The sequence below is a fragment of the Salinibacterium sp. VpJ6 genome, from assembly GCF_059767345.1.
In genome coordinates this window covers 1129789-1833351 of sequence record NZ_JBSOQL010000001.1, presented here as the reverse complement: position 1 = coordinate 1833351, position 703563 = coordinate 1129789, and the positions used below count along the sequence as shown (strand labels likewise).

Annotated in this window: 680 protein-coding genes, 10 tRNA genes and 2 pseudogenes (1 of these 692 only partly in view); 357 read left to right on the top strand and 335 right to left on the bottom strand. The window is 62.1% G+C overall.

Translation table 11 applies throughout. The features are described from left to right. Positions 1 to 345: 345 nt before the first annotated feature. On the bottom strand, positions 346 to 1911 hold the full coding sequence (locus ACWTV1_RS09060; protein ID WP_498505008.1) for a carbohydrate-binding domain-containing protein: 1566 nt from the start codon (positions 1909 to 1911) through the stop codon (positions 346 to 348). Between the two features lie 199 nt (positions 1912 to 2110). After that, on the bottom strand, positions 2111 to 2872 hold the full coding sequence (locus ACWTV1_RS09055) for an SDR family NAD(P)-dependent oxidoreductase (RefSeq protein WP_498505007.1): 762 nt from the start codon (positions 2870 to 2872) through the stop codon (positions 2111 to 2113). Positions 2873 to 2966: 94 nt separating this feature from the next. Between ACWTV1_RS09055 and ACWTV1_RS09050 the strand changes: the two genes are divergently transcribed. Continuing rightward, complete coding sequence (locus ACWTV1_RS09050; RefSeq protein WP_498505006.1) at positions 2967 to 3572, top strand: TetR family transcriptional regulator; 606 nt, start codon at positions 2967 to 2969, stop codon at positions 3570 to 3572. A 20-nt stretch (positions 3573 to 3592) separates the two neighbouring features. Here ACWTV1_RS09050 and ACWTV1_RS09045 read toward each other — a convergent pair whose 3' ends face one another. Together ACWTV1_RS09045 and ACWTV1_RS09040 are read right to left on the bottom strand one after the other, a co-directional pair. Beyond that, positions 3593 to 4435 (bottom strand): patatin-like phospholipase family protein, encoded by an 843-nt coding sequence (locus ACWTV1_RS09045; RefSeq protein WP_498505005.1) that lies wholly within the window; start codon positions 4433 to 4435, stop codon positions 3593 to 3595. A gap of 14 nt (positions 4436 to 4449) precedes the next feature. Next, positions 4450 to 5376 (bottom strand): alpha/beta hydrolase, encoded by a 927-nt coding sequence (locus ACWTV1_RS09040; protein ID WP_498505004.1) that lies wholly within the window; start codon positions 5374 to 5376, stop codon positions 4450 to 4452. Between the two features lie 346 nt (positions 5377 to 5722). On the opposite strand from ACWTV1_RS09040, the gene ACWTV1_RS09035 reads away from it, so the two are divergent. Next, positions 5723 to 6538, top strand: a complete 816-nt coding sequence (locus ACWTV1_RS09035) for a dienelactone hydrolase family protein (RefSeq protein ID WP_498505003.1) — start codon at positions 5723 to 5725, stop codon at positions 6536 to 6538. Between the two features lie 20 nt (positions 6539 to 6558). Here ACWTV1_RS09035 and ACWTV1_RS09030 read toward each other — a convergent pair whose 3' ends face one another. Beyond that, positions 6559 to 6951: an HsmA family protein gene (locus ACWTV1_RS09030; protein WP_498505002.1), complete on the bottom strand. Its 393-nt coding sequence runs from the start codon at positions 6949 to 6951 to the stop codon at positions 6559 to 6561. Positions 6952 to 7614: 663 nt separating this feature from the next. Here ACWTV1_RS09030 and ACWTV1_RS09025 point away from each other — a divergent pair. The 7 genes from ACWTV1_RS09025 to ACWTV1_RS08995 all read left to right on the top strand — a co-directional run bounded on the left by ACWTV1_RS09025 (position 7615) and on the right by ACWTV1_RS08995 (position 13916). Beyond that, a complete protein-coding gene (locus tag ACWTV1_RS09025) occupies positions 7615 to 7896 on the top strand; it encodes a metal-sensitive transcriptional regulator (RefSeq protein WP_498505001.1) in 282 nt (93 codons plus the stop codon). Further along, a complete protein-coding gene (locus ACWTV1_RS09020; RefSeq protein ID WP_498505000.1) occupies positions 7893 to 8276 on the top strand; it encodes a heavy-metal-associated domain-containing protein in 384 nt (127 codons plus the stop codon). Before ACWTV1_RS09025 ends, ACWTV1_RS09020 begins: the two co-directional genes overlap by 4 nt. Before the next feature lie 42 nt (positions 8277 to 8318). Beyond that, on the top strand, positions 8319 to 10433 hold the full coding sequence (locus ACWTV1_RS09015) for a heavy metal translocating P-type ATPase (protein ID WP_498504999.1): 2115 nt from the start codon (positions 8319 to 8321) through the stop codon (positions 10431 to 10433). A 36-nt stretch (positions 10434 to 10469) separates the two neighbouring features. Then, positions 10470 to 10961, top strand: a complete 492-nt coding sequence (locus ACWTV1_RS09010; protein WP_498504998.1) for a DUF6153 family protein — start codon at positions 10470 to 10472, stop codon at positions 10959 to 10961. Positions 10962 to 11051: 90 nt separating this feature from the next. Continuing rightward, a complete protein-coding gene (locus ACWTV1_RS09005; protein ID WP_498504997.1) occupies positions 11052 to 11642 on the top strand; it encodes a DUF305 domain-containing protein in 591 nt (196 codons plus the stop codon). Between the two features lie 69 nt (positions 11643 to 11711). After that, positions 11712 to 12578 carry a beta propeller repeat protein gene (locus ACWTV1_RS09000; protein ID WP_498504996.1) on the top strand — a complete coding sequence of 289 codons (867 nt, stop codon included), beginning with the start codon at positions 11712 to 11714 and terminating at the stop codon, positions 12576 to 12578. Positions 12579 to 12635: 57 nt separating this feature from the next. Then, positions 12636 to 13916, top strand: a complete 1281-nt coding sequence (locus ACWTV1_RS08995; protein ID WP_498504995.1) for an APC family permease — start codon at positions 12636 to 12638, stop codon at positions 13914 to 13916. A gap of 76 nt (positions 13917 to 13992) precedes the next feature. Here ACWTV1_RS08995 and ACWTV1_RS08990 read toward each other — a convergent pair whose 3' ends face one another. The 9 genes from ACWTV1_RS08990 to ACWTV1_RS08950 all read right to left on the bottom strand — a co-directional run bounded on the left by ACWTV1_RS08990 (position 13993) and on the right by ACWTV1_RS08950 (position 22280). Then, the gene (locus tag ACWTV1_RS08990) at positions 13993 to 15240 is read right to left on the bottom strand and encodes an MFS transporter (protein ID WP_498504994.1); all 1248 of its coding nucleotides are present in this window, start codon (positions 15238 to 15240) and stop codon (positions 13993 to 13995) included. Next, positions 15237 to 15581: an ArsR/SmtB family transcription factor gene (locus ACWTV1_RS08985; RefSeq protein ID WP_498504993.1), complete on the bottom strand. Its 345-nt coding sequence runs from the start codon at positions 15579 to 15581 to the stop codon at positions 15237 to 15239. The genes ACWTV1_RS08990 and ACWTV1_RS08985 overlap by 4 nt, the downstream gene beginning before the upstream one ends. Before the next feature lie 318 nt (positions 15582 to 15899). Then, positions 15900 to 15975: transfer RNA gene (locus ACWTV1_RS08980), tRNA-Arg, on the bottom strand. 86 nt (positions 15976 to 16061) lie between these two features. After that, positions 16062 to 16811, bottom strand: a complete 750-nt coding sequence (locus tag ACWTV1_RS08975; protein ID WP_498504992.1) for an SDR family NAD(P)-dependent oxidoreductase — start codon at positions 16809 to 16811, stop codon at positions 16062 to 16064. Next, positions 16808 to 17656, bottom strand: a complete 849-nt coding sequence (locus ACWTV1_RS08970) for a fumarylacetoacetate hydrolase family protein (RefSeq protein ID WP_498504991.1) — start codon at positions 17654 to 17656, stop codon at positions 16808 to 16810. The genes ACWTV1_RS08975 and ACWTV1_RS08970 overlap by 4 nt, the downstream gene beginning before the upstream one ends. Beyond that, positions 17653 to 18759 carry a Gfo/Idh/MocA family protein gene (locus ACWTV1_RS08965; RefSeq protein ID WP_498504990.1) on the bottom strand — a complete coding sequence of 369 codons (1107 nt, stop codon included), beginning with the start codon at positions 18757 to 18759 and terminating at the stop codon, positions 17653 to 17655. Before ACWTV1_RS08965 ends, ACWTV1_RS08970 begins: the two co-directional genes overlap by 4 nt. A 432-nt stretch (positions 18760 to 19191) precedes the next feature. After that, entirely contained in the window at positions 19192 to 20220 is a 1029-nt protein-coding gene (locus tag ACWTV1_RS08960; protein ID WP_100387588.1) for an isopenicillin N synthase family dioxygenase, read from the bottom strand. 90 nt (positions 20221 to 20310) lie between these two features. After that, positions 20311 to 21765 (bottom strand): glyceraldehyde-3-phosphate dehydrogenase, encoded by a 1455-nt coding sequence (locus ACWTV1_RS08955; protein ID WP_498504989.1) that lies wholly within the window; start codon positions 21763 to 21765, stop codon positions 20311 to 20313. Positions 21766 to 21926: 161 nt separating this feature from the next. After that, the gene (locus ACWTV1_RS08950; RefSeq protein WP_498504988.1) at positions 21927 to 22280 is read right to left on the bottom strand and encodes a DUF1801 domain-containing protein; all 354 of its coding nucleotides are present in this window, start codon (positions 22278 to 22280) and stop codon (positions 21927 to 21929) included. 98 nt (positions 22281 to 22378) lie between these two features. Between ACWTV1_RS08950 and dgoD the strand changes: the two genes are divergently transcribed. After that, positions 22379 to 23524 carry a galactonate dehydratase gene (dgoD, locus tag ACWTV1_RS08945; protein WP_498504987.1) on the top strand — a complete coding sequence of 382 codons (1146 nt, stop codon included), beginning with the start codon at positions 22379 to 22381 and terminating at the stop codon, positions 23522 to 23524. Between the two features lie 106 nt (positions 23525 to 23630). Here the strand turns inward: dgoD and ACWTV1_RS08940 are convergent, their stop codons facing one another. The 12 genes from ACWTV1_RS08940 to ACWTV1_RS08885 all read right to left on the bottom strand — a co-directional run bounded on the left by ACWTV1_RS08940 (position 23631) and on the right by ACWTV1_RS08885 (position 34059). Continuing rightward, complete coding sequence (locus ACWTV1_RS08940; RefSeq protein WP_498504986.1) at positions 23631 to 24368, bottom strand: SDR family oxidoreductase; 738 nt, start codon at positions 24366 to 24368, stop codon at positions 23631 to 23633. Between the two features lie 31 nt (positions 24369 to 24399). After that, on the bottom strand, positions 24400 to 25149 hold the full coding sequence (locus tag ACWTV1_RS08935) for a FadR/GntR family transcriptional regulator (RefSeq protein WP_498504985.1): 750 nt from the start codon (positions 25147 to 25149) through the stop codon (positions 24400 to 24402). A gap of 156 nt (positions 25150 to 25305) precedes the next feature. Beyond that, a complete protein-coding gene (locus ACWTV1_RS08930) occupies positions 25306 to 26058 on the bottom strand; it encodes a hypothetical protein (RefSeq protein WP_498504984.1) in 753 nt (250 codons plus the stop codon). 188 nt (positions 26059 to 26246) lie between these two features. Continuing rightward, positions 26247 to 26777, bottom strand: a complete 531-nt coding sequence (locus ACWTV1_RS08925; protein WP_498504983.1) for a redoxin domain-containing protein — start codon at positions 26775 to 26777, stop codon at positions 26247 to 26249. Between the two features lie 44 nt (positions 26778 to 26821). Beyond that, positions 26822 to 27361 (bottom strand): YaeQ family protein, encoded by a 540-nt coding sequence (locus ACWTV1_RS08920; RefSeq protein WP_498504982.1) that lies wholly within the window; start codon positions 27359 to 27361, stop codon positions 26822 to 26824. 143 nt (positions 27362 to 27504) lie between these two features. Further along, a tRNA-Ser gene (locus ACWTV1_RS08915) sits at positions 27505 to 27593 on the bottom strand. Positions 27594 to 27724: 131 nt separating this feature from the next. Further along, positions 27725 to 28426, bottom strand: coding sequence for a glycosyltransferase family 2 protein (locus tag ACWTV1_RS08910; protein ID WP_498504981.1), 702 nt, complete (start codon positions 28424 to 28426; stop codon positions 27725 to 27727). Beyond that, positions 28423 to 29793, bottom strand: coding sequence for a PIG-L family deacetylase (locus ACWTV1_RS08905; RefSeq protein ID WP_498504980.1), 1371 nt, complete (start codon positions 29791 to 29793; stop codon positions 28423 to 28425). The genes ACWTV1_RS08910 and ACWTV1_RS08905 overlap by 4 nt, the downstream gene beginning before the upstream one ends. Further along, a complete protein-coding gene (locus ACWTV1_RS08900) occupies positions 29790 to 30782 on the bottom strand; it encodes an acyl-CoA dehydrogenase family protein (protein ID WP_498504979.1) in 993 nt (330 codons plus the stop codon). Before ACWTV1_RS08900 ends, ACWTV1_RS08905 begins: the two co-directional genes overlap by 4 nt. A 183-nt stretch (positions 30783 to 30965) precedes the next feature. Then, positions 30966 to 32255 (bottom strand): LCP family protein, encoded by a 1290-nt coding sequence (locus tag ACWTV1_RS08895; protein WP_498504978.1) that lies wholly within the window; start codon positions 32253 to 32255, stop codon positions 30966 to 30968. A gap of 45 nt (positions 32256 to 32300) precedes the next feature. Beyond that, positions 32301 to 32385 (bottom strand) — tRNA-Ser (locus ACWTV1_RS08890). An 87-nt stretch (positions 32386 to 32472) separates the two neighbouring features. Continuing rightward, positions 32473 to 34059, bottom strand: coding sequence for a PucR family transcriptional regulator (locus ACWTV1_RS08885; protein WP_498504977.1), 1587 nt, complete (start codon positions 34057 to 34059; stop codon positions 32473 to 32475). Positions 34060 to 34190: 131 nt separating this feature from the next. Between ACWTV1_RS08885 and ACWTV1_RS08880 the strand changes: the two genes are divergently transcribed. After that, positions 34191 to 35510, top strand: coding sequence for an aspartate aminotransferase family protein (locus tag ACWTV1_RS08880; RefSeq protein ID WP_498504976.1), 1320 nt, complete (start codon positions 34191 to 34193; stop codon positions 35508 to 35510). Positions 35511 to 35589: 79 nt separating this feature from the next. Here the strand turns inward: ACWTV1_RS08880 and ACWTV1_RS08875 are convergent, their stop codons facing one another. Beyond that, the gene (locus ACWTV1_RS08875) at positions 35590 to 36432 is read right to left on the bottom strand and encodes an HAD family hydrolase (protein ID WP_498504975.1); all 843 of its coding nucleotides are present in this window, start codon (positions 36430 to 36432) and stop codon (positions 35590 to 35592) included. Next, entirely contained in the window at positions 36429 to 37694 is a 1266-nt protein-coding gene (gene serS, locus ACWTV1_RS08870) for a serine--tRNA ligase (protein WP_498504974.1), read from the bottom strand. The genes ACWTV1_RS08875 and serS overlap by 4 nt, the downstream gene beginning before the upstream one ends. A gap of 67 nt (positions 37695 to 37761) precedes the next feature. Between serS and ACWTV1_RS08865 the strand changes: the two genes are divergently transcribed. Beyond that, positions 37762 to 38721 (top strand): diacylglycerol/lipid kinase family protein, encoded by a 960-nt coding sequence (locus ACWTV1_RS08865; RefSeq protein ID WP_498504973.1) that lies wholly within the window; start codon positions 37762 to 37764, stop codon positions 38719 to 38721. A 68-nt stretch (positions 38722 to 38789) separates the two neighbouring features. Here ACWTV1_RS08865 and pheA read toward each other — a convergent pair whose 3' ends face one another. Beyond that, positions 38790 to 39761 (bottom strand): prephenate dehydratase, encoded by a 972-nt coding sequence (gene pheA, locus ACWTV1_RS08860; RefSeq protein WP_498504972.1) that lies wholly within the window; start codon positions 39759 to 39761, stop codon positions 38790 to 38792. 25 nt (positions 39762 to 39786) lie between these two features. Next, entirely contained in the window at positions 39787 to 40599 is an 813-nt protein-coding gene (locus ACWTV1_RS08855; protein ID WP_498504971.1) for a M15 family metallopeptidase, read from the bottom strand. A gap of 76 nt (positions 40600 to 40675) precedes the next feature. Here ACWTV1_RS08855 and ACWTV1_RS08850 point away from each other — a divergent pair, with 76 nt between their 5' ends. After that, on the top strand, positions 40676 to 40960 hold the full coding sequence (locus tag ACWTV1_RS08850; protein ID WP_100387607.1) for a GNAT family N-acetyltransferase: 285 nt from the start codon (positions 40676 to 40678) through the stop codon (positions 40958 to 40960). Positions 40961 to 40981: 21 nt separating this feature from the next. On the opposite strand, the gene ACWTV1_RS08845 is transcribed toward ACWTV1_RS08850, so the two are convergent. The 5 genes from ACWTV1_RS08845 to ACWTV1_RS08825 are packed head-to-tail and all read right to left on the bottom strand — an operon-like array spanning position 40982 to position 45302. Further along, complete coding sequence (locus ACWTV1_RS08845; RefSeq protein ID WP_498504970.1) at positions 40982 to 41737, bottom strand: heme ABC transporter ATP-binding protein; 756 nt, start codon at positions 41735 to 41737, stop codon at positions 40982 to 40984. Beyond that, a complete protein-coding gene (locus ACWTV1_RS08840; protein WP_498504969.1) occupies positions 41734 to 42792 on the bottom strand; it encodes a FecCD family ABC transporter permease in 1059 nt (352 codons plus the stop codon). The genes ACWTV1_RS08845 and ACWTV1_RS08840 overlap by 4 nt, the downstream gene beginning before the upstream one ends. Beyond that, positions 42771 to 43820, bottom strand: coding sequence for a lipoate-protein ligase LplAB (gene lplAB / locus ACWTV1_RS08835; protein ID WP_100387610.1), 1050 nt, complete (start codon positions 43818 to 43820; stop codon positions 42771 to 42773). The genes ACWTV1_RS08840 and lplAB overlap by 22 nt, the downstream gene beginning before the upstream one ends. A 33-nt stretch (positions 43821 to 43853) precedes the next feature. Beyond that, the gene (locus tag ACWTV1_RS08830) at positions 43854 to 44315 is read right to left on the bottom strand and encodes an HIT family protein (RefSeq protein ID WP_498504968.1); all 462 of its coding nucleotides are present in this window, start codon (positions 44313 to 44315) and stop codon (positions 43854 to 43856) included. Next, entirely contained in the window at positions 44316 to 45302 is a 987-nt protein-coding gene (locus ACWTV1_RS08825) for an alpha/beta fold hydrolase (RefSeq protein ID WP_498504967.1), read from the bottom strand. A 124-nt stretch (positions 45303 to 45426) separates the two neighbouring features. Here ACWTV1_RS08825 and ACWTV1_RS08820 point away from each other — a divergent pair, with 124 nt between their 5' ends. Together ACWTV1_RS08820 and ACWTV1_RS08815 are read left to right on the top strand one after the other, a co-directional pair. Further along, on the top strand, positions 45427 to 45843 hold the full coding sequence (locus tag ACWTV1_RS08820; RefSeq protein ID WP_498504966.1) for a MarR family winged helix-turn-helix transcriptional regulator: 417 nt from the start codon (positions 45427 to 45429) through the stop codon (positions 45841 to 45843). Next, on the top strand, positions 45840 to 47177 hold the full coding sequence (locus ACWTV1_RS08815; RefSeq protein WP_498504965.1) for an MFS transporter: 1338 nt from the start codon (positions 45840 to 45842) through the stop codon (positions 47175 to 47177). The genes ACWTV1_RS08820 and ACWTV1_RS08815 overlap by 4 nt, the downstream gene beginning before the upstream one ends. A 61-nt stretch (positions 47178 to 47238) precedes the next feature. Here the strand turns inward: ACWTV1_RS08815 and ACWTV1_RS08810 are convergent, their stop codons facing one another. The 3 genes from ACWTV1_RS08810 to ACWTV1_RS08800 are packed head-to-tail and all read right to left on the bottom strand — an operon-like array spanning position 47239 to position 50677. Continuing rightward, positions 47239 to 48087, bottom strand: a complete 849-nt coding sequence (locus ACWTV1_RS08810; protein WP_498504964.1) for a transglutaminase family protein — start codon at positions 48085 to 48087, stop codon at positions 47239 to 47241. After that, complete coding sequence (locus ACWTV1_RS08805; protein WP_498504963.1) at positions 48084 to 49016, bottom strand: alpha-E domain-containing protein; 933 nt, start codon at positions 49014 to 49016, stop codon at positions 48084 to 48086. Before ACWTV1_RS08805 ends, ACWTV1_RS08810 begins: the two co-directional genes overlap by 4 nt. Continuing rightward, the gene (locus ACWTV1_RS08800) at positions 49010 to 50677 is read right to left on the bottom strand and encodes a circularly permuted type 2 ATP-grasp protein (protein ID WP_498504962.1); all 1668 of its coding nucleotides are present in this window, start codon (positions 50675 to 50677) and stop codon (positions 49010 to 49012) included. Before ACWTV1_RS08800 ends, ACWTV1_RS08805 begins: the two co-directional genes overlap by 7 nt. 85 nt (positions 50678 to 50762) lie before the next feature. Between ACWTV1_RS08800 and ACWTV1_RS08795 the strand changes: the two genes are divergently transcribed. Then, entirely contained in the window at positions 50763 to 51407 is a 645-nt protein-coding gene (locus tag ACWTV1_RS08795) for an alpha/beta hydrolase (protein WP_498504961.1), read from the top strand. A 42-nt stretch (positions 51408 to 51449) separates the two neighbouring features. Here ACWTV1_RS08795 and ACWTV1_RS08790 read toward each other — a convergent pair whose 3' ends face one another. The 3 genes from ACWTV1_RS08790 to ACWTV1_RS08780 all read right to left on the bottom strand — a co-directional run bounded on the left by ACWTV1_RS08790 (position 51450) and on the right by ACWTV1_RS08780 (position 54005). Beyond that, entirely contained in the window at positions 51450 to 52148 is a 699-nt protein-coding gene (locus ACWTV1_RS08790) for a potassium channel family protein (RefSeq protein WP_498504960.1), read from the bottom strand. Beyond that, a complete protein-coding gene (locus ACWTV1_RS08785; RefSeq protein WP_498504959.1) occupies positions 52141 to 53499 on the bottom strand; it encodes a TrkH family potassium uptake protein in 1359 nt (452 codons plus the stop codon). Before ACWTV1_RS08785 ends, ACWTV1_RS08790 begins: the two co-directional genes overlap by 8 nt. 65 nt (positions 53500 to 53564) lie before the next feature. Beyond that, positions 53565 to 54005: a nitroreductase family deazaflavin-dependent oxidoreductase gene (locus ACWTV1_RS08780; protein ID WP_498504958.1), complete on the bottom strand. Its 441-nt coding sequence runs from the start codon at positions 54003 to 54005 to the stop codon at positions 53565 to 53567. A 58-nt stretch (positions 54006 to 54063) separates the two neighbouring features. Here ACWTV1_RS08780 and ACWTV1_RS08775 point away from each other — a divergent pair, with 58 nt between their 5' ends. After that, a complete protein-coding gene (locus ACWTV1_RS08775) occupies positions 54064 to 54591 on the top strand; it encodes a hypothetical protein (protein ID WP_498504957.1) in 528 nt (175 codons plus the stop codon). 44 nt (positions 54592 to 54635) lie between these two features. Here ACWTV1_RS08775 and ACWTV1_RS08770 read toward each other — a convergent pair whose 3' ends face one another. Further along, positions 54636 to 57206, bottom strand: coding sequence for a LuxR C-terminal-related transcriptional regulator (locus tag ACWTV1_RS08770; RefSeq protein WP_498504956.1), 2571 nt, complete (start codon positions 57204 to 57206; stop codon positions 54636 to 54638). A 131-nt stretch (positions 57207 to 57337) separates the two neighbouring features. On the opposite strand from ACWTV1_RS08770, the gene ACWTV1_RS08765 reads away from it, so the two are divergent. Further along, positions 57338 to 58255: an NAD(P)-dependent oxidoreductase gene (locus tag ACWTV1_RS08765; protein ID WP_498504955.1), complete on the top strand. Its 918-nt coding sequence runs from the start codon at positions 57338 to 57340 to the stop codon at positions 58253 to 58255. A gap of 23 nt (positions 58256 to 58278) precedes the next feature. Here the strand turns inward: ACWTV1_RS08765 and ACWTV1_RS08760 are convergent, their stop codons facing one another. Continuing rightward, positions 58279 to 59307 (bottom strand): LacI family DNA-binding transcriptional regulator, encoded by a 1029-nt coding sequence (locus ACWTV1_RS08760; RefSeq protein ID WP_498505053.1) that lies wholly within the window; start codon positions 59305 to 59307, stop codon positions 58279 to 58281. A gap of 281 nt (positions 59308 to 59588) precedes the next feature. Between ACWTV1_RS08760 and ACWTV1_RS08755 the strand changes: the two genes are divergently transcribed. From ACWTV1_RS08755 to ACWTV1_RS08710, 10 genes are all read left to right on the top strand, one after another. Then, positions 59589 to 61178 (top strand): sugar ABC transporter ATP-binding protein, encoded by a 1590-nt coding sequence (locus ACWTV1_RS08755; RefSeq protein ID WP_498504954.1) that lies wholly within the window; start codon positions 59589 to 59591, stop codon positions 61176 to 61178. Beyond that, on the top strand, positions 61175 to 62200 hold the full coding sequence (locus ACWTV1_RS08750) for an ABC transporter permease (protein ID WP_498504953.1): 1026 nt from the start codon (positions 61175 to 61177) through the stop codon (positions 62198 to 62200). The genes ACWTV1_RS08755 and ACWTV1_RS08750 overlap by 4 nt, the downstream gene beginning before the upstream one ends. After that, positions 62193 to 63239: an ABC transporter permease gene (locus tag ACWTV1_RS08745; protein ID WP_498504952.1), complete on the top strand. Its 1047-nt coding sequence runs from the start codon at positions 62193 to 62195 to the stop codon at positions 63237 to 63239. Before ACWTV1_RS08750 ends, ACWTV1_RS08745 begins: the two co-directional genes overlap by 8 nt. 30 nt (positions 63240 to 63269) lie before the next feature. Then, positions 63270 to 64322: a rhamnose ABC transporter substrate-binding protein gene (gene rhaS, locus ACWTV1_RS08740; RefSeq protein WP_498504951.1), complete on the top strand. Its 1053-nt coding sequence runs from the start codon at positions 63270 to 63272 to the stop codon at positions 64320 to 64322. A gap of 92 nt (positions 64323 to 64414) precedes the next feature. Continuing rightward, positions 64415 to 65878 (top strand): arabinose isomerase, encoded by a 1464-nt coding sequence (locus ACWTV1_RS08735; RefSeq protein ID WP_498504950.1) that lies wholly within the window; start codon positions 64415 to 64417, stop codon positions 65876 to 65878. A 10-nt stretch (positions 65879 to 65888) separates the two neighbouring features. Beyond that, entirely contained in the window at positions 65889 to 66242 is a 354-nt protein-coding gene (locus ACWTV1_RS08730) for an L-rhamnose mutarotase (protein ID WP_498504949.1), read from the top strand. Positions 66243 to 66386: 144 nt separating this feature from the next. After that, a complete protein-coding gene (rhaI, locus tag ACWTV1_RS08725) occupies positions 66387 to 67553 on the top strand; it encodes an L-rhamnose isomerase (RefSeq protein WP_498504948.1) in 1167 nt (388 codons plus the stop codon). A 135-nt stretch (positions 67554 to 67688) separates the two neighbouring features. Then, positions 67689 to 68450 carry a DeoR/GlpR family DNA-binding transcription regulator gene (locus ACWTV1_RS08720; protein WP_498504947.1) on the top strand — a complete coding sequence of 254 codons (762 nt, stop codon included), beginning with the start codon at positions 67689 to 67691 and terminating at the stop codon, positions 68448 to 68450. Between the two features lie 81 nt (positions 68451 to 68531). Continuing rightward, complete coding sequence (locus ACWTV1_RS08715; RefSeq protein WP_498504946.1) at positions 68532 to 70583, top strand: bifunctional aldolase/short-chain dehydrogenase; 2052 nt, start codon at positions 68532 to 68534, stop codon at positions 70581 to 70583. Further along, a complete protein-coding gene (locus tag ACWTV1_RS08710; RefSeq protein ID WP_498504945.1) occupies positions 70580 to 71977 on the top strand; it encodes a rhamnulokinase in 1398 nt (465 codons plus the stop codon). Before ACWTV1_RS08715 ends, ACWTV1_RS08710 begins: the two co-directional genes overlap by 4 nt. Before the next feature lie 85 nt (positions 71978 to 72062). Here the strand turns inward: ACWTV1_RS08710 and ACWTV1_RS08705 are convergent, their stop codons facing one another. Beyond that, on the bottom strand, positions 72063 to 73055 hold the full coding sequence (locus ACWTV1_RS08705; protein ID WP_498504944.1) for a Gfo/Idh/MocA family protein: 993 nt from the start codon (positions 73053 to 73055) through the stop codon (positions 72063 to 72065). A 119-nt stretch (positions 73056 to 73174) separates the two neighbouring features. On the opposite strand from ACWTV1_RS08705, the gene ACWTV1_RS08700 reads away from it, so the two are divergent. The 3 genes from ACWTV1_RS08700 to ACWTV1_RS08690 all read left to right on the top strand — a co-directional run bounded on the left by ACWTV1_RS08700 (position 73175) and on the right by ACWTV1_RS08690 (position 76525). Then, positions 73175 to 73819, top strand: coding sequence for a GntR family transcriptional regulator (locus ACWTV1_RS08700; RefSeq protein ID WP_498504943.1), 645 nt, complete (start codon positions 73175 to 73177; stop codon positions 73817 to 73819). Positions 73820 to 73827: 8 nt separating this feature from the next. Continuing rightward, positions 73828 to 75186, top strand: a complete 1359-nt coding sequence (locus ACWTV1_RS08695; protein WP_498504942.1) for an alpha-hydroxy acid oxidase — start codon at positions 73828 to 73830, stop codon at positions 75184 to 75186. A gap of 112 nt (positions 75187 to 75298) precedes the next feature. Then, on the top strand, positions 75299 to 76525 hold the full coding sequence (locus ACWTV1_RS08690) for an MFS transporter (protein ID WP_498504941.1): 1227 nt from the start codon (positions 75299 to 75301) through the stop codon (positions 76523 to 76525). A gap of 94 nt (positions 76526 to 76619) precedes the next feature. Here the strand turns inward: ACWTV1_RS08690 and ACWTV1_RS08685 are convergent, their stop codons facing one another. The 4 genes from ACWTV1_RS08685 to ACWTV1_RS08670 all read right to left on the bottom strand — a co-directional run bounded on the left by ACWTV1_RS08685 (position 76620) and on the right by ACWTV1_RS08670 (position 79080). Then, positions 76620 to 77468: an endo alpha-1,4 polygalactosaminidase gene (locus ACWTV1_RS08685; protein ID WP_498504940.1), complete on the bottom strand. Its 849-nt coding sequence runs from the start codon at positions 77466 to 77468 to the stop codon at positions 76620 to 76622. Positions 77469 to 77478: 10 nt separating this feature from the next. Then, on the bottom strand, positions 77479 to 77736 hold the full coding sequence (locus tag ACWTV1_RS08680) for a hypothetical protein (protein ID WP_498504939.1): 258 nt from the start codon (positions 77734 to 77736) through the stop codon (positions 77479 to 77481). Between the two features lie 142 nt (positions 77737 to 77878). Next, positions 77879 to 78715: a M56 family metallopeptidase gene (locus ACWTV1_RS08675; protein ID WP_498504938.1), complete on the bottom strand. Its 837-nt coding sequence runs from the start codon at positions 78713 to 78715 to the stop codon at positions 77879 to 77881. A 2-nt stretch (positions 78716 to 78717) separates the two neighbouring features. Continuing rightward, positions 78718 to 79080, bottom strand: coding sequence for a BlaI/MecI/CopY family transcriptional regulator (locus tag ACWTV1_RS08670; RefSeq protein ID WP_498504937.1), 363 nt, complete (start codon positions 79078 to 79080; stop codon positions 78718 to 78720). Between the two features lie 113 nt (positions 79081 to 79193). On the opposite strand from ACWTV1_RS08670, the gene ACWTV1_RS08665 reads away from it, so the two are divergent. From ACWTV1_RS08665 to ACWTV1_RS08645, 5 genes are all read left to right on the top strand, one after another. Beyond that, on the top strand, positions 79194 to 80783 hold the full coding sequence (locus ACWTV1_RS08665; protein ID WP_498504936.1) for a cytochrome ubiquinol oxidase subunit I: 1590 nt from the start codon (positions 79194 to 79196) through the stop codon (positions 80781 to 80783). Between the two features lie 18 nt (positions 80784 to 80801). After that, positions 80802 to 81866, top strand: a complete 1065-nt coding sequence (cydB, locus tag ACWTV1_RS08660; RefSeq protein ID WP_498504935.1) for a cytochrome d ubiquinol oxidase subunit II — start codon at positions 80802 to 80804, stop codon at positions 81864 to 81866. A gap of 15 nt (positions 81867 to 81881) precedes the next feature. Continuing rightward, on the top strand, positions 81882 to 85256 hold the full coding sequence (gene cydD, locus ACWTV1_RS08655) for a thiol reductant ABC exporter subunit CydD (RefSeq protein ID WP_498504934.1): 3375 nt from the start codon (positions 81882 to 81884) through the stop codon (positions 85254 to 85256). A gap of 85 nt (positions 85257 to 85341) precedes the next feature. Further along, positions 85342 to 85536: a hypothetical protein gene (locus ACWTV1_RS08650; protein ID WP_100387658.1), complete on the top strand. Its 195-nt coding sequence runs from the start codon at positions 85342 to 85344 to the stop codon at positions 85534 to 85536. A 3-nt stretch (positions 85537 to 85539) separates the two neighbouring features. Then, positions 85540 to 86037 carry a hypothetical protein gene (locus ACWTV1_RS08645; protein WP_498504933.1) on the top strand — a complete coding sequence of 166 codons (498 nt, stop codon included), beginning with the start codon at positions 85540 to 85542 and terminating at the stop codon, positions 86035 to 86037. Here ACWTV1_RS08645 and ACWTV1_RS08640 read toward each other — a convergent pair. The 5 genes from ACWTV1_RS08640 to ACWTV1_RS08620 form a co-directional block, all read right to left on the bottom strand. Then, on the bottom strand, positions 86034 to 87137 hold the full coding sequence (locus tag ACWTV1_RS08640) for an acyl-CoA dehydrogenase family protein (RefSeq protein ID WP_498504932.1): 1104 nt from the start codon (positions 87135 to 87137) through the stop codon (positions 86034 to 86036). The two genes, ACWTV1_RS08645 and ACWTV1_RS08640, sit on opposite strands and share 4 nt — an antisense overlap. Positions 87138 to 87146: 9 nt before the next feature. Beyond that, the gene (locus ACWTV1_RS08635; RefSeq protein ID WP_498505052.1) at positions 87147 to 87389 is read right to left on the bottom strand and encodes a HigA family addiction module antitoxin; all 243 of its coding nucleotides are present in this window, start codon (positions 87387 to 87389) and stop codon (positions 87147 to 87149) included. A gap of 35 nt (positions 87390 to 87424) precedes the next feature. Then, the gene (locus ACWTV1_RS08630; protein ID WP_498504931.1) at positions 87425 to 87835 is read right to left on the bottom strand and encodes an antitoxin HicB; all 411 of its coding nucleotides are present in this window, start codon (positions 87833 to 87835) and stop codon (positions 87425 to 87427) included. Positions 87836 to 87844: 9 nt separating this feature from the next. After that, entirely contained in the window at positions 87845 to 88054 is a 210-nt protein-coding gene (locus tag ACWTV1_RS08625) for a type II toxin-antitoxin system HicA family toxin (RefSeq protein WP_498504930.1), read from the bottom strand. 144 nt (positions 88055 to 88198) lie between these two features. Next, positions 88199 to 88588 (bottom strand): VOC family protein, encoded by a 390-nt coding sequence (locus ACWTV1_RS08620; protein ID WP_498504929.1) that lies wholly within the window; start codon positions 88586 to 88588, stop codon positions 88199 to 88201. 154 nt (positions 88589 to 88742) lie between these two features. Between ACWTV1_RS08620 and ACWTV1_RS08615 the strand changes: the two genes are divergently transcribed. Further along, on the top strand, positions 88743 to 90014 hold the full coding sequence (locus ACWTV1_RS08615; protein WP_498504928.1) for an MFS transporter: 1272 nt from the start codon (positions 88743 to 88745) through the stop codon (positions 90012 to 90014). Positions 90015 to 90064: 50 nt separating this feature from the next. After that, complete coding sequence (locus ACWTV1_RS08610) at positions 90065 to 90505, top strand: nitroreductase family deazaflavin-dependent oxidoreductase (protein ID WP_498504927.1); 441 nt, start codon at positions 90065 to 90067, stop codon at positions 90503 to 90505. Between the two features lie 185 nt (positions 90506 to 90690). Here ACWTV1_RS08610 and ddaH read toward each other — a convergent pair whose 3' ends face one another. Then, positions 90691 to 91527, bottom strand: coding sequence for a dimethylargininase (ddaH, locus tag ACWTV1_RS08605; RefSeq protein ID WP_498504926.1), 837 nt, complete (start codon positions 91525 to 91527; stop codon positions 90691 to 90693). 103 nt (positions 91528 to 91630) lie between these two features. Here ddaH and ACWTV1_RS08600 point away from each other — a divergent pair, with 103 nt between their 5' ends. The 12 genes from ACWTV1_RS08600 (at position 91631) to ACWTV1_RS08545 (ending at position 103819) form a co-directional block, all read left to right on the top strand. Then, on the top strand, positions 91631 to 92068 hold the full coding sequence (locus ACWTV1_RS08600; RefSeq protein ID WP_100387666.1) for an Lrp/AsnC family transcriptional regulator: 438 nt from the start codon (positions 91631 to 91633) through the stop codon (positions 92066 to 92068). A 179-nt stretch (positions 92069 to 92247) separates the two neighbouring features. Next, positions 92248 to 93492 (top strand): ABC transporter ATP-binding protein, encoded by a 1245-nt coding sequence (locus tag ACWTV1_RS08595; protein WP_498504925.1) that lies wholly within the window; start codon positions 92248 to 92250, stop codon positions 93490 to 93492. A 12-nt stretch (positions 93493 to 93504) separates the two neighbouring features. Then, entirely contained in the window at positions 93505 to 94686 is a 1182-nt protein-coding gene (locus tag ACWTV1_RS08590) for a polyamine ABC transporter substrate-binding protein (protein ID WP_498504924.1), read from the top strand. A gap of 23 nt (positions 94687 to 94709) precedes the next feature. Beyond that, positions 94710 to 95660, top strand: coding sequence for an ABC transporter permease (locus tag ACWTV1_RS08585; protein WP_498504923.1), 951 nt, complete (start codon positions 94710 to 94712; stop codon positions 95658 to 95660). Next, positions 95657 to 96499: an ABC transporter permease gene (locus tag ACWTV1_RS08580; protein WP_100387669.1), complete on the top strand. Its 843-nt coding sequence runs from the start codon at positions 95657 to 95659 to the stop codon at positions 96497 to 96499. The genes ACWTV1_RS08585 and ACWTV1_RS08580 overlap by 4 nt, the downstream gene beginning before the upstream one ends. Positions 96500 to 96585: 86 nt before the next feature. Then, the gene (locus tag ACWTV1_RS08575) at positions 96586 to 98247 is read left to right on the top strand and encodes an amidohydrolase (protein ID WP_498504922.1); all 1662 of its coding nucleotides are present in this window, start codon (positions 96586 to 96588) and stop codon (positions 98245 to 98247) included. 34 nt (positions 98248 to 98281) lie between these two features. Beyond that, positions 98282 to 99709, top strand: coding sequence for an NAD(P)/FAD-dependent oxidoreductase (locus ACWTV1_RS08570; RefSeq protein WP_498504921.1), 1428 nt, complete (start codon positions 98282 to 98284; stop codon positions 99707 to 99709). A gap of 106 nt (positions 99710 to 99815) precedes the next feature. After that, positions 99816 to 100472 (top strand): TetR/AcrR family transcriptional regulator, encoded by a 657-nt coding sequence (locus tag ACWTV1_RS08565; RefSeq protein WP_498504920.1) that lies wholly within the window; start codon positions 99816 to 99818, stop codon positions 100470 to 100472. After that, entirely contained in the window at positions 100472 to 101179 is a 708-nt protein-coding gene (locus ACWTV1_RS08560; RefSeq protein WP_498504919.1) for a hypothetical protein, read from the top strand. The genes ACWTV1_RS08565 and ACWTV1_RS08560 overlap by 1 nt, the downstream gene beginning before the upstream one ends. Next, complete coding sequence (locus ACWTV1_RS08555; RefSeq protein ID WP_498504918.1) at positions 101176 to 103035, top strand: YhgE/Pip family protein; 1860 nt, start codon at positions 101176 to 101178, stop codon at positions 103033 to 103035. The genes ACWTV1_RS08560 and ACWTV1_RS08555 overlap by 4 nt, the downstream gene beginning before the upstream one ends. Before the next feature lie 4 nt (positions 103036 to 103039). Beyond that, positions 103040 to 103396, top strand: a complete 357-nt coding sequence (locus ACWTV1_RS08550; RefSeq protein WP_498504917.1) for a cupin domain-containing protein — start codon at positions 103040 to 103042, stop codon at positions 103394 to 103396. A gap of 54 nt (positions 103397 to 103450) precedes the next feature. Then, complete coding sequence (locus tag ACWTV1_RS08545; protein WP_498504916.1) at positions 103451 to 103819, top strand: hypothetical protein; 369 nt, start codon at positions 103451 to 103453, stop codon at positions 103817 to 103819. A 35-nt stretch (positions 103820 to 103854) separates the two neighbouring features. Here ACWTV1_RS08545 and ACWTV1_RS08540 read toward each other — a convergent pair whose 3' ends face one another. The 5 genes from ACWTV1_RS08540 to ACWTV1_RS08520 all read right to left on the bottom strand — a co-directional run bounded on the left by ACWTV1_RS08540 (position 103855) and on the right by ACWTV1_RS08520 (position 107992). After that, complete coding sequence (locus ACWTV1_RS08540) at positions 103855 to 105042, bottom strand: MFS transporter (protein ID WP_498504915.1); 1188 nt, start codon at positions 105040 to 105042, stop codon at positions 103855 to 103857. 34 nt (positions 105043 to 105076) lie between these two features. Next, complete coding sequence (locus tag ACWTV1_RS08535) at positions 105077 to 105586, bottom strand: hypothetical protein (RefSeq protein ID WP_498504914.1); 510 nt, start codon at positions 105584 to 105586, stop codon at positions 105077 to 105079. 151 nt (positions 105587 to 105737) lie between these two features. Further along, entirely contained in the window at positions 105738 to 106211 is a 474-nt protein-coding gene (locus ACWTV1_RS08530) for a hypothetical protein (RefSeq protein ID WP_498504913.1), read from the bottom strand. Positions 106212 to 106507: 296 nt separating this feature from the next. After that, a complete protein-coding gene (locus ACWTV1_RS08525; RefSeq protein ID WP_498504912.1) occupies positions 106508 to 106711 on the bottom strand; it encodes a hypothetical protein in 204 nt (67 codons plus the stop codon). Between the two features lie 42 nt (positions 106712 to 106753). Next, positions 106754 to 107992, bottom strand: a complete 1239-nt coding sequence (locus ACWTV1_RS08520; protein ID WP_498504911.1) for a Fic family protein — start codon at positions 107990 to 107992, stop codon at positions 106754 to 106756. Positions 107993 to 108150: 158 nt separating this feature from the next. Between ACWTV1_RS08520 and ACWTV1_RS08515 the strand changes: the two genes are divergently transcribed. Further along, entirely contained in the window at positions 108151 to 109062 is a 912-nt protein-coding gene (locus ACWTV1_RS08515) for an ABC transporter ATP-binding protein (RefSeq protein ID WP_498504910.1), read from the top strand. Then, positions 109059 to 109955, top strand: coding sequence for an ABC transporter permease (locus ACWTV1_RS08510; RefSeq protein WP_498504909.1), 897 nt, complete (start codon positions 109059 to 109061; stop codon positions 109953 to 109955). Before ACWTV1_RS08515 ends, ACWTV1_RS08510 begins: the two co-directional genes overlap by 4 nt. A gap of 85 nt (positions 109956 to 110040) precedes the next feature. Here the strand turns inward: ACWTV1_RS08510 and ACWTV1_RS08505 are convergent, their stop codons facing one another. Beyond that, positions 110041 to 111147 (bottom strand): hypothetical protein, encoded by a 1107-nt coding sequence (locus tag ACWTV1_RS08505; RefSeq protein ID WP_498504908.1) that lies wholly within the window; start codon positions 111145 to 111147, stop codon positions 110041 to 110043. A 105-nt stretch (positions 111148 to 111252) separates the two neighbouring features. Between ACWTV1_RS08505 and ACWTV1_RS08500 the strand changes: the two genes are divergently transcribed. Next, positions 111253 to 112227 (top strand): 1-phosphofructokinase family hexose kinase, encoded by a 975-nt coding sequence (locus ACWTV1_RS08500; protein ID WP_498504907.1) that lies wholly within the window; start codon positions 111253 to 111255, stop codon positions 112225 to 112227. Positions 112228 to 112275: 48 nt separating this feature from the next. Then, positions 112276 to 112671 (top strand): GntR family transcriptional regulator, encoded by a 396-nt coding sequence (locus ACWTV1_RS08495; RefSeq protein ID WP_498504906.1) that lies wholly within the window; start codon positions 112276 to 112278, stop codon positions 112669 to 112671. Positions 112672 to 112718: 47 nt separating this feature from the next. Here the strand turns inward: ACWTV1_RS08495 and ACWTV1_RS08490 are convergent, their stop codons facing one another. Further along, positions 112719 to 113339, bottom strand: coding sequence for a response regulator transcription factor (locus ACWTV1_RS08490; RefSeq protein WP_498504905.1), 621 nt, complete (start codon positions 113337 to 113339; stop codon positions 112719 to 112721). After that, positions 113336 to 114583, bottom strand: coding sequence for a sensor histidine kinase (locus ACWTV1_RS08485; protein WP_498504904.1), 1248 nt, complete (start codon positions 114581 to 114583; stop codon positions 113336 to 113338). The genes ACWTV1_RS08490 and ACWTV1_RS08485 overlap by 4 nt, the downstream gene beginning before the upstream one ends. A gap of 163 nt (positions 114584 to 114746) precedes the next feature. Between ACWTV1_RS08485 and ACWTV1_RS08480 the strand changes: the two genes are divergently transcribed. Next, positions 114747 to 115820, top strand: coding sequence for an ABC transporter permease (locus ACWTV1_RS08480; protein WP_498505051.1), 1074 nt, complete (start codon positions 114747 to 114749; stop codon positions 115818 to 115820). Then, the gene (locus tag ACWTV1_RS08475; protein WP_498504903.1) at positions 115817 to 116533 is read left to right on the top strand and encodes an ABC transporter ATP-binding protein; all 717 of its coding nucleotides are present in this window, start codon (positions 115817 to 115819) and stop codon (positions 116531 to 116533) included. The genes ACWTV1_RS08480 and ACWTV1_RS08475 overlap by 4 nt, the downstream gene beginning before the upstream one ends. Before the next feature lie 50 nt (positions 116534 to 116583). On the opposite strand, the gene ACWTV1_RS08470 is transcribed toward ACWTV1_RS08475, so the two are convergent. Together ACWTV1_RS08470 and ACWTV1_RS08465 are read right to left on the bottom strand one after the other, a co-directional pair. Then, positions 116584 to 117396: an aldo/keto reductase gene (locus ACWTV1_RS08470; protein WP_498504902.1), complete on the bottom strand. Its 813-nt coding sequence runs from the start codon at positions 117394 to 117396 to the stop codon at positions 116584 to 116586. Between the two features lie 90 nt (positions 117397 to 117486). Next, positions 117487 to 120957 (bottom strand): bifunctional proline dehydrogenase/L-glutamate gamma-semialdehyde dehydrogenase, encoded by a 3471-nt coding sequence (locus tag ACWTV1_RS08465; protein ID WP_498504901.1) that lies wholly within the window; start codon positions 120955 to 120957, stop codon positions 117487 to 117489. Between the two features lie 127 nt (positions 120958 to 121084). Between ACWTV1_RS08465 and ACWTV1_RS08460 the strand changes: the two genes are divergently transcribed. Then, on the top strand, positions 121085 to 121978 hold the full coding sequence (locus ACWTV1_RS08460; RefSeq protein WP_100387690.1) for a LysR substrate-binding domain-containing protein: 894 nt from the start codon (positions 121085 to 121087) through the stop codon (positions 121976 to 121978). Positions 121979 to 121981: 3 nt separating this feature from the next. Here the strand turns inward: ACWTV1_RS08460 and ACWTV1_RS08455 are convergent, their stop codons facing one another. The 7 genes from ACWTV1_RS08455 to ACWTV1_RS08425 all read right to left on the bottom strand — a co-directional run bounded on the left by ACWTV1_RS08455 (position 121982) and on the right by ACWTV1_RS08425 (position 129662). After that, complete coding sequence (locus tag ACWTV1_RS08455) at positions 121982 to 122974, bottom strand: LacI family DNA-binding transcriptional regulator (RefSeq protein ID WP_498505050.1); 993 nt, start codon at positions 122972 to 122974, stop codon at positions 121982 to 121984. 67 nt (positions 122975 to 123041) lie between these two features. Then, positions 123042 to 124466, bottom strand: coding sequence for a GH1 family beta-glucosidase (locus ACWTV1_RS08450; protein WP_498504900.1), 1425 nt, complete (start codon positions 124464 to 124466; stop codon positions 123042 to 123044). Continuing rightward, a complete protein-coding gene (locus ACWTV1_RS08445) occupies positions 124466 to 125377 on the bottom strand; it encodes a carbohydrate ABC transporter permease (protein ID WP_100387692.1) in 912 nt (303 codons plus the stop codon). Before ACWTV1_RS08445 ends, ACWTV1_RS08450 begins: the two co-directional genes overlap by 1 nt. Then, positions 125374 to 126495, bottom strand: coding sequence for a carbohydrate ABC transporter permease (locus ACWTV1_RS08440; RefSeq protein WP_498504899.1), 1122 nt, complete (start codon positions 126493 to 126495; stop codon positions 125374 to 125376). The genes ACWTV1_RS08445 and ACWTV1_RS08440 overlap by 4 nt, the downstream gene beginning before the upstream one ends. Before the next feature lie 72 nt (positions 126496 to 126567). Further along, positions 126568 to 127881, bottom strand: coding sequence for an ABC transporter substrate-binding protein (locus tag ACWTV1_RS08435; protein WP_498504898.1), 1314 nt, complete (start codon positions 127879 to 127881; stop codon positions 126568 to 126570). A gap of 256 nt (positions 127882 to 128137) precedes the next feature. Further along, positions 128138 to 128686, bottom strand: coding sequence for a thioesterase family protein (locus tag ACWTV1_RS08430; RefSeq protein WP_498504897.1), 549 nt, complete (start codon positions 128684 to 128686; stop codon positions 128138 to 128140). A 67-nt stretch (positions 128687 to 128753) separates the two neighbouring features. Continuing rightward, complete coding sequence (locus ACWTV1_RS08425; RefSeq protein ID WP_498504896.1) at positions 128754 to 129662, bottom strand: endonuclease/exonuclease/phosphatase family protein; 909 nt, start codon at positions 129660 to 129662, stop codon at positions 128754 to 128756. A gap of 123 nt (positions 129663 to 129785) precedes the next feature. Between ACWTV1_RS08425 and ACWTV1_RS08420 the strand changes: the two genes are divergently transcribed. From ACWTV1_RS08420 to ACWTV1_RS08395, 6 genes are all read left to right on the top strand, one after another. Then, on the top strand, positions 129786 to 133292 hold the full coding sequence (locus ACWTV1_RS08420; RefSeq protein ID WP_498504895.1) for a TM0106 family RecB-like putative nuclease: 3507 nt from the start codon (positions 129786 to 129788) through the stop codon (positions 133290 to 133292). A 199-nt stretch (positions 133293 to 133491) separates the two neighbouring features. Further along, positions 133492 to 134130, top strand: a complete 639-nt coding sequence (locus tag ACWTV1_RS08415; protein ID WP_498504894.1) for an N-6 DNA methylase — start codon at positions 133492 to 133494, stop codon at positions 134128 to 134130. Continuing rightward, positions 134127 to 136358, top strand: coding sequence for a GmrSD restriction endonuclease domain-containing protein (locus ACWTV1_RS08410; protein ID WP_498504893.1), 2232 nt, complete (start codon positions 134127 to 134129; stop codon positions 136356 to 136358). Before ACWTV1_RS08415 ends, ACWTV1_RS08410 begins: the two co-directional genes overlap by 4 nt. Beyond that, positions 136355 to 137998, top strand: a complete 1644-nt coding sequence (locus ACWTV1_RS08405) for an Eco57I restriction-modification methylase domain-containing protein (RefSeq protein WP_498504892.1) — start codon at positions 136355 to 136357, stop codon at positions 137996 to 137998. Before ACWTV1_RS08410 ends, ACWTV1_RS08405 begins: the two co-directional genes overlap by 4 nt. A gap of 43 nt (positions 137999 to 138041) precedes the next feature. Further along, entirely contained in the window at positions 138042 to 138314 is a 273-nt protein-coding gene (locus ACWTV1_RS08400; RefSeq protein WP_498504891.1) for a hypothetical protein, read from the top strand. Positions 138315 to 138483: 169 nt separating this feature from the next. Continuing rightward, complete coding sequence (locus ACWTV1_RS08395) at positions 138484 to 141039, top strand: GIY-YIG nuclease family protein (protein WP_498504890.1); 2556 nt, start codon at positions 138484 to 138486, stop codon at positions 141037 to 141039. A gap of 70 nt (positions 141040 to 141109) precedes the next feature. On the opposite strand, the gene ACWTV1_RS08390 is transcribed toward ACWTV1_RS08395, so the two are convergent. Then, on the bottom strand, positions 141110 to 141502 hold the full coding sequence (locus tag ACWTV1_RS08390) for a hypothetical protein (protein ID WP_498504889.1): 393 nt from the start codon (positions 141500 to 141502) through the stop codon (positions 141110 to 141112). A 216-nt stretch (positions 141503 to 141718) separates the two neighbouring features. Continuing rightward, complete coding sequence (locus ACWTV1_RS08385; protein ID WP_498504888.1) at positions 141719 to 142654, bottom strand: DNA-3-methyladenine glycosylase family protein; 936 nt, start codon at positions 142652 to 142654, stop codon at positions 141719 to 141721. A gap of 42 nt (positions 142655 to 142696) precedes the next feature. Between ACWTV1_RS08385 and ACWTV1_RS08380 the strand changes: the two genes are divergently transcribed. From ACWTV1_RS08380 to ACWTV1_RS08360, 5 genes are all read left to right on the top strand, one after another. Next, on the top strand, positions 142697 to 143122 hold the full coding sequence (locus ACWTV1_RS08380) for a hypothetical protein (protein ID WP_498504887.1): 426 nt from the start codon (positions 142697 to 142699) through the stop codon (positions 143120 to 143122). 9 nt (positions 143123 to 143131) lie between these two features. Next, entirely contained in the window at positions 143132 to 144019 is an 888-nt protein-coding gene (trhO, locus tag ACWTV1_RS08375) for an oxygen-dependent tRNA uridine(34) hydroxylase TrhO (RefSeq protein ID WP_498504886.1), read from the top strand. Positions 144020 to 144086: 67 nt separating this feature from the next. Next, complete coding sequence (locus tag ACWTV1_RS08370; RefSeq protein WP_100387716.1) at positions 144087 to 145112, top strand: 6-phosphofructokinase; 1026 nt, start codon at positions 144087 to 144089, stop codon at positions 145110 to 145112. 59 nt (positions 145113 to 145171) lie between these two features. Then, positions 145172 to 146161 carry an MDR family oxidoreductase gene (locus ACWTV1_RS08365; RefSeq protein WP_498504885.1) on the top strand — a complete coding sequence of 330 codons (990 nt, stop codon included), beginning with the start codon at positions 145172 to 145174 and terminating at the stop codon, positions 146159 to 146161. A 28-nt stretch (positions 146162 to 146189) separates the two neighbouring features. After that, a complete protein-coding gene (locus ACWTV1_RS08360; RefSeq protein WP_498504884.1) occupies positions 146190 to 146597 on the top strand; it encodes a DUF1304 domain-containing protein in 408 nt (135 codons plus the stop codon). A 60-nt stretch (positions 146598 to 146657) separates the two neighbouring features. Here ACWTV1_RS08360 and ACWTV1_RS08355 read toward each other — a convergent pair whose 3' ends face one another. The 11 genes from ACWTV1_RS08355 to hemE all read right to left on the bottom strand — a co-directional run bounded on the left by ACWTV1_RS08355 (position 146658) and on the right by hemE (position 156244). Next, positions 146658 to 147410 (bottom strand): uroporphyrinogen-III synthase, encoded by a 753-nt coding sequence (locus ACWTV1_RS08355; protein WP_498504882.1) that lies wholly within the window; start codon positions 147408 to 147410, stop codon positions 146658 to 146660. Between the two features lie 42 nt (positions 147411 to 147452). Continuing rightward, the gene (locus ACWTV1_RS08350; protein WP_498477777.1) at positions 147453 to 147680 is read right to left on the bottom strand and encodes a DUF3618 domain-containing protein; all 228 of its coding nucleotides are present in this window, start codon (positions 147678 to 147680) and stop codon (positions 147453 to 147455) included. A gap of 11 nt (positions 147681 to 147691) precedes the next feature. Further along, positions 147692 to 148120: a phage holin family protein gene (locus ACWTV1_RS08345; RefSeq protein ID WP_498504881.1), complete on the bottom strand. Its 429-nt coding sequence runs from the start codon at positions 148118 to 148120 to the stop codon at positions 147692 to 147694. An 8-nt stretch (positions 148121 to 148128) separates the two neighbouring features. Next, positions 148129 to 148503: a YtxH domain-containing protein gene (locus ACWTV1_RS08340; RefSeq protein ID WP_498504880.1), complete on the bottom strand. Its 375-nt coding sequence runs from the start codon at positions 148501 to 148503 to the stop codon at positions 148129 to 148131. Positions 148504 to 148678: 175 nt separating this feature from the next. Beyond that, on the bottom strand, positions 148679 to 150064 hold the full coding sequence (hemL, locus tag ACWTV1_RS08335; RefSeq protein ID WP_498504879.1) for a glutamate-1-semialdehyde 2,1-aminomutase: 1386 nt from the start codon (positions 150062 to 150064) through the stop codon (positions 148679 to 148681). Further along, on the bottom strand, positions 150061 to 151056 hold the full coding sequence (hemB, locus tag ACWTV1_RS08330) for a porphobilinogen synthase (protein ID WP_498504878.1): 996 nt from the start codon (positions 151054 to 151056) through the stop codon (positions 150061 to 150063). Before hemB ends, hemL begins: the two co-directional genes overlap by 4 nt. Next, positions 151053 to 151967 (bottom strand): hydroxymethylbilane synthase, encoded by a 915-nt coding sequence (hemC, locus tag ACWTV1_RS08325; RefSeq protein ID WP_498504877.1) that lies wholly within the window; start codon positions 151965 to 151967, stop codon positions 151053 to 151055. The genes hemB and hemC overlap by 4 nt, the downstream gene beginning before the upstream one ends. After that, a complete protein-coding gene (locus ACWTV1_RS08320) occupies positions 151964 to 153133 on the bottom strand; it encodes a ferrochelatase (RefSeq protein WP_498504876.1) in 1170 nt (389 codons plus the stop codon). The genes hemC and ACWTV1_RS08320 overlap by 4 nt, the downstream gene beginning before the upstream one ends. Continuing rightward, positions 153130 to 153810, bottom strand: a complete 681-nt coding sequence (gene hemQ, locus ACWTV1_RS08315) for a hydrogen peroxide-dependent heme synthase (RefSeq protein WP_498504875.1) — start codon at positions 153808 to 153810, stop codon at positions 153130 to 153132. The genes ACWTV1_RS08320 and hemQ overlap by 4 nt, the downstream gene beginning before the upstream one ends. 57 nt (positions 153811 to 153867) lie before the next feature. Further along, positions 153868 to 155181 (bottom strand): protoporphyrinogen/coproporphyrinogen oxidase, encoded by a 1314-nt coding sequence (locus tag ACWTV1_RS08310; RefSeq protein WP_498504874.1) that lies wholly within the window; start codon positions 155179 to 155181, stop codon positions 153868 to 153870. A 4-nt stretch (positions 155182 to 155185) separates the two neighbouring features. After that, the gene (gene hemE / locus ACWTV1_RS08305; protein WP_498504873.1) at positions 155186 to 156244 is read right to left on the bottom strand and encodes a uroporphyrinogen decarboxylase; all 1059 of its coding nucleotides are present in this window, start codon (positions 156242 to 156244) and stop codon (positions 155186 to 155188) included. Positions 156245 to 156261: 17 nt separating this feature from the next. Here hemE and ACWTV1_RS08300 point away from each other — a divergent pair, with 17 nt between their 5' ends. The 6 genes from ACWTV1_RS08300 (at position 156262) to ACWTV1_RS08275 (ending at position 160969) form a co-directional block, all read left to right on the top strand. Continuing rightward, positions 156262 to 157497 carry a glutamyl-tRNA reductase gene (locus ACWTV1_RS08300; protein ID WP_498504872.1) on the top strand — a complete coding sequence of 412 codons (1236 nt, stop codon included), beginning with the start codon at positions 156262 to 156264 and terminating at the stop codon, positions 157495 to 157497. Between the two features lie 38 nt (positions 157498 to 157535). Further along, positions 157536 to 158234 carry a GNAT family N-acetyltransferase gene (locus ACWTV1_RS08295; RefSeq protein ID WP_498504871.1) on the top strand — a complete coding sequence of 233 codons (699 nt, stop codon included), beginning with the start codon at positions 157536 to 157538 and terminating at the stop codon, positions 158232 to 158234. Positions 158235 to 158516: 282 nt separating this feature from the next. Continuing rightward, a complete protein-coding gene (locus ACWTV1_RS08290) occupies positions 158517 to 159080 on the top strand; it encodes a GTP-binding protein (protein WP_498504870.1) in 564 nt (187 codons plus the stop codon). Next, positions 159080 to 159496, top strand: coding sequence for a roadblock/LC7 domain-containing protein (locus tag ACWTV1_RS08285; RefSeq protein ID WP_100387729.1), 417 nt, complete (start codon positions 159080 to 159082; stop codon positions 159494 to 159496). Before ACWTV1_RS08290 ends, ACWTV1_RS08285 begins: the two co-directional genes overlap by 1 nt. Before the next feature lie 52 nt (positions 159497 to 159548). After that, positions 159549 to 159908, top strand: coding sequence for a hypothetical protein (locus tag ACWTV1_RS08280; RefSeq protein WP_498504869.1), 360 nt, complete (start codon positions 159549 to 159551; stop codon positions 159906 to 159908). 68 nt (positions 159909 to 159976) lie between these two features. After that, positions 159977 to 160969, top strand: coding sequence for a DUF2510 domain-containing protein (locus ACWTV1_RS08275; protein WP_498504868.1), 993 nt, complete (start codon positions 159977 to 159979; stop codon positions 160967 to 160969). Positions 160970 to 161053: 84 nt separating this feature from the next. Here ACWTV1_RS08275 and ACWTV1_RS08270 read toward each other — a convergent pair whose 3' ends face one another. Both ACWTV1_RS08270 and ACWTV1_RS08265 read right to left on the bottom strand, forming a co-directional pair. After that, positions 161054 to 161968 carry a serine hydrolase gene (locus ACWTV1_RS08270; RefSeq protein WP_498504867.1) on the bottom strand — a complete coding sequence of 305 codons (915 nt, stop codon included), beginning with the start codon at positions 161966 to 161968 and terminating at the stop codon, positions 161054 to 161056. After that, entirely contained in the window at positions 161962 to 163929 is a 1968-nt protein-coding gene (locus ACWTV1_RS08265; RefSeq protein WP_498504866.1) for a M13 family metallopeptidase, read from the bottom strand. The genes ACWTV1_RS08270 and ACWTV1_RS08265 overlap by 7 nt, the downstream gene beginning before the upstream one ends. A 75-nt stretch (positions 163930 to 164004) precedes the next feature. Here ACWTV1_RS08265 and ACWTV1_RS08260 point away from each other — a divergent pair, with 75 nt between their 5' ends. The 3 genes from ACWTV1_RS08260 to ACWTV1_RS08250 are packed head-to-tail and all read left to right on the top strand — an operon-like array spanning position 164005 to position 166878. Then, positions 164005 to 165423, top strand: coding sequence for an MFS transporter (locus ACWTV1_RS08260; protein WP_498504865.1), 1419 nt, complete (start codon positions 164005 to 164007; stop codon positions 165421 to 165423). 47 nt (positions 165424 to 165470) lie between these two features. Continuing rightward, positions 165471 to 166166 (top strand): endonuclease NucS, encoded by a 696-nt coding sequence (gene nucS / locus ACWTV1_RS08255; protein ID WP_100387736.1) that lies wholly within the window; start codon positions 165471 to 165473, stop codon positions 166164 to 166166. Positions 166167 to 166215: 49 nt separating this feature from the next. After that, positions 166216 to 166878: an HAD hydrolase-like protein gene (locus tag ACWTV1_RS08250; RefSeq protein WP_498504864.1), complete on the top strand. Its 663-nt coding sequence runs from the start codon at positions 166216 to 166218 to the stop codon at positions 166876 to 166878. A 114-nt stretch (positions 166879 to 166992) separates the two neighbouring features. On the opposite strand, the gene ACWTV1_RS08245 is transcribed toward ACWTV1_RS08250, so the two are convergent. From ACWTV1_RS08245 to ACWTV1_RS08225, 5 genes are all read right to left on the bottom strand, one after another. Then, entirely contained in the window at positions 166993 to 168240 is a 1248-nt protein-coding gene (locus tag ACWTV1_RS08245; protein WP_498504863.1) for an ABC transporter substrate-binding protein, read from the bottom strand. A gap of 138 nt (positions 168241 to 168378) precedes the next feature. Further along, on the bottom strand, positions 168379 to 169203 hold the full coding sequence (locus ACWTV1_RS08240) for a carbohydrate ABC transporter permease (protein WP_498504862.1): 825 nt from the start codon (positions 169201 to 169203) through the stop codon (positions 168379 to 168381). A gap of 62 nt (positions 169204 to 169265) precedes the next feature. Then, entirely contained in the window at positions 169266 to 170231 is a 966-nt protein-coding gene (locus ACWTV1_RS08235; RefSeq protein WP_498504861.1) for a carbohydrate ABC transporter permease, read from the bottom strand. 126 nt (positions 170232 to 170357) lie between these two features. Further along, entirely contained in the window at positions 170358 to 171347 is a 990-nt protein-coding gene (locus ACWTV1_RS08230; protein ID WP_498504860.1) for a Gfo/Idh/MocA family protein, read from the bottom strand. After that, complete coding sequence (locus ACWTV1_RS08225) at positions 171344 to 172363, bottom strand: Gfo/Idh/MocA family protein (RefSeq protein WP_498504859.1); 1020 nt, start codon at positions 172361 to 172363, stop codon at positions 171344 to 171346. The genes ACWTV1_RS08230 and ACWTV1_RS08225 overlap by 4 nt, the downstream gene beginning before the upstream one ends. Positions 172364 to 172505: 142 nt before the next feature. On the opposite strand from ACWTV1_RS08225, the gene ACWTV1_RS08220 reads away from it, so the two are divergent. Both ACWTV1_RS08220 and ACWTV1_RS08215 read left to right on the top strand, forming a co-directional pair. Next, positions 172506 to 173378, top strand: a complete 873-nt coding sequence (locus tag ACWTV1_RS08220) for a Gfo/Idh/MocA family protein (RefSeq protein ID WP_498504858.1) — start codon at positions 172506 to 172508, stop codon at positions 173376 to 173378. Next, positions 173378 to 174055, top strand: coding sequence for an SGNH/GDSL hydrolase family protein (locus ACWTV1_RS08215; protein ID WP_498504857.1), 678 nt, complete (start codon positions 173378 to 173380; stop codon positions 174053 to 174055). The genes ACWTV1_RS08220 and ACWTV1_RS08215 overlap by 1 nt, the downstream gene beginning before the upstream one ends. An 85-nt stretch (positions 174056 to 174140) precedes the next feature. Here the strand turns inward: ACWTV1_RS08215 and ACWTV1_RS08210 are convergent, their stop codons facing one another. Both ACWTV1_RS08210 and ACWTV1_RS08205 read right to left on the bottom strand, forming a co-directional pair. Further along, a complete protein-coding gene (locus ACWTV1_RS08210) occupies positions 174141 to 175742 on the bottom strand; it encodes a gluconokinase, GntK/IdnK-type (RefSeq protein WP_498504856.1) in 1602 nt (533 codons plus the stop codon). Beyond that, positions 175739 to 177088, bottom strand: coding sequence for an enolase C-terminal domain-like protein (locus tag ACWTV1_RS08205; protein ID WP_498504855.1), 1350 nt, complete (start codon positions 177086 to 177088; stop codon positions 175739 to 175741). The genes ACWTV1_RS08210 and ACWTV1_RS08205 overlap by 4 nt, the downstream gene beginning before the upstream one ends. 160 nt (positions 177089 to 177248) lie before the next feature. Between ACWTV1_RS08205 and ACWTV1_RS08200 the strand changes: the two genes are divergently transcribed. After that, positions 177249 to 178232: a LacI family DNA-binding transcriptional regulator gene (locus ACWTV1_RS08200; protein WP_498504854.1), complete on the top strand. Its 984-nt coding sequence runs from the start codon at positions 177249 to 177251 to the stop codon at positions 178230 to 178232. Between the two features lie 12 nt (positions 178233 to 178244). Here the strand turns inward: ACWTV1_RS08200 and manD are convergent, their stop codons facing one another. From manD to ACWTV1_RS08170, 6 genes are all read right to left on the bottom strand, one after another. Then, positions 178245 to 179483 carry a D-mannonate dehydratase ManD gene (manD, locus tag ACWTV1_RS08195; RefSeq protein ID WP_498504853.1) on the bottom strand — a complete coding sequence of 413 codons (1239 nt, stop codon included), beginning with the start codon at positions 179481 to 179483 and terminating at the stop codon, positions 178245 to 178247. Positions 179484 to 179492: 9 nt separating this feature from the next. Beyond that, complete coding sequence (locus tag ACWTV1_RS08190; protein WP_498504852.1) at positions 179493 to 180947, bottom strand: mannitol dehydrogenase family protein; 1455 nt, start codon at positions 180945 to 180947, stop codon at positions 179493 to 179495. Between the two features lie 3 nt (positions 180948 to 180950). Next, a complete protein-coding gene (locus ACWTV1_RS08185) occupies positions 180951 to 181955 on the bottom strand; it encodes a hydroxyacid dehydrogenase (protein WP_498504851.1) in 1005 nt (334 codons plus the stop codon). After that, positions 181952 to 183010, bottom strand: a complete 1059-nt coding sequence (locus tag ACWTV1_RS08180) for an N-acetylglucosamine-6-phosphate deacetylase (protein WP_498504850.1) — start codon at positions 183008 to 183010, stop codon at positions 181952 to 181954. The genes ACWTV1_RS08185 and ACWTV1_RS08180 overlap by 4 nt, the downstream gene beginning before the upstream one ends. Next, the gene (locus tag ACWTV1_RS08175) at positions 183007 to 183795 is read right to left on the bottom strand and encodes a 6-phosphogluconolactonase (RefSeq protein ID WP_498504849.1); all 789 of its coding nucleotides are present in this window, start codon (positions 183793 to 183795) and stop codon (positions 183007 to 183009) included. Before ACWTV1_RS08175 ends, ACWTV1_RS08180 begins: the two co-directional genes overlap by 4 nt. 222 nt (positions 183796 to 184017) lie before the next feature. After that, entirely contained in the window at positions 184018 to 184479 is a 462-nt protein-coding gene (locus ACWTV1_RS08170; RefSeq protein WP_498504848.1) for a hypothetical protein, read from the bottom strand. A 212-nt stretch (positions 184480 to 184691) separates the two neighbouring features. Between ACWTV1_RS08170 and ACWTV1_RS08165 the strand changes: the two genes are divergently transcribed. Continuing rightward, a complete protein-coding gene (locus tag ACWTV1_RS08165) occupies positions 184692 to 184991 on the top strand; it encodes a hypothetical protein (RefSeq protein WP_498504847.1) in 300 nt (99 codons plus the stop codon). 82 nt (positions 184992 to 185073) lie between these two features. Next, the gene (locus tag ACWTV1_RS08160) at positions 185074 to 185592 is read left to right on the top strand and encodes a hypothetical protein (RefSeq protein WP_498504846.1); all 519 of its coding nucleotides are present in this window, start codon (positions 185074 to 185076) and stop codon (positions 185590 to 185592) included. A gap of 30 nt (positions 185593 to 185622) precedes the next feature. On the opposite strand, the gene ACWTV1_RS08155 is transcribed toward ACWTV1_RS08160, so the two are convergent. From ACWTV1_RS08155 to ACWTV1_RS08120, 8 genes are all read right to left on the bottom strand, one after another. Next, positions 185623 to 186732, bottom strand: a complete 1110-nt coding sequence (locus ACWTV1_RS08155; protein WP_498504845.1) for an FtsX-like permease family protein — start codon at positions 186730 to 186732, stop codon at positions 185623 to 185625. Next, on the bottom strand, positions 186729 to 187373 hold the full coding sequence (locus tag ACWTV1_RS08150; protein WP_498504844.1) for an ABC transporter ATP-binding protein: 645 nt from the start codon (positions 187371 to 187373) through the stop codon (positions 186729 to 186731). The genes ACWTV1_RS08155 and ACWTV1_RS08150 overlap by 4 nt, the downstream gene beginning before the upstream one ends. Positions 187374 to 187377: 4 nt before the next feature. Next, complete coding sequence (locus ACWTV1_RS08145; RefSeq protein ID WP_498504843.1) at positions 187378 to 188472, bottom strand: peptidoglycan-binding protein; 1095 nt, start codon at positions 188470 to 188472, stop codon at positions 187378 to 187380. A gap of 70 nt (positions 188473 to 188542) precedes the next feature. Beyond that, positions 188543 to 189073 carry a hypothetical protein gene (locus tag ACWTV1_RS08140; RefSeq protein ID WP_498504842.1) on the bottom strand — a complete coding sequence of 177 codons (531 nt, stop codon included), beginning with the start codon at positions 189071 to 189073 and terminating at the stop codon, positions 188543 to 188545. Between the two features lie 284 nt (positions 189074 to 189357). Further along, positions 189358 to 190563, bottom strand: coding sequence for an NAD(P)/FAD-dependent oxidoreductase (locus ACWTV1_RS08135; RefSeq protein ID WP_498504841.1), 1206 nt, complete (start codon positions 190561 to 190563; stop codon positions 189358 to 189360). Next, positions 190560 to 191090: an isoprenylcysteine carboxyl methyltransferase family protein gene (locus ACWTV1_RS08130; RefSeq protein ID WP_498504840.1), complete on the bottom strand. Its 531-nt coding sequence runs from the start codon at positions 191088 to 191090 to the stop codon at positions 190560 to 190562. Before ACWTV1_RS08130 ends, ACWTV1_RS08135 begins: the two co-directional genes overlap by 4 nt. Positions 191091 to 191092: 2 nt before the next feature. After that, positions 191093 to 192148: a type III polyketide synthase gene (locus tag ACWTV1_RS08125; protein WP_498504839.1), complete on the bottom strand. Its 1056-nt coding sequence runs from the start codon at positions 192146 to 192148 to the stop codon at positions 191093 to 191095. A 29-nt stretch (positions 192149 to 192177) separates the two neighbouring features. Then, the gene (locus ACWTV1_RS08120; RefSeq protein WP_498504838.1) at positions 192178 to 192675 is read right to left on the bottom strand and encodes a DoxX family protein; all 498 of its coding nucleotides are present in this window, start codon (positions 192673 to 192675) and stop codon (positions 192178 to 192180) included. A gap of 108 nt (positions 192676 to 192783) precedes the next feature. On the opposite strand from ACWTV1_RS08120, the gene ACWTV1_RS08115 reads away from it, so the two are divergent. Both ACWTV1_RS08115 and pdxY read left to right on the top strand, forming a co-directional pair. Continuing rightward, positions 192784 to 193224, top strand: coding sequence for a DUF2834 domain-containing protein (locus ACWTV1_RS08115; RefSeq protein WP_498504837.1), 441 nt, complete (start codon positions 192784 to 192786; stop codon positions 193222 to 193224). A 48-nt stretch (positions 193225 to 193272) separates the two neighbouring features. Beyond that, positions 193273 to 194124 (top strand): pyridoxal kinase PdxY, encoded by an 852-nt coding sequence (pdxY, locus tag ACWTV1_RS08110; RefSeq protein WP_498504836.1) that lies wholly within the window; start codon positions 193273 to 193275, stop codon positions 194122 to 194124. A gap of 325 nt (positions 194125 to 194449) precedes the next feature. Here the strand turns inward: pdxY and ACWTV1_RS08105 are convergent, their stop codons facing one another. The 3 genes from ACWTV1_RS08105 to ACWTV1_RS08095 all read right to left on the bottom strand — a co-directional run bounded on the left by ACWTV1_RS08105 (position 194450) and on the right by ACWTV1_RS08095 (position 197069). Next, a complete protein-coding gene (locus ACWTV1_RS08105; RefSeq protein WP_498504835.1) occupies positions 194450 to 195949 on the bottom strand; it encodes a hypothetical protein in 1500 nt (499 codons plus the stop codon). Beyond that, positions 195946 to 196656 (bottom strand): ABC transporter ATP-binding protein, encoded by a 711-nt coding sequence (locus tag ACWTV1_RS08100; RefSeq protein ID WP_498504834.1) that lies wholly within the window; start codon positions 196654 to 196656, stop codon positions 195946 to 195948. The genes ACWTV1_RS08105 and ACWTV1_RS08100 overlap by 4 nt, the downstream gene beginning before the upstream one ends. 107 nt (positions 196657 to 196763) lie before the next feature. After that, complete coding sequence (locus ACWTV1_RS08095; RefSeq protein WP_498504833.1) at positions 196764 to 197069, bottom strand: hypothetical protein; 306 nt, start codon at positions 197067 to 197069, stop codon at positions 196764 to 196766. Positions 197070 to 197238: 169 nt separating this feature from the next. Between ACWTV1_RS08095 and mobF the strand changes: the two genes are divergently transcribed. Next, positions 197239 to 200694 (top strand): MobF family relaxase, encoded by a 3456-nt coding sequence (gene mobF, locus ACWTV1_RS08090; protein ID WP_498505049.1) that lies wholly within the window; start codon positions 197239 to 197241, stop codon positions 200692 to 200694. A gap of 9 nt (positions 200695 to 200703) precedes the next feature. Here mobF and ACWTV1_RS08085 read toward each other — a convergent pair whose 3' ends face one another. The 3 genes from ACWTV1_RS08085 to ACWTV1_RS08075 are packed head-to-tail and all read right to left on the bottom strand — an operon-like array spanning position 200704 to position 201709. Beyond that, entirely contained in the window at positions 200704 to 201000 is a 297-nt protein-coding gene (locus ACWTV1_RS08085; RefSeq protein WP_498504832.1) for a hypothetical protein, read from the bottom strand. A gap of 17 nt (positions 201001 to 201017) precedes the next feature. Beyond that, positions 201018 to 201386, bottom strand: coding sequence for a hypothetical protein (locus ACWTV1_RS08080; RefSeq protein WP_498504831.1), 369 nt, complete (start codon positions 201384 to 201386; stop codon positions 201018 to 201020). A 50-nt stretch (positions 201387 to 201436) separates the two neighbouring features. Then, on the bottom strand, positions 201437 to 201709 hold the full coding sequence (locus ACWTV1_RS08075) for a hypothetical protein (RefSeq protein ID WP_498504830.1): 273 nt from the start codon (positions 201707 to 201709) through the stop codon (positions 201437 to 201439). Positions 201710 to 201750: 41 nt separating this feature from the next. Between ACWTV1_RS08075 and ACWTV1_RS08070 the strand changes: the two genes are divergently transcribed. After that, positions 201751 to 201927 carry a hypothetical protein gene (locus ACWTV1_RS08070; protein ID WP_498504829.1) on the top strand — a complete coding sequence of 59 codons (177 nt, stop codon included), beginning with the start codon at positions 201751 to 201753 and terminating at the stop codon, positions 201925 to 201927. Positions 201928 to 202040: 113 nt separating this feature from the next. On the opposite strand, the gene ACWTV1_RS08065 is transcribed toward ACWTV1_RS08070, so the two are convergent. Beyond that, positions 202041 to 202265 carry a helix-turn-helix domain-containing protein gene (locus tag ACWTV1_RS08065; RefSeq protein WP_454294185.1) on the bottom strand — a complete coding sequence of 75 codons (225 nt, stop codon included), beginning with the start codon at positions 202263 to 202265 and terminating at the stop codon, positions 202041 to 202043. A 98-nt stretch (positions 202266 to 202363) separates the two neighbouring features. Between ACWTV1_RS08065 and ACWTV1_RS08060 the strand changes: the two genes are divergently transcribed. After that, entirely contained in the window at positions 202364 to 203017 is a 654-nt protein-coding gene (locus ACWTV1_RS08060; protein WP_498504828.1) for a helix-turn-helix domain-containing protein, read from the top strand. Continuing rightward, on the top strand, positions 203014 to 204276 hold the full coding sequence (locus ACWTV1_RS08055) for a tyrosine-type recombinase/integrase (protein ID WP_498504827.1): 1263 nt from the start codon (positions 203014 to 203016) through the stop codon (positions 204274 to 204276). Before ACWTV1_RS08060 ends, ACWTV1_RS08055 begins: the two co-directional genes overlap by 4 nt. 34 nt (positions 204277 to 204310) lie before the next feature. Here ACWTV1_RS08055 and ACWTV1_RS08050 read toward each other — a convergent pair whose 3' ends face one another. Both ACWTV1_RS08050 and ACWTV1_RS08045 read right to left on the bottom strand, forming a co-directional pair. Further along, a complete protein-coding gene (locus ACWTV1_RS08050) occupies positions 204311 to 204481 on the bottom strand; it encodes a hypothetical protein (RefSeq protein WP_498504826.1) in 171 nt (56 codons plus the stop codon). Positions 204482 to 204675: 194 nt separating this feature from the next. Continuing rightward, positions 204676 to 204759, bottom strand: a tRNA-Leu gene (locus ACWTV1_RS08045). Between the two features lie 211 nt (positions 204760 to 204970). Between ACWTV1_RS08045 and ACWTV1_RS08040 the strand changes: the two genes are divergently transcribed. The 8 genes from ACWTV1_RS08040 (at position 204971) to pknB (ending at position 214613) form a co-directional block, all read left to right on the top strand. Next, on the top strand, positions 204971 to 205687 hold the full coding sequence (locus ACWTV1_RS08040) for a M23 family metallopeptidase (RefSeq protein ID WP_229820412.1): 717 nt from the start codon (positions 204971 to 204973) through the stop codon (positions 205685 to 205687). Positions 205688 to 205767: 80 nt separating this feature from the next. Continuing rightward, complete coding sequence (locus tag ACWTV1_RS08035) at positions 205768 to 206484, top strand: FHA domain-containing protein (RefSeq protein ID WP_100387760.1); 717 nt, start codon at positions 205768 to 205770, stop codon at positions 206482 to 206484. Continuing rightward, on the top strand, positions 206481 to 207005 hold the full coding sequence (locus ACWTV1_RS08030; RefSeq protein ID WP_498504825.1) for an FHA domain-containing protein FhaB/FipA: 525 nt from the start codon (positions 206481 to 206483) through the stop codon (positions 207003 to 207005). Before ACWTV1_RS08035 ends, ACWTV1_RS08030 begins: the two co-directional genes overlap by 4 nt. A gap of 4 nt (positions 207006 to 207009) precedes the next feature. After that, positions 207010 to 208254: a PP2C family protein-serine/threonine phosphatase gene (locus ACWTV1_RS08025; RefSeq protein WP_498504824.1), complete on the top strand. Its 1245-nt coding sequence runs from the start codon at positions 207010 to 207012 to the stop codon at positions 208252 to 208254. Then, the gene (locus tag ACWTV1_RS08020) at positions 208238 to 209683 is read left to right on the top strand and encodes an FtsW/RodA/SpoVE family cell cycle protein (protein ID WP_100387763.1); all 1446 of its coding nucleotides are present in this window, start codon (positions 208238 to 208240) and stop codon (positions 209681 to 209683) included. The genes ACWTV1_RS08025 and ACWTV1_RS08020 overlap by 17 nt, the downstream gene beginning before the upstream one ends. Beyond that, positions 209680 to 211134 carry a peptidoglycan D,D-transpeptidase FtsI family protein gene (locus ACWTV1_RS08015; protein ID WP_498504823.1) on the top strand — a complete coding sequence of 485 codons (1455 nt, stop codon included), beginning with the start codon at positions 209680 to 209682 and terminating at the stop codon, positions 211132 to 211134. The genes ACWTV1_RS08020 and ACWTV1_RS08015 overlap by 4 nt, the downstream gene beginning before the upstream one ends. Next, the gene (locus ACWTV1_RS08010; protein ID WP_498504822.1) at positions 211131 to 212819 is read left to right on the top strand and encodes a protein kinase domain-containing protein; all 1689 of its coding nucleotides are present in this window, start codon (positions 211131 to 211133) and stop codon (positions 212817 to 212819) included. Before ACWTV1_RS08015 ends, ACWTV1_RS08010 begins: the two co-directional genes overlap by 4 nt. Positions 212820 to 212888: 69 nt before the next feature. Beyond that, entirely contained in the window at positions 212889 to 214613 is a 1725-nt protein-coding gene (gene pknB / locus ACWTV1_RS08005; RefSeq protein ID WP_498504821.1) for a Stk1 family PASTA domain-containing Ser/Thr kinase, read from the top strand. Between the two features lie 64 nt (positions 214614 to 214677). Here pknB and ACWTV1_RS08000 read toward each other — a convergent pair whose 3' ends face one another. The 3 genes from ACWTV1_RS08000 to ACWTV1_RS07990 are packed head-to-tail and all read right to left on the bottom strand — an operon-like array spanning position 214678 to position 216241. After that, a complete protein-coding gene (locus tag ACWTV1_RS08000) occupies positions 214678 to 215313 on the bottom strand; it encodes an anthranilate synthase component II (protein WP_498504820.1) in 636 nt (211 codons plus the stop codon). Continuing rightward, positions 215310 to 215468: a hypothetical protein gene (locus ACWTV1_RS07995; RefSeq protein ID WP_169925787.1), complete on the bottom strand. Its 159-nt coding sequence runs from the start codon at positions 215466 to 215468 to the stop codon at positions 215310 to 215312. The genes ACWTV1_RS08000 and ACWTV1_RS07995 overlap by 4 nt, the downstream gene beginning before the upstream one ends. Further along, on the bottom strand, positions 215468 to 216241 hold the full coding sequence (locus ACWTV1_RS07990; RefSeq protein ID WP_498504819.1) for a class E sortase: 774 nt from the start codon (positions 216239 to 216241) through the stop codon (positions 215468 to 215470). The genes ACWTV1_RS07995 and ACWTV1_RS07990 overlap by 1 nt, the downstream gene beginning before the upstream one ends. 81 nt (positions 216242 to 216322) lie before the next feature. Here ACWTV1_RS07990 and ACWTV1_RS07985 point away from each other — a divergent pair, with 81 nt between their 5' ends. Continuing rightward, on the top strand, positions 216323 to 216553 hold the full coding sequence (locus ACWTV1_RS07985) for a cell division protein CrgA (protein WP_100387768.1): 231 nt from the start codon (positions 216323 to 216325) through the stop codon (positions 216551 to 216553). A gap of 59 nt (positions 216554 to 216612) precedes the next feature. On the opposite strand, the gene ACWTV1_RS07980 is transcribed toward ACWTV1_RS07985, so the two are convergent. Both ACWTV1_RS07980 and ACWTV1_RS07975 read right to left on the bottom strand, forming a co-directional pair. Then, positions 216613 to 217260: a rhomboid family intramembrane serine protease gene (locus ACWTV1_RS07980; RefSeq protein WP_498504818.1), complete on the bottom strand. Its 648-nt coding sequence runs from the start codon at positions 217258 to 217260 to the stop codon at positions 216613 to 216615. A gap of 191 nt (positions 217261 to 217451) precedes the next feature. Further along, positions 217452 to 217991 carry a peptidylprolyl isomerase gene (locus tag ACWTV1_RS07975; protein WP_100387770.1) on the bottom strand — a complete coding sequence of 180 codons (540 nt, stop codon included), beginning with the start codon at positions 217989 to 217991 and terminating at the stop codon, positions 217452 to 217454. 133 nt (positions 217992 to 218124) lie between these two features. On the opposite strand from ACWTV1_RS07975, the gene ACWTV1_RS07970 reads away from it, so the two are divergent. Next, complete coding sequence (locus ACWTV1_RS07970; protein WP_341618635.1) at positions 218125 to 218670, top strand: hypothetical protein; 546 nt, start codon at positions 218125 to 218127, stop codon at positions 218668 to 218670. Between the two features lie 106 nt (positions 218671 to 218776). Here ACWTV1_RS07970 and ACWTV1_RS07965 read toward each other — a convergent pair whose 3' ends face one another. The 13 genes and pseudogenes from ACWTV1_RS07965 to dnaA all read right to left on the bottom strand — a co-directional run bounded on the left by ACWTV1_RS07965 (position 218777) and on the right by dnaA (position 231052). Next, the gene (locus tag ACWTV1_RS07965; RefSeq protein WP_498504817.1) at positions 218777 to 218971 is read right to left on the bottom strand and encodes an SDR family oxidoreductase; all 195 of its coding nucleotides are present in this window, start codon (positions 218969 to 218971) and stop codon (positions 218777 to 218779) included. A gap of 71 nt (positions 218972 to 219042) precedes the next feature. Then, positions 219043 to 219453: pseudogene (locus tag ACWTV1_RS07960) on the bottom strand (SDR family oxidoreductase); the annotation flags it as partial. A 122-nt stretch (positions 219454 to 219575) separates the two neighbouring features. Further along, positions 219576 to 219947, bottom strand: a complete 372-nt coding sequence (locus tag ACWTV1_RS07955; RefSeq protein ID WP_498504816.1) for a hypothetical protein — start codon at positions 219945 to 219947, stop codon at positions 219576 to 219578. A gap of 225 nt (positions 219948 to 220172) precedes the next feature. Further along, positions 220173 to 220245 (bottom strand) — tRNA-Ala (locus ACWTV1_RS07950). Positions 220246 to 220274: 29 nt separating this feature from the next. After that, positions 220275 to 220348, bottom strand: a tRNA-Ile gene (locus ACWTV1_RS07945). Between the two features lie 48 nt (positions 220349 to 220396). Further along, the gene (locus ACWTV1_RS07940) at positions 220397 to 220804 is read right to left on the bottom strand and encodes a DUF3566 domain-containing protein (RefSeq protein ID WP_100387774.1); all 408 of its coding nucleotides are present in this window, start codon (positions 220802 to 220804) and stop codon (positions 220397 to 220399) included. Then, positions 220797 to 223373 (bottom strand): DNA gyrase subunit A, encoded by a 2577-nt coding sequence (gene gyrA, locus ACWTV1_RS07935; RefSeq protein WP_498504815.1) that lies wholly within the window; start codon positions 223371 to 223373, stop codon positions 220797 to 220799. The genes ACWTV1_RS07940 and gyrA overlap by 8 nt, the downstream gene beginning before the upstream one ends. Before the next feature lie 59 nt (positions 223374 to 223432). Beyond that, positions 223433 to 225427, bottom strand: a complete 1995-nt coding sequence (gene gyrB / locus ACWTV1_RS07930) for a DNA topoisomerase (ATP-hydrolyzing) subunit B (protein ID WP_498504814.1) — start codon at positions 225425 to 225427, stop codon at positions 223433 to 223435. Between the two features lie 166 nt (positions 225428 to 225593). Then, a complete protein-coding gene (locus ACWTV1_RS07925; RefSeq protein WP_100387777.1) occupies positions 225594 to 226094 on the bottom strand; it encodes a DciA family protein in 501 nt (166 codons plus the stop codon). Then, positions 226087 to 227250, bottom strand: coding sequence for a DNA replication/repair protein RecF (gene recF / locus ACWTV1_RS07920; protein WP_498504813.1), 1164 nt, complete (start codon positions 227248 to 227250; stop codon positions 226087 to 226089). The genes ACWTV1_RS07925 and recF overlap by 8 nt, the downstream gene beginning before the upstream one ends. Positions 227251 to 227261: 11 nt before the next feature. Beyond that, complete coding sequence (gene gnd, locus ACWTV1_RS07915; protein ID WP_498504812.1) at positions 227262 to 228158, bottom strand: phosphogluconate dehydrogenase (NAD(+)-dependent, decarboxylating); 897 nt, start codon at positions 228156 to 228158, stop codon at positions 227262 to 227264. 3 nt (positions 228159 to 228161) lie between these two features. Next, positions 228162 to 229307 (bottom strand): DNA polymerase III subunit beta, encoded by a 1146-nt coding sequence (gene dnaN, locus ACWTV1_RS07910; protein ID WP_100387780.1) that lies wholly within the window; start codon positions 229305 to 229307, stop codon positions 228162 to 228164. A gap of 326 nt (positions 229308 to 229633) precedes the next feature. After that, complete coding sequence (gene dnaA, locus ACWTV1_RS07905) at positions 229634 to 231052, bottom strand: chromosomal replication initiator protein DnaA (protein ID WP_498504811.1); 1419 nt, start codon at positions 231050 to 231052, stop codon at positions 229634 to 229636. Positions 231053 to 231339: 287 nt separating this feature from the next. On the opposite strand from dnaA, the gene rpmH reads away from it, so the two are divergent. From rpmH to ACWTV1_RS07865, 8 genes are all read left to right on the top strand, one after another. Continuing rightward, on the top strand, positions 231340 to 231477 hold the full coding sequence (gene rpmH, locus ACWTV1_RS07900) for a 50S ribosomal protein L34 (protein ID WP_022895130.1): 138 nt from the start codon (positions 231340 to 231342) through the stop codon (positions 231475 to 231477). Positions 231478 to 231486: 9 nt separating this feature from the next. Continuing rightward, positions 231487 to 231828 carry a ribonuclease P protein component gene (gene rnpA / locus ACWTV1_RS07895; protein ID WP_498504810.1) on the top strand — a complete coding sequence of 114 codons (342 nt, stop codon included), beginning with the start codon at positions 231487 to 231489 and terminating at the stop codon, positions 231826 to 231828. Beyond that, entirely contained in the window at positions 231825 to 232136 is a 312-nt protein-coding gene (yidD, locus tag ACWTV1_RS07890) for a membrane protein insertion efficiency factor YidD (RefSeq protein WP_100387782.1), read from the top strand. The genes rnpA and yidD overlap by 4 nt, the downstream gene beginning before the upstream one ends. A gap of 7 nt (positions 232137 to 232143) precedes the next feature. Next, positions 232144 to 233121: a membrane protein insertase YidC gene (yidC, locus tag ACWTV1_RS07885; protein ID WP_498504809.1), complete on the top strand. Its 978-nt coding sequence runs from the start codon at positions 232144 to 232146 to the stop codon at positions 233119 to 233121. Continuing rightward, positions 233118 to 233648 carry a Jag family protein gene (locus ACWTV1_RS07880; protein WP_498504808.1) on the top strand — a complete coding sequence of 177 codons (531 nt, stop codon included), beginning with the start codon at positions 233118 to 233120 and terminating at the stop codon, positions 233646 to 233648. The genes yidC and ACWTV1_RS07880 overlap by 4 nt, the downstream gene beginning before the upstream one ends. A 14-nt stretch (positions 233649 to 233662) precedes the next feature. Continuing rightward, a complete protein-coding gene (gene rsmG / locus ACWTV1_RS07875) occupies positions 233663 to 234298 on the top strand; it encodes a 16S rRNA (guanine(527)-N(7))-methyltransferase RsmG (protein ID WP_498504807.1) in 636 nt (211 codons plus the stop codon). 66 nt (positions 234299 to 234364) lie between these two features. Beyond that, a complete protein-coding gene (locus ACWTV1_RS07870) occupies positions 234365 to 235282 on the top strand; it encodes a ParA family protein (protein WP_498504806.1) in 918 nt (305 codons plus the stop codon). Beyond that, positions 235282 to 236232, top strand: a complete 951-nt coding sequence (locus ACWTV1_RS07865; protein WP_498504805.1) for a ParB/RepB/Spo0J family partition protein — start codon at positions 235282 to 235284, stop codon at positions 236230 to 236232. The genes ACWTV1_RS07870 and ACWTV1_RS07865 overlap by 1 nt, the downstream gene beginning before the upstream one ends. Before the next feature lie 792 nt (positions 236233 to 237024). On the opposite strand, the gene ACWTV1_RS07860 is transcribed toward ACWTV1_RS07865, so the two are convergent. Together ACWTV1_RS07860 and ACWTV1_RS07855 are read right to left on the bottom strand one after the other, a co-directional pair. After that, positions 237025 to 237975 (bottom strand): D-alanine--D-alanine ligase family protein, encoded by a 951-nt coding sequence (locus ACWTV1_RS07860; protein ID WP_498504804.1) that lies wholly within the window; start codon positions 237973 to 237975, stop codon positions 237025 to 237027. 7 nt (positions 237976 to 237982) lie between these two features. Beyond that, positions 237983 to 239287 carry an aminotransferase-like domain-containing protein gene (locus ACWTV1_RS07855; protein WP_100387789.1) on the bottom strand — a complete coding sequence of 435 codons (1305 nt, stop codon included), beginning with the start codon at positions 239285 to 239287 and terminating at the stop codon, positions 237983 to 237985. 234 nt (positions 239288 to 239521) lie between these two features. Here ACWTV1_RS07855 and ACWTV1_RS07850 point away from each other — a divergent pair, with 234 nt between their 5' ends. After that, positions 239522 to 240466, top strand: coding sequence for an oxidoreductase (locus ACWTV1_RS07850; RefSeq protein WP_498504803.1), 945 nt, complete (start codon positions 239522 to 239524; stop codon positions 240464 to 240466). Between the two features lie 33 nt (positions 240467 to 240499). Here the strand turns inward: ACWTV1_RS07850 and trxA (ACWTV1_RS07845) are convergent, their stop codons facing one another. The 4 genes from trxA (ACWTV1_RS07845) to ACWTV1_RS07830 all read right to left on the bottom strand — a co-directional run bounded on the left by trxA (ACWTV1_RS07845) (position 240500) and on the right by ACWTV1_RS07830 (position 245397). Further along, a complete protein-coding gene (gene trxA, locus ACWTV1_RS07845; RefSeq protein WP_100387791.1) occupies positions 240500 to 240826 on the bottom strand; it encodes a thioredoxin in 327 nt (108 codons plus the stop codon). Positions 240827 to 240853: 27 nt separating this feature from the next. Further along, positions 240854 to 241840, bottom strand: a complete 987-nt coding sequence (trxB, locus tag ACWTV1_RS07840) for a thioredoxin-disulfide reductase (protein WP_100387792.1) — start codon at positions 241838 to 241840, stop codon at positions 240854 to 240856. 193 nt (positions 241841 to 242033) lie between these two features. Continuing rightward, positions 242034 to 243728: a murein biosynthesis integral membrane protein MurJ gene (gene murJ / locus ACWTV1_RS07835; RefSeq protein WP_498504802.1), complete on the bottom strand. Its 1695-nt coding sequence runs from the start codon at positions 243726 to 243728 to the stop codon at positions 242034 to 242036. Then, entirely contained in the window at positions 243721 to 245397 is a 1677-nt protein-coding gene (locus ACWTV1_RS07830) for a DUF6049 family protein (protein WP_498504801.1), read from the bottom strand. Before ACWTV1_RS07830 ends, murJ begins: the two co-directional genes overlap by 8 nt. A gap of 124 nt (positions 245398 to 245521) precedes the next feature. Here ACWTV1_RS07830 and ACWTV1_RS07825 point away from each other — a divergent pair, with 124 nt between their 5' ends. From ACWTV1_RS07825 to ACWTV1_RS07770, 12 genes are all read left to right on the top strand, one after another. Then, positions 245522 to 246949: a CCA tRNA nucleotidyltransferase gene (locus tag ACWTV1_RS07825; RefSeq protein WP_498504800.1), complete on the top strand. Its 1428-nt coding sequence runs from the start codon at positions 245522 to 245524 to the stop codon at positions 246947 to 246949. 169 nt (positions 246950 to 247118) lie between these two features. Further along, positions 247119 to 247541: a 30S ribosomal protein S6 gene (rpsF, locus tag ACWTV1_RS07820; protein WP_498505048.1), complete on the top strand. Its 423-nt coding sequence runs from the start codon at positions 247119 to 247121 to the stop codon at positions 247539 to 247541. 2 nt (positions 247542 to 247543) lie between these two features. Then, entirely contained in the window at positions 247544 to 248053 is a 510-nt protein-coding gene (locus ACWTV1_RS07815) for a single-stranded DNA-binding protein (protein WP_100387797.1), read from the top strand. Positions 248054 to 248095: 42 nt separating this feature from the next. Beyond that, positions 248096 to 248359, top strand: a complete 264-nt coding sequence (gene rpsR, locus ACWTV1_RS07810; RefSeq protein WP_009773575.1) for a 30S ribosomal protein S18 — start codon at positions 248096 to 248098, stop codon at positions 248357 to 248359. Positions 248360 to 248371: 12 nt separating this feature from the next. Further along, on the top strand, positions 248372 to 248824 hold the full coding sequence (rplI, locus tag ACWTV1_RS07805) for a 50S ribosomal protein L9 (protein ID WP_100387798.1): 453 nt from the start codon (positions 248372 to 248374) through the stop codon (positions 248822 to 248824). Positions 248825 to 249220: 396 nt separating this feature from the next. Continuing rightward, positions 249221 to 250609: a replicative DNA helicase gene (dnaB, locus tag ACWTV1_RS07800; protein ID WP_100387799.1), complete on the top strand. Its 1389-nt coding sequence runs from the start codon at positions 249221 to 249223 to the stop codon at positions 250607 to 250609. 72 nt (positions 250610 to 250681) lie between these two features. Continuing rightward, a complete protein-coding gene (locus ACWTV1_RS07795; RefSeq protein ID WP_498504799.1) occupies positions 250682 to 251329 on the top strand; it encodes a DUF308 domain-containing protein in 648 nt (215 codons plus the stop codon). Then, the gene (locus ACWTV1_RS07790) at positions 251326 to 251571 is read left to right on the top strand and encodes an FXYD domain-containing ion transport regulator (RefSeq protein ID WP_100387801.1); all 246 of its coding nucleotides are present in this window, start codon (positions 251326 to 251328) and stop codon (positions 251569 to 251571) included. The genes ACWTV1_RS07795 and ACWTV1_RS07790 overlap by 4 nt, the downstream gene beginning before the upstream one ends. A gap of 202 nt (positions 251572 to 251773) precedes the next feature. Then, the gene (locus ACWTV1_RS07785; RefSeq protein ID WP_498504798.1) at positions 251774 to 252757 is read left to right on the top strand and encodes a siderophore ABC transporter substrate-binding protein; all 984 of its coding nucleotides are present in this window, start codon (positions 251774 to 251776) and stop codon (positions 252755 to 252757) included. Positions 252758 to 252849: 92 nt separating this feature from the next. Then, on the top strand, positions 252850 to 253836 hold the full coding sequence (locus tag ACWTV1_RS07780) for an ABC transporter permease (RefSeq protein ID WP_498504797.1): 987 nt from the start codon (positions 252850 to 252852) through the stop codon (positions 253834 to 253836). Next, entirely contained in the window at positions 253829 to 254881 is a 1053-nt protein-coding gene (locus tag ACWTV1_RS07775) for an iron chelate uptake ABC transporter family permease subunit (protein ID WP_498504796.1), read from the top strand. The genes ACWTV1_RS07780 and ACWTV1_RS07775 overlap by 8 nt, the downstream gene beginning before the upstream one ends. Further along, positions 254878 to 255633 carry an iron ABC transporter ATP-binding protein gene (locus tag ACWTV1_RS07770; RefSeq protein ID WP_100387805.1) on the top strand — a complete coding sequence of 252 codons (756 nt, stop codon included), beginning with the start codon at positions 254878 to 254880 and terminating at the stop codon, positions 255631 to 255633. Before ACWTV1_RS07775 ends, ACWTV1_RS07770 begins: the two co-directional genes overlap by 4 nt. Before the next feature lie 286 nt (positions 255634 to 255919). Here ACWTV1_RS07770 and purB read toward each other — a convergent pair whose 3' ends face one another. Then, positions 255920 to 257311 carry an adenylosuccinate lyase gene (purB, locus tag ACWTV1_RS07765; RefSeq protein WP_498504795.1) on the bottom strand — a complete coding sequence of 464 codons (1392 nt, stop codon included), beginning with the start codon at positions 257309 to 257311 and terminating at the stop codon, positions 255920 to 255922. Between the two features lie 8 nt (positions 257312 to 257319). Further along, positions 257320 to 257850 (bottom strand): low molecular weight protein-tyrosine-phosphatase, encoded by a 531-nt coding sequence (locus ACWTV1_RS07760; protein ID WP_498504794.1) that lies wholly within the window; start codon positions 257848 to 257850, stop codon positions 257320 to 257322. Positions 257851 to 257975: 125 nt separating this feature from the next. On the opposite strand from ACWTV1_RS07760, the gene ACWTV1_RS07755 reads away from it, so the two are divergent. Both ACWTV1_RS07755 and ACWTV1_RS07750 read left to right on the top strand, forming a co-directional pair. Continuing rightward, positions 257976 to 258236, top strand: coding sequence for a hypothetical protein (locus ACWTV1_RS07755; RefSeq protein WP_498504793.1), 261 nt, complete (start codon positions 257976 to 257978; stop codon positions 258234 to 258236). Beyond that, on the top strand, positions 258226 to 259653 hold the full coding sequence (locus tag ACWTV1_RS07750) for a hypothetical protein (RefSeq protein ID WP_498504792.1): 1428 nt from the start codon (positions 258226 to 258228) through the stop codon (positions 259651 to 259653). Before ACWTV1_RS07755 ends, ACWTV1_RS07750 begins: the two co-directional genes overlap by 11 nt. Here the strand turns inward: ACWTV1_RS07750 and ACWTV1_RS07745 are convergent. After that, positions 259650 to 260045: a phage holin family protein gene (locus ACWTV1_RS07745; protein ID WP_100387813.1), complete on the bottom strand. Its 396-nt coding sequence runs from the start codon at positions 260043 to 260045 to the stop codon at positions 259650 to 259652. The two genes, ACWTV1_RS07750 and ACWTV1_RS07745, sit on opposite strands and share 4 nt — an antisense overlap. 62 nt (positions 260046 to 260107) lie before the next feature. Between ACWTV1_RS07745 and hisC the strand changes: the two genes are divergently transcribed. The 5 genes from hisC to ACWTV1_RS07720 all read left to right on the top strand — a co-directional run bounded on the left by hisC (position 260108) and on the right by ACWTV1_RS07720 (position 265908). Further along, positions 260108 to 261178, top strand: a complete 1071-nt coding sequence (gene hisC, locus ACWTV1_RS07740) for a histidinol-phosphate transaminase (RefSeq protein WP_498504791.1) — start codon at positions 260108 to 260110, stop codon at positions 261176 to 261178. Positions 261179 to 261202: 24 nt separating this feature from the next. Further along, the gene (locus ACWTV1_RS07735; RefSeq protein ID WP_498504790.1) at positions 261203 to 262318 is read left to right on the top strand and encodes a thiamine pyrophosphate-dependent dehydrogenase E1 component subunit alpha; all 1116 of its coding nucleotides are present in this window, start codon (positions 261203 to 261205) and stop codon (positions 262316 to 262318) included. After that, positions 262318 to 263295, top strand: a complete 978-nt coding sequence (locus tag ACWTV1_RS07730; RefSeq protein ID WP_498504789.1) for an alpha-ketoacid dehydrogenase subunit beta — start codon at positions 262318 to 262320, stop codon at positions 263293 to 263295. Before ACWTV1_RS07735 ends, ACWTV1_RS07730 begins: the two co-directional genes overlap by 1 nt. Positions 263296 to 263309: 14 nt before the next feature. Next, complete coding sequence (locus ACWTV1_RS07725) at positions 263310 to 264698, top strand: dihydrolipoamide acetyltransferase family protein (protein WP_498504788.1); 1389 nt, start codon at positions 263310 to 263312, stop codon at positions 264696 to 264698. Between the two features lie 70 nt (positions 264699 to 264768). Continuing rightward, complete coding sequence (locus tag ACWTV1_RS07720; RefSeq protein ID WP_498504787.1) at positions 264769 to 265908, top strand: AI-2E family transporter; 1140 nt, start codon at positions 264769 to 264771, stop codon at positions 265906 to 265908. A gap of 4 nt (positions 265909 to 265912) precedes the next feature. On the opposite strand, the gene ACWTV1_RS07715 is transcribed toward ACWTV1_RS07720, so the two are convergent. After that, positions 265913 to 267163: an FAD-binding protein gene (locus tag ACWTV1_RS07715; RefSeq protein WP_498504786.1), complete on the bottom strand. Its 1251-nt coding sequence runs from the start codon at positions 267161 to 267163 to the stop codon at positions 265913 to 265915. A gap of 43 nt (positions 267164 to 267206) precedes the next feature. Next, positions 267207 to 267623: a DUF6326 family protein gene (locus tag ACWTV1_RS07710; RefSeq protein ID WP_498504785.1), complete on the bottom strand. Its 417-nt coding sequence runs from the start codon at positions 267621 to 267623 to the stop codon at positions 267207 to 267209. 82 nt (positions 267624 to 267705) lie between these two features. Here ACWTV1_RS07710 and ACWTV1_RS07705 point away from each other — a divergent pair, with 82 nt between their 5' ends. The 10 genes from ACWTV1_RS07705 to ACWTV1_RS07660 all read left to right on the top strand — a co-directional run bounded on the left by ACWTV1_RS07705 (position 267706) and on the right by ACWTV1_RS07660 (position 274976). Beyond that, complete coding sequence (locus ACWTV1_RS07705) at positions 267706 to 268362, top strand: TetR/AcrR family transcriptional regulator C-terminal domain-containing protein (RefSeq protein WP_498504784.1); 657 nt, start codon at positions 267706 to 267708, stop codon at positions 268360 to 268362. Positions 268363 to 268462: 100 nt separating this feature from the next. Next, on the top strand, positions 268463 to 269530 hold the full coding sequence (locus ACWTV1_RS07700; protein ID WP_498504783.1) for a metal ABC transporter solute-binding protein, Zn/Mn family: 1068 nt from the start codon (positions 268463 to 268465) through the stop codon (positions 269528 to 269530). 16 nt (positions 269531 to 269546) lie between these two features. Continuing rightward, entirely contained in the window at positions 269547 to 270356 is an 810-nt protein-coding gene (locus tag ACWTV1_RS07695; protein WP_498504782.1) for a metal ABC transporter ATP-binding protein, read from the top strand. Next, a complete protein-coding gene (locus tag ACWTV1_RS07690; protein ID WP_498504781.1) occupies positions 270353 to 271264 on the top strand; it encodes a metal ABC transporter permease in 912 nt (303 codons plus the stop codon). The genes ACWTV1_RS07695 and ACWTV1_RS07690 overlap by 4 nt, the downstream gene beginning before the upstream one ends. Before the next feature lie 10 nt (positions 271265 to 271274). After that, positions 271275 to 271658 carry a Fur family transcriptional regulator gene (locus tag ACWTV1_RS07685; protein ID WP_498504780.1) on the top strand — a complete coding sequence of 128 codons (384 nt, stop codon included), beginning with the start codon at positions 271275 to 271277 and terminating at the stop codon, positions 271656 to 271658. A gap of 160 nt (positions 271659 to 271818) precedes the next feature. Next, entirely contained in the window at positions 271819 to 272055 is a 237-nt protein-coding gene (gene rpmB / locus ACWTV1_RS07680; RefSeq protein WP_022885355.1) for a 50S ribosomal protein L28, read from the top strand. Next, complete coding sequence (rpmG, locus tag ACWTV1_RS07675) at positions 272055 to 272222, top strand: 50S ribosomal protein L33 (RefSeq protein WP_009773536.1); 168 nt, start codon at positions 272055 to 272057, stop codon at positions 272220 to 272222. The genes rpmB and rpmG overlap by 1 nt, the downstream gene beginning before the upstream one ends. Positions 272223 to 272224: 2 nt before the next feature. After that, on the top strand, positions 272225 to 272530 hold the full coding sequence (gene rpsN / locus ACWTV1_RS07670) for a 30S ribosomal protein S14 (RefSeq protein ID WP_341618723.1): 306 nt from the start codon (positions 272225 to 272227) through the stop codon (positions 272528 to 272530). Positions 272531 to 272602: 72 nt separating this feature from the next. After that, positions 272603 to 272893 carry an HU family DNA-binding protein gene (locus ACWTV1_RS07665; RefSeq protein ID WP_100387826.1) on the top strand — a complete coding sequence of 97 codons (291 nt, stop codon included), beginning with the start codon at positions 272603 to 272605 and terminating at the stop codon, positions 272891 to 272893. A 121-nt stretch (positions 272894 to 273014) separates the two neighbouring features. Then, positions 273015 to 274976 carry a bifunctional copper resistance protein CopD/cytochrome c oxidase assembly protein gene (locus ACWTV1_RS07660; protein WP_498504779.1) on the top strand — a complete coding sequence of 654 codons (1962 nt, stop codon included), beginning with the start codon at positions 273015 to 273017 and terminating at the stop codon, positions 274974 to 274976. A 37-nt stretch (positions 274977 to 275013) separates the two neighbouring features. Here the strand turns inward: ACWTV1_RS07660 and ACWTV1_RS07655 are convergent, their stop codons facing one another. After that, complete coding sequence (locus ACWTV1_RS07655) at positions 275014 to 276060, bottom strand: hypothetical protein (RefSeq protein ID WP_498504778.1); 1047 nt, start codon at positions 276058 to 276060, stop codon at positions 275014 to 275016. 95 nt (positions 276061 to 276155) lie between these two features. On the opposite strand from ACWTV1_RS07655, the gene ACWTV1_RS07650 reads away from it, so the two are divergent. Further along, positions 276156 to 277454 carry an ATP-dependent DNA helicase gene (locus ACWTV1_RS07650; RefSeq protein WP_341618728.1) on the top strand — a complete coding sequence of 433 codons (1299 nt, stop codon included), beginning with the start codon at positions 276156 to 276158 and terminating at the stop codon, positions 277452 to 277454. A gap of 103 nt (positions 277455 to 277557) precedes the next feature. Here the strand turns inward: ACWTV1_RS07650 and ACWTV1_RS07645 are convergent, their stop codons facing one another. The 7 genes from ACWTV1_RS07645 to ACWTV1_RS07615 all read right to left on the bottom strand — a co-directional run bounded on the left by ACWTV1_RS07645 (position 277558) and on the right by ACWTV1_RS07615 (position 284520). Next, positions 277558 to 278451, bottom strand: coding sequence for a carbohydrate ABC transporter permease (locus ACWTV1_RS07645; protein ID WP_498504777.1), 894 nt, complete (start codon positions 278449 to 278451; stop codon positions 277558 to 277560). Then, the gene (locus tag ACWTV1_RS07640) at positions 278448 to 279329 is read right to left on the bottom strand and encodes a carbohydrate ABC transporter permease (protein ID WP_498504776.1); all 882 of its coding nucleotides are present in this window, start codon (positions 279327 to 279329) and stop codon (positions 278448 to 278450) included. Before ACWTV1_RS07640 ends, ACWTV1_RS07645 begins: the two co-directional genes overlap by 4 nt. 83 nt (positions 279330 to 279412) lie before the next feature. Next, the gene (locus tag ACWTV1_RS07635) at positions 279413 to 280681 is read right to left on the bottom strand and encodes an ABC transporter substrate-binding protein (RefSeq protein WP_498504775.1); all 1269 of its coding nucleotides are present in this window, start codon (positions 280679 to 280681) and stop codon (positions 279413 to 279415) included. Between the two features lie 2 nt (positions 280682 to 280683). After that, positions 280684 to 282105 (bottom strand): protein O-GlcNAcase, encoded by a 1422-nt coding sequence (locus ACWTV1_RS07630; RefSeq protein ID WP_498504774.1) that lies wholly within the window; start codon positions 282103 to 282105, stop codon positions 280684 to 280686. Beyond that, complete coding sequence (locus ACWTV1_RS07625; RefSeq protein ID WP_498504773.1) at positions 282102 to 282860, bottom strand: sugar isomerase domain-containing protein; 759 nt, start codon at positions 282858 to 282860, stop codon at positions 282102 to 282104. Before ACWTV1_RS07625 ends, ACWTV1_RS07630 begins: the two co-directional genes overlap by 4 nt. Beyond that, positions 282857 to 283780 (bottom strand): N-acetylglucosamine kinase, encoded by a 924-nt coding sequence (locus tag ACWTV1_RS07620; RefSeq protein ID WP_498504772.1) that lies wholly within the window; start codon positions 283778 to 283780, stop codon positions 282857 to 282859. The genes ACWTV1_RS07625 and ACWTV1_RS07620 overlap by 4 nt, the downstream gene beginning before the upstream one ends. Beyond that, positions 283780 to 284520, bottom strand: coding sequence for a GntR family transcriptional regulator (locus tag ACWTV1_RS07615; RefSeq protein ID WP_498504771.1), 741 nt, complete (start codon positions 284518 to 284520; stop codon positions 283780 to 283782). The genes ACWTV1_RS07620 and ACWTV1_RS07615 overlap by 1 nt, the downstream gene beginning before the upstream one ends. Before the next feature lie 210 nt (positions 284521 to 284730). On the opposite strand from ACWTV1_RS07615, the gene ACWTV1_RS07610 reads away from it, so the two are divergent. The 3 genes from ACWTV1_RS07610 to ACWTV1_RS07600 are packed head-to-tail and all read left to right on the top strand — an operon-like array spanning position 284731 to position 287300. Then, positions 284731 to 285324, top strand: coding sequence for a GNAT family N-acetyltransferase (locus ACWTV1_RS07610; protein ID WP_498504770.1), 594 nt, complete (start codon positions 284731 to 284733; stop codon positions 285322 to 285324). Then, positions 285321 to 286337, top strand: a complete 1017-nt coding sequence (locus ACWTV1_RS07605) for a Gfo/Idh/MocA family protein (RefSeq protein ID WP_498504769.1) — start codon at positions 285321 to 285323, stop codon at positions 286335 to 286337. Before ACWTV1_RS07610 ends, ACWTV1_RS07605 begins: the two co-directional genes overlap by 4 nt. A gap of 51 nt (positions 286338 to 286388) precedes the next feature. Next, positions 286389 to 287300 (top strand): TerC family protein, encoded by a 912-nt coding sequence (locus ACWTV1_RS07600; protein WP_498504768.1) that lies wholly within the window; start codon positions 286389 to 286391, stop codon positions 287298 to 287300. 51 nt (positions 287301 to 287351) lie between these two features. Here ACWTV1_RS07600 and ACWTV1_RS07595 read toward each other — a convergent pair whose 3' ends face one another. After that, positions 287352 to 287999 (bottom strand): biliverdin-producing heme oxygenase, encoded by a 648-nt coding sequence (locus ACWTV1_RS07595; protein ID WP_100387841.1) that lies wholly within the window; start codon positions 287997 to 287999, stop codon positions 287352 to 287354. A gap of 135 nt (positions 288000 to 288134) precedes the next feature. On the opposite strand from ACWTV1_RS07595, the gene ACWTV1_RS07590 reads away from it, so the two are divergent. Next, positions 288135 to 289622, top strand: coding sequence for an MFS transporter (locus tag ACWTV1_RS07590; RefSeq protein WP_498505047.1), 1488 nt, complete (start codon positions 288135 to 288137; stop codon positions 289620 to 289622). 25 nt (positions 289623 to 289647) lie between these two features. Here the strand turns inward: ACWTV1_RS07590 and ACWTV1_RS07585 are convergent, their stop codons facing one another. Together ACWTV1_RS07585 and ACWTV1_RS07580 are read right to left on the bottom strand one after the other, a co-directional pair. Then, entirely contained in the window at positions 289648 to 290055 is a 408-nt protein-coding gene (locus tag ACWTV1_RS07585) for a DUF4383 domain-containing protein (protein ID WP_100387845.1), read from the bottom strand. A 139-nt stretch (positions 290056 to 290194) separates the two neighbouring features. Beyond that, positions 290195 to 290497: a DUF2470 domain-containing protein gene (locus tag ACWTV1_RS07580; RefSeq protein ID WP_100387846.1), complete on the bottom strand. Its 303-nt coding sequence runs from the start codon at positions 290495 to 290497 to the stop codon at positions 290195 to 290197. Between the two features lie 70 nt (positions 290498 to 290567). Here ACWTV1_RS07580 and ACWTV1_RS07575 point away from each other — a divergent pair, with 70 nt between their 5' ends. After that, complete coding sequence (locus ACWTV1_RS07575; protein ID WP_498504767.1) at positions 290568 to 292604, top strand: heavy metal translocating P-type ATPase; 2037 nt, start codon at positions 290568 to 290570, stop codon at positions 292602 to 292604. A 780-nt stretch (positions 292605 to 293384) separates the two neighbouring features. On the opposite strand, the gene ACWTV1_RS07570 is transcribed toward ACWTV1_RS07575, so the two are convergent. The 5 genes from ACWTV1_RS07570 to ACWTV1_RS07550 all read right to left on the bottom strand — a co-directional run bounded on the left by ACWTV1_RS07570 (position 293385) and on the right by ACWTV1_RS07550 (position 296780). Continuing rightward, positions 293385 to 293651 carry a hypothetical protein gene (locus tag ACWTV1_RS07570; RefSeq protein WP_498504766.1) on the bottom strand — a complete coding sequence of 89 codons (267 nt, stop codon included), beginning with the start codon at positions 293649 to 293651 and terminating at the stop codon, positions 293385 to 293387. Between the two features lie 152 nt (positions 293652 to 293803). Continuing rightward, the gene (locus ACWTV1_RS07565) at positions 293804 to 294244 is read right to left on the bottom strand and encodes a helix-turn-helix domain-containing protein (RefSeq protein WP_498504765.1); all 441 of its coding nucleotides are present in this window, start codon (positions 294242 to 294244) and stop codon (positions 293804 to 293806) included. A gap of 274 nt (positions 294245 to 294518) precedes the next feature. Continuing rightward, complete coding sequence (locus ACWTV1_RS07560) at positions 294519 to 294671, bottom strand: hypothetical protein (protein ID WP_498504764.1); 153 nt, start codon at positions 294669 to 294671, stop codon at positions 294519 to 294521. 304 nt (positions 294672 to 294975) lie between these two features. Beyond that, the gene (locus tag ACWTV1_RS07555) at positions 294976 to 295725 is read right to left on the bottom strand and encodes an SDR family oxidoreductase (RefSeq protein WP_498505046.1); all 750 of its coding nucleotides are present in this window, start codon (positions 295723 to 295725) and stop codon (positions 294976 to 294978) included. A gap of 32 nt (positions 295726 to 295757) precedes the next feature. Continuing rightward, positions 295758 to 296780, bottom strand: a complete 1023-nt coding sequence (locus ACWTV1_RS07550) for a zinc-dependent alcohol dehydrogenase (protein ID WP_498504763.1) — start codon at positions 296778 to 296780, stop codon at positions 295758 to 295760. Between the two features lie 160 nt (positions 296781 to 296940). Between ACWTV1_RS07550 and ACWTV1_RS07545 the strand changes: the two genes are divergently transcribed. The 17 genes from ACWTV1_RS07545 (at position 296941) to ACWTV1_RS07465 (ending at position 312336) form a co-directional block, all read left to right on the top strand. Further along, on the top strand, positions 296941 to 298188 hold the full coding sequence (locus ACWTV1_RS07545; protein WP_498504762.1) for a CaiB/BaiF CoA transferase family protein: 1248 nt from the start codon (positions 296941 to 296943) through the stop codon (positions 298186 to 298188). Beyond that, the gene (locus ACWTV1_RS07540; RefSeq protein ID WP_498504761.1) at positions 298185 to 299318 is read left to right on the top strand and encodes a type 2 periplasmic-binding domain-containing protein; all 1134 of its coding nucleotides are present in this window, start codon (positions 298185 to 298187) and stop codon (positions 299316 to 299318) included. Before ACWTV1_RS07545 ends, ACWTV1_RS07540 begins: the two co-directional genes overlap by 4 nt. Continuing rightward, the gene (locus tag ACWTV1_RS07535; protein WP_498504760.1) at positions 299303 to 299773 is read left to right on the top strand and encodes a MaoC family dehydratase; all 471 of its coding nucleotides are present in this window, start codon (positions 299303 to 299305) and stop codon (positions 299771 to 299773) included. The genes ACWTV1_RS07540 and ACWTV1_RS07535 overlap by 16 nt, the downstream gene beginning before the upstream one ends. A 22-nt stretch (positions 299774 to 299795) precedes the next feature. Further along, positions 299796 to 300809, top strand: coding sequence for a LacI family DNA-binding transcriptional regulator (locus ACWTV1_RS07530; RefSeq protein WP_498504759.1), 1014 nt, complete (start codon positions 299796 to 299798; stop codon positions 300807 to 300809). A 21-nt stretch (positions 300810 to 300830) separates the two neighbouring features. Next, complete coding sequence (locus ACWTV1_RS07525; protein ID WP_498504758.1) at positions 300831 to 301802, top strand: aldo/keto reductase; 972 nt, start codon at positions 300831 to 300833, stop codon at positions 301800 to 301802. Positions 301803 to 301968: 166 nt separating this feature from the next. Further along, positions 301969 to 303138 (top strand): mandelate racemase/muconate lactonizing enzyme family protein, encoded by a 1170-nt coding sequence (locus ACWTV1_RS07520; RefSeq protein WP_498504757.1) that lies wholly within the window; start codon positions 301969 to 301971, stop codon positions 303136 to 303138. Positions 303139 to 303172: 34 nt separating this feature from the next. Continuing rightward, positions 303173 to 303829 (top strand): RraA family protein, encoded by a 657-nt coding sequence (locus ACWTV1_RS07515; RefSeq protein WP_498504756.1) that lies wholly within the window; start codon positions 303173 to 303175, stop codon positions 303827 to 303829. Positions 303830 to 303857: 28 nt separating this feature from the next. Continuing rightward, positions 303858 to 304724, top strand: a complete 867-nt coding sequence (locus ACWTV1_RS07510; RefSeq protein ID WP_498504755.1) for an amidohydrolase family protein — start codon at positions 303858 to 303860, stop codon at positions 304722 to 304724. 162 nt (positions 304725 to 304886) lie between these two features. Further along, a complete protein-coding gene (locus ACWTV1_RS07505) occupies positions 304887 to 306212 on the top strand; it encodes an ABC transporter substrate-binding protein (protein ID WP_498504754.1) in 1326 nt (441 codons plus the stop codon). A gap of 92 nt (positions 306213 to 306304) precedes the next feature. Beyond that, positions 306305 to 307285: a carbohydrate ABC transporter permease gene (locus ACWTV1_RS07500; protein WP_498504753.1), complete on the top strand. Its 981-nt coding sequence runs from the start codon at positions 306305 to 306307 to the stop codon at positions 307283 to 307285. Continuing rightward, positions 307282 to 308211 (top strand): carbohydrate ABC transporter permease, encoded by a 930-nt coding sequence (locus ACWTV1_RS07495; RefSeq protein WP_498504752.1) that lies wholly within the window; start codon positions 307282 to 307284, stop codon positions 308209 to 308211. The genes ACWTV1_RS07500 and ACWTV1_RS07495 overlap by 4 nt, the downstream gene beginning before the upstream one ends. A 2-nt stretch (positions 308212 to 308213) precedes the next feature. Beyond that, entirely contained in the window at positions 308214 to 308537 is a 324-nt protein-coding gene (locus ACWTV1_RS07490) for an L-rhamnose mutarotase (RefSeq protein WP_100387864.1), read from the top strand. 95 nt (positions 308538 to 308632) lie between these two features. Then, positions 308633 to 309943, top strand: a complete 1311-nt coding sequence (locus tag ACWTV1_RS07485) for an L-fuconate dehydratase (protein WP_498504751.1) — start codon at positions 308633 to 308635, stop codon at positions 309941 to 309943. Positions 309944 to 310075: 132 nt separating this feature from the next. Then, positions 310076 to 310336: a hypothetical protein gene (locus ACWTV1_RS07480; RefSeq protein ID WP_498504750.1), complete on the top strand. Its 261-nt coding sequence runs from the start codon at positions 310076 to 310078 to the stop codon at positions 310334 to 310336. 4 nt (positions 310337 to 310340) lie between these two features. Continuing rightward, positions 310341 to 310784 carry an FAD synthase family protein gene (locus ACWTV1_RS07475; protein WP_498504749.1) on the top strand — a complete coding sequence of 148 codons (444 nt, stop codon included), beginning with the start codon at positions 310341 to 310343 and terminating at the stop codon, positions 310782 to 310784. An 83-nt stretch (positions 310785 to 310867) separates the two neighbouring features. Continuing rightward, complete coding sequence (locus tag ACWTV1_RS07470; protein WP_498504748.1) at positions 310868 to 311512, top strand: peroxiredoxin-like family protein; 645 nt, start codon at positions 310868 to 310870, stop codon at positions 311510 to 311512. A gap of 59 nt (positions 311513 to 311571) precedes the next feature. Further along, positions 311572 to 312336: an SGNH/GDSL hydrolase family protein gene (locus ACWTV1_RS07465; RefSeq protein ID WP_498504747.1), complete on the top strand. Its 765-nt coding sequence runs from the start codon at positions 311572 to 311574 to the stop codon at positions 312334 to 312336. A 46-nt stretch (positions 312337 to 312382) separates the two neighbouring features. Here the strand turns inward: ACWTV1_RS07465 and ACWTV1_RS07460 are convergent, their stop codons facing one another. Together ACWTV1_RS07460 and ACWTV1_RS07455 are read right to left on the bottom strand one after the other, a co-directional pair. Then, a complete protein-coding gene (locus ACWTV1_RS07460; protein WP_498504746.1) occupies positions 312383 to 313000 on the bottom strand; it encodes a bifunctional 4-hydroxy-2-oxoglutarate aldolase/2-dehydro-3-deoxy-phosphogluconate aldolase in 618 nt (205 codons plus the stop codon). A 58-nt stretch (positions 313001 to 313058) separates the two neighbouring features. Continuing rightward, a complete protein-coding gene (locus ACWTV1_RS07455; RefSeq protein WP_498504745.1) occupies positions 313059 to 313967 on the bottom strand; it encodes a sugar kinase in 909 nt (302 codons plus the stop codon). 89 nt (positions 313968 to 314056) lie between these two features. Between ACWTV1_RS07455 and ACWTV1_RS07450 the strand changes: the two genes are divergently transcribed. From ACWTV1_RS07450 to ACWTV1_RS07435, 4 genes are all read left to right on the top strand, one after another. Further along, on the top strand, positions 314057 to 314794 hold the full coding sequence (locus tag ACWTV1_RS07450; RefSeq protein WP_498504744.1) for an IclR family transcriptional regulator: 738 nt from the start codon (positions 314057 to 314059) through the stop codon (positions 314792 to 314794). 159 nt (positions 314795 to 314953) lie between these two features. After that, on the top strand, positions 314954 to 315595 hold the full coding sequence (locus tag ACWTV1_RS07445; RefSeq protein ID WP_498504743.1) for a nucleotidyltransferase domain-containing protein: 642 nt from the start codon (positions 314954 to 314956) through the stop codon (positions 315593 to 315595). 19 nt (positions 315596 to 315614) lie between these two features. Further along, positions 315615 to 316031 carry a hypothetical protein gene (locus tag ACWTV1_RS07440; RefSeq protein WP_498504742.1) on the top strand — a complete coding sequence of 139 codons (417 nt, stop codon included), beginning with the start codon at positions 315615 to 315617 and terminating at the stop codon, positions 316029 to 316031. Positions 316032 to 316083: 52 nt separating this feature from the next. Beyond that, positions 316084 to 316269 (top strand): hypothetical protein, encoded by a 186-nt coding sequence (locus tag ACWTV1_RS07435; protein WP_498504741.1) that lies wholly within the window; start codon positions 316084 to 316086, stop codon positions 316267 to 316269. Here ACWTV1_RS07435 and ACWTV1_RS07430 read toward each other — a convergent pair. The 3 genes from ACWTV1_RS07430 to ACWTV1_RS07420 are packed head-to-tail and all read right to left on the bottom strand — an operon-like array spanning position 316266 to position 318938. Then, the gene (locus tag ACWTV1_RS07430; protein WP_498504740.1) at positions 316266 to 317033 is read right to left on the bottom strand and encodes a DNA alkylation repair protein; all 768 of its coding nucleotides are present in this window, start codon (positions 317031 to 317033) and stop codon (positions 316266 to 316268) included. The genes ACWTV1_RS07435 and ACWTV1_RS07430 overlap by 4 nt on opposite strands. 44 nt (positions 317034 to 317077) lie before the next feature. Beyond that, on the bottom strand, positions 317078 to 318106 hold the full coding sequence (gene mgrA, locus ACWTV1_RS07425; RefSeq protein ID WP_341618820.1) for an L-glyceraldehyde 3-phosphate reductase: 1029 nt from the start codon (positions 318104 to 318106) through the stop codon (positions 317078 to 317080). Positions 318107 to 318164: 58 nt separating this feature from the next. Continuing rightward, the gene (locus tag ACWTV1_RS07420) at positions 318165 to 318938 is read right to left on the bottom strand and encodes a lysophospholipid acyltransferase family protein (RefSeq protein ID WP_498504739.1); all 774 of its coding nucleotides are present in this window, start codon (positions 318936 to 318938) and stop codon (positions 318165 to 318167) included. 178 nt (positions 318939 to 319116) lie between these two features. Here ACWTV1_RS07420 and ACWTV1_RS07415 point away from each other — a divergent pair, with 178 nt between their 5' ends. The 5 genes from ACWTV1_RS07415 to ACWTV1_RS07395 all read left to right on the top strand — a co-directional run bounded on the left by ACWTV1_RS07415 (position 319117) and on the right by ACWTV1_RS07395 (position 324283). Beyond that, a complete protein-coding gene (locus tag ACWTV1_RS07415; protein WP_498504738.1) occupies positions 319117 to 319749 on the top strand; it encodes a hypothetical protein in 633 nt (210 codons plus the stop codon). 213 nt (positions 319750 to 319962) lie between these two features. Then, positions 319963 to 321066 carry an ABC transporter substrate-binding protein gene (locus tag ACWTV1_RS07410; RefSeq protein WP_498504737.1) on the top strand — a complete coding sequence of 368 codons (1104 nt, stop codon included), beginning with the start codon at positions 319963 to 319965 and terminating at the stop codon, positions 321064 to 321066. Positions 321067 to 321139: 73 nt separating this feature from the next. Further along, complete coding sequence (locus ACWTV1_RS07405; RefSeq protein ID WP_498504736.1) at positions 321140 to 321940, top strand: ABC transporter ATP-binding protein; 801 nt, start codon at positions 321140 to 321142, stop codon at positions 321938 to 321940. Between the two features lie 22 nt (positions 321941 to 321962). Next, positions 321963 to 322820 carry an ABC transporter permease gene (locus tag ACWTV1_RS07400; protein ID WP_498504735.1) on the top strand — a complete coding sequence of 286 codons (858 nt, stop codon included), beginning with the start codon at positions 321963 to 321965 and terminating at the stop codon, positions 322818 to 322820. Positions 322821 to 322903: 83 nt separating this feature from the next. Next, positions 322904 to 324283 carry an NtaA/DmoA family FMN-dependent monooxygenase gene (locus ACWTV1_RS07395; RefSeq protein WP_341618845.1) on the top strand — a complete coding sequence of 460 codons (1380 nt, stop codon included), beginning with the start codon at positions 322904 to 322906 and terminating at the stop codon, positions 324281 to 324283. Here ACWTV1_RS07395 and ACWTV1_RS07390 read toward each other — a convergent pair. Next, entirely contained in the window at positions 324280 to 324879 is a 600-nt protein-coding gene (locus tag ACWTV1_RS07390) for a PadR family transcriptional regulator (protein WP_100387907.1), read from the bottom strand. The genes ACWTV1_RS07395 and ACWTV1_RS07390 overlap by 4 nt on opposite strands. A gap of 141 nt (positions 324880 to 325020) precedes the next feature. Here ACWTV1_RS07390 and ACWTV1_RS07385 point away from each other — a divergent pair, with 141 nt between their 5' ends. The 3 genes from ACWTV1_RS07385 to dcd all read left to right on the top strand — a co-directional run bounded on the left by ACWTV1_RS07385 (position 325021) and on the right by dcd (position 326623). Next, positions 325021 to 325515, top strand: a complete 495-nt coding sequence (locus tag ACWTV1_RS07385; RefSeq protein WP_341618847.1) for a flavin reductase family protein — start codon at positions 325021 to 325023, stop codon at positions 325513 to 325515. 28 nt (positions 325516 to 325543) lie between these two features. After that, a complete protein-coding gene (locus ACWTV1_RS07380) occupies positions 325544 to 325951 on the top strand; it encodes a riboflavin kinase (protein ID WP_498504734.1) in 408 nt (135 codons plus the stop codon). A gap of 66 nt (positions 325952 to 326017) precedes the next feature. After that, positions 326018 to 326623: a dCTP deaminase gene (gene dcd / locus ACWTV1_RS07375; RefSeq protein WP_100387910.1), complete on the top strand. Its 606-nt coding sequence runs from the start codon at positions 326018 to 326020 to the stop codon at positions 326621 to 326623. On the opposite strand, the gene idi is transcribed toward dcd, so the two are convergent. Further along, positions 326620 to 327153, bottom strand: a complete 534-nt coding sequence (idi, locus tag ACWTV1_RS07370) for an isopentenyl-diphosphate Delta-isomerase (protein ID WP_498504733.1) — start codon at positions 327151 to 327153, stop codon at positions 326620 to 326622. The two genes, dcd and idi, sit on opposite strands and share 4 nt — an antisense overlap. A gap of 106 nt (positions 327154 to 327259) precedes the next feature. Between idi and ACWTV1_RS07365 the strand changes: the two genes are divergently transcribed. The 5 genes from ACWTV1_RS07365 to ACWTV1_RS07345 are packed head-to-tail and all read left to right on the top strand — an operon-like array spanning position 327260 to position 331238. Then, positions 327260 to 328126, top strand: coding sequence for a phytoene/squalene synthase family protein (locus ACWTV1_RS07365; protein ID WP_498504732.1), 867 nt, complete (start codon positions 327260 to 327262; stop codon positions 328124 to 328126). Next, a complete protein-coding gene (gene crtI / locus ACWTV1_RS07360) occupies positions 328123 to 329706 on the top strand; it encodes a phytoene desaturase family protein (RefSeq protein ID WP_498504731.1) in 1584 nt (527 codons plus the stop codon). The genes ACWTV1_RS07365 and crtI overlap by 4 nt, the downstream gene beginning before the upstream one ends. Then, entirely contained in the window at positions 329703 to 330035 is a 333-nt protein-coding gene (locus ACWTV1_RS07355; RefSeq protein WP_498504730.1) for a lycopene cyclase domain-containing protein, read from the top strand. Before crtI ends, ACWTV1_RS07355 begins: the two co-directional genes overlap by 4 nt. Continuing rightward, the gene (locus ACWTV1_RS07350) at positions 330032 to 330388 is read left to right on the top strand and encodes a lycopene cyclase domain-containing protein (protein WP_498504729.1); all 357 of its coding nucleotides are present in this window, start codon (positions 330032 to 330034) and stop codon (positions 330386 to 330388) included. The genes ACWTV1_RS07355 and ACWTV1_RS07350 overlap by 4 nt, the downstream gene beginning before the upstream one ends. Beyond that, complete coding sequence (locus ACWTV1_RS07345; RefSeq protein ID WP_498504728.1) at positions 330381 to 331238, top strand: prenyltransferase; 858 nt, start codon at positions 330381 to 330383, stop codon at positions 331236 to 331238. The genes ACWTV1_RS07350 and ACWTV1_RS07345 overlap by 8 nt, the downstream gene beginning before the upstream one ends. 77 nt (positions 331239 to 331315) lie before the next feature. On the opposite strand, the gene ACWTV1_RS07340 is transcribed toward ACWTV1_RS07345, so the two are convergent. The 3 genes from ACWTV1_RS07340 to ACWTV1_RS07330 all read right to left on the bottom strand — a co-directional run bounded on the left by ACWTV1_RS07340 (position 331316) and on the right by ACWTV1_RS07330 (position 334186). Next, a complete protein-coding gene (locus tag ACWTV1_RS07340) occupies positions 331316 to 331786 on the bottom strand; it encodes a MarR family winged helix-turn-helix transcriptional regulator (protein WP_498504727.1) in 471 nt (156 codons plus the stop codon). Between the two features lie 83 nt (positions 331787 to 331869). Next, positions 331870 to 332670: an isocitrate lyase/PEP mutase family protein gene (locus ACWTV1_RS07335; RefSeq protein WP_498504726.1), complete on the bottom strand. Its 801-nt coding sequence runs from the start codon at positions 332668 to 332670 to the stop codon at positions 331870 to 331872. Positions 332671 to 332728: 58 nt separating this feature from the next. Beyond that, entirely contained in the window at positions 332729 to 334186 is a 1458-nt protein-coding gene (locus ACWTV1_RS07330) for an MFS transporter (protein ID WP_498504725.1), read from the bottom strand. A 242-nt stretch (positions 334187 to 334428) separates the two neighbouring features. Between ACWTV1_RS07330 and dnaK the strand changes: the two genes are divergently transcribed. The 12 genes from dnaK to ACWTV1_RS07270 all read left to right on the top strand — a co-directional run bounded on the left by dnaK (position 334429) and on the right by ACWTV1_RS07270 (position 346864). Further along, positions 334429 to 336297, top strand: coding sequence for a molecular chaperone DnaK (gene dnaK, locus ACWTV1_RS07325; RefSeq protein ID WP_498504724.1), 1869 nt, complete (start codon positions 334429 to 334431; stop codon positions 336295 to 336297). Next, entirely contained in the window at positions 336298 to 336954 is a 657-nt protein-coding gene (locus ACWTV1_RS07320) for a nucleotide exchange factor GrpE (protein ID WP_229820402.1), read from the top strand. Positions 336955 to 336971: 17 nt separating this feature from the next. Continuing rightward, positions 336972 to 337958: a DnaJ C-terminal domain-containing protein gene (locus ACWTV1_RS07315; protein ID WP_498504723.1), complete on the top strand. Its 987-nt coding sequence runs from the start codon at positions 336972 to 336974 to the stop codon at positions 337956 to 337958. Positions 337959 to 337963: 5 nt separating this feature from the next. After that, a complete protein-coding gene (locus tag ACWTV1_RS07310) occupies positions 337964 to 338398 on the top strand; it encodes a heat shock protein transcriptional repressor HspR (protein WP_100387923.1) in 435 nt (144 codons plus the stop codon). A 49-nt stretch (positions 338399 to 338447) separates the two neighbouring features. Then, positions 338448 to 339230: a YqjF family protein gene (locus tag ACWTV1_RS07305; protein WP_498504722.1), complete on the top strand. Its 783-nt coding sequence runs from the start codon at positions 338448 to 338450 to the stop codon at positions 339228 to 339230. A 241-nt stretch (positions 339231 to 339471) separates the two neighbouring features. Continuing rightward, a complete protein-coding gene (locus ACWTV1_RS07300; protein ID WP_498477548.1) occupies positions 339472 to 340317 on the top strand; it encodes a nitrilase-related carbon-nitrogen hydrolase in 846 nt (281 codons plus the stop codon). Between the two features lie 72 nt (positions 340318 to 340389). Further along, a complete protein-coding gene (gene hydA / locus ACWTV1_RS07295) occupies positions 340390 to 341853 on the top strand; it encodes a dihydropyrimidinase (RefSeq protein ID WP_100387926.1) in 1464 nt (487 codons plus the stop codon). Between the two features lie 82 nt (positions 341854 to 341935). Beyond that, positions 341936 to 342952, top strand: coding sequence for a TIGR03842 family LLM class F420-dependent oxidoreductase (locus tag ACWTV1_RS07290; protein ID WP_498504721.1), 1017 nt, complete (start codon positions 341936 to 341938; stop codon positions 342950 to 342952). Between the two features lie 4 nt (positions 342953 to 342956). After that, on the top strand, positions 342957 to 343910 hold the full coding sequence (locus ACWTV1_RS07285) for an ABC transporter permease (RefSeq protein WP_498504720.1): 954 nt from the start codon (positions 342957 to 342959) through the stop codon (positions 343908 to 343910). Then, complete coding sequence (locus ACWTV1_RS07280; protein WP_498504719.1) at positions 343907 to 344800, top strand: ABC transporter ATP-binding protein; 894 nt, start codon at positions 343907 to 343909, stop codon at positions 344798 to 344800. Before ACWTV1_RS07285 ends, ACWTV1_RS07280 begins: the two co-directional genes overlap by 4 nt. After that, positions 344797 to 345645: an ABC transporter permease gene (locus tag ACWTV1_RS07275; RefSeq protein ID WP_498504718.1), complete on the top strand. Its 849-nt coding sequence runs from the start codon at positions 344797 to 344799 to the stop codon at positions 345643 to 345645. Before ACWTV1_RS07280 ends, ACWTV1_RS07275 begins: the two co-directional genes overlap by 4 nt. 67 nt (positions 345646 to 345712) lie before the next feature. Next, positions 345713 to 346864: an ABC transporter substrate-binding protein gene (locus ACWTV1_RS07270; protein ID WP_498504717.1), complete on the top strand. Its 1152-nt coding sequence runs from the start codon at positions 345713 to 345715 to the stop codon at positions 346862 to 346864. 84 nt (positions 346865 to 346948) lie between these two features. Here ACWTV1_RS07270 and ACWTV1_RS07265 read toward each other — a convergent pair whose 3' ends face one another. The 4 genes from ACWTV1_RS07265 to ACWTV1_RS07250 form a co-directional block, all read right to left on the bottom strand. Continuing rightward, a complete protein-coding gene (locus ACWTV1_RS07265; protein WP_498504716.1) occupies positions 346949 to 347761 on the bottom strand; it encodes an ABC transporter permease in 813 nt (270 codons plus the stop codon). Positions 347762 to 347768: 7 nt separating this feature from the next. Then, positions 347769 to 348596, bottom strand: coding sequence for an ABC transporter permease (locus tag ACWTV1_RS07260; protein ID WP_498504715.1), 828 nt, complete (start codon positions 348594 to 348596; stop codon positions 347769 to 347771). A 100-nt stretch (positions 348597 to 348696) separates the two neighbouring features. Continuing rightward, positions 348697 to 349881: an extracellular solute-binding protein gene (locus tag ACWTV1_RS07255; protein WP_498504714.1), complete on the bottom strand. Its 1185-nt coding sequence runs from the start codon at positions 349879 to 349881 to the stop codon at positions 348697 to 348699. Positions 349882 to 349994: 113 nt separating this feature from the next. Then, complete coding sequence (locus tag ACWTV1_RS07250) at positions 349995 to 351053, bottom strand: ABC transporter ATP-binding protein (protein ID WP_100387946.1); 1059 nt, start codon at positions 351051 to 351053, stop codon at positions 349995 to 349997. Positions 351054 to 351184: 131 nt separating this feature from the next. On the opposite strand from ACWTV1_RS07250, the gene ACWTV1_RS07245 reads away from it, so the two are divergent. After that, a complete protein-coding gene (locus ACWTV1_RS07245; protein WP_498504713.1) occupies positions 351185 to 351988 on the top strand; it encodes a FadR/GntR family transcriptional regulator in 804 nt (267 codons plus the stop codon). A gap of 97 nt (positions 351989 to 352085) precedes the next feature. Next, positions 352086 to 352790, top strand: a complete 705-nt coding sequence (locus tag ACWTV1_RS07240) for a cache domain-containing protein (protein WP_498504712.1) — start codon at positions 352086 to 352088, stop codon at positions 352788 to 352790. Between the two features lie 167 nt (positions 352791 to 352957). On the opposite strand, the gene ACWTV1_RS07235 is transcribed toward ACWTV1_RS07240, so the two are convergent. Continuing rightward, positions 352958 to 353539, bottom strand: coding sequence for an NADPH-dependent FMN reductase (locus ACWTV1_RS07235; RefSeq protein ID WP_498504711.1), 582 nt, complete (start codon positions 353537 to 353539; stop codon positions 352958 to 352960). A 105-nt stretch (positions 353540 to 353644) separates the two neighbouring features. Between ACWTV1_RS07235 and ACWTV1_RS07230 the strand changes: the two genes are divergently transcribed. Beyond that, complete coding sequence (locus tag ACWTV1_RS07230) at positions 353645 to 354136, top strand: MarR family winged helix-turn-helix transcriptional regulator (RefSeq protein ID WP_498504710.1); 492 nt, start codon at positions 353645 to 353647, stop codon at positions 354134 to 354136. 32 nt (positions 354137 to 354168) lie between these two features. Here ACWTV1_RS07230 and ACWTV1_RS07225 read toward each other — a convergent pair whose 3' ends face one another. The 5 genes from ACWTV1_RS07225 to ACWTV1_RS07205 form a co-directional block, all read right to left on the bottom strand. After that, complete coding sequence (locus ACWTV1_RS07225; protein WP_498504709.1) at positions 354169 to 354417, bottom strand: hypothetical protein; 249 nt, start codon at positions 354415 to 354417, stop codon at positions 354169 to 354171. Continuing rightward, complete coding sequence (locus tag ACWTV1_RS07220; protein ID WP_498504708.1) at positions 354414 to 355004, bottom strand: GNAT family N-acetyltransferase; 591 nt, start codon at positions 355002 to 355004, stop codon at positions 354414 to 354416. Before ACWTV1_RS07220 ends, ACWTV1_RS07225 begins: the two co-directional genes overlap by 4 nt. A 59-nt stretch (positions 355005 to 355063) precedes the next feature. Further along, positions 355064 to 356164, bottom strand: a complete 1101-nt coding sequence (locus ACWTV1_RS07215; RefSeq protein ID WP_498504707.1) for a CU044_5270 family protein — start codon at positions 356162 to 356164, stop codon at positions 355064 to 355066. Then, positions 356130 to 356711 carry an RNA polymerase sigma factor gene (locus ACWTV1_RS07210; RefSeq protein WP_498504706.1) on the bottom strand — a complete coding sequence of 194 codons (582 nt, stop codon included), beginning with the start codon at positions 356709 to 356711 and terminating at the stop codon, positions 356130 to 356132. Before ACWTV1_RS07210 ends, ACWTV1_RS07215 begins: the two co-directional genes overlap by 35 nt. Before the next feature lie 351 nt (positions 356712 to 357062). Further along, a complete protein-coding gene (locus ACWTV1_RS07205; protein WP_498504705.1) occupies positions 357063 to 357818 on the bottom strand; it encodes a hypothetical protein in 756 nt (251 codons plus the stop codon). A gap of 70 nt (positions 357819 to 357888) precedes the next feature. Between ACWTV1_RS07205 and ACWTV1_RS07200 the strand changes: the two genes are divergently transcribed. Then, positions 357889 to 358701 (top strand): shikimate 5-dehydrogenase, encoded by an 813-nt coding sequence (locus ACWTV1_RS07200; RefSeq protein ID WP_498504704.1) that lies wholly within the window; start codon positions 357889 to 357891, stop codon positions 358699 to 358701. Between the two features lie 29 nt (positions 358702 to 358730). On the opposite strand, the gene ACWTV1_RS07195 is transcribed toward ACWTV1_RS07200, so the two are convergent. Next, the gene (locus ACWTV1_RS07195; protein ID WP_498504703.1) at positions 358731 to 359294 is read right to left on the bottom strand and encodes a GrpB family protein; all 564 of its coding nucleotides are present in this window, start codon (positions 359292 to 359294) and stop codon (positions 358731 to 358733) included. Between the two features lie 110 nt (positions 359295 to 359404). On the opposite strand from ACWTV1_RS07195, the gene ACWTV1_RS07190 reads away from it, so the two are divergent. Together ACWTV1_RS07190 and ACWTV1_RS07185 are read left to right on the top strand one after the other, a co-directional pair. Further along, a complete protein-coding gene (locus ACWTV1_RS07190) occupies positions 359405 to 360385 on the top strand; it encodes a hypothetical protein (RefSeq protein ID WP_498504702.1) in 981 nt (326 codons plus the stop codon). Then, positions 360382 to 360735, top strand: coding sequence for a GntR family transcriptional regulator (locus ACWTV1_RS07185; RefSeq protein WP_498504701.1), 354 nt, complete (start codon positions 360382 to 360384; stop codon positions 360733 to 360735). The genes ACWTV1_RS07190 and ACWTV1_RS07185 overlap by 4 nt, the downstream gene beginning before the upstream one ends. 5 nt (positions 360736 to 360740) lie before the next feature. Here the strand turns inward: ACWTV1_RS07185 and ACWTV1_RS07180 are convergent, their stop codons facing one another. Next, positions 360741 to 361109 carry a nuclear transport factor 2 family protein gene (locus ACWTV1_RS07180; protein ID WP_498504700.1) on the bottom strand — a complete coding sequence of 123 codons (369 nt, stop codon included), beginning with the start codon at positions 361107 to 361109 and terminating at the stop codon, positions 360741 to 360743. A 180-nt stretch (positions 361110 to 361289) separates the two neighbouring features. Between ACWTV1_RS07180 and ACWTV1_RS07175 the strand changes: the two genes are divergently transcribed. Continuing rightward, the gene (locus ACWTV1_RS07175; RefSeq protein ID WP_498504699.1) at positions 361290 to 361535 is read left to right on the top strand and encodes a hypothetical protein; all 246 of its coding nucleotides are present in this window, start codon (positions 361290 to 361292) and stop codon (positions 361533 to 361535) included. Between the two features lie 92 nt (positions 361536 to 361627). Here ACWTV1_RS07175 and ACWTV1_RS07170 read toward each other — a convergent pair whose 3' ends face one another. Next, entirely contained in the window at positions 361628 to 362251 is a 624-nt protein-coding gene (locus tag ACWTV1_RS07170) for a class I SAM-dependent methyltransferase (protein ID WP_498505045.1), read from the bottom strand. 126 nt (positions 362252 to 362377) lie between these two features. On the opposite strand from ACWTV1_RS07170, the gene ACWTV1_RS07165 reads away from it, so the two are divergent. Both ACWTV1_RS07165 and ACWTV1_RS07160 read left to right on the top strand, forming a co-directional pair. Continuing rightward, positions 362378 to 362641: a ribbon-helix-helix domain-containing protein gene (locus ACWTV1_RS07165; RefSeq protein WP_498504698.1), complete on the top strand. Its 264-nt coding sequence runs from the start codon at positions 362378 to 362380 to the stop codon at positions 362639 to 362641. Further along, positions 362638 to 362877, top strand: coding sequence for a toxin (locus ACWTV1_RS07160; protein WP_498504697.1), 240 nt, complete (start codon positions 362638 to 362640; stop codon positions 362875 to 362877). Before ACWTV1_RS07165 ends, ACWTV1_RS07160 begins: the two co-directional genes overlap by 4 nt. Positions 362878 to 362911: 34 nt before the next feature. On the opposite strand, the gene ACWTV1_RS07155 is transcribed toward ACWTV1_RS07160, so the two are convergent. Further along, on the bottom strand, positions 362912 to 363460 hold the full coding sequence (locus tag ACWTV1_RS07155; protein ID WP_498504696.1) for a GNAT family N-acetyltransferase: 549 nt from the start codon (positions 363458 to 363460) through the stop codon (positions 362912 to 362914). 77 nt (positions 363461 to 363537) lie between these two features. Between ACWTV1_RS07155 and ACWTV1_RS07150 the strand changes: the two genes are divergently transcribed. Next, entirely contained in the window at positions 363538 to 363999 is a 462-nt protein-coding gene (locus ACWTV1_RS07150) for a DUF6176 family protein (RefSeq protein WP_498504695.1), read from the top strand. A gap of 56 nt (positions 364000 to 364055) precedes the next feature. Here ACWTV1_RS07150 and ACWTV1_RS07145 read toward each other — a convergent pair whose 3' ends face one another. From ACWTV1_RS07145 to gabT, 5 genes are all read right to left on the bottom strand, one after another. After that, complete coding sequence (locus ACWTV1_RS07145; RefSeq protein ID WP_498504694.1) at positions 364056 to 364781, bottom strand: hypothetical protein; 726 nt, start codon at positions 364779 to 364781, stop codon at positions 364056 to 364058. 144 nt (positions 364782 to 364925) lie between these two features. Then, positions 364926 to 366062: a class I SAM-dependent methyltransferase gene (locus ACWTV1_RS07140; protein ID WP_498504693.1), complete on the bottom strand. Its 1137-nt coding sequence runs from the start codon at positions 366060 to 366062 to the stop codon at positions 364926 to 364928. Then, a complete protein-coding gene (locus ACWTV1_RS07135; protein WP_341618951.1) occupies positions 366055 to 366183 on the bottom strand; it encodes a hypothetical protein in 129 nt (42 codons plus the stop codon). Before ACWTV1_RS07135 ends, ACWTV1_RS07140 begins: the two co-directional genes overlap by 8 nt. An 89-nt stretch (positions 366184 to 366272) precedes the next feature. After that, complete coding sequence (locus ACWTV1_RS07130; protein WP_498504692.1) at positions 366273 to 367739, bottom strand: NAD-dependent succinate-semialdehyde dehydrogenase; 1467 nt, start codon at positions 367737 to 367739, stop codon at positions 366273 to 366275. A 119-nt stretch (positions 367740 to 367858) separates the two neighbouring features. After that, positions 367859 to 369220 (bottom strand): 4-aminobutyrate--2-oxoglutarate transaminase, encoded by a 1362-nt coding sequence (gabT, locus tag ACWTV1_RS07125; RefSeq protein ID WP_498504691.1) that lies wholly within the window; start codon positions 369218 to 369220, stop codon positions 367859 to 367861. A 162-nt stretch (positions 369221 to 369382) separates the two neighbouring features. Here gabT and ACWTV1_RS07120 point away from each other — a divergent pair, with 162 nt between their 5' ends. Next, positions 369383 to 370942, top strand: a complete 1560-nt coding sequence (locus ACWTV1_RS07120) for a PucR family transcriptional regulator (RefSeq protein WP_498504690.1) — start codon at positions 369383 to 369385, stop codon at positions 370940 to 370942. A 141-nt stretch (positions 370943 to 371083) separates the two neighbouring features. Further along, on the top strand, positions 371084 to 372448 hold the full coding sequence (locus ACWTV1_RS07115) for an NAD-dependent succinate-semialdehyde dehydrogenase (protein WP_498504689.1): 1365 nt from the start codon (positions 371084 to 371086) through the stop codon (positions 372446 to 372448). Positions 372449 to 372515: 67 nt separating this feature from the next. On the opposite strand, the gene ACWTV1_RS07110 is transcribed toward ACWTV1_RS07115, so the two are convergent. From ACWTV1_RS07110 to ACWTV1_RS07100, 3 genes are all read right to left on the bottom strand, one after another. Continuing rightward, entirely contained in the window at positions 372516 to 374183 is a 1668-nt protein-coding gene (locus ACWTV1_RS07110; RefSeq protein ID WP_498504688.1) for a hypothetical protein, read from the bottom strand. Between the two features lie 72 nt (positions 374184 to 374255). After that, entirely contained in the window at positions 374256 to 377060 is a 2805-nt protein-coding gene (locus ACWTV1_RS07105; protein ID WP_498504687.1) for a hypothetical protein, read from the bottom strand. Beyond that, positions 377057 to 378916: an HSP90 family protein gene (locus ACWTV1_RS07100; protein ID WP_498504686.1), complete on the bottom strand. Its 1860-nt coding sequence runs from the start codon at positions 378914 to 378916 to the stop codon at positions 377057 to 377059. The genes ACWTV1_RS07105 and ACWTV1_RS07100 overlap by 4 nt, the downstream gene beginning before the upstream one ends. A gap of 118 nt (positions 378917 to 379034) precedes the next feature. On the opposite strand from ACWTV1_RS07100, the gene ACWTV1_RS07095 reads away from it, so the two are divergent. Further along, positions 379035 to 381200 carry an ATP-dependent Clp protease ATP-binding subunit gene (locus tag ACWTV1_RS07095; protein ID WP_498504685.1) on the top strand — a complete coding sequence of 722 codons (2166 nt, stop codon included), beginning with the start codon at positions 379035 to 379037 and terminating at the stop codon, positions 381198 to 381200. A 64-nt stretch (positions 381201 to 381264) separates the two neighbouring features. Here ACWTV1_RS07095 and ACWTV1_RS07090 read toward each other — a convergent pair whose 3' ends face one another. Next, a complete protein-coding gene (locus ACWTV1_RS07090; protein ID WP_498504684.1) occupies positions 381265 to 382101 on the bottom strand; it encodes an exodeoxyribonuclease III in 837 nt (278 codons plus the stop codon). A gap of 71 nt (positions 382102 to 382172) precedes the next feature. On the opposite strand from ACWTV1_RS07090, the gene ACWTV1_RS07085 reads away from it, so the two are divergent. From ACWTV1_RS07085 to ACWTV1_RS07075, 3 genes are read left to right on the top strand one after another with little or no spacing between them, the layout of a single operon-like run. Continuing rightward, the gene (locus ACWTV1_RS07085) at positions 382173 to 382337 is read left to right on the top strand and encodes a hypothetical protein (RefSeq protein ID WP_157847468.1); all 165 of its coding nucleotides are present in this window, start codon (positions 382173 to 382175) and stop codon (positions 382335 to 382337) included. A 30-nt stretch (positions 382338 to 382367) separates the two neighbouring features. Next, positions 382368 to 382919: an orotate phosphoribosyltransferase gene (pyrE, locus tag ACWTV1_RS07080; protein WP_100387965.1), complete on the top strand. Its 552-nt coding sequence runs from the start codon at positions 382368 to 382370 to the stop codon at positions 382917 to 382919. Continuing rightward, positions 382916 to 384481 carry a septum formation family protein gene (locus ACWTV1_RS07075; protein WP_498504683.1) on the top strand — a complete coding sequence of 522 codons (1566 nt, stop codon included), beginning with the start codon at positions 382916 to 382918 and terminating at the stop codon, positions 384479 to 384481. The genes pyrE and ACWTV1_RS07075 overlap by 4 nt, the downstream gene beginning before the upstream one ends. Here ACWTV1_RS07075 and ACWTV1_RS07070 read toward each other — a convergent pair. Continuing rightward, the gene (locus ACWTV1_RS07070; protein WP_100387966.1) at positions 384478 to 385251 is read right to left on the bottom strand and encodes an HAD-IIA family hydrolase; all 774 of its coding nucleotides are present in this window, start codon (positions 385249 to 385251) and stop codon (positions 384478 to 384480) included. The two genes, ACWTV1_RS07075 and ACWTV1_RS07070, sit on opposite strands and share 4 nt — an antisense overlap. Beyond that, positions 385248 to 386108 carry a DNA-methyltransferase gene (locus tag ACWTV1_RS07065; RefSeq protein ID WP_498504682.1) on the bottom strand — a complete coding sequence of 287 codons (861 nt, stop codon included), beginning with the start codon at positions 386106 to 386108 and terminating at the stop codon, positions 385248 to 385250. Before ACWTV1_RS07065 ends, ACWTV1_RS07070 begins: the two co-directional genes overlap by 4 nt. Positions 386109 to 386352: 244 nt before the next feature. On the opposite strand from ACWTV1_RS07065, the gene ACWTV1_RS07060 reads away from it, so the two are divergent. The 4 genes from ACWTV1_RS07060 (at position 386353) to ACWTV1_RS07045 (ending at position 407012) form a co-directional block, all read left to right on the top strand. Then, a complete protein-coding gene (locus tag ACWTV1_RS07060; RefSeq protein WP_498504681.1) occupies positions 386353 to 404580 on the top strand; it encodes a CLIPPER-2 domain-containing protein in 18228 nt (6075 codons plus the stop codon). After that, positions 404577 to 405029, top strand: a complete 453-nt coding sequence (locus ACWTV1_RS07055) for a hypothetical protein (protein ID WP_100387968.1) — start codon at positions 404577 to 404579, stop codon at positions 405027 to 405029. Before ACWTV1_RS07060 ends, ACWTV1_RS07055 begins: the two co-directional genes overlap by 4 nt. Before the next feature lie 90 nt (positions 405030 to 405119). Further along, positions 405120 to 405758, top strand: coding sequence for a TrmH family RNA methyltransferase (locus tag ACWTV1_RS07050; RefSeq protein WP_100387969.1), 639 nt, complete (start codon positions 405120 to 405122; stop codon positions 405756 to 405758). Between the two features lie 6 nt (positions 405759 to 405764). Continuing rightward, positions 405765 to 407012, top strand: coding sequence for an NAD(P)/FAD-dependent oxidoreductase (locus ACWTV1_RS07045; protein ID WP_498504680.1), 1248 nt, complete (start codon positions 405765 to 405767; stop codon positions 407010 to 407012). On the opposite strand, the gene ACWTV1_RS07040 is transcribed toward ACWTV1_RS07045, so the two are convergent. Next, on the bottom strand, positions 407009 to 407452 hold the full coding sequence (locus ACWTV1_RS07040) for a protealysin inhibitor emfourin (RefSeq protein WP_498504679.1): 444 nt from the start codon (positions 407450 to 407452) through the stop codon (positions 407009 to 407011). The genes ACWTV1_RS07045 and ACWTV1_RS07040 overlap by 4 nt on opposite strands. 45 nt (positions 407453 to 407497) lie before the next feature. Next, positions 407498 to 408604: a M4 family metallopeptidase gene (locus ACWTV1_RS07035; protein WP_498504678.1), complete on the bottom strand. Its 1107-nt coding sequence runs from the start codon at positions 408602 to 408604 to the stop codon at positions 407498 to 407500. Between the two features lie 169 nt (positions 408605 to 408773). On the opposite strand from ACWTV1_RS07035, the gene ACWTV1_RS07030 reads away from it, so the two are divergent. The 3 genes from ACWTV1_RS07030 (at position 408774) to ACWTV1_RS07020 (ending at position 411938) form a co-directional block, all read left to right on the top strand. Further along, positions 408774 to 410060: an adenylosuccinate synthase gene (locus ACWTV1_RS07030; protein WP_498504677.1), complete on the top strand. Its 1287-nt coding sequence runs from the start codon at positions 408774 to 408776 to the stop codon at positions 410058 to 410060. Positions 410061 to 410286: 226 nt separating this feature from the next. Then, complete coding sequence (locus tag ACWTV1_RS07025) at positions 410287 to 410982, top strand: GNAT family N-acetyltransferase (protein WP_498504676.1); 696 nt, start codon at positions 410287 to 410289, stop codon at positions 410980 to 410982. Then, a complete protein-coding gene (locus ACWTV1_RS07020) occupies positions 410979 to 411938 on the top strand; it encodes a DMT family transporter (RefSeq protein ID WP_498504675.1) in 960 nt (319 codons plus the stop codon). Before ACWTV1_RS07025 ends, ACWTV1_RS07020 begins: the two co-directional genes overlap by 4 nt. Here the strand turns inward: ACWTV1_RS07020 and pgm are convergent. Then, the gene (pgm, locus tag ACWTV1_RS07015) at positions 411928 to 413571 is read right to left on the bottom strand and encodes a phosphoglucomutase (alpha-D-glucose-1,6-bisphosphate-dependent) (RefSeq protein ID WP_498504674.1); all 1644 of its coding nucleotides are present in this window, start codon (positions 413569 to 413571) and stop codon (positions 411928 to 411930) included. The genes ACWTV1_RS07020 and pgm overlap by 11 nt on opposite strands. 82 nt (positions 413572 to 413653) lie before the next feature. Here pgm and ACWTV1_RS07010 point away from each other — a divergent pair, with 82 nt between their 5' ends. Then, complete coding sequence (locus tag ACWTV1_RS07010; protein WP_498504673.1) at positions 413654 to 413998, top strand: chorismate mutase; 345 nt, start codon at positions 413654 to 413656, stop codon at positions 413996 to 413998. A 23-nt stretch (positions 413999 to 414021) separates the two neighbouring features. Here ACWTV1_RS07010 and ACWTV1_RS07005 read toward each other — a convergent pair whose 3' ends face one another. From ACWTV1_RS07005 to ACWTV1_RS06980, 6 genes are read right to left on the bottom strand one after another with little or no spacing between them, the layout of a single operon-like run. Beyond that, the gene (locus ACWTV1_RS07005; RefSeq protein ID WP_498504672.1) at positions 414022 to 414882 is read right to left on the bottom strand and encodes a MurR/RpiR family transcriptional regulator; all 861 of its coding nucleotides are present in this window, start codon (positions 414880 to 414882) and stop codon (positions 414022 to 414024) included. Then, positions 414879 to 415676 (bottom strand): phosphonate ABC transporter, permease protein PhnE, encoded by a 798-nt coding sequence (phnE, locus tag ACWTV1_RS07000; protein WP_498504671.1) that lies wholly within the window; start codon positions 415674 to 415676, stop codon positions 414879 to 414881. The genes ACWTV1_RS07005 and phnE (ACWTV1_RS07000) overlap by 4 nt, the downstream gene beginning before the upstream one ends. Next, a complete protein-coding gene (gene phnE / locus ACWTV1_RS06995; protein WP_498504670.1) occupies positions 415673 to 416539 on the bottom strand; it encodes a phosphonate ABC transporter, permease protein PhnE in 867 nt (288 codons plus the stop codon). The genes phnE (ACWTV1_RS07000) and phnE (ACWTV1_RS06995) overlap by 4 nt, the downstream gene beginning before the upstream one ends. Then, the gene (gene phnC, locus ACWTV1_RS06990) at positions 416536 to 417360 is read right to left on the bottom strand and encodes a phosphonate ABC transporter ATP-binding protein (protein ID WP_498504669.1); all 825 of its coding nucleotides are present in this window, start codon (positions 417358 to 417360) and stop codon (positions 416536 to 416538) included. The genes phnE (ACWTV1_RS06995) and phnC overlap by 4 nt, the downstream gene beginning before the upstream one ends. Then, complete coding sequence (phnD, locus tag ACWTV1_RS06985) at positions 417361 to 418347, bottom strand: phosphate/phosphite/phosphonate ABC transporter substrate-binding protein (protein WP_498504668.1); 987 nt, start codon at positions 418345 to 418347, stop codon at positions 417361 to 417363. A 20-nt stretch (positions 418348 to 418367) separates the two neighbouring features. Next, a complete protein-coding gene (locus ACWTV1_RS06980; RefSeq protein ID WP_498504667.1) occupies positions 418368 to 419105 on the bottom strand; it encodes an HAD family hydrolase in 738 nt (245 codons plus the stop codon). Between the two features lie 101 nt (positions 419106 to 419206). On the opposite strand from ACWTV1_RS06980, the gene ACWTV1_RS06975 reads away from it, so the two are divergent. Beyond that, a complete protein-coding gene (locus tag ACWTV1_RS06975; protein WP_498504666.1) occupies positions 419207 to 419998 on the top strand; it encodes an amino acid deaminase in 792 nt (263 codons plus the stop codon). A gap of 14 nt (positions 419999 to 420012) precedes the next feature. Here the strand turns inward: ACWTV1_RS06975 and ACWTV1_RS06970 are convergent, their stop codons facing one another. Genes ACWTV1_RS06970 through ACWTV1_RS06960 form a run of 3 tightly spaced genes read right to left on the bottom strand, consistent with a single transcriptional unit; the run spans position 420013 to position 422809 of the window. After that, on the bottom strand, positions 420013 to 420798 hold the full coding sequence (locus ACWTV1_RS06970) for a glucosamine-6-phosphate deaminase (protein ID WP_498504665.1): 786 nt from the start codon (positions 420796 to 420798) through the stop codon (positions 420013 to 420015). A 56-nt stretch (positions 420799 to 420854) separates the two neighbouring features. Further along, positions 420855 to 421625, bottom strand: coding sequence for an SDR family NAD(P)-dependent oxidoreductase (locus tag ACWTV1_RS06965; RefSeq protein ID WP_498504664.1), 771 nt, complete (start codon positions 421623 to 421625; stop codon positions 420855 to 420857). Beyond that, entirely contained in the window at positions 421622 to 422809 is a 1188-nt protein-coding gene (locus ACWTV1_RS06960; RefSeq protein ID WP_498504663.1) for an ROK family transcriptional regulator, read from the bottom strand. Before ACWTV1_RS06960 ends, ACWTV1_RS06965 begins: the two co-directional genes overlap by 4 nt. A 176-nt stretch (positions 422810 to 422985) precedes the next feature. Here ACWTV1_RS06960 and ACWTV1_RS06955 point away from each other — a divergent pair, with 176 nt between their 5' ends. The 8 genes from ACWTV1_RS06955 to ACWTV1_RS06920 all read left to right on the top strand — a co-directional run bounded on the left by ACWTV1_RS06955 (position 422986) and on the right by ACWTV1_RS06920 (position 430082). After that, entirely contained in the window at positions 422986 to 423759 is a 774-nt protein-coding gene (locus ACWTV1_RS06955) for an amino acid ABC transporter ATP-binding protein (RefSeq protein ID WP_498504662.1), read from the top strand. 65 nt (positions 423760 to 423824) lie between these two features. Then, complete coding sequence (locus ACWTV1_RS06950) at positions 423825 to 424778, top strand: glutamate ABC transporter substrate-binding protein (RefSeq protein ID WP_498504661.1); 954 nt, start codon at positions 423825 to 423827, stop codon at positions 424776 to 424778. 30 nt (positions 424779 to 424808) lie between these two features. Beyond that, positions 424809 to 425453, top strand: coding sequence for an amino acid ABC transporter permease (locus ACWTV1_RS06945; protein ID WP_498504660.1), 645 nt, complete (start codon positions 424809 to 424811; stop codon positions 425451 to 425453). Further along, on the top strand, positions 425450 to 426346 hold the full coding sequence (locus ACWTV1_RS06940; RefSeq protein WP_498504659.1) for an amino acid ABC transporter permease: 897 nt from the start codon (positions 425450 to 425452) through the stop codon (positions 426344 to 426346). The genes ACWTV1_RS06945 and ACWTV1_RS06940 overlap by 4 nt, the downstream gene beginning before the upstream one ends. Beyond that, complete coding sequence (locus ACWTV1_RS06935; RefSeq protein WP_498504658.1) at positions 426339 to 427331, top strand: asparaginase; 993 nt, start codon at positions 426339 to 426341, stop codon at positions 427329 to 427331. Before ACWTV1_RS06940 ends, ACWTV1_RS06935 begins: the two co-directional genes overlap by 8 nt. 2 nt (positions 427332 to 427333) lie before the next feature. Next, positions 427334 to 428077: a copper homeostasis protein CutC gene (locus tag ACWTV1_RS06930; protein ID WP_498504657.1), complete on the top strand. Its 744-nt coding sequence runs from the start codon at positions 427334 to 427336 to the stop codon at positions 428075 to 428077. Further along, on the top strand, positions 428074 to 429039 hold the full coding sequence (locus ACWTV1_RS06925) for an ROK family protein (protein WP_498504656.1): 966 nt from the start codon (positions 428074 to 428076) through the stop codon (positions 429037 to 429039). The genes ACWTV1_RS06930 and ACWTV1_RS06925 overlap by 4 nt, the downstream gene beginning before the upstream one ends. Before the next feature lie 50 nt (positions 429040 to 429089). Then, positions 429090 to 430082, top strand: coding sequence for a Gfo/Idh/MocA family protein (locus ACWTV1_RS06920; RefSeq protein WP_498504655.1), 993 nt, complete (start codon positions 429090 to 429092; stop codon positions 430080 to 430082). 99 nt (positions 430083 to 430181) lie between these two features. Here ACWTV1_RS06920 and ACWTV1_RS06915 read toward each other — a convergent pair whose 3' ends face one another. The 4 genes from ACWTV1_RS06915 to ACWTV1_RS06900 all read right to left on the bottom strand — a co-directional run bounded on the left by ACWTV1_RS06915 (position 430182) and on the right by ACWTV1_RS06900 (position 434425). Next, positions 430182 to 431018, bottom strand: coding sequence for a peroxiredoxin family protein (locus ACWTV1_RS06915; RefSeq protein WP_498504654.1), 837 nt, complete (start codon positions 431016 to 431018; stop codon positions 430182 to 430184). A gap of 1 nt (position 431019) precedes the next feature. Further along, on the bottom strand, positions 431020 to 433329 hold the full coding sequence (gene purL, locus ACWTV1_RS06910; RefSeq protein WP_498505044.1) for a phosphoribosylformylglycinamidine synthase subunit PurL: 2310 nt from the start codon (positions 433327 to 433329) through the stop codon (positions 431020 to 431022). A gap of 89 nt (positions 433330 to 433418) precedes the next feature. Next, on the bottom strand, positions 433419 to 433814 hold the full coding sequence (locus ACWTV1_RS06905; protein ID WP_498504653.1) for a DUF3592 domain-containing protein: 396 nt from the start codon (positions 433812 to 433814) through the stop codon (positions 433419 to 433421). A gap of 110 nt (positions 433815 to 433924) precedes the next feature. Beyond that, positions 433925 to 434425 carry a GNAT family N-acetyltransferase gene (locus ACWTV1_RS06900; RefSeq protein WP_498504652.1) on the bottom strand — a complete coding sequence of 167 codons (501 nt, stop codon included), beginning with the start codon at positions 434423 to 434425 and terminating at the stop codon, positions 433925 to 433927. A 171-nt stretch (positions 434426 to 434596) separates the two neighbouring features. Between ACWTV1_RS06900 and ACWTV1_RS06895 the strand changes: the two genes are divergently transcribed. Continuing rightward, positions 434597 to 435439, top strand: coding sequence for a phosphotransferase family protein (locus ACWTV1_RS06895; protein WP_498504651.1), 843 nt, complete (start codon positions 434597 to 434599; stop codon positions 435437 to 435439). A gap of 150 nt (positions 435440 to 435589) precedes the next feature. Further along, positions 435590 to 436654, top strand: a complete 1065-nt coding sequence (locus tag ACWTV1_RS06890) for an Abi family protein (protein WP_498504650.1) — start codon at positions 435590 to 435592, stop codon at positions 436652 to 436654. A gap of 57 nt (positions 436655 to 436711) precedes the next feature. Here the strand turns inward: ACWTV1_RS06890 and ACWTV1_RS06885 are convergent, their stop codons facing one another. The 4 genes from ACWTV1_RS06885 to ACWTV1_RS06870 form a co-directional block, all read right to left on the bottom strand. Next, on the bottom strand, positions 436712 to 437113 hold the full coding sequence (locus ACWTV1_RS06885) for a hypothetical protein (protein WP_498504649.1): 402 nt from the start codon (positions 437111 to 437113) through the stop codon (positions 436712 to 436714). A gap of 16 nt (positions 437114 to 437129) precedes the next feature. Further along, a complete protein-coding gene (locus ACWTV1_RS06880) occupies positions 437130 to 437648 on the bottom strand; it encodes a ClbS/DfsB family four-helix bundle protein (RefSeq protein WP_498504648.1) in 519 nt (172 codons plus the stop codon). 66 nt (positions 437649 to 437714) lie between these two features. Then, positions 437715 to 438020 carry a transcriptional regulator gene (locus ACWTV1_RS06875; protein WP_498504647.1) on the bottom strand — a complete coding sequence of 102 codons (306 nt, stop codon included), beginning with the start codon at positions 438018 to 438020 and terminating at the stop codon, positions 437715 to 437717. After that, positions 438010 to 438477, bottom strand: coding sequence for a hypothetical protein (locus tag ACWTV1_RS06870; RefSeq protein WP_498504646.1), 468 nt, complete (start codon positions 438475 to 438477; stop codon positions 438010 to 438012). Before ACWTV1_RS06870 ends, ACWTV1_RS06875 begins: the two co-directional genes overlap by 11 nt. A 155-nt stretch (positions 438478 to 438632) precedes the next feature. Here ACWTV1_RS06870 and ACWTV1_RS06865 point away from each other — a divergent pair, with 155 nt between their 5' ends. The 3 genes from ACWTV1_RS06865 to ACWTV1_RS06855 are packed head-to-tail and all read left to right on the top strand — an operon-like array spanning position 438633 to position 439829. After that, entirely contained in the window at positions 438633 to 438965 is a 333-nt protein-coding gene (locus tag ACWTV1_RS06865; protein WP_498504645.1) for a PadR family transcriptional regulator, read from the top strand. Then, positions 438958 to 439590: an HAAS signaling domain-containing protein gene (locus ACWTV1_RS06860; protein ID WP_498504644.1), complete on the top strand. Its 633-nt coding sequence runs from the start codon at positions 438958 to 438960 to the stop codon at positions 439588 to 439590. Before ACWTV1_RS06865 ends, ACWTV1_RS06860 begins: the two co-directional genes overlap by 8 nt. Next, positions 439521 to 439829: a PLDc N-terminal domain-containing protein gene (locus ACWTV1_RS06855; RefSeq protein ID WP_498504643.1), complete on the top strand. Its 309-nt coding sequence runs from the start codon at positions 439521 to 439523 to the stop codon at positions 439827 to 439829. The genes ACWTV1_RS06860 and ACWTV1_RS06855 overlap by 70 nt, the downstream gene beginning before the upstream one ends. A 90-nt stretch (positions 439830 to 439919) precedes the next feature. Here the strand turns inward: ACWTV1_RS06855 and ACWTV1_RS06850 are convergent, their stop codons facing one another. Both ACWTV1_RS06850 and ACWTV1_RS06845 read right to left on the bottom strand, forming a co-directional pair. Continuing rightward, positions 439920 to 440756 carry an ABC transporter ATP-binding protein gene (locus ACWTV1_RS06850; RefSeq protein ID WP_498504642.1) on the bottom strand — a complete coding sequence of 279 codons (837 nt, stop codon included), beginning with the start codon at positions 440754 to 440756 and terminating at the stop codon, positions 439920 to 439922. A 32-nt stretch (positions 440757 to 440788) separates the two neighbouring features. Then, positions 440789 to 441460 (bottom strand): FadR/GntR family transcriptional regulator, encoded by a 672-nt coding sequence (locus ACWTV1_RS06845; RefSeq protein WP_498504641.1) that lies wholly within the window; start codon positions 441458 to 441460, stop codon positions 440789 to 440791. A gap of 144 nt (positions 441461 to 441604) precedes the next feature. On the opposite strand from ACWTV1_RS06845, the gene ACWTV1_RS06840 reads away from it, so the two are divergent. Beyond that, positions 441605 to 442003 (top strand): SdpI family protein, encoded by a 399-nt coding sequence (locus tag ACWTV1_RS06840; protein WP_498504640.1) that lies wholly within the window; start codon positions 441605 to 441607, stop codon positions 442001 to 442003. A 141-nt stretch (positions 442004 to 442144) separates the two neighbouring features. After that, a pseudogene (locus ACWTV1_RS06835) lies at positions 442145 to 442831 on the top strand (alpha/beta fold hydrolase); the annotation flags it as partial. Between the two features lie 60 nt (positions 442832 to 442891). Here ACWTV1_RS06835 and ACWTV1_RS06830 read toward each other — a convergent pair. Further along, on the bottom strand, positions 442892 to 444100 hold the full coding sequence (locus ACWTV1_RS06830; protein WP_498505043.1) for an MFS transporter: 1209 nt from the start codon (positions 444098 to 444100) through the stop codon (positions 442892 to 442894). 47 nt (positions 444101 to 444147) lie between these two features. Continuing rightward, a complete protein-coding gene (locus ACWTV1_RS06825; protein ID WP_498504639.1) occupies positions 444148 to 444744 on the bottom strand; it encodes a helix-turn-helix domain-containing protein in 597 nt (198 codons plus the stop codon). A gap of 393 nt (positions 444745 to 445137) precedes the next feature. On the opposite strand from ACWTV1_RS06825, the gene ACWTV1_RS06820 reads away from it, so the two are divergent. Further along, positions 445138 to 445587: a Fur family transcriptional regulator gene (locus ACWTV1_RS06820; RefSeq protein WP_498504638.1), complete on the top strand. Its 450-nt coding sequence runs from the start codon at positions 445138 to 445140 to the stop codon at positions 445585 to 445587. A gap of 77 nt (positions 445588 to 445664) precedes the next feature. Then, positions 445665 to 447164 carry a catalase gene (locus ACWTV1_RS06815; RefSeq protein ID WP_498504637.1) on the top strand — a complete coding sequence of 500 codons (1500 nt, stop codon included), beginning with the start codon at positions 445665 to 445667 and terminating at the stop codon, positions 447162 to 447164. Between the two features lie 122 nt (positions 447165 to 447286). Here the strand turns inward: ACWTV1_RS06815 and ACWTV1_RS06810 are convergent, their stop codons facing one another. From ACWTV1_RS06810 to ACWTV1_RS06800, 3 genes are all read right to left on the bottom strand, one after another. Then, the gene (locus ACWTV1_RS06810; RefSeq protein ID WP_498504636.1) at positions 447287 to 448027 is read right to left on the bottom strand and encodes a sulfite exporter TauE/SafE family protein; all 741 of its coding nucleotides are present in this window, start codon (positions 448025 to 448027) and stop codon (positions 447287 to 447289) included. A gap of 122 nt (positions 448028 to 448149) precedes the next feature. Beyond that, positions 448150 to 448614: a GNAT family N-acetyltransferase gene (locus ACWTV1_RS06805; RefSeq protein WP_498504635.1), complete on the bottom strand. Its 465-nt coding sequence runs from the start codon at positions 448612 to 448614 to the stop codon at positions 448150 to 448152. A gap of 54 nt (positions 448615 to 448668) precedes the next feature. Then, positions 448669 to 449628 carry a tail fiber protein gene (locus ACWTV1_RS06800; protein ID WP_498504634.1) on the bottom strand — a complete coding sequence of 320 codons (960 nt, stop codon included), beginning with the start codon at positions 449626 to 449628 and terminating at the stop codon, positions 448669 to 448671. 116 nt (positions 449629 to 449744) lie between these two features. Between ACWTV1_RS06800 and ACWTV1_RS06795 the strand changes: the two genes are divergently transcribed. Beyond that, positions 449745 to 451973: a beta-glucosidase family protein gene (locus ACWTV1_RS06795; protein ID WP_498504633.1), complete on the top strand. Its 2229-nt coding sequence runs from the start codon at positions 449745 to 449747 to the stop codon at positions 451971 to 451973. On the opposite strand, the gene ACWTV1_RS06790 is transcribed toward ACWTV1_RS06795, so the two are convergent. Both ACWTV1_RS06790 and ACWTV1_RS06785 read right to left on the bottom strand, forming a co-directional pair. Continuing rightward, the gene (locus ACWTV1_RS06790; RefSeq protein ID WP_498504632.1) at positions 451960 to 453423 is read right to left on the bottom strand and encodes an MGDG synthase family glycosyltransferase; all 1464 of its coding nucleotides are present in this window, start codon (positions 453421 to 453423) and stop codon (positions 451960 to 451962) included. The genes ACWTV1_RS06795 and ACWTV1_RS06790 overlap by 14 nt on opposite strands. 70 nt (positions 453424 to 453493) lie before the next feature. Continuing rightward, the gene (locus ACWTV1_RS06785; RefSeq protein WP_498504631.1) at positions 453494 to 454876 is read right to left on the bottom strand and encodes a DUF2254 domain-containing protein; all 1383 of its coding nucleotides are present in this window, start codon (positions 454874 to 454876) and stop codon (positions 453494 to 453496) included. Between the two features lie 96 nt (positions 454877 to 454972). Here ACWTV1_RS06785 and ACWTV1_RS06780 point away from each other — a divergent pair, with 96 nt between their 5' ends. After that, positions 454973 to 456208: a mechanosensitive ion channel family protein gene (locus ACWTV1_RS06780; protein WP_498504630.1), complete on the top strand. Its 1236-nt coding sequence runs from the start codon at positions 454973 to 454975 to the stop codon at positions 456206 to 456208. 12 nt (positions 456209 to 456220) lie between these two features. Continuing rightward, a complete protein-coding gene (locus ACWTV1_RS06775; protein WP_498504629.1) occupies positions 456221 to 457063 on the top strand; it encodes a CPBP family glutamic-type intramembrane protease in 843 nt (280 codons plus the stop codon). A gap of 68 nt (positions 457064 to 457131) precedes the next feature. Here ACWTV1_RS06775 and ACWTV1_RS06770 read toward each other — a convergent pair whose 3' ends face one another. Genes ACWTV1_RS06770 through purS form a run of 3 tightly spaced genes read right to left on the bottom strand, consistent with a single transcriptional unit; the run spans position 457132 to position 458585 of the window. Beyond that, positions 457132 to 457596, bottom strand: a complete 465-nt coding sequence (locus tag ACWTV1_RS06770; protein WP_197130063.1) for a DUF3817 domain-containing protein — start codon at positions 457594 to 457596, stop codon at positions 457132 to 457134. A gap of 18 nt (positions 457597 to 457614) precedes the next feature. Next, positions 457615 to 458313 carry a phosphoribosylformylglycinamidine synthase subunit PurQ gene (purQ, locus tag ACWTV1_RS06765; protein ID WP_498504628.1) on the bottom strand — a complete coding sequence of 233 codons (699 nt, stop codon included), beginning with the start codon at positions 458311 to 458313 and terminating at the stop codon, positions 457615 to 457617. After that, positions 458313 to 458585 carry a phosphoribosylformylglycinamidine synthase subunit PurS gene (gene purS, locus ACWTV1_RS06760; protein ID WP_341619016.1) on the bottom strand — a complete coding sequence of 91 codons (273 nt, stop codon included), beginning with the start codon at positions 458583 to 458585 and terminating at the stop codon, positions 458313 to 458315. Before purS ends, purQ begins: the two co-directional genes overlap by 1 nt. A 74-nt stretch (positions 458586 to 458659) precedes the next feature. On the opposite strand from purS, the gene ACWTV1_RS06755 reads away from it, so the two are divergent. Together ACWTV1_RS06755 and ACWTV1_RS06750 are read left to right on the top strand one after the other, a co-directional pair. Beyond that, positions 458660 to 459913: an MFS transporter gene (locus tag ACWTV1_RS06755; protein WP_498504627.1), complete on the top strand. Its 1254-nt coding sequence runs from the start codon at positions 458660 to 458662 to the stop codon at positions 459911 to 459913. A gap of 119 nt (positions 459914 to 460032) precedes the next feature. Beyond that, a complete protein-coding gene (locus ACWTV1_RS06750) occupies positions 460033 to 461043 on the top strand; it encodes a serine hydrolase domain-containing protein (protein ID WP_498504626.1) in 1011 nt (336 codons plus the stop codon). 60 nt (positions 461044 to 461103) lie between these two features. Here ACWTV1_RS06750 and ACWTV1_RS06745 read toward each other — a convergent pair whose 3' ends face one another. From ACWTV1_RS06745 to ACWTV1_RS06725, 5 genes are all read right to left on the bottom strand, one after another. Then, positions 461104 to 461964: a VOC family protein gene (locus ACWTV1_RS06745; protein WP_498504625.1), complete on the bottom strand. Its 861-nt coding sequence runs from the start codon at positions 461962 to 461964 to the stop codon at positions 461104 to 461106. A 99-nt stretch (positions 461965 to 462063) separates the two neighbouring features. Beyond that, positions 462064 to 463266: a pyridoxal phosphate-dependent aminotransferase gene (locus ACWTV1_RS06740; RefSeq protein ID WP_498504624.1), complete on the bottom strand. Its 1203-nt coding sequence runs from the start codon at positions 463264 to 463266 to the stop codon at positions 462064 to 462066. 23 nt (positions 463267 to 463289) lie between these two features. Beyond that, entirely contained in the window at positions 463290 to 463829 is a 540-nt protein-coding gene (locus ACWTV1_RS06735; RefSeq protein WP_498504623.1) for an Lrp/AsnC family transcriptional regulator, read from the bottom strand. Next, on the bottom strand, positions 463822 to 465171 hold the full coding sequence (locus tag ACWTV1_RS06730; protein ID WP_498504622.1) for a M20/M25/M40 family metallo-hydrolase: 1350 nt from the start codon (positions 465169 to 465171) through the stop codon (positions 463822 to 463824). The genes ACWTV1_RS06735 and ACWTV1_RS06730 overlap by 8 nt, the downstream gene beginning before the upstream one ends. Position 465172: 1 nt before the next feature. Continuing rightward, positions 465173 to 466420: a M24 family metallopeptidase gene (locus ACWTV1_RS06725; RefSeq protein WP_498504621.1), complete on the bottom strand. Its 1248-nt coding sequence runs from the start codon at positions 466418 to 466420 to the stop codon at positions 465173 to 465175. A 166-nt stretch (positions 466421 to 466586) separates the two neighbouring features. Between ACWTV1_RS06725 and ACWTV1_RS06720 the strand changes: the two genes are divergently transcribed. Continuing rightward, complete coding sequence (locus tag ACWTV1_RS06720; RefSeq protein WP_498504620.1) at positions 466587 to 468200, top strand: peptide ABC transporter substrate-binding protein; 1614 nt, start codon at positions 466587 to 466589, stop codon at positions 468198 to 468200. 159 nt (positions 468201 to 468359) lie between these two features. On the opposite strand, the gene ACWTV1_RS06715 is transcribed toward ACWTV1_RS06720, so the two are convergent. Together ACWTV1_RS06715 and ACWTV1_RS06710 are read right to left on the bottom strand one after the other, a co-directional pair. Next, complete coding sequence (locus ACWTV1_RS06715; RefSeq protein ID WP_498504619.1) at positions 468360 to 469436, bottom strand: alkene reductase; 1077 nt, start codon at positions 469434 to 469436, stop codon at positions 468360 to 468362. Positions 469437 to 469511: 75 nt separating this feature from the next. Further along, positions 469512 to 470003: a GNAT family N-acetyltransferase gene (locus tag ACWTV1_RS06710; protein WP_498504618.1), complete on the bottom strand. Its 492-nt coding sequence runs from the start codon at positions 470001 to 470003 to the stop codon at positions 469512 to 469514. 290 nt (positions 470004 to 470293) lie between these two features. Here ACWTV1_RS06710 and ACWTV1_RS06705 point away from each other — a divergent pair, with 290 nt between their 5' ends. The 3 genes from ACWTV1_RS06705 to ACWTV1_RS06695 all read left to right on the top strand — a co-directional run bounded on the left by ACWTV1_RS06705 (position 470294) and on the right by ACWTV1_RS06695 (position 472995). Continuing rightward, on the top strand, positions 470294 to 471946 hold the full coding sequence (locus ACWTV1_RS06705; RefSeq protein WP_498504617.1) for a molybdopterin-dependent oxidoreductase: 1653 nt from the start codon (positions 470294 to 470296) through the stop codon (positions 471944 to 471946). A 41-nt stretch (positions 471947 to 471987) separates the two neighbouring features. Further along, positions 471988 to 472602, top strand: coding sequence for a DUF4166 domain-containing protein (locus tag ACWTV1_RS06700; protein ID WP_498504616.1), 615 nt, complete (start codon positions 471988 to 471990; stop codon positions 472600 to 472602). Positions 472603 to 472668: 66 nt separating this feature from the next. Then, complete coding sequence (locus tag ACWTV1_RS06695) at positions 472669 to 472995, top strand: hypothetical protein (protein WP_498504615.1); 327 nt, start codon at positions 472669 to 472671, stop codon at positions 472993 to 472995. Positions 472996 to 473022: 27 nt separating this feature from the next. Here ACWTV1_RS06695 and ACWTV1_RS06690 read toward each other — a convergent pair whose 3' ends face one another. The 3 genes from ACWTV1_RS06690 to ACWTV1_RS06680 all read right to left on the bottom strand — a co-directional run bounded on the left by ACWTV1_RS06690 (position 473023) and on the right by ACWTV1_RS06680 (position 476026). Beyond that, positions 473023 to 473919 carry an Abi family protein gene (locus tag ACWTV1_RS06690; protein WP_498504614.1) on the bottom strand — a complete coding sequence of 299 codons (897 nt, stop codon included), beginning with the start codon at positions 473917 to 473919 and terminating at the stop codon, positions 473023 to 473025. Between the two features lie 179 nt (positions 473920 to 474098). Further along, the gene (locus tag ACWTV1_RS06685) at positions 474099 to 474698 is read right to left on the bottom strand and encodes a response regulator transcription factor (protein ID WP_498505042.1); all 600 of its coding nucleotides are present in this window, start codon (positions 474696 to 474698) and stop codon (positions 474099 to 474101) included. 89 nt (positions 474699 to 474787) lie between these two features. Further along, positions 474788 to 476026 (bottom strand): sensor histidine kinase, encoded by a 1239-nt coding sequence (locus ACWTV1_RS06680; protein ID WP_498504613.1) that lies wholly within the window; start codon positions 476024 to 476026, stop codon positions 474788 to 474790. A gap of 178 nt (positions 476027 to 476204) precedes the next feature. On the opposite strand from ACWTV1_RS06680, the gene ACWTV1_RS06675 reads away from it, so the two are divergent. Next, on the top strand, positions 476205 to 476678 hold the full coding sequence (locus ACWTV1_RS06675) for a small multi-drug export protein (RefSeq protein WP_100388026.1): 474 nt from the start codon (positions 476205 to 476207) through the stop codon (positions 476676 to 476678). Between the two features lie 100 nt (positions 476679 to 476778). On the opposite strand, the gene ACWTV1_RS06670 is transcribed toward ACWTV1_RS06675, so the two are convergent. Then, positions 476779 to 477273 carry a GNAT family N-acetyltransferase gene (locus tag ACWTV1_RS06670; RefSeq protein ID WP_498504612.1) on the bottom strand — a complete coding sequence of 165 codons (495 nt, stop codon included), beginning with the start codon at positions 477271 to 477273 and terminating at the stop codon, positions 476779 to 476781. 88 nt (positions 477274 to 477361) lie between these two features. On the opposite strand from ACWTV1_RS06670, the gene ACWTV1_RS06665 reads away from it, so the two are divergent. Together ACWTV1_RS06665 and ACWTV1_RS06660 are read left to right on the top strand one after the other, a co-directional pair. Further along, positions 477362 to 477724 carry a PadR family transcriptional regulator gene (locus ACWTV1_RS06665; RefSeq protein WP_498504611.1) on the top strand — a complete coding sequence of 121 codons (363 nt, stop codon included), beginning with the start codon at positions 477362 to 477364 and terminating at the stop codon, positions 477722 to 477724. After that, positions 477721 to 478578, top strand: coding sequence for an HAAS signaling domain-containing protein (locus tag ACWTV1_RS06660; RefSeq protein ID WP_498504610.1), 858 nt, complete (start codon positions 477721 to 477723; stop codon positions 478576 to 478578). The genes ACWTV1_RS06665 and ACWTV1_RS06660 overlap by 4 nt, the downstream gene beginning before the upstream one ends. Here the strand turns inward: ACWTV1_RS06660 and ACWTV1_RS06655 are convergent. Continuing rightward, the gene (locus ACWTV1_RS06655; protein WP_498504609.1) at positions 478550 to 478915 is read right to left on the bottom strand and encodes a hypothetical protein; all 366 of its coding nucleotides are present in this window, start codon (positions 478913 to 478915) and stop codon (positions 478550 to 478552) included. The genes ACWTV1_RS06660 and ACWTV1_RS06655 overlap by 29 nt on opposite strands. 107 nt (positions 478916 to 479022) lie before the next feature. Between ACWTV1_RS06655 and ACWTV1_RS06650 the strand changes: the two genes are divergently transcribed. Then, the gene (locus tag ACWTV1_RS06650; RefSeq protein WP_498504608.1) at positions 479023 to 479508 is read left to right on the top strand and encodes a GNAT family N-acetyltransferase; all 486 of its coding nucleotides are present in this window, start codon (positions 479023 to 479025) and stop codon (positions 479506 to 479508) included. Here the strand turns inward: ACWTV1_RS06650 and ACWTV1_RS06645 are convergent. Further along, entirely contained in the window at positions 479498 to 480370 is an 873-nt protein-coding gene (locus ACWTV1_RS06645) for a phosphoribosylaminoimidazolesuccinocarboxamide synthase (RefSeq protein ID WP_498504607.1), read from the bottom strand. The two genes, ACWTV1_RS06650 and ACWTV1_RS06645, sit on opposite strands and share 11 nt — an antisense overlap. Then, positions 480367 to 481617: a phosphoribosylamine--glycine ligase gene (gene purD, locus ACWTV1_RS06640; protein WP_498504606.1), complete on the bottom strand. Its 1251-nt coding sequence runs from the start codon at positions 481615 to 481617 to the stop codon at positions 480367 to 480369. The genes ACWTV1_RS06645 and purD overlap by 4 nt, the downstream gene beginning before the upstream one ends. Before the next feature lie 67 nt (positions 481618 to 481684). Between purD and ACWTV1_RS06635 the strand changes: the two genes are divergently transcribed. The 3 genes from ACWTV1_RS06635 (at position 481685) to ACWTV1_RS06625 (ending at position 483051) form a co-directional block, all read left to right on the top strand. Further along, positions 481685 to 482056, top strand: coding sequence for a sterol carrier family protein (locus tag ACWTV1_RS06635; protein WP_498504605.1), 372 nt, complete (start codon positions 481685 to 481687; stop codon positions 482054 to 482056). After that, positions 482053 to 482415, top strand: coding sequence for a hypothetical protein (locus ACWTV1_RS06630; RefSeq protein WP_498504604.1), 363 nt, complete (start codon positions 482053 to 482055; stop codon positions 482413 to 482415). Before ACWTV1_RS06635 ends, ACWTV1_RS06630 begins: the two co-directional genes overlap by 4 nt. A gap of 84 nt (positions 482416 to 482499) precedes the next feature. Further along, complete coding sequence (locus ACWTV1_RS06625) at positions 482500 to 483051, top strand: hypothetical protein (RefSeq protein ID WP_498504603.1); 552 nt, start codon at positions 482500 to 482502, stop codon at positions 483049 to 483051. Here the strand turns inward: ACWTV1_RS06625 and purF are convergent. Next, positions 483048 to 484505: an amidophosphoribosyltransferase gene (gene purF / locus ACWTV1_RS06620; protein ID WP_498504602.1), complete on the bottom strand. Its 1458-nt coding sequence runs from the start codon at positions 484503 to 484505 to the stop codon at positions 483048 to 483050. The genes ACWTV1_RS06625 and purF overlap by 4 nt on opposite strands. Positions 484506 to 484621: 116 nt before the next feature. On the opposite strand from purF, the gene purM reads away from it, so the two are divergent. Both purM and ACWTV1_RS06610 read left to right on the top strand, forming a co-directional pair. Then, the gene (purM, locus tag ACWTV1_RS06615) at positions 484622 to 485728 is read left to right on the top strand and encodes a phosphoribosylformylglycinamidine cyclo-ligase (RefSeq protein WP_498504601.1); all 1107 of its coding nucleotides are present in this window, start codon (positions 484622 to 484624) and stop codon (positions 485726 to 485728) included. Next, on the top strand, positions 485718 to 487079 hold the full coding sequence (locus tag ACWTV1_RS06610) for an aminotransferase class V-fold PLP-dependent enzyme (RefSeq protein ID WP_498504600.1): 1362 nt from the start codon (positions 485718 to 485720) through the stop codon (positions 487077 to 487079). Before purM ends, ACWTV1_RS06610 begins: the two co-directional genes overlap by 11 nt. Positions 487080 to 487232: 153 nt before the next feature. On the opposite strand, the gene ACWTV1_RS06605 is transcribed toward ACWTV1_RS06610, so the two are convergent. After that, positions 487233 to 487469, bottom strand: coding sequence for a DUF3073 domain-containing protein (locus ACWTV1_RS06605; protein ID WP_498504599.1), 237 nt, complete (start codon positions 487467 to 487469; stop codon positions 487233 to 487235). Positions 487470 to 487624: 155 nt separating this feature from the next. Between ACWTV1_RS06605 and ACWTV1_RS06600 the strand changes: the two genes are divergently transcribed. Both ACWTV1_RS06600 and ACWTV1_RS06595 read left to right on the top strand, forming a co-directional pair. Further along, positions 487625 to 488746, top strand: a complete 1122-nt coding sequence (locus ACWTV1_RS06600; RefSeq protein WP_100388038.1) for an NAD(P)-binding domain-containing protein — start codon at positions 487625 to 487627, stop codon at positions 488744 to 488746. A gap of 110 nt (positions 488747 to 488856) precedes the next feature. Then, on the top strand, positions 488857 to 490017 hold the full coding sequence (locus tag ACWTV1_RS06595; RefSeq protein WP_498504598.1) for an AAA family ATPase: 1161 nt from the start codon (positions 488857 to 488859) through the stop codon (positions 490015 to 490017). Between the two features lie 24 nt (positions 490018 to 490041). Here the strand turns inward: ACWTV1_RS06595 and ACWTV1_RS06590 are convergent, their stop codons facing one another. Further along, the gene (locus ACWTV1_RS06590; RefSeq protein WP_498504597.1) at positions 490042 to 490935 is read right to left on the bottom strand and encodes a LysR family transcriptional regulator; all 894 of its coding nucleotides are present in this window, start codon (positions 490933 to 490935) and stop codon (positions 490042 to 490044) included. A gap of 127 nt (positions 490936 to 491062) precedes the next feature. Between ACWTV1_RS06590 and ACWTV1_RS06585 the strand changes: the two genes are divergently transcribed. Genes ACWTV1_RS06585 through ACWTV1_RS06575 form a run of 3 tightly spaced genes read left to right on the top strand, consistent with a single transcriptional unit; the run spans position 491063 to position 493486 of the window. Beyond that, positions 491063 to 491974, top strand: coding sequence for a pseudouridine-5'-phosphate glycosidase (locus ACWTV1_RS06585; protein ID WP_100388041.1), 912 nt, complete (start codon positions 491063 to 491065; stop codon positions 491972 to 491974). Between the two features lie 13 nt (positions 491975 to 491987). Further along, a complete protein-coding gene (locus ACWTV1_RS06580; protein ID WP_498504596.1) occupies positions 491988 to 492872 on the top strand; it encodes a carbohydrate kinase family protein in 885 nt (294 codons plus the stop codon). Further along, positions 492869 to 493486, top strand: coding sequence for a phosphoribosylanthranilate isomerase (locus ACWTV1_RS06575; RefSeq protein WP_498504595.1), 618 nt, complete (start codon positions 492869 to 492871; stop codon positions 493484 to 493486). The genes ACWTV1_RS06580 and ACWTV1_RS06575 overlap by 4 nt, the downstream gene beginning before the upstream one ends. A 62-nt stretch (positions 493487 to 493548) precedes the next feature. Here the strand turns inward: ACWTV1_RS06575 and ACWTV1_RS06570 are convergent, their stop codons facing one another. Together ACWTV1_RS06570 and ACWTV1_RS06565 are read right to left on the bottom strand one after the other, a co-directional pair. After that, entirely contained in the window at positions 493549 to 493926 is a 378-nt protein-coding gene (locus ACWTV1_RS06570) for a fluoride efflux transporter FluC (RefSeq protein ID WP_498504594.1), read from the bottom strand. Further along, the gene (locus ACWTV1_RS06565) at positions 493923 to 494318 is read right to left on the bottom strand and encodes a fluoride efflux transporter FluC (protein WP_498504593.1); all 396 of its coding nucleotides are present in this window, start codon (positions 494316 to 494318) and stop codon (positions 493923 to 493925) included. The genes ACWTV1_RS06570 and ACWTV1_RS06565 overlap by 4 nt, the downstream gene beginning before the upstream one ends. Positions 494319 to 494443: 125 nt before the next feature. Here ACWTV1_RS06565 and ACWTV1_RS06560 point away from each other — a divergent pair, with 125 nt between their 5' ends. Further along, on the top strand, positions 494444 to 495085 hold the full coding sequence (locus tag ACWTV1_RS06560) for a hypothetical protein (protein WP_498504592.1): 642 nt from the start codon (positions 494444 to 494446) through the stop codon (positions 495083 to 495085). Between the two features lie 80 nt (positions 495086 to 495165). Here ACWTV1_RS06560 and yczE read toward each other — a convergent pair whose 3' ends face one another. Continuing rightward, complete coding sequence (gene yczE / locus ACWTV1_RS06555; RefSeq protein ID WP_498504591.1) at positions 495166 to 495816, bottom strand: membrane protein YczE; 651 nt, start codon at positions 495814 to 495816, stop codon at positions 495166 to 495168. Positions 495817 to 495877: 61 nt separating this feature from the next. Between yczE and yczR the strand changes: the two genes are divergently transcribed. The 5 genes from yczR (at position 495878) to ACWTV1_RS06530 (ending at position 505501) form a co-directional block, all read left to right on the top strand. After that, the gene (yczR, locus tag ACWTV1_RS06550) at positions 495878 to 497299 is read left to right on the top strand and encodes a MocR-like transcription factor YczR (RefSeq protein ID WP_498504590.1); all 1422 of its coding nucleotides are present in this window, start codon (positions 495878 to 495880) and stop codon (positions 497297 to 497299) included. A 169-nt stretch (positions 497300 to 497468) separates the two neighbouring features. Next, a complete protein-coding gene (locus tag ACWTV1_RS06545) occupies positions 497469 to 500624 on the top strand; it encodes an efflux RND transporter permease subunit (RefSeq protein WP_498504589.1) in 3156 nt (1051 codons plus the stop codon). A gap of 97 nt (positions 500625 to 500721) precedes the next feature. Next, positions 500722 to 501870 (top strand): hypothetical protein, encoded by a 1149-nt coding sequence (locus ACWTV1_RS06540; RefSeq protein ID WP_498504588.1) that lies wholly within the window; start codon positions 500722 to 500724, stop codon positions 501868 to 501870. A gap of 323 nt (positions 501871 to 502193) precedes the next feature. Further along, the gene (locus tag ACWTV1_RS06535) at positions 502194 to 504461 is read left to right on the top strand and encodes a DEAD/DEAH box helicase (RefSeq protein WP_498504587.1); all 2268 of its coding nucleotides are present in this window, start codon (positions 502194 to 502196) and stop codon (positions 504459 to 504461) included. A gap of 413 nt (positions 504462 to 504874) precedes the next feature. After that, positions 504875 to 505501 carry a hypothetical protein gene (locus ACWTV1_RS06530; RefSeq protein ID WP_498504586.1) on the top strand — a complete coding sequence of 209 codons (627 nt, stop codon included), beginning with the start codon at positions 504875 to 504877 and terminating at the stop codon, positions 505499 to 505501. Positions 505502 to 505532: 31 nt separating this feature from the next. Here the strand turns inward: ACWTV1_RS06530 and ACWTV1_RS06525 are convergent, their stop codons facing one another. Continuing rightward, entirely contained in the window at positions 505533 to 506081 is a 549-nt protein-coding gene (locus ACWTV1_RS06525) for an NUDIX hydrolase (RefSeq protein ID WP_498504585.1), read from the bottom strand. A gap of 64 nt (positions 506082 to 506145) precedes the next feature. Here ACWTV1_RS06525 and kynA point away from each other — a divergent pair, with 64 nt between their 5' ends. The 9 genes from kynA (at position 506146) to ACWTV1_RS06480 (ending at position 518523) form a co-directional block, all read left to right on the top strand. Continuing rightward, positions 506146 to 507003 carry a tryptophan 2,3-dioxygenase gene (gene kynA / locus ACWTV1_RS06520; RefSeq protein ID WP_498504584.1) on the top strand — a complete coding sequence of 286 codons (858 nt, stop codon included), beginning with the start codon at positions 506146 to 506148 and terminating at the stop codon, positions 507001 to 507003. Further along, the gene (locus ACWTV1_RS06515) at positions 507000 to 508202 is read left to right on the top strand and encodes an amidohydrolase family protein (protein WP_498504583.1); all 1203 of its coding nucleotides are present in this window, start codon (positions 507000 to 507002) and stop codon (positions 508200 to 508202) included. Before kynA ends, ACWTV1_RS06515 begins: the two co-directional genes overlap by 4 nt. Beyond that, the gene (locus ACWTV1_RS06510; RefSeq protein WP_498504582.1) at positions 508199 to 509434 is read left to right on the top strand and encodes a kynureninase; all 1236 of its coding nucleotides are present in this window, start codon (positions 508199 to 508201) and stop codon (positions 509432 to 509434) included. Before ACWTV1_RS06515 ends, ACWTV1_RS06510 begins: the two co-directional genes overlap by 4 nt. A 6-nt stretch (positions 509435 to 509440) precedes the next feature. Beyond that, the gene (locus ACWTV1_RS06505) at positions 509441 to 510259 is read left to right on the top strand and encodes a PaaX family transcriptional regulator (protein ID WP_498504581.1); all 819 of its coding nucleotides are present in this window, start codon (positions 509441 to 509443) and stop codon (positions 510257 to 510259) included. 224 nt (positions 510260 to 510483) lie between these two features. After that, positions 510484 to 514674 carry an ExeM/NucH family extracellular endonuclease gene (locus ACWTV1_RS06500; RefSeq protein ID WP_498504580.1) on the top strand — a complete coding sequence of 1397 codons (4191 nt, stop codon included), beginning with the start codon at positions 510484 to 510486 and terminating at the stop codon, positions 514672 to 514674. A 179-nt stretch (positions 514675 to 514853) separates the two neighbouring features. Beyond that, complete coding sequence (gene cysK / locus ACWTV1_RS06495) at positions 514854 to 515792, top strand: cysteine synthase A (RefSeq protein WP_498504579.1); 939 nt, start codon at positions 514854 to 514856, stop codon at positions 515790 to 515792. Positions 515793 to 515862: 70 nt separating this feature from the next. Then, entirely contained in the window at positions 515863 to 516432 is a 570-nt protein-coding gene (cysE, locus tag ACWTV1_RS06490) for a serine O-acetyltransferase (RefSeq protein WP_498504578.1), read from the top strand. Between the two features lie 79 nt (positions 516433 to 516511). Continuing rightward, positions 516512 to 517468, top strand: a complete 957-nt coding sequence (locus tag ACWTV1_RS06485; protein ID WP_498504577.1) for an ABC transporter ATP-binding protein — start codon at positions 516512 to 516514, stop codon at positions 517466 to 517468. Beyond that, positions 517465 to 518523, top strand: a complete 1059-nt coding sequence (locus ACWTV1_RS06480; RefSeq protein ID WP_498504576.1) for an ABC transporter permease — start codon at positions 517465 to 517467, stop codon at positions 518521 to 518523. Before ACWTV1_RS06485 ends, ACWTV1_RS06480 begins: the two co-directional genes overlap by 4 nt. A gap of 20 nt (positions 518524 to 518543) precedes the next feature. Here ACWTV1_RS06480 and ACWTV1_RS06475 read toward each other — a convergent pair whose 3' ends face one another. Next, on the bottom strand, positions 518544 to 519257 hold the full coding sequence (locus ACWTV1_RS06475; protein ID WP_498504575.1) for a DUF981 domain-containing protein: 714 nt from the start codon (positions 519255 to 519257) through the stop codon (positions 518544 to 518546). Between the two features lie 261 nt (positions 519258 to 519518). On the opposite strand from ACWTV1_RS06475, the gene ACWTV1_RS06470 reads away from it, so the two are divergent. The 3 genes from ACWTV1_RS06470 (at position 519519) to ACWTV1_RS06460 (ending at position 523096) form a co-directional block, all read left to right on the top strand. Beyond that, complete coding sequence (locus tag ACWTV1_RS06470; RefSeq protein WP_498504574.1) at positions 519519 to 520850, top strand: ABC transporter substrate-binding protein; 1332 nt, start codon at positions 519519 to 519521, stop codon at positions 520848 to 520850. Between the two features lie 147 nt (positions 520851 to 520997). Continuing rightward, positions 520998 to 522131 carry a carbohydrate ABC transporter permease gene (locus ACWTV1_RS06465; RefSeq protein WP_498504573.1) on the top strand — a complete coding sequence of 378 codons (1134 nt, stop codon included), beginning with the start codon at positions 520998 to 521000 and terminating at the stop codon, positions 522129 to 522131. Further along, positions 522128 to 523096, top strand: coding sequence for a carbohydrate ABC transporter permease (locus ACWTV1_RS06460; RefSeq protein ID WP_498504572.1), 969 nt, complete (start codon positions 522128 to 522130; stop codon positions 523094 to 523096). The genes ACWTV1_RS06465 and ACWTV1_RS06460 overlap by 4 nt, the downstream gene beginning before the upstream one ends. 40 nt (positions 523097 to 523136) lie before the next feature. Here the strand turns inward: ACWTV1_RS06460 and ACWTV1_RS06455 are convergent, their stop codons facing one another. Beyond that, a complete protein-coding gene (locus tag ACWTV1_RS06455) occupies positions 523137 to 524015 on the bottom strand; it encodes an EamA family transporter (RefSeq protein ID WP_498504571.1) in 879 nt (292 codons plus the stop codon). Positions 524016 to 524077: 62 nt separating this feature from the next. Between ACWTV1_RS06455 and recQ the strand changes: the two genes are divergently transcribed. The 7 genes from recQ to ACWTV1_RS06420 all read left to right on the top strand — a co-directional run bounded on the left by recQ (position 524078) and on the right by ACWTV1_RS06420 (position 532453). Further along, positions 524078 to 526126, top strand: coding sequence for a DNA helicase RecQ (recQ, locus tag ACWTV1_RS06450; RefSeq protein WP_498504570.1), 2049 nt, complete (start codon positions 524078 to 524080; stop codon positions 526124 to 526126). A 38-nt stretch (positions 526127 to 526164) separates the two neighbouring features. Beyond that, positions 526165 to 527118 (top strand): siderophore-interacting protein, encoded by a 954-nt coding sequence (locus tag ACWTV1_RS06445; protein ID WP_498504569.1) that lies wholly within the window; start codon positions 526165 to 526167, stop codon positions 527116 to 527118. Between the two features lie 21 nt (positions 527119 to 527139). Next, on the top strand, positions 527140 to 528177 hold the full coding sequence (locus ACWTV1_RS06440; protein WP_498504568.1) for a FecCD family ABC transporter permease: 1038 nt from the start codon (positions 527140 to 527142) through the stop codon (positions 528175 to 528177). Then, complete coding sequence (locus tag ACWTV1_RS06435) at positions 528174 to 529166, top strand: FecCD family ABC transporter permease (RefSeq protein ID WP_498504567.1); 993 nt, start codon at positions 528174 to 528176, stop codon at positions 529164 to 529166. Before ACWTV1_RS06440 ends, ACWTV1_RS06435 begins: the two co-directional genes overlap by 4 nt. A gap of 44 nt (positions 529167 to 529210) precedes the next feature. Then, on the top strand, positions 529211 to 529996 hold the full coding sequence (locus ACWTV1_RS06430; RefSeq protein WP_498505041.1) for an ABC transporter ATP-binding protein: 786 nt from the start codon (positions 529211 to 529213) through the stop codon (positions 529994 to 529996). A 96-nt stretch (positions 529997 to 530092) separates the two neighbouring features. Continuing rightward, complete coding sequence (locus ACWTV1_RS06425; protein ID WP_498504566.1) at positions 530093 to 531103, top strand: iron-siderophore ABC transporter substrate-binding protein; 1011 nt, start codon at positions 530093 to 530095, stop codon at positions 531101 to 531103. Positions 531104 to 531385: 282 nt separating this feature from the next. Further along, the gene (locus ACWTV1_RS06420) at positions 531386 to 532453 is read left to right on the top strand and encodes an ABC transporter substrate-binding protein (RefSeq protein WP_498504565.1); all 1068 of its coding nucleotides are present in this window, start codon (positions 531386 to 531388) and stop codon (positions 532451 to 532453) included. 80 nt (positions 532454 to 532533) lie between these two features. On the opposite strand, the gene trxA (ACWTV1_RS06415) is transcribed toward ACWTV1_RS06420, so the two are convergent. Beyond that, on the bottom strand, positions 532534 to 532935 hold the full coding sequence (trxA, locus tag ACWTV1_RS06415; RefSeq protein WP_100388069.1) for a thioredoxin: 402 nt from the start codon (positions 532933 to 532935) through the stop codon (positions 532534 to 532536). A 198-nt stretch (positions 532936 to 533133) separates the two neighbouring features. Between trxA (ACWTV1_RS06415) and ACWTV1_RS06410 the strand changes: the two genes are divergently transcribed. Then, positions 533134 to 535248, top strand: a complete 2115-nt coding sequence (locus tag ACWTV1_RS06410) for an acyl-CoA dehydrogenase family protein (RefSeq protein WP_498505040.1) — start codon at positions 533134 to 533136, stop codon at positions 535246 to 535248. 162 nt (positions 535249 to 535410) lie between these two features. On the opposite strand, the gene ACWTV1_RS06405 is transcribed toward ACWTV1_RS06410, so the two are convergent. The 3 genes from ACWTV1_RS06405 to ACWTV1_RS06395 form a co-directional block, all read right to left on the bottom strand. Beyond that, positions 535411 to 536205 (bottom strand): TspO-related membrane protein, encoded by a 795-nt coding sequence (locus tag ACWTV1_RS06405; protein ID WP_498504564.1) that lies wholly within the window; start codon positions 536203 to 536205, stop codon positions 535411 to 535413. 153 nt (positions 536206 to 536358) lie between these two features. Beyond that, positions 536359 to 536493: a hypothetical protein gene (locus ACWTV1_RS06400; RefSeq protein WP_268249126.1), complete on the bottom strand. Its 135-nt coding sequence runs from the start codon at positions 536491 to 536493 to the stop codon at positions 536359 to 536361. A 28-nt stretch (positions 536494 to 536521) separates the two neighbouring features. Further along, positions 536522 to 537556, bottom strand: a complete 1035-nt coding sequence (locus tag ACWTV1_RS06395) for a formylglycine-generating enzyme family protein (RefSeq protein ID WP_498505039.1) — start codon at positions 537554 to 537556, stop codon at positions 536522 to 536524. A 96-nt stretch (positions 537557 to 537652) separates the two neighbouring features. Here ACWTV1_RS06395 and ypfJ point away from each other — a divergent pair, with 96 nt between their 5' ends. Then, positions 537653 to 538519 (top strand): KPN_02809 family neutral zinc metallopeptidase, encoded by an 867-nt coding sequence (gene ypfJ / locus ACWTV1_RS06390; RefSeq protein WP_498504563.1) that lies wholly within the window; start codon positions 537653 to 537655, stop codon positions 538517 to 538519. An 81-nt stretch (positions 538520 to 538600) separates the two neighbouring features. Here ypfJ and ACWTV1_RS06385 read toward each other — a convergent pair whose 3' ends face one another. The 5 genes from ACWTV1_RS06385 to ACWTV1_RS06365 all read right to left on the bottom strand — a co-directional run bounded on the left by ACWTV1_RS06385 (position 538601) and on the right by ACWTV1_RS06365 (position 540250). Then, positions 538601 to 538993 carry a hypothetical protein gene (locus tag ACWTV1_RS06385; protein WP_498504562.1) on the bottom strand — a complete coding sequence of 131 codons (393 nt, stop codon included), beginning with the start codon at positions 538991 to 538993 and terminating at the stop codon, positions 538601 to 538603. Between the two features lie 111 nt (positions 538994 to 539104). After that, positions 539105 to 539545 (bottom strand): hypothetical protein, encoded by a 441-nt coding sequence (locus ACWTV1_RS06380; RefSeq protein ID WP_498504561.1) that lies wholly within the window; start codon positions 539543 to 539545, stop codon positions 539105 to 539107. Between the two features lie 379 nt (positions 539546 to 539924). After that, a tRNA-Phe gene (locus ACWTV1_RS06375) sits at positions 539925 to 539997 on the bottom strand. 79 nt (positions 539998 to 540076) lie between these two features. After that, a tRNA-Asp gene (locus tag ACWTV1_RS06370) sits at positions 540077 to 540150 on the bottom strand. Positions 540151 to 540174: 24 nt separating this feature from the next. Next, positions 540175 to 540250, bottom strand: a tRNA-Glu gene (locus ACWTV1_RS06365). A gap of 189 nt (positions 540251 to 540439) precedes the next feature. Between ACWTV1_RS06365 and ACWTV1_RS06360 the strand changes: the two genes are divergently transcribed. The 3 genes from ACWTV1_RS06360 to ACWTV1_RS06350 all read left to right on the top strand — a co-directional run bounded on the left by ACWTV1_RS06360 (position 540440) and on the right by ACWTV1_RS06350 (position 544170). After that, on the top strand, positions 540440 to 541714 hold the full coding sequence (locus tag ACWTV1_RS06360; RefSeq protein WP_498504560.1) for a peptidoglycan DD-metalloendopeptidase family protein: 1275 nt from the start codon (positions 540440 to 540442) through the stop codon (positions 541712 to 541714). A gap of 266 nt (positions 541715 to 541980) precedes the next feature. Continuing rightward, entirely contained in the window at positions 541981 to 543300 is a 1320-nt protein-coding gene (locus ACWTV1_RS06355) for a M23 family metallopeptidase (RefSeq protein ID WP_498504559.1), read from the top strand. A gap of 51 nt (positions 543301 to 543351) precedes the next feature. Then, positions 543352 to 544170: an SDR family NAD(P)-dependent oxidoreductase gene (locus tag ACWTV1_RS06350; protein ID WP_498504558.1), complete on the top strand. Its 819-nt coding sequence runs from the start codon at positions 543352 to 543354 to the stop codon at positions 544168 to 544170. A gap of 136 nt (positions 544171 to 544306) precedes the next feature. Here the strand turns inward: ACWTV1_RS06350 and ACWTV1_RS06345 are convergent, their stop codons facing one another. Then, complete coding sequence (locus ACWTV1_RS06345) at positions 544307 to 544798, bottom strand: inorganic diphosphatase (RefSeq protein WP_100388079.1); 492 nt, start codon at positions 544796 to 544798, stop codon at positions 544307 to 544309. A gap of 48 nt (positions 544799 to 544846) precedes the next feature. On the opposite strand from ACWTV1_RS06345, the gene tilS reads away from it, so the two are divergent. The 3 genes from tilS to ACWTV1_RS06330 are packed head-to-tail and all read left to right on the top strand — an operon-like array spanning position 544847 to position 547875. Next, the gene (gene tilS, locus ACWTV1_RS06340; protein ID WP_498504557.1) at positions 544847 to 545890 is read left to right on the top strand and encodes a tRNA lysidine(34) synthetase TilS; all 1044 of its coding nucleotides are present in this window, start codon (positions 544847 to 544849) and stop codon (positions 545888 to 545890) included. After that, positions 545880 to 546431: a hypoxanthine phosphoribosyltransferase gene (hpt, locus tag ACWTV1_RS06335; protein ID WP_498504556.1), complete on the top strand. Its 552-nt coding sequence runs from the start codon at positions 545880 to 545882 to the stop codon at positions 546429 to 546431. Before tilS ends, hpt begins: the two co-directional genes overlap by 11 nt. 10 nt (positions 546432 to 546441) lie before the next feature. Continuing rightward, on the top strand, positions 546442 to 547875 hold the full coding sequence (locus ACWTV1_RS06330; protein WP_498504555.1) for a serine hydrolase domain-containing protein: 1434 nt from the start codon (positions 546442 to 546444) through the stop codon (positions 547873 to 547875). Positions 547876 to 547901: 26 nt separating this feature from the next. Here ACWTV1_RS06330 and ACWTV1_RS06325 read toward each other — a convergent pair whose 3' ends face one another. From ACWTV1_RS06325 to ACWTV1_RS06315, 3 genes are all read right to left on the bottom strand, one after another. Further along, the gene (locus ACWTV1_RS06325; RefSeq protein WP_498505038.1) at positions 547902 to 548699 is read right to left on the bottom strand and encodes an alpha/beta hydrolase family protein; all 798 of its coding nucleotides are present in this window, start codon (positions 548697 to 548699) and stop codon (positions 547902 to 547904) included. 894 nt (positions 548700 to 549593) lie between these two features. Beyond that, entirely contained in the window at positions 549594 to 550778 is a 1185-nt protein-coding gene (locus ACWTV1_RS06320) for an MFS transporter (RefSeq protein WP_498504554.1), read from the bottom strand. Next, complete coding sequence (locus ACWTV1_RS06315; RefSeq protein ID WP_498504553.1) at positions 550775 to 552256, bottom strand: tetratricopeptide repeat protein; 1482 nt, start codon at positions 552254 to 552256, stop codon at positions 550775 to 550777. The genes ACWTV1_RS06320 and ACWTV1_RS06315 overlap by 4 nt, the downstream gene beginning before the upstream one ends. A 495-nt stretch (positions 552257 to 552751) precedes the next feature. On the opposite strand from ACWTV1_RS06315, the gene ftsH reads away from it, so the two are divergent. The 13 genes from ftsH to ACWTV1_RS06250 all read left to right on the top strand — a co-directional run bounded on the left by ftsH (position 552752) and on the right by ACWTV1_RS06250 (position 563455). Continuing rightward, entirely contained in the window at positions 552752 to 554755 is a 2004-nt protein-coding gene (gene ftsH / locus ACWTV1_RS06310; protein ID WP_498504552.1) for an ATP-dependent zinc metalloprotease FtsH, read from the top strand. Between the two features lie 7 nt (positions 554756 to 554762). Beyond that, positions 554763 to 555347 (top strand): GTP cyclohydrolase I FolE, encoded by a 585-nt coding sequence (folE, locus tag ACWTV1_RS06305; RefSeq protein WP_498504551.1) that lies wholly within the window; start codon positions 554763 to 554765, stop codon positions 555345 to 555347. Positions 555348 to 555375: 28 nt separating this feature from the next. Beyond that, positions 555376 to 556167: a dihydropteroate synthase gene (folP, locus tag ACWTV1_RS06300; protein ID WP_498505037.1), complete on the top strand. Its 792-nt coding sequence runs from the start codon at positions 555376 to 555378 to the stop codon at positions 556165 to 556167. Further along, a complete protein-coding gene (folB, locus tag ACWTV1_RS06295) occupies positions 556164 to 556583 on the top strand; it encodes a dihydroneopterin aldolase (protein WP_498504550.1) in 420 nt (139 codons plus the stop codon). The genes folP and folB overlap by 4 nt, the downstream gene beginning before the upstream one ends. Then, positions 556580 to 557110 (top strand): 2-amino-4-hydroxy-6-hydroxymethyldihydropteridine diphosphokinase, encoded by a 531-nt coding sequence (gene folK / locus ACWTV1_RS06290; protein ID WP_498504549.1) that lies wholly within the window; start codon positions 556580 to 556582, stop codon positions 557108 to 557110. The genes folB and folK overlap by 4 nt, the downstream gene beginning before the upstream one ends. Continuing rightward, the gene (locus ACWTV1_RS06285) at positions 557104 to 557592 is read left to right on the top strand and encodes a DUF3180 domain-containing protein (RefSeq protein WP_341619102.1); all 489 of its coding nucleotides are present in this window, start codon (positions 557104 to 557106) and stop codon (positions 557590 to 557592) included. The genes folK and ACWTV1_RS06285 overlap by 7 nt, the downstream gene beginning before the upstream one ends. Then, entirely contained in the window at positions 557589 to 558074 is a 486-nt protein-coding gene (locus ACWTV1_RS06280) for a PH domain-containing protein (RefSeq protein ID WP_498504548.1), read from the top strand. Before ACWTV1_RS06285 ends, ACWTV1_RS06280 begins: the two co-directional genes overlap by 4 nt. Next, positions 558071 to 559798 carry a PH domain-containing protein gene (locus ACWTV1_RS06275; RefSeq protein WP_498504547.1) on the top strand — a complete coding sequence of 576 codons (1728 nt, stop codon included), beginning with the start codon at positions 558071 to 558073 and terminating at the stop codon, positions 559796 to 559798. Before ACWTV1_RS06280 ends, ACWTV1_RS06275 begins: the two co-directional genes overlap by 4 nt. Next, positions 559798 to 560547 (top strand): DUF2520 domain-containing protein, encoded by a 750-nt coding sequence (locus tag ACWTV1_RS06270; protein WP_498504546.1) that lies wholly within the window; start codon positions 559798 to 559800, stop codon positions 560545 to 560547. The genes ACWTV1_RS06275 and ACWTV1_RS06270 overlap by 1 nt, the downstream gene beginning before the upstream one ends. Further along, on the top strand, positions 560544 to 561407 hold the full coding sequence (panC, locus tag ACWTV1_RS06265) for a pantoate--beta-alanine ligase (RefSeq protein WP_498504545.1): 864 nt from the start codon (positions 560544 to 560546) through the stop codon (positions 561405 to 561407). Before ACWTV1_RS06270 ends, panC begins: the two co-directional genes overlap by 4 nt. Before the next feature lie 58 nt (positions 561408 to 561465). Continuing rightward, positions 561466 to 562965, top strand: a complete 1500-nt coding sequence (lysS, locus tag ACWTV1_RS06260) for a lysine--tRNA ligase (protein ID WP_498504544.1) — start codon at positions 561466 to 561468, stop codon at positions 562963 to 562965. An 8-nt stretch (positions 562966 to 562973) separates the two neighbouring features. Continuing rightward, complete coding sequence (locus tag ACWTV1_RS06255) at positions 562974 to 563150, top strand: hypothetical protein (RefSeq protein ID WP_341619107.1); 177 nt, start codon at positions 562974 to 562976, stop codon at positions 563148 to 563150. Between the two features lie 98 nt (positions 563151 to 563248). After that, a complete protein-coding gene (locus ACWTV1_RS06250) occupies positions 563249 to 563455 on the top strand; it encodes a hypothetical protein (protein WP_498504543.1) in 207 nt (68 codons plus the stop codon). On the opposite strand, the gene ACWTV1_RS06245 is transcribed toward ACWTV1_RS06250, so the two are convergent. The 7 genes from ACWTV1_RS06245 to ACWTV1_RS06215 form a co-directional block, all read right to left on the bottom strand. After that, positions 563452 to 563925, bottom strand: a complete 474-nt coding sequence (locus tag ACWTV1_RS06245; RefSeq protein WP_498504542.1) for a GyrI-like domain-containing protein — start codon at positions 563923 to 563925, stop codon at positions 563452 to 563454. The genes ACWTV1_RS06250 and ACWTV1_RS06245 overlap by 4 nt on opposite strands. Positions 563926 to 563986: 61 nt before the next feature. Beyond that, positions 563987 to 564943, bottom strand: coding sequence for a pirin family protein (locus ACWTV1_RS06240; protein ID WP_498504541.1), 957 nt, complete (start codon positions 564941 to 564943; stop codon positions 563987 to 563989). Positions 564944 to 564967: 24 nt separating this feature from the next. Continuing rightward, complete coding sequence (locus tag ACWTV1_RS06235) at positions 564968 to 566137, bottom strand: peptidase C39 family protein (RefSeq protein WP_498504540.1); 1170 nt, start codon at positions 566135 to 566137, stop codon at positions 564968 to 564970. A gap of 41 nt (positions 566138 to 566178) precedes the next feature. Then, entirely contained in the window at positions 566179 to 567864 is a 1686-nt protein-coding gene (locus tag ACWTV1_RS06230; protein WP_498504539.1) for an ATP-binding cassette domain-containing protein, read from the bottom strand. Continuing rightward, on the bottom strand, positions 567861 to 568718 hold the full coding sequence (locus ACWTV1_RS06225; RefSeq protein WP_498504538.1) for an ABC transporter permease: 858 nt from the start codon (positions 568716 to 568718) through the stop codon (positions 567861 to 567863). Before ACWTV1_RS06225 ends, ACWTV1_RS06230 begins: the two co-directional genes overlap by 4 nt. Beyond that, positions 568715 to 569704 (bottom strand): ABC transporter permease, encoded by a 990-nt coding sequence (locus ACWTV1_RS06220; protein ID WP_341619119.1) that lies wholly within the window; start codon positions 569702 to 569704, stop codon positions 568715 to 568717. Before ACWTV1_RS06220 ends, ACWTV1_RS06225 begins: the two co-directional genes overlap by 4 nt. Before the next feature lie 3 nt (positions 569705 to 569707). Further along, positions 569708 to 572380 carry an ABC transporter substrate-binding protein gene (locus ACWTV1_RS06215; protein WP_498504537.1) on the bottom strand — a complete coding sequence of 891 codons (2673 nt, stop codon included), beginning with the start codon at positions 572378 to 572380 and terminating at the stop codon, positions 569708 to 569710. Between the two features lie 123 nt (positions 572381 to 572503). Here ACWTV1_RS06215 and ACWTV1_RS06210 point away from each other — a divergent pair, with 123 nt between their 5' ends. Continuing rightward, positions 572504 to 573577: a hypothetical protein gene (locus ACWTV1_RS06210; protein WP_498504536.1), complete on the top strand. Its 1074-nt coding sequence runs from the start codon at positions 572504 to 572506 to the stop codon at positions 573575 to 573577. Between the two features lie 12 nt (positions 573578 to 573589). On the opposite strand, the gene ACWTV1_RS06205 is transcribed toward ACWTV1_RS06210, so the two are convergent. Together ACWTV1_RS06205 and ACWTV1_RS06200 are read right to left on the bottom strand one after the other, a co-directional pair. Continuing rightward, positions 573590 to 573823, bottom strand: coding sequence for a helix-turn-helix domain-containing protein (locus ACWTV1_RS06205; RefSeq protein WP_498504535.1), 234 nt, complete (start codon positions 573821 to 573823; stop codon positions 573590 to 573592). After that, positions 573823 to 574440, bottom strand: a complete 618-nt coding sequence (locus ACWTV1_RS06200; RefSeq protein ID WP_498504534.1) for a hypothetical protein — start codon at positions 574438 to 574440, stop codon at positions 573823 to 573825. Before ACWTV1_RS06200 ends, ACWTV1_RS06205 begins: the two co-directional genes overlap by 1 nt. 143 nt (positions 574441 to 574583) lie before the next feature. Here ACWTV1_RS06200 and ACWTV1_RS06195 point away from each other — a divergent pair, with 143 nt between their 5' ends. The 7 genes from ACWTV1_RS06195 (at position 574584) to ACWTV1_RS06165 (ending at position 581103) form a co-directional block, all read left to right on the top strand. After that, on the top strand, positions 574584 to 574868 hold the full coding sequence (locus ACWTV1_RS06195; RefSeq protein ID WP_498504533.1) for a hypothetical protein: 285 nt from the start codon (positions 574584 to 574586) through the stop codon (positions 574866 to 574868). Positions 574869 to 574871: 3 nt separating this feature from the next. Continuing rightward, complete coding sequence (locus tag ACWTV1_RS06190) at positions 574872 to 575441, top strand: hypothetical protein (protein ID WP_498504532.1); 570 nt, start codon at positions 574872 to 574874, stop codon at positions 575439 to 575441. Positions 575442 to 575605: 164 nt separating this feature from the next. After that, positions 575606 to 578083 (top strand): ATP-dependent Clp protease ATP-binding subunit, encoded by a 2478-nt coding sequence (locus ACWTV1_RS06185; protein WP_100388107.1) that lies wholly within the window; start codon positions 575606 to 575608, stop codon positions 578081 to 578083. Between the two features lie 112 nt (positions 578084 to 578195). After that, complete coding sequence (locus tag ACWTV1_RS06180) at positions 578196 to 578699, top strand: amino-acid N-acetyltransferase (protein WP_100388108.1); 504 nt, start codon at positions 578196 to 578198, stop codon at positions 578697 to 578699. 26 nt (positions 578700 to 578725) lie between these two features. Further along, the gene (locus tag ACWTV1_RS06175; protein WP_498504531.1) at positions 578726 to 579343 is read left to right on the top strand and encodes a hypothetical protein; all 618 of its coding nucleotides are present in this window, start codon (positions 578726 to 578728) and stop codon (positions 579341 to 579343) included. Between the two features lie 12 nt (positions 579344 to 579355). Next, entirely contained in the window at positions 579356 to 579781 is a 426-nt protein-coding gene (locus ACWTV1_RS06170; RefSeq protein ID WP_498504530.1) for an SseB family protein, read from the top strand. 206 nt (positions 579782 to 579987) lie between these two features. After that, positions 579988 to 581103 (top strand): DUF2510 domain-containing protein, encoded by a 1116-nt coding sequence (locus ACWTV1_RS06165; protein WP_498504529.1) that lies wholly within the window; start codon positions 579988 to 579990, stop codon positions 581101 to 581103. Positions 581104 to 581196: 93 nt separating this feature from the next. On the opposite strand, the gene radA is transcribed toward ACWTV1_RS06165, so the two are convergent. From radA to ACWTV1_RS06145, 4 genes are all read right to left on the bottom strand, one after another. After that, positions 581197 to 582552, bottom strand: coding sequence for a DNA repair protein RadA (gene radA / locus ACWTV1_RS06160; RefSeq protein ID WP_100388112.1), 1356 nt, complete (start codon positions 582550 to 582552; stop codon positions 581197 to 581199). Between the two features lie 31 nt (positions 582553 to 582583). Beyond that, positions 582584 to 582916, bottom strand: a complete 333-nt coding sequence (locus ACWTV1_RS06155) for a metal-sensitive transcriptional regulator (protein ID WP_498504528.1) — start codon at positions 582914 to 582916, stop codon at positions 582584 to 582586. A gap of 2 nt (positions 582917 to 582918) precedes the next feature. Next, positions 582919 to 583221 (bottom strand): rhodanese-like domain-containing protein, encoded by a 303-nt coding sequence (locus ACWTV1_RS06150; RefSeq protein WP_498504527.1) that lies wholly within the window; start codon positions 583219 to 583221, stop codon positions 582919 to 582921. Positions 583222 to 583290: 69 nt separating this feature from the next. Continuing rightward, on the bottom strand, positions 583291 to 584946 hold the full coding sequence (locus tag ACWTV1_RS06145; protein WP_498504526.1) for an FAD-dependent oxidoreductase: 1656 nt from the start codon (positions 584944 to 584946) through the stop codon (positions 583291 to 583293). Positions 584947 to 585085: 139 nt separating this feature from the next. Between ACWTV1_RS06145 and ACWTV1_RS06140 the strand changes: the two genes are divergently transcribed. Both ACWTV1_RS06140 and ACWTV1_RS06135 read left to right on the top strand, forming a co-directional pair. Next, positions 585086 to 585643: a hypothetical protein gene (locus ACWTV1_RS06140; protein ID WP_498504525.1), complete on the top strand. Its 558-nt coding sequence runs from the start codon at positions 585086 to 585088 to the stop codon at positions 585641 to 585643. A 60-nt stretch (positions 585644 to 585703) separates the two neighbouring features. Beyond that, positions 585704 to 585793, top strand: a tRNA-Ser gene (locus ACWTV1_RS06135). Between the two features lie 107 nt (positions 585794 to 585900). Here ACWTV1_RS06135 and ACWTV1_RS06130 read toward each other — a convergent pair. From ACWTV1_RS06130 to ACWTV1_RS06030, 21 genes are all read right to left on the bottom strand, one after another. After that, positions 585901 to 586137 carry a hypothetical protein gene (locus tag ACWTV1_RS06130; protein ID WP_498504524.1) on the bottom strand — a complete coding sequence of 79 codons (237 nt, stop codon included), beginning with the start codon at positions 586135 to 586137 and terminating at the stop codon, positions 585901 to 585903. After that, complete coding sequence (locus ACWTV1_RS06125) at positions 586134 to 587132, bottom strand: TerC family protein (RefSeq protein WP_498504523.1); 999 nt, start codon at positions 587130 to 587132, stop codon at positions 586134 to 586136. Before ACWTV1_RS06125 ends, ACWTV1_RS06130 begins: the two co-directional genes overlap by 4 nt. 373 nt (positions 587133 to 587505) lie before the next feature. Then, the gene (locus tag ACWTV1_RS06120; protein WP_498504522.1) at positions 587506 to 590379 is read right to left on the bottom strand and encodes an FAD-binding and (Fe-S)-binding domain-containing protein; all 2874 of its coding nucleotides are present in this window, start codon (positions 590377 to 590379) and stop codon (positions 587506 to 587508) included. 45 nt (positions 590380 to 590424) lie between these two features. Next, a complete protein-coding gene (locus ACWTV1_RS06115) occupies positions 590425 to 591309 on the bottom strand; it encodes a fumarylacetoacetate hydrolase family protein (RefSeq protein WP_498504521.1) in 885 nt (294 codons plus the stop codon). Continuing rightward, positions 591306 to 591698 (bottom strand): RidA family protein, encoded by a 393-nt coding sequence (locus ACWTV1_RS06110; protein ID WP_498504520.1) that lies wholly within the window; start codon positions 591696 to 591698, stop codon positions 591306 to 591308. The genes ACWTV1_RS06115 and ACWTV1_RS06110 overlap by 4 nt, the downstream gene beginning before the upstream one ends. Before the next feature lie 30 nt (positions 591699 to 591728). After that, positions 591729 to 592406 carry an MBL fold metallo-hydrolase gene (locus tag ACWTV1_RS06105; protein WP_498504519.1) on the bottom strand — a complete coding sequence of 226 codons (678 nt, stop codon included), beginning with the start codon at positions 592404 to 592406 and terminating at the stop codon, positions 591729 to 591731. 50 nt (positions 592407 to 592456) lie between these two features. After that, entirely contained in the window at positions 592457 to 593935 is a 1479-nt protein-coding gene (locus tag ACWTV1_RS06100) for a M81 family metallopeptidase (protein ID WP_498504518.1), read from the bottom strand. Then, complete coding sequence (locus tag ACWTV1_RS06095) at positions 593935 to 595248, bottom strand: aspartate aminotransferase family protein (RefSeq protein WP_498504517.1); 1314 nt, start codon at positions 595246 to 595248, stop codon at positions 593935 to 593937. Before ACWTV1_RS06095 ends, ACWTV1_RS06100 begins: the two co-directional genes overlap by 1 nt. 136 nt (positions 595249 to 595384) lie before the next feature. After that, entirely contained in the window at positions 595385 to 596380 is a 996-nt protein-coding gene (locus tag ACWTV1_RS06090; RefSeq protein WP_498504516.1) for a Gfo/Idh/MocA family protein, read from the bottom strand. Further along, positions 596377 to 597456 carry a pyridoxal-phosphate dependent enzyme gene (locus ACWTV1_RS06085; RefSeq protein WP_498504515.1) on the bottom strand — a complete coding sequence of 360 codons (1080 nt, stop codon included), beginning with the start codon at positions 597454 to 597456 and terminating at the stop codon, positions 596377 to 596379. The genes ACWTV1_RS06090 and ACWTV1_RS06085 overlap by 4 nt, the downstream gene beginning before the upstream one ends. Beyond that, a complete protein-coding gene (locus ACWTV1_RS06080; RefSeq protein WP_498504514.1) occupies positions 597440 to 598405 on the bottom strand; it encodes a dihydrodipicolinate synthase family protein in 966 nt (321 codons plus the stop codon). Before ACWTV1_RS06080 ends, ACWTV1_RS06085 begins: the two co-directional genes overlap by 17 nt. 22 nt (positions 598406 to 598427) lie before the next feature. Continuing rightward, the gene (locus ACWTV1_RS06075) at positions 598428 to 599192 is read right to left on the bottom strand and encodes an SDR family NAD(P)-dependent oxidoreductase (RefSeq protein ID WP_498504513.1); all 765 of its coding nucleotides are present in this window, start codon (positions 599190 to 599192) and stop codon (positions 598428 to 598430) included. After that, entirely contained in the window at positions 599189 to 600217 is a 1029-nt protein-coding gene (locus ACWTV1_RS06070) for a succinylglutamate desuccinylase/aspartoacylase family protein (RefSeq protein WP_498504512.1), read from the bottom strand. The genes ACWTV1_RS06075 and ACWTV1_RS06070 overlap by 4 nt, the downstream gene beginning before the upstream one ends. Next, positions 600214 to 601224 carry an ABC transporter ATP-binding protein gene (locus tag ACWTV1_RS06065; RefSeq protein WP_498504511.1) on the bottom strand — a complete coding sequence of 337 codons (1011 nt, stop codon included), beginning with the start codon at positions 601222 to 601224 and terminating at the stop codon, positions 600214 to 600216. The genes ACWTV1_RS06070 and ACWTV1_RS06065 overlap by 4 nt, the downstream gene beginning before the upstream one ends. Continuing rightward, on the bottom strand, positions 601221 to 602222 hold the full coding sequence (locus ACWTV1_RS06060; protein ID WP_498504510.1) for an ABC transporter ATP-binding protein: 1002 nt from the start codon (positions 602220 to 602222) through the stop codon (positions 601221 to 601223). The genes ACWTV1_RS06065 and ACWTV1_RS06060 overlap by 4 nt, the downstream gene beginning before the upstream one ends. Then, positions 602219 to 603118, bottom strand: coding sequence for an oligopeptide ABC transporter permease (gene opp4C / locus ACWTV1_RS06055; protein WP_498504509.1), 900 nt, complete (start codon positions 603116 to 603118; stop codon positions 602219 to 602221). The genes ACWTV1_RS06060 and opp4C overlap by 4 nt, the downstream gene beginning before the upstream one ends. Then, positions 603115 to 604086, bottom strand: a complete 972-nt coding sequence (locus ACWTV1_RS06050; RefSeq protein WP_498504508.1) for an ABC transporter permease — start codon at positions 604084 to 604086, stop codon at positions 603115 to 603117. The genes opp4C and ACWTV1_RS06050 overlap by 4 nt, the downstream gene beginning before the upstream one ends. A 1-nt stretch (position 604087) precedes the next feature. Next, positions 604088 to 605509, bottom strand: a complete 1422-nt coding sequence (locus ACWTV1_RS06045; RefSeq protein WP_498504507.1) for an ABC transporter substrate-binding protein — start codon at positions 605507 to 605509, stop codon at positions 604088 to 604090. 326 nt (positions 605510 to 605835) lie between these two features. Beyond that, entirely contained in the window at positions 605836 to 606618 is a 783-nt protein-coding gene (locus ACWTV1_RS06040; protein ID WP_498504506.1) for an SDR family oxidoreductase, read from the bottom strand. Between the two features lie 106 nt (positions 606619 to 606724). After that, the gene (locus tag ACWTV1_RS06035; protein ID WP_498504505.1) at positions 606725 to 607498 is read right to left on the bottom strand and encodes an IclR family transcriptional regulator; all 774 of its coding nucleotides are present in this window, start codon (positions 607496 to 607498) and stop codon (positions 606725 to 606727) included. A 143-nt stretch (positions 607499 to 607641) separates the two neighbouring features. Further along, positions 607642 to 611439, bottom strand: a complete 3798-nt coding sequence (locus ACWTV1_RS06030; RefSeq protein WP_498504504.1) for a sialidase family protein — start codon at positions 611437 to 611439, stop codon at positions 607642 to 607644. 231 nt (positions 611440 to 611670) lie between these two features. On the opposite strand from ACWTV1_RS06030, the gene ACWTV1_RS06025 reads away from it, so the two are divergent. Together ACWTV1_RS06025 and ACWTV1_RS06020 are read left to right on the top strand one after the other, a co-directional pair. Next, on the top strand, positions 611671 to 612567 hold the full coding sequence (locus tag ACWTV1_RS06025) for a 3-hydroxyacyl-CoA dehydrogenase family protein (RefSeq protein ID WP_498504503.1): 897 nt from the start codon (positions 611671 to 611673) through the stop codon (positions 612565 to 612567). An 80-nt stretch (positions 612568 to 612647) separates the two neighbouring features. After that, positions 612648 to 613616 carry an alpha/beta hydrolase gene (locus ACWTV1_RS06020; RefSeq protein WP_498504502.1) on the top strand — a complete coding sequence of 323 codons (969 nt, stop codon included), beginning with the start codon at positions 612648 to 612650 and terminating at the stop codon, positions 613614 to 613616. A 19-nt stretch (positions 613617 to 613635) separates the two neighbouring features. On the opposite strand, the gene ACWTV1_RS06015 is transcribed toward ACWTV1_RS06020, so the two are convergent. After that, complete coding sequence (locus ACWTV1_RS06015; protein WP_498504501.1) at positions 613636 to 614238, bottom strand: TetR/AcrR family transcriptional regulator; 603 nt, start codon at positions 614236 to 614238, stop codon at positions 613636 to 613638. Between the two features lie 56 nt (positions 614239 to 614294). On the opposite strand from ACWTV1_RS06015, the gene ACWTV1_RS06010 reads away from it, so the two are divergent. Genes ACWTV1_RS06010 through ACWTV1_RS06000 form a run of 3 tightly spaced genes read left to right on the top strand, consistent with a single transcriptional unit; the run spans position 614295 to position 618471 of the window. Then, positions 614295 to 615656 carry a flavin monoamine oxidase family protein gene (locus ACWTV1_RS06010; protein ID WP_498504500.1) on the top strand — a complete coding sequence of 454 codons (1362 nt, stop codon included), beginning with the start codon at positions 614295 to 614297 and terminating at the stop codon, positions 615654 to 615656. A gap of 2 nt (positions 615657 to 615658) precedes the next feature. Next, the gene (locus ACWTV1_RS06005) at positions 615659 to 616759 is read left to right on the top strand and encodes an agmatine deiminase family protein (RefSeq protein ID WP_498504499.1); all 1101 of its coding nucleotides are present in this window, start codon (positions 615659 to 615661) and stop codon (positions 616757 to 616759) included. Then, entirely contained in the window at positions 616759 to 618471 is a 1713-nt protein-coding gene (locus ACWTV1_RS06000) for an amidase (protein ID WP_498504498.1), read from the top strand. The genes ACWTV1_RS06005 and ACWTV1_RS06000 overlap by 1 nt, the downstream gene beginning before the upstream one ends. Positions 618472 to 618495: 24 nt before the next feature. On the opposite strand, the gene ACWTV1_RS05995 is transcribed toward ACWTV1_RS06000, so the two are convergent. Next, positions 618496 to 619005 carry a GNAT family N-acetyltransferase gene (locus ACWTV1_RS05995; protein ID WP_498504497.1) on the bottom strand — a complete coding sequence of 170 codons (510 nt, stop codon included), beginning with the start codon at positions 619003 to 619005 and terminating at the stop codon, positions 618496 to 618498. Between the two features lie 53 nt (positions 619006 to 619058). Here ACWTV1_RS05995 and ACWTV1_RS05990 point away from each other — a divergent pair, with 53 nt between their 5' ends. Further along, on the top strand, positions 619059 to 619541 hold the full coding sequence (locus tag ACWTV1_RS05990) for a MogA/MoaB family molybdenum cofactor biosynthesis protein (RefSeq protein ID WP_498504496.1): 483 nt from the start codon (positions 619059 to 619061) through the stop codon (positions 619539 to 619541). 53 nt (positions 619542 to 619594) lie between these two features. Here ACWTV1_RS05990 and moaC read toward each other — a convergent pair whose 3' ends face one another. Continuing rightward, complete coding sequence (gene moaC / locus ACWTV1_RS05985; protein ID WP_100388123.1) at positions 619595 to 620074, bottom strand: cyclic pyranopterin monophosphate synthase MoaC; 480 nt, start codon at positions 620072 to 620074, stop codon at positions 619595 to 619597. Continuing rightward, positions 620071 to 621327: a molybdopterin molybdotransferase MoeA gene (locus ACWTV1_RS05980; RefSeq protein WP_498504495.1), complete on the bottom strand. Its 1257-nt coding sequence runs from the start codon at positions 621325 to 621327 to the stop codon at positions 620071 to 620073. Before ACWTV1_RS05980 ends, moaC begins: the two co-directional genes overlap by 4 nt. Positions 621328 to 621424: 97 nt before the next feature. On the opposite strand from ACWTV1_RS05980, the gene ACWTV1_RS05975 reads away from it, so the two are divergent. The 7 genes from ACWTV1_RS05975 to ACWTV1_RS05945 all read left to right on the top strand — a co-directional run bounded on the left by ACWTV1_RS05975 (position 621425) and on the right by ACWTV1_RS05945 (position 627033). Beyond that, a complete protein-coding gene (locus ACWTV1_RS05975; RefSeq protein WP_498504494.1) occupies positions 621425 to 621838 on the top strand; it encodes a TOBE domain-containing protein in 414 nt (137 codons plus the stop codon). An 86-nt stretch (positions 621839 to 621924) separates the two neighbouring features. Further along, positions 621925 to 622701, top strand: coding sequence for a molybdate ABC transporter substrate-binding protein (gene modA, locus ACWTV1_RS05970; protein WP_498504493.1), 777 nt, complete (start codon positions 621925 to 621927; stop codon positions 622699 to 622701). Next, entirely contained in the window at positions 622698 to 623615 is a 918-nt protein-coding gene (locus ACWTV1_RS05965; RefSeq protein WP_498504492.1) for an ABC transporter permease, read from the top strand. Before modA ends, ACWTV1_RS05965 begins: the two co-directional genes overlap by 4 nt. Positions 623616 to 623637: 22 nt before the next feature. Beyond that, a complete protein-coding gene (locus tag ACWTV1_RS05960; RefSeq protein WP_498504491.1) occupies positions 623638 to 624789 on the top strand; it encodes an ABC transporter ATP-binding protein in 1152 nt (383 codons plus the stop codon). Between the two features lie 77 nt (positions 624790 to 624866). Beyond that, on the top strand, positions 624867 to 625694 hold the full coding sequence (locus ACWTV1_RS05955) for an MOSC domain-containing protein (RefSeq protein WP_498504490.1): 828 nt from the start codon (positions 624867 to 624869) through the stop codon (positions 625692 to 625694). 9 nt (positions 625695 to 625703) lie between these two features. Beyond that, positions 625704 to 626786 carry a GTP 3',8-cyclase MoaA gene (gene moaA / locus ACWTV1_RS05950; RefSeq protein WP_498504489.1) on the top strand — a complete coding sequence of 361 codons (1083 nt, stop codon included), beginning with the start codon at positions 625704 to 625706 and terminating at the stop codon, positions 626784 to 626786. 1 nt (position 626787) lies between these two features. After that, positions 626788 to 627033 (top strand): MoaD/ThiS family protein, encoded by a 246-nt coding sequence (locus ACWTV1_RS05945; protein ID WP_498504488.1) that lies wholly within the window; start codon positions 626788 to 626790, stop codon positions 627031 to 627033. A 4-nt stretch (positions 627034 to 627037) separates the two neighbouring features. Here the strand turns inward: ACWTV1_RS05945 and ACWTV1_RS05940 are convergent, their stop codons facing one another. After that, complete coding sequence (locus ACWTV1_RS05940; RefSeq protein ID WP_498504487.1) at positions 627038 to 627463, bottom strand: molybdenum cofactor biosynthesis protein MoaE; 426 nt, start codon at positions 627461 to 627463, stop codon at positions 627038 to 627040. A 2-nt stretch (positions 627464 to 627465) separates the two neighbouring features. Continuing rightward, positions 627466 to 628662 carry a ThiF family adenylyltransferase gene (locus tag ACWTV1_RS05935; protein ID WP_498504486.1) on the bottom strand — a complete coding sequence of 399 codons (1197 nt, stop codon included), beginning with the start codon at positions 628660 to 628662 and terminating at the stop codon, positions 627466 to 627468. Positions 628663 to 628838: 176 nt separating this feature from the next. On the opposite strand from ACWTV1_RS05935, the gene ACWTV1_RS05930 reads away from it, so the two are divergent. From ACWTV1_RS05930 to ACWTV1_RS05915, 4 genes are all read left to right on the top strand, one after another. Then, entirely contained in the window at positions 628839 to 629210 is a 372-nt protein-coding gene (locus ACWTV1_RS05930) for a PH domain-containing protein (protein WP_498504485.1), read from the top strand. A gap of 31 nt (positions 629211 to 629241) precedes the next feature. Beyond that, positions 629242 to 629868 carry a GyrI-like domain-containing protein gene (locus ACWTV1_RS05925; protein WP_498504484.1) on the top strand — a complete coding sequence of 209 codons (627 nt, stop codon included), beginning with the start codon at positions 629242 to 629244 and terminating at the stop codon, positions 629866 to 629868. 80 nt (positions 629869 to 629948) lie between these two features. Then, entirely contained in the window at positions 629949 to 630449 is a 501-nt protein-coding gene (locus tag ACWTV1_RS05920; protein ID WP_498504483.1) for a DUF6328 family protein, read from the top strand. Then, positions 630442 to 631449, top strand: a complete 1008-nt coding sequence (locus tag ACWTV1_RS05915; RefSeq protein ID WP_498504482.1) for a YihY/virulence factor BrkB family protein — start codon at positions 630442 to 630444, stop codon at positions 631447 to 631449. Before ACWTV1_RS05920 ends, ACWTV1_RS05915 begins: the two co-directional genes overlap by 8 nt. Positions 631450 to 631513: 64 nt before the next feature. On the opposite strand, the gene ACWTV1_RS05910 is transcribed toward ACWTV1_RS05915, so the two are convergent. The 9 genes from ACWTV1_RS05910 to ACWTV1_RS05870 form a co-directional block, all read right to left on the bottom strand. After that, the gene (locus ACWTV1_RS05910) at positions 631514 to 633793 is read right to left on the bottom strand and encodes a heavy metal translocating P-type ATPase (RefSeq protein WP_498504481.1); all 2280 of its coding nucleotides are present in this window, start codon (positions 633791 to 633793) and stop codon (positions 631514 to 631516) included. Then, a complete protein-coding gene (locus tag ACWTV1_RS05905) occupies positions 633793 to 634017 on the bottom strand; it encodes a heavy-metal-associated domain-containing protein (protein WP_498504480.1) in 225 nt (74 codons plus the stop codon). Before ACWTV1_RS05905 ends, ACWTV1_RS05910 begins: the two co-directional genes overlap by 1 nt. A gap of 86 nt (positions 634018 to 634103) precedes the next feature. Further along, a complete protein-coding gene (locus ACWTV1_RS05900) occupies positions 634104 to 634385 on the bottom strand; it encodes a metal-sensitive transcriptional regulator (RefSeq protein WP_341619151.1) in 282 nt (93 codons plus the stop codon). Positions 634386 to 634503: 118 nt separating this feature from the next. Next, positions 634504 to 634878 (bottom strand): hypothetical protein, encoded by a 375-nt coding sequence (locus ACWTV1_RS05895; RefSeq protein WP_498504479.1) that lies wholly within the window; start codon positions 634876 to 634878, stop codon positions 634504 to 634506. Between the two features lie 136 nt (positions 634879 to 635014). Next, entirely contained in the window at positions 635015 to 635710 is a 696-nt protein-coding gene (locus tag ACWTV1_RS05890; protein WP_498504478.1) for a hypothetical protein, read from the bottom strand. Positions 635711 to 635772: 62 nt separating this feature from the next. Further along, complete coding sequence (locus tag ACWTV1_RS05885; protein WP_498504477.1) at positions 635773 to 636348, bottom strand: hypothetical protein; 576 nt, start codon at positions 636346 to 636348, stop codon at positions 635773 to 635775. 64 nt (positions 636349 to 636412) lie between these two features. Continuing rightward, on the bottom strand, positions 636413 to 637333 hold the full coding sequence (locus tag ACWTV1_RS05880) for a nucleotidyl transferase AbiEii/AbiGii toxin family protein (protein WP_498504476.1): 921 nt from the start codon (positions 637331 to 637333) through the stop codon (positions 636413 to 636415). Continuing rightward, a complete protein-coding gene (locus ACWTV1_RS05875; protein ID WP_498504475.1) occupies positions 637323 to 638120 on the bottom strand; it encodes a type IV toxin-antitoxin system AbiEi family antitoxin domain-containing protein in 798 nt (265 codons plus the stop codon). The genes ACWTV1_RS05880 and ACWTV1_RS05875 overlap by 11 nt, the downstream gene beginning before the upstream one ends. 73 nt (positions 638121 to 638193) lie before the next feature. Continuing rightward, a complete protein-coding gene (locus ACWTV1_RS05870) occupies positions 638194 to 640344 on the bottom strand; it encodes a RecQ family ATP-dependent DNA helicase (RefSeq protein WP_498504474.1) in 2151 nt (716 codons plus the stop codon). A 113-nt stretch (positions 640345 to 640457) separates the two neighbouring features. Between ACWTV1_RS05870 and ACWTV1_RS05865 the strand changes: the two genes are divergently transcribed. The 3 genes from ACWTV1_RS05865 to ACWTV1_RS05855 all read left to right on the top strand — a co-directional run bounded on the left by ACWTV1_RS05865 (position 640458) and on the right by ACWTV1_RS05855 (position 643483). Next, positions 640458 to 641348, top strand: a complete 891-nt coding sequence (locus ACWTV1_RS05865; protein ID WP_498504473.1) for an HNH endonuclease — start codon at positions 640458 to 640460, stop codon at positions 641346 to 641348. Between the two features lie 689 nt (positions 641349 to 642037). Next, complete coding sequence (locus ACWTV1_RS05860) at positions 642038 to 642358, top strand: hypothetical protein (protein ID WP_498504472.1); 321 nt, start codon at positions 642038 to 642040, stop codon at positions 642356 to 642358. Beyond that, the gene (locus tag ACWTV1_RS05855; protein WP_498504471.1) at positions 642359 to 643483 is read left to right on the top strand and encodes an ImmA/IrrE family metallo-endopeptidase; all 1125 of its coding nucleotides are present in this window, start codon (positions 642359 to 642361) and stop codon (positions 643481 to 643483) included. It abuts the gene before it with no gap. Here ACWTV1_RS05855 and ACWTV1_RS05850 read toward each other — a convergent pair. Next, positions 643462 to 644397: an alpha-glutamyl/putrescinyl thymine pyrophosphorylase clade 3 protein gene (locus tag ACWTV1_RS05850; RefSeq protein ID WP_498504470.1), complete on the bottom strand. Its 936-nt coding sequence runs from the start codon at positions 644395 to 644397 to the stop codon at positions 643462 to 643464. The two genes, ACWTV1_RS05855 and ACWTV1_RS05850, sit on opposite strands and share 22 nt — an antisense overlap. After that, on the bottom strand, positions 644394 to 645347 hold the full coding sequence (locus ACWTV1_RS05845; RefSeq protein ID WP_498504469.1) for a thymidylate synthase: 954 nt from the start codon (positions 645345 to 645347) through the stop codon (positions 644394 to 644396). Before ACWTV1_RS05845 ends, ACWTV1_RS05850 begins: the two co-directional genes overlap by 4 nt. Before the next feature lie 111 nt (positions 645348 to 645458). Here ACWTV1_RS05845 and ACWTV1_RS05840 point away from each other — a divergent pair, with 111 nt between their 5' ends. Beyond that, positions 645459 to 645866: a (deoxy)nucleoside triphosphate pyrophosphohydrolase gene (locus tag ACWTV1_RS05840; RefSeq protein WP_498504468.1), complete on the top strand. Its 408-nt coding sequence runs from the start codon at positions 645459 to 645461 to the stop codon at positions 645864 to 645866. Positions 645867 to 646439: 573 nt separating this feature from the next. Here the strand turns inward: ACWTV1_RS05840 and ACWTV1_RS05835 are convergent. Further along, on the bottom strand, positions 646440 to 647288 hold the full coding sequence (locus ACWTV1_RS05835) for a DNA-formamidopyrimidine glycosylase family protein (RefSeq protein ID WP_498504467.1): 849 nt from the start codon (positions 647286 to 647288) through the stop codon (positions 646440 to 646442). Next, positions 647281 to 652107 carry an Lhr family ATP-dependent helicase gene (locus ACWTV1_RS05830; protein WP_498504466.1) on the bottom strand — a complete coding sequence of 1609 codons (4827 nt, stop codon included), beginning with the start codon at positions 652105 to 652107 and terminating at the stop codon, positions 647281 to 647283. The genes ACWTV1_RS05835 and ACWTV1_RS05830 overlap by 8 nt, the downstream gene beginning before the upstream one ends. 261 nt (positions 652108 to 652368) lie before the next feature. Here ACWTV1_RS05830 and ACWTV1_RS05825 point away from each other — a divergent pair, with 261 nt between their 5' ends. Then, positions 652369 to 653064: a hypothetical protein gene (locus tag ACWTV1_RS05825; RefSeq protein WP_498504465.1), complete on the top strand. Its 696-nt coding sequence runs from the start codon at positions 652369 to 652371 to the stop codon at positions 653062 to 653064. A 109-nt stretch (positions 653065 to 653173) separates the two neighbouring features. Here ACWTV1_RS05825 and ACWTV1_RS05820 read toward each other — a convergent pair whose 3' ends face one another. After that, the gene (locus ACWTV1_RS05820) at positions 653174 to 653806 is read right to left on the bottom strand and encodes an alpha/beta hydrolase (protein ID WP_498504464.1); all 633 of its coding nucleotides are present in this window, start codon (positions 653804 to 653806) and stop codon (positions 653174 to 653176) included. A gap of 23 nt (positions 653807 to 653829) precedes the next feature. Then, positions 653830 to 654702, bottom strand: a complete 873-nt coding sequence (locus tag ACWTV1_RS05815; RefSeq protein ID WP_498504463.1) for a hypothetical protein — start codon at positions 654700 to 654702, stop codon at positions 653830 to 653832. Positions 654703 to 654908: 206 nt separating this feature from the next. Between ACWTV1_RS05815 and ACWTV1_RS05810 the strand changes: the two genes are divergently transcribed. Next, positions 654909 to 655448: an NUDIX hydrolase family protein gene (locus ACWTV1_RS05810; protein WP_341619163.1), complete on the top strand. Its 540-nt coding sequence runs from the start codon at positions 654909 to 654911 to the stop codon at positions 655446 to 655448. 807 nt (positions 655449 to 656255) lie between these two features. Here the strand turns inward: ACWTV1_RS05810 and ACWTV1_RS05805 are convergent. The 4 genes from ACWTV1_RS05805 to ACWTV1_RS05790 all read right to left on the bottom strand — a co-directional run bounded on the left by ACWTV1_RS05805 (position 656256) and on the right by ACWTV1_RS05790 (position 660525). After that, complete coding sequence (locus tag ACWTV1_RS05805) at positions 656256 to 657947, bottom strand: DEAD/DEAH box helicase (protein WP_498504462.1); 1692 nt, start codon at positions 657945 to 657947, stop codon at positions 656256 to 656258. A gap of 295 nt (positions 657948 to 658242) precedes the next feature. Further along, positions 658243 to 658845, bottom strand: coding sequence for a DUF1684 domain-containing protein (locus ACWTV1_RS05800; RefSeq protein ID WP_498504461.1), 603 nt, complete (start codon positions 658843 to 658845; stop codon positions 658243 to 658245). A gap of 121 nt (positions 658846 to 658966) precedes the next feature. Next, a complete protein-coding gene (locus tag ACWTV1_RS05795; RefSeq protein WP_498504460.1) occupies positions 658967 to 659962 on the bottom strand; it encodes a DNA topoisomerase IB in 996 nt (331 codons plus the stop codon). Positions 659963 to 660024: 62 nt separating this feature from the next. After that, a complete protein-coding gene (locus ACWTV1_RS05790; RefSeq protein WP_498504459.1) occupies positions 660025 to 660525 on the bottom strand; it encodes a hypothetical protein in 501 nt (166 codons plus the stop codon). A 72-nt stretch (positions 660526 to 660597) separates the two neighbouring features. Here ACWTV1_RS05790 and ACWTV1_RS05785 point away from each other — a divergent pair, with 72 nt between their 5' ends. Next, positions 660598 to 661140, top strand: a complete 543-nt coding sequence (locus ACWTV1_RS05785; RefSeq protein WP_498504458.1) for a 2-phosphosulfolactate phosphatase — start codon at positions 660598 to 660600, stop codon at positions 661138 to 661140. A gap of 64 nt (positions 661141 to 661204) precedes the next feature. After that, a complete protein-coding gene (locus tag ACWTV1_RS05780) occupies positions 661205 to 661528 on the top strand; it encodes a DUF427 domain-containing protein (protein ID WP_498505036.1) in 324 nt (107 codons plus the stop codon). Between the two features lie 24 nt (positions 661529 to 661552). Here ACWTV1_RS05780 and ACWTV1_RS05775 read toward each other — a convergent pair whose 3' ends face one another. From ACWTV1_RS05775 to ACWTV1_RS05740, 8 genes are all read right to left on the bottom strand, one after another. Then, positions 661553 to 662227 carry a CGNR zinc finger domain-containing protein gene (locus ACWTV1_RS05775; protein ID WP_498504457.1) on the bottom strand — a complete coding sequence of 225 codons (675 nt, stop codon included), beginning with the start codon at positions 662225 to 662227 and terminating at the stop codon, positions 661553 to 661555. A gap of 118 nt (positions 662228 to 662345) precedes the next feature. Further along, complete coding sequence (locus ACWTV1_RS05770) at positions 662346 to 662813, bottom strand: SprT-like domain-containing protein (protein ID WP_341619172.1); 468 nt, start codon at positions 662811 to 662813, stop codon at positions 662346 to 662348. 24 nt (positions 662814 to 662837) lie between these two features. Then, positions 662838 to 663530, bottom strand: a complete 693-nt coding sequence (locus ACWTV1_RS05765) for a signal peptidase I (RefSeq protein ID WP_498504456.1) — start codon at positions 663528 to 663530, stop codon at positions 662838 to 662840. Beyond that, entirely contained in the window at positions 663523 to 664380 is an 858-nt protein-coding gene (locus ACWTV1_RS05760; RefSeq protein WP_498504455.1) for a hypothetical protein, read from the bottom strand. The genes ACWTV1_RS05765 and ACWTV1_RS05760 overlap by 8 nt, the downstream gene beginning before the upstream one ends. After that, a complete protein-coding gene (locus tag ACWTV1_RS05755; RefSeq protein WP_498504454.1) occupies positions 664371 to 665324 on the bottom strand; it encodes a hypothetical protein in 954 nt (317 codons plus the stop codon). The genes ACWTV1_RS05760 and ACWTV1_RS05755 overlap by 10 nt, the downstream gene beginning before the upstream one ends. Beyond that, positions 665321 to 665902: a TasA family protein gene (locus ACWTV1_RS05750; RefSeq protein WP_498504453.1), complete on the bottom strand. Its 582-nt coding sequence runs from the start codon at positions 665900 to 665902 to the stop codon at positions 665321 to 665323. The genes ACWTV1_RS05755 and ACWTV1_RS05750 overlap by 4 nt, the downstream gene beginning before the upstream one ends. 95 nt (positions 665903 to 665997) lie before the next feature. Further along, positions 665998 to 666549 carry an alternate-type signal peptide domain-containing protein gene (locus ACWTV1_RS05745; protein WP_498504452.1) on the bottom strand — a complete coding sequence of 184 codons (552 nt, stop codon included), beginning with the start codon at positions 666547 to 666549 and terminating at the stop codon, positions 665998 to 666000. A gap of 346 nt (positions 666550 to 666895) precedes the next feature. Further along, on the bottom strand, positions 666896 to 667762 hold the full coding sequence (locus tag ACWTV1_RS05740; protein ID WP_498504451.1) for a spermidine synthase: 867 nt from the start codon (positions 667760 to 667762) through the stop codon (positions 666896 to 666898). 79 nt (positions 667763 to 667841) lie between these two features. Between ACWTV1_RS05740 and speB the strand changes: the two genes are divergently transcribed. The 3 genes from speB to ACWTV1_RS05725 all read left to right on the top strand — a co-directional run bounded on the left by speB (position 667842) and on the right by ACWTV1_RS05725 (position 676517). After that, positions 667842 to 668855, top strand: a complete 1014-nt coding sequence (gene speB, locus ACWTV1_RS05735) for an agmatinase (protein ID WP_498504450.1) — start codon at positions 667842 to 667844, stop codon at positions 668853 to 668855. A 211-nt stretch (positions 668856 to 669066) separates the two neighbouring features. Continuing rightward, complete coding sequence (gene rpoB, locus ACWTV1_RS05730; protein WP_498504449.1) at positions 669067 to 672591, top strand: DNA-directed RNA polymerase subunit beta; 3525 nt, start codon at positions 669067 to 669069, stop codon at positions 672589 to 672591. Positions 672592 to 672635: 44 nt separating this feature from the next. Then, positions 672636 to 676517, top strand: coding sequence for a DNA-directed RNA polymerase subunit beta' (locus tag ACWTV1_RS05725; RefSeq protein WP_498504448.1), 3882 nt, complete (start codon positions 672636 to 672638; stop codon positions 676515 to 676517). 139 nt (positions 676518 to 676656) lie between these two features. On the opposite strand, the gene ACWTV1_RS05720 is transcribed toward ACWTV1_RS05725, so the two are convergent. The 3 genes from ACWTV1_RS05720 to ACWTV1_RS05710 are packed head-to-tail and all read right to left on the bottom strand — an operon-like array spanning position 676657 to position 679483. Then, positions 676657 to 677655 (bottom strand): DUF8320 family protein, encoded by a 999-nt coding sequence (locus ACWTV1_RS05720; RefSeq protein WP_498504447.1) that lies wholly within the window; start codon positions 677653 to 677655, stop codon positions 676657 to 676659. Next, complete coding sequence (locus ACWTV1_RS05715) at positions 677652 to 678869, bottom strand: sensor histidine kinase (RefSeq protein ID WP_498504446.1); 1218 nt, start codon at positions 678867 to 678869, stop codon at positions 677652 to 677654. Before ACWTV1_RS05715 ends, ACWTV1_RS05720 begins: the two co-directional genes overlap by 4 nt. Further along, on the bottom strand, positions 678866 to 679483 hold the full coding sequence (locus ACWTV1_RS05710) for a response regulator (protein ID WP_498504445.1): 618 nt from the start codon (positions 679481 to 679483) through the stop codon (positions 678866 to 678868). Before ACWTV1_RS05710 ends, ACWTV1_RS05715 begins: the two co-directional genes overlap by 4 nt. 229 nt (positions 679484 to 679712) lie before the next feature. Between ACWTV1_RS05710 and ACWTV1_RS05705 the strand changes: the two genes are divergently transcribed. The 17 genes from ACWTV1_RS05705 to tuf all read left to right on the top strand — a co-directional run bounded on the left by ACWTV1_RS05705 (position 679713) and on the right by tuf (position 699078). Next, positions 679713 to 680159 carry a hypothetical protein gene (locus ACWTV1_RS05705; protein ID WP_498504444.1) on the top strand — a complete coding sequence of 149 codons (447 nt, stop codon included), beginning with the start codon at positions 679713 to 679715 and terminating at the stop codon, positions 680157 to 680159. A 92-nt stretch (positions 680160 to 680251) separates the two neighbouring features. Next, the gene (locus tag ACWTV1_RS05700; protein WP_498504443.1) at positions 680252 to 681925 is read left to right on the top strand and encodes a GspE/PulE family protein; all 1674 of its coding nucleotides are present in this window, start codon (positions 680252 to 680254) and stop codon (positions 681923 to 681925) included. Between the two features lie 21 nt (positions 681926 to 681946). Then, positions 681947 to 684019 carry a type IV pilus twitching motility protein PilT gene (locus ACWTV1_RS05695; protein ID WP_498504442.1) on the top strand — a complete coding sequence of 691 codons (2073 nt, stop codon included), beginning with the start codon at positions 681947 to 681949 and terminating at the stop codon, positions 684017 to 684019. Next, positions 684019 to 685260 carry a type II secretion system F family protein gene (locus tag ACWTV1_RS05690; protein WP_498504441.1) on the top strand — a complete coding sequence of 414 codons (1242 nt, stop codon included), beginning with the start codon at positions 684019 to 684021 and terminating at the stop codon, positions 685258 to 685260. Before ACWTV1_RS05695 ends, ACWTV1_RS05690 begins: the two co-directional genes overlap by 1 nt. 360 nt (positions 685261 to 685620) lie before the next feature. Then, positions 685621 to 686049, top strand: a complete 429-nt coding sequence (locus tag ACWTV1_RS05685) for a prepilin-type N-terminal cleavage/methylation domain-containing protein (protein WP_498504440.1) — start codon at positions 685621 to 685623, stop codon at positions 686047 to 686049. A gap of 140 nt (positions 686050 to 686189) precedes the next feature. Next, positions 686190 to 687569: a type IV pilus modification PilV family protein gene (locus ACWTV1_RS05680; protein WP_498504439.1), complete on the top strand. Its 1380-nt coding sequence runs from the start codon at positions 686190 to 686192 to the stop codon at positions 687567 to 687569. Beyond that, positions 687569 to 688276, top strand: a complete 708-nt coding sequence (locus ACWTV1_RS05675) for a PilW family protein (RefSeq protein ID WP_498504438.1) — start codon at positions 687569 to 687571, stop codon at positions 688274 to 688276. Before ACWTV1_RS05680 ends, ACWTV1_RS05675 begins: the two co-directional genes overlap by 1 nt. Next, positions 688273 to 690024 (top strand): hypothetical protein, encoded by a 1752-nt coding sequence (locus ACWTV1_RS05670; RefSeq protein WP_498504437.1) that lies wholly within the window; start codon positions 688273 to 688275, stop codon positions 690022 to 690024. Before ACWTV1_RS05675 ends, ACWTV1_RS05670 begins: the two co-directional genes overlap by 4 nt. After that, the gene (locus tag ACWTV1_RS05665) at positions 690021 to 690824 is read left to right on the top strand and encodes a prepilin peptidase (RefSeq protein ID WP_498504436.1); all 804 of its coding nucleotides are present in this window, start codon (positions 690021 to 690023) and stop codon (positions 690822 to 690824) included. Before ACWTV1_RS05670 ends, ACWTV1_RS05665 begins: the two co-directional genes overlap by 4 nt. A 19-nt stretch (positions 690825 to 690843) precedes the next feature. Next, the gene (gene pilM / locus ACWTV1_RS05660) at positions 690844 to 691884 is read left to right on the top strand and encodes a type IV pilus assembly protein PilM (protein ID WP_100388178.1); all 1041 of its coding nucleotides are present in this window, start codon (positions 690844 to 690846) and stop codon (positions 691882 to 691884) included. After that, positions 691881 to 692672: a fimbrial assembly protein gene (locus tag ACWTV1_RS05655; RefSeq protein WP_498504435.1), complete on the top strand. Its 792-nt coding sequence runs from the start codon at positions 691881 to 691883 to the stop codon at positions 692670 to 692672. Before pilM ends, ACWTV1_RS05655 begins: the two co-directional genes overlap by 4 nt. After that, a complete protein-coding gene (locus ACWTV1_RS05650) occupies positions 692669 to 693367 on the top strand; it encodes a hypothetical protein (protein WP_498504434.1) in 699 nt (232 codons plus the stop codon). The genes ACWTV1_RS05655 and ACWTV1_RS05650 overlap by 4 nt, the downstream gene beginning before the upstream one ends. A 117-nt stretch (positions 693368 to 693484) precedes the next feature. Continuing rightward, a complete protein-coding gene (locus ACWTV1_RS05645) occupies positions 693485 to 694375 on the top strand; it encodes a hypothetical protein (protein WP_498504433.1) in 891 nt (296 codons plus the stop codon). Between the two features lie 351 nt (positions 694376 to 694726). Beyond that, the gene (rpsL, locus tag ACWTV1_RS05640; protein WP_097060154.1) at positions 694727 to 695101 is read left to right on the top strand and encodes a 30S ribosomal protein S12; all 375 of its coding nucleotides are present in this window, start codon (positions 694727 to 694729) and stop codon (positions 695099 to 695101) included. Continuing rightward, positions 695101 to 695571, top strand: coding sequence for a 30S ribosomal protein S7 (gene rpsG / locus ACWTV1_RS05635; RefSeq protein ID WP_100388182.1), 471 nt, complete (start codon positions 695101 to 695103; stop codon positions 695569 to 695571). Before rpsL ends, rpsG begins: the two co-directional genes overlap by 1 nt. An 89-nt stretch (positions 695572 to 695660) precedes the next feature. Then, positions 695661 to 697775: an elongation factor G gene (gene fusA / locus ACWTV1_RS05630; RefSeq protein WP_498504432.1), complete on the top strand. Its 2115-nt coding sequence runs from the start codon at positions 695661 to 695663 to the stop codon at positions 697773 to 697775. Between the two features lie 109 nt (positions 697776 to 697884). Next, positions 697885 to 699078, top strand: a complete 1194-nt coding sequence (gene tuf / locus ACWTV1_RS05625) for an elongation factor Tu (RefSeq protein ID WP_498504431.1) — start codon at positions 697885 to 697887, stop codon at positions 699076 to 699078. A 110-nt stretch (positions 699079 to 699188) separates the two neighbouring features. Here tuf and ACWTV1_RS05620 read toward each other — a convergent pair whose 3' ends face one another. Next, positions 699189 to 699986, bottom strand: coding sequence for an IclR family transcriptional regulator (locus ACWTV1_RS05620; protein ID WP_498505035.1), 798 nt, complete (start codon positions 699984 to 699986; stop codon positions 699189 to 699191). A 49-nt stretch (positions 699987 to 700035) separates the two neighbouring features. Here ACWTV1_RS05620 and hutH point away from each other — a divergent pair, with 49 nt between their 5' ends. The 3 genes in view from hutH to ACWTV1_RS05605 are tightly spaced (at most 8 nt apart) and all read left to right on the top strand, a layout consistent with a single transcriptional unit that may run on beyond the window. Continuing rightward, positions 700036 to 701580, top strand: a complete 1545-nt coding sequence (gene hutH / locus ACWTV1_RS05615) for a histidine ammonia-lyase (RefSeq protein WP_498504430.1) — start codon at positions 700036 to 700038, stop codon at positions 701578 to 701580. An 8-nt stretch (positions 701581 to 701588) separates the two neighbouring features. Further along, a complete protein-coding gene (gene hutU / locus ACWTV1_RS05610; RefSeq protein WP_498504429.1) occupies positions 701589 to 703253 on the top strand; it encodes a urocanate hydratase in 1665 nt (554 codons plus the stop codon). After that, positions 703240 to 703563 carry the 5' portion of an arginase family protein gene (locus tag ACWTV1_RS05605; RefSeq protein WP_498504428.1) on the top strand. It continues 534 nt past the right edge of the window, so the window shows 324 of its 858 coding nt (coding positions 1-324); its start codon is at positions 703240 to 703242; its stop codon lies off the right edge, out of view. The genes hutU and ACWTV1_RS05605 overlap by 14 nt, the downstream gene beginning before the upstream one ends.

Below are 703563 nucleotides of genomic sequence, written 5' to 3'. Positions count from 1 at the left end.
AGCCCGAAACAACCAACCGACACACGCATGAAGCGGATACTCATCCTAAGATCTGAAGTCGGATCCTAATGAAAGGAATTCCGCTGTTTGACTCGACCACAACTCGAAAGTTGTGGAGGATGGTGGCCCCCACTTGAGGCCGGAAACCTAGCAGCAGAACTGCCCGGGACTTCCGCACCTTTGGGGTGACAAGAGGAAACACTACGTGCATTCCTGCCCCCTCACCAACACCAACCACATCCCGGGCGTGTCGCGCTAAGGAACACCAAGAAGAGCCTCCCGCGGGCAGAGGAAAGGGAGCGAAACTCGCGTAGACGGGTCCGCTCCGCTCCACTAGATCGGTCGCTATGGGCGGGGCGCTCCGCCGCCCATTCCGCCAGGGCCGCTCATGCTGCCCACGGCTTCGACTCCGGCCGTTGCGGTTCCCGTTGTTTGACCACCCACGGTGACCGTGTAGGTGGAGCCCTCTGTGACATCCGCCGAGGAAAGAACCACCGACTGGAAGGTTTTGACCGAAGTGAACTCGGCGATGACCGCTCCGCTCTCGTCGAGCAGCTGCACGCTCTCGCCCACACCGTAGGACTGATCGAGAGCTGCGCTCAACCACCCCTGCACGGAGTCCGCGTCAGGCGACGTGGCCATTCCGGTCATGCCGACGGCAAGCACGGTTCCGCCGTTGACGACAACGGAACCATTAGCGTCGAGCGCTCCCTCGCGGTCTTCAGGTGAACCGAACACCGTGCTGATTCCGCCAGTGATCATGATCGAACCGTTGGAGTCCATCCCGTCCCCCTCGGAGTTGACAGTGATTTCGCCACCGGTAACCGCAATCATCGCGCCATCGTCTGCTTCTTCGATGCCACCGACGTCTGTCGTCGTGCTCGTACCACTCGTGGCGTTGATGCCGTCATCGCTTGCGGCAACGTTGAGCGTGCCGCCCTCAACGGTGATGTAGTACGCCTCGATGCCCTCATACGAATTGCTGACCGTCGTTGTCCCTTCAGCAACCACAATGTGAACTTCGGCCTTGAGCCCATCGTCGGTTGCACTGAGCGTCGTCTCGCCACCCGTCATGACAATGTCGGTCTGTGCCTGCACACCGTCGTCACCGGCAACGAGATCGATCGTGCCGCCGGCAATGTGAACGTAGCCACTGGTTTCGTCTTCGTCTTCGTCCGACTTCACGGCATCGCCACCGGCATCAACCGACACCGTGCCGTCCTTGATCGTGAGAGAGTCTTTGCCGCGAAGGCCATCGTCAGCCGCAATCACAGTGATATCACCCGACAGGATCGTCAGGTCATCGTGGCTCGTGATCCCATCGTTTTGGGTGCTCGTCACAGTGAGGGATCCATCCCCAGAAATCGTGAAATCCGCATCACTGAAGAGAGCTGCATTCGCCTCTTCATCGGCACCCGTCGACGAGACACTATTGCTGCCGCTGAGCGACACCACAACATCCTCGGCGTTGAGTACAGCGATCGCAGCGCTCGACGCGTTGGAAATGTTGGCGCCGTCAAGGACGAGAGCAACGACATCCTCATCAGCGGTATCGACAACTACCTGGCCGTCGAGCTCACCGGAGAGCACATAGGTGCCCGCCGCCGTGATCGTCACAGTGTTTCCGGTGACCGAGACGCCCTCACCAGCTGCCGAAGCGGAGGACCCGGTGAGCGTGACGGCGACGGCGCCATCCAAACTCCACTCGTCATCGTTTACCGTGGTCGCGTTTGCGTTAGCCGCGAGAACCTCAGCGGCTACAACGCCAGTGGTGAGTTCGATGCTCGAGGTGGTGCTGCTTTCACTTTCAACGCTCGGGGTCGAGACAGTCGTCGAGCATCCGGCAAGAAGAAGCCCCCCAATGACAATCGTGCTTGCAAGGGCGGTGAGGGTGAATTTTCTGCTCTTCATGGTCAAACTCCTTGGGGATGTCGGCGCAACGTTCGCGCCCCTTTCTTTGGTGATATGGACATCCCACCGGTGTTCTCTATGACCTTTCTATGAACGGATCGTGAGCGAACCGTGGATCTGACTCCGGATAGCCAGCGCTCACCCTCCGGCGAGGGCATCTTGGCCCTCGCCGGATTCGCTCACCCCGCGAAAGAACGAGCTAAACAGTCGACCAACCACCATCAGGCATCAGTACGGCTCCGTTCACGTTCGCAGAATCTTCACTGAGGAGCCAGCATATGGATGCCGCGAGCTCTTCTGGCTTGGCTGGTGCGGGAACAGTGGTCTGCATGATCGGGCCGAGGCGCTCTCCAGCCCATGCGGACTGGAACGGAGCTTCAATGTTGGTCATCACAGCGCCCGGTGCGACGGCATTGCAACGGACACCCTTCGGACCATAGAAAAGGGCCGTGCTCTTGGTGAGCCCGATTACGCCGTGCTTACTGACGGAGTACGTCGTTCCTGACGCTCCCGACTTAATGCTCGCTTCGCTCGCAAGGTTGACGATGCGCCCGAATTCGGCGTCGATCATTGTGGGCAGCACGGCGCGGATCAATCGCATCTGTGCGGTGAGATTGACGCCCATAACCCGGTCCCACATTTCGTCAGTGATCTCGGCCGTCGGAAGAAAGGCATCCATTATTCCGGCGTTGTTGACGAGACCGTCTACCCGATCTCCTGCCGCCGCAACAATTTTGTCGACATCTGCCTGCGCGCTGACGTCGCCGGAGACAGTAACGAGCCGGTCGGTCGCGGACTCGGTTGCTAGCTCGTCGAGTCGCGGCTGGGAGATGTCACTCGCGATCACGCGAGCACCCTCCCTCAGCAGTCGGACCGCTGTTGCCTTACCGATTCCGCTTCCGGCGCCGGTGACGATTATCGTGCGTCCATCAAAACGTCCTGCATCAACTGAATTGGTCATGCCCAGCACTCCTTTGTGTGAAATATCCGCAGTCGCGGCCTAAAAGAATATTACACTCAGTGCCATAAATAAGCCTGTGGGTTATCCTGAGCGAATGACCGCCGTCGAAAGTGAGCATCCGCGTCGCGGGAGACCGCCCCGCGCAGACCCCACCGAAATTGGGTTGGTTGCTCTGCATCTCTTTACAGACAGGGGCCTCGACAGCGTCACAATGGACGAAGTCGCAGTCGCCGCTGGCATCAGCCGTCGAACACTTTTTCGCGTGTTCCCCACTAAGGCATCGATAGTCTGGGGCGGCATGACCGAATTCTCCCGCGAGCTTCAAGCGCGCGTCGAAGCGGCGAGCGGAGACAATGCAGTGGCGATCCTCCACCGCGCGTGGGTCGAGGCTCTTCATATGCTCGACTCAAGTGTCGAGATCACACGACTGCGGATGGTATTGATTGCGTCATCGGAGGATGTGCGCGGCTGGGGCTACGCTCAGCTCGCCGAAGCAAACGAAGTGCTTGAACGGCAGGTCGCCCGCATAGAAGGAATCGAGGAGGGCACCCTCCGTGCTCGGCTTATCTCGACGGCCCTCGTTGCCGCCGGATTTTCCGCCCTCGCTTGGTGGGCGCAGACTAACGACCCGCGCACCCCCGCCGAGGTCATCGATCAGAGCTTTAGCGAACTCGACACCATCTTCGGCACCTCAGACTGAGGTAGGTCAACTGAGGCAGGTCAACTGATCGCTGCGCGAATCCGAGCAGCTTCCCGTCGGCCCTGTTCCCTGCCCGCGACAGCGACAGCAGGAACCACTGAATTGTCGAGACTATTACGCCCCTGCGCCGCCTTCGCTTCAGGAGACATCTCAACAACCTCGACCTTTCGCGGAGCCAACGCCTTCACCTGCTCGGCAATTCGATTGGCTCGACGGAACGCGATCGTGAGAGGAACCAACGCAATCACGGGGCCATCACCTGGCGCCAGATCGAGGTTCGCCGGTGATCGAACTCCGCCGTCGATGTAGACACGGCCATCCAGCTCGACCGCTGGCCACACCATCGGCACAGCACAACTTGCCTCCACGGCATCGACGAGGGCGATTCCGTCAGCTTGCGTGATGATGCGCTCGACCCCGGTCAGGGCATCCACAACCACAATGTGAAGATCGGCATCAGGCCAGGAATGGCTGGGCAGGCGTTTCTCAATGACCGCGTGACGTTTCGCCTCCAGACCGACAGCGGCATGCAGCGCGAATTTGCCCACTCGCCGTGACGATTGGTGTTGATTACCCGGTAGCAGCTGCGCCAGCACAAACTTCACTGTGCTGCCAACGGAAAGCGAATTCGAGATCTCAAATGGCACTCCGGCCAGCTGATTCTCATACAGCCTCTCGATAGGGACGCCGCTTGTGACTTGGGCCGCAACTGCCGCGCCCGCACTCGTTCCGAACGACGCTCGAGCGGCGGTAACGTCGACCCCTTCATCGGCAAGCCCGGCGATTACGCCGGTCTCCCAAGCGATGCCTGCAACCCCGCCGCCGCCAAGCACGAGAGTGAATGGGGCAGTACTTTTAGTCATCGTCGTTCCTTAACCTAGGAAAGAAGCGCGAGTCGCAGCGCCCGGGCTTGTTCTTGCCAAAACTTAACCGAGACATCCTTCTTCGAGTAGAGGGCATCGAACCCATGAAATGCTCCCTCGACGACCTGCAGCTCGCACGGGACGCCCACTTCTCGCAGCCGTCGAGCGTATTCCACATCTTCGTCCTGAAAAAGGTCAAGACTGCCGACACCGATCCAAGTTGGCGGGAGCCCCGCGAGGTCCTCGCTTCTAGCCGGAGCGGCGTAGGGCGATACACCAGAACTGCCAGGCTCCTGCCCTAGGTATGTTGTCCATCCGTAGCGATTGCTCTTCACCGTCCACACCCGCACTTTGCTCGTGTCGTGGTCCGTTCTCACCACGGTACGGTCATCCAACATCGGGTACACCAGCAACTGGAAGGCTGGTTGAACTTCGCCCCGATCATGGGCAAGCAGGGCGAGTCCCGCTGCGATGCCGCCCCCGGCGCTGGCTCCGCCAATAGCGATCTTTGCGGGATTGATCTGGAGTTCTTCTGCGCGAGCCACAAGCCCTTTCAATCCAGCGTAGGCATCCTCGACCGAGGCCGGAGCGGGCTGTTCAGCGCCGAGTCGGTACCTCACTGCCGCAACTACGATGCCTAGTTCTCTGACGAATGCGATGTTCGCTGCGTCATCCTGCTCTGGATTTCCGATGATGTGCCCGCCTCCGTGAATCCAAATCATTGCGGGCACGGCGCTCTCCAGGCGGTCTGGGCTGAAGACTCGCAGCGTCACTTCTGGAGCACCCTCTGGTCCCGGGACCGAAATCTCGCGCACAGTAACCCCCGGCTCGGGAGTAACAGGTTTGGGGCGGGCTCCGCGAAGGATGCGAGACGTTAGAGGGCCAAAAGAAATATTGGGGGTGAAGCGCGCTGCAGAGAGATCAGGGTGGATGCCGGACATATGGTTACTCCTCGTTGAGTCTGCGGGGCCGTCCCACTGGTTTGGTCACCGTTGGTCGCCTTTCGTGCACTCAGTGCCAAAACTAAGATAGGGCATGCTGTGCTGTCTGGCGAGAACCATCTACCTCTCGGCTAGCGATCACCCCAGCGGGGCGGGTGCCGCTAATCACTCTTATGCCCGCGTACCGACCTCTCCACCCTCGGGAAGATCTACGACCACGCGGAACAGGTTGAATGAAGCCCCTCTCGCTGATCATTGCTGAGTAGTCGTTGATACGCCCCCCTTTTAATCCGTCCGGGTCGTGACCATCGACTCAGAACGCGATGCGCTGCGAGATGATGGGTGTATGACAGCCGCTAGCGCTTTCTCCGCCCCGGTCGGCGACCTGAGCGGGTGGGTTCGCGCCCCCTTCACCGCCGCCGGCATGACCTATGACTGCTTCGAAAAGGGTTCGGGGCCAGGGGTGGTGCTCATACCGGAGATCCCCGGGATCACACCGGAGGTGCTTGGCCTGGCTGAGCACCTCGTCGTCGCCGGCTTCACCGTCGTCGTGCCCTCACCATTCGGCCAGCCTGGCAAGGCGAAGTCCGTGGGCTACATGACGCGGATCGTGCTGCGGCTGTGCGTGGCAGCAGAGTTCCGAGCCTTTGCGACGAATTCCTCCCGCCCCATCACTGACTACTTCCGGGCGGTTGCATCCGACCTAGCTGCCCGCACCCCCGGGCGAGGCGTTGGCGTCATCGGGCAGTGCTTTACCGGCGGCTTCGCGTTGGCCGCCGCAATCGACGACTCTGTGGCGGCATCCGTTCTCAGTCAGCCCGCAGTCCCTTTTCCCGTGGGCCGCGCTCGTCAGCTCGACGCCGGAGTCTCGCCCGATGAGTTCGATCGCATCGCTGCCCGAGCGGATGCCGGCGAAGTCTGCGCCCTCGGGCTACGTTTCAGCGAAGACAGCGCCGCCCCGCGCGCCCGCTTCGACACCATCAAAGCCCGTCTCGGCGACGCGTTCGAGATCATCCAGTTGGATTCATCGCCCGGAAACTCTGACGGCTACGCCGCTACAGCGCACTCAGTGCTGACAGGCGAAGTTCGGGAGAATCCGGCCAACTCCGCTGCGGTTGCGCGCGACCGAGTGGTCACGTTCTTGCGGGAGCGAATCGGCTGAGCGGCGTCTGCTGATCTGATCTAGCCGAGGCTCGATCCCAGGGCGCCAACGATGTACGGCACGAGCCAGATTCCCCACACGATGACAGAGAATCGGTGAAAGCTGGTCTTCTCGGCTTCACGATTACCCACCAGCACGACAATCGCCCAAGCGAGGTGCACGGCCATGAGAACGATCGCGATAACTCCCGTGATGCCCATCAGCTGGTTCAACGCGCTCTGCTCGATGCCGGCTGCACGATTCTCGGTCGCGATCAGGTTCATCAGGAACGTGCCCGTGGCATCCGCCGCCAATCCCAGCCCGAAGAGCACGGCATGCCACGGCTTGAGCACCTTCTGCACTCGCTCGCTCCACACCCCGACGGTGTAGAACACGAGGGCCAGAGTGATGAGGATGATCGCAGGCAGCAGCATCTCTCTAGTGTGGCCTGTTCACGGCTCGCGGGCAAAAGTGGTTCTTAACGACGAAAGCCCCACACGAATGTGAGGCTTTCAGCTGGTGCGCCCGGAGGGATTTGAACCCCCGGCCTATTGATCCGTAGTCGAAAACCATTCCCGCAGAACTATGCGGAAGTGCTCAAAATCGCTGCAGAACACTGGTGACTGGGCGCGACTCCGATGCCCCACGTTGACTGGGCTGCTCCCCAAGTGTGGGTGAAATGTGGGCACGACTAATCTGACCATTGCTCGACAAAGTTCTAAATTCCCAGTGTACTGGTGAAATCGCAAAAGCGACTTCAGATCGGGTTCTTGAAGTCAGGGCCCACTCTGTCGCGCGACGGGCCGGGTCCACAAAAATCTGATCCAAGAATCTCGGCAGCCTAGCGAGCTGATCGCCGAGAATGGCCAGGCGACAATTGCCACCTATCCCAGTGGGGCAATGCCGATCGCGCTTGAGGACTTCAGCAGTAACGGCGCCTAACCTCCCACGGCCTGAGCAACGAAGCCAACGGGATGATCGGAATTATCAACGCTAGCTGGTTGAACCGAGGCTGCTCCGCGTCCGAACCAAGTTGCCAAGTGTGGTCACGAGCCGAACACTGTACATTTTATACTCTAGGGGGGTATGGTATGTGCATGAATGGATATGCCCAGAATAAAGATGATGTTCTCAAACGGCTCCGTCGCGTCGAGGGACAGGTTCGGGGCATAGAACGGATGGTGGAGTCCGACAAATATTGCATCGACGTGCTGACTCAGGTGTCTGCGGCCACGAAAGCGCTGGAGTCAGTCGCGCTGTCGTTGCTTGCAGACCACTTAGGCCACTGTGTTGCCGAAGCCGCCGGTGAAGGTGGATCTGTCGCCGCCCAGAAAATCCGCGAAGCCAACGAAGCGATAGCTCGTCTCGTTCGTTCATGACAACACTTCAACAAGGAGAGAACATGACCTCAATCGATCGCGTAGACCTTGGCCTAAAGGACGGGTCTGGGTGCAGCTGCTGCGCCGCATCCGCGGCCCCAGCGCGTGAACCCGCTTCCGGGGCATACGAAACAGAGATTCTAGTTCAGGGGATGACTTGCTCGCATTGCGTCGCAAACGTGACCGAGCAACTTGGTTCGCTCGAAGGAGTGCTCGCAGTGACGGTCGCTCTAGTCTCGGATGGGGTATCGACAGCTAGTGTCTCGAGCTCTATTGCCCTTGATCCTGCGCACGTTCGTTCTGCAGTCGAAGAAGCCGGCTACTCGCTAGCAACCACCCAGAAAGAACCTTCGCCGGGTCTCAAACACGAATCGAATTAACTCGCCGAGTCTGAGTAAAACGACAAAAGTAGGGATTGGCCAATGAGCGCTCACAACCACAGTGGCAGTACCGCGAACGCAGCACCCGACGACGCTCATTCGCAGCACAATGAACCGGGTGCTGCAGAAAGCGGGATGCCCGATTCACAGCAACCGCACGGTGGGCACCCCCAGCATGGTGGTGGAGGCCATGGCGATCACGTTGCCGGCTTCCGGCGGATGTTCTGGATCATGTTGGTCGTTGCGGTACCGGTGGTCGCGTTCTCGCCGATGTTCGCGATGCTTCTCGGCTACGAGCTGCCCGCTGCATGGATGGTCTGGATCTCTCCTGTGCTCGGCACTGTCATGTATATCTGGGGCGGTGCTCCGTTCCTTACGGGCGCGGTGAGCGAGGTGCGCAGCAAGCAACCCGGGATGATGCTCCTCATCGGTTTGGCAATCACGGTGGCCTTTGTGGCGTCGTGGGGTGCAACATTGGGCGTGCTGGATCATAGGCTCGATTTCTGGTGGGAACTGGCACTGCTGATCGTGATAATGCTGCTAGGCCACTGGATCGAGATGCGGTCGCTAGCGCAGACAACGTCAGCGTTGGATTCCCTCGCTGCGCTCATTCCTGATGAAGCCGAGCGTGTTGACGGTGACCGGACGGTAACCGTTTCGCCATCAGAGTTGCGTGTGGGTGACGTTGTTGTGGTTCGACCTGGTGGTCGTGTTCCTGCTGACGGACGGGTTGTTCAGGGCTCGGCGAGCATGGACGAGTCAATGATTACCGGGGAATCCCGGGCGGTCCGTCGCAGCGAAGGTGACTCCGTCGTTGCGGGCACTGTCGCGACCGACTCCGGGATGCGCGTCGAGATCACCGCCGTTGGTGACGACACCACGCTTGCTGGAATTCAGAAACTCGTCACCGAGGCGCAAAGCTCATCTTCGCGTGCGCAGCGTCTCGCCGATCGTGCTGCCGGATGGCTATTTTGGTTCGCACTCGGCGCGGGAGCGATTACTGCTCTGGTCTGGACTCTGCTCGGGATGCCGGATGCGGCGGTTGTTCGCACAATCACAGTGCTCGTCATCGCGTGCCCGCATGCTCTCGGTCTTGCTATCCCGTTGGTGGTGTCGATATCGACCGAACGAGCCGCTAAAGCCGGCGTGCTGATCAAGGATCGTTTGGCGCTGGAAAGCATGCGCACAGTTGATACGGTTCTCTTCGACAAGACCGGAACGCTCACCAAGGGAACCCCCGCTGTTACCGCTATCGAACCAACCGAAGGCTTCGAAGCGGACGAACTGCTCGCATTGGCGGCCGCCGCAGAAGCTGACTCCGAGCATCCTCTCGCCCGCGCAATCGTCGCGGCAGCACGCGAGCGTGAACTGTCAGTGCCGAAATCGAGCGATTTTGAGTCGTCGCCTGCAGTTGGTGTCCGGACTCGCGTCGCTGACCGCACAGTTCAGGTTGGCGGTCCGTACCTTCTCGAACAGGAGGGTGGCGCTGAGCTTCCAGCAACTGCGGAATGGGCAGAACAGGGCGCAATCATTCTCCACATCCTGATCGACGGCAGAGTGGCCGGCGCCTTAAAGCTTGCTGATGAAGTGCGGGCCGAATCCCGGGATGCGATTGCCGCACTCCACGACCGTGGCGTTCAGGTAGTGATGATCACCGGCGATGCGGAGGCTGTTGCCGCATCCGTCGCAGAAGAACTCGGAATTGACCGCTACTTCGCCGGGGTGCGCCCGGAAGATAAAGCCCTCAATGTCAAAGAGCTACAGGCGGAGGGACGCAAAGTTGCGATGGTCGGAGATGGCGTCAACGATGCTCCCGCCCTTGCGCAGGCGGATGTGGGAATCGCGATCGGTGCGGGCACGGATGTTGCTATCGCCTCGGCGGGGGTAATCCTCGCCAGCGACGATCCGCGCTCGGTGGTGTCGGTCATTGAACTGTCTCGAGCGTCGTACCGAAAGATGAAACAGAATCTCTGGTGGGCCGCCGGCTACAACCTTCTTTCCGTCCCGCTTGCCGCCGGCGTACTGGCGCCGATCGGATTCGTGCTGCCCATGTCGGTCGGGGCTGTTCTCATGTCGATATCAACTATTGTTGTGGCATTGAACGCACAGTTGTTGCGCCGGTTGGACCTCAATCCCGAAAAGTTCACCGGCCGCTAGCGGCCGGCACAACGTCGCTCTAGACGAGGAAGCACTATGACACGGATCACAGCAACGCGATACTCTCGCGCTACTGCGTCTGCGTCTGTGCCTCGATCGTCTAGAGGCACTGCTGAGCCTCACCTTGCCGGCACGGTCTGGAAAGCGACTGTTCTGGTTGTTCTCGCCGTGGCACTGATTGTCGGAATATTGGCGATGCACTCGTTCGCTTCGACGGCGTCTCACTCCGAGATGGGAATGCCAACCGAGAGCTCGACCGCGGCGGTTGGCTCGCCTCATGACACTGCGGGTGTGTTCGCCGCTTCGAGCCCGGATTGCGTTGGCTGTGGCGAAGATGCATCGATGACCATCATGTGGTGTGTTCTTGCGTTACTTACCGCGACGCTTCTGTTGGTCGCATCCAAACTGGCGAAGGGATGGGTAGGAGTTGCCTGGCGTCATCTCTTAACTGCCAGACCAATCCTGACGGTTGTCGGTTTCGTCCCGCTGCCCCCCTCTCTCACCGTTCTCTGTATTAGTCGCACCTGATTAGGGTTCTGTCGGCTCAGCCTCGACATGCCAGACGCATGCCCATTCCGGCCATGCGCTAATTACTGACTAATCAGGAGAACCACAATAATGAAGATCCGTTGTGCGGCGACAGCCGCTATGACCGTCACCGCACTACTAGCGCTCACCGGTTGCACCACTGCCATGACCGATTCGGCACAGAGCCCCGACTCGTCGGCCACCGAGTCGGTCACGGTCGCCGACGCGAACAGCTCCGACGTCATGTTCACCACAATGATGATTCCGCACCATGAACAAGCCGTTGAGATGGCCGACATGGTGCTTATGAAGGAGGGAATCGACCAGCGAGTCCTCACCCTGGCACGGGACGTTAAGGCTGCTCAGGCTCCCGAGATTGCTCTCATGAATAGTTGGCTTAACGACTGGGGTGTAGAGGTTGATTCCGGTATGGCTGGGATGGATCAGGGCGACGGCATGATGTCTGATTCTGATATGACTGATTTGGAATCTGCCAACGGCGTCGAAGCGTCACGCCTGTTCCTTGAGCAAATGATCCTTCACCACGAAGGTGCAATCGATATGGCCCTGTTAGAAGTTGAAGCCGGCCAAAACTCGGCCGCGGTAGAACTGGCACAACAGGTCATTGATGCGCAAACCGGCGAGATTACCGTCATGCGCGACATCCTCAGCTCCTTGTAATCACTGCGGGGCTCGCCGTTCACCGACGGCGAGCCCCGCCCCCACTTTCTCTCACGAAGGACTTTCTCAATGTTTTCCTATTCCCGTCGGCTGCTTGCTGGCACAATTCTCGGCGTCACCGTTTCCCTTGCTGTTGTAGCCTGCTCACCGGCACCTGGCAGCCCTTCCTCTGCGCCGCCAACCATCCAACACATTCATGACATCGTGTTCAGCAGCAACGGCGACCTATTGATCGGGTCACATGATGGCGTTTACGCCGTTGAGCTCGACACCGGCGACACTTCACTTGTGGGCGACGTCGCTTTTGACTCGATGGGGTTGGCCGCTCAGGGCGAGACCATTTTTGTCTCCGGTCATCCCGGAGCGGACAACCACGATTCTTTCGTCGCGCCCCACATCGGGCTCGTCAAGCACACCGTAGAGGTCGGCTGGGAGCAACTATCACTGGCTGGAACGACCGACTTTCACAACCTCGGTACCACGCCCGCTGACCCTGATTTCATCGTTGGGCTCCCCTCTGATCGACCCGTGCTCTTGCGAAGCAACGATGGCGGACGTACCTTCGCTGACGAATCCGAACTGTCTGCGCGCGACATCAGCATCGATAGCGACGACGCAAATGTACTGACCGCGACCACCGCCGACGGCCTCGTGGTTAGCCGCGATGGGGGCGATACTTTCTCACCCCTAGCCGGGCCGACCCTCGTAGTGATTTCGCCGGACCCCACCCGGGAAGGTGGGATAGTTGGCGTCGCACCCGACGGCGAACTCTGGATTGGGTCCACTGCGCCTGACGCCGAGTGGACGTCGGCCGGCATCGTCGAGGGTGGCGCCGCAGCAATTGTGGTGAACGACGATGGGGCAATTGCGGTTGCAGGCGAAAGCAGCGTCGCCATCTCTAGAGACGGAGGGGAGACATGGACTACCGTCATTTGAGCAGAATAGTCGTCACCCTGCAGGTCCGGACCGAGCCGCTAATCGAAAAGACAACGCATGTCTGAGCGCACCAACAAAATCACTTTATTGGGCTCCGTATCGCTGGGCACCGGTGTGATGATCGGCGCAGGGATTTTCGCCCTTGTCGGCCAAGTTGCTGAGTTCGCAGGGGACTTTTTCCCCCTCGCTTTTCTTCTTGGCGCGATCGTGGCCGCCGTGAGTTCCTACTCCTACATTCGTTATTCCAGCGTGAATCCTTCGTCGGGCGGCATCGCAATGCTGCTGAAGGATGCGTACGGGCCGGGTGTTGCTGCCGGTTCGTTCTCCCTCTTCATGTATGTATCGATGGTCGTAGCTGAAAGCCTGCTCGCGAGAACATTTGGCACCTACCTGTTGCGACCCTTCGGGCTGCAAGACTCGGTAATTCTTGTGCCAATGCTGGGGGTGGCGGCGATCGTCGCTGCCGCGATTGTGAACCTCATCGGCAACACCCTCGTGGAACGTTCGGCAACTGTCACCGCGGTGTTGAAGATTGTCGGAATTGCGGTGCTCGCGATAGCAGGGCTGATTGGGGTGGCGTCTGCCGGTGACGGTTTCTTGTCAAAGTCGTCTGGCGACTCGATCAATATCATGGGGATATTGGCGGGCACAACGCTGTGTGTGCTCGCCTATAAAGGGTTCACAACCATAACCAACCAGGGCGACGACATACGTAATCCCAAACGCAACATTGCGCGTTCAATTCTCATCTCCCTTGCTATCTGTACCGTTCTCTATCTGCTAATTACTGTCACGGTGAGTTCGAGCATCGGTGCGAGCGGCGCAGTAGATGCCCGTAACTATGCTTTGGCTCAAGCCGCCGAACCGTTCTTCGGCACATGGGGCGTTGGAATCACCGTTGTGATCGCGGTCGTCGCCACCCTGTCGGGGCTGCTCGCCAGCCTCTACTCAGTGTCGCGGCTCTATGCAATGCTGCAGAAAATTCGGCAGGCACCCTCTCTGCCGAAATCAGTTCCGCAGCAACCGATGGTCATCACCGCCGGGCTCGCAATTCTGGTGACAGTGTTTCTCGATCTCAGCCAGATCGCGTCAATGGGCGTCTTTCTTTACTTAACAATGGACATGGCAGTGCAGTGGGGTGTCATTCGTCACCTGAAGGAAAAAATTGAAGCCCGCATTTGGCTTCCGGTGCTGACTATCGTGCTTGATCTGGCCATCCTCGTGCCGTTTGCCATCCTCAAGATTCAAAGTGACCTTTTTACGGTGATCGTTGCGGCGATTGTCGCAGCAGCAATCATCGTGGCCCAGGTCATCACAGTGCGCACTCGCCCTAACTGAAAACCTGACGCACCCAGTAGCTCTTCAAAGTGCGCGCAAAGCATGGGTCCGCACTGTAAATCAACGCTCAGCTGGATCATTCCACTAAACACGGCGATTCTTCCCAGTAGCTGTCGCCAGCTTGCGCACGTCGGCGAACGCCGAACGCCGTGATCGAGGCCAAGATCGCCACAAGAGTAAGCGTCGCAGTGGCGACAGGAAGACTCGCTGCGCCGATCCATCCCGCCACGGGGTAAGTCACGAGGAAGCACGCGTGCGAGAGCGCAAACTGCGCGGTGTAGACAAGATTGCGGTTCTCAGGGTTGGAAGCCTCCGCCAGCAAACGCGATGAGGGCGTGTTGATTAGGGAGGTACCCATGCCGAGAATCAGCCAAGTTCCCAAAAGCGCCCACCAACCGGTTGATGTGGTGACGGCGACAATCGTGACAGCGTTCGCAGCGAGAAGCCCACCAACGACAACGGATAACCCGATGAGCATTGTGCGCGTAACGCCGATTCGATCAACGAGCCGCGGGACGCTCACCGCCACAAGTAGTGAACCAATCCCGTAGGCGCCGAGAGTGACCGCCAGCGCAGCGTCATCAAGGGCGTAGATACTCTTGGCATAGACGACTGAGTTCACGAGAACGATCGCAGTGCCCGCCGCGACAACTACGTTCGTGACCATTAGAAACCGCAAGCTCGGAGTCCGAATGAACACCAGCACGCCAGTGGGGAGTCGCTGCCAGAAAGTGCCACCGTCTCGATTTTTCGCACGTGCCGGCAGCGTCGTTCCCAACACGAGAACTGCAGAGCCGGCGAAACCGATCGCTGTGCCGACGAATAAGTTGTTGTAGCTGATTACAGTGAGCAGTACAGCAGCGATGGTGGGGCTTAACAACGCTTCAAGATCGTAGGCCAACCTCGATAGAGCCAGAGCTCGCGTGTAGTCGCGGGCTTGAGGCAACACGGCGGGGATCAACGATTGGAATGCGGGGGTGAATGTTGCTGATGCCGACTGCAACACGAATACCAAGAGGTAGATCTGCCATGTTTCCGTGACGAACGGCAACATCAACGCGATTGCAAGCCGGACCGCATCGGCACCGACCAACACTGCCTTCTTCGGCAGCCGATGCACCAACGCCGCAACCAAAGGTGCGACGCCGACGTAAGCGACCATCTTGATCGTGAGAGCAGTGCCCAAAACCAAGCCGGCAGCATCCCCTGCAAGATCGAAAGCCAATAGGCCCAAGGCGACCGTGAGCATCCCGGTGCCGAGCAACGCAATTACCTGCGCGCTGAACAACGCGCGGTAGGTCCTGTTGCGAAGCACCTCGATCATGCGTGGTGTGCCGGTAACTCGTCAATGGAGTGCTCCGCCTGCAGTATCGCCTCGATCACCAACCGCTTCGCGTGCTCGTCAGTCAATCGATAAAACATGCGATTGGCATCCTTGCGCACCAGCACCAGTTTGCCCCAGCGCAATTTCGCCAAATGCTGAGATACTGCGGCAGGACTGCGATCGACGATCTCGGCAAGATGATTCACCGACAACTCACCATCCTGTAACGCGAGCACGATCCGAATTCGGGTGGCGTCCGCAAGTAGCTGAAATACTTCCACCGCGATCTCGACATACTCGCTATCTGGCTGGACTCTCTCCACCTTAGTATCTTCATGCATACATAGATACTAAGCATGCCAGCAACCGTTGTCTAACCCAAAGTGGCACTTCGACCCATGATTCGGGCCTACTGCGCCGACAGGCGACGCACGAGTACACGAGAGCCGCTAAGCCCCAGCCCCTCGATTAGAGATCAATAGGTCACTCCCACGCGGTGGCCCGAAACCCAGGCAAACACTGGGCCGGGAAGAGTGGCATAGTCCACATTTCGGTCAAAATCCGGCCCAAAACTTTGTGAAGTGTGGGCAAAATGTGGGCAAAAGAAAAACAGGCCCGACCGCACTCCACAAGAAAGTGCTGGTCAGACCTGTTTTATTTGGTGCGCCCGGAGGGATTTGAACCCCCGGCCTATTGATCCGTAGTCAATTGCTCTATCCGCTGAGCTACGGGCGCATCTCGATGACTTTCGCCAACCAGAAAACTATACCAGCGGTTTCGGCCTCTCAATGACACTTTTGTCAGATGGATGCCGCGAGCGCCTATTTTCTGACGCGAAGGTGCGCCACACCGCCATCAACTTCGAGCGCGGTGCCCGTAGTTGAGCCCGAGAGTGGGCTCGCCAAATACGCGACGGCGCCGGCGACTTCTTCGGGCGTGACCATGCGTCCAGTTGCCTGACGGGCATCCAGAGCGGAACGTTCCTTGACCGGATCGTCGAAGCCCTGCAGCATCCGCTCCACGAACGGGGTGGCAACTGTGCCGGGGCTGACCGCGTTGACGCGCACACCATCCGCCACATGGTCGGTGGCCATCGCGTAGGTCAGGGCGAGAACGGCACCCTTCGAGGCGCCATACAGCGCGCGCTGCGGAAGGCCGTTGAGGGCGGCGATGGAGCAGAGGTTCACGATCGCGGCGTGCTCAGACTTGCGCAGCCAGGGCATGGCTGCCGCCGACACCCGTGCCATTCCGATGACGTTGATGTTGAGAACGCGCGCCCATTCGGCGTCGTCGTTCTCTTCGACGGTTCCGACAGCGCTGATGCCGGCGTTATTCACGACGATGTCGATGCCGCCTAGTTTCTCGGCGGCCGCAGCAACAGCGGCGTCGACGGAGGCACGATCTGACACGTCGGCCGTGAATCCGTGGAGCCGAGCATCCAACCCCTCGGTGTTGAGGTCGAGCACCGCAACCGTGGCACCGCGCTCTTCTAGCGCGAGGGCCGAGGCGAGGCCGATGCCGGAAGCGCCACCCGTGACGACGGCGACGAGACCGTCGAACTCGGCACTCATGCCTGCACCAGAGTCTGGCGAGCGCGACCGAGGCCGTCGATCTCGAGTTCAACGACATCGCCGGCACGCAAGTACGGCTGGCCCTCGATGCCCATGGCGACGCCTGCCGGGGTTCCCGTGTTGATGACGTCGCCGGGCTGCAGCACCATGAACTGGCTCAGGTACCAAATGATGTGGTTCACGCCGAAGGCCATGTTCGCGGTCGTGCCATTTTGGCGCTCCACACCGTTCACCCATAGGCGCAAACCCAAGGCTTGAGGGTCGGCGACTTCGTCGGCGGTCAGCAGTTCAGGCCCGAACGGATTGAAGGTCTCGCAGCTCTTGCCCTTGTCCCAGGTTCCGCCACGTTCGAGTTGGAAGGCGCGCTCGGAAACGTCGTGCGACACGGCGTAACCGGCAATGACGGCAGCCGCGTCATCCGGAGATTCAAGGTAGCGAGCGGTCGCGCCGATCACGACACCAAGCTCGACCTCCCAGTCGGTCTTCTCGCTCGTACGCGGGATGAACACGTCGTCGAAGGGGCCAACCATCGTGCTCGGGTCCTTCATGAAAATGACGGGCTCGTCGGGCAGAGTTGCGCCGGTCTCTTCGGCGTGGTCGCTGTAGTTGAGGCCGACACACACGATCTTGCCGGGGCGAGCGATGGGAGCTCCTACGCGGACACCCTCGGTAGCCGCGGCGGGAAGAGTGCCCGCGGCGAGCGCAGCCTTCGCGGCGGCAACACCATCCGCGGCGAAGAATGCTCCATTGATGTCGGCAGCGATCGAACGCAGATCGAAAGCTTCCCCGTTGTGCAAAGCGACGGGGATTTCTGAGCCAACCGGCCCGAGTCGCGCGAATCTCACTGAGTGTTCTCCTTCGTTGCCAGCGCGATACCTTCGCGCTCTTGTGATTCATAACCGGCCTCGACGACCGCCATGGTGTGCATGACGTCGTCGACCGAGGTCGGAAGTTCAGAAACTGAGCCCTCGAGGAAACGCTGCAGCGCGCTCATCGAACCGATGAAGGCATCCGGGAACCAGCTGCCCTCAAACGGTACCGGCTGCCAGCCCAGCTCGGGCTTGTCGGTATAGGCGATAGCGAGAGCGTCGGGGCCTCCGCGCGGATAGTCGAGCATGAGGCCCAACTGCGCGCGAATGGCGCCCTTGGTGCCCTCCCACTTCACGAACGCCTCCTCGAACTCGCCACCGAATCCGTGGTCGTGGTTCGTGCTGATCGTGACCCGCAGCGGCCGATCACGGTACCGCATGATGATCGTCGAGCGAGTGTTCGAGACCTGAGGCTTAGCCGGATGCCGCACCGTCGCCACGCTCACACCGTCGGGGTCGCCCAAGAACGAACGCACCAGATCCATGTAGTGCACGCTGTGCATGTTGAGTTCGAGACGCTCGATGCCGAGCACGTGCGGGAAGATCTCCCACGGCGTCTCGGTCGCAATGCGGATTTCCATGTCATAGAGCTCGCCAATCGCGCCCTCGGCGATGAGCGTGCGAGCGGCCGCGATGTACGGCGCGAACCGCAGTTGCGTATTCACTGCAGCAACAAGGTTCTTGCGGTGACAGATCTCGAGAAGCACGCGCGCCTCGGCCAGGTTCTGCCCCAGCGGCTTCTGGATGAGCACCGCTGCACCATCGGGCAGCTGGTCGAGCACTGCCGGGTACTGCTCGGGCATGAGCGCGAGGTCGTAGACGGCATTTTTCGGAGCCGCCGCTACGGCATCCGACAACGACGTGTACACATTCGGGATGCCGAACTCATCGGCCAGCGCCTGCGCCTTGGCCGCCGTGCGGTTCACGATCCCCCACACCTCGAACCCGGCCTTGCGGTAGGCCGGCAGGTGAGCGTCTTTGACGATTCCGCCGGCGCCAATCATGACGATGGGCCGCGGATGTTGCGGCAGCGCCAGCGTGTAGGCCTCGGCTGGCTCACGTTCTGGAAAGTGCGACACGGGGTGCTCCGGCTCTCATAGACGGTAAAACTCGTGATCAAACGATATATCAAACGCGTGGAGGCGGCAATGCGGCGGGCGGGAACTCCGCGGGGTGGCGGCACTGGCAAATATCGCCCGACCTTCGGAAATTCAGGAAATTCGAGCGCGCGATCGCTTTATTGGCCCATTGGGAGCTACGAGAAGACGAATCTCCTGAATTTCCAACGTTGGCTAGCGCGGAGAGCGCGAGGGGGCGCGCGGAAGGTGAGGGTAGCTGTGCGCCAGCGCGCCGTCCCAATGCGTCGCGCCGTGCACGGCAGCACGTACCGCAGCCCACGCCAGCACGTACCGCGCACCACGCTCGCGCCACAACGACAAGTGCGGCCCACCCGCAAGGGTGAGCCGCACCTGAGTTGTGTCAGCAAATAGCGCTGGCGCTAGCGAGCGGCCTTAGATAGCACCCCGCGGGCCCTGGATCAGATCATCGTGATGAATTTGGGCAACGTTGGGGTGCGCCCGCATTCGGTAGCGGAGGGCATTGTCTCCGTAGGTTTCGAGGATCGGGCTGTTCGTGGGGTCGAGCGAGAGTCCGCGCGCTTGAGCGGCGAGCTCGGGTGGCAGCTGCAACTGCGGCATCACGGTGTCGAGAGCCGGGTTGAAGAAGAACGGGATCGAGATGCGATCATCGCCGATCAGAGGGGAGATGACGCGGTGCAGAGTCGCCTTGAGGTAACCCTCCGTCGCGAGTTCGAGCATCTCGCCGATGTTGACGACGAACGCACCCGGCTTGGGCGGGACATCCACCCACTCGCCCTGGAAGTCGACCTGCAGGCCGCCCTTGCCCGGCTCCACCATGAGCAGTGTGAGAACGCCGCCATCGCGGTGGGCACCGACGCCCTGCTTGGGCTCCGGGTTGGACTCACCGGGGTACCGCACGATCTTGAGCTGCGGGAACGGCTTCTCCGCAAAGGCGTGATCGAACACGTCCTCCGGGGCGCCGAGGGCTTGGGCCCACGCGCGCAGCAGGCGCAGCGAGACAGCGCTGAGTTTGTCGTTCCACTCGTTGACCAACTCGCGAAGCTGGGGAACGGCATCCGGCCACAGGTTCGGGCCCTCGAGGCGCCAGTAGTCAGCGAGCCCGGCAGCGTTGTCGACCACGTCACGCTCGGGGCCCACGTCGATCTGTTCACGCCAGTCGGTCTTGCCCTCGGTTAGCTCGCCGCCCACTCGCGTGTAGCCACGGAACTGCGGGCTGTTGACGTTTTCGACGGCCAACTTCTGCTCAGCGGGCAAGGCAAAGAACTCGCGTGATGCCGCAAGCAGGTCATCCATCAACGATTCTTCAACACCGTGACCGACAAGGTAGAAGAACCCCACATCATGGGTCGCACACAGCAAATCATCCCGGAATTTGGCGGCCGATTCGGGGCCGCCATCAAGTAGCGAGAGATCAATGACTGGGAGTGCGGAATCGTTCATGCCACGATATTTACACGCGAAGTTTGAGAAGTTCCCATTGTTACGCTCACAGCGTGAGGCAGGGGCGTCACACGATCACAGTTCGGAAAATTATGCTCCGACTGCGGCGCGTTCGGGAATAACTTGCGGGTGCGTTTGCGCCATATGTTCGATCACGCGCACCACCTGGCTCGTGTACCCGAACTCGTTGTCGTACCAGACGTACAGCACGAGATGCTTGCCTGAACTGATGGTCGCGAGCCCGTCAACGATGCCCGCGCGGTGCGAACCGATGAAGTCGCTCGACACGACCTCGGGCGAATCGATGAAGTCGATCTGCTGCTGGAGTGTCGAATCCAGCGAGAGCCCCCGCAAGTAGCGGTTCACCTCTTCGCGGGTCGTTTCGGTAGCAAGGTTGAGGTTCAAAATCGCCATCGACACGTTGGGAGTCGGAACTCGGATGGCGCTGCCGGTGAGTAATCCCGCCAGTTCCGGCACAGCCTTCGCGACTGCCTTCGCGGCACCCGTTTCGGTGATGACCATGTTCATCGGGGCCGAGCGGCCGCGGCGGTCACCGGAGTGGAAGTTATCCGTGAGGTTCTGGTCGTTCGTGTACGAGTGCACGGTTTCAACGTGCCCATGCTCGATGCCGTAACTGTCGTTGATGGCTTTCAGCACCGGCGAGATTGCGTTCGTCGTGCACGAGGCAGCAGACAGAATTGTGTCGCCGTCTTCGATCGTGTCGTGGTTGAGGCCGTAGACGATGTTCTTGATCTCGCCCTTGCCGGGGGCGGTGAGCAGAACACGCTTCACGCCCTGAGCGGCGAGGTGCTGGCTGAGGCCTTCCGGGTCACGCCAGCGGCCGGTGTTGTCGACGACGATGGCATCCGAAATTCCGTACTCGGTGTAGTCGACCGTGGCGGGGTCGTTCGAGTAGATGACTTGGATGAGCGTGCCGTTCGCCAGGATCGTGTTGGCGTCGGTGTCGACCGAGATCGTGCCCTCGAACGGACCGTGGATGCTGTCGCGACGCAGCAGGCTGGCGCGCTTAACGAGGTCGTTGTCTGATCCGCGGCGCACGACGATGGCGCGCAGGCGAAGCCCATCCCCGTTGCCGGCGTGCGCGATGAGGATGCGGGCCAGCAGTCGACCGATGCGCCCGAAACCGTAGAGCACGACATCCACGCCCGCCGGCTTGTCTTCGGCACCGTTCTTGAGCACGGGCGCGAGTTCGGTCGTCAGGAACTCACCGAGATCGCCGCCCACTTCGCGGTAGCGGTTGACGAGCTTGGCAAGGTCGATGGATGCCGAATTGAGGGCCATCCCCGACAACGCCACCATGATCGGCATTGTCTCTTCGATCGGAAGCTCAGCCTCGTTAATCTGGCGAGCAAAACGGTGAGCCTTGAGCACCTCAACCGGAGACTGGTTGATGAGACGACGGCCGTGAATCGAGGTAACGACGCCGTGGTTGCGATACAGCCCACCGATGAGGGGAATCATTGCCTCGGCCAGCTCTTGGCGGGCATTCCATCGGTCAAATTCGTCGCTGTGTTCGCGCTGCATCAGGTTCCTTCCGACTGCACTGTCGCGGGGCGAGTGGGCGCGTTTGTGACGCGCGGCCCCGCCTCCATTGTTTCAGAGAGCGTGCACCAGTACGCGGGTGGGTCCCTGCAATTCGGGCAACTGTTGAGCCAGCGCCAAAGGGAGCAGTTTTTAACGCTCAGTTAGTTGAGTTCCGCAGCCGCACGCACGAGATTTCGGAAGGCGTCGGGATCAATAGTGTCGCCCTTGTGCAGGTCAATCGCCCGGCGCACTGCGGCGTCGAGGCTGCCGTTGAAAAGGCCAGCCGGGTCGTCGAGCGATGCCCCCTTGGCGAAGGTGAGCTTCACCTTGTCTTTATAGGTCTCCCCCGTGCAGATCAGTCCGTTGAGGCTCCATGCTGCAACGCCAGCCGGATTCGAGGGCTTTCTCCATTTCACTTCTTCGATGACCTCGGGCAGCGCCTCGACGATGAGAGCACGGAGCTGGTCGAGCAGTTCACTTCGCCAGTCGCTGGGGTGGGTAGTCGCGTCGCTCATAGCGCTCACTGTACTCGCAGCCGGCCGCGATCCGCGAGGCATTCCTGCCCTCGTCATCAAATAGTACGATAATAGGATTTAGTGACCGAGGGGGCATCGTGAAGATCGCACGCATCGAAACATTCCTCGTGCCGCCGCGCTGGCTCTTTGTGCGCGTCGAGACGGACAACGGCATCGTCGGCTGGGGTGAACCCGTCGTCGAAGGCCAGGCCGACATCGTGCGCGCCACTGTCGAACAGCACGCCGAATACCTCGTGGGGCTCGACGCCACTCGCATCGAAGACCACTGGCAAGTGCTCACCCGCGGAGGCTTCTATCGCGGCGGCCCTGTCGCCTCTAGTGCGATCGCCGGCATCGACCAGGCGCTGTGGGACATTGCGGGCAAGGCGCACGGCGTTCCCATTCACGACCTTCTCGGCGGCGCCGTTCGCGACCGCATCCGCATGTATGGCTGGGTCGGCGGCGACGAGCCCTCCGAACTGCGCGACAACATTGCCCAGCAAGTCGAGTCGGGCCTGACCGCGATCAAGATGAATGCAAGCGGACGGATGTCGCCCCTCAGCACCGTGAGTGCCGTCACCGAGGTCGTCGACCGGGCTGCGCTCGCCCGCGAGGTCCTTGGCCCCGACCGGGATTTCGCTATCGACTTTCACGGACGAATGACCGCGGCGAACAGCCGCCGTATCCTCCCCCTGCTCGAACCGCACGCTCCCCTGTTCGTGGAAGAACCTGTCGTGCCCGAGAAGTCGCACGTGCTCGAGGGCAGCGTCGCTTCGACGTCGATTCCGATCGCCACCGGCGAGCGCCTCTTCTCGCGCAACGAGTTCCTGGGCCCGCTGCAGGCCGGCATCGCCGTCGTGCAGCCCGACCTCTCCCACGCGGGCGGAATCTCCGAAGTACGCCGTATCGCCGCCCTCGCCGACATGTTCGACGCTCAGCTCGCGCCGCACTGCCCGCTCGGACCGATCGCGTTGGCGTCGAGTTTGCAAGTCGGGTTCAATACTCCGAACTTCTTGATTCAGGAACAGAGCATCGGCATCCACTACAACGTCGGATCAGACGTGCTCGAATATTTGATGGATACGAGCGTCTTCGACTTCACGAGCGGCTTCATCGAGCGGCCGACTGCCCCGGGGCTCGGTATCGACATCGATGAGGCCGCTGTGCGTGCCGCCGACAAGGTCGGGCACCAGTGGCGCTCCCCCGTGTGGCGCAACGCTGACGGTGCGCTCGCCGAGTGGTAACGCGTTCGCGGCACCAGCTCTAGCCACGGCGCAGGGCCAGCTCTCCGCCGAAGCCGCAGCCCAGCCGCAGCGCGAGGCAGCGAGGCAGCGAGGCAGCGAACGGGCGCTAGCCCCCGAGCGTTGTTGTCATACCGCCGTCGACGACGAGCGAGGCGCCGGTGATGTACGAGGCACCGTCACCGGCCAAGAACTGGATGACCGAGGCAACTTCTTCAGGCTTACCCAGTCGCCGCAGAGTGGCCTGGCGTCGCGCCAACTCTTGCGCTTCAGGCCCTTGGTGATCCCACTGCCGCGTCTCGATCGATCCCGGAAGAACGACGTTCACGCGCACGTGCGGGGCATAGTCGAGCGACAGCTGACGGGTGAGCGAAATGAGTCCGCCCTTTGCGGCACCATAGGCAGGCTGCTCGGCCCACGACAGCACCCCATGCACGCTCGACACATTCACCATGCTGCCGCGGGCGGCGGTGAGGGTGTCATGGAAGGTGCGCATCGCCCGGTACACGGATGACAGAGTCACCGAAAGCTGCTGGTTCCAGTTGTCCTCGCTCTGTTCGTGCGCGATGCCGGTCACTTGAAAGAACGCGTTATTCACGATGACCGCGGGCGGGCGATTCGCGGAGCGCAGCTCGAGCGAGAGCTGCTGCCACTGCTCGGAGTCGGCGACGTCAAGGCGATGGGCGGTCGCTGCTCCGCCGGCCGCAACTACCTCGGCGGCAACCGCGGCAGCGGCATCCACGTCAATATCGGTGACAACCACATCGTCACCGGAGGCAGCGAAGAGGCGCGCAGCAGCAGCGCCGATTCCGTTGCCGGCGCCCGTAATGAGCACGGTGCGGGTCATGCCTGCAGCCTTCCGCTCGCGAGGGCCCCCATTAGAGCGCCGGCTTTCGGTTCGAGACGAGTTCTGCCCCGGCCGCATCTTTGCTCACGATGGTTTCGGAGTCCCGGTTCGACTGATCCATGAGAATCTTCATCGCGGTTCCGGCTGCCTCGGCATCGCGGGCCACGATTGCGGTGACGACAGCCCGATGCTCATCTAAGAATTGCGTGGTGGTTTCGTGGGCGAAGGCGAGCTCATCGCGAGCATGCAGCGCGGGCTCGAGAATCACTTCGAAGCGTGCCAAAAGTTCGTTGCCGGATGCTCCCAAGATCGCCCGGTGAAAGGCAAGATCCGCCTTCACATGCGACTCGACCTCGGTGTTCTCGAAGGTCGCGGCAAGGTCGACCATTGCCGCTTCGATCTCGGCGCATTGCTCGTCACTGCGGCGTACGGCAGCGAGGCGGGCCGCAGCCGGTTCGAGCACTTGCCGCACTTCGCTCAGTTCGAGCACGAGAAGCGGATCGGGAACGCCCTCAGAACGCCACGTCATGACGTCGCTATCGAGCAATTGCCAGCGCTCACGCGGGGTCACATAAGTGCCGAGGCGCGGCCGCGCATCCACGAGTCCCTTAGTTGTGAGTACCTTGATCGCTTCGCGGACGACGGTGCGACTGACCTGAAACTCGGCCAGCAGCGCATCCGGATCAATGATGTCTCCTGAGGCGAGTTCGCCCCGCATAATGCGGCGCCCGAGCACGTCAACAACGTGTCCGTGCAAACCGCGGCGAGAGAAAGTAGTCATCCCCGCGATAATACTGTGCGCGCCCGGGGAGTGCGCTGCCGCACGGGCCGGCTCTGCCCGGCGACCGGCAACGCGACTACGCCATCACGCCGATCGGCGCGACCTTCCACTCGGGGAAGATGATGCTCGCATCGCCAGCGATGAGGTCAAGACGGTTTATGACGACCTCGCCAAGCAAGTCGCGGAAGTCGTTGCTGCCGGGAACGTCGCCGTGGTCGAGCACATCGGCACCGAGACCCTCCCGCTTGCCGTGAACGCCACCCATGCAGCATCGCCATCAGGATCGGAGATGGATGCCGGAGCGAGCTGGGCGCCCAACCACGAGTCGATGCCTGAGGCCGATAGATCGGCGAAGTCGCTCGCACGCGGGCCAAAGGTTGCTCGCGCCAGCAAATGGGAGTGCGTCTGATCGTTGTTCGCGACCCCCGTGGAGATGACCTCGGGTTTCGTCGGCCCCTTGGGCGGAGCAGGCTTCGTGACGGGCTTGGCAGCGGCGGGAGCATCCGCCCGCGGAGCAGTGCCCGAGCCGGCACCGGGGTTCGCGTAGCTCTGGTCGCGGTCAGCGGGAGGGTTCGCGGTGGCCGGCGAACGGGGATCGCTTGTGGCCGGAGGGTTTGCCGTTCCCGGGGTGCGGTTTGTGGGCGGCGCCGTCGTCGCCGTGCCACTCGGGGTGGGCTTGGGCGTCGTGGGTACGGGAGTGTTCGGCACGGACGAGCCACCAGGCTTGATCGGTGCACCGAGCCCGTCGGAGGATGCCGTCTCGATCGAAGGGCCAAAAGCGGCGCTGCTTGCGGCCGCGGCGCCGACTGCTGCGAGCGCGGCCACCCCGCTCGTAATGATCATGCGGCGGGCGAGAAGTGTCTCTCCCTCACCGCCAGTCTGTGCGTCGGGGGTTACGGGAGGGTTCACGCGAAGGTCCTTCGTCGGGCTCACGGACGCCGGTCGCCGACTAGGTTTCGACAGCCATACACGCACTACTGAATAACGATTCGTGCCCGATACCATGGCGGGTTGCAGCCCCTGTCTACCCCCATCAGGGGGGGCACGAGGGTGATTCAGATTTTCGCGAGCGCGTTACGTCCGGATGCTGCCCGCGCCTAGGGCGCGACCGTCCCGCGGGCGGGATAGTCGGTCTCGGTCACGTATTCGAGACCGTGGATGATGGCCTTCACCGGCATCCGCCCGAAGGGCATGCTCGAGACAGTACTCCAGAACACCGTGCCGTCGGAATCCAAGATGACCATGCTCGGTTCGCTGAAGAACTCGGGTTCACCCTTCTTGAAACCGCTCGAGATGAAGAGGCCCCACTCGCGGGCTTGCTCGTGACTCAGGCCGTAGGCGATCGGAAGCCGCGAAAGCTCCCAGTCGTCGATTGAGATCGTGGCGCGCTTGAGAGTGTCCATGCTGATGGCGACGATGCGACCTACCCCGGCGTCACGGAGAGCATCCATCTCGTCATCGAGCTCGCGCAGTTGCTTGCGGCATACCGGACAGTGCAGCCCGCGGTAGAAGACCATAAGCGTGAAGCGACCATCCGCGCCCGTGCCGAGCTCGAGATCATCGAGCGTTCCGCCGCTGGCAAGCGGCAACGAAAGGACGGGAGGCTGGGTTCTCGGCAGGATAGTCATCGTGTAGTTCAACGCGACCAGGGACCGCATTCATTCCGCGCGGGCTAATCGACCTCGTGAGTGTGCAGTTCTGAGGTGAGCGTCGTGCCGTTGAGCTCGAGGTATAACTGGCCCTCGGTCACCGACAGCGTCATAGTGTTGCGGCGCTCGACGGCGGCGACAGCGTCGTCGACGAAGCCTGCATCGAAACTCCGGAAGACGATATCGCTGGAGTTGTGGATGCGCTTTCCCGCCCAGGCAGCGGAAACCTTCGCAGGGTCGCGGTGCGTGTAGACCGCAACACGGCCCGCGAGCTTGCTGCCGAAGTGCAGGCGAGCCGCATCCGGAGCGCCCACTTCGATCCACGCCGTGATGGTTCCCGTCATGTCGCGCACGAGAACGGCCGGTTCATCGGTTGACGAAATGCCTTCGCTGAACGCAATGCCTTCCTCGAACTCGAGGCAATAGGCGAGCAAACGCGTGACCATGTACGGCACCGTCTCGGAGGGGTGCAGCGCGACGCGCAGGGTGAAATCGTCGTAGACCCCGCGATCCACGTCGGCCAGTTGAACTGCGAAAGTGTGAATCGTTGCGCCTGCTGCCATAGCGACTGAGCCTAGCCGCTGGATGCCGCGGGCAGTGACCGTCAGGTATAGCTGTTAGCCACACCCCGATCGCGGCCTCTCGGCAGCGGAATGCGCCGTGGCTTAAACAGAAAAACCCCCGACGGATCGGGGGTTTTCTTCTGCGGAGACGAGGGGATTTGAACCCCTGGTACCCGTTAGGGTACTCCACCTTAGCAGGGTGGTGCACTAGGCCGGACTATGCGACGTCTCCAGACGTACTCCGCAATCATAACTGGTCGTAGGCAATACGACGAACCGAGGTTACCATCCGCAGCGAGTGCTAGTTCAGCTGGTGCATGTCTCGCTCTGTCCCGGCCTCACTACGAACAGCGGAGCAGCCGCTTACAGCCGTTCGCGCAAGTGTGATGCGTACCCTCCCGGGGTGCGTCCATACTCTCTGCCCGAAGTGAGAACGCAGCACTCGTCAGTCGCTACAGACATGACTCCTAAGGCCGTGAGCGCTTCGACTAGGCGCACATCTTCATGCTCGGCAATCGGGTCAAAGCCGCCCGCTTCTCGATACCGATCCGCGCGAAAACCCAGATTCGCCCCGTGCACGTGACCGTTCGCTTCGCCGGGAGGATGCGTCGCGATCCAGCGCTCCCGTTTGATCTCGCTGAGATCGTTGAAGTCGGGCCGCACGGTGCCGATCATGAGTTCAGCACCGCTCTCGGCGATCTGCCATTGCGCGCTCAACCAGTTGGTCGGCACTTGCGAGTCCGCGTCGGTGTTAGCGATCCACACTTCTGAATCTGGGGCGCTGCTGGTGGACAGCACATGACGGATGCCGTGCCGACGAGCGGCACCAACAGCCCCGTAGTCCACGGTGAGCACTTCGATCTCACCCCACTGCGCAGCGATGAGCGCTGAGTCATCGGTGCAATCATCCAGCACGAGAATGATGCGAACCAGCGGCTTGTCGGGGTACGCGAGGTCGTGCAGGGTGGCGCGCGCCGATGTTAGCGAGGCTAGGGCAGCTTCGAGAAGCTGGTCTTCGTCTTTGGCGGGAACTACGACACCGATCTCGGCAATACGGTGCCTCACAACAGCCCCGTTTGCCGAGCGACTGAGCGCGCCGGGCGCGGGCTAAAGACCTCGAGCAGGAAGTCTTCTTCATCGTGCTGAACCAACCGCTCGAGAGAATCGAGTGCGTCCAGACGTTGATGCACCTGATCTCCGCTGAGAGGATATTCCTTCACCTCATGGCGCCAGTGGCAGGCCACGAGCGTCCCATCGGGCGTCAAACTTGCGGCTGCACGAGCGAGGAGTCGATCGAGAGGATCCGAGTCGAAGTAATACCCCACCTCGGACATCACGATGAGATCGTACGTTCCGTCTGGCCACTCTTCAGCGGTCTCCACATGGCGAAACGAGACGTGCGGATGCTCCGCTAATCGTTCACGCGCGATCTCTAAGGGCGCGAGTGCTATCTCGGTTGCCAGGAGAGCATCACATCGCGGTGCGAGCTGCGCGCTCAATACCCCTATTGAGCATCCCAACTCCAGCGCGTTCGTGAAGCGCTCTCGCGGCAAGCTCGCCAGGGTGAGAGCACGCTTCCGTTGCTCGTACCACCGAGATTCAAAGCCCCACGGATCGGTTTTTCCGGCGTAGAACTCGTCAAAGAATTCTCGCGTGAGCGTTCCCTCGTTACGCGGATCGCGCTCAGTGATCACATATGCCTCCATTGGCCGATTGAAATGTTCTACAAATTCAGGACGAAGTATCGCCTCGTCACCCTCGAGTTCTGAGAGTGGAGTGATCTGGCTCTCGTGGGCCGCTATCGCGCGGCGCTTAATGTCTTGCTCATCGGCGCTGAGATTCGTCGTGCGCAATTGAGACCAGGGTGTGCGAGAGTCGTCTGGCGTTGACCAGTGCCACATCCAGATCGGATATTCGACAAGGGGCAGACCATACTTGTGGGCAATAGCGGCGCAAGTCTCTCCAACCACTCTGTGATCACCGTGGCCATCTCCACGCCACGTTGCCGCGATAAGAGTTCTGCCCCGACCGGCAACGACCTCTTCTTCGACGCCCGCGCGCAGAGCGTCAATCTCATGTTTGAGTGCGCCATCCCGAAGTCGCAATCGCACGATCGAGGCTTCGGGGGCAATCAATTCGATTGCCCGCTCAATTTCGGATTCTCGCCGCGAACGTAGTTCGATCTCGCTTCTCGTCGGCGATGCCGGATGCGATCCCTCACCATCCGTCGCAAGAATGAGCTGGACCCGTCCTCCCGCAGCGAAAACTCGCCGCATGAGTCCAGCGACCCCCAACGTTTCGTCATCCGGATGCGCAGAGACGACAATGAGCCGATCGATACCGTCTACGTCGAACTCGTCGACATCGTTCCAGCGGGAGCTAGAGATCCACTGCGCTTCGGAAGTCCCCGGATCACGGTGGTCGAACGTCACCACTCGAAGGACCGATCAGCGAGCACCTTGCTGCCGAGTCGCGCGTAATCCCGCTCGGCATGATGTTGGCGCACATACAACAGAAGGTCCGCTACTCGACGGGCATGTTCCTCATCGAGCGCGAGAGGCGCGGGGCCCAAGGCGTGACCGACGCGGTCGATCACCTCGTCTACGTCGCGAGCGACTCGTGAGCGGGTTCGAGTACTCACAATGGTTGCGGCGCTGCGGCTGAGCTCTTCGTTATCGACAGCGTCAGCAGCCTCCGCCAAAGCGATCCGTGACGAATAGAGAGCTAGGTCAAGAGCCCCGAGGTGCATCTGAGCGATCTGGTCAGGATCGCGAACCCTGCTTACCGCGAAAGCGTGTCGAGCGACTCCGACAGCTCCTCCCCACCAACAGGCCGCGACGCCCATGGCTCCCCACAAGAAACCTGGGCGTTCTAAATACCATCCGTCTTCGCCCACTGGAATTGCGGCGGCGCCAGAGAAAGCGACGTTGCCGCTCTCGACAGCCGCGAGCCCGCGAGCATGCCAAGCGCGTTCCTCAACGACAACCCCAACTTGTCGCAAGGGAACAGCGAAAAGTCGCCGCGTAGAAGGCCCGGTAAACGCCGTCACGAGCGCATGAGTCAGGGAACCCGCCAAGGAGCACCACGCTTTGGTGCCATCCAGCACCCAGCGCCCGTCAACATGCGCGGCTGTGACGCTGAGGTTTGGCGCTTCAGCAGCGAAGACTCCCCACGTGCTTTCTTCGTTCACGCCGATGTCGCTCGTATCGGTGACACCGGCCTGCTTGAGGATGGCGAGCGCGTCGAGATGCGGCTCCACTGCTCGCGCGACCGTGAGATCGACCGCCCCGATCGTAGCGAGCGCGCTCCACAGCGCGCTCGTGGAACCATCTCCCGGAAACGGCAGTTGACGCCCCAAGGACCGCGCAAAGTCGAGGGCGGCATCGACTTTGCTCTCGCACTTCTCACCCTCTTCGCTCACCCAGTTCAGTAAATCCCGGTGGGTTTCATTGACCGTAGGTGAAATAGATAGCGTTTTCTTCACCCGCAGATCTCATCCTTGTGATCGGTGCCGTAAACGGCAGCGCCATAGCGAACTTCTAGCGAGATTCACTCATCACTGCAGTTGTATCAAATTGATCTGAGAACTGCGAAGGGACGACTCTTAGTAGCTGTTGGTGACCGAGCAGGTGTAGTCAGCAGCGTTCTGGCCGCGGATGTCGAGCACGGGAAGATCTTCCTCAACCGGTGCCGCTGTGGCGCCATCAGTGGCTTCTGGCGTGGCCTCAGCAACAGGAGCGTTGGGGTCGGCGATCGATCCAACTCCGTCTCCTGCTTCTTCGAGGCTGAACGGCTGGTCGGCGGCGATGAGTTCCATCATCTGGTTGCCGAGGTACTCATTGGGCTGAACCTTGCCCGAGTAGATTCCCGTGCCACCGGTGCCACCGGGGTACTGCACGAACTGAACGCGCTCGAGAGGGATGTCTTTCAACGCAAGAGCGATCGACACCATGGTCGGAACATCCGCGAGGCTGTTCGAGAGCTGCATGTTGGTGATGGCAGCATCTGCGAGGTTATACAGCTTCTTGTAATCACTGAGCGTGTCTGAGCTCTTGAGCGTGCGCACAAGCGACGAAAGGTAAACCTGCTGCGAGCTAATGCGGGTCAAGTCACTCCCGTCGCCGACACCGTGACGCGATCGCAGGAACGCGAGTGCACTCCAGCCCTGAAGGTTGTAAGTTCCGGCCTCCGGGAGGTTGATACCGGTGTAGTCGTCCACCAAGGGACCGTCGATACAGACATCGACACCGCCGATGGCGTTCGTCATCTCGATTACGCCGTCGAAGGTGATGATTCCGGCGAACTGGATGTCGAGACCGGTGAACTCAGAAAGTGTGAGAACCACGCAGGGAAGGCCACCATACGAGAGCGCTGTATTGAGCGGCTCTGTGGAGTAGTACTTGTTGTAATCCCCGTTGAGGCTGGGGCACTCGGGGATACCCATAACCATGTCGCGGGGAAAGCTGATGGCCACTGCCGACTGGCGGTCTTCGGCAACGTGCAAGATCATGTTGACATCGTTGAGCTCGCCAGAGGCGTCTTCAACGGTGCCGCCGATGCCGCCCTGGCCGGCGCGAGTATCGCTACCGGCAATAAGAATGTTGAAACCGCCCTCGAAGCTACCGATCTGCGGCGGCGGGCCTTCGGTTTCGCCGATAAGCGCGACCGTGTCGCGCTTGCCATAGATGCTGTCGAAAGCGACGGCGCCAACAGCGGCACCACTTACCAAAAGGACGGCGAGCGAAGCAGCAACGATCTTCGCAATCGATCCCCACGGTCCGGGTTTCTTCAACCGACCGTGACGTGCCACACCTTGAACATCAGGCTTTTTCTTGGGGTCAGCGCGTTCGACAGAGCGCGAACGCAGCTCTGAGCGCGGACGAAGTTCACTCATCGCACTCCCCTTTCTTTCACCGGAATCATGACGCAGCACGCAGAGCGGAGGGCGTGGGATTCGAACCCACGAGACATTTCTGCCCACCAGTTTTCAAGACTGGCTCCATCGGCCGCTCGGACAGCCCTCCTTGCGTGACGCAAGTTCAGAGTGTATCTGATGCCCGCAGGGCGTACCTGAAAGGCAGGCGAAAAGGCTCGAAATGGGGGTAGACCCGCTAAACGCTGAGCCTCAGGGCCGCCCAGAGCTCGAGACGGCCCTCGAAAGTCTCGAGGTCGAGGTTCAGGATGCTGCCCGCCTGATCCACGCGCGACCGCACCGTGTGACGGTGAATGCCAAGACTCGCGGCGGTCGCGCCCCACGAGCAATCGTGCGCAAACCAGGAGCGCAGCGTCTCCACGAGGGATGCCGAATGCTTGGCATCGAAATCGGAGAGCGGCGTGAGGACACGATGTGCCACTCGCTCAGCACCCGCCGCGTGCAGCACCCCGAGCATCCCGGAATCAGCGATCTTGGCGAACTCGGTAACGCCGGGCCGCTCGCCTCGCGCCTGCAGAGCGCTGGTTGCTTGGCCCACCGCGGTGGCCAGTTCGGTGTAGTCCGAAGCGAGAGCACTGCCCGCCACGAGTTGATGGTCGTCGACAAGTTGTTCGAGCTCGTGGCGTGCCGAAGGAGAAGTGCCCGAGTCGCTTGCGGTCTCGACCAGTACGACGATCACGTCACCACGCACGGCGAAGAACGCGCGCCCCTCGGCGTCGAGGGCCAGCACATCGAGGGCGTCAAGAACGAAGTGGCTTTGCGTGTGGCGAGCGAGCGCGAAGACGCTCACGGGCTCGGTGGGCAGATCGCCCCACACTTTCGTCGCGATCGAGCGGGCCGCAACGACTTTGCCCTCGAGCAGCAGTTCTAACAGCGACGATCTCAAGTGACTCCGGGTGGCGTCGAGCGCCCGGTTTTGTTCCAGCGCCAGTGTCGCCATGGCGATGACGCTCGTAACGAGTTCGTTTTCGGCACGGTCAAGAGGGACACCGCGCCCCAGAGCGAGAGCGCCGCGCAGAGCACCACTCTGGCCGAGCGTCTGAATCGTGACTTGGCCCGCTTCGAGAGTGAGAGCCGTGGATGACCGGCTCCCCTTTCGCAGCGCTCGCGACACCTCATCCCGCACCGGTGCGGCAAAACGATCCCCCGAGCGTCGAAGCCCCGGAACCGGAACCGGATGCCCGGTCACGTCGAACAGGCCGACCCAACACGAGAGTTGACGCTCGAGCTCGATGAGAGTTGACCGCAGCCCGGTGGGTTTAAGGGCCGCATAGGAGATTGCTTTGTGCGCCGCAATCGACCACTCCATGCGGCGACTTCGTTCAGCCGCAATCTGGTCGGCAACCTCGCGGATGACGGCGATGAACGGAACCCGGTCGGGCACATCGATAAGCGGCAGGCCGGCGCGCGCGCACTCCGCCGCCAACCCCGTCGGCATCCCCTGATGAAGAAAGTGCGTGGCGAAGCCGAGGCCCACGATGCCGGCGTCAACAAGGCGGCGCACATAAGAGTTGTAGTCGTAGGCCTCCGTGGCGGCGGCGAAACCGAACTGCGCGCCATCCGTGAGGAGTACGTTGCCGGCGCTCAAGAAAGGAGTGGGGTCATCGAGATCTGAGCTGTGAACCCACGAGATCGGGGCCGCCAGGCGGTCAGCGAGAGCGGTGCCCGCGGTGACGTCAACGTCGTCGGTGAGATCCGCCGAGGCGGCAACGAGACTCAACCGCAGGGTGCGCTTGGTGAGGAGCCATTCAATCGTTGGAAGCATCCGGATATCCCCTCATTGCCCTGCCCTCACATTATGTCGAATAATTGGCAGAGCGCTATACAAATTGGCACCCCCGCGCGATTCGCCGCGGACGATAGTGGAGACATTCGTTCCGTCTTGAAAGGTGCCTCATGAACTCCGCGCCCGCATCACCCCAGCCCAGCAGCGCCGACACCGTCGCGCTCGACCGAGCCCACGTGTTCCACTCCTGGTCTGCGCAGGGCGCGCTGAAGCCCCTCGTGCTCGAAGGCGGCCTCGGCAGCACCGTCTGGGACAACGAAGGTAACGAATACCTCGACTTCTCCAGTCAGCTCGTCAACATCAACATCGGCCACCAGCACCCCGCCGTCATTGCGGGCATCAAGGCCCAGGCCGACATCATGGCCACCGTTGCTCCCGCGCACGCCATCAACATCCGCGGTGAAGCAGCCCGCAAAATTACCGACCACTCACCCGAAGGCATGAACAAGGTCTTCTTCACCAACGGTGGAGCGGATGCCAACGAAAACGCCATGCGAATGGCTCGCCTGCACACCGGCCGCGACAAGATCATCTCGCGCTACCGCTCGTACCACGGCAACACCGGTTCGGCCGTCGTCGCGACCGGCGACTGGCGCCGCATCCCCAACGAATACGCTCGCGCTCACGTGCACGTGTTCGGGCCCTATGAGTACCGCTCCGAATTCTGGTCGGACTCCCCCGAACAAGAAGCCGAGCGTGCGCTGCACTACCTTGAGCGCACCATCCAGGCAGAAGGCGCCGAGTCCATCGCCGCCATCCTGCTGGAGAGCATCCCCGGCACCGCTGGCGTGCTGACCCCGCCGCCCGGCTACATGGCTGGCGTGCGCGCCATCGCCGACAAGTACGGCATCCTGCTGATCCTCGACGAGGTCATGGTGGGCTTCGGCCGCACCGGCCACTGGTTCGCGTTCGAAGCCTTCGACGTGAAGCCTGACCTCATCACCTTCGCCAAGGGCGTCAACTCGGGTTACATTCCCGTGGGCGGCGTCATCATCTCTGACGAGATTGCGGCCACCTTTGACGAGCGCGTCTTCCCTGGTGGCCTCACGTACTCTGGCCACCCGCTCGCTGCGGCCTCCATCGTTGCCTCCATCACGGCAATGGAAGAGGAAGGCATCGTGGAGAACGCCGCCATGATCGGGCGCGACCACATCGCTCCCGGCCTCGCCGCCCTCGCCGACAAGCACGAGTGCATCGGTGACGTCCGCGGAAGCGGAGTCTTCTGGGCGCTCGAACTCGTCGCGAACCGCGAGACCCGCGAACCCCTGAGCGCTGCCGACATGGGCAAGGTCAAGGGTGCTCTCGTGAAGCGTGGACTACTGCCGTTCATCGCCGACAACCGCATCCACGTTGTGCCGCCCGCCGTAGTGACCGCCGAAGAAGTCGCTCGCGCGATGGCAATCTACGACGAAGCCCTCAGCGAGCTTTAGAGAATTTCACGACACCACTAACGAAGGGGTGCGACAGAGCTTATAGCTCAGTCGCACCCCTTCGTCGTGCGAAATCAGTTCAGCGCTGTGACGCAGGAAGTGCGTCCAAGAACATCGTGAGCGCCAGCGCGGCACCGTCGTTGACGTCGCTTTCAGTGACCTGATTGGCCACCGCGAGCACGTCTTCCGGAGCCTGCCCCATGGCAACGCCACGGCCGTGCGACGCTGCCCACTCGAGCATGTCGATGTCGTTGCGGCCATCACCCATGGCGAACACGCGCGAGCGCGGGATGCCGAGGCGCGAACGCACGTTCTCGAGCGCCGTGGACTTGTTGACGCCATCGGGCGCGATGTCGAGCCACGCCGTCCAACCGACGTTGTAGCTGACCTTGTGGAGCCCCATCTTCTCGACCACCGAGAGGAAGTCGTCAACCTGGTGCTGAGGTGAGATGACGACGACGCGAGTGGCCTGCACCTTGATGAGTTCGTCAAACGACACGTCTTCGCTGACTGCGCCAAGGGCGCCATCCGGAAACTTGCCATCGACGAAGAACTTGCCGGTGGCATCTTCGACCGCATAGTTGGCCGACCCCAAGTGCTGCTTGATGCTGGTGAGCACCTCTTTAGGGTTGAACATCTCAACGAACTCGCGGGCGTAGCCGCCGTCGGCCAGCGGATCGCGCTTGAGCGTAATCGCGCCGTTCGAGCACACCACGTACTCGGGCTTGAGCCCCAATTTGCGCAGAATCGGCAGAGTCATCGCGACCGAGCGACCGGTCGCCAACATGACCTCGTGACCGGCATCACGCACCTTGGCGACAGCCTCAATCACGACGTCGTTCATCTCGCCCGACTCGAGCAGCACAGTGCCATCGATGTCGAGTGCGATCATCCAGCGGTCATCCTGTGCTGCGATTGTCACGCGAGTGGCTCCAAAATTTCGAGGCCGCCGAGGTAGGGGCGAAGTGCTTCTGGCACTACGACTGACCCGTCGGGCTGTTGGTGGGTTTCGAGGATGGCAACCAACCAGCGGGTGGTGGCCAAAGTTCCGTTGAGGGTAGCGACGGGGGCCGTCTTGCCCGACTCGGTGCGGTAACGGATGTCGAGGCGACGCGCCTGATACGTCGTGCAGTTAGAGGTCGAGGTGAGCTCGCGGTACGTGCCCTGGGTCGGAACCCACGCCTCAATGTCGTACTTGCGGGCCGCGCTAGAGCCGAGGTCGCCACCGGCAACGTCAATCACGCGGTAGCTGAGCTCGCAGGCTTGCAGCATCGACTCTTGGAACGACAGCAGACGCTCGTGCTCTTCTTGAGCGTTCTCGGGCAGCACGTAGCTGAACATCTCAAGCTTGTTGAACTGGTGCACGCGCAGGATGCCGCGGTTGTCCTTGCCCGCAGAGCCAGCTTCGCGGCGGTAGCAGGTTGACCAACCGGCGTAGCGCAACGGTCCCTTCGAGAGATCGAGGATCTCATCGGAGTGGTACCCGGCGAGCGCAACTTCACTCGTACCCGTGAGATAGAGGTCGTCGGCAGGCAAGTGGTAAATCTCGTCAGCGTGCTCGCCCAAGAACCCGGTGCCGGCCATCATTTCGGGGCGCACGAGGGTGGGAGTGATGAGCGGGATGAAGTCGCCAGCGATAGCGCGATCAAGCGCCATGTTCATGAGACCCAGTTCGAGTCGCGCACCGACGCCCTTGAGGAAGTAGAAGCGGCTGCCCGCCACCTTCACTCCGCGCGGGATGTCGATCGCACCAAGAATCTCGCCAAGGTCGGCGTGGTCACGGGGCTCAAAGTCGAACGATGCGGGCGTGCCCACTTCGCGAACGAGCTCCCAGTCATCCTCACCACCGACAGGCACGCCGTCGACGGCGATGTTGCCAAGCGACCCGACAATGCGCGTGAACTCCACTTCAGCTTCGGTCGATGCCTGCTGAGCCTGCTTCACCTGAGCCGACAGCTCTTGGGCTTGCGCCACCAGAGCCTTCTTCTCATCGGCGGGCGCCTGAGCAACCTTCTTGCCGAAACTGTTCTGCTCGGCACGCAGCGCCTCGAACTCGCCAATGCGGGCACGGCGGTTCTGATCGGCGGCGATAGCGTCGTCAACTAGCTGAACGGATGCCCCGCGAGCGAGTTGCGATTGCCGCACGGCTTCAGGGTTTTCTCGGAGAATTTGGGGGTCAATCACCACTACAGCCTACCGATTCATGGCGTAGCGTTTATGTGTGCCCTCCCCTCGAAATACAAAACCTAAAATGGCGGTTGTTTACAACCCCATCAAGGTAGATCTTGCCAAGCTCAAGAAGCTCGTAAACGCAGCCGCGAAAGCCGCTGACTGGGCTACCCCACTCTGGTTTTCTACGACCGAAGTGGATGCCGGGCAAGAAGTCACGGGCAGTGCAATTCGTCGCGGCGCTACCGTGGTTATCGCGGCAGGCGGCGATGGCACCGTACGTGCTGTAGCAGAGGCGCTTCGCGGCAGCGGAGTCGCGATGGCTGTCGTTCCGGCCGGCACCGGCAACCTGCTCGCCCGCAACTTGGATCTCCCCGCGGGCAACTTGCACGAGAGCGTCGACATCGCCTTCAACGGCTACGACCGCCCGATTGACCTCGGCATGGTCAATATCGTTCGCGACAACGACGACCACGAAGAGCACGCCTTTCTCGTGATGGCCGGCCTCGGGCTCGACGCCAAGATGATTAAGAACACGAGCACCACGCTCAAGAAGGCTGTGGGCTGGCTTGCCTATGTCGACGGCATCGCCCGCTCGATCCCCGAACTGCGCCCAGTGAAACTGCGTTACAGCGTGGATGGTGCCCCCAACCGTTCGCTCAGCGCGCACACCGTGATCATCGGCAACTGCGGCTCACTGCCGGGCGGACTGCTGCTCATGCCTGACGCTCAACCGGATGACGGCATCCTCGATATGGCAGCGCTCGTGCCGCGCGGACGTTTCGGCTGGCTCAACATCTGGAACAAGATCGCGTGGGAGAACGGCGTACTGCGCAAAAGCGTGATCGGCCGTCGCATCATCGACCTCTCGAAAGACGTGCGTGACGTGCGCTACGCGAAGGGTAGCGACCTCAACATGATCGTCGACAACCCCGAAGAGTTTCAGCTCGACGGCGATGAGTTCGGTCTCGCCAAATCGGTACACACCTGGGTCGACCCGCTCGCGCTCGTTGTGCGCGTGCCCAAGTCACGCTCGAAGTAGCCCGCGGGGTAACGCGCCAGCCCAGCACGCTCGGGCCCGGCACGCTCAGCAGAGCTAGCTCTGCACAGCTAGCTCGCGCTCGGCTCGTCGGCAGTCGGCTCGCCCGTAATGATCGCGCGCAGCCAATCGCGGGCCTCCACGAAGACGTCGTTGCCATAGCGCGGCGTCACCGTGGTGGCGAGCTTGTCTGCCCGCGGGTAGCTGCCCAAGAAGATGACCTTGGGGCTAAAACGCTTGAGGCCCAAGAGGGCATCAGCTACACGCTCATCGAGGATGTGGCCCTCAAGGTCGATGACGAAACGGTAGCGCCCAAGCTCATCACCGATCGGGCGCGACTCGATCAAGCTCAAGTTCACGCCGCGAGTAGCGAACTGCTCGAGCATGTCGAGGAGTCGACCGGGCTTGTCATCGGGAAGCTCCACGATGAGGCTCGTCTTGTCGGCTCCCGTTGGCTTCGGCAAGTCGGCAAGCGCGCTCACGAGAACGAAGCGGGTGACCGCGTTCTGGTTGTTGCCGATCTCTGTTGCCAAGACATCGAGTTCGTAGTGCTCGGTGATGCCGGGCGGGGCGACAGCGGCATCCGCTAGTTCGCTTTCAAGGAGCGTTGCCGCGGCGGCCACGTTGGAGCTGGCCGGCATGTGGCCATGGCTGGGCAGAGTGGCGTCGAGCCAGCGTCGCGTTTGAGCGTAAGCCACCGGATGCGCGTTGACGACCTTCACGTCGGCGAGCGTGGTGCCTGGCCGCGCGACGAGCACGAAGTTCACCGAGACAAGGTATTCGCCCAGAATGCGGAGGTTGGGCACGTTGGCGAGTGCATCTTGCGTGGCGCTGACGCCACCCTCTACCGAGTTCTCGATGGCGATCATCGCGGCAACACTGCGGCCGCTCGTAACATCGTCGAGGGCTTCGCCGACGTTGTTGACGCTCTTCCATTGTGCTCCGACTGCTTCGGGAACCTGCTTGAGCGCAGCCTCCGTAAACGTGCCGGCGGGACCCAGATAGCTGTAGCTCACAGTGGCAGGGCTAGGCGTCGAAGTCATGTGACGAGTTTAGGGGTGCGGGAGCCTAGCCGTAGGTCGGTGCGGCGGGCAGACCAAAGAACTCTTCGAGAGTTTGGATGCCCGTGCTGTGCAGTTCTGCGGCAAGTTCCTTGCCCACATAACGCAAGTGCCACGGTTCGTACTCGTAACCGGTGATGTCGGTTTTTCCCTCGGGGTACCGCACAGTGAAGCCGTACTTCCAGCCGTTCTCATCGAGCCATCGGCCCTGCGGGGTATCTCCGAAGCACTGGGTGAGCGTGCAGTTGGCGGGCAACGCACTGATATCAATTGAGAGTCCCGTTTGGTGCTCGCTGTGGCCGGGTCGCGCGCTCGTGAGGTCAGCCGCCTCTTGACCTAGTTGCGACACCCAGCCGGCGTACACGCTCTCTTGAGACCAGTAGCTTCGATACGAACTCTGCGATTGCATTTGCAGCCCGGTGTCAGTTTGGTAGGCCGCAAACATCTCTACGACAGCCGCAGCCGCTTCCGGCCGCAAGTACGGTTCGTACACATAGGGCACATCGACGAAAACGAGTTCAGGTTCGTACGTTTGCGGGTTGAGCGGGCGGAGCTTATTGGCGACGACCCACAGGCTGCTCGCGTCATCAGTCGAGTACTGCGTCTTATCGAACGTGGGAGTCGGGGTCGGGGTCGGAGTGGGCGTCGGTGTCGGCGTGGGGCTCGGTGTTCGCGTTGCAGTGGCTACGGGTTCGGGCGTGGGCGCCAGAGCCACGAAGGAAATCACCACGGCAGCAATAATCAGCACGAGTCCCGTGACAGCAATGATGATCAGACGGCGGTTCGATCCACCGGATGCGGCGGCAGCAGATTCAGACACCCGTCGATACTATTCCCCTGCTTTGGCGCGCCGCAGAACACATCCCCAATCGAGCACCCGCGAGTAGGGTTGAACTATGGCCAGCGAAGTTATCCACGACCCCGCGATGCACCGCTACGAGCTGCTTGTCGACGGGATTCAAGCTGGCCTCGCCGACTACCAACTGCGCGACGATCAGATCGTGTTCGTCCACACCGAGATCGATCCCAAATACCGAGGTCAGGGTCGCGGTACTGAACTCGCTCGCGGCGCCCTCAATCTGGTGCGCGCCGAAAGCGAAACCCGCGTCGTGGCTAAGTGCGAATTCATCGACAAGTTCATCACCGACCATCCCGAATACCGCGACCTCCTCAGCCGCTAGCGGCCGCCTCAAGCGCGGAAGTCAGCGGCGAGGGACGACGACCGGATGCCCGCCCACGTCGTGCAGGTCGACCGCGAGGCCATAGACCCGCTCGACTCGCTCGGCGGTGAGCACCTCGCGGGGAGTGCCGATGGCGTCGAGCGTGCCGTGCGCGATAAGTGCGAGGCGGTCGGAGTAGGCGCCGGCCAAGCTCAAGTCGTGGAGCACCACGACGACAGCCCGGCCATCCTGAGCCATCGTGCGGGCGACGCGCATGACGTCTTCTTGGTGACGCAGGTCAAGGGCAGCGGTCGGCTCATCCAGAAACACGACGGGCGTGTGCTGAGCAAGCACGCGCGCGAGGGAGACGCGCGCTTTTTCGCCACCCGACAGCGTCGTGTAGCGACGGTCGCCCAGATGAGCGACATCCGTTACTTCTAGGGCTTCATTGACCACAGCAACATCGTCGCGACTCTCGACTTCGCGCGCCCAGGGGCTGCGACCCATCGCTACAACCTCGGAGACGCGGAAGGGAAAGCTCACGCTGTTCTCTTGAGTGAGCACGGCACGCAGTCGGGCAAGCTCGCCGTGGCGGATGCCGCCCACGTCTCGACCGTCGATGGTCACAGTGCCGCTGTCAGGCTTTCGATCGCCGCTCAACACCGCGAGCAGAGTGGATTTTCCGGCACCGTTCGGGCCAACGAGGGCGAGCACTTCGCCGGGCGCCACGTCGAGGCTGACGTCGTCGATAACGGCGCGGCCGCCAAGCCGCACACCGATATTGCGTGCGCTGATCATGCCCAGCCTCCGCTCTGGCGACGCTGACGGAAGAGCAGGTAGAAGAAGAACGGGCCACCGACGAGTGAGGTGAGCAAGCCAATCGGCAGGTCGCCACCCGCTACGACGGAGCGGGCGAGCAGGTCGGAGAGCACGAGCAGCACGCCACCGCCGATGGCACTCGCGACGATGAGCGCGCGGTGCGCTGGGCCGATCACCATGCGCATTGCGTGCGGCACCACGAGACCGACGAAGGCGATGATGCCGACGAACGCCACGGCCACACCGGTGAGCAGCGCAACGATCACGATCGAGACAATGCGGAGGCGTTCAACGTTGACGCCGAGGTGGCGGGCGTTGCGCTCCCCCAGCGCCAAAAGGTCGAAGGGGCGAGCGAGCACGATGGCGGCAGTGAGGCCCACGGCGGTGACGAGCGCGACGATGAGCACTTCGCTCCACCGCGATCCGTTTAACGAACCGAGCTGCCAGAACACAATCTGCTCACGGCTGCCGGAGTCGGCAATGAACAGCAGGAACGCCAATCCCGCGCCAGCGAAGGCATTGACCGCGATACCAGTGAGCAAGAGGGTGACGACTTCGGTGCGGCCATTGGCCCGCGAGACGAAGTAGACGAGCAGCGTGGCGAGCAAGCCGCCGACGAAAGCGAAGAGGGCAATGGCACCATCGCCGAGAGCGGCAACGCCCATGACGATCGCGATGGCTGCACCGAGAGCGGCACCGGATGACACTCCGACCACGCCCGGTTCAGCCAGCGGGTTACCGAAAATGGCCTGCATGACAGCGCCGGCCACGGCGAGGGCAGCGCCCACCACCAGAGCCATCGCTATGCGCGGAAAGCGCACGACCCAGAGCGTGGATTCCACGATGGAGTCGCTCGGAGCCCACTCATTCTGGATGCCGAGCGCCCGCAAGAGAGAACCGCCCACTTCGGCGGGGCTCACGGGCAGTTGCCCGAGCACGGCAGACGCCACGACACCACCGAGCAGCAGAGCGGCCAGGGTGAGCGTGAGGGTCAAGCCGCGGAGGGTGTGGTTCACGGAACGCGCTGCAACCACTCTTCGGTGCCGAACTTCTCGGCAACGAGTTCTTCAGCGCGCGCAATCTCGTCGCTCGTCAGTTCACTCTCGGCAAGGCCGTGGAGCCCACGGAAGGTCGCAACCATGGTGTCGATGATGTCGGCACGTTCCATTCCGGTCTGGCTGCGCAGCGGGTCAACCCGCTTGGCCGCGGACTTGGTGCCCTTGTCGCTCATTTTCTCGCGACCGATGCGCAAGACCTGAACCATCTTTTCGCCATCCATGTCGTAGCTCATGGTGACGTGGTGCAGCACGGCGCCGGCGCCGAGACGCTTCTGAGCGGCTCCGCCGATCTTGCCAGTGGGGCTCGCAATGTCATTGAGCGGCTGGTAGCTCGCTTCGATGCCGAGCGACTTGAGAGCGATGATGACCCACTCGTCGAGGAAGGCGTAGGAGTCCGCGAACGTCATCCCCTGCACGAGCTCAACCGGAACGTAGATCGAGTAGGTGATCACGGTGCCGGCTTCCATGAACATGGCGCCTCCACCGGAGATACGACGCACGACCTCGAAGCCGTACTTCTTGGCGTTCTCAAGGTCGACTTCGTTGCGCAGCGACTGGAAGCTGCCGATTACGACGGCGGGCTTGTTCCACTCCCAGATGCGCAAAGTGGGCTTACGACGACCGGAGGCAACCTCTTCGGAGAGCACCTGATCCATCGCCATTTGCATGCGGGGTTCCAGCGGCGGGCCAGTGACAATCTGCCAGTCGTAGTCTTTCCAGGTCGTGGCACGCTGCAGGGCGCGACGGATGGCCGTGGCCACCGATTCGGCAGAGAAGCCGAGCATCACAGTGCCCTCGGGCAGCGATTGCTGAATCGCGCTCGTGATGGTCTTCGCGTCGGAGTTGGCGGGCAGACCTTCGATGGCGGCGTTGATGTCTTCGAGGGCCTCGTCCGGCTCTAGGAAGAAGTCACCCGCGAGACGAAAGTTGGTGATGGCGTCATCGACAACATCGAGATCGACCACTACGAGTTTTCCGCCGGGCACCTTGAATTCGCCGTGCATCGCTCACCCCTGTCTAGTTGTACTGAATCCAGCCTACTGGGCAGCGTCAGGCTGCGGAATTGACCAGTCGAGCGGGGGAACAAACTTCCCATGCCCGTGGTTGATCATCCGTGCTCGCAAACGCTGAAAAGCCTCATCGAGCGCCTCGGTGCCGGGATCGCGATTGATGCCGGTGTGGCTGTACTCGTAGACGGTCCACGACGGCCAGACGTGCAAGTGCGCGTGCGGCACCCGGTAGCCCTCGAACATGACGCCGACGCGATCGGCATCCCACTCGTCGCGCTGGGCGAGGCCGATAAGGCGCCCGACGCGGAAGATATGCATCGCAAGCTCTTCGTTGAGGTCGCTCCACCGATCAACCTCAATGCGCGGAATCACGAGCACGTGACCCGGCTTGCGGGGCTCGATCGTGAGAATGGCAAAGACACGGTCATCCGCCCAAATGAAGCGCCCGGGCGAGCGACCGTTCAGAATCTCGGTGAAAATCGACGCCATCTATTCGGATGGGGCAGGTTCGGACGGTGCTGTGTCGGACGGCGCTGCGGCTGACTGTGTTGCGTCGGGCTGGGTCGCCTCGTTCTTGGCCGAGGGCGGCAACGGGGCATCCGGATGCACCGGCTTGAGCCGCGCATCGAGCCACGCCACCAGGTCGGCGATCACTTCGTCTTTATTGGTCTCGTTGAAGATCTCGTGACGTGCACCCGGGTACACGATCGCTTCGATATCGGTGAGTTTGGAACGCACGACGTAATCGGCGGCGAGCGCCTCGATGCTTGCTTCTCCGCCAAGCGAATCTTCGTCGCCGATCATGATGAGCAGCGGGATGTCGCGGGCGAAGTGCTTGGCCGGGCGGCCCATGAGACGCATTCCATCGACGGGGCCAAAGAGCTTGAGGGCATCTGCGTAGAAGGCCAGCGGGTCGTTCACAAAGTCTTCAGCAACCTGCGGATCGCGGCTGAGCCACTCGTAACCGGTGGTGCCGAGGCTCTTGTGCTTGGCGTTGAGGTTGCCGCTGTTCATGTGGGCGAAGGTGCGGTGCGCGGTGCCCGTGAGGATCGCGACTTCGTACTCTGTGGAGTGCTCGTTGAGCACGTCTTGCACCATGAGCGAGCCCCACGAGTGCCCGAGCAGAGCAAGCGGAAGCGTGGGGTGATCGCGGCGGATGATGGCCGAGAGTTCACGGATGTTTTCGGTGGCGGCACGCAGCCCGCCCTTGCCGAGTTTGCCCAGCTTGCTGGCGTCTCCCGCGTACTGGTCGAGACCGGTGGCACCGTGGCCGCGGTGGTCGTCGGCGTAGACCGTGTAACCGGCGGCGACGAGAGCTTGGGCAACGTGCTCATAGCGGCGGGCGTGATCGCCGAGGCCGTGGGTGAGCTGCACAACGGCATGGGCTTTCGGCGATTCCCACACGTAGTAGTGAATCGTGACTCCGTGCGCGTCAACGTAGGAGTGGTCAGTTCGTGGCGCCGTAAATGTGGGCATGAGGGCCTCCTTGCTACTGCCATTCTACGGCGGTGAACGTGAGAGCAGAATGGGTGAGTTTCGTCCGCAGCACCCTCCCGTTTGCGAAACCAGTTAGCAAGACTAATTTGCTAGACTAACTAATATGCCTGACAAATTGGACGACGAACTCCGCATCGCTTTCATGCGTATCGCCCGTCGCATCCGGCAGCAACGCCACGACGACACCCTCAGCGACAGCCAGCTCTCCGTTCTCTATGTGCTCAGCCAGCATGGCGGCAGCACGCTCGCGGCCCTCGCCGAGCACGAGCGCGTCACCCCGCCCTCGATGAATCGCACCGTCAACTGCCTGAGCGAAGAGGGCCTCGTCACGCGCTCCAGTTCCCCCGACGACGGCCGCAAAGTACTCATTGAAGCGACGGATGCGGGAGTTGAGCTGATTGCCAAAACTCGCCAGCGCCGCGCCGAATGGTTCGCCGCCGAACTCTCGGCCCTCTCTGCTGACGAGCACGCCGCCCTCCACGCGGCCATTCCGGTGCTGTTGAAGTTGGCCAATTCGTGAGCGCAATGTTCCGCTCGCTTCGCTTCTTCAACTACCGGCTCTGGACCATTGGTGCGATCGTCTCCAACACCGGCGCGTGGATGCAGCGCACCGCCCAGGACTGGATCGTTCTTACCGAACTGACCGACCACGACGCCGCGGCTCTCGGGTTCACAATGGCGCTGCAGTTCGGCCCCCTGCTGCTGCTCATGCCCATCGCGGGAATCATCGCCGACCGCTTCGACCGCCGCGTCGTGTTGCTCTGGACGCAGTTCAGTCAGTTCATTCTTGCGCTCGGCCTCGGCATCCTCGTGGTCTCGGGCTACGTCGAGCTCTGGCACGTTTACGTCTTTGCGCTACTTCTTGGTGTGGCCACCGCGATCGATGCGCCCGTTCGTCAAGCCTTCGTTTCGGAGCTCGTGAGTGACAAAGACCTGCCCAACGCGGTCGCGCTCAACTCCATGTCATTCCAGAGCGCCCGCCTCATCGGCCCCGCGATTGCCGGCGTACTCGTTGCCGCGATCGGCTCCGGTCCGGTATTCCTCGTGAACGCGGCCTCGTTCGCGGGCGTGCTCGCGTCGCTGTGGTTCATCCGTCGCAACCAGCTCTACCCCGTGGCCAAGCTCGGGCGAGCGAAGGGCCAGATTCGGGACGGGCTGCGCTACGTGCGCAACCGGCCAGACATCCTGATCGTGCTCGTCATGGTCTTCTTGGTCGGAACCTTTGGCTTCAACTTCCCCGTCTTCATCTCCACCATGGCGACCACCGAATTCGGCAAGGGCGCAGCGGAGTTTGGCCTGCTCTCGTCGATGATGGCCGTAGGCGCGATCGTCGGCTCGTTGTTGGCCGCTCGCCGCGAGCGCGCACGCTTGGGCGTCGTGGTGGTCGGCTCTGCCTTCTTTGGCATCGCATGCATGATCGCCGCTCTCGCCCCCAGCTACTGGACCTTCGGCGCCGCCCTCACTATCGTCGGCGTCTCCTCGCTGACGATGATGACAACCGCCAACGCCTACGTTCAGACCTCCACGACACCGATCATGCGTGGCCGCGTCATGGCTCTCTACCTCGCGATCTTCGCCGGCGGCACCCCGATCGGCGCCCCCATCGTCGGCTGGGCCGCCAACGAGCTCGGCGCCCGCTGGGCCCTCGGCATCGGCTCCCTCTCGGGACTTCTCGCCGCGGCCGCCGCGATCATCTGGCTTGTCTACAGTCGCGGGATGCGCGTGGGCCGCGTGCCCGAAAGTCGCTTCCGCCTGCGGTTGCGCTTCCCACCCGAGCCCACCCCCGATGAAGAACGCGAACTCGCGACACAAGAGATCGCGATCGTCGAGACCACCACTCGCCGCACGAGCTAAACGCAGCGTGGGGCGGATGCTCGCAGCATCCGCCCCACCTGTCGTTGACGTCTCTGGCGGCCTACGCCTCGCGGGTGATCTCCACGCTCACGAACAGCTTCGAGCCGAACGGCCCCGCGTACACACCGCGGAGGGGCGGCACGTCGTTGTAGTCGCGACCGCGACCCACGAGCACGTGCCGGTCTCCGATGTCGATGAGGTTGGTCGGGTCGTAGCCGCGCCACTGCCCGGCACAGAACCACTCGATCCACGCATGGGACTCTCCCGTGACCTTCTCGCCGATAGCGGCATCCGGTTTCGGGTGAAGGTAACCAGACACATAGCGAGCGGGGATGCCGACCGAACGCAAAGCGCCGAGCGCGAGGTGAGCGATGTCCTGGCAGACACCCTTGCCACCGGTCCACGCTTCGGTCGCAGTCGTTGCCACTCCCGTGACGCCGCTCATGTACTCGATGGCGTTACCGATGGCCTTCGAGATTTCGAGCGCACTCTCGCACGCGTCATCCGACTTCGCCGCAATGTCTTTCGCGAGTGCAACGACCTCAGCCGGCGGCTCGGTGCGGCGGGTCTGGCTGAGGTTCTCGACGGCATCCATCGACAACTCGGCGGCCGCTTCAAGCTCGACCCACGACATGCACTCCGAGTCGTGCTCGCGCTCGTGAACCTCAACAAGGCTCGTGGCGGTCAACGACAACTCCTTGTGGCCCGTCAGCACCTCAAACGAGGCAACGCGCGAACCCCAATAGTCGACATAGTTGCTCTGGCTAGAGAGCGGCAAGATGTCGAGGTTCGAGAACAACACGAGCTGGCTCTCGACACTGGCGGGCAGCATCCGAGCCTCGTTGTACGACGCGGTAACTTCGCCGCCGTAGCTGAAACCCGTGGAATGGACGATCCTGAGTCGCTTCATGAGATCTCTCCAACCCACTCGGGAGCGGCATTCGTGGGGAAGTAACGGTGACGCACTGCCTCCGAAGCCGCACTCGTTGCCGCCTGCACTCGATCCATATGGTGAGGCAGGTCATCCAAAATCTCGGCGATCGGCCGATACTCCAACTCGCTGCGAATCTTTCCAAGCAAACGCTGCGCATCATCGTTCACACCGACGCGGTTAATGCGGTGGGGCTCGAGCTCACGCATGCAGTCCTCAGCCCGCGAAACGGAGAAGAGGATGCTGCGCGGGAACAAGCGATCCAGCAGCAAGAACTCGGCGGCGTTGCTCGCGCTCGGCACACCGCGATAGGTGCGCAAGTAAGGCTCGTAAGCGCCACACGACCGCAGAATCGTGGTCCACGACGGACCACTGGCTTCCGTGAGGCTTCGCGTGGCCAAGAGTCGCGCAGTCATGTCCGCACGCTCGAGACTGCGACCGAGGGTGAAGAACTGCCACGCTTCGTCCCGACTCGTCGCGGACTCGACAATGCCCACGGCCAGAGCGGAGCGCTCACGAACCCAGGAGAAGAAGTCCGAAACCTTGTCTCCCGAAATTCGGCGCGGCATCCGGGTCTGGGTGGTGTTGAGGCACTCCCACAGCTCAGTGGACACGATCTCGCGAGCACGACGCGCGTTCTCGCGAGCAGCGCCCAAGGAATAGGCGATCGAGGCCGGCTCAGTGCGGTCAACCGCGAGGATCGACAACACGTCACCGCGAGTGAGAGTAACGTCGGCCGGAGCCTCGCTACCCATCACGCTCAAGAGCGCACGGCAGGCGTCATCCTCTTCAATCCACGGATCTTCGAGGAGCAACTGAAGGTGAACGTCGAGGATACGGGCGGTACCGTCAGCACGCTCAATGTAGCGACCGATCCAGAACAGCGATTCTGCGATGCGACTCAGCATGATTGACCTCCCTCGGTGTCGACACTCTGCTGTTGCTGCTCTTCTTGACGCTGTCTCTGCGTGAGCGTTCGAGTGGTGTCATGATCTTCGGCATGATCCTCGTGAATCCCCGCCTCGAGCAGCATCTCGGGCGTGATGACGGTGATTGCTTCTGTATCGGCCTGGCGTTCGACGAGACCCTGAACGGTGCTGTCTGACTCCGCCACCTTCTCGCGACCAACAACCCACGTGTCTTTCGAGCCACCACCCTGCGAGCTGTTGACGACGAGCTGACCTTCAGGCAGCGCAACGCGAGTGAGACCACCCGGCAGCACCCAGACATCATTTCCGTCGTTGACAGCAAAGGGGCGAAGGTCGGCGTGACGCGGCCGCATGCCGTCGTCGATCACCGTGGGGATCGTCGAAAGCTGCACCACAGGCTGAGCAATCCACCCGCGCGGATCCTTCAAGAGCTGCTTGCGCAGCGTCTCCAACTCCGGCTTCGTTGCGGCCGGGCCAATCACGAGGCCCTTACCACCGGAGCCATCTACGGGCTTCACCACGAGCTCGTCGAGCCGGTCGAGCACTTCTTCCAGCGCTCCCGGATCTTCGAGACGCCAGGTATCGACGTTGGGGATAATCGCCTTCTCGCCGAGGTAGTAATCGATGAGATCAGGCAAGTACGTGTACACGAGCTTGTCGTCGGCGACACCGTTTCCGACCGCGTTGGCGATCGTCACGTTTCCGAGGCGAGCCGCAAGCATCATGCCCGGGCTGCCCAACATGGAGTCGGCACGGAACTGCAGCGGGTCGAGGAACTCGTCGTCAACCCGGCGGTAGATCACGTCGACCCGAGTGGGGCCGGCCGTGGTGCGCATCCAGACCCGACCGCCAGAGCAGAACAGGTCTCGACCCTCCACGAGCTCGACGCCCATGAGGCGAGCGAGCAGCGTGTGCTCGAAGTACGCCGAGTTGTAGACACCCGGAGTGAGCACAACGACGTTGGGTTCATCCACGCCGCCCGGCGCACTGGCACGCAGAGCCTGCAGCAGCTTGTGGGGGTAGTCACCGACGGGGCGAACCCGCATCGAGACGAACAACTCAGGAAGCGTTTGGGCCATGACCCGACGGTTCGAGATCACGTAGCTCACACCACTGGGCACGCGCACGTTGTCTTCGAGAACGCGCCACGCACCAACTTCGTCGCGGATGAGGTCGATACCGCTGACCTGAATACGCACGCCATTGGCTGGGTCGATGCCGGCCGCTTGACGGTGGAAGTGGCTGGATGAGGTAATCATCCGAGCCGGAATCACCCCATCTTTGATGGCGTTCTGAGGCCCGTAAATGTCGGCCAGGAATGCCTCGAGCGCTCGAACGCGCTGCTTGATTCCCGACTCAACCTGTTTCCACTCAGAGAGGTCGATAACTCTGGGAACTGCATCCAGAGGAAAGGGTCTCTCTTCGCCAGCGAAGTCGAAAGTAACGCCCTGGGCGAGGTAACTGTCGGCGAGTGCTTCAGTACGTCCGCGCAGCTCTTCCTGCGTCATTTGCGCCAGCGCGTCATGGATCTCGCGGTAGGGGCGACGTATCTCGCTATCGGCAGAGAACATCTCATCCCACGCGGCTGGTCCGGTGCGTTTGGAGGCGCTTGATGTGTATCCGTCAAACAAATCTGCCATGTACAGACACTATGCGGGTTAATCGATTTCCGCGCGAAAGTGCGTTGATTCAGCCATATTGACGCGGACAATTTACAGTTAAGTAATGGCTGCCAACCTCCCCACAATTCTCGTTCTCCCCGGTGGAGGGTATTCGCGCCTCGCACCCCACGAAGGCGAGCCCGTTGCTGCCTGGTTGCGTTCGATCGGCTGGAATGCTCGCGTCGTCGAGTACCCCGTTGCCACGAAGCATCCCGCTCCATTGCTGGCAATTCAGTCCGAAATTGCGAAGGAACGTGCGCTAGGGGCACCGCTCGTGGGCGTTTTGGGCTTCTCCGCTGGCGGCCATTTGGCTGGCCACGCGGCTGTAGCGCCCGTTGCTGACGACAACGAACGCCCCGACTTCGCCGTGCTCGGCTACCCCGTTGTCACGATGACGGGCGAGACGCACGCCGGCTCTCGCGAGAACCTCATCGGACTGGATGCCAACTCCTTCCTGCGCGAAGACACCTCACTCGACCTGCTGGTCACGCCCGCCACGCCTCCCATGTTTATCTGGCACACGGCTGCTGACGAGCCCGTTCCGGTCGAAGCGCACTCGTACCCGCTGGCCATGGCACTGGCGGCAGCCGGCGTCCGCCACGAATTGCACGTCTTCTCCGACGGCAAGCATGGCCTCGGTCTCGCCGAGGGCACGCCCGCCGAAGCGTGGCAGGCACTGTGCGAGATCTGGTTGAGTTCGCTGCTCTAACGAGAACTCGCTGCTCTAACGGCGCAAACGCTGCGTCGCGCTCTAGCGGCGCAAGCTGAAGGCTTCAGCCTTGTTGGTCGGGCCCGAAACGAGAATGGTGTCGTCGGCGGCGATGACAGTTTTCTCATCGGTGTAGGTCCAGGCTCCGCCGAGCGGACGAACGGCCGTAACCGTGACTCCCGCGGTTGATCGCACTCGAGACTCCCCCAGCGTCTTGCCGATAATCGCGGCCGGTGGGGCCATCTTGACGAGCGAGAAGTTGTCGCCGATCTCGAGGTAGTCCTGCATCGATCCCCGCACGAGGTGAGCGACGCGACGCCCCATCTCCTTTTCCGGGTAGATCACGTGGCTGACACCGAGCTGTTCCAAGATCGTGCCGTGCGCATCGCTGACGGCCTTCGCCCACACGTGCGCGACATTGAATCGCAACAGCAGCGACGTGGTCAGGATGCTCGCCTGAATGTCACTGCCGATCGCCACCACGACGCGGTCGAACTCGGGCACAGCCAACTGCTGCAGCACCTCCTCGCGCGTGGAGTCAGCCGAGACCACATGGGTCAACTGGCCATTCATCTCCTGCACGATCGACTCATCCAGATCGACGCCGAGCACTTCGGTGCCGTTGGCCATGAGTTCCAGCGCCAGAGCGCGACCGAAACGGCCCAATCCGATGACCGCCACCGAATCTGCGGCGGCCACGGACGAGGCATCCGAACCAGAGAACATGCGCAATTTAGCCAATGATCGGCCTTTCTTTGGGAAGTTCATACAGGACAGCGCGCTCACGCAGAGCGAGCGCGGTAGCAAAACCAATAGGGCCGAGGCGGCCCACAAACATAAGGACAGCCAAGATGAGTTGCGCGGCCACCGGCAGCTCGGGCGTGATGCCCTCCGAGAGGCCGACGGTGCCGAACGCCGACACCGTTTCGAACAGCACGGGGCCTAGCGGCAACCCCGAGAGCAACATGATGGTGATGGTGGATGTCGCGACAACGCCGACCGAGAGCAAGACCACCGCGATCGCCTGGCGGTGCACCGCGCGCGACAGTCGCTTGCCGAAAACATTCACGACGCCGTCTCCGCGCACCTCCGCGAGGAGGATGAAGAACAGCACCGCGAAGGTCGTGATCTTGATGCCACCGGCGGTGCCGGCGGGGCCACCACCGATGAACATGAGTGCGGTCATCCCGAACTGGCTTGCTTCGCTCATAGCGCCGATGTCGATGCTGTTGAAGCCAGCCGTGCGGGTTTGCACCGATTGGAAGAAGCCAGCCAGAAGCTTGGTCTGCCAGTCGAGCGGGCCGAGGGTGGCGGGGTTGTTCCATTCGATCAGTGTGATGTAGGCGGTGCCGGCGACGAGCAACAGCGGGGTCGCCGCGATGACGATGCGGGTGTTCATGCTCCACTTCAGGCGGTTGCCGCCGTGCCGCAAGAGCTGCACGATCACGGGGAAGCCGAGGCCGCCCAGGATGATCTCGGCGCACAGCGTGAGCGACACCACCGGGTCATCAACGAATGAGATCATGCTGTCGCTGAACAGCGCGAAACCGGCGTTATTAAACGACGACACCGCGTGGAAGATCGCGAACCACGCCGCCTCCCCCACGGTGTAGCCGTAACGCAGCAGAAACCAGAAGAAGAGAATGAGCGCGCCGACACCCTCGATGATGAGCGAGATCTTGAGCACGCCAAGAATCAGCGATCGCACATCACCAAAGCCGACGCTCTTGGTCTCGGCGGCGGCCGTAATGCGTGAGCGCAGAGAGAGGCGGCGGACCACGGCGATGCCGATGATGGAGGCGAAGGTCATGACACCAAAGCCACCCACCTGAATGAGCACCATGATCACGACCTGACCGAAACCAGTCCAGTAGGTCGGCGTATCGACAATTACATGGCCAGTTACACACATCGCCGAGACCGCTGTGAAGAACGCCTCGACGAGCGTTGCGCCACCCGGCCCGGTACGCGAAATGGGTAGCGCCAGCAGGGCTGTGCCCGCTGCGATACCTATCAGAAACCCGAGGAGAGTCAGCTGTGCTGGATGAACCAGTTTTCGCTTGCTTCCCGTCCCGCGAAGGATGTTGTGCACCGGGATACAGTACGCCTGTTTCGAGCCGAACGTAACGCCCCTAGTGTTGAATCGTGCTGCGGGATCTAGTCCGTGAGCGGCTCCAACACGAAGACCGGAATCTCGCGTTCAGTTTTGGCCTGGTAGTCCGCGTAGTCGGGGTAGGCCGCGACCGAACGCTCCCACCAGAGAGCCTTCTCGTCACCGGTCACTTCACGCGCCATGAAATCGCCCTTGAAGCCCACATCGTGAAGCTCCACCTGTGGGTTGGCCACGATGTTGTGGTACCAGACCGGATGCTTCGGAGCACCGCCCAGCGAGGCAACCACGGCATAGTGGCCGTCGTGCTCCACTCGCATGAGAGCGGTCTTGCGCAGCTTGCCAGACTTGGCGCCGACCGTGGTCAACACGATGATTGGCATCCCTCGCATGAGGTTACCCTCGTGGCCATTACTAGCTTCGAAAACTTCGGCCTGATTGCGGGCCCACTCTGAGGTGCTTGGTTCGTATTCTCCTGTTAGCGGCATGCTTCCACGTTACCGCCCGGAAGCTCAGGAAATACTCAGAGATAGGTAGTTTCTACTCATGCGCTTACCTACGCTCGAGGGCTTTACTGGTCGCATGATCACTTCACAGCGCGCGCTGAAAAGCGCAACCGCCATCGCTATTGCGGCCGGCCTCACCGTTTCCCTTTCCGGTTGCTTCGGCAACCCCCTCGAGAGCCTCACCGACAACCTCATCGAGAACACCGTAGAGAACGCGATTGAGGGCACGACCGGCGTCGATGTAGATGTTGACGGCGACGGTACGGGAGGCTCGCTGCCCAAGTCGTGGCCTGCAGAGGTTCCTGCCCCCGACGGCGACATTTTGTTCTCGCTCGGAATGGACGATGGCTACAGCGCAACGATTCAGGTGGACTCTGACGCGGCAGCCGAGGCAGGCTACGAGGCACTCATCTCCAGCGGTTTCGAAATGATCTCCGAACTTTCGCTCGGCGACAACGGTTACCTCTACGGTCTTGAGAGCGACAGCTGGATCATTCAGTACTCATGGGCCACGACCGAAGAAGACGGCACGCTCGTGAACATGATCGTGTCCGCCGTCGAACAGTAAAAAATTGGGGCTAGTGGCGGTGCGGCTCTGAGCGAGCGCCGCCACTACAGCTCAGAAAGAAACTCTTCGAGTTCCACCCGACCCTTGACGCCCAGCTTGCGATAGATACGCGCTAGATGATTGTCGACGGTGCGAACCGATAGCCCCAGATGTTCGCCGATCTCGCGACTGCGTTTACGGCCAGCGGCGGCTCGAGCGATTGTCCACTCCCGCTCGGTGAGCTCATCCGCGATGGCGTCGCCCGGCACGCGATCCATGTCGGCAGCGAGGCGGCGGGCGAGCAACCTTGCCTTACGCTCCAACTCGCTGCGGTGGGCCTTGGCTGCGGTACGCGCGCCTTCCAGAAGGCCATCGACCGCGAGCGCAGCCACTCCCGAGGCCGCAAGACTGGGGGCGAGTTCGCAGAGGCGTGCGACATCCGCTTCGGCTGCGGCGTGAGCCCATTCGTGGATGCGGGCAATCAGCGGAGACGGCGAGAGTTGCGTCAGCAGTTCCAACTGTTCGAGCGCGGCTGCCGGATGCCCGACCCGAATCGCCACGGTCAGGGTGAGGGCGCTCAGCAGGAAGTGGCCCAGGATGATGCCTTCAGCAACGGCGGCAACGATGACCGCCGCCGCTTCTTCGGTACGCCCCTCAGCGGCAAGCAACCAGGCCTCACACTCGGCGCGCTGCAGAATGACTTTGGCGTCGCCCGCATGTTCGGGGGAAACCTCGGAGAGTAGTTCGCGCGCCGTTTCAGGCTCGCCCAGTTGCGCGTCGACGGTGGCATGGAGGGCGACGGCGGTGCCGAGCAGGCCGGTGAAGTCGCGCCATTTCAACTGCTCGACCGCGAGCGTCGCGAGAGCCTGAGCATCACACAGTCGCCCTTCGTGCAGGCGAACGATGGCCAGCGCATACGACCACACTCCCGCCGAGTCAGCGAAGCGGTCGAGACGGCGTTGGGCAGCAAAGTCGCGAGCGCGCACGATCTCGGCATCAGCAACGAGGGCTAAGAACTCGGAGAGATCGAGAAGCGAACCTGCAAAAGGCGCTTCGAAGCGATAGGCCTCCGCCAAGGGACGGGTCTGCAGAATCGCCGCAAACGCGTCGGCGGGGTTGCCCGCCATCGTCGCGATCATCGCCGCGGTGAGTCCCGCGTTCACAGCACCGAGTCCGCCGTCGGGCGATACCGGATCCGCTACTTCGGAGAGGGCCCCCGCATCTCCGGTCATGAGTTGCCACTTAGCGAGCTCTGGGCGCAGCACCGCTTGGGCACCGGCATCCATTCTCGACAATTCACACGTCACGCGATCGACGGCATCCGAAGGGCGAGAGAGCCGATAAACCATGTGCTGGCCCCAGCGGGCAAGAGCGATGGCACGCTGTTCTTGATCCTGCGACAGTGCGATGGCGGACTCGAAAACCACCGACGACCGCTCTGACTCGGCCAGCGCCGAGAGGGCACTCGCCAACACGAGCTCGGGCGCGAAACGGCGTTCAGCGAGCTGGGCACGTTCAGCGAGAGAAGCTGCGACCGCATGGTCCCCGGCGGCATGCGCGTAGCTCGCCGCCCAGTCCAAGTCGTCATTACTGATGACGGCATCGGTGGTGGTGAGCAATACGGTTGCGGTGAAGCGCAGCTGCTGATCGCCCATCGGCATCAGTCGCCCGGCGATCTCCTTCACCAATTCGGCACGCTCGGCCTGCGCCAGATCGATCGTGAGGGCCTCGGCAAACAACGGATGGGCCAAGCGCACGAGCGGGGTGGTTTCGTCGCCGGCGTCTTCGGCGATGCCCTCACTCGTGAGGTAGGCCAGGGCATCACCCTCGTCGACAGCGATAGCCGAACGCGGGATGGGTTGAGCGATCGCAATCAGTTGCGCCAGGCGACGCTGAGCCGCAGAAAGCTGCTCCACGCGGTCGGCAATCGTGGCGCGCACGTGCTTGGGCAGAGTCGCCACCGACACCTCAACACCAAAATCACCGCTGCGGATGCCGCCCGCCCTGCCCGCAGCAAAGATCAGTTCCCGCAGCATGAGTGGGTTGCCGCGGCTCGCCTCGAACAGGGCGCGAAGACTCTCGGGGCGCAGCGTGCCGCCCAAATACTGTTGGAGGATCGACTGGCTGTGTTCGAGACTCAACCCTTCAAGCTCCACGATGTCGATCAAGTTTTCATGCAGCAGACGCGCGATGGGGCCGTCGACCTCATGCGAGTCGCAAGCGGTGAGCAGCATCGTGACACCGAAGACGCGCACAAGTTGGTACAGCACGCTGGCGGAGACGGCATCCAATAGCGGCGCGTCATCAATAACGAGAACGAACTTCTGCGGGTTCCCCCCCACCACTCCGACAAGCGCTTGAACGCGGTCACTCACGCTCTCAATGTCATTCTTGCCGGCACTGGCCAGCACTGGGGCGAGGGCTCCGAGCGGAACATCAACCAGCTCAGCGAGGCCGATAACGGGGATGACGGTGCGTCCATCGGCGCGGAGCGCGTGCGAGATGTGGGCGCCCAATGTTGTCCTGCCGACGCCGCTCGGACCGCGCAACATGACCGACCGCGGACGAGGGCCGCGAAGGGCCGTGAGCACAGCATCCCTCTCGCTTTCGCGGGGTACGACCGGCCAGCGCGCCATGAAGCCCCTCCCTCCGAGCAATAGTCAACGTCGCCGACAGCCTAGTGGCCGGGTGTTGCGAGGTGAATAACGATTGTGTGAGGCATGCTGGAGAGGCCGTTGCCCGCCGCCGAGTTCAGGAGCCCTGCGCCATGATCACGATTGCCCTTCCCGACCAGCAGATCTTCGACCGACTCGCGCCGCAGTTGCCCGACGCCAACGTGATTGTGTGGTGCCCCGCTGACGGCGCGCCCCCCGTGCACATCGACCTCGCGCTTGTCGGCTACTTAGGCGCATCCGGTGGTCTCGGCGCGTTCGCCGGAATGGATGTCGCGGCCATCCAGTCCCAGTCGCTCGGTTACGACGGCATCGAGAATCGGCTGCCCGCCGGCATCACCTACTGCAACGCTGTTGGAGTGCACGAAGCCTCCACCGCTGAACTCGCTGTGGGCATGATCATCTCTGAACAGCGCGGCTTCCCCTCGCACTTCGCGAACCAGCAGACCGGCACGTGGGACCAGCACGAGCAGCCCGGGGTTGCCGGCAAGACCGTTGTGATCGTGGGTGCCGGCGGAGTCGGAAACCAGATCGCCGACAAGCTCGCCCCCTTCGACGCCAACGTCGTGCGCGTCGCCCGCAGCAACCGCAGCGACGAACGCGGAGCCGTTCAATCAATGGATGCGCTTCCCTCGCTGTTGGCGAAAGCCAACATCGTCGCGATCGCCGTTCCCCTCAGCGACGCCACGATGAACCTCGTCGACGCCGCCTTCCTGGAGGCGATGAAACCCGGCGCGCTGCTCGTGAATGTATCTCGCGGCAAGATCGTGGACACCGACGCTCTTGTGGCGGCGGCATCCGCTGGCCACGTTCGAGCGGCGCTCGACGTCACCGAACCCGAACCGCTGCCGAGCGATCACCCGCTCTGGTCGACTCCCGGCGTGACGATCACCCCGCACATCGGTGGCGCGACATCAGCGATGCACGCTCGAGTGGATGCCCTCATGCGCGAGCAGGCACGTCGCCTCGTCGCCGGCGAGCCCCTGGCCCACGTGGTGGTTGACGGCAGTTAGCGCTCAACCCGGATTCGCATCAGTTAAGCCGTGCGCGGTGCCGTCGATTCACGAATGACCAACTTGGGCGCGAAGACCACCTGACGCCGGTCAGCATCAGGGTTTGCTGCTTCGTTGAGAAGAATTTCGACGGCGGTTTGACCCATTTGAGCACTCGGTTGACTGATGGATGAGAGCGGAACGACGGCGGCGCTGGCGAAGTCGATGTCGTCATAGCCCATGAGTGCGATGTCTTCTGGCACTCGGATCGATGGGGTCGAACTACCGTTCATGAGGAGTGCTTGCAGCACTCCCATGGCGACGAGGTCGTTGGCGGCAAAAATGGCATCGGGGCGCTCTTCTGGGGCGCGAGCAACGATTTCTGCTCCTACCGCACGGCCTGCGATCACGCTGAGCGCATCGATTTCGATGACTTCGATCGTTGCGTCAGGAACGCTGTCGACAGCCCGACTGGCGCCCGTGAGTCGGTCGGAAACTTGGCGGATTGCCATGGGCCCTCCGACAAAAGCGATGCGACGGCGGCCCGTTTCAAGGAGGTGGGTTGCTGCCAGTTTGCCACCCACGATGTCGTCGACGGAGACCGAGCTAAATGTCGAGTTGGGGCTCTCGCGGTCAACGAGTACTGCCGGGATTCCGCGTTTTCGCATAGATTCGAGCCGGTCGGTGATGTCACCGTATGGCGAAATAAGCATCCCGTAGACACGCTGCTGTTCAAACAGATCAAGGTACTTCGCTTCGCGCTCGATGCTTTCGTCACTGTTTCCGAGAGTGACAGTCAGTCCGCCCTCGGCGGCTTTATCTTCCGCACCGCGAGCAATATCTGTGAAGAACGGGTTGCGCACGTCGAGCACGACGAGACCGATGGTTTGGCTGTGACCGACCCGCAGTTGGCGGGCGGCATCGTTGCGGATGAACCCGAGTGCTTCAATCGCGTTCTGCACGCGTTCAACCGTCGATGGCGAGACTTTGTGGGGGTGGTTGAGCACGTTTGAGACGGTGCCGACGGATACGCCAGCGCTCTTTGCGACATCATGCACGCTCGGCGTTGACATAGACACAACCAGAGTTTCTCGGCCCGACGTTGGGCAGCGGATGAGGACAAGACGAATTCTCGGCTCAATACGAGTCTAGGGACAAAAGTGTAACGATTCATTCATCGAGGGCAAGTTTAGCGGGCAGAGTGCCGCTGTGGGACTTGACGGACCCCAATACATCGTCGTATCGTTCACGCACGGTCGATTTTATCGATTCAATTGGCGGTTGTAGTTTCCAGCCAGGCGATTCGACCACCGTCACCCACAGCAATGACTCAACGCGGAGGCACCACAGTTCAATGGCGACTGCAGCAGAAATGGCACCGGCATCACACGCCGCCCGCACCCCCGCGCTCAGCCTCAGGGGCGCATCCAAAACTTTCGGCCCCGTGATCGCGCTTGCGGATGGCACCATCGAGATCCTTCCGGGTGAGATCCATGCTCTCGTCGGAGAGAACGGCGCAGGCAAGTCCACCCTCGTAAAGATCCTCGCCGGAGTTCACTCCCCCGATGGCGGCGAATTTCTGGTCGAAGGAAAGCCGGCGCACTTTCGCAACGTCAGTGAAAGTAAAGCGGCCGGCATATCGGTCATCTACCAAGAACCGACGCTATTCCCCGACCTCACCGTCGCCGAGAATATCTTCATCGGCCGCCAGCCCAAGGGTCGCGCTGGACTCATAAGCCGTGGAGAGATGCGTCGACGTGCGGCCGAACTCTTCACCACTCTCGGAGTTCCTATTGATCCCGATCGCATCGCTGATGGACTTTCTATCGCCGATCAGCAGATCATCGAGATTGCCAAAGCAATCTCGCTCGACGCCAACGTTCTCGTCATGGACGAGCCAACAGCGGCACTCTCCGGTGTCGAGGTAGAACGCCTCTTTACTGTCGCTCGCGCGCTGCGGGAAAAGGGCGCGGGCATCCTGTTCATCTCGCACCGCTTTGAAGAGGTCTTCGGGCTCAGCGACCGCATCACAGTCATGCGAGACGGCCGCTACATCCAAGTTCACAACACCGCCGAAGTTACCGTTCCGGCAATCGTCAAGGAGATGGTCGGGCGCGAGCTTGGTGAGCTATTCCCCAAGCAAGACGCCGCGATCGGAGACATAGTGCTCAAGGTTGACGGCCTCAACAGTGTCGGCACGTTCACCGGAATCGACTTCGAGATTCGCGCCGGTGAAATCGTCGCCCTCTCGGGTCTCGTCGGTGCCGGGCGCACTGAAGTTGCCCGCGCCGTATTCGGGATTGACCCGTATGACACGGGAAGCGTGAGCATCAGCGGCGCGGCACTGAAAGCACATAGCCCAAGGGATGCGATCGCCGCAGGAATCGGATTCGTTCCCGAGGATCGCCGTAAGCAGGGTTTGGTGCTCGAGCTCTCGGTTGCACGAAATGTCACCCTGACCCTCCGCCACTCACTCGCACGCTTCGGGATCATCTCCGGTCGACGCGAACGCGCCGCCGCCGAAGATTGGTCGCAGCGACTTCAGGTGAAAACCGGTTCGCAGGATCTACCCGTTTCTACCCTCTCGGGAGGAAACCAACAGAAGGTCGTGCTCGCTAAGTGGCTTGCTACCGACCCGAAACTCCTCATCGTCGATGAACCCACTCGAGGAATCGACGTCGGAACCAAGGCAGAAGTGCACCGTCTCATCTCTGATCTTGCGGGCCGCGGTATTGCGATCCTTATGATCTCCTCCGGACTGCCAGAAGTGCTCGGGATGGCTGACCGCGTTCTCGTCATGCACGAAGGCCGCATCACGGCAGAACTCAGTCGCGCTGACGCGACAGCAGAACGGGTCATGCAGGCTGCCACGGGCAGTCGCGAAGCACTGCACCTGGAACAGACCGACGAAGAACTGAGCACTGAATTGGAGGCGGGCGAGTGAGCACCGTGACCCACGCACCGGCCATGCCGCGAAGCAACGCCCTCAAGCGTTTCTTCACCGCCCGGGAGATCCCCGTCGCCGGCGCCCTTATTGCGCTCATTGTGGTGACCTACATCATCAACCCGCGCTTTCTCTCGCCGCAGAGCACCAAGGACTTGATGCTCAACGCGACGATCATGGTGATCCTGGCTGTCGCTCAGGCACTCGTCATCATCACCCGCAACGTTGACCTTTCCGTCGGTGCCATCTTGGGTCTCGTCGCCTTCGGCACAGGAACCGTCTTCGATATGTTCCCGACCATTCCCCTTGTACTGGTGTTCGTGATCGGCATGATCTTCGGTGGACTCCTCGGGTCAATCAACGGCATGTTGGTTACCTCAGCCAAAGTGCCTGCACTGGTGATCACCCTCGGCACCCTCTACATTTTCCGAGGAGTGCTGTCGAGCTGGGCCGGGTCGAAACAGTTCTTCTCCGGTGACAATCCCAAAGCGTTCGGCAACCTCTCGGTCGACACTCTTGTCGGCATCCCGATCATCACGATCATCGCGGTCGTCATTACGGTGGCCGTTGCGATGTTCATGAGCTCGGTCCGAAGCGGTCGTGACCTGTACGCAATCGGCTCAGACCCGGATGCGGCCCGCCTGTTCGGCATCCCCGTCGGCGGTCGAGTGCTGAGCGCGTTCATCGCGTGTGGTGCACTCACTGGCCTCGCCGGTGTTCTGTATGCCTCTCGCTACAACTCGGTCGGAGCGCTCACCGGTTCCGGAATCGAATTGGATGTCGTAGCCGCGGTCGTCGTCGGCGGCGTCGCGATCTTCGGTGGTTCGGGAACTGTCGCCGGTGCTGCGATCGGCGCCGTGCTGCTCTCCACCATTACTGGTGCGCTCACGGCCACCCGAGTCGACAAGTTTTGGCAGCAGGCGATCGTGGGTGTGCTCATCCTCGCCGCCATCATCATCGATCGAGTCGTATCGCTGCGAAGAGCCCGCAAGCTGCGAGTGAATGAGGCAAAAGATGTCTAAGACCATGGCCACTACTTCACGGGGCCAGTTGAGCCGCCGCCTCACCGGCCATGACGCCGTAATCTTCTACATCCTGATCACGGTCGTCATCATCTCGATGGCCACGGTGAACTACTTTGCCTCGACCCTCACCGTGGGCTTCTTGCTCGTTCAAGTGCTTCCGATCCTGCTCATCGCAATGCCGATGGCGTTGGTTATCGTCTCCGGTGAGATCGACCTTTCTGTTGCCTCAACGGCCGGCCTTACGAGCGCCACGATGGGCGTGCTGTGGCGCGATAGCGGACTAGATATCGGAACCGTCATGGCGCTCTCGCTGCTGGTCGGCGTGCTGTGCGGAGCCTTCAATGGCTTCCTCATCACCACACTCGGCTTGCCATCCCTGGCCGTCACGATCGGAACTCTCGCCCTCTACCGCGGTCTCGCGCTCGTCGTCATCGGCGACCAGAAGGTCGCGAGCTTTCCCAAGGAACTGAACGCATTCGTGCTTTCAAAGATAGCCAACACCGGCATCCCGGTCATGATGATCTTCGCGTTGATCGTGATCGCGTTCTTCGCAGTACTACTGCACTTCACCCCCTTCGGACGTGGCCTCTACGCCCTCGGGTACAGCCCGCAGGCGGCCACTTTTGTGGGAGTGCGAGTCGGTCACGCCAAGTTCTGGATTTTCGTTGCAACCGGCGTTGTCTCATCGATGGTTGGCGTCTTCCTCACCCTGCGACTGGCAAGCGCCGGTCCAGATAACGGAACCGGCCTTGAGCTCAGCGTCATCGCCGCTGTTCTGCTCGGTGGTGTCTCGATATTCGGCGGCAGGGGAAACATCCCCGGCGTCGTTGGCGGTGTCCTGCTCATCGGCACACTCACCTATGCACTTCGGCTCGCCAAAGTGCCGGAGACGGCACTGATCATTGTCACCGGCGGATTGCTCGTGCTCTCCGTCGTGGCCCCCAGCGTTATCGCCTGGGGCAAGGAACGCATCCGGTTGAACCGGCTGCGCCGAGAAGTCCAGGGGCAGAACGCCCCCGGAATAACCCGCGCCTAAGCACCAGGCGTCTTTACGAAAGGAAGAACAATGAAGTTGTTTTCCACGCGCAGCCGAGGCGGCCGTATCGGCTCTATCGCTGCAATCGCAACGGTTGTGGCCCTTGCCGCGACCGGTTGCGCTGCAACTAACGACGGCGACAGTGGCAACGGCGGCGGCGAAAGCGCCGGAACCATTGCGTTCTTGCCCAAGCAGCTCAATAACCCCTACACCGACGTCGTTCTCGGCGGCGGCGAAGAGGGCGCAGCGGCAATCGGCTACGAATCAGAGGTTCTCGGCCCCCTCGAAGCCAGCGCTAGCGCACAGATCCCATTCATCGAGCAGGCGACCCAGCAGGGTACGAACGTCATCGTGATCGCGGCGAACGACCCCGACGCTGTTGGCCCCGCTCTGCAGACGGCGCGTGAAGCCGGCGCGAAGATTGTCGCGTTCGACTCCGACACCAACCCCGACTACCGCGACATCTTCATCAGCCAGGTTGTTGCCAAAGACGTCGCACTGATTCAGCTCGAGATCATCTCCGAGCAAATCGGTGGTTCAGGTGAGATCGCGATTCTGTCGGCAACGGCAACCGCGACGAACCAGAACGAATGGATCGAGTTCATGGAAGAAGAGCTTGCCTCGAACCCTGACTACTCGGACATCACGCTCGTCGCCAAGGTCTACGGCGATGACGACGCTGACAAGTCGTTCCAGGAAACTCAGGGACTGCTCTCGTCGTACCCTGACCTCGCGGGCATCATCTCGCCCACCACGGTCGGTATCGCCGCAGCAGCGAAGTACCTCTCGACCTCGGACTACAAGGGCAAAGTTGCTCTGACCGGTCTGGGACTCCCCAACGAAATGCGTGAATTCGTCAAGGACGAGACCGTTCAGGAGTTCGCTCTCTGGGACCCGGCCCAGCTCGGCTACGTTGCAGCATTCGCTGGCAAGGCTCTCGTTGATGGAACCATCACTGGCGCCGAGGGCGACACCTTCGACGCGGGCGACATGGGCGAGATCACTGTCGGCGCGAACGGCGTTGCCATCGTTGGACCGCCTACGCGCTTCAACGCAGACAACATCGACGAATACGACTTCTAACTAGTCGCTCAGATACCCGGGCCTGCTCACGAGCCGGCCCGGGTATCCACCCCTCACCAACAACCACCAGCCTCAGATTTTCGGAGCCAATGATGTCCCTTACCCCAGCTTCAGAGCTGCTTCCACCCAAGACTCGGCGCGCCACCCGCATCGGTCTCGTCGCCGGCGGGCTCGCTGCTTACTGGCCTCAATTTCCCGCGCTCCTCCCCCAGCTTCAGGAGTCGAGCAGATACGTCACCGACCGGTTCACCGCCCTCGACGCTGAAGTCATTGATGTTGGATTCATTTCGGATGCCCAAGAGGCCACCGTCGCGGCAGAGAAGCTGCGTCGTGCCGACTGCGATCTCATCGTCATCTTCCTGACCACCTATCTCACTGCATCCATGGTTCTTCCAATTGCGCAGCGCGCGAAGACTCCGGTGCTCGTCATCGATCTCCAGCCCACCGAAGCGATGGACCACGCCAACTTCGACACCGGAAAGTGGCTCGCGTACTGCGGCCAGTGCCCCGTGCCCGAGGTCGCGAACGTTTTCAAGCGCGCTGGCATCGAGTTCCGCAGCGTTTCAGGCCACCTAAAGGATGAACGGGCTTGGGCTCGCATAAACCGTTGGGTGAACGCGGCCAAGGTGCGCGCAACTCTTCGCCACGCACGCCACGGCCTCATGGGCCACGTCTACCCGGGAATGCTCGATGTCTCGACCGACCTCACCCTCGTCTCCAGCCAATTTGGCTCACACGTAGAAGTGCTCGAATTCGATGACCTTCGGGTTCGCGTTGACGAAGTAACCGATGCCCAAGTCACCGAGCGCATGAACCTTGCCCGCAAGCTGTTCACTCTCGATGAGTCGGTACGCGAGGAAGATTTCGCCTGGGGCGCCAAAGTGAGCGTCGGACTCGATCGACTGGTCGGCGACTTTGACCTCGACTCTGCCGCGTACTACCACCGCGGCCTCAACGGTGAACTGCACGAGCGCCTGGGCGCTGGCATGATTCTTGGCTCATCGTTGCTGACCGCTCGCGGCATCCCTTTCGTTGGTGAATACGAGTTACGCACTAGCTTGGCGATGCTTGCCGCCCACACCATCGGCGCTGGGGGCTCGTTCACAGAGATTCAGGCGCTCAACTTCTTTGACGACGTGGTGGAGATGGGTCACGACGGCCCAGCGCACCTCGCCGTTTCAGAGCGCGATCCGCTGCTCCGTGGCCTTGGCGTTTACCACGGCAAACGAGGCTACGGAGTGTCCGTTGAGTTTGACGTGCAGCAGGGTCCTGTCACCACATTTGGAATCGGACAGGATCGCGACGGCAGCTACACGTTCATCACTAGCGAGGGAATCGTAACTCCTGGGCCGCTCTTGGAGATCGGCAACACTACGTCGCGCGTCAGTTTCGGCGGCGACCCTGGTGAGTGGGTCGATGAGTGGTCGCAGACCGGCATCGGTCACCACTGGGCTCTCTGCGTCGGCCATGTTGCTGGCGACATTCACGCCGCCGCGAGCTTGCTCGGGATCGAGCACCGTCACGTCGATATGGCCGACCTTCCGAAGTGGCGTTAGGGGTGTATCCGTGAAGCGCTATTGCTTTCAACTGCAAGTGAAGCCCGACCACATCGAGGAATACAAAGTCGCGCACGCCGCTGTTTGGCCGGAGATGCTTGAGGCACTCGCGGCAACGGGGTGGCACAACTATTCACTTTTTCTTCGTGCCGACGGCCTGCTGATCGGGTACGTCGAATCTGACGACCTTGCCGCTGCACAGCGCGCAATGGCCGCCACCGAAGTGAATTCTCGATGGCAGGCAATCATGGGCGACCACTTTGTCGACCTCGATGTTCCGCCGGACGAGGGGTTCATTCCCCTGGAAGAAGTATTCAACCTCGAGGACCAACTTGCTGCGAGCAGGAGGCGGTCAGATGGATAGATTGCCTCCTCTAGAATCTCGGTCTACACTCGAATTGAATCGATTCACTTTGTCGCTTCCCCGAAACCTTCGCGAGCACATCCTCGCCCCGATATCTCTCGGCTTCACAACCAGCCGTACCTCCACCAGAAAGTAAGAATTCCCATGGCGCAATTCAGCTCAATCGCAGCCCGCCTCGAAGAACAGGCCATCGAACTTCCCTCCTGGGCCTTCGGCAACTCCGGCACGCGCTTCAAGGTATTCGGCACCCCCGGAACGCCTCGCACTCCGGAAGAGAAAATTGCAGATGCTGCCCAGGTCAACAAGTACACGGCACTCTCGCCGACAGTTGCCCTGCACATCCCGTGGGACAAGGTTGACGATTACAGCGCCTTGCGCGCCTTCGCCAACGACCACGGCGTGGACCTCGGCACGGTGAACTCGAACACCTTCCAAGACGACGACTACAAGTTCGGTTCGCTCACTCACGTCGATCCCACGATTCGCCAGAAGGCGATCGACCACCACTTCGAGTGCATCGATGTGATGGATCAGACAGGTTCGCGCGACCTCAAGATCTGGCTCGCTGACGGTTCCAACTACCCCGGCCAGGCCGACATCCGTGGTCGTCAAGACCGCCTCGCCGACTCCCTGCAGAAGATCTACGACCGCCTCGGCGAAGAGCAACGCATGGTGCTCGAGTACAAGTTCTTCGAGCCCGCTTTTTACCACACTGACGTTCCCGACTGGGGAACCAGCTACGCGCAAGTATCGGCCCTCGGCGAGCGTGCCCTCGTGTGCCTCGACACGGGCCACCACGCCCCCGGCACCAACATCGAGTTCATCGTGATGCAGTTGCTACGCCTCGGCAAGCTCGGTTCCTTCGACTTCAACTCGCGCTTCTACGCCGATGACGACCTCATCGTGGGTGCCGCCGACCCGTTCCAGCTGTTCCGCATCCTCTACGAGGTTGTTCGCGGCGGCGGCTACGGTGCCGACAGCGGCGTGGCCTTCATGCTCGATCAGTGCCACAACGTTGAAGACAAGGTTCCCGGTCAGATGCGTTCGGTGCTCAACGTGCAGGAGATGACCGCTCGTGCACTGCTCGTCGATTCGGATGCTCTCACCGCTGCGCAAGACGCCGGTGATGTTCTCGGTGCCAACGGCATTCTGATGGATGCCTTCTACACCGACGTGCGCGCTGACCTTGCTGCTTGGCGCGAGTCGCGCGACTTGCCCGCCGACCCGATGGCGGCGTACGCAGCCTCCGGTTACCAGCAGAAGATCGCCGAAGAGCGCGTCGGTGGCGTTCAGGCTGGATGGGGAGCCTGAGCGAAGAAGCATCGCTTCGACGCTCCAGGCTCCGAGTGCGCCACAGCGCACTGTCTACTAGAGCCGCAAGACTGGCCCTCGGTGTGAAATTTCGTGGGTTGTAACATGAAATCTCACACACCACCGAGGAGCACGATGGCGACGATTGGCACTCTGGGCGCACAACAGCGACGAGCGATGTTGCAGGAGCGCCTCAATCGCGACGGCGCTCTGCGCCTCGACGACATCGCTGCCGAGCTCGCCGTCTCGGCGATGACCGTGCGCCGCGATCTCGATGAGATGGAAGCCGAAGGGCTGCTGCGGCGGGTACGCGGCGGGGCGATCTCGATCTCGGGGCCGCGCCCCTTCGACGAACGCCGTGCCGTGCGTGCCCGCGCCAAGCAAGTGATCGCCACGAAAGCGTTGGCGCTCATTCCGCAATCGGGAGCGATCGCGCTCGATGCTTCCACCACGACCGGGACGATCGCCACGACGATTGGCCAGCGCGACGGGCTTTCTGTCGTCACCAACTCGTTCGAGAACTTCATCTGCCTGCGCTCAATTCTGGGAGTGACCGGGGTGCTCACAGGCGGCGAGTCCGAGCCGAAGACCGAGAGTCTGGTGGGGCTTCTCGCCTGCCAGGGGGCGGCATCCGTGCTGTATTCGCGCTTCTTCTCCTCGGCGAGCGCCGTCGACCCGTCTCTCGGCAGTTCTGAGGTGTCGCTCGATGAGAGTCAGGTCAAGCAGGCCTTTGCCGGCGCCGCTCGCGAGACGATTCTCTGCGTCGATTCGTCGAAGCTGGACGACCAGTCGATCGCGGTGAGCTTCAACCTGCGCGATGTGAGCTTGCTCATCACCGAACTCGACCCGCGGGATTCCCGGCTGGATGCTTACCGGGAGCACGTCGAGCTTCTCTAACATGCACGCCCCTTGCACCTTCTGGTAATTTATTGTTAGATTTCACAAATACTTACAAACCTGACGATACGGGATACCTCCATGACGAACCCCACTGCCGCTGAACTCATCGCTCGGTCGAACCGCCTCGGTTCTGACCCGCGCGTCACCAACTACGCCGGCGGCAACACGTCGGCCAAGGGCACCGAAACGGATCCGGTTACCGGCGAGCCCATCGAGCTCATGTGGGTAAAGGGCTCCGGCGGAGACCTCGGCACGCTCACTGAGTCCGGCCTCGCCGTACTGCGCCTCGACCGCCTGCGCGCCATGACCAACGTCTACCCCGGTGTTGAGCGCGAAGATGAAATGGTTGCAGCGTTCGACTTCACGCTGCACGGTAAGGGTGGCGCCGCGCCATCCATCGACACCGCCATGCACGGCCTCGTGGATGCTGCGCACGTCGACCACTTGCACCCCGACTCGGGAATTGCTTTTGCCACCGCCAAGGACGGCAAGAAGCTCACCAAGAAGGCATTCGGCGACAAGGTTGTGTGGGTTGACTGGCGTCGCCCCGGCTTCCAGCTCGGACTCGACATCGCTGAGATCAAGGCGAAGAACCCGAAGGCGATCGGCTGCATCCTCGGTGGCCACGGCATCACCGCCTGGGGCGACACGAGCGACGAAGCAGAAGCCAACAGCCTCTGGATCATCACGACCGCCGAAGAGTACATCGCCGCGAAGGGCAAAAAGGCGCCGTTCGGTCGTACCGTTGCCAAGAACGCCGCACTTCCCGAGGCCGAGCGCCGCGAGAAGGCCGCCGCGCTTGCGGCAACCATTCGCGGCATCGCGAGCCACGATCGCCCCATGGTCGGTCACTTCACCGACTCTGACGTCGTTCTCGACTTCCTCGCTTCAGCGAACGCCCCCAAGCTCGCCGCTCTCGGCACGAGCTGCCCCGACCACTTCTTGCGCACCAAGGTGAAGCCGCTGCTGCTCGACCTGCCCGCAAACGCGTCGATCGAGAAGAGCATCGAGCGTCTGAAGGAGCTCCATGAGGAGTACCGCAAGGACTACACCGCGTACTACGACAAGTTCGCCACCGACGACTCCCCCGAGATCCGCGGCGCTGACCCGCTCATCGTTCTCGTTCCCGGCGTCGGAATGTTCAGCTACGGCGCCAACAAGCAGACCGCCCGCGTTGCCGGCGAGTTCTACGTGAACGCCATTAACGTCATGCGTGGCGCCGAAGCGATCTCGAGCTACGCTCCCATCAGCGACGCCGAGAAGTTCAACATCGAATACTGGGCACTCGAAGAAGCCAAGCTGCAGCGGATGCCCAAGCCCAAGTCGCACGCCACGCGCGTTGCTCTCGTGACCGGCGCAGCATCCGGTATTGGCAAGGCCATCGCTACTCGACTCGCTGCGGATGGGGCGTGCGTGATCATTGCTGACCTCGACCTTGAGAAAGCTCAGGCCGCCGCCGCCGAAATCGGCGCTGCGTATTCCAACCCGGCTGATGTGGCGATCGGCCTCAAGGTCAACGTGACCGACGCCGCAGCGATCGAGCGCATGGTGCAGGATGCCGTACTCGCCTTCGGGGGCATCGACATCGTGGTGAACAATGCGGGCGTTTCACTCTCGAAGCCGCTGTTGGAGACCACCGAGAAGGATTGGGACTTCCAGCACGACATCATGGCTAAGGGTTCGTTCCTCGTCTCGAAGGCGACCGCGCCGGTATTGATCGATCAGGGAATGGGTGGCGACGTCATCTACATCTCGTCGAAGAACTCGGTCTTCGCTGGCCCGAACAACATTGCCTACTCGGCCACTAAGGCCGACCAGGCTCATCAGGTGCGACTGCTCGCAGTCGAGCTGGGCGAGCACGGCGTGAAGGTCAACGGCATCAACCCCGACGGCGTCGTACGCGGTTCCGGAATCTTCGCTGCAGGCTGGGGCGCCAACCGCGCCAAGACCTACGGCGTTGAAGAAGAAGACCTCGGCAAGTTCTACGCTCAGCGCACGATCCTCAAGCGTGAGGTTCTGCCGGAGAACGTTGCCAACGCGGTATCGGTGCTCACGGGCCCCGACCTCAGCCACACCACTGGTCTCCACATCCCCGTTGATGCTGGTGTTGCGGCGGCCTTCCTCCGATGAACGCACAAGTTGTCGCCGCGGTCGATCTGGGTGCGACCAGTGGCCGAGTCATGCTCGGCCACGTGGGTCATAACGAGCTCTCGGTTCGCCCGGTGGCACGTTTTCCCAACGGGCCAGTTCGCCGCGCTGATGGCTTGCACTGGGACATTGATGCGCTCTACTCGAGTGTTCTCGCTGGCTTGGCGGCTGCTGTTCGTGAAGAGCCGCAGCTGTCGAGCATCGGCGTGGATTCGTGGGCGGTTGACTACGCACTGATGGCGGGCGGGCAGATGGTTGCTCCTCCGTTCCACTACCGCGATGATCGTACGGCGGCGGGCGTGGAGCGCGTGCACGCGATCGCCGATCACGCTGAGTTGTATGCGTCGAACGGTTTGCAATTTCTGCCCTTCAATACGCTGTACCAGTTCGCAGCCGAGCAGAACCTTGCCGACGCCGATGGTTTCTTGCTGGTGCCCGACCTCATCAACTACTGGTTGACGGGGCGACAGGTTGCCGAACAGACCAACGCATCGACAACCGGGCTACTGAATCTGGCCACCGGTCAGTGGGATGACGCCCTCATCGAGAAGCTCGGATTCTCCCGCAGCCTCTTCCCTGAGCTGGTCACTCCCGGCACAACGCTGGGGCCGGTGCGCGACGAACTTGGCATCCGTGCCGACGTGGTCGCTGTTGGATCGCACGACACGGCATCCGCAGTCGTCGCGGTTCCGGCAACGAACGACGACTTCGCCTATATCTCGTGTGGCACGTGGGGTCTCGTGGGCGTTGAACTGGGCTCCCCCGTTCTCACCGAAGCGAGCCGCGCCGCGAACTTCACCAACGAGGGCGGCGTCGACGGGCGAGTGCGCTACCTGCACAATGTCATGGGCCTATGGCTGCTGAGCGAGTGCGTACGCGAATGGCAGAAGGAAGACTCCAGCGTCGACCTTCTCGAACTGTTGACTGCGGCATCCGCTCTCACAGTTCGGGTGCCAACGTTTGACGCAAACGACCCGCGCTTTCTTGCACCAGACGGCATGCCTGACCGCATCGCTGCCTGGTGCACCGAGCACGATTTGCCGGCTCCGCAATCACGCGTGGAGTTTGTGCGCAGCATCATCGAAAGCCTCAGCGTTGCTTTCGTGGATGCCGTTCACACGGCCTCTGAGCTGTCGGGAAAGTCGGTGTCGGTCATCCATATCGTCGGCGGTGGTTCGCAGAATGAGTTGCTCTGCCAGCAAGTGGCCGACCGCAGCGGAATGCCGGTGCTCGCCGGCCCCGTGGAAGCCACGGCGATCGGCAATGTGCTCGTTCAGGCACGCGCTCAGGGCTTCGTGGAGGGTTCGCTGGAGAGCTTGCGCAGCCTTGTGGCTGCCGCGTTCTCGCCGAAGCGCTACTTGCCGCGTTCGCAGTAGCATCCGATTTCAGGTAACGACGAAGCGCCGACCACCGATCAATTCGGTAGTCGGCGCTTCGTCGTTTGGCTGACGTCAGCTCGCGTTAGCCCTCGTCAAGCATCGGGTAGGTGAGCCCGATCTGACGGCGGATCTCGTCGAGAGTGTGCATGATCTCAATGCTTTCGGCGGGCGACAGAATGTCGTTGGCGATCTCGCCTGCGGTGACGAGGCGCTCGAGTTCGGCGGCCTGAAACTGCATGCCGCGACCGGTGGTGGTGCCGTCGAATTCTTCGATGACGGTGCCGTCACCGTCGAAGCGGGTGAAGGTGGTTGGCGCATAGAACGTCTCAGCGATTTCGATGCGACCTTCGGTGCCGACAATTACGGCGCGCGTGGGGCCGGCGAGGTCGAGTGTCGTCTGCAGCACCGCTTGAGCTTCGGTGCCGTAGCTGAAGATCATCGAGGTCTGGCGGTCGACATCCGTGCCGGTCTTGGTGGCGACGGCCACGATACCTGTCGGTACGCCCAGGATGTCGTGCGCAAACGACACCGGGTAGATGCCGAGGTCGAGCAGTGCACCACCTCCGAGGAGGGGGTTGTTGATGCGGTGCAGCGGGTCGCTTGGCAGGTTCTGGTTGTGGTCGGCGATCACGCTGCGGATCGTGCCGAGCGCTCCCTGCGCAATGAGCTCACGGATGCGCACCATGTGGGGCAGGTATCGCGTCCACATGGCTTCAAGAACAACGAGGTTGAGTTCGGATGCTCGCGCGACAACCTTTTCGGCCTGCGCCGCGTTCATCGTAAACACCTTCTCTACGAGCACATGCTTGCCGGCGTTGAGCGCGAGCAGCGCGTGCTCTTCGTGGAAGGGGTGCGGAGAAGCGACGTAGATCGCGTCGACGTTCGGGTCAGCAACGAGGTCTTCGTAGCTGCCGTGCGCGGTCGGGATGCCGTACTCGGCAGCGAACGTGGTGGCTGATTCCGCGGTGCGGGATCCGACCGCAACGACGTTGTGACCGTGCTCGATGAGGTCACTGGTTTGCAGGCCAGCGATCCACCCGGTGCCCAGAATTCCCCAGGCCACTTGCTTCGCCATGCCATCCCCTTTGTTGCGCACGAAAACATACGTCGCCAATGTAACAGGTGCCTATTTTGCTTTGTCTTACATTCTGTTAGATTGTTTGACAATCGGAATCAACGAAGAGGGAGCGCACCGTGATTGAGAACGCTGCAGTGCTCCCTGAGACCGTTGCGCAGAAGCTTCGCGCCGACATCATTTCCCAGAAGGATGCTCCAGGCTCCGCCATTACCGAGTCGGCCGTTGCCCTGCGCTTCGGCGTTGCCCGCCCTACCGCGCGCATCGCCATCGATCGCCTCGTCGCCGACGGCATCCTGCGCCGTGAAGCCCACCGGGCCGCGCGCGTGCCCGAGCTCAGCTATGACGACGTGCTCGACCTCTTCGACACTCGCTCCATCGTGGAGACCGCCGCGATGGCGGCGCTAGCCGAGGCCGGCGCGATTCCGGCGGAGGCGCTGGCAGCCCACCGGGCGCTCACGGCTACCGATGATTTCGCGCACCACGACATCCAGTTCCACCGTGCGCTCGTCGCCGGTCAGCCCAGCTCACGCCTCACTCGCCTGCACGAACTGCTCATGGGCGAAGTCGAGCTGTGCATTGGGCAGGTTCAGTCCGCCCAACTCATCACCGCCCACGAGGTGGCCGAACAACACCAGGGCATCCTCGATGCCATCACCGCCGGGGATGCCGCCACCGCAGAGCGCCTCACCCGCGACCACATTGTGGGGGCGCGCGATCGCCTCCTCACCCACCTCGACACCGATCTCGACACCGACAACTAAGGCACCTCATGGTTAAGCGTCAATTTCCGAACCCCGTAGAGCTCGCGAAGCTCATGAAGTTCAAGGCCCCCGAGCTCAACGGCAAGAAGCGCCGTCTCGACAGCGCCCTCACGATCTACGACCTCAAAGACATCGCCAAGCGTCGCACGCCCAAGGCTGCCTACGACTACACGGATGGCTCGGCCGAAGGCGAAATCTCGTTGAGCCGTGCGCGCCAGGCCTTCGAAGACATCGAGTTTCACCCCTCGATCCTTCGCGATGCCTCGAACGTCTCCACCACCACCCAGATTCTGGGCGGCACCTCCGCGATGCCCTTCGGTATCGCCCCCACGGGATTCACGCGCCTCATGCAAACCGAGGGCGAGATCGCGGGCGCGGGCGCCGCAGCGGCAGCAGGCATCCCGTTCACGCTGTCGACGCTCGGCACGACATCCATTGAAGATGTGAAGGCCGCAAACCCGAACGGTCGCAACTGGTTCCAGCTGTACGTGATGCGCGAGCGCGAGATCTCGTACGGTCTTGTCGAACGCGCGGCCGCCGCTGGCTACGACACCCTCATGTTCACCGTCGACACCCCGGTTGCCGGGGCGCGACTGCGGGATAAGCGCAATGGCTTCTCGATTCCGCCGCAGCTGACGGCCGGCACGATACTCAACGCGATCCCCCGCCCGTGGTGGTGGTTCGACTTCCTCACGACTCCCCCGCTCGAGTTTGCGTCGCTCGCAACCACCGGCGGCACCGTGGGCGAACTGCTCGACTCCGCCATGGACCCGTCAATCAACTACGACGACCTCAAGATCATCCGCGCCATGTGGCCAGGCAAGATCGTGATCAAGGGAGTGCAGAACCTTGAAGACTCGAAGCGCCTTGCCGACCTTGGTGTTGACGGCATCCTGCTCTCGAACCACGGTGGCCGCCAGCTCGACCGCGCGCCTATCCCCTTCCACTTGCTGCCCGAGGTCGCCCGCGAAGTCGGTAACGACGTTGAGGTGATGGTCGACACCGGCATCATGAACGGTGCGGATGTCGTGGCTTCGATGGCGCTCGGTGCCAAGTTCACACTCATCGGCCGTGCCTACCTGTACGGCCTTATGGCCGGAGGTCGCGAGGGCGTCGACCGCACTATCGAGATCCTGTCGGACCAGATCGTGCGCACCATGAAGCTGCTCGAAGTCACCAGCATCGAAGAGCTTGAACCCAAGCACGTCACTCAGTTGCAGCGACTGGCACCCCGTGCCGTCGCGCCGAGCGCCGCCGCTGCGGTTCCTGCCAAGCGTGCTGCGCCGCGCAAGGCTGCCACGTCGGCTCCGGCTGCCGCCAAGGCCGCACCCGCGAAGGCTGCCACCAAGACTGCTGCAAAGAAGTAAGACCACTCGCGCCGCAGGTTGTGGTGGGCTGCCGCGCGAGTTCTCTACCCCGCCGGGTTTCGGCTTCTGACCTCGGTCAGTTGAGACCCGGTGGGGCGTAGGGTTAAGCATCGTGACTCAGAACTCTGTCGATGCCCCTCCTCCCGTTTGGCGGGCACCCGGAATGCCAGCCCTGTTGGTGCTCACGGCCGCAGGTTTCGGAGGCTTTGTTGCGCTGATTCCGGTTGTTCCGCTGTGGGCGGTTCAAGGTGGGGCAACCGAAGCTGGCTCGGGGTTGGTGAACGGACTCCTGCTGATCGTGACGGTCATGACGCAACCGTTTGTTCCGCGCCTGCTCGACCATTTCGGCACCGGCCGCGTGCTGGCGGTGGGGCTTGCCCTTCTCGGCGCCCCCGCGCTCTTGCTGTTCATCTCGGATCAACTCGCGTGGATTCTCGCGATCTCGGCGGTGCGCGGAATTGGCTTCGGCATCCTGACCGTCACCGGTTCCACGGTGGTGGCGAACCTCGTCGATCGCACCCAGCATGGTGCCGCCGTCGGAATCTACGGCGCTGCGATTGCTGTTCCGCAGATCATCCTCGTACCAACCGCATCCTTCCTCGCCGACACCGTCGGGTTCTGGGCAGTCTTCGTGATTGGCGCCCTTCCCCTGCTCGGCATTAGTTCTGCCCCGCGCCTTGCGCGAGTGCTTCGCGAGCAGGCCGCCGCTCGCGACCTTCTCCCCTCCACCGACGCGACACCGATCGTCTCCGTGGATGGCGGAAAGTCAGAACGCCGCTCGCTTGCGATCAGCCTTCTGCGACCGATGATGCTGCTCAGCGGCGTCACCCTCGCCGGTGGTGCCCTGCTTACCTTCGCCCCGCAAATGAGTTCCTCGCCCGGCGCTACTGCCGCGGCTCTCGCGCTCCTCACCCTGAGCGCAGCTATCACTCGCTGGTCCATCGGCGGGCTCTCCGACCGTTTCGGTGCCGAGCGATTCCTCTGGCCCCTCGTCGTGATCTCGGTGGTCGGACTGGTGGCGATTGCCGCCGCCGTTCAGAATCCCGACGCCACCGGCATCCTGCCGTTCCTAGTCGGCATGACGCTCCTCGGCATCGCCTACGGCGGTCTGCAAAACCTGACGCTCGTGATCTCCTTGGCGGCCGTACGGCGCAAGCAGTACGGCACGGCCAGCGCCGCCTGGAACATTGGTTTCGACCTCGGCACCGCTCTCGGTTCGGTTCTCATCGGAACCCTCGCGACCGAGTTCTCGTTCCCGCCCGCCGTCTTGGTCGCCGCCGCGATCTCACTGCTCACGCTGCCGCTCGCGTTCCTGCGCGGGCCGAAGGTCACCGACTAACTAACTCACACGCGCGGGATGGTCGGCCGGCAAGTTCGCTGCCGGGCACGTTAGCCGACTGCTGGTGGCCCGAGGCGACCCCGCCCGAGCACGATCAGCAGTGCTCGAAGGTGTACTCTGCTGCGCCGGGCGGCGTGAGATCGCGGTCCCGCAGCATCGTGATGGGCGGTGTCGCAGCATCCGCACACACCTCCGCGAACGGGCGTCGCAGCTCATCGGTGTACTCGACGTCGATAACGGCATCACCATAAAAGTCGGTGAAGTCCCCGCACTCTGAGTACTGGTCGCACTCCTCCACGATCGCGAAGTCGAACCCGATGGCGAATGCCGCCTCCCCCAGCAACTCCGCCGAATTCTTCTGGGCTACCGCGAGTCCGCTACTGTGGCCGAGCTGCACGAACAGCGTCGCCATTGCTACCGCCTGCTCGCGCTCAAGAATCCCCTCGGAGCGCGTGTAGCTGTCGAGGTTATCGAGCTCGACCGCCACGAACCCCTTGCCTGCGCAGTCCTCGATCAGCGGCGCGAATCGCTCGGCGATCGCCTCACGATTGCTTGCGGTCCGGATGTCGAGAAGCGTCTCGTCTGGCCAGTTCGCATCGATAACCGGATCACCTTCGGCATCGCGCAGCAGCAGCTCGCTCGGCCACGACTCCCCCGGTTGCGATTGAAAGCCGTTGAGGTAGCAAATGGAATAGGCGCGGGCGAGTGGTTCTTCGCTGGCGTCGCGCACGACGATGGTGACGGAGGCGTCGGGCTTGTACGCTCCGCCGAGCTGGTAATCCGCGACGGCGCCGGCGGCGAAGAGACTCGGGGAGGCGGTAGCGGTGGAAGGGGCGCTGGGCTCAGTTGTTGGCGGGGCAGCAGCCGAGCATCCGGCCAGCACAGTAAGCGCGACCGCGACACACAGCGCCGCCCACGGGGCTCGTCGTGGGCGTGCTGTCATGCAGTCGAGCCTAGGCTGCTCCGGCCCGGCGCGAGATGTAGGTCGCGCGCATGTGGGAGCGATGCGGTGGCAGCTCGGCCCGAATGAGCGCGAAGCTCGCAACGATCGCCATCAGAGCCGAAATACCCAACACCACGGCGGGAAGCGGCGGGATGCCCGCGGCTAAGTCAAGGCCGGTGCCGGCCACGATCAGCCAGACGGTGGCTGCCGCGGCGGCGGTAAGACTCGCCAGAAGAACGACTACCCACCCGAATATTTTCCTGTTCATGATTGCCCCCGTGCTTTCAGTTCTGCTGGTTAGTGCGACTGTGTAGCGTGAGAAAAAGTCTGAGACTTTCTCTCTCCTTAAACGCTAGACCCCAAATGGGGGCCAATCTAGTCGTCATTAAGGCGGACTAGTTCAGTGAGGTCTAGGCGAGACGAAGCAGCCGAGCACGCAGTTCTTTTGGCGTGGATTCGGGCATGGCGGCGGAGAGTTCGCTGCGCTGCGGGAGGGCTCCGCCTTCAGCCACCACGGTGATGGCGCGCGCGAGGCTGCCGCGGCTGACGTCTTTCAGGGCGTTGTCATCCGCGTGCATTTCGAGCAGGAGGGCGACTTCGCGGGAAGCGTTGCGGGCTGTGGGCAGCCACGGCAACGAGGCTTTCCACGCGGTGAAGAAGATCAGCACGATGTCGTGACGCAGGCGCACGTGGGCGCGTTCGTGTTCGACAACCGCACGTAATTCCTCTTCGTCGAGCAACGCAATGAGTCCAGCGCTCAGCACTGTGACGGAGGTCAGGGCGCCCGGCAGGCAGTAGGCAACGGGTGCGGGGGTATCGATGAGGCGCGTGCCGGGGCGGTCGGTCATCGGCTCGCTCAGCAGGGTGATTAGTTGCGAGTGCCGGGCACGCTCGCGCTCGGCATAGACGAATGTGACCAGCAGGTTCAGCAGCAAGTGCACGGTGAGGAACAATGCTCCCGAAAGTGCGAGCAACGACCACACCGAGGAGCCCTCGGGGAGTTCATTGTGGGTGACGAAACGCCACATGCCCGTGGCGGCATCCGAAATATCACTGGCGAAGGTGGCGGCCCCGAGTAGTACGAGAGAACCGATCATGCTGAAGCCACCTACGAGTGCGACAAGTTGCCAGACGAGCAGCCCGAGAGTCGGGCGCTTGTACGCCCAACGCGCCCCCGGAAGGATCGCCGGCACGGGCCAGGCCAAGAGAATGGCAATGACCCCGAGGGTGATCGCGGCGGCGACCACGGTTAGCGTCCGGCGAGAATGCGGCGGAGAGTCTCAGCTTCTTCGTTTGAGACCTGGCCGACGAACCGTTCGAGCACCGCGGTGCGGTCGTTCGCCCCACCCAACACTTCGTGCATGAGGTCGGCCATATGTTCAGCGCGAACCGAGGCGGCACGATAACGGTGCGGGCGCACATCACGTTCGCGCACCACGTAGTTCTTCTTCTCGAGGCGAGAAAGAACGGTGAGCACGGTCGTAGCGGCGAGTTCGCGGCCCGACGCCTCGGGGGAGGCAAGAGCGGCCTGCAGATCGTACGCAGAGAGACTTTCAGCGCTCGCCCACAGCAGGTCCATGACACTGCGTTCGAGTTCACCCAGGGAGTTCATACGAGCAATTCTACCCTAAGTAGAAATAATTTCTACGAGGGTGTAGAAATGTATACACAGCGGTTCTACAGGATGTAGAACTAACGCGAACACCCGCCACGGAAAGGCCAGGAGTGGATCCCCTAGAAATCGCCAGATGGCAATTTGGAATCACCACCGTCTATCACTTCATCATGGTTCCGCTCACGCTCGGCCTCGGCCCGGTCGTGGCGCTCATGCAAACCCAGTGGGTTCGCACGGGCGACGTGAAGTGGCTGCGCATGACCAAGTTCTGGGGCAAGTTGTACCTCATCAACTTCATCATGGGTGTGGCAACGGGCCTCGTGCAGGAATTCCAATTCGGAATGGCCTGGAGCGAATACTCCCGCTACGTCGGTGACGTCTTCGGCGCCCCGCTGGCCATGGAAGGCCTCCTCGCCTTCTTCTTCGAATCCGTCTTCCTCGGCCTCTGGATCTTTGGCTGGGATCGCCTCGGCAAGAAGCTCCACCTCGCCACCCTCTGGATCGCCGTTGCCGGCTCCGTCGTCTCCGCCTTCTTCATCATCGTCGCCAATTCCTGGATGCAGCACCCCGTCGGCGTTGAACTCATCGACGGTCGCCCCGTCATGACTGACATCTGGGCCGTGCTCACCAACAACACCGCCCTCTCCGCTTACTCCCACACGATCATGGGCGCCATCGCTGTCGGCGCCGGCTTCGTCGTCGGCATCTCCTGGTACCAACTCTGGCAGCGCCGTCGCGATGGAATCGACACCGTGGACACCGCGGGCCGTGTCGTCGTCGGCGAGAATGCCAGCATCCCCGGCCGCGACCGCAAGGACCACTCTGTCTGGATCACGAGCATCCGCATCGGTGCTGTAGTCGCCATCATTGGATTCGGCGGCGTAGCGATCACGGGCGACCTCCAGGCCAAGCTCATGTTCGAGCAACAGCCTTTGAAAATGGCAGCGGCGGAGGCTGCGTGCTACGACGGCACGAGCTTCTCGGTGCTCTCGATTGGCCCCCTCGGAGGCCAAGACTGTGAAGATGTCGTGGGACTTATCGAGATCCCCGGCTTGCTCTCCTTCCTCGCTCACGGCGATTTCGATACTGAAATTCAGGGCGTGAACACCCTCATCCCTCAGTATCAGGAGCTGTACGGCACCAACCTTCCCGATGACCCGCTGTACGGCGAGCGCGCAGGCCAGGAGATCGATTACCTGCCGCTCATGGAGGTCACCTACTGGGGCTTCCGCTTGATGATCGGCTTCGGAATGCTCGCTGCCGCCTTCGCCGCCCTGACCCTGTGGATGGTCCGCAAGGGCACGGTTCCGAAGTCCAAGTTCCTCATGGGTACGGCTCTGCTCAGTATTGCCGCCCCCTTCGGCGCCAATATCGCCGGCTGGGTCTTCACTGAAATGGGTCGCCAACCCTTCGTCGTTGTTCCCAACCCCAACCCCAGCGGCGTTGACGGTGTCTTCATGTTCACCGCCGCCGCAGTCTCCCCCGGCGTGAGTGGAGAAGAGATGATCTTCTCGCTCGCCTCGCTGGCTCTCGTCTACGGCTTCCTGCTTGTCTTCGAGATCAAGCTGCTCGTCAAGTACGTGCGCGGTGGCGTTGCCTCGGCAATGCCCGAGCTGGGGCATCCAGAAGACGACGGCAGCGACCCTGACGATCCCAACAAACCAGACAAGCGCGACGACGTTCTCGCGTTCGCCTACTAAGCAGAAGGGCAGCTACTCATGGAACTTCTTCCCACTATCTGGTTTATCGCGATCGCGGCATTGTGGATCGGCTACCTCCTTCTCGAAGGCTTCGACCTGGGTGTCGGGATGCTGCTGCTCTTCAGCACCCGTAAAGATCGTGAGCGTCGCCTGATGCTCAATGCCATCGGCCCAGTCTGGGACGGCAACGAGGTCTGGCTGATCACGGCCGGAGCTGCCACCTTCGCCGCATTCCCGTTTTGGTATGCATCGCTCTTCTCGGCGCTCTACATTCCGCTGACGATCGTGCTCGTGAGCCTCATCTTCCGCGCGGTTGCCATTGAGTACCGCGGCAAGGGCTCCACTGACAAGTGGCGTATGTGGTGGGATCGCGCTCTCGGGCTCGGCTCGCTCGGTTCCGCTTTCGGTATCGGCGCAGCCCTCGCGCTGACCACCACCGGTCTCCCGATTGACGCAAACGGTGACCGCGTCGGCGGCGCCTTCGCCTGGTTCACGCCCTACGCGATCCTCGGTGGCCTCGCGGTTGTCGGCTTCTCGCTGGTTCATGCCTCCGTCTTCCTCGGCCTCAAGACCGATGGTGACGTGCGCGTTCGGGCCCGCAACTTCGTCGTGCGCTGGAGCCCCGTAGCCCTGCTGCCGATCGTCGCCTGGGTACTCGTTATCCAGTTCCAGAACGGAACCCTCATCACGTGGGCGCTTGTTGCAGTCGCGGTGGTTGCGGTGGTCTTCGGCTGGATCAGTGCTCGTGCCGGGCGTGAAGGCTGGGCCTTTGTGGGGATCGCAGCCTTCTTGGTCGCGGGAGCGTCATCCATCTTCGCCGCCGTCTACCCCGTCGTACTGCCCTCGACGCTTGACCCCGCGTTCAACCTCACGATCTCCAACGCGGCGAGCGGGGAATATACCCTCAGCGTTATGAGCATCGTGACCGCGTTTGGGCTGCCGCTGGTGTTCGTGTACCAGGGCTGGACCTACTGGGTTTTCCGCAACCGCCTGAGCGAGCACCACATCCCCGAAGCTCACCTCGTGAAGCCTGCTGTCGCCCCCGCGTCTTCAGCAAGTACCTCATCGTCTTCAGCTAGCTAGGGCACGATGGAGGGCATGAGAGCCAAACTCCAGGAACGACTTGCGGCAGGCTTCGGCCCGGGCGGTGTGCACACACTGTTCGGGTTGGGGCTGCTGGCTTCCCTCAAGGGGTTGGCCCTCGTTCTGATGGCCGAGGCTGTCGCTCGCGGCGTCGTCGGCGTTATCGAAGCGGATGCCGCAGCCTGGCAGTTCGCCATCGTTCTAGGCATCGCGGCTGGTCTCCTCCGCGCGGCTACCGCCTGGGCAACGGAGAGTTTCGCGACGCGCGCCGCGTTAGGCGCCAAGGAGTCTCTGCGCCACGAACTCGCGGAGCGAGTGCTCACTGGCTCCGACGCCCGCTCGGGAGCAAGTACCGCGATTGCGACCGTCGGTCTTGATGAGCTCGACAACTACTTCCGCGTGGTGCTGCCTGCGATTGTGACGACCGCGACGGTTCCGTTGCTAATTGGCGCCCGCATCCTGTCGGTCGACTGGGTGAGCGCGCTCATCATTGTGCTGACCGTTCCCCTCGTGCCGGTGTTCATGATTCTTGTTGGCGGTCACACGCGCGAGCGTGCCGAAGCCGCCAGCGCGAGCCTCGAACGACTCTCCGATCACCTCGTTGAGTTGGCCCGTGGCCTTCCCGTGCTGGTGGGGCTTGGCCGCGTTGCGGAGCAGTCGAAAGCGCTGCGCGCGATCTCCGCCGAAAACCGCACCAAGACGATGGAGACTCTGCGCACCGCATTCCTCTCCGCTCTTGTTCTCGAACTTATCGCCACCATTTCGGTTGCGGTGGTCGCTGTCTTCGTCGGCGTTCGACTCGTGGATGGTCAGCTCTCCCTCACCGTCGGCCTCATCGCTCTCGTGCTCGCGCCCGAGTGTTTCGCGCCCTTCCGCGAGTTGGGTGCCGCGTTCCACTCCTCTGAGAACGGCCTCACCGCTCTGCGCCGTGCCCGCACGATCATTGATGCACCGCGCGCTCGGGAGCACCGCCAGAGTGCGGGTGGCTTCCGCGTCGTCGACCTGACCATTTCTTACGAGGGTCGTGCACGGCCCGCGGTCGACAAACTCAACTTCCGCGCAACGCCCGGCACCATCACTGCTCTGGATGGGCCAAGCGGCAGCGGAAAATCCAGTGTTCTTGAGGTGCTCGCGGGCAATCGCGAGCCCAGCGGCGGCAGCGTGTGGGGCATCGACGTCTCCCGCGTGGCCTGGGTTCCGCAGCATCCGCACACCGTTGCTGACACCGTGATCGATGAACTTCGCCTCTACAGCAGCGACGAAAAAGCCATCAAGTCGGTGCTGCTTGACCTCGGCCTCACTGCCGTCGCCGAGGCTGATCCGCGCCAGGTGAGCCCGGGCGAGCTGCGCCGCATCGCCGTCGCACGTGGACTGCTGCGCGTCGAAGCGGGCGCAACCCTGTTGCTGCTCGATGAGCCGACCGCACACTTGGACCCGGCATCCGCTGCTCGCGTTGAAGCCGCGATTGCTGACCTGCGTGGTCGCCCCGTCACGGTTCTTGTTGCCTCGCATGAAACGGGAATCGCGGCGCTGGCCGATCAGGTTGTGGCCGTGGGTGCATCGGGCGGCACCCGTGCCGTCGAGGCGCGCGTTGACCCGATGACGGTTGACGGTGACGTGGATGTTGACGCTCTCGACGCGCCTCGCACTACCCGCGCGACTCTCGCCAGCCTGCTCGAGTTTGTGCGCCCCGCCCTCGGAACCCTTGTCGGAGCGATTGCTCTCGGCACCGGCGCGAGCCTCTTCGCGCTCTCCCTCACGGCTCTCTCGGGCTGGCTGATCGTGCGGGCGAGCGAGCAACCACCGATCATGTTCCTGCTCGTCGCCATTGTGGGCGTGCGGTTCTTCGGCATCGGTCGCGCCGCCCTGCGCTACGCCGAACGCCTCGCCACCCACCGTGCGGTGCTCGGCTCGGTGATCGAGTTGCGCGTCGCCCTGTGGAATGGTCTTGGCGCTCGGGCGCTCGGTTCGCGCGCCCTCGCCAATGGCGGGGTCGCCCTCGACTACCTCGTTGCTGCTTCCGACCGGGTGCGCGATCTCGTGCCCCGCGTCGTGCTGCCGCCCGCCGTTGCTCTGGGCACGTCGCTCGCTGCGCTCATCGCGGTCGGGTTGCTGCACGCGCCCGCTGTCCCCGTGTTGCTCGCGGGTCTCGCGGTCGGGCTCATTGCGGCGCCCATCATCGCCGTGATCATCGACCGCTCCGCCGCTAACGGCATCGCCGAAGTGCAGTCCCGCGTCGTGCGCGCCTTCGCTGCCATGACCGGTGCGGCCAGCGACCTGCGCGCCAACGGTGTTGGGGAGCGGATGCTCGCCCGCCTCGATCACATCGACGCCGAAGCCGGTGCCCTCTCCCGCCGCAGCGCCCGCGCCCTCGGAATCGGCAACGCCGTCGTCGTACTCGCCTGCTCGGTGACCGCCGTCGCCATGCTGCCCGTCGCCGCTCCCGCCGTCGTCGCTGGCACCCTGCCTATTGGCATTGTCGCGGTACTCGTTCTCATCCCCATCGGCCTCGTTGACTCGCTCATCGCCTTCGTCGACTCCGTGCAGCAATGGCCGGCGCTGAGTGCTGCGCTTGCGAAGGTGCGTGGGGTTACCGCGGGGGTTGAGCGTGCGGATGCTGCTGGCGGTGCTGTTCCCGGCGGCGCTGCTGCGGGAACGCGCCGCAGCAAGAGCACGCAGGCCGGAGCCGCGAGCGCAGATCAGCCCCTCGGTGACGTGACCGTTCTCGAACTGAGCGAGCTCGGCATCCGCTGGCCTTCGAGCCCGACGCTGGCATTCTCGGGCGCCACCGCTCGGGTTGAGCGTGGCGAGTGGCTTGTCGTGGAAGGACCTTCGGGCGCGGGTAAGTCGACGTTGTTGGCGGCGCTGCTCGGGTATCTTCCGGCGGCCGCTGGCTCGTGGAGCCTTAACGGTGTGGATGCCCGCGAGCTGTCGCCCGAGCAATTGCGTGCGGCGGTGACGTGGTGCCCGCAGGAGTCGCACCTCTTCGATTCGACGATCCGCGCGAACCTGCTGTTGGGCCGCGCGCACGCTGATCAGCCGACCGAGCAGGAGCTCGTCGCGGTGCTGCGCCAGGTAGGTCTTGGCCCGCTCTTCGATTCGCTCGACCGCGGCCTCGACACTCGGGTGGGTTCGGCCGGCGAAAGCCTGTCTGGTGGCGAGCGCCAGCGCCTCGCGGTTGCCCGAACTCTTCTCACGCGGGCGGATGTTGTGCTGCTCGATGAGCCGACCGCCCACTTGGATGCCGCGAGCGCCGAACAACTCATCACCGACCTGCGCACGGCTCTCGCCGACAAGATAGTGGTGCTCGTCAGCCATCACGACGATGAGCGTCGCGACGACGACGTGAGCCTGCGGCTCGGGGCGCGCGAGCAGGTCGCTGCGGTCTAGCTCGGTTACGCGCACACGTGGTGAGCGGCTGCGATAGTTACCATTGAGGCAACGTCGTTTTTCAGAACGGCTGCCGGAGGATGCGATGACGAACAATACGAGAAGCACGGCAGCCCTCTTCTGGAGCGGCGTGATTGTCGCTGCTGGCTCGCTGATCCTTCTTCTCCTGCGAGCGCTCACGGACAGCCTGACGACGTTGGGGGTTCTTGCTCATCTCGCTACCTTCACCGTGGGGTTAGTACTCATCTGGCAGCATCGACGCGCGACGAAGAAGTCTTAGATCGTGCATCCGCAGCGAAGCATCAAAGACATCGCCGCCGTCCTCGGCTGCGTCGCGGTGGCATTGGCTCTGGGCACTGTGCTCGTAGTGCTGGGAACTCCCTACTACGGCTCGGCAGGCACGGAGCTGCTGCACGCTTTCGCCCGCGCAACTGCACTGGGCCTCCCGGTAGCGGCCCTGTTCGGCGTGCCAACGTGGTTGTGGCTGAGCGCACGAGTTCCCGCTCGAGCGCTCCCCATCGCACTATTCATCGCGCTGAGTCCACTCTTCGGGATCGTGCCTGGTCTCGCAGTCTTTGTTACGGGGCCCATCACCCACCTAGACACTCCCGTGTTCCTGGGCATGTTCATGATCGCAGCTGGAGCGTGGACCGCCCCTATCGCGACCGCGCTCTACTACTTGGTTCTGGGCAAGCGACCGCGTATCGCAATCTCGCTCGGCGGCATCGCTGTTGTTCTCGCGCTGCTGGGCTGGGTGAGCATCGCAATCAACGGCGGCTAGCTCCCGAACAGATCGCTCGCGACCGTCTTGTACACCGACTCCGGGTTCGAGGGGTGGTAGATGCCGGCGAGCACATCGCGTTGCAGTCGCGCGAGTTCGCTTGTGCTCCGGAAGGCTCCTCCCCCGGCTGAGCGCATGACCTGGTCGACAACGTGGCGTGCGGTTTCGATGCTGCGGTGCTTCACACCGGTCAGCTTGCGGAACCAGCCCGCCCCGTGATCCACGAGCCCATCAACGTCATCGACGATGCTGTGCAGTTGGGGTTCGATCGCATCGAGCGCAAGGGCGGCATCCGCCATGCGCCAGCGCAGATCCGGATGCTCGGAGTACGTCTCTCCGCTCATGGCCGAGCTGCGCTGCTGCAGTGCTTCGACCCCGAGTTCGAGGGCGCGGTCGGCGAGGCCCGCATAGACGGAGGCGATGAGCGGCAAAAAGTTGGCGAAGACAGCGAAGATGAATGGATCGGCGTTGGGGCCGACAGGCAGCACACGGGCGACGCGGTTCGCGGGGACAAAGGCGCCATCCAGCACCGTCGTGTGGCTTTGGGTGGCGCGCATGCCGAGGGTGTCCCAGTCACCGAGCGACCGCCAGCCGGGCTCATCGCGAGAGATGAAACCATGCACGAGGGTTTCGGTGCCATCGTCGGCCGTGTGCTTGCCGAAGAGACCCAGCTGGGTCCACGCCGGAGACAGCGAGGTGAAGATCTTGGTGCCCGTAAACGCGTAACCGCCCTCGACGGTTTCGGCGGTGGTGAGCGAGTCCCACATGACGAGATCATTGCCGGGTTCGCTCAAGCCGAAGGCAAAGATTTCGCCGGCTTCGGCATCCGCCAACAGCCAGTCGAGGCTCGAGTCGCCGCGCTCGCGCAGAGCCCACGCAACACCGATCCAGACGAGGTGCATGTTGATGGCGAGCGCCGTGGCCGGAGCGTACGCAGCGAGCAGGCGCTGATCATCCGACAGCTCACGCAAACTGCGCGGCTTCAAGTAGCCAACGGCACGCAACTCTTGCAGGTCTTCGGTGAAGAAGATGTTCTCGCGGTCGTAACGTGCGGCCCGCGACCGGATGCGATCAAGCAGCGCTGGGGTGAGTACCGTCATGGGTCAACGCTACTGTGCCGCGCTTGACGCCGCGCTGCAGTTATAGTCAGCTTGAAGCCCAAGCCAAAGTTCAGCGCTAGTGCCGAGGAGCATTCCCAAGCGTGCAGCCAGCTCAGCACTGACCGTCTCCTTCCCGTCACGGAGAAGCGCGAGCGTGCTCTCCGTCACGCCGAGGCGTCGCGCGGCTTCAGCAAGGCTGATGTCCCCGAGATAGTCCTCAAGCAGGATGCCCGGGTGCGGAGAGTTATGCATACTCACGATCCTGCTCCGTTTCTGTTGTCGCTCTTCTAAGCGCTCTTTGCCAGCGCTTCAGCGTCGCTCTTGCTGAGTTGCTGCACGCGTTGGGGCGAAAGACCCAGCACGATTCCCGCGTCTTTGTACGTGAGTCCGTCCGCGCGGAGACTTGCAACAGCTCTCCTTGCGAAAGCAGCGGCTTCAGCGCTTTCTTTGCGGGCTGCAGCTTCGAGCTCTTTAGCGCGCAGCCAAGCGTCACGCGCGGCGCCGGGGATTTCTACATCGAGATCGATCTCGAAAGAATTAGGTTCCACATCGAGCCAGAGCCCGATGATCTCGCGGGCGACTTCTTCAATCTCTGCGGCCTTGCGCGCCTGACCTACGGCGTCGAGCTCAGGAATGCTCACGAGCCACCAACGACCATCTTTACGCGCTGTGACACCGTATGTTTTCTGGTCTGACATGACTCTCCCCTATCGCCAGTTCTGCGGGGTCTCCGGCAAATTCTTCATCAATTGCCCAACGACTCCGGCGCTCACTTCTCCATGACGCGGAATCACTGCTTTTACCGACCCATCAGGCAGTCCCCACAGTTCGTGGCTGCCTTTTGCGTCGCGAAGGAATACCCAGCCGTTTGCTTTCACTACCTTGATTACATCGCGGTACTTTTGCGGCTTCGGCATTAGTTTACTCTAGCCCCTCTTGATTTTTCCATCAAGCCCCGCTAGACAGCCCATCCATATGTTCGCCACTTCACACGTCGGGGCCGACGAGTCTGTCCCACACAGCGTTGTTCGCCGCAACGGTCGACGCGACAAAACCAGAAATCACGCCTTAATAATCGAAAGCACGTTGCCAGCGGGATCCTTGAACCACGCGATCTCGGGGCCGTGCCCGCGCATGATGCCCTTTGCGTCCGTGCCGAGGTCGCCCGTGAGGTCGCCGTCGTCGTAAATCTTGGTCACCACGCCACGCTCGTTGAGCGCATCGACGGCGGCTTCGACATCCTCCACCGCAAAGTTCAGGATGGTGAAGCTCGCCGGTTCGTGGGTCTCCTTGGGGTAGATGGTCACTTCGGCGCCGCCGGGAAGCGTGAGGCGCAGGGTGCCCATGCCACCATCGGTGACCGTGAGGCCCAGAGTCTCGGAGTAGAAGGTTCGAGCCGCGTCGAGGTCGTTGACGCTGAAGCCAGAAAAAGCCGTGGTGGGTGAAAACATGATGCTCCTTTTTTCTCCGGGAGACGACTCGAGGTGAACTGAGGCTAGCGCGCTTCCAACGCGAGCAGGGCTAGTACGATTTTGGCTATGCGTTGCGGCAGAAGTCGCAACGCCAAGCGCTGGCCCGACGGTGGGTACGAAGGGTTGAGTGGTTGTGGTTTCCTCTGACGTGAACGTGGTGCAGACGGGCCGACGCTCCCCCGCACAGCGCTCCCCCACGAAGTGGCTGCCGTGGGTGAGCCTAGTCGCCGCAGCGGGCGTCATCTCCGTGATGACGGCGCCGGGCCAGACCGCCGGAATCTCCGTCTACACCGACCCCCTCATCGCAGAACTCGACATCTCTCGCACCGGCATTTCCGTCAGCTACTTCTTCGGCACTATCGTCGGTGCCGCCGCCCAACCCTTCATCGGCCGCGCCCTCGACCGCTTCGGCGCCCGCTACGTCACCATCGTCATCGGCGCCCTATTCGCGAGCGTGCTTCTCGCCCTGAGTTTCGTTGACGGCATCGCTGGTCTCACCGCCGGCTTCGTCGGGGTGCGGATGCTCGGCCAGGGTGCCCTCAGCCTCGCCGCCACCACGGCGGTCGCCCGCGCCATCACCCATCGCCGCGGTCTGGCGCTGGGCATCACGGCCGCCATCGGATCCGCCGGAATCTCCCTCGCCCCCGTCGGCCTCGAACGACTTATCTCGGCTGTCGGCATCCATGCTGCCTGGCGGTGGGAAGCCGCGATCGTGCTCGCCGTCGTCGTACCGCTCGCGTTCATCCTGCCGAAGCGCAGCCGGGCCGCCGCCCAGACCGAAGATCTCTCAATGGCGCAGATCGTCATCCAAAAGGAATCGTGGATGCTCGGCGAAGCAGCCCGCACCGGCATGTTCTGGGTCATCGCGGCCTCTCTCGCCGCCTCCGGCATGCTGAGCACCGGCCTCGCCTTCCACCAGATCGCGATCCTCGGCGAGCGCGGGCTCACCCCGTTCGAAGCGGCCGCCAACTTTCTCCCGCAAACCGTCACGGGCATTGCGGCAACCCTCATCGTCGGCGCTTTCGTCGACCGCGTAAGCCCCAAGCTGTTCGTCATCTTCTCGATGCTCACGCTCGCCGGTTCGCTAATGCTGCTCTCCGTCGTCGGCCCCGACGGCACCGCCGTTCTCTACGGTCTCGTGCTCGGTGCGGCCGGCGGAAGCCTGCGCGGGATGGAAGCCGCCGCCTACGTGCGCTACTACGGCACCGCCCACATCGGCTCCATTCGCGGCGTCACGACCGCGATCGCCCTGGGCTCAACGGCTCTCGGCCCGATCGCCCTCTCTCTGGCCGTCGACGTGAGCGGCAACTTCACCGAGCCGGCCGTGTGGTTCTCGAGCATCCCGATTGCGGTCGCTGTGCTTGCGATCTTCGTGCGCCCGCCGCAGCGCCGCGCGGCTGTCTGAACGTCTGAACGCTCTCAACCCTCACCCAACAGAAGCGCGAGAATAGACCTATGAGCACTAGCAACCGTCTCAGCGACCTCGGCATGAAACTCATGAACGGCGTGCACCGCGCGATCCTTGCCGTATCGGGCGGTCGCCTCGGCTGGACTCTGGGCGGCATGCCCTCACTTGAGCTTCACACCACGGGACGGGTGTCGGGCATCCGCCGCTCAACGATGCTGACGGCGCCCGTGCACGGCAAGGGCCGTTGGGTGATCGTGGCGTCGAAGGGCGGCGACGACCGCGACCCGCTTTGGTACCGCAATCTGCAGGCGAATCCGAATGCCGAAATCACCGTTCGCGGACGGACCGTTCCCGTGCGCACTCACACCGCCAGCCCCGCCGAGAAGGCAGAACTGTGGCCGCAGATCGTCGCCGCCAACGCGCGCTACGCGGAGTACCAGACCAAGACCACGCGCGACATCCCCGTCGTGATTTGCGAGGAGCGCTAACCGCGCGAACACTGCACCTCAGCGAAAACACGAATGGCCCGCGCTCGTGGCGCAGGCCATCCGTTCTGTTCAGTGCGCCATGCGCATCTTCTCCGGGGAGCAGCGAAATCTAGGTATCGCGCCGCTCATCGGTGAAATCGAGGCACCCCACGACGCGTAGCGACGAAGCCGAGGTACCGTGCCGGCTAGCGGCGAAGTTCCAACGTGCAGCACTTCACGCCGCCACCACCGAGCAGCAGCTCGGAGAGGTCGACGCCGATGGGGTTGTAGCCGCGTTCCTTGAGCTGACGCTCGAAGTCTTTCGCGCGGGCTGCGATAACGACGTTGTAGCCGTCGCTGTAGGAGTTGAGTCCGAGCACTGCCGCATCCTCTTCACTAGCGAGAATGGCGTCGGGATACAGCGCACGGAGTTTCTCAAGCGAGGGCTCATCGAAGGCGCTCTCGAGGTAGGCGATGTTGGTTTCGTCGAGCTTCGCGATGGCGGTGTCGACGTGGTAGAAACTCGGGTTAATGAGGTTGAGGGAGACAACGTTGCGGCCCGAGAGTTCAGCTAACTCGCGGTGGCTTTCGACTGAAGTACGGAAGCCCATGCCTGCAAGGATGTTGTCGCCGACAAGGAGGAAGTCGCCCTCACCCTCATTAACGTTCTGGGGGGAGGCCACGTCGAAGCCGTTGGCGCCGAACCAGTCCATGTAGGCGGGGCCTTCCGCTTTGCGCTCGTCGTAGGTGAAGAGGGCGCCGTAGGCCTTGCCGTCAATCACGAAACCACCGTTGGCGGCGTAGACCATGTCGGGCAGGCCGTCGATGGGGTCGATGAGCTCGACGGTGAAACCGAGGTCAATGTAGGTGTCGTACAGCGCCTGCCACTGCTTCACAGCGAGGCTAGTGTCGGTGGGGTCGTTGGGGTTCATCCACGGGTTGATGCTGTACGTGACCGTAAAGAAGTCAGGACGGCACATCAGCACGGTCTTCGCGGTGGCCTGGCGTGCAGGCGTGGTCGATTCGGTGTCAGTGATCGTCATAGCCCCAGTGTTTCACGCACCTATCCGCAATGTCTCCGCAATCTGCGCACTATTTACGCGCATACCCTAGCCAGCGCACAACAAACCGCCGTACGCTGGATAAATGGACAAGCTGGACGCAGGAATCATCGACATGCTCCGCCTCAATGCCCGCGCAGGCTATGGAGATATCGGAGAAGCGGTGGGGCTTTCGGCCTCCGCAGTTAAACGGCGCGTCGATCGTCTCGTCGCCAACGGCACCATCCGCGGCTTCACAGTGCAGGTCGATCCGGCCATCGACGGCATGGGCACCGAGGCGTATGTCGAGCTCTTTTGCCGCGGCAACGTGGCTCCGCACGAACTCAAGCGCATCTTGAGTGCCATTCCCGAAGTGGTGGATGCCGGAACAGTCAGCGGGTCTGCTGACGCTGTCGTTCACATGCGTTCCCGCGACATCCACTCGCTTGAAGTCGCGCTCGAGCGGCTGCGCACCGCCACCAACATCGACAACACGCGCAGTTCCATTGTGCTGTCTCGCCTCATTCACCGCCGCTACGAGTGACCAGCCCGTGTGACGCTATTGCGATTTCTTAGATTTGCACCGTGAAATCATCAAAAAACAACGAAATCCGTTCCGTAACACGATCTTAACCATGCAAACCGTTGCGCTTCGCTCTGTTTTCCGATTGACTACGTGTCACTCGCGAATCAGTTTTCGCGAACTCGGAGGTGCGCAAGAACGTGACGGTTTCAGCCCAGAACACCATGCCCGCAGGCTCAGCCGCGGACCGTGCGAACGCAGACGCGGCGAACACAAGCGAACCTGAAGGTTCCGTTGTCATTGAGGGCGTGACCAAGAAGTTCGGTGGCGCCGTTGCTGTCGACAACATCAGCTTGCACGTGCGCCCCGGTGAGTTCCTCTCTTTGCTCGGCCCCTCGGGCTGCGGCAAGACAACCACGCTGCGCATGCTCGCCGGCTTCGAAGAGCCCACGTCGGGCAGCATCCGCATTTCTGGGCAGGATGTCGTGGGCATTCCGCCCCACAAGCGCAATGTCAACACGGTTTTCCAGGCCTACGCTCTCTTCCCGCACATGAGTGTCGCCGAGAACGTGGCCTATGGTCTTCGCCAAAAGGGCACGCCTAAGTCGGAGATTCGCGAGCGGGTTAGTGAATCGCTCGATCTCGTGCAGATGCGCTCGTTCGCCGACCGCAAGCCCACGCAGTTGTCGGGTGGCCAGCAGCAGCGCATCGCGCTCGCCCGGGCCCTCATCAACCGCCCTGCCGTTCTTCTTCTTGACGAGCCGCTGGGTGCGCTTGACCGCCAACTGCGCGAGGAAATGCAGATCGAGCTCAAGCTTCTGCAGTCACGCCTCGGCATAACCTTCATCTTCGTGACGCACGATCAGGGTGAGGCGCTCTCGATGAGCGACCGCATCGCCATCATGCGCAAGGGCCGCATTGAGCAGCTGGATGACGCTGACTCGATCTACGACTCCCCCGCGAGCGCCTACGTCGCCGGCTTCATTGGCCAGCAAAACTTCTTGCCGGGCATGATGACGAGTGACCTGAACGTGATGGAATCACCGTTCGGTGTTCTGCGTTCGGTGATCCCGCATCCAGAACTCGAAGCTGGCGTGGATGCTCAAGCCGCTGTTCGCCCGGAGGCCGTCACGGTCACGGCGACCGCTGGCACCAGCGCAGCCACCGCCCCCACCGCAGAGAACCGGATCGCGGGCGAAGTGCTCGGAGTTTCTCACCAGGGTGAGACGCTGCAGTTCTTGGTCTCGATCGGCGATGGTCACACTCTTCTGTCGCGGGTTCCGCGCCCGAACGCACCGCGGCTCGCGGTCGGCGACGCTGTCGTCTGCACCTGGGACGCGTCGTCTGTTCACCTCTTCCCCAGCGAGCAAGCAACCCAGGCTCAGGCCGATATCGCTCGCGCCGTTTCTAACCCCGCACCACCGACCAGCTCGATCTCGCTTTAAGGGAGCAACCTGATGTCACACGACAATTCCATTCGAATTCTTGCCTCAACCTCGGCAACGAAGATCATGAAGAGCGAACTCAACCGTCGACGCTTTCTCGCGCTGTCGGGTGCGGCCGCGAGCGCTGCAGCTCTCGCTGCGTGCAGCACAGATGCTGGCTCGAGCTCGGCACCCCAGGCGACGGGTGGCGATCTGGAAAGTTCGCTCTCGGTCTACAGCTGGGGCGACTATGACGACCCCGATCTGGTCACTGAGTTCAGCGACGAACTCGGCCCCACGGTCACCTTCGATGCCTTCAACTCCAACGAAGAACTCATCTCCAAACTCGTCGCTGCGCGCGGCACGAGTGGCTACGACATCGTCGTGCCCACCGGCCCGTTCATCCCGCAGATGATCGAGAACGGCCTGCTCAGCAAGCTGAACCTCGACCTCATCCCCAACATCGCCGACATGGACCCTGCGTTCTTGGCTCGCGACTGGGACCCGAAGAACGAGTACTCGATCTGCAAGGCGTGGGGCACCACCGGTTTCGTCTACGACAAGACCAAAATTACGCGTGAACTCACCAGCTGGGCAGACTTCATCGACGCGGCACAGAACGAAGCCAGCGGCAAGACGTCCGTTCTCGATGACCCTGCTCCCCTGCTCGGCATCTACTACTGGGCTAACGGCATCGACTGGAACACCACCGACGAGGCTGACCTTGCCGCGGCCGAAGAGTTCCTCACCACACAGCTCGCGCCGCATATCTCCGCTTTCGACTCCTACCCCGGTGGCGCCGCCATTCCGCAGGCTCAGCACATGCTCATGCAGTCCTGGAACGGTGACGCTCGCATCGGCATCATGGAGAGCTCCGAGCCCGACCGCTGGCAGTGGGTGCTCGGTTCGCCCGACACCGAACTCTGGATGGACAACTGGGCGATCGCCGAAGGCGCACCCAACCCTGAAGCCGCTCACGCTTTCATCAACTACGTGCTCACCCCTGAGGCTTCACTGCGCGAACTCGACTACATCGGCTACCACACCGGTGGCGCCGGCATCGAAGAAACTGCCCGCGATGAAGGACTCGAAATGCTCGACCTCGTCTTCTTTGATGCTGACCAGGTCAGCACCATGCACACTCAAACCATCGGCGAGGCACAGCAGCGCATCGTAGAAATCTGGGACAAGACGAAGGCCTCGGCCGGCGCCTAACCCGCGACCATCCGGAATCAACTATGACCACTACCCTCGAGAGCCACACGGCCCCGCCGCGAAAGGCGCCTTCACATCGCCCTCGCTGGTTGAAGCTGCCCAGCTTTGCCCTCGCCATCCCGGCCTGGGCTTGGCTGTTCGCTTTCTTTGTCGCGCCCGTTGCGCTCGTGGTGTGGTTTAGCTTCGGATACAAACCGGGCATCTTCGGAACCCACGCCAACGACGTGCTGTCTTTTGACCGCTACGCCGAAGCGTTGTCTCCGACTTTCTTCGCGACATTCCAGAACACGCTATGGGTGGGGGTGGTCGGCACGCTTATCTGCCTGGCCATCTCCATTCCCTTCGCCTACTGGCTTGCGTTCAAAGCCCCCATTGCTCGCCGCGGCATCCTGCTCGCGATGGTCATGATCCCGTTTTGGACGAACTTTCTGGTGCGCACCATCGGCTGGCAGATCATCCTGGCGCCGAGCGGCATTCTTTCGGATGCCCTTCAATCGATCGGCCTACTGAACGAGCCACTCGAGATTTTGTACACCCGCACCGCCGTTCTCATCGGTGTGGTGTACAACTACTTGCCGCTCATGATTCTGCCGATGTTCGTTGCTTTCGACCGCGTCGCGCTGCCCATGCGTGAAGCAAGCAAAGACCTCGGCGCAGGCCGCTGGTCGACGCTTTTCAACGTGACGCTCCCGCTGGCTAAGCCCGGCATCGTCGTGGGCATCCTGCTCGTGTACATCCCCCTCATGGGCGACTACATCACGGCAACCGTGCTCGGTGGCGCCAAGGGGAACATGGCTGGTCAGATGGTCGCCAACCAGTTCCAGACCGCCCAAAACTGGGCACTGGGATCGGCGATGGCTGTTGTTCTCGTGCTGACAATTCTCACCACTGTGGCAATTGCCGCCCTCATCTCCTGGCTCGCGGCATGGCCGTTGCGCGCCAATCAGAAACTCGTGTTGGGAGACAAGTCATGAAGCGACTAGCCCTGACAGACCTTTCGCTCAAGGTGTGGGCAGTGATCGTGTTCGCGTTCCTTTTTGCGCCGATCGCCGTCATCATCATCTACTCGTTCAACGAGGGCCGCTTGCTGGTCGCGTGGAACGAATTCGGCTTCGGCTCGTTCGCTGCCATCGTCACCAAGCCAGCGATTACGGATGCCGTGATGGTGTCGATCCAGACCGGTTTCGTTGCCGCTCTCATCGCTACCGCTCTCGGCACGATGGCGGGCGTTGCGCTCGCCCGTCGCGCCGGTAAGTGGGCAGCACCGTTCTTGCTGCTTCTCGTGCTCGTCACGGTGACCCCCGAGATCGTGGATGCCGTTTCGCTCTTGCCGTGGATGGTGTTCCTCGGTCAAGACCTGGGCCTCAGCATCTTCGACAATGGCCTCGTTCGCCTCGTCGTCGGCCACTCACTCTTCGCGACCGCTGTCGTGGCGTACATCGTGCGCTCGCGCCTCGTGGGCATCGACGAAAGCTTGGAGGAGGCCGCGGCCGACCTTTACGCTCCGCCGTTCAAGCGTTTCACGCAGATCACTCTCCCGCTCGTGATGCCCGCCGTTCTCGCGGGTGGGCTGCTCTCGTTCACTCTCAGCCTCGACAACACGATCGTGTCGGCCTTCGTACAGGTTTCCGGTTCAACACCGTGGCCCGTTTACGTGCTGAGTGCCGTGCGCACGGGCCTGCGCCCAGAAATCGCTGCCGTCTCGACGATCATGCTGCTGCTGACGCTGCTGGCTCTCGGGCTCGTGGCTTACGTCTTGCGTCGTGCCGGCGATTCCGCCACCGACATCGCCAAGACCGTGGGCGGCGGCTAGGCCACTTTCGCGCTGACCACGGTCACGCTTCCCGCCAGCATCCGCCCCGCTGTACCCCTCGCACCAACCAGAAAGTGCACAAAACTATGACGTTCGCTGACCTCGTTTTCACCGGCGGCCCCATCTTCACGGCGACCGGCGAAGAACCCCAGCGCGGAAGTGTCGCTGTGCGTGAGGGCCGCATCATCGCGCTCAGCAGCGTCGACGCCGACATCCACCCCTTCATCGGCCCCGACACCGAGGTCATCGACCTCGATGGAAAATTGCTGATCCCCGGATTTCAGGATGCCCACGTGCACGCCGTGTGGGGCGGGCTCGACCTCATCCGCTGCGATCTCTCCGAGGACTCGACGCGCGATGAGTATGTAGCGCGGCTGTCGAACTATGCCGCAGCGAACCCCGAGCTCGAGTGGATTTTGGGCGGTGGCTGGAACATGTCGGCCTTCCCCGGTGGCACGCCAACGGCATCCGATCTCGATCTGGCTGTTGCCGACCGCCCCGCGTTCATCCCGAACCGCGACGGCCATGGCGCCTGGGTGAACTCGCGGGCGCTCGAGCTTGCCGGCATCACCGCCGAGACTCCCGACCCTGCCGATGGCCGCATCGAGCGCGACGCCGACGGCAACCCCACCGGCACGCTGCACGAGGGCGCGATGTCGCTTGTGAATGCGCTGCTGCCCGAAACATCGCCCGAAGATTATGCTCGCGCGCTTCTGATTGGCCAAGAGTATTTGCACTCGCTCGGCATTACCGCGTGGCAAGACGCCATCTTGGGTGGTTACGGGGATGCTGGCGATGCTACTCCCGCCTACATGGCTGCGGCCGAGTCGGGCGACCTCACCGCTCGCGTGGTCGGAGCCCTCTGGTGGGACCGCACGCGTGGCCCGGAACAGATTCCCGAACTGGTGATGCGCCGCGAGAAGAACGCTGCCGGGCGCTTCGCCGCGACGAGCGTGAAGATCATGCAAGACGGCGTTGCCGAGAATTTCACGGCCGCCATGCTGGAGCCCTACCTCGACGGCTGTGGCCACCACACCGACAACTCGGGCATCTCCTTCGTCGATGCCGCCCAGCTGATCTCGAACGTCACCGAACTCGATGCGCTCGGCTTCCAAGTGCACTTTCACGCCATCGGCGACCGCGCGGTTCGCGAGTGCCTCGACGCGGTAGAAGCTGCGCGAGCGATCAACGGGCCCAACGACAACCGTCACCACATTGCGCACCTTCAGGTCGTGCATCCGGATGACGTTCACCGCTTCGCCGAGTTGGGCGTCACCGCCAACCTGCAGTCGTACTGGGCTGCACTTGAGCCCCAGATGGTCGATCTGACCCTGCCGTTCTTGGGTGACCCGCGCAGCTCGTGGCAGTACCCGTGGGCCGACCTGCACCGGGCCGGAACGCACTTGGCCTCGGGCAGCGACTGGTCGGTATCGAGCCCCGACCCGATGGCGGCCATCCACGTTGCCGTGAACCGCATCGCAGCTCCCGGCCACGAAGAGGGCGAGTACGACGCCTTCTTGCCTGAGCAGAGCATCGACCTGCTGACCGCCATGACCGCGTACACCGCAGGCAGCGCGTTCACTAATCACTTGGATGAGACGGGAACGATCGAGGTCGGCAAGCTTGCCGATCTGGTTGTTCTCGATCGCAACCCCTTCGCGGGAGCAAAGGCCGACATCGGCCGCACCCGCACCGAGCAGACGTTCGTCGAAGGCGAGCGCGTGTACCGCGCGCCCGCACAACCATAAAGCTCGCCGCCCCGGCGAGAGAGGAAAGTGCCCCATGGGCAAAGTAGTGTTCGAAAGAAATGTGCCAGCGGCATCCGTGATTAGCCACTCCCTTGAGGGTTCGATTCACAAGCCGTTCTGGATTGATGATGTCGCCGGCGCGCGCACGTTCAGTGCGCTGCAGGGTGACGTTAAAGCCGACCTCGCCATTGTGGGAGGAGGATATCTCGGCCTCTGGACTGCGGTGCTCGCCAAGCAGCGCAACCCTGATGCTCGCGTTGTGCTGCTCGAAGCCCGCGAACTCGGCTGGGCCGCCTCGGGCCGCAACGGTGGTTTCTGCGAAGCCAGCCTCACCCACGGCGAAGAGAACGGTCTGAGCCGCTGGCCGACCGAGTACAACCAGCTCGAACGCCTCGGCTTGCAGAACCTCGATGAGATCGAGGAGACCGTCAAGACCCTCAACCTCGATGTCGACTTCGAGCGCACCGGTTCCCTCGACCTCGCTATTGAAGAGCACGAGATCGAGTGGCTGAAAGATACCGAGACCGACGACGACACCGTCTTTCTTGACGAGGCCGCCGTTCGTGCCGAAGTGAACTCGCCCACCTACCTCGCTGCCATCTGGAACAAGCGCATCAACGCGATCATTCACCCCGCCAAGCTCGTTCATGAGCTCGCGCGGGTCGCGAGCGAACTCGGCGTAGAGATCTTTGAGAACTCGCCCGTTCGTGAGGTGGAGACATCCGGTGCGCCCACGGATGCCGCAGTTGTGCACAGCAAGCATGGTCGCGTTCACGCCGCCAAGGTTGCGCTCGCGACTAACGCTTTCCCGTCGTTGCTGAAGCGCACGCGCCTGCACACGGTGCCCGTCTATGACTATGTGCTCATGACGGAACCCTTGAGCCCCGAGCAGCTTGCCTCGATCGGGTGGTCGAACCGCCAGGGTCTTGCGGATATGGCGAACCAGTTCCACTACTACCGTTTGAGTGCTGACAACCGCATTCTGTTCGGTGGGTATGACGCGATTTACCACTACGGCCGCAAGGTTCGCGATGAGTATGAGAACCGTCCCGAGAGCTTTGAGAAGCTCGCGAGTCACTTCTTCACGACGTTCCCGCAGCTGGAGGGCCTCAAGTTCAGCCACCGCTGGGCAGGCGCGATTGACGCGTCGACTCAGTTCAGTGCGTTCTTCGGTCTGGCTCGCAAGGGCCGCGTCGCGTACTCGGCCGGTTTCACCGGACTGGGTGTTGGCGCGACGCGCTTTGCCGCGCAGGTCATGCTCGACAAGCTCGACGGCCTCACGACGGAGCGCACCGAGCTGGAGATGGTGAAGAAGCTGCCGCTGCCGTTCCCGCCTGAGCCGATCGCTTCGATGGGTATCAATGCCACGCGCTGGTCGCTCGATCGCGCCGACCACAACAAGGGTCGCCGCAACGTGATTCTGAAGACGCTGGATGCTCTAGGCCTTGGCTTCGATTCGTAAGCGTTTCAGTTCGTAGCTTCTGACGCTGTAGCGGGGGTGCCGTTCGGCACCTGAAAGTCACCTGTAATAACTTGCACAGCATTGTGCAAGTTATTACAGTGAGGGCATGACCACCCCCGCTCCTCGTCGCCCACGCCAGGATGCCGTCGACAACCGCGCCGGTATTTTGAGTGCCGCGACCGTCGCGATTGCGCACGACCCTCAAGCCTCGATCGACACCATCGCCCGCAGCGCTGGCCTCTCGCGCCGCGCTCTCTACGGCCACTTCGCCGACCGCAACGCCCTGGTCACCGAGATCATCGACGCGGGCGCCGAACGCTTCAACCGCATCGCCCTCAGCGTCACCGACGCGGATGCTCAGCTCGCCCTTGCACGACTAACCTCGTTGCTCTGGCAGGAGGCCGCCCACGTTCAGGTCGCGGCATCCAGCGCCCTCGACGACGCTCACCTCGCCTCCACCGGCAAGGCCCTCGCGCCGCTGCGGGCCGCTGTCGCCGCGATTCTGCAGCGCGGGCAAGACGACAACACTCTGCGCACCGATGTGGATGTTGCCACGCTCGCTCGCCTCGTCGAAGAGGCCGCCCGTGCCGCCATCACTCGCGTTGATGCCGCCCTGCCCGAAGCGCGTTCGCTCGCCGTGCGCGCCACGCTCAGCATGGCTGGCCTCTCGTGGCGTGAAACCGTCGCGCTGCTCGAGCAGCATCCCGAGATCCTCGGCGACCCTGCCGCGGATGCCGCACCAGCAACCGACGTCGAACGCTGATGCGGGTCGAACTCAGCGGCGTCACTCAGGGTCGCAACGCCGAAGACTTGCCCGCGACATCCACGAGCTTCGCCAGCGGCAGCGTGACTCTCGCTGTCGCTGAAACCGAGCAGCGCCCTACCGTTCTTGGCCTTATCGCGTCTGGTCGCATGCGCCCCTCGACCGGTACCGTCACGATCGACGGGCGGCAGGATGCCCGAGCGCTCCGTCGTCGCGTTGCTCTTGTTGATGCCCCCGGCGTCTCTGACCCGGATGCCGGAGTACCGCTCGTGGGCGTCGTCGCCGAAGAGCTGATGTTCGCTGGCCAGCGCGCCGACCCGCTCGCCGCGCGCCGCTGGCTGGACGAGCGGGGCCTCCGCCCCCTCGCCTCCACCGCTATTGCGGACATCGAGCCCAAGACGCGCTTGCGGGTGCTGTGTGAGCTTGCTGTGCTGCGCCCGCACGTCGAAGGGCTGGTCGTGACGGCACCCGATCGTCACGGCGGCCAACCGCTTGACTGGTGGACACTGTTCGGCGAGTTCGCCGACCGTGGCCTTGCTGTGCTGGCTGTTGCCGGTCGCGCTTCGGAGTGGGCGATCACGCACGCCGATGTGATCCTGCGAGCTGAAGCCGCCGAGCAAACCCTGCGCAACAGCCTCGGAGCATTTGATGAACGTACCGCCGCCTGGGCCCAAAGTGGCGGCGGCGTAGGAGTAGAAAACGCATGAAGGTTCCCTCCATGATCGCCGCTGAACTGCGGCGACTCACCTCGTCACGCATGGCCATGCTGGCCTTGCTCGCGCTCATGCTCGTGCCGGTGCTCTACGGCGGCGTGTACCTGTGGGCGAATCAAGACCCGTACGGCAGCTTCGCGGAGGTTCCCGTCGGGCTTGTCGTCACTGACGATGGGGTGCCCGCCGATGGCGATACCGAAGCCGTGAACTACGGCCACGAAGTCGCCAATGATCTCCTCAAGGGCAACGACTTTGAGTGGCACGTGCTCACTCCCGGCGAAGCTGAAACGGCTCTCGCCGAGGGCAGCGTCGACTTCACCGTCACGATCCCCCACGACTTCTCGGATGCCCTCACTTCTATCGCGGGCACCGACCCGCATCAGGCCGAAATCCACCTCGAAACCAACGACGCCAATAACTACCTCGCGTCCACGATTGGCAAGCAGGCTGTGGAACAGATTCGACGCTCGGTAGCGGAACTCGTGGGAGAAGAAGCGGCCGGCACTTTGCTGACGGCTATCTCTGACATCCGCTCTGAACTGTCGGATGCCGCGGATGGCGCTTCGCAGTTGCTCGACGGCTCGCGCGACGCCGTTTCGGGTGCCGACGAACTATCGGATGGCGCGAGCACGCTGGCCTCGGGATTGACCGAACTCAGCACCGCGACCAGCAGCCTCGCCAGCGGAGCCGACCAGCTTTCTGCCGGAGCAGCCCAGGTCGCTGCCGGCAACACCGAGCTTGCCGGTTACGCCGATCGTGCGGGCACAGCCGCCCAAACCATTGCGGATGCTCTGCCCACCGCTCGCGCCGACCTCGTCACCGCGCTCACCGAGCAGGGCCTCGACGCCACTCAGATCGACGAGGTGCTCTCTGCCCTCGACCCCCTCAGTGATCGCATCGCGGAGGGCAACGGCACCGTGCAGTCCGCGGTGTCTCAGGTCGATGAACTCGCCGCGGGCGCGAACACGCTCGCGAGTAGCGCGGCTGAGCTCGCCTCGGGGGCGCAGCAGATTGCCACAGCGACCGGCAGCGCGACATCCGGAGCATCGCAACTCAGCGCTGGCGTCAGCACTCTCGAAAGCGGACTCTCCACACTCTCCGACGGCACCGCCGAATTGCGCGACGGCCTCGCGAGCGGCGTGGAGGCACTGCCCGATTCCAGCGCCGACCTTCGCGCCCTGCAAGCCGAAGCCATCGCTGATCCGGTCGCCGTCGAGTCAAGTTCGGTGACCGCCGCGGGCAACTACGGCGCCGGACTCGCACCGTTCTTCAGCGCTCTCGCCGGCTGGATTGGAATCTACGCGCTGTTTCTCATCGTGAAGCCCGTCTCCAAGCGCGCCGTGACGGCCCTGCGGTCGCCGATCCGGGTCACCTTGGCGGGGTGGCTCACGCCCGCCATCCTGGGCGCGCTTCAAATGATCGCCCTGTTCGGCATTCTCGCGATCGCGCTCGGCTTCAGCTTCACGCACCCCGTCGGCACCCTCGGCGTGATGGTGGCAGCGAGCTTCACCTACGCGGCGATCATCCTTGCCCTCAACATCTGGTTCGGCTCCGTCGGCCAGTTCTTGGGCCTCGTGCTCATGGTGCTGCAACTCGTGACCGCCGGCGGCACCTTCCCGTGGCAAACGCTGCCCGCACCGCTGGCCGCCCTGCACCACATTCTGCCGATGGGCTACGTCGTGGATGCCATGCGCCAACTCATGTACGGCGGCGACCTTGCGCGGGTCGGCACCGACGCTCTCGTGCTCGGCGCCTGGCTCGGTGGTGCCCTCATCTTCGCCGCGATCGGAGTGACCCGCATGACCCACCGCCGCACCCTGCGCGATCTGCAGCCCAGTCTCATAGGCTGAGCCCATGACTGAACCCGCAGCGCTTCTCACCCCCGGCACGCCCCTCGCGGCGAGCGCCGTCCCCGTCACCCACGAAGCACTCGAGGCAACTGATGTGGTGGAGGGCACTCCCACCGCGGGCTACGCCGTGCTCGACACCCTCGGCGACAGCGAGATCGGCATCTGGGAAATGGCTACGGGCACTGCAACAGACACCGAGGTCGATGAGGTCTTTGTTGTCATTAGCGGGCGCGCCAGCATCCATTACGCTGCGGATGATCGCACCGTCGTTGTCGGCCCCGGCGATGTTGTGCGGCTCACCGACGGCATGCAGACCACCTGGACCATCACCGAAACGCTGCGCAAGATCTACATCAGCTAGCGCGTAGGCCCGACTGAGGCTGCTGCAGTCGCCCGGGTCGCGTACCGTAGAAGCATGATTACGAAACGGGAAGCTGCGCTTCGCCTCGACATCCCTCTGGAGATGGCCACGAGGCACGGCATTCCGTCGCGGATGTCGGATGCCGAGTTCGAAGAACTTGAAACAAACCCGCCAGCGTGGCTGGTTCAGTCGCGCGCCAACCGCACCGGCAAGCGCCCCGTGTGGATGCAGCTGACCTGCACGGTGTGCGGCTTCACGGAGGCGGCTCGCCCCAAGAAGTGGTGGCCCGCGTTCACGTATCTCTCGTGCGACTGGCACTCCCCCACCGAACTCCCCGAGCCTGCTGAGGGTGTGTACCGCTCAGAAGTCGACGGCATCGGTAGCCGTTTCGTGGGCATCGTCGACGAGGCCGTTAAGCCCTGAGCTGACTCTCCGGCGGCGTTCGCACGGGCGCTGAGCTACTTCTTCGGCAGCGGTTTCGCTGCGCCGGCGAGCACGAGTGCCACCAGAATCGGAAGCCCAATCGCGAGCAAAGCGCCCCTGATTCCGACGGCGTCGCCGAGGAACCCCAGCAGTGGCGGTCCGGCAAGGAAAGCCACGTAGCCGATAGTGGCAACGACAGACACTCTGGCTGCAGCGTGCTTCGGGTCATCGGCTGCCGCCGACATCCCCATCGGGAAGGCGAGCGCAGCCCCAACTCCCCAGAGTGCGACACCGATCAGGGCGAGCCAGAGGGTGGGGGCGACCACGAAAACGGTGAGGCCGATGGCGGCTGCGGCCATACTTCCCCGCAGCACCACGACACGACCGAATGCATCAATCGCTCGGCCGCCGAAGAGGCGCATAGCGGTCATCGCCAGCACGAAGGTGGCGAACATGAAGGCACCGTTGGCTTCGGTGACCTCGAGTCCGTCGACCGCAGCCTTGGCGATCCAGTCATTCCCGGCGCCTTCGGTGAGCGTCGCCCCGAGCACCACAACACCAATGAGCAGGGTGCGGCGGTCACTCCACACGCTGCGTGCCTTGGGCGAAGCAACGTCGCCTGTGGGCTGAGTCGGCTCCGGGATGCGCGGCACAAAGTAACGCGGAAGCCATTGCGTCGCCACCGCAACAACAGCAGCGATGACGAAGAGGTGAGCCGGTAGGCCGATACCGATGTTGGCGAGGCCCGCGCCGATAATGGCGCCGAGGAATGCTCCTCCGCTGAAAGCGGCGTGCAACTGCGGCATGATCGTGCGCCCGACCCGGTGTTCAACGTCGGCGCCCTCGATGTTGATGGCGACATCCCAGAGCCCAATTCCGATGCCGAAGACGAAGAGCGATACGGCGGTGCCCATGGTGGTTGCAGCGGAAAGCGAGAGCGCGACGCCTGCCGCGGCGAGCGCCGCGATGAGGCCGGCGACTCGTACCGTGTTGGCGGCGCCGATTCGTTGGGTGATGTAGCCGGCGGTCGGAAGCGCAATGAGGGATCCCACCGCGAGGCACAGCAGAAGGCCACCCATCTGCCCCGGTGTGAGGCCCAGCGTCTCGGTGACTGCCGGAATGCGGGCCGCCCAACTGGCGAACACCAACCCGTTGATTCCAAAGACGACGAAGGTCGCAATCGTGGCGGCGCGAAGGCGGGCCGGAGTGGCAGTGGCGGTCATGGGATCAATACTCCCAGCTAACCGCGCACTCGGCTTACGGCGACTGCATCGGCGAAATGTCGACCTCTACTGCGCCGAAGGGGAAGGGGAAGAAAAATGTTCCACTGCCATTCCAGTCGGTTATCGGAATTAGCGAGAACCAGACGTAACTGATGACCAAGGATGCGACGACCAGAATCACGATGCCGGCGGCGGCACGGTCGAGATAGCGCATCGCCTCCGCCACGGTGCTCGCCCGGCGCTGCACGGCGCGGATCGCAAGAATCGCGATGACAGCGATCGCAATGTAGATGACGCCACTCGGCCCGAGCGTGAGGGAGATGCACTGCGGCACACTCTGGGTGACGCTGCCATCCGCATCGATAAAGTCACCGTCGCCACTGAATCCGCCCGGGCAATACGACCTACCGGCCATGAGAAAGGCGCCGTAGCCGAACGCCGCGAGCGCTGCCGTGATGATCAGTCGCTGGATGCGCGCCACGATCTCTTTGGCCTGGGTCAGGCCCGTGGAATTCGCCGTCTCGGTCATCGACTCCTGGGACATGGGAATCTCCTCGCGTTAATTCGTGGTCCCCCTAGGCTACGGCGAAAGTCGAGAAAATATCGAGCGCGTCGACCAACTAACCCCTTGCTCGCGCAGCGCGGAGGTCCATTCGGGGCGAGCACGACGTCACGATGAGGAGAAAGATCCAGGCCTACCGTGCCAAGGGCAAGAAGAGGAGCGTGCCCCCGCCATCCCAGCCAGTGCTCGGAAGCGGCGAGAACCAGGCATAACTGATGATCACGGCGGCCACGGCCAGAATGACAAGGCCGGCGGCGGCACGGTCGATATAGCGCAGAACCTCTGCAGCCGTGCCCGCCCGGCGCTGCACTGTACGGATCGCAAGAATCGTGGTGACAGCGATCACGACGTAGATGATGCCGCTGGGCGCCTGAGTCAAAGAGATGCATTGCGGCACGTTGACGGTGACGTTGCGGTCCGCGTCGATAAAGCCGCCTCCGCTAGTGAGCACGCCCGCACAAATTCCCTTGCCCGCTAGAAGAAACGCGCCGTAGCCGACCGTCGCGAGCGCCGCCGTGACAATCAGCCGTTGGGTGCCCGCCACGATCACCTTGGCCCGCGACAGATCGTCCGACTCCACCACCTTGGTCATCGAGTCTTGTGACATGAGAAAATCCTCGCGATCGTGCGTAAGCCCCTTCCCCACCCATAGGCTAGGCCGGAAGTCGAGAAAATGTCGAGCGACTAATGGGCAAACGACAATTAATCGCCGCAAACGTGGACAGCCCTAGTGAAGTCGGACATGTACTGAGTAGGAGCAACCCTACGAAGCGGAGAACGTGATGGACCGAATAACAGAACTGCTCGACGCGAGCGCGGGGCCCGTGTCAACCCGGAGGCACAGGTGATGGCTCGCGTCAGAGCCCCATGGAGGTGGACGGGCTCAAGGCGTTGACCGTTTCGCTACTCGGTGTATTCGATCGCCGCGAGAAGCTGGATGTTTTGCGAAAAGATGCCAGCCCACAGGCTGGTCGAACGCTGCGTCAGGGCCGTGACGCGAGCGTCGGGATGCTCGGCCAGCTTCTCCCGCAGCGCCGCCGCCGCGGCCTCCATGTCAGTGCCGGGGACGGTGACGGTGATTAACTGGCGACCCACATAATCAGACATACGCTCAGGTTACGCGCGCGGCCACCTCGGCGCTAGCGACGCTCACACCCCGCGACGAATCCGGGCTGCATAGGAATCAAGCACGCCAAGAATTCCGGGGTGTTCCCACACTCGGTTGCGTGAGAATCCAGTTCGTTCGATAACCACTCCGCGGTCGACGAGCACGTCGAGGGCGCGAACCACGGTTGCGTCGGTGAGCGCCAGCGCCTCGACGAGGTACCGAGTGTTGACAACGGGTTGCCCTATGAGCCACGGCAACACTCTCCAGGCGGCTGAGTCAGAACGGATGCCGCTTAGCGCCTCACGAGATCGCTGCAGCTCGGCCGCGAGGCTGTCCACCAGTTCGCGACCGGTCACGGCCGCGTAGCGGCAGGCGTCTGCGAAGCGTCGCACGATCGGCCCGGCGTCGCCCGCACGGTATGCGGTCAGCGCCGAGAAATAGGCCTCGGTGTCCACGAGCAAACCTGCTGAGAGCGGCACTGTCGTGTGGGTTGTCAGCCCCTTGTTCCGCAACATCGCCTGAGCGATTGCTCTACCAGTGCGGCCGTTGCCGTCGACGAACGGATGAATGGTCTCGAATTGAGCGTGCGCTACGGCAACCTGCACGAGCGCCGGTAAGTCGACTCGGCGCATAAACAGAACGACGTCGCTGACCGCACTCGCAACATGCTGATGCTGGGGCGCAATGAAGGTCGCCCCTCGCGGCCCGGCGTTATCGCGATTCCCGATCCAGACGAGCTCCTGCCGATAGCGTCCCGCTTCGTGCTCGACGCCGGGTTGACGGCTGAGCAACTCGTAGTGCATCGCGAGGATACTGGGTTGGTCGGGAGTATCGGAGAGCCGAAGCGCCGCTTCCATAGCGCGAACGTTTCCCACCACAGTGAGTGCGTTGTGCTTGCGGCCTTCGTCAAGCTCGGCAAGCGCAAGTTGCTTTGCGGATGTCGTCAGTTGTTCTATCTGGCTGCTTAACGCAGACTCCGTTCGCAAAAGTATGGCCGACATGGGGGCAAGCGTGGGATCCGCTGACCCGAAAAGGGTGAGCGAGTGAAGGTCGAACTCTCGGAGCGCGAGAGCGGCCCCCTCAACGTTCGCCATCATTTCACCGCTGAGCTGGGGTGCCCAGTGCGCAATAGCGGGGGTTAGCGCTGCCGCGTATTCGCCCGTTTGGCTCTCTACTTCGGCTTTGGAATACATCTGCGGATACCGAGGAACCCACTGGCGTGTTTCATGGCTCACCGGCGAGACGGCTAGTTCCGCAGCACTTACATCTCCTGATTCCATCGCTCGACTGTACCAGCACTTAAGGCATTAAATGCTGGTAAGCGTGATGCTAACCGATACTTAGTTCGCAATGAGGTCCCGGCAAAGATCATCCTTTAGCGCTGAAGGTCATCCTTGTGGGGGACGCGTCTTCTCCCTCCCGCCCTTAAACTTGAAACATGATCGAAATTCAAGGATTAACCAAGAGGTACGGCGCCAAAACTGCCGTCGATAACATCACCGCGACCATCCGTCCCGGTCTCGTCACCGGCTTTCTGGGCCCCAACGGTGCCGGCAAGTCCACCACCATGCGCACAATCATCGGGCTCGATCGTCCCGACTCCGGCTCTGTGACCGTCAACGGCAAGCAGTACGCCCAGCACCACAACCCCATGCAGGAAGTGGGTGCTCTGCTCGATGCGAAAGCAATCCATACCGGTCGCACCGCCTACAACCATTTGCTCGCGATGGGCGCGACCCACGGCATCGGCAAAGCTCGCGTCAATGAAGTCATCGCCATGACTGGCCTCGAGTCCGTCGCGAAGAAACGCGTTGGCGGATTCTCGCTCGGAATGGGGCAGCGTCTCGGAATTGCTGCCGCCCTGCTCGGTGACCCACAAACACTGATTCTCGACGAGCCCGTCAACGGCCTCGACCCCGAAGGTGTCATGTGGGTACGCAAGCTCACCCGGCAGCTCGCCTCCGAAGGCCGCACAATCTTCCTCTCCTCACACCTGATGAGCGAGATGGCGCAAACCGCTGATCACCTGATCGTGCTGGGCCGCGGCCGCATCATTGCGGATGCCCCAGTGAGCGAGATTCTCGCTATCGCCACCGGCACCGCCGTGCGCGTGCGCACGCCGCACGCTGCCGAGCTCGCCAACCGACTCTCGAGCAGCGACGCCACCATCACCAGCATCGAAGGCGGCGTTCTGAACATCGCAGGGCTGGCATCCGCTCAGATCGGTGAAGCAGCAGCACAGTCCGGGATCGTCTTGCACGAACTCACCCCCCTGTCGGCTTCGCTCGAAGACGCCTACCTAGAACTCACGCAAGACGACGTCGAATACCACTCGGAGGTTTCCCGATGACCACGACTACCCACGAAGCCCCCCAGCCCTCGGGCGCTCAGAACGCACGAGTTCAGGGTGCAACTCGTCTGAACTTCGCCCGCGTTGTACGTTCCGAATGGATCAAGCTGCGCACTCTGCGCTCAACTCTGTGGTTGTTCGCTATTTTCGTATTGCTTACGGTGGCCTTCGGCTTGCTCATGGCAGTCACGTTCGACACCTCCGGTGGCCCGGCACTTGACACAGAGACCCAGAAGTCGTTCACCGTCATCGTGGCAACCCTTGGTGTGAGCTTCACGCAACTTGTCGCCGCTGTGCTCGGTGTGCTCATCATCAGCGGTGAATACACGACCGGCATGATCCGTTCTACGTTCGCCGCAGTGCCAAAGCGATTGCCTGCCTTCTTTGCCAAAGCGTTCGTGCTGGCACTGGCGACTTTCGTGGTGAGCCTTGGATCGATTGTGGCCACTGCGCTGATCACTGCACCTATTCTGGCCAGCCAAGGCGTTGAAGGTCAGCTCCTCGATGGCGAAGTCATGCGCGCCCTCGTTGGCGGAGCTGGCTACCTCACCCTTGTCGCCCTGCTTGCCTTTGGCTTCGGTGCGATCCTTCGCAACAGCGCGGGCGGCATCGCAACAGTCTTAGGACTGATCCTCGTCGTGCCAACCGTGCTCGGGATCCTCGCCGCCATTACCCAGGCCGTGTGGGTTCAGAACCTGTCAGCGTTCTTGCCGTCGAATGCGGGAGCACTCATGTACGCCATCGGTGATGGATCGTTTATGGGCGGCCCGCCGGTCCCCACGGGCTCTGACATCATCACCCTTGATGCCACGCAGGGCTTCCTGGTGCTGGTCGCCTGGGTGGTTGTGTTGTTCATCGCCGCCGCCGCCCTCATCAAGCGTCGCGACGCCTAAGGTTCTTTCACGAACTCACCACAAACGCCCTCTCCTCTACGTAGTTCACGCGGCAGGAGAGGGCGTTTATCGTGCGATCGCCCGATTATCGGTGCGCGGTGGCAGCCCATCGCCGCGTGCGTTCATCCAGTGTCCAACTCGTTTCCGAAAACTCTCCCAGCACCACATTGGTCAGCCAATACGTCGCGTCGGGGTCCCAGCCAGCGATCACGCTCGCGGTGTCGCTGTCGATTGGAATGGCTGTGCCTGCTGCAGAGAGATAAGCCGCGACCGACAGGTGCACCGCGTCAAAGTCACGAGCAACCAACGACCAGTCCGGCATCGTCCACGCCCCCGTACGACCCGTCGTCAGAAACCAGTCATAACGACGCCCAGCGCTGACATCCAAAGGATACGAGCGACACAACTCGGCCCATGACTCGGCGCCACTGATCTCAAACACCCGAGCGGAGCGCGCAAAGTGCACTCGCTGCACATCGGCTGGTTCGTCCCCCATGCGATCCTCGACCAGCCACACACCGACCGGCCCCACCTCAGGCAGTGCGCGGGTTGACATCGCCGGTTCAAGGGGCGGTCGGGACCACCATGTTCCCGACAGATTCCCTGCCGAATCAGCCGAGTAGTACTCGATAAAGCGCTCCTCTTCTTCGTCAGCCGCTGTGCGCCATTGGTCGAAGATCCGCGCTAGCCCCCTGGGGGCTGCTCGCTGGAGAAAAGTATCGCGAAACTGCACCGCCCACTGCTCGGCCGCGAGGGGTTCGCTCCACCATGCGGCCGCCGGCAGGGCAACCACGTGCTCAGCGATGCGTTCGAGCGCGGGCTTGAGCCGAGCATCCGACAACAACTCGTCGGTGCCATCGGGCTCCTGCCAGTAGCGCGCGTTGTCAACGGAGGCACCCAAAGCTTCGAGAAGATCGGCAGAAGTGAGCGCGGGCAGAGAAGCCAGCGGGATCGCTTCAAGCGCCTCGACGACCTCCTCGACGGTGGGCTCCGGAAGCGGATCGGGGATGCCCCAACCGAAGATGGTGCCCTCCTGGCCACGGACTTTTTCGAGCTGATGGGTGGCCCATCCGAGCAGGTAATTGAACACCGCAACCTCAGGGCGCTCACTGTGCGGATCGTGGCACGCCGCGGCCAGGCAGAGACGGCGACCGCGCGGTCCCGCGAGCAGGGTGTGAGCATCCACAGGCATGGGATCAGGGTAAGCGGCACCCGCCCCGAAGTGAAGAGTCGCGAGTGGTTCAACCGAGAGCTAGCCCCGGCGCTGCGGCAGTCGCAACGCAATACAGTGGGAAGCATGGCATCCGCTACTTTTCCGCTGCCCACGAGGGCACGGCCGATCGTGACGCTCACGGTGAATCCCGCGCTCGACATCAGTACGTCGACAGCGCAAGTCATTAAGGATCACAAGATGCGCTGCGGTCCCAGCCGGATCGACCCGGGAGGCGGTGGAGTGAATGTGGCGCGCACCATCCAGAGTCTCGGCGGGGATGCGCTCGCCATCTACGCTGCGGGTGGCCTGACCGGCGCGACCTACCGACAGCTGCTTGAGGCCGAGAACGTGCCGAGTGTGGTCGTGCCGATTGACGGAACCACCCGCGAGAGTTTCACGGTGGATGAAGGCGGCTCGGGCGAACAGTTTCGCTTCGTGCTGCAGGGCCCCGAGTTCGCCGAGGCCGAGTGGCGCAGTTGCCTCGCGGCGCTCGAGGCCGCCATCGTTCCCGGCGGTTACGTCGTCGCCAGCGGCAGCCTGCCACCCGGCGTGCCCACCGACTTTTATGCCCAAGTTGCACGCCTGGCGCACCAACGCGGAGCGCGCTCGATCATCGACACCTCGGGCGAAGCACTGACCGCGGCTCTCGCCGAGGGCGTCTATCTCGTGAAACCCAGCCTGCGCGAACTCAGCGAGCTCGTCGGCCGAGAGCTCTCCACCGAGCAGGCCGAAGTGGATGCTGCCGCCGAACTTGTCGCGCGCGGCTCCGCCCAACTCGTGGCCCTCACTTTGGGCGACCAGGGTGCCGTGCTCGCCTCGCCTGCTGGCGTCATCCGTTTGCCGGTACCTCACGTGCAAGTGCAGAGCGCGGTGGGAGCGGGCGATGCTTTCCTCGGAGCGTTCGTGTGGCGGCTGTCGCAGGGCCGCGATCCCGAGGCCGCGTTCCGCTCCGCCGTGTGCGCCGGCAGCGCCACCGCGGCGAAACCGGCCACGGAGATGTGCGCGATTGCCGAAGTGGAAGCGCTCGAAAAACTGCTGCCCGAGGCGACTCGCTATTAGTTGTGAACAGGCTTGGATGCCACCAATCACCGTGTGAGAGAATCAACCATGGCTGAATCATGGCGTCGCACGCCGACCGAAAGTCCCGTTACTTTCGAGATCGACACGTCTGCGTCGATCCCACCATTTGAGCAGATTAAGGCTCAAGCCATCGCCCAAATCGCCAACGGTGAACTGCTCGCTGGCACCAAACTGGCCACGGTGCGCCAACTCGCGAGCGACCTCGGCATCGCCCCCAACACGGTCGCCCGCGCCTACCGCGAGCTCGAAGCCGATGGCTTTCTGCACTCGCGCGGCCGCAACGGCACCGTCGTCAAAGCCCAGCCCGGCGATGCCGCCGCCCTACTTCAACTCGAGGCCAAGGCGTACGCCAGTCGCGCTACCGAACTCGGCATCAGCGACGACGAAGCCCTGCGCTTCATCACCGTCGCGCTCAAGAAGTAGCAGCGAGACGGCGGCCACATCCGCACCGCTGCAGCACAGCGCACGAACTACCGCAGCACTCCCAGCTCGCGTGCCTTCGACACCGCAGCCGTGCGCGATGACACGTTCAGCTTCGAGAAGATGTGCACAAGGTGCGACTTCACGGTGGTCTGCGAAACGAACATCTCTCCCGCGATCGCCGCGTTCGACATCCCGGCAGCAACCCGCTCCAGCACTTCGATCTCGCGCTTGCTGAGGCTCACTTGCGGCGCCCGCATTCGATCAAGCAGCCGCCCCGCAATGACGGGCGCCAGGGCACTCTCCCCCGCGGCCGCAGCGCGCACCGCCGCGATCAACTCATGCGGCGGAGCATCCTTGAGCAAGTAGCCACTCGCGCCAGCTTCGACCGCGCCCAGAATGTCACCATCGGTGTCGTAGTTGGTCAGCACCAAAACGTAAGGTGCAGCATCCAGAGCACGGATGCGGCGCGTGACATCGGCCCCGGTCTCCTGCGCCCCAAACTGCAGATCCATCAGCACCACACTCGGGTTCACCGACTGCACGAGCGCGAACGCCTCATCCGGATTCGCTGCTTCGCCCACCACCGTCAGGTCGTCTTCGTGCTCCAGCAGTGCCCGCAAGCCCGCGCGCACCACGGGATGATCATCGGCAATCGCTACCCGAATCATGCGTGCTCCCCCAACTCAGTCGCGCCCGCAGCAGAACCAGCAACCGCACGCGGAGCCACTGTCAGGTCAACCGTCACCGTGGTGCCCTCGCCCGCCTGCGACTCGACCGTCAGCGTTCCATCAAGCTGCTCGACCCGCTCGCGTGTGGCCGTGAGCCCGAACGAATCTGAGAAACCTCGCGCCGATGCATCCTCGACCACGGCAGGGTCAAAGCCACGACCGTTATCGGCGATCGTCAGCCGCACGTGCGAACGATCGCGCTCAATCGAGATAGTCGCCTGCGTTGCTTCGGAGTGCTGCACAACGTTCGCCATTGCTCCCTGCGCGATTCGCAACAGCGCGGTCTGCACGGGCATCGGCAGGTCGAGAGCATCCGCCACGCGAACGCGCACTTCGCGATCGGGGCTCTGCCACTGAGTGTCTGCAAGGCGGCGCAACGCTGCACCAATCCCCTGGTCCACGAGGGCTGCCGGGGCGAGTTCGCGGATGAAGTTGCGAGTGTCGGCCAAGTTGGCGGCGGCAGTCTCGCGAGCCAGACGCACATGCTCGAGGCCAGCGGCATCCGGGTCAGCGCGCTCAGCAGCGTGCAGCAGCATCTGGATGCTCGACAGCCCTTGAGCGACGGTGTCGTGAATTTCGCGCGCGAGTCGGGCGCGTTCGGCAAGCACCCCGGATTCACGTTCAGTCTGCGCCAGCTGGTCGCGCGTCTCAAGGAGTTGCTTCACCAACAGTTCGCGTTCCGCCGCCTCGGCCGCGAGTGATTTGTAGCCGAGACCGATCACGATGGCGACGCCGGCACCGACCAACGGGCCGACTACTCCGCCGACCGTCCACTCGCTGTGGAGACCGAGGGCTGCAATGGCCAGCAACGTCGACCCCAGCACGGCGAGGGTGCGCCAGCCGCGAGGCAACAGGTGCAGATAGAGAAAGAACAGCGGGAACACGAGGTAGGCGGCATCCGGGCTCAACCACACCAGCGCCAGCCACTCGGCTGACAGCACGAGCGCCCACACGTAGGCGGTGGCTGACTGAGCACTCGCTCCCGAACTCATGGCATGCCGGGCCAAATAGCCGCCAAAACCATAGGTGACGAGAAGCACCGCGGAGAGCGCGATCACCGCCGCCGTAAAGGGGTTGCCATCCACAAGAGCCCGCACGACAACCAACACCGTGAGAGCAACAAAGAGAATGTGCAAACTGGTGCGCAACCCCACAAAGACAGGGGTCAACGCAGTGTGGCTCATTCTTCGACCCTACTGCCACGCACGACCCCTTCTATCCACCGAAAGGATGATTGTGGGCTCCGCACTTAGCGTTCGCAAGTGCACCCTCTCGGCCGATGCCCTGCCGCCCGCTGCGGAGGATGCTGGTTACTGTCGCCATTCGTCGACGCCGAAAGGACTCCCCATGTTTGTTGCGTGGCGCGATCTACGCTTTGCCCGCGGACGATTTGTGCTCATTGGCACCGTCGTTGCCCTCATCACTTTGCTCGTCGGATTTCTCAGCGGCCTCACTGGCGGGCTCGCTGCCCAGAACATTTCGGGCGTTCTCTCGCTCCCCGCCGACCAACTCGTGTTTGCAACCCCGAGCAGCAAGGGAGCGGATGAGGCGAGCTTCTCCGACTCGAACGTCACCGAAAAGCAAGCGACGACCTGGGCTGACGCCGACGGCGTGGTCTCGGCCAACCCCATTGGAGTCTCGCAAACCAAGGCGGAATCCCCCGAGTCCAGCACCGCCATCGCCATCTTCGGCGTCGTCGCCGACTTCGACGACACTGCTCCGAGCGGCGACGGTAAGGTCGGACTCTCCGAGGATGCCGCCACCGGCCTCGACGTCACCACCGGCGACACCATCACGATCGCCGGCACCGATTACACGGTCGAGAAGGTCAGCGGCAACTGGTGGTACAACCACACGCCCGTCGTGCAGATGACGCTCGACGACTGGCAGGGTTACTCCGCTACGACCGGCAATCCGGATGCCTACGCCACCGCCCTTGCGGTCACCGGCGATGCCGACTGGGATGCCATCAATGCCGACGCCGACACCCTCAGCAACTCCGTTCTGCTGTCGCTGACCGCTGTCAGTTCGTTCCGCTCGGAGATCGGTTCACTGCTGCTCATGGTCGCGATGCTGTTCGGCATTTCCGCCCTCGTGATAGGTGCGTTCTTCACTGTGTGGACGATGCAGCGCAAGGCAGACATTGCGATGCTGAAGGCGCTCGGAGCATCCACTTCCTCCCTCGTTCGCGATGCTCTGGGTCAGGCCCTCATCGTGCTGCTGATTGGTGTCGGGATCGGCATCGGGGTAACTGCGTTACTCGGCGCTCTCATGGGTGACGCGCTGCCGTTCATCCTGAGCCCGTTCACCACCCTGCTGCCGGGAGTCGTGATGATCGTGCTCGGCCTCGCCGGCGCCGCCTTCGCCCTGCGTTCCGTCACCACCGCCGATCCACTCACTGCCCTAGGGAGCACCCGATGATCACTCTCGACAACGTCACTCTCACCTTTCCCGACGGCGAAGGCCGCGTCACCGCCGTCGACCACGTCACGCTCAGCGCGCGCCCCGGCACGGTCACCGGCATTACGGGGCCGAGTGGTTCGGGCAAGTCGAGCCTGCTCGCGGTAGCCGCCACCCTCATCCGCCCCGACTCGGGCCGCGTCATGATCGATGACGTGGATGCCGCCCAGCTGTCTGCGCCAGAAGCGACGGAGCTGCGCCGCGACAGCATCGGCATCGTGTTTCAGCAGTCGAACCTGCTGCCCTCGCTGACCGCGCTGGAACAGCTCGCCGTTATGAACGAGCTCGGTGCCCCGCACAGCCGTGGCAAGCGAGCCGCGGTTGCCGCTCACGCTCGTGAACTGCTGGATGCCGTGGGCCTGGCCGATCAGGCTCACAAGCGACCGCATCAGCTGTCGGGCGGTCAGCGCCAACGCATCAACATCGCTCGCGCCCTCATGAACGACCCGAAGGTGCTGCTTGTTGATGAACCGACGAGTGCCCTCGACCAAGAGCGCGGCGCGAGCATCATCGAGCTCATCCTGCGACTCACCGACGAACGCAACACTTCAACGCTGCTCGTGACCCACGACCTCGTTCACCTTCCCCGCATGCACGCGGTTGTGAACATGGTGGATGGCGCTCTCGAGTCGGTGCGCGGCGAAGTACGCGGCGAGGCGCCCGTCGCCCTCTAACGAACCGGCCCAGCGAATCGCTCCAGCGGACCGCCTCGCTAGCTAGCTCGCTAGTGACCGATCTGGTCGGAGTCAGCGCCTGACCCCGGCACGTCGATCGCCGCGATAGCTTCGAGGTCGCGCGAGTCGAGTTCGAAGTCGAAGATCGCAATGTTGTCGGCCAGCCTCTCGGGGTTGGCCGACTTCGGGATCGCGACGATGCCGTTTTGCAGGTGCCAGCGCAACGCGACCTGAGCGGCCGAACGCTCGTGCTTTTCCGCAATCTCGAGCAGCACCGGCTGGTCGAGGATGTCTTTGATGGGGCTCCACGCTTCCGTGACGATTCCGCGGGAGTCGTGGTACGCCCGCTCCGCGAGGCGAGCGTTGGTCGGCGAGAGGTCGACCTGATTGACGGCCGGAACGGTGGCGCCAGCATCCAGCAGCACATCGAGGTGGGCTGGCTTGAAGTTGGAAACACCGATGGAGCGAGTGAAGCCCTCGGCCTGAAGCTTCTCGAAGGTGCGCCAGGTCGAGAGAAAATCGCCGCGGTCAGGCAGCGGCCAGTGAATCAGCAGCAGGTCAACGAACTCGAGATCGAGGCGTTCGAGGCTGCCCCGCAAGCCCTCGATTGCGCGGTCGTCACCCTGGTATTGCCCATCAAGCTTGGTCGTGACGAACAGTTCATCGCGATCAATACCGCTGCGCCGGATGCCCTCGCCCACGCCCGCTTCGTTGCCGTACTTGGCTGCCGTGTCGATGTGGCGGTACCCGAGCTCGATGGCGGTCGGCACAACAACAGCGACTTCAGCATCGCCGAGCGGCCACGTGCCGAGACCGAGTTGGGGGATGCTGTTGCCGTCGTTGAGCGCAATCGAAGGGATCATCTTCTTAGGCTAAGCGACGGATATGACAGTGCGCGAGGACTCGCTGAAGCGAATCCCCGCGCACCATCGTGAGCTGGTTATTGAAAGCCCTTAGACCTCGAGGGCAGCCATCGCCGGGTCGGGGTTTCCGAAACGGTGGGCCGTGATCGAGAGCGACTGCTCCTGCACGAAGATCAGCAGTTCGACGCGACCGGAGGTCGTGACTTCTCCCGACCACACAGCGACGTCGGGGTTACCCTCAACGGCTTCAGCGAGATCGACAGCGGAACCGCCGATGAGGCGAACCCGGCTGGTCTTCAACCCACCCTGGGCCGCACGCTCGTTCCAGCGAGCATCCGACTCCACAAGAACCTCTCCGACCGAGACTCCCGTGTTTGCCGACTCGAACGATTCGGTGAGCAACGACGGCAGCGGGATGGCGGAGCTGATGTGAATTGTCGCACCAATGCGCGCGGCACCGGCGATCATCCGTACAAGGTGTCCCATCGGTTCGCCTTCGGAGAGGCGAACGGTGACGGGCACCGGACGGTAACGGAAGACGTTGCGCTCGACGCCGAGGTTGGAGACGTCGCGGCTAACGCCAAACTCTGTCTCCCACGCGCGCTGGTCGCTTTCGGCGGCACGACGTACACGGTCGAACTCGTCGAACTCCATGCCCGACTGCGCCTTCTTGATAACCGCAGATACCTGGTCGCTGAGACCGCGAACCTGAATGTCTCGAGCAGCGGGCTGCTCGACGGCCTTCCACTGTCCAAGTGTCATCAGGTAATTGGGTCCACCAGCCTTGGCGTGGCAGCCAACGGCCGAACGCTTCCACCCGCCGAAGGGCTGTCGACGAACAATGGCGCCCGTGATTCCACGGTTGACGTAGGCGTTGCCGGCCTGAACTTCGTCAAGCCAACGCGCTACCTCGGTGGGATCAAGCGAGTGGATGCCCGCAGTCAGACCGTAGTCCACGGCGTTCTGCATCTCGATCGCCTCGGTGAGGTTCTTGGCGCGCATGATGCCAAGCACCGGACCAAAGTATTCGGTCATGTGGAACTCGCTGCCGGGAACAACGCCGGTGCGAACGCCGGGGGTCCACTGCTTGCCCTCGTCATCGAGCTGACGTGGCTTCACGAGCCAGCTCTCACCGGGAGCGAGCGTGGTGAGTGCGCCGAGCAGCTTGCCCTGAGCGGGCTCAACGATCGGGCCCATGGTGGTGAGCGGGTCCTGCGGGAGGCCAACGCGCAGCGTGCGCACCGAGTCAATAAGTTGGCGTTCGAAGCGTTCGCTCTTACCAACGGAACCGACCAGAATCACAAGGGATGCAGCCGAGCACTTCTGCCCAGCGTGACCAAAGGCGCTCTTGGTGACGTCAGCAACCGCGAGGTCGAGGTCTGCGCTCGGGGTCACGATGATCGCGTTCTTGCCGCTGGTCTCCGCGAGAATCGGCAGGTCGTTGCGCCAGGAACGGAACATCGCTGCCGTCTCCCACGCACCGGTCAGGATTACGCGGTCAACAGCGGGGTCAGCGATCATGACGCGACCGAGTTCACGGTCCTTCAGGTCAACGAACGTGAGCACGTCGCGGGGCACTCCGGCCTCCCAGAGCGCCTCAATCATCACTGCGGCGCTGCGCTGCGAAAGCTTCGCAGGCTTGATGATGACGCCGCTGCCGGAGGCGAGAGCGGAAAGCACGCTACCGGCCGGAATGGCGACCGGGAAGTTCCACGGCGGGGTAACGACGATAAGCCCTGACGGCACGAAGGTGGCGTCTTCGATCTTTTCGAGGTCAAGCGAGCGCTCTGCGTAGTAGTGGGCAAAGTCGATTGCCTCGCTGACTTCAACGTCACCTTCAGCAATGGTTTTGCCAGCCTCGTTGGCCATGACCTCGATGAGGCGGGCACGCGAGTTCTCGAGAGCGTCACCGGCACGGTGCAGGATTGCGGCACGCTCACCAGCGGGCATCGCACCCCAGCGGCGTCCGGCAGCCGTGGTGGATTCGAGGATGCTCTTCATCTGTTCGGTGGTGCTGACGGCACCAGCGGTGACAGTCTCGACACCGAGCTGCGACTCTCCGCTGCGGGCCAAGATAGCGCGACCCCACGTGCGGTTCTCGCCAATGGCGGGGTCAGTGTCGGCGACGTTGTTGAACGGGCGGTCGCCGATTATCGCAGCAGGCGTGGAGCGGTCCTGAACACGGTTGGTGGTCTGAGCCGGCACATCGAGGTTCGCGAGCGATGCCAAGAAACGGTCTTGCTCGCGCACGAAAATGTGTTCGTTGCTGGAGAGTTCGAACAGCCCAGACATGAAGTTCTCGGTGCTGGCGTTCTCCTCGAGGCGACGCACGAGGTAGCTGATGGCCGAGTCGAACTCGGTCGGCTGAACGACGGGCGTGTACAGCAGCAGGCTGCCGACATCCTTTCGCACCGCTTCGGCCTGGCCCGTAGCCATTCCGAGCAGCATTTCGAACTCGATGCCCTCGGTGACGCCGCGCTCTTGAGCGAGGTGCCAAGCGAAAGCGATGTCGAACAGGTTGTGGCCGGCAACACCAATGCGAACAGCATCGATGTGCTCGGGAGTGAATGCCCAGTCGAGCACGCGCTTGTAGTGAGTGTCGCTGTCTTGCTTGGTTCCCCAGGTAGCCATTGGCCAGTGGTGGGTCACTGCGTCAACGTGTTCCATCGCGAGGTTGGCGCCCTTAACAACGCGCACCTTGATACCGGCGCCGCCGCGAGCGCGACGCGCGGTCGACCAACGGGTCAGCTCTTGAAGCGCAGTGAGGGCATCTGGCAGGTAGGCCTGAAGCACGATGCCAGCTTCAAGTTCGAGCAGTTCTGGCTGGTCGAGAAGCTTCTCGAAGACCGCGATCGTGAGGTCGAGGTCTTTGAACTCTTCCATGTCGAGGTTGATGAACTTCTTCTTCGGCGAGCGCAGCGCGAGCAGGTAGAGCGGCGTGAGGCGGTCGACAACACGGTCGACGGTCTCGTCGAAGGCCCACATGGAAAGTTGGGACACGACCGACGACACCTTGATGGAGACGTAGTCAACGTCATCCCGGTTCAAGAGCGCACGAGTTCCGGCGAGGCGGTTGTCGGCCTCGTCGTCACCGAGAACAGCTTCACCGAGGAGGTTGAGGTTGAGGTTCACGCCTTCGCGACGCAAGTGCACGAGGGCCTTGTCGAGCTTCGCGGGGGTGGCATCGATGATGAGGTGGCCGACCATCTGGCGAAGTACGCGGCGTGCGATCGGAACGATGATCCACGGCAGCAGTGGCGCGAAGCCGCCACCGACCATGATCGCGAAGCGGAGGTACCACGGCAGGAACGCCGGGATGATGTGAGTGAGGCGCTCGAGGTTGCGACCGGCAACGCGCACGTCTTCGGGGCGCACGACCGTGTCGATGAACCCGAGCGTGAACTCGAGACCGTTCGGATCCTTCAGCACGCCTGCGAGGCGCGTGGCACTCGCATCGGCGGGAATCTCTTCACTTTCGGCCAGCCACCGGCGCACGGTACTGATCGTTTGATCCGCGATGTGCTGGTGTGAAGCACTGAGGTTGTCGGCAGTCGTTGACATGCTCACGAGAATAGGCCTCCGAACGGGGGTTGGGCTGGAACTCTCAGTGTGCGGCCTGAAAGGCCTTTAGCAAAAGCGACGGAATTCGCACGATATCACTTAGAATAAGTTAACTATTGGAGGAGAAATGCTCGACGTTCGCAGGCTGCGACTTTTGCGAGAACTCAAGCTTCGCGGCACCATCGCTGCCGTCGCCAGCGCACTCAGCTACACCCCCTCCGCCGTGTCTCAACAACTGGCCCTTCTTGAGGAAGAAGCGCGGGTTCCGCTGCTCGTCAAAGCGGGTCGCCGGGTGCAACTGACGCCCGAAGCCGAACTGCTCGTGGAGCACACCGTCGCCCTTCTCGAACGCCTCGAACTGATGGAAGCAGAGATTCATTCCTCCCTAACCGAGGTACGAGGAACCGTTCGTCTCGCCGTCTTCCAATCGGCCGCGCTCGGCATCATCCCCCAAGCGCTCAGCGTTATCGCCCGGGACTACCCTCAACTACGCATCAAGATGACGCAGCGCGAGCCCGAAAGCGCCCTCTTCGAAACTTGGACCCGCGAGTTCGACCTCGTGATTGCCGAACAGTACCCGGGTCACGCCGCGCCGCGGCATCCCGACCTCGACATGATCCCGCTCTACGCCGACGAACTCTCTCTTGCCGTTCCCATCGCCAGCGGCATCACCACCCTCGCCGAAGCCGCCGGCAGCTCATGGGTGATGGAACCTCGCGGCACCGCCTCCCGCCACTGGGCAGAACAGCAGTGCCGGCGCGCGGGCATCGAGCCCGACGTACGCTTCGAAACCGCCGACCTACAGGCGCACATCCGCCTGGTTGAATCAGGTCACGCCACCGCGATCTTGCCAGGGCTCGTGTGGGGCAGCCGCACCCCCACCGTCGAACTGCGGCCAATGCCGGGCCTGCCGCGACGTTCGGTTTTCACCTCAGTACGAGAGTCGAGCGTGAGCCGGCCGTCGATCATCGCCTGCCGCGAGGTGCTCGAACAGGTCGTGCAGTCGTTCGCTCCCGAGTAGCCGCTACGCCGAATCGCGGATGACGAGCTCAGTATTCAGTGTCGTCACCGTCTCGACCGCGCGGTTTTCGATCAGCGCCACGATCTTTTCGGCCATGCAGCGGCCCATTTCGATGGAGGGCTGGCGCACAGTCGTGAGCGGCGGAGTCGCGGTGCTCCCGTAGTTGTCATCGTCGAAGCCGACCACAGCAATGTCTCCCGGCACCGACAAGCCAGCTTCACGGATGGCCGAGTACGCGCCAATCGCCATCTGGTCGTTGGCGGCGAAGATGCCATCGATGGGTTCGCCGCGCGCAAGGAGGCGGCGCATTGCCTCAGCGCCCGAGGGCGGCGAGAAGTCGCCGGTCTCCACGAGGTCGCTCGTGAGCCCGTGTTTCGACAGCGTGGTGTGAAAAGCCGACAGGCGATCGACACCCGGAGGCATGTCCTGCGGTCCCGCGATCGTGGCGAGACGCGTGCGACCGGATGCCACCAAATGCTCAACGGCAGAGCAGGCTCCCGTGAAGTTGTCGACATCCACGTAGTAGTTGTCGCCGTCGACGTCGCTGAGCGGGCGCCCACCGAACACGACGGGAAGGGTGCGGCTGAGCTCGGAGTAGGAGTGATCGCCGGTGTGGTGCGAGACCACGAGCGCGCCATCCACGTTGCCACCGAGGAGGTAACGGCGGGTTTTGTGCGAGGCCGAACCCGACTCGATGATCATGTTGAGGGTGTAATCGGTGTCTTCGAGATACTGCGCAACGCCCTGCACAACCGCAGCGAAGAAGGGGTCGTCGAAGACCTTGGCTGCCGATTCCGGAACCACCATCGCGATGGCTTGCGTGCGGCGGCTCACGAGCGAACGGGCAGCGCGATTAGGCACATAGTTCAGGTGCTCAATCGCGGCTTGAACGACTGCCGCAACATCCGGACTCACCTTGGGCGACTGATTGACCACGCGCGAAACGGTGGCGCGCGAAACGCCCGCCTCTGCCGCCACCATCTCTAGTGTCGGCATCGAACCGCTGCGCAATTTTTCAGCCACGAGCTCGCTCTCTACCTAATCGTTTCTCTAAGAGTAGCGATCAGACCGCGGCTTTCGTGGCCGCGATGAGCGCGGCGTACTCCTTGGCGCTCTGCTTCGGGATGCGTTCCTGCGTCTCGTAATCGACGTACACGATGCCGAAACGCTTGTTGTAACCCCAAGCCCACTCAAAATTATCGAGCAGCGACCACACGAAGTACCCGCGCACATCGGCACCGTCAGCAATGGCATCCGCCACCGCCTGAATGTGTTGCGCAATGTAGCTGGCACGCTTCGGGTCGTTGATGGAGTTGCCCTCGCGAGTGTCGTCATACGAGGCACCGTTCTCGGTGACGTACAGCGGCGGCAGCGTGGGGTATTCCTTTCCGAGACGAACAAGGAGGTGGTGCAAACCGCTCGGGTTGACTTCCCAATCCATCGCGGTGCGAGGGAGGTCACGCGGGGGCATCGTCACAAACTCACTACCGACGAACATGGAGCGACCGGGCTTAGTGGTGGGTCGAAGTCCGGGTGCTGCATCAGCGGGAGAGGGATGACCGCTCACATTGTCGTCGTGATAGTGATTGACGCCCAAGAAATCGATGGGCGCCGAGATGATGTCCAAATCTCCGGGGCGGACGTACTGCTCGAAGTCGTAGTCGCGCATGTCTTCGATCACATCGGCCGGGTAGGCGCCCAGCACGAGTGGCTCAAGGAACATGCGGTTCCAGATGCCATCGATGCGGCGAGCGGCGTCTAGATCAACGGGATCGCTCGGGTCATTCGGAACAGCGTTCGTGAGGTTCAGCGTGATGCCGAGCTCGATCTCGCGGCCCTGCTCGGTAGCGAGCTCGCGCAAGCGGTTCGCTGCCAAGCCGTGCGCGAGGTGCTGGTGGTGCAACGCCGCGAGACCTTGGTTCGGGTCGGTGAGACCGGGAGCGTGCTCGCCCGCGATGTACCCGATGAGTGACGAGCAGAGCGGCTCGTTGAAGGTAGTCCAGTGGCTGACGCGATCGCCCAACACCGAATAGACGGCCTCGGCGTAATCGGCGAAACGGTACGCGGTTTCGCGGTTAGCCCATCCGCCCTTCTCCTGAAGAGCCTGCGGCAGATCCCAGTGGTAGAGAGTGAGCCACGGCAGGATGCCGGCCTCGAGCAGCGAGTCAACAAGACGGCTGTAGAAGTCGAGCCCTTCGGCGTTCGGGGTGCGGTCTCCGGGAACGACGCGTGCCCAGCTCGTGGAAAAGCGGTACGAGTCGAGGCCCAGCTCTTTCATGAGCTGAACGTCGTCGGTCATGCGGTGGTAGTGGTCAACCGCAACTTCGGGGGTGTCACCGTTGGCGACGGCGAGAGGCTGGCGAGCGTAGTGATCCCAGATCGAGTCTTCCTTGCCGCCCTCGTGAGCTGCTCCCTCAATTTGGGCAGCCGCGGTAGCGGAACCCCATAGGAAGCCCTTTGGCCAGGTGGTGGTGCTGAGTGAATTCATTAGCCTTTTACTGCTCCTGCCATGATGCCCGAGACGAGTTGACGTCCCGCGAGAATGAAGACGATCAGCAGTGGCAGTGTTGCCAGTACTGCGCCCGAAAGAACGACTGAGTAGTCGACGTATTTAGCGCTCTGCAGTTGACTGAGCGCGACTTGCAAGGTGGGGTTCTGCGGCGCAACAAGCAGCGGCCACAGGTAGTCGGTCCACGCGGTCATGAACGTGAAGAGACCAAGGATCGCCATGGCTGGGCGCGCTGCCGGGATGCCGACATTCCAGAAGGTGCGGAACATGTTCGCCCCGTCGACACGGGCCGCTTCAATCAGCTCGTCGGGAATGACATCCACCAAGTATTGCCGCATGAAGAACACCCCAAAGGCGGTGACCAGCGTCGGCACGACGACGGCACCGAGGGTGCCTGTCCAGCCGAGCTCTTTCATGAGCATGAACTGCGGGATGATGCCCAGCTGGGTGGGAACGGCGAGCGTCGCGATCACAAAGATCATGAGCCCTTCGCGGCCCTTGAAGCGCAGCTTGGCGAAGGCGTAGCCGGCGAGCGTCGAGAAGAACACGACCGAGGTGGTGATAATCGTCGACACGATAATGCTGTTGAGCAGCGACTGCCAGAACGGAACCGTCGAAAGCACTTCGCTGACGTTGATCCAGAACCGACCACCCGGCAGCAGCGGCGGCCAGGTTTCGGTGATGGCGGTGTTATCGCTCGAGCCGACGACATACGACCACCAGAGTGGGTACGAGCCGCCGAGGAAGAGGGCGAGCAGGATTCCGTAAACGAAGAAGCCGGGGCGCTCGGCCAGACCACGGGCACGGCCACGACCGCGGCGGTTCTCCTTGGCTTGCGTGCGCGCATCCGTCACTTTCTCGGGGGCACGCGGGGGGCTCGTGGTGCTCATGAGCTCTTCTCCTCATCTACGACGGTGGCCGCCGGTGCGCCGGTGGTGCTGGCGCTGGCTGCGGTGGTGGCGCTGGCTGCGGTGGTGGTGCGGTATCGCGCAAGTTTCTTCGCTCGGCGCTTGGAGATGACTTTCACTTCGGTCGAGGCGATCTTGCGAGAGATCGCAAAGTTCAGCAGGCCGATGCCCACGATGATGATGAACAGCAGCCACGCGATGGCAGAGGCCTTACCGAAGTCGCCGCGGTTGAACGCCATGTCCCACAGGTAGAGCACCGTGGTTTGGTATTCGCGGTGGGCGCCACCCAGGTTCGCACTGGTCGGGTTGAAGAGCTTCGGCTCTGTGAAGATCTGCAGGCCACCGATGGTGGCGGTAATGATCACGAAGATCATGGTGGGGCGGATGCTCGGCAACGTCATCGAGAAGAAGCGACGCACAGCGCCCGCTCCGTCCAGGGCTGCCGATTCGTAAATGTCTCGGGGAACGGCCTGCATAGCGGCGAGAAGGATGAGGGCGTTGTAGCCGGTCCAGCGCCAGTTGACCATCGACGCAATCGCGAAGTGGCTTGCGAACACTTCGCTCTTCCACATCACGGGCTCAAGGTTGAACGAGGTCAGGATGTTGTTGATGAGGCCGTACTTCTCGCCGAAAGCACTCGAGAAGATGATCGCAACCGCTACCGGGGTAACGATGTACGGGATGAGGATGCTCATGCGCCAGAACGTCTTCGCGCGCAGGTTCTGGTCGAGCACTGCCGCGATGAAAACGGCGGCAACGAGCTGCGGGATGGCGCTCAGCAGGAAGATGCTCATCGTGTTGAAGAGCGAGTTCCAGAAGTAGGGGTCGTTCAGTTCGGCGACGTAGTTGTCGAGGCCGATCCATTCGCCGGGGCCGCTGAGGATGTCCCAGTCGTTGAGCGAAACAACGAAAGTGTAGATAAGCGGGAAGAGCCCGATGAGTGCGAAGAGCACAAAGAAGGGGGCGATGTAGAGGTAGGGGGATGCTTTCACATCGAGACGACTAAGACGCTGCCGTCTGGTGAGCTTGGCCTTGTTGGGCTCAGAGCGTTTCTTCGCCGGACCAGTATCTGGTCGGGGAGGGCTCGTCATGGTCGTCATGGAGAAAGTCGCTTTCAAGAAATGAGGCCCCCGGCAGAGGGGACGCCGGGGGCCTCAGATGTTTCTAGGTGGTTAGTTGAGGTCGAGGTTCTTCAGAACCTCAAGCGCGTTGTTCCACGCCGTGTCACCGTCAACGCCCGAGTCGAGTTCCTTGGTGGCAGGACCGAAGACCTGCTCCTGAACAACGGCGTCGTTCGGGCCCTTGAACTGAGCCTTGACACCCTCCGCACGCGATCCGAGGATCGTGCCGATGGGGGCGTCGTTGAAGAACGTGCTGAGCTCGCTGCCGCCGGTTACACCGTCGTCAGTCTGTGCAGCGATAACGCTCGGGAAGGTTCCTGCAGCCTGGAAGGCGGCAACTTCGGACTCGGCCGAGGTGAGGTACGCGGCGAGCTTTGCTGCCTCTTCCGGGTGCTCCGACTGGGTCGGAACGGTCAGGAATGCGCCGCCCCAGTTAGCAGCTCCACCGGGGAAGACATCTGCGAAGTCCCAGCCGCTGCTGGCGTCTCCGCCTGCTGCTTCAACCTGTCCCTTGACGACTCCAAGCATCCAGCCGGGGCACATGAACGTTGCGAAGGAGCCATCAACGAAGGCCTTTCCCCCGCCCCAGTCCCAGGCGCTCTGCTGAGCCGAGAGACCGGATGCTGCGCCATCGGCGAGCTTGTCCCACTGCGACTTGAGGTCGGCGTTGCCTTCGATGTCGAGCTCTCCATCTGCGGTGTAGTAGCCCTCGTCAAGCTGGTTGACCATGGCGTTCCAGACGAATCCAGAGTGGTCATAGAAAGCCTTGCCGGTTGCTGCGTTGTAGTCCTTGCCAACCTGGAAGAAGTCATCCCACGTTGCGCTGTCGCCACCAAAGAGCTCGGCTACGGCGTCGCGGTCGGAGGGCATGCCAGCGGCTTCGAGGAGGTCTCCGTTGTAGCAGAGGCCTTCCGGTCCGATGTCGGTTCCGTAACCGATGATGTGGCCGTCAGCGTCGGTGCCCTGAGCGAGCTTCCAGTCGACCCAGCGATCCTTGATGTCATCGGCGCCGTAGTCGCGAAGGTCATGGAAAGTATCCGAGACCTGCATGACCTGGCCGAGCCATCCTTCTTCAACGGCCTGAACGTCGGCGAGACCGGCGCCTGCTGCCTGCTTGGTCTTCCAGTCGGTCAACGCGTTTCCACCGGTGTCGATGTTCGTTGCCTTGATGGTGATGTTGGGGTTCTCGGCTTCGTATGCTGCGTACAGCTCGTCGAGGCCCATCGTGCCGAAGGTGGTCACGGTGAGGGTGATGTCGCCATCGCTGCCTCCACCGTCAGTTGCCGAGCAACCGGTGGCGAGAAGGGCAATGGATGCTGCGCCTGCGACGGCTGCAACCATCTTGGTGCGTCGTAGAGATTTCACGGTCACTTCCTTGTGAATGAGGGATGTTGGTGTCCGAAAGAGGTCCCCCATCAGGAATGAGAGCGCTCTCACGATTGCAGACTGATCCTATGAGAGCGCTCTCTCGAAAGTCAAGAGAGCGCTCTCACAAATTCTGAATTGTGACCTTCACCGCAAGCGCTTACCGTTTTCGCGGCGCTCGAAAACCGCAGCAACCCCGGCGTTCTGGCCGCCTGTGCGGCTCAGTGCGGGGGTTGTTGAGAAAAACTGGAGGCGCTTACTCCCAGGTGCTGGGCGCTTCGGCGCGACTGACGGGCAGCGCAACATGGTCGGCCCACTCTTGAACCCAGTCGGGCATGACGGGCGCGGCAGCATCCCATCCGATGGTTTCAAGAAGCTCGGCGACGGGCACAGTGCCGCCGGAGCTCTTGAGAAAACGCGCACGGGTCATGGCCTGGGCGTAAATCTGGCCGTCGACAACGAAACGTTGCTCGACGAAAACGGCCTTCTCGTCGTAGCCAACAACGCGGCTCTCAAGTTGGAACTTCTTCCACAGGTCGAGCGACTTGCGAAAGCTGATGGTCTCGTTAGCCATGACGGGGTAAAAGCCTTTAGCCCGCAACTTCTGCCAGCCGCCCGCGCGAATGAGAAGGTCCATGCGACCGATATCCATGATGGAGAAGTAGCGACCGTTGTTCATGTGACGCAGCAGGTCAACGTCGGTAGGCAGCACACGCATCGTCATGCTCCCCATATCGGTGATGCCGAGGCCCGATCGACGCGTGCTGAGGAAGCGATGAAGGATAGTGCGGAAGATCAGATTCACTCGCTCAGATTAGGTGAATCGTGGTCGCGTCCGTGAATCGTTTGTAGGGATGCTCTAGCGAATTGAACTACGAGGCCCCGGCAAACCGCACCACGGCTTGCACGGGGGCGTGATCCGATGGCCAGCCGCCTTCGTAGCGCGTGACGTTGATTCCAACACTCTCTGCGATGACTCCGGGCGTTGCCAGAATCCAGTCGATTCGCTTGCGATTGCGTTTGGGTGGGCCGTAATTGGGGAACGTGCCCCACACCTGAGTGAGGCGTTCTTCTGCCGTGTTCCAGGTGTCGAGCAGCAGCCCATTACCTGTGAGCTCGGCATAAGGATGAGTGTCAGCATCGGTGTTGAAATCGCCCGTCATGATGGTCGGATGCGGTGTGGCCTGCACGATGTTTCGCAACGCGTCGGCAGAGCGAAGACGTGAGGTGCGCGAGCGATGGTCGAGGTGCGTGTTCACGGCCTGAAAGTGGATGCCGGTGGCGAGGTCTCGAAAGGTCGCCTCGACGACAACGCGCGGGGTGCGATTGCCCCACGACACCGACCCGGCGACCGTCGGAGTATCGGAGAGCGCGGACTGTCGCCACTCCACCATCTCTAGCCGGCGAGAGTCGTAAAAGATGGGGCAGCCTTCGCCGCCCGTATTCTTCTCGCGACCATGCCCGAGTGCACGATAGTGCTCCCCCAGCGCCCGAAGTACGAACCCTTTCTGCGTGAAGAGAGCTTCTTGCACCCCGATGAGCGCCGGCTGTTCGGCCGCGAGCAAACGCTCCATCAGTGGCTGGCGGTGTTGCCACAGGTCAGGATTGCGCGGCAGCAGCTTGGGCAGACGTCGGCGGATGTTGTAGCTCATCACGTGAAGCCCGGGCGCATCGACCGGGCCAATCAGTGAACTGCCGTGCGCAGGGAACGCCAGTTGCGGCTCACGCTCCGGGGCGAGCGCAGAAAAATGCTTTGACCGTGGGGCGGTGATTCCCGTCATTGCTACACCCTAAGGGGTGGTGTGCGGCGATGTGCTGTTCGCCTCAGCGCGGTGCCCCGATATGTGCATCAACGGCACGTGGTCAGCCGGGATGTCCTCACCCGGCCATATTCTGATCGACACATGTACCTACTCACCGACACCGCTCTCGTTACGAGCGCCAGCGATCTGACCCAAGCCTCGAATTGCGAGTTTGGGTTTCTGCGCGTGCTCGACAAGCGGTTGGGGTTCTCGACCGATCCGCTGCCCGACGACGATGCCATGCTCATGCGGGCGGCCGAGCTCGGTAACGCGCACGAGGCTCGACTGCGGGATCGCTATCGCGACGAGTTCGGTGATGCGATGGTCGAGTTCGATAAGCCTCCGGGGCGGGATGCCGCTGTGCTGCGCGACTACGCGGCACGCACGCGCGATGCGCTCCTGGTGGGCGCACCCGTCGTTTTTCAGGGCGTCTTCTTTGACGAAACCGACCCCGAGTTGCCGTTCATCGGCTACGCGGACTTTCTGGTCAAGCAGCCCGACGGTAGCTATCGGGTGGTTGACTCGAAGCTCTCGCGCCACGTGCGCGTCACCGCCCTGCTGCAACTGGCGGCGTACCACGAGCAACTTCAGAAGCTTGGGGTTCCCGCCGACGGCACCGTCGAGCTGATTCTCGGCAATGACGCCTCCGAGCTCGCTGCCGTGGCGGACATCGCCCCCGTGTTTCGGCGCCGCCGCGCCCGGATGCACGCGATTATCGCCGAGCACCGCGCCGAAGGTAAGCCGGTCGAGTGGCACGACGAGCGTTACGCGCGGGATGGCCGCTGCAAGTTCTGCAAGGAACCTTCCCAGCATGCCGATGACCTCTTCACTGTCGCAGGGCTGCGCGCCGGGCAGCGTACGAAATTCATGGCGGCGGGCATCCGCACCCTCACAGATTTGGCCGAAACTTCCGAGCGACCCGACGACCTGGCTATCCCGAAAGCGAGCTTCGCCAAGCTTCACCTTCAAGCCAAGCTGCAGCACACCGTTGATCCGACTGACGCGCACGCGGTGCCGCCGGTCGTGGTCGTTGACCCGCTGCCGATCGCTAGCCTGCCGGCGCCCAACCCCGGTGATCTGTTCTTCGACTTCGAGGGTGACCCGATGTACTCCGAGCCGGGAATCGGTGGGGTTCCGCGCTGGGGGCTCGACTACCTCTTCGGGTGGGTCGACGCCGAGGGCGACTTCGATTGCCTCTGGGCCCACTCGCACGCGGAAGAGAAGACGGCGCTGCGGTCATTTCTGGACTTCGTTACGAAGCGGCGGCAGCAGCATCCGGGTCTCCACATTTATCACTACGCCGCCTATGAGAAGACGCATCTGCTGAGCATCGCCGCCCGGCACGGTGAGGGTGAGGATGTCGTCGACCAGTTGCTGCGCGATGGCGTGCTCGTGGACCTGTACCCGATCGTGCGGGGCGCGCTGCGCATCGGAACGCCGTCGTACTCGATCAAGAAACTTGAGCCGCTCTATATGGGTGAAGCCGAGCGCGCCGGGGTGACGAACGCCGCCGACTCCATCGGTGAGTACGTGGAGTCGAGTGTGGCGGCCGCGAACGGCAACGTGCAGCGCGCAACCGAGATTCGCGATGCGATCGCCCGCTACAACGAGTACGACTGCGTTTCGACACTCAAGCTGCGCGATTGGCTGCGGGCACTGCCCGAGGTGCAGGGCGTAACGGTGGAGCCGGTGGACGAGGAATTCGAGGGCAAAACCTTTGAGCCGAGCGCGCTCGATCTCCAGCTGCAGGCGCTGGGCGATACTGCCGAAGAGGCGGGCGATGACACTGCTGCGAGCGCCTATCGCATGGCCGCAGCCGCCATCGATTACCACCGGCGCGAGGTCAAGAGCTTTTGGTGGGAGCACTACGACCGCCTCGAACAGCCCTCGGATCTGTGGGAAGACACCCGCGGGGTGTTCGTTGTCGACGGTGCGCGATTGACTCGCGACTGGCATAAAGAAGGAAAGCAGCGCAACGAACGCCGTCACCTCTACCTGAGCGGACAGTGGGCGCCGGGCAGCAGTGCACCGCGCTCAGGCGGTGAAGTGTTTGTCGTCTACGGCGACCCGCTGCCGTATCTTCCGCCGGGCCATCGCGCCGGTGCCCGCCTCGCCCGCAACGCTAGCTTCTCTGATCCTGCTGAGGATGAGAGCGGCATTTTCGTCATCGAAACGCGGCCGAATGAGATCCCGCCGTGGGCTGAAATGCCCACCCACACCACGCCCGGAAAGCCACCGCCCGCGAACAGCATCGTTGCCGCGATCGAGGCGTGGGGCGCCACCGTCGTCGATGCCGCTCCCGAATGGCCCGACGACGCGATGTCCGATCTTCTGCTGCGCAAAGCGCCCGCTGAGGTGGCTGCCCTTGAGCCCATGACGAGTGCGGATGATGGCGTGCGCGCCGTCATCGCCTCGCTGCTGTCACGGGAGAGTGGCTACCTCGCGGTGCAGGGCCCACCCGGCACCGGCAAGACGTATCTCGCTGCGCACGTTATTCAACGGCTGGTCGAGAAGCATCACTGGAAGGTCGGCATCACGGCGCAGTCACACAAGGTTGTGGAGAACGTTCTCGACGCAGTGGTTCTCGATGCGAGCCTCGACCGGGACCTTGTCGCGAAGGCGGTGCCGGGCGAATTCGGCGCTGGCTATTACGCCGATGGCCCGTTCAGCGAGTTGCCCCCAAACGGTCACGCGGGCTTTGCGCGCGAGCATGACTCGGAGGGCTACGTCATCGGCGGCACCGCCTGGGACATGACCAATCGCAAGCGGGTGCAGGCCGACCAGCTCGATCTGCTCGTCATCGATGAGGCCGGGCAGTTCTCCCTCGCGAACACAATCGGTGTTGCGGCGAGCGCGAAACGCATTCTGCTGCTGGGCGACCCGCAGCAACTCCCCCAGGTGAGCCAGGGCATCCACCCGGCACCGGTCGATGGTTCGGCGCTCGGTCACGTGATCGGCGAGCTCGCCGTGCTTCCGGATGACTTCGGCTACTTCCTCGAAGAGAGCCGCCGCATGGATGAGGCCGTCACGCGCCCCGTCTCACTGCTCTCCTACGACGGCCTGCTGCGGTCGCATGCGTCAACCGAGGGGCGGATGCTCGAGGGCTTCGCCCCCGGCCTGCACTCGGTTCCGACCACTCATGTCGACAACTCGACGTTCTCCGCAGAAGAAGCCGACCGCGTGATTGAGCTAGTGCGTGAGCATCTCGGAGCACTGTGGACTTCGGAAGCCGGCGGCAAGGCGAAGCCGCTCGACGAGGACGGCATCATTGTGGTGACGCCGTACAACGCTCAAGTGGAACTGATCCGTGGCCGTCTCGACACTGCCGGCTATTCGCGTGTCGTCGTCGGCACCGTCGACAAGTTTCAGGGCCGCGAAGCCGTGATCTCGATCGTTAGCCTCGCGGCCTCCAGCGCCGATGACGTGCCCCGCGGCCTCGACTTCCTGCTCTCCCGCAACCGCCTCAACGTCTCCATCTCGCGCGCCCAGTGGGCGGCGTACCTCGTCTACTCGCCGGCGCTGCTTGATTCGCTGCCGCAGTCGGCCGAAGGGGTCGCGACGCTGAGTCGGTTTATCTCGTTGGTTGAGGGTGCGGTGGCTGCGGCGTGAGTTGACCACCGCTACCGGTGGCTCACGCGCCACACCTCGAATGAGGGCCAGCTATCTTCGCTTTTCGCCACTAACCTGAGAGTAGGCGCCAACAGGGCCGTTAACTCGCCCCTCTACCGGGCAACTTGACTGCAAACCTCCAGCATGATCGGCCGCGCGGCTGCGATCTATTGATGCACACATGACGAGAGGAATAACCATGGCGACAGAGCCCGTTCAGGCACGGCTTGTGAAGTCCAAACAGCGCGTTGCCGACCACGGCGAGGTCTTCACCCCCAGCTGGATGGTCGAAGACATGCTTAACCTCGTAGGGGACGAGGCTGAACGCATCGATTCACGGTTTCTGGAACCGGCGTGCGGGTCGGGAAACTTCCTGGTGCCGGTACTGCGGCGCAAGCTCGCGGCAGTTGAAACCCGCTACGGCAAGAGTGTCTTCGAGAAGAAACAACATGCGCTTCTGGCTCTTATGTGCGTTTATGGGATTGAACTCCTCGCTGACAATACAGGCGAATGTAGAGAAAATCTTCTAGAACTTTTCGCGAAGTATCTCGATCTGCGCCCGACTGATGCCTGCTATCAAGCGGCCACGAGAGTGCTCGAAGCCAACATCGTGCAGGGAGACGCTCTCACCATGACTGCCACCGGCGGGCTGCCGATTATTTTCCCCGAGTGGGGCTACCTCGGAAAAGGCAAGTTCCAGCGAAGAGACTTCCGCTATGACAACCTCACTGAACGCGCTTCCTATCAGGGCACTCTTTGGGATCACCTCGACGAACACGAAATTTTCACCCCGACGCAAAGCTATCCGCCAATGACGGCAGAGGAGATCGCGACATGAAGCCGGATAAAGAGTCACCCCAAAAGGTTTTCTTTCAGCCAGCGCGGATGGTCGTCCCCTTATTTCAGCGGCCATATGTTTGGTCGCGGGAGCTTCAGTGGGAGCCCCTCTGGCAGGACATCGAGCGGCTAACTCAACTCCTCGCGAAGGACTCAACCGCTACTCATTTCCTTGGAGCCTTCGTAATTCAGCAACTCCCTACAGAGCTCGGACACATGCCTAGCTGGAGTGTGATAGACGGCCAACAAAGATTGACAACCTTGCAGATCCTGCTTGACGCGCTTCACGCGCAACTGGTTGCGCGGCACCAGACGATGCTTGCGGGGCAGGTCGAACCGCTGATTGAGAACCCACCCGCATTCCGGAAGACGCCCGAGGACAGATACAAGGTTTGGCCGACCAACCACGACCGTGCTGGCTTCGCTTCAGTGATGTCGGCGATTGCACCTGCCGACTATTCCAGTCTCGAGAAGTCAAGGCTTTCTGCCGCACATGAGTACTTTGCGAAGGAGATTGATGCTTGGCTCGGTGCGAGCGCGGACCTAGCTGCGAGTTCACACTTACTAGTCACCGCGGTGACTTCTCAGCTTGAGCTTGTAAGCATCCGCCTCGACCCGAACGAGGACGCGCAAGCAATCTTCGAAACCCTTAATGCGCGCGGCGTTCCACTGAGCGCAGCCGACCTAATTAAGAACTTTGTCTTCCAGAACTACTCGGGCACGGATGAGCAGATAGAAACTGCGTATCACGAGAATTGGGCTGAAATGGAAACCCCATGGTGGGTAACGATGGTCACAGCTGGGCGCATTTCCCACCCACGCTCATCGTGGTTTCTCTGGCACTGGCTCAGGGCGAGAAAACTCGAAGACTTCCCAATTCGTGAACTTTTTAGTCAGTTCAAAGAATATGCCAAGTTGGACGGCCACAGCCTTCAGGCGCTGTTGCCAGAGATCAAGTCCGCGGCGGACAGTTACAGGATGGTGATTGAGGGTTCCCAGCAACCAGTCGGCCCGCTTACCAGGGCTCAATGGTTCAGCTATCGCGTAGGGACTCTCGATTCCGAGGTTGTACGCCCTTTGCTTATTTGGCTTGACGAAGCTCCGCAATCTGATGTGGCAGAAACAGAGAGAATTCGAATATTTAGACTCTTGGAAAGCTGGTTCGTGCGGCGCGCCGTCGTCAAAGCTCCCTCTCAGGGCACCAATAACTTCATCATCTCGCTCATGGTGCATCTCAGCAAGCAGCCGCATGCGCACCTGGCTGACGAGGTTGAGAACTATCTCGCATCATCGAGTACGGCGGCAGGTTACTGGCCCGCTGATACCGAGGTGAAAGAGGCGTTGAAGGGGACGGCGGCCTACAACAGGTATCTCCGCGCGAGACTACGCATGATAATTGAAGGGCTTGAGGATCACCGTCGGGGCTACCCGGACGGAAAGGCGATGGCCATGGGGCCGGTAGCCAGGGGCATCGGAACTATCGAGCATCTATTGCCGCAGAAGTGGCGCGCAAAATGGCAGACCGCATGGCCATCGGACGAAGACGATGAAAGGTCGGCATCAAGAGATCGAGTGCTTCATGAGCTTGGAAACCTTACCTTGGTGACTCAAAAGCTGAACTCGAAGGTATCGAACGGTTCATGGGCGACTAAAGTGGCCCACTTTCAGGAGGTTAATGATGTGGTGCTAACGAACGACGTCATTCAGTCCGCGCTAACAGACTGGGATGAGACCCAGATTGCTAAACGCACTGGCGCCCTCATCGAATCAATTCTGAAGATTTGGCCAGTTCCAGAAGGGCATGTCGGTCTGCTTGCACGGATTTCTGAACCTACCCGATCGGATGATGTCGATCTGGCATTGCTTGTTTCTGAAGGGCTACTTGAGGCTGGCGCAACCCTCGTTGCAAGACCAGAAGTTCTGAAAGGTGCGACTGCAGCTTTGGGGTTGGACGGCCGGATCTTCATCCGGGATGCCGTCTATGACACCCCGACAGCAGCCGGAAACGCGGCAAACGCTGAAGGCCTCTACAAAGGCGCCATCAATGGCTGGCGATTCTGGAAGCTAAAAAGCTCTGGAAAGTCCCTTTGGGATATCCGAAATGAATATCGCGTCAGCCTTGGTGACGAATCGAGTGATGAAGGGTTGGGCGAGTACACGCAGGGTTCCGAGCAGGTCGAGGCTGAGCTCGCCGCTGCTGAGAGTGTTGGCGGGCAGGACGACGAATGACGAAGGCGACCTTCGCGCTCCGAGGACGCAACCCAGACGTGCTCACGTGCATCGCAAATCTGTCGAACGATGCCGTGTTCACACCGCCAGAGTTCGCAAACAGGATGCTCGACACGCTCAGCGACGCGTGGTCCGCTGACAATAATGGCGCGAATATCTGGGCCGACCCTGATGTCACCTTCCTCGACCCATTCACGAAGTCGGGAGTGTTTCTACGTGAAATTGTGAAGCGTCTGGTCGAAGGTCTCGCAGTCGCCATTCCCGATTCGGCCAAACGCGTGGACCACATCCTCACTAAGCAGGTGTACGGAATAGGGACTGAACGACTGACCGCACTGCTCGCCCGCCGGAGCGTGTATTGCTCAAAGTACGCAAATGGCCCGCACTCCGTAGCGAAGTCCTTCGACACGGAGAGCGGCAACATCTGGTTCGAACGCACAGAGCACTCTTGGGCGGGCGGCACCGAACGCATCCTCGGCACGGATGCCGACGGCAACACGATCGAGCGAACCGCTAATGGGCGCTGCAAGTACTGCGGGGCTAGCCAGAAGGAGTACGAGCGTGCCGAGTCACTCGAGTCCTACGCCTACGCGTTCATCCACACCGACAACATTAAGTCTCGCATCGCCGAGCTGTTTGGAGACAACATGCACTTCGACGTCATCATCGGGAACCCACCGTATCAACTCAACGATGGGGGTGGTGCAGGTAACAGCGCCTCACCGATCTATCAGAAATTCGTTGAGCAGGCGCAAGCGCTGGAACCCAGCTTCCTGACGATGGTGGTACCAGCTAAGTGGTACTCGGGAGGGAAGGGGCTCGACAAGTTTCGCGACCGAATGCTACGCGACAAGAGAATACGGTACCTGGCCGACTTTCCTGATTCACGAGATGCCTTCGCAGGTGTCGATGTGGCTGGCGGCGTGTGCTACTTCCTTTGGAATAGGGACGATGAGGGGTCGTGCGTGGTTGAAACGTTCACAAACGGAAGTGTGTTCACTGCAATAAGAGAACTTGACGAGTTCGAGACCCTCGTGAGAGACAATCGGGCGCTCAGCATCGTTCACAAAGTTCGAGCTAAGACACCCATGATGATGTCAGCGGTTGTGTCCAGCAGAAAGCCCTTTGGGCTGGAGTCGACTGAGGAGGGGGACCCGACCGGCGACCTTTATCTCTATGCGAGTGGCGGAGATAGCAGAATCGCCAAGCAAGATGTGCCGAAAGGACATGACTTGATTGACGCGTGGAAGGTCCTTCTCTCAAAGACGTCGAGCGAACATGCCGGCCAGACAGACAAGAGCGGTCGCAAACGGCTGCTCTCTCGCATTGAGGTGATGCCACCTAAGAGCGTTGCCACCGAGTCGTACCTCATCGTCGGCAAGTTTGAGAATGAAAAGGAAGCAGAAAACGCGGCCGCGTATCTGAAAACGAAGTTCTTGCGGTTTCTGGTCTCAACAATTTTGCTCACGCAAAACATAAGCAAGGGAATGTTTGAGTTTGCGCCAGCGATCGATTTCTCTCACAGGTGGACAGACGAACTTCTGTACACCGAGTTCGGTCTTGATGCAGACGAGATCAAACTTATCGAAGAGACGATTCGACCAATGGAGGTAATCAGCCCGCCGGATAATGCAGAGTGATTCAAGTAATGACAGAAAATTTTTTATTGAAAGGGAAGTACTGATGAGCAAGTTAGTCTACGGCGTAAATGGTCAGGTTCGTTTTGACAACGAACAGGAGAAGCAGCAGGCATTCGAGTATTTGAGGACATCAACGAACGTAACCCGCCTCCACGAGGATAACCAAGAGCAAGGTGCCTGGGGCCCCGAGGAGCGGATCGGTTTCCGGACACTCGCTGGTGTCCCACAGCCACTGCTCAATAACATGACGGCAGGAAACGGTGCTTATGAGGGTCGGATCAACTGCAAAGAGCTTGTTGAAGAGATCTGGGGCTAACGAGGCACGAACATGGCTATCCAAACACGGTTTCTGAGTAGAGCGACTATCGCCGAGCCCGGTGTGAAAAGCATCGAGACTTGTCTCGTCGCCAGACTCTTCAAGCTGGAGGCGGAGACTGCTCGGCGTGCGGCGTATCGACGCACTTGGATCGTCGACGGAGGCGCGGATGGCTAAGTCCCACGATGAGTTGATGCCGGAGCGGCCCAAGGGGCAGCCTCGCATCTACGCATATGCCATTCACGACGAGGCTCACAAGGGCTGGCTGAAGATTGGCCAGACGACGCAGGACGTGAAGACGCGGGTCGCACAGCAGCTGAAGACCGCGGCAGTGACGAATTTTACGATCGAGCTCGACGAGTCGGGGATGCGGGACGACGGCTCCGTCATCCGCGACTTCGATGTGCGGGCTCGACTCAAGGCGAAGGGATTTCAGAACCCGACGCTCGAGTGGATGGCCTGCAACGTCGACGACGTAAAGACGGCGATTACGGAACTGCGTCTTTGGGACGAACTCACCGGGACCCACCACGAGACGTTCGAGATGCGACCGGAGCAGAAGCGGGCGGTGATCAAGACGTTTGACTACTTCCACTCGGTTTGGAAAGAGGACATGCATGCTGTGCCGCGCTTCCTGTGGAACGCCAAGATGCGGTTTGGTAAGACGTTTGCGTCCTATCAGCTTGCGAAGAAACTCGGTGCGAAGCGGGTGCTCGTTGTCACCTTCAAACCCGCGGTCGAAGATGCCTGGGCCACAGATTTGCTATCGCACAAAGGTTTCGACGGGTGGCAATACCTTTCTCGATCATCCGGAGTTGACCCCAGCACTGTTGCTAAGAATCGTCCGCTCGTTTACTTCGGTTCTTTCCAGGACCTGCTTGGCCGCGACAAAGCGACCGGCCTCGTAAAGCCAAGGAACGAGTGGATTCACGCCATCAACTGGGATCTTGTCATCTTTGATGAGTACCACTTCGGCGCGTGGCGTGACAGCGCAAAGGAACTCTTCGAGGGAGAGGATACGACCGAGGCGAAGAAAGAGTTGGAAGGCGAATATGGCGCGGGTCTAGAGACCTTTGGAGAAGAACTCGACGAGCTGCGGAATCACGAGACTGACTTCTTGCCTATCACCACTCGGGCCTACCTCTATTTATCAGGGACTCCGTTTAAAGCGTTGGCTATTGGTGAATTCATCGAAGAACAGATCTTCAACTGGACCTACACGGACGAGCAGCGGGCGAAATCCGACTACGAGGACAATCATCCAGGTGCGTGGAACCCGTATGCAGCGTTACCCGAGATGCGGCTTCTGACCTACCAAATGCCGGACGAGCTTCTCACGGTTGCTACTGCAGGCGAGTTCGATGAGTTTGACCTCAACACCTTTTTTTCCGCGACTGGTGTCGGTTCGAACGCGTCATTTGCGCACAAGGGTGACGTGCAGAAGTGGCTCGACATCATACGTGGGCAACATTTGCCGACATCTGTCGACTCGCTGAAAGGCGGGACTCGCCCGCCGTTCCCGTATTCGGATGTTCGGTTGTTGCCGTATCTTCAACACTCGTTCTGGTTCCTACCTAACGTCGCCGCATGTCATGCCATGAAGAACCTCATGGCGGAGAAACAAAACGTCTATTGGCACGACTACAAGGTACTCAACGTGGCCGGCCCAGGAGCTGGGATCGGGCTAGCTGCACTTCCTCCAGTTCGCGACGACATTGGTAGTGGATTCGACTCGAAGACGATCACACTGTCCTGCGGCAAACTCACTACCGGGGTTACCGTGCCACAATGGTCGGCGATTCTCATGCTGCGCAATCTCAAGTCGCCAGAATCGTACTTTCAGTCGGCATTTCGTGTGCAGTCGCCCTGGTCGATCAAGAACCCGAATGGCAACGATCCGAATGAGGAGGAGATACTCAAGCCCGTCTGTTTTGTCTTTGACTTTGCGCCAACGCGTGCACTCCAGCAAATCGCCGAATATGCAATTGGATTGTCGCCGGAAGAATCGAACCCAGAGCACGCCGTCGAGGAACTTGTCTCGTTCTTGCCAGTGCTTGCCTACGACGGCGCAAACATGACACAAGTGGATGCGGGTGGAATATTGGACATGGCGATGGCTGGAACCTCAGCAACGCTGCTCGCTCGCAAGTGGGAGTCGGCGATCCTCGTCAACGTCGACAACGACACTCTGAGGAAGATCATGGGTAACGGGGCGGCGATGGATGCCGTGATGAACATTGAGGGCTTCCGCGCACTCGGAAACAACATCTTCGAATCCGTTGTCAACAAGAGTGAAGCTGTCAAGAATACGAGGAAGACGAAGGGTGACTTTCTCAGCGACAAGCAGAAGAAGGAATTGACGGCGGAGGAGAAGGACTACAAGTCAAAGCGTAAGCTGATCCAGGAGAAGCTGATCAAGTTCGCGACCCGGATCCCCGCGTTCATGTATTTGACCGACTATCGGGAGAACACGCTCAAAGACGTCATCACAAAGATCGAGCCGGGTCTATTTAAAACCGTGACTGGTCTCACCGTCGAGGATTTCAATTTGTTGGTATCACTCGGCGTTTTCAACGCATCGCACATGAATGCTGCGGTTTTTGCCTTCCGGCGGTACGAAGACGCTTCACTCTCGTACACAGGAATCGAGTCGCACGAGGGGCTGCGGAGTTACGGTCTATACGACACAGTGGTTGCGGTTAGATCGACTGACGGAGGACCCTGAGCTCGCGTGCATGCGACTAGTCCCCGATAGAACAGGCCCTAGATGAGGGACTGGCCCATTCTGTGCACATCTAGCGAGGCTCCAAAACATCGTGTGCACGCGTGCGCCCCTCGTGCCCCCGGTGGCCCTGAATCGTCATCCGCAGCCCAAACGCTGTCTTACGAAATCCAGATGCCGTGATGGGTCGCACAACCCGCTGACGGTGGCCGCGCCAAGGCTCGAGCAGTTCGAGCATCCGCTCATCGTCGACGGGTACGCCTATCAGCGCCCAGCCGACGACGGCGGCAAGGTGGTAATCGCCGCCGCTCGGACTCTCGAGGTCAGCGTGCGAGCGCTGTGCGGTTTCGGCGGCCGTCCACACACCAACACCCACAAATGATCGCAGCGCGGCCTCAGTGCGCGGCCCGCCACGCCCCCAATCGGCCCTGCGCTCAAGGGATGCCGCCACTAGCGTCGCGCGCATCACGATCGCCGAGCGCCGGGGCCCGACTCCCGCGCGTTGCCACTCCCACGACGGAATCCGCGCCCAGCCCTGCGGCGTCGGCACCACCGGCATCCCGGACGGGGCGAGCCGGTGCCCGAACGCATCGACTACCCCGAGTTAGGCGACGGGCCGACACTCGTGCAGCATCCGCAAGATCCCGGCGTCTGGCTCGGGGCAGTCGGAGCGCTCGATCAACTAGTGCCCGCGGTGATCCTGAATCGTCATCCGCGGCCCAAAGGCTGGCTTGCGGAACCCGGACGCCGTGATGAGTCGCACAACCCGCTGGCGGTGCCCGCGCCAGGGCTCGAGCAGTTCGAGCATCCGCTCATCGTCGACGGGTTCGCCAATCAGGGCCCAGCCGACGACGGCAGCTAGATGGTAATCGCCAACACTGGGGCTGTCGGGGTCGGCGTGGGAGCGCTGCATGGTTTCGGCGGCCGTCCACACGCCAACGCCCACGACTGATCGCAGGGCGGCCTCAATGCGCGGCCCGCCTCGCCCCCAGTCGGCGGTGCGCTCGAGGGATGCCGCCACTTGCGTCGCGCGCATCACGGTCGCCGAGCGCTGCGGCCCGACTCCCGCGCGGTGCCACTCCCACGACGGAATCCGCGCCCAACCCTGCGGCGTCGGTACCACGCGCATCCCAGCCGGGGCTGGCCCGGGCGCCGGCGAACCGTGTTTGGTGACGAGGATGCGCCACCCCCGCTTCGCTTCAATGCCGGTCACTTTCTGCTCGAGAATTGCCATCACGAGCGCCTCGAACACGAGCTTGGTGCGAGTGAGCCGCAACCCGGGGTTCTGCCGCTGAGCCTCGGCAGCAAACGGAAGCGCCGAAATGTCGAAACCGCTCCAGTCATCGCCCTCCCCCAGCAGCTCGGGAACACTCTCGATCGCCCACTCCGCTCCGGCGCCCCACGCGGTGCAGTCCACATGCGACTGGTGTTGCACGAGACGCAGAGTCGCGGGGCCGTGCGGCGTGAGCATCGTGCGCCAGGTGCCCGCGTCATCCACTCGCATCGTCGGGTCACCGACACCGCGCTTGAGCGGTCGCAGCGTCGCACGAACGTCGACGGGCCGCCCGGGCGCAAAACGCATGCGCACGGGCTCGTCGGCTGCGAGCGCGAAGGTCATGAGCCCTAGATTACGCGCCACCCCTGACGTAGAGTTTGGCTCATGATATGGCTCGCGATTATGACTCTCAGTGGCGCAAGCCTCGGCATTTATCAGGCACTCGCGACGGTGACGCGGCTACGAGTGTTGCCTTTCGTCGGCGGAGCAGTACTCATCATGGGGCTGATCGTGTGGCCGAACATTCCGCCCAACGATGTCGTCACCCCGGCGTGGCTCAACCTCACCGGAATGGCTGCTTTTCTGATCACGTTCATCGCCGCCTCCAGCCTGTATTCGGCCAAGCTGTGGGCAGATTGCTTCCCCGAGGCGGGTCTTAGCTACTGGCAATTCGTCTGGCGTAATTTCTCGGGCTCCCCCTATCTGCGGCAGCAATACGCCGCGATGCTCGCCGACCGCGAAACACTACGAGCAACGTGGGACTACGACGGTCGCGCACAACGCCAGCCAATCGGCAGCGAACAGCCGTAAACTTGCCCTGTGGCTGTTCCCAAGATCCTTCTCTTCTACGTGTTCACGCCGCTGGCCGATCCGGAGGCTGTGCGGCTGTGGCAGCGCGACCTCTGCGAGTCCCTCGGGCTCGGCGGTCGCATCATCCTCTCTAAAGACGGCATGAATGGCACCGTCGGTGGCGAGCTCAAAGATGTGAAGCGTTACGTGCGCAAGACGCGCGAGTATCCCGCGTTCAAGAACATCGACTTCAAGTGGAGCGAAGGCCAGGGCGACGATTTTCCGAAGCTCAGCGTGAAGGTGCGCGACGAGATCGTCAGCTTCGGCGCTCCCGGCGAACTGCAGGTAGATGAGAACGGCGTGGTCGGCGGCGGCACGAAGCTCAGCCCCGAAGAACTCCACGAACTCGTGGCTCGCAAAGACGTCACCTTCTTCGACGGTCGCAACCCCATCGAGGCAGCGATCGGTAAGTTCACCGATGCAATCGTTCCGGATGTCGACACCACTCGTGACTTCGTCGCCGAACTCGACAGCGGCAAGTACGACCACCTCAAAGACACACCAGTCGTCACCTACTGCACGGGCGGCATCCGTTGCGAGGTGCTCTCCTCCCTCATGCGCAGCCGCGGCTTCGGCGAGGTCTACCAACTCGACGGCGGCATCGTTCGCTACGGCGAAAAGTACGGCAACTCCGGCCTCTGGAATGGTTCGCTGTACGTCTTCGACAAGCGCATGGCCATCGACTTCACGGCCGATACGCAAGCAATTGGCGAGTGCTACCAGTGCGGCACGGCCACCAAGCGCATCGAGAACTGTCACAACAAGGCCTGCCGCGCGCAGTTCGTCGTGTGCGATGAGCATGCAGCGACCACTGCCTGCTCCGAGCATCCGATCGCCAGCCTTTCCCCTGTTAAATAACGCCCGAAGTTAACATTTTCTGGTTTTCGTGGCTTTCAGGCCGAAAACTATGCGCCATGATGGATGCATGAAGATCGGAATCCTGACCAGCGGTGGCGACTGCCCCGGCCTCAACGCCGTTATTCGCGGCGTGGTGCTCAAGGGCACTCAGGTCTACAACAAAGAGTTCGTGGGATTCCGCGACGGTTGGCGCGGTGTTGTCGAAGGCGACGCCATGCCCCTCGAGCGCAAAGACATCCAGGGCATCTCAAAGCAGGGTGGCACCATTCTGGGCACCTCGCGCACGAACCCCTTCGAAGGCACCAACGGTGCTGACACGGTTCGCGAGAACATGGAGCGCCTCGGCGTCGATTCCCTCATCGCTATTGGTGGCGAAGGTACGCTCGCTGCTGCCAAGCGGTTGACGGATGCCGGAATCAAGATCGTGGGCGTCCCCAAGACGGTAGACAACGACCTTTCCGCCACCGACTACACGTTCGGCTTCGACACTGCCACGCAGATCGCCACCGACGCCATGGATCGCCTGCGCACCACCGGTGACTCGCACGGCCGCTGCATGGTTGCCGAGGTTATGGGTCGTCACGTCGGCTGGATCGCTCTCCACTCGGGTATGGCTGCCGGCGCACACGCCATCCTCATCCCCGAGCAGAAGACGTCGATGGCGCAGATCGTGGAGTGGGTAAATTCTGCTCGCGACCGCGGCCGCGCTCCCCTCGTTGTTGTTGCCGAAGGTTTCACCCTCGACACCATGGACGACGCACACTCCGAGCGCGGACTCGACGCCTTCGGTCGCCCCCGCCTCGGCGGAATCGGCGACCAGTTGGCCCCCGAAATCGAAGCCCTCACTGGCCTCGAGACTCGTTCGACCACTCTGGGTCACATCCAGCGCGGTGGAACTCCCAGCGCCTACGACCGCGTTCTCGCAACGCGCTACGGTCTGGCTGCAGTCGACGCTGTCATCCACGGTCGTTGGGGTCGCATGGTGTCACTGCAGGGCACCGAGATCACCAACGTGGCGTTCGAGGATGCCCTCGGCAAGCTCAACACCGTGCCTCAGTCGCGCTACGACGAGGCCGCCATCCTCTTCGGCTAAAGCGAACGGCTCAGCCAACCGCTGAGCCAGATTCCAGCCTGCGGTTCTAGGCTGGCGGTATGTGGCGTGGAATCGAAGTAATCAAGAACGAGTCCGACCCGAAAGCACCGGCACACGTCGAGCTTTCTGAGCAGTTGGATGACAGCATCCTGATGCCGGGTGACGTCACGATCGACGTCGAGTTCTCCAGCCTTAACTTCAAAGACGGCATCGCACTCACGGGCAAGCCGGGCATCGTTCGCGAGCCTCGATTGATCGCCGGCATCGACCTTGTCGGGGTTGTTGCCGAGTCGACCGATGACCGCTTTTCTGCTGGTCAGCGGATACTCGTGAACGGCTGCGGGCTGAGTGAAACCCACCATGGTGGATTCGCCGAACGGGCGCGCGTTCCCGGGGATTGGGTCGTCCCCGTGCCCGCGGGCATCAGCAACCATCAGGCGGCTGCGATCGGCACCGCCGGGTTCACCGCGATGCTCTCGGTGCTTGCGATCGAGCGCGGCGGAGTTTCCGGCGAAGTGCTCGTGACGGGAGCGGCTGGCGGCGTGGGATCAGTGGCAATCGCTCTACTGAACAAGCTCGGCTACAGCGTGACGGCATCCACGGGTCGCGAAAGCGAGCACGACTACCTGCGCCAGCTCGGCGCCACCACGATCATTGACCGCGCCGAACTCAGCGCGGAACCCAAAGCGCTCATGAAGCAGCGCTGGGCTGGTGCGATCGACGCCGTCGGTGGTTCTACACTCGCGTCGGCCATCGCCGCGACCGAATATGGCGGCACCGTGACAGCGTGCGGCAACGCGCAGTCGAGCGAGCTGCACACGAGCGTCATGCCTTTTATTTTGCGCGGCGTGAGCCTTATCGGCATCAACTCTGTCTTCACCCCGAGAGAGCTGCGTCTCGAAGCGTGGAACCGCCTCGAGCGCGACCTCCACCTCGGCAGCCTCGAATCGACAACGTCCACGATCGGACTGAGCAACACCATCGCGGCCGGCGCGGACATTCTGGCCGGCCGCATCCGTGGCCGCACGGTCGTCGACGTGCACGGCTAACAATCGCAGCTGTGCCAGACTTTCGAGCATGAACAGTCTCTTCGCCATTCTTGGATCAGCTTTTGTATTTCTCGCCGCCCTCGTTCACCTCATGATTTTCTTCATGGAGAGCGTGCTGTTCCATACGCCTCGCGTGCAGCAGATCTTCGGCGTGCGGGCTCAGGATGCCGAGATCATCAAGCCATGGGCTTATAACCAAGGCTTCTACAACGTCTTCCTCGCGCTCGGTGCCGGAACCGGCCTCGTGCTCATGGGCACCGTCAGCATGTGGCCAGCCGGAATCGCCCTCGCGCTGTTTGCAGCGCTCAGCATGCTGCTCGCCGCCGTGGTTTTGATCACGTCACAGCCCCAGCAGATGGCTCGCCCCGCCATCATTCAGGGCGCCCCGCCGCTGCTCGGAATCATCTTCCTCGTACTGGCGCTCAACGTCGGCTAACCGGCCGCCCTCAGAACCAAACAACGAGAACCGAGGCTGCTCGCGGAACTCACCACTCCGCTAGCGGTCGAGGTACTCCGCGAGGGTATCGACGAGCGACTGGCTCGAGCGGTCTTCGGCAATCACGTGAACCGTGAGTCCGGCATCCCGAGCATCAAAAGCGGTGCGCGGCCCGATGCAGGCCACAATCGTGTCGTCGGGCAACGGCGCCAACTGTTCGGCGACCTGACGGGCGACTGAACCGGAACTCACCAAGATCGCTGAGATGCGACCGGATGAAACGTCCTCCCGCACCTTGTCTGCCACGGGGATACCGACGGTGCGGTACGCCGAGACGGCAACGACCTCATGCCCGAGAGCACCCAAGCCATCGACCAGCGTGGTGTCAGCCAGGCTCGACTGGGGTGCGAGCACTCGCAAGCCGGGGCCGGCATCCGGCCATTCCTTGACCAGGCCGCGGCCGGAGTTATCAAGCTCCGGCACGAAGTCGACGCGATGCCCGGCAAGAGTCAAGGCACTAGCCGTCGTCTCGCCCACGGCCGCGATCTTCGTGTTCTCGGGGATCTTTACGCCGCTCGCCATCAGGACATCGACGGTGGTCGCGCTCGTGACGGCGACCCAATCGAACTGTCCATCATTGAGTTCGTGGAACGCGTTCGCGAGCGCGGAAACGTTCTCTGAGGGTGCGAAGTTTATTAGGGGTGCGATAACGGGAATTGCTGAGTGGTCCCTCAGCAACGCTGCGACGCTGTCGCCCCAATTGCCTCCGCGTGGAACGAGCACGCGCAAACCATCGAGTGCTTTGCTTGCCATGTTCCTATACTCCCCCTGTTGGGGAGTAAGACGCTAATCGAGCTAGTCGTCGTCGCTCAGAATCGCCCAGGCAACTACGGCAACAACCGAGACTGCGGCTGCTGCAGCGCCGATAATCCACGGGAGCGGATTGGTCTCGTACGAGCTGCGAACGCGGGTTGCGACCTCGTCAACGCGCTTGCCGACGTTGAACTTATCTTCGATCGCGTCGAGCGTTGCTTCGAGCTCTTCGCGAGCCTGTTCGAGCTTGTCGTTGGTTTTGATGCTCATATCTTCAGACATTATGACCTCGGCTTTCGGGTGCCTTTGATGGCACGAACGTCGCTCTTAATACTTTCGATGGTGTCGGTCGGCGCTGGCGGCGTTCCCTTTTTGACGAGCGCGACGCCCACCAGAACCAGAATTGCCACGATGACCAGCAGAATGCCGGCAACAATGAGCGCTGCCGCCCACGCCGGAACTACTTCAGCAAAGCCAAGCACTGCTGCAGCGATGAGCACCATGAGTGCGAAAAGTGCGAAGAACGCAGCTCCCGCAAACAGCCCAATGCCGATGCCGGCATTCTTGAGCTTGCCCACCATCTCGCTCTTGAGCGATTCGATTTCACCGCGAACGAGCTCGCCTAGGAGGCGGGGAACGTCAGCGATGAGTGCAGCGAGCGAACGCTTGGGCTCGCGCTGCGGGTCTGACTTCGGTGTGTCACCGTTCATGGCAGCCCCTACTTCGAGTTAGTGGACTTCGTCGTTGATGCCGATGACGAAGACTTCTTGGCGGCAGGCTTCTTCTTGGAGGAGCTGCTCGAGGACGTCGACGGCTTCGACGCGGTGGTGCTTGAAGAAGAGTTGCTGCTGTTGCTCTTGCTGCTCGCAACCTGCTTAACAACCTTCTTGGCGCCGTCTGCGAGGAATTCCGCGACATCCGGGGCCTTGTCTTTTACAAAGTCTTCAGCGTTGTGGCGCTGCTCCGCAATGCGGGGATCGTTCCACAGCTTGTTAGCGGTGGCTTTGATCTTTTCGTACTTGTCGCGGCCAGCGCGGGTGCCCAGCACGTAGCCGATGCCGAGTCCTACTACTAGGAGGATCTTGCCCTTCATGGTGAACTCCGTTTCTTGTTGGTGGTTGGTTATTCCAACATACTCGCGATAGCTGCAGCCCGTGGTCAGGGTTTTCTGGTATCGCAGGTAGCCAGTTTGGAGCATATTCTCAGATAGGCATAGCCCTAACGCCAGAACTCACACAGAGTTTGCAGTTCTGTTGCTGCGCGTTGTTCTACTCCGGGGCGGATGCTGCGGCAGCAGCCTTCGCGGCGGCGGGCAGTGCTTCGACAATCTTCGAAACCACGCCATCGTCGTGGGCTGCCGAAACGAACCACGCCTCGAACACACTCGGAGGCAACGAGACGCCGGACTCCAGCATCGAATGGAAGAAGGGCGCGTAACGGTAGCCCTGCTGCGCCTTTACGTCAGCGAAGTTCAGGGGCTCGGTGCCACTGAACACGAACGAGAACAGGTTGCCCGCGTGCTGCACGATGTGCTCAACACCCTCGGCGGAGAGTGCGGCAGAGGTTTCGGTCGAGAGCGTTTCGGCAACCTGGTTGAGCCGTGAATACACGGCGTCATCAGCGAGCCGCAGCGTAGCGAGGCCCGCAGCGACGGCGACAGGGTTTCCGCTCAGGGTGCCTGCTTGGTAGACGGGGCCGAGAGGAGCCAGCAACTCCATGATGCGAGCCGAACCCCCCAAGGCGGCCAGCGGCATCCCGCCACCAATGACCTTGCCAAAGGTGAAGAGGTCGGGAACCCAGCGCGCCTCCGGGGCGTCGGGGTTCGCGACCGCCGCGGCACGAGCATCCAAGCCCCAGTAGCCGGAGGGGTCGACACGGAAGCCGGTGAGAACTTCGTCGCTGATGGCGAGGGCGCCGTGCTCGTGGGCGATGCGCACGATGGTCTCATTGAAGCCGGGCTGCGGGGCGAGAACACCCATGTTCGCGGCTGCTGCCTCAAAGATGACGCCGGCAATGTCGTGGCCGTGTTCGGCGAAGACCTGCTCGAGGGCAGCAACGTTGTTGTACTCGATCACGAGCGTTTGAGCTGCGGTCTCGGCGGTGACTCCGGCAGAGCCGGGCATCGAGAGCGTGGCAAGACCAGAGCCGGCTTCAGCCAGGAGCCCGTCGGAGTGACCGTGGTAGTGACCGGCGAACTTTACGAGCAGGCGGCGACCGGTGGCACCGCGAGCAAGACGGATGGCCGTCATGGTCGCTTCGGTGCCGGTGGAAACGAGGCGCAAGCGCTCGATCGGGCTCACTCCCCCGACGCTGATGCGCGCACGCACGAGTTCGGCGAGCTCGGTCTCGGCGGGAGTGGATGCTCCAAAGCCGAGGCCGCGCGACGCTGCCTGCTGAACGGCGTCGATCACTTCGGGATGAGCGTGGCCCAGGATGGCAGGGCCCCAGGAGTTGACGAGGTCGATGTACGACCGACCCTCAACATCCGTCACGTACGAGCCGGAGGCCTTCACATAGAAACGGGGCGTTCCGCCGACGGAACCGAAGGCACGCACGGGCGAGTTCACACCGCCCGGCAGCACGCCGCGAGCGCGGTCGAACGACTGCTGGTTGGTGGCGGGGGCGGGCGTGGTGTCGGACGTGGTGTCGCTCATCGGCGTAGCCATTCTGCAAGTTCTGTTGCGTAGTAGGTGAGCACCGCTTCGGCGCCTGCCCTCTGGATGCTGAGCACTGATTCTTCGATAGCGCGGCGGCGGTCGATCCAGCCGTTCGCTGCGGCGGCCTCGATCATCGCGTATTCGCCGGAGACTTGATACGCCCACACCGGCACGCTGCTGACGGCGCTGGCGTCGGCCAGCACATCGAGGAAGCTCATCGCGGGCTTGACCATCACGACGTCGGCGCCTTCGTCGATGTCGAGTTCGACTTCGCGGATGCCTTCGCGGCGGTTGGCCGGGTTCTGTTGGTACGCGCGGCGATCGCCCTCAAGCGAGGACTGCACGGCTTCACGGAACGGGCCGTAGAAAGCGGAGGCGTACTTGGCGGCGTAACCGAGCAAGGGGGTGTCGGTGTGGCCGGCGGTGTCGAGCGCGTCGCGCACTTCGGCAACTTGGCCGTCCATCATGCCGCTGAGGCCCAGCAGTTGCGAGCCGGCTTCGGCCTGAGCCAGACCCATCTCGCGGTAGCGCTCGAGCGAGGCGTCGTTGTCGACGACAAGCTCGGTCGCGCCGGTGACGGGGTGAGTGCGCTCGCGCAGCACACCGCAGTGGCCGTGATCGGTGAATTCGTCGAGGCAGAGATCGGTCTGCACCACGAGGGCGTCACCGGCCTCGGCGACCGCCGCGCGCGTAGCGACGTTGAGGATTCCGTTCGGGTCAATCGCCCCCGAGCCCTCGGCATCCTTGTGCTCAGGAACACCGAACAGCATGATGCCACCGACGCCCAACTCGGCAGCCTCGGCAATCGCGCGGCGCATCGAATCGAGAGAATGCTGCTGCACGCCCGGCATTGAACTAATCGGCACCGGTTCGCTCAGACCCTCGCGTACGAACATCGGCAAGATGAGCTGGCCCGGGTGAGTGCGGTTTTCGGCGACCAGGCGACGCATCGCCGGGCTCGACCGCAAACGGCGGGGGCGGATGATCACGCCCGCGCTCCCGTGAGATCCCCGGCACCCTGCGAGAGAAGTTCGTCGGCGACCCGCTGTGCTGCCTCGCGCGCCGGGTCTTCGACATCGTTGACGTACAGCGCGTGGGAGCTGGTGAGGTAGCGCGAGCCATCGAGGGCATAGACCCGGGCATCCAAGAACAGGAGGCCGTCGTCGATCACGGCGTGCGCCCCGAGGGGAGCCGAGCATCCGGCGTCAAGAAGGGCCAGAACGTAGCGTTCGGCCTCAGTCTTGGTGCGGCTGGGCTTGTGGTCGAGCACCTTGACGAGCTTCTCGTCACCGTCGCGAACCTCGATGGCTAGAGCACCCTGACCGGGAGCGGTGGGCCAGCCCGAAATGCCGAGGTACTCGGTGATGGCGGCCGCACGACCAGCGCGGGCGAGGCCAGCGGCGGCGAGGATGACGGCATCCAACTCACCGTTAGTCACCTTGTCGAGACGCGAATCAATGTTGCCGCGAATGTCGACAACTTCAAGGTCGGGGCGACGCGAACGCAGCTGCGCTTGGCGACGCGGCGAACCGGTGCCGACGCGAGCGCCAGCCGGAAGAGTGTCGAGGGTGAGCTCATCGCGAGCACACAGCACGTCACGCTCGTCGGCGCGCTTGGGCACCGCCGCAATCGTGAGGCCGGGCACAGTGGCGGTCGGCAAGTCTTTCAACGAGTGAACGACAACGTCGCACTCACCGGCGAGCAGCGCTTCGCGAAGCGCGTTCGCGAACACACCCTGGCCGCCGATCGTGGAGAGCGACTCGGTTGAGCGGTCGCCCTGAGTGGAGATCGGGATGATCTCCGTCTCGACGCCGGTCTTGCTTTCGAGCTGGCGAGCCACCGTGGTGGTCTGCGCCATCGCGAGAGTGCTTCCTCGCGTGCCAATTCGGATGACGGTCACGGTGCTACCCCCGCGGCTGCCGGTTTAAAGCCGAGCCGCACATTCTCACAGCACCCGGGACGACACACGTCGTACCAGGGGCCGAGCTTGGTCAGTGCAGGGCGATCTGCCACCGGCACTCCGTCCCGACGCTCCAACACGAGGTCAACAAGACCCGTGACGAACGCCGGATGCACGCCAGGCGTCGGAACGCGGACGGCAAACATGTTGTGCCCTCCCGCCGTTTCGAGCGCCTCCGTGTCGAGATCCCACTTCACTTCCATGTGGTCGGAGATGAAGCCGACCGGAACGATAACGACCGCTTCGATGCCATCGGCGGCGAGCGCGTCAATCGCATCATTGATGTCGGGCTCGAGCCACGGCATCGAGGGCGGGCCACTGCGCGACTGGTACACGAGGCTGTGGGCCGGAAGCGGAGCCTCGGGCAAATCGACAGCCTGCGCGGCCATGACAACTTCGGAGACCGCGAGGTGCTGCGCGGCGTACGCGCCACCGTCGCCAAAGCCACGCGACTCGGGGCCGCTCTTGGCGGCATCCGTCGAGGGGATGGAGTGAGTGGCGAAAAGTACGTGCGTCTTCTCGGGAGCGATGCCCTGAGCAGCAACCTTCGCGAGGCCGTCGCGAACACCGTCGATGAACGGCTGAACGAAACCGGGGTGATCGAAGAACTGGCGAACCTTGTCGATCTGAATCGTGCCTTCGAGACCGGTCTGCTCGAGCGCGATCGCGTAATCTTCGCGGTACTGGCGGCAGCTGGAGTACGAGCTGTACGCACTCGTGCCGACGGCGATGAGCTTCTTGTAGCCGTGTTCGTTGGCCTCGGTGAGCGCATCGCTCAAGTAGGGGTTCCAGTTACGGTTTCCCCACAGCACCGGCAGGTCGATACCGCGGCGAGCAAGCTCTGCTTCGAGGGCGGCCTTCAGCTCGCGGTTCTGGTCGTTGATGGGGCTGACGCCACCGAAGGCGCGGTAGTGGTGCGCGACCTCTTCGAGACGTTCTTCGGGGATGCCGCGGCCGCGCGTGACGTTGCGCAAGAACGGGATGACATCGTCTTGGCCCTCGGGTCCGCCGAAGCTGGCGAGCAGAATCGCGTCGTAAGCCACCGCTTCTTCCACGTGTTCGGGGCCGGATGCTGCGGCATCCGTCGCTCCCAGAATGCGAGTCACGACAGCACCTCGGCAATCTCGTCGAGCGTGATGCGTCGGCCCGTGTAGAACGGCACCTCTTCGCGCACGTGCATGCGGGCATCCGTTTGACGCAGGTGGCGCATCAGGTCGACAAGGTCAACGAGTTCGGGGGCTTCGAGCGCGAGCATCCACTCGTAGTCACCGAGCGCGAAGCTGGCGACGGTGTTGGCGAGAACCTGCGGCATCTCGGACCCCTTGATGCCGTGGTCGCGCAACATCTTGCTGCGCTCGGCGTCGGGCAGCAAGTACCACTCGTAGCTGCGCACAAAGGGGTAAATGGTGAGCCACGCTTCGGGCTCCTTGCCGCGCATGAACGCGGGCATGTGGCTCTTCGAGAACTCGGCGTCGCGGTGCACGCCCATGGCGTTCCACGTGGGAAGCATGGAGGCGAGCGGCTCGCTGCGGCGCAGTTCACGCAGGGCCCACTGGATGTCTTCGGGATTGTTGCCGTGCAGCCAGATCATGAGGTCGGCATCGGCACGCATTCCCGACACATCGTAGAAGCCACGAACGCTGACTCCACGGGCTTCGACCGCAGCAACGGCGGGAGCGAGATCGCCGGCAGCAGCGGGACGGTGCGGATCGCGACGGAACACCGCCCACAGGGTGTATCCCAAAACTTCGGCGGGCTTCTCGACGTCAGTCATGTCTTCCATTCTCTCCCCTGCCTTCTGGGCAAACTGGGAGAATACCTGTGAGTTAGGCGAACCTAACTAGCTTACCTCTTTGGCTGCCTCGTTCGGCTCGTCGCCGGTCGCGGCATCCTCGTCATCAGCGGGGCCATCGGCCGCGAGCGCCAGAAGCCGATCCGCCGCAGCGTTCGCGTGCGTAACGATGCCGGCCAGCCCGGTGCCTCCGACCGTTTCGCCGACAACCACCACACCATCCGCGCGTTCAGCGGGGGCCAGCGGTGCGGGGCGAGTCCACTCGCGACGAGCGAAATCAACGACGGCCTCGGCGGGAAGCGAGACACCCAAGAGAACTTCGGCATCGCGGCGAGCAACCTCGGCAAAGTCACCGGCGGGCACTTCGTTGTACGAAAGGCGCACGACGTGACGGCCCTCTGCCTGCTCCTTGAGCCACTGCCACTTCGCCGTGGCGTGCGTGAGCGCGCGAGCAGAAACCTTCGTGCAGCCGGGCGCAACGAGCACTCCCGAGCCGCGGGGTTCGGCATCCAACTCCGGCGCAGCGAGCACAAGAGTCGCGAGCGTGACCGTGCGACCACGAACCGGCGCGAGGATGCCGGGAGCAGCCACGATCACCGTGCCGTCGAGATCGGCGAGCGCCTCAACACTCTCGATGCGGCGCTCGAACTCAACAATGACGCCGTACGTCGTGAGGTCGGCCGCGAGCTCGGTAACCAAGCGGTTGATGCCACCCCGGATGCCCTGAACCGCTGTTCCGGCCGGCATCGCGTGGCGCATCGAGCGCACCGCTGCCGCCAGCGAACCGTGCAGGGCGAGGCGCTCCTTGAGGGTGGCGACCCGCTCGAGCGGCAAGTCGTTGGGGTGCAGCGAGTACACGCCGTGCACGACGGGAGCGACGAGCTTCTCCACGACGGCCTTACCCATGCGGCGACGCACGAGCGCGCCAAGAGAAACGTCAGTGCGCTTGCCAAACCACGGAATCAGCGAATCGAGTTGAGCGCGAAAAGCGCCGCCCAGGCCAATTACCGCGATGGTGTCTTTGTCGAGCGGCGTCGCCGGGATGCCGAGAATACCGGTGGCGGGCAACGGCAGGGCCGGGCCATCCACGGGCTGCAGCCACGCACCCTCGTCACCCGGAGACATAATGTCATCGCCCAGGCCCAGCTCGCGAGCGAGGTCGGCAACAGTATTGCCGCGGGTGGCGAAGCTTTCGGCTCCGGCATCCAGATTGAGGCCGCCAACAAGGTGGGATGCCACGGTGCCGCCGAGATGATCGCTCGCCTCGATGAGACGCACGGTTCGCCCCGCCATGGCGAGGCGGCGCGCCACAACGAGTCCGGCGATGCCGCCGCCAACGACGGTGAATTCTGTCGTGCTCACGGCACTAACCTTTCTGGTGAACGAGCTCCACGATCTTGGTGAGCACATCCGGATCGGTGTCGGGGCCAACTCCGTGGCCAAGGTTTACGACGTGCGAGGGAGCAACGCGGCCGCGGCTCATGACGTCGCGCACGTGTGCTTCGAGCACATGCCACGGGGCGCCAAGAAGAGCGGGGTCAATGTTGCCCTGCAGCGGAACGCCGCCGCCGAGGCGACGGTCGGCCTCGTCGAGCGGGATACGCCAGTCGACGCCCATGACGTCGGCGCCGATCGAGTGCATGGCCTGCAGCACTTCGCCGCTGCCGACACCGAAGTGAACTTTGGGTACGTCGTAGCCGCGCAAGTGCGAGAGCGCGCGCTTGGAGTGCGGAGCAACCCGGCGCACGTACTGCTGCTCTGAAAGCGAACCGACCCACGAGTCGAAGAGCTGAGCTGCCGAAGCGCCCGCTTCGATCTGGGCCTTCAAGAATTCGCCTGCGATATCGGCGCACCAGTTGAGCAGCGTGGCCCAGGTCTGCGGGTCGGAGTACATGAGCGTGCGAGCACGCTGCTGGTCCTTACTCGGCCCGCCCTCGACCATGTACGACGCGAGGGTGAAGGGGGCTCCAGCGAAACCAATGAGCGGAGTCGTGCCCAACTGGGCAACGGTTTGCGCGACAGCTTCACGGATGGGCGCGAATGCCGCAGGGTCGATGGGGTGCAGCTTGGCGACATCCGCCGCTGTGCGCACGGGGTTCGCGAAAACCGGGCCGCGGCCAGGAACGATCTCTACCTCAACTCCGGCGAGCTTGGCCGGAATCACGATGTCGCTAAAGAAGATGGCGGCGTCGACGTTGTGGCGACGCACGGGCTGCATCGTGATCTCGCTCGCGAGGTCGGGCGTGAGGCACGCCTCCAGCATCTCGTTGCCTTCACGCAATTTGCGGTACTCGGGAAGCGAGCGGCCGGCTTGGCGCATAAACCAGACGGGGGTGGTTTCAGGGCGATCACCGCGGTAGGCCCGGATGATAGGCGAGTTAGCTGTGCGGCCGTCGAGAAGAGGATGGTCAGAGTTCAAAGTCACGGGGTTAACATTAGGTTGTGCTCCTGTGTCTTAGCTCGAATCATCGCAACGCGAGCTTAGACGTACTCGAAAGTCTGTCTGAGGTCGCCGCTGCGGCCACTAACGACCTCGTTTCGACCAACGATTTCGTTGCCGGAGCCGTTCTCGTTGCCACCTGCAACCGCTTCGAGGCCTACCTCGACGTCGAAGAACCCCTCACCGCTGGCTCGGCCATCACCGTGTGTTCGCTGCTCGAATCGCTGAGTGAGCGCACCGGCCTCAGCGTCGACACTCTCCATTCGTCCATCGCCATTCATGAGGGTGCGGATGCCGCAGCTCACCTCTTTGCGGTGACCTCGGGTCTTGAGTCCGTCGTGATCGGTGAAGCTGAAATCTCTGGCCAAGTCAGCCGAGCTCTCGATCAGGCTCGCAAGGATGGAACCACTACCCGCGACCTCGAGCGCCTCTTTCAGCGCGCAACGCACACGAGTCGCGGCATCAAGAACAACACCGCCATCGGCGGGGCAGGCAAGTCCCTCGTGCGCCTTGCGCTCGAACTGGCCTCAAGCCGCGTTGCCGACTGGTCGACCGCGAGCGTTCTTGTCGTGGGCACGGGCCGCTACGCCGTCACCACCGTCAACGCGCTGCGCGACAAGGGTGCCCTCGATCTGCGCGTCTTCTCACCATCGGGCCGCGACGCTGCGTTCGCCCTCAAGCACGGCCTCACCCCCAGCGAAGACTTCGACGTTGACGTCATTGTCACGTGTACCGCGAGCGCCGTTCTCGGCACCGAACGATTCTCGGCCGCCAGCAAGTGCCTCGTGCTCGACCTCGGCCTCCCCCGCAACGTTGACCCCGCCGTGGGCCAGCTCGACGGCGTTGACCTGCTCGACCTCGAAACCATCAGCCTGCACGCACCACTCGAAGAACTGAATGCGCATGCGGATGCTCGCGACCTGGTTCGCACGGCCGCCCACGAATTCGCTGCCGAAAGCCAGGCGGAGCCAGCCATCGTTGCGCTTCGCAAGCACCACTTCGCTCTCCTTGAGGCGGAGATTGCTCGCGCCACCGCCCGCGGAGCCGGCGACGAAACCATCTCCGCGCTGCGCCACCTCGGCGGAGTGCTGCTGCACGGCCCGTCAGTGCGTGCTCGCGAGTTTGCGGCTGAAGGCCGCGTCGCGGAGTTCGATGCTGCGCTCTCAGCGCTGTACAACATCCCGGTAGAGCGTTCGACCAAGTCGGCGGATGCTCGCGCTCGACCACACTCGGCCTAACCGCCTCCCATCACTACCCACAACGACGAGGGTCTCCGATGAAACCGTATGACTCGCTCGCTCCGATCGACACCGAACGTCTCGTGCTGCGTCGCCTCACTCTGAGCGATAACGACATCGATGATCTGCACGCTCAACAGTCGAACCCTGAGCTCACGACGTACATGCTGTACGACCCCCGCGACCGCGCGACCATCATCGAGAAGATTCAGGAGTGGACCGGCAACGAAGTTCTCGCCGCCACCAACGACTACCTGCAGCTGGCCATCGACCTGCCGGATGCCGTGCCTCCGACGGCCGTGGAAAGCACGGCCGTCACTGATGCCAACGGCTCTGCAGCCGCCACCACTACCTCAGCCTCCGCTTCTCCCGGAGCCGCGACCGAACCGCCCCCAGAGCGCCGCACCGTGATGATCGGCACGCTGTATTTCAAGCTCACCAACGCCGAGCAGTCCACCGCAGAATTCGGCTGGGCCCTGCATCCGAATTTTCAGGGCAAGGGCTATGCCCGGGAGGCAGCATCCGCGCTCCTCGATGTTGCTTTCGACGAGATGGAGCTGCACCGAGTGACCGCGCTTCTCGACCCGCGCAACGGCGACTCCATCCGGTTGTGCGAGGCCCTGGGCATGCGGCGAGAGGCTCACTTTGTGGAAGACCTGTGGTTCCGCGGCGCCTGGGAAGACACCTACAGTTACGCAATTCTGGCTCGCGAATGGGCCTTGCGCTCACGCCGCTAAACAGGAACAGCCCGGCCCGGAGCCTCACAACTCCCCATAAAGTCGCCTGAGAACGTCGCGTTTTTGCGAGAAAAACTTACACCCATTTACGGGGACAGACAGAACGTTCTGGTGCAGTTTTCCGGGGGTCGTGTCAACATGTCCCCCTGAGTGGGGACTCGCGCAGGTCCTAGCCACAAAAGAGTCTGAATACAGCGCGGCACAACCCGACTCGTACCGCCGCTATCTGAGCGCATCATTTCTGGCGCTTCTCTCCGCACCTTAACCAACCGAAGTGGATCTATGTCTGAGCATGTCGTTTTGTTCGCCGGCCCGATGGGCTCCGGCAAGACGACCGCAATTCGCAGTCTGAGCGAGATCGACGTGGTGTCTACCGAGGCTACCAACACTGATCGCGCCACCGCAGATAAAGAGACCACTACCGTGGCTCTCGACTACGGCGAGATCACGCTCGACGATGTCACGAAGGTGCGACTCTACGGAGTTCCGGGGCAGAAACGTTTCGACTTCATGTGGTCAATTTTGGCTGGCCGTGCACGTGGTCTACTGCTGCTGATCAACAACGATGCGCCCGACTCCGTCAACCTGCTCATTGAGTACCTCAGCGACTTCCGTGAGCTTCACGAACGCGGAGCCGTCATCATCGGCGTCACTAAGTCTGATGTTGCCTCCACTCCGACAGTCGCCGAGTATTCGGCCGCGCTCACCGCTGCCGTTCCCGAACAACTGATTCCCGTGTTCACCGTCGACCCCCGCAACGCTGAAGAAATGCGCACGCTGCTCTTGAGCCTGATTGCCAGCGTCGAAATGCGTGAACTCCTCGCACCCGCACCGGAAAAGATCTAATGAACCAGCCACTTGCGCCCGCAACCGTTCCTTCGCACCTCAACCCTGTGCACATCGACGCCGGCAACCGCACCCTTGCTGAAATGCAAGACCTCGCGAGCTCGCTCACCTTCGCCGCCATGCTCACCGACGACGGCTTCGAAATTGTGCACCTCAACGGCGCCCACACCGACGGCGGTCGCTTCGCCAGTATGTCCAGCTCGGTGCAGGCCCTCAGCGACGCTGTCGCCCACGAACTGAAAATCGGCACGAACGAATACGTGATCATCGCGTCTGAACTCGGCCACGTCATCCAGCTGCGCGTTCAGGGTCATCCCATCGTGATCGCCGCGCTATTCGACACTCACGAAACTTTGGGCAAGGGCCTTTCGATCGCGCGCATCGCCGCGCGACGCATGGCCGAGCTCATCGCGTAACCACGCACCACTAGAAGTAACACCAAACCCGACACCATAAACGGAGAACACAATGTCAAACATCACCGAAACCCTCACCGCTCTTCTCGACACCGATGGCGCTATGGCAGCCGCCGTTGTCGACAGTGGCTCGGGCATGCTCCTCGGAAACGCTGGAAGCGGCATCGACCTCGACGCAGCAGCAGCCGGTAACACCGAGGTAGTGCGCGCCAAGCTCAAGACCATGAAGGCACTGGGCCTCAGCGACTCAATCGATGACATCCTCATCACGCTGTCGAGCCAGTACCACATCATTCGCCCGCTGACCTCGAACCCCGAGGTCTTCATCTACTTCGTACTCGACAAGGCGAAGTCGAACCTCGCGCTTGCTCGCATCAACGCCAAGACCGCAGACACGAGCTTGAGCCTCTAAATAACTTCAACTGTGGCGGTCACTGAGTGTGACCGCCACAGTGGGCTCACCACCCAGAAAGATTCACTATGACCGACGGCACTGACGTTCCCGCAGGGTGGTACCGCGACCCTCTGGGTGGCGAACACCTCCGTTGGTGGAATGCACAGTCGTGGACTGAGCACATCGCGCAACTCGATAGCTCACCTCAGCCACCCACTTCATCGGTGAACGGCACGACCAATTCTTTCGCTACCGCGTCGACTGCGCGCGAGCCCGAAGTCATGATCATTCACCCCTCGTCGAGCAAGCGCAGCACGCGCAACGCGGGCGTCGGCACGTCAGCTTCGGCTGCGGTAGGCAACACGACCTCGGATGACAGCGGCACCGTTATCGAGGAACCCACCCGCGCCAGTATCAAAGCTGCAGCCGCGGCGGCCGCCGCCGCCGAGGAACCTCGTAAATCGGGATTCTCTGACATCGCCCTAACCGTGGGGACCTGGAACAAGCTCAACCGTGCCATCACCGACGCGGTCAACTCACCCACCGAGCCGCTCGTTGAGCTGCGCTTCGCTGATGCCCCCACGTTGGTCATCGATCCGCGCGGCTGCGCTTACTGGTGGGCAGACTCTCTCGACAACCTTGCGACAGCATCCGCCGACGGCGACGTCGAGACTGTCGCCCGTCCGCTCGGCATTCATCAGGATGAGGCCGGCCGCGACTGGGAGCCCCTCGTGTGGCTCATCGGAACACACGCCCAACCCGACTCTTTCGATCCCCTGAGCCTTTCGGGCGCGCGCTTCAAGCTGCGCCGCTGGCCCAACCTCACGACGCTGAGCCATACGACAGAGCAAATGGGTATGACAGCCATGCTCGGTGCCGCGTACCTCACCGTCACCGAATTGGCCTCGTTGGCCAAGGTCGATGTTGATGAGGCCCGCCGCCTCATCTCCACGTTCGAGCTGATGGGTTTGTTGACCCACACGGTAGACACCATCTCAGACGAGGCACGTCAGCCCGTAGCAGCCGAGCCCGCGAAAGAGGGAATTTTCTCCCGTCTGAAGGCCCGCTTCAGCCGCTAAGGCACGGCATTACCGCCGGCTCACACGGCAGTCGTGCGGGCAGTCACAGCGTTCTCACTTCGAGCGCTTACCGAGGGCACGGACCTAGTGAACGTACTCCATAAGGTCGAGCCCGAATGTGCGCAGCGCTTCGATCACTTGCAGACGCGCGTACATGCTCTTGTCCTCAAATTGGATGGATGCCGCGTAGGCCACCGCACGCTTGTTGCCTCGCAACGCTCCGGCTTCCGCTCGCACGCCTAGGTCGATGCCGGTCTTGTTCACCAGCAGAGTGTTGTGGTCGGCACCACGATGAGCCAAGGGATCAAGCCCGAACGCGCTCGAGACGAGTGACAAGTCGGTGTTGAGCGAGAGCCAGCCGAGCACGCGTTGACTCGCAATGGAGTTCACGATTTCGCCGCGCGCAAGGGCGCCGAACAACCAGCTGAGTTCCACGGCGGATCCGACAGAAAGCTGTGGGGCATCGTCGGGGCCGCGGGTATCGCGCACGAGGTCGAGCAGTGCCGTCTTGGTCAGGCCGAGGGATTCGGTGCGAGCTCGCACGGCATCCAACCCGATCAGGCGAAGCAGGATGTTCGTTGCCAGGTTGTCGCTCGTTGCACCTACCAGGGCAGCAAGGTCGGCAACAGGCAAGGATGGTGCCTGCAAGTGTTGCCACAGACCGGCGGCACCCACGGATGCTCCGGGGACCTTGTCGAGGATGCCGTAGGGCGCGAAATCGCTGTCTTCGAAGCGGGCAGAAACCTCGATCAGCAGCAGAATCTTGCCGATGCTGGCCGTGGGTAACGCGACGCGATCGTCGATGCTGAGCACGGTGCGACCGCTGTTGATGTCGACGGCGCTGGCAGAAACGCGCATGCTGCGATCAGCGAGCCGCAGTTTTCCAAGCGCGGCAAAGGTGCTGGTGAAGTTGGGCTCTTCTCCAGCTCCGGCGTGTTTCGCAACTCGGGGGGTGCGAATTCGACTCCGGCGTTCTCGGGTTTGCTCGATCTCTACCAAATAGTGACGCGATCTTTCGGGTCCAGCCACAACGAGTCTGATTTCGTCACATCAAATGTCTCATAGAACGCATCGATATTGCGAACAATTTGGTTGCATCGGAATTCGTTCGGCGAGTGCGGGTCGATCGCGAGCAGTCGAATGACCTCTTCGTCGCGCCCCTTCTGCTGCCAGGACTGTGCCCACGACATGAAGAATCGCTGCGCACCAGTGAGGCCGTCGATAACGGGCGCTTCGGCTCCATCGAGTGAGATTTGGTAAGCCTTCCACGCGATCATGAGACCACCGAGGTCGCCGATGTTCTCGCCGATCGTGAGCGAACCGTTCACGTGGTGCTCAGGAACCTGAGCCGGCGCGAGAGCGTTGTACTGGTCGATCAGCGACTTCGTGCGCTCTTCGAATGCGGCCTTGTCTTCGGGAGTCCACCAGTCAATCAAGCGACCATCGCCGTCGTACTTGGCACCCTGGTCGTCAAAGCCGTGACCGATCTCGTGGCCAATGACGGCACCGATCGCACCGTAGTTAGCGGCGTCATCCCGCGACTCGTCAAAGAACGGGTACTGCAGAATGGCTGCGGGGAACACGATCTCGTTAAAGCCGGGGTTGTAGTACGCGTTGATCGTTTGCGGAGTCATAAACCACTCATCGCGGTCGAGCTCTTTGCCGATCTTGCCGAGTTCGCGCTGGAACTCGAACTCGTTGGCGGCACGCACGTTGCCGGCGAGGTCATCCGCACTGATCTCAAGCGTGGAGTAGTCGCGCCACTTCACGGGGAAACCGATCTTGGGAGTGAACTTCTCAAGCTTCTCCAGCGCACGCTGCTGCGTGGTGGGCGTCATCCATTCAAGGCCGTTGATCGACTGACGGTACGCCTCGACCAGGTTAGCGACGAGTACATCCATGGCCGACTTGGCGGTCGGCGGAAAGTGGCGCTCAACATAAATCTTGCCGACGGCTTCGCCGAGCACACCCTCGACAAGCGAGACACCGCGCTTCCAGCGAGCACGAAGTTGGGGAGTGCCCGAAAGGGTGCGACCGTAGAAGTCGAAGTTGGCCTCTACAAAATCGCCCGACAGGTACGCAGCATTGTTGCGGATGACCTGCCACGACAGCCAGTCCCGCCACGCCTGCAGGTGGTCGTCGCTCAAGATCGCCTCGAGCCCCTCAACGAAGCTGGGCTGGCGCACAACGACCTCGTCGAAGGAGTGCGCCGGAACATCGATGGCGTCGAGCCAGACGTTCAAGTCGATCGCACCCGTGAGCTCGTTGGCAGCCTGCCACGTCATCGGGTTGTAGGTCTTTTCGCTGTCGCGGTTGGCGACGTTATCCCAGTGCTTCGACGCGATCGCGGTTTCGAGAGCGACGATGCGAGCGGCACGCTCGGCGGGAGCATCGAGGCCGGCGAGCGTGAGCATCCGCTCAATGAACGTTTCGTACTTGGAGAGAATTTCGGCGAACTTCTCGTCGCGGTAGTACGACTCATCGGGAAGGCCGAGGCCGCCCTGCTCGAGGAAGACGAGGTAGCGCTCGGGGTTGCCCGGGTCGTTGTCGACGAAGAGCTGGAAGAAGCCGCTCGTGCCCCCGCGTTCAAGGCGACCGAGGGTGCTGAGCAGGGTCGGGATGGAATCCACGGCGGCCGCCTCAGCAAGCTGTGCGGCGATCGGGGTTGCCCCGAGCTCGTCGGCGCGAGCTTCGTCGAGGAAGCTGGCGTAGAGGTCGCCTACCTTGCGCGCTTCAGTGCCGGGTTCAGCCGATTGCGACTCGATGATGATGTCGCGAACAGCCTCTTCGGCTTCCTCGGCAAGCACCATGAACGAGCCATAGCGAGCCTTGTCGGAGGGGATCTCCGTGCGGTCGATCCAGGCTCCGTTGACGTGCCGATACAGGTCGTCTTGAGGGCGCACCTTCTCATCAAGATCGTTGACGGCAATTCCGGATGACAATGACGATTCGGCACTCATGCACCCCAGCCTAGAGCGTTCTTCTTATGCACACGCTGCGAATCTCAGACCGGTGGATAGCCCTACACTTAACTGATGACAGCCTCTGACTCGGCCGCCACACCACCCTCTCTCCCCCACGGTCTCACCAACCGAAACGTGCTTTCGTGGCGCAACGCGATCGCCACCCTCTTCGCGCTCGCTGGCTTCTCTTTCGCCAGCTGGGTGGGCCGCATCCCGACGGTGCGCGACACTTTTGATGCCAGCCATTCGGAAATCGGCATCCTGCTGTTTGGGCTGGCGATCGGCTCGTTGCTCGGGCTCGTCGTTGCCGGCAAGCTCGTCGAGCGGTTCGGCGCCAAAATCGTCGTGCGCGCCTGCGTGGTGCTGTTTGTCACTTCCCTCGCTGCCACTGCGATCATCATCGGAGTGCTCGGCAGCTTCTTCGGTGCGGTGATTTCTCTCGCCGTGTTTGGGCTGGCATTCAGCACCTACGACGTTGCCATCAACCTGTCAGGCACGGCGAACGAACGGCTTCTCGGCCGCTCGAGCATGCCGACCCTGCACGGTTTTTACAGCCTCGGCACTATGGCCGGAGCGGGATTCGGCGCTGCGGCGGAAGCTCTCCACGTTCCCCTCGCCACTCACCTCGTGGTCGTGTCGGCGATCGTGCTGATCACCGCGCTCGTCGTTTCTGCATTCATCCTGCCCGAACGCCTCGCAGACCCACCGCCCAACACCGTCGAGATGAAGATCGCCGCGGGAGAGCTGACCGCCCCGAAACCGAAGAGCGTCTGGCTTGAACCCCGCACCATCCTGATCGGCATCATCGTGCTGGGCATGGCCTTTGCCGAAGGCTCGGCGATCGACTGGCTCGCTCTCGCCATGGTTGACGGCTACGAAATCTCTAATGCTTTCGGCACCCTGATCTTCGGTGTCTTCGTGACGGCGATGACGGCAACTCGCTTCTTTGGCGTTCGCGCCCTCGACCGCTTCGGTCGCGTTCCCGTGCTGCGGGCATCCGCTGGTCTTGCGGCTGCTGGGCTCTTGCTCGTCATCTTCTCGCCGGCTGTCTGGCTCGCCGTCATCGGCACCGCGCTCTGGGGTGCTGGTGCTGCACTCGGTTTCCCCGTCGGCATCTCCGCCGCTGCGGATGACCCCAAGCGCGCCACCGCCCGGGTCACCGCTGTGGCAACCATTGCCTACGCCTCGACTCTGATCGGGCCGCCGATGATCGGCGTTCTCAGCGACCATGTTGGCGTGCTGCACGCGCTGCTGCTGATCGTGGTTCTCGCGATCATCTCTGGACTGCTCTCCCCCTACGCCCGCGAGCTGGCAGGCCGCCACGCGTACCCGTACGTCGACTTCTCGTCGCCGGGCCCGACATCCGCTGCCGTCACGATGGCCACCACCGAAATGCACTTCGTCATCACGCCCGAGCAGATCGAAGAAGCGCAGCGCGAGAACGAGCGTCGCGGCCTCGGCAAGTTCAAGCGCAAGCGCCCCGGCAAATAACGCGGCAGCAAATAGCACCACCTGTCGCACACCGTTAGGCTCATCGGGTGCGACTTGTCATAGCCAAATGCTCCGTTGATTACGCCGGACGTCTCAGTGCCCACCTGCCCCTCGCGACGCGACTGCTGTTGCTGAAGGCCGACGGCAGTGTGCTCGTGCACTCCGATGCGCTCTCGTACAAGCCGCTCAACTGGATGAGCCCGCCCTGCGTGCTTTCCACGCTTGAACCCGAAGCCGAGCAGTCGGATGCCGGAGTCACCGAGATCTGGAAAGTCGCCCACACCAAGTCGGCCGACATGCTCATCGTCTCGATTCACGAAATCCTGCACGACTCCAGCCACGAACTGGGCGTTGACCCAGGACTGCAAAAGGATGGCGTTGAGGCTCACTTGCAGAAGTTGCTGGCCGAGCACATCGACATTCTCGGTGACGGCTACCGCCTCGTGCGCCGCGAATACATGACCGCCATTGGGCCGGTCGACATTCTCGCGACCGATGAGAACGGTGCAAGCGTTGCTGTGGAGCTCAAGCGCCGCGGCGATATCGATGGCGTGGAGCAGTTGACACGCTACCTCGAGCTGATGAACCGCGACCCGCTGCTGGCTCCCGTCACGGGCATTTTTGCTGCCCAGGAAATCAAGCCGCAGGCACGCACGCTCGCGAAGGACCGCGGCATCCGCTGTGTGCTGTTGGATTACGACGAGATGCGCGGCCTCGACGACCCCAACATGCGATTGTTTTAGTCCGCGGGCGTTGTTCTAGTGTTCAGGCACACGCCCTAGGCTGGTAGCGATGGCTACTAATTGGACTTGCATTCTCGTTGACCTTGACGGCACGATCGCTGACTCGGCGCCCGGAATTACGGCGTCGCTCGCGTTCATGTTTGAGGAAATGGGCCACCCCGTTCCCTCCGCTGACGAGCTGCGCGCATACGTGGGCCCGCCCATTGTTGACTCGTTCCGCGACCGCGCCGGGTTCACTCCCGTTGAAGCAGCGCAGGCGCTCTCGATTTACCGCCGCCACTACATGGAGGGCAACAGCGCCAACGGAAGCGACATCTTCCCCGGCATGCCCGAGGTGCTGAAGACGCTGCACGCGACCGGCATCCCGCTGTCGCTGGCGACCTCGAAGCCCGAGTTTCCGGCATCCGTGATTCTGGATCATGCGAACCTCACGCAGTACTTCCGCGTAATGGCCGGTGCCTCGATCGACGAGATTCGCAGCGCGAAGAAGGATGTCGTTGCTGAAGCCCTCACCCGCCTGAAGATGATCGGTGCTGACGTGAGCAACCCCGTGATGATCGGTGACCGCGACTACGACATCGAGGGCGCGGCCGAGCACGGCATCCCCACCATTTATGTCGACTGGGGTTATGGCAACCCCGGCGAATCTGAGGGATCACTCGCCGTCGTGTCGAAGGCAGAAGAACTACTGCCGCTGCTTCTTCCTCGTTAGAGGAAGGCAGCTGGAGCCTGCTGGGAGGCCCGACGTAAAGGCCGGTGAAACGAAGAACTCCCGGCCGTGCCGCTGCGGTGGCAGCGAAACGACCGGGAGCATTCTCGTGCGTTGCTAGTTGTCCTCAGCCAACGCTCTGTTCACTTCTTCGGCAGCGGCGTCGAGGCCTTCCTGCACATCGAGCCCTTCGAGCAGAACCCGCTGAATGTGCGGCCGGATCATATTCATGAACTTTGCCGCCTGCGCGTGGGAAAGGTCGGTGCGCAGCACGTCGAGGTGGTCGGCGCCCTGAGCGAACTGGGGGTCGTCCGGGAACAGGCCAGTCACGTCGGTGCGAGGGGAGAGGTAGCCAGTGAGCGGCAAGAACTCTTCCATGAACGGCGTCTCGCCGAAGTGGTGCACGAGAGCCTTTGCGGCATCGACCGACTTGGTCCTGTTGAAGATCGCCCAGCCTCCGACTGAACCGGCGGCAACCTGTTCGACATCCGCGAGCGGCTGCACAGTCTCAATGACCTCCGATGGAACGACGTTCCTGACTTGCGACAGGTCTGCAGCCATTTGGTAGGCGGCCTCTTGGCGTCCCACAGCGGACTGCTCGAGGGGAACGTCCGTGCTAATCGGTTCGGTGGGGATCCATCCGTTGTCGACCATCTCCTTGAGGAAGCTCAACGCCTTAACTCCCTCAGGACCGTTGAACGTGGCCTCGGTCTGATCCTCATTGAGGATCTCGCCGCCAGCCTGCCACAGGTACGGGAAGAAGTTGTGATTGAGCGTCTTCGTGCCGTAGTACTCGGTCAAGTAGTAACCGGCGTCTTTGATGGCGGGTGCGACTTCGCGCATCTCGTCCCATGTGGTTGGGCACTCCTCGACGCCTGCAGCTTCGAGGACTGTCGTGTTGCAGTAGGAAGTCATTACTGCCACGAGCGTCGGCGAAGCGTACAGCTCGCCGTTGTAGCTCATAGCATCGAGAGCCGCTGGAGTGAACTTGTCCCAGTCATCGCGAAGGTCGTCGAGTGGGAGCAGCAGATCCTGGCCAGCGAAGTTGGTCACATAGCCGGGGTTGAAGTAGATCACGTCGGGTTCGTTACCGCCGACTATGGCAGTGACGAGCGTCTCTTCGCGCTTGTCCCAAGGCTTGACGATTACTTCGACTTCGACGTCGGGGTAAACCTCGTTGAAGTCGTCGATGAGAGGCTGCCAATCGGATCCGTCGACGAGCGGAGGCACTGGGTACGCCCACATCGTGATCGACCCGGAAGCTTCGCCGGTCCCGGCGGAAGGCTCGCTGGACACGCCGCCGCACGCAGCCAGCGCGAGAAGCGGTGGCACAGCGACCAAGGCAAGCAGTCTGTTTCTCTTCATGGATTCACACTCCGTTGTTGGAATCGATTTGTTGAACTCTGGTGGTGTATCTGGTTGTTCCCGATTGCATTGCAACCGATTGCAGTCATGCTAGGCACTAGCGACCAAGGTTGTCAATGTTTATTTCTGAAGAGCGGACTACTTCATGCCTGACATCATTACGCCTCGCACGAAGTATCGCTGCAGCAAGACGAAGACGAGGAAGGTTGGGATGAAACTGATCACGGCAGCGGCCATGACGGTGGCAAGGGGAGACTGCTCCTGCTGAAGGGTGTTGAGCCCCACGGTCAGCACGAAGTTCTGCGGAGTCTGCTGAGACACCATCGGCCACAGGAAATCATTCCAGTGCGCGAGGAACACGAACGTCGCCAGCGTCGCCAGAATCGGCTTCGTCTGCGGGAGCACGATCGACCAGAATGTACGGAACTCTCCCGCACCATCAATCTTCGCCGCATCGATGATCTCATCCGGGATGCTGTGGATGAACTGGCGCATCAAGAACACAGCCGACGCGTTTGCGAGCGTGGGAATCAGCATTCCCCACATCGTGTCTAATCCGCCCAGGTCTCCGACGAGGATGTACTTCGGGATGATGGTCAGGTGGTACGGGATCATCATCATAGCGACGAACGCCCAGAAGATGAGTTCTCGGCCAGGGAAACGCTTCTTCGCAAAGGCATAGCCCGACATCGACGCTAAGAGCAGAGTGAAAACCGTCGAGACGACCGCGTACACCGTGGAGTTAAACGCCCACTGCGGGATGCTACGGCTGTTGAGCACCTCGACAAACGCGTCGAGGGAGACAGCCGTGGGAAAGAGCGACGACGGCATGTCGATTGCTTGGCCCGGCTGCAGCGAAATAATGACCATCGCGTAGAACGGGAAGGCAGTGATGAGCGCAATCGCAATGAGCAGCATGTGAAGCGGCACAAGGCGTCGCGCCTTGTAGACGCTACGGGGCATACGCCGGGTGCTACGCGTGCGCGCCGGAGCTCCAAGTGGTGCAGTTTTAGTAACGTCGGCCATCAGTCGCTCTTTCCTACGAGGCGGCGCTGTATCAGCGAGAAAACAAGAGTGATTACGAGCAATACGACGCCGGCCGCGCTCGCATAGCCGAAGTCGAAGTACCCGAAGCCTTGGTCATAGATCATGTAGGTGAGCGTGTAGCTCCCCCTACCCGGCCCGCCACCAGTCATCACGAGGATCGTGTCGAAAGTCTGCAATGACTTGATCGTCTCAATAACGAGCACGAAGAATAGCGCGGGCTTGAGATTTGGCAAGGTAATGAGACGAAAGCGCTGCCACGCATTTGCCCCGTCCAGAGAAGCGGCCTCGTAGTACTCCTCGGGGATAGCCAACATTCCTGCCAGCAGAATCAGCATGTTGTACCCGAAGCTGCTCCAGACACTCACGATCGCGAGAGAAGGCAGAACCCACGCTCGATCGGTTAGCCATCCGATTGACTCACCGCCGAGTCCCTCGATGAGGGCATTCAACGGACCTGCGGAGGAAAAGATCCACATGAATACCACAGCGCTGAGCACCGCGGAGGTGACGGTCGGCAGAAAGAAGATGGCTCGGTAGAAAGCCATACCCCGCATCATGCGGTTGCAGAGCTGGGCCATTCCGAGGCTCACGATGAGAGCGAGGGGGATCTGGATCAAAGCAAAAGTGAGGGTGACGCGAAGGGCGTCCCAAAAAATCGCGTCCTCAAAGAGCCGGACGTAGTGATCCAGCCCGACGAAGCTGAAGGTGCGACGCAGTGTGAAGTCACCGAAAGAGAGAACCGCGCCGTAGATTGCTGGCCAGATGCGGAACACCGCGAACAGCACCACCATCGGCCCAATGAACAGATAGCCCGCGACCGCCTCCCGAGACTGCCACCATCGCTTCCGACGCGTGCGAGGGGCTGAGGTCGAGTCTCTCGAGGCAGCGGGCTCGGGCGGCTCGGGCGCGATGGCCTCTACCTCCGTGGAGATAGGAATCGTCATGATTTCTCCATTCGAAATGTCTTGATTGCAGTGTGCAATCGGTTGCATGAATTCAACGTTGATCGGCCAAGGATGTCAAGGATGGCGCGGTGACTCGGCGCAAAGTCCTCGACCGGGGAACGGGGTTCACCACTGACGCTGCGATCCGTCGTCGTCCGCGCTGGCTTGCGCAAGGAGGGCGACGCGCGTAGCACGGAGGCTCTGGGCCGTCGTAATTTCAGGCTCTCGTCCCGCGGCGATTGCATCGAAAAAGTAAGCGGCGGGACGGCTGGCAGGGGGGAGCTCAATCGCCTGCCGCGGGGAACTGTGAGTCTCGACAACCAGGGTGTTATATGCCCAATCGAGTTCGGCGGTGCCCTCGGTGCCGGTCAATCGCATCCGGTAGTGCCCGTGCACGTCGGAGGCCTCCGGCCCAAGCCACGTCGCCTCAACCGTCGACACAACGTCCGCCGTGCGCAGGAGCACAGCAACGCGATCGTCGAAATTGGAGAGATTCGGTCGGCGGGCGCCACCCGTCAATGCAGAAACTGTGCCTGATGTTGCGCCCGTGAGCGTCAGGATGAGGTCAATATCGTGCACAGGGAGGTCTGCGGCAATTCCGCCATACGTCTCCCTCTGCAGAAACCAGTCGGGCCGAGTCGACACGTTCAGCTTGTGCGGCCCGGTGCTCGCCACAATGGCCAGCTCGCCGAGGACACCGGCGTCGAGAAGACGCCGCGCTTCCCTTGTCGGCGGATAGAAGCGCTTCTCGAACACAATCGACAAATGCCGATCGCTCGCCGCCATCCGACTCTCGATTCGATCGAGATCCTCGAGCGAGGTACATAGGGGCTTATCGGCGATCACATGCGCGTTCGCGTGGAGCGCTGCCAGTACAGCCTCGGCGCGATCGCTGTACACTCCCGCGACGAGGGCGACATCAATTTCATGCTCGCTCAGCAGCTCCTCGATTCGGTCGTACACCGGCACATCGCCGATCCCGCTAAGAAACTGAGCACGCATGTGAGGGTCGGACTCCGCGGCCGCGACCAGCTCGACATCCTCGCGCGCCGCTACTTCGTCGAGAGCATAAGCGACGTGACTGTGTGCGGCTCCTAAGATGGCGACCCGGATCATTGCTGCGCCTCCACGATCGTGCGCTGCCCTGATTCGGCGGCGTCGTACAGAGCGCAGAGAAGCCTCACTGTGCGTTCAGCCGCGTGCGCATCGACGGCGCACGGGCGGCCGGTCCGGATCGCTTCGAGCACCTCTTCCCACATTGCCATGTGACCCGCGAGACCAATGGCCGCAGGGTCCGCTGCCCCGCTGGTCGTCGCCGCAGACGATGTCGGTCGCGGTATGTCCGCTACATCCCAGCGCGTGATCTCACCCTGACCGAGTTCGATAGTTCCGCGCGAGGTGTGAAGCGTCAAGGTCGCCGGAGTACCTGGAATGGCAGCCGTGGTCGTACTAATGACCCCCAGCGCCCCCGAGGCGAATCGTGCCGTCGCGACCAGCGTGTCCTCCGCCTCCATCGCGTGAGCGAGTGTCGCGCTTTGAGCTGTGACGTCGGTGACGGGTCCGCAGAGCCATTGCAGAAGGTCGAGGTTATGCACACCCTGGTTCATGAGTGACCCGCCCGCAGGGTGTTCTGCGCGCCACGGCGCGGCGTCGTAATAGGCTTGATCACGCATCCAGTGAACCTGTGTCGTCGCAAGCCGAACGTTGCCCAACTCCCCTGAATCGAGGAGTGCTTTGATCGCCACGACCTCCGGCTCGAATCGGCGCTGCGCAACCATCGCGACGACGACCCCGCGCGCATCTTGCTCAGTTGCTAGAGCTTCTGCCTCAGCTGTCGAGAGGGCGAGAGGCTTCTCCACCAAGACATGCTTGCCGGCATTCACGGCGCGCAAGGCGTAGGACGCATGACTAGCAGACGGACTGCACACTGCGACAACGTCGACACTCGGATGATCAAGAACCTGATCCGACGACATTCGCACTGCGTTTGGCCAGCCGTTTGCCGACATGACCGCGTCGGAACCTCCACTGAAGGCAACGACTTCGACTCCACTCAGCGCTCGCAGCGCTCCCGCATGGGTGGCTCCGATGGCTCCGAGGCCAACAATCCCTACTCTGACGATCGTTGTCACAGCGCTCCTATCTATAAGCGATTGGTAAAGAATAAGGTCTTGACAGTCGTTTTGCAACCGGTTGCAGGTAGAATGGCTCCGAGCGAAACTATTGCTCCGCAAAGCGGCGACATCACTCGACCCTGACGATAGGACAATCCACGTGCCTCGTATCGGCTTCATTGGAACGGAAAACTCCCACACCGACCACTTCCTCCGCCTGTTGAACACGGAGAGACGCCACCCCGGGTTTACGGGGACTGCCCTAGTCGGCGGGCGCACTGACCGCAATCTCTGGCTCGCCGAGGTCGGAGGAATCGAGCACATCGTCAGCAATCCTCACGAGCTTATTGGAAAGGTGGATGCGGTCATCATCTCAAGCCGCGACGGTGCAACGCACCTCGCGGAGGCCGAGCCGCTTCTGGCAGCTGGGATTCCACTGATGGTCGACAAACCACTCGCCACCACGGTGGCTGATGCCGATGCCCTCCTGCGCGCCGCCGACGCTTCTCATACGCTGCTCTATTCGGCCTCCGCGCTGCGTTTCGTCCCGCAGATCGCCAAGCTCAAGCAACTGGGCGCGCAAGCCGGGCCCCTTCGGCATCTCCACGTTTCGGGTCCAGCCGACCCGGAGAGTCCCTACTCTGGCTTGTTCTTCTACGGCATCCATCATGTCGAAGCAGTTCACGAGCTACTCGGTGATCCCCGCGTCGACGCCCTCGATTCGCCACCGATCGTGAGCCGCAACGGAGACACAACAGTGGCGCTGTTCGAGGTTGACGGTGTCACCGTCACATTGACCTTCGTCGTTCCCGGAGCTGAAGCGCGCACCCCTTTCCATGTCACTGCCGTGCACGCGAACGGCGCCATCTCTCAAGAATTGATCCTCGACAATGACTACAACGCCCCGGCGTTGAAGAACTTCATCGACGCGATCTCTCTCAATCGACAACCGGCAAGTCGAGACACCATGCGAAGTCCGATTGTCATCCTCGCGGCGATCACGACCGCATTGCGCAGTGGGGTGGAGCAGTAATGACAACGATGGACGCGCTCTCCGCCACCACGGCGGCAGCGTCAATTCTTGCTTCTCCCGACCCACGCACATGGGTCTTCCTCGGCGACAGCGTCACCGCAGGCAGCTGGCACACCTGGGGAGGTCGGAGCTACTCCGAGCTCTTCGAAGAGCGCCTTCGGGAGCTCGGCCGTTCCCGTGATGCCGTCATCAACACGGCGGTTCCGGGATGGTATGTCACCGACCTCGCCCCTCAGCTGGATGCTTTGTGCGTCAGATTCGCTCCCGACGTGGTGTTCATCAACTTCGGCCTCAACGACGCCCGGCTTGGTTTGGCGGGTCTCGACGACTTCGCCGAATCGTACGAGAACGTTATGCGGCGCGTTCAGCGCGACACCGGTGCGACGGTGATGATGATGACCCCGAACCGAACTCTGCCGTCAGAGCTCCCCGCCGTCGTCGAATTCCTCCCCGCATACGTAGAACGGATCCGGGAGCTGGCAACCGAACTAGGGATTCCACTGATCGACCACTACGCCGAGTGGATGGCAGCGCCCGATGGCGCTTGGTTCCACTGGCTCGGGCATGGCTGTCACCCCAATGCGTCAGGCCACCGCGCGATGGCGAGGACGCTCATGCAGGAGTTGGGCATCTGGGATTCGGAGTCTCGCAGTGGCCACCTCATGATTCCGAAGTAACAGCCATCAGTGCATGATGTGGTTCCCTCACCGGCGGAACCGCATCATGCAGCCAGGCGGTAACGCCGAACACGGCGTGGGCCAATCAGGCTTCGTCGATTGCTCCAAGCGCTGCTTGTGCAGCAGCGACGACGTTGGCGAGCGTGCTGTCGTTCTCCACGACGACACCTTTCTCCTCAGCCTCCAAGTGCTCGAGTGTCTGTAGCTGCGAATTGAGCAGCGCCGCCGGCATGAAATGCTCCCGCGTTGTCATGCGTCGGTTGAGCTCCCCTTCCGCTACCAGTAGCTCAACGAACACCACGTCGGGAGCGCCCGCCCGGATCCGATCCCGGTACCGGCGCGCGAGCGCGGAGCATGCGACAACCGCCCCCTCCTCAGCGGCGCGGATGGCGGAACCGACAATGTCGAGCCACGGCATCCGGTCGTCATCATCCAGCGGTGTGCCGGCTGCCATCTTCTCCACGTTCGAGGTCGGATGCAGATCGTCGGCATCGATGAAGGGCAGACCCAGCCGGTGGGCAAGGGCAGCCCCGACAACCGATTTGCCAGAGCCGCTCGGCCCCATCACGACGATGCGAAACGCTGCTTCTGCCCGTGCTTGGGTCGGGTCTCCAATCACATCATCCTCGACAGCGTAATCGTCAGCGGCAGAAGGTGCAGCGGCAACCGGAACGGTGTCGTAGCGGTTGGTGATCCTTGACTCAGTCACGGTCGTCGAGCTTTCCGAGGCAGCGTCCCGGGCGACCACCGATCGCGTGAAGTAGTCGTCAACGTCGACGATGCCCACACTATCCAAAGCCTCGGAAAGAGGCAGGTCGTCATCCTCGCTTGTAATCAACACGACGCCGAGCCGGCCAGGATCGTGGACTCGAACTTTGCGCCCGTAGCGGCGCTTCAGTTCGTCGAGAGCCTCACCGTGCTCGTCGATGTGGCAGACGCGATAGTCGAGGTTGATTGTGGTTGTGACGTGATGACGGTAGTTCGTCGACGTGGCCACCGTCTCACCGACCGGGTTCAGCACCTCAGACACATTGGGAGGATGGATGGCGCCAACGAACCACGACCGTGCGGAGTACGCCCAATATGGCTGCATCAGCGCGCCATGGTACGCCGAGCCGAACAGGATAATCTGCGGCCGCTTCGCAACGAGACGTTCAAGCGCTTCGGTGAAATTCAGATCGAAGCAGATCACCGGCGCGAGTCTGCCCACGGGAGTGTCAACGACGACCATTTCCGTTCCGGGGCGCACACCGGTTCGCTCCATCTCACGGATCGTCGGGTAATTCTTGTCATAGGGCGTACCGAGCGCAGCCCCATCCGGACCGAACACCACGGTCGAGTTTCTCAGAACTCCGCCCGCATCCACACGGTAGCCCGACCACGCAACGTGGGAGCCGTGCTCAGCAGCCTGCTCCGCGAAAAAGCCCCTCAGTTTCTCACCATAGGAGTGAGTGAAGTCGACTAGTCGTTCGGGAGGGAGGTGCTGAACCGGGTCGTTGCCGACCACGGGCCGAGCGGCATGCTCGGGCAACACAACGAGGTCTGGTCGATCTGGCCAGACGGCACGCAGACGCTGGCGCCACCGCTGCACGAGAGTGTCGAACACGACAGCGTCAGAATCACGAGGATTGATCGGGATGGGAGTCCCCGAGACCGCACTAACGACTACCTCGCGCACGTTTCTCACTCCCCCAAGCTGCTGACGGAAGAGTCATCGAACGCTGGCTGACCCGAGGGGACCCCTCGGTGGCCGTAAAGTCCGGGACCCGAGAGCGCGCTGGTATCGACTAGGCCGTCACGCACGATTGTAAGTTCGGCAAGCTCTGTCGAGAGCTCGTCGTTGCCCGTTGGGGCGTACTGCCTACTGTTGTACTCAAGCTGGGCGACGCTCACTTTCAGTGAGCTTGCGAGTCGGGCGGAATGCACAAACGCGGCCCCGGTAGCCGTGAGATCCTGCACCGTCACGAACAGCCCAAGCTTGCGAGCCACGGCTGCGGCGACTACGGCCGGCGTCTGGCCCTTTCCCGCCTTGATGACAACGCCTGACCACCCTTCCTCGCGCAGTCCCGGCAGGCGCGACAGCGTCGTGAAACCCTCATCCATGATCGTGGGAACACGCTCGGAGAGTCGGCGCAGACTATTCGCATCGACCGACTGATCTCGGGGTACGGGCTGCTCGAGGTAGTCAATCGCGGCTGCGGCTTCAGCATCCAGCGCGGCCAGCTCATCCAGCATCGTTATCGCGGCCAGCGAGTCGGCGTATCCCTCGTTCGGATCCACCGCCAGTCGAGGGGTACGGCCCGTCGCAAGCGCAGCGCGGTAGATGTCGCTGATTCGGCGAGCATCGTTCGCTGGGTGGGTGCCGCCGATCTTCACCTTGAGTCGGCTAACACCGTCCCGCTCGATCCACGCGTCGAGCCCTCGGACGCTCCCGTCGTTCGTAAGCGGGTCAGACATCCCCACGAGATGCTGGACCGGAAGCACCGTTCTGCGTGGCGACTCGATCCCCGCTTCCGGGTAAACACCCGGCATCCCGAAGACACTGAGGTCTTCGCGCAGATGCTCGGCGTTATACATCTCGAAAACGTCTCGCTCTGCTGCCTTCCCCCACGCATCGTGGAGAGCGTTGTCTACTGCACCGACGGCCAGGAGAATCGCCAGCTTGGGAACCTGCTCGCCTAAGAGGCTGTGCGATGCGCTCTCGAGCGCATCGCGGGAAATGGATCGCCAGAAAGTAATCGGGTCGGCTGGCTCGAGCGCTGTCGCCGTTCGCGCTGCCCGGTGAACGAGATCGCGCATGACGCCGTCGCGTTCGTCTACCGACATGGCACTCCGCGGCCAGGCCCAGAGAACCGAGAGGACGCTCTCGCCGTATCCCACGGCACGCCGCCCGGACTGCGAAACTACGGCGGCGGAGACCTCAGCGATAGTGAAGTGGGTAATCGCCCCTCCGCTAATCGTCAGCGGTGTGCTGAGAGGCACCTCGCGAAATCGCACGTCAATGTTGTGCACTCGAATGTCTGTAGACGCCACGCGTATGTCCTCTGATGGTTTGCAATCGGTTGCAACTAGGCTATTGGTGGAACGAAGAGGCGTCAAGATGGTACTTCGATAACTCTCCTCCAACCCACCAAGCAGACTATTCTCTGGAAGAGCAGCCATCGATAAAATACCCGGAGGGCCAAGCAAGCGGATGAAAGCAACCATCTACTCGATCGCGAAAGAACTCGGCGTCTCAGCGTCGACCGTCTCACGCGCCTTCTCACGCCCCGACCTCGTGAACAGCGCGGTTCGTGAGAAGATCCTGGCGACCGCTCGCTCGCAAGGCTACGAGCTGAACCGCGCCGCACGCAGTCTCACGACCGGCCGCACCGGCATGATCGGCGTTGTCGTCGTCGACATCACCAACCCGTTCTTTCCCCCACTAATCCGTGCGATCGATCGCGCCGCCACAGAAGCCGACGCCTCCATTCTGCTCCTCGACGCGGAGACCGGCGGAGCAGACGCCGTCGAGCAACTGAGCCGACTAAGCGCACAAGTCGACGGATTGATCGTGGCTTCGCCGCGAATCCCTGCGGAACAACTACGCAAGGTTGTCGGCGCCACCCCTACCGTTCTCGTCAACCGCAGTGTCACGGGGCTGCCCTCCGTCGTCTGCGACAACACAGCAGCCCTTCATCAGGCCGCCGATCACCTAGTCGAACTCGGTCACCGCCGAATTGCGCTCATGAAAGGTCCTGCAGGCTCTTGGGCCGCGGATCGCCGCGCCGCCGCAATCCGCCGCTGGATCAAGACCGCGCCTGAAGGAGTGGAACTCATCGAACTCGGACCATTCGACGCGGCGTACGAGACGGGAAGATCTGCGGCCCCAGCAGTCGCCGCGACGGGAGCGACCGCAATTTTCGCGTTCGACGACTTCCTCGCGTGCGGAATCATCGGAGGCCTGGCGGATCTCGGCGTCTCCGTGCCACAAGACCGGAGCGTCATCGGTTGCGACGACGTCCTCCTCGCCCGCACCCTGACCCCGCAACTGACCACGGTCACCGCACCATTCGACGACCTCGGTCGGCGCGCAGTTGCCATGCTGACCGAGGTCGTCGCCGGGCGGACTCCCAAGAATGAGACGGTATCGGGCGTTTTCGCGCCTCGAGGCACTTCCGCAGCAGCCACATCCTGAGCACGGTAGCCGTCACCAATCGTGGACGGTGCCATCCCGCAGTCTGTTGTACGGCAGGTAAGCCTGAGCGTAGGGGTAGGCGCCCGTCGCGTCGACATCGAGATCGACACCGAGGCCTGGCTGATCTCCGGGGTGAAGGTAGCCGTCACGCCACGAGAACGACTGCTGGAAGACCTGATCAGTTTTTGCGCCATGGCTCATATACTCCTGGATGCCGAAGTTGTGGATTGCCAGGCCGAGGTGCATCGCGGCCGCCATGCCGACCGGCGAGATGTCTGTAGGGCCGTGCATGCCTGACTTGATCTGATAGATCGCCGCGTAATCCAGTGTCTTCTTGAGCGGGCTGATGCCGCCCATATGTGTGACGGCGCCGCGAACGTAGTCGATCAGTTGGTCGCGGATGATGTCTTTGAAGTCCCACACCGTATTGAAGATCTCTCCGATCGCGAGCGGAGTCGTCGTGTGCTGACGAACGAGCCGGAGAGCCTCCTGATTCTCTGCGGGGGTGCAGTCCTCAAGCCAGAACAGATCGTATGGCTCAAGGTCCTTGCCCAGGCGGGCAGCCTGAATCGGAGTCATTCGATGGTGACCATCATGCAACAGTGGAAGGTCCGGGCCGAACTCATTGCGCACCGCCTCGAATACCCCGGGTAGGTGAGTGAGATATGCCCGGGTATCCCAGTCTTCCTCGACCGGCTTCGCGCCGCGACGAGCCGGCTCATGGTCGTACCGGACCCCTGCGTCTCCGACGTCAGCACTCTGGGCGGCAATACCGTAAATGGCTTTGAGCGTCGGCACTCCGGTCTGGATGCGGATTGCTTTGTAACCCTGCTCTTGGTGTGCCCGTATCGAATCGAAGAGTTCGGGAAGTTCCTTTCCGGAGGCATGGCCGTATGCCAGAAGGCCGTCGCGCGAAGCGCCACCGAGCAGTTGGTAAACCGGCATCCCAGCGGCTTTTCCCTTGATGTCCCAGAGCGCCATGTCGACGGAGGCGATCGCCGCCATGGTGACCGGTCCGCGCCGCCAATAGGCCGACCGGTAGAGAAACTGCCAGGTGTCCTCGATCTTCGATGCATCGGCACCGATGAGGAGCGGGACGACATGTTCAGTGAGGTAAGCGACAACGGCGAGTTCTCGGCCGTTGAGGGTGGCGTCGCCCAATCCGGTAAGACCGTCGTCCGTAGTCAGTTTGAGCGTCACAAAGTTGCGGTCCGGACTCGTGACGATAACTTCGGCCTTGTCGATAATCATGTGAGTTCCTTAAAGAGAGGTGGGTAGGGGTTCTCGGCCAGCGAGGAAAGCGTCAACTTGTCGTGCGATGACGTCGACGAGTGCTGCGTCGGCGGCGAGGCCCGCATCGAGCACGCTCAGTAGAGCCGCGATCGGATCAGGGGCCGAAGCCGCTCGCGCAACAGCCTCGTCGTCTGGGGCGGGGTCTGCCCGCCCACGAAGCACCCCGGCAACCCATCCCGAGATCGGCAGCAGAACCGCTTGGGGCGTGGGGGCCTCCGTGCCGCTACCACCGATAAGGGGGAGCGTGCGGATTCGGAGCTTCCCGACCGAGTCTGACGCGATCTGGTCGAGGCGATGCGCCATTCCTCTGTTCTCAAAACGCCGCTCCAGGTTCGCTACATACTGCGTGAGGTCTGTCGCAGGCCCGTCCAGCCGGGTACCGACGTGATCCCAGTACGCCGTCAGCCAACGACGCACGACCGGATCACCCATCGCATCAGCCACGGTCTCGTGGCCCCGGTGTCTGGCGGTGCACGCGAGGAGAGTGTGGCCACCGTTGAGCAGCCATAATTTGCGACGCTGGTAGGGCCGCACATCGTCCACGAAGCGGGCTCCAGCTCGTTCCCATTCAGGCCGTCCGGCAGGGAACCGGCCGCTAAGGACCCATTCAGCGAAGGGTTCCGTAACGACCATCGAGTGATCTTCGTAGCCAGTTTCCGCCGCCAGTCGTTCGATCTCGGCGCTTGTCGTCGCCGGTGTTATGCGATCGACGACAGTCGACACGAACGACACCGAGTCGCTGAGCCAGGCCGCCAGATCGGCGTCGATTCTGCTGGCCAGCTCGGTCAACGCGGCCCCGACCGTGGTCCCGTTATCGGGGAAGTTGTCACACGGCACCACTGCGACCGAAGCACCCGACGCACGCCGCCGGCGGTCGAGAGCATAGGCGAGGCGGCATAGCGGTGTCTGCAGGGCGGGCGCTGAACCTTCCGCGCCCGCAGCAAGCCACATCGCGATGTCGTTTTGTGTTCGGATGTCGTCCAGATCGAGGCTCCCTCTCGAGTTCAAGAGGTACCCCGCCTCCGTGATGGTGAGCGTGACCGCCACCACCGCATCTAGGGAAAGGGCTGTTGCTAATTCTTCAACGTCCGCGCCATCCTTCGCTTCAACGAGGTTCGTCAGGATGGTGCGGCTATCGCCCGCTTCGGACCGTTCAACCAGAGTGAAGAGGCCGTCCTGCGCTGCGGCGGTAAGCGCCTCGTCGGGTCTACGGCCAGTGAAGGCGAGGACGCCCCATTCATTTTCGGGATCCGAGACCGCCGTGTACCAGAGTTGGTGGGCGCGGTGAAACGCACCTAGCCCGATGTGGACTAACCGCACGGGTGGACGCTTGATGTTGCTTCCGATGATTTCCACCGCGGTGGACTCGCTCAGCCGCGAGGAACTCCTGCCCTTCGCAGGGCGAGCGAGGAAGATGCTCACGGGTTAGCCCAGTCGGTGATAGTTGTCCGGGGTAACCTCTCCGAGTAGCGGTGCTCCGGTCAAAAAGAGCTCTATCTCCTGTGCAACCCGTGCACCCTGAGCGAATCGCGCCTGGACAGTCCCGCCAGCAACGTGCGGGGTCATGATGACGTTGTCTAGATCGAATAGCGGGCTGTCTGTGGCGAGCGGCTCGACCGTGAAGACATCCAACGCGAGGCGAAGCCGTCCCGATCGCGCCTCGTCGATGAGCGCGTCTTCGTCGGCGACCTGTGCCCGGGCGGTGTTGACCACGACTGCGTTATTCGGCAAGCGGGAGATGTGCGCTCGAGTCAGGAGGCCCTCGGTTTCCGGCGTGCTTGGGGCGTGGATCGAGAGCACATCGCTCGAAGCGCACAGCTCCTCGAGGTCGCACAGTTCGACTCCGAGTTCGCGCGCATCGGCTTCGCTTGCGTAGGGATCGTAAGCCTTGACCGTTGTCGCCCCAAGACCGCGCACCATTCTCGCGAAGTGCCTGCCCACGCGGCTAAGGGATACGATCCCAATGCGTTGCGCGGCGATGCTTTGGCCGAGGACGCCCTGACCACCAATGTTCCAATCGCGTGACGACTGGAACATTCTGTCGTGCCACACGACGTTCCGCAGTTGCGCCATCGTGAGCGCTATCGCCATCTCTGCGACGGCAAGCGCTAGTGCGTCGGCACCACCTTGAGACACACGGAGAGCGTTCCCCAAGGCCTCTACGGGGAAGAGCTTACGAACTGATCCCGCACTGTGGACTGCAAATCGCAGACGGCTCCCCTCGAGAGTGCTGGGCGGAAAAGTAGCGGTGCTCCACGACGTAACGAGGATGTCGTACTCGTCCGCGAGATTGTCGGGAACAGCGACGGATCCGTTCTGCTCTCGCCCTTGCACGACCTCGCCGAGAGTGGCGAGGTGTTCCCGCGTGCGGGAGTCGTAGAGTAGGTCGAAGTCGTCGTCAGAGAGAGCGACGAAGATACGCGTGGTCATAATTCTCCTTGGTGGTGAGCGGACGGGGCTCGGTGAACAATTTCGCCGGCGACGCGCACTTCGGTGACGCTGATCGTCTCCGAACGGAGGTCGACGGTGATGCGGTCCCCTCCGTCTGCCGCTCGGGCGTTCAGGCCGATAAGTCGGGCCGGGTTTGTCGTGGCCATGGCGAGAAGATCACTGTCATCGATCGGCAGTCGAGCGCGCGCCCATTCGAGGCACCCCCGCAGCGAGCTGCCCGATCCGGCTAGAAGGTCGCTGCCTGCAAGCGTGAGTGCGCCGCTGGCCGACACTACGACTTCTCCGCCTACAGCAGTTCTATAGGTTCCTGGCGGCGAGCCAGCAAGGGCCGCCGAATCCGAGGTGAGGATGCTGTGCTCGGTGCCCTTTGCTCGGATCATGGCCGTTGCGGTGTCCGCCGGGAGGTGGTGTCCGTCGGTGATGAGCATTGCGGTGAGCGCGTCATCCGCGAGCTGCGCCCAGACATGGTTCGGGTGCCGCGGAAGGTTCGCAGCAGTTCCGTTCCCGAGATGCGTCGAGAGGCGAGCACCCGCCCTAGCTGCCGCGTGCACGATGTCGGAGCTGGGCGCGCAGTGCCCGAGCGAGATGACGATTCCGCGGCGGGTAGCAGCGGCGATGTACTCGAGTGCCCCTGTGCGTTCCGGAGCAAGCGTAACGATGCGGACGATGCCATCGCTTGCTTCCTGCCAACGGTCGAGTTCTGCAAGATCAGGATCACGCATGAGTAGGGGATCGTGCGCGCCACGGAAACCTTCACCTGTGCTGAGCGAGGGCCCTTCGATGTGGATGCCCGCAATCGAGTGCGCGACGAGCGGGTCGCGCCGACGCGCCTCGGCAATCGCGCGCAGTGATCGGGTCATCGCTTCCTCCGTGGCCGTGATGACCGTGGGAAGGAACGTCGTGGTTCCTTCGGCCCAGAGCGCGCGAGCTAGGGCCGAGATAGTTTCGTGCGTGACGTTGGTGTCGTTCACGTCGTGTCCTGCAAAACCATTGACCTGCAGATCGACCAGTCCGGGCCAGTTGAGTCGTGTCATGTTCCGGACGTGACCGATTCCTCGCCCAGGCCAGCGGCTGCGGGCTCGTCGAGGAACCATTGCACGTCGCGGTGGTCTTGCAGTGCACTGGCGGGGCACTCCGTGGAGGAAGCCGGCCCCCTCAGCGCCTGTGTCACTGCGTGAGCTTTGTGCTCACCGATGGCAGTACACACGACGGCCGCCGCTGAGAGCAGTGCAGAGATGGACAGTGTCAAGGCGTGCGTCGGAACATCATCAATCGAGGGGAACAGGCCTTCATCTACCTGCTGCTGCCGGGAGCGATCGTCAAGCTCCACGACTAGCGTCGGCTGGGGTTCGCTCAGGTCGGAACCGGGTTCGTTGAAAGCGATATGGCCGTTCACGCCGACCCCGAGGCAGGTCAGGTCGATCGGCTGCGCTGAGACGAGCTCCCCGTAGCGAGCGACTTCCTGCGATATTCCGCCCTCAGTTCGGATCCGTTCGAAGCCGGGAATGGCGTCTGCAGGAAGCCTTTCGGCAAGCCACCGGCTGAAAGTTCGCTGGCTATCCGACGGGAGCCCGAGGTACTCATCCATGTGGAAGGACTGTACGCGAGACCAGTCGATTAGAGAATTTTTGGACAACGAAGAGAGCATCGCCGCCTGCGAAGGGGCGCTGGCGAAAATCACTCGCGCGGTCCCACGTTTAGCGATCGCCTCGACGATGATCGCACCTGCGCGTTCGGCGGCACGCCGTCCGGTGTCGAACTCAGTCGCTTCGACTGTAACGTGACCCGGATCATCCGAGTCAATAGCCGCATTCCTCATTAGGATCTCCAATGCAATCGGTTGCAATGATCCTAGAGGAGTTGTGCGACCTTGGTCAACAACAGCGCTGCGGGATAAGCAGTTCCCTTCGTTCACGCGCTTCGTTGGATGCCGCATCGCATCGACATAGCGTCGCAAAAGCGAGAGCGATCGCGACAATGACCTTCTCGGTCGGAGTAGCGTCACCGGCGCAGAAAGGACTCTTGATCTGCTTTTTTGTGGCTACTTCTTAGTGCCCACCAGCACTTGCCGCTCTATCGTCTTCGGGAGTTCATCGTTGAAGGTTTGCTCGATCACGAGCGGATCCCGGTCGACGCCGTCAGGGATCTCGAGCACGTGCAGCGTGTACTCAATGTTGTTCATGCTCGGCAGCAGCGATGGTGGTTGACGAAACTCAACGTGCATTATGCCGTCGTGGGCCGCATACGCTTTCGTTGGCGTCCACTGCCGACCGCTACTTCCTCCCGTGCGGATGCCAACCTTGTCGTCATCAATGAGGCAGGCGACGAGGTTGCCGGTGTCGTCTTCCGCCACGACCTCGGCGTCGTTGCAGTAGCCGGCATCCTTGAGCGCGACGCTCGCACCGACGCACGCGGTAAGAGCGAGGCCGCATACTACGAGGGCGGCGGCGAGCCCACTGGCCCGCCCGACCGCTCGGTAGCGAAAACTACGTGTTCTGCGCATCGCCTGGATCTCCATTTCCCGCTTGGGCAGCTCTGCTTAGTTCAACTAAAGCTCATGCTCCTGCACGGGGGGGCTTCGGGAACAAAGTTGATCGAACCGAGACCTAGCCCGATCACTGCAAGTCGTTCCGGGGTTGGCTGCTGTGCTGAGACGTTGGAGCACCCTCAAACGTTGGGTAGCGCATCCATACTGACAGGCATAGCGTCAGTTCTATGAGAACTTCCCTGCTGGGTGCAGCCGGCATTCTTGTGGCTGTGTGCCTCGCCGGTTGCGGTTCAGTCGCCGAAGCCAGCTATCTCGGCGTGGCACAAAATCCCCTCAAGCCAACGCAACAGGGGCTGATCGATGAGACACCAACCGTCACGTGGCTCAGCGATGAAACCCGCTTCGCCGTCACTCTCGCAGGCAGTTCGAACTGCTCGTCCTACGCTTCGAAAGTGTCACAGCTCGATGATCACACTATTGAGGTGGTGACGCAGAGAACGAAACGACCGCTCTTCACCGCCAGTTGACACAGCACCAAGTGTAAGTAAAGCTCAGAACACGCTGTGACGCGGCGCACAGCTGAGGTGATTCGAGGAGCAACGGGGTGGCATGAAGGTACAAGGCTGGGGAGCGATTGCGGCACTTCTTATGTTGGCGGGGTGCGCCAGCACTCCCGTAGAGGCTCCCGTCGTCGAGGCGCCATCGATCGCCGACTACGGCAAGCTCATGGTCGACTGCTTGGGCGAATCAGGTTTTGAAGCCGAAGCTCAGGGCGCCGGCGTCACGAGCGAGACCACTCTCGAACAGGTGGAGCCGTACAACGCTGCCGTTGCCGACTGCGACCGACGCTACGGCTTCGACGCAACCGGTGAAATGACCGAGTCACAACTAACCGCTATGTATGACTTCGAACTCGAAACGCAACAGTGCCTGGAGGCTCTCGGCTACTCCACAACCGTGCCAAACAAGCAAACCTATATCGATCATTACTACTCATCGTTTGATGAGGGCGGTTTCTCGCTGCCTCATTCTCAGGCGCGAGAGCAGGCCCAGACTCGGGATGAGCTAGAGCAGCAGAGCACTGAGTGCCCGGCCGCAGTGCTCCTGTACGACGGCCCCATCGGATGACCGCAGTCACGACTGCACGACAGCGCGCTCTTAGGGAACCCGAAGTTCCTTCAGGGGGTCACGGCGTGCGGCGGCGAGCGCCGGAATGAGGGCAGCAATGAGCCCGGTGACGATCGCCAAGATGGCTACTGCGAGGAAGAAGTTCAGCCCCGGTAGCGGGTCACCGCTCAATTGCAGTCCAGTCGCCGCGGCGACACTTCCGATGGTCGCGCCGATGCTACTCAGAACTGCTACCTGCGTGAGAAGCAGCCCCACGATGAGCCCCTGGGAAGCCCCTAACGCGCGCCGGCGGCCAAAGTCTTTTCGGCGCAACATCACGAGGCCGTACAGAATTGCGGCAGCAAGCACTGCCGTCAACGCGAAGACCACGAGCACCAGATTACGGCCGAAGCTGCCGAGCTGACCCTGCACTAGCGACCGCAACTCAGCCAAAGATTCACTCGTGGCAATGGTCACTTTGGTGGGGTCATCCACCGCGAGCACTGAGCGAACAGCCGCAGCAATCGGCGCAACGAGGTCTGGGCGCTCCGCGATCACGACGAGAACACTGACGTCCGCCGGCGCCGCGCCCGACTCCTGCTGCTGAGGCACGACAACGAGCGGTTCGAGAAAGGCGAGATAGTCGGGCACCGTGATGCGACCCGTGATCGCATAGTCGGCACCGCTGGAGGAAACTACTCCCCCGGTCTCATCCGGCATCCCAAGTTGCTCAAGCGCCATTTCTGATGCCAAGGCCGACACATCGCTCAGCGGCAGCGCTCCCGTCAATGCCTGAATATCGTCACCGTAGGCCAGCCGCACCGGCACCGGCGGGCCATCCAGAATCGCAGCGTTGTGAACGTCGAGCGCTCCCCCGAAGGCACCCGCCCACGCGATGCCATCCACGTTGGCTAGGCGCTCGAGAACGGAGGAGTTCAGACCGGCACCGCTCTCGGCACGCACCACCACAGCGCGAGTTCCCGTGGAATCGATGGTGCCAAGAACGGCCTGCTCGGCACCGACAGTGCGCCCCGTTGTCAGTAAGACGGTCGCGCACATTCCGGCGATCATGATGATCGTGACAACGGAGGCGACGGGCTGGCTGCGTGCCGTCGCTGTTCCCTCACGCAGGATGGCGAGCATCCGCCGCAGGGCACTCATAGTTGGATCACCCTGTCACAGCGAGTAACGAGCGCAGGGTCGTGGGTGGCAACAACAACTGTGCCGCCGTTCGCCGCCTGCGCCCTCATCGCGTCGACGACGATGGTCGCCGAATCGGGATCCAGGTTGCCGGTGGGTTCGTCAGCGAGCAGGATGCGAGGGTTATTGAGCAGTGCCCGGCAGAGAGCAATGCGTTGAGCTTGCCCACCCGACACCTGTCCTGGAGTGTGGTGCGCCCGCAGGTTGACGCCGAACTGAGACATTAGTTCAAGCGCGCGGCGCTGAGCGGTATCCCGTGGCTCGCCGCGGTAGAGAGCAGTCTCGATCACGTTATCGAGCACGGTGCGAGTCGCGTCGAGAGCGGCATCCTGAAACACGAAGCCGAAAAGGGTTGCCCGCAGGCGGGCGCGCTGGGCATCCGGCAGTCGCGTTGACTCTACGCCATCGAGCAGCACGTCCCCGGCGCCCGGTTTAAGCATGAGCCCGAGGAGGTAGAGCAACGTTGACTTGCCTCGGCCCGAGGGCCCAGTGAGGGCGACGACTTCTCCGGCCGAGAAGGTGGCATCCCAGTCGGTGAGGATGGGCGTGTTCCGGTTGTAACCGAAGGTGATTCCGCGTGCTTCGAGCAGCTCGTGGGGCACGGCGCTACCCTCCCGAGGCCGGGACCCGCACGCGAGTTCCCGCCGGCACGCCTTCGATCACGGACATGCCACGAGCACTCGTGACGACGGTGACATCATGGGCAACGGCCTCGGAGTCGATCACGCTGATGGTGCCGTCAGCACCGCTCAACAACGCAGCCGAGGGAACAACAAGTCCACTTACCGTCTCAACGGTGACGATGCGAGACGACAGCAGTGTTTGCCCTGTCACCGGAATGGTGGAGCATTCCTCGCCGCAAATAACACTGTCATCAGCGCCCGCGAGGATGATCGTGGTTTCTCCCGACTCTGAGGTTTCACGATCGACGACGACCGCTTCCCACACCGCGTCGCCGTTCGTGATTTCTACCCGGGTGCCGTTGGGCATGAGTGAGGACTGTGATTCGGTGACCGGAATCTCAAAAGTGGGTGACGGAAGCAACCCCTTCACGACGGCTTCGCCCCCGCCGAGACTTGCGCCGCGCTTGACCACGTCGGTGTCGAGCGCAAGGCGCGAGGGCAGTGAGGGCACAAAAACGAGATCGCCCGACTGCACGACCCCATCGCGCTCAAGGCCAAGGCTTTCTTGCCAGGCTCGAACAGCCCAATAGGTGGCGTAATCGAACTCTCCGTCGGGCGTCCACTCATAGAAACCGAGGTCGGACAGCATTGCCTGCAACTGCTTCACATCTGCGCCCTCTGTCCACAGTTCGAGAGAGCGGAACGCGGGGATCGATCCCTGGGCGACGACGACTGGCCGCAAGTTCACCGTGTAGAGGATGCTGCCCTGCTTCGCTTCATCGCCAGCCGCAATTGCCACACTCGTGACTGTTCCGGAGGCCTGATTGCTGCCCACAGGAACAGGCGTCCATTCGGCAACGGTGTTCAGGTTGATGCTCGATCCGACCTCACCATCGACAACCTCGACGTACGTGAACGCTGTTGAATCAAGTACATCCTTTGCCGGAGTGAGAACAGTGGATGCCGCCCAGCCCACACCGGCGCCCACGAGAAGCACCACGAAGCCGAGAGCTAACGCGGGCACGATGCGGCGGCGCGGTTTTTCATAGAGGCTCAGTTCCGTCGAGGAATCTGTCATTGTGAGGCACTTTCAATTTGAAGGAGTATTGAAAGAATACCTATGTTGCGCCGGCTGGTGCAGTGTGCGATCACCCGAAGAGGCCCTCGGGGTTCTGGGGACACTGCTCATTCAACGCCAACCAATCCGATACACCTGTTGCACTGGCGTACGGGGTCCACGAGCCTGCGCTGTAGGTTTCGAGGAACTTTTGGCGACTGGGAGGTTCCTCAACAGTGATTCCTTCCGCAGTGAGGCAGTCGGTGAGGTCACCGGTGTAGTAGTCGTAAAGGTAATTGAGCTGCGCATCGCTGAACGGCACGGTATAGCGCGGGTCCATGGGGTACTTGATACTGCACGCGTACATCGCCACTGCATAGGGTTCCTTCTGAGCATCGGTCAATGTACCGCCTACGCCCTCGTCCACCACATTGGTCTCAAACCCTTCTTCGTTCAGGCATTTGCTCATCACGTGGGGCCATTCCTTCAACGACACCAAGGCGACCTGCGACACTGTCGGCACGGAAGCATCCGGGTAAGAGGCACGAAGTTCGGCGAGCAGGCGCTCATTCTCTTGCTCTACCGCGGCCATCGCTTCCTCCGGCGAAAGCGAAGACTCCACAGGCCCACCATTCCCGCCGAGGATCGAGCAGCCTCCCAGAGTCAGAACACCGACAAGGAGCAGAGAGGCCAACTTCGATATGTGATGCACGTTTTCCTCCTCGATTGAGAGCTGAACTGCACTCTCCCGCTGAGATTAGTTGCCGGGTGAGACCCAAGCAATGCAATTCAGCACATTTAGAGAGTATTAGTCGATTTTGGTGGGCGCGTAGCGCGCGGCATGCCCTCAGTCTCCGGAAGGTGGCGTACTCAGCGGATGACGATCGCACGCGCTATCGCGCAGATTCAGCGCGCCAAACTCTCCACCACGCGGCCGTAAACGCGCGGCAGTCGCGCGGCGAACGGCACGATGGCCCGGCGCAGCGGTGAGTTCGCCGCCGCCACAAGCCCGGTGGTGAGCATCCGAAAGTCGCGGGTCACTCGCCGCCATTCGCGTTCGTACCGTTCGGGTTCGCCGGCAACGATGCACTCGATCGCGGCGCGCGCTTCCGCCAGCCCTAAGCGGATGCCCTCCCCCGTGATCGCATCGACATAGCCAGCGGCGTCGCCCACGAGAAGCACTCGGCCCGCTCGCTGCCCGGTCGTGTTCTGCAATAGCGGACCAGCTCCCCGCACGCTTGACGCCGGCGTCGCGCCGCGCAGTCGTTCGGCGAGCGCCGGCACACTCGCCAACGCCTCCTCGAACGACGTCCCCCGCGGGCCCAACACCGCAATGCCCACTTCGGTGTCGCTCACCGGCGTGACATACAGCTCAGCAGTCGGCGCCCAATGAACCTCCACGAGATCAGTCCACGGAGCAACCTCAAAGTGCTGCCGGATGCCGAACCGCCGAGAATCACGTCGCCTCACGCGGCGAGGGCGCGCGGCCACACCCACTAGCTCACGCACCGTGGAGTGCAGGCCATCGCAGCCGAGCATCCACCGCCCCTCGATGGTGCGCCCGTCAGCGAGGTGCGCGGATACCGCGCCCGCGCTCGCTTGCGTCTTCGTGCCGCCTTGGCCGCTTTCTGCGCGGTTCGCACTGCGACTCCGGCCATCCATCTGCGCCCCGTCGCCAAGCTGCTCGATGGCCTCAACCTTGCCGTGCTCGAACTCGACGCCGAGCTCAACCGCGCGTTCGCTGAGCGCCCGGTGCAGTTCGGTGCGACGAACGCCGAGCGCGGTATCCGAGGCGAAACGGTGTTCGGCAGTGCGGGTGCCGTCTTGATAGCTGATGCCGGCGATCCTGCGCCCGCGCGGGTGAACCCCGAGCGCGGCGAGTTCGGTGACGGCACCGGGCATGACTCCTTCGCCGCAGGCTTTGTCGATGGTGCCGGTGCGGGGTTCGATCACGAGCGCGCTGAGGCCGTGCATCCGCGCGTTGGTCGCCGCGGCGAGACCAATAGGCCCGCCACCGACGACGACGACGTCGACGACCGGGGAAACTCTCGGTTCTGCCACAACATCGTCGGCCGCACCGGCAGCAACCGCATCCTCGCCCGCCGCACTCATTGCGTCAGTTCGCGCAGCGCCCGGTTTTCGGTCGGGATGCGGAACGCCAACAGCAGCACCGCATTCAGCACGGTGAACACGATCGCGGTGACCCACGCGGTGTGCACGAGCGGCAATGCGATCCCCTCGATCGCGACAACCAGGTAGTTGGGATGCGGCAGCCACGTCAGCTTGTACGGCCCGCGGTTCTGCACGCGGCCGGCCCCGGGCACCACAATCACCCGGGTGTTCCACTGAGCGCCAAGCGAGTTGATAATCCAGTAGCGTGCCGCCTGGCAGAGCAGGGTGATCACGAGCATCGGCATGCCCAGCCACAACAGGAAGGGGCGATCGGCAACGATCACTTCGACAACGCAAGCAATCAGCAGGCCCGTGTGCAGAGCCACCATCCACGGAAAATGCTTCTGCCCATACTCACGACCGCCACGCTCGAACGCCGCAGCAGCGTTGCGCTTGGAGATGCGCAGCTCATAGAGGCGCTCCATGCTCGTGCCCACGATGAGGGCGATGTAGGCAATGACGGTCATGCTCACCACTCCAAGAGAACGAATTCGGCGCTCACTCCCGGACCGAGAGCGAAGGCGAGAGCGTGACTACCGGGGGCTGGCGCAGGGTCGGCGTGCAGAGCATCCGCCAGCACATGCAGCACGGCCGCCGACGACAGGTTGCCGACGCGCGCGAGGCAATCCCAACTCGACTGCAGGTCGCGGCGCTCAAGTCCGAGCGAACTCTCGAACGCTTCGAGCACACGCGGGCCACCCGGATGCGCGATCCAGGTATCGATGTCGGCAATCGTCAGGCCGTTGCGGCCCAGAAAGTCGCTGACTTCGCCCGGGAAGCTGTTTTGAATCACGTCGGCGACGCCCGCGCTCAACACAATCTCGAAACCGGTGCCGCCCACGTTCCAGCCGATCACATCGTGACTGTCGGCGACGAAGGTGCTGCGGGTGTCGATCACGCGCGGGCCCGGCTCGCTGCGGTTCTCCCCCACCATCACGACCGCTGCGGCTCCGTCGCCGAAGAGGCCTGTGGCGACAAAGTTGGCCATGCTGTGGTCATCGCGCTGGAGGGTGAGCGAGCACAGCTCGACGCTCAAGACGACGCCCACTTCATCCGGATGCCCGACCAGATAGTCATGCACACGGGCCAAGCCCGCGGCCCCCGCCAGACAGCCCAAGCCGAACGAAGGAACCCGTTTCACATCGGAGCGCAGCCCCAGCCGAGGAATCAGCAGCGCGTCGATCGAGGGCGCCGAGATGCCGGTGACGGAAGTGAAGAAGACGAAGTCGACATCGCTCGGGGCGAGGCCAGCATCCGCGAGCGCCGTGGTCAGTGCACGCTCAAGCAGCTCGGCCGAGACGCGGATGAACTCATTGTTGGTTTCGCGAAAACTGCCTAGTTCGGGATACCGCTCGAGCGGAAGCGCCATGTGGCGACGGTCGATTCCGCTGGCACCGTGCATCCGCTCAATCACGGCCTTATGGCGGGAATTCTCGGCCAGAAGCGGCGCAAGCATGCCGGTCATTTCGGCTTGCGTGTAGCTATATTCGGGCACCACCGGGGCGACTGCCACAACTCTGCTCATTCAGAGACTCCGCTCATTCACAGAAGTTATCACGCGCCGAGGGTGCGACCCTCGTTGCGGCGATAGGCACGCCACGCGCGCCAGGCGCCGGTCGACCAGAGCGCCCAGAGAACGAGCACGGGCTGGAACGGCATCCGGATCCAGCGTTTGAGGTCGGTGTCGAGCCCGAGCGAGTCAACCTGATTCACGAGCTGTGAGATGTTGCCGGGGTAGATCGCGATGAAGAACGCAGCGGCAACCCAGCCCACGTGCGGGCGGTATTTCTTGGCGAAGATGAGCGCACTGCCGAGCGCGATTTCGACAACACCGGATGCCACGACCACGAAGTCTTGGTCGAACGGTTGCCAATCGGGCACTTGGGCTTGAAAGTCTTCGCGGGCGAACGTGAGGTGGCTGATGCCGGCAAACACGAGCGAGGCACCGAGCGCGATGCGTCCGACGCGACGGCCGATACGGCTGGCTCGCGATGGCTCGTCGAGGGTGCTGGTGGATGTCGCGGAGTAAGTGCGCTCTGGTGTCTGGTCCATTTCTTCATTCTTGTAGGGTGGGCTTGGCGTCTGCCGAGTACGCTCGTGCGTTGCGGTCGCTCGGCACGCCGAAAGCGGTCTCCGGATGCGCGGGTGCACACTGTTGGCATGACTGAAGACACTGCGTCCTCCTCGCCTTCTGCCTCCATACCCGCGGCGCCATCGCCCGATCTCGGCGTGACGTCGCCGCCTGCAGACCGTAAGCGCCCCACTCTTCTCCGCCACTGGAACGCCACCGCAGTCACTTTCGCGGTGCTTTCCCTCATCGGCTTAGTCGGCACGTGGATCTTCAATGCGCTAGCGATTGTGCAGATGCGCGACTATCTCGGCGACTGGTTCGGCAGCGGGCCAGCCGTCAACTCGCTCGGCGTCGACCTTCTCGTCGTAGCCGTGGCGGGCAGCATCCTTCTCATCGTCGAAGCGCGACGCCTTGGGATGAAGCGGGCTTGGCTCTACATCGTGCTCTCGGGCATCACGGCCTTCGCGTTCACCTTCCCGCTGTTCCTCGCGATGCGCGAGCGCAAGCTCGTGGAGCTCGGTCGCCGCTAGCGCGCTAGTCCTTCCAGCATCTGCCACAGAAGGTGGGAGAATCAAAGGATGAAGATCCTCTCGATTCAGTCCGCAGTCGCGTTCGGCCATGTCGGCAACTCTGCCGCGGTGTTCCCGCTGCAGCGCATCGGTGTTGAGGTTGTGCCGGTCTACACGGTCAACTTCTCGAACCACACGGGCTACGGCGCGTGGCGCGGACCGATGATCGACCCGAGCGATGTCTCTGAAGTAATCGCCGGCATTGAGGATCGCGGCGTCTTCCCGCAGATCGACGTCATCCTCTCGGGCTACCAGGGCGGCGAGGGCATCGGCGATGTCATCATCGACACCGTTGCGCGCGTCAAGGCAGCGAACCCGAACGCGATCTACGCCTGCGATCCCGTGATGGGCAATGCGAAATCCGGATGCTTCGTGGCCCCGGCCATCCCGATCCTGCTGCGCGAGCGCGTGGTTCCTGTCGCCGACATCATCACCCCTAACCAGTTCGAGCTGGGCTTCCTCACTGAAACCGAGCCCGACACGATCGAGTCGACGCTGGCCTCCGCCGATCTCGCCCGGGCGATGGGCCCGAGCACGGTTCTCGTGACGAGTGTTGAACGGCCCGACCGCGAACCAGACACCATTGAAATGATGGTGGTGACGGATGCCGGAGCCTGGATTGTGCAGACCCCGCAGCTACCGATGAAGGCCAATGGTTCCGGTGACGTGACCGCCGCCCTCTTTACCGCCCACTTTGTGCGCACTGGCGACGCCGCTGATGCTCTGGCTCGCACAGCATCCAGCGTCTTCGACCTACTCACCAAGACCCTTGAGTCCGGCGAACGCGAGCTCCAGCTCGTGGAGTCACAAGAGTTCTACGCGAACCCACGGATGCAGTTCACTACGCGCCAGGTTCGCTAAGCGCCAGAGCGCCAGAGCGCCAGAGCGAATTGCCGGTGCAATAGGGCGCACTCTAATAAGAAAAGGCCCACCAGTCGGTGGGCCTTTTCTTGTACCTCTGTTGTGCGATTGCACTGTGCGCGAGGGGGGACTTGAACTGACCTCGACCCCCTCGCGCCGCGAATCTCGGAAGGGCGTTCTGCCGCATAAAATCAACGATCTACGGCATGTGACCTGTGGATAACTCCACCGCGATACCCCGACCTGCAGGTTGCTTAGCACTTTCGTTAGCACTTTTCACGGCCGCGCTGAGCGGCAAGGGGTGCGAACGTGACAGGCGCAGGCGTCACCGCCGTTTCGTCCATCGAACCAGTATGAGCACGGTCGTCCAAGTCGCCAGAACCACGAAGGGAACCGGCGTGACGGCGAGCATGGTGATGCTGAGCGTCCCGAGGATCGCGAGCAACGGATCGCTGAGCGCCCAGCCGACTTGCACGACGATGCTGATGTCACCGGCCGGGGTGTTCACGGGCGTGAGCAGGCTCGGAGGAAGCGGGCATTTCAACGCACTGCCGAAGCGAAGCGCAAGCGTCAAGATGCCGACCGCGCATGCTCCCGCGAGAGCGAGCCCGAGCGCAGTGCTCGTGGCAAGTGCGGTGGCGATCGCACCCATAGGCAAGACGGTGAGCATGGCGGTGAGCGGGAAGAGAGCGTGAAGAGCTACGAGGCTTCGATCGCTGATGCCATACAGCGGGTAGTCGCCAGCGATGCTGGCGGCGTGTTGGAGTCCCTTGGTGAGTGGACCACTGGCGCAGTAGATCGCAATCCCTGCGGCTACCGCGAGAAGTGCAGACGGCGTGCCGGGAGCGAACGAGAGGGTGATCAGGAAGCCCGCGATAGCCGTCGCGAGGATCGCGCCCAGCGTCCGGCCGGGCGTGCGAGCTTGTCCGACTACATCCCGAATGAAGAAGACTATCCATCGATGCCTGCGTGCTCGGACGGCACGGATGTGCCGTCCGAGTCGCGGTGCCGCCTCATAGACGGACGTTGCCGCACTGAAGTCGAAGGAGAACGAGAACGCTGTAGCCCGTTCCCATTGCGCCGCTTGCGCGCCCAACTGCATCCCGGTGAGCCGGTCGAGCATGACCGGCGTCATGATGATAGACACCGCGGCGAGCATCGAGAGGGCTACCAGTGGAAGGACGGCCGATCCCGCTGGTGGATACGTTGCACCCGCCCACCCCCACGGCGTGAATGCGAGCAACGGCGGCATCGAAAGGCTCATCCCCGCAAGAATCACCAGGGTCAGCGCGATCGGGAAAGCGGCATGCGGGAATACCTGTCCGGCCAACCACATTCCTGCGGTCACGACGCCGGTGCCGATAGCAGCGACGACGAACGTGACCGCGCCCCAGAGTTGCGTCTCCCCATGACTGAGCACGACCATGCCGACGAGCAGCGCACTGGCAACAGACACGGCGACGATGACCGCCACGGAACGGAGCACCGGCCTTCGGAGAGCGGCCGAGCGGCGGATGCCGCTGCTCGTCAACGCGTGAAGAAGAAACGGCGGCAGCAGTGCTGGGCCACGCCAGCGCCCCAAGACCATCGCGCAGGCCCAGAGCGCTGCGACGAGAGCCGAAATCGTGATGGAAGCATTGACAGAGGTCAGTACGGCCAACCCGCTCGGGCTGCTCGCGATAACCCAAACGGCGCGCACGATGGGTACAGCAACGATCACCGCGACGAGAACGAATGCGTAGAGAGCGTAGGCCTTATCGCCCCCGGTTCGTTCTCGCCGTGCCTGCCAGATGGCCTGCGCCGCCGAGGGCTTCGGAGCGCTCATGTCTGCGTCTCCAGCGTGATGGTCACATCGGCGGTGCCTCCCGCGAGACTGCGGCTGTGTGTAGCCGCCACGATTGTCGCTCCGGCCGCTCGCCGAGCCAGCATCGCCTGCGCGAGCAGTTCAATGCGGCCAGGGTCCAAGCGTTCCTCAGGCTCGTCGAGGAGGAGCACATCGAAGGGTCGAACGAACGCCAGCGCAAGCCCGAACAGCTGGGTCTGCCCAGAGGAAAGCTCGTTCGGATATCGCGCCCCCAACGCGGCGATCCCGAACTCATCGAGCACACGTTGGGAGACCGTATCCACTGACTCCGGGCTTTCCTCCCAGGTCGAGGACACGAGAGCAACATGATCGAACACGGTGAGATCAGAAACCATCGGCTGTAGGCCGATCATCACCGCCACCCTGCGGCGGAACTCAGGAGAGCGTTCGTTCACCGGCTGCCCGCTGATCTGGATGGTGCCGGTCGTTGGCGCGATACGACCTGCCAAGGCGCGCAGGAGCGTGGTCTTGCCCGATCCGTTCTCCCCGCGCAACGCCACGATCTGGCCCTGCACGGCATGAAAAGTGGTCAGCGGGAGCAGGAGTGTCTCGTTCGCGGTCACGCTCACCGCGTTCACCTCGATGAGCGGCAATCGTCCGTCGGGACGAAGGCCAGACTTGATGGCCGGAGTGGAGGATTTGTTTGTCTGAGGATCATGGTGCTGCAAAGCTTCGCCTTTGGTCGCGTGCGGGCAATCGAAACGGATCGATACCACCCACGACAACGCGACGATGCCTCAGCGCCCTGGAAGGGCGTAACCGAGAATCGAGCTACTTAGCCGTGGGCAGCGAGAACATCCGACGGCGCACGCGAACGCACCGTCCCCCGCGAACCCGGAGCGACGGGGCGAAGCAGCTGCCAAGAATCCGGCGTCGCTGAGCGAACAACCGACGACTGAACTGGCACGAAGAACCGCCGCGACAGAGTGCGCGCGAATCGCAGAAAGAGCGGAACCGCAGCAACCAGAGCGATCGCCAGCAATGCGAACGCGAAAGGCAACGGAACATCAGGGGTCAGCGGTAGCACGCCCAGATAAAGCAACACCAAAGTGAGCTTGATCGACGCCCAGCGCTTCTCCACAACACTCACCTCCAGTCACCATCAGAATATCTGACCGCCGCTGACGAACAGCTATCCGCTCAGCTCCTTCAAACTCAGCTTCAACGCGACCCCTGTTCTTCTGAATTGACGTATGCTACCGTGGTAGGTACCATAGTTGCCGTACTAGAAATGATCGGTAGTGAGTCTGATGCATGGCGGTGTGATCCTGTTCCGGGGAACCGGGGCCGACGCGCGCCGCTATGTCGAGGCCGACCGCTCCCGCGCCGATGACTACTACCTCGGCGCTGACACGTCCGTGGCGCAGTTCACGGCGCTCGACGGTGACGGGAACGTGACCGCGGCTCTGGGTCTTGACCCCGAGGCGTATGCGGGCTGGGTGGACTGGACGAACCCGCTCACCGGGGAATCGATGGGCAAGCCTCGTATGCCGGGCGAGGGGAGGCAGGGATCGCCCCGGTTCGCGGAGCTGGTCGTGAACGCCCCGAAGTCGCTGTCGATCGCCGCGGCGCTCCACCCGGAAGTCTCCGCCGCTCTTGACCGGGCTCAGCAGGATGCCGTGGGCGAGATTCGGCGGTGGCTCGCTCAGCACTCCGTGACCCGCGTGGGGCCGCGCGGGAATCAGGAAGTCGTGCCCGTTTCGCAGTTGCAGACGGTGGCGGTGTCGCACCGCACCAGCCGGGCGGGTGATCCGCACCGGCATATCCACTTCCAGATCGGCACCCGTGTGTGGGCGGCTGGGAAGTGGCGGGCGTTGGACACCGCAGCGCTGTTCCGACAGCAAGGCGCGATCCGCGCCCTCGGCACCGCTGTCATCGCCGCGCACCCCGAGCTTGCGGAGGTGCTGGGCCGGCACGGCCTCACCCTCGATCCGGTATCGGGCGAGGTGGTCGAGCTCGAGCGGTTCAAGGGCGTGATGAGCAAACGCGGCGCGCAAGTACGCAAGCATCTCGAACGGCTCGAAGCGGAATGGGAGGCGGCGCATCCGGGCGAAACTATGGGGCCGGTCGTGTCCGCCCGCCTCGCGGCGAAAGCGTGGGCGCACGAGCGGCCCGCGAAGAAGCCCACGACCCTCCGCGAAGAACAGGCGTGGGTAACCGAGTTGCGGGAGGCCGGCTACGATCCGTCCACGTTGCGCCGGCCCGCGCGTCGTGCGCCGGCGTCACTGGACGACCTCTCCGTGCAGACAGTCGCGAACCGGGCACTGGATCGGTGCGCGGCTGGTAGTTCGGCGTGGACGCGGCACACGGTGCAGGAGCACGTCACCCGGATCATGACCGAGTACGGCGTGCAGGCGGCACCGGCCGAGATACAGGAGTTCGTGCAGGTTGCAACATCGTTGGCGATGGAGGATTGCTTCTCGATCCTCCCGCCCGGCACACCGGCCCCGGAGCATGTGGCACACCTCACCTCACTCAGGGTGGTGCAGGCGGAGACGGAGCTGCGCGACCTCATCGCCGCGCGCATCCCGCAGCAAGACCCTGGGCACCCGGACGTGCGCCGGGCGGCGCGCAGGCGCGGTCTGGACGCTGGGCAGGAGCGCGCCGCCGCCGCGGTCGCATCGACCGATCCGCTCGTGGTTGTAGAAGGTGCAGCGGGGAGCGGGAAGACGACGATGCTCGCCGTTGCAATCGAGGTCGCCGCACGACACGGGCGGGCATCGCGGGTGGTCGCACCGACATTGCGCGCCGCGCAGGTCGCACACGCCGAACTCGGCGTGCCCGCAACATCGGTTGCGGCGCTCGTGCACGCCCAAGGGTGGCGGTGGAACAGCGATGGCGTATGGACACGCCTCGCACCGGGAGACACCGACCCGGAGACGGGCCGCACCTACCGCGGCCCGGCAGAGGGCGCGCGGCTGGTGTGGGGTGAGCGGGTGACCGTGGACGAGGCCGGGATGCTCGACCAGGACACCGCAATCGCGTTGCTCACCGTCACCGCCGAGGCAGGCGCGACGGTCGCGCTCGTCGGGGATCGGGCGCAGCTCGCGGCGGTCGGGCGCGGCGGGGTGCTCGATATAGCGGCACAGATCAGGGGGCGCACCTTCGACATGGCCAAGGTGCACCGCTTCACCGATCCCGCCTATGCCGAGGTCACGGTGCGGATGCGCGACGGGCGCGACCCCGGCGAAGTGTTCGACCGGCTCACCGCGCTCGGCCTCGTCCGCCTGCACGCCAGTGACGAGGACGTGCGCGAGCACATCGCCGAGCAACGCCGGGAGGGAGAAGCCGTCACGGTCACGTCCAACGACGAGGCGCGCGCCGTGAACGCGCGTATCCGTGACGAGCGGGTGGCGCGCGGCGAGGTCGACGACCACCGCACCGCGACCGGAAGCGACGGCCTCCCCAGCGGTGCCGGGGACGTGATCCAAACGCGCAAGAACAACACCAGCATCGGCGTCGCGAACCGCCAGAACTGGATCGTGCAACGAGTCGATAAGGACGGGGCATTGCGGGTGCGCGAGACCGGAAACGGGAGGAAGCGGCAGCGTACTGTGCGCCTGCCCGCCGAGTATGTGGCCGAGCATGCGCACCTGTCGTATGCGGCGACCGCCTACGGGGTGCAGGGCGCGACCGTCACCGGGTCGAACACGATCCTCACCGATGCGACCAGCGCCGCGAGTGTGTATGTCGGTATGACTCGCGGCCGCGAGCAGAACCTGTTGCACGTCGTCGCCGAGAGCCAGGAGCAGGCGCGGGAGCAGTTCGTCGCGGCGATCGAACGTGACCGCGCCGACCGCGGCCTCACCGACGCGACCGAGCTTGCAGCAGAGTCGGTGCGGGGGCTGGTGGAGGATGGGCCGGTGCGTTTGGTGCAGACCGAGCGGGCACGCCTCACGCAGGTCATCGAGCGCGCGGAACAGCACGCGGCCGTGTTCGAGGAAGCCGCCGCGCGTTTCGCCGCGCAGAAGCAGGCGCATCACGTCGAAGCCGAGGAGCACGCCGAGTATGTGGCCCACACGAAGACGACCGCCGAGCATACCCGCCGCACGGTCACCACGGAGGTGGAGACGCGGGCGGGGGCGGAAGGGCACGAACTCGTGGAAGCTCGGGCGCATCTCCACACTGCCCGAGAGGAGGCGAGGGCGGCACGGTTCGGGCGCAAGCGCGCCGCCGCCCGGAACATCGACACTGCCAAAGAGTCGGTCGAGAAGATCGAGCGACGCGTCACCCAGACCTGGGGCACCGCACCGTCTCTCTTGCGTCCCGTCACCGAGTGGGCGAAGACCATCGCGACGGAACATGCCGACGCTCACCCAGAGGTCCGGGCGGCTGAACAAGCCCTCAGCGACACCGAGGCCGCGAAACAGCCGACCCAGCGGCAGGCCGTCGAGCGGGATCGCCTCACCGTCCAGGTGTACGGGGCGGAGCAGGCGCGGCAGAAGCGGGGCACCTTCCGCATCCCCAACCCCAGAGCCGACGCCGAGCAGGCCAGAAAGCGCGCGACAGAGGCGCGGCGGGTCATTGCGGAGTTGGACGCGCGCCCCGTCGCGGAGGCCGCCGAATGGCTCACCCGGCGACGCGAGCAGCAACGGGCCGAACGTGAGGCTTTGCAAGCCCGTCAGGAAGCCCTCGCCCGCCGGGGCGCGGGGGTGACGCGAACCGGGCCGGGTCACCAGCGAGGACGGCCCGGACTCGGCTTGTGACCAGGCCCGTCAGACGGCGGTCGTGAGCCTGCGGTTGTGCACCGCGATCGTGGCAGGCATCACGATCAGCGGCAGGGCGAACACGATCAGTGCGGCCCAGTAGCCCAGGATCGGCGCGAGAGCCGCCGCGCCGATGACGAGCACGCCAGCACCGATGCTTCGCATGGCGATCGTGCCGGAGGGGTTGACCTCCGGGCTCCGGAAGTACGGGATACGCGTACCGGGGTTCGCGCGCACCATCCGCACGAACGACACGATGAACAGCACCATGCCGACCGTGACTGCGACCCACCCGAACCACTCCATGACCGAAGCCTATCGACCTACGAGCGCGCGCCCACTGCGTCACAGAGTGTCCGCCGCGCGTCTTCGGCATCAGCGACCGAGAGATACAGGCGACGGAAATGCTGACCCGCGTCAAGCTCGATCTCCAACGCGTCCGCGGTTCCCGAATAGTTCCAGAAGCGTCGCTCACCGTTCACATGGAATGTGCCGCACAGCTTCCCCATGAAGTCGAGACCAGGAGCCCGCAGGCCGGTCGGCACACGATGAGGATCGCGCTCGATGCTCACGTTCGTGATGCTCCCCAGCGGTACTCGTACCTGCTTTCGGAACCCCCACACGCGATCCATTCCTCGCGGTGTCACAGTGAGTATCCCGTCTTCAACGGTGAGAGTGTTTCTTGCAGTCACAGCGTGCGTCTTTCGTCAGCGGTGTTCGATGGAAACGAGAATGAGCGGGCTTATGCACTGGCGCTGTACCGCTGCCGTGCGGCCTCGCCGCTGGTGCCGATTGCCTCGCCGACCTCGCGCCACGACAGGCGGTGCTCCCGCGCCGCCCGTACCGCGTCAGCGAGTTCACGTTCGGCGGAGTCGCGTCGCCAGGCGGCGAGCTTGACCGCCATGACGGGCGGGATCGGGGCGTCTTGGTCGCCGGGCTTGGGTTCGTAGTTCTCGAACGCGTCCGCGAACTCGTCGGCGCGGGCCTTGATGTCTTCGATAGAGCGTGGAGCCATGATGTTCACCTCAGATACTTGGGTCGAGCCGGACGCAGCGCATGAGCGATAGCGATCGCACCGTGCCATTCGATGACCCCGACCTCGACCAGGGTGCCGGTCTCGTCGGGGCCGATGAACATGGTCATCGCATCGTCTTGCACGAAGTGCCGGACAGGGAAACGGAGCGCATGGAGCATCGCCGCATCCGAGACACCGTGCCGGTGGGCGCTGTCTAGGATGATCGGTTCCGACTCCATGCTCACAAGTTTACTTGCCACAAGTTATCTTGCCAAGCGGATCGACGGAAGACTTGCGCGGGGGTGCCGATTCGGCACTGCCAGTGGGAGTGTCAGGACTCGCCGCTCTCGGTCACAGCGTCGGCGAAGAGGGCGAGGAACTTCTCGCGGGGGATCACGATGCGACGCCCGAGCTTGACATGCGGGATGGTGCCCTCGTTGATGCTCGTGGTGATCGTGCGGGGATCGACGCCGAGTGCTTCGGCGGCTTCCTTGCGGGTGATGACGAGGCTGCGCCGCTTGCGGAGGTCGTCCATGTCGAGGGTGCTCTGCCGCATGTTGCACCATCCGTTCGTGTCAGCGCCGAGAAATGTGGTTCATCCCACCGTAGAGAATCGCACTTGCGCTGTCAACCATTGCGTTGTAGTTTTCTACTATGGAAACAGAGAGGGTGCGGGGCAACCCCGCAGGCATCACGAACACGCACGTCGCGCAGAACATCCGCGCGGCACGCCAAGCGATCGGCATGGACTTGCGCACCATGTCCGACGGCCTGAAAGCCGCAGGGCGCAAACTCTCCACCTCGGGCATCAGCAAGCTGGAGGCCGGGGATCGCCGCGTGGACGTGGACGACCTGACCGTGATCGCCTACCTGCTGCGCACCACCCCCGCCGCGCTCCTGACCCCGCCCGACGAGCAGACGACCCTGACCGGGGTGCCGGAGGGGTACGAGCCGGAAGAGATCGACAGGTGGATGCGCGGAGAACTCGTCCTCACCGATGAGGGACTGTTCAACTACTGGCAGCAGGAATGGGTCATCTGCACCGACCGCATCCACCACCTCGAAACCACCCTCGCCGGCATGACAGCCCCAAGCCCGGAGGACCCCCAGAAGACGAGCGCGCACCCGAAGACCATCGCCGCCTACCAGGAACGCTTAGAGGCAGCGCGGGCACGCGCGCGCGTGATCCAGGAACGGGGCGTGCAGCTCGACCCGGAGGGGCGCGTGTTCAACGCCACCGACTACGCCGAAAACTACAGCAACACGCACCGGCCCGGCACAACCACGGCAAGGAGCACACGGTCATGACAGCGAAGAGGCAGCCCGCCGACACGGGCGGCGGGGGCGAGAAGCAGCAGCGACGCTCGCGTTCTCGGCAGCCGGGCTCGATCCAGGCTTACGACACCGACACGGGGAAGCGGTGGCGGTTCCAGATCTACGTCCTGAAAGACCCCGAATACCCCGAGATGGGATCGCGGCGGCTGACCCGTTCGGGATTCACCAGCACCGACGAAGCGAACGACGCCTTGCAGGAAGCGTTGAAGCAGCGCAAACAGAACGAGAAGTTCGGCAACAAGGTGCCGACCGTGGGCACCTACGCGGATGAATGGGCGGCAGGATTGAAGCTCGCGGCGTCCACAATCACGGGGTACAAGAAGATCATCCGCAACCACATCCGCCCCCAGCTCGGCCCGATCCGGCTCGACAAGCTCACCGCCACCCGGATCGCCCGCCACTACCGCGACCTCGAAGACCACGGCCGCAAGGACGAGTACGGCAAAGGCGAGCCGCTGTCGGCTAACAGCGTCCACAAGGTGCACGTCGTGCTCGGCGCGATCCTCGACGCCGCGATCGACGACGGGCACCTGACGGTGAACCCGGCGAAGAAGAAGCGCACCGTCAAGCCCCCGAAGTCCAGCGAGGTGCGGGCGCAGAAACCCGAGATCGCGACCTGGACGGCCGAGCAGTTGCAGACCTTCCTCACCTGGAACCGCGACACGCTCGAAGACGAACTGTTCCCGCTGTGGCGGCTCATCGCCTACACCGGCATGCGCAGATCAGAAGCTCTCGCGCTCCGGTGGTCGGACATCAACACGAAGACGATGCGGGTCAGCATCCGCCGCGCCGTCGATACCGACGACTGGACGAAGACGAAGACCACCAAGACCGGGCAAGCCCGCGTCATTGACGTCGACGCCGAAACCCTCAAGGTGCTCGCCTCCTACAAGGTGGCACGGGCTGAGGTGTCGTTCGAGCTTGCCAAGGCCGACGCCTACATCTTCGGCGACGACGACGGGAAGCTCCGCTCACCCGACGCAATGACGAGCCGCTGGGATCGACGCCTCAAGTGGGTCACCGCGAAGTTCGACAGCCTGCACCGCGTCACGATCAAGGGGCTGCGTCACACTCACGCGACCCTGCTGCTGGAACTCGGGGAGCATCCCAAGGTCGTGCAGGAGCGCCTGGGCCACTCAACGATCACCACGACGATGAACATCTACTCCCACGTCACCCCGACCATGCAGCGCTCGGCAGTAGACCGCTTCGCCGCCCACCTGAACGGCTGATCCAAGAGAGCGACGATTGTAAGACTCCGAACCGCTAAGCCGAGCGTCGAGGGCGGGTAACCGCGTAGATCTCGAAACAAATCCCGAGCACGATGAGGACGAAGCCGACGACACCGAGGGCTGTAAAGGTGACAACGAGAGCACCCGCAAGGACCAAGGCGATCGAGAGAATCACGCCAACAAGCGCCGCTGTGCTCAACTTCATACTTCGAGCCTATCCCACGCTGCTCTCATCGACTGAGGTGGCTGCGTCCTCACCTCACGGAACCGCTAAGCACCGTTTCTGTGGCCGTCCTGAACCACTCGCACATCGCCCTTAGCACTTTTTCTAGCACTTCCGACGCGAATGACCCCCAACCCGAGACATAAAATCCCAGGTCAGGGGCCATTCCATTCGTGTGCGCGAGGGGGGACTTGAACCCCCACGTCCTTTCGAACACACGGACCTGAACCGTGCGCGTCTACCAATTCCGCCACTCACGCGTGGATTGAGTTGAACACTCAACTGAGTGAGATTATCACAGCGCCGGGCCGTTCAACGATTCGTAGTCCGGAAGATGTTTAGTGACGATTCACAGTTTCGTCATATAAGGTCGATAGCTGTCCGTGTGTCTAAAGCCACGGGTTCAACCAGACTTGATCCGAAACTGTCTCAACCCGACAGACCACAGACCACACCCCTGGGGGTTACCGCGTGAAACGATTGCTGACACTCAGCGCAATCATGGCTGTTGTCGTGAGCGTGACTGTTCCAGCCGCTGCACACATGGAACCTTCGTCGCGCGACATCGAATCGACTGCTTCTGCAGCTTCGGCATCCGCAATCCTGCAGCAGTCTGCTGCTGTCGCTACGACTGAACCTGTTCAAAGTGTGCCGATCCAGTCCTTCGCTTCTTCAGTAGAAACCGAAATCAGCGCCGCACAGCGCGACAAGCTCTCGATCAAAGAACCTGAGCCCGAGCCAGAGCCCGTTGCAGACGTTTACACCGCTGGGCCTTCCGGTTCATTCGCTGGTACGTATGGCGGAGAATTCGCCGGGTTCCTTGCGGTCTGGCCCGCTAACGCCCCGGTCAACGACGGCTTCGGCTACCGCGGCTCAGAATTCCACGGCGGTATCGACATCATGACCGGTAGCGGAATGACAATTGTCTCCGCTTCCCCCGGTGTAGTGACCCAGGTCACTTACGGTGGCGGCTGGGGCCAGTACGTCAAGGTGGATCACGGCAGTGGCGTTTCCACCCTCTACTCGCACATGATCGCTGGCTCTCAGATGGTCTCCCCCGGCCAAACAGTTGCCGCCGGAACCCCCCTCGGCCTCAGCGGCGCCACCGGTTACGTCACCGTCGCCCACCTCCACTTCGAGACCTACGTCAACGGCACTCGCGTTGACCCCATGGGCCTCCTTCCTTAATAGCTCGACCCTGAGTAACGGGTTAGCCGCACACACCGGCTAACATCGACGTACTACAACGAGCCACCACGAGGAGAGCTTTGGGTCTTCTGGACAACTTTGAGCGAGGTCTCGAACGCGCAGTAAACGGCGCCTTCGCAAAGACCTTCAAAAGTGGTCTGCAACCCGTCGAAATCACTAGCGCCCTGCGCCGCGAACTCGACACGCAGGCCGCTGTTGTGTCGCGCGACCGCATCCTCGTGCCCAACAACTTTACGGTTCGCCTCAGCGACACCGACTACCAGCGCATGGCCGGCCTCGGCAGCACGCTCATTTCCGAGCTCACCGAACTCGTTCAGCGCCACGCCACCGCCCAGCACTATTCCTTCTCGGGTGGCATCGCCATTGTTCTGGCCCCCGACGACTCCCTGAGCCAAGGCATGATCGAAGTCGATTCGGTCAGCGTCAAGGGCACAGTCGCGTGGACTCCCGTCGTCGACATCAACGGTGCCCGACACACCCTTGTGCACTCGCGCACCATCATCGGTCGCGGCAGCGAAGCCGACATCACCGTCGACGACAACGGCATTTCTCGCAAGCACGTCGAGATCCTTTGGGATGGCTCGCGTGCCGAAGTGAACGACCTCAACTCCACAAATGGGTCCAAATTGAACGGATCACCAGTTTCTCGTGCACCACTCGCGCCAGAATCCGTGATTGATATCGGTCGAACCCGTATCGTGTTCCGTGTGCTTGCCCAATCCTCCGATGCCGACCAGTCCGCTGATCGCCGCAATGACCGGGGGTTCACCCTATGAGTGAACTCACCCTCCTGTTGCTGCGCATCGCGTTCCTCGCCATCATGTGGGGTTTCATCTTCGCGATTGTCTACGCACTCCGTTCCGATCTCTTCGGAGAAAAGGTGCGCCGGATGCCCGTGCAGAGCGCAGCTCAGGCGCAACAAGCTCCCTCCACTCCCCCGGCACCCGTTGCCGCGCAGCCCACTCGCCCGGTGGCTCCCGCCGCTCCGGCAACCGGTAGCTCTCTCGACGCGACCCGCCTAGTGATTGTGTCTGGCTCTAAAGAGGGCCTGGAAATTGCTCTTCCCGAAGAGCAACTGACTATCGGTCGCTCGAGCGAATCGGGTCTCGTTATTCGCGATGACTACACCTCGACGCACCACGCTCGCCTTTTGCGTTGGGCGGATAGCTGGGTTGTACAAGATCTTGACTCAACGAACGGCACCTTCTTAGCCGGTCAACGAGTGAGCGTTCCGACGCCAATTCCGTTGAATACGCCGATCAAGATCGGCACTACTAGCTTCGAACTGCGACGGTAACTGAATGGCCACTTCGGGCAACAGTGCTGCCGCATCCCATGTGGGTAAGGTTCGGGCTAACAACCAGGACAGTGCCTACGCCGGCAGCCATCTCTTTATTGTCGCGGACGGTATGGGTGGCCACGCGGGTGGCGATGTTGCTTCGGCCATCACAATCAAACACGTAGCCGAAGCTGACCGCAGTTTCGAGTCGGCAGACGACGCCGCTCAGGTGTTGCACGACACTCTCCTTGCCGCCAACGGCATCCTCTCCGACACCGTTATTGAGCACAATGAGCTCACGGGCATGGGCACCACTGTTAGCGGAATGATTCGCGTTGGCAACAAGATGGCCATGGCCCACATCGGCGACTCGCGTATCTACTTGCTACGCAAGGGCGAGATGACTCAGATGACGCACGACCACACGTTCGTGCAACGTTTGGTGGAGAGCGGCCGCATCACCCTTGAAGAAGCTGCCGTGCATCCGCGCCGCTCCGTTCTCATGCGCGTTCTCGGTGACGTCGATGCGTCTCCCGAGATCGATACTGAAGTTTTTACGACCGAGCCCGGTGACCGTTGGTTGCTGTGCTCCGACGGTCTCAGCAGTTTTGTCACCGAAGACAAGATCGCCGCGACCCTGCGCCGCGTTACAGATCCACGAGTGGCAACTGAGCGTCTCGTTCAGGCAAGCCTCGACCAGGGCGCTCCCGACAACGTCACCGTAGTGCTCGTCGACATCGGTGACGATGAGTCTTCAGCGCATGAGCCGCCGATCATGGTCGGTTCGGCCGCATCCCCGCTCTCCTTCGAGCCGACGATCGCCAAAAAGCCGGTTCGTCTGCCCAATCTGCTGCTGCACCCGCTCAAAGCAACGCAGCCCGACGACAGCCACTTCGAGCCTGAGTCTGACGAGTACTACCAGGCGATCATCCGCGAAGACCGCCGTCGAGTTCGTAACCGCCGCATCTCGTGGATCACGTTCATCACCCTCACGATTGCCGCGATCACTGCGGGCCTCATCCTGGGTTACCAGTACACGCAACAGCAGCACTTTGTGGGTAGCGTAGATGGCAAGGTCGCCATTTACCAGGGCGTCCAGCAAGACATCGGCCCCATTTCCCTCTCGCACGTGTACCAAGTCAGCGATGTGCGCACTGTCGACTTGCCGCTGTACCTGCGTGCCAGCGTCGAGAACACGATCAACGCGACTGACATCGAAGACGCCCGCCGCATCGTAAGAATGTTGTCTGATGCCCAAATCCCCTAGCGCCGACGCTCGTGCCTCGGCTTCGGCCGGCCCACGAGAGATCACTGAAAACATCCGCCTCAAACTGCGGGTGCCAGCCCGCCTGCGCAACCTTGAGTTGCTGCTGATCATTGTCGCGATTTCGATCAACCTCGGGTCAATTGCTCTCGTTCAGCTTGGCGTCATGGGCCACCTCGGATTCACCGTGCTGGGACTTTCCGCGCTGCTCGGCGTACTCATTCTCGCGATGCACATCACGCTGCGTGTGACTGCTCGGGATGCCGACCCGCTAATTTTGCCGATCATCACGGTGCTTAATGGGCTCGGCATCGCCATGATCTACCGCATCGACCTTGCCGATGAGGCCACGGGTTGGGGCAGCGGCGGCGTTCGTCAGATCGTCTGGACGGGTATTGCGATCGTCATCGCTATCGCGGTGTTGATCATCATCAAGAACCACCGCATCCTGCAGCGCTACCGCTACATCGCGATGTTCAGCGGTATCGCTCTGCTCCTGTTGCCGCTGGCTCCCGTGATCGGCGACACCCGCTTCGGCGCCCGCCTCTGGGTTCAGATTGGTGCATTCTCGTTCCAGCCGGGTGAGCTCGCCAAGATCGCTCTGGCCATCTTCTTCGCGGGCTACTTGGTGTCGGCTCGCGATTCGCTCTCGATGGTCGGCCGCAAGTTCCTCGGCATGACCTTCCCGCGCGCCCGTGATCTGGGCCCGATCATCGTTGTCTTCGTGGCATCCATGCTCGTCTTGATTTTCCAGCGCGACATGGGAACAGCCCTGCTCTACTTCGGCCTGTTCCTCGTCATGATTTACGTTGCCACCGGCCGCTCGAGCTGGATCCTTCTCGGTATGGGCATGTTCCTCGGCGGTGCTTTCGTAGCAAGTCAGTACCTCACGTACATTTCTGGCCGCATCGACGCGTGGCTCGACCCCTTCAACCCTGAGGTCTACCAAGCCACGGGAGGCAGCTACCAATTGGTGCAGGGCCTCTTTGGTCTGGCAGATGGCGGGCTCATCGGCACCGGCCTCGGTCGCGGCAGCCCCGAGATCACGCCCCTCGCCGAGAGCGACTACATCGTCGCGTCGCTGGGTGAAGAACTCGGCCTTATCGGCATCTTCGCAATTCTGGCGTTGTACCTTCTGTTTGTGTCTCGTGGATTCCGTATCGGCTTTGCCGGTCAAGATGATTTCGGCCGCCTCTTGGGTGTCGGTCTCGCTTTCGTGATCGCTCTTCAGGTGTTCGTCGTTATCGGTGGTGTCACGCGCGTTATTCCGTTGACGGGACTCACCACTCCTTTCTTGGCCGCGGGTGGTTCATCGCTCGTTGCCAACTGGATCATCGCGGCCCTCTTGCTGCGCCTCTCTGACACAGTGCGCCACCAGCCGCAGCTTGTGATCGAGCCGTCGATCGAGAACCGATTGGTGGTGGGACAGTGAATCGCGAACTCAAGCGAGTGAGCACAGTCGTGCTGATCATGTTTGTGAGCTTGTTCATCTCAAGTTCCGTCATCCAAGTCGTTACGGCCGATCAGCTTCAGGCGGATGGCCGCAATGTGCGCACTCTGTATGCGAGCTACTCGGCCGAACGTGGCCCCATCCTCGTCAATGGCGAGCCGATCGCGTACTCAGAGCCCGTGGACGACGAGTTCAAGTTCTTGCGCGTGTACCCGAAGGGCGAGCTGTATGCGCCCGTTACCGGCTACCTCACCTTGAACCAGGGCAACACTGGTCTCGAGAACTCGCTCAACGATTACCTCAGCGGTTCATCGAACGACCAGTTCTTCGACCAAGTCAACTCGATCCTCACGGGCCAGAACCCCACGGGTGCTGCCGTGGAGCTCACCCTTGACCCGGTTGTTCAGCAGGCCGCCTGGGATGCACTCGGCGACCTCAAGGGTGCCGTTGTGGCAATCAACCCGAAGACGGGCGAGATTCTCGCGATGGTGTCGAAGCCTTCGTACGATCCCAACGAACTCGCGGTGCACAACACCAGCGAAGTCATCGATGCGTACGACCGTTTGCTCAACGATTCTGACGATCCCTTCTTCAACCGCACCCTCGCGGGGCCGCTTGATCCTCCCGGTTCCACGTTCAAGCTGGTCGTGGCGGCGGCGGCTCTCGAGAGCGGCGAGTACACCGCAGACAGCACCTTCCCGAACCCCGCTGAATTGCAGTTGCCCGAGAGCACCTTCAAGATCAGCAATGCCGACAGCGGCACCTGTGGCTCGGGCTCGACGGCAACGATCGCCACGGCCATCCGCCTCTCGTGCAATATTCCATTCGCTGAGTTGGGTGACGAGCTCGGCTCGAATGCCATTCGTGAGCAGGCGAATGCCTTCGGCTTCAACGAGAGTGTCTCCGTGCCTCTCGTCTCGACCGAGAGTGTTTACCCTCGCGCCCTTGACCGCCCGCAGACGATGCTCTCGGCGTTCGGCCAGTCGAGCGTGCGCGCGTCTCCCCTCCAAATGGCAATGGTGTCGATGGCGATCGCTAACAGCGGCACTATCATGCAACCCAATCTTGTTGAGAGCATCGTTTCCTCCGATCTCACAACCATCCAGTCCTTCGAACCGGCGCTGTTCAATCAGGCAATAAGTCCGCAAACCGCGGCCGCACTCACCCAGATGATGGTGGATGGGGTCAACAGCGGTGCAGCGAACACTGCCGCCATTGATGGCGTCGAGGTCGCAGGAAAGACCGGTACAGCAGAAAACGGAGAAGGCGAGCCATACACGTTGTGGTTCACCGGATTCGCGCCGGCAAATGATCCAGAAGTTGTAGTAGCGGTAGTGGTGCAAGACGGCGGCGGACTGGGACAGTCCGGTACCTCGAGCGGCCTGTCCGCACCAATTGGGCGTCAAGTACTAGAGGCGGTGCTAAACAGATGAGACCGACCAGTGGACTCACTTTCGGTGGCAGATACCAGCTATCCAGTCGCGTAGCGATCGGTGGAATGGGCGAGGTGTGGGAAGCCACAGACCTCGTTATCGGTCGAACGGTCGCGATCAAGATCCTCAAGGATGAGTATCTCGGCGACCCGGGTTTCCTTGAGCGCTTCCGGGCAGAAGCCCGCCACGCGGCTCTCGTCAACCACGAAGGAATCGCAAACGTCTTTGACTACGGCGAGGAAGACGGTAGCGCCTACCTCGTCATGGAACTCGTTCCCGGTGAGGCGCTCAGCGCCATTCTCGAGCGCGAGCGTGTGCTCGACCCCGACCGCGTGCTCGACATGGTCGCGCAGACTGCGGCCGCTCTTCAGGCTGCCCACGCTGCGGGACTGGTTCACCGCGACATCAAGCCCGGAAACCTCCTCATCACGCCCGAAGGCCGCGTCAAGATCACCGACTTCGGTATCGCGCGCATCGCCGACCAGGTTCCACTGACCGCCACCGGTCAGGTCATGGGAACGGTGCAGTACCTCTCGCCCGAACAGGCCAGCGGTCACCCGGCATCCCCGACCACCGACATCTACTCGCTCGGCATCGTCGCTTACGAGGCCCTCGCCGGCCGTCGCCCGTTCACGGGTGAGTCGCAAGTCGCTATCGCCATGGCGCAGATCAACGAGACTCCACCGGAGTTGCCGATCACTGTCGCTGAGCCCGTACGCAACCTTGTGTACGCCTGCTTGGCTAAGTCGCCCGGCGACCGTCCGGCATCCGCGTCACACCTCTCACGCGCGGCACAATCACTGCGTCGTGGCGACATCGCCGCTGCCGCAACAGCGGTGCCCGGAATCATGGGAGACAACTCTCATGCCGCGACCGTCGGCCTCAACTACGGCAACGCAACTCAGGCCACACGCGTACTGACAACCGCCGGTGCAGTAGGCGTTGCCGGTGAGCCGGCTACCGCCGCAGAGATCGCGGCGGAATCTAAGCCGCGCAACCCGTGGACGTGGCCCATCGTTGCCGTGATCTCACTTCTTGCTGTGGTGCTGATCGGCGTCATCATCGCGCTTCTCGCCAGCCCGGGAGATGAAGAAGCACCCCCCACGAACACGGCAACCTCGTCATCTGCAGCGCCAGAGCCCGAGCCGACGCCGACATCCACTAAAGTCGCGTTGAGTGCCGACGAAGTTCTCAACCGAACTCAGGATGCCGTCGAGGCCGTTCTTGCCGAAAAGGGCCTGCTCCTCGATGCCAAGACCGGGACCGAAGCCCCCTCCTCAGAAAAGGTTGGCTTCTCCTACGAGGCATCGCCCACAGGAAATATCACTCAGGGCGAGACCATCACGGTGTTCTTCTACGACGAGATCGCGGTTGTTCCTACCCCGCCACAGCCCCAAGCAAACCTCTTGGAGCCCTCAGGGCCCTACCAACCGGGTGACACCGTGACGGTTAAGTGGAACGCCTACGGGGACTGCCCCGCCGGGCATCCACGTTCCGGCTACAGCTTCCTGATTCAGGGTGGCCCCAGCGCCGGTTCATCGACGTGGGGACCGAACGATACCCAGTTCGACATCACGCTGCCGAACGATCCCAACGTCGAAACCAAGATCTCATACTCGGTTTCGTGCACGGATCTTTCGTCACCCGCGTCAGAACAGGTCATCGTGAGCGTTACCGCTCCGTAAGCAAATATCACGTTTACCAACGGATAGACTGAACCGGTACTTTCCGCGACAACAAACAGGAGTGAACCAGTGAGCGAAGGCGTTGCACAGGGCGTACGCCAGCTCGCTGGGCGGTACCAGATTGGCGAGCTTCTCGGCCATGGCGGTATGGCCGATGTTCACCTCGGTATGGATTCACGGCTCGGGCGTCGGGTTGCTATCAAGCTACTCAAGCCCACGCTCGCCAACGATCCCGCGTTCCGCACCCGGTTCCGTCGCGAAGCCCACGATGCAGCGAAGATGGCGCACCCCACCATCGTTCGTATTTTTGATGCGGGCGAAGAGTCCGTCATCGATCCCTCGGGTCATGAGACGCTCATCCCGTTCATCATCATGGAATACGTCGACGGTCGACTGCTGAAAGACATCGTTGCCGAAGGCCCGCTCCCACCAGAAGAAGCAGCACGCATCGTTTCGCAGGTGCTCACCGCTCTCGAGTATTCGCATCGCGCCGGCGTCGTTCACCGCGACATCAAGCCCGGCAACATCATGGTCACCAACAGTGGCCAGGTGAAGGTCATGGACTTCGGTATCGCCCGTGCGGTCTCCGATTCTGCCGCTACCATCGCCGAGTCCAGTGCCATCGTCGGCACGGCGCAGTACTTCTCACCGGAGCAAGCCCGCGGTGAAGGAGTGGATGCTCGCTCCGATCTGTACTCGACCGGCGTCGTGCTGTTCGAGCTCCTCACCGGGCAGCCTCCCTTCAGCGGAGAGAACCCGGTCGCCGTTGCCTACAAGCACGTCAACTCCGAGCCCGTTCCGCCGAGCACAACCACTGCTGCGGTGTCGCCGGCACTCGACGCTGTCGTGTTGCGTTCGCTAGCGAAGGATCGCTTCGACCGCTACCAAAGTGCTGCTGAATTCCGCACCGACGTAGAGTCCGCTGCGGCGGGTTCCGTTCCGGAGCGCAGGCAGCTCGCATCCACAGATTTCAACGCCACCCTCTTCGGCGTAAACCCCAATGCCACCGCGGGCAGCGATGCCACCTTCCGTCAACTTGCCGTTGACGAGAACGACCGCACGCCCCGCACCCAGAACCGCCCGCCCGTCGCGTGGATCTGGGGCGGCATTGCACTGATGGCTGTCATCATCGTTTCTGTTGTGGTCTGGGCTTTCAGCCTTAGCCCCGCACAACTCAGTGGCACGAGCGCTGTCGACATTCCCGACGTCGCTGCCATGACTTACGACGACGGTGCTGCTCTACTTACAGAACTCGAGCTGGTTCCCAAGCGCGTCAACCAGGCCAGTGAAACCGTCGATGAGGGTGTCATCATCCGTACCGATCCTGGCCCTGGCCAGACGGTATCCCTCGGCTTCGAAGTTCAGGTTATTGTCTCCCTTGGCCGCACTCCCGTCACCGTTCCGAACGTGGCGAACATGCAGGAAGATGCTGCCATCAAGCTGCTTGAATCGGCTGGTCTTGTCTACGGGTCTACTTCGCAGACGTACTCGCCTAACCTCAAGAAGGGCACCGTCATCAGCTCTGACCCGCGCGGCGATGCCGAGCGCACGGCCGATGGCGCGATCATCCGCGAGGGTGAGACGGTCAACCTTGTCGTGTCGAACGGTCTCGTTCAGGTGCCCGATGTCACGGGTAAAGACATTGGCGAAGCAAACAGCACCCTCACCGCTCTTCAACTCAGCGTGAAGCTGAATGCAGACTTCGGATGCTCAGGCAACGTCGTGAGTTACCAGTCGATCGTGGGCGATCAAGCTCAGAAATCTGAGATCACGCTCCAGTACTGCGCTGGCTAATAACGCGCTCCGTTCCGGTGCGGACCGCGATAGCTACGAACTATGCACGGCAGCTAGAGAACAGCTAGTTATGCACCAAGGGCGTAAGCGTCTTGGCCAGAGCAGGCGCTTCGGGCATCCCCACTTCGGAGAGCCAGTTGCCGAGCATCAGATACCCACCCTCGGTGAGTACCGACTCCGGGTGGAACTGCACGCCGTAGACCGGCTGCGAGGCGTGCTGAACGGCCATGATTACTCCACCGGGGGTGCGTGCGGTCACGATGAGCTCGTCGGGAACAGTCCCGTCCACAATTGCGAGCGAGTGATAGCGCGTTGCGGTGAACGGCTGCGGCAGATCGCGGAAGATGAGGCTGTCGTCGTGCTCGATCTGCGACGTCTTGCCGTGCATCAGTTCGTCGGCGTGAGTGACCGTAGCTCCCAGAGCTTCGGCAATCGCTTGGTGGCCAAGGCAGACTCCGAACAGCGGCTTACTCGTGGCAAGGGCGGAATGAACGATCGGGATGCTCACGCCAGCGTCGGCGGGAGTGCCGGGACCGGGCGAGAGAAGAACGGCGTCGTACTCGGCGATTCTTGCCGCCGCGTCATCCGCGCTAAAAGCATCGTTGCGCACAACGTCTGTTGTGGCGCCGAGCTCGAGAAGATACCCATTGAGGGTGTAAACGAAGCTGTCGTAGTTGTCGACGACGAGGATGCGGGTCACTGTTGCACCGTCGCATCCAGCGGGGTTACCAGGGGCAGCACCCACGGGAAAACCCACGCAAAGAGCACAGCGACAATCGCTGCCGCCAAGATCAGCAGAGTCAGAACCCGCACGAGTGCTGGGCCTGGAAGTACACGCCAGAGTGCTGCATACATTAGCCAGCTCCTTCGAGGTTTTGAGCGATCGCGGCGATCTCAGAGGGAGCTCCCTCTGAGCGGGGGTACCAAGTGTCGTAGACCGCGTAGGCGATGATTCGCTCATCGGCGGTGTGAATGGGGTTGCAGCTTGTGAGCGTCATGATGCGGTCACTCGCGGCGGCTCCTTCAAACTGCGGCACCGGGTTAAGTACTCCAACACCGGATGCCACCACATATTCCAAAGAGCGGAACACGTAGCGGTACCAGCCAGCTTCTGTCTCGACGTAAATGCTGTCGCCGATCTGAAGCTTATTGATGTCGTAGAAGGGGTCGCCCCAACCGGTGCGGTGGGCGGCGACGGCGAAGTTGCCGACCTCACCGGGCATCTGGGTGCCGGTGTAGTGGCCAACACCGCGAGTATTGAGAACCTGCTCGAGGCTAACGCTCTCGGCGATGGGTCGCGTGTAGTCAGCGCCAAAACGCGGAACGATCAGGGTGCCAAACACTTCGGCACGCGCGGGAGCCTCGTCCACGATCGGTACGCCGGGATCAGCTCGCTCGTCGGGCGCAAGCTTCACAGCCTCGCCCTTGTTCCACTCTTGGCTCAGCTCAACGGCTTCGTCGCGCTGCGCGTTGCTTACGAAGATGTTGTTCACCCAGGTCTGCCAGACCAAGAAGAGGAGCACAACAACACCGGCAGTAATGAAGATTTCGCCGAGAACTCCAATGAAGGAGACAGGGCGGCCGGCTTTCGCTCTGCGCCGCGATGGGCGGCCGTCTTCGAGAACCATAGGCGCAATTCTATCCGCAGTCTCCTACTGGTTTCCGCGCGGCCATTCGTCACTCAGGGCGTTCGCGCTAGAATCTCTCCCATGGCCCGTAATTCTGCAGAAAAATCACCGTCGCGTCCCGCTGAAGACGCTCCCAACGCGGTCTGGTTCAAGCCCGTCATGTTCGGCTTCATGCTGATCGGGCTCGCCTGGATCATCGTGTTCTACGTGAGCAACCAGCAGTTGCCTGTCGCCTCACTCGGCAGCTGGAACATTCTTGTTGGCTTCGGCATCCTTTTCATCGGATTCCTCATGACAACACGGTGGCGTTAGAAATTACACGCGTGTAGTTATACCCAGTGTTAATAAACCTGTGGATAACTTTTAGTCACCTATAGAACGAAGATCCGCACGAGGGTCAGGCTGATGAGAGCCGCGACGACGAGCGCGACTAGAGCGATCTCCGGGTTGGCGGAGGGCTTGTTGCGCTGTCGCAAGAACACGAGTGCGAGCACGGCTCCCGTGATGAGCCCGCCGAGGTGAGCTTGCCAGGAAATACCGGAACCGGGGATGAACCCGATTATTAGGTTCGCGGCCAGCACGATAAGCAGCAGGCGGTTATTCACACCCATGCGGCGCTGAATGACAAAGAACGCCGCGGCTAAGCCGAACACCGCTCCGGATGCTCCGATTACGACCGACTGCGGCGCAAGCAGCAGCACGGCGACCGAGCCACCGAGCGCGCTGATCAGGTAGAGCGCAATAAACCTCGCTCTACCGAGAGGCAACTCCAGTGCGCGCCCAAAGATGAAGAGGGTAAACATATTGAACAGCAAATGAAAGATGCTGCTCTGAGAGTGCAGGAACGCAGAGGTAATCATGCGCCACGGCTGCTCAGCCGTGAACGGCGGGTAATACGCGAGAGCTTGGTACACCCGACCGTCAGACACCAGCTGCAATAAATACATCAGGACGGTTATCCCGATGAGGGTGTAAGTGACTACTGGCTTTCCCCGCGAGGCGCGGGATGCGCGAACCAAGACTGGTTTGCGCTTTGGCCCATTGGCTCGGGCCTCTTTGATGCATTCGGGGCAATGTACGCCCACAGCTGCCTGCGTTTGGCAGCTGGGGCATACAGTGCGCCCACATCGCTGGCAGAGAGTGAAACTTTGCCGGTCAGGATGCCGGTAGCAGTAGTTACCGCTGGCATCCGGCGATGTGGTCACGAAGGTTAGACCTCGTCGATCGTGACGCTCTCGATGACAACGTCGGTGAGGGGCTTGTCGCTACCGTCGGTGTCGACTGCCTCGATGGCGTCGACGACCTTCTTCGACTCGTCGTCAGCAACCGCACCGAAGATGGTGTGCTTGCCCTGGAGCCAAGGAGTAGCGACTGTGGTGATGAAGAACTGCGAACCGTTTGTTCCCTTGCCCGCCCGCGTGCCGGCGTTCGCCATGGCGAGGATGTAGGGAGCCGAGAAGTCGAGCTCGGGGTGGATTTCGTCGTCGAAGTTGTAGCCGGGGCCGCCGATGCCCTTACCCAGGGGATCTCCACCCTGAAGCATGAACTGCTTGATAATGCGGTGGAAGATTACGCCGTCGTAAAGAGGCGCGGTGGTCTTCTGACCGGTGGCGGGGTGGGTCCATTCGATATCGCCCTTGGCGAGACCGACGAAGTTGGCAACGGTCTTCGGCGCGTGGTTGCCGAAGAGGTTGAGACGGATTTCTCCGAGGTTTGTCTTGATCGTGGCAACTGCGGTGTGTTGAGACATAGCGTCAATTCTTACATAGCGAACCTGAGCCTCAGATACCAGTTATTCAGCCTGCTCACAGGTAAAGCAGTGCGGACTCGGAAGGCACCGTGGCAGTATGGAGTCACCGTTCGACCATCTTTGGAGGTTTCCCGTGGCACTAACTCGCAAACGCCGGAAAGAACTCAAGCGCTTGAAAGGTCAAGCTGAAGACCTTTGGCATGACCAGAAAGAGCTGCTCGACCACGCATCTGCCGTAGTACGAGAGGCAAGCCAACAGGCTGCCAACTACGCGCGTGAAGAAGTCAGCCCCAAGATTCACAACACAATCGACTCTCGGGTGAAGCCCGTTGTCTCATCGTCAGTCGCTGGCGCGCGCTCAGCGGCCGAAAGCACCAAGTCGAAGATCAAGGGCGACGTACTGCCTGCGGTCACCTCGGCGCTCGGTACAGCTCTCGCAGCGCTCGAAGTAGCTAAGAACCAGCAGGTTCGGGATGCCTTCGCTCGCGTTTCCGGACTCGCGGCTTCCGCGGGCGAAAAGACTGGCCTTGTTAAGCCTCAGCCGAAGTCGGCTGGCTTTGGCCGCTACATCCTCATCGGTGTCGGCGTTGTCGCTGCAGTCGGCGTTGCGTACGCCGCCTGGCAGACGCTTCGCGCAGACGATGACCTGTGGATTGACGACGAAGCAGAGACTGCGTAGCTTCTCTCTGCTGCTCACCGCCAGCGGTGTAGCCACAACCTCTTAAACAGTTCTGGCCCGGTTCTTGCGCATCGGGCCAGAACTGTTTCGTCGTTGAAGGACGGGGCTAGGCAAGCCCGCCGTTAGCGAAAACTACCTGCCCGTTCATCCACCGCGCAGGGCCCGCCAGAAATGCCACAACCTCAGCAATGTCCTCAGGCTGCCCGAGTCGCTCGAGCGGAGTCGCCTGCGCGAGCCGTTCGATCGTCGTGTCGTCCTTGCCATCAAGAAAGAGGCTGGTTGCCGTCGGCCCCGGAGCCACCGCATTGACCCCGTCACGTCTCGGCCGCGAAGCTCCCGTGCCAGTGTCAAGGTCAGGCTTTCCACCGCCCCCTTGCTCGCCCAGTATGCCCCGTATTTGGGAAACTGCGTGCGGGTGACCGAGGTCGAAAAGTTGATGATGGCTCCCCCGGCGCGAACTCGACGGGCGGCCTGCTGCGAAACGACGAACGTTCCGCGAACATTTGTGCGGTGCATCCGATCGAAGTCATCAAGGCTGAGCTCGGCAATTGGCGCCAGAGTCATGATGCCGGCAGTGTTCACGACCACGTCGACTCCGCCGAATTCCGCTTCGACGGCCGTGAACGCGCCAGCTACGTCGCGGTCGTCTGCGACGTCACCGCTTACCGCGAGAGCGCGACCGCCCGAAGTAATGATCTCTTTCACGATGTCGAGCGCTCCGATCTCATTCCCGCTGTAATGAACGGCCACCGCCACGCGATCGTGAGCAAGACGCAACGCCACCGCGCGACCGATACCGCCGGAACCACCTAACACGAGCGCAACCCGCTCTGAGGCCTCCCGGTCGGTCTGGAGAGCATCCGCTGTCGCGTGCTCCCCGCTGTGCCTGTTCTCCGCGTTGTACGTCACGAATGTGCTCCTTCGACTATCGAAACGGTGTCGTCTGTGTTGAATCGAGCGAGCCACTCATCGAAGAGCGTTTGCTCGGCGCCGGCAAAGATCGGCGATTCCAGCCGGGGTAGCGCCGCACGCAGCGTGATCGCCGCGGCCACGACCGCCTCTGAGTTGGAGCCAGATGCACCCTCAGCCTTCGCAGCCAGCGCAGCGGCGGTCGATGGCTCACCCGCTCCCCCACCGACAAGGATCGAATGGATGACGCTCTCCCGCATCCGCTCGGAGAGCTGCGGGTCGTCGCTCTGTTCCGGTCGCAGAATCATGGCAAGCGCTACACCGCTGTTTGCGGCCATCACGTGCTGCGCGGCGACCTCGGGTGTCACCCGCAGGCGTCCTTGGGCCGCCAGACGCTCTAGGACGCCCTGCAGGAGCCGAACAGCCTCGGTGCCAGACTCTGCCCGCGCAACCGCGTTTGAGCCGAAGAGCAGCCTGTAGGCGTTCGGATTGGCGAGCGCAAAGACGGTGTGGCCATCCCAGAGTTGGCTCCGGAGTTCGGATACGCAAAAACCCCGACCAGATAACTGGCCGGGGTTTTTGTTGTCGTGCTGTGGAGCCTAGGGGAATCGAACCCCTGACCTCCTGCTTGCAAAGCAGGCGCTCTACCAATTGAGCTAAGGCCCCATTTAAGGAATTTCTTGTGGAAATTCCAGTGGGGGTACGTGGACTTGAACCACGGACCTCTTCGTTATCAGCGAAGCGCTCTAACCGCCTGAGCTATACCCCCATTGGGCAGATACGAGAGTACCGCATTCTGCCCGTTTGGCGTAATCGACTAGTTGTTAGTGAAACCCACGAGGATTCCACCGGTCAGTCGCACGCTGAAGTTATAAAGCATACTCGCAATTGCGCCGAGTGCAGTACCCACCAAAACGTTGAGAATTGCCACGACAAACGAGAATCCTGCGACCTGTCCCAGCGAGAAACTTGTCGCAACGCTGAAGGACTCGTCGCTCAAAACATCGCGCAAAATCTCATCGAGCTTTCCAAAGATTCCCGTGGAGTTGAGCACGATCCAGATCAGGAGCGATGCCACCACCAGAACGATTCCGAGCGACACTGCCACGAGGAACGAGAACTTAACGGCCGACCAGAAGTCGATGTACACCAGCTTGAGGCGAACCTGTTTGACTGATGTTTGGCGCTGCGACTTGCGCTGCAGCTTCTCTGCGACACTACTCATCTACCGACTCGTCCTTCCCAGCAGGGGCATCTTCACTCGGAACACTATCGTCCCCAGCTTCAAGTTCTTTGTTGTCTAGATTTCGTTCGCTATTTCGTGCGATTGCAATGATCTTGTCTTCCGCTGCAAAACGGGCGAAAACTACGCCCATCGTGTCACGGCCCTTGGCCGGAACCTCAGCGACAGAAGAGCGTACCACCTTGCCACTGGCAAGAACCACAAGAACTTCGTCCTCATCCCCGACCATCAAAGCACCCGCCAAATCGCCGCGAGTTCCGTCGAGTTTGGCTACCTTGATACCCAAACCACCACGGCCCTGGACGCGGTACTGATCAGCGGCAGTGCGCTTCGCGAAGCCACCCTCGGTGACCACAAAGACGAAACCGCTCTCGGGAACAACGCTGGCACTCAGCAACTGGTCGTCTTCACGGAAGCTCATGCCCATGACACCCGAGGTCGAGCGACCCATCGGACGCAGGGCTTCATCGGATGCCGTGAAGCGAATCGACATTCCCTTGCGAGATACGAGCAAGACATCGTCTGTGTTCTCCACGAGCATTGCCGAAACGAGTTCGTCGCCCTCGCGCAGGTTCACGGCGATGATTCCACCGCTGCGGTTGGTGTCGTACTCCGCCATCGCGGTCTTCTTGACGAGACCGTTGCGGGTAGCAAGAACCAAGTACGTTGACTGCTCGTAGTCACGAATGTCGAGAATCTGAGCGATCTCTTCACCGGGCTGCAACGCCAAGAAGTTGGCAACGTGCTGGCCCTTCGCGTCGCGGCCACCCTCTTGCAGCTCGTACGCCTTCGCACGGTACACGCGACCCGTGTTGGTGAAGAACAGCAACCAGTGGTGAGTAGTGGTGACGAACAAGTGATCGACCACGTCATCCGCACGCAGCTGGGCACCCTTGACGCCCTTGCCGCCGCGGTGCTGACTGCGGTAGTTGTCGCTGCGCGTGCGCTTGACGTAACCGCCGCGCGTGACTGTGACCACCATCTCCTCTTCGGGGATGAGGTCTTCCATGCTCATGTCGCCGTCGAAACCCATCATGATTTCGGTGCGGCGGTCATCGCCGTACTTAGCGAGGAGTTCGGTCAGTTCTTCACTGACGATGTTGCTCTGACGTTCCTTGCTTGCAATGATCGCCTTGAAGTCAACGATCTCGCGCTCGATCTCGTCGTGCTCGTCAATGATCTTCTGGCGCTCGAGTGCCGCGAGTCGACGCAGCTGCATGTCGAGGATGGCGCGGGCCTGAATCTCGTCGATCTCGAGCAGGTCAATGAGGCCGTTGCGGGCATCTTCGACGGTGGGCGAACGGCGGATGAGCGCGATGACCTCGTCGAGAGCATCCAGAGCCTTCAGGTAACCACGCAAAATGTGGGCACGCTCTTCGGCCTTACGCAAACGGAACTCGGTGCGGCGAACGATAACTTCGATCTGGTGGGTAGCCCACTCGGTGATGAAACCGTCGATCGAGAGCGTGCGAGGAATGCCGTCAACGATCGCGAGCATGTTTGCGCCGAAGTTTTCCTGCAGCTGCGTGTGCTTGTAAAGGTTGTTGAGAACAACCTTGGCAACGGCGTCGCGCTTGAGCACGATGACGAGGCGCTGGCCGGTACGACCCGACGTCTCATCACGGATGTCGGCGATGCCGGCGAGCTTGCCATCCTTGACGAGATCGGCAATTTTCAGTGCCAGGTTGTCGGGGTTGACTTGGTACGGCAGTTCGGTGACGACGAGGCACGTACGCCCCTGCAGCTCTTCGACGTTAACAACGGCACGCATTGTGATCGAGCCGCGACCCGTGCGGTACGCATCCTGAATTCCCTTAACGCCGAGAATCTGGGCGCCGGTCGGAAAGTCTGGCCCCTTGATGCGCTGAATGAGCGCCTCAACAAGTTCTTCCTTCGACGCGTCAGGGTTGGCGAGGTGCCAGAGGGCACCCTCTCCCACTTCACGCAGGTTGTGCGGCGGAATATTCGTGGCCATACCGACCGCGATACCGACCGAACCGTTGACGAGAAGGTTGGGGAAACGGCTCGGCAGAACCGTGGGTTCCTGCGTGCGACCGTCGTAGTTGTCTTGGAAGTCGACGGTGTCTTCTTCAATGTCCCGAACCATTTCCATGGCGAGCTGAGCCATTTTGGTTTCGGTGTAACGGTGAGCAGCTGCGCCGTCGTTTCCGGGAGAACCGAAGTTTCCCTGGCCCAGAGCCAGTGGGTAGCGAAGGCTCCACGGCTGAACCAAACGAACAAGAGCGTCGTAAACCGACGAGTCACCGTGCGGGTGGAACTGGCCCATCACGTCACCGATGACTCGGGTGCACTTGGAGAACCCCTTGTCGGGACGGTAGCCACCGTCATACATCGCGTAGATCACGCGACGGTGCACGGGCTTGAGACCATCGCGCACTTCAGGAAGCGCACGCCCCACGATGACGCTCATGGCGTAGTCGAGGTAGGAGCGCTGCATCTCCAGTTGAAGATCAACCTGGTTGATCTTGTCGTGACGGTCGTCTACGGGTGCGTCTTCGAAGGTCTTCTTCGGAGTTTCTTCGTCAGCCATTAAATTTCAGTTCCAGTCTGTATCTGTCGCGAGTGCGGGCGCCGAGAGCTCGGTGAGAGCTAGATGTCCAAGAAGCGGACGTCTTTGGCGTTGCGCTGGATGAAGTTTCGGCGAGACTCAACGTCTTCACCCATGAGAGTCGAGAAGATTTCGTCGGCCGCGGCAGCGTCATCCAAGGTGACTTGGAGCAGCGTGCGAGTGGCGGGGTCCATCGTGGTTTCCCACAGTTCCTTGTAGTCCATCTCACCAAGACCCTTGTAGCGCTGGATGCCGTTGTCCTTGGGCATGCGCTTACCTTCGGAAAGTCCCAGTTCGGTTAGCGCATCGCGCTCAGCGTCGCTGTAGACGTATTGGTGCTGCGCGTTGCTCCACTTCAGGCGGTACAGCGGCGGCTGAGCCAAGTAGACGTAACCGAGATCGATAAGCGGACGCATGTAGCGGAACAGCAGGGTCAGCAGCAGCGTGGTGATGTGCTGGCCGTCGACATCAGCATCGGCCATCAAGACGATCTTGTGGTACCGAGCCTTCTCGGGGTCGAAGTCTTCGCCGACACCCGCACCGAAGGCGGTGATCATGGCTTGAACTTCGGCGTTGCCGAGAGCACGGTCAAGACGCGCCTTCTCGACATTGAGGATCTTGCCTCGCAGCGGAAGAATTGCCTGGAACTCGGGGTTACGTCCCTGAACGGCGGAGCCGCCAGCCGAGTCACCCTCAACCATGAATATCTCGGAGAGCGAAGGATCCTTGCTCGAGCAGTCCCGCAGCTTTCCGGGCATTCCGCTCGATTCAAGGAGTCCCTTACGTCGGGTCTGCTCGCGAGCCTTGCGAGCAGCGAGTCGAGCTTGCGATGCCTGGATCGCCTTGCGAATCACGTCGCGGGCCTGAGTGGGATTGCGATCGAACCAGTCACCGAGCTGCTGACCGGCGATGCGCTGAACAAAGGCCTTCGCTTCGGTATTACCGAGCTTGGTCTTGGTCTGGCCTTCGAACTGAGGTTCACCAAGCTTGATGGAAATAACGGCGGTCAAACCCTCGCGAACGTCGTCGCCGGAAAGGTTGTCGTCTTTCTCCTTGATGATGTTCTTTTCGCGGGCGTAGCGGTTGACGAGAGTGGTCAGCGCAGCCCGGAAGCCCTCTTCATGGGTTCCGCCCTCGTGAGTGTTGATGGTGTTTGCGTAGGTGTGAACACTCTCGGAATATCCACCGGTCCACTGCATCGCTACTTCGAGTGAGATCTTCTTATCGGTGTCTTCAGATTCGAAAGCGATGACATCCGGATGAATGAGCTCGTTCTTCTTGGTCTTGTTCAAGTACTCGACGTAGTCAACAAGGCCACGCTCGTACATGTAGCTCTCAGTGATTTCTTCTTCGCCACGCTCATCGGAGATCGTGATGCGCAGACCCTTGTTGAGGAAGGCCATCTGCTGGAAGCGGGCGCGGAGGGTCTCGAAATCGAACTCGACAGTTTCGAAAGTTTCTTTGCTCGGCCAGAAAGTTTGTTGGGTTCCGGTTTCTTCAGAACTTTCGCCCTGTGCCAGCGGTCCTGTCGGAACACCGTTTTCGAATCCGATGCGCCACACGTGGCCCTGGCGGTGAACTTCGGTTTCAACTTTCTCCGACAGCGCGTTAACAACAGAGATACCCACACCGTGGAGTCCACCCGATACGGCGTAGCCACCACCGCCGAATTTTCCACCAGCGTGCAGAATTGTCATGACGACTTCAACCGTCGACTTCTGCTCTTGTTGGTTCAGGTCGACGGGGATGCCGCGGCCGTTGTCACGGACTCGTACGGAACCATCTTTGCGAATCCACACATTGATGGTGTCGCAGTAGCCGGCGAGGGCTTCATCAACAGAGTTGTCGACGACTTCATAAACCAAGTGGTGCAAACCGCGAGGACCGGTGGAACCGATGTACATACCGGGGCGCTTGCGCACAGCTTCAAGACCCTCAAGGATCTGAATCTGATCGGCGCCATAGCTATCAGCGGCAACATGACCGTTGGCAATGATCTGGCTCTCGGGCACGTCGTTTTCGGGCGTCGATGTCATCGGAAGTTAGGCTCCTGCCGCTAGTTCACACAGGCCATTCAGAGCGGATAACTCCATAAGGAGGTGCGTCCGACGGCTCTTGAGATTCTAACAAATTCCGAGCGGTCGCGGCGGTCAAATCGCGTTCTACGGGAGTTTCTTTAGCGGCGTGACCTATTTTGTCTCCCTAACCGTAGGTATCGCGCGGGCCCCTACCTGGAATTGATCTGGGGCCTCTTTTCCACGAAGGGGCGTTGGGGCCTTCAAAGCGCACAGTTTCCACACCCGCTTCTGGATGCTGCTGAGCAATCGTCGTAGTGATGTGTCCGCGCATAAGTCGCAGCTGTGTTGCCCACGCTGTGGAATCGCAACGAATGGTGAGCACGCCTTCTTCAATTCCCACCGGTTCAGAGTGTTCCGCTGTTTCAGCGCCGACGATCGTGGTCCACGCCAGAATGAGTTCCGAGCGAGCGAGCGGGGACTTCCATCCCATATTGGAAGTGAGGCTGTCCATCACATCGCCCAATCCGTGCGGATCACGGCCTGGAGCAAAGGGAACGCTGGTCCCCGGCTCTTTCTTGTTCCGCTTTCGCGCCATGTACGAACGTTTCGTGGCGTCGCCAAAGACATCGCGAAATCGCAGATACACGGCAACGTGTTCGTCAACGTTGGGATCGCGATCATTCACCGACGATCACCTCGCCAGCTTTGATGCGCACGACGTTCGCTGCAAGTTCCTCCGGAACATCTCCAAACACCGCGGCTGTAATCAAAACTTGCTCGAACCCGGAGATCGAACTCGCTAACCGCTCGCGGCGTGACTGGTCGAGTTCGGCGAAAACATCATCCAGAATCAGCACCGGGTCGCCTGCTGATGAATCACGACGCAACAGCTCAGCGGATGCCAATTTGAGCGCCAGCGCAAACGACCACGATTCACCATGGCTGGCGTAGCCTCGCGCCGGCAACCCGTTGAGCCCGAAAATCAAGTCATCGCGGTGCGGGCCGACCAGCGTAATCGCACGATCGCGCTCAGCTTTTCGCACGGAAGCGAGGGTCGCCGTGAATGCTGTCGTCGCGTCAGCGACCGAAATTATTTCGCCGACGGCATTGGTCGCAACAGCGTTGTCCGGGTCATCCTGTCGCGAAATAATGCTCAATGAATTAGCAAGCGATGCACCATGATCTGCGCCGACGATCTGTTCGTACGCACGAGCCACTTCAGGGCTGAGATCGGCGATGAGCGCGCTTCGAGCACTGATGATCTCTGAACCAAAAGCCACGAGCCGTTCATCCCACACATCGAGCGTGCTCAATTGAGTGTCACGGACCCCGGATGCGCGAGCAGATTTAAGCAGCATGTTGCGTTGTTTCACGACGCGCTCGTAGTCACTCATCACTCCGCTAAAGCGCGGCGACCGCAACACCAGTAAGTCATCGATGAAACGTCGGCGTCCAGACGGTTCGCCGCGAACGAGAGCGAGATCTTCGGGAGCGAAGAGAACGCTGGAAAAGTACCGAGGCAGTTCTCGAGTGCGAATGACGGAACGATTAATCTGAGCACGATTGGCCCCGGAGCGATTGATCTGCACTTCCGCCAAGAACTTACGATCATTGTGCTCGAGACGCACCCGCACGATCGCGGCATCCATTGCTTGGCGCACCATCGCATGATCGGTGGAGACTCGATGCGATCCGAGGGTGCTCAGAAACCCGAGCGCCTCGACCAAATTTGTTTTGCCCTGACCATTCGAGCCGACAATCAGAGTCGGCCCAGCACCGAGCTCGAGAGTGAGCTCCTTGTAATTGCGAAAATCTTTGAGTTCGACGTGAGTTACGCGCATTGCGGCAGAGCTTAGCTCTTGCGGACGCTATGCCCGCCGAACTGATTACGGAGAGCAGCGACAGCCTTCATTGAGGGCGAGTCTTCTTGACGAGAGACAAAGCGCGCGAAGATTGCTGCGCTGATAGTGGGAACCGCAACCGCCTGGTTGAGCGCTTCGTGCACTGTCCACCGGCCCTCCCCCGAATCTTCGACGTAACCGGCGATGTCAGCAAACTCGGGATCTTCTTCCAGTGCTTTCACGAGGAGTTCAAGCAGCCATGATCGAACGACTGTTCCGCGTTGCCACGCCCTGAATGTTCCGGGAACATCTTCAATGAGATCTTTGCGGCTATCGAGCAGTTCAAATCCTTCGGCCCAGGCCTGCATCAACGCATATTCGATGCCGTTGTGGACCATTTTTGCGTAATGTCCGGCACCTACAGGGCCAGCGTGCACGAATCCTTCATCGCGAGGACCTTCAGGACGAAGCGCGTCGAATATCGGCATCGCGCGCTCAATGTCACTTTTTTCGCCGCCGGCCATCAGCCCGTAACCGTTTTCGAGGCCCCAAATCCCCCCCGAAACTCCAACATCAACGAACTCAAGCTTCAATTCAGCTAGCTGGTCTCGGTGAAGTTGGTCATCGGTGAAGCGGGTGTTTCCGCCATCGATGACGAGGTCGCCCGGCTCAAGAAGTGCTGCAACGTCGCTAATCACCGAGTCGGTAATTGGCCCCGAGGGAACCATGACCCACACGATTCGCGGGGTGGGCAATGCATCCACTAAGTCAGATAGTTCGGCAACATCGGAGACCTCGGCGTTCGGGTCATAGCCGGTGACCGTAAGACCGGCAGCTCGCATGCGCTCGCGCATGTTGCCGCCCATTTTTCCGAGCCCGATGATTCCGACGTGCGTGGTGTCTGCCATGAACTACCTCAACAACAGGTTGGGCTGGAGAAGGTACTTGTAGTTGTCGCTGCCCGGCTGGTCTTTCGACGATTGGCTGGTGATCAACACGGGGCCTGGCTTGTTCGGGTTTTCCGTCTTGGTAAACGAAATGCGCACGAACTCGGAGTGCACGGAACTCAATCCATCGATGAGGAACTGTGGCTTCAGCGAAACCACAGTGTCGTCACCGGTCAAGAACGCATCGATGGTTTCGGATGCCTGAGCCTGCTCAGATCCGATCGCCTCAAGAGTGACTCCCTCTTCGGTGAATGTGAAGCGCAAAGCGGCTTCGCGTTCGAGCACCAGAGAGACACGACGAACAGCTTCGATCAACTCTCCCGTGTTCATGACTGCGAAGTTATCCACAGTCTCGGGAAAAAGTCGGCGAACCGGTGGAAAGTTTCCCTTGATGAGCAACGACGTCACAGTTTTCTTGTCTGCTTGGAAGGCGATGAGCTCGCGCTCATCGGTGCTTGTGATGGCCACGGAAATTTCTCCGCTGTTTCCGAAGGTCTTTCCGACCTCCATCAGCGTCTTCGCCGGCACGAGCGCGGTCGCGGTTTCAACGCCCGAGGCGCCGGCATCCCATTCGATGTCGCGAACGGCAACGCGGTAGCGGTCAGTGGCGACCAGCGAAATGTTGTTTTCAGAAACTTCGAGCTGCACACCGGTGATGACCGGAGTGACATCGTCACGCGAAGCCGCAACGGCGACCTGCGAAATGGCGGCCGAGAACAAATCCGCTTTCAGAGTTCCCACCTTGTCGGAAATCTGGGGAAGGCTTGGATACTCCTCGACGGGCATGCTCGACAATGTGAAATGACCGGTGCCACAGGCAACGATGATCTTGTTCTCTTCGGTGCTAAAACGCACGGGAGCATTGGGAAGTCGGCTTGCAATGTCGGCGAGAAGCTTGCCCGAAACGAGGATGCGACCGGGCTCTTCAACCTCAGCAACGATCTGAGTGCGAGCCGAAACCTCGTAGTCAAATGACGACAGTGTCAGACCCTCATCGGTGGCTTCGATCAAGACTCCACTCAAAATGGGCAGCGTTGTGCGCTGCGGCAGCAGTTTGACCGCAAACGAAACCGCCTCGCTGAAGACGTCACGATTGACCTGAAACTTCATGAACTACCCCTAACCGGATCACGCTCTGGCCGTTAATACTGGCACAGCCGATCCACTTGCGAACTACAGGTTATTTGGGATTCAAATTTCATTCTTTAAAGGTCACACTCTTAACCGCTGTGGATTGTGTGTATAACTCGTCGAAATTCTTGTAATTGCTGGAAACTACATCCGTGTGACTTGTTGACGAGCCGTGGAGAACAGTCGCACTCTCCGTGGAAACTCGAGTTACAAGAATTTCCAATTCCACAGAAAGATTCTTGTGATCAACAATCTTTCCGGCGAGTTGGAGAGGTTATCCCCAAGTTATCCCCAAGTGGGAAAACCTATTTTTGAGTGAATCGGTGGTTTTGTTTGATGCGACTGGTCAGTTCAGTGACCTGGTTATAGATCGAACGACGCTCTTTCATGAGCTCCGTGATCTTCTTATTCGCGTACATCACGGTGGTGTGGTCCCGGTTACCGAAGAGCTGACCGATCTTCGGCAGCGACAGATTCGTCATTTCACGGCAGAGATACATTGCGATCTGCCGAGCAGTTGCTACCGCCTGGGAACGCGAAGACCCGTAGAGGTCGTCGACCGTGAGCTTGAAGTAGTCGGCAGTGTGATTAATGATGTCGACCGGTGCGATGACGTTGTCTTCATCCAGAGTGATGAGATCCTTCAGCACTGTTTGAACCAGTGCCATATCTACCTCGGTGCGATTGAGGCTCGCAAAAGCGGTAACGCGGATTAGCGTGCCTTCGAGCTCGCGGATGTTCGACGACACCTTCGACGCCATGAACTCCAGGATGTCGTTGCCCACTTGCATCTTCTCGCTCTGCGCTTTCTTGCGAAGAATGGCGATGCGCGTCTCGAGATCAGGCGCCTGCACGTCGGTAATCAGGCCCCACTCGAAGCGTGACCGCATCCGGTCTTCGAAACCGGTGAGGTGCTTCGGAGGTAGGTCGCTTGTGATGACCACTTGCTTGTTGTGGTCGTGAAGAGTGTTGAAGGTGTGGAAGAACGCCTCTTGAGTGGAGTCCTTGCCCTGCAAGAACTGGATGTCATCGATGAGCAGAATGTCGATCTCGCGATAGCGCGACTGAAATACCGAGGCGCGGTTGTTAGCGATCGAGTTGATGAAGTCGTTCGTGAATTCTTCTGAACTCACATAGCGAACACGGATCCCGGGATAGAGGCTCTCGGCGTAGTGACCGATTGCGTGCAAGAGGTGAGTTTTGCCGAGACCTGATCCTCCATAGATGAAGAGCGGGTTGTAAGCCTTGGCGGGAGCTTCGGCTACGGCAACTGCTGCAGCATGGGCGAACCGGTTTGAGCCACCGATAACGAAGTTGTCGAAGCTGTATTTAGGGTTGAGCCGTGAGTCACTGCGGCGAGGGGAGGACGCTTTTTCCACGGGAGCCGGAGGCGTGGGCTCAATGTAGGGCTGCTCGGTATGAGGAAGATCCTGGGAAAGAGCATCCTGTTGGATCTCTGGATTCACGACTGTCGCAAAGTTGGTGACCCCGTGCGAATCGTCGAGGGCAGTGATCGCATCAATGAAGGGTTGTCGCAGTCGCTGTTCCAGCATGCCGCGGGTGAGTTCATTCGGAACCTCGAGATAGAGGGTTCCAGCCATCACACCTTTAGGTTCAACCAGATTCACGAAGCCCTGCAATTGCGGGGTAATTCGCTCGTCTCCGTTGAGGTGCGTCAGAACTACTTGCCATAGTCCCTTAGTCGGGTCGGGTGTTTCCGACATTCTTTTCCCATCCCTCTGCAGTAATTACTCACAGGCTTATCCACTGGTGAGTACAGCTATTCTCGCTGAAATACTGCGATCTTTTGGCCGTTATGCACCGATAGTCACCTTAGTTGTCCACAGCATGTCGTTACCAATACCGATGTATTCTGTGTGGATAATGCGGCGTTGTTCACATTGCGGTTTGACCGCATCCGTTTAACGCCGTAGTTTTAATCAGTTGACTTCCGGCCTTAGGGCCTACCAATTCTTCCCGGCTGCTAGAGCTGGGCCTTGGAGATATAGCTATGAGCAAGAGAACTTTTCAGCCGAACAACCGTCGCCGCGCGAAGGTTCACGGTTTCCGTCTTCGCATGCGTACCCGTGCCGGCCGCGCGATCTTGAGCGCGCGTCGTCGTAAGGGACGCACCGAACTCTCCGCGTAATCTCGTCCGGTGCTGTCTAAGGCGAACCGCGTCGCGTTACCAAGCGATTTTCGTTTGGTTGTTCGTCGGGGTCGCCGTTTTACAGCACCGCACTGCGTTGTCCACATTGTGAACAACGAGAGGTCTCAGGGCGTGCGCTTTGGATTCATTGTTTCCAAGGCAGTAGGCAACGCGGTTGTACGTAACCGGGTTCGTCGTCGACTCCGGGCGGCGGCAGCTCAGTTGCTCCCGGATGTGCACGCGAATGCGGACATCGTTGTTCGGGCTCTGGCAGGTTCCGCGCAAGCGGAGTGGACTACGCTACAGGCTGAGATCTCAGAAGGGATTGACCGCATCGTGGTGAAGGTATGAACGCCGTCGTTACGTTCGCGCTGCTCATTCCGCGAAACCTCTGTGTGTTTATCCTGCGCATTTATCGTGCAGTAATTTCTCCGCTGTATGGAGATGTTTGCCGGTATTACCCGTCGTGCTCTCACTACACTCTTCAAGCTATTCAGCAGCACGGTGTTATCCGTGGTGTGTGGCTTGGCTCTCGTCGACTCCTTCGCTGCCACCCTTGGGCAGAGGGCGGTATCGATGACATCCCGGCTCGCCGGCATGACCGCTACCAGATCACCCGGTTCGGCTTTGTTATAGCCGCAAGCCACGAAAGGGGCTAACCACTTCATGGATCTTTTTGCTTTCTTTGGCAATCTGCTTTGGCCGATCAAGTGGGTAATCGAGGCAATCCTCGTCGCCTTTCACGAAATCCTCACCTTCTTGGGTATGGATGCGGATGCTGGCCTGACCTGGGTTCTTTCGATCGTCGGCCTCGTCCTCGTTGTGCGTGCAGCATTGATTCCAGTCTTCGTGCGCCAGATCAAGAGCCAGCGTCGCATGATGGAAGTCGCGCCTCAGCTCAAGAAGATTCAGGACAAGTACAAGGGCAAGAAAGATCAGTTCTCTCGTGAGGCAATGTCTCGCGAAACTATGGCAATGTACAAGAACGCGGGTACCAACCCGTTTAGTTCCTGCCTTCCTCTTCTTCTGCAGATGCCGATCTTCTTCGGTCTCTTCTCAGTACTGCGCAACGCACAGCTTGAGGGAAATGCCCCGGGTGTTGGACTCCTCAACGCCGAGCTCTCAGAATCCTTCGGTACCTCGTCGCTGTTTGACATCGCTCCCCTGCACCTCGCGATCAGCACGGCAGAGGGCAACGTAGCGGTCATCATTACTGCGGTCATCATGGTCATCCTGATGACTGGATCGCAGTTCATCACGCAACTTCAGATCATGTCGAAGAACCAGTCGGCAGAGATGAAGGCTAGCCCCATGTACCGCCAGCAGCGGATCATGTTGTACCTACTCCCCCTCGTCTTCGCCTTCTCGGGATTCACATTCCCACTTGGCGTGATGTTCTACTGGCTGGTGTCGAACTTCTGGACCATGGGTCAGCAATTCCTCGTTATTCGCAACATGCCCACCCCTGGCAGTGAAGCAGCACTCGCTCGAGAAGCGCGCCTTGCTAAGCGCAACCAGCGCAAGGGCATCGTTGAAGAAACTCCCGATGCCGGCACGATCGTGATCGAAGAACCTAAGAACCCGCAGCGGGAACAACCCGTTAGCAAAAACCGTGCGAAGAAGAAGCAGGGAAAGAAGAAATGACGAACGTTTCTGACACCGAGACCACCGCTGTCGAGTCCGCTCCCGTGGACGATCGCGAAGACCGTACTACCGCGCAACTCGAAGAAGAGGGCGATATTGCGGCTGACTACATCGAGGAGCTGCTCGATATTGCAGACCTCGATGGCGACATCGAGATTGATGCGCGGGCCGGTCGCTCCTATGTATCGGTAACGTCGAGCGAAGACACTAACCTTCGTCTGCTTTCCAAGCCTGACACTGTCACAGCACTTCAGGAGCTCACCCGAATTGCGGTTCAAAACAAGACCGGCGCGTTCTCGCGTCTCATTTTGGACATCGGGGGCTCGCGTGAGGCTCGTGCTGTGGAACTCTCGAAGCTTGTCGATGCGGCAGTTGCGCGCATCGAAGCGGGATCTGATTCCGCCGCACTCCCCCCGATGTCGTCGTACGAGCGCAAGCTCGTTCACGATGTTGTGGCTGAGCGCGGTTTCGTCTCGCAGTCCAGCGGTGAAGGCCGCGACCGTCACACCGTCATTACTCGTTCATAGTTTCACGTGAAACATTGACCGACGGAGTAGTGCTCCAACAAGAGCCTGAGATTGCGGCTGAGCTATTTGGCTCGCGTATTGATCTAGCGCGCGCGTACACCGAGAGCTTGGCTCTTCGAGGTGAAGAGCTTGGTCTTATCGGTCCCCTAGAGGTTCCCCGTTTGTGGTCGCGTCATATTGTGAATTGCGTGCTTGTCGCTCCCCTGCTTCGACCGGGGCTCGTCGGTGACATTGGCAGTGGCGCGGGTCTTCCTGGTCTAGTTCTAGCAATCGCTCGCCCTGATGTGAACTTCGTTCTTATCGAACCCATGGAACGCCGGGTTGACTGGCTCAATGCTGAAGTTGATCGCCTCGGGTTGTCGAATGTCGTTGTCGACCGCTCTCGTTCACAGGATGCTCCTTACGCTGAAGCTCTCACGCAGATCACTGCGCGTGCTGTCACTGCGCTTTCTAAGTTGATCCCCTCCACAGAGCACCTCCTTGCCCCCGGCGGTGAGATGGTGTTCATGAAGGGTGCGCGCATTGACGAAGAGATAGAGGCTGCCGCGAAGGTCATTCGCAAGGCCCGCCTCAAGGATGTGGAGTCTCTCGTTCTAGGTGAAGGCATCACGCCGGAGATCACAAGGGTCTTTCGGGCTAGAGTGGACTAATTCGGCAGTCACTATTGCCGCTACCAGTCTTCCCCGTTTTTACAGCAGTCTGAGAGAAAGTTTCACGTGAAACATCCCGAAAGCGAAGTCAACGAACAAGGTAAGTCGTTCGATGAAACCACGCCGCTTGCGCGGGAGATTGCGGATCTCACTCGTCGTCGACAGGCTGTTGCATCAGCCTCCCTACCCCTCCCCTCCTCGCCACGAGTTTTCACGGTAGCGAACCAAAAGGGTGGGGTTGGAAAGACCACATCCACGGTTAACTTGGCTGCTGCTCTGGCCCGCACAGGTGCCCGCGTTCTTGTGATCGATCTTGATCCTCAGGGAAATGCGTCCACTGCCGTGGGTGTTGAGCACCGTTCGGAGACATCAAGCGTCTACGACGTCATGATCAACGACGTGCCGATGGCAGATGTCATACAGAAGAGTCCTGAATTCGACGCGCTGTACTGTGTGCCGGCTACGATCCATCTGGCTGGTGCCGAGATCGAGCTCGTTTCTCTCGTTGCCCGCGAACAACGGCTTCGCTCAGCGCTCGATACGTTCCTTTCGGAGACTCCCGAGCCGTTCCATTACGTCTTCATCGACTGTCCGCCGTCACTGGGCCTTCTCACCATCAACGCTTTCGTCGCGGCTCAAGAAGTTCTCATTCCAATTCAGTGCGAGTACTACGCGCTTGAGGGTCTGAGTCAGCTTCTCAACAACATCAAACTGATCGAGCGTCATCTGAACCCGCGACTGCGAGTGTCCACGATCTTAATGACCATGTACGACTCTCGCACCAATCTTGCTAATCAGGTGGTCGATGATGTGCGTGCTCACTTCCCCAAGCAGGTGCTGACTACTCTCATCCCCCGCTCGGTTCGGATTTCTGAGGCACCTAGCTACGGCCAGAGTGTGATCAGCTACGACCAGAACTCCCCTGGATCGCTTTCCTATCTTGAAGCGGCAGCGGAGATCGCACATCGAGGAGCACCCAAATAATGGCAGCACCAAAACGAACTGGTTTGGGTCGGGGAATTGGCGCGCTGATTCCTTCCGCGGATGAGAACCAAGAGCGTCCTGTCGACGTATTCTTTCCCGGCGGCGAGATCGCTCCCGAGCGACTGCGCTCCGTTCCGGGTGCGCGCCTCGCGAGCCTGTCCCCTCTCGACATCGTTCCCAACTCGCGTCAACCGCGTAGTGAGTTCCGTCAGGAAGAGCTAGAGGAACTAATTGTCTCGATCCGCGAGATTGGTGTTCTTCAGCCGATCGTGGTTCGCCCTCTTATCGGTGCGGTCGAAGGTGGGCCGCAATACGAACTGATCATGGGTGAACGTCGCCTTCGCGCGACCAAGCACCTCGGGCTTGCAAGCATTCCGGCTGTCATCAAGAGTACTGCTGATGAAGACATGCTTCGCGACGCTCTTCTCGAGAACCTCCACCGCGCTAACCTTAATCCGTTGGAAGAAGCATCCGCCTACCAGCAGCTTCTCGCCGATTTTGGGATCACCCAGGAACAGCTTGCGGAGCGAATTGGCCGTTCTCGCCCGCAAATTACGAACACAATGCGTCTTCTGCGCCTTCCAGAAAGCGTTCAGCGCCGAGTAGCGGCTGGAGTTCTCACCGCAGGACACGCTCGAGCGCTCCTATCGCTTCCTGACAGCGCCGGAATGGAGCGTTTGGCGGAGAAAATCGTCAATGAAGAGCTCTCCGTGCGCGCAGCGGAAGCCGCAGCAGGATCGCTTTCAACCAAGCCTCCGCGCGTTAAGCCGTCTCGCGGCAAGAAGCAGGGCCATCTCGATGAGATTGCTGAGCGCTTAGGCGACCGACTGAACACCCGGGTGAAAGTAACCCTCGGAGCCAGTAAGGGCCAGGTCGTCATCGACTTCGCTACCGTGGCTGACCTCAACCGCATCCTCGAGGAACTGGGCGACACGGGTTTCAGCTCTTAGAGAGCATTCAGGACCACTCCCCCGCGGGAGCCCGTTAGCTAAGTGCACTGCTGTCCAGTATGGCGGTGAGCCGTGGGGCGAGGAATGCGTGCGGTCGCCGGATTGTGATCGCAGCGAACCTTAGCGCCAGCACGAGGAACAGTGAACGAACGGTTTACGCGCGACTCAAAGCCTCGCTCGCTGTATCGGTAGACGGGTCTCGTCGTGGCAGTCACGTTGATCGCCCCGTCCATGTGTGTCGTGGGTTTTCGTTGACGTGGATGTCACTGAGAAAACTGCGGCTGACTCCCCGGGCTCAGCGGTTGGCACCGCTTGTATTTGCACTGGTAGACGGCAGGTGGCAGCCGGCACTTTCACTGGCAGCTGGGTGCGACCGATCGTGGTTGGTTGTGTGAAATGACGAGCATGCGCCTGTCTGCAACCGAGGTTCGCGCCGAGCATGTTTCACGTGAAACTTCGCTAGTCGCTAGTCGCTAGTCGCTAGTCGCTAGTCGCTAGTCGCTAGTCGCTAGTCGCTAGTCGCTAGTCGCTAGTCGCTAGTCGCTAGTCGCGAGACGCTAGTCGCGAGACGCGGCGCACTGAAGTCGACGTGGCCGAGTGTGTGCAGGGTGTGCACTACCTGTGGATAACCGGGCCTCACCCCAGCTATGTTCCACGTGAAACATGGCATCTACCGCTGTGGATAGGCCTGTGTATAACAGCGCGCTAGCATGCGGACGAGTCTTGAACGAGGAGCGCCGTTGGAAGCCAACTCTGCAATGCTGCTTGCTCCGTGGGGCTTGCTGAGGTGCTCTAGTTCTCCATTGCGATGTCGGCGAGGGCGGCATAAACCCAGCCGAGATCGTGGCCCGCGGCCACCAAAGCCTGCGGCAGAATCGAAGTTTCGGTGAGGCCGGGCAGCACGTTTGCCTCGAGGAACCAGGGCGTTCCGGCGCGATCCACGATGAGGTCTACGCGCGACAAGTGACGAAGTCCGAGAGCGGAATGTGCTGCGAGTGCTGCTTCAGCGGCGCGATCCGCGTGCTCCTGCGATATGCGAGCCGGGGTGTAAAAGCGTGTCTGACCAGCGTTATACCGAGCCTCGAAAGTGTAGGCCCCTTCGACCGGATCGATCTCCACGGCGGGAAGCGCGACTGGACCCATGCCGCTGTCGAGGATGCCGATAGCGATCTCGACTCCGGTAATGCGTTGTTCGATGAGAGCTACGTCGCAATAGTTGTAAGCGTTGACCATGGCGCTCGGAAGATCGGCACGGTCCGTCACGATGGAAACGCCCTGCGCTGATCCACCCTGCGCTGGCTTCACAACCAACTCCCCCGACAATTCATCGGCAAGCTCGTCCAAGATGCTGTGAGCACCCAGTTCGCGGAAGGAATCGCGAGACAAAGCGATCGACAGTGGGGTGCGAACTCCAACACGAGATACAAGCGACTTGGCGGTGGGCTTATCCCATGCCAAACGCGCTGCGTCCGCTCGCGATCCCACGTAGGGAATGCCGATCAGGTCGAGGAGTCCGCGCAGGGCGCCGTCTTCTCCACTTGCGCCGTGGAGTGCAGGCCAGACAACGTCCGGCTTAGCCTCACGCAGATAGGGCAGCAACGACGCATCCGGGTCTCGGAGTTCGACGATCTTGCCCTGAGCGTGGAGGCCATCAGCGACACGGCGACCGGAACGCAGCGAAACGTCCCGTTCATGCGAGATTCCGCCAGCTAGAACGAGTACGCGGGTGGGTGAATCGTTCATGATGTTCCTAGCTGAGGTTGGCTGGAGGGTTGATCATCGATGGCGCAGGGGGCGACACCGTCAAAGGAGCTGTCTGCGAGAAGGTGTTGAGAAGCTCGAGTTCACCGTTGATCACAGTAGAAAGCCGGCGAATGCCCTCGCGAATGAAATCGGGGGTCGGATAGCAGAACGACAGACGCATATTGCTGCGCCCATTTCCATCCGCGTAGAAGGCGGTGCCAGGGGTGTAGGCCACTAGTTCCTTCACGGCACGAGGCAACATCGCCTTGGAATCAAGGTTGTCGGGCAGCGTGACCCAGATGTAGAACCCACCGTTAGGCACTGTCCACTCAAGATCGGGGAGGTAATCGCCGAGGGCGCCCAACATGGCGTCACGACGTTCGCGGTAGACCCCGCGGAAGGTATCGATCTGACCCTTCCAGTCGGCGACGCTCATGTACTCGCTAATGATGTTCTGGGTGAACGAACTCGGGGACAACACTGCAGCCTCATTCGCCAAAATGAGTTTCTCTCTAATTGCGTGGGGCGCGAGGACCCAGCCCACGCGGAAGCCCGGGGCGAGAGTCTTGGAGAACGTGCCGAGGTAGATGACGCCATCTTCTTCGACGGAACGCATCGCGTGGGGCGGAGGACCATCGAAATAGAGGAGTCCATAAGGGTTATCTTCGAGAACGAGGATGCCGTTTTCGCGCGCGATCTCGAGCACTTCGAGCCGACGTTGCCAGCTCAGGGTGACACCGGCAGGGTTGCTAAAGGTGGGCACCGTATACAGGAACTTGATCGTCTTACCCGCGGCACGTACCGAGGCGATGTGAGCGCGGAGTGAATCGGGAACAAGCCCGAATTCATCCATCTCGACGTGGGTGATCTCAGCCTGGAACGACTTGAAGACAACCATGGCGGTGACGTAGCTCGGCCCCTCGGCGATTACGACGTCACCGGGGTTGATGAAAAGCTTTGTGACGAGCTCAAGAGCGTGCTGAGAGCCCGTAGTGACAACGACATCATCGACGCTGGCACGGATGCCCTCGAGTGCCATCACGTCGAGGATCTGCTCACGTAGCGCCGGGAGACCCTGCCCTGAGCCGTACTGGAGAGCGGCCGGCCCACGATCGCGCATGACGCGGTCGATTGACTCTGTGACGAGGTCCTGGGGCAGCGCTGAGACGTACGGCATGCCGCCAGCAAGCGACACAACTTCGGGCCGTGAGGCCACGGCAAACAACGCTCGTACTTCAGAGGCGGCGAGTCCTGAGGCGCGATCGGCGTAGTGGTCGAACCACTGGTCGAGGTTGTTTGGCTGTGTTGTCATGGGTAGTCCCGTTCGGTTGACTTTAAACAATAGGCGTTCGAGGGTTCTGACCCGAAACTGAGCCTTCATTTCGAAGTGCGCGCGCACAATCTACGGCGGCCGCGGCTCCGAATCACCTTCGCAGCACCATCCACGGAATTCGTTGACGAGCTCCGCGGTTCTACAGTGAGCAGAGCGGCAAATTGTCTACGCCCTCCCCTGTCTCGCTCCTCTATATCCCTACGAAAGTTGACGATGAACGCTCGCACCAACTGGACCGAAGCCGACCTCGGAGATCTCTCTGGAAAAGTTGCGATTGTGACGGGTGCCAACTCGGGGCTGGGGCTAGAAACGAGTCGTGCGCTGCTCAAAGCCGGCGCCCATGTAGTGATGACTATGCGCAGCGAGGCTAAGGCTCAATCGACTGTTGCCACGTTGCAGGCGGGCCTGGGCGACGTCTCACTCGAGACCATGCTTCTCGATCTTGCAGACTTGGAATCAGTGCGACGTTTTAGCGAGATGTTTCACGGGAAACATTCCCGTCTCGACCTGCTGATCAACAACGCCGGAATCATGATGACGGATGCCCAGCTCACGATCGATGGCTTCGAATCGCAGCTCGGCACCAACCATCTCGGGCACTTCGCTCTCACAGGGCACCTGCTCGACCTCATCCGAGCCACCCCCGGTGCACGTGTGGTGAGTCTCTCGAGCGTTGCCCACCGCTGGGGATTCATGGAGTTCGGGAACCTGATGTTTCAGAACGGCTCCTACACTCCCCGTGCTGCGTACGGCCGTTCTAAACTCGCCAATCTGCTCTTCGCCTACGAGCTGCAGCGCATGTTCGGGGCAGCCGGTGTCGACGCGATTTCGGTAGCCGCGCATCCGGGAACTGCCGGAACCGGGCTCGCCGACCACTTGTTCAACCGCTGGTATCTGCGCCCGCTTAAGCCGTTGGTATTTCTGGGGATCCAGACCCCCAAGCAGGGCGCTCGCCCGTCGCTGCGGGCTGCGACAGACCCGCAGGCGAACGGCGGCGACTACTTCGGCCCTGGCGGCCGCAAGGAATACCGCGGCGCCCCTGTACTGGTCGAGTCGAACGCGGCCTCGCATTCTGAGGTCGACGCCCGCAAACTCTGGGTCGAATCCGAACGCTTGACCGGCGTTAACTACGAAAGCCTCCGTACACCCACCGAATAGTGGATGCCGGAGGCTCTCGGCAGAGACGAAGCTTTACGCCAGAAACTCTGCGAGGTCTGCTTCAATCGCGGGCTTCGGCTTGGCGCCGATAACGGTCTTGACGACCTCGCCACCCTTGAAGACCTTCATCGCGGGGATGGAGGTGATCTGGTACTTCATCGCCATCTGCGGGTTGTCGTCAACGTTCAGCTTGACGATCTTGATCTTGTCGGAGTTTTCCGCAGCGATCTGATCGAGGATGGGGCCAACCTGGCGACAGGGACCACACCACTCAGCCCAGAAGTCGACCATGATGGTCTCCCCTGAGTTGATGACGATCTCTTCGAAGTTAGCGTCGGTTACATCTGTTGCTGAAGACATGTTGTGTTCCTTTGTTCGGTGAAACGATTAGACGGTGGCGGCGACGGGCGCTGCGGGTTCTGGGGGCTGTACTGCGCTGGCGACGAGTTCGCGCGGCAGCGATGCGAGGTAGTGCTCCGCATCGAGCGCAGCAACGGTGCCGGAACCGGCGGCTGTGACTGCTTGACGGTAGGTCGGGTCGATGACGTCGCCGGCTGCGAAAACTCCGGTGATGTTGGTGCGAGAGGAACGACCATCCACGGCCACTGTTCCGTCAGCGTTGATGTCGAGCTGACCGTGCACGAGGTGCGTGCGGGGGTCGGCGCCGATAGCAATGAAAAGACCGCTGACATCGAGGTGAGAAGTGGAACCATCAACGGTGTCCGTGAGGTCGATACCGTCCACGAGGTCGGAACCGGTAATGCCGGTTACAGCCTTGTTCCAGACGAATTCGATCTTAGGATCGCTGAAGGCGCGCTCCTGCATGGCCTTGGAGGCACGCAGCTCATCCTTGCGGTGAACAACGTAAACCTTCTCGGCAAACTTGGTGAGGAAGGTTGCTTCCTCCATGGCCGAGTCTCCCCCGCCGACAACCGCAATCGTCTTCTGGCGGAAGAAGAAGCCGTCGCACGTGGCGCACCATGACACTCCATAGCCGCTGAGGCGCTCTTCGTCAGCAAGGCCGAGCTTGCGGTAGGCAGAACCGGTCGCGAACACCACAGCGAGTGCTTCGTGGACGTCGCCGTTGCCGAGGGTGACCTTCTTGACCTGGCCTTCGAGCTGGAGGTCGGTCACGTCGTCGAGAACGATCTCGGCGCCGAAGCGTTCGGCCTGCTTCTGCATTTCGAGCATGAGGTCAGGGCCCTGGATGCCGTTGGCGAATCCGGGGTAGTTCTCGATCTCGGTGGTCTTCATGAGCTCACCACCGGCCTCGACTGAACTAGCAATCACCAGCGGCGCGAGGTTTGCGCGCGCCGCATAGATCGCAGCGGTGTAGCCGGCCGGGCCGGATCCGATGATGATGAGTTGGCGCACTTTTCGTGTCTCCTTGGGATTGTGATTACCCGGTTCAACACATCCTAGCTACGGAGTATTCCGAGCGGCTGTGGCGTGCGGGCTAGCTACAGAATGTTCGTAGCCGAGGCTCTTTTAGTTCGCTTTCGTTCGCTAGGAGGCTGCGTGACGCGAAGCGGAGCGGAGGCGTTTGCGGGCCCGTCTGCGCGTCCGTTTAGCGACGAGTGAGTCGCGACATGATCGGGCGCACGAAGGCAAAGAACTCATCGTTCTTGGTGAGAGCGAGTACCGCTGCGTATACAGCGAGCATTGCTGTACCCGTAATGGCGATGGAAGCGAAGCCGCCTGCGAAGCCGGAGACGACGAATGAGCCCTCACCGAATCCGCCCAGCAGCATCAGGATGCCGTAGCCGACTCCGGCGGCCGGAATCATGGCTGCGGCAAACCACAGAATGCGACGCAGCAGAGGAAGCAGTTCGAAGCCAGGTACGCGTTTGCGAATCACGAAGAGAGCCACCGTGGTCTGGATCGTTCCGGAAATCGTGATCGCGGTCGCGAGCCCCATCGCAATGCGCTCCACGGGGAGTGTGGAGACGAACAGGGCACCACAAATGTAGAGAACCACTTGGAAGCTCTGTAAGAAGAAGGGAGTGCGGGTGTCTTCGAAGGAGTAGAACACGCGCTGCAGCACGTACATCATGCTGAATGGCACGAGTCCGACGAGGTAGATCATGAGCACGCCAGAGAGCGAGACGACCTGATCGTGATCGTTGCCGAAGAGGGCGCTGAACGGGAAGGCAATAACGATCAGACCGATTGCGGCAAACACGAGCAACATGAGGATGGAGCGAAGTGCTCCTGAGACGTCGGACCGCATCGCAACGAGGTCTTGATCTCTCGCATGCCCGCTCATCCGCGTGAAGTAAGCCATGCCGATTGAGACGGCGATGACCGAATGCGGGAGCATGAAAATGAGCCACGCAGTACTCATGGCAAACACTGAAGCGTTGTCAGACGCTGAGGCCAGTGACGCAACATTTGTTTCCACGACGGCGCCGACCTGGGTGACCAAGATCATGCCGAAGGTCCACGCTGCCGCCTTGCCTGCGTTGCCGAGGCCCACGCCTCGCCACTGGAACTCGGGGCGGTAGCGCAGGCCGGCGCGGTGCCAGAAGTACCCCAGCAGGGTGGCCTGTACAACGATGCCGAGCGTGGCACTGCCGGCGAGCAGCGCAATCATGTCGGGGGTCCACTCGGTCGAGGCGAGACCGTCGGCACTGCCAAAGATGAATTGGAAGATGACCAGGCCGGTGACCATGACCACGTTGTTGGCGACAGGAGCCCAGGTAAATGGCCCGAACTTGCCACGGGCGTTCAGTACCTCACCGAGAAGCGAATACAACGCGTAAAAGAGGATCTGAGGCAGGCACCAATAGGCAAACGCCGTGGCGAGGGCCATTTCTTCAGCGCCAAAGGTCTCGCTGCTTTGGGTGTAGAGGTCGACCAACAGCGGAGCGCTGAAAGTTGCTGCGATAGTCACTGCGACGAAAATGACAATGCCGAGAGTTACGAGACGGTTGATAAATTTTTGGCCGCCATCTTTGTGGATGGCCGCGCGAACGATCTGCGGCACGATAACCGCGCTCAACATGCCCCCCGCAACGATCGCGTAGACGCTCTTGGGCAACTGGTTGGCAATGCCGTAAGCGTCTGCACCCGTACCTGTGATGCCCAGTGTGCGGGCAAGCAGCAGTGCGCTTAGAAACCCCAGAATTCGCGACACGAAAGTTCCCGAGGCAAGCAGAGCGCTCGCCCGACCGATCGTCGATGGCTTCTGATCGGGTAGCCCCACCGAGGCGGAGGGCACGCCTGGTTCTGGCTCGGCTTCGGGACCGGGCTGATTAGTCATCTTCTGGCTTTCTGCGGCGAACGATGCTGCGAACAAGGCCGACAGCAAAGATCACGACGACTATCGCGGCGAACGAGAGCACAATGGGTGTCTCCCAACCGGCTTGCACGTTGATCTCACTGACCGTGGTCGACCCGATGGTTGTGCCGTTGCTGCTAGTCAGGCTGATCTCGACATCCACGACACCGTTGGAGAGCGATTGAACCGGGATCTCACCTTTGGCTTGGGAGTTCGCTTCGATGCGGAGTTCTACAAGCTCATCTCCCACCGCGAGGAGTCCGGTGCGGGGATCAACCGTGATGTAGACGGTGACAGCTTGGTTGAGGTCGTTGCTCACGGATACAGGCAGGTAGCCGTTGTCAGCGACGAGCAGGAAGTTGCTGGCCTCCACTACGGTAACGGCGTTGCGAATGTCACGGGAGTCGACCAGAAAGCGGTTCACTTGAGTGAGCCAGTCAGAAGGGTCCTCCGTGGGCATGGTGCCCAAGACATCCAGCAGAGCGAGGCGACGTTCGGCTGCGAGTGAGTCGGGGTCTTCGGCGACAGAGAAGAAGGAGCGTTCGGCTCGGGCCGCATTGAACAAGCGAGTCACATCCCCGATACGTGCTTCCGACTGCGGCATGTCCGCGATCGTGGCTGCCGTTGGCGTTCCGCTGGCCAACTCCGTCAGCGAGATGATCGTGATGGAAGGGCTTGCCGTGAGGGTGGCGAGTGCCGCGTCGAGCCGCGCAGAACTCACTTCGAGCGAGTGATCGATGGCGATGAGAACGGACGCCGTTCCCGCCGTTTGAGCCGCACCAGCATCCAGTACAGCTTGACTGAGGGCAGTGTCTGCGGCGGTGACATCGCGGTCGAGAGTGGAACCGAGGGCGTTGTCCATTGCCGCGGATGCGGTGGCGTCGGAAATGAGCGCCGTGACACCGTCGATGGTGGTTACAGCACCAGCGCCTGTTTTTCGTGAAACATTCGTAGACGACAACACGATGGTGCTGAAGCCACTTTCAGTGAAGGCAGTGAGGTCGCTTGCGATGACAGTGTCTGTGCGGGGGCGAAGGAAACCATCGATCGCGTAGTCCCAGTCGAGAAGCTGTTCGGTCGTGGGGTAACCGGTAATCGTGGTTACGGCGTCATCCAAGGGATCAGCAGTGGCGGTCGGAGCAGGCTCAGCGGCATCCGTTTCAGCCTCGGCGAAATTTGCTTCATCGAGCGCAAAGTCGAAGGAAATGGGGTCGGGAGTTGACTCGAGACCACTCTGAGTAGCGAGCGTGACATCCGCATGCGCATAGGGCAGCGGAACGACGTCGTTGCTGATGAGCGAGAGGCGCTCCAACCAAGAACGAGCTGACTCAGGAGCACTCGTACCCAGGACGCGAATGGAGGCCAGAATCATCGGATCAATAGCGATCGCAACGGGCTTACCGGCTACGGCATCCAATTGACGAGTGAGTAAACCAAGGGGCTCGGTGTACTCGGCGAGGGTTTGCGCATCGAGGATGCCGCCATTGCCCGCGGGCACCGTCATCGGAGCCATGACGGCGACGTTGGTCTCCGCGGATGCCGTAGTAACCGCCGCAACGTCGCTGACGGCGGGTGCGGCACTGGCTCCGCTCACGGCGAGCGTGAGCCCGAGACCGAGCGCGATGGCGGCGCTAAAGACTCTTATAGGCAAGGGGAAACCCCGTACTCTCGCTCGGCCAGCATAGTGTGAGTTTATTCGTCCTTGCCTGAGTGGTGGGTGCTTTGATGTTAACCGAGCAAACTTCACCCGCTGTCCGTGCAAAACTAGTCGCACCATGGAGAGTGTTGCCCACGCGATTAAGAGTCTCGACAAGCTTGCCGACTCTAAGCCAGTAGCCACCCTAGCGGCGCGATTCGCTGCTGAGGGGTTCGAACTCGCGCTTGTGGGCGGACCGGTTCGGGACGCGTTCTTGGGCCGTAAGGTCACCGACCTTGATTTCGCCACGAACGCTAACCCGGACGACATCATGCGGTTGGTAAAGCCGATCTCGGATGCCCAGTGGGACATCGGGCGGGATTTCGGCACCATCGCCGCGCGTATTGATGGCGAGACCGTGGAGATCACGACGTATCGTGCGGATAGCTACGACGGCGAAAGCCGCAAGCCGGTCGTTGCGTTCGGCGACTCGCTTGAGAAAGATCTTGAGCGCCGCGACTTCAGCGTCAACGCAATGGCATTGCGCCTGCCGGAACGTGTTCTCGTCGACCCCTGGGGAGGAGTAGAGCACCTTCTTACTAAAACGATCACCACACCGGGCTCCCCCGAGGTGTCATTCGGCGATGACCCGCTGCGAATGATGCGGGCTGCACGTTTCACATCGCAGCTGGGTTTCACGGCTGACCCCGCGACGGTGGCGGCGATGACGGAACTGGCTCCGCGCCTCAGCATCGTGAGTGTTGAGCGCGTGAGCGATGAGTTGACGAAGCTTTTGAAGACGGATGACCCGGTTCCGGGCATCCGCCTCATGGTGGAGACGGGGCTCGCCGAGCAGGTTCTGCCCGAGATTCCTGCCCTGAAGCTTGAAGTGGATGAGCACGCTCACCATAAGGACGTCTACGAGCACTCCCTGACGGTCTTGCGTCAGGCGATCGATCTCGAGAAGAGTCGGCCAGGCATTGAGGGCCCCGACCTCATCCTGCGCATCGCGGCGCTGCTGCACGACATTGGCAAGCCATCCACGCGCAAGATCGAACGCGGTGGAGTGGTGACCTTCCACCACCACGATGTTGTGGGCGCCAAGCTCGCGACCAAGCGACTGCGGGCTCTGCGCTTCGACAAGGAGACCATTAACTCTGTTGCGCGCCTGGTGGAGCTTCACTTGCGCTTCTTCGGCTACACCGAGGGTGCGTGGACTGACTCGGCCGTACGTCGCTATGTTCGGGATGCCGGCGATCAGCTCGAGCGCCTGCACATCATTACCCGGGCGGATGTCACTACGCGCAACGTACGCAAGGCCGATCGGTTGGCCTTTGCCTACGACGACCTCGAAGACCGCATCGCTGCCATCGCCGAGGCCGAAGGTATCGCGGCCGTACGCCCGGACCTCGATGGCGAAGAGATCATGGCGATCTTGGACCTCAAGCCGAGTCGTGAGGTAGGAGAGGCCTACAAGTTCTTGCTCGACCTGCGCCTCGACGAAGGCCCGCTGGGCGCCGACGAAGCCGAAAGACGGCTACTGATGTGGTGGGCTGAGCGCTCCTGAGCCTCGCTTTAATCTCCACCTTGAGTATTGCCCCGCGTAGCAACTACACTAGGCAGGTTGTCTGACTGCTTTCGTGTGGTCGGATGAACGTCAACACCCTCCTGTTACAGACCGTCTGTAACCGTTTAAGTCCGAAGGAGGTGGGTTTGTGACGCATCAGTACGAACTCATGGTTATCCTCGATCCAGAGATCGACGAACGTACCGTGGCTCCCAGTCTCGACAAGTTCCTCAATGTCATCCGCAATGACGGTGGCACCATCGATAACATCGATATTTGGGGTCGCCGTCGTTTGGCCTACGAGATCAACAAGAAGACCGAAGGCATCTACGCCGTCGTCAACTTCACCGCAGAGAGCAAGTCGACAGACGAGCTCGACCGCCAACTCTCACTCAGCGAAGCTGTCATGCGCACCAAGGTGCTGCGTGCAGAAGCTGGGTTCGCTCAGGTAGCTGCTGCCAAGAAGGTTGCTGAAGAGAAGGCTGCTCGCAAGGCTGCTGCTCCGGCAAAGACTCCTGCTGCAGACGCTAAGGCTTCTGAAGCTCCTGCTGCTCCCGCTGCTGACGCCAAGGCTGAAGCGGAAGCTAAGTAACCGTGGCCGGCGAAACAGTCATTACGGTCGTGGGAAACCTCACGGCAGATCCCGAACTGCGTTACACGCAGGGTGGACTTGCCGTAGCTAACTTCACCATTGCCTCTACGCCGCGCACCTTCGATCGAGCATCCAACGAGTGGAAAGACGGAGAAGCACTATTCCTCCGCGCTTCCTGCTGGCGTGAATTCGCCGAGCACGTTGCCAGCTCACTGACTAAGGGAACCCGCGTTGTTGCGCAGGGTCGCCTTCGTCAGCGTTCCTACGAAACCAAAGAGGGCGAAAAGCGTACGAGCATGGAACTGGAGATCGACGAGATCGGTCCCAGCCTCCGCTACGCAACGACGCAGATCACCCGCGCCCCCCGTGACAGCTCAGCTCCTCGTGGAGTTCAGCAGAACAACGGCGGCGGCCAGTCAAACGAAGAGCCGTGGGCAGCTAGCGCTCCTGCAGCATCCTCGGGCGACGTGTGGAACACCCCTGGCAACTACTCCGACGAGACGCCTTTCTAGGCCCTCGGCGCTCAGTCTTAAATACAGAAAGAAGTAACACTCATGGCAGGAAAGAGCAGCGGCGACCGCCGCAAGCCCATCCGCAAAGGCAAGGACGGCAAGAACGCCGCACCCGCCAAGTCGATCCGCGTAGGCGTCATCGACTACAAGGATGTCGCAACGCTTCGTAAGTTCATCTCCGAGCGTGGAAAGATCCGCGCCCGTCGTATCACCGGTGTTTCCGTTCAGGAGCAGCGTCTCATCGCCACGGCCGTCAAGAACGCCCGTGAGATGGCATTGCTGCCCTACGCCGGCGCAGGCCGTTAAGGAGCCACCGACATGTCAAAGCTCATCCTCACTCACGAAGTGACCGGTCTCGGCGCGCCTGGCGACGTTGTAGACGTAAAGAACGGCTTCGCTCGTAACTACCTCATTCCCCAGGGCTTCGCCGTGGCGTGGACTCGCGGTGGCGAAAAGCAGGTTGAATCCATCAAGGCAGCACGCGCATCGCGCGAGCACGCCACTCTCGAAGAAGCGCAGGACCTCAAGGCTCGCCTCCAGGCGACCAAGGTCAAGCTCACCGTGACCGCTGGTCAGGGTGGACGTCTGTTCGGTTCGGTCAAGCCCGCACACGTAGCAGATGCTGTTGCCGCTGCAGGACTTGGCGACATCGACAAGCGCAAGATCGAGATCACCTCGGCAATCAAGATTGTTGGAGATCACGAAGCTACGATCCGTCTGCGTGACGACATCGTTGCGACGATCACCCTTCAGGTGGTTGCTAGCAAGTAACTGTTTCAGAACAAGGACGACGGGCCGTTTGGCTCGTCGTCCTTGTGCTTTAAGGGCCGTTGTCAAGGGTTTTGTACACAGGATTGTGAAAAATGCGGAACCCTCAAGCGCGACTTTAGGTATGTTTCTACACACCGTGTGTGAAAAGTAAAAGTGCTGGTCAGGCGATTATTTCGGTCATTACCCACTGTTGTTTTCACAGGAGTTTCCACAGCTTGTTCACACGGTCCCCGGCGTTTCGCCGGAGTTGTGCACAACGTTATCCACAGCCCCAGTTGTGGGTAGTCGATTCTGGTTCGTAAGGTGAAGCAGCCTTGAAGCGGGACTCGCTCTGAAGCTAGCCCGAGTGTCGGGGGTTGCCCGTATAACTAGGGCTGCCCCACTAGGAGGAAAACTATGTCGATTGCGCATCTAGGCCTTGCTGGCGACGATCGCCAATCCGGCGAATCTCGCGGCGGCTCACGAGGAGACCGCGTTCCTCCCCACGACCTCCTCGCTGAACAGAGTGCTATCGGTGGAATGCTCCTGAGCAAGGATGCCGTAGCCGACGTCATCGAAACCGTGCGCGGTGTGGACTTCTATGTCCCCAAGCACGAAACGATCTTCAACGCGGTACTCACCCTCTACTCGCACGGTGAACCGACGGATGTCATTGCTGTCACCGACGAACTCACCAAAACAGGTGAACTCTCTCGCGCGGGTGGAGTCGAGTACCTCCACACGCTGACAGGACTTGTTCCTACCGCGGCCAACGCCGGCTTCTACGCGACCATCGTTACGGAGAAAGCTGTACTGCGTCGCCTTGTCGAGGCAGGTACCCGCATCGTTCAGATGGGGTACGCCAGCGAAGGTGAAGTTCTCGACCTCGTCAACAACGCCCAAGCCGAGATCTACTCGGTGACCGGCGGCGTCGAAACCGAAGACTACGTTCCCCTCACGATGGCCGTCGAAAGCGCCATCGACGAGATCGAGGCAGCGCGCGGCCGCGACGGGCAGATGATCGGTGTTCCCACCGGCTTCGCTGAGCTCGATGAACTCACCAACGGACTACACCCCGGTCAGCTGATCATTTTGGCCGCGCGACCAGCTATTGGTAAGTCGACTCTTGGTTTGGACTTTGCTCGCGCAGCATCCATCCACAATGACCTGCCCTCGATCGTGTTCTCGCTCGAAATGGGTCGAAGCGAAATCGCTATGCGTTTGTTGTCGGCAGAAGCCAGTGTTCCTCTGCAGCACATGCGTAAGGGCTCGGTGCATGCGAACGACTGGACCACGATCGCTCAGACCCGTGGTCGCATCAACGATGCACCGCTCTATATCGACGACAGCCCCAACATGACCCTGGTTGAGATTCGCGCCAAGTGCCGTCGACTCAAGCAAAAAGTTGGCCTGCGCATGGTCATCATCGACTACCTGCAGCTCATGACGAGCGGTAAGAAAGTTGAATCGCGTCAGCAAGAGGTTAGTGAGTTCTCGCGTGCTCTCAAGCTTCTCGCCAAGGAGCTCGAAGTTCCCGTTATTGCTATCTCTCAGCTGAACCGTGGTCCTGAGCAGCGAGCCGACAAGAAGCCTGCGCTCTCCGACCTTCGTGAATCAGGATCGCTCGAGCAAGACGCCGACATGGTGATCCTGCTGCACCGTGAGAGCGCCTACGAAGCAGATAGCCCTCGCGCCGGTGAAGCTGACCTAATCATTGCCAAGCACCGTAACGGACCGACCCGCACCGTCACCGTGGGCTTCCACGGTCACTTCTCGCGCTTCGTCGACCTTCCGCCCGGCTCCTAAGCACCAGGGCAAGAGATCGTTGCAAGCGGCCTAGACTAGAAGCACCCGCTTGTTCAGAAAGAAGGCGATCGCTTGACTAGTGCTCACACCGAGCCGCTGCCTGCATCTACTGCGTGGTACGTGCCCTTAGCCCGCGCCATCCCCGCGCTGATTCTCGCTGTTGTCATCACGTTCTCGGCTGACCACTCGTCGCGCCTCGGGCTTGTCACGCTGGCCAGCTACACGCTTATCGTCGGTGCCGTGCTGTTGACTGCGAGCGTGCTCTCCACGCACCGTGGAATCGGGCGCAACCTCACGATTACCCAGGGCGTCCTTTCGATCGCTACCGCCATCGCCGCCTTCATCGCGTCGAACGGCGGGCAAGCCTATTTCGTCTTCCTGCTGACCGCGTTCGCCGCAATCACCGGATTCATCGAGCTTTACCTCGGGCTGCGCAGCCGCGGCCGCGACGCATCATCGCGCGACTGGGTTTTCGTCGGCAGCCTCACCGCGCTGCTCGCCCTCGTAGTGCTGCTCGTGCCGCCGGGATTCAGCCAACCCTTTACGGGGCCGGATGGAATCGACCGTGAACTCACGGCGTCCATCGTGGTGGTCGGACTTCTCGGAGCCTATTGGGCCATCCTTGGTGTGTACCTAGTGATTGCTGCACTCTCGCTCAAGTGGAGCACAACCGATCATGATGCTGTTACGGCAGCCGTGCAAGAGAAAGAGGACCAGTGACTACCCCAGACAAGCGTGACCGCACGCGCCCCGCAGAGATGCTCGGCCTCTCCGCAGTTTTCGGGCTGTTCACGGGACTGGTGGTTTTCATGGCTACCCGCGACCTGATGCTCGGCCTCATCTTTGCCGGTGTTGCCTTCATCGTGTCGCTGGTCGTTATCGCGATGCTTACGCTCGCGGTGCGCCCCGACAAGAACGAACTCCTCGATCTCGACGAACAGGATCGCGAAGCCGGGCACTAGCTCCTTCCCGTTCTGCCCAGCCGCCGAGAGGTAGCTCTGCGCGGCAGTAATTGTGGCGCGCCCGGGGTGCATAATTTTCGCTCGAAGCCCTTTGACTCCCGGTCTTTATTAAGGTTAGGCTTACCTAAGCAACACTCGCTGCAGCGGGTGTTGCGTTTTTACGCCCGACCACTTTCGGTCATCCGAAATAACTAAGGACATCATGAACTTTTCACGAACCCGGCACGGAGTACTCGTTGGACTACTGGCTCTCGCGCTTGCTGCCTGCAGCACCGCGACGCCTGAAGCTGCAGATTCAGACCGAGCAGAAGCATCCGTTCAGTTCGAGGACAACAACGGTAGCCAGACCGTAGCGACTCCGTTCACTTCGGTCGTTGCCACTGACAACCGCACGTTCGAGACTCTCGCCTCGTGGGGCATTGAGCTCAGCGCCGCCGCAGTAGCGTTGATGCCGAGCACCATCTCCTACACTCAGGACGACTCGATCATCGACCTGGGCAACCACGGCGAGCCTGACCTCGAGGCTGTCGTTGCCGTCCAGCCCGACGTCATCATCAACGGGCAGCGGTTTGCGCAGTACCACGACGACTTCGCCAAGCTCGTACCTGACGCAGTGATCGTTGAGCTCGACCCGCGCGAGGGTGAGCCCTTTGACGCCGAGCTCAAGCGCCAGACCACCGTTCTTGGCGAGATCTTCGGCAAGCAGGCAGAGGCCGAACAGCTGAATGCTGACTTCGACGCCGCCATCGAGCGCGTGAACGCGGCGTACAACAGCGAAGACTCAGTGATGGCTGTAATCACCTCGGGCGGAGAGATCGGATACTCGGCTCCGAGCGTCGGTCGTACCCTCGGCCCGCTCTTCGACATCTTCGACTTCACCGCCGCACTGGATGTCGATGACAGCAGCGAAGACCACCAGGGTGACGACATCTCGGTAGAGGCAATCGCTGACTCCAACCCCGACTGGATTCTCGTTATGGACCGCGACGCCGCGATTCTCGCCGACGACCCCACCTACGTGCAGGGCAGCGAAGTTCTTGAGAACTCCGAAGCACTCTCGGGCGTCACCGCGGTGAAGGAAAGCAACCTCGTTTACATGCCGGCTGACACGTACACGAACGAAGGCATCCAGACGTACACCGAGTTCTTCAACGCACTCGCTGACGCGCTAGAAGGCAAGAACTAGCGTTACTCACGCCGTTCGGTGCTGAAGTGTGCCCCCGGGCGAACTTCAGCACCGAACGGTTCTGGCCTTCAATCAGAAACTCTCACTCACGGATGACGTCAACACTGGCCCGACGGCGGCCCGCCAACACGACCACCCTCTTCGACTGGAAACTCCTGCTCGCGACGGTGGGCGTTGTGCTGCTGCTGATCGTCTCCCTCTTCACGGGTGTCTACGACATCTTCGGGGCGGATGACGGCCAAAGAATGTTCGGCATCACGCGCGTTCCGCGAACGATCGCCTTAGTGCTCGCGGGCGCCGCGATGGCAATGAGCGGCTTGGTCATGCAGCTGTTGACGCAGAACCGTTTCGTGGAACCAACCACGACGGGCACTACCGAGTGGGCAGGTCTTGGACTACTCACAGTCATGATCCTCTTTCCGGGAGCCAGCATCCTCGCCCGTATGAGCGGTGCGGTCGTAGCCGCGTTCATCGGCACCGGAATCTTCTTCCTCTTCTTGCGCCGCGTCACGCTGCGTTCCTCGCTGATCGTGCCGATCGTCGGCATCATGCTCGGCTCGGTGGTCGGCGCCATCTCCACCTACATTGCTCTCTCGACGGACATGCTTCAGAGCCTCTCCGTGTGGTTCGCCGGCAGCTTCACCTCGGTGATGCGCGGGCAATACGAACTGCTCTGGATCGTTGCGCTCGTCGTCGTCGTGATCTTCTTGTTCGCCGACCGACTCACCGTTGCGGGGCTCGGCCAAGACATCGCGACGAACGTCGGCGTGAACTACAACCAGATTTTGCTCATCGGCACCGCGCTCATCGCAGTCGCGACCGGAGTGGTGACGGTTGTCGTGGGCAATCTGCCGTTTCTCGGCCTCATCGTTCCCAACATCGTGTCGATGTTTCGTGGCGACGACCTGCGCAGCAACCTGCCCTGGGTGTGCCTGCTGGGCATCGCGATCGTGACGGTGTGCGACATCGTCGGTCGCACGATCATCATGCCGTTCGAAGTTCCCGTGTCGCTCATCTTGGGTGTCGTGGGCGCGATCGTCTTCATTGCCCTTCTGTTGAAGCAGCGCCGTCGTGCATAGTCCCGTGGATGCTCAGGAGAAAGCGACTGTTGGCGTCGGGGCGCCCGGCGTGACGGGGCCGTTCCCCACGGTGCGGGCGCGCCGCCGCTACTGGACGCTCCTCAGCATCCTGAGTGTGCTCGCTGTGGCGATCGGGTTCGGCCTGCTCGCCTGGAACAATCCGATGCCGGTGGGCACCGAAGGGTTCTGGCTCATCGCAGAGCTGCGCGCCACCAACGTGATCGTGATCGGCGTCGTGGCCTTCTGTCAGGCGATTGCAACCGTGAGTTTTCAGACGGTGACGAACAACCGGATTCTCACGCCATCCATCATGGGCTTCGAGTCTCTGTATGTGGCGGTGCAGACCTCTGCGGTGTACTTCTTGGGAATCAGCGGCATCGTCGCCCTGCAGGGTCTCCCCCAGTTCTTGCTTCAGATCGCCCTGATGGTCGGACTCTCGCTACTGCTGTACGGCTGGTTGCTTTCCGGAAAGTACGGCAACCTGCAGATCATGCTGCTCGTGGGCATCATCATCGGCGGCGGGCTGGGAGCAGTGTCGACGTTCATGCAGCGCCTGCTCACGCCCAGTGAGTTCGACATCCTGACGGCCCGCCTGTTCGGCTCCATCTCCAATGCGGATGCCAGCTACCTGCCCATCTCGCTCGTGCTCTGCCTGGTGGCCGGCACCGTGCTGCTCTCGCAGGGCCGCCGCCTCAACATCATTGCGCTGGGTTCAGACACCGCCACGAATCTAGGAATCAGCTACCGTTTCGAGATCATGCGCGTGCTGTTCTTCGTATCGATTCTGATGGCTGTCTCGACGTCGCTCGTCGGCCCGATGACCTTCTTCGGGTTCTTGGTCGCCACACTCGCCTACCAATTCGCGGATACCTACGACCATCGCCACATCTTCCCGATCGCGGTATTGGCCGGGTTTGTGGTGCTGGGCGGAGCGTACTTCGTGATGAAGAACCTGTTCTACGCGCAAGGAGTGGTCTCGATCATCGTTGAACTTGTCGGAGGAACCGTCTTCCTCATCGTCATTCTGAGAAAGGGACGACTGTGATCACCCTGAGCAATGTGGGCAAAAGCTATGGGCACGACGTGACCATTGGTCCCGTCGACCTCACTATTCCCGAGGGAGGCATTACCGCGCTGGTCGGCCCGAACGGTGCTGGCAAATCCACGCTACTGACGATGATTGGCCGCCTGCTCGGAATCGACTCCGGCCACATCGAGGTCGCGGGCTACGACGTCGCGAAGACTAAGTCGAAAGACCTCGCTAAGATCATCGCGATCCTGCGGCAAGAAAACCATTTCATCGCCCGCCTCACGGTGCGTCAGCTCGTGGGATTCAGCCGCTTCCCGTATTCGCAAGGTCGACTGACCGAAGCGGATGAGGTGGCGATCAACAACTCCATCACCTTTCTGAATCTTGAAGGCCTGCAAGACCGCTATCTTGACGAGCTCTCAGGCGGACAGCGTCAACGCGCCTACGTTGCCATGGTGCTCGCGCAAGACACCGAATATGTGCTTCTGGATGAGCCCCTCAACAACCTCGACATGAAGCACTCGGTTCAGATGATGCGCCACCTGAAGCGCGCCGCCCAAGAACTTGGCCGCACCATCATCATCGTGCTCCACGACATCAACTTTGCCGGGCACTACGCCGACCACATCTGCGCTGTCAAAGATGGCCAAGTCACCGAGTTCGGAACGCCCGCTGAGATCTTGACCGATGACGTGCTCACCCGAATCTTTGACACACCCGTTCACGTCATCGACGGCCCTAACGGTGCGCTCGCTGTGTACTACTAGCGCTGTCGCGGGACTCGTGCCCCTCCGAGTAGTGGTGGTGTGGTTAGACCGCCCTTCGGAAATTCAGGAAATTCAGTGGCGAGTGTTCGCGTCTGCCTCCAAAAACTGAGGGAACGAGCGGGCCTCAGTAGACTTCGTCGCGAGATTTCCTGAATTTCCGAAGGGGCGGCGCAGCGCGGAGGCGGGTTCTAGGAACACCGAAGGCCTGCCGTGGAACACGGAACGCCGGCGGTGGAAACACTAAAGGCCGGCCTCACGAAGAGACCGGCCTTCCATAGAGCGTGAACTACTTAGTGTCGCCGAGGTAGTCGACGAGCGAGCTGGCAAGGCCGACATAGGTCGCCGGCGTGAGGGCCTGCAAACGTGCTTTGGCATCCGCACCAATGTCGAGCCCCGAGATGAACTCGGTGAGGTCGACGGAGTTGATGCGCTTGCCGCGCGTGAGTTCCTTGAGGATGGCGTAGGGGTCGCTGATGGTGCTGCGGCCCGCGGTGACCTCGGCGCGAATGACCGTCTGGATGGCCTCGCCGAGGATCTCCCAGTTGCTGTCGAGATCAGCGTCGAGAGCCACCGGGTCAAGAGCGATCTCCTTGAGGCCGCGCTCGATGTTGTCGAGAGCGAGCAGCGAGTGACCGTAGGCGACTCCCACGTTGCGCTGCGTCGTGGAGTCGGTGAGGTCGCGCTGGAGGCGTGAAGTCACGAGAGTCTGAGCGAGCGACTCGAGAAGAGCGCTCGAGAGCTCGAGGTTGGCCTCAGCGTTTTCGAAGCGGATCGGGTTGATTTTGTGCGGCATTGTCGACGAACCGGTTGCGCCCGCCTGCGGAATCTGGCGGAAGTAGCCCATCGAAATGTACGACCATACGTCGGTGCAGAGGTTGTGCAGCACGCGGTTGGCGTGACTCGTGGCCTGGTACAGCTCCACTTGCCAGTCGTGCGATTCGATCTGCGTGGTCAGCGGGTTCCAGTCGAGCCCGAGGGACTCCACGAACTCCTTCGAGATGGCTGGCCAGTTCTGCTCGGGGTCTGCAGCGAGGTGAGCGGCAAACGTGCCAGTTGCACCGCTGAACTTGCCGAGGTAGCTGATGCCCTCGACGCGAGTCAGGATGCGGTCAAGACGGTACACGAAGACCGCGAATTCCTTACCCATGGTGGTCGGCGTCGCCGGCTGGCCATGGGTGTGAGCGAGCATCGCGTTGTCGCGCATGAGCTCGGACTGCGCGCGAAGGGCATCGATCACGGTACGGAACTTGGGCAGCCAGACTTCGCGTACGGCATCCGAAATGGTGAGCGCGTAGGAGAGGTTGTTGATGTCTTCGCTCGTGGCGGCGAAGTGCGTGAGTTCAGCGATCGCGCTGAGACCAAGCTCGTCGAGCTTGGCGCGCACGAGGTACTCGACGGCCTTGACGTCGTGGCGGGTGGTGGCTTCAAGGCGAGCGAGTTCATCGATCTGCTCTTGGCCAAAATCGGTGGCGAAGGCGCGCAGGGCGGTGACCTGATCGGTACTCATCGGGCTCGAACCAAACAGGCTCTTGCTCGTGAGGAAGATCAGCCATTCGACCTCAACGTGCACACGGGCCCGGTTGAGGCCAGCCTCGGAGAGGTGCTCGCCCAGAGCCGAAACGGCGGGACGGTAGCGACCATCGAGGGGGCTCAGTGGTTGAACGGGCAACGGGCTCATGGGGCTCCCTAGTTGTTTGCGGTGGATGCCGAGATACCTGGCGTGATCTGACGAAATAGTGAGCCGCAAGCCTGCTCAATCATGCCGAGGACATGATCAAAGAGTGCGGCATCCGAATAGTAGGGGTCTGGCACGTCAATGAGCGGAGCGAGTTCGCTGTCAAAGCTCAACATGGGCTGCACTTTCGATCGGTCTTGATCGTTGGGTGCCCACGTGCGCAGAATTCGTTCCTGTCCTCGATCGAACGCGACAATGAGGTCGAACTTGTCAAACCATTCGGGGTCGAACTGGCGGGCGCGATGCCCAGAACCATTGTAGCCGCGTGCTGCAAGGGCACTAATGGTGCGATCTTCGGCAGCTTCACCCACATGCCAATCGCCGGTTCCTGCCGACGTGACAGCGATCTGGTTCTCGAGACCGGCCTGAGCGACGAGGTCTCGGAAGACAGCTTCGGCCATCGGTGACCGGCAGATGTTTCCGGTGCACACGAAACAGATCCGGGAGGCAGTCGAGTCAGAGAGTGCTCGCTCGAAGGTCATGCCTCATTGTGTCGCAGTTTCGCCTCCTCAACAGCGATGGTCGCGGGATTCTCATCCCCGATACCTGCGGGCAACCACTGTGTCAGCCGGTGTTTGGCGAGAGTTGTGACGGCGAAAGGCGACCAATGACTATTCCCTCGGATACGGCAGCACATGAGGCTCTCGATTTTCAAGCTCAACAGCTCCGCATGATTCTCGAGCGTCTTAACTCTGTGCGAGAGCTCTTGCCACCCGCGAGCATTGAGTGGCGTGGCCCAGCTCAACAGCTCTTCGATGCGGGCGTCGTCGAGTTGCGCCGTGACCTTGCACGTGCCTGCACTCTCCTTCAGTCCGCCGAGCACCGCACCGTGGTTTCCTCTCAGCAGATGGCGTCTTATGTCGGGTGATCTCATCATCTCTGGCGGGGGAAGTTTTGCAGTGTCGACCGACGAAATGCTCTCCAGCGCAAGCAGGCTGCAGCGAGCCGCGGAGATGTCTCGAGAGATAGCTGGCGCAATTCAGATGGTGGATGCGCGGCTCACACGAGGGCATTTAGAGTCGCTGGGCATCCCGAGCGCCGCCGCCTACGCTGAGCACGACTTAGAGTGTGCATTCAAAGATCTGCAGGCATTTGCGTGTCGTGCAGACGTGCTGACCGCCGTTGTACGGGTCGCAGCTCAGAGCTATGGCATGGGAGAGGCCTTCGTCGAAGGCTTGACGCGCAGAGTCGCCGCAGAAGCGGCAGCGCTGCTCGGGTTTCTCTTTCCCACCGAACTTGTCGTCACTGCCGGGGTGGTTATTGTCGTTCCCGTCGTCGCGGGAATCGCGGCGGCGGCTTTTCTCACCGGGCGCAATCCGGCGGATATCCAGCTCTCGGAGCAATTTTCGACCGCGCTCAACGAACTCATAACCGATCCGGTGTTCGTGCGAACGATGCGGTTCGCCGTAATGAACGCCGATGAGTTCATGGCAGGAGCATCCGGTTTACCGCCGGGACTTGTCGCGTCGCTGAGTGCGGCCGGCCTCATCGGGTTGTCGTCATCGGCGGGCACGATCAAACAACTCGGAGGAGTTGCGGGGGTGTTTAGAGAGACTCCGGTGACGTTGAAGACCACAACCACTCCAAAGCCGGTTGAGCCCGCACAATCCTTTGAGGAGCGGATTGCGCGGATTCCCCAGCCAACACTCGACGCGCCGTGGCAAGTGCGCATCGAAACGATTTCAACTCCGGGACAAGAGGATCGGTTCGAGGTGTATATCTCGGGAACGGTCGACTTCGCGGTCGCTGATTCCGAGCAACCGTGGGATGGAAGCAGCAACATCGATCTTGCGGCAGCGCGAGATTCAGCATCGATTGCCGCGGTCGCTGCGGCTATGCAGGAAGCCGGCATCACAACGACGAGTGCGGTCTCGTTTACGGGCCACTCTCAAGGCGCCGCGGTGGCGGCACGACTGGTCGAATCAGAAGAGTACAACGCTGTCGGATTACTCACGGTCGGCGGCAATATTGGGCAGATCTCGTTGCCGCCCGACGTTCCCGCAGTCATCGTGGAGCACTCCGACGACATCGTTGTGGCGGCCGGCGGCCTTCAAGACAACCATCACGCGCTACTTGTTGAGCGGCAAGCTTACGAAGGACGCCCGCTTCCCGAGGGTGTGCCAGCGCCCGCCCACCAAGCAATCGAGTACCAAAGAACGGCACGACTCATGGATGCGTCAGACAGCCCCGAGCTTCAACGGGCTTGGCAGCAACTCGCCCCGCCAGCGGGCAGCACGTCGACCGCCACTGTCACGAACTTTGAGTATGTGCGGGAGAAGCCTTAGCGGTTCTTGCCGACGATCGGGCGAACCAAGATGCCGATGAACCAGCTGATGAGACCGAGCACGAGAGCGCCGAGTACGCCCCACCAGAAGCCATTGACGACGAGCCCGAAGCCGAACAGGCTCGAGATCCAGCTCGTGAGCAGAAGGAGAAGACCATTCACCACGAGGGCAAGCAGGCCGAGGGTCAGAACATACAGCGGGAAGGCAACAATACGAATGAGGTTGCCCAGCACGCCATTGACGATTCCAAAGACAGCCGCGACGAGCAAGAAGGTCAGCACGACCTCAAGAGTTCCCCCAGGGGAGAAAGGAACAATCTCAACCCCGGCGACAACCACCGTAGTAAGCCACAAAGCAAGAGCATTGATCAGCAAGCGCACGATGATTCTCATGCGTTAACTATGCACCCCGAATTTAGGAAGCCGCAATGGTTGCTCGCCTCTAGGCTGGTGACGTGACCAGCAACCGAGTACAGCTCCGCCCCGAAATCGCCGCCATCGTGCCCTACCGTCAGGGCGCGCCCGCCGCAGCGGATGCCTTCAAGCTGTCCTCCAACGAAAACCCCTACGAGCCGTTGCCCTCAGTGCTGGCGCAATTGTCGACGCACTCGATCAACCGCTACCCCGACGCATCCGCTCTCGAATTGCGCACGCAACTGGCAGAACGCTTCGGCGTCACCGCCGACAGCGTGCAAGTTGGAGCCGGTTCCGTTGCCGTGCTCGCCCAACTCGTCAGCGCCGCCGCCGCCCCCGGTGACGAAGTCATCTACGCCTGGCGCAGCTTCGAGGCCTACCCGCTGCTGGTGTCCTCGGCAGGCGCCACGAGCGTGCAGGTCGCGAACCAAGCCGACCACCGGCACGACCTTGCGGCTATGAGTGCCGCAATTACGGCATCCACTCGCGTGGTGATCGTCTGCAGCCCCAACAACCCCACCAGCACCGTCGTCACGGATGCCGAATTCCGTGAATTCATGGCCACCGTTCCAGAAAACGTGCTTGTCGTTCTCGACGAGGCCTACCGCGAGTTCGTGACAGACCACGAGGCCGTGCGGGGAGAAACCCTTGTGGGCCAGTACCCCAACCTCGTATTGCTGCGCACCTTCTCTAAGGCTTACGGCCTCGCCGGCCTGCGTATTGGGTACGCCATTGGCCCCGAATACGTGATGGATGCGGCGCGAGCGGTAGCGATTCCGCTCTCGGTCACGGAGCTTGCCCAGAAAGCTGCCACCGCATCCCTCGAACATGAAGATGAATTGTTAGAGCGAGTCAGCCGTATTAACGAGGTACGCGAGCGGATTGTGGCAGGGCTTCGCGAGCAGGGCTGGGCGGTACCAACACCCAACGGCAACTTCGTCTGGTTGCCCACCGGGGCAGCAACCGACTGGGCTGCCGAGGTTTTCCGCAGCCACGGCATCGTCGTTCGAGCCCTCGGCGAGGGCCTGCGAATCAGCGTTGGCGAAGCCGAATCTGTGGAGAAACTCCTAAGGGCAGCCCAAGAGGTTGTCGCTTCACGGAAAACGAACTGACCCGAGCCGCGTTAGATTAGTCGAATGTCTTATACCGCCGCGACGGTTCAGCTGCTGTCTCCCGAGGGCACGCTCGTTCACAGCGATGCCAGCGAACAGTACCTCCCGTATGTAGACAAGCTCAGTGACGACGCTCTTCAGGAGTTCCACCGCCACATGGTGGTGATGCGCCGCTTCGATATCGAAGCCGCCAACCTGCAGCGTCAAGGTCAACTTGCCCTCTGGGTGCCGAGTCACGGCCAAGAAGCTGCTCAAGTGGGTTCGGCACTGGCCGCGAAGCCGCAAGATCACCTCTTTCCATCGTACCGTGAACACGTCATCGCTCTCATGCGCGGTGTTGACCCGATCACGATCCTCTCGATGTTCCGCGGCCTCAGCCACGGTGGCTGGGATCCGAAAGAGCACGACAACTTCCACCTCTACACCCTCGTCATTGGCTCGCAGACTCTGCACGCCACGGGCTACGCGATGGGAATGGGCCTCGACGGCCGTAGCGGAACCGGTGACCCCGAGAAGGACGCCGCCGTGATGGTCTACTTCGGCGACGGCTCAACGAGCCAGGGTGACGTGAGCGAAGCAATGGTCTTCGCCGCCAGCTACCAAACCCCGCAAGTCTTCTTCTTGCAGAACAACCACTGGGCAATCTCGGTTCCCGTGTCACGCCAGTCGCGCACCCCGCTCTACCTGCGCGGCGAAGGCTTCGGCATCCCGAGCGTTCAGATCGACGGCAACGACGTTCTTGCGAGCTTCGCCGTGACCCAGGCCAACTTGGATGCCGCCCGCGCAGGCGAGGGACCCCGCTTCATTGAGGCCCTCACCTACCGCATGGGTGCCCACACCACGAGCGACGACCCCTCGAAGTACCGCGACAACAGCGAGCTTGAGTTCTGGGCTCAACGTGACCCCATCACTCGCTTCGAGACGTATCTGCGGGCCCGCGGCGCGAGCCAAAGCTTCTTTGACGAACTCGCAACGGAAGGCGACGACCTCGCCGCCGACATCCGCAAGCGCATTCTCGAGCTGCCCACCCCGGCTACCTCCACCCTCTTTGACCATGTCTATTCCGACCCTCACCCCGTAATGGATGCGCAGCGCCAAGCGCTCGCCGACTTCGAGGCATCGTTTGAGGAGGGCAACTAATGACTGAAACCATGACAATGGCGAAGGCTCTCAACGAGGGTCTGCGTGCCGCGATGGGCGCCAACGGCCGCGTTCTCCTGATGGGCGAAGACATTGGTCCGCTCGGCGGCGTCTTCCGGGTCACCGAGGGTCTGCAGGCCGAGTTCGGCGACAAGCGCGTTCTTGATACTCCGCTGGCTGAGTCCGGCATCGTGGGTACCGCGATCGGGCTGGCGATGGGCGGATTCCGCCCCGTGTGCGAGATTCAGTTCGACGGTTTCATTTTTCCCGGCTTCGACCAGATCACGTCTCAACTGGCCAAGCTGACCGCACGCCACGAGGGCACGCTGCAGATGCCCGTCGTGATTCGTGTTCCTTACGGCGGTCACATCGGCGCGGTTGAGCATCACCAGGAAAGCCCGGAGGCGTACTTTGCGCACACCCCGGGTCTGCGCCTGCTGAGCCCGGCCACCCCGCACGATGCGTACTGGCTCATTCAAGAGGCCATCGCCAGCAATGACCCCGTCATGTTCTTCGAGCCCAAGTCGCGTTACTGGCAGAAGGGCGAGGTTGACCGCGAGTCGAGCGGCATCGCCACTCACGCCAGCCGTGTGGTTCGCGAAGGCACCGAAGTGACGCTCGTGGGTCACGGCGCTATCGTTTCCACCCTGCTGCAGGCGGCAGAACTGGCCGCTGAAGAAGGCACGAGCATCGAGGTTGTTGACCTTCGGTCGCTCTCCCCCATCGACTACGACCCGATTGTGGCATCCGCTCAAAAAACGGGCCGCGTCGTTGTTGTTCAAGAGGCACCCGGGAATGTCAGCGTGGGCTCAGAGGTTGCCGCCACGGTAACCGAGCGCGCGTTCTACTCACTCGAAGCCCCCGTGCTGCGGGTGAGTGGCTACGACCTCCCGTTCCCTCCCGCCAAGCTGGAATCCGTGTACTTGCCCAGTGTTGACCGCATCTTGGATGCTGTTGACCGGGCATTGGCTTACTGACGAAGGAGGCCCCCGTGGCCGTATCTGAATTTCCTCTCCCCGATGTGGGCGAGGGGCTGACTGAAGCCGAGATCGTCTCCTGGAAGGTTGCGCCCGGCGACGAGATCACCGTCAACCAGGTGCTCGTCGAGATCGAGACCGCGAAGTCGCTCGTCGAGCTGCCCTCGCCGTTCGCCGGCACCGTGCAGAATCTTCTGGTGGAGGAGGGCGCGACCGTCGAGGTCGGCACCCCGATCATCAGCGTGAAGTCCGTCGGGGGCTCGGTTGAGCTGACCGCACCCGGCTCGGGCGAAGACGAAAGCCACGGCATGATGTCCGACGTCGGTTCTGAAAGCAGCGCAGCGGATGACGCTGCCGCTGCTGTCGCTGACACGGCATCCACCATCGCCAGCGAAGAGGACAAGCCCGGAGCCGTGCTCGTGGGCTACGGCACTGGCGGACACGTGAGCTCGCGTCGCCGCAAGGGTGGGCAACCGGCCAAGGCTGAGACTGCCGCCGCTGCAGCGAAGCCGCGCCCGGCATCCGTGCCCGCGTCGTTCGCTAGCCCGATCATTGCCAAGCCGCCGATTCGCAAGCTGGCCAAGGACCTCGGGGTTGAACTCGCGGAGGTTGCTGCCACCGGTCTTGCCGGCGAGACCACGCGCGAAGATGTGATTCGTCATGCTTCGCAGGCGAGCGTCTTCCGCAACATCGAAACTCCCGCGTGGGGCGACGAGCGCGAAGAGCGCATTCCCGTGAAGGGTGTGCGCAAGGCCATCGCTAAGGCCATGGTGCACAGTGCTTTCACTGCGCCGCACGTGAGCGTTTTTACCGACGTGGATGCCACGCGAACCATGGAGTTCGTGAAGCGCCTCAAGAACTCCCCCGACTTCGCTGGTGTGCGCGTGAGCCCGCTGCTGATCATGGCCAAGGCCGTGAACTGGGCCGTGCGCCGCAACCCCACCGTGAACTCCAGCTGGACCGACAAAGAGATCATCGTTCACCACTACGTGAACCTCGGTATCGCCGCGGCAACCCCGCGCGGTCTCATCGTGCCGAACATCAAGGACGCTCAAGACTTGAGCCTCTTCGATCTCGCCAAGGCGCTTGAACAGCTCACGCTTACCGCGCGCGACGGCAAGACGCAGCCCGCCGAAATGTCGAACGGCACGATCACGATCACCAACATCGGTTCGTACGGCATGGATACGGGTACGCCGATCATCAACCCCGGCGAGGCTGCGATTGTGGCTCTTGGCTCCATCAAGCAGAAGCCGTGGGTTGTCGATGGAGAAGTACGCGCCCGCTACGTGACGACCGTGAGCGCAAGCTTCGACCACCGCATCGTCGATGGGGATGTCGCTAGCCGCTTCGTCGCCGACCTCGCGAGTGTGCTCGAAGAGCCTGCGCTGCTGCTCGACTAACAACCGAGCATTCGCCACTCACACACCGACGTTGCACCGCTTTCGGCGCAACGGTGGGTAATGTGGCCGCATGGTCACGAAGAAGAAATCGTCTGCAGCGGTGACTGCATCCGAAGCGAAGCGCCCCGGAATCCACGAACTGTGGACCGACCGCTTAGGCGCCTGGTCCATTCGGGCGCTGCAAGTTCTCTTGCTGCTCACGCTTGTTTCGGTCATCGTTTTTGCTCTCACGCAGCTCAAACTCGTTGTCATTCCGGTGCTCATTGCTCTGATCTTCGCCGCGGCCGCGAGCCCGATCGTGATGTGGATGCGCCGCCGCGGTGTGGGCCGAGCGCTGTCGACGTGGATCGCGCTGCTCGGCGGAATCGCCCTGTTCGGTGGCTTGGTCACTGCTGTGGTTTTCGCGGTAGAAGACCAGTGGTCCGAGCTATCTGACTCGGCTGTTGAAGGCTTCGAACAGCTCAAGAACTTCGCACTGGATGGCCCCTTCCCCATTGACCAGACTGCCCTCGACGATGCCTGGAACGCGGTAATCGACTTTGTCACGAGCGCGACCTTCGGCCTCGGCGCGATCCAGGGAGTGTCGGCCGCGGCTCAAGTCGTGACCGGAATCTTGCTCGGCCTGGTCATCCTGTTCTTTTTCCTCAAGGATGGCGACCGCATTTGGGAGTTCTTCCTTCGCCCCCTAGAGGGCGAGCGTCTAGCGCGAGGGCACCGCATTGGTCACACGGCCGTTCGCACCCTCGGCGGCTACGTCCGGGGAACCGCGACGGTTGCCGCCGTCGATGCGCTCGGTATCGGTATCGGACTCGCGATCTTGCAGGTGCCGCTTGCGTTGCCCCTCTCGGTAATCGTCTTCTTGGGCGCCTTCATCCCGCTCGTCGGTGCGACTGTCGCCGGCATCCTGGCCGCCGTTGTCGCTCTCGTGACGAACGGCTGGGTCGTAGCGCTCATCGTTCTCGGCATCGTCGTGTTGGTCAACCAGCTCGAGGGCAACTTCCTCCAGCCCGTCGTGATGGCACAGTCCCTGAGCATTCACCCGCTCGTGATCTTGGTGGCATTGACCGCCGGAACGATTCTGGGCGGCATCGTCGGTGCCATACTGGCCGTGCCGATCGCCGCCGTGGGCTGGTCGATTCTCAAGACCTGGAACGAAACGGGCCACAAGCCCAACCTCGAGTCTGCTCCCGAGAAGGCCAAGAAGAAATAGCGCGCTAGCGGGGCCCGAGGGTTCGTTCGAGGAACGGATTCCAGAACTTGCCCACGGGGTCGTACTCGCGCTGTAGTGCGACGAAGTCGGCGCTGCGCGGGAAGCGTTCACGGATGACGTCAGCGCCGTAGTGAAACAGCTTGCCCCAGTGCTGCCGCGGTGCGAAGGGCGCGAGGGCCTCTTCGATGATGGGCAGTAGCGCTGCGACCTCGGCCGGATGCTTAGCCCACGTAAAGCCGATGCACAGCACATCCCGCTCGCAGGCGGGGCTCATCCACAGCGCGTCGGCGGCGGCAGTGCGGATCTCGGAGATCAGCAGGTGGGGCGAGATTTGGGCGCCCAGAGTTCGCAGCACCTCCAAGGCTTCAACGCCGTGCTCACGCGCCACGTAGTACTCGCTTTGCAACTCGTCGCCGCCGTTGGAGGGCTGGCCGTCGAGGCGAAAGTGCGGCATCCGTTCTGACCACGGGCCGGGCACGCTGGCTCGTTGGTTGACATGTTCGCTAGGGCCTTCTTCTGAGTCGTCGTACCAGCTTCCGCCGAACAGCGTGGACGCCAGCGGCGGTTCGGCGTCGTCGTTGAGGCGCGTCTTGAGCCAAATCTGCGCCACGGTGGGGCTCCCGAAGTCAGCAAGAAGACTCACGCTGTAGGCGCTCGCCATCACCTCATCCAGTTGAGCCAGCACGGTCTCCCACGGGGCGAACCGGTACACATCTTGACGAACGACATAACTGGGTTGGATGTCGAGGCTCACGCGCGTGATGATGCCAAACGCACCGAGGCCCACAGCCAGCGCTGGAAGGTCGCCGCTGGAGCGACGGACCCTCACGAGCGTGCCGTCGGCCGTGACGAGTTCGACCTCGGCGATTGCCGTGGAGAGGATGCCGTTGCCGTCTCCGGAGCCGTGGGTGCCCGTTGCGGTCGCGCCGGCGACCGAGATGTGCGGCAGCGACCCCGTGTTGTGGAGGGCGAACCCGTGGCGTTGCAATTCATCGATCAGGAGGCCGAAGCTGGTGCCCCCGGTGACGCTGACCCTCCTCGATGCCGCATCGATCCGGATGTCAGGGTCAAGCCCAGCCAGGCTGACGAGCGCTCCGGGCGTATCTGCAATGTCGGTGAAGGAGTGCCGGGTGCCGAGCGCTCGCACGCGCGGCCAGCGGGCCACGAGTTCTTGCACTTCGGCCGCCGTGGTCGGCTGCAGGATCGTTTCGGCGCCGTAGGCGAGGTTGCCCGCCCAGTTGGTGGTGGTCGACATGGTGGCCCTCTCGCGGCAAGACCCTGCCCACGGCAGCGCAGTGTTAGTTGAGCTTGGGCATAGCCCACTTCGCGGAAAGCGTCACGATGATGACGAGAAAAGCCAACTCGACCCCGCTCGCAAGCACATAGTATCCCCACTCTCCGATAGCGGCCCCGACGATCGTCAGGGCAAAGAGGGGTGCCACGATGAGGTTCGTGAGGCGGTTTGAGCGGTGGGGCAGCAGCACGCTCAGCGCGATCATCAGTGTCGGGATCGTCACGTAAATGATGATCCCGAGCATGAAGGGTTGACCGACGTCGAACACGAAGACCCGCCCGGCCTCGATCTGTTCGCGATAGTCGGGCCGGTAGAAGCCGAAGATGTCGACGAAGGCCACGAGCACCATCGTTGCGGTCCAGAGAGCAGCGAGCCGGATGCGAACATCGAGCGGTGCGAGGGGTGAAGTGTCAGTGGTCACGGTGAGTGCCTTTCGGGTGTTGTTGGTTCTGTGATCATTCGGAGTATAGGCTTACACCTGTAAGGGGCGCAACAATAGGGACATGAGCGTACGAGGAACGTTGAGTCGCGAGCGGATCGTGGATGCTGCTGCTGCGGTTGCAGATCGAGACGGTCTCGCAAGCGTCAGCATGCGCACCGTCGGGGCGGAACTGAAGGTTCAGGCCATGTCGCTGTACCATCACGTCTCCAACAAGGAAGCACTGCTCAATGAGCTTGCGGAGTGGGTGTTTTCGCAAATCGAACTGCCCGAGATTGATGCCCCCTGGCGTGAGCAAATGGTGCGACGAGCGCAGTCTGCGCGGCAGGTGTTGCGAGCTCACCCCTGGGGTTTGGGGATGCTCGAATCTCGGCCGGTTCCCGGTCCAGCGCTGTTGCGTCACCACGATCGGGTCATGGGGTGCCTCATGGCGCATGGCTTTTCGGCGGCCCTCGCGACGCACGCGTTTTCGACGATTGATGCGTTCGTCTATGGCTTCGTGCTGACGGAATCCGGCCTTCCCTTCGCTCCTGACGAGGGCGCGGAGGCTGAATTTGCTGCCGAGGTCGCGCCGTCAGCCGAGGAGTATCCGCACCTTGCTCGCGCGCTCGCCGAACTCTTCGGCGCCGGCGAGTACGCCTTTGAGAACGAGTTTGGCGACGGCCTCACGCTCATTCTGGATGGCCTGGAGTTGCAGCTCTCCGGCACGAACATTCGCTAGGCGGCGATCGTCTCGTCGCGATGTCACCGACGGTCGTGTACTCTATTGATAACGAATCTCATTACCGCTATCGGCTACGGCCTTAGAAGGACACCTCTCGATGTCTCGCTTTACCTCTTCTGTCTTTACTCCTCACCGCTCGCGCGCCCTCACGGCAGGAGCCGTGCTCGCGGTCTCCGCGCTCACCCTCGCCGGCTGCTCCACGAGCGAGCCCGCGGAGGACGACGGCACGATTGCCGTCGTCGCCTCCACGAGCGTCTACGGTGACCTGGTCTCCACTCTCGGTGGCGACGCCGTCTCGGTCACGAGCCTGATCGATAACCCGGCGCAAGACCCGCACAGCTACGAAGCGTCCGCTCGCGATCAGCTCGCGGTGTCTGAGGCTGATCTCGTGGTGCTCAACGGTGGTGGCTATGACCCCTTCGCCGAGGCGCTGTACGAATCCTCCGGAGCATCCGCAATTTTGGTCAACGCCGTTGACGCCTCTGGCCTGCTCGAGGAAGGCGAGGACCACGATCACGTGGATCATGACGACGCCGACGACACGCACGACGATCACGCCGACGACGTAGCCGAAGACGACCACGCCGATGAAGACCACGCCGATGAAGACCACGCCGAAGAAGATGGCCACGATCACATTGAGGGTTTCAACGAGCACGTCTGGTACAGCTTCCACGCCATGGAGCACATTGCCGAACAAATCACTGCCGACCTCAGCACACTGAGCCCCGAGAACAGCGCCGCGTTCGACGCTTCTCTCGAATCATTCTTGGGCGAACTTGAGACCCTCGAGGCCCAGGCCGACGAACTTGCCGTCATCGCAGATGGCCGTGGAGCGGCGATCACCGAGCCCGTCGCGGTCTACCTGCTCGAAGAAATTGGGTTGCACAACGACACTCCTGATGCCTTCACCGAGGCAATCGAAGAGGGTTCGGATGTTCCCCCGACTGCCCTTCGAGACGTTCTCGCCCTGGTTGAAGACGACCACATCGCGCTCCTCGCCTACAACGAGCAGACCGCGAGCCCCGAAACTGAGCGCGTGCGTCTGACGGCGGAAGAAGCGGGGCTCCCGGTGGTGTCGTTCACCGAGACGCTGCCCGAGGGGTCAGACTATGTCGAATGGATGTCGTCAAACCTCGATGCACTCGCAGTAGCCCTCGGCTAGTCAGCGAGTCGACCGAATGACCGCTACTGCAGCGCCTGCCGTGCTCAGCATCCGTGATGGGGTGCTGGGCTTCGGCGCGCGCACCCTCTGGTCGGGGCTCGACCTCGATGTTACGCCCGGCGAGTTCGTGGCGGTGCTCGGCTCGAATGGTTCCGGAAAGTCGAGCCTGCTGAAGGCGATACTGGGGCAGCAGAAGCTTGACTCGGGCACGATCACGGTGGCCGGGCATCCGGTTCGCCGCGGCGATCGCTGCATCGGCTATATTCCGCAGCAGAAACTCGCGGCGCCGGGAACACCGCTTCGCGGGCGTGATCTGGTGACCCTGGGAGTAAACGGTCACCGCTTTGGCGTGCCGACACTCCCCCGCAGCGTGAAGGCGCGCGTAGACGAACTGATCGCTGACGTGGGCGCCACCGACTACGCCAGCCAACCGCTCGGTTCGCTGTCGGGCGGTGAGCAACAACGCTTGCGGGTCGCACAGTCTTTGGCCGCAGATCCTGTCCTTTTGCTCTGCGATGAACCGCTTCTCAGCCTCGACCTGCAGCATCAGCGCGGGGTCTCTGAACTCATCGACCGGCGACGACGCGAACACAACACCGCGGTACTTTTTGTGACCCACGATGTGAACCCCATCCTGAGCATGGTCGACCGAGTGCTCTACCTGGCCGGGGGCAAGTTCACGATCGGCACACCGGACGAAGTCTTGCGCAGCGATGTGCTGACCGAGCTCTATGGCACTCCCGTCGAGGTTGTGCGAGTGGGTGGTCGCGTAATCGTGGCCGGCACGCCGCACGGCGATCACCACCACGAGGAGGAGATCGCGTGACCTTCGACGAATTCTGGGGCCAGGTCGTGAACTTCAGCGACTATGGCGAACTGCTTAACCTCGTGCGCTTCTCGCTCATCGCGGCCGCGGTGCTCGGCATCGCGGGCGGCCTCATTGGCGTTTTCGTCATGCAACGAGACATGGCGTTCGCGGTGCACGGCATCAGCGAACTCTCCTTTGCCGGAGCCGCCGCTGCGCTGCTGTTCGGTGCCAACGTGGTGGCCGGCTCAATCGTCGGTTCGCTCGTGGCAGCGATTTTAATCGGGATGCTCGGGGCGAAGGCTCGCGATCGAAACTCGATAATTGGCGTGCTCATGCCGTTCGGTATGGGTTTGGGCATCCTCTTTCTGGCGCTCTACCCGGGACGCAGCGGAAACAAGTTCGGGCTCCTCACCGGCCAAATCATTTCGGTGGATGGGGAGCAGCTCGGCTTGCTGATCGTGATTAGCGTTGTCGTACTGGCCGCTCTGTTCGTGGTCTGGCGCCCCCTCACCTTCGACAGCCTCGACCCCGAGGTCGCTACCGCGCGCGGCGTTCCCTCACGCGCACTCTCGCTCGGCTTCATGGTGCTGCTGGGCCTCATGGTCGCCGTGGCTGTGCAAATCATTGGCGCCCTGCTCGTGATGGCCCTGCTGGTGACACCAGCCGCGGCCGCAATGCGAGTGTCGTCATCGCCGCGCATGGTGCCCGTGCTCAGCATGATCTTCGGGTTTGTCTCGGCGACGGGTGGCGTCTTGCTCGCGCTTGGCGGCTCGTTGCCGATTAGTCCGTACATCACAACGATTTCGTTCTTGATCTACTTGGTCTGCCGGGTGATCGGCGCGCGGCGCGGGCGTAGCCGCAAGCCCAGCGTGAGCCGGGCATCCACAACTCAACTCACCCCTGTTTCACGGGCGGGTAAAAGTTAGAATGGTGACCATGAAGCGCAATACGTGGCAGCGAGAAGCGGTGCGGGATGCTCTGACTCAGTCAGAGGGCTTCGTGAGCGCTCAATCGCTGCACAGTGCGTTGCGCGATGCCGGCAGCTCCATTGGTCTCGCCACTGTCTATCGCGCCCTGGGCGACCTCGCCGGAGCGGGCGACGCCGACTCGCTGCAGCAGGACGGCGAGAGCCTGTTTCGGGCCTGCACGCCAGACTCGCACCACCACCATTTGATCTGCCGCGAATGCGGAACAACCGTGGAAATCAAAGCGGATGCCGTTGAACAGTGGGCCAAAAGTGTGGCTGCAGAACACGGCTTTACTGAACCGCACCACATTGTTGACGTCTTCGGCTTGTGCCGAGCGTGTTCTAGCACGTAACATATACCGTTGATCGAGCGGTATCTTCCGCTCTCGCAGACACATCCCACCCTGATTGAAACCGCGTGAAAATGCGGCTCGAGAAGAATGCAGTGTGTGTGCCGACAAGTGATCTTGGGTAAGGCTTAGTCCTTACGGTAACTAGAACAGGAGTATCACCATGGCAGCAACCTGCCAAGTGACCGGCGCCATTCCCGGCTTCGGACACAACATCTCGCACTCGCACCGTCGCACCAAGCGCCGCTTCGACCCGAACATCCAGAAGAAGACGTACTACGTACCGTCGCTTCGCCGCAACGTAACTCTTCAGTTGTCCGCAAAGGGCATCAAGGTAATTGACGCTCGTGGCATCGAATCCGTTGTCAAGGACCTCCTTGCACGTGGGGAGAAAATCTAATGGCAAAGGCACAGGACGTACGTCCGATCATCAAGCTCCGTTCAACTGCTGGAACGGGCTACACCTATGTGACGCGCAAGAACCGTCGCAACAACCCCGACCGCCTCGTACTCAAGAAGTACGACCCGGTGGTTCGCAAGCACGTTGAATTCCGCGAGGAGCGCTAAACATGGCTAAGAAGAGCAAGATTGCAAAGAACGAACAGCGCAAAGTTATCGTTGCGCGTTACGCTGAGCGTCGTCTCGAGCTGAAGAAGGCTCTCGTCGACCCCAACGGAACTGACGAGTCGCGCGAGGCTGCACGCCTCGGACTTCAGAAGCTCCCCCGCAACGCTTCGCCGATCCGCGTACGCGGTCGCGACGCCATCGATGGACGTCCCCGTGGATTCCTCAACCAGTTTGGTGTTTCCCGTGTTCGCTTCCGTGAAATGGCTCACCGGGGCGAGTTGCCCGGAATTACCAAGTCAAGCTGGTAGATTCCAAGCGGTTCCGACGTTTTCTAACGTTTCGGAACAACTAACTGCACTACGTCCGAGGAGGACCACCTTATGGCTGACAAGTCGCTAAACCGTACTGAATTCGTAGCGGCGGTTGCCGCAGAGTCTGGCCAGAGCCAGGCTGCCGTTTCCGGCGTCGTTGACGCTTTCTTCTCCGTACTCTCGAAGTCGGTCGGCGAAGGAACCAAGGTTTCGATCCCCGGATGGATGGCTGCAGAGCGTACCTTCCGCGAGGCTCGCACCGGCCGTAACCCGCAGACGGGTGAAGCTATCGAGATCAAGGCCAGCCACGGCGTCAAGCTCAGTGCAGGCAGCAAGCTCAAGGCAGCAGCCAAGGGCTAAGTAGCAACTTTGAAAAGGGCGGCATCCTCCGGGATGTCGCCCTTTTTGCATTCCCGGTCGGCGAACCCCGTTGCCGCGGCCGCTGGGCACACTCCCGGATAACCGCGAGTACTCTTGAGGAGTGTTACGAATCAGCCGGATAGCCGGTCCCGCGCTGCTGATCGTCATTGCCTTTGTTGTGGTCGTGACGGGCCTGCGCTTCGGTGGCGGAGCAGAAGCTCCGATCCTGCTCGACCCCGGCGCCGTCGTGCGGTGGGGCTTGCCCATCTCCAAGCTGTTCGTGAACCTCGGTCTCTCTGCCACGATCGGCGCGCTCATGATCGCAATCTTTGCGATGAGCCCCAAGCGCGACGAATTCACCCTCACTCTCGACTTCGCTGCCGCCGGTGCCGCCGTCTGGGCTGTGGCATCCGCCTTCACGGGCTTTTTCACCTTCCTGGCCGTGCGCAACCAGCCGATCGACCTCTCTAGCGCCTTCGGCGACGTTCTCGCCAGCTTTCTGACCGTCACCGAACTCGGTCAAGCCTGGCTCGCTACGGTGCTCATAGCGGCCGCTGTGACCGTTCTGTGCTTCGCGGTGCGCAATATGAGCGCCCTCGTGTTCGTTCTTGTTCTCGCTGTTGCCGGTCTCATCCCCATGGCGCTTCAAGGGCACAGCGGTGGAACCGAAGACCACGACGCCGCCACGAGCGCCATCTACCTGCACCTCGTATTCGCTGCCCTCTGGCTTGGCGGGCTTCTCGCGATCGCAATCGCCCGCTCCGCCCTGAGCAAGGAGCGCCTCGCGATCGTGCTGCGCCGCTATTCCAGCATCGCGCTCGTGAGCTTTATCGTGGTGGCCGCCTCCGGCTATGTGAGTGCCGAAATTCGCGTCGAAAACCTGACGAACCTGCTGTCGCCGTATGGCATCCTCGTGCTCGTCAAAGTCTTTGCCTTAATCGTGATGGGCCTCTTCGGGGCTGTGTACCGCAACTATGCGATTGGCCGGCTTGAAGCCAGTCCTCGCAAGCAACGCGGATGGTTCTGGTGGATTGTCACCGCCGAGCTCGGTTTCATGGGCCTGGCTTCAGGCGCCGCTGCCGCTCTGGCTGCGACCCCCACTCCCGTTCCCGAGATCGTGGCCGCTGACTTGCCCGACTCCTCCCCCGCTGCCTACCTCACGGGATCGCCGTTGCCGCCGCCCGTCACCGCCGGCAACCTCTTCACGATGTGGAGCTTCGACCTCATCTGGGTACTCATCTGTGCCTTCGCGATCTTCTTCTACCTCGCGGGCGTCTGGCGCTTGCACAAGCGCGGCGACAGCTGGCCCGTGCACCGCACCGTGTTCTGGGTGCTCGGCATGCTGCTGCTGTTCTACATCACCAACGGTGGCGTCAACGTGTACGAGGGCTACCTCTTCTCGATGCACATGCTCGGGCACATGACGCTCGGCATGATGATTCCCGTGCTGCTGGTTCCGGGAGCTCCTGTGACGCTCGCGATGCGCGCGATTGCCAAGCGCACCGACGGCAGCCGCGGAGCGCGCGAGTGGATTCTGCTTATCGTGCACTCGCGGTATCTGGCCGTGATTGGGCATCCGCTCATCGCTGCCGGCATCTTCGTGGTCTCGCTGTGGGTGTTCTACTACACACCGCTGTTCCGCTGGGCGACGACCGACCATGTGGGGCACGAGTGGATGATCATCCACTTCCTCGCCTCGGGCTACCTATTCGTGCAGGCCCTCATCGGCGTCGACCCGACCCCGCACCGCACGTCGTATCCGATTCGCTTGCTGCTCTTGCTGGGCACGATGGCCTTCCACGCGTTCTTCGGCCTGGCTCTCATGACCGGCTCCGGACTGCTGCTGGCCGACTGGTACGGCGCGATGGGCTGGGACACCGGCGTGAGTGCGCTCGAGGACCAGCGCATCGGCGGCGGGATCGCCTGGAGCGTGGGAGAGATCCCCACGATTGCTCTCGCGATTGCGGTTGCCATTATGTGGCGCCGCAGCGATGGCCGTGCCTCAGTGCGTTACGACCGCAAGGCCGAGCGCGACGGGGATGCCGAACTCGACGCCTACAACGACATGCTCGCTAAGCGCTAGAAGCGCTAGAAGCGCTACCCTCGCGGGCGGATGCTCGCTAGTTGGGGTACTGCGCGGTGATGAGCAACTCATCCTCCGGCATAAACGTCACGAGGTAGCTCGCGGTGAAGTCGACGTCTTTATCGAAGGTGGAGACCGAGCCATCGAAAATGGAACGGACATCAACCTTGAGGTGCGCCGCGGCATCAGTAGCGGGCATGAGCCAGCTTCCGGCAGAAGCACCGGGAACGAGCGTGACCTCGGGGTAGGTTGCCATGCTCCACTCGGGCGTCGTGACGATGCGGTTAGCCATCGGCTGGCCAAACGGGCAGCCGGTGGGCAAGAGAACCACCTGAGTGGCGCACTCGTCGAGGTAGTCGTTCACTTCGCGCTGAACCTGCGCGACCATGGCGTCGTTGGCGACAACCTCGAGGCGCGCACGCACGGTATCGCCGGGGGTGACGGCGGAAACCCGGATGGGCTCTGCGGTGAGGAACGTTGACGTGTGGCTGATCTCGAAGCTGCTGGGGGTGAGAACGACGTAGGGCGCGGGAGTGTCTTGCGCCGGAGCCGCAAACTCGGCGCCATTGGCGGTGAAGCTCTGGGCGTTGGCGACGGTGAGGCGCACGATGGTCAGCGGAGTACTGACGAATTTCCAGTCGGCGAAGACTCCGAAGCGGGTGCCGTCGCGTTCCACCGTGAAAGCGGAGCTGGTGGTGTTACCGTCGAGGTCATAGACGAAGGTGACCGTCTCGGTACCGTTCGCGTTGACCTTGCGATCGGCGAGTGCGATGTTTTCAATCGTGCTGAGCGCGGACGGGCGAAGCAAGTCGTGGGATCCGGCCAGCAGCATCGACCCCGCACCGGTGGTGTCGATCGGGGTTGCACCCGAGCCGTCGTCAGAAGCGACAGCGTGATCATCAGCCAAGTGGATGTCGGCAATCTGCAGTGCCGAGGCCATGTCGTGGCGGGCGAGAGCGCCGAGATAGCTGCGCACAAAACCATTGGCGCTGAAGAGCGTGGAATTCACGATCAAGACAGTCGTGATGAAGGCAGCAATGATCAGCCCGAGCACGATAGACCAGGTGACAAGCTCGCGACGCATTCACACATCCTAAACCGCTGAGGTGAGAGATACGCCGCACACAGAATGCGGCGCGCAGGCACAGTCGAGACCACGAGCAGCATTAGGGTGATTGAGTGTCCGAAATAACCCTCTCGCCTGAGCAAGCAGCCGTCTTCGCTGCGATCGAGACGACGCGCGAAAACCTCTTCGTTACGGGCCGAGCGGGTACGGGTAAATCGACGCTCCTCAATCACTTGGCGCACAACACGTCGAAGCAGATCGTGATTTGCGCGCCCACCGGTGTTGCCGCTCTCAACGTGGGCGGGCAGACCATCCATTCGCTGTTTCGGCTGCCGATCGGGGTTATTGCCGATCACGAGCTCGAGCAGACCGACCAACTGCGCAAACTGCTCAACACGATCGAGACCCTCGTTATCGATGAAGTATCGATGGTCAACGCCGACCTTCTCGATGCGATCGACCGCAGTCTGCGTCAGGCTCGGCAGCGCAAGAAAGAGCCCTTCGGTGGCGTGCAGGTCGTGCTGTTTGGCGACCCGTACCAGCTTGCTCCGGTTCCGGGTGATCCGGATGAGCGGGCGTACTTCGAAGACCGCTACCGCTCTATCTGGTTCTTCGATGCCCTCGTGTGGCAAGAGACCGATCTGACGATTTACGAACTCACGAGCATCCATCGCCAGCATGAGGATGAGTTCAAGTACATGCTCAATGCCGTTCGTCACAACGGCGTAACTGCTGAGATCGCGGGCCGCCTCAATGCGGTGGGCGCTCGCCCCGCGCCCAACGACGGCACCATCACGCTCGCGACGACGAACAGCACTGTGACGCGCATCAACGCCTCGGCACTCGCCCGGCTGCCCGGCCGAGTGCTCACAGCGAAGGCCGAAATCTCGGGAGAGTTTGGCGGGCGCGCCTACCCGGCCGATGAGGCGCTCGAGCTCAAGGTCGGCGCGCAAGTGATGTTCTTGCGCAACGACACTCAAGAGGGCGGCACCCAGCGCTGGGTCAACGGCAGTGTCGGCACCGTCGTCAAGATCGCTGACACCGTCTGGGTGGAGATCGACGGGCGCGACTACGAAGTGAAGCCCGCCGTCTGGGAGAAGTTCAAGTACTCCTACTCAGCGCGCACGAAAGCGCTGCGCAAGGATGTCGTGGCCGAGTTCACGCAGTTTCCGCTGCGCCTGGCGTGGGCGGTCACGATCCATAAGTCGCAGGGCAAAACCTACGACAGTGCGATCGTGGATCTCGGGCCTCGCTCGTTCGCCCCCGGGCAGACCTACGTTGCACTCAGCCGTATCAGTCGCCTTGAAGGGCTGTACCTCACGCGGCCGCTGCGCCCGAGCGACATCATCGTGGATGAGAACGTGGTGCGTTTCATGTCGCGCTCGAAGCCGATTCCTGCCATTCAGGCGTAGAGGCTTGGCCTGCGCTCCCCCATGGTGGGATCGCACTCCCCCGTTGCCACTGCCGCATATTCACACCGCCGCTACTTCACACCGCCGCTAATTCACACTGCCGCTACTTCACGCTGCCGGCCGTGATGCCTTCCACGATCTGCTTGTTGAAGACGATATAGATCACGATCATGGGAAGGGTCACGATCGAGAGCGCCGAGAACAGGAGCCCGTAGTCGGTTACATACCGGCTTGAGAATGCAAGCAAGCCGGTCGGAATCGTCTTGAGCGCGTCATCCTGAATGTAGAGCAGCGCGAGCAAAAACTCGTTCCAGCTCGAGAGCGCCGAGAAGATCGCCACTGTCGCCAGACCGGGGCGAAGGAGCGGGAGCGCGATCGATCCGAAGACGCGCAAGTCACTCGCTCCGTCGATGCGCGCCGCTTCGAAGAGTTCGTTGGGCACGGCATCCAAGTAGACTTTGAGCAGGTACACGGCCAGCGGTAGCCCCATGGCGGTGTAGGGGATGATGAGTGCCCAGCGCGTATCGGTAATGGCCAGCTGGGTGAACATCGTTGACTGGGCGATGAAGTACGACTGCAACGGCAGCAGAAGCCCGAGAGCAAGTAACCCCATGAGCAGGTTACGGCCACGGAAGCGATACCGACTGAACGCGAAGGCGGCGGCCGCCCCAAACAGCAAGATACCCAGAACCGAAGCACCCGTGACGATGGTGCTGTTGAGCGCGTACTGGCCGATGTGGCCGATCTCGAAAGCCTCGACCCAGCGCCCAAAGTCGATCTCGGTCGGCAGAGCGAAGGGGGTCGCAAAAATAGCGGAGTTCGACTTGAAGCTGGAGAACACCATCCAGAGCATGGGGAAGAAGAACACCACGGCGATGACCGCGAGGGCGCCCGTGAAGAGCACATCGGGAATGCGCAGGGGAGTTTTGCGCCCCGCGTGATGCTTGCTGCCTGGGCCTCGCTGCAAGGATGGCGCTTTATGTTCGGTCAGGCTCATGAGCGCACGTCCTCTGGCTTCTCACGATTGACTCGTGTGAAGACTAGGCCCAGCGCCACAACAACCGCCGTGAGCACGACCGCCATGGCGGAGCCGTAGCCAACATTCTGGAAAGTGAATACTGATTTCACAAGGTAGGTCGTCGGGATCTCGGTGGCACCGTAAGGCCCGCCGTTGGTCATGACGTAGAAGAGGTCAAAGCCTTGGAAGCCGCCGGTGATGCAGAGCAGTAGCGCGACGGTAACCGCATTGCGGATCATCGGCACCTTGATGCGGCGAAATAGCTGCCATTCGTTTGCGCCATCGAGCCGAGCCGCCTCGATAACCTCGGTAGGTACCTGGTTGAAGGCCGCGTAGAAGATAGTCATGTAGAAACCGGCATATACCCAGCCGGAGACCACGCTGACAGCGAGGAGCGCGGTTGCCGGATCGCCGAGCCACACTCGCTGAAGGCTGTCGAGACCGAGGGATTGCAGCGCTGCGTTGAGAAGACCGAAGTCATTGTTGTAAACGAAGGCCCACAACACGGCAACGACCACCATCGGCAACATGACCGGCGTGAAGATTGCCACGCGGAACCAGAGCGAGCCGCGCCGGTGCACGCTCACGAGTCCGGCAAGAACGAGGCCCACTACGACCTCCAACACGATCGTGATGGCGATGTAAATGAGCACATGTGCAAAGGAGTCGCGGAACAAGACGTCGTTTGCGGCCTTGATGTAGTTGTCGATGCCGACAAACACCATCGTGCCGTAGCCATTCCATTCCGTAAAGCTGTAGGCGAAGGTCATGATCACGGGGAAGAGCACAGCGAAGCCGAAGACCGCCATGGCGGGCACCAAGAACAGATACGGGGTGGCCGTACGGTTCGCCTTCATCGATGGATCCCTTCGAAAGAAAGAACTGGTCGTCCGCCTTCGGGTGACGGACGACCAGCAGTGTGGCTCACTAGCGAGGAGTGCTAGCCCAGCTTTTGATCTATGCCTGCAACGGCATCCGCCGGAGAGGTCTGACCGCCGAGCACTTCAGCAAGCGCTGCGTAGAGAGCGTTAGCGGTCTCAAGGTCGTAACCAGTGTCGGGCGGCAGAACAATTGCCGGAGCGGACTCCAGCATGTTGATGAGGCCAGCACTGCGCGAGTCGATCTCTTCACCCGAGGATGCGGAGAGAGCCATCGGAGTGAGCTCAGCACCGATGAACGCCTGAACGTTCTCATCGTTGTTGAGCAGGGCGAGGAACTCGGCAGCGAGGTCTTGCTTGCTGCTCTTCGCGTTGACGACGTAGCCGGTAACGACACCGATCACGCTCTCCTGGTTGCCCTCACCGGGCATCGTCGGAAGGTTTACGTAGTCGAAGTTGAGGTCAGGCGCCTCGTCGATGGCCCAGCTCACGAGCCATGAGCCGATGGCGTGCATGGCCGCTTTGCCCTGGAAGAACAGCTGAGCACCTTCGTTATCGTCGACAGCGTTCGCGCTTTCGTTGACGCAATTGTGGTCAGCGAGCTCTTCGACGTAGCCAAAGGCTTCAACCCACTCAGGAGTGTTGAAGTCTGCCTCGCCCGACAGTGCGGCGCTGTAAGCCTCTTCGCCAACAACACGCGAGGTTAAGTGGGCGAGCCAGTTGCCCGCGGCCCACAGGTCCTTGTTGCCGGAAGCGATCGGGATGATGCCCTCTGAATCGAGGGCGTCACACGTGGCGAGCAGTTCATCCCAGGTGGTGGGAGGAGTGAGCCCGGCATCCGCGAAAATGTCTTCGTTGTACCAGAGCACATTGGCAACGTCGGCAGCGTGCGGCACCATGACGATCTCACCGTCAACGGTGAGCGAACCGAACACTTCGTCATCGAATAACCCGGCGATGGGGCCGGATGTCACAGCATCGCTGAGGTCGGCCGCGAAGCCATCAGCGGCGCGCTGTTCGAGTCGAGCACCGGCCCACTCGAAGTAAATGTCGGGAGCATTGCGCCCGTTGAGCAGGTTCGGGAGCCCAATGGTTTGGTACAGGTCATCGTCTTGGTAGTTCATCTCGACGGTCAGATCGGGGTTCGCAGCCTCGAACTGAGCCGCCACGTCATCCCAGACACGGATCTGAGCTTCACCAGGGGAGCCCATCGCGATGCGGAGAACGTTGTCGTCGGAACCTCCTCCGCCGGCTGAACAACCGGTGAGGATCAGGGCTGAGGCGCTGAGAGCAGCGACAGCAGCGAGAGTCTTCTTTCTCGTGACGGGCATGATCATTCCTTTGCTGTAGGTGATGCAGTGTCGGGTGATGCAGTGCGGGGTCGTGCGGGTGGAGCAGGTGATTCGGGTGGTGAACCCCCGGCGGAAACGAGCTCCGCCAAAGTCATATCGAGCAGATCGCCGAAAACTCGGCGGCGAGCGGCGCGCAGCGCATCGAGGAAGGGACGAAGCCGCGACGGGCCATCGGCGGCGAGCCGGCCTGCAACGGCGAGCTGCGCGACCTCCACGAGGGCGTGGGCGCCCACACGGAACGACTCGAGCCACGGGCGAACTTCGTCAATGAGCTTCTGGTTGGTGACCGGGCCATCGAGCAGCCGATCAGCGCTGCGCACCATCGAATCTGCAATCGTGAGCAACTCGGATGCCGCGGCGGCGGGATCGCCGTACTCCGACTCAAAAGTGAAGCGCTCGAGGGCCTCGCCCAGGGCGGGAGCGTCGTCAGCCGAGAGGCACGAGGAACGAACCGTGTCGGCGAACATGCTGAAGTCTTCGGCGTTTTCGGGACCAACGACATCCAGAATCGCTTGCTTCCAGCTGGCCTCGGGGTCGTAGCCCGCGGGGTCGCGCAGATAGTCGGCGATCGTAGCGAAGGGAATCTTGGAGGACTCGAAGAGCTCCATGCCGTTGGCGATGATGCCAGTCGAGAAGCGGTGCAACTGCGGATCGCGGCCGCGATAAGGCCCGATGTGCAGCTCATGGCCCATGGCGACATCGTTCACGGGGTAGTTATCCCAGTAGGTAGCGGGGCGACCAGTGGCGCGGGCAAAAACAGCGGCATCGGCGAGATCGAGCGTGGCTGAGCAAATGGCGCGACCCGTCCAGAAAAGGTCGATGCGCGGGTCAATGCCGAGCCCGAGTCGGCTGATGTACTCCTCGTCGCCATAACCCCAGTACTGCGTGGGGCACACGGTGAGCTGAGTGCTCGAGTCGAACTGGGCAAACACGCGGCCAATGACTGACTGATGAGCCGTAACGAGATCGGGGAAGACTGCTCTGTCGGCTGGATGCTGCAGCCGGGCCGGGATGTCATCCAGCAACAGTCCAAAGCTGGTGACGCCCAGTTCGCGCACGGAGTCGAACTTGGCGAGCAGCATCGCGATGTCGTCATCGCTGGAGTACTTCATCGTGAGGCCGGGGGAGAGGCAGTGCATGAACGTCATGTCGTGCGTGGCGCAGCGGGCAATGAGTTCGGCCAGGCGGGCGAGTTCGGCACCCTCGTAGGGAGTGCGCCAGTCGTGCCGTACGAGCGGGTCGTCTTTGGGGGAGTACACGAAGGTGTTCATACCGCGTTCGCCGAGAAAATCGATCAGGTCGAGGCGTTGCTCGTGGCTCCAGGGCGCGCCGTAGAAGCCCTCGATGACGCCGCGGACGGCGAAAGGCGAGGGCGTGGCGCTGACCCGAGAGTGAGTGGTCATGGTGTCGTTATCCGGCCAATGAATCGGTGGTTGCTGACATCGCCGCTGGAGGTATTGCTGCTCTCGTAGATGTCGGGGATCACTCCGGCATCCACAGAAAGCTGAATGGCTTCGGCCATCACGGCGTTGAGGATTGCAGCTCCCACCACAGTAGAGGTCGCAGACACCCGGCTGCTGAGGCCAGCGATGTCCACGGCCGCATCGCCGACGGCACCACCGTTGTCGATCACGACGGTAGCGAGCTCGTGGAGTCGCGGCAGGCTCGTGGGGCGGGCCTCGGGGGAGGTGGCGTGGGTGAGGCTCGTGATGGCAATAACGGGAGTGCCGTTCGCCATTGCCAACTGCACGAGTTCAGAAGTCACGGCGTTGCTGCCGGAATTGGATGCCACGATCAGCACGTCATCTGGGGCGATGGGGTGATCGCGCAACAGCGCCTCAGCGAGGCCGGGAAGACGTTCGAGGGAGGTGCTGAGCAGCGCACTCGTGTGCAGCATCAGCCCGTCGAACAGGAGAGGCTTCACGTTCACGAGGCCACCTGCGCGGTAGTAGAGCTCTTCCGCCAACATGTGGGAGTGGCCGGTGCCAAAGATGTGAATGGTGCGCTTCGCAACGAGGGTATCGGCAACGATCCGCGCGGCGGCGAGAATGTTGCCGCCTTCATCGGTGCGCAGCCTCTCAACTAGGTCGGTCGCGACATTCAAGTAACGCGCGGCGGGGGAGTGCGCGTCGAGAGTGGTCGGGGTCGGGTGGGTCATGCTGGGTTTCCTTCTTTCCACACGTGGATGAGGCTGCGATAAAGGTTGTCGGTGTCGCCCGAGCCGATCAGCAGGGCGCCTTCCAGAGCCGAACCATCGGCGGGCCGGAACGACATACCTTCGGAGGCGAGGTGCTCGACTAAGCGAGCGAAAAGCAGAGTGTTGGGGCCGAGCAGCTTGCCGCCGAGCGCGAGCGGAGCATCCGCTGCCACCCAGGCGACGGCAACGCGAGCGGTGAGAAAGAGTTCGTGGGCGGCGCGTTCCACGATGCTGTTGGCAACAGCATCTCCGTCGCTAGCCGCGGCGAGAACAGAGCGCGCGAACTGAGAAATGCGATTGACCGGGCGGTGAGCGCTATGAAGTCGGGCCGCCAAATTGTCGAGCCCCTCAAACTGTTCGGCAGCGCGGGTGGTGAGGGAGGTCTTCTCGCCGCGGCCGTCGAGAGCACGGAGCACCGCTGAGATTCCGTGGCTGCCGAGCCAGAACCCGCCGCCAGAATCGCCCAAAAGGTAGCCATCGCCATCAACGGTGCGCGTCTCGCCGTTCTCGCGGACCGCAAGGCAGGCCACGCCAGTTCCGGTGTTGAGCGAGACGCCCGCCTCGGCAGAAAGAGCGCCGGCGTGAGAGGTAGCAGTGTCGTTGGCGATCCACACCTCGCTGGCGCCCGTGGTGGCTGACACGAGTTCGGCTAGGCGTGAGAAGGAGGCGGTATCAGCGGGAACAGTCGTGAGCCCCATGATCACGCGATCCACGGGGGCAAACTTGCCGTGGTTCCACGCGGTGGCGACGGCACCAGCAACGGAGCGCATGGTGTCACCTTCGAGACGGCTGACGCCATCCACTTCAACGGTTCCGGGCTGTGCACTGCTCTTGAGTCGGATGCCAGATTGGCCGCCGTCGACAGCGAGCACGCGAAGCATTACCTGTTCCGAGCCGGATCTGGAGAGAAGGCGCCGCCCGAGACCTGAGCGGTGAGCTGGTACTTGTCGCCGCGGTAGAAGCAATTGGCGATCATGATGATGTTTCCGCGCGCGTCGGAATCGACCATCCGGATGCGCAAGCAGGCCTGGTTCTCGCTAATGGTGAGCAGCTCGCGCACTCGCTCATCGGGCAAAACCGGTTCGATTGACACGTTCGCGGCGCCGGGGGAGACGCGGTAGCGGCTGCTGAGTAGCTCGTACAGGGAACCGCCGAGGTCGCTACCGTTGATTCCGGGAACGAGCGCTTGGGCAATCCAGACGGTTTCGACGGCCATGGCTTCGCCGCTGCCGAGGCGCAAGCGCGTGAAGCTGACCACGGGGTCGCCGGGCGCGATCTGAAGTTGGGTGGCCATTGCGGCATCGGCGGGAGCGACGCGGTAGGCGAGCAAGCGTGCGCTGGGCTCGAGGCCGCGATCGCGCATATCTTGTGAAAAAGAGGTGAGCCCGAGCAGTCGCACGAAGGGTTGTGGGGTGACGTAGGTGCCAGAACCGTGGCGGCGTTCAACCAGGCCCTCGGCGACGAGCGCGTCAACGGCGCGGCGGATCGTCATGCGGGCGACACCCCAGCGGGCACTCAAGTCGCGTTCGCTGGGCAGGCTCTTGCCCACCTCTGTCGACGCTACGAGTTCTCGCAATCGCGCACGAAGGGTGTGCCGGGTGGACTCCTCTACGACTGTCACCCTCACATTGAAGCCCATTTTCGCAGGCCGGGTAAAGGGGGTAGTAGACCATTCCGGGGTACATTGTGCCGTAATCTGACCGAAACATTCCCGGTATTACTGCTTAGTTTCGCAGTAAATGCGGGGCTAACGACGTGCAATCTAGACCACTATCGATTCAGCCCGGACGCCACAACGTAGACCAGTTGACGCGACCGATATGGTGATTCCATGAGCAACATTCGGCCGGCAGGACTCTTCGACCTTCCGGGCACCTATCGCGTGTGTCTTCAGACCGCGGATGCCGGGGCCGATGGGAGCGCTCTCTTCACGAATCCTGACCTCCTGGGCCACATTTACGTGGGCCCGTATCTCGTGGGTGCCCCCGATCTCGCGTTCGTCATCGCGGACGAACTCGGAGTCGCCGGCTACGTTCTCGGCGCCGCCGATACCCGCGAGTTTGAACAGTGGCAAGAACGTGAGTGGTGGCCGGTGTTGCGCGAACAGTACCCGGCGACTTCCGGTAGCTCGCTCGACGACGAGTTGATCTCTCACCTCCACTCGCCAGTAACAGCACCAGCTGCGGCGGTCGAGAATCATCCCGCCCACCTCCACATCGACCTACTGCCGCGCGTGCAAGGTACGGGCGCGGGGCGAGCGATGATGGAGACGCTCTTTAAGGCGTTGCGCGCTCGCGGAGTACGCGGAGTTCACCTCGATGTTGGCGAAGACAACCACAATGCGATCTCGTTCTACCGCCACCTTGGCTTCGTTGAGTTGGCGCGCGGAGCAGACTCGATCTACCTCGGAATGGAACTGTCGTGATTCTGCCTAACTCCACCGCTACGCCACTTCGAGGCGGCCCCACGCTGCGCTGGGGCGTGCTCGCTCCCGGCGGCATCGCCACTGACTGGGTAGCGGCGGTGCACGCCAATACCGACCAGCGGGTAGTGGCCGTGGCGTCGCGTTCGGCCGATCGCGCGGCAGAGTTCGCTCAGAAGCACGGCATCGAGCGCGGCTACGGCAGCTACGAGCAGCTCGTTGCCGACCCTGACGTAGACATCGTCTACATCGCTGCGCCCAACGTCTTCCACCAACCGCTGGCGCTGCTCGCGATCTCTGCGGGCAAGCATGTCTTGATCGAGAAGCCCCTCGGCATCGACGCCGCTGACGCCCAAGTCATTGTGGATGCCGCGCGGGCTGCGGGCGTCTTTGCCATGGAAGCCATGTGGACCCGCTTCCTGCCGCAAACTACGATCATCGCGCAGCTCTTGGCCCAGGGCGAGCTCGGAGACGTGGCGATGGTCACGGCAGATTTCGGCGCCAACTTTGGGGAACCATCCGGTCAACCTGTCTTCGACCCCGCGATGGGCGGTGGCTCTCTGCGCGACATCGGCATTTACCCGGTGTGGTTCTCGCAGTTCGTGCTCGGTACTCCCAGCGCGGCCGTGACAACGGGGCGGATGCTCGCGAGCGGTGTCGATGCGCAGGCAGCCATGATTCTCGACCACGCCACCGGTGCCCAGACAGTGCTGCACACGACGATGTTTGCCGACACCCCCACGGAGGCCCGCATCAGCGGCACGCGCGCTCGTGTTGAGGTGCGCACTCCCTTCTACGCGCCGAACGGCTTTGCTTTCGTGCGCGACGAGGAACGCATCGAGTTCACTGACGGCACGGGATTGCGCGGCCGCGAAGGGCTCGCTTTTCAGACGACGGCGATTGCCCAGCACATTGCAGCGGGGCGAACGGAAGCGCCCGAGCATCCACTCGACACGTCGCTCACGGTGTTGCGCACACTCGACGGCTTGCGCGGGCAGATTGAAGCACAGGGCTAACTTTCGCCGGCTTACTCCCGCAATCGCGGGGCTGTAGTGGAGAATCGACGAATGGAATTCTCCTTCGCCTTTACTCCTGACCTCATCGCGGTCTTTCTCACACTCTTCGTTCTCGAAATTGTGCTCGGCGTTGACAACGTCATCTTCATTTCGATCCTCGCATCGAAACTGCCGAAGGATCAGCAGGCGAAGGCTCGCAACCTAGGCCTCACTCTCGCGATGCTCATGCGCATCGTGCTCGTGCTGTTTGCGGGCTGGATCATCACGTTGAAGGACGAAATCTTCGTCGTCGGCGAGCTGGGCTTCTCGTGGAAAGACCTCATCCTTATCGCGGGTGGTGTCTTCCTCGTCTACAAGGCCGTCACCGAAATACACCACAAACTTGAAGGCGACGAAGAGCACAGCTCAGGCGGTGGCAAGAAAGTGGCCACTTTTGGGTCGGTCATCGCGCAGATTCTGGTGCTCGACCTCGTCTTTTCTCTTGACTCCGTCATCACGGCCGTCGGCATGACAGAGAACCTCGTCGTGATCATCACCGTGGTTGTGCTGTCGTTCGGCATCATGCTTTTCGCGGCGCGCTTTATCTTCACCTTCGTCAACAAGCATCCGACAGTGAAGATGCTGGCCCTGTCGTTCTTGCTCCTCATCGGAGTCTTCTTGATCGCCGAGGGATTCGGGGTCTACATCGACAAGGCCCTTATCTACGCGCCGATGGCATTCGCGATTCTGGTCGAAGCTCTTAACCTGATCGTGGCGGCCCGGCGCGCTAAGCGCGAGGAGCGTAAGCGACGCCCTGTGGGATTGCGCCCGCGGTACGCCGATGTCGACGAATTGATCGCGGTGCACTCTGCGCTCGCCGGCCGTTCCGGCGGCGGGTCGGTAGGGCTGTCGAAGAAGCCTGTCGAAGGTTCCGCGGATTCTGAAGCTGACGGCGCTCGCGAAGAGCGCGCGGGGCTCGGGTAACGCTGCCCAAGGCGGGTCGTGCCGGTTCGGCGACACGACCCGCGCGACAGGCTAGGCGGCCGCTTTCGCGCGCGACAGGTCGATGAACAGGTCGGTGTTGAACTGGTACGCGGCGAGCACTTCTTCAATGACTCGGTCGCGTTCAGCGTCATCCCACTCGACAGCATCGAGCTGGTCGCGGTACGTGTTTTTAAACTCTTTGGGCTTCGCGATCTCGTCGAACAGGTAGAAGCCGACACCGTTGGTTTCGAAACCGAACTGGCGTTGCATGATAGTGCGGATGATCTGACCGCCCGAGAGGTCACCGAGGTAGCGGGTGTAGTGGTGGGCGATGAAGCCGCCAGCCCAGTTCTGGGCAGCGATTTCGCGCACGCGAGCGGCATAGGCGGCTGCGGTGGGCAGCGCGGTGATCTGATCGCGCCAGTTGGCACCGATCAAGAACTCGAGGTCGGCTTCGATCGCGGGAAGGCGCGTGAGCTGGGACGTGATGAACGGCGCCGCTACGGGGTCTGTGGAGAACTGCTCGGCGGCCGCTTCGATTGCTTCGTAAATGAAGTAGTGCTGAGCGACGAGGGCGATGTAGTCATCGCGGGTTCCCTTGCCCGTCATGAGGTCTTTCATGAAGTCGGCGCCCTCGCTGTCGCCGTGGCTTGACCAGGTGCGCTCGCGAAGAGCCTGCGAGAACGGAATGACGGCCACGGGGTCTCCTAGCGAAAGCGGGGTTAGGTAACCCTCACTCTAGCGAAGCCGAATTGGGCGAAACATCATCCGAAAGTTGGGTATTCCGCGGGACTGTATCGTGAGCACGTGAGTGCAACTGAACAGCCCCAGGTGATGGCAACGACTAAGCAGTGGTTCGCGCTGGGTGTGCTGATGCTGCCGACGCTGTTGGTGTCGATTGACAACACCGTGCTGAGCTTTGCCCTGCCGAGCATTGCCCGCGATCTGCGCCCGAGCGCGGTTGCCCAACTCTGGATTGTTGACGTTTATCCGCTGGTATTGGCCGCGTTGTTGGTAGGGATGGGCAACCTTGGCGATCGCTTTGGCCGTCGTCGTCTGCTGCTCATCGGTGCCTCAGGATTCGGAATCGTTTCGGTGCTCGCGGCGTTCGCTCCCGACGCCACCTCGCTTGTTCTCGCCCGCATTCTGTTGGGCGTCTTTGGGGCGATGCTCATGCCCTCCACGCTGTCGTTGCTTCGCTCGCTGTTTGCGGATCGCCGTCAGCGGCGCCTCGCGATTGCGATTTGGGCCGCAGGGTTCTCAGCGGGTTCCGCCATTGGGCCACTCGTCGGGGGAGTGCTGCTGGAGAACTTCTGGTGGGGATCGGTGTTTCTCGTCGCTGTGCCGTTCCTGCTGCCGCTGCTGATCTTCGCGCCCGTCTTGATTCCCGAGTCGAAGGATCCCACCCCCGGACCGTTTGACCTGGGCAGCATACTGTTGTCGATTCTCACGCTCGGCCCGGCGGTGTACGCGATCAAAGAACTCGCGACCGAGGGCGTGGGAGTGCTGCCCATGGCCCTGTTAGTAATCGCGGCGCTGTCCGGCACTTTCTTTGTGCGCCGACTGCTCGGGCAAGCCAATCCGATGCTCGATATGCAACTCTTTCGCGTGCCCTCCTTCAGCGGTGCCGTGCTCGTGAACCTCGTAAGCGTGTTCTCGTTGCTCGGCCTGCTTTTCTTCCTCACCCAGCACCTTCAACTGGTGGAAGGATTGAGCCCGTTCGACGCTGCTCTTGCTCTGACGCCCGGCATTCTCGTGATCATTGTGGCGGGGCTCGCGGTGGTGCCACTCGTGCGTTTCGTGCGACCGGGCTACCTGATGGCGGGCGGACTCACGCTGTCACTGCTCGCGTATGGTTCCATTGCACTGACCGGTAGCGATGCCACGGTGCTGAGCTACATCGTGGCATTCTGTGTTCTTGGGGCCGGCATCGGTTCGGCCGAGACCCTCTCGAACGACCTCATCATTTCGAGCGTGACTCCAGACAAAGCGGGAGCGGCATCCGGAGTCTCAGAGACCGCTTACGAGCTCGGCGCAGTGCTGGGAACCGCGGTACTAGGGAGCATCCTGACCGCGTCGTACCGCTCGACGATCGACATTCCTCAGGGCCTGAGTGCGGTGGATGCCACCGCCGCGCGAGAAACGTTGGGCGGTGCCGTAGAAGTTGCGTCCACTCTCCCGGGTGGTCTCGGCGAGGAACTGTTGGAGTCAGCGCGACACGCTTTCGACTCGGGAGTCGTCACCACGTCGTGGGTGGCCGTGGCGCTAATGGCGGTCGCGATCACGATCACGCTGGTGACCTTGAGGTCAGTGCGGAGCTAGTGACCGTCGTGGTCGGGGTGACCCGCTAGACGCTCACGCCAGTGGCGCGGCTGTCGGCGCCGATACCGACGAGCAGTAGTACGACGGCAGCCGCAAAGTGCAGAACGTTGTCGGCGGCATTGAGCGCTAGCACGTTGAATTCTGAGCCGATAAGCAGCAGTCCGGCGAACCCGAGCACGAGCAGGGCAAAGCCAAGTCCGGAGTTGACGGCGCGCGCTGCGGCACGGTTTGCGAGAGCAGCGAGCACCAGCGCTGCACCAATTAAGATGTGGATAACGTTGTGGAAAACGTTCACTTGGAACACGTCGGCGAGCATCCCGCCCTCGGTCGCGAAGAAGCCAACACCCCCGGTGACGGTGAAGCCGAGCAGGCCGATGAGCACAAAGAATCCGCCGACAATGGCCCCGAGCATGCGGTTGGGTGATCGAGTCATAGTTACTTCCCCCTTGTGCGCACACTAGGTGAGTGCGCAATGCTGCTTCTTATTCGTACTCCTCTTTCCTAGCGTTTGGCTAGGGCAGGGGAGGGTGAAACTTGCTCAATTCACCGCAGTTGTGGATGCCGCGGCGACCCTAGCTGTGCGGTCGAGCTTCGACGCCCAACTTTTCACACGCAGCATCGTAGAGCTTCACGATCTCATGGCGGATCTCCGCGCGCTCGGTGATCTCCGTGCTCCAGGGCACGGTCACGTGGTGTTCGATGCCGTCGACATCCGAATACTGCCAGGTGCCCTCGACGCCATCGAGTGACACCATGGCCGCGGAGATGGCGGCTGATTCCGCGAACGCACGAACGATGAGCAGATTGTCATCGTTGTGGTCGCTATTCATGTGGGCGAGAACTGCGGACACGATTTCTTCACTGAAGGTGGTCACGGCTCTACGGTAGCTGGGAGTTGAGTTCTTTGGGTTGAGGCATACCCTCTAGGGGTATAGCGTGGCGCTCATGGATGGAATGACCGAGCACGACACGCACGCCTCCCACAAGCAAAGCTCTGGCCACTCTGGCCATGGCGATCATGTCGCACAGTTCCGTCGCCTGTTCTGGATCATGCTGGTGATGGCAATCCCGGTTGCCGGATTTAGCATGATGTTCGCGCAGATCCTGGGGTACTCGCTGCCCGATGTCGCGTTCCTTCACTGGATCTCGCCGGTTCTCGGCACCGTCATGTACTTCTGGGGTGGCAAGCCGTTCCTGACCGGCGGTTACTCGGAACTGAAGGCACGCAAGCCGGGAATGATGCTGCTGATCTCGATGGCGATCTCGGTCGCCTTCGTTGCATCGTGGGCATCCACTCTCGGCCTCATTGCGAACGAACTCGACTTCTGGTGGGAGCTTGCGCTGCTCATCGTCGTGATGCTGCTCGGCCACTGGGTCGAAATGCGGTCGCTGGCTCAGACCTCTAGCGCGCTCGACTCCCTTGCCGCTTTGCTTCCGGATGAAGCGGAGAAGGTTGAGGGGGATGACTTCGTCACCGTGCCGCCGTCTGACCTCGTTGTTGGCGACGTCGTCATCGTGCGCCCCGGCGGACGCGTACCCGCCGACGGCGAAGTGATTGACGGTTCAGCCGAAGTGGATGAGTCGATGATCACCGGAGAGTCGCAGCCGATTGAGCGGGGCGTGGGCGACCGCGTTGTGGCGGGAACCGTTGCAACTGACAACTCGATCCGGGTGAAGGTCACAGCGATTGGCGATGACACCGCGCTCGCAGGAATCACCAAGCTCGTCGAAACGGCGCAGAGCTCGTCGTCACCCGCGCAACGCATCGCCGACATCGCGGCGGGCTGGCTGTTCTGGTTCGCTCTCGGCGCCGCAGCGCTCACCGCCACCGTGTGGACCCTCGTGGGCAGCCCCGACGATGCGATCGTGCGCACGATCACCGTCTTGGTCATCGCGTGCCCGCACGCTCTCGGCCTCGCCATCCCGCTTGTCGTCTCGATCTCGACCGAGCGCGCGGCCCGCGCCGGAGTGCTCGTGAAAGACCGCCTTGCCCTCGAAACGATGCGCAAGGTCGACACCGTTCTCTTCGACAAGACGGGAACGCTCACGAAGGGCGAGCCCGCCGTCACGCATGTTGCGGCGGTCGGGGATGCGAGTGAAGACGAGGTTCTTCGACTCGCAGCGGCAGCGGAGAACGACAGTGAGCATCCGCTGGCTAAGGCGATTGTGACCGCCGCGAAGGAGCGCGAACTCGAACGAGTAGGCGCCTCAAGCTTCAGATCATCGAGCGGTGTTGGCGTCGAAGCGACTGTCGATGGTGCGACGATCAGCGTGGGCGGGCCGAGCATGTTGCGCCAGCACGACCAGCAGCCCGTCGATGTAACGACCGAGTGGGCGGATGCCGGCGCGATCATTCTGCACGTGCTCTCTGACGGTCACGTGATTGGCGCAATCGGACTCGCGGATGAAGTGCGCGAAGACTCGCGCCAGGCGATCGATGCGCTGCACGCGCAGGGCGTCACGGTGGTGATGATCACGGGAGATGCGGATGCCGTGGCACAGTCGGTGGCGGCTGAACTCGGCATCGACCGCGTGTTCTCGGGCGTGCATCCAGAAGACAAAGCCAGCAAGGTTGCCGAACTGCAAAAGGCGGGCGGCACCGTCGCAATGGTCGGTGACGGCGTAAACGATGCGCCAGCGCTCGCCCAAGCGGATGTCGGAATCGCAATCGGCGCCGGAACAGACGTGGCCATCGCCTCGGCCGGTGTTGTGCTCGCGAGCGACGACCCACGTTCGGTACTCGCCGTCTTCGAACTCTCCCGCCGCAGCTACGCCAAAATGCGCCAAAACCTCTGGTGGGCTGCCGGCTACAACCTCATCTCGGTGCCCCTCGCGGCAGGAATCCTTGCCCCCATCGGCTTCGTGCTGCCGATCTCGGTCGGTGCGCTGCTCATGTCGGCCTCGACCGTCGTTGTCGCGGCGAATGCGCAGCTGTTGCGCCGGCTCGACCTGCGGCCCGAAGCGGTTATCGGCAAGGATTGAGTCAGTGCTGCGCTAGATCGACCGCGCGGTCAGACGAATATCGGCAAGCCCGGGACTGCGTGGGCTATCGCGGTGAGAACGCCGAGGATGATCAGAAGTGTGCCCAGCATTCCGAAGTAAAGCGGGGATGGCGCGAGCGGAGAGTAGGGGTTGTAGCTGGGGAGCCACTCCTCGGCGGCCGAAATCCAGAAAACGAATTCGAGAGATACCCAGAAACAACTGTTGGCACCCACCGACGAGGATGGATGCCAACAGTCTGAGCGTGACGTTTAGCGGCCGAGCCAGCCGCCATCCACGTTCAGGATCGCGCCCGAGACGTAGTCGGAGGAGCGCGACGCGAGGAAGACGGTCTCAAGCAAGGGAACCTTCAAAATCGATCGACACCTTCGAGCGCGAGATCCATGCGCATCACGGGGACAAGCATGCAGCAGGGAGGGCAAAGAGATTTTTCGACGGACCACGTCGGTTGAATGGCCTGCTCTTCCGGCTAGTGCTGAAGTGGCTGCGAGGTTGACGCTGGCGTCTCGGCTGCGTCCTCGATGACCTCGGGTGCCACACTTGCGGCGATTCCAGATGTCGTGCTGCCGGTGCTCATTGCTTGTAGGTGCTGACGCACAATCTCAGCGAACATCGGGCAACCTGCAGAGATGAGAGCCTGGTTCAGCGTCTTGCTGCTCTTCCGCTTTTGGTAGTAGTCGATCTGCCTTTTGATTACTTCGTCGACGGCCTGCGGGGCGACTCGGCGATCATCTTGAAGAACGAGTCAGCGGAGTGCACCTCTTAGGTCAACTCATCCGAGATATCGTGAAAGCCCTGGTCATCGGCAACTAGGTAGCTGGCTCCGCACTTGATCGATGCGGCATAGACGTGAGTGTCGTGCTCGTCGACTCCAGGGAATACCGTTCCTGCGGGAAAATCGCGGACTAGCTCATCTAGAGACGCTTCGAGCGTTTCCTTCACATTGCTGGTGATGTGCCCCGAACCACCTGAGTTGTTCTTCCGAATCCAGTAGAGGACCTCAGCGATAACGTCGTTGGAGCTCGCCACGGTGAACACTTCGCAGAGGGTCTCTTCTCGAAGAAGGAACAGCCAGTCCCGAAGGGTCTTCGAATAAGAGGACGTTAGCGTCCACGAAGACGATTGGTGCTCCCATCTAGTCAGGATAGAGGGGTTGAGGAGACCTCGCAAAGAGTGGTGCTCTATTCTCCGCCGAAGTCGGCTTCGAGCAACTTTTCGATAGCAGCTGAACGCTCAGCCTCGCGCGCCCGACGGTATTCAGACAGGTCGCTCCACTTCACCCGGCGGTGCGTGCCGTGCTTTGTCGCAGGGAGCTTGCCGTCGGTGATCAGTTTTACCAGCGTGGGGCGAGAGACTCCGAGCACGTCAGCAGCGTTCGAGGTCGTCAACAACTCAGGCATCGACTCCAGCACCAAACGGCCGCCTTGCTGCATTTGGTGCACCATTGCGTCGAGGATCTTGGCGAGGCCATCTGGCACCTGAATGCTCTTGCCGGTCTCTGTTGTGATCGTCACGCCCGAGAACGTATCATCGCCAACCTGTGCGACCACTTCAGCAGCCTCGGCGCGTAGTTCGTCAGTGATAGTAGTCACCGATGAGCGCGCCAATGTTGACACAGTCATGATCTTTCCTTCGCTAAGTCGAGGTTCTGCTCTCTTCTGCTGAAGAGAGTGATCAATCGGCTTTCGTTTGTAAGTGTAAGCATAATCTAGCGCGCTGTAAAGGTCACGCAATATCGCGGGGGTTTGCGATGGCACATAGGTGGTTGACGAGGCAGGCGTCTATTCCGCCTGAGACGAAGGTCCTCCCCGATCTTGGCTATGGCGGCATAATTCTGTGAGCCAGCAGCAGATATCTGAGCGGGCGCGCGTTAGCCATGCTGACTCGCAATGGGAGCTATTCCCTGGTCGCTTCCTTTGCGGCTCGGGCCTCGAGCAGTGCGAGTGTCTTTTCAGTCGCATCGCGAATGCGATGCAGAGCTCCGACGATGCTGATGCTTGCGAAAAGCAGGATCAGCACGAGGGCCAATAGCAAAAAGTTCGGATCCATAGGCGACAGTCTCTCAGATTTAGCCCGCGACATCTTCCGGCGGGACTTCAGTAGTCTCCCGCTCGCCGATCCACAAACGGATCATCTCTGGCCGACATCGGGAGATCGGTACGCCCCGCTGTTTTGCGCTTTGGGAATCCCGTAAGGGTGGCCGGACCGAAATCTCGAAAGGAGTGCCTGAACGGTCCCGCAGGGCGGTGCTGCCAATTGCTGGCTCAAGTATCGCCGCACGTTTACGACATACCCAGAAACAACTGTTGGCACCCACCGAGGAGGGAGGATGCCAACAGCGTGCGCGTGAGGACTAGCGGCCGAGCCAGCCGCCATCCACGTTGAGGATCGCGCCCGAGACGTAGTCGGAGGAGCGCGAGGCGAGGAACACGGTGGCACCCGCGAGGTCGTTGCCGACGCCCCAGCGACCGGCGGGGATGCGGTCGAGGATTGCCTTCGAACGGTTGGGGTCGTCTTGCAATGCCTGGGTGTTGTCGGTGGCGATGTAGCCGGGGGCGATGGCGTTCACGGTGATGCCCTTGCTGGCCCACTCGTTGGAGAGTGCCTTGGTAAGGCCGGCGATGCCCGACTTCGCTGCCGTGTAACCGGGCACGTTGATGCCGCCCTGAAAGCTGAGCAGCGATGCGGTGAAAATGATCTTGCCGCGGCCACGTTCTATCATCGAGCGAGCGATGGCCTGCGTGAGAGTGAACTGGCTCGACAGGTTCACTTGAAGCACGCGATCCCACAGCTCAGTGGGGTGCTCGGCGGCAGGGGCGCGCTCGATGGTGCCGGCGTTGTTGACGAGGATGTCGACGTTGCGGGTCGAGAGTGTCTCGCCCAGCGCGGCGACGGCATCCGGGTCGGCAAAGTCGCAAGCGATGCCCTCAAAGGTGCGGCCATACGAGGTGACCGCCTTCTCGATGTCGCTGCCCGAGGCTTCGATGGTGGCGCTGACGCCGATGATGTTCGCGCCAGCAGCGGCGAGTGCCTCGGCCATGGCGAAGCCGATTCCGCGTCGTGCGCCCGTGACAACCGCGGTCGTTCCGGTCAGGTCAAACATGCCGTTCATGGGGTTGCCCTTCTCATTCGTGCTCACTTCTGGCCCGCGACATCCACGAGAATTTTCATCGCTTTGCCCGCGGCAAGGTCAGCAAACGCTTCGCTGGTCTGCGACAGCGGCACAATGCGCGTGATCAGCAGCTCGGCCGGGATGACGCCGCTATCGATCAGCTCGATGGCCTTCTCAAAGTCGGTGCGCTGGTAAACGCGCGCTCCCATAATGGTGAGTTCGCGCCAGAAGACGCGCTGCAGGTTGATCTCGCGAGGCGTGGGGTGGATGGCGACAACCACGAGAGTTCCGCGCACCTTCGCGAGATCGGTGGCGCCGAGCACGGCAGCCGCAGCACCCGAGACTTCGAAGACCACATCGGCACCGGCATCCGCGGTCCACTCGTTGACCCAGGCAACCTGGTCGACCTCGAGAGGGCTGATTGTCGTGAAGCCGAGCGCTTCGATCTGAGCGCGACGACCGGCGTCGATCTCAATGACCGCTACCTCAGCGCCAAATTCGCGGGCGACGGATGCGATGAGCACCCCAATCGGACCACCACCGATAATCACAGCCTTATCTCCGGGCACCAAGCCCGAACGGCGAACATCGTGCACCGCAACCGCAGCAGGCTCCACGAGCGCGGCGTGATCCAGTCGCAGCTCGGGCGGGAGGGCCACAAGCGTTTCGGCGGGAACATTCCACTTGCCCTGCAGGGCGCCGGGGGAGTCGATGCCAATGAAATCGAGGTTCTGGCAGATGTGCTGGTTGCCGGCGAGGCAGGCGGGGCAGGTGTTGTCCCACCAGAGCGGCATGACGGTAACGTGGTCGCCCACATTCCAACCCTCAACGCCGTTGCCGAGAGCGGAGACGGTGCCGCTCATCTCGTGACCAAAGGTCAAAGGCATTTGCACGCGTGCATCCATGTTGCCGTGCAGGATGTGCATGTCGGTGCCGCACAGTCCGTTGTAGGCGACGGCGATTTGAACCTCACCGGCGGCCGGAGGCTTCGGTTCGTACTCTTTGACCTCAAGGCGTTGCTCGCCTACGTAACTCACGCTCAGCATTGGTGCGCTCCTTTGCGATTAGTGAACACAAAGGGCGGATGAGGGGCAACGTCGGTGCTCGGCACCGGATGTCGCGGCCTTGTTCCCTTGCGTGTATTTGTGCGTCATACTAGCATGATCAAACGATTGTTCACGAGGATCAACAGAAGGCTGAACAGCAATGACTGACGACAACGGCGCACCAACGGAGTCTGCGCCAATGGACCGACCCCTCGAGGGCATTATGGTTCTGGACTTCAGCCAATTCTTGGCCGGACCAGTAGCCGCGATGCGTCTCGCAGACCTGGGCGCCCGCGTCATCAAGGTCGAACGCCCCGGCACGGGCGACATCGGTCGCACCCTCGCGTTCGCGGGTCGAGAGTTCGACGGCGACACAGTCTCCTTCCACGCGATGAACCGCAACAAAGAATCAATCACGGCAGACCTCAAGGTGGCCGAAGACCTCGCCTACGTCAAAGAACTTGTCGAGCGTGCCGACGTGATCATCCAGAACTTTCGGCCCCGCGTGATGGAACGCATCGGGCTCGACTTCGAATCGGTGCGCGCCATCAACCCCGGCATCGTCTACGCCAGCGCGACCGGCTACGGCGAAGAGGGCCCGTGGAAGGATCGCCCAGGGCAAGACCTGCTCGCTCAGTCGATGTCGGGCATCCCGTGGCTCAATGGCTCGAAGACTGACGGCCCTGTGCCGGTCGGGCTCTCGATTGCTGACCACCTCATGAGCTGCCACATCGCTCAAGGAGTGACCGCCCTTCTCGTGCGTAAGTTCCGCACCGGCAAGGGCGGGATGGTGCAGACCAGCCTGCTCGAAGCCATGCTCGACCTGCAGTTCGAACTGCTCAGCACCAAGCTCAACGACGACAGCATCACGGTGCAACGTCATGGCGAGCACTCGGCTCACGCCTTCTTAGCGGCGCCCTACGGCACGTATCCCACCACTGATGGTTACATCGCGATGGCGATGAATCCGCTGCCGAAACTGGGTGATTTGCTCGGCATGCCCGAGCTCAGCGAAATGCATGACCCGCAACTCGCCTGGGACCGCCAAGAGTACGTCGAAGACCTGCTCGCCGCGCGCTTTGCCACCGGCACTACGCAACAGTGGCTCGACATTCTCGATGCCGGCGACGTGTGGTGTGCTCCCGTGCTCACGCTCGACGAACTACTTGCCTCGGGCGGCTTTGAAGCGATTCGGATGACGCAGCCCGTCACCCGCGGAGGCAACGAACTGCTCACGACGCGCAGTCCCATCCGCGTTGACGGCCAGATTCTCACGAGCACTAAAGCGGCCCCGACTCTCGGAGAAGACAACGCTCGAGTGCGGGCCGAGTTCCCGTCGCGCGCTGCCGCAACCGCCGCCGGTGCCGCACCTGCAGGCGCCCCCGCAACCGAGGAGGCCTCCGCATGAGCCCGACGATCATCAAGGGAATGACCTGGGAACACGAGCGCGGCTACGGCAGCGTTGTGAAGGCCGCCGAAGCGTATCGCTCGGTAGCTCCCGATGTTGAAGTGCAGTGGGAGTACCGCTCACTGCAGGCTTTTGCCGACCAAGATCTGGAGAGTCTGGTTGAGCAATACGACCTGCTCGTGATCGATCATCCGCACATTCCGATTGCGGCAGAAGACAAACTCTTTACGCCGCTGAACGGTCGCGGGTTCGACGCCGAACTCGAGACGCTCGCCACTCAGTCGGTTGGTCGCTCGCACGAGTCGTACCAGCACCTCGGCCAGCAATGGGGCCTTGCGCTCGATGCTGCAGCGCAGGTTGCCGCGTTCCGCCCCGATCTTCTCGAGTCGCCGCCCCGCAACTGGGATGAGGTGATCGCGCTCGCCGAAGAGGGCCGAGTTCTGTGGCCCTTCAAGCCCGTCGACGCGTATTCGAGCCTCATCACGATCGCGTCAGGGCTCGGCGAAGATGCAATGGCTGACCCCGGCGTCTTCCTCTCAGAAGACATGCTGACCCGGTCGATGGAATTGCTCACGCGCCTCGCCCGTTTGGTGCCCGCCGACAACGCTGGCTTCAACCCGATTCAGGTCGCCGATGTGCTGGCCGAGAGTGATACTTTCGCGTACTCGCCACTGCTCTTCGGGTACACGAACTACTCCCGTGCCGGCTACCGCTCGAACCGCGTGCAGTACATCGACATCCCGAGCTCGACTCGCGGCGTTGCCGGTTCTCTGCTCGGCGGGGCCGGTATTGCGGTCTCCTCCCGCAGTCAGGTGATGGATGCCGCGATCGCGCACGCTTTCTGGCTCGCGTCGGGCCCCGTGCAAGAGGGTTCGTACTACGACGGCGGTGGCCAGCCCGGCAACGCGGTCGCGTGGGAGAGTGCGCGCACCAACGCCGACAGCCTCGACTTCTTCACCGGAACGCGCGCGACTCTCGAAGGCGCCTACATGCGCCCTCGATTTGCGACCTACATCGAACTTCAAAATGCGGTCTCCCCGCTCGTGACCTCAGCCCTGCTCGGCGAGATCACCCTTGACGAACTACGCGAACGCCTCGATGCAGGCGTCGCAGAATGGCTGGTGCGCTGATGCTCACGAAAGATCGCTGGTACGACGACCACGAAGTGGGGGAGCGCCGCGAAACCATCGGCCGCACCATCACCGAAGCCGACATCGTGCTGCACGCTGGCCAGACCGGCGACTTCTTTCCGCACCACATGGATGCCGAATGGATGGCAACGCAGCCCGCCGGTCAGCGCATCGCCCACGGCACGCTCATCCTCTCCGTCGCCGTGGGAATGACGGCGGGCGACATCAACCCGCAGGCCATGAGTTATGGCTACGACCGCATCCGCTTTATCCGCCCCGTCTTCATTGGGGACACCATTCGGGTAACCGCCGAGATCAACGAGATGTCGCTGCACGCCAAGCGACCGGATGAGGCTGGCTACCTGCACGAGTTGGTCACGGTGATCAACCAACACGGCGACACCGTGATGGTGCTGACTCATCTTTATCTGGTCAATCGACGTACCAGCGACTAGTTGCCCGAATACACTGGCAACTATGGCTACTTTGAGTGATGTTGCGACCCGCGCCGGAGTTTCGGTGTCTGCGGTTTCGCGGGTGCTGAGTGAAAAACCTGGCGTGCGAGTGAGTGTGGCGACCCGTCAGCGCATTCATGATGCAGCAAAAGAGCTCAACTATCGCCCCAACTTCACCGCGCGGGCGCTCAAGTCGTCGCGCACGCACGCCGTTGGCCTAGTCGTGCCCGGAGTGACGAACGCGATCTTTGCCGAGCTCATGCGCGGCGTCGAAGAAGAGGCGAGCAGCAAGGATTACATGGTTCTGATCGCCAGCACCGAGCGGTTGCCCGAGGGCGAAGAGTCGATCCCGCGCCTCATGGGTGAAGGACGAGTCGACGGTGTTCTCGTGCAGTTCGGTGACCACCTGAGTGGTGACGATCTGCGCACGGTGACCGACAGCGGCCTGCCCGTGATCTCGATCAACACAATCAACCCGGGCAGCGGTGGTTCTGTTCGCCTCGAAGATGAGGCGGGGATGCGCCTCGCAACCGAGCACCTCATTGAGCTCGGCCACACCCGCATCGGGTACGCCGGCGGTGTGCCAACCTCGGAGTCAGGTCAGCGACGTCTCGCCGGATTCCTCGAGGCGATGGCGAACGCGAAACTCACGGTTGAACCCGAACTCGTCACCGACTTCGGCTACTACCCCAAGCAGGGTGCTCAAGCCCTCGATGCGATGGCCGAGCTGTCGACGCCTCCCACTGCGGTGGTCGTGGCGAACATCAACGCCGCTCACGGTGTGCTTTCGGAGGCACGACGGTTGGGCATCCGCGTTCCTGAAGACATGTCGATCGTGGCCATGCACGACACGTGGACGGCCGAAATCGCGTGGCCGCCGCTCACCTGCGTGCGTTTGCCGCTGTACGAACTGGGTCGCGCCGCCATGGCGAGCCTGTGGGACAACATCAACTCCGGCACCGCCGAAGACCGCGTAATCGCCGACCCAGCACCGGAGCTGATCGTGCGCGAATCTACTGCGCCCCCGGCGCGCTAACCCTCCCTGGAGAAACCAACAGTGAAGACCAGATCAACTCAGCGTGGACTTGAACTGACAGAGATCGGCCTCGGCGCCGCGCAGTTGGGTAACCTCTATCGCGAAACCACCGACGCCGAAGTTGGAGAGGGAGTCGCCGCAGCGTGGAACGCCGGGGTTCGCTATTTCGACACCGCGCCGCACTACGGGCTGGGCCTCTCTGAGCGTCGCCTCGGCGAGCAGCTGCGGACGCACCCGCGCGAGGACTACGTGATCTCGAGCAAGGTCGGCAAGCTCCTCGTACCGAATCCCGGTGGAGAAGACCAGATGGATGACCAGGGCTTTGCCGTGCCCGCCGTCACCAAGCGTCAATGGGATTTCAGTCGCGACGGCATCCTTCGCTCAGTCGAAGAATCTCTCGCCCGCACCGGGCTCGACCACTTCGATGTGCTCTACATGCACGACCCCGACGACCACTTTGAGCAGGCCTCGACCGAGGGAATCAGCGCGCTCATTGAGCTGCGGGAGCAAGGCGTCGTGAAAGCAGTCGGTGCCGGGATGAATCATGCCGCGCCGCTCGCGGAACTGATTCGTCGCGCCGACGTTGACCTGCTCATGTGTGCCGGCCGTTTCACCCTCATCGACGATGAAGCGGTCAGCGAACTGCTGCCCCTCGCGCTCGAACGCAACGTCGGCATCGTCGTCGCCGGCGTTTATAACTCCGGACTCTTGGGCCGCAACCGCCCCAGCCCTGACGCGACCTTCGACTATGAGCCGGTTCCGCCCGCGATCCTGGAGCGCGCCAATCGCGTGGCTGACGCGTGCGAAGCCCACTGCGTCACACTGCCCGAAGTGGCCATCGCCTACGTGCTGCGGCATCCGGCTGTCGTCTCGGTAGTGGTCGGCGCTCGCGGTGGCGACCAGGTGCGGTCGAACATCGAGCGCTACGCGGCCACGATGCCCGAGGGCCTGTGGAGTGACCTCGAGGCTGCCGGGCTGGTTGCTGCGCTCTAGATCACCGGGCTAATCGCAGCGTGCCCATTTCAACCGTGCCCACTGAGGCCACACCCGCAGCCCTAAGGTGCAATTGCACGGATGCGGTCTCGCATGCTTGTGATCAAACGATTGATCAGATACCGTAACCACTATCGCTCGCTAGTAGAAACGAGGCGCACTTCCTATGGGACTCACTGACACAGCCCTAACCATTACCGCCGTGCGCGCAGTGTTGCTTTCGCACCGGTACCAGCCAGGAGAAGAACTCACGTGGGTAGGTGGCACCATTTGGTCATGGGATGCCGCCCTCGTTGAAGTAACCCTCTCAGATGGAACCACCGGAGTCGGGGAAGCGGGAGCCGGCATCATGGCCGCCGCCGCCGTGCCCGGAATCGTGGATGCCTTCCGCCCCTACGTTCTCGACCACAAGTTCGCGCACCCCCTCGAAATCGCCGACCACCTGCGCGCCTACACCGCCTTCTGGGCGCGTGGCGGAATGCTCAACGGCGTCGCCGGAGCAATCGAAACCGCTGCTGTGGATGCCGTGGGCAAGCGCCTCGGCGTTCCCGCCTACGAAGTGCTCGGTGGCCTCAAGCGCGACTGGATCGAGTCCTACGCCAGCGGCGGACTCGGCACGACCTTCGGCGAAGTTTCCGATTGGGCTGCAGCCCAGATCGAAGCCGGCTTTGGCACTGTGAAGTTCCGCGCCATGACTGACCCAGACACCACCATCAAGCTGCTCGACCACGTGACCGCACTGCTGCCCGACGGCGTGCAGTTCGTTATCGACGCCGTGCAGGCGTGTGCCTCCGACCCGTGGCCCGTCGACGAAGCTATTCGCGTTGGCCATAAGGCTGCCGAGCTCGGCGCCCGCTGGTACGAAGAGCCGTGCCAGGCGGATGACGTGGTCGGCTACGCAGCGGTGCGTGCCGCCGTGAACGTGCCGATCTCCGGTGTCGAATCCAACGGAACCGTGCGGGACTTCGCCCAACTGCTCGACGCCAACGCGCTCGATGTTGCCCAGCCCGACGTCACCTTCGTCGGTGGGCCCAAGGCTTTCGCTCGGGTCGCCGAGCTCGCTCACGCGACCGGCGTGAAGACCGTGCCTCACGTCTGGGGCAGTGGCGTCACGTTCGCCGCGAACCTGCACACCGTGCTCGCGAGCCCCTACGTGGAGCTCTTTGAGTACTGCACCCTGCCCAACCCGTTGCGTGACGCGATGCGGGTGGAAGAGGTCGAATTCAGGGACGGCGGAATTGTTGCTCCCACGGCTCCCGGCCTCGGCATCCAGCTCACTCCAGAAATCGAAGCACAGTTCCCGTTCAGCCCAGGAGGCGGTCATGTCATCTGCTAATTCGAATAACACGTCTCAGAAAGGTTCTACTTCAATGTCTGGTTTCATAGCGCTTCCCGGCGATGAACGCCTCACTACGGCGATCTTGAGCGACTCCTGCGACGAATCAGGGCTGCGCAATCAGGTCTTCGCGCAGCGGTACGCTCCCCTCAGCCCGGGAACGCGGGCAATTGGTCGGGCGAGAACGGTTCGCTACGCCCCGGCGTTGGAGTCCGTTGTCGACAATCCTTACCACGAGTCAATCGACTTTATCGATAGCGTCGGTGAGGGCGAGATGATTATTATCTCGACAGCAGACAGCAACGATTCGGGCTTCTGGGGCGAGCTATTTAGCGCCGCAGTGATGGGCGCTAAAGTCTCCGGCGTCATAACAGACGGCAACCTTCGCGACACCGACAAGATTGTCGAGCTCGGGTTTCCGGCGTTCTCTCGTTCACGCCGCCCGATTGACTTCCGTGCCCGGATGCGTGTGATTGCCTCCGACGTCGCTGTCGTTGTTTCCGGTGTCAGAATCGCCCCGGGAGATCTAGTCATGGCTGACGATGATGGAGTTGTCGTCGTCCCGCAGGAACGCGAAGAAGAAGTGCTGACACGCGCCCGAGCGCGCGTAGCTGCGGAATCGACCGTGTTGGCAGAACTGCTCGCCGGGGCGTCAATGCGCTCCGTGTGGGAAAAGCACGGCATTCTCTAAACTGGCCATCGGAGAAGGGACTCACATCGTGGTTTTTCCAATCATCGACGCTCACCAGCACATCTGGAACCCCAATCGGGCTCACTATGACTGGCTCGACGAATCACTGGCACCGATAAATAAGGAGATGACCCTCGATCGGCTCCTTCCCGAGTTGCGGGATGCCGGTGTCGACTACACGGTTCAAGTGCAGTCGGCCGACAACTTCGATGACACGCGTTTAATGACGGAGTGCGCGGCGGCCAATCATGAGGTCGCGGCGATTGTGGGCTACGCGCCGATCGATCGTCCGGAGCAGGCGGCGCGCACGATTGAGGCGTGGGAGGATGACACCCGCATGGTTGGGGTGCGCACTCTCATCCACAATCAAGAAGATCCGGAATGGTTGCTGCGACCCAACGTTGACGAGGGGCTCACGGTGCTGGAACGCGCCGGGCTCACCTTCGACGTGGTCGCAGTTCTTCCGGAGCACTTGGCGCTCGTTCCGGAATTGTCGCGGCGGCATCCGGAACTTCGCATGGTCATCGACCACTTGGCCAAGCCACCGATCGGGCTCGAGGAGCGTGAGCCCTGGTGGTCGGCGATTGAAGCAGCCGCCGAGAATCCCAACGTGTACGCCAAGGTCAGCGGTCTGTATTCGGCAGCCGGTGACCCGCAGCAGTGGACCACGGAATATGTGCGGCCGTTCTTTGAGCGAGCCCTCGAGGTATTCGGCCCTTCGCGCCTGATGTATGGCGGCGACTGGCCTATTTCGGTGCTCGCTGGCGGCTACACGCGGGTGTGGCAGGGCCTTCAACCTCTCTTCGACAGCGTGGATGCCGCAGACCGCGAACAGTTGCTTGGCCGTACCGCTGCGGAGTTCTACCGCATCGATCCCGCACGCATTGGCTACTAAAGGGTCGAGTGTGCACGGCTAGATAACAGTTGAAAAACCTTTGATCAAACGTTTGCACAACTTCCGCGGTTGGTATAACGTTTGAGCACCGGAGAATTCGCGCCGTTCCAGGGCCTTGTTCTCTCCACTACGAAGCAGTAGAAATCTCACCAAGGAGTGTCAATGAAGACCAAGAGGTTCCTTTCCGCCAGTGCAGGAGTGGCCATAATTTCGGCCGCTGCACTCGTTCTATCCGGCTGTTCGGCTGACGGAGGCGCTACCGCCCCCGAGCAGACTGACTCGGGTGGAAAAATCACGGTGTGGGTGGACCCGCCCCGTGTTCCCGCCGCAGAAGCTTTCCAGGAAGCTCACCCCGAGATCGAAATCGACGTTGTTCAGATTGACGGAACCGTTGGTGGCCAGACGGTGAAGCAGGCGTTCGCTAACTTCGACTCCGCAGGTTCAGGATGGCCTGACGCCATCTTCTTCCCCTCCAACGACGACATCGCGTGGGCAACCGGCGCAGCCAGCAACTACGCAGCCGACCTCACCGATCTGCTTCCCGATGTCATCGATGGTTACGACCCCGCAGTGCTTTCGTTCTGCGACATCGATGGTCAGATCCGTTGCCTCCGCAACGACGCTGCTCCCGACGTGTTCTGGTACAACAAGGCGTTCTTCGACGAGAACGGCTACACGCTGCCCACCACGTGGGAAGGCTACGGCGACCTCGCCGTACAGATCGCTGCAGAGCACCCTGACAAGATCAGTGGATTCCTCGGCGACGCGTATGCCGTAAACCGCTACCTCCAGGCGGCTGACTGCCCCACGAACGACCGCCTCTCGGAGTCGGAAGTTCACATCAACCTCGATGACCCGAACTGTGTTCGTGCCAACGAGCTGCTCACGCAGATGTACGAAGGTGGCGCACTCACCACCCAGGGCATCTTCGACGGTGACGCCGCTGCTGCTGGTGTGAACCTCGTCATGAGCCCCGGTGCTGTCTGGTGGGGTAACTACCTCTTCCGCGACACCTGGAAGATCCCGGCCGAGCAGATGAGCGCAAGCGCTCCGCTGACCTGGGAAGGCGAATCAAGCCCGACCGCCGGTAACGAAGGTGGCGGCCTCTGGGGCGTTTCCTCTCACATCACCGGAAAGCAACTCGAAAACACGCTGACCTTCGCCACCTTCGTTGCGACTGACCCGGCATGGCAGGTTGAGCTTTCAACGGGTCTCCCCGGTTACGGCCCGATTCAGGATGCCTGGCTCGAGAAGCTCGAAGCTGACGGCTACTTCGCCGATGTTGCCGCTGTTCAGCAGGCGTTCAAGGATGCCGCTGGCGCCGTAGCTCCGTACTCGTACATGCTCTACGACACCGGTGCTGCCTGGACCGAAACGGTCAGCCCCACGCTGATCGCCGACGGATCCATCAGCGACGCACTCAGCACCTTCGGTACTGAACTCGTGAACCGCGCCAACTCGGTCGGCTACACGGTCACCGCCGAATAGAAGTAACCAGCTAGGCACAGCATGTGTGGGGGTTTCAGATCCTTGAGGCCCCCACACTCTGTTCCACTCCCCAAATCAGAGGCGAGGAATACATGAGCAGCTCAACGCTAGCCACGAAACGCACGGAGCCCCCGGCTGCCGGCGGCCGTGCATCCACCACACCCCGGCGTCACCGCACTCGCCACGCAGAATCACGCGGCGCCTGGATCTTGCTCGCCCCGTACCTTGCACTGTTTCTCGTAGCGGCGGCGATCCCCATCGGCTATGCCTTCTGGATCGCGCTGCAAAAAGCACCAACCCTCGTCGACCCCTCAAGCGGGTTCGGCGGCATTGACTCGTTCATCACGGTAATCACCGACTATCGGTTCTCCGGAACATTCATCAACATCTTCTCCGTCATGATCGTGTGGTTGCCGCTCATGATGCTCGGCATCGTTGGCTTGGCCCTGTTGGTTCATGCCAGCCCCGGTCGCTTCGGCTCCACGATGCGCTTCTTCTACTTCATCCCGGGTGCGTTGAGCGGTATCGCCAACTTCGTACTCTGGGTTTACCTGCTGCACCCCACGCAGTCGCCCCTCGCACCGCTCTGGCAAGAGGTCGGATTCGGATCGCTGAAAGAAATCGTCACCGACGGCAACATGCCGATGATTCTCACGGGCATGCTCTTCTTTCAGGGCGTGGGTACGTGGATCATCGTCGTCAACGGTGGCCTCAATGGCATCCCTGATGAGATCTTCGAAGCCGCCAAGATTGACGGCGCCAACGCGTGGGACCTTGCGTGGCACATCAAGCTGCCGCTCATCCGCCCTTGGATTGGCTATGCGGCCCTCATGAACTTGGCCTACGGCTTCCAGCTCTTTCTCGAGCCGTACCTGCTGCGACAGATTTCGTCCGGAGCTATTGCCGGAGAGTGGGCGCCAACTCAGTTGGGCTACGCCTTCGCTTTCACTAACCGAAACTTCCCGGCCGCGGCCGCACTATCAATAATCCTGCTCGTGATCACCCTGAGCATCGGAGTCGTCATCGTGATGAAGAGCGGACTCTTCGGCGACGAAAAGGAGAAGAAGCGATGAGCAACAGCGCTCCCGGCGTCGTTGGCGCCAAACACTGGACCGTAGGTCGCATTGTCCGCATCACCGTCATGGTGATCATCGCTGCCGCGTTCATCCTGCCCATCATCGGCTTCATCGCAATGGCCTTCCGCAGCCAAGAAGGCGTGTTGGCCGGAACCGACGGCTTCCTCGGCCTCGGTGGAATGTCGTGGGACAACGTTGTGTTCAGCTGGAGCCAGATCAATGGCTTCGGTCCTGGCGGTGGAGGCCTCTTCACCCGCTGGGTAGGCAACTCACTCGTAGTCGCCGTTATCGGTGGAATACTAGCCCTCGTAGCCGCACTGCCTGCCGGCTATGCGCTGGCACGGTTGCGATTCCGCGGCCGCAAAGTGATGCTCTTTGCAACCCTGCTCGCGATGGTCATGCCCAACACGGTACTCGTCATCCCGCTGTTCCTCGAAGTGAACGCGATCGGAGCCGTCGGCCAACTCTGGCCCGTTGCGGTCATCATGGGGTTCTTCCCCTTCGGCACCTATCTCGTCTACATCCACTTCATGACAACGATGCCGCAAGAGCTCGTCGAGGCAGCTCGTATCGACGGACTGAGCGAAATCGCAACCTTCTTCTACGTGGCACTTCCCATCTCGAAGCAGGTCATTGCGCTCGTCGCCTTCTTCTCCTTCGTGGCCAACTGGACGAACTTCTTCCTGCCGCTGGCGCTGCTCACCTCGAACCAGGAGAACAAGACGATCTCGATCGGCATCCAAGAACTCATCGGAGCCAGCCCGCTGTTCAACGCCACCGTTGCAGCCGGTCTCGACGTGAAGCTCTACATGCCGCAGCTCGCGCTCGCCACGTTCCTCTCGATGATCCCGCTGCTCATCGTGTTCCTCACGGCGCAGCGCTTCCTTATTCGTGGACAAACCGTTGGTGCGGTGAAGGGATAACAATGAAGCGAGTAGCCCAGGTCATCGGCCTCCCACCCGAGAACCGCGAAGAGTACGAGCGATACCACGCCGCTGTGTGGCCAACGATTCTTGAACGACTCGCGGCCAGCAACATCCACAACTATTCGATCTATCGCCACGGCGACCTGCTGTTCTCGTACTTCGAGTACACGGGTGACGACTACGAAGCCGATCAAGCCGCCATCGCGGCTGACCCCGAAACTCAGCGCTGGTGGGCTCTGCAAGAGCCGCTGCAGCAGCCGCTGGATGACCGGGCGGAGGGCGAGTGGTGGAAAGAGCTGCCCGAGGTCTTCCACGTTGACTAGCTGACACCGCGACTCACACGCACTACCGCGCACCCAGACGCGCCTCACCCGCGCACATACCTTTTATCGGTTCTGAGCAAGGAGAACTCTTCAGCATGACTACTATCACCAGCGTTGACGTCTATGACGTGCGTTTTCCGACGTCGCTCACCGCCGACGGCTCAGACGCCATGAACAAGGATGGCGACTACTCGGCCGCCTACGTTGTACTCCGCACTGACGAAGAGGGCGTCGCGGGCTACGGCTTCACATTCACCATCGGCCGAGGAAACGACATTTGCGCACTCGCTGCCGAACAGCGTGCCGAACCGCTCGTGGGCCGGGATGTCGATGAGATCGTCGGCGACCTCGGTGGCATTTACCGCGAGCTGAAGTCTGACTCGCAACTGCGCTGGCTTGGGCCAGAAAAGGGTGTCGAGCACCTCGCGATGGCCGCCGTGATGAACGCCGTGTGGGATCTCGCTGCTCGTCGCGCGAACAAGCCGCTCTGGCGCCTGCTTACCGACATGACTCCGGAACAGCTCGTTGACACCGCGGACCTCAAGTACTTGAGCGACGCCATCACTCGTGACGAAGCCATCGCGCTCCTCACCGAGCTCGCCGACAGCAAAGAGCAGCGCATCGCCGAGCTCACCGAGACGGGCTACCCCTGCTACACGACGAGTGCGGGCTGGTTGGGTTACTCCGACGAGAAGCTTCGCCGTCTCTGCCAGGAGGCTGTGGATGCTGGCTACCGCCACATCAAGCTGAAGGTCGGCGCGAACCTTGACGAGGACATCCGCCGCTGCCGCATCGCCCGCGAAGTGATCGGTGACGACGCCAAGCTCATGATCGACGCCAACCAAGTGTGGGATGTCGACGAGGCAATCGACTGGGTGAAGGCGCTCGCCGAATTCAAGCCGCTGTGGATCGAAGAGCCGACGAGCCCGGATGACGTGCTCGGCCACGCAGCAATCCGCAAGGCTGTTGCCCCGATCGGTGTCGCCACGGGAGAGCACGGCATGAACCGGGTGCTCTTCAAGCAGATGTTCCAGGCCGAAGCGATCGACTTTTGCCAGCTCGACTCTGCCCGCCTTGCCGGCCCGAACGAGATCATTGCCGTTTACCTAATGGCCAAAAAATTCGGTGTTCCGGTCTGCCCGCATGCTGGTGGCGTTGGCCTCTGCGAGCTTGTGCAGCACCTCTCGATCTTCGACTACGTTGCCGTGTCAGGCACGCTCGAGAACCGGGTAACCGAGTTCGTCGACCACCTGCACGAGCACTTCGTTGACCCCTGCATCGTCGAGAACGGCGCCTACCGCGTGCCAATGGCACCGGGCTACTCGGCCCAAATGCACGAGTCGTCGCTCGCCGAGTTCTCGTTCCCGGCAGGGAGCTACTGGGCGGGTGCCGCCGTCGCGTCGTAACGTCACCCTCTGATGGTGGTCTGCCCCAACGGGGTAGACCACTTTCGTGTTTAACCGAGAGGCGGGGGCCCGGGGTGAAATCGAAAGCAGCGAACAGGTGGGCACTCTCGGGCGTCACATCCGCGAGAAACCGTGAGAGACAGCCTCAAGAACCGCGAGGTGCGCACCCTCACTCTTCCCCTTCTCGTCGTGCTTCTCGTGCGGAGTGCGCTCGAGAACGGGCTCATCGAGTCGAGCGTGATCTTCACGCTCTTCTTCCTCACGTCGCTCGTTCTCGAGCGAGGGCACCGGTACCCCTTCGAACACGACCGCTCTGTGCGATTCGCGCTCGCCGTGGCACCGGCACCCACCCCCATCACAGAACTCACACCTCCCCCGACCCGAACCCGGTGAGCATATGTCTCAAAGAATTGGATACGCCGCAGGAGCCTACGACCTCTTTCACGTTGGCCACTTGAACATTCTCAAACGCGCTAAAGAACAGTGCGACTACCTGATCGCCGGTGTTGTCTCCGACGAAATGCTGGAGCAGACCAAGAAACTGCGGCCCACAGTGCCGCTCGACGAACGCTTAGAGATCGTGCGCAGCATCTGTTACGTGGATGAGGCAGTCGCCGAAACGGTGCCCGACAAGTTGGAAATGTGGCGTCGTTTGCAGTTCACGACGTTCTTCAAGGGCGATGACTGGCGCGGCACCGAAAAGGGGCTGAAGTTGGAGCGTGAGTTTGCCGCCGTGGGGGTGGAAGTTGTGTACTTTCCGTACACGGCCAACACCTCGAGTACCGGCCTGCGGCATGCACTCGAACTGATCGAAGAGATGTCGGCGCGAGCCCGCGCCTAAGGCTCCCGTTCAGATAACCGAAATAGCGTGGCGACGCGGGCGGTTCACCCCTGCAACAACCTTTCCCCATTATTTGGAGCGCCATGAATCTCACTCAGCAGCTCAAAGAACGTGCCGACAGCAGTGCAGCAACGAAGTCCGCCGAAGACACCGCCACTCTCACTAACTCGGTGACGGAGGTCGAAAAGGCTGGCATCGTTAACAACGCGCTCAAGGTCGGCGACACTGCCCCCGACTTTGCTCTCGCAGATGCCGAAGGAAACACGGTGCGACTGAGCGAGCTGCTGGAGAAGGGCCCCGTTGCTCTCGCGTTCTATCGCGGCTCCTGGTGCCCGTACTGCAACATCGAGCTCAAGGCACTGCAGGACATGCTTCCCGAGTTCCGTGCTGCCGGAGCAACTCTCGTAGCGATCTCGCCGCAAACCCCCGACGAGTCACTCTCTCTCGAAGAGAAGCATAACCTCGAATTCCCGGTGCTGTCCGACGGCGAGCTCGAAGCGATCAACGGCTTCGGACTCCTTCACCCCGTGGATGACCGCACCAAGGCCTACTACGAGAAAGCCGGCTACGACCTCGTGAAGTCCAACGGCGCGACCGGATGGCAGCTGCCGCTGCCCGCAACCTACGTGATTGCGCCCGATCGCAGCATCCGCTTCGCTTTCGTGAACGCCGACTACAAGTTGCGCGCCGAGCCCGCCGACGTTGTTGAGGCGATCAAGGCGATCTAAACCGTTCTTGGTCGTAGTCTGGGGAGGCCCCGCTTCACCGTTCGGAAAGTAGAAACCGCATGACTCACCAGTTCTCCAGCTATGTCGCCATCGGAGACAGCTTCACTGAGGGCGTCGGAGATGAACTGCCGGATGGTCGGGTGCGCGGCTGGGCCGACCAAGTCGCTCTGGGGCTCGCGCTCGCCTCGCCGAACCCCGTCGGGTACGCCAACCTCGCCATTCGCGGGCGACTGCTCGCGCCCATTGCGGGGGAGCAGTTGCAAGCGGCGGTCGCCCTCCGGCCTCAGCTGATGAGCATCAACGGTGGCGGAAACGACATCATGCGCCCGAAGGTTTCGCTGGAATCGATCACTGACCAGCTGCTGGCCGCTGTTGACACGGCTACGGCCAGCGGCATCCATGTTCTCCTGCTCAGTGGTGGAAACCCGAGCAAGCACTTGCCGTTCGGATCGGTAATGTCCACGCGCGGTGACCGGTTGGCCCACGAGGTTATGTCGCGGGCGTCGAAGGACAACGTGACTTTCGTGAACAACTGGGCCGACCAAGAGTTGACCAAACTCCAGTACTGGTCGGTCGACAAGCTGCACCTCAACGCGCGCGGGCACGCCCGGGTCGCGAGCAATGTGCTGTCGGCGCTCGAGATTCCGGTGCCCGACTTCGCTGCCGACGAGGGTCCAGCGGATGACGCCCGCCCCCGCACCGCGGCCTACTGGCGTGAATACGTGCTCCCGTGGATCGGCCGCCGTCTCACGGGCCGCTCCTCGGGCGACAACCGTGAACCGAAGAGCGCGACCCTGCAGCCTGTGGAGATCGCGGGGCGCTAGCTTTCGGCTTGGCTCGCTCGCTTGAGTCGCGGCTCAGCGCTGCGCGCTAGTTGCGCGCGGCGAGCAGTTCCGCGAGGCGCGGCAGCTGGGTCTCATCGGCGAGTGCCGAACCGACCGCAACAACCTTGGCGCCTGCGGTGAGGTATTCGCCGGCGTTGCCCGCATCCATTCCGCCGGTCGCGACGAAACGCATCGCGGGGAACGGTCCGCGCATTGCGCCGAACCAACTCGTGCCGAGAAGGGATGCCGGGAAGGCTTTCACCCAGGTGAGGCCAGCGGTCTGGGCCGTCTGAATTTCAGTCGCAGTGGCGACGCCGGGAAGTGGTGGCATGCCCGCTTCGAACGAGGCGCGAACGACGTCGAGGTCGAAGCCGGGGCTCACGGTGAACGCTGCTCCGGCATCCGCAGCTTGGCGCACGTGCTCGAGAGTGACGACGGTTCCCGCGCCGACGGACTTGCCGAGGTCCTTGCCTGCTGCAACGACGGCGCGCAATGCTTCAACATCCTCGTCGCTCTGGATGGGCACTTCGACCGAGTCGATGCCGAGTTCCCAGGCGGTGCGCGCCAGAGCAACACTGCGCTCGACGCCGAAGCCGCGAAGGATCGCCATGAGGGGCTGACCGTCGAAGAGCTGGTCGAGCGATGCGTTGGAGATCTGAGCCATGAGAGAGCCTTTCAGAAGCGAGCGAGGGTGAGGAGTGAGGGGTTGATGGAGGAAAAAGTTAGAGGGTGGGGAGGTCGGTGGTGGACTTCAAGACCAGGGCAGCGCGATCGTGGCCGAGGCTTAGCCGCTGCTCGGGGGAGAGGCCGGTGAGGTAGCCGCTGAGGTAACCAGCCGCGAAGGCATCCCCGGCACCGACGGCTTCGACGACATCCACCTTGTGGGCGGGAACGAAGGCGGTGCCCTCGGCGCTGAACTCTGTCGCGCCGACGTCACCGTCTTTGATCACGAGAAAGTCGGGGTTCTCGAGCAGCGCGCGCACTTCTTCGGGAGTCGTCGTGCCCCAGAGCACTTCGGCTTCATCGAGCCCGACGAGCACGATGTTCGCGCGGCGGGCGAGAGCGAGCAGCGTGGGGCCGGCTTCCTCGACGGGCCAGAGAGCTGCACGGTAGTTCACGTCGAAACTCACGACGGTGTCGCTCTGCTGGGCGCGATCGAGCACTGACTCGATGAGCGCGGCGCACGTGGCCGAGAGCGACGGCGTGATCCCCGAGATGTGGGTGATAGCAGCCTGCTCGAACGGAACCTCGGCGAGATCATCCGGTGTCATGGCCGATGCAGCAGAACCCGCGCGATAGTAGGTCACACCGTTGCCGGGATCTTTGAAGTAAAAGCCAGTGGGGGCATCCGGAGTGAATTTCACGAGACTGGTATCAACACCGCGCTCGCGCAATTGGCGTTCGACGCGACGACCGAAAGCATCGGTGCCGAGGTGGCTTGCCCACGCCGCGTGATGGCCGAGAGCCGAGAGGTGCACGGCAACGTTCGACTCGGCGCCACCCGTTTCGAGGTGGAACAGTTCGGCGGTTTCGATGGGCTCGGCGACCGTGGGTGCGATGAGCACCATGGTCTCGCCGATCGTAATGATCTCCGGCTGCGTCCTCGTCTGCACGGTTCCACTATCGACCATGTGCGCATTCTGTGCAACAATGTTGCATATAGTGCAACAGCAATGGGCCGGGCAGCGCTCCGCTCGTGCAGCAACGAGAGGGAGCCCGGATGTCGCAGAGCGTTCGTCGTGCAGCACGCATCGTCGATTCAATCGCCCGTCGCCCGGCGAGTGTCAGTGAGCTCGCCGAAGAGTTCGGAGTGCACCGCTCGACGATGTTCCGTGAAGTGCAGTCGCTCGAAGAAGTCGGCTACCTGCGTAAGCGAAAGAATGGCGAGTACGTGCTCGGGCTGCACCTCATCGCGCTCGCTCACCAGGCATCCGACAGTCTCGATCTGCGCGAGATTGCCCACGACCGCCTGCTGAAACTTCATCGCACGGTCGGAAACACCATCCATCTCGCCGCCCTCGTTGACCACAGCATTGTGTACGTCGACAAGGTCGAAGACACCAGCGGAGTGCGCATGTATTCGCGCATCGGCAGCCCAGCGCGCCCCTACTGCAGCGGCGTCGGCAAAACGATTCTGGCCGAACTGCCCACCACCGATCGGGATGCCGTGCTCGCCGGCGTTGTGTGGGAGAAGTTCACCGACAAGACCCTGACCTCGCGCTCCCAACTGGATGCCGAACTCACCACCGTTGCTGCCCGCGGTTGGGCGGTCGACGACGGTGAGTTCGAAGACTTCGTGAACTGTATCGCCGTGCCGATCCACGGACCGGCCGGTGTGGTGGGCGCGCTCTCGATCACAGCGATCCGGATGGCAGCCGACCTCAACGCTCTCAAGGCGCACCTGCCGCTGCTGCATTCGGTCGCCCGCGACATCTCGACGGAGCTCGGTGGCGCCTAGCTCGCTGTCGCGTCGCTAATGGAGGGGTGCTTCGCCTGCGGTGGGCTGGCGCGACGGTGGGGGCTAATTCCCGCAAGGCATTGAGTAGAAAACTGACGTTATGAGTAGTATTCTAATCAAAGCCTAACGTGACTAGGAAGCGAAGCGATCGGGGAGGGTATGGATCTCAATAATCCGATCGCGACCGTTTTTCCGTCACTTGATGGCGACGTGCTCACGGTGCTTGCTCGCACCACTCGGCCTTTGACGGGGCGCCAGGTGGCGGAGCTCGCGCACCGGGGCTCTCAGTCGGGAGTCCGTCTGACGCTCCTCCGGCTTGAAGAGCAAGGGCTCGTTCTCGCCGACAGTGCGGGTAGATCGATGCTGTACCGCGCGAACCGAGACCATCTGCTGTGGGCGACCCTAGAGCCGTTGCTTCACACGGCGGAGTCTGCCGTGCAGCTGCTGCAGGAGCGAATCGTTGCCGTTGCTTCCTCGGCACTCGGAGCCCAAGCGTCGTCTGCAACGACTATCGCGCTCTTCGGTTCGGTCGCCCGAGGAACTGGCACTCCGGCCAGCGATATAGACCTCGTGGTCGTCCTCCCTGATTTTGTACCCGATGAGGGCGGACAGGCGGCTATTGATCAGATTTCTCAGGCCGTTCTCGGCTGGACCGGCAACGACTGCAATGTTTTCACGGCGAAGCGGGAGCTTCTGCGGGACATGGTTGCGAGTGACGATCCAATGATCGAATCGTGGAGGGGTGACGCCGTGACATTCAGCGGCCCAGAACTCCGAGAACTGATCGGTTCTTTGTCGTAGCCTCATGCGAAATTGAAGCATGACCAGAACACAGCGGATGAACGCTACAGATGTCGACCAGCGCGCGGGGGCCGCACGTGCTTACCTCCAGATAGCAGAGGAAAGCTTCCTTCTAGCTCTCAAAAGCTCTGGCCCCTCTGCTGATACTCAGGCCTCGGCCGCGAATTCTGTTCTCGCTGGCATCGCTGCGTCCGACGCGATTTGCGGTAAAGCTCTGGGGCAGCGGGCTGCAGGGCAAGACCATGCTGCCGCGCCCAGAATGCTCGCCGACGTTGTTCCGGATGGATCGCGTATTGGTAGGAAGCTCGGTCGGCTGTTGAGCGATAAGACTCAAGCGCAGTACGGAAACTACTGCACGACAGCCAAAGCCGAAAACATGCTCAAACTCGCACGAGAACTGATCGAGTCGATGAGTTCCACCCACCACATTCGCTAAAGGTTGCTTCGGGAACCCAGCGCGCTCAGCGCTCAAGACTAGAGTTACACTCATGTCGAAATTCACCGTTTTCCTTTATCGCCTCGGCGGGACGGCAGCGAACATCGCGCAGAGCGTTCTGCAAGCCAATGGCGGCGGTAACGGTGATCCCCAAGTCTTCGACGACACGTCGAAGCGTAAGCGCAACTCGGCTGCTGAAACAGCACCTGAAACCGAAACCGAAGTCGACCCGAGCTAAGCGAGCGAGGCGCGCACGCGGTCGCGCTCTGGCTGAGGCAAGCGTTCCGTGGCGCGACGGATGGCGGGCCGCGGCATGCTCGCGGCGTGCGTCTCTAGAAACGCGAGTACGGCATCCGGATGCACGGCTGACAGTTCGCGCAGCACCCACCCGAGCGCGTTCGAGACGGTCTCGCGCCGGTCACCCGCGCAGTTAGAGAGCACACGAAGGCTGGGCTCGATCGGCAGGAAGACGGCGTTCTTGCCGCTGTAGTGGATGAGGCTCACCATTGCGATGCGGCGTTGCCATTCGTTGTCGGAGCGGCTCCGCTCCTCGAGCGTCGGGTACACGAGTTCCGCTTGGTCGGCTAGCGCAAACGAATACAGCCGGGCGAGGTCGTCGGCGTGAGCCCAGTTGTCGATGCGCTCGATCCAGCCCACTGCGGTGAGCCAGAGTTTGGCGCTGTCATCCGCGGTCCAACGGCGTGAACCGATCCGACGCCGATAGAAATCGAGCACCGCAGACATCACGTCGCCGTTGTCGGCGAGGTTCCAGATCCCATCCCACGCAGCGAGTACGGATGCCGCATCCTCGTCGGTGAACGAGAACCCGGCTGCCACTCGGCGGCGTCGGTCGGGCGTGCGGAGGCCGAAGTACTCGAACTCGGAGCGTCGGTCGGCGCGAACGAGTTCACCCCGTTCGGGCGAGATTCCCGTTTCGCGGGCAAGCGTGGAAAGCGCGCCGAGTACTTCGTCGTGCTGCTGCTGCGCCGTGGGAGAGCTCACGCTCTACCCTCCCACAGCGACTGCAGCTGTAGTGCGGTGGCGGTTTAGGAAACCGCGCTCGACGCCGCCCACAGGTTGATGCCGGCATCCTTGGCGTGCTCATCGATCGCAGCCAGTTCAGCATCCTCGAACGAGAGGTTCTGAACCGCGGCAAGGTTCTGCTCGAGCTGCGTCACGCTTGAGGCGCCGATGAGGGCCGAGGTGACGCGGTCGTTACGCAGTGCCCACGAGATGGCGAGCTGCGCGAGCGACTGGCCTCGCCCGGAAGCTATCTCGTTGAGCGCCTTCACGCGACCGAGCGTTTCGTCGTTGAGCATTCCCGACTTGAGCGAGCCACCCTTGGCTGCCCGCGAGTCGGCAGGAACCTCACCGAGATAACGGTCAGTGAGCAGACCTTGGGCGAGCGGCGAGAAAGCAATAACGCCCAAGCCGAGTTCGTCGACGGTGTCGAGAAGATCGGCTTCGATCCACCGGTTGAACATCGAATACGAGGGCTGATGGATGACCAGCGGCGTTCCGAGGTCATTCATGATTCGCACGGCCTCGCGCGTGAGTTCGGGGGAGTAGCTCGAGATTCCGGCATAGAGTGCGCGGCCCGAAGTGACGGCAGTGTGCAGGGCACCCATCGTTTCCTCTAGAGGAGTGTCGGGGTCGGCGCGGTGCGAGTAGAAGATGTCCACGTAGTCGAGACCAAGGCGGTTGAGGGACTGGTCGAGGCTCGCGAGCAAGTACTTGCGCGATCCCATCACACCGTAGGGGCCTGGCCACATGTCGTAGCCAGCCTTGCTCGAGATGATCATCTCGTCGCGGTAGGGGCGGAAGTCTTCGCGCAGAATCTGGCCGAAGTTCGACTCCGCTGAACCGGCGGGTGGGCCGTAGTTGTTGGCGAGGTCGAAGTGGGTGACGCCGAGATCGAAAGCGCGGCGCAGGATCGCGCGCTGGTTGGCGATCGGCTTGTCATCCCCAAAGTTCTGCCAGAGTCCCAGCGAGACGGCGGGCAATTTCAGGCCACTACGCCCCACACGGCGGTAGGGCATCGGCTCGTAACGGGCATCATCAGCGACATAAACCATGTGCTCATGCTGCCACGACTTGGTGCGAACCAAAGTCAGGAACGCGCAGCGATTGTCGTTACTTGGCCTTGCGCGCAGCTTCCGCTCGGCGCAGATCGCGGGCGGCATCGGCCGCTGCCGCTTCTTCTGGAGTGGGCGCGGTGCCACCCAGATGACGCGGGAACCACCACTGGCCTGCTCCCTCGATGGGATACGACTTCTGCGCGGTCTCGAGCAGACCTTCCATTGTGGTCTTGAGCTTCGCGGTCGCCTCGATGGCGTCGTCCGTCGGGGCTACCGTGATCGGCTCACCCACGACCATCACAACGGGAACATTCGTGCGCTCACCCAAACTGATCTTGCGGTTCTTGGTGAGTAGACGCTGGCCGCCCCACAAAACGAGGGGCACAAGAGGTACGCCCGCTTCGGCGGCAAGCCGTGCGGCTCCCGTCTTGAAGTCGCGAATCGTGTACGACGCGCTCACGCCCGCTTCAGGAAAGACACCGATGAGTTCGCCCGACTTCAACGCCTTCACCGCGGCCGCGTAGGCCGAGGCTCCCGCCTTCATGTCAACGGGGATGTGTTTCATGTTGCGCATAAACGAGCCGACGATGGGCTTGTCGAACACGCTCTTCTTCGCCATAAAGCGGATGCGGCGGTGATTGTGCAGCCACAAAGCCCATTCGACGAGCGCGAATTCGAGATACCCGAAGTGCGTCATCGCAATGACGGCGCCGCCCGAGTCCGGCAGATTCTCTGCGCCGATGACGGTGCGACGAACGCGGAGAGCGCCGAACATGGCACGGCCCGCACCGATCGCTGCCGTGTAGATCGGCTCGTTTCGGTACTTCATGGTTCCATTTTAGGAACTTCATATGGGAGTTTGCCGCTGAGGCCGACAGTGCTCGAACGCGAGCTGCCGCGAGAGGCCGAAGCCTTAGCTCGCGGGCACAGCCCAGAGCGCTTCGCGCGGGCAATGAAGTAACTATTACTCTCTTCCTCCCGGCAGGTTGCGGGGTTACTCTTCACTCATGAACAGTGGGTGGGACAAAAAATTGATGGTGGCGGCGGCATCCGGGGTGCTTCTCAGCGGGGTGCTTGCCGGGTGCGTTCCCGCGGAGCCAGAGAGCTCAACGACAGCGAGCGCTCCGCCGGCCACGGCGTCGCCGAGTTCTAGTCCGATTCCGACCCCGGATCCGCTGATCCTCCCGGGCTGCGACACTTTGTTGCCGCTGAACGAAGCGAAGAGTCTGTTCTCTCCCTCGACCGTTGTCTTGGGGGCTGACGACACGATTCCGATTCGCGGCGACGAGTTGCCCGAGATCGACACCGCGGCGGGCAATGCCTCGATTGCGAAGAACTGTATTTGGGGTATTCCGAATTCGGATGGTGGCTTCACCGTGGTGGTCGCCGACATTTCCGAGGCGGATGCCGCCAATCTTCAAGACGCGCTGCTCGCAACGGGATTCACCGGTGCCAGCGCGGGAACGGTGACAACTCTCGAGAAGGAGTTTGAGACCGCCGTCGGGTGGAGTGCTCAGACTCACTACTTCGTGAGCGACCTCTGGGTCTACGTCTACGGCACGAGCACAGAGCTCACCGTTGACGTCGCCGACGCCGTGCTCGACCAAGTACGAACGGCGAACCCCACGCGCACCTACTGACCCCGGTCTTCCTCCGCTAACGTCAGTAGCAACCACTCATGCGCTCCCGGGCGCATGATCTGTCTGCTCGCAGCGAATTAGTCGCCGCGCATGGCCGATGGGGGATGGCAACCAAAGCGACCGCAAATCAAGTTTGCACAGTCAATCTTGATCATGTACGTTTTGTCTAGCCATCCAATGACGGATACGGCCTAGGAAGGAACCTGGATCCAAGTGACTACACCTCTTGATTCCAAGAAATTGCGAGGCTTCGGCATCGCAGGACTCTTGGTAACAGCACTCACGCTCTCCGCCTGCACAGCCCCCGCAGAAGAATCCACGCCCGACGCCGGCGATCTCCTGATTTCTCAGGAAGCCTGCGACCGCAATGCCGCGGCGGGAACCATCACCTACATCTCCGGCTACGGATACTCGGCCAGCGCCGGCCAGCTAGACGTATTCCTCGCCGAAGAGCTCGGCTACTTCAAGGACCTGTGCCTCGATGTAGAGATCAACGCCTCGGGAGCGAACGGGCAGCAGCTCGTTTCCTCAGGTCAGGCCGAATTCACCGCACTCGGTTCGGCATCCGATGTCATGCTCGCCGCCGCCAACAGCCAGAACCTCACGGCAGTAGCGACTTACGGCAACACCCCGCCGTTCTCGATCTTCGCCAACGAGAAGATCAAGAGCCTCAAGGACCTCGAAGGTGGTTCGCTCGGTTACTTCATCAACCTCACTCCGATCGCCTCCGCCATGTTGGATGCCGCTGGCGTCGACGTGAGCAAGGTCGAACTGATCAAGATGACCAACTACGACCCCACCGTCGTCACCCGCGGCCAGGTCGACGCGATCGTCGGCTACGCCTCGAACCAGCCCGAGAACCTTCGTGCTCAGGGTCTGCCGTTCAGCGAGTTCTTCCCCTCTGACGTTGGTGTTGAAGGCACTTACAACGTCATGGAGGTCAACTCCGAGTTCCTCGCTGAGAACCGCGAAGTCGCCGCTGACTTCATGCGTGCTTCACTACACGCTCTGCAGTTCTGCCTCGACAGCTCCGATGAATGCTTGGACATGATCGCGCAACTGGCTGAAGACAACGGTCAAGGTTCGGCCTTCCCGCGTGAACAGCTCGAGCGCACCTGGAACGTTGAATCGCAGTGGGTCAAGGACAGCAACAGCGGGCTCCCCGGAGCCCAGACCGCTGCTGACTGGGAAGCCGAGTACGAGCTCGTCGAGAAGTTCGGCAACGTCGACAGCCTTCCGGCCATTACCGACATGATGGATGAAACCCTCGTCTCTGATCTCTACGCAGACGGCGAACTGATCTGGCCGGGAAACTAACCCGACCACCCCGCTCGGATGCCGCACCACCCCACCCGGTGCGGCATCCGGCATCACAACTCAGGGAGTAACTGTGGAAACCGCACAGCCACACGCCGGCGTTCATATTGAGGACGTCTCTAAGAGCTTCGGCCCCGAGGGGGCACGCACGCTCGTGCTCAACCACGTGAGCCTCTCAATCAAGATGGGCGAGTTTGTCTCCGTTATCGGCCCGAGTGGCTGCGGAAAGTCGACCCTGCTCAAAACTGTTGCCGGCCTCATCGAGGCAGACAGCGGCACCGTCACGGTCGACGGGATGACAGTGAAGGCCGCCACAAAAAACAAGATGATCGGTCTTGTTCCTCAGTCTCCCGCGCTGCTCCCGTGGCGCACGGTGCTCGACAATGTGCGCCTGCCGATGACGGTGAACCCGAAAGCGAACGCGAACCGCAACCTGCGCGATCCGCGCGAGATTCTGGAATCGTTCGGTTTGGGCGCCGCGCTCGACAAGTACCCGGGCCAGCTTTCCGGTGGAATGCAACAGCGCGTCGCCATTGCTCGCGCTTTCGTGTTCGACCCGAGCGTGCTGCTCATGGACGAGCCCTTCTCGGCGCTCGACGAGATGAACCGCGATGCTCAGCGACTCGGCCTGCTTGATTTTTGGCAGTCCAATCGCAAGGCCGTCATGTTCGTCACTCACTCGGTGCCCGAGGCCATCATGCTCTCCGACCGCATTGTGGTGATGGGGGCGCACCCTGGTCACATCGCCGAGATTATCGATGTGCCGCTGCCGCGCCCGCGCACGGTCGACGTCTACGCAACAGATGAATTCCGCGACCTTGAAGGACACGTGCGCGAAACGCTGCGCGAAGTGATGGGACAAAAGAGTGCCTAAGTCACGCAAGAACGAGGACACCATGTCAACAACCGAAACCTCCGCCCTCGCCGTTCAGGCAGCCACGAGTGCCACGGGCCGTCGTTTCTCGCCGCTAGCCTCCGCCAAGCTCAAGCAGAACCTGCGTTGGACTAACTGGGCACCCGCGGTGATCACCTTTGTGATTGCGGCAGCGCTCTGGCAGATCACCGCGATCGCTAATCCCTACGTGATTCCTACGATCGACCAGGTCTGGGTGAGCCTGATCAAAGACGCGGACACCTACTGGGCCAACATGCTCGTGACGAGTCTTGAGGTTGCTGTGGGTGCGAGCTCGGGCATTCTTGCCGGCTTCATTTTGGCGATCATCATGGCAGAGTTCCAGATCATGGAACGCGCCATCATGCCGCTCGTGGTCGTCGTGATGGTGACCCCGATTGTCGCGATCGCTCCGGCGCTCGTCGTGGCCTTCGGCTTCGGCATGACCCCCAAGTTCATCGTGACCGCGCTTGTCGTGTTCTTCCCCATGCTCGTCAACTCGCTTGCCGGGCTGCGAGATGTGGATGACCGCGCTCTCGATGTGATGAAGACACTGCATGCAAGCCGCTGGGAAATCTTCCGCGACCTGCGCTTCACCGGCTCGATGCCCTACGTTTTCGCGGGACTGCGCATCGCGCTTCCGCTCGCGATTGTCGGCGCGGCTGTTGCCGAGTTCGTCGCGGCAGGCCAGCAGGCAGGTCTCGGATCACTCGTCACGATCGCCGCTGCGCAAGCCAATTTGCCGGTTACCTGGGCCAGCATCGCGCTGCTCTGCCTCATGGGAGTCATCCTGATTTCTCTCCTCGCGCTCGTTCGCAAGCGAGTGCTCTGGTGGAGCGATGGAGCCGCCGTGGGCCGCTAAATCCCCACCTTCGGCACCTTTTCCCGCCACCACTCTGCCCTCTTCCACCCCCAGACGTTCTCCCCACCACGAAAGGTTTCACCATGAAGAAGCTCCGCTTCGGTCTATTCGAAAACCCCCAGGCCAACGACTCGGGAACGTCCACGTGGCGTCATCCCGACAACAAGCGCGACATGTTTGATCGCCTCGACTACTGGCGTGAAATCACGACCATCTGCGAAGAGGCCGGCTTTGATTTCATGTTCTTGGCGGATGCCTGGGGCTGGGCCGACGTCAACGGAGAACGTCCCGAGATCTGCTCGGTCGAGGGCCTCGACCTGCCGCGCCTCGACCCCGCGATTCTGGCTGCTGCCCTCATCTCGACGACCACGAACCTCGGACTCGTGCTCACGGGATCCACTCTTCTTGAACAGCCCTACGCTTTCGCTCGCCGCATTGCGAGCCTCGACCACCTCTCGGGTGGGCGCATTGGCTGGAACGTTGTCACGACGGGTACCGCTGAGACGGCATCGCAGGCGTTCGGTGTTCCGATGGTGGCGCACGATGAGCGTTACGACATGGCGGATGACTTCATGGAGGTCGTCTACAAGTTGTGGGAGGGCGCCTGGGAGCGTGACGCGCTCGAGCGCGACAAGAACGGTCGCTTCGCTGACCCGGCCAAGGTGCACCGCATTGAGCACGATGGTCCGTACTTCAAATCGCACGGTTACGGAAACTCTTCGTACTCACCGCAGGGCACCCCGGTGCTCTTCCAAGCGGGAACGTCACCGCGAGGTCGTGAGTTCGGTGGCAAGCACGGCGAGGCTGTCTTCCTCGGTGGTGGTTCGGTCGAGAAGGTGGCCGAGCAGGTCGCTTCCATTCGCGAAGAGGCTGTCAAGAACGGTCGCGCCGCCGACTCGGTCAAGATCATGTCGGCTTTCACGTGCGTGATCGGCGACACCGCCGACGAGGCCAAGGCCAAGCTGCAAGCGGTGTTGGATGCCGAGAGCCCCGACGTTGCTGTTGCCTCCTACGCGTGGTTCACGGGCCTCGACCTCTCCTCCTTCGACCCGGCAACGCCGATGAAGGAGCTGCACACCGAACTTTCGCAGACCCAAATCACACGCTTCGGCGACCAGACGGTCGGCGACGTTCTAGCGCAGTGGCACGGTAATGGTGTGCGCAGCAAGCCCTTCGTGGGCACTGCTGAGCAGATCGCTGATGAGATGATCGCTCTCGCTGAGGGCGCTGACCTCGATGGCTTCTTGCTGACGCCGATGATTCAGCCCAGCTCGACGGTGGAGTTCATCGAGAAGGTGCTGCCGATTCTGCGCGAGCGTGGAGTTGCGGGCGAAGGCTACGACGCTCCGACACTGCGCGAGCGTTTGCTCGGCACCGATGACTCGATCTTGCGCGACGACCACCCGGGAGCGGCGTACCGCGCCGCCGCGGGTGGCTCAGCGGCAGCCGAGTCGGCTCACTAGTCGGTAGTGGCTCGAGCGGGGCGGTCGCCATCTTCACCGGCAAAGACGTAGTCGCCGGCACTGATGCGCTCGCTCACGTCTCGGGCCCACTGCTGTTCTCCGCGCAGGCGCGAGGTGGCAAGTTCAAAGATTTCACGCACGTAGGCGGGCGTCGAGGTCGAGGCTGCGACATCGCCGATGTGGTACGTATTGCTCGCGATGCGGGCATCGATTTCGGTGACGCGGTGGGCGAGCCCGGCGAGCACTTCTTCGCGCTGCAGGGCGTACATGAACGAGGTGAGGACCATGACGGGTTTGGTGTCGAAAACCTCGACTGTCCAGAGGGTGTCGCGCAGCATCCGAAGCAGTTCAACTTCGCCGGCTTCGGTCATGCGGTAGGTCGTGCGCTCGGGGCGGTTGCCGGCAGATTCGGTGCCGTTCTCGGCGAGGTAGCCGTCGTTCTTGAGCGAACGCAGCGCGTTGTAGATCGATCCGGGCTGGATGTTGGCCCACTCGTCGATGTGCCAGGTCATCAGTTCGCGGCGCAGAAAGTAGCCGTGAACTGGTTGGAACTGGTTCACAGCTCCCAGTACGACGAGGCGAGTTGTAGTCGACATGCCCCCAATCGTAGGGCAAGCACCCCCGCTACAGGGGGAAAAGTCGCTTGTTTACATGATCAAAAATGACTAACATATAGTCCATTGTTCAAACTTGACTAGCAGTCGCTGGTTGAACATCCTAAGCAAAGGAGTCCGCTCATGTCCCCCAAGGCCACTGCGGAAGAAGTTTCCCCCCAGGTCGCTCTTCGTCGAGCGCTCTCCCTCTTTCCTACCGGCGTCGTTGCCTTGGCCGCCGTTGTTGATGGCCAGCCCACCGGTATTGCCGTGAACTCCTTTATCTCCGTTTCGCTCGAGCCGCCGCTGGTAGCCGTGTGCCCCGCGCGCACGTCGACCACCTGGCCTGTACTGGCTCGCGCGACACGCATCGGACTCAGTGTTCTGGGCGCCGATCAGGAACAAACGGCACGCAGTCTTGCCTCCCGCACCGGCGATCGCTTCGCCAACATCGACTGGCGTGCGACCGAGGGCGGGGCTATCCACATGGATGGCGCGGCGCTGTGGTTAGAGTGCGAGATCCGTCACAGCTTTGACGGCGGCGACCACGAGATCGTGACCCTCGAAGTGATCAACTCCGAGGCTTTTCCAGAGGTGACGCCGCTTGTCTTCCACCTCAGCCAGTTCCGCGGGCTCTAGGCGCGCTCCCGCGGCTAGGGTTGGCCTCATGGGGCATCCGTCGACGCTGAGTTTTCGCGGCACTGTTGTTCACGGTGACAAGCGTGGCCGCGAACTGGGCTTCCCCACGGCCAACATTTCGATCGCTGACCACGCGGCGCTTCCCATCGATGGCGTGTACGCCTGCTGGGTCACGTTCCCGCCGGCGACCGAGCAACACGGTGCCACGATCAGTATCGGCGACAACCCCACCTTCGACGACGTCACCGATCGCCGCGTCGAAGCGTTCATTCACGATTTCGATGGCGACCTGTACGACGCCGAGGTTGAGTTCACGGTGCACGCCTGGCTGCGCGGAATGTTCCGATACGAGAGCCTCGACGAGCTGATCGAGAAGACGGCGGCGGATGTCGCGGCCTCCCGCATCGCTCTTGCTCTTCCGCCACAACTCCCGTAACAATCGCGGCTCCTCAGATTTGCTCATCTGAGCACCTTGCGGCCGTGATTTCGTTAGTCTTAGGCCATGCTTCTCAGTGATCGCGACATCCGGGCCGAACTCGACTCTGGCCGTATCGGCCTCGACCCGCTTGATCTCGATATGGTGCAGCCTTCGAGCGTTGACGTGCGACTCGACCGCTTCTTCCGACTCTTCGATAACCACAAGTACCCCTTCATCGATCCGTCGGTTGATCAGCCTGACCTCACTCACCTCATGGAGGTGGATGCCGACCAGCCGTTCATCCTTCACCCCGGTGAATTCGTGCTTGGCTCCACTTTCGAGCTCGTCACGCTGCCCGACGATGTGGCGGCTCGGCTGGAGGGCAAGAGCTCGCTCGGGCGCCTCGGCCTGCTCACGCACTCGACGGCCGGCTTCGTTGACCCCGGCTTCTCAGGTCACGTCACCCTCGAACTCAGCAACGTCGCTACGCTGCCGATCAAGCTCTGGCCCGGCATGAAGATCGGGCAGCTCTGCTTCATTAAGACGAGCTCGCCGGTGGAGTCGCCCTACGGTTCGGGCCAATACGGCTCGCGCTACCAGGGCCAACGTGGTCCCACGGCGAGCCGCAGTTTTCAGAACTTCCACCGCACCGACGTGCGGGCCAATGATGCGGGTTCGCTCGGCGGCTAAGCGTCGCGCTGGGCGTCGAGCTGCTCCAATTGCCAGCCGAGCCACGGGCTAAACGCGAACGGCGTACCGGCCACGGCGGCGTGCAGCGATGGGGGGTCAACCCACTCGAATTCGTCGACTTCGTCGGGGTTCGGGGCTACGGCATCCGTCGTCACTGCGCGGTAGACAGGGCAGATCTCGTTCTCGACAATGCCAGAGGAATCGACGGCGCGGTAGCGAAAGTCGGGCAGCACGAGCTGAACATCGCTGACGGTGATTCCGAGTTCATGCTGAGCGCGACGGATGATGGCCGCCGCCATGTCTTCGCCGGGAGCCGGATGCCCGCAGAACGAGTTCGTCCAGACGCCCGGCCAGGTGAGCTTGGAGAGGGCGCGACGCGTGACGAGCACTTTGCCGTCGGCGTTGTAGACGTGGCACGAGAAGGCTAGGTGCAGTGCCGTCTCCGTCGTGTGCACGAGGGCTTTATCGGCCACGCCGATGTGCTCACCGGTGTCGGAGAGAAGAACGACCTGCTCAGGGATTTCACTCATGTTCGCGATAGTCTGCCTAGGTGGAACGAAACGAAATGCCGCACCTGATGGGTCGGCTCACACTCAGCCTAACCAATGTGTCTGAGCCTGCAGGGAGCTGTCGCGCGTGAGCTCACGCCTCAAGCTCTACGATCGCGTCGCTGAAGACGCGGCCAGCATCGTCATCCGCAGCTATTCCACGTCGTTTTCTGCTGCATCCCGCTTGTTGGGCGTGGACGTTCGGCAGCACGTCGAAAACATCTACGCGCTCGTTCGTGTCGCCGATGAGATCGTCGATGGCGGTGCGGAGGAAGCCGGGCTCGATCTGCTGGCCACTACGCGCCAGCTGAACGAACTCGAACGCGAGACCGAACTCGCCATGGAACAGGGCTTCAGTTCCAACCTCATCGTGCACGCCTTCGCACTCACCGCCCGCGAAGTGTCGTTCGGGGCAGAACTCACCGCGCCATTCTTTGAGTCGATGCGCATGGATCTCAGCGAGAAAGAGCACGACCAAGAAAGCTTCGACCGCTACGTTTATGGTTCTGCCGAGGTTGTTGGGCTCATGTGCCTGTGCGCTTTCTTGCACGGTCATGAGGTCAGCGACGAGCAGCGGGCCAAGTTTGTTCACGGGGCACGCGCGCTGGGTGCAGCCTTTCAAAAGGTCAACTTCTTGCGCGACCTTGCCGACGATTTTGAGACTCTCGGCCGCAGTTACTTTCCCGGTGTCGACGTCGCGTCATTCACCGAAGCCGAGAAGATTCGGCTGCTCGATGACCTCGATGCCGATCTGCGGGATGCCGCCATCGGCGCCGAACTGCCAGCGAGCAGCAAGAAAGCTGTTGCGCTCGCACACTCCCTTTTTGCCCAACTTTCCAAGCGCATCCGGGCAACCCCGGCCAGCGAATTGGTGAAGACCCGGGTGCGCGTTCCGAATGCTGTTAAGGTGCGGTTGGCTGCGGTCGCCGCGATGGGAGTGACCCCTCGACCATGAGTGACGTTGTTGTAATTGGTGGCGGTATTGCCGGGCTGGCGAGTGCGGCATTGCTCGCGAAAGAAGGTCACTCGGTCACGCTGCTTGAGGGGCGCCCCGAGGTGGGCGGCCGCGCTGGTTCGTGGGAACACGAGGGTTTCCGTTTCGACACGGGCCCGTCGTGGTATTTGATGCCCGAGGTCTTTGACCACTTCTACAAGCTCATGGGCACGAGCGCCGCCGAGCAGCTCTCGCTCGTCACTCTCGACCCCGGTTACCGGGTGTACTTCGAGGGCGAGAAAGAGGCCCTCGATATCTCGACGGATCTCGAAGAGAACCTGGCGCTGTTCGAAAGCATTGAGCGCGGTTCAGGTGCCCGCATGCGCAAGTACTTGGCCTCGGCCGAAGACACCTACGAACTCGCCAAGAAGTACTTTCTGTACACGAGCTTTGCCGACCTGCGCACGAGTGCAACGAAGGAGGTGCTCGCGAAAGCGGCACGCTTCATCCGGTTGCTCATTGAGCCGCTCTCCAAGCTCGTCGCCCGCACGGTGAAAGACGATCGCCTGCGCAAGGTGCTCGGTTACCCGGCTGTGTTCCTCGGATCATCGCCGTACCTCACGCCGAGCATGTATCACCTTATGAGCCACCTCGATCTGTCGGATGGCGTGCTCTATCCCATGGGCGGCTTCACCCGGGTGATCGAAAGCATTGCCGACATTGCGCGCACAGCGGGCGTCGACATCCGCACCGACTCGAAGGTCACGCGCATCGTGACGGTCGATGGTGTTGCCACCGGCGTTGAATACACGGATGCCACGGGCAAGTCCCATACGCTGCTGGCCGACACGGTCGTCTCGGCCGCCGATCTCCACCACACCGAAACCACCATGCTCGAGTCAAGCGAGCAGACGTACCCGGCCGAGTACTGGGCCAAGAAAACTCCTGGCCCCAGTGCACTGTTGTTGTACTTGGGCGTCAAGGGCGAACTGCCTGAACTCGAGCACCACACGCTGCTGTTCATGAAGGACTGGCAAGAGGGTTTCGAGGCCATCTTCGGCCACGAGCCCAGCGTGCCTGAGCCGGCATCGCTCTACATTTGCAAGCCGAGTGGTGTTGACCCCAGTGTGGCGCCCGAAGGCTATGAGAACGTGTTCGTGCTCGTGCCGATCCCGGCCGATCCCAGCATCGGGCGTGGCGAGGTCGATGGCGACGGCGACCCGCGAATCGAACAACTCGCCGACAAGGTGATTGCTCAGATCAGTGACTGGACCGGCATCCCCGATCTCGCCGAGCGCGTGACCGTGCGTCGCACGATGGGCCCCGGCGACTTCGCCGATGACCTCAACGCGTGGCGCGGTACCGCCCTCGGGCCAGCCCACACGCTCAAGCAGAGCGCGTTCTTCCGCGCTGGCAATGTGAGCAAGAAGGTCAAAGGTCTCTACTACGTGGGTGGTTCGACCATCCCCGGCATCGGTCTGCCGATGTGTCTGATCAGTGCTGAAGTTCTTGTGAAGCGCCTACGCGGCGACACCTCGGCCGGCCCGCTTGCCGAGCCGCTCATGCCGGTGGTTGCACCGGAACCAAGGCCGTGGCCGTGATCGTTCTTTACCTACTCGCGCTTCTCATTTCGCTCACTGGCATGGTCGTTCTCGATCGTCGGTTTGGGTTGTTCTTCTGGCGAGACGCTCGTCGTGCCCGCATTGTGCTGCCCGTTGGGGTGCTGTTCTTTCTCGTCTGGGACCTGTTCGGAGTCGGGCTCGGAATCTTCTTCCGTGGCGAAACCGAGTTCATGACCGGGCTGTTGGTCGCGCCCGAGGTTCCGCTCGAAGAAGTCTTCTTCCTCACCCTGCTCTGCTACCTGACGATGAACGTCTACGGGGCACTCATGCGCGAACGCTCGGCAGCTACCGAGGGGAGCGCAGCATGACGTACTGGCTTCTCAACGCAGTGTTCTTGGCTCTCGTCGCGGCGCTCGTGATTACCGTCGTGGTGCGTCGGCGCTCGCCACAGTGGCGGGCCATCGCGATCACGATGGGCATCCTGCTCGTGATGACGGCCGTCTTCGACAACGTGATGATCTCCGTCGGCCTCGTCGGCTACAGCGCGGATGCCATCAGTGGCGCCTTCATCGGAGTCGCCCCGCTCGAAGACTTCGCCTACGCGGTCGCGGCCGTCGTGGCGCTGCCGTGCCTGTGGGCGTTGCTGGGCTCGCGCAAGCCGGCCGCTAGCGGCTCAGCCAGCCCCGACATCCGCCCCGCTTCGGAGGATCGCCATGCTTAAGGATCTGTTTCTCTCGTCGCGCCCGCTGAGCTGGGTCAACACGGCGTTCCCTTTCGCCGCGGCGTACTACTTGACCACGGGCGCGATCGACCTCACGTTCGTGCTCGGCACGATCTTCTTCCTCGTGCCCTACAACCTGGCGATGTACGGCATCAACGACGTGTTCGACTACGAGTCCGACCTGCGCAACCCGCGCAAGGGTGGGGTCGAGGGCGCGCTTCTTGACCCTCGGATGCACCGGCCAACGCTCATCGCGGCCGCCGTCACGACCATCCCGTTCCTGATCTATCTCGTAATCGTCGGCAATCCACTCTCGTGGCTCGTGTTGCTGATCAGCATGTTTGCCGTCGTTGCCTACTCGGCCAAGGGGTTGCGCTTCAAGGAGCGCCCGTTCCTCGACTCGCTCACCTCGAGCACCCACTTTGTGTCACCCGCGATCTATGCGCTCGCCCTCACCGGGGCGGTGTTCACGCCGCAACTCTGGGCTGTTCTCGCCGCTTTCTTCCTCTGGGGCATCGCCTCGCACGCCTTCGGTGCCGTGCAAGACGTGGTGGCCGATCGTGCCGCAGACATCTCGTCCATCGCCACCGTGATTGGGGCGCGAGCCGCCACCCGCTTCGCCGTTATTGCGTATCTGGCCGGCGGCATCCTGCTGCTGTTCTCGGCGTGGCCGGGCCCGCTCGCTGCCATTCTCGTGCTGCCCTACGCGGCGATGTGCGCGCCATTCTGGAACATCACGGATGCCACAGCCGAGTCAGCAAACCGTGGCTGGAAGAACTTCCTGGCCCTCAACTTCGTCACCGGATTCTTCGTGACGATGCTGCTGATTTGGTGGGCGTTTATCCGCTAGTCCACAAGGGCTGTGAGCCCCACCCGTGTAGCTTGAGCGGCCAAGCCAGCCTGCTCAGCCTGCTCAGCCTGAGCAGGCTAAAGAGTCGGAGGCTGAGCGCTTTCGCTCTGAGCTCGCAGATTCTTGGCCATCGTTTCGAGCACGGTCACCGCCGTTTGGTATTGCTCGGTGGTAACTCCCACGGTCGCTTTGGCGCGTTCTTCTGCAATTACGGCCGTGAGGCGTTCAACGACACTGCGACCGCGGTCGGTGAGGGTGTACAGCGATCCATTGATGGTGAGCCAGTCGCTTTCGACCAGTTCGTCAAGTGATTCACGCGATGTCGTGTGCGCTTCGCCCAGAGGCGGGGTCACGGCACTTTTGGGCATGAGGAACGGCGCGATTTCGATGTCGAGACGATCGATTCCGGCTGGCCCTTGGGAGAGCACGAGCAGCAATTGCCACTGTCGGCGAGTGATTCCGTGCTCTTCGAGCGTGACCGCGAAAAGGTCGTCAATGATCCGGTCAACCAGCTTGACCCAGTAGCCGATGGGTTGTTGCGCGTCCATGAGCTGACATTACTCCTTTTGCCTCGCGGAGGGCGGGCCTTCCCGCGAGAGCACAGTGAAGGCCCGCCCGAGCGCGATTGCCGTTAGTAGACGAAGCCGAGCTCTTCGGGGTAGTCGCCGAGTGCGGTCAATTGGGTAGCGGTCCGCTGAAGGTGCGAGAGAGTCAGGCCGAGAGTGCGAGGGCCAAAGCTCACTCGCGCGACTCCGAGCTCGGCCAGACGGGTCAACGGCACGTAGCCAGCTCCGCCAATGACCGAGATCGGGCCGTTGATCTGCTCAATAGCCTGAGTAATCATGTTTTCGTCGCCGAGGCCGAGCACAAAGATGCAGTCCGCGCCTGCAGCAAGGTAGGAGTTTGCCCGCTCGACCATGTCGTCCCACTCGCCTCCGCCAGCAAGAACGTCAACGCGGGCATTGATTGCGATGGGCACGCCAGTAGCGTCGCCGGCGGCGCGCGCGGCGGCGACCCGAGCAGTGGCGTGGGCGATATCGAAGAGCGGAGTTTTAGCGGGGCCTGAGCTGTCTTCGATGTTGAGACCGGATGCTCCCGCCGCGATCAAGCGTTCGACATTGGCTTGCACGCCGGCCGCATCCGGTGCGTAGCCTTTCTCGAAGTCGACGGAGACGGGGATCTCGACGGCATTGCAGATGATGGATGCGGCTTTGAGCGCTTGCTCGACGGTGAGACCTTCGCCGTCGGCCACGCCGTGCGCGAAGCTCACCGCGTGGCTAGCCGTGGCGAGGGCGCGCACTCCAGGGGCTTCGGCAACGATGCGCGCGGTGATGGCGTCCCACACGTTGGAGACGATGAGGGGAGTTCCTGGCACGTGGAGTGAGCGCAGTAGTTCTGCGCGAGCGGCGGGGGTGGTGGCGTTTTCTGTCATGTGCCAAGCATCCCTTGCCTAGTTGGCTACTGCCAGTGAATTTCAGACGACACCCTTGCTAGTCGATGACCGATTGCTTGGCCTTGACGGGCAGCATGAGCCCGAGGCCAGCAAGCAGCACGATCACGATTCCGATGATGCCGAATCGAGTATCGCCGGTCATCGATACGAAGATCGTGAAGAGTCCGGGGGCGAGGAAGCTGACGGCGCGACCCGTTGTGGCATAAAGGCCGAAGATCTCGCCTTCTCGACCAACGGGGGTGATGCGGGCGAGAAAGCTGCGGCTCGCCGCCTGAACTGGCCCGACGAAGAGTGTCAAGAAGAGGCCAGCGATCCAGAATCCTGCTTTGGCGTCGCCGATGAACAGCACGGCGAGACCGGCGAGCACGAGACCGATGAGAGAGCCGATGATCACGTTCTTGGCTCCGAGCCTGTCGTCGAGCCATCCGCCAATAAAGGTTCCTATGCCGGCGACCAGGTTGGCGGCGACGGCGAAGTAGATGACTTCGCTCGGGCTAAAGCCGAACACTTGAGCGGCGATGATGGCGCCAAACGTGAAGACGGCGGCCAAACCATCCCGGAAGACTGCGCTCGCGAGCAAGAACATGAGCACTTGAGGGCTCTTCTTGGCGAGGCTCGCGATGGTGCGAAAGAGCTTCAGGTAGCTCGCGAAGAAATTGACGCGATTCTCTCGAGCGCCCGCGGGAATCTCGGGAACCGCAATCAACACGGGAATGGCAAAGATCGCGAACCAGGCTGCTGACGCAAGCACGGCGAAGCGGATATCGAGAGCGCCACCCTCGGTGCCGAATGGCACGTTCAGGAGCCCATTGCCGGTGTCACTTCCGAAGTTCTGAATGAACAGCACGAGCAGGATGATCAGCAGCACGATGCCGCCGATGTAGCCCATGCCCCAGCCGAATCCGGAGACACGACCGACAGTAGCGGGGGTGGAAACCTGCACGAGCATGGCGTTGTAGTTGACGCTCGCGAACTCGAAGAAGATGTTTCCGGCCGCGAGAAGTGCAGCGCCGAGGTAAATGTAGGAGGGAATGGGCTCGACGAAGAACATCGCTCCCATAGCGAGTACGACGAGGCCGGTATTGATGGCAAGCCACAGCTTGCGGCGCCCCGACCCATCGGAACGCTGACCCAGGATGGGAGCCAGAATTGCGACGAGGATGCCGGCGATCGTGAGGGCACCAGAGATCACCGTGGTGTTGCCAGCTTTCGCGAGAACGAGTGCCGGGTTCTTCTCGTCGTCACCGGCGGCGGCGACGATCTCGGGGTCGATGAAGAGGCCGCTGGCGAGGTAGGTGCTGAATACGAAGGTGGTGACGACGGCGTTGAATGCAGCGGACCCCCAGTCCCACAGGGCCCAGGCCCGCACTCGACTCTTGGGTATTGCGGCATCCGTGATGAGGCCTTGCCCCACGGTGCCGATCGCGCGCGTGTTCGAGACCCGAGGAACAGCAGGAGTGCCGGGGGCGTCGTTGTCGCCAGTCTTGTCCGTCATGCGAACAGGTTAGTGGTGTGCGGTAAACAATGGGTGCTGTTCGCGCCGCAAGTTCTCGCTAGTTGCTTCGTTGCTTCAGTGAGGGAAGAGTGCCGGGGACCCGAGCGAATATCCTCCAGCCACCTTGAGTCACACACACTCAACTTTCAGCTACGCAGCTTGACTCTCGACTCGAGCAGGAGCAAACTTGATACAGCGCGACTCAAGTTCGCAAACCCAAACGCTTAAAGGAGTAAGAGCACATGGCTCGAGCAGTAGGTATTGACCTCGGAACCACGAACTCCGTAGTTTCCGTTCTCGAAGGTGGAGAACCCACCGTCATCGCAAACGCCGAAGGAATGCGCACGACGCCTTCCGTCGTCGCATTCACCAAGGATGGCGAAGTCCTCGTTGGTGAAACCGCCAAGCGTCAGGCTGTCACTAACGTCGACCGCACCATTGCTTCCGTCAAGCGCCACATCGGTACTGACTGGACCGTCGCAATCGACGACAAGAAGTACACCCCGCAGGAAATCTCCGCTCGTACGCTTGCCAAGCTCAAGCGCGATGCCGAGCAGTACCTGGGTGAAGACGTCACCGACGCAGTCATCACCGTTCCCGCGTACTTCAACGACGCTGAGCGTCAGGCAACGAAGGAAGCTGGTGAGATCGCGGGCCTCAACGTTCTGCGCATCATCAACGAGCCCACCGCTGCTGCACTCGCGTACGGTCTCGACAAGGGCAAGGAAGACGAGCTCATCCTGGTCTTCGACCTCGGTGGTGGAACGTTCGACGTTTCGCTGCTCGAAGTGGGCAAAGACGACGACTTCTCGACCATTCAGGTCAAGTCCACCTCGGGTGACAACCGCCTCGGTGGAGATGACTGGGATGCCCGCGTCGTTGACTACCTGATCCAGCGCTTCAAGGACTCGACCGGTGTTGACGTTTCTGGCGACAAGATCGCTAAGCAGCGCCTCAAGGAAGCTGCTGAGCAGGCGAAGAAGGAACTCTCCTCGCAGATGTCGGCAAGCATCCAGCTTCCGTACCTCTCGCTCACCGAGAACGGTCCAGCCAACCTCGACGAGACGCTCTCGCGCGCCAAGTTCGAAGAGCTGACCGCCGACCTTCTCGACCGTGTTCAGAAGCCCTTCAACGACGTCATCAAGGAAGCAGGCGTCAAGCTTGCCGACGTATCGCACGTTGTTCTCGTGGGTGGATCGACTCGTATGCCCGCCGTCGTTGAACTCGTCAAGAAGCTTACGGGTGGCAACGAGCCCAACAAGGGCGTCAACCCCGACGAGGTTGTCGCTGTTGGTGCTGCACTGCAGGCTGGTGTCTTGAAGGGTGAGCGCAAGGACGTTCTCCTCATCGACGTCACCCCGTTGAGCCTCGGTATCGAGACCAAGGGCGGAATGATGACCAAGCTCATCGACCGCAACACGGCTATCCCGACCAAGCGCAGTGAGACCTTCACCACGGCGGATGACAACCAGCCTTCCGTGTCGATTCAGGTCTTCCAGGGTGAGCGTGAGTTCACTCGCGACAACAAGAACCTCGGAACCTTCGAGCTCACCGGCATCGCGCCGGCGCCTCGCGGCATCCCGCAGGTTGAGGTCACTTTCGACATCGACGCCAACGGCATCGTGCACGTGTCCGCTAAGGACAAGGGCACCGGCAAGGAGCAGTCGATGACGATCACGGGTGGCTCAAGCCTCTCGAAGGAAGACATCGAGCGCATGGTTCGCGAGGGCGAAGAGCACGCTGCAGAAGACAAGGCTCGCCGCGAGGCAGCCGAGGTTCGCAACAACGCAGAACAGCTCGCGTACTCGACCGGAAAGCTCATCACCGACAACGCTGAGAAACTGCCAGAAGACGTGAAGACCGAGGTTCAGGCCGACGTTGACGCGCTCAACACGGCGCTTGCCGGCGACGACGAAGCCGAAGTAAAGACGGCCTTCGACAAGCTCACCGAAAGCCAGCAGAAGCTCGGCGAAGCAATCTACAAGCACCAGGAAGAAAACCCTGAGGCCGCTGCAGAGGGCGACGACGCACCCGCTGGCGAGAGCTCGGACGAGGACATCGTTGACGCTGAAGTTGTTGACGAAGACGAAGCTGACTCGGACAAGAAGTAAATGTCTGACAACAACCACGACCACGACGAAAACCAGGAGCCGGTGATCAACGACGAAAGTCAGAGTGACCCGGAAACCGGCGACGTCAGTGCGTCTGACTCGGCTGCCGCAGAGGAATCTGCGGCAGCCGAGGGGCAGCCCGCTGCAGAAGATGCTGCGGATGCTGCTTCGGACGCCGAGAAGGCTCCCGACGAGCTGAGCGAAGAAGACCAGCGTCTTCTCGAAGAAGCTAGCCGGGACCTCGTTGCCGAGATGCGTGAGCAGATGTTGCGTGCGCAGGCCGAACTGGTGAACTTCCGTACTCGCGTAGAACGCGACCGTGTTGCTAACCGTGAAGCCGTGATCGCCGACGTCGTTCGTTCGATGTTGCCTGCGCTGGATGACCTCGACCGTGCTGACAAGCACGGCGATATCCTCGAGGGAACGCCGATCGCGCTTGTTGCGCAGAAGATCAACTCGAGTTTCGAGCGGTTCGGCTTGCGCAAGATCGGCGAGAAGGGCGAGCCCTTCGATCCCGCTTTCCACGAGGCCGTTGTTCACTTGAACGACCCCGAGGCAACCGAGAACACGATCGCTGACGTCATTGAGCCTGGCTACATTCTTGGTGAGCGCGTTGTGCGTGCCGCGAAGGTTGCTGTCTCCGGCCCCACCGATTAGGGCGGGGGTGGCGTGTAGTGGCTAGCCAAGATTGGTTTGATAAGGACTTCTATAAGGTGCTCGGGGTGTCGAAGGATGTCTCCGAGGCCGACCTGAAGAAGACCTATCGCAAACTCGCGCGCCAGTTTCACCCGGACTCCAATCCGGGGGATCCCAAGGCGGAGGCTCGTTTCAAGGAGATCAGCGAAGCCCACTCGGTTCTCTCTGACCCTGAAATGCGCCGCGAATACGATCAGGTTCGCGCTATGGGCTCCGGCGCTCGCTTTCAAGCGGGCGGTCAAGCTGGCGGCTTCGAAGATGTCTTTGGTGGCATGTTCGGTGGCGGTGGCCAGAGTTATGGTGGCCAGAGCTACGGCGGAGGGCAGTCGGGCGCAAGCTTCGAGGACCTCCTCGGCGGTATGTTCGGCGGTCAGGCCGGCCCCGGTGGCGGCCCCGGTTTTCGGGGCGGCCCTGCCAAGGGTCGCGACCTAGCCGCGAACACCACGCTCGACTTCGCTACGGCGATCAACGGCGAAACGATCAAGCTCCAGCCTGCTGGCGGCCGTCCGATGAATGTCAAGGTTCCTGCGGGAGTCAGCGACGGTCAGAAGATCCGCCTCAAGGGCAAAGGCGAGCCGAGCCCGAATGGTGGCCCGCCTGGCGACCTCGTGTTGACGGTGACGGTGCGCAAGCATCCGGTGTTCGAGCGGGAAGGCAACAACATTCGTGTTGTCGTTCCCGTTACGTTCGCGGAAGCAGTGCTCGGCGCCACCATCGAGGTTCCCACTCTCGGCGGTGCTCCGGTGAAACTGAAGGTTGCACCGGGAACCCCGAGCGGGCGAGTATTGCGAGTAAAGGGTCGCGGCGTCGCGACAGCGAAAGCAACCGGAGACCTGCTTGCCGAAGTGCAAGTGGCGGTGCCTAACCGCATCTCGGAAGCTGCGTTGGCGCACCTTGAGGCCTTTGCAGAAGCGATGCCCGCAGAGAACCCGCGGGACGACCTGATTGCCCGAGCCAGGAGCTAACAGCTATGGATGAGCTAACCCCCGCGTTTGCTATCGCCGTTGCGGCGGAGCTTGCGGGAATGCATCCGCAGACGTTGCGACAATACGACCGTCTGGGTCTCGTGTCTCCCACGAGAACCAGCGGTCGGTCGCGGCGCTACTCTATGCGTGACGTGATGCAGTTGCGCGAGATCGCGGCGCTCAGCGCCGAGGGTCTCAACCTCGAAGGCATCAAGAGAATTCTTGACCTCGAAAATCAGGTCACCGAACTCACCTCCCGGGTTCGCGAACTCGAAACGGCGCTGGCCGATGAGATGCTCTCCAAGCCGGGCCGTCGCGTGTTCGCTGCGGGTCAGGCCGGCGAAGTGATCTCACTGCGCGCCGGAACGCGAGCCGAACGCACCGACCAAGTCGTGCTGTGGCGCCCCTTCGTGCGCCGCGATAACCAGCTTCCCCGCTGATGATGCGCGCGGCGTCGAACATCCACACGTCCTTGCGGCGGGTGCCCTAATGTTTCGCGAAGCGCCGCCCCTCGGTGGTCCCGCCATCCTGCGCCAGCGCTGGAGCGAAGTTTCCTTTCTGCACTGGCGCGTAGACCCCGCCGTCGTCGCCCCTTTCATGCCGGAGGGGTGTCGCCCGGATACCCTCAACGGCAGCTCCTGGGTGGGGCTCATCGCGTTCCAGATGTCGCAGAGTTCGTTCTTTGGCGGGCCCCGCATCCCGTGGCTCGGCGATTTTCCCGAAGTAAATGTGCGGCTCTATTCGGTCGACGAGAAGGGCAGGCGCGGCGTTGTCTTTCTCTCGCTCGAAGCCTCGCACCTGATTCCCGTTCTCACCGCGCGGGCAGCTTTTGGCTTGCCCTACCAGTGGGCTTCGATGAAGATCGGGCAGCGCGACGGGCAGATTGCCTACAAAACGAAACGGCATGGCCGACCGGATGCGGCATCCCACATCATTGTGCGCCCGATCGACGACCCGGCGGCCAGCGTCTCACTCGCGGCTGACCCCGAGGCAACGTTCTTGACAGCTCGGTGGGCGTTTCACGAAACTCACCGTGGACGAACGATCTACTGTCGCAACCTGCACGAGCCGTGGCCGCTGCAGCCGGCCGAAGTGGTCTACCTCGACGATGGTTTGCTCGCGGCAGCCGGGTTTGAGGGTCTTGCCGACCGCGCTCCCGACTCAGTTCTCTATGCCAGCGACGTTACGACGGTGTTTGCGGCACCCCAACAACCGTTCCAGATTCGTGCGCCTCAGTCGCGACCAGTGTGGACGTCTACGCGCTCTTCGTAGCTTCCGCGAGCAATATGCCTAAGTTGCATAGACAATTTTGGGCAATATGGTCTCACCAGCACAAATGAGCATTGCCTCTCGCGTCAGTCGAGGCCATGATGAGTAACCACAACGTCATATAGGCACAACACGATTGAAACGATGAACCCGGAGAATGAACGCACGGGGATAGTTCCCGTTCGCGCGTCACTTTCCCGGTTTATCACCGAAGGCAATGACGCCGAATAACGCAGGAGGCACCATGACGACAGTTCGCGCAGCAATCACACAGACCACTTGGACAGGCGACAAGGAGTCGATGCTCGACAAGCACGAGCAGTTCGCTCGGGATGCCAAAGAGCAGGGCGCTCAAATCATCTGCTTCCAAGAGCTCTTCTACGGCCCGTACTTCGGGATCACTCAAGACAAGAAGTACTACCGCTACGCCGAGCCTGTTGATGGCCCGATCGTTACGCGCTTTCAGGCCCTGGCTAAAGAGCTCAACATGGTCATGATTCTGCCGATCTATGAAGAGGCGATGACGGGCGTGTATTACAACACCGCCGTCGTTGTTGACGCTGACGGCACGAACCTCGGTTCGTACCGCAAGCACCACATTCCTCACCTCGACAAGTTCTGGGAGAAGTTCTACTTCACGCCCGGCAACCTTGGCTTCCCCATGTTCAACACCGCCGTCGGCAAGGTCGGCGTTCACATCTGTTACGACCGCCACTTCCCCGAGGGATGGCGTGAACTCGGGCTCAACGGCGCCGAGATCGTCTTCAACCCGAACGCCACGAAGCCCGGGCTCTCCAACCGCCTCTGGGAGGTTGAGGGCCCCGCAGCAGCAGTGGCTAACGGCTACTTCGTTCTTCAGCCCAACCGTGTCGGCCTCGAAGACAACGAGTACGGCGACGAAGCCGTTGACTTCTACGGCACCAGCCAGGTCATCGACCCCCGCGGAAACTTCGTGGGCGAACGTGGCTCAGGCACCGACGAAGAGATCATGATTCGCGATCTCGACATGGACCTCGTGCAGGAGATGCGCGACGACTGGCAGTTCTACCGCGACCGTCGCCCCGACGCTTACCTGTCGATCCCCAAGTAAGTCCAACGTCAGCCCCGGGCTGTCTTGGCGCCCGGGGAACAGCAGGCATTCGACATCGCAGAGGAGCGAATCATGGCCACCACTCTCATTTCTGGCGGAACAGTCGTCAGCTCAACGGGGCGCGCCCCCGCAGACGTCCTGATCGACGGCGAAGTAATCAAGGCTGTGTTGTCACCTGGCAGCACGCTTTTTGGAACGGATGTTGCGGCATCCGTCGACACCGTCATTGATGCCACGGGAAAGTACGTTATTCCCGGCGGCATCGACGCGCACACCCACATGGAGCTGCCCTTCGGTGGCACCGCGGCAATCGACACGTTCGAGACGGGCACTCGCGCTGCGGCGTGGGGCGGCACGACCGCGATCATCGACTTCGCGGTGCAGACCTTTGGCGAGCGCATCGAGGATTCTCTCGCAGCGTGGCACGGCAAGGCATCCGGCAACTGTGCGATCGACTACGGCTTTCACCAGATCGTTGGTGACGTTACGCCCGATTCGCTGAAGGCCATGGCGAAGCTGCCCGACGAGGGCATCACGAGCTTCAAGATGTTCATGGCGTATCCGGGCGTTTTCTATTCGGATGACGCTCAGATTCTGAAGGCCATGCAGGTGTCCCGCGACACCGGCCTCATGACGATGATGCACGCCGAGAACGGCCCGGTTATCGACGTTCTCGCTGAGCAGCTCGTGGAGCAGGGCAAAACTGACCCGTACTATCACGGTGTCGCTCGCGCCTGGGAGATGGAAGAGGAGGCGACGCATCGCGCGATCATGCTCGCCAAGCTCACCGGTGCTCCGCTCTACATCGTTCACGTCAGTGCGAAGCAAGCGGTCGAACAGATCGCCGGCGCTCGCGACCGCGGCCAGAACGTGTTTGCTGAGACCTGCCCGCAGTACCTGTACTTGAGCCTCGAAGAACAGCTGGGTGCTCAGAGCGAGCAGTACGGCCACTTCGAAGGCGCCAAGTGGGTGTGCTCGACTCCGTTGCGTTCGCGCGAAGAGGGCCATCAGGATGCCATGTGGCAGTCGCTGCGTACGAACGATGTGCAAATGGTCTCCACCGACCACTGCCCGTTCTGCATGAAAGACCAAAAAGAGTTGGGCCTCGCGGACTTCCGCAAGATCCCCAACGGCATGGGAACGGTCGAGCACCGTATGGACCTCATGTACCAAGGCGTTGTCACGGGAGAAATCACTCTCGAACGCTGGGTTGAACTAACGAGCACCACCCCCGCTCGAATGTTCGGAATCTATGGCCGTAAGGGCGTCATCCAGCCCGGTGCCGATGCCGACATCGTCGTCTACGACCCCAACGGCCACACCTCGATCGGTATGCCGGTCGACGAAAACGGCAAGCCAACGGGCAAGAAACACCACATGAACATGGACCACGCTGCCTGGGAAGGCTTCGAAATCGACGGGCACGTCGACACCGTTCTCTCCCGTGGCAAGGTCATTGTGGACAACGATCAGTACCTCGGTTCGAAGGGTGATGGCCGCTTCATGAAGCGTGGCCTCACCCAGTACCTCACCTAAAACAGGTTCTCGTGCAGCATCCGTGTGGCTGAGGCCAGCGGATGCTGCCTTGGCCTCCCTTCCACCACGAACGAGGAGCACCATGGATTTCGGAGCAGTACTTCAAACTAACCCGCCCGCAGCACGAACCGTTCAACTAGCGAAGCTCGCAGAGGCGCACGGCTTCAACTACGTCTGGACCTTCGACTCACACATCCTGTGGCAAGAGCCCTACGTGATTTACAGCCAGATTCTGGCCGAAACGCGCAAGGTTATCGTCGGCCCGATGGTCACGAACCCGGCCACCCGCGACTGGACCGTCACGGCATCCACCTACGCCACGCTCAACGAGATGTACGGCAACCGCACCGTCTGTGGCATTGGCCGGGGCGACTCGGCTGTGCGCGTGACCAACGGCAAGCCCACCACACTGAAGGATCTTCGCGAGTCGATTCACGTCATCCGTGAACTCGCCAACTCGCGTTCGGTCGAATACGGCGGCGCCCAGTTGCAGCTGCCGTGGAGCAAGGGCTCAGAGCTCGAAATGTGGGTTGCTGCCTATGGCCCCCTCGCCCTCAAGCTCACCGGTGAAGTCGGAGACGGCTTCATTCTGCAACTTGCCGACGTGGACATCGCCGCCTGGATGATCAAGAAGGTGCGCGACGCCGCTGAGGCTGTCGGCCGCGACCCCATGTCGATCAAGTTCTGTGTTGCCGCTCCGATGTACATCGGTGACGACTGGGAGCACATGCGCGACCAGTGCCGCTGGTTCGGTGGAATGGTGGGAAACCACGTCGCCGACATCGTCAAGAAGTACGGCACCGACGGAGACGTACCCAAGGCCCTCACCGACTACATCGAGAAGCGTGAAGGCTACGACTACAACCAGCACGGTCAGGCGGGCAACACCCACGCGGCGTTTGTTCCGGATGAGATCGTTGACCGGTTCTGTCTCATGGGCACCGCCGAGCAGCACATCGAGAAACTCGAGAAGCTGCGCGAGCTGGGGGTCGACCAGTTCGCTGGCTACCTGCAGCACGACAACAAAGAGGAAACGCTGCGCGTGTACGGTGAGACCGTGATTCCGGCTCTCACCGAAACAGTGACGGCGAAGGCCTAACCCGATGACGGCAACCCACAACGATAAGCGTGGGGAGGTTGCCGTCCGCCCCGCGAGTTCGCCGGGTGCGCTGGCTAACCCCGCGCGCGCTCGGCTGCTCGGTGGCTTCGGCTGGGGCATCGCCGGCGTTCTCTTCATCGCGCTGATCTGGGAGGGCTACAAGTTCTTCGGTCCAGACAACGGTGTGCTGATTGGTGAACTCCGCGTGCTCCCGCGCACGACCGACCTGGCCATGCCGCACTTCTGGGACATGATGGTGCGGTTGGCTGAGCCGGTTACGCGCGCCGACGGTGCACTTCCCCTCTGGGCCGTCGTTGCGCTCGCCGCGCTCACCACGCTCGGCATCGCCGCCGCGGGCTGGGCGGTAGGAGTGATCGTGGGCATCGCCTTCGCGCTCCTCATGCAGCGCTGGCGCCTCGCCGAATTTGGACTGCTGCCGTGGATCGTCATCAGCCAGACCGTGCCGCTCATCGCCTTCGCCCCCGTGGTGAAGAGCTGGGGCTCACGCGTCGAGATCGGCTCGTTCGAGTGGCAAGACTGGATGTCGGTCGCACTCATTGCGAGCTACCTCGCGTTCTTCCCGATTACTGTCGGCGCGCTCAAGGGGCTGCAGTCTCCCGACCGCATCCACGTTGAGCTGTTCGAAACCTACGCTTCGGGCTACTGGCCGACTCTGCTGCGCTTGCGACTGCCGGCATCCGTTCCGTATCTTCTTCCGGCACTTCGCCTCGGTGCGGCTAACGCCGTAATCGGTGCGGTTGTTGCCGAAGTCTCAACGGGGCTTCAAGGCGGCATCGGTCGCCTACTTATTCAGTTCGCCGGTCAAGCATCGGGTGACCCCTCTAAGGCGTGGGGCCCCATCTTCGGCGCGATCGTTCTCGGGCTTGTTGCGGCCGGTTCGGTCGCCCTGCTCGGCGTGATTCTCAAGGACTACAGACGAACCGAGGAGGCCGCATGAGCGACCAGATCCCGACCACTACTTCCGCCATCAACCTCGGTGCCAGCGTGACAGCGGATGCCGCTGCCGTGCAGGTGCGCGGAGTCAACAAGCAGTTTCAGACCGCGACCGGCATCGTGCATGCGCTCGAGAACATCGACCTCACAGTTCAGGCTGGCGAGTTCGTTTCGCTCATTGGGCCGTCGGGCTGTGGCAAGTCGACGCTCATGCGGTTGATCGCTGACCTCGACGACCCGACCTCGGGGGAGCTGACGGTGTTTGGCAAGACCGCTACCCAGGCTCGCCTCGATCAGGATTACGGCATCGCGTTCCAGCAGGCGGGACTGTTGCCGTGGCGCTCGGTGGCCGCGAACGTTGCGCTTCCGCTCGAACTGCACGGCGTCGCATCCGCTACCCGTCGCACTCGCGTTGCAGAACTTCTCGACATGGTGGGCCTCACCGAGTTTGCCGACCGCTTTCCCGATCAACTCTCGGGCGGAATGCAGCAGCGCGTTGCTATTGCGCGGTCGCTGGCGGAACAGCCGCGACTGCTACTGATGGATGAGCCCTTCGGCGCCCTCGACGAGATGACGCGCGAGAAGATGCAGACCGACCTCGTGCGCATTGCCGCCGATACCGGTGCTGCCGTCGTCTTCGTGACGCACTCGATTCCCGAAGCCGTGTTCCTCTCTGACCGCGTCGTGGTTATGTCGCCGCGGCCTGGCCGCATCAGCCAAATCGTTCCCATGCGATTGGATGCCGCTGACGGCCGCGAAGAACGCGACGACGACCTGCGCGAAGCATCCTCCTTCTTCGAAATGGTTACCGAAGTGCGGGAAGCTCTCCACGGCGGAGCCGACCACTCGACCGGTGATGGTGTGGCCACAGCGCGGGGAGTAGACACTCGATGAGCGCAAGCACCAGTACTTCTGCGAACGCGATCGTGGGTCGCGGAGTAGGAGCGCGCCGGTCGAAAGGCTGGAGCCCGCGCACGGAAGCGACGCTGCGCATCGTGGCCCCGATCAGTTTCGGGCTGATCGTGCTCGTGATCTGGCAACTGCTCGTGACCGTCGGTGGTGTTTCGGACTACCTGCTGCCCAGCCCGATCTCGATCGTGACGGAACTCGTTGAGTTCTGGCCCTCGGTGGTGTCGGCAACGGCCCTCACCGGGACCAACAGTCTGCTCGGCCTCGTGGTCGGCTCGCTCGTCGGAATTGTCGGGGCAGCGCTCGCGGCCCGTTCGCGCATCGTCGACCAGATGAGTGCCCCCATCGTGGCGGCCCTCGCGGTGGTGCCGATCGTGGCTCTCGCCCCCGTGCTCAACTCGATGTTCGGCGCCGACAGCCAGTTCGGCCGTCAAGCGATTGCGGCCATTGCCTCATTCGTGCCGATCTTCATCAACACGCTGCGGGGGTTCCGCCAGACGAAGCCCGTGCACCGCGACCTGATGAAGGCCTACGCCACGAACTCCGGTCAGATGCTGATGAAGCTCACGCTGCCGACGGCACGTCCCTTCATCTTGACCGGCATCCGCATCGCCTCCTCGCTCGCCGTCATCTCCGCCCTCGTAGCGGAGTACTTTGGCGGTCCGCGCGGAGGGCTCGGCAGCCTGATTGCAACCTCGGCAGCCTCTAGCGCGTATGGCCGCGCTTGGGCCTATGTCGTGGCATCCATTGCTCTCGGCCTGCTCTTCTACCTAGCGACGCTCGCCCTCGAACGACTAGTGCTGCGTCGCGTACCGATAGGGAGGTCGTAGTAGTTACCCGTAGTACCCAGCAGTACCCCGCAGTATCCACTTGCACCGTGAATCTGGAAGGTCTGACATGAAGTTCACCAAACGCCGCTCACTAGCGGCCGGAGCGTTTGCCGTAACGGCAGCGGTCCTCCTCGCAGCATGCTCCACCGGCGACGGAAGCGACAGCGGTTCGTCCGAGAACGCTGACGGCCTCACTGAAGTGAAGCTCCAACTCCAATGGCTCCCTCAGGGACAGTTCGCCGGCTACTTTGCCGCCGCCGATCAGGGCTTCTTTGAAGAAGAGGGCCTTGACGTCGAAATCATCCCGTCGGGCGGCGACATCGTTCCGCAAGACGCTCTCGCCAACGGCGACGTTGACTACGCCGTAGCCTGGGTTCCCAAGGTGCTTGGCTCCATCGAACAGGGTGCCAACCTCACCAACATCGCCCAGATCTTCCAGAAGTCGGGCACGCTTCAGGTCTCGTGGGCCGACTCGGGTATCGACTCGGTCGCCGACTTCGAGGGCAAGAAGATTGGTTCGTGGGGCTTCGGAAACGAGTGGGAAATCTTCGCAGCAATGGCTGCTGAGGGCCTCGACTCCTCCACCGTGCAGATCATCACGCAGGACTTCAACATGAACGCCTTCCTGCAGGGTGACATCGACGCCGCTCAGGCCATGACCTACAACGAGTACGCCCAGCTGCTCGAGTCGACCGACCCCGACACCGGAGAGCTTTACCAGCCCTCTGACTTCAACGTCATCAGCTACGAAGACACCGTTGGCGCCATGCTCCAGGATGCGATCTGGGCTGACACCGAGCGTCTCGACAGCGACGAGGACTACCAAGACACTACGGTCGCCTTCCTCAAGGCCGTCGTCAAGGGTTGGATCTACGCTGCTGAGAACCCCGAGTCTGCTGCCGAAGGCACCGTTGCTGCCGGTTCCGGTTGGGGCCCCAGCCATGAACTGTGGATGGTCAACGAAACCAACAAGCTGATCTGGCCGGCCGCTAACGGCATCGGCGTCATCGACGAAGCTGCCTGGGACCGCACCGTAGAGGGTGCCATCGGCGCCGTCAACGAATCAGGCGCAAGCCCCATCACCACGGCCCCGCCGGCAACGGCATGGTCGAACGACTGGATCATGAAGGCGCTTGAAGAACTCGAAGCCGATGGTGTCGACACCACCGGTTCCAGCTTCGCGCCGATCGACGTCACCCTCCTCGAGGGCGGCAACTAGTCGCACTGAATAACCGCTAATCGGATGCCGCCCTTACGCTCGTGAGGGCGGCATCCGCTGCGCTGGGGGGAGTTGCTTGCTTCGCTACTCGCGTTCGTCGGCCCCGCGAGCCAAGCGCTGCGAGACCCACACGGGAATGAACGAGGCGAGGATCACGACGGTCGCCACAACGTTGACGAGGGATGCCTCGTTCGGGCGAGCCATTTGGTTCATGATCCACAGCGGCAGAGTGTCGACGCCGGGTGGGGCCGTGAAGATCGTGACGACAACTTCGTCGAAGCTCAGCGCGAACGCAAGAATTGCTCCGGCAACAAACGCGCTGCGGAACTGCGGGAACGTCACGAGCCGGAACGTCTGCAACGGAGTCGCACCGAGGTCGCGGGAGGCTTCTTCGATGCTGGGGTTGATGCGGCGCAATCGGGCGAGCACGTTGTTGAAGACCATGACGATGCAGAAGGTGCCGTGGGCAATGATCATGCCGAAGTATCCGACCTCGATGCCGATCGGCTCGAGCACCTGGTTGTAGGTGTTGTTGAGGGCGACACCGGTGACGATGCCGGGCAGAGCGATCGGCAGCACGACGAGCAGGTTCACGGTCTGCTTGCCGAAGAAGGTGTAGCGCTGCAGGGCAAAGGCCACGAGCGTGCCAAGGATGAGCGCAATCACCGTGGCGCCAAGGCCGACGATCACCGAGTTCAGCAGAGCAGCCCGGATGGGTTCGCTCACAAATGCCTTCTCCCACCAGACGGTGGAGAACTCCGCGATCGGCCAGCTCGACAGGCGTGCGGCACTGAACGAGTTGAGGACCACCAAAAACAGTGGGATGTACATGAACGCGAGGGCAATCGCGACGATAGTGCCGAGGGTGAACTTGGCGCCGAGGGAGAGTCTCAACATGGCGGCATCACATCCGTTCCAGTGCGCCGGTGCGCTGCACGCTGACGAGGTAGATGACAACAAAGGCGATCGGCACGAGCGAGAACGCGGCGGCGATCGGAGGGTTCAGGTTGATGTTTGAGGCGATGATGCTGCCGATCATCTGCGTTGACCCACCGACAAACTTGGCGGCGATGTAGTCGCCCAAGCTGAGGGAGAACGTGAAGATGGAGCCGGCAATGATCGCGGGCTTAATAAGAGGAAGAACCACGGTGCGGATCGTGAATCCGGCACCGGCGCCCAAGTCCGACGAAGCGTCGAACAGGTTCGGCGGCAGCTGGCGGATCGCGGTGTAGACCGGAACGGCCATGTACGGCAACCACAGGTAGGTGAGCGTCAGCACGACGGTGACGATGCTGAAGCCGGGACCGCTGATACCGAGCGGGCCGAGCATTGAGTTGAAGAAACCCTCTTCGGTGAAGGTGATGCGCATGGCGAGAATCTTCACGAGGTAGCCGGCCCAGAGCGGCAAAGTGATCGCGACGGCCAGAATGGCGCGCAGCTTGGGCGAAGCGACCTTCGCCATGAAGATGCCGAGCGGAACCGAGATCAGGATGCTCAGCACCGTGACCGCGAGGGCGATGCCGAGAGTGCGCAGCGAGGTTGACGCATACGCGGGGTTCGCGATGATCTGCTCAAAGTTGCGGAGGGTGAAGCCCGGCTTCACCTTGGAGGTGAAGGGGTCGGTCACCCAGAACGCGGTCACGAGAAGCATGACGAGCGAGAAGATGTAGATGCCGATGAGCCACAGCATGGGCAGCGCCAGCAGTGCCGAGAGTTGCGCGCGGCGATTCATGGAAGTCCGATCGATTGGTGCGTGTGGGGAGTGCAGCTCGTGAGTTGCGGGTCGAGCGAGGGATGAGGGGTGGGTTGGTGAGGCCCACCCCTCGGGCTAGCTAGCTCTTAACGGAGAGCCAGGCATCCGTCCACTGCTGGAAGTTCGTGCAGGTGACGTCAGTGCGACCATCGATGCACTGCTCGATGGGGGTGGTCCAGAACCAGACGTTGCTGAAGTACTCTTCGTCGGTTGCGTTGAAGTACTCGCAGTGTGCTGCGGCTTCGTCGCTCGTCTCGCAGAAGGCAGCGTTGGCGGGAGCCATACCGAAGTTGGTGGCGATAGCACCGTTCACATCAGCAGCGCTGGTGTAGTCGACCCAGGCGTAGGCACAGTTGGGCGACTCAGAATCGGCCGCGATCATCCACGCATCCGACCAACCGGTCGAACCCTCTTCAGGAAGAACGCTCTTGAACTTGTCGTCGTCAGTGAGCTTGCGCAGGACCTCCCACGAGGTGCCGAGCGAGGTGGTTCCGCCGGCGAACGAGGTGATCTGAGCGGCAGGGTCAGCCCAGTACTCGGAGACGATCTTGTTCTGCTGCTTGAGCAGGTCAATCGCAGCGTCAAGCTGATCCTGGTCGAGGGCGTACGGGTTGGTGATGCCGAGGTCAGGCTCGTGAGCCATCAGGTACACGGCGGCGTCAGCGATGTAGATCGGTGCGTCGTACGCAATGATCTGGCCGGCGTAGGGGCTGTCAGCTTCCCACGCAACATCCCAGCTCGTGGGCTCCTCGGTCACAACATCGCTGTTGTACTGCAGGATGTTGGCGCCGCGGCCGATGGGAACGCCATACGACTGGCCGTTGATGGTGTCATAAATTTGACCCTTCATGCCCTCAACGATGTCGTCACCGAAGTTGGGAACCAGGTCGAGGTTGATCGGCTGAACGTCGCCACCGGCAATGAGGCGAAGGCTCGCGTCACCCGAAGCGGAGACGAGGTCGTAGTCGCCCGTGCGCATGAGCTGAACCATCTCGTCGCTGGTGCCAGCAACGCGACGGTTGACCGTGCATCCGGTTTCTTCAGTGAATGCGTCGGACCATGCGGGCTCAACGAAGCCACTCCACGCGACGATGTTGACTTCGCTTTCCATCTCCCCCAGCTCTTCGAGCATGGGGATGTCGGGCACGTCGATGCTGAGGCCGCCGGCGGCGGTGCTGGTGCCGTCGGTGTCAGCGGAACAGCCCGTGAGGGCGAGCGCGGCAACGGCGATAAACGCTGCGCCGGTCATGATTTTTGATCTCATGGTGACTCCTTGGTGTGATTGATGAGTGCTGAATTGCGTGTGTGCTGCGTGTGCTGGTGTGGATGTGGCTGGCCCGGTTGTGCCGGATTCGCCGGTATTGCAGGGGTGATCTGTTAGCCGATCTGCGAGGCGTGATCGGTGGTCCATTCGACGCGCACCCGGTCGCCACGCCCGAAAGCGGACTCGGCAGAGGGGTGATGGTCGTTGGCGCGTTCGGCAATCACGCGAACACCCGATTCGGTGTCGACGAGAAAGCGCGTGGTCGGTCCGGTGTACACGGTTTCTGAGACCGTGCCGAGCAGGGAGACGGTTCCGGCGCTCGCCGCGGTGTCGGCGGTGAGCAGGCGCACACGCTCGGGGCGCACGCTCGATTGCACGCCATCCGCAGAGAGCTCGGCAGGGATGAGGTTGGAGAGTCCAAGGAACTTCGCGACGAATTCGGTGGCGGGGAATTCGTAGACTTCGCGGGCGGTGCCGACCTGCTCGACGCGGCCGTTGTTGAAGACGGCGACGCGGTCGCTCAGAGTGAGGGCTTCTTCTTGGTCGTGGGTGACGAAGATGAATGTGATGCCGACTTCGCGCTGAATTTGCTTGAGCTCGATCTGCATTTCTTCGCGCAGTTGCTTGTCGAGCGCACCGAGTGGCTCATCGAGCAGCAACACTTGCGGGCGCAGGATGAGCGCGCGAGCCAGGGCGATGCGCTGACGTTGGCCACCTGAAAGTTGGTGGGGCAGGCGGTCGGCCACGGCCGAGAGGCGAACCTGCTCGAGCGCGACGCCGACCTGGGTTGCCCGTTCGGCGCGGCTGACGCCGGCAACGCGCAGGCCGTAGCCCACGTTCTCGGCGATCGTGAAGTGCGGGAACAGCGCGTAATCCTGAAAGACCGTGTTGACCTGGCGGGCGTGGGGAGGAACCTGAGTGACATCGACACCGCTGAGGTGGATGCTGCCGCTCGTGACGTTCTCGAAGCCAGCGATCATCCGCAGCACGGTGGTCTTGCCCGAACCGGACGGGCCGAGCATCGAGAGAAACTCGCCGGGCTTCACGTCGAGGTCGAGGGCTTCGACGGCGGTGAAGTCACCGAAGGTCTTGGAAACACCGGCGAGGCTGACGGCACCGGGCGCGGGAGTGGAATCCGTTTCGGACGGGGCTTGCTGAGCGGACGCGTGCACGAAGGACTCCTTGGAACGACGGTGATCTCTGAGTGAGAGTAAACCTATAGAACCAGAGTTCATATTTCAAGCGTGTGTCCAAATCGTCACAAAAGGGCAACGGCTCAGGTGATCGGTGCGAGAATTGAGTAATGCACTCGACCGACTCGGCAGACGCGCCGCGAAAAAGTGCGGTGGTCGCCGATGACACCGCACGCTCTCGCGATGCCTCGAGGCCTGGCCGCTTGCAGGGTGCGCTCTTTCAGTCGATCGGTGATGCCGGTCGCGCCGAACTCGTGGAACGCCGTCTCGCCAGTGCCATTACGGGCGGCCATCTGCGGGCAGGGGAGCGTCTTCCCTCCGAAAACGACCTCGCTCGAAGCTTCGGCGTAGCGCCGACAACCGTGCGCGAATCCCTGTTGGCTTTGCGCAGCCAGGGCCTCGTGGTGACTCGTCGCGGTCGCAATGGCGGCAGCTTCGTGGCGGACTCAGCCGATCCGGTAGCTCACGCGCGCACCGCCTTGGCGGCAACATCCCGCGTCGCCCTGCGTGATTTGGGCGCCCACTATGCCGCCATCACGGCTGCCTGCGTTCGCTTGGCTGCGCGCCGAGCGGTGCCCTCCGAGGTGCAGCAAGTGCGCTCGCGCCTGGGGCGACTCGATGAATCAGACCTTGAGCAGTGGCGCAGCACCCTCGACGACGCGCAGATTGAACTCGTCGCGCTCAGCCAATCGGCTCGCCTCACCCGAGAACAGATGCGATTGCAGGCCGAAATGTCGCCGATGCTTCGCCTGATCGACGTGGATGAGACATCCCGTCGGGCTCAACCGGTGCTGCTGGCCAGTGTGGTGGATGCCGTTGAAGCCGGCGATGACCACGAAGCCGTTGCGGCCACCGAACGCATGGTGGATGCCGTGATCAACGCCCTCATCGATCTACAGTCCCAATCACGCTGAACTAGCGGTGCGGGGCATCTGGTGCATAGGATGCCACGAACAGGATCAGTCAGAGTAGGCGGCACCCGATGATCACCAGCCAGAGCGCGGCGCAGCGATGACGACAGCAACGAGCACGAGCACAGCAGCTCGCGCGGCGGCCATCGTCTCGCAGTATTTCAGCGCCCCGATTGCCAGCCTCGAAGCCACCGCAGCCCTGCTCGGCACCGAACTCGCGGCATCCGGAAACCTCAGCCCGCTCTCGTCTCAGCAGCTTGATGCGCTGGTCGAACCACACGCTCTCGCGACGGTGTCGCTGCCCGATGTTCACATCTACGGTGCCGGATTTATCGCCGCCGTTGGGCTGCTGACGGATGAGCGAAACCACCTCTCGTGGTGGCAGGGCGATGACCCCAAACGCCTGCTTTTGGCCGCGCAATCGGTGAATAAGGAGCACATCGATTACAGCGAGCTTGAGTGGTTCCGCGTGCCGATGGAGACCGGCCGCGGCCACGTTGCCGGGCCCTATGTCGACTACCTCTGCAGCGACGAATACACGATCACGATCGCCGCTCCCGTGCACATCGACGGCACGTTTGTCGGCGTTGCCGGCCTCGATTTGCTGATCGATTCGGTCGAGCGACAGTTGCTGCCGAAGCTTGCCGAACTCGGCGACAAAGTGACCCTCGTCAACAGCGTTGGCCGCGTCGTTATCTCGACGGATGCGCGTCACGCTACAGGCGATGCCGTGCGTGCCGGAGCACTCGCCGAACTCGCGCGCACTGCGTGTGAGGGCGTCGCGCTGGAGATCATCGCGGAGTAGTTCGACGTAGCGATAGCCGGCATCCGTCGTCGACGGCTATGGCCGGTCGCGATGGTTGGCAGCCATGAGCGGCTGCGATGGCCGACCGCAACGTCCGGCCGCGAACCCGAACGCACAAACGGCCTCCCGGTTATCCCGGAAAGCCGTTTGAGGGGGTGTGCGTGAGCTTAGGCGGCGGCGGTGGCCAGCTGCTCGGTGCGTACGGCTGCCATTCCGCGCGTCCAGGCGGTGAGCTGGTCGACCATCGGGGCGAGCGTGCCGGCGTTCTGCTCGGTCGGTGCGAAGACGCTGAAGTTTTCGAAGTCGGTGAACAGCGAGAACATGACGGAGCGCTGCACGTGAGCAACCTGAAGTTCAGAGAGCACTCCGCGCAGGTGCTCGACGGCGCGAACGCCGCCCATCGAGCCGTAGGAGACGAAGCCAGCGGCCTTGTTGTTGAACTCGGCGTTCAAATACGAGAGAGCGTTGACGATAACGGGGCCTGCGCTGTGGTTGTACTCATGGGCTACGAAGATGAAGCCGTCGAACTCGCTGATCTTGGCTGACCACGCCTTGGTGTGGTCGTTTTGGTAGTTCTGGTACGCCGCGGGGTAGGGCTCGTCGAGCATCGGAAGGTCGAAGTCGGCGATGTTGACGAGTTCGAATTCAGCGTCGTCGCGGGTCGAAACCTGGGCGAGAACCCATTCGGCTACGGACTGGTTGACGCTGCCCGGGCGGCTGGCGCCCGTGATGATCGCAATCTTGGTCATGCTGTATCCCCTTAGGACGAGTTTTGTTGACGTGTCACTAAAGATGTTGTCATATCAACAATAAAGTGTCAAACTAAATCTTGCGAGTGATGAAAAGAGGCTGTGGTGACGAACACGCGAGAAATGGATGACCGCGAAAACGCCGTGTGGCGCGGTTTTGTGAGCGCAACGCAGCAGCTGGTTTCGTCTCTCGATAAGCAGCTGGTGCAGGATGCACAGCTCTCCGACCCGGAGCACGCGGTGCTCACGGCTCTCGCCGAGCACGCCGAACAATCGGACACTCTCGTTCGTGCCCGCGACCTCGGATTGGCCCTGGGTTGGGATCGCAGCCGACTCTCTCATCTGCTCAAGCGGATGGAAGCCCGCGGCCTCCTTGAGCGCACAAGCTGCCCCTCGGATGCTCGCGGACTAGACGTGCAGATCACCGCCGCGGGTCTCGAAGCCGTGCGGCAGGCATCATCCGGCTATACCGAGTTTGTGCGCACGCACTTCTTTGACGTGCTGACCCCCCAGGAGCAGGATGCTCTGGCTTCGGTCAGTCGCAAGATCAAGTCCACCCTCGAGCCGCAGTGCGACTCGGAGGGCCCCACCTCGTAGTTGCGGGTGTCTCCGAAGCGCATCCTATGCAACTATTCGGGGATTTCGTCGATCGGTTTCTGGCCGGAGCTGATGGCGAGGGCTATCAGCGCGACCACTGAAATGGCGAAGAGCGCGAACCCTGCAACGGTCGCAGCGGCGACCCAGTCCGCGGCCCCGATCGGGTCGAGCCCTTGCTCTTCGCGGAGGCGATAGTTCACGCCTTCGATCGCAGTCAGCACGACGGCGGTGATCAGCCCGAGGCTGCCGACGATGGAAAACCAGACGATGGCGCGCTTCACTGAGTGACACCCTCACGAGGTGAAGCCGTCGCGTCATTCGACTCCGGATGTTGCCCAGCCGACTCGAGCGTCTTCTCCAGAACCTCGAACTGCAGGTCGTCACGCTGGGGGATTCCGAACCGCTCTTCGCCGTAGGGAAAAGGCTTCGTGATGCCCGTGCGCACATACCCGCGGCGTTCGTAGAAGGCGATGAGCTCTTCGCGCACATCGATCACCGTCATTTGCATCACGCTCACGCCCCACTCGCGGGCGGCGAACGCTTCAGCCTCCGCGAGCACCAGCTTGCCAACCCCGCCGCCTTGCTGATTCGGGTCGACGGAGAACATCCCGAAGTACCCTGTTCCGTGGTCATCGGCAACGTGCGCGCAGGCGACGAGCTGGCCGTCGCGCTCGGCGAGCAGGATGCTCGATCGCGGTCGAGTAAGGTCGGCTTCCAGCGCTGCGGCATCCAAGCGTGCACCCTCAATCAGGTCAGCTTCGCTCGTCCAACCGGCCCGGCTCTCTTCGCCGCGATACGCCGAGGTGACGAGCGTCAGCAGCGCCGGGATGTCGTCGCCGGTCGCGGTGCGAAAGTTCAGGGTGCTCATCCCAGCATCCTAGGTGCGATCGTGGTCGCCGAGCTCGCGGCCACGGTCGCGGCGAAGAGTCAGTCAGTGCGCGGCCTGTTGGGGTCACTGCACTGACCGCTGCCGAGGCCGTTCACCGGCTCGCCGCCGTTTCCGCACAGTGATCCGCCTGCTGGAGCCTCATCGACAACGGTTGTGGTGACAGCTGTCCACCCGACAACTTCTCCCGCCAATATCGGGTCAAGTTTGCTGTCGAAGAGCTGGACGGTGCGCTCACCAATGAGGAGCCCTGAATCCGGATCGATGATGATTTCATGAAGAAATCCGTCTTTTTCTTCGCGGCCGAAGGCTACTCCGGTTCGACCGTTGAGCGTGGCTGCCTCATTGGTGATTTCAACCCCGGGAATCCCCGCCAAGGCCCCATAGAGCGCGGCACGGAGCTCCGCCGGCACCACGCCGGTGCGCAACGTCGTAGAGATGAAGTCGAACGCTTGACCATCGGCGCTCACGCCATGGCCTGCGGTGATCCGATAGATGTAGTTGAGCAGTCGCTGGGGGTCGCGTGGCAATTCATCCAGTCGCCAGTCGCCTGGTTTCGAATTGTCGAAACCGCCGTACGGCGCCCGACTGATTTGCTCTTCCTCGAAGCCTGCCCGGGCAGACTCCTGCGCTTCCTCTTCGAAACCCTCACCGAAGACCTTGATCGCTGCTCGAGGTTCGGTTACGAGAACCCACTCGTCTGAGTGGTCGGCAGGAATATACATTTGGGAGTTTTGGGTTTCGAGATACGCAAAATGTTCCCAATCCGCGGTCTGCACCCCCGCTCTAAAGACCGCCTCGGTGTCAACCTTCAGATACTGGCCCGGACCCACAACCGGATCGGAGTTCTCGATCGCGGCAGCAGCGGCGTTGCCCAAGGCGGAAGCGGCAGCAGCATCCGCTCCGCCTTGCCAGCCAGCAAGCCCCAGAACGTCAGTAAAAACTAGGGTGGCAACGAGGGCGCCAGCGGCGAGAGCGCTAGTGCCGCTGAACAAAGCGATGCGCTTCTTGGGGTTCCGTCTGGCGATTGCTGGTTGTTGCCCGATGTGTTCGACCAGACCTCGTCGGCCGCGGCTCAGAGCCTCGGCAGACGGATCCGCGACGTCCTTACCGAACGATCGGAGCTGTTGAAGTTCGTCCACGATCCACCTCCTGTGCTGGCGTGATGCCAGCAGATAGGCGCAGCACTCGCCGCGCGCGATTGAGACGTGACCGAACAGTCCCGACGGGAATGTTCAAGGCGAGTGCAACGCCCTCATAATCGAGGTCGCCCCACGCATACAACAGCAGCGCATCCCGGTCGCGAGCAGGCAGCTTGCGAATCGCTCCGGCCAAAGCCCGAACGGAGAGGTCTGCGTCGAGGCGATCATCGTGATTCTCGACGACCGTCGCCGGAGGCCCGGAGGCCACGACCGCCCGCAAGAACCGCGCTTCAGACCCCCGATGCTTGCGAATCAGCACTGTCGCGATTCCGAGCAACCACGGCAAAGCGCTCTCGAAGGCGCTATCGAAGCGGTTTCGCCGCTCGAACGCCACCAGAAAAGTTTCGGCCATGATGTCATCCGCTGTGTCAACGCCCGCTCGCCGTGCGGCATACCGATAGACGGATGTCGCATGGCGGTCGTACATCTCAGCAAAGACCGCAGGGTTATCCCACGACCTCCGGATGATCTCGTTATCGCTAGTCACACTAGGTATTGCCCGATTGCTTGAATTAAGTTCATGATTGGCTTCTTGCGTGAGCGTAGCGCAGCCAGCTTTCTGCGTAGCGTGCCCCCGCTAATGCCATAGAAGTATCAGTTATGCGCTCTCGCTGATACTTCTATGGCATTAGCGCGACGTCTCGTGACGCACAGCTTGAGAAGAAGTGAGTGACGCTTAGTGACCTAGTGCGCTCAGGCATTGTCATTCAGAGGCGGGTATCTCGGCTCGGGGCAAGACCACACGCAAGTCCAACTCAGAGTCGTTCACGCCGTGGGCTGTGAAATGACGGCAAAATAGCGGGGCCTACCCTGATATCGCCGCCGCCAGAAATGCTCTTTAGTCGGAAGATGTAGCCGAGGGCTGCTTCAGGCCGAGGAACGGGCTGAAGGCATCGGCGTACTTATCGCTCTGCCCGGTCCGCACAACGGTGGCACCGTAGCTGAAGCTAATGCTGGCCAACGGCCAATCAAACTCCTCGGCGTCCTTCGCCGAATCACCCGTCGGGTCTAACGCAAGATCGTCGATCTTAATGAAAACCCATTGAACGCCGTCGGTCGCGGTCCCGGTCCACCGCCAGCACTCTTCTCCGGTGCCAGCGCACCATTCGGGTACATCGTCGAGGACGAACCTCCCGAGCCCCGCATCCTGCGTGATTTGGCTGGCAGCGTCGAGAACCCGCTGCCACTCGTTCGGCTCAGGGACGCTGTCTGAGGTGAAATCGCAACAGTTGACCGTAATTAGCATCGATTCTCCACCGTAGCCATTGCCCGACTGGGGGTACCAGTTCTTGTCAGCGAACCAGTCCTGTTCGGGTTCGCTGGATGTCAGGGTGAGCCCGGAGGAGTCGCTAATCGCCACGCGCAACTGCTCGACCAGTTCACGTGCGCCGGATTCCAGCTCGGCCTGGTCTGCATACTCAAGCAGCTTCTCTCCGTCGTTTCCTTCATGCGCGGGATAGTTGACCCAATCGACGGTGACCTCAGTGCCAGTCTCGTCGGTGTAAGTGGTCGTGGGGGAGGGTTGAACACCGAGGATGCTGCACCCGCTGAGCAGAAGAGAAAGAGCGACGAGAAGCGCGGCATGAGTTCGCATGGCTCCAGTCTCGCACGACAGGTGTGGTTACTGGCTTAATCTCAACTTTCCTCCCGGCCATAATGGGTCAATGCCGATCCTCAATAAAGACATGACGCTGTGCATCTCGCTGGCCGCGCGGCCCTCCAACATCGGCACGCGGTTTCACAACTACCTGTACGACGAGCTCGGTCTGAACTTCGTCTACAAAGCCTTCACGACGAGCAACATTGAGGATGCCATCGCCGGAGTCCGGGGCCTGGGCATCCGGGGTTGTTCCGTTTCGATGCCGTTCAAAGAGGCAGTGCTTGAACTCGTGGATATTGTCGAGCATTCGGCCGCGGCGATCGAGTCGGTGAACACGATCGTGAACAATGACGGCGTGCTCACGGCATCCAACACCGACTATGAAGCTGTCGCGGAACTGATTGCACGCCACCAGCTAGACCCGAGTGTGTCGGTGCTGGTCCGCGGATCCGGTGGCATGGCGAAAGCGGTCATCGCCGCCTTCCACGGTGCCGGTTTCGCTGATGTGACAGTGCTTGCCCGCAACGTTGAGGCTGGCGAAGCGATCGCCACAAAGTATGGTTACCGCGCCGTGGGCGTTGACCCGCAGCCCGGCCATGCGGTGCTCGTGCACGTCACGCCGCTCGGGATGGCGGGCGACGCAGCCGAAGAACTCGCGTTCACGCCCGAGCACATCCGCGCCGCACAGACGGTGTTCGATGTGGTGGCGTTCCCGGCCGAAACGCCGCTGATCCGAGCGGCTCGGGATGCGGGAAAATCTGTCATCACGGGTGCCGAAGTCATCGCGCTCCAAGCTGCGGCGCAGTTCGTTCGCTACACCGGGGTCACGCCGACGCCCGAGCAGGTTGAGCGCGCATCGGCGTTCTCGCGGGAGTAGGTCACTCAGAAAGTGGCGCACCACTACCGCTACGAGGGAGACGCTCGCGCTCGCGCTGTGATCGAGAGAATCACGTCGGTTTTAGCGTCTGCATAGGCGTTCATGTCGTCCCACTCGCTTTCGAGCAGCGATCTCTTCGTGCTCTCGTAAAGAGCGCGATCCTCCACATTCGAGCGCAGCCAATCTCGCAGCACGAGGTACTCAACCACCGCAACGTCACCCCGCTCATAGATGTGGACGTGAACGTCGCGTGCGGGGGTACGCACGAGGCGGTGCCCAGGCTCGCGGGTTCGCAACTCGTACCCTGCAGCGAGCAAAGCGTCGAGATAGTCCTCCTCGGCGGTGATGTCCTCCACGACGACGACGATGTCGATAATCGGTTTCGCTGCTAGCCCGGGCACAGAGGTGGAACCGATGTGCTCGATCTCGACGGTCACTGCCTTGAGAGCGCTGAGGATCCGGCGCCGGTGGTCTCCATAAAGCTCAAGCCACCGCTCGTCATAGTCGTGCAGTTTAATCTCGAGCGGTTCAACGCCACCGACGAGTTCCACCGCTGTGACATCCGGTCGGCGCGGATTGCTTTGTCTCTTCACCTGACCATTCTCTCAATTCTGCATCTGCCACACTCGCTGTGTATCAGTAGATTGACACACCGCCCATCTCCGGTGTATCAATTAAGCAGTACACTAAAGGTGCTTCCATGATGTCATTACCCATAGCGCTTGCGCTCTTCATCGCCACGGTTTTTGTTGTCCCTCTCGTCATCCGGTTGATCAGTGCATCCAGGCATCGACAAGATTCCAACGGCGAACTGGCCCAGGCGCAGCGCAATCAGGTGGCAGCGGATGTCGCGAGGCACGCTCAGCGCCGAGCCGTCGTCTCGGTTGCCTTCGCGATTGCCCTCTTTATCGCAATAGCATCCGTGGGAATCACCGAACCACAACTGCTGGGGGTCCCGTTCGGAATAGCGCCAGGGCTTGCCGTAAGCGGAGGGCTGCTGCTCTTCGCTGCGAGCGCACCGCTGCGTACCGCTCAGCCTGCGCGAAATAGTGCGGAACTCAACAGGCGGTATCCGTGGTCATTCGGCCCACGCTGGGTATTCGTGCTCCCGGTGGCTATCGCGGCTGCGTTCGTCGCACTCCTCGTGGGAACCGGGCTCACCTCAAGCGTTGACGACGCTGGTCTCTCGCGCGCTATTACCGTCGCGGATGCAACCGCGAGTTCTACCGCAAGCCCGTATCCGGGGTGGTTTCACGGTGTTCCGTTGATCGCGGTAACGGTCGTTCTCGCGGTCTCCACTCTGCTGGCCCTGAGCCGTGTCTCGGCTACGCCCGCTTTGCCGAACGAAGGTCTTGCTGAACTTGATCGGCAGCGGCGGTCGGTGTCGACTCTCGTGATTACCAAGCTCAGCACGAGCGCCCTGCTGCTCTACTTCGGCGGCACAGCATTCATCGCGGGTCAGGCCACCCGGAATGTAGCGACAACGTTCACGGCAATCGGCGACACGTTTAGCGCCACCTTCCGGCAACCAGAATTCGCGATGGGTGTCAGCCTTCAGGTACTCGGTGGGCTGCTGGCAATCTCGGGACTAGTTTTTCTCGCCGCGGCCGCCTCCACCGCTCTCACCCTGCGCCTGAGAGTGCAATTCTCTGCGGATGCAGTGCACGCGGCGGATCGAGCATGATCACCGTTGATGCCGAAAGTCCGGTGCCCCCCTTCGAGCAGATTCGGTCGCAGCTCACCGATCAGATCAGAGCGGGTGAACTGGGCGCCGGGCAGCGACTTCCCTCGATTCGTCAGCTTGCGGGAGACTTGCGCGTCGCCACCGGAACCGTGGCGCGCGCCTACACCGAACTTGAAGCTGCAGGACTCATCGAAACAAATCGCGCTACTGGCACCCGGGTTCGTGACGACCAAGCCGTCAACAGCGCGGTGCAACGTGCCGCCACTCGCTTCGTGAAAGCTGCCCGCAGCAACTCGCTCACGCTCGATGACGCGCTCAGCGCGATCCGCTCGGAATGGGGTAGTGGGTAGTTCCGCTAGTGCAGATTTTCGGCTGGAACTACCGTCCCCTGGTGGAAACGCAACACCGGTCCGCGAAGCTCCCATAGCGAAGAATGTCGGCTGTCGCGGCCCCCTTCGTGGATCACGTAGTTCACCAGAACAAGCTCCGCGCTCAGGCGGTTAAATCGCCACTCCGAAGTCTTCGGGGTGGCTCGTGATTGCTCGTCCTCCAAAGCCGCAACCGTCTCGGTGTACGTCCAGCGACGCCCTGAACGCCCGATCTCCGCAAAGTCCTCCGATAGGAGAGAAGCCAGCTGAATACCGTCAGAGCGCACCGCGGATGACAGAAGTGCGATTTCTGCGTTCTTGACCGTCGTGAATTCCTCACTCTCAAGTTCCCACATAGAACAAACTTAGTTGAGCCTTGAGGTCCAGGGAGATCTCGTAGCGCCGAGCGTTCTTTCGCGGCGAATGTCGTGGAGCGAAATCAGGTGGTCGGCGCGATCCCGCTAAGTGGTAAATTGCTCATATTTGGCCGGCGCCAGCACGCACCGGCTTTCGGCAACTGATTTGTGGGGACAGCGATGACAAGTACAAGGGACAGAATCACAACCTTCTTCTCGCCATGGTGGGCTGTGGCGTGGTTTGTTGCGTCCATCGTGTGGGCCGTCTGGCTCAACATCCTCTATATACAGGGTGGGGCCACCAACGACTGGTTGGGGTTCATCTCGATAGTCCCGATCTGGTCGTTCGTCGCCTACGTCATGGTTCGAAGCGCACGCCGCCGTAAGCGTGCCGCGGAATCGGACGACGAAACAATGCCCGTATGACGAAGCCTGATGGCCGGTGACACGTTCCGATTCTGCTGTTAACGATCCCCCCGCTCCAGCGCAGTTCTTCGCCGTAGCGTCCACGCTGCTATTCAGCGCGACCCGTTCTTGGCCACTGGTTGGGCGGTCGCGACGATCGCTGCCTGAGGCCGCTCGCCCGGCGAACGCCTCACCTGCGAAGCGTTGACGTCGAAGCCCGCTGCGCGTAACTCGTCACTGAGTGCATCCACCGACCATCGGTAGGCGGGAGCGACCGCGTGCGTGAACTGCTCAACAACGGGGCCCTCGAAGAAACCAATCAGCAAGGTGCCGCCGGGGTGCAGCGCGCGCCGAAATTCGTGCAGGGGGAGCTGGATGTCGGCGGGCTCGTGGTGGATCAGTGAGAACCACGCGAGCACAGCAGCTGCCGAATCGTCTGGCACATCTAGATCGTTGAAGGATCCAGTGCTGAAAGGCACGTTGGGGTAGCTGCGCTGGGCGCGCTCGATGAACTCGGGCACCAGGTCGATGCCGCGTGCCGCTAGCCCCAGCTCGGCGAGGAAGTTGGTCCACTGGCCCGGACCACAACCGGCATCGATTGCGCTGCCGCCGGGCTTGATGTCGCGAGCCCAAGTCGCGACCAATTGACGATCTTGCGGATGAACGGCATCCATTGATCCGAACCGCTCGACGTATTCCTGTGCTCGGAGTGAGTACGCAGCGCCGACTTCATTCATCACGATCTTCAGCTTAGGCCGGAGGGCTCGCCTGATCGGGGCAAGAAGAGTGGGTGGCGAGATCGCACTACTCGGTGCCGGACGGAGCGTCTTGCCGCACCATAATTTTCGTATTACATTAAACACATGAGTGCAGGTGAGTCGATAAACGGAGTGCCCGTCACGGAAGAGCAGATCGCGGCATGGGCTGATGGGGCAGAAACTGGGTATGACGTCGCCAAGTTGAAAGAACGCGGTCGTGGCCGCCCTGGGCGAGGTGCCGAGCCTTCGCAGGTCGTGGCGTTACGGCTCACGCCCGACGAACTGGCAGCGATCGACGCCCGCGCAGCGCGCGAACACAAGTCTCGATCGGAAACTATCCGTGACGCGCTCACCTCATACGTCGCGTGAAGGTTCACGATTCGGCTCTCAAACACGGTGTTCGGTCGGAAGACTCAATCCAAGCTGCGACATGGGCGCTCTGGATTGAAGACCTTGATGATGATTCGCCTGCGCGCCAGCTGCGTTTAGGATTCGACACGCAGGGTCGACTCCTTGAGACAGTTGTTCTCGTTTTCGACAGCGGAAACGAACTGATCATTCACGCTATGAAAGCTCGGCCGCAGATGCTGGACTTGCTGCCCTAGGTGGTCCCCGCAGCCAAGGTGAACCTGGTGCTTGCTAAAGCTGACGGATGTGACGCAACTCGTGAAGCGTTCCAGCTCGACCAGCGTCAATAACTTTTTCTTCGCCGTCAGCGTGCCAATCGTGCTTCTCGTAAAACTGGATTGCTCGGTTGTTGCCGCTCAGTACCCATAGGTAGGCCTGTTGCCAGCCTTCGGTGCGCAGTTCCTGTTGGACTCGTTGGAGGAGTGCATGTCCAACTTTTCGCGACCAGAAGTCGGGGTGCACGTACAGTCCTGCGAGCTCCCCGAGATGCGTCATTCCGTCCTCTCTCCCGCCGCCGAAGGATGCCCACCCTGCGGCGCGACCTTCGACCTCTGCCCGCAGCAGTCGATGGGAATGGCCAGACTCGCCGTCGGTGGGCCGCCCTGATAGTGACGATTCGATCCATCGAGACCATCTGGCCGTACGATCGTCAACCTGCATGGCATCGAGAATGTGCTGGGGGAGTAGTCCGCGGTAGGTTGCTTGCCACGTCTCTACATGAATGACGGCGATATCGCGCGCGTCTTCTATGCGCGCCGGACGGATCTGAACATCGACCATGCCGCAATCGTAGATGCGCTTCACTGGGGACTCTAGCCTCTCTTCTCAGTGCGCTCGAACGACGGCATAATGCTGCCATGACCAACTCCGATCAGGCGGCGCCGTCGAATTCATCGTTCACTCCTCACCCGCGCGGTTTCGAGGGCTTTGAGATGCCCTCATCGGTTCCGCCCGGTATGCGTCTCGAACTCAGTCGTGCTCCTCTGAAACCCGGGCAAGAGCCGGTTTTTGAAGAATGGATGAACGCGATCAATGATCGCTACGACGAGCACGAAGCCGCCGTGTCGGCTGAGCGCCAGATATTCGAAGCCACCTTCAAGAGCACCGAAGCGGATGGCCAAGTGTGGATCTACCACCTCAGTCTCATGGGTACGGAGGGCGAGCCCCTCGACGAGCAGCTCCCGATGGGCGCGGATCACGCAGCGTATAGCCGACGCGCAAAAGAGCCCGGTTGGGAAGAGCTGGAGCCCAAGTTCATGCTCACGCCGAATAACCTGCGCGAACTGATGGAGAAGTGGGCAGCGACGGGAACCGCGTAGTCCTAATCGCGCCCACAAGCTAACGCGGCGAGGATGAGGGAGGCTGGTTCGCGCTGCTACTCGGCTGTTTCCGTGAAACTAGGTTTCTGTGCCAGAACCTCAATGACGCGTGATCGATCATCGATCCATGATGCGAAATGCACGTCGAGGTATCTCGCCACGGTGAGGAGGTCGTCATAACGGGCGGTGAGGTCAATCGACCAAATTCGATGATGGTGACCAATCCGGTTTCGGAAGTCACGCAGGCGAGCTACCGGTTCTTGCACGGTTTTCTGGCCCCGGTTGGGACTGTTCGGGAACGCTCCAGCAAGGTCAGGCCATAAGAACAATTGGCTTTTGGAAACCATTTGGTGCCAAAACCCAAACGAGATCTCGGAAATGATTTGCCCGGGGCTCACGGGCATGTTGTTGCGCCTGACGCGCTCTATCGCGATCGCAACATCTTTGTAGGGCTGCTTGTGCTGGCGTGGCCCAAAACGGTCGCGGCCGAGCTCCTTGGCGTCATCAAATATCCAGTGCCCGGCCCGGCCTTTGCCCTCATGGATAGACGTCAATTCACTGTCAATGGCGTTTCGCAGACCGACTTCGAGAAAGCTCAGGGATTCCCAGAACGCAGCAGAAACGGCAGCGTTCCACTCGTAGAGCCTCATTGCCGCAACTGGATCACCTCCACACGCATCGAGGTAGTGCTGCAGTCGTGCCGACGCAAAGTGTTGTTCATAGAACGACCACTGTTGAGAGTTGACCACTGACCCGCTTGCCTTTAGTGTTGTATTCAACACCCCGGATCCGTCCCTGTAGTCCTCGTTTGAGGACCGGTCACACGGCCGGGGTTTTGCTTTTAACGATCCTGCCACTCCAGCGCTCTTCGCTGCCGGAGTATCCACATCGCTTCTTCCCGGTAGGGCGACACTGCGATTGAGCAGCTACGCCCGCACCGACACCGTCACCGTGAACTTGCTGTTGCGTCCGGCCTGGCGGGTGGGGCCGACGGTGCGGTTCAGGTAGTCGCGATACCCGAGGTGGGTGTTGAAGACGACCCACAGTTCGCCGCCGGGTTTGAGTACGCGGCGGGCGTCAGCCAGCATCCGCAACGCAACGCCCGCATGCACGGTCGCTCCCGTGTGGAAGGGCGGATTGCACACAATCAGATCAGCGTTGGCCGTCGGCCGTTCGGTGAGGGCGTCTTCGCGCGCTGCTTCAACTCGCGCTACGACACCGTTCGCGTCGGCTGTTTCGCGGGTCGATGCCACGGCGGCGGCAGACTGGTCAATCGCCACAATGCTCAGTTCGGGGCGGGCGAGAGCGAGCGAGACGGCGAGCACGCCGGTGCCGCTGCCGAGATCAACGGCGGTGGCGGCATCCGGCTTCATCTCGGGCAGGAAGGTCAGGAGAAAACGGGTGCCGATGTCGAGGGCGGCACCGGCGAACGCGCCACCGTGGGCGCTGACGGTGAGTTCGTCAACGGGAAGCTCAGGCTCCCGCAAGACCGACGTCGTGGGAAAACGCAGCTCGGTGTTGTCGTGCCCAATGCCGAACGCGGTCAGGGTGCGCGACTTCTGCCGTGCGCGCCCCGCGTTCACCTCGTTAAAGGAACGGCCCAACACTTCGTTCATTGCGAGCGTCATGTGCTTGATGCGGCCACCCGCAATCACCGTCACGTCGGGGGCAGCGTGCCGGGCAATCGCCTGGGCCCACTCGTCGAGCTCGGCCAGGCTGCGCGGCAATTGCATCAGCACCACGCGCGCACCCGCCAGCAGCGACGCATCGAGCGGGTGCGATTCGTAGTGAATAGAGAGGTCGCCCGCATTGGCGGCCAGCGCCAGCTCAGACACGAGAGAATCCTGAAAGACGCGGATGCCGCGGCACCCCGCCAGCGTCGCAGCCCCGAGGGTGAGAGCCCCATAGTTGTCGCCCATCACCACGAGCTCGCCGGCCTGCAAGCCCTCGAGCTGGGTCGCGGCTTCGTCAAGGATGAGGCGATCGCTCGCATCCACCGCAAAAAGGTTGGGGGCTTCGAGGTCGGGCCAACGTCGCAGAGAGGCGAAAAGGTGGTCAGACATAGAGGAAGCTCTTTCGGTGGCGCGGCACCGCAGCAAGGCTGAGCGGCTGAGCCCAATCGTAGTCGAGCCCGTTAACCCAGAAAGCGAGCAGCCCCGGCACTAGGTGGGGCCACTCGCTCACGGGAATCTAGTTGTAGCCGCGCGTGATGTTCGGCTCGTCAACGCACAGAGGACATTCCTCGAGATGCGCCGACGGGATGCAGTTGCACATTAGCTGTGGGGAACGAGCGTGTACTTAGTAGAGAGGTACTCGTGGATGCCTTCCGAGCCGCCTTCGCGACCGATGCCGGACTGCTTCACTCCGCCGAAGGGGGCGGCTGCGTTGGAGAGCACGCCGACGTTGAGACCCATCATGCCGGTGTCGAGGGCGTCGATCATCCGGTTTCCGCGCGCGAGGCTTTCGGTGAACACATACGAGACGAGACCATATTCGGTATCGTTCGCGAGGCGCACACCTTCGGCTTCGTCGGTGAACTCAACGATCGAGACAACCGGTCCGAAGATTTCTTCGCGCAGGATGTCGCTGTCGGCGGGCACACTCGACACGATCGTGGGCTCATAGAAGCTTCCATCGCCCTCGACGCGCTTGCCGCCGGCGACGAGGGTCGCACCGCGCTTCACGGCATCCTGAACCAACTCGTCGGCTTTGTCGACAGCCTTGTCGTTGATGAGCGGGCCAATGTTGACGCCGTCTTCGGTGCCGCGACCGATCTTCATGTCGGCGACGCGAGCGGCAATCTTTTCGGCGAATTCGGCCGCAACTGAGCTGTGCACGATGAAGCGGTTGGCGGCGGTGCAGGCCTGGCCGATGTTGCGGAACTTGGCCGCAATCGCGCCGTCTACAGCCTTGTCGAGGTCGGCGTCGTCGAAGACAACGAACGGCGCGTTGCCACCGAGTTCCATCGAGGTGCGCAGAACGTTTTCGGAGGCCTGCTTGATGAGTGCCTTGCCGACCGGGGTGGAGCCGGTGAACGAGAGCTTGCGCAGGCGAGAGTCGGCAATGATCGGCTCCGACACTGCGGACGAGCTCGACGTCGTGACAACGTTGAGCACGCCAGCGGGAAGGCCGGCCTCTTCGAAGAGCTTCGCCAAGAACAGTGTGGTGAGCGGGGTGAGCGCGGCGGGCTTCACCACGACGGTGCAGCCGGCGGCCAGCGCTGGCGCGATCTTGCGCGTCGCCATCGCGAGCGGGAAGTTCCACGGCGTGATCAAGAAGCACGGACCAACCGGACGCTGCGACACGATCATTCGACCGGTGCCCTCAGGGGTGTTGCCGAAGCGACCCGAGATGCGAACGGCCTCTTCGCTGAACCAGCGCAAGAACTCGCCACCGTAGGTGACTTCACCGTTGGCCTCGGCGAGCGGCTTGCCCATCTCGAGTGTCATGAGCAGGGCGATCTCGTCGCGGTGCTCCTGCACGAGGTCGAAGGTGCGACGCAGAATTTCGCCACGCTCGCGAGCAGGTGTCGCGGCCCAGGAATCCTGAGCGGAAACCGCAGCGTCGAGCGCGCGCATGCCGTCCTCTGCCGAAGCATCCGAAATGGTGCGGATGACCTTGCCGGTAGCCGGGTCAGTCACGTCGAGTGTCTTGCTGCCTGTTGCGGCAACCCACTCACCGCCGATGAAGAGCTGGTTCGGCACGGCTTCGAGAAGCTGGGTTTCGGTGGAGTTCGTCATACGGTGTGCACCTTTCGTGGTGGGAAATCTGCGAGTCAGTCAAACAGCGCTAGCTGAACTTCGGCTTGGCGCCGCGTGGGCGAGCACTGAACGCGCGCTCAGTGCTCGCCTGCGGTGAACTAGGCCTTGGCGAGAGCGTCGCGAACGACGTCGAGGCCGTCAGCGATGAGCTCGTCAGAGATCGAGAGCGGCGGGAGGAAGCGGATGACGTTGCCATAGGTTCCACAGGTCAGCACGACAACACCGGCGGCGTGCGCCGCAGCCGCGACCTTCGACGTGAGGGCCGCGTCGGGCTCTTTCGTGGTGGGGTCGACGAGTTCCATGGCGATCATGGCGCCACGACCACGAACGTCTCCGATGCGGGGGTCGCCGGCGCGGAGTCCGTTGAGGCGGCCACGGAAGGCGGTTCCGATTTCGCGGGCACGCTCGATGGCGCCCGACTCTTCGAAGGTGCGGATCGTGGCGAGCGCTGCGGCACAGGCGATGGGGTTTCCACCGTAGGTTCCGCCGAGTCCACCGACGTGGGCGGCATCCATGACATCGGCACGGCCGGTGACTGCCGAGAGCGGGAGGCCGCCGGCGATGCCCTTGGCGGTCACCATGATGTCGGGAACAAGACTCTCGTGGTTGGAAGCGAAGAGGTCTCCCGTGCGAGCGAAGCCGGTCTGCACTTCGTCAGCGATGAAGATCACGTTGTTGGCGGTGGCCCATTCGGCGAGTGCCGGGAGGAATCCGGGGGCTGGCTCAATGAAGCCACCTTCGCCCTGGATGGGCTCGATGATGATCGCAGCGAGGTTGCTGGCGCCGACCTGCTTTTCGATCTGCAGGATGGCGCGGGCTGCGGCATCCTCGCCACTGATTCCGCCATCGCGGAAGGGGTACGACATGGGGGCGCGGTAGATCTCCGACGCGAACGGGCCGAAGCCGCTCTTGTAGGGCATCGACTTGGCGGTGAGGCCCATCGTGAGGTTGGTGCGACCGTGGTACGCGTGGTCGAAGGCCACAACGGCCTGCTTGCCGGTGAAGTAGCGGGCGATCTTGATTGCGTTTTCGACGGCTTCGGCGCCGGAGTTGAAGAGCGCGGTGCGCTTCTCGTGCGTGCCGGGGGTGATCTCGTTGAGCTTCTCGGCGACCTCGATGTAGCTCTCGTAGCCATTGATCATGAAGCACGTGTGGGTGAACTGGGCGACCTGCGCGGTGACGGCTTCGACAACAGCGGGCGCCGAGTTGCCGACACCGGTCACGGCGATGCCGGACCCAAAGTCGATGAGGGTGTTGCCGTCGACGTCGCGAAGCACGCCGCCACCGGCAGCTTCGACGAAGACGGGAAGGGTGATGCCGATCGCGGCGGCGACGGACTGCTTCTTGCGCTCAAGCAGTTCGAGCGAGCGAGGGCCGGGGATCGCGGTGACGAGTTCGCGCTTCTGCGGAAGCGAGGGGCCGCCGACCGGGGCCGTGGTGCTGGAAGAAGAAGTAGACATGGCCACCGGAATCCAATCTGTGTAGACGACCCGCGGCCGCTGACGGCGGGCGGTGTCGTGCAAAACGTTCGGTTCAACCTAGTTCGCGGATGCTCGGCGCAACAGTCACAAAGTGGCAGAAACTGCGGAAATTAATGACAGAATGGCAACAGGAGTATTGTCATGCCCACACCCCTCAGCGAGATCATCGCGACCGAGCGCCTTGCGCTGCGCCCGCTCACCGATTCGAGCACCTTCAACCGCTCGGTCACGTGGGTACACAACTCCGACCTTGACGACCCGACGCCGTTCGTTTCAGAGGGCCAGTTGCTGCTCACGACCGGCCGCCAATTCGTCGATACCGCCGACCCGACCGCAGAACCAGTCGCTGAGCCTGCGGCAGAGGCAGACTTCGTCGGCTACGTCGCCCGGCTCGTCAGCGCCGGGGTCGCCGCGATCGGGTTCGGCACCGAAGTGATCACCCACGGGGTGCCCGCCGGCCTCGTCGCCGCCTGCGCCACGGCCGGCCTGCCGCTCTTCGAAGTGCCGTACCGCATCCCGTTCATCGCCATCAGCCGCCTCGTCGCCGACAACGAAGCCGAACAAGCGCGCGCCGGATTCGACCGCGCGCTCGCCGCCCAAAACGACATCGCCCGCGCAGCCGTCGGCAAGGGGCGCTTGAGCTCCGCCGCCATCAGCGCTGCCGAACACCTCGACTGCCGAGTGTGGATCTTCGACGCCGACGGCGAGCTCGTGAATGAACCCCACCGCGACAGCCACACGCGACGGTCGCTGGATGCCGCCCCCGACATCCGCCGGTCGGTCACCGACCTGCTGGGTCGGGCTCGTCGCGCGCGCGTCGCCGATGATGCAGCGGACGAGCATCGCGTCGTGCAGACTCTCGGCTCTACCGGGAGGCTGTGCGGGGCCATCGCCTGGGCTCGCGACACCGAATTCGGGGCGCTCGATCGTTCGGTGATGACCGTGTTGGCGGCGCTCGCCGAGGTGTCGCTCGAGCAGACGGAGAATTTGCGGGTGGGGCATCGGGCGATTCTGGAGCAGTTGTTTCAGCTGCTCAAGGATGGCCGGGTCGACAGCGTGAGGCGTGCTGTGCGGGTGGCGGGCATCGAGTTGCCGGCCGACCGGTTTGCGGTGGCGGCGCTCGATCTCAGCGAGACGAGCGCGAGCGTGCGGGACGTGCTCGAGCGGCGAGCGGCGCGGTCGGACAGTCGCATTTTCGCCGTGGCGGATGGCCGCCACCTGCTCGTGCTGATCGATGCCAAGCAGCTCGCGGCCGAACGTCGGTTCTTTGCCGCGAGCGATCTCACCGTCGGCCTTTCGGCCGAGGTCGGCTGGCCTGAGCTCACGGTCGCGATCACTCAGGCCGTGCGCTCGCTCGAAGCATCGCCACCCGCGACGGTCACCGAATTCGCGAGTCTCGTGGGCGAAAGTTTCTTCGGCCTGCTGGCGTCGAGTTCGGTCGCCGATATTGCCCACGCCAGACTCGCGAGCGTGATCGAATCCGCCGAAGGAATCGGGCTGCTGCGGTTCGCGCAAGTGTGGCTTAGGCACAACGGTCAGTGGGATCCCGCGGCGCGTGAGTTGGGCATCCATCGGCACGGTCTAAAGTCGCGGATGCAGCGGCTCTCCGAGCTCACCAATCTGAGCCTCGACACCTTCCAGGGCCGCGCCGAATTGTGGGCGATGTTGGCCGCGATCGACCTCGGCGAAACCGGCTCCTAGCCGCACCACTTGTGCGAGCCGTCACCGCCCCTAACTGCGCCCCGCAAAAACCCTGACTTCCAATTTTTAGGATTTCGCATGTAGCCTACGAACAATTCTCGGCGGCGTCGCCGGTCCTTTTCGAGCAGCGAGGAACCTCTCATGAAGACTTTTCAAGTGATCAATCCCTACACCGGCGAAGAGGGCCCAGCGCACCCCGCCGCGAGTGACGAAGTCATCGAGCAGATTGTCGCTGCAGCGCACTCTGAGTACAACGGCGGAATGAACCGTGATCAGGTAAAAGACCGCGCAGCGATCGTCACTCGCATTGCCGATCTCCTCATGGAACGCTCGGCCGAATTTGGCGAAATCATCGTGCGCGAAATGGGCAAGCCCTTGGCCCAAGCGGTGGGTGAAGTGGAGTTCTCCGCTGACATTTTCCGCTACTTCGCCGACAACGCTGAGGAGTTCCTCGCCGACGAACAAATTCCCGCCGGAGCCGGCACCGCGTGGATTCGTAAGAGCCCCATCGGTCCCGTTTTGGGCATCATGCCGTGGAACTTTCCCATCTACCAGATCGCTCGCTTCGCCGGGCCCAGCATCATTCTCGGCAACCCCGTTTTGATCAAGCCAGCGCAGCAGTGCCCCGAGTCTTCGGCGGCTCTTGAAGCGCTCATTCACGAGGCCGGTTTGCCGATCGGTGGCTACCAAAATGTGCTCGCCGACAACGACCAAATCGCCGCGATGATCGACGACCCGCGCATCCAAGGAATCTCCCTCACGGGCTCCGAGCGTGCCGGTGCAATCGTGGGTGCCGCCGCGGGTGCCAACCTGAAGAAGAGCGTGCTCGAACTGGGCGGCTCGGACCCGTTCATCCTCATGTCCACGGACGACATGGATGCCACGGTCGAGGCCGCGGTCGCCGCGCGCATCGACAACAACGGCCAGGCCTGCAACGGCGCCAAGCGCTTCGTCATCATCGACTCGCTCTACGAAGAGTTCGCCGAGAAGTTCAGCGCCGCGATGGGCGCCATCACGGTCGGCGACCCCATGGAGGAGAGCACCGAGCTCGGCCCGATGTGTTCGGTAGCAGCGGCCAAGGGTCTCGAAGAGCAGGTAGCTGAAGCGGTTGCTGCTGGCGCCACCTTGCGCGTCGGAACCGGCAAGCGCGACGGCACCAAGTTTGCCCCCGCCGTGCTCGAGAACATCAGCCCCGAGAACCCCGCGTACGTCACCGAGTTCTTCGGACCGGTCGCTCAATTGCACCGCGTGAGCAGTGAAGAAGAAGCGATCGTTCTCGCCAACGCAACGCCGTTCGGTCTCGGTTCGTACGTCTTCACGACGGATGCCGAGCAGGCCGACCGCATTGCTGACGGCATCGACGCTGGCATGGTCTACATCAACGAGGTCGGCGCGGATGCTCCCGAGCTGCCTTTCGGTGGAGTCAAGAACTCCGGCACCGGTCGTGAGCTTGGTCCTTACGGCGTCGACGAGTTCGTGAACCGCAAGCTGGTCAAGCGCCCGTAACGGGGGCGCACGCTCGGCGGCGGGTCAGCTGCCGCCGAGCGTCAGCAGCCGTGTGTCACTAGACGAGTTACGGCTGCGCTTTTTCCGCCAGGGAACGCGTGCCCGTAGCTCGTCTTTTCTTTCCTAGCGCGTCGTAGCAGTCGGCCAATTCGCGGTTCGCTCCGGCGAGCATCTCGGCATCACCGCGGGCGTTCTTCACGACTGTTTTGAGCAGTTTGATGGCGTCTTTGGTTCGCCCCTGCTCGGCAAGTAGCTCCGCAGCGAAGCGCTCGATAGTGAGGGCTTCGCGGGGGTCACCGGCGGAGCGAAGGGCCGCAGCAGCCTTCGCCGCGTGCTCGATGGCATCCGAGGTTTCTCCCAAAATATGGAGAGCGCGAGCCTTGCCATCGAGCGCTGTCGCCCAGAGTCGCATTGCGTTGTTTCGCGACGTTTCCGCGGCTATTTCGTCGAACGTTGCGAGGGCGGTGCGATCGCCCAATCGTGCTTGAGTCATGCCGAGAGAGTGCAGCACGCCCACATAGAGTGCGCCGTCACCCTCTGATTCTCGTACTGCAGCGGCCGCGACCATCAAGAGTTCCCGGGCGGCTTCGTGGTTATCCCGTTGTGTCTGAAGAACCGCAGCGTTGTAGTTGGCGCGCGCGAGGTCGTCGAGAGCGCGGGCCTCGGTATAGAGGTTCGAGGCCATCGCCCACACTTCGATGGCGGCATCCGGTTGCTCGGTTGCGGCGAGTGAGTGCGCCATGAACTCGAGGCTTTCGGCCCGCACCTCTGGAGGTGCTCCCGTGGCGGTCTCGTGGTTATAGACCTCGGTGAGCATGCCGATGGCTTCGGTGTGATTGTCTGTTGCCACCAGCGTGTTGGCGACAGCTTTCCGAGCCTCGCTATTGTCGATGCCTAGCTGATCGGCGAGCGTCACCGCGTCGCGGAAACGGCCCAGTGCGACAGCACGCTCGCGAGCGTCCACCGCCAGGCGCCCTCCCAGAAGCGTGGTGTTGTAGAGCCGTTCGGGCAGGTCGATGGCGGCATAGAGGTCGATGGCGAGATTGACCGCGTGGAGGGCTTCGGCCGGTTGGTGCACGCCGCTCAGTGCCAGTGCGTGAAACGTGTGTGCTTCCGCGCGTGCAGTTCGGTTGCGTGCTGAGGCGAGGAGACGATCGCAGAACTCCAGCATCCGTGGTGCATCGCCTGCGTCATAGGCAATCTGCACGAGATAGCGAAGAGCGCGGAACTGGGTCGACCCTTTGTCCTCTGCGACGTCAGCCTGCAAGTAGGCCAACCCTGCTGAGGAATGGATGTTCTCGAGGTCACGAAAACTCTGGCGCCACATCGCATCAGCGTGCGCGAGTAGGGCGATGGCGTGGAGTCGCGGAGGGAGATCGGCCGCTGCTCTAGCCTCACGTTCGAGGGCGGCGAGGTCGTAGGGTTCTGCCCGCCCGAAGCGCGCCAAGCCCATTTTTGCTTGGCTGGCGGCTTCGAGGGGACGGTCGAGTTCGATCAGGAGGTCGTGGCGTTGCTGAGCAACGATGTCGGCGGTCTCGAACTGGCCGAGGTGCACGCAGCATGCCGTCACTACTTCGAGAGCGTTGACCCGGGCCACGCCACTCGTGAGCAGCACGGCTTGGTTGCCTGCGCTGAGAGCTGGCGCAAATTCTTCTCCGGTGAAGAGCTCTTCGGCGCGAAGCAACCATTGCTCGCCCTCGGTGGGGGCGTCGATGTCAGAAAGAGCGAAGACCATGCTCAAATTATCCCTGCCACCGCGCGAACTGCACTCCCCGCCTTCGTGGGGCAGAACAGTGTATCTCGCGGGCTAGCTAGCGCCCTCCGCGATCGCTCGGGCGGCAGCAGCATCCGCCGTGCGTCCGAGGGCGTCGAAGCTTTCGGCAAGTTCGAACGCGGCCAGGGTGCGCAATTGCTCGTGGTTGGCGGCCTGCTCGACGACCGACTGCAGCACGGTTACTGCTTCGTCGTGGCGCCCTTCTTCGGCCAGCACGCCTCCCACGAAACGTTCGGTGTTAGCGGCCGAGAGCGGGTCGCCCGCCGCGCGATAAGCATCAGCGGCGGTCAGGGCAAGCGCGACGGCTTCTTTCGCGCGACCCAAACTGGCGAGCGAGCGCGCTTTCGAGTCGGTGATGTCGGCGTGCAGCCAATCGGCGTCGTGCTCGGTGGCGAGGGCGAGTACCTCATCCAGCGTCGTCAGGCCTTCGGCGTTGCCGACGTCGGCCTGGGCGCGACCCTGCTGGTGCAGCACGCGCACGAGCAGGTTGAGGTTGTCTGGCGTGGCCCGGGCATGGGTTGCTGCGGCTTCGAGCAAGGTCGCTGCTTCTTCGGGGCTGCCATTGGCGCTGTGCAGGCTCGCGTTTTCGGCGAGGGTACGGGCAGCGCTCTGGGTGTCTCCTGATTCGAGGTAGAGCTCGATTGCCGTCTCCCACGTGCCGACGGCGGATGCCGGTTCTCCGGCAGCAACGAAGCCATGGCCGAGCCAGTACAGGGTTTCACCACGGCTGCCCGGAGCAGCTTCGGCGGCAGTCTCTTCTTCGTAGAGAGCAATGAGCAGGTCGATGGCTTCGGAGGTTTCACCGCTGCGCACGAGTGCGCGACCGAGGGCGTAGCGAGCGCCGACCGCGTCGATCTCAAGTCGCTCGGCGTAACGCACCGCGAGACGGAAACGGCTGCCAGAGTCAGCGAACATCTCGGCCTCGTCGTAGAGGCGGCCAGCAAGAACTGTTGTGTCGTGCAGCGGCCCGAGAGCGTCGATCGCATGGGCGCATTCGCTCGCGGCATCCGCACTGCGGGCACCCTCTTCGAACTGGCCGGTGCTGCCCATGATGCGGGCGCGGAGTGCGTGGGCATGAGCCGCAACACCGCGGTTCTCCGTTGCCGCAAGAATCGCGTCGACGTACTCGAGCGACTTCTCGATCTCGCCCATTGAGGCCGAAAGGTCAGACAGGTAGCGCAGCGCATTGGTGCGAGCGAACACAGCGTCGCCCTCCTCGGCGTGGCCGAGAGCGCGCACGGCAAGAGCGTGAGCGGCCGCCACATCGGGCTCGTCAGCGCGCAGGGTTAGGCCCAACAACGACAGCTCAAGATCGGCAACCTGCGTCGGTGCGAGATCGCCCGACACCTCCACCGCCACGCGCAAGGCATCGAAGTCAGCCTCTTCGCCGCGGCCGAACAGCGCCAAACCGAGCAGTTCCTCGAGCGCGGCCTGAGCATCGTCGCCGTTCTCACGCAGAGCCGAGATGCGATCCTCCAGCGCCGATTGTGCCGCCGCGAGGTCGCCGGTAGCCACTAGCCCGGCAATCAACGCTCCGAGGGCGGTCGTGCGATCCTTGCCGGTCGTCAACTCCGCAGCCTTGCGAGCTGCGGGGATCGCGGCTGGAAGCCAACCAATTGCGGTCAGCTCTTGCGCACGCAGCAGCCAGCCGGCGGCATCCGTCGGCGTAGCGTCTGCGGGAGCAACGAGGCCAAGCGTCTCGCTCGACAGCTTCAGCGGGTAGCGCTCGTTCGCCAGCTCTTTAGCCTTCTGGATGCGGTTAGCCCGGTAGTCATTGCCGGCCCGCTGGTCGAACTGGTCGCCGATGCGGCGCGCAGCAGCCCACACGGCGGTGGCGAGTTCTTCGGCGGTCCAGGCGCCGTCGTGTTCTCCGAAGAGCACCTGCAGTTCGCGGCTCTCGGCGCCCCGAACGGTCTGCTCGCCGAAGCCGGCAGCGGTCACCGCGTCGAGCAGAACGCCCGCCGCGAGGAGGCCGGCGAACTGGCCGTCGGCGTTGAGCTGATCGTGCACGAACCACGAGAGGTGGCGCTCGAGCATCGAGAGGCCGCGTGCTTCGTTGCCGGTGACGGCGCAGAAGACGAAGTGGTTGGCGATGATGCTGAGGTTGTCGGCATTGTCGCGGGCGAGGTTGTAGCTGCGAAAGTGGGCGGCGCGAGCGTCGTCGAGGCGGCCAGCGCGCAAGTAGGGGAGCAGGGCACGCGAGAGGGCAGCCTCGGGCTCATCGCCACAGCTGTAGCCACCTTCGATGAGCTCGTCGAAGAGCACGATCGCCTCGGCGTCGCGGCCCATTTCGGTGAGGAACCCGCTGGCATCGCTGCGCACGCAGGCATCGCAGTGGCTGTAGTCGTCGCGCGGGGTCACCACGAGCTGGGCCCGCAATTCTTCGGCGCGCTCGAGTTCACCCAAACGCCAGGCGGTAGCGAACTGCGAGGTCAGCACGCCGCTCTGGCCGATGCCGGCCTTGCGGTAGTGGCTCTCCATGTCGGCGAGGGCGCTAGCGATGTCATCCGTACCGAAGATGGGCGAGCTCGCCAGCGTGGTGGCAATCCACTTGAACTGCCACATGAGACCAGCGCCTTCGTGACCAATCTCATCCGGGAAACGCACGGGGTCTTCGTCGTGCTTGGCCAAACACCACGCGAAAGACGAGAGCAATGTCTCGGTGTCACCGAGCATGTTGGCGGATGCCGTCTGCCGAATCCGTGCCCGATATTCGAGCTCTTCGTCACCGATCTCAATTGCGAGCGCGATCGCTTCGTCGACGCGAGAACGCTCCTCGGGGCCGTAAGCCATGCCATCGATCTCAGCGAACAGTTCTTGGATGCGGGCCACGCTCATAGGGAGTTTCCTTCGGGGAGGTCGTCGCCGAGCTTCACGCTCATCGCGATTAGGTCGGACATGGAGTTGGTCATCATGGCGCGGTCGCGCACGCTGAGCGGACGCTGGCTGGTGAGGAGGGCCTGCACGTAGAGCAGCTGGATCGTGCGGGAGAACACGGCGTCGTCGCTCAGCGTGGAGAGAGTGACGACAACGGGGTTGTTCCAGTTAAGGCAGAGGCGAGCGAGGCTTTTGCTGATGCCGTCGCTCGCGATGCGTTCGTCAGCGAAGGCATCCACTTTGCCGAGCACGTTTTGCCACAGTCCGGGTTTGCTCACTTCGCGCGCCGAGCGGCGGTCGATCGAGCGGAGTACTTCGGGGTCTGCCAGATAGAGCCCGGTCACGTCGGCGGTCGGCACGCTGCGCACGATCACCGAGCAGTTGGCGTCGGCGAGCACGGCGCTGGCACGGTCTTCGAGTCGCGCAACCGCGGTCCGGGCATCCAGCGGTGGCACTTCTAAGAAGTCGAGTTCGTCGAGCACGCTCACGCGGTCAACGGTGAGCCCATCAACAATCGTGGGCAGCAGGCGGGCGATTTCGGTGTCATACACATAGCCGCCGTTGATCACAGGGCGGTCGGCGCTCGCGATGCTCGCAATCTGGCGAAACTCATCCACTGACTCGGCGTACCGCAGCGTCTTGTGGTCGCGCGTGAGAGTCTCGATGGTCATGCGACCGAGCGTCGTTTCGACACTGAGCCAGGGCGTGATGAAGGTCGCCAACTCGTCGTCGTGAATTACAAGCGACTTGAGGGCGAGCGAGTGCAGGTTCACAAAGTCGCTGAGTTGGCCCGGATTGCGGGCGGCAATCTCCAGCACCCACTGGCGAAGCGTCGTGCCGATGGCGGAGCGCGTGTGCTCGAGCAGGTCGTCATCGACGAGCGATTCGCGGCTCGCGGTGGGGGTGAGGGCGGTGCTGTTCAGCACGACGCGCACGAAGAAAGCCCAGTCGGGCAGCAGCGCGTCAACGTTTTCGCTGAGCAGCATGCGGCCGAGGTAGACGCGGTTGGTTTGGCGAGCACCGGGAGGCGGCGAGCTGGGAAGCACGTACGCCACACCGGTGGTGCTCGTGCCCGGCACGCTCAGCGGGATTGCGGCAAAAGGATCGGCCCCCAGCAGCTCTAGGCCGTACGCCAGCAGCTCGACCGGGTCGGTGGTGTGCGGCTCGATGAACGGTGCCGCGTGCGTCACGGTCTCGCTGTCGCCGTGGGGGAGGTCAACCCGCACAGTCACGGGCAAGAACTCGGCGAAGGTCTTCGCGAGTGCCATCACCGTCGTTGTGCTCAACAGATCGTGCTGATCGAAGCGCGGCTTGAGCGACACGGTGGTGCCGATGGGCAAGTCGCCCTCCAACTCGCGCACGCTGAACGTACCGTCGCTATTGCCGATCCATTCGACCGGGGCTGAGCCGCGAGCGGAGCGGGACTGAATCACAATCTGGTCGGCCACCATGAAGCAGCTGAGCAATCCGATGCCGAACTGGCCCAGATAGTCGCTGCGGGGCAGGTCAAAGATGTCGCGCTTGGATGATCGGCCCACGGTCGACAACAGCTCAGTCATTTCGGCGGCGGTCAGCCCAATACCATCATCCTGAAAGCGGAACGTGTCGTTCGAGTCGCTCAGCGGAGTGATGCGGATGCCGCGGCTCGCGTCGTCGCCGTCGAGCTCAACCCGTGCGGCCAGAGCGTCGCGCCCGTTCTGCAGCAGCTCGCGCAAATACACGCGCGGACTCGAGTAAATGTGCTTGCTCAGGAGGTCGACGACCCCGGTGAGATTCACTTGGAAGGACTGGAGATCGTCGTCGGGAGTCGCGGTCACCGTGAAATTGTCTCATCCGAGGGTGGTTCTCTGCGAGCGCACAGGAACCACCTAGCCACGAGCGGGGTCGCAGGTATAAACTTGAGTCGTCTTTACTCAAGTTTGTGGAGGGATTGTAATGGCGAACATGCAGGGTGCCCCAAGTACCGATGAGGAGCAAAAGAGTGCTCTCGAAAAGTACGGGGTCAATCTCACTGAGATTGCGCGCAGCGGCAAGCTCGACCCTGTAATCGGGCGTGATGCCGAGATTCGTCGAGTGAGCCAAGTGCTGACCCGCCGCACGAAGAACAACCCGGTATTGATCGGTGAGCCCGGCGTCGGAAAGACTGCCGTGGTGGAAGGCCTCGCTCAGCGCATCATCGCGGGCGACGTTGCCGACTCCCTTAAAGACAAGCAGCTCATCTCGCTCGACCTGGCAGCGCTCGTCGCCGGCGCCAAGTACCGCGGTGAGTTTGAAGAGCGTCTCAAGGCCGTACTCAAGGAGATCAAAGACTCCGACGGCGAGATCATCACCTTCATTGACGAACTTCACACCCTCATGGGCGCTGGCGGTGGCGACGGCTCGGTAGCGGCATCCAACATGCTCAAGCCCATGCTGGCCCGCGGTGAACTACGCCTCATCGGTGCGACGACCCTCGACGAATACCGTCAGTACATCGAGAAGGATGCCGCCCTCGAGCGACGCTTTCAGCAAGTGTTCGTTGGCGAACCGTCGGTCGAAGACACCGTCGCGATTCTGCGTGGACTCAAGGAGCGCTACGAAGCGCACCACAAAGTTGCGATCGCGGACTCTGCTCTCGTCTCAGCCGCAACGCTCAGCAACCGCTATATCTCCGGACGCAAACTTCCCGACAAGGCAATCGACCTGATCGACGAGGCCGCTAGCCGCCTCAAGATGGAGATCGACTCTTCGCCGGTCGAGATTGACCAGTTGAAGCGTGCCGTCGATCGACTTCGCATTGAAGAACTCGCGCTGAAGAAGGAAAAGGACGACGCCTCGAAGGCTCGTTTGACCAAGCTGCGCGAAGACCTCGCGGTGCAGAGCAAACACTTGAGCGAACTCGAAGCCCGCTGGAAGCTCGAGAAGTCGAGCCTCACGGGTGTCGGTGACCTCAAGACTCGCCTCAATGATGCTCGCATCGAGCTTGACCGTGCGATGCGCGATGGCGAATACCAGAAGGCCTCCAAGCTCAACTACGAAACGATTCCTGCGATCGAAGAAGCGATTGCCACGGCCGAAAGCAACGAGCCCACGGGTCCGCGCATGGTCAATGACCAGGTGACCGAGGAAGACATCGCTGCCGTCGTCGCGGCGTGGACGGGCATCCCCGTCGACCGTCTCACCGAGGGCGAGACCGAGAAGCTGCTTCACCTTGAAGCAGAACTCGGCAAGCGCCTCATCGGCCAGAAGGATGCCGTGCAGGCCGTTTCTGAAGCTGTGCGCCGTACCCGCGCCGGTATCTCCGATCCCGACCGCCCCACGGGTTCGTTCCTGTTCCTCGGCCCCACCGGGGTCGGAAAGACCGAGCTTGCCAAGGCCCTGGCCCAGTACCTCTTCAACGACGAGAAAGCTCTCGTACGCATCGACATGAGCGAGTACGGCGAGAAGTTCTCCGTCTCGCGACTCGTCGGTGCCCCTCCCGGTTACATCGGTTACGAACAGGGCGGTCAGTTGACCGAGGCTGTTCGTCGGCGCCCCTATTCGGTCATCCTGCTCGACGAGGTTGAGAAGGCGCACCCCGAAGTCTTCGACGTTCTCCTGCAGGTGCTCGACGACGGTCGTCTGACCGACGGTCAGGGCCGCACTGTCGACTTCCGCAACGTGATTCTGATTCTGACTAGCAACTTGGGCAGCCAGTTCATCACCGACCAGGAGTTGCCGTGGGATGCCCGCAAGGCCGCCGTTGACGACCTCGTGCGCAAGTCGTTCAAGCCCGAGTTCATCAACCGACTTGACGACATCGTGGTGTTCCAGCCACTGTCGACCGACGATCTCAGCCAGATCGTTGAGCTCGATATCGACCGTCTCAGCAAGCGCCTCACCGATCGCCGCCTGCAACTGGCTGTCACACCGGATGCTCGCAGCTGGCTCGCCGATCGCGGCTATGACCCGATCTACGGTGCGCGTCCGCTACGCCGCCTCATGCAGCGCGAAATCGACGACAAGCTCGCCAAGGCGTTGCTCGCCGGTCACATTCGCGACGGAGACACCGTGCTCGTGGGGCTCGCTAGCAGTGGCGATGGCCTGCAGGTCACGCGCGGCCCCGGCACTGCTCCGGCCTAGCGGACTTTCGGTTTAGCGGACAACTGCCGACCGCTAACCACTAAGCCAGCCTTCGGCGTAACGGCTAGAGGAACATCGGCCGATCGTCGTCGTTCTCGGTATCAATCGCGAGATCGACGACGACGGGAACGTGGTCGCTCGGGCCATCGCCCTTGCGCTCTTCACGGTCGATGAATGCTTCGGTAACGAGTTCGTCGAACGCGGGTGAGCCCATCACAAAGTCGATGCGCATGCCCTCGTTGCGGGGAAAGCGCAGGCGCTGGTAATCCCAGTAGGTGTAGCCCTCGATGTTGCGGCTGCGGAGAGCATCGATCATCCCGGCCTCTTCGAAGGCGCGGAAGGCGGCGCGCTCGGCGTCGCTCACGTGAGTCTTGCCCTCGAACGCCGCGACGTCCCAGACGTCGTGGTCGAAGGGGGCAATATTGAAGTCGCCCATCAGCGCGAGCGGCTGCTCGGGGTTCTCGCTCATCCATCGGGTGGCCTGAGTCTTGAGATTGGCGAGCCATTCGAGCTTGTACGGGTAGTGGGGGTTGTCGAGCTCGCGGCCGTTGGGCACGTACAGGCTCCACAGGCGTGCGCCTTCAACCGTGACGCCAATGGCGCGGGCTTCGATGGGCACGGTGCCGTCATCGAGGGGCTTGCCGAAACCGGGCTGGGTATCGAAACCGACTGTCACGTCATCCATCGGGAGACGGCTCGCAAACGCGACGCCGTTCCACTGGTTGAGCCCGTGGAGTTCTACCTCGTAGCCAGCCTCGGTGAAGGCGTCCGTCGGAAACTGTTCGGGCTTGCACTTGATTTCTTGCATCGCGAGAACGTCAATATCTTCGCGAAGAAGCCAGTCGACGACGCGACCAACTCGGGTTCTGATGGAGTTCACGTTCCAGGTGGCAATACGCATGGTTCAACGGTAATAGGTCTACCCCTGTATTGGGCGACGACAGTGTCAGAGCCGCACCGTAGAGTCGAAACATGCAGCCGCTCACCCTCGTAGACGACGAAGCGGAGCAGTGCCTCAAAGCGGCAGAACAGGCTGATCGTCTCGACCGTCGCAACGCCACCATCGTGGCCGTATTGGGCTTTATCGGCGTCGTTCTCTCGGGCGCTTTGCTGATTCTGGGCCAGAGCAGCCTCTAAAGCCTTGCCCACAATGGGTATTCTGTACTCGTGACCGACGCCAAGCAGCAGCTCATTGAGCACATTTCCGCCGATGCCGTGTTCCACGGCGACTTCACTTTGACGAGCGGGAAGAAGGCTACTTACTACGTCGACATGCGTCGCGTGAGCCTCGACCACCGTGTTGCGCCCCTCATCGGTCAGGTCATGATTGACCTCATCGCTGACATCCCCGACATCTTTGCTGTCGGCGGGATGACGATGGGTGCCGACCCGATCGCCTCGGCCATGCTTCACCAGGGTGCCGCTCGCGGCCTCAGCTATCACGCCTTCGTTGTTCGCAAGGAGCCCAAGGATCACGGCCGCGGCCGCCAAGTTGAGGGCCCTGAGCTCGAAGGCAAGCGCGTCATTGTTCTCGAAGACACCTCGACCACGGGCGGTTCGCCGCTCGCTGCGATCGAAGCTCTCGAAAAGGTCGGCGCGATCATCGCCGGCGTTGCCGTTGTTGTCGATCGCGATACGGGTGCCAAGGAACGTATCGAAGCTGCCGGCTACCCCTACTACTCCGCGATTGGGCTGGGTGAACTGGGGCTGACTCCGTGACATCCGGAGATAACTCCTCGGGAGCCGGCAACGGCAACGAGCCGCGGCAGTCCTCATTCAACTGGGGACTGACTCCGAGCGACCCCGAGGTGCCTCCGGCCACACCGCCGAAGAAACCTCTCGAGCCGACCGAGCCCGAGGAACCCACCCGCGTACTGCCTCGCCAGCCCGACGAGGCGGCAGCGCCCGCCGCTCCGACGGTTCCGCTATCTCCCGCTACGCCGCCCGTGATGCCTCCGGCCGCGGCAGTACCGCCGGTTGCGCCTGCTGCGCCAGCTCCTCCGGTTCCGCCTGCCGCGGCAGCACCGCCGGTTGCGCCTGCTGCGCCAGCTCCTCCGGTTCCGCCTGCCGCGGCAGCACCGCCGGTTGCGCCTGCTGCGCCGCCCGCACCTGTTGTTCCGGGAGCGACCGCGCTCGAGGTTCCGCTGCCTCCGCTGACTCCCGCTCCTGCGACTCCACCCGCCGCGCCCCCTTCGGCAACCCCAGAGATTCCCGGGCTGCTCAAGCTCCCGCCAGTTGCGGGGGAGGCCCCGCCCGCGTCGCAGCCGGCTTCGCCCCCGGCACCGCTCGTCGAACCGCCCGCGAGCGAAGCGATGAACGTCGCCGAGCTGCCCACGAGCGCCATGAACCTGAGCGACCTTCCGACCGGTGCGATGGACGTTGCCGACCTACCGACCGGTGCGATGGACATCAGCGATCTCCCCACGGGAGCGATGGATGTGGCCGACCTTCCCACTGCGGCAATGGCGGCGCCCACTCGTCGTCAGAGTCACGTGCCTCCCGCCGTGGATCCTGCGCTCGATGGTGCAACCGAAGTCATGAACGCACAGTCGCTCGCGGGAATTTCAGCGGAAGCGGAATCCGTCGAGCATGACGTGGTCGGTGACCTCTTTGGCGAGGACAAATTCGTTGAGTACGACGACCAGGTTCTTGCCGCACCCTCGTCGGCTGTTGTGGTGCGCCAGCAACGGGTTCCCCCACCCCCGCGTCCGCCGATTCCGCGCGGCCAGATGATCGCGCTCGCGGTCGGCGGCGGGCTCGTTGCAGCGCTCGCATTGGTCGCCCTGTTCTTGCTGGGCACGCGCATCGGCGACAGCATGGAACCCGCCGTGGCCGTCTCAGCAACCCCCACGGCCGTTCCCACCGAGACGGTTCCCGTTGTCGGCCCTGTCGCGCCCGGAACCTACCAGTGGGATGAGCTCGCCGGCGGCGAATGCCTCGAGCCTTTCGCCTCCGCATGGGAGCAGGAATACACCGTCATCGACTGCGCTCAACCGCACGCCGCCCAACTGCTCACGATCGGTCAGTTCGACGACGCGGCATCCGATCCGTATCCGGATGCCGAAGCGCTGACCTCACGCACAGCGCAGGCCTGCTCTACTGACTCCGTTATTGACTTCGCGGCCGCTAAATCATTTGCCGATCTCGAGATTGTCACCAGCTTCGCCGCGACAGCCGATGACTGGGATGCCGGAAACCGCGACTACTACTGCTTCGCCACGCGGGCGGGAGATGATGCCCTCACGGCATCCGTCTCGCAACCACAAACGCCTGAAAACTAGTTCAGGAGGTCGGCGACGCTGTCGAGAACTTCGTTCGGACGGAACGGGTAGCGGTCGATTTCTTTTTGATCGCTAATGCCCGTGAGCACCAAAACGGTGTGAAGCCCTGCCTCGATACCGGCGACGATGTCGGTGTCCATGCGGTCACCGATCATGCCAGTCGTCTCGCTGTGCGCACCAATCTTGTTGAGTGCCGAGCGGAACATCATGGGGTTGGGCTTACCGACGATGTACGGCTCGCGACCCGTGGCCTTGGTGATGAGAGCGGCGACCGCGCCGGTGGCGGGCAGGGGGCCGTCAGCGCTCGGACCCGTGGCATCCGGGTTGGTCACAATGAAGCGGCTGCCGTTGCCAATGAGGCGAATGGCCTTAGTGATGGCTTCGAAGGAGTAGTTGCGGGTCTCACCGATCACGACGTAGTCGGGGTTGGTCTCAGTCATGATGAAACCGGCCTCGTGGAGGGCGGTCGTGATGCCGGCCTCACCGATGACGAAGGCGCTGCCTCCGGGGATCTGTTCCTTCAGGAAGTCTGCTGTGGCAAGAGCCGAGGTCCAGATCGCTGACTCGGGCACGTCGAGGCCAGAAGCCTTGAGGCGGGCGCTGAGATCGCGCGGGGTGAAGATCGAATTGTTGGTGAGAACCAAGTAGGGCTTCTCTTCGTCACGCCACTTCTGTAGAAGTTCGGCGGCGCCGGGCACGGGGTGATTCTCGTGTACGAGCACACCGTCCATGTCGGTGAGCCAGCACTCGATTTCGTCGCGATTTCTCATGCGCTCACTTTAGCGAACGCGGTCCCATTTGAGAGGCGACTCGTGATGATTTCGATCGCGGCGGGGTTTTGTTCGACAAGCACGACGCGTCGTTTGAGGGCTTGTGCGACTGCTCCGGTTGTTCCGCTGCCGGCAAAGAAGTCGAGTACCCAGTCTCCGGGCTGACTGGATGCCTGAATAATGCGCCGCAGAATTCCTTCCGGTTTCTGGGTGGCATAGCCGGTCTTTTCTTTGCCCGTAGGAGAGACGATGGTATGCCACCAGACATCCGTGGGCAGCTTGCCGCGCGCTGCTTTCTCGGGCGTCACCAGACCGGGAGCCATATAGGGCTCGCGATCGACTTCTTCATTGTTGAAGTAATAGTTCTTGGGGTTCTTGACGTAAACCAGAATCGTGTCGTGCTTCGATGGCCACTTTTTGGTGGCGCGAGCGCCGTAGTCGTATGCCCAGATGATCTCGTTGAGAAAACTGTCGCGGCCAAAGAGAGCGTCGAGCGCGACCTTGGCGTAGTGCACTTCTCGGTAGTCGAGGTGAAGGTACAGGGTGCCTCGGTCGTCGAGCAGTCGCCAAGCTTCCTGCAGCCGGGGTTCGAGAAACTCCCAATAGTCGGCGAAAGTGTCGTCGTAGGAGTACAAGATTCCCTTGATGGTGTCGTAGCTATTGCCGCCGAATCCCACCCGAGTTCCTTCGGCCGACCGCTGGGTGGTCAACGCCTGGCGACGCTGAGTGCGCCCCGTGTTGAACGGCGGGTCGATGTAGATCAGTCGAAAGCTCTCGTCGGGGAGAGCACTGATGATGGGAAGGTTATCCCCATGCACCACAAGGTCGGGGCCGTCGGGAGTCCAGTGCTGGTGCATTCCTTGAGATTAACAGTCAGTGACGCGCGCGGGAGCGTTCGTGACCCAGATGCCTGAATTGAACTCCGAGAACCAACGTTCTAGCCCCAGTGCAGGGCAGATTCGGGTGGACTACGGGTAGTTAGGGTGTCCAAAACCTCGACCTAGAGTTTATGGTTGGGAGAGATGCGCTCACCCGAAGGGCAAATCATTGACGATGCGATGACCCGCAAAGTCAGGGATTTAAACCCGGGGGAGAGAGAAATTGCGGCACAACAGCATCAACGTGGAGCGCACGCAGCGTAGCGCTCGAAGCGCGTTCATGCGGGGCGTGGCGTCAATCGTCGCCTTCGGTCTTCTGGTGGCCGGTCTCACCGTGATGCCCGCCACTCCGGCCGAAGCTGCCGTTGTGCAGTGGGGTACCAACGCAGGTACATCGCCCAGCTATCAGACCACCGTCAATGGCGATTTTGTTATGGCAGGCAATGGCGTTCTTGAGTGTCTTGGTGCGTACTTTAATGGCATCGGCGGTTGCACGGATCTGCATTCAGCCTCTGGTGGCAACTCGAGCACGGCGAACGATAACTTCTATTTGCAAAACTCGAACACGGTGTCCGGATTCGCCACGAATTCGAGCTCTGCCAACATTACGATTCCCGCCGGCGCCTCGGTAAAAAAGGCGTTTCTCAGTTGGAGCGCTAACACCGGCCGCTACACGGGAACTTCTCAAAATACATGCACCGTGCCCGATTCTGGTCGTGGCACCGTAACCATGCCTGCAGGATCTGCGACAGGCTATCGCAGCCAAGCGGCAAAAATTAAGGTCGGAGCAGCGGGTGTTGTAACCTCCGTGGCGCCGTCGAGTGTGCTCGAAGATCCCACGGGAACTGTATCTGCGCTTTACTACAGCGCCAGTGCTGATGTCACGAGCGCCTTCGCAGGAGCCGCAACCGGAACACCGCTGTTGGTCTCCGCTGGAGATATTTGGGCCCCGCAGGGTGCCGGTTGCTACGCCGGGTGGAGCCTCACCGTTGTGTACGACTACGGAATCTACATTCCGACCAACCCGCTTTCGCAGCCCCACCGGATCATCTTTTATGAGGGCCACGTTCGCTTGACCGCCGCTGAGGCGCCCCTCACGGTCGCGTTCAACGGATTCAGCGCTGTCGAGACAGGGACTCGTGCTGGATACACGCTATTCGAGGGTGATCGGGTCATCCAAGGCGACAAGGCCGAATATTCGCGGGGCACGGGAGCCTTCACGCAAATCCCAAATAGCGCGGGTAACACCAATAACATCGGCATCGGCAGAGGAGAGGGCTCTGTTCGCTACACGGCCCTGAGCGATACCGGACCGTTCACCAACCAGAGTGTGGATGTCGCGACCGTCAGCTTGCCGAATGTGCAAGCGGGAGATACCTCCGTCAACCTTCGAATGAGCACAAGCGGTGACTCCTACCTGCTGCAAAACACGATTCTGTCGGTGCCGAGCGCGGGCATCAATATCTCCAAGACCTACAACGGAACTCTCGATCAGCAGTCGCGCACCGCAACAGAAGCGGCAACCTTCTCGATCACGGTGACCAACTCGGGCGTCGGTATTCTGCAGAACATCGTCATCGCGGATGATCAAAGTAACTGCGCGCGCCCGCTGACCGGCATCACGCTCGCTCCGCTCCAGTCGTACACCTATACCTGTGTGGCGAACGGGCTGACGACAGCCAGCTACGACTCGACAGCGACCGCAACGGCAAGCACGGTTGTGGGTAACAACTCTGCCACCGGCAGCGACTCCACGCGTGTACTGCTCTCCTCCCTCTCGCTCGCCAAGACGAGCGCCCTCGCCGGTGGAGCTACGGGCCGCGCAGGCGACACCCTCAACTACACCTTCACCATCAAGAACAACGGCGACTCGCCCCTCACCGGCGTAGCCGTCACCGACCCGCTTCCCGGGCTCTCGGCGATCACCTACACGTGGCCGACGGGCACCGCTGGTGCGCTTGCGGCTGGCGCTTCCGCCACCGGTACGGCGACCTACACCCTGACTCAGGCCGACGTGGATGCGGGTTCCATCGCGAACACCGCAACCGCCACCGGTACGGATGCCGACGGCGGCATCAAGCCCGTAGCGACAGCCAACCGCACCACCCCCATCCCGGTGAATGCTGTTCTCGAAACCAAGAAGACTGCCGCGTACGCCGGCGCTGGAGTCGGTAACGTCGGCGACACCGTCAACTACTCGTTCTCGGTCAAGAACACCGGAAACGTCACGCTCACCTCGGTGACCCTGACTGACCCCCTCACCGGACTGTCTGCCATTGCGGTCACGTGGCCAGGAACCAGCGGCACCCTCGCTCCGGGCCAGACCGCGACCGGAACCGCGACCTACACGGTGAAGCAGGCCGACGTTGACGCCGGCAAGATCGTGAACCAGGCCACTTCGAGTGGCCGCACCCCCAAGAACGTTGCTGTCACGGGCCTCAGCAATGAAGTGACCTTGGCAACCGCGCCAGCAGCTCCCGGGCTCACCACCACGAAGTCGGGCACTGTTGCTGACCCCAAGGGCGTCGGCAGCGTTGTCACCTACAACTTCAGCGCCAAGAACACCGGAAACGTCACCCTCACGGGCGTGACGATCGCTGACCCGCTCGTCGGGCTCTCCGCTCTGACCTACTCGTGGCCGGGAACCGCCGGAACTCTCGCTCCGGGCCAGACCGTGACCGCCACCGCGACCTACACCGTGAAACAGTCCGACGTGGATGCCGGACTGGTGCGCAACACGGCCACCAGCTCGGGAACATCGCCCAGCGGCACTGCCGTTACTGCGGCATCCCCTCGCGTGGATGTCCCGCTGCAAACTCGCGCCCCTGCGGTATCGCTGACCAAGTCGGGAGCGCTCGCGGGCGGCTCGACCGCGGGCAGCACCGTGAACTACTCGTTCGTTCTGACCAACTCGGGCAACGTGACCCTCACGAATGCGGGCATCACCGACCCGCTCTCGGGACTCTCGGCCATCACGTACAGCACGTGGCCCGGCACCGTCGGCGCCCTTGCTCCCGGCCAGTCCGTCACCGCCACGGCAACGTACACAGTGAAGCAATCGGATGTCGACGCCGGTGCTGTTGTGAACAGCGCGACCGCAAAGGGCACCCCTCCGACCGGAGCTGACGTGACGCGCACGACGCCCGCGACCGTTCCGATCACGGCCGATGCCAAGATGATCGTCACCAAAACGGGTGCTTACACCACGGGATCCGGCGCTGTCGGGTCGGTCGTCACGTACACCTTCAGCGTGAAGAACGACGGAAACGTCACCCTCAGCCAGGTCGTTCTGGCCGACCCGCTCTCGGGCCTGAGCCCCATCTCGGTAACGTGGCCCGGTGCATCCGGAGTGCTCCCACCAGGGCAGACGGCCACCGGAACCGCGACGTACACGGTCAAGCAGTCTGATGTGGATGCCGGCTCGGTCAAGAACACGGCAACCGCTACGGCAAAGACTCCGACCGGCGCCACGGTGACCCAGCCTTCAGCCGAGTCTGTTGTGCCCACGGTTACCCCCACGCGACTCATCACGACCACGAAGTCGGCGACAATTGCCGGTGGCGCCACCGGCAAGGTCGGCGACGTTATCAACTACTCGTTCAGCGCAAAGAATGACGGAAACGTCACCCTCTCCGGGGTGACGATCGCTGACCCGCACACGGGCCTCTCGGCACTGACCTACACGTGGCCCGGCGCCACGGGCGTTCTTGCTCCCGGCCAGACCGTTACCGCGGTCGCGACGTACACGATCAAGCAGTCCGATGTGGATGCCGGCTCGGTCAAGAACATTGCGACCGGTAGCGGTACTCACGCCGGCACCACCGTCAGCAACCCCTCGACTGAGATCACGGTTCCCACTATTGCGGCCAACCCGGTCGTGACCACGCTCAAATCGGGTGCGCTTGCCGCCGGTTCGACCGGCCGCGCTGGCGATACCGTGAACTTCTCGATCAAGCTCACCAACTCGGGCAACGTCACCCTGACCTCGGTGTCGGCGACGGACACGCTTCCTGATCTCTCGGCACTCACCTACGGCACGTGGCCCTCCGGCGTCGCCGGAACGCTCGCGCCCGGCCAGTCGGTTACCGCCACCGCCACTTACACGCTCAAGCAAAGTGACGTGGATGCCGGCTCGGTATCGAACACGGCAACCGGTTCAGGCACCCCGCCCACCGGCGCCGCAGTGACCAGCGTCAGCCCCGCCACCGTTCCGATCACGGCGGGCCCCGCGCTCACCGTCTCCAAGTCGGGTGCCGTCACGACCGGTAACGGCTCCGTCGGAGACACCGTCACGTTCTCCTTCGTGGTGCGCAACACCGGTAACGTCACCGCGACCAGCGTTGGCATCACCGATACGCTTCCGGACCTCTCCACAGTCACCTTCGGCACCTGGCCGAGTGGCACGGCAGGCACGCTGGCCCCCAACACTCAGGTCACTGCTACCGCGACGTACACAATTAAGCAGGCCGACGTTAACGCGGGCTCTGTCAAGAACACGGCGACGGCATCCGGCACCATCCCCGGCGGCGGAACTGTTTCAGCGACGTCGCCGCAGGCAGTCGTTCCGACCGTGGCTTCGGCTCCCGCGATTGACACCCAGAAGTCCGCAAGCGTTGCAGGAACTGGCGCGGTGGGCGATGTCATCACGTACACGTTTGTCGCGAAGAACACCGGTAACGTCACGCTCACGGGCGTTTCGATCGCTGACCCGCTCACGGGGCTTTCGGCGCTGACCTACGGCACGTGGCCCGGCGGGGTTGCCGGAACACTTGCGCCCAACGCGCAGGTCACCGCCACGGCGACCTACACGATCGTGCAGTCTGATGTGGATGCTGGCTCGGTCAAGAACACGGCAACCTCCACGGGCAACTTTGGCGGAACCGCTGTGACTGACCCCTCGCCGCAGGTGACGACTCCCACTGTCGCTGCGGTGCGCACGATCTCTCTTGCCAAGAATGGCGTTCTCGCTGCGGGTGCTACGGGCGTCGCCGGCGACACCGTCAACTACAGCTTCGTCGTGCGCAACACGGGTAACGTCACGCTGACGAGCGTCGGCATCACCGACCCGCTGTCCGGCCTCTCCGCTGTCACGTTCGGTACGTGGCCCAGCGGCACTGCGGGTCGCTTGCTCCCCAACACGCAAGTCACGGCCACGGCAACCTATGTTCTGAAGCAGTCGGATGTCGACGCTGGTTCGGTAGCCAACACGGCAACCACGCGCGGTACGCCTCCCACCGGTGCTGCCGTCTCGGCAACTGCTCCGGCTACCGTTCCGGTCGCCGCGAACGGTGCTCTCGCCGTGGCGAAGACGGGTGCCGTCACGTCGGGTACCGGAGGCGTCGGCAGCACGATGACCTTCTCGTTCTCCATCACCAACCCCGGAAACGTCACGATGACGGGTGTCGCCATCGCGGACTCGCTCGTCGGCCTCTCGGCGCCCGTCTACACGTGGCCCACCGCTACCGCGGGTCGCATCGCTCCGGGTGAGACCGCGACAGCAACGGCCACCTACACGGTGAAGCAAGCTGACGTCAACGCTGGTTCGGTATCGAACACGGCGACCGTGTCGGGTAAGACTCCGACAAACGCGACGGTCACTTCTGCTCCCTCGACCGCCGACGTTCCTACGATTGCTGGCGCTCCTGAGCTCACCACCACGAAGTCGGCGAACGTCACTTCGGGCGCCAAGGTTGGCGACTCGATCACGTACTCGATCGCAATCTCGAACACCGGTAACCAGACCATCACCGGCGTCACCCTGACTGACTCGCTCGTGGGTCTCTCGACTCCCGTTGTCACGTGGCCCGGCGTTGCGGGAACCCTCGCTCCCGGTCAGACCGCAACAGCTCTCGCGAGCTACACCGTGAAGCAGTCGGATGTGGATGCTGGCTCGATCGCCAACACCGCGTCGGCAGCCGGAACAGCTCCAGGCGCGACTCCCGTCAGCGATGACTCCAACCCCGTGGTCACCACCACGGCTACTCCGGCCCCCACTCTGTCGCTCGTGAAGTCGGGCACGCTGCCGGCTGGTTCCACGTCCGTTGCTGGCGAGGTCGTCACATACAGCTTCGTCATCCGCAACACCGGCAACGTCACGCTCACGGGTGCCGCAGTTACTGACCCGCTCTCGGGCCTCTCTGCGATCACGTATGGCACTTGGCCCTCGGGCACGACCGGAACGTTGGCGCCGAACACTCAAGTGACGGCCACCGCTACCTACACGGTGAAGCAGTCGGATGTCGATGCGGGTTCGATCGCAAACACCGCGACCGCTACGGGAACGGGTGTCATCGGCGGCGCCGCTGCGCCGAAGACCAGTAGCGCGACGGTTCCGCTCGCCTCCACCGCCAAGCTCACCGTCTCTAAGACCGGTGCAGTCGCTGCGGGTGCCAACAAGGTCGGCGACACCGTCACCTTCTCGTTCGTCGTCAAGAACACGGGTAACGTCACGCTCTCGAGCGTTGGCATCACTGATTCTCTCGCGGACCTTTCGGCTGTCACCTTCGGCACCTGGCCGGGCGGCACGACCGGTGTTCTCGCTCCCAACGCGCAGGTAACGGCGACAGCGACGTACACAATCAAGCAGTCCGACGTGAACGCTGGCTCCGTAAAGAACACGGCTACGGCATCCGGAACCCCGCCGTCGGGCCCCGTTGCTACTGCCACGTCGCCGGAGGCCGTAGTGCCGACGGTTGCGGCATCTCCCGCGCTCGTCACCACCAAGAGCGCTGTGGTGGGCGGCACGGGAACTGGTGCGCTCGGCGACACCATCACGTACACCTTCACGGCCAAGAACACCGGTAACGTCACGCTCACGGGCGTCACGCTGACCGACCCGCTGCCCGGACTCTCCACCCCCACCTACGTGTGGTCGGGTGGCGTGAGCGGCCAGCTCAACCCCAACGGCACCGTCACCGGAACTGCCACCTACACAATTACTCAGGCGGATGTTGACGCCGGTTCGGTCAAGAACATTGCGACGGCCACGGGAACGCCTCCCACCGGCGCTGCCGTCACTGCTCCGTCGCCGCAGCTCGTCACGCCGACGATCACGTCTGCACCGAAGATCGGTGTGACGAAGTCGGGCGCTCTCGCGCCGAGCGCGCAGGGTGTTGCTGGTGACGTTGTCACGTGGAGCCTGACGCTCACGAACTCGGGCAATGTGACGCTCACCTCGGTATCGGTTACTGACTCTCTGCCCGGCATTTCCGCCGTGACCTACGGCACGTGGCCCTCGACGGCAGGAACCTTGGCTCCGGGCCAGAGCGTTTCCGCTACCGCAACGTACGTGCTCACGCAGGCAGACATTGACGCCGGTGCGGTGTCGAATACCGCCAACGGTTCGGGTACCCCGCCGCGCGGATCACCCGCCACGGCTACTGCTCCCGCAACTCTTCCCCTTGCATCGAACTCCACCATCACGCTCGACAAGACCGCGGCCATTGTTTCTCCCGGCACGGGCGTTGTGGGCGACACCATCCGCTACACCTTCACCGCCCAGAACACCGGTAACGTCACGCTGACCAACGTGATCATCGCCGACCCGCGTCCCGGCCTCAGCGCACTCACCTACGGCACCTGGACCAGCGGCACTGTGGGCCGCCTCGCTCCGGGGCAGTCCATCACGGCGACGGCTGACTATGTCATCCGTCAGGCCGACCAGAACGCCGGCGTTGTGAACAACACGGCGTCTGTTTCGGGCAAGCCGCCCGTTGGCCCGAACACCACGGCATCGTCGGCTGCGGTAGCTACTCCGACCGCAACGCGCGTTCCGGGCATCCTCACCACTAAGACCTCTAGCGTTGCCGGAACCGGCGCCGTTGGCGATGTCATCACGTACACGATCACAGTACGCAATACGGGTAACACGACCCTCACGTCAGTGTCGGCAAGTGACCCGCTCTCTGGCCTCAGCACGCTTACCTTCGGTGCATGGCCCGGTGGAGTAACCGGAACGCTGCAGCCCAACACGCAGGTTGTCGCCACCGCGAAGTACACGATCAAGCAGTCCGACGTGAATGCGGGCTCGGTCACCAACACAGCAACTGGTCAAGGCACCTCGCCCTCCGCCGGAGTCATCACTGACCCCTCGGATGAAGTTGTTACCCCAACGGTTGCCGCCAACCCCGTCGCTACTTTCTCGAAGACCGGTGTGCTCGCTCCCGGCTCTGTTGGTGCTGCTGGCGACACCATCACGTACACCTTCACGACGGAGAACACCGGTAACGTGACGCTCACGGGAGTTGCTGTCAGCGACCCGCTGGCTGACCTCGGTGCGATCTCGTACACGTGGCCGGGCGCCACTGGCGTGCTCACCCCAGGCCAGACCGTCACGGCGACGGCTAACTACACGGTGAAGCAGTCCGATGTGGATGCTGGCTCTGTCAGTAACACCGCAACCGTCACTGCCACCCCGCCGTCGGGCACGCCGTTCACCGAGACGGATCCCGAGACGGTATCGATCGCGCCTGCCCCCGGCATTACGGTCAGCAAGGTTGCCTCCGTCGGTGGAACCGGTGCGGAGAACGACGTCATCACGTACACGATGACGATTCGCAACACGGGTAACCAGACGCTCACCGTCGTTACGCTCATCGACAACCTGCCCGGGCTGAGCACTCCGACCTTCGTGTGGCCGGGGGCAGACAACGAGCTCGCGCCGGGTCAAACAGCCACGGCGACCGCGACCTACACGATCGATCAAGACGACCTCAACGCCGGCGAGGTGACCAACACCGCGAACGTGACCGCTCAGACTCCTGGTGGCGGCCCCGAGGTGAACGCAAGCTCTGGCGCTGTGGTCGTCGCGACTGGTGCCCAGCGTCCCGAACTCACCACAACGAAGACCGCCAGCGTTGTGCCGAGCCCTGCCGCTGAAGGCACCACCATCACGTACTCCTTCCTTGTGGAGAACACCGGAAACGTGACGATTGAGAACATCGTTCTCAACGACCCGCTTCTGGGCGGAGCAACGCCCACGTTGTCCGCGACATCGCTCGACCCCGGTGAATCGGCGACAGCAACGGCGAACTACACGATCACTCAAGCCGATATCGACGCCGGTTCGGTGACGAACACGGCGAAGGCTGCCGGTGCCACCACAGCAGATCCCGCCGTGCCGGTTGAAAGCCCGGTTTCCTCGGTGACGACTCCGACCGCGCCCGCTGCCCCCGGCATCTCGGTCACGAAAACAGGCACCGCCGCGCAAGACGCCGGCGACCTGATCGACTGGTCCTTCACCGTTACCAACACCGGAAACGTCACGCTCAGCGGCGTCACCCTCAACGATGCCCTTGCTGGAGTCACGCCCGTCTTCGGAACTTTCCCCAGCGGTGTCTCAGGTCAGCTCGACCCCGGCGATAGCGTCCTCGCGACCGCTGACGACTATGTCGTAACGCAGGCGGATGTCGACTCGGGCTCCGTCGTGAACACCGTGACCGCATCCGGTACGCCGTCTCGTGGCGCCGTCGCTAACGCGACCACTGCGGCGACCGTGCCTTTGGCTCCCGATGCTGGAATCACCATCGTCAAGTCTGAAGACGCCTCGCCCGCAGACCGCGGACTTGGCGACACCGTAAGCTTCACATTCACCGTCACCAACACCGGTAACGTCACGCTGAGCTCGATCAGCATCATTGACCCCCTCGACGGTGTTTCGGCGATCAGCTACGACGACTGGGACGGCAACGCCGCCGGCTCGCTCGGCCCGAACGATGTGCTGACCGCAACTGCCACGTACGTGCTCACGCAAGCCGACATCGACCGCGGTTTCGTCGACAACGACTCGAGCGTGCTCGCCTCGACCCCTGCTGGTGTCATCTTGGATGAGGACTCCAACACCGTCACCGTCACGACCGACGCAGCGGCTCCCTCTCTCGTCACCACAAAGGCCGCCGTGCTCAACGGCACGGGCGTGGTGGGCGACACGATCAGCTACACGATCACGCTGCTGAATGACGGAAACGTCACGCTGACGGATGCTGCGGTCACCGACTCGCTCGCGGGTCTCAGTGCTCTCGTCTACGGCGAATGGGTCTCCGGTGTTGATGGCGAACTTGCTCCCGGTGAGTCCGTCACGGCCACCGCGAACTACACGATCACTCAGGCGGATGTCGATGCTGGCTCGGTCAGCAACATCGCGACCGGTGACGCCGAATCCGCTCGCGACGGCGCTGCCGTCACGGATGATTCGCCCGCCGCGGTCACGCCTCTCGTCACTCAGGCCGCCGCTATTTCGGCGACCAAGACCGGTGCGCTGGAATCCGGCTCTGAGGGTGAGGCAGGAGACCTCATTGAGTTCGCCTTCACGATCACGAACGACGGAAACGTCACGCTTACTGGCGTCACGTTGGCTGACCCGCTCACCGATCTGTCGGCCATCACGTACACCTGGCCCACCGCGACCGACGGCGTCTTGGCTCCGGGCGAGACCGCAACGGCGGTAGCGACCTACGAGCTCAAGCAGAGCGACGTGGACTCCGGTTCTGTCGTGAACTTGGCCACACCATCCGGTGTTGACCCCAACGCGGTTGACGTTGATGGCACCGAAGTCGCCGCGACTGTTGTTGTTGAACCCGACGCAAGCCTGAGCGCGATCAAGACGGGCGAACTGCGTGCGGGCGGAATCGGTCAAGTCGGCGACATCATCGACTACTCCGTGACCGCCACCAACACCGGAAACGTCACGCTGCACGACGGCCAGCTTCTTGACCCACTTCCCGGAATTAGTGACCCCAACATCGTCTGGCCAGACCCGGCTCAGCCCGGCGTTCTCGGCGTCGGCGAGTCCGTCACCGGAACCGCGGAATACACGCTCACCCAGGCCGACATCGACCTCGGGTACATCGAGAACACGGCAGACGTTCAGGCCCTCACGCCGAACGATGCCGTTGTTCCGGCGACCACCAACACTGTCGTCATCCCGACGGTGCGACCGGCTCCGATCCTCACGGTCGACAAGACTGCCGTAGTCGCTGACGCTGGCGAACTTGGCGATGAGATCGCCTACTCGTTCACGATCACGAACGATGGAAACGTCACGATCGACGGCATCACCCTTGCTGACCCACTGCCCGGTCTCACGGGCCTCACGGTCAACTGGGATGTCGCGAACACCACCCAGACGCTCGCCCCCGGCGACAGCGTCACCGCCACGGCAACGTACGAAATCACTCAGGATGACGTGAACGCGGGAGAGGTCGTCAACACGGCGACCGCCAGCGGAACCGGTGCGCAGAGCACTCCGGTTAGCGGCTCCTCGCCCGAGGTCGTAACCGAAATCGTTGAGGCTGCCCCCTCGCTCAGCGCGACCAAGAGCGCGGCACTCGCGGCCGGCGCTACGGGCGTCGCGGGCGACACCGTGGAATTCAGTTTCACCGTGACCAACGACGGAAACGTTTCGCTGACATCCGTCGATCTGATCGACCAGTTGCCGGGCCTCACCGGAGTGACCTTCGGTGCCTGGCCAACAGCGACTGACGGACTGCTCAACCCGGGCGATGACGTCACGGCCACCGCGACCTACACGCTCCTCCAGAGCGACATTGATGCTGGTTCTCTCGCGAACAGTGTCAACGCATCGGGCACGCCTCCCACCGGCTCTGCGGTAACGCAGCCAGCTTCGGCGACGCTCCCGCTCACGGCGGCACCGAACTTCACCATCACGAAGACGGGTGACTTGGGAGCCCAGCTGGGCGAAGTGGGCGATGTCATTGACTACAGCTTCAGCGTTACGAACTCCGGAAACGTGACCCTCACCGGTGTTGTTCTAATTGACTCGATGCCGGGCGTGAGCACTCCGCTGATTGTCTGGCCGGGAGACGACCGCGTGCTCGCTCCGGGCGAGACGGCGACCGCTACCGCGGACTACACGATCACTCAGGACGATGTCGACGCGGGTTCCGTCTCGAATACTGCTGAGGCTCTCGGTTCCACGCCTGACGGCACCGAGTACTTCGAGTTCTCAGACCCTGCGATCAATCCCACGGTCGAGCGCACGGACTCGGTAACAATCGACAAGGTCGGCAGTACCCCGGATGGCGCGACTCTCGGCGATCTCGTGCACTACGACTTCACGCTGCAGAACACCGGAAACACGACTCTCACGGGCGTCGCGATCGATGACCCGCTGGTTGGACTCTCGACCATCGTTTACTCGTGGCCGGGTGCTGCGGGCGAGCTCGCTCCCAGCGAGACCGCCACTGCCACAGCGACCTACGCCATAACGCAGGCCGATATCGACCTCGGTTACGTGAGCAACTCCGCGGATGTCGACGCCACGTCACCCCTCGGCGCCGTTGACGATTCGGTCGGCCCCATTGATGTGCCGACCGTCACTGCCGCGCCAGCGATCGAGACGACCAAGAACGGTGCGCTCGAGGCCGGTGCAACAGGATTCGCCGGCGACACGGTGGAGTACTCCTTCACCGTGCGCAACAGCGGAAACGTCACGCTCACCGACGTCGAACTCTCCGACCCGCTCACGGGACTCAGCGCTCTGACGTACACGTGGCCGACTGCTACTGACGGAGCGCTCGCGCCGGGCCAGAGCGCAACCGCCGTCGCGACCTACGAGCTCACGCAGGCAGACGTCGACGCGGGCAAGGTCGACAACGAAGTGACAGCCGAGGGAACCACTCCCGCGGCAGGCACAGTTGACGACACCGCGACCGAGACCGTTACGATCACTCCCGCTCCGGTACTCACTCCGTTCAAGGAGGGCGTCATCCTCAACGGTGGCGTTGGTGCTGTCGGAGACACGGTCGAGTACACGCTCACCGTGACCAATGACGGAAACGTCACCCTGTACGACGGCCAGCTGCTCGACCCGCTGCCGGGGCTTTCGGTTCCGGTCATTACGTGGCCAGACCCCGCCAAGCCTGGCGAGATTCCGGTCGGCCAGTCGGTCGTCGGCGTCGCAACCTACGAGCTGACGCAGGAAGACGTTGACCGCGGATTCATCTCGAACATTGCAGAAATGTCTGCCGAGACTCCGAAGGGTGTCCTCGTGGTCGAGACCTCCAACGAGGTCATCGTTCCGACCGTTCTGCCTGCTCCGAACATCACCGTGACCAAGTCGGGCGCGCCTCAGGGCACGGCCGACCTCGGCGACACGATCGACTACTCGTTCGAGATTCTCAACTCGGGTAACGTCACGCTGGACTCAGTCACGCTGACGGATCCGCTCCCGAACCTCTCGGCGATCACGATCACGTGGCCCACCCCGGCGACCCCCGGTGTGCTCGCTCCCGGTGAGATCGCTACCGCGACGGCTGACTACGAAATCACACAGGACGACGTGGATGCTGGCGCCGTTTTGAACATCGCGACCGCTGATGGCGTTGACCCCAACGGCACCGACGTCACGGACGACTCTGAAGCGAACACGGTTCCGACCGAAACGATTCGTGCGGAGGTGGAACTCACCAAGAACGGTGTGCTCGCCGACCCGGCTCGCGCCGATGAGGGCGACACCGTTAACTGGTCGTTTGAGCTGAGCAACACCGGCAACGTCACGCTCACGGGTGTAGAGATCGTTGATTCCCTCGCGGGTATCTCGGCTCTGACCTACACGTGGCCCGGCGCCGACGGCACGCTCGAGGTGGGCGAATCGGTCACCGCAACGGCAACATCCACATTGACGCAGGCGCAGATCGATGGGGGAACCGTAGAGAACGATGCTGTTGGTTCGGGAACGCCTCCGCGCGGTGACCCCGTCAGCGACCCCGCAACAGCCGCGGTCGTGCTCGCCTCGCAGGCCAGCATGGATGTCACCAAGGTCGGCACCGTCGACGGTGCTGGCAACGCGGGTGACACGATCGATTACGACTTCGGCATCACGAACTCCGGAAACGTCACCTTGACTCTCGTGGATCTGGTTGATGCGCTCGTCGGCGTCAGCAGCCCAGTCTTCTCATGGCCGGGAACGCCAGGAGAGCTGCAACCAGGTGAGACGGTTACGGCTACTGCCAACTACACGATCACTCAGGATGACGTCGACCGCGGCAGCGTCTCGAACGTGGCGACCGCCAGCGGAAAGCCGCCGATCGGTGACACGATCACGGTGAGCACGACGGTTACCGAGACGACTGTTGCTCCGGCCGCTGCTTCGCTGCTGTTGACGAAGTCATCGAGCACGGGCGCGAGCGCTGGTGTGAACGACATCGTCACCTACACATTCGAGGTGGAGAACACCGGAAACGTCACGGTTGATGAAATTGTGATTGCCGACCCCCTGCCCGGCCTCAGCACTCCTGTGGTCAACTGGCCAGGAGCCAACGGTGTTCTCGCCCCCGGCGAGACGGCAACGGCAACGGCGACCTACGCGATCACTCAGGCCGATGTTGACGCGGGCAAGGTCGACAACACTGCCGTTGCCAATGGCACCTCTCCGACCGACGCTGCCGTTGCGAGCAACACGGCTCTTGAATCGACGCCGACGGATGCGGCTGCGCCCGACATCCTCGTCACCAAGAGTGGTGCCCTCACACCCGGTGCTGCCGGCTTCGAGGGTGACCTCGTGGAGTACGAGTTCTCGCTCACGAACAACGGTAACCAGACGCTCACGGCGGTATCGCTGGCTGACCCGCTGCCGAACCTTTCGGCAATCGTGTACTCGTGGCCGACCGCAACGGCGGGCACCTTGGCGCCGGGGGCTGTTGTTACAGCCACGGCTACCTACGAGTTGACTCAGGATGACATTGACTCCGGCTCCGTCGCGAACATTGTCACCGGTAGCGCGACGCCGCCATCAGGCACCGCGTTCACCGAGACGGCGCCCGCCGCTGTCCCGATCGCCGCAAATGGCGAACTCGAAGCCACGAAGTGGGGCGAACTGCGCGCCGGTGGAATCGGGCAGGTTGGCGACTGGGTCGACTACCGTCTCGAAGCAACCAACACGGGCAATGTCACCCTCATCGACGGCGAGCTGCGCGATCCGCTTCCTGGACTGAGCGTTCCCGTCATCACCTGGCCGAACCCCGCGCAGCCCGGCGTTCTGTTGCCCGGCGAAACTGTCATCGGTGAAGCATCGGTTCAGCTCACGCAGGAAGACATCGACCGCGGCTACATCTCGAACATTGCGGATGTCGGCGCTACCGACCCGAACGATGATGACATTTCTGCGACCACCAACGAAGTTATCGTCACGACAGTTCAGCCGCAGCCGAGCATGACGGTCGTGAAGTCGGGCGAGGTCGCTCTGACGGGCGAGAACGGCGTCGGCGACACCGTGGACTTCGAATTCGAGGTTCGTAACACCGGTAACGTCACGATCGGTTCGATCGTTGTCACCGATCCACTGCCCGGAATGAGCACGCCAACAGTGCAGTGGCCGACCGCGGTAGAAACACTCGCGCCCACCGAAACGGTGACCGCAACGGCCAGCTACCCCATCCGTCAGTCGGATGTTGACCGTGGCTACGTTGAGAACACGGCGAGTGCTACGGCAGTTCCCGTTCGCGGCGATGCCATCTCCGCACCCTCAAACACTGTCGAGGTGCCCACCGAGGCTCCGAGCGTGGTCGTTTCGGTGACCAACGTTGGCGCTTTGACGAACCCGGGCCCGGCCGTGGAAGGCGACACGGTCACCTGGGACTACAGCTTCACGAGCACCAGCAACGTGACGCTCTCGGGCGTTGAGTTGAGCGACTTCATCGGTTCGCTCCCGGCTGGGGACTACACCTGGCCCGGAGACGTGGGCGTTCTTTTGCCTGGCGAAACCGTCACGGCAGTTCGCGTGCAGCCGCTGACGCAGGCCGATATCGACTCGGGTGCTGTGTCGAGCGTCGTTACCGGTGAGGGAACTCCTCCGGTCGGCGCTGCGGCAACCGCCACTGCTCCGGCTACTGTCGCTCTCGCGGCCGATGGCCTGTTGCAGGTGACGAAGTCGAGCGAGCTGGCTGTCGCTGGCGAGAACGGCCCTGGCGACACCATCGATTACACGATCGTGGTTACCAACATCGGAAACGTCACGCTGCGCACGGTGACCATCACCGACAGCATTGACAACGTCTCGATCAACTCGATCGTCTGGCCCGCCAACAGTGGCGTACTGGCTCCGGGTGAATCGGCGACGGCGAGCGCGACCTACGTTCTCGAACAGGATGACGTCGACCGCGGCTATGTCGACAACACCGCATCCGTTCGTGGCGTCACGCCCGGCGGCGACCCTGTCACGGCGACGTCGAACGTTGACCGCGAACTCACAGCGGTGGCTGACCCCAGCATTACCGCTGAGAAGTCAGGCGTCATGACGTCGGGTTCGGGTGAAGTCGGTTCTGAAATCACCTACAGCTTCATCGTGAAGAACACCGGAAACGTGACCCTGCGCCTCGTAGGCGTTATTGACCCGCTGATCGACGTCGTTCCGTCTGACCTCACGTTCCCCTCGGCCACCGGTATTCTCGGCCCGAACGAGCAGGCCGTCGGTTCCGTCGTGTACACCGTGACGCAGGCCGATGTCGACAGCGGCACCGTGGAGAACACGGCGACGGCGATCGGAACGGCGCCAGACGGTACCGGAGTGACCGGTGTCTCGAACACTGTGCTCAACCCGACCGCGGATGCTGCGCCATCCATCGTCACTTCCCACACTGCGGCTCTCGCTGCGGGAGCAACGGGAGTGCTCGGCGACGGCATGGACTACACGTTCACGATCACGAATGACGGAAACGTCACGCTCGATGGTGTGACGCTCTCGAACACGATCCCCGGCCTCACCGGCTTCGTCTACACGTGGCCAGACCCGGCCGCTCCGGGCGTACTCGCACCGGGCGAAAGTGTCACCGTCACGGCAACTCGTCTTGTTGACCAAGCGGATGTCGACGCCGGTGAAGTGCGCAACGTGGCGACCGGTGAGGGTAACTCTCCCGCCGCAACCGCCGTTGATTCTGATTCTGCGGTCACCGTGGTTCCGCTCATCGAGGCGCTGTCGGGCATCGACATCGCCAAGGCTGGCGTACCGCGCGACGTCGTGAACCCCGTCGTCGTGGGTTCGTGGATCGATTACACCTTCACCGTCGAGAACACGGGCGAAACCACACTGAGTGGTGTCACCGTTGCTGACCCCAAGGTCGGAACGACAGCAGTCGTGTACGGCGCTTGGCCCGCAGCAGCCGGCGTATTGGCTCCGGGGGAGTCGGTTACGGCGACCGCGAGCTACCAGGTCACGCAGGCTGAGTTCGATGCCGGTTCGGCGTCGAACACCGCAAACGTGACATCGACGAACCCGGCGGGCGACGACATCGTCGACACGTCGAACACCGTCGTTGTTCCGACCGCGGCTGGCTCGCCTGACATTGAGATCACGAAGACTCAGGTGCTGGCCGCTGGCGCGACCGGCAACGCGGGAGACGTCGTGGAGTACAGCTTCGAGGTCACCAACACCGGTGATGTCACGCTGAACGGTGTCACGATCGCCGACGACCAAATTGATCTCAGCACGCTGACGATCACCTGGCCGGGCACTCCGGGTGTTCTCGCTCCGGGCCAGTCGGCCACGGCAACCGCAACGTACGTACTCACTCAGGATGACGTGGATGCTGGTTCGATCAGCTCCGACGCTTCCACGGCGGGAACGCCGGTCGTGGGCGCTGTGGTGACGGACACGGCCACCGGCTCAACGCCGATTGTCGAAAACCCGTCGATGACCATCACGAAGACGAGTTCGTTCGCGACCTTCGCCCAGCAGGGTGCCACCGTGAACTACGTCATCGAGGTCGTCAACACGGGTAACGTCACGCTCACCGGAGTCGTAATCACCGACCCCAAGCCGGGCGTCTCCGCGCTCACCTACAACTGGCCGGGTACTCCTGGCGAGTTGGCTCCGGGTGAGTCAGTCACGGCAACGGCGACCTACGTGATCACTCAGGGTGACGTGGATGTCGAACAGACCACGAACGTGGCCACGGTCGACGCGAACGCGCCCTCGGGCCCCATCGCGCCGGAAGAGGCAACCGACGTTCTCCCGATTCCGAATGTGCCGAACATTGCGCTGATGATCTCGGGTGTGCTCGGTGCGGGCCAGCAGGGCTTCCCCGGCGATGTCGTGATCTTCACGTACGTGGCCACCAACACGGGAACGCTGCCGCTGACGAATGTCTCGATTGCCGATCCGCGTTCCGGTCTCTCGCCCATGAACTACGGTGCGTGGCCCGGCGCGGTCGGCGTTCTCGCTCCGGGTGAGTCGATCACAGCAACGGCGACCTATGTCATCCGTGAAAGCGACGCGGGAACGACGCTTTACGAAACGGCAACGGTCACCAGCACCGAAATCAACTCGGGAGACCCCGTGGTGGCAACTGCACAGACAACTTTGCAGCTACCTACCAAGGCTCTCTCTTACACTGGGTCGGATCCCCGAGGAACACTCGCAACCGGGTTGGGCACACTGCTCGCCGGCCTCGCTCTGATCCTGCTCGCACGCAGAAGACAACGACAGGAAGAATCATGAAGCTCCGCACACGACTGACCGCTACCGCAGTACCTTTTGCGATCCTCGCGCTGACGCTTGCGGGTTGCACGAATGATGGCACCGACGGTCAGCCCGACCCCGAAGAGACGTCGAGCTCGGCCGAGCAGACTCCGGGCGTGACCGACATTACGGATGCTCCCGGTACCGGTGAGAACCTGCAGGGTGCTCTCGCCGACTCCACCGTCAACGAGTGCGAGCGTACGGGCGACGAATGGACTGTCTCGGGTGTCGTGACGAACTCGACCGATGCCAGCGCCACGTACCGCATCTACGTCTCACTGCTCAACGGTGCCAACGACACTCGCGCTCTCACTCAGGTGGATGTCGCTGCGACTGAGCCGGGAGACACCACCGACTGGGAGACCGTTATTCCTGTCGCTGAAGACGAGCTCACCTGCGTGCTGCGCGTCGAGCGCTACGAAGGCTAGTCGCGCGGGGTCGCCCAGAATGGCAGTGCTCCAGCCTATGGTGGCGCTCCGAGGCGGTACTCAGGTGGGGCCGCCGACGACTATCGTGGAATGGTGACTGAACCGAACCCCAGCGTCGAGCTGTCGACCAACGGGGTGGGGCCGTGGCAGGGCGAATGGCCCACCGAACCCCACTACGATCCCGTGCTGCTCGAACGCGGCGATACCCGCAACGTTATTGACCGGTATCGCTACTGGAACATGGAAGCGATCGTTGCCGATCTCGACGTGACGCGGCATCCATTCCACGTGGCCATCGAGAACTGGCAGCACGACATGAACATCGGTTCCATCGTGCGCAGCGCCAACGCGTTCGGTGCCGACACCGTACACATCATTGGGCGGCGGCGCTGGAACAAACGCGGCGCCATGGTCACTGACCGCTACCAGCACGTGCTTCATCATCCGGATGTCGCGGCCTTCGTCGAGTGGACTGAAGCCAACGACCTGCCGATCATCGCGATCGACAACGTGCCCGGCAGCGTCATCATCGAAACTTTTGACATCCCCCAGCGCTGCGTTCTGCTGTTCGGCCAAGAGGGCCCCGGGCTCTCTCCCGAAGCAATCGACGCTGCCACGGATGTCGTGGAGATCAGCCAGTTCGGTTCAACCCGATCGATCAATGCTTCCGCCGCGGCTGCCGTAGCGATGCATAACTGGATTACCCAGCACGTCAGCTTCACGAAGTAGGGAACTATGACACAGCCCGCGAAAGTCACCATTATTGGCGCCGGAATCGTAGGGCTGTGCACAGCCTGGTTTTTGCAGGAGCGTGGCGTAGAAGTCACCGTGCTCGACCGCACGGGTGTCGCCGCTGGTGCTTCGCTCGGTAACGCCGGCTGGGTTGCTCCCGCACTGACGCTTCCGTTGCCGGAGCCGTCGATCTTCAAGGTCGGCATCAAGGCCGTTATCGACCCCACCTCGCCCGTGTACGTTCCGGTCGCCGCGAACTCGACGCTGCTGCGCTTCCTCGCCGGCTTCGCGCGTCACTCGACGCCCAAGATGTGGCGCCGCAACATGGTCACCTTCGCCGAGATCAACAAATGGAGCCTCGAATCCTTCGACCGCATGGAAGACGGGGGAGTCTCCGCCGCTCTGCAGCGCGCTGAACCCTTCCTCGCCGCCTTCACGAGCGAAGCCGACCGCCAGGTCATCACCCACGAATTCGATGAGGTTGCCGCCGGTGGCGGACACGTGAGCTTCGAGAAGATCACCGGCGACGAGCTGCGTGAGTTCGAGCCGAGTGTCTCGAAGATCGTGACGCATGGGCTGCGCGTGGATGGCCAGCGCTTCATCAACCCGCCCTCGTTCATGCAAGTGCTGGCGGCATCCGTGCGCGCTCGCGGCGCCACGATCGTGGAGGGTGCGAAAGCGACCGGCATCCGCGACCTCGGTGCTGCCGGCGTTGCCGTTGATGTCGAAGGCCAGAACGCCGTGCTCAGCAACGAAGTTGTTATTGCTACCGGAACCTGGCTCGGCGACCTCGCCCGCCAGTTCGGAGTGCGCCAGGTCGTGCAGTCGGGCCGCGGTTACAGCTTCAGTGTGAAGCCGTCCGTGATTCCCACGCACCCGATCTACCTGCCCGCCCAGCGGGTAGCCTGCACGCCCCTCGGGGATCGGCTGCGCGTGGGAGGCATGATGGAGTTTCGGTCGGCCGATGCGCCCGCCGATTCTCGCCGCATCCAAACCATCGTCAACGCCGCGAGCCCCATGTTCGACGGCGTCGACTGGGATGCCCGCGAAGAAGAGTGGGTCGGCTCACGCCCTTGCACCCCCGACGGCTTGCCGCTCGTCGGTGGCACGCGCTCGCCGCGCGTTCACGTTGCTGGAGGTCACGGCATGTGGGGAGTGACCCTCGGACCGTTGACGGGGCGGATCCTTGCCGACTCGATCACCGGTGGCGAAAAGCACCCACTGCTCGAGGCGTTCGACCCGCTGCGCTAGCGTTCGCCGTCGCGCTCGTCCGCACCGCCGAGCGGGTCGGGCTCGTGCGGCTCGTCCGTGCCGCCGAGCGGGTCGGTCTCATGCTGCGCGTCAGAACTGTCTTCGGTCTCTGTCGCGGGTGAGGCTTCAGCGTCGCATTCCGGTGCGGGCTGCGACTCGGGCTGCGGGCGTCGCGGGCTCGAATCTGCTTCCCGCACGCGATCGACGAGCTCTCGCCACGGTCCCACGAGCTGCTGCTCGGGAACGACGGCTTCGTGCGGTTCGCAGTGGATTTCGTAGGTGTAGCGGTCGGGCATCGTGCTTTCGGCCGGATGCTCGTTCCACGGGATCTCAGAGATCAGCACGTACCACTGGTCGGGATCCGGCTGTTCGTCGACAACGACAGCCCACTCAACGCGTCGACCTAGGAGGCCACCGCTTCGCCACACCTGTACCTTCACACGTGCATGCTATCCCGTTGCCGTGAGGGCGAACAGGGCAGCGGTTCAGTTCGTGGTCGGCACTACTCCAACGAGTGCCCAGCCTGCCTCGACCGCGCGCTGTTCCTCGGACCCGTCGCCGAAGCGCGCCACCGACGCCGCAATGGTGGCCGCAGCGAATTCCGAGAAATCGCTGCGGAGCGTGAGCGAGCCATTACTGAGGGTGTCGAACCAGATCTGACCGGCACGCTCCCATGCAAAGCCGCCGAGCCTATCCGCAGCGCTCCAGAAGGCGCGGTTGGGGATGCCCGAGTTCAGGTGCACCCCACCGTTGTCTTCTTGCGTCACGATGAAGTCATCCCAGTGCGCCGGCTGCGGGTCTTTGCCGAGCACGTCGTCGTCATACGCGGTGCCCGGCGCGCGAAGGGATCGCAGCGCATTGCCCTCGACCTCGTCGGTGAAGATGCCCTCGCCCACGAGCCACGATGCCTCGCCTGCAGTCTGACCCCAGGCGTACTGCTCGACGAGAGCGCCGAAAACGTCGGAGACGTGCTCGTTGAGCGCGCCGCTCTGCCCGCGGTACACAAGCCCGGCAGTGAACTCGGTGACGCCGTGCGCGAGCTCGTGCCCGATAACGCTGAGCGAGCGAGTGAAGCCGGTGAAGATCTCACCGTCACCATCGCCGAAGACCATGCGACTGCCATCCCAAAAGGCGTTGTCGTACTCTCGGCCAAAGTGCACGGTCGCCTCGAGCGGTGAGGAACGGTCGTCGATCGAATCGCGCTCGAACACCTCCCAGAACAGGGCGAAGGTATGGCCGAGGCCGTCGTAGGCCTCGGAGACTGAGGTGTCGCCTGTTTCGGGCTCACCCTCAGACCGCACGAGGATGCCCGGCAGGGTCTCGCCGGTCTGCGCATCCGAAATGGCCCGGCTTATGGTGCCGCGCGCGACGGCTGTCTGATCCGGGCGCAGCGACCGCGGCGGGAGTGTGTGTTCGTGGCGGCCATGATCGAGGTGATCGTGGCCGATATCGGTCAACGAACGTCGCGCGGCATGGGCGGCTCGCTCAAAGCGAGGGTCGTCGAGCGTCGCGATTCGCGACAGCAAAAACGGGGGCACGATCGCGCAGAGGGCGCGGGGCGATTCGGTGGGGGAAACGGGGGAGTTCGGCATCCGGAACATGCTTCATGCTGACACGGACCACTGACCTTGGCGACGATGGCTCACGATTCTCACGGAGTCCCCAGCAACGCGCGCCACGCAAGAAATCGCTACGACAAGCAAAACTCCGCTCTCGGGTAGACTGAGGTGTAATCCCCCCACTTCTTCGAAGGGATCCACCATGCCAGCAATCGTCATCATCGGCGCCCAATGGGGCGACGAGGGCAAGGGAAAAGCAACCGACCTCCTCGGTAGCCGCATCGACTATGTCGTGAAGTTCAACGGTGGCAACAACGCCGGTCACACGGTCGTGATCGGCAGCGAAAAGTACGCGCTTCACCTCCTGCCGTCGGGCATTCTCACCGAGGGCGTCACCCCGATCATCTCCAACGGTGTCGTCATCGACCCCGAAGTTCTCTTTGAAGAACTGGATGCCCTGATCGTCCGTGGCGTCGACGTCTCCAAGCTGCTGATCAGCGCCAACGCGCACATCATCACCAACTACCACCGCACCCTCGACAAGGTGACGGAACGCTTCCTCGGCAAGCGCCAGATCGGTACCACCGGTCGCGGAATTGGTCCGGCGTATGCCGACAAGATCAACCGCGTTGGCATCCGAGTTCAAGACCTCTTTGACGAGAACATTCTTCGCCAAAAGGTTGAGGGCGCTCTTGACCAGAAGAACCACCTGCTCGTGAAGGTCTACAACCGTCGTGCAATCGAGGTTGAAGAGATCGTCACCGAGCTGCTCAGCTACGCCGACCGTCTGCGCCCCATGGTCGCCGACACCGGGCTGCTGCTGAACCAGGCCCTCGACAAGGGCGAAGTTGTGCTCTTCGAGGGTGGCCAGGCAACGATGCTGGATGTTGACCACGGTACGTACCCGTTCGTCACGTCCTCCAACTCCACCTCCGGTGGCGCGGCGACCGGCTCGGGCGTTGCGCCTAACCGCCTCGAGCGCATCATTGGAATCGTCAAGGCCTACACAACGCGTGTGGGTGCTGGCCCGTTCCCGACTGAGCTGCACGATGAGTCGGGCGAGTTCTTGCGTTCCAACGGTTTCGAGTTCGGAACCACCACCGGCCGTCCGCGCCGCTGTGGTTGGTACGACGCCCCCATCGCTCGCTACACGGCGCGCGTCAACGGTGTCACCGACTTCGTACTCACCAAGCTCGACGTGCTCACCGGCCTCAAGACCATCCCCGTCTGCGTCGCCTACGACGTTGACGGTGTGCGTTTCGACGAAATGCCCGTATCGCAGTCCGACTTCCACCACGCCGTGCCGATCTACGAAGAGTTCCCCGGCTGGGACGAAGACATCACCGGCGCTCGCACCTTCGACGACCTGCCCAAGAACGCCAAGGATTACGTGCTCGCCATCGAAAAGATGAGCGGTGCCCGCATGTCGGCAATCGGCGTTGGCCCCGGCCGCGACGAAATCATCGTTCGTCACGACCTCGTCGACTAAGCCTCGACGCTCAGTTCGCACTCAAGCGGCACGCACCGGAGAGATCTGGGGTGTGCCGCTTCTGCGTTGACGGGCTATGTGAGACGTGCCGCGGGGTGCCGTGCCGGTCGGTGCGGCGCTGGGCGGGGTAGCCAATCGAGGATTGCTGGACTGAACGGCCGAAATCGGTGGGTGAACGTCCGAAAACCGCGGGTGTGCGCCGCTCGCGAGGTGGGAAGATTTGTGAGTGACCGAAACGCGCCCGCAGCCCCGCATCCTTCAGGGAACCTTTGTCTCCGTTGAGCCCCTGACCGAAGCGCACCTCGCCGACCTCTGGCCTGCCCTCGGTGTGCCCGAAGTGTTCGCCGGTGGCTACGGTGGCGGCCCTGCCGGGTTGCCCGCCGACGAAGCATCCTTCATTGACTGGATGCGCGCCGGATACCTCGGTTACGCCGACCGGATGCCGTTCGCCATCCGTCTGAGCTCCGGCCCCGACGCGGGCCGTCTCGTGGGGGTCAGCACCCTAGGAGACCTCGACGAGGCCCACGCCAACGCGCACATCGGCTGGACCGCGTACGCGCCGGAGGTTTGGGGTACCGCAGTGAACCCTGAAACGAAACTCCTGCTCCTCGGCTTCGCCTTCGACAGCGGCTACAACCGCGTGCGGCTCCAAGCGGATGCCATCAATGCGCGTTCGCGAGCTGCCATTCTCAAGCTCGGAGCCACGTTCGAGGGCATCCAACGTCAACACCTGCTGCGGGCTGACGGCTCGTGGCGCGACACCGCTGTGTACTCCGTGATCGACAGCGACTGGCCGGGAGTGAAGGCCAGGCTACTTGCGCGCCTCGACGGGGCCAGCGCTGGTGCTGCGTCCGACGCGGGCATTGCGACCGGTGCTGATGCGACCTCCCGTGACGCTGCCGAGCAGGAGCCGCGCGCGTGAGCGCCCCCGTTGCTCCCGTTGGCCGGGTCGAGAAGCATGACACGGCATCCACTCTGGGCACGACGCTGCGCTTTGCCGCAGCCGGTCTCGTGTGGGGCTCCAGCTTTCTCTTCATGAAGGTGGCGTTGGATGGCGTGAGCTTTGGCCAGGTCGCCTGGAGTCGGGCGGTCCTTGGAGCTCTCGCGCTCGTCGTGGTGTTTGCGGTCAGCCGCCGTAAGCTCCCGCGCCAACCGATCGTGTGGGCGCACTTCACCGTGCTGGCGTTTCTCTTCGCGGTGTTCCCGTATCTGCTGTTTGCGTGGGCAGAACAGTATGTGAGCTCGGGTCTCGCCAGCATCTACAACGCGACGACGCCCATCATGACGGCTATTTTTGCGACGCTCGTGTTCCGGGTCGAAAAGCTGACGCGCTCGCAGATTGCGGGCGTCACGCTCGGTATCTTCGGAGTGCTCGTGATCATCGCGCCTTGGCAGGCCGGCGACATCAGCGGCAGTCTGCTGGGTCAACTCGCATGCCTCGGTGCCGCGCTCTGCTACGGCGCCGCCATGAGTTACCAACGCAAGTTCGTGGCGCCCTACAAAGTGCCCGGCGTTACGTCGGCCACCATGAACATCGGCATCGCCGCCGTCATCTACGTTTTGCTCACCCCGATCATCGCGACCGGACCGGTGACCCTCACCCTCCCGATCGTGGCCAGCCTGCTCGCCCTCGGCATTCTCGGCACCGGAATGGCGTACGTCTGGAATTACCGAGTGCTCGCCGAATGGGGCCCCACCCGCACCTCGACCGTCACGTACATCACGCCCGTGATCGGCGTGATCCTCGGCTTCGTCATCCTCAAAGAAACAATGTCGTGGCATGAGCCTGTCGGCGCCGTGATCGTGCTCGTCGGAGTGTTGCTCGCGCAGGGGCGGCTCAAGCTGCCCGGGCAGGGTTTCCGGAACGCTACCCGTTGAGGGCAGCGTCGACGATCGACTTCGCTCCGGCCTGCACGAGTCGCAAGTGCTCGGCGCCCTTGAATGACTCAGCGTAGATCTTGTAGACGTCTTCGGTGCCGCTCGGGCGGGCGGCGAACCACGCAAACTCAGTCGTCACCTTCACCCCGCCGATCGCAGCGCCATTTCCTGGAGCCTCCGAGAGTGTGGCCGTGATTGGGTCACCCGCGAGTTCGGTGGCCGCGATCGCAGCCCCACTCAACTTGCCCAGCCTGGCCTTCTGCTCTTTGCTGGCCACGGCATCCACTCGTTCGTAGGCCGGGTCGCCAAACTCTTCGACGAGCTCTGCGTACAGAACGGATGGCGTCTTGCCGGTGACCGCCAGAATCTCGGCGGCCAGCAAGGCGAGCAGGATGCCGTCTTTGTCGGTGGTCCAGACGGAGCCGTCTTTGCGCAAGAAGCTCGCGCCAGCGCTCTCCTCGCCCCCGAAGGCGACCGAGCCATCGACGAGGCCGGGCACAAACCACTTGAAGCCGACCGGCACCTCGATAAGGTCGCGGCCCATCGCGGCAGCAACCCGGTCGATCATGGAACTGGAGACGAGCGTCTTGCCGACTGCGGCATCCGGGTTCCAGCCCTCGCGGTGCGTGTAGAGATACTGGATGGCGACGGCCAAATAGTGGTTGGGGTTCATAAGGCCGGCGTCGGGGGTGACGATGCCGTGGCGGTCGGCGTCAGCGTCGTTGCCCGTGAGGATGTCGAACTCGTCACGGCGTGCGACAACGGAGGCCATGGCCGACTTCGACGACGGATCCATGCGAATCTTGCCGTCCCAGTCGAGCGTCATGAAAGCCCACGTGGGGTCAACGTCGGGGTTCACGACCGTGAGGTTGAGGTCGTACTTCTCCGCGATGAGCTTCCAATAGTTGACGCTCGCGCCGCCCAGCGGGTCTGCTCCGATGCGGATGTCGGCTGTGCGGATCGCATCGATGTCGATGATGTTCTCGAGGTCGTTAACGTAGCGCCCGCGGAAGTCGTAGCTGCCCGCTGCCGTGTTCGCGGCGTCGGCTGCAGCGGCCGAGCCTGTGCGCTTCACGGCCGTGTTTCCGTCGGCGATGATCGCATTCGCGCGGTCAGCAATCCAGCCGGTCGCATCGCTATCGGCGGGGCCGCCGTGCGGCGGGTTGTACTTGAAGCCACCATCGCGGGGCGGGTTGTGGCTGGGGGTGATGATGATGCCGTCGGCCTGGTCAGCGTTGCCCGCCGCGTTGTAGGTAATGATCGCGTGGCTCAGTGCGGGGGTGGGCACGAAGTCGTCGAACTCGTCTTTCAGCGCGAGCACGCCGTTGGCGGCGAGAACGTCGAGCGCCGTGGTCTCGGCAGGCTGGGAGAGCGCGTGGGTGTCACGACCGATGAACAGCGGGCCCGTGATGCCCTGGCTGGCGCGGTATTCCACGATCGCCTGCGTGATGGCAGCGATGTGCACTTCATTGAAAGCAGTGTCGAGCGAAGAGCCACGGTGGCCGCTCGTACCGAACACCACGCGCTGCTCGGGGATCGACACATCCGGAACCAGCGCGTAATACGCCGCCACCAACTCGGTGACGTCAATGAGGTCGGATGCCTGGGCTGTCGTGCCTGCGCGATCGTTCATGCAAACCAGTCTTCCACCTTCACTCGGCGGTGCGCGCATCAGGTGGCAAACACGCAGCCTTCAGAACCCCTAAAGTCGTTGTATGGCAGCAGGAGATCAGGCCCACAACGACAACGTCGACCCCGAAGTGCGCGAGCAGCTTCTGGGCGCCCGCCGCAGCATCGACAACATCGATGCGGCCCTCATTCATTTGCTTGCCGAGCGCTTCAAGTACACGCAGCAGGTTGGTCATCTCAAGGCCACTAAGGGCCTGCCCGCGTCAGACCCCAACCGTGAGCGCGATCAGATCGCGCGTCTCAAGTTGCTCGCCGAAGAATCTCACCTCGACCCAGCCTTCGCTGAGAAGTGGTTCAACTTCGTCGTTGCCGAGGTTATTCACCACCACGAGCAGATTGCGTCGGGCAGCGAGCCCGAGTCGAGCAAGTAGCGCGTCTGAGGCGGCGACCCTAGCTATTCACTGAGGTTGTCGCTCAGTACATCGAGCACGAGCGCTCGCGTCTGATCGGCGGTCTCGCCCAGCTCTGAGGCGACAAGCCCGACGAGTGACTCCAGCAGAATCGTATGCGAGACCCGCGAGGTGTGCTCCAGCTCATGACGGAACGACCCCGTCGCTGGCGCAATCACGATCGCGTTGTCGGCAAGTTCCACGAGCGGGGACTGCGCAAACGACGTCACCGCGATCAGGTGCGCTCCCGAGGCGCGAACGGCGCGAGCGGAACGCAGCGTCGCCTCGTTGGCACCACTGCCGCTGATCACCACGCAGGCATCTTCGGCGGCAAGGCCGCGGGCGGCAATCTGCTGGCCTATGGCATCCGCCACATACTCCGATGGCCGACCAATCGCGGTCAGTCGCATGGCTAGGTCGCTGGCTTGGGCCGACGAGAGTCCATTAGCGATCACGAGCAGGCGTCGAGCGGTGGCGATGCGGGTGATCGCCGCATCGAGGCCATCACTATCCAACGCGGCCGTGATGTGCGGCAGGGCGGCGGAGAGAGCATCCACTTCGGCTCGGATGCGGCCAAGCGCACCCTTTTCGTAGGTGACATCGCGGGCCTCGGTTCGGGCAAGTTCGCGCGTGAGGGCGACCCGCAACTGCGGGTACCCGCGGTAGCCGAGACGCTGGCAGGCGCGGATGACGGTCGAGCGAGCAACGCCGGCCCGGTCCGCGATCTCCTGAGCCGTGTTTTCGACCGCGGCCGCCGGATCGTCGAGCAGCAGCTGAACGAACTTCTCTTCGCTCGGAAGCAGTGCGTTGCGCACCGTCGCGATGCGCGCGGTGGGCGAAGCATCAGAGTTTCCCATCCAACTCATGCCAGGCGTGCTCCTTCGGTGATGTGGCGGCGGATGCGACCCGAGATCGCGTCAATGGTCATCGTGACGACCACGACAACAATCAGCAGCATCCCGACGGTCGACCATTCTCGGTACTGAGTGTAGGAGGTAAGCATGTCACCGATACCGCCTACGCCGATCAAACCGAGCACGGCTGACGAGCGAACATTGATCTCAAAGCGGTAGAGCCAGAATGACATGAACTCGGGGCTGGCTGAGGGCCACACTCCCCAGCGCACCACCTGTGCCCACGAACCACCCGCAGCGCGCGTCGACTCGATCGGGCCGCGGGGCACTCCTTCGATGGATTCGTAGCCCCACTTGCCGAGGGTGCCGATGCCGTTGATGCCGAGCGCAATCGCTCCGGTGAGCGGAGTGAGTCCGGTGACCGAAAGGATCACAATCGCGATGATGATTTCGGGCACCGCGCGAATGAGGGAGAACCCGACGCGCAGCACGGCGCGCACGGGCGCTGGCCCGAAGTCGCGGGCGGCCACAAAGCTCAGTGGGGTGGCGAGCAAGATTCCGATGACCGTGCCGACCCAGGCCATCGCGACCGAGCGCCACGTTTGAAAGAGTGCCTCGGGCAGTTTCGTCCAGTCGGGGCTGGCGAACATCAGCCACGTGTAGCGGGCGATCTCGGCGGGTAGATCGAGCAGGCGATCCCATTGGATTTCGACCGACCAGAAGGCGGCAACCACAATTGCGGTCGTCACTAACCAGAGCGCGTTGCGCAGGGTGCGGCGTGGCCGCGGGGGAGCAGTGAGAGTCATACGAGCCTCTTTCGAATCGATGACGACACCACGTCGATGACGACGACCACCACCAGGATTTCCAGGATGATGAGCGACAGTTGGTCATAGCGGTAGAAGGTGCGCACAGCGTCGATCAGCAGGCCAAGACCACCGGCGCCCACAAGGCCGAGAACCGTGGATGCTCGCACATTGAGTTCGAGCACATACAGACTCTGATTGGCGAAGGCAGGCCACACATCGGGCAAGGCTGCTGCGCGGTTCACTTGCACTCCCGTGCCGCCGGCGGCGCGCGCAGCTTCGAGCGGGCCAGCATCGTTGCTTTCGATTGCCTCAGACACCAGCTTGACGATGATGCCGACGTTGAACAGCACGAGCGCGATGATTCCCGGCAGCGCGCCAACACCGACCATCGCGACAAGGATGGCGGCGTACAACAGTTCAGGCACCGCGCGGATGACGTTCAAGATCGTGCGCACAATCCCGCGCAAAACGGGGTGCGGGTTAGTGAGGCGTGCGGCCCACAGGCTCAGCGGGAGCGAGATGAGAGCCCCAACCGCGGTCGCAATAACGGCCATCTGCAGTGTCTCAAGCAGTGGGGCGAGGGTGCGCGGAAAGAACGACCAATCCGGCACGAGCAGTTGGGCAATCTTGCCTGCACCGTTCTGCCAATTGCGAGCAATCGCATCAAAGGAGAAGGCGACTCCCCACTGCGGGCTGAAGGTAATGATCGTGATCACGAGTACGACAGCCACGGCAACCCACGGCTTCCAGCGGCCCCGCGGGCGCGGCGGCACGGTCAACGCGGCGTGCGGTGAGCCAGCTGCGGGTGCTGCGGGAACGGATGCCGGGGTGGGGCCGGGCGTCGGCGTTGCGGTCGTCATTCGCCCAGCACATCCTCCGGCGCGATGCTGCGCCCGTAGATGGCCTCGAAGTCGGCGTCGGTGGCGCTCGCCGCAGGGCCGTCGTAGACAACTTCGCCGGCGCGAAGGCCGATCATCCGCGTCGTATAGGTGCGAGCAAGATCCGTGAGGTGCACGTTCGTGATCACGGTGATGCCGAGGGTGCGGTTGATGCGGCGCAGGTCGTTCATCACGGCGTGGGCCGTTGGTGGGTCAAGGCTGGCGACCGGTTCATCGGCCAACATGAGGTGCGGTTGTTGAGTGAGCGCGCGCGCAATGGCGACCCGCTGCTGCTGACCGCCGGAGAGGCTGGACGCCCGATCCCAACACTTGCCCAGAATTCCGACGCTCTCAAGCGCTTCGAACGCGAGCTGCTTGTCGGAGGCGTGATGCAAGCCGAGCAGGGTGCGCCAGGTCGGAGTGTGAGCGAGTCGTCCGACAAGAACGTTGTCGAGAACACTCGCGCGACCGGCCAAATTGAAGCTCTGGAAGATCATGCCGATGCCGCCCCGCAGGGCGCGCAAGTCGCGGCCGCGAGTCGTAGCGAGCTCACGGTCGCCGACCGTGAGTGAACGAGAAGTAACAGGAACCAACCCGTTGATGGTGCGGATCAAGCTCGACTTGCCGGAACCCGACAGGCCAACGACAGAGACCATTTCGCCGGCGGCAATATCGAGGGAGACATTCTTGAGCGCGGTCACACCGTTGCCGTAGCGCACGGTCAGATCGCGCATGCTGATTGCCCACGACGCAGCGGCCGGAGTGGTGGCTCCGGCCGCTGCGCTGGGTGCGGGAATGCTCAATTACTGAAGACCAAGCTTCTCGGCGGCACGAGCCACAACATCAAGCGAGGCCGGGTCGGCCGGAGCAAGCTTGGTGATCGAGTAGATCGACTGCAGAACTTCCGAGCCCGCTTCGGTGTTCGAGTAGTCCGCAAGCGCATCGGTGATCTTCTGCTGAAGCTCAGGAGAGAGGCTGCTCGTGAGAGCGACGCCATCGTTGGGGATCTCTTCGCTCAGGGCGAAGACAACGACCTCTTGGCCGACATCCGGAACATCCTTAGTGACGATGTCGCGGGCATCCCAGAAGCTGAAGCCCACTTCGGCGTCACCGTTGTAGACAGCGAGAACGCTCGCATCGTTGGCCGTTACTGGCACTTGTTCGATGTCGGTGTCAGTGTTGATGCCGGCCTCTTGCAGGGCGAGGATCGGGTAGATGTAGCCAGCGGGCGAGCCGGGGCCGAGAAGGGCAACGGTGGTTCCCTTGTCGATCTTGGAGATGCTGTCGAGACCGGCAGGGCCCACGAGAGCGTCGGCGCCGTTGCAGAACAACTTGCCATCGCGCTCGACGGGCTCGTCGTCGCAGTATTTGTCGGGATTGTTCGTCATGAACTGAGCCGGGTAGCTGATGTTGCCGTTACGTTCGGTCTGCAGCACAACACTCGCGCCGTACATGTCGTTCGCCTGCCAGAGCTGCAGCGATGGCAAGAAACCGATCTGTGCCTGATCGGCACCCATCGCTTCGACGGCGGCTTGGTAGTCCTTCGAGACAACACCGGTGACCTCCATGCCGAGGGCTTCGGTCAAGTAGTCGGTGAGGGGCTCGGCGGTGGTGACGAGTTCGCCCTGGTCTTGCGAGGGAACGAGAGCGAGAACGAGCGACGTCGGGTCGTTGGCTTCAGTGCCTTCGGCACTGTCGGCACTCGTGCTGCACGCGGAAAGTGTGAGAGCAGTTGCGGTGAGAGCAACGCCGGCAACCAGTGCGCGAGATTTCTTGCTGAGGGTAATCACGGGTGTTTCCTTTCGAATAGCTAGTTGAGAACTGCGGGTGGTGCGGTGGTGGGTGGTGCGGCCTGCGGTTCACGGTGGGTTCCGTGAAGCCAGGAGTTGAGGGCCTCGTACAGTTCGCCGAGGGTCGCAGCCGTGAAGTCGGCGTGCGGGTGAGGGGTGTCAGAGAGGAAGGCGGTGGTGGCTCCGCGGCGGTAGGCGGGCTCAAGGTCGTTGGCCCAGATGTCGCCGATGCTGAGAAGCGGGCCGACGGGCATCCATTCGTCGAGCACTGCGTCGAGGCCGGCCGGCTTGCCGACGCTCGTGTAGATGTGGTCGAAGTAGTCGGCGACGCCGAGGCTGTCGAGCGTCTCAGTGATGCGGATGTCGGGGGCGTTCGTGGCGAGCACGATGGTGGCGTGCTCGCGGGCAGTGCGGAGAAACTCGGCGAGGCCGGCAGGAGCGGTGACGGGTGCGGCGTCGGTGGCGAGCAGTTCGCGGCTCGCGAGGTACGCCGCGTTGTGGGCGTCGGCGGCTAGCGGCAGCGACTCTGAGGCGAGGCGAACGAGTTCGTAGCCGTCGGCTGCTCCGGCGAGCGGATGCCCGGGCTCGCGCAGAAGCGCGGTGCTGACGTCGCTCAGAAACTTATCTGCCGCAGCGGAACTGAGGCTCGAGGCGACGGCGCGAGCGTACGCGATGATTGGACCATCGCCGAGAGCGATGGTGCCATCGAAGTCGAAGACGATGGTGTGTATGCGGGGGTGAGTAGCTGCGGTGGACATTGCGTCCACGGTATAAGGCAAGGAGTGACGTTTGGGCCATTTCAGGTTAACGGCAGGTGAATCATTTTCGAGTGCGGCGTCTTCGACCCTACGATCAAGGAGTGCCTGAACAGCAATTCACCCTTGCAGACTTGGATGTGAGCGCTCGCCGCATTGCCGCGATAGCTGGTGACGGCGCGGCGTCGCGGGCACGCGTCCGCGCGATCATCGCCGGCGAGCTAGCGTGGCTGGTCAACCAGATCTCTGCCGACCGCACCAATACGCTGTTCATGAGCTGGGCGATGTCTACGGTGATCGACGAAAACACTGGTGAGCCCGTCATTTGCCGCGAACTTTTCGAAGTGCTTCATGAACTGGCCGGAATCGAGGCGCAATGGCCGGTCGGTAACGCGGGTTTGTTGCACTGCTACGGGTACCTGCTTTCAATAGCATCGACCCCGTACGGCCTGAAGCGTGACCGCTGGGTAACCAGCGACCTCGCTACCGCCTTCGGTCTCGCGCCCAACGCGTTCCTGCCCTGGGCGAAGGAGGAATCGTTATTGAGCCGGGTCATGAGCGAGATAATCCCCGTTCTCACTCATCCCCCCGCTGACGCCATCGCTGTACACACCGTGATCACAAAAGAAGATGCGGCGGGTGTCTCTCACACGACGCGAACGGTCGTGGTGCAACAGGAGGGCGTCGCGGCTCTGGCCTATGGCCTAGTCGTGCAGCAGGCGGGGGTTCGCAGCTTCCGGCCTGTGACAGTCTTTCCGGTGTCGGCGTCTCCCTCGTCTCTCGCGGATGTCGCCGCCGATACCCCGCGGTTACGTTTCAACACGGTTGGCGTGGGTAGCGAGGTTCCCGAGGTTGGGGTGGCGGATGCGACACCGGGCGCAGATGCGGGCGTCTAGCTACGGTGGGCTCTTTAGATGGATTGCCACGCGGGCCGGTTAGCCCACGTGTAACGGTAGTAGTCGGCATTTTTCAACTGCGACGCCGCCGCTTCGTCAACGATGACCGTGACGTGCGGGTGCAGTTGGATGGCGCTGCCCGGCTGACTCGCGGTCAGCGGTCCCTCGACTGCGGCCGCAATCGCAGCCGCTTTGCCCTCACCGAACGCGAGAAGCACGAGGTGTCGCGCGCGAAGAATAGTGCCAAGCCCCTGCGTGAGGCAGTGGCGAGGAACGTCATCGATGCTGTCGAAGAAGCGTGCGTTGTCGCGTCGCGTTTGCTCGGTCAGAGTCTTGATGCGCGTCAGGGACGCAAACGATGAACCTGGTTCGTTGAAGCCGATATGACCGGTGCTGCCGATGCCCAGAATCTGCAGATCGATGCCTCCCGCATCCGCGATGTCCCGCTCGTATTCTGCTCCGGCAGTTTCGATTGATTCACTGGCGTAGCCGGGAAGGTGCACGAGGTTCGGGGTGAGTCCGAGAGGCTCGACAACTTCGCGAGTGATGACGGCACGGTAGCTTTCCGGATGGCCAGCGGGCAACCCGACGTACTCGTCGAGAGCGAAACCGCGAACGGCGGACACGTCGAGGGGAGCCGCCTCGAGCGAGCGAGCCAACGCTTGGTAAGCCGGGAGCGGAGTCGACCCTGTTGCCAGGCCGAGAACAGCATCGGGGCGGCGTTCGATCAACGATCGGATGGCCGCGGCGGTGAGCTCTCCGGCCTGCTCGCGGTTATCGACAATGACGACTTCGGCCATGAAAAAACTCCTCTAAGGCGGTGGGTGATGGTTATGCGAAACGCGGACTGCGCGGATTAGAACAGGGTGTAACCGCCATCGACGCTCACGATCGATCCGGTCATAAAGCTCGAGGCGGAACTCGCCAGCAACACCGTGACGGGCCCCAGCTCAGCGGGGAGCCCGTAGCGTTTGAGGGCAGCGGGTTCGACGCAACTGGCGTGGTACGCAGGCTGATCCACGGGAGAAGCTTCCGTCAGGATGTAGCCGGGGGCGATCGCGTTCACGCGGATGCCGTGAGGCGCCCACTCGGCCGCGAGTGCTTTAGTCAGCTGATGTACTCCCGCCTTCGACGCGAGATACGACGCTTGCCAGCGTGGTTGGTTCACGATCTCGGCCGACATCGAGCCGACGTTCACGATGGTGCCGCCGTTGTGTGCGGCCATGTAGCGTCCGGCGGAACGGCTGCAGTTCCACACGCCGTCGAGGTTGGTGGCCATCACATCGCGCCAGACCGATTCAGGGGTGTCGAAGGCTGCACCGCCGATGCTGATGCCGGCATTGTTGACGAGAATGTCGAGGCCGCCGAGCTCCGTCGTGATGCGCGAGATGGCGGCGTCGATCGAGGATACGTCGGTGACATCGAGAGTGACGGCAAGAGTGCGGATGCCGTGCTGAGCTAGCTGTGCGGCAGCAGCATCCGCATCGCTCTGGGATCGCGCGGCGACCGCCACGGTCGCTCCGGCCTCGCCGACTGCTTGGGCGAGCGCAAAACCAATGCCCCGGTTTGCGCCCGTGACGAGTGCGACGCGGCCGGTCAGCGAAAACGAGTCGAGAACGGTAGTCACGCGGATACGTTTCGGTTAACGGTCTCGGCGTCGAGAATCTTGTCGAGCACCACGCGCGCGGCGCCCGTGATGCCACCGCGCTGCTTGGCCTGACTCACTTCGACTTCGAGGCCATCGGTGGCAAGCGGGAGGCATTCGGTGTAGATCGCGGAACGAACGCCGGCAAGGAAAGCGCCCGCCTCACTGAGAGTGCCGCCGAGAACGATGCGCTCCGGGTTGGAGAAGTTGACCACGGTTGCTAGCACTGTTCCGGTGCGCATTCCCGCCTCGCGCAGCATTTGGGTAGCGAGGGGATGCCCGTTGCGCGCGAGTTCGAGCACTCCGAGGGTGTCTTCGACCTCGACGCCGGCAGCTTGCAGGCTCGTGACGATGGCGGCACCGCCGGCTACGGCATCCAAGCATCCGTTTCGCCCGCACGAGCAGGGCGTCGCAGGGGCGCCATGCACGGTGACGTGACTGATGTCGCCGGCCATTCCGTGATGACCATGGTGCAGGGAGCCGCCGACGATCACGCCACCACCGATGCTCGAGCCCGCTTTGATGAAGACGAAGTCGCTGACGTCTTCGTCGCGGCTGATGTGTTCTCCGAGTGCCATGAGGTTCGCGTCGTTGTCGACGACGGCGGGGACTCCGGCGAGGCGCTGCAGTTCGGCAGCGACATCCAGCCCGTCCCAGCCGGGCATGCGTGAGGGGGAGATGAGGATACCGTCGGGCTGGCTGACGGGGCCGGGTAGCCCGAGCCCGATGCCGATGATGCGGTGGTCTGGGTGGGCGGAGTCGGCGGCAAGGCGTTTGGCCATCGAGACGACCCACGGCAGGATCGCGTCCGGGCCGTCGGCGATGTCAATGTCGGAGTGATGTTCAGCGATGCTTTGAGCCCGCATGTCAAAAAGCCCGATCGAGGCGTGTCGAGCACCCAGATCGACGCCGACGATGAGGCCGCCACTGGGGTCGACCTCGAGCTGACGGGGGCGTCGACCGCCGTGAGAGTCACCGCTGCCGGCCTCGCGAAGATAGCCCGCTTCGATGAGGAGTTCGACCCGCACCGCCACCGTGGTGGGGGAGAGCCCAGTTGTGCGGGCGACTTCGGCCCGCGATGTTGCGCGACCGTTGCGAATCAGGGTCAGGATGCCGCCCGGGGAGCCCACTGTGCTGGGCAACTGCGGTGTCGCGGGTTTCGGCATCGATAACCAATCGGGTCGGCTTGTGTACGAGTGTAGTGAGTCACGTTAGTGCATTATTGGATTAAGTACTACCAATATTGCACACAACGTAAATACTTAGTACGCTCAACACCACCCGACGGCGGGCCCAGCAATACCCCGAGATAGCCGCACTGACGCGTGCAAGGAGTGAACTGATGAGCGAGAGCGACAAGCCCAATAACACTGAGGCGGCGCCCGCAATGGTGAGCCTGCGCGCAGTGGACAAGCACTACGGCGAACTCCATGTGCTGAAGAACATCAATCTCAGCGTCGCCGAACGGGAAGTAGTGGTCGTCGTCGGCCCATCGGGGTCGGGCAAGTCAACGCTGTGCCGCACAATCAACCGCCTCGAAACAATCGATTCCGGCACCATCCACCTCGACGGCCAGCCACTGCCAGTAGAAGGGGCCGAGCTCGCTCGGTTGCGATCAGAAGTCGGCATGGTCTTCCAGTCGTTCAATCTTTTCGCCCACCTAACGATTCTCGAAAACGTCACTCTGGCCCCTATCAACGTTCTCAAGATGAAGCCGGCCGAGGCCAAGCGTGAAGGTCTCGAACTGCTCGCCCGGGTCGGCATCGCCGACAAGGCTGACCAGTTTCCTGCCCAACTGTCCGGCGGCCAACAACAGCGCGCGGCCATCGCCCGAGCCCTCGCCATGCACCCCAAGGTCATGCTCTTCGATGAACCCACTTCGGCGCTCGATCCCGAAATGGTGGGCGAAGTGCTCGAAGTGATGACCTCGCTTGCCACGGAGGGAATGACCATGGTCGTTGTCACCCACGAGATGGGCTTCGCTCGTCGCGCTGCCGATCGAGTCGTCTTTATGGATGCCGGTCAGATCATCGAAGAAAGCACCCCGGTCGAATTCTTCGACAACCCGCAGTCGGAGCGCGCGCGATCATTCCTCGCCTCGATTCTCGCCCACTAATTTCAACTCCCACCACAGTTCTAGCCCCACCACAGCACCACCAACCACGAGAGAAAAGGAATCACATGTTCGCATCACGATCCTCACGCAGACGGGGCGCCGTACTCGGCGCTGTCGTCGCAGTGACGGCGCTGGCCCTCAGCGCTTGCTCCGCCGACTCCTCAAGCAACGTTCCCAGTGGCAACGATGCCGCTGAGGTGACCGACGTTCAGGCCATGCTGGCTGGCGCACCCGTTGCCGATGACGCCCTCTTCACCCCCGGCTCAACCATGGAGAAGATCCGCGACCGCGGAACCCTCATCGTGGGCGAAGCTCTCGACGCACCGCTGCTTTCGCAGCAGGACCCCACCAACCCGGATGACGTTGCTGGCTTCGACGCGTACCTCGCGCAGCTGCTCTCGGTCTACATCTTCGGTGAGCCCAGTGTTGAGATCGTGCCCCCGGCGTCCGAGACGCGTGAAGCACTGCTGCAAAACGGCACCGTTGACGTTGTCTTCAACACCTACACGATCACTGAAGAGCGTGCCGAGCAGATCAGCTTTGCTGGACCGTACTTCAGCTCGGGACTCGCCGTCGCGGTGAAGGCTGACAACGACGACATCACCGGAATCGACGACCTCGGCGGCAAGACTGTCATCGTTGGTTCGAACACTCCCGCAGTGCTCGCCGTTCCTGAAGAGCAGCCCACGGCTGAACTCGTTGACTTCGCGACCGACCCGCAGGCAGTTCAGGCACTGCTGCAGGGGCGTGGCGATGCTTACGTTCAGGACTACACCCTGCTCGCCAGCAACGCAGCAGCGAACTCCGACCTCAAGGTCGTTGGGCAGCCGTTCACCGCTGAGCCCTACGGCATTGGTCTTGGCTTCGGCGATGCTGAGTTCAAGGACTTCATCAACAACTGGTTGCTCGAAATTCAAGACGGCGGACAGTGGGGCCAGGCGTGGACCTACAGCCTCGGAACCGTCGTAGAGTCTGAAATCCCAACGCCGCCCACCATCGGATCGGTTCCCGGCTCCTAACGAGCGCGGAGCAACGCCAGGAGATAACAGATGGAAATATTCACGGAGAACGCAGGGCTTCTCCTCGATGCGATCGGCACGACGCTCCTTATGGTGTTCGTCGCTGGCATCGGGTCCCTGATTCTCGGAGTGCTTGTGACGGTGGCTCGAGTGAGCCCGATCCCAATCCTCCGGCGGGCAGCATTCCTGTACGTGCAATTCTTCATCAATGTTCCTCTCCTGGCGTTGCTCCTCCTCGCCGTCTTTGCTCTTCCGGATGCTGGCCTTATCCTTCCGCTGCTGCCGACAGCAATCATTGTGCTCACCGTTTATGAAGCGGCGTACGTCGCTGAAGCGGTGCGCAGTGGCATCAACACCGTCTCGGTCGGACAGATCGAGGCAAGCCGGGCCCTCGGCCTCACCCTGTGGCAGAGCCTGCGCTTGATCGTGATTCCGCAATCTCTTCGCGCTGTCGTGCAACCCCTCGGCAACGTGATGATTGCCCTGGCGATGAACACCGCACTCGCCGCCGTCATCGGCGTCGTCGAACTGACCTCTCGAGTCAACAAAATCAACCTCGTCTATGCGCAGCCCATTGAAATCTTTACCGGTGCCGGACTCGTTTACATGCTGATCGCTCTCGCGATCGGTATCACCGCTGGTCGAATCGAACGTAAGGTGGCGATTCTCCGATGAGTGCACCCCATAGCAACGTGGCTGCCTACCTCTATGAGGTCCCTGGCCCTCGCGGCCGCCGCCGCATCATTATCGGTTCGATCATCAGCGCCCTCCTCATTGCCGGTGTCATCGCCGCAGGGCTCTGGCAGTTTGGCAGTCGAGGTCAGCTCGACGCCGACAAGTGGCTTCCCTTTCTCGATCTCGCAATCTGGCAGTACCTCGGCGTTGGGCTGCTAGGCACTCTTCAAGCGGCAGCGATCGTCGCCGTCCTGGGGGCAGCCTTCGGAACCCTTCTCGCGCTCGGTCGAGTCAGCAAGGTTCGCTGGTTGAGCTGGCTCTGCGCTGGCTACATCGAGATCGCTCGTACCGTGCCCGTACTGCTGCTGATCTACCTGATGCTTTTCGGTCTGCCTCAACTGGGTATCAACTTCCCCGTGCTGTGGAAGCTCGCCATTCCCCTCACCCTCGCGAACGCAGCGGTGTTCGCGGAGATCGTTCGGGCGGGCATCCTGAGCTTGCCGCGCGGTCAAGCGGAGGCTGCGTTCAGCCTCGGTCTGCGCAGTGGCCAGGTCATGAGGCTCGTGGTGCTTCCCCAGGCGGTACGCAACGTCACACCGTCGCTCATCACCCAATTGGTCAGTCTCATGAAGGACACCTCTCTCGGGTTCATTGTGGCGTTCACTGAGCTTCTGTACCGCGGTCAAGTGCTGTCGAGCTTCAACCACTTGCTCATTCAGACATATCTTGTTGTCACGATCATTTACTTGCTCGTGAACGGAAGCCTCTCGGGGCTCGCGTCACGACTGCAAAAGAAACCTGGCCGTCGACGCACCACCATTGCTAGCGCCACGATGGCGCTGCCCCTTCCCACTCCTGGTGGGTCATCACCACAGAAAGCACCCCATGTCTGATCTCACCGCCGGCGCCCTCGCTGAGCTTGCCGTCATCCGCCGCTCCGGAATGATCGAGAGCCGCCACTTCGGTTCGCTTCTTGCCTTCGCAGCCGACGGCAGCGTTGCCCTCGAACTCGGCACTCCCGACGTCGAGGTGTTGCCGCGCTCAACCGTGAAGCCCCTACAAGCGATGGCCTGCCTCGTTGCGGGCGCTGAGCTTTCGGGGCCAGAGCTCGCAATCGCAGCGGGCAGCCACACGGGAGAAGACGCGCATGTCGCTGTCGTCTCGGCAATTCTCGAGCGCGCTGGTCTCGACGAGCACGCGCTCGGCTGCCCCATCGATCGCCCCGAAGATGAAGCGACATTCGAGCGGATGATTCGCGAAGGCGAAGGTCGCAACCGACTGCGGATGAACTGCTCGGGCAAGCACGCCGCGATGCTTCTGGCCTGCGCCGTGAACGGTTGGTCGACCCACGACTACCTTGACGCTGCGCATCCACTCCAGCAGCAAGTTCAGGTAACGATGGCGGAGATGACCGGCGTTCCTGTCTCTCACACGGCAATTGACGGATGCGGTGCCCCGCTATTCGGCACCACGGTGCGTGGAGTCGCAGCGTCGTTCCGCTCGCTCGTGCTCGCCGACCCGGCGACCCCTGCGGGCCGCGTCGCTGCGGCCATGCGTGAGAACCCCTTCTATGTTGGCGGCAGCGGGCACGCCAATAGCGAGCTCATGATCAATCTGCCTGGTGCGCTCTCCAAGGGTGGCGCCGAAGGTGTCATCGGCGTTGCAACACAAGACGGAGCCTCGGTCTCGATGAAGATCATCGACGGTAGCCCCCGCGCCACGACAGTGATCGCACTCGCGGTGCTCGGGTCGCTGGGGTATGACACCGCTGCAGCTGCGGAGTTTGCCGCAGTTCCCGTATTGGGTGGAGGGCACCCGGTGGGCAGCATCGAAATCGGTGCTGACCTTCAGCAGTCGATGGGCCGTGGGCGCGAATAAGCATGACAATTCTTGAAGTGTGCCTCGATGACATCGATGGGGCTCTCGCTGCGGAGGCCACAGGAGCAGAACGTATCGAGTTGTGTGCGGCGCTCAATGACGGCGGCATCACGCCGAGCATCGGTACAACAGCAACCGTTCTCGCGTCACTGACATCGATGACTGTGATGGTGCTTGTTCGGCAGCGCGGGGGAGACTTCGTTTACTCCGCCGCAGAGCTCGATGCCATGATTCGAGACATTCAGCTGATGCGCGAACTTCCCCGTGCTGACGGGGTGTGTCTCGGCTTCGTCATCGGAGCCCTCACACCCGCGGGTGAAGTGGATGCCGCGGCTACCGCAGCGCTCGTTGCAGCGTGTGAGCCGCATCCAGTTACATTCCACAAGGCGTTCGACTCGACGATTGACCGTGCAGCGGCACTCGAAACGTTGATCGAGCTCGGGGTTGCTCGTGTTCTCACGTCGGGTGGGGCTGCCACGGTGCTCGACGGCGCAGAGAGTATGGCGGCGCTGGTTGCCCAAGCGGGCGAACGTATCACCGTTCTCGCCGGTGGCGGCGTACGGGCACACACAGCGCGTGACATTCTCGCCAGCACCGGGGTTACCGAACTGCACTTTCGCGCGCCAACCGACGTGCCAAGCCTTGGGTATCAAGGCGGCGCTGTCGCTCTTTACGATTCCGGCACTCGAACGGTGACGTCAGCCGCGATGATCAGTGAGATTCGGGCAGCGGTAGCAGGCCGATGAGTGTCGAACTAGAACCATCGGATGTCGTCGTCGCCGTCGATCTCGGCGGTACCGCGCTCAAAGGGTCGTTGGTATCCGCAACGGGAGAGACCATCGCGACGCGAACGCGGTCAACTCCCGCGAGCTCGATCATCGACACTCTGCTCGAACTTATCGCCGAACTTATCGCCGACGCTGGTGAGCACGACTGTCGAGTTGTCGCTGCCGCGGTCGTGACTCCGGGGATGGTCGACGAGGAGTCCGGCGTTGTCGTGTACGCGTCCAACTTGAACTGGCGGAACGTGCCGTTGCTCGCTGAGCTTCAGCGTGCGCTCTCCATCCCCGTTGCTGTGGGGCATGATGTTCGCGCTGCGGGGCTAGCCGAGAGTCGTCTTGGTGCGGCTAAGGGCATCGACGATTTCACCCTGATTCCGATTGGCACGGGGATGGCTGCGGCATTGGTGTCGGCCACTGAGCCCATTCGCGGTGCGCTGGGCGCGGCGGGAGAAATTGGTCACATCCCTGTCGTGCAGGGCGGCGAGCTGTGCACGTGTGGCCAACGCGGCTGCCTCGAAGTGTACGTTTCCGGCGCCGGAGTGGCGCGACGTTACGCGGCGAGATCGGGCACCACCCTGTCATCGCGTGAGATCGTGGCGCGACTCGGTAGCGACCCACTCGCCGATGCGGTCTGGGATGACGCAACGCGAGCGTTGGCTCAGGGGCTGGCGACAGTGACCTTGCTTCTTGACCCGGGTGTAATCGTCTTGGGCGGAGGGTTCTCGCAAGCCGGAGACGCTCTTTTGACACCCGTAACGCAGCATCTAAACGAGTCGTTAGCCTGGCGCGCAGCGCCGCGTGTAGTGCTCTCCAGCCTCGGCGGCGATGCTGGGCGCATCGGTGCAGCATTGCTCGCCTTCGCGCGACTAGGTCGTCTCGATGTTTGCGATAGTTGGGTTCTGGATGCAGAGCGGGTTCCGCTGTAGCGTCGCTGCAATCGAGCTGCGCATTTGCTCCACCCCCAAGGAGGTAACCAATGACGGGCATAGCGATAGTAGGGCGCGGGGCGATGGGAGCTCGCCATGCTCGTGCGCTTGCCTCTCTTGGTCGTGCTGCTGACATCCGCTATGTGGTTGCTCGATCGCCCGGGCCTTCGCTAGAAGCGGCCCCGACCGCTCTCGTTATCGACGACTTTAATCGGGTGTTGCGCGATGATGCCGTCGACGTTGTCGCGATCTGCACGCCCACCGGCACCCATCGGCAGCTGGCGGTGCAGGCATTACGCGCCGGCAAAAACGTTCTCCTCGAAAAACCCATCGCGTTGACGATGGCTGATGCGCGTGAGATAGCGCAGGAAGCACATCGTGCCGAGGGGATCGTCATGGTCGCCCACGTTGTGCGGTTCTTCGAGGGGTATCGGCGAGTGCGGCGCGATGTCGCGTCAGGGTTGCTCGGTGAGGTCCTGTCCGCGCGAGCCACTCGGCTGAGCAGCACTCCGGACTGGGCCGACTGGTTGCACAACGATGCTGAGTCTGGCGGAATGCTTGTCGACTTCGGCATCCACGACTGTGACCAGGTGAACCTGTTGCTCGGGAGGCCGCTCGAGGTGTCAGCGGTGCAGGCAGTCCCCGGCGGGCCGGTTGAATCAACGATTCGCTACGAGGGCGGGCGTGTGGGGCAGGTGTTGAGTTACTCGGGCCTCGCGCCCCATGTGCCGTTTCGCAGCTCGATCGAAATCGTGGGTTCACACGGAGTCGCTCGCTACGAGTTCGTGGCGACGTCGCACGATCGCGCTGAAGTGTCGCGTTATTCGCTGAGTACGGGAGACACCGCGGTATCGCTTGATCTGGCGCCTGAAGATCCCTACGCGACGCAGTTCGAATACTTTCTGCAGTGCGTCGCCACGCACGCACAACCCGTCGAGTGCACAACGCCGGAGGCGATAGATGCGCTTCAGGTTGCACTCGCGGCCACGCGGTCGCGCGACAGTCGGAGACCGGTTCACGTGGAGTCGCACACCTCGAATTGACCTCTCGCGTGCTGCCGGGCGGAGGCAGAGCTGCGCGCTGCCCGAGCGCGCTGAACGACGGCGCTGACGGCGCTGGACGCTGCGGCGACAGCGAACCAGCTAGAGCGCGCGGATGCCGTACTGATCGAGCACGTCGAGGAACGTCGTCGGCTCTGGCCGCACCCGGTGATTGTCGGTGTGCTCGGCCCAGAGCACTGTTCCGCTGGCGTCGGTGATGATCACGGTTGGTACGACGGTGTCGCCATTGGTCGGGGCTCCCGCGCTGAAGATGACGGGGGTGCCGCCGGACTGCACGATGTCGAGCGCGGCGGCGGCCGAGGCATCCGCATCGATGTAATAGGTGACCGGGATGTCGAAGCGTTGCGAGAGTTCGACGGTGTCTTCGGGCTTTTGCGGACTAATGATCGCGACGGCGACTCCGCGGCGGTCGAGCTCGCGGTACTGGTCGGCGATCTGGCTGATCTGGGCCATGCAGAACGGGCACCAGTTGCCGCGAATGAACATGATCACATGCGGTTGGTGGGTGAGCACGCTGCTGTCGACGACAGCGCCATCCACGGTGGTGAGTGGGAACGAGGGCAGCGGCTGCCCGACCGTGACCGGCCCGCTGGAGACGTGCTGCACCGAGTACCAGTAGTTGTAACCGATGATCACGGCCAGGCCGAGGGCGGCCACGAGCACGGCAAGCGGTCCGGCGAGGATGGCGGCAAAGATCGCTACCCCGGCGGCAGCAAGCTGAACCCACGGATGCCGGCGCTGCACGACAACGAGGCGCGTCATCAGCAACCCCAAATAGAGCGCGTACGCCGCCCACGGTAGGGCGGCAGCGAGCCACCACGGTTGTGATTCCGTGATGGCTCGCACGACGACGAGTGCGATCACCCCGAGGGCGAGCGCGGCCGTGACCTCGCCGTAAACCCTCTTGATGAACTGCACGTTAGGCGCCGAAAGCCTCCGCGAGCGTTCCGCGGTGAGCCGTGAGCAGCTCTTCGAGGGTCAGCGTGAACTGGTCCTGAATTTCGAGGGCGGGAGCGGCAGCATCCGTAACTCCGATGCGTACGGCTGGGTAGCCGCGGCCTTCGCAGAGTCCGCGGAACTTCACGTCGTCTTCGCGGGGGATCGACACGATCATGCGACCGGTCGATTCGCTGAAGAGGGCCGTTGCTGCGTCGATCTCGTCACGCTCGAGCAGGTCGCCCAACCAGATGCGAGCGCCAACGCCGAAGCGCATGACGGACTCGGCGAGGGTCTGAGCAAGCCCACCGTCGGCGAGGTCGTGGGCGCTGGCGATGATGTTGAGCTCGTTGCCAGCCTTGATCAGGTCGGCAAGTTGGCGCTCGGCGGCCAGATCAACCTTGGGCGGCAGGCCACCGAGGTGGTCGTGAATGGTGCCAGCCCAGGCCGAGCCGTCGAGCTCGAGCGAGGTGGTGCCGAGCAGGTAGATGTTGTTGCCTTCGTCTTGCCATCCACTCGGGATGCGCTCAGCAACGTCGCGGATCAGGCCGAGCACCGCGACCACAGGGGTCGGGTGGATGGGCACATCACCGGTCTGGTTGTAGAAGGAGACGTTTCCGCCGGTGACGGGGATTTCCATCTCGAGGCAACCGTCGGCGAGACCTTCAACGGCGCGGCTGAACTGCCACATCACCTCGGGGTTCTCGGGGCTACCAAAGTTGAGGCAGTCACTGACGGCGACCGGGTTCGCGCCGGTGGCGGCAACGTTGCGGAACGCTTCAGCAAGAGCAAGCTGGGCTCCGGCGTAGGGGTCGAGCTGGCAGAAGCGGCCATTGGCGTCGGTCGCGACAGAGAAGCCGAGGCCACTCTCTTCGTCGATGCGCACCATGCCGGCGTCATCCGGGAAGCTCAACGCGGTGTTGCCGAGCACGTAGCGGTCGTACTGGTCGGTGATCCAGCTCTTGTCGGCCAAGTTGGGGCTCGCGAGCAGCTGCAGCATTTGGTCGCGCAGCTCGATGCCGTCCTTGGGGCGGGCGAGGCCTGAAGCGCTGTCGGCCTGAAGCTTGTCAATCCACTTGGGGTACGCAACGGGGCGGTCGTAGACGGGGCCATCGATCGCGACGGTGCGCGGCTCGACGTTCACGATTTCTTCGCCGTGCCAGTTGATGATGAGGCGGCCGGTGTCGGTGACTTCACCGAGCACGCTGGTTTCGACATCCCACTTCTCAACAACCTTGAGAAAGCCTTCGAGCTTCTCGGGCTTCACGATCGCCATCATGCGTTCTTGGCTCTCGGACATCAGAATTTCTTCTGCCGTGAGGGTGGGGTCGCGCAGCAGCACCTTCTCGAGTTCGATGAACATTCCACCGTCACCGTTGGAGGCGAGCTCGCTCGTTGCGCAGCTAATGCCGGCAGCGCCGAGGTCTTGGATGCCCTCAACGAGGTCACCCTGAAAGAGTTCGAGGCAGCACTCGATGAGTACCTTCTCGGCGAAGGGGTCGCCGACCTGGACGGCGGGGCGCTTGGTCGGGCCACCCTCTGAGAACGAATCCGAAGCGAGGATGGATGCTCCGCCGATGCCATCGCCACCGGTGCGGGCACCGAACAGCACAACCTTATTGCCCACGCCGCGAGCGTTGGCTAAGTGCAGGTCTTCGTGGCGCAGCACTCCAACGGCTAGTGCGTTGACGAGCGGGTTGGCCTGGTAGACGGAGTCGAAGTAGGTTTCGCCACCGATGTTGGGAAGGCCCAGGCAGTTGCCGTAGAAGCTGATGCCCGAAACCACGCCTTGAGCAACGCGCGCGGTGTCGGGGTTGTCGATGGCGCCGAAGCGGAGCGCATCCATGACAGCAACGGGGCGAGCGCCCATGGAGATGATGTCGCGGACGATTCCGCCAACACCGGTTGCCGCACCTTGGAAGGGTTCGATGTAGCTGGGGTGGTTGTGGCTTTCGATCTTGAAGGTCACAGCCCAACCTTGACCGACGTCGATGACGCCAGCGTTCTCGCCCATGCCGACCATGAGGTTCTTCGACATGTTGTCGTTGACCTTCTTGCCGAACTGGCGCAGGTATGTCTTGGAGGACTTGTAGGAGCAGTGCTCACTCCACATGACGGAGTACATGGCGAGCTCGCCACTGGTGGGGCGGCGGCCGAGAATTTCGCGGATCTTCGCGTACTCGTCGTCTTTCAATCCCAGAGCGCCATAGGGCTGCTCTTTCTCGGGAGTTGCGGCGGCGTTCGACACCGTGTCGGCAACATGCTGGCGGGAATTGGTTGAGACGTCAGTCACGAGGGGCTTCTCCCAGAAGATGGTGGATGCCGGGGTGCTCACGCCGGCCGCCTTCAGTCTACCTAGGTGTGCCGCCGCATTTCAGCGCGTCAGAACGCCATCAGCGCGAAGCCCGCAACGACGCTCAGAAGGCCGATTCCGGTGAGTATCGAGCCGATGATCGTGGCGGCGTTCGTGCGGCGGGGCCGCGCAAGACTCCACCGAGAGGGATGGCACTGGTCGTAGTACAGAGTGACGTGTGTGCCGACATCCATGTTCGGAACCTCGGATGGCTCGTGAAGGATGGAATACTGCCTGCCATCACCATCGGACCAGCGAAAGCCCTGAAAGCCACCCGCTTCGAATACCTCGGCAGTGGTCGCGATCCACTTGCATGCCCGCAGAGCGAGAATCCAGCCGAAAAGGAGCAGCGGGATGCCGGGAACGAGGCCGACCCACGACATCGTTTCGAGCACCATTCCTAAAGCGCCCTCAGGTCCGGTCATCCTGCAATATTATCTGGCGCACAGCTCAGGGATGGCGAGCTGCAAAGACGGTATTTCGGCGACCTGATTCAACCGAACCGGAGGCCAACATCACGTACTGCGAGAGCTGATCAGGCCAGTGGTTTGAGCATCGCGAAGTTCGTCAACTCAACGCCGCGCTTCACCGGATGCTGTTCTGCGGTGACGACGAATCCGAAACGTTCGAAGAACGGCTTGGCTGTGAGGCTCACGTCGGCTGTTAGCACGCGTGCTCCCGCCTCACGAGCCACGGTTTCTGCGTGAGCGAGGAGTCGCCGCGCAACCCCGCGCCGCAGAAATTGCGGCGCGACGAACATCATGCCGATGTACCCGGTGGTGCTCACATCGGAGAACCCTGCGACCTCTTCATCGATGGTGGCGACGAAACTGTTCCGCGCCGCCATCGCGCGGCCCCACGACTGCAGGTTCCGCGCATCGATATCCGCCCAGGCTTCCGTCTGCGCGACGGTGTAGTCAGCGGATGCCGTTTGGGTTACCGCTGCGATGAAGACGGCCAGCGTGCTGGCGGCATCCAGCTCTGTGTAAGGGCGCACCTCGATCGCAGCTTTCTCACGATTCGCGGATGCAGTCACGCGACTAGCATCTCACCTGGGGTCGCCTGCGTCGGGTGCCCCTTCCGGCCACACCCGACCCCAGTGGATCATTCCCCACGGCGGAATGATCACGCTCGACGCGACAACCCAGACGGTCACGGCCGACTACAGCTAACCGCCTCGTCTTAGGGCGGTGCCGCGCATGCGAGTATGAGTACCGTGACGGCTATGGAGACGGATGGCATTATCGCGGCGGTGTCGGAAGCGTTGCGGCGCACGGTCATGCTCGTGCGTCCGCTGGCTGGCGGCCAGCACGCGACGACGCTTGTGGTCGCGGACTCGACCGCCGAGTATGTCGTCAGAGTGTTCCCGCCACTGGACGATGCGGTCGTGCACGAGCCGCCAATCCTCGACCGCGTCGCTGCTCTGGGGGCGCGTGTGCCGCGGCTCGTCGCTACCGGTCAGTTCGGCGAATGCCCGTTCATCGTTACGTCGTTGGTCACCGGCGGCCCGCCCTCACCCGACGTGCCACTGCGCAGGGTCGCCGAGCAAATGGCGGCCGTATTGGCCCAGATCCACGAACTCAATAGTGTCGGCCTCCGAACCCTGTCGTGGGAAACCCCGTCGGGTGACAGCGCGATAGAGACTCTCGGGCGCACAGCGTGGCAGCAACTTGACCTCTCCGACCACGTTCTCACGCACTACGATTTCTGGTGCGGAAATGCCCTGTGGGAGGGTCACGTGCTCACTGGTGTCGTCGATTGGTCGGGTGCTCGCAGCGCTCCACGCGGCTTGGATGTGTCATGGTGCCGCCTCGACCTCGTACTCCTCGGATCCATCGATGCGGCCGATCATTTTCTCGCGGAATACGAGCGCGAATCGGGGTATTCCCTTCCCGACTTCCATTCGTGGGATCTGGTGGCTGCCGCGCGGTCGGCCTCGCGCGTTGAAACCTGGGCCCCGAACTATCTCGGTGTCGGATACAGCGACCTCACGGAGAGCGCCCTCCGCGCGCGGATGGATGACTGGACCGCACGCCTCTGCGTCGGCTAACAGCGCGTTCTTGGCATCCGCTCGATGTCGACCCGAATGCAGTGATGAGCGTGGCCCTCTGTTGTTGCGGCCGACAGTGGGCGCCTGTGAGGATGTCCGCAAGGGGATCCGGTTACGGAACATTCTCTGTCGCGAAACCTCACTGCCCACATGTCTGAGGGGCGTGGTAGTTTGTATGTAATCGTTCAGCCCGCCCGGTATTCCGGTGTGGGCTGGATTTCTTTAACGTGGCAGAATCAGGCTGTGCCTGCGCCTTCAAAGAAATATCAGACGATCAATAAGCAGGTCGATCTCCTGAGAACTCGTGGCCTCGAACTTGACGGAGAACCGGAACGTTGGCTCCGCTCCGTGAACTACTACCGGCTCAGCGGCTACTGGTATATCTACCGGCAAATTGCCGTATCGAAAGACGGCAAAGTCGGCCGCTCGGATCAATTTGAAGCCGGAACAAGGTTTTCGTCAATCACAGAGCTATACGAATTTGATCGCAAACTTCGCACCCTTCTGCACGATGGCATCGAGCGTGTAGAAGTGGCGCTCCGCAGCCAAGTCAGTTACGTGCTCGGCGCTCACGGGCCACTCTCCTACGAAACCCCATCCACTTTTCGAGACACGTTCGATCATCAGGGCTGGCTCTCGGATGCGGATAGACGCGTGACCCGGGCTTCCAGACGCTCCCCCTCGATTCAGCATCACCAAAACCAGCGCAGCGGGGTAATCCCCATCTGGGTTCTGGTCGACGTTCTCGACTTCTCCGATGTTTCTAAACTTTTTGAGGGCATGAAGGTTAGTGATCAATACGCGGTCGCCGAAGGGCTGGGTTTGCATGTCGACTTAGCCAAAGTCACCGGAAATCAGCGGAACAAATCTCTCAAGAACCATCCACTGGCTCGCTGGCTCGAACAACTGTCAGTCGTCCGGAATATTGCGGCACACCATGGGAGGCTTTGGAACCGAACGGTTGTCCCCGCCCCAACCGCCGCTATGAAAACAATCGAGGGTCTGGAGGGCCTCCCCAAGGGGCAGAGCGAGAACATCTTCGGCGCTCTCGCTGTAATCGCGAGGATTCTCCAGACGACATCACCGGGCTCGACTTGGGCGCACAAAGTGGGCGCGCTCGCGGGCCGTTCGCTCGACGAGATGCCTAGGCGTTCAACTCGGGAAATGGGCTTCCCTGAGGACTGGCGCACAACTAAACCTTGGGTTGGCGGGTAGGGCAGGGACTACTAGTTCCAGCGCGCACCTTTCGCTACCCGCTTCCCGACCCATCGCTCACCACCTGACGTCCGCTACGCACAGACCGTTTGCGCTCTCGCGATAGAAGACAAAACTTGGGCTGACGTCGCTGGTCTCGCTCGATCCTTCGATGTTGATGCTCCAAGACGCGTCGAGCGACGGCCGGTCGAAAGAGCTGTCGGGATCGAACTGTTCGGGTTCTCCGGCACGCAATCCGTTCCAGGCTTGCGCGTCGCCAAAGTCCGCTGCAAAGTCTTCACACGCGAGCGCGTCCTGCTCATCCGAGGATGCGGCGCGGATGAGTTGCCTTGTCGTGTCGATGACACGAGCACCGTCGACGCCCCAGATGGCGGTGTCGATCCAACGCCCCGAAAGGATCGCCAACGCGACGACCGCAACAAGGACACCCCCGATCGGCATTAGCGTTCGCGACTTCATGGGGCCACCATAATCGTCACGCGTTGCGGTCGGCTGTCGGTGTGGTCTGGGCGCGCAGTCGCGCGCGAATGTACTTCGCTGCCGACCTGAAGTGGCTGGGGCCTGCTGCTTCGGCCCATCGCCCTGGCGTCCAGTTGTTGTTCGCGCCTTCCATCGGGCCACCATAGAGCTCGGCGTCAGACTTGGCGGTGATGAATTCGACGAGGTCGTCGTGTGCTGTCTGCAGAGCTGACCGCGCATCGGCCCACCCGAGGTTGGCCTGCTGTGCACGAATAATGGCGTTGTATTGCTTGAGATCGTTCCACTTGTAGCCCCTCGCGGGGAAGAACACTTCCTTGCCGGCGCGGCCATCCTCGTACCAACCAAGGAACAAATAGATCCAATTCATGCGGTGCCCGACGATGTCTTTGATCGATGTGCCGTCGGCGTTTTTTGCCACAGCGAACTCGGCATCCGCCTTCTCAAGGCACTGCTGCAGCTTCGCGAATTCCTTGTGGGTCACTGCCAAGAGTTCGTCCTTGGATGTCGCAGCCATGATCGCCTCTGCTCCCTAGTGTGTTTGTGCTCGTAGCCAATCACAGAACCTGAGATATCGCCCGAATTAGTCCGAGTTGGCCAGCGCCGAGATTGCGGCGAGGTGACCGTCGAATGCCGTTTTGCCTGCGGGTGTGAGCTGCACGGTTGTCGTCAGCCGACTATCGTCGCGCTGCGGCGAGGGTTGTTTGGATGTCGTGGCGTAGCCGAGCTCCACCAGATTGCGGATTGTCTTGGAGAGACTTGCTTCGCTCATCCCCAAGATCTCGGTGAGGGTTCGAAACTCGGCGGAGTCCACGGGGCGCAGAACCGCGCACAAGCGAAGTCTCGTGGACGCGTGAATTGACTCGTCGAACCAGGGTTCAGTGGCCATGACGGATTTCCTGCGCCATGGTGCGGCTGAGCATCCGGAGCCCGACGATCATGACGACCGCAGCTAGCGCCGAGTTCACGGCGATCGATCCGGAGAGCTCTGAAAACATGATGCCGAGGGATGCGCCGAATAGCGCGACTTCGACCGTCACGAGCGCGATCACGACCGCGAGGCTCTTTGGGCCCACAGGCTTCATGATCGAAACGCCCATCCTCTTGTCGCACTCCTTGTCGAGCGCGGTGGAGGCGCTGATGAGGAGGACGCTAATGAGGGTCACGATCCACATGCTGCCGGACAATGGTGCGGCAACGATCACCGCGGCGAGCGCGGCGGAGGCGAGGGTATGCCACCACGGATGCTGTGCCACTCGCTGGGCGAGCGCGTGCCGGTCAGCGGTGATGAGATCCAGTTGCGCTCGCGCACCGTCGCCGTCGTGGTTGCCGGATTCACTTTCCATGCGGGTAAGTGTATTACTTTCCAGTCTGGAAAGTAGAAACTTTTCACCGCGGATCGGATGCGTGAGGGCGGTGGTGTCCCTTTCGGCGGTCAGCGCCCGCTAGAGGCCGGACCATTGCGGTAGCTTGTCTAACAAGGTACCGTCGCAGTATCAATGTGGATGTGGGGTCCCAGCTCCGTAAAGGGGTGGCGGAAGCCTGCATCCTCGGCATTCTGTCGCAGCAGCCGATGTACGGCTGGCAACTGTCTGAAACTCTCATTGCGCACAACTTGATCGCGAGTATTGGCACGCTGTATCCGATGTTGACTCGCATGCGTGCCCAAGGTTTGGTGAGCACCTACGACGAGGTTTCAGACGCTGGCCCGGTGCGCAAATACTACGAATTGACGCCGCTGGGGGTCGAGATGCTGAGCACGTTTCGAAGCCAGTGGGCGCCATTTGCTCAGACCGTTCACGACATCATTGGAGAGGATTCGCACCATGCCTGATTCGCGAACTGCAGAGGCTGCCCACAACTATCTGAGTGAGTTGAAATCGGCTCTGGCTGGCGTTCCCGCTGAGGTCAGCGATGCCATCCTCAGTGAGGTGGGCGAGGAGCTGGAAGGTCTCAGTGCTGTGGACGCTGCTGCGCGGATTCGCGACCTCGGCGATCCGCAATTCATCGCCGCCGAAGCGCGCGCCCAGTCGCCGGCAGCTGAGACCGAAGGACAGAATCCGGTGGCTCGTGCTCCTTGGTTTGAGATCGTCGCAGCCGTGCTTGTCATGATCGGGGGCATGGTTGTCCCCGTGGTCGGCGCAGTTGCCGGGGTCGTGATGGTGTGGTTCTCACGCATCTGGACGAGAAGACAGAAGTGGATCGCGACCCTCGTGCCGCTCGCGCTCGTGGCGATCACAGTAGCCGCCGCAGTTTCGGCTTCGGCTTATTACACCCAGGCGGGGGAAGGCAACGGAGGGGAACCGATGAATCCCTTAGTGCCCGCCGGCGTGGACTTTATCTCCTTCGGGCTCCTCATCGTCGTCATTGGCCAGCTTGCCGTCGGAACGTGGCTGCTGATCGCACTTCGACGTCATCGAGCTCAAGCTGCTCAGCGCGCCGTCGCGCACCACAGTTAGGAGAATCCGCCATCGATACGACAATCGCAATTGCGGCCAGTGCTGGAGCCGGAGCCCTCTATCTCGCGGCAATCGTCTTCGCGCTGTTCCAGATTTATCGGTCAACGGAGCTTGTCTACGTGGAGAAGGTCATCTGGGCATTCGTGGTGCTGTGTGCGCCCCTCGTCGGCGCAATCATTTGGTACGTCGCGGGCCCGCATCCCTTCGGGCTGCGCTGGAGGCGTCACGACCTCGACTGATGGTTTTCCTGACTGACTGACTGACTGCCGCTCAGTGCGCAACTGGTGCGGCCTCTGGTGTGGGGAATCAGACGTGTGCTGCAAACCGTTCTAAACAGCGGCGAGATTGAGCGACCGCTTGCGGCCCGGGAGCGCGAACCAGCGCCCGTCGTGTTGCCCGACGCGGATCGGATGTGCGAAGGCGGTGGTGACGTTTTCGGTGGTCAGCACTTGTTCGGCTGGCCCCGCCTGCGAGATCCGCCCGTTCGCGATGAGCGCGGCATGGGATGTCGTGGAGGGAAGCTCTTCGAGGTGATGCGTCACGAGAATGGAGGCCAGTCGCGGAAAGCTGTGGGTGAGCGCATCGATGGTTTCGAGGAGTTGCTCGCGCGCCGCGACATCCAGCCCGGTGCTGGGTTCGTCGAGAAGCAGCAGGTCAGGTTCGGCGATCAGTGCGCGCGCGATGAATGCTCTGCCGCGTTCTCCTTGCGACAACGTCGGCCACCGGTGAGCATCCTTGCCTGCCAAGCCCAGCTGCTCGATGAGTTCTACCGCGCGATGCGTCTGCTGCGCGGTGGGTTCCCAGCGCGGGGGAGTCTCGAGGGATCCGGTCAAGCCAGTGAGTACGACATCCCGAATCGTGAGGGGTGCGTGAAGCGGATGACGCGGGTTGACGTGACCGATCGAGCGACGCAGTGCCTGCAGTTCGACCCGCCCGAGGCGTTGCCCCAGGATGTCCACGGTTCCGGACGTCGGGTGTGCTGAGGCGCCGACGAAACCGAGGATGGTGCTCTTGCCGGCACCGTTGGGTCCGAGGAGTGCCCAGTGCTCGCCCGCGCGCACGGTGAGGTCGACCTCGTTCAGGATGGTGCGCTCGCCGCGGCGGAAGGTGACGCCGCGCAGCTCGACGACGGTGGGGTTGCTGTTCACGGGGGTGCTTTCCTTCATGGAGGAACTGTCGTTCGTGGTGGTGCCGTCGCTCACGAGAGGGCTCGATGCACGCCGGTGAGGTGTGCCCGACTGCACTCGGCCGCGGAGGCCGGGTTCCGCTCGGCGATCGCTTCGACGAGAGCGGCGTGGGCGGCTTGGTCTGCCTCGTAGTCGTGGATGGGCCGCAGCTTCAGCATCTCGATCATCGCAACCCGCACTCGCGGCACGAATCCGTCGAACAGTTCGAGCAGCACTTCATTGTGGGATGCCGCGACGACTTCCCGATGAAGAGCCATGTCGACGTCAGCGAACTCTTCGGCAGAGTGGTGCGAGCCCGAGCGGCGGGCGAGTGCTCGGCGCATAGCCCGCAGGTCTGATGGTGTGCGTCGATGCGCTGCGAGGGCGGCAGCCTCGGCCTCGATGGCGACCCGCGCCTCGATGACGGATGCGACGGAGACTCGACGCAGCACGACATCCCAGTCCTCGGCGATGTCGGTCGAGATAACGAAGACGCCCGAGCCTTGGCGGCTTTCGAGCACGCCTTGGCCGGCAAGTTCACGGATGGCCTCCCGCAGCGTTGAGCGCCCGACCCCGATCTCGGCGGCCAGTGTCGTCTCGCCCGGCAGCTTGTGCCCCAGGGGCCACTCGCCGGCACGGATGCGCCCGAGCAGGGTCTCGGCTGCCTGCGCGGCGAGCCGGCCTTGTTGCGCTGCTGGCGCCATGCAGGTGCTCCGATCGCTTTGTTTGTCTGCCTCGCAACTCTACACCTCAGACAAGTTGGGTTCGCCGTGTGTGCTTGGCCGGTGGGCGTAGCCGGGTCTGTCTGACGCATCGCTTCGCTGCAGGGGCCTCGGTAGGATCGAACGATGTCGGATGCCTTCTTGTTCTCGCTCGCCTCGTTCCTTACGGGCGGCTTTCTGATGCTGGCGGGGTGGTTGATTCTGTGGCTCGCCCGGCGAAGTGGGCAAGGGTTACTGAAGCGCAATCCAATTGCCGGAGTGCGTACCGCGCTGACGATGTCGTCTGATGCCGCGTGGTATCCGGCTCAGCGTGCGGCAGCACCCAAAACCAGGGTCGCCGCCTGGGGCCCATTGGCTGGCGGTGCAGCGCTAGTCGCGCTCGGCCTGTTGAGCGTGCTGTTTGGCGCCAGCATGGTTGTCTACATGGTCCTCACTTTCGGCAGCGCAGGCTGGCTGCTCGGGTGGGTTCTCGCCGGGGCCGGAGATGCGCAGCGCGCCGCTCGCGATGCGCTCACTCGCACCTAGCGTCTCCAAAATACTTATGGGCGCGCGAACTCCGGCTGCTGACTAGAGTCTGAGGATGGCGGCTGAACTGGCACACGAAATCGGTCCGAATCCGGGCAAGCCAGTCATTGTGTTCCTGCACGGTGGGGGTGGACCGGGTGGGCATGGGATCGACAGGTCGCTGCGCTTTCGGATTTCCACTGCGTCACTGTCGACTTGCCGGGTTCCGGGGCAAGCGCCCACCTTCCGTGGCGGTCCCTTGACGAGACTGCAGACCGAGTGGCTCGGCTAGTATCCGGGATCGCGGATGCGCAACAAGTGCACCTTGTCGGGCTATCTGTGGGCGGTGACGTCGCGCTTCGAGTGCTCGGCCAGAATGCTGCACGGATCGAGTCCGCGTTCATTTCCGGCATCGTGACGTCGAAAGTGACCGGCATCCCGCGCGCAGTGCAACGGGTAGCGTCACTCATGGCTGGCACACGCGTATTTCAACGGCTGGCGGCGAACTCAATGGGGTTGACAGGCGACCGGCGCGAAGAGTTTCTCTCCACGATCCCACGATTCACGCGGTCGAGCTACACACGGATGGTTCGCGACGTTTTCGACGGAGTTTCTCTCGACGGCCTGGCAGCATGCACCGTGCCCACGCTCGTCATCGCAGGCGAGAACGAACCGCCGCTTGCGGCAGAGTCCGCGCGCCATGTCTCGCGCGTAATGCCCGACGCAGTGGCGGCGATCGCCGATGGTGTTGGCCATGCCTGGAACGTCGAATCGCCTGATCTCTTCAACTCAGCGGTCGATGCGTGGATCTCTCGGCGCGAAGTGACCTCTGGCCTCTCGCCCGCATGAGTATCCCCAAGCGGCCTGCGGACAGACTTTCCTCTTCTTCGTGCGGGCGGTTCTCGGTAACTACCTTCCTGCACGTTCTTGGCGGCATGCGGGGAGATATAGCAATGCGCCGAGGACGCTGAAGCCTCCCGCAACGATAATCGCGGTCGCGGTGGTGGTTGATTCGGCGAGGGGGCCGAGGGCAAGCAGTCCGATGCTGAGGGTCACCCCTCCCACCATGGAATTCATGGACAAGATCGTGGTGCGGTTTCCCGAGGTTGCCTGTCGGTGAAGTAACACGCGGTGCATAGGCCCCGCGGAGCCGTGCAGTGTGTAGGTCAGCAGGAACGAGGTGATCAGGCCGAGTGGGCCAGTGACGATGCCCATGACTACGACAAATAGCCCATTGAGGATGCGTGCAACTAGCGCTGTTGAGGCGACGCCGATGCGGCGGGACGCGCGGTTAGCTAGGGCAGATCCGAGAGCGAAAAGCCCCCATGCTGCAGCCGACACGGGCCCCATCAGGGCTCCAGCCTGCGTTTCACCGCCGGCGAGTTCCGCGAGTCGGATGGGCATGAGAGTTTCGAAGGCAATTATCGCGATCGACCAGAAAACTTCGACGAGTACGAGCGCCAATAGCACTCGGGACGTTATTAGGGTTGTTAGCCCGCCAGCGACCACTCTCGGTGCTTGCTGGACAGAGATGAGTGCCCGACGCAGGCTGCTTTGACCCGCTCCAAGCGTCGGTTCTTTCACGAGTAGCGTGGTGGCGATCAGGTGAATGACAAAGAGTGGGATAGCGCACCAGTAGGGGAAGCTGATCGCGGAAACTGCAGAAACCGGGTGCCAGGCGATCAGTGCGCCAGAGATGAGCGCTCCGCTCGCTATAGACAAACCGAGTGCCGTTCCCGCATTCGACAGTGCGCTTTCGACGGCAACGGAGGGGTCATGTGCGTGGCTTGTGTCGACGTACCAAGACTCCAGCGGCCCGGAATCCAGCGCCCGGAATACACCTTGAAGTGCCAGCGCTACGACAAAAGCACCAAAGGTGTCAGCGGTGACGAATACCAGTGACGCCCCAATTCCCACCAGGGCGGAGATCACGAGAATCGGTCGGCGCCCTAGGGCGTCTGCGAAACCTCCGGTGGGTAGCTCTAGGCCTAGGACAACGAAGCCCTGCATGGCGAAGATGACACCGATTTGGGACAGGGTCATACCCCGCTCTAGCGGAATGAGAGTAGTGACGCCGATCGTCAGCCCCACCGGAAACCATCGCGTGCATGTCAGCACGATCAGGGTGCGTCGGGCCCGGTCCGCGGTTAGAGGCGCGCCGGTCACTAGTCAGCCGTGGGGTCTTGTTGGTCGAGGTCGAGCGGGTAAATCGCCCTCCACACTGATAGTCGACGGGATTGCGGATCGCCGTCACCGGCGTTCCGATAGCGCGCCACAACCTCGTCAATCTCTGCGCTCATCGCCTTTGTCTGCGAGGCCGTCAAAGTGACAAAGTCGTCACCGAGGCCAGCTACGTTTCGCCAAGCGGTGGGCCAAGTCTGTTCGACATCCAGCCACGCCTCGAACCTTTCGGTAAGAGTGCGTGAATAGTGGCGGTGCAGCCAGTTCAGGTCGGCCTCGGCAGTGTAATCGCCAACGAAATCGCCCGGGCTGAACTGGTGACGGTCTGTCGCGGCTCGCCAGAGGCGACGCTTACCAACACCCTGCCCGCTGTCCTCGATCAGCCCCACCGTCTCGAGTTTGCGCAGGTGATACGACGTGGCTCCCGTGTTCGAACCCAAACTCTCCGCAAGCTCAGTCGCAGTAGCGGGCCCATCCGTGCGAAGCAACGACAGCAACCGCGACCGGAGCGGGTGAGCCAGCACCCGCAGCGATTGAGCATCAACCCGGAAGGCATTTCTCTCGTCCGATCCATAATCCATCTATGCAGAATACATGTGCATAAATATTACGCACAAGAGGCACTTTCGTCGGCGACTCCGCTGGCGAAACCGGAAAAGCTTCATCCTTCCCTCCCGAGCGCCCGTTTACCGATTCCCAAACGGGACACCGCTGTGCGCTTCCGCTTAGGGGCTAATACGCGGATCAACCTTGAGCGACGGACAACGCTGTACCGCTTCTGCTTAGACATCGCCTGCGGAATTCCGTAAAGGGTGTCCGCGGTGAAATCCCGAAATGGCTCCCTATTCGGGGCAGCGAACCCGGTGACTCGGTTTGATTGCTCGAAGGTTTCGGCGCGGTGTGCTGCTGCATCAGAGTGGCGAATTCACAGAAGTTGTCTTGAGTTATTCAAAACAACTGGTACCGTCGTAACCATGGAAACAGTGACGGATGCGGCGCTCGCCGACACTCTGCGAGAGGCCGGTCTGAAAGTGACTGAGCCCCGCGTCGCTGTGTTGAGCGCCCTCGCCGACATCCCGCACTCCGATGCCGACACGATCTTCGGGGCTGTACTGCCGAGTTTGCCCGGCACCTCCCTCCAAGCGGTGTACGGAGTGCTGGCGGCGTTGACGACGGCGGGCTTGCTGCGCAAGATCGAACCGGCAGGGTCATCCGCTCTCTATGAACGCCGCATTGGCGACAACCACCACCACATCGTGTGCACCGAATGCAGTGCCGTGCGTGACGTGGACTGTGTTGTTGGTCACGCGCCGTGCCTCACGCCATCCGAAGCCGGCGGCTTCACGGTGCACACCGCCGAAGTGAACTTTTGGGGAGTATGCCCCGATTGCCAGAGCGCTCTCAACCAAAAGAGCGCAGACTGAACAACACAGACAGAGCTGTCTACGCTGTCGCCCATTCTTCAATTCGCCAATAATCCCACCCACACAAAGGAGACATCGTGACAGAACCCACGACTACCCAGGCCGGCGCACCGATTGCGAGCGACGAACATTCGCTCACAACAGGTCCTGATGGCGTAACCGCACTCCACGACCGTTTTCTGGTCGAGAAGCTTGCCTCGTTCAACCGTGAGCGTGTGCCGGAGCGCAACCCTCACGCCAAGGGTGGTGGAGCATTCGGAGAGTTCGTCGTCACTGAAGACGTGTCGCAGTTCACGAAGGCCGCCGTCTTCCAAAAGGGTGCAAAGAGCGAAACGATTCTGCGCTTCTCGTCCGTAGCCGGTGAGCAGGGTTCGCCCGACACATGGCGCGACGTTCGTGGATTCGCACTGCGTTTCTACAGCACCGAGGGCAACTACGACATCGTCGGAAACAACACTCCCGTGTTCTTCCTCCGCGATGCCATGAAGTTCCCCGACTTCATCCACTCGCAGAAGCGCATGGGCGACTCGGGCCTCCGCAACGGCGACATGCAGTGGGACTTCTGGACCCTCTCGCCCGAAAGCGCCCACCAAGTCACGTACCTCATGGGTGACCGCGGCCTCAGCAAGTCGTGGCGCCACGTCAACGGCTACGGATCGCACACCTACCAGTGGATCAACGCTGCCGGTGAGCGCTTCTGGGTTCAGTATCACTTCCACTCCCGCCAGGGCGTAGAGCTGATGGAAGCCGCGGATGCCGAGCGCATCGCCGGAGAAGACGCCGACTACTACCGTCGCGACCTCTTCGATTCCATCGCCAAGGGCGACTACCCCACGTGGGACATGTCGGTGCAGATCATGCCCTACGAAGACGCCAAGACGTACCGCTTCAACCCCTTCGACATGACCAAGGTCTGGTCGCACAAGGACTACCCGCTGATTCCGGTTGGCCACTTCACGCTTAACCGCAACCCGGAGAGCTTCTTCGCGCAGATCGAGCAGTCAGCGTTCTCGCCGTCGAACATGGTTCCGGGCACCGACATCAGCCCCGACAAGATGCTGATGGCGCGTGTGTTCTCCTACCCGGATGCCCAGCGCAACCGCATCGGAGCCAACTACAACCAGCTCCCCGTCAACCAGCCTCACGCCTCCCAAGCGCGTAACTACCAGCACGAAGGCGCGATGAACTACAAGATCGGCGACGCAGCTGACCGCGTCTACACGCCGAACTCGTTCGGCGGACCGGCAGCTCAGCCCGAGCTTGCTGGCGAAGGCGGTTGGGCGAGCGACGGCGAACTCATGCGCAGCGCTCAGACACTGCACTCAGAAGACGACGACTTCGGCCAGGCCGGAACGCTCTACCGCGACGTCTTCTCCGCAGAGTCGAAGGCTCGCTTCATCGAAACCCTCACCGGACAGGGCCGTGGCATCACGATCCCCGAGATCCTCGAGCGTTTCTACTGGTACTGGGGCAGTGTGGATGCCGAACTCGGCGCCACCCTGCGCAAGACCGTACCCGGCAATGGCGACACCGCCAACGAAGAAGCTGACCCCGTAGGAGTCGGCCCCGCCGAGTAACACTGAGACGAAACGGCAGCGCTCACGCGAAGTCGGACTCCGGATGCCCGGTCCCCGAACGTTGGGGGCCGGGCATTCGCTCGTTAAGACGAGAGGCGGGCCAAGCCGCACGCGCCCGGACGTTAAGGAGCGAGCGCGAGAGCGCCGTCGATGATCGCGACGGTTCCTCCGAGGTAGGCCACGATGATCACCGCAATGCGAGCTGCTCGATGGCTGATGTGACGAGTGAGCACTTCACCCAACGCGAGCCCGACTAGCAGCGAGCCGATGATGAGGGCCCAGCTGGCGACATCCAAATCAGGAAGCACGCCGCCCGAGAAGAACGCCTTTGTGGCGAGGGATGCTGTGCCGACGATCACAAAGTAGGGCTGCAGGGTGGCCGCGAAATTCACTTGCGGCCAGCGCATCAGCACTGCATAAATGCTGAGGGCCGGGCCGCCGACGCCCGCAGCCGTATTCATGAAACCGGATGCTGCCCCTGCGACGATCGCTGCCGGGCGGGCCGGAACGATGTGTTCCGCGCGCGTGATGAGCAGCGTCGCGGTGAGGGCAACGATCACGAGCACGCCAATGCCGAGCTGCATGACAGCGCCCGGGAGACGGGTGACGAGGAGTGAGCCGGGGATGATGGCCGCCACCGCGGGGATCGCCAGCCACGCGAGCGTGCGCCACTCAATGTGTCGCCAGACCCGCGGAATAATGAGCAGCGACGACACAACGCCGCACAGGTTCACGACCAGCACACCATCGAAGGGGCCGAGCAGAATCACGATTAGCGGAGACGCCACGAGAGCAAAACCCATGCCGGTGATGCGTTGAGAGAGTGCTCCTATAACAACGGCGAGAGCGACAAGAGCGAGCACCGCCCTAGCCTAAGCTGATGCCGTAGGGGCGCGAGACCGTCGCGAACGTTGGTGGCGTGCAGGTTTCGCCGCCGCTGCCGCGCGGCCGCACGCGCTGGTGCTGGCTCTGGCTCTGGCTCTGGCTAGAGAGCCTTGGAGTAGCAGACGCTGAGCGGTTCGCCCACGTAGGCGCCGAAGTTCTCGATGCGCGTGTAGCCCTCGCGCTCGTAGAAACGCATCGCGTCAGGCTGGGCTGTTCCTGTTTCGAGAACGAGTTCAGTGGCCGACTGAGCGCGAGCCCACTCTTCGAGCCCCTTGAGCACCGCGATGGCGATACCGGTGCCGCGCTGAGCAGGCGTGACGTACATACGCTTCACTTCGAAGTTGCCATTGTCGAGCTCGCGGAGCCCACCACAACCGGCAGGAACGCCATCGACATAAGCGATCAAGAAGACGACAACCGAGTCAGCATCGGGCTTGACGCCGGGTTCGCTGTCTTCGGTTCCGTAGCGCGCGGTGAGCTCGGCGCGCTGCGCTGAACGCAGCATTACCGAGTCGGCGTGCTCAAAGGGAACGCTACGGAGTTCGAGTTCGTAAGTGTCTTCCACGTCAGAATCCTAGTCTGCGCGTGGCGGAGATCTGTCGGGGGCGTTTCTGGGGCTCTACAAGCGGGAGGGGTAGATGCCCTCATGGCACACCTTCCAGGTCATCCCGTTGGGCGTGACGGCGCTCATGTTCGGAAGCGCGAAGTTGTGAACGCCGTCGCCGCCGTACGTGGTTCCGAGAAGTGAGTAGAGCGAAGTGTGGTTAGCGATCGGGAGGAGGCGACCATTTGCGGTGAGACCCGGGCCCACATATGACGATGACGTCAGGCTGAGCGTGCCCAAATAACAGTCATAGGTGCCTCCATCGTGTGCTCCGCCCGTTTCGGCGCCGAACTGTGCGGCCAGAAGCGAGTTGCCGGCAGGGCCTGGGGCGCCAGCGGCTCCCGTCGTGCCGGCCGCGCCAGTTGCACCCGTTGCCCCAGTAAGGCCCTGAATTCCTTGCGGGCCGGTCGCTCCGGCAGGTCCAGTTGCACCGTCTGCACCGTCTGCGCCGTCGACACCGTCGATACCGTCGATACCGTCGACACCGTCGACACCGTCGACACCGTCGACACCGTCGACACCGTCGATACCGTCTGCACCCGCCTCGCCAGTGGCTCCCGTCGGTCCTCTGAGCGCGGTAGCTCCGTTAGCTCCGGTGAGTCCTGTTGCGCCGTTCAGTCCGTCGATACCATCAGCGCCGTCGATACCATCGGCGCCATCAGTGCCGTCAATCCCGTCTGCGCCATCTGCGCCGGCAGCCGCAGCCTCTGTCATAAATACTGCTTCAACGAAACCGGCACCGCACGAGTCGGCGGCATCAATGAGCTTGATTGCCGAAGCGGTGGTGTCAACGCAGGCCTTCTGCAGCGCATCCGCAGAACTGGCTTGGCTGGTGCAGCCGGCAAGCATGACGGCAGCGACGGCTGCTCCTGCAAATAGTCGAAGCGAACGTGACGGAGTGCGGGGTGCAGAAGACAAAGAGAGGATCCAGACGTGGGAGAGGCGCAACGATGCGTCAACGGTTGACACAAACATAACGAAGTTCTCTCAGTTAACTCAAGTGGTCTCGGCCCCCAGTGTGGGGGTGCGGCAGACGGTCTACCTGCCTGCCTTTGTGGGCCAATACAGCTACAGGGTGCAGAATTCGAATCATGGAAAATGCGACCGGCGGCATACAGAGCGCGGGCAGAGTGTCGATGAGCGATGCAGCCCTGCCAGTCGCATGGGCAGCCTCGGTTCACGCCTTCGATGACGCAGTTCGCGCAGTTCGCGCCGGCACAGTCGATGCCGACACAGCCTCCGCTCAGCTCGTCAACCTGCTGACCGAGAAGGAAGTCTTGGGACTACTTGACGGCGATTCTCCGCGACGGCTCTTGCCGTTCATCCCGGCCCTTCTCGGGCGGCGACCATTCGTGGCGGGTGCGGTAGCGCGGCTCGGTATCCCCGGCATCCGGTTCAGCGACGGAGCTCGCGGTGTCGTTATCGGTGCCGCTACAGCGTTCCCCGTGACGATGGCGCGGGCGGCAGCGTGGGATCCGGAGCTTGAGCAACGCGTCGGTGTGGCAATTGGCGCCGAGACCCGCGCGCGGGGCGCCAACTATTCAGCTTCGGTGTGCGTGAACTTGCTGCGGCATCCGGCGTGGGGTCGTGCGCAGGAATGCTACGGCGAAGACCCGGTTCTCGTCGGCCAGATGGGGGCCGCCCTTACCCGCGGTGTTCGAGTGCACACGATGGCGTGCGTGAAGCATTTCGCGCTCAACTCGATGGAGAACGAACGCTTCGAGGTCGATGTCTCTGTCGACGACCACGCGCTGCACGAAGTGTATTTGCCGCACTTCAAAGCGGTGGTGGATGCCGGAGTCGACTCGGTCATGAGCGCCTACAACCGGGTACGTGGCGAGTACATGGATGTTAATCGCGCCCTTCTTACCGATGTGCTGCGGGATGAGTGGGGCTTTACTGGTTTCGTCACGAGCGATTGGGTATTCGGCACTCACGATGCGGTGGCCAGCCTGCAAGCGGGAATGGATGTCGAGATGCCGTTGCGGATGCTGCGGGCGCGCGCCCTGCCTGCCGCGCTGCGCAGCGGTCAGCTCGATCGCGAGACTGTGCTGCGATCCGCCCACCGCATTTTGCGGACCAGTATTCAGCACGCGGCAACCCGCGAACAGCAGGAGCCAGCGGTGGCCGACATTGCCTCTGCCCCGCACCGCGCTCTTGCGCTCCAAGCCGCTGCCGAGTCGATCGTGCTGCTCAAGAACGATGCTGTCGACGAGGCGCCGCTGCTACCGTTGGCTCCTGACACGCGCCGGCTCGCGGTTATCGGGCGACTCGCTGACGAGGCGAACCTCGGTGATCATGGCTCCTCGCGCGTTCGGCCACCATCCACTGTCTCCCCGCTTCAGGGCTTGCGGGAAGCGTTCCCCGCGGCACTGATCACGACCGCCACAGGCAAGGACGAAGACGCCGCCGCGGCGCTCGCAGCTCAGGCCGAGATCGCCGTCGTCGTTGTCGGGCTCGACCAACATGATGAAGGCGAGTCGGTGGTCACCGGCGGAGTGGATGTCGGAATCCTCGGCCGCGCTTTCAACTCGGGCCTGTCTCGCCGTCTCTTCATCGGGCTCGCGCATCTCGCAGCACGCTTCGTTCGCGGTGGCGATCGCAGCTCGCTCGAACTTCGTCCCTCCGACGCAAGCCTCATCCGCGCCGTCACGGCCGCCAATCCGCGCACCGTCGTGGTGCTGATTGGCGGCAGCGCGATCGTGACCGACGCGTGGCGGGATCGCGTTCCAGCGCTTGTTCTCGCCTGGTACGGCGGCATGGAAGGTGGGCACGCGCTCGCGAGCATGCTCACGGGAGACACCGAGCCCGGAGGCCGGTTGCCGTTCGTCATCCCGCGCGACGCAGCGCAGCTGCCCCCGTTCGATAGCGCCGCAAAGGCCGTTGTGTATGACGATAAGTGGGGTCAGCGTCACCTCGATGGTCAGGGCATTGCTCCCGCATTCCCGTTCGGATTCGGCCTGGGCTACACGACGATGACCCACGAGCTACTCGACCACACCTTCGCCGACACTGGCGGCAGCGCTCGCGTACTCGTGACCAATACGGGCGACCGCGACGGATCGATCGTCGTGCAGCTGTACGCGGCCGATCTGGCAGCCGAGCATCCGGTCGCTCAGCTTCTGGGCTTTCAGAAAGTGACAGTGCAGCGCGGGGCGAGCGCAACCGTGCAGGTCGCGCTGGATGCGGGGCCGACCTTGCAGCGGGATCCGATCACCCGGCAGTGGCACCCGCGATCAGGCGAATGGGCGCTGCTCGCCGCTCAGCACAGCCCGTCGAACTGGACTGACGCGGTGCCGTTGCGTCCTACCTCTGACTAGCGCCGGTAGCCGCGTTCGGAAGCGGGTCGATGCGAACACGCAGGGAGTCGTCGTGGCGCAGAACGGCCCGGATCAAGCGGCGGCCCTCCCAGCGAAGCGACGCGAGTGTTTGATCGGGGCGGAGCACTAACTCGCCCTCGGCCGGGGCGTAGCGCTTCTGCAGGTCTTTCAGCTCGTCTGCTTTCAGGAGTGCCACCGTGCTGTTGTCGGTGGGGTCGGTCAGCCGAACCAGAGCGGAATCTCCGCGCAGATCGCTCGCCACCAGTCGCTTTTCGCTGGCGGCAAGAATGGCTTTCTGAGCGTCGCGGGTCACGACGATCGGGCGGCGCGGGCCGTCGAGCAGGCCGGTGAGAACGTCTGCCGCGGCATCTGGCCGGCCAGTTTTCTTCGCGGCTGCTTGCATCCGTTCGAGGCGGCCGGGCTCGCGCAAGATCTGGTCGATCTTCCAGCCGAGCGTTGTGACGTCGTTGCACCGAACAGCAGCACCCTGTTCCATCAGGTAGTCACCGTTACGCACTTCTTGCCCCGGGATGGGGTTCACCAGCACCATGGGCAAGCCCGCCGCCATGCACTCGGAGGCGGAGAGCCCACCCGGTTTACCCACAAAGAGGTCGGCGCTTCTGAGCAATGTGGGCATCTCTGTCGTAAACCCCAGCACGTTGAAGCGATCGTCAGCCCCGACGAGTTTCTCAATGCTCGTGCGAGTCTCCTCGTTGTGTCCACACACGACGGTGGCGGTGAACGCCGAGCGCATATGCAGTGTCTGCCGCACAGCAGCGACGGCGTAGTCCCCGCCCGCTGCACCAGCAGAGATCAAGATATGGGGGATGTCGTGAGCGACGCGGTCGGGTTCGGCATCCGAATACGAACTGATCGGGATGCCGGTTGCTGCCACACGGTCGGCCGGCAGGCCGAGCGCCATCAGCTCGATTTTGCCTTCCTCGCGCGCCACATTAAACGAGTGGAACGCGCTGGTCAGCCAGAGGCCTTGAGGATCGTAGTCGGTCGTGACAACCGCTGTTTTGGCATCAATGACTCCGCGCATGAGGAGCGTGGCCATGAGTTGGGCGGGGAGAAAGTGTGTGCTGACAATCGCGGTGGGCTGAAAGCGTTTGATCTCCCGGATCACGGGGAGAGAGTTGGCCTGAGTCCACGGATCGATCGGTCCTCGGCGCCAAAAGGGGGCGTCGCTGACGTCGTAGGCCCACTCGAGTAGCCACGGCAGACCCTTGGCGAGCACGAAGTAGCCCTTGCCCAACACGTCGCGGTACAGAGTGCTGCTCACCTGAAGCACGTCGAGCACTTTCACTTCGACAACATCCGTGCGCGCGTCACACGCTTGGCGCACGGCCGCAGCGGCACTGTTGTGACCCGAGCCGACACCAGCAGACAAGATCAGTACCCGCTCTCCTCCAGCAGTGGGGGAATGAGTGGGGAGCGTCTCTGGCATGGGGGAAATGATAGTCCAGCCCCGTGCGGCTGCGCCCTGATTGTGTGCCGTTGCGTTCCCGGCACACTTCTTAGAGCCAGCGGTGCTCTGTGGTCGCCACGCGGGCAGCCTCGGCAAAGCGGGCAAACCGTTCGCGCTCCACAGCGTCATACGTTTCGGCGGCGACGGATGCTTCAAGCCGGTCGATCTGCTCCGCCACCGCTTCGGACTGTTCGGTGCGTTGCGCGCGGTAGCCCACCTCTTGCAGCAGCTGGAACAAACGCTCAACCACTCCGGGGTCGCTCGCGCCATAGCGGCGCGGCTGAGTCAGGGCGATATCGAGCAGGTTGATGAAGTTGTGCGGCTTGATGATCACGCGCACGATGTCGTCGTCATCGGTGAGGCCGCGCGACTGAATCTCCAGGTCGGCGATCGAGCACAGCGTCGCCGAAATGTGCCCGAGCGTGTGCACGGCCGTCGTCGGGTCGTTGACTCCGGGGGAGAGGGCGCGCGCTGTGATGTCGACGAGCTGGCGGATGCCAAAACCAATATCTTGGCTGGCCGTGCGCTCGTAAGCGAGGCTGACGGCGCCGACCAACGCACTGTTGATGGTGGCGCGTTCTTCGTCATCCAGATGGCGCATCGGATCACGCGGCCACCAGCGCAGCACCGGGGTGCCACTGACCACGTGATGACCAACGGTGTGTTCTTCGCGCGCCACGATGTCGTATTTGATCGCGATCGTGAGCAGCCGGGAACGGTCGCTTGACCGAATAAACCCGGAGCGCTTCGCGAGGCTCAACTCAATGCGTTCGGCGGGCGGCCACTCGGGCAGTTCCGTTTCGCCGGTGGCCATGGTGGATGCCACGAGCTCGATGGTCTTGCTGGTTTCGAGGTAGACCTGCCGCATCGTCGTCTCAATGCGCAGCTGCCGCGCGAGGTGCGCCAAGAACAGCGTGAGCATGACAACACTCGCCAAGGTCAGGAGCGACGCCAACGTCACCGCCAGGCGCGGCACGATCGGGTCGATGCTGTCGTCGCCATCCTGAACCGTACGCAACACCGTGAGGGCGTAGGCGAAGGTGCCCACGAACACCGAGAGCGTCCAGTGCACGGTTTGGTCTTTGAGGAAGGTGCGCAGCACGCGAGGCGACGCTTGGCTGCTGGCCAGCTGCAGCGCGACAACAGTGAGGGAGAAGGTGAGGGAAGTGGCGGTGATCAGCGAACCCGAGATGGCAGAGAGAACAGCCCGTGCGCTTTCGGGACCCCCGGCGAACAGGAATCGTTCAACACCGACGGGCAGTGACGAGTCCACGGCGCGGTCGACGAGGGGGATCACGATGCCCAAAATCACGGCAACGATGATCGCGATCGTGGGCAGCGGCCACAGCTCGGCAGCGATGCCCTCGCGCAGAGTGGCGATCCACCGGCGCAGGGAATTACGGCGCGCACTCTGTGTTGCTAGCTCGCTCATCACATCCCTCTCGAATCGCCCTAGTTAATCACGTCAGGCTTTGTTGTGGTGCCTGCCCCTAGGGTGGAACAACGCGAATGAAAGGAAATCACTCGATTGTTTGAATGGGTATCGTGGCTCGGGCTCGCTGTGGCCGTACTGATTGCGCTCGTCGCTGTCGTCATTGGCATCGGAGTGATCTCGCTCATTGTGAGAGGCATCGCACGCCTTCGGCCCGGGGTCTACCAAACTCTTGCCCAAACCCGTCAGCGTTTGCGAGTGCTCATGGCGTTGCTTGCCGTGTGGGTCGCCGTGTCGATCACGCTCCCGCTTGAGGATCTTCGCCCGATCGTCGACCAGGTCTTCCTTATCGCCGTCATCGCGGCGAGCGGGTGGTTGCTCATCGCCATTATCAACCTGCTGCTCAACCGCACTATCGCTCGCTACCCGACCGATGTGCCCGACAATCGTGCTGCGCGTCGCGTGCGCACTCAAGTGCAACTGATTCGTCGCGTTCTTGCCGCCGTGATTGTCATCGTCACGATTGGTGCCATCCTTCTCACCCTGCCTGGTGCCGAAGCCCTCGGCGCGAGTGTTCTCGCCTCCGCCGGCCTCGTCTCCGTTGTCGCCGGTATCGCCGCGCAATCGGCTCTCGCCAACGTGTTCGCCGGAATGCAGCTCGCCTTCAGCGACGCCATCCGAGTGGATGACGTTGTTATTGCCGACGGCGAGTGGGGCCGCATCGAAGAGATCACCCTCACGTACATCGTCGTGAGCATCTGGGATCAGCGCCGCCTCGTGCTGCCCTCCACCTACTTCACGACCACCCCATTCCAGAACTGGACCCGCAACGCCACCGAACTTCTCGGTGAGATCAACTTCGACCTCGACTGGCGCGTCAACATCGATCAGATGCGCGCTCACCTCAAGAAGATCGTCGCCGAATCCGACCTGTGGGACGGCCGCACCGCCAACATCCAAGTCGTGGATGCCACGGGTGGCTTCGTGCGCGTTCGTGTACTGATCAGCGCCGCAGACTCCGGCGCTCAGTGGGACCTCCGCACGCACGTTCGCGAAGAAATGGTCACCTGGCTGCAGGCCAAGAACCCGGCCGCGCTACCCCGCACGCGCGTGCTCATGGTCGAGAATGAGGCGCGTGGCCGCACCAAGGGCTCAGCAGAGCCGCAAGAACGTGGTCTCTTCAGCGGCAGCGCCGAAGCAGATGCTCGCCGCCAAGAGTTCACCGGAGCGATTCCTGTTCAGGAGAATGTTCCCGAAAACCTGGTGGGCCCCGAAGAGACCACTGCGGATGAGGCGCAGACCTCGACCGCCAAGCGCACTTCTATCGATTAGGAGCCATGCACGTTGCCTGCACTCGACAGCGCTGTCAGTTCGCCCCCACTCAGTTCACGCAGTTGGGGGCTTGTTCCCGCAGCGTTGCTGAGTGGCTCGGCGGTGCTGATGTTCTCCCTGCGGTTGCCACTGCTCGGCTATGTGGTCGTGGCCGTGGCGCTCGCCGCAGCGTGGTTCACCGACAGCCGCAAGCTCACCGAGGGGCTCGCGAAAGACCTGCTGCTGATCGCAGTCGGCATGATCATCGTCTCCACGGTGTCGGTCGAAGCCGACATCAGCTGGGGCAACTTCTTCTTGCTGGGGTTCGTGCTGGCAGCGGCCGTTGCCGTGCCCTACTCGCTGTCACGCTTCGTGTTCAAGGATCGCCTCATCCGCTTTCCGTGGCGGGGCGGATGGCCGTGGACCCGCGTTCAGCGGGGCTACCTGTTTCTCGTGCTCTTTCTCGGCTGGCTCATCTTGCCGTTTTACTTCATCACGAGCGGGGTTTACCTCAACTGGCCGATCGTCACGACGCCCGACGAGATCGGTCGTCTCTTCGTTGGCGTGAACGCTGTCGGAACGTGGGATGAGCTGTTCTTCATCCTCACCGTCTTCGTGCTCTTCCGTCGGCACTTCCCGGTGTGGCAGGCAAACCTGCTGCAGATGGTGATCTTCGTGGCGTTCCTGTGGGAACTTGGCTACCAGTCGTGGGGCCCGCTGCTGACGATCCCGTTCGCGCTGCTGCAGGGCTGGATCTACTCGACCACCAAGTCGCTCGTCTACGTGCTGAGCGTGCACCTACTGTTCGACGCGGTCGTGTTCCTCGTCATCGTGCACGCCAGAAACCCGGGAGTGATCCCGTTCTTCTTGCTGTAGCGAGCGGTGCTGCGAGGCCGTCGATCCGGCGAGGCAGTCGAACCGGCTAGGCCGCCGATCCGGCGAGGTTACTCTTTGCCGCCGGGAGGGCCCGCAATGAGAAGCACGACGTAGAGCAGAATGACCGCGCCCGCGATGAGGGCCACCAAAATGTACGGGTGGTTCAAGAACCAGCGCATCGTGCGGTCGATCCAACCAGCATCCCGCGGATGATCGGAAGCTTCCTTGCGCCAGTCACCCTTGAGGCGTCCCGAGCGTGCCAGCCACAGTTCCACCGGAATCGTGGCGTACGGGATGACCGCGCTGCCAATGGTGAGAACGGCGGTGCCGACGCTCCAACGCTGGTTCACCGTCAACAACACGGCAGTGGCACCGTAGGCCAGGAAGACGAAACCGTGGATGGCCCCACCGATCGACACCGCGACATCCAGCCCCGCCGTAGCGCGAAGGATGAGGCCGGTGATGAGCAGAGTCCACGTGACCGCCTCAGCGAACGCAAGGACGCGGAACAGTGACTTGGGGGTCGCAAACATGAGGCTGAACTTTCAGTATTAGGCGTTGGCCATCAACGAGCTGATCGCGCTCGTGAAGAACGTGAGGCCGTCGGTGCCCGAACGCATTGCCGCGCGAGTGTCTGGGCCAAAGCCAGGCTCGGTCGCGTGCTCGGGATGCGGCATCAGACCAACAACGTTGCCACGGGCATTCGAGATGCCGGCAATGTCATTCGCCGACCCGTTGGGGTTGACCTCGAGGTAGCGGAACACAACCTGGCCTTCACCCTCAAGGCGGTCAAGAGTGGTCTGGTCGGCAATGTAGCCGCCCTCACCGTTCTTGAGCGGGATGATGATCTCTTCGTCTTCTTTGAAGCCGTTGCTCCACGCGGTGTCGACATTCTCGACGCGCAGTTTCTGGTCGCGGCAGACAAAGTCACCGTGATCGTTGCGCACGAGACCGCCGGGAAGAAGGTGCGATTCCACCAAGATCTGGAACCCGTTGCAGATACCCAGAACGGGCATTCCGCCGCTGGCAGCCGCAATGACCTCGCTCATGATGGGCGAGTGGGCTGCGATAGCGCCCGCACGGAGGTAGTCGCCGTAGCTGAAACCACCGGGCAGAACAATGGCATCCACGTTCTTGAGGTCGTGGTCGCCGTGCCACAGGGCTACCGGCTCACCGCCACCCAGCTTGACCGCACGCTGAGCGTCGCGGTCGTCGAGCGAACCCGGGAAGGTGATGACTCCGACGCGCACTATGCGCCCTGAGCGTCATCGGCGGGGCGAGCCTCGCCGACATAGATCACATCTTCGATCACCGTGTTAGCGAGAAGATCGTTAGCGATCTCGCGGGCCTCAGCCAGCAGCTCCTCGGTGATCGGGCCGTCAACGGTGAGCTCAAAACGCTTACCGATGCGCACCGAAGTGAACTCGCTCTTGTCGAGGCGGACGAGGGCGCCGGCTACGGCCTTGCCCTGAGGATCGAGGATTTCAGCCTTGGGCATTACCTCGACGACGATTGTTGGCACCGAATCACTCCATGATTTCGCGCGGTTGGATGCCCACAGTCTAGCGGAGCCGAGCGGTGCGCCAGACTGTACTCATGGACATCGACCGCGCAGTGCAATCCCGCATCGTCCGCACTCTCGTTGCGGGCCAAGTGCTCGCCGGGTTGGGCCTTGGTGCGACCGTTGCGGTCGGTGCGATCTTGGCTGCTGATCTCGGCGGCGAAGAGCTCTCGGGAGCTGCTGCGACATCCAGCACCCTGGGTGCAGCTCTTGTGTCGATTCCGCTTGCTCGACTTGCCGCTCGCTGGGGCCGTCGACCCGCGCTGGCGCTGGGAGCTGGCGTTGCCGCAGGAGGCTCGCTCATCACCGTGGTCGCGGTGGGCGTCGCATTCTTCCCGCTGCTCATTCTTGGATTCGCGATGCTCGGAGTCGGCACCGCCGTGGGCTTGCAGGCGCGCTTTGCAGCGACGGATGTAGCCGCTCCCCAGCACCGCGGTCGTGACCTCTCTCTCGTGGTCTGGTCGACCACGATCGGCGCTGTGGCAGGCCCGAACCTTGTCGGCCCGGGTGAGGCCATCGCTCAGTGGCTGTCACTGCCCACCAACACGGGTTCCTTCGTGTTCGCGATCGTTGCCCAACTCGCCGCGATGATGCTGTACCTCGTGGCGTTGCGCCCCGATCCGCTCACTCTCGCTCGCAACCGCCCTGCCGACGAAGCAGTGGCAGCGGATGCCGGAATCGTGCGCGGCAAGGGCCCGTTGGTCTTCGCCGTTGCTGCTATCGCGATTAGCCACGCGGTGATGGTCTCGATCATGGCAATGACGCCCGTGCACTTGAGTCACCACGGAGCGAGTCTCACGATCATCGGCTTCACGATCAGCCTGCACATCGCCGGCATGTACGCACTCTCGCCGGTGTTCGGCTGGGCGAGTGACCGGTTCGGTCGCATCCCGACGATTCTGATTGGGCAGGGATTCTTTGCGGCATCCGTGGTTGTCGTTGCTCTGGGCGAGCTCAGCAATACGGCCGTCACCGTGGGGCTCGTTTTGCTCGGGCTCGGTTGGAGCGCATCGACCGTTGCAGGGTCGGCGCTCGTTGCTGACCTGGCTACTGGTAAAACGAAGTTGCGCATTCAGGGTCGAAGCGACACCATCATGAGCCTCGCGGGTGCTCTGGGTGGCGGTTTTGCCGGGCCGATTTTGGCGATGGTCGGGTACGCCGGGCTCGCGTGGGGCGCCGGGGTTCTCGTGCTCATCATCGTCGTGGCCGCGCTCGTCGTGTGGCGAAGCGCCTCTGTGGCCGCCGCCGAAGAGCTGCTGCTGGCGGAGAGTGCCGACGCGGCGTCGTAACCGGATGACTGGAGCTCGCTACCGCACGGTGTGAGCGTCGGGAGCGCACTCAGCAATCGTCAAGGTCACCCACAGCATCCGGCGAACAATTGGCGAGTCAGACTGGGTAGGCTCGCACTATGGACACCACGGGACTCGACGAATTTCTTGAGCAGAACGACTTCTCTGGCACGGTCCTGATTAAGCGGGGCAACGCCACTATTTACGAGGCTGTCGCCGGCAAGGCCAGCCAGCGTTGGGGTGTGCCGAACACGGCAGACACCCGCTTCGATTCCAGCTCCATCACTAAGCTCTTCACGAGTGTGGCGGCACTGCAGCAAGTGTCGAAGAATGATCTCGATCTTGAGACATCCATTCATCACTATGTCGACCTCGCCGATACCGAGATCGACCCCGCCGTCACGCTGCTGCACGTTCTCACGCACACGAGCGGCATTGCGGATGACGTGGATGAAGAAGAGGGCGAAAGCTACGCCGACCTGTGGGCAGAGTTCCCCACCTACACGATTCTTGAGCCCGCCGACCAGCTCCCCACCTTTGTGAACAAGGAGCCACTGGCCGAGCCCGGCGTCGAGTGCGTTTACACAAACGCGGGCTATGTGCTCGCCGGTTTGGCGCTTGAGAAGGTCACCAAGACCGATTACCGCCAGTACATTTTCGACGAGGTCTTCACGCCAGCAGGCATGATCGATTCGGGATTCTACGACCGTCGGGATGCCGCACCGCGCGTTGCCGAAGGCTGGGACTACATCGACGGCCGTTGGGTTTCCAACATCTACAGCGCCCCGCCTATTGGCCTGCCCGACGGCGGAGCGCACGTTACTGCTGCCGACCTCGTGCGTTTCATCCAGGCCGTGCGCAACGGTGAGCTTCTCGACACCGAGTTCACGGAAGAGTTTCTCACCCCGCAAGTTCAGTACGACGAAGAGACCTGGTACGGCTTCGGTCTTGAGTTCGACATGAACGAAGACGGCAGCGTGCGCAGCTACTTTGCCGACGGCGTGAGCCCCGGCGCCTCCGGAATCGTTCGCCACTACCTCGAGAACGGTCTCGACGTTGTGGTGCTCTCGAACTCCGAAGAGGGCGCCTGGCCGGTCATCCGCGAGATCGACGAACGCCTCGGCGGGTAGCGTGGCGGTTCGCTCGCTCGCTCGCTAGTTTTCTCGGCGGCTAGCGCCCGCTAGTGCTCGCTACGGCGCGGTGCTCACGCGAATCTGGTTGGCCCACGGGTCATCGAAGCTGAGGGTCTGGCCATCGTGACGCAGCGGGATGCCGTGGTGCGTCATCCGTTCACCGAGCGCTCCGAGGTCGTCGGCGCTCGGCACCGCAATGTCGATTTGGGCGAGCCCGAGGGCTGGCAGGCGCGGACCGGCACCACTGGAGTTCCACGTGTTCATGGCCATGTGATGGTGGTAGCCGCCGGCGCTCACGAACACGGCGCTGCCGGGAATCTCGGTGGTCGCTTCGAAGCCGAGCTGGTTCACATAGAACTCGCGCGCGGTGGCGACGTCTCCAACTTGCAAGTGCACATGGCCGACGCGGGCGCCACCGATCACGGGCTGCTCCACAGCGGCCTCGGTGAGGTTCTCCTGCAAGAAGCCATTGGGGTCGAGAAACAGGGTGGCCATCTCGATCGCCCCGTGGGTCCAGCTCCACTGGGTGCGATCCCGATCCCAGTACAGTTCGACGCCATTGCCCTCGGGGTCGGTGAAGTAGAACGCTTTGCTCACGAGGTGGTCGGCGCTGCCGGTGAAGGTCTTCGGGTAGCGAGTGGCGACCGAATAGACGGATGCGGCCAGCGCTTCTTCCGTGTCGAACAGGATGGCCGTGTGGAACAGCCCGGCATCGCGCGGGCTCGCGTGCTTGAGCGCGGGTGAATGCTTCAGGATCACAACGGGCGTGGTGCCGCGACCGAGAACGACCGTGTCAGAAGACTCGCTGAGAACCGTGAGTGCCACGGCATCCCGGTAGTACGCGGTGAGCGCGTCGAGGTTTGCAACGCTGAGGGTGACAGCGCCCATGGCGGTGTCGGCGGCAAGGAAATCGGTCATGATGCCTACAACCTTGCCGCCACCAGCGGTATTCCGAAAGCCCCTTCGAGCTGAACAGTCGCACGGAACTGCCGAGCGGGGTGCGGAGAGCGCGCGAATCTAAGCGGCGGCGATGACGCCTTTGAGCTCCGCGAATTCGCGCAGGCCAGCGGCCAAGCGCGAGACGCCTTCTTGGAAGACTTCGTCGCGGCCGTTCGAGCCGTACATCACACGGATGTAGCCTTCGCCGGCCGATCCGAACCAGTTGCCGGGCGAGACGCCGAGCTGCTGGGTTTCGACGAGGTGCTTGACCACTTCGAGCGAGGTGCCGAGCTCGGAGATGTTCACCCAGTGGTAGAAACCACCGGCCGGCATGGACGCGCCAACACCGGGGATGCCCTGGAGTGCATCGTGGATGTCATGGCGACGCTTGTTGTAGATCGTGAACCACTCGTCGGTGTAGGCGGGGTTCTCGTAGGCCGCAGCAACACCGTACTGAGCGAAGGTGTTGGTAGGGCCCACGTAGTTGAAGGTCGCAATCTTGAGCATCGGCATGATCTCGGCCGGAGCAACGAGGTAGCCCACACGGAAGCCGGTGAGGCCGAGGTCTTTCGAGGTTCCGAAAACGGTGAGGGTGCGCTCACGCATGCCCGGCAGAGTGGCGAAGTTCACGTACTCTGCGCCGTCGTAAATCTGGCGCTCGAAATCTTGGTCGACGATTACGCCGAGGTCGAACTCTTCAGCAAGAGCGGCTAGCTCCAACAGGTTTTCGCGCGTGTAGACGGTGCCGGTGGGGTTGTTCGGGTTGGTGATCACGATGGCGCGGGTGCGCTCCGTGATGCGCGAGCGGAATTCGTCCATCCGCAGAGCGAAGCCGTCTTCTTCGTAGGTCGGAACCTCAACACAGACGGCGCCCATCTGGTGGACATCGTTAATGTTCTCGGCGAACCCAGGGTTCGTGACGAGAACTTCATCACCCTGACCCGGGCGGATGCAGATGCGAATCGAGAGAAAGAGGGTGAAGGCCGAGCTGGGGCCCACCATCAGTTCGGTTTCGGGGTCGATCTCCATGCCGTTGAAGTCGCGCAGCTTGTTCACGAGCGCGGTCTTGAGGCGAGGTTCGGCGTAGCCGTTGTCGAGCGAGTAGTGAGTCTTGCCCTCGTCGAGCGCCTGCTTGGTGGCGTCGATGACGTGGTCGGGGAGGCACTTGTCTGGCGCGAACGGGTCGGCGCCCATCATCATGATCCAACGCTCAGGATCGAGCCCTGCGTAGAGGGAAAAGTCGGGGGCGGCGAGGTCTCGCCACGAATCATCGATGCGCAAGGGGCTACTTTCTGTTGGGGTGGTTAGGCGTCTAAGTCGAGGATGTGGGTGAGCGGTGACGTGTCGTCGACGCGGCCCAGACTGATCATGGCTTCCACGCGCTGAAGACCGGCGACGGCTCCGAGTTTCTCCAGCAGGAGCGTCTGCAGCTCGGCGTGATCCTTCAACCGGAAGCGCGCCATCATGTCGTAGGTGCCGCTCAGAATCAGAATCTCGGTGAGCGAGGGAATCGCCTGCAGAGCCTCGATGACGGTCAACATTTTGGCATCCGAAGTGATCTTGATGGGGATCACAACGAGCATGGGGCGACCCATGGCCGACCAGTCCATCTCGATGCTGCGGCGGCGAATGACACCCGTGCGTTCGAGGCGCGCAACGCGCTCGCCCACGCTGGGCGCCGACATCCCGACGAGTGCGCCGAGGCTGCGCAGCGAGACGCTGGCATCTTCGTGCAAGTGGCGAATCAGTTGAAGGTCGACCGGGTCGAGCTCCACCTTGGGGGTACTCGGCTCGAGCAGATCAATGATCTTGGACGCTTCGGTGGCCGCTACCGGATCAGTCATTGTTCGCGAACCCGTTGGCCTCAAGGTTGTTGAGCAGGTCGAGAGTGAACTGGATGTGGGTGAGGTAGTCCTCGAGGTAGCCGTGTTCGTTGTAGCCGTGCATGTTTCCCTCCGGGCGCAATGTTCCGGTGGGCGAAATCAGGGGAGCCCCAAGATGCTCAAGGAAGAATGCCCCGGGACCGGAACCAGTCATCACATCGTAGATGACGGGTTCTGCCTCGAAAGCTTTCGTTGCAGCTTCGAGAACGGAGACCGCGAACGGAGTGTCTACCGGTGAGAATGCTGGCTGCATGGTGCGGATGAGGTCGACCTGAATGTCGGGAGCGGTATCAGCGAGGAACGTCTTCACGGTCTCGAAGCAGGCGTGCGGGTCCATGCCGGGAACGAGCCCGAAGCGAACCTTCGCGGTGCCCTTCGCCGGAACGCTGTGGCTGACGCTGGGGTCGATGTCGAAGCCCGAGAGGCTCATCGACGGGGTGAAGATGAAGCGTTCCTTCAGCTCCGCCTCGGGTAGATGCTTGAGGGGGCTGATGCCGGGCACGCTGATGGCGTCGCCGGGAAGCGAAAGCTCTTGCGTGCGAGCCTTCGCCGCGGCATCCGGGCGCAATGCAGAATACGTGAAACCGGGAACGGCGATGAGGCCGTCCTCGGTGACGAGAGACGTGATTGCCCGCATCAACTCGAGCGGTGCGGAACGCAGAATCTGCGAGTACGAGGGGTGCTGGTTGGAAGCCAAAATGTTCAGGCTCAGGCCGATCTCCATGCCGCCACGGCATCCGAAGCCGACTGCGGGGCGACCATCGTCTTCACGAAGGTAGCTTTCCCACAGCACGGCGTCGGAGCTGAGGCGTTCGGCATTCTCGGCCAACACTGTTTCGAGGCCGGGGCTACCGATCTCTTCACACGGGTCGGCAAGGTAGATCATGCTGTATGGCAAGCCGTTCGGGTGATCCTCGATGAACAGTTCGAGCGCGCGTAGGCGGCTCGTGACATCGGCCTTGTCGTCACAGGCACCGCGGGCCCACATGGCGCCGTCTCGGATTTCTGAGTCGAAGGGGCCCGAGACCCACTGGTCGAGGTCGCCAACAGGCTGCACGTCGTAGTGGTTGTAGAGCATGAGCGTTTTGTCGCTTGCTCCGGGGAAGTAGGCGACGACGACCGGCCCGTATTCGGGAATCTCGATGCGCTCGACGCGCTCGCTGAGTCGGCGAAGCTTCTGCTCCAGCCAGTCAGCGGCAGCTTCGATGGCAACACGATCGCTCGCCACGGAGGGGAAGCGACAGAATTCCTGCCATTCGCGGATGCTCTGCTCGCGAGCGGCATCAATACGGGGGTCGCGCACTTTAGACTCCTCGGGAAATCGCGACGGGGGTGAGCTCGTACGGGTAGTCCGTGATGAGCTCTGCACCGTCTTCGGTGACGAGAACGATGTCTTCGAGGCGTACACCGCCGAAGCCCTGGCGGTAGCAGCCGGGCTCGATGGCGATCACGTCACCGGCAACCAGCACGGCGTCGTTCTGGCCGAGACCGGGAGCTTCGTGAACTTCGAGGCCGATTCCGTGGCCGAGGCTGTGGAAGTAGCCCTCGTTGAGAACCTCGCCCGGCTTCTTGGTGAGCTGCGTGGGGTACCCAGCGTTGCTGATCGGCTCGCACGAGATGCGGTGCAGTTCGGCAACGGGAAGACCGGGGCGGATGGCCGCGAGCGTGTTGTCGAATGCTTCCTTCACGATGCGCCAGTACGTCTCGAGCTCTTCGTTGATCTCGCCCTTCACGAAGGTGCGCGTCATGTCTGAGTTTCCACCGGACTCGGTGTCGCGGGGGCAGATGTCGACCGTGACGGGCTCGCCCTCGAAGATCTGGCCCGAGCCAGCGTGGTGGCCGATGCAGGTCTGCTCGCCGTGGGCCACGATGAGGCCGGCGTCTTCGCAGCCGTTGCGCAAGAAGGCGGCGCGGATGCCCGTCTTCAGGTCTTCACACGTGAGGGGCTTGCCGTCGATGAGCAGGCCGCCATCGGCGCCGACCGTTGCGGCTTCCATCTGGGTAGCGACGTGGGCGACGCCTGCTTCGGCAGCGATCTGAGCGCGGCGCATGCCAGCGAGTTCGGCGGGCGACTTTACGCGGCGACGCATCTCGAAGAGGTCGTTGTCGACGTTGAGCTCGATCCCGGCTTCGCGAAGGTGGTCGGCAACGCCGAGCGGGAAGGTGGAGGGAACGCTCGCGCTCTTTACTCCGGTACGGACGCATGCCTCAACCAAGCAGTTGAGTTCGGCGAGGTCGGGGCCCTGTCCGGAGGCGCGGAAGTCATCGAAGCCGAGCTCTTCAAGAGGGAAGACGGTCATGTTGTCGACATCGCGCATCCGGGCTGCTTCAAGCGACTTGATCGCGGTGTACCGCTTTCCGTCTACCTCGATGTAGAGGAACGGGTCGTGCACCTCGTGGGTGATTACGTGCCGCATATCTGCGGACATCGTGCTCGAAAACATGAGGATTGGCGCGCTCGTCATCGTCTCTACTTCTTTCTCTGCTCGGTGCGGCTCGATGCCGTCATGGCGAAACCTTACGGCATCCGCATTTTCATAATTATAGGTCATGTGTCAGTTTTGTAAACTTTTGTAAGGCTGTTGGTCGATTGAACCTAACGACGGGGTAACATTGTAGCGTTTTACTTGGGGTTGCAGAATTTGGGCTCTAATATAAATCCAACGCCCGGGGCAGCTCACCGCTTGCACCGTAGGCGCTCATTGCACAGGAGGAAGCATGAAGGCATCACGTATCGGGCTGGGCGCAGTCGCGCTCGCCTCGGCTGTCTCGCTCACTCTCGCTGGCTGCGCAAGCAGTGACAACGGCGGAGAATCGGGCGACGGCAACAAGGTCATCACGACCAACGGAAGCGAGCCGCTTGGCCCGCTCATCACCACCGGAACCACCGAAGTGGGTGGCGGCAAGATTCTGACCTCCATCTACGCCGGGTTGGTCTCCTACGCAGCTGACGGCAGCATCCAGAACGACGTTGCTGACTCGATCGAGTCAGAAGACGGCCAGAACTGGACTGTCACGCTCAAGGATGGTTGGACCTTCACGAACGGTGAAGCTGTCACGTCGCAGTCGTTCATCGACGCGTGGACCTACGGCGCCACGTTCAGCAACGCCCAGGCATCCTCTTACTTCTTCGACAACATCGAAGGATTCAACTACGAAGAAGACGCAGAGCTCACCGGCCTCACCGCTGTTGACGACCTAACGTTCGAAGTAGCTCTCACCTCGCCCGAAGCTGACTGGCCCCTGCGCCTCGGCTACACGGCGTTCATGCCGCTGCCGACTGTTGCTTTCGAGGACATGGAAGCCTACGGCGAGAACCCCATCGGTAACGGTCCGTACATGATGGACGGCGAAGACGCGTGGCAGCACGACGTTCAGATCGACCTCGTGACGAACCCTGATTATGACGGTGTTCGCACCCCCGCCAACGGTGGAGTGACCTTCAAGTTCTACACATCGCAGGATGCTGCTTACGCAGACGTTCTGGGTGGAAACCTTGACATCCTCGACGCTGTTCCCGACAGTGCGTTCAGCATCTTCGAGGACGAGTTCGGCGACCGCGCCATCAACCAGCCTGCAGCCATCTTCCAGGGCTTCAACATCCCCTTCTACCTCGAGCACTTCAGTGGGGAAGAAGGAGAGCTGCGTCGCGCCGCCATCTCGATGTCGATCGACCGTGACGAGATCACCGACGTGATCTTCCAGGGAACTCGCACGCCGGCCACCGACTTCACGTCGCCCGTCGTCGACGGCTACTCGAGCTCGCTCGAGGGTGCCGAAGTCCTCGCCTACAACCCCGAAGAAGCTCAGAAGCTGTGGGCCGAAGCTGACGCCATCGCACCATACGGTGACACCGTGTTCGACATCGCGTACAACGCTGATGGTGGACACCAGGCGTGGGCCGAAGCTGTAGCTAACAGCATCAAGAACACGCTCGGCATCGAAGCAGTCGGCAAGTCGTACCCTGACTTCAAGTCGTCGCTCGAAGACCGTGTTGCTGGCACGCTGACCGGTGGAACGCGCGCCGGATGGCAAGCCGACTACCCGTCGCTCTACAACTTCCTTGCGCCGCTGTACCAGACCGGTGCTGGCTCGAACTACGAGGGCTACACCAGCGCTGAGTTCGACTCGATCCTGAAGGAGGGTGCAGCCGCTGAGTCCGTCGACGAGGCAACCGCGCTCTACCAGCAGGCTCAGGAAGTTCTGCTCAAGGACCTGCCCAGCATCCCGCTGTGGTACTCGAACGCCACCGGCGTCTCGGCTGACACTGTCGAGAACGTTGAGTTCGGTTGGGATTCAGTTCCGCTGTACTACGAGGTCACCAAGGGCTAATAGCTCTCCCGTGAACTAAACCAGGGATCAGCCCGGGTCGACTTCGGTCGGCTCGGGCTTTCTTGTGTGCGGAAGCGGAAGCGGCTGCGACGAAGGCAGCCCGCACGGAGCCATCCACGCTCTGAGCTAGCGGCGTAAGCCGGCCGCCGCCGCGACGCGCTAGCTTGGCTCGAAGGTCGGATAGTCCGTGTAGCCCTCGGGGCCGGCGCCGTAGAAGGTGGCGGCGTCGGGGGTGTTCAGCGGCAGGTTTTCTTGCCAGCGGTAAACCAGGTCAGGATTGGCGAGGGCTGGGCGGCCCACGACAACTCCCTCGGCGTGACCGTCGCGCACGAGCTCGAGTGCTTCGTCGCGAGTCGTCATCTGTTGGAAGCCGCTGTTGAGCAGCACCGGTCCGCCAAAGCGGGTGCGCAGCTCTTGCACGAAGGTGCCGGTGGGGTCAGCGTTCAGCACGCTCAGGTACGCAAGCCCGAGAGGCGCGAGGCCGTCGACCAGCGCGCCGTAGGTCGCGAGGGCATCCGCATCGTCCGTTTCTAAGGCGTCTTGGATGTTGTGTTGTGGTGAAATGCGCAGGCCAACGCGACCAGCACCGATCGCCTCGGCGACCGCGGTAGCGACTTCGATCACGAAGCGAGCGCGGTTTTCGGGAGACCCGCCGTACTGGCCCTCGCGCTGGTTGGAGACGGGGGAGAGAAACTCGTGCAGCAGGTAGCCGTTGGCGGAATGAAGCTCGACGCCGTCAAAGCCCGCCTCGACGGCCTTGCGCGAGGCCGTCACGAACTCGTCAATCACGCCGGTGAGCTCGTCGTCGGTGAGGGCATGCGGAACCGGGTACGGCTGCTTGCCGTCGTAGGTGTGGGTCTGCCCGTTGATCGCGATCGCGCTCGGGCCGACCACGGGGTATCCGCCGTTGGTGGCTTCGTGGGTTACTCGCCCCGCGTGCATTACTTGCGCCACGATCTGACCGCCCGCCGCGTGCACAGCGTCGGTAACGTGCTGCCAGCCCTCGAGCTGCTCGGGCTCGACGAGACCGGGTTGGCCAGGGAAGCCCTGCCCGGCATGGCTCGGATAGGTGCCTTCGGACACGATCAGACCGAGCGAAGCGCGCTGCGCGTAGTGTTCGACGACCATAGGGCCGGGAACGCCGGCTTGTCCCGATCGGGTGCGAGTGAGCGGTGCCATCACCAAGCGGTTGGTGAGGTTCAGCTCGCCGAGGGTCGTGGGGGAAAACAAGTTCACAGCGGTTCTCTTTCTGTCGGTCGTATCAACGTCAACACCGACCGGCACCCACTATTCCCCCCTGTGAAGATGCTCCTATTTGCGGCTCGGACTGAGCGTCTTACGCATTTGCTGAGTGGTGACGGAGTAGCCCGAAGAGCCGTACAGCGAGACTGCCGGCGTGTTGTGCCCGAACACGTTCAGCTCGAGTGCTGGCACACCAGCATCGACGACAGCGGCTTCGACCGCAGCTAGAAGAGCACGCCCCAAGCCCGCTCCCCGGCGCTCTTCTGCCACTTGGATGTCGAACAGAAACGCCAAGTCGGGTGACCCTTGCGGGTGGTCGAGACTGACCCACGCGTGCCCGACCGTTGCGCCGGCGGCATCCGTTCCCTGCAGGAACAGCATGCGCGGAGTGTTGATGCCCTGCGGCAGGCGTGAGGCGTTGTCGGCGATAGCCCGCTCGACCGATCCTTCGAGTGGCCAGCGCCCGATCGCGACTTGCTCTGCAGCGAACTCTGCCGTCGTTGCGTGCTGCCACGCGGCAAACTCGCTCGCGGTCATGGGGCGGACGTTCACTGTGCTCATGGAGAAATGATTGCAGGATTCTCGGTGTGTGTCGGGTGCGCCACTCATCGACCACTCCCTAGAGGGGCACGGCTAAGGATTCGCCAGATTCGCTGATCCCCTGACGTCACGCCGAATTGGCAAATCTTACGGGTTTGACTCATTTGCGGCCCCGCCGCCGTGCACACAGGAGCCGCGTCTACTCTTGATTGCACCTCCCGTTTCGGCGGTTCTGGAAGAGGATGTTTAAAGTCCAGCCCGGCGTCTAGACCCACGGTCTCTCGTCTTACTTAGGAAGAAGCGATTCGCCTGTGACCTCCGCGACGAAGACTGCCCCGCTCGCCGAACTGAGCGTGAAGCGCATCCGCACTTGGTCGGCACTTCTGGGTGCACTTAGTGCCGCCGTGGTGCTCGCCGTCGCCGAATTCTTCGCCGTCTTCATCTCGCCCGCCAGCAGCCCCGTGCTCGCTGTCGGCTCCCTCGTTATCGACCTCGCACCGTCATGGTTGAAAGACCTCACGATCGCGCTGTTCGGCACCAACGACAAGATCGTGCTGCTGCTCTGCGTCGGGCTCCTCGTGCTTGTTCTCGCTGTCGCCATCGGTCTCGTCGAGTACGCGCGGCCCAGTTGGGGCGTCATCCTGCTCGTCTTCGTCGGCGTGATCGCGACGATCGCCGTGACAACCCGCGCCCAAGCGACCGCAAGCTGGCCGATGCCCACCGTTCTCGGCGTTGTCGCCGGGGTGCTGGTCTTGCGCCTCACGATGATTCGGTTGCGCCGCTGGGTGAGCTCTGCCCCGGTCGCTCCCGCCACGACGCCCGCCGGAACGGCAGCGGCCGCGCGTGCCGCCAGCGCTCAACGGTCATCCGCTGCTCCCACTCGTGTGCCGGCCGCATCGCGTCGCGACTTTCTGCGCATCGTGGGTGTGGCATCCGTCGGTGCAGTTCTCGTGGGAGTCGGCGCTCGCGTCGTCAATGCCAGCGCCACGGTTGTGGATGCGGTGCGTACCGCGCTCAAGCTGCCGGCGCCGGCCATTGCCGCCCCGGCCATCCCGGCCAGCGCGAGTCTCGATGTGCCCGGTATCTCGTCGCTCATCACCCCCAACTCCAACTTCTATCGCATCGATACTGCCCTCGGCGTCCCCAACGTCGACGCGGATGAGTGGCGACTGCGCATCACGGGAATGGTCGAGAACGAGATCGAAATTTCGTTCGCCGAACTTCTCGAGCTACCCCTAGTCGAGACCGCTGCGACGCTTTCGTGCGTATCGAACGTGGTGGGCGGAGATCTCGTAGGCAACGCGATGTGGCTGGGGTACCCCATCCGGGATCTGCTCGCGAAGGCAAAGCCGCTGGCTGGCGCCGACATGGTGCTCTCGCGCAGCATCGACGGCTTTACGGCAAGCACGCCGCTCGAGGCGCTGCAAGACGAAAACCGCGAAAGCATTCTTGCGGTTGGCATGAACGGCGAACCCTTGCCCCAACAGCACGGTTTTCCGGTGCGGATGGTCGTGCCCGGGCTGTACGGCTATGTCTCGGCCACCAAGTGGGTTGTCGAAATGCAGGTGACTCGTTTCGCTGACGCCACCGCGTATTGGACGGAGCGCGGCTGGTCGGCGATCGGGCCCGTCAAGACTCAGTCCCGCATTGATGTGCCGTCACCATCCTCCTCGGTGCAAGCCGGAACCGTCGCCGTCGCGGGCGTCGCCTGGGCTCCGAACACAGGGATCACCGGCGTCGAAGTACGAATCGATGGCGGCTCCTGGGCCGCCGCCGAGCTGGCCACCGCGATCTCGGCCGACACGTGGGTGCAGTGGGTTTACCCGTGGGAAGCTACGAGCGGCGAGCACTCCATCGAAGTTCGGGCAACGGATGCCGGCGGCACCACTCAGTCGGGCGTACCGATTCCGGTCGTCCCCGATGGCGCCGAGGGCTGGCACGGCATCACCGTGCAGGTCTCCTAGCGGCTACCGCTGAATCCGATCTCCCGTGTAATGATGAGCGGGTGGTCGAACCCCAGCCGTCAGGCGGCGCAGAAGTGAGCGAGTCGGTCTACCGCCGTGTGCTCGGTGCCGAGCTCGACACGCTCGCTCCCGAGCTTCGCCCCTACTTCGATGGCGGTCAGCACGTTGGCGTCGGCAGCGGAGTCTTCGACGTAGCGGGGTCGCCGCTGCGCATCCTGAAACCGGTGCTGGCTTTTATGGCGTGGCAGCGCATCCTCTTCCCGGAGTACGCGCGCAACGTGCCCTTCGATGTCATCAATACCCCCACCACGGATGGTGCCCTCGGTGCCGTGCGCACCTTCCACTTCGTCGGCCGCGACCGCGTCTTGCAGGATGAGATGCGCGTCGTTGACGGTCAGCTGCACGACTTTTTGGGGCGCCGCGGTGGCTTCGAGGTGCGCATGGCGCTCACCGTTATTGATGGTCGCATGCAGCTGCGGTCCGATCTCCAGTGGCTACATCTGGGGGGCCTGCGGGTCCGCATCCCCGCTTTCGCCACTGTCACGGTCGACGAATCGTGGGCTGACGGACGCCAGCAGGTGGATGTTCGGCTCCACACTCCGCTGCTGGGCGACTGGTTCCGCTACGCCGGGCACTTCACCTACGACTACAACTAGCTCTGCCGCGCGGTTCCCTCGCCAGGCCCGTTTACAACGGCGCACTTCAGGCGCGCTATGGGACGCATGAACGCACAACGCGAGTTGCTCCGCATCGAAGTCGAAGACGTCGAAATCTCAAAACTGGCGAGATTGCTTACCTCGTACACAACAGGAGTGTTCAATCAAACGTTGCGTTTTGTCGGCAAGGTAGGCGGTGACACTCGCTATGAAAGCGGAACCTTCTCGTCGAATCACATGTTCGATCCGATGAATCCGGATGAAGCGTACGCGCCGCGCATGGCCGAGAATCTCGCAAAGCTCCGCGAAGAGATCGAAGCGGATGGCTGGGTCGTGACCGAACAGGGAGCCCAGTCGTGGGCGCTCACTTTCGCTCGGCCCGAAAGCACTTAGCTGAAGCCGCGTTGTGGCCGGCGTAGCTTATTTCCAGAGGTGGAAGGTTCGCCAGTCTTCGGTCGTACCGAGAGCACCAAAGTTGAGTCCGGTGTCGGGCGGGAATGAGGATACGGCAGCGGGAAGCAATCTCTGATTGTGCCCCTGAGTTTGTGAGCCAAGGTGCTGGATAAGGGACAGCATCCCAAAGGTGCTCTGCTTCGATATGGCGATCTCGTCGAGAGCAAGGTTTTCACCAGGTCTCGTGAGCTTCGGCGATACGGCGTAGTGGCGATTGAAAAAACGGGAGTGGTGAGCGCAAACGTTTCTTACGGTGTTGAGGGCGCGAAGCCATGAAAGGAGCTGAGCCGCGCTGAGCTCGAAGTGCCCGGCCACGGCTTCGCGTTCGCGAATGGGCATAAAACTGTAGAGGTACGAAAGTCCGCCCCAGTCGAGAACATCAACGGCAACCCACACGGGAATCACATTCTCGCGATTGTCGCGATGGTGGATCACAAAGTCTTCGCGTGAGTCTTTTACTTTTCTTGCCAGCTTTGCGGACCACAAGCGGTACTCATGCATCTTCGAGATCGATAGCAGCTCGGGCTTCACGTGGATGAGCGGATCCACCGCTCCCAACGAGTATCCGATGAGGGCTCTCAGATGGGTTTCAACTGTCTGTACTGAGGCGAAAGTAGCGGCTCGAAGGCGATTGTCGAATGACCAAAGAGCGTGGATGCTCTCGAAGGCGGTGCCTTCGCGGAAGCGTTCAGTCCGATCGCCCTCTGTGGTCTTGAGCCTGAACGTATGCGAGTAGCCGCTTAGCGTGTAGTAGCCAGCCCTTTGGAGCAGCGCCAGAGCGGCAGCATCATCGTCAACCGACATGCCGCGACGTTTCAGCACCGCTAGCTGCTCGGCGTACGTCTTGTGCGGCTTTGGTTCCACGGGCTAAAACCTGTCTGGGCAAAGTAAAGACCGGCCCTGGACCCCCAGAGGGGCGGAACCGGTCGTGTTGTTACTAATTTAGCAGATCCCGCCGAGACCATCAGAGTTGTCCACATAGTTGAACTGGACATTGGGGAAAATGTCCATGCGCTGACGCGAGTGCGATCGAGAGGCGTTTGCTAGATCCACCCCTGCTGCCACGCCTTATCGGCGGCATCGTGCCGCGAGCGAGCGTCGAGCTTCGTCATCGCGGAGGACAGGTAGTTGCGCACGGTTCCGGGCGCGAGGTGCAGAGCGTCAGCGATTTCTTGCACGCTCATCGTGGAGCGGCTGAACCGCAGCGCGTCGAGCTCGCGATCCGTAAGAGGGCAGCGGTCGGCGGTGAGGGCCGTCGCCGCAATCTCGGGATCAATGTAGCGTTTGCCGGCCACAACATCCCGAATCACAGCGGCCAAGTCTTCGGCGGGCGTGGATTTAGGCACGAAGCCTGAAACGCGTGCGGCAAGGGCCCGGCGCAGCACGCCGGGTCGAGCGTGGCGGGTCACGATGACGACCTTTGTTGCGACGGTCGAGAGGATGCGCGTGGCCGCCTCGATGCCATCGGCCTGCGGCATTTCGAGGTCGAGCAGGCAGACATCCGGCTGAAGCGCGAGCGCTTGCTCTGCCGCAGCAACACCGTTGTCGACGCTCGCGATGACCTCGATATCGGCTTCCAGATTGAGCAGTGCACTCAGCGCACCGCGAATGAGATGCTCATCGTCAGCAATGAGCAAGCGGATGACGCGGGGTGTTTCGACTGCCGCGCTGGCGACCGCTACGCCAACCGCGCTCGCACTCGCCGCACTGGCCCCACTCGCGCCAGTCCCGCTCACGCTGTCACCCGCGACCGCGCTGGAATCCGCACGCTCAACTCGAAGCGATCTCCGTTGTCATCAACCTCAGTGGCGAGCTCACCCCCGAGGGCGGTGACTCGGCTGTGGAGCCCGACAAGCCCGCTACCGGGAGTCTCGCCCGCCGAGGCCGAGGCCGAACTTCGCAGCTCGTTATTGCTGATCACGAGAGTGCTTTCGGTGTCGCTGCTAGTGAGTCGAATCGACACGTGGCTGGCTTCGCTGTGGCGCAAGATGTTCGTGGTCGCTTCGCGCACGGCGAGCCCCAGGGCGCGCCGCACGTCGGCGTCGTCCGGCATCCGGCCAATCACCAGATCGCACTGGGCGCCTGCGGCCGCGAGCACTTCGCGTGCGTTCTCGAGTTCGTTGTCCAACTCGACCTCGCGATACCCGGCCACGAGAGAGCGGGTCTCTTCGAGGGCTTGTTTGGCGATCATCCGAGTTTCATGAATATGTTCGCGGGCTGCTTGGGGGTCGATGGCCAGCATCCGCTCGGCCAGCTCAGATTTGAGGGCGATCACTTGCAAATGGTGCCCCTGAATGTCGTGCAGGTCAGAGGCGAAACGCAGTCGTTCCTCGGTGACAGCGAGTTCGGCGGCGCTCGAACGCAGGCGGTCGAGCGTGACGACGATGTCCCACCACCACAAACCCGTGAGCACCATCACCGGCAAGAGCAGGCCGTAGAAGAGCACGAGCCAGAAATCACCGGTCACTCCGGCGCTGACGGGGTTGCCGAAAACGGTGGTCGAGAGCACGGGATGAGCAATTGAGAGAGCAAGCCCACCGCCCAACACACTCCAGAGGTGGCGTCGCGGCAGGAGCGGTGCGATAACGCAGACGGCCATCCACAGGGGAAGCGCCGCTAAGAATCCGATCTCCGGCCTGAACAGACCGAGCACCCACACGGCGATGGCGGGCGCGAGAAGAGCTACGAGCCACACGCTGCTCGGGATGCCGCGCCCGCGCTCCGTGCGAAGAAACCAGCATCCGCGAACCTGGGCTGCAGCCGCTGCCACCGCCAGCGCGATGAGGGCCGCGTCAATCGGGGAGCGTGAGGCGGCGAACGCCACGAGCATGTTGAGAATCACGATCGCGTTGAGCACGATGTAGAAGAACACAATCGAGCCGAGCGTGTAATTCCAGGTGACGCGTACTCCGCGAACACCGCGAGCATGTTCGCCGTCGCGGGGCGTCACGGGCGTGGTGGATTCGAGCATGGCCTCCAGCGTAGAGCAGTGACATTTGTCACGGTCGCGGGTGCGAAAGTGCACCGAATGCCGTGACGCTGGGGCACTGCCCAGCGCGGTCGGCCGCGGCGAAGATTGATTCATCGCCGGCACTCCCGGCCACAGTCAAGTCCGACGATTCACGTCATCCCTTCACGAAAGGCACACCATGTACGACACCCTCAGCTCCTTCACCGCTGGACTCCCCGAACTGCTGCAGTGGGTAGGCGTGATTCTGATCGCCGCGATTCCGTATGTGGAATCGTATGGCGGTTCGGTGATCGGAATCGTCACCGGCATTAACCCGGTGGTCGCGATCATCGCCGCGATCATCGGCAACGTGATCTCGATGCTGATCTTCGTGTTCGTAGCGCACCGGGTTCGTGCCAAGGTTGCAGCGGGCCGCGAGCCCAAGCCTGAGACGCCCCGTCGCCAAAAGCTGCGCGAACGCTTCGATCGCTACGGAGTTGCCGGAGTCAGCCTGCTCGGCCAAACCCTCCTGCCCAGCCAGATCACTTCGGCCGCGATGGTGTCATTCGGCGCTTCGCGCAACGCCGTCATCGTCTGGCAGATCATCTCGATCATCATCTGGGGCGTGCTGTTCGGTGTGCTCGCCACCTTCGGGGTCACTGCCCTGCGCTAGGCCGGATGCCCGGTAGGGTCGGGTGTCTTCCCGCCGAAGTTGCGCACTACGTCAGTGCGTAGCTTCGGTAGCGGCGGCAGGTCACTGGCCGCACGGACTGTCAGCGCACCATCCGCGCGTCAATGAGTTGGGGAGTCGCGGGGTCGATGTCTTCGGTGCCGTCGAACTCGAAGCCATTGCGGCGGTAGAAGGCCACAGCCCGGGGATTGTCCTTGGCGACCCACAGCGCGGCAGGCGAGTCGCCCAGGGTCGCGTCGAGCAATGCCTGACCGATGCCGGTGCCATGGTGCGCTGCCACAACATAAATCGCTTCGACTTGGGCTTGCGCAGCCACGGTAGTTTCTTTGACGGCGGACTCTCGCCCAACCGAAGCAAACCCAACGATTGTGCCGGCGAGGTCAGCCACTTGGATGCACCGCTCCGCTCGCGGATGGCTAAGGATGTGATTCCACATTTTCTGACGTCCGGCCAGATAACCGGCCGTGAAGAAGCCATCGGGGACGAGGTGGGAATAGGTCTCCCGCCAGCTCGCGACATGCAATTGAGCGAGAGCGTCGGCATCGGCCGGCACCGGGTCGCGAAGAATTGTCGTCATGTGATTATCGTGGCAGTCCTCCCGGCTTAAGGGAAGACCTGATCGTTCCTCTTGTTTAACTCTTGCGAGACAAGGTATCGTCGACGGCATGGTCGAAAGCGCAGCAAGAACCCAACTCCGCCGCGGAGTTGTTGGCCCGTGCATCCTCGCGCTGCTCTCGACCGGCCCGCGCTTCGGACTACAAATCGTTCGCGAACTGAACGACGTCGGTCAGTTGCTCACGAGCCAGGGCACCGTGTACCCGCTGCTGAGTCGCCTACAGGAAGCGGGTCAAGTCAGCAGCCACTGGAAAGTGAGCGATACCGAGCGACCGCGACGCTATTACAGCCTCACGGATGTCGGCCGTCGCGACCTTGAACTCTTCCGTGAAGATTGGCGCCAGTTCTCCGGCTCCGTTGGAACACTTTTGCAGACCATCCCTTCCTCATCTAGTGAGAGTGAGCAGTCATGAGTACCGCTGCCGAGCATCCGACCGTCACCGCCTATCTTCGCGAGTTCGATGCGGCGTCTGGCTCACTCGCTGCAACTCGTCGTGAGGAGCTCCGCGAAGAAATCGCGAGCCACTTGCGCGAGGCGATCCCTCCCCTGTCATCGCAGGCCGACGCGACTGCGGTCATCGCGGCCTTCGGCTCGCCAGCCGAGATTGTGGGGCAGGAAAGCACCCTAGATCAGAGCGCCTCTTCGGTCGCCCCTGCCGATGAGTCACGCCGAGGGCTGCGCATAGCCCTCGGCGCAATCGTGATTGCGGCTGCAGCGATCTCTGCGGTGTTCTTCTTGTGGCCAGGCAACCCTGCGAATACTGGTGCCGGGTCTGGCGCCACGCAACCGGATGCTGCCCCTTCCTCGGTCGTGAACGAAGTCCCCGAGGGGCCCGCCCGAGTGGCCGAAGGCACCGCCTATTTCGAGTATCTCGCCGCGATCGAAACGATGCCTGAGCCGCTGCCCAGCGGGGCGGCCTATCCCACCGGAGTGCCTGAGGGGTTGGACCTCGGAGCCACGGATGACGGAATACAGCAGTCTGGTGCGGGAGCCACCGTCGCGCACTTCACCTGGCTGTGCGCGTGGGAAGCCGAGTATCTAACCGCAGCTGACGACGAGGACGCCGAACGCCAAGTCGCCGCTGAGGCGATGCTCACCCAGTGGCCTAGCTACGGCTTCGTCTCCGACCCCGATGGCGGGTGGGCGGCGAATGTTCTTGAGCCACTGAGTTTCGGCGACACCGCAGGTCTGCAGAAAGACTTTCCGCAAACCTGCGCTCAAGCCGGCATCCTCAAGGTCACGGCCCCGCAGGAGCCCGGCGACTAAGAATCGCACCGCCCGCAATCACTCCGCCGCCGATCCACGTGAGAGCGATGCCGAAGATCGCGGGAATCGTCCCTTGGTCGAGAAAGACGATAACGGGCTTTTCGGAAGCGCTGTAGGGCGAGTACTCGCAGTCGAAGCCGAGGGGGAGCAACGAGAATGATGCAACGATCCGGTATTCACCGGCTCCGCTCAGCTCGTCAGGTCGAGAAGTGTGGTCGGTGCAATTCCTCCATTGCCCCTCGTAATTGTTCGCGCCAAGGTTCAGCAGCACGCCGCCCAAAACGCTCATTCCTAGGGCGATGAGCACAAAGCCTTCGACCCACGTAGCCCCCTTCATGATCCCCCGATCCTTGAGCGGCAAGCGTCCGACTCGTAGCTGAAGATTACTTCACAAACTGCGGATAGCTCACGAGTTGGGAACTCATCCAGCCTTAGGATTGGCGCATGGCGACTCGCTTGCTCACCGCATCTTATCGGCCCCTTCTCCGGCAGGCAACGTTGGCCAACATGAACTGGTGCGGGCCTCGTTTCACCTTCGATGATCTCGATCAGTCCAAGGAACTCGCTCACTACTATTCCGTTTTCCCTCGTGGCGATGACTTCGGGATGCTGGACGAAGCCGCCGGAGACGTCCGCGCAGTCGCGTGGCTGGTTTTCTTTCCCGCAGAGCACCCCGGCTATGGATTCGTTGAAGACACGATCCCTGAACTGAGCATCACAACGTTCGTCGGCTTTCGCGGTCAAGGGATTGGCGAGCGTTTACTGCGGGAGGTGATCGCGGCGGCGGGCGAGCGCGGGATGCCCGGCATCAGCTTGAGCGTCGAGGATGGAAACCGCGCCCGCTCGCTGTACTCGCGGCTCGGCTTTCAGCCGGTGGGTCGCTCCGGAGACTCCGACACCATGCTGTTGCGGTTCTCGACTACGCGGTAAGTCGCTGAATCAACTCGCGATAGCGCGCAGCCGTCTGCTCCACGATGTCGGCGGGAAGCTCGGGCGGAACGCCCTGCTTGTCCCAGTTAGCGGAGAGCCAGTTGCGCACGATTTGCTTGTCGAAGCTCGCGAGGCGACCGGGGCCACCGGCGGCGTAAAGTTCGGCATCCCAGTAACGACTTGAGTCGCTGGTCAGCACTTCGTCGGCCAGCACGAGAGCACCGGTCTCCGGGGCGGCGCCGAATTCGAACTTGGTGTCAGCGAGAATCACGCCACGGGTCTCCGCGATGGCGGAGGCTCGGGCGAAGATGTCGAGCGAAGCATCCCGAAGCGCAGTCGCAACCTCAGCACCGACGAGCTCGACGGTGCGCTCAAAGCTGATGTTCTCGTCGTGCTCACCCAGCGGCGCTTTCCACGCCGGAGTGTAGATCGGTTCGGGCAGGCGGTCGCCATCGCTCAAACCAGCAGGCAGCGCAATGCCGCACACGCTCTGCGACTCCTGATACTCCAGCCAACCACTGCCCGATAGGTAGCCGCGAACGACACACTCCACCGGATACATCTCCAGGCGCTTCACGATCATCGAACGGTCAGCAAGCTCCGCAGGCGCCTCAACGTCAGCGGCATCCGCCAAATGGTTCGGCATGTCAGCGAGCTGCGCGAACCACCACTTGCTCAGTTGCGTCAGCAGCGCACCCTTGCTTGGGATGCCCGGCTCAAGCACATGGTCAAACGCACTCACCCGATCGCTGGCAACCATGAGCACAAGCTGTGGCTCGTCGGCGCGCACATACAGGTCGCGGACTTTGCCGGAATATGTCAGCGTCCACGCGCTCGCAGCATCGTTCACGGCGTTACTCACTGGGCGACGCGAAGAGCGATATCGGTGCGGTAGTGGCCGCCCTCGAGGGTGATGTGCCTGAGCGCTTCGTAGGCACGTTCGCGGGCGACCGCAAAGGTTGCGCCGGTCGCGACAACGCTCAGCACGCGTCCGCCGGTGGCGACAAACTCGTCACCCTTTCTGGCGGTGGCAGCGTGGGCGATGGTGATTCCGGGAACGGCGAGTGCCGCATCCAACCCCGTAATCGGGCGACCGATCTTGGGGTTCTCGGGGTAGCCCTCGCTGGCAAGCACAACGGTGACGGCCACGTCGTCGGTGAAGACGGGAGTGGCGTGGTCGGGCAGGCCGCCGGTCGCCGCCGCGTAGAGCAGCGAGCTCAACGGCGTAACGAGGCGGGGGAGTACAACCTGCGTCTCGGGGTCACCGAAACGAGCGTTGAACTCGATAACGCGGATGCCGTCCTTCGTGACAATGAGGCCACAGTAAAGCAGGCCAATAAACGGCGTTTGCTCGTCGGCGAGCTGGCGGATCGTGGGGATCGCGATGGTGTCGATGACTTCTTGAACGAAGTTCTCGGGGAGCCAGTTGAGCGGCGAGTAGGCACCCATGCCGCCGGTGTTGGGGCCGTTGTCGCCGTCGTAAGCGAGCTTGTAGTCCTGGGCGGGCGAGAGCGGAACGACGTTGTGGCCGTCGCTGAGCAAGAAGAGGGAGACCTCTTCGCCGGCGAGGTACTCCTCGATGAGAACGCTGCCCTGGCCGAGCCAGAACGTTGCGTGGTCAACGGCGGCGTTGCGGTCGCCCGTCACGAGAACACCCTTGCCAGCAGCGAGACCGTCGGCCTTCACTACGTAGGGGGCGCCGAACTCGTCGAGAGCCTCGATCGCTTCGTCTAGGGAACCGGCCCGGTGGGCGCGACCGGTGGGAACGTTGGCGGCCTCCATGATGCGCTTGGCGAAAGTCTTGCTGCCTTCCAGAGCAGCGGCAGCCTTGCCCGGGCCGAACACGGCGATGCCGCGGCGACGCAGATCGTCGGCGACACCGGCTACGAGAGGAGCCTCGGGCCCGATAACAACCAACTCAATGTTGTTGTCGAGCGCATACTCGGTGACAACGTGACCACGCGTGGGATCGAGTGCCACCGTCTCAACCACCGAAGCGATACCGGCATTGCCGGGCGCAGCGGTGATTTCGTGCGCCTCTTCCTCTCTGAGGAGAGACGTAACGATGGCGTGCTCGCGGGCACCGGAACCTAGAACAAGAATTCGCACAACGACAGCCTAACCAAGCCCACAGCCTCAGTTGTTAGCGTTCAGCCCAACTTGCTAGCGTTCAGGCATGGCAAAGCTGAAAATAGCCCCCATTGCAGGCGAAGCAAGCATCCGATTGGTGCGCGACGGTCGGGCAGACCGTGACGCTATCGCGACTGCTGTGCGCTACCTCCTGCAGGTGCTCGCAACTACTGCGGAAGGCAACTCAGTTGAAATTCGAGTGCCACCGCACGGCGCCGTTCAAGCTATCGAAGGCCCTAACCACACGCGCGGCACCCCGCCCAATGTTGTTGAGATGGATGCCGTCACCTGGATTGCCCTCGCCACGGGAACACGCGAGTGGGCCGAGGCCCTCGACTCCGGCGACATCAGCGCCTCGGGGTCGCGTGCCGACCTCAGCGAATACCTCCCAGTTGTGTGGGAGAGAATAGTTCCGTGAGTATTACGCCAGAACACGAGCCCGCGGCATCCGCCCTGCAGCAGCCTGCGATGAAGACCACGGTCGAATCGACGGGCGTGAGCATTCGCCGTGCGCCCAAGTACGGCGCGTTCATGATTGTAGGTGGCGGGCTTGGTGCCATCGCCACGTTCATTCTCACGATGTCGTTCCCCGTTGATCCGTCAGTCGGATTCGGGGCTCTCTTCGGCTACTTCAGCCTCTTTGGTATTCCTGCCGGTGTCGCAGTCGGTGCTCTCGTCGCTCTGATCGCCGACCGTTCATCGCGTCGTCGCGCCAAGACCGGCACAGCCGAGCACGAGATCTCGGAACCCGAAGCGTACGAGGGCACGCTCGAATAACGCGGCTTTGCCGATTCCTTCCTAACACGAGCATTTTTTAGTAAAGAGGCTCGCGCCGCTGTTTCGAGTGGCATACTCCACTCTATGGAGCGCACCAGAATCTCAGTCGCAGGCAAGCACGCAGTTGCCGTAGGCATGGTGCTGCTCGTCGCCGGCTCGCTCAGCGGCTGCTTCTTGTTGGACCCGAACTGGAAGCAAGATCGTCTGGACAACCTCAACGGTGCTGTGGCTGATTTTGAGGCAGCGACCGTTGGCGAAGTGATTTGCGAAGGGGCTGGTGGTGAGCCCTCACCAAAGAACGGTTACACCCACTACTTCGTCTTCGTGGGAAAAGATATTCCCGCCGCGGTTGGCGCCCGACTCGAACTGCTCGAGTACACCGGCTCCACTCGGCCGGATTCTCTCAACTACAGGCGCGCGGGCGGAATCGGAGTCACTGGACATGTCATGGACGACAGCGATGAAGCTGGCCGAATTGAAGTGTGGTTGGCAGAAGACGGCTGCGACTTCCCGAGCACCGGTGCGACGTGGGTGCAGTTTCAAGAGGCGCCCACGGAGACCGACACCGACCAACGTGCCTCGCAATCCGTGACGGCAAACCATCTCCTGCGGCAGCTAGCGCCGCAGCCGAACTAGCTCAGCTGCGTCTTCTCGAGCCAGTCGAGGTAGTCGAGGGTGATGTTGCCCGAAACGTATTCGCCCGTGAAGCAGCTCATTTCGAGCGAGCTCACGTTCGAGCCTTGGGTGATGGCAGCCTGCATGTCTTCGACCTCTTGGTAGATGAGGGCGTCGGCGCCGAGCTCCATGGCGATTTCGGGGATCTTGCGACCGTGACCGATGAGTTCCGCCCGAGTCGGCATATTGATTCCGTAGACGTGGGGAAAGCGCACAGGCGGTGCCGCTGAGGTGAAGGTGACCTTGTTGGCGCCAGCTTCGCGCGCCATCTGAACGATCTCTTTCGAGGTCGTTCCGCGCACGATCGAGTCATCGACGATCAGGATGTTCTTACCCTTGAACTCGGTACCCATCGCGTTCAGCTTCTGCTTCACGCTCTTCTTGCGCTCGGCCTGGCCGGGCATGATGAAGGTGCGGCCCACGTAGCGGTTCTTGTAGAAACCTTCGCGGTATTCAACGCCGAGCTTTTGAGCGACCTGCATGGCGGCGGGGCGTGACGAATCGGGAATCGGCATGACCACGTCGATGTCACCCATCGGCGTGTACTTCGAGATGGTGTCGGCGAGCTTGTCACCCAAACGCAGGCGAGCTTCGTAAACGGAGATGCCGTTCATGATCGAGTCCGGGCGAGCCAGGTAGACGTATTCAAACGAGCACGGAATCAAGACCGGAGCTTTGGCGCACTGCTTGGAGAACATTTCACCATCGAGCGTAATGAAGATCGCTTCGCCGGGCTCAACATCCCGCACCAGTTCGTAACCGGCGCTTTCGAGCACGAGAGATTCGGATGCCACGATCCACTCGTTGCCGACCAAGCCAGTCTGGCGGCGCCCCAATACGAGCGGGCGGATGCCGTAGGGGTCGCGGAACGCGAGCAGACCGTGCCCGGCGATTAGCGCGATCGCGGCGTAGGAGCCCTCGACGCGGTCGTGCACGCGCGAGATGGCGGTGAAAACCTGCTCGGGGTCGAGGTCGAGACCCGACACCTGCTCTTGAAGTTCGTTGGCCAGCACGTTGACGAGCAGTTCGGTGTCGCTCGTGGTGTTGAGGTGACGGCGGTCGATGCGGAACAGCTCGTCGGTGAGCTGCTGCGTGTTCGTGAGGTTGCCGTTGTGAACAAGGATGATGCCGTAGGGCGCGTTCACATAGAACGGCTGCGCTTCGTTCTCGTTGAAGGCATTGCCCTTGGTGGCGTAACGCACGTGGCCGAGGCCCGAGGTGCCGACGAGGTTGCGCATGTCGCGCGTGCGGTACGCCTCGCGAACTTGGCCATTGGCCTTCTGCAAGTGCAGGGTGCTGCCATCAGAAGTGGCGATACCCGTGGAGTCTTGACCGCGGTGCTGCAGAAGCAGCAGGGCGTCATAAACCTGCTGGTTGACGGGCTGAGAAGAGACGATACCGACAATGCCGCACATGCTTTCGCGTGGCTCCCTGAGGTCGTAGAGCGCGTACCCGGTGTGAGTACGGTCTAGCTTCTCACATTCGGCGCTGTGGCTGCGTGCCTATTGGTGCTGCGCGGTACGCTGGAGCCGTGACCGAGAACTCTTCCTCCAGCTATGCCGCAGCCGGTGTTGACACCGCCGCTGGTGACCGTGCCGTCGAACTCATGAAAGCGGCCGTCAGTGCCACTCATGGGCCCAACGTGGTCGGAGGGTTCGGCGGCTTTGCTGGCCTCTATGACGCCTCGTTCTTCAAGGATTACAAACATCCGCTCATGGCGACATCGACGGATGGCGTAGGCACGAAGGTTGCGATCGCTCAGGCGCTCGATAAGCACGACACCATCGGCCAAGACCTCGTCGGCATGGTCGTTGACGACATCATCGTCGTGGGTGCCAAGCCCCTCTTTATGACCGACTACATCGCGTGCGGCAAGGTCGTTCCCTCACGCATCGCCGACATCGTTGCCGGTATTGCTCGTGGATGCTCGGCTACCGGCACCGCGCTGGTCGGCGGCGAAACGGCAGAACACCCCGGCCTTCTCGGTCCCGACGATTACGACGTTGCTGGTGCAGCAACCGGCGTGGTTGAAGCCGGATCTCAGCTAGGCCCGCACCTCGTGGCCGATGGCGATGTTGTGATCGCGATGGAGTCCTCGGGCATCCACTCGAACGGTTTCTCGCTTGTTCGTCACATTCTGGCCAACAACAAGGTCGGTTATAGCGACCACCTCAACGAACTCGGCGGAGTCGTCGGCGAAGTGCTCCTCGAGCCGACCCGCCTCTACACAATGCCGCTGCTGAACCTGCTCGACGCTCAGCCCGGCGCCGTGCACTCGCTCAGCCACGTCACCGGTGGTGGCATCGCCGCCAACCTCGCACGCGTGCTGCCCGTCGGCTCGTGGGTTGAAGTTGAGCGTTCGACGTGGTCGCCGCCCACCGTATTCCGCGTGCTGTCGGACCTGGCTGGTTCCAGCCTCGAAAGTGCCGAAGGAACCTGGAACCTCGGCATCGGCATGATCGCGATTGTGGCGGCGGATGCTGCCGACGCGACCATCGCCGCCCTCACTGCCGACGGTATCCCCTCGTGGGAAGTTGGTCGTGTTTCGATGGCCGCCCACGATCTTTCTGGCTTCGAACAGGGTGCCAAGGGTGTGAATGGTGGTGCCGTGCGCTTGAATGGGCGCTATGGCAACTAAGCAGCCCGACAACTCGGTTGACGTCGACAACGACGTGCAATCAGCAGAACCCGAAGACGTGTCCACCGTGGTGGACGAGAACCAAGACGACAGTGCGGCTAGCGACGTAGACGTCGACGCGGAAGCTGCCGAAGCTGATGCCGACGCAACACAGCGCCCCGAACCCCTTCTGGCGCGCGACGGGTCACCCGCCGCCGCGCTCTGGAGCCTCAACTCGCGCTGGCGCCACATCAATCACGGCTCTTACGGTGCCGTTCCGGTCTTCGCCCAGCTGCGCCGTCTCGCCTACTTGCAAGAAGCCGAAGGTGCGCCGCAGCGCTGGTTCGGCGCTGCGCCCGAACGCGTTGCGCAGGCTCGTGCTGACCTTGCCGATTTCATCGGAGTGGATGCCGGCCGCTTCGCTTTCGTGCCGAACGCTAGCGCCGGCATGACGGCATCCATTCGCGCGTTGCAGCTAAAGCCCGGCGACGAGGTTGTCATCACCGACCACGCGTACGGCGCCGTCGCCTTCTCGGCCAAGCGTGAAGGCCGCCAGCGCGGAGCCAAAGTGCGCACCGTGCCGATCGGGTTGGATGCTTCGCCGCAGCAGATTGTGACCGTGCTCGGCAAGGCGCTCGCCAAGAAGCCTGCGGGCCTCATCATCGACGCATCGAGTTCGTCCACGGCGCGCGAGTTTCCCATTGCCGAACTTGCCACGCTGGCCGCGAAGCATGGCGTGCCTCTTCTCGTGGATGCAGCGCACGCGCCCGGCGTGCAGCACCGGCCCGCTGAGGGCGTCGCAGCATCCGCCTGGGTCGGAAACCTGCACAAGTTCGCGTGCGGTTTTCGCGGAACAGCCGTGCTTGTGGCCGAGAAGAAGTTCGCGAAAGAGCTGTACCCGGTGATCGACTCGTGGGGCATGGACGAGCCCTTCCCCGCGCGCTTTGACCAGCAGGGCACGATGGACTACACGCCCTATCTCGCCACAGTGGATGCCATCACGGGTCTTGAAGATCGCATCGGCTGGGATGCCATCCGCAGCTATATCGAGTCGCTGCTCGACTACTCCACCGATGTCGTCGCGGATGCTCTCGATGCTGCATCAGGCGAGGAATCCCGGGTGGATGTCGCAGCCCCCGCCCCCGGAATGCGCCTGCTGCGCTTACCCGGCACCCTCGCGGCAACAGGCCCGGAGGCTCAGGCTCTGCGCCAGCGCATCACCGACGAGCTCGGTTTCGAAACGCAAATCACCAACTGGCGCGACGCCGGCTACCTGCGTCTTGCCGCTCACGCCTACAACACCGCCGAGGACTACGAGCGATTTGCTGAGGATGCCGTGCCGACGCTCGTGGGCTGGAGCCGCGAAAGCTAGTCGCCGAGGCGGCCAGCTTCTCCAAGCGGGCCAGCTCCTCCAAGCCGGCCAGATCCTCTAGCGAGAAGTCGTGCTTAACGAGAAAGGCGAGCATCCGGCCCCGAGGGGCTAGATGCTCGCCTTTTCGTAAAACGTTGCGGTGAAGATGGCTTATTAGGCGCTACGAGTTTCTTCGTCTTCTTCGTCTTCATCGTCTTCGATGTCGTACTTGTCGCTGTACGAGTCACCAGCGGAGTACTCCGGCCACTTCTCACTGTCTTCGGAAACCGGGACAGTGCTTTCTGAACCGCTCAATTCTCGAGCGAGCGCGCCATAGTTGGTGTCTGGGCTGAAGTACTTCAAATCCCGAGCAACCTTGGTGTGCTTTGCCTTTTGACGGCCGCGTCCCATGCGAGACCCCCTCATACGTCTGTCCCGGTGCACTGACGGTGGCCAGCGAACGAGCGAACAGGGATGGATGAAAACTAACCTGAAGTTTAGCACGCGAGACAGAAAGGTCTTGGTTGGCGATGCACAGGTGGGGTTAGGGCGGGTAACGTTAGCGCGTGACATCCACTACCGAAACCGACACCTCCGTTGTCGTTATTGGTGCTGGCCAAGCAGGCCTCTCTGTTGCCTACTATCTGCGGCGACTCGGTCTCGACCCCGGTAACGACTTTGTGCTCCTCGATCGCGGCCCCGGAACGGGCGGCGCCTGGCAGCATCGGTGGGAAGCGTTGCGCATCGGATCGGCGCACCGCATCAACGATCTGCCGGGTCTCGACGAGCTCGGGCTGAGTTTCGAAACCGCCGATCGTCATATGCCGGCCAAGAAAGTAGTTGCCGACTACTACCGCGCCTACGAGGATCACTACGACTTTCAGGTTGTTCGTAATGCGGATGTCGTGGCCGTCGATAATTTCGGCGAGCATTTGAATGTGACCTTCTCTCTCGATGGTGAAGAGATGAAAACCGTCAGCACAATGCTGGTGATCAATGCCACAGGCACCTGGGGTGCACCGTTCATTCCCTGGTACCCGGGTCTCAAATCGTTCGAGGGCCGCCACCTGCACACGAGTGAGTACCGCAGTGCCCGCGAATTCACCGACCAGAGCGTTGTCGTTGTGGGCGGCGGAACCTCCGCCATCGGCTTCCTGCTCGAACTCGAAAACCTTGCCTCGAACCTCACGTGGGTCAGTCGCCGCCCGATCGACTTTCTTGAAGACGGCCCCCTCAACCTCGAAGCGCGCAAAGAAGCGGTGCTCATCCAGGACGAAGCTGCGCGCGCCGGGCGAGTGCTGCCCAGCATCGTCAGCGGCACGGGCGTACCGCGCACCCGCCGCATCCAAGCCGGAATCGAACGTGGCGTTCTGACGCCGCGCCCCATGTTCTCGAGCATCGAGCCGAACGGCGTGCGCTGGAAAGACGGCGCCTTCCAGCAGGCGGATGCCATCATCTGGTCCACAGGCTTTAGGCCAGAACTGCGCCACCTTGCTCCGCTGAAACTGCGCGAGAAAGAGGGCGGCGTAGCTGTGGGGCAGGGCGTGGCGTGGCGAGACCCGCGCGTCTTCTTTGCTGGCTACGGACCGCAGGCATCCACCATCGGTGCCAACCGAGCGGGGCGGATGATCGCCCGTCAAGCCATCGCCACCCTCAGCAAGATTCAAGCCATGAAGAACGGGCGCTAGCCAGCGCTGTTCGTGCGAGCTCTGTTGGGCTGGCGCTGTCGCGCGGGATTCGGGAGAGCGGGCACTGCCTGAGGCGTGGCAATGACGGCTGTTGAGCTTAGGCTCGCGGCATGATCACGACGCTGGCGATTGAAGGTTTCCGCTCTTTGCGGCACATAGTGCTGCCCCTCACCGGGCTCACGGTGATCTCGGGAGCAAACGGCGTCGGAAAGTCGAGCGTCTACCGCAGCTTGCGCCTGCTTGCCGAGGTTGCGCAGTCCGGTGCCATCGCGGCGCTCGCGAGAGAAGGCGGCGTGCAGTCTCTGTTGTGGGCGGGGCCAGAGGCGGGGGCCTCTGCTGCACGTCGTTTCGGGCATCCGGTCGAGGGAACGATGCGTCGCGATGTCGTCGCACTCAAGCTCGGTTACGCCAGCAGCGACTTTGGCTATGCCGTCGATTTCGGGCTGCCTACCAATCAGCAGACCATGTTTGCTCGTGACCCGGAGATCAAGGCAGAAGCCGTCTTCAGTGGCTCGGTGTTGCGCCCGGCCACCGCGCTGACCGAACGGCGCAACGGGGCAGTGCGCGTACGGGGTGATTCGGGCGAATGGGTGCCGCACGACTATCGGCTGCGGCCAACCGAGAGCATGGTGGCAGCGTTCGCGGACCCGTCGACAACCCCTGAACTGCTGATGGTGCGCGAAAACCTCGGTTCATGGCGCTTCTACGATCACTTTCGCACCGACCCGCACGCGCCAGTGCGGCAGCCACAGCTGGGCACTCGGGCTCCGGTGCTGAGCCACCGCGGCACCAACCTGGCTGCTGCACACCAGACGATTCGCGAGTTCGGCGATGCCGCTTTGCTCGATCGCACGATTGCGCGAGCCTTCGATGGAGCTTCGGTGAAGGTGCAATCCAGCGATGGGCTGTTCTCGCTCGCCATGGTGCAACCGGGGCTCTTGCGGCCGCTCGATACCCACGAGCTCTCGGATGGCACCCTGCGGTTCTTGCTGCTGGTTGCGGCACTGTTGTCGCCCAACCCGCCCGCGCTGCTCGTGTTGAACGAGCCCGAGACGAGTCTGCATCCCCGGTTGCTCGCACCCCTGGCGGAGCTCATTCAAGCGGCAGCTGAGCAGACTCAGATCGTGGTGGTGTCGCATGCCTCTGCGCTCGTTGACGAACTCGACGAATCAGGAGCGAGCCGCATCCATCTCGTCAAAGTCGACGGTGAAACCGCGGTTGATGGGCAAGGGATGCTGGATGAACCCGCGTGGAGTTGGCCGAAGCGCTAGTGAAGTGCGCGACGGCGGCGCTCGCTAGCCAGCGGATGCCACCTCGCGAATAAGGTCGCGCAGGGCAGTCAGTTGGGGGCGGTTGTCGCTCGCGCGCCACCGCATCTCGAGCGCTAGGGTCGCGGGTTGCGCGAGCGGGATCGCGATGAGGTCTTCGGGCAGGTGACCGATTAGCGCGGCAGAGACTAGCGAGAAGGCGCGGGACTCGGAGAGAAGGTAGAGCCGCGATCCCACGATGCGCGGTGGGCTCACGAGCAGCAGCGGGCTGAGCCCGCGCGAGGTGCAGATCTCGAGCAGGTAGTCGAAGTAGGCGGGGTTTTGTTCGCGAGGCCACAGCAGTAGCGGCAGGTCACCGAGTTCGGGGAGTTCAAGGTGGGCGGCGTTCGCCAGCGGATGCTTGCGGCTGATCGCGACGAAGACCTGTTCGCGCACGATCACTTCGCTTTCGTAGCCCTCGCTGGCATCCAAGAAGCGGCCAAGGCCGATATCGGCGTGCTCGCTTACAAGGCGCGCAGTGACGCCGCCTGTGTCGACGAGAACGTCTTCGATGCGCACCGAAGAGAGGCTTTGCTCGGCCCGACTGATCACGGCGGGGAGGAGGCGGTTGACCACACTGGGGGAGGCCACGATGCGGGCGGTGCGGATGCGGCTCGGCTCATAAAGCTGCACTTCTCGGACCACCTGATTGGCGTGGGTGAGCAATTGGCGGCCCTCGGTCGCCATCGCCTCGCCCGCTTGCGTGAGCTTTGCCGAACGGCCGGAGCGGTCGAGCAGGGCCACCCCGAGGGCGCGTTCGAGGCGACTCACTTCTTGGCTCACGGTCGGTTGCGAGATCTCCAGTGCCTCAGCGGCTCGCCCGAAGTGCCCGGCATCGGCCACGGCAACGAAAATCTCCACCTGACGAAGCGTAATTTTCATAGGCTAAGGCTATCTAAACTGCATCCACTCTTTCTGGATTCTTTGCAATCGACTAGTTACGGTTGAAGCAGCGGCACGCCTCCGGCGAACCTTCAGCGACGAGCACCAGCGAAGAAAGAGATTGACCATGTCTACACCCGTCATTCACGTCTCCCAGGAAGTCCAAGACGCAGTTCGCGAGAACCGCCCCGTGGTCGCCCTTGAGTCGACCATCTTTACTCACGGGCTTCCTCGCCCGCGCAACCTCGATGTTGCCCTCGAAGCGGAAGCCGGGCTGCGCGCGCAGGGCGTCACGCCCGCCACGATCGGTGTGTTCAACGGTGTGCCGACCGTCGGACTCAGCACTGAGCAGATTACTGAGCTTTCCAACACCGACAAGATCGCCAAGGCAAGCCTGCGCGACCTTCCCGTCGTGCGCGCCCTCGGCATCCACGGTGGCACCACGGTCGCCGCCACTGCATTCCTCGCGCACCACGCAGGTGTGAAGGTCTTCTCGACCGGCGGCCTCGGCGGCGTGCACCACGGAGCCTCCGAAACCTTTGACGAGTCGGCCGATATGACCACGCTCGCTCAGATCCCCATTCTCGTGATCAGTGCCGGAGTGAAGTCGATTCTCGACATTCCCGCCACCCTCGAGCGCTTCGAGACCCTCAACATCCCCGTCATCGGTTACGGCACCACCAAGTACCCGGGCTTCTACGTCACTGACTCCGGCTTCAGCATCGGCTACTCGGTCGACACTCCCGAAGAAGCAGCCGCGGTCGTGAACGCGCGCGACGAGCTCGGTCTGCCGCAGTCCGTATTGCTGGCCAACCCCGTTGCCGCCGACAAGCAGCTTCCTCCGGAGCAGCTCGACGACATCCTCACCCGCGCCTGGGCTGAAGCCGACAAGCAGGGCATCAGCGGCAACGCCTCGACCCCGTTCTTGCTCGACTTCATCCAGAAGGACACCAAGGGGCTCAGCCTCGACGTCAACGTTGAGGTCTACCGCGGCAATGTTGCGCTCGGTGGACTCGTCGCCACGGCGCTCACCCGCTAGCGGCCAGCCGCTCATGATCGGAATCATCGGCGACCTCGTTGAAGACGTTGTCGTCTGGCTGGCTGAACCGCTGAGGCATGGCACCGATACCGCTGCGGAAATCTTTCACACCCGCGGCGGTAGCGGTGCGAACGTCGCGAGCTTTGCCGGGCGACTCGGCCCCACGCGTTTCATCGGTTGCGTGGGCAATGACCATCTCGGCACCCTGCTCGTTGAGGGTCTCGAGGCTGAAGGTGTTGATGTGCGCGTGCAGCGCAAACACGTCACGGGCACCGTCATCATCCTGATCGACCAAGACGGTGAACGCAGCATGGTGCCTAACCGCGCGGCAGCGACGATGCTCGATGAGGTTCCGGATGAGTGGCTCGACGGTCTCGAGCTGCTGCACGTTTCGGCCTATTCGTTCAATGGAGCGCCCGTCGGGGAAACCGTGATCGACGTCATCCGTCGCGCTAAGAAGCGGGGCATTCTTGTCTCGATCGACGTCTCCTCCACCGGAATGCTCGCCCAGTACGGCGTCGATCGCTTCCTTGAGCTCATGGCTGACCTCAGCCCCGACTTCTTGATCGGTAACGCGAGCGAGATGGAATGTCTCGGAGTCGTCGTCGACGGTCAGCCGGGTGCTGTTGCTGCTCGGCTCGCGAAGACCATCATCGTGACGAAGGCGGGAGCGGAGCCCACCCTCGTTCACGAACCTGGTCAGGCACCGCTGAGGGTTGCGGTGCCTCCGGTTCCCGAAGTGCGCGACCTCACCGGCGCCGGCGATGCTTTCGCCGCAGGGTTCTTGACGTCGTACCTTGCCAGCCGCGACCTGCAGAAGGCGTGCGTGGGCGGTCACGCCTCCGCGGCGCTCGTGCTGGCATCGCCGGGAGCATCCTCCGGAGCAGCGTCGAAGTGACTCGCCTCTTTGTGAAAATTTGCGGCATCAGTACGCCGGATGCCGCCCTGGCGGTAGCGGAGGCGGGTGCCGATGCGATCGGGTTTGTCTTCGCTCCCGGCAGCCCGCGTCTCGTCACTGACGATCAGGCACTCTCGCTCACGCAGGGGCTGCCTTCGGAGATTGAGACCGTGGGAGTTTTTCGCAACCAGCCGATCGACGAGGTGCTCGCTATCGCTGGCCGTGCCGGCGTCGCGACCGTACAGTTGCACGGCGATGAGAGCGACGCCGACTTCGACCGGCTGCGCACCGAAGGATTCGGCACTATTCGGGCTATCTCGGTGGAGGACTATCGCCGCCGCAGCCTCGCCGGTCAATTGCGAGCGGATGACCGGCTCCTGATTGACGCCGTCGAGCCCGGTGCTGGCGCGACCTTCGATCCCGCACTTCTGGAGGGCACTGCGCTGCCGGAGTCGTGGATTCTCGCCGGTGGGCTCACGCCCGACAACGTCGCCGAACTCGTGCGCACGCTGCAGCCCGGTGGGGTGGATGTCTCGAGTGGTGTCGAAGCGAGTCGCGGCGTGAAAGACGTGACGCGCATCCGCGACTTTATCGCCGCTGCTCGCTCGGTCTAAGCATCGCTCGCGCGAGACCGTCGCGACTCAGCATGAACGGGCCATCTGCTTAGCCGCGCAGTCTAGGAAGCGAGCGCGATCAACCCGAAGTAGGTGGCGGCTGCGACGCCAATGCCGACGATGAGGTTGGCGAGCACGCTGATCACCGCAACGCGCATTCGCTTCAGGGTGACGTTCTGCATTGTCTCCACGCTCAGGGTGCTGAACGTGGTGAGACCGCCGCACAGCCCGGTGAGCAGAATGATTTCGAGGTTCGCGTCGATGGTGCCGACGTGGGCTAGCCCGGCGAGCGTGCCGCCGAGCGCCGATCCGACAACGTTCACCACGAGCACTGCCCAGGGGAAGCCGGTGTACGACGAGAACGCGCGCGCAGTCAGGTAACGCAGTACTGCCCCGGCGGCACCGGCCCCGAGGATCGCAAAGACAACGCCGGCGGTCATTCGTTCACCAGATCGGGGTGGCTCCGTCGGGCAAGCCCGGCGCGCAGTCCGAGAGCGGCGGCAGCGAGCCCGAGCACGAGAGTGGCGGCGACATAGATGAGGGCGGGGAGCCACTGATCAACGCCAATGAGATGCACGGCGGCCACCGCGAGAGCGGAGAATGTGGTGAACGATCCGAGCAGCCCGGCGCCCAAACCGGCGCGTGCCCACGCGGGGGATGGCGCCCACAGTTCGGCGACGACAAGCGCGAGAACGAAGCTGCCCAGAATGTTGGCGATCAGGGTGGAGACGGGGAAGAGCCCGTCATCCGTGATGAAGGCAAGGTCGAGAGCGAAACGCATTCCGGTGCCGAGTGCGCCGCCGACTGCGACAGCAGCTATTTCACGAATCATGTGCTGCCTTTCGTGTGTCAATGCTCAAGCGGGTGCTGCCTACACGATCACCCTAGGGCAAGCGGCACCCGTGCTGTGTCATACACCCCGTTCGGCGGCACCCCGTGCAGTCCTAGACTGAGGCCATGACCCGAATTGCTGCGCGCCGCCGTCGTTGGCCGTCGATTGTGCTCATTGTTGTTGTGGTGTTGCTCGTGCCGATCGCCATCATCGTCGTGCCGATCCTCACCCACGAGAGTTCGGGTCAGTCGAGCCAGCAGCTCGTCGACGGAGAATGGCCGCTTTCGGTCACTGCCGAGGGAGACGACGGTCGCACCCGCACGTTGACTCTCGCTGGAGAAAATGGCGAACCGATCGACACCGAGGCGCTCGTTCGTGGCGAACGGGTAGTCGTGACGGGAACCGGCTATGACGGAACTCAAGGCGTTTATGTTGCCGTGTGCGTAATCCCCGAAACGTCGGCTGACAAGCCGGGGCCGTGCATCGGTGGCGTGCCGAGCCAGCAGCAAGAGAATGTGGCCGAGGGCACTGTGCAGTGGGCTCCAAGCAACTGGATCAACGCCGACTGGGCTTGGCGACTCTTTGGCGCTCGCAGCTATGACGACACCGCCACGGGTACCTTCACCGCATATCTCGAACTGGGTGACCCGCTCGGCGAAGACGCCGATTGCATCACTAACGAGTGCGGCATCTTCACGCGCAACGACCACACGGCGCTCAATGACCGGGTTCAGGATGTCTACGTTCCGGTGCGGTTCACCGAGTAAAGAGTCGCCAACTCACACACCGAGCGTTCGATCGATGACGTCGTGCGGGCAGCCCGGGCAGGCAAAGTTCGTGTGCCCGATCAGTTGACGGTGACGTCGGGGCTCGGCTCCGGCGTCACCACGGTGTCGGCTGTGATGGCAGCGGGCACCATGAGGCGCGGCATCGTGAAGTGCACGATGGGTCCGATGAGCAGCGCGAACGCCAGCGTGCCCCAGCCAAGGTTTCCGCCCAGGATCGCGCCGATCGTCAGCACAACGAGTTCGATGCTGCTGCGCACGATCCAAATCTTGCCGCCGTAGCGGTGGTGGATGCCCGTCATCAGGCCATCGCGCGGTCCAGGCCCGAAACGTGCTCCGAGGTAGAGCCCGGTGGCGATTCCGAGTAACAGCAGGCCAGCGACGAACACGAGGATGCGCAGGCCGAGCCCTTCGATCTCGGGCAAGATCCAGAGCCCTACTTGAGCACTGGGCCCCACGAGGGCCACGTTGAACACGGTGCCGATGCCGGGCTTTTGGCGAATCGGGATCCACAGCAGCAGCACGATCAGGCCAACGATGTTGGTAACAAGGCCAAAGGGGAGGCCGGTGCTGAGCGAGACGCCTTGGCCGAGCACGTCCCACGGGGCCACACCAATTTCCGCGCGAATCATGAGCGCAATGGCGAAGCCGTAGAAGAACAGGCCGAAGCCGAGCTGCGCGATGCGTCGGGTCATGGTGAGGCGGGGAGTCATAAAAGCATCCAATTACGAAATTGGCCTCCTAACAAGAGGCCAATCGGGCTATGGTGGCCTGATGAATAGCCTTTCGGCCCGCGCATTGGTCGTCATGATGGGTGAGTGGCGCGCTGCAGGATCCAATGCGGCGTATCTGGCCGTCTCCGACCGCATCCGCCTTCTCATCATGGATGGCCGCATCCTTACCTCGACGCGCCTGCCGGCCGAACGCGAGTTGGCGCTCGCTCTCGGCATCAGCCGAACCACGGTGTCGGCGGCCTACTCGGCGCTGCGCGAAGGCGGTTATGTGGAGAGCACCCGCGGTTCGGGCAGTGTTGCCCAGTTGCCGCATCGGGCGAGTCTGATTCCTGATCCTGCTGCCCCGCAAATGCTCGACTTCAGTAAGTCAACAATCGCGGCCGCCCCCGAAGTTATTGAGGCCTCTAGCCGAGCAGCCGAACAACTGCCGGCCTATCTGGGGGAATCGGGCTTCGATCCCGTGGGTATCCCCGTGCTGCGTGAGGCCATCGCCCAGCGTTACGCCGACCGCGGTCTGCCCACGAGCCCCGACCAGATCATGGTGACGCTCGGCGCCCAGCACGCCATCGCGCTCATCTCGCGCACGCTCATGTCGCGCGGTGACCGTGCCCTTATGGAGAACCCCAGCTACCCGCACGCCCTCGATGCGCTCCGGGCGGCCGGCGCTCGCCTCGTGCCTGTCGGGGTCTCGACCGAGACGGGCTGGGATGCCATTGCCGTGGAGCAGGCCATCCAGCGCACGAGCCCCTCGCTCGCCTATCTCATGCCCGACTTTCACAATCCGACGGGCCAATCGATGCCCGACGAGCTGCGCGCAAAGGTGCTGTCGCTCGCGGCTCGCCAGGGCACTGCTGTGATCGCTGACGAGACGATGGCCGAACTCGATCTCGATGGCACCGGCAGTCGGCTGCCCTTCGCCGCGCACGGCAACGCCATTTCCGTGGGCTCAGTCGGTAAAACGGTCTGGGGCGGTCTGCGCACCGGTTGGATCCGCGCCGACCACGCCACTATCCGCCAACTCGTGCGTGCTCGCTCCGCCGGTGACCTCGGAACCCCGCTGCTCGAACAGCTCGTCGTCACCAACATTCTCGAAACTTTCCCCTCGATTCTGGATGCTCGGCGCACGTCTCTTCGGGCCGGCCGCGAGCACCTCTCCTCCCTCCTCGCCGAGCAACTGCCGTCGTGGCAAGTGCCGCACACCCCGGGCGGAATGACCGCGTGGATCGGCCTCGGCCAACCCGTGAGCTCGCAGCTCGTACTCGCCGCCCGCAACGAAGGCCTCGTCATTGCGGCCGGACCGCGCTTCGGGATGGATGGCGCGTTCGAACGCTTCCTGCGCATTCCGTTCAGCGTGGGCTCTGCCGAATTGGAACAGGGCGTTTCGGCGCTCGCCGCAGCCTGGTCGACTGTGATGCGGCATCCGTTCTCGCCGGCCAGCAGCGAGTTCGCGAACGTGGTCTAACACTCAGTGCGCGCTACGGGGCGATAGTTCGCGAGCGACGGCATCGGCAGGATTAACGCAGATGTAATCTCGCGAGAGTACGCGGAATACTGAGGGTGCTGAGAGAATTGATCTAACCAAGAAGTGGTTTTGCGACCGCGCCCGCGTTTAACAGCAACGAAAGTTCCCCGTGCATCTGCTCTCCGTTTTCTCTTTGCGCAACCGAGCCCTCATCGCGCTTGTCACCATCGTCATCGGAATTTTCGGTGGCGTGGCGCTCACGTCGCTCAAGCAAGAGCTCATTCCGTCACTGTCGTTGCCGCAGATTTTCATCGTCTCGACCTACCCGGGTGCATCGCCCGAGGTCGTCGATAAGGACCTCGCGGGGCCGCTCGAAGCAGCCATCCAGGGCGTTGAAGGGCTCGAGTCCACTACCGCAACGTCGAACTCGAACTTCGCCAACATCTCGGCATCATTCGAGTACGGCACCAACATCGCTACCGCCGAGCAGAAGATTCAGCTCGCTATCAACCGCATCTCGGGCCAGCTCCCTGACTCGGCAGATACCCAAGTCTTCACGTTCAACTTCACCGACCTCCCGGTTGTGCAGATCGCCGTCTCGAGCGACCTCGACCCGCTCGAACTTTCGAACAAGCTCGAAGCCTCCACCCTGGTTGAGCTCAATAAGTTGGAGGGCGTCAGCGATGCGAGTCTGCTCGGAGCGGCCACACAGCGACTCGTCATCACTCCCGACCAAGACGAACTCTTCATCAATGGTCTGACCAACCAAGACATTCTGTCGGCGCTCGATGACAACGGTGTGCTGCTGCCCGCCGGTGAAATCACTGAAGACGGTCAGACGCTTACGGTGCAGGCTGGCCAGCGCATCACGACGGCGGATGGGATCGCGCAACTGCCCCTGCTGGGCGGCTCGAACACCGATGTCGTCACCATCTCTGACGTGGCCACCGTCGGGGTCATCGACGATCCCGCGACGGGCATCTCGCGCGTCAACGGCGAACCCGCACTGACGATCGCGATCACCAAGAGCCCTGCCGGCAACACGGTTTCCGTCTCCGAAGCCGTTCTCGAAGCAATCCCCGAGCTCGAAAGCGCGCTCGGCAGCAACACCCAGTTCACCGTCGTCTTCGACCAGGCTCCCTTCATTCAGGAGTCCATCGATAGCCTCACGACCGAAGGTCTGCTTGGCCTCGTCTTCGCCGTGATCGTGATTCTGGTGTTCCTGCTGTCGATTCGTTCGACGCTGGTCACCGCGATCTCGATCCCGGCATCCGTACTCATCACCTTCATTGGTATGCAGGTCTCGGGTTACACGCTCAACATCATCACCCTCGGAGCGCTCACGATCTCGATTGGTCGAGTGGTGGATGACTCGATTGTGGTTATTGAGAACATCAAGCGCCATGTCTCCATGGGGGAACCGAAGCTGCAGGCGATTCAGACTGCGGTGAAGGAAGTTGCGGGAGCCATCACGGCATCCACGGTGACGACCATCGCGGTGTTCTTGCCGCTCGCCCTTGTCGGCGACATCACGGGAGAGCTGTTCCGCCCGTTCGCGCTGACGACCGCCATCGCGCTTGCCGCGTCGCTGTTTGTGTCCCTGACAATCGTGCCGGTATTGGCGTACTGGTTCCTCGGCAACAAGGTCGCACCGCGTCACACGGAGGCTGCTGTCGAGCACGCCCACGCTGCCGGCCTCCCGCAGGAAGAGAAGACCAACGCTCTGCAGCGCGGCTACCTGCCCGTGATTAAGTGGACGCTCAAGCGCCCTCTGGCCACGCTGCTCGCTGCCGTGCTGCTGCTCGGCGGCACCGTGGCGCTTGTCCCGTTCATGAAGACGAACTTCATCGGCGACAGCGGCCAGAACACGTTGACGGTCAACCAAAGCTTGCCCCTCGGCGCCAGCTTGGAAGCTCGTGATGAAGCCGCCATGAAGGTTGAAGAGGTTCTGATGAATCTCGACGGCATCGAAACTGTTCAGCTCTCCATCGGCTCCAGCGGCGGTTCGCTGAGGGCCGCATTCTCCGGCAGCGGAGCCAATGCGTTCTCTCTCACGACCGACCCCGATCTCGATCAGACCCAGTTGCAAGAAGATGTACGCGACGCTGTCGCTGACATCGAGGATGCCGGCGAGATCACCCTTGCCGCAGCGTCAAGTGGCTTCGCGTCGAGCGACATCGAGATCAATATCACGGCCACGAGCGATTCCGAACTGCGCGAAGCGTCGGATGCTCTGCTGGAGCAGGTGCGTGACCTTGACGTCGTAGCCGAAGCCACCAGCAACCTCTCGGAACAGCAGCCCTTTATCTCGATCGTGGTTGACCGCGACAAGGCCGCCAAGCTCGGCCTCAGTGAAATCGCGGTGGGCGGAATCGTCACGGGCGCAATGAACCCGAACGCGGTCGGTAGCGCCGTCATCGACGAAACCACGCTCTCGATTTACATCCTCAATGACCTCGCCCCCACCACGATCGAGGAGTTGAAAGACTTCAAGATCCCCGGTGCCACGGGACTCGTTCCGCTGACGGACGTGGCCGCTGTCTCGGTGGAAGATGGCCCCGCGAGCATCACCTCGGTGAAGGGTGTGCGTAGCGCCACTCTGAGTGTGACGCCGGGTAGCGACGACGTGGGTACGGCATCCGCTCTGGTCGCTGCTGCTGTGGACGAAGCAGAATTGCCTGCTGGAGCCTCAGCCGAACTCGGTGGTGTTGCCACTGAACAGACCGATGCATTCCAGCAACTCGGACTTGCCCTGCTCGTCGCAATTTTGATCGTGTACGTCGTCATGGTCGCGACCTTCAAGAGCCTGCGCCAGCCGTTGCTCTTGCTCGTCTCGGTGCCGTTCGCGGCCACGGGAGCGATTGCGCTTCAGGTGATCTCCGGCATCCCGCTCGGTGTTGCTTCTCTCATCGGTGTGCTCATGCTCATCGGTATCGTCGTGACCAACGCCATCGTGCTCGTAGATCTTATTAACCAGTACCGGGTCAAGGGCATGCGTGCGCACGACGCCATCATCGAGGGCGCGTCACGTCGACTCCGCCCGATTCTGATGACGGCCGCGGCCACGATCTTCGCGCTTCTTCCGCTCGGCATCGGTGTCACCGGTCAGGGCGGCTTCATCTCGCAGCCGCTCGCCATCATCGTGATCGGCGGACTCCTCTCCTCAACCGTTCTGACGCTCGTGGTTCTTCCGGTTCTCTACTACGTCGTTGAAGGCGCCAAGGAGCGCCGCGAAGACCGCAAGGCTTCCGGCACCGATCGCAAGAGTCGGCGAGCCGCCAAGAAGGCCGATCGCGAGACTCCGGTAGTCGCTCCGGCCGAGTAGCCGACTGCCGCGCTAACGAGCAGTCGCGCATCCTCATCGTTCGACTCCATTTCCCTCAGATGACTTAAGCTGTTCTGGGGGAAATGGAGATTATTTCATGATCAATGCTGGGGGAAACAGCGCGCTGGGACAACGAATTCCAGTGCCGACGGTGCGCGCCGAGACGTTCGGCTGGGCGCAGAAACTGTGGGCATCGAGTCCCGCTGTCTGGCCGAAGACGCCCCCGAAGGTGGCGCCCTTGACTCTCGCAACCCACCTACTTTTCGCACTGTTTCTCATTGCGGCACTGCTCGGTGCCACCGTCTACTTTCTTGAGTACTTGGCGACGAGTGCAACCGAGATGAATCGTCAGCTCATCGTTGGCGTTATTGCTGCCGAACTCGTAATCGCTGTCGTCGCGGTGACGTTCGTCCGGTTCAACCTCGCTGTGGGAGCCGCGCGTTTCTTCTTCCTCTTCTTTGTTGTCTCGGCAGCATTGGCAGTACTCGGTACAGTGCTCGCCATCGTGTTTGATCAGGAACTGGCGTTTGCCTATTCGACGATTCCGCAGCTCGCCAACGTGCCGTCTCTTGCCGTCGCCGCGGTGTTCGTTGCCCTCTCCATCGTGGTCTGGGTCAAAATAACCACTCAGGTCAGCAGCTTCGCGCACTGGCGCTCGAACGTGCTTACCGCGATGCGAACCGCTTTTCCGAACGGTCAGCGCGAGCGTCACTTTGCCGGTGAGCCCGTCATGATTGACGAGAACTCGGGGGAACTCGAGCGCCGGCTTGCTGTCGCCGAGCGGTTGACGGCTCCACTGCTCGAGCAGCTCATCCGTATGCCGGGGGTCTCGATCGTTCAGGGCCTCGAAGTTCCGGGGGCGCGAACGGCCCACGTCGGGCACGCGGTCGTCGCGGGCAACCAGATCGCGTTCATCGATTCCTTGCTCTGGGCGCCGGGCGACTATGTTCTGGATGCCTGGGGCCGCGTCGTGCGCGATGGCAAGATCGACGAACACATCAACGTCACCACCGCGATCGCTGCGCAGCGTCTAGCCGCCGATCGACCTCAATTGGTAACCAAGTCGTGGGCTGTCGTGCATCGACTGGCGGATGCTCCGCTCACGATCGCCAGCGACCCGAACAATGCGGTGCGGCTCGTGACTCCAGAGGAGTTGCTCCGGGAGGTCGGTGACTGGCTTGCGCCCGTAGGGGAGCAGCTCGATGTCTTCGCGCTTCAGTTCGCAGTAAATTCTCGCCTCAAGTAGGAGGCGGGCATCCGGTGCGCTCTCGCTATTGTGCGCCCGATGACGTAAAGTTGATAAGTCGGCTCAAGACAGCGCGAAATCTCGCGTATGGGTTTGTAAGTCTTGCGGGCCGGTTTGCCAGTCCATCCAACTGGTGACAATCACACGAATGTATGTGACGGCCTCGGTCAAAGACTGCCCGGGTTCAGTAGTACAGCGTACGAAAACTCACGCTAATGAGTACGTAGCTAGTCAGTGACTAGTTACTAAATTGGCGAATGTTGTCGTGCGCCCGTGCTCCACGCACTAGATGTGTTCCATCTAAGAACAACCCGGAAAGAACAATGCCTAAATTCAATAAGCCTGCCACCGGACGTGGCACAAGCGACTTCAACTCTGGTGCTCCCAAGCGCGGCGGTTCACGCAGCGAAGGTCACCGCGGATTCCGCCCCGACCAGGGCGAAGCCCCCAAGCGTCGATGGAGTGCGGATGACCGTGCCGCTCGCACCGGCGACAACCGCTCCGGCGCAGCTCGCGGCGGACGCGGCGACAGCCGTCCCGATTGGACTCCTCGTGAGAAGCCTGCCCGCGGCGGACGCCCCGAGTACGGCGACCGCAACGAGCGCCCCTCGTACGGCGACCGTCCCCAGCGCAACGAACGTGGCGCCTACGGTGACCGCAGCCAGCGCGACTCGCGCCCCGAGCGTGGTGGCCGTCCTTCGTACGGTGACCGTCCCGACCGCAACGACCGCAACGACCGCAACGACCGTGGTGCTTCTGCTGGTCGCGGCGAGCGTCCTTCGTATGGTGACCGTCCTGACCGTGGTGGTCGTCCTGAGCGTGGCGGTTACGCCGGTCGTTCAGAGCGTCCGTCGTACAACGACCGCAACGACCGTGGTGCTTCCGCTGGTCGTAGCGAGCGTCCTTCGTATGGTGACCGTCCTGACCGTGGTGGTCGTCCTGAGCGTGGCGGTTACCCCGGTCGTTCAGAGCGTCCGTCGTACAACGACCGCAACAACCGTGGTGCATCCGCTGGTCGTAGCGAGCGCCCCTCGTACGGTGACCGCCCCGAGCGTGGTGGCCGTCCTTCGTACGGTGACCGCAACGAGCGCCCGCAGCGCACCGAGCGTCCCCCCTACGGAGACCGCAACGACCGTGGCGCACGCCCCGAGCGCTCAGAGCGCCCGTCGTACAACGATCGCGCCCAGCGCACCGAGCGCCCTGCCTACAGCGACCGTGCTCAGCGTTCAGAGCGTCCCGCTTACGGTGACCGCCCCGAGCGTGGTGGCCGTCCCTCGTACGCTGACCGCAACGAGCGCCCGCAGCGCACCGAACGTCGCGAAAGCTCCTACTACCCCAACCGTGACGAGAAGTCGTCACACGAGCTGCAAGAAGATGTTGTTCTTGAGCGTCTCGAAGCCAAGGTAGTCACCGCCAGCGAGGTTGAAGGCAAGTCCTTCATCGACCTCGGTATCGGTTCGAACATCTCGCGTCAGCTCGCATCCATGGGTGCAGAGTCGCCGTTCCCCATTCAGGCAGCAACCATCCCCGACGTTCTCGCCGGAAAGGATGTCCTCGGCCGTGGAAAGACCGGATCGGGCAAGACCATCGCTTTCGGTGCCCCTCTCGTTGAGCGCCTGATGGAAAACAATGGTGGCAAGGACCGTCAGATGGGCCGCAAGCCGCGCGCCCTCATCCTTGCTCCGACCCGCGAGCTTGCTCAGCAGATCGACCGCACCGTTCAGCCCATCGCTCGCAGCGTTGGCCTGTTCACGACGACCATCGTCGGTGGCGTTCCCCAGTACAAGCAGGTTGCTGCGCTTCAGCGCGGTGTCGATGTCATTATTGCGACTCCCGGTCGTGTCGAAGACCTCGTACAGCAGGGTCGTCTCGACCTCAGCCAGGTGAAGGTCACTGTTCTCGACGAGGCAGACCACATGTGCGACCTCGGGTTCCTTGAGCCCGTTCAGCGCATCCTGCGCGAGACCAGCGATGGCGGCCAGAAGCTGCTGTTCTCTGCGACTCTCGACAAGGGTGTTGCCACGCTCGTCAACGAGTTCCTTGTTGACCCGGCCGTGCACGAGGTCGCTGGCGAAGACCAGGCTTCCTCCACGATCGACCACAAGGTTCTGCTCATCGAGCAGCGCGAGAAGCGTGCCATCATCCGCCAGCTTGCTGGTGGCGACGGCAAGACTCTCGTCTTCACCCGTACGCGTGCGTTCGCTGAAGAAATGGCCGACTACCTGGAGGACGCCGGAATTCCGGCCACGAGCCTCCACGGTGACCTTAACCAGTCGCGTCGTACCCGCAACCTGCAGCAGCTCACGAGTGGACGAGTCAACGTGCTCGTCGCCACTGACGTTGCAGCCCGCGGCATCCACGTAGATGACATCAGTCTCGTTATTCAGGCTGACGCTCCCGAGGAGTACAAGACGTACCTGCACCGCGCCGGCCGCACCGGTCGCGCAGGCAAGGTCGGAACCGTGGTCACGCTCATCAACCGCAACCGTCGTCGCAAGATGGACGAACTGCTCGGCCGCGCCGAGATCGATGCTGAGTCGATCGACGTAGCGCCCGGCGATGCTGTAATCGACAGGCTCGCAGCGCTCTAGCTAGCGCGCAGCTCACTCGAGCATAAGAGAGCCCCGGATGCCCCACTCACGTGGTCGGCATCCGGGGCTTTTGCAATGAAAAAACTCATACGATTCTCTGCGGTAGCAAGCATCGCAATTGGCCTAGTGACCGTGGGTGTCGCATCCTGCAACGGGAGCTTCTGGCGCGTTAATGTCTCGTGCGTGAACAACTCGACAGTCTACGGCGCGTGGGGTGGGCCTCGTACAGCGGTAACAAAGCACGAGGGCTGCCGAGGAAACTGGTTCGTTTCTGTTAAGACCCAGTAAGAGCAGAGACTGAGGCAAAATGAGGTGCGCCGCTATAGCGCGGGCCCACATGTTGCGAATAGTTGGGTTTGTTCCAGAGCGAGGGTGCTCTGGAACAAACCCGACGCTATGAGTATGGGAGAGGTATGTTGGGGAAAATCACCCGGGCGGTTGTTGTGGCGTTCGTCGCCATTGGTGCGCTCGCCGGATGCCAGAGCGCAACTGCTCCCAACGCGGTCGACCCCGATAGCTTTTCGGCCGAGGAATATCAGGATGCCGCCTGGCGATCGATCATGTCGGGCTACCCCGAAGCTGAACGCCCCGCTGTCCAAGCAGTCCGCGTCATTGGCAACGAAGACTTTCCCGCCTTGTTTACTGCTTGCATGAGCGATGAAGGTTTCGATGTGGCGGTGAACGAAGACACGTCGTTCGAAGCGACTGTTCCACCTAGCCAAGATGAGGCGTTCTCGTTGGCCAATTATGTGTGTGAGGCGACTTACCCTCGTCCGCTCATCCTTGCTCACCCGGACGACGACGAGTCAGGACGCACGCTTTACGCCTACTACCGGGACGAACTGATTCCCTGCCTTGTCGGTCTGGGGTACACGCCAGATGAATTGCCAAGCGAACAGACCTTCCTCCAGCAATTGAATACCGCACAGCGCTTCGATCCGTATGCAGCCCTCATTTCGGCAGGTGGCGGTATAGACATCGATAGCTGGGATGCGGCTAACGAGCAATGCCCTCAGCGACCATCGTCGTTGGGCGGTTAAGGAGTCCTGACTGCGGCTGATTGGGTGAGAGTCATCGAGAGCGAGCGCCCTCATTCTCGACAGCGCGCAGCATGACAGCTAGTCGGGCGGCGAAGTTGTCTGGCACCTCGGCGGGCAGTGCGGTGGTGGGGAACCAGCGAACGTCTTCGCTCTCGTCGCTGACTGCGACGTCGACATCCGCCGCGGCGAGGGCAACGAAGCCAACGTCCCAGTGAGCGGCGCAGGAGAAGCCGCCGTGCAACTCGTGACGATCGAGGTCGACAATGGCCTCGGAGTGAAGAGTGAGGTTCGCGATGCCGGACTCTTCCCGCGCTTCGCGCAGGGCAGCATCCGCGACGGAGGCATCGTGGGGTTCGAGGTGGCCGCCGAACTGCACCCAGAATTGTCCCTTGCTGTGAAAGCACAACAGCACGCGCTCGAAGTCGGGGGAGAACACAAAGCAGGAGGCGGTGACGTGTTCGGGGCCGCCGTCGCGTTGCAGGGCGGCCGCACCGCCAGCGGCGACAAAAGCCAAGTAGCGCTCGCGGGCGGGAGACGCGGGCAGGGCGGCAAGGCTGGTCAGAAAGTCATCGGCGATCACTCGGCAATTATCCAACAGGAACACAAATGTGGCGGTCGTCGCGAAAGTGCAATAGGGTGTCGGCATGTCTGATAACCACAGCGAGCGTGCCCTGGAAGACGAGATTGTCACCGACTTTAGTGAGCGGATGTCGTACGGCTCGTATCTGGAACTCGACACGCTGCTGAGTGCCCAGACTCCGCAAAGCAAACCCGAGCATCACGATGAGATGTTGTTCATCATCCAGCATCAGACCACCGAGCTGTGGCTCAAGCTCGTGATTCACGAACTTCTCTCGGCCCGTGCCCTCATCGCAAGCGACAACCTCTCGATGGCGCTCAAGCACATCGCGCGCGTCAAGCACATTCAGCGCACCCTCACCGAGCAGTGGTCGGTGCTCGCGACGCTGACCCCGAGTGAGTACTCGCAGTTCCGCGACTACTTGGGTAGCTCATCCGGATTCCAGTCGTATCAGTACCGTGCGGTGGAGTTTTTGCTCGGCAACAAGAACGCGGGCATGCTCAATGTGTTCGAAGCGCATCCCGAAGCTCACACCCTGTTGAGCAAGCTGCTCGCCGAGCCGAGCGTGTACGACGAGTTCTTGCGCTACCTCAGCCGCCATGGCTACGAGGTTCCCGAGGCTGTTCTCAACCGCGATGTCACGCGCGGTTACGAGCAAAACGACGACCTCATCGAGACGTTCCGCCACATTTACGACAACGAGAGCGAACACTGGCTCGTCTACGAAGCCTGCGAAGAATTTGTGGATCTCGAAGACAACTTCCAACTCTGGCGCTTCCGTCACATGAAGACCGTGATGCGCATCATTGGCATGAAGCGTGGCACCGGCGGTTCGAGCGGCGTTGGATTCTTGCAGAAAGCGCTCGACCTCACCTTCTTTCCCGAGCTGTTCTCCGTGCGCACCGAGATTGGCCGCTCGTGACCGCAGAACCGACTCCACAATCAGCGCCACAGTCGGCATCGCTCCGAGCGGCGGCCACCGACTCGACCTCCGATCCTGCCCTCAGCGTCGACTACGCCGTCGACGGCTATTGGCTGCGGGGGTGGCATGGCCCCGCCACAGTGCGAGTGAGCCCCCACGGCATCCGGCCGATTGTGGATGCCGCAAGCCCCACCGCAGTGCGTCTTCCGGGAGTTCTGCTTCCGGGCTTTCGCGACGCGCACGTGCACCTCGGATTGACTGAGCCGCGCGCTCTCGTGGCTGGCGGTCTCGCCGCCGTCGACGACTTGGGTGGGCATCCCGATCGGCTGCGCGAGTGGTCTCAGGATGATGCGGTGGCAGCGGTGCAGTACGCCGGGGCGTTCATCGCGGCGCCCGGCGGCTACCCGAGCAAGCGGGCCTGGGCTGCGACGCTCGCGGTCACCGAAGTCTCCACGGGCGAGGAAGCGATGGCGGCGGTTGCACAGCAGCTCGTCGATGGCGCCACCTTCATCAAGGTCGCCCTCAACGCCGAAGATGGCCCCGTTCTCGATGACGATACGCTGAGCGCTCTCGTGGAGTACGCCCACAGCCGCGGCGCTGAAGTGGTGGTGCACGTGCAGGGCGAAGGCCAAGCGCAACGTGCATTTGCTGCCGGAGCCGATCGCCTCGCACACACGCCGTGGACCGAGAAGCTCAGTGACGCCCTGATCGAGGAGATGGCGCAACCGAACTCCCGTTTTCTTGCCGGGCGGCACTCATGGATCAGCACCCTCGACATCCATGGTTATGGTCAGCGTGGCCGCGATTTCGCGACCGCGAGCGACAACCTTCGCCGCTTCCACGCGGCCGGTGGCACCGTTCGCTACGGCACCGACATGGGCAACGGCGACCTTCCGCCCGGGCTGAACGAGCGCGAATTGACGGCGTTGCAGGATGCCGGCGTGCGCTACGACGCGCTCTTGCGAGCGCTGTGCCTGCCCGGTTTCGGCAGCACCGTCAGCTACTTGCCGACGGTGCCACGCGCGGATACGAACCTCGCGTCGTGGCTCATGACCGTCACCGTCGTGACCGCTCGCGAACTGCTCCACCCCGAATTTGCCGCCAGCGCAGTGCGCGTTGCCGCCGACAACCACAGAGGCGACGAAGCCGTTTCCGCCGCAACAACCCCCATCCCGACCACATGGAGGACCGACCAATGACCGACACCCACGCACCGCTCGACACGAGCGCCGCGGCTGCCGCAGCGCTCGATGCCGCCGATCCGCTCCAGCAGTATCCCGCCAAGTTCGTGCGCTCGGCTGAAGTGCGCGCCTACCTCGACGGCAACTCACTCGGGCGACCCACGACCGCGAGCGCGGCCCGCCTCGCCGAGTTTGTTGATGAGCAGTGGGGCGGCCGCCTCATCCGTGGTTGGGATGAAGCGTGGTACGAATTGCCTCTCACCCTCGGCGATCGTCTCGGCGCTGCAACGCTCGGTGCTGCACCCGGCCAAACGTTCATCGGCGACTCGACCACCGTCGTGCTCTACAAACTGATTCGCGCCGGTCTGAGCGCTCGCCCCGAACGCAGCGAAATCGTGATCGATACCGGCAACTTCCCGACCGACCGCTACCTGGTCGAGGGCATCGCCGCCGAGCTGGGCAAGACGCTGCGCTGGATCGATCCCGCCAGCGATGGGGGAGTCACTGCCGACGAAGTGAAGGCTGTGCTCAACGAGAACACGGCTCTCGTCGTGATTAGTCACGTCGCCTACCGCTCTGGTCACCTCGCCGATATGCCCGGCATCACCGCCCTCGCCCACGAGGCCGGAGCGCTCGTGCTCTGGGATCTCTGCCACTCCGCCGGCGTCGTCGAAACCGAGCTCGACGCGTGGGGCGTCGACCTTGCCGCCGGCTGCACCTACAAGTACCTCAACGGTGGCCCCGGCTCTCCGGCCTTCGGCTACGTGCGTGCCGAGCACATCGAGGCCATGACTCAGCCGATCCAGGGCTGGATGGGTAGCAACAACCCCTTCGAAATGGGCCCCGGCTATGCGCCGCATCAGGGCATCCGTCGCTTCATCAGCGGCACGCCCTCGGTGGTGGGTTCGCTCGCGATGCAAGACATGCTCGGGCTCATCGAAGAGGCGGGCATCCCCGCGATCCGCGCCAAGTCGGTCGCCCTCACCGAGTACGCCCTCGCGCTCGTTGATGAGCTGCTCGTGCCGCTTGGCGTCACCGTCAGTTCGCCGCGGGATGCCGCCGAACGGGGCAGTCACGTCACGATCGACCACGAGAGCTTCGCCGCTGTGAACGCCGAACTCTGGAAACAGGGGATCATTCCTGACTTCCGTCGGCCCCACGGCATCCGTCTCGGGTTGTCGCCGCTCAGCACGACCTTCGCCGAGGTGCAGCTGGGCATTGAGGCCATTCACGAGCAGCTCACCAAGTAGCCGCGCGTGATTCTGGATGACTTCGACTCCCGCCCGGGGAGTGCGACCTCGCTGCTGCGCACCTTCGTGGGCTCGCAGCTGCGTCAGCTGGGCGGCTGGATCTCGTCGGCGCATCTCGTGCGCATCTTGGAGGCGCTGGGAGTGCCCGCCAATGGCGCTCGCAGTGCGATTGCGCGCGTAAAATCCAAGGGCCTTCTGCTGCCCGAAGTGGTCAATGGCCAACAGGGCTACCGCGTGAATGTCGAGGCCGTGCCGATGCTCGAGAGCGGAGATCGCCGCATCTTCAGCTTCCGCCAGCAGCGCGAAGACGACTCGTGGTGCCTCGTCTCATTCTCGATCCCGGAGTCGCGCCGTGATGCCCGCCACCAGTTGCGGCGACGTCTCGGCTGGATCGGCTGCGGCACCGTTGCAACGGGGCTCTGGATTTGCCCGGCTCATCTCAAGGCTGAGGTGTTGGGCATCCTCGACGATCTCGATCTCAGCGACTGCGCAACTCTCTTCATCGCGGGGCGTCCCGAGGCGAACCGCCCGTTTGCGGATGCCGCAGCTCAGTGGTGGGACCTAGACCGCTTGCGTGAATTGCACGAACGCTTTCTCGCGCAGCACTCCGCCCTGGTCGGGCCCGCGTCGAGCGACGCCGAAGCCTTTGCGTGCTACATCCACGCTCTTGACCAGTGGAGGGTCATCCCGTACCTCGACCCTGGGCTGCCGAATTCGGCTCTGCCGGCGGACTGGCCGGGGCAGGCGAGCCTTGATCTCTTCGGTCGCATCTCGCGTTCCTTGGCGGCGCGAGCGCACGCTTTTGCGCGCGCCAGCAGCAAGTAAAGCTGCTGATCACGCCCGCACAATAACAACAGGTTACGCGCAGATGAGCAATCCGTTTAAAACCTTGGAATGAGCTGTGGGCAGGGCTATCGTCTCAGATACCCCTGTTATGGGGTAGACCGTAGATTTCACAATTCATAAGGGGACTGCCCGCTATGTATCCACGAAGCAGCAGGCCAACGCGGCTGACGATCGGGGCTCTTGCCACGTCGTGCGCTATTGCGTTGACTACGATTACCGCTCCGGCCGCCCTAGCCGCCGAAGCCACCGCAACAATCGCCGACGTTCAAGGCACTTCTGCCGCGAGCACCATGATCGGCGACACCGTCACCGTCGAGGGTGTTGTCACCGCTGACTACCGGGGCGCCTCTGGCTACCGCGGCATCGTCATCCAGACTCCTGGATCGGGTGGAGCAGACGACGCTACGCCCGGCGCCTCCGACGGAATCTTCATCTTCTTGGGCAGTGCGAACCCCGCAGTGTCGATCGGAGACAAGGTCACCGCAACCGGCCCCGTCGCTGAATACTTCGGACTGACCCAGCTCGGCTCGGGCACCGCTGTCGAACTCGTCACAGCCGCCGCTGACCTTGATCCGGCCGACGCCGTAGAGCCATCCGCTCTCGATGCGAGCGTCGTTGGCGCCGACCGCGAATCCCTCGAGTCGATGCTCGTCACCCCCACCGGCGATTACCTCGTCAGCTCGAGTCACCAGCTCTACAACTTCGGCACCCTCTGGCTCAGCCCAGAAGAGCTCGCCGTCAAGAGCACCGAGACTACGGATGCCGGAGTCGACGCCGACGCGATCGCCGCCGCTAACCGTGCCAGCCGCATCTTCCTCGATGACGGCTACAGCATCCAGATCTCTAACGGCTCTCACCCCGGTGAGCAGCCCTACTTCTCGGCCGACACCGTTGTGCGCAACGGCGACACCGTCGAGTTTCCGGCCAACCCCTACGTTCTGAGCTACGGCTTCGACGACTGGCGTTTGCAGCCAACCGTCGCGATTAACGATGCGAGCCCGGCGGAATACCTGCCCACGTTCGAGTCCACGAACCCGCGTGAAGAGTCGGCTCCCGTTGTGGGTGGAGACTTCAAGGTTTCGGCCTTCAACGTCTACAACTACTTCACGACCCTGAAGAGTGAGGATTCGGATGCTCGTGGCGCGGCCACGGCAGAAGAGTTCGCTATCCAACAGTCGAAGATTGTCGCGGCGATCAACTCGCTCGATGCGGATGTTGTCGGTCTCATGGAGATCGAGAACTCCATCAAGCTGGGTGGAGACCTTGACGAAGCGCTCATGGATCTCGTTGGTGCGCTCAACGCCGCCGCCGGCGCTGGAACGTGGGACTACGTTCGCACGCCAGCAGCGCTCAACGATGCAGCCATCACCGACTTCATCACGAACGCGATCATCTTCAAGCCGGCCGCTGTAACGCCCGTGGGCGACAGCTTCACGCAGGTTGACGAGACCGTCTGGGACATTGCGCGTGAGCCGATTGCTCAGACGTTCGAGTCGAACGGTGAGCTGATTACCGTGGTTGCGAACCACTTCAAGTCAAAGGGTGGATCGGGAACCGAGCCGACCGACGGTCAGGGCTTCTTCAACACGGAGCGTGTGGAGCAGGCCAACGCCGTCAAGGATCTCGTTGACTCGATCGCCGCTGATGACGCCAAGAGCGACCAGGTCGTTCTCGTTGGAGACTTCAACGCCTACTCCGAAGAAGACCCCATTCAGGTCTTCACCGAGGCGGGCTACGTCGACACTCTCGCCGCCGAAGGCGACAACGAGTACACGTACACCTTCGATGGTGAACTCGGATCGCTCGACCACATCATCGTCTCGCCGTCGCTCGCTGAGCACGTGACCGATGCTGCTGTCTGGAACATCAACTCGCCCGAGTGGTCGGACCGTGGCTACGCCTACGGTGCGGCGGAAGCGGGAACGGTCTTCCGTTCGAGCGACCACGACCCGATCAGCATTGGCCTCAGCACTGAGGCTGCGCCGGTCGAGATCGAGATTCTCACCACGAACGACTTCCACGGTCGTATCGAAGTTGACCGCGGCATCCCGGGGGCAGCAATGCTCGCTGGAATGGTGCGCTCGTGGGAGTCGCAGAACCCCAACACCACGTTTGTTGGTGCCGGTGACTTCGTCGGAGCCACGACGTTCACCTCGTTCATCCAGAACGATCAGCCCACGATCGACGTGCTCAACGAAATCGGACTCGACACGAGCTCCTTCGGTAACCACGAATTCGATCAAGGTCGCGCCGACGTTGACGACCGCATCTTGGATGCCGCCGACTGGCCCTACCTCGCAGCAAACCTCTACGACCGCGACACCAACATGCCCGCGTACGACGAGTACTTCCTGCAGGAGTTTGAGGGCGTCAAGGTTGGCTTCATCGGTGCTATCACCGAAGACCTCAACGAGTTGGTCAGCCCCGAGGGAATCGCTTCGCTCGAGGTTCGTGGAGTGGTCGAAGAAGTGAACCGCGTTGCGGATTACCTCACTGACGGAGACGACACCAACGGCGAAGCAGACGTTCTCGTTCTGCTTATCCACGAAGGCGCAGCATCCACGGATATCGCGGCTTCCATGGATGACTCGGCATTCGGTCAGATCGTCATGAACGTGAGCCCGGAAATTCAGGCGATCGTTTCGGGTCACACCCACCTCGCCTACGACCACGAGATTGCGGTTGATGGCATGGATGACCCGCGACTGGTGATTTCTGCTGGCCAGTACGGTTCGTACTACGGTCACTTCGACCTTAACGTCGACCCGGCAACGAAGGAGATCATCGACTTCGAGGCTGAGGTTCTGCCGATTGAGGGCTTCGAGCCGGATGCTGCAGTGCAGGCGATTGTCGACGAGGCTACGGCCGCGGCGGCTGAGCTGGGCAACGCCAAGGTCGGAGAGATTTCCGACAGCATGTTCCGCGCAGTGCAGACCCCGGTTGACGGAACTCCGTTCCCCGAGAACCGTGGTGGCGAGTCGACCATCGGTAACTTTGTCGCCGATGTTCAACTGTGGGCGGCATCCGATTCGGGTGCAGAGATCGCGTTCATGAACCCGGGTGGTTTGCGTACCGACCTCGTCTACGAAGCATCGGGTGCAGGCGACGCCGACGGCGAAGTCACATACCGTGAGGCTGCGAACGTGCAGCCCTTCGGCAACACGCTCACGACGATGTCGCTGACCGGTGCTCAGATCAAGTCAGTGCTCGAAGAGCAGTGGCAGCCCGAGGGTGCCCAGCGTCCGTTCCTCAAGCTCGGTGTCTCGGAGGGGCTCACGTACTCGTACGACCCCACCGCAGCCCAGGGCGAGCGAGTGACCGCGATGTACCTCAACGGTGTTCCCGTGGATGTCGCAGCCAGCTACACGGTGGTCGCTAACTCCTTCCTCGCGGCCGGTGGCGACAACTTCGCTACTCTCGCCGAGGGAACCGACCGGGCCGACAGCGGCCGCGTTGACCTGCAGTCCATGGTCGAGTGGTTCGAAGAGAACACGATTGCTGACCCGCCGCTCGAACAGCGCGCCATCGGTGCTGTTGTTTCGGCTCCGGATGCTGACGGCTACAACCCCGGAGACGACGTCACGCTCGACCTCTCGTCGCTCACCTTCAGCCGCGGCGGCTCAGGCGCCACCACGGTTGAGGTCTCGGTTGATGGGGACGTGCTCGGTTCGGCAACGATCGACCGCACCATCGTCGACACCACGGATGAACAGGGTCGCGCAAGCGTGACCGTCACGATCCCCGCTGGCGTACCTTCGGGCACGCTCGCGCTGACCGTCATGGTTCCGGGAACGGATACCGCTGTTGTGGTTCCGATCGAGGTTGCGACGACTGCTGAGGCCATCGAGAACACGAAGGCGCCGGGCATCCGGGGCAACGTGCAGGTGGGAAAGACAGTCAAGGCCACCCACGGCAACTGGAGCGTGAAGTCACCTGACTACAGCTACCAGTGGCTGCGCGACGGCGCACCGATCGCTGATGCGACCGACAGCCGCTACCGCATCACGACCGACGACATCGGAACCGAACTGAGCGTGCAGGTCACTGCAAGCAAGGACGGTTACTCGGATGGCGTGGCTGAGTCCGACGCCCAATCGGTGGAGAAGATCTCCTCGAGTGTTCGTTCGAGCCTCTCCTCCTGGTTCGTGTGGGGCAACCGCTCCGTCACGGCGGATGCCAGCGTCAAGGTCGGCAAGGATGGCACGACCGCCGGCGAGGTGACCTTCTATGACGGTCGCGATGCTGTCGGCACGAGCACGGTAGACAAGCGCGGCAACGCCTCGCTGAAGCTGCCCAAGCTCAGCCGCGGCATCCACTTCATCTGGGTCGAATACTCCGGTAACGACACGGTGGAGTCGAGCTCCAGCTTCCCGCGACTGGTGTTCGTCTTCTAGATAACACCGGGCAGCTAGTCCACTAATGCGAAGAGGGTCCCGCGCTGCGGGGCCCTCTTTCGCGTGTTAACCGTTACAGATTTATCCAGCTTGATGAAATAAATTTGGCGCGTTGATTGCTACTAACTATGGTGAGCAAGCTCCCATCGATCTCCGACCCACGAAGGAACCTCTGAATCATGGCTAGTCGTATCTATAAGAACATCACCGAACTTGTCGGTAACACTCCTCTCGTTCAGCTAAACGCAGTAACAGAGGGCGCTGGCGCGACGGTGCTTGCGAAGCTTGAATTCCAGAACCCTTCGGCCAGTGTGAAGGACCGCATCGGTGTTGCGATCATCGACGCCGCTGAGAAGGCCGGTGCGTTGAAGCCCGGTGGAACCATCGTGGAGGGAACCAGTGGAAACACCGGTATCGCGCTCGCCATGGTCGGTGCTGCTCGCGGCTACCGTGTTGTTCTCACGATGCCCGAGAGCATGAGCAAGGAGCGCCGCATGTTGCTGCGCGCCTTCGGTGCTGAGCTTGTGCTTACGCCCGCTGGCGAAGGTATGCGCGGCGCAGTCGAGAAGGCTGCCGATATCGTTGCTAACACTGAGGGCGCTGTCGCCGCTCAGCAGTTCGCTAACGCTGCCAACCCCGCGATTCACCGTGCCACCACGGGCCCCGAGATCTGGAACGACACCGACGGAACGGTCGACATCTTCGTTGCCGGCATCGGAACCGGTGGAACCATCACCGGTGCTGGTGGCTTCCTGAAGGAGCAGAACCCCGAGATCAAGGTTGTTGCGGTTGAGCCCGAAGAGTCGGCCATCCTCAACGGGGGAGCTCCCGGCCCCCACAAGATTCAGGGAATCGGCGCTAACTTCGTGCCCGAAATTCTTGACCGGGATGTCTACGACGAGGTTCTCGACGTCAACATCACGCAGTCCGTCACCATGGCTCGCCGCCTTGCTGCCGAAGAGGGCATCCTCGCCGGTATCTCCTCGGGAGCTACCGTTCACGCGGCTCTCGAACTGGCCAAGCGCCCCGAGAACGCCGGCAAGACCATTGTCGTTATCGTTGCGAGCTTCGGTGAGCGCTACCTGTCGACTCTTCTGTACGAAGACCTCGTCGACTAAGGGCTCGTCGACTACGACCGAGTTACCCCAACTCAGCGCCGCTAACCACCACTAACGACGGATTTTCCTATTGTTTGCTCGAACTCGTGAAGACATTGCTGCTGTGCGCCGCCGCGACCCGGCTGCCCGCGGATCCTTCGAGATCTGGCTCACCTATTCGGGAATGCACGCCGTGTGGGGTTACCGGTTTGCGCACTGGTTGTGGACCGCGCGGGCATACTTTCTTGCCCGCGTGGTCTCCCAGTACGTTCGTTTCTTGACGGGCGTAGAGATCCATCCCGCGGCCCAACTCGGTCGCCGCGTCATCATTGATCATGGTTCAGGCGTCGTTATAGGCGAGACCGCCATCGTGGGCGACGACGTTCTCCTCTATCACGGCGTCACTCTCGGCGGCACGAGTTCTGAGGGTGGCAAGCGCCATCCCACGCTCGGCAGCGACATTGTTGTGGGTGCCGGCGCCGCCATCCTGGGCGACATCACCGTCGGTTCTGGCTCCGTTGTGGGCGCCGGTGCGGTTGTCGTTGCGGATGCTCCCGCCGACTCTCTCCTCGTCGGAGCCCCTGCCGTCGCGCGACCCAAGCGTGGCACGAAGGCCCCTCTCGATGACTTCGGCTACACCGACCCCGCGATCTACATTTAGTGACGGCCCGCTTATTAACTGACGCGTCTGGTTCTGCAGCTCTCTCATTGCATCGCATCCGTAAGTTATGCTCAACCTTATGGTGAGCACCGAGCTATCGCAGACCGCCCCCGAGTTCGCTGGCATTGACGTCGAGAACGTCGCCAGATCATTTGGGGCTGTTCACGCGGTGCGCGACGCGAGTTTCGTCGCCATCCCCGGAACCGTCACCGGCCTCATCGGGCCTAATGGCTCTGGCAAGACCACTCTCATGCTGATGCTGGCGTCACTGCTCAAGCCGGATGCCGGCAGCATTCGTATCGCCGGTTATGACCCTTTCGGCGAAACGGCCGCGGTGCGCTCACGGCTCGGCTGGATGCCCGACGTGCTCGGGTCGTGGGCGACCATTAGCGTGCGTGACACTCTGACTTACGCGGCGCGCATGTACGCGATGGACAAAGCTACGGCGGCCGCTCGCGCGGCGGAGGTCCTCACGCTCGTCGACCTGAATGACCTGGCCGACAGCCCCACCCGCGTTCTTTCGCGAGGGCAGAAGCAACGGCTCAATCTTGGCCGTGCACTCGTGCATGACCCTGCAGTGCTGTTGCTCGATGAGCCTGCTTCGGGTCTTGATCCCGTTGCGCGCGCCCAGTTGCGCGTTCTTGTTCGCAGGCTCGCCTCCGAGGGCAAGACTCTCGTTGTCTCGAGTCATGTTCTCTCAGAACTCGACGAGATGGCTGATGGCGCCGTCTATCTCTCGAAGGGCGTAACGGCGTCTGCTGAAGCGCTGGCGCGCAGTCGCGCAACGGCTCGCCCCTGGCGCATCCGCGCGAGCGACGTGACGGCTCTGCGGGCGGCACTCATTGCGGGCGGCATCGCGAATGCTGCGATTGCGACCGATCGCACCGAACTACTCGTGGCGCTCGACGGCGAAGCGGCGGCATCCGAACTTCTCGCTCGACTGGTCGGAGCGGGCCTTGCGATCAGCACGTTTGCGCCAGCTGTGGGCGATCTCGAACATGCCTTTATCGACTTGAGTTCGGAGGAGAGCAAATGAGCCCGTTCTTCTCCGGTGTCGGAGTGATTCTTTCACTCGAACTGCGCCAGCGTGTGCGCACGACGAGCTGGTACATCCTGCTTGCGGTCTTCGTCGCGCTCATCTTGATCGTGACGGTGCTGCTGTCGTTCGCCCTGTACGGATTCGGCAGCGTAGACAACGGCGCCGCGGGGGTCTATTCCACCGTGATCTATTTCGTTCTGCTGTTGGGCACGCTCGTGGCACCTGCCTTGAGCGGCAACGCGATTAACGGCGATCGGGATGCCGGTACTCTCGCCACCACTCAAGTGACGCTCATCACCACTGGTCAACTGATCGTCGGCAAGTTTCTTTCGGCCTGGATTACGGCACTCGCGTTCTTGGTGGCGGCTATTCCGTTTCTCGTCTACGCAGCTCTCGCTGGGCAGCTTCGTGCGAGCACCATCATCGTGTCGATCGTCGTGCTAGCGGTCGAACTGGGGGTCGTTGCCGCGGTCGGGGTGGGGCTTTCGGGGCTCATGTCGCGCCCGTTGTTCTCGATTGTGGTGACGTACCTCGTTGTGGCTGCCTTGAGCGTCGGCACGATCATCGCGTTCACCCTTGGCGGGTTGGCGCTGCAAAGTACCGCGACTCAGACCGCGAGCTATGGCATGGAATACGACAGTTCCGGCACGATAGTTTCGTGCTCCGAACCCGAGGAGTTCGAGTACCACACGCCGCGCTTCGATCTGTTCTGGGGCGCGTTAGCGGCAAACCCCTACGTGATTCTGGCGGATGCCGTTCCGACAACCTTCGACTCGAACGATCAGCCGACAGACCTTTTCGGCTACTTCAAATTGACAACTCGAATGGCTCAGATTCCGCAGGACTATGGCTATGCCAATACCTGCGTCGTCGGAGAGACCGACCAGTATCCCGATTCCCCCACTGCACGCAGCGTGATCGAGTCCACGACTCCGAGCTGGGCCGTGGGGCTTGCAACTCACCTCGTTCTCGCGGGTGCTCTACTCGTTGGGGCGTGGGCTCGCACCAAGACTCCTGCGGCAAAACTGGCCCGGGGCAGCCGCATCGCATAGGCGATGCGGCCCTCGCGGCGTTAGCCCATCGTGTTGACGATGAGGCCGATGTGGGTGAAGAAGTTGAGGGCACCGAAGAGCAAGAACGCGACGCCGCCAAGCGCGAGCGCGACACCGGTGACCCACTGAACCTTCGTTGGTGTGCTGCGCACGGTGAAGCTGCGAGCGGCGAACGGGAAGAGCAGTGCGCCGACTCCGACGAGGGCGAAGAGCCCAGACATGAAGATGATTTCGACATAGGGCCACTTCGAGAAGTAGCCAGAGATCGGTTCTTCTGGTGGCGCGACGAAGAGCTGAAAAATTACTCCGGCGAACGCGATCGCAATGAGCGCGAGTCCGAGACCGAAGATGAGAACGCCGAGGGGCTCGGCCGTTCGAGCAACCGCGCGCGCGGCATCCTTGGACTCTTCGAGCACCGACGCTCGACGCCAGAGCACGAAGCTCGCTGCGAGCAGCAGAATACCGAATGCGAGACTCGGCTCACCGAAGATGATGTTGTCGAAGGGGAAATAGGTGGCGAATGGCCACGTCAGGGTCATGTGCGTGCCCGTGATCGTGAGTATCAGGCCCAGTACGCCGAAGTTCATGGCGTGGCCACGGAACTCGGTGTCGTCACCCGCCATCAGCTTTCGGGCGAATAACACGAGACTGAGCAGACCCGCACCGGCGGCCACCGCCATGATCGTGTTGTAGGTCGGCATTTGTGTCCAGTCGATTACTAATCCTTGATCCATATCGCCAGTCAACACCCGCGCCGAGCCTTAGTCAAAGTTGCCTACCTTGCCGATAAGTGCAACGCAATCGGGGGCTCAGGTCTCATTCGTGTTGCAGTAGACAACTCTGTAGCGCAAGCGCTTGCATAATCTTGCGGTCGTCGCTTAGCGTAAGTCGTGAACACGCTCTCTCGCGCCGCACGCGGTGAGCACGTTCAGAACTGCAGTTGTTCCCCCGCACGCTGCTCGGTCTGCGGGCAAACCTCGACGAGGAGGATTTGTATGATTTCCCACAACTTTCGACGGGCCCTGCTGCCCATCGCCACTCTTGGCGTTGCCAGCATGGTTCTCACGGGCTGCGCCTCCGGAACCAGTGGCACTGGCGGTCCCGGTGATGCTGGTGAAGCGGATGGCGTAGTCACCATCTACGGCACCATCGCCGACACTGAAGCCGAACTTCTCGAAGAATCCTGGGCTGACTGGGAAGAAGCGAATGACATCGACATTCAGTACGAATCGAGCAAAGAGTTCGAAGCGCAGATCAGCATCCGCGCTCAGGGTGGAAACGCTCCGGACATCGCAATCTTCCCGCAGCCTGGACTCCTCGCTGACCTAGCGTCGCGGGACTACATTCAGCCGGCGCCTGAAGGCGTCGCATCCAACGTCGCAGAGTACTGGTCAGAAGACTGGGCTGCCTACGGCACAACCGGTGACACTCTCTACGGTGCTCCGCTTATGGCCAGCGTCAAGGGCTTCGTCTGGTATTCACCGTCGCAGTTTGCCGAGTGGGGTGTCGAAGTCCCTGAAACCTGGGACGAACTGCTCGCACTCACCCAAACGATCGCTGACGAGACCGGAACCGCACCGTGGTGTGCTGGCTTCGGTTCGGATGCCGCAACGGGCTGGCCCGGAACCGACTGGGTAGAAGACCTCGTGCTTCGCGAAGCTGGTCCCGACGTCTATGACCAGTGGGTCTCTCACGAGATTCCGTTCTCCGACCCCGCGATTGTCTCTGCGTTCGATTCCGTGGGCGACATCCTCCTGAACCCGGACTTCGTGAATGCCGGATTCGGTGACGTGAAGTCGATCAACTCCACGCCGTTCGGCGACCCGGCTCGCGCCCTCGGCGACGGTTCGTGCGCACTGCACCACCAGGCATCCTTCTTCGACGGGTTCATTCAGGACCCCAAGAACGGAAACGCCACGGTCGGACCGGATGCTGACATCTGGGCCTTCGTAACGCCGTCCGTTGAAGCCGGTGGCAACGCTGTTACCGGTGGTGGGGAGATCGTCGGAGCCTTCTCCAATGACGAAGACACCATCGCGGTTCAGGAATACCTCTCCAGCGCCGAGTGGGCTAACACTCGCGTCAAGCTCGGCGGTGTGATCAGCGCCAACAACGGCCTTGACCCGGAGAGCGCCAGCAGCCCGATCTTGCAGCAAGCAATCACGATTCTGCAGGACCCAGACACGACGTTCCGCTTCGACGCCTCCGACCTGATGCCGGGTGTTGTCGGTGCCGGATCGTTCTGGACCGGCATGGTCGACTGGATCAACGGCAAGTCAACAGAAGAAGTGCTCTCGACCATCGATGCATCATGGCCGTCTGAGTAACACCGTCCAACGGTGAGCGTGGGCGGGATGATGTTGCCTCCCGCCCACGCTTTCTTTTCTCCCCCTCGTGACGATTCCTCGGTAGAGTCAACACAGCAGAATTGCCAGTGAAGTGATGAGTCCAGTGATGCACTCGAAAGGTCGCTAATGTCAGCTTTTCTCGCGTGGATATCCACGCTTCCCGCGCTCGCTCAGATTCCCCTCGTGCTGCTGGCGTTCTTCGCGGTCATCGCGCTGTTGATCTTCTTCATTGAGATCGCGCCCCGCAGTGGCCGTAAGTACACGATCATCCGTGCCGCGGCTTGCGTGCTCTTCCCGACCCTCATCTTCTTAGCGCTCGGCTCGGTCTACTGGGCCGCTGGCGCAGCAGCCGTGTTTGGCGGGCTGTTCTTCCTCCTGGACTACCGCTCGAAGCAAGGCGCCGGCTACCTCTTCCAGCTCGTCGGCTTCATGAGCCCGGCGATCTTCTTGCTCGCGATCGGCCTCATTTATCCGACGATCCAAACCACGATTCAGGCGTTCATGAATAGCCGCGGTACACGATTCGTGGGCCTCGAAAACTTCATTTGGATCTTCACTCAAGACACCGGCATCCGCACCGTTCTCAACACTGTCGTGTGGGTGCTGATCGTGCCAACGGTCTCCACCATCTTCGGCCTCGCCTATGCCGTCTTCATTGATAAGTCGCGCGGCGAGAAGATCTTCAAGATTCTCGTGTTCATGCCGATGGCTATCTCATTCGTGGGAGCGAGCATCATCTGGCGCTTCGTCTACGCGGTGCGCCCCGCAGACCAAGAGCAGATCGGTCTCCTCAATCAGATTGTGGTCTGGATGGGCGGGCAGCCGGTGGACTGGATCTCCAATTCACCATGGAACACTTTCTTTCTCATCGTCGTGCTCATTTGGATTCAGACCGGTTTCGCCATGGTGATCCTTTCGGCCGCTATCAAGGGGGTTCCCGCCGAGCAGCTTGAGGCTGCGGAGCTTGACGGAACCAATGCTTGGCAGCGCTTCATCAATGTCACGGTGCCGGGCATCCGCAGCTCGCTCGTCGTGGTGCTGACGACCATCTCTATTGCCTCGCTGAAAGTCTTCGACATTGTGCGCACCATGACCGCCGGCGCCAACGAGACCAGCGTTATCGCCAACGAGATGTATTCGCAGTGGCAGGGCTTTGAAGTCGGTAGGTCTGCGGCCTTCGCGGTGGTGCTGTTCATCATGGTGCTGCCGATTGTTATCTACAACGCGAGACAGATTGCTAAGCAGAGGGAGATCCGATGACCGCGACAGTGCCCGCGAAGCTTCCGCTGAACAAGAAGACCAAGAAGCAACTGGCCCGCGGCGAAAAGCAGGGCGCCGCCACCCGCACCAAGAAGCGGCTCACGAGTCGCGGTGCGACCATCGCCGCGCTCGTGATTGCCGTGCTGTGGACCACGCCGACCTTTGGTCTCTTCGTGTCGTCCCTTCGCCCGCCGGAGGAGATTCTCCGTAACGGCTGGTGGACGATCTTCCAAAACCCTGGCTTCACACTCAACAACTACACCGAGGTATTGGCGGCGGGAAACAGCACGCTGAACCTCGCGGGCGCTTTCATCAACTCGATCGCCATCACGTTGCCGGCCACGATCTTCCCGCTCGTGATCGCTAGCCTCGCGGCCTACGCTTTTGCGTGGATCAAGTTCCCCGGTCGCAACTGGATCTTCATTGGCGTTTTCGCGCTACAGATCGTGCCGCTGCAAATGGCGCTCGTGCCGCTGCTCAGCCTGTTCTCTCGTGGGCTTTCGATCGGAGACATCGAGTTGTTCTCGAGCCTCAGCGCCTCGAACTCCTATTCGCAGGTCTGGATCGCTCACACAATTTTCGCGCTCCCGCTGGCGATCTTCTTGCTCCACAACTTCGTTTCAGAGATTCCTTCCGAGCTCATTGAGGCAGCGAGAGTAGATGGCGCTGGCCACGGCCAAGTGTTCTTCCGCATCGTTCTCCCGCTCACGATGCCGGCAATCGCGTCGTTCGCGATCTTCCAGTTCCTGTGGGTCTGGAACGACCTCCTGGTGGCGTTGGTCTTCGCCGACGGCCGGGTCGCGCCGATGACCAAACTGCTGGCAGAGATCACCGGTAGCCGTGGTCAGGATTGGAACCTGCTCACCGCCGGTGCCTTCATCTCGATCCTCGTGCCGCTCATCGTGTTCTTCGCACTGCAGCGCTACTTCGTGCGTGGACTGCTCGCGGGCTCAACGAAGGGGTAGCCGGTCGAAGGGCCGAGCGGGCCAATGTCTTGGTGAGGCGCTAGCCGCCCACCACGAGCAGCACGCTCGCGGCGATGCCGAGCGCAATACCCACGTATTGCACGGGAGCAATGCGCTCGCGCAAAACGATGGCCGCCAGCAGCACCGTGCCGGCCGGGTAGAGCGCAGTGAGCACCGCAATGACCGAAAGGTCGCCGATGCGAACGCCCGTGATGATCGCCATGTTGGCCATCACATCGAGGGTGCCGCCGATCATGGCGAAGTAGAGTCCGCGACGCCAGAGGGATGAGCGGGCGGGAGCGGGCGCTCCGGCTCGTTTGCGCTTGGCGAGCGCTGCCAGCGCAAAGAACAAGCCGAACATGAGCAGCGCATTGACGACGCGGTTGCCGACAACGGGGATGATGCCGGAGTCGTCGGGAGCGGCATCCAGAATCACAAAGAACAGACCGATCGACGCACCCGCACCGACCGCCATGATCAGTGCTTTGGCGCTCGGGCGCACGGCGCCTTTCTCGGGCACGAAGCCGACGAGTACCACCGCGATGAGCGCGATCGGAATCGCAACGAGACCGAAGGCGCCGAGCGACTCTCCGCGCAGCAGGCCGACGGTCACCGGCACGATCGCCGACATCACCGCGGTCACGGGGGAGAGGATGCTCATGGGCCCAATTGCGAGGCAGGCGTAGAGCAGGCCGATCGCAAACGCGCTGTTGACGCCTGCGATCGCGCCGTAAAGAACAGCTTCGGTCGACCACACGGCGGGAACGAACGGAAAGATCAGCACCAGTGCGGCGAGGCCAGCAAGGGCTCCGACAGCGGTGGCCAAAATGGGGCTAATTCGCTTAGCAGCAATACCGCCGAAGAAGTCAGCGGCGCCGAAAGTGAGCGCGCTCGAGAGCCCAAGAAATACGGTGAACATGGCGCCTGTCGCTATGGGGACTAATCATGCCAATGGTAGTGGCTGCGCCTAGACTTCTCGGCATGGTGTCTGCCCAGTCTGTTCTTGAGTCCACGTTCGGTTACGACTCGTTCCGGGGGCAGCAGGGCGAGATTATCGACACGATCGTGCAGGGTCGTGATGCCCTTGTGCTCATGCCTACCGGTGGCGGCAAGTCGCTGTGTTACCAAATTCCCGCGCTCGTTCGCGAGGGTACTGGCGTTGTTATTTCCCCGCTGATCGCTTTGATGCAAGATCAAGTGGATGCCCTGGCCGCCGTGGGCGCCCGTGCTGAGTTCCTCAACTCCACCCAGTCCGCCGACGAGCGCAGTCGCGTCGAAAACGCGTACCGGGCTGGTGAGCTGGATCTTCTCTACCTCGCGCCCGAGCGCCTCCGCGTCTCGTCCACCGTCGACCTTCTCAAGCAGGGTCAGATCGGGCTCTTCGCCATCGACGAAGCGCACTGTGTGTCGCAGTGGGGCCACGACTTTCGCCCCGATTACTTGCAGCTCGATGTGTTGCATGACCTGTGGCCAAGCGTCCCGCGCATCGCGCTCACCGCGACGGCGACGGAAGCCACTCGCAAAGAGATCGCCCAGCGACTGAAGCTCACCGACGCTACGCAGTTCGTTTCTAGTTTTGACCGGCCCAACATCCAGTACCGCATTGAAGCGAAGGCGCAGCCGCTGCAGCAATTGCTCACGTTGCTCAACACCGAGCACTCGGGTGACGCGGGAATTGTGTACTGCCTATCGCGGGCCTCGGTCGAGAAGACGGCGCAGTTCTTGGTGGAGAACGGCATCCCCGCGCTGCCGTATCACGCGGGTCTCGACTCCAGAATTCGGGCCAGCAACCAGAGTCGTTTCTTGCGCGAAGAGGGCATGGTGATGGTCGCCACGATCGCCTTCGGCATGGGCATCGACAAGCCAGACGTGCGTTTCGTGGCGCACCTCGACCTGCCCAAGAGCGTTGAGGGCTACTACCAAGAAACGGGTCGTGCCGGCCGTGACGGTCTGCCTGCAACCGCATGGCTTGCTTACGGCCTGCAGGATGTCATGCAGCAGCGCCGCATGATCGATCAGTCGGGTGGCGACCTGGCCCACCGTCGCAACCTGAGCGCGCACCTCGATGCGATGCTCGCGCTGTGCGAAACCGTGGAGTGCCGCCGCGTGCAGTTGCTCGGCTACTTCGGTCAAGAGTCCACGGCGTGCGGTAACTGCGACACCTGCCTGTCTCCGCCCGAGTCGTGGGATGGCACTGTCGCGGCCCAAAAGCTAATGTCCACGATTGTGCGGTTGGAGCGCGAGCGCAACCAAAAGTTTGGGGCTGGGCACCTGGTCGACATCCTTATCGGCAAGACCACGCCGCGGGTTACGCAGCAACGCCACGATGATCTGGCGACTTTCGGCATCGGTTCGGATGTCTCGGAGCAAGACTGGCGCTCGGTCGTTCGCCAGTTGCTCGCGCAGTCATTGCTCACGGTGCAGGGGGAGTACGGCACGCTCGCGATTACGCCCGAGAGCGCATCGGTGTTGAGCGGCGGGCGCACGGTGAAGCTGCGCAAGGAAGCGCCGCGCAAGGCTCGCGGTTCGGGTGCTGGCGGCGGTGCCGCTAAGCGCAAGGTCATGACGGACCTGCCGGCCTCGGCAACCGACCTCTTCGAGAACCTGCGGTCGTGGCGTGCCGGTGTTGCGCGCGACAACGGTGTTCCCGCCTACGTGGTGTTCGCGGATGCCACGCTGCGCGGCATTGCCGTCACCAAACCAGAGTCGTTGGCTGAGCTCTCGGAGATCAGCGGTGTCGGCCAGAAGAAGCTCGACACCTACGGCGCTGCGGTGCTTGCGGTTGTGGCGGGCGGATCGGGTGAGCTCGAAGCCGGAAGTGGCGCGGCTGCCGGTGCCGTACCCGCGTTCGCGGCGGCTCCCGCCGCGCCGGCGCGTCAGTCGCGTCCGGCGACTGCACGCCCTGCGGCTTCGCGCCCGGCCGCGTCACGCCCGGCTCCGGCCACAGCAACCCCGGTTCCCGGCGACGAAGACGACATCCCGTTCTACTCGGATGACGACGCCCCCTACGACGGGCCACCTGAGTTCTAGACCTTTTCGCTTCAGGTTAGGTATGCCATACTTAGGCAATGCTTACCTTAGACCGCGAGATCGCGAAGGATGCCCGACCGGGCTATCGACCATTCGCCGCCCGCGTTGAGAGCATCCGCGAACTATCGCCCCACTTTAGGCGCGTCACCTTCACGGGCGCTGAGTTCGCGACCTTCGGCACTGACGGCTTCGACCAGCGCATCAAGATCGTTCTTCCGCTGCCGGGCATCGGTCTCAGCGACATCGGCGCTACCGATCCGCAGACGATTGCTGACGGTACCTGGTACGCCCGCTGGCGTGCGCTGCCCGACGAGGCGCGCAACCCGTTCCGCACCTACACGATTCGTGCCGTGCGCCCCGAGCTCCGCGAGCTCGATGTTGACATGGTCTTCCACGGCGCTAATGGCCCCGCTGGTCAGTGGCTGGCGAACGCGGCGGTCGGCGACGAGGTCATCATCGTCGGGCCCGACGCCGCGAGCATCCACTCGGGCATCGGCATCGACTGGCACCCCGGCCCCGCCCGCACCGTACTTCTCGCCGGCGACGAAACTTCTGCGCCCGCCATCTGCAGCATCCTCGAGCGCCTCGACCCCAGCGTGCAAGCTCACGCTTTCATCGAGATTCCGGATGCCGCAGACCAGCCGCCGCTGAGCCTCCCCAGCAATTGCCACGTCACGTGGCTACCGCGGGGAACGCAGCCCGCAGGCTCCGCGCTCGACCCCGCCGTTCGGGCGTGGACGAAAGCTAACGCGTCACTCGTGTTGCCCGCACTCGCGCCAGCGGCGCAACCACTCGGTGACATCGACGTGGATATCGAACTTCTCTGGGATTCGCCGGGCGAAGCATCCGGAACACACTTCTACGCGTGGCTCGCTGCCGAGGCCTGCGTCATCAAGATGCTGCGCCGTTTTCTCGTGAGCGAGACGGGCGTTGACCGCAAGCAGGTTGCGTTCATGGGGTACTGGCGTCTTGGCAAGTCCGAAGCGCAGTAGCTCGCACCACCACACCCGACCATGACCCAGACCGCCTCGGCTTCGCGTGCACGACTGAGCCTGCGCACCCAACGCTGGATCACTCTCGGCGCTGCCCTCGGTTTGCTCGCGATTGTGCTCGTGCTGAGTCTCGCGCTCGGCGCGCGCGGCGTCGAGTTTTCGCAGATCTGGCAAGCGCTGTTCGATCCCGAGACGGGCAACAATGACCAACTGGTGATTCGCGAACTGCGGTTGCCGCGCACGATCGTCGGTTTGCTCGCAGGGCTCTCGCTCGGAGTCGCCGGGGCTGTCATGCAGGGCGTCACCCGCAACCCGCTCGCCGACCCTGGGCTTCTCGGCGTCAACGCCGGGGCCTCGCTCGCCGTGGTCTTCGCGATCAGCGTGCTCTCGATCACTAACCCCACCGGCTACATCTGGTTCGCCTTCGCCGGAGCTGCGGGCGCTGCAGCCATTGTCTACGCGATCGGCTCCCTCGGCAGAGAAGGTGCAACACCGGTCAAGCTTGTGCTTGCCGGAACAGCGGTCACCGCCGGCATCACCTCCGTGATCTCTCTCGTGCTCATCTCCGACACCGACACCCTCAACACCTTCCGCTTCTGGTCCGTCGGATCGCTCGCCAGCCGCGACCTCGAAGCCGTGCGTCTCACGATCGGGTTCGTCATCGCTGGTGCGCTGCTCGCGATCATTTCGGGGCGGATGCTCAACCTCGTCGCCCTCGGAGACGACCTCGCTCGCGGCCTCGGCCAGCGGGTCTACGTTGCACGTGCGGTCGCCGCCGGAGCCGTTGTTCTACTCTGCGGATCCGCCACCGCGCTCGCCGGCCCCATCGTGTTCGTCGGCCTCGTGGTGCCGCACATCGTGCGCCCCTTCACGGGCCCCGACTACCGCTGGATCATCGCCGTCTCCGCGATCGTCGGCCCTAGCCTGCTGCTCATCGCCGACATTGTGGGGCGTCTAGTCGTCTCGCCGTCCGAACTCGAGGCTGGCCTCGTGGTGGCCATCATCGGTGCTCCCGTGATGATCGCGCTTGTGCGCCGAGTGAAGTTGGCCGGGCTGTGACCCGCACGCGGCGCATCTCAGGCGTCCTCATCCTTGTCTCCGTGGCGCTTGCTCTCGCCAGTATTGCGGTCGGGGCATATACGCTCTCGCTTCCCGACCTGCTCGTGACTCTTTTCGGCGGCGGCACGTCCTCTGACCAGTTCATCGTGTTCAAGCTGCGACTGCCACGGGTGCTGCTCGCGATTCTAGTGGCGGTCGCATTCGGGCTCGCCGGCGCGCTGTTTCAAAGCCTGTTGCGCAATGCGCTCGCGAGCCCCGACATCATCGGAATCAGTGGGGGAGCCAGCGTCGCGGCCGTCCTCAGCCTGCTCGTATTCGGCGCGACCGGTCTGATCGTCTCGCTCTCCGCCCTCGTCGGCGCTCTGCTCGTGGCGTTAACGATCTACCTGCTGTCGTGGCGCTCAGGAATGAACGGCATGCGATTCGTACTCATCGGGGTCGGCATCGCGTTCATGGCGCAATCCGTGATCGGCTATCTCATCACCCGCGGCGATGTGCGCGACGCGCAGCAAGCCCTCGTCTGGATGGTGGGCGGGCTCGGCGGTGCGAGCTGGGACGACATCCTCATCATGGCCGTCAGCCTTGCCATTTTGCTCCCCGCGGTGGCCGTTCTTGCCTCCAAGCTCCGGATGCTGCAGCTCGGCGATGATCTTGCTGCAGGTCTGGGGGTCTCGGTGCAACGATCGCGGCTTGCCCTCATCGTCGTGGCCGTCGCCCTCGTCGCTGTCGCGACAGCACTCGTGGGGCCGCTCGCCTTCGTCGCCTTCGTCTCGGCGCCGATCGCGCGCCGGATGGTGCGCGGGGGAGGCCTCGCGCTGGTGCCGAGTGCGCTCGTGGCGATCGTGCTCGTGCTCGGCGCCGACTTTGTTGCTCAACACTTGCTCACTGCGGGAACCCAAGTGCCGACGGGAATCGTCACCGGCATCGTGGGCGCCCCGTATCTGCTGTGGCTCATCTCCACCACTAACCGCGAAGGACGTGCATCGTGACCCAGACTGACGCACCCCCGGCAGACGCACCCCAGAACCGCCCGATCCACGTGCTGTGTGCCGAGAAGGTCACGCTCAACTACGGTGGCCGCGACATTGTGTCGAACTTGAGTGTCGAGATTCCCGACGGCAAGGTCACCGTGATTGTGGGCGCCAATGCCTGTGGCAAGTCGACACTGCTGCGCGGACTGTCGCGGTTGCTGCGACCAGCATCGGGCCACGTGACGCTTGATGGCCGCGACATCCACTCGGTGCCATCGAAGGAGATCGCGCAAGTGGTGGGTATCTTGCCGCAGTCGCCGATTGCGCCGGAGGGCATCACGGTCCGAGATCTCGTGGCTCGCGGGCGCTACCCGCATCAGGGCTGGTTTCAGCAGTGGTCAGCAGCGGATGAGGCAGCTGTCGAACACGCGCTCGAAGCGACCGACACCGCCCAGCTGGCAGCGCGACGCATCGAGGAACTTTCGGGAGGCCAGCGCCAGCGGGTTTGGATCGCGATGGCGCTGAGCCAGGATCCCGACATTCTGCTGCTCGACGAGCCCACTACGTTCTTGGATGTGCGCCACCAGCTCGACGCCCTCGATGTGCTCGCCGACCTCAATCGCGAACGTGGCACGACAATTGTCATGGTGTTGCACGAGCTCAGCTTGGCTGCCCGCTACGCCGACCACATGATCCTCATGTGCGAGGGCCGCATCATCGCGCAGGGCACTCCAGCTGAGGTGGTTACTGCCGAACGGATGCTCGAAGCCTTCGGGCTCGAAGCCCGCATCATCGACGACCCGGTGTCTGGTTCACCCATGGTGATTCCGCTGGGCAGGCGCTCGTAGGCGCCACTCGCCAACACCGCCTGCAGACCACGCTTGCATTAACTGGTTAGGCAAGCCTATCCTTACTATGCACCTACCGTCTGATCGAGGAGATCAATGTCACGCCGACCCCGCCTTGCCGCTCTCGCTGCTGCAACCGCCGCTCTTATCGCGCTGAGCGGTTGTGCCGCCTCAACGCCCGAAGGCGAAACGGACGCTCCCTCGGCATCCGACGCGTTCCCCGTCACGATCGAGCACGCTTTCGGCGAGACCCTAATCGAGAGCGAACCGCAGCGCGTACTCACCCTGGGTTGGGGTAGTGGCGATGTCGTTCTGGCCCTCGGCGTCGTGCCCGTCGGCATGGAAGCTCAAAACTACGGTGGTGACGAGAACGGCGTTCTTCCTTGGGCAGCGGATGCTCTCACCGAGCTGGGCGCAGAGACCCCGCTCATCTTCCCTGCCACCACGGATGCTCCCGCCTACGAGCAGATCGCGGAAGCCGCTCCCGACTTGATCCTCGCAACCTACTCGGGAATCACCGAGGAGCAGTACGAGCTTCTCAGCGAGATCGCGCCCGTTGTTGCTTACCCCGAACTGCCCTGGTCGACTCCGTGGCGCGATGTCATCAGCATCACCGGTACCGCCCTCGGCCAGTCAGCGGCAGCGGATGAAGTTCTGGCAGACATCGACGCTCTCGTCGCTGAGAAGGCGGCCGAGCATCCTGAATTCGAAGGCAAGACCGTCGCGGCCACCTTCGATGTGGGCGGAACTTTCTACGTCTACAAGCCCGCCGACCCCCGCGTGGAGTTCTTGCTCGACCTCGGTCTCGAGAACGCGCCCGCCGTTGACGCTCTCTCGAACGGTGACTCCACCTTCTTCTACACGCTCAGCTACGAGAAGCTCGATGAGCTCGACAGCGATCTGCTGATTGCCTACGCCGAGACCGAAGAAGTCGGCGATATTTTCGCCGCTCAGCCGTACGCGCAGAGCATCCCGGCCGTCGCTAACGGTGGCCTCGTTGCCGTCAATGGTGCATCGCTCGTCGCCTCGGTATCGCCTCCCACGGCGCTCTCGCTGCCCTGGGGAATCGACAGCTTCGTGGATGCGATTGCTGGCGCTCTGAAGTAGGGGCCCCGCGAATCATCGCTCGAAAGCGGCCACCGATGTCAACGTCGGTGGCCGCTTTTTGTGTCGCTCGGGGGTGCCCAACCACGTGCGCTTTCGGAGGCGGTGGGTTCAGCGCCGCCCCCACGTGCAGAACCTAGCCAATGGCGTGAACTGATAGCTAGCTAGGCAATTCGACCACCCCTGGATAACGATCAGGCCAACCTTTGAGACCAGAAGGGTAGGTAGGCGCCTCGCTCGTTACCGTGAAGTGAGAATTCGCTCACTTTTCGTTAGGGGATGCAGATGTCTACAGTGTTGAGAAGAACAGTGTCCATCGCTGCGGTAGGGGTAACGGCGCTCGTAGTGCTCGGCGCTTGCAGCCCGCCCGCAGAGCCCGAACCTACGGCCGCACCAGCGGGTGGGCCCGCTCCCACGGAGACGGCTGCGCCCGCGTTCCCCACTACGGTCGTGCACTCAGGGGGTGAAACCACGCTCGAAGTAGCGCCGGAACGCATCTTCACCTTCGGCGCTGAGCAGACGGATTCGCTCCTAGCGCTGGGGATTGCGCCGGTCGCCTCCGGCGGCGGATCGCTTGGTCCTTGGCGGGAGGAAGCGATCGGCTCGCTCGGTGTCGGCGCGGTGCCGACCATCGATCCTCTCGACGGTGACTCTCTTGCCGATGTGGAAGCAGTCTCGCCAGACGTTGTCGTCACGGCGCTGCCTTTTCATCCGTTCGACATGGATCCGACGTCATGGCTTGCCTTTTATGTTGATCTGCCTGAGGTAGCCCCGACGATCCGTCCACCTCTTTCAGCCCTCGACTCTCCATCGTTCAGCTCTTCGAACTCGTGGCGCGAAACCCTCCTCCAGATGGGGCAGATTGTTGGTCACGTGCCTGAGGCTGAGGCTCACCTAGCGTCTATCGACGATTCGTTGGCGGCGCACGCTGCGGCGCATCCTGAGTTCGCAGGAAAGACCATCGCGGTCATCTCGCCGCAAGGAGGCTCTGTTGCCTACAGTAAATCCAACACTGCGGTCGCGGCTCTCCTCGAGCGACTCGGTTTCACTTACGCCGATGACTCAACTGTCGCCTACAACTCAGAATCGGACAACGGCAAGGTGTACTACTTGTGGGCCGACGATGTCGAACAGCTTGACACCGATGTGCTGATTTATATCGGGGACCCGGTCGGTGCGCCCTATTGGGTAACGTTCGTTGAAGCGAGTGCTACGGGGGCTGACGGGGTCATTCACTATCCGGGATTCCTCGATGAGCCGACTCTGGGCATGTTCGCGCCCACTGCGCTCTCCGTGCCGTGGGCAGTCGATGCTTTCGTGACAGATCTGGCTGCGTCGATTGGTGCTCCGTAGGCGGCCTTAGTTCACGCACAGAAAAGGCCCCGCCAACATAGCGCCGGCGGGGCCTTTGTGGTCTGCGGTGGTGCTACCGGCTAGTGCGAGTGCTCGGTGGGAGCTTCGCCAGCTTCGGCGGCAGCCTGCTGAGCAGCAACCTGCTTGTGAACCTCGACCATGTCCAGGTTCTTAGCACCTTCGATGACCTGCTCGAGAGCAGGTGCGGGAAGAGCGCCAGGCTGCGAGAAAACGAGTACGCCTTCGCGGAAAACCATGAGCGTTGGAATCGAGGTGATTCCGGCAGCGCCCGCGAGTTCCTGCTGGTCTTCGGTGTCTACCTTGCCGAACGTGATGTCCGGGTGGGCTTCGCTTGCGGCTTCAAAGATGGGCCCGAACTGCTTACAGGGACCGCACCATTCAGCCCAGAAATCTACAAGCGTGATTCCGTCTTTAGTGACCGCCTGGCCAAAGTCTTCTGAGGTGAGAGTGATTGTCGACATAGTTACATCCTTTCACGGAGCCCAACAACGGCAACTGAATAATGATTCCCACAACGCTATGGCGGCTGTTTTGCGTTTATGCACAAAGGGATGCGGTGGGTCTGGCATTCACTTGGTTGACCGTGAACGAGACACTTTGCGGCCACGGGCAACGCTCGTAACGTGACAATCACCGAACTTTCACGAATCGAGATAGCCATGACCCAGGTTCACGACCACACGGCGACCGACGAGGCGCCGCAGTCATCCACCGCAGCCCCTGACGCCGCAACTTCCCCCGCCGCAACGACAGAAGCCGCCCCCGCCATCAACGTTGAGTGGTTGGGCGAATACCTGTTGGGCAAGTGGGCGAAGGAGCGCAAAGAGTCGCGCACCCTGATGTCGAACCCCGAGTTCCACCGCGTCGACGGTCTCTCCATGGAAGACCACCGCGAGCGTGTGCTGCACCAGCTCTCGCTTCTCGTGGAGAACAAAGCCGTTCACCGCGCGTTCCCGATTGAGCTCGGCGGCGACGACAACCACGGTGGAAACATCGCCGCATTCGAAGAAACCGTTCTGGCCGACCCGTCACTGCAGATCAAGTCGGGCGTGCAGTGGGGCCTCTTTGGTTCTGCCGTCGTGCACCTCGGCACGAAAGAGCACCACGACAAGTGGCTGCCCGACATCATGAGCCTCAAGACTCCCGGCGCCTTCGCGATGACCGAGATCGGTCACGGTTCGGATGTCGCGAGCATCGCCACAACCGCGACCTACGACGCCGACACCGATGAGTTCGTCATCAACACCCCGTTCCGTGCCGCGTGGAAGGAATACCTCGGCAACGCAGCGCTCCACGGTAAGGCAGCAACGGTCTTCGCTCAGCTCATCACCAAAGACGTCAACCACGGCGTTCACGCGTTCTACGTTCCGCTGCGCGACGACAACGGCCCGCTCCCCGGAATCTCGACCGAAGACGATGGCCTCAAGGGCGGTCTGAACGGTATTGACAACGGCCGCCTTCACTTCGACCACGTTCGCGTTCCTCGCACCAACCTCCTCAACCGCTACGGCAACGTTGACGAGAACGGTGACTACACCTCCGACATCGACAGCCCCGGGCGTCGCTTCTTCACGATGCTCGGCACGCTCGTTCAGGGCCGTGTTTCGCTCGATGGTGCCGCGGTGCTCGCAAGCAAGCTGGCCTTGAACATCGCCATCAAGTACGGCTCGGAACGCCGCCAGTTCACGGCATCCAGCAACACCAACGAAGAAGTGATTCTGGACTACCAGCGTCACCAACGTCGACTGCTGCCGCGCTTGGCTCAGACCTACGCGATGTCGTTCGCGCACGAGGAGTTCCTCGAGAAGTTCGACGGAGTTTTCTCGGGCCGCACCGACACCGATGCTGACCGTCAAGACCTCGAAACGATCGCCGCTGCGCTCAAGCCGCTCAGCACGTGGGCCGCGCTCGACACCCTGCAAGAGGCTCGCGAGGCCTGTGGTGGCTCCGGCTTCATGGCCGAAAACCGCCTCACGCAGATGCGCGCCGACCTCGACATCTACGCCACCTTCGAGGGCGACAACAACGTGCTGCTCCAGCTCGTCGCCAAGCGACTGCTCACCGACTACTCGCGCAAGTTTGCGGGGGCGGATGCTGGCGCCATGGCTCAATACGTCGCCGACCAGGTCAACGAGGCTGCCGTCAACCGCACGGGTCTTCGCCGCTTCGCCCAGAACGTGGTGGATTTCGGTTCCACTGCCCGTTCGATCGGTTACGTGCGCGACACCGACTCCCAGCGCCAGCTGCTCACCGATCGCGTCGAAACGATGGTGGCGGATGTCGCCGGCAAGTTGCGATCAGCCAGCAAGCTTCCTCAGGCTGAGGCTGCCGCTCTCTTCAACAGTCACCAGAATCAGCTCATCATGACGGCTCAGGCGCATGCCGAGCTGCTGCAGTGGGAGGCGTTCACTCGCGCCCTCGAGAAGATCGAAGACAAAGACACCGCTCAGGTCATGATCTGGTTGCGTGACCTCTTCGGTTTCTCGCTCATCGAGAAGAACCTCGCGTGGTACCTCATGCACGGTCGCATCTCCACTAACCGCGCGCAGGCAATCACCGACTACATCGACGACCGCCTGCTGCCGCGCTTGCGTCCGCAGGCTCTGGATCTCGTGGCCGCGTTCGGTCTGACCGACGAGCTGGTGCGCGCACCGATTGCCTCGGGTATCGAAGCGAAGCGCCAGAACGAGGCTCGCGACTACTACGCCGCGCGCCGCGCCTCGGGCGAAGAGCCCGTGCACGAGAAAGACCTGAAACAGAAGAAGCGCCGCTAAACACGCCGAACAACAAGGCTGGTGCTCCGCGTTGTGCGGGGCACCAGCCTTGTCTGTGTCTGTGTCTGTGTCTGTGTCTGTCTGTGTCTGTGTCTGTGTCTGTGTCTCGCGGGTGAACTGCCGACTACAGCATTCGGCGCGCTGACGCCTAGAAGTCGTTCACTAGGCTTTCTGTTCGGCTCGCAATTGAGCGATGGCGAACACGGCCGCGCTCGTCAGCACCGCAGCGACAGCGATGATGGCAGCGATCGCGGTGGGCTGCGAAATGAGGTCCCCCGTAAGGCGGGCGACCGCGAGCCACGCGAGTCCCCAGCTGAGCGAGAGCGCCGGAGCGAAGTGGGTGCGGCCGCGAGCAGCGAGCGCGACTCCGGCAGCGCCGGCGACCGCGACGACGATGATGCCCCAGACATCTTGCGAGATTCCAAAGCCGTCAAAGCCGATGGCGTTCAACCATGCTGCGATGTTCGCGGCGGTGGCAACGCACACCCAGCCGAGGTAGAGGCCGATGGTGCCGTCAGTGATGATGGCATCCACCGCACCTGCTGCAGGCAGCTTCACGGTAATGAGGTAAGCCCGAATGAGCACGAGCAGCAGAAGGATGATGACGGGCACGCTGAGGGTGAGCATGTCGAACTGGATGGAGAGGATCCACGCGGCGTTCAGCACGAGCGAGGCGGCCACCCAGTAGCCGACGCGGCGGTGCAGTTCGGTGTTGGTCTGTTTGGGGAGCATCTGCCAGACGGCGTAGGCCACGAGACCAAAGTAGATGACGCTCCAGATAGTGAAAGCAGAGCCGGCCGGTGCGATCACGGTGGCATCAGCACTGAGTGCTCCGCCGGCGACTTCTTGAACGGGAGTTCCGCCGTACGCTCCGGAACCGACGAAGGCTCCGATGAGGGCGAAGGTCGCGCTCGCCGCAACCGTGATCTGGCGGACTACATCTCTGGATTCGCGCATTACGTTCTCCTTAGGTTGAGTGCCAGCCTAGAACTCCCTGAGAGGAGTTAACCTAAGAATCGCTGAGATGTGGGTGTCGCTCAGGTGTAGAAGTGAGCGCGGTGGAGCCGAGCGCGCGAGCGCCGAGTTCGACCGCGCGGCGTAGCGACGCCTTTAGTGGGTGAGGCCGCCGAGCAGACTGGGCACCGCGAGGTTCACGAGCAGGATGACGCCGGTGAGGGCAACGATGACGCCCATAACAACGAGTACGGCCTTGCCCAGAACGGTGACGAGGGAAATGAAGTTCATGCCTCAAGGTTACCGCAGTGCCCTCTCGCTAGAGCGAAACGGTGCGGAATCCCGCGTTGCCCATCGATGAGTCTGGCGTGTTCTGCGAGCGGGCCGAGTTGCGGTACCGGTTGCAGTACGAGATGTGGCACAGGTAGCTGCCGCCGCGCAGCACGCGAACGGTTCCGTCGCGCGGGCCGCCGGGGTTCGCAGTAGGGGAGTCGGCCGAAAGCGTCGCGTAGTAGTTGGCGTCGTACCAGTCGGCGCACCACTCCCACACGTTGCCGACGGTTTGGAAGAGTCCGAAGCCGTTGGGCTCGAAGCTTCGCACGGGCGCGGTGGTGAGATAGCCGTCGTCGAGAGTGTTGGTGCGGGGAAACTCACCCTGGAAGATGTTGGTGCGCCAGCCGCCGGCATCCATCTCCTCGTTGCCCCACGGATACTTGGTCTGATCGAGGCCGCCGCGCGAGGCATACTCCCACTCGGCTTCGGTGGGTAGGCGTCGGCCCGCCCACGCGCAATAGGCTTGCGCGTCGTTGAAGCTGATGTGCACGACTGGATGATCGCCCAGCCCGTCAATCGAAGAGTCACGACCACCGGGGTGCTTCCAATCGGCGCCATTCACCCCGAGCCACCACGGAGCGCCTGCAGCACGCCCCATAATGTCCTCCTCGGGAGCGGCGACGGCGAGATGGAAAACTGCCGAATTACCGAACGTTTCTGCCTCGGTGAGGTAGCCCGTGGCATCCACGAACCGGGCGAAGTCGTCGTTCGTCACACTCGTGACATCGATAGAGAACGCGGCCAAGAAAACCGGATGCTGCGGCACTTCGCCATCGGCGGCGTTGCGGTCGCCCGACGAGTCGCCCATCACGAACGTGCCGGCGGCAAGGTGCGCTTGCTCGATGAGGTGCTCGCCTGAACCGGGCGTTACTGAGCCTGCAGCGGATGCGGATGCCGATGCATCGAGTGCGGCAGGTGCTACCGGTGCCGCGGAGAGCGGCATACCAAGGGGTGCCGCCGCGCTGCGTTGTGGGGTGCAGGTGCAGGCGTCTCCGCAACTCGAACGTGGGGATCGCCCCAGTCTATTTGTGGAGGGCGGCACCGCGAGCGCCGAGCGACTCGGCACGACTCGGCACGACTCGGCGCGATCGTCAGATCTCGGTAGTAAAGTCAGCCTGTGACGTTCAACGACAATGCTCGAATCGATCCCAATAAGGTCTCTCGCCGCGGCCGCAGCACCGGAATCGCGGTGGGTGGTGGCAGCACCCTGCTCGTGGTGGGTCTCTTCATCGCGTCCCAATTTCTTGGTATCGACCTGACGGGGCTTGCCGGTGGCGGCACCGCGGGCACCGAGCAGCAACAGGGCAAATCGCTGTCGCAGTGCACCACTGCCGAAGCGGCCAACAGCGACATTGATTGCCGCATCGCTGGTGCCGCCGACTCGCTGGACACGTACTGGGCCACTCAGATAGACGGCTATCGCACGACCAACGTTGTGCTCTTCACCGGTCAAACGAACACCGGCTGCGGCGGGGCTACGAGCGCGAGCGGCCCCTTCTATTGCCCGCCCGACGAGACGATCTACGTTGACACTGCGTTCTATGACGACTTGCGCACTCGCTTCGGTTCCACCGGCGGTCCCCTCGCCGAAATGTACGTGATTGCTCACGAATGGGCTCATCACATTCAGAACTCCACCGGCATCATGGAAGGGCTTGACCGTCAAACGTCAGGACCGTCGTCTGATTCGGTGCGGCTCGAATTGCAGGCCGACTGCTTTGCTGGTGCTTGGGTGGGCGCGGCATCCACCATCACAACCGATGACGGTGTTACTTTTCTCGATCCGGTGACCGATGCCCAAATCGCGGATGCTCTCAGCGCAGCCTCTGCGGTCGGCGACGATCGCATCCAGGAGTCAACGCAGGGTCAAGTAACTCCCGAGACGTGGACGCACGGCTCGAGCGATAAGCGTCAGCAGTGGTTCACGACCGGGCTCGAGGGCGGGCCCAACGCCTGCAACCTGTTCGAGGTCGCGACTCCGTAAGGGTCTCGGCGAGGTCTGCTCTCGTGACGGCAACCTGGCGGCCTTCCTCACGCGGGGCCGCGATCGATCCCTGCGGGGTGCCTAGGGGCGCGTTTCGGGAGCGCGCGACGGGGGCGTGAGCTGAAACACGCCGTACGCCGCGATGGCGGTGAGAAGGATGTTGGCCCAATCAGCGTTGAACGAATCGTTGGGCAGATACTGCTCTAGAAACGCGGACAAGCTGCGGATGGCGATGCTCCAGATGCTGAGGGTGAGAAACGCTCTGCGCGCCCATCCTTGGCCACGCTTGAGCAAAATCAGCAGGCCGAAGTTGAAGATGCCAGCCATGACGAGCGAGACACTTGCGTCGGACGCGGGGAACAAGCTCCACACCACCGCAATGGATTGCGCGACGATCGCAACGGTGAGCCAAGGAAAGTCTGGCTGGTCGTCAATAACCGGTTCAGCGCTCGCCTCGGGGATCTGTTCAGTCACTCTCAAATCTTTCCATGAGAACTCGCGATCGCGAGCTCGCGAAGATGCCCCAAGTCGAGGGTCGGCGCGGCAGCCGCAGCCGCTTTTGCGAGCTGGTGAAATTTCGCTGGCTCAGTGAGGTGATGGGGTGTTGTCGGGAGTGCGCTGCGACTCAGGAAAAAGCAACGCGAAGACCTCGCTGGTGAGGTACTTAGGAAAAGCCAACGCTAAATCGCCGGCACCCGTCGAAACTGCGAAGTGCGCCGAGTCTGCCCACGCTGGGGTGGTGCCGAAGCGGGGATCCCCGTCAATCGGCTTCACAGAGAGCACGGGAACCGTGCGATTGCCAACAATTCCCGTGGTTGGGGAGAACTTCAACTGGCGATCGGCGATCTCACCGACGCCAAAGCTCCACTCGGTTCCGATGTTAAGAACGCGGCCATCCAGCGCTCGAATCGCGCACATCACTTTCTGGGCACCAAGAAGCCGGCGATCACGCGCTCGGTGGTTCATCGGGTTCACCGGTAGCCACGCGGCGAAGAGTAGAACCAGAAACTCGAGGAGTGCGCTCACTGCGTAGGGGCTCCTCACGCTGGTCTCTGCGGCGAGCGTTTTCGCTTCCGTGGGAACAGAGCGTACTCAGATTTCGCCTCTATGGATACGTTGCTCACGCCTGCCTTCGAAAACTCAGGAGATTCGCGAACACCCGCATGCAGATCTCAGAGGAAACCTGGGCTTGTCGGGAGCTCGTTCCGGGATCTCCTGAATTTCCGTAGGGTTAATCGAAAAGCAGAAGGCTAGCCAGGGAGCAGGGAGCAGGGAGCAGGGAGCAGGGAACGGGGAGCGGGGAGCGCGGCAGGATGAAAGCAAAAGCTGAGTCCGAGTCGGGCGCGGAAGCCCGCGAGGGCAAAAAAATGACCCTCGCCCGGTAGAAGCCCGGGAAAGGGTCAAGTGGCTCCGACGGGCGTCGATCCCGTGACCTCACGATTTTCAGTCGTGCGCTCTACCAACTGAGCTACAGAGCCGTAAGAGTTTCCTCCTACGCGCAAAGGTTTCCCCTTGCTACAGAAAAAGCCCCTCCTTGCGAAGAGGCTTTCTGTTTTGCGACCCTGACCGGACTTGAACCGGCGACCTCCGCCGTGACAGGGCGGCGCGCTAACCAACTGCGCTACAGGGCCAAGCTATTAAATTCTGTGTGTGTCTGGTGACCCCAACGGGATTCGAACCCGTGCTGCCGCCGTGAAAGGGCGGTGTCCTAGGCCACTAAACGATGGGGCCTCGAAGTCACAGAACTTCTTAGCTACCGAGGGAAAAGCATACGGTGCGTTTCGCGATTTACCAAACTGAGAAGCAAACTGCCTGATATTTCTCGAAGCGCTTTTTCCAACAGGCTTAAATGTACCCGACTTTTGAGGCGCCTGATACTACGTTCAGTAAGTGGTTGAGACTTTTGCGCCGAGGGGAATAATGAAGGTCATGCATTCGAGTAGCGGAACCACGGCAACCCGAGCCCGCCGCCCCCTAACTTTTCGCGTGATTGGCTTCGCTGCAGCCCTCAGCCTCGTGGTCGGAGTGAGCGTTGTGGCCGGCACCAGCCAGGCCGCCTTCGCCGACGACTACCCCACGTGGAGCGACGTCACCGAAGCCCGCAACGATGAAGCCGCGACCAAAAAGGTTGTCGAGCGCATCAAGGCTGCCCTCGTTCAGCTTGAAGCTGACGCCGCGGCCGCCCAGAAGAATGCCGAAGAAAAAGGCAACATCTGGCAAGAGGCCGATACTAAGTACCAGGCCAAGGCCACCCAGACTGAAACTTTGCAAGAGCAAGCGGATGCCGCAAGCGCCGAAGCTGACGAAGCCGAGACGCGCATCGGTGAGCTTGCATCGCGGCTCGTGCGTGCCGGCGGTGGCGACGTAACCACGAGCCTTCTGGCCAACTCGCAGGACGCCGACGCGTTGCTCTACAACCTTGGTATGTCGTCGAAGATTTCGCAGCAGACATCCGCGCTCTTTGAGCGGGCCGTTCAGGCTCGCAATACGGCGCAGTCGCTGACCGATGCTGCTGAGGTTGCTCGCGCTGAGCTGGAGATCCTCAAGATCGCTGCTGAAGAAGCGTTCGCTGAGGCTCAGGCTGCGGCTCAAGCCGCCGAAGAAGCTCTCGCTGAGCAGCAAGAGCGCAAGATCGAGTTTGACGCTCAGCTTGCCGCTCTGACTTCTGCTCGTAAGGCAACTGAGGCGAGCTACTTAGAGGGTGTGCGCGAGCGCGAGGCCGCCCGTGCGGCTGCCGAAGCAGCGGCTCAGGTTCCGAACTTGGATGCTGGTGAGATCAGCCTGAGCGGCTGGGCTCGCCCCGCCGGTGGTTACATCACATCGGTCTATGGCTATAGCTCGAACTACGGCTCGAGCTTCCATAAGGGAACCGATATCGGTGCGAGTTGTGGTGCGGGCATTTACGCGGCGTCGAGCGGAACCGTTGTCTACGCCGGTTATGGCTGGAATGGCGGTTACGGAAACTACATCATCCTCGAGCACGCTGGCGGATTGCGCACCGCGTACGGTCACATCGTCGATGGCGGTATTCACGTTTCGTACGGCCAGAATGTGGCTGTCGGAACGAAGATCGCCAGCGTGGGTACAACCGGAAACTCCACCGGATGCCACCTTCACTTCGAGGTACGCCCCAACGGGTGGGATACGACCGACCCCGTTTCGTTCATGGCGGGCCAAGGCATCCAACTCGGCTAACCCCTCAGCGCGTGCGCGCGCTTCGGCTCACGGCGACGTTCTCGTAACTCTGCAGCGCCCATTTTCCGCAGCATCCTGATGGTCGAGCGCGGGCCGAGAGGCTGCTCTTCGGCATCCGCGCCGGCAAGGCCCCCTCCACGTCGCAATTGCATTCAACAAAAGGTTGAGACTTTTGGGTCGCATGTTGTTAGTGTGGTCAATGTTATTCGTGTGACTAATGGCCATTAGTCGGCGCTCAACGATGTTTAGGGGAACAATTGAAGGTCATGCATGCGAGTCGGGGGGCCGCAGCAAAGTCTAGGCTTCGCTCACAATCTTTTCGCGTCATCAGTTTCGCTGCGGCGCTCAGCCTTGTCGTCGGCGTCAGCGTTGTCGCTGGAACCAGTCAGGCTGCGTTCGCCGATGACTACCCCACGTGGAGTGAAGTCACCGAGGCCCGCAACAACGAAGCGGCGACTCAAAAAGTAGTCGACCGCATTAGAGCCGCTCTGGTTGAGCTTGAAGCTCAAGCCGTTGCCGCTCAAAAGGATGCCGAAGAAAAGGGAAACGTGTGGCAAGAGGCCGACACGAAGTACCAGGCCAAATCCGCGCAGACGGAAACCTTGCAAGAGCAGGCGGATGAGGCCAGCGCCGAAGCAGACGACGCCGAACAGCGCATCGGTGAGCTTGCTTCGCGCCTCGTGCGCGCCGGCGGCGGCGACGTCACCACCAATCTTCTTGCCAACTCTCAAGACGCCGACGCTCTGCTGTACAACTTGGGCATGTCGTCGAAGATCTCTCAGCAGACTTCAGCTCTTTTCGATCGCGCAGTCCAAGCCCGCAACACCGCTCAGTCGCTGTCAGATGCCGCAGAAGTGGCCCGCGCTGAGCTCGAAGTGTTGAAGATCGCCGCCGAAAAAGCGTTTGAGGAAGCTCAAGCAGCAGCAGCGGCCGCAGAAACGGCTGTAGCTGAACAGCAGGAGCGCAAGGTCGAGTTCGAGGCACAGCTTGCGGCCCTTACCGCTGAGCGCGTCATAACAGAAGCCGACTATCAGGCGGGGGTCAAGCAGCGCGAAGCGGAGCGCATCGCACGCGAGAAGCGCGCTGCGGCTGCTGCAGCCGCGGCAGCAGCAGCCGCGGCCGAGGCCGCCGCGGGATCCGGCGGTTCCAGTGGCGGTTCAGGTTCCTCGAGCGCCAACGGCTGGACGAAGCCCGCTTATGGCTACATCACCTCGGTCTACGGTTACAGCTCGAACTACGGTTCCAGCTTCCACAAGGGCACCGATATTGGTGCGGGCTGCTACTCCAACATTTATGCGGCATCCAGCGGAACCGTCGTCTACGCCGGCTACGGCTGGAATGGCGGCTACGGAAACTACATCATCCTCGAGCACGCTGGCGGAATTCGTACCGCTTACGGTCACATCGCGCCCGGCGGCATCAAGGTGTCGTACGGTCAGAGTGTGTCCGTCGGGGCAAAAATCGCCGAGGTCGGAACCACCGGAAACTCCACCGGTTGCCACTTGCACTTCGAGGTTCGCCCCAACGGGTGGGACACCACGAACCCTGTGTCATTCATGTCGGGTAAGGGTGTTGGCCTCGGCTAAAGTCTGAGCACACGCTTGAGGCAACGGAGTCTCGGGCAGAGGGAGCACGCCGTGGACTCAGTAGCCGGACTCATTGTTGTGATTACGGGTGCTGCCCGCGGCATGGGCGAGATCTATGCTCAGCGAGCAGTCGCTGAGGGCGCAGCCCGCGTAGTGCTGCTCGATGTCGATGCCACGGCTCTGGATGTCGCGGCCGCCGCTCTGAGCGCTGCGGGCGGTTCCGTCAGCAGTTACGTTGTCGATCTCTCGTCACGCACGGCGATCGAGTCAGTCGCCGAGCGCATCCGTACCGAAGTCGGAACCCCACACGTGCTCGTCAACAACGCGGGCATCGTGCGTAGCGGCTACTTCTGGGAGCACGACGCGGCGCGCGACATCGAAGCGACGATGCAGATCAACACGCTTGCGGCCATGTATCTCTCGCGCGAGCTGCTGCCCGTGATGATCGAGGGCGGAGCGCCCAGTCGCATCCTGAATATCGCGTCAGCGGCAGGCACGCTATCGAACCCGAACATGAGTGTCTACGCGGCATCCAAGTGGGCGATGATCGGCTGGAGCGATTCGCTGCGGCTCGAACTGACCAAGGCGGGCCACTCGCAGATCGCCGTGACGACATTCGCGCCCAGCTACATCAGCACCGGCATGTTTGCCGGAGCCCGGGGCCCGCTGTGGACCCCGATCATGACGCCCGAGAAAGCCACCGCGGCCGCGTGGTCGGCGATGCTCCGCGGCAAGCCGCTACTCATGAAGCCGTGGACGGTCGGGCTGGCCCGCGGGCTCAAAGGCGTGCTGCCGACGCGCGCCTGGGATTTTGTGGCAGGGCGAGTCTTCAAGGTCTACAACTCGATGGATGAGTTCACCGGGCGCTGAGCCCACCAGCCGATAAGTTCGGCGGACGCTGAGCCGCGCTAACCCATTAAACGCCGATGGCGGATGCCTGAGCATCCGCCATCGGGGTGACGCGCACGATACCTGAGCACCACGCGCGAGAAGTGCTTAGTGCTGCCTAGTGGCCTTCGGCCTTGAGCTTCTCGAAGCCAGCCTGAACGATTGCTTCCGCTTCAGCAGCGTCGCCCCAACCGTCGATCTTGACCCACTTGCCGGGCTCGAGGTCTTTGTAGTGCTCGAAGAAGTGCTCGATTTCCTTGCGCGTGAACTCAGGAACGTCGTTCAAGTCCTGAATGTGCGACCAGCGCGGGTCCTTGGCCTGAACGCAAATGACCTTGGAGTCGATGCCGCCATCGTCGCTCATGTTGAGCACGGCAACCGGGCGAACCGAGATGCCAACACCGGGGAAGGTGGGGGCGTCGAGCAGAATCAGCGCGTCAACGGGGTCACCGTCGAGGCCGAGAGTGTTCTCGAAGAAGCCGTAGTCGGTGGGGTAGGCGAAGGTGGTGAAGAGAAAACGGTCGAGAAATACGCGACCGGTTTCGTGGTCAACTTCGTACTTGTTCCGGCTTCCGCGCGGAATCTCAACGACAACGTCGTATGCGGCCATGTAGCTGCTCCTAAGAAAAATGTGGGGTTGCTGCAATAACGTTACTGGATGCACTCCGAACGGCGCCCCCGTCTTACGCCCGCAATTGCTGATGTTCGGCGTGCAGTGCGCACCGCACTGAGCTCGTTGCCGGTGCCCGCAGGCTCATCGGCGGGCACTGCCGGCTCAGAACCGCTCGTTCTCGTCGCCCTCAGTGGCGGCCCTGACTCGCTCGCGCTGGCGGCCGCGACGGCCTTCGAAGCGTCCAAGGCGGGCCTGCGCGCCGGTGCCGTAATCGTGAATCACAACCTTCAAGAGGGGTCAGCGGATGTCGCTGCCGCCGCCGCGCAGCAAGCACGCGACCTCGGGCTCGACCCGGTCGACATCCGCTCGGTTCTCGTTGGTGACGCCGGAGGCCCCGAGTCTGCGGCCCGTGACGCGCGCTACGCGGCGCTCGCCGCTGCTGCCGCCGAGCACGGCGCCATCCGTGTGTTGCTCGGCCACACCCTCGACGATCAAGCTGAAACCGTGTTGCTCGGCCTCGCCCGTGGCAGCGGAGCGGGCAGCCTCAAAGGGATGGCTGTCGACACCGGCCAGTACTTGCGGCCGCTGCTCGCCATCGCGCGAACCACGACCGTTCAGTGCTGCGAAGACTCCGGAATTGTGGCGTGGAATGACCCGCACAACCTCGATACCTCGTACACGCGAGTGCGGGTGCGGCAGACCGTATTGCCGCTGCTGGAAAGCGAACTGGGGCCCGGCATCCGCGACGCATTAGTGCGAACCGCAGACCAAGCACGCGAAGATGCCGACGCTCTCGATCATTTTGCCGAAGAAATGGCCGAAGATTTGGCCGAGATTTCAGAGGCCGGAATCTCGTTACCCGTGCGCGCGCTCGCCGCGAATCCCGCCGCTCTTCGCCAGCGTTTAATTAGGTTGGCGGTGGCAAGCGAGTTCCATGTGTCGCTCAGTCGCACCCACACTCTGGAGATCGCGAGGCTCGTCACCGACTGGAGGGGGCAGGGACCGATGGACGTTCCCGGCGTTAGGGTTGAACGACGAGAGAACCTACTCCACTTTTCGGCCCACAGTGAGGAACGCGATGCAGTTTAGCGATGTCGAAGGAGACCTCAGCGAGGTCCTTCTGACCCAGGAAGAAATCCACGAGAAGATCGCCGTGATGGCCCGTCAGATCGAGGCAGACTACGCCGGCGAGAAGCTGCTGCTGGTTGGTGTGCTGCGCGGAGCCGTCATGGTGATGGCCGATCTGGCTCGCGAACTCAGCCTGCCGCTCGAGATGGACTGGATGGCCGTCTCCTCGTATGGAGCCGGCACGCAGTCCTCGGGTGTCGTTCGCATCCTCAAAGACCTCGACAGCGACCTTGAGGGCCGCAAGGTGCTCATCGTTGAAGACATCATCGACTCTGGCCTCACGCTCTCGTGGTTGCTCGGCAACCTGCGCAGCCGCGGTGCTGCCTCGGTCGAGATTTGCACCCTGCTGCGCAAGCCGGATGCCGCCAAGGTCGAAGTGGATGTCAAGTACGTCGGCTTCGACATCCCCAACGCTTTCGTCGTGGGCTACGGCCTCGACTACGCCGAGAAGTACCGCAACCTGCGCGGCGTCGCAGTGCTCGCACCCCACGTTTACGGGTAGGGCCAACTGAATGCGGGCGAAGGCAGCAATTGATCAGGCGACCGACGAGATTGTTGGTCTATTTGAGAATCGGGTAGCCGAGCAGAAGGCCCCAGCATCGTTCTTCGCGGTCTTCGGGCCCGATGGCATTGTGCTGGAGGGCGGATACGGCGAGAAGGTTCTTGGCGAGGGCAACGCTCCCGATCGCGACACGGTGTTCCGCATCGCGTCGTGCACGAAGAGCTTCACGTGCACGATGCTGCTGATGCTGCGCGATCGTGGCCAGCTGAATCTCGATGCGCCGATCACTGACTTCGTTCCCGCATTCACCGCTCTCGAGCCAGCGGCGGCTCCCGTGACTCCGAGCGTGCGTCAGCTCATGACGATGTCGGCGGGCTTCCCGACCGATAACCCGTGGGGCGACCGCGTAGAAGAAATGACGCGGGCCGAACTCGACGAGTTCATGGCGGCGGGCATCCGCTATTCCAGCACGCCAGGCACTCGTTTCGAGTACTCGAACCTGGGCTACGCCCTGCTCGGCGAAGTCATTGCCGAGATCACGGGCCGCCCTTACATCGAGGCGATTGCCGCCGAAATTCTCGAACCGCTCGGCCTTACCTCGACCCGCTTCGAAGAAGACTCGGATGCCGATGTCGCCCTCGGCTACCGGCTCGCGAATGGGCAGTGGCAGGTTCAGCCGTTCACCGGGCCCGGAGTCTTCTCTTCCATGGGTGGCTTGTTTTCTAGCGCGACCGACCTCGTGCGGTGGTCGCTGTGGCTCGCTGGTGCCCTCGATCCGGAGGACACCTCAGACGGACCGCTGTCTGCCGCCAGCCGCCGCGAACTTCAACAGATTCAGCGCGCCGTGCCCGAGGGCATGTCGAAGACTGCCGAGTTCTCCGAGCCGACCGCACACGGTTATGGCTACGGCCTGTTTATTGACGAGGGCACGACGAAGATCGTGTCGCACTCAGGCGGTTACCCCGGCGTGAGCGCCCACATGCGCTGGCACGCGCCGACCGGGCTCGGCATCGTGGCATTTGAGAATGGCACCTTCGCCGCATCCTCGATTCCTGCGACTCAGGCTCTGCAGGCTGCGCTCAACGCCTATGGCGAGCTGACGACGCCGGCTCCGGCGTGGCCCGAAACTCTTGCAGCGCGCGACGTGTTCGACGGGCTTGTTCGCCAGTGGGATACCCCCACCGCCGACGAGCTCGCGGCGGTGAACCTGGCGCTCGATGTTCCGTGGACAGAGCGCATCGCCGGGATTGCGAAAGCCATCGCCGAAGTGGGGCCGCTCACGAGCGCTCCGCTCACGGAGTTGCCGCGCACCCCCAGCGATACTCCGGCCGCCACGAACTGGACGATCGAGGGAGAGCGCGGGCGACTCAAGTGCCACATCTTGATGAGCCCGGAGCTTCCGCCGCGCGTTCAGACCTTCACCGTTGCAGCCGAAAGCGAGTAGCGCAGCAGACATCAGCGCAGCGAGCGTCAGAGGTCGTTGGTTGGTCTTCTAGATTGATCCGTTTCGGTCGTGATTTGAGTCACAAGCTCTTTCAAAACCATCCAACGTTTGGCGGCATCAACTGTACTTGCCGGGTAGTGCCTACCTGGAACTTCGATCAGTTGCCATTGGTGGCCAAGATCCGTTGCTCGATCCGCGACCGATTTCGTCGAACCGGGCGACACGATCTCGTCGTTCGTTGCCGCCAAAACAAACACCGGTGCTGCGCCTTTGTGCGAGCGATTCGACGGTAAGGAGATCCTCCGATCGTCGGCTCCGAATCTTTCGGATGCCCACTTAGAAAACTCGTCATTGTGAGGACTGTGACGCTCGATATGCTCGGTCAGGCTGAGAATGGGGGACATGACTACCACTCGCTCCACAGCCTCGAGGTCGCTTAGCTGTGCTGCAACCCAAGCACCAAAGCTAACGCCGAACGCCACGACAGATTCATAGCGGTGTCTCGCAACTGCATGACGAATAGCGCGGGAGACAGTCTCGACGGCCTGCCGCCACGAACCCCATGCGGACGCCTGAAATGCGTCCCCGAAACCTAGTGATCCCGGATAGTTGATAATCAGCACATCGACGTTTCGGTCGAGCCACTCTCTATACGCGCCGCTGTACCTTAAATCGTCGAGCTCATGGCTGTCAGGGCCACCATGGAACGACACAACTAGGTTTTTGCATCTCACCCCTGACCTGCTGACCCGTACGCAGGGGACGTCTGCGATTGATAAGTACTCGACGTTGATATCGGATCTAGGCGCGGCGACTCCGCACATTTTCAGCGGGCCGCTAATCCAGCTCGATCCAATGTTCAGTCCAGTAAGCCGCAGAACTGGAGTTTGGGTGGCACCAACGGAGAAGATCTGCGCTGTGCCGCAACGAGAGATCCAGTGATCAAAAACCAACGTATCGGGCGTAGCGCGAAATACGGACTGGCCAAGTCGCGCGTGTACGGCGTATGCGAATACTTCAAGATCAGACGCGCCAACATCAACTATTGACCACGACGAGGGAAGAGACAGCTTCGAAGTGCCCTCAGCTCGAGCTAGAAAAAACTGGTTACCCTGCTTTGAGGACTGCCTAATGACTGCGAAGCTTGTCGTTGGGTGAGTTACCTTTCCGTCGCCTCCGTGGAGGTAATCACCCGCAGAGTCGAAGGCAGCCCATCGATTGTTGGGCAACTCGCAGATAAACGTTCCGTCGGACAAGACACACTTTGGGATGGCTTCGCGCATGTGTAAAGATTTCGCCTGCCCCGAGGTCAGATCTACGAAGACGCACTGATCAAGGTCTGAGATGGGCTCGAGCAAAATCTGAATGCTCTGCGTTGAGGCATCTGGGACAAACGCACTTATAGCGAACTCCGTCGACGGGAAACCTTGGTGAGCCCACGTGTCGACATTCCTGATCGTCGAAGCGGCGAGAACACTTTTGGTGATCGTTATGGCGTTCCTCGTATGCGAAACCCCGTATACGAAAGGGGTACCTGGGACGCAGTAGTGTGCGAGCCCCGGCGTAAGCGTAAACTCAAAGTAGCGAGCGCGCACAGAAGTCGACTGGGGTGCTCGGTACAGCTTTCCATCGAGGGCGCTGAAAAAGACAAAGCCAGTCTCATCGGCGAATACCGGGCGAAGATGGTCCTCTTCGAAGATCGATTCGACAGGCATCGGTTATTTCGATGGCGCTTGACGAGTCTTGAACTTGCTCAACAGAGCGGGGAGCAGGACCGCATTAAGAAGCGTTGCGCAACCCGCAGTCAGCAAGAGCCCTTCTGGGCCTGTTGCCAGCCAGAGAGGCGCCCCGAGTGCCCCTCCGACCGCATCGCCGACAAGAAAAGCAGCCTGAGAGATTCCGAAAATTAACCCTGTGGCGTGTGCGGGAATCACTGCATATTGGATCGTTTCTTCGCACGCGACAGCGAGCGCAATCAAGGCTGCACGGAGCACAAAAACAAGGGCGACCCAGAAGAGTCCAAGTCCGAAACTCAGTCCTAAGAGAATCGCCAATGCTCCTGCGCCTACCTCCGCAAGTGCAAACAGTCTGAACGGTCGGCTGTGTGAGCCCCATCGTGAAAGTGCCCACGAGACTAATATCTGGGCCCCGCTAAGAAGCGCTATAACTATAGCGGCTTGAGCTGCTGAGGCTCCACCTTCCGTCAGGATCAGAGGCGCATAGGGGGCCACCAGGCTCACATAGAAACCAGAGATGAGCCCGATTATGGCGAGACGGAATCCGATTGAGCGGAAGCTCGAAATTGGTGGTGCATCCTTGACGCCTCGGGTACTCAGGTGGGGTGGGCTAAGTCGTGTTTGCGGCATCAAATTCAACCACAACAGTGCGAGCGCGATGAGTCCAGGCGCGACCCACAGCGCGGTTGCAGGCCCGTCAATGCGGCTGTCGATCATGCTGAAGATAACGGCTGCCCCGGCTGTTCCCATCACCACGCCGATTTGATTCCCAAGGTTTCGCGCCCCGACTATCCGAGGAATCTCATCATCGGTAGCGTTGCTTCGAACCCAGGGTCTGATCGCGACCAGAACTAGCGAAGCCCCCAAACCAGCTATAGCGGCGAAGATGACTACGGGCACAAGGTCGGTGAGAAGCCGCCCAGCGATGCCCACCCCGTAGATAAGTGTGCCTATCTTGACGGCGCGTAACCCCCCAATTCGATCGGCTAGTGCACCCCACGCGAATGACAGTCCGCCAACAACCGCCATAACTGCGTACCCGATTCCAAACGCTAGAAGAGAATCCAATCGTTCAAAATAGAGCGGTTGCGCGACCTTCGACATCCACATGCCGCCGGCGAAAAGTGCAGTGAAAAAGCTCAACTGCACGCGCAGGTCGACGTTCACGGCTTAGTGCTCACGATCATGTCGTAATTTTGCGCGAGGTAAATAGAATTGGGGAACAATTTGAGCCCCTGCGTAAGCGTTGCGAGTGCTTTCGCAACATCGTTTCTACTCAAAAAAACCTCTGCGGCAAGGGATGCGCGCCGCTCAACCTCAGGCTGGTCGAGCGAGTGGATGTCCCACGACACTATTTCGCTCAGCGCTTTCTCGTGCTCGCCGGCCAGAATGAGGTTGTACACCACGTTGGTGAGGTGCACTGGCGAATCTGGATTTATGGAGTGGGCTCTTCGGAACGCCAGCACGGCTTTATCGTGCATACCCTTTCGGCCTTCGTATACACCTAACTGGGCCCACGCTACAGCGAGAGTCTCGTCGGAAGCTACCGCCGTGTTGCATTGGAATATCGCAGCGTCAAGGTCTCCTATTCGCGCGAAGCACTTCGCCATTTCCAGCCGGTACTCTGGCATGTGGGGGTCGACGCCGATCAGTTCTTCGTATGTTCGTAGCGCCGAGTGGAAGTCCTCGATCTGGGTGAAGCATTGTGCGAGGTTGTAAATTAACACAGTTCGGTGGATCGCGATGTTTTCAGTTGTCCCGCTCAGCGTATCGATGCCCCAACGTAGTAACCGGATCGACTCTTCAACTTTCCCCCGCCGGAATAGGATTAGCGCGTAGCCATTTCGGTTGAATACCTCATCAAAGATTACGTCGTCGCGATTTCGGTGCCCGGAATTCAGCTGGTGAAGAGCGTCATATGCCTCGTCGAGCAGAGTGGCGCTGGTTTCGAGATCTCTCAGGCCTGAGGGGTGATGTCGTGCGTAAAGCATGGCAGACCCATACTTTGCGCGGACGAAATCCATAACGTCGCCTGATCGGCTCCATCTGTCGTAATAGTGCTCTGCATTGAGCGTCTGTCCCAGCATCGCATTGGCTAGGGCGAGTAAATTCCAGACGCGCGAAGATTTTTCGACTTCTTGAAGGGATGTTCCCAACTTCTGCGCAGTCCAAGCGTCTCCAGCATTGATATATTCGAAAGCCCGCTGGTACACGTAGTCTGCGTTTTCCGAAACTCTGGGGAGTTTCAGGGCCTCAAGGAGCTCATGCTCCTCTCTGCTCGGCACATGGCTAAGTGCACCATCAATGACTCCGACCTCAAGTTGAACCGACCAGCCAGCAACTTTGCTGGCTGTCATCAGAAACTCGCGGCTTCCGTCGTCGAGCTCGAGCGCGCTAGAAACGCGCACAGAGATATGGCCTGAATCCCGTGATATCCGTTCGGCAATCTTGAAATAGCTTCTTGTCGCTCGCTGCTGTTGAAAGAATCTGATCTGGTGATCAGGCGTGGCCGCGTCGGTGAGGCTTGCGGCTCCTGAGCGAACTCGCTCGGCTAGTTCCTGGTCTAGAGGTCTTAGCACTCGAAGACCGTGTTGCATTAGCCAATCGGTGCTGTCTCCGCTGATTCCGTAGTGGGACAGAATCACTTTCACCACGCTGTAGGAGATCGGAGTTCGGTTGTGAGCTGAGATTGTAAGCAAACTTACGCCGCCTTTCAGAGGGGGCGCGAACGGATCGCCCGCGCCCCCTCACGATCGCTTTAAAGGGCTACTTTGCCACCGTAGAGAACAGCGAAGTCGATCTTTTCTTCTTGGGGCTCTTCAACCTTGAGTTCCATTTCAGGCTCCTTGTCGTTTATTCGAATTGGACAGCGGTTTGCTGGCCTGGATTCAGAGTAGATAACCGAGCGCGAAATATTTTGAGTTTTCCACAATTCAGATGCTTCGCGGGAACGGATTGGTTTTGGTGCGCGAGGGTGCGACTGTGCGGTCAGGTGTGGTTGCCGCAACCGCGATAACCACAGCGGGGCCCACCAGGCATTACGCCGAGGGAAAACACGCAGTCCGCTTGCAGCGCGATAACGGTAACCTTGCAGCACGTTTCTTCAGAGAGAGGTACTGGGTCACCCGACTCGGAACATCATGGATTTTAAGCGCATTTTTCGCGGCCCGGTCCCGTACATCATCATCGGTATCGCCGCCGTCTCGATCGCCGCGAGCCTGCTCCTGGGCGAGGGTTACAAAGAGGTCACCACTCAAGAGGGCCTCGACCTTCTTCAGGGATCGACGGTGTCCTCAGCCACCATCATTGACGGTGAGCAGCGCGTTGACCTCGAGCTCTCCAAAGCTGACGGCGACAACGGAACGAAGGTGCAGTTCTACTACGTAGCACCGCGTGGCACCGAGATCGTTTCTGCGGTCAACGGCGCCGACGTGAAGGAGTTCAACGACAAGGTTCCTCAGGAGAACTTCTTTGTTTCGTTCCTCTCGATCATGCTGCCGTTCCTGATCATCGGCATCATCTTCTTCTTCATCTTCAGTCGCATGCAGGGTGGCGGCGGCAAGGTCATGCAGTTCGGCAAGTCGAAGGCCAAGCTCGTGGGTAAAGACACCCCGCAGGCAACGTTCGCGGATGTCGCTGGTGCTGATGAGGCCATCGAAGAGCTTGAAGAAATCAAAGACTTCCTTAAAGAGCCGGCCAAGTTCTTGGCTGTTGGTGCTCGCATCCCGAAGGGCGTACTGCTGTACGGCCCTCCCGGAACCGGTAAGACCCTGTTGGCCAAGGCCACCGCGGGTGAAGCTGGCGTGCCCTTCTACACAATCTCCGGTTCTGACTTCGTTGAAATGTTCGTGGGTGTCGGTGCAAGCCGTGTTCGTGACCTCTTCGAGCAGGCCAAGCAGAACTCTCCCGCGATCATCTTCATCGATGAGATCGATGCTGTTGGTCGTCACCGTGGTGCCGGAATCGGTGGCGGTAACGATGAGCGCGAGCAGACCCTCAACCAGCTGCTGGTTGAAATGGACGGCTTCGACGCCACCGCCAACGTGATCTTGATCGCTGCAACCAACCGCCCTGACGTTCTTGACCCCGCGTTGCTGCGCCCGGGTCGCTTCGACCGCCAGATTGGTGTGGATGCTCCCGACAAGGGCGGCCGCAAGCAGATTCTCGAAGTGCACGCCAAGGGCAAGCCCATGGCCGAAGGCGTCGACCTGGAAGTTCTTGCTCGCAAGACACCCGGATTCACCGGTGCAGACCTCGCCAACGTGCTCAACGAAGCAGCCCTGTTGACCGCTCGCTCCAACGCGCAGCTCATCGACAACCGTGCTCTCGACGAGGCCGTCGACCGCGTTATGGCCGGACCGCAGCGTCGTTCGCGCCTCATGAACGAGAAAGAAAAGCTCGTTACGGCCTACCACGAGGGTGGTCACGCCGTGGCTGCCGCTTCGATGCGCAATAGCGACCCTGTCACCAAGATCACGATCCTTCCTCGCGGTCGTGCGCTTGGCTACACGATGGTTATGCCGCTCGAAGACAAGTACTCCGTGTCGCGTAACGAACTGCTCGATCAACTCGCCTACGCGATGGGTGGCCGCGTCGCGGAAGAGATCGTGTTCCACGACCCGACTACTGGAGCATCCAACGACATCGAAAAGGCAACCTCGATTGCTCGCCGCATGGTCACCGAGTACGGCATGAGTGCCAAGGTCGGTTCTGTGAAGCTGGGCAGCGCCTCAAGTGAACCTTTCATGGGCCGGGATATGAGCTCGAGCCGGGAATACTCCGACGACATGGCCAAGCTCATCGACGACGAAGTGCGCCTGCTGATCGAGCAGGCCCACGACGAGGCTTGGCAGATGCTCAACGAGAACCGCAAGGTGCTCGATAAGCTTGCCCGCGAACTCATGGAGAAAGAGACGCTCGACCACGTTGAGCTCGACAAGATCTTCAAGGGAATGGCCAAGTTGCCCGAGCGCCCGCAGTGGCTTTCGAGTGACGCCCGCCCCGTTTCGCAACTACCTCCCATCAAGGTTCCCAAGAAGAAGGTGGTTGACGCAGACGCTGAAGCAACGGACGACGACACCGCGCAATCGAAGCCGACACGCACCCCACGGCCACGCAAGTCGCCGGGTGTAGCACCGGCCTAGGGGCAGCATGGCGATCGACCTCGCACGCATCGAAGCTGCGGTAGCCGAGATTCTGGATGCCGTAGGAGAAGACCCGACCCGGGCTGGCCTTACCGCCACCCCGGGTCGGGTCGCCGAGGCGTACGCCGAGTTCTTTGCGGGCAACGAGGTCGACCCGCTCACGCACCTGTCAGACAGCATTGAGTTCACCGCGAAGGCAGACCAAACCGGCGAACTCGTGCTGCTGCGCGACATCGAGTTCCGCTCGATGTGCGAGCACCACTTGCTGCCATTTTTGGGCGTTGCCCACGTGGCCTACATTCCGGATGAGCGCATTATCGGGCTCGGCAACATCGCCCGGGTAGTCGAGACGATCGCCGCTCGTGCACAACTGCAGGAGCGACTGACCGAAGAGATCGCCGACTCTTTCGATGAAGGGCTTTCCCCTCGCGGAGTGCTCGTGGTCGTGGATGCCGTGCACGGTTGTGTGTCAGCCCGCGGCCCACGCCAAACGGCAAGCTCCACCGTGACCCTCGCCTCGCGTGGAGCACTGAGCGATCCCGTCGAGCGCGCCGAAGTGATGGCGCTCATTGGCCGAGGCCATGACGCGTAGAAACCCCCGCGTGACCGTTCCCCAGATCATGGGCATCCTCAACGTCACGCCCGATTCCTTTAGCGACGGCGGCCAGTTCGAGCATGTCGACGCCGCCATTGCGCGCGGTATCGAACTGCGCAACAACGGCGCGGGTGTCGTAGATGTCGGCGGAGAATCGACTCGCCCGGGTGCCGAACGGGTGTCGCCCGCGCTTGAGCAGCAGCGAGTAATCCCGGTGATCGAGGCGCTCACGGCCGAGGGCGTAACCGTGAGCATTGACACGATGAATGCCGAAACTGCACTCGCCGCGGCGAAGGCGGGAGCATCCATCATCAACGATGTCTCCGGCGGGTTAGCCGACCCCGAGATGTATCGGGTCGTCGCCGAAACAGACGTGATTTACATTGCCATGCACTGGCGTGGGCACAGCACTGAGATGGATCAGCTTTCGCAGTACGACGACGTGGTCGCCGACGTGCGCAGCGAGCTGAAGGCGCGATTGGCCGAGATGATGGTGTGGGGAGTGAAGCCCAATCGGGTGGTGCTCGACCCGGGTCTTGGTTTCGCGAAGAAGTCGCGTCACAACTGGGCGCTGTTGGGGCGGATTGACGAGCTGACGTCTCTGGGGCATCCGGTGCTCATCGGGGCCTCGCGCAAAAGATTTCTTGCATCGATGTTGCCGGCCGATGCGCCGCCCGCCGATCGAGATTTGGCCACCGCTGTCATCAGCAATGTTGCTGCCGAAGCCGGAGTGTGGGCCGTTCGTGTGCACGACGTCCCCTCGACCCAGATCGCACTTTCCGTGTATCGCGCCATGCAGAAGGGCAAGAAACGATGAATCCCGCACTGGACGAAATCACCCTCACGGGCCTGCGCGCCACCGCCTTCCACGGCGTCTTCGACCACGAACGTCGTGACGGTCAAACCTTCGTGATTGACGCGACCGTGTACCTCGACTTTGCCGCCGCAGCGAGCACCGACGACCTGGCCCGCACCATCCACTACGGCGAGCTGGCCGAAGAGATCGTGGCCGCCGTCGAGAGCAATCCCGTTGACCTCATCGAAACGGTGGCCGAGCGTATTGCCGCCGTCGTACTCGCGCACGAGGCCGCGGTGAGCACCAAGGTCACGCTGCACAAGCCGGAAGCGCCCATCACCGTTCCGTTCGCCGACGTGTCGGTCACGATCACGCGCCACCGTGCAGCTCGCGCGCAAACCGCGGGCTTCAGCGCAGCGCCGCAACCGCTCTCATGATTCGCCAACAACGACTGCGCGTCGAACTTCCCGTGATGCTCGCCCTCGGCAGCAACCTCGGCGATCGCGAATCCACCCTGCGCGACGCCGTTCACGCGATCAACGCCATCGACGGTGTGACCGTGGATGCCGCCTCAAGCATCGTGCAAACGCCGGCGTTGAAACTTTCCGGCATCGACCACTCGGCCCCGGCGTACCTCAACGCGGTCGTGTCTGCCCGCAGCGCGCTGGAGCCCCACGCCCTGCTCGCTGAGCTGCAGCGCATCGAAGCCGACAACGGTCGCGTGCGCGACGAGCGCTGGGGCGACCGCACCCTCGATATCGACATCATCTCGTTCGCTCATCTTCAGGTGGATGACGAACTGCTGACGATCCCGCATCCGCGTGCCGCTGAACGAGCCTTCGTTCTCGTGCCCCTGCTGCAACTCGACCCGCACGCGAACCTCGCCGGGGTCGGAGCTGCTGCCGAATGCTTGAGCGCGACCGAGAACGACACGACCGAGTTTGAGGCGGCACCGCTGTGGTAGCCCGTACCTCCGCGTTGCACCTGGTGACGATTGCGGCCGCGGGCGCCGCCGTCGGCTGGCTGCTTGAAGTGCTGCTCACGGCATCCGGAAACCCGATCGTGTTGCCGTCGATTGCGCTGGCCGTTTCGCTCTTTCTCATTGCCGTGATCGTCGTGGTGTTGGCGGTGCCGATTTATCGTTCGTCGCGCGGTCTGCGCAAAGAACGCGTGAATCCCTTCTTCGCTCTCCGGGTCGTGGTGCTCGCGAAAGCGTCGAGCTTCGCGGGCGCGCTCTTGGGCGGCGCCACTCTCGCGATCGCGTTCTACCTGCTGAGCCGCACTATTACCCCGAGCAGCGGAGCCGTGGCCACAAGCTTCGTGGTTTCGGGTGGCGCGGTAGTCTTGCTGATCGCAGGACTGGTCGCTGAACGTTTGTGCACCATCCCGCCTGATGACGACGACCCGTCGTCGCAGCGTCCGATGGACCCCCAAGGAGCAGCGTGACTGAGCGACTCGATCTTCCCGACGCCGAGTGGCGCGGAGTTTCCCGCAAGTACGCCGTCGTTGAAGTCGGTGGCCTGCTGATCGTGGGCGTCATTCTCGCGATCGCCACCTCGATCCCCACCTTCGTGAGCGGCATCACGTGGCTAGCGGCAATCCCCATCTCGCTGGGCATCATCTTTCTCATCAACATTCTGCTCACCCCACGTCGCGTGCGGGCCATCGGCTACATGCTGCGTGAGGATGACCTCGTCTTTCGTCGCGGACTGATGTTCCGCCGCGTGGTTGCAGTGCCTTATGGTCGCATGCAGCTCGTGGACATCAACCGCGGACCCCTCGATCGCGCCGTCGGCCTCAGCGAACTCAAGTTTGTGACGGCAGCGGCATCCACCGGAGTCGTCATTCCTGGCCTGCCCGAGCAGGATGCTGAGGAGTTGAGAGACACGCTCGTCGCCCTGGCTGAAAGCCGTAGGGCCGGACTGTGAGCGATCCGCGCGAACCCGGCGAGGCCGCGGAGCCCGCCGCCCCCGCCGTGGCGCTGACCGTTCCCGAAAGCGCTCGTCGTCTGGCCGATGGCGAGTGGCACCGGCTGCACCCGGCGACGCCGTTCTTGCGCGGTGGCATCGCGTTCGTGGCGATCATCGGTGTCATCGTCGTGAATGCCAGAGACTTCTTCCTTGATCGCGTTTTCGGTGGCGGCCGCGAGTTCGAGTTCCTGGAACGCTTCGCGGACTCAAGCCTCATTCTTCTCGCGATTCTTGCCGTGCTGGTCGTCTTGCTGCTGAGCGTCGGCGGCTTCTACCTGTCGTGGCGGATGCACACCTTCCGCATCACCGATGAACTCGTTGAGGTGCGCAGCGGCATCGTCTTCCGCACCAACAGGCGGGGACGCCTCGACCGTATTCAGGGCATCAACATCTCGCGCCCGTTCCTGGCTCGACTCTTCGGCGCCGCCAAGCTCGAAGTAAACGTGGCCGGCCAAGACGCGAACGTCGAGCTGGCCTATCTCGGCTCGGCGGGCGCGGATGACCTGCGCCTTGCCATCCTGCAGCTTGCCTCGGGAACGCGTGCGGCGGAGGCAGCGGCAGCGACCGCCGCAGCTCCGGCCGGAGTCGGAGGGCTCGTCGAGTCCCGCGTGAATGAGTTGCTGGCACCGGAGCTCGACCCCAATGCGGCTCCACCCGAGTCGATCGTGCGCATCAGCATCCCGCGGCTCATCGGATCTCTCGTGCTGAGCGAAGCAACCGTGATCGCGATTCTCGCGGCCATCGGAATCATCGCCACGGTAATTGCCACCGGCAAGTATGGCTGGATCTTCGCGCTGCTGCCGGGCCTCCTCGGTCTCTTTGGTTATTTGGCATCGCGACTGACGCGCTCGTTGCGTTACTCGATCGCCTCTACGGATGACGGCATCCGAGTCGGTTATGGCTTGCTGTCGACGACCAACGAGACGCTGCCGCCCGGCCGTATTCACGCGGTCGAGGTATCGCAACCGCTGTTGTGGCGCGCTGCCGGCTGGTGGGAAATCAAGATCAATACCGCGTCGCAGGCGGCGAGCTCGAGCGGTGCGACCGCGAAGACCACGCTGCTGCCCGTCGGCGATATGAACGATGTGCACCGCGTGCTGCAGCTTGTGTTGCCGAGCCTCGCCGACGAGAAATCGCGCGAGCTGCTCGAATGCGGCCTTGCCGCCGGAGCCCACGACGACGCCTACGTCACCTCGCCCAAACGGGCAGCGATTCTGCGTTGGTTCTCGTGGCGCCGCAACGGCTTCGTGCTGATTTCGGATGCCGTAGCACTGCGCAAGGGAGCCATCTGGCGTTCGCTTGTGCTGGTGCCTCAAGCGCGCATGCAGAGCGTGAGCATGAACGAGGGGCCGCTGCTGCGCCGCATGGGCCTCGCAGAACTGCGTATTCACACTGTTGCCGGCCCGATATCGGCCACGATCGGTGCGCTGGATCGCGGCGATGTTGTGCGCTTCTTTGACGAGGTCGCGCACGCCGCGGTGCACGCTGCCGGCGTTGACACGAGCCATCGCTGGCGCAGTGCTGCCGTGGCACCTGAAATTGCTTTAGCTCCGGAAGCTGCCGCTCCCGCAACACCCGCAACTGCCGCAGCCCCCAAAGTTCCTGCAGTTCCGGAAGCGGCTGCACCCCCGGCAAGCCCCGAAACCCCGGCAACCCCCGAAACCCCGGAGGACTACGCGTAATGGCCCAGGCAGCAGGCCGGCTCGAAATCGGCATCATCGGCGCGGGCAAAGTGGGCCCGATTCTGGGCGCAGCGCTCGCGGGCGCAGGCCATGCCATCGTCGGGATCGCGGCATCCTCCGAGCGCAACTTGGAACGCGCAAGCGCGATTCTTCCTGAGGTTCCCGTGCTCGACATCCCGACACTGGTCGAGCGTAGCGAGCTCGTGATTCTAGCGATTCCCGAGGGCGAGATCGAGTCATTTGCTCAGGGCCTTGCCGATGCTGGAGTCTGGCAGCCGGGGCAACTCGTGTTGCACACGGCGCCCGGGCTCGGCTATCAGGCATTGGCGCCTGCGCTTGCGTCCGGGGCGATTCCGCTCGCCGTGCATCCGGCCATGGTCTTTACGGGAACGAGCCTCGACCTCACCCGCCTGCACGAAACCTATTGCGCCGTTAGCGCGCCCACCCCGGTGTTGCCGATCGCCCAAGCGCTTGTCGTCGAGATGGGCGCCGAGCCGATCGTCATCGCCGAAAGCGAGCGTGCTGCGTGGGCCGAAGCGGTGAGCACCGCGACGAGTTTCTCGGCCGCCATCGTCGGTCAATCCTTAGATTTGCTTGCTAGCGTCGGGGTGGATGCACCTTCTCGCGTCTTGGGGCCGCTGCTGCGCTCCTCGGTTGAGAGTGCGCTCGCGCGTGCCACAGCGACTAGCATCGATGTTTCCTTGCTCGACCCCGAGCCGAGGCCCCATTCACAGGAGGACCCCTCGTGAGTTCACACCCCCGCCCGCAAGTTATTGAGACCGTCGCGGGTATGCGCGATGTGGTTGCGCACGAGCGCGCCGCTGGCCGCACCATCGCTTTGACGCCCACGCTGGGCGCTCTTCACCAGGGTCACCTCGCTCACGTTGAGCGCGCCGCCGAGCTCGCCGATGTGCGCATCGTTTCGATCTTCGTAAACCCCACGCAGTTCGGTGCCAACGAAGATCTCGACAAGTATCCGCGCACGATGGATGAAGATCTCGACATGCTCGGAGAGATGGGTGTCCCATATGTCTTCGCGCCCAGTGTGGAGGAGATGTACCCGAAGGGGCCGACCTCCACCACGATTGCTGCCGGCCAGATCGGAACGATGTTCGAGGGCAAGACGCGCCCCGGCCACTTCGACGGCGTGCTCACGGTTGTCGCGAAGCTGCTCGCTATCACGAGTCCGCAGTTCGTCACCTTCGGCCAGAAGGATGCCCAGCAGCTCTTTCTCGTTCGCCGCATGATCACCGACCTCAACATCCCGGTGCAGCTCGAGATCATCGAAACCGTGCGCGAAGAAGACGGCCTCGCCCTCTCGAGCCGCAACCAGTTCTTGGATGCCCACCAGCGCGAAGCGGCATCCATTCTGTCGACCGCATTGAACGCGGCGACCTCGGCCGCCGACAGTGGCCTTGACGCCGTGATCGCCGCCGCGCAGGGGGCGCTGATGGGGGAGTCGGGCGTCGAGCTCGACTACTTCACCGTCGTCGATACCGATACCTTCATGCCGGTACCCGATGGCTACCGTGGGCCGGCTGTTGCCCTCGTCGCTGCTCGCGTGGGGGAGACCCGTCTGATCGACAACGCGACCCTCTACGTCGGCTAGTTTTCGCCCGTAGTTCGGGGCGCGACAGCGCGTCGCTATCCCGGCTACGATTGAAGGCGTGAATGACGCTGCTAACGCCCCCGAGCCCACTGAGGCCGAAGTTTCTGAGCAAAAAGCCGTTCGGTTAGAGAAGCGTCAGCGACTCATCGATTCGGGCGCTGAGGCGTACCCGGTTGGCGTCGCTATCACCACGAGCATTCCGGCCGTGCGCGAGAAGTACCCGTCGCTTGAAGCGGATGAGACCACCGGCGATGTCGTCGGTCTCGCGGGTCGTATCGTGCACCTCCGCAACACGGGCAAGCTGTGCTTCGCCTCGCTGCAGTCCGGCGACGGCCAGCGCATCCAGGTCATGGTTTCTCTCGGCGAAGTGGGCGACGAGTCGCTCGCACTCTGGAAAGAACTCGTTGACCTCGGCGACCACCTCTTCGTGAGCGGTGAAGTTATCTCCAGCCGCCGCGGTGAGCTTTCTGTCATGGTCAAGGAATGGAAGATTGCCGCCAAGGCCGTTCTTCCCCTGCCCAACCTGCACTCCGAGTTGAGCGACGAACAGCGCGTTCGTAGCCGCTACCTCGACCTCATCGTTCGCGACCAGGCCCGCTTCACGGTGCGTGCTCGCGCCAAGGTCAACGCCAGCCTGCGCGCCACGTTCGCCGCGCACGACTACCTCGAAGTCGAAACGCCGATGCTGCAGACGATGCACGGTGGAGCATCCGCTCGCCCCTTCGTCACGCACTCCAACGCCTTCGACACCGAGCTGTACCTGCGCATTGCTCCCGAACTGTTCCTGAAGCGTGCCGTTGTCGGTGGCATCGAGCGCGCCTTCGAGATCAACCGCAACTTCCGCAACGAGGGTGCTGACTCCACGCACTCGCCCGAGTTCGCAATGGTCGAGGCGTACCAGGCTTACGGCGACTACAACCAGATGGCCGACCTCACGCAGGAGCTCGTACAGAACTCCGCCGTGGCTGTCACCGGCTCGACGCTCGTCACACTCTCGGACGGCACCGAGTACGACCTCGGCGGCGAGTGGGCGCGTATCTCGATGTACGACTCCCTCAACGAAGCAGCTGGCCTGAGCGTCACGCCGCAGACGTCCGCTGACGAGCTGAAGGTGCTGGCGGATGCCGTCGGCATCGAGGTCACTCAGCCCACCCACGGTAAGTACGTCGAAGAGCTGTGGGAGCACTACGTGAAGCCGGGCCTCGACCGCCCGACGTTCGTCATGGACTTCCCCGTCGACACGAGCCCGCTCGTGCGTGACCACCGCACCATCGAAGGCGTCGTTGAAAAGTGGGACCTCTACGTTCGCGGCTTCGAACTGGCTACCGGCTACTCCGAGCTCGTTGACCCCGTTATTCAGCGCGAACGCTTCGTGGAGCAGGCTCTCCTCGCCAGCCAAGGCGACGTCGAAGCCATGCGCCTCGACGAAGACTTCATCCGCGCTCTCGAGCACGGCATGCCCCCGACCGGTGGAATCGGTGTTGGTGTTGACCGCTTGCTGATGGCCATCACGGGCCTCGGCATCCGCGAAACCATCCTCTTCCCGCTGGTTAAGTAAGCACGACAATGACTGACCCAGTGCCCAACGAGACTCCGGATGCGGCTGAAACGCCGGATACGGCTGAGTCTCCGAAGAAGTCGACGATCACCCCCATGCGCATTGCGCTCTGGGTGCTCGTGGCGGGCGCTGGACTCTTCATGGTGCTCACCGGCCTCGTTGGCGTATTAGTAAAGGCTCAGTAGTGGATCGCAAATCATCGCGTCTCATCATGACTGTGACTCTCGTGGGACTTGTCGTACTTATCGCCATAGTCACCCTGGTCAACGGTTAGGCTAGAAACGTGCCTCAAGAATTCTGGTCGAACGCGATCTTTTCCGTCATCCCGACGATCGCTGTTGGCGTGATTTTCTGGTTCGTCATGGCAGCGATCATTCGCTCTGACCGTACCGAGCGCAGCAGCTACGCCAAGATCGAGGCACAGGAGCGCGCGAAGATCGCCGCGAACCCCGATGCGCTTGCTCCGGCTGACTCGCTAACTTCGAACTAGTTTTCCACAATCGGCAGACAGAGTTCGCACTCGTCACGAGCGCGGGACGCTGCTGCGTACCGTTCGACAATGGCGCGTGGCAGGTCGAGCGTGAGCCCGTTGTGCGCAAGCGCAGGAAATGCGGCGGCCCACCCATTCGCAAGGCCGTCTGCGGTGTGCTGCAACGTTGCTATCGCGTAGGCCCTACCAGCGAGGCGTGTGCTTTGGTAGGTTCTTGCGTCAACAGCAGAGAGTTCAGGTAGGGCCACGTCGGTGACGATCGCAGCGTCATAACGACATAACGCTGGGGGTGTCGTCGAGGGGCCATCGTGGGTAATTCCGAACACGACAGCGTCCTTTGTCAGCAGGCCGAGCTGCCGTGCCCAGCGCTTGAGTTCCTCGATCTCGATCTGGTTGGGGGGGGCGTAAGCACAGGTTCGTCGGCGACTTATGGCGCTGTGTGGTTTCCAATACTCCCGGCTCAACTTCATGGCAAAGCTCCTTGGGCATTGGTTCGGCGGCCGACAAACGGGGCAACTTCTTTCCGCGAGGTCAATCGCGGGGCTTCAGCCTGATCGTCGGCAATTCAGGGGCGGGCAGTGGATGCCCGTCAAAGTTGGCCACGGTGCCGAAGCGTCCAACGGGGTTGCCGCCCTCAATCACGTCGGCCTGCCATTGCGCGCGGAACTTCACGATCTCGTCGTGACTGCGCCCGATGAAGTTCCACCACATGACGATGGCTTCGCCGAGCGGTTCGCCGCCGAGGAGCAGGAGCCGGGCATCCGTCGTCGCCGTGATAGTCAGTTCGGTGAGGCCGGGAGCGAGATACGCCAGGTGATCGGTGGGGGTCGCAACGTTCGCGATGGTTACGTCGCCGGCATCCACGAGCACGCCGTGTTCGAAGCTGGCTTTGAGAGCGAGCGTGATGCTGGTGCCGGTGGGCACGTCGAGCTGCGCGCCAAGAAGCGGAGAGAAGACACGGGCAGGCGATTTCACGCCGGCAAGCTCGCCGATGAAGACGCTCACCCTCGCACCCTGGTGCTCGAAGGGTGCCGGTGCGTAGTTCTCGAAAGAGGGAGCCGTATCGCGGTGGGCGTTCGGCAGGGCGACCCAGAGCTGCGCGCCGTGCAGCATCGTCGGCTCGGCGGGGGAGACCTCCGAGTGCGAAATGCCGCGACCGGCCGTCATGAGATTCAACTCTCCGGGCCGCACGGTCGCGAGACTGCCGACGCTATCGCGGTGCTCGATGTCGCCAGCGAAGAGCCAACTCACGGTTTGCAGACCGGTATGCGGATGCGGGGGCACGTGCATCCGCGTCGTCTCTGGCCCGTAATGATCGACGAAGCACCACCCGCCGATGAGCGAGCGGGAACGCTGCGGCAGAGTACGTCGCACGTTCATCGCACGGGGACCACCGAGCGGAACCTCGCGCGGAGTAAGTAACTGCACACCAGCGCCCTGCTGCGTTTCGCACAGCACTTCGGCGGGGTTCTTCTCAGTGTTACTCACGGCGGCTCCTCACCTCAGTGAGTGCTAGCGTGCCACAAAAATGACCCCGCGATAAGGGGGATCACCGAACGCCACCATCTGGTCGAGCACCGCGATCGAGACGGGCAGATCGTGGGAGTCGACCCAGGTCTCGCCCTGCTCGGCCGTGATCCAGGGGTCGTTGAGCAGAACGGTGTCGCCCTTCACCGAGTGCGCCACGACCCAGTGCGGCGTCGAGGCATCGTGCATGGGTTCTTCTTCGATCAAGAGGATCGCGAGTTCGCCACCGGCCACGCGTTCGGTGATCTGTTGAATCGACAGCGGGGCCGTGTGCTGCTGGATGCCGCGGCTCGCCGCTTCGACTCGAGACTGCTCTTGCAGCTGCTCGCGGAACGTGCGCTCTTCGCCCTCGTAGGTCTCGAGGAGTGTCGGTTCGGTCGTGTCTAGATGCAGCTCAAGACTGATGGCGGACGCCGACTGCGCGATCACGTCGTGAACCGCCACTGCGAGACCGAGGGGCTCGCAGGCGGGGAAGTTGGTGGCGGAGCGCCAGAAGGCGAGTTCGCGCTCGCGGGCATCCTCGTCTTCGGTGTCGGCGAAGGGTTCAAGGCCTAGGTGGCTGAGAGCCGTCATGGCGGCAACCGCACCACACGTGAACAGCGTGGTCTGGCCGTAGTAGCGCAACTGCTCGTGCGGCCAGCCGCCGTGCCAGAGCGCGAAGCCGCGAACGCCCTGAGTGCCGTCCGCCGAGGAGATCGGGGTGCGCAGCTCGGTGAAGCCGAGGTCGGCGGCGAAAGCCGGGAGCTCTGCGTCGAGCGGGAGCTGCCACTTGAGGGCGGCGTCGCCACGCTCCGCGGAAGCCGCGATCAGTTCGCCGAGAAGACTCTGGGCGGCAGCATCGCTGTCGGCCCAGAGGTCAACGAGCTTCGTGTAGCGCGTATTCGGGCGCCCCGAGGTGAGGGCGGCGGCGTTGCCGGTGGGGGAGTCGAGCATCCACACCCGAGGGTTATACGGCTCGCGATCGCGCTGCCATTGAGCGGCACGCTCGGTGCCGAGAGCGCCGAGGAGGTGCGCGGGAAGCTCGGCGGGCGAGAGCCGAACGGTAGCAGCGCCGATGGTTGCAGCAGCGACAGCGTCAACGGCAGTACTCACGGCAGCGTCGGTCGTGTTCGAGGCGGCAGAGTCGGCAGAGTCAGCAGGAGTGGAGGTGTCCACGGGGTCCTTTCGGGGCGAGTCGGGCGCTTGTGGCGCCGAGCTCAGTGAGTGGGTGCTTCGTGAATCGACGCTGCAACGAGCGCCTGAGTGTAGGGATGGGTCGGGGCGTTGAGTACGTCATGGCACAGGCCAGACTCAACGACGTCGCCGTGGCGCAGCACGTAGACGCGGTCGGCGAGCTGACGCACCACCGCGAGGTCGTGCGAGATGAACAGGATCGAGAGTCCGAGTTCGACGCGCAGCTTGGCGAGCAGATCGAGAATCTGCTTCTGCACCGACACGTCGAGCGCCGACACCGATTCGTCGCAGATCAGCAACTCGGGCTGCACGGCGAGAGCGCGCGCAATGGCCACGCGCTGACGCTGACCACCCGAAAGCTCAGCCGGTCGTTTGCGTGCGAACTCGAGCGGCAACTCCACCAGTTGCAACAGGCCGTTCAAGTCGGATGCCGGACGACCCGCCACGCGCAGCGCTAACTTCAGCGACCGCCCGACACTGATCATCGGGTTCAGCGACGAGTACGGATCCTGAAACACGATCTGCATCTGCTTGGGCGTGCGCGAAGCCCGCCCCGGCGCAAGCGCAACACCGTCAAAAGCGATCACGCCGCTCGACTCGCGCTCGAGTCCGGCGATGCAGCGCGCGATCGTGGTCTTGCCCGAGCCGCTCTCGCCGACGATGCCCACGGTTTCGCCGCGGCCCACCGTGACGCTCACTCCGTGCAGCACGGTCTTATCGCCGAAGCTCTTCGTGACGTCGGTCGCGACTACGAGATCCCCGGCGCCTACGCCGGTCGCCCCGTCGCCGCCCGCTCGAGCACCGGATGCCGCACGCACGACCCCAGCCGAGCGATCAGTCAGCGAGGGGTCGGCTTCGATGAGCGCCCGAGTGTAGGGGTGGCTTGGCGCATTGAGCACGGAGCTCGTGACACCGCGCTCCACGATTTCGCCGTGGCGCATCACGAGCACGTGTTCGGCGCGCCCGCGGACCATGCCGAGGTCGTGGGAGATGAGCAGGGCAGCCATGCCGCGCTTCTCTTGCAGGCCCCGAAGGAGGTCGAGAATCTCGCCCTGGTTGCTCGCATCGAGAGCCGTGGTCGGCTCGTCAGCAATGAGCAGTTCGGGGTCGGTGGCGAGGGCCGCCGCGATGGCAACCCGTTGGCGCATTCCGCCGGAGAGTTCGTGCGGGTACGCGCGGGCGACATCCGCGGGCAGGTTCACTTCGGCTAGACGCTGAGTCACCAGTTCGGTGCACTCGGCCTTGCTGAGGCGGGTGGCGCTCGCGGCCTGAATTGTCATCGCGATTTGGGTTCCGCAGCGGTGCACGGGGCTCAAGCTTGTGAAGGGGTCTTGCAGCAGCAACGAGATGCGGCGACCGCGGGTGGCCCGCCAGACAGCATCTGTAGCGGGCAGTTCGATGGTGGCGCTCGATAGCACGATGGTGCCGCGCGCGCTGAAGCCGGCGGGCAAGAGCCCGGCGATAGCTTTGGCCGAGAGCGTCTTGCCCGAGCCCGATTCGCCGATGAGCGCGAGGGTCTCGCCTGGCGCGATGGAGAAGTCGAAGGGGGCGACAACAACGCCAGCCGGCCCGTCCATCGTGAGCCCGGTAACGGCCACCTGAGTGGTCGAGTCGATGCCCGATGCTGAGCCGATAGCCAGCCCGGCGGCCGAACCGGCAGCCACACCGGCACCCGACGCGGGCACGTTCGTCATGCTGGTCTCGGTCATGAGCGTCCCGTTCGGGTCAAGATTTGGCCGAGCCAGTCACCGACGAGGTTTGCCGCGGAGGCGACGCCGATGATGAGCAGAGCCGGAATGAGAACAGCAGCAGGATTGTCGATCATGATCGAGCGACCGTCAGTGAGTTGACGCCCCCAGTCCGCCGTACCCGGGGCGACGCCGACACCCAAGAACGACAGCGACGAGAACGCCACGAGGGCGAAGGCCACGTTGAGCATCGAGTTGGTGATGATGAGCGACGAGACGTTCGGCAACACTTGCGTGAACATGATGCGGGTCTTGGAGAGCGACAGCATTTGGGCCGCCTCCACGAATGGCCGCGCGGCCTGCTCCATGACCCCGGCGCGCACAATGCGGATGTCCGAGGGCGAGAACAGCAAGATCAACAGCAGCACGGTCATCCAGTAGCCAGCGCCGAAAACGCCCGCGACGACGATGGCGGCCAGTAGCAGCGGCAGCGAGAACAGCAGATCGGTCCAGCGGCCAATGATGAAGTCGATCGGCCCACGAAGGTAGCCCGACACCGTGCCGAGTAGAATGCCGAGCAGTATCGACCCGAGAGCGACACACACCGGGCCAACGAGGGCGGATGACGCTCCCGCGATCGTCAGCGCAAGCACGTCACGGCCGAGTTCGTCGGTGCCGAGAAGGTGACCGGGGCTGCCCGGAGGCAGCAAGGAATCGAGAATCGATTGGGCCGTGGCATCCGGAGCGATGAGGTTGCCGAAGATGGCCAAGAACGTCACGAGACCCAGCAGGGCGATGGAGACCCAGACGGCGACCGGGTGACGACGACGCGACCGGGGTGTTTTAGCTAAGACGATAGCTTCGGTGCTGCTCACTGTGCACCCTCCTTAGCGCGGATGCGGGGGTCGAGAAAGATGTAGGCGAGGTCGGCCAACAGTGCGATGGTTGCAATCGTCACGGCCACCAGCAGGGTGAGCGCTTGCACGACGGCGATGTCTTTGAACAGCACCGAGCCTTGCAGCAGGGTGCCGAGTCCGGGCAGCGCGAAGGTCGTTTCGGCGAGCACGGTGCCGCCGACGAGGAAGGTCAGTACGAGGCTGGCGCCGGTCACGATCGGGATGGCGGCGTTGCGCAGGGCGATCATATGCACTTGTCGGTCGGGCAGGCCCCGCGCGCGACCAAAGGTCACATAGTCACTGTCGAGTTCGCGCAGCATGGCGGTGCGGGTGAGCTTGAGAATGATCGCGCCGAGCCCGAGCGCCAAGGTGATGGCGGGCAGCACGAGGTGCCAGAGGGTGTCGAGGCCACCGTCGCCCGATCCGTAGACCGGGAAGATCGGCAGGTAGAACGCGAAGACATAGAGCAGGAGAAGGCCGACAGCGAAGGTGGGGGCGCTAAGGCCGACGATTCCGAAACCGGTTGCGAAGCGGTCGATCCAGCTTCCCGAACGAACGGCGCTCTGCACGCCGAGGGGGATCGCGACAATGAGCGCGAGCACGAACGCGAGTCCGCTAAGAGCAGCGGTGATTCCGAGGCGTGTGCCGATGACGTTGGAGACTGAGTCTTGCAGTCGAATGGACTGCCCGAAGTCTCCCGTGAGGGCGTTGCCCAACCAGATCAGGTACTGCATGTAAAGCGGCTGATCGAGGTTGTACTGAGCCCGGATGGCGGCCACCGCTTCAGGAGAGGATGGCCGATTGCCGAGCAGGTTCTTGACGATGTCGCCGGGGGCGAGATGCAGCATCGAGAACACGATGATGGAGAGCACCAACAGAATTCCGAGGGTGCCGAGCACGCGCACCACGAGCATGCGGCCCAGGGGCCGAGCTCGTGATGCGCGTGCGATCGGGGAAGTGGTCACTGATTATCCAGCAGGAGTAAGCAGGGTCGGCCACGACGAGATGAACGCGAATGAGCTGTAGCTGCTCATGTCGATGTTGTTCGAGAACGCGGTTGCTGATTGTCCCCACCAGAGCGGAACACTGATGACGTCCTCTGCCTGCAGCGTCTCGGCCTCGATGAGGAGGTCGATGCGGGCGCTCGGGTCAGTCTCGGCGCCGACGCGCTCGAACAGCGAGAGAACTTCGGGGTTCTCATAGTTCGAGATGTTGTAGTCGCCGAGCATGTAGGTCGAAACCTCTGCTGGGTCGCCGAGGGTGGAGAAGTACCACATGAGGCCAACGCCGTAGCTACTGTCTTGCTCGAGGCTCGCGAGCCATTCCTCGATCGGAACTTCACGAACATTCAGAGTGATGCCGATCTTGGAGAGGTTCTCGGCGAGCGACTGGGCAGCGGTGCCGAGCTGCTGTCCCGTGGAGGGGAACAGCATGTCGGTCTCGAAGCCATCCGGGTAGTCGGATGCGGCGAGAGCGTCAGCAGCGGCGTCAAGGTCGAAGTCGTACTGCGGAATCGTCGAGAGCAGGTCGCGAGCATCGTCAGCGCTGTAGACGCTGCCGAGCGACTCGGGAGTAGCGATGGCGGTGGCAACTTCGCCGTGGCCTCGCAGCAGCTTGTCGACGATGGTGGTGCGGTCAACGCTGTGAGCGAAGGCCTCGCGCACCTTGGGGTCATTGAACGGCTCGAGGGCGGTGTTGAAGTACATACCAACGTACGAGAGGTCGTTCACGTAGTCGACGCGCATGCTGTCGAGGTCTTCCCACTGGCTGGATTGTGCCAGCGGAACGTTGAACGCGATATCGATGTCGCCAGACTGAGCAGCAAGCAAGCGCGTGCCCTCATCCGGAATGAACTTCACGTTGATGTTCTGCACTTCGGGAAGGTCGCCCCACCAGCTGTCAACGCGCTCGAAGTTCACGTGCGAGTCGGGTACGAACTCGGTGACCTTGTACGGGCCCGAGCCGAGAAGCAGGCTGCTGCTCGTGCCCACTTCGCCGTTGTTTTCTTCCCAGAACTTCTGCGAGGTGATGAAGGCGGCGCCACCCGTGCTCATGTTGGCGGCGAAGGCCGAGTCGGGGGCGGAGAGGGTGATGGTGACCTCAAGGTCGCCCGTCTTCTCGACGGTGTCAACGCCGCCCAAGTAATACGAGAGGCCAGGCGAGCTGGTTTCGTCGCGTGCCTGCTCCAAACTGAAGACGACGTCGTCGGCGGTGACCGGGGTGCCGTCTTGGAACATGGCATCGTCGCGCAGTTCGTAAACGTAGGTCACGTCATCCGGCTGGTCCCATGATTCGGCGAGGCCCGGCTGCAGGGCACCGTCGGCGTCGATCGAGACGAGGCCTTCTTGAGTGATGGAGGCGATGTAGTAGTTCAGGATGCCACTCTCGGCGCCCACATAGAGGCTCGAGAGGGAGCCGGGCAGAGCAACCGTGATGGTGTCGATGTTGCCGTCGCCGGTCGGAGTACTTGACGTGGCACAGCCAGCGAGCAACAGTGCGGAGGTGGCCACCGCGACGGTAGACGCCCGAGCCCCCTTAGCCAGGGTGGAGTTAGTCGATCTCATGCGAAGTTCGTGCCTTTCGGTGAGCGTTACAGGAGGTGTAAAAGGAGAGGATGCAAATTTCGCGCGTTGGAGGTGCGAGTGCTGTGACAGTGCCGCGCGATCACTGCTGGTTTTCCGGGCCACCTCGCGCATGGCCAGCAGCCGGAGGGCCACTGCGATGCTTGGAGTGTCGGCGGAGTCGTCGAGCGTTGTCGCATAGATGCGTCGACGAAGCTTGGGCTGCAACTCGAGGGCGACAACGCCGTCGGGCAGGCTAGTGGTGGCAATCGCGAGTTCTGACAGAAACGTCACGCCGATTCCGGATGCCACGAGCGCGAGTGCTGCGCCGGTCGTTGTCACATCGTGCCGCAGCGTGGGCTTCTCGCCGAGGGCGGTCGCGACGGCAACAAGCTGCTCAGTGCAGGTAGCCGGGCCGCCGATCCACGTAAAGGGAAGAAGCCCCGCGATGCTCGCGGTGGTGCCCAGCTGGTCAGCAATCGCGCGCGGAACAATCGCGAGCACATTTTCGGAGAGTAAAAAGCGCGAGCGAAGACCATCGGCGCTCGTGTGCGAACTCGATGCCACCGAGTGGTCGCTCGTGTAGCGATAGTCAAGGGCGATGTCGGCGCGGCCATCGGCGACGGCGCTGAGGGCGGCATCCGGTGCGGCTTCGCTGAATTCGACGTGGATGCCCGGAAACTCACGATCGAGGCGCGACAGCAGTGGCGCGATGATGCTGGCAACGGCGGCCGGGAACGCGGCGAGACGAACGGAACCACGGTCGAGGCCGAGGTGAGCGGTGAGGTCGCTGGCTGCAGCCGTGATGGCGGCATCGATGCGCGGAGCGTGGCTGGCGAGCAGGGCGCCGGCTTCGGTGAGTTCCATGCCGCGCGGTGTGCGCGCAACGAGGGCGATGTTGAGGCGGGCTTCGCTGCGCTTGAGGTGCTGAGTGATGGCGGGCTGGCTGAAGCCGAGGCGCCGAGCGGCGGCGGAAACGCTGCCGGTGTCGTGGATGGCGACGAGGATGCGCAGCATGTGAAGGTCGAGCGCGCGCGTGAGTTCGTCGAGGTTGGCGGATTCGTGCGGTATGCCCTGCATAACGACACCTTATGGCCAAACAGCACCGGCATAACGTTACGGAATGATTAACTTTGGCTATGGGGCGTGACGCAACCCTTTCGGGGGCAGGCCGAATAGCGACCGGAAACGTACTCTTAAATCATGACAAGTTCTCGACGCCTGCCCGCACTTATCTCGGGCGCCGTAGCTCTTTCCCTCGTTCTGGGAGGTTGCTCACTAGTCGAGCAGGGGTCCGAACTTGTGACTTCGGCGGGTAAGGATGTGCTTGCACACGCCGCGATCGCTTCATTAGTGTCAGATCTTGAAGGGCTCGGTGGCGTGGTGGCGGCGAACTATGAACTCGAGACAGATACGCCTCTCGGCGATCTCGGCCGAATTGTGGTTACCGCTGCGTCGACAATTGATGACAGCCAGCTGGGGCGGCTCTCTGACACCCTTCGCGATGGCTTCGGCGCTATCGAAGAGGTTGCGGTAAAACCTCATGCCAGCGTGAAGTTTTCGGGGGACGCTGCGGGTCATATTGACTTGTGGGCGATGCCTGACACGAACGACTCCTTTGTCGAGAATGTCGAATTCTGGCGGGCTGCCTCTGCGGCCGTCGAGACTGAGCTCTGGGTCGAGCTCTTGGGGGATGGTGCGGGAGCAGTGGGAATGCGTTCGATCGCGATCCCCTACGAATCGGATCGCGATGAAGCGACTGATCTCGTGATCGAGAACTACGCCGCCCTTCGCGATGTGGCTGTTGTCGACGATGACATTCCGAATTACTGGCAGGTTGCGGGCATCCAGTCTTCGGAGCAGCTTGCGCCGTCGATGTTCGTCGAGCTGGTTAGTGATTTGCGTAAAATCATGCCCCTTTTCTTTTACCCGGTGGAGTCAGACGCCATTGCCGGAGATTCGGATTTTCCGGAAGGGTTTCAAGTTTCTTGGATGCCATCTGGCACTAATGAAGGGCTCGGGGCGGTTTTCGTCTCGAGCAATGAATACACCGATGACTCGCGGAGCGACGCCATTCGCGCTGCAGTTCGCACGAGCGAAATCGAGGGAGTCAACTTTCAATTCGCCACGGGTGATCGGGGTTTTTGGATGCACACTTCCGTCTGCAAGGGCTCGGTCGAGGCCACTGCCGATGATGACCTTTTCTTCGAGGGTGTCGCGTCCTCCGGCGCCAAGCTGCTCGATGGTGCAGGCCCCGGAGCGTGCTTTCCGAATTAGCTGCTGCGTTGCTTAGCGTTCAGCCGTCACGAGAAGCTCGCCGACTTCACATTCGAGCGCTGCGCACACCGCAAACAGCGTCGAGAAGCGGACGGCGCGAGCTCGGTCGTTTTTCAGAATCGACAGGTTCACGACGCTCACGCCCACAATTTCGCTCAACCGTGTGAGGGTCATCCCTCGCTGCTCGAGCAGTTCATCAAGCCGACAGTGGATGCCGGTGGCATCGTTCTCATCCGCAGGCGCCATCAGACGAGGCCGTCGGTCTCGCGCTGCAGGCGTGCACCGATCTGGAAGAAGTAAACTAGGACGCTGAGTCCCAAGACGGCGAGCCACGGAGCGGGGGCGAATACGGCGAGCACGTTGTTGTAGCTGTAATCGCTGAGGGTCGCGAAAGCGCCGTTCGTGCCCATCGTGCGAAACAGTAGCCCTAGGGCCCACCCGCTAATAGCAGCGACAACAAGGCCGTTCAGTAACCGGAGATTGTGCGCGCTGAAAACTTGGCCAGTTAGCAAGTTTCGAATCATGAGACACCCGAGAACGATCATGGTGATCGTGGCGAGCGCGGGGATAGCGTCTGCCAGCACGAGTGAAATGAGCGTGATGGGCGGCATTCCGGTCACATGGATGATGGCGGAATCGACTTCGACAAGGATTTCGGCGCCATCGGGGCCTATCGGCAAGCTTGCCATTTCGTCGGCGAATGGGGCGAAGACCGGAACTTCGACGTTGGGAACAATTTCGATGATGCGCTGGATCAACGAGACGAGCAGGGCCACTGCCGCTGCTAGCCCGAAGGCGATGACTACGAAGAAACCGTAGCGGTCACTTCGAGACGTTGCTGTCGCGGGGGAGGTTGTGGACATTAGTGCTTCCTAACGTTTTTCGATACTAACGATAAGCGTTAACATATTGCTTATCGATATGGCACGCAACCTTCATTGTGCGCCTCTCGAAGAGCTCTCTCGACTTGCGATCATGGTGGGCAGACGAAACGTAAGCTTGAGTCATGAATTTTCGTCGGCGCGTGACGAGCGTGGTGACGGCCGTCGTTTTGCTCGCGCTCGGTGGGTGCACTGCGCTCGGTGATGAGGTATCCGACCTCCGCATCGACGGGTTCTCCGAATCGCAGCAGCGCGATTTCATGGAAAGCCTCGGCGAGCTCAGGAGGATCCCGGGGGTGAGCGAGGTGTCGTGGACGGCAACTCCAAACCCCTTCTGGGAGAGCTTCGCGACGATCGAGGTGGGTGTTAGCGAGGCTTTCGCGGAGCAGCAATTGGGGGTCATCGCCTAGACCATGAATCAGTACGACGGCAACGGTGAAGGCCCTGGGCTGCCGATCTCGTTCACTTCTCCTGAAGGCAATCCCGCTGGTGCGCTCTCCGCAGCGGGCAACGGAGTGTTTGAGTTCTGGTCCATTCCGGGATTGCAGTCGTCGGGTTCGCTTCCGCCGCGCGAGGTGCTTAATCTTGCGGAGCGGCTCAGCGGCTTATTTTCGTTGCGCACCAATGCGTGGCTCACGGCTGAGCCTGACGACGGCGATAGTTTCCCCGAAGGAGCCGGGATTCGCTGGGATGCCGACCCCACAGCGCAGCAGGGCCGCCAAGTGGATCTACTTTTCTCGGAATACCACGAGGAAGATTGGCCCGCGATTGTCGCTGCTGCCGCGGCCTCCTCTCAACTCGCCGGGTTCCATTTCCAGCACTTCTCCTTCGACCGAGACTTCTCCTTCCGTACCTCTACCCGCGAGGGAACAGTCCAAAAGGCAGCTGACGATCAAGAACTCTTTGACGCGATCCAAGCGAGCGGCGTCACACTGTTGGATGGCGCAGCACCGGGGCAGTGCATCCCCGAGTTTTATGAGTGAGCGGGTGACATCCGTGCATCGGCTTGCGGGCCCCGGCGCGTGCAATCCTGAGCGCTGACTGCACACAGTCACGCCTAGGGCGAACAGCAGACTATTTCGCGATTTCTCTGGTTAGTCTCTTTACATCGGTACCGAATTCGTAGCGGTATCTAAGGAGTGAAGAGATGTTTGAGAGATTTACCGACCGCGCCCGTCGTGTAGTCGTTTTGGCCCAAGAAGAGGCCAAGATGCTCAACCACAACTACATCGGCACCGAGCACATTTTGCTTGGCCTCATCCACGAGGGTGAAGGTGTTGCCGCTAAGGCGCTTGAGTCGCTGGGTATCTCACTCGACTCCGTGCGGGAGCAAGTGCAAGACATTATTGGCCAGGGTCAGCAACAGCCGACCGGGCACATTCCCTTTACGCCGCGTGCCAAGAAGGTACTTGAACTGAGCCTGCGCGAAGCGCTGCAGCTCGGCCACAACTACATCGGCACCGAGCACATCCTGTTGGGCCTCATCCGCGAGGGTGAAGGTGTTGCCGCTCAGGTGCTCGTGAAGCTCGGCGCTGACCTCAACAAGGTTCGCCAGCAGGTCATCCAGCTGCTCGGTAGCTTCCAGGGCAAGGAAGCCGTTGCCGTTGGTGGCAACGAATCTGCGCCCGACAAGGGATCGCAGGTTCTTGACCAGTTCGGCCGCAACCTCACTCAGGCGGCTCGCGATGGCAAGCTCGACCCCGTTATTGGTCGCGAGAAGGAGATGGAACGCGTTATGCAGATCCTCTCCCGCCGCACCAAGAACAACCCCGTCCTCATCGGTGAACCCGGTGTCGGTAAGACTGCTGTTGTTGAAGGCCTCGCCAACGCGATCGTTGCTGGCGACGTTCCCGAGACGCTGAAAGACAAGCAGCTTTACTCGCTCGACCTCGGAAGCCTCATTGCTGGTAGCCGCTACCGCGGTGACTTCGAAGAGCGCCTCAAGAAGGTCACCAAGGAGATCCGCACCCGCGGCGACATCATCGTCTTCATCGACGAGATCCACAGCCTCGTTGGTGCTGGTGCTGCCGAAGGTGCCATCGACGCTGCCTCGATCCTCAAGCCGCTGCTGGCTCGTGGCGAGCTCCAGACCATTGGTGCGACGACCCTCGACGAATACCGCAAGCACTTTGAGAAGGATGCCGCGCTTGAGCGCCGCTTCCAGTCCGTGCAGGTGCACGAACCTAACCTGCCGCACACCATCAACATCCTCAAGGGACTGCGCGACAAGTACGAGTCGTTCCACAAGGTATCCATCACCGACGGTGCCATTGTTGCCGCAGCGAACCTCGCCGACCGTTACGTCGCCGACCGCTTCCTGCCCGACAAGGCCATCGACCTGCTCGACGAAGCTGGCGCACGCCTGCGTCTGTCGATCCTGTCGGCACCTCCCGAGCTGCGCGAATTCGACGACAAGATCGCCGACGTTCGCTCGCGCAAGGAAGGCGCCATCGAAGACCAAGACTTCGAAAAGGCCGCTAGCCTGCGCGACGAAGAGAAGAAACTGCTCGGAGAGCGCCTGCGCCTCGAGAAGCAGTGGAAGTCGGGCGACGTTGGCGCGAGCGGAATCGTGGATGAAGGTCTGATTGCCGAAGTTCTGGCAGCAGCAACCGGCATCCCCGTCTTCAAGCTCACCGAAGAAGAGTCCAGCCGCCTTATCTTCATGGAGAAGGCACTCCACATGCGCGTCATTGGCCAAGAGGAAGCCATCTCGGTTCTCTCCAAGACCATCCGCCGCACGCGTGCTGGCCTCAAGGACCCCAACCGTCCGAGTGGTTCGTTCATCTTCGCCGGTCCGACCGGTGTGGGTAAGACCGAGCTCGCGAAGGCACTTGCCGAGTTCCTGTTCGACGACGAGTCGGCCATGATCTCGCTCGACATGAGTGAGTACGGCGAGAAGCACACCGTTTCGCGACTGTTTGGTGCCCCTCCCGGATTCGTAGGATTCGAAGAGGGTGGCCAGCTCACTGAGAAGGTGCGCCGCAAGCCGTTTAGCGTTGTGCTTTTCGACGAGATCGAGAAGGCTCACCCCGACATCTTCAACTCGCTCCTGCAGATCCTCGAAGAGGGTCGCTTGACCGATGGCCAGGGTCGCGTGGTGGACTTCAAGAACACCGTCATCATCATGACCACCAACCTCGGTACCAAGGACATCACCGCTGGCCCCATGGGCTTCCAAGTGGAAGGCGACTCTGCAACGACCTACGACCGCATGCGCGGCAAGGTCGTTGAAGAGCTGAAGAAGCACTTCAAGCCTGAGTTCCTCAACCGTGTTGACGAGACCATCGTCTTCCCGCAGCTGAGCAAGCCTGAATTGCTGCAGATCGTTGACCTCTTCATCAAGCGACTCTCCGAGCGCATGATGGATCGCGACCTCACCGTCGAGATCACTGTTCCCGCCAAGGAGCGTCTCATCGAAGTCGGGTTCGACCCCGCCCTCGGTGCTCGACCGCTTCGCCGCGCCGTGCAGCACGAAGTGGAAGACGCACTCAGCGAGAAGATCCTCCACGGTGAGCTCAACGCCGGTGACCACGTGCACGTTGACTTCGTTGACAACAAGTTCGTGTTCGTCACGAGCCGCCAGCCCGGTCTCCCCGAAAAGGAGCCCGCCGAAGTCGAGGCCTAAGCCTCCGACCTTGCCACCGCGGCATTAGCCACACGACAGCGGCTGCACGACACCTCCGGGTGTTGGGCAGCCGCTTCGTCGTTAACGGCTCCCTGAGCGGTACCGTTATGGCGTGACCACCTTCAGCATCCGCCCGGCACGAACGCACGACGTACGGGCCATTCAGGGCCTTATCGAGCCACTGGTGAACGAGCGCATTCTGCTCGGCAAAGACCTCGTGGTGTTTTACGAGGCCGTGCAAGAGTTTCGCGTCGCCGTTGCGCCCGATGGCTCAGTCATCGGATGCGGTGCCCTTCACGTGATGTGGCAAGACTTGGCCGAGGTGCGCACCCTTGCTGTTGCCTCCGAGTGGCTCGGCACAGGTGTCGGCCACGCGCTGCTCGATCAGATCGAAGCGGATGCGCGTGCGCTGGGGCTTGAGCGACTGTTCTGTCTCACGTTCGAGACCGCCTTCTTCGCTCGGCACGGCTTTGAACCGGTCGAGGACGAAATCGTTGATCCGACGGTATTTGCCCAGTTGGCGCTCTCTCCTGACGAGGGTGTGGCCGAATTTCTTGATCTTTCCCGCGTAAAACCCAACACCCTCGGCAACACGCGCATGCTGAAGCACCTTTAGCGGCCTCAGACGTTTAGCCTTGCGGTATGTCGACGTTTAGGAATCCGGTCGGCCCGCAGTCAAGCAGCGTCTACTGGCGCCGGCGCTTGATCGTCGGGCTAGGGCTCCTTGCTGTGATCGCGATCATTCTGCTGATTATCTTCGGCCCGAAGGCATCGACAGACCCTGCTGCCACCTCTGCGAGCACCGAGCCATCGGCTGCGGCATCCAGCTCTCCAGCGGCTACGGATGCCTCCGGATCAGCAATCTGTGACCCGGCCAAGCTCAGCCTCGAAGCGGTCACCGACTCCTCGAGCTACGACGAGGGCCAGAACCCTCAACTGTCGTTCTCGCTCAAGAGCACCATGACGGAACCCTGCGTAGTTGAGGCAGGCAGCGACATCCAAGAGTTCGTAATCACCAGCGGTGACGACGAGATCTGGAACTCCAAGCACTGCCAGACCGCCGGCGAACCGACCACCGTCGTGCTGCAGCCCGGTGTGCCCGTGCAATCAAGCTCCATCGAGTGGGATCGCACCCGCTCGGCAACAGACACGTGTGAGTCAGACCGCCCCGTCGTAACGGCCGGTGGTGCCAGTTACCACCTCGAAGTTTCGGTCGGCGACATCAGCTCTGAGAGCACCAAACAGTTCTTGTTGAACTAACCCGGATAGGTCATGGCTTCTTCAACCTCCGCGGCGCAGAGCGCCGAATTCAGTTCCCCTATGCTCGCGCAGGCTCTTGAAGCTGGTGACCCTATGTCGGTCGCCCTCGCGCTGCGCAACGACCGCGTTATGGTGCCCATTCTCGTCGACGTCAGCAGTGGCGAGGATGCTGCGGAGGGCGCTGAGCCTCAAGTGCGCGTGTTCCGACGGGGCGAGGCTGACAAGTACATGCTTCTGCTGTTCTCCTCGGTCGATACCTATGTCGCGATGCTTCCCGAGGAAACCGACCACCAGGTCGTGGCGTACCGGGCGGATGATTTGCGTGCCTTTTTGGAGACCAATAAGGGCGTTTTGGAGTCGGTGTGGTTCGACGTCGCGGGCCCGCACACGATGCAGGCGTCCCCCGATGACATCGTGGATGCCCTCACGCTTTCGTGACGAGCGTCGCCAGAGCATCGCTGTGGCGCAAATTGCACGATGCTCGTTTGGTGAGGGTGTTCACCCAGTTCAGGGGACAGAGAGCCCAAAATAGACCATTTTGGGCCATTTTCGGCACTCTTTAGGGTTACATCCAGACTCACGCCAACATCAATGTTATAAACAGGCCTTTCTATCCCCCGTCTGTGCCAGTTACTCTGTTCCACGTGGAAGACAACAGTTTCGGTGTGCCAGCGGGATGGTACCCAGACCCTCTGGGCTTGCCCCAGTTGCGCTGGTGGGATGCCCAAGCCTGGACTGAGCACACCTCAGATGCCCGTGCCCCTATCGTTGTGCAGCCGTCAGCGACCAAGCTGGCCTTTGCGGATGACGACGATGAAGACGACTTCAACGATGACATCGGCGGGTACCCTTCCCGACGTGCGCAGCGCGATAGTGAGCGCGACAGTTCCGCTGACTTCTTGGTCACAGAGACTCGTAGCGAGCCGGAGCCGGAGACCGCACCCGTTCACGACGAGCTAAGCGCACAGCCGCTGCTCGCGATGACACTGCGCGAACTCGAAGCTCCCGTTGATGAGACTCGTGAGGCCGAAGAGCCTCAACTGCTTCCCAAATCGGCCACCGCTCACGCGAACACGATGCCTGGTGCATCCACGCTGAGCGCCTACGCCGAAGAAGAAGAAGCTCCCGAGCGCGAGATTCGCCAACACCGTACCTACAACGCGGCTGTCTGGCTCATCGCCATCCTGCCTCTCGTGCAGCTGTTGAGCGCCATGTTCCTCATCGCAGGCGCAGGCCTTGGAAACAACCTGCCGCTACTCCTCGTGGTGTGGGTCGCGCCGTACATCGTGGTTCTCGGTCTTGCCGCCTACGACAACCTCTTGCTTCAGGTGTGGGGCCACGAACGCCCCGCGAATGCAGCTTGGGCGTTCTTGACTGCACCGGTCTACCTCGTGATGCGCGGTATCCGCACAATGCGCGAGACCGGTAAGGGCATCGCCCCGATCGCTACCTGGTCGGCAACTCTCGTCTCGCTCGTGATCGGAATGCTGATCCTTCCGGGTCTTATCATTTCGCTCATTCCGCAGACCTTCAGCACTCAGATCGAGGATTCGATTCAGGCTCAGGCGGCAACGCTCGGCGCCAACATCGAACTCGACTGCCCGGCAACTCCGCCGGTTCTTATCGGTGACACCTTCACGTGTCGCGCAGTGAAGCCAGAGAATGGTCAGCGCGACTCGATCCTGGTGAGCTTGCAGCGCGAGAACGGCTGGATCAGCTGGCGCGTAGAGGACTGGGGTCTCTGGACCCTGTTCGGCTAGCCACTCGGCTTCCACGGCTTCAGTCGCAACGGCGGCTCGTCTTCGGATGAGTCGCCGTTGCTTCGTTAAGTGCGGCTGGTGGTGCCGTGCGCTCTAGAACTCGGGGATCTGCACGCGCTCGTCGGTGGCGCCAGCGAAAGCGAGGCGCAGTGCTTCACGCACGTGAGCGGCATCCGAATCAATCACGGTGCTGAAGCCCAGACGGGTGGCTTCTGCGCGGCGCTGTTTAGACGACGACGCGGGGCGAATCTCGCCAGCAAGACTAATCTCGCCGACGACAGCCATCGTGGCTGAGTACGCTTTGTCTTTGTACGCGCTGGCGATGGCGAGAGCAATGGCGAGGTCGGCGCCAGGCTCAGTGACCCGGATGCCGCCCACCGTCGAGACGTAAACGTCGAACGTGGAGAGCGGGATTCCCGCTCGCCGCTCGAGTACCGCCAGCAGCATGGCCACGCGCGAGGCGTCAACGCCGTTCACGACGCGTCGCGGCTGCGGGGCTTGGGATTTCACGATGAGTGCCTGAACCTCCACGGGGAGGGCACGTCTGCCTTCCAGCGCGATCGTGACGCACGTGCCGCTGACGGGTTGACGGGCGTGCGAGAGGAACAGGCCACTGGGGTCAGAGACTTCGGCGATTCCTTCGCCGGTCATCTCAAAGCATCCGACCTCTTCGGTGGAGCCGAAACGGTTCTTGTGCGCGCGCACGAAGCGCAGCGCGGTCTGGCGGTCGCCTTCGAACTGCAGCACGACATCCACGAGATGTTCGAGCAATCGGGGGCCGGCGATGTTGCCATCTTTGGTGACGTGGCCAACGAGCAAGATGGGCAAGTTCTGGTCTTTGCTCACGCGGATGAGCGTGGAGGCCACTTCGCGCACTTGCGAGGGACCGCCGGCAATACCCTCGGTCGCGGCGGAGGCGACGGTCTGCACCGAGTCCACGATCACGAGCTGGGGTTTGACGTGGTCGATCTGGCCGAGGATGGTGCCGAGATCAGTTTCGGCCGCGAGAAAGAGCGAGGGGTGCAGGGCGTTGGTGCGCTCGGCCCGCAGCCGCACTTGGCTCACGGACTCCTCGGCGGTCACATAAAGCACGCGCTGGCCGGATGCTGCTGCCCGCGACGCGACCTCAAGAAGCAGGGTGGACTTACCCACACCGGGCTCGCCGCTCAACAGGATGGCGGCCCCGGGAACAACGCCGCCGCCGAGCACGCGGTCGAACTCGGCGATGCCGCTCGGCCAGTGCGCGACGGACTCGGCACCGATCTCGGTAATGGAGCGCGCGCCGCTGGCCTCAGAGACCGCGACGGTCGAGACCCGCTTGGTGATGCCCGTGGCCGCACCAGCATCGGTCACGGTGCCCCACTGCTGACATTCGCCACAGCGGCCTACCCATTTGATGGAGGTCCAGCCGCACTCAGTGCAGCGAAAATTACTTACAGCTCGGGCCATAGTTCAAGAGTAGGCGGCACGACTGACACCGCTACGCGAGCGTCAGGAAGAGCTTCTCGATGTCGTCTTTCGTCATGCCGTCGTGGCTGCCCTGGCCATCGGCGTCTTCGGTTGAGCACGACTGCAGAGCATTGGCAATGATCATGAAGCCGGCGCGGTCGAGAGCCTTGCTCACCGCCGAGAGTTGCGTCACGACATCCTTGCAATTCGAGTCGGCGCCCATCGATTCAATGAGGGCGCGAAGTTGTCCCTCGGCACGCTTGAGGCGATTCATGATCTTGCGCATGGCCTCTGGATCGTGGCCAGCATCGGCAACGACTGCCGTGGAATCCGCGGTGCCGGTGGCTGCAGCATCCGTTGTCATGATCAGTTGCCCTTCGTGACGGGCAGGCCAGCGTTACGCCACGCTGACGTTCCGCCCTCAACGTTGACGGCGTCGAAGCCCTGAGTGTTGAGCCATTCGACGGCTTGTGCACTGCGGCCGCCGCTTTCGCAGATGACGTACACGGTTTCGTCGCGGTCGAGTTCTTCGACCCGGGCAACGAGTTCTCCGAGCGGAATGCTCGCGGCAGCGGGTGCATGCCCCGACACGTATTCAGCGGGTTCGCGCACGTCGATGACGACGGGGTTGGTGAGTTCGGAGAGCGTGTGCGTGGTGATGGTGTTCATGAAATTCCTTGCGAGTGATGAGGTGAGTGAGGTGGGTGAGAGCGAAAGCGGGGGCGCGAGCGCCGCGGGTTATGCGGTGGCCGCGCTCCACGTGCGGTAGCCGCCGTCGAGATTCACGGCGTCGAAACCATTCTGAGCGAGGATGCGCACGGCGGTGTGGCCGCGCTGTCCGACCTGGCAGTGCACGATGACGCGGCGGTCACCGAGTTCGTCGAGACGCTCGCGCAGCTCGTCGAGCGGAATGTTGACGGCGTGCGGGATGGCGCCGCGTTCGAATTCGGCGACGGTGCGAACATCCACCAACAGGGTTCCGGCCGCGAGTTCGGCGTCGATCTCGTGCCACTGAATTGAGGCGCTGAGGTTGTCGCGCAGGTTCTTCGCGACGTAACCGAGGTGGTTGATCGGGTCTTTAGCCGAGCCGTATTGCGGCGCATAGGCGAGCTCAAGGTCGGCGAGAGCGCTCGCAGTGATGCCGAAGCTCGTGGCAGTGGCCAGCACATCCATGCGCTTATCGACACCTTCTTTACCCACCGCCTGAGCGCCCAGAATGAGATCTGTCTCGACATCGACAATGAGCTTGAGGGAGAGCGACTGAGCGCCGGGGTAGTAGCCGGCGTGCGACACGGGGTGGGTGTGGATAACGCGGATGTCGCGCCCCGCTGCCCGCAGCGCGCGTTCGGTGGAGCCGAGGCTCGCGACGGTCAGCTCAAAGACGCCGACGATCGCGGTGCCCAAGGCCGGCTTCGATGCCACTTCGTCGCCGGCGAGAGTGTCAGCGAGGTAGCGGCCATCGCGGTTGGCGGGGCCTGCGAGGGCGACGAGCTCGTGTTCACCACTGATAGCGCCGACCTTTTCAGCGACGTCACCGACGGCATAGATGTGAGGTTCGCTGGTCTGGTAGCCAGCGCTGACCCGGATGCCACCAGCGGCTCCGGTTGCCAGTCCAGCGTGCACGGCGAGGGCATTGTCGGGGCGCACGCCGATTGCCGCGACGACAACGTCTGCCGCGACGCTCGAGCCATCACTGAGTTGGACGGCGGAGTCATCCACCGCGACCGCCTCGGTGCCGAGGCGAAGGTCAACGCCGTTGGCGCGCAAGTGGGCTTCGACGGGCGTGACCATTTCGGCGTCGAGCGTGCCGAGGATGTGAGCGGGGCGCTGCACGAGGGTGACGTTGAGGCCGCGCTTAGCGAGGTTCTCGGCCATCTCGACGCCGATGTAGCCGGCACCCAGCACGACGACGTTTGCGGTCGTGGGGTCGAGGTCGCCGAGGGAAGTGTGGAGGGCGTCGACGTCTTCGATGTTGCGGAGTACGAGCATCCGCTCGCTGCCGGGGATCGCCGGGATGGCGGCGCTCGCGCCGGTAGCGATAACGAGCTCGTCGAAGTGCTCGGTGCTTGTCGAGTCGTCGCTGCGGTTGTGCACCGTGATGCTGTGGCCGGCGGGGTCGATCGAGGTGACTTCGTGGTTGACGCGAACGTCGAGGCCGAAGCGGCGGCCGAGGCTCGCGGGAGTCTGGAGCAGCAGTTCGTCGCGCTCGGTAATAACGCCGCCGAGGTAGTAGGCGAGGCCGCAGTTGGCGAAGGAGACATGGCCGCTGCGCTCGAAGACCACGATCTCGGCGCGCTCATCGCGACGGCGCATGCGGGTGGCGAAGGACATTCCGGCGGCTACTCCACCGATAACGAGGATGCGGCGGGGGCGTGGTGTGGTGGCGGTGCTCATTGTTCGAGCATACCCCTAGGGGTATGCCGCGAGCCAGTTGTTCTCGCCGAGCGAAACTCACTCGACGGCGATTGCTGAGGAATGCGCGATTTCAGCGCGATCGTGTTTACGATGGGGTACCGAACAAGGGAGTATCGCTGTGGCCGACAAGACTTTCGATCCGCGGTTCGACCCCGCCTTTCAACGGGGCTTTGCGGCAGGGGAGCGCGGGGAGCGGGCTGACGATTCTGAGGCTCGGCGCCCACAGACGGTTGCCGGTCCGGCCGGTCCGACGGCCGCGGAGGCTGCCGATGCGGCCAGTCGTCCAGATGCTTTTACGCCGCCCGCCGCCGCGCTGCCGGCAACGGTGCCAGGAGAGGGCCACTCTGAGGCGCACACTCCTCAGTCAGCCTATGTCGACGAGAGCGGCGCGACAGTCGGTGCTGAGCCTGAAAAAACTGCCGCCCCCGTGAGTCTTGCGCGCAACCCCTGGTTATACGTTTTGTGGGCGATCGGGGTAATCGGTCTCGCAGCAACTGCCGGTGCGCTGTGGTGGGCAAACTCCATTCTCTATGGCGTCGGAAATCTTGAAGTTGAAAGCTACGCGACGGTTGCGACAGTGCAGTCGCTGGCCCCCATCGGGTTGTCATCGGGCTCGTTGGCCCTTGTCGGCGCGTTGCTGTTGCACGGCTTCAGTTGGATGCGCAAAAACCAGTGAACGACGATGCGCAAAAACAGGTGAACGCACGCCGCCAATATCTGTACTAAACTCTCTCCCGGTACCGTGTCCGAGCGGCCGAAGGTGCAACTCTCGAAAAGTTGTGTGTGTGAAAGCGCACCGTGGGTTCAAATCCCACCGGTACCGCCAAAGAAAAGCCCCGCATTCCTAGTGAATGCGGGGCTTTTTTGTGCGCCGGGGGAGCCAGCGTCTGGGGCGCCAGCGTGTCTCTGGGCTTGTCGCTTGTCGCTTGTCGCTTATCGCTTGTTGCTGGGGCGATCAGGATCGTCCTCGCGGAATGGCAGCGCAGCAACGACGAGGGCGGGGATGAGGAATCCCATCGCGAACGACAGCCAGAAGAACGATCCGAAACCTCGGTCTTTGCGTTTTCCCGCCATTGCGACGAGAAGTGAGATGAGGATGTTGACGATAGCGAAAACGCCCATCATCACGAAGGAGAAGAGGTCAGGGGATACCGAAGGGAATGGGTTCACGTGGGCACACTATCGACCTCGGCGAGTTCGTCGTCGGTCGCCATCCGGAAGCCGCCGCCCGCAGGGGTTTCGACTGCGTGGCGAGGCTGGCCACGAGTGGCCCAGAGGCTCGCGCCGATGGAGGTGGCGAGGATGAGGAAGATCACGCCGAGCGAGACCGTGGTGGAGATGTAATACACATCGAGGAGGAGCATCTTGATTCCGACCCAGACGAGCAAGAGCGCGAGCCCGATCTTGAGGTAGATGAAGCGGTGCATGAGGTCGGCGAGCAGAAAGTACATTGCTCGAAGGCCGAGGATCGCAAAAGCGTTAGCGGTGAACACGAGGAACGCTTCATCGGTGACGGCGAAGATGGCCGGGATCGAGTCGACGGCAAACACGATGTCAGTGATCTCGACAAGAACCAGCACGGCGAGCAGCGGGGTCGCTAGCAGCACGCCCGCCTTGCGTACGACGAACTTCTGACCGTAGAAGGCATCCGTCATGGGCACGCGGCGTCGAAAGATTCTAAGGACCGCCGAATTTTCGGGGTTGTAGTGCTCGTTGCGTTTGCGGAGCATCTGCATGCCCGTAAACACCAGGAACGCACCGAAGATGTAGAGCACCCAGGCGAAACTGCTGAGCAGCGCTGCTCCGGCGGCGATGAAGATGCCACGAAAGACGAGAGCGCCAATGACCCCGAGGAACAGCACTCGGTGTTGAAACTGCGGCGGCACGGCGAAGGCCGAGAAGATGATGGCCCAGACGAAGACGTTGTCGACGGCAAGCGACTTCTCGATGACGAAGCCGGCGAAGTATTGCTGGCCGAATTCCGCGCCAAACAGCCACCAGATAATGCCACCGAAGGTCACACCGGAGGCGACCCAAACGACGGACCACGCTGCGGCTTCACGCACGCTGATGACATGAGCGGTGCGATGCGCGATCAGGTCGATCGCAAGCATCACCAGAATGACACCGATGACGGCGAGCCAAGCCCACAGGGGAACGTTCATGAAACAACTCCAGAATGTTAGAAATTCTGGAGGTCTCGTCGAGCCCTTTCAGGCCCTAGCTGCACCGGGCCATGATGACACGACCGTAATGACGATGAGCTTCGCGGGGACTACTCCCCTCCGTGGTGATAACTCAACCATGGTTCCGGATGTCGCTCAACTGAGTGGTTTCAGATTTCGGCGTTTTCGCAGGCTGGGTCGACGCTCGCGACCCGCGCGGCTAACTCAGGGAGACGTCCAGCATGTCCTCGAGGGTTTCGCGCACGAGTGACTCGCGGGTCTCGCGACTGCGGAATAATGCCGATGGCGACGGGCGCGAGTCGCCGACTGCGGTCAGCGGTCAGCCAACATGCTCGTCATATCGGGCCACGATTCAGTCGTTGCTCATCAGCGGGGATGAGGCTTGGTCGAGGACCTCAAGAATGTGTTGATATCGGTTCCCGGTGGCGCGAGTCATCCCGATCTCGCAGGTGCGCGCGCACGATATGTAGGCGTCGAACTTGCCTGCCTGAACATCTTTTGCCTCGCGCGAGGTAGCGCTGGCGGTAAGTTCTGGGTGCAGCATCCCGCGGTCTCCGGCAAAGCCACAACATCCCCAATTGGAGGGCACCGTAACCTCAGCTGCGAGTCGCCCTGCCAAGATCGCGAGATTTGGGTTGGCGCCGATGCGGGTGCTCGAACATGTCGGGTGGAGGACAACGTTCGTGAGGGAGGTGTCAATTGTCAGTAATGGCAAGATCCGGTCGGTGGCGAAGTCGACGGCATCGACGATCCGCAAATTACTGTATTCGGGATGTCGCTCGACGGCCGTCTGGAGAGCGACTATGAGACCCTCCGAGCATGAAGAGTTGTCAGACACGATGGGAAGCTCCCCGAAATTCGATGCTTTCCAGAGCGCAGCGGCGGTGCGCTCGACCATAGTGTCGTGCCCAGCAGTGATGCCCTTCGACTTCCACGGTGTGCCGCAGCACAAGCTGCTGATCTGAGCTGGGCGGATGAGCCCGATGTTGGCCTTCGCCGCGAGCGATTCGAATGCGACGGCGACTCCGCCTTCCTCATGCGTGGGGCCGAACATGCTGCCGACGCACGCCTGGAAGTAGACAGCTTCAGCCGGAAGCGACGTATTTCCCCCACGACGACGCGTCCCGCCTTTAGGGAGGTCCGGTGACCAGAGCGGGACAGAGTCGTTGCCGAATATTGCTCGAGCCGCTGTGTTGGGCGCTGTGATCAGCGGTGGGGGTATCGTAGCGGCGACAGTCAGGGCTGTCGATGCGAGCTGGGTGACGGCGCCCCATGTCTTTCCTGCCGCGTTCCAGACGCCAGCTTCGATAGGGCGAAGGGCCTCGGCGCGTAACCGCGTCACGAGGTCGCCGGTGTTGATCAGTACCGGGCACGCGGTCTGACACATCCCGTCGACTGCGCACGTGTTGACGACTTCATACTCTCGCTCGCGGCGAAGCTCGCTCGCTAGGGCAACATCGCCCCGCGCGACCGCCTCCGCGATCGCGCGTTGAACCACGATGCGCTGCCGGGGCGTGGTCGTCAGGTCTTTGCTGGGACAGACCGGCTCGCAATAGCCACACTCGACGCAACGGTCGACTTCGACTTCGACCGTCGGAGCAGACTTAAGGTTGCGCAAGTGGAGCTCCGGATCGGCCGTGAGCACTGCATCCGGATTGAGGATGCCCGCAGGGTCGAATGCTTTCTTAATGTCGAGCATGACTTGATAGAGCACTGGACCGTACTGCCGTGCCACGAACGGCGCCATGATGCGTCCCGTGCCGTGCTCTGCCTTGAGAGTGCCGCCTGCTCCAAGGACGAGGTCGACCATGTCCTCTGTGAATGCGCGGTAGCGCTCGACGTTGGACGCAATCTCAAAGTTCTCGTTGATGAGAAAGTGCACGTTTCCGTCCTTGGCGTGCCCGAATATGACCGCGTCGTCGTATCCATATGCGCGAAAGAGTCGGGTGAGGCCCTCGCACGTCTTCGACAGTTCTGTAACAGGAACGGCAATGTCTTCGAGAAGGGCAGTGGTGCCGGATGGACGATTTCCGGCGATGGTGGCATACAGCCCCTTGCGAATGTGCCACAGGGATGCCCTAAGCGTGGCATCCTGCGTCAGCGCAGCAGCAGTAGTTAACGGCAGACGGGCAAAAAGCTGCTCAGCCTGACTTGTCAGATCGGCCAGCTCGTGCTGCCTGGCCGTCTGGTATTCAACGAGAAGCGCGCAGTGATCGCGGATCTCGAAATCGGGCAGGGCTCGTCTTGATTGGGGGTCGATGAGAGCCGCCTGCAGCGAAGCCGCATCCAACAGTTCGATTGTTGCCGGGCCGGTTGCGCTGAGCTCAACGAGCGCATCGGTGGCCGCAAGAAGGCTGTCGAACACCAGCAAGGTGGTTGCCGCGTGTTTGAGCAGGGGGACGGTGTTGAATGTTGCTTCGGCAACGAACCCAAGGGTGCCTTCGCTGCCGACCATGAGGTGTGCGAGTATCTCGATTGCCGTGTGGTGCTCAATCAATGAGTTGAGGCCGTACCCCATGGTGTTTTTGATGCTGTGTTGTCGCGTAATCTCCGCTGTGAGCAGCGGATCGGCAAGAACTTCCGCCCGAAGATCGGTGAGTGCTTGCCACAAAGCGGGGTCAGAGGCGCGGAGTTTCTGATCCGCATCGTTTTCACCAGTATCGATGATCGTGCCGCTCGGGAGCACAATTACTGCCGAGCGAAGCGTCCGGTAGGCGTTGTGGCGAATGCCGCAGGCCATACCACTGGAATTATTCGCGACAACGCCTCCTATCGTGCAGGCGATCTCACTCGCAGGGTCTGGCCCGAGTTTTCGGCCATGGCGCAGAAGTCGAGCGTTGACCTGCCGCACCGTGGCGCCGGGCCCCACCCTGGCGATGGTTCCGCCGTTTTCAACCGAGATCGACCGAAAGTGCTTGCGCGTGTCCACGAGGATGTTGCTAGTTGAGGCCTGGCCCGAAAGGCTCGTCCCTCCAGAGCGGAAGGTAAGTCGCTCTCCGTGGGCGCTCGCGTAGCCGAACAGAGTAGCCACCTCGCCCGCATCCGTCGGTGTGACGACCGCACGAGGCGTAAGCAGATAGTGGGAGGCGTCTACGGCAGCAATGACTCGATCGAACGCGCGTGTGGAAACGGCTTTCTCGCGGGGGAGAGTTAACCGGAGCGCTCGCCCAAGATCATCCTCTATCAATGTGAGATTGGAACGGGAGGCAGGTTCGATACGGCTCATGGTCGACCCTTTCATTGGTGATGCCAATCGGCGAATTCAGGACACCTATGAACTAGCTGAGAGGGGATCGCTCGGGGTGTCAATCACTTCTTGATGCTGGATACCGAGACCAGAAATTCCGAGTGTGATGGAGTCGCCGGCCTTCAGCCACCGTTGCGGCGTCATTCCCAGGCCGACTCCGCTGGGTGTTCCAGTGTTGATCAGGTCTCCAGGCTCGAGGATCATAAACTGGCTGATGTAGCGCACAATCTGAATCGGATTGAAAATTAGGTCCGACGTCGAGCCGTCCTGGTAGCGCTCGCCATTGACTTCGAGCCAAGCGTCCAGATCTAAGACGTTGTCGAATTCGTCAGGTGTAGCCAGCCACGGGCCGCAGGGGTTGAATGTCGGCGACGACTTTCCCTTCGTCCACTGACCACCGCGCTCAAGTTGGAACGCCCGCTCACTCACATCATTGCTGAGCACGTACCCGGCGATGGCGGCGCGGGCGGCCTCGTCGCTATCGAGATACACGCTCCGTCGCCCAATGACGATTCCGAGTTCGACTTCCCAGTCGGTCTTTGATTCACCGCGAGGCAACCAGACGTCATCGTTCGGTCCGACAAGAGTATTAGGCGCTTTCGTGAACAAGATTGGTTCTTCTGGGATGGGCATGTTGGATTCGATGGCGTGCTTGCGATAGTTCAGCCCGACACAGATGATCTGATGAGGGCGGGAGATTGGGGCTCCAACGCGCTCACCTTCGAGCCCGCGAGTCTGTCCCGACGTCGCGCGTTTCGTAACGGTGGAACGCAGCGTCTCGACACCGTCAGAGGCGAAGAAGTGCTCGTCAAAGTCTGTGACGATGTCTGAAACGTCTACAAGCACATCGTTGTCCACGCGAACCATCGGTCGCTCTTGCCCGTGAGCACCAACGCGCATGAGTTTCATAGTCCACGCTCCGCGGGGTTGGTTTGTGATCCCAAGAAGGCGACTGCCTCGATTTCGAACTGCAGGAATTCAAAACCCATCGCAACGGTCGTGCGAGCGGGGCGCGGATGCGCAAATTCAGCGAGATACAGCTCGTTGTAGCGTGGCAGCGCTGCCTCGTCACGAACGTAGGCGCCGATGCGCACAATGTCCGCGCGAGTGGCGCCCGCTTCGGCGAGCACACGGTCGAGACCAGCGATCGATCGGGCGAACTCCTCCTCGAAGGTACCTGGAATGAACTGTCCCGTTTCTGGATCGGTAGACGCTTGGCCGGAGATGTACAGCCAGTCTCCCGCGCGCACCGCTGGGGTGAGTGTGCGATCGGGATGAGCTCCAAAGTGTGTAATCACGATGATTTCCTTTCGGTGGTTACTTCGGTGTCACGACAGAAGAGAAGGAGGCATTTCGCCTCGGTCAAACGCGGCGATTGCGGTCTCGAAGTGGGCAGATGCCCCACCGAGCACCGCAGCGCCATGTCCAGCGAAAAGCTGATCGATACCAAGATCGGCCAGCGACCGGATGCTTCGTTCCGACTCCGCCACGTTGGCGTCAGGGGTGTTCAGATGGGCGATCCGTCCTTGCGGAAAAATGAGGTCTCCACTGAACAACGCGCGGCCGTGCGACGTCTCGGCCACGAAAACCATGTGGTCCTCACTGTGTCCGGGTGTCGTGACGGGAGTTACGCGTATGTCGCCAACAAGCAATGGGCCATCAAGGAATTCAGCGGCGACCGCTTCCAACCGCTGGTCGGCCGGATAGATGCCATCTCGGCGAGCACGGGGAAGCCCCACGGCCTCTTCGTCACCTGCGCGGAGGATTTCTGCACAACGCGCGCTCGCGAGGACCGGTGCGTTGAAAGCGCGAGACAGGGACGTTGCGCCACCTGAATGGTCAACATGGCCGTGAGTGATGAGTATCGCCTTGAGCTTTGCGCGATCGAGAAGCGCTTCGGCCCGCGCGATGAGGGCGCCGGGCGATCGTCCCGCTCCGGTATCAATGATGACGGCTTCGTTTCCGGAACGGAGAACATAGGCATTCCCGTCCCAATAGTCACTCAATCCGAAACCTAGGTATCCGCTGGCGAGCAGGAAGCATTCCGCGGTGAGCCTCATGCGGAGCCGCCGGGGGTGAGGTGGTCGGTGCGGATGTTCGCGCGCTCGTAGTCGAGGCGGCCAAGAAGAGAGTCGGTCTCTCCTGGCGTGCCGGCAAAGACGAAGTGGTCGCTGTAGCGCGACCAGCCGGCTCGGAGCGCTGCAGCGCCCTTAAGGAGCAGCACGTCATAGTCGGCGGGGTCAATTCCGAGGGCGGTAAACATTCCAGGATCGTTTGGTTGCACTGAGCTTCCTTGAATCACGATATCGAGAACACCGATGCGTACCCACGCGGCGCCCTTCATGTCCACGACTGCACCGGTCGCCATGGGGCCCGTATTGGTGAACTTGCCGTCGGTGACTCGCAGCACTTTCGCTGTGCCCTTCAACGAGTTTCCTGAACGAACGGATGCAGCGCCACCAAGCTGCACCGCTCTCGCTTCAGAGGCGTATTCGAGCAGAGCGAGTGCTGCGGGGTCGGTGATCGTGGTGAGGAAGCGTCCGCTGCCGTATCGCAGCGCCGCTTCGGCAAGCCAGGTCGTGTCTCCGCTCGCGCCCGCGTTGATGTTGTCGCCGGTGTCGGCGATTGTTACTGGCCGACCGGTGGACCGCAAATTTGCCGCTTGCGCGATCGCGGCATCGGCATCCGGATACTCGGCAGCGAATGCTGAAACTTTGGATTCGGCGAGGTCGAGCAGTGCCTGAACTGCTCTCTCGGCGGCGTCGGCGCGGTCAGGGCGGGCTGAGGCGAGGAACCCCATCCCTGTGTGCGCGGTATCCGAATAGGCATAACCGGCTAAGACGGTCACATCGAGGAGTGACTCTTTCTCTTGCAGCACGCGTGCGGCGTCGATGAGCTCGCTCAAGGGAGCATCAGCCGTGCTTTGCGCCGCCGGGGGAGCCACGATCGCCAGTCCGCGGTGCGCCCGGTAAGGAGCCGGCTCGCCGGCCAAAAGAGCGGCAAGAGCGGATGCGGCATCCTTCCCACGCTCATAGGTGTCGATGTGCGGGTTGGTGCGATACCCAATCAGGACTTCCACATCCTCCAGTCGCGGACGTGCGAAGTTGGTGTGTAAGTCGAGCACCGCAGCGATGGGCGCGTCGGGAAGGAGCGAGCGGATCGCAGCAACAATCTGCTCTTCTGCGTCGGCCACCCCATCAGCCACGAAGTCTCCGTGCAGTTCCAGCAGAATGCCGTCGAGTTCATCAGTGCCGCGAAGCGCCAGCCGCACCGCGTCGAGAATGCCTTCGAAAGCATCTCTCTCGACCGTGCCTGACGGGGTTGCGAATGTGGCGAAAAGTGGGACGCTTTCGAGGCCAGCTTCACGAGCGCCATCGAAAAAGCCACCGCAAACCGTACGCGTGTTGGCGAAGGCGTCGACCACTTGCTGTCCCACATACCAGCGGTGAGCGAACTGTTCGGAACCCGTGCGCAAGGGACTGAAAGTGTTCGTCTCGTGGTAGACCCCTAGCACCCCGACGCGAGGTCTAGCCATCACTGCCTTTCGAGTGCGGAAAACGCGGAGAGAGCTTCAGCGAAAATCCCAATGGTGCGCTCTATTTGTTCTTCGTTGTGAGCCGTTGAAAGGTACCAGCGACCGCCGGCGACGGCGAAGATACCGCGCCGGAGAAGTTCAAGCAGGAGTTGGGCGTACCCCTCCTGGTCGGCGCCCTGAAAATCGGTGAAGCTGGCCACCGCGGGCACGCCGAGGGTGACCTGCACTACCGGGCCAACCTGATTGACTGCCCCCACGATGTCGTGTGCGGCGAGCGAATCGCGGAAGCCCTCTGCTAGTCGCGCACTGAGGGTTTCCATCCTCTCGTACACTCCCGGTTGGCTGAGTTCATCAAGGGTTGCCCCAGCGGCGGCGAGCACTAGGGGGTTGCCGTTGTAGGTCCCGGCATGGGTGACACCCTCAAGAGTGAGGTCGAGAAGACGTGCTTTCCCGAGCAGTGCTGCGAGGCTCAAACCACCCGCAACTGCCTTGGCGAGAATGATGATGTCGGGTGAGACGCCGTAGCGCTCCACTGCTCCACCGTAGGCGATTCGCATCCCGGTGATGACCTCGTCAAAGATCAGCACGACCCCGTGTTCATCACACAGTTCACGCACTCGCTCAAGGAATCCTTCAGGGGGCTCGATAACGCCAGAGTTGCACAGCACAGGTTCGAGCAGAACGGCGGCGATGTCGTCTCGTTCGCTGAGTAACGATGCGAGCTCTTCGGCTTGACCCCAATTCAGCACGTGCGCGTGCTCGGCGGAGGTTGCGAGCTGACCGCGACTCTCGAGTGCCGAGTCGCTTGCTGAGTTGGGGCGGTAGCCAATCAGCATCGGATCGGACCACCCGTGGTAGTTGCCGGAAAACTTAGCAAAGTGCTCACGACCGGTGGCGGCACGAGCAATCCGCAACGCAACGAGGTTTGCTTCCGTGCCGGTGTTTGACCACAGCACTCGCTCGGTGCCAGGGAACGCTTCGAGCAGCCGTTCAGCGACGTCGAATTCTAAGAGGTGGCCGGAGCCATAGGTCGCGCCTCGGGTGATTTGATCCTGCACCGCAGCAACAAGCGCTGGGTTTCCGTGACCGAGGATGTTTGGCCCCCACCCCAGCACGTAGTCGATATAGCTATTGCCGTCGAAGTCCGTCAGTGTCGCACCAGCGCCGCCGGTGAAAAAGAGCGGATGCGGACGAGCGGTCGCCCGAAGCGCGGTGGCTACTCCACCGCTGACAGAGCGAGATGCACGCTCCCACGCTGTGCGTGATTTCGGCCATTCCGAGATCACCGTCGTCTCTTCACCGGTCGCAGTCATTCTCTCTCTCCTTGGTTCCGCGAAGGAACCGCCCAGTATCCCGCAGTCTCAAAAAACAAAACCGGGACGTCGCGCATCGATTACGCGATCCAAATGGTTTCACCTAGTAAGACTAACAGTTTCAATCAGCAAAAGACTAGGCGGCGTTGGTTGGGCCGTCAACGGGAAGGGTCACCCACGCGCGATCGCGCGCGGAACGCGCGGTGGCTTCCGCGACCGCAAGTGCGGCCATCCCGTCATCAAGCGTGACGAGCGGCTGCTCTCCTCGGGCTACAGCGACGAGATGGTCGGCCTGCCGTCGCAGTGCTTCGGCCGGCAACTCTGTTAGATCACGCACGGACTCGGCGCCATCGGTCTGCTTCACCCGAATCTTTCCACCGCTGAGATCAGCAAAGAGGCTCCCTCCCTCCCCTACAACATGGATCGTGCGCACACCCACGGGCTCAACGTAATCGAGATGAACCGCGCCGCTAAGTCCACCCGCGTGCACCAAGAGTGCATCCGCAACATTCGGCGACTCCACGTGCTCTACATCAGGAAACACCCGAGAGTGGGCAACGACCTCGGCGATGGGGCCAAAGAACCAGCGTAAATAGTCCCACTCGTGGGAATAGTCGCGAAGCAACCGATTCTCCTCCGGTGTCCGGAACCGTGACTCCGCAGCGGCGATAGTGCCATACGCGCCAAGCATCACCTGGTACCCCGCCGGCTTGCCGATCACGCCTGACTGGAGAGCGGCTCGAACTTCCCGAACGACAGCCCGGTGTCGCAGCACATAACCCATGAGCACGCGGACCCCGGTTGACCGAATCTGGTCGATAAGTTCTCGGTCTGCCAGAGAAGGCGCCAAAGGTTTCTCCACGAGCGTCGGAATTCCTCGAGCGGCCGCCGCGGCCAACTGCGGTAAATGAAAGGGATCTGGACTGGCAATCACGAGTGCGTCCAGCCCCGAATCGAGCATCGAATCGAGGGTCGCTGCGGGCTCGGTACCAAACTCCTGCTGCACTCGATCGCGCAATGGTTCTGAAGGGTCGAAGCCCACCGTCTGCACATCTCCGCGCTTGCTCAGCACCGCAATATGCTGACGCCCGATGGACCCGAGTCCTGCAACGCCGATACGGAATCCACTCATCTCGAGCCCTCCGATGCCAGCAACGTCTCAAGAAGACGATCGAGATCTGACGATGACACCGGGGCACCCTCGGATCGACGAGCGAAACGGTCAACCGACTGCGGGTCTTTGTACCCGGCGCCGCTGACGACCGCGACGACGCGGGCGGTATGATCAATAAGACCCGAGGACAACGCCTGACGAACTCCCGCGAGTGCCGTTGCCCCCGCGGGTTCAACCAAAATCCCTAGGGAAGCGAGATCGCTCTGCGCGGCATAAATGTGCGCATCCGACACCGCTACTGCCGAACCACCGGTTGCCCGAATGCCAGCGGCCGCGGCAGGGCCGTCATACAGCGCCGCCATTTGCAGTCCCGAGATCTCAGTGCCCGCACCCGCGGCGCGACCGATCGGATCGCCAGCCAGCGCCGAAACGATTCCATCCATCCCGTCGGGATGAACACCAAAAACCCGTGGGGCTCGACCCGATGCCAAGAAGCCCTGCGAAAGCCCAGCAACAAGTCCGCCACCCCCCACTGGCGCAAACACGTGGTCGACGGCCGCCGCCGACTCCTCAATTTCCCAGGCGATGGTGTGCACGGCGCGCATAGCTTCTGGAGCAAATCGAAAGCCGGTGAGCATTGGCGTGAAGCCGAACCTCTCAGCGGCGGCCGCAACTTTTCTCGCCGTGGTGATCGTGGCATCTGCGTCGTGGCCGAGGCCGTCAACTTCAATAACACGAGCACCGTACGCTCGTATCTCCCGCACCTTGCTTTCCAAGGCACCTCGCAGAACGAGGAGAACTGCCTCGAGTCCTGCCGCGGCCGAGTACGCTGCTGTGGCGGCTCCACCGTTACCGGACGAGGTGCCGACTGCGCCTCGTAGGTTCTGGTCTCGGGCGAGCGAGAGAGCGAGGGACGCTATCCGAGCTTTGAATGATCCGGTTGGATTGCGGTCCTCCATTTTCAGCTCGAACCGTGTCAAACTCTCCAGTCCAGGAACGACACCGGTCAAATCGAGCTGCGGAGTTTCCCCCTCGCCCAAGCTGACAATACTTTTCGGAGCGAGGGAAGGAAGCCGATCAGCGAAACGCCACATGCTCGACCGATCCGGATGCCATGGCGCGATCCAAAATCTCAACGACTCCTTCACAGAATTCCGCACTCGGGATGGTTTCCAATGGGCGGCCCATTGGCTGAGCGAGCGGAAGCTCCAGTGCCCACGCGGTCGCAACCTTGAGTGCAGCAATCGCTTGGGCCGGACCGCCAGCGCCAGCCCAAGGCACGCCAATGATGCCAAATGTCGCGCTGACCCAGCTCGAGAGTTCCCACGCCCGCTCACGGTCGCCGTTACGCAGCACCCGCCACAACTCAGCAAAGACCACCGGCGCGAAGTTTGCGAAGCCGGGGACAACTCCTTGGAAGCCGATTGCCTCTACGGATTCGAGGGTCACTTCACTTCCCGCATAGGCCTTGAAGCCCGAGTCCAACGGAATCGCCGCGCGCAGTAGGCGACCTGAAGTGAGATCCCCTGAGGAGTCCTTCACGCCGTCGAGGTTGCCGTCCGCTGCGAGGCGAGCGAGCAGCCCAACGCTCAGTTTCTGAGGTGTGCGTGGCGGTACGTCGTACGCGATGATCGGGAGATCGATCGTGCGAATCGCCTCGAAGTGACGGCGCAGTTCGTCGTCACTGTGTGTGAAGTACAAGGGCGGTAGCACGAGCAAGGCATCGGCGCCGCGGGCGGCAGCCTCCTTGGCTTCGACTAGGGCGTCATCAGTTGATAGTCCGGCAACACCGGCCCAGACGGGAATTCGGCCAGCAGCGGCTTGCACCGTCACCTCTGTCGCACGCAAGCGCAATGACGCTCCCAGCGTGCCGAGCTCGCCCGTCGAGCCTGAAGCGAGCACTCCATCGATGCCGGAAGCAACCTGTGAGTCAACGAGAGCCGTCATTGCGCGCACATCGATGTCTCCGGATGCGTCAAGCATCGTCACCAGTGGGGTGATGATTCCATCGGGTAGTGCTGCTGAAGTGCCTGGGTGCGTCATTTAGATTGATACCTCTCAGTTGTTAGCGAATGAGCCAACCGCCGTCGACGATGATGTCGACACCGGTGATGTAGGAAGCCTCTGGACCCGCGAGAAATGACACGACGTCGGCGATCTCGGTCGGTTGACCCGGTCGCCCCAGAGCCGGGACCCGCTGCGTGCGTGCGCCCGTGCCGCCATCGACAATGTCGCCGGGTTCGGGACTCGCGTCGGTACGGATGTCTCCCGGGGAAACAGTGAGCACGCGGATGCCCTCGGCTCCCGCCTCGGAGGCGAGAGATTTGGTGAAGGCGTTAACGCCGGCCTTGGTTGCCGTGTAGACCGCCGCGCCGGGCTGGGTCGCCTGTGCCATGACGGAGGAAATTGAAATGACCACACCGGCAGTTCCCTGTTTGCGGAACTGGGCACAGGCGGCAACCGAAGCAAGAATTACCGCACCGAGGTTCACGGTGAGCATCGCTTGAACGTGTCGTTCGTCAATCTCCTCTGCGAGACGACGGGCACGATCGCCGGTAAGCGCAGCGCAGTTGACGAGAACATCCAGGCCTCCCAGAGCATCCACCGCCTCCTCGACCAATCGAGCCGCTGCTGTTTCATCAGAGAGGTCGGCGACGAGACCGCTTACGCGGCCCTCGAGCCCGGAACTTGCGAGGTTGTGTCGTAGCGACTCTTCTGTGCGTTGAGAGACCGCAACAGCAGCTCCATCGTCGAGGAAGCGTTGGGCGATTGCCGCTCCGATTCCCGTCGCACCACCGGTTATCAAAACACGTGTCCGCGAGTCACTCATCGCTGCACCACTCTTTCCCTCGTCAGTCCGGCCGACGATGCAACGCGCGCAGCAATCGCATCACTGTCCCGCCCGAGATGATCCGGGCGATACGGTACGACCCCCACCAGCGGCGTGCCGGCGCACACTCGTGAATGTCGTCGAATCGTAGCGACCAGCCCCGTTTCTGGCGCGGCGACAGTTTCGATAACGCGCCCGCGTTCGTCTACAACATGACCAATCGTTTCGCCGCTGCGGACTGAATCGAGCAGTCCGCGTTCGGCGACGAACAGACCGTCGTGTGCTGCGTGCGAGAAAGCGTCAACGTCGCCATCGCCGTGGATCCATAGCTGATCGACTGACGTTTCGTATTCTTCTTGCGCTTCGACAACTCCGAGAGCGGCGAGCACCCGGATAACTCCCGCGCGGTAGGCGGTCAGGTTCGCGGTTGAAAGCACGCCCCCCGCCGGCGACTCGACGTAAATCGCTGGAATTCCTCGGTCACGCGCAACACTAAGCGTGCGACCATCGCCGAGAGACTCGTGGGTCCAGACCGTCGGTGCTCGGAAGGCGACGGCAAGTTCGACAGCCCGAGTTGCAGCGGGTGAACCGTCATCGAGACATCCGGCAAACAGAGGCATATCGGTGTCGGGGCTCGAGGTGTGCAAGTCGATCAAGATATCCGCTGCGCCGATGAGGCGCGTCGCGATGAGGTGTGCCAACTTCTCGGTCGAACTACCCGCTTGATCGCCGGGAAATACACGAGCTAGGTTCTTTCCATCGATAGGGCTCTCGCGCATATCCGCACTCCAAGCGGCCTCGTGCGCAATCGGCGCGACGACCAGCCGGCCGCGAAGGAGCTCGAGTGGCGACTCGATGAGTGATCCCGCTGCGACGATACCGCCCACTTCATTGCCGTGGATTCCGCCGAGAATAAGGACCATCGGCCCGGCGATACCCGAATCCAGTTCGTGGACCGTTACTCCCGGATCTCCCACGCCAGCTTCTGCGCCGATTCGGCTGGAGGTCCAGCGCGAGGAGCTCATGCTCGCTCCTCTGCCACCATCGACTCCTCTTCCGCGAAGAAGCACGCCGACTCAGCGCCGGAAGGAGTTCGAATCTGCAGAAGAGGGCGCTCTTGTGAGCACTCCGGCTTAGCTTTCCAGCACCGAGTATGAAATGAGCATCCAAGCGGCGGAGCCGTCGGACTCGGCAGCTCGCCGTGGAGCAAACGCCGAGTGGAAAGGGCCGCAAGGCGAGGATCGGGTTGCGGCACTGCAGACAAGAGGGCTTGAGAATAGGGGTGCGATGGGCGAGTGAACACCGTCTCTGCGTCGCCATACTCAACAATTCGCCCTAGATACATGACAGCGACACGGTGAGCCAGGTGCCGCACCACGGCGAGATCGTGGGCAATGAAAAGGTAGGCAACGCCGAGCTCGCGCTGGAGGCGCGCGAGCAGGTTGATTACCTGAGCTTGAATGGACACATCGAGAGCAGAGATGGGTTCGTCCAGAATCAGAAGTTTTGGTTCGAGAGCAAGCGCACGAGCAATACCAATCCTCTGCCGCTGACCGCCGGAAAATTCATGTGGATACCGGCCGAGTGCCTCAGCCCCCAAGCCGACCAGCTCAAGAAGCTCCAGCACACGTTCCTGCCGCTGACGTGCATTACCGACGCCGTGGACTTCAAGGGGCTCGAGGAGTATTTCACCGACAGGCATACGGGACGGCAGGGAAGAATACGGATCTTGGAATACGAACTGAACATCGCGACGCATCTTGCGCAACTCCGCGGGTCGTAATGTTGCCAAATCTCGCCCCTCGAAACGAACCGAGCCAGACGTCGGTTCGTGGAATCGCATGATGGTTTTGCCGACTGTCGACTTGCCACATCCGGATTCGCCGACCAGAGCGACGGTTTCTCCGGGATAAATATTGAAGGAAACGTCGCTCACCGCCTGAACGCTTCCTACCTGACGCTGGAGGAGCCCTCCATGCACGGGGAAATGCTTGACAAGGTTCTCAACGGAAAGAATCGGTTCGCTCGTCATTGGGTTTCCTTCGTCGCGCCTAGTTCCTCAGAAAAGTGACATGCAGAGACGTGCCCTCGTCCGACCAGTTCTAATGGAGGGCGTGTGTCTCGGCATACTTCGCGGCCCCGCCCAACAGGGCAGCGTGGCTCAAACGGGCAACCGGTGGGCAGCGAGCGGGGGTCGGGAGGCTGACCGCCAATTGCTAGTAGTTCCTTTTGTCGAGAACCGAGTCGAGGAAGGCTTTCGAGCAGCCCGCGAGTGTAGGGGTGGCGAGACGCGTGGAATAGTGTGTCGACGTCGGCCGTTTCCACGACCCGTCCGCCGTACATAACAACCACGCGCTGTGCCAACTCGGCGATTACGCCCAGATCATGGGTGATCATAACGAGTGCGGCATCGTTCTCGCGCTGTACTTTGCGGAGCAGGTCGAGAATCTGAGCCTGTATCGTGACATCTAGAGCAGTAGTCGGCTCGTCCGCGATGATAAGTCGAGGCCTATTAGCGATCGCCATCGCGATCATCGCGCGCTGTCGCATCCCACCAGAGAATTCATGGGGGTAGCGTCGCGCTCGCTGCTCCGGTGATGGAATGCCGACTTCAGCAAGTAGCTCCACAACACGCGCAGCCGCCGCACGCCGTCCGAGGCTTCGATCGTGCCGCAGCAGGCTTTCGGAAATCTGATCTCCCACCCGCATTACCGGGTTGAGCGCAGTCATCGGGTCTTGGAATACGAGCCCGATCTCTTTGCCGAGGATCCGGCTACGCTCTCGATCAGACAACGTGACAAGGTCGCGACCGTCGAACCAAGCGTGGCCATTGACTACACGCCCATTAGTCGGGAGCAGGCCCAAGGCGGAGGCGATCGTCACAGACTTCCCAGAACCGGACTCACCTACGATTCCAAGAGTTTCACCTGGCATGACCTCGTAGCTTGCGCCATTCACCGCAGGGACCGTCCCTCCGTCCACCTTGAACTCGGTGGTGAGATTCTCGAGTTTCAGCAACGGCGCCGTCATCGCGACGACCTTGGGTCGACTGCGTCGCGGAGCCCATCGCCGACGAAGTTGACGGCGAGCACGGTTACGGCGATTGCGATTCCCGGCGGTAGCCACAGCCACGGCGTGGTTTCAAGGATTGTGAGTGATTGCGCATCGTTAAGCATGTTCCCCCAGCTGGCGGTGGGCGGTGGGACACCAAGCCCAAGAAATGAAAGGGCGGCTTCGAGGAGGATCGCTTGAGCGACCTCCAGGGTGGCCACTACGGTGAGCGGAGCGATTACGGAAGGCATGACGTGCTTTCGCAGAATGCGGCCTGGTCCCGCACCAATGCCGACTGTCGCCTGAATCGAGTCCTGCTCGCGAAGCGAGAGCGTGAGACCGCGCACAATTCGAAATGCAACTGGCCAGCCGAAGAGGCCAATCGCGATGATGAGGGTTAGCAGGCTAGGTCCAACGAAGGCAACAATAACGATGATTGCGATGAGGGTCGGAAACGTAATCACGACATCGGCGAAGCGACTGATGAGGCTATCGACCCATCCACCAAAGTATCCCGCGACCGCGCCCAGTACGAGTCCAGTAAAGGTCGCAATGAGTGCAGCGGATAACCCCACGAGGAGAGAAATTTGGCCGCCAGAAATGAGCCGGGCTAGCACATCGCGCCCGGCCGCATCCGTGCCAAGAAGATGCTCTGGGCTTGGCGCTCGTCGAATCGCCCGGACATCTACCGCGTTAGGGTCGATCGAGACGACATACGGCAAGATGATTGCTGCTAGAGCGAGAAGCACCATAACCGCGAGCGCAACCACTGCAACTCGATGGCGCAGGAAACGACGAATTGCGAGCTGTCTCGGCGATGCCGAGACAAGGGCTGTGTCTTGTCCGGATGTTGCGCTGCGGTCTTTGGTAGTCATCGCTTTGCTCCTGTCAGCCGAATACGAGGGTCAATCGCGGCGTAGAGAATATCCGCGATGAGGTTGGCGATGAGGACAAAAACTGCGACGAAAAGTACGAAGCCTAGAACGACTGGATAGTCCCGAGCGCGTACCGCGTCGAGGGCAAGGCGCCCCATCCCTGGCCAAGAGAAGATCTGCTCGATCACAACTGCGCCTGCCAGAAGGTTGGGGATCTGAATTGCCAAGACGCTAACGAGAGGGATCATCGCGTTGCGAAGAGCGTGACGGCTAATGATGTGTAGTCGGCCGAGGCCCTTAGAGCGGGCGGTCGTAAGAAAGTCCTGATTGAGAACTTCGATCATCGCGGCCCGTGAGTATCGAACCCATGGACCAGCGAGCGCAAATCCCAGTATCGACGCAGGAAGGATGAGGTGCACCAAAGAGTCTAAAAAGTCACTTTTGCCGGGCGAGTTCATTCCCGCTGTGGGCAACCACCCCAGCTGGAGGCAGACCACGTATATGCCGAGAAGGGCAACAAAGAAGCTTGGAACTGAAATGGCAAGAAGGCTGACAACGGTCGCCCCGTAGTCGACGACAGTGTTGCGGCGGATCGCAGCAATGATTCCGACGGGGATTCCGATTGCCAGCGCGATGATAAGCGCAGTTCCGGTCAGCCGTACCGTGGCGTCAAGGCGGGAAAAGAGCAACTCAGTGACCGGGCGACCATTAGTGTATGAAAATCCGAAGTTGCCCTTCAACACCTCCGAGATCCAAATCCCGTACTGAACGAGGAGCGGTTGATCCAGCCCCAGCTCGGCGCGCCGCCTGTCAACAGCCTCTTCCCAGTTTCCGCGGAAAGTCAGCGGATCGATCATCATTCGGGCCGGGTCACCAGGCATGAGTTGCAATAGAGCAAACAGCAGCATGCTGATTCCAGCGAGAACGACAAGAGAGAGTGTCAGGCGGCGCGCGAGCAAGGCGATCATGCTAGTCCGTAACCGTCCATTCGGCAGCGTCCCAGAAGGCATCCGTCGCAAGCGGGTTCAAAGCCAAGCCTTGGAGTCGCTCACTTGTAGCAGCCAGAACGTCGGGAACGTAGAGGACCATGATCGGCAGCTCTTCGTTCATGATTCGCTGAGCGTCAGCGTAGATTGCTTCGCGCTCGGTTTCGTCAGTCGTCGCGACTCCGGCTTTGAGGAGTGTGTCCAACTCAGGGTTGCAGTAGGCGACCAGGTTAGCTCCACCGATCTGTTCGCACATGACTCGAGCGTTCATCGACGCTGGGTCGACACTGAAGAGACCATAGGCTGACAGGAGTGTGCCGAAACTGCGGTTCGCGATTCGATCACCCTGCTCCGCTGGCTCGACTTGCTCGACGACAGCGTTCATGCCGACTTCCTGGAGTTGGGCTGCAACGATGGTCATAATCGTGTCGCGGTCACGTTGACCCGGAACGATCATCAGTTCGACTGTGGTATTCGCATCCCAGCCGGCCTTCGCAAGAAGGTCGCGTGCCTTGTCGGGATCGTAGTCGTAGTGTGTAAGGTCGCTAGGCACCGCCCAGTCGGGGCCGTGCACAAGGGTGTCCACAACCTTTCCGTGACCGGCGAGGACTTCCTCTACGAGTGCCTCGCGGTCGATCGCGTGCATGATTGCTTGGCGTACGAGCGGGTCTTGTAGTGGCGGTACATCCAGTGCAGGGTGCAACGCCATAACGCCGGGTCCCTCGGTGCGTTGGAGGGTGACTCCCTCCACACCGCTCATTCGTTCGTAGTCAGCGGCGGAGACCTGAGCAAAGTCCAGCTCGCCGGTCTCGAGTTGCGCCATAGCTACGTCGGTCGCGAGGTATCGCGCGAAGACGCGATCCAAGCCAAGTTCAGTGCGGTACTCGGGGTTCGCGACGAACTCAGCTTGGTCATCTGTTAGCCAGCGCTCGAATACGTACGGACCGATACCGACGGTCGGCTCGCGGAAGAACTGGTTGTCGGTAAGCCCGTCGATGGGAAATTCCCCTACGACGTGCTCAGGAAGAATGAAGAATATCGGTGCGACCAGTTCTTCCAGGAATGCAACGTTTGGCTCGATCAATTCGATTTCGAAGGTGAAGTCGTCCACCGCGCGGAATCCGGAGACGCTATCGGCATTCCCATCGGCGAACTCTGTCGCGCCGACCACCGCGGAGTACTTGCCGGCGTACGCGCTACCTGCCTCGGGGTTCGCATAAAGGTTGAACGTGAAGACGGCGTCTTCGGCGGTGAAAGGCTCTCCGTCGCTCCAGCGTACGTCGTCGCGAAGGTTAAATGTCCACGTGCGGCCGTCCTCCGAAACGTCCCACGACTCAGCAAGTCGGGGACCATACTCAGCGTCAGCAGTGACGGACAGCAGGCCATCCCAGTGCAACTGCCCCATCAGCTGATTGGGGCCAATCGCCGCGACTAGTGGGTTAAACGTGGTTGGCGCTTGGTAGAGCTGAACGCTAACCGCTCGTCCGTCACTATCGCCCCCCGAACCCTCATTGGTGTTCCCTGCGCACGCCGACGCCAGCAGAGCGACTACTGCCGCCGTAGCGATCAGCATGAGTGGTCTGCGAGTTCTCATGTGATTGTCTCCGTTTCAGAACAACCTGGCAACACTGCCAACTTGTTTCATTGAATGAAAGCGATCGTTTCATTCCCGATAGTATGCGCGGGGAGTCACGCGCGTCAAGCAGCGAAACGTGATCGTAACGCGAGGCCCTACTTGGCGGTCCAGCCGCCATCGACAGGCAGCGTTACGCCGGTGACATATCGCGAAGCACTTGAGGTGAGAAAGAGGAGCGCCCCAATTACGTCGTCCGGCTCCGCCATGCGTCCCAGAGGCACTCGCGAAGAATAGGCAGCATCGAAGGTCACGTTGGTTTCCTCCGTGCGAAGTCCGCCTGGCGCCAAGCAGTTCACGCGAACCCCGTATGGACCTAGGGCGCTGGCGAGGTAGCGCGTCAGGCCCACCATCCCTGCCTTGTCGTATGCGTAGAAAATGGGAGAAGTTACGGGCGTGCCCTCGTACATAGGGAAATCCGGAGCTACGAGTCCATAAATTGAAGCAATGTTGACTATGGTGCCTGATCGCCGCTGTTGCATTGACTCCGCAATAGCCTGCGTCAGCAGAAAGAGTCCGCGGCTATTCACGTTTGACGTTGCGGACCAATCTTCGGCGGTGGTTCCGTGCAGGTCTCCGCCAGCGCGGAGAACCGCGTTGTTGACAAGCACGTCTACACGACCGTGGTTGGCAAGAACTTTATCTCTGAACTCTGTTATCGAAGACGGATCGCCCTGATCGAGCTCATACCCTTCCGCAGAGAGCCCCAAACTCGTCAGGTCAGTTGCAGCATGCTGCGCAGAGGAAAGGGTTCTTGAAGTGATGATGACGTGTGCCCCGGCTTCGGCTAGGGCCTTGCTAAAGGGGGTTCCGTAGAGTCCGGTTCCGCCGGTGACGACGGCAATCGTGCCGCCCATGTGAAACTGGTCAAGCGCAGTCATCTTCGTCCGATCGCCGAGGGCTCAGTTGGCAACCACCCTAACAGTGGTTTTGCCTGCCTGCACGCCGAGTTTTACTAGGTGATCCGGAATGGAGGTTCTGAGGCTTTTAGAGTGGAGGAGTTTCGGGCTCGGCGTTTTGAAGCGGGCCAGAGAGGCGTTCGGCGATTTCCATGAGGCGGCGCGCTACACGTGGGACATCCTCGCGAGGAAAGCGCATCGCGGGCGCGGACAAGCTAATCGCCATGGGGACAGGCAGCCCGGGGATGCCGACCGCGACACAGCGACCATCCCGTTCATTCTCGCCGTCATCGATGGCGTACCCCTGATCTCGCACTTTGTCGAGCTCGGCGAGGTACTCTTCGTCGCTCGTTATGGTCGCATCTGTGAGACGCGGCATTCCGCTGACGCGCAATATTCCGCGTACTTGGCGCTCCGGGAGGTACGCCGCAACTGCCTTGCCCAGTGCGGTGGAATGGATGCTTTCCCGGTCGCCCGGTCGCACCGAGAGTCGCACTGACCGCTGGCTCTCGACAACGTCAAGATAGAGAACACGGTTGAAATCAAGGCGACCAATATTTACGGTCTCCTCAAATTGATCACGCAACTCCACCAAGTAAGGACGCGCTCTATCGACGATAACGTCCACTCGTTCCGTGCGTAGCGCGACGCCAACCGAGTACACGCCGGAGGCGCCGCGATGAACGTATCCGCGCTGCTCCAGAGTCTCTAGATAGCGAAATGCCGAACTTTTCGGCAGGCTCGCTGCCTCTGATAGCTGTGCCAATGTCAACGTGCCAGGGTTTGCTTGGATGAAGTCGAGCAGATCGCAGACACGCTGAACCGCGCGAATGGAATAGCTCGGTTCGTCTGCTGCTGTCATGGGTTCACCCTTAATTTCAATTCTTCGAGTTCCACCTGTAGAAACACGTCACAGTAACACTACGGCAGCTCCTGTCGCGAAGTAATGTTCTAGCAGCCTTTACCGCAGCAGCTGAAAGCTCGAATCCGGGAGGCGCTAGGTGACTACCCAGCGGCTGGAGAGTCGGACTCGCTCTCCTGTTCGCGCCCGACATTTCGGTTGCGGAGCACAAGCATTCCCCCGCCTAATGCGGCTCCAACGGCGCCAACCGTCGCCAAAGTTCCGAAAAAATGAGGCTGCGTTCCGGTCGCCGCGAGCGCGACAGCGGTTAGCCCGTGCGCGCCGGGGGTGGTGCCGCCGCCGGAATCCGACCCGCTAGCTCCCCAGTTCGATCCGCCACCTCCCGAAGAGCTGCCGCCACTGCCGCCCGGAGGCGTCGAACCAAGTTCATAGGTGGTACCAACCTGCGCTACGACAGGTAGCCCCAGAGAGGTGTCCTGGACCAGAAGTTCGTCAATCTGGACGCTTCCGGAGGCTGCCGGCTCCGTCAGCAACAAGAGATGGGTGAGTACCTCAGCAGGGTGGAGCACGGAAACTGCCGACCGCTCAACGCCATCGACGGCTAAGACAATCCGATTCCCGGGGATGTCGACTTCGATCTCGACCCTGTGCCACGTTCCGGCTACCAGAGTCATTGGTGTCGACAGCGTATTGAATGACTGAGAATCATCAGCATCCGGCAGTACCCGCAGCATCCGCTGTTCGTCGTTGCCGACAGTCCAACCCGTGTCAGCGTACGGATGCGCGACTTTGATGTATCGAGTCGTCAGCGGCGCGCCCGTGAGGCTGATTATGTTCCCGTTCTTCACACCTGACCAGCCGGAGACCAGAGTCCAGTCGCTGTCATTTGTGTCCGATATCCAGACCTCTAAGACTGCGGGGTCGACCCTGTTGCCGGTGGAACTGACGAAGTCGTTGTCGACCAACTCCAGCCCGGTAATTTCTCGCGGTGTTCCCAAGTCGGCGCCAATGCTTCGATTCTGATAATCGAACGCGACGATTTGATGGACGCCCATTGCGGTCAGGTTTCCTGCAGCGGGGTTAGCGTCCCCACTGCAGTGTCCGACGGCACGGGCCGGGGCAAATGCGCTGTCCGTCGTGATCTGCAGCTCCCCCGATGGGCTGATTTTCAGTGACAGGGCTGTGCCGCGCGAATTGTGGTGAGCGGAGAAACCCTCCTGCAGTACCAGATGCACATCGGTGACGAGGTCTGCGATCTGTAGCCCGAAACCTATCTTCCCTTTTCGGATGCCCGGGAACAATCGAGAGGCACCTGCTGGACCCAGCGGTGAGGAGCGCAACCGAACCGCTTTCCTGTCTGGGCGGCTGCCGTCGACAAGGTCGATACTTCCGGTGCGGGTCGTTCTCCACCATCGGGATGAGGTGAGTTCGGTTCCGTTCGCTACCCCTCCTGTTGAACGATAGGCGGGAACATCGAGGGCGCCGTGACTATCGCGCACGAAGGATTCGTAGTCATCAACGTGCATGACAATCGTTGGCTGAGTCGGGCGGCCCCAGGCGAAAACCCTCGCATCGTCAGGTGCGCTCCACGAATCGGCATTGACCGCCGTGCGGGTTTCGTTGACGTTTCCCCAGCCTGGTGTAGAGATTGAGGACGCTGCGAGGAGATCTTGGTAACCGTTCCACGTTTCACCATCGTCGTCGCTATAGGCGGCCGTCAAATTGTTGCGGTAATAACTGACCTGACCGAAACCGTTGTGACCGGGCCACGTCATTCCGTGGCCACCGCTTTCATCACGAAATAGGGCGGCAGCAGTGTTGCTGGAGAGAATCGTACTGTCGGACGGAGTCGACCACGTCAGTCCATCATCCCCCGAGGATGATGAGAGGAAGTAGTGCTTTGTCATGTCCTGCTGTCGCGCCACAAGCATGACGTCGCCGTTGTCAAGCTCGGTGATTGCGAGCTCGGTGACTCCCCGTTCGTAGCCGTCGGGAGCGCTCGGGAGCATGAGCTCGGTTGACTGAACCCATGTGGCGCCGGCATCGGTCGACCGCAGTACGGTGCTTGCGAAAGTCCCGGTCGAGTCGATCATGTACGACACTGGGTAGAGATGCGTGCCAGTCGCGGTCCGGATGCCGTTTGAGTACGACAGCCCCCACGCGACAGGCTGTCCGGTGGCCTCCACCTCGAGAGAGATGTGCTGGGCTGGACCAAAGATCGGACGTCCGTTGGCGTCATAGCCTGTGGTTCGGGCCGTCCACAGTTGTACGTCGTTCTGCGACCGATCCATGAAATCTCCGCCCACGGTGTAGACGGTCTGGACGAGGAAGAATATCGATAGAACGTCTGTGACTGGGTCAAGCAGGAAGCCTCCGGGGCTCACCGCGGTCACGGGAGGGGCAACCACGGGAAGAATTGGTTCGATGTTTCCCCAACTCCGTCCACCATCCGAGCTAAACCGGGCTGCGATTTGGAAGGGGCCGCCCGAATAGCCGGCCGCAGCCATCATGAGTCCGGTGGGAAGTTGCACGACCTTCATGCCGATTCCACCCCAATTGCCGACCGCGGTCTGTGGAGTAAGAGTCCGCTGGCCGTACTCCACCTGAAGAGCGGCCGCGTCGTGGGCGACCCGCGACGTCGCGGCTGGGTTTCCGCTGAACGCCAAGATTTCCTTCTCCTCGCTCGGCGCAATACTCGGGATTCGAACAAACACTCCGTCGCCTTTCGAGTAGGCGTGCAGCTCGACTCCGTCTGTGGTCGCGAAGCGCAGGTCGCGGAGGTCGGATTGCAGGCGCCCGGCGGCTACAAGGCCAGCAACGTCGAGGCTTGCGGCTGAGATAAAGACGGCCCGATCACGAAGGGTCTCCGATGTCGGATTGCTCACGAGCACTGGAGTGATCCAGTTCCAGGCGCCACCACCTGCCGCCACAAACGCCTCCGCAGGTATGTCGTACACGCGGATTCCCGTCTGGACATCCGTGATGAGGAAAGTCTCAGAACCCGAGTCTTCACGATGCATGTGAACCTTCACGTAGCGAGTGGTGACGTCAAATCCGTAAAGCCACAGCGAAGTTCCGACATTAACGATTTGTACGTCAGGGATCTTGGTCCAGGCTGCGTTGTCATCACTGGTCCACACAGAGAGGTCGCGGCTGACAATGCGGTGGACTGGGCCGGGCTCAGGTGGGGGCATGCTGCCGAAGGCGCGAGCATTCTCGAGGGGAGTGTCGAGAATAAAATCGAACCCTGCGGTTCCGGGATAGTCAAAATTAATCTTGAGGTAGCGAGCGGTTACTTCGAAGCCATCGAATGTGTGTTGCATCCTGCCGCCGACGGCCTCCGCAGTGAGATTCCACCCCGTCAGTGGTGCCCATGTGACGTTGTCGTCGCTAGCCCACAGTGTGTAGTCGGATTCCGAAACCCGCGTCGTTGTGCCTCGATTGTGCAGCTGAAGGCGCCGGGTAACCCGCTGTCCCTGAAGATCGAATCCCACTGACCGGCTGAGGTAGTCGAGCGCTGCGGTGCCTGTGATGTTGAAGTGGGCAAAATTGCCGATGGCGGGATCGGTGTCATAAGTCAGCACGCCAATTTTAACGCCGAGACGTTGGTGGGGGTCGCCGTCTTCACTCTGGCGAATCAGTTCGATCGCATTCAGGGGATGAGCGGCACTGAGGTCGGCGCCGATACTGCGGCGGTTTCCATCGAATGCTAGGGCCACGGAACTGCCCCAGTTGCCGATTGCGCCCGAAGCTATGCCAAAGTCCGCCTCAGCAAACCCGACAGTTGCCGCGCGAGCCACCGGGAGCGCCGGAGGTTCGGCTGCACGAGCTGGTCCAGCAACCCCGGCTATAGGAAAGACGGTCGCCCCACCGGCGACCGTGATCAAGCCAAGAAAGTTTCGCCTTGTAACGCCTTTCGCGGGGATATTGTTCGACTCCATTGTCGTCTCGCTCCTCTTGTTGGCCCACCGGTGAGGCGCTCTCAAGCGCTACGCCGAAGTCCTGCAGGGACTGCGGGTCTTCGGTATTAGTCAGGTGAGGGTTTTCGCAATGCGATCCTGCTGAGATGCTTGGTTCACTTGGGTTTCAATTGATGAAATAGGCTGTTTCATTTAGCAAGATCACTGTAGAGTCCGTATTCAAAGGTTGTCAATGTTGAATGGAGAACGCGCATGGGCGAAAACTCTGAGGGCCGCATCGCGGTTATTGGGTTGGGCACGATGGGAAGAAGCATCGCCCGACTTCTCGTCAATGCGGGCTATGAAGTACGCGCTTGTGACCCAATGCTCGGCGACCTTGCACAGCATGGTGTTCAGATCGCTGGCAGCATTGAGGAATGTGTCTCTGGCAGCGCCGTTGTTTTTGAGGCGACTAGTGAAGACCTGGACGTAAAGGCGAAAGTCCTTCGTTCCATTTCTGGCGCCACCGATGGGATTATCGCGTCTAACACCTCGACGTTTATGCCGAGCGTGTTGGCCCAATATGTAGTGCAGCCGAGTCGTTTCTTGATCGGGCACTTCTTCAACCCCGCTGACCTCATTCCTCTCGTAGAAGTCGTGCCGCACGCGGAGACGCGGCCCGAAACTATCAGTCTGTTCACCGACATGCTTATGCGGCTGGGGAAGCGTCCCGTTCTTTTGAAGGCCGAGCGCCCCGGGTTCGTGGCGAACCGGCTGCAAGCGGCGCTGTTGCGTGAAGCCCTGTCTCTGATCGAGGGCGGTGTCGCAAGCGCTGCGGATGTCGATGCCATCGTTACTGATGGCCTTGCCGCGCGTTGGGCGGTTGCTGGCCCAATCGGTGTGGCCGACCTTGGAGGGCTTGATGTCTTTCGTGCCGTCTGTGAGCAAATATTCCCGAGCCTCGACAACTCCACCGCGCCCAATGCATTGCTCATTGAAAAGGTTTCGCACGGCGACCTTGGGGCAAAAAGTGGCCGAGGCTTTTATCAGCACAGCGAGCGTTCCATCAGGGAAACTCAAGAAGCGGTCTCTCAAATTCTGCAGGCCCAGAAGTCGAACCGGCGATTGAATCACGAGAATTCAATCGAGAGCTCAAACGCTGAATACTAAGCCGCATCTCATCTGCAGAAAACCGGCTTTCTGTTAGTGATGCCGAACGCCATCAAATTCTCCGACGAAAGAAACGCTGAATGACCACTTCTCTCCCCAGGCCGCCCTATGACCCTGAAGTTCATAAACCCCTCCTGGCGTTGCCGGGAGGGGGCTTTAATCCGCTGAGTGCCGAAACGATCCTGAGTCGCCGTTCAGCGATAAGTACCGGCTCCTTCGAGGATCAGTTCGCTGGTCAGCCTCTTCGGTGTACGGATCACACGATCAGGGGGCACAATGGCGAAGCGATCGAACTCAGCGTAATTTCGCGGGCCGATCACAGTGAGGCCGGTGCCGCTATCCTTTTCGTCCACGGCGGAGGTATGGTCGCGGGCGACCGGTTCGCAGGAATCGGTCGGTTGGCTGAATGGATTGTGCGCGACGATGTCGTGGTGATCACGGTTGAGTATCGGCTGGCACCAGAGCATCGCGACCCCGTCCCGGTTGAAGATGCCTACGCTGCGCTGGCTTGGGCGACTGAAAATTCTGTGAGCATCGGTTTCGATTCCCGTCGACTCATCACGCTCGGCATCAGCGCTGGCGGCGGCGTCGCTGCTGGGGTGGCATTGCTTGCCCGTGACAGAGGGGGGCCGAGCATGGCCGCGCTGATGCTCTTGTGCCCGATGCTGGATGACCGCGACAATACGGTTTCGTCCGAGCAATTCGAAGGAATAGGAACGTGGGACCGAGAATCTAATCGCACCGGGTGGGCTGCGCTCCTCGGGGGCCGCGAGGGGTCCGCTGAGGTGTCTAGCTATGCGGCACCGGGTCGCGAGTCCAACCTCTCGTCATTGCCTCCGATCTATATCGACTGCGGTTCCGCTGAGGTGTTTAGAGATGAGTGCACTGCGTTTGCTAGCCGCATCTGGGCCGCCGCTGGTCAAGCGGAACTCCATATATGGGATGGTGGATATCACGGGTTCGACGTGATCGCCCCCGACGCCGTGGTCTCGCGTTCCGCGGTTGAAGTGCGCGACTCGTGGATGAGGCGTCAACTCGCGCGTCGGTAACAGCCCTTGAGGCGCGCGGTTAGCCAAGCGGCACACCGAGCATGTCCTCAAGAGTTTCGCGCACGAGCGATTCGCGAGTCTCGCGACTGCGAAAGTTGACGAGTTGGTAGGCCGAGGTGGCGTCCACGAGTGCGAAGAGCACGAGCGCTGCCCGCTCGGGGCTCACCGGGGCGAACTGGCCGACATCCTGACCCGCGCGGATGATGCCGATGGCGAGAGCATGCCAGGCATCCATTGACTGCCGGGCGGCTTCGGCCAGTGGCTCGTTGCGGCGGCCGAGGCTCCACGCGTCGGTCCAGACTTCGCCGACGTTGTCTCGCGCGGGATCGGCGATGGCCTCGATGAGCGCGCGAATCTGGTCGAGGGGCTTGTTCGGTGCGAGAGCGACACGTTCGACTTCGGCAATTTCCTTCTCGGCAATGTCAGAGAAAGTGGTCGCCACGAGGGTTTCCATGCTGGGCTCGTAGTGCGTGATGAGGGGTGCGGTGACTCCGCAGTGGGCGGCGAGAGCGCGCAGCGAGATTGCGGCGAGGCCACGAGTCAGTGCGATCTGCTGAGCCGCGTCGCGGATTTCGGATGCTCGCTCGGTAGCGTTTCGTCGTCGAGTTGTGCCTGCTGCCATCCTCGCAGTGTAGCCGTTCTTGACTCTTATTGAACAGGTGGTAAATAATGGTGAGCATGAACACCATTGATCGCGACGTCGTCATCGTCGGAGCCGGCGCCACAGGCCTCACCGCAGCGAGAGCCCTCGTTCGCGAAGGCCACAGCGTGATCGTGCTCGAAGCGCGCGATCGCATCGGTGGTCGTCTCTGGACTGATTCGATCGACGGCCAAATGTTTGAGATCGGTGGTCAGTGGGTATCTCCTGACCAGACCGCACTCATCGACACCCTTGCCGAGCTCGGCCTCGAAACGTACTCGCGCTACCGCGAAGGCGAGAGCGTTTACGTCTCGAAGGATGGCGTGGCTCGCCGCTTTACGGGAGACATCTTTCCGGCGGGAGCAGCGACCGAAGCGGAGATCACTCGGCTCATTTCGGTGCTGGATGCCCTCGTGGCTGAGCTTGACCTTGAAGCTCCGTGGGAGCATCCGCGGGCCACAGAATTCGACCGTATCTCGTACCGCGCGTGGCTAGAAAGCCAGAGCGCGGATGCCGAAGCAACCGACAACGTTGCCCTGTTCGTTGCCGAGGCGATGCTCACCAAGCCCGCCCATTCGTTCTCGCTGCTGCAGGCACTGCTCATGGCGGCCAGCGCCGGAAGCTTCAGCAACCTCGTTGACTCCGACTTCATTCTCGACAAGCGTGTGGTGGGTGGTCTGCAGCAGGTACCACTGGTGATGGCTGAGGCGTTGGGCGGCGACGTCGTTCGACTCTCGCAGCCGGTGCGCCGCATCGAGTGGAACGCCGCTGGCGCGACCGTCACGAGTGATGAACTCACGGTCACGGCGAAGCACGTCATCGTCGCCGTGCCTCCGAACCTCTACGACCGCATCGACTACGTTCCAGCTCTGCCGCGGATGCGCCAGCAGATGCAGCAGCACTCTTCGCTCGGCCTCGTCATTAAGGTGCACGCGACCTACGCGACCCCGTTCTGGCGCGCGGCTGGCCTCTCGGGAACGGCCTTCAGTCCTTACCAACTGGTGCATGAGGCGTACGACAACACGAACCACGGCGAAGAGCGTGGCACCCTCGTGGGCTTTGTGTCGGGGGAGAAGGCCGACGAACTGTTCGCGCTTGATCCTGCCGACCGCAAGCACCGCATCCTTGAGTCGCTCGCCACCTATTACGGCGACGAAGCCCTCACCCCGGCGGTGTACTACGAAAGCGACTGGGCCTCCGAAGAGTGGACTCGTGGCGCATACGCGGCGAGCTTCGACCTCGGTGGGCTGACGCGCTACGGCGCTCTGCAGCTCGAACCCGTCGGGCCGATCCAGTTCGGCTCGAGCGACCTCGCGGCGGCCGGCTATCAGCACGTTGATGGTGCTATTCGGGTGGGACAGCGGTTGGCATCCACCATTATTGAAGCGACGCAAGGCTAGCCATGAGCTGGAGAATGCCATCGGAAACTGCCGCCCACGAGCGCACCTGGATGGCGTTCCCGCGCGTCGGCGAAACGCTCGGCGCGACTGACGCCGAACGCGAACTCGGCTACGCCGCTTGGTCTGATGTAGCCAACGTCGTCGCCCAGTTCGAGCCCGTCTCGATGGTCGTTGACCCGACCGAAATGTTCCGTGCTCGGCGGATGCTCGACAGCAGCATTGAGCTGCTCGAAGCACCGCTCGACGAGTTCTGGATGCGCGACATCGGGCCCACCTTCGTGCTCGACGATGAACGCCCCGGCGTTCTCGGTGCCGTCGACTGGATCTTCAACGGCTGGGGTGCTCCGGCCTGGGCCGAGTGGGAACAGGCGGCGAAGATCGGGCGCGTGGTGGCTGAGGCTGCTGGCGCCGAGATCGTCAGCTCGCTCCTCGTCGCTGAGGGTGGCGGACTTCATGTCGACGGCGAAGGAACCGTTCTACTCACCGACACCGTTCAGCTCGACCCGCGCCGTAATCCGCTCGCTGACCGAGCACGCGTTGAGCACGAAATGCTGCGCACGATCGGCGCCACTCACGCGGTCTGGCTGCCGCGCGGCCTCACCCGCGACTACGACGACTTTGGCACCAACGGCCACGTCGACATCGTCGCGACGATCGCGTCGCCGGGGCGCGTGCTGCTGCACGCTCAACCCAACCCTGAGCATCCGGACCACCAGGTGATGGCCGAAATTCGGGCCAGCCTCGAGAGCCAGCGGGATGCCGCCGGTCGCGCCTTCGAGATCGTCGAGCTGCCCGCGCCCGCCCTGCTGCGCGACGACCACGGCTTCGTCGATTACAGCTACGTCAACCACCTTGTCGTCAGCGGGGGAGTCATCGGCTGTGGCTTCAACGACGAGATGGCGGATGCCCGAGCCGCCGCCATTCTGGCCGACGCGTATCCCGGCCGCGAGGTGCGCATGGTCGACTCTCGCGAGATCTTCGCCCGCGGTGGCGGCATCCACTGCATCACCCAACAGCAGCCTCAACTGCCCGGCGCCACCGACGCTGCCGCCTCTGTCGCCGTTTCGCAAAATATCGGCGCTGAGTCACAGGGAGAAAACTGATGAGCACCTTCGATGTCGTCGAAGCGTCGATAGCCGAACTGCAAGAAGCACTCGCAGCTGGCACCCTGACGAGTGAGGCGCTCGTCACCGCGTACCTCGCGCGCATCGATCGCTATGATCGCAGCGGTCCGAAGCTCAACGCCGTCGTCGTGCCCAACACCGAGGCGCTCGTCGAAGCGCGCGAATCTGATGCGCGCCGGGCGGCCGGTCAACTGCGGGGACCGCTCGACGGCATCCCGTATACGGCAAAAGACAGTTACCTGCACCGAGGGCTCACCGCAGCAGCCGGCAGCCCCGCCTTCGCCGATCTGATGGCGATGCGGGACGCCGCCACCATTGGGGCCCTGCGCGATGCGGGAGCTATCTGCTTGGGCCTCACCAACATGCCCCCGATGGCCAACGGCGGAATGCAGCCCGGCATCTACGGCCGCGCCGAGAGCCCCTACAACGCCGAGTACCTCACCGCCGCCTATGGCTCGGGATCGTCGAACGGATCGGGCACCGCAACGGCCGCGAGTTTTGCCGCCTTCGGGCTCGCCGAAGAGACCTGGTCGAGCGGCCGGGCACCGGCCTCGAACAATGCCCTCTGCGCCTACACGCCCTCGCGCGGCGTGATCTCGGTGCGCGGCAACTGGCCGCTCGTGCCCACGATGGATGTCGTCGTGCCCCACACCCGCACCATGGCCGACCTGCTCGCCGTGCTCGACGTGATCGTGTTCGACGATGACGACACTCGCGGAGATTTCTGGCGCTCGCAACCGTGGGTGGAGATTCCGGTGGCATCGAGTGTGCGGCCGGAGACGTATCTGTCGCTCGTGCCTGACTCTGAGGAACTGCCGCTGGCGGGCAAGCGCTTCGGCGTTCCCCGGATGTACATCAACCGCGATACCGAGGCGGGCTCGGGCACGCGCGGAGTCGGCGGTCCGACAGGAACCGCGATTGACACCCGCCCGAGCATCCTGACCCTGTTCGACCAGGCACGTCGTGACCTCGAAGCAGCCGGCGCCACCGTGGTGGAGGTCGACTTTCCGGTCGTTTCGAACTACGAAGCCGACCGGGCCGGTGCCCCCACGATCGCAACCCGCGGTCTCGTGAGCCCCGAGTTTCTCAAGCGCGAAATCGTCGATCTCTCGGCGTGGGCGTGGGAAGACTTTCTGAAGGCTAACGGCGACCCGCACTTTAACACGATCGTCGGCGTCGATGGCAGCACGATTTTTCCGAGCGTGCCCGGCGCCCCGCACGATCGCTACGACGGCTTCGAAGACGACATCGCCGTGTACCCGACCCAGGTGCGCGACCACCCCTACGATCACTTCACCGACATCCCCGAGCTCGAACGGGGCGTGCGCGGCCTCGAAGAAACCCGCCGTGTCGACCTTGAAGAATGGATGCGGGCCAACGAGCTCGACGCCGTAGCTTTCCCCGCGGTCGCCGACGTGGGCGCTGCCGATATGGGCACGAACCCCGCCACGGCAGAAGCAGGGTGGCGAAACGGTGTCTGGGTCGCCAACGGCAACCTCGCGATTCGGCACCTGGGCATCCCGACCGTCACTGTTCCCATGGGGCTCATGGCCGACATCCGCATGCCCGTGGGAATCACCTTCGCCGGTGCCGCGTATTCCGACCTCGACCTGCTGCGCATCGGCATCGCCTATGAGGCGGTGTCGCAGCGTCGGGTAGCGCCGCCGCGCACTCCGCCGCTGACGGACTAGCGGCGCGCGACCGGCCTGTGTTGCTTAGAGCTGCTTGACCATCTCGAGTTCGCGTCGGGACTTATCGAGAACGTACGGCACCGAGTGCCGCGTGAGTGTGTACCCCCGACGCTCGTAGGCGGCTCGCGCTCGGGCATTGTCTTCGTGCACGCCGAGGGTCAGGGTGCTGCCGTAGGTGGCCGCCCACTCCTCGATGGTGGTGAGTAGGGCATCCGTCACGCCAGCCTGACGACCGCGAAAATCGGGCGTGACATAGACGCCGACCAGCAGCGGTCCTGTCGTGGCATCGGGAACGTAGCCGCCCATGGTGCCAACCCAGCGACCGTCCGTCGTAATGGCGGCGACCGAGATGCCGCGCGGATTCTGACCGCGCACGGCCCGCGAACGCCAATCTGCCTCCGTGGCGGTGCGGGCACTATCGAGTCGCTCCGCAAAGCCGATCGGGGTATCGGCCAGCATCTCGAGCCGCAGTGTGCACACCTCGCGCCAGTCGTCGACAGTTGTTCGACGGATCGTAAACTCTGGCGCGCGCATGATCTGGAGTTTAGTTGTGCGCTGGGGGTTTGGGCTGCCGTACCGTAGCGGGTATGGTTCACGCTCCCATCCTCGCCGCCGTCATCACCGTGTCTGACCGCAGTTTTCGTGGGGAGCGCGCCGACACTTCGGGGCCGCGAGCGGTCGAACTGCTTGAGCAGCAGGGCTATGCGGTGTCGTTGGCAGTGATTCCGGATGGCGCGGAATCAGTAACCGAAGGCATCCGGGCCGCGCTCGCCGCCGGTGCCCGCATCGTCATCACGAGTGGCGGAACCGGAGTGGCACCCCGGGATCTCGCGCCCGAAGGAACCCGGCCCCTGCTCACGCGAGAGATTCCCGGCATCGCCGAAGAGTTGCGCCGTGAAGGCGCACGCCATACGAAGATGGCGGTGCTGAGTCGCGGGCTGGTGGGTATTGCGGGCACTGCTCTCGTGGTGAACCTGCCCGGGTCAACGAAAGCTGTCGAAGAGGGCCTCGCGGTGATCACGCCGCTGATCAGCCACATTCTGGAGCAGCTAGACGGCGGCGACCACTAGCTAGCGAGCGCTCCTCGGGGCCGCCCTACGCGGGCCGCTTCGAGCCGACCGTCTTAGGCCGGCCGACGCCAATCGCCCGAACGACCACCCGACTTCGCGAGCAACCGCACGTTCTCAATCTGCACGGTCTTATCCATGCCCTTGACCATGTCCACGATCGCGAGAGCTGCAACGGACACCGCGGTCATCGCTTCCATCTCTACGCCGGTGCGGTCTGCGGTACGCACGGTCGCGGTCACCGCGACTCCGTCATCCGTCACCTCAAGATCAACCGTTGCGCCGTGCACGCCGATGATGTGGGCAAGCGGCAAGAGTTCGGCAGTGCGCTTCGCGGCCTGGATGCCGGCGATGCGAGCGACCGCTAGAACGTCGCCCTTGGGGGCATTGCCCGAGCGCAGCGCGTCAATGATTACCGGGGAGCAGCGAACGAAACCCTCTGCCGTCGCTTCGCGCACGGTCGGGGTCTTGGCGGTGACATCCACCATCCGGGCTTGGCCAGCGGAATTGAGGTGGGTGAAAGGCTGATCGCTCATGACACCAGTGTGACAGTCAGGGTGTCACCTTCGCGCACCTCGGTCAGGTCTTCGGGCACAAAGGCTAAAGCATTGGCTCCGGCCAGACTCGCGACGAGGTACGAACCGGCACCACCGGCGCTCGCGGGGCGAACGGATGCCGCACCCTGGTCATCCCGTTCGACAACCGCGGGCATGTATTGCGCGCGCCCCGCAGGGCTGCGCCAGCCCGTCGTGACGGTGGCGGAGAGAGTCGGGCGCTGAATGGTGGAGTGGCCCGCCATCGTGAGTAGCGCGGGGCGAACGAAGGTTTCGAACGAGACGAAGACGCTCACGGGGTTGCCGGGGAGGGCGAAGAGGAGGGGGCCGCCGGCGTCGCCGACCGGGAAGCGTCCGAAGCCCTGCGGCTTGCCGGGTTGCATGCGCACGGGACCGAACCACACTCCGAGCGGGGCGAGCACGGCTTTCACGACGTCGTAGGCGCCGACGCTCACTCCACCCGAGGTGATGATGGCATCTAGGGTGGGCGCGTGCTGGACAAGAATCGCGCGCAGGGCAGCGTCATCGTCGGGCACTGACCCGAGCCGTACGGGGATGCCGCCGCACTCGGTAATCAGTGCTTCGAGCAACAGCGAATTCGAGTCATGAATCTGGCCGCGTGCGAGTGTGTCGCCGGGCTCGCGCAGTTCACTGCCCGTCGAGAGCACGCCGACGCGCGGCGCTGGGTACACCGCCAAAGTGCTGACTCCGGATGCCGCGGCGGCCGCCAGATCGCGTGCACCGAGTACACGGCCAGCGGGCAACACCGCGTCGCCTGCCTGCACGTCGGTACCGCGCGGACGGATGAAGGCCGCTTCGGCAGGAGCTCGATAGATGAGCACGGTCGCGGTGCCCTCGTCGGTGTCTTCGATGGGCACGATGCAGTCGGCGTCGTCCGGAACGGGGGCGCCAGTCATGATGCGCGCGGCCTCGCCGGGCTGGAGCGGAGGGTTCTCGGCGGAGCCCCCCGGAAGGTCAGCGACGACAGTCAGCGTTACGGGACTGTCGACGGTAGCGGCCATGGCATCCGCGCGGCGAAGGGCATAGCCATCCATTGCGGAATTGTCGAAGCCGGGAACGTCGGCGGTGGCGTGCACGTCGGTGGCGAGGGTACGGTGCAGCGCCTCGGCGATCGGCACGGTGATGGCGGGCAGCGCGGTGACGCTCTCGAGAACACGAGCGAGATGCTGTTCGATGCTGATCGACGCGGGCGCTGCAGAAGAGTCGTGAACCATGCACTCACCCTAGCTAAGGTGGTTCCTCCCTAACTGAGGGGCGGATGCGGTGAATCCGACTGATCATCTCCGTATCTGCGGTGATAAACTCAGAATCATGGCGCACTATCGGATTAGCGAAGCTGCAGGGCTCCTCGGAGTCAGCGACGACACCGTACGACGGTGGATCGCGTCCGACGGTTTGCCGGTGGCGCTGGATGACGCCGGGCGCCAAGTCATCGACGGCGCGGACCTCGCCCAGCGTGCTCAGGAACGGGCGCAGCAAGCCCAACAATTGGAAGCGGCATCCGAGACAACGAGCAGTGCTCGCAATCGAATGGTCGGGCTCGTCACGGGCATCCTGAGCGACACCGTCATGTCGCAGGTCGAACTGCAGTGCGGCCCGCATCGCATCGTGTCGCTCATGTCGACCGAAGCCGTGCGCGACTTGAAGCTCGAAATTGGGTCGCTCGCGGTCGCCGTCGTGAAAGCGACGATGGTGGTTGTTGAGGCTCCGAAAGACAACTCCTAGTGATGGGTGCGGCGGGGCCTGCGCGGTATGCAAAGGCTGCGCGGCAGTCGCGCTGGCAGGGGCGGCACGGCCGACGACGGGTTCGTATGCTGACGACGGTTGCCGCCGTCGCGATGGCGGGCTTGGTGGTGCTTTCCGGATGCTCGGCAACAGACCCGGCACCGGCATCCACGTCTGCGGACGGTGCGCTGCAGGGTGAGCTCACGATTTTCGCGGCGGCCTCATTGACGGCGTCGTTCACCGAATTGGCTGACGCCTTCAGCGCCGAGAACCCTGGCGTCACAATCGCTCCGATTTCCTTCGACGGCTCCGCTACTCTCGCCACGCAGATCAGTGAGGGTGCCCCGGTCGATATCTTTGCTGCCGCGGATGACGCCACGATGCAGCAGGTCAGCGCCGAGCTGGCGACTGCTCCCGTTTCGTTCGCGAGCAACGAATTGCAGATTGCGGTGCAGCCCGGCAACCCGCTCGGCATCTCGGCACTGAGCGATCTGGCGGAGCCCGGCGTGCAGGTTGCCCTGTGCGCGCCCGCGGTTCCGTGTGGGGCCGCTTCGCGCATCCTGCTCGACGCTGCAGGCATCGAACCCACGCCCGTGACCGAAGAACAGAACGTGACGGCCGTGCTGACCAAGGTTGAGCTGGGCGAAGTGGATGCCGGGCTCGTCTATGTCACGGACGTTCTGAATGCCGCGGGGGCTGTCGACGGAGTAGAGATCGCCGACGCTGCGAGTGCTCGCAATAACTATCCGATCGCCGTGCTGACCGAAGCCGCACAACCGGCCATCGCGGCCGCGTTCGTGGAGTTCGTGTTGTCGCCGCCGGGGCAGGCCATTCTCGCGCGCTACGGATTCTCGAAGCCATGAGTGTCTCCTCGCGCAGTGCGCAGACCACCGACGACGCAGCCACCCGAAGCACGGCCAGCCGAAGCACGGCCAGCCGAAGCACGGCCAGCCGAAGCACGGCCTCGCGCACCACGACAGCAGCCGGCTCCGGCATCCCACGCCTGCTCTATCTACCCGCAGCCCTCGGTTTCGCGCTGCTGATCTTGCCCCTCGTCGGGCTGTTTCTCCGTGCCGACTGGCCGAGCGTTCCGGCCGCGATCGTCTCGGAGGAGGCGCAGTCGGCACTCTGGTTGTCGCTGCAGACGGCCTTCGCCGCGACGGTGCTGTGTCTCATCGTCGGCATTCCGCTCGCGCTCGTGATTGCGCGCTCGGGCAAGCGGCTGGCCGGTCTGCTGCGTGCGCTTACGACGCTCCCACTCGTGATGCCGCCCCTGGTCGGAGGCATCGCGCTGCTCTACCTCCTCGGACGCAACGGGCTCGTCGGCAGCGTGCTCGAACTCTGGTTCGGCATCCGCATTCCATTCACGACGGGCGCGGTCGTGATCGCCCAATCGTTCGTGGCACTTCCCTTCCTGGTGATCTCGGTCGAGGGCGCGCTGCGCACTGCGGGTACTCGCTACGAGGCGGTCGCGGCAACCCTCGGTGCCGGGCGCTGGACAGTGTTTCGCCGCGTCACCCTGCCGCTCATCATGCCGGGCGTCATTGCCGGCACCGTGCTCTGCTTCGCCCGCGCGCTCGGCGAATTCGGCGCCACCGCCCTCTTCGCCGGCAATGCCGCGGGCACCACCCGCACCATGCCCCTCGCGATCTACACCGCGTTCAACGGCGCCGGAGTGAGCCAAGATTCGGCCATCGCCCTGTCGCTGCTGCTCGTGGTTGTCGGTATCGTCATCTTGCTTCTGCTGCGCAGCTGGCGCCCGACTCCGGAGCTGTGACGCTATGACTCTGGATGCCACCATGCTGGTGAACCGAGGCGCGTTCACCCTCGACGCGAGCGTCACCGTCGCGCCCGGAGAAACGCTCGCGCTGCTGGGCCCGAACGGCTCGGGTAAGTCGACGCTGCTCGCGGTGATCGCGGGGCTGCTCACCCCCGAGCGCGGCACGGTGTCGGTCGACGGTCGCGTGCTTACCGAGGTTCGGCAGTTGGGTGGTGCGCAGTCGGGTGGCGGGCGGCCGGGCAGCGCGCGGATGACCGTGGTGCCCGCCCATCGTCGTCGCATCGGTTTGCTCGGGCAAGACCCCCTGCTGTTCCCGCACTTGAGCGCCCTCGAGAACGTTGCTTTTGGGCTGCGCTCGCACGGCTTGCTGCGCCCGCACGGAATGAAGGCGACGGATGCCCGCGACCGTGCCTCCGAATGGCTGGCGGCCGTCGGCATGAGCGAGTTCGCCGCCCGCAAACCCGCCGAGCTTTCGGGAGGTCAGCAGCAGCGCGTGGCGATTGCCCGCGTGCTCGCCACCGAACCCGACGTGCTGCTCTTCGACGAGCCCATGGCCGCCCTCGATGTGCAAAACGCCTCCCTCGTGCGCACGCTGCTGCGCGAGTGCCTGGCCTCCCGGATCTCCGCCACCGACACCGGGATCGATGGCCGGCCGCCGACCGCGCCCGCCACCATTGTCGTCACCCACGATGTGGTGGATGCCATGGTGCTGGCCGACCGCGTCGCCATCATGGAGGCGGGCCGCATCATCGACAGCGGCGCCGTCGCCCGGGTGCTGGGCGAGCCGGTCAACCAGTTCGCCGCCACGCTCGTCGGCCTCAACGTGCTGCACGGCATCGTCGAATCAAGCCAGCTCCTACGGCTCGCGGATGGGCGTGGTCTCGCCGTCGGCGGCGGCGTATCGGCGGTCGGGGCAGAGGTGTCGATCGCGTTCCCGCCGTCCGCGGTGACGCTGCGCCGGGAGGCATCCGCTCCCTCGCAACCCAACGAATGGCCCGCCACTGTCGAGCTGCTCGAGCCCGGCCTCAAGGGCATCCGCGTCACGCTGTTGGGCGATACCGTCGTGGCCGAAGCCTCGCCCGCCGATTTGCTCGCGCGCGATATTGCGCCGGGGGACCCCGTGGTGGCCTCCGTCGATCCAGCTCAGATCACGGTGTATCCGCGCCGCTAATCAGCGCCGCAGTTTCACGCCGCTTCCCCTCGGGACAATCCCGTCGTTCTTGGGGCGCACGTTGCTAGGATTCGCCCATGCGCGTGACACGACTCAGAGTGTATCCAGTGAAGTCTTTTGCCGGCGAAGACGTTGATTCGGCGGCCGTCAATCCGTGGGGCCTTGACCAAGATCGGCGCTGGGCCATCGTCGACAGCGACGGCAAGAGTCTTACCGCGCGCCAGCACAACCACCTTCTCGGTCTCTCCGCTCACGCGTTCAGCGACACGGCGGTGCAGCTCTCCGACCGCGACGGCTCCAGCGTGACCGTCGATATGGCGGATGGCGGCGACACGATCGCAGTGAGCCACAGCGGGCAGGGCACCGCCCTTGCCGCTCGCGGCGAAGTCAACCGTTGGCTGAGCGAACGCGTCGGCCTCGAGGCGCGCCTCGTCTGGCAGTCCGACCCGACCGTGCGCGCGATCGACCCCGAGGATGGCGGCCAGCCGGGCGAAGTTGTTTCTCTCGCCGATGGCGGCCCGCTGCTACTCGCGAGCGAAGCGTCGTTGCGTCAGCTCGACGAGTGGGCCGAGGCGGATGCCGCCCCGCTCGACATGATCCGGTTCCGTCCCAACGTGATCATCGACGATCTCGAACCGTTCGTCGAAGAGAGTTGGTCGCACGTCACCATCGGTGACGTGCGCTTTCGCGTCACGATGATCTGCGACCGCTGCGTCATGACCACGATCGAACCCTCCACCCTCGAGCGCGGCAAGGAACCGATTCGAACCCTGGCGCAGCACCGCCAGCGTGACCACAAAACGTGGTTCGGCATCCGGCTCACTCCGCTTGATGGTGGACGCATTCACGTCGGCGATGTCATTGACGCGACCGCCTCGGAGGTTTCGCAGCCTGCCGCGGGTTAGTCTGACGCTATGAGTTCCTCCGCGATCGGTACCCCCGTCGTGGACACGCTGGCCGTCGCGGACACCCTGGGCAGGCCGCTGCACGACATCCGTTTTTCGGTCACCGACCGCTGCAACTTTCGCTGCGTCTATTGCATGCCCAAAGAGGTCTTTGGCGCCGACTACGCGTTCATGCCGCGCGACGAACTTCTGAGCTTCGAAGAGATCACCCGGCTGGCGCGCATTGCCGCGCTTCACGGCGTCGAGAAGATTCGCCTCACCGGTGGTGAACCGCTGCTGCGTAAAGGCCTCCCTGAGTTGGTCGGGATGCTGTCGAAGCTGACAACTCCGGCGGGCGCGCCCCTCGACCTCGCGGTCACGACGAACGGCTCAGCGCTCGCCCACCTTGCCCCAGCGCTGAAGGAGGCCGGGCTCAAGCGCGTCACCGTGTCGCTCGACTCGCTCGACGACGCGACCTTCCAAGCCATGAACGACGTGAAGTTTCCGGTCGCGAAGATTCTGGCTGGCCTCGATGCAGCGCACGCCGCTGGTCTCGGCCCCATCAAGATCAACATGGTCGTCAAGAAGGGGCACAACAACAAAGACATCGTCGCGATGGCCCGCCACTTCAAAGACACTCCGTTCATTCTGCGCTTCATCGAATACATGGATGTCGGCACCACCAACGGTTGGCAACTCGGCGAAGTCGTGCCCTCGGCCGAAGTCGTGGCGCGCATCAACGCCGAACTCCCGCTCGAAGAAATCGCCCCCAACTACAGCGGCGAAACATCGCAACGCTGGCGCTATCGCGATGGCAGCGGAGAGATCGGCGTGATTTCCAGCGTCACTCAGTCGTTCTGCCACACCTGCTCACGCGCCCGCATCTCGGTCGACGGCAAGCTCTACACGTGCCTCTTCGCCAGCTCGGGTCACGACCTGCGAGCTCTCATGCGTGACGGCTGCACCGACGGCGAACTGTCGGATGCCATGGCCCACCTCTGGCGCAACCGCACCGACCGCTACTCAGAGTTGCGCTCGCTCAACACCACCCGGCTGGCGACGACGCCAGGACCGGGCGCTAAGAAGATTGAGATGTCGTACATTGGTGGCTGACATGACCCTTCACATCCGCTATTTCGCCGCAGCCGCCGAGGCTGCCGGGCGTGATGAAGAGCACCTCGAAATCGAGTCGGGCGCGACTCTGGCAACGCTCAAGGTCCTGCTCATCGAGCGCTATGGTTCGCTCATGCAGCGAGTCGTCGAGTCAGGATCATTCCTGATCGATGGCGTCGTTCGTCGTGATCCCACGTACGCGGTGGGCGCTCGCGTCGACGTGCTTCCGCCGTTCGCTGGCGGCTAGGTCTTTACAGCCCCACCCACTCGGTCGCGCCGCCCGCGAGCTGCTGACGTTTCCAGATTGGTACCGTTGCTTTGATGCGCTCGACGAGCAATTCGCACGCCTCGAAAGCTTCGCGACGGTGTGCTGCCGAGACGGCTGCTGAGAGGGCAACATCCCCAATCTGAAGCAGGCCAACACGGTGCGCTGCGGCAATGGCGAGGCCCGTTTCGGCCGCAACTTCGGCGCAGCACTGAGCCAGCAGCGCTTCGGCTTCGGGATGCGCCTGATACTCCAGCGACCACACTTCGTTGCCGGCGTCGTGATTGCGGACAACTCCCGAGAACACGACGACCGCGCCGGAAGCGGGGGACTCCACCGCGCGCCGGATAGCGGCCTCATCGATCGCGGCATCCGTAATGGTGGCGAAGCTGGCGGGGATCTGATCGTTCACGTTTAGTACCTCGCGAGCGCAGGATCAATGACCTGCGAGTAGTCGTCGATGCCGCCCACTAAGTGGCGGATATTGGTGAAGCCGGCGCTCTGCAACATTCGCAGAGCACGTTCGCTGCGGATGCCGTGGTGGCAATACACAACCACAGGAATGTCGGTGCGGATGTCGGCAAGCCGGTCTCCGAGACCACCCAGCGGAATCAGCCCAGCAGTCTCAATCGCGGCAATCGCGTACTCGAAGGGTTCGCGAATGTCGACGAGTTGCAGGGGCGCGCCACTGCGGAGCATGGCCGCAAGTTCGCGTGAGTCGATCTCGTCGCCGGTGCCGTTCGCGTCATTCGAGGCGAGGGGGCCGCTTGCGGCGGGTGCAGCCGCTACGCCGCAAAACGCCTCGTAGTCGATGAGCTCGGTGACGGCATCCACTTCGTCGCTCGCGGCGTAGTCGAGTTCCCGGAATCGCCCCGACAAAGCATCGTAGGTTGTCACCCGGCCGAGAAGCGGGTCGCCGATGCCGGTGATGAGCTTCACAGTTTCGGAACACATGATCGCGCCGATCATGGCGCACACAGCCGGCAGAACCCCGCCCTCGGCACATGACGGAACGGTGCCTGGTGCCGGCGGCACCGGGAAGAGGTCGCGGTAGGTCGGTCCGTGACCAGCCCACGCCACTCCGGCTTGACCGCCATAGCGCAGGATTGCGCCCCACACGACGGGGATGCCGGTCAGCGCGGCTGCGTCATTGACGAGATAGCGGGTGGCGAAGTTGTCGCTGCCGTCGAGCACGAGGTCATACCCCGCAAAGAGTTCGAGCGCGTTGCTGGAATCGAGCCACACATCGTGGCCCGTGAACGAGACCCCCGGATCGATCCGGCCGACCGTTTCGGCCATCGAATCGAGCTTGCTGCGCCCAATGTCGGCGACCCCGTGAGCGAGTTGGCGGTGCAGATTCGAGAGTTCAACGGCATCCGTATCGATTACGCCGATGGTGCCAACGCCCATCGCGGCGAGGGCGGGGATGGTGGCACTACCGAGGCCGCCCGCGCCCACAACGAGCACGCGGGCGTTCGCGAGGCGGCGCTGCGCGAGCTCGCCGAAATCAGGATTAGCCAGTTGGCGCGAATAACGAATCAGCGACTGCGGGCCGAGCGGTGCACCCGGCTCGACGAGCGGCTGGCGGTCATGCTGAGCAGGCGATGTCACAGGGCAATCCTTACCGCGCCGGAAGCGGCACAGCAACGATTCTACTGTTCCGGATGCTGCCGAATCTGGGCGCGTTCGGGTGCGGCAGTGCTGTCGCAGCAGGGGCGTCGGCGGTGGCCGATAGGGTGTGTGCGGGTCGGAGATCTCGGCCCATTACCCGATTCAAGGAGTACCCGATGGAAGCCGCCGTAATCGCAGCCTGGACGTTCGTTTCTGAAGCCCCGATCCCCGAAGACGTCGTGCCGATGTTGCTCCCCGGCGAGCAGCCCATCGCGGCCTACAAAACCTTCCGTGACAGCGCCGTCTTCACCAACAAGCGCCTCATCGTGCGTGATGCTCAAGGCATCACGGGTAAGAAGGTGGAGCTGTACTCGCTGCCCTATTCGAGTGTTCTCATGTGGTCATCCGAGAATGCAGGCACCCTCGATTTCAACGCCGAGCTCGAGTTGTGGACCCGCGCCGGCCACATCAAGATCAAGGTCGGCAAGGCCATTGATGTGCGCAAGCTCGATATGCTCATCGCCAACGTCGTCATCGGCGCCAGCTAACTGCACGACCTATGTTTGGCGGGGTGGGGCAATGAAAACAGACTTCAAGAAGACGCTCGACGCGTATAAAGCGCGCCACGACGAGTTCAGAATTCTGGATGTCCCGCCCCAGCAGTACCTCATGGTCGACGGCCATGGTGCGCCCGGTGAGGGCAGCGAATACACGGCCGCGATCGGCGCGCTCTATCCGGTGGCCTACACGCTGAAGTTCGCGAGCAAAGCGCTTGACCGCGACTATGTCGTGCCGCCGCTCGAAGCATTGTGGTGGGCCGAGGATATGGCCGCGTTTACGACCGGCCGCGACAAATCGCAGTGGGACTGGACTGCGATGATCCTCACGCCCGAGTGGATCACCGACGCGATGTTTCAGGATGCCGTGGCCGCGGTCACCGCCAAAAGCAAGACCCCCGAGACTCTGCCCGCTAGCCTCGGCAAAGTCAGACTCGAGACTCTCGAGGAGGGGCTGTGCGTGCAAACACTCCACCTCGGGCCGTACGACGATGAGGCCGAGATCCTTTCGCGGCTGCACACCGAGTTCATTCCCGAACAGGGGCTGCGAATGACGGGCAAGCACCACGAGATCTACTTCAACGACTTTCGCAAGGTCGAGTCATCCAAGCTCCGTACCCTGCTGCGGCAGCCTGTTGAGCGGGTCTAATGGGCGGCCGGAACCCGGGGTGCTGCGGCGCATTGGATGCGGTGGCAATGACACTGCGCCGAACTGCTTAGGATGTGGGGATGAGCACGAGTGTGAGTAGCGCCGACGCGCAGGAAGACGGTCGTAACGAGACCTCGACGGAACGGGGAGATCGCAACTGGACAGAGATCCTCCAAGAGCTGCGCGTCATCCAAACCGGTACTCAAATTCTCACCGGATTTTTGTTGACGCTCGCGTTCCAGCAACGCTTTTCCGAGCTGGATGACTACCAAGTGCGGATCTACCTCGCCCTGGTGTCAGCTGCAGTTCTCGCGACCGCGCTCGCCGTCTCTCCCGTGAGTCTTCACCGTGCCCTCTTTGGAAAGAAAGCGAAGCCCGAACTCGTGACGGCATCCGATCGTCTCCTCAAAGTGACGCTGTTCGTGGTGTCGCTTACTATCGCTGGCACGGCAATGCTGATCTTCGATGTGGTCGCTGGTCGCACAGCGGGAGCGGTTGCCGGCGGAACTGCGGCCTTCTTGGCTATTGCGCTGTGGTTGGTTATGCCCACCGTCGTGCGCCGAAAACTCTCCAATGAGTAGAGAACGAGATACTTTCGTAGAGCCTCGCCGAGAGTGGCGTTACGCCTTTCGCCGCGCGTATCACGGCTTCATGCTGCACCGTGGAATCGACTCCGCTGCCACGCTCGCCTTCTTCTCGGCGCTCGCCACTCTGCCCGCCGCGCTGAGCGTCGTCTCCGTGTTGGCGATCGCCGAAGGCAAAGATCGAGCCGCCGGCACCGTGATTGATCTCGCGACCGAAGTACTCAAGCCAAGCACCGTCGAAGTCTTGAAAGAACCTCTCACGCAGCTGTTCTCTATCGGCAGCCCCGGAGTCGCGCTCGCCGTCGGGCTCCTGCTGAGTGTGTGGTCGCTGTCGAGCTACGCCACCGCTTTCGGTCGTGCCGCGAACAGCGTCTACGAGATTCAAGAGGGTCGACGCTTCGTGAAGTTCCGCGGGCTCATGCTCGTGCTCTCCACGTTCCTGCTCGCCGCCTTCGCCGCCGTCGTGGTGTTGCTGCTCACCACCCACAACGTTGCAACCGCCGTGGGCGAAGCGCTCGGTATTGGCGAACCCTGGATCACCGTGTGGTCGATCGGGCGCTGGCCGGTGCTCGCCGTCATCCTCACCATGATCATCGCGGTGCTCTACTACTACACGCCCAACGTGCGTCACGAACGGATGCGGTGGGTCAGCACCGGAGCTCTCTTCGCGATCGTCACGTGGGGCCTTGCCACCGCGGGCTTCGGTTTTTACGCCTCCAACTTCGCCAGCTACGACCGTGTGTACGGCTGGCTCGGCGGAGCGCTCGCCATGCTCATCTGGCTCTACATCAGCAATCTCGCGTTCGTGGCGGGGCTCGAAGTGGATGCCGAATTCACGCGGTTGCGTCAGTTGCTCGCCGGGGTGCCCGCCGAGAACACGGTTCAGTTGCCGCTGCGCGACACCTTCCGTAACCACGTGCTCGCCCGCCGTCAGGCGGAGGACGAGGCGCGGGGAATTGCAATTCGTAGCCGCGATCAGCAGCCCAGCGGCGACTAGCGCGGAGGTCGCAAGGGGTGAAGCGCTCGCGAGTGGTGCATCCGAAGCTAGCGACGCTTACCGGCTAGCGCTCTGACCGCACGCTCGACTTGAACCCACGCAGCCGCAGGCTGTTCGTGACGACGAAGACCGACGAGAAGGCCATGGCTGCGCCCGCGATGAGCGGATTGAGCAGACCGAGCATCGCGATGGGCAGGGCCGCCACGTTGTAGGCGAAAGCCCAGAACAGGTTGCCGCGGATGATCCCGAGGGTGCGCTTGGCGAGGCGAACCGCGTCGGCGACGACCATGAGGTCTCCGCTGACGACCGTAATGTCGCTCGCGGCGATCGCGGCATCCGTTCCGCCACCCATGGCAATACCGAGGTCGGCGGCAGCGAGGGCGGCAGAGTCGTTCACGCCATCACCGACCATCGCGACAACCCGGCCTTCGGCCTGTAGCTGGCGGATGACGTCGAGCTTTCCTTGCGGAGTAATCCCGGCATGCACGTCGGTGATTCCGACCGTTGCGGCGACGGATGCTGCAGCGCCGGCGTTGTCACCGGTGAGGAGCACAGGGCGCAAGCCGAGCCGCGTGAACTCGGCTATGGCGTCCGCACTGCTTGCCTTGATGGTGTCGCCGACAACCAGCACGCCTCGCGCTTGACCGGCCCAGGCGATGACCATCGCGGTCGACCCAGCGGCTTCGGCTTTCTCGACCAGGGTGAGGGCGGCATCCGACACTGTCTGTTGGTGATCGGCGGTGAGCCACGACGGCTTGCCGACGAACACGACAGTGCCGTCGATGGTGGCCTGAACGCCGGTGCCCGCATGGGCGGCGAAGTCGGTGACGGTAGGGAGCGTGAGGCTGCGGTCTTCGGCTGCGGCAACAACGGCACGGCCGACCGGATGCTCGGAGCCAGCCTCGGCGGCGGCAGCGTGAGCCAGCACGAGCTCCTCGTTTTCGCCCTCGAGCACCTCGATGCTGCTGAGGCGCATCTCGCCGGTCGTGACGGTGCCGGTCTTGTCGAGCACGATGGTGTCGACCGAGCGGGTCTGTTCCAAGACCTGGGGTCCGCTAATCAGGATGCCGAGCTGCGAGCCGCGACCGGTGCCCACGAGCAGGGCGGTCGGCGTTGCCAAGCCGAGGGCGCAGGGGCACGCGATGACGAGAGTGGTGACGGCGGCCGTGAAGGCGAGCTCGATGGGGCCGCCGGCGATCATCCAGCCGACGAATGCAACGACCGCGAGGCCAAGCACGACCGGAACGAAGATGGCCGAAACGCGATCGGCAAGCCGCTGGATGTCGGCTTTGCCGGTCTGCGCTTCTTCGACCATGCGACCGAGGCGGGCCAGTTCGGTGTCGCGGCCGACGCGAGTGATTTCGATGACGAGTCGTCCGCCGACGTTGAGGGTGGCGCCGGTGACGCGATCGTCGGGGCCGACTTCGACGGGCACTGATTCGCCCGTGAGCATGCTCGCGTCGACGGCGGAGTTGCCTTCGATGACGAGTCCGTCGCTGGCGATCTTTTCACCCGGGCGCACGACGACGTGGTCGCCGACGACGAGCGACGATACGGCGACGCGCTGTTCGACACCGTCGCGCAGAACGGCGGCATCCTTCGCGCCAAGCTCGAGCAGGGCCCGAAGAGCAGCACCCGACTCGCGGCTAGCGCGGGCCTCGATGTATTTGCCGAGCAGGATAAAGACGGTGACAGCGGCGGCAACTTCGAGATAGATCTCGCTTGCGCCACCGTGGGGTGTTCCGAAGAACGTCATCGTCATGTGCATGCCGGCTTCGCCCGCACCGCCGAAGAAGAGGGCGTAGAGCGACCAGCCGAACGCGGCGATCACACCGAGGCTGATGAGGGTGTCCATGGTCGCGGCACCGTGGCGCAGATTCACGGCCGCAGCGCGGTGGAACGGCCACGCACCCCACACGACAACCGGGGCAGTGAGGGTGAGAGCCAACCACTGCCAGTAGGTGAACTGCAGTGCCGGGATCATCGACATCAGCACGACCGGCACGGCCAGCGCGGTCGAGACGAGCAGACGGTGCAGCATCTGCGAAGCCCAATCGTCACCGCTGCTCTTGGGGCTCGCGTTGTCGTTCTCGTCGCGTTCCTGAATGGGCGCCGGGATGACGGCGCTATACCCAGCAGCCTTCACGGTTTCGAGAAACTGCTCCGGGTCGGTGCCTTCGGGCGCGCGAACACGAGCCTTCTCAGTGGCGTAGTTCACGCTCGCCTCGACGCCGGGGAGCTTGTTGAGCTTGCGCTCGATGCGGCCCGCGCAGGAGGCGCAGGTCATTCCGGTGATGTCGAGTTCGACATCCAGAAGGTTGACGGTGCTGGGATCGGAGGCCATCAGAGGCTCGTCACGAGCGTGTAGCCTGCCTCCTCGATTGCGGCGCTGACGGTGGCGTCGTCGAGAGGGGTCTCAGACGTAACAGAAACGGTGGAGGGCAAGCCCGAGGCGAGGTTAACTGAAACGTCGGTGACGCCAGCCACTTCGGAGAGCTCCTCGGTGACGCTGGAGACGCAGTGGCTGCAGGTCATTCCTTCGACCAGGTAATCGGCGGTGTGGGTCATGATTCTCCTTCGATTGCCGCAGGCGCGAGGCGCGGGCGGAAGTTGTTGTGCAGAACAGCTGAGTGAGTGAACACTACGAGCGGAGGCTACGAACGAACGAGGCGCGCGATTGCCGCACTCGCTTCGCGAATCTTCTCGTCGGCCACAGCGCCACCTTCACGGCTGGCTTCGGCGACGCAATGGCTGAGGTGATCATCGAGCAGCGCGAGCGCGACTGACTCCAGAGCCTTGGTCGCGGCCGACACCTGAGTGAGCACGTCAATGCAGTACGTGTCTTCTTCGATCATGCGATGGATGCCGCGAACTTGGCCTTCAGCGCGACGCAGCCGCTTAAGCAACTGCTCTTTGTTCTCGTCATAACCAGGCATCGTCATCCTCTCAACCAGATACCCCTCAGGGGTATTCCAATTAGACGCCTCTAGAGCGGAGAAGTCAACTGCCGAAGTTGGCTGCCTGGGTCGACCGCAGTAGTCGACCGCAGTCGCACTAGGCCTTCGCGAGTGCAGGCCTTGTCAACGCCAACTCGAACGCTACTACCGAGCCGCTCACGGCATCCAACTGAGCGCTGCGCAGCACGGTGCTGATGCGGCCATCGTCGTGATGGGCGAGAACGACCGGCAATCCCGTCGCCGCAACATGGGCAGTCTCAGCGGGCGTGATCTCGTTGCGGTGGCGCACTTCGAAAGACACGGGCAGCCGGGCAACCATGGCATCCCATTGAGGTTTGCGACGAATCGGCGAGTGCGTGATGTCGCACAGCGAGCACGCTGCGGTGCCGAGCATGTGGCCGATCACGTACCGGGTCTCGCCCCAGACGCCGCCATCCGCGTTGTAGATGCCGGTGTAACGGATGATCGTCATGATGCCTACCCTGCCTCGACTTGCCCGGCACGGCGCCGGAACTCCTGTGTGCAGAGTTATTCGGAGACGCTGGGCGCCGCGGATGGGTCAGTGGCGTGTGGTTGCTCCTCAGGTGCCTGGTGTGGGCGTGCTGACGCTACTGCCAGAAGCGCTTCTTGGGCTCCGGTTCGCCGAGAGGCTTGCCGTTGAGCAGGATTCCTGATGATGGGGCATTGATTGTCGTGGCCGCGGCATCCGGCAACTCTGGAGTCGTGGCGGCGACGGTCTCGGAGAGTGTAGGTGTCGCAGGAGTTGCAGGCGTCGTGGATGTTGCAGGTGTTGCGGCTGCGTCGTTGCCAACAGCGTCGGCGGGCGTTCCGTGCACGGCAATCGCGGTCTTCATATATTTGATGAGCAACATGATCGCGAGAAAGGCAGCGATGGCGGCGGGGATGAAGAAGTCTTCGGGGCGTTCGGTGAGGCGGTAGACGATGCGTCCGATGAAGACGTCGCCGAGCAGGCCGCCTTTGCCGCCTACGGCGTTGAACGAGTAGTAGACGGAGGAGACGAAGCCGGCGATGACTCCGAGGCTGGCGGCGACGAGGCCGACGAGGAGAGCGAATGCGAAGCCAAAGCCTCGAACGATGCGGCGGCGGGAGGCGCTGCCGAAGAAGGTGAAAGCGAAGACCATGCCGAGGCCACCGAAGGTCGCGGAGTACTCAAAGCCGAACTGGCCGATGACGATCGTGACAATCACCGTCAGCGGGACCGCGAGGAGGGAGGCGAGTGCGCCGAGCACGAAGTTATACGGCTTGTGGATCTGCGCGTCAGGGGTGGTCGAGCTGTCGGTCATCGCTGGGCTTCCGGGTAGTCCGCAGATGGGCATCCTGCAGGCGGGTCATTCCCGGGCAGCGACTACCGTTGGGCGGTGGTGTGGGCTCGGGCTGCTCGTGCTTTTCTCCACACGATCACCACAGAGACTACTGTCACGACGGCAATCGAGGCGAGTATCAACATCACATTCGCGTCGACCCAGGTTGAGAAGAAGCGTGCAAACCCTGAGCTGAGGATGCCACCGGTGCCGCCGTCGTAGAGGTAGGTGAGAAACAGACTGTAGGGGTAGCTGATCACGGCAGCTATGGCCATTGTTACGAGGCCGATGCCAGCTGCGGCCGTGAACCCTCGGCCGGTGACAGGGGAGCGCCCCGAACCACGAGCGAAGAAACCGAACGCGATGACAATCGCGAAAGGGGCGGTGGCGGCGCCTGCGGTTGGAGAGTTGAGTCCGAAGACGGCGGCGAGGATGGCAGCGATCGGAATGGTGAGCAGAGCCATGAGTAGGCCGCGCCGAAAATGGTCGGCGTGTTCGGGCTCCGGGAGAATGTTGCCGTCGCGGTACTGGTTCGAGGCGATCTGCGCTTCGACGTCAGCTATGCGGCCGCTTGCAGCGGAGAAGCTTCCGTGGGCGGAACTGGGTTGCATTTCATGCATTGGTGCCACCTCCGTAGTCGCGGCGGGAATCTCTCACCGAGCGACTTCGTCCTTTCTAGGGTACCTAAGTATTTCTCCAGACCCCAGCGCTCGGTTCCCATCGGCCTTCGGCAAGGGAGCCGTTGAGTACTGGATTCAGCATGGCCTGAACGCGTTCCTCGGCGGCCGTAGCGCTGGGGAATCTATCCACCAGCCCGAGACGTCGAGCGAGCACGAGATACCGACTCGACCAGTCAGAGGGAAGGAGGAACGCCGTGATGGGTTCGAGGCTACGACGCTTGGACTCAGTCGCGACGGCAATCGACAGCTGGCGGGCGTCCACCGATTCAGTGAGCGAGATGAGAAGGAGATCTATCAAGTCCTTGACGCGCGACGAGGGTGATTTGCTCTCACCGTATGTTGCCTGGGTGGCACAGAGCTTGTCGGCCACTTGGTCCGCTAACGGGTACAGCACGTAGTCGAAGGTTCGAAGCCGAGTGAGCGGCAGCCGGTTCGCTGGTCTCATCGTTTCCAGCTTGCCCGTGGGTTTATAGCCCGCTGCGAGGTCGATAGACAGGGTGCCTTGTTTCGTCACGCCGACGTACAGGTCAAAGATCAGTCGGCATCCGGCCGTGTCCGGCTGGTTCTCTCCCTCGAGCTGATCGATCCTGTTCGTGAATTCGAACCTGAAATGGTCATCGAGATCAACGGATGCGAGTTGCCGCAGTTCGGCTACGGCGGTGTCGAGCTCGTTCTCTTGTGCCGCCAAATCGATATCTCTTGTCGCCCTGCTCGTCGACAACCGGGCGAGCATACCAGTGCCGCGCTTGAGGGCGAACTTGGTTGACTGGTCAGAGAAAATTCGGCACAGAAACCGGTCGAACGTTGCTTGTCGGATCAGGTCGCCGACGCCGACTGATTTGGCTCGTTCGTCTTTGAGGGCTGCACTCTTGATCGCGGCTTGTACGGCGCGGCCGGTCGGGTACGCACCCCGATCAGCCTGCATGCTGTGCCTGGCTTAGCGTCGCAAGTGTGTGTAGCGAGCTGGCATCTTTCACGAGCTCTTGCAGGGATTGCATGTCGGTCTCGGACGTCGCTGATTGCCAGGCGGGGTTTGACACCACCCGCTGGAGTTGGCTCGCTACATCTACGTGACCCAGCTCGAGAAGCTTCCGCAGGAACCCGAGCCCGTCGTCTTTGGCGAACCCGTTTCGTGCGGAAAGGGGGCCGAGCAGTGCAACAAGATAATCCAGCTGAAGGGTTCTAGAGCGGAGTGCGTCGCCCACAACGTCCCCGACGAGACTCAGGTCTTCTTTGTCGCGGACGAGGTCAGCGATCGTTCGCTCAACTCCAGTGGTCGGAATTCCAACTACCAGCGTGACGTCGTCGACGGCAAGATTCTTTTGTTTGAAGCGGATGTCGGGACGCTGCGACTGTTTTCGGTCGGACGAAGTGAAAACGTAAGGCGTGGGGAGGAAGTCTCCAATCCCATGCAGTGCGGCCGCTGTATTTCCGCTCACGACTATTCCGCCGACTCCGTCCCGGATTCGGTCTTCGGCCAGCCGGTTTGGCTTGAGGCTCAGCCATGCGGCTCGAATGTCGTCGAACTCGTGTGGTGGACTCCCGGCGTCTCTGTAGACGCCGTGGGCGAGGCGCTCGAGATGTCCGTCGTCTGCGAGCCGTGCCATCTGTACTCGACTTACGTGGATCGAGCGGGCTTGCGCCGTCGTCACCATTCCCCACTGGCCGGATGAGATCGCCGCTAGCGCGCGCAGGGCATCCGGAGTGTTCATGCTTGAATAGTAACGTCCAGATAGATACATTTCAAGTATAAATTGACGTTTCGGATGCCGATGTAGACAGAAACTATCCGCGCAGGGCGAGCGCGAACGGGAGCACGGCATCCGCCCCGGCCTCACGGAGTGCTTTCGCGGCGATCGTGAGGGTCCAGCGGGAGTCGACCAGGTCATCAACGAGCAGGATCGGGCCGTGTGGCAGTTCGCCACCCGCCCACTCGAATTGCCCCCACACGCTCGCGAGTCGGTAGGCACTGTTGCCGCCGGGGTCGCCGTGCGGTCCATCGCCGGTGAGCGAGAGCGCACCGAGGTAGGGCAGTTTGCCGGCGCTGGCGAGGGCTTCAGCGACGGATGCCACGAGTTGTGGTTTGCTGCGTGACGGCATCGAGACCACGGCGACGGGTCGCTCATCCCACCCCCAATCGGCGAGCACACGGACGCAGGCTGCGACGAGCGCGGGGCTTGCTGGTGCGTCGGGGGTGCCGGGGGCGAAGAGAGTGCGCAGGGTGCCGCCCCAGCCGAGGTCGGTGAGGCGGGCGAGGGCGCGGCCCTCGCTGGCGCGTTGTTCGGGGGTGATGCGTCCGCGCACGGGGATGCCGAGTTTGTCGGCTCCGGTGGGCCATTGCGCGCGGGGCTCGATGGGGACGCCGACTTTGTCGAGGGTGGCGGTGGCGCGGGTGGTGGCATCCGTGCTGATGTCGGTGGGGTACCAGACGCCGGCGCAATTGTCGCAGCGGCCGCAGGGGGTGGCGGTGTCGTCGTCGAGGGCGCGTTGCAGGTATTCCATGCGGCAGCCTTCGGTGCCGGCGGGCAGTCGTTCGTAGTCGAGCATGTGTTGTTGTTCGGCCCGGCGGGCGGCGGTAACTCCGGCGTAGCGTTCGGCGTCGTAGCTCCAGGGTTGGCCGGTGGCGGTCCAGCCGCCTTGCACGCGGGCGACGGCGCCGTCCACGTCGAGCACTTTCAGCAGTAGCTCGAGCGGGGTTCGGCGCAGGTTCACGCGGGCTTCGAGTGCTGGCGTGGAGACGGGGCCGGCGCCGGAGTTCGCGGCGGCAGTCAGTTCGGCGATCACGAGTTCGGCGTTGGCTTGGTCGGGCATGGATGCGGTGGCGAAGTATTCCCAAATGTCTTCGTCTTCGCGGCCCGGCATCAGCAGCACGTCGGCATTGTCGGTGGCGCGACCGGCACGTCCGACCTGCTGGTAATACGCGACGGGGGAGGACGGGGCGCCGAGGTGCACGACGAAGCCGAGGTCGGGTTTGTCGAAGCCCATGCCGAGCGCGCTCGTGGCGACGAGCGCTTTTATGGTGTTGTTCTTGAGCGCCTTCTCGGACTCTTCACGTTCTTGCGGGTCAGTTTTGCCGGTGTAGGCGCGCACATCCATGCCGCTGTCGCGCAGCAGCCGCGCGGTATCTTCGGCGGCCGAAACGGTGAGCGTGTAGATGATGCCGCTGCCGGGCAGTTCGGCGAGGTGGCTCAGCAGCCAGCCGAGACGAGCTCGGGCATCCGGCAGTTTAAGGACACCCAAGCGCAAGGATGCTCGCGCAAGGGGGCCTCGGATGGTGACGACTTCGGTGCTGCCCGTGGCTGTGTTTTCGGCGCTGCCGCCGCTGCCGGTTTCGAGTTGGGCGGCGATGTCGGCGACGACGCGCGAGTTGGCGGTGGCGGTCGTGGCGAGCACGGGGACGCCGTCGGGCATGGTGGCGATGAGTTCGCGCAGGCGGCGGTAGTCGGGGCGAAAGTCGTGGCCCCAGTCGCTGATGCAGTGCGCTTCGTCGACGACGAGCATCCCGATGCGGTTGATCAGTGCGGGTAGTTGGTTGTCGCGAAAGCTGGGGTTGTTGAGGCGTTCGGGCGAGACGAGCAGCACGTCGACTTCATCGTTGGCGAGCTGCTGCTGAACTTCGGCCCATTCGTGGGGGTTGGTGGAGTTGATGGCGACGGCCCGAACTCCGGCGCGGGATGCCGCGGCGATCTGATCCCGCATGAGCGCCAGCAGTGGTGACACGAGCACGGTAGGGCCCGCACCTCGTCGGCGCATGAGCAGCGTGGAAACGAAGTAGACGGCGGACTTTCCCCACCCGGTGCGCTGCACGACCAGCGCGCGGCGGCGCCCATCGACGAGCGTCTCGATCGCCTCAAACTGTCCCTCATGAAAATCGGCAGTCTCATTGCCGACCAGCGTGCGGAGAACGGCTAGGGCATCGGTGCGGGTATCTGTCACGTGGCTAGTGTGGCAGGGGGTGCTGACTTTTCGGTGCGGAGCCCGGCACCTGACTGCCAATAGTTTGTCCGTGTTGCGGGAAGGGTTTCTCGCTTCGCCACCATACTGGGTCCATGGCACTCAATTCCTATGAGCAGGGCCGACTCCGACTTGCGATATTCGCCGATCTTGAAATCATGATGGATCGGAACGGCGGCTATGCATCACGCGACGAGCTGGTCAACTTCGAAATAGAGGGTAAGCGCCTCGGCTTGATTGATTACAGCCGAGGGATTAGAAATCCCGTCGAGTTTGATTCGACGCTTTCAGTTGTGACGTCGGCTGAAAGTCCTTATAGCGACAACGTGGGCGACGACGGTCTACTGCGTTACTCAATGCGTTCAGGAGATCCTGTCGGCGGTGACAACCGAAAGCTGCGAGTGGCGATGGAAACTCGAACGCCAATCATCCTGTTCGAAAAGTTGAAGCCGAATGTATATGTACCCAGCGTTCCAGCGTTCGTGATCGATGAGAACCGATCAGAGCGATACTTCCTGATCGCGACTGGCGAGGCTGCATGGCCAGGATCCCTTGCCGCGCCCGAAGACGAGATTGCGAAGCGTTACGTCGAGCAAGTGGTCAAACGCCGAGTACATCAACCGGTTTTCCGAGCAAGAGTAATGATCGCCTACCAGCGCACGTGCGCGGTATGTCGCCTTGCGCATCCTGAGCTTTTGGATGCCGCGCACATCGTGCCCGACAGCGATGAAAGAGGCGTCGCGCGCGTCAACAACGGCCTCGCGCTATGCAAGATTCATCATGCCTCTTTCGATCAAAACCTCATCGGCATATCGCCAGACTATCTGGTGCATGTAAACGAGGAGCTTCGCGCCGAGTCAGGAGGATTAATGCTGAAACACGCTATACAAGACATGCACAGGGTTAAGCTTTCCTTACCCGCCTTAGCTGGGAACTATCCATCTCGGGAAGCATTGGACATACGCTTCACCGACTTCAAGCGCTAGTTTGAGCGACGTTCTGCGGAGCGCATGCTGCACTTGAACATCCGCTGACGAGTCGGCGGAAACTGAGGCGCGCCCTGCTTCACGGGGTCGCTAAAGAGCTGGTGATCCGCGCAACCGAGTTGGTTGTGGATAGAGGAAAACCAACGGATGCGAGACCGCGGAATGCACTCGGGCGACTCCGGCTGGACTGGCCCCGTCTGCTCGCAGCATTCTGAACAGGCTCGATAACAGGAATGTCGTTCGTGCCCATTCATGCGAACTGAGCTATGAGGCCGCGAGCAAGTTAACTTCAGAGTTTCTTGTGAGTGCGGGGTGATGGAGAGCATCTTGCATGGAGACGCGATGTGAACATCGATACCGGAGGCATATTCGAGTGATCTCGTGGTGCTCGAAGGATCGCGACGCCCCCATGCCCAACCTCCTCGGGGATGTCCCACGTGAGCACTTCGGGGAGAATATCTCACATACCAGGTGCCTCTCAATAAACTCGTCGAGAGATCAGGATGGCGACTACTGGTTCAGAATGATTCTCCTCCGGGCTGTGTCGATGCCATGGACGTTCGGGTAGTCACACGAGGCGTTCCGCCACACCGCGAGCAGAAAAGTGTTGGAGCCACCCGGGTCCTATAGGCTCGCGATGTGAAGCAGCGCCAGAATGTCACGACGAGCAAATGTGCTCGCATGCCGCGATGGAGTTGAGCTTCGGAAGCCGCGACATCCGCGACTTGTGCATCGTCGGAACGGCGGGCGCCCTGAGCGAGCCGGTCTTAGCGGCGTTGCGTGACACCCTCGCCGATTTGCATGCTGCCCCCGACTTGGGTGCACTCCCGTTCGTTGTGGATGTCTTGGATACAGTGCGCGGAACGATTACAGTCGAAGTTACTAGTAGCTACGAAATTGTCGGCCTAGCAATGCGTTCCCGCCACCACGTGCGCACCCTTAGCTTTGGAAGTTGGGGAGACGCGAAACGCATTCGGATCGACGACATCAGGCCCAAGGGGAGTAAGTAGATGACTATAGCCACCTTCGAGCCGCGCTGGGCTTCCTCGCCCGCGAACAGTATCCTGCGAGCGATAGAGCGCCTTCACTGGAGCCTGGATGACTTTTCGGATCGTCTTGGGGTGGGGGACCCTGAGATGCGGCGCATCCTAAGCGGAGAGCGCTCGATCGACGCTGAGCTCGCCCACTTACTTTCAAAGGCTCTTGGCGGGTCGAGCGATTTTTGGTTGGCCCGCGAAGCCCAGTTCGATGAAAGTCTTAGCGCGCTATCGGCCGATGAATTCGCGCGGAAGCTACCGCTCGACCAGATGATCTCGATGGGTTGGATCGACTCGTCGCCTAGCTGGCGCGCGCAGGCACGATTGGCGCTTGACTTCTTTGGCGTTGAGTCAGCAGAAGACGCGGAAGCACGTCTCGGTAGCAATGTCACTCGAGCACGCTATCGAGCTTCCGCCGCCTTCGATTCGGACTCTGTCAAGCTGGCCGCTTGGATGCGGCAGGCGGAGCGTATGGCGCAACAGCGCCCGTTGCCGCAGTGGAATCCTCAAGTTCTCTCAAGTGCACTCGATGAAATTCGTGCAGTCACACGAGTGCGTGATCCGCGGGTATTTGTGCCGCTGGTGAAGGACAAGCTCGCCCAGTGTGGGGTCGCGCTCATTGTGCTGCGCCCGATCAAGGGCGTCGCAGTCAGCGGAGTTACGTTCCGAAGCTCGGAAGATACTCCAACCATCGCGCTTTCGGCGCGCCACATGTCCGACGATCATCTGTGGTTTACGTTATTTCACGAGATTGGGCATCTGCTGCTTCACCCGGATGAGGATGTCTTCGTGGACGAGCTTGACCGCTCCCCGGAAGAAGGACTGTCGGTTATGGAGGCCGAAGCCAATAAGTTCGCAGCCGAGACCCTCATTCCGTTCGGGCTCGATGATTTGTGCGCTAGGCGCGCCCAAGGGCCTGCGATGCGGGACATAATGCGCTTTGCTGGGCGGCACGGGGTCCCGCCCGGCATCGTTGTTGGCCAGCTGCAGCACCGTGGAAAGCTCAGTCCAAACCAGCTGAATAAGTTGAAGCGACGGTACAGCTGGCAGGGCGGAAACCTTCACCTAGGTGCTGCCTACCCTGAGAACCGCACGTAGCGGTCCGGAGTTTTTTGCCAATTGCAGATTGCATCCTCCAGCACATCAGGGCGGAGGCCGGTTAGATCAGAAAGTATGCTGAGCTCGGTTTGCAGTTCCAGCGCCCCACCTTCACCGATTTGGCCTCTGAGAAGCAACTGCGCACCCCTGAGAGGTCCGGTGGCTCCGACAAGGTAAGAGTGAGGCAAGGTGAGGTCCACAAGGCCAAGTTTCATCAATGTGGTCAAGTAGTCGAAACGGGCAATTCTTCCGAACTGAGCGACATCATCCATGGATGTGTAGAGCGACGCGAACCGCTCGGTGCTCGAAAGGTTTGGATACTGATTGAAGTGTCCCTCGTGATCGTTAGCGTTGCTCAGAACCCAACCGACGTAGGATTCGACTGCTTCGCCCGTGCCGTTTGGCTCCCACGCGTTCAAACTCTGGTACTTGCGATGGTTGCTGAATCCGCGCGGTCCCGGCGCCGCTTTCAAAGCTTCCTGATGCTCATCTAACCAGAACCGAAACAATGTTGGATCGGCGGATGTCTGCTTCCAATTCCAGGTCTCGCCATCTCCCAGGCGGCCATAGACGTCTCGGACGTATCGCCATCCGGCTCTTGAATGCTTCCCAAAATGCACGAATAGGAAGATCAGCCAAACGGCTTCATCGTAGTCGCCTGCGCGCGCGTGAAGGATCGATGCCTTTAAAGGATCGAAGCCCGGTGAGCTCGGGTCGGTGCTGGACGCGTCAAGATCCCGGGCTTTGAGCCGGTTGAAGTACTCAACACGTTGCTCCGAGTCAATAATCTGCTCAATAAGAGCTGCGCGGATTGCGGGATCGACCGCACCAGGCAGCCCGCCGTGAGCTGCTTCATAAATCTGGAGTTCCGCTTCTATGCGGAGGGCGTCCGCCGCGTAGTTATTCCTAGTCATGGTGCGTTCCGTCTCTGTTCTTCTCTGTCTTGAAGATATAGCGCGTAGAAGGGGTTGATTAGTGCTGATCGTATTCGGGCAATCTCTTCGGCGTCTTTGGTCGCGAAAGCGCGCAGGAGTCTGACGATGTCGCCCCAATAGGCATCGGATTCGATCTCTGTTCCTAGCACCGCCGTAGATCCAAGAGTTCTGATCTTCTTCTCGGCGTCCAATACTTGGACGAGTGCGTCCTCGATCGGCGTCGCAGGCATAGCTGGCATCTGATAAAAAGTCTGCCAACCGTCGTGGTCCACAAATTTGTCTATCTCGCTGAGGTTTCTCTTGTACGTGTGCATGCTGCCGACGAAGTGGACGTAACGCCCAAGTTCAACTCCGAGCCGACGAGCAACGATCTCCTGGATCATGGTGAAGGCAAAAACATCGTGGGGCAGGCCAACGTAAGCGTCGTTTGACCGCATCGTTACGATGAGGTCAAGATGGTCCTCTCTGCGGAGAAACTGCATCGAAGTGGTGCATGGCACGTCGAACTGGTTGGAGAGATCTGAATGATCGAAGATCTGCACCACGGCACGCCTGGTGTCTTTTTTCCGTCGAAGCAAATCGATAACGTCCTCTAGGCGTGACTGTTTGCCGAACAGCCTCGGCCCGTAGGCACCTTCAATGCGTCCTTCAAGCGCGAACTTGTCATAGCCACTGATGTAATAGCGAATCATTTCGAGATCGTCGGAGCCAGACAGATACCAGAGAAACTCGCCAAGAGCGCTGAAGATTCGTCCGCGCGTTTGGCTCCGACTGACCCGCGCTCGTGGGTGCAACAACTCAACCGTTACTGCAACGAGTTCCTGTGCCTCACCCTGGGTCGGAGAGATCGAGTGGCCCTCGTTCCGAATCGCAGTGAACACCTCGTTCAATACGTCGTCGAGCGTCTCTTCCTTGACAAGCCGCACCATTGCACCTCTTCTTGCGTTGAGCCGGCCCTGTCCCGACTAACACTCATCTTATTGCCTTGAAACCGAACGCAAGGGAGTGCAGTTCCCAATTATTTGGAGGAGAATCGAAAGATGCTTGTTGCCGCTGCGATCGTTCAAAACGCCGACGGTCGAGTGCTGATCGCCCGCCGGCGGCCAGACATCCGGAGCGGGGGCAAGTGGGAATTTCCGGGTGGCAAAGTCGAAACCGGCGAAACGCCCGCAACGGCGGTAGTGCGTGAGCTCCGAGAAGAACTGGATATCACAATCTCTCCAGGGGATCAGTTGTGCCGGTCGCGAGTTTCTACGTCGCACGGCGTCATCGACCTGGTTTGCATCTGGGCCACGCTCACAGGAGCGGGTCCGATATCGAGCACTGACCATGACGAACTTGTATGGTTCGACGCCGTAGATCTTCCCAGCAGCGGGTGGTGCGCCCCCGATCTTGAGGCGGTTGCATTACTTCGAGGTGGCGCAACCGCTGACAGAGTCTCGCGCTGAAGTGACCGCGGCATATCTCGGGGAGGGGGAGAAGTTGCACAGACAGTGGGTCTGTGCGTTGGCCAGCCCGGCAGTGTTACGGAGGCGAAGGAGTTGAGGTTACGCTCGGCGGGAGTCCGGGCTGAAGCGCCCTCGTCCGAACGGTCAAATGCGACAGCAGGGTTCGACTCCGTGAGCTGATCTCCGGTCGGCCTTAGCAACACGCACCTGCTTTTAGTGGCATCCTGGCTCATGTGGTACCCGTTCTAGCTGACTTCGATGATTCCGGTCCCGGCGGGCGGCGGATGGTGATTACCCTCCCGTTCGAGCTGGAGGAGGGGATTGGAGTGAACAATTTGATTCAGCGATCGTCGAGCTAATTCCCGACGGGTCGGATTGCGTTGACATTGTTTTCTTTGATGGCCGGAGTACGAGAATGTATGAGGGCGATGAGTTCGTGGTATCTCGTTCGTCGCAGTAACAGAACGAAAATCAGCTGACGCGTCTCTATCGAAAACACGCGCTTGGATTGCTTCAGGGCATTGTCGAACTCACGCGTCTCGGAACGCGACACTGCCCGCTACCCAGCGAGCCCTACTTCTGGCAGCTCGGGCACCACCACATGTAGCGGGTGTCGGTGGGGCCGGTGCCGAGCTGGTCTGACTCGATGCGGGTGCCGCAGCGCAGACACGCTTCCCCGCGCCGCCCGTGCACCCAGTAGCGGGGTTTGCCGCGCGGCAGGCCTGTGAGATTGCGGATCGGGCGGTCCTTGTTCACCATGATCGCCTTGAAGGCGAGCGCGACGAGGCGCTTCGGGTCGGCGATCTCGCCGATGGGGGTGTGCGGCCGAACACCGCGCAGAAAGCTCAACTCGTTCGCGAAAACGTTGCCGAGACCAGCGAGGTTCCGCTGATCGAGTAGCGCGAGCGCAACCGGACGCGCTGGGTCTGACAACAGGTTCGCCAACGCGAGTTCGGCATCCCAGTCCGGCCCGAGAAGGTCAGGGCCCAGGTGCCCCACAATGCTGTCTTCGAATGCCGTGGGCACCACTTCAAGCAGCCCCAGTTCGAAACCGACCGCGGTCTTCGATGCCGTGCTGAGCACTCCGCGAGCCAGGTAGGACGGCTTGCGCCACCGCTCGCCGGCACCGTAAATCTGCCAGACGCCCTCCATCTTGAGGTGGCTGTGGATGGTGAGGCCCGAGCCGGGTTCGCTCGCGGGTGCGGGTGCGGGTGCGGCGGCGGGTGCATCGGCGGCGTCGGGGCCCTCGGCAACCCGAATCAGCAGGTGCTTGCCGCGCGGCACAACACTCGTGACGGTCTGGCCGCTGAGGTCGAGCGTCGCGAACGCGGGCACCCGAAAGTCGGTGCGGGTGAGCACTTGCTGGTCGAGCGCGGCCCGTAGTTTCGCTGCCGCCTTATAGACGGAATCACCCTCAGGCACGAAGCCTCAACCCCTGCGGCGTCGCGACAAACCCAGCCTCCACGAGGGCTTTGCCCACCGGGGTGCCGACGGCGAAATCACCGTTGACTTTCTCGATGCGCAGCTTCGGTAGCGTGCCCCGCAGGGTGCTCGTGAGCGAGCGGGTCGCGGCATCCACGACGGCGGGTTCCAGATCGAAGGCCAGCAGGGACTTGCCGCCGCGCTCCAGATACAGCGCCAGATGCCCATCGACCATCACGACGATCGCGCCCGCCTTGCGGCCGGGGCGATGCTTCTTGGGGGCATCCGCGACGGACTTAGCTGGAGCAGGATCAAGATTCTCGTCAGACGGGTCGGCAGCGTCGCCGCCATCACCCCCAGCATCCGCGCCACCAACCACCGGCCACCCAAGAGCAGCCCCGTAGGGGTTCGCGGGGTCAGTCGCGGCGAGGGTGATCGCCAAAAGTTGGGGCGCAGCATCCGGATCCCGAGTGAAACCACGCAGGCGGTCGACGGTGGCTCCGGTCGCGAACTGGGCAGCACCGAGCCCCTCGATGAAGTAGCCGCGGCGGGCGCGACCGGTCTCTTCGAAGCCGCTCAGCACGCGGTACGTCAGGGCGAAGCCACCACGGATGCCCTCGCTCACGACCGCGCCGCGCGTGACGACAGCGTGCCGTTCGAGCATCAACTCGGCGGTCGACTTGGCGCGCACCGTCGTCTCACCCTCGGCCGTTTCGTGCAGTGCCCACCGGCCGGACGCACTCGGCGGCCCGGCTTGTGCCACCGTCGAGACGCGTCCGCGATAGGCGCGAGCCCGTGCCGGACGCGGCGCCCGAGTGGCCCGCACCGTGCCGCCGAGATGCGCGCGCAGGGGCGCAAAACTGTCGTTCGTGATGAGCGACCGCCACACCAGATCCCACAGTTCCTTCAGCAGCACCTTGTCGTCAGTGCTGCCCACCTGATTCGACAGTTGCCTAAAGAAGAACGCACCGCCACCGGCCAGCGCCTCCAGAATGCTTTGCTGCAGCTCGCTCAGCCCATCGCGATCGGGCTCGGGCAACGTCAGCGCAGCGGTTGCCGCGGGGTGCAAACTGATCCAGCCATCGCTGCCCGCCAGCGCGCCCTGCCCGGCCCACACCACTTCGCCCGACGTTGTCAGCTCGTCGAGCCAGGCGGGCGAATAGTCGCGCACGCGCGAACCCAGAATGAAGTTCTCCCACGCGGATGCCGGGGCTGAGTACCCAGCGAGTTGGTCGATCACTTGTGCCAGGCCATCAATTCCGCGCAGCGAGTCACCGGCGGCGGACACGTGCTGCCAGGCGGGCAGGAACCGACCAAGCGTCGCGTGGGACACCGGTTCGACCTCTTGCCGCAGTGCTGCAAGCGAGCGACTGCGCAGGCGGCGCAGCACATCCACCGAGCACCATTCGGTGCCGCTCGCTCCGGGGCGGAACTCGCCATCGACGACGCGGCGGTCGGCCGCGAGGCGACGCAGGGTGTCCTGCACGACGGCGGTTCCGAGACCGAAGCGGGCGGCGGCATCCGCCAGTGTGAAAGGTCCGTGGGTGCGGGCGTAGCGACTGACGAGGTCGCCGACGGGATCGTCGACGGGCTCGATGAACGCGGCGGGCACGCCAATGGGCAGCGGGACCCCGAGGGCATCCCGCAGTCGTGCAGAGTCTTCGATGCCGGCCCAGCGGCGTTCGCCCGCGATGGTCACTTCGAGCACGCGGTTCGCTTTTGCGAGCCCGGCCAAGTCGGTGGCGAGGGCGGCGCCGGTCACGAGCGAGCGCGCCTCGATCTCGGCAACGGTTTGCGGGCCAAGCACGCGCAGCAGATCGACGAGCCCCTCGGCATCCCGAGCATGACGCTCTGTCACCAGTCGCTGCAGCTCGTTCTCGGTCTGGGCGATCACGTCGGGGTCGAGCAATTCGCGCAGCTCGGCGCGACCGAGAAGCTCGGCGAGCAGTGCCGGGTCGAGCGAGAGAGCTGCAGCGCGACGCTCGGCCAGCGGTGAATCGCCCTCGTATACGAAAGCGGCCATATAGCCGAACAGCAGGCTGCGCGCGAACGGCGACGGCACATCCGTCTCGGTCTCCATCACGCGGATGCCGCGGCTCGCGATGCGCTTCGTCAGCGCCGTGAGCGCCGGTAGGTCGTACACGTCCTGCAGCACTTCGCGCACGGTCTCAAGCACGATGGGAAAGCTCGGGTACTTGCGCGCCACATCCAACAGTTGTGAGGCACGCTGGCGCTGCTGCCACAGCGGCGAACGCTTGCCGGGATCGCGGCGCGGCAACAGCAGAGCACGAGCGGCACACTCTCTGAAGCGTGCGGCGAACAGCGCCGAACCGCCCACTTCTTCCGTGACGATCTGCTCGAGCTCGTCAGCGTCGAACACAAAGAGGTCGGCACCGGGCGGCGCGGCATCGGTGTCTGGAATGCGCACGACGATGCCATCGTCACCGGCCATGGCCGCGCCATCCACCCCTAGCTGTTCGCGAATGCGCGCCGTAATCGCCAACGCCCAGGGTGCGTGCACGGGCATGCCGTACGGGGAATGCAAGATCACTCGCCAGTCGCCCAGCTCATCGCGGAAGCGTTCGACAACAAGGGTGGTGTCGCTCGGCACGTGACCGGTGGATGCCTTCTGCTCGGTCACTAGGGCGAGCAGGTTGGTGACGGCGTGCTCATCGAGCCCGATCGACTCGGCCCGGGCACGCGCATCGTCAGCGGATGCCGTAGCAATTTCCTTAGTGAATGCTCCGATAGCTTCGCCCAGCTCCGCCGGGCGGCCGAGGCCATCGCCCTTCCAGAACGGAACGCGGCCGGGCTGGCCGAAAGCGGGGGAGACGAGCACTTGGTCGTGGGTGATGTCTTCGATGCGCCAGCTCGTAGTGCCGAGCGCGAAGATGTCGCCAACGCGGGATTCGTAGACCATCTCTTCGTCGAGTTCACCAACGCGACGACCGGGGGCTCCGGCTTCGCCGCCGATCATGAAGACGCCGAAGAGGCCGCGGTCGGGGATGGTGCCGCCGGAGGTGACGGCGAGGCGTTGAGAGCCGGGCCGACCGCTGAGCGTGCCGGCGATGCGATCCCACACCACGCGGGGTCGTAGCTCAGAGAATTCGTCGCTGGGGTAGAGCCCGCTCAGCAGATCGAGCGTTGCGTCGAAGGCGCTGCGCGGCAGGGTAGAGAACGGGGCGCTGCGGCGCACGGTGTCGAACCACTCCTCGATGTCGATTTCGTCGAGCGCGACGGCGGCGACGGTCTGCTGCGCGAGTACGTCGAGCGGGTTTGTCGGCACGGCCAGCGCTTCGATCTGCCCACTCCGCATCCGCTCAACGGCGACAGACGTGTGGATGAGGTCGGTGCGGTGCTTCGGGAACAACACACCTTTGGAGATTTCCCCAACCTGATGCCCGGCTCGCCCAATGCGCTGAAGCCCACTCGCGACCGACGGCGGCGACTCAACCTGAATGACAAGATCGACGGCGCCCATATCGATGCCAAGTTCGAGCGAGCTCGTGGCAACGACGCAGCGCAGCACTCCCGTTTTGAGGTCGTCTTCGATGATCGCCCGCTGATCTTTGCTAACCGAGCCGTGGTGCGCGCGGGCGAGCAGCGGCGCGGCGCCCATGGTGGATCCGCCCTGCGCCATCATCTGGGCGGGTGGCTTCCACGGTTGCTGCGGGGCGGCGTAGGCGGCGGCATCCGCACTGGCTTGGGATCGCTCGAGAACGGCCGCGGCATTACCGGTTCCGCTGTCTGCGCCGTCACCAGTTCCATCTGCGCCGTCACCACCACCGCCGCCGGCGTCACCACCGCCGCCGGCGTCACCACCACCGCCGGCGTCACCACCACCGCCGTCGACGCTGCCCTCGCTCAGTCGCTCGTCGTAGATCTCGTTGAGGCGGGCGGTGAGTCGTTCAGCCAACCGCCGCGAGTTAGCAAAAACAATGGTGGAGCGGTGCTCGAGAATCGCATCGACAATGCGTTCTTCGACGTGCGGCCACAGGGATGCCGCTGATTCCGGAGTCGCCTCGTCGTCACTGCCGTCGCCGCCGCTGGCTTTGCCGCGTGCGGAGGCCACGGTGCCGGGGATAGTCATGTCGGGTACGGGAACAACGACGCTCAGCTCGAAGGTCTTCGCCGAGGGCGGGTGCACGATCGAGACCGGGGCTCGTCCGCCCAAGAATCGCGCTACTTCTTCGATCGGTCGCACGGTGGCGGAGAGGCCGATGCGCTGTACGGGCTTCGCGAGCAGCGCATCCAGCCGCTCAAGGGAGAGAGCAAGGTGGGCGCCGCGCTTGGTGGCGGCAACCGCGTGCACTTCGTCGATGATGACGGTGTCGACGTTCTTGAGGGTCTCGCGGGCTGCTGAGGTGAGCATCAAATACAGCGACTCAGGGGTCGTGATGAGAATGTCGGGTGGGGTGCGCGCGAGAAGACGGCGGTCTTGCGCGGTGGTGTCTCCAGAGCGCACGCCCACGGTGATGTCGGTCTCGCCGAGCCCGAGCCGCCGAGCGGTTTGGGTGACGCCGACGAGCGGGGCGCGAAGGTTGCGTTCGACGTCAACGCCAAGAGCTTTCAGCGGCGAGATGTAAAGAACGCGAGTGCGCTGTTTGGGATTGGCCGGGGGCGGGCTCGAGGCGAGTTGGTCGATCGCCCACAAGAAAGCGGCGAGTGTCTTACCGGAACCGGTCGGGGCAACGACGAGCGCGTTGGCTCCGGAGGAGACAGCATCCCACGCGCCGAGTTGCGCCGGGGTGGCAGCATCGAACGCGCCCTGGAACCACTCTCGGGTGGCGGGCGAAAATTTGCCGAGCACGTCGCTCATGTCTCTATCTTCGTCGCAACCCCTGACAGAGTGCAGTGTCGCGTCAAAGGGCGATGACTCTCGGGCGTGCCGCAGGTCGCTCTCCTGCCACGCTCGACAAGCCCTTAGTGCTGCACCCCCACCGAAGTCGAGGCCACATGCTACACTCCCGATCATTCCTCAAGTTGGCAACTATCATTCGCGATGACCTGCGGGAATAGGCCCAGCGCGAATCGAAGCAGATGAGACTGCACCAGCTCCACAACGCGAAGGAAGGGTGATATGAAACCGACAGAACACAATCGGCACCGTGTGCGGGGAGTGCAGGAGCGCCTGCCCGCAGTGGCGATTACGGTCCTCAGCGTTGCTCTCGCGCTCGGCGCTTGCACGCCGCTATCAGAGCGCGGAGACGAGAGCCCGAAGGCATCGTCCCCAACGGGGCAGACGTCGACAGAAGGCGCGGTGACTGCACCCTCGCTAGAAGAACAGCTTGATTTCGAGTGGAGCACGGTCATTGCCCGATTCCCGGACGCGGTGCGTCCCGACGTGCCACTGATCCGGTACATCGACCTACACGAGTGGGCATCGGTGCAGGCAGAATGCATGAACGCGGAGGGGTTTCCCGATGTCTCCGCGACCCCGGACGGCGGCCTCTCCTCCGGCACTATCCCACCCGGTCAGGAAGAGGCCTACGCGATCGCCGCGTATGTCTGTGCTGCTCAGTACCCTCGAGACCCAAAATACCTCACTCCCTGGACGGACGAGCGACTCGGTATGGTCTACGACTACTACATTGACAAGCTCATACCCTGCCTCAAAGGCGAAGGCTACGAGCCTCCAGATCCACCGAGTCGCGTGACCTTCATCGACGGATACGACGGCTGGTCACCCTACCTCGGCGTGGTGGACTACACCCAAGATGAGTGGTTTCACATCAACGAGATCTGCCCGCAATGGCCAGAAGGACTCTACGACTGAGCGAGCAGCATGCCACAGGATGACGGCGGGAAAGCGAACGCGCTAGTTGGACTATGGCCGAGTGAAACTGGCGCAGTTCCCCTGTATTTCGCAAGGTTCGACTGGCGCGTTATTCCTTCGCAGCGTGCGTGTGCAGAAAGCTCACAAAGTCGTTGAGTTCGTCGGTGGAGATCGCGTGCGCAAGCCCCTCATAGATGCGGGTCTCGGCGCGGGTGTGATCAACAAGCCACTCTTCGGTGCGCTCAATCGCCGCCGTAGGAATAACCGGGTCATCAGTGCCGCGGCCCCAAAACACGGGCGGACGGATGCTCGCGAGCTTCGCATCTCCCGGGTGCTCGGCACTGGCCACGAACCCGGAGAGTGCGACGGCGCTCGTGAAGCGTTCCGGGGCGAGCCGCAATAGCTGGAGCGACATCGCAGCCCCCTGCGAGAAACCGAGGAGGCTCACGCTCGTGTACTGCTGGGCATCGAGCCATGCGAGCACGGCGTTGGCGGCGTCATCCACCCCGGAAACCTGGGGGAGACCGCCGCCGCTGAGATCGATCGGGAACCACGAGAACCCGCCGCTTTCGGGGAGAGGCGCTCGCAGCGAGGCGATGACCGGACCGAGCGGCAGCGCGGGTGCCAGCGCAAACAGATCGCCCTCGTGGGAGCCGTAGCCGTGCAACAACACGATGAGCGGGCGGCCTGCCCGTTCGCGTTCGGGGGCCGACCAGAGCACTGCGGAGGAATCGATCTGCATGGCACAAAGCCTACGCGGCGCGGCTAGGGGGTTGGTGTGACCGAAAGAACCTCGGAAAATACCTCGAACTGTGCAGTGAAAGCGTTGTGCACTGGGGCGTCGCAGGTGAGCCTGGCGATCAATTCGCTCTCCGAACCGAGCATCGATCGGGCTGCCAGTTCAGTGATCTGGGCAACTCCGTCGGGATTGGTGTGACTGATGGTGACCGAGGCGAACTCAATCGTCGAGTCGCTACCAACCTCCGCGATAGCGATGTCGAGCAGGCCCGGATCGTGGAGTTGCGCGTCGGGATCCTCCTCAAGGAAAGCAGTGAATTCCCGCACGAGTACGGCATAAGAACCGTCGAAATCGTCCGAAACGTCGGGATCAGGCAAAGCCAGACGTTGGGTGGTGGCGAGCTGACAGCCAGTGGCCTCATCCTGAAGCACATTGATGCCAGCGCGATCAAACGTTGTTGGTTTCCATGTAGCCCCGGGAGCGATCGACCACACCGGCTGGCCTTCAAACACTGCGCTTCGATCGAGCGGAACGTGCACGTCGACCGCAGGTCGATCGCTCCCGGAACTCGTCGGTTCGGGTCGCGCCTTAGTCGCGTCGCTCCCGGAACACTCACCGAACTCGTCACACTCATACGAGCCGGCGGAGGCAAGCGCTGAGGTCACGATGATCGTGGTCGTAGCGGCGGACGCGAGAAACACGATGATCGCGACCGCGATTAGCGCCCACGCCCACCCAGGCAGCGGAACGCGGGCAGGCGTGGGCGCAGCCTCAGCCTCAGCCTCAGCCTCAGCCGATGCCGATGCCGATGCCGATGCCGGTGTTGCCGTTGTCGGCGCCGCGCGTTCTCCGTCGCTTTCCTGTGACGGCTCAGAAGCGGAGGGGCTGTTCTCGGTCATGGGTTCCCTTTCGTGTGACAGGCGTGTGCCTGAGAGAGGAACGCTAATTCGGGGGCTGTTGCCTCCGGCTTGGGACTGCGCGAGCTGTGCACTGCGCGAGTGAAAGCGGGATTGGGGACGACTAGTGGCCACCTCGGTCGGCCCGCCGCGGCATCCGACCGACGACATCGTGCACGCCAAGCCCGCGCGATAGGTGACAATGGAGCATGAGCTCCGTCGGCACACCAGACCCCAACTCGTCTTGGCTTTCAGATGAAGAGCTTGCGGAGACCCGCAGGCGACTGCCGCTGCTCTATGTCGAGGCTGTTCCCGTACGCGTGGATGGGCTGGGTCGCGTCATTGAGGTCGGCACTCTGGTGCGCGGCAACAGCGGTGAGATCACCCGCACGCTCGTCTCGGGCCGTGTCATGTTTGGCGAGACCTTGCGCGATGCTCTGTTCCGTCATCTGGAAAAGGATCTGGGCCCCATGGCCTTCCCTCTCCTCCCGGCAAGTCCGACCCCGTTCATGGTCGCCGAATACTTCCCGTGGCCCGGCGACAGCCAGTTCACGGACCCCCGCCAGCACGCCGTCTCGATGGCCTACGTCGTTCCGGTCACCGGTACGTGCGAACCACGTCAGGATGCGCTCGAGCTCACCTGGTTGAGCCCCGCCGCCGCGGTATCCGACGACGTTACCGCTGACATGGAAGGTGGCCGCGGAGCGCTACTGCGCGCGGCCCTCGCGTCCGTCGGAGTGCTGCCGTAAGCGCGAGCTAGCTCCTGCCCGTCAGTCTGCTGAGGGCAAGCTTTGGAAATTCAGGAAATCCGTTCACGGGTTCGCGCACGGGCGCGGAAAAAGCCCAGAACTCTGCGGGAGCGATGCCGTGCACACGGATGGTTCAACAGAGTTTCCTGAATTTCCGAAGGGAAGCGTGACCGCGCTCGCGCAGCGTGACCGCGCCCGCGGTCGGCGAGTCGTTGTGCGCCGCGTGTGGTGCGCTGAGCACTAGCTCGAGCTCGAGCTCGGGCTCGAGCTAGTGCTCGTGCCCGTGCGTAGGCCGTTGTTGCTGCTGTGCATTGCGCGTCCGCGGGTGGGACGGGAGCTGCCCAACGTTGGAAATTCAGGAAATCTGATGTGCGCACGTGGGTTGCCAGACTGGATGCCCCGAAATCCGGGCACACTCGGGCCCGTGAACGCTGGTCGAAACAGAGTTTCCTGAATTTCCAAATGGTGATCAGGCGGACTGTTCGGCCGACGGACTACCCGACAGCTAGCTAGCCGCGCAGCCACGAGCCACCCAGCGACCCAGCCACCCAATCAGCGAGCGCGCCCTTAAACGCCGAAGGGCGACGAACCCCACCCCAGCAGTGCTGGGGGTGATTCGCCGCCCTCGACGGTAAAACTGTGGCACGCGCACGCGCACGCGCACGCGCACGCGCACGCGTGCTCGCCTGCACGCTCACGCGAGCTCGCCGACACGCCTGCGCGTGCTCGCCGCACGCTCACGCGAGCTCGCCGGCACGCTCACGCGCACCCGGCAACACGCTCACGCGCACCAGTTAGAGCTAAGGCTTAGCGCCCGCTGCTCGATGCGCGACGGTTAGGTCGAACGACCTGGCCGACGCGAACCGGTCCGCCGTTGCCGGCCTGAGCGCGACCCTTGCCGCCGCGCGGACGCGAGGGGGCTTCGGACTGCTGCTGGCGAGGCTGGTGAGTTGAACGCTGTTCGCTTGCACCGGAACCGGCTACAACGGCGCCACGGCCGGAGCCTTGACGGTCGTTACGCTGCTGGCCGCCACGAGCGCCGCCGCGGGGCTGGCCATCACGAGCGCCCTCGCGAGCACCGTCTCGGGCGCCATCGCGTGCTGCACCGTTACGGCCGCCACGAGCGCCACCGCCACCGTTGCCGCCACGTCCACCGGCGCCACCACGGCCACCCTCGCGGGCACCGTCGCGTTCGCCTTCGTAGAATCCAGCACCTTCGCCACCGCGACGCGAACGCTTGCGCTGGGCGTTTGCGCCCTGCGAACGTCCACCCTGCGACTGGCCACGGACGGGAGCTGCTGCACGAGGAGCAGGCTTCACGTATTCGGCTACCTCGCCGGTCAGGGCCACGACGGCTTCTGACTTGGCGTTGACGTGCTGCGGGGTCACCGTGATGGCGGCCTTGCGCAACAGCGCTGCGGTGTCTTTGCGCTGGGTCGGAAGAACGATCGTCACGACGTCGCCCTCTTCACCAGCACGAGCGGTACGGCCACTGCGGTGCAGGTATGCCTTGTGCTCGGCGGGCGGGTCGACGTGGATGACCAGCTCAATGTTGTCGACGTGCACGCCGCGCGCGGCAACGTCAGTAGCGACAAGCACCTTCACGTCGCCAGCGGAGAACGCGGCGAGGTTACGGTCACGGGCAACCTGCGAGAGGTTTCCGTGCAGGTCAACGGCGGGGATTCCGGCATCCGTCAACTGGCGTGCCAGTTTCTTGGCGTGGTGCTTGGTGCGCATGAAGAGGATGCGGCGGCCGGTGCCCGAAGCGAGCTTCTCGATGAGAACGCGCTTGGATTCGACGCTTTCGGTCTCGAACACGTGGTGAGTCATGGCGGAGACGTGCGAAGTCGCTTCGTCAACCGAGTGCAGTACCTCGTTGTGGAGGAAGCGGCGAACCAGCTTGTCTACACCGTTGTCGAGGGTGGCGCTGAACAGCATCCGCTGTCCATTGCTCGGAGTCTTGTCGAGGATGCGGGTCACGACGGGCAAGAAGCCAAGGTCGGCCATGTGGTCGGCCTCGTCAAGCACGGTGATCTCGATGGCGTCGAGGCTCACGAAGCCCTGCTTCATGAGGTCTTCGAGGCGGCCGGGGCAAGCAACGACGATGTCGACGCCGGCCTTGAGGGCCGCAACCTGGCGGTTCTGGCTGACGCCACCGAAGATCGTGGTGGTGTTGAGGCCGTAGGCCGCAGCGAGAGGTTCGATCACAGCAGAGATCTGCGTGGCGAGCTCACGGGTCGGTGCGAGCACGAGACCCAGGGGGCGACCCGAGCGGCGCTTGCCGCCCGAGAGCTTGCCGCCGAGGCGAGCAACCATGGGCAGCGAGAAGGCGAGGGTCTTGCCCGAGCCCGTCTTTCCGCGGCCGAGTACGTCGCGACCATTGAGGGTGTCGGGAAGGGTGTCGAGTTGGATGGGGAACGGCGTGGTCTTGCCATCGGCTGCAAGTGCAGCAACGAGAGGGGCGGGTACGCCAAGCGAGCTAAAAGTTTGTTCAGTCAAAACGGTGGTGCCTTTCGGGCATAAGTAACAGATGGGCGTTACACCGGAGGCGCACACACCGTTCGGATTGAACGTGGCAGTGCTGATCTACACCGACCCAATCAGGCGTTTCGCACGGATGCGGCACACAGGTCAGATCTCGAACTTTCGTTCGGCGCGGATTACTCCAGTTCGCCGGAGAAAGTTATCTACGAGCCTCACGTTTCTGATTGACGTGGGCGAGAAGAGGGAAGCGTTCTACGACGCAGGGAAACATAATTGTTTCGCAAGTTCCCCCAGCGTAGCAGTTATGCCCCTAGTAGCGCTCGCCTACCGGCACTTGCACAGCCAGAGTGTTTCCGGCCTGCGCGAGCGGGCAGGCCCACGCGGGGTCGTAGGCGCACGACGGGTTGTACGCAAAGTTGAAGTCGAGCACGAGCGACTCGGGCGTGCTCCCCGGCCCAAGATCGGCACCCTTGACGGTATCGAGAAGGTAGCGGCCACCACCGTAGGTTCCGCCCTTCACTCGAGAGAAAGCATCCTTCACGGGGATAAAAATTCCGCCGCCATACGACGCCAAGCGCCACACATCGAGCGAGCCAACCGACTCAATCTCGACCGTGCCAAGCAGGTTGAACGGCACAACGCCATCCGTTCCTGTCTCCACGTTCATGCGGCGACCGTCGCCAGGAACAATGGATGCTTCGAAACGCCAGTCGGGATTGTACGACTCAAACGGCAGCCCCTTGAAGCCGCGCAGGTCCTCAGGCAAGAGCGGCGAAGCTGGATGCGTGGCAAACATCTCATCTCGTCCCGCACGCCAGTCGGCGTGGGCGCTCGCGGCATCCGGGTTCTCGCGGATAGCGGCGTAGAGAGCAAAGTTGCGGCGGCGCCAGTCGGCTACTTCAAGAGCGGTCATGAGTTCAGGCTAACCCGCGCAGCCGACAGCGAGCTTGGTGGGGCGCTTGCCTTCAGCATCCGCCCGCGGGAAACGCGCCAGCGCAAACCCTGCCATCGCAAAACGCGCAGCCAACAGGCCGCTACTTGTCGCGCGAGAGCAGCGCCCGCACTTCGCTCTCGGCTGAGGACAGACGCTGCGGGTTGATCGTCTCGCCGGCAGAGAACAGGTCGACGATGCGTGGGTCGACGTAGCTTTTCTTAGCGATGGCGGGGGTGTTGCCAAGTACCTCGGCTGCCGCTTCCATCGCCTCGCGAATAGCGCGCGATCGTGCCCGCTGGCTCAGTTTCTTCACCGCTACGTCGGCTGCGGCTGCGCTCACCGCCAGACTTGATGCCGCCGCGATCGTGCCGCGCAGGGTGCGAAAGTCCTTGGCGGTGAAGTCACCGCCTGTGCGTTCGCGAACGTAGTCGTTGATATCCGCTGCGGTGAGGGAGCGGCGCTCGCGGCCTTCCCGCCAGGAGAGAACCGAAGCGTCGGGAGCACTGCGCAGGCGGCGTCGAATGAACTCGGCGAGGTCGGCATCCACAATTTCGCTCTCCCACTGTTGACCGCTCTTGGCGGGAAAGCAGAGTTGCACGCGATCGCCGACCACGGTGACGTGATCGCACAGCAGAGTGGAGAGGCCGTGGCTGCCGTGTTCTTCGGCGTAGCGTTCGCTGCCGACGCGCAAGGAGCCGGTGTCGAGCATCCGAAAGGCTGCGGCAAGAGTGCGCTCACGAGGGTCTTTGCTCGAGCGCAAGGTGCGGGTGACGACGCCGCGAGCGCCCGGCAACACGGCGGCAAGTTCAAGAGCGCGGTCGAACTTCACGCGGTCCTGACGTTCGCGCCAGGCCGGGTGGTAGATGTACTGGCGGCGGCCCGCCTCATCGAAGCCAGTCGCGAGAACGTGGCCGTTCTCGTAGGGGCAGATCCAGACTTCGGTCCAGGCGGGTGGAATGCCGAGCGAGGCGAACCGCGACTTGAGGTCGGCATCGGTGACCGTCGCGCCGGCAGGGTCGCTGTAGCTAAAGCCCTTGCCTGATCGCTTGCGCGAGTAGCCGCGCCCTGATGTGTTGCTCCGCCGCAGTCGAGGCACCGCGTGTTCCTTTCGCCCCTGCGATTCGGCTCACGCCGACGGCTGAAGCCAGAACGGTCAACCTAAAGGTTGAGATTACTTCTTCTTGTTGTGCCCCAACTCCACGACGGGGCCAGGCGGCGCAGAGCCGCACCGCGCCACTGCCAAAACGCCCAGTAGAGCGGCCACAGAAGGGGAGTAAGAACTCCCGCACTGAAGATGAGTTGGTCGCGGTAGAGGGTTTTGCCTCCGGGCGCGGCACTGATCGCCATGGAGTGTTCCCAGTGCGCGACGAGCGCGAGGGGACCACTGAGCCCGCGGCCGCTGTCACGCATGATGCGAACACCTTCAGGAGCATCCGGGAATGACACATCGATCACTTGTTGGCCCACCGGGAACAGCCCCGCAGCAGCCATGCGCACCGGATGCTCGCCCGCTTGCCACAGCTCCGGAAAGCCGCCAACTTCCAATGAGGTGAAAGTCGAGAGCGGTGCCGAGACCTCTTGAAAAACGTGCGGGCTGCGGATGGCGCGCCAAGCGTCGTCGGGGGCACAATCGAGTTCGAACTTCAGCAGCACGCGCATGCCTCTAGTGTGCTCTTGTCACAATCAGTAATCCAGTGCGAATTCACGGGCCACGGCGTTTAGCCTCAAGAAGTGAACGATCCCCGCACCCAACCCCAGTACCAGGTCCGCTTTGGCTTCGGTCGCGCTCAAGCGCACGAGTTGAGCGACGGCGCCGACGTCGTCGTGTGGGCGGATGCTCTGGCCGACGGTTCCACGCCCGCTCCCCAGCTGCCCGGAGAATTCTCGGTTCTCAGCGCCGGCACCGGGGCAGCCACGGCCGTCGCCGAGTGGGTCATCGCGCAACAAGAACTCAAAGGTGACCGCTTCACCGTCGCCGTCATCGCTGCCGGAAACGCGGACGGCGGGTTCGCCGTCGACGACCTCCTCGCGGCGGGTGCGATCGTGGATGCTCTCGCCGATGCTGGCATTGACTACATTTCTCCGGAAGCGGCATCCGCTGTCGCTGCTTTCACGGGCCTCAAGTCTGCTCACAACCACTTGTTGTCGGCGAGCACCGCGGGCCAGCAGCTGATTCAGGATGCCGGACGCGGCGCCCTCGATGCCGCCATTGCCAGCAATTCCGCAGCCAGTTTTGCCATCGTTCAGCACAGTCGGGAACTCGTTCGGGAATGACCCTCGCGCTGTGAGCGTTGAACCGAATAGTCACTGACTGAGCTACCTGTCATTGACTCACGACATCGACTCAACGGAGGACAGTATGAAGGCAGTAATCGGCGACACCGTCATCGCAGAAGCACCCAAGGAAGATCTCCTCAAGATTGAGGGCAACTGGTATTTCCCGCCGGCCAGCGTGAACCACGAACTGCTCGTGAAGAGCCCCACCCCGTACCACTGCCCGTGGAAGGGTGACTGCCAGTACTTCGTTGTCAGCGCCAACGGCCAGCAGTACCAGGACCGTGCGTTCAGCTACCCGAACATCCTCCCGGGTGCAGCAGAGCGCGTCGGCAAGGACTTCTCCAACTACGTCACCTTCTGGAAAGAGGTTCAGTTCGTCGACTAATCGACGAGCGTCTTTTGTGCGCAGTTAGCGTGCCGCATTGCGAGCACGGTGGCTGCGCACTTTTGCGCGGTTGCCGCAGCGTTGCATCGAGCACCAGCGGCGGTTGTTTGAACGTGATTCGTCGTAGAAGACGAGCGCGCAGTCATCCGCAGCACATTCACGGATGCGTTCGTGCTGTTCTTCGCCAAAGAGGAAAATGGCTTCGCGCGCCATCGTTGCGAGCGCCTGACCGGTGCGAACGCGGGTGCGACCGGCCTGAAGGCTTCCGCCGGCCAGCCGGGGCGGAACATCCGGAGTCGCAGCGAAGAGGTTGATGATGTCGACCTGGCGGGAATCGGGAGTGCCGTTCACGCTGAGCGCGGTGGCAATCGATGCGATAGCTTCGCGCAGCCCCTTGGCGTCGGTGAGATCGCGATCGGTGACCGTGCCGTCGCAGGCTTCAAAGCGGCCTTCGAGCCACGTCGCTAAATCGGCGGGAGTGTTCAGCCGCTCCCACGCGGGGTTGTCGCCCATAGCGCCCGTGTACGCGAAGTCGAGCGCACGCGCACCCGAATCAAACCACCACTGACGTGAAGAGCGAGACGTGAACCACTGGCCAGTTGCGCCACCGGCGTTGTCAGTCGGGGGCGTGCTTGAGGACGTGGCGGCGGGCAGAGTTGCGGGCGTGCCAATCGGGGAAGCGGTTTCGGGATGATGCACCTAACCATTATCGCCGGTTACGAGACACCCCGGTGACCGGTTGCGCTCGCGGCCCGACTCGAGGGCGTGCGACGTGCGACGTGCGCGCTCTGCGACGAAACGCGAAGCGCGGGACGACCTAACCGCGTGGCCGCGACACGACCCGATGCACCCAGTCGATGCGATTGGCCGTGCTGAACTTGCGCGAGCACAGCCCGCACGCGAGCACGCGCGTTGGCTTGCGATAGCGATAGTGCTTGTGGCCGGCGGGGCACGTGCCCACCCAGGGTGCAAACTCATCGGCGATCGCGCCACCGTGCAGTCGTTTGCCCTCATAGCCGAGCTCTTTCGCTACGGCCTTCCACTGCGCTCCGTGCCCGGCACCGGGGCCTGCCATCGCATGGGCGATCTCATGCAGCAAGATCTGGTGGATCTCGTCATCCTCATACCGCGCAGCCAAATACCGCGACACCGAAATGCGCTTGTGAGTGTAATTGCAGAGCCCGGCACGGGTTTTGGCGTTGTCGAAGGTGAACTGCCAACTGTCATCCAAGTGCAATCGAATGAGAGCATCAGCCCACACGCGCACTCGGGAAAGTTCAGCCACCTGTCGAGGCTAATCGATGAAGGGCTAGCCCAACCGCACGCGGTTGTCGGCCGGCTCGACGGCATCCCCGGCAGTAGCTGCTTCGATGGATGCTGCACGCTCGGCTTCGCGCTGAGCGCGAGCCCGGCGACGCTTGCGCTTGCGGGCGCCCGAGATGATTCCGCTGGTGATCATGAAGCCGGCGTACACGAACAGGGCGATGGCGATGATCGGAACAAGCCACGCTTTGGCGCTGCCGTTGACGAAGTTACTCACGTAACCGATCCACGGAACGCTGTACCAAAGCTTGCCCTGCACTTGAACGGGCAGCACTTGCAGTTCGTCGGCGACGTCGTTGTTGTCGCCCTTCAACGTGAAAGTGCGGCTGCCGTCGCTGGAGTTGGTGATGCCCGTGACGCGGTGAGTGATCACGCCGGCCTTACCAGATTCGATTTGGTACGTAATGACGTCGCCCACAGCGATCTCGTCGGTATCGATGGGCTTGACGACGATGAGCGTTCCGGGAGGCAGCCCGGGCTCCATCGAACTGGTCAGCACAGTAAGGGGAAGTGCGCCTGCGAGGTTGGGAACGATGATGACGAGCGCACCCACAAGCAGAACGAGAGCAAAGAGACCGCCGCTGATCCCCATGCCGAGGTAGTAGAGAATTCCGTGGGACTTTTCTTCGTCCGTGTTGGCGGAGTCGCGAGCGGCTGCACGGGTAGTCAGGTTAGACATTGTCGGCGTCCTTTCGTGTGCGGCGGCCAGCGATCCACGAGATTCCAGCGCCGACCAGCGCGGCCAAGAACAGAATGAGTACAAGGTACTCCTGGTAAAGCCGCCAGGAGTTGGGGTCAAGCGCGAATCCCGAAGGGAACGTGGGGGTAAGTCCGTTGGCCGTGTCAATGCCGTTGTCGGTTATCGCGGGGCTCGGGCTCGGTGTGGGAACCGGCAGCGCCGACGTGTTTCCGACTCCGTTGGCGGTGGTGTCTGTCGTCGTCGCCGTGGAGCCCGGAACGCTAGGCACGAGCGGAACCGTCGACCCGCTGTTGCCACAGTGTGTTGCGGGCAAGCTACCGGGGGTGGTGTCCGAGAGCGTAAAGCGAAGCGAAATGGATGCCGTAGCCCCTTGACCTTGAGTGCCGGTCAAGTTGCCGAGAGTTAGGTTTGCCGTCACGGGCACGGTCTGGCCGGCAGCGACGAGCACTCCTTCGGTGGTGACGAGGCAGGGCGAGGCGCCGCTGATCGCCTGAGCGGCGCCGGCGTTGCTCGGAGTGCTGGTCGTCACGGTGAGGGCATCGGCGTAGTGAGCGTCCGAGAACGACACGTCGCGCATGGTGATGCGGAGGTAGCCTGCCGCAGTGCCGGTGTTGCGCACGTAGATGGTTTCGGTCTGGCTGTCGCCAGGGCTCAGCAGCGCGATGCTGTCGAAGACTGCGCCGGGGTAGGTGCGGGCGAAGCTCACGCCGTCATCGCTCAGTTCAACGACGCCAACGCCGGTTGCAGCGCTTGCGGGCGTTGCGCCGAGTATGAGGCTGAGCAGTGCAGCGGTGGCGATGCCGGATGCCCGGCGAAGTCCTAGCCGCATGCGAGACCCGATCCTTGACCCCACCAGGTGTACGAGCGCGGTTCGAGCGGAATTCCGGGGGAGTCGGCTGATTCGGTGCCGTCCAAGGCAACGGCGCGGATGGTGACCGTTCCGCTGACGCCGCTTCCGGTGAGTCCGACGGTGGTGTCGGCGGTGTTACCGATGAGCGAGCCGTTGTAGTAAATGTTGTAGCCGCCGTTGGGGGCTACAAAGCCGGATGGCGTCGACCATGCAATGGTCACGCTCGAGCTGTTGGAACCGTTGGTGCACTGCATGTTGGTTGGTGCGTTCGGTGCCGTGCTGATGAAGATGGACTGGGTGAAGGAGCGGCCCGCTGCTGCGACAGCATCCGTGGCGTTCCAGTTCGTTCCCGCACTTGAGTTGAGGGCGAACGTCACATCAGTCGTGCGGCCGGCCTGAGTAACCATGTTGCCCGTGAAAGTCGTGGAAGCGCACAAGATCGCACTGCCCGTAGACGCGAGGGTGATGTTGAGCGTGCTCAGTGACACGGTGCCACCGGCAAGTGTCGAGGAGACCACAGGGGTTGTAGCGGCGCAGGCGGAGCTCGTGCCCACCCAGAACTTCACGGCAACTTGGTTGCCCGCGAGGGTTCCGCTACGAGAAATAGTGACGCTCGTGATTGACGCTTCGACGCTGCCGGTGTTGCGCACGGTGATGGGCTTCGTCACGGTCTGGTTGGTGGCCGTGTAGGTGTGAGGACCGAGGGCGCTGATCGTGGAGGCGCCACTGGTGGTCGCCGTCGTCAATGCAACCGCGCCGGTGGCGGCGGTGGCGGTCTTGGTGGATGACGCGGTCCAGGCGGCGAAACTAACGCCAGAAACGAGCGTGAGGAATACGGCTACGCCCGCGATGATCGAGACGCGCGTGGAGCGCTTCATGCCGCGGTAGCCCTGAGCGGTCGTGCGCTCTGCGATGCGGCTCACGGCTGTACTCCAGAGATCGTGGCGGTGATGGCGACGTTTGTCGACTGGGCGTTTGACGGCGCGTTGGCCGGAAGAGTGACGACGAGGCAGGCGCTCGTGGAGGCGCCAGCGGCGAGCGTGCTGTTCAGGGTTCCCGTGGGAACGCCCGAGCTGGGGCACGCGCTATTGGCGACAGAGATGGTGAACGGGTTCGTGGTTGATGAACCTGTTGCCGTCGCAGCGATTGCTGCGGAAAGTACGAGGGGCACGTCACCGGTGTTGGTGATCGTGAACGTGCCGGTGACTGACTTGCCTGGGGCAAGTGCGGTCCAATTGAGCGACTGGTTTCCGACGGTCAGAGCGGCGGTGCCGGCGCTGATGGTAGAACCGGGCGTCGCGGTAGCGGAGGAGTTCAAGAAGGCGTAGGTTCCGCCGGTACCCACGAGGCCGAGCGAGACGGCGATGGCGAGAACGGCCATTGCTTTGACTACGCCGAGGGTTCCTCCGCCGAAAGCGGTGAGAAACGATGCTGAGCGGCGCTGGTGACGGCCGTTAACCATGTCAAGGCGGTGCGATCCGCGAACTGTCGAGGAGTTCATGGTGCACCGCCTTTCTGTGAGAGAAAACTACTACGAAATGTGAAGAGGATTGCCGGGTGTGCGTCCCCCCAGACCGCCCACCCAGCGGGGTAAAACTAGTTCTGCGTGAGCGTGATGGTGAAGTCGCTCAGCGATACGGCACCCAGCTTGGAACCGTTCTCGGTTCCGGCGGTGGGGCTCTTCGGGTACGTGATGGTGACGCTGACAACAACGGGCTGCGTTCCCGCGGCGGTGCTCACGGTCGAGGTCGATGCGCCGTTGACGGTGAACGTTGCCGACTTGGTGAGTGCTGCTGCGAGTGCGGTGTCGGCGCTGCTCGAGCTAGCTGCCGTGATGGCGAGCGTGCCGAGAGCTGCGGTTGCGGTCAGGTTGTCGCCGGTTGCGGTGACGTTGAAGGTCTTCGTGTAGGTGACGGTGTCGCCGGGAACGATCTTGAAGTTGGCGGGCGACGCGACGGTCGCTGCGCTGCCGAGCTTCCAGCCATCGGTGCTGCCGGTTGCTGCGGCAATGCTCAGCGTTCCTGCCGAGATGGTTCCCGGTGCGCTGACGGTTGCTACGGAGTTCCAGGTAGCGAGGGTTCCTGCGCCACCGAGGAGAAGAGCGATTCCTGCTGCACCTGCGATGGAGCCTTTAACGAGCTTGTTCATGATTTCCTTTCGCGGCGCAGCAGTGCAGGCCGGGATGAATGTGGTTCGGGTTATCGGGATCAGAAGCTGGCTGCTGGTTTCGGGTTCCTGCATCTCGGGATGAGTAGTCGCGAGGTTCGGGCCTCGCGCTCAACTTCCTAAAAACGAATCTACTTGTCCGCACAATGGAGGACAGTCCCCAGTAGTGGGGGGCAGGCCATGTCCGCACCATGGGGGACTAGAAGGGTCCGTTTGGGGGACGAAATACCCCGATTGTACGCGGATGTCGCCGGAAACGCGCGAAAGGGGTACACGCTTTGTACCCCGAAAGTCTCAGAAAAATCGGGGTACAAGGGGACAGATCTGTCTATCCTCTACCCGGTTTGACCTGAAAAATATTTTTGGATGGGGGTGGAGATTTCACCGCAGTGGCGTCTGTGACCACCGGAGAGCTGCCGATAAAGTCCAAAAGTTCAACGCCGGCGACCACTTTTGAGGGGTGCGGACCGCCGGCGAGCAGCCGCGGCATCCAGTGCAGGGGGAGGGCCGACGGAGAACCGACAAGCACGATGTTGCCAAAACGGCGACCTTTGAGAATCTGAGTCTCGGCGAGGGCGGCTACGTGGCCAACCGTGTGCTTGAGAGTCGCGGCCTGGCTGCGCGCAAAAGCGAGCCCGGGTCCGTCGGCAACGTTCACGACGACAACGCCCGCGGGTGCCAGGAGCGTCATGGCTTCCTCATAGAACTCGACACTCGTGACGTGAGCGGGAGTGCGGGCGCCGCTGAAGACGTCTACGACGAGAAGATCGACGGCTCCGCGCATCCCGGCCGGGAACTTTGCCAGCACCTCGCGAGCATCACCGTGACGAACGCGGATGGATGCCCGCTTCGACCACGGAAGCTCAGCGCGAACAAAGTCCACGAGATCCGACTCCAGCTCGACGACCTGTTGGCGTGAGCCGGGACGCGTGGCCTCGACGTAGCGGGGAAGGGTCAGGGCGCCACCGCCGAGGTGAATGGCGGTGATGGGCGCACCGGGCTCCGAAAGCTGGTCGATGACGTGGCCCATGCGCTGCACGTACTCGAAGAACAGCTGGCTCGGATCGTCCATGTTGACGTGCGATTGAGGCGTGCCGTCCACGGTGAGGGTGAAGGCGCCATCCTGCCAACGGTCAGGGGCGATCTCGGCAAAGTGGCCGCTCAATTTCAGGGTGGTGCTGGGATGCTCGGCCATGGCATTGACTTTGCCACACTCCGTGCAGACATGCAGCCGCGCTCGCGGGCGCCAGAACCGCTGAGCGGTACGGTGAAGCATGGCTGATGCGAACCGCGAACTTCCACCCCACCTCAAGGCGCAATTGAGCGCCCAGTCCTATGTGGGGCCGGCAACCTTCGGAATGCGACCGATGCTGAGCGAGCCGGAGCAGCTTGATTCGTGGCAGCCGGATGTCGCCGTCGTTGGTGCTCCCTGGGACGACAGCACCACCAACCGCCCGGGCGCTCGCTTCGGCCCGCGTGCTTTACGTGCCAGCGCCTACGACCCCGGCACGTATCACCTCGACCTCGGCGTCGAGATCTTCGACCACCTCGACGTCATCGACTACGGGGATGCCGTCACGAGTCACGGAATGTGGGAGCTATCGAAGGCGGCGATTCACGAGCGCGTCTCGCAGGTCGCCAGCCGCGGCATCGTTCCGTTCGTCATTGGTGGCGATCACTCGATCACGTGGCCGGCCGCAACGGCGGTTGCTGAGCACCACGGTTTCGGCAATGTGGTCATGATCCATTTCGATGCGCACGCCGACACCGCGAACATTCTCGAGGGCAACCTGGCCAGCCACGGAACGCCGATGCGTCGCCTCATCGAGTCGGGCGCCATTCCGGGCCCCAACTTCTTGCAGGTTGGCTTGCGCGGTTACTGGCCGGGAGAAGAAGACCAGAAGTGGATGCGCGATAACGGTCTCAAGCACTTCATGATGCAGGAGTTTTGGGAGCGCGGCGTCAAGGAGATGATCCCCGAGATTATCGCGGCGGCGAAGGCGCGAGCATCCAAGGTTTACATTTCGATCGACATCGATGTGCTCGACCCTGGCTTCGCGCCGGCAACGGGAACACCCGAGCCGGGAGGCTTCGCGCCCATTGATTTGCTACGTATCGTCCGCCAAATTGTGCTCGAAACGGATGTTGTGGGTTTCGATGTCATGGAGGTTGCGCCGGCCTATGACCACGCCGACATCACTGTAAACAACGCCCATCGGCTCATCTGGGAGGCCTTCGGGGCCATGGCCGCCAAGAAGCGGGCGGCGGGACTCACAGCAAACCCCTAGTCGAATTCTCGATTTAGGTCAAGAATCGGGTGGACACGGCGCGGCATAGCGGCTTATAGTAGATCCTTGCGCTCCCAGACAAATTAAGCAGTCATATTGCGGACAGCTGGGTGCCCCGAGTATAGCGGCGGGGTGATTCTGGTGAGCATTTCATTACCGACCGTCAATCATCTTGACAGACGAACCCGACGGGGTTCACGGAGGTTGTTCCTTGGCTGCTGCGCGCGATGCGTCCACCAATAAGTCCCCAAAGAATGGCCGCGCAGCTTCGCGGCTTTCTTTCGCTAAAATTACCGACACACTCATGGTTCCCGATCTGCTTGCATTGCAGACCGAGAGCTTTGACTGGCTCGTCGGCAACGACAGCTGGAAAACGCGTGTAACGGATGGTGTTGCCGCTGGCCGCACCGATCTGCCTACACGCAGTGGTCTCGACGAAATCTTTGAAGAGATCTCGCCGATCGAAGACCTCGGTGAGACGATGCAACTGTCGTTCACCGATCCTGAGCTCGAAGAGCCGAAGTACTCCATCGACGAGTGCAAGGAGCGCGGCAAGACTTTCGCTGCGCCTCTGTACGTCAACGCTGAGTTCATGAACCACCTCACCGGTGAGATCAAGACTCAGACCGTCTTCATGGGTGACTTCCCGCTCATGACGGCTCGCGGCACCTTCATCATCAACGGAACCGAGCGTGTTGTTGTTTCTCAGCTCGTTCGTTCGCCTGGTGTGTACTTCGACCGCCAGCCCGAGAAGCTCTCCGACAAGGACATCTACTCGGCTCGCATCATCCCGAGCCGTGGTGCTTGGCTTGAGTTCGAGATCGACAAGCGCGATCAGGTCGGCGTTCGCATCGACCGTAAGCGCAAGCAGTCGGTCACGGTCTTCCTGAAGGCCCTCGGCCTGTCCAGCGAAGAGATCCTCGAGGAGTTCAAGGGCTTCCCGTCGATCGAGGCCACCTTGGAGAAGGACAACATCCTCACTAAGGAAGAGGCGCTCAAGGACATCTACCGCAAGCTGCGTCCGGGCGAGCAGGTAGCTGCAGAAGCCGCACGCGCGCTTCTCGACAACTTCTACTTCAACTCGAAGCGTTACGACCTCGCGAAGGTTGGTCGCTACAAGATCAACCGCAAGCTTGGTCTCGACACCGACATTAAAGAGTCGGTCCTCACCGTTGAAGACATCATTGCCACCATCAAGTACATGGTGTCGCTCCACGACACCACTGCTCCCAACGTTGCGGTTAGCGACAGCGGTGCAGCCAGCATCAAGGGTGTTCGCGATGGCAAGAAGGTCGACATCCGTCTCGACGTAGACGACATCGACCACTTCGGTAACCGTCGTATCCGCGCCGTGGGTGAGCTCATCCAGAACCAGGTTCGTACCGGCCTCAGCCGTATGGAACGTGTTGTTCGCGAGCGCATGACCACGCAGGACATCGAAGCCATCACCCCGCAGACTCTGATCAACGTGCGCCCCGTCGTCGCTGCGATCAAGGAGTTCTTCGGTACGTCGCAGCTCTCGCAGTTCATGGACCAGAACAACCCGCTCGCGGGTCTGACCCACAAGCGTCGCCTTTCGGCGCTGGGCCCAGGTGGATTGAGCCGTGAGCGCGCTGGCGTTGAGGTTCGAGACGTTCACCCCTCTCACTACGGCCGTATGTGCCCGATTGAGACTCCTGAAGGCCCCAACATTGGTCTGATCGGTTCGCTCGCATCGTTCGCACGCATCAACGCATTCGGTTTCATCGAGACCCCGTACCGTCGTTTGATCGACGGCGTTGTTTCGACCACCATCGACTACCTGACTGCAAGCGATGAAGACGACTTCATCGTTGCGCAGGCAAACGCGCCTCTTACCAAGGACATGCGGTTCGCTGAGCCCCGCGTTCTTGCTCGTAAGAAGGGTGGCGAGGTTGACCTCGTTCCCGTTGAAGACATTGCCTACATGGATGTCTCGCCGCGCCAGATGGTGTCGGTAGCGACCTCGATCATCCCCTTCCTCGAGCACGACGATGCAAACCGCGCACTCATGGGTGCCAACATGCAGCGTCAAGCTGTCCCGCTGCTGCGCAGCGAGAGCCCGCTCGTGGGAACCGGTATGGAAGCCTTCGCCGCCATTGACTCTGGTGACGTTGTCACCACGCTCAAGGCTGGTGTTGTCTCTGAGGTTTCTGCAGACGTCGTTGTTGTTCAGCTCGATGAGGGCGGAACGCAGGAGTACTTCCTGCGCAAGTTCGACCGCTCCAACCAGGGCACGAGCTACAACCACCGCGTTATCGTCAGCGCCGGAGAGCGCGTCGAAGTTGGTCAGGTCATCGCTGATGGTCCCGCAACGGAGAACGGCGAGCTCGCCCTCGGAAAGAACCTCCTCGTGGCATTCATGCCGTGGGAGGGCCACAACTTCGAGGACGCGATCATCCTGAGCCAGAACCTGGTCAAGGATGACGTACTGTCGTCGATCCACATCGAAGAATACGAAGTGGATGCTCGCGACACCAAGCTCGGTAAGGAAGAGATCACGCGCGATCTGCCGAACGTTAGCCCAGAACTCTTGGCTGACCTCGACGAGCGTGGAATCATCCGCATCGGTGCAGAGGTTCGCCCCGGCGACATCCTCGTCGGCAAGGTCACGCCTAAGGGTGAGACTGAGCTTTCGGCTGAAGAGCGCTTGCTCCGTGCCATCTTCAACGAGAAGAGCCGCGAAGTTCGCGACACCTCGCTGAAGGTTCCCCACGGTGAGCAGGGCACGATCATTGCTGTCAAGGAATTCTCCGCAGACAACGATGACGAGCTTGGCTCGGGCGTTAACCAGCGTGTTGTTGTGTACATCGCCCAGAAGCGCAAGATCACCGAAGGTGACAAGCTCGCTGGTCGTCACGGCAACAAGGGTGTTATCTCCAAGATTCTGCCTGTCGAAGACATGCCGTTCTTGGCCGATGGAACCCCGGTTGACATCATCCTGAACCCCCTCGGTATCCCCGGTCGAATGAACTTCGGTCAGGTCCTCGAAACCCACCTCGGTTGGGTTGCAAAGCAGGGCTGGGAAGTTGAAGGCAAGCCGGAGTGGGCAAAGAACCTCCCGGAGGAAGCGTTCAGCGCTGCCCCCGGAACCAAGGTTGCTACCCCTGTATTCGACGGTGCGTACGAAGAGGAAATCGCGGGTCTTCTCGACTCCACGACTCCTACTCGTGACGGCGACCGCCTCATCGACCACACGGGTAAGACCCGTCTGTTCGATGGTCGTTCGGGAGAGCCGTTCCCGGCTCCCGTTTCGGTCGGTTACATGTACATCCTCAAGCTGCACCACCTCGTTGACGACAAGATCCACGCTCGTTCAACCGGTCCGTACTCCATGATTACTCAGCAGCCACTCGGTGGTAAGGCTCAGTTCGGTGGACAGCGCTTCGGTGAGATGGAAGTGTGGGCGCTCGAGGCATATGGTGCCGCATACGCACTGCAGGAGCTTCTGACGATCAAGTCGGACGACATCCTCGGTCGCGTCAAGGTATACGAAGCCATCGTTAAGGGCGAGAACATCCAGGAGCCGGGTATTCCCGAAAGCTTCAAGGTGCTCATCAAGGAAATGCAGTCGCTGTGCCTCAACGTCGAAGTTCTTTCGGCAGACGGTTCAACGGTCAACCTGCGCGACTCGGACGATGAAGCGTTCCGTGCCGCTGAAGAGTTGGGCATCAACATTTCTGCGCGGTTCGAATCCTCGTCTGTTGACGAGATCTAACCCGACCGATTACGACTGCAGAACTTTCGAAGAGAGAAGATAAATTGCTCGACGTTCACGCGTTTGATGAAATCAAAATCGGTCTCGCTACCGCCGACGACATTCGTCGCTGGTCGCACGGTGAGGTAAAAAAGCCAGAGACCATTAACTACCGCACACTCAAGCCGGAGAAAGACGGTCTGTTCGGCGAACAGATCTTCGGACCTTCGCGCGACTGGGAGTGCTCCTGTGGCAAGTACAAGCGAGTCCGCTTTAAGGGCATCGTTTGTGAGCGCTGTGGTGTTGAAGTAACCAAGTCGGCTGTGCGCCGTGAGCGCATGGGCCACATCGAGCTCGCCGCTCCGGTTACCCACATCTGGTACTTCAAGGGTGTTCCGAGCCGTCTCGGTTACCTGCTCGACATGGCACCGAAGGACCTCGAAAAGGTCATCTACTTCGCTGCATACATGATCATTTCGGTTGACGAAGAAGGCCGTCACGCTGACCTCCCCGCGCTTGAGAACGAGATCCGTCTCGAAATCAAGACGCTCGAAGGCCAGCGCGATTCCCGCATCGCCGACCGCTTGACCAAGTTCGAGGAAGACCTCGCCGCTCTTGAGGAAGAGGGTGCGAAGGCCGACCAGAAGCGCCGCGTCAAGGATGCTGCTGAGAAGGAAATGTCTCAGCTCCGTAAGTCGATCGATGAGCAGATTGCTCAGCTTGAGCGCGTGTGGGAAGACTTCCGCACCCTCAAGATCGGTGACCTGAAGCCTGAAGACTCTGTCTTCCAGGAACTGCAGGACCGTTTCGGTAGCTACTTCGAAGCATTCATGGGTGCCGAAGCGATCAAGAAGCGTCTTGAGTCCTTCGACCTCGCGCTCGAAAGCGTTGAACTGCACGACCAGATCGCTAACGGTAAGGGTCAGAAGAAGATCCGCGCCATCAAGCGCCTGCGTGTAGTCAACTCGTTCCTGCAGACCGGCAACTCGCCGGCCGCTATGGTTCTCGATGTTGTTCCGGTTATTCCTCCGGAGCTTCGCCCGATGGTTCAGTTGGATGGTGGTCGCTTCGCGACTTCCGACCTCAACGACCTCTACCGTCGTGTGATCAACCGCAACAACCGTCTGCGTCGTCTCCTTGACCTCGGTGCTCCCGAGATCATCGTCAACAACGAGAAGCGCATGCTTCAGGAAGCCGTTGACGCACTGTTCGACAACGGTCGTCGTGGCCGCCCCGTCACCGGTACTGGTAACCGTGCCCTCAAGTCCTTGAGCGACATGCTCAAGGGTAAGCAGGGTCGTTTCCGCCAGAACCTGCTCGGAAAGCGCGTTGACTACTCCGGTCGTTCGGTGATCATCGTTGGACCGCAGCTCAAGCTGCACCAGTGTGGTCTTCCCAAGCAGATGGCTCTCGAGCTGTTCAAGCCGTTTGTTATCAAGCGCTTGATCGACTTGAGCCACGCGCAGAACATCAAGAGCGCCAAGCGCATGGTTGAGCGTGCACGTCCGCAGGTGTGGGACGTACTCGAAGAGATCATTCGTGAGCGCCCCGTGCTGTTGAACCGTGCACCAACCCTGCACCGTTTGGGCATCCAGGCATTCGAACCTCAGCTCGTTGAGGGTAAGGCTATTCAGCTTCACCCCCTCGTCTGTGCTGCGTTCAACGCTGACTTCGATGGTGACCAGATGGCTGTTCACCTTCCGTTGTCGGTAGAGGCGCAGGCTGAAGCTCGTGTTCTTATGCTCGCCAGCAACAACATCCTCAAGCCGTCTGACGGTCGCCCGGTGACTCTGCCCACACAGGACATGATCATCGGTCTGCACCACCTGACCACGCTCACGGAGGGTGCTGTCGGCGAAGGCCGTGCGTTCTCGTCGGTCGCTGAAGCGATCTTCGCGTTCGACCAGCACTCGCTCGACCTCAACGCCAAGATTCGTTTGCGTCTCGACAACGTCTACCTCGCTGAGGAAGACGCTCCCGAGGGCTTCGTTCAGGGACAGTCCAAGCTCATGGAAACGACCCTTGGTCGCGCGCTCTTCAACGAGGCGCTTCCGAAGGACTACCCGTACATCGAGGCACTCGCAGACAAGGGCCAGATCTCGGCCATCGTCAACGACCTCGCTGAGCGGTACGTGAAGGTGGATGTTGCCTCGGCACTGGACGCGATCAAGGACGCTGGATTCCACTGGGCTACTCGCTCGGGTGTAACCGTTGCGCTGTCTGACATCGTGACCCCGCCGACCAAGCCGGAGATCATCGGTCGCTACGAGAAGATTGCCGCCAAGGTTCAGGGCCAGTACGAGAAGGGACTCACGACCGACGCCGAGCGTCGTCAGGAGCTCATCGAGATCTGGAACAAGGCAACCGCAGAAGTAGCGACTGCCATGCAGTCCAACTTCCGCACTGACAACAACATCAACCGCATGGTGTCGTCGGGTGCTCGTGGTAACTGGATGCAGGTTCGTCAGATCGCCGGTATGCGTGGTCTGGTATCGAACCCGAAGGGTGAGATTATCCCTCGCCCGATCGTTCACTCCTACAAGGAAGGCCTGACCGTAGCCGAGTACTTCATCTCGACTCACGGTGCTCGTAAGGGACTGGCCGACACCGCACTGCGTACTGCAGACTCCGGATACCTCACGCGTCGACTCGTTGACGTGTCGCAGGATGTCATCATTCGTGAAAACGACTGTGGCACCCGCAAGGGACTGGACATGCCCATCGCAGCGCAGAACGCTGATGGCAAGTGGATCCTCGACGACAACGTTGAGAACTCGGTCTACGCTCGCAGCCTTGCTGCGGATGCCACCAATGACAAGGGCGATGTAGTCGCCGCTGCTGGTGCAGACGTCGGAGACGTTCTGCTCGAGAAGCTCGTTGCAGCCGGTGTTCACAGCATCAAGGTTCGTTCGGTACTCACGTGTGAGTCCGCTGTTGGTGTGTGTGCAGTCTGCTACGGCCGCTCGCTCGCAACCGGTCTTCTCGTTGACATCGGTGAGGCTGTCGGAATTATCGCCGCACAGTCGATCGGTGAGCCCGGTACCCAGCTGACCATGCGTACCTTCCACACCGGTGGTGTTGCTTCGGCAGACGACATTACGCAGGGTCTTCCCCGCGTTACGGAACTCTTCGAAGCTCGTACCCCTAAGGGTGCAAGCCCCATCGCAGAAGCCGCTGGTCGCGTCACGATCGAAGACACCGACCGCAGCCGCAAGCTGATCCTCACGCCAGACAATGGCGACGAGCCCATCGCTTACCCGGTACTGCGTCGTGCAACCCTCCTCATTGAGGATGGCGAGCACGTTGAGCTCGGACAGCAGCTTCACGTCGGAAACGTTGACCCGAAGGAAGTTCTTCGTGTTCGCGGTGTCCGTGCCGTGCAGCAGCACCTCGTTGATGGTGTCCAGGGGGTTTACCGCTCGCAGGGTGTACCGATTCACGATAAGCACATTGAGGTCATCGTTCGTCAGATGCTCCGCAAGGTGACTGTTGTTGACCACGGTGACACTGGGCTCCTCCCGGGTGAGCTGGTCGACCGTTCGAAGTACAACGAGCTCAACCGCGGTGTTCTCACCGAGGGCAAGGCAACGGCATCCGCTCGTCAGGAGATCTTGGGTATCACCAAGGCTTCGCTGGCGACTGAGTCGTGGCTGTCGGCTGCGTCGTTCCAGGAGACCACCCGCGTTCTTACGCAGGCGGCCATGGAAGGCAAGTCCGACCCGCTCATGGGACTCAAGGAGAACGTCATCATCGGTAAGCTCATCCCGGCTGGTACGGGATTGGCTCGCTACCGCGATGTATCGGTCGAGGCAACGGAAGAGGCGAAAGCCGAACGTTACCCCAACCGCATCTTCGCTGATGATGCAAGCCTCACTGAGAGCGACTTGAGCTTCGTCGACTTCGACAGCTTCAGCTCGAATGACTCCACGCCGGGAACCTACAACTAAGTAGTCTCGGCATCGCCTCCGGGTGATACCACGAAGGGCCCTCGTCACTGCGACGGGGGCCCTTCGTCGTTAAGCGGAAGCGCGGCAAGGGCGGAGCGGGGTGACGCGGAGCGCGGCAAGGCGCAGCGCGGTACGGCGGCTACGGAGCCGGAATCTCGATACGCGAGTACTCTTCGTCATCCGTGACCATCGTGGCCAGCAGCGCGCGCCCAGCAGGCAGCAAGCGGATGGTGACGGAGCCGTCAGCGGTCTCGTCGAGAATGCGCACGGCAGCTTCGGTGACGGCGGAGAGAGCGCCGATGGGCAGCGGTAGCGGGTAGCGGTCGTCAAGCAGCACGACGGTGATGCCGCGGCGTCGAGCGCGTTTTACCGCCGCCACAATTTCGGGGAGGTCGAGCTGGCGCGCACGAAGGCTATCGCGCAGGCGCGCTTCAGCAATCAGGAGTTCCGCGCGGTCGTCATCCGTGAGTTCGTCACCATCAGCGATGCGCTGAAGTTGCACGCCAACGGCGGCATCGAGGCCTGCAAGCCGCCGCGAGCGTTCCGCCGTGCGAGCGAGGGCAGCAGCTTCGGCCGCGGCGCGAGCGGTCTCCACGCTGTGGATGCCGTCCAGTCGTTGGCGAGTGCGTCTCATGCCGAGAGAGAAAAGGGAGCCGACAAGCACGAACGGCGCCTGACGTGCCACGAGAAGGATTGCCTCGAGCAGCCGATCCTCGGTGGAGAGCCCCCACAGAATTACGACCCCGCCGATCGCAGCGAAGCCGAGCCACGCTAAGAGGTTTCGCCGGCGAAGGCTGAGGTAGAACATGGCGAGCGCGCCCGCGCCCACGTACCACTGAGAGAATCCACCGACCATGGCATTGTGTGACGAGATGGCGGCGACCACGACGCTCGCGACGATGACGTAGATGCTCGCTCCCACTCCGACGCGGGGTCGGGTGTCGTGAGTGAGCACGAACCAGATGCTGGCAAACAGTGCGATCGAGATGTAGACGGGAGTGGCGGACTCAACGTCATCGAGCGAGAGCAGCGCGAGAGCCGAAATCGTCACAAAGTAGATCCAGATTAATGCGTGCGCTCCGCGGCCCGTGATCTGAGGCAGGTCCAATCGTGTTCGCGGTGTTAGCTCGTGAATCATTCGGACCACCCGACCGTCACTCGAGTGCCTCGATTGGGTTCGGACCACACCGTTGCACGGGCGCAGGGGAAGGCGTTCACGCGACCCAGGATGCTCACCGCGATGCCCAGACGGTTGGCCGGAACCGATGCGGGGTCGAAGCCTTGGCCGTCGTCACTGATGGTGATCTCCACACCATCGCGCGAGAGGAGAAGGCGAACCTCCCGCGATACTGCGGCGGCGTCACTTCCGGCATGCACCACGCTATTACGCAGCGCCTCGACGGTCGCTTCGATGAGCGCGCTTGCAATCGACGAAGGCAAGGGGGCTTCACGCGAGCCTTCCACAGTGAGTTCAGCGGCATCCGTTGTTTCTGTAATGGATGACGCGAGCCCCTGCACAAAGTAGTCAACGTGGACGAGCTCGGGAACGCTCGCTGTAGCGCCGCTGAGTTCGCTGAGCCGTGCGATTGTGCGCGCGGCTTGCGCTCGGGTCGACGCCGAGTCACTGCGCCCGGCGCCGGCAGCCGCGAAGATCGTCGCGATGACCTCGTCGTGCACGAGAGCATCGAGGTGGGCCTGCTCTTCGCGGCGGGCGGTGAGCGCTGCTGCGCGCATTGATGAGCTGCGTGCGGCAGCCGCAGCGGCATCCACTTCACGACCGGCGGCCATTGCGACGGTGGCGACGGCAGTGAAAGCGGCGCAGACGGTGATCGTGAAGAAAGCGAACTGCACGGCCAGGGACACATCTGCGCCTCCGTCGGCGATGATACGGATGCGCGCGATCACGAATGATGCTGCCAGTAGATATGACCATGCAACTACCGGACGCCAAGCGATCGCGGCAGGGGTCGTGCCCAGCGCCGTGATCCCGACCACCCAGGGCGCGGATTCGGGAGGCATCGGACCATTAACGAATGCTGGCACCCAACTCAGAACGGCGACGGCGAAAATGACCGCATATGCCCCGTGCAGAATGCGAAGCTGCCGCAGTGAACTCCACGGAGACGCTGCGGCAATAATCAGTGGCGTACCGAACACGGCGATGCCGGCCACCAATTCCCAATGCGGCAGTACGTAGGCGGCTTCGTCAAAGAAAGACCCGACCGAGAGCCCCAAAAACATCATCGAGGCGGCAGCGAATACGAACGTCATCGTGCGCACGACTCCGAGTTCGGCGCCCCCTTCCACGCGAGGAGGAGCGGCTGTACTGCCCACAATCGCGCCGATGCTCATGAGTGCGGGGGAGGAAGTATGCCGTCTTCAACGGCACGCTTGTATAGATCAACTTTCGTGGCGGCCGGCCGTCCCGCCATCGCGTACTTGTGACGGATGCGACGAACATACTCGGCGACGGTGCTCGCAGAGAGACCAGCTCGGTGAGCCACCGCGACCGACTTATCGCCCGAGGCGTAGTGGGCGAGCACCTCTTGTTCCTTGGGGCTGAGCCCCGCCGCGGCAAGTTCCGGGTCGGAGTCCAACGCGGCGGCCCAGTCGGTAGTCACCACCGGGTTGCCGAGCGCTGCTTCGCGAACCGCATCAACAATCACATCGCGTGACTCTGACTTGCGCACGATCCCGAGTACGCCCGCTCGGGATGCCGCACGCACTTCGGAGGCGTTGTCCGCTGCGGTAAACACCAAGACGTTAAGGCCGCGCTCCCGCAACCAGGCGACATTCTCGTCAACCGTGCTGCCGTCCGAGAGGCGCACATCGAGAACGACCAGATCCAGTTCAGCAACGACTGCGTCAAGATCGCGCACGCTCGCCGCCGAGGAATGAACGACGAGGTCGGGGCAATGCGCTAAGAGTGACGCGAAACCGAGCTGCACAGTTTCGTGATCGTCCACGTGCCCTATGCGGTAGGTGCGTGGCAGTTCGTCGTGCGGTGTCAATCGTGTCCCCGTTCGGATCAGGGTAAGCGTATGGCCCGCATGGTTTGCAGTCACTTACGACAAATGTACCGGAACTTTCTGTCTGTCCCCCAAACGGGTGTCATTGATAGTGACGACTGCCGCGAACTCTGCCGCGGTGCGACCATCAGTAGGTCAGATGATCATCTTTCGGGGGAGAGGGCTTATGAATCGTCACGCGGTTAACGATCTCATCGACTGCTCTCTCCAGCGTTGGTACCGCCTCGTTTCGGAATGGCGACAGCCCGCTGCCGGAACCGAGGTCGGCTGCGTGGTCTGCCGTGACTCCGATTTCGCGGCCTTCGACCGCGCCGGGCACTGGCCGCACGATCTCTTCCACGCTTTTGTGGAGACTCTGGAGCTCGTAACTTTTCAGCTCGCCGTCGTGCTCCACGAAGAGCGGCACTACCGTGGTGAAGATGCGCGATCGACTCGACCGTGTTCACCCTGCCTCTCGGCCGCGCGATCCGCAGTGCAAGCCTGTGCTCACCGTCACGCCCAAGATATTTCTGATGTCATCACCGAATGTGCGTTGCCTCGATTGGCCGTATACGTCGAAAAGAACATCAATTTGGCACTCAATGCTGCGACTCGCGGCGAATGGGCTTCCTGAAACGTCCTGACTACCCCTCACAAGTGGGGCTAGTGGTGCAGATGTGAGTCGATTAGCGTTGGACTCCGCTAGGACCTTGGGGGGAGGCACGCGTGACCACACTTGCTGAAGTACTGATTCTTCGCGGAATGATGCCGATTGAGAGCATCGATTCTGTAGGAACTTCTCACACCGACGAGGAAGCACTCGTCCGAAACTTACTCGACAGCGGAACCATTTCGCCGGCACAGCTCGCTTCTGCGCGCGCCGCCCAGGCTGGAGTCCCGTTCGTTGAGCTCGTCGACTTCGCCGTCGACCACCAGGCCGTTGCTCTTGCACCTGCCGCGATTTGCCGCCGTCACGAGGTTTTGCCGATCGCGTTCAGCGAGGGATACCTCGTGTTGGCCATGGTCGATCCCGGCAACATCTTTGCCCTCGATGACATTCGTTCGGCAACGGGTCGCCAGATCCGTGTAGTCGTTGCTGAGCGCAGCGACCTCCAGACCGCACTCGACCGCTTCCACCGCGCAGACGGTGAGCTTTCCAGCCTGAGCAGCGAGCTCGAGCAAGAAGCAACAACCACGGACGTCGCTCTCGCGGCGAACAACAACGAGCCGACCGAAGACGATGCACCTATCGTTCGCTTCGTGAACCTGCTCATCAGCCAGGGCATCCAAGACAAGGCCTCGGATATTCACATCGAGCCCGGAGAGCACGACCTCGGCGTTCGATACCGCATCGACGGTGTTCTCCATGAGATGCAGCGCGCTCCTCGCCAGATTCAGAACGGTGTCATCTCGCGCCTCAAGATCATGGCTGAAATGGATATTGCTGAGCGTCGTAAGCCTCAGGATGGCCGTATCTCCGTCATCCACGGTCAGAAGAAAATCGACCTTCGTGTTGCCACGTTGCCGACCGTATACGGCGAAAAAGTCGTTATGCGTATTCTCGACAACTCGAACACGACGCTCGACCTGAGCCAGCTGTACCTGCTCGAGCACAACGCCAAGATTTACAAAGAGGCGTACACCAAGCCTTACGGCATGATCCTCGTCACCGGGCCTACGGGTTCTGGTAAGTCGACCACGCTCTACACAACCCTCAACGCTGTGGCTCGCCCGGAGATCAACGTCATTACGGTTGAAGACCCGGTGGAGTACCGCATGGCGGGAATCAACCAGGTTCAAGTCAACCCGAAGGCCGGACTCACGTTCGCGAGCGCGCTGCGTTCAATTCTGCGATCTGACCCGGATGTCGTTCTGATTGGTGAGATCCGAGACCAGGAAACGGCGCAGATTGCGATCGAAGCCGCGCTTACTGGCCACCTCGTGTTGAGCACCCTGCACACCAACGACGCTCCTGCCGCCATCACGCGACTGATCGAGATGGACATCGAGCCCTTCTTGGTCGGTTCGGCTATTGACTGCGTTGTGGCTCAACGACTTGCGCGTCGCCTCTGCGACCGCTGCAAGCAGCCTGCGACGCACAATCCGCAGGATCTCGTTAACTTGAAGGTTGGCTTCAACCCAGAAGGTCCGATGCCGCCTCTCTACGCACCCGTCGGGTGCACCGTGTGTTCCAAGACGGGATACCGCGGTCGAATTGCACTGCACGAAGTTATGGCAGTGACTGAAGAGATTGAACGTCTCGCTGTTGCACGCTCCTCGAGCGCGGAAATCAGCCGAGTCGCCGTTGCGCAGGGAATGCGCACGCTGCGCATGGACGGGTGGGCGAAAGCTCAACTCGGCTTGACGTCAGTCGAAGAGATTTTGCGCGTCGTCGCATAAGACGAAGTATCTGGGGGAATTATGGCTAAGCGGATTTACGACATCCCGTCGCAATCGGTAGACGAGAGTTTGTTCACGCCGAAGGGACAGGGCGGGCCCGCAGGGCAGAGCGTTCCATCGGATGCACCACCGCCCACACCGGGAACGAGCGTTCCTGGCGTTGGTACGCCGCAGGCAGCATCCGCATCGGCGTTCCCCGAGTGGGCACAGACGGGCGCCGCGCCTTCGGCGTCGGCCGCCACTGTGCCGGCATCGCCGCTACCGACCATTCCGCCGCCCTCTGGCTCGATTAAGAGCACGGATACCTCTGGCGTTACGCCCCCGGCCGCGCCTCCTGCGCCACCAGCTCCGGCTGCGCCTGCCGCTCAGGCTGAGCCCGCTGCCGCACCTCAGACTGAAGCGCCGCAGGGCGAAGCAGCCGCTGAGGGTGGGCGTCGCGCTCGCCGGATGGCGACCGAGCCAGTCACCTCAATAGATTCGCTCGACGAACTCTTCCGCCAAGCTGCAGCCGGCGCCATGTCTCAGACCTCGGCCGCAACGTCGGCCGCCGGGGCGTCGCTTCCTGTTCCGGAAGCGGCTGCGCCTGAGGTTCCTGCTCCAGCAGCTGCTGCACCCGCCGAGCCTGCGGCGCCCGTCGCTGACGCAGCTCCGGCTCCGTCACCGACCGCGGCCGAAGTGCCCTACTTCGCCCAAGACGCCGCGAGTGCTCCCGCCGACGCCCCCACCCAGATCATGGATGAGGTCCCGGCAGATGCGCCGACGCTTAAGTTCCCGTCGCAGCCCGCTGCCGACGGTGGACTCCTTGACCTGCCGGACATCGCCCCCGCTGCCGAGGGCGAACTGAATTTCCCGCCGCCCGGAGTCGACGAGGGGCTCTTGAGCTTTACGAGCGGGTTCGGTGCTGCCGATCCCAAGCCCAGCCGCGAGTCCCAACTGCTGTCGGTGCCCGAGATCGTCGAGGAGGAGCGCGAAGCTCGTCCCGAGATGGAACTCACAGCCCGTGAGGGGTCGAACCCTGAGCTGCTGGATGCTCTGAAAGAGGTCGTCTACACCGGCGCCTCGGACCTTCACATCGCTTCCGGCGCTGTGCCCATGATCCGCATCGACGGCGGACTTCAGCCGCTCAAGGGTGTTGCTGTCTGGGATAAGGACCGCACGCGCGACGCGCTATTCAGCATCCTCGACCAGAAGCAAGAAGAGCAGTTCCTTGAGGCTCTCGAACTCGACTTCGCGTTCGAGCTTTCCGAAGCCGCTCGTTTCCGCGTGAACTTCTACATGGACCGCGGCAACCTCGGTGCTGCCTTCCGAATCATCCCGACCGAGATCAAGCAGTTGAAAGACCTCGGTATCCAGGAGTCGGTATCGCAGTTCGCTACTCTGCCGCGTGGGCTCGTGCTCGTGACCGGGCCAACCGGTTCCGGTAAGTCCACCACCTTGGCCGCGCTCATTGACCTGGTCAACCGCACCCGTGCCGACCACATCGTGACCGTCGAAGACCCGATCGAGTTCTTGCACGGCAACCAGAAGTCGCTGGTCAACCAGCGCGAGGTCGGTCGTGACACCCACTCTTTCACCGCGGCGCTTAAGCACGTTCTGCGTCAAGACCCGGACGTCATTCTGATCGGTGAGCTTCGAGACCTCGAAACCATCTCGATCGCTCTGACCGCTGCCGAGACTGGTCACCTCGTGTTTGCCACCCTGCACACTCAGGATGCTGCGCAAACCGTTGACCGCATCATCGACGTTTTCCCGCCGCACCAGCAGGGTCAGGTTCGTACCCAGCTCGCTGCCGTGCTGCAGGGCATCATCTGTCAGACACTTGTTCGCCGGTCATCCGGAAAGGGCCGCGTGGTGGCTACAGAAGTGCTCACGATGAACCCGGCTATCGGAAACCTCATCCGCGAAGGAAAGATTTACCAAATTCCTTCCGCCATGCAGGCTGGCCGAGGCGCTGGTATGCACACGATGGATCAGCACCTTGCTGGTCTCGCTAAGTCCGGTGCGATTACCGAAGAGGCAGCCATGGCTAAGGCCCATGACCCCGAGGGTATGCACCGGCTGATGAGCGATAGCTCAACGGGAGTACCGAGATAATGGCCGCGACTACCTCAACCACGAAGTCCTTCGAGTACAAGGCCCGCGATCAGTCGGGCAAGGTTGTCAAGGGACGCATCGACGCATCGAGTGAGAACGCCGTCCTCGCGCGCCTCCGTGCGATGGAGATCAGCCCGATCTCGGTTACCGAAGCCGGTGCCGGCACTGGCCTCAACAAAGAGATCAACATCTCCTTCTTGCAGAAGGGCGTTGGCCTCGATGATCTCGCGGTAATGAGCCGCCAGATGTCGACGATGATCTCGTCGGGACTCTCGCTCATCCGTGCGCTGGTCATCCTCTCAGAGCAGACAGAAAACCCCACGCTTGCGAAGGCTCTCGGGGAGATTCGTCAAGACGTCGAAACCGGTGGAACGCTGTCCGATGCGTTCGCTAAGCACGGCACCGTCTTCCCCCCGATCATGATCCACCTGGTTCGTGCGGGTGAAACGGGCGGATTCCTCGACAACGCGCTCGAGTCGATCGCGAACAACTTTGAGGGCGAAGTAAAGCTTCGCGGAACTATTAAGTCCGCGCTCACCTACCCTGTCGTCGTTCTCATCATGGCGATCGCTGCCGTGGTCGGAATGCTGCTCTTTATCGTGCCGGTGTTCGAGGAAATGTTCTCCGATCTCGGAGGCGAGCTGCCGCTGCTCACCCAGATGCTGGTGTGGATGTCTGATGGAATGACCATCATCGCGCCGATCCTGGTCGTCGGCGGCATTATCTTCAGCGTGTGGTGGGGCAAGAACAAGCACACCGAGAAGGTCCGTAAGGCTGTTGACCCGTGGAAGCTGCGGGCACCCGTCTTTGGCCCCCTCTTCCGCAAGGTATCGATCTCACGCTTCACGCGTAACTTTGGAACCATGCTCGGCGCTGGTGTGCCGATTCTTCACGCGCTCTCGATTGTGGGAGAGACATCGGGAAACTTCGTGATCGAGGAAGCCCTACGCCGCGTGGCTGATTCGGTTCGTTCAGGGCAGTCGGTTTCGGTTCCTTTGGCCAAAGAGCCGGTCTTCCCGTCGATGGTCACCCAGATGGTCGCCGTCGGTGAAGACGCCGGTTCTATGGAGGTCATGCTTTCAAAGATTGCTGACTTCTACGACGACGAGGTGCAGAAGACTACAGAGCAACTCACAGCACTCATCGAGCCGCTCATGATTGGTGTCATTGGCGCGATCGTTGGCGTGATGGTTATCGCGCTCTACATGCCGATCTTTGCCATCTTCGACCAGATCAAGTAGTACAGAGGCACCTAGCAGCCCCAGGCGGGGGCACCGCGACCCGAGTCGTGATGCCCCCGTTTGGTCGTTAACGCGCGTCTTGGGCTGCGGAGGCGGCGCAGCGGAGTGCACACGTGTTCCGGCAGTCGCGGCCGGGTGCCCCGAAGCCGTGCCGGCGAAATTTACCCCTGAACTAGGCGCAAAAACCGGCACGACTCGCACCTCACCCCTCAGACTGGGGGCGTAATTCGGGTGGTTCACCCCCGTTTGTGGGATTCTCAGCAAGCCCACATGTTGAGAGTATTTTTTGTGGGGGGCTGAGAAGCTGATTTTTTCTGGGGGCCCCTGTCCAAGATCCGAACCACAGACAGGAAATCCAAAATGATCGCACGTTTGAACGAAGCACTGCGCAGCAAGCGCTCCGACCTCGAGAACGACCAGAAGGGCTTCACTCTCGTTGAGCTCCTCGTCGTTGTTCTGATCATCGGCATCCTTGCCGCGATCGCTATCCCCTTCTTCCTCAACCAGCGCCAGGGCGCTTGGGAATCGCAGGTCAAGTCGGACATCGCTAACGCTGTTATCGCTGCCGAGACCTACGCCGTAGGCAACAACGGTTCGTTCACCGGTCTTTCTGACACCGGCCTCTCGGACAACGGTTACAAGAAGACTCCTTCGGTAACTCTCGTTGTTACGCCCGCCGCTGACGGCAACAGCTACACCTTTGCTGTAACTCACTCCGAGTACACGACCAAGGCGTGGGCTTACGACAGCAACACCGGAATCACCACCGACTCGGCAGTCACGCCGTAGTAGGTAAGTAGTAGGAGAACGGGGCGTCGCCAAGCGGCGGCGCCCCGTTTTCACACTCCGAGAGTGATCGCTCTCGCACGGGAGAACCCATCTCCGCCGCACGAATTGCACACCCTTACACCCGCACGAAAGGGCTCATCATGTATAAGGTTCTACAGCGTCTTCGTAGCTCCGATTCAGGATTGAGCCTTCTTGAGGTTCTCGTCGCGATGATGATCTTCGCAATCGTCTCCCTCGGCGTGCTCCAATCACTGGCCACCGTTCTGGCTATCACTCGCGACAATCGCGCTCGCGTAGTGGCGGCCAACCTTGCCGCTCAAGAAATCGACCTCGCTCGCGACGCCAGCGACGTCTTCACACTTTTCGACGACACCTACACCAAGACGCTCAATGGCGACGTCTTCACGGTGACGCGTTCAACCGCGTGGGTGCCATCGAGTAACACTGCAGCGTCCTGTGGTTCCGGTGGTGGAACCCTGCAGTACAAGCGCATCAATATCGAAGTTTCTTGGCCCAATATGCGTACCGGTACCGAGCCGGTGCGCTTTGACAGCCTGTTGGCTCCGGATGATCGCATCAACGACCCCGCACTCGGCACGATCCTGGTTTCCGTGATCGGCGGCTCCGGTGAAGGGTCCGAAGGCGTGAGCGTCGGCGCAAGCCCCGCTTCTCCCTCCGAGGGAGCTCAGAGTTTGTCTACTTCGCCCGCAGCGACTGACACTGACGGATGTTCCTTCATCCTCAAGGTCGCGCCCGGTAACTACAACGTCAGCGTTTCACGCTCCGGTTACATCACAGATGATGGCCAGTCCAGCTCGCCCAGCCAGCTCACGCAGGTCGTAGCGGGAACCGCGAGCTCGGTCTCGTTCAACTATGACCAGGCCGCACGCTTCGACGTCAAGTACGTAGCAAGCCCGGCGCCGGCGAACGTCGAAATTCCGACGAACATGGATACCGCTTTTATCAGCACCTACGGAGTCCATACCGAGTCGAGCAGTTCGTCGAGTCTGTCGCGCAGTATCAACCTTTTCCCGTGGCGTTCGGGGTATGTCGGGGTAGCGGGAACGTACATTCCGAAGCCCGAAGACCCGGCCAGCACCGCTGACTACTGCGCCTCGCCTAACCCTGCACTGTGGCCAGAAGAAGACATCGCCGGGGTAACGTACCGTTCTCCGGATGCGGTAGCCGTCGCCGCCAATCCAGGCGGAAGCGTAGACATGACGGTTCCTATGGGACTCGTTGACGTAACGGCGCTTGCAGGCGATCGTATTCGCGTAAAGTCGACCGCTCCAGTCGCGGGTAGTGCCGACCCCGGCTGCACCGAGTCAGTGACCCTGACCTTCGACCGCTTAGATTCTGCAACTCAGTTCATCGCGTTGCCCTACGGAACGTGGGAGATCGAGCGCCGCACGGGTGGCAGCTGGGTTACCGTCGGACTCGGGAGCATTCTTGCGCCGATCGTTGGCGCAACTGCGACAGTTCCCGGCGTGGTCACCGTCGATCCGCGGGTGGCTTCCTAATGACTACGTTGCGAAGTGTTCTTTTTTCTCGTGTCTCACGACTGCGGCGCGATGAAGCTGGTGTCACCCTGAGCGAGCTGATCGTAACAATGGCACTCATGGGAATGTTGCTCGCAATGGTCATGACGATCTTCGTCACGTTTACGCGGACCTTTGCTGACGAGCGCTCCGCGAGCGCCAACACGTCCGCGGCCACTATTGCGATGAACGAGTTGACCCGCGTTATCCGCTCCGGAACCGAGAATCCTGTCGCGAGCGTTGCGCTCAACGAGCCAGTATTCAGCGTTGCGAGCCCCGAGAACGTTGTCTTGCAAGCGTACCTCGACACCGACGCGCTCGATCCGGAGCCCGTGAAAGTGCAGTTCGCAATAACGGGCGACCGCACGCTGGTCGAAACCCGCTGGGATGCCCGGGCGCTCTCGTCGGGATACTTCAGCTTCTATAGCACCCCTGCATCGCAGCGCACCGTCGTGCGCCAGATCGCGACCGGGGGGTCTCCGGTGTTCCAGTTCTACACGAAGGACAACGTCGAATTGACGATGCCCTCAAGCGGTTCACTCTCGGAAACTGATCGACGCCTCATCGCTGCGGTGAAAGTGACTATGACGGTACAAACAGACCCTTCGGGTGGGGCAAAGACCGCCACTCTCGAAAACACTGTAGGTATCCCGAACCTAGGGTTCTCCCGGATTGGAATCGACCGATGATCCGTTTTCTTCGCGCCCGTATTGGCGGCGAGCAAGGGGCAGCCTTGCCCATGGTGATTGGTATCACCGTGGTGCTGGGACTTCTCGTGACGACGGCAGTGGCTTACGCCACTGGCGGGTTCCGGCAGGCTGCCGCGACTCAGGAGTGGTCGGCGTCACTGGCGGCGGCTTATGCCGGTGTCGAGGATTACCAGAGCCGACTCTCAGAAGACACGTCGTACGTGCAGTACGGGAACCCTGTAGCCGATTTCTCGTCGACGAGCGATGTTCGTCTGCCGACGGGCACCAACGCTAATGCTGCCTTCAACACCTTGGCATCAGAGCCATGGGTTACGGTTCCGGGCAGCGACGACAACTCTTTCTTCCGCTATGAGGTCGACAACTCTAACTACCAGAGCAGCGGAACCATTCGCGTGCGCGCCACAGGAAAAGTGGGCAGTGAAACCCGCACCATCGTGGCGGACCTTCGCCAGTCTGGCTTCATCGACTTCCTCTACTTCACTGACTACGAGATCATGGACCCCTCGTTCAGCAGCGCGAGCAACAACTGCGTGAAGTACTGGTGGGATGGTCGCAGCAGTATCTCTGGCAACTGCGGTGAGATTGCATTCTCGGGCGGCGACACCATCGATGGTCCCGTGCACTCGAACGACACCATCCGTATCTGCAGCGCTACCTTCCTCGGCGCGGTGACAACGAGCTACCGCCCTTCGAGCGGGGTCAAGTACAACCCTCGCGACTCCAACGGCAACTACTGCAACGGTCAGAGCTTCGCCATTCCCGGCGCGCCGAGCTTCAGCCCGGTTATCGGGATGCCGGCAACGAACTCTCAGCACCTGCGTGAGACTCGTTCGGACCTTGTGACTGACGGTGTCCCGCGTCCCGGTTGCCTCTACACGGGGCCGACCGAAATCACGTTGAACTCGAATGGCACCATCACGGTGTACTCGCCCTGGACCAAAAAGACTCAGATCACGGGATCCCCGGCCACTGGCGGAAGCACTCCAGCGATGTGCGGAAGTCTCTCTCAGCTACGCAGCAGTTCCGGTGCAACCTTTACCTTGCCTCCGAGCAATGTGATCTATGTACAGAACGTCCCCAGCGTAGCGAGCGACCCGAACTACTGGTCAAGCTCGAACCGTCCGAGCGGACTCTCGTGCGTTGGCGAGAGCGGCTACCGGGACAGCAATGGCAACGGCAACGGCATCGGCTACCCCATTCGCTACGAAGTTGCGCCGAGTGGAAGCTACGACTGCCGCAACGGTGACCTCTTCGTCAAGGGCACGGTCAACGGCCAGGCGACTCTGTCGGCTGAACACTACGTTTACGTGACTGGCGACATTAAATACCGCGATAGCCAAGAAGACGTGCTCGGGCTCGTGGGCAACGACGCTATCTGGGTGTGGAACCCGACGACCGGATCCAGCCGTTATTACGACAACACGCTTCTTGGCGGCTATAACCGACGCATCGACGCAGCGATCTTGTCGGTGGGCCACACCTTTGCGGTACAAAACCCGAGCATCGGCAGCGGCCGAGGCACTCTCACTGTCAACGGTGCCATCGCGCAAAAGTTCCGCGGAATCGTGCGCAGTGGTAGCGGAGGCTACGTAAAGAACTACGTTTATGACGTGCGCCTCAAATATGTTGCTCCTCCCAAGTTCCTTTCTCCCGTAACTACTACGTACGGCGTGAACGTCTGGATTGAGGTCGAGCCCGCGTTCGAAGCTTCGGGTGCCGCTCGATGACAGCAACCGCTCTTCTTGTCGTCTTTGCTGTAATTCTCGGACTTGCTGTCGGCTCGTTCTTGAATGTAGTGGTGTGGCGATTGCCGCGCGGCGAGAACCTCACGTCACCGCCGAGCGCGTGCCCCAAGTGTGAGCACCGCATCCGCTGGTACGACAATGTTCCCGTTGTGGGTTGGCTAGTCCTTCGTGGCCGTTGCCGCGATTGCTCCGAGCCGATCTCGGCACGTTATCCGCTGGTCGAAGCAGCGACTGCTGTCGCGTTCGGGCTCACTGCCGCCTTCATCGGAGCTGAGACCAGTCTCATCTGGGCGCTGCCTGCTTTCTTGTACCTGGCGGCGATCTCGATCGCTCTCACGTTGATCGACCTCGATACGCAAACTTTGCCGAACCGCATCGTGCTGCCATCGATCGTGGTGGGTGCGGTGTTGCTTGCTGTAGCCAGCGCCGGCACGGGAAACTGGGGAGCTCTTCTCGGCGCTCTCGCCGGTGGCGCAGCGCTCTTCGTCTTTTACTTCATCATCGCAATTGTCCAGCCGCGTGGCATGGGCATGGGCGACGTCAAACTCGCGGCCGTCCTTGGCCTCTATCTGGGGTGGCTCGGATGGGGGGTCGTCGCAGTGGGTGCCTTTGCGGCATTCTTGCTCGGGGGCGTATTTGCAATCGCATTGCTCATCATTCGGCGGGCAGGCCGGCGCACAGCTATCCCATTCGGACCGTGGATGATCGCGGGCGCGTGGGTTGGCATCGCTTTCGGTTCACAACTGTGGGATGGATATATGGTGGCCGCCGGTCTCGTCTGACCGCGGCCCGGGGGGAACTATGGGAAAGAAATTAGTGGGGCTGGATATCGGCTCAACAGCGATTCGTGCTGTTGAAGTTGAGAACCCGCACCTTCAGAAGCCAACGGTGCTTCGCTTCGGCGAAGTGCCCTTGCCCGAGGGCGCTGTGCGCGCGGGCGAAGTCATCGACTCCGCCACTGTCACGGCATCTATCAAAAAGCTGTGGTCGGCCAACGGTTTCCGCACGCGCGATGTTGTCATCGGCTTTGGTAACTCCAAAGTCGTTGCCCGCGATGTGACGGTTCCGCGTTTGCCGTTGAACCAGGTCCGCGAGTCGCTTCCTTTTCAGGTGCAAGACCTGCTGCCTGTTCCGGCTTCGGATGCACTGCTCGACTTCTACCCGGCCGCCGAGGCAGAGGGGGAGACCGGCCCCATGCTCCAGGGCATGCTGGTTGCCGCGATTAAGGCTCCCGTGCTCGTGAACGTTAACGCGGCATCCGCCGGTGGCGTCACGCCCGTCAACGTCGATCTGTCGCCGTTTGCTCTGACGCGACTGTTCTCGACTCCCGAGCTCGGTTCCACGACTACACTGCTGGTCGATATCGGTGCGTCGACAACGACTCTTGTTGCGCTCGAGGGTCACGTTCCTCACTTCATCCGTTTCCTCCCGACCGGAGGTGGCGACATCACCAAGGGAATCTCGCAGCGACTCGATATCTCCTCACGCGATGCTGAAGCTATTAAGCGTTCCGTCGGTGTCATTGCGGCACGGGCGACCGCGGAGCAACGCCCCGCTCTCGAGGTTTCCTTCGAGTTGGTCAACGAAACGTTGATGGCCATCCGTGCCACGATTCAGTACTTCCAGAATGCCCGCAACAACCGTGCGATTGATCGCATCGTGATGACGGGTGGAGGCTCGCAGTTGCTGGGCCTCGTAGAAACAGTGTCAGAGTTCACCAAGACACCGGCATCCTTGCCCGACCCGTTCACGATGACTGCCGTTTCTCGTCAGCTCAAGGGAACAGGTTCTCCGTTTGACATGTCGGTAGCTCTCGGACTGGTAACGGGGGTCTCCGCATGAGCGACAACAAGAGCAAAGCTCCTAAAGCCCGCAAGGAACTGAAAGTTCCCACCGCGTATCCGCCCTATGTAAATCTTCTTCCACCAGAGGTTGGCCAGAAGAAGCAGGCGGCCCGAGCGCGTGGCCGTGCAATCTTCGTTGCGATTGTCGCAATCGGAGTCGTCATTCTGGCATCGGTGGGTATGAACCTGTATGCGCTCCAGCGCTCCTTGGCGCTCGAGAACGCTCGTGCACTTACGCAGACCCTCATCACGCAACAGGGCGAATACAATGACGTTCGTGTTGCCGGGCAGATGGTGCAATCTGCCACAAGTGCTCGTATTTTCGCGACCTCGACTGAGGTTTCAGTGCGGGATATGTTCAACGCGCTTGGTAAGAAGCTCCCCTCCGGGGCTGTCGTGGTTTCATACAGCTTCGAGACGGCAACCCCGCTTCTGGAATTCGGCGCCGCGACATCAACCGTGGAACCACAGCGGAACGCGCAGTTTGCGATGGAAATCAACTTCGCCAACATCGCGGCCTCAGATAAGTGGCTTCGATCGGTCCCCAGCATCGACGGTGTGAGCTATGCAACTTTGGTCGCTGCAAACTATCAAGACGACGGAACCTACACGGTGGATGTCGTTGTCTACTTGGATGAGAACGCTCTCGTTCACCGATTCGACGGTGTCGAAGCTGAGACCGCGGACGAAGAGCCCGAGGCGGAGCCAACGCCGACACCCACAGCGACTGAAACGCCGAGTCCAAGTGACACTCCTGAGGCGACTGAAGAAGGGAGCGGATCATGACATTGACACGCTTATGGACACTTATCGGTGTGGTCGCGGTGATCGTCATTCTCGCTGCCGGTTGGGCAGTGGGAGTCGGGCCAGCGCTCAGCGCCGCGAAAGAATCTGACACCCAGCTCGCTGATGTCGAGATTCAGAATCAAGTGAAGGCTGCAGAACTTGCGCGCCTCAAGGCTCTCGATGAAGATTCTGCAGCGCTGTTCGCGGAGCTGGAAGACCTTCAGCGAGGCATTCCAGCAGTGCATAACACGTCAGTCTTCGCAGCTCAGATCGAAGCGCTCGCGTCGAAAGCTGGCGTGCTCCTGGTCAGCATGGGATACCTGAGCGTTGAAGAAGCTCTGCCGCCCGAAACTGATGCACCGGTCGCTGCTCCCGTGGAGGGTGAAGAAGGCGATGCCGCTGAGGCGCCCGTAGCTACCTCACCAACCGACGTGCAAGCGGTGCCCTCGGTTCCAGGCCTTGTTGCCGTCGCAGTCACGATTCGCGTGGCGGGCGAGCCTGCCGCGTTGCACTCGTTCTTGGAGACCGCTCAAACCGGCGTACGTGTGTTGAGCATGTCCTCGATTATTTACGATCCCGCAACTGATGGCGGCGAGTTCGAGATGAAGATCGATGGCTACGTTTACGTGCTCCCGGGCACCGATGTCTCAACACTTAACGTGGATGCCGGCGCTGACGGAACAACGGTCAACTAGCAAAATCACAGCATGAAGAAGAACGCCACGACCTCTTGGTCGTGGCGTTCTTCTCGTTTCTGAGAGTTGCTTCAGTACACTGAGAGCATCAGTCGCTGGCACGAGGAGGCAACAGTCATGACCGATCCATCTGTAGAGCGTGGTTTTTCACCGAAGAACGACGACAACATTGAGGATGCTGTAGTGGTCGACGAGACGGTTGCACCTGCTGACGAGTCGCCGGCTGCCACACCCCTCGGGGAGCCCATCGCTGAGCCCGCTACTCCCGCAGATACCGCGGTGTACGACGATTCCACGCTGGAGGCAGAAGTCGAGCCCATGGCAGAGCCTGCTGTAGCGGCTGAGCCAGAGATCGTCGCCGAGCCCGAGCCCGAGCCCGAGCCCGAGCCCGAGCCCGAAGTCGTTGCCGACCCGGAGCCTGCCGTCACCACCACCACCGCAGCGGGAGCGGCATCCGCCGAGCCGCGCGTTGTGTACGTCACCGCGCCGACTCCTCCCAAGGTCGCAGGAAACCGTGGCTTCGGTGTGTTTATCGCTCTGGCTTCCACACTGGTCTTTGCTCTGGTGTTCGCACTCGCGGTCGCAATCATCAGCGCAGCCGCGACGGGTCGCGTTGCGCTCGCTTTCGTCCAGGCGCCCTCGTTCTACGTGCCCGTCGCATTCTTCGCACTGGGAGCGATCGTCATCGCGCTCATCGTGAACCGTGCCGGCTGGGCTGCGCACGTGTTCTCGAGCATCATCGTCGGCCTCGTGGTCTACTTCGGCACGATCGGTGCGCTGTCGCTGATCAATGGCGTCATTCAGAACACGCCGGAACAGGCCCAAGTCATGTTCGCTGGAGCTTTGGTCGATCCGCTCATTATCTCAGCCGGCCTTATCGGCCGTGAGGTGTCGCTCTGGTCGGGTGCGCTCGTGGCAAAGCGCGGCCGCAAGGTCACTCAGCGCAACAGCGAATCCCGCGCGAAATGGGAAGCTGAGCTCGCAGAGAAAACTGCTGCTCAACGCTAAGCGCGCGTGCGCCATCGCGTGCCCTGTTCTGGAGCCTGCGTGTGCGCTGTGATCATTTGACCCCGGTACACCCGGGGGGCTATTCTTTCTGAGGTGTGCGCTTTGCCGTGCGCTTGAACTATGCCTCTTGCAGGTCACCGCGCTAGCGGAGTTCGGGTGCAAGCAACTCCACATCACAGGGTTCAACCTTCTGGTTGACCCCCACGGCATATCCATAAACCATCCGCATAGTTCGTTCATTCGACTTGTGTGGCGGGGCGTGGGTCCAGATGAACTCGGTGTCCTGCAAAGAACAGCGAATGCTAACCATCATGACGCTGTCACCGTGCAGCAAAATCAAGGAGTAATTTAGTGCCCACCATTCAGCAGTTGGTGCGTAAGGGACGCTCGCCGAAGGTCGTCAAGACCAAGGCTCCCGCCCTTAAGTCCAACCCGCAGCAGCGCGGCGTTTGCACGCGCGTCTACACAACAACTCCGAAGAAGCCGAACTCGGCTCTTCGCAAGGTTGCTCGTGTCAAGCTTTCAAACGGTACCGAGGTCACGGCCTACATTCCCGGAGAAGGTCACAACCTTCAAGAGCACTCGATGGTGCTCATCCGCGGTGGTCGTGTAAAGGACCTCCCCGGTGTCCGCTACAAGATCGTTCGCGGAGCGCTCGACACCCAGGCCGTTAAGAACCGTAAGCAGGCTCGTAGCCTCTACGGCGCGAAGAAGGACAAGAAGTAATGCCTCGTAAAGGACCAGCACCAAAGCGTCCCGTAGTCGCGGATCCCGTTTACGGCGCACCCATCGTCAGCCAGCTCGTCAACAAGATTCTTCTTGATGGCAAGAAGGGCCTCGCTGAGCGCATCGTTTACGGAGCACTCGCAGGCGTGGCAGAGAAGACCGGCCAAGACGCCGTAGTCACTCTCAAGAAGGCTCTCGACAACGTACGCCCGACCCTTGAGGTCAAGTCGCGTCGTGTCGGTGGATCGACTTACCAGGTTCCCGTTGAAGTTAAGTCTCACCGAGCAAACACGCTCGCACTGCGCTGGCTCACGAGCTACGCAAAGGGCCGTCGTGAAAAGACGATGACTGAGCGTCTCACCAACGAGATCTTGGACGCATCGAATGGACTTGGCGCCGCTGTAAAGCGTCGTGAAGACACCCACAAGATGGCCGAGTCGAACAAGGCATTCGCTCACTACCGCTGGTAGTCAGCACCTCGCAGTGAGGCGAGTCAGGCGCTGTCTGACTCGCCTCACTATTGAGATTCTCGCTTCACCAACATACTTCGGAGGAACCTGTGGCACAGGACGTGCTCACCGACCTGACTAAGGTCCGCAACATTGGCATCATGGCTCACATCGATGCCGGCAAGACCACTACGACTGAGCGCATCCTGTTCTACACGGGTGTGAACCACAAAATTGGTGAAACTCACGATGGTGCGTCGACTACTGACTGGATGGAGCAGGAGCAGGAGCGTGGCATCACGATCACGTCCGCTGCTGTTACGTGTTACTGGAACAAAAACCAGATCAACATCATCGACACCCCAGGCCACGTTGACTTCACGGTTGAGGTGGAGCGTTCGCTCCGCGTTCTCGACGGTGCTGTCGCTGTGTTCGACGGTAAAGAGGGTGTGGAGCCGCAGTCAGAGACTGTCTGGCGCCAGGCTGACAAGTACGACGTCCCCCGCATCTGCTTCGTCAACAAGATGGACAAGATGGGCGCGGACTTCTACTACACGGTAGACACCATCGTTAACCGCCTCGGCGCTCGTCCGTTGGTTCTTCAGCTCCCGATCGGACTCGAGTCAGAGTTCGAGGGTGTCGTAGACCTCGTCGAGATGCGCGCACTCACGTGGCGTGGAGACTCCAAGGGTGACGTTCAGATGGGTGCTAAGTACGCCATCGAAGAGATCCCCGAAGACCTCAAGGAAAAGGCTGCGGAATACCGCACCGCTCTCCTCGAAGTTGTTGCTGAGACTGACGACGCCATCATGGAGCGTTACTTCGGTGGCGAAGAGATCACGGTTGCAGAGATCAAGGCTGCCATCCGTAAGCTCACCGTCAACAGCGAGATCTACCCCGTTCTCTGTGGTTCTGCATTCAAGAACCGTGGCGTTCAGCCGATGCTTGATGCTGTTATCGACTACCTTCCCTCGCCGGTTGACGTGCCTCCCATGGAAGCAACAGACCCGCGCGATGAAGAGAAGATCATCATCCGCAAGCCCGACGCCAACGAGCCGTTCTCGGCTCTCGCGTTCAAGGTTGCAGTGCACCCCTTCTTCGGTCGCCTCACGTACATTCGCGTGTACTCGGGACACCTTGACTCTGGTGGAGCTGTCGCTAACTCCACTAAGGGCAAGAAGGAGCGCATCGGAAAGATCTTCCAGATGGCTGCTAACAAGGAGATCCCTGTCGACAGCGTCACCGCTGGACACATCTACGCCGTCATCGGCCTCAAGGACACCACGACTGGTGACACGCTGTGTGACCCGAACGACCAGGTCGTTCTCGAGTCGATGACGTTCCCTGAGCCCGTTATTGAGGTAGCGATCGAGCCGAAGACGAAGGCTGACCAAGAAAAGCTTGGTGTTGCCATCCAGAAGCTCGCTGAAGAAGACCCCACGTTCCGTACCGAACAGAACCAGGAAACTGGCCAGACGGTTATCAAGGGAATGGGTGAACTTCACCTCGACATCCTCGTCGACCGCATGAAGCGCGAATTCAACGTTGAAGCCAACGTTGGTAAGCCGCAGGTTGCGTACCGCGAGACCATCCGACGCGTTGTGGACAAGCACGACTACACCCACAAGAAGCAGACCGGTGGTTCGGGACAGTTCGCTAAGGTCCAGATCTCGCTTGAGCCCATGGAGGTTGAAGGCGACAACATTTACGAATTCGTAAATAAGGTCACCGGTGGCCGTATTCCTCGCGAATACATTGGCTCGATCGATCAGGGTTTCCAGGCCTCGATGAACGTCGGAATCCTCGCAGGATTCCCGATGGTCGGCGTCCGAGGAATCATCCTCGATGGCGCTGCTCACGATGTTGACTCGTCAGAAATGGCGTTCAAGATCGCGGGAACCATGGCATTCAAGGAAGCAGCTCGCAAGGCTGACCCAGTTCTCCTCGAGCCGCTCATGGCGGTCGAGGTTCGTACTCCCGAGGAGTACATGGGAGATGTCATCGGTGACCTTAACAGTCGCCGCGGACAGATCCAGTCCATGGAGGACGCGACCGGCGTAAAGGTCGTTCGCGCCCACGTACCGCTGTCGGAAATGTTCGGCTATGTCGGTGACTTGAGGTCCAAGACTTCGGGTCGCGCGGTGTACTCGATGACGTTCGACAGTTACTCTGAGGTTCCCCGCGCGGTAGCTGACGAGATTGTTGCAAAGAACAAGGGCGAGTAATCGCCGCACTACCAGCGCGCAACTAACATAGATACACACCAACTTGCAGAACATTCGGCAGTGATAAGTCGTCGGATGCGAAGCAACCGAGTCCTGAGGAGGACCCACAGTGGCTAAGGCCAAGTTCGAGCGGACCAAGCCGCACGTAAACATCGGAACCATCGGTCACGTTGACCACGGAAAGACCACGCTCACGGCAGCGATCTCGAAGGTACTTGCAGACAAGTTCCCTTCGGCAACCAACGTCCAGCGTGACTTCTCGTCGATTGACTCGGCTCCGGAAGAGCGTCAGCGCGGAATTACCATCAACATCTCGCACGTTGAGTACGAGACGACCAAGCGCCACTACGCACACGTAGACGCTCCCGGTCACGCTGACTACATCAAGAACATGATCACCGGTGCTGCTCAGATGGACGGTGCAATCCTCGTGGTTGCAGCGACCGACGGCCCGATGGCTCAGACTCGCGAGCACGTTCTGCTCGCGAAGCAGGTTGGTGTTCCTTACCTGCTCGTAGCACTCAACAAGTCCGACATGGTTGACGACGAAGAGATCCTTGAGCTCGTTGAGCTCGAGGTTCGCGAACTCCTGGGCAGCCAGGGCTTCGACGGCGACAACGCACCTGTCGTTCGCGTTTCGGGCCTCAAGGCTCTCGAAGGCGACGAGAAGTGGGTTCAGTCGATTCTGGACCTCATGGATGCAGTTGACGAGAACATTCCGGACCCCGTACGCGACAAGGACAAGCCGTTCTTGATGCCCGTTGAGGACGTCTTCACGATCACTGGTCGTGGAACCGTTGTTACCGGCCGCGCCGAGCGTGGAACGCTCACGATCAACTCTGACGTTGAGATTGTTGGAATCCGTCCGACCCAGAAGACCACGGTCACTGGTATCGAGATGTTCCACAAGCAGCTCGACGAAGCATGGGCTGGCGAGAACTGTGGTCTGCTTCTTCGTGGAACCAAGCGTGAAGATGTAGAGCGTGGACAGGTTGTTGTTAAGCCTGGTTCCGTTACTCCTCACACGAACTTCGAGGGAACCGCATACATCCTTTCCAAGGATGAGGGTGGGCGTCACAACCCGTTCTACGCGAACTACCGTCCGCAGTTCTACTTCCGTACCACCGACGTCACCGGCGTCATCACGTTGCCTGAGGGCACCGAGATGGTTATGCCTGGCGACACCACTGACATGACCGTTGAGCTTATTCAGCCCATCGCCATGGAAGAGGGCCTCGGCTTCGCCATCCGTGAGGGTGGACGTACCGTAGGTGCCGGTAAGGTAACCAAGGTTCTGGCGTAAGCTCAGTAACTAATTACGACGAGGGTCGGGCCGAAAGGCTCGGCCCTTTGTCGTTTAACGATCACTTTCGCTCCCGCCCTGCAGTCGCCGCCTGCGGTTCAGCAGTCAGGTCAGCTCGACCGTCCGGTGAGCCTGCCGGTGAGGGCGCGAGCAGCAGCCACCGTCGCGGCGCCGAGCTCATCCCAGTGCTCGCCCACCGCATCCGTGCGGAAGGTCAGGCCGATCGCCGCTGTGGGGTAGTCGTTGCGGTCGAGCGCCGCGGCACCCACCGAGGAGTAATCGGCGGTAACGTCGCCGATCTCGCTCGCCCAGCCCCGTGCGCGGGCGGAATCCAGCATCCGGTCAAGTTCGGCCAGCGTTTGGGGCCCAGCGGTTTGCCGGCGCGTCAGAGATGCCCGAGTCGGATACAGAGCGCGGACTTGAGGCGCGGTGAGCCGCGCGAGCATGGCACGGCCGGTGGCGGTGAGATGGGCGGGCAGGCGCACACCGACCGCAGAGACGGTCGTGGGAGCGCGGGTTCCTTGCACGCGTGCCGCGTAGCTGACATCCGCGCCGCTCAAAACCGCTAGGTGAGCGACGACCGGGATGGGAGCTTCGCGAGCGAGACTGCGCATCAGCGGTGAGGCGAGAGCAGAGAGCCGTTCGCTGCGCAGCGCCGAAGTACCAATCTCAGAGACGAGGGCACTGAGCCCGTAGGTTCGATCCTCGGGATAGTGCACAACGAAGCCCTCAGCGACCATGACTGCGAGTAGTTGGTAGACGGATGATCGGGGCAGTCCGAGCTCGCGGGCCAACGCCGAGGCGGGCACCGGTCCTTTGCGAGATGCGAGATGGCGAAGCACCGCCATAGTGTTGCGGGCTGCCGGAATGCTGGGCACGTTTCCCCTGTCTGATATCTCAGACACCATATCGCGAATCACTATCGCAGCAGAAGGGCGATCAGCGTTCACTGGGATCATGAATCCCGAAACTCCGCAGACTGTTTCTCTTGGCGTTGGCCCCGTCAGCATCGCCGAGGTCGTGGCTGTGGCGCGCCACCGTGCGCGTGTGTCGATTACGCCTGAAGCTATCGCCGAGATCGAGGCGTCGCGCGCCGTCATCAAGGCTCTCGCGAACGACGTTCGGCCGCACTACGGGGTGTCGACAGGTTTCGGTGCCCTCGCCACGAAACACATCGCTCTCGAGCAGCGTGTGCAATTGCAGCGATCTCTGGTGCGCAGCCATGCCGCCAGCTCTGGCGCCGAGATCGATGCTGAGGTGGTGCGGGCGACCATGCTCTTACGCCTCTCCACGATGACAACCGGCCGTACCGGAGTGCGCCCAGTTGTCGCCGAAACCTATGCCGCACTGCTTAACGCCGACATCACTCCGATCGTGGGGGAGTACGGCAGCCTCGGGTGCTCGGGCGACCTCGCTCCGCTGGCGCATTGCGCGTTGGCGGTCATGGGCGAAGGCGACGTGCGCGTCGCTGGGGAGTTGATGCCCGCCTCCGCTGCTCTCAAGGCTGCCGGAATTGAGCCGGTCGTGCTGCACGAAAAGGAGGGCCTGGCGCTCATCAATGGCACGGATGGGATGCTCGGCATGCTGTCGATGGCCATCACCGATCTGAGCGCGCTGCTCACCGCCGCCGACCTGTCCGCGGCTCTCAGCGTCGAGGGTCTCGCCGGAACAGATCGCGTCTTCGCCGAAGATCTTCACGCCCTCCGGCCGCACCCCGGCCAGCAGGTGTCCGCCGGTAACATGCGCGCAGTGTTGCGCGATTCGGGAACGATCGCGGCCCACGCCACCAATGGTTTTACCCGAGTGCAGGATGCCTATTCCTTGCGTTGTGCTCCGCAGGTTCACGGGGCGGCTCGCGACACGGTCGATCACACGAGACGCGTTGCCGAGCGCGAGTTGCAGAGCGCAATCGATAATCCTGTCGTTACCCTCGATGGGCGCTTGGAGTCGAACGGAAACTTCCACGGGGCGCCCGTGGGCTATGCGCTCGACTTCCTCGCGATTGTGGCGGCCGACGTCGCAAGCATGAGCGAACGTCGCACCGACCGCTTCCTCGACAGCAACCGCAATGGTGGGCTGAACGCGTTCCTCGCCGCGGATCCCGGGGTCGACTCAGGTCACATGATCGCGCAGTACACCCAGGCAGGCATCGTCAGTGAGATGAAGCGGCTCGCGGCGCCGGCATCCGTCGACTCGATTCCGACCAGCGCCATGCAAGAGGATCATGTTTCGATGGGCTGGAGTGCCGGTCTCAAGCTGCGTCGCAGCATCGACGGTCTCTCGCGCGTTCTGGCGATCGAACTGTTGACCTCCGCACGCGGCATTGAGATGCGCGGCGAAAAGCCGTCCCCGGTTTCGGCCGCCGTAATCGACGCCCTGCGCGAGCGAGTGCCCGGCGCAGGCCCCGACCGTTACCTTGCCCCCGACATTGCCGCGAGCGTTGAACTCGTGCAGTCGGGTGCCCTTGTTGCAGCAGCACGTTCCGTCACCGAACTTCACTAGGAGCAGTCATGATTCAGGCACAGCGTGGTTCCACTCTCACTACTCTCGGCTGGCAGCAGGAGGGCGCTCTGCGGATGCTGCAGAACAACCTCGACCCGGAGGTTGCCGAGCATCCCGAAGATCTCGTCGTCTATGGCGGCACGGGCAAGGCTGCCCGCGACTGGCCCAGCTACCATGCAATCGTGCGTTCGCTCACGACGCTCAAGGGCGACGAGACGCTGCTCGTGCAGTCGGGCAAGCCCGTCGGTGTGATGCAGACGCACGAGTGGGCGCCCCGCGTGCTGCTCGCCAACTCCAATCTCGTGGGTGACTGGGCGAACTGGGATGAGTTCCGTCGGCTCGAGCAGTTGGGCCTCACAATGTACGGCCAAATGACGGCCGGATCGTGGATCTACATTGGTACGCAGGGCATACTGCAAGGCACCTACGAAACTTTCTCTGCGGTCGCGGCGAAACGATTCGGTGGCACTCTGGCGGGCACCATCACCCTCACGGCCGGCCTCGGAGGCATGGGCGGGGCTCAGCCCCTCGCCGTAACCATGAACGACGGTGTTGCGATCTGCATCGATGTTGATCAGAGCCGCATCACTCGGCGTATCGATCACGGTTACCTCGACGTCGAGGCGAAGTCGCTGGCGCACGCTGTCGAGCTCGCCGTTGCGGCTCGCGATGCGAAGAAGGCGTTGTCGATCGGCGTCCTTGCCAACGCGGCTGCAGCCGTGCCTGAGTTGCTGGCGATGGGCGCCCCGATCGATATCGTCACCGACCAGACCAGCGCACACGACCCCCTCGCGTACTTGCCGCTCGGCGTTGACTTCCGCGACTGGGAGAGCGCCCGTAGCCACCCCGACTTCGCCCAGCGCGCTCGCGAGTCAATGGCGATCCACGTCGAAGCGATGGTGGGCTTCCAGCGCCAGGGTGCCGAGGTCTTCGACTACGGCAACAACATCCGCACCGAGGCACGCGCAGCAGGATACGCGGATGCGTTTGCGTTTCCGGGGTTCGTGCCGGCCTACATCCGTCCGTTGTTCGCGGAGGGTAAGGGGCCGTTCCGGTGGGCCGCCCTCAGCGGCGAGGCCAGCGACATCCACAAGACAGACAAGGCGATTCTTGAGCTGTTCCCCGAGAACGAATCGCTCGCGCGCTGGATCAAGCTGGCAGGGGAGCGGGTGCACTTCCAAGGTCTGCCCGCCCGCATCTGCTGGCTCGGCTATGGCGAACGCGATAAGGCTGGTCTTAAGTTCAACGAGATGGTCGCCTCGGGGGAGTTGGCTGCCCCACTCGCGATCGGCCGCGATCACCTCGATAGCGGTTCGGTGGCATCTCCGTACCGCGAGACCGAGGCGATGAAAGATGGTTCGGATGCGATTGCCGACTGGCCCTTGCTCAACGCGATGGTCAACACCTCGTCGGGAGCAACGTGGGTGTCTATTCACCACGGCGGCGGTGTTGGCATTGGCCGGTCGATCCACGCCGGTCAGGTGACGGTCGCTGACGGAACCGAGCTGGCTGCCCAGAAGCTTGAGCGCGTTCTCACGAACGATCCCGGGATGGGAGTGATCCGTCACGTCGATGCTGGCTACGATGAAGCCATCGCGGTCGCTGATGATCTCGGCGTTCGCATCCCTATGAACGAGGCTCCACTCACGAAGGGCGACAATGCTGAGCGCTGATCCGCTGTGGCCGCGCGCGGGAGACTGGGCCGCACCGGTTGCTGATGAGTGGGCGGATGTCGCACTCATCGGCATGCCGACTTCGCGTACGTCGCTCTCTCCGACTCAAGCGCACACTACGCCTCAGGCGGTGCGGGAGGCTCTGCGGCGTTATGCCGCGCTGTCCGATCTGCGGATCGTCGACGCCGGCAATGTGCGCGAGCCTGACTTGAACGAAGCGGATGCGATCGAGGCGGTCGTTGAGCTGCGAGCCGAGCTTGTTATCGCGTTGGGTGGCGATAACGCCGCAACGGTACCCACCGCGCTCGGA

Excerpts from the sequence above, each read along its gene's own strand:
- ACWTV1_RS07470 (WP_498504748.1), top strand. The coding sequence starts at position 310,868 with ATGAATCTCACTCAGCAGCTCAAAGAACGTGCCGACAGCAGTGCAGCA.
- ACWTV1_RS07110 (WP_498504688.1), bottom strand. The coding sequence starts at position 374,183 with ATGGTCTTCGCTCTTTCTGACATCGACGCCCCCACCGAGGGCGAGCAA.
- ACWTV1_RS05810 (WP_341619163.1), top strand. The coding sequence starts at position 654,909 with ATGAGCTCCGTCGGCACACCAGACCCCAACTCGTCTTGGCTTTCAGAT.
- ACWTV1_RS08290 (WP_498504870.1), top strand. The coding sequence starts at position 158,517 with ATGTCTGAGCATGTCGTTTTGTTCGCCGGCCCGATGGGCTCCGGCAAG.
- idi (WP_498504733.1), bottom strand. The coding sequence starts at position 327,153 with ATGAGTGAAATCCCTGAGCAGGTCGTTCTTCTCTCCGACACCGGTGAG.
- ACWTV1_RS08245 (WP_498504863.1), bottom strand. The coding sequence starts at position 168,240 with ATGAAGAGAAACAGACTGCTTGCCTTGGTCGCTGTGCCACCGCTTCTC.
- ACWTV1_RS05705 (WP_498504444.1), top strand. The coding sequence starts at position 679,713 with ATGAATCGTCACGCGGTTAACGATCTCATCGACTGCTCTCTCCAGCGT.
- ACWTV1_RS07635 (WP_498504775.1), bottom strand. The coding sequence starts at position 280,681 with ATGCCCGTCACGAGAAAGAAGACTCTCGCTGCTGTCGCTGCTCTCAGC.
- ACWTV1_RS06155 (WP_498504528.1), bottom strand. The coding sequence starts at position 582,916 with ATGACAACGGATGCTGCAGCCACCGGCACCGCGGATTCCACGGCAGTC.
- ACWTV1_RS08535 (WP_498504914.1), bottom strand. The coding sequence starts at position 105,586 with ATGTCCCAGGAGTCGATGACCGAGACGGCGAATTCCACGGGCCTGACC.
- ACWTV1_RS07610 (WP_498504770.1), top strand. The coding sequence starts at position 284,731 with ATGAGCAACATTCGGCCGGCAGGACTCTTCGACCTTCCGGGCACCTAT.
- ACWTV1_RS08235 (WP_498504861.1), bottom strand. The coding sequence starts at position 170,231 with ATGACGATTCCTATCTCCACGGAGGTAGAGGCCATCGCGCCCGAGCCG.
- ACWTV1_RS08125 (WP_498504839.1), bottom strand. The coding sequence starts at position 192,148 with ATGAGCAGAGTTGTGGCAGTCGCCCCGGTGGTGCCCGAATATAGCTAC.
- lplAB (WP_100387610.1), bottom strand. The coding sequence starts at position 43,820 with ATGCACGGCGAATTCAAGGTGCCCGGCGGAAAACTCGTAGTGGTCGAT.
- ACWTV1_RS08670 (WP_498504937.1), bottom strand. The coding sequence starts at position 79,080 with ATGAACTCCCTGGGTGAACTCGAACGCAGTGTCATGGACCTGCTGTGG.
- ACWTV1_RS08960 (WP_100387588.1), bottom strand. The coding sequence starts at position 20,220 with ATGAACGATTCCGCACTCCCAGTCATTGATCTCTCGCTACTTGATGGC.
- ACWTV1_RS07780 (WP_498504797.1), top strand. The coding sequence starts at position 252,850 with ATGACGTCAACACTGGCCCGACGGCGGCCCGCCAACACGACCACCCTC.
- ACWTV1_RS08625 (WP_498504930.1), bottom strand. The coding sequence starts at position 88,054 with ATGCCGAAGCCGCAAAAGTACCGCGATGTAATCAAGGTAGTGAAAGCA.
- ACWTV1_RS06565 (WP_498504593.1), bottom strand. The coding sequence starts at position 494,318 with ATGATTCGTGAAATAGCTGCTGTCGCAGTCGGCGGCGCACTCGGCACC.
- ACWTV1_RS07785 (WP_498504798.1), top strand. The coding sequence starts at position 251,774 with ATGAACTTTTCACGAACCCGGCACGGAGTACTCGTTGGACTACTGGCT.
- ACWTV1_RS06720 (WP_498504620.1), top strand. The coding sequence starts at position 466,587 with ATGAAGGCATCACGTATCGGGCTGGGCGCAGTCGCGCTCGCCTCGGCT.
- rpsR (WP_009773575.1), top strand. The coding sequence starts at position 248,096 with ATGGCAGGAAAGAGCAGCGGCGACCGCCGCAAGCCCATCCGCAAAGGC.
- ACWTV1_RS05990 (WP_498504496.1), top strand. The coding sequence starts at position 619,059 with ATGGTTCACGCTCCCATCCTCGCCGCCGTCATCACCGTGTCTGACCGC.
- ACWTV1_RS08020 (WP_100387763.1), top strand. The coding sequence starts at position 208,238 with ATGCCCAAATCCCCTAGCGCCGACGCTCGTGCCTCGGCTTCGGCCGGC.
- ACWTV1_RS08355 (WP_498504882.1), bottom strand. The coding sequence starts at position 147,410 with ATGGCAAGCAAAGCACTCGATGGTTTGCGCGTGCTCGTTCCACGCGGA.
- ACWTV1_RS08390 (WP_498504889.1), bottom strand. The coding sequence starts at position 141,502 with ATGCGCGCGACGCTAGTGGCGGCATCCCTTGAGCGCAGGGCCGATTGG.
- ACWTV1_RS08685 (WP_498504940.1), bottom strand. The coding sequence starts at position 77,468 with ATGACAGCACGCCCACGACGAGCCCCGTGGGCGGCGCTGTGTGTCGCG.
- ACWTV1_RS06230 (WP_498504539.1), bottom strand. The coding sequence starts at position 567,864 with ATGACCGAGACCAGCATGACGAACGTGCCCGCGTCGGGTGCCGGTGTG.
- ACWTV1_RS07565 (WP_498504765.1), bottom strand. The coding sequence starts at position 294,244 with ATGACTGTGTCAACATTGGCGCGCTCATCGGTGACTACTATCACTGAC.
- ACWTV1_RS07400 (WP_498504735.1), top strand. The coding sequence starts at position 321,963 with ATGTCAACAACCGAAACCTCCGCCCTCGCCGTTCAGGCAGCCACGAGT.
- ACWTV1_RS07485 (WP_498504751.1), top strand. The coding sequence starts at position 308,633 with ATGACTACTATCACCAGCGTTGACGTCTATGACGTGCGTTTTCCGACG.
- ACWTV1_RS09045 (WP_498505005.1), bottom strand. The coding sequence starts at position 4,435 with ATGACTAAAAGTACTGCCCCATTCACTCTCGTGCTTGGCGGCGGCGGG.
- ACWTV1_RS07190 (WP_498504702.1), top strand. The coding sequence starts at position 359,405 with ATGTCATTACCCATAGCGCTTGCGCTCTTCATCGCCACGGTTTTTGTT.
- ACWTV1_RS08995 (WP_498504995.1), top strand. The coding sequence starts at position 12,636 with ATGTCTGAGCGCACCAACAAAATCACTTTATTGGGCTCCGTATCGCTG.
- ACWTV1_RS07340 (WP_498504727.1), bottom strand. The coding sequence starts at position 331,786 with ATGGACGCGCAACAACCCATCGGCTACTGGGTCAAGCTGGTTGACCGG.
- ACWTV1_RS07490 (WP_100387864.1), top strand. The coding sequence starts at position 308,214 with ATGAAGCGAGTAGCCCAGGTCATCGGCCTCCCACCCGAGAACCGCGAA.
- ACWTV1_RS08940 (WP_498504986.1), bottom strand. The coding sequence starts at position 24,368 with ATGACCCGCACCGTGCTCATTACGGGCGCCGGCAACGGAATCGGCGCT.
- ACWTV1_RS06080 (WP_498504514.1), bottom strand. The coding sequence starts at position 598,405 with ATGACGCACCCAGGCACTTCAGCAGCACTACCCGATGGAATCATCACC.
- ACWTV1_RS08580 (WP_100387669.1), top strand. The coding sequence starts at position 95,657 with ATGAAGCGACTAGCCCTGACAGACCTTTCGCTCAAGGTGTGGGCAGTG.
- ACWTV1_RS08510 (WP_498504909.1), top strand. The coding sequence starts at position 109,059 with ATGACCACGACTACCCACGAAGCCCCCCAGCCCTCGGGCGCTCAGAAC.
- ACWTV1_RS08880 (WP_498504976.1), top strand. The coding sequence starts at position 34,191 with ATGAACTCCGCGCCCGCATCACCCCAGCCCAGCAGCGCCGACACCGTC.
- ACWTV1_RS07590 (WP_498505047.1), top strand. The coding sequence starts at position 288,135 with ATGGCAACGACTAAGCAGTGGTTCGCGCTGGGTGTGCTGATGCTGCCG.
- ACWTV1_RS08370 (WP_100387716.1), top strand. The coding sequence starts at position 144,087 with ATGAAGATCGGAATCCTGACCAGCGGTGGCGACTGCCCCGGCCTCAAC.
- ACWTV1_RS07465 (WP_498504747.1), top strand. The coding sequence starts at position 311,572 with ATGACTCACCAGTTCTCCAGCTATGTCGCCATCGGAGACAGCTTCACT.
- ACWTV1_RS08825 (WP_498504967.1), bottom strand. The coding sequence starts at position 45,302 with ATGCCCACATTTACGGCGCCACGAACTGACCACTCCTACGTTGACGCG.
- ACWTV1_RS07235 (WP_498504711.1), bottom strand. The coding sequence starts at position 353,539 with ATGACCAAGATTGCGATCATCACGGGCGCCAGCCGCCCGGGCAGCGTC.
- cydB (WP_498504935.1), top strand. The coding sequence starts at position 80,802 with ATGGAACTTCTTCCCACTATCTGGTTTATCGCGATCGCGGCATTGTGG.
- ACWTV1_RS06585 (WP_100388041.1), top strand. The coding sequence starts at position 491,063 with ATGTCTACACCCGTCATTCACGTCTCCCAGGAAGTCCAAGACGCAGTT.
- ACWTV1_RS05650 (WP_498504434.1), top strand. The coding sequence starts at position 692,669 with ATGACATTGACACGCTTATGGACACTTATCGGTGTGGTCGCGGTGATC.
- phnE (WP_498504671.1), bottom strand. The coding sequence starts at position 415,676 with ATGACTCTCACTGCTCCCCCGCGGCCACGCCGCACCCTGCGCAACGCG.
- ACWTV1_RS08025 (WP_498504824.1), top strand. The coding sequence starts at position 207,010 with ATGGCCACTTCGGGCAACAGTGCTGCCGCATCCCATGTGGGTAAGGTT.
- ACWTV1_RS06790 (WP_498504632.1), bottom strand. The coding sequence starts at position 453,423 with ATGCCAGAGACGCTCCCCACTCATTCCCCCACTGCTGGAGGAGAGCGG.
- ACWTV1_RS07200 (WP_498504704.1), top strand. The coding sequence starts at position 357,889 with ATGCCGATCCTCAATAAAGACATGACGCTGTGCATCTCGCTGGCCGCG.
- ACWTV1_RS08115 (WP_498504837.1), top strand. The coding sequence starts at position 192,784 with ATGACTGAAGACACTGCGTCCTCCTCGCCTTCTGCCTCCATACCCGCG.
- ACWTV1_RS06485 (WP_498504577.1), top strand. The coding sequence starts at position 516,512 with ATGGTGAGCACCGAGCTATCGCAGACCGCCCCCGAGTTCGCTGGCATT.
- cydD (WP_498504934.1), top strand. The coding sequence starts at position 81,882 with ATGAGAGCCAAACTCCAGGAACGACTTGCGGCAGGCTTCGGCCCGGGC.
- ACWTV1_RS08515 (WP_498504910.1), top strand. The coding sequence starts at position 108,151 with ATGATCGAAATTCAAGGATTAACCAAGAGGTACGGCGCCAAAACTGCC.
- kynA (WP_498504584.1), top strand. The coding sequence starts at position 506,146 with ATGTCTGATAACCACAGCGAGCGTGCCCTGGAAGACGAGATTGTCACC.
- ACWTV1_RS05800 (WP_498504461.1), bottom strand. The coding sequence starts at position 658,845 with ATGACCGCTCTTGAAGTAGCCGACTGGCGCCGCCGCAACTTTGCTCTC.
- ACWTV1_RS08460 (WP_100387690.1), top strand. The coding sequence starts at position 121,085 with ATGCTCGACGTTCGCAGGCTGCGACTTTTGCGAGAACTCAAGCTTCGC.
- ACWTV1_RS07245 (WP_498504713.1), top strand. The coding sequence starts at position 351,185 with ATGCACTCGACCGACTCGGCAGACGCGCCGCGAAAAAGTGCGGTGGTC.
- ACWTV1_RS06870 (WP_498504646.1), bottom strand. The coding sequence starts at position 438,477 with ATGGAAAGTGAATCCGGCAACCACGACGGCGACGGTGCGCGAGCGCAA.
- ACWTV1_RS05995 (WP_498504497.1), bottom strand. The coding sequence starts at position 619,005 with ATGCGCGCGCCAGAGTTTACGATCCGTCGAACAACTGTCGACGACTGG.
- ACWTV1_RS08135 (WP_498504841.1), bottom strand. The coding sequence starts at position 190,563 with ATGAGTGCGGCGGGCGAGGATGCGGTTGCTGCCGGTGCGGCCGACGAT.
- hydA (WP_100387926.1), top strand. The coding sequence starts at position 340,390 with ATGGCCACCACTCTCATTTCTGGCGGAACAGTCGTCAGCTCAACGGGG.
- ACWTV1_RS07545 (WP_498504762.1), top strand. The coding sequence starts at position 296,941 with ATGACTGACGACAACGGCGCACCAACGGAGTCTGCGCCAATGGACCGA.
- ACWTV1_RS06800 (WP_498504634.1), bottom strand. The coding sequence starts at position 449,628 with ATGTTTGTGTCAACCGTTGACGCATCGTTGCGCCTCTCCCACGTCTGG.
- ACWTV1_RS08055 (WP_498504827.1), top strand. The coding sequence starts at position 203,014 with ATGACAGCGAAGAGGCAGCCCGCCGACACGGGCGGCGGGGGCGAGAAG.
- ACWTV1_RS07755 (WP_498504793.1), top strand. The coding sequence starts at position 257,976 with ATGACTATTCCCTCGGATACGGCAGCACATGAGGCTCTCGATTTTCAA.
- ACWTV1_RS05890 (WP_498504478.1), bottom strand. The coding sequence starts at position 635,710 with ATGACCGACAGCTCGACCACCCCTGACGCGCAGATCCACAAGCCGTAT.
- ACWTV1_RS07585 (WP_100387845.1), bottom strand. The coding sequence starts at position 290,055 with ATGACTCGATCACCCAACCGCATGCTCGGGGCCATTGTCGGCGGATTC.
- ACWTV1_RS07990 (WP_498504819.1), bottom strand. The coding sequence starts at position 216,241 with ATGGTTCTCGAAGACGGCCGCCCATCGCGGCGCAGAGCGAAAGCCGGC.
- ACWTV1_RS08130 (WP_498504840.1), bottom strand. The coding sequence starts at position 191,090 with ATGACCGTCATTGCCTACATCGCCCTCATCGTGGGCACGAGCATGGAG.
- ACWTV1_RS08800 (WP_498504962.1), bottom strand. The coding sequence starts at position 50,677 with ATGGCAGATTTGTTTGACGGATACACATCAAGCGCCTCCAAACGCACC.
- gyrA (WP_498504815.1), bottom strand. The coding sequence starts at position 223,373 with ATGGCTGACGAAGAAACTCCGAAGAAGACCTTCGAAGACGCACCCGTA.
- ACWTV1_RS08850 (WP_100387607.1), top strand. The coding sequence starts at position 40,676 with ATGGCCAGCGAAGTTATCCACGACCCCGCGATGCACCGCTACGAGCTG.
- ACWTV1_RS06420 (WP_498504565.1), top strand. The coding sequence starts at position 531,386 with ATGTCTACAGTGTTGAGAAGAACAGTGTCCATCGCTGCGGTAGGGGTA.
- ACWTV1_RS06510 (WP_498504582.1), top strand. The coding sequence starts at position 508,199 with ATGACCGACACCCACGCACCGCTCGACACGAGCGCCGCGGCTGCCGCA.
- ACWTV1_RS07550 (WP_498504763.1), bottom strand. The coding sequence starts at position 296,780 with ATGCTGAGCGTGAGTTACGTAGGCGAGCAACGCCTTGAGGTCAAAGAG.
- pheA (WP_498504972.1), bottom strand. The coding sequence starts at position 39,761 with ATGACTTCGACGCCTAGCCCTGCCACTGTGAGCTACAGCTATCTGGGT.
- ACWTV1_RS06590 (WP_498504597.1), bottom strand. The coding sequence starts at position 490,935 with ATGAAAATTACGCTTCGTCAGGTGGAGATTTTCGTTGCCGTGGCCGAT.
- rhaI (WP_498504948.1), top strand. The coding sequence starts at position 66,387 with ATGGCGCAATTCAGCTCAATCGCAGCCCGCCTCGAAGAACAGGCCATC.
- ACWTV1_RS06030 (WP_498504504.1), bottom strand. The coding sequence starts at position 611,439 with ATGGAGTCGAACAATATCCCCGCGAAAGGCGTTACAAGGCGAAACTTT.
- ACWTV1_RS08200 (WP_498504854.1), top strand. The coding sequence starts at position 177,249 with ATGAAAGCAACCATCTACTCGATCGCGAAAGAACTCGGCGTCTCAGCG.
- ACWTV1_RS06960 (WP_498504663.1), bottom strand. The coding sequence starts at position 422,809 with ATGCCGAAACCCGCGACACCGCAGTTGCCCAGCACAGTGGGCTCCCCG.
- ACWTV1_RS08795 (WP_498504961.1), top strand. The coding sequence starts at position 50,763 with ATGGCTGCCAACCTCCCCACAATTCTCGTTCTCCCCGGTGGAGGGTAT.
- ACWTV1_RS06785 (WP_498504631.1), bottom strand. The coding sequence starts at position 454,876 with ATGAGCGAGCTAGCAACACAGAGTGCGCGCCGTAATTCCCTGCGCCGG.
- ACWTV1_RS08810 (WP_498504964.1), bottom strand. The coding sequence starts at position 48,087 with ATGAAGCGACTCAGGATCGTCCATTCCACGGGTTTCAGCTACGGCGGC.
- ACWTV1_RS08650 (WP_100387658.1), top strand. The coding sequence starts at position 85,342 with ATGACGAACAATACGAGAAGCACGGCAGCCCTCTTCTGGAGCGGCGTG.
- ACWTV1_RS06665 (WP_498504611.1), top strand. The coding sequence starts at position 477,362 with ATGGTCGAAAGCGCAGCAAGAACCCAACTCCGCCGCGGAGTTGTTGGC.
- ACWTV1_RS06875 (WP_498504647.1), bottom strand. The coding sequence starts at position 438,020 with ATGGCCACTGAACCCTGGTTCGACGAGTCAATTCACGCGTCCACGAGA.
- dnaK (WP_498504724.1), top strand. The coding sequence starts at position 334,429 with ATGGCTCGAGCAGTAGGTATTGACCTCGGAACCACGAACTCCGTAGTT.
- ACWTV1_RS05885 (WP_498504477.1), bottom strand. The coding sequence starts at position 636,348 with ATGCATGAAATGCAACCCAGTTCCGCCCACGGAAGCTTCTCCGCTGCA.
- ACWTV1_RS05955 (WP_498504490.1), top strand. The coding sequence starts at position 624,867 with ATGCGCGTGACACGACTCAGAGTGTATCCAGTGAAGTCTTTTGCCGGC.
- ACWTV1_RS07505 (WP_498504754.1), top strand. The coding sequence starts at position 304,887 with ATGAAGACCAAGAGGTTCCTTTCCGCCAGTGCAGGAGTGGCCATAATT.
- ACWTV1_RS07575 (WP_498504767.1), top strand. The coding sequence starts at position 290,568 with ATGGATGGAATGACCGAGCACGACACGCACGCCTCCCACAAGCAAAGC.
- ACWTV1_RS06175 (WP_498504531.1), top strand. The coding sequence starts at position 578,726 with ATGTCGACGTTTAGGAATCCGGTCGGCCCGCAGTCAAGCAGCGTCTAC.
- ACWTV1_RS08265 (WP_498504866.1), bottom strand. The coding sequence starts at position 163,929 with ATGAGTGCCGAATCGTCATTGTCATCCGGAATTGCCGTCAACGATCTT.
- ACWTV1_RS09015 (WP_498504999.1), top strand. The coding sequence starts at position 8,319 with ATGAGCGCTCACAACCACAGTGGCAGTACCGCGAACGCAGCACCCGAC.
- pilM (WP_100388178.1), top strand. The coding sequence starts at position 690,844 with ATGGGAAAGAAATTAGTGGGGCTGGATATCGGCTCAACAGCGATTCGT.
- ACWTV1_RS06170 (WP_498504530.1), top strand. The coding sequence starts at position 579,356 with ATGGCTTCTTCAACCTCCGCGGCGCAGAGCGCCGAATTCAGTTCCCCT.
- ACWTV1_RS06190 (WP_498504532.1), top strand. The coding sequence starts at position 574,872 with ATGAATCAGTACGACGGCAACGGTGAAGGCCCTGGGCTGCCGATCTCG.
- ACWTV1_RS07120 (WP_498504690.1), top strand. The coding sequence starts at position 369,383 with ATGCCCACACCCCTCAGCGAGATCATCGCGACCGAGCGCCTTGCGCTG.
- ACWTV1_RS07240 (WP_498504712.1), top strand. The coding sequence starts at position 352,086 with ATGACGACAGCAACGAGCACGAGCACAGCAGCTCGCGCGGCGGCCATC.
- ACWTV1_RS07285 (WP_498504720.1), top strand. The coding sequence starts at position 342,957 with ATGACGGCAACCCACAACGATAAGCGTGGGGAGGTTGCCGTCCGCCCC.
- ACWTV1_RS06455 (WP_498504571.1), bottom strand. The coding sequence starts at position 524,015 with ATGTTCACCGTATTTCTTGGGCTCTCGAGCGCGCTCACTTTCGGCGCC.
- dnaN (WP_100387780.1), bottom strand. The coding sequence starts at position 229,307 with ATGAAGTTTCAGGTCAATCGTGACGTCTTCAGCGAGGCGGTTTCGTTT.
- ACWTV1_RS09060 (WP_498505008.1), bottom strand. The coding sequence starts at position 1,911 with ATGAAGAGCAGAAAATTCACCCTCACCGCCCTTGCAAGCACGATTGTC.
- ACWTV1_RS07435 (WP_498504741.1), top strand. The coding sequence starts at position 316,084 with ATGTCGAAATTCACCGTTTTCCTTTATCGCCTCGGCGGGACGGCAGCG.
- ACWTV1_RS08275 (WP_498504868.1), top strand. The coding sequence starts at position 159,977 with ATGACCGACGGCACTGACGTTCCCGCAGGGTGGTACCGCGACCCTCTG.
- rpsG (WP_100388182.1), top strand. The coding sequence starts at position 695,101 with ATGCCTCGTAAAGGACCAGCACCAAAGCGTCCCGTAGTCGCGGATCCC.
- ACWTV1_RS05825 (WP_498504465.1), top strand. The coding sequence starts at position 652,369 with ATGAAACCGACAGAACACAATCGGCACCGTGTGCGGGGAGTGCAGGAG.
- ACWTV1_RS07035 (WP_498504678.1), bottom strand. The coding sequence starts at position 408,604 with ATGCCGAACTCCCCCGTTTCCCCCACCGAATCGCCCCGCGCCCTCTGC.
- ACWTV1_RS05915 (WP_498504482.1), top strand. The coding sequence starts at position 630,442 with ATGAGTAGAGAACGAGATACTTTCGTAGAGCCTCGCCGAGAGTGGCGT.
- ACWTV1_RS06825 (WP_498504639.1), bottom strand. The coding sequence starts at position 444,744 with ATGGATTATGGATCGGACGAGAGAAATGCCTTCCGGGTTGATGCTCAA.
- ACWTV1_RS07500 (WP_498504753.1), top strand. The coding sequence starts at position 306,305 with ATGAGCAGCTCAACGCTAGCCACGAAACGCACGGAGCCCCCGGCTGCC.
- ACWTV1_RS07745 (WP_100387813.1), bottom strand. The coding sequence starts at position 260,045 with ATGAGAATCATCGTGCGCTTGCTGATCAATGCTCTTGCTTTGTGGCTT.
- pgm (WP_498504674.1), bottom strand. The coding sequence starts at position 413,571 with ATGAACGATCGCGCAGGCACGACAGCCCAGGCATCCGACCTCATTGAC.
- cysK (WP_498504579.1), top strand. The coding sequence starts at position 514,854 with ATGGCTAGTCGTATCTATAAGAACATCACCGAACTTGTCGGTAACACT.
- recF (WP_498504813.1), bottom strand. The coding sequence starts at position 227,250 with ATGCGCGTAACTCACGTCGAACTCAAAGATTTTCGCAATTACAAGGAG.
- ACWTV1_RS07255 (WP_498504714.1), bottom strand. The coding sequence starts at position 349,881 with ATGAGATCAAAAATCATGACCGGCGCAGCGTTTATCGCCGTTGCCGCG.
- ACWTV1_RS06850 (WP_498504642.1), bottom strand. The coding sequence starts at position 440,756 with ATGAAGGAAAGCACCCCCGTGAACAGCAACCCCACCGTCGTCGAGCTG.
- ACWTV1_RS07350 (WP_498504729.1), top strand. The coding sequence starts at position 330,032 with ATGACGTACTGGCTTCTCAACGCAGTGTTCTTGGCTCTCGTCGCGGCG.
- ACWTV1_RS08185 (WP_498504851.1), bottom strand. The coding sequence starts at position 181,955 with ATGACCACGCGTATCTTCGTCGCTCTCTCTGACGACGACTTCGACCTA.
- ACWTV1_RS06750 (WP_498504626.1), top strand. The coding sequence starts at position 460,033 with ATGGACACCACGGGACTCGACGAATTTCTTGAGCAGAACGACTTCTCT.
- ACWTV1_RS08990 (WP_498504994.1), bottom strand. The coding sequence starts at position 15,240 with ATGATCGAGGTGCTTCGCAACAGGACCTACCGCGCGTTGTTCAGCGCG.
- ACWTV1_RS08170 (WP_498504848.1), bottom strand. The coding sequence starts at position 184,479 with ATGCGCAGAACACGTAGTTTTCGCTACCGAGCGGTCGGGCGGGCCAGT.
- ACWTV1_RS07995 (WP_169925787.1), bottom strand. The coding sequence starts at position 215,468 with ATGTATGCAGCACTCTGGCGTGTACTTCCAGGCCCAGCACTCGTGCGG.
- ACWTV1_RS06255 (WP_341619107.1), top strand. The coding sequence starts at position 562,974 with ATGACTGACCCAGTGCCCAACGAGACTCCGGATGCGGCTGAAACGCCG.
- ACWTV1_RS07065 (WP_498504682.1), bottom strand. The coding sequence starts at position 386,108 with ATGCACCAGCACTGGACTCCCGACGGCCCCGACCTTGTGGTGCATGGG.
- ACWTV1_RS08570 (WP_498504921.1), top strand. The coding sequence starts at position 98,282 with ATGGGCAAAGTAGTGTTCGAAAGAAATGTGCCAGCGGCATCCGTGATT.
- ACWTV1_RS06860 (WP_498504644.1), top strand. The coding sequence starts at position 438,958 with ATGCCTGATTCGCGAACTGCAGAGGCTGCCCACAACTATCTGAGTGAG.
- ACWTV1_RS08165 (WP_498504847.1), top strand. The coding sequence starts at position 184,692 with ATGAGAACTTCCCTGCTGGGTGCAGCCGGCATTCTTGTGGCTGTGTGC.
- ACWTV1_RS05845 (WP_498504469.1), bottom strand. The coding sequence starts at position 645,347 with ATGGTGCGGCTTGTCAAGGAAGAGACGCTCGACGACGTATTGAACGAG.
- ACWTV1_RS05945 (WP_498504488.1), top strand. The coding sequence starts at position 626,788 with ATGACCCTTCACATCCGCTATTTCGCCGCAGCCGCCGAGGCTGCCGGG.
- ACWTV1_RS07685 (WP_498504780.1), top strand. The coding sequence starts at position 271,275 with ATGAAGCGCAATACGTGGCAGCGAGAAGCGGTGCGGGATGCTCTGACT.
- ACWTV1_RS08820 (WP_498504966.1), top strand. The coding sequence starts at position 45,427 with ATGCCTGACAAATTGGACGACGAACTCCGCATCGCTTTCATGCGTATC.
- yidD (WP_100387782.1), top strand. The coding sequence starts at position 231,825 with ATGAACGCCGTCGTTACGTTCGCGCTGCTCATTCCGCGAAACCTCTGT.
- ACWTV1_RS07495 (WP_498504752.1), top strand. The coding sequence starts at position 307,282 with ATGAGCAACAGCGCTCCCGGCGTCGTTGGCGCCAAACACTGGACCGTA.
- ACWTV1_RS07600 (WP_498504768.1), top strand. The coding sequence starts at position 286,389 with ATGGAATTCTCCTTCGCCTTTACTCCTGACCTCATCGCGGTCTTTCTC.
- ACWTV1_RS08830 (WP_498504968.1), bottom strand. The coding sequence starts at position 44,315 with ATGGCGTCGATTTTCACCGAGATTCTGAACGGTCGCTCGCCCGGGCGC.
- ACWTV1_RS06745 (WP_498504625.1), bottom strand. The coding sequence starts at position 461,964 with ATGACCGATTTCCTTGCCGCCGACACCGCCATGGGCGCTGTCACCCTC.
- ACWTV1_RS07205 (WP_498504705.1), bottom strand. The coding sequence starts at position 357,818 with ATGCGAACTCATGCCGCGCTTCTCGTCGCTCTTTCTCTTCTGCTCAGC.
- ACWTV1_RS06480 (WP_498504576.1), top strand. The coding sequence starts at position 517,465 with ATGAGCCCGTTCTTCTCCGGTGTCGGAGTGATTCTTTCACTCGAACTG.
- ACWTV1_RS06070 (WP_498504512.1), bottom strand. The coding sequence starts at position 600,217 with ATGAGCTCCTCGCGCTGGACCTCCAGCCGAATCGGCGCAGAAGCTGGC.
- ACWTV1_RS07880 (WP_498504808.1), top strand. The coding sequence starts at position 233,118 with ATGACGAACGTTTCTGACACCGAGACCACCGCTGTCGAGTCCGCTCCC.
- modA (WP_498504493.1), top strand. The coding sequence starts at position 621,925 with ATGCTGACGACGGTTGCCGCCGTCGCGATGGCGGGCTTGGTGGTGCTT.
- ACWTV1_RS06890 (WP_498504650.1), top strand. The coding sequence starts at position 435,590 with ATGTCTGAGGGGCGTGGTAGTTTGTATGTAATCGTTCAGCCCGCCCGG.
- ACWTV1_RS08450 (WP_498504900.1), bottom strand. The coding sequence starts at position 124,466 with ATGAATTCACTCAGCACCACCACCTGGCCAAAGGGCTTCCTATGGGGT.
- ACWTV1_RS05685 (WP_498504440.1), top strand. The coding sequence starts at position 685,621 with ATGATCGCACGTTTGAACGAAGCACTGCGCAGCAAGCGCTCCGACCTC.
- ACWTV1_RS07415 (WP_498504738.1), top strand. The coding sequence starts at position 319,117 with ATGAACAGTGGGTGGGACAAAAAATTGATGGTGGCGGCGGCATCCGGG.
- ACWTV1_RS06695 (WP_498504615.1), top strand. The coding sequence starts at position 472,669 with ATGAACGCACAACGCGAGTTGCTCCGCATCGAAGTCGAAGACGTCGAA.
- ACWTV1_RS08345 (WP_498504881.1), bottom strand. The coding sequence starts at position 148,120 with ATGAACGGTGACACACCGAAGTCAGACCCGCAGCGCGAGCCCAAGCGT.
- rplI (WP_100387798.1), top strand. The coding sequence starts at position 248,372 with ATGTCAAAGCTCATCCTCACTCACGAAGTGACCGGTCTCGGCGCGCCT.
- ACWTV1_RS07335 (WP_498504726.1), bottom strand. The coding sequence starts at position 332,670 with ATGACAGAAAACGCCACCACCCCCGCCGCTCGCGCAGAACTACTGCGC.
- ACWTV1_RS06880 (WP_498504648.1), bottom strand. The coding sequence starts at position 437,648 with ATGGCTGCGACATCCAAGGACGAACTCTTGGCAGTGACCCACAAGGAA.
- ACWTV1_RS07665 (WP_100387826.1), top strand. The coding sequence starts at position 272,603 with ATGGCTGACAAGTCGCTAAACCGTACTGAATTCGTAGCGGCGGTTGCC.
- ACWTV1_RS05975 (WP_498504494.1), top strand. The coding sequence starts at position 621,425 with ATGGCGCACTATCGGATTAGCGAAGCTGCAGGGCTCCTCGGAGTCAGC.
- ACWTV1_RS07310 (WP_100387923.1), top strand. The coding sequence starts at position 337,964 with ATGGATGAGCTAACCCCCGCGTTTGCTATCGCCGTTGCGGCGGAGCTT.
- ACWTV1_RS06955 (WP_498504662.1), top strand. The coding sequence starts at position 422,986 with ATGAGCGAGAGCGACAAGCCCAATAACACTGAGGCGGCGCCCGCAATG.
- opp4C (WP_498504509.1), bottom strand. The coding sequence starts at position 603,118 with ATGACTACCAAAGACCGCAGCGCAACATCCGGACAAGACACAGCCCTT.
- ACWTV1_RS05620 (WP_498505035.1), bottom strand. The coding sequence starts at position 699,986 with ATGGTGTCTGAGATATCAGACAGGGGAAACGTGCCCAGCATTCCGGCA.
- ACWTV1_RS06625 (WP_498504603.1), top strand. The coding sequence starts at position 482,500 with ATGGAGCGCACCAGAATCTCAGTCGCAGGCAAGCACGCAGTTGCCGTA.
- folB (WP_498504550.1), top strand. The coding sequence starts at position 556,164 with ATGAATCCCGCACTGGACGAAATCACCCTCACGGGCCTGCGCGCCACC.
- ACWTV1_RS08480 (WP_498505051.1), top strand. The coding sequence starts at position 114,747 with ATGTTTGTTGCGTGGCGCGATCTACGCTTTGCCCGCGGACGATTTGTG.
- ACWTV1_RS07850 (WP_498504803.1), top strand. The coding sequence starts at position 239,522 with ATGAACGCTCGCACCAACTGGACCGAAGCCGACCTCGGAGATCTCTCT.
- ACWTV1_RS05895 (WP_498504479.1), bottom strand. The coding sequence starts at position 634,878 with ATGACGATCATCCGTTACACCGGCATCTACAACGCGGATGGCGGCGTC.
- ACWTV1_RS07030 (WP_498504677.1), top strand. The coding sequence starts at position 408,774 with ATGCCAGCAATCGTCATCATCGGCGCCCAATGGGGCGACGAGGGCAAG.
- ACWTV1_RS08985 (WP_498504993.1), bottom strand. The coding sequence starts at position 15,581 with ATGCATGAAGATACTAAGGTGGAGAGAGTCCAGCCAGATAGCGAGTAT.
- trxA (WP_100388069.1), bottom strand. The coding sequence starts at position 532,935 with ATGTCGACAATCACTCTCACCTCAGAAGACTTTGGCCAGGCGGTCACT.
- ACWTV1_RS06010 (WP_498504500.1), top strand. The coding sequence starts at position 614,295 with ATGAACACCATTGATCGCGACGTCGTCATCGTCGGAGCCGGCGCCACA.
- ACWTV1_RS07520 (WP_498504757.1), top strand. The coding sequence starts at position 301,969 with ATGGGACTCACTGACACAGCCCTAACCATTACCGCCGTGCGCGCAGTG.
- ACWTV1_RS08030 (WP_498504825.1), top strand. The coding sequence starts at position 206,481 with ATGAGTGAACTCACCCTCCTGTTGCTGCGCATCGCGTTCCTCGCCATC.
- ACWTV1_RS06000 (WP_498504498.1), top strand. The coding sequence starts at position 616,759 with ATGAGCACCTTCGATGTCGTCGAAGCGTCGATAGCCGAACTGCAAGAA.
- ACWTV1_RS08640 (WP_498504932.1), bottom strand. The coding sequence starts at position 87,137 with ATGACGGTACTCACCCCAGCGCTGCTTGATCGCATCCGGTCGCGGGCC.
- ACWTV1_RS08405 (WP_498504892.1), top strand. The coding sequence starts at position 136,355 with ATGACGAAGGCGACCTTCGCGCTCCGAGGACGCAACCCAGACGTGCTC.
- ACWTV1_RS05820 (WP_498504464.1), bottom strand. The coding sequence starts at position 653,806 with ATGCAGATCGATTCCTCCGCAGTGCTCTGGTCGGCCCCCGAACGCGAA.
- gabT (WP_498504691.1), bottom strand. The coding sequence starts at position 369,220 with ATGTCTACTTCTTCTTCCAGCACCACGGCCCCGGTCGGCGGCCCCTCG.
- ACWTV1_RS07380 (WP_498504734.1), top strand. The coding sequence starts at position 325,544 with ATGGGGCATCCGTCGACGCTGAGTTTTCGCGGCACTGTTGTTCACGGT.
- ACWTV1_RS06200 (WP_498504534.1), bottom strand. The coding sequence starts at position 574,440 with ATGTCCACAACCTCCCCCGCGACAGCAACGTCTCGAAGTGACCGCTAC.
- ACWTV1_RS09055 (WP_498505007.1), bottom strand. The coding sequence starts at position 2,872 with ATGACCAATTCAGTTGATGCAGGACGTTTTGATGGACGCACGATAATC.
- ACWTV1_RS07095 (WP_498504685.1), top strand. The coding sequence starts at position 379,035 with ATGGCGAACATGCAGGGTGCCCCAAGTACCGATGAGGAGCAAAAGAGT.
- ACWTV1_RS08575 (WP_498504922.1), top strand. The coding sequence starts at position 96,586 with ATGACGTTCGCTGACCTCGTTTTCACCGGCGGCCCCATCTTCACGGCG.
- ACWTV1_RS08250 (WP_498504864.1), top strand. The coding sequence starts at position 166,216 with ATGGCTACTAATTGGACTTGCATTCTCGTTGACCTTGACGGCACGATC.
- ACWTV1_RS05750 (WP_498504453.1), bottom strand. The coding sequence starts at position 665,902 with ATGAACTCCTCGACAGTTCGCGGATCGCACCGCCTTGACATGGTTAAC.
- ACWTV1_RS08380 (WP_498504887.1), top strand. The coding sequence starts at position 142,697 with ATGATATGGCTCGCGATTATGACTCTCAGTGGCGCAAGCCTCGGCATT.
- ACWTV1_RS07460 (WP_498504746.1), bottom strand. The coding sequence starts at position 313,000 with ATGGCTCAGATCTCCAACGCATCGCTCGACCAGCTCTTCGACGGTCAG.
- ACWTV1_RS06885 (WP_498504649.1), bottom strand. The coding sequence starts at position 437,113 with ATGAAGTCGCGAACGCTAATGCCGATCGGGGGTGTCCTTGTTGCGGTC.
- ACWTV1_RS07620 (WP_498504772.1), bottom strand. The coding sequence starts at position 283,780 with ATGCTTCGCGTGCTCGCTGTCGACGGCGGCCAATCTGGCATCCGACTC.
- ACWTV1_RS08360 (WP_498504884.1), top strand. The coding sequence starts at position 146,190 with ATGAACAGTCTCTTCGCCATTCTTGGATCAGCTTTTGTATTTCTCGCC.
- ACWTV1_RS08415 (WP_498504894.1), top strand. The coding sequence starts at position 133,492 with ATGGCGACAGAGCCCGTTCAGGCACGGCTTGTGAAGTCCAAACAGCGC.
- ACWTV1_RS06570 (WP_498504594.1), bottom strand. The coding sequence starts at position 493,926 with ATGACCGCCGGCGTTGTCTTTGCGATCCTCGGGGCCGGTGCCGCCGGG.
- ACWTV1_RS06100 (WP_498504518.1), bottom strand. The coding sequence starts at position 593,935 with ATGGCTAGACCTCGCGTCGGGGTGCTAGGGGTCTACCACGAGACGAAC.
- ACWTV1_RS08620 (WP_498504929.1), bottom strand. The coding sequence starts at position 88,588 with ATGTTTTCACCCACCACGGCTTTTTCTGGCTTCAGCGTCAACGACCTC.
- ACWTV1_RS07860 (WP_498504804.1), bottom strand. The coding sequence starts at position 237,975 with ATGAACGATTCACCCACCCGCGTACTCGTTCTAGCTGGCGGAATCTCG.
- ACWTV1_RS08485 (WP_498504904.1), bottom strand. The coding sequence starts at position 114,583 with ATGAGCCACACTGCGTTGACCCCTGTCTTTGTGGGGTTGCGCACCAGT.
- ACWTV1_RS08845 (WP_498504970.1), bottom strand. The coding sequence starts at position 41,737 with ATGATCAGCGCACGCAATATCGGTGTGCGGCTTGGCGGCCGCGCCGTT.
- ACWTV1_RS06950 (WP_498504661.1), top strand. The coding sequence starts at position 423,825 with ATGTTCGCATCACGATCCTCACGCAGACGGGGCGCCGTACTCGGCGCT.
- ACWTV1_RS08365 (WP_498504885.1), top strand. The coding sequence starts at position 145,172 with ATGTGGCGTGGAATCGAAGTAATCAAGAACGAGTCCGACCCGAAAGCA.
- mgrA (WP_341618820.1), bottom strand. The coding sequence starts at position 318,106 with ATGGTTTATGTCGCTGATGATGCCCGTTACGAGCCGATGCCCTACCGC.
- ACWTV1_RS05920 (WP_498504483.1), top strand. The coding sequence starts at position 629,949 with ATGAGCACGAGTGTGAGTAGCGCCGACGCGCAGGAAGACGGTCGTAAC.
- ACWTV1_RS07440 (WP_498504742.1), top strand. The coding sequence starts at position 315,615 with ATGACCAGAACACAGCGGATGAACGCTACAGATGTCGACCAGCGCGCG.
- ACWTV1_RS05695 (WP_498504442.1), top strand. The coding sequence starts at position 681,947 with ATGGCTAAGCGGATTTACGACATCCCGTCGCAATCGGTAGACGAGAGT.
- ACWTV1_RS08230 (WP_498504860.1), bottom strand. The coding sequence starts at position 171,347 with ATGATCCGGGTCGCCATCTTAGGAGCCGCACACAGTCACGTCGCTTAT.
- ACWTV1_RS06680 (WP_498504613.1), bottom strand. The coding sequence starts at position 476,026 with ATGCTCGAATCCACCACGCCCGTGACGCCCCGCGACGGCGAACATGCT.
- yidC (WP_498504809.1), top strand. The coding sequence starts at position 232,144 with ATGGATCTTTTTGCTTTCTTTGGCAATCTGCTTTGGCCGATCAAGTGG.
- ACWTV1_RS09025 (WP_498505001.1), top strand. The coding sequence starts at position 7,615 with ATGAATGGATATGCCCAGAATAAAGATGATGTTCTCAAACGGCTCCGT.
- folK (WP_498504549.1), top strand. The coding sequence starts at position 556,580 with ATGATTCGCCAACAACGACTGCGCGTCGAACTTCCCGTGATGCTCGCC.
- ACWTV1_RS06425 (WP_498504566.1), top strand. The coding sequence starts at position 530,093 with ATGTCACGCCGACCCCGCCTTGCCGCTCTCGCTGCTGCAACCGCCGCT.
- ACWTV1_RS07105 (WP_498504687.1), bottom strand. The coding sequence starts at position 377,060 with ATGAGCGTGGCCCGCATCCAAGAACTGTTCGCTGAGATCGATGGCATG.
- ACWTV1_RS06605 (WP_498504599.1), bottom strand. The coding sequence starts at position 487,469 with ATGGGACGCGGCCGTCAAAAGGCAAAGCACACCAAGGTTGCTCGGGAT.
- ACWTV1_RS07185 (WP_498504701.1), top strand. The coding sequence starts at position 360,382 with ATGATCACCGTTGATGCCGAAAGTCCGGTGCCCCCCTTCGAGCAGATT.
- ACWTV1_RS06195 (WP_498504533.1), top strand. The coding sequence starts at position 574,584 with ATGAATTTTCGTCGGCGCGTGACGAGCGTGGTGACGGCCGTCGTTTTG.
- ACWTV1_RS08530 (WP_498504913.1), bottom strand. The coding sequence starts at position 106,211 with ATGTCACAAGACTCGATGACCAAGGTGGTGGAGTCGGACGATCTGTCG.
- ACWTV1_RS07645 (WP_498504777.1), bottom strand. The coding sequence starts at position 278,451 with ATGAGCCTGACCGAACATAAAGCGCCATCCTTGCAGCGAGGCCCAGGC.
- ACWTV1_RS06215 (WP_498504537.1), bottom strand. The coding sequence starts at position 572,380 with ATGCAGGGCATACCGCACGAATCCGCCAACCTCGACGAACTCACGCGC.
- ACWTV1_RS08120 (WP_498504838.1), bottom strand. The coding sequence starts at position 192,675 with ATGGACCAGACACCAGAGCGCACTTACTCCGCGACATCCACCAGCACC.
- ACWTV1_RS06445 (WP_498504569.1), top strand. The coding sequence starts at position 526,165 with ATGCTTACCTTAGACCGCGAGATCGCGAAGGATGCCCGACCGGGCTAT.
- ACWTV1_RS05960 (WP_498504491.1), top strand. The coding sequence starts at position 623,638 with ATGCTGGTGAACCGAGGCGCGTTCACCCTCGACGCGAGCGTCACCGTC.
- phnE (WP_498504670.1), bottom strand. The coding sequence starts at position 416,539 with ATGACGACCGCAACGCCGACGCCCGGCCCCACCCCGGCATCCGTTCCC.
- ACWTV1_RS09040 (WP_498505004.1), bottom strand. The coding sequence starts at position 5,376 with ATGTCCGGCATCCACCCTGATCTCTCTGCAGCGCGCTTCACCCCCAAT.
- ACWTV1_RS05715 (WP_498504446.1), bottom strand. The coding sequence starts at position 678,869 with ATGAGCATCGGCGCGATTGTGGGCAGTACAGCCGCTCCTCCTCGCGTG.
- ACWTV1_RS05815 (WP_498504463.1), bottom strand. The coding sequence starts at position 654,702 with ATGACCGAGAACAGCCCCTCCGCTTCTGAGCCGTCACAGGAAAGCGAC.
- ACWTV1_RS08215 (WP_498504857.1), top strand. The coding sequence starts at position 173,378 with ATGACAACGATGGACGCGCTCTCCGCCACCACGGCGGCAGCGTCAATT.
- ACWTV1_RS08455 (WP_498505050.1), bottom strand. The coding sequence starts at position 122,974 with ATGCCGACACTAGAGATGGTGGCGGCAGAGGCGGGCGTTTCGCGCGCC.
- ACWTV1_RS08975 (WP_498504992.1), bottom strand. The coding sequence starts at position 16,811 with ATGAGTGCCGAGTTCGACGGTCTCGTCGCCGTCGTCACGGGTGGCGCT.
- ACWTV1_RS08490 (WP_498504905.1), bottom strand. The coding sequence starts at position 113,339 with ATGATTCGGGTAGCGATTGCCGATGATCATCCCGTGGTGCGCGCGGGC.
- ACWTV1_RS06845 (WP_498504641.1), bottom strand. The coding sequence starts at position 441,460 with ATGGCGCCAGCAGCGCAACAAGGCCGGCTCGCCGCGCAGGCAGCCGAG.
- ACWTV1_RS08950 (WP_498504988.1), bottom strand. The coding sequence starts at position 22,280 with ATGAGCGACGCGACTACCCACCCCAGCGACTGGCGAAGTGAACTGCTC.
- ACWTV1_RS08420 (WP_498504895.1), top strand. The coding sequence starts at position 129,786 with ATGTACCTACTCACCGACACCGCTCTCGTTACGAGCGCCAGCGATCTG.
- ACWTV1_RS08735 (WP_498504950.1), top strand. The coding sequence starts at position 64,415 with ATGTCCCTTACCCCAGCTTCAGAGCTGCTTCCACCCAAGACTCGGCGC.
- ACWTV1_RS07420 (WP_498504739.1), bottom strand. The coding sequence starts at position 318,938 with ATGAAGTACCGAAACGAGCCGATCTACACGGCAGCGATCGGTGCGGGC.
- ACWTV1_RS08755 (WP_498504954.1), top strand. The coding sequence starts at position 59,589 with ATGGCGACTGCAGCAGAAATGGCACCGGCATCACACGCCGCCCGCACC.
- crtI (WP_498504731.1), top strand. The coding sequence starts at position 328,123 with ATGAGTGACGTTGTTGTAATTGGTGGCGGTATTGCCGGGCTGGCGAGT.
- ACWTV1_RS05830 (WP_498504466.1), bottom strand. The coding sequence starts at position 652,107 with ATGAGCGACGTGCTCGGCAAATTTTCGCCCGCCACCCGAGAGTGGTTC.
- ACWTV1_RS06540 (WP_498504588.1), top strand. The coding sequence starts at position 500,722 with ATGATCAATGCTGGGGGAAACAGCGCGCTGGGACAACGAATTCCAGTG.
- ACWTV1_RS07305 (WP_498504722.1), top strand. The coding sequence starts at position 338,448 with ATGTTTCGCGAAGCGCCGCCCCTCGGTGGTCCCGCCATCCTGCGCCAG.
- ACWTV1_RS06145 (WP_498504526.1), bottom strand. The coding sequence starts at position 584,946 with ATGAGCACCGCCACCACACCACGCCCCCGCCGCATCCTCGTTATCGGT.
- ACWTV1_RS06205 (WP_498504535.1), bottom strand. The coding sequence starts at position 573,823 with ATGGCGCCTGCGGATGAGAACGATGCCACCGGCATCCACTGTCGGCTT.
- ACWTV1_RS06560 (WP_498504592.1), top strand. The coding sequence starts at position 494,444 with ATGACCCGAATTGCTGCGCGCCGCCGTCGTTGGCCGTCGATTGTGCTC.
- ddaH (WP_498504926.1), bottom strand. The coding sequence starts at position 91,527 with ATGACGATCACTGACACCGAATCGACCACGCCTGCACGCCAGGCCACC.
- ACWTV1_RS06935 (WP_498504658.1), top strand. The coding sequence starts at position 426,339 with ATGTCTGATCTCACCGCCGGCGCCCTCGCTGAGCTTGCCGTCATCCGC.
- ACWTV1_RS08760 (WP_498505053.1), bottom strand. The coding sequence starts at position 59,307 with ATGTCAACGCCGAGCGTGCATGATGTCGCAAAGAGCGCTGGCGTATCC.
- ACWTV1_RS07475 (WP_498504749.1), top strand. The coding sequence starts at position 310,341 with ATGTCTCAAAGAATTGGATACGCCGCAGGAGCCTACGACCTCTTTCAC.
- ACWTV1_RS08500 (WP_498504907.1), top strand. The coding sequence starts at position 111,253 with ATGGCATCCGCTACTTTTCCGCTGCCCACGAGGGCACGGCCGATCGTG.
- rpsN (WP_341618723.1), top strand. The coding sequence starts at position 272,225 with ATGGCTAAGAAGAGCAAGATTGCAAAGAACGAACAGCGCAAAGTTATC.
- ACWTV1_RS05980 (WP_498504495.1), bottom strand. The coding sequence starts at position 621,327 with ATGGTTCACGACTCTTCTGCAGCGCCCGCGTCGATCAGCATCGAACAG.
- recQ (WP_498504570.1), top strand. The coding sequence starts at position 524,078 with ATGGTGTCTGCCCAGTCTGTTCTTGAGTCCACGTTCGGTTACGACTCG.
- ACWTV1_RS05910 (WP_498504481.1), bottom strand. The coding sequence starts at position 633,793 with ATGGCCTCCGATCCCAGCACCGTCAACCTTCTGGATGTCGAACTCGAC.
- ACWTV1_RS08775 (WP_498504957.1), top strand. The coding sequence starts at position 54,064 with ATGCGCTTACCTACGCTCGAGGGCTTTACTGGTCGCATGATCACTTCA.
- ACWTV1_RS09020 (WP_498505000.1), top strand. The coding sequence starts at position 7,893 with ATGACAACACTTCAACAAGGAGAGAACATGACCTCAATCGATCGCGTA.
- ACWTV1_RS08705 (WP_498504944.1), bottom strand. The coding sequence starts at position 73,055 with ATGGCGAAGCAAGTGGCCTGGGGAATTCTGGGCACCGGGTGGATCGCT.
- ACWTV1_RS08440 (WP_498504899.1), bottom strand. The coding sequence starts at position 126,495 with ATGACGACCATGACGAGCCCTCCCCGACCAGATACTGGTCCGGCGAAG.
- ACWTV1_RS06770 (WP_197130063.1), bottom strand. The coding sequence starts at position 457,596 with ATGTTTGCGACCCCCAAGTCACTGTTCCGCGTCCTTGCGTTCGCTGAG.
- ACWTV1_RS06120 (WP_498504522.1), bottom strand. The coding sequence starts at position 590,379 with ATGAGCCGTATCGAACCTGCCTCCCGTTCCAATCTCACATTGATAGAG.
- ACWTV1_RS06125 (WP_498504523.1), bottom strand. The coding sequence starts at position 587,132 with ATGAACGTTCCCCTGTGGGCTTGGCTCGCCGTCATCGGTGTCATTCTG.
- ACWTV1_RS08520 (WP_498504911.1), bottom strand. The coding sequence starts at position 107,992 with ATGGAATCAGGAGATGTAAGTGCTGCGGAACTAGCCGTCTCGCCGGTG.
- ACWTV1_RS07760 (WP_498504794.1), bottom strand. The coding sequence starts at position 257,850 with ATGACCTTCGAGCGAGCACTCTCTGACTCGACTGCCTCCCGGATCTGT.
- ACWTV1_RS07005 (WP_498504672.1), bottom strand. The coding sequence starts at position 414,882 with ATGAGTTGGATGGGAAACTCTGATGCTTCGCCCACCGCGCGCATCGCG.
- ACWTV1_RS06245 (WP_498504542.1), bottom strand. The coding sequence starts at position 563,925 with ATGAAGTTGAGCCGGGAGTATTGGAAACCACACAGCGCCATAAGTCGC.
- ACWTV1_RS06610 (WP_498504600.1), top strand. The coding sequence starts at position 485,718 with ATGGCAACTAAGCAGCCCGACAACTCGGTTGACGTCGACAACGACGTG.
- ACWTV1_RS07150 (WP_498504695.1), top strand. The coding sequence starts at position 363,538 with ATGACCAACTCCGATCAGGCGGCGCCGTCGAATTCATCGTTCACTCCT.
- ACWTV1_RS08495 (WP_498504906.1), top strand. The coding sequence starts at position 112,276 with ATGGCTGAATCATGGCGTCGCACGCCGACCGAAAGTCCCGTTACTTTC.
- dnaA (WP_498504811.1), bottom strand. The coding sequence starts at position 231,052 with ATGTCGGAAACACCCGACCCGACTAAGGGACTATGGCAAGTAGTTCTG.
- ACWTV1_RS07695 (WP_498504782.1), top strand. The coding sequence starts at position 269,547 with ATGACCGCTACTGCAGCGCCTGCCGTGCTCAGCATCCGTGATGGGGTG.
- ACWTV1_RS08085 (WP_498504832.1), bottom strand. The coding sequence starts at position 201,000 with ATGGAGTGGTTCGGGTGGGTCGCAGTCACGGTCGGCATGGTGCTGTTC.
- ACWTV1_RS05790 (WP_498504459.1), bottom strand. The coding sequence starts at position 660,525 with ATGCGCGTGCTGCTGAAGTTCGAACTCGATTGTGCCCCCGACGACGCT.
- ACWTV1_RS06820 (WP_498504638.1), top strand. The coding sequence starts at position 445,138 with ATGGAAACAGTGACGGATGCGGCGCTCGCCGACACTCTGCGAGAGGCC.
- ACWTV1_RS08410 (WP_498504893.1), top strand. The coding sequence starts at position 134,127 with ATGAAGCCGGATAAAGAGTCACCCCAAAAGGTTTTCTTTCAGCCAGCG.
- ACWTV1_RS06725 (WP_498504621.1), bottom strand. The coding sequence starts at position 466,420 with ATGACCTATAATTATGAAAATGCGGATGCCGTAAGGTTTCGCCATGAC.
- ACWTV1_RS06270 (WP_498504546.1), top strand. The coding sequence starts at position 559,798 with ATGGCCCAGGCAGCAGGCCGGCTCGAAATCGGCATCATCGGCGCGGGC.
- ACWTV1_RS08715 (WP_498504946.1), top strand. The coding sequence starts at position 68,532 with ATGACGAACCCCACTGCCGCTGAACTCATCGCTCGGTCGAACCGCCTC.
- ACWTV1_RS06675 (WP_100388026.1), top strand. The coding sequence starts at position 476,205 with ATGTACGACACCCTCAGCTCCTTCACCGCTGGACTCCCCGAACTGCTG.
- ACWTV1_RS05740 (WP_498504451.1), bottom strand. The coding sequence starts at position 667,762 with ATGGCCGAGCATCCCAGCACCACCCTGAAATTGAGCGGCCACTTTGCC.
- ACWTV1_RS06330 (WP_498504555.1), top strand. The coding sequence starts at position 546,442 with ATGCGGGCGAAGGCAGCAATTGATCAGGCGACCGACGAGATTGTTGGT.
- ACWTV1_RS08885 (WP_498504977.1), bottom strand. The coding sequence starts at position 34,059 with ATGCTTCCAACGATTGAATGGCTCCTCACCAAGCGCACCCTGCGGTTG.
- ACWTV1_RS08680 (WP_498504939.1), bottom strand. The coding sequence starts at position 77,736 with ATGAACAGGAAAATATTCGGGTGGGTAGTCGTTCTTCTGGCGAGTCTT.
- ACWTV1_RS07345 (WP_498504728.1), top strand. The coding sequence starts at position 330,381 with ATGCTTAAGGATCTGTTTCTCTCGTCGCGCCCGCTGAGCTGGGTCAAC.
- ACWTV1_RS08895 (WP_498504978.1), bottom strand. The coding sequence starts at position 32,255 with ATGAGTGAACTTCGTCCGCGCTCAGAGCTGCGTTCGCGCTCTGTCGAA.
- ACWTV1_RS07045 (WP_498504680.1), top strand. The coding sequence starts at position 405,765 with ATGACACAGCCCGCGAAAGTCACCATTATTGGCGCCGGAATCGTAGGG.
- ACWTV1_RS07640 (WP_498504776.1), bottom strand. The coding sequence starts at position 279,329 with ATGAAGGCGAACCGTACGGCCACCCCGTATCTGTTCTTGGTGCCCGCC.
- ACWTV1_RS08050 (WP_498504826.1), bottom strand. The coding sequence starts at position 204,481 with ATGAAGTTGAGCACAGCGGCGCTTGTTGGCGTGATTCTCTCGATCGCC.
- purB (WP_498504795.1), bottom strand. The coding sequence starts at position 257,311 with ATGAGCCCGTTGCCCGTTCAACCACTGAGCCCCCTCGATGGTCGCTAC.
- ACWTV1_RS06660 (WP_498504610.1), top strand. The coding sequence starts at position 477,721 with ATGAGTACCGCTGCCGAGCATCCGACCGTCACCGCCTATCTTCGCGAG.
- ACWTV1_RS08865 (WP_498504973.1), top strand. The coding sequence starts at position 37,762 with ATGGCGGTTGTTTACAACCCCATCAAGGTAGATCTTGCCAAGCTCAAG.
- ACWTV1_RS08955 (WP_498504989.1), bottom strand. The coding sequence starts at position 21,765 with ATGCAGCGCGAACACAGCGACGAATTTGACCGATGGAATGCCCGCCAA.
- yczR (WP_498504590.1), top strand. The coding sequence starts at position 495,878 with ATGAATAGCCTTTCGGCCCGCGCATTGGTCGTCATGATGGGTGAGTGG.
- ACWTV1_RS08630 (WP_498504931.1), bottom strand. The coding sequence starts at position 87,835 with ATGTCAGACCAGAAAACATACGGTGTCACAGCGCGTAAAGATGGTCGT.
- ACWTV1_RS07395 (WP_341618845.1), top strand. The coding sequence starts at position 322,904 with ATGAAGAAGCTCCGCTTCGGTCTATTCGAAAACCCCCAGGCCAACGAC.
- ACWTV1_RS06095 (WP_498504517.1), bottom strand. The coding sequence starts at position 595,248 with ATGACTGCGACCGGTGAAGAGACGACGGTGATCTCGGAATGGCCGAAA.
- ACWTV1_RS05865 (WP_498504473.1), top strand. The coding sequence starts at position 640,458 with ATGGCACTCAATTCCTATGAGCAGGGCCGACTCCGACTTGCGATATTC.
- ACWTV1_RS08105 (WP_498504835.1), bottom strand. The coding sequence starts at position 195,949 with ATGAGCGCTCCGAAGCCCTCGGCGGCGCAGGCCATCTGGCAGGCACGG.
- ACWTV1_RS07560 (WP_498504764.1), bottom strand. The coding sequence starts at position 294,671 with ATGGATCCGAACTTTTTGCTATTGGCCCTCGTGCTGATCCTGCTTTTC.
- ACWTV1_RS08550 (WP_498504917.1), top strand. The coding sequence starts at position 103,040 with ATGACTGAACCCGCAGCGCTTCTCACCCCCGGCACGCCCCTCGCGGCG.
- hpt (WP_498504556.1), top strand. The coding sequence starts at position 545,880 with ATGCAGTTTAGCGATGTCGAAGGAGACCTCAGCGAGGTCCTTCTGACC.
- ACWTV1_RS05680 (WP_498504439.1), top strand. The coding sequence starts at position 686,190 with ATGTATAAGGTTCTACAGCGTCTTCGTAGCTCCGATTCAGGATTGAGC.
- ACWTV1_RS08470 (WP_498504902.1), bottom strand. The coding sequence starts at position 117,396 with ATGATCCCTTCGATTGCGCTCAACGACGGCAACAGCATCCCCCAACTC.
- ACWTV1_RS06970 (WP_498504665.1), bottom strand. The coding sequence starts at position 420,798 with ATGGCCGAAGTCGTCATTGTCGATAACCGCGAGCAGGCCGGAGAGCTC.
- ACWTV1_RS07975 (WP_100387770.1), bottom strand. The coding sequence starts at position 217,991 with ATGTCTCAACACACCGCAGTTGCCACGATCAAGACAAACCTCGGAGAA.
- ACWTV1_RS08385 (WP_498504888.1), bottom strand. The coding sequence starts at position 142,654 with ATGACCTTCGCGCTCGCAGCCGACGAGCCCGTGCGCATGCGTTTTGCG.
- ACWTV1_RS06670 (WP_498504612.1), bottom strand. The coding sequence starts at position 477,273 with ATGACGACAATTCTTCGCGACCCGGTGCCGGCCGATGCCGACGCTCTC.
- ACWTV1_RS08765 (WP_498504955.1), top strand. The coding sequence starts at position 57,338 with ATGATCACGATTGCCCTTCCCGACCAGCAGATCTTCGACCGACTCGCG.
- ACWTV1_RS07735 (WP_498504790.1), top strand. The coding sequence starts at position 261,203 with ATGTCTTATACCGCCGCGACGGTTCAGCTGCTGTCTCCCGAGGGCACG.
- ACWTV1_RS07515 (WP_498504756.1), top strand. The coding sequence starts at position 303,173 with ATGTCTGGTTTCATAGCGCTTCCCGGCGATGAACGCCTCACTACGGCG.
- manD (WP_498504853.1), bottom strand. The coding sequence starts at position 179,483 with ATGATTATCGACAAGGCCGAAGTTATCGTCACGAGTCCGGACCGCAAC.
- ACWTV1_RS07265 (WP_498504716.1), bottom strand. The coding sequence starts at position 347,761 with ATGTTGAGACTCTCCCTCGGCGCCAAGTTCACCCTCGGCACTATCGTC.
- ACWTV1_RS09000 (WP_498504996.1), top strand. The coding sequence starts at position 11,712 with ATGTTTTCCTATTCCCGTCGGCTGCTTGCTGGCACAATTCTCGGCGTC.
- ACWTV1_RS06905 (WP_498504653.1), bottom strand. The coding sequence starts at position 433,814 with ATGACCGGACCTGAGGGCGCTTTAGGAATGGTGCTCGAAACGATGTCG.
- ACWTV1_RS09035 (WP_498505003.1), top strand. The coding sequence starts at position 5,723 with ATGACAGCCGCTAGCGCTTTCTCCGCCCCGGTCGGCGACCTGAGCGGG.
- ACWTV1_RS05720 (WP_498504447.1), bottom strand. The coding sequence starts at position 677,655 with ATGATTCACGAGCTAACACCGCGAACACGATTGGACCTGCCTCAGATC.
- ACWTV1_RS06035 (WP_498504505.1), bottom strand. The coding sequence starts at position 607,498 with ATGACAGCAGCAGACGAACCGAGCTATTCCATTCGCGCGGTTCAGCGT.
- ACWTV1_RS08445 (WP_100387692.1), bottom strand. The coding sequence starts at position 125,377 with ATGAGCACCACGAGCCCCCCGCGTGCCCCCGAGAAAGTGACGGATGCG.
- ACWTV1_RS07385 (WP_341618847.1), top strand. The coding sequence starts at position 325,021 with ATGTCCCCCAAGGCCACTGCGGAAGAAGTTTCCCCCCAGGTCGCTCTT.
- ACWTV1_RS08180 (WP_498504850.1), bottom strand. The coding sequence starts at position 183,010 with ATGACACGACTCAACTGGCCCGGACTGGTCGATCTGCAGGTCAATGGT.
- tilS (WP_498504557.1), top strand. The coding sequence starts at position 544,847 with ATGCACTCCGAACGGCGCCCCCGTCTTACGCCCGCAATTGCTGATGTT.
- ACWTV1_RS05900 (WP_341619151.1), bottom strand. The coding sequence starts at position 634,385 with ATGCCTGGTTATGACGAGAACAAAGAGCAGTTGCTTAAGCGGCTGCGT.
- rpmB (WP_022885355.1), top strand. The coding sequence starts at position 271,819 with ATGGCAGCAACCTGCCAAGTGACCGGCGCCATTCCCGGCTTCGGACAC.
- ACWTV1_RS06735 (WP_498504623.1), bottom strand. The coding sequence starts at position 463,829 with ATGACTGATCCGGTAGCGGCCACCGAAGCGTCCAAGATCATTGATCTG.
- ACWTV1_RS08545 (WP_498504916.1), top strand. The coding sequence starts at position 103,451 with ATGATTACGAAACGGGAAGCTGCGCTTCGCCTCGACATCCCTCTGGAG.
- ACWTV1_RS07275 (WP_498504718.1), top strand. The coding sequence starts at position 344,797 with ATGAGCGCAAGCACCAGTACTTCTGCGAACGCGATCGTGGGTCGCGGA.
- ftsH (WP_498504552.1), top strand. The coding sequence starts at position 552,752 with ATGGATTTTAAGCGCATTTTTCGCGGCCCGGTCCCGTACATCATCATC.
- ACWTV1_RS06650 (WP_498504608.1), top strand. The coding sequence starts at position 479,023 with ATGGCGACTCGCTTGCTCACCGCATCTTATCGGCCCCTTCTCCGGCAG.
- ACWTV1_RS06795 (WP_498504633.1), top strand. The coding sequence starts at position 449,745 with ATGGAAAATGCGACCGGCGGCATACAGAGCGCGGGCAGAGTGTCGATG.
- ACWTV1_RS06840 (WP_498504640.1), top strand. The coding sequence starts at position 441,605 with ATGTCGGATGCCTTCTTGTTCTCGCTCGCCTCGTTCCTTACGGGCGGC.
- ACWTV1_RS05655 (WP_498504435.1), top strand. The coding sequence starts at position 691,881 with ATGAGCGACAACAAGAGCAAAGCTCCTAAAGCCCGCAAGGAACTGAAA.
- ACWTV1_RS06930 (WP_498504657.1), top strand. The coding sequence starts at position 427,334 with ATGACAATTCTTGAAGTGTGCCTCGATGACATCGATGGGGCTCTCGCT.
- radA (WP_100388112.1), bottom strand. The coding sequence starts at position 582,552 with ATGGCCCGAGCTGTAAGTAATTTTCGCTGCACTGAGTGCGGCTGGACC.
- ACWTV1_RS06150 (WP_498504527.1), bottom strand. The coding sequence starts at position 583,221 with ATGAACACCATCACCACGCACACGCTCTCCGAACTCACCAACCCCGTC.
- ACWTV1_RS07260 (WP_498504715.1), bottom strand. The coding sequence starts at position 348,596 with ATGAATCGCCGCGCGCAACTCTCGGCACTGCTGGCGCTGCCCATGCTG.
- ACWTV1_RS08475 (WP_498504903.1), top strand. The coding sequence starts at position 115,817 with ATGATCACTCTCGACAACGTCACTCTCACCTTTCCCGACGGCGAAGGC.
- ACWTV1_RS06530 (WP_498504586.1), top strand. The coding sequence starts at position 504,875 with ATGTTGGGGAAAATCACCCGGGCGGTTGTTGTGGCGTTCGTCGCCATT.
- ACWTV1_RS08070 (WP_498504829.1), top strand. The coding sequence starts at position 201,751 with ATGAGCGATAGCGATCGCACCGTGCCATTCGATGACCCCGACCTCGAC.
- ACWTV1_RS06535 (WP_498504587.1), top strand. The coding sequence starts at position 502,194 with ATGCCTAAATTCAATAAGCCTGCCACCGGACGTGGCACAAGCGACTTC.
- ACWTV1_RS08590 (WP_498504924.1), top strand. The coding sequence starts at position 93,505 with ATGTCACACGACAATTCCATTCGAATTCTTGCCTCAACCTCGGCAACG.
- ACWTV1_RS07300 (WP_498477548.1), top strand. The coding sequence starts at position 339,472 with ATGACGACAGTTCGCGCAGCAATCACACAGACCACTTGGACAGGCGAC.
- ACWTV1_RS05875 (WP_498504475.1), bottom strand. The coding sequence starts at position 638,120 with ATGAACACTCCGGATGCCCTGCGCGCGCTAGCGGCGATCTCATCCGGC.
- ACWTV1_RS06440 (WP_498504568.1), top strand. The coding sequence starts at position 527,140 with ATGACCCAGACCGCCTCGGCTTCGCGTGCACGACTGAGCCTGCGCACC.
- ACWTV1_RS07115 (WP_498504689.1), top strand. The coding sequence starts at position 371,084 with ATGAAGACTTTTCAAGTGATCAATCCCTACACCGGCGAAGAGGGCCCA.
- ACWTV1_RS07730 (WP_498504789.1), top strand. The coding sequence starts at position 262,318 with ATGACTGAAACCATGACAATGGCGAAGGCTCTCAACGAGGGTCTGCGT.
- trxA (WP_100387791.1), bottom strand. The coding sequence starts at position 240,826 with ATGTCTTCAGCAACAGATGTAACCGACGCTAACTTCGAAGAGATCGTC.
- moaA (WP_498504489.1), top strand. The coding sequence starts at position 625,704 with ATGAGTTCCTCCGCGATCGGTACCCCCGTCGTGGACACGCTGGCCGTC.
- ACWTV1_RS07450 (WP_498504744.1), top strand. The coding sequence starts at position 314,057 with ATGTCGCAGAGCGTTCGTCGTGCAGCACGCATCGTCGATTCAATCGCC.
- ACWTV1_RS07985 (WP_100387768.1), top strand. The coding sequence starts at position 216,323 with ATGGCCCGTAATTCTGCAGAAAAATCACCGTCGCGTCCCGCTGAAGAC.
- ACWTV1_RS06045 (WP_498504507.1), bottom strand. The coding sequence starts at position 605,509 with ATGGGGCAGTTGCACTGGGATGGCCTGCTGTCCGTCACTGCTGACGCT.
- ACWTV1_RS05765 (WP_498504456.1), bottom strand. The coding sequence starts at position 663,530 with ATGTCTAACCTGACTACCCGTGCAGCCGCTCGCGACTCCGCCAACACG.
- ACWTV1_RS07330 (WP_498504725.1), bottom strand. The coding sequence starts at position 334,186 with ATGACGGACAAGACTGGCGACAACGACGCCCCCGGCACTCCTGCTGTT.
- ACWTV1_RS07155 (WP_498504696.1), bottom strand. The coding sequence starts at position 363,460 with ATGGTCGATGTTCAGATCCGTCCGGCGCGCATAGAAGACGCGCGCGAT.
- ACWTV1_RS08770 (WP_498504956.1), bottom strand. The coding sequence starts at position 57,206 with ATGGCGCGCTGGCCGGTCGTACCCCGCGAAAGCGAGAGGGATGCTGTG.
- ACWTV1_RS06075 (WP_498504513.1), bottom strand. The coding sequence starts at position 599,192 with ATGAGTGACTCGCGGACACGTGTTTTGATAACCGGTGGTGCGACGGGA.
- ACWTV1_RS07070 (WP_100387966.1), bottom strand. The coding sequence starts at position 385,251 with ATGAGAAATCGCGACGAAATCGAGTGCTGGCTCACCGACATGGACGGT.
- ACWTV1_RS05880 (WP_498504476.1), bottom strand. The coding sequence starts at position 637,333 with ATGCAGGCTGATCGGGGTGCGTACCCGACCGGCCGCGCCGTACAAGCC.
- ACWTV1_RS06040 (WP_498504506.1), bottom strand. The coding sequence starts at position 606,618 with ATGACTGCGCTTGACCAGTTTCACATGGGCGGCACGATTGCCGTCGTC.
- ACWTV1_RS06940 (WP_498504659.1), top strand. The coding sequence starts at position 425,450 with ATGAGTGCACCCCATAGCAACGTGGCTGCCTACCTCTATGAGGTCCCT.
- ACWTV1_RS06210 (WP_498504536.1), top strand. The coding sequence starts at position 572,504 with ATGACAAGTTCTCGACGCCTGCCCGCACTTATCTCGGGCGCCGTAGCT.
- ACWTV1_RS05925 (WP_498504484.1), top strand. The coding sequence starts at position 629,242 with ATGAAAACAGACTTCAAGAAGACGCTCGACGCGTATAAAGCGCGCCAC.
- ACWTV1_RS05665 (WP_498504436.1), top strand. The coding sequence starts at position 690,021 with ATGACAGCAACCGCTCTTCTTGTCGTCTTTGCTGTAATTCTCGGACTT.
- ACWTV1_RS08600 (WP_100387666.1), top strand. The coding sequence starts at position 91,631 with ATGGACAAGCTGGACGCAGGAATCATCGACATGCTCCGCCTCAATGCC.
- ACWTV1_RS06580 (WP_498504596.1), top strand. The coding sequence starts at position 491,988 with ATGATCGGAATCATCGGCGACCTCGTTGAAGACGTTGTCGTCTGGCTG.
- ACWTV1_RS08540 (WP_498504915.1), bottom strand. The coding sequence starts at position 105,042 with ATGACCGCCACTGCCACTCCGGCCCGCCTTCGCGCCGCCACGATTGCG.
- folE (WP_498504551.1), top strand. The coding sequence starts at position 554,763 with ATGGCGATCGACCTCGCACGCATCGAAGCTGCGGTAGCCGAGATTCTG.
- ACWTV1_RS06635 (WP_498504605.1), top strand. The coding sequence starts at position 481,685 with ATGGCAAAGCTGAAAATAGCCCCCATTGCAGGCGAAGCAAGCATCCGA.
- ACWTV1_RS08565 (WP_498504920.1), top strand. The coding sequence starts at position 99,816 with ATGACCACCCCCGCTCCTCGTCGCCCACGCCAGGATGCCGTCGACAAC.
- ACWTV1_RS08280 (WP_498504869.1), top strand. The coding sequence starts at position 159,549 with ATGTCAAACATCACCGAAACCCTCACCGCTCTTCTCGACACCGATGGC.
- ACWTV1_RS07170 (WP_498505045.1), bottom strand. The coding sequence starts at position 362,251 with ATGAATGAAGTCGGCGCTGCGTACTCACTCCGAGCACAGGAATACGTC.
- dcd (WP_100387910.1), top strand. The coding sequence starts at position 326,018 with ATGCTTCTCAGTGATCGCGACATCCGGGCCGAACTCGACTCTGGCCGT.
- ACWTV1_RS06050 (WP_498504508.1), bottom strand. The coding sequence starts at position 604,086 with ATGATCGCCTTGCTCGCGCGCCGCCTGACACTCTCTCTTGTCGTTCTC.
- ACWTV1_RS07175 (WP_498504699.1), top strand. The coding sequence starts at position 361,290 with ATGACAAGTACAAGGGACAGAATCACAACCTTCTTCTCGCCATGGTGG.
- ACWTV1_RS05850 (WP_498504470.1), bottom strand. The coding sequence starts at position 644,397 with ATGACTAGGAATAACTACGCGGCGGACGCCCTCCGCATAGAAGCGGAA.
- ACWTV1_RS07720 (WP_498504787.1), top strand. The coding sequence starts at position 264,769 with ATGGTCACGAAGAAGAAATCGTCTGCAGCGGTGACTGCATCCGAAGCG.
- ACWTV1_RS07320 (WP_229820402.1), top strand. The coding sequence starts at position 336,298 with ATGTCTGACAACAACCACGACCACGACGAAAACCAGGAGCCGGTGATC.
- ACWTV1_RS08260 (WP_498504865.1), top strand. The coding sequence starts at position 164,005 with ATGACAGCCTCTGACTCGGCCGCCACACCACCCTCTCTCCCCCACGGT.
- ACWTV1_RS05675 (WP_498504438.1), top strand. The coding sequence starts at position 687,569 with ATGACTACGTTGCGAAGTGTTCTTTTTTCTCGTGTCTCACGACTGCGG.
- ACWTV1_RS08780 (WP_498504958.1), bottom strand. The coding sequence starts at position 54,005 with ATGCCGCTAACAGGAGAATACGAACCAAGCACCTCAGAGTGGGCCCGC.
- ACWTV1_RS06185 (WP_100388107.1), top strand. The coding sequence starts at position 575,606 with ATGTTTGAGAGATTTACCGACCGCGCCCGTCGTGTAGTCGTTTTGGCC.
- ACWTV1_RS08465 (WP_498504901.1), bottom strand. The coding sequence starts at position 120,957 with ATGTCAACGACTGCCGACAACCTCAGTGCTTCACACCAGCACATCGCG.
- ACWTV1_RS06475 (WP_498504575.1), bottom strand. The coding sequence starts at position 519,257 with ATGGATCAAGGATTAGTAATCGACTGGACACAAATGCCGACCTACAAC.
- ACWTV1_RS08350 (WP_498477777.1), bottom strand. The coding sequence starts at position 147,680 with ATGAGCATCAAAACCAACGACAAGCTCGAACAGGCTCGCGAAGAGCTC.
- ACWTV1_RS05965 (WP_498504492.1), top strand. The coding sequence starts at position 622,698 with ATGAGTGTCTCCTCGCGCAGTGCGCAGACCACCGACGACGCAGCCACC.
- ACWTV1_RS08285 (WP_100387729.1), top strand. The coding sequence starts at position 159,080 with ATGAACCAGCCACTTGCGCCCGCAACCGTTCCTTCGCACCTCAACCCT.
- ACWTV1_RS08805 (WP_498504963.1), bottom strand. The coding sequence starts at position 49,016 with ATGCTGAGTCGCATCGCAGAATCGCTGTTCTGGATCGGTCGCTACATT.
- yczE (WP_498504591.1), bottom strand. The coding sequence starts at position 495,816 with ATGACTCCCCGCCTCACCATGACCCGACGCATCGCGCAGCTCGGCTTC.
- ACWTV1_RS07700 (WP_498504783.1), top strand. The coding sequence starts at position 268,463 with ATGTCTCGCTTTACCTCTTCTGTCTTTACTCCTCACCGCTCGCGCGCC.
- ACWTV1_RS08585 (WP_498504923.1), top strand. The coding sequence starts at position 94,710 with ATGACCACTACCCTCGAGAGCCACACGGCCCCGCCGCGAAAGGCGCCT.
- ACWTV1_RS09030 (WP_498505002.1), bottom strand. The coding sequence starts at position 6,951 with ATGCTGCTGCCTGCGATCATCCTCATCACTCTGGCCCTCGTGTTCTAC.
- rhaS (WP_498504951.1), top strand. The coding sequence starts at position 63,270 with ATGAAGTTGTTTTCCACGCGCAGCCGAGGCGGCCGTATCGGCTCTATC.
- ACWTV1_RS05760 (WP_498504455.1), bottom strand. The coding sequence starts at position 664,380 with ATGCGGCTAGGACTTCGCCGGGCATCCGGCATCGCCACCGCTGCACTG.
- ACWTV1_RS08745 (WP_498504952.1), top strand. The coding sequence starts at position 62,193 with ATGTCTAAGACCATGGCCACTACTTCACGGGGCCAGTTGAGCCGCCGC.
- ACWTV1_RS07705 (WP_498504784.1), top strand. The coding sequence starts at position 267,706 with ATGAGCGTACGAGGAACGTTGAGTCGCGAGCGGATCGTGGATGCTGCT.
- ACWTV1_RS07455 (WP_498504745.1), bottom strand. The coding sequence starts at position 313,967 with ATGGTCGATAGTGGAACCGTGCAGACGAGGACGCAGCCGGAGATCATT.
- ACWTV1_RS05930 (WP_498504485.1), top strand. The coding sequence starts at position 628,839 with ATGGAAGCCGCCGTAATCGCAGCCTGGACGTTCGTTTCTGAAGCCCCG.
- ACWTV1_RS07280 (WP_498504719.1), top strand. The coding sequence starts at position 343,907 with ATGAGCGACCAGATCCCGACCACTACTTCCGCCATCAACCTCGGTGCC.
- ACWTV1_RS06755 (WP_498504627.1), top strand. The coding sequence starts at position 458,660 with ATGGACATCGACCGCGCAGTGCAATCCCGCATCGTCCGCACTCTCGTT.
- ACWTV1_RS08060 (WP_498504828.1), top strand. The coding sequence starts at position 202,364 with ATGGAAACAGAGAGGGTGCGGGGCAACCCCGCAGGCATCACGAACACG.
- ACWTV1_RS07140 (WP_498504693.1), bottom strand. The coding sequence starts at position 366,062 with ATGTCTGACCACCTTTTCGCCTCTCTGCGACGTTGGCCCGACCTCGAA.
- ACWTV1_RS09050 (WP_498505006.1), top strand. The coding sequence starts at position 2,967 with ATGACCGCCGTCGAAAGTGAGCATCCGCGTCGCGGGAGACCGCCCCGC.
- ACWTV1_RS07180 (WP_498504700.1), bottom strand. The coding sequence starts at position 361,109 with ATGTGGGAACTTGAGAGTGAGGAATTCACGACGGTCAAGAACGCAGAA.
- ACWTV1_RS08400 (WP_498504891.1), top strand. The coding sequence starts at position 138,042 with ATGAGCAAGTTAGTCTACGGCGTAAATGGTCAGGTTCGTTTTGACAAC.
- ACWTV1_RS08145 (WP_498504843.1), bottom strand. The coding sequence starts at position 188,472 with ATGACAGATTCCTCGACGGAACTGAGCCTCTATGAAAAACCGCGCCGC.
- ACWTV1_RS06065 (WP_498504511.1), bottom strand. The coding sequence starts at position 601,224 with ATGACGAGCGAACCGATTCTTTCCGTTGAGAACCTTGTCAAGCATTTC.
- ACWTV1_RS06360 (WP_498504560.1), top strand. The coding sequence starts at position 540,440 with ATGAAGGTCATGCATTCGAGTAGCGGAACCACGGCAACCCGAGCCCGC.
- ACWTV1_RS07715 (WP_498504786.1), bottom strand. The coding sequence starts at position 267,163 with ATGTCGACCACCACCAACTGGGCGGGCAACCTCGCCTACGGCGCCGAA.
- ACWTV1_RS07130 (WP_498504692.1), bottom strand. The coding sequence starts at position 367,739 with ATGACGAACTCCACCGAAACCCAGCTTCTCGAAGCCGTGCCGAACCAG.
- ACWTV1_RS08505 (WP_498504908.1), bottom strand. The coding sequence starts at position 111,147 with ATGCCTGTGGATGCTCACACCCTGCTCGCGGGACCGCGCGGTCGCCGT.
- ACWTV1_RS06655 (WP_498504609.1), bottom strand. The coding sequence starts at position 478,915 with ATGAAGGGGGCTACGTGGGTCGAAGGCTTTGTGCTCATCGCCCTAGGA.
- ACWTV1_RS08555 (WP_498504918.1), top strand. The coding sequence starts at position 101,176 with ATGAAGGTTCCCTCCATGATCGCCGCTGAACTGCGGCGACTCACCTCG.
- ACWTV1_RS07165 (WP_498504698.1), top strand. The coding sequence starts at position 362,378 with ATGAGTGCAGGTGAGTCGATAAACGGAGTGCCCGTCACGGAAGAGCAG.
- ACWTV1_RS06015 (WP_498504501.1), bottom strand. The coding sequence starts at position 614,238 with ATGGCAGCAGGCACAACTCGACGACGAAACGCTACCGAGCGAGCATCC.
- ACWTV1_RS07625 (WP_498504773.1), bottom strand. The coding sequence starts at position 282,860 with ATGACCCACCCGACCCCGACCACTCTCGACGCGCACTCCCCCGCCGCG.
- ACWTV1_RS08240 (WP_498504862.1), bottom strand. The coding sequence starts at position 169,203 with ATGCCCCGTAGCGTCTACAAGGCGCGACGCCTTGTGCCGCTTCACATG.
- ACWTV1_RS08425 (WP_498504896.1), bottom strand. The coding sequence starts at position 129,662 with ATGACGGGAATCACCGCCCCACGGTCAAAGCATTTTTCTGCGCTCGCC.
- ACWTV1_RS05840 (WP_498504468.1), top strand. The coding sequence starts at position 645,459 with ATGCTTGTTGCCGCTGCGATCGTTCAAAACGCCGACGGTCGAGTGCTG.
- ACWTV1_RS05855 (WP_498504471.1), top strand. The coding sequence starts at position 642,359 with ATGACTATAGCCACCTTCGAGCCGCGCTGGGCTTCCTCGCCCGCGAAC.
- ACWTV1_RS06355 (WP_498504559.1), top strand. The coding sequence starts at position 541,981 with ATGCATGCGAGTCGGGGGGCCGCAGCAAAGTCTAGGCTTCGCTCACAA.
- ACWTV1_RS06410 (WP_498505040.1), top strand. The coding sequence starts at position 533,134 with ATGACCCAGGTTCACGACCACACGGCGACCGACGAGGCGCCGCAGTCA.
- ACWTV1_RS05645 (WP_498504433.1), top strand. The coding sequence starts at position 693,485 with ATGACCGATCCATCTGTAGAGCGTGGTTTTTCACCGAAGAACGACGAC.
- ACWTV1_RS07050 (WP_100387969.1), top strand. The coding sequence starts at position 405,120 with ATGGTGACTGAACCGAACCCCAGCGTCGAGCTGTCGACCAACGGGGTG.
- ACWTV1_RS06400 (WP_268249126.1), bottom strand. The coding sequence starts at position 536,493 with ATGAACTTCATTTCCCTCGTCACCGTTCTGGGCAAGGCCGTACTCGTT.
- ACWTV1_RS08160 (WP_498504846.1), top strand. The coding sequence starts at position 185,074 with ATGAAGGTACAAGGCTGGGGAGCGATTGCGGCACTTCTTATGTTGGCG.
- ACWTV1_RS06470 (WP_498504574.1), top strand. The coding sequence starts at position 519,519 with ATGATTTCCCACAACTTTCGACGGGCCCTGCTGCCCATCGCCACTCTT.
- moaC (WP_100388123.1), bottom strand. The coding sequence starts at position 620,074 with ATGAGCGATCAGCCTTTCACCCACCTCAATTCCGCTGGCCAAGCCCGG.
- ACWTV1_RS08925 (WP_498504983.1), bottom strand. The coding sequence starts at position 26,777 with ATGACTATCCTGCCGAGAACCCAGCCTCCCGTCCTTTCGTTGCCGCTT.
- ACWTV1_RS07825 (WP_498504800.1), top strand. The coding sequence starts at position 245,522 with ATGGAGAGTGTTGCCCACGCGATTAAGAGTCTCGACAAGCTTGCCGAC.
- ACWTV1_RS05905 (WP_498504480.1), bottom strand. The coding sequence starts at position 634,017 with ATGACCCACACCGCCGATTACCTGGTCGAAGGAATGACCTGCAGCCAC.
- ACWTV1_RS06595 (WP_498504598.1), top strand. The coding sequence starts at position 488,857 with ATGATCACGACGCTGGCGATTGAAGGTTTCCGCTCTTTGCGGCACATA.
- ACWTV1_RS06025 (WP_498504503.1), top strand. The coding sequence starts at position 611,671 with ATGGGCGAAAACTCTGAGGGCCGCATCGCGGTTATTGGGTTGGGCACG.
- ACWTV1_RS07445 (WP_498504743.1), top strand. The coding sequence starts at position 314,954 with ATGGATCTCAATAATCCGATCGCGACCGTTTTTCCGTCACTTGATGGC.
- ACWTV1_RS08395 (WP_498504890.1), top strand. The coding sequence starts at position 138,484 with ATGGCTAAGTCCCACGATGAGTTGATGCCGGAGCGGCCCAAGGGGCAG.
- ACWTV1_RS06925 (WP_498504656.1), top strand. The coding sequence starts at position 428,074 with ATGAGTGTCGAACTAGAACCATCGGATGTCGTCGTCGCCGTCGATCTC.
- ACWTV1_RS07855 (WP_100387789.1), bottom strand. The coding sequence starts at position 239,287 with ATGACAACACAGCCAAACAACCTCGACCAGTGGTTCGACCACTACGCC.
- ACWTV1_RS08935 (WP_498504985.1), bottom strand. The coding sequence starts at position 25,149 with ATGACTACTTTCTCTCGCCGCGGTTTGCACGGACACGTTGTTGACGTG.
- ACWTV1_RS08720 (WP_498504947.1), top strand. The coding sequence starts at position 67,689 with ATGGCGACGATTGGCACTCTGGGCGCACAACAGCGACGAGCGATGTTG.
- ACWTV1_RS06980 (WP_498504667.1), bottom strand. The coding sequence starts at position 419,105 with ATGTCCACCGCAGCTACTCACCCCCGCATACACACCATCGTCTTCGAC.
- hemQ (WP_498504875.1), bottom strand. The coding sequence starts at position 153,810 with ATGGAAGACATGACTGACGTCGAGAAGCCCGCCGAAGTTTTGGGATAC.
- ACWTV1_RS09010 (WP_498504998.1), top strand. The coding sequence starts at position 10,470 with ATGACACGGATCACAGCAACGCGATACTCTCGCGCTACTGCGTCTGCG.
- ACWTV1_RS05690 (WP_498504441.1), top strand. The coding sequence starts at position 684,019 with ATGGCCGCGACTACCTCAACCACGAAGTCCTTCGAGTACAAGGCCCGC.
- hemL (WP_498504879.1), bottom strand. The coding sequence starts at position 150,064 with ATGAGCGACACCACGTCCGACACCACGCCCGCCCCCGCCACCAACCAG.
- ACWTV1_RS07090 (WP_498504684.1), bottom strand. The coding sequence starts at position 382,101 with ATGCGTATTGCCACCTGGAACGTGAACTCCATCAGAACCCGAGTTGGT.
- ACWTV1_RS07290 (WP_498504721.1), top strand. The coding sequence starts at position 341,936 with ATGGATTTCGGAGCAGTACTTCAAACTAACCCGCCCGCAGCACGAACC.
- ACWTV1_RS08175 (WP_498504849.1), bottom strand. The coding sequence starts at position 183,795 with ATGAGGAATGCGGCTATTGACTCGGATGATCCGGGTCACGTTACAGTC.
- ACWTV1_RS07630 (WP_498504774.1), bottom strand. The coding sequence starts at position 282,105 with ATGACCACTCACTCTCGGGTCAGCGCCACGCCCTCGCCTTTCGCCGTC.
- ACWTV1_RS06945 (WP_498504660.1), top strand. The coding sequence starts at position 424,809 with ATGGAAATATTCACGGAGAACGCAGGGCTTCTCCTCGATGCGATCGGC.
- ACWTV1_RS06325 (WP_498505038.1), bottom strand. The coding sequence starts at position 548,699 with ATGTGCGGAGTCGCCGCGCCTAGATCCGATATCAACGTCGAGTACTTA.
- ACWTV1_RS06710 (WP_498504618.1), bottom strand. The coding sequence starts at position 470,003 with ATGAGCACAGTGAACGTCCGCCCCATGACCGCGAGCGAGTTTGCCGCG.
- ACWTV1_RS08075 (WP_498504830.1), bottom strand. The coding sequence starts at position 201,709 with ATGGCTCCACGCTCTATCGAAGACATCAAGGCCCGCGCCGACGAGTTC.
- ACWTV1_RS05670 (WP_498504437.1), top strand. The coding sequence starts at position 688,273 with ATGATCCGTTTTCTTCGCGCCCGTATTGGCGGCGAGCAAGGGGCAGCC.
- ACWTV1_RS08340 (WP_498504880.1), bottom strand. The coding sequence starts at position 148,503 with ATGAAGGGCAAGATCCTCCTAGTAGTAGGACTCGGCATCGGCTACGTG.
- rpmH (WP_022895130.1), top strand. The coding sequence starts at position 231,340 with ATGAGCAAGAGAACTTTTCAGCCGAACAACCGTCGCCGCGCGAAGGTT.
- murJ (WP_498504802.1), bottom strand. The coding sequence starts at position 243,728 with ATGACTAATCAGCCCGGTCCCGAAGCCGAGCCAGAACCAGGCGTGCCC.
- ACWTV1_RS06115 (WP_498504521.1), bottom strand. The coding sequence starts at position 591,309 with ATGAAACTCATGCGCGTTGGTGCTCACGGGCAAGAGCGACCGATGGTT.
- ACWTV1_RS07540 (WP_498504761.1), top strand. The coding sequence starts at position 298,185 with ATGAGCCCGACGATCATCAAGGGAATGACCTGGGAACACGAGCGCGGC.
- ACWTV1_RS06085 (WP_498504515.1), bottom strand. The coding sequence starts at position 597,456 with ATGTGGCGTTTCGCTGATCGGCTTCCTTCCCTCGCTCCGAAAAGTATT.
- ACWTV1_RS08635 (WP_498505052.1), bottom strand. The coding sequence starts at position 87,389 with ATGCATAACTCTCCGCACCCGGGCATCCTGCTTGAGGACTATCTCGGG.
- ACWTV1_RS09005 (WP_498504997.1), top strand. The coding sequence starts at position 11,052 with ATGAAGATCCGTTGTGCGGCGACAGCCGCTATGACCGTCACCGCACTA.
- ACWTV1_RS07270 (WP_498504717.1), top strand. The coding sequence starts at position 345,713 with ATGAAGTTCACCAAACGCCGCTCACTAGCGGCCGGAGCGTTTGCCGTA.
- gnd (WP_498504812.1), bottom strand. The coding sequence starts at position 228,158 with ATGGCAGACACCACGCACGTCGGAATCATCGGGCTCGGAAAAATGGGC.
- ACWTV1_RS08695 (WP_498504942.1), top strand. The coding sequence starts at position 73,828 with ATGGTTAAGCGTCAATTTCCGAACCCCGTAGAGCTCGCGAAGCTCATG.
- ACWTV1_RS07085 (WP_157847468.1), top strand. The coding sequence starts at position 382,173 with ATGCAGCCGCTCACCCTCGTAGACGACGAAGCGGAGCAGTGCCTCAAA.
- gyrB (WP_498504814.1), bottom strand. The coding sequence starts at position 225,427 with ATGACATCGACGCCCGAAAACGACGTGCCCGAGAGCCAGATCATTGCC.
- ACWTV1_RS08525 (WP_498504912.1), bottom strand. The coding sequence starts at position 106,711 with ATGTCTGATTATGTGGGTCGCCAGTTAATCACCGTCACCGTCCCCGGC.
- ACWTV1_RS05745 (WP_498504452.1), bottom strand. The coding sequence starts at position 666,549 with ATGAACAAGCTCGTTAAAGGCTCCATCGCAGGTGCAGCAGGAATCGCT.
- ACWTV1_RS06090 (WP_498504516.1), bottom strand. The coding sequence starts at position 596,380 with ATGAGTGGATTCCGTATCGGCGTTGCAGGACTCGGGTCCATCGGGCGT.
- ACWTV1_RS08155 (WP_498504845.1), bottom strand. The coding sequence starts at position 186,732 with ATGAGTGCCCTGCGGCGGATGCTCGCCATCCTGCGTGAGGGAACAGCG.
- ACWTV1_RS08610 (WP_498504927.1), top strand. The coding sequence starts at position 90,065 with ATGAGCACTAGCAACCGTCTCAGCGACCTCGGCATGAAACTCATGAAC.
- ACWTV1_RS06460 (WP_498504572.1), top strand. The coding sequence starts at position 522,128 with ATGACCGCGACAGTGCCCGCGAAGCTTCCGCTGAACAAGAAGACCAAG.
- ACWTV1_RS07655 (WP_498504778.1), bottom strand. The coding sequence starts at position 276,060 with ATGCGTCGCGAGCTTGTCACCTGGTCTATCGTGCTCGGGCTGATCATT.
- ACWTV1_RS07865 (WP_498504805.1), top strand. The coding sequence starts at position 235,282 with ATGGCAGCACCAAAACGAACTGGTTTGGGTCGGGGAATTGGCGCGCTG.
- ACWTV1_RS07055 (WP_100387968.1), top strand. The coding sequence starts at position 404,577 with ATGAAGCTCCGCACACGACTGACCGCTACCGCAGTACCTTTTGCGATC.
- ACWTV1_RS06895 (WP_498504651.1), top strand. The coding sequence starts at position 434,597 with ATGAGTACCGTGACGGCTATGGAGACGGATGGCATTATCGCGGCGGTG.
- rpsF (WP_498505048.1), top strand. The coding sequence starts at position 247,119 with ATGGTTATCCTCGATCCAGAGATCGACGAACGTACCGTGGCTCCCAGT.
- ACWTV1_RS06020 (WP_498504502.1), top strand. The coding sequence starts at position 612,648 with ATGACCACTTCTCTCCCCAGGCCGCCCTATGACCCTGAAGTTCATAAA.
- speB (WP_498504450.1), top strand. The coding sequence starts at position 667,842 with ATGGCTGATGCGAACCGCGAACTTCCACCCCACCTCAAGGCGCAATTG.
- ACWTV1_RS08710 (WP_498504945.1), top strand. The coding sequence starts at position 70,580 with ATGAACGCACAAGTTGTCGCCGCGGTCGATCTGGGTGCGACCAGTGGC.
- hutU (WP_498504429.1), top strand. The coding sequence starts at position 701,589 with ATGATTCAGGCACAGCGTGGTTCCACTCTCACTACTCTCGGCTGGCAG.
- ACWTV1_RS07010 (WP_498504673.1), top strand. The coding sequence starts at position 413,654 with ATGGCAGCAGGAGATCAGGCCCACAACGACAACGTCGACCCCGAAGTG.
- purF (WP_498504602.1), bottom strand. The coding sequence starts at position 484,505 with ATGTGCGGCATTGTCGGTATCGTCTCTTCTCAGCCCGTCAACCAGCAG.
- ACWTV1_RS08560 (WP_498504919.1), top strand. The coding sequence starts at position 100,472 with ATGCGGGTCGAACTCAGCGGCGTCACTCAGGGTCGCAACGCCGAAGAC.
- ACWTV1_RS07390 (WP_100387907.1), bottom strand. The coding sequence starts at position 324,879 with ATGTCGACTACAACTCGCCTCGTCGTACTGGGAGCTGTGAACCAGTTC.
- ACWTV1_RS08065 (WP_454294185.1), bottom strand. The coding sequence starts at position 202,265 with ATGCGGCAGAGCACCCTCGACATGGACGACCTCCGCAAGCGGCGCAGC.
- rpmG (WP_009773536.1), top strand. The coding sequence starts at position 272,055 with ATGGCAAAGGCACAGGACGTACGTCCGATCATCAAGCTCCGTTCAACT.
- ACWTV1_RS08010 (WP_498504822.1), top strand. The coding sequence starts at position 211,131 with ATGAGACCGACCAGTGGACTCACTTTCGGTGGCAGATACCAGCTATCC.
- ACWTV1_RS08295 (WP_498504871.1), top strand. The coding sequence starts at position 157,536 with ATGAAACCGTATGACTCGCTCGCTCCGATCGACACCGAACGTCTCGTG.
- ACWTV1_RS06060 (WP_498504510.1), bottom strand. The coding sequence starts at position 602,222 with ATGACGGCGCCGTTGCTGAAACTCGAGAATCTCACCACCGAGTTCAAG.
- ACWTV1_RS06005 (WP_498504499.1), top strand. The coding sequence starts at position 615,659 with ATGAGCTGGAGAATGCCATCGGAAACTGCCGCCCACGAGCGCACCTGG.
- ACWTV1_RS06345 (WP_100388079.1), bottom strand. The coding sequence starts at position 544,798 with ATGGCCGCATACGACGTTGTCGTTGAGATTCCGCGCGGAAGCCGGAAC.
- folP (WP_498505037.1), top strand. The coding sequence starts at position 555,376 with ATGGGCATCCTCAACGTCACGCCCGATTCCTTTAGCGACGGCGGCCAG.
- ACWTV1_RS07220 (WP_498504708.1), bottom strand. The coding sequence starts at position 355,004 with ATGAGCACCCTGAACTTTCGCACCGCGACCGGCGACGACATCCCGGCG.
- ACWTV1_RS07555 (WP_498505046.1), bottom strand. The coding sequence starts at position 295,725 with ATGTTTGACCTGACCGGAACGACCGCGGTTGTCACGGGCGCACGACGC.
- ACWTV1_RS07940 (WP_100387774.1), bottom strand. The coding sequence starts at position 220,804 with ATGAGTAGTGTCGCAGAGAAGCTGCAGCGCAAGTCGCAGCGCCAAACA.
- mobF (WP_498505049.1), top strand. The coding sequence starts at position 197,239 with ATGCATGGCGGTGTGATCCTGTTCCGGGGAACCGGGGCCGACGCGCGC.
- ACWTV1_RS07535 (WP_498504760.1), top strand. The coding sequence starts at position 299,303 with ATGGCTGGTGCGCTGATGCTCACGAAAGATCGCTGGTACGACGACCAC.
- pdxY (WP_498504836.1), top strand. The coding sequence starts at position 193,273 with ATGAAGATCCTCTCGATTCAGTCCGCAGTCGCGTTCGGCCATGTCGGC.
- ACWTV1_RS06405 (WP_498504564.1), bottom strand. The coding sequence starts at position 536,205 with ATGCGCGAATCCAGAGATGTAGTCCGCCAGATCACGGTTGCGGCGAGC.
- ACWTV1_RS07530 (WP_498504759.1), top strand. The coding sequence starts at position 299,796 with ATGGCTACTTTGAGTGATGTTGCGACCCGCGCCGGAGTTTCGGTGTCT.
- hutH (WP_498504430.1), top strand. The coding sequence starts at position 700,036 with ATGAATCCCGAAACTCCGCAGACTGTTTCTCTTGGCGTTGGCCCCGTC.
- ACWTV1_RS07750 (WP_498504792.1), top strand. The coding sequence starts at position 258,226 with ATGTCGGGTGATCTCATCATCTCTGGCGGGGGAAGTTTTGCAGTGTCG.
- ACWTV1_RS05860 (WP_498504472.1), top strand. The coding sequence starts at position 642,038 with ATGGAGTTGAGCTTCGGAAGCCGCGACATCCGCGACTTGTGCATCGTC.
- ACWTV1_RS06465 (WP_498504573.1), top strand. The coding sequence starts at position 520,998 with ATGTCAGCTTTTCTCGCGTGGATATCCACGCTTCCCGCGCTCGCTCAG.
- dnaB (WP_100387799.1), top strand. The coding sequence starts at position 249,221 with ATGTCGATTGCGCATCTAGGCCTTGCTGGCGACGATCGCCAATCCGGC.
- ACWTV1_RS08920 (WP_498504982.1), bottom strand. The coding sequence starts at position 27,361 with ATGGCAGCAGGCGCAACGATTCACACTTTCGCAGTTCAACTGGCCGAC.
- ACWTV1_RS06920 (WP_498504655.1), top strand. The coding sequence starts at position 429,090 with ATGACGGGCATAGCGATAGTAGGGCGCGGGGCGATGGGAGCTCGCCAT.